The organism is Kribbella sp. NPDC023855, from assembly GCF_040639475.1.
Lineage (GTDB): Bacteria > Actinomycetota > Actinomycetes > Propionibacteriales > Kribbellaceae > Kribbella.
Window position 1 is genome coordinate 571,872 of the sequence record NZ_JBFAAA010000001.1, and the last position, 672,922, is coordinate 1,244,793.

610 protein-coding genes, 9 tRNA genes, 8 pseudogenes and 2 riboswitches (1 of these 629 running past the window's edge) are annotated in these 672,922 nt (G+C 68.2%); of the genes and pseudogenes, 328 read left to right on the top strand and 299 right to left on the bottom strand.

Annotated elements, in window-relative coordinates; translation table 11 throughout:
- Positions 1-1,199, bottom strand: partial view of a Na+/H+ antiporter gene (locus tag AB0F51_RS02590; RefSeq protein WP_360272921.1) — the 5' portion only. 709 nt of this gene lie to the left of the window's left edge; only the first 1,199 of its 1,908 coding nucleotides appear in the window; the start codon lies at positions 1,197-1,199; its stop codon lies beyond the left edge, outside the window.
- 130 nt (positions 1,200-1,329) lie between these two features.
- On the opposite strand from AB0F51_RS02590, the gene AB0F51_RS02595 reads away from it, so the two are divergent.
- A complete protein-coding gene (locus AB0F51_RS02595; protein ID WP_360272924.1) occupies positions 1,330-2,838 on the top strand; it encodes a CocE/NonD family hydrolase in 1,509 nt (502 codons plus the stop codon).
- 1 nt (position 2,839) lies between these two features.
- On the opposite strand, the gene AB0F51_RS02600 is transcribed toward AB0F51_RS02595, so the two are convergent.
- Positions 2,840-3,391: a DUF402 domain-containing protein gene (locus tag AB0F51_RS02600; protein WP_360272927.1), complete on the bottom strand. Its 552-nt coding sequence runs from the start codon at positions 3,389-3,391 to the stop codon at positions 2,840-2,842.
- Between AB0F51_RS02600 and rfbB the strand changes: the two genes are divergently transcribed.
- Positions 3,390-4,385, top strand: a complete 996-nt coding sequence (gene rfbB, locus AB0F51_RS02605) for a dTDP-glucose 4,6-dehydratase (protein ID WP_360272929.1) — start codon at positions 3,390-3,392, stop codon at positions 4,383-4,385. The two genes, AB0F51_RS02600 and rfbB, sit on opposite strands and share 2 nt — an antisense overlap.
- A 16-nt stretch (positions 4,386-4,401) precedes the next feature.
- Here the strand turns inward: rfbB and AB0F51_RS02610 are convergent, their stop codons facing one another.
- The gene (locus AB0F51_RS02610) at positions 4,402-4,911 is read right to left on the bottom strand and encodes a DUF402 domain-containing protein (RefSeq protein ID WP_360272932.1); all 510 of its coding nucleotides are present in this window, start codon (positions 4,909-4,911) and stop codon (positions 4,402-4,404) included.
- A 168-nt stretch (positions 4,912-5,079) separates the two neighbouring features.
- Between AB0F51_RS02610 and dxs the strand changes: the two genes are divergently transcribed.
- The 5 genes from dxs to AB0F51_RS02635 all read left to right on the top strand — a co-directional run bounded on the left by dxs (position 5,080) and on the right by AB0F51_RS02635 (position 12,838).
- Positions 5,080-6,975 carry a 1-deoxy-D-xylulose-5-phosphate synthase gene (dxs, locus tag AB0F51_RS02615; RefSeq protein WP_360272935.1) on the top strand — a complete coding sequence of 632 codons (1,896 nt, stop codon included), beginning with the start codon at positions 5,080-5,082 and terminating at the stop codon, positions 6,973-6,975.
- A gap of 58 nt (positions 6,976-7,033) precedes the next feature.
- Positions 7,034-8,308, top strand: a complete 1,275-nt coding sequence (locus AB0F51_RS02620) for a hypothetical protein (protein WP_360272937.1) — start codon at positions 7,034-7,036, stop codon at positions 8,306-8,308.
- Positions 8,309-8,470: 162 nt separating this feature from the next.
- A complete protein-coding gene (locus AB0F51_RS02625) occupies positions 8,471-9,853 on the top strand; it encodes a hypothetical protein (RefSeq protein WP_360272939.1) in 1,383 nt (460 codons plus the stop codon).
- Positions 9,854-9,925: 72 nt separating this feature from the next.
- The gene (locus tag AB0F51_RS02630; protein ID WP_360272941.1) at positions 9,926-11,407 is read left to right on the top strand and encodes an amino acid permease; all 1,482 of its coding nucleotides are present in this window, start codon (positions 9,926-9,928) and stop codon (positions 11,405-11,407) included.
- A gap of 120 nt (positions 11,408-11,527) precedes the next feature.
- A complete protein-coding gene (locus tag AB0F51_RS02635; RefSeq protein WP_360272943.1) occupies positions 11,528-12,838 on the top strand; it encodes a hypothetical protein in 1,311 nt (436 codons plus the stop codon).
- A 3-nt stretch (positions 12,839-12,841) separates the two neighbouring features.
- Here AB0F51_RS02635 and AB0F51_RS02640 read toward each other — a convergent pair whose 3' ends face one another.
- From AB0F51_RS02640 to AB0F51_RS02655, 4 genes are all read right to left on the bottom strand, one after another.
- Positions 12,842-13,303 (bottom strand): vitamin K epoxide reductase family protein, encoded by a 462-nt coding sequence (locus AB0F51_RS02640; RefSeq protein ID WP_360272945.1) that lies wholly within the window; start codon positions 13,301-13,303, stop codon positions 12,842-12,844.
- A 4-nt stretch (positions 13,304-13,307) separates the two neighbouring features.
- The gene (locus tag AB0F51_RS02645) at positions 13,308-14,216 is read right to left on the bottom strand and encodes a DUF929 family protein (protein WP_360272948.1); all 909 of its coding nucleotides are present in this window, start codon (positions 14,214-14,216) and stop codon (positions 13,308-13,310) included.
- 135 nt (positions 14,217-14,351) lie between these two features.
- Positions 14,352-16,469: a 3-hydroxyacyl-CoA dehydrogenase NAD-binding domain-containing protein gene (locus tag AB0F51_RS02650; RefSeq protein ID WP_360272951.1), complete on the bottom strand. Its 2,118-nt coding sequence runs from the start codon at positions 16,467-16,469 to the stop codon at positions 14,352-14,354.
- Positions 16,466-17,671: a thiolase family protein gene (locus AB0F51_RS02655; protein ID WP_360272954.1), complete on the bottom strand. Its 1,206-nt coding sequence runs from the start codon at positions 17,669-17,671 to the stop codon at positions 16,466-16,468. Before AB0F51_RS02655 ends, AB0F51_RS02650 begins: the two co-directional genes overlap by 4 nt.
- A 179-nt stretch (positions 17,672-17,850) precedes the next feature.
- Between AB0F51_RS02655 and AB0F51_RS02660 the strand changes: the two genes are divergently transcribed.
- The 3 genes from AB0F51_RS02660 (at position 17,851) to AB0F51_RS02670 (ending at position 19,889) form a co-directional block, all read left to right on the top strand.
- Positions 17,851-18,516 carry a hypothetical protein gene (locus AB0F51_RS02660; protein ID WP_360272956.1) on the top strand — a complete coding sequence of 222 codons (666 nt, stop codon included), beginning with the start codon at positions 17,851-17,853 and terminating at the stop codon, positions 18,514-18,516.
- A gap of 194 nt (positions 18,517-18,710) precedes the next feature.
- Positions 18,711-19,391 carry a dienelactone hydrolase family protein gene (locus AB0F51_RS02665; RefSeq protein WP_360272959.1) on the top strand — a complete coding sequence of 227 codons (681 nt, stop codon included), beginning with the start codon at positions 18,711-18,713 and terminating at the stop codon, positions 19,389-19,391.
- Between the two features lie 9 nt (positions 19,392-19,400).
- A complete protein-coding gene (locus AB0F51_RS02670) occupies positions 19,401-19,889 on the top strand; it encodes a glutathione peroxidase (RefSeq protein ID WP_360272962.1) in 489 nt (162 codons plus the stop codon).
- A gap of 135 nt (positions 19,890-20,024) precedes the next feature.
- Here the strand turns inward: AB0F51_RS02670 and AB0F51_RS02675 are convergent, their stop codons facing one another.
- Both AB0F51_RS02675 and AB0F51_RS02680 read right to left on the bottom strand, forming a co-directional pair.
- Positions 20,025-21,308, bottom strand: a complete 1,284-nt coding sequence (locus AB0F51_RS02675; protein WP_360272964.1) for an HRDC domain-containing protein — start codon at positions 21,306-21,308, stop codon at positions 20,025-20,027.
- Positions 21,305-21,907 carry a DUF3000 domain-containing protein gene (locus tag AB0F51_RS02680; protein ID WP_360272966.1) on the bottom strand — a complete coding sequence of 201 codons (603 nt, stop codon included), beginning with the start codon at positions 21,905-21,907 and terminating at the stop codon, positions 21,305-21,307. Before AB0F51_RS02680 ends, AB0F51_RS02675 begins: the two co-directional genes overlap by 4 nt.
- A 552-nt stretch (positions 21,908-22,459) precedes the next feature.
- Here AB0F51_RS02680 and hemE point away from each other — a divergent pair.
- From hemE to hemG, 3 genes are read left to right on the top strand one after another with little or no spacing between them, the layout of a single operon-like run.
- Complete coding sequence (hemE, locus tag AB0F51_RS02685) at positions 22,460-23,539, top strand: uroporphyrinogen decarboxylase (RefSeq protein ID WP_360274552.1); 1,080 nt, start codon at positions 22,460-22,462, stop codon at positions 23,537-23,539.
- Positions 23,532-24,092 (top strand): GNAT family N-acetyltransferase, encoded by a 561-nt coding sequence (locus tag AB0F51_RS02690; protein ID WP_360272968.1) that lies wholly within the window; start codon positions 23,532-23,534, stop codon positions 24,090-24,092. The genes hemE and AB0F51_RS02690 overlap by 8 nt, the downstream gene beginning before the upstream one ends.
- A gap of 12 nt (positions 24,093-24,104) precedes the next feature.
- Complete coding sequence (gene hemG / locus AB0F51_RS02695) at positions 24,105-25,529, top strand: protoporphyrinogen oxidase (protein ID WP_360272971.1); 1,425 nt, start codon at positions 24,105-24,107, stop codon at positions 25,527-25,529.
- Here the strand turns inward: hemG and AB0F51_RS02700 are convergent.
- Positions 25,526-27,682: an MMPL family transporter gene (locus AB0F51_RS02700; protein ID WP_360272973.1), complete on the bottom strand. Its 2,157-nt coding sequence runs from the start codon at positions 27,680-27,682 to the stop codon at positions 25,526-25,528. The two genes, hemG and AB0F51_RS02700, sit on opposite strands and share 4 nt — an antisense overlap.
- A 162-nt stretch (positions 27,683-27,844) precedes the next feature.
- Between AB0F51_RS02700 and AB0F51_RS02705 the strand changes: the two genes are divergently transcribed.
- Both AB0F51_RS02705 and AB0F51_RS02710 read left to right on the top strand, forming a co-directional pair.
- A complete protein-coding gene (locus AB0F51_RS02705; protein ID WP_360272976.1) occupies positions 27,845-28,993 on the top strand; it encodes a histidine kinase in 1,149 nt (382 codons plus the stop codon).
- Positions 28,990-29,646 carry a response regulator transcription factor gene (locus tag AB0F51_RS02710; RefSeq protein WP_360272978.1) on the top strand — a complete coding sequence of 219 codons (657 nt, stop codon included), beginning with the start codon at positions 28,990-28,992 and terminating at the stop codon, positions 29,644-29,646. The genes AB0F51_RS02705 and AB0F51_RS02710 overlap by 4 nt, the downstream gene beginning before the upstream one ends.
- Here AB0F51_RS02710 and AB0F51_RS02715 read toward each other — a convergent pair.
- Positions 29,636-30,280 (bottom strand): DUF4328 domain-containing protein, encoded by a 645-nt coding sequence (locus tag AB0F51_RS02715; RefSeq protein WP_360272980.1) that lies wholly within the window; start codon positions 30,278-30,280, stop codon positions 29,636-29,638. The genes AB0F51_RS02710 and AB0F51_RS02715 overlap by 11 nt on opposite strands.
- Positions 30,281-30,371: 91 nt before the next feature.
- Between AB0F51_RS02715 and hemQ the strand changes: the two genes are divergently transcribed.
- Positions 30,372-31,073: a hydrogen peroxide-dependent heme synthase gene (gene hemQ / locus AB0F51_RS02720; protein WP_360272983.1), complete on the top strand. Its 702-nt coding sequence runs from the start codon at positions 30,372-30,374 to the stop codon at positions 31,071-31,073.
- Between the two features lie 3 nt (positions 31,074-31,076).
- Positions 31,077-31,454 carry a VOC family protein gene (locus tag AB0F51_RS02725; RefSeq protein WP_360272985.1) on the top strand — a complete coding sequence of 126 codons (378 nt, stop codon included), beginning with the start codon at positions 31,077-31,079 and terminating at the stop codon, positions 31,452-31,454.
- A gap of 4 nt (positions 31,455-31,458) precedes the next feature.
- Here the strand turns inward: AB0F51_RS02725 and AB0F51_RS02730 are convergent, their stop codons facing one another.
- From AB0F51_RS02730 to AB0F51_RS02745, 4 genes are all read right to left on the bottom strand, one after another.
- Positions 31,459-32,133, bottom strand: a complete 675-nt coding sequence (locus AB0F51_RS02730; protein ID WP_360272988.1) for a molybdopterin-dependent oxidoreductase — start codon at positions 32,131-32,133, stop codon at positions 31,459-31,461.
- Between the two features lie 555 nt (positions 32,134-32,688).
- Complete coding sequence (locus tag AB0F51_RS02735) at positions 32,689-34,494, bottom strand: RNA-directed DNA polymerase (protein WP_360272991.1); 1,806 nt, start codon at positions 34,492-34,494, stop codon at positions 32,689-32,691.
- Positions 34,495-35,233: 739 nt separating this feature from the next.
- Positions 35,234-35,653, bottom strand: coding sequence for a peptide-methionine (R)-S-oxide reductase MsrB (gene msrB / locus AB0F51_RS02740; RefSeq protein WP_360272994.1), 420 nt, complete (start codon positions 35,651-35,653; stop codon positions 35,234-35,236).
- A 115-nt stretch (positions 35,654-35,768) separates the two neighbouring features.
- Entirely contained in the window at positions 35,769-37,364 is a 1,596-nt protein-coding gene (locus AB0F51_RS02745; protein ID WP_360272996.1) for a M4 family metallopeptidase, read from the bottom strand.
- A gap of 160 nt (positions 37,365-37,524) precedes the next feature.
- On the opposite strand from AB0F51_RS02745, the gene ligD reads away from it, so the two are divergent.
- Positions 37,525-38,592, top strand: coding sequence for a non-homologous end-joining DNA ligase (gene ligD / locus AB0F51_RS02750; RefSeq protein ID WP_360272998.1), 1,068 nt, complete (start codon positions 37,525-37,527; stop codon positions 38,590-38,592).
- Positions 38,593-38,596: 4 nt separating this feature from the next.
- Here ligD and AB0F51_RS02755 read toward each other — a convergent pair whose 3' ends face one another.
- Together AB0F51_RS02755 and AB0F51_RS02760 are read right to left on the bottom strand one after the other, a co-directional pair.
- Complete coding sequence (locus tag AB0F51_RS02755; protein ID WP_360273001.1) at positions 38,597-39,352, bottom strand: SDR family oxidoreductase; 756 nt, start codon at positions 39,350-39,352, stop codon at positions 38,597-38,599.
- Positions 39,353-39,427: 75 nt separating this feature from the next.
- Positions 39,428-40,225: an SURF1 family protein gene (locus tag AB0F51_RS02760; RefSeq protein WP_360273004.1), complete on the bottom strand. Its 798-nt coding sequence runs from the start codon at positions 40,223-40,225 to the stop codon at positions 39,428-39,430.
- A 68-nt stretch (positions 40,226-40,293) separates the two neighbouring features.
- On the opposite strand from AB0F51_RS02760, the gene moaA reads away from it, so the two are divergent.
- Complete coding sequence (moaA, locus tag AB0F51_RS02765) at positions 40,294-41,310, top strand: GTP 3',8-cyclase MoaA (protein ID WP_360273007.1); 1,017 nt, start codon at positions 40,294-40,296, stop codon at positions 41,308-41,310.
- A gap of 93 nt (positions 41,311-41,403) precedes the next feature.
- On the opposite strand, the gene AB0F51_RS02770 is transcribed toward moaA, so the two are convergent.
- Together AB0F51_RS02770 and AB0F51_RS02775 are read right to left on the bottom strand one after the other, a co-directional pair.
- Entirely contained in the window at positions 41,404-41,619 is a 216-nt protein-coding gene (locus tag AB0F51_RS02770; RefSeq protein ID WP_360273010.1) for a hypothetical protein, read from the bottom strand.
- Positions 41,620-41,830: 211 nt separating this feature from the next.
- Entirely contained in the window at positions 41,831-42,154 is a 324-nt protein-coding gene (locus AB0F51_RS02775; RefSeq protein WP_360273013.1) for a DUF3099 domain-containing protein, read from the bottom strand.
- A 72-nt stretch (positions 42,155-42,226) separates the two neighbouring features.
- Between AB0F51_RS02775 and AB0F51_RS02780 the strand changes: the two genes are divergently transcribed.
- From AB0F51_RS02780 to AB0F51_RS02800, 5 genes are all read left to right on the top strand, one after another.
- Positions 42,227-42,439, top strand: coding sequence for a dodecin (locus AB0F51_RS02780; RefSeq protein ID WP_020386292.1), 213 nt, complete (start codon positions 42,227-42,229; stop codon positions 42,437-42,439).
- A 120-nt stretch (positions 42,440-42,559) separates the two neighbouring features.
- Positions 42,560-43,264, top strand: a complete 705-nt coding sequence (gene fabG / locus AB0F51_RS02785) for a 3-oxoacyl-[acyl-carrier-protein] reductase (protein WP_360273016.1) — start codon at positions 42,560-42,562, stop codon at positions 43,262-43,264.
- 26 nt (positions 43,265-43,290) lie between these two features.
- A complete protein-coding gene (gene fabI / locus AB0F51_RS02790) occupies positions 43,291-44,067 on the top strand; it encodes an enoyl-ACP reductase FabI (RefSeq protein WP_360273019.1) in 777 nt (258 codons plus the stop codon).
- Positions 44,067-45,752: a Mur ligase family protein gene (locus tag AB0F51_RS02795; RefSeq protein WP_360273021.1), complete on the top strand. Its 1,686-nt coding sequence runs from the start codon at positions 44,067-44,069 to the stop codon at positions 45,750-45,752. The genes fabI and AB0F51_RS02795 overlap by 1 nt, the downstream gene beginning before the upstream one ends.
- A 43-nt stretch (positions 45,753-45,795) precedes the next feature.
- A complete protein-coding gene (locus tag AB0F51_RS02800; RefSeq protein WP_360273024.1) occupies positions 45,796-46,770 on the top strand; it encodes a hypothetical protein in 975 nt (324 codons plus the stop codon).
- Here AB0F51_RS02800 and AB0F51_RS02805 read toward each other — a convergent pair.
- From AB0F51_RS02805 to AB0F51_RS02835, 7 genes and pseudogenes are all read right to left on the bottom strand, one after another.
- Positions 46,723-46,938 (bottom strand): annotated as a pseudogene (locus AB0F51_RS02805) (PQQ-dependent sugar dehydrogenase); the annotation flags it as partial. The gene AB0F51_RS02800 and the pseudogene AB0F51_RS02805 sit on opposite strands and share 48 nt — an antisense overlap.
- 30 nt (positions 46,939-46,968) lie before the next feature.
- Positions 46,969-48,129: a Dyp-type peroxidase gene (locus tag AB0F51_RS02810; protein ID WP_360273027.1), complete on the bottom strand. Its 1,161-nt coding sequence runs from the start codon at positions 48,127-48,129 to the stop codon at positions 46,969-46,971.
- The gene (locus tag AB0F51_RS02815) at positions 48,126-48,656 is read right to left on the bottom strand and encodes a copper chaperone PCu(A)C (protein WP_360273030.1); all 531 of its coding nucleotides are present in this window, start codon (positions 48,654-48,656) and stop codon (positions 48,126-48,128) included. The genes AB0F51_RS02810 and AB0F51_RS02815 overlap by 4 nt, the downstream gene beginning before the upstream one ends.
- Positions 48,657-48,732: 76 nt before the next feature.
- Positions 48,733-51,543 carry a cyanophycin synthetase gene (cphA, locus tag AB0F51_RS02820; protein WP_360273033.1) on the bottom strand — a complete coding sequence of 937 codons (2,811 nt, stop codon included), beginning with the start codon at positions 51,541-51,543 and terminating at the stop codon, positions 48,733-48,735.
- Entirely contained in the window at positions 51,540-52,658 is a 1,119-nt protein-coding gene (locus tag AB0F51_RS02825; RefSeq protein WP_360273036.1) for a cyanophycinase, read from the bottom strand. The genes cphA and AB0F51_RS02825 overlap by 4 nt, the downstream gene beginning before the upstream one ends.
- A gap of 71 nt (positions 52,659-52,729) precedes the next feature.
- On the bottom strand, positions 52,730-53,368 hold the full coding sequence (locus AB0F51_RS02830; RefSeq protein ID WP_360273039.1) for a response regulator transcription factor: 639 nt from the start codon (positions 53,366-53,368) through the stop codon (positions 52,730-52,732).
- The gene (locus tag AB0F51_RS02835) at positions 53,365-55,302 is read right to left on the bottom strand and encodes a GAF domain-containing sensor histidine kinase (protein ID WP_360273042.1); all 1,938 of its coding nucleotides are present in this window, start codon (positions 55,300-55,302) and stop codon (positions 53,365-53,367) included. The genes AB0F51_RS02830 and AB0F51_RS02835 overlap by 4 nt, the downstream gene beginning before the upstream one ends.
- A gap of 158 nt (positions 55,303-55,460) precedes the next feature.
- Here AB0F51_RS02835 and AB0F51_RS02840 point away from each other — a divergent pair, with 158 nt between their 5' ends.
- Both AB0F51_RS02840 and AB0F51_RS02845 read left to right on the top strand, forming a co-directional pair.
- The gene (locus AB0F51_RS02840) at positions 55,461-56,240 is read left to right on the top strand and encodes a hypothetical protein (RefSeq protein WP_360273045.1); all 780 of its coding nucleotides are present in this window, start codon (positions 55,461-55,463) and stop codon (positions 56,238-56,240) included.
- A gap of 38 nt (positions 56,241-56,278) precedes the next feature.
- Positions 56,279-57,010 (top strand): ester cyclase, encoded by a 732-nt coding sequence (locus tag AB0F51_RS02845; RefSeq protein ID WP_360273048.1) that lies wholly within the window; start codon positions 56,279-56,281, stop codon positions 57,008-57,010.
- 8 nt (positions 57,011-57,018) lie between these two features.
- Here AB0F51_RS02845 and serB read toward each other — a convergent pair whose 3' ends face one another.
- Positions 57,019-58,236, bottom strand: a complete 1,218-nt coding sequence (serB, locus tag AB0F51_RS02850; RefSeq protein WP_360273051.1) for a phosphoserine phosphatase SerB — start codon at positions 58,234-58,236, stop codon at positions 57,019-57,021.
- Between the two features lie 303 nt (positions 58,237-58,539).
- Positions 58,540-59,286 (bottom strand): hypothetical protein, encoded by a 747-nt coding sequence (locus AB0F51_RS02855; RefSeq protein WP_360273054.1) that lies wholly within the window; start codon positions 59,284-59,286, stop codon positions 58,540-58,542.
- Between the two features lie 244 nt (positions 59,287-59,530).
- On the opposite strand from AB0F51_RS02855, the gene AB0F51_RS02860 reads away from it, so the two are divergent.
- From AB0F51_RS02860 to AB0F51_RS02870, 3 genes are all read left to right on the top strand, one after another.
- Positions 59,531-60,313 (top strand): ABC transporter ATP-binding protein, encoded by a 783-nt coding sequence (locus AB0F51_RS02860; protein WP_360273057.1) that lies wholly within the window; start codon positions 59,531-59,533, stop codon positions 60,311-60,313.
- A 145-nt stretch (positions 60,314-60,458) separates the two neighbouring features.
- Positions 60,459-60,983 carry an NfeD family protein gene (locus tag AB0F51_RS02865; protein ID WP_360273060.1) on the top strand — a complete coding sequence of 175 codons (525 nt, stop codon included), beginning with the start codon at positions 60,459-60,461 and terminating at the stop codon, positions 60,981-60,983.
- Between the two features lie 1,541 nt (positions 60,984-62,524).
- Positions 62,525-64,069 (top strand): DUF222 domain-containing protein, encoded by a 1,545-nt coding sequence (locus AB0F51_RS02870; protein WP_360273063.1) that lies wholly within the window; start codon positions 62,525-62,527, stop codon positions 64,067-64,069.
- Positions 64,070-64,305: 236 nt separating this feature from the next.
- Here AB0F51_RS02870 and AB0F51_RS02875 read toward each other — a convergent pair whose 3' ends face one another.
- The gene (locus AB0F51_RS02875; RefSeq protein WP_360273066.1) at positions 64,306-64,701 is read right to left on the bottom strand and encodes a pyridoxamine 5'-phosphate oxidase family protein; all 396 of its coding nucleotides are present in this window, start codon (positions 64,699-64,701) and stop codon (positions 64,306-64,308) included.
- Positions 64,702-65,412: 711 nt separating this feature from the next.
- On the opposite strand from AB0F51_RS02875, the gene AB0F51_RS02880 reads away from it, so the two are divergent.
- Together AB0F51_RS02880 and AB0F51_RS02885 are read left to right on the top strand one after the other, a co-directional pair.
- Entirely contained in the window at positions 65,413-66,582 is a 1,170-nt protein-coding gene (locus AB0F51_RS02880) for an SPFH domain-containing protein (RefSeq protein ID WP_360273069.1), read from the top strand.
- A 280-nt stretch (positions 66,583-66,862) separates the two neighbouring features.
- Complete coding sequence (locus AB0F51_RS02885) at positions 66,863-67,609, top strand: sulfite exporter TauE/SafE family protein (protein ID WP_360273072.1); 747 nt, start codon at positions 66,863-66,865, stop codon at positions 67,607-67,609.
- Here AB0F51_RS02885 and AB0F51_RS02890 read toward each other — a convergent pair.
- The gene (locus tag AB0F51_RS02890) at positions 67,593-68,255 is read right to left on the bottom strand and encodes a TetR/AcrR family transcriptional regulator (protein WP_360273075.1); all 663 of its coding nucleotides are present in this window, start codon (positions 68,253-68,255) and stop codon (positions 67,593-67,595) included. The two genes, AB0F51_RS02885 and AB0F51_RS02890, sit on opposite strands and share 17 nt — an antisense overlap.
- Positions 68,256-68,349: 94 nt before the next feature.
- Between AB0F51_RS02890 and AB0F51_RS02895 the strand changes: the two genes are divergently transcribed.
- Both AB0F51_RS02895 and AB0F51_RS02900 read left to right on the top strand, forming a co-directional pair.
- On the top strand, positions 68,350-69,303 hold the full coding sequence (locus AB0F51_RS02895) for a zinc-binding dehydrogenase (protein ID WP_360273078.1): 954 nt from the start codon (positions 68,350-68,352) through the stop codon (positions 69,301-69,303).
- Positions 69,304-69,331: 28 nt separating this feature from the next.
- Positions 69,332-69,763, top strand: a complete 432-nt coding sequence (locus AB0F51_RS02900; protein WP_360273081.1) for an organic hydroperoxide resistance protein — start codon at positions 69,332-69,334, stop codon at positions 69,761-69,763.
- A gap of 45 nt (positions 69,764-69,808) precedes the next feature.
- Here the strand turns inward: AB0F51_RS02900 and AB0F51_RS02905 are convergent, their stop codons facing one another.
- The 3 genes from AB0F51_RS02905 to AB0F51_RS02915 form a co-directional block, all read right to left on the bottom strand.
- On the bottom strand, positions 69,809-70,633 hold the full coding sequence (locus AB0F51_RS02905; protein WP_360274555.1) for a helix-turn-helix transcriptional regulator: 825 nt from the start codon (positions 70,631-70,633) through the stop codon (positions 69,809-69,811).
- Positions 70,634-70,698: 65 nt separating this feature from the next.
- Positions 70,699-71,232 carry a YbaK/EbsC family protein gene (locus AB0F51_RS02910; RefSeq protein WP_360273084.1) on the bottom strand — a complete coding sequence of 178 codons (534 nt, stop codon included), beginning with the start codon at positions 71,230-71,232 and terminating at the stop codon, positions 70,699-70,701.
- Positions 71,229-71,525 (bottom strand): GNAT family N-acetyltransferase, encoded by a 297-nt coding sequence (locus AB0F51_RS02915; RefSeq protein ID WP_360273087.1) that lies wholly within the window; start codon positions 71,523-71,525, stop codon positions 71,229-71,231. The genes AB0F51_RS02910 and AB0F51_RS02915 overlap by 4 nt, the downstream gene beginning before the upstream one ends.
- Positions 71,526-71,646: 121 nt before the next feature.
- Here AB0F51_RS02915 and AB0F51_RS02920 point away from each other — a divergent pair, with 121 nt between their 5' ends.
- The 12 genes from AB0F51_RS02920 (at position 71,647) to AB0F51_RS02975 (ending at position 83,388) form a co-directional block, all read left to right on the top strand.
- The gene (locus AB0F51_RS02920; RefSeq protein ID WP_360273090.1) at positions 71,647-73,239 is read left to right on the top strand and encodes an MFS transporter; all 1,593 of its coding nucleotides are present in this window, start codon (positions 71,647-71,649) and stop codon (positions 73,237-73,239) included.
- A 29-nt stretch (positions 73,240-73,268) separates the two neighbouring features.
- Complete coding sequence (locus AB0F51_RS02925) at positions 73,269-74,741, top strand: cobyric acid synthase (RefSeq protein ID WP_360273093.1); 1,473 nt, start codon at positions 73,269-73,271, stop codon at positions 74,739-74,741.
- Positions 74,742-74,756: 15 nt separating this feature from the next.
- On the top strand, positions 74,757-75,320 hold the full coding sequence (locus AB0F51_RS02930; protein WP_360273096.1) for a DinB family protein: 564 nt from the start codon (positions 74,757-74,759) through the stop codon (positions 75,318-75,320).
- Between the two features lie 202 nt (positions 75,321-75,522).
- Positions 75,523-77,154 carry a ribosomal protection-like ABC-F family protein gene (abc-f, locus tag AB0F51_RS02935; protein ID WP_360273099.1) on the top strand — a complete coding sequence of 544 codons (1,632 nt, stop codon included), beginning with the start codon at positions 75,523-75,525 and terminating at the stop codon, positions 77,152-77,154.
- 51 nt (positions 77,155-77,205) lie between these two features.
- Positions 77,206-78,120 (top strand): RNA polymerase sigma-70 factor, encoded by a 915-nt coding sequence (locus AB0F51_RS02940; RefSeq protein ID WP_360273102.1) that lies wholly within the window; start codon positions 77,206-77,208, stop codon positions 78,118-78,120.
- 16 nt (positions 78,121-78,136) lie between these two features.
- Positions 78,137-78,892 carry an NmrA family NAD(P)-binding protein gene (locus AB0F51_RS02945; RefSeq protein WP_360273105.1) on the top strand — a complete coding sequence of 252 codons (756 nt, stop codon included), beginning with the start codon at positions 78,137-78,139 and terminating at the stop codon, positions 78,890-78,892.
- Entirely contained in the window at positions 78,889-79,320 is a 432-nt protein-coding gene (locus AB0F51_RS02950) for a hypothetical protein (RefSeq protein WP_360273108.1), read from the top strand. Before AB0F51_RS02945 ends, AB0F51_RS02950 begins: the two co-directional genes overlap by 4 nt.
- 34 nt (positions 79,321-79,354) lie before the next feature.
- Complete coding sequence (locus tag AB0F51_RS02955; RefSeq protein ID WP_360273111.1) at positions 79,355-80,479, top strand: CaiB/BaiF CoA-transferase family protein; 1,125 nt, start codon at positions 79,355-79,357, stop codon at positions 80,477-80,479.
- A 64-nt stretch (positions 80,480-80,543) separates the two neighbouring features.
- Positions 80,544-81,686, top strand: a complete 1,143-nt coding sequence (locus tag AB0F51_RS02960; protein ID WP_360273114.1) for an acyl-CoA dehydrogenase family protein — start codon at positions 80,544-80,546, stop codon at positions 81,684-81,686.
- Between the two features lie 102 nt (positions 81,687-81,788).
- Complete coding sequence (locus tag AB0F51_RS02965) at positions 81,789-82,385, top strand: molybdopterin-dependent oxidoreductase (protein WP_360273117.1); 597 nt, start codon at positions 81,789-81,791, stop codon at positions 82,383-82,385.
- Positions 82,355-83,110 carry a ferredoxin reductase gene (locus AB0F51_RS02970; protein ID WP_360273120.1) on the top strand — a complete coding sequence of 252 codons (756 nt, stop codon included), beginning with the start codon at positions 82,355-82,357 and terminating at the stop codon, positions 83,108-83,110. The genes AB0F51_RS02965 and AB0F51_RS02970 overlap by 31 nt, the downstream gene beginning before the upstream one ends.
- Positions 83,107-83,388, top strand: coding sequence for a DUF6510 family protein (locus AB0F51_RS02975; protein WP_360273123.1), 282 nt, complete (start codon positions 83,107-83,109; stop codon positions 83,386-83,388). The genes AB0F51_RS02970 and AB0F51_RS02975 overlap by 4 nt, the downstream gene beginning before the upstream one ends.
- A gap of 24 nt (positions 83,389-83,412) precedes the next feature.
- Here AB0F51_RS02975 and AB0F51_RS02980 read toward each other — a convergent pair whose 3' ends face one another.
- Positions 83,413-84,153, bottom strand: coding sequence for a MerR family transcriptional regulator (locus AB0F51_RS02980; protein ID WP_360273126.1), 741 nt, complete (start codon positions 84,151-84,153; stop codon positions 83,413-83,415).
- A gap of 84 nt (positions 84,154-84,237) precedes the next feature.
- Between AB0F51_RS02980 and AB0F51_RS02985 the strand changes: the two genes are divergently transcribed.
- Both AB0F51_RS02985 and AB0F51_RS02990 read left to right on the top strand, forming a co-directional pair.
- Positions 84,238-85,458: an acetyl-CoA C-acetyltransferase gene (locus AB0F51_RS02985; protein WP_360273129.1), complete on the top strand. Its 1,221-nt coding sequence runs from the start codon at positions 84,238-84,240 to the stop codon at positions 85,456-85,458.
- Positions 85,455-87,614 (top strand): 3-hydroxyacyl-CoA dehydrogenase NAD-binding domain-containing protein, encoded by a 2,160-nt coding sequence (locus AB0F51_RS02990; protein ID WP_360273132.1) that lies wholly within the window; start codon positions 85,455-85,457, stop codon positions 87,612-87,614. Before AB0F51_RS02985 ends, AB0F51_RS02990 begins: the two co-directional genes overlap by 4 nt.
- A gap of 47 nt (positions 87,615-87,661) precedes the next feature.
- Here the strand turns inward: AB0F51_RS02990 and AB0F51_RS02995 are convergent, their stop codons facing one another.
- Complete coding sequence (locus AB0F51_RS02995; RefSeq protein WP_360274557.1) at positions 87,662-88,198, bottom strand: YbhB/YbcL family Raf kinase inhibitor-like protein; 537 nt, start codon at positions 88,196-88,198, stop codon at positions 87,662-87,664.
- 179 nt (positions 88,199-88,377) lie between these two features.
- Here AB0F51_RS02995 and cobT point away from each other — a divergent pair, with 179 nt between their 5' ends.
- Genes cobT through AB0F51_RS03010 form a run of 3 tightly spaced genes read left to right on the top strand, consistent with a single transcriptional unit; the run spans position 88,378 to position 91,534 of the window.
- Positions 88,378-89,418 (top strand): nicotinate-nucleotide--dimethylbenzimidazole phosphoribosyltransferase, encoded by a 1,041-nt coding sequence (gene cobT / locus AB0F51_RS03000; protein WP_360273135.1) that lies wholly within the window; start codon positions 88,378-88,380, stop codon positions 89,416-89,418.
- A complete protein-coding gene (gene cobA, locus AB0F51_RS03005; RefSeq protein WP_360273138.1) occupies positions 89,415-90,734 on the top strand; it encodes a uroporphyrinogen-III C-methyltransferase in 1,320 nt (439 codons plus the stop codon). Before cobT ends, cobA begins: the two co-directional genes overlap by 4 nt.
- Positions 90,731-91,534, top strand: a complete 804-nt coding sequence (locus AB0F51_RS03010; protein WP_360273141.1) for an RNA methyltransferase — start codon at positions 90,731-90,733, stop codon at positions 91,532-91,534. The genes cobA and AB0F51_RS03010 overlap by 4 nt, the downstream gene beginning before the upstream one ends.
- A 364-nt stretch (positions 91,535-91,898) precedes the next feature.
- On the opposite strand, the gene AB0F51_RS03015 is transcribed toward AB0F51_RS03010, so the two are convergent.
- Both AB0F51_RS03015 and AB0F51_RS03020 read right to left on the bottom strand, forming a co-directional pair.
- On the bottom strand, positions 91,899-92,453 hold the full coding sequence (locus AB0F51_RS03015; protein WP_360273144.1) for a phosphotransferase: 555 nt from the start codon (positions 92,451-92,453) through the stop codon (positions 91,899-91,901).
- Positions 92,454-92,542: 89 nt separating this feature from the next.
- Positions 92,543-92,788: pseudogene (locus AB0F51_RS03020) on the bottom strand (aminoglycoside phosphotransferase); the annotation flags it as partial.
- A 179-nt stretch (positions 92,789-92,967) separates the two neighbouring features.
- Between AB0F51_RS03020 and AB0F51_RS03025 the strand changes: the two are divergent.
- Complete coding sequence (locus AB0F51_RS03025; protein WP_360273146.1) at positions 92,968-93,507, top strand: GNAT family N-acetyltransferase; 540 nt, start codon at positions 92,968-92,970, stop codon at positions 93,505-93,507.
- On the opposite strand, the gene AB0F51_RS03030 is transcribed toward AB0F51_RS03025, so the two are convergent.
- The gene (locus AB0F51_RS03030) at positions 93,468-94,130 is read right to left on the bottom strand and encodes a class I SAM-dependent methyltransferase (protein WP_360273149.1); all 663 of its coding nucleotides are present in this window, start codon (positions 94,128-94,130) and stop codon (positions 93,468-93,470) included. The genes AB0F51_RS03025 and AB0F51_RS03030 overlap by 40 nt on opposite strands.
- Positions 94,131-94,166: 36 nt before the next feature.
- On the opposite strand from AB0F51_RS03030, the gene AB0F51_RS03035 reads away from it, so the two are divergent.
- Positions 94,167-94,733, top strand: a complete 567-nt coding sequence (locus AB0F51_RS03035; protein WP_360273152.1) for a TIGR03086 family metal-binding protein — start codon at positions 94,167-94,169, stop codon at positions 94,731-94,733.
- Here the strand turns inward: AB0F51_RS03035 and map are convergent.
- Complete coding sequence (gene map / locus AB0F51_RS03040) at positions 94,717-95,487, bottom strand: type I methionyl aminopeptidase (protein WP_360273154.1); 771 nt, start codon at positions 95,485-95,487, stop codon at positions 94,717-94,719. The genes AB0F51_RS03035 and map overlap by 17 nt on opposite strands.
- A gap of 67 nt (positions 95,488-95,554) precedes the next feature.
- Here map and AB0F51_RS03045 point away from each other — a divergent pair, with 67 nt between their 5' ends.
- The gene (locus tag AB0F51_RS03045; protein WP_360273157.1) at positions 95,555-95,845 is read left to right on the top strand and encodes a helix-turn-helix transcriptional regulator; all 291 of its coding nucleotides are present in this window, start codon (positions 95,555-95,557) and stop codon (positions 95,843-95,845) included.
- Here AB0F51_RS03045 and AB0F51_RS03050 read toward each other — a convergent pair.
- Complete coding sequence (locus AB0F51_RS03050) at positions 95,842-96,882, bottom strand: LacI family DNA-binding transcriptional regulator (protein WP_360274560.1); 1,041 nt, start codon at positions 96,880-96,882, stop codon at positions 95,842-95,844. The genes AB0F51_RS03045 and AB0F51_RS03050 overlap by 4 nt on opposite strands.
- 88 nt (positions 96,883-96,970) lie before the next feature.
- On the opposite strand from AB0F51_RS03050, the gene AB0F51_RS03055 reads away from it, so the two are divergent.
- A complete protein-coding gene (locus AB0F51_RS03055; RefSeq protein WP_360273160.1) occupies positions 96,971-97,528 on the top strand; it encodes an AAA family ATPase in 558 nt (185 codons plus the stop codon).
- Here AB0F51_RS03055 and AB0F51_RS03060 read toward each other — a convergent pair.
- The 3 genes from AB0F51_RS03060 to AB0F51_RS03070 all read right to left on the bottom strand — a co-directional run bounded on the left by AB0F51_RS03060 (position 97,517) and on the right by AB0F51_RS03070 (position 100,184).
- Positions 97,517-98,587 carry an amidase gene (locus AB0F51_RS03060; protein ID WP_360273163.1) on the bottom strand — a complete coding sequence of 357 codons (1,071 nt, stop codon included), beginning with the start codon at positions 98,585-98,587 and terminating at the stop codon, positions 97,517-97,519. The genes AB0F51_RS03055 and AB0F51_RS03060 overlap by 12 nt on opposite strands.
- A gap of 92 nt (positions 98,588-98,679) precedes the next feature.
- A complete protein-coding gene (gene def / locus AB0F51_RS03065) occupies positions 98,680-99,291 on the bottom strand; it encodes a peptide deformylase (protein ID WP_360273166.1) in 612 nt (203 codons plus the stop codon).
- An 80-nt stretch (positions 99,292-99,371) separates the two neighbouring features.
- On the bottom strand, positions 99,372-100,184 hold the full coding sequence (locus AB0F51_RS03070; protein ID WP_360273169.1) for an LLM class F420-dependent oxidoreductase: 813 nt from the start codon (positions 100,182-100,184) through the stop codon (positions 99,372-99,374).
- A 113-nt stretch (positions 100,185-100,297) separates the two neighbouring features.
- On the opposite strand from AB0F51_RS03070, the gene AB0F51_RS03075 reads away from it, so the two are divergent.
- Positions 100,298-100,801, top strand: coding sequence for a DinB family protein (locus AB0F51_RS03075; RefSeq protein ID WP_360273172.1), 504 nt, complete (start codon positions 100,298-100,300; stop codon positions 100,799-100,801).
- Here AB0F51_RS03075 and AB0F51_RS03080 read toward each other — a convergent pair whose 3' ends face one another.
- Complete coding sequence (locus AB0F51_RS03080; RefSeq protein WP_360273175.1) at positions 100,802-101,155, bottom strand: helix-turn-helix domain-containing protein; 354 nt, start codon at positions 101,153-101,155, stop codon at positions 100,802-100,804.
- Between the two features lie 67 nt (positions 101,156-101,222).
- Between AB0F51_RS03080 and AB0F51_RS03085 the strand changes: the two genes are divergently transcribed.
- A complete protein-coding gene (locus AB0F51_RS03085) occupies positions 101,223-101,885 on the top strand; it encodes an NAD(P)-binding domain-containing protein (protein ID WP_360273178.1) in 663 nt (220 codons plus the stop codon).
- On the opposite strand, the gene AB0F51_RS03090 is transcribed toward AB0F51_RS03085, so the two are convergent.
- A complete protein-coding gene (locus AB0F51_RS03090) occupies positions 101,872-102,279 on the bottom strand; it encodes a hypothetical protein (RefSeq protein WP_360273181.1) in 408 nt (135 codons plus the stop codon). The two genes, AB0F51_RS03085 and AB0F51_RS03090, sit on opposite strands and share 14 nt — an antisense overlap.
- 118 nt (positions 102,280-102,397) lie before the next feature.
- Here AB0F51_RS03090 and AB0F51_RS03095 point away from each other — a divergent pair, with 118 nt between their 5' ends.
- On the top strand, positions 102,398-103,393 hold the full coding sequence (locus AB0F51_RS03095) for an SMP-30/gluconolactonase/LRE family protein (RefSeq protein WP_360273184.1): 996 nt from the start codon (positions 102,398-102,400) through the stop codon (positions 103,391-103,393).
- 3 nt (positions 103,394-103,396) lie between these two features.
- Here the strand turns inward: AB0F51_RS03095 and AB0F51_RS03100 are convergent, their stop codons facing one another.
- Positions 103,397-104,185 carry a class III extradiol ring-cleavage dioxygenase gene (locus AB0F51_RS03100; protein ID WP_360273187.1) on the bottom strand — a complete coding sequence of 263 codons (789 nt, stop codon included), beginning with the start codon at positions 104,183-104,185 and terminating at the stop codon, positions 103,397-103,399.
- Between the two features lie 64 nt (positions 104,186-104,249).
- Entirely contained in the window at positions 104,250-105,974 is a 1,725-nt protein-coding gene (locus tag AB0F51_RS03105; RefSeq protein WP_360273190.1) for a BCCT family transporter, read from the bottom strand.
- A gap of 155 nt (positions 105,975-106,129) precedes the next feature.
- Between AB0F51_RS03105 and AB0F51_RS03110 the strand changes: the two genes are divergently transcribed.
- Positions 106,130-106,984, top strand: a complete 855-nt coding sequence (locus AB0F51_RS03110) for an LLM class flavin-dependent oxidoreductase (RefSeq protein ID WP_360273193.1) — start codon at positions 106,130-106,132, stop codon at positions 106,982-106,984.
- 93 nt (positions 106,985-107,077) lie between these two features.
- Here AB0F51_RS03110 and AB0F51_RS03115 read toward each other — a convergent pair whose 3' ends face one another.
- The gene (locus AB0F51_RS03115) at positions 107,078-107,281 is read right to left on the bottom strand and encodes a cold-shock protein (protein ID WP_012921273.1); all 204 of its coding nucleotides are present in this window, start codon (positions 107,279-107,281) and stop codon (positions 107,078-107,080) included.
- 448 nt (positions 107,282-107,729) lie between these two features.
- On the opposite strand from AB0F51_RS03115, the gene AB0F51_RS03120 reads away from it, so the two are divergent.
- A complete protein-coding gene (locus AB0F51_RS03120) occupies positions 107,730-108,005 on the top strand; it encodes a protealysin inhibitor emfourin (RefSeq protein ID WP_360273197.1) in 276 nt (91 codons plus the stop codon).
- Positions 108,006-108,027: 22 nt separating this feature from the next.
- Here the strand turns inward: AB0F51_RS03120 and AB0F51_RS03125 are convergent, their stop codons facing one another.
- A complete protein-coding gene (locus AB0F51_RS03125) occupies positions 108,028-109,635 on the bottom strand; it encodes a beta-N-acetylhexosaminidase (protein WP_360273199.1) in 1,608 nt (535 codons plus the stop codon).
- A gap of 59 nt (positions 109,636-109,694) precedes the next feature.
- Positions 109,695-110,435: a fructosamine kinase family protein gene (locus tag AB0F51_RS03130; RefSeq protein WP_360273202.1), complete on the bottom strand. Its 741-nt coding sequence runs from the start codon at positions 110,433-110,435 to the stop codon at positions 109,695-109,697.
- 169 nt (positions 110,436-110,604) lie between these two features.
- On the opposite strand from AB0F51_RS03130, the gene AB0F51_RS03135 reads away from it, so the two are divergent.
- On the top strand, positions 110,605-111,006 hold the full coding sequence (locus AB0F51_RS03135) for a VOC family protein (protein ID WP_360273204.1): 402 nt from the start codon (positions 110,605-110,607) through the stop codon (positions 111,004-111,006).
- A 79-nt stretch (positions 111,007-111,085) separates the two neighbouring features.
- On the opposite strand, the gene AB0F51_RS03140 is transcribed toward AB0F51_RS03135, so the two are convergent.
- A complete protein-coding gene (locus AB0F51_RS03140) occupies positions 111,086-111,877 on the bottom strand; it encodes a phytanoyl-CoA dioxygenase family protein (protein ID WP_360273207.1) in 792 nt (263 codons plus the stop codon).
- A gap of 70 nt (positions 111,878-111,947) precedes the next feature.
- On the opposite strand from AB0F51_RS03140, the gene AB0F51_RS03145 reads away from it, so the two are divergent.
- Genes AB0F51_RS03145 through AB0F51_RS03165 form a run of 5 tightly spaced genes read left to right on the top strand, consistent with a single transcriptional unit; the run spans position 111,948 to position 115,729 of the window.
- The gene (locus tag AB0F51_RS03145) at positions 111,948-112,799 is read left to right on the top strand and encodes an AraC family transcriptional regulator (protein WP_360273210.1); all 852 of its coding nucleotides are present in this window, start codon (positions 111,948-111,950) and stop codon (positions 112,797-112,799) included.
- Positions 112,800-112,829: 30 nt separating this feature from the next.
- The gene (locus tag AB0F51_RS03150) at positions 112,830-113,708 is read left to right on the top strand and encodes an alpha/beta hydrolase (protein WP_360273213.1); all 879 of its coding nucleotides are present in this window, start codon (positions 112,830-112,832) and stop codon (positions 113,706-113,708) included.
- Between the two features lie 31 nt (positions 113,709-113,739).
- A complete protein-coding gene (locus AB0F51_RS03155; protein WP_360273215.1) occupies positions 113,740-114,363 on the top strand; it encodes a DJ-1/PfpI family protein in 624 nt (207 codons plus the stop codon).
- Positions 114,364-114,377: 14 nt separating this feature from the next.
- Positions 114,378-114,851: a helix-turn-helix domain-containing protein gene (locus tag AB0F51_RS03160; RefSeq protein ID WP_360273217.1), complete on the top strand. Its 474-nt coding sequence runs from the start codon at positions 114,378-114,380 to the stop codon at positions 114,849-114,851.
- Between the two features lie 53 nt (positions 114,852-114,904).
- Positions 114,905-115,729: an alpha/beta hydrolase gene (locus AB0F51_RS03165; RefSeq protein ID WP_360273220.1), complete on the top strand. Its 825-nt coding sequence runs from the start codon at positions 114,905-114,907 to the stop codon at positions 115,727-115,729.
- On the opposite strand, the gene hrpA is transcribed toward AB0F51_RS03165, so the two are convergent.
- A complete protein-coding gene (hrpA, locus tag AB0F51_RS03170; protein WP_360273223.1) occupies positions 115,726-119,628 on the bottom strand; it encodes an ATP-dependent RNA helicase HrpA in 3,903 nt (1,300 codons plus the stop codon). The two genes, AB0F51_RS03165 and hrpA, sit on opposite strands and share 4 nt — an antisense overlap.
- Before the next feature lie 330 nt (positions 119,629-119,958).
- Positions 119,959-120,585 carry a TetR/AcrR family transcriptional regulator gene (locus AB0F51_RS03175; protein WP_360273226.1) on the bottom strand — a complete coding sequence of 209 codons (627 nt, stop codon included), beginning with the start codon at positions 120,583-120,585 and terminating at the stop codon, positions 119,959-119,961.
- A 98-nt stretch (positions 120,586-120,683) separates the two neighbouring features.
- Between AB0F51_RS03175 and AB0F51_RS03180 the strand changes: the two genes are divergently transcribed.
- Entirely contained in the window at positions 120,684-121,421 is a 738-nt protein-coding gene (locus AB0F51_RS03180) for an SDR family NAD(P)-dependent oxidoreductase (RefSeq protein WP_360273228.1), read from the top strand.
- Between the two features lie 2 nt (positions 121,422-121,423).
- Here AB0F51_RS03180 and AB0F51_RS03185 read toward each other — a convergent pair whose 3' ends face one another.
- On the bottom strand, positions 121,424-121,831 hold the full coding sequence (locus AB0F51_RS03185; RefSeq protein ID WP_360273230.1) for a universal stress protein: 408 nt from the start codon (positions 121,829-121,831) through the stop codon (positions 121,424-121,426).
- Positions 121,832-122,062: 231 nt separating this feature from the next.
- Here AB0F51_RS03185 and AB0F51_RS03190 point away from each other — a divergent pair, with 231 nt between their 5' ends.
- From AB0F51_RS03190 to AB0F51_RS03200, 3 genes are read left to right on the top strand one after another with little or no spacing between them, the layout of a single operon-like run.
- Entirely contained in the window at positions 122,063-122,908 is an 846-nt protein-coding gene (locus AB0F51_RS03190) for an MIP/aquaporin family protein (protein WP_360273233.1), read from the top strand.
- Positions 122,909-122,938: 30 nt separating this feature from the next.
- A complete protein-coding gene (glpK, locus tag AB0F51_RS03195) occupies positions 122,939-124,456 on the top strand; it encodes a glycerol kinase GlpK (RefSeq protein WP_360273235.1) in 1,518 nt (505 codons plus the stop codon).
- 52 nt (positions 124,457-124,508) lie between these two features.
- On the top strand, positions 124,509-126,221 hold the full coding sequence (locus AB0F51_RS03200; protein ID WP_360273238.1) for a glycerol-3-phosphate dehydrogenase/oxidase: 1,713 nt from the start codon (positions 124,509-124,511) through the stop codon (positions 126,219-126,221).
- A 67-nt stretch (positions 126,222-126,288) separates the two neighbouring features.
- Here AB0F51_RS03200 and AB0F51_RS03205 read toward each other — a convergent pair whose 3' ends face one another.
- The 7 genes from AB0F51_RS03205 to AB0F51_RS03235 form a co-directional block, all read right to left on the bottom strand.
- A complete protein-coding gene (locus AB0F51_RS03205) occupies positions 126,289-126,474 on the bottom strand; it encodes a hypothetical protein (RefSeq protein ID WP_360273241.1) in 186 nt (61 codons plus the stop codon).
- Between the two features lie 81 nt (positions 126,475-126,555).
- Entirely contained in the window at positions 126,556-128,064 is a 1,509-nt protein-coding gene (gene glpK, locus AB0F51_RS03210; RefSeq protein ID WP_360273244.1) for a glycerol kinase GlpK, read from the bottom strand.
- 21 nt (positions 128,065-128,085) lie between these two features.
- Complete coding sequence (locus AB0F51_RS03215) at positions 128,086-128,844, bottom strand: IclR family transcriptional regulator (RefSeq protein ID WP_360273246.1); 759 nt, start codon at positions 128,842-128,844, stop codon at positions 128,086-128,088.
- A gap of 62 nt (positions 128,845-128,906) precedes the next feature.
- Positions 128,907-131,432, bottom strand: coding sequence for an FtsX-like permease family protein (locus AB0F51_RS03220; protein ID WP_360273248.1), 2,526 nt, complete (start codon positions 131,430-131,432; stop codon positions 128,907-128,909).
- Positions 131,432-132,190, bottom strand: coding sequence for an ABC transporter ATP-binding protein (locus AB0F51_RS03225; protein WP_360273250.1), 759 nt, complete (start codon positions 132,188-132,190; stop codon positions 131,432-131,434). The genes AB0F51_RS03220 and AB0F51_RS03225 overlap by 1 nt, the downstream gene beginning before the upstream one ends.
- Positions 132,191-132,304: 114 nt before the next feature.
- Positions 132,305-133,990: a ribonuclease J gene (locus AB0F51_RS03230; protein WP_360273253.1), complete on the bottom strand. Its 1,686-nt coding sequence runs from the start codon at positions 133,988-133,990 to the stop codon at positions 132,305-132,307.
- 106 nt (positions 133,991-134,096) lie between these two features.
- A complete protein-coding gene (locus tag AB0F51_RS03235) occupies positions 134,097-134,984 on the bottom strand; it encodes a PD-(D/E)XK nuclease family protein (protein WP_360273255.1) in 888 nt (295 codons plus the stop codon).
- Positions 134,985-135,191: 207 nt separating this feature from the next.
- Between AB0F51_RS03235 and AB0F51_RS03240 the strand changes: the two genes are divergently transcribed.
- The 6 genes from AB0F51_RS03240 (at position 135,192) to AB0F51_RS03265 (ending at position 142,731) form a co-directional block, all read left to right on the top strand.
- Positions 135,192-136,046 (top strand): intradiol ring-cleavage dioxygenase, encoded by an 855-nt coding sequence (locus AB0F51_RS03240; RefSeq protein ID WP_360273258.1) that lies wholly within the window; start codon positions 135,192-135,194, stop codon positions 136,044-136,046.
- A 35-nt stretch (positions 136,047-136,081) separates the two neighbouring features.
- Positions 136,082-137,233 (top strand): site-2 protease family protein, encoded by a 1,152-nt coding sequence (locus AB0F51_RS03245; protein WP_360273260.1) that lies wholly within the window; start codon positions 136,082-136,084, stop codon positions 137,231-137,233.
- 39 nt (positions 137,234-137,272) lie between these two features.
- A complete protein-coding gene (locus tag AB0F51_RS03250) occupies positions 137,273-138,229 on the top strand; it encodes a tRNA (adenine-N1)-methyltransferase (RefSeq protein WP_360273263.1) in 957 nt (318 codons plus the stop codon).
- Positions 138,230-138,298: 69 nt separating this feature from the next.
- Positions 138,299-140,044, top strand: coding sequence for a proteasome ATPase (arc, locus tag AB0F51_RS03255; RefSeq protein WP_360273266.1), 1,746 nt, complete (start codon positions 138,299-138,301; stop codon positions 140,042-140,044).
- Positions 140,045-140,346: 302 nt separating this feature from the next.
- A complete protein-coding gene (locus AB0F51_RS03260) occupies positions 140,347-142,233 on the top strand; it encodes an endo-1,4-beta-xylanase (RefSeq protein ID WP_360273268.1) in 1,887 nt (628 codons plus the stop codon).
- 162 nt (positions 142,234-142,395) lie between these two features.
- Complete coding sequence (locus tag AB0F51_RS03265; protein ID WP_360273270.1) at positions 142,396-142,731, top strand: hypothetical protein; 336 nt, start codon at positions 142,396-142,398, stop codon at positions 142,729-142,731.
- 48 nt (positions 142,732-142,779) lie between these two features.
- On the opposite strand, the gene AB0F51_RS03270 is transcribed toward AB0F51_RS03265, so the two are convergent.
- From AB0F51_RS03270 to AB0F51_RS03305, 8 genes are all read right to left on the bottom strand, one after another.
- A complete protein-coding gene (locus tag AB0F51_RS03270) occupies positions 142,780-143,670 on the bottom strand; it encodes a hypothetical protein (protein ID WP_360273273.1) in 891 nt (296 codons plus the stop codon).
- Complete coding sequence (locus tag AB0F51_RS03275) at positions 143,667-144,317, bottom strand: sigma-70 family RNA polymerase sigma factor (protein WP_360273275.1); 651 nt, start codon at positions 144,315-144,317, stop codon at positions 143,667-143,669. Before AB0F51_RS03275 ends, AB0F51_RS03270 begins: the two co-directional genes overlap by 4 nt.
- 61 nt (positions 144,318-144,378) lie before the next feature.
- Positions 144,379-144,897, bottom strand: coding sequence for an NUDIX domain-containing protein (locus tag AB0F51_RS03280; protein WP_360273278.1), 519 nt, complete (start codon positions 144,895-144,897; stop codon positions 144,379-144,381).
- Positions 144,898-144,907: 10 nt separating this feature from the next.
- Positions 144,908-145,540, bottom strand: coding sequence for a hypothetical protein (locus tag AB0F51_RS03285; protein ID WP_360273281.1), 633 nt, complete (start codon positions 145,538-145,540; stop codon positions 144,908-144,910).
- Positions 145,540-146,439 carry a carbohydrate ABC transporter permease gene (locus AB0F51_RS03290; RefSeq protein WP_360273284.1) on the bottom strand — a complete coding sequence of 300 codons (900 nt, stop codon included), beginning with the start codon at positions 146,437-146,439 and terminating at the stop codon, positions 145,540-145,542. Before AB0F51_RS03290 ends, AB0F51_RS03285 begins: the two co-directional genes overlap by 1 nt.
- Positions 146,436-147,332: a sugar ABC transporter permease gene (locus tag AB0F51_RS03295; RefSeq protein ID WP_360273286.1), complete on the bottom strand. Its 897-nt coding sequence runs from the start codon at positions 147,330-147,332 to the stop codon at positions 146,436-146,438. The genes AB0F51_RS03290 and AB0F51_RS03295 overlap by 4 nt, the downstream gene beginning before the upstream one ends.
- Positions 147,333-147,336: 4 nt before the next feature.
- Entirely contained in the window at positions 147,337-148,602 is a 1,266-nt protein-coding gene (locus AB0F51_RS03300; protein WP_360273289.1) for a sugar ABC transporter substrate-binding protein, read from the bottom strand.
- A gap of 36 nt (positions 148,603-148,638) precedes the next feature.
- Entirely contained in the window at positions 148,639-149,652 is a 1,014-nt protein-coding gene (locus AB0F51_RS03305; RefSeq protein WP_360273292.1) for a hydroxyacid dehydrogenase, read from the bottom strand.
- A 163-nt stretch (positions 149,653-149,815) separates the two neighbouring features.
- Between AB0F51_RS03305 and AB0F51_RS03310 the strand changes: the two genes are divergently transcribed.
- A complete protein-coding gene (locus AB0F51_RS03310; RefSeq protein WP_360273294.1) occupies positions 149,816-150,961 on the top strand; it encodes a LacI family DNA-binding transcriptional regulator in 1,146 nt (381 codons plus the stop codon).
- On the opposite strand, the gene AB0F51_RS03315 is transcribed toward AB0F51_RS03310, so the two are convergent.
- Complete coding sequence (locus AB0F51_RS03315; RefSeq protein WP_360273297.1) at positions 150,926-152,797, bottom strand: DUF2264 domain-containing protein; 1,872 nt, start codon at positions 152,795-152,797, stop codon at positions 150,926-150,928. The two genes, AB0F51_RS03310 and AB0F51_RS03315, sit on opposite strands and share 36 nt — an antisense overlap.
- Positions 152,790-154,625, bottom strand: coding sequence for a heparinase II/III family protein (locus AB0F51_RS03320; RefSeq protein ID WP_360273300.1), 1,836 nt, complete (start codon positions 154,623-154,625; stop codon positions 152,790-152,792). The genes AB0F51_RS03315 and AB0F51_RS03320 overlap by 8 nt, the downstream gene beginning before the upstream one ends.
- 158 nt (positions 154,626-154,783) lie before the next feature.
- On the opposite strand from AB0F51_RS03320, the gene dop reads away from it, so the two are divergent.
- From dop to AB0F51_RS03395, 15 genes are all read left to right on the top strand, one after another.
- Positions 154,784-156,304 (top strand): depupylase/deamidase Dop, encoded by a 1,521-nt coding sequence (gene dop, locus AB0F51_RS03325; protein WP_360273303.1) that lies wholly within the window; start codon positions 154,784-154,786, stop codon positions 156,302-156,304.
- Between the two features lie 58 nt (positions 156,305-156,362).
- Positions 156,363-156,572, top strand: a complete 210-nt coding sequence (locus tag AB0F51_RS03330) for a ubiquitin-like protein Pup (RefSeq protein WP_360273306.1) — start codon at positions 156,363-156,365, stop codon at positions 156,570-156,572.
- 8 nt (positions 156,573-156,580) lie between these two features.
- Positions 156,581-157,420 carry a proteasome subunit beta gene (gene prcB, locus AB0F51_RS03335; protein WP_360273308.1) on the top strand — a complete coding sequence of 280 codons (840 nt, stop codon included), beginning with the start codon at positions 156,581-156,583 and terminating at the stop codon, positions 157,418-157,420.
- A 32-nt stretch (positions 157,421-157,452) separates the two neighbouring features.
- Positions 157,453-158,325, top strand: a complete 873-nt coding sequence (gene prcA / locus AB0F51_RS03340) for a proteasome subunit alpha (RefSeq protein WP_360273311.1) — start codon at positions 157,453-157,455, stop codon at positions 158,323-158,325.
- An 80-nt stretch (positions 158,326-158,405) separates the two neighbouring features.
- The gene (locus AB0F51_RS03345; protein ID WP_360273314.1) at positions 158,406-158,939 is read left to right on the top strand and encodes an NUDIX hydrolase; all 534 of its coding nucleotides are present in this window, start codon (positions 158,406-158,408) and stop codon (positions 158,937-158,939) included.
- A 6-nt stretch (positions 158,940-158,945) separates the two neighbouring features.
- Positions 158,946-159,644, top strand: a complete 699-nt coding sequence (locus AB0F51_RS03350; protein ID WP_360273317.1) for a GNAT family N-acetyltransferase — start codon at positions 158,946-158,948, stop codon at positions 159,642-159,644.
- A riboswitch (ZMP/ZTP riboswitch) is annotated at positions 159,621-159,712 on the top strand. (Overlaps the previous gene by 24 nt.)
- Before the next feature lie 29 nt (positions 159,713-159,741).
- Positions 159,742-160,590, top strand: a complete 849-nt coding sequence (locus AB0F51_RS03355; RefSeq protein WP_360273320.1) for a bifunctional 5,10-methylenetetrahydrofolate dehydrogenase/5,10-methenyltetrahydrofolate cyclohydrolase — start codon at positions 159,742-159,744, stop codon at positions 160,588-160,590.
- 112 nt (positions 160,591-160,702) lie between these two features.
- Complete coding sequence (aroH, locus tag AB0F51_RS03360; protein ID WP_360273323.1) at positions 160,703-161,071, top strand: chorismate mutase; 369 nt, start codon at positions 160,703-160,705, stop codon at positions 161,069-161,071.
- Positions 161,068-162,141 (top strand): prephenate dehydrogenase, encoded by a 1,074-nt coding sequence (locus tag AB0F51_RS03365; RefSeq protein ID WP_360273326.1) that lies wholly within the window; start codon positions 161,068-161,070, stop codon positions 162,139-162,141. The genes aroH and AB0F51_RS03365 overlap by 4 nt, the downstream gene beginning before the upstream one ends.
- Positions 162,142-162,151: 10 nt before the next feature.
- Positions 162,152-162,838, top strand: a complete 687-nt coding sequence (gene cmk, locus AB0F51_RS03370; protein WP_360273329.1) for a (d)CMP kinase — start codon at positions 162,152-162,154, stop codon at positions 162,836-162,838.
- A complete protein-coding gene (locus tag AB0F51_RS03375) occupies positions 162,835-163,566 on the top strand; it encodes a lysophospholipid acyltransferase family protein (protein WP_360273332.1) in 732 nt (243 codons plus the stop codon). Before cmk ends, AB0F51_RS03375 begins: the two co-directional genes overlap by 4 nt.
- Positions 163,559-164,941, top strand: a complete 1,383-nt coding sequence (gene der / locus AB0F51_RS03380) for a ribosome biogenesis GTPase Der (RefSeq protein WP_360273334.1) — start codon at positions 163,559-163,561, stop codon at positions 164,939-164,941. Before AB0F51_RS03375 ends, der begins: the two co-directional genes overlap by 8 nt.
- 71 nt (positions 164,942-165,012) lie before the next feature.
- Positions 165,013-165,086: transfer RNA gene (locus AB0F51_RS03385), tRNA-Pro, on the top strand.
- Between the two features lie 50 nt (positions 165,087-165,136).
- On the top strand, positions 165,137-165,916 hold the full coding sequence (locus AB0F51_RS03390; RefSeq protein WP_360273337.1) for a hypothetical protein: 780 nt from the start codon (positions 165,137-165,139) through the stop codon (positions 165,914-165,916).
- Positions 165,917-165,964: 48 nt separating this feature from the next.
- Positions 165,965-166,894 carry a trypsin-like peptidase domain-containing protein gene (locus AB0F51_RS03395; RefSeq protein ID WP_360273339.1) on the top strand — a complete coding sequence of 310 codons (930 nt, stop codon included), beginning with the start codon at positions 165,965-165,967 and terminating at the stop codon, positions 166,892-166,894.
- Between the two features lie 67 nt (positions 166,895-166,961).
- Here AB0F51_RS03395 and AB0F51_RS03400 read toward each other — a convergent pair whose 3' ends face one another.
- From AB0F51_RS03400 to AB0F51_RS03410, 3 genes are read right to left on the bottom strand one after another with little or no spacing between them, the layout of a single operon-like run.
- The gene (locus AB0F51_RS03400; protein WP_360273342.1) at positions 166,962-167,336 is read right to left on the bottom strand and encodes a VOC family protein; all 375 of its coding nucleotides are present in this window, start codon (positions 167,334-167,336) and stop codon (positions 166,962-166,964) included.
- Positions 167,337-167,366: 30 nt separating this feature from the next.
- Entirely contained in the window at positions 167,367-168,026 is a 660-nt protein-coding gene (locus tag AB0F51_RS03405; protein ID WP_360273345.1) for an MBL fold metallo-hydrolase, read from the bottom strand.
- A 19-nt stretch (positions 168,027-168,045) separates the two neighbouring features.
- Positions 168,046-168,747 (bottom strand): maleylpyruvate isomerase family mycothiol-dependent enzyme, encoded by a 702-nt coding sequence (locus AB0F51_RS03410; protein WP_360273347.1) that lies wholly within the window; start codon positions 168,745-168,747, stop codon positions 168,046-168,048.
- Positions 168,748-168,917: 170 nt separating this feature from the next.
- On the opposite strand from AB0F51_RS03410, the gene uvrA reads away from it, so the two are divergent.
- The 14 genes from uvrA to AB0F51_RS03480 all read left to right on the top strand — a co-directional run bounded on the left by uvrA (position 168,918) and on the right by AB0F51_RS03480 (position 190,238).
- Positions 168,918-171,932 (top strand): excinuclease ABC subunit UvrA, encoded by a 3,015-nt coding sequence (gene uvrA / locus AB0F51_RS03415; protein WP_360273350.1) that lies wholly within the window; start codon positions 168,918-168,920, stop codon positions 171,930-171,932.
- A 220-nt stretch (positions 171,933-172,152) separates the two neighbouring features.
- The gene (locus AB0F51_RS03420; protein WP_360273352.1) at positions 172,153-172,491 is read left to right on the top strand and encodes a hypothetical protein; all 339 of its coding nucleotides are present in this window, start codon (positions 172,153-172,155) and stop codon (positions 172,489-172,491) included.
- 14 nt (positions 172,492-172,505) lie between these two features.
- Positions 172,506-172,817 carry a hypothetical protein gene (locus AB0F51_RS03425; RefSeq protein WP_360273355.1) on the top strand — a complete coding sequence of 104 codons (312 nt, stop codon included), beginning with the start codon at positions 172,506-172,508 and terminating at the stop codon, positions 172,815-172,817.
- A 2-nt stretch (positions 172,818-172,819) separates the two neighbouring features.
- Positions 172,820-173,203 (top strand): DUF6507 family protein, encoded by a 384-nt coding sequence (locus AB0F51_RS03430; protein WP_360273358.1) that lies wholly within the window; start codon positions 172,820-172,822, stop codon positions 173,201-173,203.
- A 40-nt stretch (positions 173,204-173,243) separates the two neighbouring features.
- Positions 173,244-180,434 (top strand): toxin glutamine deamidase domain-containing protein, encoded by a 7,191-nt coding sequence (locus AB0F51_RS03435; protein ID WP_360273361.1) that lies wholly within the window; start codon positions 173,244-173,246, stop codon positions 180,432-180,434.
- Positions 180,431-180,715, top strand: a complete 285-nt coding sequence (locus tag AB0F51_RS03440) for a hypothetical protein (protein ID WP_360273363.1) — start codon at positions 180,431-180,433, stop codon at positions 180,713-180,715. The genes AB0F51_RS03435 and AB0F51_RS03440 overlap by 4 nt, the downstream gene beginning before the upstream one ends.
- A gap of 43 nt (positions 180,716-180,758) precedes the next feature.
- On the top strand, positions 180,759-181,055 hold the full coding sequence (locus AB0F51_RS03445; protein ID WP_360273366.1) for a hypothetical protein: 297 nt from the start codon (positions 180,759-180,761) through the stop codon (positions 181,053-181,055).
- Positions 181,056-181,391, top strand: a complete 336-nt coding sequence (locus AB0F51_RS03450; RefSeq protein WP_360273368.1) for a hypothetical protein — start codon at positions 181,056-181,058, stop codon at positions 181,389-181,391.
- Between the two features lie 91 nt (positions 181,392-181,482).
- Positions 181,483-185,469 carry a type VII secretion protein EccCa gene (eccCa, locus tag AB0F51_RS03455; RefSeq protein WP_360273370.1) on the top strand — a complete coding sequence of 1,329 codons (3,987 nt, stop codon included), beginning with the start codon at positions 181,483-181,485 and terminating at the stop codon, positions 185,467-185,469.
- Positions 185,466-185,834, top strand: coding sequence for a hypothetical protein (locus AB0F51_RS03460; RefSeq protein ID WP_360273372.1), 369 nt, complete (start codon positions 185,466-185,468; stop codon positions 185,832-185,834). Before eccCa ends, AB0F51_RS03460 begins: the two co-directional genes overlap by 4 nt.
- A complete protein-coding gene (locus tag AB0F51_RS03465; RefSeq protein WP_360273374.1) occupies positions 185,827-186,888 on the top strand; it encodes a DUF6177 family protein in 1,062 nt (353 codons plus the stop codon). Before AB0F51_RS03460 ends, AB0F51_RS03465 begins: the two co-directional genes overlap by 8 nt.
- 55 nt (positions 186,889-186,943) lie before the next feature.
- Positions 186,944-188,269, top strand: coding sequence for a type VII secretion integral membrane protein EccD (gene eccD, locus AB0F51_RS03470; RefSeq protein ID WP_360273377.1), 1,326 nt, complete (start codon positions 186,944-186,946; stop codon positions 188,267-188,269).
- Between the two features lie 9 nt (positions 188,270-188,278).
- The gene (locus AB0F51_RS03475; protein WP_360273380.1) at positions 188,279-189,547 is read left to right on the top strand and encodes a hypothetical protein; all 1,269 of its coding nucleotides are present in this window, start codon (positions 188,279-188,281) and stop codon (positions 189,545-189,547) included.
- Positions 189,548-189,713: 166 nt separating this feature from the next.
- Entirely contained in the window at positions 189,714-190,238 is a 525-nt protein-coding gene (locus tag AB0F51_RS03480; RefSeq protein ID WP_360273383.1) for a Rieske (2Fe-2S) protein, read from the top strand.
- Positions 190,239-190,311: 73 nt separating this feature from the next.
- Here the strand turns inward: AB0F51_RS03480 and AB0F51_RS03485 are convergent, their stop codons facing one another.
- Entirely contained in the window at positions 190,312-191,556 is a 1,245-nt protein-coding gene (locus AB0F51_RS03485; protein ID WP_360273385.1) for a S8 family peptidase, read from the bottom strand.
- 198 nt (positions 191,557-191,754) lie between these two features.
- On the opposite strand from AB0F51_RS03485, the gene uvrC reads away from it, so the two are divergent.
- From uvrC to yvcK, 3 genes are read left to right on the top strand one after another with little or no spacing between them, the layout of a single operon-like run.
- On the top strand, positions 191,755-193,782 hold the full coding sequence (gene uvrC / locus AB0F51_RS03490) for an excinuclease ABC subunit UvrC (RefSeq protein ID WP_360273388.1): 2,028 nt from the start codon (positions 191,755-191,757) through the stop codon (positions 193,780-193,782).
- A 6-nt stretch (positions 193,783-193,788) separates the two neighbouring features.
- On the top strand, positions 193,789-194,655 hold the full coding sequence (gene rapZ, locus AB0F51_RS03495; RefSeq protein WP_360273391.1) for an RNase adapter RapZ: 867 nt from the start codon (positions 193,789-193,791) through the stop codon (positions 194,653-194,655).
- Positions 194,652-195,593: a uridine diphosphate-N-acetylglucosamine-binding protein YvcK gene (gene yvcK, locus AB0F51_RS03500; RefSeq protein WP_360273394.1), complete on the top strand. Its 942-nt coding sequence runs from the start codon at positions 194,652-194,654 to the stop codon at positions 195,591-195,593. The genes rapZ and yvcK overlap by 4 nt, the downstream gene beginning before the upstream one ends.
- Here yvcK and AB0F51_RS03505 read toward each other — a convergent pair.
- Both AB0F51_RS03505 and AB0F51_RS03510 read right to left on the bottom strand, forming a co-directional pair.
- Positions 195,590-197,065, bottom strand: a complete 1,476-nt coding sequence (locus AB0F51_RS03505; RefSeq protein WP_360273397.1) for a hypothetical protein — start codon at positions 197,063-197,065, stop codon at positions 195,590-195,592. The genes yvcK and AB0F51_RS03505 overlap by 4 nt on opposite strands.
- Positions 197,062-197,559: a SigE family RNA polymerase sigma factor gene (locus tag AB0F51_RS03510; protein ID WP_360273399.1), complete on the bottom strand. Its 498-nt coding sequence runs from the start codon at positions 197,557-197,559 to the stop codon at positions 197,062-197,064. The genes AB0F51_RS03505 and AB0F51_RS03510 overlap by 4 nt, the downstream gene beginning before the upstream one ends.
- A gap of 205 nt (positions 197,560-197,764) precedes the next feature.
- On the opposite strand from AB0F51_RS03510, the gene whiA reads away from it, so the two are divergent.
- The 8 genes from whiA to AB0F51_RS03550 all read left to right on the top strand — a co-directional run bounded on the left by whiA (position 197,765) and on the right by AB0F51_RS03550 (position 204,947).
- Complete coding sequence (gene whiA / locus AB0F51_RS03515) at positions 197,765-198,748, top strand: DNA-binding protein WhiA (protein WP_020384835.1); 984 nt, start codon at positions 197,765-197,767, stop codon at positions 198,746-198,748.
- 139 nt (positions 198,749-198,887) lie between these two features.
- Positions 198,888-199,283, top strand: a complete 396-nt coding sequence (locus AB0F51_RS03520; protein ID WP_360273403.1) for a hypothetical protein — start codon at positions 198,888-198,890, stop codon at positions 199,281-199,283.
- 204 nt (positions 199,284-199,487) lie between these two features.
- Positions 199,488-201,017, top strand: coding sequence for a M4 family metallopeptidase (locus AB0F51_RS03525; protein WP_360273405.1), 1,530 nt, complete (start codon positions 199,488-199,490; stop codon positions 201,015-201,017).
- Positions 201,018-201,209: 192 nt separating this feature from the next.
- Positions 201,210-202,214: a type I glyceraldehyde-3-phosphate dehydrogenase gene (gap, locus tag AB0F51_RS03530; RefSeq protein ID WP_020384834.1), complete on the top strand. Its 1,005-nt coding sequence runs from the start codon at positions 201,210-201,212 to the stop codon at positions 202,212-202,214.
- A 102-nt stretch (positions 202,215-202,316) separates the two neighbouring features.
- Positions 202,317-203,519, top strand: coding sequence for a phosphoglycerate kinase (locus AB0F51_RS03535; RefSeq protein ID WP_360273409.1), 1,203 nt, complete (start codon positions 202,317-202,319; stop codon positions 203,517-203,519).
- Positions 203,520-203,525: 6 nt separating this feature from the next.
- Complete coding sequence (gene tpiA / locus AB0F51_RS03540) at positions 203,526-204,341, top strand: triose-phosphate isomerase (protein ID WP_360273411.1); 816 nt, start codon at positions 203,526-203,528, stop codon at positions 204,339-204,341.
- Positions 204,338-204,571 carry a preprotein translocase subunit SecG gene (gene secG, locus AB0F51_RS03545; RefSeq protein WP_343972400.1) on the top strand — a complete coding sequence of 78 codons (234 nt, stop codon included), beginning with the start codon at positions 204,338-204,340 and terminating at the stop codon, positions 204,569-204,571. Before tpiA ends, secG begins: the two co-directional genes overlap by 4 nt.
- A 16-nt stretch (positions 204,572-204,587) precedes the next feature.
- Positions 204,588-204,947, top strand: coding sequence for an RNA polymerase-binding protein RbpA (locus AB0F51_RS03550; protein WP_026162441.1), 360 nt, complete (start codon positions 204,588-204,590; stop codon positions 204,945-204,947).
- 108 nt (positions 204,948-205,055) lie between these two features.
- On the opposite strand, the gene AB0F51_RS03555 is transcribed toward AB0F51_RS03550, so the two are convergent.
- The 7 genes from AB0F51_RS03555 to tkt all read right to left on the bottom strand — a co-directional run bounded on the left by AB0F51_RS03555 (position 205,056) and on the right by tkt (position 214,710).
- Positions 205,056-205,892 (bottom strand): isocitrate lyase/phosphoenolpyruvate mutase family protein, encoded by an 837-nt coding sequence (locus tag AB0F51_RS03555; protein WP_360273414.1) that lies wholly within the window; start codon positions 205,890-205,892, stop codon positions 205,056-205,058.
- Positions 205,893-205,977: 85 nt separating this feature from the next.
- The gene (gene pgl / locus AB0F51_RS03560) at positions 205,978-206,781 is read right to left on the bottom strand and encodes a 6-phosphogluconolactonase (protein WP_360273417.1); all 804 of its coding nucleotides are present in this window, start codon (positions 206,779-206,781) and stop codon (positions 205,978-205,980) included.
- Positions 206,778-208,013, bottom strand: a complete 1,236-nt coding sequence (locus AB0F51_RS03565) for a glucose-6-phosphate dehydrogenase assembly protein OpcA (RefSeq protein WP_360273419.1) — start codon at positions 208,011-208,013, stop codon at positions 206,778-206,780. The genes pgl and AB0F51_RS03565 overlap by 4 nt, the downstream gene beginning before the upstream one ends.
- Positions 208,010-209,557: a glucose-6-phosphate dehydrogenase gene (gene zwf / locus AB0F51_RS03570; RefSeq protein WP_360273420.1), complete on the bottom strand. Its 1,548-nt coding sequence runs from the start codon at positions 209,555-209,557 to the stop codon at positions 208,010-208,012. The genes AB0F51_RS03565 and zwf overlap by 4 nt, the downstream gene beginning before the upstream one ends.
- 115 nt (positions 209,558-209,672) lie before the next feature.
- The gene (locus tag AB0F51_RS03575; protein ID WP_360273422.1) at positions 209,673-211,304 is read right to left on the bottom strand and encodes a glucose-6-phosphate isomerase; all 1,632 of its coding nucleotides are present in this window, start codon (positions 211,302-211,304) and stop codon (positions 209,673-209,675) included.
- Positions 211,301-212,410, bottom strand: coding sequence for a transaldolase (tal, locus tag AB0F51_RS03580; protein ID WP_360273424.1), 1,110 nt, complete (start codon positions 212,408-212,410; stop codon positions 211,301-211,303). The genes AB0F51_RS03575 and tal overlap by 4 nt, the downstream gene beginning before the upstream one ends.
- Positions 212,411-212,445: 35 nt before the next feature.
- On the bottom strand, positions 212,446-214,710 hold the full coding sequence (gene tkt, locus AB0F51_RS03585) for a transketolase (protein WP_360273427.1): 2,265 nt from the start codon (positions 214,708-214,710) through the stop codon (positions 212,446-212,448).
- 389 nt (positions 214,711-215,099) lie between these two features.
- Here tkt and AB0F51_RS03590 point away from each other — a divergent pair, with 389 nt between their 5' ends.
- Together AB0F51_RS03590 and AB0F51_RS03595 are read left to right on the top strand one after the other, a co-directional pair.
- On the top strand, positions 215,100-216,014 hold the full coding sequence (locus tag AB0F51_RS03590) for a heme o synthase (RefSeq protein WP_360274563.1): 915 nt from the start codon (positions 215,100-215,102) through the stop codon (positions 216,012-216,014).
- A gap of 269 nt (positions 216,015-216,283) precedes the next feature.
- Complete coding sequence (locus AB0F51_RS03595) at positions 216,284-217,261, top strand: ScyD/ScyE family protein (RefSeq protein WP_360273430.1); 978 nt, start codon at positions 216,284-216,286, stop codon at positions 217,259-217,261.
- Here AB0F51_RS03595 and AB0F51_RS03600 read toward each other — a convergent pair.
- The 3 genes from AB0F51_RS03600 to AB0F51_RS03610 all read right to left on the bottom strand — a co-directional run bounded on the left by AB0F51_RS03600 (position 217,254) and on the right by AB0F51_RS03610 (position 219,817).
- Positions 217,254-218,180 carry a COX15/CtaA family protein gene (locus AB0F51_RS03600; RefSeq protein WP_360273433.1) on the bottom strand — a complete coding sequence of 309 codons (927 nt, stop codon included), beginning with the start codon at positions 218,178-218,180 and terminating at the stop codon, positions 217,254-217,256. The genes AB0F51_RS03595 and AB0F51_RS03600 overlap by 8 nt on opposite strands.
- 25 nt (positions 218,181-218,205) lie before the next feature.
- Positions 218,206-218,982 (bottom strand): ABC transporter permease, encoded by a 777-nt coding sequence (locus AB0F51_RS03605; protein ID WP_360273435.1) that lies wholly within the window; start codon positions 218,980-218,982, stop codon positions 218,206-218,208.
- A gap of 118 nt (positions 218,983-219,100) precedes the next feature.
- Positions 219,101-219,817 (bottom strand): ABC transporter ATP-binding protein, encoded by a 717-nt coding sequence (locus tag AB0F51_RS03610; protein ID WP_360273438.1) that lies wholly within the window; start codon positions 219,815-219,817, stop codon positions 219,101-219,103.
- Between the two features lie 144 nt (positions 219,818-219,961).
- Here AB0F51_RS03610 and AB0F51_RS03615 point away from each other — a divergent pair, with 144 nt between their 5' ends.
- The 10 genes from AB0F51_RS03615 (at position 219,962) to AB0F51_RS03660 (ending at position 227,872) form a co-directional block, all read left to right on the top strand.
- Positions 219,962-220,663: a metalloregulator ArsR/SmtB family transcription factor gene (locus tag AB0F51_RS03615; RefSeq protein WP_360274566.1), complete on the top strand. Its 702-nt coding sequence runs from the start codon at positions 219,962-219,964 to the stop codon at positions 220,661-220,663.
- Positions 220,660-222,072: a Fe-S cluster assembly protein SufB gene (gene sufB / locus AB0F51_RS03620; RefSeq protein ID WP_360273441.1), complete on the top strand. Its 1,413-nt coding sequence runs from the start codon at positions 220,660-220,662 to the stop codon at positions 222,070-222,072. The genes AB0F51_RS03615 and sufB overlap by 4 nt, the downstream gene beginning before the upstream one ends.
- Positions 222,072-223,265 (top strand): Fe-S cluster assembly protein SufD, encoded by a 1,194-nt coding sequence (gene sufD / locus AB0F51_RS03625; RefSeq protein WP_360273444.1) that lies wholly within the window; start codon positions 222,072-222,074, stop codon positions 223,263-223,265. Before sufB ends, sufD begins: the two co-directional genes overlap by 1 nt.
- A 2-nt stretch (positions 223,266-223,267) precedes the next feature.
- Positions 223,268-223,603, top strand: coding sequence for a non-heme iron oxygenase ferredoxin subunit (locus AB0F51_RS03630; RefSeq protein WP_360273447.1), 336 nt, complete (start codon positions 223,268-223,270; stop codon positions 223,601-223,603).
- Positions 223,604-223,627: 24 nt separating this feature from the next.
- Positions 223,628-224,392: a Fe-S cluster assembly ATPase SufC gene (gene sufC, locus AB0F51_RS03635; RefSeq protein WP_360273450.1), complete on the top strand. Its 765-nt coding sequence runs from the start codon at positions 223,628-223,630 to the stop codon at positions 224,390-224,392.
- On the top strand, positions 224,389-225,645 hold the full coding sequence (locus tag AB0F51_RS03640; RefSeq protein ID WP_360273452.1) for a cysteine desulfurase: 1,257 nt from the start codon (positions 224,389-224,391) through the stop codon (positions 225,643-225,645). Before sufC ends, AB0F51_RS03640 begins: the two co-directional genes overlap by 4 nt.
- Positions 225,646-225,651: 6 nt before the next feature.
- A complete protein-coding gene (gene sufU, locus AB0F51_RS03645; protein WP_360273454.1) occupies positions 225,652-226,110 on the top strand; it encodes a Fe-S cluster assembly sulfur transfer protein SufU in 459 nt (152 codons plus the stop codon).
- Entirely contained in the window at positions 226,103-226,489 is a 387-nt protein-coding gene (locus AB0F51_RS03650) for a metal-sulfur cluster assembly factor (RefSeq protein ID WP_360273456.1), read from the top strand. Before sufU ends, AB0F51_RS03650 begins: the two co-directional genes overlap by 8 nt.
- 253 nt (positions 226,490-226,742) lie before the next feature.
- A complete protein-coding gene (locus AB0F51_RS03655) occupies positions 226,743-227,129 on the top strand; it encodes a hypothetical protein (protein ID WP_360273458.1) in 387 nt (128 codons plus the stop codon).
- Between the two features lie 116 nt (positions 227,130-227,245).
- A complete protein-coding gene (locus AB0F51_RS03660; protein ID WP_360273461.1) occupies positions 227,246-227,872 on the top strand; it encodes an acVLRF1 family peptidyl-tRNA hydrolase in 627 nt (208 codons plus the stop codon).
- Here AB0F51_RS03660 and AB0F51_RS03665 read toward each other — a convergent pair.
- The 3 genes from AB0F51_RS03665 to AB0F51_RS03675 are packed head-to-tail and all read right to left on the bottom strand — an operon-like array spanning position 227,864 to position 236,213.
- Positions 227,864-228,424 carry a hypothetical protein gene (locus AB0F51_RS03665; protein ID WP_360273464.1) on the bottom strand — a complete coding sequence of 187 codons (561 nt, stop codon included), beginning with the start codon at positions 228,422-228,424 and terminating at the stop codon, positions 227,864-227,866. The two genes, AB0F51_RS03660 and AB0F51_RS03665, sit on opposite strands and share 9 nt — an antisense overlap.
- 3 nt (positions 228,425-228,427) lie before the next feature.
- A complete protein-coding gene (locus AB0F51_RS03670; RefSeq protein WP_360273466.1) occupies positions 228,428-228,988 on the bottom strand; it encodes a hypothetical protein in 561 nt (186 codons plus the stop codon).
- Between the two features lie 13 nt (positions 228,989-229,001).
- Positions 229,002-236,213 (bottom strand): hypothetical protein, encoded by a 7,212-nt coding sequence (locus AB0F51_RS03675; protein WP_360273469.1) that lies wholly within the window; start codon positions 236,211-236,213, stop codon positions 229,002-229,004.
- Between the two features lie 255 nt (positions 236,214-236,468).
- Between AB0F51_RS03675 and AB0F51_RS03680 the strand changes: the two genes are divergently transcribed.
- The 14 genes from AB0F51_RS03680 (at position 236,469) to AB0F51_RS03745 (ending at position 249,981) form a co-directional block, all read left to right on the top strand.
- Positions 236,469-237,788: an AAA family ATPase gene (locus tag AB0F51_RS03680; RefSeq protein WP_360273472.1), complete on the top strand. Its 1,320-nt coding sequence runs from the start codon at positions 236,469-236,471 to the stop codon at positions 237,786-237,788.
- Positions 237,785-238,318 carry a hypothetical protein gene (locus AB0F51_RS03685; RefSeq protein ID WP_360273475.1) on the top strand — a complete coding sequence of 178 codons (534 nt, stop codon included), beginning with the start codon at positions 237,785-237,787 and terminating at the stop codon, positions 238,316-238,318. Before AB0F51_RS03680 ends, AB0F51_RS03685 begins: the two co-directional genes overlap by 4 nt.
- A gap of 51 nt (positions 238,319-238,369) precedes the next feature.
- A complete protein-coding gene (locus tag AB0F51_RS03690; RefSeq protein ID WP_360273477.1) occupies positions 238,370-239,104 on the top strand; it encodes a hypothetical protein in 735 nt (244 codons plus the stop codon).
- Complete coding sequence (locus AB0F51_RS03695) at positions 239,104-239,913, top strand: hypothetical protein (RefSeq protein ID WP_360273480.1); 810 nt, start codon at positions 239,104-239,106, stop codon at positions 239,911-239,913. Before AB0F51_RS03690 ends, AB0F51_RS03695 begins: the two co-directional genes overlap by 1 nt.
- A complete protein-coding gene (locus AB0F51_RS03700) occupies positions 239,910-241,220 on the top strand; it encodes an ATPase, T2SS/T4P/T4SS family (protein ID WP_360273483.1) in 1,311 nt (436 codons plus the stop codon). The genes AB0F51_RS03695 and AB0F51_RS03700 overlap by 4 nt, the downstream gene beginning before the upstream one ends.
- On the top strand, positions 241,220-242,125 hold the full coding sequence (locus tag AB0F51_RS03705; protein WP_360273486.1) for a type II secretion system F family protein: 906 nt from the start codon (positions 241,220-241,222) through the stop codon (positions 242,123-242,125). The genes AB0F51_RS03700 and AB0F51_RS03705 overlap by 1 nt, the downstream gene beginning before the upstream one ends.
- Positions 242,122-243,042 (top strand): type II secretion system F family protein, encoded by a 921-nt coding sequence (locus tag AB0F51_RS03710; RefSeq protein ID WP_360273488.1) that lies wholly within the window; start codon positions 242,122-242,124, stop codon positions 243,040-243,042. Before AB0F51_RS03705 ends, AB0F51_RS03710 begins: the two co-directional genes overlap by 4 nt.
- Before the next feature lie 115 nt (positions 243,043-243,157).
- Entirely contained in the window at positions 243,158-243,391 is a 234-nt protein-coding gene (locus tag AB0F51_RS03715) for a hypothetical protein (RefSeq protein ID WP_360273491.1), read from the top strand.
- Positions 243,392-243,395: 4 nt separating this feature from the next.
- Complete coding sequence (locus AB0F51_RS03720; protein WP_360273494.1) at positions 243,396-243,848, top strand: TadE family protein; 453 nt, start codon at positions 243,396-243,398, stop codon at positions 243,846-243,848.
- Between the two features lie 7 nt (positions 243,849-243,855).
- Entirely contained in the window at positions 243,856-244,395 is a 540-nt protein-coding gene (locus tag AB0F51_RS03725; protein ID WP_360273497.1) for a TadE/TadG family type IV pilus assembly protein, read from the top strand.
- Entirely contained in the window at positions 244,379-245,224 is an 846-nt protein-coding gene (locus AB0F51_RS03730) for a pilus assembly protein TadG-related protein (RefSeq protein ID WP_360273500.1), read from the top strand. The genes AB0F51_RS03725 and AB0F51_RS03730 overlap by 17 nt, the downstream gene beginning before the upstream one ends.
- A 28-nt stretch (positions 245,225-245,252) precedes the next feature.
- Positions 245,253-245,900 (top strand): hypothetical protein, encoded by a 648-nt coding sequence (locus AB0F51_RS03735; protein ID WP_360273502.1) that lies wholly within the window; start codon positions 245,253-245,255, stop codon positions 245,898-245,900.
- Between the two features lie 108 nt (positions 245,901-246,008).
- Positions 246,009-246,938 carry a hypothetical protein gene (locus AB0F51_RS03740; RefSeq protein WP_360273504.1) on the top strand — a complete coding sequence of 310 codons (930 nt, stop codon included), beginning with the start codon at positions 246,009-246,011 and terminating at the stop codon, positions 246,936-246,938.
- A gap of 13 nt (positions 246,939-246,951) precedes the next feature.
- Positions 246,952-249,981: a hypothetical protein gene (locus AB0F51_RS03745; protein ID WP_360273507.1), complete on the top strand. Its 3,030-nt coding sequence runs from the start codon at positions 246,952-246,954 to the stop codon at positions 249,979-249,981.
- A gap of 91 nt (positions 249,982-250,072) precedes the next feature.
- Here AB0F51_RS03745 and AB0F51_RS03750 read toward each other — a convergent pair whose 3' ends face one another.
- Positions 250,073-250,981 carry a neutral zinc metallopeptidase gene (locus tag AB0F51_RS03750; protein WP_360273509.1) on the bottom strand — a complete coding sequence of 303 codons (909 nt, stop codon included), beginning with the start codon at positions 250,979-250,981 and terminating at the stop codon, positions 250,073-250,075.
- A 313-nt stretch (positions 250,982-251,294) separates the two neighbouring features.
- Between AB0F51_RS03750 and AB0F51_RS03755 the strand changes: the two genes are divergently transcribed.
- From AB0F51_RS03755 to AB0F51_RS03770, 4 genes are all read left to right on the top strand, one after another.
- Entirely contained in the window at positions 251,295-252,893 is a 1,599-nt protein-coding gene (locus AB0F51_RS03755) for an ABC-F family ATP-binding cassette domain-containing protein (RefSeq protein ID WP_360273511.1), read from the top strand.
- A gap of 64 nt (positions 252,894-252,957) precedes the next feature.
- On the top strand, positions 252,958-253,728 hold the full coding sequence (locus AB0F51_RS03760; RefSeq protein WP_360273514.1) for an enoyl-CoA hydratase/isomerase family protein: 771 nt from the start codon (positions 252,958-252,960) through the stop codon (positions 253,726-253,728).
- A 70-nt stretch (positions 253,729-253,798) separates the two neighbouring features.
- The gene (locus AB0F51_RS03765; RefSeq protein ID WP_360273516.1) at positions 253,799-255,694 is read left to right on the top strand and encodes an ABC transporter ATP-binding protein; all 1,896 of its coding nucleotides are present in this window, start codon (positions 253,799-253,801) and stop codon (positions 255,692-255,694) included.
- 39 nt (positions 255,695-255,733) lie between these two features.
- Positions 255,734-255,910 carry a hypothetical protein gene (locus AB0F51_RS03770; protein WP_360273519.1) on the top strand — a complete coding sequence of 59 codons (177 nt, stop codon included), beginning with the start codon at positions 255,734-255,736 and terminating at the stop codon, positions 255,908-255,910.
- A 6-nt stretch (positions 255,911-255,916) separates the two neighbouring features.
- Here the strand turns inward: AB0F51_RS03770 and AB0F51_RS03775 are convergent, their stop codons facing one another.
- On the bottom strand, positions 255,917-256,147 hold the full coding sequence (locus AB0F51_RS03775; protein WP_360273522.1) for a hypothetical protein: 231 nt from the start codon (positions 256,145-256,147) through the stop codon (positions 255,917-255,919).
- Positions 256,148-256,167: 20 nt separating this feature from the next.
- A complete protein-coding gene (locus AB0F51_RS03780) occupies positions 256,168-256,701 on the bottom strand; it encodes a hypothetical protein (RefSeq protein WP_360273525.1) in 534 nt (177 codons plus the stop codon).
- Positions 256,702-256,738: 37 nt separating this feature from the next.
- Here AB0F51_RS03780 and AB0F51_RS03785 point away from each other — a divergent pair, with 37 nt between their 5' ends.
- Positions 256,739-257,818, top strand: a complete 1,080-nt coding sequence (locus AB0F51_RS03785) for an ATP-dependent DNA ligase (RefSeq protein WP_360273528.1) — start codon at positions 256,739-256,741, stop codon at positions 257,816-257,818.
- 505 nt (positions 257,819-258,323) lie between these two features.
- Positions 258,324-258,875 carry a DUF1707 and FHA domain-containing protein gene (locus tag AB0F51_RS03790; protein WP_360273531.1) on the top strand — a complete coding sequence of 184 codons (552 nt, stop codon included), beginning with the start codon at positions 258,324-258,326 and terminating at the stop codon, positions 258,873-258,875.
- Positions 258,876-258,882: 7 nt separating this feature from the next.
- Here the strand turns inward: AB0F51_RS03790 and AB0F51_RS03795 are convergent, their stop codons facing one another.
- The 6 genes from AB0F51_RS03795 to AB0F51_RS03820 form a co-directional block, all read right to left on the bottom strand.
- Positions 258,883-259,608, bottom strand: a complete 726-nt coding sequence (locus AB0F51_RS03795) for a PIN domain-containing protein (RefSeq protein WP_360273533.1) — start codon at positions 259,606-259,608, stop codon at positions 258,883-258,885.
- A gap of 8 nt (positions 259,609-259,616) precedes the next feature.
- Positions 259,617-260,048, bottom strand: coding sequence for a hypothetical protein (locus AB0F51_RS03800; protein WP_360273536.1), 432 nt, complete (start codon positions 260,046-260,048; stop codon positions 259,617-259,619).
- A 303-nt stretch (positions 260,049-260,351) separates the two neighbouring features.
- A complete protein-coding gene (locus AB0F51_RS03805) occupies positions 260,352-260,861 on the bottom strand; it encodes a PIN domain-containing protein (RefSeq protein WP_360273539.1) in 510 nt (169 codons plus the stop codon).
- Between the two features lie 6 nt (positions 260,862-260,867).
- Positions 260,868-261,290 (bottom strand): hypothetical protein, encoded by a 423-nt coding sequence (locus tag AB0F51_RS03810; RefSeq protein WP_360273542.1) that lies wholly within the window; start codon positions 261,288-261,290, stop codon positions 260,868-260,870.
- An 82-nt stretch (positions 261,291-261,372) separates the two neighbouring features.
- Entirely contained in the window at positions 261,373-262,092 is a 720-nt protein-coding gene (locus AB0F51_RS03815) for a PIN domain-containing protein (RefSeq protein WP_360273545.1), read from the bottom strand.
- A 6-nt stretch (positions 262,093-262,098) separates the two neighbouring features.
- Positions 262,099-262,524: a hypothetical protein gene (locus AB0F51_RS03820; RefSeq protein ID WP_360273546.1), complete on the bottom strand. Its 426-nt coding sequence runs from the start codon at positions 262,522-262,524 to the stop codon at positions 262,099-262,101.
- A gap of 176 nt (positions 262,525-262,700) precedes the next feature.
- Between AB0F51_RS03820 and AB0F51_RS03825 the strand changes: the two are divergent.
- Both AB0F51_RS03825 and AB0F51_RS03830 read left to right on the top strand, forming a co-directional pair.
- Positions 262,701-265,850 (top strand): annotated as a pseudogene (locus tag AB0F51_RS03825) (Tn3 family transposase).
- Positions 265,851-266,173: 323 nt separating this feature from the next.
- On the top strand, positions 266,174-266,362 hold the full coding sequence (locus AB0F51_RS03830) for a hypothetical protein (RefSeq protein WP_360273548.1): 189 nt from the start codon (positions 266,174-266,176) through the stop codon (positions 266,360-266,362).
- Between the two features lie 303 nt (positions 266,363-266,665).
- Here the strand turns inward: AB0F51_RS03830 and AB0F51_RS03835 are convergent, their stop codons facing one another.
- The 5 genes and pseudogenes from AB0F51_RS03835 to AB0F51_RS03855 form a co-directional block, all read right to left on the bottom strand.
- The gene (locus tag AB0F51_RS03835; RefSeq protein ID WP_360273551.1) at positions 266,666-267,196 is read right to left on the bottom strand and encodes a GntR family transcriptional regulator; all 531 of its coding nucleotides are present in this window, start codon (positions 267,194-267,196) and stop codon (positions 266,666-266,668) included.
- A gap of 1,233 nt (positions 267,197-268,429) precedes the next feature.
- Positions 268,430-268,834 carry a peptidase inhibitor family I36 protein gene (locus tag AB0F51_RS03840; RefSeq protein ID WP_360273553.1) on the bottom strand — a complete coding sequence of 135 codons (405 nt, stop codon included), beginning with the start codon at positions 268,832-268,834 and terminating at the stop codon, positions 268,430-268,432.
- A gap of 266 nt (positions 268,835-269,100) precedes the next feature.
- Positions 269,101-269,463 carry a bacterial transcriptional activator domain-containing protein gene (locus AB0F51_RS03845; RefSeq protein ID WP_360274569.1) on the bottom strand — a complete coding sequence of 121 codons (363 nt, stop codon included), beginning with the start codon at positions 269,461-269,463 and terminating at the stop codon, positions 269,101-269,103.
- Positions 269,423-269,884 (bottom strand): hypothetical protein, encoded by a 462-nt coding sequence (locus AB0F51_RS03850; protein ID WP_360274602.1) that lies wholly within the window; start codon positions 269,882-269,884, stop codon positions 269,423-269,425. The genes AB0F51_RS03845 and AB0F51_RS03850 overlap by 41 nt, the downstream gene beginning before the upstream one ends.
- 290 nt (positions 269,885-270,174) lie before the next feature.
- A pseudogene (locus AB0F51_RS03855) lies at positions 270,175-271,264 on the bottom strand (IS110 family transposase).
- Positions 271,265-271,635: 371 nt separating this feature from the next.
- On the opposite strand from AB0F51_RS03855, the gene AB0F51_RS03860 reads away from it, so the two are divergent.
- On the top strand, positions 271,636-272,208 hold the full coding sequence (locus AB0F51_RS03860) for a recombinase family protein (RefSeq protein WP_360273555.1): 573 nt from the start codon (positions 271,636-271,638) through the stop codon (positions 272,206-272,208).
- A gap of 139 nt (positions 272,209-272,347) precedes the next feature.
- Here the strand turns inward: AB0F51_RS03860 and AB0F51_RS03865 are convergent, their stop codons facing one another.
- Complete coding sequence (locus tag AB0F51_RS03865; protein WP_360273558.1) at positions 272,348-273,400, bottom strand: LysR family transcriptional regulator; 1,053 nt, start codon at positions 273,398-273,400, stop codon at positions 272,348-272,350.
- A gap of 194 nt (positions 273,401-273,594) precedes the next feature.
- On the opposite strand from AB0F51_RS03865, the gene AB0F51_RS03870 reads away from it, so the two are divergent.
- Positions 273,595-276,909 carry a M28 family peptidase gene (locus tag AB0F51_RS03870; RefSeq protein ID WP_360273561.1) on the top strand — a complete coding sequence of 1,105 codons (3,315 nt, stop codon included), beginning with the start codon at positions 273,595-273,597 and terminating at the stop codon, positions 276,907-276,909.
- Positions 276,910-276,967: 58 nt separating this feature from the next.
- On the opposite strand, the gene AB0F51_RS03875 is transcribed toward AB0F51_RS03870, so the two are convergent.
- The gene (locus AB0F51_RS03875) at positions 276,968-277,975 is read right to left on the bottom strand and encodes a zinc-binding dehydrogenase (protein WP_360273563.1); all 1,008 of its coding nucleotides are present in this window, start codon (positions 277,973-277,975) and stop codon (positions 276,968-276,970) included.
- A 49-nt stretch (positions 277,976-278,024) separates the two neighbouring features.
- On the opposite strand from AB0F51_RS03875, the gene zapE reads away from it, so the two are divergent.
- Positions 278,025-279,056, top strand: coding sequence for a cell division protein ZapE (gene zapE / locus AB0F51_RS03880; protein WP_360273566.1), 1,032 nt, complete (start codon positions 278,025-278,027; stop codon positions 279,054-279,056).
- Positions 279,057-279,136: 80 nt separating this feature from the next.
- Complete coding sequence (locus tag AB0F51_RS03885) at positions 279,137-280,009, top strand: PPK2 family polyphosphate kinase (protein ID WP_360273569.1); 873 nt, start codon at positions 279,137-279,139, stop codon at positions 280,007-280,009.
- Positions 280,010-280,081: 72 nt separating this feature from the next.
- Here AB0F51_RS03885 and AB0F51_RS03890 read toward each other — a convergent pair whose 3' ends face one another.
- From AB0F51_RS03890 to AB0F51_RS03920, 7 genes are all read right to left on the bottom strand, one after another.
- Complete coding sequence (locus AB0F51_RS03890) at positions 280,082-280,876, bottom strand: sirohydrochlorin chelatase (RefSeq protein WP_360273572.1); 795 nt, start codon at positions 280,874-280,876, stop codon at positions 280,082-280,084.
- Positions 280,873-282,162, bottom strand: a complete 1,290-nt coding sequence (locus AB0F51_RS03895) for a GTP-binding protein (RefSeq protein WP_360273575.1) — start codon at positions 282,160-282,162, stop codon at positions 280,873-280,875. The genes AB0F51_RS03890 and AB0F51_RS03895 overlap by 4 nt, the downstream gene beginning before the upstream one ends.
- Complete coding sequence (gene cysD / locus AB0F51_RS03900; RefSeq protein WP_360273578.1) at positions 282,162-283,064, bottom strand: sulfate adenylyltransferase subunit CysD; 903 nt, start codon at positions 283,062-283,064, stop codon at positions 282,162-282,164. The genes AB0F51_RS03895 and cysD overlap by 1 nt, the downstream gene beginning before the upstream one ends.
- Positions 283,061-283,747, bottom strand: a complete 687-nt coding sequence (locus AB0F51_RS03905) for a phosphoadenylyl-sulfate reductase (protein WP_360273580.1) — start codon at positions 283,745-283,747, stop codon at positions 283,061-283,063. The genes cysD and AB0F51_RS03905 overlap by 4 nt, the downstream gene beginning before the upstream one ends.
- Entirely contained in the window at positions 283,744-283,893 is a 150-nt protein-coding gene (locus AB0F51_RS03910) for a hypothetical protein (RefSeq protein WP_166678852.1), read from the bottom strand. The genes AB0F51_RS03905 and AB0F51_RS03910 overlap by 4 nt, the downstream gene beginning before the upstream one ends.
- Positions 283,890-285,581, bottom strand: a complete 1,692-nt coding sequence (locus AB0F51_RS03915; protein WP_360273584.1) for a nitrite/sulfite reductase — start codon at positions 285,579-285,581, stop codon at positions 283,890-283,892. Before AB0F51_RS03915 ends, AB0F51_RS03910 begins: the two co-directional genes overlap by 4 nt.
- A gap of 427 nt (positions 285,582-286,008) precedes the next feature.
- A complete protein-coding gene (locus AB0F51_RS03920; RefSeq protein ID WP_360273586.1) occupies positions 286,009-287,034 on the bottom strand; it encodes a hypothetical protein in 1,026 nt (341 codons plus the stop codon).
- A 66-nt stretch (positions 287,035-287,100) separates the two neighbouring features.
- On the opposite strand from AB0F51_RS03920, the gene AB0F51_RS03925 reads away from it, so the two are divergent.
- The 5 genes and pseudogenes from AB0F51_RS03925 to AB0F51_RS03945 all read left to right on the top strand — a co-directional run.
- Entirely contained in the window at positions 287,101-287,700 is a 600-nt protein-coding gene (locus tag AB0F51_RS03925; RefSeq protein ID WP_360273589.1) for a TetR family transcriptional regulator C-terminal domain-containing protein, read from the top strand.
- Positions 287,701-287,925: 225 nt separating this feature from the next.
- Positions 287,926-288,351 (top strand): annotated as a pseudogene (locus tag AB0F51_RS03930) (cellulase N-terminal Ig-like domain-containing protein); the annotation flags it as partial.
- Between the two features lie 67 nt (positions 288,352-288,418).
- The gene (locus AB0F51_RS03935; RefSeq protein ID WP_360273592.1) at positions 288,419-289,630 is read left to right on the top strand and encodes a glycoside hydrolase family 9 protein; all 1,212 of its coding nucleotides are present in this window, start codon (positions 288,419-288,421) and stop codon (positions 289,628-289,630) included.
- A gap of 75 nt (positions 289,631-289,705) precedes the next feature.
- A complete protein-coding gene (locus AB0F51_RS03940; protein ID WP_360273594.1) occupies positions 289,706-290,614 on the top strand; it encodes an NAD(P)-dependent oxidoreductase in 909 nt (302 codons plus the stop codon).
- A gap of 38 nt (positions 290,615-290,652) precedes the next feature.
- A pseudogene (locus AB0F51_RS03945) lies at positions 290,653-290,859 on the top strand (sigma factor-like helix-turn-helix DNA-binding protein); the annotation flags it as partial.
- Positions 290,860-290,901: 42 nt separating this feature from the next.
- Here AB0F51_RS03945 and AB0F51_RS03950 read toward each other — a convergent pair.
- The 3 genes from AB0F51_RS03950 to AB0F51_RS03960 form a co-directional block, all read right to left on the bottom strand.
- Positions 290,902-291,768, bottom strand: coding sequence for a sigma-70 family RNA polymerase sigma factor (locus AB0F51_RS03950; protein WP_360273596.1), 867 nt, complete (start codon positions 291,766-291,768; stop codon positions 290,902-290,904).
- 107 nt (positions 291,769-291,875) lie between these two features.
- Entirely contained in the window at positions 291,876-293,324 is a 1,449-nt protein-coding gene (locus AB0F51_RS03955) for a glycine hydroxymethyltransferase (RefSeq protein WP_360273599.1), read from the bottom strand.
- Positions 293,325-293,368: 44 nt separating this feature from the next.
- Positions 293,369-293,452: riboswitch (ZMP/ZTP riboswitch) on the bottom strand.
- 21 nt (positions 293,453-293,473) lie between these two features.
- Positions 293,474-295,099: an acyl-CoA dehydrogenase family protein gene (locus AB0F51_RS03960; protein WP_360273602.1), complete on the bottom strand. Its 1,626-nt coding sequence runs from the start codon at positions 295,097-295,099 to the stop codon at positions 293,474-293,476.
- A gap of 18 nt (positions 295,100-295,117) precedes the next feature.
- On the opposite strand from AB0F51_RS03960, the gene AB0F51_RS03965 reads away from it, so the two are divergent.
- The 3 genes from AB0F51_RS03965 to AB0F51_RS03975 all read left to right on the top strand — a co-directional run bounded on the left by AB0F51_RS03965 (position 295,118) and on the right by AB0F51_RS03975 (position 298,448).
- A complete protein-coding gene (locus AB0F51_RS03965) occupies positions 295,118-296,416 on the top strand; it encodes a YihY/virulence factor BrkB family protein (RefSeq protein ID WP_360273605.1) in 1,299 nt (432 codons plus the stop codon).
- Between the two features lie 162 nt (positions 296,417-296,578).
- The gene (gene rsgA, locus AB0F51_RS03970; protein WP_360273608.1) at positions 296,579-297,643 is read left to right on the top strand and encodes a ribosome small subunit-dependent GTPase A; all 1,065 of its coding nucleotides are present in this window, start codon (positions 296,579-296,581) and stop codon (positions 297,641-297,643) included.
- A 61-nt stretch (positions 297,644-297,704) separates the two neighbouring features.
- Positions 297,705-298,448: an SDR family oxidoreductase gene (locus AB0F51_RS03975; RefSeq protein ID WP_360273611.1), complete on the top strand. Its 744-nt coding sequence runs from the start codon at positions 297,705-297,707 to the stop codon at positions 298,446-298,448.
- On the opposite strand, the gene AB0F51_RS03980 is transcribed toward AB0F51_RS03975, so the two are convergent.
- Positions 298,420-299,835, bottom strand: coding sequence for a PLP-dependent aminotransferase family protein (locus AB0F51_RS03980; RefSeq protein ID WP_360273614.1), 1,416 nt, complete (start codon positions 299,833-299,835; stop codon positions 298,420-298,422). The two genes, AB0F51_RS03975 and AB0F51_RS03980, sit on opposite strands and share 29 nt — an antisense overlap.
- Before the next feature lie 83 nt (positions 299,836-299,918).
- Here AB0F51_RS03980 and AB0F51_RS03985 point away from each other — a divergent pair, with 83 nt between their 5' ends.
- Positions 299,919-301,124, top strand: a complete 1,206-nt coding sequence (locus tag AB0F51_RS03985) for an MFS transporter (RefSeq protein WP_360273617.1) — start codon at positions 299,919-299,921, stop codon at positions 301,122-301,124.
- A 164-nt stretch (positions 301,125-301,288) separates the two neighbouring features.
- On the opposite strand, the gene AB0F51_RS03990 is transcribed toward AB0F51_RS03985, so the two are convergent.
- From AB0F51_RS03990 to AB0F51_RS04005, 4 genes are all read right to left on the bottom strand, one after another.
- Positions 301,289-301,360, bottom strand: a tRNA-Val gene (locus tag AB0F51_RS03990).
- A 17-nt stretch (positions 301,361-301,377) separates the two neighbouring features.
- A tRNA-Cys gene (locus AB0F51_RS03995) sits at positions 301,378-301,448 on the bottom strand.
- Between the two features lie 29 nt (positions 301,449-301,477).
- Positions 301,478-301,550 (bottom strand) — tRNA-Gly (locus AB0F51_RS04000).
- Positions 301,551-301,700: 150 nt separating this feature from the next.
- Positions 301,701-301,943, bottom strand: a complete 243-nt coding sequence (locus AB0F51_RS04005; RefSeq protein ID WP_360273620.1) for a sigma factor-like helix-turn-helix DNA-binding protein — start codon at positions 301,941-301,943, stop codon at positions 301,701-301,703.
- A 112-nt stretch (positions 301,944-302,055) separates the two neighbouring features.
- Between AB0F51_RS04005 and AB0F51_RS04010 the strand changes: the two genes are divergently transcribed.
- The 4 genes from AB0F51_RS04010 to AB0F51_RS04025 all read left to right on the top strand — a co-directional run bounded on the left by AB0F51_RS04010 (position 302,056) and on the right by AB0F51_RS04025 (position 306,292).
- Positions 302,056-302,502 (top strand): pyridoxamine 5'-phosphate oxidase family protein, encoded by a 447-nt coding sequence (locus AB0F51_RS04010; RefSeq protein WP_360273623.1) that lies wholly within the window; start codon positions 302,056-302,058, stop codon positions 302,500-302,502.
- Positions 302,503-302,548: 46 nt separating this feature from the next.
- Complete coding sequence (locus AB0F51_RS04015) at positions 302,549-305,449, top strand: AAA family ATPase (RefSeq protein ID WP_360273626.1); 2,901 nt, start codon at positions 302,549-302,551, stop codon at positions 305,447-305,449.
- Between the two features lie 100 nt (positions 305,450-305,549).
- Positions 305,550-305,840, top strand: a complete 291-nt coding sequence (locus AB0F51_RS04020) for a hypothetical protein (RefSeq protein WP_360273628.1) — start codon at positions 305,550-305,552, stop codon at positions 305,838-305,840.
- Between the two features lie 5 nt (positions 305,841-305,845).
- Positions 305,846-306,292: a pyridoxamine 5'-phosphate oxidase family protein gene (locus AB0F51_RS04025; RefSeq protein WP_360273631.1), complete on the top strand. Its 447-nt coding sequence runs from the start codon at positions 305,846-305,848 to the stop codon at positions 306,290-306,292.
- 233 nt (positions 306,293-306,525) lie between these two features.
- Here the strand turns inward: AB0F51_RS04025 and AB0F51_RS04030 are convergent.
- The 3 genes from AB0F51_RS04030 to AB0F51_RS04040 all read right to left on the bottom strand — a co-directional run bounded on the left by AB0F51_RS04030 (position 306,526) and on the right by AB0F51_RS04040 (position 306,792).
- A tRNA-Val gene (locus AB0F51_RS04030) sits at positions 306,526-306,597 on the bottom strand.
- A gap of 17 nt (positions 306,598-306,614) precedes the next feature.
- Positions 306,615-306,685 (bottom strand) — tRNA-Cys (locus AB0F51_RS04035).
- A gap of 34 nt (positions 306,686-306,719) precedes the next feature.
- A tRNA-Gly gene (locus AB0F51_RS04040) sits at positions 306,720-306,792 on the bottom strand.
- 180 nt (positions 306,793-306,972) lie between these two features.
- On the opposite strand from AB0F51_RS04040, the gene AB0F51_RS04045 reads away from it, so the two are divergent.
- Positions 306,973-307,791: an aminotransferase class IV gene (locus AB0F51_RS04045; RefSeq protein ID WP_360273634.1), complete on the top strand. Its 819-nt coding sequence runs from the start codon at positions 306,973-306,975 to the stop codon at positions 307,789-307,791.
- A 76-nt stretch (positions 307,792-307,867) separates the two neighbouring features.
- Here the strand turns inward: AB0F51_RS04045 and AB0F51_RS04050 are convergent, their stop codons facing one another.
- Positions 307,868-308,428 (bottom strand): CGNR zinc finger domain-containing protein, encoded by a 561-nt coding sequence (locus AB0F51_RS04050; protein ID WP_360273637.1) that lies wholly within the window; start codon positions 308,426-308,428, stop codon positions 307,868-307,870.
- Between the two features lie 121 nt (positions 308,429-308,549).
- Between AB0F51_RS04050 and AB0F51_RS04055 the strand changes: the two genes are divergently transcribed.
- From AB0F51_RS04055 to AB0F51_RS04070, 4 genes are all read left to right on the top strand, one after another.
- Positions 308,550-308,621, top strand: a tRNA-Val gene (locus AB0F51_RS04055).
- A gap of 1,262 nt (positions 308,622-309,883) precedes the next feature.
- Positions 309,884-310,951, top strand: coding sequence for a radical SAM protein (locus tag AB0F51_RS04060; RefSeq protein ID WP_360273640.1), 1,068 nt, complete (start codon positions 309,884-309,886; stop codon positions 310,949-310,951).
- A 24-nt stretch (positions 310,952-310,975) separates the two neighbouring features.
- Complete coding sequence (locus AB0F51_RS04065; RefSeq protein WP_360273642.1) at positions 310,976-312,325, top strand: hypothetical protein; 1,350 nt, start codon at positions 310,976-310,978, stop codon at positions 312,323-312,325.
- A gap of 566 nt (positions 312,326-312,891) precedes the next feature.
- Complete coding sequence (locus AB0F51_RS04070) at positions 312,892-313,215, top strand: YciI family protein (protein ID WP_360273644.1); 324 nt, start codon at positions 312,892-312,894, stop codon at positions 313,213-313,215.
- Between the two features lie 6 nt (positions 313,216-313,221).
- Here AB0F51_RS04070 and AB0F51_RS04075 read toward each other — a convergent pair whose 3' ends face one another.
- The 5 genes from AB0F51_RS04075 to AB0F51_RS04095 form a co-directional block, all read right to left on the bottom strand.
- The gene (locus AB0F51_RS04075; protein ID WP_360273647.1) at positions 313,222-313,749 is read right to left on the bottom strand and encodes a hypothetical protein; all 528 of its coding nucleotides are present in this window, start codon (positions 313,747-313,749) and stop codon (positions 313,222-313,224) included.
- A 2-nt stretch (positions 313,750-313,751) separates the two neighbouring features.
- Positions 313,752-315,239, bottom strand: coding sequence for a glycosyltransferase family 39 protein (locus AB0F51_RS04080; protein WP_360273650.1), 1,488 nt, complete (start codon positions 315,237-315,239; stop codon positions 313,752-313,754).
- Positions 315,240-315,278: 39 nt separating this feature from the next.
- Positions 315,279-315,995, bottom strand: coding sequence for an SDR family NAD(P)-dependent oxidoreductase (locus AB0F51_RS04085; protein ID WP_360273653.1), 717 nt, complete (start codon positions 315,993-315,995; stop codon positions 315,279-315,281).
- A 48-nt stretch (positions 315,996-316,043) separates the two neighbouring features.
- Entirely contained in the window at positions 316,044-316,493 is a 450-nt protein-coding gene (locus tag AB0F51_RS04090; RefSeq protein WP_360273656.1) for a YdeI/OmpD-associated family protein, read from the bottom strand.
- A gap of 63 nt (positions 316,494-316,556) precedes the next feature.
- Positions 316,557-316,949, bottom strand: a complete 393-nt coding sequence (locus AB0F51_RS04095; protein ID WP_360273659.1) for a VOC family protein — start codon at positions 316,947-316,949, stop codon at positions 316,557-316,559.
- Between the two features lie 87 nt (positions 316,950-317,036).
- Between AB0F51_RS04095 and AB0F51_RS04100 the strand changes: the two genes are divergently transcribed.
- From AB0F51_RS04100 to AB0F51_RS04125, 6 genes are all read left to right on the top strand, one after another.
- Positions 317,037-317,918 (top strand): sigma-70 family RNA polymerase sigma factor, encoded by an 882-nt coding sequence (locus AB0F51_RS04100; RefSeq protein ID WP_360273662.1) that lies wholly within the window; start codon positions 317,037-317,039, stop codon positions 317,916-317,918.
- A complete protein-coding gene (locus tag AB0F51_RS04105) occupies positions 317,918-318,328 on the top strand; it encodes a VOC family protein (RefSeq protein ID WP_360273665.1) in 411 nt (136 codons plus the stop codon). The genes AB0F51_RS04100 and AB0F51_RS04105 overlap by 1 nt, the downstream gene beginning before the upstream one ends.
- A gap of 74 nt (positions 318,329-318,402) precedes the next feature.
- Complete coding sequence (locus AB0F51_RS04110; protein ID WP_360273667.1) at positions 318,403-319,518, top strand: GntR family transcriptional regulator; 1,116 nt, start codon at positions 318,403-318,405, stop codon at positions 319,516-319,518.
- Positions 319,519-319,564: 46 nt separating this feature from the next.
- The gene (locus AB0F51_RS04115; RefSeq protein WP_360273670.1) at positions 319,565-321,142 is read left to right on the top strand and encodes a histidine kinase; all 1,578 of its coding nucleotides are present in this window, start codon (positions 319,565-319,567) and stop codon (positions 321,140-321,142) included.
- Positions 321,139-321,807 carry a response regulator transcription factor gene (locus AB0F51_RS04120; RefSeq protein ID WP_360273673.1) on the top strand — a complete coding sequence of 223 codons (669 nt, stop codon included), beginning with the start codon at positions 321,139-321,141 and terminating at the stop codon, positions 321,805-321,807. Before AB0F51_RS04115 ends, AB0F51_RS04120 begins: the two co-directional genes overlap by 4 nt.
- 181 nt (positions 321,808-321,988) lie before the next feature.
- Positions 321,989-323,533: an AAA family ATPase gene (locus tag AB0F51_RS04125; protein WP_360273676.1), complete on the top strand. Its 1,545-nt coding sequence runs from the start codon at positions 321,989-321,991 to the stop codon at positions 323,531-323,533.
- Between the two features lie 77 nt (positions 323,534-323,610).
- Here the strand turns inward: AB0F51_RS04125 and AB0F51_RS04130 are convergent, their stop codons facing one another.
- Genes AB0F51_RS04130 through AB0F51_RS04140 form a run of 3 tightly spaced genes read right to left on the bottom strand, consistent with a single transcriptional unit; the run spans position 323,611 to position 325,984 of the window.
- Entirely contained in the window at positions 323,611-324,411 is an 801-nt protein-coding gene (locus AB0F51_RS04130) for an ABC transporter permease (RefSeq protein WP_360273679.1), read from the bottom strand.
- Complete coding sequence (locus AB0F51_RS04135) at positions 324,408-325,061, bottom strand: DedA family protein (protein WP_360273682.1); 654 nt, start codon at positions 325,059-325,061, stop codon at positions 324,408-324,410. Before AB0F51_RS04135 ends, AB0F51_RS04130 begins: the two co-directional genes overlap by 4 nt.
- The gene (locus AB0F51_RS04140; RefSeq protein WP_360273685.1) at positions 325,058-325,984 is read right to left on the bottom strand and encodes an ATP-binding cassette domain-containing protein; all 927 of its coding nucleotides are present in this window, start codon (positions 325,982-325,984) and stop codon (positions 325,058-325,060) included. The genes AB0F51_RS04135 and AB0F51_RS04140 overlap by 4 nt, the downstream gene beginning before the upstream one ends.
- 206 nt (positions 325,985-326,190) lie before the next feature.
- Here AB0F51_RS04140 and thrS (AB0F51_RS04145) point away from each other — a divergent pair, with 206 nt between their 5' ends.
- Positions 326,191-328,215, top strand: coding sequence for a threonine--tRNA ligase (gene thrS, locus AB0F51_RS04145; RefSeq protein WP_360273688.1), 2,025 nt, complete (start codon positions 326,191-326,193; stop codon positions 328,213-328,215).
- A gap of 25 nt (positions 328,216-328,240) precedes the next feature.
- Here the strand turns inward: thrS (AB0F51_RS04145) and AB0F51_RS04150 are convergent, their stop codons facing one another.
- Positions 328,241-329,494 carry a transposase gene (locus tag AB0F51_RS04150; RefSeq protein WP_360274572.1) on the bottom strand — a complete coding sequence of 418 codons (1,254 nt, stop codon included), beginning with the start codon at positions 329,492-329,494 and terminating at the stop codon, positions 328,241-328,243.
- A gap of 32 nt (positions 329,495-329,526) precedes the next feature.
- Between AB0F51_RS04150 and AB0F51_RS04155 the strand changes: the two genes are divergently transcribed.
- Entirely contained in the window at positions 329,527-330,108 is a 582-nt protein-coding gene (locus tag AB0F51_RS04155; RefSeq protein ID WP_360273690.1) for an HIT domain-containing protein, read from the top strand.
- Positions 330,109-330,138: 30 nt separating this feature from the next.
- Here AB0F51_RS04155 and AB0F51_RS04160 read toward each other — a convergent pair whose 3' ends face one another.
- Positions 330,139-330,972, bottom strand: a complete 834-nt coding sequence (locus AB0F51_RS04160) for a hypothetical protein (protein ID WP_360274575.1) — start codon at positions 330,970-330,972, stop codon at positions 330,139-330,141.
- Positions 330,973-331,288: 316 nt separating this feature from the next.
- Here AB0F51_RS04160 and pgsA point away from each other — a divergent pair, with 316 nt between their 5' ends.
- From pgsA to AB0F51_RS04175, 3 genes are read left to right on the top strand one after another with little or no spacing between them, the layout of a single operon-like run.
- Positions 331,289-332,068, top strand: a complete 780-nt coding sequence (gene pgsA, locus AB0F51_RS04165; protein ID WP_360273693.1) for a phosphatidylinositol phosphate synthase — start codon at positions 331,289-331,291, stop codon at positions 332,066-332,068.
- Positions 332,069-332,071: 3 nt separating this feature from the next.
- A complete protein-coding gene (locus tag AB0F51_RS04170) occupies positions 332,072-332,938 on the top strand; it encodes a phosphatidylinositol mannoside acyltransferase (RefSeq protein ID WP_360273695.1) in 867 nt (288 codons plus the stop codon).
- Entirely contained in the window at positions 332,938-334,035 is a 1,098-nt protein-coding gene (locus AB0F51_RS04175) for a glycosyltransferase family 4 protein (protein ID WP_360273698.1), read from the top strand. The genes AB0F51_RS04170 and AB0F51_RS04175 overlap by 1 nt, the downstream gene beginning before the upstream one ends.
- Here AB0F51_RS04175 and AB0F51_RS04180 read toward each other — a convergent pair.
- The 4 genes from AB0F51_RS04180 to AB0F51_RS04195 all read right to left on the bottom strand — a co-directional run bounded on the left by AB0F51_RS04180 (position 334,011) and on the right by AB0F51_RS04195 (position 336,603).
- Positions 334,011-334,250 carry a zf-HC2 domain-containing protein gene (locus AB0F51_RS04180; RefSeq protein ID WP_360273701.1) on the bottom strand — a complete coding sequence of 80 codons (240 nt, stop codon included), beginning with the start codon at positions 334,248-334,250 and terminating at the stop codon, positions 334,011-334,013. The two genes, AB0F51_RS04175 and AB0F51_RS04180, sit on opposite strands and share 25 nt — an antisense overlap.
- Positions 334,247-334,870, bottom strand: a complete 624-nt coding sequence (locus AB0F51_RS04185) for a sigma-70 family RNA polymerase sigma factor (RefSeq protein WP_360273704.1) — start codon at positions 334,868-334,870, stop codon at positions 334,247-334,249. Before AB0F51_RS04185 ends, AB0F51_RS04180 begins: the two co-directional genes overlap by 4 nt.
- A 13-nt stretch (positions 334,871-334,883) precedes the next feature.
- On the bottom strand, positions 334,884-336,128 hold the full coding sequence (locus AB0F51_RS04190) for an MFS transporter (protein WP_360273706.1): 1,245 nt from the start codon (positions 336,126-336,128) through the stop codon (positions 334,884-334,886).
- Between the two features lie 64 nt (positions 336,129-336,192).
- Positions 336,193-336,603 (bottom strand): HIT family protein, encoded by a 411-nt coding sequence (locus AB0F51_RS04195; RefSeq protein WP_360273708.1) that lies wholly within the window; start codon positions 336,601-336,603, stop codon positions 336,193-336,195.
- Between the two features lie 46 nt (positions 336,604-336,649).
- Here AB0F51_RS04195 and AB0F51_RS04200 point away from each other — a divergent pair, with 46 nt between their 5' ends.
- The 3 genes from AB0F51_RS04200 to AB0F51_RS04210 are packed head-to-tail and all read left to right on the top strand — an operon-like array spanning position 336,650 to position 339,212.
- Entirely contained in the window at positions 336,650-337,099 is a 450-nt protein-coding gene (locus tag AB0F51_RS04200) for a hypothetical protein (RefSeq protein ID WP_360273711.1), read from the top strand.
- Positions 337,096-337,971, top strand: coding sequence for a tetratricopeptide repeat protein (locus AB0F51_RS04205; RefSeq protein WP_360273714.1), 876 nt, complete (start codon positions 337,096-337,098; stop codon positions 337,969-337,971). The genes AB0F51_RS04200 and AB0F51_RS04205 overlap by 4 nt, the downstream gene beginning before the upstream one ends.
- Positions 337,968-339,212 (top strand): ATP-binding protein, encoded by a 1,245-nt coding sequence (locus AB0F51_RS04210; protein ID WP_360273717.1) that lies wholly within the window; start codon positions 337,968-337,970, stop codon positions 339,210-339,212. Before AB0F51_RS04205 ends, AB0F51_RS04210 begins: the two co-directional genes overlap by 4 nt.
- Here the strand turns inward: AB0F51_RS04210 and AB0F51_RS04215 are convergent.
- Both AB0F51_RS04215 and AB0F51_RS04220 read right to left on the bottom strand, forming a co-directional pair.
- Positions 339,205-341,337: an elongation factor G-like protein EF-G2 gene (locus AB0F51_RS04215; RefSeq protein ID WP_360273719.1), complete on the bottom strand. Its 2,133-nt coding sequence runs from the start codon at positions 341,335-341,337 to the stop codon at positions 339,205-339,207. The two genes, AB0F51_RS04210 and AB0F51_RS04215, sit on opposite strands and share 8 nt — an antisense overlap.
- Positions 341,338-341,402: 65 nt before the next feature.
- Positions 341,403-342,488, bottom strand: a complete 1,086-nt coding sequence (locus AB0F51_RS04220) for a hypothetical protein (RefSeq protein WP_360273721.1) — start codon at positions 342,486-342,488, stop codon at positions 341,403-341,405.
- Between the two features lie 149 nt (positions 342,489-342,637).
- Here AB0F51_RS04220 and AB0F51_RS04225 point away from each other — a divergent pair, with 149 nt between their 5' ends.
- The gene (locus tag AB0F51_RS04225) at positions 342,638-343,933 is read left to right on the top strand and encodes a tyrosine-type recombinase/integrase (RefSeq protein WP_360273724.1); all 1,296 of its coding nucleotides are present in this window, start codon (positions 342,638-342,640) and stop codon (positions 343,931-343,933) included.
- A 50-nt stretch (positions 343,934-343,983) separates the two neighbouring features.
- Positions 343,984-345,882: a DUF2207 domain-containing protein gene (locus AB0F51_RS04230; protein ID WP_360273726.1), complete on the top strand. Its 1,899-nt coding sequence runs from the start codon at positions 343,984-343,986 to the stop codon at positions 345,880-345,882.
- A 187-nt stretch (positions 345,883-346,069) separates the two neighbouring features.
- On the opposite strand, the gene AB0F51_RS04235 is transcribed toward AB0F51_RS04230, so the two are convergent.
- From AB0F51_RS04235 to AB0F51_RS04250, 4 genes are all read right to left on the bottom strand, one after another.
- Positions 346,070-346,597: a ferritin gene (locus AB0F51_RS04235; protein WP_360273728.1), complete on the bottom strand. Its 528-nt coding sequence runs from the start codon at positions 346,595-346,597 to the stop codon at positions 346,070-346,072.
- 76 nt (positions 346,598-346,673) lie between these two features.
- Positions 346,674-347,096 carry a hypothetical protein gene (locus AB0F51_RS04240; RefSeq protein WP_360273730.1) on the bottom strand — a complete coding sequence of 141 codons (423 nt, stop codon included), beginning with the start codon at positions 347,094-347,096 and terminating at the stop codon, positions 346,674-346,676.
- A gap of 17 nt (positions 347,097-347,113) precedes the next feature.
- Positions 347,114-349,024, bottom strand: coding sequence for a DUF2264 domain-containing protein (locus AB0F51_RS04245; protein ID WP_360273733.1), 1,911 nt, complete (start codon positions 349,022-349,024; stop codon positions 347,114-347,116).
- Complete coding sequence (locus tag AB0F51_RS04250) at positions 349,021-350,136, bottom strand: hydroxyacid dehydrogenase (RefSeq protein WP_360273735.1); 1,116 nt, start codon at positions 350,134-350,136, stop codon at positions 349,021-349,023. The genes AB0F51_RS04245 and AB0F51_RS04250 overlap by 4 nt, the downstream gene beginning before the upstream one ends.
- A gap of 227 nt (positions 350,137-350,363) precedes the next feature.
- Here AB0F51_RS04250 and AB0F51_RS04255 point away from each other — a divergent pair, with 227 nt between their 5' ends.
- Positions 350,364-351,278 (top strand): PAC2 family protein, encoded by a 915-nt coding sequence (locus AB0F51_RS04255; RefSeq protein ID WP_360273738.1) that lies wholly within the window; start codon positions 350,364-350,366, stop codon positions 351,276-351,278.
- Positions 351,279-351,346: 68 nt separating this feature from the next.
- Here AB0F51_RS04255 and AB0F51_RS04260 read toward each other — a convergent pair whose 3' ends face one another.
- On the bottom strand, positions 351,347-351,805 hold the full coding sequence (locus AB0F51_RS04260; protein WP_360273741.1) for a DoxX family protein: 459 nt from the start codon (positions 351,803-351,805) through the stop codon (positions 351,347-351,349).
- Positions 351,806-352,085: 280 nt separating this feature from the next.
- Here AB0F51_RS04260 and AB0F51_RS04265 point away from each other — a divergent pair, with 280 nt between their 5' ends.
- A complete protein-coding gene (locus AB0F51_RS04265) occupies positions 352,086-352,928 on the top strand; it encodes an acyl-CoA thioesterase II (RefSeq protein WP_360273744.1) in 843 nt (280 codons plus the stop codon).
- A gap of 133 nt (positions 352,929-353,061) precedes the next feature.
- On the top strand, positions 353,062-354,324 hold the full coding sequence (gene thrS, locus AB0F51_RS04270; protein WP_360273747.1) for a threonine--tRNA ligase: 1,263 nt from the start codon (positions 353,062-353,064) through the stop codon (positions 354,322-354,324).
- 1 nt (position 354,325) lies between these two features.
- Here the strand turns inward: thrS (AB0F51_RS04270) and AB0F51_RS04275 are convergent, their stop codons facing one another.
- Genes AB0F51_RS04275 through AB0F51_RS04290 form a run of 4 tightly spaced genes read right to left on the bottom strand, consistent with a single transcriptional unit; the run spans position 354,326 to position 358,721 of the window.
- A complete protein-coding gene (locus AB0F51_RS04275) occupies positions 354,326-355,189 on the bottom strand; it encodes a MaoC/PaaZ C-terminal domain-containing protein (RefSeq protein WP_360273750.1) in 864 nt (287 codons plus the stop codon).
- Between the two features lies 1 nt (position 355,190).
- The gene (locus AB0F51_RS04280; RefSeq protein ID WP_360273753.1) at positions 355,191-356,534 is read right to left on the bottom strand and encodes a 3-oxoacyl-ACP reductase; all 1,344 of its coding nucleotides are present in this window, start codon (positions 356,532-356,534) and stop codon (positions 355,191-355,193) included.
- A gap of 13 nt (positions 356,535-356,547) precedes the next feature.
- The gene (locus tag AB0F51_RS04285; protein ID WP_360273756.1) at positions 356,548-357,825 is read right to left on the bottom strand and encodes an acetyl-CoA C-acetyltransferase; all 1,278 of its coding nucleotides are present in this window, start codon (positions 357,823-357,825) and stop codon (positions 356,548-356,550) included.
- The gene (locus AB0F51_RS04290) at positions 357,822-358,721 is read right to left on the bottom strand and encodes a TetR/AcrR family transcriptional regulator (protein WP_360273759.1); all 900 of its coding nucleotides are present in this window, start codon (positions 358,719-358,721) and stop codon (positions 357,822-357,824) included. Before AB0F51_RS04290 ends, AB0F51_RS04285 begins: the two co-directional genes overlap by 4 nt.
- 144 nt (positions 358,722-358,865) lie before the next feature.
- On the opposite strand from AB0F51_RS04290, the gene AB0F51_RS04295 reads away from it, so the two are divergent.
- The 3 genes from AB0F51_RS04295 (at position 358,866) to AB0F51_RS04305 (ending at position 362,601) form a co-directional block, all read left to right on the top strand.
- Positions 358,866-360,227, top strand: a complete 1,362-nt coding sequence (locus AB0F51_RS04295; RefSeq protein WP_360273762.1) for an acyl-CoA dehydrogenase family protein — start codon at positions 358,866-358,868, stop codon at positions 360,225-360,227.
- Between the two features lie 441 nt (positions 360,228-360,668).
- A complete protein-coding gene (locus AB0F51_RS04300; RefSeq protein WP_360273765.1) occupies positions 360,669-361,886 on the top strand; it encodes a low temperature requirement protein A in 1,218 nt (405 codons plus the stop codon).
- Positions 361,879-362,601 carry an alpha/beta hydrolase gene (locus tag AB0F51_RS04305; RefSeq protein ID WP_360273767.1) on the top strand — a complete coding sequence of 241 codons (723 nt, stop codon included), beginning with the start codon at positions 361,879-361,881 and terminating at the stop codon, positions 362,599-362,601. The genes AB0F51_RS04300 and AB0F51_RS04305 overlap by 8 nt, the downstream gene beginning before the upstream one ends.
- Before the next feature lie 104 nt (positions 362,602-362,705).
- On the opposite strand, the gene AB0F51_RS04310 is transcribed toward AB0F51_RS04305, so the two are convergent.
- Positions 362,706-363,455, bottom strand: coding sequence for a class I SAM-dependent methyltransferase (locus AB0F51_RS04310; RefSeq protein ID WP_360273770.1), 750 nt, complete (start codon positions 363,453-363,455; stop codon positions 362,706-362,708).
- 82 nt (positions 363,456-363,537) lie between these two features.
- On the opposite strand from AB0F51_RS04310, the gene AB0F51_RS04315 reads away from it, so the two are divergent.
- The 7 genes from AB0F51_RS04315 to AB0F51_RS04345 all read left to right on the top strand — a co-directional run bounded on the left by AB0F51_RS04315 (position 363,538) and on the right by AB0F51_RS04345 (position 372,013).
- Positions 363,538-365,244: a GNAT family N-acetyltransferase gene (locus tag AB0F51_RS04315; protein ID WP_360273773.1), complete on the top strand. Its 1,707-nt coding sequence runs from the start codon at positions 363,538-363,540 to the stop codon at positions 365,242-365,244.
- Between the two features lie 168 nt (positions 365,245-365,412).
- Complete coding sequence (locus AB0F51_RS04320) at positions 365,413-366,636, top strand: serine hydrolase domain-containing protein (protein ID WP_360273776.1); 1,224 nt, start codon at positions 365,413-365,415, stop codon at positions 366,634-366,636.
- Positions 366,637-366,736: 100 nt separating this feature from the next.
- Entirely contained in the window at positions 366,737-366,868 is a 132-nt protein-coding gene (locus tag AB0F51_RS04325) for a zinc transporter permease (protein ID WP_360273779.1), read from the top strand.
- Positions 366,869-366,976: 108 nt separating this feature from the next.
- The gene (locus AB0F51_RS04330) at positions 366,977-367,240 is read left to right on the top strand and encodes a hypothetical protein (protein WP_360273782.1); all 264 of its coding nucleotides are present in this window, start codon (positions 366,977-366,979) and stop codon (positions 367,238-367,240) included.
- 150 nt (positions 367,241-367,390) lie between these two features.
- The gene (gene fxsT / locus AB0F51_RS04335) at positions 367,391-370,015 is read left to right on the top strand and encodes an FxSxx-COOH system tetratricopeptide repeat protein (RefSeq protein ID WP_360273785.1); all 2,625 of its coding nucleotides are present in this window, start codon (positions 367,391-367,393) and stop codon (positions 370,013-370,015) included.
- Positions 370,008-370,466 carry a hypothetical protein gene (locus tag AB0F51_RS04340; protein ID WP_360273788.1) on the top strand — a complete coding sequence of 153 codons (459 nt, stop codon included), beginning with the start codon at positions 370,008-370,010 and terminating at the stop codon, positions 370,464-370,466. Before fxsT ends, AB0F51_RS04340 begins: the two co-directional genes overlap by 8 nt.
- A gap of 104 nt (positions 370,467-370,570) precedes the next feature.
- Positions 370,571-372,013, top strand: coding sequence for a serine hydrolase (locus AB0F51_RS04345; protein ID WP_360273790.1), 1,443 nt, complete (start codon positions 370,571-370,573; stop codon positions 372,011-372,013).
- A 1-nt stretch (position 372,014) separates the two neighbouring features.
- Here AB0F51_RS04345 and AB0F51_RS04350 read toward each other — a convergent pair whose 3' ends face one another.
- Together AB0F51_RS04350 and AB0F51_RS04355 are read right to left on the bottom strand one after the other, a co-directional pair.
- Positions 372,015-373,094 carry an ABC transporter substrate-binding protein gene (locus AB0F51_RS04350; RefSeq protein WP_360273793.1) on the bottom strand — a complete coding sequence of 360 codons (1,080 nt, stop codon included), beginning with the start codon at positions 373,092-373,094 and terminating at the stop codon, positions 372,015-372,017.
- Complete coding sequence (locus AB0F51_RS04355) at positions 373,091-373,261, bottom strand: hypothetical protein (protein ID WP_360273796.1); 171 nt, start codon at positions 373,259-373,261, stop codon at positions 373,091-373,093. The genes AB0F51_RS04350 and AB0F51_RS04355 overlap by 4 nt, the downstream gene beginning before the upstream one ends.
- A 159-nt stretch (positions 373,262-373,420) precedes the next feature.
- Between AB0F51_RS04355 and AB0F51_RS04360 the strand changes: the two genes are divergently transcribed.
- Entirely contained in the window at positions 373,421-374,446 is a 1,026-nt protein-coding gene (locus AB0F51_RS04360; RefSeq protein ID WP_360273799.1) for a hypothetical protein, read from the top strand.
- 7 nt (positions 374,447-374,453) lie between these two features.
- Here the strand turns inward: AB0F51_RS04360 and AB0F51_RS04365 are convergent, their stop codons facing one another.
- From AB0F51_RS04365 to AB0F51_RS04385, 5 genes are all read right to left on the bottom strand, one after another.
- Entirely contained in the window at positions 374,454-375,929 is a 1,476-nt protein-coding gene (locus AB0F51_RS04365) for an amidohydrolase family protein (RefSeq protein ID WP_360273802.1), read from the bottom strand.
- A gap of 113 nt (positions 375,930-376,042) precedes the next feature.
- Positions 376,043-377,242 carry an MFS transporter gene (locus AB0F51_RS04370; RefSeq protein WP_360273805.1) on the bottom strand — a complete coding sequence of 400 codons (1,200 nt, stop codon included), beginning with the start codon at positions 377,240-377,242 and terminating at the stop codon, positions 376,043-376,045.
- 215 nt (positions 377,243-377,457) lie between these two features.
- The gene (locus AB0F51_RS04375; protein WP_360273808.1) at positions 377,458-379,584 is read right to left on the bottom strand and encodes a DEAD/DEAH box helicase; all 2,127 of its coding nucleotides are present in this window, start codon (positions 379,582-379,584) and stop codon (positions 377,458-377,460) included.
- Between the two features lie 434 nt (positions 379,585-380,018).
- Positions 380,019-380,813: a hypothetical protein gene (locus AB0F51_RS04380; RefSeq protein ID WP_360273811.1), complete on the bottom strand. Its 795-nt coding sequence runs from the start codon at positions 380,811-380,813 to the stop codon at positions 380,019-380,021.
- A gap of 3 nt (positions 380,814-380,816) precedes the next feature.
- Positions 380,817-381,437, bottom strand: a complete 621-nt coding sequence (locus AB0F51_RS04385) for a papain-like cysteine protease family protein (RefSeq protein ID WP_360273814.1) — start codon at positions 381,435-381,437, stop codon at positions 380,817-380,819.
- Positions 381,438-381,630: 193 nt separating this feature from the next.
- Here AB0F51_RS04385 and AB0F51_RS04390 point away from each other — a divergent pair, with 193 nt between their 5' ends.
- Together AB0F51_RS04390 and AB0F51_RS04395 are read left to right on the top strand one after the other, a co-directional pair.
- Positions 381,631-382,527, top strand: a complete 897-nt coding sequence (locus AB0F51_RS04390; RefSeq protein WP_360273817.1) for a helix-turn-helix transcriptional regulator — start codon at positions 381,631-381,633, stop codon at positions 382,525-382,527.
- Between the two features lie 188 nt (positions 382,528-382,715).
- Entirely contained in the window at positions 382,716-384,746 is a 2,031-nt protein-coding gene (locus AB0F51_RS04395; RefSeq protein ID WP_360273820.1) for a DUF1906 domain-containing protein, read from the top strand.
- Here the strand turns inward: AB0F51_RS04395 and AB0F51_RS04400 are convergent.
- From AB0F51_RS04400 to AB0F51_RS04410, 3 genes are all read right to left on the bottom strand, one after another.
- Positions 384,739-385,983: an RNA polymerase sigma factor gene (locus tag AB0F51_RS04400; protein ID WP_360273823.1), complete on the bottom strand. Its 1,245-nt coding sequence runs from the start codon at positions 385,981-385,983 to the stop codon at positions 384,739-384,741. The two genes, AB0F51_RS04395 and AB0F51_RS04400, sit on opposite strands and share 8 nt — an antisense overlap.
- Position 385,984: 1 nt before the next feature.
- The gene (locus AB0F51_RS04405; protein WP_360273825.1) at positions 385,985-386,326 is read right to left on the bottom strand and encodes a YciI family protein; all 342 of its coding nucleotides are present in this window, start codon (positions 386,324-386,326) and stop codon (positions 385,985-385,987) included.
- A gap of 67 nt (positions 386,327-386,393) precedes the next feature.
- Positions 386,394-387,263, bottom strand: a complete 870-nt coding sequence (locus AB0F51_RS04410; protein ID WP_360273828.1) for a helix-turn-helix transcriptional regulator — start codon at positions 387,261-387,263, stop codon at positions 386,394-386,396.
- A 96-nt stretch (positions 387,264-387,359) separates the two neighbouring features.
- On the opposite strand from AB0F51_RS04410, the gene AB0F51_RS04415 reads away from it, so the two are divergent.
- Both AB0F51_RS04415 and AB0F51_RS04420 read left to right on the top strand, forming a co-directional pair.
- Positions 387,360-387,800, top strand: a complete 441-nt coding sequence (locus AB0F51_RS04415) for a MarR family transcriptional regulator (RefSeq protein WP_360273830.1) — start codon at positions 387,360-387,362, stop codon at positions 387,798-387,800.
- On the top strand, positions 387,797-389,032 hold the full coding sequence (locus AB0F51_RS04420; protein WP_360273832.1) for an epoxide hydrolase family protein: 1,236 nt from the start codon (positions 387,797-387,799) through the stop codon (positions 389,030-389,032). The genes AB0F51_RS04415 and AB0F51_RS04420 overlap by 4 nt, the downstream gene beginning before the upstream one ends.
- A gap of 4 nt (positions 389,033-389,036) precedes the next feature.
- Here AB0F51_RS04420 and AB0F51_RS04425 read toward each other — a convergent pair whose 3' ends face one another.
- Positions 389,037-389,375 carry a DUF4288 domain-containing protein gene (locus AB0F51_RS04425; RefSeq protein WP_360273835.1) on the bottom strand — a complete coding sequence of 113 codons (339 nt, stop codon included), beginning with the start codon at positions 389,373-389,375 and terminating at the stop codon, positions 389,037-389,039.
- Between the two features lie 103 nt (positions 389,376-389,478).
- Positions 389,479-390,939: a lysine 2,3-aminomutase gene (locus AB0F51_RS04430; protein ID WP_360273838.1), complete on the bottom strand. Its 1,461-nt coding sequence runs from the start codon at positions 390,937-390,939 to the stop codon at positions 389,479-389,481.
- Between the two features lie 147 nt (positions 390,940-391,086).
- Between AB0F51_RS04430 and AB0F51_RS04435 the strand changes: the two genes are divergently transcribed.
- The 7 genes from AB0F51_RS04435 (at position 391,087) to AB0F51_RS04465 (ending at position 399,225) form a co-directional block, all read left to right on the top strand.
- Entirely contained in the window at positions 391,087-392,220 is a 1,134-nt protein-coding gene (locus AB0F51_RS04435) for an L-erythro-3,5-diaminohexanoate dehydrogenase (RefSeq protein ID WP_360273841.1), read from the top strand.
- A 4-nt stretch (positions 392,221-392,224) separates the two neighbouring features.
- On the top strand, positions 392,225-393,826 hold the full coding sequence (locus AB0F51_RS04440) for an amidohydrolase (protein WP_360273844.1): 1,602 nt from the start codon (positions 392,225-392,227) through the stop codon (positions 393,824-393,826).
- Complete coding sequence (locus AB0F51_RS04445) at positions 393,814-395,391, top strand: lysine 5,6-aminomutase subunit alpha (protein WP_360273847.1); 1,578 nt, start codon at positions 393,814-393,816, stop codon at positions 395,389-395,391. Before AB0F51_RS04440 ends, AB0F51_RS04445 begins: the two co-directional genes overlap by 13 nt.
- Entirely contained in the window at positions 395,388-396,146 is a 759-nt protein-coding gene (locus AB0F51_RS04450; RefSeq protein ID WP_360273849.1) for an OAM dimerization domain-containing protein, read from the top strand. The genes AB0F51_RS04445 and AB0F51_RS04450 overlap by 4 nt, the downstream gene beginning before the upstream one ends.
- A complete protein-coding gene (locus tag AB0F51_RS04455) occupies positions 396,143-396,532 on the top strand; it encodes a hotdog domain-containing protein (RefSeq protein ID WP_360273852.1) in 390 nt (129 codons plus the stop codon). Before AB0F51_RS04450 ends, AB0F51_RS04455 begins: the two co-directional genes overlap by 4 nt.
- A 541-nt stretch (positions 396,533-397,073) precedes the next feature.
- Positions 397,074-398,639 carry an apolipoprotein N-acyltransferase gene (gene lnt, locus AB0F51_RS04460; protein WP_360273855.1) on the top strand — a complete coding sequence of 522 codons (1,566 nt, stop codon included), beginning with the start codon at positions 397,074-397,076 and terminating at the stop codon, positions 398,637-398,639.
- 67 nt (positions 398,640-398,706) lie between these two features.
- Positions 398,707-399,225 carry an FxsA family protein gene (locus tag AB0F51_RS04465; RefSeq protein ID WP_360273858.1) on the top strand — a complete coding sequence of 173 codons (519 nt, stop codon included), beginning with the start codon at positions 398,707-398,709 and terminating at the stop codon, positions 399,223-399,225.
- Between the two features lie 18 nt (positions 399,226-399,243).
- On the opposite strand, the gene AB0F51_RS04470 is transcribed toward AB0F51_RS04465, so the two are convergent.
- Positions 399,244-400,611 carry an MFS transporter gene (locus AB0F51_RS04470; protein ID WP_360273861.1) on the bottom strand — a complete coding sequence of 456 codons (1,368 nt, stop codon included), beginning with the start codon at positions 400,609-400,611 and terminating at the stop codon, positions 399,244-399,246.
- Between the two features lie 240 nt (positions 400,612-400,851).
- Here AB0F51_RS04470 and AB0F51_RS04475 point away from each other — a divergent pair, with 240 nt between their 5' ends.
- Entirely contained in the window at positions 400,852-402,171 is a 1,320-nt protein-coding gene (locus AB0F51_RS04475; RefSeq protein WP_360273863.1) for a cytochrome P450, read from the top strand.
- 70 nt (positions 402,172-402,241) lie between these two features.
- Here the strand turns inward: AB0F51_RS04475 and AB0F51_RS04480 are convergent, their stop codons facing one another.
- Positions 402,242-402,625 carry an RNA polymerase-binding protein RbpA gene (locus AB0F51_RS04480; protein ID WP_026162638.1) on the bottom strand — a complete coding sequence of 128 codons (384 nt, stop codon included), beginning with the start codon at positions 402,623-402,625 and terminating at the stop codon, positions 402,242-402,244.
- Between the two features lie 283 nt (positions 402,626-402,908).
- Between AB0F51_RS04480 and AB0F51_RS04485 the strand changes: the two genes are divergently transcribed.
- From AB0F51_RS04485 to AB0F51_RS04525, 9 genes are all read left to right on the top strand, one after another.
- Positions 402,909-403,286, top strand: a complete 378-nt coding sequence (locus AB0F51_RS04485) for a YciI family protein (protein ID WP_360273866.1) — start codon at positions 402,909-402,911, stop codon at positions 403,284-403,286.
- Entirely contained in the window at positions 403,283-404,536 is a 1,254-nt protein-coding gene (locus tag AB0F51_RS04490) for a DUF6596 domain-containing protein (protein ID WP_360273869.1), read from the top strand. The genes AB0F51_RS04485 and AB0F51_RS04490 overlap by 4 nt, the downstream gene beginning before the upstream one ends.
- A gap of 676 nt (positions 404,537-405,212) precedes the next feature.
- Positions 405,213-406,538 (top strand): sugar ABC transporter substrate-binding protein, encoded by a 1,326-nt coding sequence (locus AB0F51_RS04495; RefSeq protein ID WP_360273872.1) that lies wholly within the window; start codon positions 405,213-405,215, stop codon positions 406,536-406,538.
- Positions 406,535-407,491 (top strand): sugar ABC transporter permease, encoded by a 957-nt coding sequence (locus AB0F51_RS04500; RefSeq protein ID WP_360273875.1) that lies wholly within the window; start codon positions 406,535-406,537, stop codon positions 407,489-407,491. The genes AB0F51_RS04495 and AB0F51_RS04500 overlap by 4 nt, the downstream gene beginning before the upstream one ends.
- Entirely contained in the window at positions 407,488-408,354 is an 867-nt protein-coding gene (locus tag AB0F51_RS04505; RefSeq protein WP_360273878.1) for a carbohydrate ABC transporter permease, read from the top strand. Before AB0F51_RS04500 ends, AB0F51_RS04505 begins: the two co-directional genes overlap by 4 nt.
- Positions 408,355-408,358: 4 nt before the next feature.
- Positions 408,359-409,633, top strand: a complete 1,275-nt coding sequence (locus AB0F51_RS04510) for an alpha-L-fucosidase (protein ID WP_360273881.1) — start codon at positions 408,359-408,361, stop codon at positions 409,631-409,633.
- A 23-nt stretch (positions 409,634-409,656) separates the two neighbouring features.
- On the top strand, positions 409,657-411,093 hold the full coding sequence (locus AB0F51_RS04515; protein WP_360273883.1) for a polysaccharide lyase 6 family protein: 1,437 nt from the start codon (positions 409,657-409,659) through the stop codon (positions 411,091-411,093).
- A complete protein-coding gene (locus AB0F51_RS04520; protein ID WP_360273886.1) occupies positions 411,090-411,947 on the top strand; it encodes an AraC family transcriptional regulator in 858 nt (285 codons plus the stop codon). The genes AB0F51_RS04515 and AB0F51_RS04520 overlap by 4 nt, the downstream gene beginning before the upstream one ends.
- An 11-nt stretch (positions 411,948-411,958) precedes the next feature.
- Complete coding sequence (locus AB0F51_RS04525; protein WP_360273889.1) at positions 411,959-413,389, top strand: polysaccharide lyase 6 family protein; 1,431 nt, start codon at positions 411,959-411,961, stop codon at positions 413,387-413,389.
- A 1-nt stretch (position 413,390) separates the two neighbouring features.
- On the opposite strand, the gene AB0F51_RS04530 is transcribed toward AB0F51_RS04525, so the two are convergent.
- Positions 413,391-413,996 (bottom strand): LysE family translocator, encoded by a 606-nt coding sequence (locus tag AB0F51_RS04530; RefSeq protein ID WP_360273892.1) that lies wholly within the window; start codon positions 413,994-413,996, stop codon positions 413,391-413,393.
- An 82-nt stretch (positions 413,997-414,078) separates the two neighbouring features.
- On the opposite strand from AB0F51_RS04530, the gene AB0F51_RS04535 reads away from it, so the two are divergent.
- Positions 414,079-414,531, top strand: a complete 453-nt coding sequence (locus AB0F51_RS04535) for an Lrp/AsnC family transcriptional regulator (protein ID WP_360273895.1) — start codon at positions 414,079-414,081, stop codon at positions 414,529-414,531.
- 11 nt (positions 414,532-414,542) lie between these two features.
- Here AB0F51_RS04535 and AB0F51_RS04540 read toward each other — a convergent pair whose 3' ends face one another.
- Both AB0F51_RS04540 and AB0F51_RS04545 read right to left on the bottom strand, forming a co-directional pair.
- Complete coding sequence (locus tag AB0F51_RS04540) at positions 414,543-415,916, bottom strand: MFS transporter (RefSeq protein WP_360273898.1); 1,374 nt, start codon at positions 415,914-415,916, stop codon at positions 414,543-414,545.
- Between the two features lie 13 nt (positions 415,917-415,929).
- The gene (locus AB0F51_RS04545; RefSeq protein WP_360273901.1) at positions 415,930-416,685 is read right to left on the bottom strand and encodes a glycerophosphodiester phosphodiesterase; all 756 of its coding nucleotides are present in this window, start codon (positions 416,683-416,685) and stop codon (positions 415,930-415,932) included.
- A 26-nt stretch (positions 416,686-416,711) separates the two neighbouring features.
- Between AB0F51_RS04545 and AB0F51_RS04550 the strand changes: the two genes are divergently transcribed.
- A complete protein-coding gene (locus AB0F51_RS04550; protein WP_360273904.1) occupies positions 416,712-417,851 on the top strand; it encodes an aminotransferase class V-fold PLP-dependent enzyme in 1,140 nt (379 codons plus the stop codon).
- Here the strand turns inward: AB0F51_RS04550 and AB0F51_RS04555 are convergent.
- Genes AB0F51_RS04555 through AB0F51_RS04575 form a run of 5 tightly spaced genes read right to left on the bottom strand, consistent with a single transcriptional unit; the run spans position 417,840 to position 424,412 of the window.
- Entirely contained in the window at positions 417,840-418,472 is a 633-nt protein-coding gene (locus tag AB0F51_RS04555; RefSeq protein WP_360273907.1) for a methyltransferase domain-containing protein, read from the bottom strand. The two genes, AB0F51_RS04550 and AB0F51_RS04555, sit on opposite strands and share 12 nt — an antisense overlap.
- A gap of 22 nt (positions 418,473-418,494) precedes the next feature.
- Entirely contained in the window at positions 418,495-419,346 is an 852-nt protein-coding gene (locus tag AB0F51_RS04560; RefSeq protein ID WP_360273910.1) for a carbohydrate ABC transporter permease, read from the bottom strand.
- The gene (locus AB0F51_RS04565; protein WP_360273913.1) at positions 419,343-420,266 is read right to left on the bottom strand and encodes a sugar ABC transporter permease; all 924 of its coding nucleotides are present in this window, start codon (positions 420,264-420,266) and stop codon (positions 419,343-419,345) included. The genes AB0F51_RS04560 and AB0F51_RS04565 overlap by 4 nt, the downstream gene beginning before the upstream one ends.
- A 3-nt stretch (positions 420,267-420,269) precedes the next feature.
- Complete coding sequence (locus tag AB0F51_RS04570; RefSeq protein WP_360273916.1) at positions 420,270-421,595, bottom strand: extracellular solute-binding protein; 1,326 nt, start codon at positions 421,593-421,595, stop codon at positions 420,270-420,272.
- A gap of 18 nt (positions 421,596-421,613) precedes the next feature.
- The gene (locus AB0F51_RS04575; RefSeq protein ID WP_360273919.1) at positions 421,614-424,412 is read right to left on the bottom strand and encodes a glycoside hydrolase family 78 protein; all 2,799 of its coding nucleotides are present in this window, start codon (positions 424,410-424,412) and stop codon (positions 421,614-421,616) included.
- Positions 424,413-424,535: 123 nt separating this feature from the next.
- Between AB0F51_RS04575 and AB0F51_RS04580 the strand changes: the two genes are divergently transcribed.
- Positions 424,536-425,414, top strand: coding sequence for an AraC family transcriptional regulator (locus tag AB0F51_RS04580; RefSeq protein ID WP_360273921.1), 879 nt, complete (start codon positions 424,536-424,538; stop codon positions 425,412-425,414).
- On the opposite strand, the gene AB0F51_RS04585 is transcribed toward AB0F51_RS04580, so the two are convergent.
- Positions 425,401-426,084: a TetR/AcrR family transcriptional regulator gene (locus AB0F51_RS04585; RefSeq protein WP_360273923.1), complete on the bottom strand. Its 684-nt coding sequence runs from the start codon at positions 426,082-426,084 to the stop codon at positions 425,401-425,403. The genes AB0F51_RS04580 and AB0F51_RS04585 overlap by 14 nt on opposite strands.
- Before the next feature lie 98 nt (positions 426,085-426,182).
- Here AB0F51_RS04585 and AB0F51_RS04590 point away from each other — a divergent pair, with 98 nt between their 5' ends.
- Positions 426,183-427,430, top strand: a complete 1,248-nt coding sequence (locus AB0F51_RS04590) for an FAD-dependent monooxygenase (protein ID WP_360273926.1) — start codon at positions 426,183-426,185, stop codon at positions 427,428-427,430.
- Here the strand turns inward: AB0F51_RS04590 and AB0F51_RS04595 are convergent.
- The 3 genes from AB0F51_RS04595 to AB0F51_RS04605 all read right to left on the bottom strand — a co-directional run bounded on the left by AB0F51_RS04595 (position 427,349) and on the right by AB0F51_RS04605 (position 430,480).
- Positions 427,349-427,807 carry a PGPGW domain-containing protein gene (locus AB0F51_RS04595; RefSeq protein ID WP_360273929.1) on the bottom strand — a complete coding sequence of 153 codons (459 nt, stop codon included), beginning with the start codon at positions 427,805-427,807 and terminating at the stop codon, positions 427,349-427,351. The genes AB0F51_RS04590 and AB0F51_RS04595 overlap by 82 nt on opposite strands.
- Positions 427,808-427,833: 26 nt before the next feature.
- The gene (locus AB0F51_RS04600; protein ID WP_360273932.1) at positions 427,834-428,274 is read right to left on the bottom strand and encodes a M15 family metallopeptidase; all 441 of its coding nucleotides are present in this window, start codon (positions 428,272-428,274) and stop codon (positions 427,834-427,836) included.
- Between the two features lie 76 nt (positions 428,275-428,350).
- Positions 428,351-430,480, bottom strand: coding sequence for a peptidoglycan DD-metalloendopeptidase family protein (locus tag AB0F51_RS04605; protein WP_360273935.1), 2,130 nt, complete (start codon positions 430,478-430,480; stop codon positions 428,351-428,353).
- Between the two features lie 158 nt (positions 430,481-430,638).
- On the opposite strand from AB0F51_RS04605, the gene lpdA reads away from it, so the two are divergent.
- Together lpdA and AB0F51_RS04615 are read left to right on the top strand one after the other, a co-directional pair.
- Positions 430,639-432,036 (top strand): dihydrolipoyl dehydrogenase, encoded by a 1,398-nt coding sequence (gene lpdA, locus AB0F51_RS04610; protein WP_360273938.1) that lies wholly within the window; start codon positions 430,639-430,641, stop codon positions 432,034-432,036.
- 12 nt (positions 432,037-432,048) lie between these two features.
- Positions 432,049-432,501, top strand: coding sequence for a group II truncated hemoglobin (locus AB0F51_RS04615; RefSeq protein ID WP_360273941.1), 453 nt, complete (start codon positions 432,049-432,051; stop codon positions 432,499-432,501).
- A gap of 6 nt (positions 432,502-432,507) precedes the next feature.
- Here the strand turns inward: AB0F51_RS04615 and tsaA are convergent, their stop codons facing one another.
- Positions 432,508-432,915 carry a tRNA (N6-threonylcarbamoyladenosine(37)-N6)-methyltransferase TrmO gene (tsaA, locus tag AB0F51_RS04620; RefSeq protein ID WP_360273944.1) on the bottom strand — a complete coding sequence of 136 codons (408 nt, stop codon included), beginning with the start codon at positions 432,913-432,915 and terminating at the stop codon, positions 432,508-432,510.
- Positions 432,912-433,667, bottom strand: a complete 756-nt coding sequence (locus AB0F51_RS04625; RefSeq protein ID WP_360273946.1) for a metallophosphoesterase — start codon at positions 433,665-433,667, stop codon at positions 432,912-432,914. The genes tsaA and AB0F51_RS04625 overlap by 4 nt, the downstream gene beginning before the upstream one ends.
- Before the next feature lie 1,475 nt (positions 433,668-435,142).
- On the opposite strand from AB0F51_RS04625, the gene AB0F51_RS04630 reads away from it, so the two are divergent.
- From AB0F51_RS04630 to AB0F51_RS04640, 3 genes are read left to right on the top strand one after another with little or no spacing between them, the layout of a single operon-like run.
- Complete coding sequence (locus tag AB0F51_RS04630) at positions 435,143-436,186, top strand: energy-coupling factor ABC transporter permease (RefSeq protein WP_360273949.1); 1,044 nt, start codon at positions 435,143-435,145, stop codon at positions 436,184-436,186.
- 60 nt (positions 436,187-436,246) lie between these two features.
- On the top strand, positions 436,247-437,014 hold the full coding sequence (gene cbiQ / locus AB0F51_RS04635) for a cobalt ECF transporter T component CbiQ (protein ID WP_360273951.1): 768 nt from the start codon (positions 436,247-436,249) through the stop codon (positions 437,012-437,014).
- Complete coding sequence (locus tag AB0F51_RS04640) at positions 437,011-437,781, top strand: ABC transporter ATP-binding protein (RefSeq protein ID WP_360273954.1); 771 nt, start codon at positions 437,011-437,013, stop codon at positions 437,779-437,781. The genes cbiQ and AB0F51_RS04640 overlap by 4 nt, the downstream gene beginning before the upstream one ends.
- On the opposite strand, the gene AB0F51_RS04645 is transcribed toward AB0F51_RS04640, so the two are convergent.
- On the bottom strand, positions 437,739-438,944 hold the full coding sequence (locus AB0F51_RS04645) for an alpha/beta hydrolase (protein WP_360273956.1): 1,206 nt from the start codon (positions 438,942-438,944) through the stop codon (positions 437,739-437,741). The genes AB0F51_RS04640 and AB0F51_RS04645 overlap by 43 nt on opposite strands.
- A gap of 267 nt (positions 438,945-439,211) precedes the next feature.
- Here AB0F51_RS04645 and AB0F51_RS04650 point away from each other — a divergent pair, with 267 nt between their 5' ends.
- The 3 genes from AB0F51_RS04650 (at position 439,212) to AB0F51_RS04660 (ending at position 443,387) form a co-directional block, all read left to right on the top strand.
- The gene (locus AB0F51_RS04650; protein ID WP_360273959.1) at positions 439,212-440,000 is read left to right on the top strand and encodes an SGNH/GDSL hydrolase family protein; all 789 of its coding nucleotides are present in this window, start codon (positions 439,212-439,214) and stop codon (positions 439,998-440,000) included.
- A gap of 179 nt (positions 440,001-440,179) precedes the next feature.
- Positions 440,180-442,504, top strand: coding sequence for a M4 family metallopeptidase (locus AB0F51_RS04655; RefSeq protein ID WP_360273962.1), 2,325 nt, complete (start codon positions 440,180-440,182; stop codon positions 442,502-442,504).
- Between the two features lie 82 nt (positions 442,505-442,586).
- A complete protein-coding gene (locus AB0F51_RS04660) occupies positions 442,587-443,387 on the top strand; it encodes an SRPBCC domain-containing protein (protein WP_360273964.1) in 801 nt (266 codons plus the stop codon).
- Here the strand turns inward: AB0F51_RS04660 and AB0F51_RS04665 are convergent.
- The 3 genes from AB0F51_RS04665 to AB0F51_RS04675 form a co-directional block, all read right to left on the bottom strand.
- Positions 443,384-445,693: an excinuclease ABC subunit UvrA gene (locus AB0F51_RS04665; protein ID WP_360273967.1), complete on the bottom strand. Its 2,310-nt coding sequence runs from the start codon at positions 445,691-445,693 to the stop codon at positions 443,384-443,386. The genes AB0F51_RS04660 and AB0F51_RS04665 overlap by 4 nt on opposite strands.
- Before the next feature lie 96 nt (positions 445,694-445,789).
- The gene (locus tag AB0F51_RS04670; RefSeq protein ID WP_360273970.1) at positions 445,790-447,043 is read right to left on the bottom strand and encodes an MFS transporter; all 1,254 of its coding nucleotides are present in this window, start codon (positions 447,041-447,043) and stop codon (positions 445,790-445,792) included.
- Positions 447,040-448,260, bottom strand: a complete 1,221-nt coding sequence (locus AB0F51_RS04675; protein ID WP_360273973.1) for an aminotransferase class V-fold PLP-dependent enzyme — start codon at positions 448,258-448,260, stop codon at positions 447,040-447,042. The genes AB0F51_RS04670 and AB0F51_RS04675 overlap by 4 nt, the downstream gene beginning before the upstream one ends.
- Here AB0F51_RS04675 and AB0F51_RS04680 point away from each other — a divergent pair.
- Positions 448,259-449,647 carry a PLP-dependent aminotransferase family protein gene (locus AB0F51_RS04680; RefSeq protein WP_360273976.1) on the top strand — a complete coding sequence of 463 codons (1,389 nt, stop codon included), beginning with the start codon at positions 448,259-448,261 and terminating at the stop codon, positions 449,645-449,647. The two genes, AB0F51_RS04675 and AB0F51_RS04680, sit on opposite strands and share 2 nt — an antisense overlap.
- On the opposite strand, the gene AB0F51_RS04685 is transcribed toward AB0F51_RS04680, so the two are convergent.
- Positions 449,615-450,169, bottom strand: a complete 555-nt coding sequence (locus tag AB0F51_RS04685) for a MarR family transcriptional regulator (RefSeq protein ID WP_360273979.1) — start codon at positions 450,167-450,169, stop codon at positions 449,615-449,617. The two genes, AB0F51_RS04680 and AB0F51_RS04685, sit on opposite strands and share 33 nt — an antisense overlap.
- A 47-nt stretch (positions 450,170-450,216) precedes the next feature.
- On the opposite strand from AB0F51_RS04685, the gene AB0F51_RS04690 reads away from it, so the two are divergent.
- The 3 genes from AB0F51_RS04690 (at position 450,217) to AB0F51_RS04700 (ending at position 452,721) form a co-directional block, all read left to right on the top strand.
- Positions 450,217-450,942, top strand: a complete 726-nt coding sequence (locus tag AB0F51_RS04690) for an SDR family oxidoreductase (RefSeq protein ID WP_360273982.1) — start codon at positions 450,217-450,219, stop codon at positions 450,940-450,942.
- 85 nt (positions 450,943-451,027) lie between these two features.
- Positions 451,028-452,083 (top strand): LacI family DNA-binding transcriptional regulator, encoded by a 1,056-nt coding sequence (locus AB0F51_RS04695; RefSeq protein ID WP_360273984.1) that lies wholly within the window; start codon positions 451,028-451,030, stop codon positions 452,081-452,083.
- Between the two features lie 323 nt (positions 452,084-452,406).
- Complete coding sequence (locus AB0F51_RS04700) at positions 452,407-452,721, top strand: hypothetical protein (RefSeq protein WP_360273987.1); 315 nt, start codon at positions 452,407-452,409, stop codon at positions 452,719-452,721.
- A 109-nt stretch (positions 452,722-452,830) separates the two neighbouring features.
- Here AB0F51_RS04700 and AB0F51_RS04705 read toward each other — a convergent pair whose 3' ends face one another.
- The 4 genes from AB0F51_RS04705 to AB0F51_RS04720 all read right to left on the bottom strand — a co-directional run bounded on the left by AB0F51_RS04705 (position 452,831) and on the right by AB0F51_RS04720 (position 456,220).
- Positions 452,831-453,172, bottom strand: a complete 342-nt coding sequence (locus tag AB0F51_RS04705) for a YciI family protein (RefSeq protein WP_360274578.1) — start codon at positions 453,170-453,172, stop codon at positions 452,831-452,833.
- Positions 453,173-453,329: 157 nt separating this feature from the next.
- On the bottom strand, positions 453,330-454,097 hold the full coding sequence (locus tag AB0F51_RS04710; protein ID WP_360273990.1) for a TIM barrel protein: 768 nt from the start codon (positions 454,095-454,097) through the stop codon (positions 453,330-453,332).
- Positions 454,098-454,106: 9 nt separating this feature from the next.
- Positions 454,107-455,249, bottom strand: coding sequence for an enolase C-terminal domain-like protein (locus AB0F51_RS04715; protein WP_360273993.1), 1,143 nt, complete (start codon positions 455,247-455,249; stop codon positions 454,107-454,109).
- Positions 455,246-456,220 (bottom strand): hydroxyacid dehydrogenase, encoded by a 975-nt coding sequence (locus AB0F51_RS04720; protein ID WP_360273996.1) that lies wholly within the window; start codon positions 456,218-456,220, stop codon positions 455,246-455,248. The genes AB0F51_RS04715 and AB0F51_RS04720 overlap by 4 nt, the downstream gene beginning before the upstream one ends.
- Positions 456,221-456,351: 131 nt before the next feature.
- Between AB0F51_RS04720 and AB0F51_RS04725 the strand changes: the two genes are divergently transcribed.
- The 4 genes from AB0F51_RS04725 to AB0F51_RS04740 are packed head-to-tail and all read left to right on the top strand — an operon-like array spanning position 456,352 to position 459,467.
- Complete coding sequence (locus AB0F51_RS04725) at positions 456,352-457,242, top strand: LysR substrate-binding domain-containing protein (RefSeq protein WP_360273999.1); 891 nt, start codon at positions 456,352-456,354, stop codon at positions 457,240-457,242.
- Between the two features lie 34 nt (positions 457,243-457,276).
- Entirely contained in the window at positions 457,277-458,227 is a 951-nt protein-coding gene (locus AB0F51_RS04730) for an SDR family NAD(P)-dependent oxidoreductase (RefSeq protein ID WP_360274002.1), read from the top strand.
- A 24-nt stretch (positions 458,228-458,251) separates the two neighbouring features.
- Positions 458,252-459,001 carry a putative protein N(5)-glutamine methyltransferase gene (locus tag AB0F51_RS04735; protein WP_360274580.1) on the top strand — a complete coding sequence of 250 codons (750 nt, stop codon included), beginning with the start codon at positions 458,252-458,254 and terminating at the stop codon, positions 458,999-459,001.
- Between the two features lie 4 nt (positions 459,002-459,005).
- The gene (locus tag AB0F51_RS04740; RefSeq protein WP_360274005.1) at positions 459,006-459,467 is read left to right on the top strand and encodes a GNAT family N-acetyltransferase; all 462 of its coding nucleotides are present in this window, start codon (positions 459,006-459,008) and stop codon (positions 459,465-459,467) included.
- A gap of 4 nt (positions 459,468-459,471) precedes the next feature.
- On the opposite strand, the gene AB0F51_RS04745 is transcribed toward AB0F51_RS04740, so the two are convergent.
- On the bottom strand, positions 459,472-461,472 hold the full coding sequence (locus tag AB0F51_RS04745; RefSeq protein WP_360274008.1) for a translation factor GTPase family protein: 2,001 nt from the start codon (positions 461,470-461,472) through the stop codon (positions 459,472-459,474).
- 167 nt (positions 461,473-461,639) lie between these two features.
- On the opposite strand from AB0F51_RS04745, the gene AB0F51_RS04750 reads away from it, so the two are divergent.
- Complete coding sequence (locus tag AB0F51_RS04750) at positions 461,640-462,245, top strand: phosphotransferase (protein WP_360274010.1); 606 nt, start codon at positions 461,640-461,642, stop codon at positions 462,243-462,245.
- Positions 462,246-462,263: 18 nt separating this feature from the next.
- Here AB0F51_RS04750 and AB0F51_RS04755 read toward each other — a convergent pair whose 3' ends face one another.
- Genes AB0F51_RS04755 through AB0F51_RS04765 form a run of 3 tightly spaced genes read right to left on the bottom strand, consistent with a single transcriptional unit; the run spans position 462,264 to position 463,952 of the window.
- Positions 462,264-462,902 carry a maleylpyruvate isomerase N-terminal domain-containing protein gene (locus tag AB0F51_RS04755; protein ID WP_360274013.1) on the bottom strand — a complete coding sequence of 213 codons (639 nt, stop codon included), beginning with the start codon at positions 462,900-462,902 and terminating at the stop codon, positions 462,264-462,266.
- A gap of 55 nt (positions 462,903-462,957) precedes the next feature.
- Positions 462,958-463,578 carry a site-specific integrase gene (locus AB0F51_RS04760; RefSeq protein ID WP_360274582.1) on the bottom strand — a complete coding sequence of 207 codons (621 nt, stop codon included), beginning with the start codon at positions 463,576-463,578 and terminating at the stop codon, positions 462,958-462,960.
- Positions 463,461-463,952 carry a hypothetical protein gene (locus AB0F51_RS04765; protein ID WP_360274605.1) on the bottom strand — a complete coding sequence of 164 codons (492 nt, stop codon included), beginning with the start codon at positions 463,950-463,952 and terminating at the stop codon, positions 463,461-463,463. The genes AB0F51_RS04760 and AB0F51_RS04765 overlap by 118 nt, the downstream gene beginning before the upstream one ends.
- Before the next feature lie 179 nt (positions 463,953-464,131).
- Between AB0F51_RS04765 and AB0F51_RS04770 the strand changes: the two genes are divergently transcribed.
- Together AB0F51_RS04770 and AB0F51_RS04775 are read left to right on the top strand one after the other, a co-directional pair.
- Positions 464,132-464,569, top strand: a complete 438-nt coding sequence (locus AB0F51_RS04770) for a GNAT family N-acetyltransferase (protein ID WP_360274016.1) — start codon at positions 464,132-464,134, stop codon at positions 464,567-464,569.
- Positions 464,570-464,812: 243 nt separating this feature from the next.
- A complete protein-coding gene (locus AB0F51_RS04775; protein WP_360274018.1) occupies positions 464,813-465,172 on the top strand; it encodes a hypothetical protein in 360 nt (119 codons plus the stop codon).
- A 55-nt stretch (positions 465,173-465,227) separates the two neighbouring features.
- Here the strand turns inward: AB0F51_RS04775 and AB0F51_RS04780 are convergent, their stop codons facing one another.
- The gene (locus tag AB0F51_RS04780) at positions 465,228-465,395 is read right to left on the bottom strand and encodes an AraC family transcriptional regulator (protein WP_360274584.1); all 168 of its coding nucleotides are present in this window, start codon (positions 465,393-465,395) and stop codon (positions 465,228-465,230) included.
- 54 nt (positions 465,396-465,449) lie between these two features.
- Here AB0F51_RS04780 and AB0F51_RS04785 point away from each other — a divergent pair, with 54 nt between their 5' ends.
- Entirely contained in the window at positions 465,450-466,010 is a 561-nt protein-coding gene (locus AB0F51_RS04785; protein ID WP_360274587.1) for a GNAT family protein, read from the top strand.
- Positions 466,011-466,089: 79 nt separating this feature from the next.
- Positions 466,090-466,893, top strand: coding sequence for an alpha/beta hydrolase (locus AB0F51_RS04790; protein ID WP_360274021.1), 804 nt, complete (start codon positions 466,090-466,092; stop codon positions 466,891-466,893).
- Here the strand turns inward: AB0F51_RS04790 and AB0F51_RS04795 are convergent.
- From AB0F51_RS04795 to AB0F51_RS04805, 3 genes are read right to left on the bottom strand one after another with little or no spacing between them, the layout of a single operon-like run.
- Positions 466,885-467,685 (bottom strand): phosphotransferase, encoded by an 801-nt coding sequence (locus AB0F51_RS04795; protein ID WP_360274024.1) that lies wholly within the window; start codon positions 467,683-467,685, stop codon positions 466,885-466,887. The two genes, AB0F51_RS04790 and AB0F51_RS04795, sit on opposite strands and share 9 nt — an antisense overlap.
- A 26-nt stretch (positions 467,686-467,711) precedes the next feature.
- On the bottom strand, positions 467,712-468,209 hold the full coding sequence (locus tag AB0F51_RS04800; protein WP_360274027.1) for a GNAT family N-acetyltransferase: 498 nt from the start codon (positions 468,207-468,209) through the stop codon (positions 467,712-467,714).
- Positions 468,187-468,756 (bottom strand): isochorismatase family protein, encoded by a 570-nt coding sequence (locus tag AB0F51_RS04805; protein ID WP_360274030.1) that lies wholly within the window; start codon positions 468,754-468,756, stop codon positions 468,187-468,189. The genes AB0F51_RS04800 and AB0F51_RS04805 overlap by 23 nt, the downstream gene beginning before the upstream one ends.
- Positions 468,757-468,868: 112 nt before the next feature.
- Between AB0F51_RS04805 and AB0F51_RS04810 the strand changes: the two genes are divergently transcribed.
- Positions 468,869-469,819, top strand: coding sequence for a WYL domain-containing protein (locus tag AB0F51_RS04810; RefSeq protein ID WP_360274033.1), 951 nt, complete (start codon positions 468,869-468,871; stop codon positions 469,817-469,819).
- Here AB0F51_RS04810 and AB0F51_RS04815 read toward each other — a convergent pair.
- Positions 469,801-470,253 (bottom strand): GNAT family N-acetyltransferase, encoded by a 453-nt coding sequence (locus tag AB0F51_RS04815; protein WP_360274036.1) that lies wholly within the window; start codon positions 470,251-470,253, stop codon positions 469,801-469,803. The two genes, AB0F51_RS04810 and AB0F51_RS04815, sit on opposite strands and share 19 nt — an antisense overlap.
- A gap of 177 nt (positions 470,254-470,430) precedes the next feature.
- Between AB0F51_RS04815 and AB0F51_RS04820 the strand changes: the two genes are divergently transcribed.
- Complete coding sequence (locus AB0F51_RS04820; RefSeq protein WP_360274039.1) at positions 470,431-471,414, top strand: toxin-antitoxin system, toxin component; 984 nt, start codon at positions 470,431-470,433, stop codon at positions 471,412-471,414.
- Positions 471,415-471,456: 42 nt separating this feature from the next.
- Here AB0F51_RS04820 and AB0F51_RS04825 read toward each other — a convergent pair whose 3' ends face one another.
- Together AB0F51_RS04825 and AB0F51_RS04830 are read right to left on the bottom strand one after the other, a co-directional pair.
- Positions 471,457-471,882 (bottom strand): nucleoside deaminase, encoded by a 426-nt coding sequence (locus tag AB0F51_RS04825; protein ID WP_360274041.1) that lies wholly within the window; start codon positions 471,880-471,882, stop codon positions 471,457-471,459.
- A complete protein-coding gene (locus AB0F51_RS04830) occupies positions 471,879-472,733 on the bottom strand; it encodes an LLM class flavin-dependent oxidoreductase (RefSeq protein WP_360274044.1) in 855 nt (284 codons plus the stop codon). The genes AB0F51_RS04825 and AB0F51_RS04830 overlap by 4 nt, the downstream gene beginning before the upstream one ends.
- A 93-nt stretch (positions 472,734-472,826) precedes the next feature.
- On the opposite strand from AB0F51_RS04830, the gene AB0F51_RS04835 reads away from it, so the two are divergent.
- Positions 472,827-473,288, top strand: coding sequence for an Lrp/AsnC family transcriptional regulator (locus AB0F51_RS04835; protein ID WP_360274047.1), 462 nt, complete (start codon positions 472,827-472,829; stop codon positions 473,286-473,288).
- A gap of 47 nt (positions 473,289-473,335) precedes the next feature.
- On the opposite strand, the gene AB0F51_RS04840 is transcribed toward AB0F51_RS04835, so the two are convergent.
- Together AB0F51_RS04840 and AB0F51_RS04845 are read right to left on the bottom strand one after the other, a co-directional pair.
- Positions 473,336-475,132 (bottom strand): family 43 glycosylhydrolase, encoded by a 1,797-nt coding sequence (locus AB0F51_RS04840; RefSeq protein ID WP_360274049.1) that lies wholly within the window; start codon positions 475,130-475,132, stop codon positions 473,336-473,338.
- Positions 475,133-475,146: 14 nt separating this feature from the next.
- Entirely contained in the window at positions 475,147-476,505 is a 1,359-nt protein-coding gene (locus AB0F51_RS04845) for a right-handed parallel beta-helix repeat-containing protein (protein WP_360274052.1), read from the bottom strand.
- A 304-nt stretch (positions 476,506-476,809) separates the two neighbouring features.
- Here AB0F51_RS04845 and AB0F51_RS04850 point away from each other — a divergent pair, with 304 nt between their 5' ends.
- Positions 476,810-477,868, top strand: coding sequence for a LacI family DNA-binding transcriptional regulator (locus AB0F51_RS04850; protein WP_360274055.1), 1,059 nt, complete (start codon positions 476,810-476,812; stop codon positions 477,866-477,868).
- A gap of 1 nt (position 477,869) precedes the next feature.
- On the opposite strand, the gene AB0F51_RS04855 is transcribed toward AB0F51_RS04850, so the two are convergent.
- From AB0F51_RS04855 to AB0F51_RS04865, 3 genes are read right to left on the bottom strand one after another with little or no spacing between them, the layout of a single operon-like run.
- Positions 477,870-478,310, bottom strand: coding sequence for an OsmC family protein (locus tag AB0F51_RS04855; RefSeq protein ID WP_360274058.1), 441 nt, complete (start codon positions 478,308-478,310; stop codon positions 477,870-477,872).
- A gap of 45 nt (positions 478,311-478,355) precedes the next feature.
- A complete protein-coding gene (locus AB0F51_RS04860) occupies positions 478,356-479,015 on the bottom strand; it encodes an SDR family oxidoreductase (RefSeq protein WP_360274061.1) in 660 nt (219 codons plus the stop codon).
- A 10-nt stretch (positions 479,016-479,025) separates the two neighbouring features.
- Positions 479,026-480,915, bottom strand: a complete 1,890-nt coding sequence (locus AB0F51_RS04865; protein WP_360274063.1) for a propionyl-CoA synthetase — start codon at positions 480,913-480,915, stop codon at positions 479,026-479,028.
- A gap of 69 nt (positions 480,916-480,984) precedes the next feature.
- On the opposite strand from AB0F51_RS04865, the gene AB0F51_RS04870 reads away from it, so the two are divergent.
- Positions 480,985-481,902, top strand: a complete 918-nt coding sequence (locus AB0F51_RS04870; protein WP_360274065.1) for a threonine/serine dehydratase — start codon at positions 480,985-480,987, stop codon at positions 481,900-481,902.
- Here AB0F51_RS04870 and AB0F51_RS04875 read toward each other — a convergent pair.
- Both AB0F51_RS04875 and AB0F51_RS04880 read right to left on the bottom strand, forming a co-directional pair.
- The gene (locus AB0F51_RS04875) at positions 481,895-482,329 is read right to left on the bottom strand and encodes a GNAT family N-acetyltransferase (RefSeq protein WP_360274067.1); all 435 of its coding nucleotides are present in this window, start codon (positions 482,327-482,329) and stop codon (positions 481,895-481,897) included. The two genes, AB0F51_RS04870 and AB0F51_RS04875, sit on opposite strands and share 8 nt — an antisense overlap.
- Positions 482,326-482,943, bottom strand: a complete 618-nt coding sequence (locus AB0F51_RS04880; RefSeq protein WP_360274070.1) for a rhomboid family intramembrane serine protease — start codon at positions 482,941-482,943, stop codon at positions 482,326-482,328. The genes AB0F51_RS04875 and AB0F51_RS04880 overlap by 4 nt, the downstream gene beginning before the upstream one ends.
- 240 nt (positions 482,944-483,183) lie before the next feature.
- Between AB0F51_RS04880 and AB0F51_RS04885 the strand changes: the two genes are divergently transcribed.
- Complete coding sequence (locus tag AB0F51_RS04885; RefSeq protein WP_360274073.1) at positions 483,184-484,389, top strand: Cmx/CmrA family chloramphenicol efflux MFS transporter; 1,206 nt, start codon at positions 483,184-483,186, stop codon at positions 484,387-484,389.
- A gap of 7 nt (positions 484,390-484,396) precedes the next feature.
- Here AB0F51_RS04885 and AB0F51_RS04890 read toward each other — a convergent pair whose 3' ends face one another.
- Together AB0F51_RS04890 and AB0F51_RS04895 are read right to left on the bottom strand one after the other, a co-directional pair.
- The gene (locus tag AB0F51_RS04890) at positions 484,397-485,815 is read right to left on the bottom strand and encodes an APC family permease (RefSeq protein WP_360274076.1); all 1,419 of its coding nucleotides are present in this window, start codon (positions 485,813-485,815) and stop codon (positions 484,397-484,399) included.
- A 153-nt stretch (positions 485,816-485,968) separates the two neighbouring features.
- Positions 485,969-489,313 (bottom strand): S8 family serine peptidase, encoded by a 3,345-nt coding sequence (locus AB0F51_RS04895; protein ID WP_360274078.1) that lies wholly within the window; start codon positions 489,311-489,313, stop codon positions 485,969-485,971.
- Positions 489,314-489,400: 87 nt separating this feature from the next.
- Here AB0F51_RS04895 and AB0F51_RS04900 point away from each other — a divergent pair, with 87 nt between their 5' ends.
- On the top strand, positions 489,401-490,348 hold the full coding sequence (locus AB0F51_RS04900) for a LuxR C-terminal-related transcriptional regulator (protein ID WP_360274080.1): 948 nt from the start codon (positions 489,401-489,403) through the stop codon (positions 490,346-490,348).
- Between the two features lie 3 nt (positions 490,349-490,351).
- Here AB0F51_RS04900 and AB0F51_RS04905 read toward each other — a convergent pair whose 3' ends face one another.
- The 3 genes from AB0F51_RS04905 to AB0F51_RS04915 form a co-directional block, all read right to left on the bottom strand.
- The gene (locus tag AB0F51_RS04905) at positions 490,352-490,981 is read right to left on the bottom strand and encodes an HNH endonuclease family protein (protein ID WP_360274083.1); all 630 of its coding nucleotides are present in this window, start codon (positions 490,979-490,981) and stop codon (positions 490,352-490,354) included.
- Between the two features lie 106 nt (positions 490,982-491,087).
- Positions 491,088-491,855, bottom strand: coding sequence for a peroxide stress protein YaaA (locus AB0F51_RS04910; protein ID WP_360274085.1), 768 nt, complete (start codon positions 491,853-491,855; stop codon positions 491,088-491,090).
- On the bottom strand, positions 491,852-492,796 hold the full coding sequence (locus tag AB0F51_RS04915; RefSeq protein ID WP_360274087.1) for an aldo/keto reductase: 945 nt from the start codon (positions 492,794-492,796) through the stop codon (positions 491,852-491,854). The genes AB0F51_RS04910 and AB0F51_RS04915 overlap by 4 nt, the downstream gene beginning before the upstream one ends.
- A gap of 58 nt (positions 492,797-492,854) precedes the next feature.
- Between AB0F51_RS04915 and pepN the strand changes: the two genes are divergently transcribed.
- The 3 genes from pepN (at position 492,855) to AB0F51_RS04930 (ending at position 497,710) form a co-directional block, all read left to right on the top strand.
- The gene (gene pepN, locus AB0F51_RS04920; protein WP_360274090.1) at positions 492,855-495,314 is read left to right on the top strand and encodes an aminopeptidase N; all 2,460 of its coding nucleotides are present in this window, start codon (positions 492,855-492,857) and stop codon (positions 495,312-495,314) included.
- Between the two features lie 213 nt (positions 495,315-495,527).
- Positions 495,528-496,982: a septation protein SepH gene (sepH, locus tag AB0F51_RS04925; protein ID WP_360274093.1), complete on the top strand. Its 1,455-nt coding sequence runs from the start codon at positions 495,528-495,530 to the stop codon at positions 496,980-496,982.
- A gap of 317 nt (positions 496,983-497,299) precedes the next feature.
- Complete coding sequence (locus AB0F51_RS04930; RefSeq protein ID WP_360274096.1) at positions 497,300-497,710, top strand: hypothetical protein; 411 nt, start codon at positions 497,300-497,302, stop codon at positions 497,708-497,710.
- A 1-nt stretch (position 497,711) separates the two neighbouring features.
- On the opposite strand, the gene AB0F51_RS04935 is transcribed toward AB0F51_RS04930, so the two are convergent.
- Positions 497,712-498,962: an erythromycin esterase family protein gene (locus AB0F51_RS04935; RefSeq protein WP_360274099.1), complete on the bottom strand. Its 1,251-nt coding sequence runs from the start codon at positions 498,960-498,962 to the stop codon at positions 497,712-497,714.
- 109 nt (positions 498,963-499,071) lie between these two features.
- On the opposite strand from AB0F51_RS04935, the gene AB0F51_RS04940 reads away from it, so the two are divergent.
- The 3 genes and pseudogenes from AB0F51_RS04940 to AB0F51_RS04950 all read left to right on the top strand — a co-directional run.
- Positions 499,072-502,938 carry a glycosyl hydrolase family 28-related protein gene (locus tag AB0F51_RS04940; RefSeq protein ID WP_360274102.1) on the top strand — a complete coding sequence of 1,289 codons (3,867 nt, stop codon included), beginning with the start codon at positions 499,072-499,074 and terminating at the stop codon, positions 502,936-502,938.
- A 20-nt stretch (positions 502,939-502,958) separates the two neighbouring features.
- Positions 502,959-504,053 carry a Gfo/Idh/MocA family oxidoreductase gene (locus AB0F51_RS04945; protein WP_360274105.1) on the top strand — a complete coding sequence of 365 codons (1,095 nt, stop codon included), beginning with the start codon at positions 502,959-502,961 and terminating at the stop codon, positions 504,051-504,053.
- Between the two features lie 364 nt (positions 504,054-504,417).
- Positions 504,418-505,080 (top strand): annotated as a pseudogene (locus tag AB0F51_RS04950) (ice-binding family protein); the annotation flags it as partial.
- A gap of 55 nt (positions 505,081-505,135) precedes the next feature.
- Here AB0F51_RS04950 and AB0F51_RS04955 read toward each other — a convergent pair.
- Entirely contained in the window at positions 505,136-505,441 is a 306-nt protein-coding gene (locus AB0F51_RS04955) for a hypothetical protein (protein WP_360274607.1), read from the bottom strand.
- A 331-nt stretch (positions 505,442-505,772) separates the two neighbouring features.
- On the opposite strand from AB0F51_RS04955, the gene AB0F51_RS04960 reads away from it, so the two are divergent.
- On the top strand, positions 505,773-506,534 hold the full coding sequence (locus tag AB0F51_RS04960) for a class F sortase (RefSeq protein WP_360274107.1): 762 nt from the start codon (positions 505,773-505,775) through the stop codon (positions 506,532-506,534).
- Positions 506,535-506,541: 7 nt separating this feature from the next.
- Here AB0F51_RS04960 and AB0F51_RS04965 read toward each other — a convergent pair whose 3' ends face one another.
- The 7 genes from AB0F51_RS04965 to AB0F51_RS04995 all read right to left on the bottom strand — a co-directional run bounded on the left by AB0F51_RS04965 (position 506,542) and on the right by AB0F51_RS04995 (position 513,851).
- On the bottom strand, positions 506,542-507,105 hold the full coding sequence (locus AB0F51_RS04965) for a GNAT family protein (RefSeq protein WP_360274110.1): 564 nt from the start codon (positions 507,103-507,105) through the stop codon (positions 506,542-506,544).
- On the bottom strand, positions 507,102-508,376 hold the full coding sequence (locus tag AB0F51_RS04970) for an ROK family transcriptional regulator (protein ID WP_360274113.1): 1,275 nt from the start codon (positions 508,374-508,376) through the stop codon (positions 507,102-507,104). The genes AB0F51_RS04965 and AB0F51_RS04970 overlap by 4 nt, the downstream gene beginning before the upstream one ends.
- Positions 508,377-508,471: 95 nt before the next feature.
- The gene (locus AB0F51_RS04975; protein WP_360274116.1) at positions 508,472-509,737 is read right to left on the bottom strand and encodes an enolase C-terminal domain-like protein; all 1,266 of its coding nucleotides are present in this window, start codon (positions 509,735-509,737) and stop codon (positions 508,472-508,474) included.
- Positions 509,737-510,645 (bottom strand): NAD(P)-dependent oxidoreductase, encoded by a 909-nt coding sequence (locus AB0F51_RS04980; RefSeq protein WP_360274118.1) that lies wholly within the window; start codon positions 510,643-510,645, stop codon positions 509,737-509,739. Before AB0F51_RS04980 ends, AB0F51_RS04975 begins: the two co-directional genes overlap by 1 nt.
- Positions 510,645-511,529 carry a carbohydrate ABC transporter permease gene (locus tag AB0F51_RS04985; RefSeq protein ID WP_360274121.1) on the bottom strand — a complete coding sequence of 295 codons (885 nt, stop codon included), beginning with the start codon at positions 511,527-511,529 and terminating at the stop codon, positions 510,645-510,647. The genes AB0F51_RS04980 and AB0F51_RS04985 overlap by 1 nt, the downstream gene beginning before the upstream one ends.
- Positions 511,526-512,461 carry a sugar ABC transporter permease gene (locus AB0F51_RS04990; protein ID WP_360274124.1) on the bottom strand — a complete coding sequence of 312 codons (936 nt, stop codon included), beginning with the start codon at positions 512,459-512,461 and terminating at the stop codon, positions 511,526-511,528. The genes AB0F51_RS04985 and AB0F51_RS04990 overlap by 4 nt, the downstream gene beginning before the upstream one ends.
- Before the next feature lie 4 nt (positions 512,462-512,465).
- The gene (locus tag AB0F51_RS04995; RefSeq protein WP_360274127.1) at positions 512,466-513,851 is read right to left on the bottom strand and encodes an extracellular solute-binding protein; all 1,386 of its coding nucleotides are present in this window, start codon (positions 513,849-513,851) and stop codon (positions 512,466-512,468) included.
- Positions 513,852-514,022: 171 nt separating this feature from the next.
- Between AB0F51_RS04995 and AB0F51_RS05000 the strand changes: the two genes are divergently transcribed.
- Positions 514,023-514,490: a GNAT family N-acetyltransferase gene (locus tag AB0F51_RS05000; RefSeq protein ID WP_360274130.1), complete on the top strand. Its 468-nt coding sequence runs from the start codon at positions 514,023-514,025 to the stop codon at positions 514,488-514,490.
- On the opposite strand, the gene AB0F51_RS05005 is transcribed toward AB0F51_RS05000, so the two are convergent.
- The 3 genes from AB0F51_RS05005 to AB0F51_RS05015 all read right to left on the bottom strand — a co-directional run bounded on the left by AB0F51_RS05005 (position 514,487) and on the right by AB0F51_RS05015 (position 517,402).
- Positions 514,487-515,569 carry a DUF4185 domain-containing protein gene (locus tag AB0F51_RS05005; protein WP_360274132.1) on the bottom strand — a complete coding sequence of 361 codons (1,083 nt, stop codon included), beginning with the start codon at positions 515,567-515,569 and terminating at the stop codon, positions 514,487-514,489. The genes AB0F51_RS05000 and AB0F51_RS05005 overlap by 4 nt on opposite strands.
- Positions 515,570-515,933: 364 nt before the next feature.
- Positions 515,934-516,755 carry a sulfurtransferase gene (locus AB0F51_RS05010; protein WP_360274135.1) on the bottom strand — a complete coding sequence of 274 codons (822 nt, stop codon included), beginning with the start codon at positions 516,753-516,755 and terminating at the stop codon, positions 515,934-515,936.
- On the bottom strand, positions 516,752-517,402 hold the full coding sequence (locus AB0F51_RS05015) for a thymidine kinase (protein ID WP_360274138.1): 651 nt from the start codon (positions 517,400-517,402) through the stop codon (positions 516,752-516,754). The genes AB0F51_RS05010 and AB0F51_RS05015 overlap by 4 nt, the downstream gene beginning before the upstream one ends.
- 126 nt (positions 517,403-517,528) lie before the next feature.
- On the opposite strand from AB0F51_RS05015, the gene AB0F51_RS05020 reads away from it, so the two are divergent.
- Positions 517,529-519,139 carry a S8 family serine peptidase gene (locus AB0F51_RS05020; RefSeq protein WP_360274141.1) on the top strand — a complete coding sequence of 537 codons (1,611 nt, stop codon included), beginning with the start codon at positions 517,529-517,531 and terminating at the stop codon, positions 519,137-519,139.
- Here the strand turns inward: AB0F51_RS05020 and AB0F51_RS05025 are convergent.
- The 5 genes from AB0F51_RS05025 to AB0F51_RS05045 all read right to left on the bottom strand — a co-directional run bounded on the left by AB0F51_RS05025 (position 519,136) and on the right by AB0F51_RS05045 (position 524,742).
- Entirely contained in the window at positions 519,136-520,260 is a 1,125-nt protein-coding gene (locus AB0F51_RS05025) for a nucleotide pyrophosphatase/phosphodiesterase family protein (protein ID WP_360274143.1), read from the bottom strand. The genes AB0F51_RS05020 and AB0F51_RS05025 overlap by 4 nt on opposite strands.
- Positions 520,261-520,265: 5 nt before the next feature.
- Positions 520,266-520,895 (bottom strand): DUF5998 family protein, encoded by a 630-nt coding sequence (locus AB0F51_RS05030; RefSeq protein ID WP_360274146.1) that lies wholly within the window; start codon positions 520,893-520,895, stop codon positions 520,266-520,268.
- Positions 520,896-520,952: 57 nt separating this feature from the next.
- Entirely contained in the window at positions 520,953-522,860 is a 1,908-nt protein-coding gene (locus tag AB0F51_RS05035; RefSeq protein WP_360274148.1) for an FtsX-like permease family protein, read from the bottom strand.
- Positions 522,857-523,600, bottom strand: a complete 744-nt coding sequence (locus tag AB0F51_RS05040) for an ABC transporter ATP-binding protein (RefSeq protein ID WP_360274151.1) — start codon at positions 523,598-523,600, stop codon at positions 522,857-522,859. The genes AB0F51_RS05035 and AB0F51_RS05040 overlap by 4 nt, the downstream gene beginning before the upstream one ends.
- Before the next feature lie 92 nt (positions 523,601-523,692).
- A complete protein-coding gene (locus tag AB0F51_RS05045; RefSeq protein WP_360274153.1) occupies positions 523,693-524,742 on the bottom strand; it encodes a P1 family peptidase in 1,050 nt (349 codons plus the stop codon).
- 52 nt (positions 524,743-524,794) lie between these two features.
- Here AB0F51_RS05045 and AB0F51_RS05050 point away from each other — a divergent pair, with 52 nt between their 5' ends.
- Positions 524,795-525,304: a DUF2087 domain-containing protein gene (locus tag AB0F51_RS05050; protein ID WP_360274156.1), complete on the top strand. Its 510-nt coding sequence runs from the start codon at positions 524,795-524,797 to the stop codon at positions 525,302-525,304.
- On the opposite strand, the gene AB0F51_RS05055 is transcribed toward AB0F51_RS05050, so the two are convergent.
- The 3 genes from AB0F51_RS05055 to AB0F51_RS05065 are packed head-to-tail and all read right to left on the bottom strand — an operon-like array spanning position 525,301 to position 528,388.
- Positions 525,301-525,981, bottom strand: a complete 681-nt coding sequence (locus tag AB0F51_RS05055) for an ABC transporter permease (RefSeq protein ID WP_360274158.1) — start codon at positions 525,979-525,981, stop codon at positions 525,301-525,303. The genes AB0F51_RS05050 and AB0F51_RS05055 overlap by 4 nt on opposite strands.
- Positions 525,978-527,456: an ABC transporter permease subunit gene (locus AB0F51_RS05060; RefSeq protein WP_360274161.1), complete on the bottom strand. Its 1,479-nt coding sequence runs from the start codon at positions 527,454-527,456 to the stop codon at positions 525,978-525,980. The genes AB0F51_RS05055 and AB0F51_RS05060 overlap by 4 nt, the downstream gene beginning before the upstream one ends.
- Positions 527,453-528,388, bottom strand: coding sequence for an ATP-binding cassette domain-containing protein (locus AB0F51_RS05065; protein WP_360274164.1), 936 nt, complete (start codon positions 528,386-528,388; stop codon positions 527,453-527,455). Before AB0F51_RS05065 ends, AB0F51_RS05060 begins: the two co-directional genes overlap by 4 nt.
- A gap of 145 nt (positions 528,389-528,533) precedes the next feature.
- On the opposite strand from AB0F51_RS05065, the gene AB0F51_RS05070 reads away from it, so the two are divergent.
- A complete protein-coding gene (locus AB0F51_RS05070) occupies positions 528,534-529,196 on the top strand; it encodes a response regulator transcription factor (RefSeq protein WP_360274166.1) in 663 nt (220 codons plus the stop codon).
- Positions 529,193-530,350: a HAMP domain-containing sensor histidine kinase gene (locus AB0F51_RS05075; protein WP_360274169.1), complete on the top strand. Its 1,158-nt coding sequence runs from the start codon at positions 529,193-529,195 to the stop codon at positions 530,348-530,350. Before AB0F51_RS05070 ends, AB0F51_RS05075 begins: the two co-directional genes overlap by 4 nt.
- Here AB0F51_RS05075 and AB0F51_RS05080 read toward each other — a convergent pair.
- Together AB0F51_RS05080 and AB0F51_RS05085 are read right to left on the bottom strand one after the other, a co-directional pair.
- Positions 530,347-531,306 (bottom strand): phosphotransferase, encoded by a 960-nt coding sequence (locus AB0F51_RS05080; RefSeq protein ID WP_360274172.1) that lies wholly within the window; start codon positions 531,304-531,306, stop codon positions 530,347-530,349. The two genes, AB0F51_RS05075 and AB0F51_RS05080, sit on opposite strands and share 4 nt — an antisense overlap.
- Positions 531,307-531,364: 58 nt before the next feature.
- Positions 531,365-534,085 carry a GNAT family N-acetyltransferase gene (locus AB0F51_RS05085; RefSeq protein ID WP_360274175.1) on the bottom strand — a complete coding sequence of 907 codons (2,721 nt, stop codon included), beginning with the start codon at positions 534,083-534,085 and terminating at the stop codon, positions 531,365-531,367.
- Positions 534,086-534,130: 45 nt separating this feature from the next.
- Here AB0F51_RS05085 and AB0F51_RS05090 point away from each other — a divergent pair, with 45 nt between their 5' ends.
- On the top strand, positions 534,131-535,279 hold the full coding sequence (locus AB0F51_RS05090; protein WP_360274178.1) for an SLC13 family permease: 1,149 nt from the start codon (positions 534,131-534,133) through the stop codon (positions 535,277-535,279).
- A gap of 6 nt (positions 535,280-535,285) precedes the next feature.
- Here AB0F51_RS05090 and AB0F51_RS05095 read toward each other — a convergent pair whose 3' ends face one another.
- Positions 535,286-535,864, bottom strand: coding sequence for an ABATE domain-containing protein (locus AB0F51_RS05095; RefSeq protein WP_360274181.1), 579 nt, complete (start codon positions 535,862-535,864; stop codon positions 535,286-535,288).
- 85 nt (positions 535,865-535,949) lie between these two features.
- Between AB0F51_RS05095 and AB0F51_RS05100 the strand changes: the two genes are divergently transcribed.
- Genes AB0F51_RS05100 through AB0F51_RS05120 form a run of 5 tightly spaced genes read left to right on the top strand, consistent with a single transcriptional unit; the run spans position 535,950 to position 540,766 of the window.
- Positions 535,950-536,738 carry an MBL fold metallo-hydrolase gene (locus AB0F51_RS05100; RefSeq protein WP_360274184.1) on the top strand — a complete coding sequence of 263 codons (789 nt, stop codon included), beginning with the start codon at positions 535,950-535,952 and terminating at the stop codon, positions 536,736-536,738.
- Positions 536,728-537,987, top strand: coding sequence for an MFS transporter (locus AB0F51_RS05105; protein ID WP_360274187.1), 1,260 nt, complete (start codon positions 536,728-536,730; stop codon positions 537,985-537,987). The genes AB0F51_RS05100 and AB0F51_RS05105 overlap by 11 nt, the downstream gene beginning before the upstream one ends.
- Positions 537,988-538,006: 19 nt before the next feature.
- The gene (locus AB0F51_RS05110; RefSeq protein ID WP_360274190.1) at positions 538,007-539,716 is read left to right on the top strand and encodes an AMP-binding protein; all 1,710 of its coding nucleotides are present in this window, start codon (positions 538,007-538,009) and stop codon (positions 539,714-539,716) included.
- A gap of 37 nt (positions 539,717-539,753) precedes the next feature.
- Entirely contained in the window at positions 539,754-540,521 is a 768-nt protein-coding gene (locus AB0F51_RS05115) for an ABC transporter permease (protein WP_360274192.1), read from the top strand.
- Positions 540,518-540,766 carry a DUF2630 family protein gene (locus AB0F51_RS05120; protein WP_360274195.1) on the top strand — a complete coding sequence of 83 codons (249 nt, stop codon included), beginning with the start codon at positions 540,518-540,520 and terminating at the stop codon, positions 540,764-540,766. Before AB0F51_RS05115 ends, AB0F51_RS05120 begins: the two co-directional genes overlap by 4 nt.
- Here the strand turns inward: AB0F51_RS05120 and AB0F51_RS05125 are convergent.
- From AB0F51_RS05125 to AB0F51_RS05135, 3 genes are all read right to left on the bottom strand, one after another.
- A complete protein-coding gene (locus tag AB0F51_RS05125) occupies positions 540,763-541,185 on the bottom strand; it encodes a TIGR03667 family PPOX class F420-dependent oxidoreductase (RefSeq protein WP_360274198.1) in 423 nt (140 codons plus the stop codon). The genes AB0F51_RS05120 and AB0F51_RS05125 overlap by 4 nt on opposite strands.
- Positions 541,186-541,253: 68 nt before the next feature.
- Positions 541,254-541,907 carry a response regulator transcription factor gene (locus AB0F51_RS05130; protein WP_360274201.1) on the bottom strand — a complete coding sequence of 218 codons (654 nt, stop codon included), beginning with the start codon at positions 541,905-541,907 and terminating at the stop codon, positions 541,254-541,256.
- On the bottom strand, positions 541,889-543,169 hold the full coding sequence (locus AB0F51_RS05135) for a sensor domain-containing protein (RefSeq protein WP_360274203.1): 1,281 nt from the start codon (positions 543,167-543,169) through the stop codon (positions 541,889-541,891). The genes AB0F51_RS05130 and AB0F51_RS05135 overlap by 19 nt, the downstream gene beginning before the upstream one ends.
- A gap of 110 nt (positions 543,170-543,279) precedes the next feature.
- Here AB0F51_RS05135 and AB0F51_RS05140 point away from each other — a divergent pair, with 110 nt between their 5' ends.
- The 9 genes from AB0F51_RS05140 to glnII all read left to right on the top strand — a co-directional run bounded on the left by AB0F51_RS05140 (position 543,280) and on the right by glnII (position 554,138).
- Positions 543,280-544,047 carry an ABC transporter ATP-binding protein gene (locus AB0F51_RS05140; RefSeq protein WP_360274205.1) on the top strand — a complete coding sequence of 256 codons (768 nt, stop codon included), beginning with the start codon at positions 543,280-543,282 and terminating at the stop codon, positions 544,045-544,047.
- On the top strand, positions 544,047-546,026 hold the full coding sequence (locus AB0F51_RS05145) for an FtsX-like permease family protein (RefSeq protein ID WP_360274208.1): 1,980 nt from the start codon (positions 544,047-544,049) through the stop codon (positions 546,024-546,026). The genes AB0F51_RS05140 and AB0F51_RS05145 overlap by 1 nt, the downstream gene beginning before the upstream one ends.
- Positions 546,027-546,147: 121 nt before the next feature.
- A complete protein-coding gene (locus AB0F51_RS05150) occupies positions 546,148-546,387 on the top strand; it encodes a hypothetical protein (protein WP_360274210.1) in 240 nt (79 codons plus the stop codon).
- A gap of 287 nt (positions 546,388-546,674) precedes the next feature.
- The gene (locus tag AB0F51_RS05155; RefSeq protein WP_360274213.1) at positions 546,675-549,125 is read left to right on the top strand and encodes a DNA topoisomerase IV subunit A; all 2,451 of its coding nucleotides are present in this window, start codon (positions 546,675-546,677) and stop codon (positions 549,123-549,125) included.
- 4 nt (positions 549,126-549,129) lie between these two features.
- Positions 549,130-549,840, top strand: a complete 711-nt coding sequence (locus AB0F51_RS05160; protein ID WP_360274216.1) for an LppX_LprAFG lipoprotein — start codon at positions 549,130-549,132, stop codon at positions 549,838-549,840.
- Complete coding sequence (locus AB0F51_RS05165; protein WP_360274219.1) at positions 549,837-551,549, top strand: MFS transporter; 1,713 nt, start codon at positions 549,837-549,839, stop codon at positions 551,547-551,549. Before AB0F51_RS05160 ends, AB0F51_RS05165 begins: the two co-directional genes overlap by 4 nt.
- Complete coding sequence (locus AB0F51_RS05170) at positions 551,549-552,490, top strand: sucrase ferredoxin (RefSeq protein ID WP_360274222.1); 942 nt, start codon at positions 551,549-551,551, stop codon at positions 552,488-552,490. Before AB0F51_RS05165 ends, AB0F51_RS05170 begins: the two co-directional genes overlap by 1 nt.
- Complete coding sequence (locus tag AB0F51_RS05175) at positions 552,487-552,996, top strand: carbonic anhydrase (protein WP_360274225.1); 510 nt, start codon at positions 552,487-552,489, stop codon at positions 552,994-552,996. The genes AB0F51_RS05170 and AB0F51_RS05175 overlap by 4 nt, the downstream gene beginning before the upstream one ends.
- A 122-nt stretch (positions 552,997-553,118) precedes the next feature.
- Complete coding sequence (gene glnII, locus AB0F51_RS05180) at positions 553,119-554,138, top strand: glutamine synthetase (protein ID WP_360274228.1); 1,020 nt, start codon at positions 553,119-553,121, stop codon at positions 554,136-554,138.
- Between the two features lie 26 nt (positions 554,139-554,164).
- Here the strand turns inward: glnII and AB0F51_RS05185 are convergent, their stop codons facing one another.
- The gene (locus AB0F51_RS05185; protein WP_360274230.1) at positions 554,165-554,869 is read right to left on the bottom strand and encodes a carbonic anhydrase; all 705 of its coding nucleotides are present in this window, start codon (positions 554,867-554,869) and stop codon (positions 554,165-554,167) included.
- A 132-nt stretch (positions 554,870-555,001) separates the two neighbouring features.
- Here AB0F51_RS05185 and AB0F51_RS05190 point away from each other — a divergent pair, with 132 nt between their 5' ends.
- Positions 555,002-556,312 (top strand): hypothetical protein, encoded by a 1,311-nt coding sequence (locus tag AB0F51_RS05190; RefSeq protein WP_360274233.1) that lies wholly within the window; start codon positions 555,002-555,004, stop codon positions 556,310-556,312.
- Positions 556,313-556,326: 14 nt separating this feature from the next.
- Here the strand turns inward: AB0F51_RS05190 and AB0F51_RS05195 are convergent, their stop codons facing one another.
- The 3 genes from AB0F51_RS05195 to AB0F51_RS05205 are packed head-to-tail and all read right to left on the bottom strand — an operon-like array spanning position 556,327 to position 559,581.
- Positions 556,327-556,785, bottom strand: coding sequence for a VOC family protein (locus tag AB0F51_RS05195; RefSeq protein ID WP_360274236.1), 459 nt, complete (start codon positions 556,783-556,785; stop codon positions 556,327-556,329).
- Between the two features lie 41 nt (positions 556,786-556,826).
- Entirely contained in the window at positions 556,827-557,486 is a 660-nt protein-coding gene (locus AB0F51_RS05200; RefSeq protein ID WP_360274238.1) for an HAD family hydrolase, read from the bottom strand.
- A gap of 10 nt (positions 557,487-557,496) precedes the next feature.
- Complete coding sequence (locus AB0F51_RS05205; protein WP_360274241.1) at positions 557,497-559,581, bottom strand: DNA topoisomerase IV subunit B; 2,085 nt, start codon at positions 559,579-559,581, stop codon at positions 557,497-557,499.
- 440 nt (positions 559,582-560,021) lie between these two features.
- On the opposite strand from AB0F51_RS05205, the gene AB0F51_RS05210 reads away from it, so the two are divergent.
- On the top strand, positions 560,022-560,270 hold the full coding sequence (locus AB0F51_RS05210; RefSeq protein ID WP_203590115.1) for a hypothetical protein: 249 nt from the start codon (positions 560,022-560,024) through the stop codon (positions 560,268-560,270).
- A gap of 85 nt (positions 560,271-560,355) precedes the next feature.
- Here the strand turns inward: AB0F51_RS05210 and AB0F51_RS05215 are convergent, their stop codons facing one another.
- Positions 560,356-561,834: a PLP-dependent aminotransferase family protein gene (locus AB0F51_RS05215; protein ID WP_360274243.1), complete on the bottom strand. Its 1,479-nt coding sequence runs from the start codon at positions 561,832-561,834 to the stop codon at positions 560,356-560,358.
- A 93-nt stretch (positions 561,835-561,927) separates the two neighbouring features.
- Between AB0F51_RS05215 and AB0F51_RS05220 the strand changes: the two genes are divergently transcribed.
- Positions 561,928-562,557, top strand: coding sequence for a LysE family translocator (locus tag AB0F51_RS05220; RefSeq protein WP_360274245.1), 630 nt, complete (start codon positions 561,928-561,930; stop codon positions 562,555-562,557).
- On the opposite strand, the gene AB0F51_RS05225 is transcribed toward AB0F51_RS05220, so the two are convergent.
- A complete protein-coding gene (locus tag AB0F51_RS05225) occupies positions 562,550-564,544 on the bottom strand; it encodes a glycogen debranching N-terminal domain-containing protein (protein ID WP_360274247.1) in 1,995 nt (664 codons plus the stop codon). The two genes, AB0F51_RS05220 and AB0F51_RS05225, sit on opposite strands and share 8 nt — an antisense overlap.
- Before the next feature lie 42 nt (positions 564,545-564,586).
- Between AB0F51_RS05225 and AB0F51_RS05230 the strand changes: the two genes are divergently transcribed.
- The 4 genes and pseudogenes from AB0F51_RS05230 (at position 564,587) to AB0F51_RS05245 (ending at position 568,054) form a co-directional block, all read left to right on the top strand.
- On the top strand, positions 564,587-565,072 hold the full coding sequence (locus AB0F51_RS05230; RefSeq protein ID WP_360274249.1) for a DUF456 domain-containing protein: 486 nt from the start codon (positions 564,587-564,589) through the stop codon (positions 565,070-565,072).
- 133 nt (positions 565,073-565,205) lie between these two features.
- A complete protein-coding gene (locus AB0F51_RS05235; protein WP_360274252.1) occupies positions 565,206-565,754 on the top strand; it encodes a hypothetical protein in 549 nt (182 codons plus the stop codon).
- A 19-nt stretch (positions 565,755-565,773) separates the two neighbouring features.
- A pseudogene (locus AB0F51_RS05240) lies at positions 565,774-566,543 on the top strand (response regulator transcription factor).
- Entirely contained in the window at positions 566,543-568,054 is a 1,512-nt protein-coding gene (locus AB0F51_RS05245) for a HAMP domain-containing sensor histidine kinase (protein ID WP_360274255.1), read from the top strand. The pseudogene AB0F51_RS05240 and the gene AB0F51_RS05245 overlap by 1 nt, the downstream one beginning before the upstream one ends.
- A 3-nt stretch (positions 568,055-568,057) precedes the next feature.
- On the opposite strand, the gene AB0F51_RS05250 is transcribed toward AB0F51_RS05245, so the two are convergent.
- The 3 genes from AB0F51_RS05250 to AB0F51_RS05260 all read right to left on the bottom strand — a co-directional run bounded on the left by AB0F51_RS05250 (position 568,058) and on the right by AB0F51_RS05260 (position 571,769).
- On the bottom strand, positions 568,058-568,693 hold the full coding sequence (locus tag AB0F51_RS05250; RefSeq protein ID WP_360274257.1) for a class I SAM-dependent methyltransferase: 636 nt from the start codon (positions 568,691-568,693) through the stop codon (positions 568,058-568,060).
- 58 nt (positions 568,694-568,751) lie between these two features.
- The gene (locus AB0F51_RS05255; RefSeq protein ID WP_360274260.1) at positions 568,752-570,092 is read right to left on the bottom strand and encodes an FAD-binding oxidoreductase; all 1,341 of its coding nucleotides are present in this window, start codon (positions 570,090-570,092) and stop codon (positions 568,752-568,754) included.
- Between the two features lie 174 nt (positions 570,093-570,266).
- On the bottom strand, positions 570,267-571,769 hold the full coding sequence (locus AB0F51_RS05260) for an MFS transporter (RefSeq protein WP_360274263.1): 1,503 nt from the start codon (positions 571,767-571,769) through the stop codon (positions 570,267-570,269).
- 144 nt (positions 571,770-571,913) lie between these two features.
- Here AB0F51_RS05260 and AB0F51_RS05265 point away from each other — a divergent pair, with 144 nt between their 5' ends.
- Complete coding sequence (locus AB0F51_RS05265) at positions 571,914-572,645, top strand: TetR/AcrR family transcriptional regulator (RefSeq protein ID WP_360274266.1); 732 nt, start codon at positions 571,914-571,916, stop codon at positions 572,643-572,645.
- On the opposite strand, the gene yidC is transcribed toward AB0F51_RS05265, so the two are convergent.
- The 6 genes from yidC to AB0F51_RS05295 all read right to left on the bottom strand — a co-directional run bounded on the left by yidC (position 572,642) and on the right by AB0F51_RS05295 (position 578,168).
- Positions 572,642-573,319 (bottom strand): membrane protein insertase YidC, encoded by a 678-nt coding sequence (gene yidC, locus AB0F51_RS05270; protein WP_360274269.1) that lies wholly within the window; start codon positions 573,317-573,319, stop codon positions 572,642-572,644. The two genes, AB0F51_RS05265 and yidC, sit on opposite strands and share 4 nt — an antisense overlap.
- A gap of 47 nt (positions 573,320-573,366) precedes the next feature.
- A complete protein-coding gene (locus AB0F51_RS05275) occupies positions 573,367-573,633 on the bottom strand; it encodes a DUF6412 domain-containing protein (RefSeq protein ID WP_360274271.1) in 267 nt (88 codons plus the stop codon).
- Between the two features lie 5 nt (positions 573,634-573,638).
- Positions 573,639-574,970, bottom strand: coding sequence for an RNA polymerase sigma factor (locus tag AB0F51_RS05280; RefSeq protein WP_360274274.1), 1,332 nt, complete (start codon positions 574,968-574,970; stop codon positions 573,639-573,641).
- 289 nt (positions 574,971-575,259) lie between these two features.
- A complete protein-coding gene (locus AB0F51_RS05285; RefSeq protein ID WP_360274277.1) occupies positions 575,260-575,877 on the bottom strand; it encodes an HhH-GPD-type base excision DNA repair protein in 618 nt (205 codons plus the stop codon).
- A gap of 1 nt (position 575,878) precedes the next feature.
- The gene (locus tag AB0F51_RS05290; RefSeq protein ID WP_360274280.1) at positions 575,879-576,307 is read right to left on the bottom strand and encodes a universal stress protein; all 429 of its coding nucleotides are present in this window, start codon (positions 576,305-576,307) and stop codon (positions 575,879-575,881) included.
- Between the two features lie 382 nt (positions 576,308-576,689).
- Positions 576,690-578,168 carry a glutamate--cysteine ligase gene (locus AB0F51_RS05295; RefSeq protein WP_360274283.1) on the bottom strand — a complete coding sequence of 493 codons (1,479 nt, stop codon included), beginning with the start codon at positions 578,166-578,168 and terminating at the stop codon, positions 576,690-576,692.
- A gap of 211 nt (positions 578,169-578,379) precedes the next feature.
- Here AB0F51_RS05295 and AB0F51_RS05300 point away from each other — a divergent pair, with 211 nt between their 5' ends.
- On the top strand, positions 578,380-579,738 hold the full coding sequence (locus AB0F51_RS05300; protein ID WP_360274286.1) for a DNA polymerase IV: 1,359 nt from the start codon (positions 578,380-578,382) through the stop codon (positions 579,736-579,738).
- Positions 579,731-580,687 carry a tetratricopeptide repeat protein gene (locus AB0F51_RS05305; protein ID WP_360274289.1) on the top strand — a complete coding sequence of 319 codons (957 nt, stop codon included), beginning with the start codon at positions 579,731-579,733 and terminating at the stop codon, positions 580,685-580,687. Before AB0F51_RS05300 ends, AB0F51_RS05305 begins: the two co-directional genes overlap by 8 nt.
- On the opposite strand, the gene ddaH is transcribed toward AB0F51_RS05305, so the two are convergent.
- A complete protein-coding gene (gene ddaH, locus AB0F51_RS05310) occupies positions 580,667-581,392 on the bottom strand; it encodes a dimethylargininase (RefSeq protein WP_360274590.1) in 726 nt (241 codons plus the stop codon). The genes AB0F51_RS05305 and ddaH overlap by 21 nt on opposite strands.
- Positions 581,393-581,520: 128 nt before the next feature.
- Between ddaH and AB0F51_RS05315 the strand changes: the two genes are divergently transcribed.
- A complete protein-coding gene (locus AB0F51_RS05315; protein ID WP_360274292.1) occupies positions 581,521-582,042 on the top strand; it encodes a hemerythrin domain-containing protein in 522 nt (173 codons plus the stop codon).
- 124 nt (positions 582,043-582,166) lie between these two features.
- On the opposite strand, the gene AB0F51_RS05320 is transcribed toward AB0F51_RS05315, so the two are convergent.
- Genes AB0F51_RS05320 through AB0F51_RS05340 form a run of 5 tightly spaced genes read right to left on the bottom strand, consistent with a single transcriptional unit; the run spans position 582,167 to position 586,174 of the window.
- Positions 582,167-582,895, bottom strand: coding sequence for an MBL fold metallo-hydrolase (locus AB0F51_RS05320; protein WP_360274295.1), 729 nt, complete (start codon positions 582,893-582,895; stop codon positions 582,167-582,169).
- A complete protein-coding gene (locus AB0F51_RS05325; protein ID WP_360274298.1) occupies positions 582,892-583,284 on the bottom strand; it encodes a YccF domain-containing protein in 393 nt (130 codons plus the stop codon). Before AB0F51_RS05325 ends, AB0F51_RS05320 begins: the two co-directional genes overlap by 4 nt.
- Positions 583,281-584,135, bottom strand: a complete 855-nt coding sequence (locus tag AB0F51_RS05330) for an alpha/beta fold hydrolase (RefSeq protein ID WP_360274301.1) — start codon at positions 584,133-584,135, stop codon at positions 583,281-583,283. Before AB0F51_RS05330 ends, AB0F51_RS05325 begins: the two co-directional genes overlap by 4 nt.
- A gap of 3 nt (positions 584,136-584,138) precedes the next feature.
- Positions 584,139-585,293: a saccharopine dehydrogenase NADP-binding domain-containing protein gene (locus AB0F51_RS05335; protein WP_360274305.1), complete on the bottom strand. Its 1,155-nt coding sequence runs from the start codon at positions 585,291-585,293 to the stop codon at positions 584,139-584,141.
- On the bottom strand, positions 585,290-586,174 hold the full coding sequence (locus tag AB0F51_RS05340; protein ID WP_360274308.1) for an SDR family oxidoreductase: 885 nt from the start codon (positions 586,172-586,174) through the stop codon (positions 585,290-585,292). The genes AB0F51_RS05335 and AB0F51_RS05340 overlap by 4 nt, the downstream gene beginning before the upstream one ends.
- Positions 586,175-586,247: 73 nt before the next feature.
- Here AB0F51_RS05340 and AB0F51_RS05345 point away from each other — a divergent pair, with 73 nt between their 5' ends.
- The 4 genes from AB0F51_RS05345 to AB0F51_RS05360 all read left to right on the top strand — a co-directional run bounded on the left by AB0F51_RS05345 (position 586,248) and on the right by AB0F51_RS05360 (position 591,085).
- Positions 586,248-586,838 carry a TetR/AcrR family transcriptional regulator gene (locus AB0F51_RS05345; protein ID WP_360274311.1) on the top strand — a complete coding sequence of 197 codons (591 nt, stop codon included), beginning with the start codon at positions 586,248-586,250 and terminating at the stop codon, positions 586,836-586,838.
- A gap of 9 nt (positions 586,839-586,847) precedes the next feature.
- Positions 586,848-587,651 carry an exodeoxyribonuclease III gene (gene xth / locus AB0F51_RS05350; protein WP_360274314.1) on the top strand — a complete coding sequence of 268 codons (804 nt, stop codon included), beginning with the start codon at positions 586,848-586,850 and terminating at the stop codon, positions 587,649-587,651.
- A 69-nt stretch (positions 587,652-587,720) separates the two neighbouring features.
- Positions 587,721-589,793 carry a S9 family peptidase gene (locus AB0F51_RS05355; protein ID WP_360274317.1) on the top strand — a complete coding sequence of 691 codons (2,073 nt, stop codon included), beginning with the start codon at positions 587,721-587,723 and terminating at the stop codon, positions 589,791-589,793.
- A 332-nt stretch (positions 589,794-590,125) separates the two neighbouring features.
- Positions 590,126-591,085: a sigma-70 family RNA polymerase sigma factor gene (locus AB0F51_RS05360; protein ID WP_360274321.1), complete on the top strand. Its 960-nt coding sequence runs from the start codon at positions 590,126-590,128 to the stop codon at positions 591,083-591,085.
- 191 nt (positions 591,086-591,276) lie between these two features.
- Here AB0F51_RS05360 and AB0F51_RS05365 read toward each other — a convergent pair whose 3' ends face one another.
- Together AB0F51_RS05365 and AB0F51_RS05370 are read right to left on the bottom strand one after the other, a co-directional pair.
- Positions 591,277-591,996, bottom strand: a complete 720-nt coding sequence (locus tag AB0F51_RS05365) for an HAD family hydrolase (protein ID WP_360274324.1) — start codon at positions 591,994-591,996, stop codon at positions 591,277-591,279.
- Between the two features lie 58 nt (positions 591,997-592,054).
- On the bottom strand, positions 592,055-593,383 hold the full coding sequence (locus AB0F51_RS05370; RefSeq protein ID WP_360274327.1) for a CPBP family intramembrane glutamic endopeptidase: 1,329 nt from the start codon (positions 593,381-593,383) through the stop codon (positions 592,055-592,057).
- 92 nt (positions 593,384-593,475) lie between these two features.
- Here AB0F51_RS05370 and AB0F51_RS05375 point away from each other — a divergent pair, with 92 nt between their 5' ends.
- The 5 genes from AB0F51_RS05375 (at position 593,476) to AB0F51_RS05395 (ending at position 599,487) form a co-directional block, all read left to right on the top strand.
- On the top strand, positions 593,476-594,795 hold the full coding sequence (locus tag AB0F51_RS05375; protein ID WP_360274330.1) for an MFS transporter: 1,320 nt from the start codon (positions 593,476-593,478) through the stop codon (positions 594,793-594,795).
- Positions 594,792-596,201 (top strand): aminotransferase class V-fold PLP-dependent enzyme, encoded by a 1,410-nt coding sequence (locus AB0F51_RS05380; protein WP_360274333.1) that lies wholly within the window; start codon positions 594,792-594,794, stop codon positions 596,199-596,201. The genes AB0F51_RS05375 and AB0F51_RS05380 overlap by 4 nt, the downstream gene beginning before the upstream one ends.
- Before the next feature lie 17 nt (positions 596,202-596,218).
- Positions 596,219-597,187 carry a Dyp-type peroxidase gene (locus tag AB0F51_RS05385; RefSeq protein WP_360274336.1) on the top strand — a complete coding sequence of 323 codons (969 nt, stop codon included), beginning with the start codon at positions 596,219-596,221 and terminating at the stop codon, positions 597,185-597,187.
- 73 nt (positions 597,188-597,260) lie between these two features.
- Entirely contained in the window at positions 597,261-598,808 is a 1,548-nt protein-coding gene (locus AB0F51_RS05390; protein WP_360274339.1) for an ATP-dependent DNA ligase, read from the top strand.
- Positions 598,798-599,487: a class I SAM-dependent methyltransferase gene (locus tag AB0F51_RS05395; protein ID WP_360274342.1), complete on the top strand. Its 690-nt coding sequence runs from the start codon at positions 598,798-598,800 to the stop codon at positions 599,485-599,487. The genes AB0F51_RS05390 and AB0F51_RS05395 overlap by 11 nt, the downstream gene beginning before the upstream one ends.
- Positions 599,488-600,024: 537 nt before the next feature.
- On the opposite strand, the gene AB0F51_RS05400 is transcribed toward AB0F51_RS05395, so the two are convergent.
- Together AB0F51_RS05400 and AB0F51_RS05405 are read right to left on the bottom strand one after the other, a co-directional pair.
- The gene (locus AB0F51_RS05400) at positions 600,025-600,465 is read right to left on the bottom strand and encodes an Lrp/AsnC family transcriptional regulator (protein WP_360274345.1); all 441 of its coding nucleotides are present in this window, start codon (positions 600,463-600,465) and stop codon (positions 600,025-600,027) included.
- Between the two features lie 149 nt (positions 600,466-600,614).
- Positions 600,615-602,333: a hypothetical protein gene (locus AB0F51_RS05405; RefSeq protein ID WP_360274348.1), complete on the bottom strand. Its 1,719-nt coding sequence runs from the start codon at positions 602,331-602,333 to the stop codon at positions 600,615-600,617.
- Positions 602,334-602,600: 267 nt separating this feature from the next.
- Between AB0F51_RS05405 and AB0F51_RS05410 the strand changes: the two genes are divergently transcribed.
- Together AB0F51_RS05410 and AB0F51_RS05415 are read left to right on the top strand one after the other, a co-directional pair.
- Positions 602,601-603,527: a 5'-3' exonuclease H3TH domain-containing protein gene (locus tag AB0F51_RS05410; RefSeq protein WP_360274593.1), complete on the top strand. Its 927-nt coding sequence runs from the start codon at positions 602,601-602,603 to the stop codon at positions 603,525-603,527.
- Positions 603,524-604,720 (top strand): M20 family metallopeptidase, encoded by a 1,197-nt coding sequence (locus AB0F51_RS05415; RefSeq protein WP_360274351.1) that lies wholly within the window; start codon positions 603,524-603,526, stop codon positions 604,718-604,720. The genes AB0F51_RS05410 and AB0F51_RS05415 overlap by 4 nt, the downstream gene beginning before the upstream one ends.
- A 52-nt stretch (positions 604,721-604,772) precedes the next feature.
- Here the strand turns inward: AB0F51_RS05415 and AB0F51_RS05420 are convergent, their stop codons facing one another.
- Together AB0F51_RS05420 and AB0F51_RS05425 are read right to left on the bottom strand one after the other, a co-directional pair.
- Entirely contained in the window at positions 604,773-605,423 is a 651-nt protein-coding gene (locus AB0F51_RS05420) for a response regulator transcription factor (RefSeq protein ID WP_360274354.1), read from the bottom strand.
- A complete protein-coding gene (locus AB0F51_RS05425) occupies positions 605,416-607,491 on the bottom strand; it encodes a sensor histidine kinase (protein ID WP_360274357.1) in 2,076 nt (691 codons plus the stop codon). Before AB0F51_RS05425 ends, AB0F51_RS05420 begins: the two co-directional genes overlap by 8 nt.
- A 163-nt stretch (positions 607,492-607,654) precedes the next feature.
- On the opposite strand from AB0F51_RS05425, the gene AB0F51_RS05430 reads away from it, so the two are divergent.
- Entirely contained in the window at positions 607,655-608,293 is a 639-nt protein-coding gene (locus tag AB0F51_RS05430; protein ID WP_360274360.1) for a hypothetical protein, read from the top strand.
- Positions 608,294-608,356: 63 nt separating this feature from the next.
- Here the strand turns inward: AB0F51_RS05430 and AB0F51_RS05435 are convergent, their stop codons facing one another.
- The 4 genes from AB0F51_RS05435 to AB0F51_RS05450 are packed head-to-tail and all read right to left on the bottom strand — an operon-like array spanning position 608,357 to position 613,529.
- Positions 608,357-610,399, bottom strand: coding sequence for an ABC transporter ATP-binding protein (locus tag AB0F51_RS05435; protein ID WP_360274363.1), 2,043 nt, complete (start codon positions 610,397-610,399; stop codon positions 608,357-608,359).
- Complete coding sequence (locus AB0F51_RS05440) at positions 610,396-612,129, bottom strand: ABC transporter ATP-binding protein (protein ID WP_360274366.1); 1,734 nt, start codon at positions 612,127-612,129, stop codon at positions 610,396-610,398. The genes AB0F51_RS05435 and AB0F51_RS05440 overlap by 4 nt, the downstream gene beginning before the upstream one ends.
- Positions 612,129-612,731 carry a TetR/AcrR family transcriptional regulator gene (locus tag AB0F51_RS05445; protein ID WP_360274369.1) on the bottom strand — a complete coding sequence of 201 codons (603 nt, stop codon included), beginning with the start codon at positions 612,729-612,731 and terminating at the stop codon, positions 612,129-612,131. Before AB0F51_RS05445 ends, AB0F51_RS05440 begins: the two co-directional genes overlap by 1 nt.
- A 42-nt stretch (positions 612,732-612,773) precedes the next feature.
- A complete protein-coding gene (locus tag AB0F51_RS05450; RefSeq protein ID WP_360274372.1) occupies positions 612,774-613,529 on the bottom strand; it encodes a TetR/AcrR family transcriptional regulator in 756 nt (251 codons plus the stop codon).
- Positions 613,530-613,710: 181 nt separating this feature from the next.
- Between AB0F51_RS05450 and AB0F51_RS05455 the strand changes: the two genes are divergently transcribed.
- The 5 genes from AB0F51_RS05455 to AB0F51_RS05475 all read left to right on the top strand — a co-directional run bounded on the left by AB0F51_RS05455 (position 613,711) and on the right by AB0F51_RS05475 (position 622,309).
- Positions 613,711-615,594 carry an ABC transporter ATP-binding protein gene (locus AB0F51_RS05455; RefSeq protein ID WP_360274596.1) on the top strand — a complete coding sequence of 628 codons (1,884 nt, stop codon included), beginning with the start codon at positions 613,711-613,713 and terminating at the stop codon, positions 615,592-615,594.
- Positions 615,595-615,643: 49 nt separating this feature from the next.
- Positions 615,644-618,475 carry a DEAD/DEAH box helicase gene (locus tag AB0F51_RS05460; protein WP_360274375.1) on the top strand — a complete coding sequence of 944 codons (2,832 nt, stop codon included), beginning with the start codon at positions 615,644-615,646 and terminating at the stop codon, positions 618,473-618,475.
- On the top strand, positions 618,472-619,710 hold the full coding sequence (locus tag AB0F51_RS05465) for an SWIM zinc finger family protein (protein WP_360274378.1): 1,239 nt from the start codon (positions 618,472-618,474) through the stop codon (positions 619,708-619,710). Before AB0F51_RS05460 ends, AB0F51_RS05465 begins: the two co-directional genes overlap by 4 nt.
- 144 nt (positions 619,711-619,854) lie before the next feature.
- The gene (locus AB0F51_RS05470) at positions 619,855-620,352 is read left to right on the top strand and encodes an N-acetyltransferase (protein ID WP_360274381.1); all 498 of its coding nucleotides are present in this window, start codon (positions 619,855-619,857) and stop codon (positions 620,350-620,352) included.
- 187 nt (positions 620,353-620,539) lie between these two features.
- Positions 620,540-622,309 carry a gamma-glutamyltransferase family protein gene (locus AB0F51_RS05475; protein WP_360274384.1) on the top strand — a complete coding sequence of 590 codons (1,770 nt, stop codon included), beginning with the start codon at positions 620,540-620,542 and terminating at the stop codon, positions 622,307-622,309.
- Positions 622,310-622,331: 22 nt separating this feature from the next.
- Here the strand turns inward: AB0F51_RS05475 and AB0F51_RS05480 are convergent, their stop codons facing one another.
- Positions 622,332-622,994 (bottom strand): GntR family transcriptional regulator, encoded by a 663-nt coding sequence (locus AB0F51_RS05480; RefSeq protein WP_360274386.1) that lies wholly within the window; start codon positions 622,992-622,994, stop codon positions 622,332-622,334.
- Positions 622,995-623,087: 93 nt separating this feature from the next.
- Here AB0F51_RS05480 and AB0F51_RS05485 point away from each other — a divergent pair, with 93 nt between their 5' ends.
- Positions 623,088-624,002 (top strand): GNAT family N-acetyltransferase, encoded by a 915-nt coding sequence (locus AB0F51_RS05485; protein WP_360274389.1) that lies wholly within the window; start codon positions 623,088-623,090, stop codon positions 624,000-624,002.
- Here the strand turns inward: AB0F51_RS05485 and AB0F51_RS05490 are convergent.
- Together AB0F51_RS05490 and AB0F51_RS05495 are read right to left on the bottom strand one after the other, a co-directional pair.
- Positions 623,967-624,452, bottom strand: a complete 486-nt coding sequence (locus AB0F51_RS05490; RefSeq protein WP_360274392.1) for a TrmH family RNA methyltransferase — start codon at positions 624,450-624,452, stop codon at positions 623,967-623,969. The two genes, AB0F51_RS05485 and AB0F51_RS05490, sit on opposite strands and share 36 nt — an antisense overlap.
- Before the next feature lie 161 nt (positions 624,453-624,613).
- Positions 624,614-626,392, bottom strand: coding sequence for a M1 family metallopeptidase (locus AB0F51_RS05495; protein WP_360274394.1), 1,779 nt, complete (start codon positions 626,390-626,392; stop codon positions 624,614-624,616).
- A 149-nt stretch (positions 626,393-626,541) separates the two neighbouring features.
- On the opposite strand from AB0F51_RS05495, the gene AB0F51_RS05500 reads away from it, so the two are divergent.
- Positions 626,542-628,095: an adenylate/guanylate cyclase domain-containing protein gene (locus AB0F51_RS05500; protein ID WP_360274397.1), complete on the top strand. Its 1,554-nt coding sequence runs from the start codon at positions 626,542-626,544 to the stop codon at positions 628,093-628,095.
- Here the strand turns inward: AB0F51_RS05500 and AB0F51_RS05505 are convergent.
- From AB0F51_RS05505 to AB0F51_RS05520, 4 genes are read right to left on the bottom strand one after another with little or no spacing between them, the layout of a single operon-like run.
- Complete coding sequence (locus tag AB0F51_RS05505; RefSeq protein ID WP_360274399.1) at positions 628,070-628,786, bottom strand: MerR family transcriptional regulator; 717 nt, start codon at positions 628,784-628,786, stop codon at positions 628,070-628,072. The genes AB0F51_RS05500 and AB0F51_RS05505 overlap by 26 nt on opposite strands.
- Positions 628,787-628,799: 13 nt before the next feature.
- On the bottom strand, positions 628,800-629,552 hold the full coding sequence (locus AB0F51_RS05510; protein WP_360274402.1) for an SDR family oxidoreductase: 753 nt from the start codon (positions 629,550-629,552) through the stop codon (positions 628,800-628,802).
- 12 nt (positions 629,553-629,564) lie between these two features.
- A complete protein-coding gene (locus AB0F51_RS05515) occupies positions 629,565-630,368 on the bottom strand; it encodes a GNAT family N-acetyltransferase (protein WP_360274405.1) in 804 nt (267 codons plus the stop codon).
- Between the two features lie 21 nt (positions 630,369-630,389).
- Positions 630,390-631,889 carry an SDR family oxidoreductase gene (locus AB0F51_RS05520; RefSeq protein ID WP_360274408.1) on the bottom strand — a complete coding sequence of 500 codons (1,500 nt, stop codon included), beginning with the start codon at positions 631,887-631,889 and terminating at the stop codon, positions 630,390-630,392.
- Positions 631,890-632,001: 112 nt separating this feature from the next.
- On the opposite strand from AB0F51_RS05520, the gene AB0F51_RS05525 reads away from it, so the two are divergent.
- Complete coding sequence (locus AB0F51_RS05525; protein ID WP_360274411.1) at positions 632,002-632,820, top strand: metalloregulator ArsR/SmtB family transcription factor; 819 nt, start codon at positions 632,002-632,004, stop codon at positions 632,818-632,820.
- A gap of 88 nt (positions 632,821-632,908) precedes the next feature.
- Here AB0F51_RS05525 and AB0F51_RS05530 read toward each other — a convergent pair whose 3' ends face one another.
- The 3 genes from AB0F51_RS05530 to AB0F51_RS05540 form a co-directional block, all read right to left on the bottom strand.
- Complete coding sequence (locus AB0F51_RS05530; RefSeq protein ID WP_360274414.1) at positions 632,909-635,023, bottom strand: DEAD/DEAH box helicase; 2,115 nt, start codon at positions 635,021-635,023, stop codon at positions 632,909-632,911.
- A gap of 63 nt (positions 635,024-635,086) precedes the next feature.
- Positions 635,087-635,566: a redox-sensitive transcriptional activator SoxR gene (gene soxR / locus AB0F51_RS05535; protein ID WP_360274417.1), complete on the bottom strand. Its 480-nt coding sequence runs from the start codon at positions 635,564-635,566 to the stop codon at positions 635,087-635,089.
- Between the two features lie 52 nt (positions 635,567-635,618).
- Positions 635,619-636,890, bottom strand: coding sequence for an MFS transporter (locus AB0F51_RS05540; protein ID WP_360274420.1), 1,272 nt, complete (start codon positions 636,888-636,890; stop codon positions 635,619-635,621).
- 70 nt (positions 636,891-636,960) lie between these two features.
- On the opposite strand from AB0F51_RS05540, the gene AB0F51_RS05545 reads away from it, so the two are divergent.
- A complete protein-coding gene (locus tag AB0F51_RS05545) occupies positions 636,961-637,935 on the top strand; it encodes a helix-turn-helix domain-containing protein (RefSeq protein ID WP_360274423.1) in 975 nt (324 codons plus the stop codon).
- A gap of 4 nt (positions 637,936-637,939) precedes the next feature.
- Here the strand turns inward: AB0F51_RS05545 and AB0F51_RS05550 are convergent, their stop codons facing one another.
- Entirely contained in the window at positions 637,940-639,067 is a 1,128-nt protein-coding gene (locus AB0F51_RS05550) for a Xaa-Pro peptidase family protein (protein WP_360274426.1), read from the bottom strand.
- A 254-nt stretch (positions 639,068-639,321) separates the two neighbouring features.
- Between AB0F51_RS05550 and AB0F51_RS05555 the strand changes: the two genes are divergently transcribed.
- The 3 genes from AB0F51_RS05555 to AB0F51_RS05565 are packed head-to-tail and all read left to right on the top strand — an operon-like array spanning position 639,322 to position 642,698.
- Complete coding sequence (locus tag AB0F51_RS05555; protein ID WP_360274429.1) at positions 639,322-640,161, top strand: alpha/beta hydrolase; 840 nt, start codon at positions 639,322-639,324, stop codon at positions 640,159-640,161.
- Between the two features lie 9 nt (positions 640,162-640,170).
- Positions 640,171-641,052 (top strand): SDR family NAD(P)-dependent oxidoreductase, encoded by an 882-nt coding sequence (locus AB0F51_RS05560; RefSeq protein WP_360274432.1) that lies wholly within the window; start codon positions 640,171-640,173, stop codon positions 641,050-641,052.
- Positions 641,052-642,698, top strand: coding sequence for an AMP-binding protein (locus AB0F51_RS05565; RefSeq protein ID WP_360274435.1), 1,647 nt, complete (start codon positions 641,052-641,054; stop codon positions 642,696-642,698). The genes AB0F51_RS05560 and AB0F51_RS05565 overlap by 1 nt, the downstream gene beginning before the upstream one ends.
- Before the next feature lie 42 nt (positions 642,699-642,740).
- Here the strand turns inward: AB0F51_RS05565 and AB0F51_RS05570 are convergent, their stop codons facing one another.
- From AB0F51_RS05570 to AB0F51_RS05600, 7 genes are all read right to left on the bottom strand, one after another.
- Positions 642,741-643,799: a dipeptide ABC transporter ATP-binding protein gene (locus tag AB0F51_RS05570; RefSeq protein ID WP_360274437.1), complete on the bottom strand. Its 1,059-nt coding sequence runs from the start codon at positions 643,797-643,799 to the stop codon at positions 642,741-642,743.
- A gap of 13 nt (positions 643,800-643,812) precedes the next feature.
- Positions 643,813-644,838 carry an ABC transporter ATP-binding protein gene (locus tag AB0F51_RS05575; RefSeq protein ID WP_360274440.1) on the bottom strand — a complete coding sequence of 342 codons (1,026 nt, stop codon included), beginning with the start codon at positions 644,836-644,838 and terminating at the stop codon, positions 643,813-643,815.
- Entirely contained in the window at positions 644,835-645,848 is a 1,014-nt protein-coding gene (locus AB0F51_RS05580; RefSeq protein ID WP_360274443.1) for an ABC transporter permease, read from the bottom strand. The genes AB0F51_RS05575 and AB0F51_RS05580 overlap by 4 nt, the downstream gene beginning before the upstream one ends.
- An 87-nt stretch (positions 645,849-645,935) precedes the next feature.
- Positions 645,936-647,693 carry an ABC transporter substrate-binding protein gene (locus tag AB0F51_RS05585; RefSeq protein ID WP_360274446.1) on the bottom strand — a complete coding sequence of 586 codons (1,758 nt, stop codon included), beginning with the start codon at positions 647,691-647,693 and terminating at the stop codon, positions 645,936-645,938.
- 83 nt (positions 647,694-647,776) lie between these two features.
- Entirely contained in the window at positions 647,777-648,772 is a 996-nt protein-coding gene (locus AB0F51_RS05590; protein ID WP_360274449.1) for an ABC transporter permease, read from the bottom strand.
- A gap of 238 nt (positions 648,773-649,010) precedes the next feature.
- Positions 649,011-650,615, bottom strand: coding sequence for an ABC transporter substrate-binding protein (locus AB0F51_RS05595; protein WP_360274452.1), 1,605 nt, complete (start codon positions 650,613-650,615; stop codon positions 649,011-649,013).
- 17 nt (positions 650,616-650,632) lie between these two features.
- Positions 650,633-651,283, bottom strand: coding sequence for an HAD family phosphatase (locus tag AB0F51_RS05600; RefSeq protein ID WP_360274454.1), 651 nt, complete (start codon positions 651,281-651,283; stop codon positions 650,633-650,635).
- A 130-nt stretch (positions 651,284-651,413) separates the two neighbouring features.
- On the opposite strand from AB0F51_RS05600, the gene AB0F51_RS05605 reads away from it, so the two are divergent.
- From AB0F51_RS05605 to AB0F51_RS05615, 3 genes are all read left to right on the top strand, one after another.
- Positions 651,414-652,259: a PAC2 family protein gene (locus tag AB0F51_RS05605; RefSeq protein WP_360274457.1), complete on the top strand. Its 846-nt coding sequence runs from the start codon at positions 651,414-651,416 to the stop codon at positions 652,257-652,259.
- 100 nt (positions 652,260-652,359) lie between these two features.
- A complete protein-coding gene (locus tag AB0F51_RS05610; RefSeq protein WP_360274460.1) occupies positions 652,360-653,145 on the top strand; it encodes a L,D-transpeptidase in 786 nt (261 codons plus the stop codon).
- 44 nt (positions 653,146-653,189) lie between these two features.
- Entirely contained in the window at positions 653,190-654,077 is an 888-nt protein-coding gene (locus AB0F51_RS05615) for a hypothetical protein (RefSeq protein WP_360274462.1), read from the top strand.
- A 5-nt stretch (positions 654,078-654,082) separates the two neighbouring features.
- On the opposite strand, the gene mshC is transcribed toward AB0F51_RS05615, so the two are convergent.
- Both mshC and AB0F51_RS05625 read right to left on the bottom strand, forming a co-directional pair.
- Positions 654,083-655,303 carry a cysteine--1-D-myo-inosityl 2-amino-2-deoxy-alpha-D-glucopyranoside ligase gene (gene mshC / locus AB0F51_RS05620; protein WP_360274464.1) on the bottom strand — a complete coding sequence of 407 codons (1,221 nt, stop codon included), beginning with the start codon at positions 655,301-655,303 and terminating at the stop codon, positions 654,083-654,085.
- Between the two features lie 84 nt (positions 655,304-655,387).
- Positions 655,388-656,197, bottom strand: coding sequence for an NAD(P)H-binding protein (locus AB0F51_RS05625; RefSeq protein WP_360274466.1), 810 nt, complete (start codon positions 656,195-656,197; stop codon positions 655,388-655,390).
- 89 nt (positions 656,198-656,286) lie between these two features.
- Between AB0F51_RS05625 and AB0F51_RS05630 the strand changes: the two genes are divergently transcribed.
- The gene (locus AB0F51_RS05630) at positions 656,287-657,171 is read left to right on the top strand and encodes an AraC family transcriptional regulator (RefSeq protein ID WP_360274469.1); all 885 of its coding nucleotides are present in this window, start codon (positions 656,287-656,289) and stop codon (positions 657,169-657,171) included.
- A 1-nt stretch (position 657,172) separates the two neighbouring features.
- Here AB0F51_RS05630 and AB0F51_RS05635 read toward each other — a convergent pair whose 3' ends face one another.
- The 3 genes from AB0F51_RS05635 to AB0F51_RS05645 form a co-directional block, all read right to left on the bottom strand.
- Entirely contained in the window at positions 657,173-657,964 is a 792-nt protein-coding gene (locus tag AB0F51_RS05635) for an SCO1664 family protein (protein ID WP_360274472.1), read from the bottom strand.
- Positions 657,961-658,536 (bottom strand): DUF3090 domain-containing protein, encoded by a 576-nt coding sequence (locus AB0F51_RS05640; RefSeq protein WP_360274475.1) that lies wholly within the window; start codon positions 658,534-658,536, stop codon positions 657,961-657,963. The genes AB0F51_RS05635 and AB0F51_RS05640 overlap by 4 nt, the downstream gene beginning before the upstream one ends.
- Positions 658,537-658,716: 180 nt before the next feature.
- A complete protein-coding gene (locus AB0F51_RS05645; RefSeq protein WP_360274478.1) occupies positions 658,717-659,427 on the bottom strand; it encodes a histidine phosphatase family protein in 711 nt (236 codons plus the stop codon).
- A gap of 49 nt (positions 659,428-659,476) precedes the next feature.
- On the opposite strand from AB0F51_RS05645, the gene corA reads away from it, so the two are divergent.
- Positions 659,477-660,487, top strand: a complete 1,011-nt coding sequence (corA, locus tag AB0F51_RS05650) for a magnesium/cobalt transporter CorA (RefSeq protein WP_360274481.1) — start codon at positions 659,477-659,479, stop codon at positions 660,485-660,487.
- 44 nt (positions 660,488-660,531) lie between these two features.
- Here corA and AB0F51_RS05655 read toward each other — a convergent pair whose 3' ends face one another.
- Entirely contained in the window at positions 660,532-661,359 is an 828-nt protein-coding gene (locus tag AB0F51_RS05655; RefSeq protein WP_360274483.1) for an undecaprenyl-diphosphate phosphatase, read from the bottom strand.
- A gap of 6 nt (positions 661,360-661,365) precedes the next feature.
- Positions 661,366-662,424 carry an LLM class F420-dependent oxidoreductase gene (locus AB0F51_RS05660; RefSeq protein WP_360274486.1) on the bottom strand — a complete coding sequence of 353 codons (1,059 nt, stop codon included), beginning with the start codon at positions 662,422-662,424 and terminating at the stop codon, positions 661,366-661,368.
- 51 nt (positions 662,425-662,475) lie between these two features.
- On the opposite strand from AB0F51_RS05660, the gene AB0F51_RS05665 reads away from it, so the two are divergent.
- Positions 662,476-663,417 carry an aldo/keto reductase gene (locus AB0F51_RS05665; protein WP_360274488.1) on the top strand — a complete coding sequence of 314 codons (942 nt, stop codon included), beginning with the start codon at positions 662,476-662,478 and terminating at the stop codon, positions 663,415-663,417.
- Between the two features lie 34 nt (positions 663,418-663,451).
- Positions 663,452-663,637, top strand: a complete 186-nt coding sequence (locus AB0F51_RS05670; protein WP_360274490.1) for a DUF5703 family protein — start codon at positions 663,452-663,454, stop codon at positions 663,635-663,637.
- Here the strand turns inward: AB0F51_RS05670 and AB0F51_RS05675 are convergent.
- From AB0F51_RS05675 to AB0F51_RS05690, 4 genes are read right to left on the bottom strand one after another with little or no spacing between them, the layout of a single operon-like run.
- The gene (locus tag AB0F51_RS05675) at positions 663,634-664,680 is read right to left on the bottom strand and encodes a LuxR C-terminal-related transcriptional regulator (RefSeq protein WP_360274492.1); all 1,047 of its coding nucleotides are present in this window, start codon (positions 664,678-664,680) and stop codon (positions 663,634-663,636) included. The two genes, AB0F51_RS05670 and AB0F51_RS05675, sit on opposite strands and share 4 nt — an antisense overlap.
- Positions 664,681-664,690: 10 nt before the next feature.
- On the bottom strand, positions 664,691-665,194 hold the full coding sequence (locus AB0F51_RS05680) for an ester cyclase (protein WP_360274495.1): 504 nt from the start codon (positions 665,192-665,194) through the stop codon (positions 664,691-664,693).
- Positions 665,195-665,249: 55 nt separating this feature from the next.
- Positions 665,250-665,990: an N-acetyltransferase gene (locus AB0F51_RS05685; RefSeq protein WP_360274498.1), complete on the bottom strand. Its 741-nt coding sequence runs from the start codon at positions 665,988-665,990 to the stop codon at positions 665,250-665,252.
- Positions 665,950-667,209, bottom strand: a complete 1,260-nt coding sequence (locus AB0F51_RS05690; protein ID WP_360274501.1) for an MFS transporter — start codon at positions 667,207-667,209, stop codon at positions 665,950-665,952. The genes AB0F51_RS05685 and AB0F51_RS05690 overlap by 41 nt, the downstream gene beginning before the upstream one ends.
- Before the next feature lie 73 nt (positions 667,210-667,282).
- Between AB0F51_RS05690 and AB0F51_RS05695 the strand changes: the two genes are divergently transcribed.
- Positions 667,283-668,161 (top strand): LysR family transcriptional regulator, encoded by an 879-nt coding sequence (locus tag AB0F51_RS05695; protein ID WP_360274504.1) that lies wholly within the window; start codon positions 667,283-667,285, stop codon positions 668,159-668,161.
- 84 nt (positions 668,162-668,245) lie between these two features.
- A complete protein-coding gene (locus AB0F51_RS05700) occupies positions 668,246-668,455 on the top strand; it encodes a hypothetical protein (RefSeq protein WP_360274507.1) in 210 nt (69 codons plus the stop codon).
- Between the two features lie 63 nt (positions 668,456-668,518).
- On the opposite strand, the gene AB0F51_RS05705 is transcribed toward AB0F51_RS05700, so the two are convergent.
- A complete protein-coding gene (locus tag AB0F51_RS05705; RefSeq protein ID WP_360274511.1) occupies positions 668,519-669,850 on the bottom strand; it encodes a M20/M25/M40 family metallo-hydrolase in 1,332 nt (443 codons plus the stop codon).
- Positions 669,851-669,938: 88 nt separating this feature from the next.
- Here AB0F51_RS05705 and AB0F51_RS05710 point away from each other — a divergent pair.
- Positions 669,939-670,023 (top strand) — tRNA-Leu (locus AB0F51_RS05710).
- Here the strand turns inward: AB0F51_RS05710 and AB0F51_RS05715 are convergent.
- On the bottom strand, positions 670,005-671,774 hold the full coding sequence (locus AB0F51_RS05715; protein ID WP_360274514.1) for a recombinase family protein: 1,770 nt from the start codon (positions 671,772-671,774) through the stop codon (positions 670,005-670,007). The two genes, AB0F51_RS05710 and AB0F51_RS05715, sit on opposite strands and share 19 nt — an antisense overlap.
- 348 nt (positions 671,775-672,122) lie before the next feature.
- Between AB0F51_RS05715 and AB0F51_RS05720 the strand changes: the two genes are divergently transcribed.
- Complete coding sequence (locus tag AB0F51_RS05720; protein ID WP_360274517.1) at positions 672,123-672,755, top strand: hypothetical protein; 633 nt, start codon at positions 672,123-672,125, stop codon at positions 672,753-672,755.
- Positions 672,756-672,922 lie beyond the last annotated feature (167 nt).

The following is a 672,922-nucleotide window of genomic DNA, read 5'->3' on the forward strand; positions in this document are numbered from 1 at the left end:
TGCAGCAGGAGAGTCCCGGCGGTCACGACCAGTGCGATGAAGACCAGTACTTCGCGATGCGGCGTGTTCTCCGGAAGGATGAACACGGCCGCGAGCGTGACCACACCGCGCATGCCGGCCCACGAGACGACGGCGATCGCCTTCCAGGTGATCGGGCCCGGGCGGGACCGGCCGAGCACCTTGCGGGACAGGTAGGTGGTCGGGAAGACCCAGATCGGCCGCAGCAGAACGGTGGCCAGGAAGACGCCGATGGTGGCCGTCGCGATGGTCCAGCCCGACAACGGGCTCTCCGAGAGGTCGTCGAGGATCCACCGGGTCTGCAGGCCGATCAGCAGGAACACCGTGTTCTCGAGCAGGAACTGGATCGTGCGCCAGTTGGTCCGCTCGGAGATGCGCGAGGCCGCCGACTGGATGATCGGCGCCTTGTGGCCGAGCAGCAGTCCGGTCACCACCACCGCGAGGACCCCGGAGGCGTGCACGTAGTGGTTCTCGGCCGCGACGTACGCGATGAACGGGGCGGTCAGGCTGAGCGTGGTGTCCAGGACCGGGTCCGTGAACCGCCTGCGCACCTTGGCCAGCACGATCGCGACGATCAGGCCGACCGCGACGCCGCCACCGGCCGCGCGGAGGAAGTCCAGACCGACGTGCACGAAGGTCGGCGCGATCAGGGCGGCGGCGATCGCAGTCCGCAGGCAGACCAGGGCGGTCGCGTCGTTGAGCAGGCTCTCGCCCTCGAGGATCGTGACCACGCGCCTCGGCAGGCCGACCTTCTTGGCGATCGCGGTGGCGGCGACCGCGTCGGGCGGCGCGACGACGGCACCGATCGCGAACGCGGCCCACAGGGGGAGGCGCTCCTGACCGTCAGCGACGGCGGGCGCGCCGAGCAGCCAGTAGGCGACCAGCCCGACCCCGACCGCGGTGAAGGCCACCAGTCCGACGGACAGCAGGCCGATGGATCGCCGGTGCTTGGAGAAGTCCACCAGGCTGGTCTTGATCGCTGCGGAGTACAGCAGTGGCGGCAGGAAGCCGACCAGGACAACCTCGTGGGACAGCTCGACCCGGGGTACGAAGGGCAGGTACGACGCCGCGACGCCGACGACGACGAGCAGCAGGGGCGCCGACACCCCGATTCTTCGGGCGAGCGCGGCCCCGGCCGCCACCACGGCGACGAGGGCGACGATCTCGATCGCGATATGCACGGCCACAGTGTCGCAGGGGAGGACCGGCCGGCACGGGCCGGTTCGCCCACAGCGGAGCACAGGATCTTTTCGGGCCGTCCCGGATGATCTAGCGTGTCCGCACCGGAACACCGTGCTCACTGGGGGTTACATGCGCCGCCGTACCGCCGCCCGCCTGGTCACTGTCCTCGCCCTCGTCACCCCAGCGCTGGTGCCGGCCACCGCGCAGGCGGCGACCGTCACCACCACGAACGCCTGCGTGACCAGCGTGCCCGAGCCCGGTACGACGACGCCGGTGCGGATCTGCTACTCGCTCTTCCAGCCGGCCGGTGCCTCATCGACCCACACCGTGCCGCTCATCATCCACGGCCACGGGTGGGGCGGGAGCCGGACCAAGGACCCGGCCGCCTTCAAGTCGTGGCTCGACGCCGGGTACGGCGTACTGAGCTTCGACCAGCGCAGTTTCGGCGAGTCGACCGGGGTCGCGCATGTGATGAACCCGGAGCTCGAAGGCCGCGACGTGATCAAGCTGGTCGATCTGGTCGCCTCGCTCGACTGGGTCACCAAGCAACGCCCGGGCGACCCGCTGATCGGCGCGATCGGCGGCTCGTACGGCGGCGGCTTCCAGTTCGCCGGCGCGTTCACGGAACTGCGCGACAAGGGCCGGACCCGCTTCGACGCGTTGGCGCCCGAGATCACCTGGTGGGATCTCAAGGAGAGCCTCGCACCGGACGAGGCGGCCCGGACGATGTGGTTGTCGATCCTGTTCGCCGGCGGCGGCAAGAATCTCCCGCCGGCCGTGGCGGCGGCCTTCGTCGCGTTGGTCACGACCGGCCAGTGGCCGAGCGGGCAGGCCGGTCGCGACCTCGACGCCTTCTTCGCCAAGAACGGCCCGGCCTGGCATGTCCGGCAGGGCCGCAAGCTCGACATCCCGGTGCTGATCGGGCAGGGCCTGTCGGACAACCTGTTCAACCTCAACCAGGGTCTGAAGAACTTCGACCTGGCGCTGACGCCGCGTGCCCGCGCCAAGTCACTGCTCGTCGGCTACAACGGCGGCCACGCCCTTCCCAGCGTCGTTCCACCCGGCTTCGTGACTCCTGGCGACCCCTGCTCGGTCGCACTGGGCAGTCCGTCCTTCGGCGCGCTGGCGCAGCGGTTCATGGCACTCAACCTGAAGGGCGAGCAGACCGGCCTGCGCGGCTTCGGCAACTACCACCTGGCCACCGCCGACGGTCGTTGCCTGACGCAACGACACTTGACCGCGAACACGCAGTACCGGCTGGGCCGGATCAGCACCGCGGTGCCGGTGTCGACGGTTCTGGCGAAGGGGCCGATCACCGTCGCCGGGGTGCCGCGGCTGAAGGCACGGGTCAGCAGCTTGCTGCCGGATGCGGGCGCCTTCTTCGCGCTCAGCGTCGGCACGACTCCGCTGGACGCGAAGATCATCCAGAACAACACGATGCCGCTGCGCGAACCGCGCGTCGTCCGCGGCGTCAAGCGGACCGTCGACCTGCCGGGCATCGCGGTCGACGTACCGGCCGGCAAGTCGCTGTTCCTCACCGTCTCGCCGGTCGCCGACATGTACGCCGGCCAGAACGGCCGCCTGCCGAACCCGCTACGGCTGGACGACGTGACCGTGCGTGTCCATCAGGTCCGCTGACTCAGCGGACTTTGTCCAGCCAGGTCTTGTAGATGGTGAGGAACGGCTCCTCGGAGACGACTGCGGTGACGAGTCGATCCGCGGTGGCTTGCGCCTGTTCGATCACGTCGGCGGGGTAGCCGTACTTCACCTGGTGCTCGGCGAACTCGTCCTCGTCGTCGACATAGATCGTGCCGTCGCGTTTGCGGACCACGTCCAGGTCGAGGTCGATCATCGTGAACACGTCGTCGCCGAACTCGACCGGTGTGGTCACGTCGATGTAGATCTCGGTCGAGCGCGGCTCGTCGTTGAAGAGCGCGGTGAACCAGCCGTCCCGCGGGAACAGCTGGACGTGGGCCTGCTCCTGCGTCACCTCCGGCTCGTCGCCGCGCTGGGACACCGAGTTCGGCGGGGCACCCAGCCAGACGCCGTACTGGTCCTCGCCCAGGTACTGCATCCACTGGTGCCAGTGGAGCTTCTCGTCGTACTTGCGATAGACCACCCGGACGTTCCGCATGCCGTCACCGTACCGGCGCGGCCGGTCACTCCACCGCTGGAATATCGTGACCGGCATGCAGCGGATGCTGGTCACCGGCGGCGCCGGATTCATCGGGGCGAACTTCGTGCACGACACCGTGCGGAGGTTCCCCGACGTCGCGGTCACCGTGCTCGACGCGCTCACGTACGCCGGGAGCCAGCGCAACCTCGACCCGGTGTCGGACCGGATCACCTTCGTCCACGGTGACATCTGCGACGCGGAGCTGGTGGACGGACTGGTCCAGGACACCGACGTGGTCGTGCACTTCGCGGCCGAGTCGCACGTCGACAACTCACTGAACGACCCGTCGCCGTTCGTCCGCACGAACATCCTCGGCACGTTCACGCTGCTGGAAGCAGTACGCCGGTACGACAAGCGGCTGCACCACATCTCCACCGACGAGGTCTTCGGCGACCTCCCGCTCGACTCCGACGATCAGTTCACCGAGCAAACGGCGTACGACCCGTCCAGCCCGTACTCCGCCAGCAAGGCGAGCTCCGACCTGCTGGTCCGCGCGTGGGTCCGCTCGTACGGCGTACAGGCCACCATCTCCAACTGCGCCAACAACTACGGCCCGTACCAGCACGTCGAGAAACTCATCCCACGCCAGATCACCAACGTGCTGCTCGGCGACAAACCGAAGCTGTACGGCGCCGGCGACAACGTCCGCGAGTGGACCCACGTCGACGACCACAACGAGGCGGTGCACCGCATCATCGCGGCCGGCCGGATCGGCGAGACCTACCTGATCGGCTCGGGCGACGAACGCAGCAACCGCCACATCATCGAGAAGATCCTCACCCTGATGGGCCACCCCGCCGACGCCTACGACCACGTCCCCGACCGCCCCGGCCACGACCTGCGCTACTCCAACAACACCACCAAACTCCGCACCGAACTCGGCTGGCACCCCACCTACGACTTCGACACCGGCCTGGCCGCCACCATCACCTGGTACCGCGAAAACCCCACCTGGTGGAAACCCGCCAAATCCACCACAGAAGCCATATACAAACTCCTCGGCCGCTGACCAGCGACCTCGAGCCCTAGAGGCCGCCGAGAGCGCGGAGTTTGTCCAGGTAGGTCTGGTAGGTGGTGGTGAAGGGTTCGGAGGTGGCGATGTTGGCTACTACCCAGGCGCAGGTTGCCTCGGCGGTGGCGATGACTTGGGGTGGGTAGTTGTAGAGCTTCTGGTGGGTCAGGAACTCGTCTTCGTCCATCACCTTGATGGTGCCGTCGCGGAGGAGGCGGACGTCCAGGTCCAGGTCGACGGCGGTGACCGAGTCGACGCCGAAGACCGGGGGCATGGTGATGTCGCAGTAGATGCGGGTGAGGTGGGGTTCGTCGTTGAAGAGGGCGCTCCACCACTGGCCGCGCGGGTACAGGCGGACGCGGTGGTGGTCGATGGTGACCCACGTGCCGTCGGCTCGCTGGGCTCTCGAGCCGGGGAGGGAGCCGACCCAGAGGCCGTGGTCGTCCTCGCCGAGGTTGATGGACTCCAGGAGACGGTGCGGCGTGCCGTCGTACTTGCAGAAGAGAGTCCTCACCAGTTCCACACGATCACAGTAGGTGAGGTCGGCATCACAAGCGAGCAAGCTCACCGGCGGGGGTGGACGCGGAGCGTGCTGGAGTGTGAGAAACGCATCGTGACGGCTGCCGGGTTCGGTTTCGTCGCTGTCCGTGCATAGACTCAAGCGTTCGAGGACAACCTGCGGAGGAGCTCGATGGGCGTGCTGGAGACGGTCGGAGGGCCGGCGGACCTCAAACGGATGACCGAGCCCCAGCTGCGTGAGCTGGCCTCGGAGATCCGCGACGTACTGGTCGAGACCGTGTCGCGCACCGGTGGCCATCTCGGGCCGAACCTGGGCATGGTCGAGATCACGCTGGCCATGCACCGCGCGTTCGACTCGCCGCGGGACCGGCTGATCTACGACACCGGGCACCAGACGTATGTCCACAAGCTGCTCACCGGCCGGGCGGCCGAGTTCGGCACGCTGCGCCAGGAGGGTGGCCTGTCGGGGTACCCGAGCCAGGCCGAGTCCGAGCACGACATCGTCGAGAACAGCCACGCGTCGACCTCGCTCTCGTACGCCGACGGCCTGGCCAAGGCGTACCGGCTGCGCGGCGAGGACCGCCACGTCGTCGCGCTGATCGGTGACGGCGGCCTGACCGGTGGCATGGCCTGGGAGGCGCTCAACAACATCGCCGCGGCCAAGGACCTCAAGCTCGTCATCATCGTCAACGACAACGGCCGCTCCTACAGCCCGACCGTCGGCGGCCTGGCCACCCACCTGACCAGCCTGCGCGTCAACCCGCGGTACGAGAAGATCCTCGACCTGGTCAAGAAGAACCTCGGCCGTACGCCGTACGTCGGCCCGCCGATGTACGAGGTGCTGCACGGGGTGAAGAAGGGCCTCAAGGACGTGCTCGCCCCGCAGGGCATGTTCGAGGACCTCGGCCTCAAGTACGTCGGCCCGGTCGACGGTCACGACCGGCAGGCGATGGAGGACGCGCTCACCCGGGCGAAGGCGTTCGGCGGCCCGGTGATCGTGCACGCGGTCACCCAGAAGGGCTTCGGGTACGCCGCTGCCGAGCAGGACGAAGAGGACAACTTCCACCAGGTCCGGCCGAAGAACAAGCCGCGCGGCTGGACCGACGTGTTCGCCGAGGAGCTCGTCCAGATCGGGCACCGCCGGCCGGACGTCGTCGCGATCACGGCCGCGATGCTGCACCCGACCGGGCTGGCCGCGTTCGCGCAGGAGTTCCCCGACCGCACCTTCGACGTGGGGATCGCCGAGCAGCACGCGGTGACCAGTGCCGCCGGCCTCGCGATGGGCGGCCTGCACCCGGTCGTCGGTCTGTACGCGACCTTCCTGAACCGTGCCTTCGACCAGTTGCTGCTCGACGTCGCGCTGCACAAGTGCGGCGTGACCTTCGTGCTCGACCGGGCCGGCGTCACCGGTGACGACGGCGCGAGCCACAACGGCATGTGGGACATGTCGCTGCTGCAGGTCGTGCCGGGTCTGCGGCTGGCCGCGCCGCGCGACGGTGCCCGCGTGATCGAGCTGCTGAACGAGGCGATCCAGGTCGACGACGCCCCGACAGTACTGCGGTACGCGAAGGGTGAGGTGTTCCCCGACATCGACGCGATCGACCGTGTCGGCGGGTGCGACGTGCTGGTCCGGACCGGTACCGACGTGCTGCTGATCGGGATCGGCTCGATGGCCGCGACCGCGGTGGACGTTGCCGGACGCCTGCAGGCGCAGGGATTCGGCGTCACCGTGGTCGACCCGCGCTGGGTCAAGCCGGTCGATCCGAAGCTGATCGAGCTGGCCGGCAAGCACAAGTTCGTCGTCACGATCGAGGACAACGGCCGGGTCGGCGGATGCGGTGCCGCGATCTCCCAGGCGCTGCGCGACGCCGGGGTCACCACCCCGGTCCGCGACTTCGGCATCCCGCAGGAGTTCCTCGAGCACGCCAAGCGCGACGCGGTCCTGCAGCAGATCGGTCTGACCGGTCAAGGGCTGGCCCGGGACGTGATTGAGATGATCGCCAAGCATCAAGGAGACGCGATCAGCAGTGAGTCAGACACCGCGAGCGGCAGGCCGGGCGGCGCCTGACGGGGGACCGGCGAGGGGTCGTCACTCCGCGACTCCCCGGCGGCACCGCCTCTGGCCGGTGCTGCTGTCGCTGGTCCTGGTCGCCGGTGCTGTCGCCGGTGGTCTTGCCCTGCACCGGTCCGGTGCGGGCACGGCCGGACAGACAGGTGTCACCACTGTGCAGACGACCGGCCCGACGGAGGTCGACGAGACCGCTCGCGCGGCCGGCGTGAACAAGGTGCTGGCCCGTCGTGCCCAGGCGGTCCAGCAGAACGATCCGGCCGAGTTCTTGCGCGACGTCGATGCCACGAACAAGAAGCTGGTCGCCCGGCAGAAGATGCTGTTCGCGAACCTTCAGCAGTTCGGTTTCCAGAGCCTGCGTTTCGACCAGCTCAGGGAGCAGTTCGACCAGCGGCTCGTCGACAAGTACGGCCCCTCGACGTACCTGGTCGGGGTGGCGATGACGTACCAGATCAAGGGGATCGACGCCCAGCCGGTCCGGACGATGCTCGGCTACACCTTCACGCAGAAGACCGACGGCAGCTGGTTGCTGGTCTCGGACTCGGACATGGATCATCTGCTTCCGCGTGGCTCCCACCAAGAGGCGTGGGATCTCGGCGAGGTGCTGGTGAAGCGGGCTCCGCGAGTGCTGATCGTGGTCGAGCGCGACCAGGCGAAGCTGGCCGGGGCGCTGGCAGCCAAGGCGGTCAGCGCAGTACGGGCTGTCAGTAAGAGCTGGCCTGGTGGCTGGACCGGGTCGGGAGTGGTGATCGCGCTGGACGACAAGGTGGTCCGGGGCGCCGACTACACCGTGCCGAAGAACGCCGAGGACGCCTTGGCGATGGCGACCTGGGTCTACCGGACGTTGCCCGGTGAGAAGACGGCGATGGGGGAGCGGGCCGACTCGTACGTCGTGATCAACCCGCGCAACCGGGCCAAGGTGGACGCGCGCACGCTGGCCCACGAGTTCACGCACGTGGCGAGCGCGTCGTACGGGGCGTTCGCTCCGCGCTGGCTGGTGGAAGGCGCGGCGACGTACATCGAGTTCCTGCCGATGGATGGCGCCAAGGATCTCGCGATCAACAAGTACCGCGAGGAGGTCAGGTCGCTGTACCTGGCGAAGGCGAAGGCGCTGCCGGCCGACGGAGTGTTCTTCAAGAACTCGAGCAGCTCGTACCCGCTGTCCTGGCTGGCGGTCGACTACCTCTTCACCAAGTACGGCGGCATCGAGGTCGGCACCCTCTACCAGGAACTGGCCGCCCTGGGCTCAACCCAACCCGAACGCAACCGCATCATGCTCGAACACCTGGGCCTCACCGAAAAAACCCTCTTCCAAGCCCTCAAAGCGGCATGAAAGGCGCGAGCGCGGGCACTTGATTTTTCAACGACAGCAGGGGGAGTGGTTGGGTGGAGAGGGTGTGTTGGGGTGTGTACGGCGTGTCGGTGGTGGATCTGGCTGGAGCGAGTAGGGTAGCCGGGCTGTGACAGACGGGCGGACCGGAGGAATCGACCCGACGTGAGTTTGACACCACCTAGCGCCGCCCCGCCCGGCGCTGAGGTTTCGCCCCACGGGCCCCGCCGCTGGCTGGGCCTGCTGATTGCCGTGGCCGTGGTCTCGGCCGGGGTTGTGTACGCGGTCGAGGACCGTGAGCGGGATGCCCGGGACGGGCCGGTCGCGCCGTTGACCACGCCGCCGGTGAGCCAGCCGAACCGGGGCACCAAGCCGCCGTCCAAGACGGCCGCCGCGGTGATGGCCCGCCGGATGGCCGTCGACACGATTCTGCTGCGCCGGGCGAAGGCGGTCCGGATCGTCGACGAGCGGATGTTCCTGCAGGACGTCGATCCGGCGAACAAGAAGCTTCGGCAGGCCCAGAAGGTGCTGTTCGCCAACCTGGTCGAGCTCAGCTTGCAGGAGATCGGTTACAGCCAGGCCGAGGAGCGGTTCGACCAGGCCGCGGTCCGCGAGCACGGCTCCTCGGCGTACCTGGTGCGGGTGCTGATGCGGTACCAGATCCCGGGCGTGGACATGACGCCGGTGACCACCGAGCTCGGCTACACGTTCGTGCAGCGCGGCGGCCGCTGGATCATGGCCGACGACAACGACCTGGACAAGGACCTCGGTCCGGGCGCGCACCAGGAGCCCTGGGACCTCGGCCGGTTCGAGGTGCATCGTGCCCCGCGGGTGCTTGTCCTGGTCAACAAGGGTGACACCAAGAGCGGCCGCGCGATCGTCGGCGAGGCGACCGAGGCGCTGACCGAGGTGACCACCTACTGGCCGCGCAAGTGGCGTGGTTCGGTTCTGATCGCGGCGCTGGACGACACCGAGGTCCGGGACGCGCGGTTCGCCGACGAGGACATCGAGTCGGCGGCCAGTGCCGGTTCGACCTTCTCGTCCCTGCCCGGTCAGGAGACCGCGGACGGTACCGTGGCCGGCGCCTACATCGTGATCAACCCGAGGGAACGCGAACGCGTCGACGAGATCCTGCTGTCGCACGAGATCACCCACGTGGCGACCGCGGATTTCGGCGGCTACGAGCCGTTGTGGCTGGCCGAGGGCGCCGCGGAGTACGTGTCCTGGCGCGGGATCGAGGCGATCAGCGGACCGCGCGAGGTCGGCAAGTGGGAGCAGGAGGTCATCGACGAGGCGCTGCCGCAGCTCACCGCCCTGCCGTCGGATGCCGGCTTCTACCAGAGCAGTGCCGACGTGTACGGCGTGAGCTGGCTGGCCGTCCGCTTCCTGGTGAAGCGGCTGGGGCTGGCCGCCGTCGCGGACCTGTACGAGGATCTGGCCCGGCACGGAACCGACCAGGCCGCGCGCGATCGGATCCTGTTGACCCGCACCGGATTCACCGAGGCGACGCTGTGGATCTACCTCAAGGAGTACGTGCCACAACGCTGAGTGGCGGTTTGACCTCGTGCCGTCAGGCGGGCAGGCTCGGAGGGTTCCGTCCGAGTACGAGGAGGCGTCCAGATGAGTCTGTTGCGAACCAAGACGATCGAGCAGTCGATCGCGGACACCGACGAGCCGGAGTACCAGCTCAAGAAACGCCTCACCGCCCTTGACCTGACCGTCTTCGGTATCGGCGTCATCATCGGCGCCGGGATCTTCACCCTGACCGGCCGGGCCGCCAAGGCCTACGCGGGTCCGGGGATCGCGTTGTCGTTCGTGCTCGCGGCGATCTGCTGCGGCCTGGCGGCGTTGTGTTACGCGGAGTTCTCGTCGACGGTGCCGGTGTCGGGTTCGGCGTACACGTTCTCGTACTTCTCCCTGGGCGAGATCTTCGCCTGGATCATCGGCTGGGACCTGCTGCTCGAGTTGATGCTCGGAGCCAGTGTGGTGGCGCAGGGCTGGTCGTCGTACGCCGCGTTGTTCCTCGAACAGATCGGGCTCGGCTGGCCGGAGTCGATCGGCCCGGAGAGCGACGTGAACGTGCTGGCCATGCTGCTGGTGCTCGTGCTGGCAACGCTGGCGACGATCGGCATCAAGGAGTCGCTGCGGGTCAACCTGGTGCTGGTCGCGGTGAAGCTGTTCGTGGTGCTGTTCGTGATCATCGCCGGACTGTTCTACATCAAGGGTTCGAACCTGACCCCGTTCATCCCGCCGGGTGTGCCGACCGAGACCGGTGAGGTGACGATCACGACCCCGCTGTTCCAGGCGCTGTTCGGGATCGCGCCGTCAACGTTCGGGGTGATGGGCCTGGTGTCCGGTGCGTCGCTGGTGTTCTTCGCGTTCATCGGCTTCGACGTGGTCGCGACGACCGCGGAGGAGGCCAAGAACCCGCAGCGCGACCTGCCTCGCGGCATCATCGGGTCGCTGGCGATCTGCACGGTGCTCTACGTGCTGGTCTGCATCGTGATCACCGGCATGGTCAAGTACACCGACATCCACAGCGAGGCCGCGCTGGCGGAGGCGTTCCGCTCGGTCGGCCGGCCCGGGTTCGCGACGCTGATCTCCGCCGGTGCGGTGGCCGGTCTGACCACCGTCGTGCTGACGCTGATGATCGGCGCCGCGCGAGTGCTGTTCGCGATGAGCCGCGACCACCTGGTGCCGGCCAAGATCGGCAAGACGCACGCGAAGTTCGGTACGCCGTACCGGCTGACGATCGGCATCGGTGTGGCGGTCGCACTCGTGGCCGGGCTGACCCCGATCGGCAAGCTGGAGGAGATGGTGAACATCGGCACGCTGGCCGCGTTCACCCTGGTCTCGATCGCGGTACCGCTGCTGCGCCGCAGCCGGCCGGACGTTCCGCGCTCGTTCCGCGTGCCCGGCAATCCGGTGGTGCCGCTGCTGGCCGCGGCAATCTGCATCTACCTGATGCTGAACCTGACCCTGGAGACCTGGCTGCGGTTCGGCATCTGGATGGCCATCGGCTTCGCCGTCTACTTCCTCTACGGCTACCGCAAGAGCCGGGTCGGCCACACCGAGCGCACCGGCGAGAGCACCTCGGCCTAGCGACTGGAGCTGTTCGGCCGGGAAGGCGCCTCCGAACCTGTCCTGCACAACAAGCCCCACCGGGCGAATTTCGGGAGTAGTATCCGTCCGGCCAGGACCGGGGTGGGCAAGGAGCAGGACATGGTGATGCAGCGGGGGCGCCTTCTGGCGGGCGCGGCCGCGCTTGTGCTGGCGGCTGCCAGTGGGACTGTTGTCGCGACCAGGTGGGACGACGGAGTCGCTCCGGGCGGTTCGGCGACCGCTGCTGAGAAGTCCTCCCGGGCCCAACCGCAGGCGGCTTCGCCGAAGGCGCGCAAGGCTGCCCTCGACGTGATCCTGGCCAAGCGGGCGACGGCGGTGCTGCGCGGTGATCTGAAGGGGTTCCTGGCCTCGGTCGACCCGCAGCAGCCAAGGTTCGTGGCCGAGCAGCGGGTTCTGTTCGGCAACCTCCGGCAGTTCCAGTTCACCACTCTGCGGTACTTCGTCGCCGACGAGCGGCTGGCGCCGACGATGGAGGAGAAGTACGGCAAGACCGCCTTCTCCACTCGGGTGATGATGCGCTACCAGCTCGCCGAGCTCGATCCCCGGCCGGTGCAGACCGATCTCGGTTACACCTTCGTGGTGCGGGCCGGCCGCTGGATCCTGGTCGCGGACGACGCGATCGAGGCGAACCTGAGTGAGGACGGGCACCGCCAGCCGTGGGACTTCCAGCCGATCACTGTGTTCCGTCGCGGCCGGGTGGTCGTGGTGGTGGACAAGAGCGAGGCCGCGCTCGGCCAGAAGATCGGCGGGGTGTCCCAGACCGCGGTCGCCGCCGTACGCCGGCACTGGCCGCGACCCTGGAACGGCGCGGTGATGGTGGTGGCGATGTCCGAGCCCCGGGTGATGTCGCTGCACTGGACCACCGGCACGGGCAAAGGCTGGACCATCGCGGCCAAGGCGGTCACCCTGTACGACGGTGAGCCGCTGACCACGCAGTCGGCAGCTCCCGTCGGCAGCCGGATCGTCATCAACCCGGCCGTGCGCAAGGATCTGGACGAAGACCTGCTGGTGCACGAGATGACCCATGTCGCGACGGTCCCGATCGGCGTGCTGGCGCCGGTCTGGCTGGTCGAGGGCGTCGCGGAGTACGTGCGGTGCCGGTCGATCGAGGACGACCCGCGGTGGACCGTCGATCCGTATCGCAAGACGGTCAGGTCGAAGTACCTGCCGTCGATGACGGTGCTGCCCGGCGACGCACAGTTCGACGCGAACGGGGACCGGTCGTACGGGCAGGCCTGGTGGGCCGCGGAGTACCTGGTGTCGACCGAGGGGGTCAAGGGGATGGCGGCGCTCTACACCGATCTCGCGGTGCACAACACCGGCCCGGCGTCGTACGCCGCGATCGTCAAGAAACACACGGGGAAGACGCCGGCCCAGCTGGTGACGGCGGTGAAGAAGTTCAAGAGCTGACGGTCAGTCCTCGATCGGTGGCAGCGCCTGGCGGACCACGACCAGGCCGAACAGCACGATGGTGAGAGCGTGCACGACCGTGCACCACAGGCAGATGGCGTCGATCTGGAAGAGCTCGGCCCAGATCAGGTAGCAGACGAAGACGACACCGGCGGCGACCGCGGCCAGCCGAAGCCAGCTGGGCCACGGGGACGTCGTACGCCAGAGCGGTGGCAGCGAGAGCACGGTCATCGCAGCAAAGAAGCCGAGCCCCAGCAACGCAACCGGGATGCCGAGGAGCTTCGAGTACTCGCTGCTGGTGACTTTGCCGCAGTTGATCACGCCGGTGTTGGGGCAGGAGAGTGTGGTGCCCGCGGTGAAGTGCTCATACGTCAGGTAAGCCGCGACGACGAGCCCGGCGACGGACAGGACCAAGGTCGTCCAGGGCAGCCAGCCAAGCGGTTTGCGGGTGGCGGTCTCGCTCACTTGGTCAGCTCTTCCCGAGTTTGCCGGCGGCCGTCTTGACCGCGTCCGTCGAACACACGGCGGCCGGCTGGTTCTTGGTGAGCTGGCACAGGGCCGCGGTGTAGACGTTCGCCGAGCCGTCGATCGCCTGCGCGATGGGGTTCGCCGGGTCCTTGAGGGCGGTCGCGATCTCGCTCTGGGTCTTGCCGGCCAGCACCTCGGGGGAGAAGGTCGCGCCGGAGTTGGCGAACTGTCCGCCCAGGTCGATGAACGGGATCGACCCCGCGCTCTTCACGTACGGCGGTTGGTTGAACGTGTCGAAGGTCTTCTGATCCTCGGCCGTCAGCTTGTCCAGCGGGGCGTACCGGCCGTTGACCTCTTCGTTGGTGGTGGTCTCCACACCGGTGAAGGCGAGGTACTTGCTGGTGAAGCTCGCGCCGTGGAACGAGAGGGTGGCGGTGTTGGGATAGACGTCGGCGGCCGCCGAGTGGGTCGTGCCCAGGTTGCTGAAGGTCCCGAACCGGGAGAGCGCGACCGTGACGGGCCAGCGCTCCGCGGCGCAGAACGGGCAGAACTCGGCGCCGACGTACAGGACCTTGGGCTTGCCGTCGGGGGACAGCAGGTGCGGCGCGGTGATGGCTGACGGCGCAGCCTGTACTCCGTCGCTGCCTACGGCCGCGAAGGTCTCGGCCGGGATACTCGCCAGCGTGGAGATCAGGTTCGTGTCGGCCGCCCCGGAGGGCCCGGCGCTGGTCTCCTTCTTGCCGCCACCGGCGAGTCGCACGGCGACCAGTCCGCCGATGACGACGAGGACCACCGCCACGGCCCCGACGGCCAGCAGCAGTCGCCGCCGACGCTCAGCCCGCAACTGCGTGGCGTGCAACGCCGCCGCCTTCTCGCGCGCCTGAGACTTCTGTTCCGCACCCTTGCTCATGTTCTCCCCAGTTCGTCACGTCCACCAGGACAACTGGTCACGGCCGGAGGAAGTTCCGGGCGCCATGTTGCGAACAGACAAAGGTTTGCTGGGGGCCGGACCGGGCTTCCGGCGCCGGACCGACCCCCAGCGGTTCTAGGCGAGCCCCGCCAGGCCCTTCGGAAGGAACCGCTTGCCGTTGACCTTCTCCGCGATCCCGCTGCGATCCAGGTACGGCGTGATACCGCCGAGGTGGAACGGCCAGCCCGCACCAAGGAGCAGACAGAGGTCGATGTCCTGGGCTTCCGCGACCACGCCCTCGTCGAGCATGATCTGGATCTCCTCGGCGAGTGCGGTGAGCACCCGCGTGCGCAGCTCCTCAGCGGTGGAGGGCTTGTCGCCGACCGTGACGAGGGCCTCGACCTCCGGGTCGACCGACGGCTTGCCCTCGGCGCTCCAGACGTAGAAGGAACTCTTGCCAGCGGCAACGACCTTGGCGAGGTTCTCCGAGACGGAAAACCGCTCCGGGTAAGCGCGGTTCATCGTCTCAGCGACATGCAGTGCCACCGGCAGACCGACCAGCTGCAGCAGAACGAACGGCGGCATCGGCAGACCGAGCGCCGAAAGGGCCTTGTCCGCTTCAGGAATCGGCGTGCCCTCGTCCACCGCCGCGCTGACCTCACCGAGGAAGCGGGTCAGCAGCCGGTTCACCACGAAGGCCGGCGCGTCCTTCACCAGCACGCAGGACTTCTTCAGCTTCTTGCCGACCGCGAACGCCGTCGCCAGCGCGGCGTCGTCGGTCTGGTCGGCGCGGATGATCTCCAGCAGCGGCAGCACCGCGACCGGGTTGAAGAAGTGGAACCCGACGACCCGCTCGGGGTGCTGCAGGTCGGCGGCCATCTCGGTGATCGACAGCGAACTGGTGTTCGTCGCCAGGATCGCGTCCGGCCGGATGATCTTCTCCAGGTCGGCGAAGATCGCCTTCTTCAGCTGCAGTTCCTCGAAGACCGCTTCGATCACGAAGTCGGCGTCCGCGAAGACGGACCGGTCCACCGACCCGGTGACGAGTGCCTTGAGCTGGTTGGCCTTGTCCGGACGGATCCGGCCCTTGCCCAGCAGCTTGTCGATCTCACCGTGCACGTAGCCGACGCCGCGGTCGACCCGCTCCTGGTCGAGGTCCGTCAGCACCACCGGCACCTCGAGCCGGCGCGCGAACAGCAGCGCCAGCTGACCCGCCATCAGGCCGGCGCCGACGACGCCTACCTTGCTGACCGGGCGGGCCAGCGACTTGTCCGGCGCACCGGCCGGACGCTTGGCCCGCTTGTTCACCAGGTCGAAGGCGTAGAGGCCGCTGCGCAACTCCTCGCTCATGATCAGGTCGGCAAGCGCCTCGTCCTCGGCGGCGAACCCGCGATCGCGGTCGTTGTCCTTGGCCGCCGCGATCAGTTCCAGCGCCCGGTACGGCGCGGGCGCCGCGCCGCTCACCTTGAGATCGGCAAAACCCTTGCCTCGGGCAACGGCTGCGTCCCACGCCTCGCCCCGGTCGATCTCCGGCCGTTCGACGGTGATCTCACCGGTCAGCACCTTGCTCGCCCACAGCAGTGACTGCTCGAGGAAGTCGGCCGAGTCCAGCAGCACGTCGCCGATGCCGAACTTCACCGCCTCGGGGCCGCTGAGCATCTTGTTCTGGTTCAGCGCGTTCTCGACGACGACCTTGACGGCCTTGTCCGCGCCGATCAGGTTCGGCAGCAGGAAGTTGCCGCCCCAGCCCGGCAGCAGGCCGAGGAAGACCTCGGGCGTCGAGATCATCCCGGCAGCGACGGAGATCGTCCGGTACTGCGCGTGCAGCGCGACCTCGAGCCCGCCACCGAGCGCCACTCCGTTGACGAACGCGAACGACGGCTTGCCACCGTCGGTCAGCTTGCGCATGACCCCGTGGCCGATCTTGCCGAGGTTGAGCGCCTGCTCCCGCCCGGCCAGCTTCGGTACGCCGCTCAGGTCCGCGCCGGCCGCCAGGATGAACGGCTTGCCGGTGACGCCGATCGCGACGACGTCCTCACGAGCCAGCGCGGCGTCGATCGCCTTGTTCAGCTCGGCCAGACCCTTGGGGCCGAAGGTGTTCGGCTTGGTGTGGTCCTGGCCGTTGTCGAGGGTGATCAGCGCCATCGTGCCGGCCTTGTTCGGCAGCACGACGTCGCGGCTCGGCGCGAGCGTGACGAGCTCGTCGTTCTCGATCGCGAGCGCCTCGTCGATCAGAGCCTGCAGGTCGCTCATGCCTTGTTCCCCTCGAAGTTCGGGTTCTCCCAGATGATGGTGCCGCCCATGCCGAGGCCGACGCACATCGTGGTCAGGCCGTAGCGGACCTCGGGGCGGAGCTCGAACTGCTTGGCCAGCTGGTTCATCAGCCGGATGCCGGACGACGCGAGCGGGTGACCGTACGCGATCGCGCCGCCGTACGGGTTGACCCGGGGGTCGTCGTCGGCGATGCCGTAGTGCTCGAGGAAGGCGAGCACCTGGACGGCGAACGCCTCGTTGACCTCGAAGGCCTGGATGTCGTCGATGGTCAGGCCGGCCAGCTTCAGCGCCTTCTCGGTGGCCGGGACCGGACCGAAGCCCATCACCTCGGGCTCGACGCCGACGAAGCCGTAGGAGACCAGCTTCATCTTCGGCTTGAGGCCGAGCTCCTCAGCGGCCTCGGCCGAGGTGAGCAGCGCGGCGGTGGCGCCGTCGTTGATACCGGCCGAGTTACCCGCGGTGACCCGGCCGTGCGGGCGGAACGGGGTCTTCAGCTTGGCCAGGTCCTCCATCGTGGTGCCCGGGCGCATCGGCTCGTCGGTAGTCGCGAGCCCCCAGCCCTGCTCGGCCGAGCGGATCGCGATCGGCACCAGGTCCGGCTGGATCAGGTCGTTGGCGTAGGCCTTGGCGGCGCGCTCCTGGGAGGCGACGGCGAAGGCGTCGGTGCGCTCCTTGGTGATGGAGGGGAACCGGTCGTGCAGGTTCTCGGCGGTGGAGCCCATCACCAGCGCGCTGGTGTCGACCAGCTTCTCGGAGATGATCCGCGGGTTGGGGTCGACGCCCTCACCCATCGGGTGGCGGCCCATGTGCTCGACACCGCCGGCGATCACCACGTCCTGCGAGCCGAAGGCGATCCCGGACGCGAGCGTGGTGACGGCGGTCAGTGCGCCCGCGCACATCCGGTCGATGGCGTAGCCGGGGGTGGTGTTCGGCAGACCGGCCAGCAGGGCCGCGGTCCGGCCGATGGTCAGGCCCTGGTCGCCGATCTGGGTGGTGGCCGCGATGGCGACCTCCTCCACCTTCTCCGGCGGCAGCGACGGGTTGCGCCGCAGCAGTTCCCGGATGCACTTGATCACCAGGTCGTCGGCACGCGTCTCGGCGTACAGCCCGGTGGCCTTGCCGTTTCCGAACGGGGTGCGAACGCCGTCGACGAAAACGACATCGCGGATCTCACGGGGCACGAGGGCCCTCCTCTGTGGTTCAGGAGTGGGAGCAGGCCTAGGCTACCCGTCGGTAACACATCCTCCCAACCCACCACGCCTGTGCCACTGCTCACAGGTGGCGCGAGTTGGCGCGATCCGTAGCGCCCAGCGCGGATCCGGCGCATGCTGAGGGGAAGGGAGTCGTCTCAGGAGTCGCAATGAACAATCTCGAGCTTGCCGTCCCGGTCCTGTCCCGGGGCAAACACCGCAATCCTCGCAAGGGCGCCTGTTTCATGGAGTTCGCTTCGTACCTCGCGGGCGAACCCTGGTCGGACCACCCGGCCTGTACGCATCCGCTGCTGGCCAATGTGGCCCGGGACGTCAACGACTGTACGACGGACGCCGGCCGGGTCCGGCTCGCTCCGCTCATCCCGTCGGTGATCGGCCTGACGCCTGACGACCCGCATGTCGTACCGCGGGTGACGGCCGTGTGCATAGAGCAAGCGCTGCCGGTGGTCTCCCAGGAGCGTCAGTACATCCTCGCTGTCGCTCTGCTGGTGGGAGAGCGCCACCTGGCCGCACTGGACGGCCGGCCGCTCGACAGCATGCGCCCTGAGGCCCAGGAAGCGCTGGACTCGGTCCCGGCGGCTGCCAAGTGGGCACGGACCTTCACGTCCCGACCACACCGCGGTACGCCGGACTTCGTGCGCCGGACGGCTCCGCGGGCGGTGTCGTGCGCAGTAGAGGGCATCTCGCAGGCCTGCGTGTCTGACCCGGACGAGCGCCTCTACAACCTGCTCAGCGCAGCCATCGCCGAGTGCAAGACGTGGATGCCCGCGCCTGCGCCCGCAGTACGGCGCGAATCCGTGGAGGCGGAACACTGACGGTTGGGTGGTCGTCTAGGGCATGTCTGGCGATTCCCTGCAGTCGCGAGCAGGTGCTCGGTGCGGTAGCTCGGCGTGCTGGAGCGGACGCCTCGATGCTTTTCCATCGTTGCTTTTGCTCCAGTGCGCCGAGGTGCCGTGCCGAGTGCCGCGCAGCACGCAGGGAATCGCCAGGCATGCCCTAGGCTCGCTGTGTGACCTTGGAGATCGATACCGGCTCGGGGCTGATCCCGACTCATGTGTGGGAGCCCGCCGGCGGGTCCGGGCCGGGCTTGTTGCTGCTCCAGGAGATCTTCGGGGTCTCCGACTACATCCAGCAGCGAGCCCTGGACCTGGCCACCCTCGGGTACTACGTCGTCGCGCCGGAGATCTACTGGCGCCTGGACAACGCGGAGCTGGACGAGACAGCACCCGACCTGCTCGAGCAGGCCATCGGTCTGACCAGCAAGCTCGACTGGGCGACCGCGGTGTCCGACTCGATCGCAGTACTGGACTACCTGCGCAGTCGTGAGACACCTGTCGGGATCGTCGGCTTCTGCTTCGGCGGTGGCCTGGGCTTCAACGTGGCCGCGGAGTCGCCCGCCGACGTACTGGTGAGCTACTACGGGTCTGCCCTGCCGCAGCTGATCGGCCTCGCGCCCGAGGTGGACGCGACCAGCCTGCACCACTTCGGAGACGCCGACGAGTACCTGAGCACCGAGACGGTCGACCAGATCGCAGCGGCCGTCGAGGGGCCCGAGAACGAGATCTACCGCTATCCCGGCGCTGGGCACGCTTTCGACAACCCGAGTCCCGCCTTCCACCACGCCGAGGCGTCAGCGCTCGCGTGGAGCCGTACCGAGGTCTTCCTGGCCCGCCATCTCCCCACCGATTGAGGATTTTCGATGAGCCTGTACGACATCCCGTTGCAGACCCTGTCCGGCGCCGACACCACGCTCGGTGAGTACAAGGGCAAGGCGGTGCTGGTGGTCAACGTGGCCTCCAAGTGCGGCCTGACCCCGCAGTACGAGGGCCTGGAGAAGCTGCAGAAGCAGTACGCGAGCCGTGGCTTCACCGTGCTCGGGGTGCCCTGCAACCAGTTCGGCGGCCAGGAGCCCGGCTCGGCCGAGGAGATCGAGACCTTCTGCTCGACGACGTACGGCGTGACGTTCCCGATGCTCGCCAAGCTCGAGGTCAACGGCGAAGGCCGCCACCCCCTGTACTCCGAGCTCACCGCGACCCCGGACGCCGACGGCGCGGCCGGCGACGTCCAGTGGAACTTCGAGAAGTTCCTGATCACCCCTGAGGGCACAGTCGCAGCCCGCTTCCGCCCACAGACCCTGCCGGAGTCCGACGAAGTCATCACCGCCATCGAGGCAGAGCTCCCGGCCTGAAATCCAACCCCGCTCACCGCCCTTCGCGCGGCGAGCGGGGTGGCTGAAGCAGCAGGCTCGCCACGCCGGGGCAATGCCCAGGAGAGCCGGAGGTGTCGGCGGGCTGACCCCGAGCACCCCGGGCGTGACTCGTTGTTACGGGTTGTCGTCCGGGTCGAGGGGTTCTGGCGGGGCGGCCTCGGTGGCGAGGGCCTCGGTGAGGACCTCGGCGGTGAGGCCGATCTGCCATTCGCGGGCGTTGTGGTCGCGCAGGAACGTCGACACCGCCGCCAGGTCCGCGTCGGCCGGTGGGGCCCAGGCGAGGCGGCGGATGGTGTCGGGGGAGAGCAGGTTCTCCGTCGGGAGGCGATGGGCCTCCGCGATCTCGCTGACCGCCGCACGGGCGGCTGACAGCCGGGCCGCCGCGTCCGGGTCGCGATCGGCCCAGGCGCGAGCCGGCGGCGGTCCGTCGTACCGGGGGCCTTGTTTGGGGAGTTCGCTCTCGGGCAGGCGGCGGGCGTGGTCGATCGCCTCCCACCACGTGCGCATGTGGCGGTGCGCGCCGCGGCCCTTGAAGGCCGTCAGGCGCTGCAAGCTGTCACGGTCGACCGGCATCGCTGCCGCGGCCTCGACGATGGCCGCGTCCGGGAGGATGCGGCCGGGGGAGATGTCGGCAGAGGCGGCGATCTGGTCGCGCGCCTCCCACAGCGCACGGACGACCGCCAGGCTGCGGCGGTTGCGCACCCGGTGCATTCCCGACGTACGCCGCCACGGGTCCGGCTTCGGCTCGCGCGGCGGAGCGTTCAGGATCGCGGTGAACTCCTGCTGGGCCCACTCCCACTTGCCCTCGCGGCGCAGCTCGGCCTCGATCGCGTCGCGCAGCTCGATCAGCATCTCGACGTCCAGCGCGGCGTAGATCAGCCACGGACCGGGCAGCGGACGCGTCGACCAGTCGGCCGCCGAGTGCTCCTTGCGCATCTTGTAGCCGAGTACTTCGCTGACCAGCGAGGCCAGCCCGACCTTGGGGTAGCCGAGCAGCCGGCCGGCCAGTTCGGTGTCGAAGACGGTGCGCGGCACCATGCCGACCTCGGCCAGGCAGGCGAGATCCTGGTTCGCGGCGTGGATGATCCACTCGGCGTCGATGATCGCGTCACCGAGCGAGGACAGGTCACCGAACGGGATCGGGTCGACCAGCGCCGAGCCGGAACCCACCCGGCGGAGCTGGACCAGGTACGCGCGGTGCGAGTAGCGGTAGCCCGAGGCGCGCTCGGCGTCCACCGCGACCGGGCCGGTGCCGGCGCGGAACGCCTCCACCACCTCGGCCAGGGCCGGGGCGGTGTCGATCACGTCCGACAGTCCGTCGCGGAGTTCGAGCAGTGGCAGGTTCTCGGTCGGATCGTCCGGGACGGGCGGCTGCTGCTGGGTCTCGGCCGGGCTCATCGGCCCCGCTGACCGCGCCGGGTCGGCATCGCGACCACCCCCGGCGGTACCGGCGGGAGTCCCGCCGCCGTACAGAGCACCTCGCCCCAGGCCTCGGCATGACGGGTCACGTCGACCGTCCCGTCCGGGCCCGGGACAGGGCTCCAGGACGCACGGATCTCGATCTCCGCCGTCGCTTCGTCATCGGCCATTCCGCCGAAACTCTCGGATACCACCCTGGTGACGGTACCGCTCGGCGCCAGGAACTCCGCGCCCCGGTCCGCCAGCGCCTCCATCAACCAGGTCCAGCCCACGCCACCGAGCAGCGCGTCCGTCACCATCTCCGGCTCGACGGCAGCGCGCACGTACGCGACACAGCGGAAGGTCGACTGCCAGGCGTCGTTCCCCGCCGGGTCGTAGAGGACGACCAGCCGGCCGGTGGCGACATCGTCACCGTCGACCGTCACGTCGGCGCTGACCGCGGCCGCGTGCGGTGCTATCCGCTGCGGCGCGGGCATCTCCTCGACGAACACCTCGGGCCTGAACCGGGCCTCACGCAACTGAGTGAGAGCCTCGGCGAACTCCGCGGGTGGCGCGTCGACCTGCTTGCGGGCACCCATGCATCGCAGCCTACGACTGATTACTCACCGACGCCGGTGACGACGCGCCGGTGATGTCTGCCCCGCCGTCGGCTCGGCGGGGTCCTGGGGCTTGAACTCCCGCGCTGTGTTGTTGGCCTCGCCTCCGGCTCGGCGGGTCCTGGGGCTTACCTCCCGCCCTTCCTGTGTTGTCTGCCTCGCCTTCGGCTCGGCGGGTCCTGGGGCTTGATCTCCCGCCCTTCCCTCGTCTCTCCGGTCGCTTCGCTCCCTCCGTTCCTCAGTCCAGGGCGGGAGGCCCCAGGACCGTGGTGGTGCTCTTGATCCGGGGGAGGACCCAGGACCGTGGTGGTGCTCTTGGTCTGGGGGAGGCTGGGCCCCAGGACCGTGGTGGTGCTCTTGATCCCGGGGGAGGCTGGGCCCCAGGGCCGTGGTGGTGCTCTTGATCCCGGGGAGGACCCAGGGCCGTGGTGGTGCTCCTGAGCCGGGGGCGGGACGGTGGTGACCTCTGGGGTGCTCCTGGGTCCGGCTGGTGGGTGGGTGGTGATTACAGCGTGGGATCATCGGTTTGTGCCTGTGACGGAATCTCCCTCATCAGCTGTTGCCGCCGACGCTCTTGCGAACTCCGCCTTTCTGCGGGCGGCTCGGGGTGAGCCGGTGCCGCATACGCCTGTCTGGTTCATGCGCCAGGCGGGTCGCTCCTTGCCGGAGTACCGGGCGATCCGCGAAGGCACCACGATGCTCGAGTCGTGTATGCGACCCGACCTCGTCGTGGAGATAACGCTGCAGCCGGTACGCCGTTACGGCGTCGACGCGGCGATCTTCTTCTCCGACATCGTGCTGCCGCTCAAAGCGGTGGGCGTCGACCTGGAGATCCAGCCCGGCGTCGGTCCGGTGGTCGCCTCGCCGGTGCGGTCGCTCGCGGACCTCGAAGCGGTCCGGCCGGTCACGCCGGCGGATGTCTCCTACATCACCGAGTCGGTCCAGCAGCTGACCTCCCAGCTGGGCGGGACGCCGCTGATCGGGTTCGCGGGAGCGCCGTTCACGGTCGCGTCGTACCTGGTCGAGGGCGGGCCGAGCAAGGACCACGCCAAGACGAAGGCGCTCATGCACGGCGACCCGACGCTCTGGCACGCGCTGGCCGACCGGCTCGCCGATGTCGCGATCGCCTATCTGTCGGTGCAGATCGAGGCGGGTGCCTCGGCGATCCAGCTGTTCGACTCGTGGGCCGGTGGGTTGTCGGGGCGTGACTACGCGGAGTTCGTGCAGCCGCACTCGGCGAAGGTGTTCGACGCGCTGGCGCAGTACGGCGTACCGCGGCTGCACTTCGGGGTGAACACGGGTGAGTTGCTCGGCCTGATGAGCGAGGCCGGCGCGGATGTCGTCGGCGTCGACTGGCGGGTGCCGCTGGACGAGGCGGTACGCCGGATCACGGCGGCGGGCGGCACGCCGAAGCCGGTCCAGGGCAACCTCGACCCCGCCTTGCTCTTCGCCGGATGGGACGCGATCGAGCCCGAGATCGACCGCATCCTGACCGAGGGCCAGGCCGCGCCCGGTCACATCTTCAACCTCGGCCACGGCGTCCCCCCGAACACCGATCCCGACGTCCTGCTCAAGGTGGTCGAGGCGGTTCATAGCAAGTCCGCCCGTGGCTGAGGGCCGAGCCGCGGACAGCTCGGCCCGGGAGACTCCGGCCGGCTCTGTGCCGGGACGGTTGCCCGAGGGCGTCCGACTCGAGCGGCTGCGTGCCGACCACGCCCCGGCGGTGCTCGCGTTCGAGCTGGAGAACCGGGCGTACTTCGCGAAGCACATCGCGGACCGTGGCGACGAGTACTTCGCGGAGTTCGACGCCAGGCACCAGTCGCTGGTCGATGACCAGGCAGCCGGGGAGCTCCACTTCCACGTGCTCGTCGATGCCGAGGGCAAGGTGATCGGCCGGGTGAACCTGGTCGACGTCGCCGACGGTTCGGCGGAACTCGGCTACCGCATTGCGGAAAGCGCGACCGGCCGAGGGCTGGCAACGGCCGCAGTACTCGAAGTGTGTGCGCTGGCGGCCCGCGACTACGGCCTCCGAGAGTTGCGCGCCGGGACCCACGTCGAGAACGCCGCATCCCGTGCCGTGCTGGACCGCACCGGTTTCGAGGTGGTCGGCGAGTCGATCTACAACGGCCGCCCCAACCTCACTTACCGCCGCTCTTTGACGGTTTGATCTGATGGACCTGTGGAGCGTCCTTCTGTAGTCGTCGTCGGTGGCGGGATCAGTGGGTTGGCGGCGGCACATGCGTTGGCCACTGGACCCAACCCGCCGAAGATCACCGTGCTGGAGTCATCGCCCCGGCTCGGCGGGAAGCTGTCCGGCGGCGAACTCGAGGGCGTGCCGGTCGATCTCGGCGCCGAGTCCGTGCTGGCCCGCCGTCCCGAGGCAGTCGACCTGATCCGGGCCGTCGGGCTCGGTGACGACCTGGTGCACCCGGCAACGACGTCGGCCGGGCTCTGGATCGGCGACCGCATCCGCGCCATCCCGCCGACCGTGATGGGCGTGCCCTCCGACGCGAGCGCGGCGGTCGACGTACTGGGCAAGGAGGCCGCCGAGGCGGTCGCGCACGAGCCTGACCTTCCGGCGCCCGCACTGACGGAGGACGTGGCGATCGGACGGTTCGTTGCCGAACGCATGGGTCATGCCGTCTCCGACCGGCTGGTCGATCCGCTGCTGGGCGGCGTCTATGCGGGTCGTGCCGAGGAGATTTCGCTGGCGGCCGCAGTACCGGAGCTCTACGCCAAGCTGCGGACCGCGCCGAGCTTGCTGGCGGCAACTGGTGAGCTACGGGAGACCGGTCAGCGCCGGAACGCTGCCGGTGAGCCTGTGTTCGCCGGGCTGAAGGGCGGGATCAACCGGCTCATCACCGCCTTGGAGACTGACCTGGTCGCGCGTGGCGTCCAGATTCAGCGCAGCGCGACAGTACGCCGAATCCGCCGTACTGCGAACGGCTACGAGCTGGAGTCGGGCCCAGTGCCGGCCCCGACCTTCCTGCAAGCAGATGCCGTCGTCATAGCCGTCCCTGCCACCCCAGCGGCTCGCATGCTGGCCGACGTGGTTCCGCAGGCTTCAGCAGAGCTCGCTGCCATCGAGTACGCGAGCATGGCGATCGTCACGCTCGCAGTACGCAAGGAGGACTGGCCCGCCAACGCCACCGGCTCCGGCTTCCTGGTGCCGTCCGTGGAGGGCCGCACCATCAAGGCGTCCACCTACTCCCACGCCAAGTGGCAGTGGTCCGCCGACGCCGGGGGAGACCTCGCAGTACTGCGCTGCTCTGTCGGCCGGCTCGGTGAGGAGTTCGTGCTCCAGCGCTCCGACGAGGAGCTCACAGCGCTTGCTGCCGCGGATCTACGGACCGCCATAGGTCTGCAGGCACCCGTGGTCGGCTCGCTGGTGACCAGGTGGGGCGGGGGGCTTCCGCAGTACGCCGTGGGGCACCTGGACCGGGTCGACCGGGTAGAGGCGGCCGTAGCCGATCTACCCGGCCTGGCAGTTTGCGGCGCGGCGTACCGAGGGGTGGGTATCGCCGCTTGTGTCGCCTTGGCAGGGAGGGCCGCGACGCGAGTGCTGGCTCACCTGCGGTCGCCCGCAGGTGAGCCAGGCCGCTAGACGAGTACTTCTTCCTTGGCCGGACCGGGCTCGGGCTGACGCGCCCCGCCTTCGAGGTCGACGTGCGGCAGGAGCCGGTCGAGCCAGGCCGGGATCCACCAGTTGGCGTCGCCCAGCAGCTTCATCGTCGCGGGCACCAGCACCATTCGCACGATGGTCGCGTCCACGAAGATGGCCACCGCCAGGCCGAGGCCGAACATCTTGGCGGTCGGGTCGTCGCCGAGGACGAAGCCGAGGAAGACCGAGATCATGATCAGCGCCGCCGAGGTGATCACCCGCCCGGTGCTCGCGATGCCGTCGATGACCGAGCTGACGTTGTCGCCGGTGGCCAGGTAGCGCTCGCGGATCCGGGACAGCAGGAACACCTCGTAGTCCATCGACAGGCCGAAGACGATCGCGAACATGAACATCGGGATGAACGGAAGGATCGGGACGGTCGACTTCAGCCCGATCAGGTCCGCGCCCCAGCCCCACTGGAAGACCATCACCATCACGCCGAAGGACGCGCCGATGCTGAGCAGGTTCATCAAGGCTGCCTTCAGCGGCACGAGGACCGAGCGGAAGACCAGCATCAGCAGCAGGAAGGACACCAGCACCACGGCACCGATGAACCACGGAAGCCGGTCGCTGACCTTGGCGCCGAGATCGGCCGAGAGCGCTGTCTGACCACCGACGTGGGCACGCGCCGGGCTTTGTCCGAGGACGGCGGGGAAGACGTCGGCGCGGAGCCGCCGGATGGTGTCCACGGTCGCATCGTCCTGCGGCCCGGTGGTCGGGAACGCCACGATCGTCGCGACACCCGCCTTCACCTGCGGAGGCATGGCAGCGGCGATGCCCTTGTCGGCCGAGATGGCGCTGAGCAGCGGCTGGACCACACCGGCGTCCCGCGAGATGTCGACGGCAACGACCAGCGGGCCGTTCAGGCCGGGACCGAAGCCCTTGGCAACCAGATCGTAGGCGCGGCGTTCCGTCCGGCTGTCGGGCAGCGTGCCCTCGTCCGGAGTACCGACGCGGAGAGCAACCACCGGGGCGGCCAAGGCCAGCAGGACGACGGTCGCGGCGACGGCGTACGCCGCGGCGTTCCTGGAGACGTGCCGGCCCCAACGCTGCCAACCAGCACCGCCGGTCGTCCGCGGGCGCCGTACTGCGAGCCGGTTGATCCAGTGACCGGCGAGCCCGAGAAATGCGGGCAGCAACGTGATCGAGGCGGCCACCATGATCAGCACGATGACCGAGACGGCGACCCCTCCGCCGGTCAGGAACGGTACGCCGGCGACCGCCAGGCCGAGGATCGCGATCACCACCGTGCCACCGGCGATGACGACGGCCTGACCAGCCGTCGCGACCGCCCGCCCGATCGACTCGTCGACCGCGAGCCCTTGCGCCAGGTACTCGCGGTGCCGGGTGACCAGGAAGAGCGCGTAGTCGATCCCCACACCGAGGCCGACCATGCTGCCGATCACCGGTGCCCAGCTGGGGATGTCGATCAGATAGGTGACCAGCGACAACGAGCTGGTACCGAGCGCGATGCCGAACACGGCGAGCCCGATCGGCAGCCCCATCGCGATCAGCGACCCGAACGCGACCAGCAGGATGATCACGGCGGCGACCAGCCCGATCAGCTCACCGCGGCCGGTCTCCGCCTCCTCGAACGCCGAGAACAGGTCACCGCCCATCTCGATCCGGAGTGGCGAGCCGGCGGCTTCCTTGGCCGCGAACTGTTGCAGGTTCTCCAGGTCGGCAGTGGCGAGGTCTTCAATCACTGGATACTGCAGCCGGATGATCCCGACGCGGCCGTCGGGGGAGATCGTTGCCCCACTGGTGTCGAGCAGCTTGGGCAGACTGGCGACGTCTGCCTGCAGTTTCGTCCAGGCCGCCCGTGCCTCCGGGGAAGTGGCGAAGGTCGCCTGCTCGTCGCGAGGGGTGACGACCAGCTGGGCGGTGAGGCCGGCCTGGTCGTTGCCGGCCGCGGTCAGCAGCTCGGTCGCGTGCTGCGAGTCGAGGCCGGGCGCGCCGAAGGTGTTCTCCAGCTTCTGGCCGAAGACGCCGGCCGCGGTGACGACGAGGACGGCCAGCGCGATCCAGGTTCCGATCACCGTCCAGGGGCGACGGGCGGCGAACCTGCCCAAGCGGTACAAAGCATTCGACATCATCGGTGTTCTCCTCAGGGCCCAGCGGGACAGTGCTCTCAGCGTGGCCAGCCGCGGCGCCGCACACCTCGGACGATGGGCCGGAGTTGGCTCGGCCGTCCGGCCGACCGGCGACCCGTACTTCCGGCCGATCCCCGATCCGCTCCGGCTCTCTACGCTGTGGCCATGCTGAGAAACGCGGTGCAGTCCTTCTTGGCCGTGCCGCGTGCGCCGGATCCGCCTCGGCGGGTCTGGCGTGACTGGGCGCTGGTCGCCGTACTGCTTCCCACGGCAGTCCTCGAGGGTGTACTGCGAGAGGACGTCCCCTGGCGACCAGTCGCGCTGGTGCTCGCCGTCGGGTCGATCCTCGCGCTGCTGTGGCGGCGTACTCATCCGCTGACGGTGCCGGCCGTCGTGTTCGGCGTCGTGACGCTGGGAAGCGTTGTCAGCCTGATCAGCGATCTGCCGCCGATCGGTCTCAACACGATGGTCGCCGTGATCCTGCTGCCCTACTCGCTCGTCCGGTGGGGCTCTGGACGGGAGATCGGGATCGGGCTGCTGATCCTCCTGATCGCCTTGGTCACGGGCAGCGCGGCCGAGTACAACGGCCTCGGCGAGGCCATCGCCGGGGGCGTCTTCCTGTTCTTCCCGGCGACGCTCGGCCATGGCGTTCGGTACTGGACGACCTCCCGGCTGCAGGAGCGCGAAGAGATGCGGCTGCGAGAGCGCGAGCTCCTCGCCCGCGAGCTGCACGACACGGTCGCCCACCATGTGTCGGCCATCGCGATCCGGGCCCAGGCCGGCCGCGTCGTCGCCGCGACCGATCCGTCGGCTGCCGTCGACGCGCTGCTGGTGATCGAGGCGGAGGCGTCGCGTACCCTCGCCGAGATGCGCGTCATGGTGGGCAATCTGCGGGAGGACGAGGCGGCCTCCATGGCCCCGCCCCAGGGGGTGGCCGACCTCGAGCGCCTGGTCCGCAGCGTCGGGGACCGGCCGCGGGTCGAGCTGGAACTGACCGGCGATCTCGCGGACCTGCAGCCTGCCGTCGGTGCGGCGGTCTACCGGATCGCCCAGGAGTCGATCACCAACGCGGTCCGGCACGCGCGCCACGCCACCCGGATCGATGTCCGGGTCGCGGGGGAGGAGCACTGCGTGAGGCTGACCGTCCGCGACGACGGAGATGCCGGCGCCAGCGCCTGGAACTCCTCCGGGTACGGGCTGGTCGGGATGACCGAGCGGGCGACGCTGCTGGGCGGCTCCTTCGAGGCCGGGCCCGGACCGGACCGCGGCTGGACCGTCGAAGCGGTGCTGCCGAGGTCGGGCGCGGCCAGATGACGATCCGCGTGCTGGTCGCGGACGACCAGGAACTCATCCGTACCGGGTTGTCGATGATCCTCGGCGCACAGCCGGGCATCGAGGTGGTCGGTCAGGCGGTCGACGGCATCGAGGCGGTGGCGCTCGCGCGCCGGCTCCGCCCGGACGTGTGCTTGTTCGACATCAGGATGCCCGGCCTGGACGGGATCGCGGCGACCCGCGAGCTGGCCGGACCCGACGTCGCCGAACCGCTCGCTGTCGTGGTGATCACGACCTTCGATCTCGACGAGTATGTCCACGGCGCGCTGAAGGCGGGTGCGCGCGGATTCCTGCTGAAGGACGCCGGTCCCGAGCTCCTCGTCCAGGCGATCCACGCCGCCGCCGAGGGCGATGCCCTGATCGCGCCGAGAATCACCGCGCGGCTGCTCGCGGCCTTCTCCGACACCCGGCTCGGCCGGCCGCCGGTTCAGCCCGTCGAACCGCTCACCAGCCGCGAGGAAGAGGTGCTGATCACCGTGGCGCGCGGCCGGACCAACTCCGAGATCGCCGCCGAGCTGCACATCAGCCTCAGCACCGTGAAGACCCACCTGGCGAGCGTGATGGCCAAGCTCGGCGCCCGCAACCGGGTCGAGATCGTCATGTGGGCCTACGAAACCGGCCGCGTCACCCGCTGAACCTGGTGTCCTCGGTCTCCCACCAAGCCGTCCACGGCCTCGACATCTGCAGGTTGTTGACCAGCCGGACCACCCGGACGGCGTACACAGCAGCGACGACCGACAGCACGGCGCTGCCGATCGAGAAGCTCGCCATCCTGAGGAGATCACCCGCGGCCGGGTTGTCTGGCGTGCTCGGAGCGGCAAGGTCGAGCAGGTTGCTGCCGATCCAGGTGGCCCACCAGATCAGGACGATGCCGCTCGTCTCCTCCGGCAGGCGGTCGGCGTGCGGCGACGTCCGCGGCGAACTGGCCGCGACGACGTCGTCGACGATCTGCTTGGGGTACCAGAGGCTGATGACCGGCACGAACCACCCACCGATCACCCACCCGCGGCCATGCCGGTGCGGCGCCCTGCAGAACATCTCCGCGTTGGCGCGAACCTGCCGCAGCCAGCTGATGAACGTGACGGCCGCGGCGACCAGGGCAACCGCGAAGACCGCCACGAGCGGGACGTTGACCTCGGCCTGATAGCTGCGCGGGTCGTCCTGGTAGCTCAGGTAGTTCTGCCAGTCCGTGAGCGCGAGCAGCAGTTGGGCGAACGCCACGACGCAGACGAGGATCGACGCTGCCGTGCCGAGCGGACCAGCTTTCATTGCATCCCCCTGTGGTGCTGGTACGTGATGCGGGGAACCCTAGTCGCACCCGGGTGCAGGGGCGGCTGGGCTCATTGGCGACAATGGCGGGGTGACCGAGACGAAGCCGAAGGCGCGCGAGCTGAACAATGTGATCCGCTACACCATGTGGTCGGTGTTCAAGGTGGAGACGCCGCTCGGCGACGCGAACCGGGACGAGCTCGCGGCCGAGCTGGCCGAACAGCTGGGCAAGCTGGCGGCGGACGAGGACGTGGTGATCCGCGGCTGGTACGACGTCGAGGGCTTCCGCGCCGACGCCGACTTCATGGTCTGGTGGCACGCCCCGACGTCCGACGCGCTGCAGAAGGCCTACCACGTACTGCGCCGCTCGCGGCTCGGCCGGCACCTCGCGCCGATCTGGTCGCAGTTCGCGCTGCACCGGCCGGCGGAGTTCAACAAGAGCCACATCCCGGCGTTCCTGGCCGACGAGGAGGCGCGCGGCTACGTGTGCGTCTACCCGTTCGTCCGGTCGTACGAGTGGTACCTGCTGCCCGACGAGGAGCGCCGGTTCATGCTCGCCGAGCACGGCAAGATGGCGCGCACCTACCCCGACGTACGGGCGAACACGGTCGCGTCGTTCGCGCTCGGCGACTACGAGTGGATGCTGGCCTTCGAGGCGGACGAGCTGCACCGGATGGTCGACCTGATGCGCGACCTGCGGGCCTCGACCGCTCGCCGGCACGTGCGCGAGGAGGTCCCCTTCTACACCGGCAAGCGGACCGAGCTGAGTGATCTCGTCGCGAACCTGGCCTGACCGATGGAGCGCAAAGCCTTCCCGGTGCTGTACGTGAACAGCGTCCGCCGGTCGCTCGAGTTCTACGCCCTGCTCGGCTACGAGTCGCGGTACCAGTTCCCGCTGGAAGGCGAGCCGCACTACGTCGGTCTGGAGCGCGGCGAGTCCTCACTGGGCATCGCCGACTCGGGCTGGCCCGAGGCGCAGCTCGGCATCACCGTCGGCACCGCTCCACGCTTCGAACTCTTCGTGTACGTCGATGCCGTCGAGGCGACCGTCGAGGCCTTCCGCGCCGCCGGTTACACCGTGCTCCAGGAGCCGGCCACGATGCCGTGGGGCGAACGCCAGGCCTACGTCTCCGACCCGGACAACAACCCGGTCGCCCTGGCCACCCCGATCTGACCCCTTACTGCGACGGACGTGAGCCGCGGGAACTGAGGTACCGGATGGGGCGAATCAAGCTCCGGTAGAAGGGCCGCACCACTCGGCCGGGCAGCAAGCCGTGCCGCTCCTCTTCCCAAACCCTGCCTCTGGGATGGCTCCTGATCACTGGGCCTTCGGTGATCGGCGGAGCGGCGGTCAGCAGCTCGATGCGGGACAGGTGCTTGATGTTGAAATACCCGTACTGCCTGGGGCTGACCAGGCGAACCGGTGCGCCGTGATCACTGTCGAGCGGCCGGCCGTTGAGATTCACGGCGATCAGTACGTCGTCCGCCAGGATGTCGCCGATCGTCAACGCGCCTTCGTGCCCGTCGAGTCCACGGCACCCGACATGCGTGATGGTGGCGCCGGGGCGGAGTACCGGTTCGAGATGAGCCCGGTAGAACGTCTCGAACAACACGCCCTCCCAGAGCAGATCGGTCGCCGACCAGCCCGCCACACAGTGGAAGTCGGCCCGGATCTCCTTGCGGGGCAGGGCGGAGAGCTCGGCCAGCGGCAGGTCGAACTCCCCGGTCACCGCCCCGCGCACCTCGATCACCGGGTCGACCGGAACAGCCGGCGGAGGCTTCGACAGATGTGTCCCGAACCGCGGAAACCCCTCGACCCGCCGCTGCCCCGGAGGCAGCCCACCTTGTCCCATGCCCGAAGCATCCCGCACTCCGCCCACCCCGGCTTCCCCCATCAGAGGGAACCCGCTCCACCCCAGGAGTGGCCTCAAATCCGCATGCCGCACGCGATGCGCACGGCTAAGGGCCAGTGATGGACCAAGCCAAGGAGGGCGGCCGGTTCGCTCCACCGGTACGACGAGGCAACACGGTCCAGCGCAGGCGAAGTCTTCATGTACGTCGATGCCGTCGAGCCCACCGTCGAGACATTCCGCGCTGCTGCCCTGGGGCGAACCCCAAGCCTACATCTCCGACCCGGACAACAACCCGGTCGCCCGCTCCACCCCGATCTGACGGACTATCAATTCGTTTGCTCTAGTACTACGGCCGGAGTTCGTGATGTTCAGCGTCCGGTCGTCCGTGTCGGGCCGGACCGCCACCACTCACAAACCTCAACTGATCGCACCCGGCCAAGCGTGCACTGGCATGCGCCCGGGTGGGAACGGCAGGTTTGTGAGTGCTGGCGGTCCGGGCCTGCCGGCTAACATCACGAACTCCGGCTGTAGTACTAGGTACTATGAGCAGAAACTCTATTGTTTTGAGTTGACTTCCATGTTGAACGATATTTCTGCCTTTACGGCGGGGGATAGATCGTCAAGGAGATCGCTTCGGACTTCCAAGTCGAGCAGGCCGGCGCTTGACAAGGCGCCCATAGCCCCAGCCCTCACGATCGAGCTGCCTGAATTCTCGATTAGCATCCTGAAGGTATTCAATAGATTCGAATTAACAACCTCTGGGATTCGGGTTGGAATATGGCACAGCCATGCCTTTACCCATTCAGACTGATCCGCCGCCTGCAGGCGCACGGAAAGGTAGTCCGCTAGGTCATTCGGACCTTGCATCGCAACGCTCTCAAGGTACGCGACAATATATCGAGTTAGCTGTGGGAACCAGTTGATCACTTGGGTCAAACGATCAAATGGAACAATGGTTCGGGCGCCAGCCATTACCACTAGGCTTTCGCGTAGCAGTACTTCGGTATCGAGGTAACTGGCAGACAGGTCGCGGTCAATCAACTCCTTCGCTACTCGAAGGAAATAGCTTGTATATGTATCAGAAACTATCGGTGAATTTGTCGAAGATATTTCGTCGACAAGTTCATCCACGTCCCTGTCGTCGTAAACCAGTGACGCAACTGCCATATCCTGATTCGCGATAACTTCTAACGAGGCGGCCAGGTGTTCGTCAGTGAGGCTTTCGCCACGCGAATCAGTGAGTTGCAGAAATTCGTGCTGAAGGTGGACAGTTCTAGGAGAAACCTTGGTTACCATCTCTGCATAAGTCGAGCGTCTGAATATGAGAGTTTTGGCAGGATTCAGGCGTAATCCGGTCTCTTGAAGCAAGGACTCTAGCCTCTCAAGTCGGCCTTTGGCATCGCTAAACGACGACGCTCCCATAAGAAAATCATCCGCGTAGCGGACGTAGTCCCATCCCGCGGCGGATATCTCCAGATCAAGGGGGAGCAGGTACGTTGAGGCGAAGGCTTCGCTCGCTGCTGGGCCTTGAGGTAGACCGCGCTTGGAGCCCATAACTGCCTCAAGAAAGCATTCAACAGCGTCTGCGTAGTTACTGCTCGCCTTTAGGTAACGTCGTGCAAAGTATGTCAATAACTCGTGATCGATGCATTCGTAGAAACTCTCGATATCCGTGGCAACGATATACTTAGCTTCCCATTGGAGTGGGGCGGCCTTGAATGCAGCGTATCCTTCTGCGGTTGTGGTGGGACTGCGTGGCCATCGCACGGAAGAGGGAAGAATCTCTGTGAGTTTCGTTGACACAAGGCTGGCAAGCGCAGCGTAAATCATCCTGTCCGGCGGGCTCATCAAGGCTGCGGGGCGGGTGGTCAAGCTGGACTTTGCCGCCCGGACGAACTGCGCTGGAAGTGGTTTAGCTGCCAGTTGTTCCAGTTGGTCTGCTACAACCTCGGCGGCTCTACCTCGGAAGTCTTCTGACTCATCTTCGGCCTGATTTGGTAGAAGGTTGTTTGATCTATAGGCAAGCTCGCTCGCAGAGAGCAGGTCTTCCTTAGATATAATTCGTGGAAGAAGAATTCGCGCCCTCTCAGCCGGACCCCAGTCCATGCGATATGCAGGGATGTCGCCAGCGAGGACGTCGAGGGCATCAAGCGCGTTGTGTTCGACATGTGACCACTGATTTGTTGCTTCATTGAAAGCCCGAATGCGCTCTATGTGGATTTCAATCTCATGGCTGTTGAGACCGAGTAATTGGAGTCCCCGTAGCGCTCGGTAGACCTCGGTGGGTACAGTCTTTGGGTCAGAAATGACGAGGTCAAGAAACTGTATTGCTGACGGCAGATTGGACAGAGTCTCAGTCATCCCGGATCCATTCCTTCCGTGTGCTGACTAGCTGAAGAAGGTAGTCATCCAAGCTCATTTCGTATGCAGGTTCTATGAACCCATGATCAGGGTTGCTGGGGTCTGGGGTGTAGGCGAGCGAATCTGGCAACTTTGCCAAGGGAAATCGCCACACTGGATGCTTGCCACGTCCGCCGAGCCGAAGTGGGCGGACGTGAGGATGCATCAAGGCCGGATCGTCCGGAGTCACGCTCATACCCGCCCCGCAGGGGGAGATCACCTGTTCAGTGTTCGGATGTACATCGTATCCACTTCGCACTCCGAGGCCTCGATCATCTACAAGCGGCATTCCGTCGTCGGGGTCGACTGCCATCGCCCGGAACAGGATCGTCCCGCCGTGCGGCGGAGGACCAGGACGGCTACGTAGCGGAAGATGCTTTTGCACCGCTTTAGGCACGTGCGGATGCTACTGCGCCGGATCCGGCGGGCGGTGGGCGGCTCGCGAGACGGTCGCGCGCAGATGTGGATCCGAAGACGACCACTCGGGCCGCCATGCCTTCCACCAGTTGGTCCATGTCCTATCCGACAAGCTGGCTGGCGTCGCTCGGCGAGAACGCTTATCCGCCAACGGGCCACTCATCGTGACCATCGCACTGACGGCTATTGAGCCGCATTGGCGGCCCTCCGGACCTGGCTGGCCTGAGCGGAAGTCAGCGCGTCACCACGGACAGGGTGAATGACGCACTGATCGATGCTGGCGTTACTCCGCAGGGGCCAGCGAGAGGCTGACGGAGTTGATGCAGTAGCGGAGGTCGGTCGGGGTGCCGTAGCCCTCGCCTTCGAAGACGTGGCCCAGGTGGGAGCCGCAGTTGGCGCAGCGGACCTCGACCCGCTTCATGCCGAGGTCGTGGTCCTCGATGTACTCCACCCGGTCCTCGGCGAGCGGGGCGAAGAACGACGGCCAGCCGCAGTGCGAGTCGAACTTGGTCTCGCTGCGGAACAGTTCCGCGTCACACGCCCGGCACTTGTAGACGCCGATCGTCTTGGTGTCGGTGTACTCCCCGGTGAACGGCCGCTCGGTGCCGGCCTTGCGCAGTACCTGGAACTCCGCCGGCGACAACTGGGCGCGCCACTCCTCGTCGGACTTCTGTACGGCGTACTGCCTGGTGCTCTTGGTCATGGCTCCAGTATCTGCGGCCGGTCAACCAAAACCCCGCCCGCCCGGTCGCCGTAAGACAGCCGTGATCGCCGGGTCCTGTCCGCCCCAGTGGGACAGGCCCCGGCGACACGACTTGCTAGTTGACGCTGACGGCCGACCAGGCGGCCGCCACGGCGGCGCGCTCGGTGCTGGCCGCGCCGTACAGGTCGGTGGCCGCGTTCAGCGTCGCGGTCCGGGCCTGCGCGTACGTCGTACCGGTGGTGAAGTACACCGTCAGTGCGCGGTACCAGATCTTGGCGACCTTGGCCTGGGTGATGCCGGTCACGGTCGACCCGTTGCAAGTGGTCGAGTTGTGCGGCAGACCGCCGATGGTCTTGGCGCCGCTGCCCTCGGAGGCGAGGTAGAAGAAGTGGTTCGCCACGCCGGAGGAGTAGTGCACGTCGATGTTGCCGATCCCGGAGTACCAGCAGTCCTTGGAGTTGCCGTCCTTGCTCGGCTTGTCCATGTAGCGCAGGGCCGGGCGGTCCTTCATGATCTCTTCGCCGATGTAGTAGTCGCCCGGGTCGCTGAGGTTGTTGGAGTGGAACTCGACCGCGGTACCGAAGATGTCGCTGGTCGCCTCGTTCAGGCCACCGGACTCACCGGAGTAGGTCAGGTTCGAGGTGGCCGAGGTGACGCCGTGCGACATCTCGTGGCCGGCCACGTCGATCGAGACCAGCGGACCCGCGACGACGCCGTCACCGTCGCCGTACGTCATCTGCTTGCCGTCCCAGAAGGCGTTCACGTAGTTCGTGCCGTAGTGCACGCGGCTCGGGACGCCCTTGCCGTCGTTGAAGATGCCGTTCCGGCCGTGGTTGAGCTTGAAGTAGTCGAAGGTGGTTGCCGCGCCGTAGTGCGCGTCCACCGCCGCCGAGGCGCGGTCGGTGTTCAGGCCGTTGCCCCAGTGGTTGTCCGCGTCGAGGAACTTGACCGCGACCGGGCAGCCGATACCGAAGATCTGGCACCAGATCGAGTCGGTCTTGTTCTGCGCGTCGAGCGTCTGGCCGCCGCCCCGCACCGGGTCGGTCAGGTTGAACCCACCCGTCACCGGGGTGGTGTCGATCGGCACGGTGCCGGAGTACAGGCTCTTGCCGTCGCCGGTCGCGGTGTGGACGTGCTGCTCGGTGACGAGCTTGGCACCGGTCAGGGCGTCGATCGTGGTGGTGACGTGGCTGGGGGTGCCGTCGGCCTGGGTGCCACCACTGGCGACCCGGTAGGCGAGCCGTGGCGTGCCCTTGCGGGCCTCGATCACCAGACTCGGCTTGCCCTCGGCCTTGAGGCCGCGGGCAACCGCCTTGGCGGTGGCGGTCGCCGGGCTGACCTTCGGCGTCCGGTCGACGTCGGCGGACCGGCTGAGGGTCAGGCTGGCGTCCTTCCAAGCGCCGTCCTTGGTCTGGTGGACGACGACGTCGCCACCCAGCACGGGCAGCCCGCCGATCATCCGGTCCATCCGGACGTGGCTGGTGCCGTCGGCGTCGACGACGACGTCCTTCACCAGGAAGGTGTCGGCGCCGGTGGCCTTGAGCACCCCGAGTTTGCCGGGGATCGCGGCCTTGGCCCGGGCGACCGCGGCGGCGGGGGTCGTGCCCGGGTCTGCTGTGGGTGCGCCGGTGGCCGTGGCGGCCCCGGTCAGCCCGAGGGCGGTGGTGGTCACCACTGCGGTGGCAGCGGCGAGCAGGGCGGATTTGTTCATCCTCGTGCTCCTTCAAGAGTGTCCCGGAGGCCTCACGCCCCAGGAACGAGGTGCAGGAACGTTACCGCTCAGTCACCTAGCGTGGGTAGAGCTTGCGAAAAGTTTGCTTTCCCGCGCGCTCACCGCGTTTTTGGTCGGTGCCGGGCGGTAGCGTCGCGGCATGGCGGCGACCAAGGCAATCGAGCTGGAGATCGCGGGGCGGACGGTCCGGGTGAGCAACCCGGACAAGCCGTACTTCGCGGACCGGGGACTGACCAAGCTGGACATCGTGAACTACTTCGTCGCGGTCGGCGACGGCATCCTGGGCGCGCTCCGGGACCGGCCGACCACGCTGGAGCGCTGGCCGGGCGGCTGGTTCGAGGGCGCGAAACTGTCCACCCGGATGGACAACAAGGGCGACGCGTTCTACCAGAAGCGGGTCGCCAAGGGCGCGCCCGACTGGGTCGAGACGGCGACGATCAAGTTCCCCAGCGGCCGGCCAGCTGACGAGGTCTGCCCGACCGAGCTGGCCGTGGTGGCCTGGGCAGCCAACCTCGGCACGCTGACCTTCCACCCCTGGCCGGTCCGGCGCCCCCACCTGGACTCACCCGACCAACTGCGGATCGACCTCGATCCTCAGCCCGGCACGGACTTCAAGAGCGCCGCGGTGGTCGCTCCGGTACTGCGTGAGTTGCTGGCCGAGCACGGTCTCGAGGGCTACCCCAAGACCTCGGGCGGTCGCGGGCTGCACGTCTATGTCCCGATCGAGCCGCGCTGGGACTTCGTCCAGGCCAGGCGCGCGGTTATCGCGCTCGGCCGCGAACTGTCCCGCCGGATGCCCGACCAGGTCACGGTGAACTGGTGGAAGGAGGAGCGCGGCGAACGCGTCTTCATCGACTACAACCAGATGGCCCGCGACCGCACGATCGCCTCGGCGTACTCCGTCCGTCCCAACGCTCGGGCTCGCGTGTCGGCGCCGCTGCGGTGGGAGGAGGTCTCCGAGGTGGAGCCGGACGACTTCGACGTACTGACCATGCCGGCCCGGTTCGCCGAGGTCGGGGACCTGCACGCGGCCGTCGGCGAGAAGGCGTTCTCACTGGAGTCGCTGCTCGACCTGTCCGCCAAGCACGAACGCGACTTCGGCGAAGGCGACCTGCCGTATCCACCGGAGTACCCGAAGATGCCCGGTGAGCCGAAACGGGTCCAGCCGTCGAAGGACCGCGACCGCCCGAAGGATCCGCCGGACTAGGCGGTCAGATCGCGCGGAGGGCGCCGCCGTCGATCGGGATGATGGCGCCCGTCAGGTACGACGCGGCGGGGGAGAGCACGAAGGCGGCGACCCGGCCGAACTCGTCGGGCATGCCGTAGCGGCGGAGCGGGATCGTCTTCTCCGCGGCGCGGCGGGCCGCGTCCGGGTCGCCGGACTTGCCGTCGAGCTCCTTCAGCCGGTCGGTCGCGATCCGGCCGGGCATCAGGCCGTTGACCCGGACGCCGTTCGGCCCCAGCTCGTCGGCCAGAGTCTTGGCCACCATCGCGAGGCCCGGACGCAGGCCGTTGGAGATCGCCAGGCCGGTGATCGGCGACTTCACCGAGGACGAGAGCACGAAGGCGATCGACGTCCCGTCGCTACCGGCTCGCGCGACCGAGCGCGCGATCCGCAGCCCGCCGAGGAAAACGCTGTCGAAGGCCGCCCGCCAGTCGTCCTCCTCGGTGTCCATCGCGGTCCCGGGCCGGGGCCCGCCGACGCTGATCAGCGCGCCGTGCAAGGCGCCCCACTTGGCGATAGCGGTCGCGGCCAGCCGCTCGGCGCTCTCCGGGTCGGCGTTGTCGACCGGGATGCCGACGACCTGGTCGCCGAGCTCGGCCGCCGCCCGGGAGATCGACTCCTCGTTGCGGCTGGAGATCACCAGCCGGGCTCCTTCGGCGGCCAGGGCTTTCGCGGTAGCGAAGCCGAGCCCACCACTGGCACCGGTGACGATGTAGATGCGATCGCGAAGTCCGAGGTCCACGGCACCATCCTGCCTCAGACCGCGACATCCCGCGCCGACACGCCCGTGGTGGCCGCAGGCAACGGCCACCCGGTACTACGAATCCGCCGTACTCCGCTGCGATTCGTCCGATTTCGTTGCGGAAGGCAACGAATCGTCGGGCTCGGACCGGGCTTCCGTCACGTCGCGCCGGGAGAAGTAGATCAGCCCGCCGAGGGCCATCAGCGCGAAGAAGAACCACTGCAGCGCATAGAAGAAGTGCGGCCCGTTGTCGATCTGCGGCCCGGGGAAGCCGCGGAAAGCGGGGTCGTTGGCGGGGACCTGCTGCTCCACCGTCAGATACCCGTCGTACAGATTCAGCCCGAGGGCCTTGGCGAACTCGGGTCCGTTGATGAGCCGAGCGGTGCCGTCGCTCGGCGTACCGCCGGTGGTGTTTCCGCCACGCTCGCTGCGGCGCAGCCGGCCGGTGACCGTGACCTCACCGGACGGTACGGCGGGGATGTTGCTCGGGGCCAGTTCAGCACCCTGCCGAGGCAGGAAGCCACGGTCGACGAGGACCGCGGTGCCGTCGGACAGGAGCAGAGGAGTGACGATCTCGAAGCCGGGCCGGTCGTCCACGTTCCGATAGCGCAGGACGACCTGCTTGGACGCGTCGTAGCGCCCTGTGACCACAGCGGTACGCCAGTCGTGCTGTTCGCCGACCACCCGCTGCGGACCGACGATCTCGGCCAGCGGAGCCGGCGGCGCGGCCAGATTCGTCCGCGTGATCCCGTTGTGCGACTTGCGGGAATCCAGCCGGTGCAGCTGCCACCGGCCGAGCTCCACACAGGCTCCGGCCAGGGCGAGGATCACCAACGCGGCGGCGATCCACCGGGGATTCATCAGACGACGCACGGTTCGAACTTAAGCCATCCACCGAAACGCCCCACCCTCGGCTGCCCACGGCGACGTAGGCTGGGCACGTGACAGCGCCCAGCACCTCCCACTCAGGCCTGGCCGACAACTTCGGCAGGGTCGCCACTGACCTGCGCGTGTCGTTGACCGACCGCTGCAACCTGCGCTGCACCTACTGCATGCCCGAGGAAGGTCTGGACTGGCTGGCCAAGCCCGAGCTGCTGACCGACGACGAGATCGTCCGGCTGGTCTCGATCGCCGTCACCCACCTGGGCGTCGACGAGATCCGCTTCACCGGCGGCGAGCCACTGCTGCGCCGCGGCCTGGTCGGCATAGTCTCCCGTACTACGCAACTCCAGCCCCGCCCGCAGGTCTCGCTGACCACCAACGGGATCGGCCTGGCCCGGCAGGCGGAGGCGTTGCGCGACGCCGGACTGGACCGGGTGAATGTGAGCCTCGACACCATCCGGCAGGACACTTTCCTGCAGATGACCAGGCGGGACCGGCTCAAGGACGTGCTGGCCGGCCTTGCGGCGGCTCACGAAGCCGGACTTGCGCCGGTGAAGGTCAACGCCGTCCTGATGCGGGGCGTGAACGACGACCAGGCGCCCGAACTGCTCCAGTTCTGTCTCGACCACGGCTACGAGCTGCGCTTCATCGAGCAGATGCCGCTGGACGCCCAGCACGGCTGGAGCCGGGACCAGATGATCACCGCCGACGAGATCCTCGAGATGCTCGGCGAGCGCTTCGGCCTGGCCGCGACCGACGCGGAGAGCCGGGGGAGCGCTCCGGCCGAGTCGTTCACCGTGCACGGCGGGCCGGCCACGGTCGGCATCATCGCGAGCGTCACGCGTCCGTTCTGCGGCGACTGCGACCGGGTCCGGCTGACCGCCGACGGTCAGGTGCGCGACTGCCTGTTCGCCCGGACCGAGTCGGACCTCCGGACGGCGCTGCGCGCCGGCGCCGGCGACGAGGAACTCGCGGACCGCTGGCGGCGCGCGATGCGGGGCAAACTGCCCGGCCACGGGATCAACGACCCGAGCTTTCTGCAGCCGGTCCGGCCGATGTCCGCGATCGGCGGCTGACCGGCATCACCGGCCGGCCAGTGATGCTGGTCCGCGCCATTCTGAACCGGAAATTTACTTTTTCTGCTGTAACGCCCGCCGAAGGTCCCGGATTCAGCCCGGGAATGGCTCCACCTCGCGCAGGAAAGAACGCGCGCCGAGGAAGTCGGACAGGCTCTGCTTGTGCTCGTCACAGGCCAGCCAGGTCTTGCGCCGGTCGGGCGTGTGGATCTTCGGGTTGTTCCACAACAGGGCCCAGGTGGCCGGCTTGCCGCATCCCCTTGCAGAGCAGACGGACGCCAGTCCCTCATCGGGCGGGGTTTCACTCACGGCAGGGTCTCCTGAGGGGCATTCCGGTCGGTCCCGGCAATTGTTCCTGACCACTCAATAATCAATAGCCTGGGCAAAATGAAGCGACGTCGGACAGCCACGGGGGGAGCCGTCCGACGCCGCATCAAGTCTCTGAATTTCATCCATGCACTTCAGAGCACGCGGGAGATTCTGACACGGATCCATCGTGAGAATCCAGTCCCGACGCAGATCACTTTTTGGTGTCGCGTTCCGGACCCAGTTCGGGCCGGGCCGGCGGTACGTAGACGTCGGCTCCGGACACCTTCGCGGTCCGTCGCGCATTGGCCAGGACAACGGCCACCGACGGCAGGAGAACGGCGCCGACCAGCAGGATCCAGCGCCACGGTGAAGGGGTCAGGACTGCGCCGACAAAACACACCACCCGCAGCGACATCATCCAGGCGTACCGGAAGATGCGACTCTCCAGGTCCTCCGACCGGCCGGGCTGCGCACTGGTCACCGAGATGACCGTTTCGTCCGCCCGTCCACGACCCCGCTTATGACGCTGTGGCATCTATTCTCCTCACCAACACCAACGGTACGCCGCCACGGAAGTCGCGGCGCACCCAGGCGAAGGAGAACACTGATGACCGATCGCACCTACCGCGTCACCGAGATCGTCGGCACCTCCAAGGAGGGCGTCGACGCGGCGATCACGAACGCGATCACCCGGGCCGGCGAGACGCTGCGGCACCTGGACTGGTTCGAGGTGACCCAGATCCGCGGCCACATCGTCGACAACGCGATCGACCACTACCAGGTCGGTCTGAAGGTCGGCTTCCGGCTCGAAGACTCCTGACCTGAGCTGTACTGCGAACCGCCGGGGCCGCCCGGTTCGCAGTACCAGCCGGGGCGGGAGATACCGTTCGTGCGGCAGAGCCCGTGCGGGCGGCAGTCGGTTGAGTGAGGAGATGGAAACGTGGCGAGATCGGTACTGGTCACCGGCGGGAACCGGGGCATCGGCCTGGCCATCGCGACCGCCTTCAAGGAGGGGGGCGACCAGGTCGCCGTCACCTACCGCAGCGGTGAACCGCCGGAGGGCTTTCTCGGCGTGAAGTGCGATGTCACGGACGCCGAGCAGGTGGACGCCGCGTTCGACACCATCGCGGCCGAGCACGGCCCGGTCGAGGTACTGATCGCGAACGCCGGCATCACCCGCGACACGCTGCTGCTGCGGATGTCCGACGAGGACTGGGACGCCGTCATCCAGACCAACCTGACCGGCTCCTTCCGGGTCGCCCGGCGGGCCGCCAAGGGCATGCTGCGCCTGCGTCGCGGCCGGATCGTCTTCATCTCCTCGGTGGTCGGCATGCTCGGCTCGCCCGGCCAGGTGAACTACGCCGCCAGCAAGTCCGGCCTGATCGGGATGGCCCGCTCGATGGCGCGTGAGCTCGGCAGCCGCGGCATCACCACCAACGTGGTCGCGCCCGGCTTCGTCGAGACCGACATGACCGCGGTCCTGCCGGAAGAGACCCAGAAGCAGTACCTGAGCCAGATCCCGCTCGGCCGGTTCGGCCGGACCGAGGAGATCGCCCAGGCCGTCCGCTGGATTTCGTCCGAGGAAGCTGGGTACATCACCGGCGCGGTGATCCCGGTCGACGGCGGCATCGGCATGGGCAACTAACTCTCTCTACTACTTCTAGAAAGGGAATGCCGGTGGGCATCCTCGACGGCAAGCGCATCCTGGTCGCGGGCGTCACGCTCGACTCCTCGATCGGTTTCGCGACCGCCAAGGTGGCGCAGGAACAAGGCGCCACGGTGCTGATCTCGAACTTCGGCCGGGCCCTGAGCATCACCAGACGGATCGCCAAACGGCTGCCCGTCGAACCGCCCGTCCTCGAGCTGGACGTCACCGACGCCGAGCACCTGGCGGCGCTGCCGGACGCGGTCCGCGAGCACGTCGACGGCCTGGACGGCGTCGTGCACTCCATTGCCTACGGCAACCCGGAGACGATCCTCGGCGGCAAGTTCCTCGACGGTCCGTGGGAAGACGTGTCGCAGGCGGTACACGTCTCGGCGTACAGCCTGAAGTCGCTGGCGGTGACGTGTGCTCCGTTGATGAGCCGCGGTGGCAGCATCGTCGGCCTGACCTTCGACGCGACGGTGGCCTGGCCGGGCTACGACTGGATGGGTGTCGCGAAGGCGGCACTGGAGTCGACCTCGCGCTACCTGGCGCGTGATCTGGGTGCGCAGGGGATTCGCTGCAACCTGGTCTCGGCCGGACCGTTGAAGACGCTGGCCGCGAAGGCGATCCCGGGCTTCGAGAAGTTCGAGGAGCCGTGGCTGGACCGGGCCCCGCTGGGCTGGGACCCGTCCGACCTGGAGCCGACCGGCAAGACGATCGTCGGCCTGCTCAGCGACTTCTTCCCCTCCACCACCGGCGAGATCATCCACGTCGACGGCGGCTACCACGCGATGGGTGCCTAGTGGCCAGCTCCTTGGTAGAGCTCCGCGTCCTGGACGGAGCCAACCTCTACTTCAGTCGTGCGGCGGTCAAGCTCACGCTCGATCTGACCGCACTCATCGACGCACCGGCGCCGGCGGCGAAGGCGTACGCATCGGCGCTCGGGCTGGGCGCGACCCGGCCGGGGCGGATCGGCTCCGGATTCCGGCAGCGGTTCGCCGTCCGGGTCGTCGGGCACATCGTCCGGCGGATCGCCCGCGAGGCCGGGATCGGGCGGATCGGCGTACGGGTGCGGTCGGGGACCGACGTGCACGAGCTCGTGGTGGCGTACCCGTGGGCGCATGAAGGCCGCGCCCGGGCCCTCGCCGCGGCAATCGTCGAGGTCGTCGACGCGTTCGGCACCGACGAGCTGCCCGAGGTGATCGCGGCCGTCGGCGACCGGGTCCGGAGCGAGCCGGCCGGCAACGCCCCGCCGACGCTGCGGCCGAAGATCCCCGTCGTCGCCGTCACCGGCACGAACGGCAAGACGACTACCTCGCGGATGATCGCGCACATCGGTCGCGCGGCCGGCCTGCACACCGGCTGGTCCAGCACCGACGGCGTGTACTTCGACGGCGAGCTGGTCAAGTACGGCGACTTCTCCGGTCCGAGCGGCGCCGGCCAGGTGCTCTCGCAGCCAGGTGTCCAGCTGGCCGTCACCGAGACGGCTCGCGGAGGCATCCTGCGTCGCGGCGTCGGCGTGGCCTACAACGACGTCTCCGTGGTCACCAACGTCACCGCCGATCACCTCGGTCTGGGCGGCATCGACACCGTCGACCAGCTCGCCGAGGTGAAGGCCGTGATCACCAAGATCACCCGGCCACGCGGCTGGTGCGTGGTGAACGGCGACGATCCGCGGACGTTCGCGATGCGGCTCGACTCGCCGGCCAAGTGCTGGGTGTTCTCCCGCGATCCCGACTCGCCGTCGATCCGGACCGTGCTCGACGAGGGCGGCCGGGCCACCACGGTGCTGGACGGATTCATCACCGTGCTCGACCAGTCCAGCGACGCCGAGCCGCTGCTGAAGGTCGTCGACGTCCCGATGACGCTGTCCGGGCTGTCGCACTACAACGTCGAGAACGCGCTCGCCGCCGCCTCGGCCGCCCTGGGCCTCGGGCTGCCGCGGGCCGCGGTGATCGAAGGGCTGAGCACGTTCTCGCCGGCCGAGAACAACCCGGGCCGGATGAACATGTACTCGGTCCGCGACTTCACCGTCGTGATCGACCTCGCGCACAACGAGGCCGGGCTGGAAGCGCTGCTGGAGATCATGAACGGCGTGCGCCAGCCAGGTGGACGACTGCTGCTGGCGCTGGGCTCACCGGGGGACCGGGCCGACGAGATGGTCATCGCGATGGGTGCGATCGGCGCCCGTGGCGCGGACCGGGTGGTGATCGGGCACAAGGGCGAGTACCTGCGCGGCCGGCCGCCGGAGGAGCTGGAAGCGGTCTTCCGCGAAGGCACCAGCTCCGTCGGTGTCGACGACGTACCGGCCTTCCCGACCGAGCTCGAGGCGGCACAGGCACTCGTCCGCGAGGCGCAGCCGGGTGACGTGGTCGCGGTGATGTCCCTGCAGGATCGGGCGAGTCTTGACGCCTGGTTGCGGTCCGAGGGGGCTACCGTCGATAACCCGGAGACCTTGAAGGCGAAGGTCGAACGAGCACAGCACTGATACCCCCGGGACCCCACCCGCCCCGGGGCGGAACGGGGTTCCCATGCGCTATTTGTGGTCGATACCGGCGGCGGTCCTCGCCTGGTTCGTGGCCGGCTTCGCGCCGACGTACCTGAAGGGGCTGCCGGCCGGCTCGACCACGTTCGTCGGGACCCGGCTGGATCTGCTCGTGCTGGGCGGATTCACCGGGGGAGTGCTGGCGGGACTGATCATCGGGCGAGTCCGGATCGCGGTGCCGCTGGTCGCGGTCGTTGCCGGGGGCGCCTGGTGGCTGAGTGGGCATTCTCTGTCTGCCAAGGACTTGCTGGCCACGTTGCTGGTGGCAAGCGTTCTCGGAGCCGCATTCGGTGCCCTGGGCACCCGTAGTACGGTGCTCGCCGCCTTCGCGTTGTCCGTCCCGGTGGCCTGGTACGCGTTGCGTCCCGCCAACGAGTTGGCGGACTGGCTCTGGCTGTGGCAACTCAACGGCCTGCTCGTCGCGATCGGCCTCACCATCGTCCTGTACGTCGCTTGCTGGCGGCGCGGCTGGCCATCGGCGTACTCCTGGCTGCCGTTGACCGCGTTCTACCTGGTGTCGTTCGCGATCGTCGAGGGTGTGCAGGCAGTCAGCTCCGCGAAGGGCCGGTCGACGGACGAGATCGCCGACGCAGGCACCGACGCGTTCTTCAAGACGTTCGAGCCGATCCTGCGCGAGTACTGGCCGTGGCTGGTCCTCGCCATCCTGCTCGCCATCCCGATGGTCGCGCTCAAGGTGCGAGCCCTTCCTCCGCTGCCACCTGCCAGCACGTCCGACGACGGTCGCGGCAACGACGCAGTACTGTCCGATGATCTCGACTGGATCGACCGGGAGGAACCGAAGCGCCGTCTCCTCCCGGTCCTCCGCAGCCGCCGGCCGCTAGCCGAGGACGACCCGCAGGATGGCGCCGTTGGTCTCGCTGATCAGCCACAGGGAGCCCTCCGCGGCCGGAGTGATGGTCCGCAGCCGGCCCTGCTGATTGGTGAAGGAAGCGACGGGTGAGCCGTTGCGGGCGCCGCCCTTGACCGGTATCGCCCAGAGCCGCTGACCACGCAACGCTGCCATCCACAGAGTGCTGCTGGCGAAGGCGAGGCCGGACGGTGACGCCTCGGCGGTCGACCAGGTCGCCTGCGGGTTGATGAACCGCGAGTCGTCCGCACTTGATGTCACCTAGGGTGATGATCAGCTCACCCTCCGGCGTTAGGTCAACAGGGTTTGGCCGAGCCAGGAGCCCGGCTTGAAGCCTGGTGGGATTACGAAGGCGGCTGAGCCGATGGTGGTGGTCCAGTCGTTGAGGGCGTCCGCCGCGTCGAGACGGGCCAGGAGTGGGAGGAACTGGCTGACCAGGTCGGCCTGGTAGCTGAGGAAGATCAGGCCCGACTCGCGGGTGGCTCCGGTGTCCTGGACGTAGTTGAGCCCCTTGCGGAAGATCCGTCGGCCGTCGTTCTCCGAGTGGTGGGACAGTCGCGAGTGGGCGTTCGCCGCGATGACCAGGCGGCCATCGGCGTCGCGCGCTTCCAGGTCCAGCTCGTCGTGCTCGGCCACCCCGGTCAATGGGGCGCCGTTCGACAGCTTCCGCCCGATCACGCGCTCCTGCTCCGAACGCGTCAGCTCGTCCCAGGTGTCGAGGTTGAGCTTGATCCGGCGGACGACCAGGGTGGTGCTGCCATCGGCGGCCCACACCGTGCTGTCGAACTCCTGCGTACCGGGCGAAGGGTTGCCAGTGCCGTCGACCTGGTTGAACAGATTCCTCCCGGTGACCGGCTTGCCGTCCGGCCCGGTGCTGTTCCAGAACCCGGTCTGCCGCCACGCGGGTTTCGCGAAAGGCGCCGCGTCAGCCACCAGTCGCCGTACGGCGTGGACGACCGAGACCGCGTCATCGGCACCGACCAGGATCAGCAGGTCGCCGCCACTCCAGCCTGGCTGCAGCCGGTCATGCGACATCACCGGTACTTCGCTGAAGCCCCGCGGCTTGGCGAGTCCCGGCAGGGTGAACACCTTCGGGCCGAAGCCGACCGTCACGGTCAGCGCGACGCCGGGAACGGCCAGCTCGGGAGCCGTGTCGCCAGGTGCAGGACGACCGGCGCTCAGGGCCACGATGTCGTTGGTCCAAAGCCGCATCAGCCGGCCGAGTGCTGCCTTGTCGGTGGTCGGCAGCAGATTGAGGGCAACCAGCTCGGCATGCTTCGGCGACGTGGCTGCGACGGCCGGCTGGTGGTCGCCGTACGGATCGATGTCTCGGGCAACAACCGGCTGAGGCTTGTCGTTGCCTAGCGCAACGACTCCGCCAGTGGCAGCGGCGCCCGCGGCGGCGGCTCCGGCGTACCCGAACAGCTGCCGCCGGGACGGGCGTCCGGTCAAGAGGCCGGGCTGGGTGTCGTCGACGGGTGGTAGTGCTCTTCCTCTTCGGTGAAGGCCTTCACCGGCACGGTCAGGTCATGTGAGGAACCGTCGGAAAACTTCAAGGTCAGCGGTACTTCGTCGCCTGGCTTCAGCGGCTGCTTGAGGCCCATCAGCATGACGTGGTCACCGCTGGGCGCGAGATGCGCGTGCGACTCGGCCGGCACCTTGATGCCACCGGTCTTCTCCTGCATCACCATCTTGCCGTCCTTCATCGACATCTCGTGCAGCTGCACCAGGCCGGCCACCGGAGAGGTTGCCGAGGTCAACGAGATTTCGCTCTTGCCCGGGTTGGTCAGTGCCATGAAGGCCGCCGTCATGGTGGTGTCCCTGGCGCCGACGGTCGCGCGCACCCAGGCATCCGCGACCAGGACGCCGGGCGTCGTCGCGGCGGCCGCTTCGGTCTTGGGCTCGGACGAACCGCAGGAGCTCAACAGGAGGGGCAGGGCAACGACCAGACCGGTCATCAGCAGCAGCTTTGTCTTCACGGACAGGCCAACGACGCTTGCCCTACCCGAGTTCCCACCGGCGGGGACACTCGGTGTGTCCCCGCTCACGAAGCGTCTATTCCGTGGGGTCCTCGGCCTCCGGCTCCGACTTCACGTAGTCCGGATCGCCGCCCTCGTCACCGGAGCGAGCACCGGCCTGGGCGAGGTGGGACACGGACTCGAGGTGCGACAGCACCCGCTGGTGCTGGTCGACGCAGAGCACCACCAGGTCGCCGGGGTTCGACCGCGACAACGCGTGCTGGACCGCGGTCAGCTCCTCGAGCACGATCTCGACCTGACGGCAGCGAGCGCCGTTGTCCATCGCCGTCCGCACGCCCTCGGCGACCAGTTCCGCCGTACCGCCGCGCTGGCGGCCGCGCAGCCGCGCGTCCTCCCGCACGATCACCACGTCGAAGTGGTGCGCGGCGACCTCACCGAGCTCCCGCATGTCGTCGTCGCGCCGGTCACCCGCGGTCGCGATCACGCCGATCCGCGACGACCGGCCGAGCTCGGACGAGGCGTTCAGGCTCTCGCCGAGCTTGTCGACGAAGTCGCCGAGCATCCGCATCGCGGGCGCGTTGTGGCAGTAGTCGACGATCACCGTCCGGCCGTCGACGACGATCTCGTTCAGCCGGCCGGGGGACAGGTAGTACGAGGTGTTGAAGGTGCGCAGGCCTTGCCGGATGTCGTGCAGCGGCGCGCCCGCGGCGAAGGCGGCGGCCGCGGCGGCCATCGCGTTCTGCACGTTCATCATCGCCCGGCCGCCGAACGTTGCCGGCAGCAAGTGGGTCCAGGCCAGCTGCATCGACCGCCGGCCGTGTTTCATGATGATCATGTCGCCCAGGTCGGACCGCTCCAGGACGACCGCCCGGCCACCGCGCCGGCAGTGCCCCTCGATGTAGTCGCGGACCTCGGTGCCCGCCTCGGCGATGCTGAACCAGACCACCTCGCCCGAGCACTTGCGGCGCATCTTGCGGACCAGCGGGTCGTCGGCGTTCAGTACTGCGAAGCCGTTGCGCGGTACCGCCTCGACCAGCACGGCCTTCACATCGGCCAGCTGGTCGAGGGTGTCGACGCCGCGCATGCCCAGGTGGTCGGGCTGGATGTTCAGCACGACGGCGACGTCGTTGCGCTCGTACCCGAGGCCTTCGCGCAGGATCCCGCCGCGGGCCACCTCGAACACCGCGAAGTCGACCCGCGGGTTCTGCAGCACCATCCGGGCGGACTTCGGCCCGGACGCGTCCGACCGGATCACCAGCCGCTCGTCGATCACGATGCCGTCGGTCGAGGTCATCCCGACCTTGCGGCCCATCCCCTTGAAGACGTGGCTGATCATCCGCGAGGTGGTGGTCTTGCCGTTCGTCCCGGTCACCGCGACGATCGGGATCCGGCTGGTCGCCCCTGGCGGGAACAGCATGTCGACGACGGGTTTGGCGATGTACTGCGGGTCGCCGATCGTCGGGTTGGTGTGCATCCGGAAGCCCGGTGCCGCGTTCACCTCGCAGATCGCGCCACCGGTCTCGCGGACCGGCTGGGTGATGTCGGGGCAGATGAAGTCGATGCCGGCGATGTCCAGCCCGATCATCCGGGCCGCCTCCTCGGCGATCTCGACGTTCTCCGGGTGCGCCTCGAAGGTGCGGTCGATCGAGATTCCGCCGGTGGACATGTTGCCGGTGAGCGTCAGCTTCACCATCGTGTCCTCGGGCGGTACGTCGTCCAGCTCGAAGCCCTGCGACCTGACCAGGTCGCGAGCGGCCTGGTTCACCGTGATCCGGGTCAGGATCTTCTCGTGCCCGACACCACGGCGCGGGTCGGCGTTGGTGATCTCGACCAGCTCGGCCACCGTGTGCACGCCGTCACCGACCACGTGCGCCGGCACCCGCTCGGCGATCGCCTCCATCCGCCCGTTGATGATCAGGCAGCGGTAGTCCTTGCCGGTGACGAAGTTCTCGACGATCACCGAACCCCGCCGGGACTGCTCGGCGGCGATCGGGAAGGCCTCGCGGACCGCGTCGGCGTCCTGCAGGTTCAGGCAGACACCACGGCCGTGGTTGCCGTCCAGCGGCTTGCAGACGACCGGGTAGCCGATCTTGTTGGCCACCGCGACGGCGTCCTCGACCGAACGGACCGAGTCCGACCTCGGCACCGGCAGGCCCGCCGAGGCGAGCAGCCGCGTGGTCAGGTCCTTGTCGCTGGCCACGTCGACCGCGATCGAACCGGTCTCCGACGTCATCGTGGCGCGGATCCGCTTCGCGTGCACACCCTGGCCGAGCTGCACCAGGCTGGCCTTGTTCAGCCGGATCCACGGGATGTCGCGGGACACCGCCTCGTCGACGATCGCCTGGGTCGACGGACCGAAGGCGCTCCGCTCGGCCTGCCGGATGAACTTCTCCAGCTCGGTGGTGAAGTCGAAGTCCGGTGTGGGCTGGACGAGGTAGTTCACGAACCGGATGGCCAGCTCACCGGCGGCCAGCCCGACGCCCTCGTCGGCGTACGAGTAGATGATGTTGTACCGGCCGGGCACGCCCTTCACCTGACGGGTCTTGCCGCGCCGCATGTCGTGGCCGGCCTCCTGCTGCAGTTGCAGCGAGACGTGTTCGGCGATGTGGCCGAGCCAGGTGCCTTCGTGCAGCCGCTCGATGAAACCACCGCGACGGCCACGCGAGCAGTGGTGCTGGTCGAGGCGGGGCAAGTACTCGAGCAGGCGCTCGGTGAACCCGTCGATGGTGTTCGACGGGAACTGCTCCAGCGATCCGAGGTCGACAACCAGGTGGATCGCCGGCTCATAGCTCCAGATGTTCGGCCCGCGATAGACACGCGTCTCGATGATCTTCAGATCCGGGCTCGGAGTCCCGTGGGTGGGCTCAAGGGCGGCGGTATCAGTCATTCGTTCCCACTGTCTGCTAGTGGCTGGGAGTCTGGTCGGCTGAGTTCGGCGGCCGCGCTCAGAGGCTCGGTCGCCTCCGGTCTGGACTGGGTCGCGGCCGACGATCTGGACTTCGTCGACGCGGCCGCCTTCTTCGACGGATCGACCGCCTTCGCCGTACGACGGCCGGCCCGCCGCTTGCGCTCGGCGTAGTACGCCGGGGAGACGCCCTCGGCGGCGATTTCTTTGGCCAGCTTGCGCAGATCCGCCTCGGCGGCCTCGATCGAGGCGATCTCCTCGGCCGGCGGTTGCTTGCCGTACGACAGCAGCACTCGCGCCTTCAGGTCGAAGGTCGCGGTGGCCGGAAGCACGTGCAGGACCACACCGGAGGCAAGGATCGCCTCGGAGCGGCTGGCGTAGTGCGCGTTGGAGGTGATCCTGCTGCCGTCGAAGATCGTCACCGCACCACGCCCGACGACCTCCAGATGAGAGCCCCGTACGACGGCCGCGGTGTCCTCGTCGACGCCGATCCCGAGCAGCCCGGGGGACTGCGCGACGAGCGAGAGCAACCGTCCGTACCGATTGCGCTGGGCGAAGTGCTGGTCCACGATCGCGCCCTGGACCAGGCCGAGACCGCCGGCCAGCTGGCTCATCCGCTGCCGCGGGGTCGCGCCGGAGCGGCCGAAGGCGATCATGTGCTCGGCCAGGATGCTCGCGCCGGCCGACGTACCACCGACCGCGGCACCCCGCGCATGGGCTTCGGTGACGGCTCGGCCGAACGCAGTACCGGTGACCACACCACTCAGTTTGAGCTGGTTCCCGCCGGTCATGAAAATGCCGGTGGCGTTGGTCAGCGGCTCGATGAACGCGGGATCGTCGGCGTCCTCGCGGTTCTCCGGCCGGACCCCGACCACGCTGGCCGCGCCGAGAGCGGCGAACAGGGCGGAGTACACATCGATCACGTCCGGCCCGAGCGCGGAGGCGGTCGGAACCACCACGATCCGCGCCTTCGGCCCGCCGGCCGCCTCGACGAACTCCTGCAGAACCAGCCGCTTCTTCAGCTTGTCCTCGGCCCCACCGATGGCGAACAGGGCACCCGGCCCGCTCGTCGTCACCCCAACCTGCTGTTCTGACATAGCCGAAGAATAGGTGCTCCACCCTCCGGACGCCCTCAGTGCATCCACAGGTCGGGGCCGTGGGCGGTCGCCTAGGCGCGTCCGAGGCCGGCGTCGCGGGCCCGGATCACCGCCTCGGTGCGACTGGCGACGCCCAGCTTCGCGAAGGCGGACGAGGTCAGGTTGTTGACGGTCTTGAGGGAGATTCCGAGCTCGGCGGCGATCGCGGCGTTCGACAGTCCGCGGGCGAGCCGGTCGACGGCCTCCCGCTCGCGCCGGGTGAGCTCCGGGAAGGGATCGGCGGCCGGATCGGGGGCGGTCAGCTTCGAGAGGACCTGCCGCGCCACCGCCTGACTGAAGATGACCTCGCCGGCGCTCACGGCCGTCACCGCCCGCACGATCTCGTCCTTGGTCGCGCCTTTGAGCAGGTACCCCTTCGCCCCCGCGCGCAGAGCCCGGCTCAGCGTCCGTTCGTCCTCGGTCATGGTGAGGACCAGTACGCCGACCTCGGGGGCGACCTTGCCGATCTCGCTGGTGGCCTCGAAACCGTCCATACCGGGCATGCCGAGGTCCATGATCACCACGTCGGGACGCTCGGTCACGGCCGCACGCACCGCCTCCGCGCCGGTGGCTGCCTCGGCAACCAGCTCCATGTCGGGTAGCTGCTCGAACAGCGCTCGCAGGCCGTCCCGTACCACGGGGTGGTCGTCGGCGACCATCACCCTGATCACGGCTCGACACCCAGCGGCAGTACGGCGGTGACGCGACCGCCATGCGGTGTGGGCCCGGCGTCGCAGCAGCCCCCGACCTCAGCGGCCCGGGTCTGCATTGAGCGCAGTCCGACACCAGGACACCAGGCCGAGCCCGGAGTTCCGTTGTCGGACACCGTCAGACTGAGCGAGCCGTTGTCGGCCGCCAGGGACACGACGGCGGATCGGGCCGTCGAGTGGCGCACGACGTTGGTCAGCGCCTCGGTGACGATCCGGTACGCCGCCACTTCGACCGTGGGCGACAGCGCGGGGAGCTTGCCGGGTGCATCCACGGTGAGGGAGACCGGGCCCAGTTCGTCCGCCTGGCGACGCAGTGCGCCGATCAGTCCGAGCTGGTCGAGTGCGGGCGGCCGGAGCCCGTAGACGAGCTGCCGCACGTCGTCGATCGCTTCGCGCAGCTGGCCGGCCAGCTGGGTGGCTAGTTGTTCGGCCTTCTCCGGGTTGGTGCGTGCCGCTAGCGCAGTGCCGTCGGCCTTAAGTGCTGCTCCGGTCAGGATCGGCCCGAGGCTGTCGTGGAGCTCCCGGTGCAGCCGTTGACGCTCCTCGGCCGTCACGGTGAGCACATGGTCCCGGGAAGCCTGCAGCTCACTGCTGAGCCGGGTGGCGTGGAGAGCCACCGCTAGGGGCCCGACCAGCAGGTCCAGGATCTGCTGGTCCGGCTGCGACAGCTGGCGCTCTCCTCGCCGTACTCCGATGGCGAGGGTCCCTTGTGGCTCGCCGGCGTGGACGAGCGGGAGACTCTGGACCTCACCGGTCTGCTCACCCGAACTGGTCTGCTGTCCGTCCAGCCCTATCAGCGATGCATAGGGCAGGCGCAAGGCTTCGCGCAACGCGTCGAGCATCGTGCTGAGGTCCTTGCTCGCCAGATGGTGGCCGACGACGGAGACGGCCTCGACGGGGTCGCGGCGTGCGCCGTACAGGGCCCTCTCGACGCGTTGCTGCACCCGAAGCCTCAGCGGGTTGAACCCGAGCGCGACGGCCAGTGCTGCCAGCACTGGGGCACCTGCCGCGGTCAGGACGTCGTTGAGGACAGCCACGATTGCGGAGTACGCGAGGACGACGATCCCGGTCAGGATCCCGTAGACCAGGACTCGTGACAGGACCAGCCGGACGTCGAACAGTTGGTAGCGCAGGACGGCGATGGTCACCGCGGCCGGTATCAGCGCGAAGCTCAGCAGCAGGAGGATCTCGCGTCCGGTCGGCAGGGAGAACCAGGACGGCACATTGATCACGAGGGCCAGTACGACGGCGACCAGCAGCCACTGGAGCCGCTGCCTGACCGTCTCGTCGCCGCGCTTGTAGCGCACGGCCAGGGACGCCAGGGAGAGGAACACCACGATCGGCGCGAGGAGCCCGGCGACTGCCTCGCCCTGCTCCCACCACGGGGACACCAGGTACGACGACGCGCCGTACTCGGGTGTCGGGCCGGTGCTGGTCGTTCCGATCAGTGCTGTGGCGAGTGTCAGCCAGCCCAGGGCCCGCCAGCGGGGGCTGAGCGGCGTACCGGTCGGGAACAGCTGCAAGGCAAGGGGGAGGCAGAAGAAGACTCCCCAGCCCCACGCGAAGGAGAACACGGTGACGACGGCGCGCATCACGGGCTCGGGCCAGCCGGCGTCTTGTCCACCGATGACCAACGGCGCGGTGGCGGCGCTCAGGAGGGGAGCGATGCCCAGCCCCAGGAACAGCCAGCCGATGGGGTGCTCCGGCTTGGCTCTGGCAACCAGGTAGCCGCACGGGGCCGCCGACAGGCCGATGACCAGGTTGCTCAGCAGGTAGCTGGCGACCGCGTCGTCTCTGTCCAGGCGCACGACCAGGGCGCCGCCGACGGCTGCTGCGGCGAGCAGCACGCTGACGAACAGTGCTCCGTCGGCGAGCGTGACACGGCCCCTTGCCATGACGCCATCATGACGCGCTCGCACCCCGGCCGATAGGGAACTACCTCCCGGTTCGGCCGGGCAGCCGCCCGGGCCTTGGGGGAGGCGCTCCACTGAACGGCGGCCGCTGGGGCTCCCAGGGTGGCTCCAAGGAGCACTCACCGAGGTTTGGAGACACCATGAGCAACATCTCCAGCAGCGCCACCACCGCGGGCTCGGCGACCGCCACCGGCTCGGCCGCCACCACCGGCTCGGCGACCGCCACCGGCTCGGCGAAGCAGGCCCGGGCTGGCGGCGTACGGGATCTGCGGACTTTTCAGCGCAGAGTGGCTGCCGCTGTTCTGTTGATCCCGGCAACGAGTATCGGCCTCGCCAGGCTCTTCCAGGTCGACGACACGGACACCCGGAAGGCACTGGACCTGGTCGCAGGCGACCCGGGCCGGCAGTTCACCTTCGCGCTGCTCGGGTACATCGGCATCCTCACGATCGTGCCGGCGTTCCTGGCGGCGGCGAGACTGGCTCGGCGTCGCCGTCCCGTGCTGACGACCATCGCGCTCGGGGTCAACCTGGTGGCCTACCTGGGATCGTGGGCGATCGGTGCCGTCGACAACCTTTATCTGGTGGGCGGGAAGCTGCCGGCCGAGCAGCGCGACACCACTGCTGTCGTGATCGACAAGTTGTGGGCCGAAGGTCTCGCCGGCGTCAGTACCGGCGTCTTCGTGCTCGGGCATGTGGTCGGAGCGATCCTGATGGCTTTCGCCTTGCGGGGAAGCATTCCGGCGATCGGCTGGGTCGCGATGCTGCTCACCACTCCTGCGCACGTCGTCGCGTTCGTCGTGTTGCAGCAGCCGGTTCTGGACATGGCGGCCTGGATGCTGATGGCGCTGAGCTTCGGCTACTGCGCGGTGGCGATCCTCCGGACCACCGATGAGGCGTGGGACGTTCCCCCGCTTCGCTGACCGATCCACTCAGCAAGTCAGTTCGAAAGGAAAGAACGATGGCGATCGCGATTCTGATGGAGTTCGACGGAGATCTGGAGACTCATCTCAAGATCAGCGAGGCGCTGGGGGACGCGCCGATCGAGGGACTCGTCGTCCATGGCGGAGGCCCGAGTGAGCACGGCATCCGGAGCCTCGACGTGTGGGAGACGAAGGAGGACTCGAAGCGGTTCCTCGCCGAGCGGATGGCCCCGGCTCTCCAGCGGCTCGGCTTCGAGAGCGGGCGGCCGGTCAGCTACCAGGAGTTCGACCTTCCGTACTTGCTGCGTGGGCCCGCCGACCTGGACTGTGAGCGCAACAAGGCGGTGATCCGGCGTTTCGTCGAGGAGGTCCAGAACAAGCAGGACTGGGCTGCGTACGACGAGCTCAACGACCCCGATTTCGTCAATTTCAGCGCGCCGCCCGGAGCCCCGACGGACCGCGAAGGGGGAAAGTTCTTCCTGCAGGCGTTTGCGGCGGCGTATCCGGACGCGGTGTTCACGATCGACGACATGTTCGCCGAGGGGGACGCCGTGATCACCCGGAAGACGTTCACGGGGACCAACGAGGGCGAGTTCATGGGAGTGCCCGCCACCGGGCGGCGGGTCAGCTTCCAGTACGTCGACCTGATGCGGGTGCGCGACGGCCGGATCATCAGCCACTGGAACGTCCTGGACCAGTACAGCTGGCTGACCCAACTCGGCCTGGTCCCAGACGCTGCCTCCGCCGAGCAGCCCACCCCTCGTGCGTGACGGTGCCTTCAGTCGATGGTGGTGTCCGCGTCGGCCGCTTCGACTTCCTCCCGGCTGATGCCGAGCAGGTAGAGGATGGTGTCGAGGTACGGGACGCTGACGTGGGTGTCGGCGGCCGCGCGGACGACGGGCTTGGCGTTGAAGGCGACGCCGAGTCCGGCCGCGGCCAGCATGTCCAGGTCGTTGGCGCCGTCACCGATCGCGACCGTCTGCGACAACGGCGTACCGGAGGTCTCGGCGAAGCGGCGCAGGATGGTCGCCTTGCCGGCCCGGTCGACGATCTCGCCGAGCACCCGGCCGGTGAGTTTGCCGTCCACGATCTCCAGCACGTTCGCGGCGGCGAAGTCGATGCCGAGCTCGGCGGCCAGCTTGTCGGTGATGTGGCTGAAGCCGCCGCTGACGATCGCGAACTGGTACCCGAGCCGCTTCAGCGTCCGGACCAGCGTGCGCGCACCCGGCGCCAGCTCGATCGCGTCGTACACCTCGTCGAGCGCCGAGGCCGGCAACCCTTCGAGCGCCGCCACCCGGTTGCGCAGCGACTCGGCGAAGTCGATCTCGCCGCGCATCGCCTGCTCGGTGACGGCCGCGACCTCCTCGAGCCGCCCGGCGTGCGCTGCGAGCATCTCGATCACCTCGCCCTGGATCAGGGTCGAGTCGACATCCATCACGATCAGCCGCTTGGCCCGCCGGTACAGACCACCGGGCTGTACCGCGACGTCGAGCCCCTGGTTGACCCCTTCGAGCGCGAGGACCTTGCGCAGCGAGTCGGGATCGGCACCTGACACCGCGATCTCCATCGCGGTCACCGGGTAGCGCGCCATCCGGCTGATCCGGTCGATGTTGGCGCCGGTGTCGGCGATCCGGCCGGCGATCGCGGCGAAGCCCTGCGCGGTCAGCGGGCTGCCGATCACCGTCACCTGGGTCCGCCCCTTGCGGCGCGGCTCGTTGTCGCCGAAGCCCTTCTTGACGTCGATCTCGACCTCGAGGTTCTCGGCGAGGGTCTTGAGCTCCTTCTTCAGCACCTTGTGGTCCCGCGGCGCCGAGAGCAGGACGCCGAGCACCAGCCGGCCTCGCAGTACGACCTGCTCCGCGTCGATCACGTCCAGACCACGGAGCGCGAGCGTGGAGAGGACGGCGGACGTCAGGCCCGGGCGGTCCGTACCGGTCAACGTGACCAGCAGGGTCGGGCGATCGATGGGGGGCGCTTCGCGCTCAGCCTGTGTCATGACAAGTCAGACGCTACCTAAATCCGGTAAACGCCAGACGACCGGTCCACATGCCAATCCACCCGACCGCTCGAGAGGGAGGCGGCTAAGCGGTCAGCGGCCTAGTCGGGTCAGCGGCTCAGCAGGTCGGCGGGGAGCGGTGAGCGGGTCAGCGGGTCAGCGGTGAGCGGGTCAGCGGGGAGCGATCAGCGGGTCAGCAGTTCGGCGTGGGAGCGGCCAGCAGATCAGCGGGTCAGGGGGCCAGCGATCAGCGGGTGAGGGGGTCAGGGGGTCAGCAGGTTGGCGAGGGAGCGGTCTAGCGGGTCAGCGGGAGGTGGGTGGTGGGCCGCAGGCTGCGACTAGGGCGCGCCGGGCGGCGGCGCCGAGGTCGAGCAAGGTACGCCGGCGGGCATCCGCCTCGGCTCCGGTGACGGCGGCACCGTCGTCCTCCAGCGCGGCGTCGGCGATCGCCAGGCAGCGACGAGCGGTCGCGGCGGTCTTCACGGCCCGCGCTTCGTAGCCGGGCGCAAGGTCATCGCCCTTGCCCGAACCGATCTTGCGGATGTCCATCAGCGCATCCGCCACCTCCGGCTTCCACTTCGCCACGTCCAGCGCGGCCAGCGACTCGGCCGCCTCGATCAGCGCAGTACGAAGTCCACGGTCGGCCTCACCGAAGTCGGCCGGCAACGGACTGGTCGCAGGCAAGACGGTCCACTGCACCGCCGGTCCGACGTACGCCGGTACGAGCCCGATGTCCGCTCCGGTCAGGACAACCGCCTCACCCGTCTCGAGCGCGGCCTCGTTGAACGTCGGCGGCCCGGCCAGCCCGATCGGGTGACCCGGAATCGGCAACGCGAGATGCGCCTGGGTCGCGCCGGCCGCCCGCAGCAGATTGAGTGCCACCGGCAACGTCGCGGGCGCGGGATGCCCGGCCAGCCCGGACACGTGATGCCCGACGTCCTCACCGAGGATCTTGTGAGCGGCCGTGTCGGGGTCGCAGGCGCCAGTCAGCATGGCGTTGGTCCACACGGTGAAACGCACCGAGGCGGCAGTGGTCAGCACACCCACCATTGTCCCACCCCCTTCACCCATCTCGATCTCTTGGTTCTTGGCACGACTCGCCGGGATCGCCGTCGACTGCTCGGGGCCACCACTCCGCCCTCCCTCCGATCTTCTTGTTCTTCACACGACTGGGCGGGGTCGGCGTCGACTGCTCGTGGGCACCCCTTCCACCCTCCCTCTTATCTTTTTGTTCTTGGCACGACTCGGCGGGGTCGGCGTCGAGTGCTCGGGGCCACCCCGTAGGTTTTGCTCCATGACTGCGGTGGCGGAGATGGCTGGTGTCTCGATCGTGCGCGGTGACGCGCTTCTGCTGGACGGCGTCGACTGGTCCATCGAGGAGACCGACCGCTGGGTCGTGATCGGCCCGAACGGAGCCGGCAAGACGACCATGCTGCAGATCCTCGCGGCCCAGATGCACCCGACCGCCGGCGTCGTCGGACTGCTCGGCGAGGTGCTCGGCGCGATCGACGTCTTCGAGCTGCGACCCCGCATCGGACTGACCAGCGCGGCACTCGCCGACCGGCTGCCGAAGGGGGAGCGCGTCGCCGACGTGGTCGTCTCCGCTTCGTACGCCGTACTGGGTCGGTGGCGCGAGGAGTACGACGACCTGGACCACCAGCGCGCCAAGGAGCTGCTGACCGAACTCGGCATCGGCCACCTCAGCGAGCGCACCTTCGGGACCCTGTCGGAGGGCGAGCGCAAGCGGGTCCAGATCGCCCGCGCGCTGATGACCGACCCTGAGCTGATGCTCCTGGACGAACCGGCCGCCGGTCTCGACCTCACCGGTCGCGAGCACCTGGTCCGGTCGCTCAGCTCGATCGCGACCGCCGAAGGCGCCCCCGCGATGGTCCTCGTCACCCACCACGTCGAGGAGATCCCGCCGGGCTTCACCCACGCCCTGCTGCTGAAGCAGGGCCGGGTCGTCGCCGCCGGCCCGATCGACGAGGCCCTGACCGCCGAAACCCTGAGCGAGACCTTCGACCTCGCCCTCAGCCTCGACCACCAAGACGGCCGGTACTTCGCCCGCGCCCTCTGAACGACCCCCCACGCCTCCTGAACGATCCGCCCACGCCCCCGGAACGCATCCCAGCAGGCCCTCTGAACGAATCCCCCCGGGCCCGCTGCGCGTCCAAAGGGCCGGAGGGCCTGCTTGAGGTCCCGATCGCGGATAGAGTTGGCAAATGATGGATTGGCTGCGGGAGAACGTCTGGGCGGCTTGGCTAACCCTCGCCGCCGTGCTCGGCCTGGCGGAGCTCGCTTCGCTGGACTTCACCTTGCTGATGCTGGCCGCGGGCGCGGTCACCGCCGGCGGCGTGGCGGTGATCTTCCCCGGACTGCTGTGGTTGCAGATCGTCGTCGGGTTGCTCACCGCGGGCGCGATGCTCGCCGCGATCCGCCCGCTGCTGAACCGCAAGTTCCACCACGGCCCCCAGCTGATGACCGGCTCGGCCCACGTGATCGGCCGCAGCGGCGTCGTCGTCAAGGAGATCCACCCCGACGGCGGCGGCTCCATCAAACTCAACGGCGAACTCTGGACCGCCCGCCCGTACGACGAGATGTCCACCTTCGCCCCCGGCACCCGCGTCGAAGTGATGTCCATCGACGGCGCCACCGCAGTCGTCTACCCCATCGGCGAACCCCTCACCCAACACCACCCCGAACTAAACACCCCCGACAAATCCCAAGACCCCGACCCCCCAAAGTAACGAGCACCCCACGTCATCTGGCAGTACGGCAAAGGCGAAGTGGAGCAGGTTGGTCCGCCGCCGGGCTCATGACGCTTAGCGTCACCTCGCAGTACAGAGAAGGTGCGGGCAGCACGGCGCCACAGGCGGTGAGGTAACTGGGAGACTGGTGTGGTCGCCGAGGCAGCCCGCCGCCAGCTCGTGACGCTTCGCGTCACCTCGCAGTACAGGATCAGAGTCGCGCGCCAATCGGGCACCGTCCGGCCTCGTGATGCTGCGCATCACCTCAGGGGTGCGATGGAGCCAGGCTCGTGCCGCTTCGCGTCACCTCGCAGTACAGAGAAGGCACCTGCAGCACGGCGCCCGCGCGGTGAAGCAACTCGGGAGTGGTGGCCGGCGAGGAAGTCCGCCGCCAGACTCGTGACGCTTCGCGTCACCTCGTAGTACAGAAAGGTGCGGGGCAGCACGGCGCCCCAACGCGATGAAGCATCCCGGGGTCTGGTGTGGTCGGCGACGAGCCCTCCGCCGGCTCGTGACGCAGCGCGTCACCTCGCAGTACAGAGAACGCACGAGCACCACGGCGTCCGGGCGGTGAAGCAATTCGGGAGTGGAGCGGCCGGCGAGGAAGTACGCCGCCGGGCTCGTGACGCTGCGCATCGCCTCGCAGTACACGGAAGGTATGGGCAGCTCGGCGACCGGCTGGCAGGGTGGCCTGCCACCGCGCTCGTGACGCTGCGCGTCACCTCGCAGTACGGGGTCGGAGGCATGCGGCACCGGGCACCAGCGGGCGTCGTGATGCTGCGCATCGCCTCGGGGATGCGATGGAGCCGGGCTCGTGACGCTTTGGCGTCACCTCACAGCACGGGAAAGGCGAAGGTGGTCCGCCACTGGGCTGGTGACGCTGTGCGTCACCTCGCAGTGCACAGAAGATATGGTCCACCCCGGCTGCCGGGTGGGCCCGTGACGCCGCACGTGACCTTGCCAGTGCAGGACAGCTCAGGCCGCCGCCCGTCAGCGGCTCGTGACGCTTGGCGTCACATTGCAAGACACATGACGAGTACGGCGGCCCCCGACGTGCCTTGCGTCCGCGGGGAGGCAAGCATCGCCTCGCTAGGCAGGGTCGTAGTACAGCCTGTACGCCGTACCGTCTGCCCGCGACGCTGCGCATCACCTCGACAGCGCAGGACACGGGACGGTGTTGTCCGACGGCGGCTCGTCACGCGGGACGCAGGACCGGGACGGAGTATGGCGGACCCTCACGTGCCTGCCGCGAACGTCCGCCGCGGGGGCTCGCGACGCCTCGCGTCACCTCGTGAGGTGGGCGGCGGAGTAGGAAGTGGCGCGACGAACATGCCTGCAGTTCGCTGACCTTGCAACTGGAGAAGCTGGGATGTGTGTGCGGCCGGGCAGTCCAGCTGTTGCCCTACGCAACATCACACCACCATCCACAGAACAGGACTCCCTGTGCACAACTTGTCCGATTCCGGCCAATCGAGATTCCCCTTACAAACAAGGCGGTCTGAGCCCAGAAATTGTCGGAGGTGGTCTCTAGAGTTTGATGCATGGAGACCACGCAGCTACTCCCGCCATCGAGGCTCAGTGACAGCGCCTTGCTGTCCACCCTCGACGCCGTGGACGCTGCCCTCTCCACCCTGAACACCTACCACCTGCAACTCCTCGCCGACTTCGACCAACGAGGCCTGGCGACCGAACAGGGCGCCCGCGACACCATCGAATTCATCTCGCTGCGCCACAACCGCAACCGCCGCGAAATCCGCCGAGACCTCAAAACCACCAAGGCACTTTCCAAGTACTCCGCCGTCACAGCAGCCCTCCCCGACCCGACAGCACCCACCGACAGCGGCGCTGTGCCTGGCGCGGCGAGGTTGAGCCCAGCCCAAGCCGAAGCCATCGTCACCACCTTGGAGAAGGCGCCGGCTTCGGTGCCGGACGAGGCGCTGCGGGTGGCCGAGGAACAGATGATCGAAGTCGCCCGCCTCCTCACCCCCGACGACCTTCGGGGTTTCGGTCGAGAGGTCTTGGCCAGGCTGGACACCGACGGCCCCGAACCCGCTGAGAACGACGCCCACGCCCGGGAGACCCTCACGCTGCGCCGGGCCGACGGCGGCGTGAAGTTCACCGGCTACCTGGCCGGCGAAAACGCCGAGCAGTTCCGCACCCAGATCAACCGCCTGTCCAAACCCCACCGCACCCTCGACGGCGAACTGGACCCCCGCCCGCACGACAAACGCCAAGCCGACGCCCTCACCCAGATCCTCAACCTGGCCGCAGGCAACACACCCCGCGCAGGCGACGAAGTCACCGCGTCGAACGGCCCGGGTCTCCCGCACATCACCATCACCATTGATTTCGACGACCTGCGGAACGCCACCTCCCACGCCGTGGGAGAACTCGTGTACGGCGACAACCTGTCCGCCTCCGCCGTACGCCGCCTTGCCTGTGACGCGGCGATCCTGCCGATCGTGCTCGGGTCGGATTCCCAGCCGCTGGATGTCGGGACGGAACAGCGCTTCGTCACCCGACCGATCCGCCGGGCGCTGATGAAGCGGGACAAGGGCTGCGTGATCTGCAAGGCGCCACCGTGGCAGTGCCACGCCCACCACCTCATCCACTGGATCGACGGCGGCCCGACGTCGATTACCAACCTGGTGCTGCTGTGCCCTGGCCACCACCGCGCCGTCCACTCCGGGCACTGGACCATCACCATCACCGGCGGCATGGTCCAGGTCACCCGCCCGATGTGGACTACCCCCGGCACCACCGGCGCCGACGATCTGGCCAGCCTGATCGACCTGACCCGCTACTTCACCCCGGCCACTGGCGGGCCGGTCAGTGTCAACCCGCAGTACGAACACCGGGACGGGTTCCCCGCCAGCAGTCTCACTCGGCACTCTGCCCTCACCGGACAACTCAGCCCGCAAACCAGCCCACAGGCCAGCCCGAATCCGAGTCCACAGACCAGCTCGAAGCCCAGCGCGCAAACCAGCCCGCAACCAGGCAGCGGCGCCTTGCCCTGGCTGACTTCCGAAGCCGTCGGGCTGCTGGATCCGTGGGGCGATAGCGGCACCCCTTCCGCAGGCCCGTAGCACCACCGCGCCCACCGGCGGCTCGCAAGCCGGCGCCCAATCGCTCATCGGCCATGGGTCGGTGAGCAGTAACCCACGCCCTCGCACCACGCGCTGTCTGAAGCCCGCGCGAAGCATCACGAACCCGGACGACCGAGCCTGTCTGGACCCTGGGGGAGCGAATGGCGCCACCTTCCGCCCGCGCTCGGCTGAGAGGTGGTCGACGTCGGCTTTTTCAGACCGGCTGAGCCGGGGACTCACTGGGCGCGGCCTTTGAGGAGCCAGCGGGTTACTGGGATTTCTATCAGGACGCGGGCGCCGGCGGCGGGCTCCGGGGCGGTGATGTCCCAGCCTTGGTATTTGTCGGCGAATGCGGTGGTGATTTCGGTGGGGAAGTTGCTGCGGTGGAGTTGGGCTCGGCCCTCGGCCACTGCGGGGGAGCGGCCGTCTTCGAGGGCTAGGGAGACCCTCGGGTCTTGCGTCAGATTGCGGATCTTGCGGTTCTGCTCCGCGCTGGCAACCCACCACGTTGCCTTCGAGTAGACGAACCACACTGGCGTCACATGCGGCGAGCCGTCCGGTCGTAGCGTGCATATCCAGACGCTTCGTTCCCGGTCCAGCCGAGGCAGCAGTTCTCGGTCCACAGTCACCATGGGGAGCATCCTCGGACTTCAACTGCGCTGGAGGTCAACGCGACTGCTGATTCACCTCGCAGTACAGGGAAGGTGGGACGGTGGTCCGCCGCCGGGGCTCGTGACGCTGCGCGTCACCTCGCAGTACCCGGGAGGCATGGTCTTTGCGGCGCCGGGGAGGCATCGAGCCACCGGGTCGCCGGACCTCGACAGGTCGGACACGAGCTCGACCAGGCTCCCGTCACGAGTGGAGAAGGTGGGTGCCAGGTGGTCCCCAACCCCGCCAGAGTCCGCGGGCGGCGACTGTTCGGCCCCGCGCGCCACGGGGTGCTGCGACCCCATCGCGGTGACGGACGGCGGTATCACGAGGCGGGTGCGGCTGTCGCGTCGCGGGTCCGGTACTGCGGGGTGGCGTGTTGCGTCGCCAGGCGGGCGTGGCTGTCGCGTTGCGGGTCCGGTACTGCGGGGTGACGTGATGCGTCACGGGGCGGGTGCGGTTATCGCGTCGCGGATCCGGTACTGCGGGGTGACGCGACGCGTCATGAGGCGGGTCGCGGCCGTTGGGGAGGGTGTGGTGTGGCGTGGGGGATGGGGAGCGGGGGCGCAGTAGGGTCGGGGTGCGGACAGGGGGTGCGGGGTGGGGTTTTCGGATTGTGAGGGAACCGTTGCCTGGAGTGGCCCGTCGATAGGAAAGACTGTCCGTCCTGAGGGTTCTTCGAGTGGGAGGGTCACGTGACCGCGTTCCTCATAGTGCTGGCATTGGTCGCCTTACTGGTGGTCGTCACACTGATCAAGTCAGTCCGGGTCGTGCAGCAGCAGACCGTCGGCATCGTGGAGCGGTTCGGGAAGTTCAAGGTCGGCCTGCAGCCGGGCCTGAACCTGCTGACGCCGTTCGTCGACAAGGTGCGGTACACGATCGACATGCGCGAGCAGGTGGTCGCGTTCCCGCCGCAGGGCGTCATCACCGAGGACAACCTGATGGTGTCGATCGACTCCGTCATCTACTTCCAGGTCAACGACCCGGTGCGGGCGACGTACGAGATCTCCAACTACATCCAGGCGATCGAGCAGCTCACCATGACCACGCTGCGCAACATCATCGGTGGCATGGACCTGGAGCAGACGCTGACCAGCCGCGAGGAGATCAACGAGAAGCTGCGGTATGTGCTGGACGAGGCGACCGGCAAGTGGGGCATCCGCGTGAACCGGGTGGAGCTGCGCTCGATCGACCCGCCGCCGTCGATCCAGGACTCGATGGAGAAGCAGATGCGCGCGGACCGCGACAAGCGCGCCGCGATCCTCACCGCCGAAGGTATGCGCCAGTCGGCTGTTCTCTCGGCCGAAGGGCAGAAGCAGTCCGCGATCCTCACCGCGCAAGGTGACCGGGAGTCCCGCATCCTTCGTGCGCAGGCCGAGCGGGAGGCGCGGATCCTGAAGGCGCAGGGTGAGGCGCAGGCCATCACCACCGTCTTCAACGCGATCCACGCCGGCAAGCCCGACCAGGGTCTGCTCGCCTACCAGTACCTGCAGATGCTCCCGTCGATCGCGCAGGGCGACTCCAACAAGCTGTGGATCATCCCGAGCGAGATCGGGAAGGCGATGGAAGGCCTCGGCAGTGCCGTCGGCCAGATCGCCGGCATCACCCAGAAGGCGGAGGGTCCGTTCCCGGAGCCCGAGCTGGGCGACTCCGCTGCGGTTCAGGTCGACAGCGGGATGGGCACGGCGGCGACTCCGGACGCTGCTGTGGCCGAGGCCGACAACGCAGTACAGGAAGCCATTGCGGCCGCGCAGAACGCTGCAGTCAGCTCCCGCAGCCAGCAGGCCCAGGCGACGCCCGCAGTCACGGCGGCTCCCGAGCCGACCACCCCGCCGGTCCAGGACGGTCCTTCGCAGGAGCGCTGACCACCGGTACGACGTACTGACGCGCGGCCCGGCCCTCACCCCACCGGTGGGAGCCGGGCCGCGCGACGTCCACCCCATCACCAGCCGACACGGAGCCGGCCCCGTGGGACGTCCACCGCACCGCACCACGCCGGGTCGCGCGGCGCCACCGCACCACCGGCCGGCATCAGCCGGGTCGTGTGACGTCCACCGCACCGCCAGCCCGGACCACGCCGGGCGCCTGCTCACGAGCCGGACTGGTGAGCAGGGAGACGCGTCCGGTGCGTAGAGTCTGGCAGCGATGACATGGTTCGAGGCGCTGTTCGTCCTGGTGGCGGGCGTGGGCGCGGGCACAATCAACGCGGTGGTGGGCTCCGGCACGTTGCTGACCTTCCCCGCGTTGCTTGCCGTCGGCATCCCTCCGGTGCTGGCGAACGTCAGCAACAGCGTCGGCCTGTCACCCGGTACCGCGGCCGGCGCGATCGGCTATCGCCGTGAACTGGAAGGCCAGCGCGGCCGGATGCTGCGGCTCATCCCCGCCTCGCTGATCGGCGGCATCGTCGGTGCCGTGCTGTTGCTCAAGCTCCCCGGCTCGGCCTTCAACGCCGTCGTCCCCGGGTTGATCCTGCTCGGCTGTCTCCTGGTGGCGTTGCAACCGTGGCTCTCCAAGCGGATCATCCTGCCGACGCACACGCACCGCGGCGCCTGGTGGGTCATCCCGGCCGTCTTCCTCACCGGCGTGTACGGCGGCTACTTCGGCGCGGCCCAGGGCGTCTTGCTGATGGCGATTCTCGGCATCGGCATGGACGCGAACCTGCAGCGGATGAACGGCCTGAAGAACGTCCTCGCCACCGTGGTCAACGGGGTGGCCGCGATTCTGTTCATCATCGTCGCGGACGTCGACTGGCTGGCGGCCGCCCTGATCGCGGTCGGCTCGACGATCGGCGGTTTCGTCGGCGCCCGCTACGGCCGCAAACTCCCGCCGACCGGCCTGCGCGCGCTGATCGTGATCATCGGGATCGTCGCCATCGTCACGATGGTTTTCTGACCTCGAGCCCGGCCAGCAACAGGTCGAGGCCGTAGTCGAACTGCTCGTCGCCACCCGTGGTCCGGGCCAGCTCCGGCGCGAGCTCGACGACCGTCGGGTACTGCCGGGACGACAGCGACTCCATCGTCGTCCGCAGCCGGCGCCACGCTTCGGGGTCGCGCCGTTCGGCGGCCATCTGGATCTCCCAGGACGTTGCCCCCAGCACATAGGTGAACAACGTGGTGTGGGTCCGCGCCGCGGTCTCGGCGTCGAACCCGGCAGCTCGCAGTACGCCGAGCAGGCCTTCGGCCACCCGGGCGGTCTCGTGGCCGCTCAGCGGGCGACTCGCGAGTAGTTGCGCGAGGCAAGGATGCTGCAGCATCAACGCGCGCAGCCCACGACAGACGGCGCGCACCTGATCCGGCCAGGCCGCGTCCTCCGGTACGGCGGGCACGAGCGCCATCAGGTGATCGCGCACCGCGTCGTACAGGTCGTCCTTGTTGCGGAAGTACGTGTAGAGCGCCATCGGGCCGACCCCGAGCTCGCCCGCGAGGCCGCGCAGACTGAACGCGTCGGCGCCCTTGGCCTCCATCAGGTCGAGCGCGGTCCGGACGATCAACTCGGGGCTGAGCGTGTTCCGCGGCGTTCGGGGACGTGTGTCCGGCATCTCGTTCACCTCCATAACGTACAGTGTATAGTACGGTGTAAGGAAGCCCCCAGAAGCAGTGCCACAGCAAATGCAGGTGGAAGGAGCACGACAAGTGCGAGCCGTACAGATCAGCGAGTTCGGTGGACCAGAGGTTCTCGAGGTCGTCGACATCGAGGAGCCGGTGGCCGGCGACGGCCAGGTCCTGATCACCGTGGACCGGGCCGGTGTGAACTACGCCGACACCCACCAGGTGGAGAACAGCTACCTCTCGAAGGCGACACTGCCGCTGATTCCCGGTGGCGAGGTCGTCGGTCACACCGAGGACGGGCGCCGGGTCGTCGCGCTGGTCGGCACGGGCGGCTATGCGGAGAAGGTGACCGGCTACGCGCAGGCCGCGTTCGACGTACCGGAAGGTGTGAGTGACGCCGACGCGCTGGCCCTGATCGTTCAGGGCACGAGCGCTTGGCATCTCCTGAAGACCTCCACTCATCTGCAGCCGGGGGAGTCTGTCCTCATTCACGCCGGTGCCGGTGGTGTCGGCTCGCTCGCGATCCAGCTGGCGAAGCTCTGGGGCGCCGGCCGGGTCATCGCGACCGCCTCGACCGAGGAGAAGCGCAAGCAGATCCTGGAGCTCGGCGCGGACGCCGCGATCGACGGCGACCCCGAGGGCCTGAAGGACCGGATCATCGAAGCCAACCACGGCAAACCGATCGACATCGTGCTGGAGATGGTCGGTGGCAAGACCCTCGACGAGTCGTTCGATGCCCTCGGCCCCTTTGGCCGGCTGGTCACCTTCGGTGCCGCGTCGCGTCAGCAGGCCGAGCCGATCGCGCCCGCCCGCTTGATGAAGGGTTCCAAGACGATCGCCGGCTTCTGGCTGGCCGACTGCTTCAAGGTGCCCGGGATGCTGGCCGACCCGCTGGCCGAGCTGTTCGGCCTGGTCCAGGACGGCAAGCTCCGCTCGATCCTCGGCGGCGAGTACGGCCTGTCCGAGATTGCCACCGCCCACGAGGACATGCGAGCCCGGCGTACCGTCGGCAAGCTCATCCTCGACCCCACCCGCTGAAAACCGCCTCTCTACAGGAAGTTTGTTCATGACGATTGCAGTCGAAAAGGTTCTCTACACCGCTCGCGCCACCGCTGAGGGTGGCCGCGACGGCCGCACCGCCTCCGACGACGGCAAGCTCGACGTCACCGTCGCGCCGCCGAAGGAACTGGGCGGCACCGGCCAGGGCACCAACCCCGAGCAGTTGTTCGCGGCCGGTTACGCGGCCTGTTTCCACAGCGCGCTGAAGACGGTGGCCCGGGTCACCAAGCAGGACGTCACCGGCTCGACCGTCACCGCGGCCGTCGGCATCGGCCCGATCAACGGCGGCGCCGGCTACGGCCTCGAGGCCGAGCTGGTCGTGAGCCTGCCGGCCCTCGAGCGGGAGGCCGCCGAGCAGCTGGTCGCCAAGGCCCACGAGGTCTGCCCGTATTCCAACGCGACCCGCGGCAACATCAAGGTCGACCTCACCGTCGCCTGAAAACCTGAAGCCTGACACCTGGAAGGCGGAAGGTCGGCGCGCGCGTCAGCTCATCCGCTCGAGGGCTTCGACGAGTAGGGCCTGGGTCGCTTTGACCGGGGCGGCCGCGATCGTGAGTGCCTCCATGATCGCGGCGTACTCGTCGAGGTCCTCGCGCTTGTCCAGGTAGAGCGCGCTGGCCGCGTGCTCGATGTAGACCACGTCCGGCAGATCCCCTTCCGGGAACCGCAGGATGCTGAACGCGCCACCCGCGCCCGGATAGCCGACGCTGCTGAACGGCATGATCTGCAAGGTGATGTTCGGCTGCTGCGAGACCTTGATCAGGTACTCGATCTGCTCGCGCATCGTCGCCCGGCCGCCGACCGGCCGGTGCAGCACGGCCTCGTCGATCACCACCCACAACCGGGCCGGATCGGGTCGGGTCAGGATCTGCTGCCGGGTCACCCGGAACGCCACCCGCTGGTTGATCTCCTCGGCCGGCAGGTACGCCTTGCCGAGCTGGACCACCGCCCGCGCGTAGTCCTCGGTCTGCAGCAGCCCCGGAACGAACAGCACCTCGTAGGTCCGGATCAGCTTGGCCGCGACCTCGAGCCCGACGTAGTTGGCGAACCAGCTGGGCATCACGTCGCCGTACCGGGACCACCAGCCGGGGTTGTTCGCCGCGCGGGCCAGGTCCATCAGCCGCTCGCGTTCCTGGGTGTCCTTCATCTCGTACAGGTCGAGCAGGTCGCTCACGTCGCGTTCCTTGAACCCGACCCGGCCGAGCTCCATCCGGCTGACCTTCGACTCCGAGGCCCGGATCTGCCAGCCCGCGTCGGCACGGCTGATCCCCGCGGCCTCACGCATCCGGCGCAGATGACCGCCGAGCATGATGCGCAGCGCGGTCGGCCCACCTTCACCACCCGCCACCGTCACCCCAGCATGCTAGCGCCAGATCAGCCGGGCGTCCCGAGTTCCAGCACCGTGGCGCTCGCGAGCTTCGCGAGATCCGCACCGTCGACGAGCAGCTTGGAAGCGCGCACGCCGCTGCCGATCACCACCAGCCCCGCCTGGGCCACCGCGTCGTCGACCAGCACCGGCCAGTCCGAGGGAAGGCCGATCGGCGTGATGCCGCCGTACTCCATCCCGGTCGAGCCGACCGCGTCGTCCTGCGCCGCGAACGAGATCTTCCGTACGCCGAGGTGCTTGCGGACCACACCGTTCACGTCGGCTCGATGGGTGGCGAGCACCATCACCGCGGCGTACGTCGACTCGCCGGCCCGCTTGCCGTGCACGATGACACAGTTCGCCGAGGCGGCCATCGGTACGTCGTACTCCGCGCAGAATGCGGCCGTGTCGGCCAAGGTGGCATCGATCGCGGCCACCCAGGCCGGCAAGTCGCCCAGAGCCGCGCGAACCGGCTCGGCCAGCAACTCGGGCACCTCGGCGGCTGGTCGCCAGGTGAGAGTGCCCAGCTCCGGCGCGGTCACTGCGGTGCCACCACGAGGTCGGCGTACTCGGTGTGCTCTTTCAGGAAGTCCTGGTAGTAGGGGCAGGACGGCTTGACCCGCAGCCCCGCGTCCCGGGCGTCGTCGAGCGACTTGGTGGCGATCCGGCCGGCGACGCCACGACCCCGGTACTCCGGCAGCGTCTCGGCATGCCGGAAGGCGATCACGTCGCCGCTCAACTTGTAGTCCACGAACCCCATCAAGTTGCCCTCGGAATCACGGGCCTCGTACCGGCTGGCGTCCTTGACGTCCGTGATCGCGATCTCGTTCTCCATGCGTGCCACTGTATCCAGCCACCGAACCCAGCTTGCCCCACCGCGGCCACGTTTCGGCTCGGTGACCCCTGGGGTACGGGCTCGTACGGACAGTATCGGGACCGGTCGGGAGGGAGCGTGGATGAGCAGCGAACATGCTTTGGAAGAGGGAAGAGCGATACCAAGTCTGGTGCCGGCCCGGATGGACCGGCTGCCCTGGACCCGGTTCCACTGGATGATCGTCGTCGGTCTCGGCGTCTCCTGGATCCTGGACGGCCTGGAGATCCAGCTGGTCTCACTGGTCGGCAACGTGCTGAAGGAGGGAGCGACCCTCGGCCTGAGTACGGCGCAGGTCGGTCTGCTCGCCTCCATCTACCTGGCCGGCGAGGTGGTCGGTGCCCTCTTCTTCGGCCGGATGACCGACAAGTTCGGCCGCAAGAACCTGTTCATCCTCACCCTGGTCGTCTACCTGGTCGCATCTGGCGCGGCCGGCCTGACCTGGGACTTCTGGTCGCTGGCGGTCTGCCGGTTCGTCGCCGGGATGGGCATCGGCGGTGAGTACGCCGCGATCAACTCGGCGATCGACGAGCTGATCCCGTCGAAGTACCGCGGCCGGATCGACATCGGCATCAACGGCACCTACTGGGGCGGTGCGCTGATCGGTTCGGCGATCGGCCTGGTGCTGCTCGACCAGGACCTGGTGGCGATCGAGTGGGGCTGGCGGCTGTGCTTCCTGGTCGGCCCGATCCTCGGCCTGATGATCATCTACCTGCGCCGGCACATTCCGGAGAGCCCGCGCTGGCTGATGACGCACGGCCGGGTCGAGGAGGCCGAGCGGACCGTCGACCAGATCGAGGAGACCGTCCGGCGCCAGGGCGGCCAGCTGCGCGAGGTGACCGACGACGAGGCGATCGCCGTCGTCGACTACCCGCCGGTGACGTACCGCGAGATCGCCCGGGTGATGCTGCGCGACTACCGCAGCCGCTCGTTCCTCGGCTTCTCGATGATGGTCACCCAGGCCTTTCTCTACAACGCGATCTTCTTCACCTACGCGCTGGTGCTGAAGTCGTACTTCGGGCTGAACGACTCCAGCGTCGCCCTGTACTTCTTCCCGTTCGCGATCGGCAATCTGGCCGGTCCACTGCTACTCGGGCGCTTCTTCGACACCGTCGGCCGGCGCCGGATGATCCTGATGACGTACTCCGTCTCGGCCGTGGTGCTGTTCATCACGGCGCTGCTGTTCAACGCCGGTGCGCTGAACGCGGTCGGCCTGACCGCGCTGTGGTGCGTGGTGTTCTTCTTCGCCTCGGCGGGCGCGTCGTCGGCGTACCTGACGGTGAGCGAGATCTTCCCGATCGAGCTGCGCGGGCAGGCGATCTCGTTCTTCTTCGCGATCTCGCAGCTCACCGGTGGTGTGGTCGCGCCGTTCCTGTTCGCATCGCTGATCGGTGAGGGCGAGAATCCGGCGCGCGGTCCGCTGACGGTCGGCTACATCATCGGCGCCGCGGTGATGCTGATCGGTGGCCTGATCGCCTGGTTCTTCGGTGTGGACGCTGAGGGCCAGTCGCTGGAGAACGTGGCCAAGCCGCTCTCGGCCCGCGAGCGCGCCTCCGGAACCCGCTTCCAGGGCGCAACACCGAGGCTGCCGAGCACGGACGCACAGGACCGGCGGATCACGCCGATGGTGTCCTCGTCCGAGGAGAGCCGTCCGGAAGAGGGCCGTCCGGAACGTTAGCCGCAGTACCGGCCGCTTAGGATCCCCGTGTGGGTTCTCTCCTGGTGGCCGGTACTACGTCCGACGCGGGCAAGACGACTGTCGTGACCGGGCTCTGCCGGTGGCTGGCGCGCCAAGGCGTCCGCGTCGCGCCGTACAAGGCCCAGAACATGTCGAACAACTCGATGGTGTGTGCTGACGGCTCGGAGATCGGTCGCGCGCAGTGGATCCAGGCAGTCGCGGCCGGTGCCGAGCCCGAGGCCGCGATGAACCCGGTGCTGTTGAAGCCGGGCAGCGATCGCCGGAGTCACGTCGTCCTGATGGGGGAGCCGTGGGGTGAGTTGACCGCCCGCGGCTTCCTCACCGAACGGGCCGAGCTGGCGAAGGCGGCCTTTGCGGCGTACGACGATCTCGCCTCGCGGTACGACGTCGTGATCAGTGAGGGGGCCGGCAGCCCCACCGAGATCAACCTGCGGCAGTCGGACTACGTGAACATGGGGCTCGCCCAGCACACGGGCGCGCCGGTGGTCGTGGTCGGTGACATTGATCGGGGCGGGGTTTTCGCGTCGATGTTCGGCACCGTCGCCTTGCTCGACGCGGCCGACCAGCGGTTGATCAGCGGCTTCGTAGTGAACAAGTTCCGCGGCGACGTGTCCTTGCTGCAGCCCGGCATCGACATGCTCGGCTCCGTGACTGGGCGGCCGACGTACGGCGTACTGCCCTGGCTGCCCGATCTGTGGCTGGACTCGGAGGACGCGCTCGACGTACCGGCCCGGCGGACGGCGGGGGAGTCGGAGGTGCTCACGATCGCGGTGGTGCGGTTCCCGCGGATCAGCAACTTCACCGATCTCGACGCGCTCGCGGTCGAGCCGACCACGAGCGTGTTCTTCACCGCGAGCCCATCAGAGGTTCGCGATGCCGACCTCGTGGTGCTGCCGGGGTCGCGGGCAACCACCGCGGATCTCGCCTGGCTCCGCTCGACCGGCCTGGCCGACGCGGTCACGGCCCGAGTCGCGGCGGGACGGCCTGTGCTGGGGATCTGTGGCGGCTACCAGTTGCTCGGCGAGGCGATCTCGGATCCTTCGGGAGTGGAGGGCGGCGGTACGTCCCATGGGCTGGGTCTGTTGCCGGTGGCAACCACCTTCTACGCCGAGAAAGTGCTGGCGCGGCCGGCGCCGACGGCGTACGAGATCCATCACGGCGTTGTGACGGTGACCGGAGCGGCTTCGGAGTTTCCGGGTGGCTGCCGGGACGGGGTGGTCTGGGGGACCATCTGGCATGGGCTTCTCGACGACGACGCGGCGCGGCATTCCTTCCTCAGGGAGGTTGCGGCGTTGACCGGCAAGCCTGCTCCGGACGGCTCGATCTCGTTTGCTGCCCAGCGCGAGGCGCGGCTGGATCTGCTGGCCGACGCCATCGACGAGCACCTCGACACCGGGGCCTTGCTGGCCCTGATCGAAGGCGGCGCGCCGGGCGGCATTCCGTTCGTCCCGCCCGGTGCTCCGAAAATGTCGGCGGACTGATCTAGCGTCTGCTCTGTGGACCTCAAAGCAGAGCTACACCAGAAACTCCGCGAGAGCCGTGCGGTCATGCTGTCGAAACTCGACGGCCTGAGCGAGCACGACCGTCGCCGGCCGCTCGTGCCCTCGGGGACGAACCTGCTCGGCCTGGTGAAGCACCTGGCCGGGCTCGAGTACGGGTACCTCGGTGAGTGCTTCGGGCGGGTCCCACCGGAGAAGCTCGCCTGGGTCGAGGACGGCACCATCTGGGAGGGCGCCGACATGTGGGCCCTCCCGACGGAGACAAGCGACTACCTGATCGGCCTGTACCAGCGCGCCTGCGCCTTCGCCGACGAGACGATCACCTCGCTCGACCTCGACGCCCCGGGCTCGGTCGCCCACTGGCCGGAAGACCGCCGCGCGACAACGCTCGGCGTCCTCCTGATCCGCATGGTCGACGAAACAGCCCACCACGCAGGCCACGCCGACATCGTCCGCGAACTGATCGACGGCACCGGTGGCCCAGACGCCGACGCCCTCGACGAGGCGGGCTGGACGGAGTACTACCGGAGGATCCAACAAGCAGCCGAGACGTTCCAGTAGGGCTTTGATATTCTGAGGGCTGACCGATTCGAGGGAGATTCAGACGTGGTGGGTGACGACGACATCTCCGGGTGAGTCCCGGGGTGACAGGCCGCTGGCTCGTGCATCGCACTGAAGCCGTGGCCAGTTCGGCGTACCTCTGATCCTGTCTCCCTGCTGGGCGGCTGTTGCGCGCCCGGCGTCTCACGCGAAGGTCATCCGCATGTCAGACGCTTTTGTTGTCGTTTCCAGCCTCTCTTTCTCCTGGCCCGACGACACCCCGGTGTTCGACGGGCTCTCGTTCACCGTCGGTGCCGGCCGGACCGGCCTGGTCGCGCCGAACGGGGCCGGCAAGAGCACCCTGCTCAAGCTGATCGCCGGCGAGCTCAAGCCGCGCGGCGGCAGTGTCTCCGTCGAGGGCGTGGTCGGCTACCTGCCGCAAACCCTTCCACTGGTTGGTGATCTGACCGTTGCCGAAGTCCTCGGCATCGCGCCGATCATCCAGGCACTGAACGCGATCGAGAGCGGTGACGTCGCCGAAGAACACTTCACGACCGTCGGCGACGACTGGGACATCGAGGAGCGGACGACCGCTCAGCTCGACCGGCTCGGCCTCGGTGGACTGGAGTTCGGGCGCCGGCTGAGCACCCTGAGCGGTGGCCAGGTCATCTCGCTCGGCCTGGCGGCGCAGTTGCTCAAGCGCCCGGACGTGCTCCTGCTCGACGAGCCCACCAACAACCTCGACCTCGTTGCCCGGCGCAACCTGTACGACGTACTGGCGGACTGGAACGGCTGCCTGCTCCTGGTCAGCCACGACCGCGTCCTGCTCGACCAGATGGACCGGATCGCCGAGCTGGATCGGGGGGAGCTCCGGTCGTACGGCGGGAACTTCACGGCGTACGAGGAAGCCGTGCGGGTGGAGCGGGAGGTCGCCGAGAAGAACGTGCGCAACGCCGAGGCGGAGGTGAAGCGCGAGAAGCGCGAGCTGCAGCAGGCCCGGGAGCGTGCGGCCCGCAGAGCCAGTCAAGCGAGCAGGAACCTCAGCAACGCCGGCCTGCCGAGGATCTTCGCGGGGAACATGAAGCGGGGTGCGCAGGAGTCGGCCGGCCGGGCGAACGAGATGCACACCTCGCGGGTCAGTGACGCCAAGGCGCGCCTCGACGAGGCCGGCCGGGCCGTCCGCGACGACCAGAAGATCGCGCTGCAACTGCCCGGCACGAATGTCCCTGCCGGTCGCACCCTGTTCCTCGGCGAAGGACTCGAGGTCAGCCTGGGTGACCGCAAGATCTTCGAAAGCCTCGACTTCACGATCCGCGGCCCGGAACGCATCGCCCTGACCGGCCCCAACGGCGCCGGCAAGTCCACCCTGCTGCGGCTGATCAACGACGACCTCGAGCCCGACGCGGGTCTGCTCAAGCGAGCCGACGGCCGGATCGCCTATCTGTCGCAGCGGCTCGATCTCCTCGACCTCGACCGCACGGTGATCGAGAACCTCACCACCTTCGCCCCGACCATGCTCGAAGCCGACCGGATGAACCTCCTGGCCCGCTTCCTCTTCCGCGGCCCACGGATCCACCTCCCGGTCGGCGTCCTGTCCGGCGGCGAACGCCTCCGCGCCACCCTCGCCTGCGTCCTGTACGCCGAACCCGCCCCGCAACTGCTCCTCCTCGACGAGCCCACCAACAACCTCGACCTGGTCAGCGTCAGCCAGTTGGAGAGCGCACTCGACGCGTACGAGGGAGCCTTCGTGGTGGTCAGCCACGACGAACGCTTCCTTGCCGAGATCAACGTTTCCCGCTGGCTCAGATTGAAGGACGGGCAACTGCTGGAGACGGCCGCACCCGACCGTGACTGACGTCGCAATCCCGCTGGCCGCACGGTCGGCTTCGGCTGTGAAGATGGGCTGGTGAGTGAGCAGTTGGAGCTGTTTGAGCGGCATCGGGGGCGGATGTTCGGGATCGCCTACCGGATGCTCGGGTCGGCGAGCGAGGCCGAGGAGGTGTTGCAGGACGCCTGGTTGCGCTGGCAGGCCGTCGATCATCGGACGGTCCGCGAGCCCGCCGCCTTTCTCGCGAAGACCGTCACCAACCTCTGCCTCAACCAGCTCACCTCGGCCCGCGCGCGTCGCGAGACGTACGTCGGACCGTGGCTGCCCGAACCCGTCCTGACCGGCGGCAAGCTCGACGACCTCGGTCCGCTCGACGAGATCGCGCAGCGTGAGTCCGTCTCCTTCGCGTTGCTGACCGTGCTCGAGAAGCTCGCGCCGGCCGAGCGGGCGGCGTACGTCCTGCGCGAGGCCTTCGCCTACTCCCACCGCGAGATCGCCGACCTGATCGGTACGACGGAGAGCAACGCCCGGCAACTCCATTCACGAGCGCGCAAGCGCGTCGCCGCCGATCAGCGATCGCACCAGGTCGACCCGAGTCACTGGCGTAAACTCGTCGAGCGCTTCCTCGTCGCCGCCCAGCTCGGCGACATCGCGGGACTCGAGTCGCTGCTCGCCGCGGACGTCGTCTCCCGCGCGGACGGCGGCGGCAAGGTCACCGCCGCCCGCAACCCGGTCACCGGCCGGGACCACGTCGCGCGCTACCTGGTCGGCGCCCTGCAGCGCTTCGGCGCGGGCGTCCTCCCGTACTTCGCGCAGGCGAACGGCGAGCCGGTCATCGTTGCCGTCGGCCCCGATGGGGTCCGGGCTGTGGTGTTCCTCGAGTTCGCCGGCGACGAGCTCAGCAGCCTGGAACTCGCCATGAACCCGGACAAGCTCGGCCACGTCGAGCAACAGTTGTCACGAATCGGCGGGGTGTCCGGTCTGGGCTGGTGACCGAAAGGAAACCACCATGCGAACCATCCTCGTCACCGGCGGAACCGGCACCCTCGGCCGCCCGACGGTCACTGCCCTGCGCGCGGCCGGACACGACGTCCGGGTGCTGAGCCGTCGCAGCGGCCCCGGCCTGACCACCGGTGACCTCACGAAAGGCACCGGCCTGCGCGAAGCGGTGAACAGCGTCGACACCGTGATCCACCTCGCCACCAGCCTCGGCCGCGCCGACATTGTCCAGACCCAGCACCTGATCGACGCTCTGCGCCCGTCCGGTATCGATCACCTGATCGTCGTCTCCATCGTGGGCATCGACCGCATCCCGCTCCCGTACTACCGCCACAAACTCGAAGTCGAGCGCCTCGTCGAGCAGTCAACCCTCCCGTACTCCGTCCTGCGCGCCACCCAGTTCCACAACCTCATCGACCAACTCCTCACCGCCCAACGCTTCTTCCCCGCCCTGCTGGCCCCCGCCATCAAGCTCCAACCCATCGCCGTAGAAGAGGTAGCCACCCGCCTGACCACCCTGGCAACCACCCCACCCACCGGCCGAGCCCCCGACATCGGCGGCCCAGAACAACTCACCTTCCCCGCCCTGACCCACCTCTGGAAACAAGCCACCAACTCCCACCGCCCAGTCCTCCCACTCCACCTCCCCGGCAAAACCTTCCACGCCTACGCAACCGGCGCCGCCCTCCCCGAAACCCCACCCTTCGGCCAAAAAACCTTCACCGCCTACCTCACCGACCGCTTCCCGAGCAGGGCTGGGAAATGAGCGCCCCCAACGCACGAGCCGGCCAGCCCGCCACCGCGGCCGCGCTACGAGTTGGCTTGCTGTGTCTGACGGCAGTCCAGTTGGTCGTCGGGATGTGGACCTTGGCGTTCCCGGCGAGTTTCTACAACGACGTGCCCACGGTCGACTGGACTCCGCCGTACAGCGAGCATCTCTTCCGCGACTTCGGCAGCACCACGGTGGGGATCGGCATCGTGCTGACCGCCGCTGCGATCTGGTTGGAGCGTCGGCTGGTGCTCGTCGCGCTCTTGGCCTACCTCGCCTACTCGATCTCGCACCTCGCCTTCCACGCCCACCACCTGAACCCCGAGTCACCAAGCCTCTCTGCCTTGCTCCTCGCCGTCACGATCTTGTCGGTTCTCCTCCCGTTCGCCCTCCTCCCAGCGGCGCTCAAGCTGAAGGTGACTTGACGACTGTGACAGTTTTACTGTCACAATGGGGTGTATGGGGCCGCTGGATGGGGTGAAGGTTGTCGAGTTGGCCGGGATTGGGCCGGCGCCGTTTGCTTGCATGCTGCTGGCCGAGTTGGGGGCCGACGTACTGCGGATCGACCGGCCTGGTGGTGGGCTCGCGATGGGGCCGCCGGAGTTGGAGTTGGTGAATCGTGGGCGGCGGAGTGTCGCGCTCGACCTGAAGAACCCGCAAGCTGTTGCGACCGTTCTGGAGTTGGTCGCAAGCGCCGACGTACTGGTTGAAGGCTTCCGGCCTGGCGTTGCCGAGCGGCTCGGGCTCGGGCCTGATGCTTGTCACGAGGTCAACCCGAAGCTGGTCTATGGGCGGATGACGGGTTGGGGGCAGGACGGGCCGCTTGCTCAGTCGGCTGGGCACGACATCGACTACCTCGCGTTGTCGGGTGCTCTACATGTGATCGGTCGCGCCGGCGGGCCGCCGCAGGTTCCGGCGAACCTCCTCGGTGACTTCGCAGGTGGCTCGCTCTACCTCGTGGTCGGCGTACTGGCCGCTCTGTTCGAAGCGCGGGGGAGCGGACGCGGGCAGGTGGTCGACGCGGCGATCGTCGACGGCTCGGCGCATCTCACCACGATGCTGCTCGGTGCGTTGGCCGGTGGCAGTTGGAAGCAGGAGCGCGGTGCGAATCTGCTCGACACCGGCGCCCCGTTCTACGACGTCTACGAAACCGCCGACGGCGAGTACATGGCCGTCGGCGCGCTGGAGCCGCGCTTCTACGACGAACTGATCCGCCTGCTCGGCATCGACGCGCCCGACCGGTACGACGTCGCCAACTGGCCCGCGTTGCACAAGCTCCTCACCGAGACGTTCGCCCAGCGCACACAGGCCGAGTGGACCGAACTCTTCGACGGCACCGACGCCTGCGTCTCACCCGTACTACGAATGGCGGGCGACCACCCGCATCTCGTTGCCCGAGGCACCTTCGTTGACCGCGACGGCGTCCGCCAGCCCGCTCCCGCGCCGCGCTTCTCCCGAACGCCCACGCACCTCGACCACCCCCCGGCACGACCCGGCCAGCACACCCGCGAGGCCCTGGCGGAGTGGGGCGTCACAGCAGTCGACGACCTCCTCGCCTCCGGCGCCGCAGTACAAGCGGACTAACCCAAGCCGACCAGCCCCAAGCCGACCAGCAAGGCCTAATGATCGACCCCAAGGAGACCCGCCCGTGGAACGTCACCTCTTCGACGCCGATCACGATGCCTTCCGGGAGACCGCGCGCGCCTTCTGCGAGAAGGAGATCGTGCCGCACCACGAGCGCTGGGAGGAGGCCGGCATCGTCCCGCGCGAACTGTGGACCGCGGCCGGTCAGGCGGGCCTGCTCGGCTTCATGATGCCCGAGCAGTACGGCGGTGGTGGCGCGCGTGACTTCCGCTTCAACGCCGTGGTGATGGAGGAGCTGACCAAGGCGCGGGCGAGCGGCCCGGGGTTCACGATCCAGACCGACATCGTCTCGGCGTACCTGCTCGACTATGCGACCGAGGAGCAGAAGGCGCGCTGGTTGCCGAAGTTCTGCTCCGGCGAGCTGATCACCGCGATCGCGATGACCGAGCCCGGCGCGGGCAGCGACCTGCAGGGCATCACCACGACGGCCCGGCGCGACGGCGACGACTACATCGTGAACGGCCAGAAGACGTTCATCTCCAACGGCATCCTCGCCGACCTGGTCATCGTCGTCGCCAAGACCGACCCGGACGCCGGCTACCAGGGCATCTCGTTGATCGTCGTCGAGCGCGGAGCGGAAGGGTTCGAACGCGGCCGCAACCTGGACAAGATCGGCCTGAAGGCGCAGGACACCGCCGAGATGTTCTTCGACAACGTCCGGGTCCCGGCCACCAACCTGCTCGGCGAGGAGGGCAAGGGGTTCGTCTACCTGATGGAGAAGCTGCCGCAGGAGCGGCTGACCATCGCGGTCGTCGCCACCGCGGCCTGCGAGAGCGTGCTCGAGACGACCGTGCAGTACGTGAAGGACCGCCAGGCGTTCGGCCGGCCGATCGGCTCCTTCCAGAACACCCGGTTCGTGCTGGCCGAGCTGGCGACCGAGACCCAGATCGCCCGCGTCTTCGTGGACCGCTGTATCGAGGAGCTCAACGCCGGCACCCTCACGGTCTCCGAGGCGGCGATGGCCAAGTGGTGGACCACCGAACTGCAGAAGAAGGTCGTCGACAAGTGCCTCCAGCTGTACGGCGGCTACGGCTTCATGACCGAGTACCCGATCGCCAAGGCCTATCTGGACACCCGCATCCAAACCATCTACGGCGGCACCACCGAGATCATGAAGGAAATCATCGGCCGCACCATGGGCCTCTAGAAACCGCCGGCCCGGAGAAACCACGGGCCTGCAGAAACCGTGGAATCCCGGCAGTTCGTGATTGACTGCCGGGAGCGGTTTCAGTTTGAAGGAGGTCCGCTGATGGGCATCGTGTCGCCTGGGTTCACCGGTCGTCGGCGGGGTGGTGACGACCTGCCGCCGGGGCAGTACCTGACTCACGACTTCCCGGTCCTGTCGGCAGGGCCGACTCCGCGTGTGCTCCCGGAGCACTGGGAGTTCACCGTCGCAACCGAGACCGGTGAAGTGACCCGGTGGGACTGGTCGGCGTTGACCTCGCTGCCGAGCGAGGAGATCACCAAGGATCTGCACTGCGTGACCCGGTGGTCCAAGCTCGCTACAGAGTGGAAGGGCGTCTCGATGGACGTCCTGCTGGCCGATGTCGAGACGGCTGCCGACTACGTGATGGTGCACGCCTACGGCGGGTACACGACCAACCTGCCGCTCGAGGACCTGCTCGACGGCCAGGCGTGGATCGCCTACGAGTACGACGGTGAGCCGCTGGCCGCGGAGCACGGCGGGCCGGCCCGGCTGCTGGTGCCGCACCTGTACCTGTGGAAGAGCGCCAAGTGGGTGCGCGGCCTGGTTCTGTCCGACAGCGAGGACCTGGGCTTCTGGGAAACGGCCGGTTATCACGAGTACGGAGACCCATGGAAAGAACAGCGCTACGCCGGCGACTGACCTGGCAGGTCGGCACCGTCACCGAAGTACGGGCCGAGACGGCGACCGCCCGGACCGTGGTTCTCGACGTACCGGACTGGCCGGGTCATTTGGCCGGGCAGCACCTGGACGTCCGGTTGACCGCGCCGGACGGCTATCGCGCGTCCCGGTCGTACTCGATCGCCTCGGCCTGGACGGGCACGACCATCGAGCTGACGGTCGAACAGGTGCCGGAGGGCGAAGTCTCGCCGTACCTGGTCGAGGTGCTCAAGGTCGGTGACCCGCTGGAGATCCGCGGCCCGGTCGGCGGCTGGTTCGTCTGGAAACCCGAGCAGGAGGGCCCGATCCAGCTCATCGGCGGAGGCTCGGGCGTCGTACCGCTGATGGCGATGCTGCGCGCCCACGCGGCCGCCCGCAGCACCACCCCGGCACGACTCCTGTACTCCGTACGCAGGCCGGCGTCGGTGATCTATGTGCCCGAACTGAAGGAGCTCGCGGCGTCCGAGGACGTCGAGATCACCTTCGCCTACACCCGAGAGGCGCCCGCAGGCGAGACTCGCCCACCGGCGCGCGTCGACGCGGAGCTGCTCAACGCGGTGGCCTTCCGGCCGGAAGACGAGCCGACCACGTACGTCTGCGGGCCGACACCGTTCGTCGAAACCGTGGCAGACCTGCTCGTCGCGGCCGGGCACGACCCGGCCCGTGTCAGAACCGAACGCTTCGGACCGACAGGAGGACCGCGATGACCGCGGACGTTCCCACCCATCTGGACGGCAACGCGGCAGCGGGCATGCTCCGCGAGCTCTTCGCCGTCGACGTCACCGCCGCCATCGGTCAGTGCACCAGCTGCGGCCGAACCGGCGCCTTCGCCGAGACCCGCGTCTACCTGGACGCCCCCGGCATGGTCGCCCGCTGCATCGGCTGCGACGAAGTCCTCCTCCGCGTCGTCACCACCCCCACCGACACCTACCTCGACCTCCGCGGCCTCACCTACCTCCGCTTCACCAACCCAACCGCCGACTAGGGCAGGTCTTCGCCGACGTCGATGTCAGCGGCGGGGTGGCTTAGTGCCGGAGCGGCGTACTGTGTCGCGTTGGGTTTCGCCGACGGCTCGTTCGTAGGCGAGGACCAGGCCCTGGATGGTGACGGGTTTGAAGCGCTCGACGAGTTGCTGGATGTGTTCCGGAGGACCGCCCGAGTCGCGATAGTGCGGCCAGACCTTGGTTCGGAACACCTCGGTCAGTTCCTCGGCCAGTGCGCGGCCGTGCTCGGCGAAGATCCGGCCGGCGGCCAGCACCGCCTCGACCGGCAGATCGAGGTCGAGCAGTTCGACGCCGAGACTGAGGTGGGCCGTCGCAACCTGGAAGACGTCCTCGTCGGGAGTCGGTTCGACCACCCCCAGCGCGACCAGCATCTCGATGTCGTCGTCACTCAACTCCCGGCCGGTACGCCGTACCAGCGCTGTCCGGTCGAGCGTCTCGGGCAGGTCGCGCATCCAGGGGGTGAGCAGGGTCCGGTGCAGGGCGATGTCCTGCGGAGTGGCGTCCGGTGGGATCCGGTCGAGGTAGCCCTCGATGGCCGACAAGGTGAAGCCGTGCGCCTGCAGTTCCCGCACCAGGTCGAGCCGGGCGATGTGCTCGGGACCGTAGTACCCGACCCGCCCCCGGCGTACCGGTGGCGGGATCAGGCCGCGGCCGGCGTAGAAGCGCAGCGTGCGCACGGTCATCCCGACCCGTGCGGACAGCTCGTCGACCGTGAGGGTCGCCTCGTCCGCGGTGACTTCTGACATGGCGGAGATCATACGAGGCCCCCTTGACGATCATGACACCAGAACTGTCACAATCAGCAGGACGACTCGACCGACGGGATCCCCATGAGCACTGAAGCCTTTCTCTACGATGCGATCCGGACACCGCGCGGCAAGGGCAAGGCGGCCGGCGCGCTGCACGAGGTGAAGCCGGTCCAGCTGGTCACCGGCCTGCTCCAGGAGCTGCGGGTCAGACACCCCGAACTCGACGAAGAGGCGATCGACGACGTCGTTCTGGGCGTGGTCACCCCGATCGGCGACCAGGGCATGGACATCGCCCGTACTGCGGTCCTGGCGGCGGGCTACCCGGAGACGACCGGCGGGGTCCAGCTCAACCGGTTCTGCGCCTCCGGTCTGGAAGCCGTGAACCAGGCGGCCCAGCGGATCCGCTCGGGCTGGGAGGACTTCATCCTGGCCGGCGGCGTCGAGTCGATGTCACGGGTGACGATGGGCTCCGACGGCGGCGCCTGGGCGATGGACCCGGAGACCGCGATGCAGACCAACTTCATCCCGCAGGGCATCAGCGCCGATCTGATCGCCACGCTCGACGGGTTCAGCCGCACCGACGTCGACGCGTACGCCGCCGAGTCCCACGCGCGGGCCGCCAAGGCCTGGGCCAACGGGTACTTCGCGCGCTCCGTCGTACCGGTGGACGATCGCAACGGCCTGCGCATCCTGGACCACGACCAGCTGGTCCGGCCCGGCACCTCGGTCGAGACGCTGGCCGGTCTGCCGGCCTCGTTCGCCGCGATCGGTGAGCACGGCGGGTTCGACTCGGTGGCGCTGGAGAAGTACGTGACGGTCGAGCGGATCAACCACGTGCACCACGCCGGCAACTCCTCCGGCATCGTCGACGGGGCCGCTTTGGTTGCCGTCGGCAACGAGAAGGCGGGCGAAGCGCTCGGCCAGGCGCCGCGCGGCCGGGTGGTCGCCGCGGCGGTCAGCGGCACTGACCCGACGATCATGCTGACCGGTCCCGCGCCGGCCGCCCGCAAGGCGCTGGCCAAGGCCGGACTGGAGGTCGGCGACATCGACTTGTTCGAGATGAACGAGGCCTTCGCGGCCGCGGTGCTGCACTTCATGAAGGATCTCGGCGTCCCGCACGAGAAGGTGAACGTCAACGGCGGTGCGATCGCGCTCGGTCACCCGCTCGGCGCCACCGGCGCGATGCTGATCGGAACCCTGCTGGACGAGCTGGAGCGGCGCGAGCTGCGCTACGGTCTGGCCACCCTGTGCGTCGGCGGCGGCATGGGCGTCGCGACCATCATCGAGAGGCTTGCGGCATGATCAAGTGGACCCAGGACGCTGACGGCCCTGGAAAGTACACCGTGACGCTCACGATGGACGACCCGGGCGCCTCGGCGAACACCATGAACGACACCTATCTCGGCGCGATGGCCGCGACGGTGGAGCGGCTGGAAGCCGAGAAGGCCGACCTCAAAGGCGTCGTCATCACCAGCGCCAAGTCCACCTTCTTTGCCGGTGGCAACCTTCAGGTGCTGTCCCAGATCCAGCCGGAGAACGCCGCCGAGGTCTTCGAGACGGTCGAGGAGGTCAAGCGTCAGCTTCGCGTGCTGGAGACCCTCGGCGTCCCGGTCGTTGCCGCGATCAACGGTTCGGCGCTCGGCGGTGGGCTGGAGATCGCGCTCGCCTGTCACCACCGCATCGTTGCCGACGACAACCGGGTCGAGCTCGGCGTACCCGAGGTGACGCTCGGCCTGCTGCCCGGCGGTGGCGGCGTCACCCGCACCGTCCGGATGCTCGGCCTGCAGGACGCGCTGATGAAGGTGCTGCTCCAGGGTCAGCGGATGAAGCCCGCGCACGCCAAGTCGGTCGGCATCGTCGACGAGGTAGTCCCGGCCGACGAGCTGCTCGCCGCGGCGTACCGGTGGATCGACTCGTACGACGGTGACGCGAAGCAGCCGTGGGATCGCGACGGCTACAAGATCCCCGGCGGTACGCCGTCCTCGCCGAAGCTGGCCGCGTTCCTGCCGGCCTTCCCGGCGAATCTCCGCAAGCAACTCAAGGGTGCGCCGTACCCGGCGCCGCGGGCCATCATGAGCGCGGCCGTCGAGGGCAGCCAGGTCGACTTCGCCACCGCTTCGCGGATCGAGTCCCGGTACTTCGTCTCGCTGGCGACCGGGCAGATCGCCAAGAACATGATCAACGCGTTCTTCTTCGAGCTCCAGGCGATCAACGCCGGGGCGTCGCGGCCGGCCGGCGTACCGGAGTACAGGGCCCGGAAGGTCGGCGTACTCGGCGCGGGGATGATGGGCGCCGGGATCGCATATGTGTGCGCCAAGGTGGGCATCGAGGTGGTGCTCAAGGACGTCTCGCTGGAGGCGGCCGAGAAGGGCAAGGCGTACTCCGAGAAGCTGCTGGCCAAGCAGGTGCAGAAGGGCCGCAGTACGGCGGACAAGGCGGAGGCGTTCCTGAGCCTGATCACGCCGACCGCGGACCCGAACGACCTGGCCGGGTGCGACCTGGTGATCGAGGCGGTGTTCGAAAGCGAGGAGCTGAAGCAGAAGGTGTTCGCCGAGATCGCGGGTGTGGTCGAGCCGGACGCGCTGCTGTGCTCGAACACCTCGACGCTGCCGATCACCTCACTTGCCGAGGGCATCGACCGGCCGGACGACTTCGTCGGCATGCACTTCTTCTCGCCGGTCGACCGGATGCCGCTGGTCGAGCTGATCGTGGGGGAGAAGACGTCCGACCGCGCGCTGGCCAAGGCGTACGACGTCGTCCGGCAGATCAAGAAGACGCCGATCGTGGTGAACGACAGTCGCGGCTTCTTCACCTCGCGGGTGTTCGGCACGCTGGTGATGGAAGGCGCGGCGATGGTGGCCGAGGGCGTCAACCCGGTGACGATCGAGCGCGCGGCGACGCAGATGGGCTTCCCGGCGCCGCCGCTGGCGATGCTCGACGAGGTCACCCTGACGCTGCCGATGAAGATCCGCGACGCGGCCCGGGCCGCTGGGGACAACGCCGGCGCGTTCGACGACCACCCGGGGATGGCGGTGGCCGACCGGTTGGTGACGGAGTTCGACCGCAAGGGCAAGGCGGCCGGCGCCGGTTTTTACGACTACCCGGCGGACGGACCGAAGCACCTGTGGCCCGGGTTGTGGGAACACTTCGTCCGCGAGGACGTCGACCTACCGTTTGCCGACCTGCAGGAGCGGATGGCGTTCGCGATGTCGCTCGAGACGGTCAAGTGCGTCGAGGAGGGCGTCCTGCGCTCGACGGCGGACGCCAACATCGGCTCGATCTTCGGCATCGGCTTCCCGCCGCTGCACGGCGGCGCGCTCCAGTACATCAACGCCTACCAAGGCGGCCTCCCCGGCTTCGTGGCCCGCGCACGAGAACTGGCCGCCATCTACGGCCCTCGCTTCGAACCGCCGGCCCTCCTCGTCACCAAGGCGGAGGCCGGCGAGAAGTTCGCCTGACGCCGAGGAGCGCGGCCCCGGAGATCTCCGGAGCCGCGCTCGGGCGCTCAGCTTTCGGCGGGGATCTGGTACGTCGGGGTGATGATGGCGCGGGCCAGGGTGTGGAAGGCGAGGTTGAAGCTGACTACGGCGGGGCTGGCGTCGCCGTCGATGTCGAGCGCCTCGACGTCGATCGCGTGCACCACGAAGTAGTACCGGTGCACGTGGTCGCCAGGAGGCGGGGCGGCGCCGCCGTACGCCTTGGCGCCGTAGTCGTTGCGGAGGTGGAAGGCGCCGCTCTCCAGCCGCTCGGTCGTGCCGGCGCCGGTCGGCAGCTCGGTCACCGTGGTCGGCAGGCCGACCAGGACCCAGTGCCAGAAACCGGACGGGGTCGGCGCGTCCGCGTCGAAGCAGGTGACGACGAAGCCCTTGGTCTCCTCCGGGAAGCCCTCCCAGCTGAGCTGCGGGGATTTGTTGCCGCCGGCGAAGACGAAGTCCTCGTCGAGCTGCTCGCCGTCGGTGACGTCGGTACTGGTGACCGTGAACGAGCCGACCTCGGGAAGCAGCTGGTACGGGTCCGGTGCGACTGGCCGGTGGAGCGACATCTGGTGGGCCTCCTGCGATCTCGCGGACATGTGGTGAATCCGACATTACTGGCTCGGCCACGGCGGTCTGCCGCGCACCACCGCGGTCAGTGAGCGGACCCTGGCCAGTACCGCGGCTCCGGGATGCGAAGATCGGAGCTGGTCGCGTCCAGGCGACCGCTCGGATGGAGGGATCAGCGGTGGAGGAGTATCTGGCCAGGATCGGTCCGGCCGACGAGGCCGCGATGCGGGCGGCCACGGAGCGTCAGCTGCAGCTGACGAAACCGGCCGGTTCCCTCGGCGTACTGGAGGAGCTGTCGGTCCGGGTGGCCGGGATGACCGGGCTCTGCCCGCCCGTGGTCCCGACCGCGGCCGTTGTGACGGTTTTCGCCGCCGACCACGGTGTGCACGCGCAGGGCGTCTCGCCCTGGCCGCAGGAGGTCACCGCGGCGATGCTCGCGAACTTCGCCGGCGGCGGCGCCGCGGTGAACGCGTTCGCGGCCAACAACCGGGTGGACGTCCGGGTGGTCGACGTCGGGGTGGCCACGGACGTCGCCGAGCTGGACATCGTGCACGCGAAGGTCCGCGCCGGGACCAGGGACCTCTCGGTCGCTGCGGCACTCACGGCGGAAGAGGTCTTGGCGGCCCTCACCGTCGGCTTCGAACTCGCGGACAAGCTGGTGCGGGACGGTTACCAGTGCCTGCTGACCGGCGACATGGGGATCGCCAACACGACTGCTTCCGCAGCGCTGATCGCGACGTTCAGCGGTGGGACCGCCGAAGAGGTGACCGGCCGGGGTACCGGGATCGACGACGCCACACTCGCGCACAAGACCCAGGTGGTCCGGGACGCGCTGGCGTTGCACGACGTACCGGCTTCGGAGCCGCTGGCCGCGCTGGCGGCGTACGGCGGGCTGGAGCATGCGGCGCTCGCCGGGTACATCCTCGGTGGGGCTGCCAACAAGGTGCCGGTGATCCTGGACGGTGTCATCGCGGGTGCCGCTGCGTTGGTTGCTCAGGCGCTGCATCCGTCGGTGATCGACTACTGCATCGCTGGGCACCGCTCGGCCGAGCCGGGTCACGCCGTTGCTTTGAAGACGCTGGGTCTGCAGCCGCTGGTGGATCTGGACTTGAGGCTGGGGGAGGGGACGGGCGCAGTACTGGCTTATCCGATCCTCACCTGTGCCGTCCGGGCGCTCGCGGAGATGGCGACCTTCGAGTCGGCGGGGATCGAGGCGTGACCGCGCCGTACCTGTCCGGTCTCGTGCTCACCGGCCGCCGCGTGGTGGTCGTGGGCGGCGGTGGCGTCGCCCAGCGACGGCTGCCGCGGCTGCTCGAGACGGGCGCGCAGATCGACGTCATCTCGCCGGCCATCACGCCGACGATCGAGGGGCTGCTGACCAACCCCGACCTGCGCTGGATCGAGCGCGGGTACGCCGCCGGCGACCTGGACGGAGCCTGGTACGTCGTGGTCGCGACGGATGATGCCGCGGTCAACGATCAGGTGTCGGCCGAGGCTGAGTCGCGGCGGATCTTCTGCGTGCGCTCTGACGACCGGTCCCGGGCGACCGCGTGGACGCCGGCCTCGGGGCAGCACGATCAGGTGACCATCGGCGTACTGGGTGGTGGTGATCACCGGCGGTCGGCGGCTGTGCGCGATGCGATTTTGGAGGAGTTGCGCGAGGGTGCGCTCGGTGCGCGGGACTCGCTGGCCAAGCAGCCGGGGGTGTATCTCGTTGGTGGGGGGCCGGGGGATCCGGATCTGATCACGGTGCGCGGGCGGCGGTTGCTGGCCGAGGCGGATGTTGTGGTGGCCGATCGGTTGGCGCCGCAGCCGTTGCTGGAGGAATTGCATCCTGACGTGGAGCTGATCGACGCGGCGAAGTTGCCGCGAGGGCGGTCGGCGCAGCAGGAGGAGATCAACCGGATCCTGGTCGATCGCGCCTTGCAGGGCAAGGTGGTGGTGCGGCTCAAGGGTGGCGACTCGTATGTGTTCGGGCGGGGCTTCGAGGAGGCTCTGGCGTGCGCTGAGGCCGGCGTGCCGTGGACTGTGGTGCCGGGGATCACGAGCTCGATCGCAGTACCGGCGGTGGCGGGGATTCCGGTGACGCATCGGGGTGTGACGCATGAGTTCACTGTGGTGTCGGGGCATATCCCGCCGGGACACCCTGACTCGTTGATCAACTGGGAAGCACTGGCGCAGTTGCGTGGCACGCTCGTTCTGCTGATGGCCGTGGAGAATCTGCCGGTCATCGCCAGCACGCTGATTGCTAATGGCAAAGACGCGGCAACCCCCGCGGCCGCGATTGCCGACGGCACCCTTCCGGGTCAGCACCAGGTCACCTCCACGCTCGCTGACATCGCTTTGACCATGTCAGAGGCTGGCGTAGGCGCCCCCGCAATCGTCGTCATAGGCAACGTTGTCGAGGTCGCCGCCACCCTGACCACCGCCTCTGCGTCCGCGCCCGGCTCCGCGTCCGCCTCGGCCCCGGGCTCCGCGCCCGGTGCCGAGTCTGCCTCCTCCTCCGAGGACTCCGAGGACTCCGAGGAGTCATGAGCTTGCTCATCACCATCGAGGATGCTGCTGACGAGCGGTTGGCGGACTATGTGCAGCTTCGGGAGGTGAATCTGCGGCGGTTGCTCGAGGAGGAGCACGGGCTGTTCATTGCCGAGGGCGACAAAGTCATCCGGCGGGCTGCTGAGGCGGGGTACGAGCCGCGCTCCTTCATGCTCGCGCCGCGCTGGCTGGACTCGTTGGCAGACGTGCTGGAACGCTGGCCAACCACACCCGTGTACGTGGTGACGGAGGAGCTGGCCGAACAGGTCACCGGATTCCACGTGCATCGCGGCGCACTTGCGTCGTACCGGCGCAGACCGCCGGCCGGGCTGGACGAGCTGCTCGGTGGCCGGCGGATCGCCATCTTCGACGACATCGTCGACCACACCAACGTCGGCGCCGGCTTCCGCGCCGCCGCGGCGATGGGCGTGGACGCAGTACTGTTGACGCCGACGTGCGCTGACCCGTTCTACCGCCGCTCGATCAAAGTCTCGATGGGAACGGTCTTCCAGGTCCCGTGGACCCGCCTGACCGCCTGGCCGGATTCCCTGCAGGTGCTGAAGGACCACGGCTTCATCACCGCCGCCCTGGCCCTGACCGACAACTCCATCACCCTGGACGACCTCACCGCCCGCCACGACGAGAAGCTAGCCCTCATCTTCGGCACCGAAGGCCACGGCCTCAAACCCCACGTCCTGGACCAGGCAGACCTCACCGTCAAGATCCCCATGGCCGCCGGAGTCGACTCCCTCAACGTAGCCTCCGCAGCCGCAGTAACCTTCTACGCCACCCGCCCGTAAAACCGACCTCCCACGCCGGGCTCCTCCGTCGCCCTGCTCCCCACCCCCAGCTACGGCGCTCCTCCGTCGCACCTAGGCTGCCGTGAAAGCTGTTGGCGCCAGCCCGTCGTGACGTGAGCGCCCGAATCCGGAATGCAAGGCGCGAGGCGCAGGGCGCAAGTTCGCAGTCCGTCGTAGCCACCGGGTGGATGCTCCGCACTCCGCCGGCGCGGTGGTGGCCGCAACCGCGGCTTGCTGTTCCGAGCGACAGGACATAGTCGGCAGCCGAGCACTCGGGCACGCTCACCGAGCCTGCCGACGGGCAGAAATCGAGGACTATCGCCTGTCGCTCGGCACAAACCTGGCGTTTACAGGGGTAACCCGGTCACGGGAGCAGTGTCTCGAGTTTGGGGAGTCGGGCGAACAGGGTGGGGAGGCCTCGTAGGCCGTTGCGGGTGGAGTCGTGGGACTGGGCGAGGTCGGGGCCGGTGCTTGGCTCGGCGGTGGTGAAGCAGCGGAGGATGTTCCATCTGGTGAAACTCAACCAGCCGCCGATGATGTAGACGAACCAACTGGGGCCCGGCGGCGGTAGTGCTCCGCCGCCGGCGACATAGCCGTCGAGGACTGCGCGGAAGATGGCGGGCTCGATGTCGTCGAAGCCGGGCCCTTTCGCGAGGCTCAGCGCGGTCGAGCCGAGTTCGCCGGCTAGGTCGAGCATCCCCGAGAGCTCCCAGTCGAGCAGCACCGGCCGACCGTCTCGAGCGAGCAGGTTCCACGGCTGGATGTCCCGGTGGGTCAGTACGACGGGGCCCGGGCGCTCGCAGGTGTGGACGAACTGGGCGATCGCGAGGAACGTCTCAACCTGGGAGCCGAGCTCGTCTGCCCACGGCTGTCCGGTCGCCGCAGCCCGCTCGGCGAGCTCGGGCCAGTCTCGTGACACACCGGGTCCTCGTTCGGCCCGTGGGTCCACTCGACGTCCAGCGAGTGGAGGCGCGCGAGGATCTCACCGATCTCGAACGCGTACGCCGCCGAGACGGGTGCTTCGGGCACCTTCTCTCCCTCGACCCACCGGTGGACGAGCAGATGCTGCCCGGCCGAGATCGGCTCCGGCATCGGGATACCGGCAGCGAAGGCCGCCTGCTCGAACCTGAACACATAGTCGACCTGGTACGCCGAGCGCCGGTCGGCGAGGTTCAACTCCTTCACCGCGAACGACCCCTGATCGGTGTCGAGCCGGTACAGCCGGTTCGCGAACCCACCGCCGACGCGGATCATCGGCCCAAGCGGCGTGCCGAGGTGCGCAAGGTCGGGCGGTGCGTCGTTGATCACCCCACGAATCTAGGGCGCGCAGTTCATCGAAGCACCGGAATTTCCCGCCCGGCAACAGGGTGGGCCGGCGCCCGCGAACGTGGGATCGTGCGAGAAGCAGTCCATCAGCGGCCCTGGAGGTCTTCTTGCGCACGACAGCTCGCCTGCTGCTCCGGCCCTTCCGCGACGACGACCTTCCCGCCTGGGCCGAGCTGAACGCCGACCCCGAGGTGATGCGGTACCTCGGTGGCAAGGCGCTCAGCCGGGCCGAGTCGGACGAGATCGCGGCCGCCGTCAACCGGCAATACGTTGCCGAAGGCATCGGCTTCCTCGCCATCGAACGGCGTACCGACGGTGCGTTTCTCGGCGCGGGCGGGCTGACCCGCGAGCCGTGGCACCCGGACGACCTGGAGATCGGCTGGCGCCTGGCCCGCGCCCACTGGGGTCATGGCTATGCCACCGAAGCCGCAGCATCGTGGCTGGCCTATGCCTTCACCGACCTCGACTTGCCGCGGGTCCTCGCATCCACCGACACTCCGAACACCAAGAGCGTCGAGGTGATGAGGCGAATCGGGATGACCTTCGACCACCACGCCGTCCTCGAAGCCGACGGCGAATCCTTCGACGCCGTCGTCTACTCCATCACTCAAGCAGCCTGGCGCGGAGCAGTCCAGGACAACGTGTAACGCCAGAACAACCCACGTCTGAGCCGCGCACCCGGCAGGATGTGTCGAGCCGTGCCGGCGATCTCCTCGAACGACTCCGCGGCCATGGCGGTCGGAGCGGTCATCTGCACGGGAGTCTCACGAGCTCGGCGCGGATGCACGACAGCACCCACGATCGGATTGAGGATCAACGAGGCAACCTCGCACGGGAGATCCGCCCGCACCCCTCGGCTCACGCCAACCACCACGAGCCGCCCACCCGGACGCAACAACTCACGCGCCTTCTCCAGCGTGCCCTGCAACGGCAGATGATGTACCACAGCCACGAAAGTGATGAGGTCGTACCGGTCCTCGCCAACCTCATCAAACGATCGCGTCAGAATGCGAACGTTGGGGAGACCCGCGGTCGCATGCCGAGCCAGCGTCGCGGTCGCGCCATCGGCCTCAACCCCCGTGACAGCGGGGAACACACCTGCAAGCCGCCGAACAAGGCTCCCCGTCCCGCACCCCACATCCAGAGCCTCGACCCCACCACCAGCCCGGACCCGCCGCGCATGGTGCAGAACGAACGCCGCGTACGCATCGTTGTGAGACCACGGATGAGCAGCATTGAACCGATCCATCGCGGCCAAGACCCGAGACATACCTCGACAGTACCGACGCCGGTAGCCTCACGAGGCGTGGACCTCTTTGCGGCAGCTGATGCTCAACTCATGCGGATCGCCAGCTCGGTGCCGGCAGCGTCCTGGGACAACCTCACACCCGCCGACCTGACAGTCCGCGAGGTCGTCGACCACATCGTTGCCGGCAACATCTTCGCAGTACGCCTCTTGGACGGCGCCTCCGCAACCGAGGCGACTGCCGGCCTGGACACCGACCAACTCGGCCCCGACCCGCTGACCGCGCTAGCCACCTCCTGCGAAGCCCAGCGAGCCGCCTTCGCCGCCGCCGACCAAGGCGGGCCGCTGCACCATCCGAGCGGCGACATCACCTATGAAACCTTCGTGAGGTTCCGCCTCGGCGAGCTCGTCGTGCACGCCTGGGACATAGCAATCGGCGCAGACCTCGACCCGACCCTCGACCCTCAACTGACCGAAAACCTCTGGGCGATGGTCAAACCCCACGTCAGCGAAATGCAGTCGATGGGCACCTTCGGCGCCGGCGCCAGCGACACCCTGCCACAGGACGCCCCAGTCCAGTCCCAGCTCCTGGATGCCTTCGGCCGCCGCCCTACCTCGGCAACGTGAGGATTTCGGCTCCGTTGTCGGTGATGGCGATGGTGTGTTCGCTGTGGGCTGTGCGGCAGCCTGTGGCGCTGCGCAGGGTCCAGCCGTCGTCGTCAATGACCAGTTCGGCGGTGTCCGCCATGATCCACGGCTCCAAGGCGAGCAGTAGACCAGGACGCAGCTTGTAGCCGCGGCCCGGCCTTCCCGTGTTCGAGACGTGCGGGTCCTGGTGCATCGTGGAGCCGATTCCGTGGCCGCCGAACTCGGTGTTGATCGGGTAGCCCGCCTCGCTGAGGACGGTGCCGATCGCGTGGGAGATGTCGCCGATGCGGGCTCCGGGGCCGGCGGCGGCAATCCCCGCGGCCAGCGCGCGTTCGGTGGCGTCGATCATGGCGACGCTCTCCGGGGGCCGGGAGTCGCCCACGATGAAGCTGATGGCCGAGTCGGCGGCGAGGCCGTCCTTCAAGACCGCGAGGTCGAGGGACACCAGGTCGCCGTCGGCCAGCGTGTAGTCGTGCGGCAGCCCGTGCAGCACGGCGTCGTTGACGGACGTGCAGATGTAGTGCCCGAACGGCCCGCGCCCGAAGGACGGCTCGTAGTCGACGTAACAGGACTGAGCACCGGCATCGAGGATCATCTCCGCGGCCCAGCGGTCGATGTCCAGCAGGTTGGTACCCACCGCGCTGCGGCTCTTCATCGTCTGCAGAATGGAAGCCACCAACGCACCTGCCGCCTTGGCCCGGGGCAGTTCGGTGGGGGTGAGGATCTCGATCATGCGGCGCCTTTCACACGCGGAGCCAATAACTATACCGGCCATACTATGCCGGTACTATCATCGGGTCATGGTCAGACTGCCGCTCACGTCCGCGGAGGTCGAGCGCGGACAGCGCCTCGGCGCCCTGCTGCGTCGCGCCAGGGGCGAGCGCTCGATGCTCGAGACCGCCCTCGACGCCCACGTCTCCCCGGAGACGCTCCGCAAGATCGAGACCGGCCGCGTGGCGACCCCTGCCTTTCCGACCATCGCCGCGATCGCCGACGTCCTCGGCCTCTCCCTCGACGCCGTGTGGGCAGAGATCAACCGGCCCGAGCCCGGCGCCGAACCCACCAGCCCCGGTCAGCGCCTAGCCTCTTAAAACACCGGCGGCGTGCTGGCGCGAATCACCGGGTACGCCGGGACAGTGCGGCGAGTCAGCTCGGCGTCCGTCGTGGTGGCCCGGTAGACCGCCTCCTGAGCAACGGCGGTCAGGTCAACGTGGACAGTCGTCAGCTTCGGTACGACGTCGCGCAGCGTGCTGATGTCGTCGAAGCCGGCTACCCCGATGTCCTGCGGGATCCGCAGCCCGCGCTCGCGCAAACCGGCCAGTGCCCCAAGCGCCATGTCATCGGTGACGGCAAAGACAAGTTGCAGCTCGCGAACCTCCGCATCGCTCAACCCGAGCATGAACTCCCGCGCACCCACCCAACTGAAATCGGGGTTGTGCACCCGAGTAGTGGCGTCCTCCACACCCGACTCGACCAGGCCGGCCACGAAGCCCTCGACTCGTTGCCGCATCGACAGCAGGGGAGTACCACTGCCAAGAACGAGGCACCGCCGGTAGCCGAGGGCGGCCAGTTCGCGGGCCAGCTGACGGGACCCCTCGTGGTTGTCGAAGTCGACCGTCTCGAAGGGCAGATCCGACCGGCTGATCAGGACGACCCGCCCGCCGGTCTCCTCGTAGCGCTGCAACTCCTCGACGAGTTGGTCCGACGACGGCGGATCGACGTACCCGGTGCCGGCCAGGATGATCGCCCGCGGCTGCTGGCCACGCAGTTCCCGGACCAGGTCGAGCTCCCGGTCGGCCTGCCGCTCGGTGACGGCGATCGAGACGTGCAGCCCGATCGCCTCGGCCTGCTTCATGATCTCGGCCGCCATCGCGGAGAAGTACGGGTCGGAGATCAGGCTGAGCACCAGCGCGATCGTCCGCGACGTACCGCGGGCCATCGCCTGGGCCGGCAGGTTCGGGGTGTACCCGAGCTCGCGGGCCGCCTGCAGTACCCGCTCGCGATAGCTCTCCGCGACCTTGCGGGAGGAGCCGTTCAGCACCCGGGAAGCGGTCGGCTGGGAGACTCCCGCGGCACGCGCGACATCGTCGAGCGTGGCGGGCCGCCTGGCCCCGGAGTCACCCGGCATCCCCTTCACCCGCGCAGCCTAGCGGCGCCACACCCGGTCCGGACAGGACTTCCGGAAATCGCTGGACGTGCATGATGGGATGGTCGGCATGCGGAAAGTCGTGCTGATCACCGGAATGCAGGCCGCGGGCAAATCCACCATCGCACCACTGCTCGCCAGCCGCCTCGGCCCACCCGCCGCGACGGTCGACGGCGACGTGTACTTCCGCGCCGTTGTGTCCGGCGCCGTCGGCATGACACCGGACCCAGCGCCCGAAGCGCTTCGCCAGCTCCAACTCCGGTACGACGCCAGTGCGCTCGTGGCCCGCCACTATCTCGAAGCGGGCTTCGATTTCGTCTGCTCCGACATCATTCTCGGCGAGCACGTCGCCCGCTGGCTCGACTCCTTCCAGGGCATCGCCGACCCGCACCTGGTCGTACTCGTCCCGTCCGTCGACTCCATCGTCGAACGCGAACAGGGCCGTGGCTCCAACGCCTATAGCGCCTGGCAAGGTCCCGGGATGACCCTGGCCGACGCGGTGCGAGCACTCCAAGAGGGTCTGCAGGACATCCCGCGCCGCGGACTCTGGCTCGACACCACCGGCCAGACCCCCGAGGAATCGGTCGAAGCCATCCTCCAGGACGACCTCAAATCCTCAGCCTGGTAGGGAAGTCATGATGCGCGCGGCAACAGACAGCGCGACATCATCCCGTCCATGCGGCGCGACAACCTGCGCGCCCACCGGCAACCCGTCGACCAGACCAACCGGCACGCTGACCGCGGGATGTCCGGTCACGTTGAATCCCCAGCAGAGGTCGCACACGATGAGGTTGTCCTCGTGCTGGTCGTACCCATGCGCCACCGTCAACGTGGTCGGCGTGACCAACGCATCGACCTCAGCGAAGAGATCGGCCAGCTCCGTGCTGTTGTGAGTCCGCACCATCACGGCCTCGCGCAACACCGCCCCGTCGACGGTCTGCCCGGCATCAAGCGCCCGCAACGCCAGCCAGGCTTCGTCAACGGCAAGCCAGTCAAGCGAAGCATCCCGTACGACGAAGTCCGACAAACTGTCACGCACCAGCTGAGCAACAGCCGGATCAGCCATCTGCCGTCCAAGCCGGGCAGTGTAGGCAACCCTCCACGGCCCCGCCGACAACTCAGGCACCGGCCAGTGCGGCAAGGCACTCGGGTCGAGCCGATCCGGCCCACTGACCAAGCTGGTCGCGGTGACGACATCCTCCAAAGACGCCCCGATGATCCCCGAAGTCATCAGCCCGGCCAGCGATCGACCACCCGGCCGCGGCACCCGGCCGGCCGTCCCCTTGAACCCGACAACCCCACAGAACGCAGCAGGAATCCGCAACGACCCGGCACTGTCCCCGCCGGTGGCAATCGGTACGACGCCCGCCGCAACCGCCGCCGCAGCACCGGCCGACGACCCACCCGGCGACCGGGAGAGGTCCCAGGGATTGCGGGTGAAGTCCCGGCCGTTCCAGCCGAACGTCTGCGCCACGGCCTCCGGATGGGCGCGAGTCGACGTACCGATCGCGATCGCGCCGGCCGCGAGCAACCTGGTGACGATGGGCGAGCCCACCGGCGTACGGGCCTTGATCAGGAAGGGGACCCCGGCCAGCGGCAGCTCAGGATCGACTCGAAGAGCCGCGGCGCGAGCGCCGTCGGCGTCCAGCGAGTCGATGAAGTGCAACACCGGATCGAGCCGCTCCACCGCATCGAGAGTCTCCTCGACGATGTCCAGCGCAGTACGGCGACCCGCTCGAACGTCGGCGACCAGCCCGGCCGCGGTGGGCCTGGCGGCGGTCAGGCGTTGAGCCCCTCGCCGCTGTGGTCGTGCTCCTCCTGGTTGAGCACGGGGGAGACCGGCCAGTCGTCCGGGTAGTCCTCGGCGAACTCCTCGGCCTCGGCGAACAGCCGCTTCTTGTACTTGCGCGACAGCCGGTCGCCGAACACCATGCCCTGGGTGTGGTCGGTCTCGTGCTGCAGGCAGCGGGCGAGCAGGCCGTCGCCCTCGTAGGTCACCGGCTCACCGTTCTCGTCGACGCCGGTGACCCGGGCGAAGTCGGGACGGGCGCACTTGGTGAAGGCACCGGGAAGGGACAAGCAGCCCTCGTCGCCCTCGTCGAGCCGGCGGTCCTTGCCCTCGGGGAGCTCGAGCACGGGATTGCAGACGACGCCCTGGTGCCGCCGGCCGGCCTTGTCCGGGCAGTCGAAGACGAACAGCTGCAGGTCGACGCCGACCTGGTTCGCGGCCAGCCCGACGCCCTCGGCCGCGTTCATCGTGGCGACCATGTCCGCGACCAGCTTGTGCAGCTCCGGGCCGAACTCGGTCACCGGCTTGTTCACGTGGTGCATGACGTCCGTGCCCCATCGGGTGATGGGCAGCACCGAACCGTCAGTAGGCAGCGTAGGCATGCCAGAAATCCTAGCGAAGCCGGGCGTCAGGCCCACGTCCGGAGTACCGGCACGCAGCCGGTACTCCGGAGCTGGTGCCGTCAGGCCTGGTTGACCTCGTCACGCCAGGCGACCCAGTCGCGGAGCAGACCGAGGTCGTAGTCCGGGCCGGAGGTGTGCACGGTGAACAGCCGGGTGCCGACGTCGAGCATCGCCTTGCCGAGCTCTTCCGGGCTCTTGTGGCCGACGGCGGTGGAGCGCTCGATCTCGCCCGGGTCGCGGCCGATCGCGGCGCAGTGCGCGTCCAGCACCTCGTGCTTGTGGGCGATCGTCTCGGCGTCGCCGAAACCGTGCCAGATGTTCGCGTGCTGGGCGACCAGCTTGAGGGTCTTCTTCTCGCCGCCACCACCGATCAGGACGGGGATGTCCCGGGTCGGCTTCGGGTTGAGCTTGGCCCAGCGCCGCTCGATCCGCGGCAGTGCCTCGCCGAGGGCGTCGAGCCGGCCGCCCGCGGTACCGAACTCGTAGCCGTACTCGTCGTAGTCACGCTCGAACCAGCCCGAACCGATGCCGAAGATCAGCCGGCCGTCGCTGATGTGGTCGACCGTGCGGGCCATGTCGGCGAGCAGGTCGGGGTTGCGGTAGGAGTTGCAGCTGACCAGACAGCCGAACTCGATCCGCTCGGTCGCCTCGGCCCAGGCCGCGAGCATCGTCCAGGCCTCGAAGTGCAGGCCGTCGGGCTCACCCGTGAGCGGATAGAAGTGATCCCAGTTGAACGCGACGTCCACGCCGATCTCCTCGGCAGCGGCCACGGTCCGCCGGATGACGGCGTAGTCGGCGTGCTGCGGCTGGATCTGGACGCCGATCCGGACCGGGTACTTTCCGTACGGGCGGGGGGAGTCAGTCGATGTCATGACGACCAGCCTACGTCGTATCGGAGGAGCCTCCGGATGGGCTCGTCCGCTGGGTGGAATCGCCGGACCGGTCCACCGCCGAGATGTCGGTGGCAGGCGGTAGGTTCCGAACCATGGACCTCAACGGCAGACCCGACCCGCCCACCGAAGCCGGCGAGAAGGAGACGCTGGTCGGCTTCCTGGAGTTCCAGCGCGCCACCCTGCGCTGGAAGTGCGAGGGACTGACCGCGCAGCAGCTCGGGTCGGCCGTCGTCGCGCCCTCCTCGATGACGCTGCACGGCCTGATCCGGCATCTCACCGAGAACGAGCTCGGCTGGTTCGTCGGCACCTTCACCGACGAGTTGGTTCCGGTCCTCTACTCCTCACCCACCAACCCGGAGGGCGACTGGACCGACCTCGAGCCCGGGCAGTTCTCCGCCGACCTCCGCCGGTACGACGAAGCGGTCGGCCGGGCGCGCGCCGTCATCGCCGGCCTCGAGCCCGACCACGTCGGTGAGGACGAGGGACGCCGCTACACCCTGCGCTGGGTGCTGGCCCACATGATCGAGGAGTACGCCCGCCACAACGGCCACGCCGACTTCCTCCGCGAACGCCTGGACGGCGCGACGGGGGAGTAGTCAGGCGCTGTCGCGATCCTCGTCATCGGCCAACAGACTCTCCGCATGCTTGTCGGCCCAGTCGCCCAACGCGCGAATGGGAACCAGGAGATCCTGGCCAGGGACGGTCAGCGAGTACTCCACCCGTGGCGGCGCTTCGGCGTACCGGCGGCGCTGAACCAGCCCATGCCGTTCGAGCCGGCGGAGGGTCGTGGTCAGGACTTTCTGGCTGATCCCACCGATCTGGGTGCGGAGGTCGCCGGGTCGCACAGGTCCGTCCGCGAGCGCGTAGAGGACCACCATCGACCAAGTGCCGCTGATCAGGTCGACGGCGACCCTGGCCTGGCAGTCGGCGAAGAACTTCTGGTCGTCCATCACCATCCATTCTGCCGGACCCGAAACGCACCCGGAGGTGCCGATCGGATCGCCTAGCTTTCCCAGCATGCGAATCGGAATCCTGGGCAACGGACAGATGGCGGACGCGCTCGGCGGGCAGTGGACGAGGGCCGGACACGAAGTGCTGGTCGGCGGGCGTGATCCGGGGAGAGCGACAGATTGCGCCGCGCGGATCGGTGCCGGCGCCGGAACATTGCTAGAGGCAAGCGATTTCGGCGAGGTCACGCTGCTCGCAGTACCGGCCACCGGCGTCGAGGAGACGCTGCTGGCCGTCGACGCGCCGGCCGGCCGGTTCGCCGGCCGGACACTAATCGACTGCACGAACGCCCTCGTACCAGGCGAGTTCACCTTGGCCGTTCCCGCGATGGCCGAGCGGGTCGCCGGCCTGGCGACTGGGAGCCAGGTCGTCAAAGCCTTCAACCTGGCCGCCGACTCGGTCTGGCGCGAGGCGCCGCACAGCTTCGAGGGCGAGCCGCTCGGCGTCCCGCACTGCGGAGATCACGCAGCCGCCAACGAGCGGGTCGCCGTGCTGATCCGTGACCTGGGCTGTACGCCGATCGCGGCGGGCGGTCTGGCCCGAGCCAGCCTGCTGGAGGCGACCGCCGCCTTCGCGATCGGCGCCTGGGTCAACGGTGCCGACGTGCGCTCCCTGTTCCCGCCGCTGGCGGCCGCCTTCGGCACCGTTCACCCGTCGATCAGCAGAAGTTGACGCCCGGGAACGGGTCGGTCGGGGTCCAGACGTCCACGGCCGGGACGTAGCCCCAGCGGCCCTTGTCGTCGCCGTACGTGTGGTACCAGATGCTGTTGCCACCGCCGTGGCGCTGGCCGATCGTGTAGCACTTGAAGTAGCTGAACCCGGTCTGAAGGGTGTCGACGATCTCGACCGGGTTGCCGGACGGCGTGTCGTAGCGCGGGCTCAGGTAGATCGAGGCGCCGGCCCGATTACCGCAGTACAGGCTGCCGTTGCTGGCGTAGCACGACGCTGCGGCCGCCGCCGGACTCGTGGAGACCGCCGGCGCGGCTGAGGCCGTCGTAGTGGCGCCTGCTGCCAGGACCGCCACGGAGCCGGCCACGGCGAGCGCCTTCGACTTTCCGAATGTCACGTGTATCTCCCCTCATCGGGCGCCGGAACCTCAGCGCGGCGCCAGTATGTCCAGCCGCAGGGGGCGGAATCGCCACGCTTCGAGGATCTTGAAACTGTTTGACCGTTAGGCTCGGGGCATGAGCCGTAAGTCGAGCATCGCCCCTGTTCGGTGGACTCCGCCGCCCGCGCCCGAAGCCAGGCAGCCGCGGCGGATCGAGGTCCAGACCGTCGCGGTTCCGGGCGCCGGCCCGGAGGACACCCTGATCGATGCCGATGGCAACGTTCTGACCGGGCTGGTGGACGGCCGGATCCTGCTCGTCGGCGCGGACGGTACGACGACCGAGGTTCTCGCCGACACCGGTGGCCGGCCGCTCGGACTGGAGTGGTTGCCCGACGGCAAGGTGCTGATCTGCGACGCCCATCGCGGGTTGCTGACGCTCGACCAGGACGGCCGGATCGAGACCCTGCTGGGCGAGGTGGACGGCCGGCCGATGAAGTTCTGCAACAACGCGGACGTGCTGCCCGACGGCACGATCTACTTCACCGACTCGTCCACCCGGTTCGGCGTCGACGAGTGGATGGCCGACCTGCTCGAGCACTCCGCGACCGGCAGCCTGTACCGGCTCACCCCGGACGGCGAGCTGACCCGGCTGACGACGAACCGCCCGTTCCCCAACGGCGTGGCGCTCAGCAGCGACCACCGGACGCTGTTCTTCGCCGAGAGCGCGAGCTACGGACTCTTCAAGCTCGACCTCACCGATCCCAACGCCGAGCCCGAACTGGTGACGACGATCCCCGGCCTGCCCGACAACATCGCCCGCGGCTCCGACGGCCTGATCTGGGTCGCGATCGGCTCACCCCGCAACGCCCTACTCGATCTGCTGCTGCCGAAACCCCCGGTACTGCGGAAGGTCGTGTGGGCCCTGCCCGAGGCGTTCAAGCCGAAGGCTGCCGACATCATCGAGATCCAGGCGTACGACGACGCCGGCAGGCTGGTCCACGACCTGCGCGGCAAACACCCCGACTTCCGGATGCCGACCGGCGTCCGCGAGCGCGACGGAAAGGTCTGGCTAGGCAGCATCGGCACCACCCACCTGGCCACCTTCCCGACCCCTGCGCTGCCGAGTCGGTAGCGGTCAGCCGATCTGCCAGGAGCGTTTGGACAAGCCGTACCAGAAGCCGTCGACGACGGTCTCAGCTGTGCCCAGTGAATCCTCGGATGCGCCGAGAGAGACGAAGAGCGGCGCGAAGTGCTCGGTCCGCGGGTGGGCGATCCCGGCGGCCGGGGCCTTGTGCAGGAAGTCGATCAGCGAGTCGACGTCCTGCTTGGCCAAGGCTCGCTGGGCCCAGTCGTCGAACTCGACAGACCAGGTCGGCGCGGCGGCGTCGGCCGGCCCGCCCAGGTTGATCGCGCGGAGGTTGTGCGTGGTGAAGCCGCTCCCGACGATCAGTACTCCTTGGTCGCGCAACGGCGCCAGCTTGCGGCCGATGCCGAACAGCTCTGCCGGATCGAGTGTCGGCATCGACACCTGGAGCACCGGGATGTCGGCGTCCGGGTACATCTCCTTCAGCGGCACGTAGGCGCCGTGGTCGAGCCCGCGGTGCGGGTCGTCGTACACGGGATTCGCGGGGGAGTGCAGGAGCTTCCGGACCTGGTCGGCCAGCTCGGGCGCGCCGGGGGCGGCGTACTGGACCTGGTAGTACCGCTCGGGGAAGCCCCAGAAATCGTAGAGCAGGGGGACGGTCTCGGTCGCGGCCAGCGTCAGCGGTGCCGCCTCCCAGTGGGCGGACACGATCAAGATCGCCTTCGGCCTGGTCAGACCGGCGGAGACGGCGGCGAGTTCCGCCGTCCACTGCCGGTCGTCTGCCAGCGGGGGTGCGCCGTGACTGAGGTACAGGACGGGTGTCCGCGGGGTGTCACTCATCGGAGAGTCCTTTCGGAGGTCTTGCTCTCTCCAATGTAGTTGAACACTCAATTATTCCCAACGGCTACTTCTTGGCCGGTGGGTCCTCCTCGCCGTTGCCGGTGACGACCAGGGAGAAGTCGGCGCCGTGGGTGCTGACACCTTCGATGACGGCGGCCTCGACCGCCTCGGTGCCGATCGCCTTGCGGAGCATCAGGGGATCGGTGCGCAGGTCCTTCGCCAGCGCGACCGCCAGGCCGACCATCACGAGCGCGAACGGGAGGGCCGCGACGATCGTGAGGTTCTGCAAACCCTGCAACGCCTTCGCGCCACCTCCACCGACCAGCAGCATCACGGCGGCGACCGCGCCGGTCAGCACGCCCCAGAAGATGACCAACGGCTTCCGGGGGTTGATCGCGCCACGCTGGGACAGCGTTCCCATCACGATCGACGCCGCGTCCGCACCGGAGACGAAGAAGATCGCCACCAGGACGACGACCAGGATCGTGGTCACCGACGCCAGCGGGTACTGGTTGAGCAGCCCGAACAGCTGACCCTCGCTTGTCGACTGACCGGCGATGTCGGCGCCGTGCCGCTGGCTGTCGATCGCCGCCCCACCGAAGATGCAGAACCAGACCAGGCTGACCAGCGACGGCACCAGCAGGACGCCGGTGACGAACTGCCGGATCGTGCGGCCGCGACTGATCCGGGCGATGAACATCCCGACGAACGGCGTCCAGGAGATCCACCAGGCCCAGTAGAAGACGGTCCACGACGACAACCAGGCCGCCATCGCGTCGCCGCCGCTGGCCTCGGTCCGGGCCGCCATGTCGGCCACGTCGCGCAGGTAGTCGCCGATCGCGGTCGGCAGCAGGTTGAGGATCAGCACGGTCGGACCGACCACGAAGACGAAACCGGCCAGCGATACTGCCAGCACCATGTTGATGTTCGACAGCCATTGGATGCCCTTGGCAACACCCGACACGGCCGACGCGACGAAGGCCGCGGTCAGCACGGCGATGACGCCGACCAGAACAGCGTTGCCGGTCTTGTCCATCCAGCCGAGGATCTGTACGCCGGACCCGATCTGGAGCGCGCCGAGCCCGAGTGAGGCGGCCGAGCCGAACAGGGTGGCGAAGATCGCCAGGCTGTCGATCACCTTGCCGATCGGTCCCTCGGTGCGCTTGCCGAGCAACGGCGCGAACGCCGAGCTGATCAGTTGCGAGCGGCCGCGCCGAAAGGTGCCGTAGGCAATCGCTATGCCGACGACCGCGTAGATCGCCCACGGGTGCAGGGTCCAGTGGAACAGCGTGGTCGCCATCGCGGTCTGCAGGGCGGCGTCGGTGCCGCCTTCGACGGTGCCCGGCGGCGGCTTCATGAAGTGCGACAGCGGTTCGCTCACGCCGTAGAACATCAGGCCGATGCCCATCCCGGCGCTGAACATCATCGCCACCCAGGAGACGGTCTTGAACTCAGGCTCCTCGTCGTCGGCGCCGAGCGGGATCCGCCCGTACCGGCCGGCCGCGAGCCACAACACGTAGAAGACGAAGCCGGAGGCCAGCAGGACGAAAAGCCAGCCGGTGTTGGTCTCGACCCAGGTCAGCGCCGAGGTGGACGCCGTACCGAGGCTGGTCGCGCTGGCGAAACCCCAAGCCACGAAGGCAAGGGCGATCACGGCGGTGACGCCGAAGACGATCCGGTCCAGCCCGGAGCCGGTACTTCGGCTGCCGGGCGGTGGTGGTGCGGCGAGGGCGGGGTGCTCGCTTGCGTGGTCAGGGTTTGCTTGCTGGCTGTCGAAATCGATCGCCACAGCTGAATCACGCCTCGCTTCGGCGCGCCTCCTTCTCAGGTTTATCGGGGGGACTGCGTAAGCACCGTGCCGAAGATTGTGGCGAAACGCAACTATCGTGGCGTCGGCCACACCGGCGAGTCCCGCCCCGGTGAGGGCGCGTTACTGTGCCGACCATGCGATTCGGAATCACGATTTTGCCGGAGTACCGCTGGTCCGAGGCGGAGCCGAAGTGGCGCCGCGCGGAGCAGCTCGGCTTCGATCACGCCTGGACCTACGACCATCTGACCTGGGGCGGTCTGCAGGACTCACCCTGGTACGGGACGACGCCGACGCTGACCGCGGCGGCGCTGGCCACCTCGACGATCAAGCTGGGCACCTTCGTCACGTCGCCGAACTTCCGGCACCCGCTGACGCTGACCCGCGACCTGCTGGCCCTCGACGACATCTCGGCCGGCCGCATCCTGTGCGGGATCGGCTCGGGCGGCGGGATCGACTCGACCATCCTCGGCGGCGACGAGCTGACGCCGCGCCAGAAGGTCGACCGGCTGGCGGAGTTCGTCGACCTGCTCGACAAGCTGCTGACGACGGACAAGGTCGACCACCAGGGTGAGTACTTCGCCACCCGCAACGGCCGCACGCTGCCCGGCTGCGTGCAGGAACCCAGGATCCCGTTCGTGATGGCCGCGAACGGTCCGCGTTCCCTGCGCCTCGCAACCCGGTACGGCGCCGGCTGGGTGACCACCGGCCTGAAGTCCGACGACTACGAGACCTGGTTCGGCTCGGTCCGCGACCTCAGCCACCGGCTGGACGACGTACTGGAGGGCCGGCCGTTCGACCGGTACCTCTCCCTCGACTCCGCCCGCTACGCGCTGACCAGCCCCGACGCCTTCGAGGACGCCGTCGGCCGCGCCGCAGCCCTCGGCTTCACCGACGTCATCACCCACTGGCCCCGCGCCGAGGGCGTGTACGCCGGCAGCGAAGACGTGCTGGAGCAGATCGCCACCGAGGTCATCCCACGGCTGCGCTGAGGGCTGGGGGAAGCTGAGTGACTGAAGAGGGCCGTACACCGGGTGGTGTACGGCCCTCTCGTTTTCAGTTCTTCGAAGGACTGATCCGAAAGATCAGATCGGGCGGATGTTCTCCGCCTGCAGGCCCTTCTGGCCCTGGGTGATCTCGAACTCGACGCGCTGGTTCTCGTCCAGCGAGCGGAAGCCCGAGGTCTGGATGGCCGAGTAGTGCGCGAACACGTCCGCGCCACCGTCATCCGGGGTGATGAAGCCGAAGCCCTTGTCAGCGTTGAACCACTTGACAGTACCGACAGCCATTGTTGTCTATCTCCTTGATGGCTTGTAACAAGACGCGATCCACACCTCATGAACCGCGTGTCGCCGAAAGGCCCCAGACGACGAAACCGGCCGTACAGCACAGCAAAAGTCAGTGGGAGTCCAAAACTGCAACGCGACAACTGTAGCCGATTCCGAGGCTCGTGTGGGGGGTGACCGCGAACACGTGTCGCGGAAAGTTGCCTGCCGCCACGCTCCGTGAGACGCGCGGTCGCGCGCCCGGCGCCCGCGAGGGCCGGTTGAGAAGACAACGAAACCCCGGCCGACCTGCTGATTCGTGCTGCCGGACGGCCCGTCGAGCGGCCCTGAGACCCGACAAGGGTGGACAAGGCGCCCTGTACGCCGGGTGATGGCTGCTCGGTCGTGCTGAATTTCTCCGGCGTGTCGTGCGGCTCTGGACAGCGGACCCGCGGCGGGACAAGGTGTGCGGGTGATCCTCAGAGTGGAACGCAGCGGTGGCTTCGCCGGTCTGGTGGCCGGCGGCGAGCTGGACACTTCGGCCGAGCCGGACCGGGAGCGCCTGGAGAAGGTCGCGCGCGGCCTGGCCGGGGCGCGGCTGGGCTCTGGCCGCCCGCAGCCCGACCGGTACGTCTATCGCCTGCAGGTGAGCGATACAGCGGACAGCGAGCCGACAGAGTTCACCGTGGCCGAGCAGGACCTGGACGAAGACACCGCCTGGCTCCTTGACCGAGTCCTGCAGTCCTAGAGCCAGGCGGCGCTTCTAGCGGCTAACGCCAGTTGATCTCAGGTGCGCGGTAGAAGTTGACGCTCAGCGCGTCCCACCGCGACCCCTGCCCGGCCAGACGGTCCTTGTACGCCGTCCAGTCGAGTGCGGAAGCCTGCGACCAGCCCAGCTCGGCCACACCCGGCAGCCGCGGGAACGCCATGTACTCGAGCTTGTCCAGGTCGTCCAGCGTCTCGGTCCAGATCGGCGCCTCGACACCGGCGATGGCGCTCTCCGGCAGGTTCGGGATCAGCGTGGACGGGTTCCAGCTGTAGGACTTCTCCACGCTGACCAGACCGGCCCAGTCGAGCCCGTACGGCGTACTGGCGTTGTACTTCATGTCCAGGTAGGCCCGGTTCGCCGGCGAGAGCACGACCTTGGCGCCCTGAGCCGCAGCCTTGCGGGCGAGCTCCTGGGAGCGTGCGTCATCAGTGCCCCAGTACTGCGCGATGCTGCCCGCCGGCAGCGGCGTCTCGGCGATCTCCTGCCAGCCCATCACCCGCTTGTGCTGCTTGGTGACCAGAGCAGCCGCCTTCGGGACGAACGTCAGGTAGTCCGAGTGCGGCGTGGAGTGCGCCTCGTCGCCGCCGAGGTGAAACACGTCACCTGGCGCCTGCTGGGCAACCTCACGGAACACGTCGTCCAGGAACTTGTAGGTGATGTCCTTGCCGACGCACAGCGAGCTGAAGCCGACGTCGGTGCCCGTGTAGAGCGGTGGAGCCACCCCGTCGCAGTTGAGCTCGGCGTACGAGGCCAGGGCCGCGTTGGTGTGGCCAGGGGTGTCGATCTCGGGGATGACGGTCAGGTAGCGATCGGCGGCGTACCGGACGATCTCGGCGAAGTCGGCCTTGCTGTACGACCCGCCGGGCGTCCCGCCGACCTCCAGGCTTCCCCCGTACGTCGTGAGCCGGGGCCACGAGTCCACCTGGATCCGCCAGCCCTGGTCGTCCGCGAGGTGCAGGTGGAGCTTGTTGAGCTTGTAGAGCGAGATGAGGTCGATGTAGCGCTTCACCTCGGCGACGGAGAAGAAGTGCCGGGACACGTCGAGCATGGCGCCGCGGTACCCGAACCGTGGCGAGTCGGCGATCGCAGTACCGGCCAGCTTCCACGGGCCGGACTGGCGTGTCGCTGCGTCGGCCTTGGCGGGCAGGAGCTGCCGCAGGGTGGTGACGCCACGGAAGAGGCCCTCAGGGGTGGCAGCGGTGACGCTGACGCCCTTGGTGTCGACCCGGAGTTGGTACCCCTCGGCTCCGAGCGTGGACGGGCCGTTGGTGGACAGCCTGATGTCGGCCACGCCTGCGGCCGGTACTACGGGCAGCGGGTAGCCGGTGGCGCGGCGCAGCTGAGCCGTGAGCTGGTCAGCCACTTTCTGCGCGGCGCGGCGCTCCTTGGAGCTGGCGGCGACGCCGACGATGCTCCAGGGCTTGAGGGAGTAGTCCTGGCCGGCCAGCGCCTGCTGCGAGGACGGCTTCGGGATCAGGGCGGGTGCTGGGACTCCTGCCGGCTCAGCGGCGGCAGGCGTGGTGAGTGCGATCAGGGGAGTCGCCAGCAGAGCGGCTGTGAGAAGGCCGGCCAGCGAGACCCGACGACGGGGGCGGACGAGTCGTGTCATGACCGAAAGTGTTCGTCCGCTCACATCCAGAGTCAAGATCTTTCAGCAAACTCCTTGCTTTACTCGTACTGCGTGGCCGTCGCGATGGCCTGACCGACGTACGAGCCACCGAAGAGCACCACGTGCACCAGCAACGGGTGAAGCTGGTGCAGCCCGACCCGATCGCGCCACCCAGCTGCCAGCGGTTGCGCCTCGTCGTAGGCGGCCAGGACGCGCTCCAGGTGGGGGAGGCCGAAGAGGGCGAGCATGGCGAGGTCCGTCTCTCGGTGGCCGCCGTGCGCGGCCGGGTCGATCAGTTGAGCGCCCTGACCGGTCCAGACGACGTTGCCCGACCACAGGTCGCCATGGATCCTGCTGGGCGGCTCCGGCGCGTCGTCGACGAGCTTGTTGCAGACACGCTCGAACAGTGAGATGTCGCTGATGGCACCGCTGTCGTAGGCGATGCGCAGGTAGGGCTGCACGCGGTAGGCCACATAGAACTCCGCCCACGAGTTGACAGGCTCCGGCGGATGCGGCAGCGGGGCGTTGCCGATGTAGCCATCGCCAGTCCAGCCGTCAGGCGGTACTCCGAAGTACGCGGCACCGGCGGCGTGGGTGACGGCCAGCCGGCGGCCGAACTCCTCTGCAGCCTCAGGTGTGGGCTCGCCGGTCGCCAGGCGTGGCAGGACGAGCCGGCCGGGGGAGACGTCCACGGGCTGGACCACCGGGACGCCGCCGGGCACTGCCAGCCAGCGCAGTCCCGCGGCCTCGACCTCGAAGAAGCCGGGCGGGGCGTCGGGCCGTTCCTTCACGAAGGACATGGGTGGCACTTTGCCAGCCGGGCGATTCTGTGACTGGTCAACAAGGCGTGTCGAAAGATGCGAACTGTCGGTCGGACCTGCCATTGTTTGCGGCCGGGCCTTCAGACCAGGACGGGCCTGGCCGCAGTACTGGATGAGACTTTTTTCTTGACAGGAAGCTGGAGGACAGATGACTCAGGTGGCAGAGCAGCCGGGCACCAGTGCCGGGCGGCTCGGCTCGGTGGTGCTGGACTGCCCGGACCCGCTCGAGCTTGCCCGGTTCTACTCGACGCTGTTCGGTCTGGAGATCGATGAGCACGGTGACAGCGACTGGCGGAGCCTGACCGGCCCCGGGTCGACGCTCGGCTTCCGGCGTTCGGAGGACTACGTCCCGGCGACCTGGCCGGGCACGGAGGGGCAGCAGCTCCATCTGGATCTGATCGTCGAGGACCTGGCCAGCGGCCACGCCACGGTCGTCGCCCTCGGCGCGGAACCCCTCGACCCGGTGGACGCCCCACCGGCCGGGAGCGACCGGGGCTGGCGGGTCTACGCCGACCCGGCCGGCCACCCGTTCCGGATCTGCCTGGAGTGACGGCCGGCTACCTCCACTCGGATCTGCCTGGAGTGACGGCCCGCTACCTCCACTCGGACCTGCCTGGAGTGACGGGCAACTAGATCCACTCGGACCTGCCGACGAACGGATAGTCGCGGCCCTCGACGTACCGGGGCCGCGGCTGGTAGCTGTTCACCCCCGGGGATCCCTGCAGGTGGAACGCGCTGGGGTAGGGGACCTCGGGGGCGGTGATCCGGGTCGAGGTCGGGATGTAGCGGATGGTCAGCCCGCACCGCCGGTCCGGCGACGTGTTGGCCGAGCTGCCGTGCACGATGTTGGGGTGGTGCACCTCGACATCGCCCGGTGCCAGCACGATGTCGACGGCCTGCGACTCGTCGACCTCGACGGCGATCTCCTGGCCCAGCACGCTCTCGACGCTGTCGTTGTCGCGCACCGGGGCGACCGGGCCGAGGTGGCTGCCCGGGATCACCCGGACGCAGCCGTTCGCCGGTGTCGAGTGGTCGACCGCGAGCCAGAGCGTCACGACGCTCATCGGATCGAGCGGCCAGAACGCGGCGTCCTGGTGCCAGAGCACCGGCTGACCGGAGTACGGCGGCTTGGAGATGTAGTGCGAGGCGAACAGCGCGACATCGGGTCCGACGAACGCCGAGGCGATCTCGACCAGTCGCGGGTCGCTGATCAGTCGCACCCAGAACGGGTCGTCCCGCAGGAACACGTGACCGAGCTGCTCGGGCCGGACGTCGGGATGCCGGGCCTGCAACCAGGCGACATGGTCGTTCACTTCCTTGATCAACTGCGCGTCGATCACGTTGCGGAAGATGACGTAGCCGTCGCGTTCGTAGCTCGCCAGCGCGCTCTCGCTGACCTGGTTGTCCGCCACTGAAGTCATACCGGAAAGCCTGATCGCGACGGGGCCTCAGTACTAGCAATCCGCTGACGCAAACTTGTAGCTTGTTGAGGTGAGCCAGGTACTGCGCTTCGAGTGGTCCGCCTTGGGCCGGCCCTTTCATGCGGCCCGGGTCCGCTTTGCGCCGCGAGCCCGCGACTCCGAGTTGCACACGCATGCCGACTTCCATGAGTTCATGGGCGTGCTGACCGGGAACGGTGAACACCTCCTCCCGACCGGTACGACGCCGTTGGTGGCCGGCGATGTCGTGCTGGTCCGGCCGCGCGACCGCCACGCGATCAGGGGCTCGGCGCCGGACGGGCTGGAGTTCATCAACGTCGCCTTCCCGAGCTCTGCCTGGCAGGGCTTCCTCAACCTGACCAGGACGAACCCGACCGGCAGCTGGGATGCGGCCGAGCGGCCGGTGGCCTTTCGGGCTCGCGATGCCGCCGTGGTGGCAGAGGTCTTCGAGAGCGCGCTCCAGCGCTTCGCGGGCGAGCCGGAGCACTTCGACCTGATGCGGTTCTGGATCGACCTGCTGCCGCACATCTCACCTGACGAGTTGCCGGCCCGAGCGTCCGGCAGTTCGGCCCCCGACTGGCTGGCACGAGCCTGTACGGCGATGCGAGCCGAGGAGAACCTGCGCGGCGGAGTGCCCCGCTTGCTGGAGTTGGCCGGCGTCAGTCCTGCGCACCTGTCGCGGACGCTGCGCGCGGCGTACGGGACGACGCCGACGGACTACGTCGCGAACCTTCGTCTCGAGCAGGCGGCATCGTTGCTCGCGGCAACCTCCGCGCCAGTGGCCGAGATCGCCGCCCGCTGCGGCTTCGCCAGCCAGTCCTACTTCACCCGCTGCTTCACCGCCGCCCACGCGATCTCACCGCGCGCCTTCCGCCACCAGTCCCAGCGAGCCTTCGTGCCATAGAACGTACATCCGGCTGGGTAATGGACCGGCATGTTCGAAGGATTCGAAGACTTCGAGATCAAGACCTCCGGTACGACGATCCGCGGCCGCCGCGGCGGCGCCGGCCCACCGGTGTTGCTGCTGCACGGGATCCCGGAGACGCACCTGATGTGGCACCGGATCGCCCCTGGGCTGGCCGAGCACTTCACGGTGATCGCGACCGATCTGCGCGGCTTCGGCAACAGCGGTAAGCCGCCGAGCGATGCGGACCACTCGCCGTACTGCATGCGGGAGCTGGCTCGCGACCAGATCGAGGTGATGGCGGCCCTGGGGTATCCGACCTTCAGCGTGGTCGGCCACGATCGTGGAGCCAGATGTGCCTATCGGATGGCGCTCGATCATCCGGCAGTGGTGGACAAGCTTGCGGTGCTCGACATCGTTCCGACCGGGGATGCGTTCGAGCGGGCGGACAAGAGGTTCAGCCTCGGCTACTGGGTCTGGTCGTTTCTTGCCGCGCCCGAGCCGATTCCCGAGCGGCTGATCGCGGGAGCGCCCGAAGTACTGGTGGATCACATGCTTGACGGGTGGTCGCAGGTTCCGGATGCGTTCCCGCCGGAGGTGCGGGCGGACTACGTGGCGAAGTTTCGCGATGAGGCGACCGTGCATGCCATCTGTGAGGAGTACCGGGCTGCGGCGACGCTTGATCACCAGCATGACGAGGAGGATCGGCGACGGGGGAGCAGGATCTCCTGTCCGGTGCTTGCGTTGTGGGATCCGGGCGGAGCAGTCGGGGCTTGGTATGAGCCGCTTGAGGTTTGGCGCGAGTGGGCGGACGACGTGAGCGGCGGGCCGGTGCCGGCTGGGCACTTCATGGCTGAGGAGGCGCCGACGGAGGTGAGGGAGCGGCTGGTGGCCTTCCTCACCCATTGACAACAGATTGTCAAAATGACAAGATGTTGTCATGAACGCGAACGAGCACACCACCGTCCACCTCGCCGTCTACGACACCCTCGCCGACTGGGAGGTCGGGTACGTCACGGCCCACATCAACAACGAGACGTGGCAGCAGACGCCGGGGCGCTACAAGATCCAGACCGTCAGCGTTGGGCTGGATCCGGTCACCACGGCCGGTGGGCTGCGGGTCCTGCCGGATTCCTTGCTCGCGGAACTCAAGCCCGCCGACAGTGCGATGTTGATCCTGCCGGGCAACGACTTGTGGCCGACCGACGCCTACAAGCCGTACGTCGACAAGGCACGCGAGTTCCTCGACGCCGGCGTACCGGTGGCGGCGATCTGCGGAGCGACCGGAGCGCTGGCGCTGGCCGGGCTGCTGGACGACCGGGCGCACACGAGCAACGCGGCCGCGTTCCTGGACAGCCTCGGCTATGCGGGCGGGCAGCACTACAAGGAGGAGCACGTCGTCGTCGATCGCGACCTGATCACCGCTGGCGCCAATGCGCCGGTCGAGTTCGCGCGGGCGATCTTCGAGCGGCTGGAGCTGTACAAGGCGCCGGTGCTCGACTCCTGGTACAAGCTGTACGGCGAGCAGGACCCGGCCGGCTTCTACGAACTGATGTCGGCCTGACAGGGTGGTTCTTCGTGAACCGTGATCAGGAACTTCTCAGTGCCGCCGCGCTGACCTCGTTCAAGCTGAACGGTCAATTCCTCGTCCTGGCCGAGCACCTGGCTCGGCCGGTCGGGGTGACCGTGGCGTGGTGGCAGGTCCTCGGCGCCGTCCTCCGCGATCCGCTGACGGTCCCCGGGATCGCCCGGGAGATGGGCATCACGCGGCAGGCGGTCCAGCGCACCGCCGACGTACTGGAGGGCCGCGGCCTGATCGAGTACCGCGACAACCCCGCGCATCGCCGGGCCAAGCTCGTCGCCATCACTCCCGAAGGCCGGGCCGCGGTCTCCGCGATCAACCCGCACCACCTCCACCACGCGACCGAGCTCGCCAAGATCTGCGGCGAACAGGCTCTCGCCGATGCGGTGGCGGCCCTCACCAAACTCTCCGAGGCCCTCGACGCTCTTGACCTCACGCCCTGTGCGGACACCCCTGACCCGTCGCTGTAATGCCCCCGGCAGGCTGATATTCAAAGGGGCATCCGACCAAGGGGAGAAGAGCTGTGACCGACCCACCGCAGACCGGGTACGCCCCGGTCAACGGCCTGCAGATGTACTACGAGATCCACGGCGAAGGCGGCACGCCACTGCTGGTGCTGCACGGCGGGTTGTTCGACATCGACCTGCAGTTCAGCGAGCTGTTGCCGATCCTGTCCGGGAACCGCCAGGTCATCGCCGCCGACTTCCAGGGGCACGGCCGGACGAACGACATCGACCGGCCGCTGACGACGGCCGACCTGGCCTCGGACGTCGTCGGTCTGCTCGAGCACCTCGGAGTGCCGCAGGTCGACATCTTCGGCTTCAGCGTCGGTGGCGCGGTGGCGCTGCACCTGGCCATCCGCAATCCGGAGCTGATCCGCAAGGCGATCCTGTCGTCGGTGTCGTTCAGTCCCGACGGCAACCGGCCGGAGAACGCGGCCGCGATGGGCGGGATGAAGGTCGAGATGATCGCGGGGACGCCGATGGAGGCCGAGTACCTGGCCAAGTCGCCGCACCCGGACCTGGAACACCTGCAGGTCCTGCTCGACAAGCTCGCTGCCTTCGGCCCCGAGCAGGGCTGGTCCGAGGATGAGATCCGCGGGATCGCCGCGCCGACGCTGCTCACCTACGGCGACTGCGACATGTTCAAGCTGGAGCACGCGGTGAAGTTCCTGCAGCTGCGCGGCGGTGACGTCAACGGCGACTTCGTGGGTGTGCCCGCTTCCCAGCTCGCGATCTTCCCCGGGACGACCCACTTCTTCGGGCTGTCCCGCACCAACCTGGTCAGCGACGTCGTGCTGACCTTCCTCGACACCCCGATGCCCGACGCCGCCCAGCCCGAGGCCTAGGCGGCTGCCAGGGCCTTGCGGATCCGCTTCTCGGACACCGGGTACGGCGTACCGAGGGTCTGCGCGAACAGGCTGATCCGGAGTTCCTCGAGCATCCAGCGCACCTCGAGGAGCTCCGGACTCGGGTACTTCCCGGTCGGAACGGCCTTCAGGCGCTTCTGGTACTCGTCGGTCAGCGTGTGCACGATCGCCATGCCGGACCGGTCCCGCATGGCGTTGGCGCCGATCTTGTCGAGGCGTTGCTCGATACCCCGCAGGTACCGCGCCACGTCCGGCAACCGCTGCGCCCCGGTCTCGGTGATGAACCCCCGATGCACCAGCCCTTCGAGCTGACCCCGTACGTCGGACAACGCCGCGAGCAGGGCCGGACTCGACGACCGTGAGATCTGCTTGTCCACGGTGCGTGCGTGCGCCAGCACCTGTTCGACCTGCTGCAGGATCGTCAGTACGGTGTCGGCCAGGTCCGAGCGGACGGCGTCGCGGAGGAACGAGAAGGCCGTGAGGTTCCAGACCGGACCGCCGGCCTTCGCCATCAACTGGTCGACCGCCGCGGAGATCGCGTCGTCCAGCAGATCGCCGACATTGCGGTGCGGACCAGCCAGCAGGGTCATCTTCTGCTGGTTTGTCAGGTTGCGCTGGACCACGTCGATCACCGACGGCATCGTCAGCAGCAGGAGTTTCCGGGTGCCGGTCCACATCGCGGCGGCCTGGTCGCGTTCGGTCTCCTGCAGGCGGATCGCCACGGTCTTGCCCTCGTCGACCAGGGCCGGATAGCCCGCCACGGTGAGGCCGTTGCGATGCTCGGAGAAACTCCGCGGCAGGTCGCCGAACGTCCAGTCGGTCAGGCCGGAGCGCTCCAGGCCGCTGACCGCCTTCGACGCGACCTTCGAGATCGCGGCCGTGGTCTTGGGCTTCAGTCGTTGCTTCAGCGCCGCAAGATCCTTGCCCTCGGCCACTGTCTTGCCCTGGTCGTCGACCACCCGGAACGTCATCCGCAGATGCTCGGGCACCCGGGACCAGTCCCAGTCCTCGGTCTCGATGACCACGTCCCGCAGCGACCGCAGTTCGCGGGCCATCGCGTCGACCAGCGGGCCCGAGGTAGGATCCAGCCGCGGCAGGATCTGCCGGGCATGGTCGGGGGCCGGCACGATGTTGCGCCGAATTGCCTTGGGCAACGACTTGATCAGCGTGGTGACGAGTTCCTCGCGAAAGCCCGGCACGCTCCACTCGAAGCCGTCGGCGGTGACCTGGTTCAGCACCAGCAGCGGGATGTGCACGGTGACGCCGTCCGCGTCGGTGCCCGGCTCGAAGGCGTAGGTGAGGTCGAAGGTCATCCCGTTCTGCGACCAGGTGAGCGGGAACTCCTCCTCCTTGACCTCCGCGCCCTCCCGGACGACCAGCGACCGCTCGAAGTCGAGCAGGTCGGGATCGCGTTGCCGGGCCTTCTTCCACCAGGTGTCGAAGTGCCGCCCGGTGACGACGTCGGCGCCGATCCGCTCGTCGTAGAAGGCGAACAGCGTCTCGTCGTCGACCAGCAGGTCGCGCCGCCGGGTCCGCTCCTCGAGCTCCTCGACCTCTTCGATCAGCTTGCGGTTCTCGTGGAAGAACTTGTGGTGGGTGTCCCAGTCGCCCTCGACCAGCGCGTGCCGGATGAACAGCTCACGGGACACCTCCTGGTCCACCGAGCCGTAGTTGATCTTGCGCCGGGCAACGATCGGTACGCCGTACAGGGTGACCTTCTCGTAGGCCATCACCGCACCGGCCTTGCGCTCCCAGTGCGGTTCGGAGTAGCTGCGCTTGATCAGGTGCTGGGCGATGTCCTCGGCCCACTCCGGTTCGATCTTCGCGTTCACCCGGGCCCACAGCCTCGAGGTCTCGACGAGTTCGGCGGCCATCACGAACTGCGGTGGCTTCTTGAACAGGCCCGAGCCGGGGAAGATCGCGAACTTGGTGCCGCGGGCACCGAGGTACTGGTGCTGGTTGGCGGGATCCTTCATGCCGAGGTGGGACAGCAGTCCGGACATCAGCGAGATGTGCACGGCCTGCGGGTCGGCAGCCTCGCCGGTGTTGAGCGTGACGCCGATCTGGGTGGCGACCTGACGGAGCTGAGCGAAGATGTCCTGCCACTCGCGGACCCGCAGATAGTTGAGGTACTCGCTCTTGCACATCCGGCGGAACTGGTTGCCGGACAGCTCCTTCTGTTGCTTCTTGAGGTAGTTCCACAGGTTCAGGAAGCCGAGGAAGTCGGAACCCGGGTCGCGGAACCGCGCATGCGCCTGGGTGGCCTGCGCCTCGGCGTCGGTCGGGCGCTCGCGCGGATCCTGGATGGAGAGCGCGGAGGCGATCACCATCACCTCGCGCACACAGCCGTGCTTGTCGGCCTCGACGATCATCCGGGCCAGTCGCGGGTCGAGCGGGATCTGGGCCAGCTGCCGACCGACCGGGGTCAGCCGGCGGGTACGGTCGCTCGCCTTGGCCGAGTCGATTGCGCCGAGCTCGGTCAGCAGCTGCAGGCCGTCGGTGATGCTGCGTTTGTCCGGCTCGTCGATGAACGGGAACGCGGCGATGTCGCCGAGCCCGATCGAGGTCATCTGCAGGATGACGGAGGCGAGGTTGGTGCGCAGGATCTCCGGGTCGGTGAACTCCGGGCGGCTCTCGAAATGCTCCTCGGAGTACAGGCGGATGCAGATGCCGTCGCTGGTCCGGCCGCAGCGGCCCTTGCGCTGGTTCGCGCTCGCCTGCGACACCGGCTCGATCGGCAGGTGCTGCACCTTGGTGCGGTGCGAGTAGCGGCTGATCCGGGCGGTGCCGGGGTCGATCACGTACTTGATGCCGGGCACCGTCAGCGAGGTCTCGGCGACGTTGGTGGCGAGCACGATCCGGCGGCTGGAGCCGTGTGACTGGAAGACGCGATGCTGCTCGGCGTTCGAGAGTCGCGCGTACAGCGGCAGGATCTCGGTGTTGCGCAGGTTGTGGTCGGCCAGCGCGTCGGCGGTGTCGCGGATCTCGCGCTCACCACTGAGGAACACCAGTACGTCGCCCGGCGCCTCACCGGCCAGCTCGTCGACGGCGTCCAGGATCGCCTGGGTCTGGTCGCGGTCGAGCGTGCTCGGGTCGTCCGGGTCGTTGATCGGACGGTAGCGAGTCTCGACCGGGTAGGTACGGCCGGACACCTCGACGATCGGGGCCGGCTCACCCTTGGCGTCGGCGAAGTGCTCGGCGAACCGCTCGGGGTCGATCGTCGCCGAGGTGATGATCACCTTGAGGTCGGGACGGCGGGGGAGGAGCTGCTTGAGGTAGCCGAGGATGAAGTCGATGTTCAGGCTGCGCTCGTGCGCCTCGTCGATGATCAGCGTGTCGTACCGGCTCAGCTCGCGGTCGCGTTGCAGCTCGGCGAGCAGGATGCCGTCGGTCATGAGTTTGACCAGCGAGCGCTCACTGACCTTGTCGGTGAACCGTACGGCGTACCCGATCGTCTCGCCGAGGTCGGTGCCAAGCTCCTCGGCGATCCGCTCGGCGACCGTGCGCGCGGCCAGCCGGCGCGGCTGGGTGTGCCCGATCATGCCGCGCACCCCGCGGCCGAGCTCGAGGCAGATCTTCGGGATCTGGGTCGTCTTGCCGGAGCCGGTCTCACCCGCGATCACCACCACCTGGTGGTCGCGGATGGCGGCCGCGATGTCGTCCTTGAGCTGACTGACCGGCAGTTCCTCCGGATACGAGATCTCCGGTACTGCGAGCCGTCGCTGCTCCACGCGTTGCTCGGCCTGCTCGATCCGCGCGGTGATGTCGGAGAGCGCGTTCTCGCGTTTGGCTTCCTCCCGCACCCCGCGCAACCGCTCCAACCGCCGCCCGAGCTGATCCCGATCGGTGTTGGTCAGCCCCTCGAGCCGCCCAGCCAACTCCGCAACTCCACCACCTTGTTGTTCCGCAGCACCCGCCCGCCCCCGCGCCTCCCTGCCACTCCCGCGCTGGCCAGCACCTTCGAGGCGCTCAGCGCCGCTTGCTGCTGCGTCGGTAGAGCCGACGGGTGCGCTGGCGGCCGGCTTCTTCCGCCTCCGGCGCGGGCGGCGCGGGCGAGCGGGATCCGGTGAAGGACCGTTGGCTGGGGAAGGACTCGGCGATTCGGTCCGGGCATCAGGCATGTCGTTGGTCAGTTTAGGCGCCCGCCCCCAGCCGCTCACGTGGTTTACCCATCGGTGGGTGAGTTCGCGACGGCCGGCGGTTGCAGGTCAGCAGTCGCGGTAGATCGCGGCGAGTTGCTCGCGACTCAAGGGCGGCTCAGGCAAGGGGTGTGCGGCTGGGGTTTGGAGGCCGTCGAGGATCAGGGCTAGGTGGCGGCGCCAGACCGTTGGGCTGGTGGCTGCGGTCGCCTCGATGGTTTTGGTGATCGACCAGGTGATGAAGGCCATGTCTTCGAGGGTGAAGTCCGGGCGGAGGCGGCCGCCGTCGCGGGCTCGGGCGACGATCTGGCTCATCAGGTCGTATCCCCGCAGGTGGTCCTCGGTCGGGGTTGCGGCCGGAACGCCGCGGCCGGCTAGGTCGTTGTAGCCGCGGTCGCCTGCCTGCAACTGGCTGACTTGTTCGACGAAGTAGACGAATCCGTCCCATGGGTCGTCCAGGCCGAGGGCGTGCTCGGCGAGTCGTCCGACCGTTTCGACGCTGTCGGCGAAGGCCGCGTGGACCAGGTCGGCGCGGCTGGGGAAGCGGTTGTACAAGGTGCCGATGCTGACGCCCGCGCGCTTGGCCACGGCCTCCAAGGCGACGTCGAGACCGCTCTCCGCGAAGACCTCCTGAGCCGCACGCACCAGCCGTTCGCGATTGCGTTCCGCGTCCTTGCGCAGCGGGGTGGCGGTCATACGGGTCACTCTAACAAAGTTGACGGTGGCCTCAAGTTAACTCTACCGTTCGGCTTAAGTTGAGACGTGACTCAAGTTATTGCCGAGAGGATTCACCCATGCTGGAGAAGAAGGTCATCGCCGTGCTCGGAGCTGGGCCGGGGCTGGGACTGTCGATCGCTCGCCGATTCGGGCGGGAAGGATTCGCGGTCGCGCTGGTCTCGCGGAGCGCCGCGCGACAGGCGGCGTACCGGGAAGAACTGTCCGCAGCGGGGATCGAGTCCCGCGCCTATGTGGCAGACGTCCGCGACCCGGTCGGGCTTCGAGACGTGCTCGCGGCGATCACCCCGGACCTCGGGCCGATCGACACTGTGTACTTCGGTCCGGTGGCTGCTGACACGAGTGGCGGGCTGGTGCCCATCACGGAGGTGGACGCGGCCGCGGCCCGGGAGCCGTTCGAGACGCTGGTGCTGCCGGCGATCGAGCTGGTCGGGGCCGTCCTGCCGGAGATGACCGAGCGCGGTAGCGGCGCGATCCTGATCCCAGGCGGCTTGAGCGGCAAGTACCCGATCCCGATGCTGGGACGGCTGGCGCCGGCGTCCGCGGCGCTCAGGATGTACGTGCTGACTCTTCATGAGGCGCTGAAGGAGCGCGGCGTCTACGTGGCGACGCTTACCATCGGTGGCCTGATCAAGGGCGGCGACATCCACACGGCCGTCAGCAAGCACTTCGAGCAGCTGGAGGCCGAGATGCCCGCCAGCCTCGATCCGGAGCTGATCGCCGATCAGGCGTGGATGATGTACGTCGGTCGCGAGCTGCCCGAGAGCGAGTTCAGCACCTTGCCGGTGCCTGCCTGACCTCAGTCGTAGCGGGAAGAGGGGACCTTGACGGCGAGGACGGGGACGGGGGATTCGAGAAGGACGCGTTGGGCGGTGCTGCCCAGGATGAGCTTGCCGACCGGGCTGCGGCGGCGGAGGCCGAGGACGAGGAGCTTGACGTCCTCGTGCTCGGCCGCGCGGAGCAGTTCGGCGGCGACGTCGCCGGTACCGTCTGTTTGCTGGATGGTCACCTGGACGCCGCGTTCCCGCAGCCGCGCCTCGGCGGTGTCGAGCTCCTCCTGGTTCGCGTACCGGGAGGCGATGTAGGTGTCACCGCGGCTCGTGTTGAGCAGCAGAACGGAGGCGCCGCGCAGTACGGCTTCGGCAGCAGCCGCCTCGAGCGCAGCCTCACCTTCGGGCGTCGGCACGTAGCCCACCAGAATCTTCACGAGCCCCACTCTCTCATCACCCGCCCGCCCCGGAAGCCAACCGGTCGCGACTCGCGCGTACCGCGGACCCGGCCGGCGGATCCGGCGCAAGAAGAAACAGAGTCGGGTGTCGCAACCGCGAACCCGGGTCCTGGCGTTCGACAATGTCGAACACCTGGCGTTGTGCCGCCTCGCTAACGCTCCTAGATTCCAGTTCTCCGTGGTCGTCACGGGGTGGAAGGGAGTTTCGGAATGGCTACGACAGCTGATCCAGAAGCAGTGAAGGCGAAGACCCTTCTGGGGGAGTGCTCCGCCGAGCTCGCCGGCACGTTCATCCTGATCCTGTTCGGTTGTGGCGTCGTCGCCCAGGTGGTCGCGGGCGGGATCGGGGACCACGACTCGATCGCGTGGGCGTGGGGCCTCGGTGTGACACTGGGCATCTACGTGGCGGGCCGGATGACCGGCGCGCACCTGAACCCGGCGGTGACGATCGCCCTGGCGGCGTTCCGCGGGTTCAGCTGGAAGAAGGTGCTGCCGTACTCGGTGGCGCAGTTCCTCGGGGCGTTCCTGGCGGCGCTCGTGGTTCGCTGGAACTACACCGAGGCACTCAACAAGTTCGACCCCGGGCTGACCATCAAGAGCCAGGGCGTGTTCTCCACCCTGCCGGGCAACGGGAGTACCGAGCTGGGCGTGGAGATGTGGGGCGGTTTCCGGGACCAGATCATCGGTACCGCGATCCTGATGTTCGTCATCCTGGCGATCACCGACCTGCGCAACACCTCGCCGGCGGCCAACCTGGCACCGTTCATCGTCGGCCTGCTGGTGGTCGGCATCGGAATGGCGTGGGGAACGAACGCCGGCTACGCGATCAACCCGGCGCGTGACTTCGGGCCCCGGCTGGCGTCCTTCTTCACCGGGTACGGGGGAGCGTTCAAAGATCAGTTCGGGGACGTCTATTTCTGGGTGCCGATCGTGGCACCGATCATCGGCGCGCTCGTCGGCGCGTTCCTGTACGACCTGCTGGTCGGGCGCAACCTGCCGATCGCCGACGAGGACGAGGAACCGGGCCGCATCCCCGAGGGAGAAACGACCACATGAGCTTGCAGCAGCGTGAGGAGAGGAAATTCCATGGCTGACTTCGTAGGTGCCGTCGACCAGGGCACCACGAGTACCCGCTTCATGATCTTCGACCACTCCGGCAACGAGGTGGGCAAGCACCAGCTCGAGCACGAGCAGATCCTGCCGCAGGCCGGCTGGGTCGAGCACAACCCGGTGGAGATCTGGGAGCGCACCAGCTCGGTGATCCGGACCGCGCTGAACGCGCAGGGGCTGCATGCGAGCGACCTGGCGGCGCTCGGCATCACCAACCAGCGCGAGACGGCCGTGGTCTGGAACCGCAAGACCGGACGCCCGTACTACAACGCGATCGTCTGGCAGGACACCCGGACCGACCGGATCGCGTCGGCGCTGGAGCGCGAAGGCAAGGGCGACGTCATCCGGCAGAAGGCCGGGCTGCCGCCGGCGACGTACTTCTCGGCCGGCAAGGTGCAGTGGATCCTGGAGAACGTCGACGGTGTCCGCGAAGCCGCCGAGGCCGGTGACGCCGTGTTCGGCAACACCGACACCTGGTTGCTGTGGAACCTCACCGGCGGCACCGAGGGTGGCGTCCACATCACCGACGTCACCAACGCCAGCCGCACGATGCTGATGAACCTGGAGACGCTCGACTGGGACGACGAGCTGATCTCGTTCTTCAACATCCCCCGGCAGATGCTGCCGGAGATCCGCCCGTCGTCGGATCCCAACAAGTACGGCGAAACGCTCGCCAACGGCCCGCTCGGCGGCGTAGTACCGCTGACCGGTGACCTCGGCGACCAGCAGGCGGCCACGGTCGGCCAGGTCTGCTTCAACCCGGGCGAGGCCAAGAACACCTACGGCACCGGCAACTTCATGCTGCTGAACACCGGTACCGAGCTGGTCCGTTCCAAGGCGGGCCTGCTCAGCACGATGGCCTACAAGTTCGGCGACGACGCACCGGTCTACGCGCTGGAGGGGTCGATCGCCGTCACCGGTTCGGCCGTCCAGTGGCTGCGCGACCAGCTCGGCATCATCTCCGGTGCCAGCGAGACCGAGACGCTGGCCCGTCAGGTCAAGGACAACGGCGGCGTGTACTTCGTGCCCGCCTTCTCGGGTCTGTTCGCGCCGTACTGGCGGTCCGACGCCCGCGGCGCGATCGTCGGGCTGTCCCGGTTCAACACCAACGCTCACCTGGCGCGAGCAACACTGGAAGCGATCTGCTACCAGAGCAAGGACGTGGCCGACGCGATGGAGAAGGACTCGGGCGTGAAGCTCGAGGTCCTCAAGGTCGACGGCGGCGTGACCGCGAACGAGCTCTGCATGCAGATGCAGGCCGACATCCTCGGCGTTCCGGTGAGCAAGCCGGTCGTCGCGGAGACGACCGCTCTCGGCGCGGCGTACGCGGCCGGGCTGGCGGTCGGGTTCTGGAACAACACCGACGAACTGGTGCAGAACTGGAACGAGGACAAGCGCTGGAACCCGGAGTGGAACGACGAGCAGCGGGCGGACGGCTACAAGGGCTGGGAGAAGGCCGTCCAGCGCACGCTCGACTGGGTCGACGTCGACTGACGGCCCGCACAGCACCACGTAGTACAAGGCGATAGACGGAAGGAACAGCACAGTGGGCGCAGTGGCACTGTCACCGCAAGCGAGGACCGAAGCCATCGAGGCGATGGCAGACGGCCGGGAACTCGATGTCCTGGTGATCGGTGGCGGGGTGGTCGGCACCGGGTCGGCTCTCGACGCCGCGACCCGGGGCCTGACCACCGGACTGCTGGAGGCGCGTGACTTCGCGAGCGGCACCTCCAGCCGGTCCAGCAAGTTGGTGCACGGCGGCCTGCGCTATCTGGAGATGCTGGACTTCCGGCTGGTGCACGAGGCGTTGCAGGAGCGTGGACTGCTCCTGCAACGCCTGGCACCGCACCTGGTCAAGCCGGTGCCGTTCCTCTACCCCTTGCAGCACAGGTGGTGGGAGCGGTTCTACGCAGGCGCCGGCGTCGCCCTCTACGACGCCATGGCGCTCAGCTCGGGTCTCGGCGCCGGCCTGCCGATCCACAAGCACCTCACCCGGCGCGGAGCGATGCGACTGGTCCCCAGCCTCAAGAAGTCGGCCCTGGTCGGCGCACTCCAGTACTACGACGCACAGGTCGACGATGCTCGCCACACGATGGAGCTGGCCCGCACTGCGGCGTCGTACGGCGCTCATGTCGCCAACCGGGTCAAGGTGACCGGGTTCCTCCGGCAGGGCGAGCGGGTCACCGGGGTACAGGCGAAGGACCTTGAGAGCGGGCGCGAGTTCGAAGTACGGGCCAAGCAGGTCGTCAACGCGACGGGTGTGTGGACCGACGACACTCAGGCGATGGTCGGCGAGCGTGGGCAGTACCACGTGCGCGCGTCGAAGGGGATCCACCTGGTCGTGCCGAAGGACCGGATCCAGTCCAGCAGCGGGATGATCCTGCGGACCGAGAAGTCCGTGCTGTTCATCATCCCGTGGGGCCGGCACTGGCTGATCGGCACCACCGACACCGACTGGAACCTGGACAAGGCCCACCCGGCCGCGACCAGCAAGGACATCGAGTACCTGCTCGACCACGTGAACGAAGTACTGGTGACACCGTTGACCCGGGAGGACGTGGAGGGTGTGTACGCCGGGCTCCGGCCGCTGCTGGCGGGGGAGTCGGAGAGTACGTCGAAACTCTCCCGTGAGCACGTCGTCGCGCACGCGGCTCCCGGGCTGGTGGTTGTTGCCGGGGGCAAGTACACGACGTACCGGGTGATGGCCAAGGACGCCATCGACGCGGCCGCGAATGCCCTCGACGGCCGGGTGCCGAAGTCGGTCACCAAGAGCACGCCGCTGGTCGGTGCCGACGGCTACCACGCGATGTGGAACCAGCGTCATCTGATCGCGCGGCGCTCCGGGCTGCACGTGGCCCGGATCGAGCACCTGCTCAACCGGTACGGCGCACTCATCGACGAGGTGCTCGCACTGGTCGAGGCGGACCCGTCACTGGGTGAGCAGCTGCCCGGCACGCAGGACTACCTCAAGGCCGAGATCGTCTACGGCGCCACCAACGAAGGCGCTCGTCACCTCGACGACGTGCTGGCCCGGCGTACCAGGATCTCCATCGAGGCGTGGGATCGCGGTGTCGAAGCGGCCGAAGCGGCCGCCCGGCTGATGGCCCCGATCCTCGGCTGGGACGAGGAGACCATCGAACGCGAGGTCTCCTTCTACCAGCAGCGGGTCCAGTCCGAACGCGACTCCCAAGACCAGCCCGACGACGAATCCGCCGACAAGGTCCGCCTCGGAGCCCCCGACATCGTCTCGCCCGCCTGACCTTCCACCAGCAACCGAAGCCCGAGAACCGTTGACGGTCCTCGGGCTTCGACCTATTTGCCAGGAGCTACTGGTTGGCGATGGTGACGGTGTAGCGCGCGTCGTCGTCGGTGAACTGGTAGTCGCCGGCGCCGGTGATGCGCTTCGCGCCGAGGTTGTCGTCGTCGTCCGGTTCGTCGCCCTCCATCAGGGTGAGCACCCTGTCCTGGGTGACCGGAACGTCCTTGATGTCCTTGCTGTCACCGGTCACCATCTGGCTGCTCCACAGCAGCGGCTGTAACAAACGTTTGACAGGCGCGTCCCGGTTGGCGCTCTTCGAGCGTGCTCGAAATGTCTACTGGTCGGGGCGGATCCAGCCGAAGGTGCGTTGGACGGCGGCTTGCCAGTTCGCGTACTCCGTGGCGCGGCGCTCGGGCTCCATGTGGGGGAGCCACTGGCCGGCGCGATGCCAATTGCTGCGCAGGCCTTCGAGATCCGGCCAATAGCCGACCGCGAGTCCGGCGGCGTACGCGGCGCCGAGGGACACCGTCTCGGTCACCATCGGCCGCACCACCGGTACGTCGAGCAGGTCGGCGAGGAACTGCATCAGCAGGTTGTTCGCCGTCATGCCGCCGTCGACCTTGAGCGCGGTCAGCGCGATGCCGGAGTCGGCGTTCATCGCGTCGACCACCTCCAGCGTCTGGAAGCCGGTCGCCTCGAGCACGGCCCGGGCCAGATGGCCTTTGGTGATGTACGACGTGAGCCCCGCGATCACCCCGCGCGCCTCACTGCGCCAGTGTGGCGCGAACAGCCCGGAGAACGCCGGCACGATGTAAGCGCCGCCGTTGTCCTCGACGGTCCGGGCCAGCGTCTCGATCTCGGCGGCGGTGTGGATCAGCCCGAGCCCGTCGCGGAACCACTGCACCAGCGAGCCGGTGACCGCCATCGATCCTTCCAGCGCGTACGCCGCGGGCTCCGACCCGATCTGGTACGCAACCGTGGTGAGCATGCCGTGCGTCGACCGGACGATCTCCTTGCCTGTGTGCAGCAACAGGAACGACCCGGTCCCATAGGTGCACTTCGCCTCACCCGGACTGAAACACGTCTGCCCGAACAACGCGGCCTGCTGGTCCCCGAGAGCGGCCCCGATCCGTACGCCGGGCAGCACCGCACTCGCCGTCGCGAACACTCCCGACGACGGCCGGATCTCGGGCAGCACGGTGCGCGGTACGTCGAACGCGGCCAGCAGTTCGTCGTCCCACTCGAGCGTCTCGATGTTCATCAGCATCGTCCGGCTCGCGTTCGTCACGTCGGTGGCGTGCAGACCGCCGTCCGGGCCGCCGGTGAAGTTCCAGATCAGCCAGGTCTCCATCGTGCCGAACAGCACCTCGCCACGGTTCGCGCGCTCCCGCAAACCCGGCGTGTGGTCGAGCATCCAGCGCAGCCGGGGCGCGGAGAAGTACGTCGTCAGCGGCAGACCGCACAGGTCCGCGAACCGGTCGGGCCCTTCGTCCCCGGCCAGTTCGGTGATCAGGCGGTCCGTGCGAGTGTCCTGCCAGACCACGGCATGACCGATCGGCTGGCCGGTCCGGCGATCCCACAGCAGGCTGGTCTCCCGCTGGTTGGTGATGCCGATGGCAACGATCTGGGACGCGTCGGCACCGATCTGCCGGATCGCGGACGGTACGACGCGGGTGACGTTGCGCCAGATCTCCGCCGCGTCGTGCTCGACCCAGCCGGGCTTCGGGAAGTACTGCTTGTGCTCGCGTTGCGCGACCGAGACCAGCCGCCCCCGCCGATCGAAGAGGATGCAGCGGGTGGAGTTCGTGCCCTGATCGACCGCGGCGACGTACTGCTCAGCCATCGGTACCCCCTCGGTACTTGGTCATCGGTCCTCGCGCAGGTCGCGGCCGATCGCCTCGGCGGTGGCGCGAACCATCGTGACCAGATCGGCGCGATGGCGCAGCCGGCTGTCACAGATGCGTTCGATCCGGCCGGTGAGTCCGACCGCTCCGACGACCAGCCCGCCGAGGCCGCGGATCGGGGCGGCGATGCCGGCCAGTTCGACCGTGTGCTCCTCGAACTCACCCGCCCAGCCCTTCGCCCGTACGGCGGTGAGCTCCTCGGCCAGGCGAGCCGGGTCGGTGATGGTCCTGGTCGTGTAGGCGTCGAGCTTGCGAGGCCGGGCGGCCCCCGAGGCATCGAAGGCGAGCACCGCTTTGCCGAGAGCGCACGCGTGCGGCGGCAGCGTCGTACCGACGTCGAGGTTCTGGTCGCTGTCGTCGGGGCGGAAGACGTGGTGGACCACGACCACCTTGCCCTCGACCAGGCGGCCGACGCGGACGACCTCGCCGCTGCGGGAGGCGAGTGAGTCGGCCCAGTTGATCGCGCGGCTGCGCAGCTCGTTCGGATCGAGGTAGGTCTCGCCGAGGCGCCCGAACGCGTCACTGAGCCGGTACTGCGCGCCGCTGCGGTCCTGTTCCACGAACCCGACCTGGTGCAGCGTCTTGAGAATGCCGTGCACGGTCGCCTTGGCCAGGCCGAGGGCGTTGCTCAGATCGGCGACGCCCAGCCCGTTCGGCGCGGCCGCGAGTAGCCGCAACACGGCCGCGGCACGCTCGATGGACTGCACGCTGCCCGGCACACCGGCAGGCTACCCGCGATTGCCCGTCGTGGCTGCCCCTGGTGGCTGCGGTTCGCAGGCCACTACTCGGCGGCGATCGCCCGCAGTACGTCGAGTTTGGCCGCCCGCCGCGACGGCCAGACCGCAGCCAGTACGCCGACCGCGCCGGTGACCAGGACGGCGATCAGCAACTGGAGCACGGGGATGTCGAGGACGCCGAGGCCGTCCTCCTTCATCACCTTCTGGACGGCGGCGCCGAACAGGACTCCGATCAGCAGTCCGAGCAGTGCTCCCAGCAAAGCGATCGCGATCGCCTCGACCTGCAACATCCGGCGCAACTGCGGGCCGTCCATGCCGATCGCGCGGAGCAGACCGATCTCCCTGGTCCGCTCGATCACCCCGAGCGCGAGCGTGTTCACGATGCCGAGTACGGCGATCAGGATGGCGAGGGTGAGCAGCATCGCGATCGCGCCGAGCACGAAGTTGATCGGCTGCCGCTGACTCTGCGCGTAGGCCTGCTGGTCGCGCACCTGGACGGCCGGGTAGTCGGTCAGCTGACCGGCCACCGCCTGCCGGACCGCGCCGAAATCGGTGCCGTTGGCAACTTCGACGTACAGGGTGTTGTCGGTGCCGGCGCCGCCGGCCTGGACGAAGGCGGGCATCGCCAGGATGACGGCGTTGAGCTGACGGTTCGGCGCGATGATGCCGGTCAGCCGGACGCTGTGCTTGCCGGTCGTCGTGGTGAGCTCGTACTTCTTGCCGACCTCGAGGCGGAGCTGCCGGGCGAGGTTGCGCGGGACCACCGCGTCGCCGGCTCTCAGGCCGTCCGCCGAGCCCGAGTCGAACTTGGTGGTGATCGGGCCGTCGATCGTGCCGTCGTCGATGCCGGTTACGGTGACCCGGTTGCCGTCGATCTCGCCCGGCATCTGCCGGACGCGGTGCACCGAGGCGACACCAGGAACCTTCGCGATGGTGTCGCCGACCTGGCTGCTGAACGGCTGGTCGGAGCTGACCAGCAGTTCGGCGGTACCGATCGCCTCCCGCAGGCTCTGGTTGATCGAGGCCTTCGCTGATGCGGCGATGACGACCAGGCCGCTGATCAGCGCCAGCGAGATCATCAGGGCCGACGCGGTCGCCGAGGTCCGGCGCGGATTGCGCTCGGCGTTGCGCCGGCCGAGAGTGACCGGCGCCTTGCGGCCGAACGGCGAGATGAGTGCGCGGACGGCGTACCGGCTGATCAGGGGGCTGGTCATGATCACCCCGACCAGCACGAGACCGGCGGCCAGGCCGAGCAGGATCGCTGCCGCCAGGCCCTGCAGATTGAACGCGATCGGGACCAGGATCGCGGTCATCAGCAACAGGAAGCCGCCGATCAGCAGGCGGACCAGCAACGAGCGTTCGGGGACGCTGACGTCGTCGCGCATCGCCGCGACAGGGGAGAGCTGGCCGGCTCGGCGTGCGGCCGGGTAGGCGGCGAAGAGGGTGATGCCGACGCCGACGACGTAGCAGGCGATCACCGTCGCTGCGCTGATCTGGAGGGTCGCGCTGGGGATGGCGAGATCGAGCGACTTGTAGAACGCCTGCAGGCCGCCCGCTACGGCAGCACCGAGCAACAGGCCGATGGTCGAACCGGCCACGCCGATCACGAACGCTTCGGAGAGGACAGTCAAGGTGACCTGGGCCCGGGACGCGCCGATCGCGCGCAACATGGCGAGCTCACGGGAACGCTGCGCGACGAGCATCGCGAAGGTGTTGACGATCAGGAACGTCCCGACGAACAAGGCGATCCCGGCGAACAGCAGCAGGACGGCAGTGAATCCGCCGAAGGTGTTGTCGACCGCGTTCTCGCTGTCGGCCGAGACCTGGGCGGCGGTTCGGACGCTCACGTCCTTGCCGACGATCTTGGTGATTGCCTGGGAGACGGCTTGCACGTCCTTGCCGGGCTCAACGGAGACAGTGATCGAGGTCCAGCCGGCGCGGCCTAGCAGGAGCCGTTGGGCGGTGGCCGAGTCGAAGGTGATCAGCGGGGCACCTGCCGACGGGCCGGACAGGTTGGGGGAAGTGACCGCGGTCAGGGTGGCAGTGATCGATTTGGCCGGGGTGACGACCTTGACCTGGTCACCGATCTCGTAGCCCTCGCGTTTGGCGGTCGGCTGGTCGAGCGCGAGCTCCTGCTGTCCCCATGGCGCCTTGCCGTCGAGGACGCGGAAGGCTGCCGTTTGTGGGTTGCGCGGCCAGCTGCCGGCGTACGTCGGAAGGCCGAACGCGTCGGTCGGCTGACCGTCGGAGCCGAGGACCTGGACGCCGGCGACGAGCAGGTGCGGGTCGGTGCCGGCCACGCCGGGGACGTTGGCGATCTGGTTGGCGAGGTCGGTGGAGAGCGTGGCGGGGCGAGCGTTGGACAGGCCGGCGTTGCCCCTGAATGCTTCGACCGGAGTAACGGTGATGTCGGCGGGGCTGCCGGCGAAGTTCTTCTTGAGTGCGGCCGACAGGGTGTCGGTGAAGATCAGCGCGCCACCGACGAAGGCGACACCGAGTACCACGGCGACCGTGCACAGGACGAAGCGGAGCCGGTGCGCGAGTACCGACCGCAGGCCGAGCCGAAGCATCAGCCCGCTTCCAGGGTGTCGAGTTGCTTCATCCGGTCGAGCACGGACTCCGCCGTCGGGTCGAGCAGTTCGTCCTGGAGCCTGCCGTCGGCGAGGAAGACCACCCGATCGGCGTACGACGCCGCGGTCGGGTCGTGCGTCACCATCACGACGGTCTGGCCGAACTCGCGCACCGACCGGTGCAGGAAGCCGAGCACATCGGCCGAGGAGCGGGAGTCGAGGTTGCCGGTCGGCTCGTCGGCGAACACGACCTCGGGCCGGGAGGCGAGTGCGCGGGCACAGGCGACGCGCTGCTGCTGGCCGCCGGACAGCTCGGACGGCTTGTGGGTGAGCCGGTCCTGCAGGCCGATCGTGGTGATCACCTTGTCGAGCCACTCCGCGTCGGGTTTGCGGTTGGCCAGGTCGAGGGGGAGCGTGATGTTCTCGAGCGCGGTGAGGGTCGGGACCAGGTTGAACGCCTGGAAGACGAAGCCGATCCGGTCGCGGCGCAGGTGCGTGAGCCGCTTCTCGTCGAGCCGGGTGAGCTCGACGTCGCCGAGCATCACCTGCCCGGTGGTCGGCCGGTCGAGCCCGGCCAGACAGTGCAACAAGGTCGACTTCCCCGACCCGGACGGCCCCATGATCGCGGTGAACCGCCCTTTGCCGAACTCCAGGCTGACGTCCACCAGCGCATCCACCCGGGTGTCGCCACTCCCGTAGCTCTTCCCCAACCCAGCAGTCCGAACAGCCACACCCTGCTCAACAACTCTCACCGTCACACCCAGAACGCTATCTGCCCTCAGGTCCCCGCCAGCTCGCCAGCCCACCGCAACCACGAACTACTTTCTTGTTTGTGGTGGAGGTGAGCTGCCGGGTGCAGGCCGTCGCGTGGGTCAGGCGTCGATGACGACGGGGATTACTACTGGGCGGCGGCGCCAGTGGCGCCAGGTCCAGTTGCCTACGGCTCGGCCGACGAGTTCTTCGAGGGCGTTGGCGTCGCCGATGCTTTCGGAGGCGGCCTTGGCCAAGGTGTCCTCGATGACCGGGATGACGTCCTTGAACGTGGTGTCGTCGTGGACGAAGCCGCGGGCCAGGAAGTCCGGCGGCTCGGCCAGCCGGCCGGTGTTGGCATCGACGAGCATGACGACCGTGACGACACCTTCCTCGGCCAGCGCGCGCCGGTCCTTCAGGTTCGCCTCGGTGACTCCGCCGACCGTCATCGCGTCGACGTACACGTAGCCCGCCTCGACCTTGCCGGTGATCCGGGCGCGGCCCTTGTCCAGGTCGACGACCACGCCGTCCTCGGCGATGATCACCCGGTCCTCCGGTACGCCGGTGCTGACCGCCAGCGCCGCGTTCGCCTTCAGGTGCCGGTACTCGCCGTGCACCGGCATCACGTTGCGCGGCTTGACCAGGTTGTAGCAGTAGACCAGCTCGCCCGCGCTCGCGTGGCCGGAGACGTGCACCTTCGCGTTGCCCTTGTGGACGACGTTCGCGCCCCAGCGGGTGAGGCCGTTGATCAGGCCGTAGATCGCGTTCTCGTTGCCCGGGATCAGCGAGCTGGCCATCAGCACGGTGTCGCCGTCGCCGATCCGGATCATGTGGTCGCGGTTGGCCATCCGGGCCAGCGCGGCCATCGGCTCACCCTGCGAGCCGGTGCAGACGAGGGTGACCTTGCGGTCGGGGAGCTTCTCCAGCTCCTTCAGGTCGACGATCAGGCCCTTCGGGATCTTCAGGTAGCCCAGGTCGCCGGCGATGCCCATGTTGCGCACCATCGAGCGACCGACGAAGGCGACCTTGCGGCCGCCGGCCTTGGCCGCGTCGAGCACCTGCTGGATCCGGTGCACGTGGCTGGCGAAGCTGGACACGATGATCCGGCCGGGTGCGGTCCGGAAGACGGTGTCGATCGCCGGGCCGAGGTCCTTCTCGGCCACCGTGAAACCGGGCACGTCGGCGTTCGTCGAGTCGGTCAGGAACAGGTCCACGCCCTCCTCGCCGAGTTTGGCGAAGCCGCGCAGGTCGGTCAGCCGGCGGTCCAGCGGGAACTGGTCCATCTTGAAGTCACCGGTGTGCAGGACGACCCCGGCCTTGGTCCGGATCGCCACCGCGAGGCCGTCCGGGATCGAGTGGTTGACGGCGAAGAACTCGGTCTCGAACGGACCGAGCCGGCGCCGCTCGCCTTCCTTGACCTCGATCGTCCTCGGCGTGATCCGGTGTTCCTTGAGCTTGGAGGTGATGAACGCCAGGGTCAGCTTCGAGCCGACCAGGGGAATGTCGGCGCGCTCCTTCAGCAGGTACGGGACACCGCCGATGTGGTCCTCGTGCCCGTGGGTGAGGACGATCGCCTCGATCTTGTCCAGCCGGTCCCGGATCCAGCCGAAGTCGGGCAGGATCACGTCGACGCCGGGCTGGTGCTCCTCGGGGAACAGCACGCCGCAGTCGACGATCAGCAACCGGCCGCGGTGCTCGAACACGGTCATGTTGCGGCCGATCTCGCCGAGACCGCCCAGAGCGACCACGCGCAGGGCGTTGTCGGGGAGGCGGGGCGGCTGGCCGAGATCGGGATGCGGATGACTCATACTGCGGACCGTATCCGAACCGGGTGGTTGTCCCTGGCATCGACCGGGTGTGAGCAGAAACTCAGACAGGTGCTAACAGGCGTCCACAACCGGTCGCCGGGGCCGTTCATCCGTCTACTCCGACCAGATCCACGCCCGCCGACTCCCGGGCCACCTCTTCCACCGAACGCGACGGCAGCGGAGGCGGAGTACCGCCCCAGGATGGGCAGAGGGCCTTGTGGTCGCACCAGTCGCACAGCGGTCCGGGACTTGGTCGCCAGTCGCCTGACTCCAGCGCCCGGGTGATCGCGATCCAGAGCGCACCGACCTTACGTTCACAAGCGCGCAAATCCGCCTCGTCGGGGACGTAGCGCACGATCTCTCCGTTGCCGAGATAGACCAGCTGCAGCATCGCCGGTACGACGCCGCGCAGCCGCCACAGCACGAGGGCGTAGAACTTCATCTGGAACAGCGCCTTCGCCTCGAAGAACTCCGACGGCGACCGGCCGGTCTTGTAGTCGACCACCCGGATCTCGCCGGTCGGCGCGACGTCGAGACGGTCGACATAACCCCTGAGCGTCAGTCCTGACTCCAGCTCGGTCTCGACGTACAGTTCGCGCTCGGCGGGCTCGAGCAGATTCGGGTCCTCGAGGGCGAAGTACTTGCCGAGTAGTTGATGGGCCTCGGCCAGCCACTTGGCCAGCTCCGCGCCGTCAACATCCTCGGCGAACAGCTCCGCCACCTCGGGCTCGGCCTCGAGCAGGCGCTGCCATTGTGGCTCGACCATCTCGGTGGCTTGCTCGAGAGTTCGCTGGCCGCGGGGCAGGTCGAAGAGACGCTCCAGTACTGCGTGCACCACCGTGCCGCGGACCGCCGCGGAGGACGGTTTCTCCGGCAATCGATCGATCACCCGGAACCGGTACTTGAGTGGGCAGCTCATGAAGTCCGCGGCGCGGGACGGAGACAGCGCTCCGCTCGGGTGGCCGTGTGGGTCGACTGCTGCTGCAACGCTCATGCCCGCAAGGCTAGGGCAGACCGCCGACAGTTGGTGACCACCGCGCTGGGGCTGTGGACAACGTCCTGAAAGCTCCAGAACGAGCCTTGGTTTGACCGCTCCGCTCACCGGAGTAGCCCGGCTCACAGCGAACTCCCAGCAGACTTTCGGTCAACCATCGGCCTCGGTCGGCACGCTGGAGTCACAAGCGAGCTGAGGAGACAAGAAATGCACCAACACGACCTGGGCCTGCAGCACGACCTGGGCCTGCTGCGACGGCGGAACGTCCTCCGGTTGCTCGCGGGAGCCGGCCTGGCGGTGGTCGCCGGCTGCTCCGCCGACGACGCCACCCCGGGCGGCAGCACCCCATCCACAGGGACCCCATCCACCGGCACCCCATCGGCCAGCACCCCATCGGCTAGTACTCCGACCACTGGCACCTCCTCCACGCCGACCGACGTCGACGAGATCCCCGAGGAGACCGCCGGGCCGTACCCGGGTGACGGGTCGAACGGCCCGAACGTGCTGACCGAGTCCGGCATCGTCCGAAGCGACATCACCAAGAGCTTCGGCTCCGCCTCCGGAGTGGCGACCGGCGTCCCGCTCACCGTCGAACTCCTGATCATGGATGCCGCCAAAGACAGCGCCCTGCCCGGTGCAGCGGTCTACATCTGGCACTGCGACGCGGAGGGCCGGTACTCGCTCTACGACGACGAGATCGGCGAGGAGAACTACCTCCGCGGAGTACAGGCGGCTGACGCACAGGGAAAGGTCACCTTCACCACCATCTTCCCCGGGGCGTACCAGGGGAGATGGCCACACATCCACTTCGAGCTCTACTCGTCACTGTCCGAGGCCACCGCCGCAGGGAAGATCAAGTCGACCTCACAGCTGGCCCTGCCGGCCGACGTATGCAACACCGTCTACGCCTCCTCCGGGTACGACGGCAGCTCACAGAACATGGCCAGAACGTCGCTGGAGAACGACATGGTGTTCCGCGACGACGGTGCGGAACACCAGCTGGCGACCACCACCGGCAGTGTGCAGGCTGGCTACCAGGCACGGCTCACGGTGGGTGTGTAGCGCGTAGTTACCGCCGGACCAGTAGCGTTGCCTCGATGTCCGAGTCGCGTGATCCCCAGATTCCCGCCCAGCCTGCCGGCCCAACCCCCGGCACCTGGGTGATCGGTAGCGTCCGCGGCATCAAGCTCACCATGAGGTTCACCTGGCTGCCGGTGGCCGTCCTACTGGCGCTGGGCTTCTCCAACATCATGGGCGCGCAGTTCCCGGAGCTCGGCAGCTGGCGGTACGTCGCGTCGTTCGGCTTCGTGGTCGCGTTCACCGCGTCGATCCTGCTGCACGAGCTGGCCCATGCACTGGTCGCGCTGCGGTTCGGCATTCCGGTGACCGAGATCAACCTCGGCTTCTTCGCCGCCGGGACCCATATCGAGGGGGAGCGGAAGACTCCGTTCGAGGAGTTCGCCGTCTCGATCGTCGGCCCGGTGGCGTCGCTGCTGGTCGGCGGCCTCGCGTACGCCGGTTCACGGGCGGTGGACGAGGGCGTCGCGCACGTCGCGTTGTTCAACCTCGCGATCGCCAACCTGATCGTGGGCGTCACCAACCTGCTGCCGGGCCTGCCGCTGGACGGCGGCTGGGTGCTGCGGGCCTTCGTGTGGAAGCTGACCGGCAACATGCACACCGGCACCATCGCCGCGGCCTGGGCGGGCCGGCTGCTCGCGATGGCGGTGCTGGCGGCGCCTGTGCTCCTGCGGGAGATCTTCGACCGGCAGCCCACGGTGATCGACTACATCATCGCCCTGGCGATCGGGTTCTTCCTCTGGATGGGCTCGACCGCGTCCCTGATGCAGGCGCGGCTCCGGCGCAAACTGCCTGCCCTGCAGGTGCGCACCCTCGCCCGCCGCGCCATCGCAGTACACGCCGGTACGCCGATCTCCGAGGCGGTTCGGCTCGCGATCGGGGCGCAGGCCGGTGCCGTGGTGGTCATTGACGGCGAGGACAAGCCACACGCGCTCGTGTCGGAGGCGGCTGTCAATGCGGTAGCGCCGAACCAGCGCCCGTGGACCACGGTCGGCGAGGTCGCCACCCGGATCAGCGCGGGCCACATCATCGGCATCAACGACACCGGTGAGGAGATCCTGGGCATGCTCCGCAAGAACCCGGCCACGGAGTACCTGGTCCTCGACGCCAACGGCGAGGTCTACGGCGTTCTGGCCACCGCCGACGTGGAACAGGCCTTCCGCTCCCGCTGACGGGAAGCTCAGAGGTGGCGAAGTAGGGTGAGCCCTCTTATGTCTGATCTTCGTGATTTTCCTGATGCTTCCTTTTCCGGGGTGCACCACGGGCCGTTGCAAGCCGGCGAATGGGTGACGCTGTCCGACTCGAAGGGACGCCGGCACTCGGTGTTCCTGGAGCGGGGGAAGATCTTCCACACCACCAAGGGCGGGATCGCGCACGACGAGCTGATCGACGGCCCGGACGCCGTGGTGGTCCGGTCCGCGGGTGGCGTCGAGTACCTCGCGCTGCGGCCGCTGATGGCCGACTACTCGGTGTCGATGCCGCGTGGCGCGGCGGTGATCTACCCCAAGGACACCGCCCAGATCGTGACGATGGCCGACATCTTCCCTGGCGCGAAGGTGGTCGAGGCCGGCGCCGGTTCCGGCGCGCTGACCACCGCGCTGCTGCGGGCCGTCGGCATCCACGGGCAGGTGATCTCGTTCGAACGCCGCGAGGACTTCGCCGAGGTGGCCCGCAAGAACGTGACCGGGTTCTTCGGCGCGGAGCACCCGGCCTGGCGGCTGCAGGTCGGTGACCTGGTCGAGTCGCTGGACGAGCAGGACGTCGACCGCGTCGTACTGGACATGCTGGCCCCCTGGGAGTGCGTGGACGCTGTCGCGGCCGCCCTGGTGCCTGGTGGGGTGTTCTGCGCGTACGTCGCCACGACGACCCAGTTGAGCCGGGTCGTGGAGACGTTGCGGGCGCACGGCGAGTTCACCGAGCCGCGGGCCTGGGAGTCGCTGGTGCGGGACTGGCACGTCGAAGGGCTGGCCGTCCGGCCGGGTCACCGGATGCAGGGTCACACCGCGTTCCTGGTCACCGCGCGGCGGATGGCGCCCGGCGTACAGGCGCCGCGGAAGAAGCGCCGGCCGGCGCCCGGTGCGTACGGCGACGACTATTCCGGACCCCGCAAGTCCGATACACCCTCAGAGGTGCCGGGGACAACGGAATCATCCGCAACCGACACGTGATGGGATTCGGCTTGCTCGGTGAGGTTTTCTGGGTAAGGTCCATAGGGTCGAGCCCCACATGGTGAGGTGATGATCGTGGCTGGAGACGAGAGTCCTACCGCGGCAGAGCTGCGTAACCAGGTCCGTTACCTGGAGGCCGAGGTCGCAGCGTTGCGGCGGAGGTTGTTGGAGCACCCGGCGGACAGCCGGTCGCTCGAGAGCAGACTGTCCGAAACCCAGGCGTCCTTGGCGAGCGTGACCGCGCAGAACGAGCGGTTGGCGGACACGTTGCGCGAGGCCCGAGAGAAGATCATCGCCCTGAAGGAGGAAGTCGACCGGCTGGCCCAACCGCCGTCCGGTTTCGGGACCTTCCTGGGCCGCAACGACGACGACACGCTGGACGTGTTCACCGGGGGACGCAAGCTCCGGGTCGCGGCGAGCCCCTCAGTCGACCTGGACGCGCTACGGCTCGGCCAGGAACTGATGCTGAACGAGGCGCTGAACGTGGTCGAGGCCTGCGACTTCGAAGTCGTCGGCGACGTGGTGATGCTGAAGGAGCTGCTGGCCGACGGCGAGCGGGCACTGGTGATCGCGCAGGCCGACGAGGAACGTATCGTCCGGCTCGCCTCGCCGCTGCTCGACCAGGCGCTGCGGGCCGGTGACTCACTGCTGCTGGAGCCCCGCTCCGGCTATGTCTACGAGAAGATCCCGAAGTCCGAGGTCGAGGAGCTGGTGCTCGAAGAGGTCCCGGACATCGACTACACGCAGATCGGTGGTCTGGCCGGCCAGATCGAGCAGATCCGGGACGCGGTCGAGATGCCGTACCTGCACAAGGACCTGTTCCTCGAGCACGAGCTGAAGCCGCCGAAGGGTGTCCTGCTGTACGGGCCGCCCGGCTGTGGCAAGACGCTGATCGCCAAGGCGGTCGCCAACTCGCTGGCCAAGAAGGTCGCCGAGCGGACCGGGGTGGAGGGGCAGAAGTCGTTCTTCCTCAACATCAAGGGTCCGGAGCTGCTCAACAAGTACGTGGGTGAGACCGAGCGGCACATCCGCCTGGTCTTCCAGCGCGCCCGGGAGAAGGCTTCCGAGGGCATGCCGGTGATCGTGTTCTTCGACGAGATGGACTCGCTGTTCCGCACCCGCGGCTCCGGGGTCTCCTCCGACGTCGAGAACACCATCGTCCCGCAGCTGCTGAGCGAGATCGACGGCGTCGAGGGCCTGGAGAACGTGATCGTCATCGGTGCCTCGAACCGCGAGGACATGATCGATCCGGCGATCCTGCGGCCGGGCCGGCTGGACGTGAAGATCAAGATCGAGCGGCCCGACGCCGAGGCGGCCCGGGACATCTTCTCGAAGTACCTGACCACCACCCTGCCGCTGCACGCCGACGACGTGAACGAGTTCGGTGGCGACCGGCGCGAGTGCGTGAACGGGATGATCCAGCGCACGGTCGAGCGGATGTACACCGAGGCCGACGAGAACCGCTTCCTCGAGGTCACCTATGCCAACGGTGACAAGGAGGTCCTGTACTTCAAGGACTTCAACTCGGGCGCGATGATCCAGAACATCGTCGACCGGGCCAAGAAGATGGCGATCAAGGCCTTCCTGGACGACAACCAGAAGGGTCTGCGGGTCCAGCACCTGCTGCAGGCCTGCGTGGACGAGTTCAAGGAGAACGAGGACCTGCCGAACACGACCAACCCCGACGACTGGGCGCGGATCTCCGGCAAGAAGGGCGAGCGGATCGTCTACATCCGGACGCTCATCTCCGGCAAGCAGGGCACCGAGCCCGGCCGCTCCATCGACACGGCCACCAACACCGGCCAGTACCTGTAACCAGCGTTTCGTCAGCAGCCGCCCCAGGGTCTCCGGACCCTGGGGCGGCTGCTGCTTTGTCTGCCTCTTCGGGTCACCGCAAGTGCTCGAAACGTTTCGGATCAATTCTGCTGACAATGTCGAACAGAGACGTCTTCGAAAAGTATCGGACTGCCTTGAGGATAAAGGGAAAGGTGACAACGAGAGTACGAAACTATTTCGAAAGTTTTCCGGGATTTCACTCTTGATTTATCGGTTCCGCCTGCCCACCATCACTGCGTGACGTCACTCGAATCTGACCGCCCCCAGAAAAGGTGAGCTGCATGATCAGAAGAAGCCTTGCGGCCTTGGCCGCCGGTGCCTTGGCCGCGACCGGCCTCGCGGTACTCGTCCCGGCCGCCGCGGAAGCCGCCACCACCCTCGGTGCCGCGGCCGCCCAGAGCGGCCGGTACTTCGGTACCGCGATCAGCGCCGGCAAACTCAGCGACGCGGCCTACACGACCATCGCCAACCGCGAATTCACCATGGTGACCGCCGAGAACGAGATGAAGCTCGACGCCACCGAGCCCAACCAGAACCAGTTCAACTACACCGCCGGCGACCGGGTCGCGACCTGGGCGACCAGCAACGGCAAACGCCTGCGGGGGCACACCCTCGCGTGGCACTCCCAGCAGCCCGGCTGGATGCAGAACCTGAACGGCACCGCGCTGCGCAGCGCCATGCTGAACCACGTCACCCAGGTCGCCACCCACTACCGTGGCAAGATCTACGCCTGGGACGTGGTGAACGAGGCCTTCGCCGACGGCAGCTCGGGGGCCCGGCGTGACTCGAACCTGCAGCGCACCGGCGACGACTGGATCGAGGCCGCCTTCCGGGCCGCCCGGGCCGCCGATCCGGGCGCCAAGCTCTGCTACAACGACTACAACATCGACAACGCCGACCACGCGAAGACCAAGGCCGTGGTGGCGATGGTCCGCGACTTCAAGAGCCGCGGCGTGCCGATCGACTGTGTCGGCCTGCAGGCGCACTTCAACAGCGGTAACCCGGTGCCGAGCAATTTCCAGACGACGTTGTCCACCTTCGCCGGGCTGGGCGTCGACGTACAGATCACCGAGCTCGACATCCAGGGCTCCGGCGCCGACCAGGCGAACAAGTACCGCCAGGTGACGAACGCCTGCCTGGCGATCTCCCGCTGCAACGGCATCACCGTGTGGGGCGTACGGGACACCGACTCCTGGCGGTCCGGCGACACACCCCTGCTGTTCGACGGCAACGGCAACAAGAAGCCGGCGTACACGGCAACGCTGGACGCTCTCAATGGAGGATCTGCACCGACCGATTGCCGCAACGGGTACGTCGCGCTGACGTACGACGACGGCCCGAACCCCGGTAACACCCCGGCCTTGCTCAACGCGCTGCGGGCGGCCGGAGTACGGGCGACGATGTTCAACACCGGGCAGAACGCCGCGGCCAACCCGGCTCTGGTCGCCGCTCAGGCGAGTGCGGGGATGTGGATCGCCAACCACAGTTACACCCACCCGCACATGCTCACGCTGAGCACGGCCGCGATGTCGTCCGAGCTGTCCCGCACTCAGACGGCGATCCAGAACGCGGGCGGCGGTACGCCGAAGCTGTTCCGGCCGCCGTACGGCGAAACGAACGCCACCCTTGCCTCGGTGGCTTCTGGTCTCGGGTTGAGGACGATCACCTGGGACGTCGACTCCCAGGACTGGAACGGCGCCACCACCGCGCAGATCGTCTCGGCCGCTGAGCGGCTCACGAGCGGGCAGAGCATCCTCATGCACGACCAGTACGCGGCTACCGTCGCCGCGATTCCCCAGATCGTCTCCGGGCTGCAAAGCCGTGGCCTGTGCGCGGGGATGATCTCTCCGACGACCGGCCGTGCCGTCGCCCCCGACGCCGTCGACCCACCGCCGAGCGGGGGATGCACCGCGACGTACTCCGACGGTCAGTCCTGGCCCGACCGCTTCAACGGCCAGGTCGCGGTGACTGGCTCCAGCAATTGGACCGTCACCGTCACCGTCGCCGCCCCGCAGAAGATCATCGCCACCTGGAATGCCGCCGTCAGTTGGGACACCAGCGGAAACGTCATGACCGCCCGCCCCAACGGCAGCGGCAACACCTTCGGCTTCACCGTCCTGCACGGCGGCAACCAAACTCGCCCGACCGTGACCTGCACCGCCACCTGATCCCTCTTCCCCTGAGGTGGTGACGCCACCTACCACCAGATCTACTCGAGTGCCAGGGACCTGGGACCACCAGGTCCCTGGCTTCCAGCTCGCCATCGGCAGAGGAGGGGTCAGGGTTTGCCCTGATCCGCCTGGAGCGGTCAGCGGCGTACCGTAACTGCCATGGCGACGGATGAGGTTCGGAAGGACCTGCGGGCCGCGGTGGCGGCGCGGCAGGAGCTCGGGGCGGAGTACGAACCCGAGATCATCGAGGGGTTCCTCGCGAAACTCGACGCGCACACCGCACAGCACCTGGCCACGCCACCGGTGAAGGCCTCTGAGCCGAGCCGGGAGAGCGACCCGGGCGGACTCGCCCTGGCCATCGTCTCGGTGGTGGCCGGCATCCCGATCACCGCGATCGCCGCCAACCAGGAAGGCGCCTTCGCCATCGTCATCTGCTGGGGCGGCCTGGTGGGCATCAACCTGGCCCGCGCGATCACTCGCTTCGCCAGCCGCTGAGGCTCAACCTCTGGTTGAACCTCAGCTCTGTGGAAGCTTGACCTTGGGTCAGAGCTTGACCGGTACCGGCTTGCCGGCCGCGTCGAAGGCGCGGACCTGCTGCTTGAGGTGTTCGCCGAGCGTGAACTTCCCGTCGAGCTGGACCTCCGTGTAGGCGAAGCCGCCCTCGACGACGCCCTCCGTCCACTCACCGGTCTTGCCCTTCCACACGGCCCGGGCCTCGACCCGCGAGATCTCCGGCCGGGCTCGGTACAGGGTCCACAACTGCAGCGTGCGGCCGTTCTCCGTCATCGCGAAGCCATTGGTGTCGAGCGCCTGCAAACCTTGCGCGGCCGTCGGCTGGGACTTCCACACCTTGTCGGCCACGACGACAGTCGCCCCGGCGCCCCCGAGTCGCGTTGATGGCGGCGTCCGCGTCATGCAGACTCTCACGCCGAGCTCGAAAGCAGAGGGGCCGGGAGACGCGCCAAGGCCACTCTTCTTGCGGGCGGCACTCTTTTCGGCCGACGGCGGGAATTTCTTCGGCTGGATGGCCACCGCGACCGCTGCCGTGCTGTCGGTGGTGATGCCGCGCACCTGGCGGCTCCAGAGCAGTTTGGCGTCCTCGGGCTCATCGGGCCACCGGCAGTCGGCCTGGATGCCCGCCAGCAGGGCCGGCGAAAGCGCACCGCGATCCACCTTCGGAGCTCCCAGAGCGGGGGACACGGCGCTGGGCGCGGGTGTGCCGGCGACGCCCGGATCGGCGGACGGCTTTTCGCTCATCACCAGAGTGCCGGCAACGACCGCCGCGACGCCGCCGACGGCAACCACCGGCGCCGCCCATCGCCAGACCGAGCGACCGGTCGTGGGCCTGGCCTGGTCCATCACTCGATTCCGCAGCCGGGACCGGGTGGATTGGCTCAGCGGGGGTACGGGTGGCGGGTTCAACTGGGTGTTCATGAGAGCTCCTCGGTGACAGCGACCCGCGCCAGCAGGTCGGGAAAGCGACGACGGGTGCGGTGCAGCCGGGCCTTGACGGTGCCGATCGGTACGCCGAGCGCGTCCGCGGCCTCGGCCTGGGTGAGTCCGGCCCAGACGACCAGCTCGAGCGTTTCCCGCTCGTGCCGGGGCAGCTTGGCCACTGCCTGGCGGATGGCCGACATCCGGCGTTCGTCGTCGAGCCTGCGCGCCACCTCAGCGGCATGGTCGGTGCCGTGGACGGGGTCGGGCAAACGGTCGATCAGGTTGCGAATGCGGGCCGCAGTGCGGGCCAGCGTTCGGCATTCGTTGCCGGCCACGACCAGCAGCCAGCCGCGGGCGCTCGGAGCGCTCAGTGGGCCTGGTGGGTTGCGCTGGAAGCGTCGCCAAGTGCTCAGGAACGTCGTCTGGACGACGTCCTCGGCGGCGCTCCAGGAGGCGGTACGCCGGAAGGCGAACGCGTGCACCTCGTCCGCATAGCGATCGAACAGTTCGCCCAGGGCCAGCTGGTCACCGTGCCGCAGCCGTTCCCACAGTTCGTGGTCGGACCCCGGCCCTGGTCTGGTCTCGGGCCCTGGGGGTCCGGCGGCCATCGCGGGCTCCGTCTCGTCGGTCAGGATGATGTTCACAGCGGTAAGTGACCGCTCGATCCGCCGATGGTTGCATCGGCGCCGAACTTTCTTCGGAGAGCTACGCCTCGTCGGTCGGCTGGGCGTACGCGCGGACCAGCGAGCCCAGCAGGGCGACGGTGTCGGGCGTGAAGGGCCAGGTGGGGTCGTCCAGCTTGGCGACCAGGTCAGTAGGGGACATCCAGGCGCCCCACTCGACCTCCTCGGGCTGGTGCTTGACCGGGCCGTCCCAGACGCACGTGTAGAGATAGGCGTGGTAGTTGCTCCGGCTGTCGGCGTAGTCGCCTTCAGGCAGCCGGGTCAGCTCGACGCCGGTGATGCCAAGCTCCTCGTCCAGCTCGCGCACCACAGCGTCGTACGGGTCCTCGCCGGCGGCTACGACACCACCGGCGGCGATGTCGTAGTGACTCGGGTAGACGTCCTTGGTGGGGGTCCTGCGGTGCACGTAGATCTCACCGGCACTGTTCCGGACCAGTACGGCGGTGGCCGCGTGCCGCAGGTTGTCGCGCCGCATGACCGAGCGTGGCGCGGACCCGCACACCCGGCCGTCGGCGTCCAGCAAAGCAACTAGTTCATCCACCCCCGCAGTCTCACATGCGGCTGTTGCGCCACACGACGAAGATCACGCATCCCGGAATGGTGGCCAGTCCCAGGACCGGCGCCTGGTTCACGATCACCGCGGCGACCAGCAGTAGCAGGAGGTTCATCGCCGTCATCCACCAGCGCCGGACCGAGAGGTAGAGGGCCGACCACAGCAGAACCCGCAGCCGCACCGCGGGGCGCAGTACGAACTCTGCCTGGGCGGTGGTCGCGGACGACAGGACCAGTACGGCGGCCACCACCAGGGCCGGCACCAGGACGGCTCCGGCGCGGGAGCCGCGCAGTACTGCGATGTCCGTGACCAGTACGGCGATCATTGCCAGCGACAACGACCAGAGGGCGGCCGACCGGCGGAAGTGCCGCCGGTAGGCACGCACCAGTTGCCGCAGGCCATCGTCTTCGTCGTCCAGGTAGGCGAACGCTCCCGCCACCGACGGTCCCAGCGTGAGAGCCAGGACCAGGAAGAAGGCGGGGTAGTGCCACGGGCGTTCGACGATCGCGAGTGCGGCCAGCAGTGGCAGGTTCACCACGACCATCGCAGCGTTGAGCATCAGGATCCGGTGCACCGACGACCAGATCAGGTCCCACGACGAGTGCCGCAGGTTGAGCCGGACGGTGGCCATCACTTCAGCCCGCTGGTCGCGATGCCGCGGACGAAGTACCGCTGTCCGAGCAGGAAGACGATCAGGATCGGCAGCACCGAGAGCACCGAGCCGGTCATGATCATCGCGTACTCCGCGTCGTACAGGCCGACGAAGGACCGCAGACCGAGCTGGACCGTCCACAGGTCGTTGTCGGTCAGGTAGATGAACGGGCCCATGTAGTCGTTCCAGGTGTTCACGAAGGTCAGCAGCGCCAGGCTGGCCAGCGCGGGCTTCGACAGCGGCAGGATGATCCGGTACCAGATCGCGTACTCGCTGAGCCCGTCCAGCCGGGCGGCCTCGCTGAGCTCGTCCGGGATGGTCATGTAGTACTGCCGCATCAGGAAGACACCGAAGGCGCTGAACGCCTGGAGCAGGATCAGCGACAGGTGCGTGTTCACCAGCCCGGCCTTCTCCATGATGATGTACTGCGGAACCATGTACGCCTGCCACGGCACCGCGATCGTGGCGATGTAGGCCAGGAAGAGCACGTCCCGGCCGGGGAACCTGACCTTGGCGAACCCGTACGCCGCGAAGCTGCCGGTCAGCACCTGCAACGCGGTGATCGTGACGCTGAGGAAGAGCGAGTTGCCCAGGTAGGTGCCGAGCGGGATCCGGCTCCAGATCCGGGTGAAGTTGTCCCAGTGGAACTCGTCGGGGATCCACTGGATCGGCACGGTGAAGACCTCCGTGTCGAGCTTCACCGACGAGATCAGCATCCAGCCGAACGGCACCAGCACGGCGAGCGCAAGCACGGCCAGCACCGCGTGCAGAGCCACCTGCCCCGCAGTACGCAGGGGCGACCCGCGCCGCAACGGTGCCGGCGCGGACGGCGGCTTGGTGGCGTCCAGTGGCGGCAGGTCAGTGATCGTTGCGCTCATGCCTCGTTCCTTTTCTGCAGGCGGAACTGGATCACGGTGATCAGCAGCACGATCACGAACAGCACCATCGCGATCGCCGAGGAGTAGCCGAACCGGCCCTGGGTGATGCCTTCGCGGAAGATCAGCTGGGACAGCACCAGCGTCGACCGTCCCGGCCCGCCTTCGGTCATGATCTGGATCAGGTCGAAGACCTTGAAACTGGAGATCGTCAGCATGATCAGCACGAAGAAGGTTGTCGGCCGCAACGACGGCACGGTGATCTGCCAGAACCGCTGCCACGCGTTCGCGCCGTCGACCTTGGCCGCCTCGTAGAGCTCACCCGGGATGGTCTGCAACCCGGCCAGGTAGAGGATCAGGTAGTAGCCCAGATCCCGCCACACGCTGGTGATGATGACCGCGGGCATCGCCCAGGTCGTCGACGTGGTCCAGCCGGGTGGGTGGTCGATGCCGATCGCCCGCAGGAACTGGTTGACCGGCCCGACCTCGGGGCTGAACAGCATGTTCCAGACCACCGCCACCGCGACCAGCGAGGTGATGTAGGGGAAGAAGAAGGCCGTCCGGAGGAACCGGACGCCCTTCAGCTTCTGGTTGAGCAGTACCGCGAAGCCCAGCGCCGCGGCCAGCGTCAACGGGATGTGCCCGACCGCGTAGTACGTCGTGTTGCGCAGTGCCGTCCAGAACGTGTCGTTGCCGATCATCCGGCGAAAGTTGTCCAGGCCGACCCATTCGGGCGGGCTGTAGGAGTTCCAGGCCATGAACGACAGGGCCAGTGACGCGATCACCGGGACCAGCGTCAGGGTGGCGAAGCCGAGGAAGTTCGGCAGGATGAAGCTCCAGCCGACGAGCGTCGTCCGGCGGCGCTGCCGGCTGGGGCTGTGGGTGGTGGCGGGCATTCGGTCAGCCCACCTCGGACTTGACCCGCTTGCCCATCTCCGCGATGCCCTGGTCGACGGACTTCTCACCGACCATCACCAGTTCGTGCTCCTCGGTGAGGATCGCGTCGACGTCGGAGGAGTTCTCGCTGACCGGCATCTCCAGCTTGACCGTGTCGGGCTTGAACGCCTTCTTGGCCGGCTCGTCCTGCGGCATCCCGGCCAGCGCGAAGTACGAACTGAGGATCGCGTCGTCGCTGTACGACGGCACCACGCCGATCTTGCTGATCGCGGCGGCGCCCTTCGGGCCGGAGGCCCAGGTGACGAACTGCTTGGCCGCGTCGGCGTTCTTGGACTTCTTGTTCACCGCGAAGGCGGTGGGCGAGCCGAAGGTGGTGACCTTGCCGCTCTGGTCCACCTGCGGCAGCGGCGCGATGCCCCAGTCCGGGGTGGGCTTGCCGTCCTTCTTGTCCTGCAGCAGCCCGGCGATGTACCAGGTGCCCATCGGCATCATCGCGGTCTTGCTGGTGGAGAACATCGTCCGGTACGAGATCTTCTGGCTGGAGGCCGTTGCCCACGGCATCGCGGCGTCGGCCTTCTGCAGGTCGACCGCGACGTTGTACTGGTCCTTCAGGAAGCCGTAGTCGCCGCTCAGCAGGTCGCCGCCGGTCTGGGCCGCGGCGATCGCCTGGACGACCGAGCGCCAGGTGTGGTGGTAGGTGCCGTAGACCTTGCTGCCGCCGCTGCCCTTGGTGAGCTTCTTGGCCGCGGCCGAGTAGTCGCTCCAGGTCAGCTTCGACGGATCGACACCGGCCGCCTTCAGCATCGTCTTGTTGTAGTAGAGCAGCCAGAAGTCCTGCCGGTACGGCAGCGCGAAGTACTCGCCCTTGAGGTCGAAGTCGGTGAGACCGGAGTACTTCGCCTTGTCCAGCTTGCCCGCCTCGTCGGTGAGCGGCAGCAACTGGCCGCGGTTGGCGTAGCGCGCGTAGTCGGTGACGTTCTTCATCGTCAGGATGTCGGTGGTGTCACCGCCGGCCAGCATCGTGGTGAGCTTGTCGGAGTAGTCGTCGGCGAGGATGTCGACCGGCTGGATGTCGACGCCCGCGTTCTCGGCCTCGTAGCCGTCGATCAGCGCCTTGAACTCCGGCGTACTGGCGTAGTTCCAGAGGGCGATCTTCACCACCGTCTTGCCGCCGGCCGAGGCGGCCGGCTTGTCGTCGCCGCCGCAGCCGGCGAGCGCGAGCGCCAGTCCGGCGGTGGCCGCCAGCGTCTTGAGGATCGTGCGGTTCATGGTCTCTTCCTTCGGGCAGGGTTCTGGACGGATGGTTCAGGCGTGCAAGGTCATGGCTTCGGCGGTGACTTCGGTCCGCAGGGGTTCACCCGCGGTCCATCGGGCGAGCTCAGCGAGGGCGTGGTCGGTGAGCCGGAGAATCTCGGTGCCCTGGGAGCCGGCGATGTGCGGCGTGATCAGGACGCCCGGCAGGCCCCGCAGCGGGGAGTCGGCCGGGAGTGGTTCGGGGTCGGTGACGTCGAGGATCGCGAACAACCGGCCGGCCGCACACTCGGCGGCCAGCGCGGCCGGGTCGAGCAGGCTACCGCGCGCGGTGTTGATGACGGTCGCCTGGTCGGGCAGCAGCTTCAGTTCCTGCTCGCCGATCAGGTGGCGGGTCTCGGGGAGTTCGGGCGCGTGCAGTGAGAGCACGTCCGCCCGGGGGAGCAGGTCGGCCAAGTCGACCAACTCGGCTCCGGCGGCGGCCACCTCGGCCGGGTCGGCGTACGGGTCGGAGACCAGGCAGGTGACTCCGTCGAGCACCCGGAGCAGGTCGACCACGCGGCGGCCGATCCGGGAGTAGCCGACCACACCGACGGTCCGCCGGAAGTTCGAGAGGTCGCCGTACCCGGTGAAGTGCTGCCAGCCCTGGTACGCCGACCGCTCGTCCGCCGCCAGGAAGGGCACCTTCTTGCCGGCGAAGATGATGGCGGCCAGCGTGTACTCCGCGACCGGGATCGCGTTCGCGTCAGCGGCGTTGCTGACCCGGATACCCCGGCCCCAGACCTCGTCGGCGACCAGCGACCGGACGCTGCCCGCACAGTGGAAGACAGCCTTCAGGTTGGGCGCCGCCGCGAGCCGTTCCGCGGTCAGTTGGGGAGCACCCCACGAAGTGACCAGTACTTCGACCTCGGCGAGCCGGGCCCGCGCAGCGGGGGAGTCGAGCTCGTCGGCCCAGACCGGATCGCCCAGCGCGACCAGGCCCGCGAGGGTGTCGAGCCGCTCGGCGTCGAAATGGGCCCGGACACTGTCGCGGTCCATCACGACCAAGGCGGCTGGCTTGCTCTTCATGCATCTCCTGAGGGCCGGGTGGGCTGATACGGACGGGCAACAGTGCCGTCATCTGGCGTTCATGTGGGAACCTGGATATCCGGATTCGAACGCCGCTCTCTACGGCTCGAATCGAAACGGTCCGAAACGATCAGACTCGAACACGAGATCGGGAGGCGTGACGATGGCCGACGACCGGCTGTTCAACGTGCAGCGCCGGGAGCGCCTGATGGAGGAGCTGCGGCGGCACGGGGCCGTCCGGGTCAAGGACATCGCGCTGCTGCTCGGGGTCAGCGAGCTGACCGTGCGACGGGACATCGCGGCGCTCGCGGCGCAGAACCTGCTGACCAAGGTGCACGGTGGAGCGACGCTGCCGACCGAGCTGGACTCCGCGCCGCCGAGGCGGTCGCGGCCGGCCGTCTCCCGCTTCACCATCGGCATGGTCGTGCCGTCGCTGGACTACTACTGGCCGCCGATCGTCGGGGGTGCCCGCACGGCCGCAGCGGCCCAGGGAGTCCACATCCAGCTGCGCGGGTCGAGTTACGACCCTGCCGAGGACAGGCGGCAGATCAGCCGGTTGATCGAGGCACAGCAGGTCCAGGGCCTGCTGCTGGCGCCGACTCTCGACGGACCGGGCGCGGACGAGATGATCGACTGGATAGCCAAGCTGCCGGTCCCGGTCATCCTGGTGGAACGCCAGACGCCTCGCTGGCGGCGCACGCATCCCTTGTTGGAGTGGGTGCGCAGCGACCACGCGCTCGGGCTGGAGCTGGCCGTCCGTCACCTGTACGACCACGGGCACCGCCGGCTCGGTCTGGTTCTCTCCAAGGGCAGTCCGACCTCCGCTCACCTGGCAGAGGGCTGGGAGTCGGCCTGCGCGGACCTCGGCCTGCCGAACGAACTGGTACTCCGCGACACGGTCGGCCTGGACCAGCCCGGCCATCGCGAGGTCATCGCGCAACTGCTGGACCGCTGCCGCAAGACCCGCACGACGGCCCTGATCGTGCACAGCGATCCCGACGCGATGTCGATCGCGCAGTACTGCGCGGAGCAGGGTCTGGTGATCCCCGACGACCTGGCGCTGATCGCCTACGACGACGAGGTGGCAGGGCTGGCCGAACCGGCGATGACCGCCATCCGGCCCGGCAAGCCGCAGGTCGGCCGGGTGGCCGTGGAGATGATGGTGTCCCGGCTGCTGGAGGGCAAGCGGCGGCCAACCCAGCGGGTGCTGATCATCCCGGAGCTCATCATCCGGAACTCCTCGGTACCGCGGCCGGGCGTGGACTCGGGTGGCCTACGGTTCCCTGCTCCCGTCCTTCAAGAGGGCTGACGCGGTGCTCCCGTCCGACCAGGTCACGCTGACTGACTCGTCGGTGACCTGGACGGCCGGCAGGTCGACCTGCACCTCCTTGCCATGCAGTAGGACGAACGCAACGTAGATGAGCCCGGGGACTGGCGGGCCCGTAGTACGGGCTGTTGGGATGGCTACCTGTTCGGCTTGTGGGCTGGTGCCTGTCTCGTGGTGGACGTCGGTGCTGTCGAAGCCGTTGACGGGGATAACCGCCGAAGTGAGGCCGACCGCGGGATCGACCGGCCAGCCGCTGAGTTCCAGGTGAGTGTCGGGTGCAGCCTCGTGGACCCGTACTGCGCGGACTTCGCAGGCTCCCCGGACCAGGGAAGCCACCGTGATCCTGGGACCCCAGGTGACCGACCCACTGCGCCCTGAACCGTGGTCCGGCGAGTCGTGCTCAACCTCTACCCAGTGCGCCCGTCCACTGGAGACACCTACTGCCGTTGCTCCGCCCACTCCGCACTGGAGAGTCTCGAACCCGTTCCGATGAGTCGCACCGCGCTCCGGATGGATCAGTACTGCGCTGTTGTCGCGAGGCCGCTCTGATGCGTCGCCAGCCAGCGGTGGCATGGTGCTGGTCGAGTATCCGAGGCGGGCGTACAGCGGGGAGTCGGAACGGTCGTCGCCGGGCACTGAGTGATCCGTGCCGTGGTTGATGACTCGAGAGATGCCGTCTGCCGCGGTGGTGCTCACGAGCCAACCGGGTGCCTCCAGAGCCTTCACCGTGTCGCTCTGCTCTGCGGGGAGAGGCTCTTCAATCGCTGTCCACACAGGGTGATCCGCTGGAAGGGCCAAGCCGAGCATGCCCTTCACAGCCCAGTACGGCGAACCGGGGCCGGAGTACGACTGCGCCATGGCCGGCCACTCGTCGTACCAGCCGATGGAGAGCAGGCCTTGTTCGTTGGGGACGCCGTGGTCGGTGAAGTGGCGCAGCATCCCGGAGGACGCTCGCCGGATCAAGCCGGGGCTCAGCTTGGTCGCTCCTGTCATCGCGCCGACCCAGAAGGGAGCCGCGGCGGCGAAGCGGTAGATGAGGCTGCGGCCCTGCTGCAGGGGTGAACCGTCGGAGCCCACTAGCAGGGCGGCGTCGTCCAGGAAGCTACTGAGGCGCTCCGCCCAAGCCTGGCGTAGTTCTGGCGCGCAGAGGTCGGGTGCCATGTCTGCCCAGAGCAGTGGATAGACGTGCAGAGCCCAGCCGTTGTAGTGGTCGTAGGAGCGTTCCGGACCATCGGCGTACCAGCCGCCGGTTCGGTAGAGGGACTCGTGGACGGCGAGGCCACTGTCGATGTCGTCCTGCGACCAGGACGCGCCTACTGACCGCAGGAAGGTCTCGACGACGATCTGGAACCACACCCAGTTGATCGGCGGGTACTCCTCGCCGATCACGGTCGACAGCCAGTCCACGATGTTGGCCTGGTCCGAAGCGTCCAGGCGATCCCAGAGCCAGGGCCGGCTCAGGTGGAGGCCCAGGGCGATCGAGCAGGCTTCCACCTTCGCCTGGCCGAGCACGTCGGGCCGTGGCCAGGCAGTGGGTGAACCGGGCGTCGTCCCGGCGCGCAGGCCGGCGGCGTACCAGTTGGCGAAGTCGTGCGGGTCCTTGCCGTCTTCGCCCTTCAAACGGATGGCGGCCAGGAGGAAGGTCCGTGCGAACGCCTCCAACGTGTCGCTGTCCGGGCCGTAGCGACTGGGCCGTCCTGGTAGCTCGATCCGGGCATGGTCGGGTGAGGCCCACGGGCGGAGCGACAGGAGTAGGTTGTCCGCCGACGCAGCCCAGTGGTCCCTCGTCAGCCCAGTGATGGGGGACAGGTCAGTCATGCTGCTCTCCAGACTCGATGGTCAGTTCAAAGGTTCCGCCCTGCTCGACTGGGATCGACAGGCGGTGGACAGCTTCGCCCCAGACGCCACTGAGCAGTGGGTCGGTGACTGGCTGGGTCTCGAGGTGTCCTTCGCCCAGTGCAGGATCCCAGGCCAGCTTGATGATGCCGCCTGCCATTGACCGGATTGTGCAGGAGCCGTTGGCTCTTGCACTGACGCTGCCGGCGAGGACGTGGCGTAGTACGGCGTTGACTGTGGTGGGCCACGTGTCGGTGACGACTACTGCTCCGGCCTGGCGGTCTAGGCGGGCTGCGCGCAGCCAGTGGTCGCAGCCGGCGTCGGACGGGTACGCGGCGGCCAGGTCCAGCTGGAGCTCGGCGATGTCGTCGGTGAGCTGGACTGCGACGTCACGGGCGGCGTACTCCTGACCAGGGCACTGGTCGTGGCCGTTGATCGTCGGGGCGTTGTGCCACTGGCTCTGCATCGTCCAGATCGTGTAGCGGTCCTCATTGAAGGTACTGCGCGTGTAGGTCGGCTGGCCGAGGTCGATGAGCACCGGTGTGCCGTCGTACGCGACCAGGTAGGAGCCGATGTCGTTGTGGTTGTGGTTCTCGGCGTTGTGGCCGCCCTTGGCTGCCAGGGTGAGACCTGTCGCAGTACCGGCCTGTTGTCTCGCTACCAGGACTTGCACGTCGGCTAGCCAGGTGGTTGCGGGCAGTGGCGGTTTGGCTGGCTCAGCGGCCGTCCAGGCTGGGTCGAAGAGTCCTACCAAGGCACGGCCTAGACCGGCTTCCAGGTTGACGAGTGGTCGTTTGTGGGCGGCTGCGTGGGCCATGACGGCCGGGTCTCCGTTGCGAGCGCCCCAGCGATGCAGTACGTGCCAGGGCTGGTCTGCGGACGGGCGAGCCGGGCCGTCGGCGACATTGACGTACCACCCGTCGCCGAGTGCCATTCGGTGGGGGAAACGCGCCAGCTCACGCAGTACTGGCGGGTCGAAGCTGTTCAGCGCGCCTGCGGTCGCCCAGTCGACCAGCTCCAGCGCTCCCGCGAGACGGGCCGGGCCATTCCACCAGTAGGCGTAGCCCTCGTCGCAACCGCCGTCAGCCGGCAGGGCTTCGACGTACCGGCCCAGTCCTTCGAGCACCAGGTCAACCACCTCGGCCTGCAGCTCCGGGTCGTCCACGAGGGTCAGAGCCGTGATGAGGATGTTGCTGTGGATCCACGGGTTCCAGTTGTGCTGCCGACCGTCCAGGCCGAGCCAGTGCCAGTCGCGGCGGCGCAGGAACGGGTCGATCACCCGATCGCGTACCTCGGCACGCATCCGCCGCCGGAGGCCAGGGACCCGCTCGTCCAGGGCACTGTCCAGCACTAGGTCGGCCCAGGCCAGGATCGCAGCCGACTCGCCCGCGCCGAGGTCGACGTACGGGTCGCGAGGGTCGGGCAGCACCTCACCACGGGCCGTCGCGAAGGACTCGTGAGCTGCCCAGCACCAACTGGTCTGCTCGCACTGCATGAGCAGCCCGTCCGCTGCTTCGTCCAGCCACTCCTGTGCGCCCGTGGCGGCCGCTACTACGACATTGAGGGCGGTCCGATTACGGAGCTGACCAGCGACGTCCTCGTACGGCGTACGTTCGCCGTCTCGCCAGAAGCGCGCGTACTGGCTCAAGGTCGGGTTCGGCCAGGGCCGGGCGCGTTCGGCCTCTGCCTTCGCCAGCAGCTCGGCCAGGAGCTCCCGATCGACCGCTGCCCAGGCTTCCCTGTCTCGCAGCGGCCGTACCGGGATGCGGTCTCTTGCGCCTTTCAACAGGCTCCGCAGGTCAGTCGTCACCCCGGGACCCTCGACGGTCGGGACCTGCGAGGCAAGCCCCTGAACGGTTCCGATCGGAAACGATCACACTCGATCCGGGTGGCCACTCAGTGCCGCGTGTGCCGAAGCTGTGGACCGGCGACATGCTCTGGTCGGTGCGACCGCGTAGGCTCGATCGTATGAGTGTGCGGCGGATCATGGGGACCGAAACCGAGTTCGGCATCTCGGTTCCTGGCCAGCCCGGGGCGAACCCGATGCTGACCTCGAGCCAGGTGGTGAACGGTTATGCGCAGACGCAGCCGTTGGCGCGCAAGACGCGGTGGGACTTCGACGAGGAGCACCCACTGCGGGACGCGCGCGGCTTCGACCTGAGCAGGGAGGTGGCGGACTCGAGTCAGCTCACCGACGAGGAGACCGGGTTGGCGAACGTCATCCTCACCAACGGCGCCCGGCTGTACGTCGACCATGCCCACCCGGAGTACTCCGCGCCCGAGTGCACCAACCCGCGTGACGTGGTGGTCTGGGACAAGGCCGGCGAGCTGGTGATCATGGAGGGCGCCCGGCAGGCGCGGCAGATCCCCGGAGCACCACCGCTGAACCTGTACAAGAACAACACGGACAACAAGGGCGCGTCGTACGGGTCGCACGAGAACTACCTGATGCGCCGGTCGACGCCGTTCGCCTCGATCGTGCGGCACCTGACCCCGTTCTTCGTCAGCCGCCAGGTGGTCACCGGCGCCGGCCGGGTCGGGATCGGCCAGGACGGCAACACCAACGGCTTCCAGATCAGCCAGCGGGCCGACTACTTCGAGGTCGAGGTCGGCCTGGAGACGACGCTGAAGCGGCCGATCATCAACACCCGCGACGAGCCGCACGCGAACCCGGACCGGTACCGCCGGCTGCACGTGATCATCGGCGACGCGAACCTGTCCGAGATCTCGACGTACCTGAAGGTCGGCACCACCTCGCTGGTGCTGGCGATGATCGAGGACGGCTGGCTGACCGACGACCTGTCCGTCGACCGGCCGGTGACCGCGCTGCACGAGATCAGCCACGACCCGACCTGCACGCACCTGATCACGCTGAAGGACGGCCGCAAGCTGACCGCCGTCCAGCTCCAGGTGGAGTACCTGGAGCAGGCCCGCAAGTACGTCGAGAACAAGTACGGCGACGACGCGGACCGGCAGACCAAGGACGTGCTGCAGCGCTGGGAAAGCGTTCTCGACCAGCTCGCGACCGACCCGATGCAGCTGTCCGACCAGCTCGACTGGGTCGCCAAGCTGAAGCTGCTGCAGTCCTACCGCGACCGCGACGGGCTGGAGTGGGACGACTCGAAGCTGCACCTGGTCGACCTGCAGTACGCCGATCTTCGTCCGGACAAGGGGCTGTACTACAAGCTGGTCAAGGCCGGCCGGATGCAGCGCCTGGTCAGCGACGAGGAGATCCGGATGGCCGTCTCGCACCCGCCGACGGACACCCGCGCGTACTTCCGCGGCCGCTGCATGCAGCAGTACGCCGGTCAGGTCGCCGCCGCCTCCTGGGACTCGGTGATCTTCGACCTGCCGGGCCGCGAGTCGCTGCAGCGGATCCCGACGCTGGACCCGCTGCGCGGGACGAAAGCGCACGTCGGAGCACTTTTGGACCAGTGCGACACCGCCAGTGACCTGGTTCGCACCATTACTGGGGGCGCGGCCGGGTAGGGTCGCCATAGAGGGCCGGTTGGGCGGCTCTCCACTGCGGTTCTAGGAGGTGTGTGCCATGGCGAAAGACGGCGGACAGCAGCACAAGCAGCCGAAGCGCTCGTCGACCGAGGAAGAGGTCACCGAGGTCAAGTCGACCGAGGACGTGGCCGAGCGCAAGGAACGGCTCGACGACGACGTGGACTCGATCCTCGACGAGATCGACGAGGTGCTGGAGGAGAACGCGGAAGAGTTCGTCCGCGGCTTCGTGCAAAAGGGTGGGGAGTGAACCGCTAGATGACATTCGATGCCTCCGGCCGGTTGCCGGAAGCCTTCCTGACCCCAGGTGGCTCGTCGTTCATGGACTTCCTGGCCGGGCACGCGCCCGACCTGTTGCCGGGACGACGCAACCTGGGGGCGGGTGACCTGTCCAAGGACGTCCCGCACGGCACCACGATCGTCGCCGCCACCTTCGCCGGCGGCGTCGTGATGGCCGGCGACCGGCGCGCGACGATGGGCAACATCATCGCCCAGCGGGACATGGAGAAGGTGTTCCCCGCCGACGAGTACTCCTGCGTCGGGATCGCCGGCAGCGCCGGGCTCGCGGTCGAGATGGTGCGCCTGTTCCAGGTGGAGCTCGAGCACTACGAGAAGCTCGAAGGCACCACGCTCAGCCTCGACGGCAAGGCGAACCGGCTGTCCGCCTTGATCCGGGGCAACCTGGCGATGGCGATGCAGGGCCTGGCCGTGGTGCCGCTGTTCGCGGGCTACGACCACGACCTCAAGGGCGGCCGGATCTTCTCCTACGACCCGACCGGCGGGCGGTACGAGGAGACCCACTTCCACAGCGTCGGCTCGGGCTCGGTGTTCGCCCGCGGCGCGCTGAAGAAGCTCTACCGCGACGACATGTCGGCCACCGAGTGTGTGACGGCGGCGATCCAGTCGCTGGTCGATGCCGCAGACGACGACTCCGCGACCGGTGGGATGGACATGATGCGGCGGATCTTCCCGGTGGTCGGGGTGGTCACCTCCGACGGCTACCAGCGGCTGTCCGCCGACGAGATCGGCGAGATCGTCGACTCGATCATGGCCGCCCGGCACCAGCGTCCCGACGGCCCGGCCGCGTCCCTCACCTGACCACCATCGACTGATAGAGGACGACACCCTAGATGAGTACGCCGTTCTACGTCTCGCCCGAACAGTTGATGCGGGACCGGGCCGACTTCGCGCGCAAGGGCATCGCCAAGGGCCGCAGCGCGATCGCGCTGCAGTACGCCGACGGCATCCTGTTCGTGGCCGAGAACCGGTCCCCGGCGCTGCACAAGGTGGCCGAGATCTACGACCGGATGGCCTTCGCGGCAGTCGGGCGGTACAACGAGTTCGAGAACCTGCGGATCGCCGGCGTCCGGCTGGCCGACATGCGCGGGTACTCCTACGACCGGCGCGACGTCACCGGCCGGGCGCTGGCCAACGCCTACGCGCAGACCCTCGGCGCGATCTTCTCCTCCGGTGGCGAGAAGCCGCTCGAGGTGGAGATCCTGGTCGCCGAGGTCGGCGCCACCGCGGCCGACGACCAGATCTACCGGCTCACCTACGACGGCTCGATCGCGGACGTCCGCGGCTACGCCGTGATGGGTGGCCCGGCCGAGCAGGTCGCGGAGTACGTCGGTGAGCACTACTCCGAGGGCATCTCGCTGGCGGGGGCGTTGCGCCTCGCGGTGGATGCGCTCGGCCACGACGGCACCGAAGTACGGCAGCTGGAGCCGGACCAGATCGAGGTCGCCATCCTCGACCGGACCCGCACCCAGATGCGCAAGTTCAAGCGGATCTCCGACGAGACGCTGGCCCGGATCCTGTCCGAGTCCCGGCCGGACACGGCGCCGACCGACCCGGCCGCGCACACCGAGGCGACCGAGACGGTCAACGGCGGCAACTACGAGAGCGACTCCGTCGACGACTCGCCGGTCGCCCCGCCCGCCGAAGACGACGACGACGCCCCAATCGCCCCACCCGAAACCCCGGACACCGACCGCCCGCTGTGACGACCTCACTACCGTCCGCCCCGGACCCCTCCGGGGCGGACGCTTCGGTTCCACCGCGACCTGGTGATCCTGAGCCGTGGGTGTTGCTCGGCGAGAAGGTTGGCTACAACGGCTTTCTGACCGTGAACGTGCGGCGGTATCGGCTGCCTGACGGCCGCGAGGCTGACTGGGACGTCTTCGGACCGGAGAGTGCTGCCGGTGTCAGAGCCGGTGTGACCGTTCTTCCGTTGACGCCCGACGGCCGGATCGTCGCCGTTCGGATGTTTCGCGCGGGGCCGGACAAGATCGTCACGAACCTCCCCGGTGGCCTGATCGACCCCGGTGAGGACCCGGCGGACGCGGGCCGGCGTGAGCTGGAGGAAGAGACCGGCTACACCTGCGACTCGATCGAGGTGATGGGCTGGACCTGGTCCGGCTCCTCCTCGACCTTCCGCAAGTACGTCGCGATCGCCCGCGGCTGCCGCCCCGACGGCAAGCAGTCCCTCGACGACTTCGAAGACTGTGTCCCCGTCGAGCTGACCCTCGACGAGTTCCGCACCGAACTCCGCACCCCCGGCGCCATGACCGGCACCGACGCCGCCTACCTCGTCCTCGACCACGCCGGCCTGCTCTAAATTCAGTTGCCCGCAGCCTCGGTCGGCCTCACGCTGTGCCAGGTGCTGACCACCCACTGGCCGCTGCGCCAGCTCCGCCTCACCACCGAGCGCCTCGTACTCCGGCTGCCCACCGAGAACGAACTCGCGGAGCTGGCCGACCTCGCCGCCGCCGGGATCCACGAACCCGGTGAACGCCCGTTCCTCACGCCGTGGACCGATCTGGAGCCGGCCAAGCGTGCCCAGTGGGTGATGCAGGCGCACTGGAGCGGCCTGGGGAGTTGGTCACCTGACGACTGGGGTCTCGACCTGGCCGTCTTCCGCGACGGCGTCCCGATCGGATTAGTCACCCTGGCAGCGAAGCAGTTCGCAGTACTGCGGGAAGTTCGCTCCTCGTCCTGGTTCGGCTTGGCCCATCACGGTCAGGGCTACGGAACGGAAGCTCGTACTGCTCCTGCACCTAGCCTTCGCGGAGCTCGGAGCGGAGGCGGCCACGTCGGAGGTCTTCCAGGACAACCACGCCTCCCAGGCGGTCTCCCGCAAGCTGGGCTACCAGCCGGACGGGATCTCGCGCGACGTGCTGCATGGCGAGGCGGTGGTTTCGGACCGGTTGCGGCTCACTCGCGCCAACTGGCGACCGCGCGCAGTACAGGTCGAAGGGCTGGCGCAGTGCCGGAGCTTCTTCGGCGCCGAGTAAACTTCCCGGCGGACCGCGACTGGCGCTGAGGTGGATCACCACCGGGGAACGGTCCGCCGGTGGTCTGCCGGCTGAGCCGCGCGCCTGGGCATCCGAGAGATTCGTCGATGCCCGAGGGAGTGCGTGATGACTGAAGCACGGTTGATGGTCGGGACCGAGCTGGCGGCCGAGATGGTGGCCAAGGCGGGGGAGCGGGCCGAGAAGCTCAGGACCGAGACCGGCGTACAGCCGTGTCTGGCGACGGTGCTCGTGGGGGATGACCCGGCGTCGGCGACGTACGTCCGGATGAAGCAGAACCGGAGCAAGAAGGCCGGGATTGGGTCGCGGAGCGTCGTACTGCCGGCCGAGACGACCACCGAGGAGCTGGTGGCAGAGCTGCACAAGCTGTCCGGCGATCCTGAGGTGCACGGCATCCTGTTGCAGCATCCGGTGCCCGCGCAGATCGACGAGCGGGCAGCGTTCGAGGCGATCGCTCCGGCCAAGGACGTCGACGGCGTGACCATGCACGGATTCGCCGCGATGGCATTCGGCGAGCCCGGCTTCGTCTCCTGTACGCCGGGCGGCATCCTCCGGTTGCTGCAGGCGTACGACGTACCGCTGGAAGGCGCGCACGCCGTCGTGATCGGCCGCAGCCCGATCCTCGGCAAGCCGGCCGGGATGTTGCTGCTGGCATCGAACGCGACAGTCACCTACACGCACTCGAAGACGCGTGACCTGGCAGACATCGTCCGGACCGCCGACATCGTGGTTGCGGCGGTCGGCCGGGCGAACTTCGTCCGCGGCGACTGGCTGAAGCCGGGGGCGGTGGTGATCGATGCCGGATACAACGAAGGCAACGTCGGCGACGTCCACTTCGGTGAGGCGGCGCAGGTCGCGAGCCTGATCACCCCGGTGCCGGGCGGGGTCGGGCCGATGACGATCGCGCTCCTGCTCGAGCAGACCGTCGACGCCGCCGAGGCCCAGACCGGGCGCTGACGCAACCGGCAGGGCGGCGCGAGGAGCAGTATCCGAGACGGTGGAGCACGGGGCGGGGCTTCTGTCCTAGGGTTGACAGTACTGAGCACCATCGATCTAGGAGGCAGACGCTGTGGCGGTACGGGCGATCCGCGGTGCCACCCAGCTCGAGGTGGACGAGCGCGAGCATCTGCTCGAGCGGTCCGCCGAGCTGGTCCGGGCCGTGCTGGAGGCCAACGACCTGGAGTCGGAGGACCTGATCAGCATCCTGTTCACCGTCACGCCGGACCTGCACTCGGAGTTCCCGGCGGTGGCCGGCCGGCAGATCGGGCTCACCGACGTTCCGCTGATGTGCATGCAGGAGATCGACGTACCGCACGCCCTGCCGCGGGTGGTCCGGATGATGGTGCACGCCGAGTCGCCGCGGTCGCGGGAGAAGATCCAGCACATCTACCTGCACGGTGCCGTCAGCCTGCGCCCCGACCTGACCGGCGCCCAGTGACCGAGCTGCGGGGACCCGTCCGGATCGTCGGAACCGGCCTGATCGGTACGTCGATCGGCCTGGCGCTCGGCCGGCTCGGTGTCGTGGTGGAGCTGGTCGACGCCGATCCCGACAACGCCTTGATGGCCGAGCGGATCGGGGCCGGCTCGCGCCTGGTCCAGATCGAGCCGCAACTCGTCGTCGTCGCCGTACCGCCCGACCATGTCGGCCGAGTTGTCGTCGAGCAGCTCCAGCAGACCGACGCGATCGTCACCGACGCGGCCAGCGTGAAGTCGAAGCCGCTCCTCGACGCCCGCGCCCTGGTCGACGCACCGGAAGAACTTTCCCGGTACGTCGGCAGCCACCCGATGGCCGGGTCCGAGCGGAACGGCCCGCTGGCCGGTCGCGCGGACCTGTTCGAGGGCGCGACCTGGGCGATCACCCCGCACGAGACCAGCGACCCCGACGCGGTCGAGCTGGTACGCCGGCTCGCCGAGGCCGCGGGAGCCCGGACGGTCGAGCTGTCCGTCGCCGACCACGACCTCGCGGTGGCGCGCGTCTCGCACCTGCCGCAGCTGATGTCGTCCCTGGCCGCGGGCACTCTCGTCGACGCGCCGGCAGCGCATCTCGAGCTGTCCGGCCAAGGTGTTCGCGACGTCACCCGGATCGCGGCCGGCGACCCCGGGCTCTGGACCCAAATCGTCTCGGCCAACTCGCCCGCGCTGAGCGGCCTGCTGGAGCAGATCCGCGACGAGCTGGACCGCCTGCTGATTGCCCTGGGCAAGGAAGAGGCGACCGACGAGGTGACCGCAGTACTGAACCGCGGCGTCTCCGGCGCGATCCGGGTCCCGGGCAAGCACGGTACGCCGCACATCGATCTGGTTCCGGTGCTCGTCACCATCCCCGACCGGCCCGGCCAGCTGGCCCGGCTGTTCGCGGACGCGGCCGAATCCGGCGCCAACGTCGAGGATCTGCGCATCGACCACAACCCGGGCCGCCCGGTCGGTGAGGTCGAGCTGTCGGTCAAACCGGCATCGGTGGATCAGCTGGTCCGGGTACTGACCGAGCGGGGCTGGTCCGTCCACCGGTAATCTTCGGGCCATGATCATCGCTGTTGACGGCCCTAGCGGGTCCGGTAAGTCGAGCACGGCCCGCGGAGTCGCCAGCCGGCTCGGTCTGCAGTACCTGGACACCGGAGCGATGTACCGGGCCGTGACCTGGTCCGCGCTGGAGCACGGGCTGGACCTGGACGACCTCGCCGCGGTCGCCGACCGGGCCCGCGCAGTACAGCTGTCGATCAGCACCGATCCACAGCGGGCACAGTTCGCCGCCGACGGCGTGGACGTGACGGAGGCGATCCGCGATCCGCGGATCAGCGCTAGTGTCAGCAAGATCGCTACCAACCTCGAAGTCCGGGCCGAGCTGATTCGCCGCCAGCGCGAGCTGATCGACGCCTCCCAGCCGACCGGTGGCGCGGTCGTCGAGGGCCGCGACATCGCCACGGTGGTCGCCCCGCAGGCCGAGCTGAAGGTGCTGCTGACCGCGGACCAGGATGCCCGGATGGCCCGCCGCAAGGCGGAGCTGGCCGAGGGATCGGTGACAGCGGAGCAGTTGCGGGACCAGATCGTGCGGCGGGACGCCGACGACGCCACCGTCTCGCAGTTCCAGGTCGCCTCCGACGGCGCGGTGGAAATCGATTCGACCTTCCTGACGTTGGAAGAAGTCATCGATGTCATCTGCCGACTGGCGAAGGAGGCCGAGGCCGTGCCACGCGACCGGGAGTCATGACCGCCGGCGAGTTGACGGGGCGGGCCGAACTGCCCCGCACCGATGACCTGCCCGCCGTGCCGCACCGGCTCGGCCGGCTGCTGCGCTACGTGGTCGGGCCGTACATGCGCGGCCGCTACGACCTGACCATCCACCACGAGGAACTCTTCCCGCGGACCGGGCCGGTCCTGATCGCGCCGAACCACCTCGGCCTGCTCGACGGTCCGTTGCTGGGTGCCGTCGCGCCCCGGATGACGCACCAGCTGGGCAAGCTGGAGGCATTCGTCGGGCTGCAGGGCTTCATGCTCCACCGCGCCGGGCAGATCGCGATCGACCGTTCGCAGTACGACACCCGCGCGATCCGCCGGGCGGTTCAGGTACTGCGGGACGGCCGCGCGCTGATCATCTATCCCGAGGGCACCCGCGGTCCGGGCGACTTCCGCCGGGTCCGCAGCGGAATCGCCTACCTGGCGATGGTCACCGGGGCGCCGGTCCTGCCCGTGGCGCTGCTCGGGACCCGCCTCCCGGGCGGCGATATCGAGCGCTTTCCGCCCCGCGGCAGCCGCGTCGACGTGGTATATGGCGAGACCTTCACGGTGGACCGCGTATCCTTTCCCCGGAGGCAGGTCGACGTACGCGCGGTTGCCGACCAGATCGGCGACGTGTTGCGGGCCCATGTGCAGGCGGCCGTCGAAGCCACCGGCCACCCGCTCCCGGGCGTGCCAGACCAGAAGGATCCTGATGAGTGACCTGCCCACCGGCTACGAGATCGACGCGGAGCCGACCCACGAACGCGAAGACACCGGTCCGCTGCCGGTGGTGGCGATCGTCGGCCGGCCCAACGTCGGCAAGTCGACGCTGGTGAACCGGATCATCGGCCGCCGCGAGGCTGTGGTCGAGGACACCCCGGGCGTCACTCGCGACCGGGTCTCGTACGACGCGAACTGGGCCGGCCGCGGCTTCACCCTGGTCGACACCGGCGGCTGGGACCCCGACGCCGTCGGCATGGCCGCCCTGGTGGCGGCGCAGGCCGAGGTCGCGATCCACGCCGCCGACGCGGTGCTGTTCGTGGTCGACGCGACGGTCGGCATCACCGACTCCGACGAAGCCGTCGTCCGGGTGCTGCGCAAGGCGGGCAAGCCCGTCGTACTGGCTGCCAACAAGGTCGACGACCAGCGGGTCGAGGCCGAGGCGATGAACCTGTGGAGCCTGGGCATCGGGGAGCCGTTCCCGATCTCGGCGATGCACGGCCGGGGTACCGGCGACATGCTGGACGCAGTACTGGCCGCGTTGCCGGAGGCGCCCGCCGAGCGGGACGCCGAGATCGGCGGACCGCGCCGGGTCGCGATCGTCGGCAAGCCGAACGTGGGCAAGTCCTCGCTGCTGAACAAGGTGGCCAAGGAAGACCGCGTCGTGGTCAGCGAGATCTCCGGCACCACCGTCGACCCGGTCGACGAGGAGATCATCCTCGGCGGCAAGCAGTGGCGCTTCATCGACACCGCCGGCATCCGGCGCAAGGTGAAGAACGTCCAGGGCCACGAGTACTACGCCAGCCTGCGGACCAACAGCGCGATCGAGCGCGCCGAGGTGGTCGTGGTGGTGGTCGACGCCTCCGAGCCGATGACCGAGCAGGACCTGCGGATCATGAACACGGTCGAAGAGGCCGGCAAGGCCCTCGTCATCGCCTACAACAAGTGGGACCTGGTCGACGAGGACCGGCGCTACTACCTGGAGCGCGAGATCGACCGCGACCTGGTCCAGTTCCGCTGGGCGCCGCGGGTCAACATCAGCGCGATGACCGGCCGCCACATGGAGAAGCTGGTCCCGGCCATCGAGGCAGCCCTCGAAGGCTGGCAGACCCGCGTCCCGACCGGCCAGCTGAACGCGTTCCTGGGCCGCCTGGTCGCCGCCCACCCGCACCCGGTGCGCAGTGGCAAGCAGCCGAAGATCCTCTTCGGCACCCAGGCGACGACCATGCCGCCGACCTTCGCCATCTTCACCTCAGGTGCCTTCGAGGCCTCGTACCAGCGCTTCATCGAACGCCGCCTCCGCGAAGACTTCGGCTTCGTCGGCAGCCCAGTCCACGTCCAAATCCGCCCCCGAGTCAAGAAGCCAAAACGCTAGCCCCCCTTGGTCAAACCTGCCCCAGACATGCGGTAAGGTTTACCCCGGTCGCCCTCCCGGGGACGACCATTCGGGCTGTGGCCTAGCCTGGTAAGGCGCTTGTCTGGGGGACAAGAGATCCCGAGTTCAAATCTCGGCAGCCCGACCGAAAAGAGGGGCACCGACACTGTCGGTGCCCCTCTTTAGTGTCTTCCCATGAACACGATCAGTGACAAGCGCAGCTGGAACGATGCTCAGTTGCGGGAGGCGATAAAAGCCAGCCGGTCATGGCGTGGGGTGGCCCGCGCTCTGGGGCTGAAGGGCACCTCAGCGAGTGTGATCAGGACCATCAAACGGCATGCCACCAGGCTCGAACTCGATGTCTCGCACTTCACCGGGCAACGGCGCTGGTCGGATCGTCAGCTCCGAGAGGCCGTCCTGGGTTCGACCTGCTGGGCCGAAGTGATGGCTGGTCTCGGGGTGGCTGACAACGGCCCAGACCGAGTGCGTGTCAAGGGGCATGCGGCCAGGCTCGGCCTGGACTGCACACATCTGAAGGCGCCGCATCTCCGGCCGGAGCCTGATGAGGTGTTTGGCGAGCCGGTGCGCGAGGAACTGTTGCGCACGGCGGCACCGGCCGTCGCGATGGCCTGGTTCGCACTGCGCGGCTGTCCGGCGGCGTTGCCGGTCGAGCCGCAGGAGTACGACCTGCTGGTGACCACGACAAAGGGGATCCAGCGGGTGCAGGTGAAGACCTGTGTGCGCCGCAACGGCAAAGGGCGCTGGATGGTTGGCATCGGGCGGCGGCCGTATGTGCTCGACAAGACCGCCGGCAAGATGCCGTACGACCCCGAAAGCCTCGACCTGTTCTTCATCCTGCTCGGCGACGGGAGTATCTACCTCATCCCGAGTTCGGTCCTGGCCGGCCGCGTGCAGATCGATGCCGAAACCTACGCGCCGTACCGAGTTGGAGATGCGTCGAGTTTGTTGGCGTAGGTGCGGGCTCTTGATTGCTGGGTAATGATGTAATCAGGAGGCGGCGAGATGATGGATGACGAGGTGCTGGACGCGTACTCGCGGGTGGTGTCGGGCGTGGCGGAGCGGTTGATCCCGCGGGTGGCCAGTTTGCGGGTGGTGGGAAGGCGAGGGGACTCGTCGGGGTCGGCTGTGGTGCTGACGGGTGACGGGCATCTGCTGACCAACGCGCATGTCGTTGATGACGGCAGTGGTGGGACGGCCGAGTTCGCGGACGGTACGGCGGCTCAGGCGCGGGTGATCGGCGTCGACCGGCTGTCCGATCTCGCCGTACTGCGGGCCGACCGGGACATCCCCGACCCACCGGAGTACGGCGACGCGGACAAGCTCAAGGTGGGCAACCTGGTGGTTGCCGTGGGCAACCCATTGGGGCTGGCCGGAAGCGTGACGGCCGGGGTGGTGAGTGCGCTCGGGCGGTCGTTGCCGGTCCGGTCCGAGACGGCGAGCCGGATCATCGAGGACGTGATCCAGACCGATGCCGCGCTCAACCCGGGCAACTCCGGCGGAGCGCTTGCCGACGGCAACGGTCGGGTGGTCGGCATCAACACCGCGGTCGCGGGGATCGGCCTCGGGCTGGCCGTGCCGATGAACTCGACAACCCGCCGGATCATCTACTCGCTACTCCACGACGGCCGGGTACGCCGCGCCTACCTGGGCTTGGTCACAACTCCGGCGCCCCTCCGCCCGCAGTTGGCCGAGCGCTTCGGTCAGCGCAACGCGTTGCGCGTCGTCGAGGTCATCTCCGGCAGCCCGGCCGCGGAGGCCGGCCTGCGCCCAGGCGACCTGGTCCTGGCCGTCGACGGTACGCCGCTTCGCGATGCCCAGTCGCTCCAGCGCCAACTGTTCGCCGACGCGATCGGCCGGCGCACCGAAATCACCGCGGTCCGCAACGGCGCCCTGGTGGACGTCCTGGCCGAGCCAGCCGAACTCCCCGACTGAAAAGGCATGGTCAGAGCAGACATTCGACGTACCGGACGTCACCCTCTGGCTGTCGCCGGCCGCGTGATCAGCGGCCCAGTTCCGGCTTGCCGGTGTAGTCCGTGAAGCCGATGACGTTGCCCCAGGGATCGCTGATCTCGAAGGCCCAGCCGGTCGGGAGCTGAAACGGAGGTGCCAATGGCGCCACTCCGTTGGCCGACAACTCCTGTGCTGCTGACCGGGCGTCCGGCACCTCGAACCACACCTTCTGACCGCCGGCGGCCGGCGATTCGGTGAAGCGGACGCCCAGTCCCGGCGTCTCGTCCCCGATGCGGAAGAGGACCATGCCGATCTCGTCGAAGCGCTTGGCCACCGGGAGGCCGACCATGTCCTGGTAGAACGTCACGGCTTGGGCGAGATCGCCCACCGGCAGAAAGACGTTGTCGACGCCGAGCACCTTCATCGCGATCTCCGTTCGTCGGGTGTGGTCTGGCTACCAACCGCGGGCTCGCCACTCGGGGAGGCTGGGGCGTTCGGTGCCGAGGGTGGTGTCGGCGCCGTGGCCGGGGTAGACCCAGGTTTCGTCGGGGAGGCGGTCGAAGAGTTTGGTTTCGACGTCGTGCAGGAGGGACTCGAAGTTCTTCTGGTTGCCGCGGGTGTTGCCGACGCCGCCGGGGAAGAGGGAGTCGCCGGTGAACAGGTGGGGCGGGCCGGTCGGGTCGTCGTACAGGAGGGCGATCGAGCCGGGGGTGTGGCCGACGAGCTGGATCACCTCGAGGCTCAGGCCGCCGAACTCGATCCGGTCGCCGTCGCTCACCAGTTCGTCGGTCGGTACCGGGATGCCCTCGGCGTCGTCGCGGCCGGCGACCGTGATCGCGTTCGTCCGGGCGACCACCTCGGCCAGCGCCTGCCAGTGGTCGCCGTGCTGGTGGGTGGTGATGACGCGGCTGATCCCGCCCTCACCGATCACCCTGAGCAGGGTGTCCGCCTCGTCGGCGGCGTCGATCAGCACCTGCTCGTCGGTGATCCGGCTGCGCAGCAGGTAGGCGTTGTTGTTGCCCGGCCCGACGGCGACCTTGGTGATCATCAGCTTGGCCAGCTCGTGCGTCTGGGCCGGCCCGCCGACGCGGACGTTGCCGTGGTACTCCGTCATGAGCTCTCCCTGTGTCCTGTCATCCGAACGACGGCAGCTCGGGCAGGTCGCTGCCCAGCTCGCGGCCGTCGCTGCGCCCGAGTGCCCAGCTCAGCAGAGCCGCACTGCCGCCAGAGACGATCCTTGCACCGGCTGGCCGCTCAGGCGACGACCAGGTGCTGTCAGAGCTCTCCAGTACTACGGGGAGGTCCGCAGGCCACTTGGCGGCCACATAGGAGAGCAGTACGTCGCGCACCTCGACCGGTACGTCGTCAAACGTGTACCCGAGCCCCAGGTCGACATGGTGCACCTCCAGCTCGTTCAGCCGAGCAGGCACCACCTGGTACGCCGTACCGGGCGTTCCGCTCGCCCAAACCACCGGGGCCGTCCAGGCGGCGGCAGGGAGATCCTCGAAGCGCTCCATCAGCCTTGCCTGGGCTGCGACGATGTCCTCGACCTGCTCCGCGATCGGCCGGGACGCGCCCTCGGCGATGTCGGCCTCGCGGGCTTCCTTGGACACGTACATAGGCTTACGGACACCGGTCAGGGCCCAGTCGCACAAGTTCACCAGCGCATCCGCGTTGCGGGCGACATGGGTCAGCACGTGGCCCACGGTCCAGCCGGGCAGCAGCGACGGGCGCAGTACTACGTCGTCCGATAGCTGGGTAACGGTGTCGAGCAGGCGCCGGCTCGCGGACGGTAACTCCGCGATCAGGCGGCTCGTTGGCTCCGGTGCGTCCATGCGCGGACTCTATCGAATATGCTTTCGAAAGACGTCCTGCAGCGGGCCGGACACCGGCGTGGAAGTTTTTGTCGGTGGGCCTGGTTAGCATGACCGGGCATGTCCCAGGTGTGTCGTCCAGTGCCTCTGGCCGACCCCAGAAACCCTCGAGAACGGCTGAGAGTGAGCTTGTGTCTGACCGTCTGATCGTGCGTGGAGCGCGTGAGCACAACCTGAAGGACGTCTCGCTCGACCTGCCGCGCGACGCCATGATCGTCTTCACCGGACTGTCCGGGTCCGGCAAGTCCAGCCTGGCCTTCGACACCATCTTCGCCGAGGGCCAGCGGCGCTACGTGGAGTCGCTGTCCGCGTATGCCCGGCAGTTCCTCGGCCAGATGGACAAACCCGACGTGGACTTCATCGAGGGCCTGTCACCGGCCGTCTCGATCGACCAGAAGTCGACCTCGAAGAACCCGCGCTCGACCGTCGGCACGATCACCGAGGTCTACGACTACCTGCGGCTGCTGTTCGCCCGGGCCGGGCGGCCGCACTGTCCCGAGTGTGGCGAGCCGATCGCGAAGCAGACCCCGCAGCAGATCGTCGACCGGGTGCTGGAGCTGGACGAGGGCATCCGGTTCCAGGTGCTCGCGCCGGTGATCCGCGGCCGCAAGGGGGAGTACCTCGACCTCTTCCGCCAGCTCACCGGTCAGGGCTTCTCCCGGGCCCGGGTGAACGGCGAGACGATCCAGCTGACCGAGCCGCCGAAGCTCGACAAGCAGAAGAAGCACACCATCGACGTGGTGGTCGACCGGCTCGCGGTGAAGGGCTCGGCCAAGCAGCGGCTGACCGACTCGGTCGAGACCGCGCTCGGGCTGTCCGGTGGCATCGTCACGCTCGACTTCGTCGACCTGCCGGAGGACGACCCGGGCCGCGAGCGCCGGTTCTCCGAGAAGCTCGCCTGCCCGAACGACCATCCCTTGGCGATCGACGAGCTGGAGCCACGTTCGTTCTCGTTCAACTCGCCGTACGGCGCCTGCCCGGTCTGCTCCGGGCTCGGCACCCGGATGGAGGTCGACCCCGAGCTGCTCGTCCCGGACCCGTCGAAGTCACTCGACGAGGGCGCGATCCAGCCATGGGCGGGAGCCAACGTCTCGCAGTACTTCGAGCGGCTGCTCGGCGCGCTGGCCAAGGACCTCGGGATCAAGACCAGTACTCCGTTCGCCGAGCTGCCGGCCAAGGCGAAGAAGTCGCTGCTCACCGGTCACGACCAGCAGGTGCACGTCTCGTACAAGAACCGGTACGGCCGCGAGCGGTCGTACTACACCACCTTCGAAGGCGTCATCCCGTACGTCGAACGCCGGCACGCGGAGGCGTCCAGCGACACCAGCCGGGACCGGTTCGAGGGCTACATGCGTGAGGTGCCCTGCCTGGCCTGCAACGGCGCCCGGCTGAAGCCGATCTCGCTCGCGGTCACCATGGGCGGCAAGAACATCGCCGAGATCAGCGCGATGTCGATCGACGAGGTGCACGAGTTCCTGGCCGGGATGGAGCTGTCGCCGCGGGAGAAGCAGATCGCCGAGCGGGTGGTGAAGGAGATCGGCGAGCGGCTGCGGTTCCTGCTCGACGTCGGCCTGGACTACCTGGCGCTGAACCGGCCGGCCGGTTCGCTGTCCGGTGGCGAGGCGCAGCGGATCCGGCTCGCGACGCAGATCGGCTCGGGCCTGGTCGGCGTGCTGTACGTGCTGGACGAGCCGTCGATCGGTCTGCACCAGCGCGACAACCGGCGGCTGATCGACACCCTGGTCCGGCTCAAGGACCTGGGTAACACGCTGATCGTCGTCGAGCACGACGAGGACACCATCGACCACGCCGACTGGGTGGTCGACATCGGCCCGGGCGCGGGGGAGCACGGTGGCCAGGTGGTGGTGTCCGGCACGGTCGAGGACCTGCGCAACCACCCGGACTCGATCACCGGCGCCTACATCTCGGGCCGCCGGGAGATCCCGATCCCCGCGGTCCGGCGGCCGCTGACCGAGGGCCGCGAGCTGAAGGTGTTCGGGGCGCGCGAGCACAACCTGAAGGACATCGACGTGGCGATCCCGCTCGGGGTCTTCGTCGCGGTCACCGGGGTGTCCGGCTCGGGCAAGTCGACGCTGGTCAACGACATCCTCTACACCTCGCTGGCGCGGCAGATCTACGGCGCCAAGACGATCCCCGGCCGGCACACCAAGATCTCCGGGCTCGAGCTGGTCGACAAGGTGATCCATGTCGACCAGTCGCCGATCGGCCGGACGCCGCGGTCCAACCCGGCGACGTACACGGGAGTGTGGGACCACGTCCGGAAGCTGTTCGCGGAGACGCCGGAGGCGAAGGTCCGCGGGTACCAGCAGGGCCGGTTCTCGTTCAACGTCAAGGGCGGCCGCTGCGAGGCATGCTCGGGTGACGGCACGCTGAAGATCGAGATGAACTTCCTGCCCGACGTGTACGTGCCCTGCGAGGTGTGTCACGGCGCCCGGTACAACCGGGAGACGCTCGAGGTGCACTACAAGGGCAAGACGGTCGCGGACATCCTCGACATGCCGATCGAGGAGGCGGCCGAGTTCTTCGCGGCGATCCCGGCGATCGCCCGGCACCTGACCACGCTGAACGAAGTCGGCCTCGGATATGTCCGGCTCGGTCAGCCGGCACCGACACTGTCGGGTGGTGAGGCGCAGCGGGTGAAGCTGGCCTCCGAGCTGCAGAAGCGTTCCACCGGGCGGACCGTGTACGTGCTGGACGAGCCGACCACGGGTCTGCACTTCGAGGACATCCGGAAACTGCTGGGCGTGCTCGGCAGCCTGGTCGACAAGGGCAACTCGGTGCTGGTGATCGAGCACAACCTCGACGTGATCAAGACGGCCGACTGGATCGTCGACCTCGGTCCGGACGGCGGCCGGCGCGGCGGCACGTTGGTTGCCGAGGGCACCCCCGAGGAGGTCGCGGCGAACCCGGGCTCGTACACCGGGCAGTTCCTGGCCGAGATCCTCAGCGGCCGGGCAGCGAAGCCGAGCGCGAGAAAGGCCGCCGAGAAGACCACTGTGAAGCCGGCAGCTGCGAAGAAGCGAGCTGTGAAGAAGGCCACGGCGAAGAAGGCTGCTGTGAAGAAGACCACCGTGAAGAAGGCAGCGCCGGCCAAGAAGACGGTCGCGCGCAAGCGGGCCGGCTGAGGCCCGTAGTACCGGAGCAGAAAACGCTCAGAACCCCTGTCACACATCGCGTGTGGCAGGGGTTCTTGGCGTGCCGGACGGGGCCCGAAATTTAGGGGCCGTAGGCATTCATCTACGGAGTGTTGCGGCCACCTTTCAGTCCTGATCGAAAGGTCCAGCGGGGACCCTGGCGCGTCCTATCGTTTCGTCTTGCACGAACCGAACCCCGAAGGAGACCCGGATGACCGGACGCTGGAGCATGGAGACGGACGCTCTCAACTCCCTGGCCAAGAAGACCACCTCTGGTACCCAGGACCTCGGTGGTCTGGTCAAGCAGCTGGTGAACGCGGCCCAGCCGCTGGAAGGCAAGATGAGCGGCGCCGGCAAGGCGATGTTCGACAGCTTCAAGCAGCGCGTCGACCAGATCACCATCGACCTGAACGCGGGCATGGGCGCGATCGCCGAGGGCCAGGCCGGGATGGACCAGTCGTTCCGCGCGGGTGACCAGCAGATGGCCGACACCGCCAAGTCCAACCAGAGCGCCGCGAACTTCGACGGCGCCAAATTCCGCAAGGCCTGAGGGGACCGGAACCGATGACGAACCAGAGCACGAACAGTTACGACACCGCGGCCTCCGGCGAGGTCCAGGCAGCCGTCAAGCGGCTGGCCGGCCAGATCGAGTCGATCATCTCGCAGCACTCCGCCAACGTCGACAAGGTGATGAGCGGTGTGACCGCCTCCGGCGTCAAGGAGAACTACCTCGCCGTCGAGGCGAAGTACAAGAAGTCGGCGACCGAGGTGCTGGGCATCATCCAGATGCTGCTGCAGACGATGGGCGACAACGACGCGACCGCGGCCGACACGCTGCGCAAGGCCCAGGCGGCCGTCGACCGCATCGGCGCCTGACGATGGCGGCCGACTGGAACGTCAAGGCGGCCGAGGTCCAGCGGGTGCTGACCCTCACCCAGGAAGCGACCCAGCCGCTGGACGCGATCTCGAAGGACATCTCGGACGGGCTGGGGTGGGCGATGAGGTACTCCCACAGCAACCCGATCCAGACCGTGCTGAGCGAGTTCGCGGACATGATCACCGCGGACATGAAGGCGGTCGGCAACCAGGTGTTCGGCTCGGTCAACGGCGCGGTCGAGGCGACCAAGGCGTATGTCGCGGGGCAGGAAGAGATGGCGGCGAACGCCATGCGCAAGAGCCAGGACGCCTGGCAGGTCGACCCGCCGAAGCCGCCGTCGGAGGAACCCAAGCGGCACGCCCCGGGATCCACCAAGGCGATCTGAGTACCACCATCCACTCACGCGACCGAGGACGACCTAGTAGATGCTGAAGCCCGAGGGAATCCCCGTCTATCCGCACGCGCTGCGCATGGCGGGGATGGTGTTCGACGGCGGCGAGAAGATGAAGAAGGCCGGGGGGTTGCTGTCGGCCGTCGGCAACCACGTGCACCTCACGTTCCAGCAGTTGGAGGGTGTCTACGAGGCACCCGAGGCGGCCCAGCTGCTCGGGTCGACCCAGCTGGTGAGGGACCGGAGCTCGAAGACCGGCGAGCGGTTGATCAAGGTCGGTCAGGCGATGATGGAGTACCACCAGGAGTTCGTCCCGCACATCAAGCGGCTTCAGGAACTGCAGGACGAGGCACGCTGGTTCGTCGCGAACGCCAAGCCGGGCTGGCAGGAGTTCGAGAACTGGGTCGAGCATCACGAGCGGATCCGCAAGGACATCGGCGACACCGTCAAGAAGTGGTACGACGCGCAGATCAACTGCGCCAACAAGATCGCGAGCGCGATCGGCGTTCGCGGGTACGACCACGCCAACGGCGTACGGCAGGGCGACGCGGTTCCCGAGCAGAAGGGCGAACCCCAGGACCCGCCGTGGGGTGGTGCGGAGAAGTGGGACGCGCCCTGGGGTCTGGACGTCGTGCACTTCGTCGGTGACTTCGGCAAGGCGATCCTCTGGGACCTGCCGATGGGCGTCCTGGACGTGACGACGAAACTCGTCGGCATCCAGTGGGCGCTGCACGAGATCCCGGGCGTCAACGACTTTTTCACCGAGGTTCTCCACCACCCCCTGGCGGACATGCACGCCACCGGCGAGGCCTGGGCCACGACCGGCAAGGAACTCGGCAAGCTGGCGGTCCTGGCCGCCGTACCGCCGATCCTGTGGCCGGCCATGACCGGGATCCAGAGCAGCGACCCGGAACTGGCGAAGAAGCTCGGCATCACCTTCGTGACGGACATCGCGAAGGACTTCGGCAAGAGCTTCGTCGCCTGGGACGACTGGAAGGACAGCCCCGGCAAGGCGTTCGGCAACCTGGTGATCAACGTCGCCTCGCTCGCCGCCCCGGGCGTCGGCAGCGCCGCGACCAAGGTGGTCACGACGGTGGCCAGGGCCGGTGTCGTGGGCGCGAGGGTCGCCAAGGGCCTGGAGACCGTGGCGGGTTTGGCGAACAAACTCAGCCCGACCAACCTTGCGCTCGAGCAGCTGGCGAAGCTGCCGAAGGTCGGCGACCTGATGAAGAACGCCGGCCTGGTCGACCTGCCGAAACTCGACGTCCCGAAGATCGACGTACCCAAGGTCGACGTACCGAGAGCGGACGTGGACGTCCCGAAGGTCGAGGTCCCCCACCAGCCGATCGACACCCCGACCAACCACCCGACAACCGTCGACCCCGGCCACCACCCGACCCACGTCGACCCGGTCACAGTCCCGAACCAGCCAATCAACACCCCAACCCACGTCGACCCGGTCACGGTCCCCAACAACCCAGTCACCACCCCGGGCCCAACAACCCCCGGCACCACCCCGATCAACCCACCCAGCACAACAACCCCCGGCACCACCCCGATCAACCCACCCAGCACAACAACCCCCGGCGCCACACACCCGGGCACAACCACACCCGGCACGACGACTCCGGGTACGACGATTCCCGGTACGACGACACCCGGTACGACGACACCCGGTACGACGACACCCGGTACGACGACACCCGGTACGACGACCCCTGGCACGACGATTCCCGGTACCACCCACCCGGGGACGACGACTCCGGGGACGACCACACCCGGTACTACGACGCCCGGTACGACCACGCCCGGTACGACCACGCCCGGTACGACCACGCCCGGTACTACGAACCCGGGGACGACGAACCCAGGGACCACGAACCCGGGGACCACGAACCCGGGGACCACGAACCCAGGGACCACGAACCCAGGGACGACGCAGCCCGGTGGCACCCACCCTGGTTCGACGAACCAGCCTGGAACGACCCACCCAGGCAGCACCAACCAGCCGAGCACCAACCACCCGGGGACGACGAACCAGCCGGGCACGAACCACCCGGGCAACACGAACCAGCCGAGCACGCACGAGAACGGTTCTCCGACGCGCTCGTCCGGCGAGCCGGAGCGGCCGTACAACTACCGCCCCGAGCAGAGCTCGAACCAGCCCACCGGCCGCCACGAGACGCAGCCGACCCGCTCCGGAGAACCCACCCGTACCGGCGAACACACCACCGAGCCCACCCGCACCGGCGAACCGAACCGCACGGGCGAACACACCACCCAGCCGACCCGCTCGGGCGAACCGACCCGCACCGGCGAGCACACCTCCGAGCCCGCCCGCTCAGGTGAACCGAACCGATCGGGCGAGCCGACCCGTGTCGGCGAGCCGACGCGCACAGGCGAGCCCACCCGCACCGCCGAAACCCCACAACCAACCCGCGGCCCCGACCGCACCGCCGAGCAGCCGCCATACGTCCCCGTCCACCAACAAACCCCAAGCCCAACACACTCCACCACCACCCCCCAACACACCCGCCCAGAACCAACCCGCCGGGACGGCACCCGCCCGGATGGGACTCGTCCCGACGGCACCCGCCCAGACGGAACTCGCCCGGATGGCACGCGGCCGGATGGCACCCGTCCCGATGGGACCCGCCCGGACGGCACGCGGCCCGACGGCACCCGTCCCGATGGCACTCGCCCGGATGGCTCTCGCCCAGACGGAACTCGCCCGGACGGCACGCGGCCGGATGGCACGCGGCCCGACGGCACGCGACCCGATGGGACCCGCCCGGACGGCACGCGCCCAGACGGCACCCGTCCCGACGGCACGCGCCCGGACGGCACGCGACCGGATGGCTCTCGCCCCGACGGGTCCCGCCCTGACGGCACGCGACCCGATGGGACCCGCCCTGACGGGACGCGCCCTGACGGCACCCGTCCCGACGGCACCCGTCCCGATGGGACCCGCCCGGACGCGACGCGCTCGGACGGCACCCGGCCCGACGGCAGCCGACCGGATCCGGCGGTGCACAGTGATCGGGCTGCTCAGCGAGCGGCGCAGCAGCCACCTGCTCAGGCCGGGCAGCGGCCGGTCGGTGCGGTCAATCAGCCGCGGAGTGAGGTGGAGCCGCAGCGGTACTCGCGGCAGGATCCCGACGGCACCCACCAGCGGAACTTCGAGTCGCGGGTCGAGCGCGGCCGGGAGATCGAGACCGTTCACGACTGGGTCAAGCACGGCAACCCGCACTACCACACCGGGCGCGACGAGTTCACCAACAACTGCCCCGAGACCTCGCGCAACTTCGCCGACGCCCTCCAGGGCATCCGGACGGAGATCGCCCACGGCGACTTCAAGATCCCGCCGGGCGAGCGGATGGAAATGTACGAATGGGCCGGCACGAGGCAGCGGGTGATCAGCCCGCCGCCGGGCATGTCGCACAAGCGGTTCACCGACAACATGACCGAAGCAGTCCGCAAGGAACTCGAAGGCCGGCCACCGGGCACGGTCGCGATCATCGGCGGCGCGTGGGACACCGGCGGTGGGCACTGGTTCAACGCCTTCACCGACCGCAACGGCAGCGTCAAGCACGCAGACATGCAGAGCGGCGACACCGGCGACTGGGGTCGCAACTACCAGCGGGACTTCAAGACGTACGAGGTAATCGTCCGCGAACCAGGCGGCAAGTGGACCAGCCCCGACATCACCCGCCACCTCCCACACCCCGGCAAACCCGCCACCCCCAACACACCGGGTACGCCAACAACCCCAAACCCACCAGCTCCGCACGCCCCCGTATCAAACACCCCCGCCACGCCAGTCACACCGAACCCGCCACCTCCAAACACCCCCGGTACGCCGATCAACCCGCACGCGCCAGCCGCCCCGAACACACCGAGTACGCCGGTTGGCCCGAACAACCCAGTCGCGAACACCCCCGGTACGCCGGACCGTCCGCGCCCGGCGCAGCCCGACGCGAACCACCCGCACCACGACGGCGCAGTACCAGACCCGGGCGAGGTCAATCGCCGCCTGGACCCCACGGGAGAAACCCGCGCCCGCCAGGAGTCCCAACGCGAAGGCGTAGTGCCGTCATCGGCCGAGTTCGACCGCCGCCTGAACCCAGAGGGCCACCCGGCATCCCCGGAACACCCGTCCCGGATCTCCGAGCGGCTAGACCCAGAAGGCGCCGCCCGCGCACAGCGCGAGACCGCCCGCGAAGCACAACGCGAAGGCGTCGTACCCTCATCGGCCGAGTTCGACCGCCGCATGAACCCAGAGGGCCACCCGGCACCGCCGGAACAGCCATCGCGGATCTCCGAGCGGCTAGACCCAGAAGGCGCCGCCCGTGTGCAGCGCGAGGCCGCCCGCGAAGCACAGCGCGAAGGCGTCGTACCGTCATCGGCTGAGTTCGACCGCCGGATGAACCCGGAGGGTCACCCGGCATCGCCGGAACAGCCGTCGCGGATCTCCGAGCGGCTGGACCCGGAGGGCGCTGGTCGCAGGTCGGAGCAGAACACCTACGGATCGGCCGAGAACGGGTCGGATCTCAGTAGCCGGCTGAACCCCGAAGGTTCGCCGCAGCAGGCACACCGCGAGTCGACACCCGAGACGCGGACGACGCGCGACGACCACGTGAGCGACCGGCTGAACCCTGAAGGCTCGCCGCAGCAGGTGCAGCGTGAGAGTGTGCAGGAGGCTGAGGCGCGGGCTGCTCGAGAGGCTGAGGCGGCTGAGCGGCAGGCGCGGTTGAACCCGGAGGGTTCGCCGCAGCAGGCACAACGCCAGAGTGTGCCCGGGGCTGAGGCGCGGGCTGCACGGGAGGCCGAAGCAGCTGAGCGGCAGCGGCGGCTGGAGCCGGAAGGCTCACAGCAGCAGGCGCAGCGTGAAGGTGTTCCTGAGGCTGAGGCGCGGGCTGCTCGGGAGGCTGAGGCGGCTGAGCTGCAAAGCCGGTTGAACCCGGAAGGGTCGCCGCAGCAGCGGCGGGCTGAGGGGGAGAGGGCTTCTCAGAGTGAGCGGAGTGCTTGGGAGTCGGGTTATGAGCAGCGGATGCATCCTGACGGGCCGGGTGAATCGTTCGGGTCTGACGGTTTGAGTGGGCGGTTGAATCCGCAGGGGTCGCCGCAGCAGCAGCGGGCGCAACATGAGTCGGCGGCAGAGGCTGAGTCGGCTGGATTGGCTGGTCGACTCGATCCCGAGGGTTCGCCGCAGCGTCAGCAGCCGCAGTACGAGCCGGCATCCGAAGCTGAAGCGCGGGCTGCACGCGAGGCGGCTGAGCGACAGGGGCGGTTGGATCCTGAGGGGTCGCCGCAGGAGACGCAGCGTGAAAGTGTGCTGGAGGCTGATGCGCGGGAGTCGGGTGAGCTGAGTGCGCGGTTGAACCCTGAAGGGTCGCCTCAGCAGGCGCACCGTGAAGCTGTACCTGAGGCTGAGGCTCGTGCGGTACGTGAGGCTGAGGCGGCTGAGCGTCAAGCTCGGTTGGATCCTGAGGGTTCGCCGCAGCGGGAGCGGGCGGGGGATTCGGCGGGGCAGGGTGAGCGGGGTCCGTGGGAGTCCGGTTATGAGCAGAGGATGCATCCGGATGTGCCTGGGCAGGCGCCGTTCGGTACGCCGGGCAGGCATTCGGGTGAGGTCGATGGTGGTCATCCGCAGTACGACGGGGTGACGCCGCGGGCTGGGGAGATCGACCAGCGGTTGAACCCAGAGCGGGTGCCGGCGGCGGAGCCTTCGTCGCGGATAGCCGATCGGTTGGATCCGCAGGGGTCGCAGCGGGACGGTGTGATGCCGGATGGGGCTGAGTTTGAGCGGCGGCTGCATCCTGATGCGGGGGAGCAGACCCGGCGGGATGCAGCTGCTGAGGCGAAGGGTGCGGAGATTCGGGATCGGTTGGATGGGTCTCAGAATCATGGGCAGTGGGCGGCACCGGATGCCCGCGCTCGCCGTGACCAGCCCATGCCCGACCAGCACCGCACTGCGCAGCAGCACAGCACTCTGGAACAGCACCACACGCCGGAGCAGCACGGCACTCCGGATCGGCACCAGGCGGCCGAGCAGCACCGCGTGCCGGACAAGCAGCACACGCCGGAGCAGCACCACACGCCCGACCAGCACAGCACTGAGCAGCACGGCACTCCGGATCAGCATCGCGCGGCTGAGCAGCGCCGTACTCCGGATCAGCACAACGGTCCGGAGCAGCAGCACACGTCGGTTCAGCAGCGTGCGTCCGGGCAGCGGCGGGATGTGGTTGTGCGGGAGCGGGCGGGGTGGGATGGGCGGTATGTGCGGGATGGTGAGTGGCGGGGGCGGCATGCTGATGTTCGGCGGGAGGTGGTTCAGGTTCAGTTGGGGGCGGATAGTTCGTATCACTTTGGGCCGCGGGGGTCGGGGCCGCAGCCGCGAAATGACGAGCAGCAGGTGGGTTCGCCGGAGGAGGAGGAGATTGCGCGGCTTCGGACGACGTACCAGCCTCCAGGTTTGCCTGGGCAGCACCGCAGTGAGGTGGAGAGTTATCGGTATCGGACTCTGGATCCGGACGGTCAGACCCTGCGGGAGGTGACCGAGCTTGTCGGGTCCGATCCGCTCGGGACGTTGAACGACTGGGTGCACCTGCTCAACCGGAACTACCACGCCGGTGTGGAGTTTCAGTTCAACTGTTCGGCCGGCGTGCGGGCGTTCGCCGACACCGTTCAGGGGTTGCCGCCGCGGCTGGCCGAGGGGGACTTCAATCGCGGGATGGTCTGGGACCCGAAGCTCCAGACCTGGGTACCGGGCGCGACGCCTGGCGACTACGACCACTCGTTCGAGTGGATGGGCGTCAACGGGCCGTACCGGATGCACACCTGGACGCATCCGCAGCACGACCGGATGGACGAGATCGACCAGAGTCTCGGCCAGTTCACCCGGGACGCGTACGACTCGGTCGCCCAGGACCTGCTCGACCGGCCTCCGGGCACTGTCGCGCTCGTTTGTGTCCGCTGGCGTAGCGGCGCCGGTCACTGGTTCGCGGGGATCGTCGGCAAGGACGGCCGGATCATCCATGTCGACGTGCAGCCGCGACCGCCGATCGTGCACGCGTGGCCGCCGCCGTACCGGACCGAGATCACCCGGCTGGAGCACGTCATCCGCGAGCCGGGTGGCGCTTGGGAGGGCGCACTGCCCTGGGAGCCCAAGTCCGGCTGGGACAGCCACCCGCCGGTCGGACAACAAACGGAGGACGGCCGATGAGCCAGTACGACGAAACGCCGGCCGAACAGCCGGTCAAGCAGGTGCTGGCCCAGTGGCTGACGGCCAACTCCGCCGACCCGTCCGTCCCCTGGCCGGTCGAAGGGCTGGCCGCTTGGCGGTTGCACCCGGTCGAGGAGTGGTTCCTGGCCGAGCCACCGGGCGGCGTCAACCGGCTGTTCCTGGTGTCCGGACAGCTGGTGTACTCATTTGCCCCCAGCAACGAATCGGTCGAGGATGCGTTGCGGGCTGCCCGCGAACTGGTGCCGGACGGTGCCAGGTGAGCGGCCCGGACATCGGTACGACGTACTGCGAGAGAGTGGACCTGTGAACGACACATCGGAGAACCCCGAGATCCCGGCCGGCCAACTGGAAGCGGCCCGGTCGAGCCTGGCCGCGTGGCTGGTGGCGAACTCCGCCGACCCGAACCGCACGATCGATCCGGCGGCGCTGGCGGAGTACGAGTACAAGGCGCTGGAGGAGTGGCTGATGTTCTGGCCGGCGAGTTTCGCCAACCGGGCTTACCTGGTGTCGGGCGGCACGGTGTACTCGTTCGCACCGAGCCGGGAGTCCGACAGCACGGCGCTGGAGAAGGCCCGTGCGCTGGCCGGCGGGCAGAGCTAAGTGTCGAACGAGTACGGTTCGCAGCTGATCGAGTCCGTCGCCGTACGGCGACGGCGGTTGCGGGAGGCCTGGCTGTTCGGAGTACAGCGGACCCGGCAGACGATGGACGAGGGTGTCACCCGGATGTTCGCCGGTGCCGCGATCGGTGCTCTGGTGTGCGCCGGTTGTGTCGGCTGGTCCTTCGTCGACAAGCAGCTGGCCCAGCAGAAGCAGGAAGAGCAGCAGCGCAACACCCCGGCGTCGGTGACCAGCCCGTCGCCCTCGACGGGCCCGACCGGCCCCGCTCTGCCGACCATCCCCGGCCTGACACCCCAGCCGACCCAGCCCACCCGCTGACCCGCACCAACACCGCACTGACCCGTACCAAACACCGCCCCAAGCAAGCCCGACTGCCACCAACCGGCAGCAGACGAAGGAGATCGCCAGCGTGTCGACCCGGCTCGTGCACCGTCCCGCACGGCGCACCAGCAGCCCGCAGCCGCCCCAGCAGCGGGTGATCGAGGCTCCGCCGACCAGTGCCGGCGGCAAGCCGGACAGCGGCATGGCTCAGATGCTGATGCCTGCGGTCGGGGTGCTGAGCTCGGTGGGCATGATGGCGGCCAGCAAGAACAGCATGTTCGTGGTGATCGGCGCTGCCGTGATGCTGCTGACCGTGCTGGGCACGCTGGGCTCCGCACTGTCGTCGCGGGGCCGCGCCGGCCGGCAGCGGCGGGACAACCGCAATCGGTACCTGGACTACCTCGAGGTGATGCGCGAGGACTTCGCCAGCTCCGAGCGGGCCGCCCGCAAGGAGGCTGCCACGCTGAATCCGCCGGTGGACGCGCTGGTCGAGTGTGTGCTCGACCCGTCGCGGTTGTGGGAGCGGCGGCGGACGGACAACGACTTCCTGCTGGTGCGATCCGGTACCGGCCGGGTGCCGGTGGTGCCGGCCACGATCGCCCAGAGCGGTTCGGCGATGAACCCCGCGGACCCGTTCATGATGACCGAGGCGCAGGCGCTGGCGAACCGGTTCGCGCTGATCCCGGACATGCCGTTGACCGTGCCGCTGGACCGGGCCGGGAACGTCAGCATCGTGGGCGATCGGGACGGCGTGGTCCGGGTCGCGAAGGCATTGTTGCTGCAGGCATCGGTTTTCCACGCGCCGGACGATCTCGAGCTGGCCGCCGCCTTTCCGCACCAGGCGCAGCACGACTGGGCCTGGCTGAGCTGGCTGCCGCACGTCCTCGATCCCGAGCGCAGGGAGGGTTCCCGGCCGTTCCGGCGGCTGGCGCCGACGCCCGCGGAGCTCGGCGTACTGCTCTCGGAGGGGATGAACGCCCGCAGCAAGTGGGCCGGTGAGTCCAGGCGGGGTCTGGGCGGCAACGACGACGCGCGCCGGCTGACTCGGCGACTGCTGGTGCTGCACGACAGCTACGGCTCGGTCAGCACCGAAGTACAGGCTTATGAAGGTGGTTCGGCGGCAGATCTCGGTCTGACTGTGCTGCACCTGGTGGCCGACCGTCGGCAGGAGCCGAGCTCGGTGTCCGTGCGGATCTCGGTCCGCGGCGACGAGTTGATGGTGGAGGATCTCCGCGGCGCGTACCCGGTGACGGCGTACGGGCGCGTCGACGAGGTGCCGGCCTCGATCGCGGAAGGCGTGGCCCGGCTGCTCTCTCCGCTGCGGTTGTCGGCCGAGTCGATCGAGGAGGACGCGCACGTACGGGAGATTGACTTCCTGGAGATGCTGCAGGTCCAGGACGCGGGCAAGCTGGACTTCCAGCAGCTGTGGAGGCCGCGGTCCGAGCGGAACTTCCTGCGGGTGCCGATCGGCGTCGACCCCGCCGGGGCACCGGTCGTGCTGGACCTGAAGGAGTCGGCGCAGCTCGGTATGGGACCGCACGGTCTGTGTATCGGTGCGACGGGTTCGGGTAAGTCGGAGCTGTTGCGGACGCTGGTACTGGCCTTGCTGGCAGCTCATTCGCCCGAAGACCTGGCGATGGTCCTGATCGACTACAAGGGTGGCGCGACGTTCGCGCCGTTCGAGGGCGTGCCGCACGTGGCCGGCATCATCACCAACCTGGTCGACGACCCGAGCCTGACCGAGCGTGCCTACGCGAGCCTGGCCGGCGAGGTCCAGCGGCGTCAGCAGATGCTCAAGGACGCCGGCAACATCGCGAACATCACCGACTACCGGCTGCACCGCCGGGAGCGGCGGGACATGCCGCCGATGCCGCACCTGTTCATCATCATCGACGAGTTCGGCGAGCTGCTGACCGCCCGGCCGGACTTCATCGACCTGTTCCTGTCCATCGGCCGCATCGGCCGGTCGATCGGCGTCCACCTGCTGCTGTCGAGCCAGCGGATCGAGGGCGGCAAGCTGCGCGGGCTGGAGACCTACCTGTCGTACCGGCTGGGTCTGCGGACCTTCTCGGAGGAGGAGAGCCGCACTGTCCTCGACACCGAGGACGCCTTCCACCTGCCGCCACTGCCGGGGTACGGGTACCTCAAGGTCGACACGAGCATCTACCAGCGCTTCAAGGCGGCGTACGTGTCCGGTGCCTTCGAGGAGCAGGCAGCGGTTGAGGTGGAGGAGGAAGGGCCGGTCGCCCGGCCCTACCTGCTGACGCCGTACCAGGAGCAGGCAGGTGGCCAGCAGGTACAGCAGCAGGAGCCGGACGACGGCGCCACCGAGCGGACTACCGGTCCGACCCTGCTGAACGTCTTTGTCGACCAGACCAAGCCTGCTGCGAAGGCGGTCGACCAGGTCTGGCTGCCGCCGCTACCTGTCAGCTGTTCTCTCGACGAGGTCGCTGGACCGGTCAGCATCGACCGGCGCGGTCTGCAGTTCCAGCTGCGCCCGCCGGCGCTGGCACCGCCCGTCGGTGTCGTGGACGATCCGCAACGCCAGCGGCAGGAGGTGTTCCGGCTCGACCTGACCAAGGCCGGTGGCCATTGCGCGATCATCGGCGGCCCACAGTCGGGCAAGACGACCCTGCTGCGCACGCTGGTGATGTCCTTCGCGTACTCGCACACCCCGGCCGAGCTGGCGATCTACGCGATCGACCTCGGCGGTGGCGGGTTGCGGCCGCTCGGCGACCTGCCGCACGTCGGCGGGGTGGCGATCCGGACCGACCGGGAGCAGATCCGCCGGACCATCGAAGAGGTCCGCGGCATGATCGACGCCCGCGAGTGGGTCTTCCGCGACCGCGGGATCGACACGATCGAGCAGTTGCGCCAGATGCACGCGGCCGGCAGCGTCCCGGAGCTGGCCGCGGCGGAGGTGGCCGTGGTGATCGACAACTTCGGCGCGATCCGGACCAGCTTCGACGATCTGGAGGACCCGCTCCTCGACCTGATCCAGCGCGGCAGCAGCTACGGCATCCACGTGGTCGCCACGATGCTGCGCTGGAACGACGTCCGGATGGCCTCCCAGTCGCTGTTCGGCACGGTGCTCGAGCTGCGGCTCAACGACCCGAGTGACTCCGCGATCGACCGCCGGCTGCAGGAGACGCTGCGCAACGCGCCGCCGGGCCGGTTGCTGATCCAGCGGAGCCGGCTGTTCGCGCAGATCGCGCTGCCGCGGATCGACGGTTCGCACAGCACGATGGACCTCACGGACATGATGGCCAGTCAGGCGATGGCGTCGAGATCGGCCTGGCCCGGCCCCGTCGCCCCGCAGATCCGGGTGCTGCCGGACCGGTTGTCCAAGTCGAGCCTGCCGAAGACAGCCGACGAGCCGGTCAAGGTGCCGATCGGCCTGGCGGAGCAGGACATGGAGCCGGTCCTGATCGACCTGCTCGACCGCGACGGCAGTGTGGTCGTGTTCGGCGACAGCCAGTGCGGCAAGACGAACCTGCTCCGGCTGATGGCCGAGCAGCTGATGGAGCGCTACACCTCCGACCAGCTCGTCTTCGCCGTGGTGGACCCGCGTCGCGGCCTGCGCGACGTGCTGCCGGAGGCGTATGTCGGCGGCTACGCCACCAGTAGCCGGATGGCCGCCGGGCTGGCCGCGTCGGTCTCCGGCGAGCTGGCCAGCCGGATCCCCGAGGACACCAGTGCCGTGCCCGACCCGTCAGCCTGGCCACGGGTCGTCGTACTGGTCGATGACTACGACCTCGTCACGACCGGTGGGCAGGTGCCGTTCGAGCCGTTCGTCCCGTACGTCGCGTCCGCGCGCGACATCGCGGTGCACTTCATCGTGGCCCGCCGGGCCGCCGGCGCCAGCCGATCGCTGTACGAGCCGTTCATGCAGTCGATCGTGGAGTCGGGTGCGACCGGTGTGGTGATGTCGGGCGACCCGGCCGAGGGGCAGCTCTTCACCGGCGTCCAGCAGCGCGCGATGATCGCAGGCCGCGCGCTGCTCGCCCGCCGCGGCCAGCGCCCCCAGTTGATCCAGACCGCCCTCGCCGAGGGAACCGACGGAGGAACCGCATGACGTACGACGTTGTCGCCCTGGTCAAAGCCACGCCGTCCACCGAGGACTTCGTGGCCGGTCTCGGCGCGGCCGGGACCGAGCTGCGGGTCAGGACGGTGGGCGACGGAGCTGTCACCCAGTTGTTCGACGAGCAGGGCGCCCTGCTGGTGAACCTCGAGTCGCCGCTCTACGTCCAGGTGCCGGGCGAGGTGGAACGCCAGCTCGGACTACCGCCGGGCCAGGTGGAGACACCGGTCTGGTGGTTCGAGGCCAGAGCCACCACCAACGAGGGCGGGGCCGAGGCGGCTCGCGCGTACGCCGGTGAGCTGGTTCGCCGGCTCGGTGGACGGGTCTGGCTCGCAGCGGGGGAGGAGAGCGATGTCTGAGGCTCAGGTGGAACTGCCACTGAACCTGTACCCCGGTGTCGACCAGGTGTCCGACGAGGTCGTGCTGGTGATGCAGGACCGGCCCGTGGTCGGCCTGTCGAGCTGGCTGCAGAACGTCACCACCCAGGCGACCCGCAACGTGATGCCGCTGCAGCTGGTGACGCCGAAGTCGACCCGGCTGACCTTCGCCGCCCGGATGCGGCTGTTCAACGTCGTCGGCTCCCGCTGGGTGGTCGTCGACGGTGAGGAGACCTATGACGGTCTGAACGGGTCGCGGCTCAAGTGGGACGGGCAGAAGTTCGCACCGCGGGCCGAGCCGGTGGCCAGTGCCGAGCCCAGCGAGCAGGTGGACTGGAGCCCGGCGTACGTCGACACGACGATCGACCTGCGCGCCCAGTTGCTGATCACCGCGCGGTTCCAGCACGAGCCGCTGGAGATGACCGTGGTCGGGGGCGCGACCGGCCGGCTCGTGGAGGCCCTGACGGGCGAGCCGCCGGCCGGCTGGGGAACCGCCGAACCGGCCACCCAGCCGTGGCGGCTGGAGCAGCTGAGCGACTTCTGCCGTGGCCGGATGCCGACCCCGAGCTGGCTTTCCGTCGCCGGTGGAGTGGCGAGTGGCACCAAGCACCTGGGTGCTCATCTCGAGATCAACCACCGCCCGGCCGGGCTGGAGGAGACGATCACTGTCTGCGTCGCGCAACCGGGCCGCGTGATCGACAACGTCAACGCTCTCGGGGACGTGGTGGACAGGCTGGCCGACGAGTTCGAGCTGGTGACCTTCTTCGCGCAGCTGACGATGGGAACGCCGGAAGGCTTCACGCCACCGCACTTCACCGGCTTCCCGGCACCGATCGGGCTCGCGCTCGGTAACGACGGTCTCCAGGCGCTCGGGGTCGACCGCGCCCTCGACATGTCCCAGGTCGGCGCGATCGAGCCGGTACTGGTCGGGCCGCAGGCCGCGCCCTCGGCGTGGTACCCGCTGGGCGACGGGCTGACCCAGAGCGACTGGCGCAAGTACTCGGCGCTGGTCGACTACCTGAACCCGTCGGCGTAGCCGCCGCGGATCTTCTGACTTTTCGAGCTGTTCCAACTGTGATTGAGGTGGACGAATGCCCGCGGTGTACAGCCGGGTGACGGTGATCGGGCGGTACCGGCAGGTGGACGCCGTACTGCCCGCGGACGAGCCGTTCGGGCGGCTGCTGCCCGACCTGCTGCAGATGCTGGGTGAGCCGCTGGAGCCGACGCCACGGCGCCGTTACCTGACCACGGCGACCGGTGCGATGGTCTCGCCCGAGCTCAGCCTGGCCGGCGCTTCCATCGTGGACGGCGCCGTACTGCGGCTGGCGGCCGAAGGTGAGCTGCCACCGCCGCCGACCGTCTACGACATCACCGAAGAGGCGGTCGAGGACCTCGAACGCCGTACGTCGGTGTTCGGTCGCCGCGAGCGGATCGCGTTGTCGGGCGCCGGCCTGGTCTTCGCGATCCTGGCCGGTGCAGTCGCGCTGGCCCTCTCGGCACCCACTGCAGTGGCGTCGTTCATCCTCCTGCTGGTCGGAGTAGTCACGGTGGCCGCCGGGATCGGTGTCGGGATCGGCGGCAAGAAGCCGCTGGCCGTGGCGATGCTGACCACCGGGCTGTCCATGTTCGTCGTTCTGGCGCTCACCTTCGGGATCGGCGAGGACATGTCGGGGCCGATGGTCGCCGGACTCGTCGCGGTCGCACTGGCTCTCGGTCCGATGATGTTCGCGGCCGCGAAACTGGCCGGTGGCGGACTGGTGGGCACCGGTACCGGACTGTTCTTCGCCGTGCTGTGGATCATCGGGATCCAGCTGGGCGGTGCCACCGAGCGGATCGGCGCCGTGGTTGCGGTTGTCGTCGTGTTGCTGCTCGGCTTGCTGCCGCGGCTGGCCTTGTCGATGTCGGGGCTGACGTCGCTGGACGATCGGCGGGCGCAGGGGCAGGAAATTCAGCGGATCAGTGTGGCGGCCGCTCTGAATGCCGCGCATGTCGGGCTGGCGCTGTCGGTGGCGTGGATCGCGGCGTCCGCGGCGGCGGCCGGGTTGCTGCTGGCGACCCACCGGTCGGGGTGGACGATCGCGATCGCGATCCTGCTTGCGTTCCTGTTGTGCTCGCGGTCGCGCCTGTACCCGCTGACGGTTGAGGTGGCGCTGCTGTGGACCGCGGCGGCCGTGGTGATCGGTGGAGTGACGTACGAGTTGGCAGTGACTGCGACTGGCGGATCGCTGATTGCCGTGGGACTGCTGGTGGTGGTCGGTATGGTGTCGCTGATGGGGCTGGTGTTCACCCCACAGGACCACGTGCAGGCCCGCCTGACCCAGGCGCTCGATGTTGTCCAGGTAGCCGCGGTAGTGGCATTGATACCGCTGGCCCTGGGAGCATTCGGGGTCTACGGCGACCTGCTCAACGCACTCTGATCGGATGGTATGACCGAACCGACCTGGCAGCGAGACCTGCTGCGCAGGGTTACTGCCGCTCCAGAACCGGGTCCCGAGCCGGCCGAGGCTGCGGCCGCACCGGCACCTGAGCCGCCTCAGCCGCCGCCGCCTGCTCCCGCGCCGGTCCAGGCACCGCCGGTGCAGCAGCCGCAGCAGGCACCGACGTATCAGGCGCAGGGGAACTGGCCGGCGCAGAGCCAACCTGCTCCGCAGTACCAGCCGGCGCCCCAGTACCAGGAGCCGTATCCGCCGCCGATGCCGCAGCAACCGCAGTATCAACAGCAGTACTACGCGCAGCCGCAGTATCCGGCGCAATACGGGCCGCCGCCGTACGTGCCACCGCCGCCATACCAGCAACCGGCGCCGTACCAGCCACCTCCGCAGTACCAGCAACCGCAGTACGAGCAGTACCAACCACCAGTGCAGTACCAGCCGCCGCCTGTTCAGTACCAGCAGCCTGTGCAGTATCAGCAGCCCCCGGAGGCTGGCGGCGGTGGTGTACTGCGGCGTCTCGGGCAGCTGGTGTCGGAGGCCGGGTTCATCGCCGGTGCCTCCAGCAGGTTGCAGCGGGACGTCGAGAACATCGAGATGATCCGCAAGCCCATCGCGATCACTCGCACGGTCGCAGTACTGAGCCCCACGCGGCAGGCCGGCACCTCCGTGGTGACGATGCTGCTGGCCGACGTACTGGCCGCCCAGCGCCCGGACAACGTCCTTGCCGTCGACACCGATCCCCAGCAGAACGAGCTGTCACACCACCTGGAGCCCACTCTCGGCAGTGCCGCCGGTTCGTCGCTCAAGCTGGTCCGCTGTGACGCGACAGCCGAGGCGTTGCGGGAGACCCTTGGCAGCAATGCAGGCGGGGCCACGCGAACAGGTGTCGCGCTGGTGGACTGTGCGGGCGACCTGACCTCAGAGGTCAGCACACACCTCGCCCTGACGGCACACGCGCTGGTGATGGTGATCCCGTCGCCCCAGCAACAGGCCGCCTATTGCCTTGACCAGTTGAGCAATCTGGGCGCCGATGCCCAGGCGCTGCTGGTCGAGCGCTGCGTGATGGTGGTCAACGTGATCGACGCCAGCCAGCCCGACTGGATCGTCGACTGGCTTCGGGAACGCGGCCTGCTGACCGTAGTACTGGGTTACGACGGGCATCTGGGGAACGCCTGGCCCTTCCGTCCCGACGCGCTGCAGGCGGCCAGCCGGCGGACCGCGCTCGAGCTCGGCGCGCGGGTCGTGGAGCGCGCGACGCGGTGAGCCTCGTCCGGAACCCGGGCTGAACCGATCGTCCGATCTGGACGTATGTGCGGAAGTGACCCTGTCTGTCGGCCGAGTCTTTCGGCCGATTTTTGACCGGGTGGGGTAGAAAACTAAATGCCAAGCGTTCAACTACTTGCCAGCAGGCTCCTGGAGGTCCAGATTCATGAGCGACAACACGGCAGAACCCGGCCGGGCGATCGATACCGTGCGTGACCGGCGGGCGGTGCTGCGCGGTGCCGCAGTGGTCGGCCTGGCGGGCGTCAGCGTTCCGCTGCTCGCCGCGTGCGGTGACGACGGCGCCGCCGGCAGTACGGCGACCAGCGGCGGCACCAGTTCCGCACCGAGCTCGGCACCAGCCTCGACTCCCACCTCCTCCGGTACGCCGTCCAGCGGTGGCGGGGGAGCCGTCCTCGGTCCCGTCAGCGACGTCCCGGTGGGCGGCGGCAAGGTGTTCGCCGACAAGATCGTGGTGACCCAGCCGAAAGCCGGTGAGTACAAGGGCTTCTCGGCGATCTGCACGCACAAGGGCTGCCCGGTCAAGACGGTGGAGAACAACACCATCAACTGCCCGTGCCACGGCAGCAAGTTCAGCGTCGAGGACGGCAGCGTGAAGGCCGGCCCCGCGACCTCGCCGCTGGCGCCGATCCAGGTGACGGTCCAGGGCGGCAACATCCTCGGCCCCGCCTGACCCAGCACAGCAGGCAGCACAGCAGACAGGCCCGGCCGGAAACGGCCGGGCCTGCCTGTTCAGCTCCGCAGACTCAGTGCTGCCCGACCGCCGGGTCGACCTTGCCGGCGAACAGCAGCTTGTTCGGCGAGCCCGTGCCCGGTTCGCCGACCTTGTCCGGGGTCGACGCGCCGAGCAGCGCGGTGGCCACGTCGGCCGGCTTCGCCTCCGGGTTGGCGCTCAGGTACAAGGCGATGGCGCCGGCCACGTGCGGGGTCGCCATCGACGTACCGCTCATTTTGGCGGTCGAGTCCGGTGAGGTGATGCCGGCCGACTCGACGTCCACGCCGGGCGCGAACAGGTCGACGCACTTGCCCCAGTTGGAGAAGCTCGCCTTGGCGTCCTTGTCGTCGGTCGCGCCGACCGTGATCGCCGACGGCTCCTTGGCCGGCGAACCGTTGCAGGCGTCCGAGGAGTCGTTGCCTGCCGCAACGGCATAGGTGATGCCGGCGTCGACCGACTTCTTCACCGCCGCGTCCAGCGCCGCGTCGGCGCCGCCGCCGAGGCTCATGTTCGCGACGGCGGGCTTCTTCGCGTTCGCGGTCACCCATTCGATTCCCGCTACGACGCTCTCGGTCGAGCCCGAACCGTTGCAGTCGAGCACCCGGACGCCGAAGATCTTCGCGCCCTTGGCCAGCCCGAAGGTCGTCCCGGCGATGGTGCCGGCCACGTGGCTGCCGTGGCCCATGCAGTCGACGCCGTTCTGGCCGTCGCCGATGGTGTCCGTGCCGACCGCCGCGCGGTCGCCGAAGTCCTTGTGTGCGGCGTAGATCCCGGTGTCGATCACGTACACGTTGACGTTGTCGGCGGGCGCCGTCGGCTCGAACTTCTTGTCCAGCGGCAGATCCCGCTGGTCGGACCGGTCCAGGCCCCACGGCGGATTGTCCTGGTTGGCGGTGAACTTCTGGTTCTGCTGGACGAACGCGACCCGCGGGTCACCGGCCATCTTCTGGGCCTGCTCGGGCGACATGCTCGCCGAGAAACCCTTGATGGACGCACTGAACTGCTTGCGCACCTTCGCGTCGTACGACGCCGACAGGCTCTGCGTTGTCGCCCGCGTCTCGGCGGCCGATCGCGCGCCGGACAGTACGACGACGTAGGTGCCGGGGATGGCAGCCGGGCTGTCTGCCCCGCGGACGGAGGCGGCGGACGTCTCCGGCGCGGTGGAACTGGCGTTGCTGCCGGTGGCGGTGGTGACCAGGCCGGCTACCGCGATCGCGGCTGCGGCCGTGGCGCCGATGGCGGTCCTCAACCGACGGGGTGGTGTCACTGGGGACATGGGCGGAGCTCCCTCGAGTCAGCGCGGGCCCGGTTGCCTCACGCTCGGATCCTGCACGTCAACCCTGAGTGACAAGTTACGGATCGTGCCCATCCCAACTGGGGATCAAACGAGGAGTATGAGCAAACCCGCAACATGATCTCCGCGCGATCGTGAGGTCGGTCGGCTCCTGTCGGTGGGCCGAACTAGGCTGGGCCGGTGGCTGATCCTTCCTCCTACCGTCCCGCTTCCGGGTCGATCCCCGACTCGCCTGGTGTGTACCGCTTCAGCGACGCCGCCGGGCGGGTGATCTATGTCGGCAAGGCGAAGAATTTGCGGTCCCGGCTGTCGTCGTACTTCCAGGACGTGGTCAACCTGCACCCACGGACCCAGACGATGGTGACCACGGCGGCCAAGGTCGACTGGACGGTGGTGGCCAACGAGGTCGAGTCGCTGCAACTGGAGTACTCCTGGATCAAGGAGTACGACCCGCGCTTCAACGTGAAGTACCGCGACGACAAGTCCTACCCGTGGCTCGCGATCACCCTCAACGAGGAGTACCCGCGGGTGATGGTCGGCCGCGGCCCCAAGAAGAAGGGCGTCCGGTACTTCGGTCCGTACAGTCATGCGTGGGCGATCCGGGAGACGGTCGACCTGTTGTTGCGGGTGTTCCCGATGCGCTCCTGCAGCAAGGGTGTCTTCAACCGGCACCGCCAGATCGGCCGGCCCTGCCTGCTGGGTTACATCGGCAAGTGCGCGGCGCCCTGCACCGGCCAGGTCAGCCAGGAGGAGCACCGCAAGATCGTCGAGGACTTCTCCGCGTTCCTGTCCGGCCAGACCGCGACGTACGTGCGCCGGCTGGAGAAGGAGATGAAGGCGGCAGCGGCCGAGCTGGAGTACGAGCGGGCCGCGAAGATCCGCGACGATCTGAGTGCGCTGGACAAGGCCCTGGCGAAGAACGCGGTGGTGCTCGGCGACGGCACCGACACGGACGTGATCGCGCTGTCGGAGGACCCGCTCGAGGTCGCAGTACAGATCTTCTACGTGCGGGGTGGGCGGATTCGCGGTCAGCGGGGCTGGATCGCGGACAAGGCCGACGGCGACGCGACGACCGCCGACCTGGTCGAGCGGTTCATCCAGCAGATGTACGCCAGTGAGACCGCCGACGCGATTCCGCGCGAGATCCTGGTGCCGACGGTGCCCGCAGGGGAGGAGGCGCTGGTCGAGTGGTTGTCGGAGCTGCGGGGTTCCCGGGTCGCGATCCGGGTGCCGCAGCGCGGTGACAAGAAGGACCTGATGGCGACCGTCGAGCGGAACGCGCTGCAGACGCTGACCATGCACAAGACCAAGCGGGCCAGTGATCTGACCACCCGAAACCTTGCCCTGGAAGAGATCCAGGCCGCCCTCGACCTGCCCGAGGCGCCGCTGCGGATGGAGTGCTACGACGTCTCGAACCTGCAGGGCACCGAGGTGGTCGCCTCGATGGTCGTCTTCGAGGACGGCCTGCCGCGCAAGAGCGAGTACCGGCGGTTCGTGATCAAGGGCGTCGACGGCCAGAACGACGTCGCGTCGATCGCCGAGGTGCTGACCCGGCGCTTCAAGCGGATGCTGGAAGACCGCGCTGATATCCCGGTCGGGGAGGACCCGACGGCGTACCTGGTCGATCCGGAGACGGGCCGGGCGAAGAAGTTCGCTTACACCCCCGGACTGGTCGTCGTCGACGGTGGCCCGCCGCAGGTCGCGGCCGCCCGCCAGGCGATGGACGAGCTCGGCCTCGGCGACATCCCGGTCTGCGGCCTGGCCAAGCGGCTCGAGGAGGTCTGGCTGCCCGACGACGAGGACCCAGTCATCTTCTCCCGTACTTCGGAAGGCCTGTACCTGCTGCAGCGGCTGCGCGACGAGGCCCACCGGTTCGCCATCACCCATCACCGCAACCGGCGGTCCAAGTCGATGGTGGAAAGCGTGCTGGACGAGGTCGCCGGTCTCGGCGAGGTCCGCCGCAAGACGCTGCTCAAACACTTCGGCTCGCTGAAGAAGTTGCGCCAGGCGACGATCGACGAGGTGGCCGAACTGCCCGGTTTCGGCCGGCGGACGGCCGAATCCGTCGTACTGGCAGTGAATTCGGCGGCAACGAAGGCCGACACCGGTCGGGCGCCGTCGGTCAACACCGCGACGGGCGAGATACTGGACGACGACGGGCCGGACCTCACCGGTCTGCCTCGCGGGGACCTGAACGGGGAGAACTGAGAACTGATGGACGAGTCGAGCGGCAACCTCATCATCGTGTCCGGGATGTCCGGCGCGGGACGGAGCTCCGTCGCGGACGTACTGGAAGACCTCGGCTGGTTCGTGGTCGACAACCTGCCACCGATGTTCCTGACCACGATCGTCGAGCAGGTGGTCGGCACCGGTGCCTCGCCGCGGCTGGCGATCGTGGTGGACGTCCGGACCGGGATGTTCTTCGACGAGCTGGGCGCCGCGATCGAGGACCTGCGGGCCAAGGGCTACCGGCCGGTGACGCTGTTCCTGGAGGCCTCCGACGACGTGATCGTGCGCCGGCAGGAGAGCGTCCGGCGGCCGCACCCGTTGCAGGGTGAGGGCCGGTTGCTGACCGGGATCCAGCGCGAACGCGAGCTGCTGGGCGACATCCGGGCCGGCGCCGACATGGTGATCGACACCTCCAACCTGAACATCCACCAGCTCGCCGCGAAGATCGTGAACGGCTTCGGCGACGAGGAGAACGCCGAGCTGCGCGCCACCGTGGTGTCGTTCGGGTTCAAGTACGGCATCCCGGTCGACGCCGACGTGGTGGCCGACATGCGGTTCGTGCCGAACCCGTACTGGCAGCCGGACCTGCGCCCGATGACGGGCCAGGACAAACCTGTGTCAGACTTCGTCCTCGGTCATCCGCTGGCCCAGCAGTTCCTGCAGAACTATGTGGACGTGCTGGACACGCTGCGGACCGGGTATCTGAACGAGGGCAAGCGGTTCGTCACGGTCGCGATCGGCTGCACCGGTGGAAAGCACCGGAGCGTCGCGATGGCCGAGGAGATCGCGAAACGGCTGCGGGAGAAGGGGTCACCGACCTTGGTCGTCCACAGGGATCTGGGGCGGGAGTGACAAGGGCTCCACGCGTCGTTGCACTGGGCGGCGGGCACGGCCTCGCCGCCTCGCTGTCCGCGCTGCGGCAGGTCACCGACCAGCTGACCGCCGTCGTCACGGTCGCCGACAACGGCGGCTCCTCGGGCCGGCTCCGCAAGGAGCTCGGCGTGCTGCCGCCCGGTGACCTGCGGATGGCGCTGGCCGCGTTGTGTCGCGACGACGAGTGGGGCCGCACCTGGGCCGACGTCCTGCAGCACCGTTTCCGCAGTGATGGCGAGTTACACGACCACGCGGTCGGGAACCTGCTCATCGTCGCCTTGTGGGAGCTGCTGGGCGAGGCGGTCGACGGACTGGACTGGGTGGCCAGACTGCTCGGCGCCCAGGGCCGGGTCCTGCCGATGTCGGCCGTGCCACTGGACATCACCGCACGGGTCCTCGGTCTCGATCCCGCGCATCCGCAGGCGATCACGGAGATCCGCGGCCAAGCCGAGGTCGCGACCACCGAAGGTCATGTGGTGGACGTCGCCCTCGACCCGGCGGACCCGCCGGCCTGCCCCGAAGCGCTGGTCGCGATCGCGGAGGCCGACTGGGTCGTGGTCGGTCCCGGTTCATGGTTCACCTCGGTGATCCCGAACTTGCTCGTCCCGGCGTTGTGCCGCGGACTGGAGCAGACCACCGCTCGCCGGCTGCTCACCCTGAACCTCGGTGAACAGAAGGGCGAAACGGACGGGTTCTCCCCGGAGACGCACCTCGAAGTACTGGCCGCGCACGCGCCCGATCTGCGCATCGACGTGGTGCTCGCCGACGAAGGACATGTGCCGGACCCCGAGTCGCTCCGCCGTACGGCGGAAGGACTCGGGGCCGAGCTGGTCGTCGCCGACATCGCCGACGACGGCCAGCACCTGCGGCACGATCCCGGCAAACTCGCGAAGCTCTACCGGGAGCTGCTCGTCTAACGGCCGGTCGGATCGGCGTCGACTTCGTGCTTCGCGTCGTACACCTTCTTGCCCTGCGCGTCGTAGCCGCGGATCCGGACCTTCTTGAGGTCGGAGTTCCCGCCGGTCAGGCCCCAGATGAAGTAGCCGTTGGAGATCAGCGCCTTGACCGGACCGGTCTTCGGCAGGTCCACGATGATCTGCGCGACGCCGTCCGGGACCTGCCCCCACTCCATGCCGATCCCGAACTTCCCGGTGGCCGGGACGCCGTTTCGGCCGTAGTCGTACATGTCGGTCTTGTCGTACATGTGGCACCACATGACGACGTTGTCGCCGGGGGAGACGAGCAGTGCGGTGAAGTCGATCCCGGTCCCTGTCTTCAGGACTACCTTCCAGTCGGGTGAGATCTTCCCGGCGCCGGTCGTCCGCTGGTCACCGGCCGCGCCGGCTTTGAAGTAGGCGTCGTCCGGCTTCTTGCACCTGGTCCGGATCCGGTCGTCGCTCTCCGGGCTGACCGGCGGCGTCGCCACCAGCGGCTTCCCGGTCTCCGGGTCCACGGTCAACTCCACCTCGGGCGTGATCGGCGCCTGGAGCTTGATCTTCACGTCCGCCGGGACCGGGGTCAGCTTGGGCATCTCAACCTTTTGCCACTTCCAGTCGTACAGACGCTTACCCGCGGAGTCGTAAGCCCTGACCCGCTGGATGGATGGCTGCCACTCCTTCGGAGACGTCTTCCGCGTGGACGCGAAGGCCTTGCCCCAAGTGGGGCCGAGCGTGAAGAAGCCCTCGGGACCGAGCAGGGCGAGCCTCGGCGTCGCCTCACCGGCCAGGTTCACCAGCACGTGGGTGGCGCCGACGACGGGTACCCGGACGTTCCCCTGCACAGCCTGCGGCCGTTGGTCCTTCGGAGCCTTGCCCACCCAGTAAGCCTGGGTCGTGCTGTAGCGCCCGTTGGTCGTCGGCCGCTGCGGACCGTCCATCGTGCAAGAGGAGACGATCGACTTGTCCGGTGCCAGGAACAACGCGTCCAGTCGGGTCTGGTCGCCGCTCTTCACGACGATCGTCCAGCGGGCGTTGATCGGGCCGGCCTTGTCGTAGGTGTTGGCGAGGTGCTCCTTGTTGAAGTCGACACTTTCTTTGTCGTACTGCTTGCAGCGCTTCAGCACCTCGGCGTCGGACAGCGGGCTCACCGGCGGTGGGGCTTGAGCCGTCGTGCCGGTCTCGTTGTCGACCACGCGGCCGGTCTTGGCGTCGACGGTGATGGTCTGGTTCTTCGGCGTACCGGCCGGGCCTTCGCTCTGGTTCAGGGTGTTCGACCAGGCGGTGAGGCCGCCGATGACGGCGACCGTGGTGAGCGCCGCGGTGGAGACGATCGCGATCCGGCTGCGGCGTACCGAGCGGCGGCCGCGCCGGACGATGTCGTCGACGGTGTACCGGGCCGGCCGGTCGGTGTCGTCCGCGGCGGCTGCCAGCAGGTCTTCGAGGTCGGTCATGATGCTGCCCTTTCGCCGAGTAGTTCGCGGAGCTGGATCAGGCCGCGGGAGGTCTGGCTCTTGACGGTGCCGGTCGAGATGCCGAGTACCTGAGCTGTTTCCTCGATGCTCAGGTCGGCGTAGTGACGCAGTACGACGCAAGCACGCTGGCCGGCCGGGATGCCGGCCAGCGCGCCGATCACCACCTGCCGGTCGTCGACCGTCCGGGCGCTGTCCGGGCGTGGCAGCTCACCGGGTTCGGCGGTCGACTGCTCGCGGCGCCACGGACGCCTCGACTGGTCGAGCACCACCGAGACGACCACCTTGTGCGCGTAGGTGTTCAGGCCGTCGAGCCGGTTGAGCTTGTCCCACCGGCGGTAGATCCGTACCAGCGCGTCCTGCGCGGCGTCCTCGGCCCGGTGCCAGTCGCCACACATCAGGTACGCCGTTCGTCGCAACCTGCCCAGGGCGGCCGCCGCGAACTCGGTGAAGTCCGCTTCGTCGCGTCTCCGCATCCCCACTCCTCTCGTCCGCCGAGGTAACGCAACGAACCCCCCAAAAGGTTGTCGCCACCCGTAACACTCACCCCCACCACCCAGTTGGACACCAAGTGACCACCCCACACCCGCACCACCAGCACCCAACCCCCGAGGCGCGCCGCAGCTGCCGCCGGCTGGGCATCTTCCGAGGGTCTTTGACAGGAGTGGGAGGATTCCCTACATGGCGATGACAGCACAGGTGAAGTCCGAGCTGACCAGCATTCAGGTCACGAAACCCTGTTGCCGCAAGGCCGAGGTGTCCTCCGTCCTGCGGTTCGCGGGCGGTCTGCACATCGTGTCCGGCCGGATCGTGGTGGAGGCCGAGCTCGACAGTGGTGCCGCGGCCCGCCGGCTGCGCAAGGACATCGCCGAGATCTTCGGGCACCCCTCGGACGTCGTGGTGATCTCCCCGTCCGGGATCCGCAAGCAGACGAAGTACGTCGTCCGCGTGGTCCGCGACGGTGACGCGCTGGCGCGGCAGACCGGCCTCGTGGACAACCGCGGCCGTCCGGTCCGCGGTCTGCCCCCGGCGGTCGTCTCCGGGGCGTCCTGCGACGCCGTGGCGGCCTGGCGTGGCGCGTTCCTGGCGCACGGCTCGCTGACCGAGCCTGGGCGGTCCTCGTCGCTCGAGGTGACCTGTCCTGGTCCGGAGGCCGCGCTGGCGCTGGTGGGCGCGGCCCGGCGGCTCGGGATCGGTTCGAAGGCGCGTGAGGTGCGCAACGTCGACCGGGTGGTGATCCGCGACGGCGACGCGATCGGCGCGCTGCTGACCCGGCTCGGCGCGCACGAGTCGGTGCTGGCCTGGGAGGAGCGGCGGATGCGGCGCGAGGTCCGGGCCACCGCGAACCGGCTGGCCAACTTCGACGACGCGAACCTGCGCCGTTCCGCGCGGGCGGCCGTGGCTGCCGGTGCGCGGGTGGAGCGGGCGCTGGAGATCCTCGGCGACGACGTACCGGACCACCTGCAGGTGGCGGGCAAGCTGCGGCTGGAGCACAAGCAGGCCAGCCTGGAAGAGCTCGGTCAGCTGCACGAGCCGGCGCTCACCAAGGACGCGGTCGCGGGCCGGATCCGGCGCCTGCTGGCGATGGCCGACAAGCGTGCCGCCGACCTCGGCATCCCGAACACCGAAGCCAACCTCACCCCGGACATGCTCGACCCCGCCTGATCGTCGTCCGGCTCCGACTCCGCCCTGGCGGCTCCGGTGGGATCGTGTCCTGACCGTGTTCTGACCCGGGTTGACCCGGAAACCTGCGCTGCTTGGATTGCCGTACGGGAAATCCCTTCCGACGACAAGCTGAGGACAAATGGGCGACCAGTCAGATGAGGCCAAGGCGCGCGACGAACTCGAGCGCGTCCGCACCGAGAACCAGCTCAAGAAGATGCAGCGCGACGAAGACATGCGCAAGCTGCACGAGCAGCAGCAACAGCAGCAGGGCAACATGGTGGCGAGCCCGCAGGCGACCGGCCAGGGCTGGCCGGACAACGAGGTCCAGCAGCCGGTCAGTCGCCTCGACGCCGTGGCCGGCGCGCTGCGCGTGGGGAAGGCCGGCGATGCCGCCTTCGCCAAGTCACTGCTCGACTCGGGGCAGCCGCGAGCGGGCAGCGCCCCGGCCGAGCAGACCACCGCGGCGGATGGCGCGAAGTCGAAGGTGACGGGTGCGCTCGGCGTCCGCAGTACCAAACCTGCCTTCGAACGCTGACTGATCGGTTGACCCGCGGCCCCCGGAACAAGCGGGGGGCCGTCCGGGTCGACTGAAGGTTTTCCCTAGGATCCCGGCGGATTCCCGAACTCGTCGAACGCCATCGATTCCCTCCGGCGAGTTTGCGGCGCAGAGTGTGCCTGCCCATCGCACGGTGGAGCCGGATCGGCTCCCACCGTGGTTTCCGCCCAAGGGAGCACACACATGAAGCGCAGTTTCCGCGCGGGTCTGGCAGTCGCGGCCATCGCCGCCTTCGCCGGCCTGACCAACCTCAGTGGGGTCCAAGCCGCGGCGCCGAGCGCCGACCAGGCGCCGTCACCGATCGGCGCCGCCCGGGCCAACGCGGCCAAGCTGGGGCTCGGCGGTTCCGACGACCTCAAGCCCCGCGATGTCGTCGTCGACGCCGACGGCAGCAGCCACGTCCGCTTCGACCGGACGTACCAGGGTCTGCCCGTGGTCGGTGGCGACTTCGTCGTCCACCAGACCAAGGCCGGAAGTGTCCGGTCGACGTCGGGGGGCGCCGGCGCGCTGAGCCTGTCGACCAAGCCGACCGTGTCGGCCTCGACCGCCCTCGCCGCCGCCAAGCAGAAGTCCGGCAAGCAACAGCTCGTCGTGTTCGTCACCAACGCCGGTCAGTCGCGGCTGGCGTACAAGGTCACCAGCTCCGGCCGGAAGGCGGACGGCCAGCCGACCGGTACCGAGACGTACGTCGACGCGCAGAACGGCAAGGTGCTCGACAGCTGGAGCACCGTCCAGGACGACCTGGGCAGCGGCAGCGGCCTGTACGTCGGTACGGTCGGCCTCGACACCACCAAGGGCGCCACCAGCTACTCGATGGTCGACCCGGTCCGCGGCGGCAACGCGACGTACAACGCCGGTGTCCTGTTCACCGACGCCGACAACGTCTGGGGAACGGGTTCGAACAGCAACGCGCAGTCGGCCGGCGTCGACGCCCACTACGGCATCGCCAAGACGTGGGACTACTACAAGAGCGTGCACGGCCGCAACGGCATCGCGAACGACGGCGTGGGCGCCAAGTCCTACGTCCACGACGGCGCCTACGTGAACGCGTCCTGGAGCGACGCCTGCTTCTGCATGAAGTACGGCGACGGCGACCCGAGCCAGGGGATCGGCCCGCTCGTCGAGCTGGACATCGCCGGTCACGAGATGAGCCATGGCATCACCAGCCGCACCGCGGGTCTGCGCTACAGCGGTGAGTCCGGCGGCCTGAACGAGTCGACCTCCGACATCTTCGGTACGGCGGTCGAGTGGTACGCCGCGAACGCCTCCGACAGCCCGGACTACGTGCTGGGCGAGGAGATCTACGCCGACTACAACCCGGCGACGAACTACATCCGGCGGCTCGACAAGCCCTCGCTGGACGGCGCGAGCGCCGACTCGTGGTCGAGGAACGTCGGCCGGTTGAACGTGCACTACTCCTCGGGTGTGGGCAACCACTTCTTCTACCTGCTGTCCGAGGGCAGCGGCGCGAAGACGATCAACGGCGTCGCCTACAACAGCCCGACCGCGAACGGCGTCACCGTGACCGGTATCGGCATCAGCAAGGCCGAGAAGATCTGGTACCGCGCCCTGACCACCTACCTGACCTCCCGGTCGGACTACAAGGCGGCCCGAGCAGCCACCCTGTCCGCCGCCACCGACCTGTACGGCGCGAACAGCGTCGAGGCACAGACGGTCGCGAAGGCCTGGACCGGCGTGAACGTGGTCGGCTGACACCGATCCTGAACCCTCCGGCCCTGGGAGAAATCCTGGGGCCGGAGGCGTTCCAGGTGGTCTGCTCAGAGGGCTACTGGTGGGTTGGGGTGGTCTGATGTGGACGGTACCAGTGGGTCGAGTGGGCTGTTGGGCTAGTGTTTCGGGCATAGCGGCAGTGCTCAAAAGCTAGATCTGAGGAGACGCAGTCCCGTGACCGTTCGCGTAGGTATCAACGGCTTCGGCCGGATCGGCCGTAACTTCTTCCGCGCCGTACAGGCGTCCGGTGCCGACATCGAGGTCGTCGCCGTCAACGACTTGACCGACAACCAGACCCTGGCCCACCTGCTGAAGTACGACTCGATCCTGGGCCGTTTCCCGGGCGACGTGTCCGCGACCGAGACCGACATCTCCGTCGGCGGCCACACGTTCAAGGCGTTCGCCGAGCGCGACCCCGCCAACCTGAAGTGGTCCGACGTCGGCGCCGACGTGGTGATCGAGTCGACCGGCTTCTTCACCGACGCCACCAAGGCCAAGACGCACGCCGACAACGGCGCCAAGAAGGTCATCATCTCCGCCCCGGCGAAGAACGAGGACCTGACCGTGGTGATGGGCGTCAACCACGAGCTGTACGACGCCGACCAGCACACCGTCATCTCGAACGCGTCCTGCACCACGAACTGCCTCGCGCCGATGGCCAAGGCCATCCACGACGAGTTCGTCATCCAGCAGGGGCTGATGACCACGATCCACGCCTACACCCAGGACCAGAACCTGCAGGACGGCCCGCACTCGGACCTGCGTCGCGCCCGCGCCGCCGCTCTGAACATCGTGCCGACCTCGACCGGCGCCGCCAAGGCGATCGGCCTGGTCCTGCCCGAGCTCAAGGGCAAGCTGGACGGCTACGCGCTGCGCGTCCCGGTCCCGACCGGCTCGGCCACCGACCTGACCATCACCGTCGGCCGGGAGACCTCGGTCGAGGAGGTCAACGCCGCCGTCAAGGCCGCGGCCGAGGGTGCGCTCAAGGGCTACCTGCGGTACACCGAGGACCCGATCGTGTCGAGCGACATCGTCACCGACCCGGCCTCCTGCATCTTCGACGCGGGCCTGACCAAGGTGCTCGGCAACCAGGTCAAGGTCGTCGGCTGGTACGACAACGAGTGGGGTTACTCCAACCGCCTCGTCGACCTGGTCAACTACGTCGGCGCCTCGCTCTGACGTTCTTCCCACAGCTTGCGTCCGAAGACGGCCCCTGGTGGCCGGCCTCGGGCGCAAGCCTGTTTCGACAGAGGACAGCTGAACTGTGCTCAGGAGGCTTATATGAGGGCAATCGATGACCTCGGAGACGTCGCCGGCCTGCGGGTGCTGGTGCGCTCCGACCTGAACGTGCCGATCAAGGGCGATCAGATCGGCGACGACGGCCGGATCCGGGCCAGCGTGCCGACCCTGCTGAAGCTGGCCAAGGCCGGCGCCAAGGTGATCGTGACCGCCCACCTCGGCCGGCCCAAGGGCAAGCCGAACCCGGAGTTCACGCTGGCCCCGGTCGCCAAGCGCCTGGGTGAGCTGCTGGAGCCCGAGGGCGTCAAGGTGCGGTTCGCCACCGACGTGACCGGTGACAGCGCCCAAGAGGCCGTCCAGGAGCTCGACGAGGGCGAAGTACTGCTGCTCGAGAACGTCCGGTACGACGCTCGCGAGGAGAGCAAGGACGAGGCGGAGCGCGCGGCCCTGGCCGAGGAGCTGGCCGGCCTGGCCGACCTGTTCGTCAGCGACGGCTTCGGTGTCGTGCACCGCAAGCAGGCCAGCGTGTACGACGTGGCCGGCAAGCTCCCGCACGCGGCCGGTGGGCTCGTGCTCGCGGAGGTCGAAGTACTGAAGAAGCTGACCGAGGAGCCGGCCCGCCCGTACGTCGTCGTACTGGGTGGCGCCAAGGTTTCGGACAAGCTCGCCGTGATCGACAACCTGCTGACCAAGGCGGACAAGCTGCTGATCGGTGGCGGAATGGTCTTCACCTTCCTGAAGGCGCAGGGCCACGAGGTCGGCAAGAGCCTGCTCGAGGAAGACCAGCTGGACGCGGTCAAGGGCTACCTGGCCGACGCGAAGGCCAAGGGCGTCGAGATCGTGCTGCCGACCGACATCGTGGTCGCGCCCGAGTTCAAGGCCGACTCGCCGGCCACCGTCGTCGCCGCGGACGCGATCCCGGCCGACCAGCTCGGTCTGGACATCGGCCCGGACTCCGGCAAGGCGTTCGCCGCCGAGATCGCCGCGGCGAAGACGGTGTTCTGGAACGGCCCGATGGGCGTCTTCGAGATGGAGGCGTTCGCCGGTGGAACCAAGGCTGTCGCGCAGGCGTTGACCGAGGTGGACGGGCTCAGTGTGGTCGGCGGTGGCGACTCGGCTGCCGCAGTACGGCAGCTGGGCTTTGCCGACGACCAGTTCGGGCACATCTCGACCGGCGGCGGTGCGTCGCTGGAATACCTGGAGGGCAAGGAGCTCCCGGGTCTTGCTGTTCTGGAAGAGGAGTAACAAGGAATGGCTGGCTCTGAGGTTCCGGCTGCCCGTACGCCGTTGATGGCGGGCAACTGGAAGATGAATGTCAACCACGTCGAGGCCGTGCACCTGCTGCAGAAGCTGAGCTGGACGCTGCAGGACAAGAAGCACGACTTCGAGCGGGTCGAGGTCGCCGTACTGCCGCCGTTCACCGACATCCGCAGCGTGCAGACGCTGGTCGACGGTGACCGGATGAAGATCGTCTACGGCGCGCAGGACATCTCCGTGCACGACGACGGCGCCTACACCGGTGAGATCTCCGCGGCGATGCTGTCCAAGCTCGGCTGCAGCTACGTGCTCGCGGGTCACTCCGAGCGCCGGCAGTACCACGGCGAGGACGACGCCACGGTCAACGCGAAGGCGACCAAGGCGCTGGCGGCCGGGATCATCCCGATCGTGTGCGTGGGTGAGGGCCTGGAGGTCCGCAAGGCCGGCGAGCACGTCGAGTACACGCTGGCCCAGCTCGACGGCGCACTGGCCGGGCTGAAGCCGGACGACGTCCGCAAGGTCGTCATCGCCTACGAGCCGGTCTGGGCGATCGGTACCGGCGAGGTCGCGACGCCCGAGGACGCGCAGGAGGTCTGCGCCGCGATCCGGGGCCGGCTGGAGGAGATTTCACCGTCGGTGGCCGACTCGGTACGGATTCTTTACGGGGGATCGGTGAAGATGGCCAGCGCAGGTGGCATCATGGCCCAGCCGGATGTCGACGGCTGCCTGGTGGGTGGAGCAAGCCTCAAGGTGGACGAGTTCGCCGGTATCTGCCGTTACCTTGACCTTCAGTTAGGCTACTCCTCGTGATTCTCGCTTTCTCGATCGTCGTGATCATCTGCAGCCTGATCCTCACGCTGCTCGTGCTGCTGCACAAAGGCCGCGGTGGTGGCCTTTCCGACCTGTTCGGTGGCGGTGTCTCGTCCAGTCTGGGCGGGTCGTCGGTCGCCGAGCGGAACCTGGACCGGATCACGATCGGCGTCGGCCTGATCTGGTTCGCGGCCATCGTCGGGCTCGGCCTGCTGTACAAGCTCGGCTGAGAGGGGAGTAGCTCCCGTGGCTGGTGGTGGCAGTGCAATTCGTGGCAGCCGGGTCGGTGCCGGACCGATGGGTGAGGCGGAGCGCGGCGACACCGCGCCCCGTCAGCGGGTGGTCTTCTTCTGTGCCAACGGGCACGAGACCGCGACCGTGTTCGCGGTCGAGGCAGCGGTACCGGAGGCGTGGGACTGTCCGAGGTGTGGTCTGCCGACCAGCACCGACGTCAACAACCCTCCGCCACCCACCAAGATCGAGCCGTACAAGACACACCTCGCGTACGTGAAGGAACGCCGCAGCGAGCAGGAGGCCGCGGAGATCCTCGACGAGGCCCTGCAGAAGCTCCGCGCTCGCAGAGCCCGCGGCGAGATCATCTTCTAGTCGCCAACTCGAAGGGCCCGAGCCGATCCGTGGATCAGCTCGGGCCCTTTGTGGTGACCGGAAACGGCCGCTCCGCGTTCCGTACTTCGGCGATGGTCACCAGCCTGCTCATGCTTGCGCGGACTCTCCGGGTGTCGCGTGCCGACCGAAGAGGACGTTCAGTTCGCTCTGAGGAATCTGGTTCGCTGCGAACGTGATGGTTCCTTCGGTCTGGAGTTCCTGGGCCGCGCTGCGGATGAAGGCCAGCGCTGCGCGGGCGATGCTGCCGCCCAGGCTGATGCGCTGGACTCCGGCGGTGAGGAGGTCGTGGGTGGTGAGGGTGCTGGAGCCGAGGCCCATGACGACGTTGACCGGTCCGTCGATCTCCTTCACCAGTGTGGCGATGGCGTCGAGGTCGTTGACGCCGGGGACGTAGAGGCAGTCGGCGCCGGCTTCGCGGTACAGGTTGGCGCGATGGATCGAGTCCGCCAGCGTGGTCGGTGACGCCAGGAGTTGCCCGTCGGTCCGGGCTGTCAGGACGAAGTCGGGGCCGGCCGCCTCACGGGCTGCCTTGATGCGTTCTACGGACAGCGATTCGTCGTACAGGCTGCGGCCGTCGTAGTCCTCGATGTTGCCGCCGGCCAGGCCTGCCTCGCGGGCCAGCCGGATCGTGTCGGCGACGGCCTCCGGCTGCGCACCGTAGCCGTCCTCGAGATCCCCGCTCACCGGTACGCCGGAAGCTTCGGTGATCTGCTGGATGCGTTCGAACATCTGCTCGCGGGACACCGCCGGAGCCCCGTCGGGCAGCGTGTGGTCGCCTTTGCCGAGTGAGAAGGCGATACCCGCACTCGTGGTCGCGATCGCCGGGAAGCCGGCTTCGGTCAGCAACACGGCGCTGCCCGCATCCCAGGCATTGGGCATCACGAAACCGGTGTTCGCGTTGTGCAGTTCACGAAACGTCGTCATGACCGCCATCGTGCCATCCGCACGATTCGGTGACAGCCGAACTTTCCACCGAGCGGCCGACAGTGGTCGGCCGCTCGACGTGGAGTCAGTTCTGCGGGAGCTTCGAGGCTGCGGCCTCGTCGAGCAGCCAGAGCGTGCGGTCGATGCCCTGAGGGATCGACGCGGGGAGATCACTGGTGCCGGAAAGAGCACCCGCCACCGCGTCCGCCTTGTCCTCACCGGACACGACGAACCAGGTCTCCCGCGCGTTCGCCAAAGCCGGGAAGGTGAGCGAGACCCGGGTCGGCGGCGGCTTGGGGGAGTCGTGCACCGCGACCGTCGACTTGTCCACGACGATCCGCGCCGGGTTGTCCGGGAACAGCGACGCCACATGCCCGTCCGGCCCCACGCCCAGCATCAGTACGTCGAACGCCGGTACGCCGTCGCCGAAGGCGGGTCCGTCGGCCTCCCCGTCGACCGCGCCGTCCCTCGGACCGGCTGCCGCCGCCAGCGTCTCGGCGTACGCCGCTGCCGCCGCCTCCGCGCCCTGACCGGTGTCGGCGGGCATCACGTGCACCAGAGCCGGGTCGACATCCACGTGGGACAGCAGAGCGTCCCACGCCTGGGTGTCGTTGCGCTCCGGGTCGCCCTCGGGCAGGAATCGCTCGTCACCCCACCAGAACTCGACCCGGCGCCAGTCGATCGCGCTCCGGGCCGGGGACTCCGCCACTGCCCGATAGACGACAGCCGCGACCCGGCCGCCGGTCAGGACGACCTGGGCGACCCGGCCACTGCTCTGCACGTCCACCAGCTTGGTGATGAGCCTGGCCGCGACGGCGTGGGCCAGGCCCTCGGCGTCGCGGTTGATCAGGATCGACCGGGGCGGTGTATTCAGCGCAGCCTCGGTCATGAGCGCCCGGCCACCCTCTTGCTCGTGCTCTTCTTCGCGGCCGGCTTCTGAGCCGTCTTCTTGGCCGCCGTGTTCTTCTTCGCCGGGGCCGACGTCGTCGCCGTCTTGCCGGCGACCGACTTCCGCGCCGACTTCGCGGCAGGACTGGACTTCCTGGCCGGAGCAGCCTTCTTCGACGAACCGGCCGACTTCCGGCCGGCCGCCTTGGCTTCGAGGTCGGGCGATGCCGCCTTGCCCTCGACCCTCGCAGTACGGACTGCTGCCTTCTGGGCGGCGGTCTGCACGGAACGGCGGTCGGCCTCGCTGACCACCTTGGCCGACTCCGGCATCTTCTCCCGCTTGACCATGCACGCCAGCGTCTGCGCGTACACGTCGTCGGGGTCGAGCCGTCGCAGCTCCTCGCTCAGCAGCTCGGACGTGTTGCGCCGCTTCAGCGCTACCGGCCGGTCAGGCTGACCAGGGATGCTGAACGTCGCCACCGAACCGTCCGGCCGCGTCAGCGAGATCGGACCGGCCGGAGTGAACATCCGTACTGCGGTGATGCCCGGCCCACGCGAAACCCGCTGCTCAACCGGTACGCCGAGCCGGCACTGCAGCCAAGCGGCCATGAGATCAGCACTCGCATTGCCTTTGGCCGACACCACCTCGGCGCCGCTGACCTTCGTCGGGTACTGGTCGAGTGCCGCGGCCATCAGCGCACGCCACGGCGTCAGTCGCGACCAGGCGAAGTCCGTGTCGCCCGGCGCATAGCCCTCGGCCCGGGCCGTGAAGTCGACAGCACCCCTGCGTCCAGCAGCCGCGTCGGTGACCCGGCGGCGACCCAAGGCACCCAGCGGGTCTTCGTTCGGCACTGCCGGCCCGCCACCCGGCCACCAGACGATGACGGGGGAGTCCGGCAGCAGCAGCGGAGTGATGACGGACTCGGGAACCTTCGCGAGCTCACCGTGCAGCCGCAGCAGCACCGCCTCGCCCGGAATCCCTTCACCGACCCGTACTTCGGCGTCCAGCCCACCCGTACCGCGGCCTGGACGCAGGATCGCCACGAGCACCCGCGAGGGGTGCTCGCGGCCGGCCTCGTTCGCCGCCTTCATCGCGTCGTGGTGGGACGCCTCGTCGACGACCACCACGACCGTGCCGACCATGCCCATCGCCGGCGAACCGGCGTTGCGGCGGGCCTTGAGCAGGGCCGACGCGATCTCGCTGGACGTCGTACCGGTGAGGTCGATGATCATGGCCGCCTCCAGGCGCGTCCGTCGCGGGCGAGCATCTCGTGGGCGGAGTCCGGGCCCCAGGCGCCGGACGCGTACTGCTCGGGCTTGCCGTGCTCGGCCCAGTAGTTGATCACCGGGTCGAGGATCTTCCAGCCCAGCTCCACCTCGGTGTGCTGCGGGAACAGCGGCGGGTCGCCGAGCAGCACGTCCAGGATCAGCCGCTCGTAGGCCTCCGGCGACGACTCGGTGAACGAGCCGCCGTAGGCGAAGTCCATGTTGACGTCGCGGATCTCCATCATCGTGCCGGGCACCTTGGCGCCGAACCGCATCGTGATGCCCTCGTCCGGCTGGATCCGCATCACCAGGGCGTTCTGGCCGAGTTCCTCGGTCTCCGTCTTGGTGAACGGCAGGTGCGGCGCGCGCTTGAACATCACGGCCACCTCGGTGACGCGGCGGCCGAGCCGCTTGCCGGTCCGCAGGTAGAACGGGACGCCGGCCCAGCGGCGGGTGTCCACGTCGACCCGCAGCGCGGCGAAGGTCTCCGTCGCGGAGTCCTGCGGGATGCCGTCCTCCTGCAGGTAGCCCTTGACCTTGGTGCCGCCCGCCCAGCCGGCGGCGTACTGACCGCGAGCTGTGTGCAGGTCGAGGCGCTCGGGCAGCTTGACGGCTGCCAGCACCTTCTTCTTCTCCTGCCGCAACGACCACGCGTCGAAGCTGACCGGCTCCTCCATCGCGATCAGCGCGAGCAGCTGGAGCAGGTGGTTCTGGATCACGTCACGGGCGGCGCCGATGCCGTCGTAGTACCCGGCGCGGCCACCGATGCCGATGTCCTCGGCCATCGTGATCTGCACGTGGTCGACGTAGTGGCTGTTCCAGACCGGCTCGAACATGGCGTTGGCGAACCGCAGCGCCAGCATGTTCTGGACGGTCTCCTTGCCCAAGTAGTGGTCGATCCGGAAGACCGCCTCGGGCGGGAAGACCGACTCGACCACGCGGTTCAGTTCCCGCGCGCTCTTCAGGTCGTGCCCGAACGGCTTCTCGATCACCACCCGGCGCCACGATCCCGGGTTCTCCTTGGTCAACCCGTGCTCGTTGAGCTGCTGGACGACCTGCGGGAACAGCCCGGGCGGGATGGAGAGGTAGAACGCGTGGTTGCCACCGGTCCCGCGGTTGACGTCGAGCTCGTCGACGGTCTCCCGCAGCTTCTTGAACGCCTCGTCGTCGGTCAGGTCACCGGGCACGAACCGGAAGCCCTCGGCCAGCTGCTGCCAGACCTCCTCCCGGAACGGCGTCCGGGCATGCTCCTTGACCGAGTCGTGCACGATCTGAGCAAAGTCCTGGTTGCTGAAGTCCCGCCGCGCAAACCCAACCAAGGCAAACCCAGGCGGCAACAACCCCCGATTAGCCAGGTCGTACACCGCCGGCATCAACTTCTTACGAGCCAGATCCCCGGTCACCCCAAAGATCACCAGACTGCAGGGCCCAGCAATCCTCGGGAGCCGCCGATCCTGCGCATCCCGCAACGGATTGACCGGCTGAGCCGAATCCTCGTAGAGCTCGGTCATGAGGCCTCCTGGCCTGGACTGAGGAATGGAGGGAGCGAAGCGACCGGAGTGACGAGGGAAGGCCAGGAGTTCAGCCTCATGACCCGCCGAGCCGGAGGCGAGGCCAAAAGCACGGTCATGCGCCGCTTTCCTCCGATTTGTCTTCTGCATTGAGTAGGGAGATGAGTTGCTCTACGCCGGTGGCTGGGTCCGTCAGGTGCAGGCGTAGTACAGGGCGGCCACGGTCTGCGAGCACGCCGGCGTCGCCTGCTGCTTGAGCCGAGATGAGGGTGCCGAAGGTGAAGGGGCGGTCGGGGATCTCTACGTCGGTGGACTCTGACGTGGTGATCTGCAGGAAGACGCCCTGCGGGTGGCCGCCCTTGTGGTACTGGCCGGTCGAGTGCAGGAAGCGCGGTCCCCAGCCGAAGGTGACCGGGCGTCCGGTGCGAGTCGCCAGAGCCGGCCGGATCGCGTGCAGGTTCTCGTCGCGCTCGGAGTCCAGGTAGGCCATGACGGCGAGGTAGCCGTCCTCAGCCAACTGGCCCAGCAGCGCGTTGAGCGCACCCTCGACCGTGTCGACACCGTCCAGCAGACCGTCAGTACCACGGACCTCCACAGCACCGTCGACGAAGGCAGCAGCCTCCGGCTCGGGCTGAGCGTCCAGCAGACCGCGTGCGGCCTTCTTGGCGCTCTCCACATCCGGCTGGTCGAACGGGTTGATCCCCAGCAGGTAGCCGGCCACAGCAGTGGCCGTCTCCCACAGCAGGAGCTGCCCGCCCAGCGAGCCGGTGGTGACGACAGTCGGCGTACCGGAAGCCACAGTGGCCGCACTGGTGTCGGCAGCCAGCAACGCGTGGACCAGGTCACCAGCGCCGCTGTGCAGCTCCGGAGCGTGTAGGCCCTTCACAGCAACAGGCAGTACGCCGGTGCCGTTCTTGCCGGTGCTCTCGGCGATCAACTGCTCGGCCCAGTCGGGGAACCCCACGATGGACGAGCCACCGGCCGCAATGATGGCCTTGTCGCGACCAGGGCTACCGGCCAGAACAGCGGCGAGGATGAGCGCGGGGTTGTCCGCGCTGTCCTCCTGCAGCTGGGGTGCTGCCTCGGCAGCCTGGTCCAGCAACTCAGCGACATCAGCACCCGCGAGCGCCGACGGCACCAAGCCGAAGGCGGTCAGAGCGCTGTAGCGGCCGCCGACGTTCGGGTCGGCGAGGAAGGTCTTGCGGTACCCCTCGTCCTCCGCCAGCTTCTGGAACGGCGAACCCGGGTCGGTGACGACGACGATCCGCGACGCCGAGTCGATCCCGGCGTCGTTGAACGCCTTCACGAAGGCGCGCCGCTGGCTGTCGGTCTCGACCGTGCCACCCGACTTGCTGGAGACCACCACGACCGTGCGCTGCAGGTCACCGTCCAGCGCCCGGGCGATCACGCTCGGGTTGGTCGAGTCGAGCACCACCAGCTCGACCCCCGCAGTACGGGTGATGACCTCGGGGGCCAGTGAAGAGCCGCCCATGCCGCAGAGCACGATCCGGTCCAGGCCCTCGGACCGCAGGTCGGCCTGCAGCGCCTCGATCTCGGCCAGCAGCGGCCGGGACGTGTCGTGCAGGTCGACCCAGTTCAGCCGGATGGCCGACTCGGACTCCGCCTCGGGACCCCACGTGGTGGCGTCCTTGGCGGCGATCCGGGAAGCGACCTTCTCCTCGACCAGCCGGTCGACGACCTCGCGCCAGCCTTCGCCGTACGCGGTGACAGTGAGTGCGTCGGTCACTTGGCGGCCGCCTTCAGCGCGCCAGTGACGGTGTCCTGCAGCTCGGTCCAGGAGACCTCGAACTTGCTGACGCCCTCGTCCTCGAGCACCTGGACGACCTCGTCGTACGAGATGCCCAGCTTCTCCAGGTCCGCGATCACCTTGCGGTCCGCGTCGTAGTCGGCGCGGACCGTGTCGCCACGGACCTCACCGCTCTCCGCGAACGCGTCGATGGTTGCCTGCGGCATCGTGTTGACCACACCGGCGGTGATCAGTTCCTCGACGTACATGGTGTTCTTGTACGCCGGGTCCTTCACCCCCGTGGACGCCCACAGCGGGCGCTGCGGCTTGGCGCCGGTGGTCTCGATCTGGCGCCAGCGGTCCGAGGCGAAGATCTCCTCGTACGCCTCGAAGGCCAGCCGCGCGTTCGCGATCGCCGCCTTGCCCTTGAGCGCCTTGGCCTCGTCGGTGCCGATGGCGTCGAGGCGCTTGTCCACCTCGGTGTCGACCCGGCTGACGAAGAAGGACGCCACGCTGCCGAGCAAGGTCGCGTCGTGACCGTTGTCGATCGCCTTCTCCACGCCGGTCAGGAACGCGTCGACGACGGCCTTGTACCGGTCGAGGGAGAAGATCAGCGTCACGTTCACGCTGATCCCGGCGGCCAGCGTCTCGGCGATCGCCGGGATGCCTTCCTTGGTGGCCGGGATCTTGACGAACACGTTCTCCCGGCCGACGGTCTCCCACAGCTCCTTGGCCTGGGCGATCGTCTTCTCGGTGTCCCGGGCCAGACCGGGCTCGACCTCGATCGAGACCCGGCCGTCGACGCCGTCGGTGTCGTCGTACACCGGCTTGAACAGATCGGCCGCGTCGCGGACGTCGTCGGTGGTGATCACCCGGATCGCCTGGTCGGTCGAGACGCCTTCGGCGGCCAGCCGGTTCACCTGCTCGGCGTACGCGTTCGCGTCGGAGATGGCCTTGGCGAAGATCGTCGGGTTGGTGGTCACCCCGCTGACGTGCTGGTCATGGATCAGGCTCTCCAGGCTGCCGCTGGTCAGCCGCTGCCGGGAGAGGTCGTCGAGCCAGATGGAAACGCCGGCGTCGGCGAGGTCTTTCAAACGATCGGTCATGTCCGAAGCCCTCCGAGATGTTCTGTTGTGGTTGTTCAGTTGCGTTCGTTGGTGGCGTCGGCGTCCGGGTCGGCGCTCACGCTCTCGTCGTCACCAGGACCGATCGGGCCGGCCGGGCGACGGCCCGCCGGTACCCCGGAGCCACCGATCTCGGCGGCCGCGGCGATGCTGTCCTTGGCAGCCTGTACGACGGCGCCGGTGGTGATCCCGAACTCCTCGTACAGCTTCTTGTAGTCGGCCGAGGCACCGAAGTGCTCCAGGCCGACGCTGCGGCCGGCGTCGCCGACCAGGTCACGCCAGCTCATCGCGATACCGGCCTCGACCGAGACCCGCGCCCTGACCGCCGGCGGGATGACGTCGTTGCGGTAGGCATCGTCCTGCTCGTCGAACCACTCGCGCGACACCATCGAGACGACCCGCGCCTGGATGCCTTCCTCGGCCAGCTTGGTGCGCGCCTCGACGGCGAGCTGGACCTCGGAGCCGGTGGCGATCAGGACGACGTCCGGGGTGCCGTTCTCGGCGTCGATCAGGGTGTAGCCACCCTTCTTGACGTTCTCCGTGGTGGCGAAGCCGTCGGTACCGCGGGGGAAGACCGGCACGTTCTGCCGGGTCAGCGCGAGGCCGGCCGGGCGGTCGGTGTTCTCCAGGATCGCGGCCCAGGCGGCGGCGGTCTCGTTCGCGTCACCCGGACGGACGATGTCGAGGCCCGGGATCGCCCGCAGCGCGGTCAGGTGCTCGACCGGCTGGTGGGTCGGGCCGTCCTCGCCGAGGCCGATCGAGTCGTGCGTCCAGACGTACGTCACGGGCAGCTTCATCAGCGCGGCCAGCCGGACCGACGGGCGCATGTAGTCGCTGAAGACCAGGAACGTGCCGCCGTACGGCCGGGTGCCGCCGTGCAGGGCGATGCCGTTCAGGACCGCGCCCATCGCGTGCTCGCGGATGCCGAAGTGCAGCACCCGTCCGTACTCGTTGCCCTGGAAGTCCTTGGTGGAGTGCTCGGCCGGGATGAACGACGGCTCACCCTTCGGGGTGGTGTTGTTCGAGCCGGCCAGGTCGGCCGAACCGCCCCAGAGCTCGGGCAGCACCGGCGCGAGCGCCGTCAGCACGTCACCGGAGGCCGCGCGGGTGGCGACGCCCTTGGCGTCCGCGTCCCACTTCGGCAGCTTGTCCAGCCAACCGGCCGGCAGGTCGCGGTGCTGCAGCCGGTCGAACAGCTCGGCGCGCTCGGCCGAGGCGTTGCGCCAGGCGTCGTACTTCGTCGTCCACTCGTCCTGCAGGGCCTTGCCGCGCTCGATCGCCTGGCGGGTGTGCGCGATGACCTCGTCGGAGACCTCGAAGGTCTGCTCCGGGTCGAAGCCGAGGATCTTCTTGGTGGCGGCCACCTCTTCGGCGCCCGCGGCGGAGCCGTGGATCTTGCCGGTGTTCTGCTTGTTCGGGGCCGGCCAGCCGATGATCGTGCGCAGCCGGATGAAGGTCGGCTTGTCGGTGACGGCGCGGCCGGCCTCGACCGCGTCGTACAGGGCCTGGACGTCCTCCTCGTACCCGGTGCCGTCGTTGGTCCAGTCGACGTGGTGAACATCCCAGCCGTACGCCGCGTAGCGGGCCGCCACGTCCTCGGAGAACGCGATGTTGGTGTCGTCCTCGATGGAAATCTTGTTGTCGTCCCAGATCAGCGTGAGGTTGCCGAGCTGCTGGTGACCGGCCAGCGAGGAGGCCTCGGCCGAGACGCCCTCCTCCAGGTCGCCGTCGGAGGCGATCACGTAGATCTGGTGGTCGAACAGGCTCTCACCCTTGGCCGTGTCCGGGTCGAACAGACCGCGCTCGCGGCGGGCGGCCATCGCCATCCCGACCGCGTTGCCGACACCCTGGCCGAGCGGGCCGGTGGTGGTCTCGACGCCCTTGGTGTGGCCGTGCTCGGGGTGACCCGGAGTGAGGCTGCCCCAGACACGCAGCGACTTCAGGTCGTCCAGCTCGAGACCGAAACCGGCGAGGTAGAGCTGGATGTAGAGGGTCAGGCTGGAGTGCCCGGCCGACAGCACGAACCGGTCGCGGCCGGCCCAGGTCGGGTCCGCCGGGTTGTGCCGCATCACCTTCTGGAACAGCAGGTACGCGGCGGGCGCGAGGCTCATCGCAGTACCGGGGTGGCCGTTGCCGACCTTCTCCACGGCGTCCAGCGCGAGGACCCGCACGGTGTCGACCGCGCGCTTGTCGAGCTCGGTCCAGTCAAGCTTGGGGCTGGTCTTCTCCGTCACGCCGGCGGCGCTCCTCTCGATGGCTGCGAACACTGCGTTGCTCGGCATCCGAGGGGCCGGCCGGACCAAGCTGGTCCCACGCCGATCGCGCCCCGCGTCACCGTGAGCGAGCCTACCGCTCGCCCGTCCCGCGCCTTCCATACGTCCGCAACCGGAACCCGCATGTCGTTGTTCCCGCCCGGCCGCGGGCGTCTGGCAGATCACATCGGGTACCCGTCCGGAGCCTGGTCATGCCCGCTGTTCCACCCCGTGGTCACCTGGTTCTCCGGGCTGTCCGGCGCGCCGGTACGGGTGGGTGTGAACTGCTCCTACGGGGCGTCGTAGACTGTCGAACCGTCAGCGCCGGTCACCGGCGTCAACCCACTCAGTTCGAGGTGTTCGTGACGGCCGTCGACCCGCGTCCAGCCGCGACGACGTCGTACCCGGCGCCGCTGCCGATGGACCCATCCCTGGAGATGTCCCGTCCGTCGGTGCGCGACGTGATCAAGGCGTACGTCGGTCTGACCAAGCCGCGCATCATCGAGCTCCTGCTGATCACCACCGTGCCGGTGATGTTCCTGGCCGCCGGGGGAGTCCCCGGCCTGGGCGTCGTCGCCGCCACCCTGCTCGGCGGCATCCTCGCGGCCGGCAGCGCGAACACGATCAACTGCGTGCTCGACCGCGACATCGACGAGCAGATGCGCCGGACCCGCCGCCGCCCGCTGCCCCGGCACGCGGTCAGCCCGCGCTCGGCGACGATCTTCGGCGTCGTCCTGGGGGTTCTGGCCACGCTGGAGCTGGGGCTGCTGGTCAACTGGCTGTCGTCGCTGCTCGCGCTGGCGGCGAACGCGTTCTACGTCTTCGGCTACACGATGGTGCTCAAGCGCCGCACGGTGCAGAACATCGTCTGGGGCGGTATCGCCGGTTGCTTCCCGACCCTGATCGGCTGGACCTCGGTCACCAACTCACTGGCGTGGACCCCGCTGGTCCTGTTCGGCGTGGTGTTCTTCTGGACCCCGCCGCACACCTGGGCGCTGGCGATGCGCTACCGCGAGGACTACGCCTCGGTGGACGTCCCGATGCTCCCGGTCGTCGCCACCGCGGTCCAGACGGCCCGCCAGATCCTGGCCTACTCGATCGTCATGGTCGTCACCTCGCTGGCCCTCTGGCCGATCGGCGACACCGGCTGGGTCTACCCCCTGGCCGCGGTCGTCCTCGGCGTGGTCTTCCTCCGCGAAGCCTTCGCTTTGCTGGCCCGGGCCAACACCGGTGCCGACGGCCCAGCCCTCCGTCCCATGCGCCTGTTCCACTTCTCCAACATCTACCTGGCCCTGCTCTTCATCGCCGCGGCCATCGACCCTCTGCTGCGCTGATTCCGCGGAGATCGTTGCCCGATCGCCCTATGTGCCCTGGGTGAACGTTCCGTGGCTGGGTGTCTTCCCGTTGACCTCAAGGGTTTGTGGTGTTGCCATGGAACGTCCATGGAGGGCGGCTCCATCCTGGGGGGACTGAGACCTAGGGGGCAGTAGTGGGGGTACTAACAGCACGTCTTGCGGCGGTTTCGGCCGTTGCGCTCCTCAGCAGTGTGTTGGTTGCCGGGCAGGCTGAGGCATCAGGTGGACATGGCAACAGTTTGAAGCCGGTGGTGACCGGCCTGAACGGCCCGCGGGGTGTGGCGACCTACGGGGCCAAGATCGTTTACAGCGTGGGCGATGGCTCCGTGTACGAGGCGTGGGCCTACGGCACCAACAAGCGGATCCGGAAGCTCGGCACGGTCCCAGGTGGCTTCGCGCCGGCGATCGACACCAACCGTTGGGGTGTCACGTACGCCTTGACCGGTGCGGGCGGCGAGCCGGGTCAGCCGCTTCCGCCAGGGTCAGCCACCTTGTACCGGCTGCGACCAGGCAAGTCTCCGGTGAAGATCGCCGACATCGCGAAGTACCAGCAGAAGGACCCGGACCCGTACAACCTCTCTGACGACCCGACGGAGTCGAACCCGTTCGGTGTGGCGACCTTGCGTGACGGTTCGGTGCTGGTTGCTGATGCGGCGGGCAACGATCTGTTGCGGGTCTGGCCGAGCGGCAAGATCAAGACGGTTGCCAGGCTCAAGCCGCGGGTGGTCAAAGCGCCTGCCCAGTTCGGTGGTGGGCTGGTGCCGACCGAGGCCGTCGCGACGTCCGTGACGGTCGGTTCCGACGGCTACTACTACGTCGGCGAGCTTCGTGGATTCCCCGGAACTGCTCGTACTTCGCAGATCTGGCGCATCAAACCGGGATCGGTGAACGCGGTCTGCGACCCGACGAAGCCGTACAAGGGCAACTGCCGGCGGTACGCCGACGGCTACACCTCGATCGTCGATCTCGCCGGTGGTCCGCGCGGCCGCATCGCGGTGGTCGAACTGGCCAAAGCGACCTGGTTGGCAGCAGAGGACCCGAGCAGCGGACCGGTGATCGGTTCGCTCTACCTGCAGTACCCCGGCAAGCACCACAAGGCCGGCTACAAGCGGGAACTTGCCCGAGGCAAGCTGGTTCTCCCGGCGGGAACGGCCATCAACAAGGCCGGGCACGTCTTCGTGTCGTCGCCGCTGTTCGGTCCGGGCGCCATTTACCGGGTTAAGTAGCGGGAGTGCCGCGTTCGCCGTACACGGCTGTGACCAGAGCGATCAGCAAGCCGGCGAAGAACATGTGGATCAGTACGAGGACCCACGGCAGGCCCGTGAAGTACTGAGTGAAGCCGACCGCGCCCTGCGCCAACTCAATGGCCAGCAACCAGGCAGCGAGTTTGCGCAGGGTGCGGGAGGTTGCCGTCACGCGCGTGGCGATCACCAGCGCGATCGAGATGCCCAGCAAGGCGAACACCACGTCGGCGTGCAACTGGCTGATGATCGCTTCGTCGAAGCCGTTCCGCCCCGTCTCCGGATCGCCCGAGTGTGGGCCGGCCCCGGTGACCAAGGTGCCGAGGGCAACGGCCAGCCAGACTGCCACCACACAAGCGGTCGCGAGGGCGCGGACCACCGGGGGAGTGTGCGGGTACGGACTCGTCCGCGACCGTCGCATCATCGCCACGGTCAGCGTGATGATGATCGGCGAGACCAGGAAGTGGGCCGACACGATCCACGGGTTCAGCCCGGTCAGGACGCTGACGCCACCGATCACGGCCTGCAGCGGGACACCCAGGGCGGCGGCGGTGGCGAGCCGGCGCAGGTCGGTACGCCGCGGCCGGTACCGCATCACCGCCAGCCAGGTGCAGATCGCGACGGCCGCGACCACGAACCCGAGCATCCGGTTGCCGAACTCGATCGCACCGTGCATCCCCAGCTCGCCGTGCGGCACGTACGACGAGTCGGTGCACTGCGGCCAGGTCGGGCAGCCCAGCCCGGAGCCGGTCAGCCGGACCAGCCCGCCGGTCACCACGATGCCGATGTTGACCGCGACGGAGGCCCAGCCCCAGCGCCGTACGGTGTCGAGGCTCGGCTCTGGCACCAGTCGCCAGAAGCCGCTGACAGGTTCGGTTGGCTGGGTGGGCGCGTCCGTGGTCACCGGCACACTCTAGAGAAGGCTCTTGTCAGTCCCATCGGAAGGTCCGTGACACCAGGTAGCCCAGCAGGCCGGCCCACAAGGCCAGGGACAGTGCAGCGGCCCAGGGCACGACGCCCTCCAGCGTGGAGTTCGCCAGCCCGTTGGCCAGCGCAGCACTGGGCAGTAGCCGTACTACGCCCTGCATGCCCTCGGGATACTCCTCGACGGGCGTCATGATCGCGCCGCCGACCAACAGCAGCAGGTACAGGAGGTTGGCGGCGGCCAGCGTCGCCTCAGCGCGCAGTACGCCGGCCATCAGCAGGCCGAGTGAGGCGAAGGCCGCAGTACCGCAGAGAACCATCAGCAGAATCCCGAATACGGCAGCAGCCCCACCAACCGGCTTCCAGCCCAGCGCGAACCCAGCACCGATCAGTACGGCCAGCTGGATCACCTGGATCGCCAGCACCGACCCGATCTTCCCGGCCAGCAGCCCAGTCCGAGAGAGGGGAGAGGCCCCAAGACGCTTGATAACGCCGTACCGACGCTCGAACCCGGTAGCGATAGCCAGCGACGTGAACGAAGAAGACAGCACAGCCAGCGCAAGCACCCGCGGCACCGCAAGATCCACAGCCGGACCATCCCCGAGCGGCAACCGATCACCCAGCCCAGTACCACCCAGCAGCAACAGCAGCCCCAACGGAATCACCAGAGCCAGCAACAACTGCTCCCCGTTCCGCAACAACAACCGAAACTCCATCACCGCATGCGAATAGACCTTGCGGTGCCAAGGAGCACTTTGCGGATGAGGCGCATACGTGGTCATGAGGCCTCCCGGTCTGGACTGAGGAACGGAGGGAGCGAAGCGACCGGAGAGACGAGGGAAGACCGGGAGGTTAGCCTCATGACCCGCCGAGCCGAAGGCGAGGCCAAAAGCACAGTACTCATTTGCTCTCCCGGGCGGTCAGTGCCAGATAGACGTCTTCTAGCGACTTGGCGCCGTGTTCGGTTAGTCCGTCGGGAGTGCCGGAGGCGATTAGCTTGCCGGCTGCGACTACGTGGACCTGGTCGGACAACTGTTCTGCCTCGTCCATCGCGTGGGTGGTCAGGACAACTGTCACGCCGTCGTTGCGGAGGTCCCGGATCAGCTGCCAGATTTCGCGGCGGCCGTGGGGGTCTAGGCCGGTGGTCGGCTCGTCCAGGAAGACGATCTCTGGGCGGCCGATGATCGCCATCGCCAGCGACAGCCGTTGCTTCTGCCCGCCCGAGAGCCGCCGGTACGGCGTACGGCCGCAGGTGCCGAGGTCGAGTCGCTCGATCAGGGCCGGCAGGTCCAGCGGGTGGGCGTGCAGCGAGGCGACGTACCGGAGCATTTCCACCGCGCGGACGCCGGACCAGGCGCCACCCTCCTGCAGCATCACGCCGATGCGCGGCATCAGCTCGTCGTGGTCGGCGATGGGGTCAAGCCCGAGCACCCGGACCTGGCCCGAGTCGGGACGCCGGAAGCCCTCGCAGGTCTCGACCGTGGTGGTCTTGCCGGCACCGTTGGGGCCGAGCACGGACGTGACTGTTCCGCCGGTTACGGTGAGACTGAGCCCGTCGACAGCGGCCTTCTCGCCGTACCGGACGACGAGGTTCTCGATTTCCACCGCGACTGGCACAGCAGCAGCGTAGTAAACGGCCTGGCGTGACGCTGCTCACGGTCACCCCCAGGCGCAGGCGGAGCGGTTAGGGCAGCCTTATTTGAAGGCCCTCCGCATTTAGGTGACACTGATGTTGTGAAAACTCCCGCACAGAGCAGCAGCGTGCCCTCGGGCACCGCTGTGGCGCGGGACGAGTCCACCCGGGACCGGGTCGCCCGCTCGATCCTGACCAACGGGCCGTCCAGCGCCGCGGTGCTGGCCGAACGACTCGAACTGACCCCAGCGGCGGTCCGCCGGCACCTCGACCACCTGCTCGACGAGGGCCTGGTCGAGAGCCGCGAGGAGCGTGTTTACGGCCCCCGTGGCCGTGGCCGTCCCGCCAAGGTCTTCGTGCTGACCGATGCCGGCCGGCACGCCTTCCACCAGGCCTATGACGACCTGGCCGCGACCGCGCTCCGCTTCATCGCGGAGTCCAGTGGCGACGAGGCCGTGGTGGCTTTCGCCCGGCAACGGGTGGCCGAGGTGGAGACGCGGTACCGGGCGCTGCTCGAACTGGCGCCCGAGGGCAAGGAGGCGGAGGTGCTGGCCCAGGCGCTGACCGCGGACGGTTACGCCGCCTCCACGATGCAAGCCGGTGCCGGCGAGCAGTTGTGCCAGCACCACTGCCCGGTCGCGCACGTGGCCGCGCAGTTCCCCCAGCTGTGCGAGGCCGAGACCGAGGTGTTCTCGAGACTCCTCGGCCGGCACGTCCAGCGACTGGCCACCATCGCCCACGGCGACGGTGTCTGTACGACGCACATTCCCGGTGCTCCGGCATCGGTTTCCCCTGTTTCCGACGGCGAATCTGCGAGGAATGCACGATGACGCAAACCGCTCACCCCGAGCTCGAAGGGCTCGGCACGTACAAGTTCGGCTGGTCCGACAGTGACGCTGCCGGCTCGATCGCCAAGCGCGGCCTCAGTGCCGACGTGGTGCAGGGCATCTCGACCCTGAAGAACGAGCCGGAGTGGATGCTGGACCTGCGGATGAAGGGCCTGAAGCTCTTCGACCGCAAGCCGATGCCGTCGTGGGGTGCCGACCTGTCCGGGATCGACTTCGACAACATCAAGTACTTCGTCCGCTCCACCGAGAAGCAGGCGACCAGCTGGGACGAGCTGCCCGAGGACATCAAGAACACCTACGACAAGCTCGGCATCCCCGAGGCGGAGAAGCAGCGCCTGGTGGCCGGCGTCGCCGCGCAGTACGAGTCCGAGGTGGTGTACCACCAGATCCGAGAGGACCTGGAGGCCCAGGGCGTGATCTTCCTGGACACCGACACCGGCCTGCGCGAGCACCCGGAGCTGTTCCAGGAGTACTTCGGCTCCGTCATCCCGGTCGGCGACAACAAGTTCGCCGCGCTGAACACTGCGGTCTGGTCCGGCGGCTCGTTCATCTACGTGCCCAAGGGCGTCAAGGTGGACATCCCGCTGCAGGCCTACTTCCGGATCAACACCGAGAACATGGGCCAGTTCGAGCGGACCCTGATCATCGTCGACGAGGACGCCTACGTGCACTACGTCGAGGGCTGTACGGCGCCGATCTACAAGTCGGACTCGCTGCACTCCGCGGTGGTCGAGATCATCGTGAAGAAGGGCGCCCGCTGCCGCTACACGACGATCCAGAACTGGTCGAACAACGTCTACAACCTGGTCACCAAGCGCGCCACCTGCGAAGAGGGCGCGACGATGGAGTGGATCGACGGCAACATCGGTTCCAAGGTGACGATGAAGTACCCGGCCGTGTACCTGATGGGCGAGCACGCCAAGGGCGAGACCCTGTCGGTCGCGTTCGCCGGTGAGGGCCAGCACCAGGACGCCGGCTCCAAGATGGTGCACAACGCGCCGTACACCTCCAGCTCGATCGTGTCGAAGTCGGTGGCCCGCGGTGGCGGCCGGACGTCGTACCGGGGCCTGGTCGAGGTGGCGCCGGGTGCGCACCACAGCAAGTCCACGGTGCGCTGTGACGCGCTGCTGGTCGACACCATCAGCCGTTCGGACACCTACCCCTACGTCGACGTCCGCGAGGACGACGTGGCGATGGGGCACGAGGCGACCGTGTCCAAGGTCAGCGACGACCAGCTCTTCTACCTGATGAGCCGGGGAATGGCCGAGGACGAGGCGATGGCGATGATCGTCCGCGGCTTCATCGAGCCGATCGCCCGCGAGCTCCCGATGGAGTACGCGCTGGAACTGAACCGACTGATCGAGCTGCAGATGGAAGGGGCCGTCGGCTGATGTCAGCCACCGAAACCCTGGTTGCGACCGGTAACCAGGCGCATTCCCACGGGCCGGGTTCGCCGGTGCCGTTGCAGGCCCGCAGCGAGCGGACCACGTCGTACGACGTGGCCGACTTCCCGGTGCCGAACGGCCGTGAAGAGGAGTGGCGCTTCACCCCGGTCAAGGCCCTCAAGGCGCTGTTCGCCGACGAGGCCGGCACCGAGACCCCGAAGATCGACGCGCACGGCCCCGACGGTGTCGTGATCGAGAGCATCGCGGTGGACGCCGTCAAGGCGCTCACCCCGCAGGACCGGATCGCGGCTGTCGCCTGGACCCATGCGGGTGCCGCGACGGCCGTGCGGATCCCGGTCGAGGCGGAGCTGACCGAGCCGGTGCACGTGAACGTCGCCAGCCTGGGCGGCCGTGGTTACGGTCACCTGGTGATCGAGGCCGGCCGGCACAGCCGCGCGACCGTGATCATCGACCACACCGGCTCCGGCGAGTACGGCGCCAACGTCGAGATCGTCGTCGGCGACGGCGCCGAGCTGCGCGTGGTGTCGATCCAGCAGGGCGACCACGAGTCGGTCCACGTCGGTCAGCACGACGCCGTGATCGGCCGCGACGCCAAGCTGAACCATGTCGCGGTCACCCTCGGCGGCAAGATCGTCCGGCTCTCCACCAACGTCCGGTACGCCGGTCCGGGTGGCGACGCGGAACTGCTCGGCGTGTACTTCGCCGAGTCGGGCCAGCACCACGAGAACCGGCTGTTCGTCGACCACGAGGCGATCAACTGCAAGTCCAACGTGCTCTACAAGGGCGCGCTGGCCGGTGACCACGCCCGCTCGGTGTGGATCGGCGACGTGCTGATCCGGGCCGCGGCCGAGGGCACCAACACCTTCGAGCTGAACCGGAACCTGGTGCTCACCGACGGCGCCCGCGCCGACTCGGTGCCGAACCTGGAGATCGAGACCGGCGAGATCGAGGGCGCCGGGCACGCCTCGGCGACCGGCCGGTTCGACGACGAGCAGCTGTTCTACCTGCAGGCCCGCGGTATCCCCGAGGACGAGGCACGGCGTCTGGTGGTGTCCGGCTTCTTCAACGACATCATCGGCCGGATCGGCGTCGCCGAGGTCACCGAGCACCTGCACGACGTGATCGAGCAGAAGCTCGCCCGGACGGCAGAGCTGAGCGCCGCGGCGGCCCAGGCCTGACGATGAGCGACACGTTCGAACGCGCTTGCGCTGTCGCCGACGTCCCCGACGAAGGCGTCGTCGCCACCGAGGTCGGTGGCGTCGAGGTCGCGGTGGTGAAAAGCGAAGGCCAGTACTTCGCCGTCCGCGACGAGTGCTCGCACGCGCAGATCCAGCTGTCCGAGGGCGACGTCGGCAACTGCGAGATCGAGTGCTGGCTGCACGGCTCCCGGTTCGACCTGCGCACCGGCGAGCCGACCAGCCTGCCGGCGTACGACCCGGTGCCGGTCTATCCGGTCCGGGTGGACGGCGACGATCTGCTGGTCGACGTCAAGAACCCCCTCAACCAGGCTTCCTAGTAAAGACGGAGATAGAAGAAACTCATGGCGACACTCGAGATCCGCGACCTGCACGTGTCGGTCGACACCGAGAACGGCCCGAAGGAGATCCTGCGCGGCGTCGACCTGACCATCGCCGGTGGTCAGACGCACGCGATCATGGGCCCGAACGGTTCCGGCAAGTCCACGCTGGCGTACTCGATCGCCGGCCACCCGAAGTACAACGTCACCAGCGGCACCGTGACGCTGGACGGCGAGGACGTCCTCGACATGGCCGTCGACGAGCGCGCCCGGGCCGGCCTGTTCCTGGCCATGCAGTACCCGGTCGAGGTCCCCGGCGTGTCGGTATCGAACTTCCTGCGCACCGCCAAGACCGCGATCGACGGCGAGGCGCCGAAGCTGCGCACCTGGGTCAAGGACGTCAACAAGGCGCTGTCCGACCTGGACATGGACGCGGACTTCGGTCAGCGCAACGTCAACGAGGGCTTCTCCGGTGGTGAGAAGAAGCGGCACGAGATCGTCCAGCTGGAGCTGCTCGACCCGAAGATCGCGATCCTCGACGAGACCGACTCCGGCCTCGACATCGACGCGCTGAAGATCGTCTCCACCGGCGTCAACCGGTTCGCCGAGAAGGGTGACAAGGGTGTTCTGCTGATCACCCACTACACCCGGATCCTGCGCTACATCAAGCCGGACTTCGTGCACGTGTTCGTCGACGGCAAGGTCGCCGAGGAGGGCGGCCCGGAGCTGGCCGACGAGCTCGAGGCCAACGGCTACGAGCGCTTCCTCAAGACAGGCGCGAAGGCATGACGGACGCCCGGACCTTCAGCAGTCCGCTGGACCTGAACTCGGTCCGGGCGGACTTCCCGATCCTCGCGCGGGAGCTGGCCAACGGCTTCCCGCTGGTCTACCTCGACTCGGCGAACTCCTCGCAGAAGCCGCGGCAGGTGGTCGATGCGCTGCGCGACCACTACCTGCTGCACAACGCCAACGTGGCCCGCGCCATGCACCAGCTCGGCGCGGAGGCGACCGCGGCGTACGAGGGCGGCCGGGACAAGGTCGCGGCCTTCATCGGCGCGCAGAACCGGGACGAGATCGTCTTCACCAAGAACGCCTCCGAGGCGCTCAACCTGGCGGCGCACACGCTCGGCGCGGCGCTGAAGCCGGGGGACGAGGTGGTGATCTCCGAGATGGAGCACCACAGCAACATCGTCCCGTGGCAGCTCGCCTGTGAGCGGACCGGCGCCACGCTGCGCTGGTTCGGCGTCACCGACGAGGGCCGGCTCGACCTGTCGAACATCGACGAGCTGATCACCGAGCGCACCAAGGTCGTCTCGCTGACCTGGGTCTCGAACGCGCTCGGCACGATCAACCCGATCACCGAGATCGCCACCAAGGCCCACGCGGTCGGTGCGACCGTGGTGGTCGACGCTTCGCAGGCGGTGCCGCAGTTCCCGGTCGACGTCTCGACGCTCGGCGCGGACCTGCTCGCCTTCACCGGCCACAAGGCTGTCGGCCCGACCGGGATCGGCGTGCTCTGGGGCCGGTACGAGCTGCTCGCCGAGCTGCCGCCGTTCCTGGGCGGGGGAGAGATGATCGAGGTCGTCCGGATGACCGGCTCGACCTACGCCCCGCCGCCGGCCCGCTTCGAAGCCGGTACGCCGCCGATCGCGCAGGCGGTCGGTCTCGGTGCCGCGCTGGACTATCTGGCAGGCATCGGCATGGACAAGGTCGCGGCGCACGAGCAGGCCATCACGGCGTACGCGCTGGAAGGGCTGCAGACCGTGCCGGGGCTGAAGATCCTCGGCCCGACCGACATCGCCGACCGCGGTGGCGCGATCAGCTTCGAGCTCGACGGCGTCCACCCGCACGACGTGGCGACCGTGCTGGACACCCGCGGAATCGCGGTACGGGCCGGGCATCACTGCGCGCGGCCGGTGCACGAGCGGTTCGGCGTACAGTCCTCGACACGGGCGTCCTTCTACCTCTACACGACACCCGCGGAGATCGACGCGCTGGTCGACGGCCTGGGTTTCGTCCGATCGTTCTTCAAGGTGGCTTGAGGCCTTATGCAGCTGGACTCGCTGTACCAGGAGATCATCCTGGACCACTACCGCAGCCCGCACCACGCGGGACTGGCGGACCCGTACGACGTGGAGGTGCACCACGTGAACCCGTCCTGCGGGGACGAGGTCACTCTCCGCGTCGAGCTCGATGGCGACAAGGTCACGAGCGTGACGCACCACAGCGTCGGCTGCTCGATCAGCCAGGCCGCCACCTCGGTGATGAGTGACCTGGTGATCGGCAAACCGATCGCCGAGGGCATGGCGACGTACGAGAAGTTCCTGGAACTGATGCAGGGCCGGGGGAATGTCGAACCGGACGAAGAGGTTCTGGAAGACGGCGTCGCCTTCGCGGGTGTCGCGCAGTTCCCGGCCCGGGTGAAGTGCGCACTGCTGGGCTGGTCGGCTTGGCGCGATGCCACCGCCCAAGCGCTAGCCAAGAAAGAAGGAGCCAGCAATGTCTGACCAGACCGACGAGAAGATCGAGCTGCCCGAGGTCGACCTCGAGGCCGCCAACAAGCCGGCTGGTACGACGACAGTCGCCGTCGAGGACGTGACCGAGGCGCTCAAGGACGTCGTCGACCCCGAGCTCGGGATCAACGTGGTCGACCTGGGCCTGATCTACGGCGTGACCGTGGACGACAGCAACACCGCGATCATCGACATGACCCTGACGTCCGCGGCCTGCCCGCTGACCGACGTGATCGAGGACCAGACCCGGATGTCCCTGGACGGCCTGGTCAACGACTTCCGGATCAACTGGGTCTGGATGCCGCCGTGGGGCCCCGAGAAGATCACCGACGACGGCCGCGACCAGCTCCGCGCTCTCGGCTTCAACGTCTGATCTCCCGCCGTACTGCGCAAGCCCGGGTCAGGTGGCCCGGGCTTCCGCATGTGCTACGTCTTCCCCCACGCGTCCTACCGCGCCCGCTCCTACGTCGCGACCGCTACGGCCGCTCCCACCCACCCCCGGGTGCGCCGCTCCTACGTCGCGCCTTGGCGACTACCTCACGCCAGCCCTACTCGTCAGTCGGGCTGGTCACCCCACGCGCTCGCGTCGGCCGCTCATACATCCCGCTGCGTCCTATCCTTCTCGGATGGTTGAGGAAGTAGCGCCTCTCAAAGAAGAAGCCCAGACTCCCGTACCGCACGCTTGGCGGGACACCCTCGGTGCGATCGTCGACTCCTTCATCCGAGGTGACGCTCGCATCGGCCAGGACCTCGAGAACGTAGAACCGATCTCCGAGGACAGGTCGAACGCCTGCCGCGACAACATCGCGGCCTATGGACCGGTCACCCTGGTCCAGTTGCCAGAGGCAACCTGGAACACCTCGGTCGCGATGTGGCAAGGCGACCACTGGGACTGCCTCGTCGACCTCTGGACCACCGAGGAAGACCGCAGCGACCTGATCCTGCACGTCGACGTCACCGAAGACCCCGCCACAGCCTTCCGATTCCATCCTTACCTTGTCTACGTCCCTTAGCTAACTGCCGCGACGCAGGAGCGGCGCACCGGGTGGGTGGGAGCGACCGTAGCGGTTGCGACGTAGGAGCGTGCGCGCTAGGGCGCGTGGGTGCTCGGGTGAGTTAGCGTCGGGGGGTGACTCGGATTGTTTCGGTGGCTCCTGGGCGGCTTGAGCGGTGGTTGGGTGGGTTTGTGGAGCGGCATGGGGAGACGTCGTTCGAGGTCACGGGGGAGAGGGTGATTGCTCGGGCCGACGACGGGTCTCGGGCTGAGATCGAGGTGCCGTTCGGGCCGTTGGTGGAGCTCAGTCCGGAGGGGCTTGTTGCTCATGTGATGGCTGAGCGGCGGTTGGGGCTTCTGCTGGTACGCCGGGGTGGCTATGGCGCGGGTGTCTTCGAGGGTGACAAGCTGGTGAGTTCGAAGGTTGGGTCGCGGCACGTGCAGGGGACTACCAAAGCTGGTGGCTGGTCGCAGCAGCGGTTTGCGCGGCGGCGGGACAATCAGGCTCGGGAGGCGTTCGCGGCGGCCACCGAGGTCGCAGTACGGATCCTGGCGCCGGCCAAGCTCGACGTACTCGTCTGCGGGGGAGACCGCAAGGCGATCGACACCGTTCTCGAAGACCCGCGACTCAAGGCGCTCCGACCGCTGGTCCGGCCACCCTTTCTCGGCGTGGCCGATCCCAAGCAGAAGGTGCTGGAGCAGGCCGGGATCGACGCTCGTGCGGTCCGCATCGAGCTCACCGACCCACCTGCGTCAGGCTGACGGGCCGTACAGGGCGCGGAAGTCGTCGAGGGTTCCGCGGTAGTGCTCCAGGTCGTCGATCAGCTTCGAGCGGTACACCAGCTCCGGGCTCTGCGCGACGGCCCGCTTGCCCATCTCGGACCAGATTGCTTCGGCCGGCACCACCTCCGCGCCCTCCGGCAGGAACTTCAGCGCTTCACCGACCGCCTCCGCGGCGAACTCCCAGTTGAGCTCGACCGTCGTCCGGTCCTGGTCCGGGCCGCCGGTGTAAGCCATGTCGGCCGTCAGTGCGCGGCGCCCGTACATCGCGGCCACCAGTGCCCACTGGGCCGCGTCGACCAACTCGGAGACGCCGAGGCCGAAGCGGGCGCCGATCTTCCGGGCCGCGTCCTCCGAGACGTACGGGACGGTGATCTCGCCCGCGGTCGTGGTCACCGTCCAGGCGTCCGCGCCCTCGACCACGTTCGGGCCGGGCACGATCGGCGCCGGCTCGGTGGCCGGCAAGTTGTCATCGGCAACGGTCGTCACGCTCACGTAGACCTGCACCTCGGCGAGGGTCCTTGCGGTCAGCATCGGTTAATTCGCTCCTGTTTCTCGGACGAGTTCGTGGTACGTGTCACGGACCACCAGCAGACGGTCAAGCCGGAACCTACCCGGCTCGGCCTCGAAAACACCGCGGCCCTGCGGTGTCCAGAACTCGTCCGCCGGTACTGCGTCCTGTCCCGGGGGAATGAACTTGATGACTTCCTCCACCGCCGCCCGGGCGATGGAAAGCGCCGGCCCGGCCTCGACGGGATCCACCGGCACGTTGCCGGCGACCTGGTCGGCCACCGCCAGCCATTGTCCGGCATCGAGCAGTTCCGACGGCTCGATGCCGCCGAAGGTCGGCCAGGAACCGGCCGGAGTCTCCGTCGCCGGAAGTCCGAACAGGTACTCGCGTTCAGCCCCGCAACCAGGACAGACCGCGGCGTAGCTGATCGTCAGCTCGCCGTCGATCTCCACCAGGGCGTGTTCCCAAGGAGCCTCGGTGGAACCGCAGTCCGGGCAGGGCTGCAGCTCGAGGTAGAGGAGTGCCTCGTCCCTCGTACGCGCGACCGCGAACGCCATACCGTCCCTCTCGTCGTTTCGGACCATCATGCCCGTCGCTGTGTCACTGACCGGCCAGGGACGGGCCGTGGCCACCGTGCCCGCCGTGGCCGCCGGCGCTGATCGCCCGGCCGGCCGCGGCGCCACCGGCCGGTTGCCGCGCGGCTTGCCCTGGCTTCGCGGCCAACTGCTGAGCAGCCGTCGAGTAGTCCAGGCCCTTGAGAATCGAGATCGGGATGCCCTTGTCCGCGAGCTCCTTGGCCACCCGGGCGTTGAACGACTCCGACCGCGGGGTGTTGTTGTACACCTCGCGCAGATCGACGAGGCCCTCCGACATCAGCGCGATGTTGGGGTGCAGCTTGCCGAACGCCTCCGCGTAGCCGCTGCCGTCGCCGACCTCGGTCAGCGTCCCGTCGCTGAGAGCCTGGTACGTCCGCTCCGTCCCGTTGCCCTCCTTCATCGCCAGGACGACTGTGCGATCCTCGGCGATCGCCTTTCGCATGGCCGTCACGAGCGGCTGGTAGGGGTGGTACGCAACGTTGCCGTCAGCATCTTTTGCGTACTCCGTCGCGTGCTCGACCTTGCCCAGCTTGCGCGGCGCAGGCTCCAGCAGCGGGTCGGCCGTCGGCCCGGACTCGAGTTGCCGCAGTCCGTCGAGGTAGGAGTGCTGCAGCATCTTCAGGTAGAAGACGGCCTGGGCCTGCTCGGGCAGTACCTCGGAGTTCTTCACCTTCGGCAGGCCTGAGCCGTTGTCGGACACTTCGTGCACCGTCACGGTGTAGACCATCGGCGCCACCACCGTGGCGAGCTTTCCCTCGTGGAAGCGGCTCGTCTCCAGCCGGGTGGCGCGCGAGTCGGAGGTCTGCTCCTTGACCTGCTCGGTCACCGAGGCGCCGGCGTTGACCAGCCCCCCGCCGGCGCCGCCGCTGCCGGTCACCGGGAGATGGTTCGAGGTCGTGGTGATGCCACTGCTTTCCTGGCTACGCCAGACCTGGCCGCTCTGGCCACCTGCCAGCGGGGTGCCCTGCAGTTTCCAGCCCACCGGCCTGGCCTTCACCACGACGACGAACTTGGTGTTGCTGTTGCCCCGGCCGGGCATCGGCGTGAGTTCGAGGCCGCGATCGCTGGTGAGCTCCTTGAGCGACGCCCGCAGAGCGGTCGGCGAGAGCTCGCTTTCCAGCTTGACGTCGTTCACCAGCATCGCCGCCTCGCCCATGCCCTTGTGGGCGACCAGATGGGCCCTGATCTGCTGGTGCAGCTGGTCAGCTGCCGGTTGGCCTTCGCCGTACGGGAGCACTTCCTCGGCCGTGGCGTCCTCGGGGACCCGGAGGGTTCGATGATCGGGCACGATCACCGGCTCCTCCGGTACCGCGAGCGTCTGCGCCCCCTGCTCCGCACCCTTGGCCGCGGCCGGCTTGAGCAGTGGGCGCGGCACCGTCAGGGTGAAGTGGGCCCGGATCACCTCGGGAGTGGCATGGATGGTCCGCTCGGCAGGCAAGGTCCGGTTGAGTCGCCAGCGGATCCCGGCTGTCGTTGAGGCGCCGGCGCCGCTGACCCGCGACACCTGGACTTCGAAGAGGCCGTCCCGCTCGACCTCGGACTGCTCCATATGGCCTGTCCGGTCCAGGTGGGCGTTCAAGGTCTCCTGCTTGGCGCTGACTGTGCGGCCACGGCCGGTGCCGACACCGCCGGAACCGGACGTGTCGCCCGAGCCTTTCAGCTCCAGGCCGGCGGCGTGGTCCGTGCTGTGCGCGAGCGATTCGCCCTTCCCCTTGAACTTGTACTTCTGCTTGAGCCCGATCGCGTCGACCTTGGGGACGTTCGTCGTACCATCTTCGTTGGTGATCTGGGTCGTCCCGTCGACCTGGATCGGACCGTCGTACCGGGCTTTGATCCGGACGAGGATCAGGTCGGGCTGAGGCTGGCCGGGGACCGGTACTTCGATGTCGGCGACGTAGCCGCGGACGCCGAACATCTCGCCGATGTGCCCCTGCCAGGCGTCGTTGCCGAGATCCTTGCTCAGCGAGTCGGCCAGCAACGGGTTGGCGGCCAGCAGGCCGGGCGCGATCTCCTCCACCTGGCGCATGGTCGGGGTGAGCAGGTCCAGCTTCCCGCCTGGCCGCCCTGCCGGGCTGACGTCCTCCAGTTGCGCCGAGGCGAGCCCGGTGTCGTACTGCGGCGGCATCTCCATGTCGATGGGCTGGTTCACGACCTGCTCGACGCCGGCGAGCACCTCCTCGAGTTGCTCGTTGGCGGCCACTGCCTCCGGCTCCGTCGAGTTGCTGTGCTCGACGAGCCGCTGGGTCAGCCGTTCGTCGGTGTGCTCGGCCGCCAGGCCGGTGGTGACGCCGGCCTTCTCCTGCTTGTACCGGCGGACGAAGGCGGCAGCGTCCCGCGGGCTGATCTCCAGCTTGCCGGACAGGTACCGCTCGGCCGCGTCGGTGACGACCTCGAGCGGCAGGTCCAGTTCCCGCCGTCCGTACATCCGCAGGGTTCGCCGCTCGGGCGTCGTGACCTGCACCTTGGCGTCCTGCAACGGGACGCTCTGCACAACGTTGCCCTGGGCATCGACGATGTCGGCGACCATCTTGTACCGGTCGAGGAACTGGTGGTGGGTGCCGATGTTGACCAGCAGGTCCTCTTCACCCGTGGTCTGGCTGGTGGTGGTGGACTGCGACGTACCACCGGTCCGCCCGCCGTTGACGCCGCCGGAGACCGCCGAGCCGTCGGCCTGGGTCAGGCCGGCACCGAGGTCGCCGCCGATCCCGCCCGAGGCCGACCGGCCGGAAGTGAAACTGCTGTCCCTCATGGTGAGGTTGATGTCACCGGAGTTCTCCTGGGTGACGGCGACGAACCTCCGGTCGATCGCCTCGCCGCGGACCACCACGGTGAGTCCCTGCGGCAGCACCCGGCCCTGCTGGATCGCCTCGACCGGACTGCCGGGCGGTGGGACGATCGACAGCGGCAACCGGTACTCGCCGTTCATCCACTCCTTGTGGGCGACCATGCTGTCCGGCCCGAGCATCGCGTGCAGATCGAGATAGGTGTTCGAGCCGAGCTCGATCGCGTCGACCGCCGAGGTGATCCGGTCGACCGGGTTGCCGGGGTCGACATGGACCGGGATCGACTGCTTCACCGCGACCGCGCTCGGTGGCTTGCGCGGGCCGGAGTGGTCGACCGCGGCGGCCCGGGCCAACGCGCTGTCGACCAGGATCCGGGCACTGCCCGGCTCGTTCGCGATCGGGGCGGAGTCACCGTTCGGCGTGACCTCGGTGACGACGACCCGGTGCCCGGCGCGCAGCTTGTCCACCGGACCGGTGCTCTCGGTCAGCGAGACCCGGTTGACCCGGCGGCCGGCCGACCAGCCGAAGCTGCGGCCGATCGCGTTCCGGCTGAGCTTGACGCCGATCCGGCCGGCCCAGCCGCGGATGCCTTCGGCCGGCCCGTCGCTGAGGCCCGCTCCGGCCGACAGCGGAACACCCTTCGACCGGCCACCCGACCTGCTGCTGGCGTCGGACGCGATGCCGAGCCGCACCACGTTGTCCGTCGTACTGGTGCCCTCGCCGTGCACGTCGCCGAAGTCCTGCCGGACAGCGATCCGGAACGTCCGGTACCGCGTCGTCTTCCCGGAGGCCTGATCGACCAGCACCATCGGGATGCCGCTCTGGGCGGCCTGGTTGTAGCCGGCTTCCAGTCGTTCGGCCGCGATGTGCTGGACGACCCGGTCGTAGTTGATGAACTGTCCGGCGCGCAGTACCCGGTCGTCCGGCAGGTTCGCGAAGTCGGGCCGGAGGTGCTCGTCGAGCGGCGGCACCAGACCCTTGGCGCTGAGATCGATCAGGGTGCGTTCCAGCGCGGCGCGGTCGCCGGTGAAGTTCTGCACGAGGGCCTGACCGGCGCCGCGCATCTGCTCTTCGCCAGGCCCGATCGTGGGTGGCAGGGTCTGTTCTTCGGTCGGCGGTTCGGGGTCGCCACGCAGCAGGAGCCGGTCGTACTGGTCCAGCCGCGGCGAGCCGTCCGGGTTTCGCAGTACGGCGTTCGCGTCGACCCGTCCACCGGCCCGGAGCAGGTCGTTCTCCGGCACCCGGAGCCGGGCGTCGCAGAAGTCCGTCACGACCACGGGCTCGGCCGTGGGGTCGTTGAGCTTGCGCAGGGTGGCCCGGACCCGGAAGCCGACCACCACGCCTTGGGTCGGACCCTGGTTGCGGTGCACCACAGGGGTGATCGAAGTCGCACTGACGTTCAGACCGCCCTGCCGCGAGACGTTGCGGCCGGCCGAGGCGTTCGGCGAGACGTCCATCGTCGTCGTGCCGACGTCGCTGAACGCGGTGGGGCTCGGCAGATAACCCGGGACCGGGGTGGTGTCCTTCGGGTTACCGGGGTAGGCCAGGCCGACCGAGCCGGACAGCGAGGAGCCGAAGCTCTGGCTCGCGCTCGTGCCGGCGAAGTCGACCTGGACCTCTTCCTGCCACAGGTCCGGGCTGGATTCGCCGCTGAGCTTCGCAGTACTCCAGATCGGCTCCATCTCGAGCTGGACGTGGTACTCGGAATCACCGGCGCTGACGATCTGGCGTCCGTACCCGCCCGGCTTACTGGTCTGCCGCAGCAGCCGTTTCACGTCCTGGGTGAGGAGGCCGTTGATCTGGCCGTAGGCAACCTTGTCGATCGCGCCGAAGCGTTCCCGGCCGGCCTTGACGAGGCGGTCCCGGACCGACGACAGGCCGTCGATGTTGGTGACGGTGTGCCGGGGGAAAGCCGGGTCGATCTCGTTCGGCCGGCCGAGCTCGGCCAGCGTGACGGTCTTCTCGGCGGGCTTCACGGTGTAGGCAGCCGACACCCAGGTCAGCCGCTCACCCGCGTCGAAGGTCGTGACCGGCGACCACGGGTCCGTCGCGGACGCGCGGACCTGCACCTCCCAGCGGTCTTTCGAGCGGACCTGCAGCGACTCGCCCCGGTCGTCGTCGACCGCGCCCTGCTTGTCGTGCGTGCTGGAGCCACTGGACTGGCTCAGTGACGAGCCGGACGACACGTCTGCGCGGACCCCGACGACCTGCGACAGTGCGTGCATAGTGCTTCCAGGGGGCGCCATTGCCATCAGCGGCTGGGCGTTCACCCCGAAGCTGAAGTTCGTGCCGTGCGCGGCCGTGGTATTGATGCTCTGGCCGCCGTCGCCGATCGTGCCCGACATCTGCTCGGCGAGTTCGTAGTCGCGATCGACCTCCTCGCGGACGTCGGTGGCCACCAGCCTGAGCAGGACCTGGGGCATCTGGGTGACGTCGGAGTCCGGACCGCCGCCGACGGTGAACTCCATCCCGCCGGGGGACCGCACTTCCCGGTGCGCCGCGTCCGGCAGTGGCAGCGGCCCATCAGTTCCGCCGAGCCGTGCGGAGATGCCGTGCGCGGCGAGCACCTGGTCGATCTCGGCGACCGGAGCCTCGAGCGGCTGGCCGGCCGGCACCCCGGTGTGCAACACGTCTTTGACCGGCAGGGCCTGCTCGTCAGCGACCTGGTAGGCGTCGACCTTCGCGGCAGCGTCACGGGCAAGGGCGGCGATCGCGGTCTGCGGACGGTCCGGATCCGCGATGACGGCGTCGATCTCGGTCAAGAGGTTCTGATAGCTGGTGAGGGCCTCGCCCGCGGCGGTGGCCGCCTGCCGGTAGCCCTCGGCGATCTCGGCGTGGCGAAGAGCCTTCCGGGCGGCGCCGTCGGCTTCCTTATCCAGCACCCGCGCGCGTTCGGGCGCGTTCTTGTCGTTGAGGAGCAGTTCCGCGGCGGCCTTCGAGGAAAGCTTCCCGGCTTCCTCGATCGCCGCGCCGCTGCTCGTCACCTTCGCGGTAGCCAGCTTCTCCTGCTCCTGGAGCTCAGCCTCCAGACCGGCCAGCGTCTCGACGACCTGCGCACGCAACGCAGGCGGCGTGTACGGCGCCAGCTCAACCGCCTCGGCGCGTACGGCGATGGCCGCGGCCGTCCCGGCGGCCCTGGCTCCGGGGACGTGAACGGCGTCAGCAGCCCAGGGGAGGGCCGGCGCAATACCGCCCTTCCTGCGGATCGAGGTCGCCAGCGCCTCGATGTCGCGTTCCAGGTCGGCGACGCTCTTCGGCCCGGTCGGCCGCCCGTACGCAGCCGTCTGCGCCCGCGCGCGATGCCACGAACTGGTGAGGAACTGGTACGACGCGTAGTCCGCGTTCAGACTCCGGTCGCGCTTCTCGTGGCCGAGCAGTGCCCGCAGCTTGCCCTTGAGTCCGGTCGGCTGCCCGGCGTTGGCCGCGTTGAGCTCGTGAGTGAGCTGGCTCAGTTGGTGAACCCACACCTGGGCCAGTTGGTCGTCGGACAGTCGCGGCGACATCCGCACGACATGGGGATCATGTTCGGTGCCGGATCGCAGTAGCCCTTCGGCCGCAGTACCGCGGCTGGTCGGAAGGATCTCCACTCGCACGTGTTGCGGCGCCTGGCTGACGGCCGTGTCGAGCACGGCCAGCTGGGCCTGCGCGTTGATCGTCGGCCTGCTGTTGATCATGCCGCCGAGTTCGGCGCGACCGAGGCGCTGCAGGGCCTTGAGAGCGGTGGCCTCCTCCAGGTCCGGATCGAGGGCCGGCCGGCCGCCGATTCCGGTGACGAGTCCGGAGCCGCGCACCTGCGGTGTCTGGGTCCGCGCGTTCGTCGCTCGCCGGTGCCTGGCGCCGACCTGGGATCGATGCCGCCCGGTCCGTGGCTGCGGCGCGCCGATCGGCAGCGCAGTACCGGCCGGTGCGGTCGCGGCCTGGGACTGAACGTTCAGGAGATACGCGTCGCGGCGAATCTGGCGGGTGGCCGAGACCAGTTGGCCAAGTGAGGCCGACCGAGTCTCGTCGGGCATTGCCGCCAGCCGCGCAGCCGCGACCTCCGACCGCCGGGCCGCGTTCTCGAGGACACCTCGCAAGGTCGCTTCGGCCTCGGTACGCCGAGCCTGCTGGAGACCCGGGACGTGCAGCAGCCGGTCCAGTGCGGCGGTCGCCCCTTCGGACGGGTCCAGGCCACGGTTCCGAGCGATATCAGCACCGACCAGGGCAACCGCCTCGGCGAGCAGCCGGTCGTCGCTCGCCTGGTCCGCCGCACGGCGGGTGAGCCGCTCGTCGAGCGAGTCGAGGACCTCGGCGGGCAGGGCCTCTCGGGCGTCCAGGCGGAAGCTGCCGTCCCGCAGCCGGACGCCGGTCGGCGCGGCGACGCCGAGGGCGATGCCTAGAGCCTCCCGCGCACGCGCCACAGCCTGGTCGCCGCCCTGCGCTGGAGTGCTCATCCGGTGGTCTCCTTCGGCCGGTCGGACGCGGTCACCTTCGATCTTGACGCCTTAGGGGAGCAAGATGCCAAGAATGTGTCGGCAAAGTAACTTCTTGACCACTCCGCGGCAACCATCGAAAGATCACGATCCGTGTTCGACGCTGCGGGGCCGAAAGTTGCTGACCGCAAACGTAACTGGGTGGTAACCCGGCGAGAACCCGGCGCGGTGAGGCTGGCTGGTACCTGATCTGTCTGCCGCCTCGGAGGTTTCGTCATGCCAGCTGGCCCATTCGCGACCGGCTCCGGCCGGCTGCCGGAGTACGTGGCTGTCCGTACCGACTCCTCCGGCCGGTCGATCTCCTTGGCGGACTATCCGCCACAGCGGCGGGCCGTGCTGCTGACGGGTGCGCAGGGGATGGGCAAGAGCGTTGAGCTGACCAGGGCCGAGCTGACCGCCCGGCAGGCGGGAGCGATCGTCGTACGGGTCGATGCATCGCCGCGGGAGGCGCTGGAGGACAGGTTCGCTCGCGCGGTCACCCAGGACCTTGGCAGCTTGCGCAAGGTGCATGGCTTCCGGGCGGTCCGCAAGCTCAACAAGCTGCTCAAGACGCTGTCGACCGGTTCGAAGCTGTCTCACTCTGGTGGTGAGGTCCGGGTAGGGATGCCGCCGTTGACGATGTCGGCCAATCACGGAGTGGAGGACACGGCTGGTGCTCCTACCGGCCAGCTGACGCAGCTGGCCGACACCCTCAACGAGCTAGGCCACAAGAAGGGGCGGGCCGTCGTACTGATGGTCGACAACATCGACGTCGCGTCCGACCGGGACCTGTCTGCGCTGAACGAGCTGGCGGCTCACCTGGAGCGCACTGGTCAGCCGGCGCACCTGGTCACGGCAGGTGGGCAGAAGGCGGTCGGACGGCTGCTGGCGGCCTCGCAGAAGACCACTGGTGTCGAGTCCGCGATCGCGCAGCTCTACGACATCCGGGAGTGCCGGCCGCTGGGAGACGACGAAGCCCTGGCCGCGCTGCGGTCGCCGCTGGCCAAGCTGCGGATCCCTGCTGAGGCTGCAGCCGTGACCGAGCTGGTCGAGGCAGCCAACGGCAGCCCTCAGCGGCTGCAGGCTTTGGCCGCCACGGCCACCGCGATGGCGGTCAGCCAGCCACTAGGGCTAGACAGTCGGGTTGCCAAGGCTGCCGTCGAGCAGGTGACCAGCCAGTCGAGGCCGCTCTACGAGGCCCTGTGGAACAACTCCAGCGACGGCGAGAAGGACCTGCTGGCCCGTACTGCGGTCCGCGGTGCCCGTGGGCTGGCGATGCCCTCCGTCACCCAGCAGGCCGGACCAGAACAGTGGGCTGCGGTGGACAGCTCGCGACAGTCGTTGAAGAGCAGGGGAATTCTTCGCCAAGGGGAGGAATCCGGGCGGCTGAGGTTCGCGGATCCTGGCATGCTCAGGTGGGTGCAGACTCATGTCGGTCAGTCCGCGGCGCATCTCGGCGTCGCCATGCCCACCGTCGCGCTGGGTGCCGGCTCGAACGGCGCCCGGCCCGCCGCCGTCCGGCGTACGGCGGGACCGGGGCAGGCGGTGACCCGGTGACAGTGCTCACACCCTCGAGCTGGACAGTGGCGGAGGCGCGGAGTCTTGCTGCCCAGTTCCGCCAGGTGGCGACCGACGGCGAGGCCTACGACGGCATCGAGCTGTTCACCGCGCTGTGCGACTACCTGGACCAGCTGTATGGCGGTGCCGGGTTCGACCGGCTGCTGCCCGAGCCCGAGCTGTCCGAGCTGAGTGGACTCGTCCAGCGCACACTGGGGAAGGCCCGGACGGGGTCGGTGCTGCTCGACGACGACGGCGTACCGGTGGATCTGGACGCCTCGGACGCCGATCCGGTCTACGACACGCTGGTGCGGCTGGACCAGCCGGTGAACGCGGCGGTCACGCTGGCGCAGGGCCGCCGGCTCGCTGCCGAGCTGGCCGCCGAGGGGGACTGGCGGAGCGAGCTCGGACGCGCGCTCCAGGGGCTTTACACCTATCTAGACCACTTGTACGGCGGACCGGGTGCCTTCACCGAATTGCTCACACCCGACGAGCGTGACCAAGTGGCGAACCGGGCACCGAAGCGGTAACGGCCTGACTTTTCGGTCCAGTTGGTCCCCGCCGACCATTACGGTAGGCGCGTGAGTTTCTCGTCTTCGACACGTCCCTCGGCCTCCGGCGCGCGCAGTTCGGGCAAGGCGCCGGCCAGTGGCTCGAACCGACTTCCCACCAGCCGTGAGCGCCGGCCCGCCCTGGCCGCGCTGGCGGTGATCCTGATCCTGCTCGGTGCCGCCGGGTCCGCCCTGATCGCCTTGCGCAGCGGCGATCGCCAGGACTACATCGCGGTCCGCGCGGGCGAGAGCATCGGTCCGGGGCAGAAGATCACCGAGGATCTCGTGGCCAGGGGTGACCTGGCGGGCAAGACCGATGGCCTGATCCCGTTTTCCGAGTGGAACAAGGTGAAGGGCAAGTTCGCGACCGGTTGGCTGTACGAAGGTCAGTACCTCAGCAAGGCCAGCGTCACCGACGAGCAGATCCCCGCTGGTGGCGCCCTGGTCGGCGTCAGCCTCGAAGCGGGCCGGGCGCCATCGTCAGGCACCGAGGGCGGCGACATCGTCCAGGTGGTCCAGGTGCCTGCCTCCAACCAGGCTGGTGGCGTGCCCACGGTCCTGGTCGACGCGGCTGAGGTGATCAGCGTCTCCGGCGCCATCACCGACGCGAAGACGAAGGCGAACACCACGCTGAACGTCACGATCCTGGTGCCGACCGCGAAGTCCACCGCCGTCGCTGCCGCGGCCGCGGCCAAGACGCTGGTGCTGGTGAAGCTGCCGGCCAACACCAAGCCCGAGGTCACCCAGACCGCTGGAGCCCGTTGATGGCACTGGTCGCATTGGCGAGCGCGAAGGGCTCGCCCGGGGTGACGACCACCGGCCTGGTGCTCGGTGCGCTCTGGCCGCGGCAGGTGCTGCTGGCCGAGTGTGACCCGGCGGGCAGCGACGTGGCGATCCGGATGACCGCGCCCGGTGGTCACCCGCTGAACTCCGACCGCGGGCTGGTCAGCCTGGCCGCGGCCGGCCGCAAGGGCCTGGACGACGACGTGATCATGGCGCACAGCCAGCAGCTCGACGGCGGCCTGGACGTCATGGTCGGCGTCCGTGCGCCCGAGCAGATCGGTGGGATGGGCGGGCTCTGGGAGCCGCTCGGCATCACCTTCAACCAGATGTTCAGCTCCGACGTGATCGCCGACTGCGGCCGGATCGGCCCGGCCTCACCGCAGCTGCCGGTGGTCCAGGCCGCGCGCCTGGTCGTCCTGGTCTGTACTGCGACCGGTTCGTCCGTCGCCCACCTGCGCGAGCGGCTCGCGTCGCTCGTGCACCACGTCGACGCGAAGCTCGGCGTGATCGTCGTCGCCGACCCGAAGCGCCGCGACGGGGTGAAGCAGGTCTGGTCCGTCCTGGACGCCATGTCCGTGCAGGTGCAGCACCGTTGGCACCTGGCCTACGACCCGGCCGGCGCCGCGTTCTTCGACGGCCGCGGCCAGGGCCGCCTGGACCGTACGCCGCTGATCCGCACGGCCAGCGACATCGCCGCCGAGATGGCGGCGGTCGTCTCGATGCCGACCCAACACGACTTCGACATGGCCCAGGCTGCCTTCCCGCCGGACGGCAACTGGGAGGGCCGATGAGCACTGACCAGGACCTGGTCCGCAAGCTCCGGGTGCAGGTCGCCGAGCGGCTGAACGAGCAGCGCCGGCGCGACCAGGCGAACGGCGTACCGCCGATGAGCGCCGAGGACGAGCGGGAGTACGCACGCTCGCTGATCGTCCAGGTGCTCGAGGACCACGCCCGGTACGAACTGGCCGAGGGCCGGACGCCCCCCACGCCGGAGGACGACGCGCAGATCGCCGGCGCGATCCACTCGGCGCTGTTCGGCGTCGGCCGGCTGCAGCCGCTGATCGACGACCCCGAGGTCGAGAACATCGACATCAACGGCTGCGACCAGGTCTTCGTCCAGTACGGCGACGGCCGCGAGGAGCGTCCCGGTCCGGTCGCCGACAACGACGAGGAACTGGTCGAGCTGATCCAGGTGCTCGCCGCGCACGCGGGCCTGACCAGCCGTCCGTTCGACTCGGCCAACCCGCAGCTGGACCTCCGGCTGCCGGACGGTTCGCGACTGTCCGCGGTGATGGGCGTCACCGCCCGGCCCGCGGTGTCGATCCGGCGGGCCCGGCTCGGCCGGGTGTTCCTCCAGGATTTGGTTGCCAACGGCACCATGTCCGCCGATATCGCGTCCTTCCTCCGGGCGGCTGTCGCGGCCCGCAAGAACGTGATGATCGCGGGCGCGACGAACTCCGGCAAGACCACGTTGCTGCGCGCGCTGGCCAACGAGATCCCGCCGCACGAGCGGCTGATCACGGTCGAGCGCTCGCTGGAACTGGGGCTGGGCGAGTTCAAGGACCTGCACCCGAACGTGGTCGCGTTCGAGGAGCGGCTGCCGAACTCCGAAGGCGTCGGCGAGGTCAGCATGGCCGACCTGGTCCGCCGCTCGCTGCGGATGAACCCGTCCCGGGTCATCGTCGGTGAGGTGCTCGGCGACGAGATCGTGACGATGCTGAACGCGATGAGCCAGGGCAACGACGGCTCGCTGTCGACGATCCACTCGAACAGCTCGATGGAGGTGTTCAACCGGATCAGCACCTACGCGATCCAGGCGTCGGAGCGGCTGCCGATGGAAGCCACCCAGATGCTGATCTCAGGCGCGCTCGACTTCGTCGTGTTCGTCCGCAAGCAGAACGACTACCAGCACGGCGGGACGCTGACCCGTTACATCGAGAGCATCCGCGAGGTGACCGGCTGGGACGGCCGGGTGCTGTCCGGTGAGGTGTTCGCTCCCGGCGCTGACGGCCGGGCCGCGGCGCACGCGCCGATCGCCTGCATGGAGGAGCTCGAGTTCCACGGGTACCAGCCGCTCGTGCACGGTCGGTGGGCCTGATGAACAACGAAACCCTGCTGGCCCTGCTCTGCGGTGCGGTGGTCGGCGGCGCGATCCTGCTGCTGATCGTCGCCATCCGCGGCACGGAGCCGCGCGAGTCGACCCCGTCGCTGTTCCAGCGTGGCGGCAGCGTCGAGGGCCGCAAGCAACTGGTCCGCCTCGGCACCGGACTGGGGGTCGGTCTGCTCGTCCTGGTCGTCACCCGCTGGCTCGTCCTGGCGGCGGCTCTCGGACTGCTGGCCGCCCTCGCTGACCGCTTCTTCGGCGGTACCGGCGAGGAGCGGCGCGCGATCGAGCGGCTGGAGGCGCTGGCCACCTGGACCGAGGCGCTGCGCGACACGATCGCCGGCGCGGTCGGGCTGGAACAGGCGATCCCGGCCACCGCGGTCAACGCGGCGCCCGCGATCAAGCCCGGCCTGAACCTGCTGGTCGACCGGCTCCGGATCCGGGAACCGTTGCCCTCGGCACTGATGCGGTTCGCCGACGACCTGAACGACCCCTCGGCCGACCTGATCGTCGCCGCGCTGGTGCTCAACGCCCGGCTCCGCGGCCCGGGTCTGCGCGAAGTACTGACCGCACTGGCCGACTCGGCCCGCGAAGAGCTCGACGTACGCCGCAAGGTCGCGGCCGAGCGCCGGTCCACCCGGCGCAGCGTCCAAGTCGTCGTGGCGATCACCTTGCTGGTGGCGGCCGCGCTGATCCTGTTCAACCCGGCCTACGTCGCGCCGTACACGAGTTTCATCGGGCAGTTCGTGCTGTTCATCGTGATCGCCCTGTACGCCGTCGGGCTGGTCTGGCTGCGCAAGCTGGCCAAGATCGAAGTACCGGAACGGTTCCTGATCCGCAGTGACGACAAGCGGGCGCATCGCAGCGGTGACGACCGGATGGAGGTGGTGGGCGGATGACCGCGGCATTCCTCACGGGTGGACTGGTCGGCTTCGGGGTCTACCTGCTGGTCCGGTTGCTGATCCGGCCGCGCGCGAACGTGTTGTCCACGATCGCGCGGATCGATGCGGGCCGGTCGGGGTACGTCAGCGCGGCCACCGCGAGCGCGGCGGGCGAGCGGGTGCTCGGCAGTGTCGACCGCGCCCGCGAGACGCTGGGTCAGCGGCTGGAGGCCGAGGCGAACGCCCGCGGCTGGTCGTTCGGGCGGTTGCGCCGCGACCTCGCGGTGATGAACCAGCCGTTCGCGGCGATGCTGGCCACCAAGGTGTTCTTCGCGCTGGGTGCGCTGATCTTCATCCCGGTCGTGCTGTTCCTGTTCGGGCAGCTGGGCTTCAGCCCGCCGGGGGCGACGCCGGCCATCGTCACGCTGGGCGCGATGGCGTTCGCGTTCTTCCTGCCCGACCTGGCCCTGCGCCAGGAGGCCGAGGCGCGGCGACGCGACTTCCGGCACGTGGTCGGCAGCTTCCTCGACCTGGTCGCGATGAACCTGGCCGGTGGCCGTGGTCTGCCGGAGGCGCTGATGACGGCGTCCACGATCGGCGACCACTGGGCGATGGCCCGGATCCGGCAGGCGCTGGCCAACGCGCGGCTGATCGGTATCACCCCGTGGGACGCGATGGCGCGGCTCGGCGAGGACCTCGGCGTCGAGGAGCTGCGTGACCTCGCCTCGGCGCTGGCGCTGGCCGGTGACGAGGGCGCGAAGATCCGCGCCTCGCTGCTGGCGCGCGCGGCGTCGCTGCGGCGCAAGGAGCTTGCGGACGTCGAAGGCAAGGCGGGGGAGCGGTCGCAGTCGATGCTCGTCGCGCAATTGGTGATGTGTGCGGCGTTCATGCTGTTTCTCGGTTACCCTGCGGGCGCCGCGATTCTGGGCAGCTAGGACCGGCAACTGTGGGGCACAGGGATCCGTCAGGCGTTCCTGTCCGTCGTACCAGGCATACTGAGCCTCGAATCGGGCTCACGATCGAAGTAACGAGTTTCGGAGGGCAAACCGGATGAACGTGGAAACGCAGTTCGTGCGCGCGATGGTCGGCTACGCGCTGGCGCGGGCCCACACCCAACGGACCCGCGCTGCGGCCGGCCAGACGCGCCGCACCCGCAGCGAGCTCGGTGCGTCGGCGCTGGAGTGGGCCATCATCTCGGCGATCCTGGTCGCCGCGGCGCTGGCCATCGGGCTGGTGGTCCGGAACGTGATCGACAAGCGCACCGGCGAGATCCAGAACGGCTGACGCGTTGTCGCGGTCACGTCATCGACTTCGACGGCTGCGGCCGCGGCCTCGGCGGGACCGGTCGGAGCGGGGTGCCTCCTCGCTCGAGCTGGCCATCCTCGCGCCCTCGATCCTGGCGCTGATCTTCGTCTCGATCCAGACCGCGCTGTGGCTGTACGGCCGGTCGGTCGCTCTGAACGCTGCCCAGGAAGGGGTCTCGCGGTTGAGGCTCGTCCAGCCACCGCTGTACACCAGTGCGATCGGGGACAAGGTCCGCGCCGACATCGAGGCGTACGCGCAGCAGGTCGGCGGTAACACCCTCGGCGACGCCAAGGTGGACCCGCCCAGCTACAACAACCCCGAAGGCATGGTCTCGTTCACGGTCACCGGCGAAACCATCTCGCTGGTCCCCGGCCTCACCCTGACCGTCAGCCGCACGGCCACCGGACCAATCGAACAGTTTGAAGCCGACAAGTGAGTGAGGCATGAAACTCCTGGGGACCCACCGCGCAGCCGCCAGGCGCGCGCGCCTGCGCGGCGCTGCCCCCCAAGCCTCCGCGCTCGGCGGTGCGGCCTCCGGCTCTCCCCGCACTCGCCGCGCGCAGCGCGGTGAGCGCGGGACTATGGCCTTGGAGATGGTGATTCTTGCGCCGTTGCTTTTGATCCTCTTCATGTTCTTGCTGGCCTGCGGCCGGTACTTCCAGACGTCGTCGCTGCTGGAGAACGCCGCCCGGGACGGCGCCCGGTCGGCCAGTCAGACCCGGTCGCTCGCCGACGCGCAGGGTCAGGTGGACGCAGCGGTGTCGCGCACGATGGAGCAGGCGGTGGCTTCCTGCAAAGACTCCGCGGGGGGCAGCATCACCAGCGCGTTCGCGGCCGGCTCGACGCTGTCCGTCGAGGTGACCTGCACGATCAACTACCGCGACCTCGGCCTGCTCGGGATCGGTGGCGACACCACCATCACCAAGCGGTTCAGCTCGTCGATCGACCCCTATCGAGGTGTCCGCGATGGCAACCAGCCCTGACCGCGGCGCGGCCGGGGCGCGCCGTACGACGCCCTGGGCCCGGCTCACCGCCTTCCTCCGAATCGATGCCCCCGGCAACCATCGCGGTGCGCTCAGCCCCGCCGTCGCGATTCTCGCCGTGATGATCTTCACGCTGGCCGGCCTCGTCATCGACGGTGGCCGCCAACTGGGCGCGCGGTCCCGGGCGGTCGGCTACGCCCAGGAGGCCGCCCGGGCCGGAGCGGCCGCCATCCAGCTGAACTCGCCCGAAGCCCGGATCGACCCGGCCAAGGCCGGTACGGCGGTCGCCGAGTTCTGCGCGCAGGTCTCGTCCAACGACAAAGCCGTCCAGGAGTGTGGCGCCACCGAGGTCACCCAGGAAGGCCTCACGGTCCAAGTGGTGATCGGCAACAAGACCACCTTCCTCGGCATGGTCGGCATCGGCCACCTCGACGCGACTGGTACCGGCGAGGCCCACCCCGAACAAGGTGTGACGAAAGCCGACGACAGTCCCAAGGTCCCGCCGATCGTGGTCGGCACGCGGACCGACGGACCGGGCAACATCCCGACCACCAACACCGCGGTCCCGCCGACCCTCGACCTGCCGTGCCCGCCGAACTGGACCATCGGCCTGCCGACTCCGACCTGGACGCTCCCGTTCCCGTTCCCGGCCAGTTGCACCCCGAGCATCACGCCCTCGCCGTCGCCGTCCCCGTCACCGGATCCCTCGGAAACCACTTCACCGCCGGTGAGCCCGCCAGCCAGCTCAGGGGCGCCATCCGGTGGAGGCGGCGGCCCCCGCCCCGGCCCCGCAGTACCGCAGAACTCCCAGCCCCCGGGAGCCAACTGATGACCCTGACCCCCGAGGAGCTCCCGTCGTGCGACGCCTGAGCGTCCCAGCCGCCCTGCTGGCCGCAACCCTGCTCCTGTCCGCGTGCGGCGCGAAGGAGTCGGGCGGCATGCCGGTGCCCGTCGGCAGCGGCGAGCCGGAGCGCACCATCACCCTCAGCGGTACGCCGTCCGCCGAGCCCACGTCGGCGCCGACCAAGTCGTCCGGACCCACGAAGACGAAGGCTCCTCCGGCGACGGCGACGCAGGTCATCGTCGTTCCGGGGAACTACGCCGGCAACCCCGCCGTCCAAGGCCTCGTGACGAGTTACCCGGTCTACTTCAGCGCGCTGGTGGCCCGGGACGCCGACATCGTCAAGAACAACTTCCCGGCGTACTTCTACGCCGACGTGCAGGAGCGGATCAACGATGCCAAGCGCAACGGCTGGGTGATGAAGCCGCCGGGCAGCGCCGTCGTGGTGGGGACGGTGCCGCAGCCGCTGGACGTCGTCCGGGTCAAGCTGTGCCTGTCGCAGCGCACGCAGTACTGGAATCCGAAGGCGAAAACCTGGGTGGTGGCCGGGCCGAGGGGAGTGGCGCAGGCGATCGACATGATCCGCACCGGGCTGGGCTGGTTGCCGTACCGGCTGGCGCCGGCGACGGGGATGAAGTGCGGAAAGGTGCGCTTTCCGGCCTAGACCGCACAGAATCGCTCAGGCGATGGCGTGACTGGACAGATTTCACCGGGCATGATGCCCCTGGTTGAAGATAACCTGCGAGTAGCTGGACGACACACAGGAGTGAGGATGCGCAACCGAGTGAGCCGAGGGCTGATCGCTCTCACCACCGTGGTCGCACTGCTGGTTGTCTACCCGACCACGACGGCGTCCGCGGACACGATCTCCTCGGGTGACCGCGTCTGCTCCATGTATGTCAACTCCATCGGCTTCGGTGCGTTCTGCAGTTCCGGTGAGGCCAGCTCCGGCGGATACGTGCCGACCTGGAAGGAGCGACTCGGCAACAACGTCTTCATCCCGTGCCGCGACTTCGACATCCCGAACGGGATCCACCTCGGCCCGCCTCCGGAAGGCAAGAAGTGGGTCCTGAGGGTGACGATCGAGGACTACGACCTGAACAGGGTCGACGGCGGTGAGGCCGTCCATCTGGAGCGGGCCATCGTTCCTGTCGGTGGCGACGAGGAGAACCAGTGCCCGTCCAGGGGCTACATGGACCGCTTCTGGAAGCAGTTCAGCAGCACCTATCCCGACCCGGCGCTGCAGGTGCGGCCCACGTACGTTCCGCGGGTGAACATCCCCACGTACTTCTCGCTGACGCGCGAGAGCTCGGTGATCTTCAAGAACCAGCTAGGCTCCCCGGACCTGAACAGCGCCCTGTACAACCAGAGTTTCAACCTGACCATGCGAGGGCTGGTCACCGAGATGAAGGTCGATCCCGGTGACGGATCGCCGCCCATCACGTGCGCCATGGGCGTCGCCAAGGAAGGCGACGACGGGTACGACGAGACGAGTGACCCGTTCCACCAGATGAGCACCTGCTCGCACAAGTACACCAAGTCGAGCGCGAGCCAGCCGGACGGGATGTACACGGTGAAGCTGACGATCACCTGGACCGTCGATTACTGGAAGGGCGGGCCGAGCTGGAACAAGGTCGGCACGGCCGAGGTTCACGCAGTACAGCGCCTGCCTGTGCAGGAAGTTGAGGCAATCGGTGGGTAAGGGAGGGACGACGATGGTGAAGACTGGTCAGCCCGTGCAGGCCGCACGGCTGCCGCAGCGGTCGGGTGGAGGTGCCGCCGACCGGCTGAAGGGTCTGGTGTCGCTGCTCGCGATCGTGGCGATCGTCGGCGGCGTGCCGTACCTGCTGGTGCGTTTCTTCGGGACGCCCTGGCCGGAACGGATGCCGAACCGCGACGTCCTGTTCAGCGAACTGAGCGCCGAGACGATCATCGGCATCATCACGTTCTTCGTCTGGGTCGCCTGGCTGCACTTCGTCATCTGCCTGATCGCCGAGGCGGTCTCGGAACTGCGCGGCCATGGCCTGTCACCACGGATCCCGCTCGGTGGCGGTTCGCAGACGCTGGCCCGCCGGCTGGTCTCCGGCGTCGTGCTGCTCGCCGGTGCCGCCAGCGTCACGCTGCCGGTCGCGAACGCGGTCACCACCGCGCCGGTGTCCGGTCCGTCCTCGGTGAGCGTTGCCCAGAGCAACGACAACAGCTCGCGCGACGCGTTCCGGGCGACCGAGCCGAGCAGCACGGTGCAGATCGGTGCGCCCAAGGTGAAGCACACGCACACCGGGGTCCGCACCAACAACGACCACTCCGGGCAGGTCGTCAAGTACACCGAGGTCAAACCGCCGCAGGGGCGCAACTACGACTGCCTGTGGGACATCGCCGAGCGCTACCTGGGCGAGGGCCGGCGCTACAAGGAGATCTACGAGCTCAACAAGAACAAGCTGCAGCCGGACGGCCGGCGGCTGACGAACCCGGACCTGATCATGCCGGGCTGGCAGGTGCGCCTGCCCGCCGACGCCAAGGGCCCGGGCGTGCACACCGTGCGCGTCAACGTGGATCACAAGACCACCACCAACACCACGCCGGCCGGCAAGCCGACGGGCAAGCAGACCGCCAAGCCGACCGTCAACCCGACGTCGAAGCCGACCGCCAAGGTGAACCCGTCGAGCGAGACGCGGACCGCCGAGCAGGGCACCAATGTGCCCGGCAGCCGCTGGTTCGAGCAGGCGGAGGCTGAGCCTGGTTCGTCGATCGGGATCGGCACCAAGGCCGACCCAGGTGCCAAGACCGCCAAGCCGGGGATCAACGCGACGGCACCGCACGAGCCCGGCACCACAGGCGCGGAGCCGGGCGACCCGGTCGCGGGTGGTTCGAAGGTGGAGCCGGCCGTTCCGGTCGCCGCCGAGGAGGGCGGGTTCGACGCCACCCAGGCCGGCATCTACGGGTTCGGCGCCACCTTGCTGGCTGCCGGTCTCGCCATCGCGCTGAAGCGTCGTCGCGGCTGGGCCCAGGGTCCAGGACCGAAGGCGGCGGGTCACCGTCAGACCGAGGTCGACCTGCGCCTGGCCGCCGACGTACCGACCGCTCGGTTCGTCGACAACTCGCTGCGCTCGCTGGGTGTGCTGCTGACCAACGAGAACCGGCCGATGCCGTCCGTCATCGCCGCGCTGGTCACCGATCGCGCCCTGACGCTGGTGCTGGAGCCGGGGGAGTCCGCAGGACCGCCGCCGGCCCCGTGGCAGGTCATTGCCGAAGGCACCCGCTGGGTACTGCGCAGGGCCTACGCGCCGGACGCCGACGTGGAGGCGCCAGCGCCGTACCCGACGCTCGTCACCCTCGGCCGCAACGCCGACGGCGCGATCGTGCTGGTCGATCTGGACACCGCGGCCGGCATCGTCAGCTTCGGGGGCGTCACGAACGCCTCCCGCGACGTCGTCGGTTCGCTGGCGGCCGAACTGGCCACGAACCTGTGGTCCGAAGGCGCACACGTCAGCATGGTCGGTTTCGGCGACGACCTGTCGACGCTGTCGCCGAGCCGGCTGAGCTACTGGGGCAGCCTGGACGCCGCGCTTGACGAGGTGACGCGGCGTACAGACGCTCAGGTGCAGGCCTGCGGTCGCCGCAACGTGGACTCGGTCGCCGGTGCGCGACTGGCCCACCCGGACACGATGCTGTGGGGCCCGGAGATCATCTTCCTGTCCGCGCCGCCCTCGCCGGAAGAGGAGCAGCGGCTCGCCCGGCTGGCCGCTGACCCGAAGCGCAGCGTCGCGGTCGCCGTCGTCGGTGACGTGATGAACTCGCCGTGGCGGTTCGTCGTGGACGAGAAGAACCAGGCCGTCTGCCGGCTGCTCGGGCTCGAGGTCGATGCCCACAGCATCAATCCGGCGCAGTTCGCGGACCTGGTCGCGCTGTTCGGCGTGGCCGAGGCCGAAGCACTCGACAAGCGTCGCGCCGAGCAGGACCTGCCGGCGTACGAGTTCTCGACGGCCGACCTGAGCCGGCCCGCGCCGGTCGAGGTCGACCTGCTCGGCCCGGTCGAGGTGGATGCCCGCGGTCCGATCGACCCCGGCCGGGTGTCGCTGTCGACGGAGATCGTGGCGTTCCTGGCCAGCCAGGACTACGGCGTCCACCCGAACGTACTGGCCGGGGCGATCTGGCCGCGCGGCATCAGCGACGAGCTGCGCAACGCTGCGCTGGAGCACACCCGCAACTGGGTGGGTGTCGACGCCATGTACGCCGACGAGTCGGGCCGCTGGCTGCTGAACCGCAGCATCGTCCGGGTCGACTGGGACGTCTTCCGCACGCTGGTGAAGCAGGCGTCGATGGTGGACGACCCGCGTGGCCCGCTGTCGACGGCACTGAGCCTGGTGCACGGCCAGTCGTGGTCCAACCTGCCTGCCGGCCGCTACTCCTGGCTCGCCGCCTCCGGGATCGAGCGCAAGATGGCGGAAGCGGTCGTCGATGCGTCGCTGCGGCTGGCAGAGGCCAGCCTGCGCCACAACGACGGCAACCTGGCCCGCACGGCCCTCCAGACCGGATTGAGCTTTTCCCCGGCCTCAGAGGACCTCTGGCGAGCCACCCTGCGGCTGGCATCCCACTTCGGTACGACGAACGACGTCAGCAACGTCGCGGGCCAGATGTACGCGGCCCTTGCCAAGCACGGCGGCCCCCGCGGCGCCGAGGCCGAGACAGACGCCCTGGTAGACGAGCTGCTGCCTGGCTACCACCGGCCTGCCGCGGTCGCGTAGTACCGGCGCCGGCTTCCGTAGTACTGGCTAGACAGAGTTCCGCCCCGAGAGGTGAGCCTCTCGGGGCGGAATCACGTTCGGGCTGGGTTGCTCAGAGGGTGGTGGCGGACCAGGTGTCGCAGCGGGTCATGTCGCCGGAGTCCATGCCGACCCGGAACCACTTCATCCGCTGCTCGGCGGTGCCGTGGCTGAAGCTCTCGGGGTTGACCTGCCCCTGGGTCTTCTCCTGGATGCGGTCGTCGCCGACCGCCGCGGCCGCGTCGAGGCCGCGGGCGATGTCGTCCTCGGTGAGCTCGGTGATCAGCGGCTTGCCGTTCTGGCCGGGCACCGTGGTGGCGTGGTTGGTCCAGATACCCGCCAGGCAGTCGGCCTGCAGCTCGGAGCGGACCGAGTCGGAGGTGGGGCCCTCCCGGGACTTGATCCGGGCGAGGATGCCGTACAGGTTCTGGACGTGGTGGCCGTACTCGTGCGCCACGACGTACGCCTCGGCGAAGTCGCCGCCCTTCGCGCCCAGCTCGGTCTGGAGGGTGCGGAAGAACCCCAGCTCCAGGTACACGCGCTTGTCAGGCGGGCAGTAGAACGGCCCGACCGCCGCGGTCGCGGCTCCACAGCCCGTGTTCACGGAGTTGCTGAACACGCGCATCGGCGCCGGGATGTACTTCTTGCCCCGGCGCGGCAGCTCGGCGGCCCAGAAGTTCTGGATCGAGTTCTGGTAGAAGACGAACCGGCAGTCCTTGTTGACCTCCAGGTCCTTGCCGGTCTTGCAGGAGTCGAGGTTGCCGGGAGCGGTGTTACGGGCGGCCGGCTCCTCGCTGCCGCCTCCACCGCCAGGCAAGCCACCGCTGAGCAGGACGATGACGATCAGCAGGATGATGCCGCCGATGCCACCGCCGACGGGAATCCCCATCCCACCAGGAAGCAGCCCACCGCCTCCGCCACTACTGCCACGAGTGTCCTCGACACCACTGGTGTCCAAGTCGGCGTCCGGGTTGAATTTCACCTGTGTTGCCGCGGGGAGGCTCCGTCGTACCGGACGGGGCGAAACCGCGACTTCCTCCCTTCGGCGACCGGGGACTGTCGGTCCCGGCTGGTTGATCGATTTTATGACCCGGTTCCGTATGTACCCGAGCGCCATGCGGCAGGCGACGTGACGCGGCAGTGACCTCGCGGCCGGGGAGGACGTCAAAGCACCTACACTAGACCTCGCGACGAGCTCGAGCCGCCTTGTGACGTGGCGTCGCCGACGCGTCCCCGCCGAGCCCTGATCGCCCGCCGACCTGCCCTGCCCCCGACCTGAGGACTTCTGCGCCGCCATGATCACTGTCTCCAACCTCGAGGTACGCGTCGGGGCCAGGCAACTGCTCTCGCCTGCGTCTTTCCGCGTCAACCCGGGGGACAAGGTCGGTCTGGTCGGGAGGAACGGTGCCGGCAAGACGACGCTGACCAAGATCCTGGCCGGCGAGGGGCTGCCCGCGGCCGGAACGGTCAGCTCGTCGGGTGAGGTCGGGTACCTGCCGCAGGACCCGCGCACCGGCGACCTCGAAGTACTGGCCCGGGACCGGATCCTGGCCGCGCGCGGGCTGGACGAAGTGGTCCGGCGGATGCGCAACGCGGAGAAGTCGATGGCCAGCGCGGACGAGAAGACGCGCGAGAAGGGCATGCGGCGGTACGAGCGCGCCGAGGCCGACCTGCACGCGGCCGGTGGGTACGCCGCGGAGTCCGAGGCGGCCCGGATCGCGGCCAACCTCGGCCTGCCGGAGCGGGTGCTGGGGCAACCGCTGGGCACTCTGTCGGGTGGACAGCGGCGCCGGGTCGAGCTGGCCCGGATCCTGTTCGCGCAGGCGGAGACGCTGCTGCTGGACGAGCCGACCAACCACCTGGACGCCGACTCGATCGTCTGGCTGCGGGACTTTCTGAAGAGCTACTCCGGTGGCGTGATCATGATCAGCCACGATGTGAACCTGCTCGAGGAGACCGTCACCCGGGTCTTCCACCTGGACGCGAACCGGGCCGAGATCGACATCTACAACGTCGGCTGGAAGGCGTACCTGACGCAGCGCGAGACCGACGAGCGGCGCCGCAAGCGCGAGCGGGCGAACGCAGAGAAGAAGGCGTCCCAGTTGGTCGACCAGGCGAACAAGATGCGCGCCAAGGCGACCAAGGCCACCGCGGCCCAGGTGATGCTCAGGCGGGCCGAGAAGCTGATGGCGTCGCTCGAGGACGAGCGCGCGTCGGACCGGGTGGCGAAGATCTCGTTCCCGACCCCGGCCCCGTGTGGCAAGACACCGCTGATGGCCAAGGAGCTGTCGAAGTCCTACGGCTCGCTGGAGATCTTCACCGACGTCGACCTGGCGATCGACCGCGGTTCGCGGGTCGTCGTCCTGGGCCTCAACGGCGCGGGCAAGACCACCCTGCTGCGGGTGCTGTCCGGGATCGAGAAGTCGGACACCGGTGAGGTCATCGACGGTCACGGCCTCAAGCTCGGGTACTACGCCCAGGAGCACGAGACGCTCGACGTGAACCGGACCGTGCTGGAGAACATGAAGACCGCGGCCCCGGATCTGAACGAGACCCAGGCCCGGTCGGTGCTCGGCTCCTTCCTGTTCACCGGCGACGACGCGGACAAGCCTGCCCGCGTGCTGTCGGGTGGCGAGAAGACCCGACTCGCGCTGGCCACGTTGGTCGTGTCCGCCGCGAACGTGCTGCTCCTCGACGAGCCGACCAACAACCTGGATCCCGCCTCCCGCACCGAGGTGCTGAACGCGATCCGCTCCTACACCGGCGCGATCGTGCTCGTCACCCACGACGAGGGCGCCGTCGAGGCCCTCGAGCCCGAGCGCGTCCTGCTCCTTCCGGACGGCGTCGAGGACCTCTGGACCAACGACTACGCGGACCTGGTGTCGCTCGCCTGAGTGCTTTTCCACAGGTGACGATCACCGCACGGAAAGTTCTGCAAGGTGCCGTATGTTCCATGGCATGAGTGATCTTGGACTGCGGTTGACGGTGGACGGGCCAGTGGCCCGGGTGGTGCTCGACCGGCCGGCGGTGCGCAACGCGCAGACGCCGGCGATGTGGAGCGCGTTGTCGGACTTCGGTACGTCGCTGCCTCCCGAGGTGCGGCTGGTCGTCGTGTCGGGGGAGGGGGCGTCGTTCTCGGCCGGCCTCGACCGGAACCTGATGATGGGTGAGCCGGTCGACGGGCAGGAGACGCTGCTCGCGCTCGGGGCGAAGCCTGCCGACGAACTGCAGGAGCTGATCTCGCACTTCCAGGCCGGCTTCGCCTGGCTGCGCAGGCCGGACATCATCAGCATCGCGGCCGTGCAGGGTCACGCGGTCGGGGCCGGTTTCCAGTTGGCGCTGGCCTGTGATCTGCGGGTGATCACGCCGGACGCGAAGTTCAGCATGCGGGAGCCCGCGCTGGGGCTAGTGCCCGATCTGGGTGGGACGCAGCCGCTGGTGCAGCTCGTCGGCTACTCGAGAGCCCTGGAGATCTGCGTGACGTCGCGCTGGGTCGAGGCCGAGGAGGCCCTGCAACTCGGGCTGGCCAATATCGTCGTACCGGCGGAGGAGCTGGAAGCGACCGTGAAGGATCTGTCGGACGCCGTGTTGTCGCCGTTGGTGGGCGCTGTGCGAGAGACGAAGGCGTTGCTGCTGGGTGCTGCTGACCGGTCGTACGAGGAGCAGTTGACGGCCGAGCGGGAGGCTCAGACCCGGAGGTTGAGCGAGCTGCTGGCAGCCTTCGGCTGAGCCGGTGGGAAGTTTCGGCTGACCTCAAGTGTTGTCAAGGTTGACGAGTTGATGGCGGGGAGGGGAACGGATGTCTTCAGGAATGCGGATGGGCGGTGGCGGCGGCAGCGCGATGAGCTGGCGGCGGCAGGACGCGTCGGTGGTGGATCGCAAGCTGGCCAAGGGCACGTTGCGGCGCATCGTGCGGTTCGCCAAGCCGTACAAGTGGCACATCACCGCGTTCCTCCTGCTGGTGGTGATCTCGGCGGTGCTGGTGATCGCCTCCCCGTTGCTGTTCAAGAAGATCGTCGACGACGGCATCATCAAGGGAAACTCCGGCCTGGTCACCGCGCTCGCGCTGGTGGTCGCCCTGCTCGCCTTGGTCGAGGCCGCGCTCGGACTGATGCAGCGCTGGTTCTCGGCCCGGATCGGTGAAGGCCTGATCTACGACCTGCGGACCAAGGTGTTCGCGCACGTCCAGCGGATGCCGGTCGCGTTCTTCACCCGGACCCAGACCGGCGCCCTGGTGTCCCGGCTGAACACCGACGTGATCGGCGCGCAACAGGCGTTCACCTCGACCCTGTCCGGTGTGGTGTCGAACGTGATCAGCCTGATCCTCGTGGTCGGCGCGATGCTGCTGCTGAGTTGGCAGCTGACCCTCGTCGCGATCCTGCTGCTGCCGGTCTTCCTGCTGCCCGCCCGGTACCTCGGGCGCCGGCTGGCGGCGATGACCCGGGAGCAGATGCAGCTCAACGCGGACATGTCGACGGCGATGACCGAGCGGTTCTCGGTCGGTGGCGCGCTGCTGGTGACGCTGTTCGGCAAGGCCGAGCTGGAGAACGCACAGTTCGGCGAGAAGTCGGGCCGGGTCCGCGACCTGGGTATCCGGATCGCGATGCTCGGCCGGGTGTTCTTCACCGCCCTCACGCTGGTTGCCGCGCTGGCGACTGCTCTCGTGTACGGCGTGGGCGGCAACCTCGCGGTCAAGCAGACGCTGACGGTCGGCACCCTGCTGGCGCTGGTCGCTCTGCTCGGCCGGCTCTACGGTCCGCTCACCGCGCTGTCCAACGTGCGCGTTGATGTGATGACCGCGCTGGTCTCCTTCGAGCGTGTCTTCGAGGTGCTCGACCTGGAGCCGATGATCAAAGACGCGCCGGACGCCCGCCCGCTTCCGGACAGCGCCGCATCGGTGACCTTCGACGAGGTGTCGTTCGCCTATCCGACCGCCGAAGAGGTCTCGCTGGCGAGCCTGGAGTCGGTGGCGGTGCTCGACAAGCGCGCGTCCGCCCAGGTGCTCGAGGACATCAGCTTCACCGTCGAACCGGGACAGATGGTTGCTCTCGTCGGCCCGTCCGGTGCGGGCAAGACGACCATCACCAATCTGGTCGCCCGGCTGTACGACGTGACGAGCGGCTCGGTACGGATCGGTGGTGAGGACGTCCGCGAGGTGAGGCTGCAGTCCCTGCACGACACGATCGGGTACGTCACGCAGGACGCGCACATGTTCCACGACACGATCCGCGCGAACCTCGCCTATGCCAAGCCGGACGCCACCGACGACGAGATGATCGAGGCGCTCCGGGCTGCTCAGGTGTGGGATCTGGTCTCGACGTTGCCCGACGGGCTGGACACCGTGGTCGGGGATCGCGGGCACCGACTGTCCGGTGGCGAGCGGCAACGTCTGGCGATCGCCCGATTGTTGCTGAAGGCACCGCGCATCGTCGTACTGGACGAGGCGACCGCGCATCTAGACTCGGAGTCCGAGGTCGCGGTGCAGCGGGCGCTGGACACCGCGCTCGAGGGCCGGACGTCGCTGGTGATCGCGCACCGGCTTTCCACCGTGCGCAACGCGGACCTGATCCTGGTCGTTGACCACGGCAACATCGTCGAACGCGGCACGCACGAGCAGTTGCTCGCCCTCGACGGCGAGTACGCCGACCTGTACCACACGCAGTTTGCCGAGAGCGGTTCGGCCGCGGGCGTGTAGCGTTTGTTCTGACGTGAGGTCGCGAGGAAGGTCCGCCGGATGATCAAATTCGCCCTGGTCCTGGCCGCCGGCTACACCGGCTACCAACTCGCGTACCACTCAGAGGACGGCCGCCATTACGGCAAGGTCGGCGAGCGGAACCTGCGGGCGACTCTCGCGCTGATCTTCGCCGCCCTGGCCGCGGGCTGCACCTACGCCGCCCTGCTGGTCAACTGAGCAGGCTCACGCGCTGCCGACCAGCACCAGATGGCGCCTTGCTGGCGCAGGCGGGGGCGGGTTGAGCGCCCGCACCAGGCGGGTCAGATCCTCGTCGGTGAAGAGCATCTCGGCCAGGGGCGTGTCGAAGGTCCGCAGCGGGGCCACCTTCCCGGCCGCTACCTGCTTGTAGACGGCGTGGACGGAGATCTGCAGCGCCTCGGCGACCTCGGCCGCTGTCCAGAAGGTTCGGTTCACACGTGTTCAACGACGAGGGGTTACGACCCTTCCTCATGTTCCAGCAGGTGCAGCACCGGTACGCCGAGGTGGCGCCGGGCCGAGTTGGTCCAGTCGAGGTGGAAGAACTCCGCGACGATGTGCGGCCGGGTGAGGATGATGACCTCGCGGCCACCGACCTTGTCCACGGTCGCGGTCAGCGCGTCGATCGGCCGGTCGTGCGAGATCCCGCCCTCGGCTTGGTAGCCGAGGTCGCGCAGCCGCTGGATGCTGCGCCCGGTGCAGTCCTTCGCCTCACTGTCGATCGCCTTCTGGGCCTCGGCGAGTTCCTGGCGCTGGTCGACGATGCCGGGCCCGTAGAGGTCCGCCGTACCGAGCGCGCTGATGGACGCCTCCACTCCGGACTCGGCGTTGTGACAGGGCACCAGGACGTGGTACTTCACCGGCTCGGGCATGTCCTGATGCAGCTCGACCACCCGCCGGGCATCGGTTTCGGTCAGTTCCTGCTCCACGAGCAGTACGACGTCGTACATCTCGGTACCTCCGGTTCGTACCAGTCGGTATGTCCCCATCATGCCCCCGCGGTGCACTTTATGGGGGCAGAATGGCGGCATGCAGCTACCCGTGATGCCGCCGGTCAAGCCGATGCTGGCCAAGCCGGTCAAGAAGATCCCCGACGGGAACGTCAGCTTCGAGCCGAAATGGGACGGGTTCCGCTCGATCATCTTCCGCGACGGCGACGAGGTGGAGATCGGCAGCCGCAACGAGAAGCCGATGACGCGGTACTTTCCCGAGCTGGTCGAGGCGATCAAGGCGAACCTGCCGGAGCGGTGCGTGATCGACGGCGAGATCGTCGTGGTCGGCGCGTCCGGCGACCGGCTGGACTTCGAAGTACTGCAGCAGCGCATCCATCCCGCTGCCTCCCGGGTGAAGATGCTGTCCGAGACGACGCCGGCACGCTTCGTGGCGTTCGACCTGCTCGCGCTCGGCGACATCGACTACACCGAGCGGCCGTTCGCCGAGCGGCGTGAGGCGCTCGAGCAGGCACTGACCAAGGCGTCGGCGCCGATCCACCTGACCCGGACGACCACCGACCAGACGATCGCCACCGAGTGGTTCCACCAGTTCGAGGGCGCCGGGTTGGACGGGGTGATCGCGAAGCCGCTGGACGGGCTGTACGAGCCGGACAAGCGGACGATGTTCAAGATCAAGCACGAACGGACCGCGGACTGCGTGGTCGCGGGCTACCGGGTGCACAAGAGCGGCGAGAACCGGATCGGTTCCCTGCTGCTCGGGCTCTACAACGCCGAGGGTGTGCTCGCGAGCGTCGGCGTGATCGGCGCGTTTCCGATCGCCCGCCGCGAGGAGCTGTTCGAGGAGTTGCAGGAGCTCGTCACCGACTTCGACGACCACCCGTGGGCGTGGGCAAAGCAGGAGGAGGGCAACCGCACCCCCCGCAACGCCGAAGGAAGCCGGTGGCAAGCAGGCAAAGACCTGAGCTTCATCCCGCTACGCCCGGAGCGTGTAGTCGAGGTCAAGTACGACCACATGGAAGGCGTCCGCTTCCGCCACACCGCCCAATTCATCCGCTGGCGCGAAGACCGCACCCCAGAATCCTGCACCTACGACCAACTAGAAGAACCAGTAAAATTCGACCTAGCCGACGTCCTAACAGCCCCCGCCACCACCTAACCGCCAACCACGGCCCGACGACCTGAGCATCGGCCACCCTGCACAGCCAAACCTGACGGCCGAAACGAGCCGTCGGCTGAAGCGACCCGCTGTGTCGACCGGATTTGCGGCCTGCAGATCGGCGGGGTGGGCATCGGCCGTGCTTGACAGCTGAACCCGCCGGCGCGGAACCAGCCAGCAGCCGGCCGGCTGGTCGCTAGCGGATTGGCGGGTTGGGGCGGGTGGCGGTCGCGCTGGACAGGTGAATCTGACGGAGCGGGACCAGCCGACGGCTGAGCGGCGGGCTGACGGGCCGGCGGGTGATGGGCCAGCGGGCCCGCGGGTTGGTAGGCCAGCGGGTCAGTGGGCGGGCGGATTGACCGTCGGCTGTGCTGGACGGTGAGCCTGACGGCGCGGAATCAGCCGGCGGCTGAGCGGGGTGGCGGGTTAGTGGGCAGGCGGTGATGGGTGGGGCGAGCGGTGGCTGTGCTGGACAGGTGAACCTGGGGGCGCGGACAATCCAGGGATGACGGCGGAGCGGATCGAGCTGGGGCGTCCGTCGGACGCCGAGCGTGATCGTGCCCTCGCGATCCTGCGGGATGGCGCGGGTTCGGGCCGGCTGTCGCACGACACCTTCATCCGCCGGATGAATTTCGTACTCCGGGCTCAGAGCCGCCGCGAACTGGCCAACGCGACGCGCGACCTCCCCGAGACCGAGCCGCGCCTGGTGCAGTTCGTCCAGCGCCTGCTCGCCCGCATCCCGCGCCTGACCGTCACCCCGCGCGAGCCAGCGCAGTACGTCCGCCCGCAGGGCCTAGCCCTCCCACCACCCGGCTCACCCACGGTCCGCATCGGCCGAGCCACCGGCGCAACCCTCCGCATGGCCGATCTCTCCGTCTCCCGCTTCCACGCCGAACTCCGCCACGTCGACGACGGCTGGATCCTGCGCGACCTCGGCTCCATGAACGGCACCCACCTCAACGGCCTCCGCATCACCACCCCAGTCCGAGTCCGCCCCGGCGACCACATCCGCTTCGGCGCAGTCACCTACCACCTAACCTGGACCGACCCCCACTAACCGCAACTCAAAGCTCCTTCTTCGGCGAGGTTCCGGGCTCGTTGGTGGTGGCTTTGCGGGCCTCGGGGGTTGCACTGGGCTTGCTGACCGCTTCGGTGGGAGACGGAATCCCATCGAGAGCCGCCTTGGCAGCCTGGGATACCTGAAGGTCGGGGTGGCTGCCGCGATCCTCGGCGGGGACGATCGAGTTCAGCTTGAGTGCGAAGCCTTTCAGGTCGTACTGCGCAGCCAGCTTGTCGATGAGTTCCGGCAAGCTGTTCGGTTCGCGATCAGTCCGGCTGATCATCTCGCGCATCGAGGCAACAGTGCGGGCCGGTTGGTCGTCGGCCAGCTGGTTCAGGAATGGTGAAAGCTTCTGCACCGGCATCGCGTGTGGACCCTTGGTCGGAGGATCGAAGTCCTTGACGTTCTCGGTGACCAGCACGGTCGCTTCAGCATGGACGGCAGCAGCCAGGACGTGCTTGTCCTTGGCGTCGGCGCGCATCTGTGGCATCAGATGTTCGTAGTCACTGACCATCGCGGTGCGGAACACCCGATTCATCTGATCGAGGCGGCGGTCGATTGCTTGCTCCGACACTCCAGCCGGCCGGTTGCGCCTGACCTCATCGAGGACCTCGGCCGACCATCGTGGTTCGAACGCGCGGTTGTAGGCCAAGGACAGGAGGACATCAGTCTGCAGTTGGCCACGCAGGATATTCGCGTCCAGGAAGGCGCGGGTGGTTCTGGTGGCCATCCCGCGGGCTATCGATCGGAGGACGACGCATCGTCGTCATCGTCATAGACCGACTCGCTGAGCATCTCGTCGAGCACCTGCCGCCGCTCCTGGTTCAACCGCCGATTGAACGCCAGTACGTCGGCGAGCCGCACCCAGTCGACATACTCGCTGGACCGGAACGGAACCTCGCCCTGGGCGACGTAGACCCGCAGTTCGTCAGGCGACATCTCGATCGCATCGGCTGCCTCGTCGACAGGAAGTTCGTGGCGGCGTGGGGTGATCTGGAGGGCGTAGCCCTGGCGCAGCGCCTCTTCGGCGAATTTCATCACCTCGTAGACCTTCGGAGGAATGTCGTGGCGTGTCCCGTCCGGGTCGATCAGAGCAGGACCGTCGGCCACCAGATCGCGGTCAGCATCCGTCAGCAGGAACACCTCGGGCCGACTCGGCATGACATCCATAACCGGATTCTAGAGCTTGCTCACCGACCGAGGCGGCGGATATCCACAGGGTTACAGGCGATCCCGTTCAGCACTCGAGTGGATCCCAGCGGTTCAGCGTTCTCTGTCCGCAGACTTCTCCGGCCCTTCGACGTTCTTGCGGGCCTTTGAGTCCTCCGTTGGCTGCGTGACTGCTCCCTGCGGCGGGGCTACCCCATCTAGTGCGGCCTTGGCGGCTTGGGTTGACTGCAGGTTCACGTGGCTACCGCGCTGCGCGGGTGGCACTGCTGCGTTGAGCTTGTGCGCGAAGCCTTTGAGATCCTGCTAAGTGACCATCTTGTCGATCAGTTCAGGCATCGTCTGGGGAGTTCGCCGGTTGCGGTCGACCATCTTCTGCAGTGCGCCGACGACCTCGCGCGGGTGATCCTCCAGCAACCGGTTGAGGAACTGGGAGGTCCGCTCGACCTTCATCGCGTGCGGGCCGCTGGCGGGCGGATGGAAGTCCTTCGTGTTCTCCGTGACCAGAACGTCCGATCCACCGTGGACAGCCGCGGCCAGCACGTGCCGGTCCTTGTCGTCTGCCTGCATCTGCGGCATCAGCGGTTCGTACCCGATGGTCATCGCGGCAGGGAACACCCTGTTCATCTGCGCGAAGCGCGAGTTGATCGCCTCCTCGCCGACTCGCTGTGGGCGATTCCTCCCGGCCTCGGCCAGCACCTCCGCCGACCACTGCGGCACGTAGAGTCGCTCGTGCGCGAGCGTCATCATGATGTCGTTCGTGAGCTGACCACGAAGGACGTTCGCGTCCAGGAATGCCGCGCGCGTGGCCACCATCGCCGGTCAGCCGTTGTTTTCGGGATCGTCGTCCCAGGGCTCTTCCTCCGCGAAGGACTGGAGCATCTTCTCCCGTTCAGCGTCGAGGCGCTTGCTGAGCTCGATCACGTCGGCGAGACGCACCCAGTCCACGTACTCCGACGAGCGGAACGGGACCTCACCTTTGCCGACCAGCAAACGCAGTTCCCGGCGGGGCATCGAGACCGCGTCCGCGGCTTCGTCGATGGGAAGCTCGTGGCGCAACGGCGTGATCTGCAACGCGTAGCCCTGCCTTAGCACATCCTCGACGTACTTCATCACCTCGTGGACCTTCGGAGGAATGTCGTGCCGGGACCCGTCAGGATCGACCAAAGCCGGCCCACCGGCCAGCAACTCCCGATCGGCATCCGTCAGCAGAAACACCTCGGGCCGACTCGGCGTGACATCCATGAACCAAATCCTAGAGCTTGGTCACCGCCCGCGGCGGATGCTATCCACAGGGTTATGGCACGGGATTCGGGCGGTAACCCAATCAGAGTTCTTTCTCAGGCGCCTTCGCAGGTCCGCCGGCATCCTTGCGTGCCTCGGGAGTCGCCGCTGGTTTGGTAACTGCCGCCATAGGTCCAGCCACTCCCTCGAAGGCAACCTTGGCAGCCTTCGAAGTCTGCAGATGCGGATGGCTTCCCCGCTGCTCCAGCGGCACCACGGTATTGAGTTTGTGTGCGAAGCCTTTGAGTTCTTGCAGGGTGGCCATCTTGTCGATCAGCTCAGGAATCGACTGTGGTGGGCGACGGTTGCGATCGACCATGGTCTGCATGGCCTCGATGACGAGCTGCGGCTCCTCGTCGACGAGCCGGCCGAGAAATTCCGAGGTGCGTTGGATCTTCATGGCGTGGAGGCCGGCGGTCGGTGGATGGAAGTCCTTGACGTTCTCGGTCACCAGTACGTCGGAGCCTGAGCGCACCGCCGCTGCCAGGACATGTTTGTCCTTCTCGTCCGCCTGCATCTCGGGCATCAGGTGCTCGTAGTTCTTCACCATGGCCTTGGGGAAGGCCTTGGCCATCTGGGCGAAGCGGGCGTCGGTTCGCTCGGCGGTGACTTTCTCGGGGCGGTTCCGCTTCACCTCGTCGAGTACCTCGGCGGACCAGCGCGGTCGGTAGAGGTCGGTGTGGGCGATGCTCAACACGACGTCCGTCGTCAGTTGGCCGCGAAGTACGTTGGCGTCGAGGAAGACCGTGGGCGGCGTGGCCATCGCCGGCTACTGGTCTGCGCGAGGTTCGTCGTCGTCCCAGGGCTCCTCGTCGGCCAGGGCCTGGAGCGCCTCCTCGCGCTGAGCCTGGAGCCGGCGTTTGAACGCAAGGACGTCGGACAGCTTGACCCAGTCGACGTACTCGCTGGAGCGAAACGGGATCTCGCCGTCTCCGACGTACTGGCGGAGTTCGTCCGGGGCCATCGAGATGGCGTCCGCGGCCTGGTCGATGGGGACTTCTTGGCGCAGAGGCGTGATTTGGAGGGCGTAGCCCTGGTGTAGGGCGGAATCGATGTACTGCATGAGTTCGTAGACCTTGGGGGGGAGGTCGTGGCGGGTGCCGTCGGGGGAGAGGAGGGCCGGGCCGTTGGGGATTGTGGTGCGGTCTTCTTCGGCCAGGAGGAATACCTCGGTGCGGCTCGGCATGACGTCCATGGTCGGATTCTAGAGGGGTGTCACGGGCGGGGGCGGTTGTTATCCACAGGGTTGTCGGCCTCGGCGAACAACGGAACAGCGGTTAGCGCCAAGGGTGCCGCGGGCGCGTTGTGCCTCGTTGATTTGCTGGGCTGAGGGTATTCCGGGCGCTGTGTTCGAGGGCTACGATCCGGCGGGTGCCGGTGGAGTTTTTGACAGATGAGCAGGCGGCGGCGTATGGGCGGTTCGTGGAGGAGCCGACAAGGCCGGAGCTGGAGCAGTTCTTCTATCTCGATGATGTGGATCGGGAGCTGATCGGGAAGCGCCGCGGGGATCACAACCGTCTCGATTTCGCGCTGCAGATGTGCACGGTCCGCTATTTGGGGCTGTTTCTCGAGGATCCGCTGGATGTGCCGTGGCCGGTTGTCGAGTATCTGGCGGAGCACTTGGGCGTGGAGGACGTCTCGTGTGTGAAGCGGTGCACCGAGCGGCAGATGACGGCCTACGAACACTCGTGGGAGATCCGCGACGCGTACGGCTACCACGCGTTCGACGATTCGGAGTGGGGCCGGAAGTTCCGGCCGTTTCTGCATGGGCGGGCGTGGACGGCGGCCGAGGAGGGGCCGGTGGCGCTGTTCAACCAGGCGGTGGGCTGGTTGCGGCGCCATCGGGTGCTGTTGCCTGGTGTGTCGGTGCTGGCCCGTCAGGTGGCCGAGGTGCGGGCGGTAGCGGACAAGCGGCTGTATGCGACGGTGGCGAATGCGGCCCGGCGAGCCGACGTGTCATTGCCGGGCGACTTGGTGGCGCTGCTGGAAGTGCCGCACGGGCGTCGGGTGTCGGAGTTGGAGCGGCTGCGGCGGCCGCCGACGCGGACGACGGGGACGGGCCTGGCGAAGGCCCTGGAGCGGGTGGTTGAGGTCGCGGCGTTCGGGTTGGGACGGGTGCGGCTGGACGGTGTGCCGCCGAACCGGCTGGCGGTGCTGGCCCGTGTGGGGCTGGGGTCGAAGGCACCGAATCTTGAGCGGACACCGGAACCGAAGCGCACCGCGCTGTTGACGTCGGTGGTCCGGCAGTTGGAGGCGTCTGCGATCGATGACGCGCTGGATCTGTTCGCGTAGCTGATGCAGGTGAAGCTGATCAACCCGGCCCGTCGGGCCACGGACCGGGACTGGATCTCGGCCCGGGGCCGGGTGGCGAAGGCGTCGCGGCTGCTGGACGGGGTGTTCCGGGTGTGGAGCGAGCAACTGGACCTGGTCGCCGAGACCGGTGCCGAGCTGGACGTGGCCGCAATGTGGGGGGATTGGAGACCGAGGTGGGTCCCCGCGAGGAGGTGATGGCCGCATCCACATTCCTTGGAGAGCTGGTCGGCCCGGCCGACAACGACACCGACGCCGAGATGCGGCGCCTGCTCGCTTCCCGCTATGCCACGGTGCGCCCGTTCCTGTCGCTGCTTGGGGAGTCGTCCGCGCTGGGAGCGGCCTCTGGCGGTGAGCGGGCCTTGAAAGCTGTGCGGTGGCTGCCGGCGTTGGCACGGCGCAAGGTCAAGCAGCGGCCGCTGCAGCCACGAGAGATCGACGACGCGCTGGTGCCGCCGGCGTGGAGGAAGGCGGTGTATGCGAACCCGGAATTATCCGAGGGGGCGGTGGACCGCGACGCGTACGTGGTGTGTGCTGGAGCAGTTGTTCCGGGCGCTGAACAGACGAGACGTGTTCGCGGTCCCGTCGAACCGGTGGGCCGACCCGCGGGCAAGACTGCTGGACGGCCGCCGATGGGAGGCGGTTGCCGACGACGTGTTGCACGGTCTGAGCCTGAACGAGCCGGTCGAGGAACACCTTGCTGGGCGGGTGCGCGCGCTGGACGCGGCCTGGCAGCTCCTGGCCGAGCGGCTGGACGAGGCGGGGCCGGACGCGAAGCTCAGTTTCGAGGTCCAGCCCAGCGGCCGCGTGAAGCTGAACGTGGGCCGGCTCGGAGCACTCGGTGAGCCTGCGTCGCTGCGCTGGCTGCGCGCAACTACCACGGCGATGCTGCCGGCGATCGACTTGCCGGATCTGTTGGTCGAGGTCGACTCGTGGACCGGGTTCCTGGACGAGTTCGTCCATCTCAGCGGCCATGTCGGGGACGGCCGCGCCCGGATGGGAGACCTGAAGACGTCGCTGGTGGCGCTGCTGGTTGCCGAGGCCTGCAACATCGGCCTGACTCCCGTCGTCGACGCCGGCGAAGAGGCCTTGACCCGGGGCCGGCTCGTGCACGTCGACCAGTACTACCTGCGGGCCGACACGATCGCTGCCGCGAACGCGAAACTGATCCAGGCCCAGGCCCGAGTGCCGATCGTGCAGCATTGGGGCGACGGTCTGCTGGCGTCGGTGGGTGGGCTGCGGTTCGTCGTGCCGAAGCGAACTATCCACGCCGGACCGTCGCCGAAGTACTACCACTTCAAACGCGGCATCACCTGGCTGAACGCGGTCAACGACCAGGTCGCGGGCATCGGGCAGATGGTCGTCCCGGGCACTCCGCGCGATTCCTTGCACATTCTGGACACTCTGCTGAACCTGGACGCCGGGGTGAAACCGGAGATGGTGGCCACCGACAACGCGTCTTACTCGGACATGGTTTTCGGGTTGTTCTTCTTGCTGGGTTACAACTTCTCGCCGCGTTTCCGCGATCTGGCCGATCAGCGGTTCTGGTACGCGGAGCTGCCCGGCGTGACCACCGGCGGGTACGGCCCGCTGGACCCTGTGGCCCGCAACAAGGTCAACCTGGACAAGGTGATCATCCACTGGCCGGACATGCTGCGGGTCGCCGGTTCCCTGGTGACCGGGCAGGTGCGGGCCTATGACCTGCTGCGGATGTTCGGCCGCGATGGCCCCCTGACCCCGCTGGGTACGGCGTTCGCCGAAGACGGGCGGATCGCGAAGACGCTGCACCTTCTGCGGGTCGTCGACCCGGTCGACGACACCTACCGGCGCCAGATGAACAGCCAGCTCACCGTGCAGGAGTCGCGCCACAAGCTCGCCCGCGACATCTGCCACGGAAAACGCGGCCAGATCATGCAGGCCTACCGCGAAGGCCACGAAGACCAACTCGGAGCTCTTGGTCTGGTCTTGAATGCCGCGGTGTTGTGGACGACCCGCTACACCGACGCCGCTGTGACCCAGATCCGGGCGCTGCCGGCCGAGCAGCGCGACCACGACGTCCTGGACGCCGACGTCGCACGGCTGTCACCGCTCAAGCACGCCAACCTGAACGTGCTGGGCCGCTACAACATCCGTCCCACTACCCCGACCGGCGGTGGCCTGCGCCCACTGCGTGACCCGGTAGTGGCCGGCGAAGAGGACGACCCGGTGTAGGTGTGTCGGTAGGGACATGCCACCGACGACAGACGGCGCTGCGCGTGTCGGCGCTACTGACGAAGTACCGGTAAAACGTGTCACCAGCGGCAAACCACGACGGGTGTTGCGCCGGTGGCCTCCCCGTAGCTTCCAGCTGGGTCGCCTGAAGCTGGAGCAGATCCCGCCGAACAGGCTATCCGCACTGGCCCGCTACGCGCTGGGCACCAAGGCCCGAAGCTGGAGCGAAACCCGGAGCCCAAGCGCACGGCGACGCTCACCGCGGTGATGCGCCACCTGGAGGCAAAGGCGATCGACGACGCCCTGGACCTGTTCGAGATCTGATGGCGACGAGGCTGATCAGCCCTGCGAAGCGGTCCACGGACAAGCAGCGCCTGTCCACGTTGCCGCAGCTGGAGAAGGCATCGCGGCTGATGACCAGGGCGGCGGCCGTGTTCATCGAGGGAGCTGGAGCTGATCGAGCAGTCCGGCTGCGAGGTCTGCAGCGATTCTCGGCATCGACCGGGACATGATCTACCTGCTGACGAGGAAGGGCGGGTTCCCGACGTACGGGGGATCCGCATACGTTCAACCAGTTGCGGATCCCCGTACGTCGAGGAGCTTCGGTGCCGCGGCGAACCGATTCTGCTGTCGGAGGCTGCCCGGCCGGCGAGCCAACCTGCACTGCCCCCGGGCCTGAGCGGTGCCGCGATCCGGGCGGCACCGACAGGAGCCGCCCCGTTCCCGCTAGCCGTTGATTGTCACCGCGTCGGCAGGCTGGCGCGAACCCGGGCACGCCGAGCCAGCATTCCAAGCCCTAGCCCGAACTACGCAGGCTAGGCGTCTAGGTGCTTGTGCTCATAGGTCAGACGATTCCGGTTCCCGGCGAAGAGAGTTCGGACGTGTTCTACTGGTCTGACGTGACCGTCCTTGCTGGCGTACAGGACGCGGGCATGGTCGAGTACAGGTGAGCCTGTGTCGAGCCCAAGAATGGTTGCCTCGTCTGGGCTCGCTAGGCGGGCTATGAGGGCATCGGCCCGACCGACGGGTCGGTAGCCGGCGGCATCGATGATCGTCTCGACGTCGGCGGCAGGGCCCACCGGCGTGACGATGTCGTGTGGGTAGTAGGCGTTCTCGAGTGCTGCCGGTTCGTCGCCTGCATACCTAACTATCCGTCGGTGAACGATCGGAGTCTCTACTGCGATCTCGAGCTGGTCAGCGACATCAAGAGATGCTGGTTCGACCGTTGTCTCGGATCGGCTGGTTGCGGTGACGCCCACCCGGCGTGCCCCATCGCCGAATATCACGTCCCGGGTGAGTGGCGGCTTGTGAGACCCGGGCGAGGTGGACATGACGTGGGTCAGCATCGGTGAGTCGCTGACGACGGGGCCAAGGTCACCTCGCATCACGATCAAGCCTTCGGATCGAAGACGCGCCAATGCCAGCTGCAATTCCTCCGTTGAAGAGACCCTGAAGCGCTGTGCTAGTTCTGGCAGGGAGAGGATGCCAGCCGCTGCGCTGAGCTGACCACGCGCGATGCTGCGCTGGATTAGTTCGGCGATCACCCTGTGTCTTGGGGGCACTGCGGCTCCTCCCCGCGTACGACGTTTGTTTCCACGGTACGGCGGCAGCGAAGCGCGGCGGCAGATGGGAACTCCTCTACGAGGGAGAAGTCGGCGGCGTTGCCTAGCGATTCTTGATCAGGACCGCTGCCGCCAACCGGAGTCGAGTGGAGTTCGCCTGGCGCTGCAGGTCGAGGGCCAGCTGGTTTTCTTCGATGAGGGCTCTTTGATAGGCGGCCTCGACGGCTGCCCATACGCCGACGACGTTGTGCTCTCGCTTGCAGGCCGTGTCTGCGACCGCGGTTGCCCGCTGAGCTGGCGACGATTTGGCGCGCAGTTCCCGGTCTTGAAGCACTTCGAGCGGTGTGGGGTAGCCGAAGACGTCGCGCAGCCGCTGGCGATGAAGAGCTGGTCAATGTCGGCCGCTGACTCCAGAGTCCGGCAAGTATTCGCCGCCTGGTCCGGATGCATGAAGCGTGCAGGCTTTGGCTCTCGCAGATCGGCCCGTGGCCAGGCCGCGATGTGCCTCGCCGACACATCCGCGTACTGGCACGGAGCGAGAGGCATCTCGGCCGGCACTCTTACCAAACAAGAGCGCGAACATCTTCGGATCCCGAGCCGAGTCGGGCGGCGTCGCGGCGGTCGGTGGTTGGGGTTTTCGATACCCGAACCGGCGAGCCTCGCCCTGGTCGGTGATCCCGTACCGGCGTTCGTTTCGCGTTTGAAGCCCGGATCCGGGCCGTGCCACAGCCTTGTAGTCGATGCCGAGCCGCTGCATGCATCGACGAACAAGGATGCGTCGGGCTTCGGCCAGCCGCCGGTAGTCACTCAGCGAAAGCATGTACTGGTCGAGCGGGAGGATGAGGCTCGTCGTGTTGGTCAGCCGCTCGATCGGGCCTACGGACGGTTCGTGGGCAGAACGGCCTTCGTCCGGCGCGCCACAACTAGTAGCCACTAGGAGCATCGCTGCACACGCCACGAGGCGCGTGCAGCGATGCCCGAAATCGCCTGACATGGTGGTCATGAGCGAACCCGGCCTCAGCCGGCCCAGCAGTTGGACCAGTTGTTGTTCCAGATACCGGCGGCGAGGCGGGGGATGTTCTCGTTCTCTTCCAGAATCTGGGTGGATCCTTCGCAGGCCAGCAAGGTGGCGATGACTGCCCAGCTGTTGGGGTCGAAGTTCCACGCCGCCTGTGCGTTGTCAGCGACGATCTGGTTGTATCCCGGCCTTCCTGCCCCACCGATGAAGCGGTCGTTGCGGTGGTCGTTGTCGCCGAAGTAGTAGTCGACGAAGGCACCACTGAAGCCATCAGTGGCGAACAAACACAGGTCCCCGGGATTACACACGCCGTCCTTGTGAGCCGCGCTGGCCGGGCTCGCTACCCCCGCCATGAGCCCGACCCCCGCCGCTGCGCCCGCCACCAGTCTCCATGCCTTCTTCATCTGATTTGCCCCTTCACTCTCGCGGCGCGTCCGCGCCTTCCGACAGGGCGTAATCGTGCTCCGCTCGACGCCTCAGAGCGGGCAGAGTTCCGCCTCGGCGAAGATGCTGTTTCGGCTCAGGAGCGTCGCAGCCGCGTGGCGCTATCGCCTCGGCAGGGTCTCGGAAACGGGTACAGTCCTCAGCTGAAGCGGACCCTCTGAGGGTGCAGACGTTGCTGGGCTCAGCGACCGAGCTGACTCACGTAACCGCTGCCATTGCCCAATGACTAGCGGCGTTGTGCGGCGCGGGGTCTGGGTGATATGTATCCAGCGGCAAGTAGTGGCGCGACCAGGGCCTGGACTGCGAGGCCCGGCTCGGCATTCATCTCGCTGGCGAGGAGACTCCGGTACGCCTCATACCTCCGCAAGCCGTCAGCGACGTTGCCCTCCCTGAGCAAGATCTCGATCAGCAGACGGTTCGAGCTTTCTCGTAGAGGATCGACCGTGACCGCGAGCAGTGCGCTTGCCGCAGCCTCGCCTAATCGGCCGGCCATGAGCAGGCGCTCGCCGGCGGCGTCGAGGGCATGCAGTTCTAGAAGATGGAGATGCTCACGCGGCGCTACGAGCCATGGCTCGCTCCAACCAGGCAACAGGGGCCGACCAATGAATGGCGGCTGAGCCGTCGGAGGAGTTTCGCGCTGAACGATCGCTGAGCTCCACCGAAACCGCCTCCTGGAAATCGACGACATCGGCATCAATCCTCAGACCATCGGCTTCCTCGACGACGAGTCCTTTCGCGTCGTCGCGGAGCCGCCACATGAGCGTCCGCAAGTTTGCGTAGGCGCGCTCCAACCTTCGGTCTTCGAACAGTCGAACGGCGGCATCATCGCGCGCAATCGCCCCCTCAACAGCAAGAAGAGCGATCAGACGGCGCGTGCTGGGACGGAGCTTCAGCCGACTCAGTCCACGCCGAACCCCGAACCCACCGAGCACCTGAACCACCACTGTGCGGTCATGTCCAGCCCCCATGAAGTCCCCACCCCCGCGGAACAGATTGGTTCCGGCAAACACCGGAACCTACCCCTCCTTTGCTGATCGTGACCAGACCCTGTCGTTCAGTAGCACCTGTCAAAACATGCAATTTGGGGTGCCAGGCCAGCCAGCCGGTGGTTAGGGGCGGGACGTCTTTGCCGACAACCTGGCTCGTTCGCGTGCCGCTACGCTACGCACTCGTAGAAGCCGCAGGAGTGATGACGGCGTCATTTGCTGGATCGGCCGGCGAGAGGCATGGGCTGACCGAGATGAACCGTTCCGCCGGTTGTGGCGATAGACCCAGCGGGGGGGTGTCCCTATGGGTTTCGTCAAGCGGCTGATGGGGTTGGGTTGGTAGAGGGTGCCGGTGCGGAGCATGGCGTGGAGGACGTCGACGCGGCGTCGTGCGAGGCAGATGAGGGCTGCGTTGTGCTTCCTGCCGGCGGCTCGTTTGCGGTCGTAGTAGGCCCGTGAGGTGGGGTCGGACAGTGCTGCGAACGCGGCGAGGACCAAGGCCCGCTTGAGCTGTTTGTTCCCGCCCCGGCTGGGGTGTTCGCCGCGGATGGAGGTGCCGGAGCGGCGGGTGACGGGTGCGAGTCCGGCGTAGGCGGCGAGGTGCCCGCTGGTGGGGAAGGCGGTGCCGTCGCCGACTTCGAGCAGGATGCGGGCTCCGGTCCTGACGCCGATGCCGGGGATCGAGGTCAGGACCTTGGCAAGAGGGTGCGCATCGAGTATCTCCTCGATCTGGCGGGCTGCCTCGGCTCGTTGGGCCAGGAGCCCGCTCAGTGTGGTGGCGAGCTGGGGCAGGACGAGTTCGGAGGCGCGGGTGCCGGGGACGGTGACGGTCTGTTCGGTGAGGGCCTGCTGGATCGCGCCGACGAGCTTGTCGTAGGAGCGTGGCGCCCGGGTCTTGGTCGCTGTGACCAGCTGGCGTCTGGTTGCGCCGGCGAGGCCTTGGGGTCCGCCGAAGCGGGTGAGGAGCTCGAGGACGGCCGGGTGCTGGACCTTGGGTCCCAGCACGCGTTCCAGCGCGGGATGGATCTGTGTGAGCAGGCCGCGGATGCGGTTGGCGATCCGGGTGACCTCGCCGGCCAGGTCGTCGTCGTAGCCGACGATGACTTGCAGATCGGCCAGGGTCTCGTCGCCGGTGTCGACCCGGCGCAGCGCGTGCGGCATCGACCGGGCGGCTTCGGCGATGATGTAGGCGTCGCGGGCGTCGGTCTTGGCGTTGCCGGGGTGCAGGTCCGCGATGCGGCGCATCGCGAGCCCGGGCAGGTAGGCCACGTCGATCCCGGCGTCGCGTGCGATGGTGACCGCGAGAGCTCCGGGAACACGGCGTACTCGCGACGGCTCACAGACCGCCCCTTTCTCGTCGAACCCACTGGCCAACCAGATCAGGCGAAGGATGCCGGCACCCACGTTACGAAGAGACCTACCCAGCAGGGTGGCCCTGTCCCTATCAGCGGTCAACCAAAGCCACCGGGCCCGGCGACGACACCCCCCGGATCATGCCAACGACAGGGGTAGTAAGTCATACCGGACCCAGCGACCGGGAGCCTTGCTTCAAGGCCCACGAAGAAGGTAACGGGGAACTGGGGGCAAGGTCTGGCGCCGCACGGTTGTCCACGAGCCGCTGGCCGCCCAATGCGCGATCGGCCGATCAGGATCTCGATAACGAACGTTCACGAGACACCCCATTCCGATAGAACAGCTGAGCATGGATGAGGTGTAACAGAAGTCGTGTACGCCGCAATGTCACGCTGTGGGGGGTTCGCGATACGGCTTCTGTCATGCGAATCGGCTACGGGCGGGTCTCCACCCGCGACCAACACCCCGAAGCTCAGTACGACGCGCTGATCGCGGCCGGCTGCGACGAGGTGTTCATCGACGAGGCCTCCGGCAAGCTCGCCCGCCGACCTGAACTCGACCGAGCCTTGCTCTCGGCCAACCGGGGCGGCGATCAACTGGTCATTACCAAGCTCGACCGGCTCGGCCGGTCGCTGGAACACCTGATCGACCTGTCCAAGAACCTTCAGATGCACGGAGTCGACCTGGTCGTGCTCGACCAGGGCATCGACACCTCCACCGCGGTTGGTCGGATGTTCTTCCAGATTCTCGGCTCCATCGCCGAGTTCGAACACGCGCTGATGTCCGAGCGCACCCTCGACGGCTTGGCCGCAGCGCGAGCCCGAGGCCGCACCGGCGGCCAGAAGCCGAAGCTCGGCGCCCGCCAAGTGACCCTGGCCCGGCAGATGTACGAAGAACTTGCAGAGGACGGGAAGCGGCGCTACACCGTTGCCCAGATCGCCGCCGAGTTCGGCGTCACCCGCCCCACCATCTACCGCCACCTGTCGAAGTCGTAGACCGCAACCGGGTTCTCAGCCACCCACATCGGAACAGCCAGGGGCGGTAACTCCTCCTACCCCGGTCCGCTATCGCCCCTGATCGTTCCATTGCCGCTCAAGCCCCGGCACGCCCGTCGTCACGGCGCCCCGACCCCGGCTAACGCCACTGACCCGTTCCGTTGCTGCTCAAGCCCCCGAGAGCCCTTACCGCTAACGGCTGTTCCGTTGTTCCCCGAGGCCGGTTGTGGACTGTGGGGTGGGCGGCGGGGGTGGTGGGCCACCAGGGGCGGGTGGCGGCGTGGGTGGTTATGGTTTCGCGGTAGACGTCGATGAATGCCTGGTGGATGAGGTCGATGTCTTCCTGTGGGGTGCTGTCGGCGCGCCAGCGGAGGGCTCGGCGCCAGTGGAGGGGCTGGTCGGTGAGTGGGCGGACGACCGTCTTCGGGATCTCGCGGATGGTCGGGGCGCACAGGCTGATGCCGCGGCCGGCGCCGATCAGTTGTTCGATCTCGGCGGTGTCCAGGTTCGCGTAGCGGATCTCGGGGCTGAAGCCGGCCGCCTCGCAGACGCTGCGCAGGTAGGCCAGGTCGCCGTCCTCCTTGCCTGCCGGTGGGCAGATCCAGATCTCCTCGGCGAGGTCCTGCAGCGCCACCGACTCCTTGCCGGCCAGTCGGTGGTCGGCGGGCAGGGCGACCGCGAAAGGCTCCGGCCAGACCATCGTCTGCTCCCGGATCCCTGGCGGGCAAGGCGGCGCAAAGGCGTCGTCGCAGCGCCCGAGCATCACCACATCCAGCACATCCGCGGCCAACAGATCAGTCAGTACTGCGCACGACGGGTCAACCTGCGCAGCGAACTGTCGACCCGGCAGGAGCTGTTCGAGGCGCGACAGCCATGCCCCGAACATCACGGTCCGGACGGCTCCGAGCCGTAGTACCGAGGAAGTGGTCGTGTAGCGGCGGCTGCTGCCGACCAGTTCGTCCATGTCGGCGAGCATCGCCCGGGCTCGTCCGAGGACGTGCTTGCCCAAGGGAGTCGCCACGACGCCCTGCGGGCCGCGTTCGAACAGGACGCCGCCGATCGCGTCCTCGATCCGGTGCAGCTGAGCGGTCAGCGACGGCTGGGAGACGCCCAGCGCGGCGGCGGCCTTGGAAACACTGCCCGTGTCGGCGAGGCGGCAGACGACCCGCAGGTGGCGTAGTTCCAGCTCCATAGCGGTGAGGTTATGCCCTGCTGGGATATCCCAGCCATAACTCGCAGGTGCCAATCTCATTCCACAGAGGACGCCGGGATTTCTTCCACCTGCCCAGCGGAACCCGGGCCTCCTCGCCCCCGCCATCGGTCGGCCTGGCTTGCAGCCCCCCGGCCCGTGGCGGGGGTTCCGCCCCCTGAGTGAGGAAGTGTCCCTTGAAGAGCACAGCCCTGCGCACGCTCGCAGCCGGTTGCGTGCTGAGCCTGGCAGTCGCCGCCACGGCGGTGGTCGCCATGAAGATGCCGGCCGCCACGGCTCAGCAGTCCGAACCGCCCGTCAACCCGAGGGCCGCCGCGGTGAAGACCGCCGACCGGCTGGTCCAAGGGCGTGTCCCCGAGCTCAAGGCGAGCCCGAGCGACCAGTTCATCCGCCAGCAGGAGATCAGTACGCCGTGGGGCCTGCAGTACGTCAGCTACCAACGCACGTACCAGGACCTGCCTGTGGTCGGCGGCGACTTCGTCGTCACGACCGATGCCCAGGGCAACGCCAAGGGCCTGGCCGTGGCACAGCAGGACGTGATCAACGTCGACCGCCAGCCGGTCGTCACCAAAGCGACCGCCAGGAAGGCCGCACTCAAGGCCATCGACAAGGGCAAGCCAGTACCGGGTGAGCCCTCGCTGGTCGTGTATGCCGGTGGCAAGAAGCCCGTCCTCGCGTGGGAAGCGATCGTGCAGGGCCGCCACGACGGCGAGGCCAGCCGGCAGAAGGTGTACGTCGACGCCCGCAACGGCAAGGTGCTCCACTCGATCGAGCAGACCGCCTCGGGGACGGGGACCGGCGTGTGGAACGGGTCCAACCTGTCGTTCGGCACCACCCAGTCCGGTTCGACGTACACGATGGCTGACCCCGCCCGCCCGAACCTGCGCTGCGCCGACTACAGCACCGGTACGACGTACTCCGGTTCCGACGACGTCTGGGGAAGCACCTCCAAGACGGACAAGGAAGCCGGCTGCGTCGACGTCATGTACGTCGCCACCGGCGAGTGGAACATGCTGAAGGACTGGTACGGGCGCAACGGCCTGGACAACCAGGGCCGCTGGGCCGACGCGCTCGTCGGGCTGGGCGACATCAACGCCTACTGGGGCCACTCGAGCAACCCGGACGGCGTCGTGTTCGGCTACAACAACAACCGCCAGTGGATCACCGGTACCGATGTGGTCGCGCACGAGTTCGGCCACGGTCTGGACGCCAAGACGCCGGGTGGCATCTCCGGGCACCCGTCCCAGGAGGCGGTGGCCGACATCTGGGGCACGCTCACCGAGCACTTCCTGAACAACCCGAACGACCCGCCGGACTACGAGGTCGGCGAGGAGATCAACCTGCAGGGCAACGGGCCGATCCGGTACATGTACGAGCCGGCCAAGATCTCCGGCCACCCGAACTGCTACTCCACCAGCCTCCCGTCGTCGGTGCACGCCGCCGCCGGACCGATGAACCACTGGTTCTACCTGCTTGCCGAGGGCACCAATCCCGGCAACGGAAAGCCGAACAGCCCGACCTGCAACAGCAGCACGCTGACCGGCATCGGCCACCAGGAGGCCGGCAAGATCTTCTACAACGCGATGCTGACCAAGACCAGCGGCATGAGCTACCCGAAGTGGCGGGTGGCGACTCTCGCCGCGGCCAAGAACCTCGACACCACCTGCGCCCTGCACGGCAAGGTGAAAGCCGCTTGGGACGCCGTCTCCCTCGGCGCCCAGACCGGTGAAGCAACCTGTACTCCGTCCGGCAACGACTTCACCCTGTCGGTATCGCCGGCCAGTGGCTCGGTCAAGCCGGGGGAGACCGCGACCGCCACGGTGAACACCGTGATCGGCAGCGGGTCGGCCCAGACTGTCCGGTTCACCGCGACCGGACTGCCGACCGGCGCGACGGCGACCTTCGCCCCGAGCTCGGTGCAGTCGGGCAACTCGTCGACCCTGACGATCGCCACCACGTCCAGCACCGCCGACGGCACCTACGACATCAAGATCACCGCCGACGGTGCGGACGTCGACAAGACCGCCACCTACCGGCTGACCGTCGGCGGTTCCACCCCGCCCGCCGGCGTACCGGACATCGACGTGGAGAAGGTCAAGGCGCACCTGCTCGCACTGCAGCAGGCAGCCGACAACAACGGCGGCAATCGCCGGGCCGGGAGCGCGGGCCACACCGCGTCGGTCAGCTACATCGAGCAGAAGTTGCGCGACGCCGGCTACACGGTCGCCAAGCAGCGCTGCACGAACTGCACCTACCCGTCGGACAACCTCATCGCGGACTTCCCCGGCGGTGACCCCGACCAGGTGATCATGCTCGGCGCGCACCTCGACAGCGTCAGCGCGGGTGCGGGCAGCAACGACAACGCGAGTGGTTCGGCCACCATCCTGGAGGTCGCGCTACGACTCGCGCAGGACAAGCCGACGCTGGCCAAACATGTCCGCTTCGGCTGGTGGACCGACGAGGAGCAAGGGCTCAACGGTTCCGAGTACTACGTCGGCCAGCTGCCCACCGCGGACCGGTCCAAGATCAAGGCGTACCTGAACTTCGACATGGTCGCCTCGACAAACGCCGGCTACTTCGTCAACAACATCACCTCCACCACCGGTCAGGTGCTGAAGGCCTTCTACGACAGCCTGAACCTGCAGCCGGAGGAGAACACCGAGGGCGTCGGCCGCTCCGATGACGCCTCCTTCAAGAACGCGGGTATCCCGACCAGCGGTGTCGCCGCCGGTGCGAGTGCTCGCAAGACGACCGCACAGGCGACCAAGTGGGGCGGTACGGCAAGCCAGTCGTACGACCCCTGCTACCACGCCGCCTGCGACAAGTACCCGACGAACATCTCCTCGACGGTCCTCGACCGGAGCGCGGACGCCGCGGCGTACGGGCTGTGGAAGCTGGCGGTCGGCGATGCCCCGCCGACCGGTAGCGACTTCTCCGTCTCACTGAGCCCGGCCTCCGGGTCCGTTGCCCAAGGCAACTCAGTACAGACGACGGTCGGTACTGCGACCACCAGTGGTGACCCGCAGTCGGTCCAGCTCTCGGCCAGTGGTCTGCCGGCCGGCGCCACCGCGACGTTCGCACCGTCGACGGTGACTTCGGGCAGCTCCTCCACGCTTACTCTGGCGACGACGGCCTCGACGCCGGCCGGGACGTACCAGGTGGTCGTGAAGGGGACGGGGGCGGTCAGTCACCAGGCGACGTACAGCCTGACCGTCAACGGGTCGTCGACGGGGACGGTAACCGTGCAGAACCCGGGCAACCAGTACGGGTTCGTCGGTTTCCAGTCCTTCCCCCTGCAGATCCGGGCCACCTCGAGCGCCGGCCTGCCGATCACCTTCCGGGCGACAGGCCTACCTGCGGGCCTGTCGATCAGTCCCACCGGAGTGGTGTCGGGCACGCCGACGACGCGCGGCTCCTACCGGACGACAGTGACTGCAACCGACAGTGGCGGGGCAACCGGCAGCACCACCTTCGGTTACACGATCTACTAAGGAGTCACGCGGCAGCGCCCCGGATCGTCCACCAGGCGGTCCGGGGCGCTTGTGTCTCTCAGGGGATCAGTACGACCTTGCCCACCGTCTCGCGGTTCTCCAGCGCCCGGTGGCCGTCCGCAGCCTTGGCCAGCGGATACGTCGTCAACAGCGGCGACCAGCGACCCTCAATGGACTCCTGAAGCGCCGCAGCCTCCAGTGCGCGCAGCTTGCGCATCAGCTTCGGCCCGATCGCCCAGGTGGCCGTGAGGCCACGATTCATCAGGTCCTCGGTCGTGAGCTGCACAGGCCCGCCACCGGACCAGCCGAACATCAGCAGCCGACCGCCGATCCCGAGCAACTCGAACGCCCGCTGCCCGTTCTCACCACCGACGCCATCCAGTACGACGGTGACCTCCCGCCCGTCGAGCCCCGCCTTGACCTGCTCCGGCCAGTTCGTCGCGGTGTAGTCAATCGCCACTTGGGCACCGAGCTCTGCAACCCGCTTGACCTTCTCCGCCCCACCCGCGAGCCCGACCACCAGTGCACCCGCGTTCCGGGCGGCCTGGACAAACAGACTCCCCATGCCACCGGCTGCGGCGGTGATCACTACTACGTCATCCGCCCCGAGCGCGGCCTGTTGCAGGATGCCCATGGCGGTCCGACCCGTTCCAATGGTGGCCACCGCGGTGGCAGCCTCCAGGTGTTCGGGGATCTCGTACAGCGACTCCACCTTCGCGACCGCCAGCTCGGCGTACCCGCCGGGCACAGGCCCAAGGTGTACTACGACCCGCTTGCCGACCCAGGACTCGTCCACTCCCGGCCCGACGCCGGCAACCCTGCCTGCCACCTCACGGCCGGGAATCGTCGGCAACACCGGCGGAGCGACCGGCCCACCGCCGGCTGTGCCCGCACGGAGGGCAGTGTCCAGCAGGTGCACCCCAGCTGCTTCCACCTTGATCAGGACCTGACCAGCCTCCGGAACCGGGTCGGCCACCTCCTCGTAGCTCAGATTCTCAGCCGGACCGAACTCGTGCAGCCGCACCGCGTACATCGGATCTCCTCGCTCGAACGTTGTGCCGCTCACGCTAGAACCTCAAGCAAAGTTGAGGTCAAGTCTCTCGTAGGGTGTAGCCATGCCGATCCGACTCAGCGACCGCCGGCCGGAGGTGAGCCCGGACCGGTTGCTGTCCGAGTGCGTGCCGCCCCCGCGCTTCGCCGACGTCCGCTTCGGCACCTACCGCCCGAATCCCGCCGAGCCCAGCCAGTCCGAGGCCTTGGCCGTACTGCGGGAGCGCGGTCGCGCGCTGGCCGAGCCGCGACGGGCGCGCTCGATGTGGTCCCGGCTCCGCGGCGGCAAGGCGGCTCCCGCGGGCAAGCCGGGAATCTATCTCGACGGCGGGTTCGGCGTGGGCAAGACCCACCTGCTCGCCTCGCTGTGGCACGAGTCGAGCGGACCGAAGATGTACTGCACGTTCGTGGAGCTGACGAATCTCGTCGGGGCGCTCGGGATGCGCGCGGCGGTCGAGGCGTTGGCGGAGTACCGGCTGATCTGTATCGACGAGTTCGAGCTGGACGATCCGGGTGACACGGTGCTGATCTCGCGGCTGCTCGGCCAGCTGGTCGAGGCAGGGGTCCAGCTCGCGGCCACGTCCAACACGTTGCCGGACAAGCTCGGCGAGGGCCGGTTCCAGGCGATCGACTTCCTGCGCGAGATCCAGGGCCTGGCCGCGCACTTCGACGTACGGCGGATCGACGGTCCGGACTATCGCCATCGTGGTCTGCCTGTCGCTCCGGAGCCCTGGCCGGACAACCGGGTCGAGCGGGTCGCGGCCGAGCGGCCCGGTGCGTCGTGCGACCATTTCGTCGACCTGTACCGCCAGCTGGGTGAGCTGCACCCGAGCAAGTACGGCGCGCTGCTTGACGGCGTCACCACGGTCGGGATCATCGACATCCGCGAGCTCACCGACCAGAACGTAGCCCTGCGGCTGGTGGTGCTCGCCGACCGGATGTACGACCGCGACATCCCGTTGCTGGCCGGGGGAGTACCGCTCGACCGCATGTTCACACCCGAGATGCTCAAGGGCGGCTACCGCAAGAAGTACCTCCGCGCGCTGTCCCGCCTGATCGCCCTCGCCCGAACCGGAATGGAAGCCCCACCGAACTGAGTGTTCTGCTCTCGCCTTCAAGGCCGGAAGGACAGCCTGTCTGAGGGGGATCCGGGTGGGGGATGAGGCAGGATGGGCGGATGGCGAAGACTAAGACTGCGAAGGCGGATGACGCGGCGGGTAAGTTGCTGGATCAGCTGCGGGTGCCGCAGGGGCCGGTTGACCTGAGTTCCTGGGATACCCGTGCGACGACTGGGTTCTCCGGTACCAAGGACGAGGGCAAGGTGGCGCTGGAAGCGCTCGCTCCCGAGGTCTCCGACTGGCAGGAACGGCTGTTCGCCGAGGGACGCAAGGGCGGCGATCGGCGCGTGCTGCTGGTCCTGCAGGGGATGGACACCTCCGGCAAGGGTGGTGTGATCCGGCACGGCGCGGGGCTGATGGACCCGCAGGGCCTGCGGATCACCTCCTTCAAGGCGCCCACCCCGGCCGAGAAGCGGCGCGGTTTCCTCTGGCGGATCCGTCAGGCGCTGCCCGCTCCGGGCATGATCGGCATCTTCGACCGCTCGCACTACGAGGACGTGCTGATCGCGCGGGTCCGCAACCTTGTCGCGCCGCCGGTCTGGAACCGCCGCTACGAGCAGATCAACGAGTTCGAGGCCGAGCTGGCCGGGGCCGGTGTGACGGTGCTCAAGTGCTTCCTGCACATCTCGCAGGAAGAGCAGAAGGTCCGCCTCGAGGCCAGGCTCGACGACCCGACCAAGCACTGGAAGTACAACCCCGGCGACATCGACGAGCGCGAACTCTGGCCGGCGTACACCGAGGCCTACGAGGCCGCGATCGAGCGCTGCAACAACGCCGAGACCCCGTGGTACGTGATCCCCAGCGACCGCAAGTGGTACCGCAACTGGGCCGTCACCACCCTGCTGCTGGAAACCCTCAAGGACCTCGACCCCCAGTGGCCCGCCGCCGACTTCGACGTCGAGACCGAGAAGGCGCGCCTCGCCACGACCTGACACGCGTGCCGAGCCCCGCCGAGGGAGGGCCCGGCGGGGTTCGGGGGTGCAGCCCTGGTCACGCGGTGCGGATCAGGCGGTGCGGACCAGTTGCGGGCGGAGGAGGGTCGGGCGGGGAGCCGGGTCGAGGGTCAGCAGGTCCAGGCCGGCTACGCCGTACCGGAGCAGGACCAGCCGGGCCACCTCGGCGCTGACGCCCAGTGGGCGGGAGACGGCGACCGCGCCGGCCTTGCGGGCGGTCTGTTCGGCCCGGTCCGGCAGGACGCCGGGGGACAGGAAGAACGAGCCGACCGCGACGTGACGGCGGCCTTCGAGTCGCCACTGGAGCACGGCCTCGGCCGGGCTCGGGTTCGCGGCGGTGGTGAAGGCAGCGGTGACCGGCAGCTTGTGGCGCTGACCCCAGAGCCTGGCGAGCCGGGTGACGGCCGCGTTCGCCTGGGTGTCGCTGGAGCCGGCGCAGGCCAGGACCAGCGCGTCCAGTTCGCGGACCCGGCCGTCCTTGAGCTCGGCGCGCATCCGGCGGTCGAGTACGTCGAGCAGCGTGTCGTCGTACCCGAGGACGTCGGAGGCGATGATCCGCAGATCGGGGAACCGGCTGCGGGCCTCGTCGACGACGGCCGGGATGTCGACCCGGGCGTGGAAGGCGCTGGACAGCAGCAGCGGCAGGACGACGACCTCTTCGACACCCTCGGCGGCGAGCTTGCCGATCACCTGGTACGGCGTCGGCGGGCAGTGGTCGAGGAAGGAGGCTTCGATCCGCAGGTCGTCACGCATCTCGCGCAGGCACTTGACCAGCGAGTGGACGGTGGCGGCCGAACGCGGATCGCGGCTGCCGTGGGCGAGGACTACGAGCGCGGGTGCGGTCACAGCAGTTCCCCTTCTTCGTCGTCGATCATGCCTGCGGCCAGCGTCCACCCGTCGTGGGCGTCGATCAGCAGGAAGGATCCGGTGATGTTGTTGCTGGAGTACGGATCGGCGGCCAGTGGTGCGGCGATCTTGAGTTGCACCTTGCCGATGTCGTTCAGTTCGAGCCCGGTGGCGTCGATGACTCCGAGCGTGTCCAGGTCGAGGGCACCGTTGATCTTGGTGACGATGGCCTGGGCGGTCGTGGTGGTGTGCTTGATCAGCAGCCGGGCGCCCACGGTGAGGGGGCGGTCGGACAGCCAGCACACGGTGGCGGACAGTTCGCGGCGGGTGCCGGGGGAGGAGTCGGCCGCGACGATGACCGAGCCGCGGGCGACGTCGAGGTTGTCCGCGAGCCGGACCGTGACGGCTTCCCCGGCGACCGCCGAGGGCCGCTCGGCGACCGCGGTGCCGGTGGGACTGATGACGGCGCGGTCGATCCCGGCCACCGTCGTACGGCGTCCGGCGGGCAGCACGATCACCTGGTCACCGACCGAAACGGTGCCTGAGGCAACTGTTCCGGTGTAGCCGCGGTAGTCGCGGTACTCGTCGTCGGTCTGCGGGCGGATGACGTACTGGACCGGGAACCGCAGCGGCCGGGCCGAGATGTCGTCGCGGCCGGTGGCGTTCTCCAGGTAGTCGAGCAGGGTCGGTCCGTCGTACCAGGTGGTTTCGGGGGAGCGCTCGACGATGTTGTCGCCGACGAGTGCGGAGACCGGGATGGCCTGAACGTCGTTGATGTGGAGTTGTTCGGCTAGTTGGGAGACGTCTTTGGCGATGCCTTTGAAGACGGCTTCGTCGTAGCCGACCAGGTCGATCTTGTTGACCGCGAGGACGACGTGCGGGACGCGCAGCAGGCCGGCCACGGCCAGGTGCCGCCGGGTTTGTTCCAGTACGCCGTGCCGGGCGTCGACCAGGATGATCACGACATCGGCGGTGGAGGCGCCGGTGACGGTGTTGCGGGTGTACTGCACGTGCCCGGGGCAGTCGGCCAGGATGAAGGAGCGCTTGTCGGTCGCGAAGTACCGGTAGGCCACATCGATCGTGATGCCTTGTTCGCGTTCGGCGCGCAGGCCGTCGGTGAGCAGGGCGAAGTCGAAGTCGCCGGAGCCGCGGCTGGACGAGACGTGCTGCACGTGCGCGATCTGGTCGGCCAGGATCGCCTTGCAGTCGTGCAGCAGCCGCCCGACCAGGGTGGACTTGCCGTCGTCGACCGAGCCCGCGGTCGCGAGTCGAAGAAGAGTGCTCATCAGAAGTACCCCTCTCGTTTGCGGTCTTCCATGGCGGCCTCGCTGGCCCGGTCGTCGGCGCGGGTGGCGCCGCGTTCGGTGATCTCGCTGGCGGCGACCTCGATCACGACCTCGGCCGCGGAGGTCGCGGTCGAGGCGACCGCGCCGGTGCAGGACATGTCACCGACGGTGCGATACCTGACCAGCCGGCTGGACACCGTTTCGCCGGGTCGCGGTTGGGAGTAGGGGCCGACGGCCAGCAACATGCCGTCGCGCTCGAACACGTCCCGCTCGTGGGCGTAGTAGATGCTCGGCAGCGGGATCTGCTCGCGCTCGATGTAGTGCCAGATGTCCAGCTCGGTCCAGTTCGACAGCGGGAACACCCGCACGTGCTCGCCCGGGCGGTGCTTGCCGTTGTAGAGCGACCACAACTCGGGCCGCTGGTTGCGCGGGTCCCACTGGCCGAACTCGTCGCGCAGGCTGTAGATGCGCTCCTTGGCGCGGGCGCGTTCCTCGTCGCGGCGGCCGCCGCCGAAGACGGCGTCGAACCGGTGACCGTTGATCGCGTCCAGCAACGGAATCGTCTGCAGCTGGTTGCGGGTGCCGTCGGAGCGCTCACGCAGCCGCCCGTCGGCCAGGTAGTCCTCCACCTTCGCCACCTCGAGCCGCAGCCCGAGAGCGGCCACCACAGAGTCGCGGTAGTCCAGTACCTCGGCGAAGTTGTGTCCGGTGTCGACGTGCAGCAACGTGAACGGCACGGGCGCCGGCGCGAACGCCTTCCGCGCCAGATGCAGCATCACGATCGAGTCCTTGCCCCCGGAGAACAGAATCACCGGCCGCTCGAACTCGGCCGCCACCTCACGGAAAACAAAGATCGATTCGCTCTCGAGCGCGTCCAGTTCGCTTACCACTGTCGCGCTCATGTGTGGAGTCCGCATTCGATCTTGCCCTGGCCGGCCCAGCGGCCGCTGCGGGGATCTTCGCCGGGAGCGACCTGCTTGGTGCATGGCTGGCAGCCGATCGACGGGTAGCCGTCGTACTGCAGCAGGTTGACCAGGACGCCGTTGTCGTTGATGTAGGAGTCCAGGTCTTCCTGGGTCCAGGGCGCGATCGGGTTGAGTTTCACCATGTCGCGCTTCGCGTCGTACTCGACGACCTGGGTGTTGGCCCGCGTCGGCGCCTCTTCCCGGCGTACGCCGGTCACCCACGCCTTGTAGCCGGACAGCACCCGGTTCAGCGGCTCGACCTTGCGCATCGCGCAGCACTTGTCGGGCTCGCGGGCGAACAGATCCTTCCCGTACTCCGCGTCCTGTTCCTCGACGGTCAGCTTCGGGGTGGCGTTGATCAGGTTGATCGGGAGGGTCGCGGCGACCGCGTCCCGGGTGCCGATGGTCTCGGCGAAGTGATAGCCCGTGTCGAGGAACAGCACGTCGACACCGGGGGCCGCCTCGGCCGCGAGGTGTGGCAGGGCCCCGTCTGCCATCGATGCGGTCACCACGAGCTCGTCGCCGAACGTCTCCCGCGCCCACGCCAGGACTTCCAGCGCCGAGGCGTCGGCTAGTCGTTCATTCGCCTCTTCGGCGAGCGTCTTCAAGTCCGTGCTCATTCCACACTCACCCGCAGTCCGATCATCTTCAGCTGGAACACCCGTGCACAGGGCCGGCACTCCCACGCGCCATGGCCCTCTTCGGAAGGACGCAAGTCCTCGTCACCGCAGTACGGGCAGTACAACGGCGCAGCTCGTTCGCTCATTGCAAAGCTCCTTCCTCGGCACGGACGACCCACTGGGCGAAGCGTTCGCCCTCGGACCGCTCTTTCAGGTAGTTCTGGGTGACCCGCTCGACGTAGTCGGCGAGTCCGTCGGAGGTGACCTTGTGACCCCGCAGCTTGCGGCCGAAGCCGGCGTCCAACCCGAGACCGCCACCGAGATGCACCTGGTACCCCGGTACTTGCTTGCCCTCGGCATCCATCACCAGCTGACCCTTGAGGCCGATGTCGGCGACCTGGATCCGGGCGCAGGAGTTCGGGCAGCCGTTCACGTTGACGGTGATCGGTACGTCGAGGTCGGGGATGCGCGCCTCGAGCTCGGTGATCAGCTCGGCGGCGCGGGCCTTGGTCTCGACGATGGCCAGCTTGCAGAACTCGATCCCGGTGCAGGCCATCGTGTTCCGCCGCCAGGCCGACGGGCGGGCCTGGAAACCGAGGTCGGCCAGCGCCGCCACCAGCGACTCGACCTTGGACTCCTCGACGTCCAGCACCAGGAACTTCTGCTGGGCCGTGGTCCGGATCCGGTCCGACCCGTGCGCGGCGACGACATCGGCCACCTTGGCCAGCGAGCTGCCGGACACCCGGCCGACGACGGGCGCGACGCCCACGTAGTACCGGCCGTCCTTCTGCTTGTGCACGCCGACGTGATCACCCTGTACTGCGGGGATCTCGGGCGCGGGTCCGTCGATCAGCTTGCGGCCGAGGTACTTGTCGCTCTCCAGCACCTCGCGGAACTTGTCCATGCCCCAGTCGGCGACGAGGTACTTCAGCCGGGCCCGGTTGCGCAGCCGGCGGTAGCCGTAGTCGCGGAAGATGCTGACGACGCCCTTCCAGGCCAGGTGCACCTCGTCGAGCGGGATCCACGCGCCGACGCGCTGAGCGAGCATCGGCGTGGTGGACAGGCCGCCGCCGACCCAGAGGTCGAACCCGGGGCCGTGCTCGGGGTGGACGACGCCGACGAAGCTGATGTCGTTGACCTCCGGCACCACGTCGTGCGACGGGTGGCCGGTCATCGCGGTCTTGAACTTGCGGGGCAGGTTGGAGAACTCGGTGCTGCCGATGTACTTCTCGACGATGTCGTCGATGGCCGGCGTCGGGTCGATGATCTCGTCGGCGGCGATCCCGGCCACCGGACTGGAGATGATGACGCGCGGCACGTCGCCACAGGCCTCGGTGGTGTAGAGACCGACCGCCTCGAGCTTCTGCCAGATCGCGGGGATGTCCTCGACCCGGATCCAGTGCAGCTGGATGTTCTGCCGGTCGGTGATGTCGGCGGTGTCCCGCGCGTAGGTGGTGGAGACCTCGGCGATCACCCGGAGCTGCTCCGCGCTGAGCTGGCCGCCCTCGATCCGGACCCGGAGCATGAAGTACTTGTCGTCCAGCTCCTCCGGCTCCAGGGTCGCGGTCTTGCCGCCGTCGATCCCGGGCTTGCGCTGGGTGTAGAGCCCCCACCAGCGGAACCGGCCGCGCAGGTCGGCCGGGTCGATCGAGTCGAACCCGCGGTGGGCGTAGATGTTCTCGATCCGGGCCCGGACGTTCAGGCCGTCGTCGTTCTTCTTGTTCTCTTCGTTCTTGTTCAGTGGCTCGCGGTAGCCGAGCGCCCACTGGCCTTCGCCCTTGCCTTTGCGCGGGCGGGCGGCTTTGCGGGGCGCGGGAGAGGTGACGCCAGTCATCTGGGAACGTGTCCTTGTCCTAGAGACAGGTGCGTCCGCGGGAGGCTAGCTCGAAGCGTCGTCGATTCGATCTGGTCTGCGCGGTGCGCACCCAGCTGATGATTCGAGCAGGGTGGCTGTCAGAGCATCGAAGGACGACAGATGGCGCTGCGCATGCGACCGAGGTCGACGTGAATCCGACCTACGAGATGAGTCGAGCGGGCAGCGAGCATGCTGATAAGCGTCAGCGGAATCGGCCGGTAAATCAACTCCCATTGCCACATCGTGAGACGCAATCTCACCATGCGGCTATGTCTACCCGCCTGCTGGGGATTGTTTCCGGCCTGAAAGTGGCTTTCCGGGCCCCGTCGGAGCCGACCGCGGATCGTGGTGGCCACCGACCGAGAGATGGCTCACATTGACGCCGATCTGGACACCCGCGTGGCGCTCAGCGGATCCGGAAGATCTCGACGACGTGGGGCGTATCGATGAGAGTGTGCGGCGCGAGGGCGTGGTACGCCCAGACGTGCGTCCAGGCGTTGCCGGTGCGCACGGTCAGCACCGTCTTCATCATTCCCGGGCCGAAATAGGTGAAGAACAAGAAGATGATCGAAAGCAGCCAGTTGGCCGGTGAGGTGAGCACTGTCCAGGCGTCCCAGACGTGCAGGAGGGTGTAGGTGATCCCGCCGAGGATGACCGTCGTCGCGGTCGACCCGGTCAGCTTGAGGAATCGTGGTACGAGGATGCAGTAGATGAACACCATGGCCGGCAGGACGGCGCCCGCGAGGTAGAGCATGAAGGTGAGCGGCAGGCCGACGAGGTACTGCCCGGTGCTGAGTTGGCCGAAGGCCGTCGTCAGGGTGGCGAACTGCACCAGTGACTCGAGAAGCAGCACGACGACGATCACCAAGGTGTCACCGCGGCGGTCGCTGGAGACGAGGTTCAACTGCCTTGCCGAGTACTTGCGGCGGAAGTACGCCAGCGGCAGCACTACGTAGACCACGACGTTGTACGCCGCCCAGGCGATCGCCTCGGTGGGAGCGACGTGCTCGTGGGTGCCGAAGATCGAGCCGGCAAGGTGCAACCCGAAGGGTTGCCAGCCGAACAGCCGGGCGAGGACAAAGCCGCCGATGAGGCCGAGTGCCCCGTAGGCAAGCAGGAGCAGGGTCTCCCGTCGCGCGATCGCGAACTCGGGGGCTCTGGCGGCGAGGTCCGGCCGGCTGCGCTTCCGGGTCAGGAGGCAGGTGATGGCCATCAAACCGAAGATCCACAGCAGCCCGAGGTTCGTGCTCACCACGTGGTCGACCGTCGAACCGGGCACATCCGGCCAGCCGAAGGGCAGGGCCTCCTCCGCGACGAGCAGAACGGCGACGTTGGCGGCAATCCAGAGGGCGGCGGTGAACTGGACGCTTCGCTGAAGCGCCAGGTGGCGGAGCGTGGACGAGGCGCGGGCTGGGGCGGTCGTGGTCGACATGATCCTCCTTGATAGTACAGCTGTACTAATAGCCCGGAAGATAGCACGACTGTGCTATAAAAAACCATGCCGAAGATCGTCGATGCCGTGGAACGACGCCGGCAGCTCGCGGAGGCGGCCTGGCGGGTGATCCTCCGCGACGGGCTCGAGCAGGCGTCGGTCCGCAACGTCGCCCGCGAGGCCGGGCTGTCGAACGGATCGCTGCGCCACATGTTCAGCACCCAGGCCGAGCTCTTGGTCTTCGCGATGAACCAGGTGGTCGAACGCATCGAGGGCCGTCTCGGCGCGCTCGACCCGGCCGGCGACCCGCGCGCGACCGCGGAGCGTTTCCTGCTCGAGCTCCTGCCTCTCGACAAAGAGCGCCAGGAGGAGAATCTCGTCTGGCTGGCGTTCACCGCACGCGCACTGGTCGACCCGGAGCTCCGCGAATGCGCCGAGCGGAGCTACGACGCGCTGCGCGCCGGCTGCCGTCGTTGGGTGGCTGCGATCGCCGGGGATCAGGTCGAAGTCGAGGTGGAGGCGGATCGGCTCCATGCGGTGATCGACGGCCTCGCCGTCCATGCGGCGACCCGGCCCGAGGTCGCCACCGCCGAGAAGCTCCGCGAGGTCCTGGTCAGACATCTCGACACCCTCGGTGGGCTGCGCTACCGTGTCCGCAATCGTTAGGAAGGTTTCCTAATGGTTAGTGCAGAGGAGTCACCGATGGGGACGTTCCGCCGCGTCATCTCGCTGTCTTTGGCCGCCGGGTTGGCGGTGACTCCGCTCACGGCTGCCGGGACCGGAGCCAGTACGCGGGACGGTGGTGAGTACGGATCGACCGGCGGTGGGGTCGGGTTGATCCGCGTGAACCAACTCGGTTACAGCGGCGCGGCAGGCGCAGCGGCGTACCTGATGACCTCGGAGGCGGCGGCGGGGGCGCGCTTCGAGGTGGTCGACGAGCGGGGGCGGCGAGTGCTCGTCGGGCGCGCGGGGCAGGACGCCGGGTCGTGGAACGCGAAGTACCAGCATGTCTATCGGCTGGATCTCTCGAAGCTGCGGCGGCCGGGAAGCTATCGGGTCAAGGTGGCAGGAGTTCCGACGTCGCCTGCCTTCGAGATCGGCTCGGAGAAGCGGGTGCTGGAAGGGCCCAAGGACAAGGCGGTGAACTTCTTCACCGAGCAGCGGGACGGTGCGAACATCGTCGCCGGAGCGCTTGGGCGCAAGCCGGCGCACCTCACGGACCGTGCGGCGAGCGTCTACGAGTGGCCGGTCTTCGCGGGTCCGGACACGGATCAGACCGTGGGGGAGCTGCAGCGGATCGGCGGGCCGGTGGATGTCGAGGGTGGCTGGTACGACGCCGGCGACTACCTCAAGTTCACCCACATCGCGGCGTACTCGGATTCGTTTGCTCTGGGCTTCGGCCCGGGACGGCCGGCGGCCGGATTCCCAGCTGCTGAAGGAAGCGCGGCACGGGCTCACCTGGCTGGACAAGATGTGGGACGAGCGGACCAAGACGCTCTACATCCAGGTCGGCGCCGGGACGGGGAACGTCGAGGAGACCTTCGTCGGCGACCACGACGTCTGGCGGCTGCCGGAGGCCGACGATCACGACAACGCGCCGGGGCACCAGTTCCTCAAGAACCGCCCGGTCTTCCGCGCCGCCGCTCCTGGCAAGCCGATCAGCCCGAACCTGGCAGGTCGGACGGCCGCTGCCTTCGCCCTGGCAGCACAGGTCGAAGCCCGTACGTCGCCCGCTCGCGCCCGGCGGCATCTCGAGACAGCCGCCGCCATCTACGCGCAAGCCCAGACGACGGACGTCCAGCAACTGGTGACGTCGCTGCCGTTCGCGTTCTACCCGGAGAGCAACTGGCGCGACGACCTCGAACTGGGCGCCGCCGAACTCGCTCTCGCCGCCCAGAAGTTGCGGGATCCCCGAGCGCGCGGCTGGTTGAAGGCAGCGCAGTACTGGGCGGGGGAGTACCGCACGCACGAGGCGGGCGGCGACACGTTCAACCTGTACGACGTGAGCGCTCTCGCGCATGCGGATCTGATCCGCGCCGCGCGGGCCGACCGCCGGGTGCCGGTCGATGTGAAGGCGTTGAAGAGCGATCTTGCGGCCCAGCTTGAGATCGGGGTGAAGCGGGCGGCGAACGACCCGTTCGGCGCCGGCGCGCAGTACGACAACTTCGACGCAGTACCGCATGCGTTCGGTCTGGCGGCCACGGCCCGGCTCTACCGCGACGCCACCGGTGATCGCCGGTACGACGCCTTCGGTGCCGGCCAGCTGAGCTGGACCTTCGGGGCGAACCCGTGGGGCGTCTCGTTCATGGTCGGCGTCGGCGAGAACAGCGCCGGCTGCCCTCATCACCAGATCTCGAACATCGTCGACCGGCCGCTGACCGGTGCGGTCGTCAACGGCCCGAACTCCGCGGACCTCTTCGCGGACGGTCTCGGCGACAACATGGACAACATGAAGCCTTGCCCCGCCGACGGTACCGACCGCTACGAAGAGTTCACCGGCCGAGGCTCCCGCTACGTCGACGACGTCCGCTCCTGGCAGGCCTCGGAACCCGCCGACGACTTCACCGCCGTCGCCGTGTACGCACTGACCAACTGAGCTCGCAGCACCCGATGTCACAGATCGCCGGTCTCGCTTTGTCTGGGGGTGAAACAAGCGAGAAAGGTGATGGATATGCGGGTATTCGTGGCAGGTGGGACCGGGGCGCTCGGGCGGCAGTTGGTGCCACAGTTGGTGGCGCGAGGGCATCAGGTGACGGCGTCGACGACAAGCGCGGCGAAGCTCGAGTTGCTGGCGGAGCTGGGCGCGGAAGGCGTCGTGATGGACGGCCTGGATGCGGTGTCGGTCGGTGAGGCGGTGGCCAAGGCGCAACCCGACGCGATCGTGCATCAGATGACCGCGATCACCGGCAAGCCGGACCTGAAGCACATGGACCGCTGGTTCGCCGGGACCAACCGGCTTCGGACCGAGGGGACGGACCACTTGCTGGCCGCCGCCCAGGCGAGCGGCGTCACGAACTTCGTCGCGCAGGCCTATGCCGGCTGGAACGGCCAGCGCCAAGGCGGATGGGTGAAGACGGAGGAGGACCCGCTGGAAGGGCTGCCCGGGCCGAGCGCGGCCGCGCTCCGCTATGTCGAGGAGACGGTCGTGAAGGCAGGTGGCGCAGTACTGCGGTACGGATGGTTCTACGGGCCGGGTTCCACCGAGACTCTGGTGGAACCCGTGCGCAAGCGGCAGTTCCCGGTGGTCGGGGGAGGCGACGGCCACTGCTCGTGGATTCACCTGGACGACGCGGCGCGGGCGACGGTGCTGGCCGTCGAGCAGGAGGCCAAGGGCGTGTTCAACATCGTTGACGATGAACCCGCTCCGGCCAACAAGTGGTTGCCCTACCTGGCGGAGTGCGCTGGGGCGAAACCGCCGATGCGGATTCCGGCGTGGCTGGCCCGGCCGCTCGCGGGCGACGTAGCGGTGGGCCTGATGACCGAGGGCCGGGGATTCTCCAACGCGAAAGCCAAGCGGGAGCTCGGCTGGGAGCTGCGCTACCCGTCGTGGCGGCAGGGCTTCAAGGCGGAGCTGGCATGACAGAGGCCGCGGAGTTCGAGGAGCCGCGGCCGCTGGTGGAGCTGGCTGACTCGGTGCTGATGGCGTCGCTGCTGCTCCTCGAGCGGTTGAGTCCGTTGGAGCGGGCGGTGTTCGTGCTGCGCGAGGTGTTCGGGTTCGGGTTCCCGGAGATCGCGGCGGCGGTGGGGCGTACGGAGTCCGCGTGCCGTCAGGTCGTCGTACGGGCTCGGCTGCAGTTGGACGCGGGACGGCCGCGGTTCGAGGCGAACGGCCGTCCCGGTCTCCACTGACTGGCTGCGTCGTGCGAGTCAGTCCAACGCGGGCAGGGCGAGCTGGGCGATGCGGGCCGGGTCGGCGAGGATGTTGATCTCGACGATCCGGCCGCCGCGGACCGTGGGGCTGAGCACCGCACGCGGCTGCCCTTCGATGTAGGACACCCAGCCTGCCGCGCCGTTGACGATGGCCTCCCGGGGTGTCGCGCCGTTCCGAGCGGACAGTCGGGCCTGCCCGGCCACCGCCTCGATACCCCGCAGCAGAGCTCCTGGCCCGGTCGCGCCGACGTCGACCCGTAGTACGACATCGGGATCGAGCACGGTGACCAAGGCCTCGAAGTCGCCTACCCGCGCGGCTGCCAGGAACGCGTCGACCACCTTGCGCTGAGCCGCGAGATCGGAGTCCGGCACCGCAGCGCCCCGCACCCGTCGCCGCGCGCGGCTGGCGAGCTGGGTAGTTGCCGCAGTACTGCGCCCGACAATCGGCGCGATCTCGTCAAAGGGCACGGCGAACATGTCGTGCAACACGAACGCCAGCCGCTCAGCCGGACTCAGCGTCTCGAGAACCACCAGCAAGGCCAAGCCCACCGAGTCGGTGAGCATCGCCTGCTCGACCGGGTCGTCGCCCACCGTCACCACCGGATCCGGCACGAAGGTCTCCAGCGGCTCCTCGCGCCGGGACTTCCGGGACCGCAACATGTCCAGACACACCCGGCTGACCACAGTCGTCAGCCACCCACCGAGATTCGCGACGTCACTGGTATCGGTCCGGGCCAGCCGCAACCACGCCTCCTGAACGGCATCCTCCGCCTCAGTCAGCGACCCCAACATCCGATAGGCAACCGCCCGCAAATGCCCGCGAAACCCCTCGAACTCCTCAGCCAGCCCATCATGATCATCCACTGTCAACTTCCTCCGTCATCTCCCCGTCAGCCCTCTGACGTTCCAAACCCCACGGATATGACACAGCGCCCGCCTCGAGGGGAGGCGGGCGCTGGGACGAACCATGATCAGTTCAGGTCGAGACCTGGGTAGAGGGGGTGCTTGTCGAGGAGTTCGGCGGAGGCGGCTCGGACCTTGTCGGCTACGCCGTCGGCGAGGATGTACTTCGCCTTGGACGGGGCGCCGGCCGACGTCTTGGTCGGGGTGACGCTGGAGAGGACCTCCACCATCAGTTCGGCGACGCGGTCGAACTCGTCGCCACCGAAGCCGCGGGTGGTGAGGGCCGGCGTACCGATCCGGACGCCCGAGGTGTACCAAGCGCCGTTCGGGTCGCGGGGGATCGCGTTGCGGTTCGTCACGATGCCCGCGTCGAGCAGCGCCGACTCGGCCTGGCGGCCGGTGATGCCGTACGACGAGACGTCGAGCAGGACGAGGTGGTTCTCCGTGCCGTCCGTCACCAGCTTCACGCCGCGCTTCATCAGCCCTTCGGCCAGCGTCACCGCGTTGTCCGCGACGTTCTGCGCGTACGTCTGGAACGAAGGCTGACGCGCCTCGGCCAGCGCGACCGCCTTGGCCGCCATCACCTGGCTGAGCGGGCCACCGAGCACCATCGGGCAACCGCGGTCGACGGCGTCGGCGTACTCCGGCTGGCACAGCACCATGCCGCCGCGCGGGCCGCGGAGCGACTTGTGCGTGGTGGTCGTGGTGACGTGGGCGTGCGGTACCGGGTCGAAGTCGCCGGTGAAGACCTTCCCGGCGACGAGTCCGGCGAAGTGCGCCATGTCGACCATCAGGGTGGCGCCGACCTCGTCTGCGATCTCGCGCATCTTGGCGAAGTTGATCTTGCGCGGGTACGCCGAGTAGCCGGCGATCAGGATCAGCGGCTTGAACTCGCGAGCCGTCTGGGCGACCAGGTCGTAGTCGAGCAGCCCGGTCTCCGGGTCGGTGCCGTAGGAGCTCTGGTGGAACATCTTGCCGGAGATGTTCGGCCGGAAACCGTGGGTCAGGTGACCGCCGGCGTCGAGCGACATGCCGAGCATCTTCTGGTCACCGAGCGCCTTGCGCAGCTTGGCCCAGTCCTCGTCGGTCAGGTCGTTGACGTGCTTGGCGCCGGCCTCGGCCAGAGCCGGCGACTCGATCCGCTGGGCCAGGATCGCCCAGAAGGCGACCAGGTTCGCGTCGATGCCGGAGTGCGGCTGGACGTAGGCGTGCGGCGCGCCGAACAGCTCACGAGCGTGGTCGGCGGCGGTCTGCTCGACGGTGTCGACGTTCTGGCAGCCGGCGTAGAAGCGGTGCCCGACGGTGCCCTCGGCGTACTTGTCCGAGAGCCAGTTGCCCATCGTCAGCAAGGTCGCCGGGGAGGCGTAGTTCTCGCTGGCGATCAGCTTCAGCGAGGAGCGCTGGTCGGCCAGTTCGGCCTTGATCGCGCCGGCGATGGTGGGTTCCACCGCGCCGATCACCTCGAGCGCGTTGCGGTACGCGGCCGACGCGGTTGCGGCGTCGAAGGGTTGAGTCATCTTCGTCTCTCTCCTGAGGTCGCACAGGTCTCCCTGTGACGAGGTCGCGGCACCCAGGCGCACGGTGCCGGCGGTCTTTTCGCTCCCCGGTGGTCGATCCCACCTCAGCGCCAGTCGCGACGCCGTAACCCTAGCGTGTGACGGCTCCGTCAGAGGATGCGGTCGAGGATCGGACCGTACGGCGTGGTGCACGGCAGCGTCCCGAACACGCCACCCCAGTCGCCCGCCAGCCGGGACGCGACGAACGCGTCGGCCACCTCCGGGGTCGAGTGCCGCACGAGCAGCGACGCCTGCAGACAGACGGCCATCCGCGCGGCCAGTCGCCGGGCACCCGCTTCGGCCCCCGCCAAGTCGGAGAGCGTTTCCAGTACGTCGGTCACGGCAGCGTCCAGGCGATGGTCGGCACCTTGCGCCGCACCGACTTCGAGCAACCACGCCTCGAGCGACTCGGGTCGCCGCAGCGCGCGCAGGACGTCGAGGGCGTTGACCGTGCCTGAGCCTTCCCAGATGGAGTTCAGCGGGGACTCGCGGAACAGCAGCGGGAGACCGCTCTCCTCGACATAACCGTTGCCGCCGAGGCACTCCAGCGCTTCGGCGACCGTGAACGAGGTGCGCTTGCAGACCCAGAACTTCGCCAGCGGCAACGCGATCCGGCGGAACGCCGCGGCCTGCTCGTCACCGGCGAGCGAAGCGTCCATCGCCGCGGCCAGCCGCATCGAGAGAGCGGTTGCCGCCTCGCTCTCGATGGCCAGGTCGGCCAGCACGTTCTGCATCGCCGGCTTGTTCCTCAGCAGGTCGCCGAAGGCGCTGCGATGCGCGGTGTGCCAGGTCGCCTCGACCAGAGCCCGCCGCATCAACGCAGCCGAGCCGAGCACGCAGTCGAGCCGGGTCGCAGCGACCATCTCGATGATCGTCCGGACGCCGGCACCCTCGTCACCGAGCCGATAGCCGACGGTGTTGTGGAACTCGACCTCACTCGACGCGTTCGACCGGTTGCCGAGCTTGTCCTTCAACCGTTGCAGAGCAAACGCATTCCGGTTGCCATCGGCAAGGACCCGCGGGACGACGAAGCAGGTCAGGCCGTCCGCCGCCTGGGCCAGGACGAGGAACACATCGACCTGCGGTGCCGAGCAGAACCACTTGTGCCCATTGAGCACATATTCGCCGTCACTCCCGGTCGGCGTCGCGGTGGTGACGTTGGCCCGTACGTCGGAGCCGCCCTGCTTCTCGGTCATGCCCATCCCGGCGAGCACGCCCGCTTTGTCCGCGGCGGGCAGCCGGCGTACGTCGTACTGCGTGGCGGCGAGGCGTGGGATCCATTCGTCGGCCAGCGTCTTGTCGGCGCGCAGTGCCGGGACGGCGGCGTACGTCATCGAGATCGGGCACGCGTGACCCGGTTCGACCTGCGACCACACGTAGAAGCCGGCTGCGCGGGTGAGGTGCGGTGACGGTTTGTCGCTGGTCCAGGGCGCTGCTTGGAGTCCGAAGCCGACCGCCTTGTCCATCAGCCAATGCCACGACGGGTGGAACTCGACTTCGTCGATCCGGTGGCCGTAGCGGTCGTGTGTTCGCAGTACGGGCGAGTTCTGATTGGCGGGGAGCGCGTGGGAGAGTGCCTCCTCGCTGCCGGCGAGTTCACCGAGCTCCAGCAGCCCGGAATCGTTGCTCAGGTCAGCGTATGGACGCAGAGAGTCACCAAGTGCGGTGTCCCGCGTGAAGAAGTTCACCCCTTGCAGTGGGGGAGCCTGATTCGTTACAGCGTTTGGGTCCGCCATGTCAGTACGGTAAGCGGTATGGCACGCTCTGGGTCCGAGACCTCCGTCTCACTCGCATGGGCCCGACAACTTCCCGGTACGACGTGGCGTCTGCTGACCCAGACGATCGGCACCTGTCTGCGCTACCGGGTCACGGGACTGGCCGCGGAGGCGGCGTTCTTCGCGATCCTGTCGCTGCCACCGCTGATCTTCGGGCTGGCCGGCAGCATCGGCTTCATCGCGAACGAGTTCGACCTGGAGACGATCGAGGACATCAAGCTCCAGATCATCCAGCTGGCCGAGCGGGCGCTGACCGCGGACTCGGTCCAGCAGGTGATCGTGCCGACCCTCGACGACGTGCTCGGCAGTGGTGGCCGCTTCGACGTCATCTCCATCGGTTTCGTGCTGGCGCTGTGGTCCGGCAGCCGCGCACTGAACGTCTTCGTCGACACCATCACGATCATGTACGGGATGGGCGGCCGCCGCGGCATCGTCAAGACCCGGGCTTTGTCGTTCAGCCTGTACTGCGTAGCGCTCGTCATCGGCGTGATCGTCCTGCCGCTGGTGCTGGCCGGCCCGAACGCGGTCGACGAGCTGCTGCCGGAGCGAGTCGACTTCCTGAACCAGCTGTACTGGCCGGTCGTGACGATCCTGTCGGCCGGCTTCCTCAACACCCTGTACCACCTGTCGGTGCCGGTGCGGACGCCATGGGTGTCCGACCTGCCGGGGGCTTTCCTGGCGCTGTCGCTGTGGATTCTCGGCAGCTTCCTGTTGCGCTGGATCCTGCAGACCACGGTCGGTGGGACCTCGATCTACGGGCCGCTCGCGGCACCGATCGCTGTCCTGCTGTGGCTCTACCTGACGGCGATCGCGGTTCTGATCGGTGCGGCGCTGAACGCGGTCGTCGACCGGACCTGGCCGGACAAGTCGCGCAAGGAGGACGCCGAGCACGAGCCGGTGATGAAGGCCGACTCGAAGGCGCACCACGAGGTGGCCGTCGCACCGGATGAGCGGCCGGAGATCAAGATGGCCAAGAAGGTCGAAGCCCTCGGCGAGCACAAGACGCCACCCTCACCGGATTCCACCGATGCGCCGGCTGCACCCGCTTCTCCGCCAGAGCGCTCTTCCGACCCAGCGCTCGACCCGGCCCGGGTGCCGGCCGTGTCACGGGACACGGCCGGCGATGCCGCAGCTTCATCGACGGCGCCCGCGCCAACTGCCGGAGTACGGACGGAGGACGAGGCCGCAGGCCGGCCGAAGGCCAAGCAGGGGGCCGAGCGGAAGCCGGCGTCGGTCGGAAAACCCGGTGCGCCCACCGAACCCGACGACCTAGGCTGAACGCAACGCGAGGAGCTGTTCCGGACCGACGGAACGGCCTGGACATGGAAGGGAGCTGACACCGTCATGAGCTTGTACCAGGCCCATCGGGCCGCAGTCTCCCACTTCGTCCGTCCGCTGAGCTGAACTCGCGGCCGGGCCTCCCGAAAGGTTCGTCGCACGATGTCAGCAGAACTTCAGGCCCTGGGGCTCGACGCCCCGACAGCGGACTTCCTCACAGCTCTCCCCGGAGAGCTGGTGCCCGGTCGCGTCGTCCGGGTCGACAAAGGTTTGTCGACCGTTCTCACCGAGGACGGTCCGGTTCGCGCCAGCTGGTCCGGCGCGGTACTGGCGGCTATTGCCGCCGATCCACAGGCGACGCCGTGCACCGGCGACTGGGTCGCCTTGCGTAGCTGGCCGGACGATCGCATCACGGTCGAAGCCGTCGCACCTCGCCGTACTGCGATCCTGCGGGCCGAGGTCGGCGGTAGTTCGCGCGGCCAGGTCCTCGCGGCCAACGTCGACGTGGTCGCCGTTGTCGTCGGGCTGCATCCCGAGCCGAACATCGGCCGCATCGAGCGTTTCCTGGCCCTGGCCTGGGAGAGCGGCGCGCGGCCGGTCGTAGTACTGACCAAGGCGGACTTGGTCGGAGATGCGGACAGTGTCGCCGAAGACGTGGCGACTGCTGCGCCCGGTGCCGACGTACTGGTGTGCAGTACGACGACAGGGGAGGGCCTGGAGGCCGTCAGGTCGCTGCTGGACGGCAACGCGACCATGGCCCTCCTGGGGACCAGTGGAGCCGGTAAGTCGTCGCTGGTGAACGCACTGGCCGGTGTGGAACTCCTTGACGTGCAGGCGATCCGCGAGGACGGCAAGGGTCGCCACACGTCGGTACGCCGGGAGCTGATCGTGTTGCCCAGAGGTGGCGTTGTCATCGACACACCTGGGCTGCGGGGGATCGGCTTGCAGGAGGCTGGCGAGGGGCTGATGGCCGCCTTCCCGGATGTCGCGGCTCTGGCCGAGCAGTGCCGGTTCAAGGACTGTGTGCACGTGACAGAGCCGGGGTGCGCAGTACAGGAGGCTCTGGACGAGGGTGCGCTGTCCGTACGGCGCTACGAGAGCTGGGTGAAGCTGCAGCGCGAGGCGGCGTACATGGCTCGCCGGGCCGACACCCGCAAGCAGGCGGAGGCTCGCAAGGCGTGGATCCAGGCCAAGGACTACCGGCGCGACATCGAGCCTCGCCCGTAGCTGATCCTGGGGGATGGGACGGCCCGCCTAGTTTGTCCTGAGTAATGGAAGACTCAGGGTCATGGACCGAGCTGTTCTGGTGACCGGAGCATCACGTGGAATCGGTGCGGCGACGGCTCAGGCCTTCGCCGCCGAAGGGGATCGGGTGGCCGTGCACTACGGCTCGTCACCGGATGCCGCCGAGGCTGTCCTCGAGGATTTGCCGGGTTCGGGGCACGTCCTCGCCCAGGCCGACCTGGGCGATCCGGTGGCGATCCAGAAGATGGTCGAGGGCGTCGCCGGCGCGCTGGGCAGCATCGACGTACTGGTGAACAACGCAGGTGTGTACGAACCGCACCCGATCCGGCAGACGTCGTACGACGAATGGCAGGCCGCTTGGGCCACGACCCTCGGAGTCAACCTCCTCGGTGCCGCCAACGTCACCTGGTGCGCGGTGCGACACATGTCCCGCGGCGGCCGCATCATCAACGTCTCGTCGCGCGGCGCCTTCCGCGGCGAACCGAACCAGCCCGCGTACGGCGCCAGCAAGGCCGCGCTGGTCTCGTTGAGCCAGTCCCTCGCCAGATCCCTAGGCCCAGAAGGGATTGCGGTCACCACGATCGCCCCCGGCTGGACCACTACCGACATGGCTGCCGATGCCCTCTCCGGCGACGGCTACGACCGCCGCCGCCTGGAAAGCCCGCTGGAACGCGTAGCCTCCCCAGCCGAGGTAGCAGCCGCTATCACCTACCTGGCCTCTCCTATGGCTGAGTTCGCCACCGGCACAGTTCTCGACTTCAACGGCGGTTCATACCTCCGTATGTGAGCTCGGCCATGGACTTCGCGATGAGTTGTACGGCGGAGCGGAGGCGGGCGGGCGTGAGGGTCGCGTAGCCGACGACCAGGCCGGGTGGGAGGTCGACGGCGCGGGCGTAGCGGGACAGCGGCGAAAGCTGGATGTGCTGCGTTTTCAGGTGTTGGACGACCTCGCGATCGTCGAGGCCGGCCGGTAGTTGGATGACGAGATGCAAGCCGCCCGCGATGCCGAGCGGCTTCCAGTCCGGTAGGTGCTCCGCGAGAGCAGCGAGCAAGGCGTCGCGTCGCTCGCGATAGAGCAGGCGGGTACGCCGGAGGTGCCGGTCGTATCCGCCGCTCTGAAGGAAGTGTGTGAGAGCCGCCTGGTCCAGGGCCGAACCGCCACGGTCGTGCAGCCGCTTCTGGCGCACCACTTCGTCGAGCATGCCGGCCGGCGGCACCAGCCAGCCGAGTCGCAGGGCCGGGGCCATCGTCTTGCTCAGCGTGCCGACGTACGCGACGGAGTCGGGATAGATCGCCTGCAGAGCGCCGACGGGCGCCCGGTCGTAGCGATACTCGGCGTCGTAGTCGTCCTCGATCACCAGGCCTTTGGTGGAGGCTGCCCAGTCCAGTAGCGCACGTCGGCGGGAGGGACTCATCGAGACGCCGAGCGGGTACTGGTGCGCTGACGTCACGATCACCGCACGACATTCGGTACGCGACAGCGCATCGACCCGGATGCCCTCATCGTCAACGGGCACAGGGCATCCACGCAGTCCACGGGCCGCAAGAAGCTCGTACTGCTCCTGGTTGCCGGGATCTTCGACCGCTACCTCCGTCTGCCCGTCGGCTCGCAGTACGGCGCACAGCAGGTTGAGCGCTTCGAAGGTGCCGTGCGTGATGACGAGACCGGCCGGGGCCGTCACGACGCCGCGAACCCGGCCGAGGTATCCGGCCAACTCCGTCCTGGTCGTCAGTAGGCCGGCTGGATCGGGATATCCGAGCTCGACATCGGTCAGCGCCGCGCAGCCCTGTCGAAGCGCTGACAGCCAGGCGCTGCGCGGGAAGGCGCCGAGGGACGGCATACCGGGACCGAGCCGAAAGCGGTCGGGTGCCGGAGTTGAGGGCTTCGCCGCGGCCGCCGGCTGTGGCGCGACGTCCGCGACCCAGGTCCCCGAACCATGCCGGGCCTCCAGATAGCCCTCCGCGAGGAGCTGGCGGTAGACGGCCGTCACGGTGCCACGTGCCACGCCGAGCTGGGCCGCGAGATCCCGGGTGGACGGCAGGCGCTCGCCGGTGCGCAGGCGGCCGGCCCGGATCGCAGTACGGAGAGACCTCTCCAGGTCGCGGCCCGGCTGTGCGCCCGCTGTTCCTGTCGGGAGCAGCAACTCCCGCAGAGTGGTCCAACTTTCCGTCATAGATGTGGATCTTACGGCTGATCCACTTCCTGCGCAGACTCTTGTCAACTGACAGAGAGAGGCAGCAGATGCGTCATCGGTGGGTGGGGACCTTACGCGGGCTCCCGCGGGTGTTCTGGTACCTGTGGTCGATCACGCTGATCGGCAACATCAGTTCGTTCGTGCTGATCTTCATCACGTTCTACCTGCACAGCGAGCGAGGATTCGACCCGGCGCAGATCGGTCTGGCGCTGGCCCTGACCGGCGGCGGTTGCGTCGTGGGGAGCATCGGCGGGGGAGTGCTCGCCGACCGCTGGGGCAGGCGCCGGACGGCAATTGCCGGCTATCTGGTCAGTTCGGCAGCGCTGGCGGGCGCCGGGATGAGCGGCGGCCTGGTGTCGATCATGGCCTTCCTGGTGGTCATGGGCGCCGGCACGGTCGCTTCGGGGATCGCCGGCAGCGCCATCCTCAGCGAGGTCGTGCCGGCCGAGGATCGGCCGCGCGCCTACAGCATCAACTACTGGGCGATCAACGTCGGTACGTCGATCGCGGCCCTGCTCGCCCCCGTCGCGATGAAGGCCGGCTTCGCCGTGATCTTCGTGGTCGACGCGATCGGCTTCCTGATCCTGGCCGCGCTGATGTGGTTCCTGGTGCCAGAGACGAGGGTCGCGTCGTCGACAGAGACCGTGCCGTCTGCCGGTGCCGTCCTGACCATCCTGCGGGACCGCCAGTTCCTGCTGTTCGTTGCGCTGTTCTTCGGCTTCCAGCTGATCTTCAAACAAAGCAACGCGGGCCTGCCGCTCGCCGTACAACGCGACGGGCTCGACGCCCAGGCCTACGGCTGGATCTACGCAATCAACACCCTGCTGATCGTGGTGGGGCAGTTGTTCGTACCGCGCCTGATCCGAGGCCACACATACTCGCGGGTGCTAGCCCTAGGCGCCCTACTGGTAGGCCTAGGCTTCGGCCTGACGGGGGTCGCCGACGTCATCTGGTTCTACGCACTGACCGTCGCGATCTGGACCCTGGGAGAGATGGCGTACTTCGCCGTACTGGACAGCTCCCTGGCAGGCATGGCCCCAGGCCCCCTCCGCGGCCGCTACTTCGGCTTCTTCACAGCCGCCAGCCAAACCTCCCGCCTAGTAGCCCCACTCCTAAGCGGCTACCTCCTGCAGTACCACGGCCAATCCCTCTGGATCGCCTGCTTCATCCTAGGAATCGCCCTGGCCGTGTCCTACCTACTAACCGCCCAAACAAGAGAACAACGCATCACAGCAGCCACAGTCCTCGAACCAACCCCGGTCCCATAAAAGCATCAGCCACGGGCGGAAAGCCGAATGACGGCATCAGCCCCAGACGGAGGGGGGTGTGGGTGGCGAAGCCCCCACCCGCGGCAAGCGAAGCGCAGCCGCACAAAACGACGAGAGCGACCCGGTCCCCGCTTTCCGGGGACACGAGTCGCTCATCGCTCTCGTGGACGATACTGGGATCGAACCAGTGACCTCTTCCGTGTCAGGGAAGCGCGCTACCGCTGCGCCAATCGTCCAAGATTCAGGGTGTTCGAGGTGGAGACGGGATTCGAACCCGTGTACACGGCTTTGCAGGCCGTTGCCTCGCCTCTCGGCCACTCCACCACAGAGTCTCAGCCTACTGACCTGTTCCGAGCGAACGACCGGGTTCGAACCGGCGACCTCAACCTTGGCAAGGTTGCGCTCTACCAACTGAGCTACGTTCGCATCGCGGTGAGCTGTTCGAAGTACTTCGACCTGCTCGGTGCGAGAGCAGAACAGTAGCGCACTTTTCGCGAAGTTCGAAACCGAGTATCCGGGTGTCGCGGGATCACCTGCCCAGGCGGGGATTTCGTCACTCCAGTCCCACCCGTTTCACTATTTCTCAAGCGCACCGAGCCCCGCCTGGCCCGCCCGCACCCGCCACCGCGCGCGCAGTACGAGCTCCCGCGCCGCGGCCGGCGAGCACCCGATGATCGCCGCGATCTCGTCGGCCGGCACCCCGAACATCGCGTCCAGCACGAACGCCATCCGTTCCTCCGCCGGCAGCCCTTCGACGGCGTCGAACAACGCCCCTTCAACCACCCGCGCGCGCCCCGCCAACTCGTCGTCACGCCCCACGGCAGCCACCTTTCGCCCGGCCCAGTCACATCCCGGACTCGCCGCCCGTCATGGTTCTGACGATCCGCGTCGGCAGAATGTGACAGCGCACGACCACCCCAGAAGGAGCCCCATGCCCACCCCCGAAGCCCGACCCTTCGCAACCCGCAAGGCCGACACCCTGCACCGCCTCGCCACGGACATCGACGCCTGGGTCTCCACAGCCTCACCCACCGGTACGCCGTACCTGATGCCGCTCTCGTTCTTGTGGATCGAGGGCACCATCCTGCTCGCGACGGCCCGCAACAACCCCACCAGCCGCAACCTCCAGGCAACCGCCCAGGTCCACCTGTCCTTGGGCGAAACCCGCGACGTCGTCCTCATCACCGGCACCGCCGAACTGGTCGACGACCTTCCCGACGACCAGGCCGAAGCCTTCACCCAGAAGGCAGGCTTCGACCCCCGAGCCTCGAACTACCCGTTCTTCCGCGTCACCCCCACTCGCATCCAGGCCTGGCGCGAGGTCAACGAACTCAAAGACCGGGACTTGATGCTGAACGGCAGCTGGCTGACCTCCTGACGGCCGCTCCCATGTCAGACCGGCCGTGGGTCCGTATGGTGAAGGAATGCGGGGTGTCCTTGTTGGACGCGACCGGGAGCTGGCTGCGCTCACCGGCTACCTTCAGGACGCGCAGCGGGGGCGTCCGAGCATCGTTCTCTGCCGCGGGGAGCCGGGGATAGGCAAGACGAGGCTCGCTGAGGAGCTGGCCGGTTTGGCCGGTGATCGCGGAGTACCCACCCTGTGGGGAGTCGCCGTCGAGTCGGAGGGCGCACCGCCGTACTGGCCGTGGCGTCAGCTTCTCCGCGCAGCCGTTGACCTCGTCGGCGTCGCGGAAGCCGACGCGGACCTCGCACGCATCGCGCCCGAGGTGTTCGGCGGTCCGGCATCGACGCCGGACAGCCTCGCATCGGCTGAAGACCGATTTCGCCAGTTCGAAGCCGTCGCCCGGCTGTTCCGCGGGATCGCGGCCAACAGCCCTCTCGTGCTGGTTCTCGACGACGCGCACTGGGCCGATCAGCCCTCGGTACTGTTGCTGCGGCATCTGGCGCGAACGGTGCGCGACGAAAAGCTGCTGATGCTGGTGAACCACCGTGACACCGAACACGAACACGCCGCCTCCTTCGCCGATCTCGTCCGGGAGCCGGTCACGCGGCAGCTCGACCTCACCGGCCTGACCGAGCAGGCCGTGGCGATGCAGCTCGCATCGGTGCTGGGACACGAGGTCACCTCCGGCGACGCGCGCCAGGTGCATGTTCTAACCGGGGGGAACCCGTTCTTCGTGGGCGAGGTGGGGCGCGTACTGCCGGCCGGCAAGGTGGCCGGAGGTCTCGCCCCGGTCACCGCCAACGTGCGCGAAGCCATCCGGAGCCGCTTGAACCGCTTGTCGCCCGACGCCGCGAGCCTTGTCCACGCCGCATCGGTGGTGGGCCGGGAATTCTCGGCCGCTGTGGTCGCGCCCATGGTCGGCGCCACGCCGATGAGCTGCCTGTCGTCCCTCGACGAGGCAACGGCCGCCGGCCTGGTCGAAGCTGGAACGATCCCCGGCAGCCACAGGTTCACCCATGCGCTGGTACGGGACGCGGTCGAGGCAGGCCTGTCGACGGCCGAGCGGGTGCGGCTGCATCGAGCGGCTGCCGAGACGATCGAGTCGGTCTGTGCCGGGAGGATCGAGCGACACCTGTCGGACCTGGCTCGTCACTGGGCGGTCGCGGCGGTTGGCGCCGACCTCAGCCGCGCCGTGCACTGGATCAGGCTTGCCGCCGACGAGGCCATGAAGGCGCTGGCGTACGAGGAGGGCGCTCGGCTGTACCGTCTGGCGCTCAGCCTCGGTGAGGACGAGTTGGACGATGAGCTGCGCTGCCGCCTGTGGCTGGGTCTGTCGAGTGCGTTGAATGCGTCGACCGACATCGCTGGAAGTGTGGACGCGAGCGTACGAGCGGCGGCGGCAGCAGCTTCGCTGGGCCAGCCCAGCCTCCTTGCGGAGGCAGCACTGGTCCGCGAGGCCAACGCCCCGACCGCGCTGGAGGCGACGACGAGACGACTGTGCGAGCAAGCTCTGGCGGTGGTCGACCCGGCCGACAGTGCCCTGCGGGCGCGGCTCCTGGCGCGGCTGGCAGAGGCATCGATCTACGACGCGTGGAGCAGGTCCCACGGCTACGAGGAGTACGAAATCGCGGGGCGCGCCAGCGAAGAGGCCCTCAGGCTGGCTGAGGAGGCGGGCGACCACCCTGCCCTGGAGGCGGCGCTGCGAGCGAGACGGCTGGCCCGCTCGGGACCAGAAGGTCTCGGGGAGCGAGCTGGGCTCGCTGACCGGATGCTCGAACTCGGCCGCCAGGCTTCCGACCCGCACACCCAGATGTGGGCCCACCTGTGGCAGATCGACGCCGCGTTTGAACACGGCGACCTGCTCCGCGTCGCCCGCGAGCTCGAAGCCCTGACGTGGTGCGTCGAGCAGGTCCGCGGACCTCATGCGCGATACGAGCTGCTCAAGTGCCGGGCCGTGCTGGCGCAGGCGCAGGCGCGGTTCGCCGACGCCATGCTGCTGGCCGAGGAGGCGTTCTCCCAGCTGGCGGCTACCGGTGACGACATCGGCTTCCATGAGCGTGCCGGGCTGCGGATCCAGATGAGTCTCCAGATCGGGGCTGACGTCACCGGGGCTCTCGAGGCCAGCGGGTACGCCGGCGTCACGGTGTTCGAGCGCCAGCTGCCCACGGCCGGGGTCATCATCGCCGTAGCCAACGCACATTTCCTCGCGTCGGTGGGGCGTCTGGACGAAGCTGCTGCGGTGTACCGCTCGCTTGGCCCGCCGGCCGAATGGCGACCGTCGCCCCATGCCGTACTTCCCGCTTTGGCGTTCGGCGTCAACCTTGCCGTCGAGCTGGGCGCGGACAACGATGTGGCAACGCTCGTCACCAGGCTCGGCGCGTACGGCGGTCACCACGTCTGCAGCGGAGCCGGCCAGGTCGCCTATTTCGGTCCCGTCGAGCTGTGGACCGGTCACGGCCTGGTCCAGCTGGGCAGGTTCGACGAAGCCGTCGTGGATCTGGAGGCGGCGGTTGACGTTTGCGCGGCCAACGGAGCGGTGGGCTATCTCGCTGAAGCGCAGTACGAGCTGGCGTCCGCGCTGGCACGACGGCGCCTGCCCGGCGACATCGCCTGGGCCCGGCAGCTGCTGGCCGCGAGCGCCCGCCGAACCTCGGCGCTCGGCATGGGCGTGATCGCGGCCAAAGTGGAGGCACTCGTCGATGGGCTGTCGGCGGCCGGCCCGCTGACCCGTCGGGAGTGGGAGGTGGCGGGGCTGGTTGCTGCCGGAAAGACGAACCGGGAGATCGCCCGGGAGCTGTATCTGTCCGAACGAACCGCGCAGAACCACGTCCAGCACGTCCTGACCAAGCTCGGTCTGTCGAACCGCAGCCAGATCGCGTCGTGGGTGGCGCACCAGGAGATGAGTAGCCCGGCTGAGTAGTTCGGCGGACGTTTTCGCCGCCGGCCGCTCCTTACTGTCTCAGCATCCGAGGCAGTTGCAGCAGCCAGACAGTGTCAGCATTTGGGAAGGGAGTGCGGTCATGGCCATCGTGATGATTTCCGACGCAGGGACGGACCCCGTCGACCAGTACGACCAGGTGATCAAGCAGCTCGACGAGGCGGGGTACGGCAACCCACAGGGGCGGCTGTCGCACACGGCCGCACTCAAGGACAACGGCAGCTACCTCGTGGTGGATGTCTGGGAGTCCGCCGAAGATCTTCAGCGCTTCGCGCAGGTCCTGGTTCCATTGATCGAAGCGGCCGGCGGCGGCGCACCGGACCTCAAGATCTCGCCGGTCCACAACAGGATCAGCGGCCGTCAGGAGACGTGAGGACGATGAAACTCCCGCCACTGACCGATCAGGAGCTGAAGCCCTTCCTCGAGGAGGGGCTCTGGGTGGCAAAGCTCGCCACCACGAACGAGGACGGCACGATCAGGATCACGCCGATGACGTACGCCGTGGACGAGGGCGACATCATCTTCAGCACCTGGAAGAACAGCGCTGCCGTCCGCAACACGCTGCGCGCGGGCACGGCCTCGGTCCTCATCGACAAAGCCGACCAGCCATACGCCGGCGTGCACTACACCGGCCAGGCACGCGTACTCGACGACAACATCACACCCGAGCAGTACGGCGACTGGTTCCAGCGCTACATCGGCGACCACGACCAGGCAGTCGAGTCCTACAAGTTCCTGGTAGCCCTGGGAATCGGCGAACGCACCTTCATCCGCTTCCACCCCACCAACACCATCACCTGGGACTTCACCAAAATCCCCGGCTAGCCGACCGACAACACCAGCCACAACCGGAAAGTCGACTGCCGGCATCAGCCCCAGACAAGAGCCGCCCGGCAACACCAGCCACAGGCGGAGAGCCGACTGCCGGCATCAGCCCCAGGCGGAGGGGGGTGTGGGTGGCGAAGCCCCCACCCGCGGCAAGCGAAGCGCAGCCGCACAAAACGACGCAGGCGACCCGGTCCCCGCTTTCCGGGGACACGAGTCGCCTATCGACTGCGTGGACGATACTGGGATCGAACCAGTGACCTCTTCCGTGTCAGGGAAGCGCGCTACCGCTGCGCCAATCGTCCAAGATTCAGGGTGTTCGAGGTGGAGACGGGATTCGAACCCGTGTACACGGCTTTGCAGGCCGTTGCCTCGCCTCTCGGCCACTCCACCAGGTGAGAAAGCTGGCCTGCCGGAACCCTCTCCGAGCGGACGACCGGGTTCGAACCGGCGACCTCAACCTTGGCAAGGTTGCGCTCTACCAACTGAGCTACGTCCGCGTTGCAACCGGGTTTTTCGTTCCCCTCGGTGCGAGAAGAACATTAGCGCACGTCCGTGTCAGTGCAAAAACGGGGGTCACCTCCCGGCCCACCTGCGGTCACCGGCCGGTCACTCACGGACTCCCCGGCGGGTCCGGAACGCCCTTCGGCATAAGGTGTGCGCGGTTGGAAGGAGCACGCATGATCATCTGGCTGAACGGCGCTCTTCAGGACGAGTCTGCCGCCGTCTCGCCGCTGGACCACGGGCTCACGACGGGCGACGGGGTCTTCGAGACCCTGAAGCTCGTGGACGGGCAGCCGTTCGCGGTGACCCGGCATCTGGACCGGCTGGTGGTCTCGGCGACCGGGCTGGGGCTGCCGGAGCCCGACCTGGCGCTGGTGCGGGACGCGATCGCGACCGTCGTGAAGGCCGACCCGGACATCGCGTTCGGCCGGCTGCGGATCACCTACACCGGCGGGGTTTCGCCGTTGTCGTCGGATCGCGGTACTGCGGGCCCGACGCTGATCGTCGCGTCGCAGGCGATCGAGCGGCCCGCGCCGAGTTCGGCGATCGTGACCGTGCCGTGGGTGCGGAATGAGCGCAGCGCCGTCGCCGGGCTGAAGACCACGTCGTACGCCGAGAACGTCCGGGCGCTCGCGTATGCCAAAGCGCGCGGCGGCAGCGAGGCGATCTTCGCGAACACCGTCGGTGACCTGTGTGAGGGCACCGGTTCGAACATCTTCTGTGTGTTCGACGGTGAGCTGGTGACGCCGACGCTTCAGTCGGGTGCGCTGGCGGGTGTGACGCGGAATCTGGTGCTGGCCTGGTTCGGTGGCGTCGAGCGGGACGTACCACTCGAGATGCTGGCGGACGCGGATGAGATCTTCCTCACGTCGACCACCCGGGACGTCCAGGCGATCCACCGGGCGGACGACCGCGACCTCGCAGTACCGGGTGAAGTGACCGCCGCGGTCGCCAGGGTGTTCGCCGAGCGTTCCGCCGAGGATCTCGACCCGTAACGGCGCGCCGGCAGTGGCCGGTGCCCCGAAATGACAGCGTCCGGAGCCCCAGTGGGTGCTCCGGACGCTGATTCGTCTACTCGCCGGCGGACTTGCGGCGTTCGCGGTACGCCGCGACGTGTAAGCGGTTGCCGCAGGTGCGGGCGTCGCAGTACCGCTTGGAGCGGTTCCGCGACAGGTCGATCAGCGCGTCGTCGCAGTCCGGTGCCTCACAGCGCCGCAACCGCTCGCGTTCGCCCGCCGAGATCACCTGGGCGAGCGCGATCCCGCACTCGACCGTGATCCGGCAGGTCAGCGACGCGCCGTCACGCGAATAGTGGATGTGCCACGGATGACCGTCGTGGTTGGTCAGCCGCGGCGTCGTCGTACCGCTCGCGACGATCGCGTTGATCATCGCGGCCGCCTCGGCGTCCGACGTCGTGGTGAACACCGGCGCGAACAGCGGCCGCAGCTCCCGGACGTCGTGCAGGTCGGTCTCGGTCAGATTGCCCACCGCGCTGAACTCGCGCTCGTGGACGAACTTCTCCAGATCTTCGAGCGTTTCCAGCGAGTCGACCTGGCTGGTCGGCCCGGGCAGCGTGTTGACCAGCCGGACCAGCGTGCCGAGCGCGTGCTCGGTGTCGTGCGAGAAAGTCACAATCACGTCTCCAACGCGACGGGGTCTCCGTCTTGCAGCAAGAGTAGCCCGGCCCGATTCGTACGTCGCGGATCAATGCGCTATGGTTTCACCCGCAACACAGTACGGCGCAAGCAGATCCGGGCGATTGGCGCAGTGGTAGCGCGCTTCGTTCACACCGAAGAGGTCACTGGTTCGAACCCAGTATCGCCCACCCGATGATCAGCCGGCTTCCACGGAAGCCGGCTTTTTGCTTGTACGCCGACAAGCACCCCACGCGCCCGCCGCCCGTCGCTCCTCCGTCGCTCCCAGCTCTGGGCGCTCCCACCCGCCCTTCTGTGACTGCCGCTCCTTCGTCGCGTGGGTGCCTGGGCGCGGCTCGTCTCCTGCCGGGGGAACGGCAGGCGACGTCTAGCGCCAGGCTCGCCAGTCGATCGCAGCCCGGGGCCGCCGCTACGAAGGCCAGCGACCAGCGTTCTTCGAAGACGTCCGAGCGGAGTGCCGGAGTGGGGTGGTGACGCTGCCGATGGGAGGTGGCGGTGGGTGAGGAGTTCGAGGGCGAAGTTGATGACCGTGACTCAGGTCCACTCTTGACGGAGTGATGCGGGGAACGGGGTGACGGAGGAGGTCCGTCCGGGCGGGTTCGAGCGGGGTGGATAGGCTCGCGGGGCGGGTAATGACGAGACCAGGGCGTTCGTCATCGAGACCTGTCAGCGTGCCGAGGGGTTCCTGTTCGGGCGGCGTACCTACGAGTTCTTTGTGCGGCGCCTAGGCATCCAGTACTCAGAGGTGTGGCCTCCAACGAGGCTCCTAAATACATTGCCTTGAACACGCTGACTGCGCCGCGGCTCGCGCATCTGCGGCGGATCGCCTGAGACCTGGGTCAACTGAGCCTGGTGGACTCATTGATTGGACTTGGCTAACTCAAGACCATTTGCGACACGACGTGCGCGCGGCTGGGAGAGTGGCGAAGACCTAGGCTCGGCACATCCCAATGCCGGTGTCGGTTCGGCATGAGGCGAAGGTTGGAGTATGGAGCCAGTTGCCAGAAGCAGCGGGGGGAGCTGACCCCAAGGCGACTAGCCTTCATCAGGGAAGATCGCTACGCGTTAGCCGCCGTTGCAGATGTCGCGGCGCCGACGACCGCCTGGCTGTGCATGCCGTGGTTCGTCGATAGAGGCGGAGACCTATTCTCCACACGTTGCCATCAGATGCGAAGGGCAACTATGTACTGACCAACCGCGGTCGTCCGAAGCAGGCTTCGACTCGCTGTCGCCACTCAGCGGATCCCGCAATCAGACCTTTACAACCCGACTTGTTTAGATACTGGCCTGCTCGGCGTCAATCCAATACTGTGCGTCACCTAGGCAGCCCGTCGCTGGAGTCCTAGACCGAAAATATGCTCCCAGGCGATGCGGCGACGTGTCTTGCATCGTGAGATCTCGCGTGGGAAGTTACTGCTACTGGAGGTGCGCGATGGAATCGCGATCTGGCGTCTGCCAGTCGACAGGCCCGATAGCTGCGACATGGGTTGACGGTAGTGATCCGGACTCGCGACTTCGCATTTCGTTGGTCGGCGGATGCAACTACCGATGTTTCTTTTGCCACAACGAAGGCGAGCTGGCCGAGACACTGAGTGGCGCCCAACCCACCCTGCAGGCGGACGATCTGGCTTTTGTCGCCGAGGCAGCTGTTAGAGCGGGCATCACAGCTGTGAAGGTAACGGGCGGGGAGCCGCTTGCATACCGAGCTGGGTCTGCGACTGTAGTTGACGCAGTCGCCGCCATACGGCGAGGCGCTGGAAATGCGCCCCTAGACGTTTCCATGACAACCAACGGGCAGCTGCTGAAAAGGTTTGCCGAGCCACTTGCCGCCGCCGGGCTTGATCGAGTCACGGTCAGCATTCATACGCTCGATCAAGAACGATTCCGCGAAGATATCTCTGCATCGGGCAGTGTGAGCGCGCAACTTGCCGGGCTTGTCGCAGCTCAAACTGCCGGGCTATCTCCAATCAAGGTGAACTTCGCGGTCTACAGAGGCAGGCCATCCGGCACCAACGTTGGCGAGCTACCAGCGTTGGTGGACAGGCTGCGCCAGCATGGTGTGGCTGAGATGCGTTTGTACCAGGTCCTCTGGACTCCTGTCATGGGAGCCGGATATCGACGCCATCATGTGCCAAATTCGGTGTTGGCCGAGTTGCTTTGCCAGGCGTTGGACGAGGACGCGAATCGATCTGAACTCGTCCACCTACTCGAGCGAACGAACGCAAGTGCGAGCGGTCGTCGCTCACTTCGGCTGGTAGGACGAGACGGATTCGCTGTGGTACTTGATGTAATGCCGTTGCAGGGTTCGGCATGGGAAGGCGATCAGGAAGGAGACTACGCGCTTCGCCTTTCGGCGTCGGGTCATCTTCGGAGTCATCTCTTCACTGAGGGGGAGGGCGCTTTCCCGGACCTCGTCCGCAGGAGAGACACGCAGGGGGCGGTTGCTGCGATCACCAACATGCGAAACAAGTTGCATCATGGAGTGGTACGCCGAGGTTGATCGCCGAGCCCTCTGTGAGGAATCGTGTCCGCCGATCCGCGAAGCATCAGGGCGGCGCGTGTCTTTTATGTACACGCGCTCGATGTTTCGTCGTTGGTGAGTGGTGCGGCTGGCGAGCTAGGTCTTCTCCAGGATCTTCGTGCTCGCCATGCCTTGCACCAGCAACTGCACGCTCGGTGGTCAGAGCACGCGGAATTTTGTGACTCGCGGCAAGACATCGAGGAGCGCAGCGACCGCGCGATCGCTCAAGGAGGGAAGCGCGTGTGGACGAGTGTGTTCCTGGATGATCACACGCCCACCAATCTTCCGTGCGGAGATCATCTCTGGACAGATGGCGTGCGTATTCCGCGGCAGACCAGTCTCCGGGCGATCCGCCAGGATCTTGCGCCGTGGGTCTTCGAGGATTCACGATCCCAGTTAAGCCGCGATGGGGTGATCATCAACACTGCGGGGTTCGAGCTGTCTGGCACGGTTCCGATTGAATCGGTTATTCAGCAGTTGTCGCATCTCCGGCGGGCGGCCTACGAGAATTTCAAGCACGAAACTCGAGCCTTGCTGGCGAGACAGACACCGTTCGCCCGTGCTTTCGAAGATCTCGAGGTGAACCTGCGCGGCGAGATCAATCGTGAGGACGTTCGTGCGCACCAGGTGCTCTTCGTTCGCGAGGTGACGGACGCTGACGCGGTGCGGGTGGAGCCGCGGAAGTTGGGGCACAGCAAGGAGCTAGCTGGCCTGCTGAACCGCGCAACCTGGTACGAACGTTACAACACTCGATATCTCAACGAGTTGGCAAAGAAGGAGATCGGCTACCGCAACGACGAAATCTACCTGACAGATCGGGACGCGACGTTGATTGTCCTCGATGGGTTCTGGCGTGACGGCGACCCTCTCCGTCACTACATGGGAGACCTGCTGCTGGCCATCGAGTTTCACCTCGGCAAACAGGCGTTCTTGCACGGCCAACTGGAATACTCCAAGGCCCTGTATTCAGTCAGCGGGGACGGGTCAGATGGCGGCTCGGTCTCCTCCGTGCTTCGCAGCCGGGCGATCCTGTCATCCGTGTACGAGAGCTTGAACTTCTCTGTGCTGATCAGCCATGGGTTCACGCGCCGGTTCGTCAACGGGGTCAGCAGCGAGTCAGAACTCGCTACCGCGCTAGAGGACGTGGAGCGGCGCATCACGAACCTGTCGATTGCTGTCGAGTTGCGCGCCGCCGTCGAAGCATCGCGCCAAGAATTAGGTCTGCAGAGCGCGAGCAACGGACTGCAGAAAGCCAGCATCAACCTTCAGCGGGCGAGTAATCGGCTAGCACTGATGGCTCTCATTGTTGCCGCGCTCGCGATCGTCCTGAGCGTCTTGACGATGACCACCTGACCTTTTGTCGAGCCCAGCAGTGGGGCGACGGGTGGATCTAGCATCGGCGCCCGTGCTGACTTGCCCGATTTGATCCACTCGTGCGGCTCGAGTCTGGCCTTGGCAGCTAATGGTCGCGACAACTCGGGCGCTTCTGGATCGCGTACGATCGCCTGCTTCGGTGGCTCCTCGTTCAGACCGCAGGGGTCACTGGTTCGAACCCAGTGTCGCCCACCCGATGATCAGCCGGCTTCCACGGAAGCCGGCTTTTGCTTGTACGCCGACAAGCACCCCACGCGCCCTTCTGTGACTACCGCTCCTTCGTCGCGTGGGTGCCTGGGCGCGGCTCGTCTCCTGCCGGGGGAACGGCGGGCGAGGTCTACAGCCAGGGCTCGCCAGTCGATTGAGGCGGCTGGTCGTGTCGCTGGGAAGAAACTTCTTGTCCGTCGGCGAGGTTTCTTCGAAGGAAATCCCAGCGTGGTGTCGGATTGGGGTGGTGGGGTTCGTGGTGGGGGTGAGGCGGCCCGGTCCGGTGTGGGGCAGCCTTGGGCAGCAGGAGCGCTTTGACGGCACAGGAGATGATTTGGATGCGTTATCTGGTTTCTGTGATTGATGACAAGGTCAATCCCGGTAGTACCGACCGGCAGCCGGCTATCAGTGAGTTCAATGAGCGGCTGATCGCGGACGGGTACTGGGTGTTTGCGGGTGGGCTTGCGGATACCGATGCGGCCACGGTGATCGACAACCGGGGGGAGCAGCCGGTGTTCACCGATGGGCCCTTTGTGGAGTCGAAGGAGTATCTCGCCGGGATCTGGGTGTGGGAGGCCCCGGATCTGGACGTTGCGCTCCGGCTCGCCACCGAGGCGTCTAAGGTGTGCGATCGGAAGATCGAGGTGCGGCCGTTCCACTGAGCGATGTCAGTGGAGGGGATGCCTTCGGTAGCTGGCTTGTGGCGTGCCCAGTTCCAAAGCGTTCTCGTCTAGGGCGTTGCTGATCGTCAGGCGGTCGTCGGTGAAGACGAAGCTGGTCGCGACCATGCTGTCGGCGATGTCTCCGCCGGCCCACTCGAGCAGTTCGACGGCTGTCAGTTGCCGGCCCCTGAAGATCTCCAGCTCGGGTCGGGCGTCATGTCGCCAAGCCAGGGAGAAGCTGTAGACCTCTGGGTCGCCGTTTGACCAGGTTGCCTGCCCGACGGGATCGATGGTGTTCCAGGTGATCGACAGGTCGCTGAACTTCTGGTGGTTGAGTTCGACCTGCTCGCCGCCGAAGTCCAGCAGCACCGGGCCGTCGGCGAACCACTCGTCGGCGCCGCGGTCCCAGACCAGCCAGATGCGGTCGAGGCGACGGCCGACCAGCGCGGCAAGTCGCTGGCCGTGGGCGTCGGCGATCGCGCGCCGGCCGTTGAGCCACTGCGGTTGGTAGCCCTCTATGTCGAAGTAGGACACGGCTAGTAGTAGCGGCGGAGGTTGGGCCAGGTTTGGGACCAGCGGGCGGTGGGGGATTGGCAGAGGACCAGGGCGGTGCCTTGTTCCTCGTTGTCGGCTCCGGCGTTGTTCTCGACGGTGCCTACCTGGGTGCAGTTGGTGAAGTGGCGTTCGTACTGCGCCTGGCGTTCCTGCTCGACCAGGAGGACCGGGCCGTCTTGGGTGTCCGCCGGGCGGGCCCAGTCGTGGAAGCTCATGTGGCCGGAGTACGGCTGGGGGAGGCCGTGGTCCGGGCCGTACTTGCGTAGTGCGCCGGCTTGTCCGTAGTTGCCCGCGAAGAGGGTGGCGCGGGAGCGCTGGGCTTCGGGGATCTGTTGCCAGGCGGCGGCTACTGCCGCTGTCAGTTCGGGCCAGCCGATCTGCTCGCCTTGTTCCTGGTTGATCGGGATGACGACGTTGACGGCTGAGGCGGGCAGTACCGGCAGGGTGAAGACGGCTGAAGTGACGGCCGTCAGCACGAGGCCAACCGCCAGGACCGTACGGCGTGCTGTGGCGCGGGGCGTGATCAGCCAGTTGATGACAGGTTGGCAGCCGGCGGCGACGAGTACGAGGAGCAGCGGCAGGGCGTAGTACGACTTGCCGCCCAGTGCCAGGACGATGACGCACAGGACTGGGTAGGCGAGTGCGACCGAGCGGGCCCAGCGGAGGGTCGGGGAGCGCCGGAGGTGGAGGAAGCCGACGACCCAGATGGGGACCAGGAACGGCGAGAGCGGGAGGATCTGGAGCGGGACGAACATGATCCGGTTCTCCGTGCCGTCGTCCTCGCTGATCCCGCTCGCGACCGTGAGCTGCGGCCAGTCATTGGCTGCTTGCCACAGAAGGTTCGGCGCGGCGATGAGCGCCGCCACTGCGATGCCGGCGGGCAGCCACCAGGTGCGCAGTACGGAGCGGGGCCCCGTGATGAGGACGGCGATCAGGAGCGCGGCCAGCGGCAGCACGACGAGGTACTTGTTCTGCAAGGCGATGCCGGTCGCCAGACCGATCGCCAGCCACCAGCGGCCGTCGCCGGTGCGGAGCAACTTGATCGCCAGCAGCGCGATGACCATCCAGGCCAGCAGGTCGTACGTCGCGGTCGAGGCGAGATGGCCGACGCCCAGTAGAAACCCCGAAACGGCAGCGCAGATCGCCGCGAGGACCTGGGCCCGTCGGCCGGCGCCGAACTCACGCGCGATCAACGCGACCACCACGACAGTCAGCGCGCTGGTGATCGTCGAGATCACCCGAATTCCCATCGGGGTGGCGCCGAAGAGCTCGGTCGAGATCCGGACCAGCAGTGGCGTCAACGGCGGCTGGTCGACGTACCCCCAATCCAGATGATCGGCCGCGGCGAGGAAGTACAGCTCGTCGCGATGGAACCCGTAGCGGCCCGACAAAGCAGTCAGTACCGCGGCCAGCAGCACCGCGATCCCCACCACCGGTCGACCGGCAAACCCCACCCCAGGACGGTTCATGTCGGCATGCTGCCAGCTCATCAGTGCACCCGAGAACCTTTACGTCAGGAACGAAGGCGCAGACCCGCGCGGCAGGTGAACCGCCTGGCCCGCCAGCGAGTCGTCGGTGATGAGCTCGACGACCGTGTCGGTCAGGGTCTCGAGTGGCACCTGCGTCGGGCCGCGCTCACGTTCAGGCAGTGCCTCGTACTCCGCGATGCCGCGTTCCGTGGCGACCCAATCAGGCACCACACAGTTGACGCGGACGTTGTGCGACTCGCGAAGCGGGGCAAGCGTCGTCGTGAAGCGCAGCAGGGCTGCCTTCGCTGCGCTGTACTCCGGTGAGACATGCTCGCCGTACCCCAGACCGGCTGTAGAACCCACATTGATCACGCACCCGCCACCGGCCGAGCGCATTGGTTCCAGGACGAGTTGGGTGGCGAGTATCGGGGCTCGAAGGTTCAACTCCAGCGACGCGGTCCAGCGGGCTGGTTCGGCCGTGGGGAAGCAGGGCTGCAGCTGCGCGCCGCCTCCTGCGTTGTTGACCAGGATCTGTGGTCGGCAGGAGAGCAGGTCCGCGACCGCGGCATCGTCGCGCATGTCAGTCGCGACGAACGAAGCCGCGTCGCCGATGAGAGCACGCGTCTTCTCACCACCCGCCACGTCGACATCGGCGAGCACCACGGTCGCGCCCTCGGCCGCGAGTCGTTGCGCAATCGCACGCCCGATCCCAACCGCGGCCCCGGTGACGACGGCAACCTTCCCGTTGATCCGCATAAGGTCCACCTCCACCACCCACCCTGCCGGACGCCACCGACAAAACATTTAGGTCGCTGGTTCTGAGGCCTCGAGTTCGGTGATGGCGGCGCTGATCCGACGGAACCGGGTTTCGGGTTTCTTGGCGCTCTCGACCGCGAGTACGTGTTTGCGCCTGTTGCTGTGCGACAGGCGGTCGTACGCCGCCCGGGCGGCCGGGTTGGCGTCCAGAGCACGAGCAAAGTCCGATGGCTCGACCACGGTCGCGGGCTCGGTGTCGAGCTCGACCTCGATGTCGATCTCGTCGCCCTGGCTGACACCGGCGGCTTGGCGGTTGGCGATGCTGAGGCCGAGCAGGTACCGGCCGCGCATGATCGCGACCCTGCTCTTCCAGGAGTGTCCGTTGATCGTGATGGTCACCCTCGGGCGTTTACCTTCGCCGAGCGCCGTCACCACCTCTTCGGGAATCTCCAGCCCCCGCATGGGACCCGGGGGCTCAACTACGGCCTGGAACTTCATCTAGCTTCTCCCGTTCGATGTCGCCAACCCCAGCCGCGCACCGCGGCCGGGGTTGGCGGACGATTATTCGCCGTACGTCGTGACCTTCCACAGGTAGCCGTCGGGGTCGGCGAAGTAGCCGAAGTAGCCGCCCCACTGGGCCGGGGCGGCGGGCTTGACGACGCTACCGCCGGCCGCGACCGCGTCGCGGATCATCGTGTCGACCTCTTCCCGGGTGTCGGGGTTGAAGTGGAACGAGGCGCCGCGGAAGCCGGATCCCTCGGACGGCACGCCGGCGTCCTGGGCCGCGGCCTCCCATTCGTACAGAGCCAGCTGCGGGGAGCCGTCGCCCAGGCCGAGCAGGACGAAGTGGTTGGTGTCCTTCTCGAGCGTGCAGCCCAGGCCTTCGGTGTAGAACTTCTTGGCGCCGGTCAGATCCTTGACGCCGAGCATGATCGCGCTCACCTGCAATGACACGGTTCTCTCCTGGTGATGGTCGATGTCACACCGGCCTGTGTTTGCCGGTCAACAGGTATGACAGGCCCTACCAAAGGAACGTGACACATGGTCGAACAGGACTGGCTGAGCGAGCGGTTCGCCGAACACCACTCCCGGCTCCAAGCCGTCGCCTACAAGATGCTCGGCTCGTCCAGCGAGGCCGAGGACGCGGTACAGGAGGCGTGGCTGCGAGTAAGCCGGGCCGACACCAGTCAGGTGGAGAACCCAGGTGGCTGGTTGACCACCGTCGTCGCCCGCGTCTGCCTGAACATGCTCGAAGCCCGGCGGATCCGTCCCGAGGACTCAGCTGGGGACCTCCTGCCCGAGCCGGCCACCGCTCACGCGTCCGTCCAGGCCTCTGTCCAGGCGCCCGATCGCGCCGATCCCGAGGACGAGGCCCTGCTGGCCGATTCGGTCGGTGTCGCGCTGATGGTCGTGCTGGACACGCTGAGTCCCGCCGAGCGTCTGGCGTTCGTCCTGCACGACGTCTTCGCGGTCTCCTTCGGCGAGATCGGCACCATCATGGACCGTTCCCCGGTAGCGGCCCGGCAGCTCGCCAGCCGTGCCCGGAGGCGCGTCCAAGGCGCAGCCGCGGAATCCGACGCCGCGCGCTCCCCAAAAAAGGAAATCGTCGCCGCCTTCCTTGCCGCAGCCCGCGGCGGGGACTTCGAGGCCCTGGTCGAACTGCTAGACCCCGACGCCGTGGCCGGCGAGATTCGCGGCGCCCAGGAAATCGCCACCTTCTTCGCCGGCCGGGCCCAGGCCGCCCGGCTCGCGCTGGTCAACGGCGTTCCGGCAGCCGTGTGGGCCCATCGCGGCCGCCCGAAGGCCGTCTTCACGTTCACCGTCGCCGACGGGAAGATCACCGACATCGTCATCGACGGCGATCCGAACCGTCTCGACGAGCTGGACATCGTCTTCCTCCCCGCCGACGACAGAGCGCGGTGATGAAGCTCGAGTCCTGCACGCTCCTCGTCCGCGACCTCGACGAAGCTCTGGACTTCTACCTCACCGTGCTCGGTTTCGAAGTACGCCGGTACGCCGATGCCAACCCTCCTTGGCGGGCGGCCGTCGGTCCGCCGTCGCAACCCGACCTGCAGATCGTGCTCGAATCGCCCAGCGCCGACCCCGTCGTCCCGGAAGCCGACCGGGAGACGATCGAGGACCTGATGACAAAAGGGCTTCTCAACCGCTTGGTCCTCCTGACCGACGACTGCGACGAGATCTTCGAGCACCTCGCGACCGCGGGCGCGGAGGTGATGCAGGAACCGATCGACCGCCTCGACGGCGTACGCGACTGCGCCTTCCTCGACCCGTCAGGCAACCTCCTCCGCTTCGTGCAGCCGCGGTTGGTATAGCTTGACTGCCCTTGCCGCCGGACCGCAGCGGCTGGTTTGGTATATCAACCTGACCGACCGAGAGGCGAAACACCGTGGCTCTGCTGTACGAGCGGATCAGCACGCACGTGCTCGAGGAGATCCGCAGTGGCGTCCTGCGCCCGGGTGACCGGGTCGCCTCCGAGATGGAGCTGGCGGCGCAGTTCGAGGTCAGCCGGATCACGTCCAAACGCGCCCTCGAAGTACTGCGGGAAGCCGGCCTGATCGAGCGCATCCGCGGCAAGGGCTCGTTCGTCGTCAAGCAGCTCCCCAACCTGGAGGGCGTCACCACTCCGCTGAAGGGCGCGCTTCGCCCCGCCCGGCGCGGCCAGACCCCGGCGACGATCGGACTGCTCATCCCCGACGTGTCGGAGGCGTACGGCCTGGAGTTGTTGCAATCCATCGAGGAGCGATGCGCCGAGGCGGGAGCGAATCTGCTCGTACGCCGAACGCGCGGCCGCCAAGCCGACGAGGAACAGGCAGTGGAGTCGCTGGTCGCGTCCGGAGCAGTGGACGGGCTCATCGTCTTTCCGGTGCACGGCGACTTCTACAACGCCAGCCTGCTGCGTCAGGTTCTCGACGGTTTCCCGCTCGTGCTGGTCGACCGGCACCTGTCCGGCATCCCAGTCTCGGCCGTCCACACCGACAACGTCGCCGCCTCGCGCGCCCTGACCGAGCGGCTTCTCGAGCGGGGTCATCGGCACATCGCGTTCGTCTCGCCTCCGCCGTTGAACACGTCGAGCATCGAGGAACGGCTGGAGGGTTTCCGGGCGGCGTTCGCCGAGCGCGAGAGTGGGGATCACCAGGCCCATCAGCTGACCGAGTTGCGCAGTACGCTGCCTGGCTCTTTCACGACGGAGAGCGTTCGCTCTGATCTCGAGACGATCCGGGAGTTCCGGAGCCGTTTCCCGGAGGTGACCGCGTTCATCGCCTGCGAGTACAACCTCGCGAGGATGCTGGACCGGGCGCTGGGCCGGCCGGACGACCTGGTGATCAGCTGCTTCGACTCCCCGGGCGACCCGATCGCCGGGCCGCCGTTCCTGCATGTCCGGCAGAACCAGCGCGAGATGGGCAACCAAGCGGTCGACCTGCTGCTCGCCCAGCTCCGCGGCGAATCGGTCCCCAAGCTGTCCCTGGTCCCGTTCGAGATCGTCGACGCCGACCGCACCTGACTTTCGTCAGTACTACGGGCAGCTCGCTCTTGTGTAGCGTCGGGGCGTGAACTGGGCACGGGCGGGGGACCTCGGCATCTGGGCGGGTCTCTCTTTGCTGGTGCTCGCGGAGAGCGGCGCGCGCCAGGATCCGTACTGGATGCAGGCGGGCTGCATCGCGGCTCTCGGTGCCGGCGTGTTCCTCAGACGATCGCGCCCGATGATCGGCCTGAGTGTGGTGATCTCGGTGCAGGTCGTGATTCTGGCCGCGAGTCTCGGGACGACGCTCGGCATACCGATCGCGCTCGTTCCCGCGATCTCGCTGCTGAGCTACTCGTCCGGTCGCCGGGAAACGCAGCTCCGGCACTTCGTGATCATGGCGAGCTGCGAAGTCGCCGCACTGCTGGCTCTCGGCCTGTTGCTGCAGCAAGACGAGCCGGTCGGCGAGGCCGTACTGAGCTGGCTGGTGATGCTCCTGCTCGCCTTGCTGCTCGTCGTACTGCCCTGGCTGATCGGCCGGTACCGCGCACAGCAGGTGCTGCTCACCACGGCAGGCTGGGACCGTGCCGAGCGGATCGAGCGTGAGCATCGGCTCGAGATCGCCCAGGAGCGGCTCCGAGAGCGTTCGCGGATCGCCGAGGACATGCATGACTCGGTCGGCCACGAGCTGAGCCTGATCGCCTTGCGGGCGGCCGCTCTGGAGGTCGACGCCGAACTCCCGGAACGCCACCGCCGCGCCGCCAGGGAACTCCGCCAGGCAGCCGCGACCGCGACGGAAAGACTCGGCGAGATCATCGGCGTACTGCGCGACGGCGCGGCGCCGGTGGTGCCGCCCCAGGAGAGCGTCGCGGACCTGGTCGACCGTGCGGCGGCCTCCGGCTTGGCCGTGAAACTCGTCCAGGAAGGCAGCCTCGAGCTCTCACCGATGGTCGACCGCGCTGTGCATCGCGTCGTCCAGGAGTCGCTGACCAACGCGAGCAAACACGCCCCGGGCGCCGAAGTCACAGTGACCGTCTCGCGGATCGCCGACCAGGTCGAGGTGCGGATCGCCGACACGGGTGCGCCGAAACCGGCGGGAGTTCCGTCGACCGGCCGCGGCTTGGCAGGGTTGACGGAACGCGTCCGGCTCGTCGGTGGCACGCTGACCGCGCAACCCCGTAGTACCGGTGGTTTCGAGGTCGTCGCGCGAATCCCGCAGACCGGCGGACGGCCCGAACCCGAGTCGGAGAAGGCGATCGAGTCGGCGACGGCCGACGAGCGAGCCACGGTACGACGGAACGCCCGGCGCGGGTTGATCGCCGCCGTCGCCGCGCCGCTGGCGATCGGCCTGGTCGTCGGATTGGTTGCCCTCGGCTACTACCTGGTCACCGGCTACAGCTCGATCCTACGGCCGAACGTCTACGACACGTTGCGGATCGGTCAGCCGGTCGACGAGGTCGAGCGGTTGCTCCCGGCAATGGAGATGATCGACGCACCGACCGAACGGCAGCCGGCGCCCAAGGACTGGGCCTGCCGGTTCTACCGGCCGGCCCCGCCGTTCTCGGCCAACTACGCTTACCGGTTGTGTTTCACTGACGGCGCGCTGGTGGCCAAGGACATCGTTCAGACCGGTTCGGTCGAACCAACTCCCGAAGGGACACCGTGACGATCAGGGTGCTGCTGGCCGACGACGAGGCGATGGTCCGGGCGGGGGTGCGCGCGATCCTCGGCTCGGACGAGACGATCGAGGTCGTCGCCGAGGCTGCCGACGGGCAGGAAGCGGTCACGCTCACGCAGCGCCACCGGCCCGACGTCGCGGTGCTGGACATCCGGATGCCGCGGATGGACGGACTGGCGGCCGGGGCCGAGATCAAGCGAACCGTGCCGGACACCGCGGTGGTCATCCTGACCACGTTCTCCGAGGACGCCTACATCGCGAAGGCGCTCGGCGACGGCGCGAGCGGGTTCCTGCTGAAGTCGGGTGACCCGCACGAGTTGATCGCCGGGCTGAAGGCCGTCGCCGACGGCGCGGCGTACCTGTCGCCGAAGGTCGCACAGCGAGTGATCGCCGAGTTGAGCGCGGGGTCGGGTGGTGGCCGGATGGCGCGGGCCGCGGCGGCGAAGGAGCAACTCGACGTGCTCAGTCCGCGCGAGCGCGAAGTACTGGCTCTGGTCGGTGCCGGGCTGTCGAATGCCGAGATCGCCGGGCGGCTGTTCCTGGTCGAAGGCACGGTGAAGGCCTATGTCAGCGCTGTCCTCACCCGGCTCGGCGTGAAGAACCGGGTGCAGGCCGCGATCGTTGCTTATGAAGCAGGTCTGGTCGCGGACTAGCGCCCACTGGCCGGCAGGATCAGGGGTGGCCGGCCGACGCTCCGGCGGGTGACATCGCCTGGACTCCCGGTCATGGGATAGTAGACGTCCCGGGCCGGATGTGCCTGGGCAGTTTCCAGCAAGCAAGCCCCAGGGGAGCGGCAGCCCCGCCCCCTCCCACAGAAATCGGGGGATCTAGGTCGTGACCGACTCGCACAACTCCGGACAGCACAAGGACCGGGAAGCGGCGGCGGCCGAGGTCCGGAGGATGTGGCAGCCGACCCCGTCCTGGACCCAGCCGGATCCCAGCCCGGCCGCCGCAACGCCGCCGGCCCAGAACCCGCCCGCCCAGAGCCCTCCTGCGCAGCACCCACCCGCCCAGCCGAGCCCGCCGGCCAGTACGCCGCGCAGCAGCCAGGCGACCCCCGACCCCGAAGAGGGCGAAGAGGTAGCCGAGGAAGCGCAGCAGCAGCCCGACGCGCTCTCGCCGGAGTACACCGGCGACTCGTGGTCCCAGCCGGCCGCCGCACAGGCGCCGACGCCCGACCCCTGGTCCAAGCAGCCGGCTCAGGAGCCTGCCGCTGACCCGTGGAGCAAGTCCGCCGGTCAAGAGCAGTCAGGTGACTCGTGGAGCAGGACAGGTAGGCCTGAGCCTGCAGCCGACCCGTGGGCGACCAGTGGCGCCAAGGAGCCGGCAGCGGATCCGTGGGCCCAGCCGGCCGAGCAGGACCAGCAGTCTCAGCTGTCCCCAGCTGCTCAGCACTTCTTCCCGCAGGGCGTGCCTGGCCAGCAGGCACCGCAGCCCGAGCGTCCGGTCTCGTACCGCGCTGACGAGCTGCTGCAGGCGCTGCCGTTGCCGCGGGAAGCTCCGGCGGAGAAGGGCGTCCGCAGCGTACTGCGACTTCGCCCCGGTACTGCGGAGCGGCTGGAGCGTATTGCCCGGGCCACTGCGGCGACTGCCTTCCGGCGGCCGGTGACGATCACGATCGCCAACCCGAAGGGCGGGTCCGGCAAGACTCCGACGACCCTGCTGCTGGCGGGCGCGCTCGGCCAGGCCCGTGGTGGTGGCGTGGTCGCGTGGGACAACAACGAGCTGCGCGGCAACATGCACCTGCGCACGCACGACACCAACAGCCGGTCGACCGTGACGGACCTGCTGCAGGCGATGCAGATGCTCACGCAGCCGGATGCGCGGCTGGGTGACGTCGGGGCCTACCTTCGGCACCAGGTCTCGGGGCAGTACGACGTACTGACGTCGGCGACCACGACGTACGCGCAGATCGAGGCGAAGGACTTCGACCAGATCCACCGGCTGCTGAGCCGCTTCTACAAGGTGCTGGTGATCGACACCGGTAACAACGAGGGCTCCAGCAACTGGCGCGAGGCGATGAAGGCCTCCGACGTCCTGGTCATCCCGATCAAGTGGAAGAGCCTGTCCTGCGCTGCCGCCGTGCAGATGCTGGAGGAGCTCGACCACCAGGGGCCGGACGCGCAGCGGCTCATCCGCCGTGCGGTGATCGCGGTCAGCAACGGACCTGGCGACGTGAACAAGGAGGTCGAGAAGCAGCTCCGCCCGTACTTCGAGTCACGCGCGGCCGCTGTCGTCGACATCCCGACCGACCCACACATCGCCGCCGAAGGCCCGCTCGACCACTCAGCCCTCCAACCGGCCACCCGCCGAGCCGCGTTGGAGCTGGCCGCGAAGGTGGCAGAACAGGTCACCATCGCACTGAACGTCCCGCGCTGACAAAAGGCAAACTGCGGGTGATGGCCTTGGCGGCCATCACCCGCAGTTGTTGTTGGTGGGGCGCTCGCGCCCCGCCGTCACGCCGCGTCGCGGTGTTGCAAGGCTTTCAGGCCTGCCCAGAGGCCGCTGGAGGCCCAGGTGAGCAGGACCAGCAGGCTGGTGGTGGGGGAGAGGGGGTCGGTGGAGCCGGAGAGGTAGTTCTGGCCGGCGCCGCCGGGGAGCAGGGCTGCGGTCCAGACCAGCGGGGTGATGTTGCTTTGGGCAAGCATCATGGGGATGACGATCAGCAGCAGGAAGGCGGCCGTTAGGGTGCCGGCGGTGCTTTTGATGACGAAGGCGATTCCGGCCGTGAGGAGACCGGCCAAGGTCAGGTAGATCGCCACCGAGAGCAGGTCGACCACGAGCGCGGCCAGGTCCCAGTCGGCCCATTCGCCCATCGTGACGCCACCCACGATCGCCGCGATCACGCCGAGCCCCAGCGCATAGGCGAACAGCACCGGCGCGAGCACGATCGCCTTCGCGAGCACCACGTTCCGACGTACCGGGGTCCATTGCAGGGTTGAGCGGATGCTGCCGGTCGAGTACTCCGACGTCACCATCAGCATCGCGAAGGCCGCGACGATCACCTGCGCGATCACCGTCGCCGACACCGCGACCCCACCGACCGCCGACTTCTCCGCGACTTCACCGGGGGCGAGATGCTCGTTCTCGTACGCCGTGGAGAAGCCGAACTGCATCGCCAGCAAGCCGGTCAGCGCCACACCCGCGACGAGGTTCAGCCAGCTCGACCGGACCGTCCACAGTTTCGTCCACTCCGACGCGACCGCGTCGCGCAGCCCGCTCGACCTCTGCGAGACGGTGATGGTTGCCGTGCTCATCGTTCTCCTGTCTTGACCAAGTCGGCATCAGCCTCGACCTGAGGTTGAGGGGTACGGCGCTTGTGGCGCTGGTGCCGGACGACCTCGACGATCAACGTCACCATGAGGGCGAGACCGATCCCCAGCGCGACTCCCTTGAGCGGGTTGTCCTCGAATGCCTTGCCGCCGATGTAGCCGACCAGCGAGCAGTACAGTCCCCAACTGACCGCGGCGAGCGCGGCGAAGAAGGAGAAGTTGCGCAGCGGATACCGGACCGCGCCCATCGTCAGCGTCACCGCGGTGCGTCCGCCCGGCACGTAGCGGGCGACGACCAGCACCAGCCCGCCGCGTTCCTCGAGAGCGTTGCGAGCCCACAGCGACATCGTGTGCCGTTTGGTTCCCGGTTCGAGGCGGTCGAGCATCCGCCCGCCGGCGCCGCGGCCGAGTCCGTACGAGACGTGGTCGCCGAGGAAGGCTCCGGCTGCAGCGACCGCGATCACGGCGCACAGGTTCGGCTCGCCCAGGGCGGCGAAGACACCGGCGGTGACGACGAGCGTCTCGCTCGGGATCGCGGGGAAGAACCCATCCAGCGCCGCGAAGCCGAACAGGGCCAGATAGATCCACCATGACGACATCAGTTCGTGGGTGAACTGCAGGATCCCGTCGCTCATGAGGCCACCCCGTACTGAACGCTGTCTGCAGTGAGCTCCATATAGGCCTCCTCGAGCGACGCGCGCTCCGTATGAAGTTCGTGCAGCCGTACGCCGAGCTCGTGCGCGAGGTCACCGATCCACTCAGCCGGTACTCCGCTGACGATGAGCTGGGCGGTCCCCAGCGGTGAAGGCACTGTCTCGACCTGCTCGGCCTCGGGCAGCAGCCGCTCCCGGAGAAGCGTGAGCCCCGCGTGATCCGGAATGCCGACCCGGACAGTGGTCCGCGACGAGCCGGCGATGACCTCGGCGATCGGAGCGTCGGTGATCAACCGGCCGCGACCGATCACGACCAACTGGTCGGCAGTCAGCTGCATCTCGCTCATCAGATGGCTGGACACGAAGACGGTCCGGCCCTCAGCGGCGAGGTCGCGCATCAGTCGGCGTACCCAGCGGACACCGTCCGGGTCGAGACCGTTGACCGGCTCGTCGAACATCAGTACTTCGGGGTCGCCGAGCAGCGCACCGGCGATGCCCAGGCGCTGGCCCATGCCGAGGGAGAACTGCCCGGCGTGCTTGCGGACCACCTCGTCGAGGCCGACGATCGACAGCACCTCGTCGACCCGGCTGACCGGGAGGCCGTTGCTGCGGGCCATCGCGATCAGGTGGTTGCGAGCCGTCCGCCGCGGGTGCAGCGCCTTGGCATCGAGCAACGCGCCGACCTTGGTCAACGGGGCCGGCCATTCGGCGTACGCGCGTCCGTCGACCAGGGCGCGGCCCTGGGTGGGGGCGTCGAGGCCGAGGATCATCCTCATCGTGGTCGACTTGCCGGCGCCGTTCGGGCCGAGGAAGCCGGTCACCCGGCCGGCCGCGACGGTCAGGTTCAGCGTGTCCACGGCGGTGGTCTCGCCGTAACGTTTGGTGAGTGCTTCGAGGGTGATCACACGGAGCCTTTCCGGGTTCGGAGTGTGACTACGAACCTAGAAATCGAAGGCACCCCGGCACATCGGACTATGGGAGCCACCTACCCCTGACTTTCGTCAGGTCGGCCTCCCCCTGTGGATGGGCTGCAACGCCGCGCTGGCGAAGTAGATACGATCTGCGATGTGACGGCCCGCGCACGGCGGGGCGGCGTACTCGAGGAGTGAACGTGTCCGAAGTCAAGGTCCATCTGGTCGGCGTCGAGGGCGAGGCTGAGCGGAGCGTGACCGAGACGACGACCGTCGGAGAGCTGTTCGCCGAGATCTTCGGCCAGGATCGCTCCGCCATCGCCGCCAAGGTCAACGGGGAACTGCGCGACCTGGCCCGGGTGGTCGCCGACGGCGACGAGATCGAGCCGGTGCTGGCGTCGTCCGCCGACGGGCTCGCGATCATCCGGCACTCGACCGCGCACGTGCTCGCGCAGGCCGTCCAGGACCTGTTCCCGGACGCCAAGCTCGGCATCGGCCCGCCGGTCGAGAACGGGTTCTACTACGACTTCGACGTGGCCACCCCGTTCACCCCGGAGGATCTGGCCAAGCTCGAGAAGAAGATGCAGCAGATCATCAAGGAGCGGCAGCGGTTCAGCCGCCGGGTGATCTCGGACGACGACGCCCGCGCCGAGCTGGCCGACGAGCCGTACAAGCTGGAGCTGATCGGGATCAAGGGGTCGGCCTCCGCCGACGCCGCCGAGGGTGCCTCGGTCGAAGTCGGTGCCGGCGAGCTGACCATCTACGACAACATCCGGCGCGACGACTCGGTCGCCTGGAAGGACCTGTGTCGCGGGCCGCACGTCCCGGCGACCGGGTATCTGGGCAACTTCAAGCTGATGCGCGTCGCGGCGGCGTACTGGCGGGGGAGCGAGAAGAACCCGCAGCTGCAGCGCATCTACGGCACCGCGTGGGACACCCGCGACGCGCTGAAGGCGTACCTGACCCGGCTGGAGGAGGCCGCCAAGCGCGACCACCGCAAGCTGGGGACCGAGCTGGACCTGTTCAGCTTCCCCGACGAGATCGGTTCCGGCCTCGCGGTGTTCCACCCCAAGGGCGGCGTACTGCGCAAGGTGATGGAGGACTACTCGCGCCAGCGGCACGTGGAGGACGGCTACGAGTTCGTCTACTCCCCGCACATCACCAAGGCACAGCTGTTCCAGACCTCGGGCCACCTGGACTGGTACGCCGACGGCATGTACCCGCCCATGCACCTGGACGAGGAGCGCGGGCCGGACGGCGAGATCCGCAAGCAGGGCCAGGACTACTACCTGAAGCCGATGAACTGCCCGATGCACAACCTGATCTTCGGCGCGCGCGGCCGCTCGTACCGCGAGCTGCCGATGCGGCTGTTCGAGTTCGGCACCGTGTACCGGCTGGAGAAGTCCGGCGTCATCCACGGCATGACCCGGGCCCGCGGCTTCACCCAGGACGACGCGCACATCTACTGCACCCGTGAGCAGATGCGCGACGAGCTGAAGAACCTGCTGACCTTCGTGCTCGGCCTGCTCGCCGACTACGGCCTGGACGACTTCTACCTCGAGCTCTCCACCAAGAACCCGGAGAAGTTCGTCGGGTCGGACGAGGTCTGGGAGGAGGCGACCGAGACGCTGCGCGAGGTCGCGGAGAGCTCCGGTCTCGAGCTGGTGCCGGATCCGGGCGGCGCGGCCTTCTACGGCCCGAAGATCTCGGTGCAGGCCCGCGACGCGATCGGCCGGACCTGGCAGATGTCGACCATCCAGCTGGACTTCAACCTGCCGGAGCGGTTCGAGCTGGAGTACACCGCCTCCGACGGTTCGCGGCAGCGGCCGGTGATGATCCACCGCGCGCTGTTCGGCTCGATCGAGCGGTTCGTCGCGGTGCTGACCGAGCACTACGCCGGTGTCTTCCCGCCGTGGCTCGCACCGGTCCAGGTGATCGGCATCCCGATCACCGACGGCCACGTGGACTACCTGTACGACGTCGCCGCGCAGCTCAAGGCGGAGGGCATCCGGATCGAGATCGACGGCTCCGACGACCGGATGCAGAAGAAGATCCGCAACGCGCAGAAGTCGAAGGTGCCGTACATGCTGATCGCGGGTGACGAGGACATGGCGGCCGGCTCGGTCTCCTTCCGCTACCGCGACGGCTCCCAGAAGAACGGCATCCCGATCGCCGACGCGGTCGCCGAAATCGTCGAGGCCGTGAAGAAACGCGTCCAGGTTTGACATCCACCCGGCGGCAGGGCCGGGATCAACAATTGACCGGGGAGGTCGCATGGTGAGGTTCGCGGTTCGCAGGCCCGCCCACCGGCTGGCCTCCCCGCGCAGTCACGGCATGCCCTGCCGCGATATTTCTCGCCGCATTGATGTCTGCGTTAGCCGTATGACCGCAGGCGACGCACTTGAAAACCGCTTGGCTCTTGCGGCTCTCGGCTGCGACGTGCCCGCAACTGTGGCAGGTTTGCGAGGTGTATGCGGCACGGACCTTCTCGACCCGGCCTGGAGCCTTCTCCTGAAGACGTCGAACCAACTGCCCCCACCCACTAGCGAGGATGCGGCGGTTCAGCGAGGCTTTGCGGCGAACTCCTACGCCTGGCCGCTGTTTGGTTCCCCGAGCCGATCTGGTCATGTCCCGGACTCGCAGATCCTCCACTCTGATGATGTCGAAGCTACGGGCGAGTGCCGTGGTTGCCTTTTCGATCCAGTCTCGTCGGCGGTCGACTTGTCGGGCGAGCATGCGAGCAATCGCGTTCTTGATGCGTTCGCGGCGTTTCGAACCCGGTTTCGCGCGGCTGATGCGGCGTTGAAGCTTGAGCAGCCGACGAGCTTCCGCCGGGCTGGCTGCTGGAGCATGGCTGAGAGTCCCAGTGGACAAGGCGATGGAAACCACGACTCCGCGATCGATGCCCACGATCCTGCCGTTCTGCGGAGAAGGAATTGTCGCTGGCACAGAGGCAAACGCGATGTGCCAGCGTTTGGATCGGTCGAGTGTGACTCGATAGGACTTTGCGTACGGTGGTCTCCTGCTCCATCGAAATCTCACCCATCCCACCTTCGGAATTCTCACGGCGCCGACCTTCCGGCTGAGACGGCGGACATGACCGGCGCGCAGGGAAACGATGCGGAATCCTTCGTCTCGCCCTGCTTTTCGCCAGCTAGGTCGTCTATGAGTTCCTGCGAAGTAGTTGGACATCGCCTGGCTGAAATCTCGCAGAGCTTGCTGCTGAACCATCTGCGATCCAGCTCGAAGCCAATCCGACGCCGCGCGAGCATCGGTCAACTGACGGGCCTGTTCGAGGTACGAAGGTGCGGACCTTCCTCCACGGCGCCAGTAGTTATGTTGCTCGACCGCCAGATTCCAGACGTACCTTGCCTGCCCGCAATGTTGACTGAGCGCGGCGGCCTGCGTGGACGTCGGCATGAGACGAAATCTCGACACCCCATGACCTTCACACACGGCACCGACAATTCTGTTTCTGTAGTTCGTGTGCGCGGAGCTGTGCATGTCCAACGTTCAAGTGGAAACTCCGGTGCTCAATGAGTGACGATCTCCCCGGCGATTCGCCGTACGAGCCGGAAGGTGTGGACCGGCAGGACGGGATCGGCGTACCAGATCCGTTCCTGCGGTTGTGGACCCCGCACCGGATGGCTTACATCGCCGGGGAGAACAAGCCGGCCAGCGGTGAGGCGGGGCATGGCTGCCCGTTCTGCCGGATGCCGTCGCTGTCGGACGCGGACGGGCTGATCGTCCAGCGGGCCGAGGCGGCGTACGCCGTGCTGAACCTGTATCCGTACAACCCCGGTCATCTGATGGTCGTCCCGTACCGGCATGTCGCGGACTACACCGAGTTGACCGCGGCCGAGGTCAGTGACGTGGCGAGGCTGACCCAGCAGGCCATGCAGGCGATCCGGATCGTGTCGGCCGCCCACGGCTTCAACATCGGCATGAACCAAGGCGAGATCGCCGGCGCGGGCATCGCGGCCCACCTGCACCAGCACGTGGTGCCGCGCTGGGGCGGCGACGCCAACTTCATGCCGGTGATTGCCCAGACGAAGGTCCTGCCGCAACTCCTGTCGGACACCCGCGCCCTACTCGCGAAGTCCTGGCCGACCGACTGAGCCAGGTTGGGGTCAGCGCTGACCCCGGTTCTAGCGAATGAACAGCGGCATCAGTGGGCCGACCACGTCGAGCAGGGTCTGCAGCGGGATTTCGCGTGGCGGGTTGGTCAGGCCGGTCACCCGGACCACGCGTCGCCCCTGACGGAAGACGAGTTCGCCCTGCTCAGGCAGGTAGTACCCAGGGCGGCCGATCGGTGCCGGGCGAGGCGGCGGCGTCTGGATCGCCTCCGGGATGCTGTCCGGGTGAAACGACTCCACGATGGAAATAGTCGCGTCGACCGTGCCCCAGATGCAGGTCAGCGCGCCGTTCACCCGGTAGTCCCGTCGCAACTGCACAAGCGCACCGACGAACCGCTCGGCCTCGGCCGTGGCCAGCTGACACGTAGAGTCCGACTGCCGCGCCGCGCGCAGCTGTTTCGGTACTACGGCACGCACCGCTTGAGCGATCGCGACTGCCTTTGCGCGGTCGATCCCGGCTGGCTGGCGGTTGATCCCGCCCGTCGAGAGCACCCGCACCGCGCGGTCATCCACCGAGAAGACCACTCGCGACGAGCTGATGCGTGCGTCGGGACCGAGCTCGGGCAACAGTTCCGGCGTACCGGCGCCGGCGGAGAGGCGGTCGAGCGAGTCAGGTTGCTTGGGGAGGGCGCTGACGCCGACCGTGACTGTGCGGCCCTCCAGGACGAGGGTGCACAGGTCGAGTGCCGGGAGGCCGCCGTCGTTCCAGGAGAAGGGCTTGGCCGCCACGGCCACCCCGAGTTCCTTGCTCAGCGTCGCCGTCACGGCTGAGCACACCGTCGGTCCCGGCTCGCCCGCTGAGCCGTCCAGCCCTTCCGCCTGCGGAGGAGCGACCACCTTCGGCATCACCGCGGGTAGGGGAGGTACCAGCGGCTCAGCCTGATCCGCACGCCGCGCCACGGAGCAACCGGCCACCAACCCGAAGGCCAAGCACCCCGCTAAGGCCCGTCGCAAGCGCGGATGCCCAACACCGCCGGCCGCGATGTCGGAGGGCGAGGGCCGGGACTGGGGGTACGCAGGTGAGGGCGGGGGTTCGGCCATTCGGACCTCCCGTCGAGACGGTGGACGTGAGGCCATGGTGCGGCACCGGAGGGGCGTTGCGGAAGCCGTCCGGGTGCCGGGTCACCCATCCGGGACCCGGCTGGACTACGATCGCGTCGCCATGCTTAACAGATTCCGGCAGTTCTGGACCAAGGTGATCTCACCGATCGCCAACCTCCTGCTCAAGCTCGGGGTGAGCGCCGATGCCGTCACCCTGGTCGGTACCGTCGGCGTCAGCGCCGGCGCGCTGATCTTCTTCCCGCGCGGCCAGATCTGGCTGGGCGCGGTGGTGATCACGTGTTTCGTCTTCTCCGACCTGATCGACGGCTACATGGCCCGCACCTCGGGCACCTCGTCGAAGTGGGGGTCCTACCTGGACTCCACGCTGGACCGGCTGGGCGACGGCGCGATCTTCGGCGGCCTCGTCCTGTACTACGCCGGCAGCGCGGGCGACTCCTCGTTCATGGCAGCGGTGGCGCTGTGGGCCCTGGTGATGGGCGCGACCACGTCGTACGCGCGGGCCAAGGCGGAAAGCCTCGGTCTGCAGGCAAGCGGTGGTCTGGCCGAGCGCTCGGACCGCCTGGTCGCGGTCCTGGTTGTCGGCTTCTTCTCCGACGTCCTCAACCTGCCGATCCTGCTCGAGATCATCCTGTGCGCCCTGGCCGTCGCCAGCACCATCACAGTCGTCCAGCGAAGCCTCTCAGTCCGCAAGCAGGTCCTGGCCGACCCCGCCAACGCCCGCCTCGGCACCCCGCCGAGCGGCACTGCGCCGGGCGCTGGTGCGGGCACCGCGCCCAGTTCGGATGGGGTAGCGCCGAGCGAGCGCGGCCTGGACGGAGCTTCATCGGCGGACGGAGAAACGCCCAGCCCTGGATCCGGCGTGCCTCCCACCTCCACCTGACCCGTGGAGGCACTGCGGCAGCGGGTTGTCGATCTGGCGTTCGCGCTTGCCTGGGCGCTGGTACGACGGCTGCCTGAGCGGCTCGTCACGGCGATCTTTCAGCGCGCCGCCGATTTCGTCGTCCGGCGCGACGGGCGCGGCGTCCAGCGCCTGAGGGCCAACCTCGCTGTGGTCCGGCCGAACGCGACCCCGGCCGAGCTCGACGCGCTGACCCGCCAAGGGATGCGTTCGTACCTGCGCTACTGGCAAGAAGCGTTCCGCCTGCCCGAGTGGGACGACGCCCGCATCGTCGGCCGGGTCCGTACGGTCAACGAGAAGGTACTCCGCGACGCGCACGCCGCGGGCAAGGGCGTGATCTGCGCACTTCCGCACCTGGCGAACTACGACCACGCGGGCGCCTGGGCGGGCCGGACCGGGATGCCGGTGTCGACAGTCGCCGAGCGGCTGCGCCCCGAATCCCTGTTCGATCGGTTCGTCGCCTACCGTGCCAAACTCGGTATGGAGGTGCTTCCCCTGACGGGAAGCGACGAGCACGTGTTCGGAGTACTGGCTCAGCGGTTGCGGGCGGGCGGTTTCGTGTGTCTGGTCGCTGACCGGGATCTGTCGGAGCGCGGCGTACCGGTGAAGTTCTTCGGCCGGCAGTCGCGGATGCCGGCCGGCCCCGCCGCGTTGAGCGTTCGGACCGGCGCCCCGCTGATCCCGGCGACGCTGCACTACGACGGCCCCGACCTGGTCATCACCTTCCACGACCCGATCGACCGCACCGGCGGACCCGCCCAGATGACGCAGCGCTGCGCGGACGCCTTCGCCACGGGCATCGCCGACCACCCGCAGGACTGGCACATGCTGCAGCGCATTTTTGTCGACTGATGAAGATCGGGCTGGTCTGTCCGTACTCGCTCGGCACGCCCGGCGGGGTGCAGAACCACGTCCGGGATCTGGCCGAGGCGTTGCTTGCCCTCGGCCACGAAGTGTCTGTGCTCGCTCCGGTCGACGACGACCAGGCGCCGCCGTACGTCGTGTCGGCGGGGCACGCGGTCGGGGTGCCCTACAACGGCTCGATCGCGCGGGTGACGTTCGGGCCGCGGACGGCGGCGCGGGTGCGGAGCTGGCTGACCGAGGGTCGTTTCGATGTCGTCCACGTCCATGAACCAACCACACCGAGTGCGTCGATCATCGCGCTCTGGGCCGGCGACGGGCCGTTCGTGGCCACCTTCCATACCTGGCAGGTCCGCTCACGGGCGATGAGCGCGGCAGCCGGGCTGCTGCGACCCGCGCTGGAGAAGCTCGACGCGAGGATCGCGGTGTCGGAGAACGCGCGCTCGATGATGGTGCAGCACATCGGTGGCGAGGCGGTGGTGATCCCGAACGGCCTCTACACGAGCCGGTTCGCGGGCCGGGTCCGTCCCGAGTGGCAGGGCACGGACGGAACGATCAGCTTTCTCGGCCGGATGGACGAGCCACGCAAGGGGCTCGCCGTACTGCTGGCCGCCGTACCGCGGCTGGTCGCCCAGCGGCCCGGGCTGAAGGTGCTGGTCGCTGGAACCGGGCAGGCGGATGACGCTCGCCGGTCGTTGCCCGCGGAGTGCCACGACAACGTGCTGTTCCTCGGCGCGATCGACGATGAGGCGCGGGCCGACATGCTGGCCGGTTCGGACGTGTACGTCGCACCGCATCTCGGGGGTGAGAGCTTCGGGATCGTGTTGCTGGAGGCGATGGCCGCGGGTGCTCCCGTTCTCGCGAGCGATCTGGCCGCGTTCCGGCAGGTTCTCGACGGAGGCCGGCTGGGCGAGCTGTTCGAGCCAGGCAACTCCGATGCGCTCGCCGCGCAGGCTTCCCGGTTGCTGAGTTCGCCTGACGAGCTCGACAAGCTGCGCGAGGCGGGGCGGGCCGCAGTACTGCGGTATGACTGGGGTGCGCTGGTGGGCGAGCTCGTCGCCGTCTACGAGTTGGTGGCGCGGCGATAGCTGTCGAGCAAGGCCTCGCGGGTGGCGGGGGAGATGGTCTTGGCGGGCAGCCCGTCGAGCGCCTGGACGGTCTGGCGGATCTGGTCGAGGTAGCGGTCGCAGCCGTCGCACAGGGCGAGGTGGTCGATGAACCGCTGCTCCGCGTCGGCGTCGAGATCGCCTTCGAGGAAGGTCGTCACCTGTTCCACAAACTCCTGGCAGTTCAGCTCGGTCATGGCTTCGTCTCCTGCGTGTAGTACTCCTCCAGTGTGCCGCGAACGGACGCGCGCGCCCGGTGCAACAGCACCCGCTGATTGGCCGCGGAGATCTCGAGCAACTCGCAGACCTCCTCGGAGCTGTAGCCCTCGACGTCCCGCAAGGCGATCACCGCCCGCTGCCGTTCCGGTAGTTCGTCAAGCGCCGCAGCCAGCAACTCCCGTACTTCGGAACCGAGCACGCCCTGCTCCGGCGTCGGCCAGGCGAGCGGGTACTCCCACCAGTGGCCGGGAAACGGATCTCCGGCCGGCCGGAACCTGGCGGGATCGACGGTTGGTTCGTTGGCGTCGTGAAGCGGCATCACCTTGTGCTCACGCGTGCCACGTCGTTTGGCCGTGTTGGTCAGGATCCGGTAGACCCAGGTCTTCACCGACGAACGGCCTTCGAACCTGCCGATGCCCTCGATCACCGCGAGCCACGTCTCCTGGACGACCTCGGCCGCCGACTCCTCGGTCGACACGAACGTCCTGGCCAGCCGCAGCAGCCCGCCGGACCAGTGGTCGAGAACGAGGCCGAACGCAGCCTCGTCCCCGTCCCGCAGCCGGGCAACGAGCTCCTCGTCCGGCGGGAAGTCGTCCATCGGTTCAGCGTAGTCACGCAGCGGTCCGCTGCACGGGCCGCAGAGTGACCCAGATCAGGGCAGCGCCGGCCAGTACTGCGGCCACGGTGATCATCCAGCCGGAGGTGTAGACCCCGGTTTGTTTGCTGACAGCACCGAAGCCGAGCGCGAAGGGCAGGAACAGAATCCAGGAGACCGCGCTGATCCCGGAGGCAACCCCGGTGCGGATCGTCGACGGTACGGCGTCGTGCATCAAGCGGCTCACATGGATGCCGGCGACAACCACCAGCAGCGCGAGTAAGGTCATCGCGACCGTGAGCGCGATCAGGTTGTGGCTGGTGGTCATCGTGACGCAGGCGAGCAGCATGACGATCGCAACAGCCGCGGCGGAGACTGGCCGATCGAGCCGCAGACGGCCGGCGAGCAACCCGCCGAGGCCGAGCGTCGAGACCAACCCGGCCCAGAACGGACCGTAGAGCACGGCGGACGCGGAGAGTGCGATCAGCCAGAGCGGACCGAACTCGAAGATCGCCTGCAGGATCAGCGCGGACATGATCGCCGCCGCCGCGATCGGAACCAGCCGGCCACGGTGCATGATCGCGCGGTAGGTGATCCCGAGGTGCTCGCGCAGCGGAGAGCGCTCGCTTGCCTCGTGCAGCCGCGGTTCACGGAAGCGAGCCAGCGCGATGAGTGAGAGCGCGATGAACGGCAAGGTGACGAAGTAGGTCAGCCTGGCCGTCGTGACACCCGCGATCCAGCCGCCGGCCAAGGCGCTGAGGACCAGCGCGGTGCTCTCGATGAGGCGAATCCGGCCGATCTGCCGTTCGTAGGCCTCGCTGGTACCGGTCTCCTCGAGGACCGTGTCGTAGACGATCGCCTCCACCGTCCCGGAGTACATGGCGAAGTAGATGCCCAGGACGAGCGCGGCAACGATGTAGGTGATCACGTTCTGGCTGAGGCCGCCGATCAGCACGCTGACCAGCAGCGCGACTCCGGCGACGGCGAGGACACCGCGCCGGGACCAGCGGTCCGCGAGTACGCCGGAAACGACCTCGACGAGCGGGACCAGCGCGGCGTACGCGGCGGCCATCACGCCGATGGTGGCGGCGTCGAAGCCGATCTCGGTCATGAACAGCTTCTCGACCGGCACCCAGAACCCGACCGCCTGGACGAAGGCCATCACCTGCAAAGGCAGCAACCGCCGCGCCAGCGCCCGGCGTACGGGGGACGCTGGTCTTTGCGTCTGGACGACCTGCTCGGCGGCGGTGACTGCTGACATGGTGACCCCAGCTGCTCTCGGCGAAATCTCTTCCGCCGGTGCAGTGTCATGAGGCCGCCAGGCGTTACACCGCGCGGAGGGTGTCTGCCGTGGCCGCGATGGTGTCGGGATCGCCGGGGGTCGGGTGCCAGGGGAGTTGCAGCGGGTCGTCCTTGAAGCGGGGGACTACGTGCAGGTGGGTGTGGAACACGCTCTGCCAGGCGTCGGCGCCGATGCAGCTGAGCAGGTTGGCGCCGTCGGCGTCCAAGCGCTCGATCACCCGGCTGACCAGTGACTGGGCCAGCAACGTGGTCGCGATGAGATCCTCGGGAGCGCTCTCGCGCAGATCGGTGGAATGCTCGCGCGGGATGACCAGCAGATGTCCGCGGGTCGCGGGGTTGATGTCCATGAAGGCGATCGCCCGCTCGTTCTCGGCGACCTGCTGGGACGGGATGGTGCCGGTCACGATCCCGCAGAAAAGGCAGTTCTCGGTCATCGGCCCAGGTTAAACTGCGCGAGCCCATCCGAAACCGAGGAGCCCCATGCCGGACGAGTTGCTCCGCCCCACCATCGGCGCGGACGTCGACCTGTCCGTGCGCCCGTGGCGGCTGATGTCCCAGGCGTACGTCGCATTCTTCGGCGGGGTCATCGCAGCGACCGTGATCGCGGTGGTCAACGCGCGCCGGCTCGGCGTACCGGCGAAGGGCCGGCTGCTGATCCTGCTGTCCGGCGGCGCCGGGCTGATCCTTGCCGCCGCGGCGTTCGTGCTGATGACCGACGAGTTGACCGCGTCGTCGGGGCCGCGGCTGGTGATCCGGGTGATCGCGGTGCTGACCTGCCTGGTCCAGCTGCGGATCCAGCAGCCGATGGATCGCGCGTTCCAGCTGCGCGGTGCGGAGTACAAGTCGCTGTGGGTGCCGGGGATCGCGGCGGTGATCGGTGGCGGGTTGCTCGAGATCGCGCTGCTCGAACTAGTGGCGGTCGCGGTATGAGCGAGCCCGCCGAGGCCAGGCTCCAGCTGGCCGGTCACTGGTTGCAGATCGGTCATCCCGAGCGGACTCTCGCCGAGCTCGAGGGTTTGTGGGGCGACGCGGCGCTGGACTACCGCGCCTTCCTCTTCCGGGGCGCCGCGCTGCACGCGCTGGACCGCAACGACGAAGCGATCGCCGTACTGCGCGACGGCCTCTCCCATTACGGGATGTCGGCACCCTTGCTGCAACTCCTCGGCTCCGCCCTGCGTGCCGCCGGGCAGTTGCGGGAGGCCGAATCGGTCTATCTGCAAGGGCTCAGCCTGGACCCCAACGAGCCGGACCTGTTGCTCGGTTATGCGCTGGTCTGCCTGGCTGCGGGGCAGCCGGACAAGGCGGCTGCCCTGGTCGAGCGCGCAGCGTCATACGCGCCGGAGAGTGCGGCCGTTTCGTCGGCGCGGGCCCAGGTGGCCTTCGCGCAGGGCAAGCACAAGGAGATGCGCCAGCACAGTCAGAAGGCGCTCTCGGTCGATCCCGAGGACCCCGGCGCACAGGCTCTGCACGGTACGGCGGCCATGCTCACCGGTGACGCCAAGTCGGGCTACCGCTCGCTGGCCTCGGCCGCTGCGTCCAACCCGGCCGACGACGACCTCCGCGGAGCTGCTCGGGAAGCCAAGCTGTACAACCATCCGCTGCTGCGGCCGCTGCGACCGATGCAGCGGTTCAACCCGCTGATCGTCTGGATCGCGGCCGTCGCGATCATCCAGGGACTGCGGATCGCGGGGTTCGGGCCGCTCGCGACCCTCTTCGCGATCAGCTGGCTCGCGTACTGCGTCTACTCGTGGGTCGCGCCGCCACTGGTACGCCGCTGGCTCAACTGGAAGTGGGGCTCATGACGAACGACCGCATCTCCGCGCTGCGCAAGGCCGTCGAGGCCAGCCCCGACGATGTCCTGCTGCGCCTCATCCTGGCCGAGTCACTGGTGGCTGCCGGCGAGACGGAGTCCGCGCTGGATGAGTACGTCGTACTGCTCGATCAGCAGGGTCTTCCGGCCGACCAGTTGGTGACCGTCGGTGAGTTGGCCGCGGCCAACGGGCGGCTCGCGTTGCTGCGGAGCTGCCTCGAGGCGGCACGGCAGGCGGGCATCGTCGAAGGGACCGGGCGGCTGCAGCAGTTGGTCGACGAGATGATCACCGAACGCAGCGGCGTACGGGTGAAGGTCGGGCCTGAGGACGAGCCGGTGTTCGAGAGCGACGCGGCCAAGGAGACGACGACCTTCGACCAGGTCGGCGGGATGGACGAGATCAAGCGGGTGATCCACCGGATGGTGATCCTGCCGCTGAGCCGTCCCGAGCTGTACCAGAAGTACGGCCGCAAGTCCGGTGGCGGCGTGATGCTCTACGGCCCGCCCGGTTGCGGCAAGACGCTGCTCGCCCGGGCGACCGCGGGGGAGTGCGGGCTGCCGTTCGTCAACGTCCGGATCGAGGACGTGATGGATCCGTACCTCGGGGTGTCCGAGCGCAACCTGCATGCCGCGTTCGAGCGGGCGCGGGCCAACTCGCCGTGCGTGCTGTTCCTCGATGAGCTGGACGCGCTGGCGTTCGCGCGCCACAAGCACGGTGGGTCGGAGTCGCGGCGGCTGGTCGACGTACTGCTGCAGGAGATGGACGCGATCGGCTCCGAGAACGAGGGCTTGCTGGTGCTCGCCGCCACGAACGCGCCCTGGGACGTCGACGAGGCGATGCTGCGGCCGGGACGCTTCGACCGGGTCATTTTCGTACCGCCGCCGGACGAGCCTGCTCGCGCCGACATCCTTTCGGTGCTGCTGAAGGACGTACCGGCCGCCGGTGTGGACCTCAAGGCGCTCGCCGGGCAGACGCCGATGTTCAGCGGCGCGGACCTGCGCGCGCTGGTCGAGCGTGGCGTCGACCGGGTCATCGACGAGGCACTCAGCAGCGGCGGCGAACCGCCGCTGTCGATGCAGCACCTCTCCGCGGCATTGCCGACGGTGAAGCCGTCCACGCTCGACTGGTTGCACCGCGTTCGCTCGTACATCGAGTTCGCCAACCAGTCCGAGCGGTACGACGACGTCGCGGCCTACCTGCGCAGCCGCGAGATCCGCCGCCGCCTCAGCTGACGGTCTTCTGCCGGGTGGCGACGGAGTCGGGCATCGGTTCGTAGCGGGCGAAGCTGCGGGTGAACGACGCGGCGCCGTGGGAGAGCGAGCGCAGATCGATGGCGTAGCGGGTGATCTCGACCTGCGGGACCTCGGCTTTCACCAGCGTGCGGTCGTCGCCGACGCGTTCGGTCCCGAGGAGCCGGCCGCGGCGTCCGGACAGGTCGCTCATCACGGCACCAACCAGGTCGTCGGGAGTCAGCACGGAGACGAGATCCACCGGCTCCAGCAGGTTGACCTTCGTCGCGGCTGCCGCCTCACGCAGTGCCAGTCCGCCGGCCATCTGGAACGCCATGTCGGACGAGTCCACGCTGTGCGACTTGCCGTCCAGCAGCGTCACCCGGATGTCGACCATCGGATAGCCGGCGCCGACGCCCTTCTCCATCTGCGCCCGGACGCCCTTCTCCACGCTCGGGATGAACTGCCGCGGCACCGCCCCGCCGACCACCTTGTCGACGAACTCGAAGTCCGAACCCTGCGGCAACGGCTCCACCTCGATGTCGCAGACGGCGTACTGGCCATGCCCGCCCGACTGCTTGACGTGCCGTCCATGCCCCTTCGCCTTGCCGCCGAAGGTCTCTCGCAACGGCACCCGCAACTCGACGGTGTCGACCGTCACGCCGTACCGGTTGGCCAGTGCATCGAGAACGACATCGGAGTGCGCCTCGCCCATGCACCACAAGACGATCTGATGCGTCTCCGCGTTCTGCTCGATCCGGAGCGTCGGGTCTTCCGCGGCCAGCCGTTGTAGCCCGACGGACAGCTTGTCCTCATCAGTCTTCGCATGAGCCTGCACTGCGATCGGCAGCAGCGGCTCGGGCATCGTCCAGGGCTTGAGCAGCAACGGCTCGGCCTTGTCGGAGAGCGTGTCTCCGGTTTCGGCACGGGTAAGCCGGCCGATCGCGCACAGGTCACCTGCGGTCACTGCGGGGGCAGGACGTTGCTGCCGGCCGAGCGGGAACGAGAGGGTGCCGATCTTCTCGTCCTCGTCGTGGTCCGCGTGGCTGTTGGCCTCGCCGAAGAAGGACGTGAAATGGCCCGACACGTGAACCGTCGTGTCGGGCCTGATGGTGCCGGAGAACACCCGCACCAGGCTGACCCTGCCGACGTACGGGTCCGAGGTCGTCTTCACCACCTCGGCCAGCAACGGGCCGCCGGGGTCGCAAGCGAGCTTCGGGCGGGACACCCCGTGGGGCGTGAACACCTCGGGCAGCGGGTGCTCCAGCGGCGACGGGAAAGCGCTCGTCGCGATCTCGAGCAGCTCCACCGTGCCGACGGCGGTCCCGCTGCAGACCGGGATGACGGGGAAAAACGATCCGCGGGCCACTGCTCGCTCGAGGTCCTCGATCAGAACTGCCTGGTCGATCTCCTCGCCGCCGAGGTAGCGCTCCATCAGAGTTTCGTCCTCGGACTCCTCGATGACGCCCTCGATCAGGGTGCCGCGGAGTTCCTCGAGCTGATCGGCGTACTGCGGGTCGGGGTCGTGCATGGTCCGTTTGCCGTCGGCGTACTCGTACTGCGTCTGCGACAGCAACCCGACCAGCCCGTCGCCGGCCGGCAGGTAGAGCGGGAGGACTTTGTCGCCGAATGCGTTCTGCGCCGCGGACAGCGCGTTCTCGTAGTTCGCCCGGGCATGGTCCAGCTTGGTGATCACGACCGCACGCGGCATCCCGACCTGGTCGCACTCGTGCCAGAGCGCCTTGGTCGGTTCGTCGACGCCCTCGTTCGCGGCGATGACGAACAGCGCGCAGTCGGCTGCTCGCAGACCGGCGCGCAGCTCGCCCACGAAGTCCGCGTACCCAGGGGTGTCGATCAGGTTGACCTTGACGCCGTCGTGGAGCAGCGGCGCCAGCGCGAGACCGACCGACCGCTGCTGCCGGATCTCCGCGTCGTCGCAGTCGCAGACCGTCGTACCGTCGGCGACGGAGCCGGGTCTGGAGAGTACTCCGGCGGCCACCAGCAAGGCCTCGACGAGGGTGGTCTTGCCGGCCCCGGACGGACCGACGAGCACCACGTTACGAATGGCGGCCGGGCTGTCCGCGACGGGAGCACCACCGCCTTGGGAAGTATTCGCCTTGTCTGCCATGACGTTCCTCCTGGACCACAACCATTCCCCCAACCACCCACCCAGCACAACCCCACAGCTGGGGATCAGGAGGCGGGTTGACTCAGGGCGGAGAGCATGGCCTGGAGGTCGTCCGGGTGAAGGCGGGGTGCAGGTCTGTCGGCCAGCTCGGCTCGGAGGCGGGCGAGTTCGGCGAGCGTCTGCGCTGTGGTCTCACGGAGGCGTCTGAGCTCGTCCTCCGTTTGCGTACTGGTCTGGCGCAGCTGGGTCAACTCGGTCTCGGACTGTACGAGGGCAGCGCGAAGTTCTGTCTCCAGCTCGGCTGCTGCTTCACTCGTCGCCCGGAGGTCAGCTTCGGCTCGCGCTGCCACCTTCTGCGCCGCACTACCAACAGCTTCGGCTGCCGCGGCGCGCTGCTGCTCGGCTGTCAGCTCAGCACGGAGAAGCTCAAGCTCGGCCCGCCGCTCCTGCTCGCCGCGGCTGGCTGCATCTCGCTCAAGCGCCGTCCGCTCGACGGCAGCCACCAACTCCAGCCGCTCTCGCTCGCCGGCGCGCACCTGGTCTTCCAGTGCAGCCAGTACTGCGGCTGCCGCCTCCGCTCGCTGTACTGCGGTGTCTCGCGCGCTGATCGCATCTTGTGTCTGCTGTCTAGCGGCACCGAGGGCCTCGGTGGCTTCCAGGGCCTGCCGTGCTGCGGCGCCCGCGCGATCCACCGCTTCCGCGCGCTCCTTGGCCGCTCGCTCTGCGGCAGCCGTCGCCTGGCGCGTCCGCTGCTCGGCACTCTCACGCGCCTCCTCAGCAACTAGCCGCGCCCGCTCAGCCTCTGCCACCTGGCTGTGAGCCGTCTCCACCGACGCGACCGCCGCTGCCTCGACCTCATCCAGGCGCGCACTCACAGCGGTTAGTGCCGCCGTCAGCGCGTCCACTGGTTCGCGGATCGTCTCCAGGTGATCCCGCAGGCGCTCAGCGTCCAGCCGGAAGGCGTTGCTGCCGGCGTCCAGTCCGAGCGCTCCTAGGGCTTCGCGTTCTGCCCGCGCCATCTGCGCGCAGGTTCTGCCGCCCTCCCAGCGCGTGTCCCGGCAGAAACTCCGCGGCCTCCCGCCCTGCATCCCCGGCGCGGGCAGCTCCGCCCGGCACTTGCTGTATCCGCAGCGGCCAGCCTCTTCGATCATGTCCGTGAGCGTAGAGGTTAGAGGTTATAAAACCTCGAAACCGGTTCGGCGTTTCCAAAACAAAACCTAGAACCAACGAAACCAGTGTTTTGTTGGCGCGATCGGCGAGCCGCCTGAGCTGGAGCCCTGAGCCGGGGGAGGATCGGGCAATGACCGCAGAAATGGACGCTCTGGTTGTCCTGGAGACGCTCAGAGAACCGCCGACCGCGGTCGAACCAGCGGGCGACTGGCCAGGCGTCGACAACCCCGCAGAACTGCAGGCCCAGATCGCCGACTGGCTAACCCAGTACGCCAACCCAGGCACCCGCAAGACCTACGCCTACGCCCTGGGCCTGCCAGCGGACTGGGTAGACGCCCTAGCGGGCGACCGCGTCGGCGGAAGGGTGGCAGCGGCGGGAGCACCACCCGGCGGGAATCTCGCGGCGGACGGAGGCAGGGCCGGGGGAGCCACCGGTACTGGAGCAACCTCGGCGCAGGCAACAGCGCCGGCCACGGCGGGGCCGCCTGTGGGGCGGTTGGGGGTGTTGCATCAGTTGGCGTGGTTTCGGTGGTGTGCTGGGCGGGGGATGGATCCTCGGGCTGCGACAGGTGCTGATGTGAAGGCTTGGTTGCATCAGCTGGATGCGGCGGGCGCGGAGAAGCGCACCCGGCAGCGGATGCTCTCGACCTTGTCCGCCTTCTACGGCCACCTCACCGAGGCGGGCGTAGTACCGGCCAACCCGGCGGCGCTCAATCGTGCTCGGCTCGGCCTCGGCAGTACAGCCCGTGACGCCTCCCCAACCATCCGGCTCACAGCCGCCCAGCTACGCACCTTGCTGGACGCAGCAGCCGAGCTACCCAACCGCACCCGCTACAGAGAGCTCTACGCGAGACGAGCAGTAGCAATAGTCGGCCTGCTCACCCTCGGCCTCCGTGTCTCCGAGCTGGTCGGCTTAGACCGCGACAGCCTGGTCGTGTCCGGCGGAGAACCCATGCTGCGAGTCCTCGGCAAGGGCGGCATCCACCGCGAGGTTTACCTGACCGACCTAGCCGCCAACGCCCTCACCGACTACCTCGCCAAGCGAGACCGAGCCGCCCAAGCCTCCACCCCAGTACTACGGGGCAGGACCAGCGCCAACCGCTCACCGCTGATCGCCACCCGCGACGGCGGCCGGTGCTCCCGCTTCGACATCAACGCCCTACTACGGCGGGTCGCAGTACAGGCTGGTCCTGCACTGGCTGATGTCGCCGACCGCGTGCATCCCCACGCTCTCCGCCACGCGTACGTGACGATCGCGCTCGAGCAGGACGCCCGCATCCAGCACGTGCAAGCCGACGTGGGCCACGCCAACATCTCCACCACCCAGTACTACGACCGCGGCCGCCGCACCCGCGACACCACCGCCGCCGACCTGGTCGCCGCCGCCATCCAGGCCGCGGGACCGACGGACCAAACATCCGCTTGACCTGCCAGTCGTGACTGCCGACGGACCCTCGCCGTCGGTACTGTCACGACATGCGTAGGGGACTCTTCACCGCTGTTGCCGCGACCTTCACCGGGCTGTTCCTGGCGGGCGTCGCGAGCGCGGCTCCGGCCGCGGCCAGCGGCACAGGTACTGCCGACGTCGGCGACGTCGTGACGAACATGCAGATCGACTACAACGTCACCGCCGATGGCGTGCTGCAGGTGAAGGAGACGATCGACTACAGCTTCGGCAGCCTCGGCCGGCACGGCATCTACCGCAACCTGATCACCCGCGAGGTGTACGCCACCGACAGCTCGAAGGACCAGAAGTACGAGATCTCCAACATCCGGGTCAGCAGCCCCACCGCCCCGGACAGCTTCACCGAGAGCACCGAGAAGTCCAACAACCAGCGCGACCAGAGCATCCAGATCAAGATCGGCGACGCGGACAAAATCGTCACCGGCCGCAAAGCGACCTACGTCATCCAGTACGACGTCCGCGGTGCGCTGCGGCACTTCGACGACCACAGCGAGCTCTACTGGGACGCGACCGGCAACGGCTGGGACGCAGTACTGCAGAACGTCACGGTCAATGTCACGGTCCCTGATGGCGTCCAGAAAGTCGAGTGCTTCGCCGGTCCGCCGGACCGGACCTGTGAAGGCAAGACCGTCACCGCCGGCCAGGCGACCTTCCAGCAGTCCAACCTGACCCGCGGCAAGCAGCTCACCATCGTCGCGGGCATCAAGGCCGGCGTAGTCAGCAACGACACCCCGATCGTGGTCGACCCGCCGGGCTTCCTGGAACGCTCCGGCCTGACCGTCCCCGGCCTCGCCGGCTCCGGCGCGGTCACGCTCGCCGCCATCGCCGCCGCCTTCCTCTACAGCAAGAAGGGCAACAAGGACCTCCGCTTCGCCGGGATGCCGCCCGGCACCTTCCCGCCCAACGGGGTGGTGGGTGTGCCGGTCAAGGACGACCTGGACGACAGCCAGATTCCGGTCGCGTTCTCGCCACCCAGGATCCCGGTCGCCGAAGGCGGGCTGCTGATCGACGCGAAGGCGAACACCACCGAGACCGCGGCGACCCTCATCGACCTGGCTGTGCGCGGCGGCATCCGGATCGACAACACGGGCACCGAACAAAAGGCCGTGCTGCTGAACCCGGCGGTCGCGACGGTTCCTCACGAGCAGCGGCTGATGCAGGGATTGTTCCCGACGCTGCAGCCAGGGTCCGAGATCGTCCTGGAGCGACGGCCGGTCGGCGACACCTCGATGCGGCAGGCGCACGATGCGATGGTCGCGCAGCTCCGTGAACAGATCCGGCAGCGCGAGTGGTACGTCCGGCTGCCGCGCGCCGGCGGCGGTTCGAGTTTCGCCAGCGGCGCGAAGATCGCCTGTATCGGCATGATCGCCATCTGGGCGTTCGGGGCCGGGATCGCCGGCACCGTGATCGGCGCGGCGACCGGTGGTTTCGGGCGGGCCGTCAGCATCATCCTCCCGGTGGCCGCGGTGCTGATCGCGATCGGCGTCTGGTTCAGCATTCGGGGCCGAGGGCAACGGAATGCTGCCGGCCGCGCGGTGACGGACCAGCTGATCGGCTTCCGGACCTACCTGGCGACGGCCGAGGCCGACCAGCTCAGGTTCGAGGAGGGCGAGGACATCTTCAGCAAGTACTTGCCCTGGGCCATCGCCTTCGACCTGGCGGACCGCTGGCAGCGCGTCTGCGCCCAACTGGTCGCGGCCGGCCGGATCCCGCCGGACCCCTACTGGTACTCAGGTCCGTCCTACTACAGCTCGGGGTTCGCCGCGGGCAACATCAGCCAGACCGTGGCCCACACCTTCGACCCGCCGCCTGCCCCGGCCGGAAGTGGCGGTGGCGGCGGCAGCTCGTCCGGCTTCAGCGGCGGCTCGTCCGGCGGCGGTGGAGGCGGCGGAGGCGGCGGCTCCTGGTAGTCACAAGCCGGTACTGCGACGTGGTGCTTGCAAGCCGTTACCGGGAGACGGCATCTAGCCGGTACTGCGATTCCGCAGGCACCCGATGAGCGGGGGACTCTCGGCCGGGGCCGCCGCGCGCATGGCGGCGGCCCGGAGCACGTTGGTGGAACGCCTTCAGAACAAGGCGTTCAGACCCGCACTCGGGTCAGACCTTGCCGCCGGCTGCGGTCGGCGCCGTCGGGTCACTGCCCTGGTCGCCGACCACCTCGCGAGCGAGGAAGTCCTCCAGGTGGAACAGGTTGTCACCGGCCCGCTTCGCGACGTTGACCAGCGTCGTCATCGCGGAGACTTCCTCGACCTGCTCCTTGAGGAACCACTGCATGAACTGCTCGCCGACGTAGTCGCCGTCGTCGCGCGCGGTCCGGGCCAGCGTCTCGATCTGCTTGGTGACGGTGATCTCCTGCTGCAGCGCGAGCTCCAGCGGCTCCAGCGCGGTCTTGAAGTCGTTCACGACCTCGCCGACGCCGGGGATCTGCGGCCGGATGTCCATGTCCAGCAGGTACTGCACCATCATCATCGCGTGGTTGCGCTCTTCCAGCGCCTGCTTGTAGAAGTGCCCCGCGAGCTGCGGCAGGTCCTGGTCGTCGTACCAGACAGCCACTGCCGTGTACTGGTGCGACGCCGTGAACTCGTTGCGAATCTGGTCTTGAAGAAGTTTCTGGTACGTGCTCATGCTGGCCAATCTAGTGCGCCGCAGACGATTTCTCACCGTTGGCGAGGCTGGCCTAACAGCATGTCAGAAGCCGCTGTCACGCCTTCCCGCGGACGTGCGCCCGGATAGCGGGCAGGTTGCCCAGCGGAGCGAAGTACCCGCTGATCCCGTGGTCGAAGGTGATCGCCGCGATGCCCTGCTGCAGCCAGACCGGCGCCTGCGCGACCGTGTCGTCCGGGGTCAGCGCGAGCACCAGCACCTCGGCGTCGGCGGGACTCAACCCGTTCTCGATCGCGAACCCACGGGCCCGCTGCGCGGAGGTGAACGCCATCAGGAACGGCTGGTCCTGGTGCACCCCGACGAACGGTTGCGGGTTGTCCGGCTCGCCGCGCTGCACGAACCACCAGCGCTCCAACGCGAAGGTTGCCCCCCACAACTTTTCCTGGTTCGCCGTACTGGGGTCGGCCGCCACGGCCGCCGACAGCGCGTCGGTGGCAGCGGGTTCGATCGTTTCCGTCATGTCTCTACCGTACGAGATCAGCGGTTCCCGAGCCGGACAATTTCCCGGTCGTCGCCGGGAAGTGTGACGGTTACCTCCTGGCCGTCGACGGCGACCTCGATGCCCTCGGCAAGTGCCTCCGGGCGGATCGCGTCACGAGTCAGCAACACCGCGTGCACGAGCACCGCGGGCTCACCGGTGTGCGCCACGGTCAGGTACGGCGTGGCCGAGTGCGGCCCGAACGGGTTCGCCCCGAGATCGCGGTGCACCCCGGCCTCGTCGTACCCGTGCAGGTTGACCACGGCCGACATCAGCCCGTCCGAGTTGCGCGCCGACGCCCACGCGGGCTCCTCGCCAACTGTTGCCGTCGGCAATGAGTCGCCCGCGACGGCGTACCCACCGGTCCGGACCAGTACGCCGGCCGGCCCGTGCACCAGTGAGCACCGGATCTCCCACCCGGCGTGCACCACGGAGGCGGTCTCGATCGGCCACGGCCCGTCACCGCCGACCCACGCGTTGTGCCAGGAGGCCGCGGATCGTGTGCCGACGCCGAGCCGGCGGATCCGTCCGCGGTAGCTCGGTTTGCCGTGCTGATCGACGAGCGAGGTCAGGTTGTCCACCCGTTGCAGCGAGGCGGCGTCGGAGATTTCGGGTCCGGCGTGGTTGGCATAGGCCAGCCGGTCGTAGTGCGGGTCAGCAGCCGGCTCCACTCCCTCCGGCTCGGCCGGGGGAGCGTGGTCGGCGCCGTGGTTGATCAGCTTGACCACCTGGTCGTGCCTGCTCGCGTGGACCAGCCAGCCAGGCGCGGGCATCGCGCGGACCTGGTCAGCCTCATCCAGCGGGACCGAGTCCTCCGGGTCCGACCAGACCGGATGCTCCGGCGGCAGGAGCAGCCCGATGAAGCCCTTCGACGCCCAGTACGGCGAACCAGGCCCGGAGTACGCCTGCGTGGTCGGCAGGAACGTGTCGTACCACCCCAGCGTCAACAGTCCCCGCTCATCCGGTACGCCGTGCTGCACGAAGTGACGCGCAATTCCGGAGCACAGGCGTCGCGTGGCGCCCGGCGTGATCGGGGAAGCGTCCAGGAGCTGCCCCATCCAGTAAGGCGTCGCCGCGGCCATCCGATACGTCAACGACCTGCCCTGGTAGACGGGCGCGCCGTCGTTGCCCACCAGGTGGATGGCATCTTCCAGGAACAGGCTCAGCCGATCCCGGTACACCTTCAAGCGATCCTCGTACTGCGCGCCCGGGGTGGCCGCCGCTATCCGGGTCCAGATGCCCGGGTAGAGGTGCATCGCCCAGCCGATGTAGTTGTCGAAGTTCTGCCCGTCGCCGTCGGAGTACCAGCCGTCGCCGACGTACCAGTCCTCGATCCGGTCCAGGCCGCCGTCGATGTCCTCCTGGGAGTACGGCGCCCCGACCGAGGCGAGGAACTGCTCGCTGACCACCTGGAACAGCCGCCAGTTGTTGTCGTGCGTGGTCGAGCCGATGAAGCCACCGAGCCACTCCGCGACGTGCTCCTGCGCGCGGGTGTCGAGCCGGTCCCAGATCCACTCGCGGGACTCGTGCAGCGCGACGGCGATCGCGGCGGCTTCAACCATCTGCTGTGAGCGGGGAGTGAGGCGCAGCCACGCCTCGGGGTGGTCCGGGTCGGCGCCGTTGGTGACGCCGCGAACGTACCGCTCGATCAGTTTTTCGCAGCCCTCGCCGCGCACGCCGGCGATCCGGAAGGCGGCGAGCATGAACGATCGGGCGAACCCTTCCAACTCGTCGGACGCAGTACCGGAGCGGCTGGGTCGGCCGGGCAGGACGACGCGCGCGTTGCCGGGGGAGAAGTACGGGACGAGTGAGTCGAGCAGGTGGTCGGCGAGCGCCTCCCAGTGGGCGCGCACCCAGCCGGTCTGGCGGGACAGCACCCGGTCGGTGTCAGGCAGCACGAGGCGTGTCATGCGATTCTCCCCAGTTCGGCGGCACTGATTGTGTGTTGTAGAGGAGCGCCGGAGGCAAAACGTTCCATCTCACTGACCGCGAGTTCTCCGAGCCGCGCGACCTCGTTGCCGACGGCACCCGCTACGTGCGGCGTCAGGAACACGTTCGGCAGGTCGAGCAGCGGCGAGTCCGCGGGCAACGGCTCGGGGTCGGTCACGTCCAGGACCGCATCGAGCCGTCCCGAGCGGCATTCCTGCTCCAGCGCGGCGGCGTCGACGATGCGTCCCCGAGCGGTGTTGATCAGCACGGAGCCGTCCTTCAGCAGACCGAGCAGACGAGCGTCGACCAGCCCGACCGTCTCGGGCAACAACGGCGCGTGCACGCTCAGGACGTCGCTGCGACTGAACAACTCGTCCAGCTCCACGAGTTCGGCGCCAAGCTCAGCAGCCTCGGTCGCGGACAAGTACGGATCACTGATCAGTACTTCGAGGTCGAACGCGCGAAGCCGCTCCGCCACCAGCCGCCCGATCCGCGAGGCACCCAGCAGTCCGACGGTGTTCCCATAGTTGCCCGGCACGGTGCTGTGATCCGGTCGCTGCCTGTTCGCCTTGTACTCCGCTCCGAGGCGGAACGCGCGCTTCCCGCTGAGCACGATCGTGGCGGCCGTGAACTCGGCCACCGGCAGCGCGTTGGCCACCACCGCGGAGGAGACCTGGATACCGCGCTCGAAGGCGGCCGGGTCGACGAAGTGCTTCACCGAGCCGGCTGAGTGGATGATCGCCTTGAGCTTCGGTGCCGCGTCGAGGACCTCCGGCGTGATCGCGGGGCAGCCCCAGCCGGTGAGCAACACGTCGACCTCGCCGAGGGCAGCCTGAACCTCCGGATCAGCGAGGAACGGCCCGCCAGGCCCAATGGCAAGCACGTCCGCCACCCGCTCGAGGCGCTCCCGGACCGCGGGGACCAGCACGCGGACACGGCTCGACTCGTTCATCGCCAGCATGACCGTCGGCCGGCCGCCGGCCGCGGAGGTGGCCGACTCGCCGGTCGCCGGACCAGGCTGGGTGGCTGCCTCGGTCGAGGGCTGGGCGGACGACTGGGCGGGGGAGGCGGTCGGTTCCGATTCGGTGCGCACAGGAGCACGCTAGCAAGCGCTTTCCCACAATGCTCGTCCTAGGGCATGTCCAGCCGTCTTCGAGCACCTCGACGCAGCCGCAACCAGCGCCGCGGCGTACCGGCGGTGACAGCAGGTGAGAAAAGATCCCATGAGCCGGAATTCCTGCCCGGAGCGGCGACGTTGTTGAAAGGGAAGGCAGGATAGAGGGGCCGACCCGCCCTGAAGGCCACGAGAAGGAGACGACGATGCTGCGACCGGACGACCTCTACGAGATCGTCGACGAGTCGGTGGCCACCGGCCCGGCGGCTGCGCCGAAGGTGCTGGTGCATTCGCTCGACGGGTTCATGGACGCCGGCCAGGCCGGCCGGGTGACCGCTGACCACTTGCTCGAGGTGCTGGACAGCCGGCTGCTCGCGCGGTTCGACGTCGACCTCCTGCACGACTACCGGGCCCGCCGTCCCGAGGTGACGTTCGCCGAGGACCGGTTCATCGACTACAGCCCGCCGCAGCTGTCCCTGCACCTGCTGAAGGACGACGCGGGCGTGGAGTTCCTGCTGCTGGAGGGCGTCGAGCCTGACAACCACTGGAACCGTTTCGCCGGTGCTGTCCGCCAGCTGATCGAGCTGTACAACGTGACGCTGACCGTCGGCGTGCACGGCATCCCGATGGGCGTGCCGCACACCCGCCCGCTCGGTCTGACGGCCCACGCGACGCGCCCCGAGCTGGTGACCCGCTCGAACATCTGGGACGGCGAGATGCGGCTCCCGGCGAGCGCCGCGACCATGCTCCAGGTCCGCCTGGGGGAGGCCGGCAAGGACGCGATGGGCTTCGCCGTCCACGTGCCGCACTATCTCGCGGAGAACCGCTTCCCAGGCGCAGCGCTGGCTCTGGTCCACGCCATCTCGGCAGCGACCGGCCTGCTGCTCCCCAGCAAGGCACTGCTCGACGAGGCGGCCGTGACCGGCCGGATGGTCGACGAGCAGGTCGAGGCGTCCGAGGACGCCGCCTCCGTGGTCAACGCACTGGAGACCCAGTACGACGCTGCCGCCGGCTCGCTCAGCCGTGGCAGCCTGCTCGCGGGCTCGACGCCCTCCGCCGACGAGCTCGGCGCCGAGGTCGAGCAGTTCCTCGCCGAGCTGAACCGCGAAGAGGACAACTAAGTACTACGAACCACAGCGGCGGCCGGTGCACGTGAGTGCCCGGCCGCCGCTGTGCTGTGGTTCGAGCGTCAGGCGGAGAGGCTGGCGCGCTGCTCGGTGCCGCGGGTGAGCGCGTTGTCGAGCGAGATCCGGCCGGCGCCGACGACGGCGATCGTCAGCGACAACAGGCCGAGGACAACCACCAGTTCCCAGCCGCCGGTCGCCACGAAGACGCCGTTGGACATGTGGACGAAGAGGAACGCCCCGACCATGTCCAGCGCGAGCAGCACGCCGGCGACCGTGGTCAGCGCGCCGAGGATCAGGGCTGCTCCACCGATCAGCTCGACGGCCGCCGCGTAGTACGCGGACAGCGTCGGTGCGGGCACGCCCATCTGGTCGAAGCCGGCGGCGGTCTTGTCGAGACCGTTGGTGCTGAACTTCTGCCAGCCGTGGGCGATGAAGATCACGCCGAGGCCGACGCGCGCGACCAGCAGAACCAGGTCGCGGGCGGCGTGAGCGGGCCGGGTCAGCGTGCGAAGGGAACTCAAGACTGCTCCTGTCGTTCGTAGGTAAGATGGTTGAGCGTTCATCAATGTACCCAAGGCAACCGAAAGCTCACCGAAAAGGCCGTGAGCGGTGCTTTTGGCCTCGCCTTCGGCTCGGCGGGTCATGGGGCTAACCTCCCGGTCTTCCCTCGTCGCTCCGTCGCTTCGCTCCTCCGCTCCTCAGTCCAGACCGGGAGGCCCCATGACCGGGCGTCCTTCCCTCATCGGTCAAGGCTGGGAGGCCCCGTGCTCGCAGTACGGGCAGAAACTGACAGGATGAGGTATGCCCGAGTCGCTGGAGGATCTGGTCGAGCTGCTCGACCTGGAAAAGCTCGATGCCGATCTGTTTCGCGGCCGGCAGCCGCAGACGTCCGCTCAGCGGGTGTTCGGCGGTCAGGTGCTCGGCCAGGCGCTGGCGGCGGCGAGCCGCACGGTCGGCCCGGATCGCGTGGTGCACTCGCTGCACGGATACTTCCTGCGGCCGGGCGACACGTCGGTGCCGATCGAGTACCAGCCGGAGCTGATCCGCGACGGGCGTTCGTTCAGCAGTCGCCGGGTGGTCGCCACGCAGCACGGCAAGACGATCTTCTACATGTCCGCCTCGTTCCAGGTGCCCGAGCGTGGGCTCGACCACGCCGACCCGATGCCGGACGACCTGGTGCCGCCAGACGAGGCGCCGACGCTCGCGTCAGTCTTCGAGGCGGCCAGCGGGCGCAAGGCCGAGGACTGGAACAAGGAGTGGGCGGCACTCGACGTCCGGCTGGCCGGGTTGACCGGGCGGCAGTTCTGGATCAGGGCCGCGGGCAAGCTTGACGACGATGCGGCCTTGCACGCTTGCGTTCTGGCCTATGCGAGTGACCTGACGTTGCTAGGGGCAAGCTTGTTGCCGCACGGCATCATCATCGGCGACCGGCGGATCCAGCCGGCCTCGATCGACCACGCACTCTGGTTCCACCGGTCGTTCCGGGCAGACGAGTGGCTGCTGTACGACCAGGCGTCGCCGTCGGCTTCCGGGGCTCGTGGGTTCGCGACCGGGCGCCTGTTCAGCCAGGACGGGAAGCTGGTTGCATCGGTCGCGCAGGAAGGGCTGATCCGGCCGATCGGGCTGGATCTGGACGACGAGTGAGCTCGATCCGTCTGCTACATTTGACGACATGATTCAGCGCGCAGCAGTGACGACGACGCCGAGGTTTGTCCCGGCGCGCTGACAGCTGACTGTCGAAAATCCAAGCCCCGGGGCGAGTGCCCGGGGCTTTGCCATGTGGACACTCGCCTCTGTCACTGAGGAGTCCCCCATGTACGACCACCGCAAGCTCGGCCGCGAACTCGGCCTGTTCGACTCCGACCCGCTGATCGGTGCGGGTCTGCCGTACTGGCTGCCGGCCGGTGCCGCGATCCGCCAGTCCCTCGAGCGCTACATCGTCGACGTCGAGCGAAGAGCCGGCTACCAGCAGGTCTATTCGCCGGTGCTCGGCAAGCGCGAGCTGTACGAGATCTCGGGTCACTGGTCGAAGTACAGCGAGGACATGTATCCGCCGATGGACATCGGTGGGGAGGAAGTTGTGTTGAGGCCGAGCCTGTGCCCACACCACGCGTTGATGTTCCGCTCACGGGCCCACAGCTATCGCGAGCTGCCGCTGCGCATGTCGGAGCTCGGCGGGCAGTACCGGTCGGAGCTGTCCGGCGTACTGGGCGGGCTGACCAGAGTTCGAGCCATGCAGCTGAACGACGGGCACATCTTCTGCATGCTGGAGCAGGTCGCCGACGAGGCCTTGGCCGCCCTTGAGCTGATCAAGCAGGCGCACAGCGACATGGGCATCAGCGCGTCGAGCTACATGCTCTCGTTGCCCGCCGAGGACGCACGCCTCGGCGAACCATCGAGCAAGTACGTCGGTGACGCAGAGAGCTGGGCGATCGCCGCCGACCTGCTGCGCGACGTACTGGAAAAGGCCGGAGTCCCGTACTCCGAGGTGCCTGGCGAGGCAGCCTTCTACGGCCCGAAGATCGACATCCAGATCGAGGACTCGGCGGGCCGGGAGTCGACCCTGTCCACCATCCAGGTCGACTTCCACCAGCCGGCCGCGTTCGGGCTGGAGTACATCGGTGCCGACGGCAACAAGCACCGCCCGGTGATGATCCACCGCGCCATCGTGGGCAGCATCGAGCGGGCCGTCGCCCACCTGATCGAGGTCCACGGCGGAGCCTTCCCCGCCTGGTTGGCCCCGGTGCAGCTCGTCGTACTGCCGATCTCGGACGACCAGGAGAAGCTGTCCGGCGAGGTCGCGCGGCGAGCGCGCGATCGCGGGCTGCGGGTCGAGATCGCGCATGCCGACGAGGGCACCTTGGGCGCCAGGATCCGCGAGAACCGGCTGGCGCCGTACCAGGCCGTCATCGGCCCCCGCGAAGCCGACGCCGGCACCCTCGCCCTACGCCTCCGCAACGCCAACCAGTTGCCCCCAGCCCCCATCGCCGAGGCCCTCGACCAGTTGGCCAAGGCCTGCAACCCCCTGATCCGCGACTGACTCAGCGGGGCTGCAGTTGGCCGATCAGGTGGGTAAGGGAGCGGTCCTCGTTGTAGAGGGCGAAGTCGGTCGGGCCGGCGTCGGGGGTTCGGCGGTGGGCGAAGGTGACTCGGGAGGGGAGGAGGAGTGGTTTGCGGAAGTCGACGCGGACTGTGTAGGCGTCGGGGAGGCCGCCGGCTCGCTGGATGGAGGCGAGGGCGGCGGCCTTGGCCCACATGCCGTGGGCGATCTGGCGCGGGAATCCGAAGGCCTGTGCCGACAGCTTGAACAGGTGGATCGGGTTGCGGTCACCCGAGGCGGCGGCGTACCGGCGGCCGAGGTTGGCGCGCAGGTCCCAGGCGGCGGTCGGCTCGAGCTCCGGGTCGGGGAGCAGGTCGGCGTGTGCCGACGGGGTGCCCGCGGAGCGGCTCAGCAGCGTGGTCGAGTCGGTCCAGACGACCTCGTCGTCCACGCTGACCTGGCTGAGGATGTCGAAGACGGTGCCCTTCGGATGCGGGCGCTCCGGGCTGCTGTGCACGCTGATCGCGAACTCCGCGTGCATCGGCAGCGGCTTGAGCTGGGTGATCGTGTTCGACAGGTGCACGATGCCCATCGGCTTGTACGGGAACGAAGGATCCGACATCAGATCCAGGTGCAGCGGAAACGCGAGCACGTGCGGATACGTGACCGGCAACGCCGGGCCCGCGCTGAACCCGGTCACTTCCCGGTACGCCGCGAGGTGGTCCTGGTCGACCGCGGCACGCGGCAACTCCAGGGTCAGCCCGTCGGCGTCCGGCTCGTACTCCGCTTTGCGCAGCGTCGCCTTGACCGTCCGTGCGTACAGCGCGCCGAAGCCCGGCGAGTCGTCGTACCGGCGGGTCGGCATCTCAGGCTCCGAGCATGCTCTGGCCGCAGACGCGGACCACGTTGCCGGTGACGCCGGCCGAGGCCGGATCGGCGAACCAGGCGATCGTCTCGGCGACGTCGATCGGTAGGCCACCCTGCTGCAGCGAGTTGATCCGGCGCCCCACCTCGCGAATCGCGAACGGCACCTTCGCGGTCATCTCGGTCTCGATGAACCCGGGCGCGACGGCGTTGATCCGGATCTGCCGCTCGGCCAGCCGTGGCGCTAGCGCATCGACCAGGCCGATCACGCCGGCCTTGGAGGTCGCGTAGTTGGTCTGACCATTGTTGCCCGCGATGCCGGCGATGGAGGCGACGCCGATCACCGAACCACCGTCGTTCAGCCCGCCGGACTCCAGCAGGTGCGCAGTGATCCGCTCCGGCGCCCGAAGGTTGACGTCGAGGACGGCGTCCCAGGCGTCGGTCCGCATGTTCGCCAGGCGCTTGTCGCGCGTGATGCCCGCGTTGTGGACGACGATGTCGAGCCCGCCGAGCTCTGCGCCGGCCGCCGCGATCCGTTGTGGCGCGTCGATCGCGGTCACGTCGAGCAGCAGCTCACTGCCGCCGATCTTGGTCATCACCTTGCGCAGGTCGTTGGCGTTCTGCGGTACGTCGACCCCCAGCACGGTCGCGCCGTCCCGCGCGAGGGTCTGCGCGATCGCGGCGCCGATGCCCCGCGCCGCGCCAGTGACAAGCGCGACCTTCCCGGCCAGGGGAGCGGTTGGGTCGTTGCCGACCAGAGGGCCGGTGCCGACGCGGACGACCTGGCCGTCGACATACGCGGACTTGGGGGAGAGGAAGAAGCGCAGGGTCGAGTCGAGTTGCTCGTGCGCGTCCGGGGCGACGTACACGAGGTTGACCGTCGCGCCTCGCTTGACCTCCTTGGCCAGCGACCTGGTGAAGCCCTCCAGGGCGCGCTGCGCGATCTGCTGCTCGGGCGACGCGGACAGCTCCGGAGTACGGCCGACGACGATCACGCGTCCCGCAGTACCGAGCTGGCGAATGAGTGGTGAGAAGAAGCGCTGCAGCGAGGTGAGGTCTGCCGTCGAGGCCGCACCGGTCGCGTCGAAGACGAGTGCCTTCGGGCGAAGGGTGCTGGACGCGACGCCTTCGGCCGCAGTACTGAAGGAGGCTCCGACATCGCGCAGCAAGGCCTGGATCGCCTTGCCTGCATCGGTTTCGCCGATCGCGCCGAAGACCACCTGGCCGTCGATCACCGGCGAGCCTTCGGTCCAGCGCGGCAACGGGGTCGGGTCGGGGAGCCCGAGGTTCTTCACCAGCGTGCGGCCCAGCGGCGTACGGGTGAAAGTCTGGTAGCGATCCGTCATCTTCGGTCTGCTCCTACTTCTCGAGGATGGCGACGACGCCCTGGCCACCGGCGGCACAGATCGAGATCAGGCCGCGGCCACCGCCGTTCTCGTCCAACTGCTTGGCCAGTGCGGCGACGATCCGGCCGCCAGTTGCGGCGAACGGGTGCCCCGCCGCCAGCGAGCTGCCGTTGACGTTCAGCTTGTCGCGGTCGATCTCGCCCAGCGGCGCGTCCAGGCCGAGCCGCTCCTTGCAGAAGATCGGGTCCTCCCAGGCTTTCAGCGTGGACAGGACCTGTGAGGCGAACGCCTCGTGGATCTCGTAGTAGTCGAAGTCTTGCAGGGTGAGACCCGCTCGCTGGAGCATGCGCGGTACGGCGTACGCGGGGGCCATCAGCAGCCCTTCCGCGCCCTTCACGTAGTCGACGGCCGCGGTCTGCGAGTGGGTCAGGTAGGCGAGCGGCCTGAGTCCGTGCTCGGCGGCCCACTCGTCCGTCGACAGCAGGACCGTGGAGGCGCCGTCGGTCAGGGGAGTGGAGTTGCCGGCGGTCATGGTCGCCGTCTCGCCCTTGCCGAACACCGGCTTGAGCTTCGCGAGCTTCTCGACGGTCGTGTCGGGGCGCAGGTTCTGGTCCTTCTCCAGGCTGAGGTACGGCGTGATGAGCTCCTGCTGGAAGCCACGGTCGTACGCCTTGGCCAGGTTGACGTGCGAACGGTAGGCCAGCTCGTCCTGCGCCTCGCGGGTGATGCCCCACTCGAGCGCGGTCAGGGCGGCGTGCTCGCCCATCGACTTGCGCGTCCGCGGCTCGGCGTTGCGGGGGATCTCCGGTACTACGTCCTTCGGGCGGACGCGGGCCAGGACCTTGAGACGGTCCTGGAGCGACTTGGCCCGGTTGAGGTCGAGGAGGACGTTGCGCAGCGCGTTGTTGACCGCGATGGGCGCGTCACTGGCCGTGTCGACGCCACCCGCGATGCCGGCGTCGATCTGGCCGAGCGCGATCTTGTTGGCGACCAGGATCGCCGCCTCCAGACCGGTGCCACAGGCCTGCTGGATGTCGTACGCCGGAGTGGTGGGCGCGAGCTTCGAGCCGAGGACTACCTCGCGGACCATGTTCCAGTCGCGCGCGTGCTTGAGGACCGCACCGGCGACCACCTCGCCGACCTCCTGGCCGCCGAGCCCGGTGCGGTCGACCAGACCGTTGAGGGCGGCGGTGAGCATGTCGGAGTTCGAGGCGTGCCGGTAGGTCTTGTCCTGCCGGGCGAAGGGGATGCGGTTGCCGGCGACGACTGCCACCTTGCGGATCTCGGTCACTGGTTGTCTCCTGCGGTGCGTGAGGGTGAGCGCCGGGCGGTGGCCTTGCCATGCTTGGTCCTACCGGTGCTGCTCGTACTCGTCCTGCCGGCTGTGCTGTTGGTGCTGGCCGCTTTGGTGGTGCCGCCGGCCTTGAGTGCTCCGTTGGTGGCGCGCCTGGGGCCCGCCTTGGCGGGCGTAGTACCGGTGAGTGCTTTGCGGCCGACTGCTGTGGCCAGCGTTGCCGTGATGGCGGTCGCCCGCACCGTGCCGATGTCGGCCTGGTGGACCACCGGGTGGCCGGGGCGATCGCCTTGGTGCGGTGTGTCGCGCGAAACGATGAGCCCCATCCGCGCCATGTGCATCGCGCCGAGCGTCTGGGTGTAGAGGTGGTTGGCGAGGTAGTCGGTGTCGACCTCGTCGAAGACGCCCGTCCGCTGACCGGCCTTGAGGATCGCCGAGATCCGGTCCAGCGCACTGGCCATCGCGGCACCAAGTTTCACCATCACCGGCTCGGTGATCTCGCCGAACAGTTCTTCCCCGGTACGCCGCAGCAGGCTCATCGCGCAGTCGGCGAACGCCGGATACTCCAGGCAGAAGTCGACGAACACCTCGCTGAGCGCGCGCAGCCTGGTCATCGGCGCTTTGCGCGGCCCGTCGACTTGTTGCAGCCGCTCGTCGAGCTCGCCGAGATAGTCGACCAGGGTGAGCGCGAACAGCTCTTCCTTGCCCGCGAAATGCCGGTAGATCAGCGCCTTGTTGATCCCGACCCGCTTGGCGATGTCGTCGATCTGGGCGTCGATCGCGCCGCGCTCGTCGAACAGGTCCCGGGTCGCCCGGATGATGTCCCGCTCCCGGTCGCGACGACGCTCCGCCGTGGTCCGGCGGCGTCCGATCGCGAGCAGCGCGGAGCTCATGGACCGATCTTAGCCATAGCGGTACCCCTGAGTGCAAACGATAGTTACACTCGTGGGTAACATGTTCTCGTCGGCAGCCGCGAGGCCGGCGGCGCCACCCCTGCAGTGTTTGCTTGTCACCCGTTGTCGGAGGAATCGCAGATCATGACCGAGTCTCCCGCAGTACCGGCTCCCGCAGCATCGGCTCCCGACGTACCGGCTCCCGTGGTGTCGGCCGATGTGATGGCGCTGGCCGGCGAACTCGCCGCCGAGCGCTCGAAGCCGGGCTGGAGCACCTTCTCGCTCGGCCTGAACGAGGACCAGCTGGAGCTCCAGCGATGGGCCCACGACTTCGCCGAGACGGTGATCCGGCCGGCCGCCTCCGAGTGGGACGAACGCGAGACGACGCCGTGGCCGGTGATCCAGGAGGCCGCGAAGATCGGCCTGTACGGGCTGGACGCGAACATCAACCTCTTCATCGACCCGTCCGGCCTGCTGATGCCGGTGGTCCAGGAGGAACTGTTCTGGGGTGACGCCGGTATCGGCATGTCCCTGGTCGGCACCGGCCTGGCCAGCTCCGCGATCTTCTCCAACGGCACCCCCGAGCAGTGGAGCGAGTGGCTGCCCCGCTGCTACGGCACCCCCGACGACGTGGTGGTCGCCGCCTTCTGCTCCTCCGAGCCCGGCGCCGGCTCCGACGTCTCCGCGATCCGCACCCGGGCGACGTACGACGAAAAGACCGACGAGTGGGTCATCAACGGCCAGAAGGCCTGGGCCACCAACGGCGGCATCGCCGACATCCACGTGGTCGTCGCCACGGTCGACCCGTCGCTGGGGACGAAGGGCCAGGCGGCTTTCGTAGTACCGCGTACTGAGGTGAAGGGGCTTGAGCAGGGCACCAAGCTCCGCAAGCATGGCCTGCGCGCATCGCACACGGCCGACGTCTTCTTCGACAACGTCCGCATCCCGGCCGGAAATGTCCTTGGTGGCAAGGAGAAGCTGGACGCTAGGTTGGCGAAAGCACGCGAGCCCCAGCCGGGTGACCGAGCCCGCAACGCCTCGATGGCCACCTTCGAGATGACCCGTCACATCGTCGGCGCCCAGGCAATCGGGATCGCGCGGGCGGCGTACGAGTTCGCCCTTGAGTACGCGAAGGGCCGCGAACAGTTCGGCCGCCCGATCATCGACAACCAGGGCATCGCCTTCAAACTCGCCGACATGGCGATGGAAATCGACGCCGCCCGCCTCCTGGTCTGGCGAGCCGCTAACATGTCCGCCGCCCTGATGCGCGGCGAAACCCCCAACTACCGCACCGGCGAAGGCTCCATGGCCAAACTCAAGGCCGGCGAAGTAGCAGTCAAGGTCACCGAAGAAGCCATCCAAATCCTCGGCGGCAACGGCTACACCCGCGAATACCCCGTAGAACGCATGCACCGAGACGCCAAAATCTACACAATCTTCGAAGGCACCTCAGAAATCCAGCGCCTAGTAATCTCCCGAGCCATCTCCGGAATGCGCATCAGGTAAGGATTTTCTTCCCCCGCCAGTGCTACGCCCGCTCCTCCGTCGCGCGCTCCGCACCGGCCCCGCCCACCCCTACCTCACTTGCGGGCTACCGCCCGCACCTTGGGCGCTGCCGCGCCCATCCGACTACCCGTGGTCGACGTGATCCGCAGCTCAACCGCGGTCCCGTCAACCCGGGTTCACACCGGCCACCCTCATCCTCCTTGCGGGCTACCGCCAGCACGGCTTGGGCGCTGTCGCACCCGACCGACTACCGGCGCCTGGCGTGTTCCGCACCGCGGCCGTCGGCCTCTCCGGCCGGATACTCGAGCGGAGCGGACTGCCGACCTCCCGACAAGAGGCTAATCCCACCCCGCCCACGACGGCGAGTGTCAGGGTGCGGTCACAGGGAGCGCGGCTGTTCTGTCTGTGTTGGTGAAAGCCGACCAGCCGAGGAGTCGAACCATGCCCGAAGCGCCGATCAGGGCCCGCATGCGGCCGCGCGGACCCGATGAACAGCACCGTGCGGCCAGTCCGCTCGAACTGCTCTTCGATCTCACATTCGTGGTCGCGGTCGCGGCCGCCGCAGCTGAGCTGGCGCACAGTCTCGCGAGTGGTCACTACGCCGTGATCGGGTTCCTGCAGGTGTTCTTCGCGATCTGGTGGGCGTGGATGAACTTCACCTGGTTCGCCACTGCCTACGACACCGACGACGTGGCCTACCGGCTGCTCACCATGGTGCAGATGGGCGGCGTGCTGGTGCTGGCGGCCGGCGTACCGGCTGCGGCGGCCGAGGCCGACTTCCGGGTCGTGACGCTCGGGTACCTGATCATGCGCGGCGGCCAGATCGTCCAGTGGCTTCGCGCCGCGGTGGAGGACCCCGATGGACGCCGCACTGCGATCCGGAATGCCGTGGGGATCAGCCTGCTCCAGGTCGGTTGGCTGATCCGGCTGGCTACCGGTGAGACCACCACCCTCACCTTCGTCTGCCTGGCCGTGCTCGAGCTGACCGTGCCTTGGTGGGCGCAGCGCACCGGGGAGACGGGCTGGCACCCGCACCACGTGGCCGAGCGGTACGGCCTCTTCACCATCATCCTGCTGGGCGAGAGTGTGCTTGCCGCCAGCAACGCTGTCCGGGCCACCGAGGTCAGCCTGGCGATGGTGGTCGTGGCGGCGGGCGGCCTGGTGCTGCTGTTCTCCCTGTGGTGGCTCTACTTCCTCCAGCCGGCCGGCGCCGGGCTCGAAGCCAACCGGGACAAGTCTTTCATCTGGGGCTACGGCCACTACGGCCTGTTCGCGGCACTCGCCGCACTCGGCGCAGGACTGGAGGTCGCGGTCGAACAGACCAGCCATCCACTCCCGATCTCACCAACCGCCACAGGCTTCGCCATCGCCGTACCGGCAGCGGTGTTCGTAGTACTGCTGTGGGCGGTGAACTGGCCGATCGTCGCCGCACCACTGGTGCGCCCGTCGACGAGCATCGCGGCCGCGACCCTGATCACCCTCACGCCGCTGCTCGCTCCGTACGGCGGCGTGCAACTGGTCGTCGTACTGATTGCCACAGTGTGCGTACTGCTGGTCACCGTGACCCTGCTGCAGACCGTCGCCCGTCACAGCCCGACGGACTGTCCGGTCATTGCTGGTGACATCAACCGTCATCCAGGAGAGCAGAACCATGAATGACCAGAAACCCACCATCGTCCTCGTGCACGGCGCGTTCGCGGAGTCCGCGAGCTGGAACGGCGTGATCGAGTGTCTGCACAAGGAGTCGCTGGACGTCGTCGCGGCCGCCAACCCACTGCGTGGTCTCGCCGAGGACGCGGCCTACATCCGGGACGTGATCGCCGGGATCGGCGGCCCGGTCGTCCTGGCGGGCCATTCGTACGGCGGCATGGTGATCACCGAGGCCGCGTCCGGCAACACGTCGGTGCTCGGCCTGGTGTACGTCGACGCGTTCACACCCGAGCACGGGGAGAGCGCCCTCGAACTAGCCGCCAAGTTCCCCGGCAGCACGCTCGGTGAGACGCTGCACGCCTACCCGGTCGCGTCGGGCGGGAACGATCTCGCCATCCAGCAGGACAAGTTCCACCAGCAGTTCGCCGCCGACGTACCCGCGGAGCAAGCCGCCCTGATGGCCGCCACCCAACGACCGGTGACCGAGAAGGCGCTCACCGACGGACTGCCCACCACCGCGCCGGCCTGGCGGACGATCCCGTCCTGGTTCGTGATCAGCGACCAGGACCTCTGCATCCCCGTCGCCGCTCACCGGTACTTCGCAGAACGAGCGGGCGCCCGCGGGATCCGCGAGGTAGCCGGTGCCTCTCACGCCCTGAGCGTCTCGCAGCCCGCCGAGGTGGCCGCAAGCATCCTCGACGCTGTCAAGGCGGTCTCCAACTGACGCCCAGAACGAAAGCAGAACGGGGATGACCTCGGCATCGGGGGCGACGGTCGCGACCATAGCGCGCATCTGCTGTACGCCTCTTCGAGGCTGTGCAGAGCTAGTCAGCGGACTGCGGCGATGACGTGGTGGTCGGCGGATTGATAGAGCGGGCCAACTTCCGTGAAGCCGGCAGACGCCAAGGCGTTCATCAGCATTGGCAAGGTCACCGCGGTCTCGGGTTCGGTGAGGGTAGCTAGGGCTGAGGCTCGTTGGTTGAGCAGGGTTTTGAAGGCTGGTTCGGTGTGGGCTGATTGCCACCAGTCGGTCCAGGTTTCGGCGTTGGCGGGTGCGCCGCCGCCGTCCCAGAGGTGTTGGCGGAGGTCTACGGCCAGGCGGTCGAGTTGGGGGCGCTGGTGGGGGTCCAGGCGCAGGGTGTCGGCGATTACCAGGACGCCGCCGGGGCGTAGGTGGGATGCCAGGGTGGCGAGTAGCGGGCCCAGCTGGCTTGGGCTGAGGTAGTGGATTGCGCTCACCGAGGTGATGGCGTCGAAGGTGCCTTCCTTGAGCCAGCCTTTCTCGCAGTAGTTGGCTTGGATGTAGGTGGCGGAATCTGGGTGGGCCTGGCGGGCTAGTTCTAGGAGGAAAGGGTCTAGGTCGACGCCGGTGAGGTCGGCGGTGGGGAAGCGGTGGCGGGCTCGGCCGAGCAATGAGCCCGGGCCGCAGCCGAGGTCGAGCAAACGCGGCGTCGGGCCGGCCAGTCGTTCGACGATGTCGAGGATCAGCCGCAGGCTGTGTTCGCGGTCTGGGAGGTAGTTGCTTTGTTGGGCGTCCCAGCGCTGGAGCCAGGTTTGCCAGTCGACTGTGGCCGTCATCTGTTCGTCCTCGGGTCGGGTGGTGGTGCGATACTATCGATAATGATTCTCAGATTCATTAGGTCAACAGAGGTGGTTGTCGATGGTGGGTGAGCCGGTGCCGGTGACGGTGCTGTCCGGGTTCTTGGGGGCGGGAAAGACCACGTTGCTGAACCATGTGCTCGCCAACCGGGAGGACCGGCGGGTTGCGGTGATCGTCAATGACATGAGTGAGGTGAACATCGACGCCGCGCTGATCGCCGGGCAGGGGCGGCTGGATCGGACCGAAGAACGGCTGGTTGAGCTGACCAACGGGTGCATCTGTTGCACCTTGCGCGAGGATCTGCTCGCCAGCGTTGCCGAGTTGGCTGCCGAGGGGCGGTTCGACTCGATTCTGATCGAGTCGACCGGGATCTCGGAGCCGATGCCGGTGGCTGCGACTTTCGAGTGGGAGTTCGAGGACGGCACGAGCCTGTCCGACCATGCCCGGCTCGACACGATGGTGACAGTCGTCGACGCCAGCGGGTTCCTGCGCGAGCTGGCCGTCGGCGATCGGCTGGCCGAGCGAGGGCTGGCCACGGCCGAGGAGGACGAACGCAGTATCTCGGACCTCCTCGTCGATCAGGTCGAGTTCGCCGACGTACTCGTCATCAGCAAGGCCGATCTGGTCTCGACCGAGGAACTTGGCCGGCTCGAGGGCGTACTGCGCAGGTTCAACCCCACGGCCCGCCTGATCTACGGCCGGTACGGCGAAATTCCGATCGGCGAGGTACTCGACACGCGTCGCTACAACCCGGTGATGGCCGCACAGTCACCCGGCTGGCTCGCCGAGCTGGAAGGCGGGCACACGCCCGAGACCGAGGAGTACGGCATTAGGTCGGTCACCTACCGATCGCCGCGTCCGTTCCATCCGGTCCGGCTGATGAAAGCCCTCGCGGATTGGGACGGAGTACTGCGCAGCAAGGGGTTCTGCTGGGTCGCCAGCCGCCCGGATGTGCTCGCGGTCTGGTCGCAGGCAGGGCCCAACCTCAGCATCGAGCCGGGCCAGAAACTGCGCACTCCGGATGAGACACCCGGTCAGGAGCTCGTGTTCATCGGGGTCGACCTCGATCTGGACGAGCCGCGGAGACGACTCGACCCTGCCTTGCTGACCGACGAGGAGTTTGCGCAAGGCCCGGCCGGCTGGGCGAAGTTCGAAGATCCCCTCCCGGACTGGGATCTGGGTGAGCTCGACCACGACCACTCCCACGACGCGTACCGCGGTCCTGGCGACCGGTCAGGTGTTTCGGTTCGAGCGCTCGACCGCCAGGACTTCGACGGCGACCCAGCCGGTACTGCGTTGATTGCACTGGTCGAGAGCATCCAGCAGCAGCCGCCGTACTCGTACCAGCCCGGCGAGATCCGGCCGGCCTCCAGTTGGTTCCCGGCGCTGCTGGCGACCTCGCGCCTAGCTTTGGTGGCGACGGCCGACGAGCATCCGGTCGGGTACTGCGTCAGTCTGCCCATCACCGCGTACGGAAAGCTGGACGACCTGATCCCGCAACTCCAACTGGACCCGGCGACCACGGAGTACCTGGCCGAGTTGGGTGTCGACTCGTCCAGGCGACGGCACGGGATCGCCTCAACACTCCTTGAGCGCATGCACCACGGCCTTCCCCCGTCCACGACCGCGGTCGTCGTTCGCACGCTGGCCGGGAACGAACCCGCAATCGCCTTCTACAAACTCCACGGCTACGAGCTGATCGACGGCGTGACGCAGCTGTGGAACGGCCGCGAGCGGATCTTCCTGATACGACGACTGGCCGGCTGATCTCTAGCCGTACTGAGGCCGGTAGCGCACAAGGATCTCGGGGTTCTTGCCGTCCGCGGCTTGCGGGCTGACCGCAGTACCGGAATGTGGTGGTGGGCGTGTCAGGGCGGTGACTGGGTGGTGTCAGCGCCTGGCGGCATCGTCATCCTCATGAATACGACAAGCGGTGTGACCGTACACGGACAGGTTGAGGACGGATGGGGAAAGGTCGCGGACGCGTTCCGGGCCAACTTCGAGGGAAACCCCGGTGAGGCGGGCGCGTCGTGTTGCGTCTACGAAGGCGGTCGGCCGGTCGTCGACCTGTGGGGTGGCTTCGCCGACACGGCGACTCAGCGGCCGTGGCAACGGGACACCATCGCGCAGGTCGCTTCCACGACGAAGGGCGCTACCGCGATCTGCGCGCACATGCTGGCCCAGCGCGGTGAGCTCGACCTGGACGCCCCGGTGGTCAAGTACTGGCCGGAGTTCGGTGCGGGAGGCAAGGACCAGATCCCGGTGCGCTGGCTGCTGTCGCACCAGGCGGGTCTGCCGGTCGTCGACGGGCCGCTGACCCTCGAGGACGCGTACGCCTGGGACCCGGTGATCCGGGCGCTGGAGGCACAGAAGCCGTTGTGGCAGCCCGGTACGGAGCACGTCTACCACTCGATGACCTACGGCTACCTGGTCGGTGAGGTCGTCCGCCGGATCTCCGGCAAGTCGCTCGGCACGTTCTTCGCCGACGAGGTGGCGGGTCCGCTCGGTCTGCGGGCCTGGATCGGGTTGCCCGAGGAGGAGGAAGACAAGGTGGCGACGATCGAGTACGCCGCCCCGTTCACCCTGGAGGAGATGACCCAAGGCATTCTCGAGACCACTGGGCTGGACGCGGAGACGGTCAACACCTGGATGACTTCGGTCTGGGGCGAGGACTCCGTCCAGGCGAAAGCCGGAACGCTCGGTGGCGCTTTCGACCCGACCTCGGACTACTTCACCAAGCGTGCCTGGCGTGCGGCTGAGGTCCCGGCCGCGAACATGACCGCCGACGCACGCTCGATCGCTCGGATGTACGCCGCTACGGTGAGCGACGTGGACGGGATCCGGCTGCTGGAGCCGGCCACGGTCGAGCGGGCGATCGAAGTACAGACTGACAAGACTCGGATGCACGGGCTGCCGCCGGGTCTGGAGTTGCCGGCCGAGCGCTCCTTCTACATGTCGCTCGGCTTCTGGAAGTCGTGCCCGCCGCAGCCGATGCTGGGCCCGAACTCGTTCGGCCACCCGGGCTCCGGCGGCTCGATCGGCTGGGCGGACCCTGACGCGGGCGTCGGCTTCGGCTACGCGATGAACCTCTGGTCGTTCCGCGTCGGCGAACCGCGGGCCTCGAGCCTCGCCAACGCCGTCAAGTCCTGCCTCAGCTGACATCCTGAGAGAAGTTGCCCTTGCCAACAATGCCAAGGGCAACTTCTTCTTGTGGCGCCCATGCCATGTCGACTGTGTGTCATTCCCACATGAGCATGGAGTGAGCACGCACATCGAGAGTCTTGATCACGACCACTTGCCGGACGACGGCTGCGAGATCGTCCAGCACGACGACCACCTACACGACGCTCACCGCCACTACCAACGCGGCGACCACGTCCACGAGCACTGAGCAGTACGATGGATGAAGACCGCGTACTGGTTGCTTCGCCCAGAACTCCGCCGAGCAGGGCTCTTGACGGCGTGCCGCCCCACTGACAACACGGCCGGTGGTGTATACGTGCGCTTGGAGCTTTCGCGGTGGGACGAGTCGCAGGCGGTGTTGTCGTCGATGATCGTCGACGGCGGTCAGGAGCAGGCGATCGGGTTCGCCGTCAGAGTCGCAAGGGTGATCCATCCCGACCGGGACCCGGGCAGGGCGGCGAGGAAGGCGTCCGCCGCGACGACCCACCAGGAACCCGATGCCACTGCCCGCCTCGGGAAAGTCGAGATCGCAGACCATGAAGACGACCGGCAATGGGTCTGGAACAACAGCAAACGATAGCCGTTTCCATCCGCCGATGAACCCATTCACGGTCATCCCGTGGGCTGCTAGCCCAGCGGGCGTTCCTGCGGGGGTTGCCACAATCTCATTGGCCGGACGTCGACCACGCGTCATGTAGACCGTAGTCGCCTGCCGTGAGATCTTTCGTGCATGGCGGTCGATGGGGCGGAGTGGGACTTCTTTGTTTCTTACACCCAGGCAGATCGTAGGTGGGCGGAGTGGATCGCCTGGATCCTGGAGGAAAAGGGCTTTCGGGTCCTGATTCAGGCTTGGGACTTCGTTCCTGGAAGCAACTGGCTCGACGACATGCAAGCCGGCGCGGCGCGATCCGAGCGGACGTTGGCGGTTCTGTCGGAGGCCTACCTGGGTTCCAAGTTCGGACAAGCTGAGTGGCTGGCAGCCTGGGGGCAGGACGAGGACGGTACAGACCGGAAGTTGCTACCCGTACGCGTCACTGACTGTGACAGGCCCGGCTTCCTGAGTGGCGTAGTCGGCATCGACCTCTTCGGTGTGGACGAGGCCAAGGCCAAAGCACGCCTGCTGGCCGCGGTCGATGGTGCTGTCTCGGGCCGGGTCAAGCCTGTGGCTCAGCCCGGGTTCCCGGGGCAAAGCCGGGTGCGTGGCCGGCGGACCCCGTTTCCGAACGCGTTGCCGACGGTCTGGAAGGTACCCTCGCGCAACTTCAACTTTGTCGGCCGGACCGAAGATCTCGAATGGCTGAGGCGAGAGGTCGCCGCGGAGTCCCGGGTCGTGGTGCAGTCGATTCGCGGGATGGGTGGGGTTGGGAAGACCCAATTGGCGACGGAGTTCGCCCACCGCAACGCAGGGCAGTACGAACTCGTCTGGTGGATCGAGGCCGAGAAGGTGGCAACGATTCCCGATCAGTTCGCGAGGATGGCCGATGAGTTGGGCATGGAGCCGAATGCCGATCCCGAGAAATTGCGCGCCCAGGTTCATCGCGCGCTGCAAGGTCTGACCGGATGGCTGCTGATCTTTGACAACGCGGACAGCGTCGAGGCTCTGCAGCCGTGGCTGCCCACGATGCCCTTGGCACCGGGCATGCCGGGGCACGTGATCGTCACCACTCGTCGTAGTGGTTTCGGTGCGCTCGGCGAGGTCCTCCAAGTCGATGTACTGCACAAAGACGCGGCTGTAGCACTCCTGTCGGCGCGCGTGAGTGGTCTGGATCGCGGCGTTGCGGAGGAGATCGCCGAGGCCGTCGGCTGCTTGCCGCTGGCCCTGGAGAAGACGGCCGCATTTCTGGACCGAAGCCAGATGCCGGCTGCCGAGTATCTGGAAATTCTCACGTCGCGCACCGAGGCGACGCTCGACAAGGGCCAGCGGCCCACCCGAGGAGACACCGTCGCGACGGTGTGGACTCTCAGCTTCGAGAGACTCCTGAACGAGAACCCCGCCGCTATGCAGTTGATGGACATCTGTGCCTATCTGGCGCCCGAGGCGATACCGCTCAACCTCTTTACCGAACACGCTGACCTTTTGCCTGTGCCGCTGTCGGACGCGGCTTCGGACCCGCTGGCCTTCGGCGAGGCCATCGCCGCGCTCGCGGACTACTCGTTGGTCGAGCGCACCGGCACCAACTTGCAGATCCACCGCCTGGTCCAGGCTGCGCTCCGCTCTCGGCACCAATCTCCCTCGGCGTTCGCGAACCCGTGGGCGGCCGCAGTGCGGTTGTTGTGGGCAGACACGCCGGGCACGATCATCGGCGAACCCCAGAACTGGCCACGCTGGCGGCAGTTGCTACCTCATGTGCTGGCGGCGACAGGGTTCGTCGATAGCATGGCGGGGCCGTCGGGTGAGCAGGCGACCATGGATGCGGCTTGGCTGCTGGCCCGAGCGGCGACCTACTTGCAGGTCCATGCCAGGCCGAGCGAGGCGAGCCCGCTGATGGAGCACGCTCTGCACCTCGCAGAGGCGACGCACGGGCCGAAGCACCCGGATGTGGCGACGATCTTGAGTCTTCTGGCGAACATCCTGCGAGACTTGGCCGACTTCAGGGGAGCCGAACCCCTGCTGCGACGAGCTCTGTCCATCGACGAGGCGAACTACGGCCCTGTGCACACCGATGTCGCGACCCGCCTGGGCCTACTGGCGAGGATCCTGCGGGACCGAGGCAATGCCGTTGAGGCGAAACCGTTGATGGAACGAGCGCTGCGGATCACCGAGACCGTTTGCGGGCCTGACGACAGCTCGGTCGCGGTGCGCCTGAGTGGACTCGCCGGAGTCCTGAGGGACCTGAAGGAGGCGGACGCCGCCCGCCCGCTGATGGAACGGGCTCTCGTCATCGATGAGAAGGAGTTCGGCCCGAATCACCCGTCCACGGCGAACGCTCTGAACAACCTGGCGCTGGTCCTGCGTGACCTCGGCAAAGTGGAGGACGCGAAGCCCTTGATGGAACGGGCGCTGCGCATCAAGGAGAGCACTTACGGATCCGACCATCCCGAGGTGGCGAGCGGCTTGAGCAGCCTGGGGCTGATTCTACAGGGCCTGGACGATGCGGCCTCGGCGAAGCCATTGATGGAGCGGGCGCTGGAGATCCGGGAGAACACCTACTGGCCCGGGCACCCGGAGGTGGCGAGCAGTCTGAGCAAGTTGGCGTCGATCCTGCTGGATCTCGGCGATCCAGCAGGAGCGCGGCCGCTGATGCAGCGGGCGCTGCAGATCTTGGAGAAGATCCATGGACCTGACGACGACCGCGTGACCAGGCTGCGAGACGAACTCGCCCGCATCACCGCCGAGGGGATCGCCGATGAGTGAGTCGCCCGAGATGGTGCTGGCGTACTGGTCTGAGCATCGGGCACAGCTCAGGCAGTCGGAGAGTCAGCGCGCCGTCATGACCAACTACATCCTCTTGATCACGACCGCGGTCAGCGGCTTCATCGTGCAGCAGAATCTCAAGCCCGCCACGATCACCCTGTCGCTTCTCATCGCCTTCATCGGTCTGTACGGCGCCGTCGCCGCCGCCAAGTACCACGAACGCGCTGAGTATCACCTGTTCCAGGCGCGAGCCTTGACCCGTGTTCTGATCGAGCTGGAGGCTTTGGGTGATCACTCCGAAGTGCTTGCCGACGCACGGCAGATACATCGGACGAAGTACCCACGGATGAACCGGCTCCGGCTGCACAAGCTCTGGACCGGCCTCCACGGCGCGATTGCCGTCTATGGCGTAGTGCTGACGGTCGTCACGCTGGCCCGCGCCGGATCGTGAGGACACTGAGCCAGCAGCGGTAGGAAGGAAGCGCGGCTTCCGATGGAGTTCGCGCTGGGGAAACTCCTGTGACTTGGTTGTGGGTGGGGGGTTACGGTGCCTGCATGGCTGGTGAGGGTGGGTTGTTGCCGCGGTCGGCGCCGGGTGATTCGGGAGTGTCGTCCCGTGCGGTCGGCGCGTTGCTGGATCGGCTTGAAGAGCTGTCCGTGGAGTGTCACTCGATCATGGTGGTGCGCGGTGGGCACGTTGTGGCCGAAGGGTGGTGGGCGCCGTACGACGCCGAACGTCCGCACCTTCTCTACTCGCTGACCAAGTCGTTCACCGCGATCGCCGTCGGGATCGTGATCGGCGACGGGTTGCTCTCGCTCGACGACCGGGTGGTGGACCTGCTCCCGGATCATGTTCCGGCTGACATCTCGGAGCAGGGGCGTCGGCTGACCGTCCATCACCTGCTGTCCATGACGACCGGGCACCGCGATGACAGCCTCACCGAGGCCTGGGAGCTGGAGCCGGGCGACCTGGTGAAAGGCTTCCTGCGCGTGCCGTTTCCCTATCCCGAGGGAACCCGGCACGCCTACGACAACTCGACCACCTTCGTGCTGGCCCGGATCGTCGAGCGGGTGACCGGCATCGGCCTCCCGGAGTTTGTCGACGAGCGGCTGTTCAAGCCGATGGGCATCGACCACGCCGTATGGGACCGGGTGGCGAGCGGTGCCGCGTTCGGCTTCCATGGGCTGCACCTCAAGACCGAGGCCGTCGCTGCATTCGGTGAACTCCTACTGCGCAAAGGCCGTTGGGGCAATCAGCAGCTTGTACCCCGCGAATGGGTGGAGCTCGCGACCAGGCGGCACATCGAGACCCTGCCACCCGAGGACGCGGCAGCCGACTGGGAATCCAACCCCGACTTTCTCTGCGGGTACGGCTACCAATTCTGGATCGGGCGCCACGGGTACCACGGCAACGGCGCTTTCGGACAGCATTGCGTGGTTGTCCCCTCCCACGATCTCGTGGTGGTCGTGACCTCGGCCGTCGACCAGGGAACGGCACTGCCCGGCGCCATCTGGGAGTGCCTGCTGCCTGGCATCGACCAAGCAGCCAGCCCCCAGGACGACGAGATGCTCGCCGATCGGCTGCAGCAGCTGTCACTCAAGCCGGTACCGGGTACAGCCGAGCCGGCGCGTTCCGCCAAGGCAACCCTCGACGCATCCGCGGAGGACTCGGCTCTGCCCGACGGCACCCTCGTGGTCGTCGATCCAGTGGACGGCGGATGGCTCGTGCGATGTGGCACGCTCTTCACCGTCGAGGTCGGACACGGCGAATGGCGGGAGAGTTCTCCGCTCGGTCGCCCTGTCGTGGCGGACGGCGGCTGGCAGGGCAACACGTTCGTCGCCGAGCTCTACGTCATCACCAGCCCGCATCGGGTCCGGCTGGTGGTCGACGCCGACGCCGGTACTGCGATGGCGAGGTGGAACATGGTTCCCCTGACCGGTCCCCGGCTGGAGCTTCACCTGCAGTCGCCATTGATGACCCGGCCCGACGTCGCGTAGTTCAGCTGATGTGCAGGGTCCGGAATTGAGCCGGATCCGCAGGGGAGCGGTCGGTGATCTGGATCGGCGGCGAGGGCCATTGCCAGACGGGGATCTCCGGTGTGCGGGTGAAGTGGATCCGGCCGCGGGTTCCCTCGACGTCGACGTGCGGCCAGGACTCCGCGATACGGGTTCGGTCCGGGCCGTGAGTCCGCAGTACGGAGGCTAGGACGGTGATTGCGTCGTAGCCCTCGAACGCCACGAAGGAAGGCGCCTGGCCCAGATTGTTGCTGAGGGCCCCTTCTACTCGGGTGCCGAGTGGAGTGAGCTGCTCGGGGAGGTAGCGCAGGAACGGGACCGCCGTACCGTCGGTGCCGAGCAACGCGGCCCATTCGGCGAACTCGGGTTGACCGGCTGGGGCGCCGATGAGCAACCCGGCGAGCCGGGCGTCCCGGCGTACGGACTGGACGATCGGGACCGCTGGCTCCGGATGGCCGGTCAGCAGGAGAAGGGCTGTCGCGCGATTGGCGGCGAGCTCGTCGCACACGGCGTACGGGGTGAGCATGTCGAGTTCCATGATGATGCCGCCGCGTTCGGCGAGGTAGTTCCGCAGGATGCGGATCCCCGCTGCCCAGTAGATGCTCGGCGCAGCTGCTACCGCAATGCGGGTGTGACCCGCCTTGAGGAGGAAGTCGGCGTAGAGCTGCCAGCCACGCGACTGAGGCGGACAGAGGCGCGCCACCCAGTCCGTTGGCTGTTCTGTGAGCTCGTCGAGCACCGCTGACGAGCAAAGAAACGGTACGCCGAGGGCGTCGGCTCTTGTCGCGGCCGCGCGGGCAACAACGCTGTGGTACTCGCCAACCACCGCAGCCACGCCCAGCCCAGCCAGCTCATCGACTGCCGCCACAGCCTTCTCCGGATCAGCCGCTGTGTCTCGGACGACCAACTCGAGTGGCCTGCCGGAGATCCCGCCGGCTTCGTTGACCTCGCTGACGGCCAGCGAGAGTCCGGCGAGCAAGTGCTCGCCTGCCTCGACCCAACCAGGCTGACTGAGCGGGGCCAGGGCCCCGAGCTGGACAGGTGATCCGCCGGAAAGTGTCATCGCAGCTCGAGCTCCTTGCGAGCTTCGCCGACCCAGCGCAGTACGCCGTGAGCCGCTGAGCTCTCGGCCAGCTCGGCCGCCTCCTTCAGATGCGCCGCAGCGTCGTCACGCCGATCCTCCTGGGCCGCCAGAAGTCCAGCTTGCTCGATGCGATCCGCGGCAGTCATGCCGTGATCGTAGCGACCGCGCGAGACCGCTTCCCGCGGCGCGGTCGGTCGCTTCGAGCACCGTCGAAAAGCGGGCCGGGGACGAACTCCAAGGTGCTCACGGCGGTCACTGAAGTTGTCGGCTGGGCGGCCGATCGGGTGTGTTGACTGGGAGGAAATATGAGGAGATTCGCTGTCGGCGCAGGAGCGCTCATCCTGGCGGTCGCCGGGGTGAGCGCTGGACCGGCGAGTGCTGAGCCGGGCGCTCGGAAGCCGGCGCAGGCTTGTGAGTACGTGAAGTTGCCGTTGCCTGAGGACGCGCCGGTGCCGTCGGCGAGTCAGGTGTGGGGTGCGGATGACACCGGCCGGCATGTCGTCGGGCGGGTGAGGCATTCCGACGGGTACGCGCGGCCGGTGTTGTGGACCGATGGCAAACCGGCGTGGCTGATCCCGGACAAGGAGCGGGCAAGCTCGATCGCGGACTCCGTCACGAATGACGGCCGGGTGGTCGGGATGACTCAGCAGGATGACGGCACGTGGACGCACTGGATCTACCAGGCTGGTGAGTATGTGCCGTTGCCCGAGCCCGCCGGCCTGATCGACGTACGGCTCACTGCGATCAACAATCGCGGCGACATCGTTGGCTACGGGTGGGACTCGGTGGTCGGTGACTGGGCGCCGATCGTCAAGCCGGCTGGCGAGCAGTGGCGCCGGCTGCCGGTGAAGGAGGGCGGGGGAGATGTTGTGGACATCTCCGACAGCGGGGTCGTGATCGGGCGGAGGACGGAGCGCGGCGTACCGAAGGCGGGGGTGGTGTGGAAGTCGTGGACCGACCTGCCGTTGCAGCTGCCCGCCAAGGAGCGGGACCATGCGGAGGTCCTTGAGATCCGCGGTCAGTGGATCGCGGGCTATGAGATCACCAATACCATCTGGGACTTCACCGGTCTGCGCTGGACCGCTGACGGAGTAGGCGTGGTGAGCTACGACCAAGGTGCCTACTCGGTGAACACCAGTGGCGATGTCGCCACGCAGTCCACCAATGCCGAGCCGGGGTCGAAGGTGGTGCGGGCGGACGGCAGCGAGATCACCTTCCCGGTCGAGACCGACCTGCGCTACGTGTTCAACCGCGGCGGTCAGTACGTCGCGGCCGGCGTACTGGGCAGTGGAGCGAACACGGTGGCTGTTCTTTGGACCGGCTGCAGCTGACGACTACCTACCCGGGTTGGCCGCGGAGAGGTTGGCCCGGGTAGGCGTCGGGGTCAAGGGCGCCGTTGCGTACTACGGAAACGCCGGCGACCAGGAGTTCGCGGACACCCGATGACGGGCGGGCGGAGTCGGCGTACGTCGCGTTGTCGGTGACGGCATCCGGATCCAGTACGACGATGTCGGCGTCGGCCCCGATGCCGAGGTGACCCTTGCGGCGGGCGTCGGGGGCGATGTCGTCGAGGACCCGGGCCGGCAGGTAGGAGCAGCGCCGGAAAGCTTCCGGCCAACTCCATAGGCCGGTCTCCCGAACCAGTTGGCGCAGCGACTTTGCGAAGGTGCCCGCTGTTCGGGGATGGGTCGTGGCGCCAGGTGGGAGCGGCCACGCGCGGGTGTCGGTGGAGCCGTCGGGCCAGGACAAAGGCATTGCGTCGCTGGCGACGATGGAGTCGGGGAAGATCAGGCCGCGCTGCAACAGCTCGCGATCGGCGGTGTCGTCCTCGTCCAGGAAGTGCACGATGCACAGCGCACCAGGGTCGCTCGCCCGGAGCTCGCGCAGACGGCCGAGATCGGCGATGCGTTCGCCGGAGTTCACCATCACGATGTCCGTCGGCGTCAGACCCATCACGGCGATCCGGTCCGGCGCGAGGAACGACGCGCCGATGCCGGTACTGCCTGCGCCGTAGGGATACGCCTCGACGGTCAGCGGAGCGCCCAGCGAGCGCGCGTTGTCCAGCCTTGCGAGCACTTGGTCGAGGTGGCGGCGCGAGGTGCTGTTGACGTGACAGTGGTGCATGGCGGCGCCGGTCTCCTCGGCCGCGCGGATGAGCTCCGTTGATCCGTCGATCGGCGTGGTCGGATCGGCTTCCGCGATCTCGCGCACATGGGTGAACGCGGGCGCTCCCGCCTTGGCCGCCAGATGCGCGAGAGCGAGAAACTCAGCTGGGTCCGAACGCGGTGCATAGCCCATCAGTACGCCGATGCCGAGCGCGCCGGCCGCCAACTCGCCATCGAGCAGTTCGAGCCACCTCGCGAGTTCCCGCGGCGTCGACGACCGTTGCCAGCGAGGGTCTCCCAGCAACGCCAGCTGGGTGTTCATGTCCGCGTCGGGCTCGACTCCAGCCAAGACCTGTCCGCGGGCAAACGCCCACGATGCCGAGAAGCCGTAGTTGAGTGGTCGGCCGGCGTTGGCGGCTTCGTCGTACGCGCGCTGGAGTGGCATCACCCCGGCTTCGAGATCGAGCGCGGTGGTCACGCCGTCGAGCGCCTGGAGTCGCTGACCGGCGATCGAATGCACGTGACTGTGCAGATCGACGAAACCAGGTCCGACGATCAGGCCCCGTACGTCGATGACCGTCGCCTCACCGGCCTGGGTGATGGACTCGGACAACGCGGTGACCCGGCCGCGACTGATGCCGACGTCCAGGATCGCGTCCGTGCCGGTACCGGGATCGATCACCCGGCCGCCGCGCAGAATGGTGTCCACCAAAGACCTCCGTCACTGGGATTCGACGATCGTGGCGCAGCACGACCACCGCGGTCATCGTCGCGCCGCACCACATTCGCCCTCGGATCTGTCGCATTCACCAAATGTGGCGGCTACAACTCAGCATCTCCTTGATTCGCCATCGCGCGGTAGAGGAGGAACGAGAGCGCGAGAAGGATGAGGCCGGCGAGCGGTGCCTGCGCGAGCGATGCGGATGCGCCCCAGGTGTCGGCGGCGTGTCCCGCGAGCGAAGCTGCCAGGGCCGAACCGGCCGCGCTGGCCGAGTTGTTCCAGGTGAAGGCCTGGGTGAGGACTGCGGGGCGGACCGTCTTCTCGGTCAGCACGTTCAGCAGGACAAGGATCGGCGGTACTGCGGCTTCCGCGGCGACGACGGCCACGCCGAGCCAGAGTGCGGAGGGCGCGAGGGGGAGCAGCAGGCTGGCGCCGGTCAGGTAGGTGGTGGCGATGACGAGTTGCCGCTGCGCCGGGGTGGTGCGCCGCCGCAGGCCGTAGTACCAGCCGGAGAGCAGGCCGGTGAGGCTGGCGGCGGCGATGATCGGAGCTGCTGCAACTGGGATGTCGTGGCTGATTGCGAAGGCTGAGACGGAGACACCCATCGTTCCGAAGTACAGGCCGATGGCGACGTTGAGCAGGGCCAGGATGAGGAAGGTCGGCTGGAGTAGCGAGGAGCGTTCGCCACGGGCGCTGCCACGCTCAGGCTTTGGCGCTGTCTGGTGTTGGGCGGCTAGTGCTGCGCCTCCGCCGAGGATCAGGGCCGCGGCCATGGCGGTGGCCAGGGTGGTGTTGCCGCTGGCGCCGAGGGCGGTGACCAGGACAGGGCCGAGGAGGAAGGCGGTGGCGTTGGCTAGTGATTCGAGGGAGAAGGCGCTGGGGAGTTCGTCGGCGCGGTCGCTGCGTAGTAGGTGAGCCCAGCGGGCCGCGGAGAGGGCACCGAGTTGAGGGACGGCTGCGCCGGCGCAGGCGGCGGCGACGATCGCTGTGACCTGAGTGGTGGAGGCCAGGACGCCGGCGACGGCTGTGCCGTGGGCTAGGAGGCAGAACGGTAGTACTCGGGTCTGGCCGAAGCGGTCGATCAGGCGGGCCGACTGTGGGCCGATGAGAGCTTCAGCTAGAGCGAAGCCGGCAGTGGCGAGGCCTGCTGTGGTGTAGGAGCCGGTGCGGGCGTGCAGCAGCCAGACCAGGCCGAGGCCTGTCATGGCGATGCCGACACGGCCGACGGCTGCGGTCAGGAAGAAGGCGGCGGCTCCCGGAGTACGCAGTACGGAACGGTAGCCGGTGGTGGCTGGAGGCACGAGTGTCCTTCGTCTCCGCCCAGCGGGGCGAGCCACCCGGAGTCGCCGGCGCCTGTACTACGGAAGGTGCGACCCGTGGCCCGCCAGGGGACATCCAGAACTGCGGCAAGACGGGACACGCGCCCTCACCGCCGCCCCCAACACCGAGCGGAACAATCCATCAAACCCAGGCCAAGGCGGACCCGAGCAACTGCAGCGACCCTAACACCAGGCGCTTAGGACTCCAGGGCGTTGGTGAGGAGGGTTATCAGGGCTTCTAGTTGGAGGTCGGCGGAGGAGGTTACTTCTTCGTCGGAGCCGTCGAGGGCTCGGGCGGCCAGGCCGGCCTTGGTGTCGATCAGGTCGGCGATCCGGGTGTCGATGGTCTGCGCCGCGATGATGCGCCAGGCCGTGACGGGTTCTTCCTGGCCGATCCGGTGCACCCGGTCGATGGCCTGGGTCTGCTCGGCGTTGGTCCAGGACAGCTCGGCCAGGACGACGTTCGAGGAGACCTGCAGGTTGAGGCCGACGCCGGCGGTCAGCAGCGAGCAGACCGCGATGGAGACCTCGGGATCGTTGACGAAGGCGTCGATGTTCTGCTGGCGCTTCTTCGGGGTCTGGTCGCCGCGGATCGAGGCGAACCGGATGCCGCGCTCGGTGAACAGCTCCTCGGCGGTGTCCATCACCTCGATGTGCCGGGCGAAGAAGACCACCTTGCCGACGTTGTGCGCGAGCTGCGCGGCGTAGTCGGCGGCCAGCCCGGCCTTCGCCTGACCGATCCGGCGGACCAGGCTGAAGATGTTGTCACCGGTCTTCGCCTTGGCCTGTTCGCTGCGTTCCCACCCGGCCACCTGGCGGACCAGGTCGTGGTCGATGCCTTCGACCGTGACACCGGAGCTGCGGGTGGCGAGCGCGGTCTCGTACCGCGCGACGAGGCGGTCGGCCAGTTCGCGTTCGGCGGCCCGGATCGAGCGGCCGACGGCGCCGTCGAGCTCGACCGGCAGGTCGGCGATCCGGCGGGCCGGGATGTCGGTGGCGACGTCGACCTTGCGGCGGCGCACGATGCCCATGTCGATCACGCAGGACCGGGCGGCCGCGTAGAAGCCGGGGTCGGCCGGGGTCAGGTCGGTCTCGTCGAGCTTGGCCAGTAGCTCGGCGCGCGGTGCCTTCTCGTCGATCCAGCCGAGGTACTGCCAGATCGCCTTGAAGTCCTCGATGTCGTTGATCAGCGGCGTACCGGTCAGCGCCATCAGCAGCGGACGCAGGGTCCGCTGCTGGATCCGCTCGGACAGTTGCAGCACGTTGCGGGAGCGCTGCGACTTCTTGTTCTTGATGAAGTGCGCCTCGTCGACCACCATGCCGCGCAGGCCGAGGTCGCCGAGCCAGCCGACGTGCCGGTCGAGCACCTCGTAGTTGACGATGACGATGTCGGCGAAGCCGTCGATCGTGTCGCCGTCACCCTGGATCACGGTCGCGACCCGCTTCGGCGTCCAGATCCCGGCCTCGCGGGCCCAGTTGGTCTTGACGACGTTCGGTACGACGACCAGTAGCGGGTACGCGTTCGCCGCCTGCGCAGCGAGCAGTGCCTGCGCCGTCTTGCCCAGACCGGGCTCGTCGGCCAGCAGGAAGGTTCGGTGCCCGGCCGCGGCGGCTGCGACGAGTTGCGCCTGGTGCGGCATCAGCTCCCGGCCGCCGGGTAGTTGCAGGGAGTCCGGCTCGGGTAGTGACTTGCTCGCCGAAGCGGCGGCGTACTCGAAGGACTTGAGCAGCGGCCCGATGAGTTCCCAGCCGGACAGGCGGCGTACCTGCGGAGGGCGGGGGATGGCAGCGGCCGCGCTGAAGTCCGGCGCGAGGAAGGGGTTGGCGAGCTGCCGTGAGACGACCGACTGCGGCACGACCTGCCGTGGCGGCGGGGCGGCCGTCGTCGTCGTTTCAGTGACTGTGGGCTCGACCTGGGCCGGCTCCTCACCGGCGGCACGCAGCATCTCGCGCTTGAGCGCGGCAGCGCTCTCGGAGACGACAGCGTCCTCGGCGAGTAGCGCGAGCAGGGACGGCTCGAGCGCGGCGCTCTTGGCGAGGATGGTGGCGAGACCGTCGAGGCGGCGCAGCTGGGTGGTCCGGTAGGCCTCGGTCGCCTTGCTGTCGGCGTTGACGCGGGCCCGCTCCTCGCGGACCAGCAGCGCGACGACCTGGAACTTGGTGCGGACCGACGGCTGCACGTTCGAGCGCTCGACGGCTGCCTCGATCTCGCGGACCGCGCGGGCGAGCACCGGGATGATCCCCTCGGCATCCTTGGCAGGACGCCGGCGGTTCGGAGCAGCAGTACGCCGGGCGCCGGGCTGGCGCTGGCCTCGTCGGGCCAAACTTTCCTCCTCAAAACTGCCACGGCGTGTTTGCCGTGGCGGTACGGCGGCACCGCACGCCCTCGCGTGGCCGGCAAGACGTCGCGGCAGGTGGTCCGGGCCGGCCGATCGGCTAGGCGGCTCGGGTTCACCGCTGCTGCGAGCGGTCGAGACATCGGTTCCGGCGGGGCTGGCTGCCGGCCAACGATGGTCGGTACCGGTCGGCGAGCGCAGCCGTTACGAGGTGATCGGCGTCGCCTGAGGCGTCGCCGAGGTTCGGTGCTGACACCAATCGTAGCCGCACTCGGGTCAGCACAACATTCCGGGCCACCGATTTCCTGCCGGACCGCCGAAAGCCGCTTGCATCCGACGGAGGGGTCTCGGACACAAGCGGCTCGGAGTGAGCCGACCCCGGGTCGGGCGACTCGGGGTCGGCGCAGCTAGGCGGCTGGAGGTCAGGCGGCTCGGGGGTGGGTGGTGTGGCGGCGGCGGGTGGTGATGGTGCTGACGGTTAGGGCGACGGCGATCAGGGTGCCGCCGGCTGCCAGGAGCAGCCAGGGGCTTTCTCCAGGGCTGCTTTCTCCTGAGGTGGAGGTGCTGGCGGTCACGTCGTAGCCGCCGGCGGCGCCGTTCTCGTTGTAGGCGCTGTCAGCCTGCTTGTCGGCGTACCGGGCGTGGACCAGTTGGCCATAGGTCTTGAGAGTGATCGGGCTGCTACCGATCGCCGCGATCGCCTCCGGGTTGAGGGCACGCAGCGTGTTGCCGGTGACGGCGTACCAGGCCCCGAGCTGCGGCTCGGTGAGCAGCCTGGCACCCCGCGCCGACGCGGCCAGCTTCGCCTCGGTGTTGCCCGTGGCAACGTTCACCGGGTGCCAGGCGCCGGCCTGGTCAGGCGCGGTGAAGACGGTCAGCTGGGTGCTGCCCTTCGCGGCCGGGGTGGCGACGTACCAGAGGGTGCCGACGTCGCCGGTCCTGGTGCGGACGAAGTCGGCGCTCAGCGCGTACACCGGGATGGTGTCCTGCTGGACGGCAAGCTTCGAGCCGGCCGCGCTCTTGGCGGTCGCGGTGCGCTGGGCGACCTTGTTCAGCAGTTGGGCCGCTTCGGTCGAGTGGGCGGCGGACCTGGCCGCGGCGAGGTCGGGACCGGGGCCGGCCGCTGCAGACGCGACTGTCGCGGCGCCCGAGAAGGCGAGGAAGGTGCCGACCAGGCCGGCCGCCGTACGCAGTACGAGCTGCTTCAGGGGCTTCATGGCTCAGGCTCCGATCCGGTAGAGCGAGTGCGTCCAGGAGAACTGGGTGTTGTTCCGGTACCAGTTGTAGGTCGAGTAGTTGTACCGGGGATTGCTGCCCCACGGGTCGTAGTACTCGATCGTGGAGTCGGCGGAGTCGTAGCCGATGATGTCCATCATGTGACCGCCGCCGGACTTCCAGCCGATCCGGGTCATCACCGGGCGGCTGGCGTTGATCTCGGTGACCAGGCCGCTGAAGCTGAGCGTGCCGCTGATGTAGCTGCCGGCGCTGATGCCGATCGCCCGGAACGCGCGCTGGTCGTTGCCCAGGGTCGCCTGGTCGTTCGGGCAGGTGGCGTTCATGCTGTAGCCGAAGGCCAGGTTGCAGAACTGGTTCTGCGAGTAGTTGTAGCCGTAGTACGCCGCGATGCTGTTGCCGGTGGCGGCCCAGCACCAGTTGGACTTCTGCTGCGCCTGACCGGTGACGTTCAGGTAGCGGCTGGCAAGGACGGTCTCGGTGACCGGCGCCGGGGCGTTGACGGTGGCGGTCGCGGACGCGGCCGGCGCGAGGGACAGCAGCATGGCCGTGCTCACGATGGTTGCCGCGAGCCACGACGTGGTCCGGGGTGTTCTGACCCTCCTCATGGGGGCCTCCTTCACTGGGGCGGTGAGGGCACTCATCGTGATCACCCGCTCACGCCAGGACAAGCACTCGCTCGATCGCCGAACGGCCGCTGTGAACGGCCGCCGCCGGGTGAACGGCGGAAGGCCGGCGGCTGCCGGGCGGAGGTGTGAACGTTTACACTGACGCCGACCTGGCTCGGCGAGGGAGCGGACGATGACGCAAGCGCGGACCCACGTGCCCGACGTCGGCCCGGAGGCGCCGTTCGCCGACGCGCTCAGAGCGGCGATCGCGCACCGCGGGCTGGCCCTGAACCGGATCCAGGCCCGGCTCGCCGACCGTGGCCTCCACGTCGGGGTGGCCACGCTCAGCACCTGGCAGAACGGCAGCCGGCATCCCCGAACCGGATCACTCGCGGTCGTCACCGCACTGGAAGAACTGTTGGACCTGCCGACCGGCTGGCTCGCGGTCCGCATCCCGCCCGCTGTCGAGGCACCCACCCGCCCGTACGCCGTGGTCGCGAACGCGTCGACTCTCACCCGGCTGCTGGACGAGGTACGCCGGGATGCCCACGGCCGGCTGCGCAGCGTCACAGTGGTGGAGGAGATCGTCATCGGGGCGGACCACAGCCTGACCGCGAAGCGGGTGATCCAGACGATGGTGGCGGTCCGCGAGGCCGACCGCCAGATCGTGGTCCACCAGGGCGAGCCCGGCTCGGATGCGGCCAAGATCGTGCCGCGCGGCCTGACCGGCTGCCGGACCGGTCGAGTCGCTCGCGATCCCGAGGGCGGCGCGGTACTCGGCGAACTGCTGCTCGATCGCACCCTGACCGTCGGAGACACCGCGGTCGTCCACTACGAGATCGCCGACCTCAACGGCTTCCCGTCGACGCAGTACTTCCGCTTCCACGAATGGGCCGGCACTCATCACGTCCTGGAGATCCAGTTCCACCGGGAGGCGATGCCGGTCCGGGTCACCGAGTTCCGCCGGCACCACTCGGGTGGGCCCGACGTACTGCGCCGTGAGTTGATGATGACGCCCGACGGCCGGGTCCACGTCGTCGTACCGGCGGCTCCTCGTGGCGTGATCGGGATCGACTGGGAATGGGACTAGTTGCAGGAACCTGCAACTGGGTGGCGGCCGTTCCAGCCGGCGGCGCCGATAGGCTCCGGGCATCGAGGTGAGTCGTTGCGGCTATTCGACAGGCCGTGCGCGGCTCGCCTTTGATTGGGGTAGGGCTGGGGGATGTGGGGCGGGCGGTCACATTTCTGCGCAGCCGTTCGTCTTCGTGAGGAGCTTTGGTGAGGCTAGTAAGACCTGTCGTACTTTCCGCTGCTGTTGCGCTGGTCGGGGGACTGCTGGGCGGGGCGGCCGCCGACGGCGCCACCGACCAGACCATCTCGTACCACGGGTACCAGGTGACCGTCCCGGCCAGCTGGCCGGTGGTGGACCTGGCCAAGAACCCGACCGCCTGTGTGCGTTTCGACCGTCCAGCCGTCTACCTGGGCCGCAGTACCGGCCAGGCTGACTGTCCCGCGCGCCTCATCGGCGGCAGCGAAGGGCTGGTGCTCGAGCCGCTGACCAAGGCCGCCAAGTCCACCGAGGGCGCGCTGCAGGTCGCAGTCGAGGACGCAGGCGTTCTCGCCACGGCGTACTACCCAGTCGGCGCGGAGCAGACGGCCCGCAAGCTCCTGAGCACCGGCCGCGTGACTTCGAAGTCGCAGTCGGCTCGAGTGGCGCCGCAGGCAGTCGCGGCCGCGCCGTCGATCGTGGCCACCGGCTCTATCGCCGCGCCTGGCTTCGACAAGTGTGAGGCGCCGACACAGGCTGAGGTGGACGCGTGGCTGTACCCGGCGTCGCCGTACAAGGCCGTCGGCATCTACACCAGTGGCGCTAGCCGGGGATGCAAGACCCAGGCGAACCTGACGCCTGACTGGGTTGCCACGAACGCGGCCAAGGGCTGGCAGTTCCTCCTGATCGACGTAGGCCTGCAGCCACCGTGCACGACGTACACGAACCTGATGTCTTCGGTTCCCGCGACCGCGCGGGCGCAGGGCCGCAACGCAGCCATCAACGCGGTAGCCGCGGCGCAGGCACTCGGCTTCGCCCAGCGAAGCGCCATCTACAGCGACATCGAGTACTACGTGTCGACCGCCTCCTGCAGGGCCGCCGTCGTGTCGTACCTGAGCGGCTGGACCGAGGAGCTCAACGCGCGGGGCTACGTCGGTGGCGCCTACGTCAACGCTTCGTCCGGTGGCGCGGACCTCGTGGCCGAGTACAACAACACGGCTTACAAGCGCCCGGACAACCTGTGGTTCGCGCACTACAACACGACGCCTGGCAGTAGCCGGTTCATCCCGGACACCTACTGGCCGAACCATCAACGCGTTCACCAGCACGCCGGTGACGTCACGGAGACGCACGGCGGTGTGACGATGGACATTGACCGCAACGCGCTCAACCTGACGGCACCGCCAGCCCCTGTCACGGGGTTCGACGCCACTGGCGCAACCGGGACGGCCGCACTGAAGTGGACCATCCCGGCCGGTACCAAGCTCGGACAGGTCATCGTCCGCCGGAACACCGGCGCCACCCCGCCGGCTTCACCGACACTCGGTACTGCGGTGTACGCGGGTACCGGCAGCGTGGCGACCGCCACTGGGCTGGCCAACGCGGTCAGCTACAGCTTCCGCGCCTGGGTGAAGGACAACTACGGCAAGGTCGGCCCGGCGGCGGACACCTACTTGGCTGGTACCAACGTCAGCATCGGGGCCAGCCCGACCTCGATCATGTACACCGGCTCAGTGACGCTGAGCAGCCGTGCCACTCGCCGGGACAATGGCGGCTACCTGTCCGGCGTACCGGTGACTCTGTATGCGAAGGCCGTTACCGCGTCGAAGTGGCAGGCGGTCGCGACGGTGACGTCGTCGAGCACCGGCATCGTGAGCTCGGTCCAGAAGCCGGCCGTCTCGACGTACTACATGTGGGGCTACAACGGCTCGGGTGACCTGCTCGGCTCGCGCAGCGCGGCCACCTTGGTGCCGGTCCGCCCGGCCATGTCGGGGTACCTGCCGGCCACGCTCAAGTTGGGTGCGACGGCGTTGCTGTACGGCTACCTCAATCCGCCGCACGCCGGTACGACCGCGTACCTGCAGCGCAAATCCGGTACGAGCTGGGTCGGGGTGACCTCGGTCAAGCTGGCCACGAACGGGAAGTTCGCGTTCGCCATCAAGCCGACCGTTCGCGGGACCTACACGTACCGGGTGGTCTGGTTCGCCGACGCCGATCACGCGGGAACGCAGACCCCGTCCAAGGTGATGACCGTCAGCTGACCTCGTCGATCCTCCGCCGGAGAAAAGCGCGCTCGGGCTCCGTGATCGCCTTCGTGAGGGCGTCGCGGTAAGCCTGGGCGGCTTCGGGATAGCGGCCGGCCCGGCGGAGGAGATCGGCCCGGGTGGCCGGCAGCAGGTGGTACTCCGTCAAGGTGCCGGAGGCAACCAGTTCGTCGACCAGCAGCAGGCCGGCGGCCGGCCCTTCGGCCATCCCGATCGCGACCGCTTGGTTGAGGCGAACCACCGGCGAAGGCACATAGCGCGCCAGTTGGTTGTAGAGGCCGGCGATCTGTGGCCAGTCGGTGTCGGCGGTGGATTGTGCGGTGGCATGACAGGCGGCGATGGCGGCCTGGATCTGGTAGGCGCCGGGCTCGCGCCGCCGGAGCGCGGTCTCGAGGATTTCGATGCCTTCGGCAATCATCGGCGCGTTCCAGCGCGTCCGGTCCTGTTCCTCCAAAGGGATCAGGATGCCTTCGGCGTCCTGCCGGGTGTCGCTGCGCGCGTCGTGCAGCAGCATCAACGCGAGCAGGCCGGACACCTCGGGTTCGTCCGGCATCAGGTGGGCGAGCACCCGGGTCAAGCGGATCGCTTCGGCGCTGAGGCTTCGGCGTATGAGGTCTGCTCCGGTCGTTGCGGTGTAGCCCTCGTTGAAGAGCAGGTAGAGCACGGCCAGTACGGCGGGAGTCCGTTCGGGCAGCAGATGCGCCGGCGGCACGCGGTACGGGATGGCCGCGTTCCGGATTTTCTGCTTGGCCCGGGCGATCCGTTTCTGCATCGTCTGCTCGGAGACCAGGAACGCCCGGGCGATCTCTCCGGTGCCGAGCCCGGCGAGCGTTCGCAGGGTGAGCGCGACCCGCGCCTCGATCGCCAGCGCCGGGTGACAACACGTGAACATCAACCGCAACCGCTCGTCCGGCACGTCGTCGGAGTCAGCCGGAGACACCTGTACTACGTCGTCGACCATCGCAGCCACCTCTCGTAACTTCGCGGCGCCGACCGCCTCGCGACGCAGCCGGTCGATGGCGCGGTTGCGGGCAGTCGTGGTCAGCCACGCGCCGGGACGGTTCGGGATGCCGTCGCGCGGCCAGCGCTCCAACGCGGTGGCGAACGCATCCTGGGCGCATTCCTCGGCCAGATCCCAGTCGCCGGTGACCCGGATCAGCAGCGCGACGACCTGGCCCCACTCTTCCCGGAACGCCTGGCCGACGGCCTCCTCGACCGGATCCGACGGGACCACCTCAGTGGACGCCCGCCGGTGGGCCGTCGATGACCGGGCGGATCTCGATCGTGCCGTACCCGGCGGCCGGGTGTTTCGCCGCGATCTCGATCGCCTCGTCCAGGTCGGCGCACTCGATCAGCACGAAGCCGCCGATCATCTCCTTGGTCTCGGCGAACGGGCCGTCGGTCAGCAGCAGGTTGTCGTCCCGCACGCGCACGGTGGTCGCGTCGGTGGGCGGTGCGAGCCCGGCGCCGCCCCGCACGACACCTCGCTGCTCCATCTCCTCGGACCAGCCGCCGCAGCCGTCGTTGGCGTGCTCCGCGGCAGACTCGTCGCCGCAGATCATCAGCAGATACTTCATCAGATCGCCTCCTTCACCTGACCGACGAACGGGATCATCCCGAACGGACAGGGTCGCAGCTTGAAATCTAGTCGAGCTGCCGGAGGATTGCGGTGAGCTGCTCCTCGGCCTGCCGTGGCGGGGGAGCGGAGACGGTGAGACTGTCCAGGACGTGGGTGTAGGTGTCGAGGTCGTCGCGTTTGTCGAGATACAGCGCGCTGGTCAGGTGCTCCAGGTAGACGACGTCGGGCAGATCCGCCTGGGGAAAGCGCAGCACGCTGAACGCGCCGGCCGTCGCCGCATGGCCGGCACTGCCCAGCGGGATGATCTGCAAGGTGACGTTGGGCCGCTGGATCGCTTGGAGCAACGCGGACAGCTGGTCGCGTAGTACCTGCGGACCGCCGATCGGACGGTGCAGCACCGACTCCTCGATCACCGCCCAGAGTCGCAGCGGGGGATCGCGGTCGAGCACGGCCTGACGGGTCTTGCGCAACGCCACGATCCGGTCGAGCTCTTCCGCCGAGCGCTCGGTGCCGGAGGTGAGCCTGGCAACGGCCCTCGTGTACTCCGGGGTCTGCAACAGGCCGGGCACGAACTGGACCTCGTAGGTGCGGATGAGATCAGCCGCCGCCTCCAGGCCGAGGTACGCGTCGAACCAGTCCGGGGTGACATCGTTGTAGCGATGCCACCAGCCGCGGTTGTTCGCATCTTTGGCCAGCTGCAGTAGCCGCTCGCGCTCGCCCGCCTGCGTCACGGAGTACAGGGTGAGCAGGTCTTCGACGTCGCGCTGCTTGAACCCGACCCGGCCGAGCTCCATCCGGCTGATCTTCGACTCGGACGCCCGGATCGCCCACCCGGCCTCGGCCCGGGTCAGCTCGGCGCGCTCCCGCAACCGCCGCAGATGCGCACCCAACATGATCCGCAACGCGGTGGGCCCCGCCTCACTCCGCCCAGCCATACCCCGATGTTACCTCATTATCGAACATATGTTCTAGCGAAGATCTCTAGCCGAATGCATGAGACATTTATTTAAATTGCTTATATAGTTTGGTGCGTGAGCCGTGAGTTGAGTGTCAGTGAGCTGAACGCCGTGATGGGGGCCTTCACCCGGATGAACATCCGGTTGCCGGCTGTGCAGCGGCTCAGTTTCACCACGTTGTCGGTGTTGCACACGTTGGCGACGACCGGGCCGCGGCGGTTGACCGAGTTGACCGCTAGTGAGCAGGTTACGCAGCCGGCTATTACGCAGATCGTCACCAAGCTGGAGCGGGACGGCCTGGTCGAGCGGCGGGCGGATCCGTCTGATGGGCGGGCGGTGTTGGTGCACATCACCGACGCGGGGGCCGCGGTGGTTGAAGGGCGGCGGGCTGAGCGGATTGCTCGGTTGGGTGAGCTTGCCGAGCGGCTCACGGCTGGTGAGCGGGCCGCGATTCAAGCCGCGCTGCCTGCTCTGCAGCGACTGGTTGAACTGCATCGAGAATCAGGAGAGCGATGAGCGACTTTCCCTTGCAAGCAACGCCGATCCACGTGCCGGACGCAGTACTCGAGGATCTCCGTCAACGCCTGGCGCTGACCCGGTGGACCGAGGACGCGGGCAACGAGGACTGGTACTACGGCGTACGGCGCGAGTATCTCCAAGAGCTCGTCGAGTACTGGCGTACCGACTACGACTGGCGCAAGGCCGAGGCGGCGATCAATGCGTATGAGCACTACCGCGTCGAGGTCGGTGGCGTACCGGTGCACTTCCTGCGCAAGGCCGGTGTCGGGCCGAACCCGGTCCCGTTGATCCTTACGCACGGCTGGCCGTGGACGTTCTGGCACTGGGCGAAGGTGATCGACCCGCTCGCCGACCCCGCGGCGTACGGCGGCGATCCGGCCGACGCGTTCGACGTGATCGTGCCGTCGTTCCCCGGTTTCGGGTTCTCCACGCCGGTCTCCGGCCGTCCGGACCTGAACTTCTGGAAGGTGGCCGACCTGTGGCACGAGTTGATGACCGAGACGCTGGGCTATCCGAAGTACGCCGCGGCCGGTTGCGATGTCGGCGCGTTGGTGACCGGGCAGCTCGGGCACAAGTACGCCGACGAGTTGTACGCGATCCACATCGGCTCCGGTCTGAAGCTCGACTTCTTCAACGGTGACCGGGCCTGGGACTTCAGTGGTGGCCGGCCGATCCCTGCCGGACTTCCGCCGGAGATCCACGCCCAGATTCTCCAACTGGACAAGCGTTTCGCGACGCACCTCGCCGTACACGTGCTGGACTCGAGCACCCTCGCGCACGGGCTGTCTGACTCACCAGCCGGGATGCTCGCCTGGATCCTGCAACGCTGGCGCAGCTGGAGCGACAACGGTGGCGACCTGGAGACGGTCTTCAGCAAGGACGACCTGCTGACGCACGCGATGATCTATTGGGTCAACAACGCGATCGGTACGTCGATCCGCACCTACGCCAACAACAACCGTTATCCGTGGACGCCGGCTCACGACCGGCAGCCGGTGATCGAGGCGCCGACCGGGATCACCTTCGTCGCGCACGAGAACCCGCCCGGCATCACCACCGAGCAACGGGTTCAGAACTTCCTGGAGAGCGACCGCGCGCCTTGGTACAACCACGTCAACCTCACCGCGCACCCGAAGGGCGGCCACTTCATCCCGTGGGAGGTCCCCGCCGAATGGACCGCAGACCTGCGCAACACCTTCCGCCCGTACCGCCCTGGCGCCTCGCGATAACGGGTCAGCTCGGGTCGTCGTCTGTGGTGCGTTGGTGTTCGGTGCCGGTGTCGAAGAAGGTGTCGAGGTACTGCTCGGGCTCGAGCGGGCTGCTCCGGATCAGGGAGTAGACCTCTGTGCCCTGGTGGATCTGGGTGACGTCGTCGCCGAGGTAGAAGCACTGGGCCAGGCCGAGGTAGGCCCAGTCGGTGTCCTCGATGTAGTCGAGGGCTTCGTTCTCCGCGAGTTCGATCGCGGTATCGAAGTCGTCGGCGCGCCACAGCGTGATGCGCTCCTCGTACGGCGAGTCGTCCGCCCGGATCCCGTTCAGCTGGAAGATGCAGCGCACGCTGTACCAGCCCATCGATCCCACCCCCTCAGCCCCGATCTGCTGACCTTAGCGCGTCAGCGCAGGTCTACGCCGGGAAGACCGCCGCCCGAGCGGGCGGCGGTCGGCTCCCGTGCGGTCAGCTGATCTCGAGCAGCTTCTGCGCCTCGGCGGCACCGCGCGAGGCGGCGGCCCGCTTCTCGGCCTCGGCGAGCGAGTCGCCCGCGTGCTGCTTCCACCAGTTCTGGCCCTCGACCGGCAGCGTGTCGATCGGGTCGTAGTACTCGTAGGTGCGGTTCAACGCCTCGGGGTCCTGCTGCTCGATCCCGGTCCGGTAGTTCTTCTTCCAGTACGAGATGCCACGGACCTCGTCGTACTCCGACAGTTGGTGCACCCAGCGCTTGCCGACGTAGGGGACGTCGCAGACGATGCGCGGCGTCGCGAAGCCCGGCAGGTAGCCGAGGATGCCGTGCTGCAGGTGCTGCGCGTCCTTCACCGACACCCGCCAGTGCTCGGAGAACGGGATCATGTCGCACATGTAGAAGTAGTACGGCGTGATGGTGGCACCGTCGAGCAGGGCGAAGCACAGGTCGAGCAGCTGCGGGACGGAGTCGTTGACACCGCGCATCAGCACACCCTGGTTGCGGACGTCCCGCAGACCGGCCTCGAACATCGCCTTGGTCGCCTCGGCCACCAGCGGGGTCACCGACTGGGCCGCGTTCACGTGCGTGTGCATCGCGATCATCACGCCGCGCTGCCGGCCCAGCTGGGCGACCCGCTCGACGCCGGCTCGGACATCGTCGGACAGCCAGTGCTGCGGCATGCCCATCAGCGCCTTGGTGGCCAGCCGGATGTCACGGATGTTCTCGATCTCCAGCAGGCTCGTCAGGAACGCCTCGAGCCGCGGCCAAGGCATGTTCGCCACGTCGCCACCCGACACCACGACATCCCGTACGCCGGGGGAGCGGCGCAGGTAGTCGAGCATGTCGTCCAGCCGCTGCTGCGGCTTGATGGTGAACTTCAGCTTCTCGATCACCGGCGTCGAGTTCCCGACCAGGTCCATCCGGGTGCAGTGCCCGCAGTACTGCGGACAGGTCGGCAGGATCTCGGCCAGCACCTTCGTCGGGTAGCGGTGGGTCAACCCCTCCGTGGCCCACATCTCGTGCTCGTGCAGCGAGTCCCGGGTCGCGTGCGGGTGCGACGGCCAGTCCGTGCGGCGGTCGGTGAACATCGGCAGCATGTAGCGGCGAACCGGGTCCGCGTAGAACGCCTCGGTGTAGTCGTCCGCGCCGTGCGGAACGATCGTGTTGAGCATCTGTGGCGGCAGCAGCATCGACATCGTCGCGCGCTCGGCCTGGTCCCGGGTCAGGTCCTCGTAGACCCGCTCCTCGAGCAGGTCGCCCATGACGTCGCGCAACTGCTTGACGTTCTTGACGCAGTGCGAGCGCTGCCACTGCACCGAGCGCCACTCCTCGGCGGTGACGTCCTTGAAACCGGGCATCCGGGTCCAGTCGGGCTCGACGAGGTCGGCCCGGCGGTACGCGTACGGCTGCTCGTTCAGGTCGGCAGCGGCAAGCTCCGGGCTGATCAGATCGGTCACGAGTCCTCCTGGGGGCTCCACGATGGGGTCGGTCGCATGTGAGGATAGCGATAGAACTTATGGTAGATCCATTAGATCACCGCAAGATTTCCTCCGTACCACCGCCACACTAGTTTTTTGCCCGTCCTGACCCCAAGGAGTTCTCTCGTGCCGGACAGTGCTGGTTCGCCCGTCGGACTGCATCGCGTGATCGCACCCGCCGGCGTGTTGCCGCAAGCCGCCCAGCGGCTGGACGCCTCGGCGGAGCTGTGGCCCGACGAGGTGCGGATCTCGATCGAGCGCCTCAACCTGGACGCCGCGTCGTACCGGCAGCTGGCCGAGGAGCACGGCGGTGACGGCGAGGCGGTCAAGCAGGCCGTACTGCGGATCGTCGGCGAGCGCGGCAAGATGCAGAACCCGGTCACCGGGTCGGGCGGCATGCTCGTCGGCACGGTCGACGAGGTCGGGCCGGAGTCGCCGCTCGGCGTCCAGAAGGGCGACCGGGTCGCGACGCTGGTGTCGCTGACGCTGACGCCGCTGCAGATTACCGACGGGCTTGCCGACTGGGACGGTCGCAGCGAGCAGGTGCCGGCCAAGGGGCACGCGATTCTGTTCGCGCGCTCGATCGTGGCGAAGATTCCCGACGACCTCGTTCCGGAGCTGTCGCTGGCGGTCATGGACGTGTGCGGGGCGCCCGCGTTGACGGCTCGGGTGGTGCGCCAATATGTCGACAAAGGCACAAAGCCTGTCGTGTCAGTAATTGGCGGCGCAGGCAAAAGCGGGTCGCTGTCGCTGGCGGCCGCGCGTGACGCCGGCGCGGCCCGGACGATCGGCATCGTCCCGTTCCAGGCAGAAGCAGACAAGCTGACCAAGGCCGGCCTCGCCGACGCCGTAGCCCTCGCCGACGCCCGCGACCCGGTCGCGCTCGCAAAGGCAGTAGCTGACGCGCTGGAGGAAGTCGGGGCGGGCACGGTGGAGCAGTTCGGTGATGGCGGGACCGGTGGCAGCGAGGCTGGGGGTGGCCGGTCCAGCGAGGGTGCTGACATCACCGTTGTGTGTGTCGACGTGCCGGGGTGTGAGCACGGCGCGGTGTTGTCCACGAAGGCCGGCGGGACCGTGATCTTCTTCTCGATGGCTACCTCGTTCTCTGCCGCGGCGCTCGGTGCGGAGGGGCTTGCGGCGGACGTGACGATGCTGGTCGGCAACGGCTACGTGCCGGGGCACGCGGAGTACGCGTTGAAGCTGTTGCGGGACGAGCCGGGTGTCCGTGGATTGTTCGAGGGCAGGCTGGCGGAGGATTAGGTCCGTGCGCACACTTCTGACCAACGGTTCCGTCTACTCACCCGCCGATCCCCACGCCACCGCGATCGCCTTCGACGACGGCGTCGTCAGCTGGCTCGGTGACGACAGCAGCGCGGCCGCCTACGCCGACGGCGCGGACGAGGTCATCGACCTGCAGGGCAAGCTCGTCGCGCCCGCGTTCGTCGATGCCCACATCCACACCGCCCAGACCGGTGCGCTGCTGACCGGCCTCGACCTCACCGGTACTACGAGCCTGACGGAAGCGCTCGACCGGCTCGCCGCGTTCGCCGCCAAGGCCGGACCCGATGCCGTGATCGACGGGGCCGGCTGGGACGAGACGAAGTGGCCCGAGGGTCGCCCGCCGACCTCCGAAGAACTCGACCGGGCCGCTGACGGCCGTCGCGTCTACCTCTCGCGGGTCGACGGACACTCCGGTGTCATCTCGTCGTCCCTTGCCGCCGCGGTCGATGGCCTGGCCGCACAGGCTGGGTACGACGCGACCGGACGGGTCGAGCGCGCCGCCAACCACGCCGTCCGCGATGCCCTGAGCGAACTCGTCGGCCCGGACCAACGCCTCGCCGATTCCCGGGCGGCCGTGCGGGCGATGGCCGCGCAGGGCATCGGCGCCTTCCACGAGATGGCCGCGCCGCACATCGGCCCGCTGTGGGAGTTGCCGCTCGTCCGCCAGGCCGCCGACGAATTGGGGCTCTCGGCAACGCTCTACTGGGGCGAGCCGGGCGTCTTCGAGAACGTCACCACCTATGGCCTTGCGGGACTGGCCGGCGACCTCAACGCCGACGGCGCGCTCGGCTCACGGACGGCCGCGCTGCGAGCGCCGTACGAGGACAAGGCGGATCACCGCGGTCACGCCTACCTCACCGCCGAGCAGATCGCCGAGCACGTGATCGCCTGTACCGAAAGGAACCTGCAGGCAGGCTTCCACTGCATCGGTGACGCCGCGCTCGACAACATCGCGCGCGGTTTCGAGCTCGCTGCCGAGAAGGTCGGCGTGCAGGCGTTGGTGGCCGCGCGGCACCGGCTCGAGCACGTCGAGATGGTCGACGACGCCGCGATCGCCACGCTCGCACGCTGTGGGGTTGTCGCCAGCGTCCAGCCGATGTTCGACCGGCTCTGGGGCGGACCGAACGACATGTACGCCGAACGCGTGGGCGACCGCTGGGTGGGCATGAACCCGTTCGGCTCGCTGGCGCGCGCGGGCGTCGTACTGGCCTTCGGGTCGGACTCTCCGGTGACAGCGGTCGGCCCGTGGGAAGCGGTGCGGGCTGCTGCGCTTCATCACGAGGCTGGGCAGCGGATCACCGTCCGCGCCGCTTTTGCCGCGCACACGCGGGGTGGCTGGCGGGCGGCAGGCATCGACGACGCCGGGGTGCTCGCGCCCGGCAGCGCGGCGACGTACGCGGTCTGGGAGAGCGACGCGGAGCTGGTCGTCCAGACGCCCGACGAACGCGTCGCGGCGTGGTCGACCGATCCGCGTGCGGGGGTACCGGTGTTGCCGGACTTGTCCGATGAGGCACCTGTGCCGAGCTGCCGGCGGACCGTCGTCGGCGGTCGTGTCGTGTTCGAATCCGAAGGATGGTCGTCGTGACCCGTGCTGTGAAGAAGCTCGACCTCGATCCGGTCACCGTGCGGAAGGCACGGAGTCTGGCCCGCAAGGCCGGGCGGCCGATCGTCAACATCGCCAAGCAGCACACCACGGTGTCGGTCGAGCGCGCCGTACTGCGGCTGGCGGGGCTCGCCGGCGCCGACACCGAGGGCATTCCGTGGGTGAACCGGCTGGCCGACACCGTGCGGGCCGATGTCGGCCTGGAGCACGGGCTTGCCCTGCCGGTGTGGGACGCACTGGTTCGTGGTGAGGCCGAGGACCTGTCCGTGCTGGCGCAGAAGGCTGCGTCGGGATCGGTCACGTTCCGGCTGCCGGAGGGGCGGGACGCAGTACGGGCTCGTGCTGCTGCTCGCAAGGCGACGGCTGCCGGGATGAAGAAGGTGGACGCGCGCCGGCGGGAGCGGGATCGGCTGATCAAGAAGCACGGTGATCCGGAGCAGCGGCCGTGGATCTACCTGATCGTTGCCACCGGCGACATCTATGAGGACATCCCGCAGGCGCAAGCCGCGGCCCGCGCGGGTGCGGACATCATCGCCGTGATCCGGTCGACCGGGCAGTCGTTGCTGGACTACGTCCCCGAGGGCGCGACCCGCGAAGGTTTCGCCGGAACGTATGCCACGCAGGAGAACTTCCGCCTGATGCGTGCCGCGCTGGACGAGTCGTCGCGGGAGCTCGGGCGGTACATCCGGCTGACGAACTACGCGTCCGGGCTGTGCATGCCGGAGATCGCCACGCTGGCCGGGTTGCAGCGGCTGGACATGATGCTGAACGACTCGATGTACGGGATCCTGTTCCGCGACATCAATCCGATCCGCACGTTCGTGGACCAGCGGTTCAGCCGCCAGATCCACGCCCGCGCCGGGATCATCATCAACACCGGTGAGGACAACTACCTGACCACCGCCGACGCCGTCGAGGCCGCGCACACGGTGACGGTCTCGCAGCTGCTGAACGAGTACTTCGCCAAGGAGGCGGGGCTGGAGGACTGGCAGCTCGGTCTCGGACACGCGTTCGAGATCACGCCGGAGATCCCGGACTCGTTCCGGATGGAGCTGGCACACGCGATGCTCGCGCGGCAGCTGTTCCCGGACGCGCCGCTGAAGTGGATGCCGCCGACGCGGCACATGACCGGTGACGTCTTCCGCGGCTACCTGCTGGACGGGTTCTTCAACCTGGTCGGCGCGCTCACCGGTCAGGGCATCCTGCTGGTCGGGATGATGACCGAGGCCGTCGTGACGCCGTGGATCTCCGACCGCGACCTGGCCCTGCAGAACGTCCGTTACGTATTGGGTGCCGCAGGCAACCTTCATGAGGACTTCCATCCGGCGCCGGACGGCTTCATCGCTCAGCGGGCCCGGCAGGTGCTGGGGGAGTCGGTGGAGCTGCTGGAGCGGATCGTCGACGACGGCCTGTTGAACGCGATCGGCGACGGCACCTTCGGGCTGATGAAGCGCCCGCAGGACGCGGGCCGTGGCCTCGAGGGCGTGGCCCGGCGTTCGTCGCAGTACTACAACCCGGCGATCGAACTGCTGGAGGAGGACCGATGAGCATCATCCGCCCCTATGGCGACACCACCGGCGACGGCATGGTGCAGATGTCGTTCACGCTGCCGATCCCGCACGACAAGCGGGCCGAGGGCGCGGCGATCCAGCTGGCGAACAAGATGGGGATGGACCCGGCCCTGGTCGTGCACGCCAAGCCGATGGGCCCGGACTTCACCTTCTTCGTCGTCTACGGTCCGGTGAACCACCTGGTCGACACCGACAAGGTCGAGGTGATCGAGCGGGACTACCCGCTGCTCTCGCCGAAGGACGCGAACCTTGCCATCCGCAAGGGCCTGCGCCGCCGGCTGACCGTGGTGGGCGCCTGCATCGGGACCGACGCGCACACCGTCGGGATCGACGCGATCATGAACATCAAGGGGTTCGCGGGGGAGAAGGGCCTGGAGTACTACCGCGAGCTGAAGGTGGTCAACCTCGGCGCCCAGGTCGCCGTACCGGAACTGGTACGCCGGGCCAAGGCCGAGAAGGCGGACGCCATCCTCGTGTCGCAGGTGGTCACCCAGCGGGAGGCGCACGTGCTGAACACCAAGGAGATGTCGGCGGCGTTCCGCGAGGCCTACACCGAGGACACCCGGCCGATTTTGGTTGCTGGCGGCCCCCGTTTCACCGAGGCGATGGCGGACGAGCTCGGCGTCGACCGGGTGTTCGGCCGCGGTACCACTCCTGGCGAGGTGGCCAGCTACCTCGTCGATGCTCTTGTCACCCGTCGCAAGCCCACCGCCGTTCGGAGAAGTGCATGACCAAGGCAACTATCGGCCTGACCGTCACCCATCGCCAGTACGTCCCGTACAGCCACGCGCACTACGCGGGCAACCTGGTCGACGGTGCCTACGTACTCGGCCTGTTCGGCGATGTCGCGACCGAGGTGTGCATCCAGAGCGACGGAGATGAAGGTCTTTTCGCTTCCTACTCCGACGTGCAGTTCCTGCAGCCGTTGCGGGCCGGCGATGTCGTGGAGGTGACGGCAACGATCTCCCGGGTCGGCAATCGCAGCCGCGAGCTGGAGTTCGTCGCCAAGGTGGTCTGCCGCGGGCGGACCGACGTTTCCGCGTCGGCGGCCGAAGTACTGGCCGAGCCGCTTGTGATCACGCGCGCAACCGGAACGGTCGTCGTACCGATCGCGTGACGTTTAGTTGCCGTGGGTAACGATGACGTGGAGTACCGAGACGGCTCTGTAACGTGACACCGGTGGCGCTGGCTCGTTTGACCAGTCAGAGCAGGCAACTGTGTTACAACGGCTTGAAGGAGACACTGGAGAGGTTGACACTTCGGCTGCGAACGAGCATCGTTTTGGGAGTCGTCATCACCCGTTTCTCCAACGGATCAAAGAAGTTCGGCCACCGGAGATCCCGCGACGCTGACCAGGCCAGTGCCAGGCCTGAGTCGACGGGGGCTGAGATCGCCGGTGGTTAGCCCCCCGCGGGGCAGAGGTGGAAGAGGCTCGGCGCCCAGTAGACAACAGCCGACGGGTTCGCATCCAGCGGGTCTGCGGTTGGTCCGAAGGAGCGCCGAGCCTCTTTCCTTTTTCTCCCGCTTTCCGGCACCCGCCGGTCTCCGATCGCCGGTCCGGCAACTCTTGGTCACCGACCGGATCGTTCCGCGCCCGCCAGACGTTGTACCGTCGTGCGACCGGTAGCAACCGGGTGGTGAGGCGAAGGGGTGTGCTGGTGGAGCGGCTGAAAGCGTTGGGGCGCATCTTGCCGAGAGTGATCGTGGCGGCCGGTGCCGGCGCGCTGCTGGGTTTGTCCTTCGAGCCCCATGACCATGCCTGGCTGGCCGTCGTCGCCGTACCACTGCTGCTGGGCACCCTGAACGGCGTCTCGATGAAGGGCGGCTTCCTGGTCGGCTCCGGCTTCGGGATCACGTACTACGCGGTGCTGGTTCCCTGGTTGACGGTGATCGGCGGTGACGCCGCGATCGCGCTGGCCATCCTCGAGGGGCTCTTCTACGGGGTCTTCGGTGCGTTCGCCAGCCAGATTCTCAAGCACAAACTGTGGATGCTCTGGGTGCCGTGCCTGTGGGTGGCCACCGAGTACGCCACCAGCTCCGTCCCGTTCGGCGGCTTCCCCTGGGGCCGGCTCGCCTGGGCCTTCACCGACTCGTCTCTCGGCAAGCTCGCTTCGCTGACCGGAATCGCGGGCCTCAGCTTCGTCATCGCCCTGCTCGGCGTCCTCGTCTACGCAGTACTGCGTCGCCGCAGCGGCCTGAGCCTGCGGGTGGTCGCGCTGGTCGCCGGGATCGCGATCGTCGGCCTCAGTTCGCTGGTGACGCTGTCGACGGAGGGCAACGGCAAGACCGTGACCGCCGCGATAGTGCAGGGCAACGTGCCGGGCAAGGGACTGGAGTTCCTCGGCCGGGCCAGGACGGTGACCAAGAACCACCGCGATGCCACGCTCGATCTGCAGAAGCAGGTCGAGGCCGGCTCGCAGACCAAACCCGACATCGTGATCTGGCCGGAGAACTCGACCGACATCGATCCGTACAAGGACGCCGAGACCCGGGCCGACATCGAGACCGCGGTCAAGGCCGTGCAGGTACCGATCCTGGTCGGCGCGGTGACCGAGGGACCCGGCCCGGACCAGCGGCAGACCACCGGCATCGTCTGGGACCCGGCCGGCGGTCCGGGCCAGCGGTACGCGAAGCGCCATCCGGTGCCGTTCGGTGAGTACATCCCGTTCCGCGAGCAGCTGCTGCCCTACATCAAGCGGCTGGAGATGGTCGGCCGGCAGACCGCGCCGGGCGTGGGTCCGGGGCTGATGCCGATCAACGGTGTCACCTACGGCGACCTGATCTGCTTCGAGCTCGCCTACGACAACGTGGTGCACGACGTGGCCAAGGGCGGTGCCCAGATCCTGGTCGTGCAGACCAACAACGCGACGTACGGCGGCACCGGGCAGCCGGAGCAGCAGTTCGCGATCACCCGGATGCGCGCGATCGAGACCGGCCGGACGGTGCTGATCGCGTCGACCAGCGGGATCTCCGGGGTGATCAACCCCGACGGCAAGGTCGAACACAAGACAGGCCAGTTCGTGCGGGACGTCTACGTGACGCAGGTGCCGGTGCGCGACGCCAAGACTTTGGCCACCACGCTGGGCGGCTGGCCGCAGTGGGTCTTGACCGGCCTGGGCATCCTGGGGGCAGTACTGGTGTTGCTGGGCCGCCTCAAGTCACGCGCGGGGGAGCCCGACAATCCGCCCGCCACGACCCCCGAGCGTGAAAAGGTGCCCGTCTAAGTGAGCAGGTCAGCGTGAAGGCAAGGCGCCCCACGCCCGAATGCTTCAGCAGTAAGAAGGTGTGAGCATGCCCTGGTTCGTCGCGATCGCTCTGCTGGTCGTCCCGATCATCGAGATCTACGTGATCATTCAGGTCGGCCAGGTGATCGGTGGCTGGCCGACGGTCGCCCTGCTGCTGGTCGAGAGCACGCTGGGTGCGTGGCTGATCAAGCGGGAGGGCCGCCGGGCCTGGAGGGCGCTGCAGGAGGCGACTCGGACCGCGCGGATGCCCGGCCGAGAGCTGGCCGACGCGGCCCTCGTGCTGGTCGGCGGGACGCTGCTTCTGACGCCGGGCTTCATCACCGACATCTTCGGCTTCTTCTTCGTCCTGCCCTTCACCCGGCCGCTCGCCCGCAAGGTCCTGGCCTCGTTCCTGAGTCGCCGGGTCGCCGCCCAACTCGGCGGCAACCCGATCACGGGCTTCATGCCGGGCACCTTCCGCCCACCCACGGCCGAGGACACCCACCGCGCCCACCGCGAACGTGAGGCCGCGCAGGACGTAGTACAGGGTGAGGTCATCGATCCCGAACCGCCGAAGGACAAGTAGCCTCCGGCGGCTCGCTGCTCAGGTGACGCGGTCGGTGGCGGACTGAGGGGTCGGGTCGACGGCCAGTCCGGCCGGTGGTTCGACCACGGTCTCGGGTGTCGCCGGCTCGGCCTCCGGCTTGGGCTTGGTCACGCGGCGGATACCGATCGCGCCGATCACGGTGGCGACCACCTCGATCAGCGTCATCCACAGCCAGACCCGCTGGCCGACGTGCTGGAACAACAGCACGCCGAGCACCGGTCCGACCGTCGCCCCGAGGCCGAACATGGTCTGCATCGCCCCGAAGTACCGGCCGCGCAGGTGCGGCGGCGCGATCATGCCCGGGTAGGCGAACATCGTCGGTACGCCGATGATCTCGGACAGGGTCCAGAACAGCGTGCCCAGGATCAGGAACACCGGGAGCATCTCGATCGCGTACATCGCATAGCCCAGTGCCACCAGGGTGAAGCCGACCAGTTGCACCACCCGGATCGACCAGCCCTGGACGAACTTGGTCGCGATCATCTGGCAGCTCGCACAGATGATCGCGTTCATCGTGATCAGCGCGCCGTACCACCAGATGCTCTGCCCGGCCGCCTTGATCGCCAGCGGCAGGGCGGCGGTGTACTGGACGTAGACGACGGCCTGGAGGAAGAAGGCGAACATGAACAGCGAGTACCGGTAGTCCTTGAGGACGTCCAGGTAGCGGCCGCGGATCGCCGGCTCGGCCGGTGCCTCCTCCTCTTCCGTGCTGGCTGCCGCACTGGTGCGCTCCGGTTTGGGGAACGCGACCAGGGCGATCAGACCGAACGCGAGGACAGCGAGCGCCTCCGCCCAGAACAGCAGGTTGTACGAGATCTGGGCCAGCGCGACGCCGACCAGCGGCGCGACCGTGGTGCCCAGGTTCACGCACAGCATGTACATCGCGGTGACCATCACCAGCTTGTCGGGCGGAGTGAGCTGGGTGATCATCGACTGCGCGGCGGGCCGGTAGAACTGGCCGACGGCGCTGACCAGCAGGACGGCCAGCAGGATCACCGGGTAGTAGGTGATGGAGATCAGCGACGCGATCAGGCCGGCCGAGCCCATCATCGAGATCACCGTGGCCGATCGCGGGGTGAGCCGGTCGCTGAGCCAGCCGCCGACCGCAGTACCGACCACCGCGCCCGCGCCGTACACGCCGAGGGCGAAGCCGGCCTGGCCGGCCGAGAACCCGCGATGGGTCAGGAACAGCACCAGGAAGATCTGCAGGAACGCGGCCAGCTTGCTGACGAACACACCGGCCAGCAACGCCTTGGCCTCCCGCGGCGTCTGCCGCCAGGTCTCGAACACCCCCGGCCGGGACTTCGTCCCTGTCTCTGGCCCCGTCCCTGCTGCGCCATCCCCGCCTGCCACGTCACCGCTCATCGGCGATACACCCTTCTGTTCCCCCCGAGGCCGCAGCGGCCACCGCTGCCTGTCGCCCTTACTGAGCAACCGGCGCGGTCCTGCTGATACAGATTCGGGGGACTACCGCCAGGGCAGCGGAAAACTGGGTGCCCTGGTCTGTATCAGAACGGGCAACCCGCAGGACTCTCTCTGGAGGAACGCGACGCAGAGCGGGGGCTCGACGGCTCGCGCGCGCCACCTAGTGGGAGGGGAACCCCAATGGCAGATGAAGCTGTGCAGCCTGTCGAGGCTGTTCAAACGATTGAAGCACGACCGCCCGAATCCGGACAAGCGCTGGAAACCCTGGGGGAGGACTTCGTCCAGCGGCAGGCGCACTACCTGCGCCGCTTCCGCGGCGAGGGTCCGGTCCACGAAGTGATCTTCCCGCACGGCGCCAAGGTCTGGCTGGTGACCAGGTACGCCGACTGCAAGGCGCTGGCCCTGGATCCGCGGGTCGGCAAGGACGGGCGCCGGCTCAACGAGATGTACGCCAAGCACTCCACGCTGAGCTCGCCGATGCACTCGACCAGGACCGAGGAGGAAGAGGCCGAGCCCGGCTTCGACGACGACCTGGCCGCGCACGTGCTGAACAGCGACCCGCCGAACCACACCCGGCTGCGGAAGCTCGCGATCAAGGCGGTGACTCCGGCCCGGCAGGAGGCGCTGCGCCCCAAGGTCGAGGTGGCGGTGGAGAAGCTGCTGGACAAACTCGCGGAGGCGCCGGTCGTCGACCTGCTCGCCGAGTTCGCCTGGCCGCTGCCGCTCGGCACCATCTGCGACCTGTTCGCCATGCCCGAGGAGGATCGGGAGAACTTCCGGAAGTGGTCGGGCACCCTGACCGGCGCCGGCCAGGATCCGGAGGAGGTCGCGTCGGCGTCGAAGAACATGACGGAGTACGCGAACTCCCTGATCGACGCCCGGCGGGCCAATCCGGGTGACGACATGATCAGCGAGATGCTGCGGATGGACCTCGACGGGGACCAGCTGACCCAGGGTGAGATCGTCGGGATGATCTTCATCGTGGTGACCGCCGGCCACGTCACCACCGTGCACTCGATCGGCAACGGGGTGTTCAACCTGCTCACCCACCCCGAGGAGCTGGAGAAGCTGCGGGCCGACCCGTCGCTGATCCCGGCAGCGGTGGACGAGCTGATGCGGTACGACCCCGCCGCCTCGGTCGGGACCTTCCGGTTCACCAAGGCCGAGATCGAGGTCGGTGGCGTGACCATCCCGAAGGACCAGATCCTGGCCCTGTCCTGGGGCTCGGCGAACCGGGACGAGACCAAGTTCGCCGATCCGGACCGGCTCGACGTCACCCGCTGCCCGCAGGGCACTTTCTCCTTCGGGCACGGCGTGCACTACTGCATCGGGATCCCGATGGCCAAGATGCAGATCGAGATCGCGCTGGAACGGCTACTTGCCCGCTACCCGCACCTTCGGCTCGCAGTACCGGCTGAGGACGTGCGGTGGACCAGCAGCGCCCTGCTGCACGGCCTGGCCGGGCTACCGGTCTCGGTGTTCCCGCCCGACGAGGTCTGACCTGCTCCGCGCCGGGACAAACTGAACGGCCCGTCTCCACCAGGTGGTGGGGACGGGCCGTCCGGGTTTGTCAGGCGCTGCGCTTGCCGGTGGAACGGGTGCGGTGCAGGTGCGCCGGGCCGATCTCGCCGGAGCGGAGCAACGCGACGCGTTCCGCGAGCAGTTCCTCCAGTTCGGAGATGCTGCGACGCTCGCGCAGCATGTCCCAGTGCGTCCGGGCCGGCTTCTCCTGCTTCGGCTCCGGCTTCTCACCGGTCGAACGGGCGGCCTCGCTGCCGCAGTGGGGGCACTCCCAGATCGCCGGTACCTCGGCGTCGTGCGCCATCGTGACCTCGACCACGTGGCCTCGTGGGCAGTCGTAAGTGATCATCTGGCGCGGCGCGAACTCCACGCCACGGTCATCCTCGAAGCTGACCCCACCCAGCCCCGAACCACGCAGAACGCGATTAGACATGTCAAACCTCCGAGATTCGTCATCCGAGACAACGGTCGGCCGACCCGGATCATTCCCATTTTGGCATGCCCGAGCCCCAGGTACGCACCTGACAGCACCGTGATCACCTGCTGTCATCGGCTGTTCACAAATCACTGTGTGTCGCAGCCCACAGTCGGCCGGGCGTGTCTGCTCACCCTGAGTTGCCAAGACTGGGGCTCGCGGGAGCATCGATCCGCGGCCGGCTCGATCGTCGTCAGAGTAGATGGGGCCGCACCAGGCCCCCGAGCGATGGGATTCCACGATGGCGAAGTACCTGCTCCTGATCTATGGCAACGAGCAGACCTGGGAGGCGATGTCCGAGCAGGAGCTGGCCGAGCTGGGTGCCGCGCACGCGGCCTTCGCCGCGGCGGCCGGCGACGCGCTCCTGGCCGGCCATGAGCTGCAGCCGACGACGACCGCAACTACCCTCCGCGGCAGCATCAGCGGCCCGCCGACACCGACCGACGGGCCGTTCCCGGAGACCAAGGAGGCACTCGGCGGCTTCTACCTGGTGGAAGCCCCCGACCTCGACGCGGCGCTCGCCCTCGCCCGGCTGCTGCCCGAGGCCTCGGCCTCGCACAGCGGGGTGGAGGTCCGGCCGGTCAACGAGCCGGACCAGAGCGGGACGGCACCGGCTTGACGCAGTACGTCGACGTCGCGGCAGCCGTCGCCGACGCGCACCGTCACGAGTGGGCCAGAGTGCTCGCCGCGACGGTGCGCGTCACGCGCGATCTCGACCTCGCCGAGGAGTGCACTCAGGACGCCTATGCCAAGGCGTTGGCGCACTGGGCAGCCAACGGCGTACCAGATCGTCCCGGTGCCTGGTTGACCACCGTCGCTCGCAACCGGGCGAGGGATCTCCTGCGGCGGGAGTCGGTACTGCGCTCGGCCTTGCCGTTGCTTGTCATGGAGGACGTGGTGGCGGGGCCGGAGGAGGTGCCTGATCCGCAGGAGGTTTCGGATGACTGGCTGCGGCTCATCTTCACTTGCTGCCACCCGGCGCTGTCGCGTGATGCTCAGGTGGCGCTGACCTTGCGACTGGTGTGTGGGCTGTCCACGACGGAGGTGGCACGGGCGTTCCTGGTCCAGGACGCGGCGATGGCTGCGCGGATCACACGAGCGAAGAAGAAGATCAGCGCTGCCCGGATCCCGTACCGGGTGCCGGATCGCGCCGAGCTGCCGGGTCGAATCGATGCCGTCCTCGAGGTGGTGCATTTGGTGTTCACGACCGGTCATGCCGCGCCGGCCGGTCCGCAGTTGGTGCGGCGGGATCTGGTCGACGGAGCCATGCATCTGGCCCGGACGCTGCATGAGTTGCTGCCGGGCCACAGCGAGGTTGCTGGCTTGCTGGCGTTGCTGCTGCTCACCGACTCCCGCCGGGACGCTCGGGTCTCCGAGAGTGGAGAACTGGTCCTGCTCGCCGAACAGGACCGCGCGCGGTGGGACGCGGGGGAGATCGAGGAGGGGGTGGCGCTGCTGACCGAGGCACTGCGAAGTGGTGGCGCGAGGAGGTATTCGGTGCAGGCGGCGATCGTCGCTGTGCACGCCGAGGCAGCCACGTGGGAGGACACCGACTGGGTGGAGGTCGTCGGCCTGTACGACGTACTACGCCACCTGTGGCCGTCGCCGGTCGTCGAACTGAACCACGCGGTCGCGATCGGGTATCGAGACGGTCCGGCGGCCGGTCTCGTCGCGCTGTCACCTCTGCAGGACGAGCCCGCCCTGAGCACCTATGGCTACCTGAGCGCGGCTCGAGCCGACTTCCTCAGCCAACTCAGCCGGTGGGCGGAGGCGGCGACGGCGTACGAGGAGGCGCTGGCGATGACGAGCAACGAGGTAGAACGCACCTTTCTAAGCCGTCGCCTCGAGGAAGTCGCAACCCACCTCTGACCGGCAGGACGCCCACGCGTGCTCCTACGTCGCCCGCTCCCCACCCCCCAGCTACCTCGCTCCTCCGTCGCTCGTCCCGCTGCCGTGACTACTAGTTGGCCAGACGACCCGCTCGGCTGGCTGACCAGCAGGAAACTCCTGTTGGCCGGCTACTCGGGTGTGGTGTGCCAGCTGGTCTGTTTTTCAGTCCGCGCGGACTCCTGTGTGCCGAGCGACAGGAGGTAGTCCGCTTGAACGCGAGCTCTCACGCTCACGCAGCAGGCCGGTGACCCGGATTCGAGCACTACCTCCTGTCCGTCGGCACAACCCGGGCGGCCAGGCTGGCGGGGTGGAGTGGCCTGAGCGCCAGCATGCGATCCACCGGCCGGGGATGGGCGAGGTGCGGCTAGGGGAGTGGGTCGAGCGTCAGTAGGCGATTCGCCGGTTGGGGATCCGTTTGCGTCGTCTGCTGCTTTCACGGCGGCGGGACGAGCGACGGAGGAGCGAGGGAGCCGGGGGTTGGGAGCGGGCGACGCAGGAGCACGCGTGGGTGTTCGACCTTGGGCGCGCTCCCATTCAACCTAGACCGCCGAATCATTGACTCGCCTGCTTGGAAAGCGCTATCTTCCGACGAAATGAGGCGCAAAAAGTACAAATCGCCTCTTCGTCGACAGGCGCACGGGCAGGAGAAGTAGGCATGGCAAGGTCGTTGAGATGGGCTGCCCTGGGGCTGGGAGCGGTACTTGTGGTGGCCGGTTGCAGCACCAGTGGGGCCGCGAAGGTCGAACAGGACCCGAAGGCGCCGCTGGAGTTGTGGACGCGGACCAAGCCGGGTGGGGACGGCGAGAAGGGGATGAAGAAGCTGGCGGCGGCCTTCGAGGCCAAGACCGGGCAGAAGGTGGAGGTGACCGCGATCTTCGACGACTTCGAGACGAAGTTGTCGCAGCGGGCCGCGCAGAAGGATCTGCCGGACATCGTGATGAACGACTCGGCCCAGCTCGGGTCGATGGTCAGCGAGGGCATTGTCCGCGAGGTCGATCCGGCCGCCGTGCCGGGCACCGACCAGCTGATCGAGACCGCGCTGGCGTCGGCGCGGGCCGGTGACGGCAAGCTCTACGGGATCCCGTACTCCGCGCAGGCGAGCGCGTTGCTGATCCGCAAGGACTGGCGGCAGAAGACCGGGTTGCCCGCACCGAAGACCCTGGACCAGTTCGTCGCGCTGGCGAAGGCGTTCACCACGCAGGACCCGGACGGCAACGGTAAGAACGACACGTTCGGGCTGGCCGTGCCGGGCTCGACCAAGCGTGGATACGCGTCCTGGTACTTCTCGAACTTCCTCTGGGCCGCCGGCGGTGAGTTCATCGCCAAGCAGCCCGACGGGAAGTACAAGCCGGCGATGTCGACGCCGGAGTCCGTGGCCGCCACCAAGTGGTTCCGCGACCTGGCATGTACCAGCAAGGTCGTTCAGCCTGGTGCCGCGACGATGGACACGCCGCCGACCAACGAGACGTTCGAGGCGGGCAAGACCGGCATGTACGTCGTCGGCCCGTACCTGATGCCGCGCTTCGACAAGTCGCTCGGCAAGGACAAGTACGAGGTCGTCCCGATGCCGCCGGGCGCGAAGGACTCGACCGTGCTGGCCGAGGGCGGCAGCGTCTACATGATGGCCGGCTCGGCGAACGAGGCCGCTCAGAACTCGTTCGCTGCCTTCGTGATCTCCGTCGAGGGACAAAAGGTCGGCATGGAAGGCGAGGCCGCCTTCAACGTGCAGTTGCCGGTCAACAAGGCCGTCGACGTCACCACGGTCCGCAAGGATCCGCGCTGGAAGGTGTACGCCGATGTCTACCGTGACCACGGCCGGTACTCGCCGACGATCCCGAACTGGACGCCGGTCCGGCAGGCGACGGCCGACACGATCAACGCCCTGATCGCCGACTGCGGGCTGGACGTTCCGGCGGAGCTGACCAAGCTCGACGGCAAGCTGGCCGAGACGCTCAAGCAGCAGGGCATCGACGCCTCGTGACTGTGCAAGCCGCTCCACCTGCCTCGCCGCCCTCGGCGGCTGCCCCCGGCGCCCAGCGCCGGGGGACCGGCTCCCGGGCCAGGGCCGCCCGGGGCGGCCGGTGGTGGATTCCGTGGCTGTTCCTGGCACCGGCCCTGATCCTCTTCCTGTACTTCAAGTTCATCCCGATGGCCCAGGCCATCTCGATGTCGGTGCAGGAGGTGCGGCCCTATCTCGGCAACACCTGGGCCGGTACTGCGAACTACAGCGAGATCCTGTCGTCGGACAGTTTCCGGTCGGCGACCTGGAACACGATCCTGCTGGCGATCGGGCAGACGTTCGGTTCGATGGTGCTCGGTTTCGGTCTCGCCCTGCTGGTGGAGGGCCAGACCCGCAAGCTGAACTTCATCCGCTCGGCTGCGTTCCTGCCGGTCGTCGTACCGATGGCGGTGGTCGCCGAGCTGTGGCGGATCATGTACCACCCGACCAGTGATGGCCTGATGAATCAGGTGATCGCCCTGATCGGTCTCGGCCCGTCCGGCTTCATCAACGATCCGGACACGTCACTGGCGTCGATCGCGGTCACCGGCATCTGGCGGGGTGCGCCGTACGACATGATGATCTTCCTGGCCGGGCTGGCGGGGATCGACCGTGGCCTGTACGAGGCGGCGACCGTCGACGGCGCGTCGACCAAGCAGCGGATCCTGCACGTCACCCTGCCCGGTCTGCGACCCGTGTTCGCGATCTTGTTCGTGCTCGCCGCGGTGCGTGGTTTCCGGAGCTTCACCGAGGTCTTCCTGCTGACCAACGGTGGCCCGAACGGCTCCACCGAAGTCGTGATGACGCTGATCTACAAGCTCGGCCTGGAACAGAACCGCCTCGGCGTGGGCTCGGCCGGTGCCGTGCTGCTCTTCGCGGCGACCCTCGTCCTGACCGTCTGCGTCCAGCTGCTCCGGAGAAGGAGATCCGCATGAGTGTCGCCACCGAGACCGCGCTGGGTCTCACCGAGAGCAAGGGTCTTCGGGCCCGGATCGTCAAGATCGTCGTCTACACCGGCTTGTTCGTGGTGTTCGCCGGGCCGCTGCTGGCGCTGCTGGTGAGCTCCTTCAACCACGTCTCCGATCCGACCCAGCTCAGTGTGGTCCCGAAGAGCCCGACGCTCGACAACTTCCGGATCGCCTTCGACCAGGGCGTCCTGAAGTACCTGCTGAACTCGTTCTTCGTGGTCGGCTTCGGCCTGCTGCTCCAGGTCGCGGTGTCCGTCCTTGCCGGCTACGCCCTGGCACGCAAGGTGTTCCCGCTGATGACGCTGGTGATGGTCGCGATCCTCGCCACGATGATGCTGCCCGAGGAGATCCTGGCGCTGCCGCTGACCCTGGTGCTGGCCGACCTGCCGCTGGTGCACCTCAACCTGATGGGCACGCTGGCCGGGATGATCGTGCCGCTGGGCGCGTGGGCCTTCTCCATCCTGGTGATGACCGAGTTCATGAAGGACGTACCGCGCGAGCTCGAGGAGGCGGCCCGGATCGACGGAGCCGGCGAGTTCCGGATCTTCGCCCAGATCATCCTGCCGCTGTGCAAGCCCGCGCTCGGCGTGATCGGGGTGTTCGGCTTCACGATGATCTGGGACCAGTACCTGTTGCCGTTGCTGGTGGCAACGAACTCCGACGCGTACACGCTGCCGCTGGCGCTGCGGACGCTGCGGATCGACCCGCTGGTCACCCCGGGCGTCGTGATGGCCGCCTCGCTGCTCGCGCTGCTGCCGTCGGTCCTGGTCTTCCTGTTCTTCCAGCGTTCGTTCGCCCGTGGCCTGACCGCGGGCGCGTTGAAGGGATGAGGCGATGACCGGCAAAGCGTGGTTCCGCCACGACCGCTTCGGGATGTTCGTCCACTGGGGCCTCTACGCCTTGGCCGCGCGGCACGAGTGGGTCAAGAACCGCGAGCGGATGACCGACGAGCAGTACAACCGGTACTTCGAACGCTTCGACCCCGACCTGTACGACCCCCGCGAGTGGGCCCGGTCGGCGCGAGCGGCCGGCATGCGGTACGTCGTCCTGACGACCAAGCACCATGACGGCTTCTGTCTGTGGGACAGCGCGCTGACCGACTACAAGGTGACCAACACGCCGTACGGGCGGGATCTGCTCACGCCGTTCGTCGAGGCGTGCCGGGCCGAGGGACTCAAGGTCGGGTTCTACCACTCGCTGATCGACTGGCATCACCCGTCCTTCCCGATCGACGGGCTGCACCCGCAGCGCGACGACGAAGAAGCCAAGGCGCAGGCGGCCGGGCGCGACATCGCGCAGTACCGGGAGTATCTGCATGGGCAGGTCAGGGAGCTGCTGACCGACTTCGGGCAGATCGACTATTTGTTCTTCGACTTCTCCTACGCCGGGCGGCCGCAGACCTGGGGTGGGAAGGGCGCCGAGGAGTGGGGTGCCGAGAAGTTGCTCGCGATGGTCCGGGAGTTGCAGCCGGACATCCTGGTCAACGACCGGACCGGCCTGCCAGGCGATTTCGTGACGCCGGAGCAGTACCAGCCGGCCGGCCCGATGACGGGGCCCGGAGGGCCGATCGCGTGGGAGGCCTGCCAGACCCTCAACGGCAGCTGGGGTTACGACCGCGACAACTTCGACTACAAGAGCCCTGACCTCCTGGTCCGGATGCTGGTCGACGGTGTCTCGAAGGACGGCAACCTGCTGCTCAACGTCGGTCCGACCGGCCGCGGCCTGATCGACCCACTCGCCGAAGCAACGCTGGCCGCCATCGGCGACTGGATGCGGCTGCACGAGCGGTCGATCCGCGGCTGCGGCGCCTCCGAGTACGCCGCTCCGCCCGACAGCCGCTACACCCAGAACGGCGATCGGCTCTATCTGCACTTGTTCAGCTGGCCCTTCAAGCATGTGCACCTGCCTGGACTGGCCGGGAAGGTCGCCTACGCGCAGCTGCTCTCGGACGCCTCGGAGATCCAGCTGGTCGAGCCCGACCCGAGCCGGCTCCACGAGAACACCCAGCCGGGCGGCCAACCGCCCGGAACCCTGACCCTGCAACTTCCGGTACGCCGCCCCGAGGTCGCCGTACCGGTCATCGAGTTGTTCCTCACTCCATCCGCCTGAATCCGCCTGATCCGGGAGACCTGATGAACCGCCGTACGTTTCTCACCGCTGGGACTGTCGCCGCCGGGCTGGCCGGAGTGTCGATGACCAGCGGACTGCCTGCCTCGGCCCGATCCCGGGACCGGCGGTACGTCCAGTCGCTCGACGAGCTGCGCCGCGCGCTCGCCACCGCCGGCCCGAGCACCGTGATCACCGTTGCCGACGGCCACTATCCGGTCCCGTCCGGTGCGCCCATCGCGATCACCGGGATGCGGGGTGCACCCGGCCGGCCGATCACCGTCCAGGCTGAGACGCCGGGTGGTGTGGTGCTGACCGGCGAGCAGAGTTTCGTGCTGACCGGCTCGTCGGACATCACGCTCAGTGGGTTCGCGTTCCGGCAGAGTACGACGCTGGAGCTGCCGCCTGACTGCCGGCGGATCCGGTTGACCCGGAACGACTTCCAGCTGGCCGATATCGAGGGCCTGCACTGGGTGATGGTGCGGGCCGACCACTCGAGCGTCGACCACAACGCGTTCCACGGGAAGACGACGCTGGGCATCTACCTCGGCATCGAGGGTGCCGGGACCGACGCGATGGCCGTCGGTGTGCACGTGTACCGCAACCACTTCAGCGATCACAGTTTCCCCGGCGACAACGGCGGTGAGCCGATCCGGCTCGGAGTGAGCCCGCGAGCGCTGTCCACGGCCGGTGCGATCGTCGAGTTCAACCTGTTCGAGCGGGCCAACGGCGATCCGGAGGCGATCTCGGTCAAGTCGTCGGGCAACGTCATCCGGCACAACACGATCCGGGACAGCCTGGGCGGCATCGTGCTGCGGCACGGCAACGAGAACCGGGTCGAGGGCAACTACCTGCTGTCCGGCTCCAACGGGATCCGGATCTACGGCGACAGGCACCTGGTCGTGAACAACTACCTGGAGCGGATCGGCGGTTCGGGCATCGTGCTCGGAAGCGGCAACGTGCGCGATCACTTCCCGGGCGAGTCCCCGTCGTCGCGGCGCGGGAACGACGCACCGGACGGCGTACAGATCGCGCTCAACACCGTGCTGGACTGCGGGACCGCGATCAGCGGCGAGAGCCACCGGACCCTTCCGCCGCTGGGTTGTGCGATCACCGACAATCTTCTGATGGGTGACAACGGACAACTCGTGAACATGCCGTTCCAGGAGGGCATCGCCTGGTCGGGCAACCTGCACTGGGGTACGGCGACCGACGGCAACGCGCCGGCCGGCACCTTCCGGCGGGCCGACCCGAAGCTGGTCGCGGGGCCGGACGGCATCCGCCGGCTCACCACGGGCAGCCCGGCGATCAACGCCGCGACCCGCACCTACCGTGACGTGGACACCGACCTGGACGGCGACCGGCGTACCGGCCGGGCCGATGTCGGTGCCGACGAGTTCTCCCGACGGCGGCCGTGCCTGCAGCCGTTGACGCCGGCCGACGTCGGGCCGCACGCGTCATGACGACAACCCAGACCCCGGTCATCACCCGACGTGAGGACGAGCTGATCAGAACCCAGCTGGATCGGCTGCGGCTGGATCTTGTCGTCGCCGCCCGGATCACCCGGGTGCACCGCGAATGGTCGCGGCCGCTGCAGCCCGATCCGTTCTCGCGGCTCTACCTCATCCTCGAGGGCGAGGGCCGGCTGGTGGTCGGGGAGCAGGAGCTCTACCCGGAGCCGGGGGATCTTTGTTATCTCCCGGCCGAAGTACCGGTGTCGTACGAGACGATCAGCGACAACGTGTTCCGCAAGCACTGGCTGCACTTCTCCGCGCTGATCGGTGACCGGGACATCGGTGAGTTGCTGACGTTGCCGTACATCGTGAAGAGCAAGGCGCCGGAGGAGGCCGCGGCCCTGTTCGAGCAAGTGGGCGCCGCCGACCGCGATCCGCCGGGGCTGGCGACACCGCTGCGCTTGCGGTCGGCCCTGACCGCGTTGTTCGCGCACTACCTGGACAGCGCGCCACCTGGGTCTGTCCGGCTCTCGACTCAGCAGACGAGCGAGTCCAGCGTCGTCCAGTACATCCAGCAGAACCTCGGCACGCCTCTGACGGTCGAGGAGCTGGCGGCCCACTTCGGCCAGGACCTGGCGACCTTCGTCCGCCGGTTCCGGACCGAGTTCGGATTGTCGCCCAAGCAGTACATCAAGCGGGCCCGGATCGAGTGGGCGCAGCGTGAGCTCGCCTCGACGACCCGGCCGATGGAGGAGATCGCGGCCGCGGTCGGGATGGACCAGTCGTACTTCTCCAAAGTGTTCCGTCAAGTCAGCTCGGTGACGCCGAGTGAGTACCGAAAGCTGTACCGCCCCAACGGTTGAGGAGACTTGTCATGGATCGTCGTGCCTTTCTGGCCGGCGGCCTCGGTGTTGCCGCCGTCGCCGCCTTCCAGCTACCCAGACCACGATCGGCGGACGCGCAGGCGACCGCGGTGGTCACATCACTGTCCCAGCTCCAGTCGGCCATCAACTCGGCCACCGCCGGCACCACGATCGTGCTCGCAGGAGGTTCGTACGCCGTACCGTCGGGCTCGCCGATCACGGTGTCCGGCAAGAACGGCACCAGTACTGCGCCGATCACCATCCAGGCGGAGAGCCGCGGTGGCGTGACGCTCACCGGTTCGCAGAGCTTCGTGATGTCGAACTCGTCCTGGATCACGGTCAGTGGGTTCGTCTTCAAGCAGAGCACCACGCTGGACCTGCCGTCGTCGTGCACGCGGATCCGGCTGACCCGCAACGACTTCGCGCTGGCCTCGGCCGCCAGCCACTGGGTGGTCGTTCGCGGTGACGACGTGAAGGTCGACCGCAACGTGTTCCATGACAAGTCCACGGTGGGCTGCTACCTGGTGGTAGACGGCCCGTCGGGCACGGTCATGGCCAAGCGCACCTACATCCTGCGCAACCACTTCCGCGATCACTCGTTCACCGGATCCAACGGCGGTGAGCCGATCCGTCTCGGGGTCAGCAGCCGCGCGTTGAGTACCGCGGCGGCGACGGTCGAGTACAACCTGTTCGAGCGCACCAACGGCGACCCGGAAGCCATCTCGGTCAAGTCGTCCGGCAACACGATCCGGTACAACACGTTGCGCTCCTCGGGCGGCGGCATCGTGCTGCGGCACGGCAACGCGAACCGGGTCGAGAGCAACTACCTTCTTGCCGGTGGCAACGGGATACGGATCTACGGCAACGACCACCTGATCGTGAACAACTACGTCGACGGTGTCAGCAGCGCCGGGATCGTGCTCGGCAGCGGAACGGTGCGGGACCACTACGAGGGTGAACCGTCCAGCTCCCGGACCGGCAACGACGCTCCTGACCGGGTGACGATCGTGCTCAACACCCTGCGCAACAACGCCCAGGCAATTGTCGGAGAGAGTCAGCGCACGCTACCGCCCCTGGCGTGCAGGATCTCCGACAACCTCCTGGTCGGCTCGAGCGGCCAACTGGTCGACATGCCGTACCAGCAGGGCATCACGTGGTCCGGCAACATCCTGTGGGGTTCGGCCGGCAACGGGAACATCCCGTCCACGGGCTACACCCGCGCCGATCCGAAACTCACCGCCGGCTCCGACGGCGTCTACCGGCTCGGCTCGGGCAGCGCGGCCGTGAACGCGACGAGCATGGATCACTCGAGCCGGGTCACCGACGACGTCGACGGCCACGCCCGCACCGCGCCGTACGACGTCGGTGCTGACGAGTACTCCACAGCCGCACCGGTACGCCGTCCACTCACCGCGGCTGAGGTTGGTCCCGGGGCCGCTTGAGTCAGGACAACTGTTCGACCAGGAGACCCGCGGCAATCAGGATCATCGCGACACCTGATCCGCGGGTCACCCTGCGCGCGACGTCGGGCCGCGTCCGCAGTACGGCGCGGGCCGCCGTCGCGACGCCGGAGTACACGACTCCGCAGACGATCACGTGCAGGAACCCGAGCGTCGCGATCTGAACCGCGACCGGCCAGCCCCCGCCGATGAACTGCGGCAGCAGGGCGAGGAAGAGCAGCATCCCCTTCGGGTTGAGTCCGCTGATCCCCGCCCCCTTGAGCAGAACTCGCCCAAAGGACCGTTCGACGGGAGAGTCCGCCGTCGGCAGAGCTGGTCGCGCCACCGTTTCGACGCCGAGCCAGAGCAGGTAAGCAGCGCCGACGACGGTCAGTCCGGTCAGCAACGTCGGCCTCCCGGCAACCAGTGCTGCCAACCCAGCCGCCACCACGCAGGTCACTGCTACATATCCGAGCAACAGCCCGGCCACAGCCGGTACGACGGACCGCTCCCTCAGCCCGGCCGCAATGGCATAGGCCCAGTCCGCCCCTGGAACGAGGACCAGCAACACCGAGACCGTGGCGAAAGCGGTCAGCGAGGTGATGTCCATGTCGGGGAGACTATGAAGAATCCGCCGGAAGGTGGTTCCATCTTCTCCCACCGTCGAACTCAACTGAGGGAGAATCTTGCTCGTGGATGCCATCGATCGACAGATTCTTGCTGAGCTCCAGGTGGACGGCCGGCTGACGGTCACCGACCTGGCGGCGAAGGTCCGGCTCAGCTTGTCGCCGTGTCACCGCAGACTGCGGGAGCTGGAGCGGACCGGCGCGATTCGCGGCTACCGCGCGGTGGTGGATCCGGCGGCGCTCGGGCTGAAGTTCGAGGCGCTCGTGTTCATCACCATGCGCCAGGAGGACCGGGACACGGTGGCCGAGTTCGAGGCGGCGCTGACCGAACTGCCGCAGGTCGCTCAGGCGCAGCGGCTGTTCGGCGATCCGGACTATCTCCTGCGCGTGGTCACCACGGACCTGGAGGCCTACCAGGAGCTGTACGACGAGCACCTGGCGACGTTGCCCGGCGTCCAGCGGCTCAGCTCCACGCTGGTGATGAAGCAGATCGTGGACGCCAGGCCCCTACCGACCTAAACGCTGCCGACCTAGACCAGGGTGGGCTGGGCGTTCCCGGCTTCGGCGATGCCGCGGCGCATGTCGACCCGGGTCAGCAGGACCAGACCGATCACGAAGAAGAGGCCGAGGGCCACGATCGCGGGCCGGTAGGAACCGGTGAGCTGGTGGACCAGGCCGAAGACCAGGGTGCCGAGCCACGAGGTGCCGCGCTCGCCGGCCTGGTACAGGCTGAAGTACTCCGCCTCGCGGCCCTTCGGGATGAGCTGGCTGAAGGCCGAGCGGGACAGTGCCTGGGTGCCTCCGAGCACGATGCCGATGGCGGCACCCATCGCCAGGAACGGGACGATCTGCCGGGCCGGCAGCATGAAGCCGGCGATCACGATCAGCATCCAGACCACCAGGCCGCCCATGATCGTGCGCTGGGTACCGAACCGGCGGGCGAACCGGCCGAAGGCCAGCGCGCCGAAGAACGCGATGAACTGGACCAGCAGGATGGTCATGATCAGCACCTGGGTCTCGAACCCGAGCTGCTTCTCGCCGTACGTCGAGGACACCGAGATGACGGTCTGGATGCCGTCGTTGAAGAACAGGTAGGCGACCAGGAACAGCAGCGTCATCGGGTAGGTCCGGACGTGCTTGAGCGTCGCGAACAGCTGACCGAAACTCTGCTTGACCAGGCTGCCACTGCCGACCGGTACGACGCTGGCCGGCGGCCGGTTCTTCAGCCGGACGAACGGGACGAAGGTGAACAGTCCCCACCACAGCCCGGCGGTGAGCAGGCTGAGCCGCACGGCCGTGCTCGTGCTCATCCCGAGCGCGTCGTGCATGGTGACCACACCGAGGTTGATCGCCAGCAGGATGAAGCCGCCCAGGTAACCGAACGCCCAACCCCGCGAGGACACATCGTCGCGGTCGTCGGGCCCGGCGATGTCGACCAGGATCGAGTCGTAGACGACCATCGACGACCCCAGACACAGGTTCCCGATGAACAGCAGCAGCGCGCCGAGCTCCCAGCGGCCGCCCTCGACGAACACCATGCAGCAGGCGGCCAGCGCGCCGGCCCAGGCGAAGGCGCACATCAAGACCTTCTTGCGCGGCGACCGGTCGGCGATCGCCCCGACGATCGGCAGGAACAGCGCCGACATCAGGGTCGCGACGGTGACGACGTAGAAGGCCAGCGAGCCGGGAGAGATGCCGAGCCCGAGCACCTGGAGGTTGGTGGTGCACGGATCTTCCGCGGTACCGACCCGGCCGCAGGCGGCGGTTTCGGCGACCGACGTGAGGTACGGCGCGAACAGGACGGTCGCGACCGTCGTCACGTAGCCGGAGTTGGCCCAGTCGTACAGGCAGAAGCCCCAGTACTCGCGTTCGTCCACCCTCGCCGGGGCCGAGAGAATTCCCATGCGGGGGAGTGTGTCAGGAAACCCACTGACCTCGCTCGACCAGGACGTCGCGGAGCAGGTCGGTCCGGTCGGTGATCAACCCGTCCACGCCCGCGTCGAGCAGCCGGTGCATCTCGGCCGGGTCGTCCACGGTCCACACGTGCACTTGCTTGCCGAGGGCATGCGCTCGGCGGAGCAGCCCGGGAGTGAGCACTCGCAGGCGGCCGTAGTACTCGGGGATCTGCAGGCAGGCGCCGGGTGACGTCAGCCGGAACGGCGAGAAGCGGAGCCGGGCGATCTCGCGTTGCCCGAAGCCGGTGGCGAGCCGTTCGCCGAGCTCGCGCCGGATCAGCTCGACGCGGGCTTGCGAGAAGGACGAGACGCAGACGCGGTCGATCGCGTCGTGCCCGCGCAGTACCTTGGCCGTGGGCAGCACGCCGTTGTCGGCCTTGATGTCCAGGTTGAGCCGGACCTTGGGGAAGTGCTCCAGCACCTCTGACAGCAGCGGGATGGGCTCGTGCCCGTTGATCTTGGCCTTGCGGACCTCGGACCAGGGCAGCTGGGAGATCACCCCGGTCCGGTCGGTCACCCGGTCCAAGCGGTGGTCGTGGAAGGCGATCACGACCCCGTCGCTGGTCGCGTGCAGGTCGGTTTCGAGGTACTGGTAGCCGAGTCCGACGGCGTGCTCGAAGGCGTGCATCGAATTCTCGTAGCCGACGTTCTCCGGGTGCAGAGCACCGCCGCGGTGGGCCATCGCGATCGGCCCCTCGTGGTCGAGATAGGGATACACGCCCTGAAGTATGTACCGTTTGGGTGGTGACGGTACTCAGCCCCCGCCCAGACCTGTGGACCCTCGACCCCGGCGTCCTGCACCTGAACCACGGCTCGTACGGCGCCGTCCCGCGCCGCACGCAGGAGTTGTTGGCCGAGTTGCGGGCCGAAGCCGAGGCGAACCCGATGCGCTGGTTCCGCTCGGTCGCCGAGCGGCTCACCGCCAGCCGGCTGGAGCTGGCCGCCTACCTGCAGACGGACCCCGCGGGCTTCGCGCTCGTCCCCAACGCGAGCGCGGGCGTGACTGCCGCGCTCGCGACCATCCCGATCCCCGCGGGCACCAAGATCGTGCTCACGAACCACGCCTACGGCGCTGTCCGGTACGCCGTGGAGCGTTTCGCCCGGGCCAAACAGGCCGAGGTCGTGACTGTCGACGTACCGCTGGAGGCTGACGACGACTCCGTCATTGCCGCGATCGAGCCGGCCCTGGACGTGATGACGGCCGCGCTGGTCGTCGACCAGATCAGCTCGGCGACCGCGATGGTCTTTCCGATCCGCCAACTGGCCGAGCTGTGCCGGTCGCGGGGCATCCCCTCGATCGTCGACGGCGCCCACGCGCCCGCTCTGCTCGACGCGCCCGCCGGGGACGGCGCCGACTTCTGGACCGGCAACTTCCACAAGTGGCCCGCCTCGCCTCGTGGGACGGCCGGCCTCGTGGTGTCCGAGGAGTGGCACAGCGAGACGTTGCCGCTGATCGTCAGCTGGTCGGAGAACGACGAACGTCTGCCGGAGCGGTTCGACCAGCAGGGCACGCACGACTACGCGGCGTGGATCGCCGCGCCTGAGTCGCTGCGGGTGCTCGCCGAGCTCGAGTGGCCGCGGCGGAGGTCGGAGCTGTCGGCCATGCTCGATGAGAGCGCGAAGGTGCTCGCGAAGGCGCTCGGGACTTCAGTGGCCGAGGTCGCGCGCCCCGCCGCCACCATGCGTCTGGTCGAGCTACCTTTCCCCGGCGTGCCGTCGCCGGAGGCGGGCGAGGCGTTCAAGGCGAAGGTGTCCCAGGAGCTGAAGGCAGAGATCACCTTGACGGCGTCCGACGGCCGCGTCTTCGTTCGCCTGTCGGCTCACGCCTACAACAGCCCGCAGGACTACCAGCGGCTCGCCGACCAGCTGCCGTCACTGATCTGAGTCGGCCGGGCTCACGGCCTGGCCGAGAGTGAAGGCGGCGAGGAACTTCGGGGCACCCTTCTGGTAGAAGATGTCGACCTCGGTCATCGTGAAGCCGGCGTCGGTGATCAGGTCGGCGATCGGTTTGGTGAGGTGGCAGCCACCGGCGAGGCGGCGCTGCATCGGCTCCAGGCGGTGTTGCCAGCGGCGTACCGGCTCGTCGGGGGCGAGGCCGTGCTCGACGAAGTGGAACGAGCCGCCCGGTTTGAGGACTCGTCGGAGTTCGCGCAAGGCCGCGGGCGCGTCCGGGATGGTGCACAGAGTCCAGGTCGACAGGGCGCTGTCGAAGGTGTCGTCGTCGAAGGGCAGGGCCTGACCGTCCAGTCCGGAGCGGCGTACCGGCAGTTGGGCGGCCATCACCCGGTCCTCGGCCAGCCGCCAGGCGACGTCGGACGGCTCGACGGCGGTCACCGCCGTCACGGTCTCGGGGTAGTGATGGACGTTAAGGCCCGATCCGAACCCGATCTCGACAACCTCACCCTGCAGGCCTTGGCAGACCCGCCGCCGCAGCGGTTCGGCCACCTTGGCGCCGCAGGTGAGGTTGACGAGCCGGGGTACTACACGATCCGAGTAGAAGCCCATCTCCGCATGCTAGGCCTCTCGGTCAGCCTTTGACCGCACCGGCGGTCATTCCGGCGACGATCTGGCGGTTGAAGAACAGGAACATCACCAGCGGTGGAATGGTGATCAACAGAATGTTCATGAACAGCAGGTTGTACTGCGTGGTGAACTGGCTGGAGAAGTTGTAGAGGGTCAGCTGGACGGTGGCGTTCTGGTCCCCGGGCAGGAAGTACAGCGGGTTGACGAAGTCGTTGAAGACGACCACCGACTGGACCACCACGACCGTCACGATGACGGACCGCAGCAGCGGGAAGATCACCTTGAAGAACAGCCGGACCGGACCGGCGCCGTCGATGATCGCCGCCTCGTCGAGCTCGCGCGGGATGGTCGCGACGAACGCCCGGAACAGCAGCACGCAGAACGACAGCCCGAACGCGATCTCGACCAGGATCAGCCCGGGCATCGTCCGGAACAGCCCGATCCGCTGGAGCACCCAGATCGTCGGTACTACGGCCGGCGGGATGATCAGGCCGGACAGCACCAGGAAGTTGACCAGACCGTTCCAGCGGGTCTGCCGGCGCTGCAGCACGAACGCGGCCATCGCAGCCAGCACCACCATCCCGGCCACGCTCGCGATCGTGAGGATGGTGGAGTTGATGAACGCGATGATCAGCATGTAGTCGCGCGCCTCGACGACGGCGACGAAGTTCTGCGCGAACTGGAACTGGTGCGGCCAGGAGAAGTCCAGCAGCGATGCCTGTTGCCGGTCCTTGACCGCGGTCAGCACGATGAACGCGAACGGCACCAGGAACACGACGATCGAGACCAGGATGGCGACCACGCTGAGCAGATAGTTCTTCCGCGGCCGGGGACCGGACCGGGTCGCGGTGCTCACAGCTCCACCTCCTTGCGGTTGAGGAACCGCGACAACGGCAGCACGATCGCCGTCACCACGACGAACAGGACGACGTTGCCCGCGGTGGACAGGCCGTAGAAGCCGGCCTGGTACTGCTTGTAGATGACCGAGGCGATCACGTCGGAGGTGAATCCCGGCCCGCCGCGCGTCATCGCCCAGATCAGGTCGAACGACCGCAACCCGCCGATCAGCGACAAGATGATCACCGTGACGGTCGCCGGCCGAGCCAGTGGCAGCACGATCCGGCGGAAGCTCTGCCAGCCGGTGGCACCGTCGACCTTGGCCGCTTCGAGGTACTCCGGCGGGATCGACACGATGCCCGCGATGTAGATCAGCGTCGCCAGCCCGACGCCTTTCCACACGTCGACCAGCGCCACCGACAACAGCGCGTACTTCGGGTCGGTCAGCCAGCCCGGCCCGTCGATCCCGAGCACCCCGAGCCCGCTGTTGATCAGCCCGCGCTCGGGGTTCATCAAGACCGTGAAGGTCAGCCCGACGCCGATCGTGGAGACCAGCACCGGGAAGAAGTCCACCGACCGGAGGTAGCCGCGGGCAACGATCTGCGAGGTGAGCAGGACCGCGAGCAACAGGCCGAGGACGACCTTCGTCCCCGACGTGACGACGGCATAGATCAGCGTGTTCGTGAAGCCCTTCACCAGGGCGGGCTCGGAGAAGAACGTGCCGAAGTTGCCGAACCCGATGAACTTCGACTCGAAGATGCTCCACCGGGTCAGGCTGAAGTAGAACGAGGCGAAGGTCGGGATCGCGAACAGGACGCCGTACACGACGGCCGCCGGAGCGTAGAACCAGGTCGAGTACGGGCTACGCAGCCGGCCACGATCCGGCCCTGCGACGCTCGAGCGCGTCTTCGTGGACGTATCGATCGACGTCGTGGCCACGGCTCACCAGCCCTCCAGCCCGAGTTGCTGCGCCTGCTTCTTGACGTCCTCGTCGTAGAGCGAGGCCCCGGCAGCGGCCTTACGGATCCCGGAGCCGACCTCGACGGTGATCTGCTCCAGCGACGGGCCCTTCACCGGCGAGAGGAACTCCAGCGCTAGGCTCGAGGAGCCTTCCTTGTCGATGTAGGGCTGCATGTCCTGGACAGCCTGCGGTACGTCGGCCGGCAGCTTGCACTCCTTCACCGCGAACGGGCCGGTGACGGCGCCGGCCTTCGCCTGCGAGTCGCACCCCTCCTTGCTGCCCACGAACCCGAGGAACTTCTTCGCCGCGTCCAGCTTGGCGCCGGTCGTGCTGTTCGGGATGTAGACGCCGCCGGGCGCCCACACGGTCAAGCCGTTCTTCGCGGCGTCGTCACCCGGGATGGCGAACAGGCCGACGTCCCTGGCCGCGGCCGGGTAGGTGGCGACCAACTCGCTGACCACCGCCGACAGGATCGGGTAGTGCGCACCCTTGCCCTGGGCAAGCAACCTGAGGCCGTCCGGCATCTTGGCCGAGGCGAAGTCCTTGTTCACATAACCCTGGTCGTGCACCTGCTGAAGGTGCTCGAACCCCTTCCGGGCCGCCTCGGAGGTGCCGTACTTCGCCTGGTTCTTGGTGTACTTGTCCGCGAAGTCGGGCTCGGCCGCGGACACGTTGTGGAAGTCGCCGAGGACGAACAGCTGCGACGTCCAGGTCTCGCCGTAGGTCTGGATCACCGGCGCGACCCCGGCTGCCTTGATCTTCGCGTTGTTCGCCATGAAGTCGGCCCAGGTCTTGGGCACCTGCAGGTTGAGCTTGGCGTACAGCGGCTTGTTGTAGAGGATCGCGCCGGCCAGGAACCCGCCGTACGGCGCGCCGTAGACCTGGTCGCCGGCGGTGACGGTGCTCTTGAAGTTGTCGTCCAGCCCGCCGACGAACGGCTGGTCGCCGACCGCGACCAGGTTCTTCTGCGGCGCGATCGCCTGGAACAGGGAGCCCGAGTTGTACGCGAACACATCGCTCATGTCGCCGGTGGAGAGCCGGGTCTTGACGATGTTGTCGCCTTCGCTGCCGGCCGGGCGGGTCTCCACCTTGATGGTGATGCCGGGGTTCTTCGCGGTGAAGTCCTTGCCGAGCTGCTCGGCCGTCTTGACCGTCTGGTCGGCGTTGTCGACCAGGAAGTTCAGCGTGACAGCGTCGCTGCCGCCGCCCTCGTCACTCGAACCGAGGCTGCCGGCGCTGCAGGCGGTCAGGGCGAGTGCCGCGATCGCCAAGCCGGCCAGGGAAGTTGTCCTACGTGAGCGGATCATGATGGCCTCCAGTGCTGTTCACTGCGCGATGAGCAAAGAGTCGAGCCGGGCCTTCAAGGCCTCTGCGCCGGTGGAGAACCCGCCACCGGTGACGGCCTCGACGAACTGGGTCGCGGGAGCGTCCAGGTAGCGTTCGAGCCGCCCGGCCAGCTGGGCGTCGTCCTCGACCACACCGGCCTCAACCGCTGCGCTGACGACCGCCTGCCAGGTCGGCTCGTGGTCGAGGAGCTGCCGGATGCTCGGATCAGCCCCGAGCGGCGCGGCGTCGGAGTACGGGTCGGTGGTGGTCCATTCGTGCTTTCCATGCCGTACTTCGACCGGGCTGCTGCCGTCTGGCAGGTGCACGGTCGCGGTGGCCCCGACGGGAACAGTGACGGCCAGGCGGAAGTTGCCGTCGCTGCGGGTCCACTCGACGCTTGCTTCGCCGTACGGCGTGAGGTGGCGAGCAGCGGCCCGGGTGAGGCGGGAGTCGGGCAGCGGGTCCACCACGATCGTGCGGTAGCCCGGTTCGCCCGGCGCGAGGCCGGCGACTCGTCGGTGCATCCAGTCGGCGACCGCGCCGAGTGCGTAGTGGTTGAAGGACGTCATCTGTCCCGGGTTGATGCTGCCGTCGGGAAGCATGCTGTCCCAGCGCTCCCAGACCGTGGTGGCGTCCATGGTCACCGCGTAGAGCCAGGACGGGCAGCCGGTCTGCAGGAGTAGCCGGTAAGCCAGCTCAGGTTCGCCGGCGTCCGTCAACGCGTCAGTCATCAGCGGCGTACCGATGAAGCCAGTACTGATCCGGAAGCCCGAGGTGCGAACCAGGTCGGCCAGCCGCTGACCAGCGCGCTTCCGCTGCGCCTCTGTCGGCAGCAGAGCCCACTGCAGCGCCAGCGCGTACGTCGTGGCCGCGTCGCTGAGCACCCGGCCACCCTCAGTCGTGTACTCCGCTGCGAAGGCCGTGCGGACCTTCGCTGCAAGGCCGGAGTACTGCGCGGCCAGGTCGGCGTCACCGGCCAGCTCGGCAGCCCAGCCGACGATCTCGGCCGAGCGGGCCAGGTGAGCCGTCGCGACGACGTCGTGGTCCGCCTTGGCCTGGAACGGGTTGTCCGGGGGAGCGGTCGGGTCCAGCCAGTCGCCGAACTGGAAGCCGCCGGTCCACAACAGGTCGTCGCCGGCCAGGTCGGTCATCCGGTCGACCCACGCCCGCATGCTCGGCAGCTGGCGGACCAGCAGGTCGAGGTCGCCTGTGCGCTGGTAAAGCACCCAGGGGACGACTGTTGCCGCGTCACCCCAGGCAGCGGTCGCCGGCCCGGCCCCACGGATCACGTCGGGGATCACGAACGGGACCGACCCGTCCTTGTGCTGCTCGGCGGCGAGATCGGCCAGCCAGTTGGTCAGGAAGCCCGCGCTGTCGAACAGGAAGGAAGCAGTAGGGGAGAAGACCTGGATGTCGCCGGTCCAGCCCAGCCGCTCGTCGCGCTGCGGGCAGTCTGTCGGTACGTCGAGGAAGTTGCCGCGCATTCCCCAGACGACGTTCTCGTGGAAGCGGTCGAGCAACGCGTGCGACGACTCGAACCAGCCGGTACGGCGAAGGTCGGAGCCGACCACGACGGCTTCGAGATCCTCCTTGGCCAGTCCGTCGACGCCGGTCACCTCGGCGTACCGGAAGCCGTGGAAGGTGAGTTCGGACTCGAGGGTGACCTCGTCCGGGCCGGCCAGCACGTAGGAGTCGGTCGCCTTCGCCGAGCGCAGCGGACGGACACCGAGTTCACCGTCTTCGAGTACCTCGGCGTGCCGCAGTACGACCTCGTCGCCGCGAGCGCCGCCACGGACGCGCAGCCGGACCCGGCCGACCACGTTCTGACCGAAGTCGACCAAGGTCTTGCCCGTTGGCGAGGTGCTCAGCCCGACGGCCGGCAGGATCTCGGTGACTCGGACCGGTGGGCCGTCGGGGGCGACCAGCAGGCCGAGGTCCGCATCCAGTACCTCGACCGGCGTCGGGTCGGCGGGGGTGTGGGTGAGGTCGGTGCGCTGGCCGTCGTACAGGTCGTCGGCGATGATCTGGCTCTCGCGGGCGGTCCAGGTCTCGTCGCTGGCGAAGACGTGGGTCTTGCCGTCGGCTGTGGTGACCTCTAGTTGCGCGAGCACGGCCAGGCGGTCGCCGTACAGGGCGTGCTGGTTCTGGAAGCCGAGGCGGCCGCGGTACCAGCCGTTGCCCAGCAGGAAGTTGAGGGTGTTCTCGCCCGGCTGCACCAGGTCGGTCACGTCGTAGGTCTGGTAGCGCAGGCGGAACTGGTACGCGGTCCAGCCGGGGGCCAGCTCCTCGTCGCCGACCCGCTGGCCGTTGAGTTCCGGCTTGTAGACGCCGTGGGCGGTCGCGTAGAGCCGGGCGCTGACTATTCCCTCCGGCAGCGTCGTGGTGCCGCTGACGATGGGTGCGGGCTGGTCATGTGCGCCGATGTCGCGGGGGCTGACAAAACGGGCGGTCCAGTCATCGGGGCTGAGCAGGCCAGCCTCCACGACTGCGGGGTCGCTCCAGTCACTCCAGTCGGTGCCGTCGCTGACTCTGATCCGGACTCGGGCCTGCTGGCGAGACGTGAGCGGCGTACCGGGCCAGGGGACCAGCACCTGGTCGGGTGACTCGACGGTGTGAAGCTCGGGGGAGTCGTCGCCTCGCACGATCGCCACCTCGTACGCGGCCTGGCGGTAATCATCGGCGGCGGTCGGGACCTGCCAGGAGAGGCGGGGGGACGCAGTACCGAGGCCCAGGACTGGGCCGTCTCCGGTGCGGTGCTCGAAGCGGACGGACACGGGTGCGGCGGCAGGACGGGTCATGGCGCTCCAGACTGTGAAACGATTCATTCTTGTTCTGTCGATCCTGCGGCTCCCGCCGGTTCGCGCATAGTCCGGAGTGCACCGGAGGTAGCACGAAATGCACCTGGGCTCGTATGTTGGACCATGGCCGAACCGCCGGTCGAAACGACCGGAACCCTGCTGCACTTCATCGACGGCTCCTACGCGTACGCCGGTCGCTACGTGCACCCGGACGCGCATCCCGTCCACACCCACAGCTTCTTCGAGGTCGCTGTGGTGATGAGCGGCGCCGGACTCCACCACAGCCCGGCCGGCTACCAGGAGCTGTCGGTCGGCGATGTCCTGCTGCTACGGCCGGGCGTCTGGCACGGGTACGACGGCTGCAGTGATCTCGATGTCTTCAACTGCTGCTTCTCCGCGGACCTGTTGCAACATGAGCTGGCCTGGACCCGTGAGGACACACTGCTCGGCTACCTGCTCTGGACCGGCCCGAACTCGGCCCAGCGGCGAGGCGTGCTGACCGGCCACCTCGACTCGATCCCGCTGGAGGAGTGCGTCAGCCAGCTGGAGCATCTGGAGGATCTACGCGCCCGGCCGTTCGACCTGCATCGCGGGGACGTGATCGGCCGGCTGTCGCTGTTCCTGAGCTGTCTGGCGCGCGCGTTGGCCGGCGACGACCTCGGCGCCAGCCGGCCGGCTCATCCCGCAGTACTGACGGCGATGAAGTTGATGGAGTCCAACCCCGCGCACCACTGGACTCTCACCGAGCTTGCCGCCGAGCTTCACCTGGCGCCGGGCTACCTGGTGCGGCTGTTCAAGTCATCGACCGGATTGCCGCCGATGGCCTACCTGTCCCGCCATCGCGTCGAGCTCGCCGCCGATCGGCTGCTGCACACCGACGAGCCGATCAGCCGGATCGGCGAAGCGGTGGGCTGGCCCGACCAGAACTACTTCGCCCGTCGCTTCAAGTCCCACTACGGCCTGAGCGCCAGCACCTACCGCGCCCGGTTCACCCGCGCTTGATCAGTACTTCGAGCCCGTCCAGGATCACGTCGAGACCGAACGTCAGCCCTTTGTTCTGCTGGCCGTCGATCGACCTCATCGCGACCGCGAGACCGGGAAACCGCTCGGACTGAGTGGCCAGTACTTCGCTCAGGGCCGAGGTGATGTGTTCCTCGGTCACGCCCGTGCTGCCGCCGGGCATGCTCAGCGACTGCTGCGCGACCGTGCGCACGTGCCCGACGACGGTCAGAACCGCGTCGAGCTGCTGCCCGCCGTTCAGCCCGGACTCGGTCAGCGCGCGGACCCCGTGGTCCATCCAGGTCAGCTCGTTCGGTCCGAGCTCGCGCCGGCCGACCGTCGAGAGCAACAGCCAAGGGTGCTTCTCGAAGGCGGCATAGAGGTCGAGCGCCCACGTCATCAGCGCTTCCCGCCAGGGTCGGCGCGGCCGGTCCGGCGGTAGGCCCATCGCCACGTCGGTCATCAGCGCGACCAGCTCGGCCTTGCCCGGGACGTACCGGTACAGGGCCATCTTCGTGAAGGACAGGGCGGCCGCGACGCGCTGCATGGACACGGCGTCGAGACCGTCGGTGTCGGCGAGTGCGATCGCGGCGCCGGTGATGCCTTCGACGGTCATCGCCGGCTTGGGTCCGCGGGTCGGCGGGAGCGGGTCACCCCAGAGCAGGTTGATCATCGCGAACCCCCGGTTGTGCTGTCGGCTGAACTGTGTCTACCATACACATATTGAAACCGTGTCCGGTGGACACAATTATCGTCCGGGAGGGCACTGAAGTGAAGATTCTGGTTTCGGGAGCGAGCGTCGCCGGTCCGGCTCTGGCCTACTGGCTGGGGCGCTACGGGCATGAGGTGACCGTGGTCGAACTGGCCCCGGCGCTGCGCAAGGGCGGGTACGCCGTCGACTTCCGCGGTACTGCGAACAAGGTGGTGCTGGAGCGGATGGGCGTCCTGGACAACCTGCGAGCACTGCAGACGGGCGGCTCGGCGATGCGGTTCGTCGCCGAGGACGACCGGTTGTTGATGCGGCTGCCTCCGGAGTTCGCCGGGGGAGAGCTCGAAGTACTGCGCTCCGACCTGTCGCAGGTGCTCTACGACCACAGCCGCGAGAAAGCGGAGTACGTGTTCGGTGACTCGATCGCGTCGCTGACGCAGCACGGCGGCGGAGTCGATATCGCCTTCGAGAGTGGGGCGGAGGCGACCTTCGATCTCGTGTTCGGCGCCGACGGTCTGCATTCCGTGGTGCGCCGGCTGGCGTTCGGTCCGGAGCAGGACTTCGTGCGTTATCTGGGGTACTACGTCGCAGGCTGGGATCTGCCGAACGACTTCGGGATCGATCGGGATTCGTTGATGTACAACGTGCCCGGCCGGCTGGCGAGTGTCGGCGTGGATCATCGGGACGCGCGCAAGGCGGGCGCGATGTTCGTCTTCGCCTCGCCCGAGCTGACCTACGACCGGCGCGATCCCTCGCAGCCGAAGGCGATCCTGCGATCAGCGTTTGCCGGTCTCGGCTGGAAGGTGCCGCAGCTTCTGGACGGGCTGGACGGCTGCACCGAGCTGTACTTCGACTCGATCAGCCGGGTGGACGCCAGCCGCTGGTCGAACGGGCGCGTGGCACTGGTCGGCGATGCGGGCTACGGCGCGACGCTTGGCGGCATGGGGACCGGTACTGCGATCGTCGCGGCCTACGTTCTTGCAGGGGAGTTGGCGGCAGCCGACGGGAACCACGCGGCGGCGTTCGCGGCGTACGAGAGTCAGCTGCGCAAGCCCGTGCAGGCGTGCCAGGCGGGTGGGAACCGGGCCGGGAAGTTCCTGGCGCCGAGGACGCGGTTCGGGATCGCGGCACGCAACCGGCTGCTCGGCACGCCTTTCCTGCTCAACCAGATGCTGCGGATGGGGGAGAAGGTCAGCAGCGACTTCGTCATCCGCGACTACTCGACGACTCAGGGCAGCAGCGGCAACTTGCTCAGGAACGTCTCCCAGGAGTCCGGCAACCAGCCCGGTACGCCGAGCACGGCCATGTAGAGCCAGATGCCGACCAGCACGCAGAGGAAGAGTACGAGCGTGCCGAGCGCCTTCAGCCAGGCCGGCTGCTTGCCGGTCCACGCGGTGAGCTGCTGAACCCAGCCTTTGACGCGGTAGAGCAGCCGCTGCGCCCACTCGAACTCACTGGCCAGCACGGCCAGGCCGGCGATGAACAACGGGATCCCGCCCGGCCCTGGCAGCCACCCGGTCAAGGGCGCCGCGATGATCAGGATGCCCCCGACCACGCCCACACAAATCCGGTAGATCGCGTGCTTGCGCTTGTCCGCCCGGATCTTCCGCCGCCACTCCCAGCGATCATCCTGGGCGTCCAGCGTGATGTTGTTGTCCGTGCGGTCGGGACTGGTCTGCTCGGCCACAGCCCTAGCGTACGTGCTGAAAGGAGCTACCCCGGGGAGAATTCCCAATGCCACGGCTCCTGCCGCGAGCCCCCTTCCCCAGCCCACTCCGGGTGCACCCACCCGTAACTCTCCGCATTCGCCACCATCCACTCATGCTGCGGCGTACCGAAGTCGTTGATGCCGTCACACAGATCCACGGCCAGCCCCCAGCCGTGGTTCGACGTACCAGGCACAGCCGCCAGGTCCGGCTTGCGGCGCAGCAGGTCGACCTGTGCGCGGTAAGACCGGTAGGAGTCGGTGATACAGAGCTTCGTCTGGAAGCGGGCTTCGTAGGCAACAGCCAGCTTCTCGTACGCCGCTGCCGCGTCGCACCGCAGCTTGTGGCCGGGCGCGATGCGGCAGAGCTTGTCAGCCGGCATCTTGCCGTTGCCGTAGCCCCGCCAGCCGTCCGCAGTACCGATGGCGGACAGGTATGGCGTTGCCACGACTCCACCGACGGCGAGTAGGACAACCGAGCAGCCAGCCGCCAGGAGGCGGTGGTTGCGGAGCCAGTTGGTGGGGCTACGACGCACTGTGGGGTTTGCCGAACTCCCAGTGCCAGGGTTCTTCGCGGTTGCCGCCCTGGTTGGCCCAGCGGGGGTGGACCCAGCCGAAGGACTCGGCGTGGTCGACCATCCACTTGTACTGCGGAGTGCCGAACTTGTCGATGCCGCCGCAGAGGTCCACGGCTACGCCCCAGCCGTGGTTCGACGTACCGGGCAGGGCGGCCAGGGACGGCTTGCGGCCGTAGAGGTCGACCTGTGCGGAGTACGAGCGGTAGGAGTCGGTGATGCAGAGGTTCTTGCCGAACGCCTGGCGGTAGGCGGTCGAGAGCTGCTGGTACGCCGTGGCCGCGTCGCACCGCAGCATGTGCCGGGAGCCGATGCCGCACAGCTGCGACGCCGGGATCAGACCGTTGCTGTAGCCACCCCAGCCGACACTCGTGCCACCGGTGGCCAGGAACGGCATCGGGTTCACCGCGTCACCACCGAGCCGTACTTCGAAGTGCAGGTGGGCGCCGGTCGAGTTGCCTTCCGAACCGACCGCACCGATGCGTTGCCCAGCGCTGACCTGTGTCCCGTCGGCCACGTCCACCGCGCTCAGGTGCGCGTAGAGCGTCTCCAGCCCGTTGCCGTGGTCGATGCGGACCAGGTTGCCCGCCCACGCCGGGTGCTCCACCCGTACGACGCCTGCCGCGACTGCGCGGACCGGCGTACCGATGGAGGCTGGGAAGTCCTGGCCGGTGTGGACACCGCTGGCCCACAGGGCGCCGGTCTGGCCGAACGAGGTGCCGATCTCGTAGGTGCCTTCGGCCAGCGGCCAGGTCCAGGCGCCGGAGCCGACCTCGATGGAGGTAGCGGTGTTGCCGCAGCGGAAGGCCGAGGCGCTGGCGGTGGCGGCGGGTGCGACCTGGGCCTTGGTGGGCTTGCCCAGGGTGGGTCGCAGCGCGGCGTACAGGCTGTCGGGGATGGAGCTGACGACTACTGAGCCCTTGGCCTCGTCGGCGGCGATCATCTCGGCGTTGTCGAGCGCGATGCCGACGTGGAACAGGCCGACGGACCGACTCCCCATGAGCAGGATGTCGCCTGGCTGCACCTGTGCGGCCGGGACCTTCTGGTAGCTGGCGTACACGCTGTTCGCGAGGCCGGCGAGAGTCGTGTAGGGCTGCCAGGCGGCTCGTGCCGCGCCTAGACAGCCGTACTTGTCCGGACCGGTCGCGCCAACGCCGTACGGCTTGCCCATCAGGCTGAACGCCTGGTTGACCGCACGGATCGTTTCGGCCGGCAGCACGCGGACCCCTCGTCCGGCGCTGACAACAGCGGCCGCACCCGGGACAGGTGCCCCGGCGATCTTGTACTGCAGCAGACCCGGCGGAAGGTGGAAGGGGTTCTTGATGGTGGCCGCGGCCGGGGGAGTCACCTTTGCCGCGGCGAGCTCGGCCAGGTACGTCTGCCAGTTAGCCAGTGCCTGCTGGTTGCGGGTGTTCTGCAGTTGCTTGGACAGCTGCGTCGCGCCGGCTAGGTCGGCGAGCTGACCTTCCATGGCCATCGCTGCGCTGGCTGCCTTCTCCCGGACCGTCTTGCCGAGCTCACTGGCGGTCTTGGCTGCCTTGTCGGCTGCCGCGCGCTTGGTCGCCGCGTCAGCGGCCGCAGTACCGGCTGTCGACTCTGCTGCGGTGGCTGCTTTGTACTGCGCGACCTGGGTGCCGCCGAGCTGCCGGATGGCGGTCTGACGATCGGCGATCTCCTGCAGGTTCTCCGCGACCGGCGCGAGCGACCACAGCATCGACTCGGTGCCCAGCGTGGTCGGGATGCCGAGTTGATAGGCCTGAGCGGTCAGTACGCCGAGCCGGCGACGCTCGACCTGCGACTTGTTCTGGGTGCTGGCCGCGTGCGCCTCAGCCCTCTTGGCGGCGGCCTCAGTGGTCTGGGCGACCTTCAGCGCGTTGGTGTAGGCGACAGTGGCCTTGGCGACGTCGATCTGGATCGCGGCGGCCTCGGCCTGGAGCTGCTCGAGCGAGCGGTTCACATCCGTCACGGAGGCCGGCGGAGGCGGCGTGGGGTCGGCGAAGGCGGCGTACGTGGGCAGCGCGAGCACCGCAGCCACCGCGCCGAGCGCGGCGAGCCGCAACCTCCGGCCGTTGACCAGCATCGAGCCCCCAATGTCCTCAAGACCGAATCCCTGCGAAAGGGCGCCTCACGCGCGCACGGAAGGAGGACGACCCCCGTGCCAGCCCCAGCGTAGGCGTCGGACGGTCCTTACGGAACCCATGGCCTCGGGTGGAGGCGCGACCGACTAGGATTTCGGTCATGGCCTCGCACTTTGACGTTGTTGTCCTCGGCGCCGGCCCGGGTGGGTACGTCGCGGCGATCCGCGCCGCCCAGCTCGGGCTCAAGACCGCCATCATCGAGAAGAAGTACTGGGGCGGTGTCTGCCTGAACGTGGGATGTATCCCGTCCAAGGCGCTGCTGCGGAACGCCGAGCTGGCGCACATCTTCCGCAAGGAGGCGAAGACCTTCGGCATCAGCGGCGAGGTGAGCTTCGACTTCCCGACGGCGGTGCAGCGCAGCCGCAAGGTGGCCGACGGGCGCGTCAAGGGCGTGCACTTCCTGATGAAGAAGAACAACATCACCGAGTTCGACGGGTGGGGTTCGTTCGTCGACGCCAACACCCTCGACGTGGCGCTGAACGACGGCAACTCCGAGACCGTCACCTTCGACAACTGCATCATCGCCACCGGCGCGACCACCAAGCTGCTGCCGGGCACCCAGCTGAGCGACCGCGTCGTGACGTACGAGGAGCAGATCCTCACCGAGGAGCTCCCCGGCAGCATCATCATCGCCGGCGCCGGCGCGATCGGTGTCGAGTTCGCCTACGTGCTGGCCAACTACGGCGTGGACGTGACGATCGTCGAGTTCCTCGACCGGATGGTCCCGCTCGAGGACGCCGAGGTCTCCAAGGAGCTGGCGAAGGCCTACAAGAAGCTCGGCGTCAAGGTACTCACCTCGACCCGGGTCGACGCGATCGACGACTCCGGCGACAAGGTGAAGGTCACCGTCACCGGCAAGGACGGCAACCAGCAGACGCTGGAGGCCGACAAGGTGCTGCAGGCGATCGGCTTCCAGCCGCGCGTCGACGGCTACGGCCTGGACAAGATCGGCGTCAAGCTGACCGAGCGCGGCGCGATCGACGTCGACGGCGTACTGCGCACCAACGTGCCGAACATCTTCGCGATCGGCGACGTGAACGCGAAGCTGATGCTCGCGCACGCGGCCGAGGCGATGGCGGTGATCGCGGCCGAGACGATCGCCGGGGTCGAGACGATGGAACTCGACTACGTGATGATCCCGCGCGCGACGTTCTGCCAGCCGCAGGTGGCCAGCTTCGGCTACACCGAGGAACAGGCCCGCGAGCAGGGGTACGACGTCAAGGTGGCGAAGTTCCCGTTCACGGCCAACGGCAAGGCGCACGGTCTGGGCGACCCGACCGGTTTCGTCAAGGTGATCAGCGACGCGAAGTACGGCGAACTGCTCGGTGCGCACCTGATCGGCCCCGAGGTCACCGAGTTGCTGCCTGAGCTGACCCTGGCCCAGAAGTGGGACCTCACCACCAAGGAACTGGCCCGCAACGTGCACGCCCACCCGACGCTGAGCGAGGCCCTCCAAGAGGCCTTCCACGGCCTCGAAGGCCACATGATCAACTTCTGATCGGTCAGGCCTGTGCAAACCGTGTATGAGGCTGCCGGCGGGGCCGATGGCCTCCGCCGGCTGGCCGCGGCGTGGCATGCGCGGGTGATGGCCGACGAGGTGGTCAGCCATGCGTTCAGCCACGGCTTTCATCCTGAGCACACCGAGCGGCTGGCGGCCTACTGGACTGAGGCGCTTGGTGGTCCTCCCGCTTTCACCGCAACCTACGGCGGCAACGAGAGCGCGGTGGTCTGGATGCACAGCGGCAACGGCCCGCATGAGGACATGGATCGCCGCGCGATCGCCTGCTTCGATCAGGCGCTCACGGATGTCGGCCTGACCGGGGACGACCCGGTCAGGCCGGTTCTCTTCGAGTACTTCGCCTGGGCCACCAACGTCAGCATGGCCCGCTATCACGGCTCCAAGGACGACGTGCCCGCCGACCTGACCATTCCCCGCTGGTCCTGGGACGGTCTGCAGTCCTGACCGGCGTCAGCGTTCGTCGGTGAGCACGGGTTTGACGTCGACGATCGGGGTGCCGTCGAGGGCTTCGAGGTTGTTGACCTGGACGCGTAGGCCGTCGATCGCCAAGACGGTGACCCGGTGCAGGCCGAGGGGATTGGGGCGATCCGGCGAGCGGGTGCTGAAGACGCCCGTGGGTGGGCGTTCGGTGTCGCCGCGCGGGTGGACCACCTGGACCTCGCGGTTCGCGCGATCGAACCAGGTGATCAGCAGGATCTCGTCACCCGGCTTCAGGTCCTGGACGGCGTCGCGGACCTCGGTGGTGAAGACCAGCCAGGCGTCGGGTCCGCCCTCGTCGCCCTGCCGGGGCGCGTCGGCCCGGTCGGTCAGGGGTGACTCGACCTGGCCGACAGGACGCAGTACGAAGTGATCGTTCATGCTGTGGTCGGCAGGGTTCGGTAGATCGTGACGAGCGGTTGACCCTCGGCGGCGAGGTGAAGGGCCAGACCGGGTGGGGCTTCGACGTCGACCAGGCCGTTGGCGGCGGCCGGCTCGAAGGGCAGGGGAGCGGTCGATCTGATGCCGGGGGCAACGAGGAGCGGGTGGCCGGCGAAGGTCGTCGAGACGCCGTTGTGGACATGGCCGGTCAGCAGAGCGGTGATCGGGCGGCCTCGCAGTACGGCGGCGAATGGCTCTGCGTCCTGGAGGATCCATTGGTCGAGGACCGGGTGCCGCAGTTCGTTCGGCGGATGGTGGAACGCGACAAACAGCGGCCCGTCGACCGGCTCGTCGAGTACTGCGGCCAGCCACTTGAGCGACTCCGCGCTGAGCAGTCCATGGTCCTCACCCGGCACCGACGTGTCGAGCAGCACGAACCGCGCCGGCCCGACATCGCGCACCTGGTGCACCGGATGACCCTCGCCAGGCGACTCGATCGGCAGCCCGGCCCGCAACGGCGCACTGACATCGTGGTTGCCCGGCAACATCAGCACCGGTACGTCGAGAGCCAACTCGGCCGCGATCTCGGCGTACTCCGCCGCCAGCCCGTGGTCGGCCAGATCCCCGGTCACCAGCACCACGTCCACGGGTCGCGAGAACGCTTTCAAGTAGTCCACCACCCGACGCAACCGCTGCCGCGCGACTTCGGTGCCGTCCAGGTGCGGATCACTGAGATGACCAATCAAGAACATCCAAACCTCCACTACCCGCCGAAAAACCCCCAACCTACCGCGAGACCGATCCAAAGGCATCCGCGCCAACAGAGGCTCACTCACGGCCTCGTGGCGCCACGCACCACCTCGCAGCCGACCACCGGAGGATCCCCGCTCGTGATGCTGCGCATCACCTCGCAAACAGACAGACGAGCTCAAGAACGGCACTACCAGCCGACCCGCCGGGCTCGTGGCGCTACGCGCCACCTCGCGGCCGACCACCGGAGGATTCCGGCTCGTGATGCTGCGCATCACCTCGCAAACAGATAGACGAGGTCAAGAACGACCTACCAGCCAACCCGCCAGGCTCGTGGCGCTACGCGCCACCTCGCGGCCGACCACCGGAGAGTTCCGGCTCGTGATGCTGCGCATCACCTCGCAAACAGATAGACGAGGTCAAGAACGACCTACCAGCTGGGCCTACTACTCGCCACCCGACCGTCAGCTCTGAAGGTCCGACTCGTATCACTGCGCGACACCTCGCGAAGTACAGGAGTCACACACCGCGTAGGCCCACAGAAGCTCCACTCATGGGCACCACCTCGCGGGGATAGCAAGCGTGGCGACCCGTGGGCTCACGGCCTGCAGCCGTACAAAGCCGCACGAGTCCACAGCACGCGTGGCGCCGAGCCGCCCTCCACTCGCCACGCGGCTGGACCTTGCATGCCTGTGACCGGCCCCGGCTGTTCCCGCTGGCGGCTTGGACCTCCAATCGTTTGATGCGCGAGGTGATGCGCAGCATCACGAGCCGGTCTGCGGTGGCAAATCCGTCGCGCGTCCCCACTTCCAGTTCGCGAGGTGTCGCGCAGCGACACGAGCAGGCGGCGAGCTCGCAGGGCGCTGGCTTGCTCAGCTCATTCGCGAGGTGGCGGTCAGCGCCACGAGCCCGCAGGCTCCAGGCCGACGCCTCTCGTCTGAGCTTTCCCGAGGTCGCGCTCAGCACCACGACGCCTCGTCTGTACTTCGCGTGGTGATGCGCAGCATCACGAGCCGGGCGCCCTGCGCTGGAATCCTCCAGCAGTCGTCGGCGAGGTGGCGCGCCGCGCCACGAGCCGTCATCCCGTTCCTACGCGGCTGGACCTTTCATGCCCAGAACCGCTTTGTGCGAGCTGCCCCGGCTGTTGTTCTCGCTGGCGGCTTGGCGCCCCTCGATCGTTGATGCGCGAGGTGATGCGAAGCATCACGAGCCGGCATGCGTGGTAAGTCTGTGGCGCGTCTCCACTTCCAGCTCGCGAGGTGTCGCGCAGCGACACGAGCAGGCGGCGAGCTGGCAGGCCCCCGGCTTGCTCAGCTCATTCGCGAGGTGGCGCTCGGCGCCACGTGCCCGCAGGCTCCGGCGCCAGCCTCTCGTCTGTAGTTTGCGAGGTGATGCGCAGCATCACGAGCCGGTGGTTGCCGCCTCGGGTTGGGGGGTCTTGTTGCGATTGGGTCGCAAGAGGATTGAGAATGTGGTCATGCACGTTCCTGACGGGTTCTTCGACGCGCCCACTTCCATCGCCACCGGGCTGATTGCGGCCGGTGCGGTTGGGTTCAGTCTGCAGCGGGCGAATCGCGAGATCCGCGAGACGGGGCCGGCGCTGGCCGGGCTGACTGCCGCCTTCGTCTTCGCCGTGCAGATGGTGAACTTCCCCGTCGGCGCCGGCACGAGCGGTCACCTGCTCGGCGGTGCGCTGGCCGCGGCCCTGGTCGGGCCGTGGACAGCCGTGCTGGTGATGTCGACCGTGCTCCTCGTCCAAGGCCTGCTCTTCGCCGACGGCGGCCTGACCGCGCTCGGCACCAACATCACCCTGATGGCCGTCATCACAGTCATCGTCGGGTACTTCGTCACTCGGGCGCTGCTGACCGCCCTGCCCAAGCGCGTCGGCACGGTCGTACCGGCGGCAACCGTGGGCGCGCTCGTCTCCGTCCCTGTCGCCGCGCTCGCCTTCACCGGGCTGTACATGATCGGCGGCGCGGTCGAGATCCCGATCGGCAAGCTCGCCACGGCGATGGTCGGCTGGCATCTCCTGGTCGGTCTCGGTGAAGCGGTGATCACCGCCGCCGTCCTGAGTGCCGTGGTCGCGACCCGCCCCGACCTCGTGTACGCCGCCCGCCACCTGAAGGCCGATCTCGTCCTGATCGATGCCGACGGCAACACGTCCACCGTCACGCCGGACCGGCCGATCGCGGCCAGACCCGCCGGCCGTTCGTACGGGATCGCGGTCGCGGCGACCCTGCTGATCGCGGGCGTGGTCAGCCTGTTCGCGAGCGCGCACCCCGACGGGCTCGAGTTCGTCGGCGCCAAGCTCGGTTTCGAGAGCGCGGCGAAGGACTCGGCCGTGGTGGGCAGCCCGCTGGCCGACTACGGCGTGACCGGGATCGGCAACGCGCAGGTGTCTGGCGCGCTGGCCGGCATCATCGGCGTCCTGGTGACGATCGTCGTCGGTCTGGCGATCGCGAAGGTCGCCTCGTTGCGCTCCTCCGCTCGCGCCGACCAGGCGGAACTGATCAAGTCATGAGCGGCCCGGCCGGCGACGGCATCAAGTCATGAGCGGCCCGGCCGGCGACGGCATCAAGTCGTGAGCGGCTCGGCGGGCGACGGCCTGCTGGTGGCGGTGGACAGCCGGATCCACAGGTTACCGGCGCAGGTGAAGTTGGTCGCCTTGTTCGTGTTCGTCCTGGCCGTCGTCTCCACCCCGGCCGGTGCCTTCTGGGCCTTCGCCCTGTACGCCGTCCTGCTGGCCGGCGCGGTCGCGCTGGCAAAGTTGCCGGTGGCAACCGTGATGAAGCGGTTGGCGGTGGAGACGCCGTTCATCGTCTTCGCTCTGGTGCTCCCGTTCGTGGCTTCCGGCCCGCGGGTCGACGTACTGGGCCTGTCGGTGTCGGAGTCCGGGGTGCTCGGTTCGTGGAACGTGCTGGCCAAGGGGACGCTCGGAGTGGTCGCGGCGATCGTGCTGTCCGCTTCGACCGCGCCGCGCGACTTGCTGGCCGGTCTGGAGCGGTTGCGGCTGCCGTCGACCCTCGTCGCGATCCTGTCGTTCATGGTCCGGTACCTCAGTGTGGTGTCCGACGATCTGCACCGGATGCGGATCGCCCGGGAGTCCCGCGGGTACGCCGGTGGCCGGGCCGGTCATCTGAGGGCGGTCGCCGGGGGAGTGGGCGCATTGTTCGTCCGCAGTTTCGAGCGAGGCGAGCGGGTGCACCTGGCGATGCAGTCCCGCGGGTACACCGGCCGGATGCCTCAGCTCGCCTCGTCCGGCGCGGCCCGGGAGCAGTGGGCCGAAGGGCTCGCGGTCTCCCTGCTGGCCGTGCTCATCGCGGTGACCGCTAGGGTTGCGGGCTTGTGAGCGGCCCGTCGATCCATGTCGAGCGTCTCGTCTTCGCCTACCCGGACGGCCGGCAGGCTCTGTACGGCGTCGACTTCACCGTCCAGCGGGGTGAGCGGGTCGCCCTGCTCGGCCCGAACGGCGCCGGCAAGACGACACTCGTCCTGCACCTGAACGGCATCCTCGGCGCGGTCGCGGGTGGCACGGGCAGCGGCCGGATCCAGATCGGCGGCTCCGACCTGCACCGCGAGCACTTGCCCCAGGTACGCCGGAAGGTCGGCCTGGTGTTCCAGGACCCGGACGACCAGCTGTTCATGCCGACGGTCCGCGATGACGTCGCGTTCGGTCCGGCGAACCTCGGTCTGCGCGGTGCCGAGCTCGATGCCAGGGTCCACGAGGCGCTGGTGCAGGTAGGGATGCAGGATCACGTCGATATCGCTCCCCACCACCTGTCCTACGGCCAGCGCCGCCGGGTCGCGGTCGCCACGGTGCTGGCGATGCGCCCCGAAGTACTGGTCCTCGATGAACCGTCGAGCAACCTCGACCCGGCCAGCCGGCGGGAGCTGGCCGACATCCTGTCCGGCCTCGACGTCACCTTGTTGATGATCACGCACGACCTTCCGTATGCGCTGCAACTGTGCGAGCGCAGCCTGCTCATGGACGGCGGCCGCATCGTCGCCGACGGCAAAACCCGCGACCTACTGGGCGACGCCGACCTGATGAAGGCCCACCGCCTCGAGCTCCCCTACGGTTTCGACCCGCTGTCAGTCCCGGGCCCGGAGCGCTGACCGCACAGGGTCCGGTCGAAGAACCTGCGAACCATCCCTCGGATCAGTGGAATCGACTGGCCGGGCTCGATCGCGCCGATCAGCTTGGCGCGGTCCTGTGCACTCATCAGCCCAGCCTCCTGCAGCTGCGGCGCCATTGCGGCGAAATCGGTGAAGACCCAATGGTTGGCGCCCTCGACTTCGGTACGGCGTACAGGCCCGCTGTGGCTGAGCAGCGCTGACCAGGAACGCTCGAACCGGCTGTCGTGGAAGCCATCGGTGCCGACCAGGAGCAGCGGGCGATCGGTCCCGTACTGCGTGATGGGATAGAGCTCGTGCGGATCGCCGGCCCGGAAGGGCAGGTAGTCCAGATAGCCCTCGAGGTTGACGGCTGATCTCAGTTCAGGGCTGTCGTAGAGCGCCTGCGCAGCCGTCGCCCCACCGGCCGAGTGTCCGTAGATGCCGATCTTGCGCAGGTCGAGCGCTCGGCCGAGCCCGCGGGTGCCGGCGAGGAGCTTGAGCTGGGACAGCACGAAAGTGATGTCGGCCAGGCGGGTCCTGATCATCACGCGGGACAGCACCGGGTCGGTCGCCGTGGTCGGTGGGATCTGGATCTCCCGGAGCCGCCCGTCGGGGAACTCGACCTCGCTGGTCTCACCCGGATGGTCGATCGTGACGACGACATAGCCGTGACTCGCGAGTTCCTCGGCGATGCTCGTGCCGAGAGTCCGGGGGTCGGCACCGCCAGGTGAGTAGAGGACGACGGGGCGGCGTACCGGGCTGGCGGGTGCGTTCAGGTGGGAGTGGGTCAAGGTGGCGGACCAGTCGACTCCGGACTTGGGTAGCGGGTGGAGGAAGGCGGCGTCGAACTCGCTGAACTTCTGTGCTGCCTTGCTGGTCATCTGCGGGGCGAGCGGGAAGCCGCAGGTGGTCAGGGCGGGGTAGAAGACGCTGAGCATCAGCTCGCGATCGGGGTTGCCGTTCCATGGGTCCGGTCTGCCCCTCTGGATGAGGTGCAGGGTTCGTACGCCGAGCCGGTGGGGTCCGGTCGGTGCGGGCAACGTCAACTTCAGGTCGGCAGAGGCTGAGGGTGAAGTAGAGCTCGAGGCGGCGTGCGCGACGGTTGCCATCGGCATCGCGGCGGCCGCGGTGGTCAGGGCCAGGAAGCTTCGTCGGGTCCACATGCCCTTCACGCTGGCAGTCGCCGGCCCTGGCTGTCCGCGATCGCGGCGGATCTCCATCTCCGCGGAAGCAAAGTTCCACCCTCTGGTGGAGAGGGCGGACTGTGGCTGGGAGCAACCGCCCACAAGGCAACAGCGGTTACCGGTTTCGGCACGCGTCGGTGAATTTCCTACCGAGGTCTTGCAAGTTACTCACTGGTCGTGGATGGTGACTCTCAGTTCCCCCTGCCTTGGTTCCCCTCCCGCACCAGTGCAAAGGCGGTCCGCCCCATGAAACCCATCGCCGGAATCATCAGCGCGGCAGTTCTTGGTACCGCGCTCCTCACCAGCCCGTCTCTCGCCCACGCCGCCGCCCCCGTCTACGTCGCGCTCGGCGACTCGTACGCCTCGGGCGTCGGCACCCGCACCTACATCGCGGACAGCGGCTCGTGCCAGCGCTCGACCCGCGCCTACCCGTACGTCGATGCCGCCCGTGTCGGCGCGGCACTCACCTTCGTTGCCTGCTCCGGTGCCCGGGTCTCCGACGTCACGGCCAACCAGCTCGGCCCTCTGAACAGTGGCGTCAAGTGGGTCACCCTGCAGGTCGGGGGCAACGATGCCGGCTTCTCGTCGGTGATCACCGAGTGCGCCAAACCGTCCTGGCTCGGCAACTGCACCGCGGCCGTCACCAACGCCCAGGCGACGATCAACAACACGCTGCCCGGCCGCCTCAACACCCTCTACGCGGCCGTGCGAAGCCGGGCCTCCACGGCGAAGGTGATCATCGTCGGCTACCCGCGCCTGTTCAACGGCATCGACTGCAACGCGGCGACCTTCTTCAGCCCCGACGAGATGACCAAGCTGAACGCGACCGCCGACCTGCTGAACTCCAGGATCTCGTCCGCGGCGAACGCCGCCGGCTTCACCTTCGTGAACCCGACGTCGGCGTTCATCGGGCACGCGGTGTGTGGCAGCCCGGAGTGGATCAATGGTTTGTCCAACCCGGTCAGCGAGTCGTACCACCCCAACACCACCGGCCAGGGCGGCTACGCCAACCTCGTGGACGATCACTTGACCTAGAGCGGGGAAACTCGCTCGACCTGCGCGGCGCCCCTGGACGTGATCTCATGCAGGGGTGCCGCAACGGCCTGTCCGGTGCGCGATGCCGACCCCGGAGGGGTGGCCCGGCGTCGTCCGCCGGGCAGCTTTGCGGCCGTTACGCCCGCTCAGCGTAAGCATTGCCAAGGGGAGGAACTCCGTTGAAATCCCGTACCTTGCTCGCCGGCCTCGCGGTCGGCGCAGTCTCACTCACCCTGACAGCTCCAGGCCTGGCGAACAGCGCCCCGGCCACGACCACCGGCCCTACCACAGCTATCGCCGAAAGCCCGAAGATCCGCACCGTGGAGACGCCGAAGGCCGGCGGCAAAGGCCTGGTCACGAAGCGGGACGCCACTGGGCGTGCCCACTCGATCCGGCCCGCGACACCATTGAAGGCGCCCGCCTCGGTCAGCGCGAAGGCCGCGAAGTCCGGCACCAGCAAGGCCGACGCGGTGGCCGTCGCGAAGGCCCAGGTGTCGACGATCGCCCCGTACTTCGGCGCCCGCCCGGCCGACCTGGTCGCGAAGTCGAGCGCCTTGAGCCGCTTCGGCTCGCAGGTCCGTTTCCAGCAGACCATCGACGGCGTCCCGGTGTACGGCGGCGAGATCGTCACCAACCTGACCAAGGCCGGCGCCCTGGAGTCCGCGAACGGTGAGGTCGCGCTCGCGACGTACGGGGCCTTCCCGAAGGCCGATGCGGTCGAGGCCGCGAAGGCCGCCGCGCAGAAGTCCGCGGCCGAGGCCGTCGCGACCCGCGGCAAGCTCGACGCTTCGAAGCTGACCGCCAAGCTGGCCGGGCCGCGCTGGCTCGACCTGAGCATCGTCACCCGCCAGCCAGGCTCGGTCGCCATCCCGGTCTACCTGTACGACGTGACCGGTCCAGGCGATGTCCGCTGGCAGGCCATGGTGCACGCCTCGGCGGGCAAGGCGCTGCTCGCGTGGGACATGACGGAGCACATCAACCGTGTCGTCTGCGACGCGAACCGCGCGATCATCCAGACCGGTGGTGAGGACGTCCGCTGCGGTGGCGGCGTTTTCGCGCCGACCCGGGTGGAGGGCGGACCCGCCTCGTCGGTCCAGGACGTCAACCAGATCTACGAGTACTTCGGTGACACCTCGGACACCTTCGCGACACTCGGCACCGACCTGACCCAGCTGATCGGCGTCGACTACGGCGACGGTCTGGGCAAGGCGCTGCGCGGTACCGTCCGGATCTGTGTCGACGGCAGCTGCCCGTTCGCGAACGCGTTCTGGAACGGTGAGCAGATGGCCTTCGGTGAAGGCGTCAGCACCGACGACATCACCGGTCACGAGCTGGCGCACGGCGTCACGCAGTACACGTCCGGTCTGGCCTACCTGTGGGAGGCCGGCGCGATCAACGAGTCGCTGTCCGACATCTTCGGCGAGTTCGTCGACCTGACCAACGGCTCCGCCGACGACACCCCGGCCAACCGCTGGCTGATGGGTGAGGGCTCCAGCCTGGGCGCGATCCGGTCGATGTCCGACCCGACCCAGTTCGAGCACCCGGACAAGATGACGAGTGCGCACTGGTTCGACGACGAGTTCTTCCAGGACAACGGCGGGGTGCACCTCAACTCGGGTGTCGGCAACAAGACGGCGTACCTGATCGCCGACGGCGGGTCGTTCAACGGGCAGACCGTGACCGGCATCGGCCTGGCCCGATCCGGGGCGCTGTGGCACGAGACCCAGAAGGTGCTGACCACCGGCGCCGACTACGGCGACCTGGCCGAAGCGCTGCGCTCGGTCTGCAACAAGCTGCAGAAGCACGACGTGGCCGGTATGACGAAAGCGCACTGTGCGCAGGTGGAGCTGGCGATCAAGGCCACCGAGCTGGACCTCGAGCCGGCGATCGGCAAGCCGGCCCAGGCTCCGGTCTGCGACACCGCGGGGGCGAAGGTCAAGAACCTGATCACCACCAGCTTCAAGACCTACCCGGACGGCGTCGTCACGCGCAGCGCGGGCTGGGTCCTGGGCAAGGGTGAGGGCGACCCGAACGCGCAGGTCGACACGTCGTACTCCTCGGACGGCAACGACTCGATGTTCGGCCAGATCACCGTGCCGGACGACAGTTCGATCACCGTCCAGACGGCGAACGCGATGAAGATCAAGAACGAGAAGACGTACCTGCGCTTCACCCACGCGTACAACTTCTACAACGTGTTCTTCATCTTCGCCGTCCGCACCGGCAAGGCGACGATGGAGTACTCCGCCGACAACGGCGCGACCTGGCAGGACACCTCGGCGCTGCCGTGGAAGAACGGGCCGACCGTCGACCCGAACTTCCCCGACGAGCCGGCCGCCTGGCACGGCAACTCCGGCGGCTGGGAGACCAGCCGGCTGGAGGTCTCGCAGTTCAGCGGTGAGCTGCTGAAGTTCCGCTGGAACGGGCGCGGGGGAGACTTCTCCGACCTGATTCCGGGCAACTGGTGGCTGGACAACGCCACCATCTACACCTGCAGCCAGTAACCGGGACCGAGGCCCGGCGGACCCCGATCCGCCGGGCCTCTTCCTTGTCCCTTATATGCCTCATCGGGTATATATGGATGTCATGAACGAGACACTGACCACCGAGAACGGCCGGACCGTCCTGCGGATGGAGCGGGCCCTGCGCCATCAGCCGGAGAAGGTCTGGCGAGCACTGACCGAACCGAAGGAGCTCGACGGCTGGTTCCCGGCGGCGGTCGAGCTGGACCTGCGGCTGGACGGGCCGATCAGCTTCACCTTCCCCGACGAGGAGGCCAACGAGGGCGCCGACAACGCGGGCGTGATCCGCGCCTACGAACCGCCGCGGCTGCTCGAGTACAACTGGGGCAGCGAGATCCTGCGCTGGGAGCTGGTGCCGACCGCGGACGGCTGCCTGCTGAAACTGACAGCCATCCACGACGACCGCCCCGGCTCCGCGAGCTTCACGGCCGGCTGGATCCGGTGCCTGGACGCCCTCGACCGGGTCCTCGGCGGCTCCAGCATTCCGCGGGAGCACTACGCCCTCCTGCACGAACACTTCGTCAAGGCCTACGGCCTCGACCAGGGCATCGTGGACGACGACGGCTCGATCCACTTCGAACGCCAGCTCACCGCCCCGAAGGAGCAGGTGTGGCAGGCCCTCACCGACCCCGCTTTCGTTGCTGAAGGCATCGAAAGCGGGCAGCTGCTGAAGTCCGAGGAGCCGGTGGAACTGACCTACGAGTGGCAACAGGGCACAGTGACCTGGCACCTCCGCGACGGCAACGGCGGAGCCCGCCTGAAACTGACCCAGACCGGCCCCGCACAGCAGTACCTCAAACCGTGGCACGACCTGATCGAATCCCTGGCCGCCGACCTGGCCACCACGACCGCCGCTGCCGGTTAGACGTCGACGGTCACCGGGCTGCCGACGTACTGCCGGAGGTGTTCGGCGGTGAGGGAGGCGCTGCTTTCGACCAGGTCGGCGGGGATGCCGGTGAAGACGATCTGGCCGCCGTCGTGGCCGGCGCCGGGGCCGAGGTCGATCAGCCAGTCGGCGTGGGCCATCACCGCCTGGTGGTGCTCGATGACGATCACCGTGTTGCCGTCGTCAACGAGTTTGTCGAGCAGCGTGAGCAGCTGGTCGACGTCGGCCAGGTGCAGCCCGGTGGTCGGCTCGTCCAGGATGTAGATCGTCCCCTTCCGGCCCATGTGGATCGCAAGCTTCAGCCGCTGCCGTTCGCCTCCCGACAGGGTGGTCAATGGTTGCCCCAGGCCCAGGTATCCGAGGCCGACGGCAACCAGCCGGTCCAGGACCGCCCGGGCCGGTCCGCGCTCGAAGAACGACCGCGCCTCGGTGGCCGACATGCTCAGTACTTCGCTGATGTTCTTGCCGCGCAGCTTGTACGCCAGCACCTCCGGGGTGAACCGCGCGCCGTTGCAGTCCTCGCACACCGACGACACCTCGGCCATCATCGCCAGATCCGTGTAGACCACGCCAAGCCCTTTGCAGGTCGCGCAGGCGCCGACCGAGTTCGCGCTGAACAGCCCCGGCTTCACCTTGTTCGCCTTGGCGAACTCGGCCCGGATCGGATCGAGCAGACCCGTGTACGTCGCCGGGTTGCTCCGGCGCGACCCCCTGATCGGACCCTGCCCGGCGACGATCACGCCGTCCCGTCCGCCGAGCGACCCGTGGATCAACGAACTCTTTCCCGACCCGGCCACTCCGGTGACGACGGTGAGCACTCCCAGCGGGATGTCGACGCTGACATCCCGCAGGTTGTGCAGTGAGGCGCCCTCGATCCGCAGGCTCCCGGTCGGCTGCCGCACCTGATCTCGCAGCGCCACCCGATGATCCAGGTACCGCCCGGTCAACGACCCGGACTTCTTCAGCCCCTTCAGATCGCCCGCGTAGCAAAGCCGTCCACCGGCGACCCCGGCACCTGGGCCGAGATCGACCACGTAGTCGGCGATCGCGATCGTCTCGGGTTTGTGCTCGACGACCAGCACGGTGTTGCCCTTGCCGCGCAACTGCAGCAGCAGCTCGTTCATCCGCTGGATGTCGTGCGGGTGCAGCCCGACCGTCGGCTCGTCGAACACGTAGGTGACATCGGTCAGGCTCGACCCGAGATGCCGGACCAGCTTCACCCGTTGTGCCTCACCACCGGACAGCGTCGACGACTCCCGGTCGAGGCTGAGGTACCCCAGGCCGATGCCGACCATCGACTCGAGCATGGCCAGCAGGCCCTCCAGCAGCGGCCCGACCGAGGCGTCTCGAATGCCCCGGACGAACTCGGCCAGGTCGCTGATCTGCATCCGCGAGCACTCGGCGATCCCGACTCCGTCGATCCGCACCGACCGGGCCGCCTCGTTGAGCCGGGCACCCTCACAGTCGGGGCAGCGGACGAGCTTCACCGCGCGATCGGCAAACAGCCGGACGTGGTTCTGCATCGAATCGCGATCCTTCGCGAGCAGTTGGCGGCGTACCTTCGTCACCAGTCCTTCGAAGGTCAGGTTGCTGGTGCCGATCTTCACCTTCATGGCCGGCTGGTAGAGGAACTGCTCCCACTGCTCGGCCGGATAGTCCTTCAAGGCCAGGTCCGGATCGAACAGGCCCGAGGTGGCCATCAACTGCCAGTACCAGGTGCCGACGGCATACCCGGGCACCTTCACGGCACCCTCGTTGAGGCTCAGCGACCGGTCCACGAACTCGTCGAGGTCGATCTCCGAGGACTTGCCCAGACCCTCACAGGTCGGGCACATCCCGTCGGCGAGGTTGAAGCTGAACGCCGACGGCGACCCGATCCGCGGCGTACCGAGCCGGCTGAACAGGATCCGCAGCATGGTGTGCGCGTCGGTCGCGGTGCCGACCGTCGAGCGGGCGTTGGCGCCGATCCGCTCCTGGTCGACGATGATCGCGGCGCTCAGGTTGCGCAGCGAGTCGACGTCCGGGCGGGCCAGGCTGGGCATGAAGTTCTGGACGAAGGCGGTGTAGGTCTCGTTGATCAGCCGCTGCGACTCGGCGGCGATGGTGTCGAAGACGAGCGAGGACTTGCCCGATCCGGAGACGCCGGTGAAGACGGTCAGCCGGCGTTTGGGGATGTCCACGGACACCCCGGCGAGGTTGTTCTCGCGGGCGCCCCGGACCTGGATGACGTCGTGGCTGTCGGCAACTTCGTGGCCGGAAAACTCCAGCAATTTGGTAGCAGGCATGCATTCAAGTTTCTCATTGACCCGCCTGTAGAGACTTTTCCCGTACTACGACCCGCCACCGACCGCAGGCGGCCGGCTCAACCTTCCACCAGCACGTTAAGCCCTTAGTGCCGGGTCAGGCAGTCGACGGAGCCGGGCGACCGGTGAGAGGAAGACAGCCACCACCACGATGGCCGACCCGATCGCGGCGACGGTCAGCGCAGTCCGGGCGCCGGCCGCGTCCGCGAGCAGGCCCGCGCTGAGACCTCCGAGCGCGCCACCGCCGAACAACAGCGTGCGGAACACGGCCGTCATCCGGCCCATCATCGCCTGCGGCGTGCTGATCTGCCGCAGGCTGACGATGATGACACCGGCCACGCCGAGGCCCAGGTACGTGATGAAGAAGGACAGTACGAACATCGCCAGCCAGGACCCCGGTGCGATCACGAGCAGCGTAGGGCCGAGCAGCAACATCGACTGGGCGATCAGATAGACCCGTCCGACCGGGAAGCGGGCCACGATCCGCCGGGCCAGGCCGGCTCCGACCAGACCGCCGGCCGAGGCCGTCGCGAAGATCAGGCCGAGGGTTTGCGCTCCGAGCCGCAGGTCGTTGGTGGCGTAGAGCAGGAACATCGTCCAGACGGTGATCATCGAGAAGTTGCAGCAGCACCCGATCAGCGCGAGTGCGCGGAGTACCGGCGTACCGAAGACCCAGCGCAGGCCGTCGCGGAGCTCGGCCACGACCGGGCGGCGCAAGGCCGGATCCGGTCGTGGTTCGGCTCTGCGGATCATCAGCAGGGAGATCGCCGAGAGCGCGTACGAGCAGGCGTCGACGATCAGTGCCACCGGTGCGGTGAGCCAGCTGATCAGCAGACCGGCCAGTCCGGGACCGGCCACATCCGCGGCCGATGAGCTCATGGCGAGCTTCGAACTCGCTTCGACGTAGTGGCGGGGGTCCTCCACCAGAACGGGGACGTAGGACATCCAGCTCACGTCGTACAGCACCGAGGCGATGCCGATCGCGCACGCCATCGCCAGTAACGACGGCAGACTGAGCAGGTCCAGCCAATGCAGGACCGGGATCAGTGCCAGCAAGACCATCCGGACCAGGTTCGCGCCCAGCATCACGCGGCGCCGCCGGGCGCGATCGACCCAGACACCGAAGATCAACGCCAGACCGAGGTACGGCGCCAACTGCAGGAAGCGGAGTAGGCCGACCTCACTGTCCGTCGCACCGAACGCATGGATCGCGGTCAGCGGGAGCGCCAGGGTGGTGACCTGGGTGCCGAGCAGGGACAGGCTCTCGCCGAACCAGAACCGCAGGAAGTCCCTGTTGCGCCACAAGGTCGACGGTTCGGCCAGTGTGGTCACCTGGCCGCCCGGAGTTCCGCGACGGCGGCGACGACCTGGGCGACCTCGTCCTCGGTGTTGTAGTAGTGCGGTGACAGCCGCAGGCACCAGTCGACGTCCTTGTCACCGAAGTCGAACTGGGCGAACCGCCGGAAACTCAACGCCGAATTGATGCCCCGGGCATCCATCGCCGCCTTGAACTCCTCCGCCTCCCATCCCTCGACGGCGATGGTGACCAGTGCGCCCAGCTGCTCACCCCGATCCAGCGCCCGTACGCCGGGCAGCGCGTCGAGCCCGTCCCGCAAGCGGCCGGCCAGCAGCGGAGTACGCGCGGAGATCGCGTCCAGCCCGACGGCGCGCGCATACCGCACGGCCGCCGCGCAACCGAGAACCGTCGCGTAGGGCATCTCCCACTCCTCGAAACGCGTCGCCGTCGCGCTCGCCTTGTAGGCGTCGCCTGCCGTCCACGCGGCTCCGTGCATGTCGATGAACAGCGGCTCGTACCCGGCCTGCAGGAAACGGTCCGACACGAAGAGGAAGCCCGAGCCGCGCGGTCCCCGCAGGAACTTCCGGCAGGTTCCGGTGAGCAGATCGCAGCCGATCTCCTCGACATCGATCGGGTACTGCCCGACCGACTGGCAGGCGTCGACCAGATACAGCAGGTCCAGGTCACGGCAGTGCCGGCCGATCTCTGCCACCGGCTGGACGAGCCCGGAGTTGGTCGGGATGTGCGTCGCCGCGACCAGTCTCGGCCGGTGTTCCTTCATCAGCTGGGCCATCGCCGCGACGTCGACCCCACCCGTGGGCAGGTCGGGTGCGTGCACGATCTCGACGCCGAAGCGCCGGCGCAGCGAGAGGAACGCGATCTGGTTGGAGATGAAGTCGTTCCGGGTGGTCAGGATGACATCACCCCGCTCGAACGGAATCGCCGACAGGGCGGTCGCGTAGGCGTGGGTCGCGCTGCCGGAAAAGGCAACGTTGTCGGGACCGCAGTTGATCAGGGCGGCCAGCTCGGTATAGAACTCGCGGACCTGGCCGTCCCGGGCGGCCGAAGCCTCGTACCCGCCGATCCGGGCCTCCAGCTCGAGGTGGTCGAGCATCGCGTGCAGAACCGGTTTCGCCAGCAGTCCGCAGCCCGCGTTGTTGAAGTGGATCACTGTCTCGCAGCCCGGAGTGTCCGCCCGCAGGTCCGGAAGTGATTCCCAGCTGGAGTCAGTAGCGCTACCATGTGCTCTCATGTCCGACAGTAGCACTACTGAGGAGCTGCTGGGCGTCCTCCGCCGCCTGGTCCAGCAGAGCGCGCCGGGGGACAAGCTGCCGAGCAGTCGCGAGCTCATCGACCGCCATCGCGTCGGCCCCGGAACGGTGTCGAGGGCGATCGCCCAGCTGACCGCGGAAGGCGCGGTCATCACTCGTCCGGGCAGCGGCACCTACGTCGCACCGAGACCCCAGGTGACCGAGCTTCCGATCGACACCGCATGGCAGACCGTCACCTTGGCCGATCGAAGCGTCGACTCGCGAGCACTCAGTGACTCACTCGGACCGGCGCCCGAGGGCGCAATCCGGCTCGACGGCGGCTACCTGCACCCGTCACTGCAGCCGACTCGGGGCCTGAGTGCCGCGCTGGCCCGGGCCGCGCGCCGCCCCGATGCCTGGGATCGCGCGCCCGCCAGCGGGCTCACCCCTTTGAGGACTGTGTTCGCGAGGATGGCCGGCGCAGGCGCGACCGCGGAGGACGTCCTGGTCACGGCGGGCGGCCAGAGTGGCCTTTCGATCGCCTTCCGCGCGATCACCGGCCCAGGGACGCCCGTCCTCGTCGAGTCACCGACGTATCCGGGCGCTCTGGCCGCCGCCCGCGCAGCCGGTCTCAGCCCGGTGCCGGTTCCGATCGACGACCAAGGACTCCGCCCTGACCTGCTGGTCGAAGCATTCGCGAGGTCAGGCGCCCGCCTGCTGTACTGCCAGCCGACGTATCAGAATCCGACCGGAACGGTGCTGGCCGCCGATCGACGCCGGCGCATCCTCGAGGTGGCCCGCGATGCCGGTGCGTTCATCCTCGAGGACGACTTCGCCCGACTCCTGGGGCACGGCGCGTCGGTCCCCGAGCCGCTGCTGGCCGAGGATCTCGACGGGAGGGTCGTCTACCTCACCTCGCTGACGAAACCGGCCGCGCCGAGTTTGCGCATCGGTGCCCTGATCGCCCGCGGGCCGGTCCTGGAGCGATTGCGGGCCATTCGCCAGGTCGACGACTTCTTCGTACCGCGCCCGTTGCAGGAAGCGGCCCTTGAACTCCTCGGCTCACCCGGCTGGGAGCGTCATCTGCGGACTCTCGCCGGCTCGTTGCGGCAGCGATCGCAGAGTCTCATCGCCGCACTCGGCCAGGCGCAACCCGACTGGGCCGTGACCAACCCCCCCGACGGCGGGCTTCATCTCTGGGTCCGCCTTCCGCCGGAGGTCGACGACACGACCGTCGCCGCCGAGGCTCAGCGACTCGGTGTCGTGGTCAGCGCCGGCAGCCGGTACTTCGCCACCGAGAAACCCGGCTCCTGGTTGCGCTTCAACTTCGCCGCGGCCGCCGATCCTGCCGAGCTGTCAGCGGCCGCGCGCCGGCTTGCCCGGATCTGAGGCCACCCGATTGGTGACGTCGTCGAGCAGCAGTTGCAGTTTGCTCGCGAGCAGATCGCGCTCGGTCGGGGTGAGCGACGAGACCAGCTCGGACTCCCGGCTGAGGACCTGGTCGACGGTTCGCTCGATGAGGGCGTGACCCGCCTCGGTGAGCGACACGACCACGGCCCGGGATCCGTCCGTCCGGGTACGCCGCTCCACCAGGCCGGCCTGCTCGCCCCGGGCGACGCGCTGCGAGATCGCGCCGGCCGTGACAAGGGTTCGTTCCGCGAGCTGGCGCGTGGTCAGCTCGTACGGCGTACCGGCGCGGCGCAGCACGCTGAGCAGGTCGAGCGTCGCCGGGTCGACACCGAGTTCGGTGAGGAGCCGGCGCCGGTCGTCGGCGAACAGCTTGGCCAGGCGCCACAGGGGAGTGACGATGCCGATCGAGTCGGTCGGCGTACCGGGGCGTTCCCGTTGCCAGGCGTCGGCGATCGCCGAGGCCGGGTACGGGCTGGCCTGGTCCAGCGGGTAGGAGTCCACGGCACCATGCTACGTTTAGAGCTAAACATTTAGACCTAAACGAGGAGATGGGCGTGTCCAGAACGATTGTGGTGACCGGCGGCGGAACGGGAATCGGCCGGGCCCTGGCGGAACGGTTCCGCGGGGACGGCGACCAGGTGGTGATCACCGGGCGACGTCCCGAAGTACTCGAGAAGGCAGCGGCCGAGCTCGGCGCGCGGGCCGTGGTCTGCGACGGCACCGATCCCGCCCAGGTACGCCGCCTGGCCGAGCAGTTGGACGAGGTGCACGTGCTCGTCAACAACGCCGGCGGCAACACCGACTTCACCGATTCGTCCGGCGACGACGACCTGGAGCAGGTCAAGCAGAGCTGGCTGGCCAATCTCGAGGCCAACCTGCTCACCGCCGTACTAGCGACAACAGCCATCGGCCCGCGGCTTGCCGACGGGGGAGCGGTGGTCCATGTCGGCTCGATCGCCGGCGCCAGCGGCTCCGGATCGTACGGCGCCTCGAAGGCCGGCCTGGCGGTCTGGAACCAGAACATCGCCGCCGAGCTCGGCCCGCGCGGCATTACCTCGAACGTCGTCGCACCCGGCTTCACCGCGGAGACCGAGTTCTTCCGCGACCGGCTGACCGGCGAGCGGCGCCAGAAGTTGCTGGAGGCAACCATGACGAAGCGCGAAGGCGAGGTGTCCGACGTCGTTGCCGCGATCCACTTCCTCGCCTCACCGGGAGCGCGGCACATCACCGGCCAGGTTCTGCACGTGAACGGCGGCGCGCTCACCACCCGCTGAGCCCCCGCCGGCGCGGCGACCGGCCCGATGCCGGTGACAACGAAGGCATCGCCGGGCCGGACCGGTCGTCGGTGAGAATGGGGCCATGCGTGCCACGGTCAAAGACGTCGCGAAGCTGGCCGGGGTGTCACCGAAGACGGTGTCCAACGTCATCAACGGCGTGGTGTTCGTCCGTCCGGAGACCCGGGCGCGGGTCGAGCAGGCGCTGGCCGAGCTCGACTACGTGCCTAACCTGAGCGCCCGCGGCCTGCGCAACGGCCGGTCCGGGATGATCGGTTTGGCCCTGCCCGACCTGCTCCGGCCGTACTCCGCGGAGATCACCCACCTGGTCGTCGAGCTGGCTCACCAGCGCGGCTGGGGAGTGCAGATCGAACAGACCGCGGCGGAGCCCCAGCGCGAGTTCGAGCTGTTGTCCAAGGCCCGCGCCCACCTGGTCGACGGGCTGATCCTGAACCCGATCAACCACGACGACAGCGCGGTGACGACCGCGGGCCCGTTGCCGCCAGTCGTCCTCATCGGAGACGTGGACCAGGACGTGGTCAGCCAGGTCGCGATCGACAACGTCGCCGCCGCGCGCGACATGACCCGGCACCTGCTCGACCAGGGCTACCGGCGCATCGCCGCGGTCGGCACACCGGAGATCCCGAGCGGCTCCAGCGGCACCGGCCGGATCGGTGGCTCCACCGACGCGGCCGGTACGGCGGCGGCGCGGCTTCGCACCCTCGGCTATCGCGAGGCACTGACCGAAGCTGGCATCGATCCCGACCCGTTGCTGGAGGTCGCGCTCGACCGCTGGAGCCCCGAGGGCGCGGCAGCGGTGGTCGGGCGCTATCTGGCCGACCACGAACCCCCGGAGGCGTTCTTCTGCTTCACCGACACGATCGCCGTCGGCACCCTGTCGGCACTGTGGACGGCGGGTCTCGCAGTACCGGCTGACTGTGCGGTCGCGGGATTCGACAACATCGGCGAGAGCCGGTTCACGGTGCCGCCGCTGACGACGGTCGACTTCGACCGGCGCCTGTTCGTCGAGTCTGCGCTCGACCTGCTGGCCGAGCGGATGGCCGACAAGGACACCACCCCGCGCCGGGTGATGATCCCGCATCGCGTCATCACCCGCGCCAGCACCGCCCGCCCGGCCTGACCCGCCCGCCCGGCCTGACCCGCTGGCAACCTTGTTGCCCTGAGCAACTGATCTGCCGTGGCGACCGGTTTCGGCCCGAGCTGTTTCGGTCCGGACTGGATCGCTGGACAATGGTTTCGGCAGGCGGGATTCCGGGAGTCATCCCTTGAAAACACCGTCACTGTGAGCAAGGCTGCCGTGGTCACTTGCGCGCCGGAAACGGGGCGGAAGGGCGGTGACTGTTGCCCGGTACTGCGCGGTGAGGACCGTCGCGCAGCACTGACAGTTGCCTGGTCAAACAACTGTTCCTCGGGGGAACGAAGAGAGGGGGATGTGTGTCACCGATGAAGAGGCTCGCCGAGCAGTGCCGTGGTGTGAGGAGTCACGGTACGTCGCAACTCGGCCGGGCTGCGATCCAACCAGCGGTCTGTACCGGCGTCCACGAGGTGAACTCGTCGATCCAGTCCGGGCAGCCGCGCCGCGTGGCGGTCCTGAGGCTCAGTAACGGCCTCACCACCACACTGCGTCTCGGCAACGGCGTGCACGCGCCGGAACGGGGCGCGACCGTGTTCGTCCAGGGTGGCCGTGGGATGGGCGATCAGCCCGCCTCAGGTGGGGTCACCCTCGCGCCGGAGTACTCCGGCTCACGGGCGGACTGACCGACAACGGCTGTAACCCAGCCTGCGGCTGGGCACACCGGCTGAATCAGTGACTCGCCGGTCTCAGGTCAACGCCGAGCTGAGACCGGCAAGTCCCTGGTACGCCGGGCTACTCCTCGAAGGGGTCCGTCAACGCTCGGACCTCGATCGGGGAGTGGCGGGCTTCGGGAAGCCTCGCGGCGAGTTCCGTCGCGCGCTCGAGGGTGCAGTCGAGCAGGTAGTAGCCGGCCAGCACCTCCTTCGACTCCGAGAACGGCCCGTCCGTCACGGCCGGTACGCCGTCCTTGACCTGGACGACGCGGGCGTTCTCGACGGTCAGCCCGTCGGCGCCCAGCAACTCTCCGTTCGCACGGGTCTCGGCCAGGATCCCGCGATGCACGGCGTACACCGCCTCGATCCCTTCCTGATCCAGCGCATCCCAGGTCTCGGTGTTGCCGTAGATCAGCAGCATGTACTTCACAGCGACTCCTCTGGTTGCGGACAACAGAGACGTCGGAGCCCTCCGTGTCACCTCGACATCATTCACCTCTGCCCGGCTGCGGAGTTGGTCGGGCTGTGCGTCGCCGCGACCAGTCTCGGCCGGTGTTCCTTCATCAGCTTGACGGAGCTCAGACAGAAAGTGTGGCAGCTGCTTGGGCGAATTTCAGGTCGGCTCGCAGGCGGGTTTCGACGGGGACCGACAGGTCGGAGTACTGGGCGGTGAGGCAGATGGGGCCGGTGTAGGTCTTGAGGTGGTGGAAGACCGATGGCCAGTCGGAGAGGCCTTCGGTGGCTTGGCCGAACCAGGTCTTCCAGCCGTCGTCGGTGTGGACGTACTTGGCGTTCTTGAGGTTCACGATCCCGAGGCGGGCGCTCACGAGGTCGAGCGTGATCGCGGGGTCGTCGCCGGCGAGGGCGTCGTGGGCCGCATCCCAGACGACCTTGAACTGCTCGGGCAAACCGTCCAGCAACTGCAGGACACCGAGAGACGACGTGACGAACCGACCGTGATGAGGCTGCACACCAACCTGTACGCCGTACTGCTGCACGAGCGCGACACAGTCCTCGAGCTCCCGCCTGATCCGGCGTACCGACGCGGCGTAGCCGTCCGGACCGATCGGGGCCATGATGCGGATCATCGGGACGCCCGCCTTCGCGCAGGCGGAGAACGCGCTCTCGGACAGGTCGCTCGCGATGCTGATCGTCTCGACCCCCTCGGCACGCAACTGCTCGACGAAGCCCGGAAGCATGGCCTCGGCGGTGGCTGGGGTGACGTACGAGGTGTCGCGCACGGGGATCTCGGCGCCCGTGAAGCCGAGCCCGGCGACGAGCTTGCCGAGCTCGTCACCGGGCAGGCCGGACCACGGCTTGGTGAAGACGGACCAGCGAAAGCTCATGTGGCCTCCTCAGCTGAAGAGCAGATCGATCGACTCGGCGCGGATGCGGTCCTCGTCGACCCGGACGCCCAGACCGGGCGCGGTCGGGACGGTTGCAACGGCTTTGGTGATGGTGAGCCCTTCGACGTACAGGTCCGAGAGCAGTTCCGGGCCGTTCAGCTCGGCGGGCAGCGCCAGGTCCAGCTGGCTGAACAGGTGCAGCGCGGCCGCGAAGCCGATCCCGCAGTCCGTCAGGCCGCTGGCGAGGATCTCGACGCCGCCGGCGAGGGCGACCTGAGCGGTCTTGAGCGCGTTGCGCAGCCCTCCGGACTTGCAGATCTTCACCACCACCAGGTCGGTGGCGTCGAGCCGGATCGCCCGGGCCAGGTCCTGCGCGGTGAAGCTGCCCTCGTCAATTGCGACCGGCAGGTCGATCAGCTCCCGGACCCGCCGCATCGCCAGCAGGTCGGTACTGGGCACTGGTTGCTCGATGCAACGAATCGAGCGGACGTGACGAGTCCGGTCGAGCAACTGCCTGAGCGCGCTCGGCCGGTACGACTGGTTGGCGTCCAGCCACAACGGCTTCGCCCCGGCCACTTCCGCGACCGTCTCGATCGCAGCCGTGTCGGCATCCAGGTCACCACTGACCTTCACCTTGTACGCCGCATAGTCCGACGACTCCTGCGCGTGCTCGCGAACCGCCTCCCGCGGGCCGACCCCGATCGCGGAGCACAGCGCTATCTCGTCGTACACCTTCCCGCCCAGCAACGCATGCACCGGTACGCCGGCCAGCTTGCCGGCCGCGTCGTGCATCGCCAGGTCCACCGCCGCGCGGGCGAACGGGAAACCGTTCGAGACCGACGGGCTCAGCCGCTTGGTCACCCGCTGGTGGAACAGTTCGTTGTCGAAGGGCGTCAGCTCCAGCAGGATCGGTTCGAGCTGCCGCTTGATCACCACCGCGATCGTCTCGGCCGTCTCGTAGTTCCAACTGGGGAGCGCCCGCTGCTCGCCCCAGCCGACGACGCCGTCCTCGGTCGTCAGCTTCACGAAGACGACAGCGGCCGCCTGGTCCGGCGCTTGGCCGGGGGAGCCGACCGCCCCGCTACCGAGTATGAATCGCCGTGCAAACGGCACCGCGACCGGAAAGACCTCTACCGACCTGATCCTGCTCATGCCGCGATCGCCCAGACCGCGGGATCGACGAAACTCGGTCCGCGGACTCCGTCGTCGAGCCAGCGCAGTACGTCGGCGATCACGTAGCCCGCCAGCGCGAGATGGCCTTCGACAGTGTCGCCGGCGATGTGTGGGGTCAGCAACAGGTTCGGCGCGGCCAGGACGTCGGGGCCGAAGGTCGGCGGCTCGGGGTCGAAGACATCGAGGGCAGCGAAGAGGCGCCCGTCGAGACAGTGCTCCAGCAGCGCCGCCTGATCGATCGCCGGCCCGCGCGACGAGTTGACGACGATCGCGTGGTCGGGAAGCTGCTCGATCAGCTTCCGCGTCACCAGGCCGCGCGTCTCCGGGACGTCGGGCACATGAATGGAGACGAACCGGCACTGCAACGCCTCGTCCAGCCTGGCCGTCCGTACGCCGAGTTGCTCCGCGCGCTCGGCTGTCAGGTACGGGTCGTAGACGAGGATGTCGCAGCCGAAGGGCTTGAGGAGGGTGATCAGCGCTCTGGCAGTCGAGCTTGCGCCGAGGATGCCGACCTTCTGGCCGGCCAGCTCACCGCCGCGCACGTGCGGCTGCTTCCATCCCCCTGCTCGCAGAGCTTGGTCGAAGTGGGGAAGTCGCCGCGCGAGGGTCAGCATCGAGGCGAGGCAGTACTCGCCCACGGACCAGGCGATGCGCGTTCCGGCAGAGAAGACGGCGACGCCTTGGTCGAGGATGGCTGGGTCGATGAGCTTCTTCACTGAGCCGGCCGCGTGGGCGACGACCTTGGGTCCGTTGCCGTCAGCCCACAGCGCCTTGTCGAGGTGCGGCGTACCCCAGCTGGTGAGGACCACATCGCTGCCGACGACCACTTCCGGGCTCAGGTCCGGTCCGGCCCAGCTGACGTCGAACCTGGCGGCGAGTAGCTCGCGAGTCTCCGGACTGCAGACGTCATCGGCTCGGTCGGGCGTCATCATCACGGCAAGCTTCGGCAAGCTGACTCCTTCGGGTCGGTAGCTCCAACTCGGAAGCTCCCGGTCGGATGGTCCCGGCCTCGACGGTAAAGGCTTTCCGTTATGCTCGTCCAAGCCCATTTCCGCATCGGCCGATACCGTGGAGGCATCAGGTGGACCTCTCGCTGCAGCAGCTGCGCGGCTTCGTCGCGGTCGCCGAAGAGCAGCACTTCGGTCGCGCGGCCCAGCGGCTGAACCTGACCCAGCCACCGCTGACGCGACAGATCCAGGGCCTGGAGCGCTCCCTGGGCGTCTCGTTGTTCGAGCGCACAGGCAGGGGAGCGCGGCTCACACCTGCCGGCGACGTCTTCCTCGAGCACTGCCGACGAGTCCTCGCGCTGCTCGAGGTCGCACCCGAGGCGGCCAGACGGGCAGCCGATGGGCATACGGGAACCCTGCGCATCGCGTTCACGGCCATCGGCGCGTACGCAGTGCTGGCTGATTTTCTGGCGTTGGTGAACAGGCGGACTCCGGCGGTGACGGCGGAACTCACCGAACTGGTGAGCCCTGACCAGTTCGAGGCACTGGCGAATCTGGAGATCGATCTCGGGCTGGTTCGTCCGCCGATTCCTGCGCAGTTCGACTCGGTACTCGTGCATTCGGAGGACCTGGTGCTCGCCGTACCGGCCGACCACAAACTGGCCGAGGGGGAGGGGACGGTGTCGCTGGGCGAGGTGACTGCCGACTACATCGGGTACAGCCCCGAAGGATCGCAGTACCTGCACGACATCTGCGCCGCGATGATCGGCATGAACCGGTACGCCGTCAGCCAGCTCGCCTCGCAGGTGCCGACGATGCTCGCGCTGGTCCGCGCCGGCCTCGGCTGCGCCCTGATCCCGCGGTCGATCACAGCGATGGGGGTGGAGGGCGTGCGGTACCGCGAACTGGCCGCGGCCGATGCGCATTCGGTGACTCTGCATGCGGCTTGGAGCCCGGACAGTCCCAACCCCGCGCTGCAACGCCTCGCCGAGTCGCTGAAAGCCAACCCGCGCCTCGACGCTTGACCTAGAGTCGGCTCTAGTTCGTACTGTCGTCGGCATGAGCACTGCACAGCACAAGATCGGTTCGGGCTTCGGCCATGACAGCACGGCGGACGAGGTCCTGAACGGGATCGACCTGACCGGCAAACTCGCCCTCGTCACCGGCGGCTACTCGGGGCTCGGGTTGGAGACCACCCGAGCACTGGCGAAGGCCGGCGCGCACGTCGTCGTACCGGCGCGACGTCCCGAGGCCGCTCAGGAAGCGCTCGCCGGCATCGACGGCGTCGAGGTCAGTGAGCTCGACCTGGCCGACCTGGCCAGTGTCCGGTCGTTTGCCGACGGCTTCCTCGCCTCGGGCCGGACGATCGACCTGCAGATCAACAACGCGGGCATCATGGCCTGCCCGGAGACCCGCGTCGGGCCTGGCTGGGAAGCACAGTTCGCGACCAACCACCTCGGGCACTTCGCGCTGACCAACCACCTCTGGCCGGCCCTCGCCGACGGCGGTGCCCGGGTCGTGTCGGTGTCCTCGTCCGGACATCGGGGATCTGACATCCGGTGGGACGACCCGCAGTTCGAGCAGGGCTACGACAAGTGGGCGGCGTACGGGCAGGCGAAGACCGCGAACATCCTGTTCGCCGTCCAGCTCGATGCTTTGGGCAACGATTCCGGCGTACGGGCTTTCGCCTTGCATCCGGGCGGGATCCTGACCCCGTTGCAGCGGCACCTGCCGCGCGAGGAGATGGTTGCCTTCGGCTGGATCGATGAGCAGGGCAACCCACTGAACCCGGCCTTCAAGTCCCCGGAGCAGGGCGCCGCCACTCAGGTGTGGGCGGCGACGTCGCCACAGCTGGACGGTCTGGGTGGCCTGTTCTGCGAGGACTGCGAGATCACCGAACTCTCCACCGACGACGCCCCCGGAGTACGTCCGTACGCCGTCGACCCGGCCTCGGCCGAGCGGCTGTGGACACTGTCGGCCGACCTCACCGGAGTCAACGCCTTCCGGTAATCTGACCGCATCACTACCTCCTCTATCGTCAGCACCCTCCGCGCCGCCGGCTGCGTCTTCGCCGAGGACGAAGCGGACCTGCTGATCTCCGCGGCCCACGACGACGCCGAGCTCGCCCGCATGGTCGAGCAACGCGTCGCCGGGCTGCCGATCGAGCACGTGGTCGGCTTCGCGGAGTTCCGGGGACTGCGGATCCTGCTCGACGAAGGGGTTTTCGTACCGCGGCGACGTACCGAACATTTGGTCGCCGAAGCCGTCACGCTCAGCCGCCCTGGTGCGGTGGTCGTCGACCTGTGCTGCGGCTCGGGTGCACTGGGTGTTGCCATCGCGGTTGCCCAGAGCATCGACCTGTACGCCGCCGACATCGAACCGGCCGCGGTCCGCTGTGCCAGACGCAACGTCGAGCCGATCGGCGGTCAGGTCTTCGAAGGCGACCTGTACTCCGCGCTGCCCGCGTCTCTGCGTGGCCGTGTCGACCTGCTGATCTCGAACGTGCCCTACGTACCGACCGACGAAGTCCGGCTACTCCCAGCAGAAGCCAGACTGCACGAACCTCTGGTGACCCTCGACGGCGGCAACGATGGTCTCGAAGTACTGCGACGCGTCAGCGCCGAGGCGGCCCAGTGGCTCGCACCCGGTGGCAGCGTGTTCGCCGAGACCAGCGAGGAGCAAGCACCCATCGCGGCCGCGATCTTCTCGCAGGACGGGTTGACGCCGCGCGTCAGCACCTCCGACGAGCTCTATGCAACCGTCGTCATCGGCACGAAGGAGTAGCACTGTGGAGATCCGGCCCGCCACAACGGACGACCTCGACGGCCTGGTCGCGTCCAGCTCCGCCCTCTTCGCCGAGGACGCCGCAACCCGCGACCCCCTCCGCAACACGAACTGGCCGGCCGCTCACGGCGCTCAGTGGTGCCGCGAACTGCTGGCCGATCCGCAGGCTTTGGTGCTCGTCGCCGTCGTGGACGGAACTGTCGCCGGTCACCTGGTCGGGATCTTCGCCGAACCCTCGGCGATGTGGACCGCAGCCAAGGCCGAGTTGGTGAGTATGTATGTCCGTCAGGACGTCCGCGGTCAGGGCGTCGGCGGACGGCTGGTGGACACGTTCACCGGCTGGGCCAAGGAACGCGGTGCGTCGCGACTGGACGTCACGGCGTACGCGACGAACGAACCCGCGCTGCGGCTTTACCGCAGTCGCGGGTTCGCACCTCAGTCGATCACGCTCGCCACCGACGTGTGAGCTTTCAGACTCGGCGGAGTACGTGGAGCAGGTAGTCGCGGCGGTTGAGGGGGTCGTTGTCCGTGCGCGGCCGGGTGGGGATCGGGCCCGTGACCGGCTGGTAGCGCTCGAACGCCGACTCCAGGACACCTTCGCCCCGCGAGAGCCCAGGCAGTTGCTGCTCCAACTGGTAGACAGCGGCTGCTGGGATTTCCCCTTCCAGGACTGAGGTTTCGGCGCCTAGCGCGGGCACCTGCGGGATCGCGCGAAGGCGAGTGAGCGCCGCGAGTACGCCGCGGACCGTGTCGGTCGGGATCTCGAGGCGGAACCGGTGCATCGGCTCGTACACCGTCGTACCGGCTTCCTGCAGCGCCGTCATCAACACCAGCGGCGTCAGGTTGCGGAAGTCACCGGCCGTGCTCGACATGCTCTTGTCGAACACGGCGTGCGCGTGACTCTGCCGCGCGGAGTACCCCGAGTGCGTCATCACCACCGACGCGTCCGGGATCTCCCAGCCGTACACGCCCTGCCGCAGCGTCTCGCGGACCGTCTCCTCGACCGCCTTGATGAACGCGTACGGCATCGAACCGAGCTCGACCTCCAGCCGGAAGCTGACCCCGGAGTTCACCGGTGCCGGCTCCACCCGCAGACCGACCGTCGCGAGGAACGGGTTCGGGTCCACCTTGTTGAACTCGACCGCAGCACCGATGCCGTCCAGCCGCTCGATGCAGATCGTGGTCGTCTCCCGGAACGTCACGTCGAGGCCGAACTCGTTGGCCAGCGTGGTCTGGATGACTTCCTTCTGCACCTCGCCGTACAGGGACACGTAGGTCTCCTGCCGGACGTCGTCCTGGCGCAGGTTGATCAGCGGGTCCTGCTCGGCGAGCTGGGAGAGCGCGACCTGCAAGTTGCCCTGGTCTGAAGGTTTCGCGGGTGCGATCACGGTCTCCAGGGTCGGGGGAGCGAAGTGACCGCTCTGGACTGCTTTGGAATTGTCACCGATCGCGTCGCCGATCTGGATGTCGCCGAGCCCCCACAGCTTGCCGATCTGACCGGCCGTCACTTCGGGCTTGGTCAGTACCGAACCGCCGTCGAAGACACTGATCGCGGTCACCTTCGCTTCCTTGCCCTCGTCGACCCGGTTGCTGTGGAACCGCAGCCGGTCGCGGGTCCGGATCGCGCCGGAGAACATTCGAACGAAGGCGATCTTCTCGCCGGCCCGGCCGCGCTCGACCTTGAAGACGGAACCCGATACGGGTGCCTCGACTTCGCCTTCGGCGGCCGGCAACAGTTCCCGGATCCCGGCGATGAGCGCCTCCGTGCCGGCGCCGGTGATGGCCGAACCGAAGTACACCGGGTGCACGATTGCCCGCCGCGTCTGCTCGGCCAGCCGGGCGCGCAGCGCGTCGTACGAGAGCATTTCCTCGTTGTCCACGTACGTCGCCAGCAGCTGGTCGTCGTGCTCGGCAAGCAACTCGATCATCGCGCCTTTGAACCCGGCGTCGTCCCGCCCGTACGGCGTGAACGTGGCGCCGCGACTGCCGAGATCGGTGGCCGCGCCCATCGCGATGACGTCGGCCGATAGCCGGTCCGCGATGCTCTTCAGCACCTCAGCCGCCTGCGCACCGCGCCGATCGATCTTGTTCACGAAGATCAGCGTCGGAATCCGCAGTCTTTGCAGGGTCCGCATCAGCACCCGCGTCTGCGCCTGGACACCCTCGACCGCCGAGATGACGAGCACCGCGCCGTCGAGCACGCTGAGCGCCCGCTCCACCTCGGCGATGAAGTCCGGGTGACCGGGAGTGTCGATCAGGTTGACCGTGACGTCGTCGATCGCGAACGAGACCACCGCGGACTTGATCGTGATGCCGCGCTGGCGTTCCAGCGCGAGCGAGTCGGTCTGGGTGTTGCCGTGATCGACGCTGCCGACTTCGTCGATCACTCCGGCGGCGTAGAGGAGCCGCTCGGTCAGGCTGGTCTTACCGGCGTCGACATGGGCCAGAATCCCGAGGTTCAGTAATTTCACGCAGCAACATGTCCTTTGAGGAGGAGAAACGACCTGTCTGGTGGGACATGAAGCGAGGTCGCATGACTGCTCTCCTTCAAACTCTCGGCTGCGGACGAAGTACGCCCACGAGTAGACCAGAGACCACATTCCGGCAGCAATCGGTTTTCCCCGGCTACGGTGGCCGGATGCTCGACGCCACTCACCTCCGCGCCCTCGGGCCGATCACCACCGTCGAACCGGTCCAGGGTTTCGTCGGCAACCAGAATTTCCGCCTGCGCACGGATGCGGGGGAGACCTTCTACTACAAGTCGGGCGCCGCCTCGGCGCTCTCGGCGGAGGTGTGGGCCTGCCGCCGCGCGCGGGAGGTCGGCGTACCGGCACCCGAGATCGTGTCCAGCGGCGACAGCCACCTGATCCAACGAGCGCTGACCGGCTCGCCTTCATCCGAACCGGAGGTCCTGGAACAGGCGGGCGCTCAATTGCGGCGACTCCATGAGGTAACCGGCGACGGCTACGGCTTCCTCCACGAAGGCCTACGAAACAACTGGCTGGACGTCCTGAACGAGCCATTCGACCTAGGCCGCTTCTCAAGAGACGGCGCCACCACCACAGACGCCTTACTCCGCGGCTACGGCCTCAACCGCACCCCAGCAACCGAGTGGACACTGACCTTCTACCGAACCATCTGGTCCGTAATGGCCCTCCACTGGGAACACGCAGCAGGCGGCGACTGGTTCACCCCCCACCTCGCCACCATCACAACAGAACTACCCGTCCTCGAGCTCAGTTGATGAGCGCGGCCGGTGGTTTTAGAAGGCGGCGATGCTCTGGGGAGCGCGTTCTGCTCGGGTCAGGGTGCGTAGTACGGCGGTGGGGCCGTGGCGGCGTACGGAGAGTTGGGTGAGGAGGTCGACTACTGCGGTTACGGCGGTTGGCGGGAGGGTGGGAGTGGGGAGTGCGACGCTGACGGCTAGGTCGTCGGAATGGACGGCTAGCTCCATCAGTCTGGTCAGGAGCATGTCGTCGAGTGTCAGGGACCACGGGCCCCACAGGGAGATCCGGACCGGGCGGTCCCCGATCGCCGGTAGCTCCGCTCGCAACTGCTCGAGCGCAGCATCCAGGCGATCAGCCAGTACTCCGGGGCCGTCGGCCGCGATGTCCTCGCCGCCTGACCTGATGCGGATACTGATGTCGTCCTGCAGATCGGCGTCGATCCACTCCACCCGGTCGTAGTGGTCCAGCACCGAAATCGTCGGCTCCTCCGGGATCGGTGCGGCGACGATCTCCGGGATCGCCAGGACCTGAAAGGCGAGATGCCCGGCCAGACCGGCCACGCCGAACTCCGGCAGCGCGCTCGGTTTCGACCATGCCTCCGCCACCGCCGGCTCACGAAGAAGCTGGGCGGACGATGCCCCGACAGCGAGAAAGTCTTCCCTGATCCCAGTCACACCTCACCTTCTCACCCAGACGGGCGACGTTGCGACGGCTTCCGGAGGGTCATCATCAGTCCACCGGGAGTTGCTCGTCGGCCGGTGGACCGATGAGTTGGTCGAGGGAGCGGTAGGTCCGGTTGCTCGCGGCCGCGGCTCGTTGCTCCCGGCCGGTGGCTTCGATGTAGTTCTGGCTGGTGGCCAGGCTGGCGTGCCCCAGCAACCTCATGATCTCCGTGGCGGTCGCGCCGTCCTCGGCGAGCCTGGTGGCGAAGGTGTGCCGCAGCGCGTGCAGGTTCGCACCGACCGGGACGCGGTCATGCAGGCCGGCCCAGCGGTAGCAGGACTTCACCAGATACTCGAGGCCGCCACGGCCGATCGGCTCGCCGTTCCGGTCCAGCAGCAGTTTGGTGGATCGCCCGAAACGCTTGCGAGGAAAGCGTTGTGCGCAGGACTCGAGATACGCCTCGATGATTCTCGCCATGATCGGCTCGACCGGGATCGAGCGGTCACGACTGCCTTTGCCATGGATGTGCAGGCGCATCTCACCGGGCCGACCGGCCAGCGAGTCCGCGGTCAGTGTGCGCATCTCGGCCGAGCGGAGCCCGGCGACCAGGCCGAGAGCGATGACCAGGACGTCACGCTCGGGCCATGGATCCCGGGCTCGCCGCGCACCGTCGGCGACCGAGCGCAGCAGTACTTCGGGAGTGTCCTCACCGCGCAACGGCTTGGGGGACAGGGGGGGGTCTTGGGTCGGGCCACTGCTCCCATCGGGTTGCCCGGCAGGAGGTTGTCTGACACACAGAAGGTGAGGAACTGGTTCCAGGTGGACCACGCGCGCAGTACCGAGCTCTTGGCGTGGTTGTCGGCGAACGCACCGAACGCGGTGCGGAGAGCGTGGGCGGTGAGCTCGTCGACCTCGAGGTCTTCGGCGTCGCGGTCGAGGGTGGCGCAGAGCAGGGTGGTGATGCCGGCCAGGTCGCGGCGGTAGGCGTCGGTCGTGTGGGGGGAGTCCTTGCGGGGACGCCGGGCAGCGAAGAACGCCGACTGAGCTGCGAGAACCTTCATGGGGGAGTTCTACCGGCCGGCACCGACAGTTCGCGGAGGGTGGCTGACTCCCCCGTTGTCTTTAGTTGCTGAACGCAACAATCGGTCTGCGTAAGTGCTGCATAATGTCGATTATGCATGACAGAATGGGGTAGTATCGGCCGGTCAGGGGATGGGTTTGGTGAGAGGATTCAATTCCGGTGATTCGTGAACGGCTGGAGCAGGATCTGGATTTGCTGTGCGCCATCCTGGAGACCATGGACAGCCCAGCGGAATCCCTTGCAGGCAAGGATCCCAGAGAATGGCTCCTGGAGAACGACACGGAGCTGGCCTGGGTGTTCGACATGGCGCCAGTGAGCGTCGCGCCGACCAAGAACGTCGTCGGGCACCTGGAAATCTACAAACCCGCCGATAATACCCTGGCCATCGGAAAGCATTTCGTCCGGCCTGATACCTACGAAAACAATATCGGCAGATTCCTGCTCCGGGAATCAGTCAAATACATCCAGGCGCACGGCCAGGTGCCGACGCTCGACCTCCGGCAGACCAGCTTCCCACGCACGTTCTACCAGAAGGCCGGCTTCACCGAAGCACCGTCCAACGACCCGGACAACACCCTGATGCACTACCTGAAGTAGCCCCTTCCGGCCCATCCCGCAGATGTCCGATAACTGACATTATGTCAACTAGCGCCTATGGCGCGGAGCTTCTCCTCCGAGAGCTGGACCACACCGCGACCATCGATCCCCTTCTCCGCCGCTTCGGTGGAACCACCGCTCTCGGCCGCCTCCGGTCTGTCACTTCGATCACCGCCGCAACCATTTCCGCCACTCGTCCCGGCGCTGTATCAAAGAGTCCCCAGCAGATGTGGAGATGTCAGCATGCGCATCAAGTTCAAGCACGCGGCGGTCGGCCTGGCCGCGCTCGTTCTATCGACCGGCGCTACGGCAACAGCGGCTCCAGCTACGCCCAGCGGTGGGCAGACGATATTGGCCAGCGTGACGTTCTTTGAGCACTGGTATCACGGTGGGCGGTCCGACGTGTTCACCGGCAACGCCGGCGAATGCAAGAACCTTCCAGCCGACTGGCAGCGGACGGTGTCCTCGCTCACCACGTACTACCGGGTGCGGCTCTACACAGCCGCCAACTGCTGGGGTACGGAGGCCAGTTACCCGACCACCACGAGTTATGTCGGCGACGCCATGAACGACAAGGCGGTCTCCTACCGGATCGGCGGTTGACCCGAGCTTCTCGCCAAGCACAGCGAGCAGATACTCCTGAGCCGCAGGGCAGCACTCATCGCTGTCGAAGAGCTCTGGTTTCCCCCAGGCTCTTCTGGAGACTTTGGGCACGGTGTTCTCGCGGGCTGGTCCCCCGTTGTCGTTTGAAGGCTGTGCTCAGGGCGAAGCCGCTGCCGTAGCCGACTTCGCGGGCTACTGATTCCAGCGTGCTGTTCGGATCCAGCCTCGGCTGGAAACCCGTTGCGGGTGGAGGGTGTCAGGTGCTTGGTTGGGCGGCATGTTGTTGCCTACTCCTACGCTGGAGACTGCTCGCCTTCGGTTGCGGCCGTTTGATGATGCGGATGCGGATGATCTGTTCGCGCTGCAGAGTGATGCGCAGGTGTTACGCTACTGGGACTCGCCGCCGTGGACTGATCCCCAGCGCTCGGAAAAGTTCCTCGCGGGGTGCCGGCAGATGGCGGAGGAAGGTACTGGCGCGCGGGTGGCCGTGGAGCTTCTGTCGGATGGGTCGTTCATCGGCTGGTGCACCTTCAACCAGTGGAACCCGGACTTCCGCAGCGCCTCGCTGGGCTACTGCTTCACCAAGGCATCATGGGGCCACGGCTACGCGACCGAGGCCGCCGGCGCTCTGCTCGAGTGGGCATTCGAGGCACTCCCCCTGAACCGCGTCCAGGCCGAAGCCGACACCCGCAACCTCGGCTCCGCCCGCGTCCTTGAAAAGCTCGGCTTCGTCCGCGAAGGAACCCTCCGAGAAGACTGCATCGTCAAAGGAGACATCTCCGACTCCTGGGTCTACGGCCTCCTCAAACGAGAGTGGCAAGCACCCTCCGCGCCATAGAACCTCTCCCCTGCCACCCAAGCCACGGATGCTGCTGGTCAACACCTCGCAGCATCCCCTGCGGCGTATATTCGGCGGTATGGGGGCCGTCGTGGTTAAGAGGGCTGTTCTGGCGGGTGGGCTTGGGGTTCCGTATGGCGAGGTGGGCGGAGCTGAGGGGACGCCGGTCGTGTTCGTTCATGCGTACGTCGAGTCGTGGCGGTACTTCGAAGTGGTGCTGGCTCAGTTGCCGGATTCGATTCACGGTTTTGCGCCTACGCAGCGGGGGCATGGCGATGCGGATCGGCCGGAAGACGGGTACTCCCTCGGTGATTTTGCGGCGGACATCGTGGAATTCATGGACGCCGTCGGAATCCCCAAAGCCGCGCTGGTGGGGACGTCGAGCGGTGGGCTTGTTTCGCAAGTTGTCGCTGGCACCTATCCCGATCGTGTTTCGCAGCTGGTCCTCATCTCCAGTCCTGCTTCTCTTGCTGACAAGGCGGTTGTGGATGGCATGTGGGCGGAGATCTCTGCGATGCAAGACCCGCTGGACCGCGGGTTCGTAGCGGATTTCGTCCGCAGTACCTCGCCCGGCGCGATGTCCGACGACTTCGTTGAGAGGCTTGTCGAGGAGAGTCTCAAAGCGCCTGCCCGGGTCTGGAAGCAGACCCTGCGTGGTCTGCTGGACTACGACGCGCGAGCCGACCGCGACCGGATCACCGCACCGACCCTGCTCATCTGCGGAGACGAGGACTTGTTCGTCAGAGGCGACCAGCAGTTGTTGCTGGAGGCAATCTCTACAGCTCGGTTGAAGCTCTACCCGGGAGTTGGCCACGGCGTCCACCTGGTCCAGCCCGGCCACGTGGTCTCCGACATCGTCGAGTTCCTTGCCGAGTCAGGGTGAGTCGAGGGCTTCGGTGAGCATGCGGAGGCCTTGTTGTTCGAAGTCTTTGGCGCGAACGCGGTGGGCCCAGCAGGCTGTGCCGATGGCGTCGCGGATGCGGTGGCGGTGCCAGGTTGCGGGGTCGCGTGGGTCGGTGCCGTAGCCGTCGAGGAAGGCTGTTTCTAGGGCCGGGTTGGCGCGGAACTGCTGGACGGCGAGTCGGCCGAAGTCCGTGTACGCCGGGCGCAGAGCGGCGCGGCCGAAGTCGATCACGCTAACCGTTCCTCTGTGGATCAGCCAGTTGCGCGGTTGCCAGTCGCCATGCGTCGGGACCAGGACCGAAGGTGAGGTCGGCCAGGACTTGATGGTCGTGCGCAGGTGGTCGGCGATCACCGGCGGGATCTGATGAGGCTGGTCGAGCCAGTAGAGCGCCTTCTGGTTCTCGGCAGGCTCGAAGTCGTCGTCGATCGCGAGTTGACCGTGGAGCTGAGCCAGCAGGACGCCGGCTTGGCGATAAATATCGGGCTCCTGCTCGTGCCTCGTGCCCACAACCAACTCCCCCGGCAAGTAACGCGTGACGATCAGCTTGGCTGCCTCGTCACCGTGCACGAGTTCCGGTGCCCGGCTGAGCGTCGTCCACGGTTTCACCCAGGCGTGGTGCGCCTCCAGTTCCCGGGCAATGTGGCCGTCGCCATCGTCTCCCGCCTTGACGACGTACCGGTTGCCGTCGTGCAGTAGCTCCAGCACGGTCGTGCCGACAAGCCCCCAGCTGTGGTCCTTCACCACCTCCGCGCCCGGCAACCACTCGGACAAGAGCTCACGTTGATGTTCAGCAAGACTCATCGAGCGGGACGACCCATCACCTGAACACCCGGACGCAGTACGCCGAGCTTGCGCCAACCACTCGACAAGTACAGCCGTACTGCGGGGTCAGCCGGGTCGTCGGTCGTGCTGAGTAGACACCGGGCGGTGACGGGCTCGAGCAGCTTGTCGTGGAGCGCCCGGCCGACTCCCTGGCCGCGGTAACCAGGCAGCACCGCCAGCTCGACCACCTCGAAGTGCCCGCCGACCCACTCGTCGGTGATGGCCTCAGGCAACGAGTTGCAGACCAGGTCGCTCCAGTACTGGCCGCGCTCACCCGTATATCCCCAGCCGAAACCCACCAGCGTCGAGTCGTCGACGGCGGTGACCAGGCGGAAGCCGTCTCTTGCCGCATGCCGGTCGTAGAGATCGGTGCGCCAGAGGTCGTAGCTCTCGAAGTCGCCGAAGACCGTCTCGTAGACCGGCCAGATCTGGGGTGCGAGGTGGTCGACGTCAGTTGGGTTCTGAATCTCCACCGAGGGATACCTCTGCTGTGGTTGCCGTGCCGGCCTTTCGACCGGGCGCTGTGTGGTAGGTCCAGTAAAGGTTGGTGTGCGCAATGACCTTGTCGGGAGGTGGAGCACCCCACTCGGACTGGTCCTCAGTGGTGTGGGCGTCGCTGACGAGCAGGGCGTCGTACCCGCGAACCAGCGCACCGTGCAGGGTCGAGCGGATGCACTCGTCGGTCTGCGCGCCGGTGACGACCAGCCGGCCGATCTTGCGGTCGGCGAGAACGGTCTCGAGGTCGGTCTCCTCGAACGAGTCGGCGTAGCGCTTGTGCACCACCGGCTCCGACTCCCCCACCTTCAGTTCGGGCACGAACTGCCAGCCGTCACTGTCGATCGGCAGGTTCTCGCTCGAGTGCTGCACCCAGACCACTGGTACGTCCTCGGCTCGCGCGCGGTCGACGAGCGTGGCGATGTTGGCCACCACCGCGTCGCGCTCGTGCGCCTCTGCCACGACACTGTTCTGTACGTCGATCACGACCAGCGCAGAGTTCGGCCGGTCCCCCAATGTCGTCATGTCCGTCTCCTTCGCCCCGCACGATCAACTATGGGCCCATGCTAGGAACCACTACCGACAGTTTGCGCCAAAGTGGGCACCCGGTGAGCACTTTGTTTGCGAAGATGGGGACATGCGGGCTGACCGGTTGGTGGCGACTCTGTTGCTCATGCAGGCGCGGGGGCGGGTGACCGCGGCCGAGCTGGCCCAGGAGCTGGAGATCTCGGTGGCCACCGCGCGACGCGATCTCGAGGCACTGTCGACGGCCGGGATCCCGGTCTATCCACAGCCCGGACGCAATGGCGGCTGGTCGCTGCTGGGCGGTGCGCGGACGGATCTCAGCGGGCTCAACGCGACCGAGGCACAGGCGCTGTTCCTGCTCGTCGGGCCGGCCGCGTCTGTCGCGCCCGAGGCCAAAGCCGCACTCAGGAAGCTGGTCCGCGCCCTGCCGGACACGTTCCGCGCGGACGCTGAGGCAGCGGCCGAGGCGGTCGTGATCGACCCGGCGCGATGGGGTGAACACATCAAGGAGCGACCCGAGATGGTACGCCACCTCCAGGATGCCGTGGTCCGCCGGGTGAAGGTCAGACTCCGGTACGCCGGACGCGGGCGGATCGAGTCCGAGCGGCTCATCGATCCCCTCGGGCTGATCGACAAGGACGACATCTGGTACCTGATCGCTGGCACCGAGAAGGGTCAGCGGACCTTCCGGGTGGAGCGGATCAAGGAGGCCGAGCTCACCGACGTACCGGCTGAGCGGCCCGCTGACTTCGATCTGTCGGAGGCGTGGAACCGGGTGGTGGAGGAGATGGAGCAGCAGCGTTCGCTGATGGCGGCGACGCTGCTGATCGAGGAACGCCTCGTCTGGGTGATGAAGGACCGGCACGGGCGGCACGTCGAGGTGGTGGGTCCGGTCGCCGACGGCCGGATCAAGCTCCGCCTCACCGCCCCCACTCCCCTGATGATCGCCCAGCACCTGGCCGGCTGGGGAGGCACGATCGAAGTCATCGATCCGCCGTCCGTGCAAGCGGAGCTGGCCCGGCTCGGTACTGAGCTGGTGACTCGCTACAGCGGAACCGTGTAGAGGATGAAGCCGCGGTTCTCGGCGACCTTGTCGTAAAGCCGGCGCGCCGTCGCGTTCGACTCCTGAGTGGCCCAGTAGACGCGTCCGCACTTCTGTTCGCGGGCCCAGTCGGTGACGGCTTCGATCAGTGCGCGGCCGACGCCACGGCCACGGGACTGCGGAGCGGTGAAAAGGTCTTGCAGGTAACAGACATCCGGCGAGGTGGTGCTCGCGTGGGTGAGGAAGTGCGCGATCCCGACCACTTCGCCGTCGATCCTGGCGGCGAGGGCGTTCATCCGGGTGCCAGCGGTGAACTCCGCCCACGAGCTGTCGAAGAACTCGTCCGGCATGGTGCGTCCGTAGAACTCGTTGTACCCGGCAAAGAGCTGTTGCCAGGTACTACGGTCTGCCGGTTCAAGCTCGCCGATGGTCACGATGCCGGGGTGGTCGGTCACTTGGGCTTCCTCTGAGGTTCGGTGACGGATGGGGACCGCTCGATGACCGGTGGTGGGCGTCCGGTCCGGTCGGCGGGCGGTTTGGTCACCGTTTCATACCAGCGGGCCGCGCCGACCCGGGGCGCTGAGTAGGGTGCGGTGTTCGGTTTTGTCCCAAATCGAGTAACAGGATTCTTCGTGACCACTACCCCTCCCCAGCCGCCGCAGCAGAACCCGTTCCCGCCCGAGGGTGGCGGCTACGCTCCCCCGCCCGGCCCGCCGCAGTACCAGCCGCCGGTCCAGCCGGGCCAACCGCAGTACGGCCAGCCGCAGGCGCCGTACCAGCAGGGTCAGCCCTACCAGCCGGGCCAGCCGCCGCAGCAGGGGCAGCCGTTCCCGGGTCAGCCGCAGCAGGGTGAGCCGTTCCCGGGTCAGCCTTTCCAGGGGCAGCCGCAGCAGTTCCCGCAGTACGGGCCGGGTGACCAGCAGGGCGCGCAGTACCAGCAGCCTCAGCCCCAGCAGCCGCAGTACGGGCAGCAGCCGGGGCAGTTCCCGCAGGGGCAGCAGTTCGGTCAGGGGCTGCAGTGCCGGTTCTGTGGTGGAGTGCCGGCCCTCGACGCCACTGTGCGCGGCCACCAGGGCTTCCTGATCGTCATGCGCTTCCTGAAGTTGCAGGGCCCGTTCTGCAAGACCTGTGGTGTCGCGGCGACGCGTGACATGACCGGCAAGAGCATGGTGCAGGGCTGGTGGGGTCTCGGCTCGATGATCATCAACCCGATCACGATGCTGGTGAACCTCGCCACCTTCTCGAAGTTCTCGAAGCTGCCCGAGCCGGCGCCGGGTGCGCCCGGCCGGCCGATGGACCCGGGCAAGCCGCTGTTCAAGCGCCCGGTGGTGCTCGGCCTGCTGATCCCGATCGCGGTGATCGCGCTGATCGTGGTCAGCAACCTCAACAAGGCGTCGTCGGCCGACGTCGGCTCGTGCGTGTACAACAAGGGCACCGCGGCGAAGCCGAACGTGAAGGTCGTCGACTGCACGTCCAGCAATGCGAAGTACAAGGTGGTCGGCAAGATCCCGGGCATCGCCGACAGCGACGCGTGCGCAAGGTACGAGGAGTCGACGGTGTCCTACACCGACGAGCGCGGCTCCTCGAAGTACACGCTCTGCCTGGCACCGAACTGACCTGTACTGCGCTCCGCCCGCCTCCCGGGCGGAGCGCAGGCGTCAGACGTAGTACCCGTCGAGCGGCACCACTGCCTCGTCGTACAGTGCCGGGCCTTCCATCGGCACCGGCGGGAAGCCGCCGCCGGGTTTCAACGCGTTGATCTGGTCGCCGGACAGCGCGTAGACCACCCGGCCGAGTCCCGACCGCTCGATGGCGCCGGTGCACATGCCGCACGGCTGGCAGCTGGTGTACATCGTCGTACCGGCGGCCGTCTCGGCGTCCAGCTCGCGAGCCGCCCACTTGGCCAGCTTGAGCTCGGGATGGGCGCTGATGTCGCTGTCGGTGATGCTCGTGTTGTGGTCTTCGGCGATCACCGTGCCGTCCGGGCCGACGAGCAGCGAGCCGAACGGCGGGTTGCCGGACTCTCGGGCCGTCGCGGCCAACGCGATCGCGCGGCGCAGGAAGTCCTCTGCTTCGGGGGTCACGAGTGCTCCGTTTCTCGGTGGTTCCAGGACGCCGCGACGGTCGCGAGATCCTTCCAGGCGTACTCCGGCCGTTCGGTCTCGGCCGGGTCGCCGCCGAACGGGTCCAGTACTACGGACGTGGCGCCGAGCGACCGCAGTGCGTCGAGGTCACCCAGCACCTGGTCGAGCGATCCTTCGCCCGCGACCCGCTCCTCGTCGGGCAAGGTCTGCGCGGTGATCCGCAACACGATGCGCGGCGCGAACGCGGGACGAGGCCGGTCTTCCTCGGCGGCGAGCTCGGCCAGCCGGTCAAGTTTGGTGCGCATCCAGTCGACGCGCTGGCGCAACGGGTGCCACGCGTCGCCGAGCCGTACCGCGCGGCGCAGCCCGGCGTCGCTTCCGCCGCCGACCCAGATCGGGATGTCGCCGCTGCGGTAGTCGGCGTCGTTCTCCCACGCCTTCCGGACGTCGCGGATCAGCGCGTTGGTGAGCTGCCCTCGCCGAGCGAAGTCTGCGCCGAGCGCCTCGAACTCCTGCCGCGCCCAGCCGACTCCGAGCCCGAGCACGAACCGTCCGCCGCTGAGCTGGTTGAGGTTGGCCGCCATCCGGGCCACCAGCAACGGATGCCGGTACGGCGCGATGAGCACCGTCGTCCCGAGCCCGATCCGGGTGACCCCGGCCAGCCAGCTCAGCAGGGTGAAGGGTTCGTAGAAGGGCGCCGGGTACTGCGTGGCGACATCGGGGGTGATCGCGACATGGTCCGACACCAGCAACCGGTCGTACCCCAGCCCTTCGACGGTTCGCGCCCAGTCGCGCAGCCGCCCCGGATCTGTACCAGGCCCGAAATTGGGCACATTCACACCAAGTTCCACGCCCTCAGGCTATCCAGCCGAAAGGGTCGTCCTGAAGGGATTTCTCGGCGAAAAGGGCGGCCGGAACCGTGGATTTCCCGGTAGATTGGCCGGATGACCGAGAGCTTGGATCAGACCGACTGGGCCATCCTGGTGGAGCTTCAGCGCGACGGCCGCGTCCCGCTGACCGAGCTCGGCCGCCGGGTGAATCTCAGTGCGTCGGCGGCGACGGAGCGGTTGAAGCGGCTGGAGTCCACCGGGGTGATCCGTGGGTACCGCGCCGACGTCGACCTGACCAGGGTCGGGTTCGCGGTCCTGGCCGTCGTACGGCTGAAGTATCCGGGGAACAAGCACGAGCCGCTGAAGAAGCTGTTGCGGGAGCGCGGCGAGATCCTCGAGTGTCTGCGGACCACCGGTGACGACTGCTACACGCTCAAGGTGGCGGCCGGGTCGATGGAGCATCTGGAGCAGTTGGTCAACGAACTGACCGAGTTCGGCACCACCACGACGAACCTCGTCTACAGCCAGACCCAGCCGTACCGCGGTCCGCAGGCACCACCGCCGGAAAGGCCCTGAACCCGCACCCAAGCTTCAGGGCGGTCCAGGGCCTTCCGAGTCGTGCGCTAGGAGGTCTTGACGAGCGAGAGCTGGTCGACGATGACGCCGCCCGAACCCGACGCCCGCACGGTGACCGTGGCAGCCCCGCTGGGTAGCGCGATGCCGGTGAGCTGGCGCTTGGCCCAGCCGCTCGACGACGGGATGCCGAGGGTGCGTTGGCTGCCGTCCGTGCCCCTGATCACCACCTGTCCGGCGCTGCCCCGAGCGTGCAGGGCCAGGGTGTAGGTGCCCGCGGGCACCGACTCCCTGCGCTGCTCGACGCCGCCGCTGTTGCTGATCTGGAGGGCGAACCGAGATCCGTTCACACCGCCGTTGACGTTGGTCACCGAACCACCGAGGTTCCGCCATCCCCGGACGCTGGAGACGATGATGCGGTCGGCCTGGATGTCCGGGTTGAGGATGTAGTTGTTCGCCGGCCCGACCCGCCACTCACCAGTGGTGGCGTTGAACTCCCACTGGCTGACCGAGTGGAACTGCGGCCGGGCGCCGGTCTTGGTGATCGGCACCCACTGGTTGTACCCGATCCCGTTCCAGGCGAAGTCGGCCCAGCGGTCGCCGGCGTAGATCACGGTGTTCTGCTTGGTGCCCTTGACGGTCACGAAGAACCCGGTCTGGGTCACGTGGCTGTAGTCCATCTCGGTGCCAGGCAGCACGTACTCGCTGCTGTAGGCACCCTGGACGTTGGTGCTGGTCGACTCGTTGATGTAGTTGACCGAGGTGTTCCAGCCGTGCAGGTCGGACGCCGCGTGGTAGTACTTGCCGTCGAGCTTGAACATGGCGTTGCCCTCGCGACCGGCGCCGCGGCGGATCTCCACGCCTGGCTCGATCCGCAGCGAGTCGGACTCCCGGAACTTGGCCACGAAGCCGCGCGAACGTCCTTCCCGGTTGGAGAAGATCAGGTAGTCCTTGCCGTTGTCGTCGGTGAAGACGGTCTGGTCGCCGGTGCCGGTGGTGGGCGAGTTGGTGATCTGGGTCTGGAAGTAGCCGTAGTCGAAGGAGTCGGTCGGCGAGTCGCCCTGCAGCAGCAGGACGCCGTGGCCACCCCGGCCGGTGTGCCACATCTGGACAGCCAGGACGTACTTGCCGGTGTTCTCGTTGTACGTGACCCCGAGCCGCCCGACCCAGCCCGCGCCACCCAGGGTGGCGCCACTGCCGACCCCGGTACTGCGGGTCGCGACCCGGTTCTCGAACTTCCAGTTCACCAGGTCCTTCGACGAGTACACGGGGATCGACACGAAGCTGACGTTCCCGTCGTACTTCCTGGTCGGGTTGGCCCGGTAGAGCTCGGCGCCGGTGTAGTGCACGCCGTACCAGTAGTAGGTGTCGCCGAACTTGAAGACGCCACCGCCTTGGGAGTAGATGGGGTTGCCGCTGGTGTCGTTCCAGAAAGTGTTGTTCGTGATGGTCTGGAAGGTGCCCTCGTCGGCGGCCTGCAGCCCGGCGGCGGTGCTCATCAGACCGGTCTTGGCTGCGGCGACGTCGCGCGCGGGAGCCGACTCGTTGGCGGCGACCGCGGCGGCAGTGGTCAACGCTTTGGCGAAGGGAGTCCACGAGGCACGGGTGTACTTGGCCGGAGCACGTGTCTTGTAGTCGGCGACCAGGTCCTTGAGGCCGCGAGCCACCATCGGGCCATCGGCAGCGGCCGTGTCCTGGTAGGCCTGGTCGTGCACCGCCGCGACAGGCTCGGCTCTCGTGGCAGTATCCGCCGTGGCGATGTGATGGGGTGCCGCCACCGACACGAACAGCAGCGCTGCGACGAGCAAGCCACCTCGCTTCACGGTCTTGCGTGATCTGCGCGCCATGATTTCTCCTTCGCTCATTGGATGGGTTTGTCGGCGGCGCCGTACTCGAAAGCGCCGAGATCCGGTGCCGGCCCGGTGTACGGCAGGCCGACCTGGGTGCCCTTGTCGATCAGGGCGCTGTTCGCCGCGAGGCGGAGGTGGGGCAGGACGGGCAGACTGCCGTCGGCCGGGCGGGGCACATCCCAGCCGGAGGTCGACACGCTCTGGAACTGGGAGTCCGACAGCGGGACGTTGAGGTTCCAGGAGTTATGCGTGGCACTCGTGCCGGACAGGTAGGAGGTCGCCGTACCGGAGTACGCGAGGTTGTTGCGCAGGTTGCCCCGGCCGACGGCGTTACCGCGCGAGTCGATGCCGCGCAGGTTGAAGTTGGGGTTGTTCCCGTAGCCGGTGTTGTTGAAGAAGTCGTTGGCCACCGGGTGGTGGTTGGCGTAGAAGCCGGCCGCCTTGTTGAGGAATGCCACCGAGAACCGCACGGTGTGCTTCGGCGCGTTCGCCTCCCACTCGGCGCCGTAGCCGCCCGCCTTGAAGCCGGCTCCGTTGCCGGAGGGCGTCGTCGTCCCGGGCACGTATCCGTTGCGCCAGGCCCACGATTTCTCGATGATCACCGGCGAGTAGGTGGAGATGAGGTCGTAGCCGTCGTCGGCGTTCCACCAGGCTCGGCAGCCGCGGAACACGTTCGCGGCCCGGCCGGCCGGTGTGTAGTGCGCACCGAAACCGTCGGCGTTCTCACCGGGTCCGTCAGAGCTGCGCAGGTCGTAGTTGTGGTGCGAGTCCGAGTTGAGGACGAGATTGCCGGCGCCACCGTTGATGAACAGGCCGGTCCCCATGTGGTGATGGGTGTCGAGCTGCTCGAAGGTGTTGTTGCTGCCGGAGATCCACAGTCCCCAGGACTCGGCGTTCCGGGTGTTGTTCTGCGGTACGCCGGTGACCTCAAGTCCCTTGAGGTGGAGCCAGCTGCCGGTGACGCTGAAGCCCTTGATCCGGCAGTTGTCCGTCATCCGCGAGAAGTCGAAGACGGGCTTCTCGCCGGGCTGGGCCCAGTACCGGATCGGGTTGCCCGAGGTGCCGCTCTTGTTGAGGGTGATCGCGTCGACTCTGGCGGTCTGGCTTGAGCAGGCGCTGTTGGCGCGGGTGTAGGTGTACCGGCCGCCGCGGAAGTAGACGGTGTCCCCCGCTCTGGCGGCGGACTGCGCCCGGGCGATCGACGCCCACGGAGCGGCCTGCGTCCCCGCCGCGCTGTCGTTGCCGTTGGGGGCGACGTAGTACACGTTGCCGGCCGGCGTGGCTTCCGCCTCTAGTGCGGATGCCGGTGTCAGGACGGACAGGAGGATGGCAGCGGCTGCGGCCACAGGAATCTTGACGTGTTGCTTCATTGACTGCTCCTCGTGCGGGATCGGGGCGGTGATCACCGGCCGGCGCCAGGGCAGGAGAGACCTGCGGCGACGGCTGAAGGGCGAGCGAAAGACGTGGGGGCGGTGGGGGCGGTGGGGGCGTTAAAACGTTTACTACCGGTAGTGGCAGAGAACCAAAGCAGGCCGGAAGGCGTCAAGAGCGAAACCTGCCCGGTGACTTGCCAGGATTTGCCAAGTTTCCCAGGTCCCTCGCAAGGGTGATTTCAGTAACCGTTTCCTGAAACAATGCTCGCGTCACCGCGCGGTGGCGGGAGGGCGGCAGACGATGGCGCGACGGGCGGGCGACGGCCGGCGGCGGTCCACGATCCGGGAGGTGGCAGACCTGGCCGGTGTTTCCGTCGCAACCGTCTCGCGGATCCTCACCGGCGACTATCCGGCCGCACCGGACACCCGCAAGCGGGTCCTGCGGGCCGTCGAGGAACTCGACTACGTGGCCAACGCCCACGCCCGTGCCCTCGCGGGCACACCTGCCGAGAGCATCGCCATCGTGCTCAACTCGGTCATCTCACCGCACTACGCCCACGTCGCTCAGGGGGTTGAGGCCCAGACCGCCGTCGAAGGCCGGCTGTGCCTGATCGGTACGACGGGCGGCGACCCCGAGCGCGAGCTCGCCATGGTGAAGTTCATGCGGGCGCAGCATGCCGAGGCGGTCATCCTGGTCGGCAACGTGGTCGCCGACGGGAAGTACGTGCAGCGCATGAGCCAGTACGCGCACGCCCTGGCCGCGATCGGATCCCGGCTGGTGCTGTGCGGCCGTCCGCCGCTCGGTCCCGATGTGCCGGCGGTCGTCGTGGAGTACGACAACACCGGGGGCGCGTTCGCTGCGACCAGTCATCTGCTGTCCGCGGGACACGAGCGGATCCTGTGTCTGGGCAGCCGTCCCGGCTACACCACTGCCGAAGGGCGGGTCGCCGGATACCGTCGCGCCCTCGCCGCGTACCGCGTCCCCCACGACCCGGGACTGGAGGTCGAGGGCACGATGGAATGGCACGAGGGCTACCGCATGATGAAGGAGCGGCTGGACGCCGGTCCTCGCGACTTCACCGCCGTCTTCGCCCTCAACGACCTCATCGCCGGCGGCGCCTGCCGAGCACTGGCCGACCACGGACTCGCCGTACCCGGTGACGTGTCGATGGTCGGCTACGACGACCTCCAGCCGTCCCTCGACCTCAACCTCACCACCGTGCACCTACCGCACGAAGAAATCGGCCGCACCGCCGTACGGCTAGCCCTCGAACACAGCACCACCCGAGGCGCCCCACCCCACGTAGTCCTCAGCACCCACCTGGTGATCCGCGACTCGGTCCGCCCTCACATCTCCTGAGTCAGACCGAAGGCTCGTCGAAGAGGGTGGTGGTGACCGGGGTGCCGAGTTCCACCGTGCGGCTGACGGTGCAGAGGCGGTCGTGGGACATCTTGACCGCGCGGGGCAGGGCTTCGCGGGCCTTGTCGCCGTCCTCGCCTTCGGGGAAGGTGATGGTGAACTCGACGGCGAGGTTCTCCAGCCGGTTGCCCTGCTCGGCGTCGCGGAGTTTGTTGCCGCGGACCACTGCCCGGAACTCGGTCGGTTCGGCGCGGCGGCTCGTGACGACGTCCACGTCGATCGCGGAGCAGGTGCCGATCGCGGCCAGCAGCAGTTCGACCGGGGTGAAGTCGGTGTCCTGGCCGGAGCCGACCGACAGGGTGCCGCCGCGAACGTTGCTGACCTCGTACTTGCTGTTGGCGGTGCGCTCGAACTGCACCTGCCGCAGGGTGTCGTCGCTCATGTCCTCACGATCTCATAGCGGTACAACGGTTGCCGGCGGCAACCGTCAGAGGGTGGCCAGTGCCTCGGCGACCGGGGTGTCGCCCTCGATCAGCTCGAGGGTCCGGCCGATCGAGGCGGGAGTCTCGCACAGGCCGGCCAGGACGAGTGCGACGTCGTCGCGGGTGATGTTGCCGAAGCCCGTCTTGTCCGTGAGCAGTACGCGGCCGGTGCCGGGGTCGTTGGTGAGGGCGCCGGGCCGCAGGATCGTCCAGTCCAGCCCGTCGCGGGCCCGCAGGTCGTCCTCGGCAGCCTTCTTCGCCTTCAGGTAGATCGTGAACGTGTCGTCCGGATCCAGGTCCGGGTCATCAGCCCGGTCCGCGTTGATCGAGCCGACCTGCAGATACCGCCGTACGCCGGCCCGCTCCGCCGCGTCGGCGAGCAGGGCGGCCGCGCCACGGTCGACGGTGTCCTTGCGTTCGTTCCCGCTACCCGGTCCGGCCCCGGCGGCGAAGACAGCGACATCCGCACCGGCCAGCACCTTCGCGACGTCCTCGACGTCGGCCGATTCCAGGTCCAGTACTGCGGCCTCGCCACCTGCCGCAGCGATGTCGCTCTCGTGCGCCGGGTTGCGTACCAGCCCGACCACCGAGTGCCCGCTTGCCGAGAGCAGCTTCGTCAGCCGCAGCGCGATCTGTCCGTGTCCACCAGCTATCACGACTCGCATGAAGCCGAGCCTAGGTCACAGGTGGTTGAGAACGGAGGACCGGCCGGAGCGCGTCGAGCACGCTCGCGTCCTCGATCGTTGACGGAACAGGTTCGTCCCGTCCGTCGGCGATACCGCGCATCGTCTTGCGCAGGATCTTGCCCGACCTGGTCTTGGGCAGCGCGTCGACCACGGCCACGTCGCGGAACGCGGCCACCGGACCGATGTCCCGGCGTACGGCGGCAACGAGTTCTTCACGCAGTACGTCGGGCGAGATGGTCGCACCGGCTTTCAGTACGACGAGCCCGCGCGGCAACTGGCCCTTGAGCGCGTCGTGGACGCCGATCACCGCGCACTCGGCCACTGCTGGATGCGCCGCGAGAACGGCCTCCATGCTGCCGGTCGAGAGGCGATGGCCGGCCACGTTGATCACGTCGTCGGTCCGGCCCATCACGAAAACGTAGCCGTCGGCATCGACATACCCGGAGTCGCCGGTCAGGTAGTAGCCGTCGTACCGGCTCAGGTAGTTGTCGATGTAGCGCTGGTCGTCACCCCACAACGTCGGCAACGCCCCCGGTGGCAGCGGAAGCTTGATCGCGATCGATCCCTCCTCCCCCGCGGGCAACCGGCTGCCGGTCGCGTCGAGCACCTGCACGTCCCAGCCAGGCAACGGAACGGTCGCCGAACCGGGCTTGACCGGCAACGGCTCCAGACCACGCGGATTCGCGACGATCGGCCAGCCGGTCTCGGTCTGCCACCAGTGATCGACCACCGGTACGCCGAGCTTCTCATGCGCCCAGTGATACGTCTCCGGATCGAGTCGCTCGCCGGCCAGGAAGAGCGTGCGGAACCCGTCCATCCCGTACTTCGCCAACTCCAACCCGTCCGGATCGACCTTCTTGATGGCCCGCAGCGCGGTCGGGGCGGTGAAAAGCGCCTTCACACCGTGCTCGGAGATGACCCGCCAGAAGGCGCCGGCGTCCGGAGTACCGACGGGCTTGCCTTCGTAGAGCACCGTCGTGGCGCCGATGAGCAGGGGCGCGTAGACGATGTAGGAGTGGCCGACGACCCAGCCGACGTCGGAGGCGGTCCACCAGACGTCGCCGGGCGAGATGTCGTACACCGCGCCCATCGACCACGCCAGCGCGACGGCATGCCCGCCGTTGTCGCGCACCACGCCCTTCGGTTTTCCGGTCGTGCCGGACGTGTAGAGCACATACAGCGGATCGGTCGCAGCCACCGGGACAGGATCGGCCGGGACCGCCCCCAAGACAGCGCTGTCCCAGTCGAGATCGCGCTCCCCCAGCTTTCCGGGCGCGATCTCGCGCTGCAGCAGCACAGTCCGCTCGGGCTGGTGGGTCGCGAGCTCGAGCGCCGCGTCGATGATCGGTTTGTACTCGACCACCCGGGCCGGTTCGATCCCGCAGGACGCGGCCACGATCACCTTCGGCGTCGCGTCGTCGATCCGGGCCGCGAGCTCCTTCGGCGCGAACCCGCCGAAGACGACTGAGTGGATCGCGCCGAGCCGGGCACAGGCCAGCATCGTGATCACCGCCTCGGGGATCATCGGCAGGTAGACGATCACGCGATCGCCTTTGCCGACCCCGAGCCCGCGCAGCGCGCCCGCGAACAGCGCAACCTCGTCCCGCAGCTCGGCGTAGGAGTAGCTGCGCGCAGTACCGGTGACGGGTGAGTCGTAGATCAGTGCGGTCCGGTCCCCGTGGCCGGTCTCGACACGGCGATCGAGTGCGTTGTACGCCGTGTTGAGCTCCCCGTCGGGGAACCAGCGGTAGATCGGCGCGGCCGTGGGGTCGAGTGCCCGGCTGGGTGGCGTGGTCCAGCTGATCGCGCCGGCCGCCTCCAGCCAGAACCCCTCCGGGTCCGCCAGGCTGCGGCGGTGACTGTCCTCGTACGCACCCATCTGGTCGCCTCCATCTCATCGTGAAGCACGAACCACGGTAGTCCTCCCCCGCGTGGCAAGGTGGAACACATGACCGTGACTCCTGATGACATCCAGCTCGCCTCCCGCCGGATCGCCGGCCGGGTCCGCCGTACGCCGGTACTGCGGGTGTCGCCGACGCTGGCCTTCAAGCTGGAACTCCTGCAGCACGTCGGCTCGTTCAAGCCGCGTGGCGCGTTCAACCGGCTGCTCGCGGCCAAGGAGCAGGGCACGCTGACCGGCCAGGGCGTCGTCACCGCGTCGGGTGGCAACGCGGGGCTGGCCGGTGCGTATGCCGCCCGCGAGCTCGGCGTACCGGCGCGGATCTTCGTCCCGGTCAACGCGCCGACGGCCAAGGTCGCGCGGTTGCGCACGCTCGACGCCGATGTGGTGCAGGTCGGGAACGAGTACGCCGAGGCGTACGAGGCAGCCACGGCCGAGGCGGCGGAGTCCGGTGCTCTCCTGCTGCATGCGTACGACCAGCCGGAGGTGCTCGCCGGTCAGGGAACGACCGGGCTGGAGCTGCTGGAGGACCTCGAGTTCGACACTGTGCTGGTCGCAGTCGGTGGTGGCGGCCTGATCGGCGGCATCGCGACCGCCCTGGGTGACCGCGCTCAGGTCGTCGGGATCGAGCCTGAGCTGGCACCCACTCTCGCGGGGGCTCTCGACGCCGGGGAGCCGGTCGACGTACAGGTCGGTGGGCTGGCCGCTGACTCGCTTGGCGCGCGGCGGCTCGGGACGCTGGCCTTCGACGCCGTTACGGCGTACGGCGTCACCTCGGTGCTGGTGACCGAGGAGTCGATCGTTGCTGCCCGCAACGAGCTGTGGCGTGAGTTCCAGCTCGCCGTGGAGCACGGCGCCGCGGTGACCTACGCGGCCCTGCGCAGCGGCGCCTACCAGCCGGCGCCGGACGAGCGCGTCGTCGCGGTCATCTGCGGCGCCAACACCGACTTGTCGACGATCAGCTGAGCCGCAGGCCGATGTACGGGATCGTGTCCCCGTCGAGCAGATAGCGCTCGAACTCGACGAAGCCGTGCTGCAGAGCGAACCGCAGGCCGTCCTGGTTCGTCTCCAGCACGATCGTCTCCACCGAGTCGGACAGCGCCTGGGCGTGCTTCAGCTCGGCGGTGTAGAGCTGCTCGCCGAAGCCTTGCCGGCGGTAGGCGGGCAGCACTCGCACGATCACCGTGGCGGCGGGCGTCTCGTCGGACGGTGGGCGCACGGTCGAGCAGCCGACGAGGGTGTCGCCGTCATAGGCGACCGTCAGCCGGTTGCGGCCGGACCGCTCGCGGACGTCGTCCAGCGAGAGTGGATCGGTCGGGATGATCTCGTTGTGGACGTACTGCCAGTCCAGCAGCTCGGCGTCGGTCGAGGGCTGGATCATGCGGAGGCTCAAATCACTGGTTCCTTGCGCTTCGGTTTGTCTTCGGTCAGCACCCACGCGGCGAAGATACCGGCGACCGCGCCGAAGAGGTGCCCCTGCCAGGAGATGCCGTCCTGTGGCAGCAGGCCGCCGAGCAGGGCGCTGCCCCAGACCATCACGACGATCACGCCGATCGCCACCTGGCCGAGCCGCCGGTTGAAGACCCCCCGCGCGATCAGGTAGGCGGCGTACCCGAAGACCAGACCGCTCGCGCCGATCGTGATCGTGTTCGGCGGCGAGATCAGCCAGGTGCCGAAACCGCCGATCGTGGTGACGATCGCGGTCACCGAGAACAGCCGCATCGCGCCGCTGACCGCGATCAGCGCGCCGAGTGTGACGAGCGGCAGCGTGTTGGAGATCAGGTGGCCGAACCCGAGGTGCAGGAACGGCGAGGTGATGATGCCGAACAGGCCGTCGGGGCTGCGGGCGATGATCCCGTACTGGTCGAGCTCGCCGTTGAGGGCGGTGTCGACGGTCTCGCTCAGCCACATCAGCCCGACGAGCAGGACGAGCAGCTTGAGCCCACTGCTGATCTTGGAGCCGTCGACGACACCGCGGGTGCGTCGCGCTGGGGTCGGGTAGCTCATGGATCAACTCTGCCCGATCCGGCCAAACCGCACCGCCCGCGCCGCGCGTGCCGTCCGCCTCGTGTTCCGGGGCTCGGCAATTGCAGGAAGCTGCAACACCGTCCGCTGTGCGGGCGTGGCGCTGCGTGATCGTAGCTGCTCCGTCACACTGGATGACAAGGTCGCGTAGCTCGCCGTAGTGCGATGGGGGACGCTGGTGGGCCGCCCGTACGACCCGAGATCCGGAGGGACAGCCCGTACATGCCGATCGCCGTCTACATCCTGGGCCTGGCCATCTTCGCCCAGGGCACCTCCGAGCTGATGCTGGCCGGCCTGCTGCCGGAGCTGGCGGCCGACCTGGGGGTGTCGATCCCGGAGGCGGGGCTGCTGATCTCGGCGTTCGCGGTCGGCATGCTGGCCGGCGCTCCGGTCCTGGCCGTGGTCACTTTGCGCTGGGCCCGGCGGACCGCGTTGCTGGTGTTCCTCGCCCTGTTCGCCCTGACCCACGTCGCCGGAGCGCTGACCCCGAACTACGAGGTCCTGCTCGTCACTCGGGTGGTCGGCGCTTTCGTGTACGCCGGGTTCTGGGCGGTGGCGGCCGTCACGGCGGTCGGGCTCGTCCCGGTCACCTCGCGGGCAAGAGCGATGAGCGTCGTCACCGGCGGACTCACCATCGCGACCATCGTCGGTCTCCCGGCCGGCACGGTGATCGGTCAGCACTTCGGCTGGCGGGCCGCGTTCTGGACGGTGGCCGTCCTGTCGGTGGGTGCGATGGCCGGCGTGATCGCGACCGTTCCGCTCGGGCGGCCCGAGCCTGGCGCGATCCCGCGGATGCCGGCCGAGTTGCGCGCGATGGCCAATCCCCGGCTGTGGCTGTCCTACGCCACGACCGCCTTCGTCACCGCGGCCATCCTGGTGATCTTCAGCTACCTGGCTCCCCTGCTGACCGAGGCGACCGGCCTGCCGTCCGGCGCCGTACCGGCCGTGCTCGCCCTGTACGGCGTGGGCTCGCTGATCGGCATCACGATCGGCGGCCGCAACGCCGACGCGCTGCCGTTCCGCACGCTGGCGGTCAGCATCATCGGGCTGAGCCTGATGTCGGCGGTGCTCGCGCTGTGGGCGCACACCCCGGTGGTCGCGACCGCGGCGATCTTCCTGCTCGGCGGCTTCGGGTTCGCCGCGAACCCGGCCCTCAACGCGCGGGTGTTCAGCCTGGCCGGTGACGCGCCGACGCTGGCGACGGCGGTCAACTTCTCGTCGTTCAACGTCGGCATCACGATCGGCCCGTGGCTCGGCGGGCTGGCCATCGACGCGGGCGACGGGTACCAGCTGCTCGGCTGGGTCGCGGTCGTTCTCGCGATCGTTGCCCTGGGCACCGTCATTCTGGCGGCGATGCTGCCGCTGCGCGAGGCCGGGCTGCCCCGCCCGATGGACACCGCCGTGGTGCCCACCGGGCCGAACAGTTGACAGCCGACTAGTTGACCGGGCCGCTCGGGTCGAGGTGGGACGGGTCGAAGTCTGCCTTGCGCTTGAACACGTACTTGTTCAGCAGCCAGGTGAGCGCCCACAGCGCGATGCCGATCAGCATCAGGTAGCCGGCGATCTTGTAGTCCTGCTTGGCCCGGCCCGACAGCGGGCTGGCCAGGTAGACGCAGAGCACAAGGCCCAGCACCGGTAGCGCGGTCGGCGCGTGGAAGTGCTTGTGCTCGACCCGGTCGCGACGCAGTACCAGCACGGCGACGTTGACGATCGCGAACACGCACAGCAGCAGGAACGCCGTGGTGCCACCCAGCGCGGCGAGGTCGGCGTACCCGATCAGCAGGAAGGCCAGCAGGGTGGTGAACAGGATCGCCACCCAGGGCGTCCGGCGGCGGTGCAGCACCCGGCCGAGCGGACCCGGCAGGACCTTCTCGTGCGACATGCCGTAGAGCAGCCGGCTGGCCATCAGCATGTTGATCAGCGCCGAGTTGGCCACCGCGAACATGGTGATCCAGGCGAAGATCTGGAGCGGGAAGTCCGGCGCGCCGGCCTGGACCACCTTCAGCAGCGGGGTCGCGCCCTTGTTCAGTTCCTCCGGCGAGACCAGCGCGATCGCCGAGATCGCGACCATCACGTAGATGAGTCCGGTGACGCACAGGCCGATCAGCATGATCTTGGGGAAGATCTTGACCGGGTCCTTGGTCTCCTCGGCCATGTTGACCGAGTCCTCGAAGCCGACCATCGCGAAGAACGCCAACGCGGTCGCGGCCGTCACCGCGCCGAAGGCCGAGTCGCCCTCGGGCGTGTTGAACTCGGTCAGCCGGGCGGTGTCGCCGTCGCCGTGGGCCAGTGCCCAGACGCCGATCGCGATCACGATCAGCAGACCGGTCAGCTCGATCAGGGTGAGCACCACGTTGGCCTTGACGCTCTCGCCCACTCCGCGAAGGTTGACGATGGCAATCAAGGCCATGAACGCCAGCGAGGTGATCATCAGCACCGAGCCGCGGTCGGGGTCGATCTTCAGCGCGGAGAAGAAGTTCGCCGCGAACGCCTTCGACGCGCTGGAGGCCGAGGTCAGCCCCGAGCACATCACCGCGAAGGTGAGCAGGAAGGTGAGGAAGTGGATGCCGAACGCCTTGTGCGTGTAGACCGCCGCACCACCGGCCTTCGGGTACTTCGTCACCAGCTCCAGGTAGCTGGTCGCCGTCAGCAGCGCGACGATGAACGCGCACAGGAACGGCAGCCAGACCGCGCCGCCGACCTCACCGGCCACCTTGCCGGTCAGCGCGTAGACACCGGTACCGAGGATGTCGCCGACCACGAACAGCAGCAACAGCCCGGGCCCCATCACGCGTTTCAGCTCGGGACGGTCCTCGGTCGTGGTGGGTGCGCTCGCGCTCGCGCTCTCGCTCATCCTGCCTCCCAGGGCACTCGACTGCCGGCAAGTCGATCACAGTCCGGGGTGCACCGATACCGTTCTGCGACGATCGGCGATCGTACACCGCCGTTTCATCGTCCCACCGCAACCGCGATCTCGCGTTCCGAACACGCTAGCCAACAGTGGTCGCTACGTCACCGGGATCGCGCCGAGCACGGTCTGCTCGATGCTGCCGCCGGCTGCGTCCGTGGCCGATGCCCGCAGAGACAGGCTCTTGCCCGGCAAGACCGACCACGGCGGAATGACGGCTGACTTTCCACCGGCAGACGGCACCACGACTGCCGGCGTCCAGTGGCGCCCGCCGTCGACGGAGTACGAGAGTTTGGTGCTGGTGATCCGGGAGGGCGTCGAGCGGAGCAGGTGGCTCACGGTCAATTTGATCTGCAGGGGACGCCAGGCCGTCGCGCGTCCGAAGCCGTCGACGTCCGGGTCGTAGCCGATCTGCAGCAGCGACGGCACGGTGCCGCTGGCCTTCGTCGGGTCCGGTGGCGGCGCGGAATCGAAGTTCCACACCGTCGACGCTTCGCTCGATCGCGGGTACTTCGAAACGTCCAGGCTCCAGCTCTGCTCCAGCCGGAATCGTCCACTCCCGTTGGGAATCCGGAAGTAGCTGGACCCACTGGCCGTCTCCCCCACCAGCTCACCGTCGCGGTACAACGACAACTTCCTGCTCCGGTACGCCGACGCCGGCAACTTCCCGTCGTGGAACGCATCCGCGACGCCGCCATCCGCGAACAGATAAGTAGGTGTGTGCGAAGCGGCGAAAACACTCGGGTGGATCGCCGACCCGAAGGATCGCTGCATCCTCGCGCCCGATGGGAACGGTGAGTTGGACGGATCGCACAACCGGGTCGCACTGGCGGGGCTGAAGGTCAGACACTGATTCCACTCGGCCGCCGGATCGGCAGTGAGCAACTCGACCCGCTTCGACGGTACTGCGACCGGCCGGCGCGTGACCCACCCGATGCCGGTGGCCCCTGTCGACCAAGCCCGCTCGACCGTTTCCGTACCGCTACTCGCGAAGGTGCCAAAGGTGTTCTCCACCCGAGCCATCCGGTTGAGCGCACGCCGGTCGAGCCGCGGACTCAACGGCAGCGAGAACCTGTCCTTCGGGTAGAGCAACTCGTAAACGGCCGGCTCGTTCGGCCCGACCTTGCCCGTCGGCTCCAGCCGCCAGCGAGTGCTCGCTTCGAACGACCCACTGCTCGTGCTCGTCGTCGGCTCGATGAACACCGTCCCCGCGGCGATCTGCTCCGGCGTGAAGAAGTAGAAGTCGCTCAGACCCCGCGTCGCACTGTGTCGCGAGATCCCGATCGCGGACTCGATCACCGAGGTGCCGACCTTCTCCACGGTCGGTGCGGTCAGCATCTTCGCGTTGCGGGCGTCGACGACGTAGGTCGTGTCGGCGGCCACCAGCACGTCCGCAGTACCGGCGAGGGCGAAGGTCTCCGGCTGATCCCCGGCGGCTGGGGTGGTCACGGCGGAGAAGATTCCGTAGTGCCCGCGATCCATCCGGATCGAGGCGGTTCCGTTGGCGTCCAGGTGAAGCGTGGCCGAGCCTCCGGTGTCGTAGTTGAAGACGGAAGCCTGGCCGCCCGCGTACGGCGTACCGGTGCGGTCGAGGACTTTGACTGTGAGGTCGTAGCGCTCTGATTCGTCGTAGGTGCCGAAGCCCAAGTGGAGCAGGCGTTGCTGGTCGGGTCCGGTGAAGTCGATGCCGCCTTGCCAGATGCCGTCGGGCAACACGGCCGGGTCGACCGTGATCGTCGTACTGGCGGTGCCGCCGGCCGGGATCGTGAGGGTCGCCGGGGTCGCGACGACGGCATCGGCCGGGGCAGACTCGAACCTGTCGTCCTGCTGCTGGTCAGTGATCGAGATCGTCATGGCGGTGTCGCCCGTGTTCTTCAGGCTCACAACGCGGCTCCGCACGGACTTGTCGGGGTAGCGCAGATAGGCGAAGTCGACGGACGCGACGTCGGAAATGAGGCCGGTGCCGGTGGCACGCTGGAGGTCGAGGCGGCCGGCGCCGTGGGTCCAGGTGTTGTAGATCGGTGCTGGGTCGGCGGCGTTCGTGAGCTGGGTCTTGAGTTGCTGCCAGGTCCGGTCGGGTTGTTGCTGCAACAGCAGAGCGGCCGCGCCGGTGACGATCGGGGTTGCCTGCGAAGTACCGGACATCGCTGTGTAGAGGTCGCCGTCGCGGGCTCCCGCTTTCGCGCCGAGGATGCCGACGCCAGGCGCCGTGAGGTCGGGCTTGAGCCGGTACGAGCCTCGGGTCGGGCCCTCGCTGGAGAAGCCCGCCTGCTTGTCGTTCCCGTCGACCGCGCCGACGGTCAGCCCGGAGGCCGCCACACCGGGGCTGCCGATCGTGTAGGGGTTCGCACCGAAGCCGCCACGGTTACCGGCCGCCGCCACGAACAGCGTGCCGGTCTGAGCCGTGAGTTGTTCCAGCGCGACCGCGACGGGGTCGTCGCCGTTGACCGGTGCGGAGCTGAGACTGAGGTTGACCAGGTCCGCACCTTGATCGGCGGCCCATTCCATCCCGGCGATCACCCAGGACTCCTGACCGAACCCGTCATCGGCCAACACCTTGCCGGAGATCAGCTCGGCGGCCGGCGCGATGCCCTGGCGCGCGCCGCCGGAGCCAGCGCCGTTGCCGACGATCAGCGACGAGACATGTGTGCCGTGACCATTGCCGTCAGCCGGCGTCGCCGTCTGCGTGAAGTTGCTCTGCGACGTCACCTTGCCGTCCAGTGCGGGGTGCCCGGCATCGACACCGGTGTCCAGTACGGCGACCTTCACGCCGCGACCGTCGAGCCCTTTCGCCCGGGCCGCCGAGGCCTTCACCTGGTCCAGGTAGCGGTCTTCCGTGATGCTTGATTGTGACGATAAAACGGTCGCGGTGACCTGCCGGTCGAGCCACACTTTGCGGATGGCGGTGCGCTGGGTGGCGAGTCGGGCACCGAACCCTGCCGCCGATCCCTTCGGCAGTACTCCGGCCATGGCGCCGATACTCGGCAAGGCCCGGCCGCTGTGCACGACGGTCGAGCGGCTGTCGTCCCGGACGATGACGGGAAGGTCGGCGCGGTGCGCGTCGTCGTACCGCATCTCGATCAGGCCGGTGACGTCGAACAGCGCCGGGTCGAGGACATCCGGGACGAGAGCTGCCACGTCTTTGGGGATGACGGAGACGCGGCCGGCGTCTCGTAGTACGGAGAAGCCGCCGGCTCCGGTGGAGCGCGGCTCGACGCGGACCGACGGCCGGCCGGTCTGGTCGGGCGGGCCGATGGTCACCCGGTCGCCAGTGACCAAGGTGACCGAGGTTGCCGAAGCAGGTGAAGTCGGTGAAGTCCCCGCCACCGGCGGGTCGGCTGCAGGGGTCGCCTGCCCACTGCCCAGGGCCGTGGACGGGACCGCCGTGAGGAGGATGACGGAACCCGTCAGGGCAGCAAGCAACGCCGGGGCGGGGAACTTCACCGGACAGTCGTATCGAACCGGCAGTTGTCCACGCCACGAGATAGCGTGTCGGATGCCGGACATGTCAGGAACTGGTCAGGAGGACGGGTGCTGGAAACGATCGGGGTGGCCGAACCGGACGAGCAGGCGTATCGCGCCTTGCTGGCCAGTCCTGGCTGCTGCGTGGACGAGCTGGCCAAACAGCTCGGCCGCGACCTGGACGACGTCCGCGCAACGGTCGAACGGCTGGAGCAACTCGGCCTGCTGACCACCGCCGGCGACGAACCCGTGCGCCTGCTGCCGACCCGGCCCGACGTGGCCATCGACGCGCTCGTCGCCGTACGCCGGGCCGAACTCGACCGGGTCCGCGCGGAAGCCCGCGTGATGATGTCCGAGCTGCGTGCCCAGGAACAGCACCGGCCGGAGAATCTGGTCGAGGTGATCGTCGGCCAGGAAGCCATCGCCGCGCGCTTCGCCCAACTGCTCAACGGAACGCAGGAACAGTTGCTGGTGCTGGACCGGCCGCCGTACGCGTCGGGCGTCGAGCAGTCCGACAACCGGGTGCGTGGCCTGCTGCGCGAAGGAGTCACCGTTCGGGGGATCTACTCGCCCGACTCCCTCGACGTACCGGGTGGGGTGGACGAGGCCTACAGCGCGGCCGATGCCGGTGAGACGTCGCGGGTGCATCCACAGGTGCCGATGAAGCTGGCGGTGTTCGACCAGACCGCCGCGCTGCTGCCGCTGTCGGTCGACCAGCTCGTCGACAGCGCGCTCGTCGTCCACCCCTGCGCGTTGCTCGACGCGTTGATCGAGATGTTCACATTGCTGTGGGACCAGGCGGTACCGGTCGTACCGGCCCAGATCGACGGGCTGGACGCGCGGCTGATGACGCTGCTCGCGGCGGGGTTCAAGGACGACGCGATCGCGCGGCAGCTCGCGCTGAGCAGCCGCACGGTCGGCCGCCGGGTCGCCGAACTGATGGAGACTCTCGGCGCCCGGACCCGCTTCCAGGCCGGCGTCCACGCACAGCGCCGCCGGCTCCTCGAAGGTGCCTGACTGTCAGCAGGCGTTGAGCATCTGCTGCAGAGCCGTCTTCTCGGTCGACTGCAGCGACAGGCCGTAGGTGTACTTCACCCAGATCCATTCCCGGGCATAGATGCAGTGCACCGAGGTGTTGGTCGGCTTCCAGGATGCTGGATCGCGGTCGCCCTTGGAGCGGTTGCTCGACGCCGACACCGCGATCAGCTGGGCGATCGTGAGGTCGTTGGCGAACTGCTGACGCCTGGCCGTCGTCCAGGTGCTCGCGCCGGACTTCCATGCCTCCGCGAGCGGCACGATGTGGTCGATGTCGATCGCCGAGTCGTCGGTGAGGTAGACGGCGTCGTACACGCTGTACCACTTGCCGGCCGTCGGCTCGCAGTCACTGTCGACGGTCACTCCGGTGCCGTCGCGCTTGAGCACCTCGTCACGGGTGTCGCACGTGCCCGACACAGTGCGCCAGTGCGGGAACTTGTCCCGGCTGTAGCCGGTGGTGGTGCCTTCTGCCTTCACAGTCAGCGAGTTCAGCTGGGTCAGCGCCGTACTGGCCGAGGGTGGGGTCGGTGGGTAGGCGAGCGCCGGCTGGGTACCGACGACCCAAGCTGTCGTCGCGGCGACGACGGTGATCGAGCATGCGAACAGACGACGCATCTTCAGGCCTCCGAGGTTGGGCGGTGCCCCCCTGACTTGCGCTGCCTCAACCCTTCCCCGCCTGGACCATCGGGGAAACCAGTTCCTGGTGAAGGCCTGATGAAAGCTAGTCGTGCTCGACGACGGTCAGCGTCCATGCCGCGCCGGTTCGCTCGAGTTCGGCGTTCCAGCGTTCCGAAATCAGCTTGTGCAAGGCCTTCGGCGTACCGGGGTCCTTGCCGGACTCCAGCAGGTGACGGGCCACCAGGCCGCGGGTGTGCTTCGCGTTGTGCGAGACGACCGAGCGGACTCCCCCGCGTTCACGCACCACCGAGACCGATACCCATTTGGCTGCCTGCTCGCCCGACGGCCGCCACGCCGCGGCGTACGTCGACGAACGGCAGTCCACGATGACCGACTTGCCCGCGACGGCCTCGAGCGACGCCGCCAGCGGTTCGCGCCACACCGAGGCGAGCGGCCCGAGCCCCGGCAGCGTCGTACCCATCGACAGCCGGTACGCCGGTACGCGGTCCCCCATCCGCAAGGCTCCCCAGGCCGCCGACATCACCAGCAGTCGCGAGTTCGCGCGACGCTTGGTGCCGGCCGGCAAGGTCGAGTAGCCGAGCGCGTCGTACAGGACACCGGAGTACAACTCCGACACCGGCACGGACGGCTCGGTCCGCCACCTGGTGTTCCGCTCGACCTCATCCTTCAACGACGGACCGACACCCAGTACGCCGTAGGCGTCTTCCGAGGAACTCACCTTGGCGAGAGTCTCCAGCACGGACTCGCGCACGGGGTTGAGTTCCGGGAACGAGAGGCTCGGCAGGTCGACCGCGTTGCCGCGGGAGCGGCCGGACTTGCCCTCCGACGGCGGGAGCAGGATCAGGGTCACGTCAGCTCGTCCAGGATCGCCAGGTCTTCAGCGGTCGGGAGCCACAGACCGGCGCGCACGTTCTGCTCGATCTGCTCCGGCCGGGTGGCCCCGGCGATCACCGACGAGACGGCCGGCTGCGCGGCGAGCCCGCCGATGGCGACGTCGAGCAGGGTGAGGTCGCGCTCGGCCGCGAAGGTCTCGAGCGCCTCGATCTTGTCGAAGTCGGCCCGGGCCAGCCGCTCGGGCATCTTCGCCAGCCGGCTGTCCTGGGGCGGCTGCTCACCGCGCTTGTACTTGCCGGTCAGCAGACCGGACGCGAGCGGGAAGAACGGTAGGACGCCGATACCGAGGTGCTCGCAGGCAGGGATCAGCTCCTCCTCGGCCTCGCGGGAGAGCAGGTTGTAGTGGTTCTGCGCGCTGATGAAGTGCTCCGAGCCCGCGGTCCGCGCGGCCCAGTCGGCGTCCACCACCTGCCAGCCCGCGAACTGGGAGCTGCCCAGGTAGCGAACCTTGCCCTCGGCAACCAGCTCGGACAGGGCTGCCAGGGTCTCCTCGATCGGCGTGACCTCGTCGGGCATGTGCAGCTGGTAGAGGTCGATCCAGTCCGTGCCGAGCCGGCGCAGACTGGCCTCGACGGCCTTGCGGATGTAGCGCCGCGAGCCGCGCACACCCCAGTCCGGGCCGTTGTCGCCCTTCATGTCGCCGCCGAACTTGGTCGCGACGACCGCCTCGTCCCGCCGGCTGCCGAGCGCCTTGCCGAGGATCTCCTCGCTCGAACCACGGTCGCCGCGATAGACGTCGGCGGTGTCGAACAGGGTGATCCCGGCGTCCAGCGCCGCTGCCACCACCGAGTCCGCCTGCTCCGCGCCGATCCGGCCCCCGAAGTTGTTACAACCCAGGCCGACCACACTCACCGTGAGGCCGGAGTCACCCAGCTGGCGGTACTCCATCTCGGTCATGGCCAAACTCTATCTATGCGGCTGCCGGAGTGTGGGACGACCGCATAGAGTTCACCGCATGCCGAGCCTTACCGTCGACGGCGCCCGTACCCGGGCCGCCGCACTCACCGTCCACTCGTACGACGTCGATCTCGACCTCACCCAGGGCGAGCGTACGTTCGGATCGACCACCCGGATCGTCTTCTCCGCCGCCGAGCAGTCGAGCTGGGTGGACGTGAAGCCCGACGAACTGCTGTCGGTCACGCTGAACGGGACGCCGGTCGACCCGGCCGGACTGAGTGACGGGCGGCTCGCGCTGACCGGGCTCACCGCGGAGAACGAGCTGGTCGTCGTCGCGTCGATGCTGTACTCCAACGACGGCGAGGGCCTGCATCGCAGTGTGGACGCCGCCGACGGGCTGACCTACCTCTACGCGATGTCGTTCCTGGACGCCGCGCCCCGGATCTTCGCCTGTTTCGACCAGCCCGACCTCAAGGCGCCGTACCGGGTGAAGGTGACGGCTCCGCCGGAGTGGATCGTGCTGGGCAACGGCGCCGCGACCAAGGTGTCGCCGGGCCGCTGGGAACTGGCCGAGACCAAGCCGCTGTCGACGTACTTCGTCACCCTGGTGGCCGGCCCGTACCACCAGATCCTCGGCGAGCACGACGGCATCCCGCTCGGCCTCGTCTCCCGGCAGTCGCTGGCCGAGGCGCTCGACCGCGAGGCCGAGGACCTGTTCGAGGTGACCGGGCAGGCCTTCGACGAGTTCCACCGGCTGTTCGGGTACCGCTACCCGTTCGGTGAGTACCACCAGGCGTTCGTGCCCGAGTTCAACGCCGGCGCGATGGAGAACCCGGGCTGCGTGACGTTCCGCGACTCGATGGTCTTCCGCTCCGCGGTCACCGACGGCGAACGCAGCGGCCGGGCCCGGACCGTCGTCCACGAGATGGCGCACCAGTGGTTCGGCGACACCGTGACGATGCAGTGGTGGAACGACCTGTGGCTGAACGAGTCGTTCGCGGAGTACATGGCCTACCGGGTCTCCACCACGGCGACCCGGTACGCCGACAACTGGATCGACTTCGCCTTCGTCCGTAAGTGGTGGGGTCTGCAGGCCGACCAGCGGGCCTCGACCCACCCGGTCGCCGCCGACGCGGTCAAGGACGCGCTCGCCTCGCTCGACGACTTCGACGGCATCTCCTACGCCAAGGGCGCGGCGGTGCTCAAGCAGCTCAACGCCTACCTCGGTGACGAGGTGTTCCTCAACGGCGTGAAAGCGCACATCAGCTCGAACGAGTTCGGCAACGCGACCTTCGCCGACCTGGTCACCAAGTGGACCGAGGCAGGCGCCGTCGGCCTCGAGGCATGGGCCCAGAACTGGCTCCGTACGCCGGGCCTCGACACGATCACCGCCGAGCGCACGGCCACCGGCATCCGGTTGCACCGCACCGCCCCCGCCGACTACCCGGCCGATCGCCCGCACCAGCTGACCATCGCCGGGTACGACGAGTCCGGGCGCGGCACCTCCGTACCGGTCCTGCTCAACGCGGACGTGGTGGACGTCGAGCTCGACCCGTCCATCGCGGTCGTCGTCCCGGACGCGGCCGACGACACCTGGGCCAAGATCCGCTTCGACGCGGCCAGCCTGGCGAAGCTGCCGGCGGTCATGCCAAAGATCGACGACGGCGTCACGCGCGCGGTGATCCTGAACAGCCTGCGCGACGCGACCGCCGACGCCGAGCTCGACCCGCGGCTGGGTTTCGACGTGGTGCTGGCCGCGCTGCCGTCGGAGACCAGCGACATCGCCGTCGACACGATGGTCAACTGGGTCCGCGGGCGTCTGCTGGGTCAGTACCTTCCGGTCGAGCCGTACCGGGGACGGCTGGCCGCAGTACTGACCGAGCGGCTGCAGTCGGTGCCGGCTGGGAGCAGCCTGCAACTGGCCGTCGTACGGGGTGCGGTCGGGCTCACCGACGACGCCGAGCTTCTCAAGGGGTGGCTCGCGGGCGACGGCGTACCGGCGGGGCTGGCTGTCGATGCCGATCTGCGCTGGCTGATCACGCTGCGGCTGGCCAAGCTCGGAGCCGTCGACGACGCCGGGATCGACGCCGAACTGGCTCGCGACACGTCGTCGGAAGGCGTCGTGCACGCGACCCGGTGCCGCGCCGCGCTGCCGACGGTCGCCGCGAAGGAACGCGCCTGGGCCCAGATCATGACCGACGCCGACATCGCCAACTACGAGCTGTACGCCGCCTGCGAGGGGTTCTGGCAGTACGACCAGCTGGAGCTGACGGCGCCGTACGTCGACCGGTACTTCGCGGAGATCGCGGGGATCGAGAAGCTGCGCTCGGGCTGGGTGGTCGCGCAGGCCGCCACCTTGTCCTTCCCGGTGTACTCGATCGACGAGCGGACCGTCGCGCTGGCCGCGAACCTGGTCGCCGACGAGGACGTCCAGGCCGGGATCCGGCGGGCGGTCGGGGATCGCCGCGACGATCTGATCCGGGCGCTGGCCGTCCGGGCCGCGTATCCGGTCAACTGACCGGTGAACTGATCGGTTTCAGGGGGTTCGATGTCGTGCTCACCGCCCGTTGTGACTAGTGTGACTGGTGTGACGACAAGGACCCTCCTGAGCAGGCAAGATGGGGTTTTGTGACGTAACCTCCACAATGACCGGCGGGCACGGCGCGCCGGTCTTGGTCGAGGCGCAGGTATCGGGAGAGACTGTCGAGAACCGCACAGGAGAACAAAGGCAATGCGCGAGGCGAGGCTCGTTGGCCTGAGCCAGGATGGCAAGCAACTCATCCTGGCGATGGAACCGACGGGTGAGGAGTTCGCCGTTCCGGTCGACGACCGGTTGCGTGCGGCCCTGCGCGGCGACCGTGCCCGACTCGGCCAGCTGGAGATTCAAATGGAGAGCGCGCTCCGCCCGCGAGACATCCAGGCCCGGATCCGGGCCGGAGAAAGTCCCGAGGCGGTCGCTGCCGTCGCGCAGATGCCGATGGAACGGGTGATGGCCTTCGCCGGACCCGTCCTCGCCGAGCGAGACCATGTCGCAAGCCTCGCCCAGCGCGCCTCGGTGCGCCGGCGCGGTGGCGGCGACGCCCCCACCCGCAACCTGGGTGCCTGGGTGACCGAGCGGCTGCGGATCCGGGGCGTCGACCCGGCCTCGGCCGAGTGGGACGCCTGGCGCCGCGACGACGGCCGCTGGGCCGTGCGGGTGTCGTACTTCGCCGAGGAGAATGACGAGAAGGTCGCGATGTTCGCCTACGACGCACCGGGGCGGTACGCCGTACCGGACGACGACGAGGCGCGCTGGCTGGTCGGTGAGCAGGCGCAGGTGATCGCGCCGCAGCCGACCTCTGAGCGACGGCTCACCGCGGTGGCGGACTTCGATCTGAGTCTGGCGCCCGATCACGGGGCAGACAGCTACGAGGCCGGGTTCGAGGACACGATCAGCCTGCCGCGTGGGCGCGCCGCCCAGGCGGATCGCGATGCCAACCGGGACACGGGGCGTGGGTTCGGTCGCGACCCGGAGTACGGGATCGCCCGTGATGTCGAGCGCGGGCCGCGCCGGGTGCACTCGGTGCCGAGCCCGGACGAAGAGCCGACCCTGATCGACGTACCGATCGAACCACCCCAGACGCTCCGCCCGGCCGTCCGAGCCGTCGAACGCCCCCCACACCGCCCGGTCGAGGCCCCACCCCTCTCCCCCGAGGAACGCGCCGCCGCCCCCGAAAACCGCTTCACCGAACGCCGCATCCCGCCTGCCGATTCCCGCGACCTTCGCGAGCCTCGCCAGGCAGACCCACGCGAGCCCCGCCAGCCCGAGTCGCGGCGCCCGGAGCCACGCCAGCCGGAGCCCCGCCCGGCAGAAGCTCGTCGTCCCGAAGCGCCGGCCACCGAGGAGCGCCAGCCCGACCCGGTCCGGCAGGAAGCCCCAACCCCTGCCCGCCCGTCGGCCCCAACCCCCGCTGCCTCCCAGCCCGCTTCACCTGCAGCTCCGAAGCCTGCCGACCCGAGGCCCGCGATCCCGAAGCCCGCCGACCCCCGTCGCCAGCCCGCAACGGAACCAACCGCGGACCCGGCCGCCGAGCCCGCGGCAGCAGCCCCGCCTGCCGAGGAAAAGAAAAAGCCCGCCAAACGAGGCTCCAAACGAGCCAGCGTCCCCAGCTGGGACGAAATCATGTTCGGCAAGAAAGCCGACTGACCCAGCACAAGTCGCTCGAGCGCACGAAACACCCCGTCGGCGACCGCCTGCCGACGGGTCGCGCATGTCCGCCCACCGCCGCTGAATTCCCCGCGCGCGCAGCGGTCGTGCGTGCCTGCAGCTCCTGGTGACGGACAGGTGTCTCAGATTACGGGCGGTGTTTGGCAGGGCGGGTGGGGTCTGCCATGATCTTCGCCATGCAGATCATGCTGTGTTGTCGCTGTTGTTGTCGCTGACGCGCGCCGTCTGAGGCGCGCGAGGCCCTGTCCATTCCCAGGCCCGCCCGCCGACACCAGCCCCACAGGATCTTCGCTGACATGAACCTTGCTGCTCTGGCCGACCTGTTCGCCTCCCGCGGACTGCGCCTGCTCCCCGGCTCCCACGCCGTCCCGGTCGAACTCCTCGTTCAGTTGCCGGACGCAACAATCGCCCGCTTCACCGCCCGCGGTACGACGCTGCGCCTGCGCCACTACTCCCCCGACGCCCTCACCTCGATCGTCATCGCCGCCGAATGCGGCTGCGGCGACCACCACCCCCAAACGGGCCCCAACCGCGTCACCCTGAGCGCCTTCGCCACTCCCCTCTCCGAACACGTCCTGGACGGCGAACTCCTCTTCGGCTGGACCACCCACGAAGCCGGCACCCTCCGCCTCCCCGACGCCCTCCCCCACTTCTTCACCCTCCTCCCCCTCCTAACCCCCACCCGCACCCTCGCCGTAGTCGCTTAGTTCAGTCGGGGAGCGGGACTGATGGGGTGGACTTTGCTATGTAGGTGAGGCCGTCGTATTCGTGGGTTAGGACGGTGGGGGCGAACTGCATTTTGTAGGTCCAGCGTTGGATGTAGGCGCCGTAGCTGCGGAACATTTGGGGTTCGGAGAGCCAGGTTTTCACTGGCGGTGGGGCGTTGTCGGTGTCTCGGAGGTTGAGGAAGTGGTCGCCGGGGGTGGCTGCGGCCAACTGGCCCTCTAGGGCGTTGAAGCCGCCTCGGTCGATGCTGTTGGCGACGACTGGGCCGTCCATCGGGCCGGGCCAGGGGCCGGGGCGCAGGCGGCGGGCGCGGAAGGCGCCTGAGCCGAAGAGCAGAGCCAGCGCGTAGTACGCCGGTCCGAGCCGCTCCCGCAGGTGCTGTCCCATCGGCCGCAACCCCGGCGTCTGCCGGCTGGCTGCGAGGTGTCCGTTGTGGGCCCATACCGCGATGCGGCGCGAGGGATCCTCATCCGCGAGCCTGACGACAGCCTCTGCCATATAGGCGTCGCGCACCGAGAACACCGTCTCCGCAGGATCCTTGTGCTCCTTCGACCGGCACACCAGATCACCAACCCGCTCCAGGATCCGCGCGTGCCGTAGTACCTCCTCGTCAGCCCCCTTCGCCACCAGGAAGGTGACCAACTGCTCCGCTTCCCGGACCACCAGCCGCGCCGGATCGGGAGCCGACCCAGGCTGAGCATCCTCCAGAAACCCGAAGCCCTCCTCGAACGCCGCCAGCCGATCAGGCACCGACTCCGACAAGAACTTCCGTACTACGGCCAGCGACGCCGAGCACCGTTGTGGATCGATACCCGCAAACCCGACCTGCTCAGCCGCCGGCCGTCCCGAGTTGTAAGACCGCATCCACTCGACAAGCTCCACGACCTCTTCGGTCCGCCAGGTCCAGAAGCCCAGGCCAGCCACGACACTCGCCGCATCACCCACCCCGCCGCGCACATACGCATCGACAGCCGGCGCAGCCGATTCGCTGGCCTCCATCGCGAGCACCGAATACCCCAGCTCGGTCACCAGATACTCGAACAACCGGTGTTTCAGCTGGAAGAACTGCCGCGTGCCATGCGTCGCCTCCCCCAGCCCGACCACCCGTACGCCGTCCAGCGCCTTCCCCAGCGCGGCGAGATCCGCGCTCCCAGACCCCGCCACCAGACTCGTCAGTGGGGACGCGGTCGCGGACAGCCACTGCTGGATCTCGGCCAAGCTCTCGTTCGCCACCCGAAAAGCCTATCCAGCCGCCGCGGTCACTGACTCTTGAATAAGTAACACGCATGGTTTAACTTACACGCACCCTGCTCTTGGGCCCGCCACCTGGAGGTTTCCTGCCATGTCCTCACGACGCCTGCTCGCGGGTCTGCTGCCCGCGATCCTGTTGGGTGGCGCGCTCGCCGCACTCCCGGCGCACGCGGCATCGATGTATCCGAGCGGCGTCGGCGCCGACCTCGGCGCCACTCCCACCACACTGGGCGTGAAGCCCACCGCCGGCGCCGACCCGGCCGGCCTGCGGACCGGTACCGAGCAAGGCCGCACCTACTGGCGTACCAACCAGGCCGCCGACACCGCCTACTTCACCTTCGACGTCGACAGCGACTACGTCGGCGAACTGAACGCCGACGACGTCGTCGTCACCGTCACCTACCTCGACACCGGCACGGGCACCCTCCAGCTCCAGTACGACGCTGCCGCCGACCCAGCCGCCCGCGCCGACGACGTCCAACTCAAGAACACCGGCCAGTGGCAGACCGGCACCTTCGCCTTGAACGACATCGAGTTCGCCAACCGCCTCGGCGGCGGCGACCTGCGACTCCAGGGCAGCGACGACATCACCGTCGCCGGACTCCGCATCAGTACTGCGGGCGCCTCGGTCGAGCTCGGCGCCTCGCCGGCCCAGAGCGGCATCTCGCCCCGCGCAGGCGACCGCCCCGAAAACCTCATCACCGGCGTACAGAACGGCCGGCCCTATTGGCAGACCGACCGAACCGCGCCGGCGCCCGGTACGAACTTCTTCTACATGAACGTCTCCGACACCTACCTCTACGACAACCGCAATCTGGTGCTGGTCAGCGTCGACTACTTCGACGAGGGCAACGGCCAGTTCGGGCTGCACTACGACTCCCCCGGCGAGACGATCCCGGAGAAGTTCAAGAACTCCGAAGTCATCACCTACGGCAACACCCAGACCTGGAAGACCCACACCTTCGCACTGACCGACGCGGTGATGACGAACCGATCGAACGGTTCCGACTTCCGGATCCACACCGGTGACGGCGCGGTCGACCTCAAGGTCGCGGCCGTCCGAGTCGCCAAGGTGGCAACGGTTCTCGACGTCACCGAAGGCCTGGTCGACCTGATCGACGAGGCGGCCCGGATCCAGAAGGCCGCCCGGGAAGGCTCCCGCGACGGCCAGTTCCCGATCGGCAGCCGAGCAACCTTCTCGCAAGCCATCGACGACGCCCGCACAGTCGCGACCACCCCCGGTGTCACCGACGCCCAGGTGAAGGCCGCACTCCAAACCCTGCAAGCCGAACTCGACGCCTTCAAAGCATCCGTCGTCGACACAAACTTCGCACCAGCCGGTACTGCGAGCGCCAGCGGTGGCACCGCCGCATCGAACGCGAACGACCGAAACCACCAGACCATCTGGACCAGCGGAGCGGGCGATTCCTGGCTCCAGCTGGATCTCAAGATGCCACGTGCGGTCAACGACGTTCGCGTCGAGTGGGCGCAGACATCCTCACCCGACTACACCGTGCAGGTCTCGAACGACGGCACCAACTTCACCATGGTCGGCCGGACCGGATCGCCCGGCGCCAACCAGTTCAGCAAGACCCGCTTCGCGACCGTCGAGGCGCGCTACGTCCGAGTCGTGATGACCGGCGCCGACAACTTCACGGTGAGAGAACTGCAACTGCGCGAGTCACCGGTCGTGATGCCGAAACCCCAACTGGTCGACACCGTCAATCCGACCGAGGACGGCGTGATCGCCGACTTCGACGCCACCCGGTACGGCGCCGACCGCACTGGCCGCAAGGACTCGACCAAGGCAATCCAGCAAGCGATCTACGCCTGTCAGGACGCGGGTGGTGGAACCGTCTGGCTTCCGGCCGGCAAGTACCTGGTCAAGGACACGATCGAAGTACACGCCTTCTGCACCGTCCGGGGCGACCGGCGCGATCCAGACCTGGACAGCAAGCGCGACTACGGCACCGTCGTGATCGCAGACCTTGCCTCAGGCAACGATGGACCGTCGCTGTTCCGGATCGGCGGCTCAGCCGGCGTGGTCGGCCTGACGACGTACTACCCACGGCAGAACGCGACCACCCCGATCCCGTACGGCTACACCTTCGAGATCCCCGGCGGCGCCTGGATCGGCAACGAGAACTACATGATGTCGACCGTCTCCGACGTCACCCTGCTCAACTCGTACCGCGGGATCGGGATCAGCACGATGCCGAGCGATCGCGGCAACGCGCCGAGCTCCGGCCAGGTGCACGAGTCGACGACGATCCGGAACATCCGCGGAACCGCCTTGTTCGAAGGAGCCCGCGCCTACAACGGCGCGGACGTCGGCACCTGGGAGAACGTGACGCTGAGCAACGCGTACTGGGCCGCTGCGCCGTCGGCATACCGGCCGCCTGCTCGCGCCGCGCTGGACACGTGGACCCGTGCCAACGGCACTGGGCTCGTGCTGGGTGATCTCGAGTGGGACCAGTTCCACAAGATCACGCTCTCCGACTACAAGGTCGGTATCCAGATCGTCGCGGGTCAGCGCGCGCAATTCACGGGCAGCTTCCTGCAGCCCGACATCCGGCGTACTGGGACCGCATTGAAGGTGGACGTGATGGACGACCGGTGGGGACTCACGCTCGCGGGCGGCCGGCTGGAAGGCGAGCAGGCCATCCAGAACGACTCCCGCGGCTATGTGAAGGTCACCGGCACGGCACTCACCGGCTCGGTCGCCGGAATCGTCCACCGGATGTCAGGCAACGCGCCGAGCTACACCCAGCGAGCGCTCCCCGGACCGGCCCGCAAAGCCTTGTACGTCGTGGATGCGCCGCATGGCGTCGGCTACCTGCCGGCGGCCGATGCGACCAGCGCAGTACAGAGGATGCTCGACAAGGCCGGCCGTGAGGGCGGCGGGATCGTCTATCTGCCGGCCGGGTGGTATCGGATCAACACCCGGCTCAGCTTGCCCGCGAAGGTGGAGTTGCGCGGAGCTTCCGCAGTACCGAACCGGGACCAGGGCGGACTCAGTGGCGGCACGGTCCTGCATGCCTTTGAGGGAAGGGGAACTGCGGCACCCGACACCGCGCCCGCGCTCGTGACGCTTGCAGGCAAGAGCGCCGGCCTCCGCGGACTGCGGGTCTTCTACCCCGAGCAGAACCCGGGCAAGGCCGAGGGTGTCGTGCCCTACCCGTACGCCGTTCGCGGCATGGGCGCGGCGACGTACGTCGTCAACGCGGGCTTCCCGAACGCGTGGAACGGGATCGACTTCACCACCCATCGCAGCGACGGGTTCGTCGTCCGCAAGGTCGCCGGTGCCTTCTTCGATCACGCCATCGCGGTCGGCCGCAGTACCGGTGGAAGGATCGAGGGCGTGCTGTCCAACGGCAACGCGGTCACCCGGATCGGGTACCAGCAGCCGCACTGGATGGACGAGGGCGGGATCTTCGAGCTGGTGATCGACAAGTACATGCGCAAGACGGCCAAGATCGTCACTGTTGACGGCGCGACCGGGCTGACCTTGTTCAACGTGTTCGCGTACGGCTTCCACGACGGGCTGGTCGTCAACGACGGTCAGGTGGACGCGTTCAACCTCGGCACCGACAACCTCGGTGAAGGCGGCTTCACCGTGAAGGTCGTCCGGGGTGACGTCGAGGCAACCAACCTGGCGCGCTACAACGGCGCGACCAGCACCGGACCGGTCACGCTGCACAACGTGATGGTGATCAACGTCGTGCAGCGGCGGGTGGCTGTTGTGGCCGTCGGCAACGGCACGGTGAGCATTGCCGGCAACGAGTCCGAACCGGGTACTTACGAGGTCGGCGCGCAGGTGACCGTGACGGCCGAGCCAACATCGGATAGCGTTTTCCGGAGCTGGACCGTGGACGGCGTGGTGGTCTCGACCGACGCGTCGTACAGCTTCGCCGTCTCCGCGGACCAGGTGCTGACGGCGAACTTCGCCGCGCAGTAGACCGCCGACGAAGGGGCGAGATGTCCGACTCGACGAACCACCACCAGGTCGCCATCGTGGGCTGCGGCATCATCGGCCGCACCCACGCCGACACCATCGCGGCCCGGCCGGACGCCGGCGTCACCGCGCTGGTCGACGGCGACACCGCCACCGCGGAAGCCCTGGCCGCCAGGCTGACCGAAGCCGGGCAGCCGGAGCCGAAGGTGTACGGCGATCTCGGTGCGGCCTTGTCGGGCTCGGACATCTCGCTCGTCGCGATCTGTACGCCGAGCGGCACGCACGCGGCGCTCGCCGAGCAAGCGCTCAACGAGAAGAAGCACGTCGTCATCGAGAAGCCGCTCGACGTCGACCTCACCCGGGCCCGCCGCCTCGGCGCGGCGGCCACCCGGGCGGCTGGTCACGGGGTCGTGTCGTCGGTGATCAGCCAGCACCGCTTCGACCCAGGCAGCACGCAGGTCTCGGAGGCGATCAGAGCCGGCCGCTTCGGCCAACTGACGTCGGCCGTCGCCACCGTCGCATGGTGGCGAAGCGACGAGTACTACGCGTCCGCCGGCTGGCGTGGCACCTGGGCTCAGGACGGCGGTGGCGCGCTGATGAACCAGGGCGTGCACACGGTCGACCTGCTGCTGTGGTTCATGGGCCGGCCGGTTCTCATCCAGGCGCAGGCGCTCCGGGCGGCACACCACGAGATCGAGGTCGAGGACACCGTGGTCGCCACGCTGACCTTCGAGAACGGCTCGGTCGCGACGCTGCACGCGACGACCGCGGCCTTCCCTGGTGGCCGCACCCGTGTCTCGGTCCACGGCACCGAAGGCGGAGCCGAGCTCGAGGACGACGTACTGCGCCGGTTCAACGTGGACGGCTCCCCCGACGAGCATCTGGCCACGGGGGAACGCCGTGGCGGACACGTCGCGCAGTACGCGGACATTTTCCATGCCATCGGCAACGGCGTACAGCCTGGCATCACCGTGCACGACGCCATCGACGCCCTGGCCACCGTCCGCGCCGTCTACATCGCCTCCACGCTGCAACGGCCGGTCAAGTTCGTGGATGTGCTGGAAGGCCGCTACGACGATGTCGACGTCAGCCGCGGGATCCGCCTCCCACCAGCATGAACCCGACCGGTAGTTGAATCAGGCAACCACCCGCCTTGGTTGCCTCTCGCATCGGTCGAGCCATTGACGGGACCGGGGTCGTGACCTAACGTCGCAGACAGTAACGAACTGTGATCGACGAAACGCGCGGCCGGAACGGCCGCCGTCGGTCCAACGGGGTGCGAACCCGCCATCAACTCGCGGCAGGCCTGGATTCCTGCCGATGGCGAGCTCCCGATCTCTTGCTGCCGGCCCCTGCCTGCCCTCGAGATGTCGTCCGTGCCGCACGGACCCTCCTTCACGAAGAACTGTCAGAGCACCAGACGTTGTCGCCCGCTGGGGGCAGGTGGCTCGCAACGAAGGACTCACGGGTGATTCGATCATGATGTTTTTCTCCAGGAACGGGCCGGCCCAGGCACGATGGCAACTGAGCGTGCTGGCGGTCGTGGCGGCAGTCGCGGCTTCTGCGGGTGGCCTGCTGGCCACCAGCAGCAGTGCTCCGGCGGCGGCAGTCGTCGTTCCGCTCGGTACCGCCGAGAGTTTCGTGGTCCTGGCGGGCGCGGGAATCACCAACACGGGACCGACCACCCTGAACGGCGACATCGGCAGCTTCCCCAACCCTGCGATCACCGGTACAGGCACGATGACGATCACCGGCACGAACCACGCCGGGGACAGCGTCACGCAGCAAGCGAAGGACGATCTGGTCACGGCGTACAACTACGCCGCGGCAGAGGGGCCGCCGTCGCCGATCACTGACGACCTGGGCGGCAAGACCCTGACCCAGGGCGTCTACAACTCGGCCACCTCGATCGGGCTGACCGGAGCGCTCACTCTGGACGCCCAGGGCGACGCCGGCGCGGTGTTCGTGTTCCAGGCAGGATCGACGCTGACAACGGCCTCCAGCAGCAGCGTGCTGCTGGTCAACGGAGCGAGCGCCTGCAACGTGTACTGGCAGATCGGCAGCTCCGCGACGATCGGCACCGCGACCAGTTTCCGCGGCACCATCATGGCGATGACCTCCATCACCATGCAGACCGGAGCCACCTCCATCGGCCGCATGCTGGCCCGCACCGGCTCCGTCACGCTGGACACCAACACCATCACCAAGCCCAACTGCACCACCACCCCGCCGACCTCACCCCCGACCTCACCGCCCACGTCACCGCCGACTTCTCCGCCGACGTCGCCTCCGACTTCTCCTCCGACGTCGCCTCCGACGTCACCTCCGACGTCACCTCCGACGTCGCCCCCGACTTCCCCGCCGACTTCCCCGCCCACGTCGCCCCCGACTTCCCCGCCGACTTCCCCGCCCACGTCGCCTCCGACGTCACCTCCGACGTCGCCCCCGACTTCCCCGCCGACTTCCCCGCCCACGTCGCCCCCGACTTCCCCGCCGACGTCGCCACCCACCTCACCTCCGACCTCACCTCCGACCTCACCTCCGACGTCGCCACCCACCTCACCTCCGACCTCACCTCCGACGTCGCCACCCACCTCACCTCCGACCTCACCTCCGACGTCGCCACCCACCTCACCCCCGACTTCACCGCCGACCTCACCCCCGACTTCTCACCCCACGAAGCCGCCGACGGTTCCGCCCACGCCGCGGCCGACCGTGCCCAGGCCTCCGCAGGTCACCGAGACACCCGAGGGTCCAGTCGGTACCGGTGATGCCTCCGGCTGGTCCATCTGGCTGATCGCGCCGCCCATCGCACCGTGGTTCGGCTGGATCACTCCGTGAAGCCCGGCGCAGCGGGCCTGCTCGCGGTGACGGCTCTCGTCGCGGCTGGTTGCAGTAGTGAGTCGGGCACGGGGCCGACTTACACCAACCCGGCCTCTGAGGACACCGCAACGAGCACCCCCGCTGCGCCGACCACCACCCCGCGCATCACCAACCCACCCACCACAACCCCACGCCCCACCACCCCGGCCAACCCCACCCCCCACAAGCGGACCAAGCCCACCCCAGTACTCCGCCCGAAGCCAACCGCCGAGCCCACCAGGCCTCGACGACCCACCAGCCAGCGCCCGCGCAGCGTGCGCCAGGCACCGATGCGGAAGTCCGCGCCAACCCGGATCGTCATCCCCGCGATCGGCGTCGACTCATCCCTGATCCGCCTCGGCCTCGACCGGAGGGGCAGCCTCCAAGTCCCCCCGCATGGCTTCCCCGCCGGCTGGTTCACCGGCGGGCCAACACCGGGCGAGACGGGCCCAGCCGTCATCGTCGGTCACGTCCGCTGGGCCGGCCGGCCAGGAGTCTTCGGCCCGCTCCGCGACGTACGCGCCGGAGACAAGATCGCCGTCACCCGCAACGACCGAACCACCGCGACCTTCCGAGTGACCCGGATCAGCCAATACTCCAAGTCCACCTTCCCGAGCGCGGCGGTCTACGGCAATCTCGACCACGCCGGTCTGCGCCTGATCACCTGCAGCGGACTCGACTCCACGTCCGGCAAGTTCGAAGCCAACCTCGTGGTCTTCGCCGACCTGATCCGCTGAGACAAGCTCAGGCAGGTTCGCCAGGAGCGCGGGTGTTGAGAATCCGCTGGTACAGATGGCAGGTCTGCCAAACCCCCGCGATATGGAGGTAGTCAGGAGCAGTACCGATCTGGCTGAAGCCACACTTACGCAGTACGCGCTGCGAAGCCTCGTTGCCGACCAGAGTGCTGGCCTCGATGCGGTGCAGACGAAGCTCTCGATCCGCCACCTCGGCCACAGCCTGTACTGCGGTCGTCGCCAACCCCTTGCCGAGGAGGTCCTTGTCGATCCAATAGCCCAGGCTCGCGCTCCGGAAGGGACCGGGAACGATGTCGGTCAGCGTGACCGCGCCGACCACCCGGTCGCCCTGGAACAGGAACCACGGCACGACCTCGCGGTTCTGGAAGCGGACCAACTGCGCCTTCAGGCGGTCTTCCTGACCGGCCGTGGTGAACCAGCGCTCGGAGCGGACCGGCTCCCACGGGGCGAGATGCTCGCGGTTGCGGACTTGGGCTTCGGCGAAGGCGGCCGCGTCGGCCAGCGTCGCCACCCGGAGCTCGATGTCGGCGGTCAGGGTCTGATCGAGAGTCACTTCGGCAGCCTACGAGCCTGGCTGGAGCCGCCGACCCGTGGGGTGAACGCGTCGTGGAAGATCGTCGAGGCAGCACCCACCGCGGCCGCGTCGGCCTGCAGCATCGACTCCTCCACCGCGACCGTCCGGGTGCCCTTCGCGATCGGGTAGGAGTTCACCGCCCGGTCGATCTCGGACAGGAACACCCCGGCGATCTCCGGGGCGAACGCGGGCCCGCCGAGCACGATCAGATCGATGTCCAGCAGATCGACCAGCCCGACCGCGCCCTGCGCGATCACCGACGCCACTTGGGTGACCGCCTTCTGGGCCGCTTCGTCACCACCCGCGGCGGCTTTGCAGACCGCCTTGTAGCGCTTCGCCTCGTCGGTGGCTTCCGGGTCGGTCTCGACATAGCCGAAGCCGGCCGCGATCACCGGCAGGGATGCGGTCGGGTTGCATTCGGCCAGCATCCGCGGACCGCCCTGCTCGTCCCACTCGCCCATCTTCAGCGCGCACAGCTGGCCGAACTCGCCCGCGTTCGCGGTCAGACCGCGATAGATCGAGCCGTTCAGGATCAGCCCGCTGCCGACCCCGGTGCCCAGGTAGAGATAGGCGAAGTCGCGGGCCCGCGCCGACCGGCCGATCCAGCGTTCGCCGATCGCCGCCGCGGTGCCGTCCTTCTCGACCAGCACCGGATGGTTCAGCTTGCCCTGCAGCAGATGCCGGATCTCCAGCCCACGCCAGGCCGGTTGCAACGGCAGGTCGAGCAACGTGCCGTCGGCATTGATCGGACCCGGTACTGCGACTCCCACGCCGAGCATCGATTCGGTGTCCACCTGGCTGATGCTCAGCGCCGCCGTCACGGTTGCGGCCGCGAGATCGACCAGCCGGACCGCATCCAGGTCAGCGGCCAGATCGACGGTCTCGCGTCGCACGATCGTCCCGTCCAGATCGACCACCGCGACGGTCAGCAATTCGGGGTCGATGTGGATGCCGACCGCATGGGCCGCGTTCGACCGCAGCCGCACCGGAGTACGGGGTTTGCCGAGGCGTTCGGCGCGTTCTTGTTTCTCCTCGACCAGCAGGCCCTGCTGCAACAGGATGCGCAGGATCCGCGACACCGACTGCTGGGTCAGCCCGGTCCGCCGGGAAATCTCCGTGCGGCTGATGATGCCGGCCAGCCGGATCGTCTCGATGATCACGGCCTCGTTGAAGGAGCCCAGGTCGTACTGGTTCGCGCCGGACCTGGTCGGCTCGTCGAGCACCGCCGACTCACTCTCTGGCGTGACCATCGCCGACCTCCTCGTTTCTTACTTTCCCCGTTGATGAAAAGGCTCCCCGGACTAGCCGAGATCGTACCCCGCGGTGCGCGGCGCACCGGCGGATCTCAGGGTGCCTCCAAAGCCCCGTCAAGACGCCGGACGCCGGCCGCCCACTCGTCGTGGCCGGACAGTTCCGCGGGATACCGCGCCGCGGCCGCCAGGTCGATGTCGATCCCCCAGCCCGGCGACTCGTTCGGTCGCAGCCAGCCGTCAACGATCCGCAGGGTGCCCGGGAAGACCTCGTGCACCGCCTCGTTGTACAGGTGACCCTCTTGGATGCCGAAGGCAACAGAACTGACGTCGAGCGCCACATTGGCCGCGGCCCCGATCGGAGAGGTGTCGCCCGGGCTGTGCCACGCGGTCCGTACGCCGCACAGCTCGGCAAGGTCGGCGATCTTGCGCGCGGGCGTCAGCCCGCCGATCCCGGAGATGTGCGACCGGATGAAGTCGACGCCACCGTCGCGGACCAACCTGACCGCGTCGCTCATCGACGTGGTCAGCTCCCCCACGGCCAGCGGCACCGGCGAGGCGGCCCGGACCTCGGGCAGCCGGTCCCAGTGCTCGGGCGGCAGGACGTCTTCGAGGAAGAACAGCCGATACGGCTCGAGCGATCGGGCCAGCAGCACCGCTTCCTTCGGGGTCAGGCGCGAGTGCACATCGTGGAGCAGTTCGATGTTGTCCGGCAGCGATTCGCGGGCAGCGGCGAAGAGCTCAGGCGTAGTACGGAGGTAGTCGCGGGCACTCCAGCCGTTCCGGTACGGCGCATTGGGGTAGAGCGTCGCGAGTCGCGGGGCGCCGTACCCGCCACCGCCTGGCGTCGACACCTGCAGCCGGACGTGGCGCCAGCCTCGCGCGACGAAGTCCTTCGCCTGCTCCAGAGTCTCCTCGATCGTGATGCCGCCGGCATGGATGTAGGTGTCGGCGGCGGCCCGGACCTTGCCGCCGAGCAGCTCGTGGACCGGCATCCCGGCGCGCTTGCCGGCGATGTCCCACAACGCCTGGTCGATCCCGGAGATCGCGTTGTTGGTGACCGGCCCGCCCCGCCAGTAGCCGGAGAAGCCGGCCAGCCGGACCAGATCGCCGATGTCACCGGGGTACCGGCCGATCAGCAGCCGGGCGAGATGCTCGTCGACAAACGTTTGAACGGCCTTCCACCGCTGGGTGAAGGTGGCGCACCCGAGCCCGTACAGCCCCGGCTCGGTGGTGTCGATCTTGACCACCACCAGTGGGATCCCCTGCGGTGCGGTCACGATCGCCCGCACCGCCCGGATCCGGAGGTCGTCGCGGACCGGCCAGGGCTGGGCGAAGGTCGCGGGTGTCTCTTGCGGCATCAGGTCTCCGGTGTGTCCGTCGGAAGGGGAAGAGTTGGCAACTCGAGTTCGTGCCGTGCCTGGAAGCCGAGCACGGTCCGGGCCGCGGTCAGGTCGATCGGCACCTCACGTCCGGCGAACCGCCGCAACCTCGGTACGCCGGGCGCGAACGCGTCGAGCAGCGCCTCGGTCTCGTACGGCGTACTCGTGGTGCCGGCGGCAACAAACAAGGTGTGTGCCCCGGACAACGATGCCGTCAGCCCCAACTCGATCGCGTACGCCGCGTCCCGCGTGTCGAGGTAGGCCCAGGCTTCCCGTACTCCGCCTGCCGGGTCCTCCTTGAGCCAGTCGGACTGACGTTGCAGCGCCTCGGGTGAGTTCACGTGCGGGAACCGGAACGCCACGACATCGATTCCCCAGCGCCGCCAGGCCATCCGGCAGGTGTTCTCGTCGTTCTGTTTCGACAGCGAGTACCAGTCGGCCACATCGGCCGGGATCTTCTCGTCGAGCGGGTAGTAGGCCGGCCGGATGTCGTCGGGATTGAACGGCACCCCGAAGGCGTTGATGCTGCTGGCAACCACTGCGCGTTTGATGCCGAGGGCACCGGCCTGGGCCAGCACGTTGAAGGTCGACACCACGTTGGTGGAGTAGACCTCGTACGGCGTACCGGCTCCCGGGTGGGGCAGGGCGGCCAGGTGGACGACCGCGTCGACGTCCTCAAGTGCCATCGCGACATCGGCCTCCGACCGGGTGTCGCCGATGACGATCCGGTCCGCCTTCAGCCCGTCGTCCTCGACGATCGTCAGCGCCGTCACCAGCGCTCCCAGCTCGCTCAGGTGCCGCGTCACCACCGACCCGATCCGTCCCGCGGCTCCCGTCACCAGCACCCGGCGATCCGCCAGTCCCCACTGCTTCTTTTGTTCTGTCACTACTCCTTGATACCCCCTGACATTCCGACGCCCCGCAAGAACTGCTTCTGGAAGATCAAGAAGAGCACGACCGGGATCAGGACTGCCAGGAACAATGCGCTCATCTGCAGGGAGATTCCAGTGGTCTCCGCCACTCTGGGCAGCGCCACCGAGATCGGTTGCAGTTTCGGGTCGGGCAGGACGAGCAATGGCCACAAGTAGTCCTTCCACGATCCGATCACGGTGAGCAGCGCGACTACTCCGAGGATCGGCTTGGACAGCGGCAGGATCAGGGCGGTGAACAGCCGCAGGTTGCTCGCGCCGTCGATCCGCGCCGCCTCGATCAGTTCGCGCGGGATCGCGTCGAAGTACCGCTTCATCACCAGGATGTTGAACGCGCCCGCGGCCTGCGGTAGCCAGACCGCCCAGAACGTGTTCTGCAGGTTCACCCCCAGCACCGGCATCTTGAGGATGGTCAGGTAGAGCGGCACCAGCGAGATCACGCCGGGCAGGAACAGGGTCGCCAGCACCGCGCCGGTGACGACCGGGCCCCACTTCGGCCGGAGCACGCTCAGGACGAAAGCGCCCGTCGTACAGACGAACAGGGTCGACAGCAGCGATCCGATCGCGATGATCGCCGTGTTGCCGAGGTACGAGCCGATCTGAACGCGGGTCCACGCGTCCGGCATGTTGTGCCACTGGATGCCGCTCGGCCACAACTGCATCGGTCCCTGCAGGATGTCCTGGCTGGTCGACAGCCCGGACTTGAGCAGCCACAAGAGTGGACCCACTCCAGCAATCACCACGCCGACGAACAACAGCACCTGGATGGCCGGCAGTCCGTACTGGATCAGTGGCCGCCGGCGGTCGGCCGCCGAGATGATTCCGCGCTCGTCGGCCGTCATGGGGTGCTCCAGCGCCGGGTGAGGAAGTGGTACACGATCGACAGCACGCACAGCACCAGCGCGAGCAGCACGCTGAGCGCGGTGGCGGCACCGAAGTCGCCGTTGATGAATGCGTAGCGATAGATCAGCAGCAGGATCGTGGTGGTCGCGTTGTCCGGACCGCCGCCGGTGAACAGGAACGGTTCGGTGAACACCTGGAACGTCCCGATCAGCTGCAGCAGCATCATGATCAGGATGATTCCGCGGATCTGCGGCAGCGTGACGTGCCAGACTCGCCGCCAGATCCCCGCCCCGTCCAGCTCGGCCGCCTCGTACAGCTCGGTCCGTACGCCGGTCAGCGCGGCCAGGTAGATGATCGAGGTGGCCCCGGCGCCGGCCCAGGTCGCCTCGAGCACGATGGCCGGCATTGCCAGGTCCGGCGAGTTCAGCCAGGCGAACGGGCCGATGCCGAACCAGCCGAGGACCGCGTTGAACACGCCGGACTCGCCGGGGTCGTAGAAGAACTTCCACAACAGGATCGCCGCCACCGGCGGGACGACCGCCGGCAGGTAGGAGAACACGTTGTAGAGCCAGCCGGTCTTGCGCAGCTCGCTGATGAAGACCGCCAGGAACAAGGGCACCGGAAAACCGAAGATCAGCGCCAGCAGAGCGAAGTACAGGGTGTTGAGCGTGGCTTGCGGCAGTTGTGGGTCGGTCAGGACGTAGCTGAAGTTGGCGGTGCCGACCCACTCGGGTGTGGTGACCAGGTTGTTCTTCTGGAACGACAGCACCAGGCCGCGCACGATCGGGCCCCAGGAGAAGTACAGGAAGATCAGTACCAGGGGCAAGGCGAAGAGGATGCTGCTCAGTCCGCCGGAGCGGTACCAGGTGACCGGGCTCCGGCGGTACCGAGCTGTGGGCATCGGCGTCGACAGACGCGTGAGGACGGCCATCGGGCTACCGCGCCAGGCGGGCGTCGATCTTCGAGGCGGCGTCGGTGAGTAACTTGTCGATGTCCGCGTCCTTCTTGGTCAGCACCTGCTGGACGACCGGGTCGAGCAGCGCGTAGACCTCCTGGCCTTTCTTCACCGGCTCGGGCAGCAGCTTGAGGGTTTTGGTCGACTCGATGTAGCCCTTGAACTGCTCGACCGGCACGTTGTTGTAGGGCTCACGCCACTTGTTGTACCGGTCGTAGGTCTCCTGGCTCAGCGGGGTGATCCCGGGCCGGCCGACGAAACCCTTGTCGGCGATGGTGTCCTTGGCGTTCTGCACCGCCAGCGCCTCGGTGGTGTACTTGTCGAACTCCTGCGACTTGATCCACTTGAGCGCCGCGACGATCTCGTTCTTGCTCGCCTTCGGGTTGATCATCTTGATCGACCCACCAGTCAGCGTGCCGTGCGGGCCGCCGTCCTGCGGCAGCGCGCCGTGACCGTAGTCGGCCGGCTTCATGCCGAAGTTCTTCACGCACATGTCGTAGGCGTCCGGTGCCTGCATGATCATGCCGATCTTGCCGGCCGCGAAGTCCTGCCGGGCCTCTTCCTGGTTGTAGAGGAAGTTCGTGCCCATCGTGTTGTCGGTCCAGCGCATGTCCTTCAGCAGCTGCAGCGCCTTCTTCGCCGCCGGTGCGTCGTTGAAGGTGCTCTTCTTGCCGTCCGGGCTCTGCACGGTGCCGCCCATGCTGTAGGTCATCGTGGTCAGCATCCAGCCGCCGGTGTTGTCCTTGGTCAGCTGCGCGTACCCGGCCTTGCCGGTCTTCTCGGTGATCTGCTTGGCGTACTGACGGACCTCGTCCCAGTTCGTCGGCGGCTTGTCCGGATCGAGGCCGGCCTGCTTGAACAGCGCCCGGTTGTAGGCCAGCCCGACCGAGAAGGCCTCGAACGGTACGCCGTAGATCCGGCCCTTGTCGTCCTGGACCATCTTCAGCGTCTCGGGGTTGAGGTCCTTGGTCAGGTCGACCAGCTTGAGCTCGTCGGTGATGTCCGGCAGCTGCTTGTTCGGGATCATGTTCAGCGGCTCGGTGAAGCTGATGCTCATCACGGTCGGCAGCGAGCCACCGGCCACCTGCGCCTGGAAGGTCTGCGCGTCCCACTCGGTCTCGGTGCCCTTGACTGTGATGTTCGGGTGCGCCTCGGTGAACTTCTTGATGTTGCGCTCGAAGGCGGCGACATCGGCCGGCTTGTCCGGCTTGGGCTTGTTGCCGACCGTGATCGTCACCGGGGCCTTCTCGTCGATCGCGCCCCCGCTGCCGGTCGCCGCCGGGGTGGTGCCGTCCGCGCAGGCCGCCGCCGTCAGCAGCAACGCCGCCGAAGTCAGGGTCGCGACGCACCGTGCCGTTCTCGTCATCGGAACTCCTCAGGTTTCCGGGAACACCCCAACCACCGAGCGGCCCAGGGGTGTGGTCTGGGCCACAGGAGCCCAATCCCCGAGTAAGTTAAACCATGCGTGTTACTTTATCAATGCCAAGCTCCAGCTAAACCGCTCGCGGCAGCACGGCCGTTCGGTGAGGATGGTGGAATGCTGATCCGGGCGGCGACGACCGACGACCGTGAGTTCCTCGAGCGGATGTTGCTGGAGGCCTACAACTGGGACGGGCAGCCGCGCTTCACGATGGAGCAGTTGGCGGCCGAGGACCATGCCTGGCGGTACGTCGACGGCTGGATGCGACCCGGTGACTTCGGGGTCGTCGCTGAAGACGGCCGCCCGATCGGTGCCGCGTGGGCGAGGTTGTTGACCGCGGATCGGCCGGGCTACGGGTATGTTGCGGACGGCGTGCCAGAGCTCAGCATCGGGGTCATGCCGGAACATCGCGGTCGTGGCGTCGGGCGCGCTCTGCTCGAAGCGCTCGTCCGCGACGCAGCGCAGTACGGGCGGTTGAGTCTGAGCGTGGAGCCGGAGAACCGGGCGGCAGAGCTCTACCGCTCGCTCGGTTTCCGGAAGGTCGGCCATAGCGGAGGGTCCGACACCCTGCTCCTCGAGCTCTAGCCGAAGTTGCGGGTGCGGAATTGCATGACTCGGTAGGGCCAGCCGGCGTTGGTGTGCCATTGGCTGACTGACAGGTGCAGGTCCGACAGGGTGGAGCCCGGGATGATGTAGCCGCCGTACAGCTGGGCGACGTGGTTGTCGTTCTCGGCGCCCCAGGCGCCGCCGTAGATGAGGGTCTGCCGGTACGCCGTGTAGAGGTTCGACGTCGGCGTGTCCATGATGATCCCGTCGATCCGGTAGTCACCCGCGTTGAACCAGGTGAGCACCCACTTGCCGCCGAGCGGCCGCAGGCTCATCTCGCCGAAGCTCCCGGTCAGGATCGGTGTGGCCGGGTTGCCCCAGGCCCAGGCGCCGTCGCGATAACCCCACGGCTCGTACGCCGCCGGGTTGGCGATCTGGTTGCTCCGGACCCGCTTGAGGATGATCGGTTTGTTCCGCTGGAAGCCTGTCGAGTACACGTAGACGTAGCCGTCATTGCCCTCACCCCAGGTGAGCAGTTGGAACAGGCCGCCGTCGAGGTCGGCCGGGAACTTCGCGTCGGTGTGATACCAGCTCGCTCCTGAGTTGTCCGAGCGCCAGATCTCTGTCCACACAACGGTTCCGAGCCCTTTGTTCACCATCGCGTGCAGGTACATCGATCCGCCGATGGTGATCACGTCCGACGGCAGCACGGTCGAGAAGGTCGGGTTGTCGTGCGGGTAGTCCCACAACTGCTGGGCGGCCGCTCCCCCGACGGCGCCTGACCACTTCACGCCACTGTTCAGATCGGTCGTCGTCGACCACAACGCCACCGGCGACCGCCACCAGCCGCCGCCCACCCTCGGCTCCTCGAACGTGTCGCCGAACATGAACAGCATCCGCCCGTCCGGCGTCCGCACCGGAATCCCCAGGTCCGTCGCCTGCATCCGGAACCGGTCGGTCAGTCCAGGTCCGGTCAGATCGGCCACCTTGTTCGTCAGCACCGCCTGTACTCCGCTCCCACCAGCCGCGGCGAGACCCGGAGCGGCGAGCAGCGCGCCGGCGCCTGCCACCGCTGCCTTCAGGAACGTCGATCGCTTGATGATCGGTTGCGGTGTCATCAGGAACTCCTCCGGGGCGGTGGATGGGAAATCGATTTCTCGCTTCACCATCGTGGAGTGACTCACCGAAGTCAAGGACTCACTGTGCGGAGACTTTTCCAGGATCTTCGAACTGCTTGAACCAGCTCGCGCGGCTGGCAACACTGGCGCGGACTAGTCCGGAATCGACAGAGGAGGAGCGGTGAGCCGTGATTTCTGAACTCCGCGGACGCGACCAGTAGACCGACCACCCAGCAGCGACTTCGAAGGGATGGGCACATGTCCGGCAAGGACCAGTAAGTGATCGCCCATCAGAACGCCACCAGAAGGGATGGGCAGATGTCCGGCAAGGAGCAGTGACGCGGACGGCCGCTCCTGGCGCAGGTCAGGAGCGGCCGGTGGCGATCGGGCGGTTCGGATCGGTGATCCACTCCGACCACGAGCCCACGTACACCGGCGCCTCGATGCCGGCGATCTCCAGGGCCAGTGCCTCGTGGGCCGCGGTGACGCCGGAGCCGCAGTACGCGCCGACCGGGACCGAGCCGTCGGCACCCAGAGCGGCGAAGCGAGCGCGGAGGTCGTCAGCGGACAGGAATTGACCGTCGGCGGCGACATTGGCCGTGGTCGGGGCGTTCACCGCCCCGGGGATGTGCCCGGCGACCTTGTCCATCGGCTCGACCTCGCCCGCGAAACGTTCCGGCGCACGAGCATCCAGCAGTACGCCGGTGGCGGCCAGCTCCGCAGCGCCTTCCGCATCCAGCATCGGGATCTGCCCGGCGGTGGCGACGCAGCTGCCGTTGCCGTCCTCAGGGATCTCGGTGCTGACCTCTCCCCCGGCCGCTCGCCAGGCCGCGAGACCGCCGTCGAGGACGCGGACGTCGCGCAGTCCGAAGTACCGGAAGACCCACCGGGCGCGGGCGGCGGCCATCGAGTTGGCGGCGTCGTAGACCACCACCGAGGTGTCGGCCGAGACGCCGGCGCGGCGCAGCGCCGTTTCGACAGTAGTTGCCTTAGGCAACGGGTGTCGGCCGCCGTCGCCGGGCGGTCCGGCCAGCTCGGTGTCCAGGTCGACGAAGTACGCGCCGGGCAGGTGACCGGCCAGGTAGGCGTCGCGGCCGGGCGGGCCCATCAGGTTCCAGGTGACGTCGATCAGTACCGGCTTGGTGCTGGCCGCGAGCAACGACTCGGCAGAGATCAGCGGGTTCACAGGGCGCCTCCGAACGGGAGTACTTCGGGTGACAGGGTGGCACGAGCGCGAGCCGCGGTCAGCCGGCGCCGGTGGTGGCGACGGCAGAGCACCTCGTAGGCGACGTCCGCGGCGTTGGTGACCATGTCGCCGACCACCAGCTGCTCGCCTTCGGTGACCATTTCACCACCGACCGTGCGAGCGTTGTGGGTGGCCCGCTCGCCACACCAGCACAGCGCCTCGACCTGGAGCAGTTCCATCCGGTCGGCAAGCTCGACCAGCCGCGCCGAGCCCGGGAACAAGGTCGCCCGGAAGTCGGTCAGGATGCCGAAACAGAACACGTCGATCTGCAGCTCGTCGACGAGCCGGGCCAGTTGCTCCACCTGCTCGGGCTGATAGAACTGCGCCTCGTCGGCCACCACGTAGTCGATCCGCCCACCCTGGGTCAGTTCGTCGACGACGTACTGCCAGAAGTCGAAGTCCGGTTTGACCTCGATCGCATCGGCCTCCAGCCCCAGCCGCGACGACAGCGTCGACTCCCCCGCCCGGTCGTTACTGGTGAAGATCCTGCCCAGCCGGCCCCGGGCCGAGTGGTTGTGATCCATCTGCAGAGCCAACGTGGACTTACCGCAGTCCATGGTCCCGGTGAAGTAGAGCAGGTCAGCCACAGACGCCCATCCTGCCAAAGCACCTACCCCGTCAAGTACGCCGGGGTGCGTCGGCTTTTGTTCTGGACCTTTGGCGGGGTCTACTTGGTTGTGCGCAAAGGGCTGATTTTGTTTCTCACGGTGTGTGTGACGCTGGCGGCTACGGCTGTGCAGTCGGTGGCTGTGCCGATGCGGGTCGAGGCCGGGTTGCGGGCCTACTTCGTGATTACGGCTCCTAAGCAGACCGCCGGGGTGACTGCGGCTGTCACGGCGAACGCCGGCACTGTCTACGCGGCGTACGACGCGATCGGGGTGCTCGTGGTGCATTCGGCCAATGCGGGCTTTGCGGGCGCGATGCGGTCGGCGCCTGGGGTTCAGAAGGTGGGGGCGACCCGTACGTCGGATCTCCCGCCCGCGGTGGCGAACCCGGCGATTCCGGCGGCGTTGCCAGAGGTGCCGAACAGTTCGCCCGAGACCGCCCGGCAGGACATGACGATGATCGGTGCCGACAAGGCCTGGGCGGTGAACCCGGGGTCGAAGGCGATCACCGTCGGAGTACTGGACACCGGAGTCGACGACCAGCACCCGGATCTCGCAGCCAACTTCGACGCGAGCAAGTCGGCGTCCTGCGCCTACGGCAAGGCGGACACCCGGCCAGGAGCCTGGCGGCCGGTCGCCGCGCACGGCACGCACGTCGCCGGCACGATCGCCGCGGCCAAGGACGGCAAGGGCATGGTAGGTGTCGCGCCGGGGGTGAAGGTCTCGTCGATCCGGGTCGCCGAGCCCGAGGGCAAGCAGCTGTTCTTCGCCGAGAACACGGTCTGCGCGTTCGTCTTCGCCGCCGACAAGGGCGTCTCGATCACCAACAACAGCTACTACGTCGACCCGTGGATGTTCCTCTGCCCGACCGACCCCGACCAGGACGCGATCCAGGAGGCCGTACGGCGTTCTGTCGCGTACGCCGATTCCAAGGGCGTGGTGAACGTCGCCGCGGCCGGCAACGAGAACTACGACCTGGCCGCGAAGGCCACCGACGTCACCAGCCCGAACGACTCCAAGCCCGGTCTCCGCTCCATCACCGACCAGTGCATCAGCCTGCCGACCGAACTGCCGAACATGATCGTGGTGGCGGCCCTCAGCCCCGACGGCACCCGGGCGAACTTCTCCAACTACGGCGAAGGCAAGATCAGCATCGCGGCGCCCGGCGAGGAGGTCTACTCGACCGTTCCGGGTGGCGGCTACCAGTCGATGGACGGGACCTCGATGGCCTCGCCCCACGTCGCCGGAGTCGCCGCGCTGGTTCGCAGTACGAATCCCAAGCTGACACCCGAGCAGGTTCGCGCCCAGCTCTCCACCCAGGCCGATGACATCGCGTGCCCGGCCAGCGCGGGCGCCCGGTGCAAGGGGACGGACGCGGTGAACTCGTTCTACGGCGAGGGCATGGTCGACGCCGCGAAGGCGGTCGGCGCGAACTCGAAGGTGCCGACGTCGGCCGTGACCATCACCAAGCCGGCCGAGCAGCTCGGCTTCGGTGGCGCGCCGGCCATTCCGCTGTTGCTCAAGGGCACCAGCAGCAAGGGCGAGGTCAGCTACACCGCCTCCGGGTTGCCACCAGGCTTGAGCATCGACGCTCAGCGCGGCTGGATCACCGGCGTACTGACGCCTGGCTCGGGCCGCTACAAGGTGACCGTGACGGCTCGGGACGCCGAAGCGAAGACAGCGCAGGCGAGTTTCTACTGGAACGTCTGGAGCTTCTAGAGCCCGGTGTCGACGAGGAGCGGGATCGCCATCTCGTCCTGGGTGAGCGAGCCGTGCAGCCCGATCAGTCCCGCCTCCTGCGGATAGCGACGGCTCGCGACCAGCGCGACCGGGCCGAGCGAGGCCACGATGACGTCACCCAGCCGCGGTGCGACGCGCTCCTCGACCGCGCCGAACCATCCCTGCGCGATCGCTTCGTCCCGGCTGAGCACCAGGGCTTTGTCGCCGACGCGTTCCCGGTACGTCGCCAGCACGTTCTCGGTCGAACCGTCGACGCAGTACAGGTGCCGGAAGCGCGACTCGCCACCGATGAGCCGTACGCCGTCGGTCAGTGCGGGGTCCGCGTCGAGATCGAGCCGGTCCTCGGCGGCGACGTCGATCATGCCGTGGTCGGCGACGACGAGCAGTACTGCGTCACGCGGCAACGCCGACCTGACCCGGGCCGCGAACGCGTCAGCGGCAGCCAGCTCCTTACGCCACTGCCACGACTCGCTCCCCTGTCCGTGACCGGTGTAGTCGAGCTGGGAGTCGTAGACGTAGACGAGTGACTTGTCGCCCTCGCGGCTCGCGAACCTGGTTGCGTCCAGGCGATCGTCGACCGTGTCGGCACCGCGATGCTTGCTACCGCGGAAGGCCGCAGCTGTCAGCCCGGAAGTATCGAAACGCGCCTTGCTGACGTTGCGGGTGGCAACACCCGCGGCGGCGACCCGCTCGAACACCGTCTGATGTGGTTGCCAACGGCGCGGATCGACCGGAGCGTCCCACTGCAAGGCGTTCAGCAACGCACCGGTCTCCGGCACGATCGACGTGTAGCCGACGATTCCGTGAGCACCCGGCGGCAGCCCGGTACCGAGGCTGGTCAGGCTGGCCGCCGTAGTCGACGGGACTCCAGCGGTCAGGCTCCGGCCGGTCAGCGACGACAGGTACGGCGCAGTCTCCGCGTTGCGCTGGAGCAGGTTCCAGCCGAGGCCGTCGAGCAGCAGTACGGCGTACCGGGGTGCAGGAGGCAGGTCGAGCAGGTTCTGCTCGCCGGGGACCCCGAGTGCACCGGCGACCGACGGCAGCACGTCTGCGAGTGACCCACCGCCGTAGGCGGGCAGGATGGGCGCCTGACCGGACAACGGCACTACCTGCTGGTCGTTGCGAACGACAGCGCCGAGGCGAAGTCGAGCACCTGCTGGATGCCGGCTGGGCCGTCCGCTGCCGCGGAGATCCGCAGCGAGATGTCGTCGGCGGCGACCGAGCCAGTGTAGCCGTGGTCGGCCTCGCAGTTCGGGTCGGCGCAGACGGCGGGCTCGAGGTCGATCCGGTTCACCATGCCCCAGCCGATGGTCAGCACCACCTCACCGCCGGCCGCGGCCGGATCGGCGCTGCCACCGGACGCCTTGGAGGCGTAGCCGGCCGGGTTCGGCACCACGCGGTTCACCACCACCGCGTTCACCCGGTTCAGCGGGATCGCCTCGGTCGAGGTGGACGCGTACGGGGCGCGGATCAGGTCGTCCGCGGCGTGCTCGTCGGTGTGCCCGACGATCAGCCGGCTCGGGGTGAGCGCCAGGATGGTGATGTGGCGCCGCACCTCGTCACGGTCGAACGTCGGCTCGTGCTGCAGCACGAACGCCCGGATCGGTTCGCCGGCGATGGCCACGGCGAGGGAGTCCGTCACGACATCTGGGTAGTAGCCGCACCGGTCGATCGCGTCGCGAAGTTCGGACGAGGCGTCCGCCAGCTCCGGGACCGGCGCATTCAGGTCACGCATGACCTCATCCTTGCATGCGCCGGGCCCGGAACCCGATCCGTGCCTGTGGACAACTGGTCAGCCCACGCTCGCCTTGCGCAGTACCGGTGCTCCGGCCGCACCGGCGACGGCGACCAGGACCAGGCCGACGACGACCTGCGAGACGAGCAGAACGACACCGGAGCTGCCTTCGGTGAGCACCTTGCCGCCGCTCAGCGCCAGCCCGCACAGCGCTCCGAAGCCGACCACCGGGAGTCCGACCCCGACCACCGGTACTACGGCCGCCAGCCGGGCGGAACGCTCGATCACCTTCAGCGGTACGCCGGAACGTCGCAGCGCCTTCGCCGGGCCGGCCTGGTCGAGAGCCGTCCCGACCGCGCCGGCCGCCGTCGACGCGGCACCCGTGACGAAGACGAGGCCGAGCAGCAAGGCCACGCCGAGACGCAAGTCCTTGTACATCCCCGCGTCCTGCTCGTCCTTCTCGGCAGCGGTCAGCGGAACCTTCCCCGGGACGACGTCGTACAAGACGGTGCGGACCTTCTCGCGGTCAGTGGTCGAGACGGTGATGTTCACGATCCGGTCGGAGGTCGTGACGCTGCTCTTCAAGCCGGCCTGGGTGAGCCGCTTCTTCGCGTCCTCGGAAACCACGACCGCCTGGCCCTGCTTGGTGTAGAGCTCGAAGGCGGTATCGGTGCCGTCCTGGGTCGCGCCGTAGGGCATGAACAGGGCGAGGAAGCCGGTCACGAATCCACTCAGGACCAGCGCGGCGACCGGCCGGAACGCGCCCTTCGGGTCGTCGGCGAGCCTGCGGCCGGCCAGCAGCGCGACCGGGCCCTTCGCAGTACGGGCCATGATCTTCCCGATCACCTGCACGGCGAACGGGCCGACCACGCGGACAGCGAGCGCGGCCATTCCGATCCCGATCAGCAGTGGGATGACCGCGCCGCCCATCCCGAGGATCGCGAGCATGACCGGGCCGATCACCAGCAGGCCGAGACGCAACGCGCTGGTCGCCTTCCGGGTCTGGCCGCGGACGACGCCGAGCGGTGTGATGCTGACCCGGCCGAGCCCGATCAGCGCGCTGATCACCGACAGCACCGGTACTGCGATCAGGACGATCGCCGCGACCCACCAGCTTGGGGTGAGGTCGTGCACGTACCAGTGGCCGCCGCCCAGCGGAATGCGGGCGATGAGCGGGGTGAGCACGATGTAGCCGATGAGCCCGGCGATCGCACCGAGGAAGCCGAGCACTGCCTGCTCCACGGCACTAAGCCAGAGCACTTGACTTCGCGTCGCGCCGGCGAGCCTCAGTGCGGCGAGCCGGTGCTCACGACGCTTGGCTGCGACACCCGCGGCTTGACCGACCAGGCTCAGCAACGGGAAGAGCACCAGCGTGATGCCGAACGCAACAAACACGAGCAGGATCGCCATGCGCTCGTCGAGCGCGGTGCCACGCCAGGAGTCCAGGTACTTCGGATCATCGGCCGGGCCGACCCCGGGCGAGTTCTTCTCGACGCCGTGGATGATGACCCATTCGTCGGCCGAGGACAGTCCCGCCGCACTGATCACACCGGTGGGCTGGTCGAGGCCGAAGCGCTTGGCGAGGTCTCCCGACCAGTCCTTGGCGACCTCGGGTGAGACGAACACCTCGCCCGGCTGCGGAGTCTTGCCGAGGCCCGGAGGAGGCGGCAGCTTGGCGTTCTTGTCCTGGTTGACGATCGCGAGGTCGTAGCGGTTCAGCGGGACGCCACCGACCATGTCGTCGATCTGGTTGACGGCACCGACGGCCGTCTTGGCGTCACCGTCGTTGGTACCGCGCCAGCCGATCCGGTCGGAGCGGTGGGTCAGGCCGAGCGACCCGGCGATCAGGAAGGTGACCAGCAGGGCAACGATCGCGGTGGCGCCGAGGGCTGCCAGGTTGGCCGCGCGTCCGCCTGGTCCTGGCCGGCGGACGAAGCGCAGGCCGAGGTCGGTCATCGGATTCATCGCTCACTCACCCGGCCATCGACGATCCGTACGACGCGGTGGCAGCGGGCGGCGACAGCGTCGTCATGGGTGACGACCACGACGGCCGCGCCTCGATGAGTGGCCGCTCCGACCAGCAGGTCGATCACGTGTGCACCGGTGGCGGCGTCGAGCGCGCCGGTCGGTTCGTCGGCGAAGACAGCCTGCGGCTCGCCGACCAGGGCCCGGGCGATCGCGACACGTTGCGCCTGACCGCCGGAGAGCTCGCCGGGACGACGGCCGACTTCGTTGGCCAAGCCGACCTGGGCGAGCATGGCGCGAGCGCGGCCAATGGCATCGCGGCGAGAGACGCCGTCGACCATCAGCGGGAGCGCGACGTTCTCGTCGGCCGGCAACTCGGCCAGCAGTTGGTTGTCCTGGAAGACGAAGCCCAGCCGGCGCCGGCGCAGTACGGTCCGGGCGGCGTCGTTCAGCTGGTCGACCCGCTCGCCGCCCAGCCACACCTCACCTTGGTCGGGGCTGAGGATGCCGGCCAGGACGTGCAGCAGCGTGGTCTTGCCGTTGCCGGACGGTCCCATGACCGCCAGCGCCTCCCCCGCGCGGACGGACACGTCGACACCGGCCAGGCCGACGACCTCGCCGTAGTACTTGACGAGGCCGCGACCTGCCAGCACAGGAGGCTGCTGGGCGTTGACTTGCTGGACGTGGGCTTGCTGGGTGGGGACTGGCTGGTACCGGGTTTGGGGACCTGAGTGGCTCATACCCGGTAGCTTTCCGGGATCTCGCTGCTGCAGCGTCGGTCCCGGGACCGGTCTTCGGCGCGTCTTTCGACACCCCCGGACCGACTGGCGTACTACTGCGGTCGTACGTCCGAATCGACGGCCGACGGGTAGGCATCGCGGTAGCTGAGCATCTTGCCCGCGGGCGTTTCGACGGTCTCGGCGGCGAGTACCGCGCGGACGACGGCGCGCGAGAGCGTCCGGGCGCCGGCGGCGAAGATCGTCTCCAGCTGCAGGAGGGCGGCCGGGTCGGTGACGTTCAGGCGAGGGGCCTGGCCGGTCGAGAGCGCGAAGATGCTGTCGCCGTCGACCAGGGTGTGGATCGGGTCGATCGCGCGGGCCAATCCGTCGTGGGCCACCATCGCCATCCGTTTGGCGGTTGCCTTGTCCAGTGAGGCGTCGGTGGCGACGACCGCGATCACCGTGTTCATACCGAAGATGCGGCCGGGCAGGTCAGGCGCTGGTTCGGTCGGGGTGCGGAGGCCGGCGAACTCGTCGCCCAGCCCGTACCGCGCGCCGTACAGCCGGCCTTGGGCGTCGACGGCCGAGCCGGCCGCGTTCACGATCACCAGCGCGCCGACCGTCGTACCGTCCGCGAGCCGGACGCTTGCCGAGCCGACTCCTCCCTTGAGCCCGCCGACCCGCGCGCCCGCACCGGCCCCATAGTTGCCCTCAGCAACTGGTCCGTCGGTGGCGGCCTCGAACGCCTGCCGGCCCCAGTCGCGATCCGGCCGGGCCTGGAAGCCACCGCCGCGACCGAGGTCGAAGAGCACCGCGGTGGGGACGATCGGTACGACGTCGCGCTCGCCCGGGCCGACGCGGACGCCCTGGCCGAGCTCCTCGAGGGCAGCCATCACGCCGGACGCAGCGTCGAGTCCGAAGGCACTGCCGCCGGTGAGCACGATCGCGTTCGCGCCGGGATTGGAGTTGACCGGATCGAGCAGGTCGGTCTCGCGAGTGCCAGGAGCACCACCCCGTACGTCGACGCCGGCCACGGCGCTCGCGGGCATGTGCACAACCGTCGTACCGGTGAGGTACGGCGCGTCCGTGCGCTCGAACTGGCCGACCAGGATCCCTGGTACGTCGGTGATCGCGTTGTGCGGCCCCGGCCGCTTTGTAGTCATGAGGAGTGTCTAGCAAAGAAATCCAGTTGCCGCCGAGATTACGTTGGAAGGCATGAACGCGGACCTTCTCTGTGGATCACTGGCCGAGCCCGCACGGCTGCGCACGTACTCCGCCGTCGTTCTGGGCGCCCGGACGCCCGGCGAGATCGCCGACGCCACCGGACTCGATACCGGGGTGGTCGGCAAGGCGGTGCAGCGGCTGATCAAGGCCGGTCTGCTGACCGCCTCCCCCGCCGGGCTGTCCGCGGTCGAAGACGTCTTCAAGGACGCGGTGCGCACCGGCCGGCCCGAACGCGAGCCGCTCGACCCGGACCCGTCCCGCGACGCCGTACTCCGCGCCTTCATCCGCGACGGCCGGTTGACCGGCTTCCCGACCGTCCCTGCGAAGACGCGGATCGTGCTCGAGTACCTGGTCAACTCCTTCGAGCACGGTCGCGCCTACCCGGAGGCGGAGGTCAACGCCATCCTCAATGCCTGGCACGACGACCACGCAGCCCTCCGCCGCGACCTGGTCGACTTCCAGCTCATGACCCGCACCGACGGCGTCTACACCCGCACTTAGACGTCGCGGGTTCGTAGCAGGAGTCCGCCGGCGGTGATGGCTGCGGCGGACCACCCGGCAGTGGCACCGAGCGTGGCGGTCGTCGGCGCGAGCTGCTGGAGCAGCTGCTGCCAGTGCGGGTTGGCGATCGTCTGGCCGAGGATCGGCGGCAGGGAGAGCAGCCCGAGGATGGCGCCGATGCTGGTCGCGGCCTCGCGCACGATGACGGCGATGCCCAGGCTGAGCAGGGCGATCAGCATCAGGTAGAGGACCAACCCTGCGGTCGCGCGTCTCTCGGTCAGCTCCGGATCGCCGGGCAGGATCAGCCGGCCGACCAGCAGAGAGCCAAGTACGGCGATGGTTCCGGCCGCGGCCACGACGGCGATGAGAATCCCGGCCTTGGACGCGAAGACCGTGAGCCGACGCGGGACCGCGATCAGGCTGGTGCGGATCATGCCCGAGCCGTACTCACCGCTGATGACCAGCACAGCCAGGATGGCGACCAACGCCTGACCGACCTCGACACCAAGACGGCTGACCTTGGTCAGGTCGCCGCCACCGCTGGCGGACTCGCAGGCCATCAGTGAGGCCGCGCCTGCGCCTATCGCCACTGTCGTCGCGATCACGCCGAGGAGTAGCCACAGCGGGCCGGCGACGGTCCGCAGCTTGGTCCATTCCGTATGCAGTGCGCGTCTCATGCGTCTCGCCTTTGGAGCAGGACGGTTGCTACCGCTAGGGCCGCTAGTGCGTAGCCGACCAGCACGGCGAGTCCGGCCCACGGCGCCAAGGGGTAGTAGTCGTTGTAGGGCGTGTAGGGGCTGGCGACCTGTGGGTACTGCACGAGCGTTTGCTGTACGGCGAAGGCCGCAGCCGGCGTCACCCGGGTCAGCCAGTTCGCGGGGCCGGCGGGCATGAACGGGTTGGCGACCAAGAGGTACGGCAGCACGATGGCCGCGATGACGGTGGTGACCGCGCCTGCGCTGGTACGGACGATGGCGCCGACGGAGAGGGCCAGGATCGAGGCTGCCGCGAGCAGGGCCGCAGTACCGAGGGCTACTCGTAGTTCGGTCGAGGTGGTCACGGGGAAGATGTAGACGCCGTTCGCCCGGGCCAACCGCTCGCCGAGTGGGATTGCGACGAGCACGCCTGCCAGGCCGGCGACGAAGGTGACGGCACTCAGCACGATCGCCTTGGCGAGCAGTAGCCGCGGCCGCCGTGGGCCGGCGATCAGGGTGACGTGAACCAGGTTGTTCCGGTACTCCGTGGTGATGAACAGAACAGCCACCACGACGACCGCGATCAGCGCGGCGAAGGTGCCGGTGAGGAGGTTGGCGAGCGTCCCGGCGGTCGGCAGGGAGTAGCGGGCGGCGGGCGCAATGTCACCGGCGCCGGTGACCGTGAAGGTGCCGCCGGATTCGGTGAACGATCCCGCCGCGGGAGGTGGGTATCCGGCGAAGGTGGGCGATCCGGCTCCTACCTGATCGCCGGTCCAGTGGCGGTCTGTTCCTTGGAGATCGGTGAAAGTGGCGGTTGACACGCTGGCCGTCGTACCGCGGCCTTCGACGGCCTGAGGTGATGCGACGAACAGCCCGGCTAGCGGGGTTGGGCCGAGGTCCACGTGCACGGTGCCGACCTTGGTCCAGTTGATTCCGTCGGCGGAGGCGTACCCAGTGATCGCGTCACCTGAGCGTTCGAGTCGCAGCCACTTCGCCGCGGTCGGGCCAGTTCGATCTGCGAGGTAGTTGTCCTGCATCCGTACGCCGTGGCTGCCGGTCACCATGATCGCGGCGTACGGAGATCCCTCCCGCAGGCTCTGCTTGACGATCAGCCCCGCCTTCGCCCAGGGCACGACGGCGGGCCCCCGCGGAACACTGCTCTTGAGTGCAGCTACCGCGACAGTGATGCTGCCGTCTCCGGTCAGTGGTTGGTGTACGAAGTAGAAGCTGTCGGTCACTGGTTGGCCGCCCGATCCGATCGGCACCGCAGAGGCGCCGCGCTGGTCGCTACTGATTCCGGCGAGCAGCGCGACGAGCACCACCATCAGAGCCGCGGCCGCCATGCCGACCACCCAGCCCCGGACGGTGCGGAACTTCGTCCACTCCGCATGCAGCAACTCGAGAAACCCATCGCGGCCAGCGCCCCGGGACCTGTACGGCGTCACGCTGCGGGTCACCGCGATTCCTCCTTGCCCGCCGTGGCGCGGAACTCCACCGCGTCGCGGGTCAGCTCCAGATAGGCGTCCTCCAGGGTGGCTCGATGCGCCGACACCTCCGAGAACGGGATCGCGCTCTGGCTGAGCAACTGCACCATGCGTTCGGCCGGCAGGCCGGAAACGGTGACGGAATCAGGGCCTGCGGCAACGACCTTGGCGCCTGCCTGCGCCAGCATCGTCATCGCCTCCGGGCGGGCCGTGGTTCGCAGGGACACCCGATCGCCGGACGCCGCCGCCAGCAGGTCGGCCATACCGGTGTCGGCGATGGCCTTCCCACGTCCGGCGACGATCAGGTGATCGGCGGTGTCCTGCACCTCGCTCATCAGATGGCTGGACACCAGGACGGCTCGCCCCTCGGCGGCCAACGACCGCAGGAAGCCACGCAGCCAGATGATGCCGTCGGGGTCCATGCCGTTGAACGGCTCGTCGAGCATGATGATCGGCGGATCACCCAGCAGGGCCGCAGCGATCCCGAGTCGCTGCCGCATGCCGAGCGAGTAGCCGCCGGCCTTGCGCCTGGCCGCCGAGGTCAGGCCGGTCTGTTCGATCACCTGATCCACGCGGCGCGCGGGCAAGCCCTGGGAATGTGCCAGCCAGAGCAGGTGGTTGCGACCGGTCCGGCTGGGGTGCAGTGCGGCTGCGTCAAGCAGTGAGCCGACGTGGCTCAGCGGATGCCGCAGGCGGTGGTACGGCTGGCCGTCGATCAGCGCGGTGCCGTCGTCGACCGCATCCAGACCCAGGATGACCCGCATCGTGGTGGACTTCCCGGCGCCGTTCGGCCCGAGGAAGCCGGTCACCAGACCGGGGTGAACGCTGAACGTCATGCCGTCGAGGGCTTGGGTCGTCCCGTAGCGCTTGCGCAACCCGGCGACGACGATCGCTGCGCCGCTCATCGGGGCAGGCGGCTGGTGGAAGCTGGTTTCATCTGGCTAGTTCTAGACAGCAGCCGGTCGCGGCTCCGTCGCTGTGGCTGCGACCTGGTTGAAACCGACCACCTGGCATCGTGGCGTAGGTGACACGTCGAACGGGTGGACCGCGATGAGAGTTCTGGTGGTCGAGGACTTCGAAGTACTGGCTCGCTCGATCGCTACCGGGCTGCGGCGCGAGGGCATGGCCGTTGACGTCGCACTGGACGGGGACGCTGCCGTTGATCGGCTGACTTCCACCCGGTACGACGTGGTGGTTCTCGACCGCGACCTACCTGGCGTCAGCGGCGACGACATCTGCCGGGAGCTCGCGCACGGACGGGCCGAGACCCGTGTGCTGATGCTGACCGCGGCCGGAACGATCGAGGACCGGGTCGACGGGCTCAGCCTCGGCGCCGACGACTACCTGTCCAAGCCGTTCGCCTTCGCCGAACTGGTCGCCCGGGTCCGCGCCCTGGCTCGCCGCACCGCCCCGCCGCTTCCACCGACCCTCAGTTGCGGGGACATCGTCCTGGACCCGGCCCGCCGGACCGCTTTCCGCGCCGGCCGACGGCTCGAGCTGAGTCCCAAGGAGTTCGCCCTGCTCGAATGCCTGCTGGCCGCGCCGGGCCTCGTGCTGTCCGCCGAAGAGCTGCTCGAACGAGCCTGGGACGAGGCCGCCGATCCCTTCACCTCCGCGGTGAAACACACCATGCATCGGCTCCGGGCCAAGCTCGGCGATCCACCCGTCATCGAAACCATCCGCGAAGGCGGCTACCGGATCGGACCAGCATGACCGAACTCACCGGCCCAGCCCAGCAGCACCTGGCCGCTATCGACCCAGAGCCCTTCGCCGGTACGACGCAGCCGCGGCGCTCGCTGCAGGCCCGGCTGACGCTCTTCTATGCCACCGGCATCTATCTCGCCGGGCTCGGGATTCTTGCCATCGTGACCATCCCGCTCACCGGTCTGCAGAAGACCACGGCCGTCGACAGCAACACTCCAGGCGTGCTCAGCGGAACCGGGCAAGGGATCGACCCGCACCAGCTCATGATCGGCTCCACCATCGCCCTGGTGCTGCTCATCCCGATCGCCTGGGCCGCGGGCTGGTACGTCGCCGGCCGCTTCCTCAGGCCGCTGCGAGCCGTCACCGCCACCGCCAAAGCGATCTCGGCCGGCAACCTCCACCAGCGGCTCGCCCTCGGCGAGCCCACCGACGAACTGACCGAACTGGGCTCGATCCTCGACGACCTGTTCGCCCGGCTGGAAGCCTCCTTCACCGCACAACGGCACTTCGTCGCCAACGCCTCACACGAACTCCGTACTCCGCTGGCCGGCCTGCGGACCCTCCTGGAAGTCGCCCTCGCCGATCCCGACGCCGACGCGGCCACTCTGCGCTCGGTCTGCCAAGAAGCACTCGCGCTGGGCGAGCACCAGGAGCGTCTTGTCCAGGCATTGCTCACCCTGGCCACGAGCGAGCGGGGCGTCGCCCGCTGGGAAACGTTCGACCTCGCCGATCTCGTCGCCGAGGTACTCGTCTCCCACCGCGAGCAGGCAACTCAAGCAGGCCTCCACCTCGGCGAACACCTCGCACCAGCCGCGATGTCCGGCGACGCCCGACTGATCCAAAGCCTCATCACCAACCTCGTCGACAACGCCGTCCGCTACAACCACTCAGGGGGTCTGGTCGACATCACGACGCGGGCCGCCGGCAACGAAGTCACCCTCTCGGTCACCAACAGCGGGCCGGTCATCCCCGACGATCAGCTTCATCGACTCTTCCAGCCGTTCCAACGCCTGGCGCCTGACCGCAGCGGGCGCCGCGAGAGCTACGGTCTCGGACTGGCCATCGTCAAGGCCGTTGCCGATGCGCACCACGCCGCCCTCACCACCACCGCCCGCGCCGAAGGTGGTTTGAGCATCACGGTGCGATTCACACCCGCCACCTAGGTCCGGCTGACGTCGGCGACGGTCTTCAGTTGGGCGAGGTCAGGGAGGCCGGAGATGACGCCGGCGACCTGACGGGTGGCGTAGCGGCGGTGGGTCTCGGCGTGGCCGGTGTCCATCGCCAGCGCGGCCTGTCCGTGCAGGAAGTTGAGGGAGATCGCGAGGCCGGTGGCGAACGAGGCCGGGCCGGTGATCTCGGCCGGCCCGCCCGCCGCGTGGTAGCCGGTCACGAGGCGCCGAAGGTCAGCTGGGTTGTGCAGGTGCCACATCAGCAGCGCGCCCAGTTCCCGCTCCGGTGAGAGTGGGCCGACGTTGTCCCAGTCGACCAGCCAGTTGCCCTCGGCAACGTTGCTCGCGGGTCGCAGTACGTTGCTGTTCTTGAGGTCGCGGTGGCACCAGACCTGGTCGCCGACCGGTTCCGCGTTGACGAGTGAGGTCAGCTCGAGCAGTTGCGGCTGAGCCCGGCGAAGGTCGTCGGCCCACTCGACGCCGGCCCGCAGCGCCGTGTCCACCAGTTCGTCCCAGTCGACATCGACCTGGTGGTAGAACGGCACCGGCTCGAGCTCGCCACCGGGCCAGTCGAGGGCGTGGATGACCGCCATCTGCTGAGCGAGCCACGTGGTGACCTCGATGTCCAGGTGGTCCGGAACGTCGCCTTCCGCCCACTCGTACAGCCGCCACCAAACCCCTTCATGCCGTACGACGTACTCGCCGCTGACACTCGCCAACGGCTCAGGACTCCGCACCCCAGCCGCCGCACACGCGGTCCGAAACGCAACCTCGCGCCGCACGGAGCCGACATCACCCTCGAACCAGAACAACTCCTTGGCGGCATAGGTTCCGGTCTCGGTCTCCAACCGCCAGACAGCACCCATCGCCCCGCGTGCCGTCTCCTGCATCGCGCTCGGCTCCCCCACCCCGAACAACTCCGCCAGCGCTGTCGCATCCGCCCTCAGCATCAGCTCAGCCTAGGCGGCCGAACCATCTCCGCGCGCTGCAATTACCAGACCTCTGAGGTCAGGTGAGGCGACGGGCTGGGGTGTCCTGCCGGGGTTTCTCGTTCGGGGCGATGCGGATGCTGGTGTCCAGGATGGTGGCGCCCTCGGCCGCGACGAGGACGGAGCGGAGGTCGCAGCGGACCACCTCCTCCAGCTCGAGGGTCAGCCGAGAGACTCGATGCAGCAGGTTCTCGATGGCTGGGATGTCCACCGGATCGGAACCGCGATAGCCATAAAGCAGCGGCGCCGCCCGGACTTCGCGGACCATCTCGGCGGCGTCGACCGTCGTGAGCGGAGGCATCCGATAGGCGCGGTCGCCCAGCAGGTCGGTCGCGACCCCGGACAGGCCGAACGACACCACCGGGCCGAAGGCAACGTCCTCCAGAGCCGAGATGACCACCGGTACGCCGGGAGGCGCCATCTTCTGGACGACGAACTGAGCCCGGCCAGGATCCGACGCGACCCCGAACGTCCGCGTCATCTCGGCCCATGCCTCGCGCATGTCGTCCTCGTCGTGGATGTGGCGCCAGATGTCGGCGAGGTCCGGCCGCATCCGCCACTGCTCGGCGGTTGCCTTCAGGATCACCTCGAAGCCGAGCTCCTCGGCGCGCGCGACCGCCTCGTCCGCCGACAGCACCGGGAACGCGGGCAGCACGGTGATGTCGTAGAAGCTCAGCAACCGTTGCCGGTCGGCGTCGTCGAGGTCGGCGCCGTTCGGGTGGCGCTGCAGGAACTCCGCGACGAAGTCCTCGGCGCCGGTGGTGTCGATCCCGGGCAGGTCGGGGATGCTGCTGTCCGCGCGACGCCGCCACTCGGCGTACATGGTGGCCTTGGCGAGTGCGCCCACGGCGTACTGCGGGGAGGAGAACGACGGGATCGAGCCGCGGGCCGCGCCGCCGTGCTCGTCCGGGACGCGGAGTTGCTCCGGGACGCTGCGCGAGGCGAGGAAGGTGGAGACAACCGGCTTGTCGGACTCGGCGGCGCCGGCCGCGAGCACCTGGGCGACCTCGGCACCGTTGGACTGGACCGGCGGCGTGAAGATCACCACCACCGAGTCCACCCGGTCATCGGCGAACACCTCTCCCAGCGCGGCGCCGAAGTCGGCCGCGCTCGCCTCGGCGTTCAGTGTGCGCGGCTCCCCCGCGACGTCGAGCCCGCAGCCCGCCATCGTGTCGAGGGCCAGCAGGGTCAGTGCGTCGGAGTTGCTGACGATCGCGACCCGGCGGCCCTTCGGCAGCGGCTGGTGTGCGACCAGTTGCGCGACGTCGAACAACTCACCGGGGGTGTCGACGCCGATCAGCCCGCTCTGCCGGAACAGCGAGTCAATGGTTGCTGAAGGCAACGTACTGCGACGGACCGTGTGGCCGAGCGGGACACCTTGGGTGGCGCGACCGGACTTCAGCGCGATCACCGGCTTGCGGCCGGCCAGCCGCCGCGCGACCCGGCTGAACTTGCGCGGATTGCCGAGCGACTCCAGGTAGAGCAGGACGACCTCGGTCGCCTCGTCGGAGTACCAGTACTGCATCAGGTCGTTGCCGGAGACATCGGCCCGGTTGCCGGCCGAGACGAAGCTCGACAGGCCGAGACCGCGCCCGACCATGTCGGCCAGGATCGAGACGCCGAGCGCGCCGGACTGGCAGAAGAACGCGACCCGGCCCGGGCTGGGCATCAGCGGCGACAGCGTCGCGTTGAGGCTGACGCCGGAGGCGGTGTTGATCACGCCCAGTGCGTTCGGGCCGATCACGCGCATCCCGTAGGACCGGGCGAGGCCGACCAGGTACCGCTGCCGTTTGCGTCCCTCGTCACCGATCTCGGCGAAGCCGCTCGACACCACCACCAGCCCGCGCACGCCCTTGGCCGCGCAGTCCAGGATCACGTCGGCAACCATCTCGGCCCGCACCGCGACCACCGCCAGATCGACCGGCCCGTCGACATCCCGGATCGTCGGGTACGCCGGTACGCCGTCGATCTCGTCGGCCTGGGTGTCGGTGTTGACGGCGTACAGCCGGCCCGGGAAGCCACCGTCGCGCAGGTTGCGCAGCAACGCGTTGCCGATCGTGCCCTCGCGCCGGCTGGCCCCGATCACGGCGACTCCCGCCGGGGTGAGCAGCCGCGCGATCGACAGCGCCTCCGAGCGTTGCTCGCGGGCCTGCATCACCCCGAACGAGGTGTCGGTCGGCGCGATGTCGAACTCGACCATGATCACGCCGTCCTCGAACTCCCGGGCGACCTTGTAGCCGGCCTCGGTGAACACGGTGATCATCTTGCGGTTGTCCGGCAGCACCTCGGCGACGAACCGGGCGATGCCGTGCTCGCGGGCCCCCTGGGCCAGGTGCTCGAGCAACAGTTGCCCCAGGCCCCGGCCCTGGTGGGCGTCCTCGATCAGGAAGGCCACCTCGGCGGTCCGCCGGCCGGTCCGCTCGTAGCGGCCGACCCCGATCATCGCGTCGCCGACCGTCACGATCAGCGCCAGCCGGTCGACGTAGTCCACCTGGGTGAAACGCGCCACATCGCGATCGGACAGCTGCGGGTACGGCGCGAAGAACCGGTAGTACTTCGACTGCTCCGAGACCCGTGCGTAGAAGGCCACCAGCAGGTCCGCGTCACCTGGGGTGATCGGCCGCAGATGCGCTGTCGCCCCGTCGCGCAGGACGACGTCCGCCTCGTACTCCGCCGGATAGCCTTCGGGGTGCTCCGGGGCATACTGGGCCGGCCGCTGAGGTTGCTCCGGCGCTGTCACGCGGCCAGCGTACTCACTCACCCGACTTCGGAGGGCGGTAATTCCATGTGGTGGCTGAGTGCGCTCGGTGGTCTTGCCGCGCTCGCACCCGGTGTGCTGGGTCCGTCGGAGGCGCTGGCCGTGCTCGAGCGGATCGCTCCGGTTCTGGTCTTCCTGGTCGCGGTGACGGTGATCGCCGGCCTGGCCGACGCCGCGAAGGTCTTCGAGGTCGCTGCCCGGGAGGCGGCGCACCTCGGGCGTGGCCGCACGTGGCGGCTGTGGCTCTTGGTGGTCGTGCTGGCCACGGGTTTGACCATCGTGCTGTCCCTGGATACCTGCGCAGTACTGCTCACCCCGGTAGTGCTCGCGATGGCGCGCCAGCTCGACATCCCGCCGAAGCTCTTCGCCTTCACCACGGTGTGGCTGGCCGGCACGGCGTCGCTGCTGCTGCCAGTGTCCAATCTCACCAACCTGCTCGCGCTGCATCAGTTCGACCGGCTCGGTCTCGGGCTGCGCGACTATCTCGGCCTCAGCTGGCGACCGGCCATCGCCGCGATCGTGATCACCGTGGCCGTCCTGGCTGTCCTGTTCCGTCGGGACCTGCGCCGGACGTACGTCGTACCGGAGACTCCTGAGCTCGACGACAAGGTGCTCTTCTGGGGCTCGGCGGCCGTGTGCCTCGCGCTCGGACCCGCCTTCGTCACGGGCATCGACGTGGCGTGGCCGGCCAGCGTGGGCGCCCTGGTGCTGATCGTCCTCTTCGCCGTACGCCGACGCCGCGAGCTCACGTGGTCGCTACTCCCCTGGCGGCTGGTCATCACGGTTGTAGGACTCTTCCTCGTCGTCGGCGCCTTCACGGCACACGGCCTGGAAGGCGTCCTGAGCCAGGTCGCCGGCACCAACCCGGGCGGCCTCGCGGCGCACCTGCGGCTGACCGGTACGGCGGCACTCGGCGCGAACGCCGTCGACAACCTCCCGGCCTACCTCGCGATGGAGCCCGTCGCCGCAGCAGACGGCACCCGGATGATGCTGCTCCTCATCGGCGTGAACTGCGGCTGCCTGCTCACCCTCTGGGGATCTCTAGCCACCCTCCTGTGGCGAGACCGCTGCCGAGCCGCCGACATCCACATCTCCTGGTGGTCCTTCCTCTGGCGCGGCCTGATCCTCACCCCGCTCGTCCTCACCGGCGCTGTGCTGGCCCTCAACCTCAGCTGAAGTGGGTTACGCGCGCCGGGCGTAGGCCCGGGCCGCGCGAGCCCGATCGCCACAGCGCACGGAGCACCACTGGCGGCGGCCGCGACGCAACAGGTAGCGGTTACAGGGACTCGACTCGCAGAGGGCGAGGGATTCGGCGTCGGGACCGGTGAGGAGGTCGGCCGCGTTGTCGGCCAGGGTCGCGAGCGCGCGGTCCAGAATCTGGTTCGGCGGGCAGCTCGCCTCGCGGTACGGGCCTTCCTTCTCGTCCCAGCGCAACAGGGCGGCCGTCGAGACCCTGGTCATCGCGTCATTGACCGCGGTGAGCGCGGCCGGCAGGACGGGAAGCCCGGAGCTGCGCGCACCGAACAGGGCTCGGAAGTGCTCCCGCAGCGATCGCAGTTGGGTCGCGCACATCTCCTGGACGCCGGCGTCGGCGGGCGCCAGACCGTGAGCCGCAAGCCACCGATTCGTCGCCTCGGGAGTGCCCATCAGATCCACGAAGTGCCCGTTGGGCAGCGCGATGGCGCTGTTGACGAAGTCCAGAGCGACGTACTGCTCGGCTCCAGGGGCGGGCGGCAGCACGGCCTGGTCGGTCGGGCTCATGACTCTCATGGTACGGCTTGCCAGCGTCCGTGAGAAACATTTACAGTCTCACGGAAGATGATGCAGTTATCCGTGAGGAGAGTTCGTGGCCAGCACACCGTTCCCGGTTCGGGTCCTCGGCGGTCCGACCGCCCTGTTCGACTACGGCGGATTGAGGTTTCTCACCGATCCGACCTTCGACGAACCCGGTGACTACCACAGCGCCGGACAGAAGATCCTGACCAAGACCACCGCTTCGGCCGGCCGGCCCAGCGAGCTCGGCGCGGTCGACGTGGTCCTGCTGTCCCACGACGAGCACCCCGACAACCTCGACACCGCCGGCCGGGCCTTCCTCGCCGAGGTGCCCTTGACCCTGACCACGCCGGGAGGCGGACAACGCCTGGGAGACAGGGCGAGAGGTCTGGCTGACTGGGAGTCGATCGAACTGGCCCGACCGGGCGGCGGCGTCCTCACCGTGCACGGTGTGCCCGCCATCCATGGGCCAGGGGCCCGCGAGGAGGTCGAACCGGTCACCGGCGAAGTCGTCGGCTTCGTCCTGACCGGTGACGAACTGCCGACGGTGTACGTCAGCGGCGACAACGCCTCGCTCGACGCGGTCAAGGAGATCGCCGAGCGCTTCGCGCCGGTCCACACCGCCATCCTTTTCGCCGGCGCCCCGAGTTTTCCGGTCCTTTTCGGCGGCGCGCCCATCGTCTTCGACAGCGTACAGACCGCCGAGGCGGCAAGAATTCTGGGCGCGCTCCGGGCGGTACCCGTTCACTACGACGGTTGGGACCACTATGCCGAAGGCCGCGCCGAACTCACGGCCGCGTTCGCCGCAGCCGGCCTGGCCGACCGCCTGGACCTGGGTAGTCCGATGCCTCGTGAAGACTGACGCGCCGGACCTGCGGGAGGGCGTGTCTTCCGCCGAGGCGCAGCGCCGTACTCTCGTCGTCTTGGTCGCCGCTCAGGTCCTGAGCGGCGCCGGACTGGCGGCGGGTGTCACCGTCGGATCCCTGCTCGCTCAAGACATGCTGAAGTCCACCAGCCTGGCTGGTCTTCCCAGTGCGCTGGGGACGGCCGGTTCGGTACTGGCGGCCATCGCGGTCGGCCGGATCTCGCAGACTCACGGTCGACGTCTGGGCCTTGCCACCGGTTACCTCGCCGGTGCGATCGGCAGCGCGGGCGTCATCGCCGGCGCTGCTCTCGGCAACGCCGCTCTGCTGTTCGTCGCACTGTTCGTCTACGGAGCCGGGATGTCGACGAACCTCCTGGCCCGCTATGCCGGAGCCGATCTGGCTGAGCCGACTCACCGTGCTCGCGCAGTGTCCACAGTGCTGGTCGCGACCACCCTGGGCGGCGTAGTCGGCCCCAACCTGGCAGCACCAACGGGCGAGCTGGCGGAGAGCCTCGGCGTCCCCTACCTGGCCGGACCGTTCCTTCTTGCCGGTACCGCGTATGCCCTGGCCGCCTTGATCCTGGCCGTCTGGCTGCGTCCGGATCCGTTGCTTCTGGCCCGCACGCTGGAGGCGCGACGCCCTGCGGTGGCGTCCACCGAACCGAGACCGCGGATCGGCGGGCGTCGTACCGGGGTCGTGGTGGGCTCGATGGTGATGGTGCTGACGCAGTTGGTGATGGTGGCCGTCATGACGATGACGCCGGTTCACCTCCACGACCACGGGCGCGGTGCGGCCGCCTCCGGGGTCGTCATCGCCATCCACCTCGGGGCGATGTACCTGCCGTCGCCAGTGACCGGCCGGCTCGTCGATCGCTACGGCCCGCTCGGCATCGCTGCCGTCTCAGGACTCGTCTTGCTGGCCGCCGGTATCGTCGCGGCCAGTGCCCCGGCGGGCTCTGTCGCGCCACTGGCTACGGCCCTTGCGCTGCTGGGTTTCGGCTGGAACCTGGGCCTGGTCAGCGGCACCGCGATCGTCACCGACGCCGTTCCGCTGGCCGGCCGCGCGAAGACCCAGGGTCTGGTCGACGTCTTCATCGCGATCGCCGGCGCCACCGGCGGGATGGTCTCCGGCCTGGTTGTCGCGGGCATCGGCTATCCAGCCCTGGCCCTGGGCGGTGGCCTGCTGGCCCTGCTGATCGTGCCGATTGCCGTGGCCGCCGGGCGGTCGGATTGCCGTCCGCGGTGAGCTCGGCAATAGTGCGGACATGAGCGAGGAACAGAGCACCTCGGACAACACCCGGACGTTCCGCGAGGCGCGGGACTTCTTGGTTGCCCATCGCGAGGACTACGAGACCGCCTACCGCGACTTCGCCTGGCCGGCCTTCGATCGGTTCAACTGGGCCAGGGACTGGTTCGACGCATTGGCCGTCGAGCAGGCGGAAGTGGCCGCGCTGACCATCGTCGAGGAGGACGGCGAGGTCAACTCGTTGACCTACGCGGAGATGGCCGAGCGCTCCCGCCAAGTGGCCGGGTGGCTCACCGAGGCGGGTCTTCAGCCCGGCGACCGGGTGCTGATCGTGCTCGGCAACACCGTCCCGCTGTGGGAGGTGATGCTCGCCTGCATCCGCGCCGGCGCGGTGATGATCCCCGCCACCACCCTGTTGACCGATGCCGACCTGGCCGACCGCATCGTGCGCGGCGGCGTACGGGCTGTCGTGACCAGCAGTGGTGACGCGGCTCGGTACGACGGGATCGCCGATCACTGTCTCCGGGTCAGCGTCGGTGGGGCTGTGGACGACTGGCTCGACTACGACGAGTCCCGCGACTACGACGGGCCGGTGCCCGAGGTGGATACGTCGGCCGACGACTCGCTGCTGCTCTACTTCACCTCCGGTACGACGAGTCAGCCGAAGCTCGTCGAGCACACCCAGGTCAGCTACCCGGTCGGCCACCTGTCGACGATGTACTGGATCGGACTGCAGCCCGGCGACGTCCACCTGAACGTCTCTTCGCCCGGCTGGGCCAAACACTCCTGGAGCAACGTCTTCGCGCCCTGGAACGCCGGCGCGACCGTCTTCCTCTACAACTACCAGCGGTTCGACCCCGAGAAGATGCTGCAGGTCCTGCAGACCTACGGGGTGACGACGTTCTGCGCGCCGCCGACCGTCTGGCGGATGCTGATCCAGGCCGACCTGTCCGCGGTCACGGTGGCGATCCGCGAATGCATCTCGGCCGGCGAGCCGCTCAACCCCGAGGTGATCGAGCAGGTCCGCAACGCCTGGGGCATCACCATCCGCGACGGCTACGGCCAGACCGAGACGACCGCGCAGATCGGCAACCCGCCCGGCCAGCCGGTGAAGCCGGGATCGATGGGCCGGCCGCTGCCGGGGTACTCGATCGCGCTGGTCGACCCGAGCACGGACGAGGTCGGCGACGACGGCGAGATCTGCATCGAGCTCGCTCCGCCGCCGGTCCCGCTGATGCGCGGTTACCGCGACGCCAAGGACCTCACCGACGAGGCGATGCGTGGCGGTTACTACCACACCGGCGACGTCGCCAGCCGCGACGAGGACGGCTACATCACCTATGTCGGCCGCTCCGACGACGTGTTCAAGGCCAGTGACTACCGGATCTCCCCGTTCGAGCTCGAGTCGGTCCTGATCGAGCACCCGGCCGTCGCCGAGGCCGCCGTCGTACCGTCGCCCGACCCGGTCCGGCTCGCCGTACCGAAGGCGTACGTCGTACTGGCGGCGGGGCGGGAGCCGTCGCGGGAGCTCGCGGCGGAGATCCTGCAGTTCTGCCGCGAGCACCTCGCGCCGTACAAGCGGATCCGGCGGATCGAGTTCGCCGAGTTGCCGAAGACCATCTCGGGCAAGATCCGCCGGGTCGAGTTGCGCACGGACGAGGCGGCCAAGGTCGACAGCGGCGAGCGGGGCGAGTACTCCTTCGACGAGGCCGACTTCACGCCCGAATGACCCGGGTATCGGGGGCGCGGCGTGCTGGAATGGGCGGATGTCGCTCGACACCGGTCTTGGGTTCGCCGCGCTGATCGTCCTTCCGCTGCTGATCGCGATCGGCGTCGCCGGCTCCCGGTACGCCGGTCTGCGGCACGACAAGGGGATCGTCACCGCGGCGCTGCGCGCGGTCGTGCAGCTGGCCGCGGTCGGGCTGGTGGTCGGGTTCGCGCTGCAGCACACGCTCGGGGCGATCGCGTTCGTCCTGCTGATGTTCGGCGTCGCGACCTTCACCAGCACCCGGCGGTTGCACCAGACCGTGGCGGTTCGCCATCAGTGGCTGTACTGCGGCGCCGCGATCGGTGCCGGCGCGCTGACTGTTCTGCTGCTGCTTATCCTGCCCGGCGTGGTCCCCCGGAACCCGGCCACGATCTTGCCGATGGGCGGCATCATCGTCGGCGGAGCGATGACCGCCACCACGCTGGCCGGCCGCCGGGTCCTGAGTGAGTACGGCGGCCGGTACGGCGAGTTCGAGGCCGGCCTGTCGATCGGGCTGCTCCCCCGCGACGCCTTCAAACTCGTCGTCGGCCCGGTCGCCGGCGACGCCCTCCTGCCGGCCCTGGATCAGACCCGCACGGTCGGCCTGGTGTCACTGCCCGGCGCGTTCGTCGGCATGGTCCTCGGCGGCGCCTCCCCCACGGCCGCGGCAGCCCTCCAGCTCGTCGTCCTGGTCGGCCTCATCGCCGCCGAAACCATCGCCATCCTCACCATCACCGAGCTACTGTCCCGCGCCCAACTCCCGGACGGGCGTACGGTTTCCCCATGACCGACGACACCAACATCTTCAGCAAGATCGACGCGCTGGTCGCCGAGGAGCACGAGCTCCGGGCCAAGCACGCGGCCGGGACCGTTGCCGACGACGACGAGCGCGCCCGCTTGCGCGCGCTCGAGGTCGAGCTGGACCAGTGCTGGGACCTGCTCCGCCAGCGGCGCGCCAAGCGCGAGTTCGGCGAGGACCCGGACGCCGCCGAGCCCCGCTCCGCCGACACGGTCGAGAACTATCTCAACTAGAAGCCGCGGAGTTTGTCGGGGGTGACGCGGATCAGCACCGAGTAGGCGGCGTGGAACTGGGCCGGCGTCATCCCCAGGCCGGCGATCGGATCGCCGTACTTCGCGTTGTACGCCGCCAGCGCCTCGCCGCTGATCGGGTCCGGCTCGATCACCGCGGTACCGGTGATCACGCCGACGTCTCCCCCGGTGTGCGTGGCGTTGAAGTTCAGCGAGACCTGGGGACGCGCGGCGATGTTGCGCAGCTTGGCCTTGTCCGGCTGGCTGCTGATCAGGATCTCTCCGTCGTGCCAGAGGAACCACACGGGCGTCGGTACCGGCGTCCCGGACTTCGCGACCGTGGTCAGCCAGAGCACGATCTCGTCGTCCAGCTGCCGCGCGATCCGCTTGCCGAAGGCCGTGGAGGTGTCGATGTCGATCATCAGAACCTTTCGCTGTCGGGCCGTGTCACTACATCCAGCTGGAACCACCCCGCGTCCGCGCTGATTCCCTACCCGCGCAGATAGGTGAGCACGGCCGAGACCCGGCGATCGCGGCCGTCGTCGAGCTGGAGCTTGGCGAAGATGTTGCCGACGTGCTTGCGGACCGCCGCCTCGCTGACCACGAGCTGCTCCGCGATCGACGAGTTCACCCGGCCCTCGGCCATCAGTGCCAGTACTTCGAGCTCGCGCGGAGTCAGTGCCGACAGCGGGCCGTCGTCGCGGCGGCGCGCCAGCAGCTGGCGTACCACCTCGGGGTCGACGACCGTGCCACCCTGGGCGACCCGGTCGAGTGACTCGAGGAACTCGGCCACGTGGCCGACCCGGTCCTTGAGCAGGTAGCCGATCCCACCGGTCGTTGTCTCCAGCAACGAAGACAGGTACGCGTCGGCGACGTACTGGGACAGCACCAGGATGCCGATCCCGGGCAGCTCGGCCCGGATCGCGGCGGCCGCGCGCAGCCCTTCGTCGCTGTGCCCCGGAGGCATCCGGACGTCGGTGATCACCACGTCCGGCGGCTCCTTGCGAACCACGGCCAGCAGGGTGTCCGCGTCGCCGACGGCGTCCCTGACCTCGTGGCCGGCCCGGTCCAGAATGCTGGCCAGCCCTTCGCGCAACAGCAGTGAGTCTTCAGCCAGGACGATGCTCAGTCGTCGAGCCGGCACGGGCACTCCATCCTCAGTCGGGTCGGCCCACCGGGTGGGCTGGACAGGTCGAGTGTGCCTCCCAACGCGTCCAGGCGGGTCACCAGCCCGGTCAAACCGGTCCCGGACGAGCTTTCCAGGGTCGCGCCGCCGACCCCGTCGTCGGTGATGGTGACGACCAGCCGGTCGCCGGACACCCAGCCCTCCACCGCGCAGTGGGTCGCCTGGGCGTGCTTCGCGACATTGCCCAGCGCCTCGCTGACGACGAAGTACGCCGCCGCCTCGATCGGCGTGGGGAACCGCTGCGGCAGCGCCATCCGCACGCTCACCGGCAGCGGACTGCGATCGGCGACCTCCCGTACTGCGGCCTCCAGCCCATGATCGATCAGCACCCGCGGATGGATGCCCCGCACCGCTTCGCGCAGATCCGCCAGCGCGGCCTCGGCCTCAGCATGCGCCTTCACCACCAGCCGCCGCCCCTCCCCCTCGGGCAGGTCCAGCTCGGCCAGGCCGAGCGTCATCGTGAGCCCGACGAGCCGCTGCTGGACGCCGTCGTGCAGATGCCGTTCGATCCGCGCCCGCTCGGTCTCGAAGGCGTCGACCAGGTCCAGTCGCGACCGGCGCAGCTCGGCCAGGTTGCGCCGCAGCTCGTCCTCCCGCGGCCCCAGCATCGCCTTCGCCAGCTCGGCCTCGGCCGCGGCCAGCGCGCCGACGATGTACGACGAGACGACGTAGTAGACCGGGCCGAAGGCGACCAGGAACACCAGCCCGTCGAGGGTGTCGTCGAGAATCCACGGGCCCATCCCCATGTTCCCGTGCGAGGCGACGATCGGGGAGATCAGCGTGATGCCGAGGATCATCGCGCTCAGGCCGCCGAAAAACGCGCTCAACGGCCAGACGAAGATCCCGAGCACCAGCCCGTAGCCGAGCGCGCGCATCGAGGCCCGCTCCCCACGCCGGAACCTCAGTCGCGCCCGCCACCGGTACGCCGGGGGCATCGCCGTGTGCGGACTCGGCACGCCCGCCGGGATCATCAACCGGGCCCGCCACCGCTCGACGCTGCCGATCACGACGCCGAACAGCGGGAGCGCCGCCATCAGCATGATGCCGACCAGGATCGGGCTCAGCAGCGCGCCCAGCCCCGCGGCACCGATCAGGACAACGAGCGTCAGCGCTCCGGCGGGGATCGAGCTCAGTAGATAGGCGTAGCTGCGCCAGGGCCACGACGACACGAGGAAGCGCCGCGAGCTGAGGGCGGCCCAGGCCGTGTCAGGTCTCTCCACTCGCTCAACCCTAGGTCCGCGACCTGCCCGAAGTCGGTAGCGTGCGCGCTACCGCTGGTCTAGCTCCTGGACCAGGGTTCGGACCGGCCGATCACGGTTGGCTGGGAACCATGACCAGTACCGCGCCGATGCACCCCCTCGCCGGACCAGGCGAACCGCCCGCCCTGCTGCTGGACGGGATCACCAAGACCTATCGCTCCAAAGCCGGAGCGGTGGAGGCGCTGCGAGGCGTCACCTACCACTTCGTCCGTGGCTCGTTCACCGCCGTCATGGGCCCGTCCGGATCCGGCAAGTCCACGCTGCTGCAGTGCGCGGCCGGACTCGACCAGCCGACCTCCGGCCACGTGATGCTCGGCGGGACCAGCCTGCACGGCCTCGGTGAGGTGGCGCTCACCAAGCTCCGCCGCGAGCAGATGGGGTTCGTCTTCCAGGCCTACAACCTGCTGCCTTCGCTCACGGTCTACGACAACGTCGCGCTTCCGCTGCGACTGACCGGACGCCGGCCGCGCCGCGGCGACGTGCTCCAGGTTCTCGACCAGGTCGGCCTCGAAGGCAAGGCCCGGCGGCGTCCGGCCGAGCTCTCCGGTGGTCAGCAGCAGCGGGTCGCGATCGCCCGGGCCCTGATCACCCGGCCGGCCGTCTTTTTCGCCGACGAACCGACCGGCGCACTCGACAGCAGCACCAGCCGGCAGGTCCTCAGCTTGTTGCGTGAGGCAACCGACCGGGCCGGTCAGACGGTCGTGATGGTCACCCACGACCCGGTCGCGGCGGCGTACGCCGAGCGGGTGCTGTTCCTGTCCGACGGCCTGGTGGCCGGCTCTCTCGACCACGGCAACCCGGCCCAGATCGCCGCTGCCATGAGTGATTTGGAACGCTGATGCTCTTCCTCAGCCGACAGACCGTCCGCCGCCACCTCTCCCTGTACGCCGGTTCGTTCGTCGCGCTCGCCGTCGGTGTCTTCATGCTCGGCCTGGCCGCGACCGCGACGGCCGCCACCATCGCCTATCGCGGACCCGCGGCCGACAGCATCACGGTCACGCTGCCGAACGCCGATCCGCCGACCACCGCCCGGGTGCTGCTCTCGGGTGAGGACGCGTCCGGCCTGCAGGTCGTCCTCAGCATGGTCGGCGTGATCAGCGGGTTCATCACGATCTTCGTGATCGCCAGTACGTTCGCCTTCGCCGTGGCGTCGCGGCGTCGCGAGGTCGGGTTGCTCCGGCTGATCGGTGCTACGCCGCGGCAGGTCAAGCGGATGGTGCTGGGCGAGGCGCTGTTCGTGGCGATCGTGGCTTCGGTGGCAGGCGCAGTACTGGCTCAGTTGGTGACTCCTTTGGTGCTGGCCAAGGCGTCGTACACGGAACTGGCGCCGGTGAAGCTCGAGCCTGCCAGTCCGTGGGTTCCGCTGGCGATCGCCGTGGGCGCCGGGCTGGTCGTGGCGATGCTGGGTGCACGCTCGGCCGCACGCCGCGCCGGACGGGTCGGCGCTGTGGACGCGCTGCGCGAGGCCGCACTCGAACCGCCGCAGATCGGGCCGGTACGGATCACCTTCGGGGTGCTCGTGCTGGCGGGATCGATCGTGCTGCTGGCCCTGATCCGGCCGGGCACGGGTGAGGCGGTCATGCCGCTGGCCATGTTCACGCCGATGCTGCTGGTGGTCGCCCTGACGCTGCTTGCGCCGATCGTCGTACCGCTGATCGGACGGCTGTGGGCGTTGCCGCTGGTGAGGTGGACGCGGGTATCCGGCCGACTGGCCCGCAGCAACGTGATCGCCGCACCCCGCCGGAGCGCATCGCTGGCCGCGCCCATGCTGGGCATCTCGGCGATCGCGGGCTCCATGGTGCTGACCCTCAGCTTCGCGGCCGACGCGTCCGTCGCCACCATCCGCGACACCCTGCGCGCACCCATCGTGGTGACCGCGCCGGAGAACTCCCCGCAACTGTCCGAACGCATCCTCGGTACGCCGGGCGTCGCGGTGGCCGACGGCGCGATCCCGGTCGGCCTGATCCGCACCGACCGGGACACCGCCGACCTCGAGGAAGCCGAGGGCATCGATCCGGCGGTGTCCACCCGGACCCGCGCGATCACCCCGCTGACCGGCGACCTCGGCAAGCTGACCGGCAAGACAGTTGCCATCAGCAAGGAAATGGCGGGGTTGGGCAACTACCGGGTCGGCGACCAGATCAGCGTCACCTTCACCGACCGCAGTGCCGACCAGCTCGAGGTCGTCGCGGTCCTGAAGGACGCCGCCGAGATCAACCCGTCGATGTTCGTACCGGCCGAGCTCGCCCGGCAGCACGCACCGGGGGCCGGCCCAACCCGGTGGTTCGTCCAGCCCGCGGAAGGTGTCGACGCGGCCGCACTGACCAGAGCGCTCGACGAACGGCTGGCCGGTACCGGCGCGGACGCAGTACCGGCTGCTGAGTGGCAGCAGGCCGAGGGAGAAGGTCTGCGAAAGGGCAACCAGCTGGGGTTGATCCTGCTGCTGGGTCCGGCCGCGTTGTACAGCGCGATCGCGATCGCGAACACGCTGCTGATGGGAAGCCTGCAACGCCGCCACGAGTTCGTCACCTCGCGACTCCTCGGCGCGACTCCGGCCCAGATCCGCCGCATGGTCCTCTGGGAGTCGTCCCTGGTCAGCGCGGTCGCACTGAGCCTCGGAACCGTGATCACCGTCACGGTCGGGCTGCTGATCCGGCACGCGATGTCGGTCGGCCTGACCGACGTACCGATGACGGTGCCATGGGGCACGCTGCTGTCGATCGGAGTGGTCTGCGTGGCACTGGCGATCGGGGCGGCGCTGCTGCCGACCGGGGTCATCCTGCGCGACTCGCAGCCGTCTGCGGCCGTTCAGAGCTGACCGGGCCGCTCTCAGCGGACGGACGGTTAGAAGGTGGTCTAACCGAGGGCCGAAGAGCCGCCTCCCGCGCCACGATCATCGCGCCGGTCCAGGCGGACCGGCGCGACGGAAAGGGGTATCCATGAGGAAGCGCAGCATCATCCTCGGCAGCCTGCTGGCCGGTGGGCTGCTCGCCGTCCCGGTGGCCGCCGCGGCCGACGGCTCGGTCCGGATCACCAGCGGCGAGACGGACTCGGTCCGGATCACCAGCACCGGCACCGACTCGGTGCGCATCACCAGCACCGGCACCGACTCGGTGCGCATCACCGGCGCCGAGACGGACTCGGTCCGGATCACCGGCACCGACAACCGGGAGTTCTGATGGCGAACCGGGACTTCTGACGGCCGATCGGGACTTCTGACGGACAACGAGGGAGTGATGACGATGGCAAACAGGGAGTGGTGACGATGGCGAACCGCGACATGTGACACCTCGACGTTCCGCCCCGCGACCAGCGGGGCGGAACCCCGGTACGGCGTACGCTGGGCGGTCAAATCGGGAGGACACCCGGGTCGGTGCTGGGTTCGGGTGCCCCCTGCAGTGACAATGGGCCCCAGCCGCCACGCAGCTCGACGGAGTTGCAGTCACCGAGGAGCACGCAGAACCGCATGGCACGCCGTACCAGCAGCACCGCCGAACCCGAGGACTACGAGGAGCACATCCTCGATGTCGACGTCTCCGACGAGATGCGCACCAGCTTCCTGGAGTACGCCTACTCGGTGATCTACTCCCGGGCCCTGCCCGACGCGCGGGACGGCCTCAAACCCGTGCAGCGCCGGATCCTGTTCTCGATGGCGGAGAACAACATCCGTCCCGACCGCGGACACGTGAAGAGCGCCCGCGTCGTCGGTGAAGTGATGGGTAAGTACCACCCGCACGGCGACGGTGCGATCTACGACGCGCTGGTCCGGACCGCGCAGCCCTGGTCGATGCGGCTGCCGCTGATCGACGGCCACGGGAACTTCGGCTCGCTGGACGACGGCCCCGCCGCGATGCGGTACACCGAGTGCCGGATGGCGCCGTCCGCGGTGGCGATGACGAACGGCCTGGACGAGAACGTCGTCGACTTCAAGCCGAACTACGACGGCCGCGAGGAAGAGCCGTCGGTGCTGCCGGCTGCCTTTCCCAACCTGCTGGTCAACGGCGCGGCCGGGATCGCGGTCGGGATGGCGACCAACATGGCGCCGCACAACCTGGTCGAGGTGATCCAGGCGCTGCGGCACCTGATCAAGACGCCGAGTGCCGACGTCGACGACCTGATGCGCTTCATCCCGGGCCCGGACCTGCCGACCGGCGGCAAGATCGTCGGTCTGGAAGGCATCAAGGACGCCTACCTGACCGGCCGCGGCGGCTTCAAGATGCGCGCCACCGCCCGGATCGAGAACGTCACCCCGCGGCGCAAGGGCATCGTGGTCACCGAGCTGCCCTACACGGTCGGCCCGGAGAAGGTGATCGAGAAGATCAAGACGCTGGTCCAGGCCAAGAAGCTGCAGGGCATCGCGGACGTCAAGGACCTCACCGACCGGTCGCACGGCACCCAGCTGGTGATCGAGGTCAAGAACGGCTTCGTCCCTGAGGCGCTGCTCGAGCAGCTCTACAAGATGACGCCGCTGGAGGACTCGTTCTCCATCAACGCGGTCTGCCTGGTCGACGGCCAGCCGCGCACCCTCGGCCTGAAGGAACTGCTCGAGGTCTACCTCGGCCACCGGTACGACGTGACCCGGCGGCGCAGCGAGTTCCGCCGGAAGAAGGCGCTCGACCGGTTGCACATCGTCGACGGTCTGCTGGTCGCGATCCTGGACATCGACGAGGTGATCCAGATCATCCGGTCCAGCGACGACGCGGCCGCGGCCCGGACCCGGTTGATGGACATCTACGACCTGACCGAGATCCAGACCAACTACATCCTGGACATGCCGCTGCGCCGGCTGACCAAGTTCTCCAAGCTGGAGCTGGAGACCGAGAAGGCCGAGCTCGAGCGCGAGATCGAGAAGCTGACCGCGATCCTCGAGGACGAGTCGCTGCTCAAGAAGATCGTGTCCGAGGAGCTCAACGAGGTCGCCAAGACCTACGGCACGCCCCGGCGTACGGTGCTGCTGGAGTCGTCCGGGGCGACCAAGACCGCCGCCGTACCGCTCGAGGTCACCGACGACCCGTGCTGGGTGCTGATGAGCTCCACCGGCCTGCTCGCCCGCACCAACGGCGTCGAGCCGTTCGGCCAAGGCGACGGACGGGCCAAGCACGACGCGATCGTGTCGGCGATCAAGAGCACCGCCCGCGGTCACTACGGCCTGGTCACCAGCGCCGGCCGGCTGATCCGGCTCGAGTCGCTCGACCTGCCCGCAGTACCGACGACCGCCAGCGCGCCGAACCTGCAAGGCGGAGCACCGGTCGCGGAGTTCATCTCCCTCGAGCCGGGCGAGAAGGCGCTGGCCCTCACCACGATGGACCCGGACTCCGTCGGCCTGGCCCTCGGTACCGCGACCGGCGTCGTCAAGCGGGTCACCCCGGATCACCTCAGCAACCGCGACTCGTGGGAGGTCATCCGGCTCAACGACGGCGACGAGGTCGTCGGCGCGGTCGAGTTGACCACCGGTGACGAGGAGCTCTGCTTCATCACCAGCGACGCGCAACTCCTGCACTACAACGCATCCGTGGTCAGGCCGCAGGGCCGTACTGCGGGCGGCATGGCCGGCGTCCGGTTGTCGGCCGGGGCCAAGGTGACGTACTTCGGCGCCGTTGACCCGGGCAAGGAGTCGCACGTCGTGACGATCTCCGGATCGACATCGGCATTGCCGGGCACGGAGGTCGGCGCGGTCAAGGTGACGCCCTTCAGCGAGTACCCAGGTAAGGGCCGGGCGACCGGCGGTGTTCGTTGCCACCGGCTACTCAAGGGCGAGGACGGCCTGCTGCTCGCCTTCGTCGGAACCGCCCCGATCAAGGCCAGCGCCAACAGTGGCGCCCCGGTCGACCTTCCCCCGCTGGACCCCCGCCGCGACGGTTCCGGCGTACCGGTGGCTCAACCGATCGCGGCCTGCGCCGCAGACCTGGCAGGCTGAGGGTATGAAGAGACTGCTCGCGCTGTCCGCGGCGATGGTGCTGGCCGTGTCACTGGCCAGTTGCAGCGACAAGAAGACCGATGACGCCGACGGCAAGAAGGGTGACGACCCGGTCGCCCTGCTGACCGAGGTCAAGAAGACGATCGACGAGGCCGCCAGCATCCACCTGGTGATCACCGGACGGGACCTGCCCGACACCGGCCAGGTGCTCGCCAGCGGTGACGGCGTCGCCACCCACGCCCCGGCGTTCAAGGGCAAGCTGACGGTCCGCTCCTCCGGCGCGCCGATCGACGCCGAGGTGGTCGCGGTCGGCAGCAAGGTCTACGCGAAGCTGCCGTTCACGCCGAGCTACATCGAGCTGCCGCCGTCGCAGCTGGCCGGTCTGGGCGCGCCCGACCCGGCGGTGCTGCTCGACCCGAACAAGGGCCTCACGTCGGTCCTGCCGACCCTGAAGGACCCGAAGATCAAGGGCGAGACCCGCGAAGGCGCGAAGGTCCTGACCGAGGTGACCGGAGCCGTCCAGGGCAAGACGCTGCAGGGCATCTTCCCGAAGGCGCCTGCCGACCAGGACTTCCCGAGCAGCTTCAAGATCGACAAGGACACCAAGCAGTTGGTGTCGGCAACGATCACCGGCCCGTACTACGACGGCGCCACCAGCAGCTATGACGTGACCCTCGACAAGTACGGCGAACAGGTAGAGATCACCAAGCCGTGAGCAGTCCCAGGACGCGGCTGACTCTCGCGTCGGTGGCGGTCGCGTTCGCCGCGGCGGACACCTACGTCGTAGTACTGGCACTGCCGGACATGATGGCCGGGGTCGGCCTGTCTGCGGACCAGCTGCAGCGGGCCGCCCCGATCATCTCGGGTTTCCTGCTCGGCTACATCGCAGTGCTCCCGCTGATCGGCCGCATCGCCGACGTGGTCGGCCGTACGCCGGTCCTGGTCGGTGCGCTGACCCTCTTCGCTGTCGGCTCGTTGATCACCGCCGGGGCCTATGACCTGTCGCTGATCGTCGTGGGGCGGTTCCTGCAAGGTGTTGGCGGCGGTGGACTGGTCCCGGCGACACTGGCGCTCGTCGCCGACCTCTGGCCGGCTGAGAGACGAGGACTCCCACTCGGCGTAGTAGGAGCAGTGCAAGAGATCGGGTCGGTGCTGGGCCCTCTCCTCGGTGCTGCTGTGCTCGCGGTCGCCGACTGGCGCTACATCTTCTGGCTGAACCTCGCCGTCGCCGTTGTGCTCGCGCTGTTCCTCCGTGGTCTGCAGCGGCCGCCGCTGTCGGCTGCAGTCGGGTTACTGGCCTGCATAGCGCTCGGCCTCACCTTGACAGCGCCAGAGCGACTAGCCAGCGGCATCACGCTGGGCCTGCCGTTCGTGCCCTTCAGCGGTGATTCCCGGCTTCTCACTCCCATCGGTGTGGCCAGCCTCGTACTGCTGCTCTTGTGGCTGGCGTTGATCCTCTTCAAGACACGCGCGAGCCTCGCGGACCTGGTGAAGAAGGTCGACCTGGTCGGGGCGCTACTGCTCGCCTTGGCGTTGTCGGGCGTAGTACTGGCGTTTGCTACGGCTGACCCCGAGCGGGAGGTCATGGCACCGGCCGGGCCATGGCTGCTGGTTGCTGCAGCCGTCTTCGCTGTCGCCTTCGCCGCATGGCAGCGCCGTACTGCGCAGGCCATCGTCCCGCCCGGCCTGCTCGGTGCCAGACCGGCGTGGGGATCCCTACTGGTCAGCTTCCTCGTCGGAGCCGCCCTGATCGCTGCGCTGGTCGACGTCCCAGTCTTCGCCCGTACTACGCAAAGCGGCGGCCAACTCGCGGCCGCACTCGTCCTGCTGCGCTTCCTGGTCGCCCTACCGATCGGTGCCGTCGTCGGAGGCTGGCTGACGCGCCGTTACGGCCTCGGCCTGATCACGGGCGCCGGGCTGACGCTGGCGGGCGCGATGTTCGTCCTGATGGCCTTCTGGGACAAGGACGCACTGAAGCACGCACCGGCAACCATCAGCCTGCTCGCCTGCGGATTCGGGTTCGGCCTCGCGCTGTCCCCTGTCAACACAGCGATCCTGGGCGCCACCCGGCCCGACAGCCACGGCCTGGTCAGCGCCCTGGTCGTCGTCGCCCGGATGGTCGGCATGCTGGTCGGCGTCTCGGCACTGACCGCGATCGGACTGCGCCGCTACTACACGCTGGTCGCTGACATTCCGTCACCGAACGAACTCTGTCCGGACAACGCCGCCTCCTGCCGGCCGTTCGTCGACGCGCTCCGCGGGGCTGGCATTTCACAAGTGCACACGATCTTTGCCGGTGCCGCGGTCTGCGCGTTCGCGGCCGCAGTACTGGCTGTGCTGCTGCTCGGCCGGCGGCCGGCCACCGCGACGGTGTCCACAGGTGACGGCGGTCATGGGGACGGGGAGTCTGCTCGCGTACGGTGATGGCTGTGAGCGCACCGACAATCGGCAGGCCGGGCCTGTGCTCGACCTATTGCCGTGAGCTACGGGAGCCGATGGCCGGTACGGCGCCCGAGGCGACCGGCTGGCTGGTCGTCGAGCAACCCGGCCCATGGGGCGCGAAGGCGCCGACGCAGAGCCACCTCGATCCGGAGTTCGGCGCGAAGATCGACGCCGACGCAAAGAAGGCCGACCTGCGCTTCGGCCTGATCCGCTCCCCCGGCAGGCATCCGGACGCCGCGCCACGAGCACACCAGGTGTACGTCGCCAGCACGCTGCCCGGCCGCACCTGGCTGCTCGGGGGCAGCGTCGCCGATCCGAAGATGCTGACCGCACTCGACCTCATGGCGGTCGGCCGTGGCGATCGCGCCGCGGCCATCAGGTCGATGCCAGAGCTTGCCCCGGTCAACGAATCCGTCCTGCTGGTCTGCACCAACGGCAAACGCGACGAATGCTGCGCGCTGCTCGGCCGGCCGATCGTGCAGGCGCTGGCCGCCCAGGCACCCGGGCGGGTGTGGGAAGCGAACCACCTGGGCGGGCACCGGTTCGCGCCGACCGCTACTCTGCTGCCCGCAGGGATCATGTACGGCCAGCTCGACGTGGAGACGGCCGCCACCCTCCTCGCCGCGGCCGACCGCGGCGAGACCGTCCTGGAGAAGCTGCGCGGCCGGTCCACCTGGACCAAGCGCGGCCAGTTCGCCGAGATCACCGTCCGCAACCTCATCGGCGAGGCCGGACTCGACGCCCTCAGCGTCGTGGCGGAAGACCTGGAGACCGTGACGGTCCGGCACGCCGACGGCCGGCTGTGGACCGTCGAGGTGACCAGCGAGCCCGCCGACCCACCCCGCCCTGAGTCCTGCGGAAAGGAACCCTTCGCCATGTCGATTCTGCGCGCCGGAACAGTCACCACCGGAGAGCCCCGATGACCGACGACGTCCAGACCGGTTTCGAAGACCTGCTCGCCGCCAACGCCGACTACGCCAAGCACTTCCAGTACAGCGGTTTCGACGGCATCGCCCACGCCGGCGTCGGCGTGGTCACCTGCATGGACTCCCGGATCCCGCCGCTGGAGCTGCTCGGTCTCAAGCCGGGCGACGCCAAGGTACTGCGCAGCGCCGGCGCCCGGGTCACCGAACTGACCCTGACCGGGCTGATCCTCGGCGTTCAGCTGCTCGGCGTCCGCCGGGTGATGGTGGTCCCGCACACCCGCTGCGCGATGGCCGCGATGACCGAGGACGAGATGCGCGCGAAGGTCGAGGCGGCGGCCGGCAAGCCGGCCGGCTACCTGCCGCTCAACGTCATCCCCGACCAGCTGGAAGCGCTGCGCCACGACGTGGCCGCGGTCCGCGAGCACCCGCTGATCGGCGACGACATCCTGGTCGGCGGCTTCATGTACGACGTCGACACCGGTCTGCTCCGCCAGCATGTCTGATCCGTCAGGCGGTTTACACGCCGTTCACAATGGGGCAACAGCTCTGTAACGGCTGATTGACACTGTCGACCGTGGTCGGTTCAGGAACCCCTGAGGGACGGCCTCGACGAAGGGACAGACGGTTGACGTACAAGGCCGAGTACATCTGGATCGACGGAACCGAGCCGAGCGCCCGGCTCCGCTCGAAGACGAAGATCCTTGCCGACGGCGAGGCGCTGCCGGACTGGGGTTTCGACGGTTCGAGCACCAACCAAGCACCTGGTGACAACTCGGACTGCGTGCTCAAGCCGGTCTTCTCCTGCCCCGACCCGATCCGCGGCGGCGACCACAAGCTGGTGCTGTGCGAGGTCTACCTCGTCGACGGCACCCCGCACCCGACCAACCACCGGGCAGCGCTGCTGCCGGTCGCCGAGCAGTTCGCCGAGCAGGAGTCCTGGTTCGGCATCGAGCAGGAGTACACCTTCTTCCAGGAAGGCCGCCCGCTCGGCTTCCCGGCCGTCGGCTTCCCGGCCCCGCAGGGCCCGTACTACTGCGGCGTCGGCGCCGACGAGGTGTTCGGCCGCGAGATCGTCGAGAAGCACCTGGACGCCTGTATCGAGGCGGGCCTGAAGATCTCCGGCATCAACGCCGAGGTCATGCCCGGCCAGTGGGAGTTCCAGATCGGCCCGGCCGGTCCGGTCGAGGTCGCCGACCACCTGTGGGTGGCCCGCTGGCTGCTCTACCGCATCGCCGAGGAGTTCGACGTCGCCGCGACGCTGGACGCCAAGCCGGCCAAGGGTGACTGGAACGGCGCCGGTGCGCACACCAACTTCTCCACCAAGGCCATGCGCGAGGGTTACGACGCGATCGTCACCGCCTGCGAGGCGCTCGGCGCTCCGGGCAAGGTCGAGGAGCACATCGCCGGCTACGGTCACGGCATCGAGGAGCGCCTCACCGGCGCCCACGAGACCGCCCCGCACGACGTCTACAGCTACGGCGTCTCCGACCGTGGCGCGTCGGTGCGGATCCCGTGGCAGGTCGAGGTGGACAAGAAGGGCTACATCGAGGACCGTCGCCCGAACGCCAACATCGACCCGTACAACGTCACCCGCCTGCTGGTGAACACCTGCTGCACCGCGCTGGAGAAGGCCGGCCAGGTCTGAGCCACGCAACTGGACACCGGCAGGCCTCAGTTGAAGAGGACCTTGCCGGTGTCCAGTTCGTAGTACGCGCCAACAAGTTTGACCTTGCCGGCCTTCTCCAATGGGCCGATGACGGTGGACTTGCGGAGCTGGGCAAGGACCAGGCCGACGTTGGCGTGGACCGCGTTGGCGAGGCGGTCGCCGGTGTAGCCAGCGACCAGGCGCACCGCCGGCGACAACGCTTCGACCAGGTAGCCGATCTCTCCTTCGGCCTCGGCGTGCTTCGCATCGACCGCTTTGATGGTGGCGTCCAGCGCGCCACACCGCTGATGGCCGAGCACCACCAGCAGCGGCGTACGAAGCTCGGCGATGCCGAACTCCAGGCTGCCGGTCACGGAGTGGTCCAGTACGCCGCCGGCGCTGCGGACGACGACGAGATCGCCGAGGCCGCGGTCGAAGACCAGCTCGATCGGGACCCGCGAGTCGACGCAGCCGAGCACGGTCGCGAACGGATGCTGCGCTTTGCTGACGGCGACCCGGCGCTCGGTGCCCTCGTCGCTGTGCAGGCCATGGTCGGCCGCGAACCGTTCATTGCCCTCCTTGAGCCGTTGCAAGGCCTGCTCGCCGGTCGTGATCGGCGGCTCGGCTTGCGGTACACGGTCGGTGCCGCAAGACGTAACGAGCGTCGTACCAAGTGCTGCGGAGACGGCTGTGGTCAGGAAACGGCGACGGGTTGAGGCGGGAACGGTCACGACTTGCTCCTCACGGGATACAGGGCGTTAGGGCGGCGCCACTCCTGACCGTAAGGGATTGCATACTGTCTGCCATAGACCGCTCTGTTCGAATCTCTCGGTATCGGGCCTGAGATCTGATAGACAACGGGTATGAGACTCCGCCCAAGCTCTCTTCCGCGCTTCGCACTGCTCGGCGCCCTGGCCCTGGCCACCGCCCTCACCGGTGCTCCGGCCGCGACGGCCACCCGGCTCCCGGACCAGTCCACCAAGCCGACCTGCTTCGACACCGGCGGCGCCGGCACCATCGAGGAGCAGCGACTCGACAACGGCGTGGCCGGCGGACCGTCGGTACCGGCCGAGATCCTGTCCAGGACCGGATTCGACCGTCAGGTGGCGCTGTTCACCAAGCTGCTCTGCGCAGTACCGAGCCGGGCCGCGGCGAGCACTCTCGTCCGGGTCCAGGGTGAGGCCCTGTGGCGCACTGCCACCCACCGCGCCCAGCACCCGCAGGCCGCTCCCGCACTGCCCTCGACGGACGACCGCGGCTTGTACTGGGCCCGCATCTCCATGGCGCTCGCGCTCCGCCAGTGGCAACCCGGCTTCGGCCTCGGTACTGCGGAGCGCGCCGAACTGATCCGCAACCTCGAGTACTCCTCCCGCGGGATCACCAGCACCCGGTTCTCCCCCGGCGTACGGAAGATCCTGGTGACCGGGTTCGACCCGTTCACGCTGGACGCCGACATCCGGATCGGCAACCCGTCGGGTGCGAACGCGCTCACCCTGGACGGTCAACGCTGGAAGGTGAACGGCAAGACCTACGAGATCCAGACTGCCGTGTTCCCGGTCCGCTACACCGACTTCGACGAGAACATGGTCGAGAACGCGCTCCGGCCGCACTACCAGGGCGGACCGCAGCACGCCGACTTGGTGATGACGGTGAGCCAGGGCCGGGTCGGCATCTTCGACCTGGAGGCGTTCAACGGGCGTCGCCGCTCGGTCAGCTCGATCGGTGACAACAACAACCTCTGGGGCGGTGGCACCATCACCGCACCGGTCGTCTCGCCCAGCATGCCGGCCGGCCCCGAGTGGCTGACATCGAGCCTGCCGATGGCCCGGATGTCAGGAGCCGTTGTACCGGCCCAGTTCCGGACCAGGGTCAACACGTCGGTCCTCGAGATCCCCGCCGGCCAGACCACCCCGGTACGCCGTCCCGACGGGCCGACGCCCGGCTCGATCGCCTCCGAGGGCGCCGGCGGTGGCTACCTCAGCAACGAGATCGCCTACCGCAACACCCTCCAGCGCGATCTGCTCGACCCCACGATGCCGGCCGGCCACCTGCACGTCCCGGTGCTGAAGTTCGACGCCGCCAACACGACGCAGATCACCGACCCGACCTACGAGGCCAACCGCGACCAGATCATCGAGGGCTCCCACTCGATCCTGCGAGCCGCCCTCCGCTGATCGCTGACGGGACGCTAGTTGTCGGCGAAGCTGGCCTTGGCCGCGTCCAGGGCCTCTTCGCCGACATCGCGAAGGTGAGTGGCGACCGACCAGCGCACGCCGAACGGGTCGCGGAAGGTCGCCGCCCGGGCTCCGTAGAAGGTGTCGGCAAGCGGCTTTTCGATCGTCGCCCCGGCCTTCTCAGCGGCAGCGACGGTCGCGTCGACGTCTGGCACGTACAGGTTCAGTGCGTACGTAGGCAGCCCGTCCGCAGCCGGCGCCGCGACCCCGACCTCGGGGTAGGCGTCGGACAGCATGAACCCGGTGCCGGCGATCTCGAGCTCCGCATGACCGATCCGGCCATCGGCACCGACGAAGGGTGTCTCGGTCGGACGGGCCCCGAAAACCTCGCCGTACCACTCGATCGCCTTGGCGGCGTCACGGCAACACAAGTACGGCGTCAGCACACGCCCATGCGGCGGCAGGTAGGTCATGGCGGACATCCTGTACTACCCCGGCCAGCAAAGACCACGGCTCAGCGACCGAGAATGACCTGGAATGCCGGCAGCACTGACTCGAAGTGATGAGTAGGCGCCTGCTCCGGCGTCACAGCCGCGCGGTGATGATCCCCCACCAGAACGGTTGACAGCCCGGCGGCGATCCCACCCGCGATGTCGTACGCCGGATGGTCGCCCACCATCCACCCGCCGGCCAAGGTCGCGCCTGTCCGGGCGGCCGCGATCTTGAAGATCGTGGGATCGGGTTTGCGCACGCCGACCTGCTCGGAGATGCAGCAGTAGTCGACGGCCGCGCCGATCCCGGTGCGGTCGAGCTTGAGTGACTGCTGGACGACCCCGCCGTTCGTGACCACGGCGACCCGCCACCCCGCAGTACGGAGTGATGCGATCCCGTCGAGCACGGCCGAGTCTGCCGATGTGAACGGCGGATGCTCGCGGTCATAGGCATCCACGAGCTCCTGTACTTCGGCAGCCAGCCCGAAGCGCGCCTTCGCCATCGCGAACAACTCGACCCGCGGCCGGAACCCACCCTCGTCATGGGTGAGCAACCACTCGACCGCCTCGTCGCCGAGGCCTTCGCGCCGGGCCCACCACTCGGCCCACGCGACGAACGCCCCGTCCCGATCGATCAGCGTGTTGTCCAGATCGAAACAGGCCAGCCGGGGCGTCGTCGTCATCGTGGCTCCGTCAGGCGTCGATGCGGGTCTCGTCGAGCTCGTAGGCGCCCTGCACGATGAACTCCTTGCGCGGGGCGACATCGTTGCCCATCAGCAGGTCGAAGACGCCCGCCGCGGCCTCGCCGTCGTCGACGGTGATCCGGCGCAAGGTGCGGTGCCGCGGGTCCATCGTGGTCTCCGCCAGCTGGTCCGCGTCCATCTCACCAAGACCCTTGTAGCGCTGCGGGGGCTCTTTCCACTTGACGCCCTTTTTCATCAGCTCGGCCGACTTCCGCTGGTACTCCGCGTCGGAGTACGTGTAGATGTACTTGTCCTGCCCCTTCTTCGGGTTGGTCAGCTCGAAGCGGTGCAGCGGCGGTACGGCGGTGTAGACCCGGCCCGCGTCGACCAGCGGGCGCATGTAGCGGAAGAACAACGTCGCCAGCAGGCAGCGGATGTGCGCGCCGTCGGAGTCGGCGTCGGCCATGAAGATGATCTTGCCGTAGCGCGCCTGCTCCAGATCGAAGGTGCGGCCCGAGCCGGCCCCGACCACCTGGATGATCGAGGCACACTCTGCGTTCTTCAGCATGTCGCCGACGGACGCCTTCTGCACGTTGAGGATCTTGCCCCGGATCGGCAGCAGCGCCTGGAACTCCGAGCTGCGCGCGAGCTTCGCCGTCCCGAGCGCGGAGTCACCCTCGACGATGAACAGTTCGGAACGGTCGACGTCGTTGCTGCGGCAGTCGGCCAGCTTGGCCGGCAGCGCGGAGGACTCCAGCGCCGTCTTGCGCCGCTGCAGCTCGCGATGCTGCCGGGCCGCCACCCGGGTCCGGGAGGCCGCGACGACCTTCTCCATCACCGCGCGCGCCTGGGCCTTCATCGTGCCCTTGGTCGAGGTGAGGAAGCTCTCCAGCTCGGTCTGCACGACCTTCGCGACGATCCGCGACGCGGCCGGGGTGCCGAGCACCTCCTTGGTCTGGCCGTCGAACTGTGGCTCGGACAGCCGCACCGTCACCACCGACGTCATGCCCTCGAGCACGTCGTCCTTGATGATCTCCTCGCCGCTCTTCAGCAGCCGGGTGCCGGTCAGCACGTTGCTGAACACCTTCGGCAGCGCGCGCTCGAAGCCGGCCACGTGGGTGCCGCCCTTCGGCGTGGCGACGATGTTCACGAACGAGCGCAGCTCGGTCTCGTAGCCGTCGCCCCAGCGGACCGCGATGTCGACGTCGAGATCGCGCTCGACATCGGTCGGGGTCATGTGGCCGGCGTCGTCGAGCATCGGCACGGTCTCGGTGAAGTGGCCGGTTCCGGACAGCCGGATCACGTCGGTGACCTTCTGGTCGGTGGCCAGGAACTCGCAGAACTCGCTGATCCCGCCGTCGTGCTTGAACGACTCCTCGGTCGGCTCGTCACCGCGCTCGTCGCGCACCACCAGCTCGAGACCGGGCACCAGGAACGACGTCTGCCGCGCCCGGGTGACCAGCTCGTCGTAGTTGAACGCGGCGTCCTTGGTGAAGATCTGCCGGTCGGCCCAGTACCGGATCCTGGTGCCGGTGACGCCCTTCTTGGCCCGGCCCGCCTTGCGCAGGCCCTTCGCCGGGGTGAAGCTCGCGGACGCACCCTCGGCGTCGAACTCGCCGGCGACGCCGCGCCGGAACGACGTGGTCCAGGTCACACCGCCACGGTCGACCTCGACGTCGAGCCGCGCGGACAGCGCGTTCACGACCGAGGCGCCGACACCGTGCAGACCGCCGGAGGCGTTGTACGAACCGCCGCCGAACTTGCCGCCGGCGTGCAGCTTGGTGAAGACCACCTCGACACCGCTGAGCTTCGTCTTCGGCTCGATGTCGACCGGGATGCCGCGGGCCTTGTCACGGACCTCGACCGAACCGTCGCGGTGCAGCACCACGTCGATCCGGTCACCGTGACCGGCCAGCGCCTCGTCGACGGCGTTGTCGATGATCTCCCACAGGCAGTGCATCAGGCCGCGGCTGTCGGTCGAACCGATGTACATACCCGGCCGCTTGCGGACCGCCTCCAGTCCTTCGAGGACCAACAGGTTGCGGGCGTTGTACGTCGGGTCGAGCTCGGTACTGCGAGGCGTCGGGGCGGCCACTGGGCTCCTTCACTGGTTCACAAGCAGACAACGTGGTGGCCGGAACCACCACACGCGGACAGCCTACGCAGCCGCACCCCCAAAACCTGGCAGGGCCACCCTGTGGCGCTGGTGTATCCGCCATCCGGGCGGGGTACTGACCTAGGACCAGATACGGTGGCAAGGAAAGGTGCTTTCGCAGATATCGATCCGGACTCGATCCTCCGTGTTTTCCGACACTCCGGCCATGCGCAACCAGTGACCAGGTTGTGGCGCACAGTGAGAGTAGACACGCCCGACACCCGTTGGAAACAGCGGATCGCCCGAATCCGAAACGATTCCCCGTCAATATGCGTCATAAGGGAACAGGTGGTTCGTCTCACATTCGGACACGCTGCACCAACCGGGAAGCGATCCGCATGTCAGGATGTTGCTATCTGGTGAGTACGGAACTAGATGAGATGAGGCCTCAAGTGACTACAGCACTCGCCCCGAGTTCGACCCTGTCGGCTGCGGACCGTTGTGACCGCTGCGGCGCGCAGGCCTACGTTCGTGTGACCCTGACCTCCGGTGGGGAGCTACTTTTCTGCGCCCACCACGGACGGGAGCACGCGGACAAGCTGCGCAACATCGCGATCACCATCCACGACGAGACGGGCAAGCTGGAAGACAAGCCCGCCGAGTCGGTCCCTGCGGAGGGCGACCGGTAACCCGGCCTCACGGCGCCAACGAGGGCGCTTCCCCAACCTGAACTTCGATGGCGGTCACCCGCAAGGGTGGCCGCCATCCGTCATTTCAAACGATCTCCGGTACTACGTCCGCCGGCCCGTGCCGCCGCAGTTCACGCCAGGCCGAGGCGAGCCGGTCCACAGCTTCCGTCATCACTTCCGCGGAGTAACTGAACGGCACCCGTAAGTAATCGTCATGCTGACCCGTTGGATCCATTGCCCGGCCTGCGACGACTTCCACACCGTGCCGCAACGCGACCTGTGCGAAGACCCGCGCATCGGTCTGCGGCAACTGGATCCACAACGCCGAACCGCCGACCGGTTCTGTCCACACCCATTCCGGTAGGCGTTGTGTCAGCAACTGACCCATCAGCTGTTTTCTGTTGGTTGCCAGGGTCGCCCGCGCCGCGGTGAGTTCGGTCAATCGCGGCAACAATCGCGCGGTCAACGCTTGATCGATCACCGGACTGCCAAGATCCGCGAGTGCCTTGTGGCGCGCGAGTCGCTCGGCCAGTGGTCGCGGGGCCCGGATCCAGCCGATTCTCAAACCGCCCCAGACAGCTTTCGACACCGACCCGATGGTGAGAACCTCGGCGTCCTTCGGAGCGAACGCGGCCAGCGGCGCCGGTACGTCTGGCCCGGTGGGATCCCAGGTCGAATAAGCGTTGTCCTCGACAACGACCACTCCATGTCTGGCGGCCAGCTCGGCAACCTGCCGCCGCCGCGTTGCCGACATCAACTTTCCGGTCGGGTTGTGGAACGTCGGCATCACGAACAACATCGCCGGCTGATGCTCCCGGAACGCCGCCGCGAGCAGGTCGGGCCGGACACCGGCATCATCGAGCGGTACGCCGACAACGCGTCCGCCGGCTGCTCCGAAGAGGTCGAAGCACCCGGGCCAGCTCGGTTGCTCGATCACCACGGCTGCGCCTGATCGCAGGTACATCTGCGTCACCAGCGCGATCGCCTGATGTGCTCCACTCGTCACCACGATCTCGTCCGGGCTCGTCGGCAGGCCGGACTCGGCGAAGTGTTCGGCGATCCGCTCCCGGAGTACTTCGAGACCGCGTGGGTGATAGCCGACGCCTTGCAGCAGCAACGGCAGGTCGGTGCGCGCCAGCTCTTCCACCTCGGCCGCCAGTTCGGGGATGCCGGGGTCGACAGCGTACGTCATCGCGATCACGTCGCTGGGACCATGCGCGATCCGGTGGAAGAGCGATTCGCCGTACCCGGCGGGCATGCGTTTGTCGGTTCTCGACCGGCCCTTGGCGGCGGCCTGGGCAACCGTCGTACCGCTGCCCCTGCGGCTCTCGACGAGGCCGCGGGCGCGCAGTTCGTCGTACGCCGCGACGACGGTCGAGCGGCTGATCGCAAGGGCTTCGGCCAAAGGGCGTTCGGCGGGTAGCCGGGCGCCGACCGGGAGCTCGGACGACCCGATCAGCGCGGCGATCGTGTCGGCGAGGCGGCGGTAGAGGCCGCCGGAGCGGCCGGTCAGCTGGTGGCCGATCAGGTCGGCGAGGGCGGCCGGGTCGTCAGAACGGTCCACTTCTCCTCGGATTGGCTCGGGTGGACTGCTTCGGATCTCGCCAGGCTAGTCGCAGGCAGTCCAATTCGGGAGTTTCGAGAGTGAGGCAGACAGATGGGGATCGGGCAGGCGCTCGGGTTCGTGGGGGCGACGGTGGTGCTGGTCGGGATGCCGGGGCCGAACAACATCTACATCTCGCTGCGGAGCCTGACCCAAGGACGCCGCGCGGGCGTGGTCTCCGCGTTCGCCATCGAGACCGGGTCGGTGGTCTACATCCTGCTCGCGGCGCTCGGGCTCGCTGCCATCGTGCAGGCTTCGCCACTGGTGTTCACGGTCATCTCGCTGGCCGGTGCGGCGTACCTGGCTTGGCTTGGGGTGCGGACGCTCCGCTCGAATGATTCGAGCGGAGTCGGCAGCATCAAGGTGACCACCCTCGGCCGGGTGTTCCGCGAAGGCGTCCTGGTCAACCTGCTGAACCCGAAGTCGGCGCTGTTCTTCCTTGCCTTCCTCCCCCAGTTCACGACCCGTGGCGCCGGCACGGTCCAGGTCCGCAACGAGATGCTGCTGCTCGGCCTTGCCGTGCTCGCGATCGGTCTGTTGCTCGACCTCTGCTACGCGCTCGGCGCCGACGCCATCGGCCGTCGCTTCAGAACCGCTGGGCGATTCAGCGGTCTTCGCAAATACGTTGTCGCCGGCATCTACCTCACGATCGCGACAGTGGCCGCGGCCGGCGCCCTCACCTAGTCAGGTCCTCGACGCTCAGGACGCCGTCGCGGAGCTCGATGGAGAGTCTGCGCTCGCCGACCCGGACTCCTTCGAGGCGAAGCCGTTGCCAGGGCAGGTCAGCAGCCGGAGTGATGTCGAGCGTGCCCGCAGGAACGTTCGGCTCGATGCCCAGGGCAGCGATTGTCACGGCGATCGCCGAGGCCGCCGCCCACGCTTGTGGACGACAAGACAACGGGTACGGCGTGGGCTTGGTCTCCTGCTCGCTGCCTTCGCCACCGTAGAGCTCAGGCAGCCGGTACTCGAACGCCTCGGCGGCACCGACCAGCCCTCGCACGTACGACGTCGCGGTCGCGGCGTGGCCCGCGGTGTACAAACCCTGCACGGCCATCGCGGTGTCGTGCGGCCACACACTGCCGGTGTGATAGCCGAGCGGGTTGAAGCGACTCATTGCCTTTGACAACGTTCTGAGGCCGAAGCCGCTGTCCAGGTCCGGATCGGCCAGCACCTTCGCGACCGCTGCTTCCTCTGCTGCGTCCAGGATGCCGGTGCCGAGCAGATGGCCCATGTTCGAGGCTGCGCCGGAGACTGGGCGCTTCGAACCGTCGAGGGCGATCGCCGGGTAGCCGTCGATCCAGAAACTCTCCCGGAAGCGCTCTTTGAGTTGTGCGGCCCAGTCCCGCCAGGTCTCGCCATCGTCCAGCCCGAAGGCATCCAGCAAGTCGGCACCGGCGACCGCCGCGGCGTACGCGTAGCCCTGCACCTCGCAGAGCGCGATCGGCGCCTCGGCCAGCGTGCCGTCCGGCCATTGGACGGAGTCGATGGAGTCCTTCCAGCCCTGGTTGGCGAGACCGTGACCGGACTCGTCGATGTACTCCAGGAAGCCGTCGCCATCGGGATCCGCGTAGTCCCGCATCCAGGCGAGCGCCGCCTGAAGATTCGGAAGCAACGCCCGTACTTCGTCCGCCGGCATGCCCCAGCGCCAGGCCTTGTGCAACGTGGTGATCCAGAGTTGGGTCGCGTCGTGCGTTCCGTAGTACGCCGCTGGAAGCACGAGCCCTCCCCCGTGGTCGGCGACCTCGGATCGCAGCTCGTGCGGGATCTTGCCGGGCTGCTCCGCCGAACTGGGATCGACGCGAGTGCCCTGATGGGCCGCCAGCACCCGCAGCGTGCCTGCTGCGAGTTGCGGGTCGACCGGAAGCACCATGCCGGAGGAGATCAGTGAGTCGCGGCCGAAGAGTGTCAGGTACCAAGGTGGTCCGGCTCCGAGGTAGCGCTCTCCCCCATCGGCGGACAGCTGCAGGCCGGCCAGGTCGGCCAGCGACCGGCGTACCCATCGCTCGACCCGCCGGTCGTCGCACGTGAGCTCGACGTCGTCGTACGACGGCCTGGTGGTCGGCGGCTCGATGGCGAAGGCGTCGGCGGCGGGGAAGCTCGCGGTCAACCTGAGCGTGACCGTTGTTTCCTGTCCCGGCTCGACCTTCAACCTCCAGCTCTGGTTGAGACTTGGGGCCGGGGTGAAATCGGCTCTCACCCGCAGACCGCGGCCGCCGTCCCAGTACAGGCCGTCGGCATCGGTGACCGGCTCGACGGCCGGCAGGTCGGCGGCGGCTCCGCTGCGAACCGCCGCGGTACCGGCCAGATCGGTGCCCAGGGCAATCATCAGTTCGCAGTCGACGGTGTCGTGCGAGCGGTTCACCAGGGTGAGCTGCTCGGTCATGCCGTCGCCGTCCACCTGACGGGTGCGTCGCAGCGTCACCGTCGGGTCGTGACCCACGACGTTGAGGCCTTCGAGCACAGCGCCGTACCGGCTGGTGCCGGCCGCGGGTTCGTCGACCAGGACCGGGGTCGGCGGCCGGCCGTCGACCGTCACCTCCAGCCGGGAGAGGATGCGGCGGTCCCGGGCGTAGACGCCCTCGGCGCCGGTGCCGGTGAGCTGCCCCGATCGCGGCGACAGCACCACCCAGGGAGCGGCGAGCGTGGTGACGAGATCGTGAAGGTCAGGCATAGCTCCACCCTAAGACCGCCGACTTACGGCAGAGTGGCAGGCGTGAACAGCGTTGCGACTCTTCTGGTCGGGGTGGCGATCTTCGTCGGCATCCTCGGCATCGTCATCCCGGTGCTGCCCGGCGCCATCCTCAGCCTGGCGGCGATCCTGGTCTGGGCGCTGGAGGTGCAGAGCCCGACCGGCTGGACCGTGCTGGCCGCCGCCGTGGTGCTGATCGGTGCCAGCCAGGTGGTGAAGTACATCGTGCCGGAGCGCCGGCTGCGCGAGTCCGGCGTACCGAGACGGTCGATGTTCGCCGGCGTCGTGCTCGGCATCCTCGGCTTCTTCGTGATCCCGGTGGTCGGCATGTTCGTCGGCTTCCCGGTCGGCGTCTACCTGGCCGAGCGGCACCGCCTCGGCAGCCACGACCCGGCCTGGGCCTCGACCAAACACGCTCTTCGTGCGACCGGGCTGTCGATCCTGATCGAGTTCATCGGTACGTCGCTGGCGGCCGCCGTCTGGCTGTTCGCCGTGCTCTTCCTGGTTTGAGGCTGGTCGCTGGAGGCCGGGGTTGCCAGGAATTTGCCAGGTTGGCTGCAGGCTTGTCTCAGGTCCAGCATGGATCTTGGGATGACCAGCACCAGGTACCTGCTTGGTGCGCAGTACCGGGAGGCAGTACAGCATGGCGTCGAACCAGAAGCTCACCGACAAACGCTGGCGGGTGGCCGGCACGATCGCGGCGGTAGTGGTCACCACCGGGGCCGGCGGAGTCGCCTGGGCGACTACCAACGCCGATCCGACCCCGACCCCGACCGCCTCACCCTCCGCGCCCTCCGCGCCCAACGCGGCCGAGCCGGCGAAGCCTGGCGGTCCGGGCGGCCTGGGCCGGCACGGCGCGTTCGGCTTCAAGGGAGCGCTGCACGGCGAGTTCACGGTCGAGAAGGAGGGCGGCGGGTACCAGACCGTGGCAACCCAGAAGGGCGAGGTGACCGCGGTCAGCAAGGACGCGATCACCCTGAAGAGCGCCGACGGCTACACCAAGGAGTACGTCGTCACCGCCGACACCCTGGTCAACGCGACCCGGGACGGAATCGCCAGCATCAAGACCGGCAACACGGTGATGGTCGCGGCGACCGTTGCCGACGGCAAGGCCACGGCCGCCACGATCAGCGACGGGACGCAGCGCGAGGCGGCGCACAAGAAGTGGGGTTTCAAGGGCGGGCCGCGCTGATCCCTCCGCCTGGAACTCGGTGACACTCACAGCGGATTGCCAGGAACCTCCCAGGCGGCGGCAGGGTGCGGGCGTAAGACTGGAACCATGAGCCCGCACCTGCTGGTCGTCGACGACGAACCCAACATCGTCGAACTGCTGTCCGCGAGTCTGCGCTTCGCCGGGTACGACGTGACCACGGCGACGCACGGCGCCGAGGCGCTGCGCAAGGCGCGGGAGGTGGAACCCGACCTGGTCGTGCTGGACGTGATGATGCCCGGCCTGGACGGGTTCGAGGTGGTCCGCCGGCTGCGCGGTGAGGACCGGCACGTACCGGTGCTGTTCCTCACCGCGCGCGACGCCGTCGAGGACAAGGTCCTCGGCCTGCAGACCGGCGGCGACGACTACGTGACCAAGCCGTTCAGCCTGGACGAGCTCGTCGCCCGGGTCCGCGCCCTGCTGCGCCGCTCCGGCCATCGCGAGCAGACCGCGACAGAACCCGCAGTACTGCGGTATGCCGACCTCGAGCTGAACGAGGACTCCTACGAGGTGTTCAAGGCGGGTGAGGCGGTCCAGCTCTCCTTGACCGAGTTCAAGCTGCTGCGCTGCCTGCTGGAGAACGCGGAACGGGTGATGTCCAAGGGCCAGATCCTCTCGGCCGTCTGGAACTACGACTTCGCGGGCGACGCCGGCGTGGTCGAGTCGTACATGTCCTACCTGCGCCGCAAGGTCGACACCGGCGACCAGAAACTCCTCCACACAGTCCGCGGAGTCGGCTACGTCCTCCGCACCCCCCGAGGCCCGAACTGATGCACCCGCGGCTGGCGGATCGCTACCCACTCCGCATCACCATCGTGGTCGTGCTGCTGACGCTGGTGACAGCAGCCCTGCTCGCATCCGGTCTGACCGCGACCACGATCATGCGCGGCTACCTGGTCAACAAGGTGGACGAGGACCTCACCCGGACCTCGATGCCGCTGCGCCTCGTCAAGAACATCGAGGATCCCGGCGTCCCGGTCGGCGGACCCGGCGGCCCAGGCGCCGCTCGGCGGCTGCCACTTCCCAGCGCCTTCACGCTGCAGTTCAACCACGCTGACGGGAGCACGGCCTCCGGCCCGTTCCGGGCTTCACTGGCCGAGTCCGATCCGCTGCCCGACTTCCCGGCGCTCGACCTCGACCAAGTGCGTAAGCTCCGCGGCCGGCCGTTCAACACGAAGGCGGTCTCCGGCGGCGACACCTGGCGCGTGTTGATCGTGCCGGTCGAGAACAAGAGCGGCGGCGGCTCTGTGCTCGTCGCCCAGAATCTCTCCGAGGTGAATCAGACGGTCAGGCGGCTGGTCGGCGTACAGATCGCGGCGGGCGTCATCTTGCTCGTGTTGCTGGCGGGGATTGGGACTTATGTTGTGCGGCGGAGTTTGCGGGGGCTTGAGGATGTTGAGCACACGGCGGTGGCTATTGCGGGTGGGGATCTGAGCCGGCGGGTGCCACAGCGGGATCCTCGGACTGAAGTCGGGCGGTTGTCGTTGGCGCTCAACCAGATGCTCGGGCAGATCGAGGGTGCGTTCGCGCAGCGGACTGCTTCGGAGTTCGCGGCTCGCCGGTCCGAGGATGCGGCGCGCCGGTCGGAGGAGAACGCGCGGCAGTCGGAGGAGCGGATGCGGCGGTTCATCGCCGACGCGAGCCATGAGCTGCGGACACCGTTGACCTCGATCCGCGGGTTCGCGGAGCTGACCCGGCAGAAGGGTGCCGCGGCTGATCCGGCCACGATGAAGCGGATCGAGGACGAGGCCAAGCGCATGGGCCTGCTGGTCGACGACCTGCTCCTGCTCGCGCGACTCGACCAGCAGCGACCGCTGCAACTCCAGCCGGTGGATCTCCTGACGCTCGCGGGCGACTCGGTGCACGACGTAAAGGCTGTTCAGCCAGGGCGCGAGGTCAAGCTGAGGATCCTGCCGGACTCTGGCGCCCCGGTCGTCAATGGCGACGAGGCACGGCTGCGGCAGGTGCTCGGCAATCTGGTCAGCAATGCTCTTCACCACACTCCGGTCGATGCGCCGATCACCATCTCGGTCGGCACTCGCGACGGCGAGGCGGTGGTGGAGGTGGCCGACACAGGCCCGGGTCTGAGCAACGAACAGAAGGCCCGGGTGTTCGAGCGCTTCTACCGAGCCGACTCGGCTCGCACGCGTTCCACCGGCGGATCCGGCCTCGGGCTGTCGATCGTCGCCGCGTTGGTCGCCGCCCACAACGGCAAGGTCACCGTGGCCGACACTCCCGGCCACGGCGCCACCTTCACCGTCCACTTGCCCCTGGCGGACTAGCGGTCAGACTGCCAGCCTGCGCGCCTTCACCGTGCTGTCGCGACGGGTGAGGAGTTTCCCGTCGATGACCTGCTCGCGCTCGTGCTCGCGGCTGACCAAGATCTCCCAGCGGCCGTCGTCCAGCCCGACATCGGCGATCACCTCGGCCGGCGTCGGGAAGTGGATGTCGGCGTGGTCAGCGTGCTTCTCCACGTCAGGAAAGCCCAGGTGCCCCTCGATCAGCAGGATGCCGCCAGGCGCCACCAGCTCGGCTGCCGCACGCAGGACCGCCTCGCGCGGAAGCTCAGCCAGCGAGTGCAGGAACTGCGCCGACACCAGATCGAACGTCCCCTCCGGCAACGACTTCCCCAGATCGTGCTGCTGCCAGTCGATCCGGTCGGCCACGCCGGCCTCCTCAGCATGCTGCGCCGCCCGGGCGAGAGCCACCGACGAGACGTCCACGCCGGTGACCCGCCATCCCTGCTGGGCCAGCCAGATCGCGTCAGCGCCTTCCCCACACCCGAGGTCGAGGGCCGTTCCCGGCGTCAGGCCCTCGACCTCTCCGACCAGTTCCACATTGGGTTTGCCGCTCCAGATCTGTGAACTCTCGCTGTAGCGGGCGTTCCAGTACTCTTCGGCGGCTCTGTTGTCGACAGTCATGTCCTCAGCATCTGCCGAGGTTCCAGCTATGACAAACTTTGTTGCCGTTCCGGCAAAACTAGGCCGGCTGGATGTTGTGGTTGGCGGCGAACAGGTTGGTGGGGTCGTACTGCGCCTTGACCGCCGCGAGCCGCTGGTAGGTGGCGGTCGGGTAGATCGCGGCGACGTCCGCCTCGGTGACGCCGGCGAGGAAGTTGCCGTAGGCACCGTTGACGTGTGGTGCGAGGCCGTCCCAGAGGGCGTCCAGCCCCGGCCGGCCCGCGGCTATGGCCGGCGGCGGACCCACCAGGTTCGTCACGAGCATCAACTCCGCTTGGCGATGCGCGTACGCCGTGGCGTCTGCCGGCACCCGCGAGACTGCTCCCCCGACGCTTCGGACGGAGATGATCGGGGGCCGTTCCGACCGGCCGGCGTCGGCCAGCTGCCGGAGTACCTCGGGGACCGAGTCCTCGTTCACGAAGCCGCTGCGGGCGATGAACTGGATACCCGGCGGCGGGACCATGCCCTCCTCGAGGATGTCCGGGTAGGGCTTCAGGGTGACGTCGTCCTCGAGCACCGTGCCGAGTCCGCGGAGCGGGTCGATCGCTGCCGCGGCGAGGTCGGCGTCATCGCCGTCGAAGGCGACCTGGACCTCGATCGGTGCTTCCCGTCCACCGGCGAACGGGTTGGCGAAGCTCACGATCGAGGTGAGTTCCTCGGGCGCGGTCCGCAGGTAGTCGGCCCACCCCTGGACCACGGTAGCCAACTCGGCCGCCGGGAAGGTGATCTTCCCGAAGTACACGTCGGTGGTCGGATGCGCCGCGAACTCGAAGGCGGTCACGATCCCGAAGTTCCCGCCACCACCGCGAACGGCCCAGAACAGGTCCGCGTTCTCCTCCGCGCTCGCCCGCACGACCTCGGCTGCGGCGGTGACGAGCTCGACGGCGACCAGGTTGTCCAGCGCGAGACCGTACTTCCTGACCTTCCAGCCGATGCCGCCGCCCAGCGTCAGCCCGCCAACGCCGACCGTCTTGGTGTCACCCGAGGAGATCGCCAGGTTGTGCGGGGCCAGGGCAGCCGCGACCTGACCCCAGATGGTGCCACCACCGATCCGTACGACGTGCCGTTCCTTGTCGATCACCTCGACGGTCGCGAGCCCGCGCAGATCGATCACCACGCCGTCGTCGTTGGTGCCGAAGCCCGGGAAGCTGTGGCCGCCGCCGCGCACGGACAGCTTCAGCCCGGTCTCGGCCGCGTACCTGACTGCTGCTTGCACGTCCGCGACGTTCGCGGGCCGCAGGACGCAGACCGGGGTCCCCGCGGCCAGGACCGCTCGGCTGGCCGCCTCGTACTCCGCGGCGCCCGGTTCGATGATGTCGCCGCCGAAGCCGGGGCGAAGTGTTTCCAGCGCTGAACTCATGACTTCCTTCCACACAGGACAGATTCAGATTTCTTCAGATGCTTTGTTCATAGGTCTGACGGAACAGCGCGGCCAGATGTGACACGAGCGGTGAGATTCACTGTGCGCGATCAGCCGAAGAAGATGCGTTCCGCACCGGGCACGACGACGAACGCTCTTTGATTTGTTGGGTTGTCAGTGCGCGGAGACGACGGTCAGGTCGTTGTCGCTCTGCTCGGCAGGGGTGTCGGTCTTGCGGTCGCGGAGCAGGACGAAGGCCAGCACCGCGGAGCCCAGTACTGCGATCGCGCCGGCAAGGAAGCTGCTCGACATGGCCTTCGCGAAGGCGACTCGGGCGGTGTGGGCGAGCCCCGCGTCGCCGGTACTGGCGGCGATGGCCAGCGCTTCACCGATCGACTCGCGAGCGCCCGAGGGAGTGCCCTCCGGCATCTTCGACGTGAAGTTGCCGGCGAGGATGCTGCCCAGGATCGCGACTCCGAGCGCCGCGCCGGACTGCTGGAGAGTGTCATTGAGAGCGGAGCCGACACCGGCGTGCTCGTGCGGAACTGCGCCCATCAGTGCCGCAGTTGCGGCCGGCTGCGCCAGACCCCCACCGATGCCGAACAGTGCGAGGGCAATCGTCACCATGCCGAAGCCGTCGTCGGCGCCGAGCGTGGACAGGAACAGGAAGCCACCAGCGAGGACGACCAGGCCCGCGGCGGTCATCGGCCGGTTGCCGATCTTCTGACCGAGCGTCGCGCCGATCCCGCTGACCAGGATCACCGCGATGGCCATCGGCGCCAGCGCCAGACCGGCCTTGGTCGGGGTGTAGCCGAGCACGAACTGCAGGTACTGCGTCAGCGCCAGGACCAGGCCGCCGTTGCCGATCTGGACCAGCAGCAGCGACAGGCTGCCGCCGGAGAAGTTGCGGTTGCGGAACAGGTTGAGCGGGACCATCGGTACCGGCGTGTGCAGCTCCCAGGCGACGAACCCGGCCAGGCCGGCGACGGCGACCGCGGCCATCGGCCAGTGGATGCCACCGTTCGGGACCTCGATGATCACCCAGACCAGCGAGACCAGGCCGACCATCGAGAGGAGCGCACCGAGCGGGTCGGGCTTGCGCCACGGGCCCTTCGACTCCGGCATCCAGATCATCGCCGCGGCAATCGCGAGCGCGGCGACCGGGACGTTGATCAGGAACACCGAACCCCACCAGAAGTGCGCGATCAGCGCGCCACCCATGATCGGACCGCCGATCAGGCCGACCATCAGCACCGAGCTCCAGATCGCCAGTGCCTTGCGGCGCTCCTCCTCGTCGAAGACCGTGATCAGGATCGAGAGCGTGCTCGGCATCACCACCGCTCCCCCGATGCCCATCAGCACCCGGCCTGCGATCAGTGTCTCCGGACTGTTCGCGTAGGTGGCGAGCAGCGAGGCGGCGCCGAAGATCGCCAGGCCTATGATCATCACCTTCTTGCGTCCGTACCGATCGGACAGGCTGCCCGCGGTGAGCAACAGGCCGGCGAAGACCAGGATGTAGCTCGCGATGATCCACTGAATGTCCTGGGCGGTGGCGCCGAGGTCCTCGGTCAGCGACGGGATCGCGACGGTGAGCACACCGTTGTCGAGCACCAGGACGAGAGTGCTCAGGCAGAGCACGATCAGGATGAGCCAGCGACGCGGATGACGATCAGTCATCACGCACCTCCTCAGGTGGGGTTGTTATTGAACAGTGTGCAGCTCGCCTGAACAGTGTGCATGAGACTTGAACGCTGGTCAATTGCTGCACAGTGTTCAGTGGATGCGCTACGCTGGCCCCTCCCGCACCGGAAGGAGCACCTGATGGCCACCGAGGAGTTCGCGTCGGTCTGGACCCGGCCGAAGCGCAAGCGCCGCGAACAACCCGCGCTCAGCCAGGAGCAGATCGTCGCCGAGGCGATCAAGCTGCTCGACGCGGACGGGCTCGAGGCGCTCAGCATGCGCAAGCTCGGCGCGGCGCTCGGCGCCGTCGCGACCGCGGTCTACTGGCACGTCGCGAACAAGGAAGAACTGATGGAGCTCGTCGTCGACCACGTGTACGGCGAGATCGAAGTACCGCGGGTCGAGGACCCGGCGAAGTGGCGCGCAGCCGCGACCGAGTTCGCCCAGACCTTCCGCGCCCTGATCCTGCGCCACCCGTGGATGGGCGCCACCCTGGCCGGAGCCGGCGTCACCTACCTCGGGCCGAACATGCTGCGGCTGTCCGACGAGATGCTGGGCCTCTACGAAGCCGCCGGCTTCGACCTCCAAGAGGCGAACCTCGCGTCCACCGCCGTCCTGAGCTTCGTCGTCGGCATCGCGTCCACCGAGGCCGCAACCCTCAACCAGGTGAAGCGCAGTGGACTGTCCGCCGAGGACTGGATGGCCTCCGCCTGGCCCGCCGCCCGCCAAGCAGCCGAATCACTCCCCCGCCTGAAAGCCCTGTACGCCGCCTACGACGCGGCAGCAGCATCCGGCAACGGCGACGAAACCTTCGACTACGGACTGGCCCGAGTCCTGGACGGCCTAGCAGCCCGCCTAGCCACCCAACGCTAGCGGAGGAGGAGGGTTCGTTCGAGGAGGGTCCAGGCTGTCGTTGTCAGGAGGTAGAGGCCTGCTGCCAGGGGGATGAAAGCGGCAGTCACCAGCGTGCCGAAAGGCAGGAACCGGGCCATCCGGCGAGTCATTGGTGACGCGGTCTCGTCTAGCAGGCGGAGTTGGCGGCGGGAGGAGAAGTAGGCGACCACCGCGAGGACCAACGCCAGGCCCAGGTACGCCGGGGTCGAGGCGAACAGTGGCCAGTGGATGCCTAGCGGGGCGCCGAAGATCGTCCCGGCCAGCAGCTGGTTCGAGTGGCCGGCCACGATTGCGGTGTTGAAGAGGGTGTACATCACCCAGAAGAACGGCAGCTGCGCGAGCATCGGCAGGCAGCCGGCCAGCAGGGTGGTCCCGGACTCCGCCTGGAGCTTGGCGACCTCGCGCTGGACGCGTTCAGGGTTCTTGGCGTGCCGCTCGCTGATCTTGCGGATCTCCGGCATCAACGTGGCACGGGACTTCTCGCCGCGGATCGCGGCCAGGCTCAGCGGGAGGAGCAGGAGGCGGACGGCGACCGTACAGAGCACGATCGCCACCGCGGCGGCGTACGCGCCGGTGAGGGGTTCGATCGTTGTGGCGATGCCGTGGACGAGTTGGTAGGCGGCGTTGACGGGCGCGTCGAGAAAAGCAGGCATGGCGAAACTCCACGAGTACAGAAGGAATGGGGCAGCGAGGAAACTCGCTACCTTCCCGGTGCTCGTGGGCGCGGCCGGCCGGCGGCGTCCGGATCGCGGAGCTGGAGATACGCAGTACGGCGGGAGTTGGCGCGGGCCGCGCTGGCTCGCGCCGGCAACGGCGAGGCGAGCGGACGGTGCGGCGCAGTACTGGAGAGCTGGACGACGGCAAACAAAACGGCCGCCGCCGTGAGAACGGCGGCGGCCAGCAGACCGGAGTCCGGGCCGAGAGCAGGCAGGGCCGTCCAGATGGCGGCCACTGCCTTCCCCAGCATGTGGATCAGTCTAGGTAGTCACGCAAGACCTGCGAGCGCGACGGGTGCCGCAGCTTCGACATCGTCTTCGACTCGATCTGGCGGATCCGCTCGCGGGTGACGCCGTAGACCTTGCCGATCTCGTCCAGCGTCTTCGGCTGGCCGTCGGTCAGGCCGAAGCGCATCGAGACCACACCGGCCTCACGCTCGGACAGCGTGTCCAGGACCGCGTGCAGCTGCTCCTGGAGCAAGGTGAACGAGACGGCCTCGGCCGGCACGATCGCCTCGGAGTCCTCGATCAGGTCGCCGAACTCCGAGTCGCCGTCCTCACCCAGCGGGGTGTGCAGCGAGATCGGCTCCCGGCCGTACTTCTGCACCTCGATGACCTTCTCCGGGGTCATGTCGAGCTCCTTGGCGAGCTCTTCCGGAGTGGGCTCGCGGCCCAGGTCCTGCAGCATCTGGCGCTGGACGCGGGCCAGCTTGTTGATGACCTCGACCATGTGCACCGGGATCCGGATGGTGCGGGCCTGGTCGGCCATCGCCCGGGTGATCGCCTGCCGGATCCACCAGGTGGCGTAGGTGGAGAACTTGTAGCCCTTGGTGTAGTCGAACTTCTCGACCGCACGGATCAGACCGAGGTTGCCCTCCTGGATCAGGTCCAGGAACAGCATGCCGCGGCCGGTGTAGCGCTTGGCCAGCGAGACGACCAGTCGCAGGTTGGCCTCGAGCAGGTGGTTCTTCGCCCGGCGGCCGTCCTCCGAGATCCACTCGTACTCGTCCTTGACCTTCTCCTTGAGCTTGGTCTCGGCGTCGGAGATCTGCTCCTCGGCGAACAGGCCGGCCTCGATCCGCTTGGCGAGCTCGACCTCCTGCTCCGCGTTCAGCAGCGGAACCTTGCCGATCTGCTTCAGGTAGTCCTTGACGGGGTCGGCGGTGGCACCGGCGACCATCACCTGCTGCTCGGGCTCGTCGGTCTCGTCGGCCTCGGAGACGATGAAGCCCTGGTCCTCGGTGAGTTCCTTCTCCAGGGGCTTCACGGCGTCCGGCTGGAAGTCCGACTCGTCGACCTCGTCGAGCGCACGCGGCTTACCGGTCTTCGGGTCGATCGACAGACCCGCCTCGGACACGGCCTTCTTCGCCGGCGCCTTCTTCGCGGCGGCCTTCTTCGCGGGAATACCGTCCTCCTTGGGGGACACAGCAGCCTTCTTGGCGGCGGGAGCAGCAGCCTTCTTCACGGTAGCCTTCTTGGCGGCAGGGTCTTCGACCCGGGCGCTGGTCCTGGGAGCCGTGCTGCGGGCGGTGGCGGCCACGACCCGGGGGGACTCGGCGGGAAGGTTCTCGGACGAGCTGGACGACACGAATTACCTCTCGTCTGACGATTCAGTCTGCAGGGTTACTGGTACTGCGTTACGACGTTACTGTGGTGCTGGTGGTGCCCCTCAACAGGTGAGCTGGGTACTGCGAGCCGGGGGCCACTTCGCTGGTCAGGCGGCAGCAACACTCCATTGTAATCCGCGGACCAAGCCCAACCGTTCCGCGACCCCCTTCACGGCGTGCCTACCGGTACCAGTCCACCGTTCCCACTGGTACCGGCATGCTCTACAAATGCTGGCTCCCACCCCACCACCCGGTCAGGCGGTCCAGTGCTCAACTGTTCCTGGTCTGCCGCAGCGGCCGGGCCACGACCCGCTTCTCGACCTGCTGTTCCTGCTTGAACTGCCTCACCTTCACCAGTGACGCCACGTCGATCACGTCCGCGACCGACTTGTACGCGCCGTCCTCGCCGTACGGCTCGGACGCCTCGCGCCAGCCGCGCGGGCGGACCTTGAGCTGCTTGCCGAGCAGCGCGACGAAGATCTTCGCCTTCTGCGCGCCGAACCCGGGCAGGGCCGACAACCTGGCCAGCAGGTCGTCCCCACTCTTCACATCGGCCCAGACGGCCGACGCGTTACCGCCGTACTCCTCGTCCAGATGCTTGGCCAGCGTCTGGATCCGGGCTGCCATCGCGGTCGGGAAGCGGTGCACCGCGGGCGGGCCGGCCACCACCTCGACGAACCCGTCCGGGTCGTAGGCGGCCACCGTGGACGGATCGAACGGGCCGTCCATTCGTTGTGCGATCGCAACCGGACCGGCGAACGCGCGCTCCATCGGGATCTGCTGGTCGAGCAGCATGCCGACCAGCAGCGCGAACGGGTCTCTGCTCAGCATCTCGTCGGCGTCGGGCTGCTGTGCGAGGCACAGCTTCCTGCTGCGTGTCGAAGTCACCTCAGTCCTCCCCATTTTCGGTCAGCCCAGCGTCGGCCTTGACAGCCAGCACGGGACACGGGGCCTCGAGCAGCACCCGTTGGGCGTTGCTGCCGAGAATGAGCTTGCCGACCGGGGACCGGCGGCGCAGGCCGATCACGATGAACTCCGCGTGCACCTGCTCGGCGACGGCCACCAGGTCCTCCGCCGGATCGAGTCCACGCACCAGTTGTCGTACCTCGTACGGCACGCCGGTCGAGTCGAGCTGTTCCCGTACCTCCGTCAACGCGGCGTCACTCGCCTCGGCCTCGTCGCTGTCGAAGCTGCGTCCACCCCGATGCGAGTTCACCACCACCAGCTTGGCGTCGCGCAGCTTCGCCTCCTCTGCCGCCCGCCGCAGTGCCGCGCGACCTTCGGCCTTCGGCACATAACCCACGACGATGGTCGTCATCGACTTGCCTCACCTCCGGGTGTCCATCACCTGAAACGGTCGACCCGTTCCGAACGATACTGCCCTGAACCCGCTCCGGCATCTGTGGAAATGCACGATCTGTGTCGCGACCGTGACGCTTGGGCGATTGCGCCCGCAACACGGCCGTCCCCGCCGTCGTGCGACAGGTCACCGTCCCCCGACGGTTCACGACTGCATACCCGCCCTGTCGCGGTCTAACCGTCGTGGCGGACACCTTTGCAGGGTTGGGACCCGGCGCGCCAGCCCCCTGTACGCCGTTGCCTTGGGCAAGGGCGTGCTGTTCCGCCGGGCTGACCCCGGTTCCGGCGCTGTCCTTCGTTGTCTGCCCGGACTTACTCGGTTAACCAGTGCGGGTGAGCCATCAGTCGATCGGCCACTCGTGCACCGGCGTGTTGTCGTGCATGTGGTCGCGGTAGCGGCTCAGCATGCCCCGCAACGCGTCGCGGCGACCGTGGGATCCCTTTGTATACAGCCGGTGGAACTCGTCGGCCTGCCAGGAAGCCCCGTTGCGGTTGGTCAGGCAGCGCTGCTCGATGATGCCAAGCAGCCGGTCCCGGACCGCGGCGTCGACTCCCCAGGCGTCCAGGCCGCGCGATGCCATCGGCAACAGGCGGCGCAGGACCAGCTCGGTGGCGCGCGCGGTGCCGACTCCAGGCCAGAAGACCTCGGCGTCGATACCCTGCCGGGCGGCCTCGTGGAAGTTCTCTTCCGCGGCGCTGAACGACATCTGCGACCAGATCGGCCGCTCGTCGTCGGCCAGCGCCCGGACCAGGCCGAAGTAGAAGGCGCCGTTGGCCATCGTGTCGACGACCGTCGGGCCGGCCGGCAGCACGCGGTTCTCCACCCTCAGATGGGGCTTCTCCCGGACAACGTCGTACACAGGACGGTTCCAGCGGTAGATCGTCCCGTTGTGCAGCCGCAACTCCGAAAGGGCCGGGGTGTCGCCGCGATCCAGCACGGCGATCGGGTCCTCGTCGGAGGTGACCGGCAGCAAGGCCGGGTAGTACCGCGAGTTCTCCTCGAACAGGTCGAAGATCGAGGTGATCCAGCGTTCGCCGAACCAGACCCTCGGCCGGACGCCCTGCGTCTTCAGCTCATGCGTGCGCGTGTCGGCGGCCTGCTCGAACAGGGCGATCCGGGTCTCCCGCATCAGTTCCTTGCCGAACAGGAAGGGTGAGTTGGCACCGATGGCCAGCTGCACGCCGGAAATCGCCTGGGCCGCGTTCCAGTACCGCGGGAACGCCTCGGGCGTGACCTGCAGGTGGAACTGCGTCGACGTACAGGCGGCTTCGGGCACGATGCTGTCGGCGGTGACCTGGAGCCGCTCGATCCCGTCGATGGCGATCTGCACGTCCTCGCCGCGGGCCTGGAACACCTGGTCGTTCAGCAACGTGTACCGCGGGTTCGCGCTGATCGCCTCACGGTTGATGTGCTCGCGCATCAGGGTGGGCAGGATGCCGATCGTCACCATCGTCGAGCCGGTCCTGGCCGCCTTCTCGTCGGCCGCGTTCAGGCTGTCGCGGATCGAGGCCTCCATGGTGTCCAGGCCGGTGCCGTCGATCTGGCCCGGTGGCACGTTGATCTCGATGTTGAACTGGCCCAGCTCGGTCTGGAACGCGTCGTCCTCGATCGCCTTCAGCACCTCGGCGTTCTTGAACGCCGGGTCACACGCCTCGTCGACCAGGTTCAGCTCGATCTCGATCCCGGTCATCGGGCGCTCGGCCTCGAACCTGGCCTCGCGCAGCATCCGCGCGAACGCGTCCAGGTTGCGATGAACCTGATCGCGGAACGCGGTCCGGTCCGCCCGGGTGAACTCGACCCGGTCGACTTCCTCGCCCATCTGCGCCTCCCCTGTCGGGTTCTTTGCCTCAGTCTGCCCGAACCCGGTGGTCGGCGTACGCCGCGTCGCGTCGTTGCCCACCGACTGGTACGCCGGTCCGGCTGGTCTGACGGGTGCCCCGTCACCGGGAGCGGAAACCCGGGAGACTGCTCCCGGGCCAGGAAGGCGGTCCTGACAAGGAATTGTCGGTGCGGCCGGGGAGACTGGGGCAGTGCGTACCGATCCGTCCATCCTGCATGTCGACCTGGATGCGTTCTTCGCAGCCGTCGAGCAGCGGGACAAGCCGTCCCTGCGTGGCAAGCCGGTGGTCGTGGGCGGCATCGGGCTGCGTGGGGTCGTGTCGACCGCGTCGTACGAGGCCCGCAAGTACGGCGTGCGGTCGGCGATGTCGACCGCCGAAGCGCGTTCGCGGTGCCCGCACGCGGCGTACCTCGGGGCGCGGTTCGAGGTCTATCGCGCCACCAGTCAGGCGGTGATGGCGCAGATGCGGGCCCTGTCGCCGCTGGTCGAGCCGCTCTCGCTGGACGAGGCCTTCGTGGACCTTGCCGCCGCGGGGTTGAGCAATCTGACCGTGGATGACGTCGAAGCCATCTCGAACGATCTCAAGGCCGCGATCAAGGAAGCCAGCGGCGGCCTGACCGCGTCAGTAGGAGCCGGTACGTCGAAACTCATCGCGAAGATCGCCAGTGATCTCGACAAGCCCGACGGCGTGGTCGTCGTACCGGCCGGCACCGAGGCCGAGTTTCTCGCCCCGATGCAGGTGACGGTGATTCCCGGGGTCGGTCCGGCGACCGCGCAGCGGCTCAGCATGGCCGGCGTGCGCACGGTCGGCGACCTCCAGCAACTCGACCAGGACGAGTTGGTCCGGCAGGTCGGCTCGGCCCACGGATCGAGCCTGTACCGGCTGGCGACCGCCTCCGACGACCGGGCGGTGGTGAGCGACCGGGAGACCAAGTCGGTCAGTGTCGAGGACACCTTCGAGACCGACATCATCGACCGGTCGTTGCTCGCGGCCATCGGCGACCGGATGGCGCACCGCGTCTCGGAGCGGCTCCAGAAGGCCCAGTTGTCCGGCCGGACGGTGACGGTGAAGACGCGGATGCACGACTTCACCACGCACACCCGCTCGTCGACGCTGGCCGGCCCGACCGACGATCCCCGGGTGATCGCCCGGGTGGCGCGGCGGCTGCTCGAGGACAGCGACATCTCCGGCGGGATCAGGTTGCTCGGCGTCGGCGTCTCGTCCCTGGCCGACTGGATCCAGGACGATCTGTTCACCGAGTCCGAGGACGAGGAGTTGCCGGTCGAGGTCGTCGAGCTGCCGGAACGGAGCCGGGACCGGCCGGTCGGCTACTACCCCGGCCAGGATGTCGTGCACACGCAGTACGGCGAAGGCTGGGTCTGGGGGTCGGGCCGCGGCCGGGTCACTGTCCGGTTCGAGACAGCGCAGACCCTGCCCGGCCCGGTCCGTACCTTCGCTGTCACCGACCCTGAGCTGGCAAAACGGGTACTCGCAACCGGTGAAGACGACAAATTGGCCGAAACCAGCCAAGATGGGGCGAATGAGTGACGTCCGCGGCGGGATCTACCCGTTCTGTCGAGCCTGCACCGCGTCGTCGACGGCTTGGCGCGCGCCCGACGCGATGAACAGGCTGAGCGGCGTCGGCAGCCGGTTCTACGGCCATCGGGACGTCTGTGCGGACTGCGGATCGTCCGTGCGCACGCTCTACTCGACCTTCCTGCTGATCCCGGTGGCGCGCCGCGGGCGGTTCCGGATCATCAGGACCGGCGGCCGCAGCTATGTCGGCCGCAGACTGCTCGACCGGCCGGCCGCGGTGCCTCCGGCGGAGCACGACCCGCCGATCTCGGAGCTGAAGAAGCATCCGGAGCTGGTCGACGCGACGTACGAGCAGGCCGAGGCCCATTGGAAGGCCGGCGACTCGACGGGTGCTCTGCCGCTGTACAAGGCGTCGCTCACGGCGTGCGAGAAGGTCTTGAAGGCCGACGATCCTGCGACCCTCAAGGTCAGGCTCCGCGTCGCACAGGCGTTGCTGGCGACGGGTGACTACGGTTCGGCGATCGGGTGGTTCGAGCTCATCACCCCACAACTCACCCGCGTTTACGGCGCCGAGCACGACCTGACCCGCGACGCGGTCGAAGGGGTGACCGGTGCCCAGTTGATGGTCGGCGGACCACGCGCCGAGGCGAAGCTGCTGTCCGAGTTGCTCGAGCGCGACGAGAAGTCGCTCGGCCGCTACAACGCGAAGGTACTGCGAACCCGCGCCGCGCTGGGCCGGGCGACCATGTTCACCGGCCGGCTCGGTGCCGCGGTGGAAATGCTGGAGGCAACCCTTGCCGACGGCATCGAAAGTCTCGGCGCCGACCATCCCGACACCGAGATCTTCCGCGGCGTGCTGATGGAAGCGTGCGGGGCCGCGAACACCCGCGGCAAGAAGAAGGATCGCGACCTGGCGGCTGCCGCCCGGGACCGCTGGTCGCTACTGCCGAAGACGAACTGACAAGCACGTCACGCAGCCTTCGAGCTTCTCGAACTCGCTGATGTCGACGATCACGGGCTGGTAGCCGCGCTCGCGGAACAGCTCGGCGGACTTGGGTGCCGACGCCGCCATCAGCAGCCGGTCCGCCCCCAGCAGCACGACATGCGCGCCGCTCTCCTCCGGTACGCCGAGAAACTTCGGAAAGGCAGCCGGGTCGTCGGTGAGCGGCTCGTATCCGATCACCGTGCCGTCCGGCAACGCGGTCACCGCCGACTTGAGGTGCAGAACCTTGCGAACCGGTACTGCGATCACCTCGGCGCCGAGTGGCGTGAGGTGCTCCCGCAACTGGTCGATCCCGGACTGGTTGGTGCGGCCGCCGAGCCCGGCGTACACGGTGGTTCCGATCTTGAGGATGTCGCCGCCGTCCAGCGTGCCGGGCGCGGTGAGGTGCGCGATCCGGTAGCCCTGCGCGGCCACGGCCTGCTCCGCCTCGGCGGCTTCCGGGCGCCGCTCGTCGGCCCCGGACCGGGCGATCACGGCCAGGTCGCCGTACACGACCATCGTGTCCTCGACGAACACGCCGTCCGGGCACTCGTCGATCGGCGGGACTTCCACACAGTCCCAGCCGGCCTCGGCGAGCGCGTCGACGTACTGCTGCCACTGCCGTACTGCGAGGTCCGGGTCGACCGGGACGCGTTCGAGATGGGTCAGCAGGCCCTCGGCCAGGCGTGGGCTGGGGCGGCGGACTAGTGCACGGACAGTGGCCCTCCCCGCAGGCTAGCCCGGCCGTGAATGGGCTCGCGGGGCGCGGGTACCAGAGTGCGACAGTCTCGTTACCTTGGAGGACATCAGAAATGCCGAAGATCCTGCAGCACACCGGCGGCGACGTGGTCGAGATCATCCTGGCCGACCACCGGTGGTTCGAGGAGGCGCTGCGCGAGTTGCGGGACGTGCAGGCCGACCGGGCGGCAGTGCTGGCGGATCTGGCGACCGTGCTGATCGCCCATGCCGAGGCCGAGGAGTCGAAGGTCTACCCTGCACTGCGGAAGAAGGACGCGATCGACGCCGAGGAGGTCGAGCACTCCGAACACGAGCACGACGAGGGCAACGAAGCGCTGCTGGCGTTGATGGAGGTCGCGGACCCGCAGAGCGAGGAGTTCAGCGAGAAGACGCACGAACTCTCCGAGGCGCTGTCTCACCACCTGGACGAGGAGGAGCGCGACGTGCTGAACCCGGCCCGGACCGAGGTCGGCGAGGACACCCGGACGCAACTCGGCGAAGCCTTCGCCACCGAGCGCGCCCGCTTGATCGAGAGTGGCTGCGGCTCGATCGAGAACGTCCGCAAGGTGGTCGAAGCAGCCAAGCAACACCACTGAACCTGGTACTCCCACCGCCGGCTGGGCGGGGTGCCCGCGGTGGAGCCTGCGGCCTTGAGCACGGGCCAGTCGCCAGAATCGGCGTCAGCGCGACTGGTCCGTGCCCAAGGTGGCGGGATCCTGCTCAGAGCTCGAGGACGAGGCCTTCCTCGGCGGCGATGACCTCGCCGTGGAAGACCTTCTCCGCCTCTGCGACGGAGACAGAGCGATCTGAGCCGGGCCAGAAGTGGGTCAGGAGAAGTCTTCTCGCTCCGCGGGCGGCTGTGGCCGCTTCGGTTGCGGTCATCACGTAGCGCGGGGTCGTGTCCGGTGAGGGTCCCTGCAGGGTCGCGTCGCAGATGAACAGGTCAGCGCCTTCCGCCAGCGCTGCTGCCTCTGGGCCCGGCCCGCTGTCGCCGGTATAGGCGACCGTCAGTTCCGGCGTACTCAATCGGATGCCCAGATTGGTCACGTAGTGCGGCAGGAGGGCGGTTTCCAGTTGAAACGGCCCGAGTTCGGTCGATGCCAAGTCCCGTACGTCGAAGACCGTCGCCGGGTCAGGTCGTGGCTCAAGGGATCGCAGTACGTCGAGAACGCCGGGTGGGCAGTAGAGCGGGATCGGCGCCGCGTCGCGGGCGAGGTAGTAGCGGACGCGGGCCAGTGCGCTGACGTCGACGCAGTGGTCCGGGTGTTGATGCGTGACGATCACCGCGTCGACCGCGCCGTCGGGACAGTGCTTCAGCAGTTGCGGCAACGCGGCGTAGCCGAGGTCGAGGACGACCTTGAAACCGTCGTACTCGAGCAGGAAACCCGCGCACGCGCGACCCGGATCGGGCCACGCGCCGCAGGAACCGAGAACGGTCAGCGACCTCATCGGCCGGCGAAGGCCGCGTTCGTCGGGACGATCTCCTTGCCCAGCGGGAGCAGCGAGATCGGGATCAGCTTGAAGTTCGCCACCCCGAGCGGGATGCCGATGATCGTGACGCACAAGGCGATCCCGGTGACCAGGTGGCCCAGCGCCAGCCACCAGCCGGCGAAGACCACCCAGATGACGTTGCCGAGAACCGACCCGGCCCCGGCGCCGGGCTTGTCGACCATGGTCCGGCCGAACGGCCACAGCGCGAAGCCGGCGATCCGGAACGACGCGATGCCGAACGGGATGGTGATGATCAGGAGGCAGCAGATCAGGCCGGCCACGACGTAGCCGACCGCCAGCCAGAAGCCGGCGAACACCAGCCAGATCAGGTTCAGAATCGTTCTCATGCCCTCCAGCCTGCCACCCGCCGGGTGTGTTCCAGGACCAGACCGGCCACCACTCCGGGATCATTCCGGGGCAACCAGTGGCCTCCCCTGACCACCTGGACGCTGAGGTTCGGGGCCCATCGCGCCACATCGGTCTGCAGCGGCGTCGTCACGAACGCGTCCCCGTCCGGCGAAACAGCCAGCACCGGTACGCCGGTACGCCGCTCCCGCGGACGCAACAGGCGGGGCACCACGTTCGCGCGGTACAGGTTCAGCCCGTTGACGTAATCGGCCAGCGAGCGCTCGGGGCTCGTTCCGCCGGCGCTGCCCTCGAGCTTGCCGAACACCCGATGCGCCCAACCTCTCCGCCAACCACGTTCGGGCAACCACGGGAGGTGGAAGTAGAAGATGTACCAGGAATGCGCGAGCTGCTTCAGCAACTCCGGCGACCGCCACCGGGCCCGGAGGAAGTAGCCCGCGTGATCCAGCGACGGTCCCGAGATCGACACGAATGACGCGATCCGGCCGGCCAACTTCTCGCTCGTGACGAAGTGCCAGGACTGGATCGACCCCCAGTCGTGGGCAAGCAGCTGGACGGGCTGATCGGGAGCCACCGCGTCGATCACCGCCACGAAGTCCTCCTCGAGCCGCTCCAGCCGGTACGCCGCCCGCTCCCGCGGGTGGTCCGACTCCCCCGCGCCGCGGACGTCGTACGTCACGACCCGGAAGTGTTGGGCCAGCCGGGTGGCGACCGGCTCCCAGAGTTTGGCGTTGTCCGGGTAGCCGTGGACGCAGACCAGCACGGGAGAGCCCGGTTCGCCGTACTCGTAGAGCGCCAGCCGGGTGCCGTCGGCACTGGTCACGTGCCGCATCCGTCAGTAGTCCTCGACCACGAGCGTCTCGAAACCGATGCCTGCAGCAACTAATCTCCTGCGCAGCGCCGGACCCATCGCGGCCGCCGTCGTCACTTGGCCGGAGGTCTTGGGGAGCGTGTCGAGTGCCAGCGACAGTGCGCACTCGGCCAGCATCTTCGCGGTCTCGTCGTAGCCGGGATCGCCGCCGGACACCTCGGTGACGACGCGCTTGCCGCCGCCCTCGCCGACGAAGCGAGCCTTGAACCAGGACTTCGCCCGGCGCTCCTCGCTCGGTCCGTCACCCGCCTTGATCCGCTTGAGCAGGACCTTCCGGGCCGGCGGGAGTTGCGCGGCGGCCGCCAGCAGGCCGATCCCCGCGATCCCGCCGACGACGGTGGGCAGTCGTTTCAGGGCGGCAAAGTGTGAGTAGCGGAAATCGGGTCCGTAGTCGTCCAGCAGCAGTGCCGAGTTCGCCACGACCTGCGGGTCGACGGTCGGCAACGGTACTGCCCAGAATCCTTGACTACGGTGGATCTTGCCGGTCACGACCTTGACCGAACGACCTTCGGGCCGTGGCTGGACCCGGCGACGGGCGCGGTGGGCTTCGAGGTGCTGCTTGCCGCGAGACAGCGCGGTGACCACTGTCTCCCAGGTCCCGCCGGACGGCTTGCCGCCGCCACGGATCAGACCCTTCACCGCGATCGGGACGTTCTTCGGCAACTGCTCGACGGTGTACTGCACCCCCAGGTCGTACGGGATCGAGTCGAATCCGCAGCAATGGATGATCCGGGCGCCGGTCTCGACCGCCTTGGCGTGATAGCCGACGTACATCCGGTCGACGAACTCCGATTCGCCGGTGAGGTCGAGATAGTCCGTGCCGGCTTGGGCGCAGGCGGCCACGAGCGGTTCGCCGTACCGGGTGTAGGGGCCGACGGTGGTGACGACGATCCGGGTGGCCTCGGCTACCGCTTTCAGCGAAGCGGGATCCTCCACGTCGGCGATGAGCAGGTCGACCTCGACACCGAGCTTGGCCCGAACGGCCTCCAGTTTGGCGCGATTGCGTCCGGCCAGCGCCCAGGTGAGGTCGGCCGGCGCGTTCTTGGCCAGGTACTGCGCGGTGAGCGCTCCGGTGAATCCGGTCGCGCCGAACACGACAACGTCGTACTGGCGGCTCATCGCTTGGCTGCTTTCTCGGTGTCCGCGCGGCCGCCCGCGCCGGAGGCGCGAGAGGAGGCGGCGGCGCCACGTGCCTCGATGTCGGCCAGCGCGGCCCGGTCGGCCTTCGGAACGTTGAACCGGGCGCCGAGCTCGACCAGGTGCGGAATCAGCGAGCGGAAGATCTTCAACGGCCCGATCCAGCCCGGCACGTGGACGACCCGAGAGCGCTTCCTGATGCCCACGGTGAACTTCTCGACCGCGAGGTCGATCGGATAGGTCTTGCCGACCAGCGGGAGTCCGGTGCGGACCTTGCCGAAGACGGGGTGTTCGTCGACACCACGGACCATGTCGGTGTCGACGAAGGTCAGGTGCGCGACTCCGACGGCTACGCCGAGGTGCCGCAACTCGGCCCGCAGGCTGTTGCCCATCGCCTCGACTCCGGCCTTCGCGACGTTGTAGGACGCGAGTCCGGGGATGTGCACGATGCCGGCCAGTGAGGACACCAGCAGGAGGTACCCCTTGCTCGCCAGGAGATGCGGCAAGGTCAGGTGGACGGTCCGCCAGACGCCGTACAGGTCGACGTCGAGGACGCGCTCCCAGACAGCTGGGTCCATGCTGCGGGTGAAGCCCGGGGCGGCGATGCCCGCGTTCGCGACGACCACGTCGATCCGGCCGTAGCGCTCGGCGATCGCCTCGACCGCGGTGCGCAGCGAGTCGGCGTCGGTGACATCAGCCTCCCACCAGCCGGCGTCGGGCCCGCAGTCCTGGGCCACCTTCCGCAGTTCATCGGGTTCGAGCCCGACCAGCGCCAGGGTCGCGCCGTCGCTGGCGAGACTGCGGGCGACGGCGGCGCCGATCCCGCGGGACGCGCCGGTGATGAGTACGACCTTGCCGGTCATCGGGAACCTCCGACTGTTGAGTGGATACTCAACAGTAAGTGCTTGTTGACGGATTACTCAATACACTGGCCGGGTGAGCCAAACCTCGTCCGCCCGGCTGCAGCCCGAGGAGCGCCGGACCCAGATCCTCGAGGCCGCGCGGCGTGTCCTGGAGGCCGACCCGCATCGCGAGCTGAGCGTCGAGCTGGTCGCCGCGGAGGCGGGCGTCTCCCCCGCACTGCTGTTCCACTACTTCGGCTCCAAGAAGAATTTCCAGTACGCCGTGATCGAAGCGGCCGCCGCCGAGGTGATGCTGCGGACCGCTCCCGACCTCTCGCTGCCACCCGCCGAGCAGCTCCGCAGCGGGATCCGGGCGTTCGTCCGGGCGGTGCTCGAGGCTCCTCAGCTCTATCGGGCGACGCTGCTGATGTCGGCGGCCGGCGACCCCGCAGTACGGGCTCTGCATTCGCAGTTGCGGCAGGTGTTCAGCCAGTGGGTGATCAATGCGGTGGCCCAGCGCGGGATCACCGTCACGCCGACGGTCGAGCTCGCTTGCCACGGCTGGCAGGGGTACGTCGAACAGACTCTGCTGACCTGGATCGACAACCCCACAGTGTCCGCCGCCGAACTGGAGGACCTCTGCGAGCGATCCCTCGACGCCATCCTTGGGACAGCGAGGGGCTAAGGTTCCCGGGTGCTGAAGGTTGCGACGGCGAATGTGAACGGGATCAGGGCGGCGTTCCGGCGGGGGATGGCCGGGTGGCTCGAGGAGACCGATCCGGACCTGTTGCTGCTGCAGGAAGTCCGGGCGACGGACGAAGTACTGCGTGATCATCTGGGCGGCGACTGGCACATCGCGCACGCGGAGCCGGTCAGCGACGGGCACAAGGGCCGGGCCGGCGTGGCGGTCGCGAGCCGGCGGCCGATCAAGCAGGAGAACGCCGAGATCGGGCCCGAGCGGTTCAGCGGGAGTGGGCGCTGGATCGAGGCCGACGTCGTCCTCGACGACGGCTCGACGCTGACCGCGATCAGCACCTATGTCTTCACCGGCGAGTTCGAGACGCCGCCGCGGCAGGCCGAGAAGTACGCCTTCCTGGACGCCTTCACCGAGCGGCTGTCGGTACTGCGCGCCGACGGGCGGCACGTGCTCGTCTGCGGTGACCTCAACATCGCGCACCGCGAGGTCGACCTGAAGGCCTGGAAGGCGAACCGGAAAAAGAGCGGCTTCCTGCCCGAAGAACGCGCCTGGATGGATCGTCTGTTCGAGGCCGGCTGGGTCGATCTGGGCCGGCGGTTCGGCGGCGAGGGACCCGGGCCGTACTCCTGGTGGTCGTGGCGCGGCAAGGCGTTCGACAACGACGCCGGCTGGCGGATCGACTACCAGATCGCCTCCCCCGGGTTGGCCGCCGCGGCGACCTCCTGCGTGATCCACCGGGCGCCGACGTACGCGGAGCGGTGGAGCGATCACGCCCCGGTCGTGGCGACGTACGAGCTCTGAGGCCGCCCACAGGGAAAGCCTGTGGAAACCCGCAGTACGCGGGCGGCAGGTGCGGGGTAGTCTCCCGGCATGTCCGAGTTGAAGCCACCAGTTGCCACCCGTAAGCCGATCGAACGCACCCACCACGGAGACGTCTTCGTCGACGACTACGAATGGCTGCGGGACAAGACGAACGACGAGGTGCTGGACTACCTGCGCGCCGAGAACAGCTACACCGAGGCCCGCACCGCGCATCTCGAATCGTTGCGCGAGGCAATCTTTTCGGAGATCTCCGACCGGACCCTGCAGACCGACCTGAGCGTGCCCGCCCGGCGCGGCGGCTTCTGGTACTACTCGCGCACCATCGAAGGCAAGCAGTACGCGATCAGCTGCCGGGTCAAGGCCACCGGTGACGAGCCGCCCGCGACCGAGGGCGAGATCCCCGGCGAGGAGGTGCTGCTGGACGGGAACGAACTGGCCGGCGACTCCGAGTTCTTCTCGCTCGGCACGGTCGACGTCTCCCCCGACGGCCGGCTGCTGGCGTACTCCGTCGACCTCACCGGCGACGAGCGGTTCACCCTGCGCATCAAGGACCTCGACAGCGGCGAGCTGCTGCCGGACGAGCTGCCCGGCGTCCACTACGGCTCGGCCTGGTCGACCGACGGCTCGACCATCTTCTACACGAAGGTCGACGACGCCTGGCGCCCGCACCAGGTCTGGCGGCACACCCTCGGCCAGAGCGACGACGTGCTCGTCCTCGAGGAGCCGGACGAGCGCTTCTGGGTCGGTGTCGACCTGACCCGCAACGAGCAGGCCATCCAGATCTCCCTCGGCAGCAAGCTGACCAGCGAGGTCTGGCTGCTCGACGCCAACAACCCGGCCGGTGAGCTGGTCGTGGTCGCGCCACGCCGTGAGGGCGTCGAGTACGACGTCGAGCACGCCGGCGACCAGTTGCTGATCGTGCACAACGCCGACGCGTCCAACTTCTCGCTGGCCACCGCTCCGCTGGACTCCCCCGGCGACTGGACCACCCTGATCGAGGGTGACGAGTCGAGCCGTCTGCTCGGCGTCGACGCCTTCGCCGACCACGTCATCCTGTACCGGCGCCGCGACGCTCTCACCGAGCTGGCGATCATGCGCCGCGACGGTGGTTCGTTCGGTTCGCCCGAGGCGCTGACCTTCGACGAGCCGATCTACACCGTGTCGCCGAGCCGGAACGACGAGTGGCACGACACCCGGTACCGGTTCGGCTACACGTCACTGGTGACGCCGGGGACGACGTACGACGTGGATGTGGTCACCGGTGAGCGGCGGTTGCTCAAGCAGCAGCCTGTGCTCGGTGGAGTCGACCTGAGCGCCTACACGCAGTACCGGGAGTGGGCGACGGCGGCGGACGGGACGCGGGTGCCGGTCTCACTGGTGGCCCGCAAGGATGTCGCCAAGGACGGGAACGCGCCAGTCGTGCTCTACGGCTACGGGTCGTACGAGAGCTCGATGGACCCGTGGTTCTCGATCCCGCGGCTGTCGCTGCTGGACCGTGGCGTCGTCTTCGCGATCGCGCACGTGCGCGGCGGCGGCGAGCTCGGCCGCAGCTGGTACGACGACGGCAAGATGCTGACCAAGCGGAACACCTTCACCGACTTCATCGCGGTCGCCGAGCACCTGGTCAAGGACGGCTGGTCGAAGCCGTCACGGATCGTCGCGCAGGGCGGCAGTGCCGGCGGACTGCTGATGGGTGCGGTCGCCAACCTGGCGCCCCAGGCCTTCGGTGGCATCGTCGCCGAGGTGCCGTTCGTGGACGCGCTGACGACCATCCTCGACCCGTCGCTGCCACTGACTGTGATCGAGTGGGAGGAGTGGGGCAACCCGCTGGAGGACCCCGAGGTCTACCGGTACATGAAGTCCTACGCGCCGTACGAGAACGTCACTGCCCAGCAGTACCCGCGCATCCTCGCGATCACCAGCCTGAACGACACCCGCGTCTTCTACGTCGAGCCGGCCAAGTGGGTGGCGAAGCTGCGCGCGACGGCGACCGGCGAGGTCGACGTCCTGCTCAAGACCGAGATGGAAGCCGGCCACGGCGGCCGCAGCGGCCGGTACGACGCCTGGCGCGAGGTCGCCTTCACCCTCGCCTGGGAACTGGACACCCTCGGCCTGGCCTGACCGGCCTGAGCACAACGCAGAGTTTGTGTCCTGTGACACATTCAAAGGCTCCGAATGGCCGATCGATCGGCCATTCGGAGCCTTCTGTGATGAAACCTGAGAACAGTTCTCAGGGCCTTTCCGGCCCCGAAACCCCGCAAATCAAGCCGATCTTGTGCACACCAGGTGTGCAGCGGGCAGAACCAGGGCACTGAGCGTGCAGCAACCGCCGTTTCCGGTGCACTGAGGGTGCCGGGAAATCTCAGGGAACGTTCAGGCTGTTTACACACTCATCGTGGAATCTTGAACCTCACTCGAGCGTTGCTCTCCATGTAACGACGAAGGGAGTTTCGGTGGCTCGCACGGCTCGTGTCCGTTCAACGGACGACGGTATCGACGGTAAGGACAGCGTCGGTCTCTACCTGGAAGAGATCGCTCGCACTCCTTTGCTGACCGCGGAAGAAGAAGTCGAGCTCGCTGAGACGGTTGAGGCAGGTCTCCTCGCGGAGCAACTGCTGGCCGAGGGGCGGGTTGGACGCAAGAAGGGCGGAGCGCCCAAATATGCGACGGAGGAAGAGCTCGAGTGGCTGGCCGAAGAGGGCCAGCGCGCGCAGCAGCGGTTCGTGACCGCGAACCTCCGCTTGGTGGTGTCGATCGCCCGTCGCTACGGACGGTCCCAGATGCCGCTCCTGGACCTGGTCCAGGAAGGCAACACGGGCCTGATCCGGGCGGTGGAGAAGTTCGACTACCGCAAGGGATTCAAGTTCTCGACGTACGCGACCTGGTGGGTGCGGCAGGCCATCACCCGCGGTATCGCGCAGCAGGCCCGGGTGGTCCGGCTGCCGGTGCACGTGGTGGAGCAGCTGAACCAGATCGGGTCGGCGCGGCGGACGCTGGAGCGCAAGCTCGGGCGTGAGCCGGAGATCGACGAGATCGCGGCGGAGCTGGACCTCGACCCGGAGCGGGTGACCGACCTGATCCGGATCGGCCGGGACCACATCAGCCTGGACAACCCGATCGACGACGAGGGCGAGACCTCGCTGGGCGACCTGATCGCGGCCGAGACCGCGCCGGGCCCCGACCAGCTGGTCGCCGACGCGTCGGACCGCTCGGGCCTGTTCAGCCTGGTCGATCAGCTCGACCCCAGGTCGGCTGACGTGATCCGGCGCCGCTACGGACTGCACGACGGCCGTCAGGCCAAACTCGCCGACATCGGCGCCGTGCACGGCATCTCCGCCGAGCGCGTCCGCCAGATCGAGCGCGAGGCCCTCGGTCGCCTCCGCCTCCTGGCAGACCCGACCCTGGCCGCCTGACACCCCCACCACCAACTCCCCCAGAACCCCCGAGCCGACCTTCGGCCCGGGGGTTCTTCTTGTGCTCAGCCAGCCGGGCGGCGGTCCGGGTGCTCAGCGCAGGCCAAGCGGTCGCAGTGCTCAGCGCAGGCCAGGCGGTCGCGGTGCTCAGCGCCGGCCGGGGTGCTCAGGAGGTAGACGGCCCGCGGGGCTCAGCGGCCGTTCCAGCTGTCGATCAGGGGGAGCAGGTCGGTCAGTTCGTGGATGGTGGCGTCGGGGACGCCCTCGGTGTGGCCGATCTGGCTGACCGGGATCGCGCTGTGCGGGATGTGGGCCGCGCGCATGCCGACGTTCTGGGCGCCCCAGACGTCGTCGAACAGGCGGTCGCCGACGAACAGGCAGCGGGCCGGTTCGGTCAGACCGACCGCCGTCATGGCCGCGCGGAACGCCTCCGGGTGCGGCTTCGTCCACGGCACCTCGCTGGTGTAGACGGCACCGTCGATCAGCTCGAGGACTCCGTCCCGGGCGAAGATCTCCTCGTGCCGGCGGCGCGGCCAGATGGTGTTCGACAGCACGCCGATCTTCAGGCCGCGGGCCCGCAGCTCCCGCAACGTGTCGGCGGCGTCCGGCGCCAGCTCGGTGTGCGGGTGCCACTGCAACTCGTACTCCGCCAACGCGTCCGCCGTCAGCTCCACCTCGGCGAGCAGGCAGACCTCTTCGAGCGTGCTGCTGCGGTGCTCGTCGCGGGACCGAAGCCAGACGGACTCCTCCGCCGCGACCAGCTTCGCCGCGAGCTCATCGGCCCGCTCCTCGTCGACCAGGCGCGCCACCGACCGCCACACGTCGTACAGGTCGATGTCGTGCCAGGTCGCCAACGTGCCGCCCCAGTCGAACAGGACGGCCTCGATCGGTTCACTCTTCGCGTTCGTCACGGCGGACACCTTGCCAGATGCCACGGACAGAACTCGCCCGATTTTTCCGGCGCCCGGATCAGCTGACGCGGGCGATCTTCTGACGTTTGGCCAGCCAGAGCACAGTGACGGCGTACAGGGCGATGGCGGGAACGTCGAGCACGAACACGGGCCAGGGGGCGCCGCCCTGGTCGGCCCAGCTGTCCAGATCTCCGATGGCCGCGGGCAGCATGAACGCGATCACGTTGTTGACGGTGTGCAGCGCGATGCCGCTCTCCAGTCCCCCGGTCCGGATCGTCAACCAGCCGACGGTCATCGCGAACAGGAAGACATCGGCCATCGCCCAGCCGGTGTAGCCGTGCCCGAAGACGAACGCGATGCTGCTCACCACCAGCGCCGGCCAGGGCGAGCGGAACAGTCGCTTGATCGTCTGGACGAAGGGCTTGCCGTCGGTGTTGTCCGGACCGTACGCACCCACTGCCTGGACCAGCCAGCCGCGGAACACGAACTCCTCGGCGGCCGACTGGAACGGGACCAGCAGGAGGATGACCAGCGCCGGTACGACGAACTTGGCCCAGCCGATGAACGTACCGTCCTCGGCGACCTCGGGTCCGGTGTCGACGTTCGGGAAGAGCGCGTCGAAGGCGCTGCCTAGGGCGACGCTCACGACCAGGTAGAGCAGACCAGGAAGGCAGCACAGCAACATCCAGCGCCAGCGGATCTTCAGCAGGACCGAGGCGACGCTGAACGCGGGACGGCGCTGGATCAGCCGGACCGTCAGGAGCACGACCGGGGTGAGGATGCCCAGCATCAGCAGGTTGACCGCGATGTCCTCGGTCGGGTTGTCGAAGAGTGAGTTCGGGCCTTCCGGCTCGGCGAAGTCGCCGGTGATCGCCGCGTGCGCGACCTCCCAGGCCATCACCACGATCAGAGTGGCACCGATCGCAAAGATCGCCAGCAGCAGCGTCCCCAGGAGCGGCCTCCACCACCGATGCCCGGGAGTCCGCGCCAACCGGTGATACGGCGTCCCAGCAGGCGCCACCTCCAACGGCCGCTTCACAGCCTGATACGGCACCCCGTACTGCGGATACGGCGGGATCCCCGGCTGCCCGTACGGCGGTGGCATCGGCTGTCCGTACGGCGGAGGCCCTGGCTGTCCGTACGGCGGCGGCCCACCAGCTTGCCCGTACGGCACCGGAACCCCCGGCTGCCCATACGGCGGCGGCTGCCCGTACTGCGGCTGCCCAGGCTGCCCGTACGGCGGCGGCACCGGTTGCCCAGGTGCCTGCCAACCCCCGGTAGACGGCTGTTCGGCGGATGGTTGCCCGGGTGCGGGCCATGGTGACCGCGTGGGTGGCGGGTCGGCCGGCGTTGGGTCCGCGTCGGGCGGGTCCAGGTGGGGATCCATGGCCAGACTCTATGAGAGTCCCCCAAAAGCCACCCACCCACGATCCCGCCAACCGCCCCCACTTCCTCGCTTCGGGCTGGCATGCTGTGCCGATGGGTGGGGTGGGAGTTCGCGTTCGGGTGGGGTATGCGCTGGGTTCGGTAGCGACCGGATCCTTCGCGACCGTGCCAGGGTTGTTGCTGTTGCCGTATCTGACCGACACTCTCGGGATCGCCGCGGCCACCGCCGGGGCGATCGTCTTGTTGCCCAAAGCGCTCGACGTGGTGCTCAACCCGGTCGCCGGTCGGATCTCAGATCGCCACCAGTCGCCGCGAGGCCCGCGCCGCCCGTTCCTGCTCCGCGGTGGCCTCACCCTCGCGATCTGCTTCGCCCTCCTGTTCGCAGTACCGGATCTGGGTTCGAAACTGTTCGACGCCACTTGGGTGCTGATCGCGTTCATCGGTTGCGCGACGGCGTACGCGTTCTTCCAGGTCCCGTACGTCGCGATGCCCGCCGAGCTCACCGACGACTACGCCGAACGCACTCGGTTGATGAGCTGGCGAGTCGCCGTGCTGACGATCGCGATCCTGGTCAGCGGCGGCAGCGCGCCCGCCATCCGCGACGCGATCGGCGGGCGGGACGGGTACCGCGCGATGGGCCTCACCGTCGCCGTCCTCCTCGCGATCGGCACCGTCGGCGCGTACTACGGAACGCGCACCGCCCCCATCGGCCCTCCCCGCGAGACCACCGGAACCCTGCGTGAGCAACTCCGCGTGGTCGCCCAAGCCGCCGACTTCCGCCGGCTGCTCAGCACGCTCGTCCTGCAAGCTCTCGCCATCGGCACGATGCTCGCCGGCATCGACTACCTCGCCCGCTACGTACTGCGAGATCCCGGCGCCGCCACCATCGCCTTCGTCTGCGTGGTCGGGCCCGCGCTCGTGGTCAGCCCGCTGTGGCTTGCCATCGGCAACAAACGCGGCAAGAAGCAGGGCTTCCTCATCGCCTCGACCGTGCTCGGGCTCGGTGCGATCAGCCTCAGCGCTGCCCAGCATGTGCCGACGTGGTGCTTCTACCTCGCCACAGCCATCGTCGGGATCGGCTTCACCGGCGTACAGGTGTTCCCGCTCGCGATGCTGCCCGACGTCGCTGCAGTGGACGCCGCCCGCAGCGGGATCCGTCGAGCCGGCGTCTTCACCGGCATCTGGACGGCCGGCGAGACGCTCGGCCTCGCGCTCGGCCCAGGTCTGTACGCGTTGGTGCTCGCCGCCGGCGGCTATGTTTCCTCGACCAACCGCGACGCCGTCCAGCCGGACTCGGCGTTGACGGCGATCGTGATCGGAATGTCCGTGGTCCCTGCTTTGCTGATCGCCGTCAGCTTCTTCGCGCTGCGGCGCTACCGGCTGACCGCCGACGAGGTTCTGGAGGCTCGATGAGCGACGTACTGGCCCGACTGCGCGCCTTGCAGCAAGGCGATCTGCCGACCCACGGCGGCAGCACGCTGGCCTATGTCTACGACTCCGGCTTGGCCGAGGCGGACGAGATCGGCCGGCAGGCGCTCGCCCTGTACGGCGCGACGAACGGCCTCGACCCCACCGTGTTTCCCAGCATGCGCACCTTGGAGAACGAGCTGGTCGGCTGGGCCGCTCGCCTGCTGCAGCGCGACGACGCGGTCGGCACCGTGACGTCGGGTGGTACCGAGTCGATCTTGCTGGCCGTCCAGACCGCACGTGACGCGTCGCCTGGAGTGGCACAGCCGAGCATGGTCTTGCCGAGTACTGCGCATGCCGCGTTCCACAAGGCCGCTCACTACTTCGGGGTGCGCGCGATCGTGGTCGACGTCGACCCAGCGACGTACGAGGCCAGGCCGGAGGCGATGGCGGCTGCTTGCGACGACAGCACCGTGCTCATGGTGGCGAGCGCGCCGTCGTACGCGCATGGGGTCGTCGATCCGGTCCCCGCGATCGCCGAGGTGGCCAGTGCTCGGGGTATCCGGTGCCATGTCGACGCTTGCATCGGCGGGTGGCTGCTGCCGTATCTGCGGGCCGATGGCGTCGAGGTCGCGCCGTTCGACTTCGCAGTACCGGGGGTGACGAGCATTTCGGTGGATTTGCACAAGTACGCCTACACGCCGAAGGGTGCGTCGATTCTGCTGCATCGGACGCCCGAGCTTCGGCGGGCGCAGTACTTCGCTCACGCCGACTGGCCTGGGTACACGATGCTCAACTCGACAACGCAATCGACCAAGTCGGGTGCACCCCTGGCCGCCGCGTGGGCCGTCATCCAGCACATCGGTGACGACGGCTACCAACGCCTCGCCCGTACGTCGTACGACGCGACGCTGCGCCTGGCCGAAGCAGCCGAGTCGGTGGACGGCTTCACACTGCTTGCGCGCCCGGCCACGACGCTCATCGCCTTGCGTAGCGACGAACGCGCGGACGTCTTCACGATCGCTGATGAACTCGGTGCCCGCGGCTGGTTCGTCCAGCCGCAACTCTCCTTCCGCGACCAGCCGGCTTCGCTCCACCTGTCCATGAGCGCCGCAACCGCACCCCGCCTCGACGACCTGATCACAGCTGTCCGTCAGTCAGTTGCCGCAGCCCAGACAGCCGGCCCTGTCCAGATCGCCCCCGAATTGGCCGAAGCAGCTCAAGCGATCGACCCTGCCCTCCTCGACGACGCCGCCTTCGACGGACTCCTCGAACTAGCCGGCCTGGGCACCGCCGAAACCCTCCCCGACCGCATGGCCCCGGTGAACGCCCTCCTCGACATCGCTCCGCCACGCCTCCGCGAAGCCCTCCTCACCGCCTACCTGGACCGCCTGATGCGACCCACCTCCTGACATGAAAGAGTTGCGCGATGGTGACCGATCCGACCCCTGGGCCGACAGCATCGACGCGCGCCCTCCCGCAGGCCGTGCTCACTCCGCTGACGGGTTCGGCGATCTTCCTCGTCGTACGGATCGAGCCCGGCGGTGAGCAGGCGGCGCGCGAGTTGCTCGAGGGGGTCTCCGGACTGACCAGGGCGGTCGGGTTCCGGGTGCCGGCCGGCAATCTGTCCTGCGTCACCAGCATCGGCTCGGACGTCTGGGACCGGTTGTTCAGCGGACCCCGTCCCGCCGCGCTCCACCCCTTCGTCGAGCTGAAGGGCGCCAAGCACAAGGCCGTCTCGACTCCCGGTGATCTGCTGTTCCACATCCGCGCCGGACAGCTGGACATGTGTTTCGAGCTGGCCCAGCAGATCATGAAGCAGCTCGGCCCGGCCGCGACCGTGGTCGACGAGGTCCACGGCTTCAAGTACTTCGAGATGCGCGACCTGCTCGGCTTCGTCGACGGCACCGAGAACCCGACCGGCACCGAGGCCGACGACGCGGTCCTGATCGGTGCCGAGGATCCGGAGTTCGCGGGCGGGAGCTACGTGATCGTGCAGAAGTACCTGCACGACATGACAGCCTGGAACGCGTTGACCGTCGAGCAGCAGGAGCGGGTGATCGGCCGGACGAAGCTCGAGGACATCGAGTTGCGCGACGAGGTGAAGCCCTCGAACTCGCACATCGCCCTGACGGTCGTCGAGGACGCGGACGGCAACGAGCTGCAGATCCTGCGCGACAACATGCCGTTCGGCTCGATCGGCAGCCAGGAGTTCGGTACCTACTTCATCGGCTACGCCAAGGACCCCGGTGTGACCGAGCTGATGCTGCGCCGGATGTTTTGCGGCGAGCCCGAGGGCAACTACGACCGCATCCTGGACTTCTCCACCGCCGTCACCGGCACGCTGTTCTTCACCCCGTCGGCCGCCTTCCTCGACGACCTGCCGCCGGCACCGTGACAGCTGTGTGTCGCCCGCACCGTGACAGCTGTGTCGCCGAAAAACTGTCGGTGGCGTGGGTGAGACTGGACCCATGTTGCTCGCAGATGTGGTCGCCACGTCGACCTCGCTGAGTCAGACCAGGTCGCGCCGCGCCAAGGCCGATCTGATCGCCACGCTGCTCACCACCGCGACCGACCCGGTGGAGACCGAGATCGTGGTGACTTATCTGTCCGGCGAGCTTCGCCAGCGGCGGACCGGCGTGGGCTGGCGGACACTGGCGGACGCGCCCGCACCCGCTGCGACGCCTTCATTGACGATCGAAGAGGTCGATCAAGCCTTCGCCGAGCTGTCGTTGTTCGCCGGTGCCGGGTCGCAGGCGAAGCGGCGGGAGGCTGTCGACGCGCTCTTCGGCCGGGCGACCGCGGAGGAGCAGCGATTCCTGCGCTTGCTGGTCGGTGGCGAGTTGCGGCAGGGCGCCCTCGACGGCGTGATGGCCGACGCGGTCGGCAAGGCGACCGGGATCCCGCTGGAGAAGATCCGCGCGGCGACCATGCTGCGTGGCGCGGCCGCGCCGGTCGCGGTCGCCGTACTGACCGAAGGCGAGGCAGGGCTCGACCAGTTCGGGCTCGAGGTCGGCCGTGGGGTGCAGCCGATGCTGGCGCAGTCGGCGACCACCATCGCCGAAGCCCTCGCGAAGACTGGCACGCCCGCCGCGATCGAGTGGAAGCTGGACGGGATCCGTATCCAGGCGCATCGCAACGGCGACCAGGTCGTCGTCTACACGCGCACCCTGGACGACATCACCAGCCGGGTGCCCGAGGTGGTCACCGCGGTGCGCGAGCTCAAGGCCGAGCAGATCGTGCTCGACGGCGAGCTGATCGCCCTCCGACCCGACGGCCGCCCAGAAGCCTTCCAGGTCACCGGCTCCCGTACTGCGACGCGCGCCGCGACCGGACCCGAGACGGTCCCGCTGACGCCGTACTTCTTCGACATCCTGCACCTCGACGGCCATGACCTGCTTGGGCTCGACTCCACCGAGCGGCACGAGTGGCTGAGCACGGTGGTGCCCGAGGAGCGTCGCATCCCGCGGTTCGTGACCGAGGACGCCGCCGCGGGTGAGGCGTTCTTCGACGACGCGGTGAAGCGCGGTCATGAGGGCGTCATGGTGAAGTCGCTCTCGGTGCCCTACGAGGCCGGCCGGCGCGGGTCCGGATGGGTGAAGGTGAAACAGACACACACCCTCGACCTGATCGTGCTCGCGGCGGAGTGGGGGCACGGACGGCGTACCGGCTGGTTGTCGAACCTGCATCTGGGGGCGCGCGACGAGGAGACCGGCGAGTTCGTGATGCTCGGCAAGACGTTCAAAGGGCTGACCGACGAGCTGCTGCGCTGGCAGACCGAGCGGTTCCAGCAGCTCGAGGTCAGCCGCGACGAGTACACCGTGTATCTGCGCCCCGAGATCGTCGTGGAGATCGCGTTCGACGGTGTCCAGACGTCGACCCGCTATCCGGGCGGGATGGCTTTGCGGTTCGCCCGGGTGGTGCGCTACCGCGAGGACAAGACCCCGGCGGAAGTGGACACTGTCCAGGCTGTCCGCGCGATCCATCAACCCAGCGAAGGACCGATCGATGACCAGTGAACCCGTCGAGCCAGACCCCGAGCTCGAAACCCGCCGCCTGGCGAACGAGTCACTGCGGCAGAACGACCCGACCGGCTGGTTCGAACGCCTGTACTCCGCTGCCTCCGACGGCGCGGCCGTTGTCCCCTGGGATCGCGGTGCCGCTCATCCGTTGCTGACCTCATGGATCGAGTCGGCAGCGCCCTCCGGTGAGGGCCGACGGGCGCTCGTGGTCGGCGCGGGGACCGGCTGGGACGCGGAGCTCGTCGCCGACCAGGGCTACAGCACCACCGCCTTCGACATCTCCCCGACCGCGGTCGAGACCGCCCGGCGCAACCATCCGGACTCGAAGGTGGAGTACCAGGTCGCGGACCTGCTGAATCCGCCTGGCGACTGGCATCGCGCGTTCGACCTCGTCGTGGAGATCTACACCGTCCAGGCGCTGCCGATCTCACTGCAGCCCGAGGTCACCAAGCAGGTCGGCGAGTTCGTCCGTGCCGGCGGCACACTCCTGGTGATCGCCGCCGCCCGCGACGACAACACACCGGACGACGCAATCGAGGGCCCACCCTGGCCCCTGACCCGAGCCGCCATCGACGCCTTCGCCACCTCAGACCTCCGCCTGATCGAGGTCGACCGCTCCCCCAGCCCCAACGACCCAACCCTCTACCGCTGGCGAGCCGAATACCTCCGCGACTAGACAGGTGCTGTGGTCAGCAGTCGGGCACACGCCCGGCGATGGTCACCAGGTGCCGACCGCACGCTCGGGGACTATGTCCTGTCGGTCGGCGCAACAACAGTCGGACTCGCTGGCTTACGAACGCGGCTCGCGTGGATCACCCCGTCGTTGCCGGCTCCTCGTCAAGGCGTCGAGCTCGGCGGTGCCAGTCTCGCAGTCGGTCTGTGACGAGTTTCCGCACCTTCCGGCCAGGTCGAACAGCTTCTGGCACAGGTCGGGAGCTTGCTGACCCTCCGACCGTGCCGAGGCCGGCTCCGCGGCGAGGATCGCCGAAAGCCGACGACCTCACCGGTTCGCCGCTCCCGCGCCCCGAGATCGCGCCAAACCGGGGTGCCTACTCTCGCCTTCGCGCGACGAAGGAGCGCCCTGGGGGCGGGTGGGAGCCAGCGCCGTGTGAGCGACGCAGGAGCGAACGTGGCGCCGGCATGGGATCTCCAGCCAGCAAGCTGCTCGGCCTCACGAGCGTGCGTGGGCGCCGGTGTGGGGAATCTTTTCCGGTCAGAGCGCGGGTGGGCGGCGTTCGTACGGGGTGCTGAGGACGATTGTTGTGGTGGTGGAGACGTTGGCGCGGGCTCGGATCACGGCGAGGAGGTTTTCCAGGGCGGCCGGGGTCGCCACTCGGACGATCAGCACGTAGCTGGAATCGCCGGCCACCGAGTAGCAGGACTCGATCTCGCGGACGTCCCGCAGGCGCTCCGGCGAGTCGTCCGGCTGGGACGGGTCGATCGGGCGGATCGAGATCAGCGCCGTCAGCGGCAGGTCGAGCGCGGTGTGGTCGATCGTTGCCGCGTACCCCTGGATGATCCCCCGCTGCTCCAGCCGCTTGACCCGCTGGTGCACCGCCGACGTCGACAACCCGGTCGCCTTCCCCAGGTCGGTGAAGCTCATCCTGCCGTCCGAGGCGAGCAACGCCACGATCTTGCGATCCAGGTCCTCCATGCGCCGACCCTACTCTGAGCGAGCCTTTGGCGAGTACTGCGTCCATTCCTGCGCATGCACCCCTCACCGCAGGCTCCAGCACGACAGCCCGACGTCTCAGTCGCCCCGAAGGATGCTGGCGAGAGACGCCGCCAAAGCCCACGCCAAGGTCAGAGGCCGTACAATTTCAGACCAACGTGATCGACGATAAAACGACGAGCATCCGAATCCATTGCGAAGTAGACCCGGCCCACCTGACTCGGAGCGGTATTGTCATCAATTTTGATGTGTGGCGCACGAGAGTACTCGATCTCATTTAGCTTGAATTTGTCTTTCCCGACCTGCTCAAGGCCCTTGTCGGTCGCCGACATCGCCAGTGACCATTGAGTTCGGAACCAGTCATCTAACATTATGCCGTCTATCCTGCAGTTGCCCTCGCGCCAGGCGAGCGCGGCTTGAGCAAGTCGGACGAGCGTCTCCTGCATCACAGCCGGGAACGGGTAGCGACTGCGCTTCCAGGACTTTATTGCGTTGTGCGTGAACATGATCGCATCCTGCGTATTTTTCGACAAGAACGCGGCCAGATCATCGAGTTCTTCATCACAATCCGGCGCCGTCGCCCAACTGACCCCGGTAGGTGCCTGACTGTTCACCTGTGACGAAAGAACAACTTCCCGCCAGTACCGGGACGACGCCGCCTCCTTCTTGAGTGACTCGTTGTCCGCCTCCAGGCGTGTTATCTCGTCGATCCACACCGAGTTCTCATGCGAGAGATCAGCTACGCGCAACTTCAAGGCACTGATCTCAGTCTGACTGTCACCCTGCGCCTCCGCCTCAGTGAGTTGCGCCGCAAACTGCTGCTCCCGCTCCAATGCAGCCGCTTTGGTGGCCATCCGCCACAAGACAGAGTGCCCGCGGGCTACAACTGAGAGCGGCGCGATCGTCCGCAACATCTGATTCACGGTCTTACGAAGCGCCGTCAACCTCTCCTCGAGCCATGCCGGGTGCCACGCGCCAAGATCGGGCCAGATCAGACGCGCCCCTCCGGCAGGAACACGAGCCCCACTACCCAGCAGCAAATCGTCAAGTTCATGCAGCGCACCCCGGGTCGCCAGCACAACCTGACTCATGCCGACGAGTTCGCGCGCGGCCTCGACGGCGAACCGCTTCGGAACCTCACCTGCTCCGGCATCGACGACTACCAACGGGAGCCGGTTGCTCTGCTGAAGGGCATCGCGCAAAACGGCCACGGTGTCTTTTTGAATCCAGATGTAGCGACCATCGATGCGTTGTCCCCGATAGCTACAGATAAGCGATTCATCGGTGGCGACCATGCGCACGATACCTGGCCGTCGCACTTGCTCGACTGGAGTCGGAGTAAGAATCCCGCCGGTACTGTCTCTTCCCATGGAAACATGGAGGGCAGCGTGATTTTCGTCCCGGATCGCCGTCAACTCGGTTACGAATGTTGCACCGAGCCCTGCGGCCAGTGGTTGAGACACTCGAATTCTAGTAGCCTCAAGAGATGTCGAGTTAGCTACGGTCCAGTTGACCAACCGATCCGTAACATATTCACCGGATGTCACCGGAAGAGAGAGGCTTCCTGCTTCCTCGAAGATATCTCGCCTCACCGAGATCTCTGTATTACGCGAGAGCCATGTCGCCACATGGTCCTTCAGCCGGCTGTACACGTCGCCGCAATCACTCGCCCCCGCCGGCTCGGATGCCACGTCTAGTTCTACGATATATAACGGATCCATAACTCCCCCACCACGTTGAAACCACCAATCAGCAGTTTCGCAGGCTTGTCGGGTCTGACCAAGACCCCACGCTTTCATCATCCGCAAGGCTTGAGGCAGCGCGCTCCGCAGCGGCAGCGGCAGATTCACAGCACTTCGAGGCCAGCCGGGCTCCGACAACAGCCGAAAAGCTGGATCCCGCCCTTCTGAGGAACGAAAGTTCAACCGACAGGCTTGCGACCAGTTAGCCAGTAACGCGGGGCGCAGCACCTCCGCGTCGGGTCGAAGGCGATGCAGTGGCCATCTCGCGGCGGGGGGAGCAAGCGCAGGTTCACCCGCTCGCCGGCTACGCAGGGCAAGGGCAGGCGGCAAACTACCACCTGCATGTGAAAGCATCTCGCCATGGCTGACAGGTTGATGTTGCTCGACACCGCGTCACTGTATTTCCGGGCCTTCTTCGGTGTCCCCGACACGATGAAGGCTGCCGACGGTACGCCGACCAACGCGATCCGCGGGCTGCTGGACTTCATCGCCCGCCTGGTCGAGAACCACCACCCGACCCATCTGGTCGCCTGCTGGGACGACAACTGGCGGCCGTCGTGGCGGGTCGCGCTGATTCCGTCGTACAAGGCGCAGCGGGTCGAGTTCGTCACCGCGGGCGGGGACCAGGTCGAGGACGTGCCGGACCGGCTGGAGATCCAGGTGCCGTACATCCGCGCCTGCCTCGAAGCCCTCGGCATCGCCATTGTCGGCGCACCCGACCACGAGGCCGACGACGTCATCGGCACGCTCAGCCACCGCGCGACGATGCCCGTCGACGTCGTCACCGGCGACCGGGACCTGTTCCAGCTGATCGACGACGCACGCGGCATCCGGATCGTCTACACCGCGGCCAAGGGGGTCGGTCGCGCCGAGGTGTACGACGAGAAGGCGCTGCTGGCGAAGTACCAGATCCCCGCCAACCGGTACGCCGACTTCGCGACCCTGCGCGGCGACGCGTCCGACGGGCTGCCCGGCGTCAAGGGGGTCGGCGAGAAGACGGCCGCCTCGCTCGTCACGGCGTACGGCGATCTGGCCGCGATCCGGACAGCGGCGGCCGACCCGACGACGCCGATGGCGCCGGGCGTCAAGCGCAAGATCCTCGACGCAAGCGACTACCTCGACGTCGCACCCAAGGTCGTCGCGGTCGCCAAGGACGCTCCGGTCGGCAGCTTCGACGCAACGATGCCGACCCAGGTTCGTGATCCCGAGCGCTGGCTCGACCTGGTCGAGCTGCTCGAGCTCGGCGGCAGTGCCCAGCGGGTCATGTCGGCCCTCAACCTCGCCCCGAAGGGAACCGCATGACGAGCACGCTCGAGCTAGCAGCCAGGTACGGCGACAGCATTATCGAACTCCGCCGGGCCCTGCACATGGTCCCGGAGTACGATCTCGAGCTGCCCAAGACGCAGGCGCTGATCCTGGCGGCGCTCGAAGGGCTCGATCTGGAGATCACCCTGGGCAAGGAGTTGTCCTCAGTCACCGCCGTACTCCGCGGCGGAGCCGGCCCGGGGCCGGTCGTCCTGCTGCGCGGCGACATGGACGCGCTGCCCGTGACGGAACGCGTCGACGTGGCTTACAAGTCGACGCATCCCGGGCTAATGCATGCCTGCGGCCACGATCTCCATGTCGCCGGGCTGGTCGGTGCGGTGAAGATCCTGCACGAAATGCGCGACCAGCTCGCGGGCGATGTGGTGTTCATGTTCCAGCCCGGTGAGGAGACCACCGGTGGGGCGCCGATCATGATCCGCGAAGGGCTGTTGGAGATCGCCGGGCGGCGGGTCGATTCGGCGTACTGTCTGCACGTCCAGTCGGCGGGCGACCCGCTCGGCATGTGGAGCAGCAAGGCCGGCCCGTTGATGGCGGCCGCCGATCAGCTCAGCGTGCGGGTGGTCGGTGAGGGCGCGCACGGCTCGGAGCCGTTCAACGGCAAGGACCCGATCCCGGTGCTGTGCGAGATCGTCGTCGCGCTGCAGACGATGGTGACGCGGCAGTTCGACGTGTTCGACCCGGTGGTGCTGACGGTCGGCAAGATCGCCGGTGGCACGAAGGAGAACATCATCCCGGACGACGCGTTCTTCGACGCGACCGTCCGGAGCTTCTCGGCCGAGTCACGAGCGAAGATGCAGGTCGCCGCACCGCGACTCGTCGAGGGCATCGCGGCCGCGCACGGGTTGACGGCGGAGGTCGAGTACCGGGTCGGCTACCCGGTCACGGTCAACGACGAGAAGGAGTACGTGTTCGCCCGCCAGGCGATCGTCGACCTGTTCGGCACCGACCAGTACCGGGAGCGGGCGCACGCCGAGTGCGGCGCCGAGGACATGTCCTACGTCCTCAACGAGGTCCCCGGCGCCTACGTCAACCTCAGCGCCTGCGGCGCTCCGGTCCCCGCGGACGCCGCCGACAACCACTCCCCGTTGGCCGACTTCGACGACTCGGTCCTGCCCAACGCCGCCGCCCTGCTCGCGGAACTGGCCGTCCGCCGCTTGGCCCGCGGCTGATCCCAGGGCCTGCGCAAGTAGGCCGAGGCGAGCCCGACCCAGCGTCGGCAGGTCAGCGACCGAGGCCCGCGTCGCGGGCGCGGATGATCGCCTCGGCCCGGTCGGCCACGTGCAGCTTGGCGAAGATGTTCGACACGTTGTTGCGGACCGTCTTCGGTGACAGGAAGAGCTCGGACGCGATCTGGGCGTTCGATCGCCCGGCCGCGACCAGTGCGAGCACCTGCCGCTCCCGATCGGTGAGTTGGGGGAAGGCGGCGGGCCCGGTCGCCACCGGAGCACCGGCGAAGAACTCGGCCACCCGCCGGGCCAGCGCCGGCCCGAAGATCGCCTCGCCGCGTGCGACCGCGGTGATCGCGCGCAGAATCTCCGTCTGGTTGGCACCCTTCAACAGGTAACCACGAGCGCCCGCCCGCATCGCGGCGAACAACGTCTGGTCCTCCTCGGCCATCGTCAGGATGACCACGCCGATGTGCGGACTGTCGGTGGTGAGCCGCCGGGTCGCCTCGATGCCGTCCAGTCCCGGCATCTGCACGTCCATCACCACCACGTCCGGCTGCAGATCAGCGGCCCGGTCAACAGCTTCCAGTCCGTCTGCGGCCGTCCCGACCACCTCCACCCCGTCGAGCGATCCCAGCAGAGCGGCCAGACCGTCCCGGTAGACAGGGTGATCGTCGACCAGCATCACCCGCACGACCTCAGACACGAGCCACCTCCGGTACTGCGTCCAGCGGCAGCCGAACCCGTACTACGGTGCCGCCGCCCGCCGGGCTGGTCACGCTGCACTCTCCCCCGAGTTCCACGGCCCGTTCTCGCAACGACAGCATGCCCACTCCCGCCACCACCTCCTCGGCGATTCCGATCCCGTCATCCTGCACGGACAATTCCAGCGCCGGCCCGTCGGTCAGTCGCAGCGCGATGTCGCACCGCGACGCGGCCGCATGCCTGGCCACATTGGTCAGCGCCTCCGAAGCGATCCGGTACGCCGCCACCTCGACCCCCGCCGGCAACGCACCCAACGGCGAGGCCTCCACCTGGACCTGGAGACCACCCAGCCGGAACCGCTCGGCCTGTTGCTCGATCGCCCGGACCAACCCGAGCTCGTCCAACGCGGGCGGCCGAAGGTCGTGCACCAGCCGCCGGACGTCAGCCAGAGCGGCCGCAACCTCAGCCGTTGCCTGTTCGAGCATCTCATCAGCCTGCTCGGGTGCGGACCCGGCAAGGTTCCGGGCGGTCTCGATCCGCAGCGCCACCGCACCCAGGCCGGGACCGAGGCTGTCGTGCAGATCCCGCCGGATCCGGCGCCGCTCCTCTTCCCGCGCGGCCACCAGCCGGCTCCGGCCGCGCTGCAACTCGGTGCTCAGCTCGCTCGCCCGGGCAGCGGCCGCCGCCTGCCGCACCAGATCACCCAGCAACCTCTGATCCCTGTCGGACAAGGCCGTCCCATCCCCCGGGCACAGCACGAGCCGCCCGACCGACTCGCCGCGGTACCGGACGGGAAGCGCGATCGTCGGACCGGACTCGGTCCCGTGCGTCACGATCGCCCGCCCTCCGGAGGAGCGCTCGATCTCGACTCGTACGTAGGGCAGTTTGAACGCGTCGGCCAGTGTCCGAGCGACCGCCCGCAACTGTTCGTCGGGGTCGGCCGCGGACTCGAGTCGTTCCGCGAGCGTCGACACCGTCGAGTACGGGTCGTCCCGCGAACCGCGAGCCAACCGGCGTACCGCTCGCCAGAGACGGCTCCGCAGCGGCGCGTAGACCACGGCCACTACCGCAATCGCGGCGAGGGCGGCATCGCGCTCGCCGAGTACCCCGCCCGCCAGCGCGAACACGGCGAGATCCACCGCGACGACCAGGACCGCGAGCAAGCCGTAGAGGAAAGTGGCCGACAGCAACCGATCGATGGCGTACAACCGGTGCTTGGTGACCGCGCCGACGATCGCGGCGGAGGTGAGGGCGATCGCGGTGCCGAACAGGATCGCGGGCACCGCCGGCGGGTTCTCCACCGGAACGAACAGCAGGAACATGTCCACCAGCGCGGCCCACATCAGCCAGCGGATCTGGGCGCGCCGTTCCCGGGACGCGGCGCGATACCGGTGCACCGTGACGGCGAACGGGACCACCAGGCTCGCGATCACGGCCACATAGGCGATCCGGAGCAGTGACTCCCAGACGCCGTACGGGAGGTGGATGCTGAACGGATCGACCGCCAGCCGAGTGACCTCCGGCGGCAACGCGGCACCGTGGTACCGGATCATCACGGACATCGGCACGACCACCAGCAGCACCGGCAGGAGCGCGGTCAGTGCCAGGCTGATGACCGACAGCCAACGCCAGAACCGCGCGGTGACCAGCCGACCGTCCGGGAAGAGCAGGATCAGCAGCGGCAAGCCCAGCAAGAGGACCGCGCCGAACCGCGAGTAGAACCAGTACGCCGCCGCGGCGCCGGGCAGACCCGGCGAGGTGTAGATCGCGTACGCCGCCCAACTGGAGGCGAATCCGTCGACGATCCACACCAGGCCGGAAAGAGTGAGTATCCAGGCGATCGGATGGCGTGGCAGGCGATGCAGCAACAGCACCCCGGGCAGGGTCTGAGCGAGCCCGGACAGGACGGAAGCCCACCCTGAGTCGAGTTCAGCCGCAGCCGGTACGCCGCCACGGTTCCGCAGGTCGAGCAGCACCGTCAGGACAGCCAGCGCCACGGCGGCGAGCGCCATCGCGACCGGCCCCCATCCCCTGCGCGCGGGCACCCGCGACTCCCCCGCCTCCGTCACCGTTGCATTGTCACCCACACCGTGTCCCGCCGTCTCGGGTCAGTTGTCCCGCGATCTTCGGGACACCACGGGGGCCTGATGCCCCTGCCGCTCGGGTCGCCGCCGGCCGCAGGGTCTTCGTCCAGGGGGTACGACGTGTGCTCCAGGGGAGGAAGGAACCGTCATGACGGAAACACCGGCGCGGGCCAGGACCGACGTCACCGATCCCGGGTCCGGCTCGGGGGCGACGCTGGACCACGCCCGGATCAAACGGCTCGGCCTCGGTCTGACCGCCGGCACGCTGACCTGGGCGGCGTGCATCTTCGCGTTCGAATCGGTCAGCGAGGGGGCGGCCGAGCGGATCAACGACCTGACTGGTCTCGCGTTCCAGCTCGGGCTGTTCTGTCTGCTGACCGTGCAGTACCGGACCCGCGCGACGGGCCTGTCCCGGCCCGCGGTCGCGATGCTCAAGGTCGAGGCAGTGATCCTGGGCGTGGCGAGCATCTGGTCGCTGCTGCACGGCATCCTGCCGGAGAATCTCCAGGATGCCGGCTGGCTGCTCATCCTCGACATCTGCTGGCCCCTGTCGATGATCGGCATGATGGTCATCGGCATCAAACTGGCCATCACCGCCCGCTGGCGAGGCCTACTCCGTTGGTGGCCCTTGGTGGCGGAGAGCTGGGTCTTCGTGACGATGCCAGCCGTCATCATTTTCGGCGATGCCTCGGCGCGGTGGGTCGGCGGGGGCCACCTGCTAATCGGCTACGCCACCCTGGGCGTCCTCCTGGCGCTCCGCCCGGAGCTAGTCACCAGCGAGCAGTAGCCGAGAAGTACGTAGTACAAGGCCGTGGGCGAGGACGCCGGGTTGGCGTCCCCGCCCATGCGGTCAGCGGGCTGGGGGGCCTGCTGGTACCGGGGCTGCTGCGTTCTCCTCGTCGATGTCTACTACCGCGCCGCTGAACTGGGCGTTGTAGAGGCGGGCGTAGGCGCCGTTGGCTGCCAGTAGTTGGTGGTGGTTGCCTTGTTCGACGATCGAGCCGGACTCCATCACGAGGATCAGGTCGGCGTCGCGGATGGTGGACAGGCGGTGGGCGATCACGAAGCTGGTGCGGTCCGAGCGGAGGGCTGCCATCGCGCGCTGGACCAGTACTTCGGTTCGGGTGTCGACCGAGCTGGTTGCCTCGTCGAGGATCAGCAGCTGTGGGTCGGACAGGAAGGCACGGGCGATGGTGAGCAGTTGCTTCTCACCGGCGCTGACGTTGCTGCCTTCCTCGTCGATCACCGTGTCGTAGCCGTCCGGCAGGCTGTGCACGAAGCGATCCACGTACGTCGCCTTGGCCGCGGCGAGCATGTCCTCCTCGGTCGCGTTCAGGTTGCCGTAGAGGATGTTGTCGCGAATCGTCCCGCCGAACAGCCAGGTGTCCTGCAGCACCATCCCGATCCGCCGGCGCAGGTCGTGCCGGGTCAGTTCGGTGATGTCGACGCCGTCCAGCGTGATCCGGCCGTCGTTCAATTCGTAGAACCGCATGATCAGGTTGACCAGCGTCGTCTTGCCCGCGCCGGTCGGCCCGACGATCGCGACCGTCTGGCCCGGTTCGGCGACCAGGCTCAGGTCGGTGATCAGCGGCTTGTCCGGCGTGTAGGAGAACGACACGTGCTCGAACTCGACCCGGCCGTGCGACTCCGACAGCTTCGCCGGCGTCGGCTCGTCGGGCACCTGCTCGGTCGCATCCAGTACTTCGAACACCCGCTCGGCCGAGGCCACGCCCGACTGCAGCAGGTTCGCCATCGACGCCACCTGGGTGAGCGGCTGGGTGAACTGGCGGGAGTACTGGATGAACGCCTGGACGTCACCCAGCGACATCGTGCCCGACGCCACCCGGAGACCACCGATCACGGCGATCACCACGTAGTTCAGGTTCCCGATGAACATCATCGACGGCATGATCAGCCCGGAGATGAACTGCGCCCCGAACGAGGCCTGGTACAGCTGCTCGTTCTTCTCCGCGAAGCTCGCCTCGATCTCCTTCTGCCGGCCGAACACCTTGACCAGCTCGTGGCCGGTGAAGGCCTCCTCGATCTGGCCGTTCAGCGCGCCGGTGTGCCGCCACTGGTCGACGAACCGGGTCTGCGACCGTTTCGCGATCGCCGCCGTCAGGATCATCGAGATCGGGATCGTGACCAGCGCGATCAGCGCCAGCACCGGCGAGATCACGAACATCAGCGTGACCACGCCGATCACCGTCAGCAGCGAGGTGAGCAACTGGCTCAGGGTCTGCTGCAGGCTGGACGAGATGTTGTCGATGTCGTTGGTGACCCGGCTCAGCAGCTCACCGCGCGGCGCACCGTCGAAGTAGCTCAGCGGCAGCCGGTTGAGCTTGTCCTCGACGTCGGACCGCAGCTCGAACACGGTCCGCTGGACGACGCCGTTGAGGATGTAGCCCTGGATCCAGGAGAGCAGGAACGACCCGGCGTACAGGGCCAGGACCAGGAGCAACACGTTGCGCAGGGCATCGAAGTCGATGCCGACGCCCGGGATCAGGTCGATCCCGCCGAGCAGGTCCGCGAGCCGGCCGTTCCCGGACGCCCTGGCCTGGTCGATCACCTGCTGCTTGGTCAGGTCCTTCGGCAGGTCCTTGCCGATCGCGCCGGCGAAGATGATGTCGGTCGCCCGGCCGAGAATCTTCGGCCCGAGCACGGACAGCCCGACGCTCGCGATCGCGAGCAGGATCACTCCGAAGACCTGGAACCGGTGCGGGCGCAACCGCCGCAGCAGCCGCTTCGCGGACGGGCCGAAGTTCATCGACTTGTCGCCGGGGATACCGCCGGGCGGGCCGAACGCGCGTCCGGTGGTCGGGCGATCGACCGCCTTGACCGTCGGGGCCGGCTGGTCTTCGCCGGGTGCCTGGTCCAGCTTCTGATCCGTCATGCTGCTTCCTCCGCGGACCGCTGGGACTCCACGATCTCGACGTACGTCGGACAGGTCTCGAGTAGTTCGTGATGGTTGCCCTTGCCGACGATCGCGCCGTCCTCGAGCACGATGATCTGGTCGGCGTCGATGATCGTGGACACCCGCTGGGCGACGATCACCACACAGGCCTCGGCGGTCACCGGCGCCAGCGCGGCGCGCAGTCGCGCGTCGGTGGACAGGTCGAGCGCGGAGAACGAGTCGTCGAACAGGAAGATCTGTGGCTTGCGGACCAGTGCCCGGGCGATCGCGAGCCGTTGCCGCTGACCGCCGGACACGTTGGTGCCGCCCTGCGAGATCGGTGCCTCGAGTCCGAGCGCCATGCCCTCGACAAAGTCCTTGCCCTGGGCAATTTCCAGCGCTTCCCAGAGTTCCTCGTCGGTGGCGTCGGGGTTGCCGTAGCGCAGGTTGCTGGCCACCGTGCCGGAGAACAGGTACGGCCGCTGTGGCACCAGACCGATCCGCTCCCACAACAACTCAGGATCGATCTCCCGTACGTCGACGCCGTCCACGAGTACCCGTCCGCCGGTGGCGTCGAAGAGTCGCGGGACCAGCGAGAGCAGAGTGGTCTTCCCCGCGCCGGTGCTGCCGATGATGGCGGTTGTCTGGCCCCGCGACGCGGTGAAGCTGACGTCCCGCAGTACGGGCTCGGCGGCGCCGGGGTACTGGAAGGAGGCGTTGTCGAAGACCAGCTCGCCGGTGCCGGCGAACTTCCGGATCGGGGTGGCCGGCGGGCGGACCGAGGACTCGGTGTTCAGCACCTCGCTGATCCGGTCCGCGCAGACCGCGGCCCGCGGCACCATGATCATCACGAAGGTCGCCATCATCACCGAGAACAGGATCTGGATCAGGTAGCTGATGAAGGCGGTCAATGCGCCGACCTGCATCGCGCCGTCGTTGACGCGGGAGGCGCCGAACCACAGCACGGCGATCGTCGACAGGTTCAGGATCAGCATCACCACCGGGAAGACCAGCGCCATCAGCCGGCCGGCCCGGATCGCGGTGTCGGTGACATCGGTGTTCGCCTGGCCGAAACGCTCGGTCTCGTGCGGCTCGCGGACGAACGCCCGGACCACCCGGATGCCGGTGATCTGCTCGCGCAGTACCCGGTTGACCGCGTCGATGTTCGTCTGCATCTTGCGGAACTGCGGCACCATCCGGCTGGCGATCAGGCCGATCGATGCCGCCAGCAACGGTACGGCAACGGCCACCAGCCAGGACAGGCCGACGTCCTCGCGGACCGCCATGATGATGCCGCCGACCATCGTGATCGGCGCGGCGACCAGCATCGTGCAGGTCGTCACCACCAGCATCTGCACCTGGGTGACGTCGTTGGTACTGCGAGAGATCAGCGTCGGCGCACCGAACTGGTTCACCTCGCGGGCCGAGAACTCGCCGACGCGGTGGAACACCGCGGCGCGCACGTCCCGGCCGAACAGCGCGGCGGTCTTCGCACCGAAGTAGACCGCCGCGACGGTGCAGATGATCTGGACCAGGCTGATGCCCAGCATCCAGCCGCCGGTACCGACGATGTAGCCGGTGTCGCCCTTGGCGACGCCGTTGTCGATGATGTCGGCGTTCAGGCTGGGCAGGTAGAGGGAGGCGATCGTCCCGATCAGTTGCAGGACGACCACCATGGACAGGTTGCCGGCGTACGGGCGTAAGTGCGTACGCAGCAGGCGAAGTAGCATCAGCGATCCCCGGAGTCGTGGATTCGGACACCGTCGAGCGCGAAGTCGACGATCTCCTCGGCGGTCAGCATCCGACCGGCCGAAATCATTGGGTGGGAGGCGGAGAAGATGATCAGCCGCATCCGGTGACAGACCTCTTCCGGCGTCAGCCGCAACTGGTCGGCGTCCGGCCGGAGCAGGTCGGTGAAGACCTCGTCGGCGCGGGCGTTGTCGGCCTTGGCCCGGGCCTGTTCCTCGGGAGTACCCTCGAAGTCCGGCCGCCGGTTCATCCGCAGCGCGAAGAAGAGTTTGAAGACCTTGCTCAACCGGGCCTGGGAGATGTCGACGGCGACGATCAGCCGCTCCCGCAACGGGAGCTCCCGGTCGATCTTGCCGAGCGCCTCGATCAGCGGCTCGACGTCGAACGCCGTCTTGAAGGTGGCCTTGATCAGCGCCTCCTTGCTGCCGAAGGCACGGAAGATCGTGCCCTCCGCGACGCCGGCGGCCTCGGCGATCTGCCGGGTGCTCACGTCGACGCCGTACTTCTCCAGCAACGGCAGGGTCGCCTGGACCAGCGCGGCGCGGCGCTCGTCGGGCGGCATGGGGGTAGCTCGTGGGCTCACCCGATCGAGGCTAACTGAGTGAGTACTCACTCACAACTGCATTTACCGATCTTTCAGTAGTGCCGCGATCCCGTCCAGCACCCGGGCCAGCCCGAACTCGAAAGCATGGCTCGAGTCGTACGGCGCGTCGAACTCCTGCCCGACCGTCGTCCCGACCCGGCTGGCCAGCGGGAACTTCTTCGTGTCGCCGATCTTGTCGAGCAACGGCTCGTGGGCCTCCCACCACTCCTTGTCGGTGATCCCCGAGCTCCGTATCACCTGAGCCGCCTCCACGGCACTCCGCACTGCGCCGTGGACGTACCCGTTGACCAGAGCGACCGCGGCATCCATCTCGACATCGGTCAGGCCGATCCCCTCGACCGCACTCAGTTCGTACTCGTACTTCGCCATCACGCCCGGCCCGAGCGGCGGCCGGCTCACCGCGACCTGGAGCAGCCAGGGGTGCTTCAGGTACATCTCCCGGCTCTCCCGGGCGACCTCGTCGAGTTTTGCCCGCCAGTCCCCGTCGACCTCGCGCAGCGGCAGTTCGCGGTACACGGTGTCGAGCATGACGTCGATCAGCTCGCCTTTGCCGGGCACGTACCGGTACAGGGTCATCGCTCCAACGCCGAGCTCGTCGGCGACCCGGCGGATCGACATCGCGGCGAGCCCCTCCGCGTCGGCGATCCGGAGCGCGGCCGTGACGATCCTGCCGACGGTCAGCGCGGGCTTGGGCCCCCGGGTCGGTTTCGCCTGGATCCCCCAGAGCAGTTCGAGGCTCTTCGCCGGGTCACCACTGCCGCTGTACTCCTGAACCATGTGCGCGATCCTCCCCGGTCTGGTTATACTCCCGCAGTTACTTCGTACAGCGTACTCAGTGAGGGTGGGGAAGCTTGACCTCTAGTTGTGTTGAGGTTCTACGGTCAGAAACTGTCGGTGGTCCAGAGGATCATCGGTCGTCCCTCGTCCTCGACACCGGAGCAACGCCGTGAGTATGGAAATGACCGCGTGGACCTCGATGTACCACGCCATGCACAGACAGGACGAGAAGCGGCCGTTCTCGAAGGAGACGCTGCTGCGGATCCTGGCCTTCGCGCGCCCGCACCGGCGGCACCTGATCTTCTTCCTGCTGCTCAGCGTCGCCGGCGCGATCCTCGCCGTCGCGACGCCGGTGCTGGCCGGCCGCGTGGTGGACGCGATCGTCAAGGGGCAGGAGCTCAGCGTCCTGCTCTGGCTGGCCGGGGTGATCGCGCTGATCGCCGTCGCCGAGGCCGGCCTCGGCCTGGTCACTCGCTGGCTGAGCGCCGGGATCGGTGAGGGGCTGATCCTCGATCTGCGCACCGCGGTGTTCGACCACATCCAGAAGATGCCGATCGCCTTCTTCACCCGGACCCGCACGGGCGCGCTCGTCTCCCGGCTGAACAACGACGTGATCGGCGCCCAGCGCGCGTTCAGCGACACGCTGTCCGGCGTCGTGAGCAACCTGGTGATGCTGCTGCTCACCCTGTTCGTGATGCTGCGGATGTCCTGGCAGATCACCCTGCTCGCCCTGGTGATTCTGCCGGTCTTCGTCATCCCGGCCCGCCGGATCGGCAACCGGCTCGCCGCGCTGGAGCGCGAGGCGGCCAACTACAACGCGACCATGAGCACCCAGATGACCGAGCGGTTCTCGGCCCCGGGCGCGACGCTGGTCAAGCTCTTCGGGCGGCCGGTGCGCGAGTCGCACGAGTTCGCCGTCCGGGCCCGGCGGGTGCGCGACATCGGCGTACGGACCGCGATGGTGCAGTGGGTCTTCGTCACCTCGCTGACGCTGGTCTCGGCGCTGGCCCTGGCTGTGGTCTACGGGCTGGGTGGGTTCTACGCGCTCCGCGATCAGCTCGACGCGGGGACGGTAGTCGCGATGGCTCTGCTGCTGACGCGGCTCTACTCGCCGCTGACCGCGCTGGCGAGCGCTCGCCTCGAGGTGATGACCGCTCTGGTCAGCTTCGAGCGGGTCTTCGAGATCCTCGACCTCGAGCCGCTGATCAAGGACAAGCCGGACGCCGGTGTGGTTCCGCCTGGGCCGGTGTCGGTCGAGTTCGAGAACGTCCGGTTCGCCTATCCGTCGGCGGACAAGGTGTCGCTGGCCTCGCTGGAAGAGGTGGCCAAGCTCGACACCCGCGGCGGTGTCGAAGTACTGCACGGCATCTCGTTCAGGGCCGAGGCCGGCCAGATGGTCGCGCTGGTCGGATCCTCCGGCGCCGGCAAGTCGACCATCGCCCAACTGATCCCCCGCCTGTACGACGTGGACGAGGGCTCGGTGAAGCTCGGCGGAGTCGACGTCCGCGATGTGACGGCGGAATCGCTGCGGGACACGCTCGGGATGGTGACCCAGGACGGTCACCTGTTCCACGACTCCATCCGGGAGAACTTGCTGCTCGCACGGCCCGAGGCCACCGAGGACGACCTGTGGGAAGCCCTGACGCGAGCACGCCTTGGCGACTTGATCCGGTCGCTGCCTGATGGGCTGGACACGGTCGTTGGTGAGCGCGGATACCGGCTGTCCGGTGGTGAGCGGCAGCGGCTGACGATCGCCCGTCTGCTGCTTGCGCAGCCGCGGGTGGTGCTGCTGGACGAGGCGACTGCGGCGCTCGACTCGACGTCGGAGGCCGCGGTGCAGGCGGCGTTGGCCGAGGCGCTCGATGGCCGGACGGCTGTGGTGATCGCGCACCGGCTCTCCACTATCCGGGCGGCCGACCAGATCCTCGTGATCGAGGACGGGCAGATCGTCGAGCAGGGCACCCACACCGAGCTGCTGGCCGCGGCCGGACGGTACGAGGAGTTGCACCGGACGCAGTTCGAGCAGGCGGGTGCGAGCCGAGAGGTTCCGGTCGCCGCGGTCTGAGCCGTTCGCGAGTAGTTCGAAGTTTCGAGCGAGACACAGGGAGTACAGGTTGGCTGGGAACGTGCAGGCGGGGGCGCTGGCCGGTTTGGCAGCGGTATTTGTTCCCTCCGACCCACCCCGCGAGAGCCGAGTCGCCTTCTGGGACCCCTCAGGAGGCGACTTGCCGCTCGGCGTCGGCGAGCAGACCTCGCTCGACCTGGCGGCGAGAGCCGACCACCAGCAAGACGGCGAGCCCCGCAGCGGTGAGCGGGGTGGCGGCAGGGTGGTTACTCGGGCGGTTCGGGTGGTTGTGCTTCCGGTTGAGCAGGCGGTGCCTGTTCTTGGGCGGGCGCGGACGGCTGCTGGGGCTCACCCGGCCGCGGCGTTCTGGGGAGCTGCTTCGCTTGTTGCTCTTCAGTTGGTGGCTCGTGGGCGGTTGCTTCCGGGGGTGTCCCCCGCCGGGTACGACGCCTGGCGGGTCGGGCCGTTGGATGCCGCGGATGTCGATCGGGTTCTCGCGCTTGCGGAGACGATTCCGTTCGAAGCCCGTTGTCTTCCGTTGGAGCAGCCGGAGTTGCGGGTGCCGGTGGGTGAGGAGCTTGTTCGGCAGTTTCTTGATGCGGTGGCTGACGGGATGCCTCGCTCCCCCGGTGCTGTGAAGGCGCACGGTACGACGCTCTTCGCGGCGAAGGCACCGCACCAGGTGCCGCGGTTGCGTGCCTGGGCCGACGAGGTGTCGGCCGGACTCGACACCGGTGTGCGGATCTCGCTCCGCATCGAGCTGCCCGAGTCGCTCGGCTTCCGGGCCGTGGTGCAGCTACACAGTCTCCAGGATCCCACCCTCGTCCGCGACGCTTCCGACGTCTGGGCCGAGGACGTGAGCGGCTTCGGTCCCCGTGCACGCATCGACGCGACGCTGGCGATCCGGCGAGCATCCCGCGTCTGGTCTCCGCTGTCCCGGCTGCTCGACTCCGCAGTACCGGATCGGCTGGAGCTGGCCGATGAAGAGGTCGCCGGGTTGCTGGCGACCGGTGCTCAGCGCTTGGCAGCAGCCGGTGTCGAGTTGCACTGGCCGCGCAATCTCGGGCGTGAGCTGACCGCGCGCGCCGCGATCACCTCCACCGACGGTCCGCCGTCGGACATGCCGAGCTTCTTCGGTGGTGACAGCACCCTCGACTTCAGCTGGCAGGTTGCCCTCGGCAACGACCCGCTGACCGAGGCCGAGCTGGACCAGCTCGCCGAGGCGACCCGCCCGGTGGTCCGGCTGCGGGACCAGTGGATGCTCGTCGACCCCGAGCTGGCCCGCAAGGCCCGCGAGCGCATCCTCAAGCCGGTCACCGCGATCGACGCGCTGAGCGCCGCCCTCACCGGCACCACCGAGGTCGAGGGCCGGCAGATCGCCGTGACCCCGACCCGCTGGCTCGAAGAGCTGCGAGCCAAGATCGCCGACCCCGAGCGTTCGCAGGAGCCAATCGATCCGCCCGCGGCTCTGCAGGCGACTTTGCGCGACTACCAACTCCGCGGTCTGCGCTGGCTCGCCCGGATGACCGACCTCGGCCTCGGCGGGTGCCTCGCCGACGACATGGGTCTCGGCAAGACGATCACCCTCATCTCCCTCCACCTGCACCGCCAGCAAACCGCCGACACCGAGGGTCCGACCCTCGTGGTCTGCCCGGCCTCACTTCTCGGCAACTGGGAACGCGAGGTCCAGCGCTTCGCCCCCGGCACGCCGGTACTGCGCTTCCACGGCTCCGGCCGCTCACTCGAAGGCGCCGACAGCGGGTTCGTGCTCACGACGTACGGGACCCTGAGGCGCGATGCCGCCCGGTTGGCCGGTCATCGCTGGGGGCTGCTCGTCGCCGACGAGGCCCAGCACGTCAAGAACCCGACTTCCGGAACTGCGAAGGCGCTGCGCACAGTGCCCGCCCTCGCCCGAGTGGCCCTCACCGGCACTCCGGTCGAGAACAACCTCTCCGAGCTGTGGGCGATCCTCGACTGGACGACCCCCGGATTGCTCGGCCGCCTGAGCACCTTCCGCACCCAGTGGGCGACACCGATCGAAGCTGACAAGGACGAAGCGGTCGCCGAGCGGCTAGCGAAGCTGGTCAAGCCCTTCCTGCTGCGGCGGCGCAAGTCCGACCCCGGCATCGCGCCCGAGCTGCCACCCAAGACCGAGACCGACCAGACCGTCTCGCTCACCCGCGAGCAGGTGGTTCTCTACGAGGCGACCGTTCGCGAACTGCTCGATGCAGTCGCTGCCAGCGATCAGATGGCTCGGCGCGGGCTGATCGTGAAACTGCTGACCGCGCTCAAGCAGATCTGCAACCACCCGGTGCAGTACCTCAAGGAGGGCGACGACGCGCGCCTGGCCGGCCGCTCCGGCAAACTCGAACTGCTCGACGAGTTGCTCGAGACGATCGTCGCCGAGGACGGCGCCGTGCTCGTCTTCACCCAGTACGTCGCCATGGCGCGACTGCTCGAGCGCCACCTCGCCGACCGTGGCATCGCCACCGAACTGCTCCACGGCGGTACGCCGGTGCGCAAGCGCGAGGAGATGGTCGAGCGGTTCCAGGCCGGTGAGGTGCCGGTGTTCCTGCTGTCGCTCAAGGCTGCCGGCACCGGACTCAACCTGACCCGCGCCGATCACGTCGTCCACTACGACCGCTGGTGGAACCCAGCCGTCGAGGACCAGGCGACCGACCGGGCGTACCGGATCGGGCAGACCCGGCCGGTGCAGGTGCACCGGTTGATTGCCGAAGGCACCATCGAGGACCGGATCGCGGCGATGCTGAAGAGCAAACGCGCGCTCGCGGACGCAGTACTGACGGCTGGGGAGGCCGCGCTGACCGAGTTGACCGACACCGAACTCGCCGACTTGGTGGAACTGAGGGCAGCCCGATGAGCGGCGAAGAGGCGCGCGGATTCCCGGCCTTCCCCGCGCAGGGCGGCCGGCGCAGTACGCGCGGGAAGTCCTGGTGGGGACGCGCCTGGGTACAGGCACTCGAGGACACCTCACTCGACTCCGACCAACTCCGCAAAGGCCGCCGGACGGCGAACTCGGGGCAGGTCGGCACGATCACGATCAGCCCTGGGCGGCTCGCGGCGACGGTGTACGCGCCGGAGGACACCTACGAAGCCGTGGTCGAGATCGATCGCCTCGACGATGACGAGTGGGTCCGCTTCCTCGATCAGGTGGTGGCCCGCGCGGGACACATCGCGGCGCTGCTCGACGGCGAGATGCCGCACGACCTGGTCGATGCGGCCGCGGATGCGGGGGTTCCGTTGCTTCCCGGCATCGGCGACCTCGACCCGAGCTGCACCTGCGACTCGTGGGAACTCCCCTGCCAGCATGCCGCTGGTCTCTGCTACCAGGTCGGCTGGCTCCTGGACGAAGACCCGTTCGTGCTGCTCCTGCTCCGCGGCCGCTCGCGGGAGACCCTCCTCGAAGACCTCCAACGCCGCTCGTCAGGTCCCGCGGCTGCGGCAGCTCCGAAGCCTTCGGAGACGGAGGTTCGTGAAGGCGTTCTGGCGACCGACGCGGCAACGCTCGAGCTCAGCCAACTGCCCGAGCTGCCCGACCTCCCACCCAAGATCGCGCTCGAGGATCTGGTGGTCAGTGGCACCCAGCCGTTGGCGGAGCTAGAGGCAACTACTCTGCCGCTGCTCGTGCTCGACGCCGCCCGACGGGCCCGTGCTCAACTCAACGCGCTGCTGTCGGGCGCCCCCGACCCGTGGGTCCTCGACGAGTGGCAGGACAGCATCCGCCTGGCCGCCGACCACCCGGTACTACGCGAGCGGGTGACCGCCGCTTGGGATCGGCCGGACGCCGTCGCGCTCGGAGTACGGGCCTGGTCGTACGGCGGAGCGCCGGGGCTCGACGTACTCGAGAACACGTGGACGCCAGATGCGGGTGACCTTGCTCGGGCCCGCACCGAGCTCATTGCCGCCGCGGATGGTGAGCTGGAGATCGTTGTCGAAGGCAACCGGGTCACCACCGCGGGAAGCGTTCGCTGCCAGACCCGCCTGGACCGCACCGGGCGCTGGCACCCGTACCATCTCGTCGACGACGAATGGCAACCGGCAGGTCCGCCCGACCGGGATCCCACCGTCGCCCTCGCCGTACCGGACGGATGGTAAATCGCGTGCGCCAGCGGCTGTCCGCTGACTAGAGTGCCGAGTGATCAGGGAAAGGAGATGAGTTGATGACCGCGAATGCGGCTGCTGCCGTGCGCAGCGCCCTGCCCCGAACCGGTCACCTCCATCTCTGAAAGGTATTTCCCGTTGTCTTGGATCACCCGTGCGGAAACAGCTGCCGATGTGGCTGCGATCCGCGAAGTCAACCTGCTCGCGTTCGGCAAGACCTACGAGCCGGATCTGGTCGAGGCACTGCGCTCCGACTCTTCGGCCTGGTTGCCGGGGCTGTCGATCGTTGCCACCACCGGCGACGGTCAAGTGGTCGGCCATGTGCTGCTCAGTCGCTGCACCATCGGCGAGACCCCGGTCTTGAGTCTCGGGCCCGTCGCGGTGTTGCCGGCGTACCAGGGCCAGGGCGTCGGCAGCGCCGTCATCCTGGCCGGCCTGGCCGAAGCACGCCGGCAGGGTGAGCATCTCGTCATTCTGGTGGGTCATCTCGACTACTACCCGCGGTTCGGTTTCCGGCCGGCCTCGGACTTCGGGATCGACGGTCCGATCAGCGGTCCGCACCTGATGGTGCTGCCGCTCGACGACCATCCGGTCCCGGCGGGCACCATCCGTTATCCGCTCACCTGGGGCTTGTAACTCCCGGGGCCCGCTGTCCTGTGGCGGTCGACAAATGCCGGACGGTCGTGCCGGAGTCCCGGGTGATCGGGCAAGGTGGACACCAGGTCGCCTGCCATCTGGTGAACGACGACGGCAGCGGGCCCGACGTACGCGCTCCGGCAGACACAGCAGACACAGCAACAGACACAGCAAGAGGAGTTGCTCGATGACCTTCACCACCCGGCCCACGCTGCGCGGCACGTTCGGGATGGTCTCGTCCACCCACTGGCTGGCCTCACAGTCGGCCATGCGGCTCCTGGAGCTCGGCGGCAACGCCTTCGACGCCGCAGCCGCCGCCGGGTTCGTGCTGCACGTTGTCGAGCCGCACTTGAACGGTCCTGGCGGTGAGGTGCCGGCGATCATCGCTACTGCCGCTGACCCGACACCACGGGTGCTGTGCGGGCAGGGGGCGGCTCCGGCTGGCGCCACGATCTCCCACTTCCAGGAGCTGGGACTGCCGCTCATCCCGGGCTCTGGACCGCTGGCAGCCGCAGTACCGGGTGCTGTTGATGCATGGTTGCTGCTGCTGCGGGACCACGGCAGCATGCCTCTGCGGGCTGTGCTGGAGCCCGCGATCGGGTATGCGCGGTCTGGGCATCCGCTGGTCGCGCGGGTGGGCGAAACGGTCGAGACGGTCCGGGAGCTGTTCACCGACCACTGGCCGACGTCGGCCGAGCTGTGGCTGCAGGGTGGTGAGGCGCCTCGGGCCAACCAGTTGTTCCGCAACACGGCGTACGCGGAGACGCTTGAGCGGTTGCTGGCCAGTGCCGAGGGGGCCGGTGCGGGTCGGGTGGCTCAGGTCGAGCGGGCTCGGCGTACCTGGCGGGAAGGGTTTGTCGCGGAGGCGATCGACCGGTTCTCGCGCTTGCCGCATCGCGACTCGAGTGGCGAGGACCATGCCGGGTTGATCACCGGCGACGACGTGGCGTCGTACGAGGCGAGCTGGGAGGAGCCGGCGACGTACGACTGGCACGGGTACACCGTCGCCAAGACCGGTCCGTGGGGCCAGGGGCCGGCGCTGCTGCAGTCGCTGGCGGTGCTGGCCGAGTTGGGTGATCCGGCGTCCCTCGACCTGACGAGCGCCGAAGGCGTCCACACGATCACGGAGATCACCAAGCTGTCCTATGCGGATCGGGAGGCCTGGTACGGCGACGGCGTCGACGTACCGCTCAAGACGCTGCTCTCGCCTGGGTACGCCGCAGAGCGGGCTGCACTGATCGGTCCGGACGCGTCGTACGAGCTGCGACCCGGCAGCCCCGACGGCCGGACGCCGCGGTTGCCGTCGATCGTGTCGGGTGTCGTGGGCGACGCGAGCACCGGGGAGCCGACTGTGTCGTCCAATGGCGTCACGCGCGGCGACACCTGTCACGTGGACGTGATCGACCAGTGGGGCAACGTCATCTCGGCTACTCCGAGTGGCGGGTGGCTGCAGTCCTCACCGACCATCCCCGGGCTTGGCTTCTGCCTGGGCAGCCGGTTGCAGATGTTCTGGCTGGAGGAGGGCCTGGCCTCGTCACTTGCGCCAGGGCTGCGGCCGCGGACCACGCTGACACCCACGCTCGTACTACGCGACGGTTCGCCAGTACTCGCCTGCGGGTCGCCCGGCGGGGATCAGCAGGACCAGTGGCAGCTGCTGTTCCTGATGCGGCACCTAGCCGGCGGGCAGGACCTGCAGGAAGCAATCGATGCGCCTGCTTGGCATACGACTGCGTTCCCGTCGTCGTTCTACCCGCGGGCCGCAGTACCGGGCAACGTGACGATCGAGAGCCGCCTGGGCCCGACTGTGCGGGACACGCTGATCAGCAAGGGACACCAGGTCGTCGAGACTGACCCGTGGAGCCTCGGGCGCCTCTGCGCGGTCTCCCGCACCCCGGACGGCATCCTCGCCGCTGCGGCGAACCCCCGGGGGATGCAGGGCTACGCCACCGGCCGCTAGCGCGGGGCAAGCGCGCCGGGTACTAGCTGGCCAGTGCTGCCGCGGCGGCGGCTTCCACGTGTTCTCGGGCTGCTGTTGTGGCTGCTGCGCGGTCCCCGGCGGCTATCGCGTCAACCAGGCGGATGTGCTCCTTCCACGAATGCGGAGCACGCTGGGCGGCGCCGAGGCGGAAGACCCAGTGGACATGGTGATACATCGCCGCCGACAGCGACGCCAGCCAGCGGTTGCCGCTCATCTCGATGACCGCGAGGTGGAGCGCACTGTTGAGCTCGGCAACGAGATCGAAGTTCTCCGCCTCGGTCGCGGCCCGCGCGTCGTCCAGCAACTGCCGCAGTCGCGCGACGTCCGCCTCGGACGCCCGCTCCGCCGCCAGCCCGGCCGCGAGCGTCTCCAACTGCTCCCGTACTGCGAACAGGTCCCGGATCGCCGTCTCGTCCAGGGTCGCCACCACCGCACCCCGACGGGGCAGAATCTGCACGAAGCCCTCGGCCTCGACCACCCGCAGCGCCTCCCGGACCGGATTGCGCGACACGCCGAAGTCCTCGGCCAGCCTGTTCTCGGTCAGCCGCTCGCCCTGCGCGTACTCACCGTCGACGATCCGCCGACGCAGCTCGGCCAGCACCTGATCCCTGAGCGCGAGGTGGTCGCCACCGATCGTCCGCGCTCCCCCGTACTGCTGGTCCACCCGAGCTCCCCTCCTGCGCGATGGTTCCGCAGCACCCTACCGGTACCGGAAACCCGCTTGTCCGCGCCGAACCGCTTCGGTTACCTTGCGGCCTTGACTACTACGATCACTGCCCTGTCGGATCCCGGCTACGGGCCGTTCAGCCGGCGGCTCGCGTGGCTCGCGGCCGACGCTGACGGCAACCCGGTCGGCTCGGCGTACCTGACGCTGTTCACCCGGCCGAGCCAAGCCCACCTGACCGAGCTCGAACTCGCGGTCCATCCGGCCGAGCGGCGCAAGGGCATCGGGTCGCAACTTGTTGCAGCCGCAGCCGACGCGGCCCGGGCGGCGGAGGCGCGGATCGTGCTCGCGGATGCCCGCGTCGGCTCCCCCGCCGATCACTTCCTGGCCAAGTGCGGTTTCACCGTCGGACTCAAGCTGATCTTCACCCGGTTGCCGCTCGCCGACGTCGACACCGCAGTACTGGCTGCTGTCGCGGAGGCCGAGCATCCTGGCTACCGGCTCGTGTCCTGGCACGGCGTGGTGCCCGATGAACTCGGCCAGACGTTCACCGACGCCCGGTCCGCGATGGATGACGCGCCGGTCGGCGAGATCGATTACGGACCCGACGTGTGGGATCTCGACCGGACGAAGGCCGCCGCGCTGCGGATCGAGCAGCGCGGCGAGCACCTCTCGACGGTCGCCGTGGTCGAGGAAGCCACTGGCCGCATCGTCGGCTTCACCGAACTCGTCGTACCGGCTGACGGCCAGGGCGAAGCGCAGAACTTCAGCACGGCGGTCCTCAAGGAGCACCGTGGCCACGGTCTGGCCCGCTGGCTGAAGGCGGAGTCGATCCGCCAGACCCGCGAGCGTTTCCCGAATCTCGGCGGCCTGCTCACCGACATGGTCGACACCAACGTGGCCATGCGCCGCGTCAATGCCGACCTCGGCTACCGCACCACGCACGAGGTGCACCGCTACAAACTCCCGCTCTCAGAGCAGGCCGGCCAGGCGATAGAGAACCAGTGAGCCGGCCACCGCGACGTTGAGGCTCGCCCCGCTGCCCACCATCGGGATCTCCACCACCACGTCGAGCTGATCGAGCGCCTCGGGCGGGATGCCGGTGCGCTCATGACCCAGTACTGCGATCGTCCGGTTGCGAGCCGCCGGGAGGTCGCCCAGCCGCACCGACTCCTCGGCCAGCTCGACCCCGACGACCGTCGTACCGGAACGCTTCTGGTCGATCAGCCAGCGCACCGGGTCGTGCCCGGTCCAGTGCACACAAGTCCTTGTTTTCAAGGTGTTTCCCAGCCCTAAAGCCTCCGGCACCCACGGAAGCTTCGGTACTGCGAGGCATGCACCGACCGCATCGCAGGTGCGCAGCAGCGTGCCGAGATTCACCCCGTGTTTGGGCCAGAGAGGCGCGATCAGCAGATGATCCCAGCAGGAGTGCGACCGCCGTCGCCGCTGCCTCTTCAACTCCTTCGGGCTCCGCACCCGAACCTGCGCCCCACTCACACCCGAACGGGAGCGACCCTCCCGCACCACAAACCAACCGTCATAGAAGAGATGCTTAGCGGCGCACCCAGGCCATCGACGGGATCAGAAACCATCCACAGTCTAGACCAAGCAGGTGGCCATCAGCGGCCGAGGATCTTCTGGACCGCGGCGGTGGTGATGGGGTGGTAGTTGGGGCGGGCCGCGGCGAAGACCTCGGTGGCGAAGTCGCGACCGGCCTCTGATGCTGCCAGGGCTTTGTAGACCGGGAGGACGAGTTTCATCCGGCCGACCCGGGTGAGGAAGGTGGCCAGTTCGTCGTACGCCGGGGTGTAGTTGCTGGCGGCCACGATTGCGTACCAGCGACGGGCGATCTCGCCGTTCGCGGTGCCGGTGAGGTCGAACTCCCGGTCCAGTTGCTGCAACTGCGCAGCGGTCAGTACGTCGGGTGCGGCGTCCAGGAAGCGCAGCCACTCCTGCGTCGTCCAGTGCTTGGCTCCGGCCGGCACCTCACCGGTGGTCAGCCAGCGTTCGCGGAGCTCGTCGACGATCTCGAACCGCGCGGAGACAGCCCTCTCCGCGAAGGCCGGGATGCCCGGTTCATCCAGCCAGGCGGCGAGCTCGGCCGGCGTGACCAGGCCCGGGTGCTTGTCCAGCAACTGCTCCTGCAGATGCCCGACGAAGTCGTCGGTGTTGATGCTGCGGAACGCGAACCGGTCGAAGTACCCGCGCAGGAAGGGATCGAAGGTCTCCCGCGTGAACCGCTCCTCCAGCCAGGCCAGGAACCAGGCGCCCTTGAGCGGCCCGAGACCGGTCGTGCCGTGGTACTGCGACCGGTGGTTGAGCCCTGGCAGCTCGACCGCCTGCTGAGCAGCCGGAAGCGGGTCCAGCCTCACCACCGTCGCGTGCTGCTTGATCGCGGTCTCCATCACGGCCAGCTCGTGTCCGTAGACGGCCTCGACGATCCGGTTCTCGACGTACGACGTGAAGCCCTCGTTCAGCCAGATGTCGTCCCAGCTGTCCTGCGTGACCAGGTTGCCCGACCAGCTGTGCGCCAGTTCGTGCGCCACCACGCTGACCAGCGACTTGTCGCCAATCACCACGGTCGGGGTGGCGAACGTCATCCGCGGGTTCTCCATCCCGCCGTACGGGAAGGACGGCGGCAGCACCAGGATGTCGTAGCGGCCCCAGCGGTACGGCCCGAAGAGCGCCTCGGTGACGCGCATCATCTCCTCGGTGTCGCAGAATTCGGTCGCCGCCCGCTTGGCCATCTCCGGCTCGGCCCAGACACCCGCGCGGTCGCCGATCGGCTCGAACACCAGGTCACCGGCGGCGATCGCCAGCAGGTACGACGGGATCGGTTCGGGCATCACCACGTCGTAGGAGCCACTGCGGTGGGAGATGGTGCCGTTGTCGGCGCTCATCAGCACCATCAGCTCGGGCGGTGCCGTCACGTGGGCGGCGTAGCTGAAGCGCACGCTCGGAGTGTCCTGCACGGGCACCCAGCTCCGGGCGTGGATCGCCTGGGACTGGCTGAACATGAACGGCATCATGCCGCCGGCGGTCATCGACGGCTCGAGCCATTGCAGCCCGGTGGCCGTCGGGGCAGTCCGGTAGCTCACCCGCACCTGTTCGTGCTGCCTGGTGCGGATGGTCAGTGCGGAGCCCAGCTCCTGGTCGGGCACCGCCAGGCTGTACTCCAACGGCTCCCACTCCCCGTCCTCGCCGCCGGCGCCTTCCACGGCCAGGATGGTGAGATCCCGCGTGTCGAGGACCAGCCGGTCGCCAGGGCCACTCCAGGCCAGCGTGTGCGTGGCCGTGCCGGACAGCACCTTGGCGGTGAAGTCCAGGTCGAGGTCCAGCGCGAGGTGGGTGGTGCGCACCAACGCCGGCTCGGCGTAGGAGTGGCGGTCGTGGGTCACAAGGGCTCCCGAAGGCAGAATGTCGTTCGCTGGACACTACCCACGCAACGGCCCGATGACGCGGCCGATCAGGGCCACGGGCAGCACCGTGCCAAAACAATTTCCGGCGGCAGGGCGCCGCTTTCCGGACCGGCAGACTGGGAGCAGGGATGGCGCAGAGGCGACCGGAGCTCGTCCTCCAGCGGAGACCGTTCGGATCGTGGCTGCTCGGCCCGGCCGGTCAGAGCCCCCGGCAGCTGCGGATCCGCTCCCAGCTGCTACTGACCACGTTCTCGCTCGGGACGAACATCATCGGGGCGTCGGTCGTCTTCGTTCTGATGGTCTTCGTCCTGCCCGGCCCGCCTGCGAACCACGAGCTCCAACTGGTCCGCGCGATCGTCTTTCCCGGCTATTTCCTGCTGGCCCTGCTGGTCGGCGCGATCTGGAGCACCCGGTACGCCGTCCGCGTCACCTCGTGGGTCCTCGAAGAGCGGCCGGCCACCCGCCAGGAGCAGATCGCGACCCTGCGACTGCCGTTGCGGCTGACCATGATCGAGGTGTTCCTCTGGCTGCTGGCGACGGTGCTGTTCAGCGCGCTGGCCCTGATCTTCCAGCCCGACAACGTCCTCCGGATCCTGGTGACCACCTTCGACGGCGGCATCGTGACCTGCGCCGCGTCGTACCTGCTGACCGAATTCGCGCTGCGGCCGGTCGCCGCGAGGGCGCTGGCCGACCAGGCTCCGCCCAAGCGGCTGCTGGCGGCCGGCCTGAGCACGCGGACCGTGATCTTCTGGGCGGTCGGTTCCGGGGTGCCGGTCGCGGGCCTGATGCTGACGGCCGTGCTGGCCCTGATCGAGAAGGATGTCTCGGCCACCCGCCTCTCGGTGATGATCCTTGCCCTCGGCACCGTTGTGCTGGTCTGCGGCTGGTTGCTGACCGTCCTGACGGCCAGATCGGTCGTCGCGCCGGTCCGCTCGGTGCGCAACGCGCTCACGGTGATCGGTGACGGCGAGCTGGACGTGACCATCCCGGTCTTCGACGGCACCGAGCTGGGCTCGCTGCAGGCGGGTTTCAACCGGATGGCCGCCGGACTGCGCGAACGGGAGCGGATTCGCGACCTCTTCGGCCGGTACGTCGGTCCTGAGGTGGTGCGGGAAGCCTTGGCCAGCGACTCGATCGGCGGTGAGGAGCGGTTCGTCGCCGTGCTGTTCGTAGACCTGGTCGGGTCCACCGAACTCGCGGCTGTCCGGCCACCGACCGAGGTGGTCCAGCTGCTCAACAAGTTTTTTGAGATCGTGGTCGACGAGGTCGATCGTCAGGGTGGCTTCGTCAACAAGTTCGCGGGTGACGCCGTGCTGGCCGTCTTCGGTGCGCCGGCCGAGCTGCCGGACCCTGCCGGGAGCGCGCTTCAGACCGGCCGCGCGCTGGCCCGGCGACTGACCGAGGAGTTGCCTGAGGCAACGGCGGGGATCGGCGTGACCGCCGGGACGGTCGTCGCGGGAACCGTCGGCGACCTGCGCCGGCACGAGTACACGGTCATCGGCGACCCGGTGAACGAGGCCGCCCGGCTGACCGAACTGGCCAAATCCGTCCCTGGCCGGTTGCTCGCCTCGATGGCCGCGGTCGACGAGTCCGCGCCGGCCGAGGCCGCGCACTGGAAGGCAGGCGAGGAGGTCACCGTGCGTGGCCGCAATCGCCCTACCCAGCTGGCGATTCCCAGCTAGTCAAGTACTCGTGCAGCAAGGCGGCGCCGTGCAGCATCACGCGGGTCCGCCGATCATGAGCCGCGCGCCGCTCCGCGAGGGCCGCCCGCAACGCCTCCGTGCTGCCCGCCTTCCGCAACCCGTCCAGCACCGGCCGGATCTGCTCGAACCCGTACCGCCCACGCCGCAACATCGCGATGATCCGCGCATCCCGCACCTGGACCGGCCCATACCGCCGGTACTTCGTCCCCGCCTCCCGCACCGGCGTGAGCAACTCCGCCGACTCCCAGACCCGCAAAGTCGACGTCCGTACGCCGAGTTGCGCCGCCAGTTCGCCGACCAGCAGCTCCGGCCCGTCGACGACCGGTGGACCGTCGAGGAACTCCTCGGCCGCCGTACCGAGCGCTTCGCTCGCCGCGTCCGTCGCGAGCCGCTGCTCGTGCAACGCGGCATGACTCGCGTCGATCAGCCGGAACGCCAGCGCCTGGTCGCCATCGTGGACCGCGGACATGATCGCGGTCGCGGTCTCCCGGCCGAACCCGGGCGCCAGCGCGCGATACGTGAGCAACGCGTGCAGATGCACGTCGTCGTACTGCCGATAGCCCGACTCGGTCCGCGGTACTGCGGGCAGGATGCCGACATCCTCGTAGTTGCGGACCAGTTGTGTCGAGATGCCGGCTTGCCTGGCCAGGTCGACCGGTCGCAGTCCCATTCGCCGGGTCCGCTCAGCGACCGCCGGCCACGTCGACCATCGAGCCGGTCATGTAGGAGGCGCGATCGGAGGCGAGGAAGGCGATCAGCTCGGCGACCTCTTCCGCCTTGCCCGGGCGGCCCAATGGCGGGGTGCCACCGATCCGTTCGAGCCGTCCTTCCTCGTGGATCTCGGTCTCGATCAGTCCGGGCCGGACGCCGAGCACGCGGATGCCCTCCTTGGCGACCTCGTTGGCCAGCCCGATCGTCATCGTGTCGACGGCGGCCTTGCTCGCCGCGTAGTCGACGTACTCGCCGGCCGACCCCAGCACGGCACCACGTGAGGAGACGTTGACGATCACTCCTCCATTGCCGCCGGCAACCGTCGACATCCGGCGTACCGCGGCGGCCGCGACCAGGAACGCGCCGATCGTGTTGATCCGGAACACCCGCTCCAACCGGGCGAGGTCGTAGTCGGCCACCCGGCCGCTCGGCGAGACGACGCCCGCATTGTTGACCACGGCACCGATCGGACCGAGCTCTGCCGTCACCGCGTCGAAGAGCCGCTCGATCTGGTCGGCCTCGGCGACGTCCGCCTGGACGGCGAATGCCCGCCGGCCGAGCTTCTCGCACGCCGTGACGACGTTCTCCGCCTCGTCCGAGCGAGTGCGGTAGCTGACTCCGACATCCCAGCCGTCCGCCGCCAGCGCAACGGCCGCAGCCGCGCCGATCCCGCGACTTCCACCAGTGACCAGGGCGGTCCCCCGCCGATCCTCATGCTTCGTCATGACCCCAGCTTTTCACGCCGGCACAGGTCGCTTGGACAACTGCAGCTGTACTTCGCTGTCGCTGAAGCCCAGCGAGCGATAGATCCGGATCGCGCGATAGTCCGGGTCGGCCACCATCACCAGCGTGTGCGCCCCGAGCTCGTCGAACCCGTACCGCGAGGCACGGTGCACGAGCGTGCTCGCCAGGCCCCGGCCCTGGTCGTCCGGATGCGTCTGCACGGTCTGGAACCGCGCGACGCCCGAGCCGTCCGAGGCGAGCCCGAGCGACGCCTGCAGCCGATCCCGCTCGAAGGCGCCGAACCACTTCGCGTGGCCGGCGTCGCACAGCGCCCGCTCCGCGGCGATCCGCCGCCGGTTGTACTCGCGATACTCGTCGTCGACTTCCATCGTCGCCAACCTCAACGTCAGCTCACTCAACTGCTCCCAGTCCCCGTCACCACTCAGGAACCGGTACTGCGAAGTCTCGTTCGGCCGCGCCGGTGCGCGGACCCCGGTCGCCGTCATCACCGTGTTGCGCTCGATCTCGAACCCGGCCGCCTTGAGCTCCTCGTCACTACCGACCAGCCCGTCGGTGGTGTCCAGGCCCAGCGATCGATGGGCCGCCTCGGGAAACTCGCTCCGGAAGATCTCCTCGCGCTTCACGGCATCACCCGGCGTGAACGGAGTACGGAAGAGCAGGTAGTTGCCCCACCAGAAGGTCGGGTTGGCCGGAGTACGCACGACGACGTACTCGCCCTGGTCGGTCAGCACGCTGCCGCTCATCTCGAGCAGCATCAGATCGGTTCGGTAACCCAGGCTGGTGATGGCGATGTCCACCTCACCATCCTCGCCAGGGCGTCAAGACGATTTGTGCTCGGCCTTGTCCTGGGCCTTGTCCTGGGCCGCGTTGGCGATGTTGCGTTGCATGCCGCCGAAGACGATGCCGTGGAACGGTTTGATCGCCCACCAGTACAGGTGTCCCGGCAGGCCGTGAGGATGGAAGAGCGCTCGCTGCCGGAACACGGTGCGCTTCTGGTCGTCGGTGTCGACGACGAGCTCGAGCCAGGCCAGCCCTGGCAACCGCATCTCGGCGCGCAACCGGAGGAGCTTGAGGTCCTCGATCTCCTCCACCCGCCACCAGTCGAGCGGATCGCCGACGGACAGGTCGCTCGGGTTGCGCCGCCCTCTGCGCAGCCCGGGACCACCGACGACACGATCCAGCACTCCGCGAGCCCACCAGCCCAGGCGCCAGGAGTACCAGCCGTTGGCTCCGCCGATGCCTTCGATCACCGACCAGAGCCGCTCCGGCGTCGTGGAGATCGCGCTCTCCCGCTCGTCGACGTACAGCGAGCCGCCCGACCAGTCCGGATCTCCGGGCAGCGGGTCGCTGGGCGCACCCGGCATGGCGGCGGACGCCCAGCTGGTGCTCACGTCGAGATCCCGGACCCGCTTGAGGGCGAGCTCGACCGCCTCATCGAAACCGATCAGCCCCGGCGCCGGATCCGCGACGTACTGCGCGATGTCGTGTTCCTTGCAGACCACCTCGTGGATCAGGCTGTCGACCAGCGGGCGGGCGATGCTGCTCGGTACCGGCGTGACCAGGCCGACCCAGTGACTCGACAGCGACGGGGTCAGCAGCGGAAGGGTGATGATGCGCCTACTGGTGAGGTGAGCGACAACGGCGTACCGCTGCATCATGTCGCGGTAGGTCAGGACGTCCGGTCCGCCGATGTCGAAGCCGCGGTTGACGGAGCCAGGCATCGACGCGCTGCCGACGAGGTAGTGCAGGACATCGCGAACCGCGATCGGCTGGATCCGGGTGGTCAGCCAGCGCGGGGTGATCATCACCGGCAGCCGGTCGGTCAGGTAGCGGAGCATCTCGAAGGACGCCGAGCCTGATCCGAGAATGACCGCCGCCCGGAGCACGGTGGTCGGGACGCCCGAGGCGAGCAGGATCTCGCCGACCTCGCGCCGCGAGTCCAGGTGCCGCGAGAGCTCCTCCCCCTGCGGATAGAGCCCACCGAGGTAGACGATCCGGCCGACCCCGGCCTCGCGGGCCGCGGCGCCGAAGGTCAGCGCGGTGTGGCGGTCGCGCGACTCGAACCGCTTACCGGTGCCGAGGGCATGGATCAGGTAGTAGGCGACATCCACCCCTTCGAGCGCCGCGTCGACCTGATGACGATCGCCGGCATCGGCCTCGACCACCTCGACCTGGTCGTACCAGTCGCGGTCTTGCAGACGGCGTGGGTTGCGGGCCATCGCCCGGACCCGGTAGCCCGCCTTGAGCAGCTCTGGGACGAGCCGCCCGCCGATGTACCCGGTGACACCAGTGACCAGAACCAGCTTCGACGTATCCATGGGAGCCGTCAGGTGCCCCTTCTGCGCTTGCTCATGCTCCCCTGGTTGACATGCAGCCTTACGGCTGCCTATGTTGGTTAGGCAGCCAGATGGCTGCATGAATGGAGTGGTGATGGACGACGAGGTGTTCCGGGCGTTGGCCGACCCGAGCCGCAGGCAGTTGCTGGACAGCCTGAACCAGCGGAACGGACAGACCTTGAGTGAGCTGTGCGCCGGGCTGGACATGGCCCGGCAGTCGGTCAGCAAGCATCTGGCCGTGCTCGAGAGCGCGAACCTCGTCACCACGCTCCGGCGCGGCAGGGAGAAGTTGCACCACCTGAACGCCGAGCCGATCAACGCCATCGCGGACCGCTGGATCAACCAGTACGACCGCCGGCGCGTGCAACTGTTCGCCGATCTCAAGACAGCATTGGAGCAGGAACCCGTGAGCGACAACGACTTCGTCTACACGACCTACATCAAGACCACGCCCGAACGGCTCTGGCGCGCCCTCACCGACCCGGCCTTCACCCAGCAGTACTGGGGTGTGCAGCACCGGACCGACTGGAAGGTCGGCTCGCCGATCGACTGGGTGATGGGTGACGTCACGATGTCCGGGCCGGGTCAGGAAGTGCTCGAGTACGACCCGTACCGCCGGTTGGCGTTCACCTGGCACCACATCACGCCGGAGTTCGCCGAGGCGGTCGAGATGACCGACGAACAGCGGGACAAGGCTGCCGCCGAGCCGCTCTCCCGGGCCAGCTTCGACCTCGAGCCGGACGGCGACCAGGTCAAGCTGACCGTCATCCACACCGGCTTCGAACCCGGCAGCGTGATCCGCCCCATGATCGACGAAGGCTGGACCAAACTCATCTCAGACCTCAAGTCCTTCGCCGAAACAGACGCATTCCAGCATCAAGCCGACCAAACCGAGGCCCCCGCGCCCGCCTAGCAAGCCGCAAAGGCCAGCTAATGAGAACAACCCACCGAACCGCCAGGGCCGGGCGCGGGCGGGCCCGGGGCGGGGTGGGGGCTGGCGGTTAGGGCCTTCGGTGGATTAGGAGGGGTAGTACTGCGGCGGCGCCGGATTCTCTGAGTTTGGCGGCGGCTACTGTGATCGGCCACTGGGAGGACGACGCATCGACCACCAGGAGGACCGAGCGGCCGGTGATCGCCTGGGCTGTCGGGGGATCGACTGAGACGCCGTCGCGCCAGACCTTGGCCTCCTCCGCGGACGACAGCTCGTCGCTGAAGGCGGCGCCGTCGACGGTCAGCTCGGCTCGCTCCAGGCGACCGATCTCGGCCAGGTGGTTGGCGACCTCGGTCACCAGCTGACGATGGCCGGCCGCCGGCAGGGTCACCACGACTTCCGGCCGCCGCGACCACGCATCCCGCCACCGGGAGAGCGCAGCAACACACCCCGCCTTCAACGCCTCCAGCGCGGCAGGCTCCGGAGTGGCACTGAAGACCGACCGAATGACCTCCCGCCACTCCGGCGCATCCGCGTACACGATGCTCCGGCCCGGCTCGGCCGCCAACGCCGGTGGGATCCGCCCCTTGGCGCCGAACGCACCACCGGGCCACATCTTGCGAGGCTCCAGCACGTGAGTCTCGCCGCGCAGCAATCGAGTGATCGCCTGCACGGTGTCCGGATCAGGCTTGGCGGTCAACGGGTCGGGCAGCAGCCCGAGACACACCGAGCATCGCCCGCACCGCTCGGCGGACGGGTCGTCCAGCGACTCCTGGAGCAGTTGCATGAGGCAACGTTCACCGCGGGTGTAGGCGCGCATGATGTCGGCCTCGCGACGGCGTACCGAGACGATGCCGTCGTAGTGGGCCGCGTCGAAGGTCCAGTCGACGGACGTCCGCACCCAGCCGCGCTCGACCCGCTCGACCGCGCCGTCGACCGCCAACTGCTTCAGCATCAGCTCGACGCGACCCCGGCGCAGACCCGTCTCGGCCTCCAGCGCCGGCACGGTCGCCGGCTGGTCGGGCCCGTAGGCCTCCAGCCCGCGCAGCAACCTGTTCACCTGCTCGGGAATCGGAATCGTCGCCGTCGCGAAGTAGTCCCAGACGCCGGCATCCGCGTCCGACGGCAGCAACGCCACCACCGCATGATCGATGCCACGCCCAGCACGCCCGACCTGCTGGTAGTACGAGACCGGCGACGGCGGCGACCCGACATGCACGACGAACCCGAGGTCAGGCTTGTCGTACCCCATCCCCAGAGCCGAGGTGGCGACCAACGCCTTCAACTCGTTACCCCGCAAGGCATCCTCAAGCCGCTCCCGCTCCCCCACTTCCAGCCCGCCCGTATAGGCAGCGACCGGCACCGAAGCCCCATGCACTTCCTGGATCGCCGCGGCCAGCCGTTGCGCATCGGAGACCGTCAACGTGTAGACGATGCCCGATCCCGGCAGCTTCGGGAGATGGTCGACAACCCAGGCGAACCGGTCCAACGGCGACAACGCATCGACCACGGCCAGTTGCAGACTCGACCGCGCCAATGGGCCTCGCAGTACGAGCGTCGACTCACCCAACTGATGGGCAACGTCATCGGTGACTCGCGCGTTCGCGGTGGCGGTCGTCGCGAGCACCGGCGTTTGCGGGTTCAGCTTCTGCAGTACGTCGGACACGCGCCGGTAGTCCGGCCGGAAGTCGTGACCCCAGTCGGAAACGGCATGCGCCTCGTCGATCACCAGCAAACCGATCTGCCCAGCGAGCCCGTCCAACACCCGCCGACCAAAGCCAGGATTGGCCAACCGTTCTGGCGACACCAGCAGCACGTCGATCGCGCCCGAACGCAGCTCGCTCTCGATCCCAGACCAGTCGTCCACGTTCGAAGAGTTCAGCGTCGCCGCGCGCAGCCCGGCCCGGCCGGCCGCGGCCACCTGGTCTCGCATCAACGACAGCAACGGGGAGACCACCAGCGTCGGCCCCGCCCCCTCGGACCGGCGGATCGCCGTCGCCGCCCAGTACACGGCGGACTTGCCCCAGCCGGTCGCCTGGACGACCAGCACCCGGGCGTTCGGCTCGCACAGCGCGGCGACCGCGGTCTCCTGGTCGTCCCGGAGCCGCGCGCCGTCACCGGCGATCGCGCGGATCACTCCCGCGGCGGTCGTCGCCCGATCATCCGACAGCTTGATGTCACCCATGCCGACGACCCTAGACGCCGCCACCCCCAGCCCGCTCGGCCGCACTCGCCGGTTGTGGAAAACTCAGCGGCAACTGCCCGGATGACAAGGGTTTCCGCCCGAATCGACCAGCCGTTGCGGGCCAGGACCTTTGGTCGCCAGGACGTCGTACGGGTTGGCCAGGCCGCAGCGGTCGAGGGAGAGGCAGCCGCACCCGACGCAGTCCTGGAAGTCGTTGCGCAACTGCTCCAGCTGGACGATCCGCCGGTCGAGCTCGGCCTGCCAGCACTCGGAGATGCGCGCCCAGTCCTGCCGGTTCGGCGTCCGGTTGTCCGGCAGCAGGGCGAGGATCGCGGCCACCTCGGACAGCGGGATGCCGACCCGCTGCGCGATCCGGATCATCGCCACCCGGCGCAGCATGTCGCGCTTGTACCGGCGCTGGTTGCCCGCGGTCCGGCGGCTGACGATGAGGTTCTGCCGCTCGTAGAAGTGCAGCGCGGAGATCGCCACCCCACTGCGCTCCGCCAGTTGCCCGACCGTCAGCTCGCCCGGCTCGATGTCCACTCGTTCAGCCCTCCGCTCGAACCTCAACCAATGTCGAGGCTAGCGGAAGAACTCAGACGACAGCGATCCGGCGCCCGATACTCGCCGACATCAGGGCAGCGATCGCGCACAACCCGCCCGCGAGGTACCAGGCCAGGTTGTAGCTTCCCTGCACGTCCCGGATCACCCCGGCACCCGTCGCCGCGATCGCCGCGCCGATCTGGTGCGAGGCGAACACCCAGCCGAACACGATCGGCCCGTCCAACCCGAACCACTCGCGGCACAGCGCGACCGTGGGCGGAACCGTCGCCACCCAGTCGAGACCGTAGAAGATGATGAAGACCCAGACACTCGGTTGAGCCGTCGGACCGAGCAGGGACGGCAGGATCAGCAGGGACAAGCCGCGGAGCGAGTAGTACGCGATCAGCAGGTACCGCGGGTCCCAGCGATCCGTCAGCCACCCCGACAGGATCGTCCCGGCGATGTCGAAGACCCCGACCAGGGCGAGCAGCGATGCGGCCGTGGTCGGCGGCATGCCGTGATCGTGGGCCGCCGTGACGAAGTGCGTACCGATCAAGCCGTTGGTCGACGCCCCACAGATCGCGAACCCACCGGCGAGCATCCAGAACGCAGGCCGATGCATGGCCGACCAAAGAGCAGTCAACGCCCGTACTGCGCTGTTCCCGGTCGCGTCGACCCGCAACCCCGCAGTACTCCCCTCCGGAGCGCCGTACGCCCGCAGCCCCACATCACTCGGGTAGTCCCGCAGGAACACCAGCACCAGCGGTACTACGGCCAGCGCGGCCCCCGCAGCGACCAGTGCCGGCACCCGCCACCCGTAGGAGGTCGCCAGCCGGGCGATGAGCGGAAGGAACACGAGCTGCCCAGTGGCGCCCGCTGCCGTCAGGATGCCGGTGACCAGTCCGCGGCGCGCCACGAACCAGCGCCCGGTGATGGTGGCGACGAACGTCATCGACATCGACCCGGTGCCGACCCCGACGAGCAGGCCCCAGCAGAGCAGCAACTGCCACGCCGAGTCCATGAAGATGGTCAGGCCGCTGCCGAGCGCGATCAGGACCAGCGCGCCGCTGACCACCTTCCGGAGACCGAGGCGGTCCATCAGCGCGGCCGCGAACGGCGAGATCAGGCCGAACAGCAGCAGGTTGATCGACACCGCCGCCGAGATCGTCCCGTGCGACCAGCCGAACTCCTCGTGCAGTGGATCGATCAGCACACTCGGTACGGACCGGAAGCCGGCCGCCCCGATCAGGGTGATGAAACCGACGGCGGCGACAGGCCAGGCGCGATGCCACCGGACCGTCTGCTTCTCCAGAATCTGGGTCACCAGGCGAGTTTGCAGCAGCTTCCGCGGCCGAAACAGTGGCCAGATCGCCAACGTGTGTCAAGATATGGCCATGGCTGCTCCGATCACGCCACACCGCGTCGCCGTCCTCGCGCTCGAGCCCGTCGTCGGCTTCGACCTCACCATCCCGCCGACCGTCCTCGGCGAGGCGACCACCCCGGACGGCACCCGCCTGTACGACGTGAAGATCTGCGGGCTCGACTCGACCCCGATCCACGCCGGTGCAGGTTTCTCCCTGATCCCCGACCACGGCATCGATGCGCTCGCCGAGGCCGACACCGTGATCATCCCGGGCACCTACATTCATCAGCCCCGGCACGAGGGCACCCTGCCCGACGATCTGGCAGCCGCCCTCGCCACGATCCGTCCGGGCACGAGGATCGCCTCGATCTGCACCGGCGCCTTCGTCCTCGGCGCGGCCGGCCTGCTCGACGGCCGACCTGCGACGACGCACTGGCGGCGCGCGGACGCGTTTCGCGCGCTCTACCCGAAGGTGCTGCTCGACGAGGACCTGCTGTTCGTCGACGACGGAGACATCATCACCTCAGCCGGACTCGCGGCCGGGGTGGACCTGTGCCTCCACCTCATCCGCCGCGACTTCGGGAGCGAGGTCGCCAACCGTGCGGCGCGGCACTGCGTCGTGGCGCCTTGGCGTGACGGCGGCCAATCACAGTTCATCGAACGCGTAGTACCGGACGAAGGAAGCGAGGGGACTGCGCCCACGCGGGCCTGGGCTCTGCAGCACCTGGAGCAGGAGATCACCCTCAGCTCCATGGCCGCGCGGTCCGGGATGAGCGTGCGGACCTTCAGCCGCCGCTTCAAGGCCGAGACGGGCCAGTCGCCGGGGAGCTGGCTGCTGCAGCAGCGTGTCCGCCACGCCTGTCACCTGCTGGAGACGACAAGCCTGTCGGTCGAGCGCGTTGCCGAAGCAGCCGGCCTGGGCACGGCTGCTTCGCTGCGCCACCACCTGCGCGGCGAGATCGGCATCTCACCGCTCGCCTATCGCAAGACCTTCCGCGCCAGCTGACTCGTCAGAGCACGACCAGCTCGTGTGGACGCTGGTTGACCGACTCGACGCCATCCTCGGTGACGACCACGATGTCCTCGATCCGCGCACCCCAGCGACCGAGCTGGTAGATGCCCGGCTCGATGCTGAACGCCATCCCCGCTTCGAGGACGAGGTCGTTGCCGCTCACGATGTACGGCTCTTCGTGGACATCGAGCCCGATCCCGTGGCCGGTTCGGTGGATGAAGAACTCGCCGAACCCGGCCGCCTCGATCACCTCGCGAGCCGCGGCATCGATCGACTCCGCGGTCACGCCCGGCCGCACCGCGTCGACCGCGGTCTGCTGCGCCACCCGCAGGACCTCGTACGTCGCCGCGACGTCGGCGTCCCGCGGTTCACCGATCGCGTACGTCCGGGTCGAGTCCGAGTTGTAGCCCTCGGCGATCGGGCCGCCGATGTCGACCACGACCACATCGCCGTGCTCGATCACCCGGTCGGACACCGAGTGGTGCGGACTCGCCCCGTTCGGGCCGCTGCCGACGATCACGAAGTCGGCGAGCACGTGCCCCTCCTCGACGATGGCCGCCGCGATGTCCGCGCCGACCTCCGCCTCGGTCCGCCCGGCTCGCAGGCACTCCCCGACGCGGGCGTGCACGCGGTCGATCGCGGCACCCGCCTTGCGTAGTGCGTCCACCTCCGCCGGGTCCTTGCGCATCCGCAGCTCCCGCACGATCGGTCCGGCGAGCACCTGCTCGGCGCCGGGCAGGGCTGCCCGCAATGCGAGCACGTGCAGCGCTGGGGTGAAGTCGCTGACCGCGACGCGATCGGGTTTGCCGAGCCGCTCGGCGGCCACGGCGTACGGGTTGTCGCCGTCGACCCAGGTGATCACGTCGATGCCGAGCTCGTCGGTCGGCACGTCGGCGTACCCGGGTGCTTCGAGTTTCGGCACCACCAGTGCGGGCGGGCCGTCGGCGGGGATGACCAACGTGGTGAGGCGTTCGAACGAACCGCCTTCGCGACCGAGTAGGTAGCGCAGGTCCGACCCCGGCGCGATCAGCAGTCCGGTGCCGGCGGCAGCCTCCCTGGCCCGCTCCAACCGAGCACGCAGTACTGCGGAATCGGGGGCCGGCGACTGTGGTGATCGACGTGACATGAGTCCGACCCTAAGCCAGATTCGCAAACTGTCCGAGGCGATTGTTAGAACTGTGCCTCAGTGTCCTGCGTCCGAGGTTGTTTGAGTGATTGCGGTGTCCAGGTGCGTGCATCGCGGTGCTTGAGGAGGGTCCTCGATGCGGAGCATCGTGGATGCTTCTCAAGTGCCGTGAGGTGCGTGCCTGGGCGCCGCAAGCGCCAAAGAACCTCGGACGCAGGACACTAACTGAATCGGTATCGCGAAAGGGCATCATCATGGCGCTTCATCACGTCACTCACGGCGAGGGCACTCCGGTGCTCGCGCTGCACGGCTGGACCCCGGACCACCGGTTGATGACCGGTTGCTTGGAGCCGATCTTCGCGAACCGGCCCGGCTACCGGCGGCTGTATCCCGACCTGCCCGGCATGGGCCAGAGCCCGGCCGGGGACATCGACAGCTCTGACGGCATCATGGCCGCGCTTCGGGAGTTCGTCGACGCCGAGATCGGCACCGAGCCGTTCATCCTGATCGGCGAGTCGTACGGCGGCTACCTGTCGCGCGGCCTGGTCGCGGAGCGTCCGGACCAGATTCTCGGCCTCGGCCTGATCTGCCCGATCGGCGTCGCGCTGGAGCACGCCGATCGGACCGTGCCCGAGCACGTCGTGCTCGAGTCCGATCCGGAGGTGCTCGCCGGCCTGACCCCTGCGCAGGTCGAGGACTTCACCGGGATCGCCGTAGTGCAGACGGCGGAAACCCTCCGGCAGTACCAGCAGGACATCGAGCCAGGTCTCGATGCGGCCGACGCCGAGGCGATGGCGCGGATCCGCAAGAACTGGGCGCTCACGATCGCGCCGGAGAGCGGCCCGGTCTTCACCAGGCCGTCACTGATCCTGTGCGGCCGGCAGGACTCGAGCACCGGGTATGCGGATCAGTACCCCCTGCTCCCCCACTACCCCCGCGCCTCGTACGTCGTCCTCGACGGTGCGGGCCACAACCTTCAGATCGAGCAGCCCGCGCTGCTGGCCGCCCTGATCGACGACTGGCTGACGCGGATCGCCCGCGAGCCCGAGCCAGACTTTCCGGCAGGTCTGCCCACGCAGCCTACTAGCCGGTAATGTCGTGCCATGGAGACCGGAAGGCGCCCGATCGGCTGGCCGCTGCTCGTCGCGTTGACCAACGGGCGGACCAGGATTCCTGACGACCGGCTCGCGGCGGCGGTCCGCGGCAAGGTCGTGCTGGTGACCGGTTCGTCGTACGGGATCGGCGAGGCGACGGCCAAGCGGCTGGCGCGGGCCGGCGCGACCGTGCTGTTGCTGGCGCGGACGGCCGGGCAACTGGAGATCGTCGCCGACGAGATCCGGGCCGAGGGCGGCAAGGCCTTCGCCTACCCGGCGAACCTGGCCGACCCGGTCGCGATCGAGGAGGTCGTCGCGAAGGTGCTCGCCGACCACGGTCACGTCGACGTGCTGGTGAGCAATGCCGGCAAGTCGATCCGCCGGTCGGTTGCGGACTCCTACCAGCGTTTCCACGACATCGAGCGGACCAACGCGGTCAACTACCTCGGCCCGGCCAAGCTCGTGCTCGAACTGCTGCCGTCCATGCGGGAGCGCGGCTCGGGTCACATCGTCAACGTGTCGACGGCCGGGGTGCGGACTCCGCCGATGGCGCGCTGGTCGGCGTACCTGGCGTCGAAGAGCGCGTTCGACACGTGGTTGCGGTGTGTGTCGCAGGAGGTGCGCGACGACGGCGTAACCACGTCGACCATCTACATGGGGCTGGTCCACACCCGGATGAGTTCACCGACGCCCATTCTGAACAGAATGCCTGGGCTGAGCCCGGAGCAGGCCGCCGACCAGGTCTGTACCGCGGTAGCCGAGAAGCCGCACAACATCACCCCACCCTTCGTCCGGCCGGTCGATGCCCTGGGCAATCTCTTCCGGGTGCCCACGGACCGGCTGTTCGAGCGGTACTTCCGCCTGACCAACCGCAGCCGCAAGGACAACTGATGAGGATGCGGCGGGTGGGGGTGCGGCCGATCGGGCCGATGCGGCCGCCCGACCGGTTGGTCCACGTAGCCGCCGAACTGAGTGGCGTGTCGATCGCGCTGGTCAAGTCAGGCGTTTGGCGGTCGGCACGGCCGACGCAACTGGTGCCGATTGAGCGGGCGTTGCGGCAGTGGGGTCAGTCGATCGCGGCGCTGGGTGCGATTGCGGCGATCCGGTTCCCTGACCGGCCGGCCGTGATCGACGAGCGCGGCACGATCACCTACCGGGAGCTCGGCGAGCGAACTTCGCGTCAGGCGGCCGCGCTGCACGCGCAGTACGGGATCGGCGCCGGAAGCAAGGTCGCGGTGCTGTGCCGCAACCATCGGTGGTTCCTCGAGGCGACGCTGGCGGCGTCCCGGCTTGGTGCTGACGTGCTGTTCGTTAACACCGAGTTCGCGCCGCCACAGCTCGAGAGCCTGCTGCAGCAGCATCGTCCGGATCTGCTGATCCACGACGAGGAGTTCGCCGCGGCCGATGTTCCCTCCGTGGTTGCCTGGGGCAATGGTTCGGTGACGCTCGACGGGCTGGCCGAGACCACCGCACCCGATGCACCACTACCGGACAAACCCGGACACGTCACGATCCTCACCTCCGGCACCACGGGCATTCCGAAGGCCGCGCCGCGGGCGCCGACCGCTTGGGGGCTGGCCGGGCTGACCGCCAGCACGCTGAACCGGATCGGCCTGCGCGCGGGCGAGCCGATGGTGATCTGCCCACCGCTGTTCCATGGGCTGGGCCTGCTCAACTCGATGCTCGCGCTGTTCCTCGGCTCCCCGCTGGTTTTGGCCCGCCGGTACGACGCTGCGGCGGTGCTCGCGTCGGTCGAGCGCAACCGGGCCGGCGCGATCGTCGCAGTACCGGTCATGTTGCAGCGGATGCTCGATCTCGGTCCGGAGGCGATCGCCGAGTACGACCTGCGGTCGCTGCGGGCGGTGATCTCCGGCGCATCGGCGTTGGGGCCGGCATTGGCCGAGCGGTTCATCGCCCAGTTCGGTCCGGTGCTGTGCGATGCGTACGGGTCCAGCGAGATCGGCATCGCGACGATCGCCACGTCCCCGGACCTGATCGAGGCGCCGGGCACGGTCGGGCGGCCCTGCCTGGGCAGCTCGGTCCGGATCCTCGACGATCATGACCGGCCCGTCGGTACCGGCGTCACGGGACGGATCTTCGCCGGTGGCGGACTGGTCTTCGGCGGCTACTCGGACGGCAGCAGCAAGACGATGGTCGACGGCCGGATGAGCACCGGCGACCTGGGCCACCTCGACGCCGCCGGCCGCCTGTTCGTCGACGGCCGCGAAGACGACATGATCGTGTCAGGCGGCGAGAACGTCTACCCGGTCGAGGTCGAGAACTGCCTGATGAGTCACCCAGGCGTCGCGGAGGCCGTCGCGGTCGGCGTACCGGACGAGGATTTCGGCCAGCGCCTCGTCGCTTACGTCGTACCGACCACGTCGAGCACCGTCACCGAAGACGACCTCATCGACCACGTCCGCACCAACCTCGCCCGCTACAAAACACCCCGCCAAGTGATCCTGGTCGACACCCTCCCCCGCAACGCCACCGGCAAAATCCTCCGCAACAACCTCAAGAACACAGAGGAGTACTGAAAAAGAGTCCGAGACCGTTGGGTTCCGGACTCTTTCAGATCATCAGCTGGCGGTGGCCTTCCTGGGGGCTTCGCCGCCTGGCTGGTTCTCGGGGAAGTGGCAGGCGGTTTGGTGGCCGGGGGCCAACTGGAGAAGCGGGGGTTCGACCGTTTTGCAGATGTCCTGGGCTTTCCAGCAGCGGGTGTGGAAGCGGCAGGCGGGGGGTGGGTCGATGGGGCTGGGGACGTCCCCCTGGAGGCGGATGCGTTCTTGTTTGCCCCGGCGCTTGGTGTCCGGGACCGGTACTGCGGACAGCAGGGCCAGCGTGTACGGGTGCATCGGCTTTTCGTACAGGTCGACGCGGTCGGCGATCTCCACGATCTTGCCGAGGTACATGACGGCCACCCGGTCGGACACGTGGCGGACCACGGACAGGTCGTGGGCGATCATCACGTAGGTCAGGTCGAACTCGTCCTGCAGGTCCTCCAGCAGGTTGACCACCTGGGCCTGGATCGACACGTCGAGGGCGGAGACCGGTTCGTCGGCGACGATGAGCTTCGGGCGGAGGGCCAGGGTGCGGGCGATGCCGATGCGCTGGCGCTGGCCGCCGGAGAACTCGTGCGGGTAGCGGTTGTAGTGCTCCGGGCTCAGGCCGACCAGCTCGAGCAGTTCCTGGACGGCCTTCTTGGTGCCGCCCTCGGTCTTCACCTTCTGCAGCCTGAACGGCGCGCCGACGATCTTGCCGACCGTGTGCCGCGGGTTCAGCGAGCCGTACGGGTCCTGGAAGATCATCTGCACGTCCTTGCGCAGCGGCCGCATCTTGCCGTCGCCGAGGTGGCTGATGTCGCGCCCCTCGAAGATGATCTTGCCGTCGGTCGGCTCGAGCAGCCGGGTGAGCAGCCGGCCGGTGGTGGTCTTGCCGCAGCCCGACTCCCCCACCAGCGAGAACGTCTCGCCCTTGCGCACCGTGAAGTCCAGGCCGTCGACGGCCTGGACGGCGCCGACCTGGCGCTGCAGCAGGCCGCGCCGGATCGGGAAGTGCTTGGTCAGATTCGTCACCGCGAGCAGGTCCTCGCCATCTGCCGGGGCAGGCGTGACCGGTTCGGTTTCAGCAGTAGTCACAGGGTTCGCTCCGTCACAGCTTCGGCTTGATCTCGGTGTCCCAGATCTCCTGGCGCTTCGCCGGGGACAGGTGACAGGCCACCTTGTGCCCGCCGGCGATCTCCAGCAGCTCCGGCCGATCGGTCTCGGACGCGCCGCCGTTCAGGCTGGCATAGCTGCAACGCGGGTTGAACGCACAGCCCGACGGCACGTTGATGAGGCTGGGTGGCGACCCCTTGATCGGAATGAGGCGCTCGGTCCGCTCCCGGTCGATCCGCGGCATCGAGCCGAGCAGGCCCCAGGTGTAGGGGTGCTGCGGGCGGTCGAAGATGTCCTCGGCGCTGCCGTACTCGATCGCGCGGCCGGCGTACATCACCTGGATGTCGTCGGCCAGCTCGGCGACCACGCCGAGGTCGTGGGTGATGATGATGACGGCCGAGTTGAACTCGCGCTGCAGGTCCCGGATCAGGTCCAGGATCTGCGCCTGCACGGTGACGTCGAGCGCGGTGGTCGGCTCGTCGGCGATCAGCAGGTCGGGGTCGCACGACAGCGCCATCGCGATCATCGCGCGCTGCCGCATACCGCCGGAGAACTGGTGCGGGTAGGCGTCGACGCGCTTGTCGGGCTGCGGGATGCCGACCCGCTCCAGCATGTCGATCGCGTGCTTGCGGGCGACCGCCTTGGTGACCTTGTTGTGCACCCGGTAGGCCTCGATGATCTGGTGGCCGACCGTGTAGTACGGGTGCATCGCGGACAGCGGGTCCTGGAAGATCATCGCCATCCGCTTGCCGCGCAGCGACCGGACCTCGTCCGGAGTGGCGTTGACCAGCTCCATCCCGTCCAGAATGATCTCGCCGGAGATCCGCGCCGTACCGCGCTTGTGCAGGCCCATCACCGACAGGCTGGTGACGCTCTTGCCGGAACCGGACTCGCCCACGATGCCGAGCGTCTTGCCGCGCTCGACCGAGAACGACAACCCGTCGACCGACTTGACCAGACCGTCGTCGGTCGGGAAATGCACCTTGAGATCCCGCACCTGCAGGAAGGGGTCGGTACTCAATTCACTCGCACCCTCGGGTCGATGACGGCGTACATGAGGTCCACGATCAGGTTCGCGAACACGATGAAGACGGTGGAGACCAGGACCACTCCCATCACCTTCGGCATGTCCTGGTCGCTGATCGCGGTGACCGCGTACATGCCCAGGCCGTTGATGCTGAACACCTTCTCGGTCAGCACGGCGCCACCGATCAGCAGGCCGAAGTCCAGCCCGAAGATGGTCAGGATCGGGGTCAGGGCCGCGCGCAGCCCGTGCTTGACCACGACATCACGCTCGATCAGGCCCTTGGCCCGGGCGGTGCGGATGTAGTCCTCGTTCATCGTCTCCAGCATGCCCGCGCGGGTGTGCCGGGCGTACTGCGCGGAGAACAGGAAGGCCAGCGTGATCCAGGGCAGCAGCAGGCCCCGGAACCACTGGGCCGGATTCTGGGTGAACGGGACGTACGACCCGCCACCCTTGAAGATCTGCAACTGGTAGGCGAAGATCGCCAGCGCCATCAGGCCGGTCCAGAAGATCGGCATCGAGACGCCCGCCAGGGCGACCGACATCGCCGCCCTGTCGAAGATCGACCCTCGTTTCAGGGCCGACAGGACGCCGGTACCGATGCCGCTGAGCAGCCACAGCACGGCGGCACCGATGGCCAGCGAGAACGTGACCGGTATTCGGTCCAGCAGGTCGGGCCAGACCGGTGACCGGTTGATGAAGGAGTACCCGAGGCAGGGTGCCGGGCAGTGCTCGATCGACGCGCCCATGTCGTAGTCCGTACCGACCACGACGCCCTTCGCCCAGTTCCAGTACTGCACGGCGATCGGGTCGGTGAACCCGAGCCGCACCGCCGTCGCGTGCACGGTTTCGGCCGTCGCGGAACGTCCGACGTACCGGGCAGCCATCGTGTCCGGTCCGGCGCCCGCGAGGCGTGGGACCAGGAAGAAGATGGAGAAGGTGATGATGCTGATGACGAACAGCAGTCCGACTGCGGCGATCAGGCGCCTGATGATGTATGTGACCACGACCGGTGGCACCGGTGGCCGGCCCGGCGGATTCCACCGGGCCGGCCACCTTCTGCCTTCACCTACCTAACAGGTTTGAATGCTGACTTACGAGTGGCCGAGATTCACGTAGTCGTACATGCCGTACTGCGCGTTGACGAACACGTTCGTCAGGTTCTTGCTGCGCAGCAGCAGGCTCTTGGCCCACACACCCGGGTAGACCACGGCCTCTTCCATCACCCGCTTGTCGATCTCGCCCCACTTGGCCTCGCGCTTGCCCTTGTCGAGCTCGTTCTGCGCCTCGTCGAGCCACTTGTCGACCTCGGGGATCCGGACGCTGGTGTTCGACGAACCACCGGTGTCGCGGATGACGCGCGAGTCGGTGATCTGCGACAGGAAGCCGAAGCCGTCGTTCCAGTCCGCGCCCCAGCCGTTGACGACCAGGCCGAGGTTGTTCTTGACCACGTACGGCGGGTTGCCGGCGTAGGTCGAGAAGTAGTCCTTGCGCGGGAAGCCCTTCGGGGTCAGCTTGATGCCGATCTTGGCCAGCTGCTGCTGGAACGCCTCGGCGGCCGCCTTCTCCTTCGGACGCTCGATCCGGTAGGAGATCTGGGTCGAGAAGCCGTCCGGGAAGCCGCACTTGGTCAGTGCTTCCTTGGCCTTGGCGATGTCGCCCTTGTTGTCCGGCGTCGGGAACGCGTCGTTGGCCACGTAGCCCGGGATGATCGGCGGCAGCATGCTGCTGGCCAGCTCACCACCGGCGAACGCGCCGCCGTAGGCGGTCTGGTACGCCGTCTTGTCCATCCCGTACATGACCGCCTTGCGGCACTCGATGTTGTCGAACGGCTTCACCGTCGGGTTGATCGAGGTGTACCAGGTGCGCGCCAGGGTCGGGTTGTCGGCCCGCGACTTCAGGTCCGGGTTGCTCAGCACGCGGCTCTGGGTGGCGGTGGTGACACCGGTACCGGTGATCGCGATGTCGAGGTCGCCGGAGGTGATCCGGTTGTCGATGTCCTCGGCGTTGACGTTCATCAGGACCTCGTAACCGTCCGGCAGCGCCTTACGGTTCGGGTCGGTCGCCGCGTCCCAGTGCGGGTTGCGAACGAGCTTGTAGCTCTTGCCCTCCTGGTAGTCGGAGAACATGTACGGACCCGAGGAGATCACGTGCTCCTTGTACTTCGCGCCGGTGTCCTTCGCGGCCGGCGCCGGAGCGCCCTGCGGCGTGGTCAGCACGTAGTCGAAGCCGGAGAACGCCTTCTTCAGGTGGAAGACGATGGTGTAGTCGTCCGGCGTGGTGATCGCCGAGTCGATGTTCATGCCCTTGGTCTTGTACGGACCCTTGTAGGCGGCCGGCCAGTTGAGCATGTCGTTGAAGTACGTCGGGCCGTCGGGGTAGATCTCCTTGTCGAACGACCGCTCGATCCCGTACTTGACGTCCTTGGCCTTGATCTCGGTGCCGTCTTCGAACTTGACACCCTTGCGCAGCTTGTAGGTCCAGGTCTTGCCCTGGTCCTCGGTCTTGCCCAGGCTCTCGGCCAGGTCGGGGACCACGTTGTCGCTGGTCTTGCCGGGGCCGATCTCGAACATCGTCAGCGTCCGCACGTAGGTGCGGACCATGTTCCACTGGCTGCCGTAGTAGGTGTCCGCCGGGTCGGTGGAGTCCGGCACGCTCTCGTCGGCGATCTTGATGATGCCGCCCTTCTTGTCAGAAGGGTTGAACACCTTGTCCACACCGGCGTTGAACTCCGCCTTGGTCGTCGAGGAACCTCCGCCCGTGGTGTCGTCGCCGCCGCCGCTACAGGCCGAGAGGCCGAGGGCAAGTGCCGCTGCAGCGGCGATCGCCGTTCGCAGTCGTCTGGTGTTCATCGTTCCCGATCCACCCCTTCTTCCATCTTCTGTCAGCTTCGGCGAAGCTGACGGGGAGCTACTTGGTCAGTTGTGCGTGCGGGTCATCGCGCCCGGGGATCGAGCGCGTCACGCAGCCCGTCGCCGAACAGGTTGAAGGACAAGACGGTGATGAAGATCGCCATGCCCGGCCAGAACATGAAGTGCGGCATCGTGTAGTACGCGACGGCGTCGGACAGCATGCCGCCCCAGGTGGCCATCGGCGGGTAGACGCCGACACCGAGGAACGACAGCGCCGCCTCGAACAGGATGTTGGTCGGGATGATCAGGGTCGCGTAGACGAGGATCGGGCCGATCAGGTTCGGCAGCAGTTCGGTGAACAGGATGTACGGCCGGCGCGCGCCGAGGCTGCGGGCCGCGTCGACGAACTCGCGTTCCCGCAGCGACAGGGTCTGGCCGCGGACGATCCGGCCGATGTACGGCCAGTTGAAGAAGCCGACCAGGAAGATCAGCAACGCGATCCGCAGCGCGTTCCCCTTCAGCCCGAAGGCCTCGTCCGGGATCACACCGCCCAGGGCGAGTGCGAAGACCAGCAGCGGGAAGGCCAGGAAGACGTCCATCAGCCGGCTGATCAGCGCGTCCACCCAGCCGCCGAAGAAGCCGGCGATGATGCCCATCGCGGTGCCGATGGTGACCGACAGCAAGGTGGCCAGGAACGCGATCAGCAGCGACACCCGGGCGCCGTAGACGACCCTGGCGAAGATGTCGCGGCCCTTCTCCGGCTCGATCCCCATCGGGTGGTCCCAGGACATGCCGCCGAACTTGCCGAGCGGGGCCAGCGTGCCGTTCTTGGTGTCGATCAGGTCCTGGTTGTACAGGTTCGGGGACACCCCGATGGCCTTGCAGATCAGCGGCGCGAAGATCGCCACCACCATCAGCACGATCACCACACCGGCGCCGGCCAGCGCGACCTTGTCCCGCTTGAGCCTGGTCCAGGCGATCTGGCCGAGCGAGCGTCCCTCGATCTTGCCCGCACCCTTGAGGACAGCCTCAGGATCTGCTGCCATCGCGCCGGGCTCGACCTCGAGTGGTGTCGTCACGCGTCGTGTTCCCCTGCCTGTGTCAATGGATCCGGGGTCCGGATACCGAGTGGCTGCCGCCTTAACCTGCCGCCATTACTCGCCGGAGTCAAACGCCCAAAGTGGTGCGTTGCCCGATCGTGATGCGTAGGCAATCGTCCCGTATCGTGGGACAACTCGCAGTACAGCATGCACTTACCGAGGGTCGCTGGCGACGCGCTGTCACTGACACTGACGGGCCACCGGGACTCCCGCGGGGCTACTTGCGCAACGACGAGAAATACAGGAACGACAGCGGATTGAGCGCCTTGTCGACGTTCTCGACGCTCTTACCCGCGACAACGGTCAGCCGGCCCTGCCAGCTGGGGATCACGGGGCTGTCCTGGGCCAGCAGGTTCTGCAGCTCGGTCAGTGACTCTTCGCGCTCGAGCTGATTCTGCTCCGCGATTTCCTGATCCAGCAGCTTGTTGGCCGCCGTACTCCGGTAGCCGTTCTGGAACATCCCGTTCTCGCGGACGAACGGCTGCAGGTAGTCACCGCTGTCGAGGTAGTCGGGGATCAGGCCGGCCTGGTAGAAGTCGTAGGCCCCGGCCCGAGCGAGCTGCTGGTACCTCGGCCACTCGGCACTCCTCAGCACCACCTTGAACAGCCCCGACGCCTCGAGCTGCCGCTTCAGTTCCAGTACCTCGGCCTTCGCGCCCGCGCCGTACTGGAAGGACGTCCAGCCGAGGGTGAGCGTCACCGGCGTGACGATGCCGGCCTCGCGCAGAATCGCCGCGGCCGCCGTCTTGTTCGGTTCCCTGTACTGCGTCCGGAACGCGTCCACCTGCCCGGCGAATCCGGGTGGCACCACCGAGTACAGCGGTGACACGTGATCGCCGTACGCCTTCTTGGCGATGGCCGGCCGGTCGATCAGTTGCGCGACAGCCCGTCGTACGGCGGGCTTGCGGGCGATCGGCGAGCGCAGGTTGAAGGCGAAGAAGCGGATCTCCGCCGATCCCCCCTCGATCACCTGGACCCGGTCGCCGGCGCGCAGCTTGTCGAGTGTCCCCGGCCCGAAGCCGTGGAACCCGAGGTCGGCTTTGCCGGTCGTCATCGCCTGCGTCAGCGACGGCGCGTCCTTCAGGAAACTGATCTCGACCGCGTCGTTCTGCGCCGCCCGCGATCCGCGGTACTTCTTGAACTTGCCCAGCACCGCCGACGTACCGGGCTGATAGTTCTTCAGCTGGTAAGGCCCGCTGCCCATCGCGTTGTCGCTCAGCAGCTTGGTGGCCGGATAGACCTGCTCGTCGACGATCGACGCGGCCGTCGTGGTCAGCAGGTACGGCAACCGGGCGTCGGGCTTCTTCAAGGTGAAGACCGCGGTCAGCCTGTCCGGCGTACTCACCGAGGCCACCGAGGAGAACAGCCCGGCCGCGCCACCGGGCGTCTTCAGCCGGAGCATCCGGTCGAAGCTGAACTTCACGTCCGACGAGGTCAGCTCGTCACCGTTCGGGAAGGTCAGCTCGTCCTTCAGGCTGCAGGTGTACGTCGTCGGTGCGTCGTACTGGCAGTCGGCGGCGTCCGGCACCGGGGTGGGTTTACCGGGCATGATCGTCAGCAGCGTCTGGAAGAGGTTCGCCTGCAGCGTGCGGGACCCGATCTCGTACGGTCCGGCCGGGTCGAGTGAGGTGACGGAGTCGGCGGTCGCCACCTTGATGACCAGCTGCTTCGGGGCCGGCTCGCCCTGGCTCGGCCCGCCCGCGCCGGGCTTGCCACAGCCGGCGATCGAGCCCGCCAGCAGACCGGCTGCCGCCAGCCACGCGGCTCGCCGCATCATCACACTCACCATCTCAACCTTCCCCCAGAACACCCCCACAGGCACTCAAAGAAGGTAACCCCTCAGTGGAGCAGGTCGCGCAGCGCATCCGGCGTGAGCTGTTCGAGTGACTGCACGACCAGCCGCCGTGGCGCCACCGGGATCGTCACCCACTGCGGTACGGCGACCACGAACGCCCCCGCCGCGGTACCGGCCTGCGCGCCGGTCAGCGAGTCCTCGATCACCACGCACTGCGTCACGTCGACGCCCAGCTCGGCCGCCGCGGTCAGGTACGGCTCGGGGTGGGGTTTGCCGTTGCCGACCTCGTCGCCGGCCACGATCACGTCGAACAGGTCGGGCGGCAGATGGGACAGCGCCGCGTCGACCATCACCCGGTACGACGCCGAGACCAGGCCGCACGGAATCCCCGCTGCCTTCAGCCCGGTCAGGAGTTCCAGCGCGCCAGGACGCAGTACGACGCCCTCCTTCAGCGCGCGGACCACTTCGCCGTACATCCGCCCGGCCAGTTCCTCGGCCTCGATCACACCCGGCCGCAGCTGCGCCATCCACACCTTGACCGCGTCGGCCAGGTCGCTGCCGACCAGCGTCATGCAGTCCTCTTCGGTCCAGGTGGCGCCGAGTGAGGTGAGCAGCTCGATCTGGACCCGCGCCCAGACGGGCTCGGAATCCACCAGCGTGCCGTCCATGTCCCAGAGCACCGCTTGGAGGGTCATGCGGGAGATCCTACGGATACGCCACCGACACCTTTCCGCTGGCTGTGAAACCACCGCCGCGCGGCACCCGATGCACGTAGGCTGGGGAGTCCGGTAAGGCTCTACAGACGACTAGGACGGGGGATGGCGAGTGGCAGATCTCGCGAACCTGAGGGATCCGGTCGTGATCGCCGCGTTCGAAGGCTGGAACGACGCGGCCGAGGCGGCCACCGGAGCGGTCGATCACCTGATCGAGGAGTGGGACGCCGAGCTCGTCACCGCGATCGACCCGGAGGACTACTACGACTTCCAGGTGAAGCGGCCCGAGGTCGAGTTCGACGACGAAGGCGTCCGGCGGCTCACCTGGCCGACCACCCGGGTGTTCCTGGCCCGGCCCGACGACACCGGCCGCGACGTGCTGCTGATCCGCGGCGTCGAGCCGAACATGCGCTGGCGCGGGTTCTGCCGCGAACTGCTGGAGATCGTCGACGAGTCGAACGCGCAGCTGGTCGTGGTGCTCGGCGCGCTGCTGGCCGACTCGCCGCACACCCGGCCGATCCCGGTCACCGCGTCGTCGTCCGACCCGGAGCTGACCGCGTCGTGGAGCCTCGAGCCGTCCAGCTACGAGGGCCCGACCGGCATCACCGGGGTCTTCGCCGACCTGTGCGGCGCCCTCGGCGTACCGGCCGTGTCGATCTGGTCCGCGATCCCCCACTACATCGCCGGTACGCCGTGCCCGAAGGCGTCGCTGGCGTTGCTGAGCAAGGTCGAGGCGTTGCTGGATCTTCCGATGCCCGAGGGTGACCTGCCCGAGTTGGCTCGCGCCTGGCAACGCGGCGCGGACGAGCTGAGCGAGGAGGACCCGGAGGTCGCGGAGTACGTGGCGTCGCTGGAGGAGCAGCGCGACACGACCGACCTGCCCGAGGCCAGTGGGGACGCGATCGCCGCCGAGTTCGAGCGCTACCTGCGCCGACGGAACACGGACCGCCCCGAGTAGGCGACACTGCGTGACTACCCCGTGACCCGTACTGCGCAGTAGCATCTTCGGCGAACCGCGGCTTATCCTCGTCGCACGACGGGACCACTGGGGAGCTGGTATGCGCAAGGCACGCGCCGACGAGCGAGGCGGCGGGTCGATCGGGGCACTGGCCGTGCTCCTCGTGCTCGGTGCCGTCGCCGTCGTCGGGATCCTCGGCAACCGCAAGAACGCCGAGGCCGCGATCGACCTCAGCACGCTGATCGGTTCGTCGACGCACACCACCATCACCACCGCGCCGCTCGACGCCGACCCGTTCGCCACGACCGACGGCCTGGTCGTCCACCCACGCACCCAGACCGCCCTGTACTCCGCTCCGGAGGGCGAGCCGTTCGCGAAGATCGGCCCGACCCAGTTCGGGCCGACCTGGTTGCCCGTCGTCGGCCGGTCCGACGGCTGGGTGCAGGTGCTGCTCCCGTCGAAACCGAACCGGTCGACCGGATGGTTGCGCGACGACGGACTGGACCGGGCGTCTTCGGCGTACCTGATCCGGGTGCACACGGGGTCACGGACGATCGAGCTGTTCAAGCATGGCAAGAGTCTGGGCGAGTGGAAGGCCGGGGTGGGCGCGAAGAAGACGCCGACGCCACCCGGCCGTACCTTCCTGCTGGGCTCGATCGTTGACACTAAGCGGTCGGCTTCGCCGATCGTGTTGCCGTTGGGTGCGCACAGTCCCACTCTCGACACGTTCGGTGGTGGTCCTGGTACCGTCGCGATCCATGGCTGGCCCCGGCCGGACGTCTTCGGGGCGGCCGTCAGCGCCGGGTGCGTACGGGTGCCCAAGGCAGCACTCGGCCGCCTTCAGCAGGTGCCACTCGGCACCCTCGTTCTGATCGACAGCAAGTGAAATCGCCAGTGACGCAGCGTTCGGCTTGAGAAGTGAGGATCTCGATGCGACGACTAGTGCCGACCATCACGACGTTTGCCGCGGTGACCGGGGTGGTGGCGTTCACGGTGGTTGCCGGTGCGCCGGTGGGCAACGCAGCCGCCCGGGCGTCCTCGGCGTACGCGGTCAGCGCCGACGGACAGGTGCCGATCGCGAAGACGCCGTACGTCGAATCGCTGGACGGCAAGCGACGGACCTCCTCCGCGCTCGAACTGCCGAAGAACCCGCTGCTGTCGGTACGCGCTGGGACGGTGACCGCGGGGAATGACGCGGCGTCGGTCGAGCTGTTCGACGTCGTGGTCGGTCCCGACATCCTCGACCAGGTGAAGCTGCCGCCGGACCTCAAGAAGAGCTGCGCGAACCTTCCGGCCACCGGCGCCGATCAGCTGCCGATCCCGAATCTCCCGTTGCCGTCGCTCGGCATTCCGCTGCCGGACTTGAAGACCGTCGACCTGCCGGTCAAGAACCTGCCCGACCTGTGCAAGCTGCTGCTCACTCCGCCGAGCTCACTGCTCGGCATCGAGAGTCTCAGCGTGTGGTGCTCCGGCGATCAGGGTGGTGTCGACATCGGTGCACTGACGCTGCTGGGTCAGCGGGTCGCAGTACCGACGGTCAAGCAGAGCGCGACGATCCCGGCCGCGCCACTGGCCACCATCACGGTCAACCAGCAGACGAAGCACGCCGACGGCGCCTTCACCATCACCGGCCTGACCATCAACCTCGGCGGCGCCCAGACAATCCGCCTGGCCTCAGCCACCTGCTCAAAGCCGGCCGCCAAGCCAACCCCCAAGCCCACGCACCCGACCACCCACCCGGTCCCGGCCCCCGAACAACCAGCCCCCGCGGCGCCCACGCCAACCCCGGTCAAAACCCACCACCCGGTCACCGGCTGAATTCTTTACAGCTTGATACCTAGGAGTGCGTCTACTGCCTGGGCGATCAGAGCGGGTGCTGTGGTGTCGTCGCCGTGTGTTTCGGCCCACTGGTCTACTGCGGCCAGGGCGGCGACTGTGTCGAGGTCGTTGGTGAGGGCGGCTCGCAGCGCGTCCACGGCGGCGGCTCCGTCGGGGCCTGAGCCGCGACTGATGGCGCCTCGCCAGACGTCGAGGCGCTCCTGGGCGTCGAGAAGGTCCGACGACGTCCAGAACCAGTCGGTGCGGTAGTGATGTGCCAGCAGCGCCAGCCGGATGGCCATCGGGTCGGTGCCGGCCTGGCGTTCCCTCGACACCAGTACCAGGTTGCCCTTGGACTTCGACATCTTCTCGCCGTCCAGCCCGACCATCGCCTGGTGCACGTAGGCCCGCGCGAACGGGTGCTTCCCCGTCGCCACCTGCGCCCCACTCGCCGACATCTCGTGGTGCGGGAAGATCAGGTCACTCCCACCACCCTGCACGTCGAACGTCATCCCGAGATGCTTCAACGCGATCGCCGAGCACTCCACATGCCACCCCGGCCGCCCACGCCCGAACGGTGAGTCCCAGGCCGGCTCCCCCGGCCGCTCGGCCCGCCACAGCAGGCTGTCCAGCGGGTCGCGCTTCCCCTCACGCTCGGGGTCGCCGCCCCGCTCGGCGAACAGCGCGCGCATCGTCTCCACGTCGTACCCGGACACCGCACCGAACCTCGGGTCGGCCTTCACCGCGAAGTACAGGTCGTTGTCGACGGAGTACACCGCGCCGGCCCGCTGCAGCTCCTCGATCGCGCTGACCACCAGCTCGATCGACTCGACCACGCCGACGTAGTTCTGCGGCGGCACCACCCGCAAGGCGGTCATGTCGTCGCGGAACAGCTGGATCTCGCTCTGCGCGAGGTCGGTCCAGTCGACGCCGGTCGCGGTCGCGCGCTCGAGCAGCGGGTCGTCCACGTCGGTGATGTTCTGGGTGTAGTGCACGTCGTACCCGGCGTCCTGCCACAACCGGTTGATCAGGTCGAAGGTGACGTACGTCGCGGCGTGCCCCATGTGGGTCGCGTCGTACGGCGTGATCCCGCAGACGTAGATCCGGGCGGCGCCGTCGTCGCCCGGTGGCACCTCGACGAGCCCCGCCGACGCGGTGTCGTAGAGGCGAAGACGCCGGGCCGGCCCGGGTACGACCGGGATTTCTGGTTTCGTCCACGCCTGCATGGGAGGGAGCCTATCCAGTCAGCGAATTCGCGCCATGACCTGGTTCCACTCCCCGATCCGCCGCGCGATTCCGGCCCGGATGCGCTATGAGGTGCGCCACACCTGCTCGGCGTACTGCGCGAAGGTCGTGGCCGGCCGCCCGAGCAACTTCTCCACGGTGTTGGTCGGCTCGGTGAGGAACCCCGCGCGCATCCCCGCGAACATCTTGTCCAGCGCCTCCACCGCCTCCGCCGGATACCCCGCGGTGAGGAGCTCCTCCCGGTACTCCGCCGGCGACAGCTCGACGTACTCGATCGGCTTCCCCCGCACCTCGGCAATGATCCGGGCCGCCTCGGCGAACGTCAGCGACTCCGGCCCGGACAGCTCGTACACCTGCCCGGAGTGGCCGTCACCGGTCAGCGCGAGAGCAGCCACCTCGGCGATGTCCTGGACGTCGATGAACGGCTCCCCGACCGCGCCCATCGGCAGCGCCAGTCGACCGGCCAGCACGGGTTCCCGCCACAGGTCCTCGCTGAAGTTCTGGTTGAAGTTGTTGGCCCGCAGCACCGTCCACCCCACTCCGGACGCCGCCACGGCCCGCTCGCCCTCCCGCATCCCGGCCCAGGCCTCCTTGTCCGCCTGGTCGATCCCCCGCCCGGACAACACGACGAACCGCTCGACGCCGGACTGCACCGCCTGCTTCACGAACCCCTCGGTCGGGGCCGGATCGTCCGGAGCGACGAGGTACACCGCGCGGACTCCTTCGAGCACAGCCGCCCAACCCGCAGGCTCGTTCCAGTCGAACCGCACCTCACCGGACCGCGACGCGGCCCGTACTTCGTTGCCTTCGGCCCGCAATTGCGCAACCACTCGCCGGCCGGTCTTCCCTGTCGCTCCAAGTACCAAAATCGTCATACCCACAGCCAACCGCCCGCGGCGGCCGCGGACCATGTGCGAGATCGCCGTCCGCCTGTCCATTGGTCCCACCGAATACCGTTGTCCGCATGGATCCCCTCGACGAGCTCCTGTACGCCGTCCGCGCCAACGGCTCGGTCCTCGGTACGCCGGTCCTGCCCGCCGGCACCGCGTTGCGTTTCACCGACGCCGCCGCCCTCACCCTGTGCGCACCCCTGCGCGGCGAGGGATGGCTACACGTCGACGGCCGGACCGTCCACCTCAAACCCGGCGAGACAGCCATCGTCCGAGGCCCAGAACCCTTCATCTTCAGCACTTCGCCTGACGGAGCCGCCGAGCCGATCGACGTCACCTGTGACGGCACGGTCGGTGCTCAGCCCGAGACCGAACAGCCCGGTGGCACGGTCCTGCTGGCCGGCGCCTACCACGTCCGCCAGGAGATGCCCCGCCGGCTGATCCAGGGCCTGCCCGCCGTGATGGTCGTGGCCGACGAGTACGACTGCACGCCGCTGCTCGACTACATCGAGAACGCCCTGGCGATCGGCAAGCTCGGCCGTCAGGTCAGCCTCGACCGGCTGGTCGACTGGCTGATGGTCTGCACGTTGCGCGACTGGTTCGACCTCAACACACCCCGCTGGTACGCCGCACTCGGCGACGCGGTGGTCGGCCCGGTCCTGCAGGCGATGCACCGCTCCCCCGCCGATCCGTGGACGCTCTCCTCACTCGCCGAGGTCGCAGGAGTCTCGCGAACCACCCTGGCCCGGCGCTTCACCGAACTCACCGGCGAAAGCCCGCTCGGCTACCTCACCGACCTCCGGATGACGCTCGCCGCCGACCTGCTCGCCGAGCCGGGTTCGTCGGTCGCTGCGGTCGCCCGGCGGATCGGGTACGCCGATGCGTTCAGCTTCAGCGCCGCCTTCAAACGCGAACGAGGCATCAGCCCGAGCATGCTTCGCCAACCAGCAGGCGTCTGACCTAGAAGGCCGGCCAGGGAATGGCGGGCCAGTCGTCGCTGGGGAGCGGGAAGGTCGCGGTCTTCAGCAGCGTGGCACAACGCTCGCGGGTCGCGGTCAACTCGACAGTGGTGATCAGGTCCGTGAGCTCTGTGCCGAGCTGACCGGCCAGGGCGTCCGCGAGTTTCCTGACGTCGTCGAGCAGTTCGTCCGGGACCGGCGTACCGGCCCAGCCCCACAACACCGTGCGGAGCTTGTCGTCGGCGTTGAAGGTGACTCCGTGGTCGACACCGAAGACCCGGCCGTCGCCGGGGTTGAGCACGTGCCCGCCCTTGCGGTCGGCATTGTTGACGATGGCATCGAACACCGCCATCCGTTGCAGCGCGAGGTTGTCGGCATGCACCAGCGTCACCGGGTTGTGCCGGCCGTCGAGCGCGTCCAGGACGCCGACCCAGCCCTTCGGCACCCGGCCTTGCGGCACGATGTCGACCAACTCGGTCTCGCCCGGCGGCAACTCGACCTCGTCGATCCAGAGCTGGACCATGCCGATGCCGAGTGGGCCGTCGCGTAGCAGCGTCGGGGGCACCACGTTCCAGCCGAGCGCCTCGGAGACGACGTACGCGGCGTACTCGCGCTGAGCCAAGGTGCCGTCCGGGAAGTCCCAGAGCGGGCGCTCGCCCTCGACCGGCTTGTAGACGACCGTGGCCGACTCGCCGTCCAGGCTGACCGTGCCCTGGAAGGTTCCGTTGGACGCGGCCATCAGCCGGCCGAGCAGGGACAGCTCACCGCGGGCGAGCAGGTCCAGATCGATCATTCGCGGACGTGCCTGCGGTAGCCGTTGGCGCGCGGGCAGATGTGCCCCTCCGGATCGATCGGTCGGCCGCAGAACGGGCAGCTCGGCCGGCCGGACGCGACCAGCGCGACGGCACGGCGGGCGAACGCGCGGGCCTGCTCCTCGCTGATCCGGACGATGAACACCTCGGCGTCCTCGGACTCCAGCGCGGCCGCGACCGGGTCGGTCTCCCCGAGCTCGGCCTGCTCGCCGGCGACCACGGCGTAGACCTCGATCACCACCTTCTCGGCGTCGGCCTCCCAGGCCAGCGTCATGGTGCCGGCCCGGAACTCCTCCTCGATCGGCTGCTCCAGCGGGTCGGTGTCGTCCACCCCACCCGGCGTGGCCGGCTCCCGGTCGAACCGCCGCGCGACCTCGTCGAGCATCACGTCCAGCCGCTCCGCGAGCGCCATCACCTGTTCCTTCTCACAGGCCACCGAGGTCAGCCGGTTACCCGCCCTGGCCTGCAGGAAAAAGGTCCGGGCACCGGGTTCACCGACGGTGCCGGCGACGAACCGGTCCGGATCGTCATACGAATGCACTACGCGCGCCATGACAAGAACCCTAGAACATGCTCGGTAGTCCCCTGCAGTCGCGAGCAGGTGCTCGGCGCGGTAGCTCGGCGTGCTGGAGCGATGGCGTCGATGTTTTTCCATCGTTGCCTTTGCTCCAGTGCGGCGAGATGCCGTGCCGAGTGCCGCGCAGCACGCAGGGGGCTACCGAGCATGTTCTAGTTACCGTCCGCCGACTACGGCGTCAGAGGACTGGACTGCGGACTCCCCCGCTTCGCCCTCGGCCTGCTCCGGCGGCTTCGGGATCAGCGACGCGAGCTCGCTGCCGGAGTCGTTCAGGCGGACCACGAACGGCCGGGTCTTGGTGTAGCTGATGATCGTGGTCGAGGCGGTGTCGACGACGATCCGCTGGAACGCGTCCAGGTGCTGGCCGAGCGCGTCCGCGACGATCGCCTTGATCACGTCACCGTGCGAGACCGCCACCCAGAGTGCCCCGTCGCCGTGCTCGGCGGCCAGGGCCGCGTCGTGGTCGCGGATCGCGTCCACCGCGCGCTGCTGCATACCGCGCATCGACTCGCCGTTGGGGAACGTCACGCCCGACGGGTGCTGCTGGACGACCGCCCAGAGCGGGTCCTTGGCCAGTGTGCTGATCTTCTCACCGGTCCAGTCGCCGTACCCGCACTCGGTCAGCCGCGGATCCGTTGCCAGATGCAACGTCGGGTGATGCTTCGCGATCGCCTCCGCGGTCTGCAGGCACCGGTCCAGTGGCGAGGTGACAATCGCCGCCAGCGGCAGCACGGCGAGCCGCTCGGCCACCGCCGCCGCCTGCTGGACGCCGGTCTCGTCGAGGTTCACCCCGGGCGTCCGCCCGGCCAGTACGCCGGACGTGTTGGCACTGCTGCGGCCGTGCCGGACCAGAATCACCGTGGGCATAGACGGCACGGTATCCGGTCGGACAAGTCACCGGTGCCATGATGTGAGGGTGATCGTGGATTGCGGGGTCTATTCGGAGGGCGCACGGCACAACCTGCCCAAGGACCCCGAGAGCGTGGCGCAGGCGATCGACGACGACGGCCAGGCCTTCGGCTGGATCGGCCTGCACGAACCGACCGCCGCCGAACTGGCCCGGGTCCAGCGCCTCTTCGACCTGCACCCGCTGGCCGTCGAGGACGCGCTGGCACCGCGACAGCGCCCCAAGGTCGAGCGGTACGACGACTCGTTCGTGATGGTCCTGCGCACGCTCTGGTACGTCGACGCGGAGGACGCCGTCGAGACCGGCCAGGTCAGCATCTTCGTCGGCAAGCGGTACGTCGTCACCGTCCGGCACGGCGAGGGCGCGCCGCTGACCACCGCGCGCCAGGACCTCGAGGAGCGCGCCTCGGTCCTCGGCCACGGCCCGGCCGCGGTGCTCTGGGCGATCTGCGACTCGATCGTGGACGGCTACGAGGCGGTCGCCGGAGCCGTCGAGGTGGATGTGGACGAGGTGGAGTCCTCGGTCTTCTCCCCCGAGCGCACGAGCGACGCGGCCCGGATCTACACGCTGAAGCGCGAAGTACTGGAGATGCGCCGGGCGATCACCCCGCTGCGCGACCCGATCGAGGCGTTCGCCCGCGGCGCGGTTCCCGGGATCAGTCCGGAGGCGGCCCCGTTCTTCCGCGACGTCGCCGACCACGTCACCCGGGTCTCGGACCAGACCGAGGCGCTCGACACCCTGCTCAGCTCGGCGCTCAACGCGCACCTGGCCCGCGTCTCGGTCCAGCAGAACGACGACATGCGCCGGATCGCCGCCTGGGTCGCGATCGCGGCCGCCCCGACGATGATCGCCGGCATCTACGGGATGAACTTCGAGAACATGCCCGAGCTGCACTGGTACTACGGCTACTTCGCCGTGCTCGCCCTGATGGCGGTCACCTGTGTCTCGATGTACATCGGCTTCCGCAAGGCCGGCTGGCTCGGCCCCTCGCCCAACCCGCACCGCAGTACCGCGAACTGACCTGTCAGCAACCCAGGAGGACCCGGTACTGCGGTGTGCCGGGCTCAGGTCGCGGTGATGGTGCTGGTGGCCAGCAGGATCAGGATGACCACGCCGAGCAGGATCCGGTAGAACGCGAAGATCGAGGTCGAGTGCTTGGCCACGAACCGGAGCAGCCAGGCGACGGACGCGTAGCCGACGATGAAGCTGACCACCGTGCCGACCAGCAGCGGTACGACGCCGATGTGGCCGCTGAGCGCGTCCTTCAGTTCGAACACGGCCGCGCCGACCAGGGCCGGGATGCCGAGCAGGAACGCCATCTTGGTGCTGGCGACCCGGTCCAGACCGCGGAACAGACCGGCCGTGATGGTAGCGCCGGAGCGGGAGACGCCCGGGATCAGCGCGAGGCACTGGATCAGGCCCATCACGATCGCGTCGAGCAGCGTGATCCTGGTCAGCGGGCGGGCCTTGCTGCCCAGTTTCTCGGCCGCGACCATGAAGAACGACCAGACGATCAGCGAGCCGGCGACCCACCACATGCTGCGCAGCGGTCCGGAGATGATGTCCCTGGCCAGGAACCCGACCACGCAGATCGGCAGCGAGCCGACGATCACGAACCAGCCCATCCGGTGGTCGAGCTCACCGCGGTGCTCCGGATGGCGCAGCCCGCGGAACCAGGCGACGGCGTACCGGGCGATGTCCTTCCACATGAACAGCACGACGGCCGCGATCGCCCCGAACTGGATCACCGCGGTGAACGCGGTGACCGCCGGGTCGTCGATCTTCTGCCCGAGCAACTTCGAGGCGATGGTGAGATGACCCGTGCTGGACACGGGCAGAAATTCGGTCAGACCCTCGACGATGCCGAGGATGATGGCGTCCCAAATCGTCATGGAAAGTCAGTCACCGATCCCGGCGAGCTCCAGGGCCTCCGCGACCGTGCGCAGGGTGGTGATCCGCTGGTCGACGGTCGGCTCGAACGGGGTCAGCGCGACCGTGGTCACCCCGGCTTCGGCGTACGCCGTGAGCTTGTCGGCGATCCGCTCCTTGCCACCGAGCAGCGAGACCGAGTCGATGAACGCCTGCGGCACGGCCGCCATCGCCTCGCGGTGCTTCTTGTCCAGGTAGAGGTCCTGGATCTCCTTGGCTTCCTTCTCGTAGCCCATCCGGACCGCGAGCGCGTTGTAGAAGTTCTTCTCCCGGCTGCCCATCCCGCCGATGTACAGCGCGGTGTAGCCACGGATCGGGTCGGCACCGGCGGCCAGGTCGTCACCGACCACGACCGGCACCTGGGCCACGACATCGAAGTCGTCCATGCCGAGGCCCTCTTGACGGGCCGCGCGGCCCGCCTTGATGTGATTCAACTGCTCTCCCAGATAGGCGGGGTCGTTCAGGATGCCGAGCCAGCCGTCGGCGATCTCGCCGGCCAGCTCGAGGTTCTTGGGTCCGACCGCGGCCAGGTAGATCGGCACGTGGTCGCGGACCGGGCGGATGGACAGCTTGAGCGGCTTACCGGGGCCGCCGGGCAGCGGCAGGGTGAAGTGTTCACCCTCGAACCTGACGGTCTCGCGCCGCATCGCCGCGTTCACGATCGCAACGTACTCGCGGGTGCGCGCCAGCGGCTTGCTGAACGGTACTCCGTGCCACCCTTCGGACACCTGCGGCCCCGACACGCCCAGGCCGAGCCGGAACCGGCCGCCGGACAGCCGGTCGAGCGTGGCAGCGGTCATCGCCGTCATCGCCGGAGTCCGGGCCGGGATCTGGAACACCGCCGCTCCGACGTCGATGGTGCTGGTCTGGGCCGCAATCCAGGTGAGCAGCGTCGCGGCGTCCGAGCCGTACGCCTCCGCCGCCCAGGTGACCGAGAATCCGAGTGCCTCGGCTTCCTTCACCAGCCTCAGATGATCGAGGTGGTCGTCGCCACCGAAGACGAAGCCGATGTTGAGTCCGAGTCGCATGACAGGCGAGCCTAACGAGCCGTTGCCGGTGACCCGCAATAGGCTCGGTCCATGCAGCAGCGCTATCTCGGTCACAGTGGCCTCACGGTGAGCAGGCTCGGCCTGGGCACCATGTCCTGGGGACGCGACACCGACGAGCATGAGGCGCGCGAACAGCTCGCCGCTTTCGTGGCCGCCGGTGGCACCCTCGTGGACACCGCGGCGGCGTACGGCGACGGTGACAGCGAGCGGCTGATCGGGTCGCTGCTCGGCGACGTGGTGGACCGCGACGACCTGGTGATCGCGACCAAGGCGGGCTTCAGCGTCCGGCGTGGCGAGCGGATCACCGACACCTCGCGTGGCGCCCTGCTGCGCGACCTGGAGGGGTCGCTGCGGCGGCTGAACGTCGACTACATCGACCTGTGGCAGTTGCACACCTGGTCCGACGATGTGCCGCTGGAAGAGACGCTCTCGGCGCTCGACCACGCGGTCAACTCCGGCAAGGTCCGCTACGTCGGGGTGTCCAACTACGCAGGGTGGAAGTCGGCCCGTGCGGTCACCTGGCAACAGGCCTGGCCGGGGCGCGCAGTACCGGTGTCGAACCAGGTGGAGTACTCGCTGCTCGCCCGGGACGCCGAGGCGGATGCCATCCGGGCCGCTGGTGGCCTCGGGATCGGAATACTGGCCTGGTCGCCGCTTGGGCGGGGTGTGTTGACTGGGAAGTACCGGACCGGGATTCCGGCCGACTCCCGGGCGGCGTCTCAGCATCTGTCCAGATTCGTCGACCCCTATCTCGACGGGCGAGGTTCGGGCATCGTGGAAGCGGTCGCCCGTGCCGCTGACGGACTGGGCTGGACCCCGCTCGAGGTGGCGCTCACCTGGGTCAGGGACCGGCCCGGGGTGACCGCGGCGATCGTCGGGGCCCGGACGGCGATGCAGCTGAAGTCGGTCCTGGGTGTGGAGGAACTCACTCTGCCGCCGGCCATCGTGGCGGCGCTGGAGGATGTTTCGTGAGTTAGCAGGTGTTCCGTGAGGTGCGGAGGTGCGGATGGCCGAATACGAGCTGCAGCAGTTTGAGGTGCCCAGGACGGAGTCGCGCGGGGCGGTACGGCGGCTGCTCACCGAGCACGCCGAGTACGGCGGCTGGGAACTCGCCCGGCTGCGACGCTACCCGGACGGCACTCGACGGGTCTGGCTCCGCCGCCGCATCATCCGGGTCATGCGGACCCTCTAGTTCTCCCCGAGAAGAGCGGCAATCATCTCCCGGCGATTGCCGACGCCCACCTTGTCGTACGCCGCTCTGACGTGCTCCTGCACCGTGTGCGGCGACAGATGCAGCTCGTCGACGATCTGCCGGGTCGAGCGGCCCCGTAGTACGAGCGCCGCGACCCGCTGCTGAGCCGGCGTCAGCCCGTGCACGTCCAGCAGCATCGACCCCAGCTGCGTGGACGTGGCAGGCTCTAGCACCACAGCCGTCTGCTCCGCCTCGCCGCGCAATACCGACGCATGAACCGCGAGCCAACGCCCTGCGCGACTCCGCAGCTTCAGCACCGGCGCCGACTTCCCAACCGGCAGCCCGCCCAACCGCCTCAACTGAACCGCCGCCGTCCTCACCGCAATCGGCAGTTCACCGTGCGCAGCCCACTCCTGGTCCCCCAACTCCGTCAGCCAGTACTCCGCCTCCGGGCTCACCGACACGACCTTCAGGCCCGCATCGAGAACGATCACACCCGGTCCGGCCGACCCCAACTGCCGCTCACCGACGAGCAGACTTCGCCGCAGCCCTTCCGCCAGATGAGGAGCGAGCCGCCGAACCACCCCCAGGTCGGACTCGCTGAACCCGGCCTCGGCGTCTTCGCGGTGAAGGCAGATCACACCCCAGCAGCGACCGCCGGACGTGAGCGCCGCCCGCAACTCGTCGCCCAGGCCGAGCGGCGTCATCACCTCGACCGAACGCGCACTCGCCGCGCGGTCACCCTTGGTCGCGTGGTCCAGCGAGGCGACCGGGTCGGCCGCATCGGCCAGTACGGCGAACTTGTTGACGTCCGCGCGCCCGAACTCATCCGCCAGGAACTCGGCGGTTGCCGAACGCAACGGCTCGTCCGCGAACGCTGAGGTGAACAGCAGGGTCGCCGGGTCGACGGTGGCGAAGAAGGCCGCGTCGACGGTCAGGATGCCGCGGAGGCGGTGGAGCACCTCGGACCGCAGTTCATCGGTCCCCAGCCCTGCGTAACAGCGGCGGATCAGGACATCCAGGCGATCGGCACCGGCTGCCATAATCTTGATGCTACGCCGGACCCGCGCCGGGCTGCTGGACGGAGGCGCTGGGGTGCTGGGCGCCCGGCTGCTGGGCCCCAGGTTGCTGGATGCCGAGTTGCTGGAGGAAGCCGAGGTCGTCCAGGCGTCCCCACCGCTCGACGATCCGTCCCTCCCTGAGCCGGAAGATGTTGATCCCGGGCAGGCTGACGGTCCGGCCGGTCGGCGGCACCCCCATGACCTCACCCCGGTGCGTACCGCTCGCCGTGAACCGCTCGATCACGAGATCGCCCTCCGCGATCAGGTCGTGCACCTCGCTGTGCCAGTCCGGGAAGCTCGCCCGCAGCATCTGCCCGGCCGCCCGCATACCGTCCCGATCAGCCGACACCCCGAACGGCGGATCGTGGTTGATGAAGTCCTCGGCCAGGTACGCGTCGGTCGCCCCCAGCTCGCCCTTGGTGAACAACCCGTCAATGAAGTCCCGGACGGTGTCCTTGTTCTGCGCCGTGGTCCTGCTCTGCTCTGTAGTGGTCATGACCCGATCGTGCGACCGGAGATTGCCGCCGTGTACCCCGACTAATTGGGGTATGTCACAGGTCGTGCCGCACCCAGACATTCGGCTCGACGTACACCGCATAGCCGTGCTCGACATCACACCGCACCGGAACGAGCGCCTTCGGCACGATCACCTCACCCGTGCGATCGAACGGCAATCCGGTCCACTCCCGCCACTCGTCGAGCGATCCGGCCATCACCATCGACGCCGGCGCGACCTTCACAATCTCCGCGCCGGCCTTCACGTGCACCCGCAGCCACGGATCAACCGGCAGCCCGTCCTCCCGGAACTCCCGGATGTACTCCGTCATCGGCCGGCTCGGGTCTTCCTTCCCGTTCGGCCGCACCGGCGCGTACAGCGTCTTGAGCCCCATCGCCTGCACGTTCCGACGCATCGCCGCCAGCATGTCGTGCGAGAGCCCGCGACCCAGATGGCCGGCCGTGATCGAGATCTCCAACGCGCTCGCCACCGTCGGAGTACGGCCGTTGCGCTGGTCCGCCACACCCCACATCAGCGCTTGGTTCCACCCGCCGGCCGGCAGCTCGGCGCGATCCTCGTCCGGAAACACGAACGGGATGCTGCGACCGTGCGCCACCAGCTCATCACCTTCCAGCGCGAGCAGCACGTGCTCGGGAAAGAGCTCCGGCACCCGCCCCATCAGCGCCGTACCGATCGGGTCCTGCTGCATGAACTTCGGCCAGCTACCGGAGAACTCCCTGAGCTTCTGGTGCAGTTCAGGCCGCTCGGCCAGCGTGGTGATCGCGATGTCGGACATGGTCCGCAGTTTCGCAGGGAGCGCTCTCCCGTGCAGCCCGATTTCGCCGTACCAGCAGTACTCCGAGCGCCACGGCCGCGGTCAGCACGCCTGCACCGACCAGCGTGTTCTCGGCGCCGGCCACGGCGATCACCGGCCCGCCGATCAGCAGCCCGGCCGAACTGCTCGCGTTGACCACGACGGACTGCCCCGACAGGAGCGTCCGCCGCTCGGCACCCGCCGACGACCTGGTGATCAACATCGAGATGGCGGCGATCCCCAGTACGACGGTGACGCCCGAGAGCGCCCCGAGCGCCGCGACCGCCGGCGGTGTCGTCCAGAGGCCCATCCCGATCCAGCACACCCCCATCAAGGCCCACGAAAGCCCGGCGAGCGGTACCGGGGAAATCCGCCGGATCACCGCGAGAGACGCCAGCGTGCCGATCACCGACCCGATCCCGTAGCCGGACATCCCCGCCGCCAGGTACACCCCGGGCTGGCCGCGCTGAGCGCCGATCACGGAGAGCCCGAGCGTGAACGAGAACCAGGTCAGGCAGCCGGTCCCCCGCGCGATCCACCCGTAGAGCACGTCCGACCGCCCGACCAGACTCTCCCGGATCGACGGCATAGCCGGCGCCTCGGGGTTAGCCCGCTCACCGACGACCCCGACCGCCAGCAGACCAGCCCCCAGTACTGCGGCAGCCTCCACCCACAGCAACCCATGGGTGAAGCCCGCCGTGACGGCCAACGCCCCAACCGGCGGCCCGACCACCATCCCGATCCGCCGGATCCCGTCCTGCCAGGTCAGCAGAACCACCGCGCGATCTCGCTTTCCGCCCCTCGTCTGGTCCCACCGATCGCCGGTGTCTGCGAGCAGCGCACTACGGCCCGGATTGCTCAGCGCATCACCGCAGCCGAGCATGAGCCCACTGGCGATCAGCACCCCAGCGTGCAGCCACCCCAACGCGGCCGCCGCCGGAACCATCGCCAACGCCATCGCCTGAGCGAGAGCGACCACAGCCAGCCGGCTCCCCGAATCCACCCACTGCCTGGCCCGCCGCGCCCACCACGGCGACAACAAAACCGGTACCCCGGCAGCGCCACCAGCGAGGCCGGTCGCCGCCACCGAACCCGTTTCCTGCAACACCACCAACGGCAGCGCGACCTGCGCGATCCGGAACGCCAGATCCGCGGATCCACCACCTGCCAACAAGAACAACGCATCCCGACGAGCTGTCACCCATCGATCGTCGGGTTCACCGCCCGGTCTCTGGTAGCCGTCAGCAACTAGCCAGCGGTCATAGGCTGTCCCTATGCCTTCATCACCATCGGTCGAGGATCTCCAGCTCGTCCTGGCGATCAGCAGGACCGGCTCGGTCGGCACCGCCGCACGAGAACTGCGGATCTCCCAACCCTCGGCCTCCCAGCGCCTGGCCCGGCTGGAACGCAGTTGCGACACCCAGCTGTTCTTCCGCGACACCCGAGGCGCCCGACCGACCCCGGCCGGCACCGAGCTCGCCCGCCGGGCAGAACACATCCTCAACCACCTCGACGAGGTCTACGACGCCACTCGCGCGGCTGCTGCCGGCCAGCGTCTCGTCGTCGGCACCTTCGTCAGCCTGGCGCCGATCCTGTTCCCTGTGCTCGACGCCGAGCTGCCCGACATCGCCATCGAGCAGCAGGTCGACCACGGCCAGCAGCTCGTGGCAATGGTTGCCGAGGGCACCATGGATGCCGCGTTCATCGCGATCGCCGACCAGATGGTGCTCCCGCGCGGCACAGTCGCCCGCCCCGTCGGCCGCGACGAGCTCGTGCTCTTCGTACCGCGCCGAGTAGCGCTACCCGGCACTGGCCGCCAGCCGCTCAGAGAGCGCGATCTGCCCTTCTCCACCTACGATCGGGGCGCGGACCAGATCCGTAGCCGCCTGATCGCCCTCGGTGTTACCCCGCGCCGCGGTGTCACCTTGGCCACGACCGTCGCCATGGCCAGACACCGCTCCCAACTGGCTCTGATCCCCAAGAGCGCGCTCTCTCACGAGCTACGCCCCGGCGAACAGTTGATCCCGGCCCCCTTCCGCTACCGCCTGACCCTCTCCCTGGTCACCGGCCCCACCCCGCCGCCCCGACTCCTTGCCCTCCTCCCCAAACTCCGCGACGCCCTGCACCTGTCCCCCACCCGCCAGTCCGGCTGATTCGGTGTTGTTGAGGGTTCAGCTATGGCGGTCGACGCCTGCGCGAAGTAGAACTGCGATGTAGCCACTTCACCGGGAGGGATCATGTTCCGTCGTTCCACTGCCATCGCGGCAAGCGTCGTCCTGGGGATCTCCGCCTTCGCCGTACCGGCCGCCACCGCGGCACCGGCCATCCCGCTGAGCGGCGGCCAGGAGACCGCTGCCGCCGACGAAGACGGTCACGGGTTCTTCACGTACTCGATCGAGGGAACGACGTTCTGCTGGACCCTCAGCTGGCGATCCGCGGCCAACTGAAGTAGCGGTCACCGCCGTCTGCCCGCCGCGGTGGTCGCGGCGGGCGGACCGGAGTACCGGTTGTCAGGCCTCGTCGAAGAAGCGGTCCAGCACCCGCGAACCGAACTCCAGCGACGCCGTCGGCACCCGCTCGTCGATGCCGTGGAACATGCCCATGAAGTCGAGATCCGGCGGCAGCTGCAACGGTACGAAGCCGAAGCAACGCACTCCGAGACGGGACCACGACTTGGCGTCCGTGCCACCCGACATCAGCAGCGGCGCGGTCCGGCTCAGCGGGTCCTCGGCGGCCAGGCAGGCCTTCATCGTCTCGACCAGCCGGCCGTCGAACCCGGTCTCCAGCGCGATGTCCTCGATCACCGTCTCGCGCTGCACCTTGTCGCCCAGCAACTCGTCGATGGTGGCGAAGAACTCGTCCTCGTACCCCGGCAGGAACCGCCCGTCGACATGCGCCTCCGCGTCGCCCGGGATCACGTTGACCTTGTAGCCGGCGTTCAGCATCGTCGGGTTCGCGGTGTTGCGCAGCGTCGCCCCGAACATCCGGCTGAAGCTGCCCAGCTTGGCCAGCGTCTCGGTCATGTCCTCCGGGTCCAGCTCGGTCCCGAGCACGTCCTCGAGCGTCTTGAGGAACTCCCTGACCGTCGGCGTCAGCCGCAACGGCCAGTCGTGGTTGCCGATCCGGGTGACCGCCTCGACCAGGTTCGTCACCGCATTGTCGTTGTTGACCATCGACCCGTGACCCGCGGTCCCCCGGGCCTTGAGGCGCATCCAGTTCATGCCCTTCTCGGCCGTCTCGATCAGGTACAGCCGCTGGTCGTCCTTCAGCGTCACCGAGAACCCGCCGACCTCGCCGATCCCCTCGGTGCAGTCCGCGATCGTGTCCGGGTGGTTCTTGATCAGCCACTGCGCGCCGTACAGGCCGCCGGCCTCCTCGTCCGCGGTGAACACCAGCCGCACCGGCCGCCGCGGCTTCTTCCCCGCCCGCTGCCGCGCCCGGACCACCGACAGCACCATCGCGTCGAAGTCCTTCATGTCGACCGCGCCCCGCCCCCAGACACACCCGTCGAAGATCTCCCCGGCGAACGGGTCCACCTTCCAGTCCTTCGGATCAGCCGGTACGACGTCCAGGTGCCCGTGGACCAGCAGCGGGTCGGCGTCCTGGTCCTCCCCCTCCCAGTGCGCCACCAGAGAGGCCCGCCCCGGCTCCGACTCGTAGATCGTCGACGCGATCCCGACCTCGTCCAACTTCGCCGCCACGTACTCCGCGGCGCCCCGCTCCCCGTTGCTCTTCCCGTTGCCGTAGTTGGTGGTGTCGAACCGGATCAACTCACTACACAGCTCCACCACCTCGCCATCAGGCGCGTACGACGGCTGGTCCCCAGAGCTCGAAAAAGTCATACCCCCATCCTGCCCGGGCCCGATGTGAAATTCACCCGTGGGGTTTGCTAAGGTTCTCCAGTCAGCCGCACAGAGCGGCAGACCACTCGTCCGGGTGGCGGAATGGCAGACGCGCTAGCTTGAGGTGCTAGTGTCCTTTACGGGACGTGGGGGTTCAAGTCCCCCCTCGGACACGCAGGCTAACCACACGCGGGGTACTGATGGAAACATCAGCAACCCGCGTTTTGTGGTTATAGGACACTTCCAGTCCCAAGGCGCCGTACAGGTCAGCCAGATCCCCGCGATCCGCCCGATCCAACACCGCCTTCATCGCGCCCAGCTCCTTCACCATCGCGCGAATATCGGACGCACCCAGCCGCTCGGCCGGCTCCAACGCCTCCAGCCCAGCGAGAGCAGCCTTCTTCTCCGCCACAGCAGCGTTGTACTGCCCCGTCAGCGCCTCAGGATCCCACCCAGCCTCCAGCGCCCTCTGCAGCCGCCCAATCGTCCCCTCCGCCGCAGCGATCCGACCCCGGAAGCCCTGCTCAGCCGCGTCAACGGCATCATCCTTGCCCTGAGCCCCTACAAGAATTGCAACAGTCTCATCAAGATTCTCCGGGCTGAAGAGCTTGGCGATCCACCCATTCACCCCATCCGACAGATGGTCCTCGCGAAGATAGACAGTCGGCGGATGCCCAAGCTCCTCCTTCACCCCTGGCACGAGCGTCCGAGCAGCACACCGATAGAACATCGCATGCTTCCGCGGAGCCCCCTCCATCTTCCGCCCGCAGCTCTCACACCGAATCGCCCCTCGGAACAGGTAGGCCGCCTTGGGCGCCACCCGAGTCCGCGGCTGCGACGCCCGACTCGCCATGTCCGACCCACGTCGAGCCCTCATCTCCAGCTGCACCCGCGTGAAGGTCTCGACCGAGACGACCGCCGGATGAGCGGGCTCGCGCGACCGCACGATCCTCGACTGCGCCGACCGCCGAAACCTCACAACGTGGCCGGCCGCGACATCGTCCGGGTCGAGCAGCTCCTCGACCTTCTGCCACCGCCCATAAATCGCGTACCCGGTGTACCGAGGGTTCTCCAAAATCGCCTTCACCGCAGAGTGTTGCCATCCATCTGCCCGTCGGTGCCGATTCTGCCGAGGGGTGTGCGCGGATGGACACAAGACGCGGTCCCTGTTCAGGGTCTCCGCGATCCCCTTCAACCCCACCCCATCGAGATACATCCCAAAGATCCGCTCCACCACCGGCGCCGCAACTTCATCGATCTCTAATACGCGAAGCCGATACCCCTCCTGCGCCTTCCGCGGATTCGGATGCAGACCGGCGTCAACAACGACGTAGCCGTACGGCGCCCGCCCACCTTGATGCTTCCCATCAATCAACACCTGCGCCGCCATCGCGGCCCGAACCCTGCGCTGCACATGCTGCCGCTCACTCTTCGACAACCCGCCCGTGATCGTCATAGCCATGTCATGCACCGTGTTGTCGGGCTCGAACCGACCTCCCAGGCTAGGGATCCACAACGACACGCCATACCGGTCGAACTTGGGCCACGTCAGGCTGAACTGATTCCCGAACCAGCACCGAGTCGCCTCCCCCACCACGAGCCCATCCCACCCACGCGCGGGATTCTTGAGTTCCCGCAGGAGTTCCCCCGCCTTCTCGCGCCGCTCCCAAGGCAACGACCGCGATTGACCGATGTCGAAGTACTCCGCGACCACCACCCCACCCAGCGGCTCGACGAACCGCTGCGCCTCCCCGAGCTGCCACGCCAGAGAAGTCCGCGGATCCTGGTTGTCCTCGGTCGAGCACCGCCCGTAAAACGCCAGCCGCCCGACACCGTCGGTGCCGGACGTGGCCTCCTCCGCCAGCGACTCCAAACCCAGCAGTTCATCCAAGGTTGCCCACGAACCAGCCACATCGCCGCTCAAGACGCCTCCTCCGTCGCACGCTTCGCCTTAGCCAGTCGTACAACGATCCTGCAGAGCACGCGAGCCGCCTGTGGATAAACCACCGGCGCCCGGCCCGGAACACGCACCTCTACCGGTGCCTCAACCGCCGCCTGCCTCGACCTCCGCTCGCCTTCCATATCCCATCAACGGCTGGCCACACAGGCTCTCGAAGCCCTCCGGGCCAACACGATCACCACGAAGTCGCCGGCAAACCGCGTTCGTTGCCATCGCAACCCATCAGCGCTCAACCTTTGCCACGCTTGGCGCGCAACCCACAGCTTCCGTACTAGGACGTTCGAGAACGTTCAAACTCGATACCGTTGGCCGGTGACTCAACCCGACAGCAACCGCCCGGCATTCGGCTTCTCTAGATTCGACGGCCGCCCACTCAACACCGAGCGCGACCAGCAAGCCGACAGCATCCGCGCAACACTCCACGCCGCCGGCCTCCGCGACTTCCACGTGAATCCGAACGACGACAGGTTCTCGATCGCGACTACGAGCGAAGACACAAGAGCGACCCTCGACGACCCGGTTCGCTTCGCCGCTCTCATGACCGCCGCCGGCTACTTCGTCACCGGCGACCGAGACGACGACCAGGCCCTACTCGCATCGCCAACCGACGACGCGACGCTGCCCGGATCGAAGTTCGGTGACTGGGGTGGCTGGCGACTCGACTTGTCTGCCGCAACGCTCGAGCACCCCGACTCGGAATACTGGATCGAACTCGGTACCTGCACGACGCCGGCAGAGGTTCTGAGTTGGATCGCGCAAGCCTCCTACAAACGACTCGGCAACGACGACCGAGCCTTGGCCGGCCTCGTCCGCGCACTGGACGACATCCTCCACCTCCAAGCAACCCTCTGCCCCGGCGGCGAGGCACGAACACTAGCCCCCGAACAGATCGAGACTCGGATCGCCGCCGCCGCACAAGCAGCGCCAGCGTCGTACCTGGTCTGACGCTCGCGATCGACTGAACTCCGCCTCAGCCGCTCAAACCACCCGACCAACACCGTCACACTTCTTGCACTTAAGGCGTTTCTAGCGCCGAAACGGCTGGATGCGATCTGGCGACGGTGTGGGATGTGCCGGGTTTTGCGCTCCACCGCTGGTCAGCGGGAGGCCGG

What these genes read in the sequence shown, in the direction of transcription:
- AB0F51_RS02595 (WP_360272924.1), top strand. Translation starts at nt 1,330, where the DNA reads ATGCGCCGCCGTACCGCCGCCCGCCTGGTCACTGTCCTCGCCCTCGTC.
- rfbB (WP_360272929.1), top strand. Translation starts at nt 3,390, where the DNA reads ATGCAGCGGATGCTGGTCACCGGCGGCGCCGGATTCATCGGGGCGAAC.
- AB0F51_RS02600 (WP_360272927.1), bottom strand. Translation starts at nt 3,391, where the DNA reads ATGCCGGTCACGATATTCCAGCGGTGGAGTGACCGGCCGCGCCGGTAC.
- dxs (WP_360272935.1), top strand. Translation starts at nt 5,080, where the DNA reads ATGGGCGTGCTGGAGACGGTCGGAGGGCCGGCGGACCTCAAACGGATG.
- AB0F51_RS02630 (WP_360272941.1), top strand. Translation starts at nt 9,926, where the DNA reads ATGAGTCTGTTGCGAACCAAGACGATCGAGCAGTCGATCGCGGACACC.
- AB0F51_RS02635 (WP_360272943.1), top strand. Translation starts at nt 11,528, where the DNA reads ATGGTGATGCAGCGGGGGCGCCTTCTGGCGGGCGCGGCCGCGCTTGTG.
- AB0F51_RS02645 (WP_360272948.1), bottom strand. Translation starts at nt 14,216, where the DNA reads ATGAGCAAGGGTGCGGAACAGAAGTCTCAGGCGCGCGAGAAGGCGGCG.
- AB0F51_RS02650 (WP_360272951.1), bottom strand. Translation starts at nt 16,469, where the DNA reads ATGAGCGACCTGCAGGCTCTGATCGACGAGGCGCTCGCGATCGAGAAC.
- AB0F51_RS02660 (WP_360272956.1), top strand. Translation starts at nt 17,851, where the DNA reads ATGAACAATCTCGAGCTTGCCGTCCCGGTCCTGTCCCGGGGCAAACAC.
- AB0F51_RS02670 (WP_360272962.1), top strand. Translation starts at nt 19,401, where the DNA reads ATGAGCCTGTACGACATCCCGTTGCAGACCCTGTCCGGCGCCGACACC.
- AB0F51_RS02675 (WP_360272964.1), bottom strand. Translation starts at nt 21,308, where the DNA reads ATGAGCCCGGCCGAGACCCAGCAGCAGCCGCCCGTCCCGGACGATCCG.
- AB0F51_RS02680 (WP_360272966.1), bottom strand. Translation starts at nt 21,907, where the DNA reads ATGGGTGCCCGCAAGCAGGTCGACGCGCCACCCGCGGAGTTCGCCGAG.
- AB0F51_RS02700 (WP_360272973.1), bottom strand. Translation starts at nt 27,682, where the DNA reads ATGATGTCGAATGCTTTGTACCGCTTGGGCAGGTTCGCCGCCCGTCGC.
- AB0F51_RS02705 (WP_360272976.1), top strand. Translation starts at nt 27,845, where the DNA reads ATGCTGAGAAACGCGGTGCAGTCCTTCTTGGCCGTGCCGCGTGCGCCG.
- AB0F51_RS02710 (WP_360272978.1), top strand. Translation starts at nt 28,990, where the DNA reads ATGACGATCCGCGTGCTGGTCGCGGACGACCAGGAACTCATCCGTACC.
- AB0F51_RS02715 (WP_360272980.1), bottom strand. Translation starts at nt 30,280, where the DNA reads ATGAAAGCTGGTCCGCTCGGCACGGCAGCGTCGATCCTCGTCTGCGTC.
- AB0F51_RS02725 (WP_360272985.1), top strand. Translation starts at nt 31,077, where the DNA reads ATGGAGCGCAAAGCCTTCCCGGTGCTGTACGTGAACAGCGTCCGCCGG.
- AB0F51_RS02730 (WP_360272988.1), bottom strand. Translation starts at nt 32,133, where the DNA reads ATGGGACAAGGTGGGCTGCCTCCGGGGCAGCGGCGGGTCGAGGGGTTT.
- AB0F51_RS02735 (WP_360272991.1), bottom strand. Translation starts at nt 34,494, where the DNA reads ATGACTGAGACTCTGTCCAATCTGCCGTCAGCAATACAGTTTCTTGAC.
- msrB (WP_360272994.1), bottom strand. Translation starts at nt 35,653, where the DNA reads ATGACCAAGAGCACCAGGCAGTACGCCGTACAGAAGTCCGACGAGGAG.
- AB0F51_RS02745 (WP_360272996.1), bottom strand. Translation starts at nt 37,364, where the DNA reads ATGAACAAATCCGCCCTGCTCGCCGCTGCCACCGCAGTGGTGACCACC.
- ligD (WP_360272998.1), top strand. Translation starts at nt 37,525, where the DNA reads ATGGCGGCGACCAAGGCAATCGAGCTGGAGATCGCGGGGCGGACGGTC.
- AB0F51_RS02775 (WP_360273013.1), bottom strand. Translation starts at nt 42,154, where the DNA reads ATGCCACAGCGTCATAAGCGGGGTCGTGGACGGGCGGACGAAACGGTC.
- AB0F51_RS02780 (WP_020386292.1), top strand. Translation starts at nt 42,227, where the DNA reads ATGACCGATCGCACCTACCGCGTCACCGAGATCGTCGGCACCTCCAAG.
- fabI (WP_360273019.1), top strand. Translation starts at nt 43,291, where the DNA reads ATGCCGGTGGGCATCCTCGACGGCAAGCGCATCCTGGTCGCGGGCGTC.
- AB0F51_RS02800 (WP_360273024.1), top strand. Translation starts at nt 45,796, where the DNA reads ATGCGCTATTTGTGGTCGATACCGGCGGCGGTCCTCGCCTGGTTCGTG.
- cphA (WP_360273033.1), bottom strand. Translation starts at nt 51,543, where the DNA reads ATGACTGATACCGCCGCCCTTGAGCCCACCCACGGGACTCCGAGCCCG.
- AB0F51_RS02825 (WP_360273036.1), bottom strand. Translation starts at nt 52,658, where the DNA reads ATGTCAGAACAGCAGGTTGGGGTGACGACGAGCGGGCCGGGTGCCCTG.
- AB0F51_RS02835 (WP_360273042.1), bottom strand. Translation starts at nt 55,302, where the DNA reads ATGGCAAGGGGCCGTGTCACGCTCGCCGACGGAGCACTGTTCGTCAGC.
- AB0F51_RS02840 (WP_360273045.1), top strand. Translation starts at nt 55,461, where the DNA reads ATGAGCAACATCTCCAGCAGCGCCACCACCGCGGGCTCGGCGACCGCC.
- AB0F51_RS02845 (WP_360273048.1), top strand. Translation starts at nt 56,279, where the DNA reads ATGGCGATCGCGATTCTGATGGAGTTCGACGGAGATCTGGAGACTCAT.
- serB (WP_360273051.1), bottom strand. Translation starts at nt 58,236, where the DNA reads ATGACACAGGCTGAGCGCGAAGCGCCCCCCATCGATCGCCCGACCCTG.
- AB0F51_RS02855 (WP_360273054.1), bottom strand. Translation starts at nt 59,286, where the DNA reads ATGGTGGGTGTGCTGACCACTGCCGCCTCGGTGCGTTTCACCGTGTGG.
- AB0F51_RS02860 (WP_360273057.1), top strand. Translation starts at nt 59,531, where the DNA reads ATGACTGCGGTGGCGGAGATGGCTGGTGTCTCGATCGTGCGCGGTGAC.
- AB0F51_RS02865 (WP_360273060.1), top strand. Translation starts at nt 60,459, where the DNA reads ATGATGGATTGGCTGCGGGAGAACGTCTGGGCGGCTTGGCTAACCCTC.
- AB0F51_RS02870 (WP_360273063.1), top strand. Translation starts at nt 62,525, where the DNA reads ATGGAGACCACGCAGCTACTCCCGCCATCGAGGCTCAGTGACAGCGCC.
- AB0F51_RS02875 (WP_360273066.1), bottom strand. Translation starts at nt 64,701, where the DNA reads ATGGTGACTGTGGACCGAGAACTGCTGCCTCGGCTGGACCGGGAACGA.
- AB0F51_RS02885 (WP_360273072.1), top strand. Translation starts at nt 66,863, where the DNA reads ATGACATGGTTCGAGGCGCTGTTCGTCCTGGTGGCGGGCGTGGGCGCG.
- AB0F51_RS02890 (WP_360273075.1), bottom strand. Translation starts at nt 68,255, where the DNA reads ATGCCGGACACACGTCCCCGAACGCCGCGGAACACGCTCAGCCCCGAG.
- AB0F51_RS02900 (WP_360273081.1), top strand. Translation starts at nt 69,332, where the DNA reads ATGACGATTGCAGTCGAAAAGGTTCTCTACACCGCTCGCGCCACCGCT.
- AB0F51_RS02905 (WP_360274555.1), bottom strand. Translation starts at nt 70,633, where the DNA reads ATGCTCGGCGGTCATCTGCGCCGGATGCGTGAGGCCGCGGGGATCAGC.
- AB0F51_RS02915 (WP_360273087.1), bottom strand. Translation starts at nt 71,525, where the DNA reads ATGGAGAACGAGATCGCGATCACGGACGTCAAGGACGCCAGCCGGTAC.
- AB0F51_RS02920 (WP_360273090.1), top strand. Translation starts at nt 71,647, where the DNA reads ATGAGCAGCGAACATGCTTTGGAAGAGGGAAGAGCGATACCAAGTCTG.
- abc-f (WP_360273099.1), top strand. Translation starts at nt 75,523, where the DNA reads ATGTCAGACGCTTTTGTTGTCGTTTCCAGCCTCTCTTTCTCCTGGCCC.
- AB0F51_RS02945 (WP_360273105.1), top strand. Translation starts at nt 78,137, where the DNA reads ATGCGAACCATCCTCGTCACCGGCGGAACCGGCACCCTCGGCCGCCCG.
- AB0F51_RS02950 (WP_360273108.1), top strand. Translation starts at nt 78,889, where the DNA reads ATGAGCGCCCCCAACGCACGAGCCGGCCAGCCCGCCACCGCGGCCGCG.
- AB0F51_RS02955 (WP_360273111.1), top strand. Translation starts at nt 79,355, where the DNA reads ATGGGGCCGCTGGATGGGGTGAAGGTTGTCGAGTTGGCCGGGATTGGG.
- AB0F51_RS02965 (WP_360273117.1), top strand. Translation starts at nt 81,789, where the DNA reads ATGGGCATCGTGTCGCCTGGGTTCACCGGTCGTCGGCGGGGTGGTGAC.
- AB0F51_RS02970 (WP_360273120.1), top strand. Translation starts at nt 82,355, where the DNA reads ATGGAAAGAACAGCGCTACGCCGGCGACTGACCTGGCAGGTCGGCACC.
- AB0F51_RS02975 (WP_360273123.1), top strand. Translation starts at nt 83,107, where the DNA reads ATGACCGCGGACGTTCCCACCCATCTGGACGGCAACGCGGCAGCGGGC.
- AB0F51_RS02980 (WP_360273126.1), bottom strand. Translation starts at nt 84,153, where the DNA reads ATGTCAGAAGTCACCGCGGACGAGGCGACCCTCACGGTCGACGAGCTG.
- AB0F51_RS02985 (WP_360273129.1), top strand. Translation starts at nt 84,238, where the DNA reads ATGAGCACTGAAGCCTTTCTCTACGATGCGATCCGGACACCGCGCGGC.
- AB0F51_RS02990 (WP_360273132.1), top strand. Translation starts at nt 85,455, where the DNA reads ATGATCAAGTGGACCCAGGACGCTGACGGCCCTGGAAAGTACACCGTG.
- AB0F51_RS02995 (WP_360274557.1), bottom strand. Translation starts at nt 88,198, where the DNA reads ATGTCGCTCCACCGGCCAGTCGCACCGGACCCGTACCAGCTGCTTCCC.
- AB0F51_RS03010 (WP_360273141.1), top strand. Translation starts at nt 90,731, where the DNA reads ATGAGCTTGCTCATCACCATCGAGGATGCTGCTGACGAGCGGTTGGCG.
- AB0F51_RS03030 (WP_360273149.1), bottom strand. Translation starts at nt 94,130, where the DNA reads ATGTCTCGGGTCTTGGCCGCGATGGATCGGTTCAATGCTGCTCATCCG.
- map (WP_360273154.1), bottom strand. Translation starts at nt 95,487, where the DNA reads ATGATCGAGATCCTCACCCCCACCGAACTGCCCCGGGCCAAGGCGGCA.
- AB0F51_RS03045 (WP_360273157.1), top strand. Translation starts at nt 95,555, where the DNA reads ATGGTCAGACTGCCGCTCACGTCCGCGGAGGTCGAGCGCGGACAGCGC.
- AB0F51_RS03050 (WP_360274560.1), bottom strand. Translation starts at nt 96,882, where the DNA reads ATGCCGGGTGACTCCGGGGCCAGGCGGCCCGCCACGCTCGACGATGTC.
- AB0F51_RS03055 (WP_360273160.1), top strand. Translation starts at nt 96,971, where the DNA reads ATGCGGAAAGTCGTGCTGATCACCGGAATGCAGGCCGCGGGCAAATCC.
- def (WP_360273166.1), bottom strand. Translation starts at nt 99,291, where the DNA reads ATGCCTACGCTGCCTACTGACGGTTCGGTGCTGCCCATCACCCGATGG.
- AB0F51_RS03070 (WP_360273169.1), bottom strand. Translation starts at nt 100,184, where the DNA reads ATGACATCGACTGACTCCCCCCGCCCGTACGGAAAGTACCCGGTCCGG.
- AB0F51_RS03075 (WP_360273172.1), top strand. Translation starts at nt 100,298, where the DNA reads ATGGACCTCAACGGCAGACCCGACCCGCCCACCGAAGCCGGCGAGAAG.
- AB0F51_RS03080 (WP_360273175.1), bottom strand. Translation starts at nt 101,155, where the DNA reads ATGGACGACCAGAAGTTCTTCGCCGACTGCCAGGCCAGGGTCGCCGTC.
- AB0F51_RS03085 (WP_360273178.1), top strand. Translation starts at nt 101,223, where the DNA reads ATGCGAATCGGAATCCTGGGCAACGGACAGATGGCGGACGCGCTCGGC.
- AB0F51_RS03095 (WP_360273184.1), top strand. Translation starts at nt 102,398, where the DNA reads ATGAGCCGTAAGTCGAGCATCGCCCCTGTTCGGTGGACTCCGCCGCCC.
- AB0F51_RS03100 (WP_360273187.1), bottom strand. Translation starts at nt 104,185, where the DNA reads ATGAGTGACACCCCGCGGACACCCGTCCTGTACCTCAGTCACGGCGCA.
- AB0F51_RS03110 (WP_360273193.1), top strand. Translation starts at nt 106,130, where the DNA reads ATGCGATTCGGAATCACGATTTTGCCGGAGTACCGCTGGTCCGAGGCG.
- AB0F51_RS03115 (WP_012921273.1), bottom strand. Translation starts at nt 107,281, where the DNA reads ATGGCTGTCGGTACTGTCAAGTGGTTCAACGCTGACAAGGGCTTCGGC.
- AB0F51_RS03125 (WP_360273199.1), bottom strand. Translation starts at nt 109,635, where the DNA reads ATGACACGACTCGTCCGCCCCCGTCGTCGGGTCTCGCTGGCCGGCCTT.
- AB0F51_RS03130 (WP_360273202.1), bottom strand. Translation starts at nt 110,435, where the DNA reads ATGTCCTTCGTGAAGGAACGGCCCGACGCCCCGCCCGGCTTCTTCGAG.
- AB0F51_RS03135 (WP_360273204.1), top strand. Translation starts at nt 110,605, where the DNA reads ATGACTCAGGTGGCAGAGCAGCCGGGCACCAGTGCCGGGCGGCTCGGC.
- AB0F51_RS03140 (WP_360273207.1), bottom strand. Translation starts at nt 111,877, where the DNA reads ATGACTTCAGTGGCGGACAACCAGGTCAGCGAGAGCGCGCTGGCGAGC.
- AB0F51_RS03150 (WP_360273213.1), top strand. Translation starts at nt 112,830, where the DNA reads ATGTTCGAAGGATTCGAAGACTTCGAGATCAAGACCTCCGGTACGACG.
- AB0F51_RS03155 (WP_360273215.1), top strand. Translation starts at nt 113,740, where the DNA reads ATGAACGCGAACGAGCACACCACCGTCCACCTCGCCGTCTACGACACC.
- AB0F51_RS03175 (WP_360273226.1), bottom strand. Translation starts at nt 120,585, where the DNA reads ATGACCGCCACCCCGCTGCGCAAGGACGCGGAACGCAATCGCGAACGG.
- AB0F51_RS03180 (WP_360273228.1), top strand. Translation starts at nt 120,684, where the DNA reads ATGCTGGAGAAGAAGGTCATCGCCGTGCTCGGAGCTGGGCCGGGGCTG.
- AB0F51_RS03190 (WP_360273233.1), top strand. Translation starts at nt 122,063, where the DNA reads ATGGCTACGACAGCTGATCCAGAAGCAGTGAAGGCGAAGACCCTTCTG.
- glpK (WP_360273235.1), top strand. Translation starts at nt 122,939, where the DNA reads ATGGCTGACTTCGTAGGTGCCGTCGACCAGGGCACCACGAGTACCCGC.
- AB0F51_RS03205 (WP_360273241.1), bottom strand. Translation starts at nt 126,474, where the DNA reads ATGGTGACCGGTGACAGCAAGGACATCAAGGACGTTCCGGTCACCCAG.
- glpK (WP_360273244.1), bottom strand. Translation starts at nt 128,064, where the DNA reads ATGGCTGAGCAGTACGTCGCCGCGGTCGATCAGGGCACGAACTCCACC.
- AB0F51_RS03220 (WP_360273248.1), bottom strand. Translation starts at nt 131,432, where the DNA reads ATGCTTCGGCTCGGCCTGCGGTCGGTACTCGCGCACCGGCTCCGCTTC.
- AB0F51_RS03230 (WP_360273253.1), bottom strand. Translation starts at nt 133,990, where the DNA reads ATGAGTCATCCGCATCCCGATCTCGGCCAGCCGCCCCGCCTCCCCGAC.
- AB0F51_RS03235 (WP_360273255.1), bottom strand. Translation starts at nt 134,984, where the DNA reads ATGAGCGTTGCAGCAGCAGTCGACCCACACGGCCACCCGAGCGGAGCG.
- AB0F51_RS03240 (WP_360273258.1), top strand. Translation starts at nt 135,192, where the DNA reads ATGCACCAACACGACCTGGGCCTGCAGCACGACCTGGGCCTGCTGCGA.
- AB0F51_RS03245 (WP_360273260.1), top strand. Translation starts at nt 136,082, where the DNA reads ATGTCCGAGTCGCGTGATCCCCAGATTCCCGCCCAGCCTGCCGGCCCA.
- AB0F51_RS03250 (WP_360273263.1), top strand. Translation starts at nt 137,273, where the DNA reads ATGTCTGATCTTCGTGATTTTCCTGATGCTTCCTTTTCCGGGGTGCAC.
- arc (WP_360273266.1), top strand. Translation starts at nt 138,299, where the DNA reads ATGATCGTGGCTGGAGACGAGAGTCCTACCGCGGCAGAGCTGCGTAAC.
- AB0F51_RS03260 (WP_360273268.1), top strand. Translation starts at nt 140,347, where the DNA reads ATGATCAGAAGAAGCCTTGCGGCCTTGGCCGCCGGTGCCTTGGCCGCG.
- AB0F51_RS03265 (WP_360273270.1), top strand. Translation starts at nt 142,396, where the DNA reads ATGGCGACGGATGAGGTTCGGAAGGACCTGCGGGCCGCGGTGGCGGCG.
- AB0F51_RS03270 (WP_360273273.1), bottom strand. Translation starts at nt 143,670, where the DNA reads ATGAACACCCAGTTGAACCCGCCACCCGTACCCCCGCTGAGCCAATCC.
- AB0F51_RS03285 (WP_360273281.1), bottom strand. Translation starts at nt 145,540, where the DNA reads ATGGCCACCGTCCGGCTCAACCTGCGGCACTCGTCGTGGGACCTGATC.
- AB0F51_RS03290 (WP_360273284.1), bottom strand. Translation starts at nt 146,439, where the DNA reads ATGAGCGCAACGATCACTGACCTGCCGCCACTGGACGCCACCAAGCCG.
- AB0F51_RS03295 (WP_360273286.1), bottom strand. Translation starts at nt 147,332, where the DNA reads ATGCCCGCCACCACCCACAGCCCCAGCCGGCAGCGCCGCCGGACGACG.
- AB0F51_RS03300 (WP_360273289.1), bottom strand. Translation starts at nt 148,602, where the DNA reads ATGAACCGCACGATCCTCAAGACGCTGGCGGCCACCGCCGGACTGGCG.
- AB0F51_RS03305 (WP_360273292.1), bottom strand. Translation starts at nt 149,652, where the DNA reads ATGAAGAGCAAGCCAGCCGCCTTGGTCGTGATGGACCGCGACAGTGTC.
- AB0F51_RS03310 (WP_360273294.1), top strand. Translation starts at nt 149,816, where the DNA reads ATGGCCGACGACCGGCTGTTCAACGTGCAGCGCCGGGAGCGCCTGATG.
- AB0F51_RS03315 (WP_360273297.1), bottom strand. Translation starts at nt 152,797, where the DNA reads ATGACTGACCTGTCCCCCATCACTGGGCTGACGAGGGACCACTGGGCT.
- dop (WP_360273303.1), top strand. Translation starts at nt 154,784, where the DNA reads ATGAGTGTGCGGCGGATCATGGGGACCGAAACCGAGTTCGGCATCTCG.
- AB0F51_RS03330 (WP_360273306.1), top strand. Translation starts at nt 156,363, where the DNA reads ATGGCGAAAGACGGCGGACAGCAGCACAAGCAGCCGAAGCGCTCGTCG.
- prcB (WP_360273308.1), top strand. Translation starts at nt 156,581, where the DNA reads ATGACATTCGATGCCTCCGGCCGGTTGCCGGAAGCCTTCCTGACCCCA.
- prcA (WP_360273311.1), top strand. Translation starts at nt 157,453, where the DNA reads ATGAGTACGCCGTTCTACGTCTCGCCCGAACAGTTGATGCGGGACCGG.
- AB0F51_RS03355 (WP_360273320.1), top strand. Translation starts at nt 159,742, where the DNA reads ATGACTGAAGCACGGTTGATGGTCGGGACCGAGCTGGCGGCCGAGATG.
- cmk (WP_360273329.1), top strand. Translation starts at nt 162,152, where the DNA reads ATGATCATCGCTGTTGACGGCCCTAGCGGGTCCGGTAAGTCGAGCACG.
- AB0F51_RS03375 (WP_360273332.1), top strand. Translation starts at nt 162,835, where the DNA reads ATGACCGCCGGCGAGTTGACGGGGCGGGCCGAACTGCCCCGCACCGAT.
- der (WP_360273334.1), top strand. Translation starts at nt 163,559, where the DNA reads ATGAGTGACCTGCCCACCGGCTACGAGATCGACGCGGAGCCGACCCAC.
- AB0F51_RS03390 (WP_360273337.1), top strand. Translation starts at nt 165,137, where the DNA reads ATGAACACGATCAGTGACAAGCGCAGCTGGAACGATGCTCAGTTGCGG.
- AB0F51_RS03395 (WP_360273339.1), top strand. Translation starts at nt 165,965, where the DNA reads ATGATGGATGACGAGGTGCTGGACGCGTACTCGCGGGTGGTGTCGGGC.
- AB0F51_RS03400 (WP_360273342.1), bottom strand. Translation starts at nt 167,336, where the DNA reads ATGAAGGTGCTCGGCGTCGACAACGTCTTTCTGCCGGTGGGCGATCTC.
- AB0F51_RS03405 (WP_360273345.1), bottom strand. Translation starts at nt 168,026, where the DNA reads ATGACGGAGTACCACGGCAACGTCCGCGTCGGCGGGCCGGCCCAGACG.
- AB0F51_RS03410 (WP_360273347.1), bottom strand. Translation starts at nt 168,747, where the DNA reads ATGGACGCACCGGAGCCAACGAGCCGCCTGATCGCGGAGTTACCGTCC.
- AB0F51_RS03420 (WP_360273352.1), top strand. Translation starts at nt 172,153, where the DNA reads ATGACCGGACGCTGGAGCATGGAGACGGACGCTCTCAACTCCCTGGCC.
- AB0F51_RS03425 (WP_360273355.1), top strand. Translation starts at nt 172,506, where the DNA reads ATGACGAACCAGAGCACGAACAGTTACGACACCGCGGCCTCCGGCGAG.
- AB0F51_RS03430 (WP_360273358.1), top strand. Translation starts at nt 172,820, where the DNA reads ATGGCGGCCGACTGGAACGTCAAGGCGGCCGAGGTCCAGCGGGTGCTG.
- AB0F51_RS03435 (WP_360273361.1), top strand. Translation starts at nt 173,244, where the DNA reads ATGCTGAAGCCCGAGGGAATCCCCGTCTATCCGCACGCGCTGCGCATG.
- AB0F51_RS03440 (WP_360273363.1), top strand. Translation starts at nt 180,431, where the DNA reads ATGAGCCAGTACGACGAAACGCCGGCCGAACAGCCGGTCAAGCAGGTG.
- AB0F51_RS03460 (WP_360273372.1), top strand. Translation starts at nt 185,466, where the DNA reads ATGACGTACGACGTTGTCGCCCTGGTCAAAGCCACGCCGTCCACCGAG.
- AB0F51_RS03465 (WP_360273374.1), top strand. Translation starts at nt 185,827, where the DNA reads ATGTCTGAGGCTCAGGTGGAACTGCCACTGAACCTGTACCCCGGTGTC.
- eccD (WP_360273377.1), top strand. Translation starts at nt 186,944, where the DNA reads ATGCCCGCGGTGTACAGCCGGGTGACGGTGATCGGGCGGTACCGGCAG.
- AB0F51_RS03475 (WP_360273380.1), top strand. Translation starts at nt 188,279, where the DNA reads ATGACCGAACCGACCTGGCAGCGAGACCTGCTGCGCAGGGTTACTGCC.
- AB0F51_RS03480 (WP_360273383.1), top strand. Translation starts at nt 189,714, where the DNA reads ATGAGCGACAACACGGCAGAACCCGGCCGGGCGATCGATACCGTGCGT.
- AB0F51_RS03485 (WP_360273385.1), bottom strand. Translation starts at nt 191,556, where the DNA reads ATGTCCCCAGTGACACCACCCCGTCGGTTGAGGACCGCCATCGGCGCC.
- rapZ (WP_360273391.1), top strand. Translation starts at nt 193,789, where the DNA reads ATGGACGAGTCGAGCGGCAACCTCATCATCGTGTCCGGGATGTCCGGC.
- AB0F51_RS03505 (WP_360273397.1), bottom strand. Translation starts at nt 197,065, where the DNA reads ATGACCGACCTCGAAGACCTGCTGGCAGCCGCCGCGGACGACACCGAC.
- AB0F51_RS03510 (WP_360273399.1), bottom strand. Translation starts at nt 197,559, where the DNA reads ATGCGGAGACGCGACGAAGCGGACTTCACCGAGTTCGCGGCGGCCGCC.
- whiA (WP_020384835.1), top strand. Translation starts at nt 197,765, where the DNA reads ATGGCGATGACAGCACAGGTGAAGTCCGAGCTGACCAGCATTCAGGTC.
- AB0F51_RS03520 (WP_360273403.1), top strand. Translation starts at nt 198,888, where the DNA reads ATGGGCGACCAGTCAGATGAGGCCAAGGCGCGCGACGAACTCGAGCGC.
- AB0F51_RS03525 (WP_360273405.1), top strand. Translation starts at nt 199,488, where the DNA reads ATGAAGCGCAGTTTCCGCGCGGGTCTGGCAGTCGCGGCCATCGCCGCC.
- AB0F51_RS03535 (WP_360273409.1), top strand. Translation starts at nt 202,317, where the DNA reads ATGAGGGCAATCGATGACCTCGGAGACGTCGCCGGCCTGCGGGTGCTG.
- tpiA (WP_360273411.1), top strand. Translation starts at nt 203,526, where the DNA reads ATGGCTGGCTCTGAGGTTCCGGCTGCCCGTACGCCGTTGATGGCGGGC.
- AB0F51_RS03555 (WP_360273414.1), bottom strand. Translation starts at nt 205,892, where the DNA reads ATGACGACGTTTCGTGAACTGCACAACGCGAACACCGGTTTCGTGATG.
- pgl (WP_360273417.1), bottom strand. Translation starts at nt 206,781, where the DNA reads ATGACCGAGGCTGCGCTGAATACACCGCCCCGGTCGATCCTGATCAAC.
- AB0F51_RS03565 (WP_360273419.1), bottom strand. Translation starts at nt 208,013, where the DNA reads ATGATCATCGACCTCACCGGTACGACGTCCAGCGAGATCGCGTCGGCC.
- zwf (WP_360273420.1), bottom strand. Translation starts at nt 209,557, where the DNA reads ATGACCGAGCTCTACGAGGATTCGGCTCAGCCGGTCAATCCGTTGCGG.
- tal (WP_360273424.1), bottom strand. Translation starts at nt 212,410, where the DNA reads ATGACCGATCGTTTGAAAGACCTCGCCGACGCCGGCGTTTCCATCTGG.
- tkt (WP_360273427.1), bottom strand. Translation starts at nt 214,710, where the DNA reads ATGCCGAGCAACGCAGTGTTCGCAGCCATCGAGAGGAGCGCCGCCGGC.
- AB0F51_RS03590 (WP_360274563.1), top strand. Translation starts at nt 215,100, where the DNA reads ATGGACCCATCCCTGGAGATGTCCCGTCCGTCGGTGCGCGACGTGATC.
- AB0F51_RS03605 (WP_360273435.1), bottom strand. Translation starts at nt 218,982, where the DNA reads ATGACCACGTATGCGCCTCATCCGCAAAGTGCTCCTTGGCACCGCAAG.
- sufB (WP_360273441.1), top strand. Translation starts at nt 220,660, where the DNA reads ATGACGCAAACCGCTCACCCCGAGCTCGAAGGGCTCGGCACGTACAAG.
- sufD (WP_360273444.1), top strand. Translation starts at nt 222,072, where the DNA reads ATGTCAGCCACCGAAACCCTGGTTGCGACCGGTAACCAGGCGCATTCC.
- AB0F51_RS03630 (WP_360273447.1), top strand. Translation starts at nt 223,268, where the DNA reads ATGAGCGACACGTTCGAACGCGCTTGCGCTGTCGCCGACGTCCCCGAC.
- sufC (WP_360273450.1), top strand. Translation starts at nt 223,628, where the DNA reads ATGGCGACACTCGAGATCCGCGACCTGCACGTGTCGGTCGACACCGAG.
- AB0F51_RS03640 (WP_360273452.1), top strand. Translation starts at nt 224,389, where the DNA reads ATGACGGACGCCCGGACCTTCAGCAGTCCGCTGGACCTGAACTCGGTC.
- sufU (WP_360273454.1), top strand. Translation starts at nt 225,652, where the DNA reads ATGCAGCTGGACTCGCTGTACCAGGAGATCATCCTGGACCACTACCGC.
- AB0F51_RS03650 (WP_360273456.1), top strand. Translation starts at nt 226,103, where the DNA reads ATGTCTGACCAGACCGACGAGAAGATCGAGCTGCCCGAGGTCGACCTC.
- AB0F51_RS03655 (WP_360273458.1), top strand. Translation starts at nt 226,743, where the DNA reads ATGGTTGAGGAAGTAGCGCCTCTCAAAGAAGAAGCCCAGACTCCCGTA.
- AB0F51_RS03665 (WP_360273464.1), bottom strand. Translation starts at nt 228,424, where the DNA reads ATGCTGACCGCAAGGACCCTCGCCGAGGTGCAGGTCTACGTGAGCGTG.
- AB0F51_RS03670 (WP_360273466.1), bottom strand. Translation starts at nt 228,988, where the DNA reads ATGATGGTCCGAAACGACGAGAGGGACGGTATGGCGTTCGCGGTCGCG.
- AB0F51_RS03675 (WP_360273469.1), bottom strand. Translation starts at nt 236,213, where the DNA reads ATGAGCACTCCAGCGCAGGGCGGCGACCAGGCTGTGGCGCGTGCGCGG.
- AB0F51_RS03680 (WP_360273472.1), top strand. Translation starts at nt 236,469, where the DNA reads ATGCCAGCTGGCCCATTCGCGACCGGCTCCGGCCGGCTGCCGGAGTAC.
- AB0F51_RS03695 (WP_360273480.1), top strand. Translation starts at nt 239,104, where the DNA reads ATGGCACTGGTCGCATTGGCGAGCGCGAAGGGCTCGCCCGGGGTGACG.
- AB0F51_RS03700 (WP_360273483.1), top strand. Translation starts at nt 239,910, where the DNA reads ATGAGCACTGACCAGGACCTGGTCCGCAAGCTCCGGGTGCAGGTCGCC.
- AB0F51_RS03705 (WP_360273486.1), top strand. Translation starts at nt 241,220, where the DNA reads ATGAACAACGAAACCCTGCTGGCCCTGCTCTGCGGTGCGGTGGTCGGC.
- AB0F51_RS03710 (WP_360273488.1), top strand. Translation starts at nt 242,122, where the DNA reads ATGACCGCGGCATTCCTCACGGGTGGACTGGTCGGCTTCGGGGTCTAC.
- AB0F51_RS03715 (WP_360273491.1), top strand. Translation starts at nt 243,158, where the DNA reads ATGAACGTGGAAACGCAGTTCGTGCGCGCGATGGTCGGCTACGCGCTG.
- AB0F51_RS03725 (WP_360273497.1), top strand. Translation starts at nt 243,856, where the DNA reads ATGAAACTCCTGGGGACCCACCGCGCAGCCGCCAGGCGCGCGCGCCTG.
- AB0F51_RS03730 (WP_360273500.1), top strand. Translation starts at nt 244,379, where the DNA reads ATGGCAACCAGCCCTGACCGCGGCGCGGCCGGGGCGCGCCGTACGACG.
- AB0F51_RS03740 (WP_360273504.1), top strand. Translation starts at nt 246,009, where the DNA reads ATGCGCAACCGAGTGAGCCGAGGGCTGATCGCTCTCACCACCGTGGTC.
- AB0F51_RS03745 (WP_360273507.1), top strand. Translation starts at nt 246,952, where the DNA reads ATGGTGAAGACTGGTCAGCCCGTGCAGGCCGCACGGCTGCCGCAGCGG.
- AB0F51_RS03755 (WP_360273511.1), top strand. Translation starts at nt 251,295, where the DNA reads ATGATCACTGTCTCCAACCTCGAGGTACGCGTCGGGGCCAGGCAACTG.
- AB0F51_RS03760 (WP_360273514.1), top strand. Translation starts at nt 252,958, where the DNA reads ATGAGTGATCTTGGACTGCGGTTGACGGTGGACGGGCCAGTGGCCCGG.
- AB0F51_RS03765 (WP_360273516.1), top strand. Translation starts at nt 253,799, where the DNA reads ATGTCTTCAGGAATGCGGATGGGCGGTGGCGGCGGCAGCGCGATGAGC.
- AB0F51_RS03770 (WP_360273519.1), top strand. Translation starts at nt 255,734, where the DNA reads ATGATCAAATTCGCCCTGGTCCTGGCCGCCGGCTACACCGGCTACCAA.
- AB0F51_RS03780 (WP_360273525.1), bottom strand. Translation starts at nt 256,701, where the DNA reads ATGATGGGGACATACCGACTGGTACGAACCGGAGGTACCGAGATGTAC.
- AB0F51_RS03785 (WP_360273528.1), top strand. Translation starts at nt 256,739, where the DNA reads ATGCAGCTACCCGTGATGCCGCCGGTCAAGCCGATGCTGGCCAAGCCG.
- AB0F51_RS03790 (WP_360273531.1), top strand. Translation starts at nt 258,324, where the DNA reads ATGACGGCGGAGCGGATCGAGCTGGGGCGTCCGTCGGACGCCGAGCGT.
- AB0F51_RS03795 (WP_360273533.1), bottom strand. Translation starts at nt 259,608, where the DNA reads ATGGCCACCAGAACCACCCGCGCCTTCCTGGACGCGAATATCCTGCGT.
- AB0F51_RS03800 (WP_360273536.1), bottom strand. Translation starts at nt 260,048, where the DNA reads ATGGATGTCATGCCGAGTCGGCCCGAGGTGTTCCTGCTGACGGATGCT.
- AB0F51_RS03805 (WP_360273539.1), bottom strand. Translation starts at nt 260,861, where the DNA reads ATGGTGGCCACGCGCGCGGCATTCCTGGACGCGAACGTCCTTCGTGGT.
- AB0F51_RS03810 (WP_360273542.1), bottom strand. Translation starts at nt 261,290, where the DNA reads ATGGATGTCACGCCGAGTCGGCCCGAGGTGTTTCTGCTGACGGATGCC.
- AB0F51_RS03815 (WP_360273545.1), bottom strand. Translation starts at nt 262,092, where the DNA reads ATGGCCACGCCGCCCACGGTCTTCCTCGACGCCAACGTACTTCGCGGC.
- AB0F51_RS03820 (WP_360273546.1), bottom strand. Translation starts at nt 262,524, where the DNA reads ATGGACGTCATGCCGAGCCGCACCGAGGTATTCCTCCTGGCCGAAGAA.
- AB0F51_RS03830 (WP_360273548.1), top strand. Translation starts at nt 266,174, where the DNA reads ATGGCGACGAGGCTGATCAGCCCTGCGAAGCGGTCCACGGACAAGCAG.
- AB0F51_RS03835 (WP_360273551.1), bottom strand. Translation starts at nt 267,196, where the DNA reads ATGCTGACCCACGTCATGTCCACCTCGCCCGGGTCTCACAAGCCGCCA.
- AB0F51_RS03840 (WP_360273553.1), bottom strand. Translation starts at nt 268,834, where the DNA reads ATGAAGAAGGCATGGAGACTGGTGGCGGGCGCAGCGGCGGGGGTCGGG.
- AB0F51_RS03860 (WP_360273555.1), top strand. Translation starts at nt 271,636, where the DNA reads ATGCGAATCGGCTACGGGCGGGTCTCCACCCGCGACCAACACCCCGAA.
- AB0F51_RS03865 (WP_360273558.1), bottom strand. Translation starts at nt 273,400, where the DNA reads ATGGAGCTGGAACTACGCCACCTGCGGGTCGTCTGCCGCCTCGCCGAC.
- zapE (WP_360273566.1), top strand. Translation starts at nt 278,025, where the DNA reads ATGCCGATCCGACTCAGCGACCGCCGGCCGGAGGTGAGCCCGGACCGG.
- AB0F51_RS03885 (WP_360273569.1), top strand. Translation starts at nt 279,137, where the DNA reads ATGGCGAAGACTAAGACTGCGAAGGCGGATGACGCGGCGGGTAAGTTG.
- AB0F51_RS03895 (WP_360273575.1), bottom strand. Translation starts at nt 282,162, where the DNA reads ATGAGCACTCTTCTTCGACTCGCGACCGCGGGCTCGGTCGACGACGGC.
- cysD (WP_360273578.1), bottom strand. Translation starts at nt 283,064, where the DNA reads ATGAGCGCGACAGTGGTAAGCGAACTGGACGCGCTCGAGAGCGAATCG.
- AB0F51_RS03905 (WP_360273580.1), bottom strand. Translation starts at nt 283,747, where the DNA reads ATGAGCACGGACTTGAAGACGCTCGCCGAAGAGGCGAATGAACGACTA.
- AB0F51_RS03910 (WP_166678852.1), bottom strand. Translation starts at nt 283,893, where the DNA reads ATGAGCGAACGAGCTGCGCCGTTGTACTGCCCGTACTGCGGTGACGAG.
- AB0F51_RS03915 (WP_360273584.1), bottom strand. Translation starts at nt 285,581, where the DNA reads ATGACTGGCGTCACCTCTCCCGCGCCCCGCAAAGCCGCCCGCCCGCGC.
- AB0F51_RS03920 (WP_360273586.1), bottom strand. Translation starts at nt 287,034, where the DNA reads ATGTCGACCACGACCGCCCCAGCCCGCGCCTCGTCCACGCTCCGCCAC.
- AB0F51_RS03925 (WP_360273589.1), top strand. Translation starts at nt 287,101, where the DNA reads ATGCCGAAGATCGTCGATGCCGTGGAACGACGCCGGCAGCTCGCGGAG.
- AB0F51_RS03940 (WP_360273594.1), top strand. Translation starts at nt 289,706, where the DNA reads ATGCGGGTATTCGTGGCAGGTGGGACCGGGGCGCTCGGGCGGCAGTTG.
- AB0F51_RS03955 (WP_360273599.1), bottom strand. Translation starts at nt 293,324, where the DNA reads ATGACTCAACCCTTCGACGCCGCAACCGCGTCGGCCGCGTACCGCAAC.
- AB0F51_RS03960 (WP_360273602.1), bottom strand. Translation starts at nt 295,099, where the DNA reads ATGGCGGACCCAAACGCTGTAACGAATCAGGCTCCCCCACTGCAAGGG.
- AB0F51_RS03965 (WP_360273605.1), top strand. Translation starts at nt 295,118, where the DNA reads ATGGCACGCTCTGGGTCCGAGACCTCCGTCTCACTCGCATGGGCCCGA.
- rsgA (WP_360273608.1), top strand. Translation starts at nt 296,579, where the DNA reads ATGTCAGCAGAACTTCAGGCCCTGGGGCTCGACGCCCCGACAGCGGAC.
- AB0F51_RS03975 (WP_360273611.1), top strand. Translation starts at nt 297,705, where the DNA reads ATGGACCGAGCTGTTCTGGTGACCGGAGCATCACGTGGAATCGGTGCG.
- AB0F51_RS03980 (WP_360273614.1), bottom strand. Translation starts at nt 299,835, where the DNA reads ATGACGGAAAGTTGGACCACTCTGCGGGAGTTGCTGCTCCCGACAGGA.
- AB0F51_RS04010 (WP_360273623.1), top strand. Translation starts at nt 302,056, where the DNA reads ATGCCCACCCCCGAAGCCCGACCCTTCGCAACCCGCAAGGCCGACACC.
- AB0F51_RS04015 (WP_360273626.1), top strand. Translation starts at nt 302,549, where the DNA reads ATGCGGGGTGTCCTTGTTGGACGCGACCGGGAGCTGGCTGCGCTCACC.
- AB0F51_RS04020 (WP_360273628.1), top strand. Translation starts at nt 305,550, where the DNA reads ATGGCCATCGTGATGATTTCCGACGCAGGGACGGACCCCGTCGACCAG.
- AB0F51_RS04025 (WP_360273631.1), top strand. Translation starts at nt 305,846, where the DNA reads ATGAAACTCCCGCCACTGACCGATCAGGAGCTGAAGCCCTTCCTCGAG.
- AB0F51_RS04045 (WP_360273634.1), top strand. Translation starts at nt 306,973, where the DNA reads ATGATCATCTGGCTGAACGGCGCTCTTCAGGACGAGTCTGCCGCCGTC.
- AB0F51_RS04060 (WP_360273640.1), top strand. Translation starts at nt 309,884, where the DNA reads ATGGAATCGCGATCTGGCGTCTGCCAGTCGACAGGCCCGATAGCTGCG.
- AB0F51_RS04070 (WP_360273644.1), top strand. Translation starts at nt 312,892, where the DNA reads ATGCGTTATCTGGTTTCTGTGATTGATGACAAGGTCAATCCCGGTAGT.
- AB0F51_RS04080 (WP_360273650.1), bottom strand. Translation starts at nt 315,239, where the DNA reads ATGAACCGTCCTGGGGTGGGGTTTGCCGGTCGACCGGTGGTGGGGATC.
- AB0F51_RS04085 (WP_360273653.1), bottom strand. Translation starts at nt 315,995, where the DNA reads ATGCGGATCAACGGGAAGGTTGCCGTCGTCACCGGGGCCGCGGTTGGG.
- AB0F51_RS04090 (WP_360273656.1), bottom strand. Translation starts at nt 316,493, where the DNA reads ATGAAGTTCCAGGCCGTAGTTGAGCCCCCGGGTCCCATGCGGGGGCTG.
- AB0F51_RS04100 (WP_360273662.1), top strand. Translation starts at nt 317,037, where the DNA reads ATGGTCGAACAGGACTGGCTGAGCGAGCGGTTCGCCGAACACCACTCC.
- AB0F51_RS04105 (WP_360273665.1), top strand. Translation starts at nt 317,918, where the DNA reads ATGAAGCTCGAGTCCTGCACGCTCCTCGTCCGCGACCTCGACGAAGCT.
- AB0F51_RS04130 (WP_360273679.1), bottom strand. Translation starts at nt 324,411, where the DNA reads ATGAGCACGGCAACCATCACCGTCTCGCAGAGGTCGAGCGGGCTGCGC.
- AB0F51_RS04135 (WP_360273682.1), bottom strand. Translation starts at nt 325,061, where the DNA reads ATGAGCGACGGGATCCTGCAGTTCACCCACGAACTGATGTCGTCATGG.
- AB0F51_RS04150 (WP_360274572.1), bottom strand. Translation starts at nt 329,494, where the DNA reads ATGCACAGCTCCGCGCACACGAACTACAGAAACAGAATTGTCGGTGCC.
- AB0F51_RS04155 (WP_360273690.1), top strand. Translation starts at nt 329,527, where the DNA reads ATGAGTGACGATCTCCCCGGCGATTCGCCGTACGAGCCGGAAGGTGTG.
- AB0F51_RS04160 (WP_360274575.1), bottom strand. Translation starts at nt 330,972, where the DNA reads ATGCCGAAGGTGGTCGCTCCTCCGCAGGCGGAAGGGCTGGACGGCTCA.
- pgsA (WP_360273693.1), top strand. Translation starts at nt 331,289, where the DNA reads ATGCTTAACAGATTCCGGCAGTTCTGGACCAAGGTGATCTCACCGATC.
- AB0F51_RS04175 (WP_360273698.1), top strand. Translation starts at nt 332,938, where the DNA reads ATGAAGATCGGGCTGGTCTGTCCGTACTCGCTCGGCACGCCCGGCGGG.
- AB0F51_RS04180 (WP_360273701.1), bottom strand. Translation starts at nt 334,250, where the DNA reads ATGACCGAGCTGAACTGCCAGGAGTTTGTGGAACAGGTGACGACCTTC.
- AB0F51_RS04185 (WP_360273704.1), bottom strand. Translation starts at nt 334,870, where the DNA reads ATGGACGACTTCCCGCCGGACGAGGAGCTCGTTGCCCGGCTGCGGGAC.
- AB0F51_RS04190 (WP_360273706.1), bottom strand. Translation starts at nt 336,128, where the DNA reads ATGTCAGCAGTCACCGCCGCCGAGCAGGTCGTCCAGACGCAAAGACCA.
- AB0F51_RS04195 (WP_360273708.1), bottom strand. Translation starts at nt 336,603, where the DNA reads ATGACCGAGAACTGCCTTTTCTGCGGGATCGTGACCGGCACCATCCCG.
- AB0F51_RS04200 (WP_360273711.1), top strand. Translation starts at nt 336,650, where the DNA reads ATGCCGGACGAGTTGCTCCGCCCCACCATCGGCGCGGACGTCGACCTG.
- AB0F51_RS04205 (WP_360273714.1), top strand. Translation starts at nt 337,096, where the DNA reads ATGAGCGAGCCCGCCGAGGCCAGGCTCCAGCTGGCCGGTCACTGGTTG.
- AB0F51_RS04210 (WP_360273717.1), top strand. Translation starts at nt 337,968, where the DNA reads ATGACGAACGACCGCATCTCCGCGCTGCGCAAGGCCGTCGAGGCCAGC.
- AB0F51_RS04215 (WP_360273719.1), bottom strand. Translation starts at nt 341,337, where the DNA reads ATGGCAGACAAGGCGAATACTTCCCAAGGCGGTGGTGCTCCCGTCGCG.
- AB0F51_RS04220 (WP_360273721.1), bottom strand. Translation starts at nt 342,488, where the DNA reads ATGATCGAAGAGGCTGGCCGCTGCGGATACAGCAAGTGCCGGGCGGAG.
- AB0F51_RS04225 (WP_360273724.1), top strand. Translation starts at nt 342,638, where the DNA reads ATGACCGCAGAAATGGACGCTCTGGTTGTCCTGGAGACGCTCAGAGAA.
- AB0F51_RS04230 (WP_360273726.1), top strand. Translation starts at nt 343,984, where the DNA reads ATGCGTAGGGGACTCTTCACCGCTGTTGCCGCGACCTTCACCGGGCTG.
- AB0F51_RS04235 (WP_360273728.1), bottom strand. Translation starts at nt 346,597, where the DNA reads ATGAGCACGTACCAGAAACTTCTTCAAGACCAGATTCGCAACGAGTTC.
- AB0F51_RS04240 (WP_360273730.1), bottom strand. Translation starts at nt 347,096, where the DNA reads ATGACGGAAACGATCGAACCCGCTGCCACCGACGCGCTGTCGGCGGCC.
- AB0F51_RS04245 (WP_360273733.1), bottom strand. Translation starts at nt 349,024, where the DNA reads ATGACACGCCTCGTGCTGCCTGACACCGACCGGGTGCTGTCCCGCCAG.
- AB0F51_RS04255 (WP_360273738.1), top strand. Translation starts at nt 350,364, where the DNA reads ATGCTGCGACCGGACGACCTCTACGAGATCGTCGACGAGTCGGTGGCC.
- AB0F51_RS04265 (WP_360273744.1), top strand. Translation starts at nt 352,086, where the DNA reads ATGCCCGAGTCGCTGGAGGATCTGGTCGAGCTGCTCGACCTGGAAAAG.
- thrS (WP_360273747.1), top strand. Translation starts at nt 353,062, where the DNA reads ATGTGGACACTCGCCTCTGTCACTGAGGAGTCCCCCATGTACGACCAC.
- AB0F51_RS04275 (WP_360273750.1), bottom strand. Translation starts at nt 355,189, where the DNA reads ATGCCGACCCGCCGGTACGACGACTCGCCGGGCTTCGGCGCGCTGTAC.
- AB0F51_RS04280 (WP_360273753.1), bottom strand. Translation starts at nt 356,534, where the DNA reads ATGACGGATCGCTACCAGACTTTCACCCGTACGCCGCTGGGCCGCACG.
- AB0F51_RS04290 (WP_360273759.1), bottom strand. Translation starts at nt 358,721, where the DNA reads ATGAGCTCCGCGCTGCTCGCGATCGGACGCCGCCGGACCACGGCGGAG.
- AB0F51_RS04295 (WP_360273762.1), top strand. Translation starts at nt 358,866, where the DNA reads ATGACCGAGTCTCCCGCAGTACCGGCTCCCGCAGCATCGGCTCCCGAC.
- AB0F51_RS04300 (WP_360273765.1), top strand. Translation starts at nt 360,669, where the DNA reads ATGCCCGAAGCGCCGATCAGGGCCCGCATGCGGCCGCGCGGACCCGAT.
- AB0F51_RS04305 (WP_360273767.1), top strand. Translation starts at nt 361,879, where the DNA reads ATGAATGACCAGAAACCCACCATCGTCCTCGTGCACGGCGCGTTCGCG.
- AB0F51_RS04310 (WP_360273770.1), bottom strand. Translation starts at nt 363,455, where the DNA reads ATGACGGCCACAGTCGACTGGCAAACCTGGCTCCAGCGCTGGGACGCC.
- AB0F51_RS04315 (WP_360273773.1), top strand. Translation starts at nt 363,538, where the DNA reads ATGGTGGGTGAGCCGGTGCCGGTGACGGTGCTGTCCGGGTTCTTGGGG.
- fxsT (WP_360273785.1), top strand. Translation starts at nt 367,391, where the DNA reads ATGGCGGTCGATGGGGCGGAGTGGGACTTCTTTGTTTCTTACACCCAG.
- AB0F51_RS04340 (WP_360273788.1), top strand. Translation starts at nt 370,008, where the DNA reads ATGAGTGAGTCGCCCGAGATGGTGCTGGCGTACTGGTCTGAGCATCGG.
- AB0F51_RS04345 (WP_360273790.1), top strand. Translation starts at nt 370,571, where the DNA reads ATGGCTGGTGAGGGTGGGTTGTTGCCGCGGTCGGCGCCGGGTGATTCG.
- AB0F51_RS04350 (WP_360273793.1), bottom strand. Translation starts at nt 373,094, where the DNA reads ATGACACTTTCCGGCGGATCACCTGTCCAGCTCGGGGCCCTGGCCCCG.
- AB0F51_RS04355 (WP_360273796.1), bottom strand. Translation starts at nt 373,261, where the DNA reads ATGACTGCCGCGGATCGCATCGAGCAAGCTGGACTTCTGGCGGCCCAG.
- AB0F51_RS04360 (WP_360273799.1), top strand. Translation starts at nt 373,421, where the DNA reads ATGAGGAGATTCGCTGTCGGCGCAGGAGCGCTCATCCTGGCGGTCGCC.
- AB0F51_RS04380 (WP_360273811.1), bottom strand. Translation starts at nt 380,813, where the DNA reads ATGAAGCCCCTGAAGCAGCTCGTACTGCGTACGGCGGCCGGCCTGGTC.
- AB0F51_RS04385 (WP_360273814.1), bottom strand. Translation starts at nt 381,437, where the DNA reads ATGAGGAGGGTCAGAACACCCCGGACCACGTCGTGGCTCGCGGCAACC.
- AB0F51_RS04390 (WP_360273817.1), top strand. Translation starts at nt 381,631, where the DNA reads ATGACGCAAGCGCGGACCCACGTGCCCGACGTCGGCCCGGAGGCGCCG.
- AB0F51_RS04405 (WP_360273825.1), bottom strand. Translation starts at nt 386,326, where the DNA reads ATGAAGTATCTGCTGATGATCTGCGGCGACGAGTCTGCCGCGGAGCAC.
- AB0F51_RS04410 (WP_360273828.1), bottom strand. Translation starts at nt 387,263, where the DNA reads ATGGCTGGGCGGAGTGAGGCGGGGCCCACCGCGTTGCGGATCATGTTG.
- AB0F51_RS04420 (WP_360273832.1), top strand. Translation starts at nt 387,797, where the DNA reads ATGAGCGACTTTCCCTTGCAAGCAACGCCGATCCACGTGCCGGACGCA.
- AB0F51_RS04425 (WP_360273835.1), bottom strand. Translation starts at nt 389,375, where the DNA reads ATGGGCTGGTACAGCGTGCGCTGCATCTTCCAGCTGAACGGGATCCGG.
- AB0F51_RS04445 (WP_360273847.1), top strand. Translation starts at nt 393,814, where the DNA reads ATGGTCGTCGTGACCCGTGCTGTGAAGAAGCTCGACCTCGATCCGGTC.
- AB0F51_RS04450 (WP_360273849.1), top strand. Translation starts at nt 395,388, where the DNA reads ATGAGCATCATCCGCCCCTATGGCGACACCACCGGCGACGGCATGGTG.
- AB0F51_RS04455 (WP_360273852.1), top strand. Translation starts at nt 396,143, where the DNA reads ATGACCAAGGCAACTATCGGCCTGACCGTCACCCATCGCCAGTACGTC.
- AB0F51_RS04465 (WP_360273858.1), top strand. Translation starts at nt 398,707, where the DNA reads ATGCCCTGGTTCGTCGCGATCGCTCTGCTGGTCGTCCCGATCATCGAG.
- AB0F51_RS04470 (WP_360273861.1), bottom strand. Translation starts at nt 400,611, where the DNA reads ATGAGCGGTGACGTGGCAGGCGGGGATGGCGCAGCAGGGACGGGGCCA.
- AB0F51_RS04475 (WP_360273863.1), top strand. Translation starts at nt 400,852, where the DNA reads ATGGCAGATGAAGCTGTGCAGCCTGTCGAGGCTGTTCAAACGATTGAA.
- AB0F51_RS04480 (WP_026162638.1), bottom strand. Translation starts at nt 402,625, where the DNA reads ATGTCTAATCGCGTTCTGCGTGGTTCGGGGCTGGGTGGGGTCAGCTTC.
- AB0F51_RS04485 (WP_360273866.1), top strand. Translation starts at nt 402,909, where the DNA reads ATGGCGAAGTACCTGCTCCTGATCTATGGCAACGAGCAGACCTGGGAG.
- AB0F51_RS04495 (WP_360273872.1), top strand. Translation starts at nt 405,213, where the DNA reads ATGGCAAGGTCGTTGAGATGGGCTGCCCTGGGGCTGGGAGCGGTACTT.
- AB0F51_RS04505 (WP_360273878.1), top strand. Translation starts at nt 407,488, where the DNA reads ATGAGTGTCGCCACCGAGACCGCGCTGGGTCTCACCGAGAGCAAGGGT.
- AB0F51_RS04510 (WP_360273881.1), top strand. Translation starts at nt 408,359, where the DNA reads ATGACCGGCAAAGCGTGGTTCCGCCACGACCGCTTCGGGATGTTCGTC.
- AB0F51_RS04515 (WP_360273883.1), top strand. Translation starts at nt 409,657, where the DNA reads ATGAACCGCCGTACGTTTCTCACCGCTGGGACTGTCGCCGCCGGGCTG.
- AB0F51_RS04520 (WP_360273886.1), top strand. Translation starts at nt 411,090, where the DNA reads ATGACGACAACCCAGACCCCGGTCATCACCCGACGTGAGGACGAGCTG.
- AB0F51_RS04525 (WP_360273889.1), top strand. Translation starts at nt 411,959, where the DNA reads ATGGATCGTCGTGCCTTTCTGGCCGGCGGCCTCGGTGTTGCCGCCGTC.
- AB0F51_RS04530 (WP_360273892.1), bottom strand. Translation starts at nt 413,996, where the DNA reads ATGGACATCACCTCGCTGACCGCTTTCGCCACGGTCTCGGTGTTGCTG.
- AB0F51_RS04540 (WP_360273898.1), bottom strand. Translation starts at nt 415,916, where the DNA reads ATGGGAATTCTCTCGGCCCCGGCGAGGGTGGACGAACGCGAGTACTGG.
- AB0F51_RS04555 (WP_360273907.1), bottom strand. Translation starts at nt 418,472, where the DNA reads ATGGGCTTCTACTCGGATCGTGTAGTACCCCGGCTCGTCAACCTCACC.
- AB0F51_RS04570 (WP_360273916.1), bottom strand. Translation starts at nt 421,595, where the DNA reads ATGATCCGCTCACGTAGGACAACTTCCCTGGCCGGCTTGGCGATCGCG.
- AB0F51_RS04575 (WP_360273919.1), bottom strand. Translation starts at nt 424,412, where the DNA reads ATGACCCGTCCTGCCGCCGCACCCGTGTCCGTCCGCTTCGAGCACCGC.
- AB0F51_RS04580 (WP_360273921.1), top strand. Translation starts at nt 424,536, where the DNA reads ATGGCCGAACCGCCGGTCGAAACGACCGGAACCCTGCTGCACTTCATC.
- AB0F51_RS04585 (WP_360273923.1), bottom strand. Translation starts at nt 426,084, where the DNA reads ATGATCAACCTGCTCTGGGGTGACCCGCTCCCGCCGACCCGCGGACCC.
- AB0F51_RS04605 (WP_360273935.1), bottom strand. Translation starts at nt 430,480, where the DNA reads ATGCTGGTCAACGGCCGGAGGTTGCGGCTCGCCGCGCTCGGCGCGGTG.
- lpdA (WP_360273938.1), top strand. Translation starts at nt 430,639, where the DNA reads ATGGCCTCGCACTTTGACGTTGTTGTCCTCGGCGCCGGCCCGGGTGGG.
- tsaA (WP_360273944.1), bottom strand. Translation starts at nt 432,915, where the DNA reads ATGAACGATCACTTCGTACTGCGTCCTGTCGGCCAGGTCGAGTCACCC.
- AB0F51_RS04625 (WP_360273946.1), bottom strand. Translation starts at nt 433,667, where the DNA reads ATGTTCTTGATTGGTCATCTCAGTGATCCGCACCTGGACGGCACCGAA.
- AB0F51_RS04630 (WP_360273949.1), top strand. Translation starts at nt 435,143, where the DNA reads ATGCACGTTCCTGACGGGTTCTTCGACGCGCCCACTTCCATCGCCACC.
- AB0F51_RS04645 (WP_360273956.1), bottom strand. Translation starts at nt 438,944, where the DNA reads ATGTGGACCCGACGAAGCTTCCTGGCCCTGACCACCGCGGCCGCCGCG.
- AB0F51_RS04650 (WP_360273959.1), top strand. Translation starts at nt 439,212, where the DNA reads ATGAAACCCATCGCCGGAATCATCAGCGCGGCAGTTCTTGGTACCGCG.
- AB0F51_RS04660 (WP_360273964.1), top strand. Translation starts at nt 442,587, where the DNA reads ATGAACGAGACACTGACCACCGAGAACGGCCGGACCGTCCTGCGGATG.
- AB0F51_RS04665 (WP_360273967.1), bottom strand. Translation starts at nt 445,693, where the DNA reads ATGCCTGCTACCAAATTGCTGGAGTTTTCCGGCCACGAAGTTGCCGAC.
- AB0F51_RS04680 (WP_360273976.1), top strand. Translation starts at nt 448,259, where the DNA reads ATGTCCGACAGTAGCACTACTGAGGAGCTGCTGGGCGTCCTCCGCCGC.
- AB0F51_RS04675 (WP_360273973.1), bottom strand. Translation starts at nt 448,260, where the DNA reads ATGAGAGCACATGGTAGCGCTACTGACTCCAGCTGGGAATCACTTCCG.
- AB0F51_RS04690 (WP_360273982.1), top strand. Translation starts at nt 450,217, where the DNA reads ATGGGCGTGTCCAGAACGATTGTGGTGACCGGCGGCGGAACGGGAATC.
- AB0F51_RS04695 (WP_360273984.1), top strand. Translation starts at nt 451,028, where the DNA reads ATGCGTGCCACGGTCAAAGACGTCGCGAAGCTGGCCGGGGTGTCACCG.
- AB0F51_RS04700 (WP_360273987.1), top strand. Translation starts at nt 452,407, where the DNA reads ATGAAGAGGCTCGCCGAGCAGTGCCGTGGTGTGAGGAGTCACGGTACG.
- AB0F51_RS04705 (WP_360274578.1), bottom strand. Translation starts at nt 453,172, where the DNA reads ATGCTGCTGATCTACGGCAACACCGAGACCTGGGATGCGCTGGATCAG.
- AB0F51_RS04710 (WP_360273990.1), bottom strand. Translation starts at nt 454,097, where the DNA reads ATGAGCTTTCGCTGGTCCGTCTTCACCAAGCCGTGGTCCGGCCTGCCC.
- AB0F51_RS04715 (WP_360273993.1), bottom strand. Translation starts at nt 455,249, where the DNA reads ATGAGCAGGATCAGGTCGGTAGAGGTCTTTCCGGTCGCGGTGCCGTTT.
- AB0F51_RS04730 (WP_360274002.1), top strand. Translation starts at nt 457,277, where the DNA reads ATGAGCACTGCACAGCACAAGATCGGTTCGGGCTTCGGCCATGACAGC.
- AB0F51_RS04750 (WP_360274010.1), top strand. Translation starts at nt 461,640, where the DNA reads ATGCTCGACGCCACTCACCTCCGCGCCCTCGGGCCGATCACCACCGTC.
- AB0F51_RS04765 (WP_360274605.1), bottom strand. Translation starts at nt 463,952, where the DNA reads ATGAAGGTTCTCGCAGCTCAGTCGGCGTTCTTCGCTGCCCGGCGTCCC.
- AB0F51_RS04775 (WP_360274018.1), top strand. Translation starts at nt 464,813, where the DNA reads ATGCGCATCAAGTTCAAGCACGCGGCGGTCGGCCTGGCCGCGCTCGTT.
- AB0F51_RS04785 (WP_360274587.1), top strand. Translation starts at nt 465,450, where the DNA reads ATGTTGTTGCCTACTCCTACGCTGGAGACTGCTCGCCTTCGGTTGCGG.
- AB0F51_RS04790 (WP_360274021.1), top strand. Translation starts at nt 466,090, where the DNA reads ATGGGGGCCGTCGTGGTTAAGAGGGCTGTTCTGGCGGGTGGGCTTGGG.
- AB0F51_RS04805 (WP_360274030.1), bottom strand. Translation starts at nt 468,756, where the DNA reads ATGACGACATTGGGGGACCGGCCGAACTCTGCGCTGGTCGTGATCGAC.
- AB0F51_RS04810 (WP_360274033.1), top strand. Translation starts at nt 468,869, where the DNA reads ATGCGGGCTGACCGGTTGGTGGCGACTCTGTTGCTCATGCAGGCGCGG.
- AB0F51_RS04835 (WP_360274047.1), top strand. Translation starts at nt 472,827, where the DNA reads ATGACCGAGAGCTTGGATCAGACCGACTGGGCCATCCTGGTGGAGCTT.
- AB0F51_RS04840 (WP_360274049.1), bottom strand. Translation starts at nt 475,132, where the DNA reads ATGGCGCGCAGATCACGCAAGACCGTGAAGCGAGGTGGCTTGCTCGTC.
- AB0F51_RS04845 (WP_360274052.1), bottom strand. Translation starts at nt 476,505, where the DNA reads ATGAAGCAACACGTCAAGATTCCTGTGGCCGCAGCCGCTGCCATCCTC.
- AB0F51_RS04850 (WP_360274055.1), top strand. Translation starts at nt 476,810, where the DNA reads ATGGCGCGACGGGCGGGCGACGGCCGGCGGCGGTCCACGATCCGGGAG.
- AB0F51_RS04855 (WP_360274058.1), bottom strand. Translation starts at nt 478,310, where the DNA reads ATGAGCGACGACACCCTGCGGCAGGTGCAGTTCGAGCGCACCGCCAAC.
- AB0F51_RS04860 (WP_360274061.1), bottom strand. Translation starts at nt 479,015, where the DNA reads ATGCGAGTCGTGATAGCTGGTGGACACGGACAGATCGCGCTGCGGCTG.
- AB0F51_RS04865 (WP_360274063.1), bottom strand. Translation starts at nt 480,915, where the DNA reads ATGGGTGCGTACGAGGACAGTCACCGCCGCAGCCTGGCGGACCCGGAG.
- AB0F51_RS04870 (WP_360274065.1), top strand. Translation starts at nt 480,985, where the DNA reads ATGACCGTGACTCCTGATGACATCCAGCTCGCCTCCCGCCGGATCGCC.
- AB0F51_RS04880 (WP_360274070.1), bottom strand. Translation starts at nt 482,943, where the DNA reads ATGAGCTACCCGACCCCAGCGCGACGCACCCGCGGTGTCGTCGACGGC.
- AB0F51_RS04885 (WP_360274073.1), top strand. Translation starts at nt 483,184, where the DNA reads ATGCCGATCGCCGTCTACATCCTGGGCCTGGCCATCTTCGCCCAGGGC.
- AB0F51_RS04890 (WP_360274076.1), bottom strand. Translation starts at nt 485,815, where the DNA reads ATGAGCGAGAGCGCGAGCGCGAGCGCACCCACCACGACCGAGGACCGT.
- AB0F51_RS04905 (WP_360274083.1), bottom strand. Translation starts at nt 490,981, where the DNA reads ATGCGTCGTCTGTTCGCATGCTCGATCACCGTCGTCGCCGCGACGACA.
- AB0F51_RS04915 (WP_360274087.1), bottom strand. Translation starts at nt 492,796, where the DNA reads ATGACCGAGATGGAGTACCGCCAGCTGGGTGACTCCGGCCTCACGGTG.
- pepN (WP_360274090.1), top strand. Translation starts at nt 492,855, where the DNA reads ATGCCGAGCCTTACCGTCGACGGCGCCCGTACCCGGGCCGCCGCACTC.
- sepH (WP_360274093.1), top strand. Translation starts at nt 495,528, where the DNA reads ATGCGCGAGGCGAGGCTCGTTGGCCTGAGCCAGGATGGCAAGCAACTC.
- AB0F51_RS04930 (WP_360274096.1), top strand. Translation starts at nt 497,300, where the DNA reads ATGAACCTTGCTGCTCTGGCCGACCTGTTCGCCTCCCGCGGACTGCGC.
- AB0F51_RS04940 (WP_360274102.1), top strand. Translation starts at nt 499,072, where the DNA reads ATGTCCTCACGACGCCTGCTCGCGGGTCTGCTGCCCGCGATCCTGTTG.
- AB0F51_RS04945 (WP_360274105.1), top strand. Translation starts at nt 502,959, where the DNA reads ATGTCCGACTCGACGAACCACCACCAGGTCGCCATCGTGGGCTGCGGC.
- AB0F51_RS04970 (WP_360274113.1), bottom strand. Translation starts at nt 508,376, where the DNA reads ATGGTCACGCCAGAGAGTGAGTCGGCGGTGCTCGACGAGCCGACCAGG.
- AB0F51_RS04975 (WP_360274116.1), bottom strand. Translation starts at nt 509,737, where the DNA reads ATGCCGCAAGAGACACCCGCGACCTTCGCCCAGCCCTGGCCGGTCCGC.
- AB0F51_RS04985 (WP_360274121.1), bottom strand. Translation starts at nt 511,529, where the DNA reads ATGACGGCCGACGAGCGCGGAATCATCTCGGCGGCCGACCGCCGGCGG.
- AB0F51_RS04990 (WP_360274124.1), bottom strand. Translation starts at nt 512,461, where the DNA reads ATGGCCGTCCTCACGCGTCTGTCGACGCCGATGCCCACAGCTCGGTAC.
- AB0F51_RS04995 (WP_360274127.1), bottom strand. Translation starts at nt 513,851, where the DNA reads ATGACGAGAACGGCACGGTGCGTCGCGACCCTGACTTCGGCGGCGTTG.
- AB0F51_RS05000 (WP_360274130.1), top strand. Translation starts at nt 514,023, where the DNA reads ATGCTGATCCGGGCGGCGACGACCGACGACCGTGAGTTCCTCGAGCGG.
- AB0F51_RS05005 (WP_360274132.1), bottom strand. Translation starts at nt 515,569, where the DNA reads ATGACACCGCAACCGATCATCAAGCGATCGACGTTCCTGAAGGCAGCG.
- AB0F51_RS05030 (WP_360274146.1), bottom strand. Translation starts at nt 520,895, where the DNA reads ATGCGTGACCTGAATGCGCCGGTCCCGGAGCTGGCGGACGCCTCGTCC.
- AB0F51_RS05035 (WP_360274148.1), bottom strand. Translation starts at nt 522,860, where the DNA reads ATGAATCCGATGACCGACCTCGGCCTGCGCTTCGTCCGCCGGCCAGGA.
- AB0F51_RS05040 (WP_360274151.1), bottom strand. Translation starts at nt 523,600, where the DNA reads ATGAGCCACTCAGGTCCCCAAACCCGGTACCAGCCAGTCCCCACCCAG.
- AB0F51_RS05045 (WP_360274153.1), bottom strand. Translation starts at nt 524,742, where the DNA reads ATGACTACAAAGCGGCCGGGGCCGCACAACGCGATCACCGACGTACCA.
- AB0F51_RS05050 (WP_360274156.1), top strand. Translation starts at nt 524,795, where the DNA reads ATGAACGCGGACCTTCTCTGTGGATCACTGGCCGAGCCCGCACGGCTG.
- AB0F51_RS05055 (WP_360274158.1), bottom strand. Translation starts at nt 525,981, where the DNA reads ATGAGACGCGCACTGCATACGGAATGGACCAAGCTGCGGACCGTCGCC.
- AB0F51_RS05065 (WP_360274164.1), bottom strand. Translation starts at nt 528,388, where the DNA reads ATGAGCGGCGCAGCGATCGTCGTCGCCGGGTTGCGCAAGCGCTACGGG.
- AB0F51_RS05070 (WP_360274166.1), top strand. Translation starts at nt 528,534, where the DNA reads ATGAGAGTTCTGGTGGTCGAGGACTTCGAAGTACTGGCTCGCTCGATC.
- AB0F51_RS05075 (WP_360274169.1), top strand. Translation starts at nt 529,193, where the DNA reads ATGACCGAACTCACCGGCCCAGCCCAGCAGCACCTGGCCGCTATCGAC.
- AB0F51_RS05080 (WP_360274172.1), bottom strand. Translation starts at nt 531,306, where the DNA reads ATGCTGAGGGCGGATGCGACAGCGCTGGCGGAGTTGTTCGGGGTGGGG.
- AB0F51_RS05090 (WP_360274178.1), top strand. Translation starts at nt 534,131, where the DNA reads ATGTGGTGGCTGAGTGCGCTCGGTGGTCTTGCCGCGCTCGCACCCGGT.
- AB0F51_RS05095 (WP_360274181.1), bottom strand. Translation starts at nt 535,864, where the DNA reads ATGAGCCCGACCGACCAGGCCGTGCTGCCGCCCGCCCCTGGAGCCGAG.
- AB0F51_RS05110 (WP_360274190.1), top strand. Translation starts at nt 538,007, where the DNA reads ATGAGCGAGGAACAGAGCACCTCGGACAACACCCGGACGTTCCGCGAG.
- AB0F51_RS05115 (WP_360274192.1), top strand. Translation starts at nt 539,754, where the DNA reads ATGTCGCTCGACACCGGTCTTGGGTTCGCCGCGCTGATCGTCCTTCCG.
- AB0F51_RS05120 (WP_360274195.1), top strand. Translation starts at nt 540,518, where the DNA reads ATGACCGACGACACCAACATCTTCAGCAAGATCGACGCGCTGGTCGCC.
- AB0F51_RS05125 (WP_360274198.1), bottom strand. Translation starts at nt 541,185, where the DNA reads ATGATCGACATCGACACCTCCACGGCCTTCGGCAAGCGGATCGCGCGG.
- AB0F51_RS05140 (WP_360274205.1), top strand. Translation starts at nt 543,280, where the DNA reads ATGACCAGTACCGCGCCGATGCACCCCCTCGCCGGACCAGGCGAACCG.
- AB0F51_RS05145 (WP_360274208.1), top strand. Translation starts at nt 544,047, where the DNA reads ATGCTCTTCCTCAGCCGACAGACCGTCCGCCGCCACCTCTCCCTGTAC.
- AB0F51_RS05150 (WP_360274210.1), top strand. Translation starts at nt 546,148, where the DNA reads ATGAGGAAGCGCAGCATCATCCTCGGCAGCCTGCTGGCCGGTGGGCTG.
- AB0F51_RS05155 (WP_360274213.1), top strand. Translation starts at nt 546,675, where the DNA reads ATGGCACGCCGTACCAGCAGCACCGCCGAACCCGAGGACTACGAGGAG.
- AB0F51_RS05160 (WP_360274216.1), top strand. Translation starts at nt 549,130, where the DNA reads ATGAAGAGACTGCTCGCGCTGTCCGCGGCGATGGTGCTGGCCGTGTCA.
- AB0F51_RS05170 (WP_360274222.1), top strand. Translation starts at nt 551,549, where the DNA reads ATGGCTGTGAGCGCACCGACAATCGGCAGGCCGGGCCTGTGCTCGACC.
- AB0F51_RS05175 (WP_360274225.1), top strand. Translation starts at nt 552,487, where the DNA reads ATGACCGACGACGTCCAGACCGGTTTCGAAGACCTGCTCGCCGCCAAC.
- AB0F51_RS05190 (WP_360274233.1), top strand. Translation starts at nt 555,002, where the DNA reads ATGAGACTCCGCCCAAGCTCTCTTCCGCGCTTCGCACTGCTCGGCGCC.
- AB0F51_RS05195 (WP_360274236.1), bottom strand. Translation starts at nt 556,785, where the DNA reads ATGACCTACCTGCCGCCGCATGGGCGTGTGCTGACGCCGTACTTGTGT.
- AB0F51_RS05200 (WP_360274238.1), bottom strand. Translation starts at nt 557,486, where the DNA reads ATGACGACGACGCCCCGGCTGGCCTGTTTCGATCTGGACAACACGCTG.
- AB0F51_RS05210 (WP_203590115.1), top strand. Translation starts at nt 560,022, where the DNA reads ATGAGGCCTCAAGTGACTACAGCACTCGCCCCGAGTTCGACCCTGTCG.
- AB0F51_RS05220 (WP_360274245.1), top strand. Translation starts at nt 561,928, where the DNA reads ATGGGGATCGGGCAGGCGCTCGGGTTCGTGGGGGCGACGGTGGTGCTG.
- AB0F51_RS05225 (WP_360274247.1), bottom strand. Translation starts at nt 564,544, where the DNA reads ATGCCTGACCTTCACGATCTCGTCACCACGCTCGCCGCTCCCTGGGTG.
- AB0F51_RS05235 (WP_360274252.1), top strand. Translation starts at nt 565,206, where the DNA reads ATGGCGTCGAACCAGAAGCTCACCGACAAACGCTGGCGGGTGGCCGGC.
- AB0F51_RS05245 (WP_360274255.1), top strand. Translation starts at nt 566,543, where the DNA reads ATGCACCCGCGGCTGGCGGATCGCTACCCACTCCGCATCACCATCGTG.
- AB0F51_RS05250 (WP_360274257.1), bottom strand. Translation starts at nt 568,693, where the DNA reads ATGACTGTCGACAACAGAGCCGCCGAAGAGTACTGGAACGCCCGCTAC.
- AB0F51_RS05255 (WP_360274260.1), bottom strand. Translation starts at nt 570,092, where the DNA reads ATGAGTTCAGCGCTGGAAACACTTCGCCCCGGCTTCGGCGGCGACATC.
- AB0F51_RS05260 (WP_360274263.1), bottom strand. Translation starts at nt 571,769, where the DNA reads ATGACTGATCGTCATCCGCGTCGCTGGCTCATCCTGATCGTGCTCTGC.
- AB0F51_RS05265 (WP_360274266.1), top strand. Translation starts at nt 571,914, where the DNA reads ATGGCCACCGAGGAGTTCGCGTCGGTCTGGACCCGGCCGAAGCGCAAG.
- yidC (WP_360274269.1), bottom strand. Translation starts at nt 573,319, where the DNA reads ATGCCTGCTTTTCTCGACGCGCCCGTCAACGCCGCCTACCAACTCGTC.
- AB0F51_RS05275 (WP_360274271.1), bottom strand. Translation starts at nt 573,633, where the DNA reads ATGCTGGGGAAGGCAGTGGCCGCCATCTGGACGGCCCTGCCTGCTCTC.
- AB0F51_RS05290 (WP_360274280.1), bottom strand. Translation starts at nt 576,307, where the DNA reads ATGACGACCATCGTCGTGGGTTATGTGCCGAAGGCCGAAGGTCGCGCG.
- AB0F51_RS05295 (WP_360274283.1), bottom strand. Translation starts at nt 578,168, where the DNA reads ATGGGCGAGGAAGTCGACCGGGTCGAGTTCACCCGGGCGGACCGGACC.
- AB0F51_RS05305 (WP_360274289.1), top strand. Translation starts at nt 579,731, where the DNA reads ATGAGTGACGTCCGCGGCGGGATCTACCCGTTCTGTCGAGCCTGCACC.
- AB0F51_RS05315 (WP_360274292.1), top strand. Translation starts at nt 581,521, where the DNA reads ATGCCGAAGATCCTGCAGCACACCGGCGGCGACGTGGTCGAGATCATC.
- AB0F51_RS05320 (WP_360274295.1), bottom strand. Translation starts at nt 582,895, where the DNA reads ATGAGGTCGCTGACCGTTCTCGGTTCCTGCGGCGCGTGGCCCGATCCG.
- AB0F51_RS05325 (WP_360274298.1), bottom strand. Translation starts at nt 583,284, where the DNA reads ATGAGAACGATTCTGAACCTGATCTGGCTGGTGTTCGCCGGCTTCTGG.
- AB0F51_RS05330 (WP_360274301.1), bottom strand. Translation starts at nt 584,135, where the DNA reads ATGCGGCACGTGACCAGTGCCGACGGCACCCGGCTGGCGCTCTACGAG.
- AB0F51_RS05335 (WP_360274305.1), bottom strand. Translation starts at nt 585,293, where the DNA reads ATGAGCCGCCAGTACGACGTTGTCGTGTTCGGCGCGACCGGATTCACC.
- AB0F51_RS05340 (WP_360274308.1), bottom strand. Translation starts at nt 586,174, where the DNA reads ATGACCGGCAAGGTCGTACTCATCACCGGCGCGTCCCGCGGGATCGGC.
- AB0F51_RS05355 (WP_360274317.1), top strand. Translation starts at nt 587,721, where the DNA reads ATGTCCGAGTTGAAGCCACCAGTTGCCACCCGTAAGCCGATCGAACGC.
- AB0F51_RS05370 (WP_360274327.1), bottom strand. Translation starts at nt 593,383, where the DNA reads ATGGATCCCCACCTGGACCCGCCCGACGCGGACCCAACGCCGGCCGAC.
- AB0F51_RS05375 (WP_360274330.1), top strand. Translation starts at nt 593,476, where the DNA reads ATGGGTGGGGTGGGAGTTCGCGTTCGGGTGGGGTATGCGCTGGGTTCG.
- AB0F51_RS05380 (WP_360274333.1), top strand. Translation starts at nt 594,792, where the DNA reads ATGAGCGACGTACTGGCCCGACTGCGCGCCTTGCAGCAAGGCGATCTG.
- AB0F51_RS05385 (WP_360274336.1), top strand. Translation starts at nt 596,219, where the DNA reads ATGGTGACCGATCCGACCCCTGGGCCGACAGCATCGACGCGCGCCCTC.
- AB0F51_RS05390 (WP_360274339.1), top strand. Translation starts at nt 597,261, where the DNA reads ATGTTGCTCGCAGATGTGGTCGCCACGTCGACCTCGCTGAGTCAGACC.
- AB0F51_RS05395 (WP_360274342.1), top strand. Translation starts at nt 598,798, where the DNA reads ATGACCAGTGAACCCGTCGAGCCAGACCCCGAGCTCGAAACCCGCCGC.
- AB0F51_RS05400 (WP_360274345.1), bottom strand. Translation starts at nt 600,465, where the DNA reads ATGGAGGACCTGGATCGCAAGATCGTGGCGTTGCTCGCCTCGGACGGC.
- AB0F51_RS05410 (WP_360274593.1), top strand. Translation starts at nt 602,601, where the DNA reads ATGTTGCTCGACACCGCGTCACTGTATTTCCGGGCCTTCTTCGGTGTC.
- AB0F51_RS05415 (WP_360274351.1), top strand. Translation starts at nt 603,524, where the DNA reads ATGACGAGCACGCTCGAGCTAGCAGCCAGGTACGGCGACAGCATTATC.
- AB0F51_RS05430 (WP_360274360.1), top strand. Translation starts at nt 607,655, where the DNA reads ATGACGGAAACACCGGCGCGGGCCAGGACCGACGTCACCGATCCCGGG.
- AB0F51_RS05435 (WP_360274363.1), bottom strand. Translation starts at nt 610,399, where the DNA reads ATGACGGATCAGAAGCTGGACCAGGCACCCGGCGAAGACCAGCCGGCC.
- AB0F51_RS05440 (WP_360274366.1), bottom strand. Translation starts at nt 612,129, where the DNA reads ATGCTACTTCGCCTGCTGCGTACGCACTTACGCCCGTACGCCGGCAAC.
- AB0F51_RS05450 (WP_360274372.1), bottom strand. Translation starts at nt 613,529, where the DNA reads ATGGTTCAGGAGTACAGCGGCAGTGGTGACCCGGCGAAGAGCCTCGAA.
- AB0F51_RS05455 (WP_360274596.1), top strand. Translation starts at nt 613,711, where the DNA reads ATGACCGCGTGGACCTCGATGTACCACGCCATGCACAGACAGGACGAG.
- AB0F51_RS05465 (WP_360274378.1), top strand. Translation starts at nt 618,472, where the DNA reads ATGAGCGGCGAAGAGGCGCGCGGATTCCCGGCCTTCCCCGCGCAGGGC.
- AB0F51_RS05475 (WP_360274384.1), top strand. Translation starts at nt 620,540, where the DNA reads ATGACCTTCACCACCCGGCCCACGCTGCGCGGCACGTTCGGGATGGTC.
- AB0F51_RS05500 (WP_360274397.1), top strand. Translation starts at nt 626,542, where the DNA reads ATGGCGCAGAGGCGACCGGAGCTCGTCCTCCAGCGGAGACCGTTCGGA.
- AB0F51_RS05505 (WP_360274399.1), bottom strand. Translation starts at nt 628,786, where the DNA reads ATGGGACTGCGACCGGTCGACCTGGCCAGGCAAGCCGGCATCTCGACA.
- AB0F51_RS05510 (WP_360274402.1), bottom strand. Translation starts at nt 629,552, where the DNA reads ATGACGAAGCATGAGGATCGGCGGGGGACCGCCCTGGTCACTGGTGGA.
- AB0F51_RS05520 (WP_360274408.1), bottom strand. Translation starts at nt 631,889, where the DNA reads ATGGATACGTCGAAGCTGGTTCTGGTCACTGGTGTCACCGGGTACATC.
- AB0F51_RS05525 (WP_360274411.1), top strand. Translation starts at nt 632,002, where the DNA reads ATGGACGACGAGGTGTTCCGGGCGTTGGCCGACCCGAGCCGCAGGCAG.
- AB0F51_RS05530 (WP_360274414.1), bottom strand. Translation starts at nt 635,023, where the DNA reads ATGGGTGACATCAAGCTGTCGGATGATCGGGCGACGACCGCCGCGGGA.
- AB0F51_RS05545 (WP_360274423.1), top strand. Translation starts at nt 636,961, where the DNA reads ATGGCTGCTCCGATCACGCCACACCGCGTCGCCGTCCTCGCGCTCGAG.
- AB0F51_RS05550 (WP_360274426.1), bottom strand. Translation starts at nt 639,067, where the DNA reads ATGTCACGTCGATCACCACAGTCGCCGGCCCCCGATTCCGCAGTACTG.
- AB0F51_RS05555 (WP_360274429.1), top strand. Translation starts at nt 639,322, where the DNA reads ATGGCGCTTCATCACGTCACTCACGGCGAGGGCACTCCGGTGCTCGCG.
- AB0F51_RS05560 (WP_360274432.1), top strand. Translation starts at nt 640,171, where the DNA reads ATGGAGACCGGAAGGCGCCCGATCGGCTGGCCGCTGCTCGTCGCGTTG.
- AB0F51_RS05565 (WP_360274435.1), top strand. Translation starts at nt 641,052, where the DNA reads ATGAGGATGCGGCGGGTGGGGGTGCGGCCGATCGGGCCGATGCGGCCG.
- AB0F51_RS05585 (WP_360274446.1), bottom strand. Translation starts at nt 647,693, where the DNA reads ATGAACACCAGACGACTGCGAACGGCGATCGCCGCTGCAGCGGCACTT.
- AB0F51_RS05600 (WP_360274454.1), bottom strand. Translation starts at nt 651,283, where the DNA reads ATGACCCTCCAAGCGGTGCTCTGGGACATGGACGGCACGCTGGTGGAT.
- AB0F51_RS05610 (WP_360274460.1), top strand. Translation starts at nt 652,360, where the DNA reads ATGCGCAAGGCACGCGCCGACGAGCGAGGCGGCGGGTCGATCGGGGCA.
- AB0F51_RS05615 (WP_360274462.1), top strand. Translation starts at nt 653,190, where the DNA reads ATGCGACGACTAGTGCCGACCATCACGACGTTTGCCGCGGTGACCGGG.
- mshC (WP_360274464.1), bottom strand. Translation starts at nt 655,303, where the DNA reads ATGCAGGCGTGGACGAAACCAGAAATCCCGGTCGTACCCGGGCCGGCC.
- AB0F51_RS05625 (WP_360274466.1), bottom strand. Translation starts at nt 656,197, where the DNA reads ATGACGATTTTGGTACTTGGAGCGACAGGGAAGACCGGCCGGCGAGTG.
- AB0F51_RS05630 (WP_360274469.1), top strand. Translation starts at nt 656,287, where the DNA reads ATGGATCCCCTCGACGAGCTCCTGTACGCCGTCCGCGCCAACGGCTCG.
- AB0F51_RS05635 (WP_360274472.1), bottom strand. Translation starts at nt 657,964, where the DNA reads ATGATCGATCTGGACCTGCTCGCCCGCGGTGAGCTGTCCCTGCTCGGC.
- AB0F51_RS05640 (WP_360274475.1), bottom strand. Translation starts at nt 658,536, where the DNA reads ATGGCGCGCGTAGTGCATTCGTATGACGATCCGGACCGGTTCGTCGCC.
- AB0F51_RS05645 (WP_360274478.1), bottom strand. Translation starts at nt 659,427, where the DNA reads ATGCCCACGGTGATTCTGGTCCGGCACGGCCGCAGCAGTGCCAACACG.
- AB0F51_RS05655 (WP_360274483.1), bottom strand. Translation starts at nt 661,359, where the DNA reads ATGACGATTTGGGACGCCATCATCCTCGGCATCGTCGAGGGTCTGACC.
- AB0F51_RS05660 (WP_360274486.1), bottom strand. Translation starts at nt 662,424, where the DNA reads ATGCGACTCGGACTCAACATCGGCTTCGTCTTCGGTGGCGACGACCAC.
- AB0F51_RS05665 (WP_360274488.1), top strand. Translation starts at nt 662,476, where the DNA reads ATGCAGCAGCGCTATCTCGGTCACAGTGGCCTCACGGTGAGCAGGCTC.
- AB0F51_RS05670 (WP_360274490.1), top strand. Translation starts at nt 663,452, where the DNA reads ATGGCCGAATACGAGCTGCAGCAGTTTGAGGTGCCCAGGACGGAGTCG.
- AB0F51_RS05675 (WP_360274492.1), bottom strand. Translation starts at nt 664,680, where the DNA reads ATGGCAGCCGGTGCCGATCGCCTGGATGTCCTGATCCGCCGCTGTTAC.
- AB0F51_RS05680 (WP_360274495.1), bottom strand. Translation starts at nt 665,194, where the DNA reads ATGACCACTACAGAGCAGAGCAGGACCACGGCGCAGAACAAGGACACC.
- AB0F51_RS05685 (WP_360274498.1), bottom strand. Translation starts at nt 665,990, where the DNA reads ATGTCCGACATCGCGATCACCACGCTGGCCGAGCGGCCTGAACTGCAC.
- AB0F51_RS05695 (WP_360274504.1), top strand. Translation starts at nt 667,283, where the DNA reads ATGCCTTCATCACCATCGGTCGAGGATCTCCAGCTCGTCCTGGCGATC.
- AB0F51_RS05700 (WP_360274507.1), top strand. Translation starts at nt 668,246, where the DNA reads ATGTTCCGTCGTTCCACTGCCATCGCGGCAAGCGTCGTCCTGGGGATC.
- AB0F51_RS05705 (WP_360274511.1), bottom strand. Translation starts at nt 669,850, where the DNA reads ATGACTTTTTCGAGCTCTGGGGACCAGCCGTCGTACGCGCCTGATGGC.